The sequence below is a fragment of the Serratia sp. C2(1) genome (assembly GCF_036352655.1).
Taxonomy (GTDB): Bacteria; Pseudomonadota; Gammaproteobacteria; order Enterobacterales; family Enterobacteriaceae; genus Serratia; species Serratia inhibens.
Window position 1 is genome coordinate 228,672 of the sequence record NZ_JAZFBA010000001.1, and the last position, 922,746, is coordinate 1,151,417.

The 922,746-nt window shown below is 56.6% G+C and carries 822 protein-coding genes, 15 tRNA genes, 1 other RNA gene, 8 pseudogenes and 2 riboswitches (2 of these 848 running past the window's edge); of the genes and pseudogenes, 503 read left to right on the forward strand and 343 right to left on the reverse strand.

Going from position 1 to position 922,746, the window contains the following annotated elements; translation table 11 throughout:
* On the reverse strand, positions 1-230 hold the beginning of the coding sequence (gene yegD / locus V2S86_RS01095) for a molecular chaperone (protein ID WP_330760868.1). The gene continues 1,123 nt to the left of window position 1, outside the view; only the first 230 of its 1,353 coding nucleotides appear in the window; it begins with the start codon at positions 228-230; its stop codon lies off the left edge, out of view.
* 180 nt (positions 231-410) lie between these two features.
* Here yegD and alkA point away from each other — a divergent pair, with 180 nt between their 5' ends.
* On the forward strand, positions 411-1,907 hold the full coding sequence (alkA, locus tag V2S86_RS01100; protein WP_330760869.1) for a DNA-3-methyladenine glycosylase 2: 1,497 nt from the start codon (positions 411-413) through the stop codon (positions 1,905-1,907).
* A gap of 4 nt (positions 1,908-1,911) precedes the next feature.
* On the opposite strand, the gene V2S86_RS01105 is transcribed toward alkA, so the two are convergent.
* The 5 genes from V2S86_RS01105 to ppk1 form a co-directional block, all read right to left on the reverse strand.
* Positions 1,912-2,262: a DNA-binding protein gene (locus V2S86_RS01105; protein ID WP_330760870.1), complete on the reverse strand. Its 351-nt coding sequence runs from the start codon at positions 2,260-2,262 to the stop codon at positions 1,912-1,914.
* Between the two features lie 311 nt (positions 2,263-2,573).
* The gene (mgtE, locus tag V2S86_RS01110; RefSeq protein ID WP_330760871.1) at positions 2,574-4,007 is read right to left on the reverse strand and encodes a magnesium transporter; all 1,434 of its coding nucleotides are present in this window, start codon (positions 4,005-4,007) and stop codon (positions 2,574-2,576) included.
* 200 nt (positions 4,008-4,207) lie between these two features.
* Positions 4,208-4,387 carry a YfgG family protein gene (locus tag V2S86_RS01115; protein WP_330760872.1) on the reverse strand — a complete coding sequence of 60 codons (180 nt, stop codon included), beginning with the start codon at positions 4,385-4,387 and terminating at the stop codon, positions 4,208-4,210.
* A 190-nt stretch (positions 4,388-4,577) separates the two neighbouring features.
* The gene (ppx, locus tag V2S86_RS01120) at positions 4,578-6,128 is read right to left on the reverse strand and encodes an exopolyphosphatase (protein ID WP_330760873.1); all 1,551 of its coding nucleotides are present in this window, start codon (positions 6,126-6,128) and stop codon (positions 4,578-4,580) included.
* Positions 6,129-6,138: 10 nt separating this feature from the next.
* Complete coding sequence (gene ppk1, locus V2S86_RS01125) at positions 6,139-8,202, reverse strand: polyphosphate kinase 1 (RefSeq protein WP_330760874.1); 2,064 nt, start codon at positions 8,200-8,202, stop codon at positions 6,139-6,141.
* Between the two features lie 502 nt (positions 8,203-8,704).
* Between ppk1 and V2S86_RS01130 the strand changes: the two genes are divergently transcribed.
* The 10 genes from V2S86_RS01130 to imm2 all read left to right on the forward strand — a co-directional run bounded on the left by V2S86_RS01130 (position 8,705) and on the right by imm2 (position 23,437).
* A complete protein-coding gene (locus V2S86_RS01130; RefSeq protein WP_330760875.1) occupies positions 8,705-10,879 on the forward strand; it encodes an ABC transporter permease subunit in 2,175 nt (724 codons plus the stop codon).
* Complete coding sequence (gene pstA, locus V2S86_RS01135) at positions 10,876-12,528, forward strand: phosphate ABC transporter permease PstA (protein WP_330760876.1); 1,653 nt, start codon at positions 10,876-10,878, stop codon at positions 12,526-12,528. The genes V2S86_RS01130 and pstA overlap by 4 nt, the downstream gene beginning before the upstream one ends.
* Before the next feature lie 28 nt (positions 12,529-12,556).
* The gene (gene pstB / locus V2S86_RS01140) at positions 12,557-13,369 is read left to right on the forward strand and encodes a phosphate ABC transporter ATP-binding protein PstB (RefSeq protein WP_330760877.1); all 813 of its coding nucleotides are present in this window, start codon (positions 12,557-12,559) and stop codon (positions 13,367-13,369) included.
* 226 nt (positions 13,370-13,595) lie between these two features.
* On the forward strand, positions 13,596-15,275 hold the full coding sequence (locus tag V2S86_RS01145) for a ShlB/FhaC/HecB family hemolysin secretion/activation protein (RefSeq protein WP_330760878.1): 1,680 nt from the start codon (positions 13,596-13,598) through the stop codon (positions 15,273-15,275).
* A 63-nt stretch (positions 15,276-15,338) separates the two neighbouring features.
* Entirely contained in the window at positions 15,339-21,113 is a 5,775-nt protein-coding gene (locus tag V2S86_RS01150) for a DUF637 domain-containing protein (protein ID WP_330760879.1), read from the forward strand.
* Positions 21,110-21,427 carry a hypothetical protein gene (locus V2S86_RS01155; RefSeq protein ID WP_073438612.1) on the forward strand — a complete coding sequence of 106 codons (318 nt, stop codon included), beginning with the start codon at positions 21,110-21,112 and terminating at the stop codon, positions 21,425-21,427. Before V2S86_RS01150 ends, V2S86_RS01155 begins: the two co-directional genes overlap by 4 nt.
* Before the next feature lie 186 nt (positions 21,428-21,613).
* Positions 21,614-22,126 carry a hypothetical protein gene (locus V2S86_RS01160; protein WP_330760880.1) on the forward strand — a complete coding sequence of 171 codons (513 nt, stop codon included), beginning with the start codon at positions 21,614-21,616 and terminating at the stop codon, positions 22,124-22,126.
* A gap of 9 nt (positions 22,127-22,135) precedes the next feature.
* Positions 22,136-22,501 (forward strand): DUF596 domain-containing protein, encoded by a 366-nt coding sequence (locus V2S86_RS01165; RefSeq protein ID WP_073438616.1) that lies wholly within the window; start codon positions 22,136-22,138, stop codon positions 22,499-22,501.
* Positions 22,502-22,652: 151 nt separating this feature from the next.
* On the forward strand, positions 22,653-23,060 hold the full coding sequence (locus V2S86_RS01170; protein ID WP_330763131.1) for a deaminase domain-containing protein: 408 nt from the start codon (positions 22,653-22,655) through the stop codon (positions 23,058-23,060).
* A gap of 2 nt (positions 23,061-23,062) precedes the next feature.
* Positions 23,063-23,437, forward strand: coding sequence for an Imm2 family immunity protein (gene imm2, locus V2S86_RS01175; RefSeq protein WP_330760881.1), 375 nt, complete (start codon positions 23,063-23,065; stop codon positions 23,435-23,437).
* Positions 23,438-23,846: 409 nt separating this feature from the next.
* Here the strand turns inward: imm2 and speG are convergent, their stop codons facing one another.
* The 3 genes from speG to purM all read right to left on the reverse strand — a co-directional run bounded on the left by speG (position 23,847) and on the right by purM (position 26,188).
* Complete coding sequence (gene speG, locus V2S86_RS01180; RefSeq protein ID WP_004951898.1) at positions 23,847-24,398, reverse strand: spermidine N1-acetyltransferase; 552 nt, start codon at positions 24,396-24,398, stop codon at positions 23,847-23,849.
* A gap of 114 nt (positions 24,399-24,512) precedes the next feature.
* Complete coding sequence (gene purN / locus V2S86_RS01185) at positions 24,513-25,151, reverse strand: phosphoribosylglycinamide formyltransferase (RefSeq protein ID WP_330760882.1); 639 nt, start codon at positions 25,149-25,151, stop codon at positions 24,513-24,515.
* On the reverse strand, positions 25,151-26,188 hold the full coding sequence (purM, locus tag V2S86_RS01190) for a phosphoribosylformylglycinamidine cyclo-ligase (RefSeq protein WP_330760883.1): 1,038 nt from the start codon (positions 26,186-26,188) through the stop codon (positions 25,151-25,153). Before purM ends, purN begins: the two co-directional genes overlap by 1 nt.
* A gap of 255 nt (positions 26,189-26,443) precedes the next feature.
* Here purM and upp point away from each other — a divergent pair, with 255 nt between their 5' ends.
* Both upp and uraA read left to right on the forward strand, forming a co-directional pair.
* On the forward strand, positions 26,444-27,070 hold the full coding sequence (gene upp / locus V2S86_RS01195) for a uracil phosphoribosyltransferase (RefSeq protein WP_006316899.1): 627 nt from the start codon (positions 26,444-26,446) through the stop codon (positions 27,068-27,070).
* A 204-nt stretch (positions 27,071-27,274) separates the two neighbouring features.
* Positions 27,275-28,564, forward strand: coding sequence for a uracil permease (uraA, locus tag V2S86_RS01200; protein ID WP_330760884.1), 1,290 nt, complete (start codon positions 27,275-27,277; stop codon positions 28,562-28,564).
* A 49-nt stretch (positions 28,565-28,613) separates the two neighbouring features.
* On the opposite strand, the gene V2S86_RS01205 is transcribed toward uraA, so the two are convergent.
* From V2S86_RS01205 to V2S86_RS01215, 3 genes are all read right to left on the reverse strand, one after another.
* Positions 28,614-28,862 carry a GlsB/YeaQ/YmgE family stress response membrane protein gene (locus tag V2S86_RS01205; RefSeq protein WP_006316897.1) on the reverse strand — a complete coding sequence of 83 codons (249 nt, stop codon included), beginning with the start codon at positions 28,860-28,862 and terminating at the stop codon, positions 28,614-28,616.
* A 38-nt stretch (positions 28,863-28,900) separates the two neighbouring features.
* Entirely contained in the window at positions 28,901-29,416 is a 516-nt protein-coding gene (locus V2S86_RS01210) for an E3 ubiquitin--protein ligase (RefSeq protein WP_330760885.1), read from the reverse strand.
* A gap of 71 nt (positions 29,417-29,487) precedes the next feature.
* The gene (locus V2S86_RS01215; RefSeq protein WP_330760886.1) at positions 29,488-29,730 is read right to left on the reverse strand and encodes a hypothetical protein; all 243 of its coding nucleotides are present in this window, start codon (positions 29,728-29,730) and stop codon (positions 29,488-29,490) included.
* Between V2S86_RS01215 and hda the strand changes: the two genes are divergently transcribed.
* The gene (gene hda, locus V2S86_RS01220) at positions 29,646-30,347 is read left to right on the forward strand and encodes a DnaA inactivator Hda (RefSeq protein WP_330763132.1); all 702 of its coding nucleotides are present in this window, start codon (positions 29,646-29,648) and stop codon (positions 30,345-30,347) included. The genes V2S86_RS01215 and hda overlap by 85 nt on opposite strands.
* Positions 30,348-30,394: 47 nt before the next feature.
* Here the strand turns inward: hda and arsC (V2S86_RS01225) are convergent, their stop codons facing one another.
* From arsC (V2S86_RS01225) to V2S86_RS01235, 3 genes are read right to left on the reverse strand one after another with little or no spacing between them, the layout of a single operon-like run.
* Positions 30,395-30,748, reverse strand: a complete 354-nt coding sequence (gene arsC / locus V2S86_RS01225; protein WP_330760887.1) for an arsenate reductase (glutaredoxin) — start codon at positions 30,746-30,748, stop codon at positions 30,395-30,397.
* 20 nt (positions 30,749-30,768) lie between these two features.
* Positions 30,769-32,238: a beta-barrel assembly-enhancing protease gene (locus V2S86_RS01230; RefSeq protein ID WP_330760888.1), complete on the reverse strand. Its 1,470-nt coding sequence runs from the start codon at positions 32,236-32,238 to the stop codon at positions 30,769-30,771.
* 28 nt (positions 32,239-32,266) lie between these two features.
* Positions 32,267-32,455: a hypothetical protein gene (locus V2S86_RS01235; RefSeq protein WP_062868236.1), complete on the reverse strand. Its 189-nt coding sequence runs from the start codon at positions 32,453-32,455 to the stop codon at positions 32,267-32,269.
* Between the two features lie 164 nt (positions 32,456-32,619).
* Between V2S86_RS01235 and V2S86_RS01240 the strand changes: the two genes are divergently transcribed.
* Complete coding sequence (locus V2S86_RS01240; protein ID WP_330760889.1) at positions 32,620-33,159, forward strand: RrF2 family transcriptional regulator; 540 nt, start codon at positions 32,620-32,622, stop codon at positions 33,157-33,159.
* A 164-nt stretch (positions 33,160-33,323) separates the two neighbouring features.
* The gene (locus tag V2S86_RS01245) at positions 33,324-34,532 is read left to right on the forward strand and encodes an NAD(P)/FAD-dependent oxidoreductase (protein WP_330760890.1); all 1,209 of its coding nucleotides are present in this window, start codon (positions 33,324-33,326) and stop codon (positions 34,530-34,532) included.
* Positions 34,533-35,332: 800 nt separating this feature from the next.
* Here the strand turns inward: V2S86_RS01245 and V2S86_RS01250 are convergent.
* Entirely contained in the window at positions 35,333-35,539 is a 207-nt protein-coding gene (locus V2S86_RS01250) for a DUF2767 family protein (RefSeq protein ID WP_006316883.1), read from the reverse strand.
* A gap of 29 nt (positions 35,540-35,568) precedes the next feature.
* Complete coding sequence (locus V2S86_RS01255) at positions 35,569-36,024, reverse strand: Lrp/AsnC family transcriptional regulator (protein ID WP_330760891.1); 456 nt, start codon at positions 36,022-36,024, stop codon at positions 35,569-35,571.
* A gap of 208 nt (positions 36,025-36,232) precedes the next feature.
* Between V2S86_RS01255 and V2S86_RS01260 the strand changes: the two genes are divergently transcribed.
* The gene (locus V2S86_RS01260) at positions 36,233-36,850 is read left to right on the forward strand and encodes a LysE family translocator (protein WP_330763133.1); all 618 of its coding nucleotides are present in this window, start codon (positions 36,233-36,235) and stop codon (positions 36,848-36,850) included.
* 63 nt (positions 36,851-36,913) lie between these two features.
* Here V2S86_RS01260 and V2S86_RS01265 read toward each other — a convergent pair whose 3' ends face one another.
* The 3 genes from V2S86_RS01265 to V2S86_RS01275 form a co-directional block, all read right to left on the reverse strand.
* On the reverse strand, positions 36,914-39,202 hold the full coding sequence (locus V2S86_RS01265; protein ID WP_330760892.1) for an FdhF/YdeP family oxidoreductase: 2,289 nt from the start codon (positions 39,200-39,202) through the stop codon (positions 36,914-36,916).
* 265 nt (positions 39,203-39,467) lie between these two features.
* Positions 39,468-42,242, reverse strand: coding sequence for an ATP-dependent Clp protease ATP-binding subunit (locus V2S86_RS01270; RefSeq protein ID WP_330760893.1), 2,775 nt, complete (start codon positions 42,240-42,242; stop codon positions 39,468-39,470).
* A gap of 263 nt (positions 42,243-42,505) precedes the next feature.
* Positions 42,506-43,471 (reverse strand): Dyp-type peroxidase, encoded by a 966-nt coding sequence (locus tag V2S86_RS01275; RefSeq protein WP_330760894.1) that lies wholly within the window; start codon positions 43,469-43,471, stop codon positions 42,506-42,508.
* A 616-nt stretch (positions 43,472-44,087) separates the two neighbouring features.
* Between V2S86_RS01275 and V2S86_RS01280 the strand changes: the two genes are divergently transcribed.
* From V2S86_RS01280 to moaE, 7 genes are all read left to right on the forward strand, one after another.
* A complete protein-coding gene (locus tag V2S86_RS01280; RefSeq protein ID WP_004951855.1) occupies positions 44,088-45,497 on the forward strand; it encodes a cytochrome ubiquinol oxidase subunit I in 1,410 nt (469 codons plus the stop codon).
* A 1-nt stretch (position 45,498) separates the two neighbouring features.
* Entirely contained in the window at positions 45,499-46,509 is a 1,011-nt protein-coding gene (gene cydB / locus V2S86_RS01285) for a cytochrome d ubiquinol oxidase subunit II (protein ID WP_212557757.1), read from the forward strand.
* A 28-nt stretch (positions 46,510-46,537) separates the two neighbouring features.
* Positions 46,538-46,684, forward strand: coding sequence for a DUF2474 domain-containing protein (locus V2S86_RS01290; RefSeq protein ID WP_006327183.1), 147 nt, complete (start codon positions 46,538-46,540; stop codon positions 46,682-46,684).
* A gap of 159 nt (positions 46,685-46,843) precedes the next feature.
* A complete protein-coding gene (gene moaA, locus V2S86_RS01295) occupies positions 46,844-47,830 on the forward strand; it encodes a GTP 3',8-cyclase MoaA (RefSeq protein ID WP_330760895.1) in 987 nt (328 codons plus the stop codon).
* A 143-nt stretch (positions 47,831-47,973) separates the two neighbouring features.
* Positions 47,974-48,459: a cyclic pyranopterin monophosphate synthase MoaC gene (gene moaC, locus V2S86_RS01300; RefSeq protein WP_330760896.1), complete on the forward strand. Its 486-nt coding sequence runs from the start codon at positions 47,974-47,976 to the stop codon at positions 48,457-48,459.
* Positions 48,452-48,697 carry a molybdopterin synthase sulfur carrier subunit gene (gene moaD / locus V2S86_RS01305; protein ID WP_330760897.1) on the forward strand — a complete coding sequence of 82 codons (246 nt, stop codon included), beginning with the start codon at positions 48,452-48,454 and terminating at the stop codon, positions 48,695-48,697. The genes moaC and moaD overlap by 8 nt, the downstream gene beginning before the upstream one ends.
* Position 48,698: 1 nt before the next feature.
* Positions 48,699-49,148: a molybdopterin synthase catalytic subunit MoaE gene (moaE, locus tag V2S86_RS01310; protein WP_330760898.1), complete on the forward strand. Its 450-nt coding sequence runs from the start codon at positions 48,699-48,701 to the stop codon at positions 49,146-49,148.
* Positions 49,149-49,210: 62 nt separating this feature from the next.
* On the opposite strand, the gene V2S86_RS01315 is transcribed toward moaE, so the two are convergent.
* Positions 49,211-50,128, reverse strand: a complete 918-nt coding sequence (locus tag V2S86_RS01315) for a bestrophin family protein (protein WP_330760899.1) — start codon at positions 50,126-50,128, stop codon at positions 49,211-49,213.
* A 605-nt stretch (positions 50,129-50,733) separates the two neighbouring features.
* Here V2S86_RS01315 and V2S86_RS01320 point away from each other — a divergent pair.
* The gene (locus tag V2S86_RS01320; protein ID WP_006316880.1) at positions 50,734-51,804 is read left to right on the forward strand and encodes an AI-2E family transporter; all 1,071 of its coding nucleotides are present in this window, start codon (positions 50,734-50,736) and stop codon (positions 51,802-51,804) included.
* A 48-nt stretch (positions 51,805-51,852) separates the two neighbouring features.
* On the opposite strand, the gene bcp is transcribed toward V2S86_RS01320, so the two are convergent.
* Together bcp and V2S86_RS01330 are read right to left on the reverse strand one after the other, a co-directional pair.
* Complete coding sequence (gene bcp, locus V2S86_RS01325) at positions 51,853-52,317, reverse strand: thioredoxin-dependent thiol peroxidase (RefSeq protein WP_330760900.1); 465 nt, start codon at positions 52,315-52,317, stop codon at positions 51,853-51,855.
* Positions 52,318-52,319: 2 nt separating this feature from the next.
* Entirely contained in the window at positions 52,320-52,925 is a 606-nt protein-coding gene (locus V2S86_RS01330; protein ID WP_199685709.1) for a glycine cleavage system transcriptional repressor, read from the reverse strand.
* 110 nt (positions 52,926-53,035) lie between these two features.
* On the opposite strand from V2S86_RS01330, the gene dapA reads away from it, so the two are divergent.
* The 6 genes from dapA to ypfH all read left to right on the forward strand — a co-directional run bounded on the left by dapA (position 53,036) and on the right by ypfH (position 59,860).
* Positions 53,036-53,917 (forward strand): 4-hydroxy-tetrahydrodipicolinate synthase, encoded by an 882-nt coding sequence (dapA, locus tag V2S86_RS01335; RefSeq protein WP_006316875.1) that lies wholly within the window; start codon positions 53,036-53,038, stop codon positions 53,915-53,917.
* A gap of 16 nt (positions 53,918-53,933) precedes the next feature.
* Complete coding sequence (gene bamC / locus V2S86_RS01340; protein ID WP_330760901.1) at positions 53,934-54,986, forward strand: outer membrane protein assembly factor BamC; 1,053 nt, start codon at positions 53,934-53,936, stop codon at positions 54,984-54,986.
* A gap of 251 nt (positions 54,987-55,237) precedes the next feature.
* Positions 55,238-55,951, forward strand: a complete 714-nt coding sequence (purC, locus tag V2S86_RS01345) for a phosphoribosylaminoimidazolesuccinocarboxamide synthase (RefSeq protein WP_020828051.1) — start codon at positions 55,238-55,240, stop codon at positions 55,949-55,951.
* 171 nt (positions 55,952-56,122) lie between these two features.
* A complete protein-coding gene (gene ypfJ / locus V2S86_RS01350; RefSeq protein WP_330760902.1) occupies positions 56,123-56,989 on the forward strand; it encodes a KPN_02809 family neutral zinc metallopeptidase in 867 nt (288 codons plus the stop codon).
* Between the two features lie 63 nt (positions 56,990-57,052).
* A complete protein-coding gene (locus V2S86_RS01355; RefSeq protein ID WP_330760903.1) occupies positions 57,053-59,059 on the forward strand; it encodes a tRNA(Met) cytidine acetyltransferase TmcA in 2,007 nt (668 codons plus the stop codon).
* A 111-nt stretch (positions 59,060-59,170) separates the two neighbouring features.
* On the forward strand, positions 59,171-59,860 hold the full coding sequence (gene ypfH, locus V2S86_RS01360; RefSeq protein ID WP_330760904.1) for an esterase: 690 nt from the start codon (positions 59,171-59,173) through the stop codon (positions 59,858-59,860).
* 38 nt (positions 59,861-59,898) lie between these two features.
* Here ypfH and V2S86_RS01365 read toward each other — a convergent pair whose 3' ends face one another.
* The 7 genes from V2S86_RS01365 to V2S86_RS01395 all read right to left on the reverse strand — a co-directional run bounded on the left by V2S86_RS01365 (position 59,899) and on the right by V2S86_RS01395 (position 69,326).
* Complete coding sequence (locus V2S86_RS01365) at positions 59,899-60,825, reverse strand: transglutaminase family protein (RefSeq protein WP_330760905.1); 927 nt, start codon at positions 60,823-60,825, stop codon at positions 59,899-59,901.
* Positions 60,822-63,314 carry a circularly permuted type 2 ATP-grasp protein gene (locus V2S86_RS01370; RefSeq protein WP_330760906.1) on the reverse strand — a complete coding sequence of 831 codons (2,493 nt, stop codon included), beginning with the start codon at positions 63,312-63,314 and terminating at the stop codon, positions 60,822-60,824. Before V2S86_RS01370 ends, V2S86_RS01365 begins: the two co-directional genes overlap by 4 nt.
* 106 nt (positions 63,315-63,420) lie before the next feature.
* The gene (locus tag V2S86_RS01375) at positions 63,421-66,708 is read right to left on the reverse strand and encodes a transglutaminase family protein (protein WP_330760907.1); all 3,288 of its coding nucleotides are present in this window, start codon (positions 66,706-66,708) and stop codon (positions 63,421-63,423) included.
* 263 nt (positions 66,709-66,971) lie between these two features.
* Entirely contained in the window at positions 66,972-67,163 is a 192-nt protein-coding gene (locus tag V2S86_RS01380) for a YpfN family protein (RefSeq protein ID WP_311994483.1), read from the reverse strand.
* A gap of 2 nt (positions 67,164-67,165) precedes the next feature.
* Positions 67,166-67,840 carry a M15 family metallopeptidase gene (locus V2S86_RS01385; RefSeq protein ID WP_330760908.1) on the reverse strand — a complete coding sequence of 225 codons (675 nt, stop codon included), beginning with the start codon at positions 67,838-67,840 and terminating at the stop codon, positions 67,166-67,168.
* Entirely contained in the window at positions 67,837-68,964 is a 1,128-nt protein-coding gene (gene dapE, locus V2S86_RS01390; protein WP_330760909.1) for a succinyl-diaminopimelate desuccinylase, read from the reverse strand. Before dapE ends, V2S86_RS01385 begins: the two co-directional genes overlap by 4 nt.
* The gene (locus V2S86_RS01395; protein WP_037431537.1) at positions 68,961-69,326 is read right to left on the reverse strand and encodes an ArsC family reductase; all 366 of its coding nucleotides are present in this window, start codon (positions 69,324-69,326) and stop codon (positions 68,961-68,963) included. The genes dapE and V2S86_RS01395 overlap by 4 nt, the downstream gene beginning before the upstream one ends.
* Positions 69,327-69,549: 223 nt before the next feature.
* On the opposite strand from V2S86_RS01395, the gene V2S86_RS01400 reads away from it, so the two are divergent.
* Entirely contained in the window at positions 69,550-69,975 is a 426-nt protein-coding gene (locus tag V2S86_RS01400) for a GNAT family N-acetyltransferase (protein WP_330763134.1), read from the forward strand.
* Between the two features lie 15 nt (positions 69,976-69,990).
* Here V2S86_RS01400 and V2S86_RS01405 read toward each other — a convergent pair whose 3' ends face one another.
* From V2S86_RS01405 to yncE, 8 genes are all read right to left on the reverse strand, one after another.
* Positions 69,991-70,596, reverse strand: coding sequence for a GNAT family N-acetyltransferase (locus V2S86_RS01405; protein WP_330760910.1), 606 nt, complete (start codon positions 70,594-70,596; stop codon positions 69,991-69,993).
* A 23-nt stretch (positions 70,597-70,619) separates the two neighbouring features.
* Positions 70,620-70,940: an isochorismate lyase gene (locus V2S86_RS01410; protein ID WP_006316853.1), complete on the reverse strand. Its 321-nt coding sequence runs from the start codon at positions 70,938-70,940 to the stop codon at positions 70,620-70,622.
* Between the two features lie 17 nt (positions 70,941-70,957).
* Entirely contained in the window at positions 70,958-71,389 is a 432-nt protein-coding gene (locus tag V2S86_RS01415) for a GNAT family N-acetyltransferase (RefSeq protein WP_330760911.1), read from the reverse strand.
* 9 nt (positions 71,390-71,398) lie between these two features.
* Positions 71,399-71,878: a tetratricopeptide repeat protein gene (locus V2S86_RS01420; RefSeq protein ID WP_330760912.1), complete on the reverse strand. Its 480-nt coding sequence runs from the start codon at positions 71,876-71,878 to the stop codon at positions 71,399-71,401.
* Between the two features lie 193 nt (positions 71,879-72,071).
* Positions 72,072-72,416, reverse strand: coding sequence for a hypothetical protein (locus tag V2S86_RS01425; protein WP_330760913.1), 345 nt, complete (start codon positions 72,414-72,416; stop codon positions 72,072-72,074).
* A gap of 310 nt (positions 72,417-72,726) precedes the next feature.
* Positions 72,727-74,205 carry a TonB-dependent siderophore receptor gene (locus V2S86_RS01430; RefSeq protein WP_330760914.1) on the reverse strand — a complete coding sequence of 493 codons (1,479 nt, stop codon included), beginning with the start codon at positions 74,203-74,205 and terminating at the stop codon, positions 72,727-72,729.
* Complete coding sequence (locus V2S86_RS01435; protein WP_330760915.1) at positions 74,148-74,897, reverse strand: TonB-dependent siderophore receptor; 750 nt, start codon at positions 74,895-74,897, stop codon at positions 74,148-74,150. Before V2S86_RS01435 ends, V2S86_RS01430 begins: the two co-directional genes overlap by 58 nt.
* Positions 74,898-74,906: 9 nt before the next feature.
* Positions 74,907-75,977 carry a 7-bladed beta-propeller protein YncE gene (gene yncE, locus V2S86_RS01440; protein ID WP_442995879.1) on the reverse strand — a complete coding sequence of 357 codons (1,071 nt, stop codon included), beginning with the start codon at positions 75,975-75,977 and terminating at the stop codon, positions 74,907-74,909.
* Between the two features lie 586 nt (positions 75,978-76,563).
* Between yncE and ypfM the strand changes: the two genes are divergently transcribed.
* Positions 76,564-76,623 (forward strand): protein YpfM, encoded by a 60-nt coding sequence (ypfM, locus tag V2S86_RS01445; RefSeq protein ID WP_100396732.1) that lies wholly within the window; start codon positions 76,564-76,566, stop codon positions 76,621-76,623.
* A 122-nt stretch (positions 76,624-76,745) separates the two neighbouring features.
* Here ypfM and acrD read toward each other — a convergent pair whose 3' ends face one another.
* The gene (gene acrD, locus V2S86_RS01450; RefSeq protein WP_330760917.1) at positions 76,746-79,880 is read right to left on the reverse strand and encodes a multidrug efflux RND transporter permease AcrD; all 3,135 of its coding nucleotides are present in this window, start codon (positions 79,878-79,880) and stop codon (positions 76,746-76,748) included.
* 281 nt (positions 79,881-80,161) lie between these two features.
* On the opposite strand from acrD, the gene V2S86_RS01455 reads away from it, so the two are divergent.
* A complete protein-coding gene (locus tag V2S86_RS01455) occupies positions 80,162-80,440 on the forward strand; it encodes a winged helix-turn-helix domain-containing protein (RefSeq protein ID WP_013814038.1) in 279 nt (92 codons plus the stop codon).
* A gap of 27 nt (positions 80,441-80,467) precedes the next feature.
* Here the strand turns inward: V2S86_RS01455 and narL (V2S86_RS01460) are convergent, their stop codons facing one another.
* From narL (V2S86_RS01460) to V2S86_RS01470, 3 genes are all read right to left on the reverse strand, one after another.
* A complete protein-coding gene (gene narL, locus V2S86_RS01460; protein ID WP_330760918.1) occupies positions 80,468-81,100 on the reverse strand; it encodes a two-component system response regulator NarL in 633 nt (210 codons plus the stop codon).
* Between the two features lie 160 nt (positions 81,101-81,260).
* Positions 81,261-82,943, reverse strand: a complete 1,683-nt coding sequence (narQ, locus tag V2S86_RS01465; RefSeq protein ID WP_330760919.1) for a nitrate/nitrite two-component system sensor histidine kinase NarQ — start codon at positions 82,941-82,943, stop codon at positions 81,261-81,263.
* Between the two features lie 269 nt (positions 82,944-83,212).
* The gene (locus V2S86_RS01470) at positions 83,213-84,859 is read right to left on the reverse strand and encodes a M60 family metallopeptidase (protein WP_330760920.1); all 1,647 of its coding nucleotides are present in this window, start codon (positions 84,857-84,859) and stop codon (positions 83,213-83,215) included.
* Positions 84,860-85,114: 255 nt separating this feature from the next.
* Between V2S86_RS01470 and nudK the strand changes: the two genes are divergently transcribed.
* Positions 85,115-85,690 carry a GDP-mannose pyrophosphatase NudK gene (gene nudK, locus V2S86_RS01475; RefSeq protein ID WP_330760921.1) on the forward strand — a complete coding sequence of 192 codons (576 nt, stop codon included), beginning with the start codon at positions 85,115-85,117 and terminating at the stop codon, positions 85,688-85,690.
* A 70-nt stretch (positions 85,691-85,760) separates the two neighbouring features.
* Here nudK and tkt read toward each other — a convergent pair whose 3' ends face one another.
* From tkt to V2S86_RS01490, 3 genes are all read right to left on the reverse strand, one after another.
* Positions 85,761-87,755 carry a transketolase gene (tkt, locus tag V2S86_RS01480; RefSeq protein ID WP_330760922.1) on the reverse strand — a complete coding sequence of 665 codons (1,995 nt, stop codon included), beginning with the start codon at positions 87,753-87,755 and terminating at the stop codon, positions 85,761-85,763.
* Positions 87,756-87,772: 17 nt separating this feature from the next.
* A complete protein-coding gene (gene tal, locus V2S86_RS01485) occupies positions 87,773-88,723 on the reverse strand; it encodes a transaldolase (RefSeq protein ID WP_004947767.1) in 951 nt (316 codons plus the stop codon).
* A 275-nt stretch (positions 88,724-88,998) separates the two neighbouring features.
* Entirely contained in the window at positions 88,999-89,592 is a 594-nt protein-coding gene (locus V2S86_RS01490; RefSeq protein ID WP_330760923.1) for a lytic polysaccharide monooxygenase, read from the reverse strand.
* 406 nt (positions 89,593-89,998) lie between these two features.
* Here V2S86_RS01490 and V2S86_RS01495 point away from each other — a divergent pair, with 406 nt between their 5' ends.
* A complete protein-coding gene (locus tag V2S86_RS01495; protein ID WP_330760924.1) occupies positions 89,999-90,940 on the forward strand; it encodes a LysR family transcriptional regulator in 942 nt (313 codons plus the stop codon).
* Positions 90,941-91,025: 85 nt separating this feature from the next.
* Here the strand turns inward: V2S86_RS01495 and V2S86_RS01500 are convergent, their stop codons facing one another.
* On the reverse strand, positions 91,026-92,525 hold the full coding sequence (locus V2S86_RS01500; protein WP_330760925.1) for a glycosyl hydrolase family 18 protein: 1,500 nt from the start codon (positions 92,523-92,525) through the stop codon (positions 91,026-91,028).
* Positions 92,526-92,822: 297 nt separating this feature from the next.
* Here V2S86_RS01500 and V2S86_RS01505 point away from each other — a divergent pair, with 297 nt between their 5' ends.
* The 5 genes from V2S86_RS01505 (at position 92,823) to maeB (ending at position 96,532) form a co-directional block, all read left to right on the forward strand.
* Positions 92,823-93,149, forward strand: a complete 327-nt coding sequence (locus V2S86_RS01505) for a phage holin, lambda family (RefSeq protein ID WP_330760926.1) — start codon at positions 92,823-92,825, stop codon at positions 93,147-93,149.
* Entirely contained in the window at positions 93,139-93,540 is a 402-nt protein-coding gene (locus tag V2S86_RS01510) for a M15 family metallopeptidase (RefSeq protein ID WP_330760927.1), read from the forward strand. Before V2S86_RS01505 ends, V2S86_RS01510 begins: the two co-directional genes overlap by 11 nt.
* Positions 93,537-93,920, forward strand: a complete 384-nt coding sequence (locus V2S86_RS01515) for a hypothetical protein (RefSeq protein WP_330760928.1) — start codon at positions 93,537-93,539, stop codon at positions 93,918-93,920. Before V2S86_RS01510 ends, V2S86_RS01515 begins: the two co-directional genes overlap by 4 nt.
* The gene (gene lysC / locus V2S86_RS01520; RefSeq protein WP_330763135.1) at positions 93,826-94,074 is read left to right on the forward strand and encodes an Rz1-like lysis system protein LysC; all 249 of its coding nucleotides are present in this window, start codon (positions 93,826-93,828) and stop codon (positions 94,072-94,074) included. The genes V2S86_RS01515 and lysC overlap by 95 nt, the downstream gene beginning before the upstream one ends.
* Positions 94,075-94,252: 178 nt before the next feature.
* Complete coding sequence (gene maeB / locus V2S86_RS01525; protein WP_330760929.1) at positions 94,253-96,532, forward strand: NADP-dependent oxaloacetate-decarboxylating malate dehydrogenase; 2,280 nt, start codon at positions 94,253-94,255, stop codon at positions 96,530-96,532.
* Between the two features lie 48 nt (positions 96,533-96,580).
* Here maeB and mmuM read toward each other — a convergent pair whose 3' ends face one another.
* Together mmuM and mmuP are read right to left on the reverse strand one after the other, a co-directional pair.
* Complete coding sequence (gene mmuM / locus V2S86_RS01530) at positions 96,581-97,519, reverse strand: homocysteine S-methyltransferase (protein WP_330760930.1); 939 nt, start codon at positions 97,517-97,519, stop codon at positions 96,581-96,583.
* Complete coding sequence (gene mmuP, locus V2S86_RS01535) at positions 97,509-98,918, reverse strand: S-methylmethionine permease (protein ID WP_330760931.1); 1,410 nt, start codon at positions 98,916-98,918, stop codon at positions 97,509-97,511. The genes mmuM and mmuP overlap by 11 nt, the downstream gene beginning before the upstream one ends.
* Positions 98,919-99,110: 192 nt before the next feature.
* On the opposite strand from mmuP, the gene V2S86_RS01540 reads away from it, so the two are divergent.
* Positions 99,111-99,950 (forward strand): ChaN family lipoprotein, encoded by an 840-nt coding sequence (locus V2S86_RS01540; RefSeq protein ID WP_330760932.1) that lies wholly within the window; start codon positions 99,111-99,113, stop codon positions 99,948-99,950.
* A gap of 27 nt (positions 99,951-99,977) precedes the next feature.
* Here the strand turns inward: V2S86_RS01540 and V2S86_RS01545 are convergent, their stop codons facing one another.
* From V2S86_RS01545 to amiA, 3 genes are all read right to left on the reverse strand, one after another.
* Positions 99,978-100,433 (reverse strand): YaiI/YqxD family protein, encoded by a 456-nt coding sequence (locus tag V2S86_RS01545; RefSeq protein ID WP_004947732.1) that lies wholly within the window; start codon positions 100,431-100,433, stop codon positions 99,978-99,980.
* On the reverse strand, positions 100,433-101,353 hold the full coding sequence (gene hemF, locus V2S86_RS01550; RefSeq protein ID WP_330760933.1) for an oxygen-dependent coproporphyrinogen oxidase: 921 nt from the start codon (positions 101,351-101,353) through the stop codon (positions 100,433-100,435). The genes V2S86_RS01545 and hemF overlap by 1 nt, the downstream gene beginning before the upstream one ends.
* Positions 101,354-101,415: 62 nt before the next feature.
* On the reverse strand, positions 101,416-102,303 hold the full coding sequence (gene amiA, locus V2S86_RS01555) for an N-acetylmuramoyl-L-alanine amidase AmiA (RefSeq protein WP_330760934.1): 888 nt from the start codon (positions 102,301-102,303) through the stop codon (positions 101,416-101,418).
* A 330-nt stretch (positions 102,304-102,633) separates the two neighbouring features.
* Here amiA and V2S86_RS01560 point away from each other — a divergent pair, with 330 nt between their 5' ends.
* Complete coding sequence (locus tag V2S86_RS01560; protein ID WP_006317161.1) at positions 102,634-103,059, forward strand: GNAT family acetyltransferase; 426 nt, start codon at positions 102,634-102,636, stop codon at positions 103,057-103,059.
* A 40-nt stretch (positions 103,060-103,099) separates the two neighbouring features.
* Here V2S86_RS01560 and V2S86_RS01565 read toward each other — a convergent pair whose 3' ends face one another.
* Positions 103,100-103,492 (reverse strand): YgiW/YdeI family stress tolerance OB fold protein, encoded by a 393-nt coding sequence (locus tag V2S86_RS01565; protein ID WP_330760935.1) that lies wholly within the window; start codon positions 103,490-103,492, stop codon positions 103,100-103,102.
* Between the two features lie 171 nt (positions 103,493-103,663).
* On the opposite strand from V2S86_RS01565, the gene V2S86_RS01570 reads away from it, so the two are divergent.
* The 8 genes from V2S86_RS01570 (at position 103,664) to cysM (ending at position 111,001) form a co-directional block, all read left to right on the forward strand.
* On the forward strand, positions 103,664-104,128 hold the full coding sequence (locus tag V2S86_RS01570; protein WP_330760936.1) for a DUF2919 family protein: 465 nt from the start codon (positions 103,664-103,666) through the stop codon (positions 104,126-104,128).
* 130 nt (positions 104,129-104,258) lie between these two features.
* Positions 104,259-104,843, forward strand: a complete 585-nt coding sequence (locus V2S86_RS01575; protein WP_330760937.1) for an RpoE-regulated lipoprotein — start codon at positions 104,259-104,261, stop codon at positions 104,841-104,843.
* 165 nt (positions 104,844-105,008) lie between these two features.
* The gene (locus V2S86_RS01580) at positions 105,009-105,908 is read left to right on the forward strand and encodes a Dyp-type peroxidase (RefSeq protein WP_330760938.1); all 900 of its coding nucleotides are present in this window, start codon (positions 105,009-105,011) and stop codon (positions 105,906-105,908) included.
* Positions 105,909-106,112: 204 nt separating this feature from the next.
* Positions 106,113-107,135 (forward strand): sulfate ABC transporter substrate-binding protein, encoded by a 1,023-nt coding sequence (locus V2S86_RS01585; RefSeq protein ID WP_330760939.1) that lies wholly within the window; start codon positions 106,113-106,115, stop codon positions 107,133-107,135.
* Positions 107,135-107,968: a sulfate/thiosulfate ABC transporter permease CysT gene (cysT, locus tag V2S86_RS01590; RefSeq protein ID WP_004947708.1), complete on the forward strand. Its 834-nt coding sequence runs from the start codon at positions 107,135-107,137 to the stop codon at positions 107,966-107,968. The genes V2S86_RS01585 and cysT overlap by 1 nt, the downstream gene beginning before the upstream one ends.
* Positions 107,968-108,843: a sulfate/thiosulfate ABC transporter permease CysW gene (gene cysW / locus V2S86_RS01595; RefSeq protein ID WP_330760940.1), complete on the forward strand. Its 876-nt coding sequence runs from the start codon at positions 107,968-107,970 to the stop codon at positions 108,841-108,843. The genes cysT and cysW overlap by 1 nt, the downstream gene beginning before the upstream one ends.
* On the forward strand, positions 108,833-109,921 hold the full coding sequence (cysA, locus tag V2S86_RS01600) for a sulfate/thiosulfate ABC transporter ATP-binding protein CysA (RefSeq protein ID WP_330760941.1): 1,089 nt from the start codon (positions 108,833-108,835) through the stop codon (positions 109,919-109,921). Before cysW ends, cysA begins: the two co-directional genes overlap by 11 nt.
* A 198-nt stretch (positions 109,922-110,119) precedes the next feature.
* Positions 110,120-111,001: a cysteine synthase CysM gene (cysM, locus tag V2S86_RS01605; RefSeq protein ID WP_330760942.1), complete on the forward strand. Its 882-nt coding sequence runs from the start codon at positions 110,120-110,122 to the stop codon at positions 110,999-111,001.
* Positions 111,002-111,004: 3 nt separating this feature from the next.
* Here cysM and V2S86_RS01610 read toward each other — a convergent pair whose 3' ends face one another.
* On the reverse strand, positions 111,005-112,954 hold the full coding sequence (locus V2S86_RS01610) for a MacB family efflux pump subunit (RefSeq protein WP_330760943.1): 1,950 nt from the start codon (positions 112,952-112,954) through the stop codon (positions 111,005-111,007).
* A 3-nt stretch (positions 112,955-112,957) separates the two neighbouring features.
* Positions 112,958-114,157 carry an efflux RND transporter periplasmic adaptor subunit gene (locus V2S86_RS01615; RefSeq protein ID WP_330760944.1) on the reverse strand — a complete coding sequence of 400 codons (1,200 nt, stop codon included), beginning with the start codon at positions 114,155-114,157 and terminating at the stop codon, positions 112,958-112,960.
* Between the two features lie 176 nt (positions 114,158-114,333).
* On the opposite strand from V2S86_RS01615, the gene V2S86_RS01620 reads away from it, so the two are divergent.
* Positions 114,334-115,014, forward strand: a complete 681-nt coding sequence (locus tag V2S86_RS01620; RefSeq protein WP_330760945.1) for a response regulator transcription factor — start codon at positions 114,334-114,336, stop codon at positions 115,012-115,014.
* A gap of 5 nt (positions 115,015-115,019) precedes the next feature.
* Positions 115,020-116,336, forward strand: coding sequence for an ATP-binding protein (locus V2S86_RS01625; protein ID WP_330760946.1), 1,317 nt, complete (start codon positions 115,020-115,022; stop codon positions 116,334-116,336).
* Positions 116,337-116,642: 306 nt separating this feature from the next.
* Here the strand turns inward: V2S86_RS01625 and crr are convergent, their stop codons facing one another.
* The 5 genes from crr to cysZ all read right to left on the reverse strand — a co-directional run bounded on the left by crr (position 116,643) and on the right by cysZ (position 121,548).
* The gene (gene crr / locus V2S86_RS01630) at positions 116,643-117,152 is read right to left on the reverse strand and encodes a PTS glucose transporter subunit IIA (RefSeq protein ID WP_004947686.1); all 510 of its coding nucleotides are present in this window, start codon (positions 117,150-117,152) and stop codon (positions 116,643-116,645) included.
* Between the two features lie 49 nt (positions 117,153-117,201).
* Positions 117,202-118,929: a phosphoenolpyruvate-protein phosphotransferase PtsI gene (gene ptsI / locus V2S86_RS01635; RefSeq protein ID WP_330760947.1), complete on the reverse strand. Its 1,728-nt coding sequence runs from the start codon at positions 118,927-118,929 to the stop codon at positions 117,202-117,204.
* Between the two features lie 46 nt (positions 118,930-118,975).
* Entirely contained in the window at positions 118,976-119,233 is a 258-nt protein-coding gene (gene ptsH, locus V2S86_RS01640; protein ID WP_004947679.1) for a phosphocarrier protein Hpr, read from the reverse strand.
* A 400-nt stretch (positions 119,234-119,633) separates the two neighbouring features.
* The gene (gene cysK / locus V2S86_RS01645) at positions 119,634-120,602 is read right to left on the reverse strand and encodes a cysteine synthase A (protein ID WP_330760948.1); all 969 of its coding nucleotides are present in this window, start codon (positions 120,600-120,602) and stop codon (positions 119,634-119,636) included.
* Positions 120,603-120,786: 184 nt separating this feature from the next.
* Positions 120,787-121,548, reverse strand: coding sequence for a sulfate transporter CysZ (cysZ, locus tag V2S86_RS01650; RefSeq protein ID WP_330760949.1), 762 nt, complete (start codon positions 121,546-121,548; stop codon positions 120,787-120,789).
* Between the two features lie 221 nt (positions 121,549-121,769).
* On the opposite strand from cysZ, the gene zipA reads away from it, so the two are divergent.
* The 3 genes from zipA to V2S86_RS01665 all read left to right on the forward strand — a co-directional run bounded on the left by zipA (position 121,770) and on the right by V2S86_RS01665 (position 125,080).
* The gene (gene zipA / locus V2S86_RS01655; protein WP_330760950.1) at positions 121,770-122,768 is read left to right on the forward strand and encodes a cell division protein ZipA; all 999 of its coding nucleotides are present in this window, start codon (positions 121,770-121,772) and stop codon (positions 122,766-122,768) included.
* A gap of 78 nt (positions 122,769-122,846) precedes the next feature.
* Entirely contained in the window at positions 122,847-124,865 is a 2,019-nt protein-coding gene (gene ligA / locus V2S86_RS01660; protein WP_330760951.1) for an NAD-dependent DNA ligase LigA, read from the forward strand.
* Complete coding sequence (locus V2S86_RS01665; protein WP_330760952.1) at positions 124,865-125,080, forward strand: DUF3820 family protein; 216 nt, start codon at positions 124,865-124,867, stop codon at positions 125,078-125,080. The genes ligA and V2S86_RS01665 overlap by 1 nt, the downstream gene beginning before the upstream one ends.
* A 25-nt stretch (positions 125,081-125,105) precedes the next feature.
* On the opposite strand, the gene V2S86_RS01670 is transcribed toward V2S86_RS01665, so the two are convergent.
* Entirely contained in the window at positions 125,106-126,098 is a 993-nt protein-coding gene (locus V2S86_RS01670) for a bile acid:sodium symporter family protein (protein WP_330760953.1), read from the reverse strand.
* 94 nt (positions 126,099-126,192) lie between these two features.
* Between V2S86_RS01670 and V2S86_RS01675 the strand changes: the two genes are divergently transcribed.
* Positions 126,193-127,113: a LysR family transcriptional regulator gene (locus tag V2S86_RS01675; protein ID WP_330760954.1), complete on the forward strand. Its 921-nt coding sequence runs from the start codon at positions 126,193-126,195 to the stop codon at positions 127,111-127,113.
* Here V2S86_RS01675 and V2S86_RS01680 read toward each other — a convergent pair whose 3' ends face one another.
* On the reverse strand, positions 127,114-127,590 hold the full coding sequence (locus V2S86_RS01680; protein ID WP_330760955.1) for a FlxA-like family protein: 477 nt from the start codon (positions 127,588-127,590) through the stop codon (positions 127,114-127,116).
* A 59-nt stretch (positions 127,591-127,649) separates the two neighbouring features.
* Positions 127,650-128,198: a nucleotidyltransferase family protein gene (locus tag V2S86_RS01685; RefSeq protein ID WP_330760956.1), complete on the reverse strand. Its 549-nt coding sequence runs from the start codon at positions 128,196-128,198 to the stop codon at positions 127,650-127,652.
* A 213-nt stretch (positions 128,199-128,411) separates the two neighbouring features.
* Between V2S86_RS01685 and V2S86_RS01690 the strand changes: the two genes are divergently transcribed.
* Both V2S86_RS01690 and eutC read left to right on the forward strand, forming a co-directional pair.
* The gene (locus V2S86_RS01690) at positions 128,412-129,794 is read left to right on the forward strand and encodes an ethanolamine ammonia-lyase subunit EutB (protein WP_330760957.1); all 1,383 of its coding nucleotides are present in this window, start codon (positions 128,412-128,414) and stop codon (positions 129,792-129,794) included.
* Positions 129,794-130,585 carry an ethanolamine ammonia-lyase subunit EutC gene (gene eutC, locus V2S86_RS01695; RefSeq protein ID WP_330760958.1) on the forward strand — a complete coding sequence of 264 codons (792 nt, stop codon included), beginning with the start codon at positions 129,794-129,796 and terminating at the stop codon, positions 130,583-130,585. The genes V2S86_RS01690 and eutC overlap by 1 nt, the downstream gene beginning before the upstream one ends.
* Here eutC and V2S86_RS01700 read toward each other — a convergent pair.
* Entirely contained in the window at positions 130,564-131,523 is a 960-nt protein-coding gene (locus V2S86_RS01700; RefSeq protein WP_330760959.1) for a LysR family transcriptional regulator, read from the reverse strand. The two genes, eutC and V2S86_RS01700, sit on opposite strands and share 22 nt — an antisense overlap.
* Before the next feature lie 382 nt (positions 131,524-131,905).
* Here V2S86_RS01700 and budA point away from each other — a divergent pair, with 382 nt between their 5' ends.
* The 3 genes from budA to V2S86_RS01715 all read left to right on the forward strand — a co-directional run bounded on the left by budA (position 131,906) and on the right by V2S86_RS01715 (position 136,191).
* Positions 131,906-132,685 carry an acetolactate decarboxylase gene (gene budA / locus V2S86_RS01705; RefSeq protein WP_330760960.1) on the forward strand — a complete coding sequence of 260 codons (780 nt, stop codon included), beginning with the start codon at positions 131,906-131,908 and terminating at the stop codon, positions 132,683-132,685.
* Positions 132,686-132,726: 41 nt separating this feature from the next.
* On the forward strand, positions 132,727-134,412 hold the full coding sequence (gene alsS, locus V2S86_RS01710; RefSeq protein ID WP_330760961.1) for an acetolactate synthase AlsS: 1,686 nt from the start codon (positions 132,727-132,729) through the stop codon (positions 134,410-134,412).
* Positions 134,413-134,595: 183 nt separating this feature from the next.
* On the forward strand, positions 134,596-136,191 hold the full coding sequence (locus V2S86_RS01715) for an ABC transporter substrate-binding protein (RefSeq protein WP_330760962.1): 1,596 nt from the start codon (positions 134,596-134,598) through the stop codon (positions 136,189-136,191).
* 45 nt (positions 136,192-136,236) lie between these two features.
* On the opposite strand, the gene V2S86_RS01720 is transcribed toward V2S86_RS01715, so the two are convergent.
* Positions 136,237-138,516, reverse strand: coding sequence for a TonB-dependent siderophore receptor (locus V2S86_RS01720; RefSeq protein ID WP_330760963.1), 2,280 nt, complete (start codon positions 138,514-138,516; stop codon positions 136,237-136,239).
* 312 nt (positions 138,517-138,828) lie between these two features.
* On the opposite strand from V2S86_RS01720, the gene fes reads away from it, so the two are divergent.
* Genes fes through V2S86_RS01735 form a run of 3 tightly spaced genes read left to right on the forward strand, consistent with a single transcriptional unit; the run spans position 138,829 to position 144,360 of the window.
* Positions 138,829-140,202 carry an enterochelin esterase gene (gene fes / locus V2S86_RS01725; protein ID WP_330760964.1) on the forward strand — a complete coding sequence of 458 codons (1,374 nt, stop codon included), beginning with the start codon at positions 138,829-138,831 and terminating at the stop codon, positions 140,200-140,202.
* Entirely contained in the window at positions 140,177-140,383 is a 207-nt protein-coding gene (locus V2S86_RS01730; protein WP_330760965.1) for an MbtH family protein, read from the forward strand. The genes fes and V2S86_RS01730 overlap by 26 nt, the downstream gene beginning before the upstream one ends.
* Positions 140,384-140,415: 32 nt before the next feature.
* Positions 140,416-144,360, forward strand: a complete 3,945-nt coding sequence (locus V2S86_RS01735; RefSeq protein ID WP_330760966.1) for an enterobactin synthase subunit F — start codon at positions 140,416-140,418, stop codon at positions 144,358-144,360.
* 85 nt (positions 144,361-144,445) lie between these two features.
* Here the strand turns inward: V2S86_RS01735 and V2S86_RS01740 are convergent, their stop codons facing one another.
* From V2S86_RS01740 to fepD, 3 genes are read right to left on the reverse strand one after another with little or no spacing between them, the layout of a single operon-like run.
* A complete protein-coding gene (locus tag V2S86_RS01740) occupies positions 144,446-145,246 on the reverse strand; it encodes an ATP-binding cassette domain-containing protein (protein WP_330760967.1) in 801 nt (266 codons plus the stop codon).
* Positions 145,243-146,268, reverse strand: coding sequence for an iron-enterobactin ABC transporter permease (gene fepG / locus V2S86_RS01745; RefSeq protein ID WP_330760968.1), 1,026 nt, complete (start codon positions 146,266-146,268; stop codon positions 145,243-145,245). Before fepG ends, V2S86_RS01740 begins: the two co-directional genes overlap by 4 nt.
* Positions 146,268-147,341: a Fe(3+)-siderophore ABC transporter permease gene (fepD, locus tag V2S86_RS01750; protein WP_330760969.1), complete on the reverse strand. Its 1,074-nt coding sequence runs from the start codon at positions 147,339-147,341 to the stop codon at positions 146,268-146,270. Before fepD ends, fepG begins: the two co-directional genes overlap by 1 nt.
* 260 nt (positions 147,342-147,601) lie before the next feature.
* Between fepD and entS the strand changes: the two genes are divergently transcribed.
* The gene (entS, locus tag V2S86_RS01755) at positions 147,602-148,870 is read left to right on the forward strand and encodes an enterobactin transporter EntS (RefSeq protein WP_330760970.1); all 1,269 of its coding nucleotides are present in this window, start codon (positions 147,602-147,604) and stop codon (positions 148,868-148,870) included.
* On the opposite strand, the gene fepB is transcribed toward entS, so the two are convergent.
* Positions 148,857-149,816 (reverse strand): Fe2+-enterobactin ABC transporter substrate-binding protein, encoded by a 960-nt coding sequence (fepB, locus tag V2S86_RS01760; RefSeq protein WP_330760971.1) that lies wholly within the window; start codon positions 149,814-149,816, stop codon positions 148,857-148,859. The two genes, entS and fepB, sit on opposite strands and share 14 nt — an antisense overlap.
* A gap of 199 nt (positions 149,817-150,015) precedes the next feature.
* Between fepB and V2S86_RS01765 the strand changes: the two genes are divergently transcribed.
* From V2S86_RS01765 to dhbA, 4 genes are read left to right on the forward strand one after another with little or no spacing between them, the layout of a single operon-like run.
* On the forward strand, positions 150,016-151,224 hold the full coding sequence (locus V2S86_RS01765; RefSeq protein WP_330760972.1) for an isochorismate synthase: 1,209 nt from the start codon (positions 150,016-150,018) through the stop codon (positions 151,222-151,224).
* 8 nt (positions 151,225-151,232) lie between these two features.
* The gene (locus tag V2S86_RS01770) at positions 151,233-152,858 is read left to right on the forward strand and encodes a (2,3-dihydroxybenzoyl)adenylate synthase (RefSeq protein WP_330760973.1); all 1,626 of its coding nucleotides are present in this window, start codon (positions 151,233-151,235) and stop codon (positions 152,856-152,858) included.
* A 3-nt stretch (positions 152,859-152,861) separates the two neighbouring features.
* Positions 152,862-153,716: an isochorismatase gene (locus V2S86_RS01775; protein WP_330760974.1), complete on the forward strand. Its 855-nt coding sequence runs from the start codon at positions 152,862-152,864 to the stop codon at positions 153,714-153,716.
* Positions 153,716-154,474 (forward strand): 2,3-dihydro-2,3-dihydroxybenzoate dehydrogenase, encoded by a 759-nt coding sequence (dhbA, locus tag V2S86_RS01780; RefSeq protein WP_330760975.1) that lies wholly within the window; start codon positions 153,716-153,718, stop codon positions 154,472-154,474. The genes V2S86_RS01775 and dhbA overlap by 1 nt, the downstream gene beginning before the upstream one ends.
* 206 nt (positions 154,475-154,680) lie before the next feature.
* Here dhbA and V2S86_RS01785 read toward each other — a convergent pair.
* The 5 genes from V2S86_RS01785 to V2S86_RS01805 all read right to left on the reverse strand — a co-directional run bounded on the left by V2S86_RS01785 (position 154,681) and on the right by V2S86_RS01805 (position 155,262).
* Positions 154,681-154,806: non-coding RNA, RtT sRNA (locus V2S86_RS01785), on the reverse strand.
* A gap of 74 nt (positions 154,807-154,880) precedes the next feature.
* A tRNA-Lys gene (locus V2S86_RS01790) sits at positions 154,881-154,956 on the reverse strand.
* Positions 154,957-154,963: 7 nt separating this feature from the next.
* Positions 154,964-155,039 (reverse strand) — tRNA-Val (locus V2S86_RS01795).
* Positions 155,040-155,078: 39 nt separating this feature from the next.
* A tRNA-Val gene (locus tag V2S86_RS01800) sits at positions 155,079-155,154 on the reverse strand.
* A 32-nt stretch (positions 155,155-155,186) separates the two neighbouring features.
* A tRNA-Val gene (locus V2S86_RS01805) sits at positions 155,187-155,262 on the reverse strand.
* 56 nt (positions 155,263-155,318) lie between these two features.
* Here V2S86_RS01805 and V2S86_RS01810 point away from each other — a divergent pair.
* The 5 genes from V2S86_RS01810 (at position 155,319) to V2S86_RS01830 (ending at position 157,441) form a co-directional block, all read left to right on the forward strand.
* On the forward strand, positions 155,319-155,549 hold the full coding sequence (locus V2S86_RS01810) for a hypothetical protein (protein WP_330760976.1): 231 nt from the start codon (positions 155,319-155,321) through the stop codon (positions 155,547-155,549).
* 5 nt (positions 155,550-155,554) lie between these two features.
* Positions 155,555-156,970, forward strand: coding sequence for a glutamate--tRNA ligase (gene gltX, locus V2S86_RS01815; RefSeq protein ID WP_330760977.1), 1,416 nt, complete (start codon positions 155,555-155,557; stop codon positions 156,968-156,970).
* Positions 156,971-157,024: 54 nt separating this feature from the next.
* Positions 157,025-157,153 carry a hypothetical protein gene (locus tag V2S86_RS01820; RefSeq protein ID WP_330760978.1) on the forward strand — a complete coding sequence of 43 codons (129 nt, stop codon included), beginning with the start codon at positions 157,025-157,027 and terminating at the stop codon, positions 157,151-157,153.
* A gap of 76 nt (positions 157,154-157,229) precedes the next feature.
* Positions 157,230-157,305, forward strand: a tRNA-Ala gene (locus tag V2S86_RS01825).
* A gap of 60 nt (positions 157,306-157,365) precedes the next feature.
* Positions 157,366-157,441: transfer RNA gene (locus V2S86_RS01830), tRNA-Ala, on the forward strand.
* 115 nt (positions 157,442-157,556) lie between these two features.
* Here the strand turns inward: V2S86_RS01830 and V2S86_RS01835 are convergent.
* Positions 157,557-158,744 carry a NupC/NupG family nucleoside CNT transporter gene (locus tag V2S86_RS01835; RefSeq protein WP_311991759.1) on the reverse strand — a complete coding sequence of 396 codons (1,188 nt, stop codon included), beginning with the start codon at positions 158,742-158,744 and terminating at the stop codon, positions 157,557-157,559.
* Between the two features lie 378 nt (positions 158,745-159,122).
* Between V2S86_RS01835 and V2S86_RS01840 the strand changes: the two genes are divergently transcribed.
* Complete coding sequence (locus tag V2S86_RS01840; protein WP_330760979.1) at positions 159,123-160,355, forward strand: Nramp family divalent metal transporter; 1,233 nt, start codon at positions 159,123-159,125, stop codon at positions 160,353-160,355.
* 34 nt (positions 160,356-160,389) lie between these two features.
* Here the strand turns inward: V2S86_RS01840 and V2S86_RS01845 are convergent, their stop codons facing one another.
* Positions 160,390-160,791 carry a DUF2502 domain-containing protein gene (locus tag V2S86_RS01845; protein WP_330760980.1) on the reverse strand — a complete coding sequence of 134 codons (402 nt, stop codon included), beginning with the start codon at positions 160,789-160,791 and terminating at the stop codon, positions 160,390-160,392.
* Between the two features lie 227 nt (positions 160,792-161,018).
* Positions 161,019-162,008, reverse strand: a complete 990-nt coding sequence (gene mgrA / locus V2S86_RS01850) for an L-glyceraldehyde 3-phosphate reductase (RefSeq protein ID WP_330760981.1) — start codon at positions 162,006-162,008, stop codon at positions 161,019-161,021.
* A gap of 248 nt (positions 162,009-162,256) precedes the next feature.
* Between mgrA and V2S86_RS01855 the strand changes: the two genes are divergently transcribed.
* Positions 162,257-163,918 carry an alpha-keto acid decarboxylase family protein gene (locus V2S86_RS01855; protein WP_330760982.1) on the forward strand — a complete coding sequence of 554 codons (1,662 nt, stop codon included), beginning with the start codon at positions 162,257-162,259 and terminating at the stop codon, positions 163,916-163,918.
* On the opposite strand, the gene V2S86_RS01860 is transcribed toward V2S86_RS01855, so the two are convergent.
* A complete protein-coding gene (locus V2S86_RS01860) occupies positions 163,894-164,784 on the reverse strand; it encodes a LysR family transcriptional regulator (RefSeq protein ID WP_330760983.1) in 891 nt (296 codons plus the stop codon). The two genes, V2S86_RS01855 and V2S86_RS01860, sit on opposite strands and share 25 nt — an antisense overlap.
* A 156-nt stretch (positions 164,785-164,940) precedes the next feature.
* Here V2S86_RS01860 and V2S86_RS01865 point away from each other — a divergent pair, with 156 nt between their 5' ends.
* Entirely contained in the window at positions 164,941-165,393 is a 453-nt protein-coding gene (locus tag V2S86_RS01865; protein ID WP_330760984.1) for a multidrug/biocide efflux PACE transporter, read from the forward strand.
* A 71-nt stretch (positions 165,394-165,464) separates the two neighbouring features.
* Complete coding sequence (locus V2S86_RS01870) at positions 165,465-166,157, forward strand: aspartate/glutamate racemase family protein (RefSeq protein WP_330760985.1); 693 nt, start codon at positions 165,465-165,467, stop codon at positions 166,155-166,157.
* Here V2S86_RS01870 and V2S86_RS01875 read toward each other — a convergent pair.
* Positions 166,154-167,401: an ion channel protein gene (locus V2S86_RS01875; protein WP_330760986.1), complete on the reverse strand. Its 1,248-nt coding sequence runs from the start codon at positions 167,399-167,401 to the stop codon at positions 166,154-166,156. The genes V2S86_RS01870 and V2S86_RS01875 overlap by 4 nt on opposite strands.
* A gap of 343 nt (positions 167,402-167,744) precedes the next feature.
* Between V2S86_RS01875 and glk the strand changes: the two genes are divergently transcribed.
* The gene (glk, locus tag V2S86_RS01880; RefSeq protein ID WP_330763136.1) at positions 167,745-168,710 is read left to right on the forward strand and encodes a glucokinase; all 966 of its coding nucleotides are present in this window, start codon (positions 167,745-167,747) and stop codon (positions 168,708-168,710) included.
* A gap of 64 nt (positions 168,711-168,774) precedes the next feature.
* On the opposite strand, the gene V2S86_RS01885 is transcribed toward glk, so the two are convergent.
* Complete coding sequence (locus tag V2S86_RS01885; protein WP_122289591.1) at positions 168,775-170,001, reverse strand: L-lactate MFS transporter; 1,227 nt, start codon at positions 169,999-170,001, stop codon at positions 168,775-168,777.
* 398 nt (positions 170,002-170,399) lie between these two features.
* Here V2S86_RS01885 and V2S86_RS01890 point away from each other — a divergent pair, with 398 nt between their 5' ends.
* On the forward strand, positions 170,400-170,735 hold the full coding sequence (locus tag V2S86_RS01890) for a DUF2502 domain-containing protein (protein ID WP_330760987.1): 336 nt from the start codon (positions 170,400-170,402) through the stop codon (positions 170,733-170,735).
* A 10-nt stretch (positions 170,736-170,745) separates the two neighbouring features.
* Here V2S86_RS01890 and V2S86_RS01895 read toward each other — a convergent pair whose 3' ends face one another.
* The 3 genes from V2S86_RS01895 to V2S86_RS01905 form a co-directional block, all read right to left on the reverse strand.
* The gene (locus tag V2S86_RS01895) at positions 170,746-171,480 is read right to left on the reverse strand and encodes a LytR/AlgR family response regulator transcription factor (protein ID WP_330760988.1); all 735 of its coding nucleotides are present in this window, start codon (positions 171,478-171,480) and stop codon (positions 170,746-170,748) included.
* A complete protein-coding gene (locus V2S86_RS01900; protein WP_330763137.1) occupies positions 171,477-173,168 on the reverse strand; it encodes a sensor histidine kinase in 1,692 nt (563 codons plus the stop codon). The genes V2S86_RS01895 and V2S86_RS01900 overlap by 4 nt, the downstream gene beginning before the upstream one ends.
* Before the next feature lie 110 nt (positions 173,169-173,278).
* Complete coding sequence (locus tag V2S86_RS01905) at positions 173,279-174,523, reverse strand: DUF1479 domain-containing protein (protein WP_330760989.1); 1,245 nt, start codon at positions 174,521-174,523, stop codon at positions 173,279-173,281.
* Positions 174,524-174,694: 171 nt separating this feature from the next.
* Between V2S86_RS01905 and V2S86_RS01910 the strand changes: the two genes are divergently transcribed.
* The 3 genes from V2S86_RS01910 to V2S86_RS01920 all read left to right on the forward strand — a co-directional run bounded on the left by V2S86_RS01910 (position 174,695) and on the right by V2S86_RS01920 (position 177,221).
* Complete coding sequence (locus V2S86_RS01910; RefSeq protein WP_330760990.1) at positions 174,695-175,234, forward strand: GNAT family N-acetyltransferase; 540 nt, start codon at positions 174,695-174,697, stop codon at positions 175,232-175,234.
* Between the two features lie 117 nt (positions 175,235-175,351).
* Positions 175,352-176,587 (forward strand): alanine transaminase, encoded by a 1,236-nt coding sequence (alaC, locus tag V2S86_RS01915; protein ID WP_330760991.1) that lies wholly within the window; start codon positions 175,352-175,354, stop codon positions 176,585-176,587.
* A gap of 109 nt (positions 176,588-176,696) precedes the next feature.
* On the forward strand, positions 176,697-177,221 hold the full coding sequence (locus tag V2S86_RS01920; RefSeq protein WP_330760992.1) for a cytochrome b: 525 nt from the start codon (positions 176,697-176,699) through the stop codon (positions 177,219-177,221).
* Between the two features lie 67 nt (positions 177,222-177,288).
* On the opposite strand, the gene ypdK is transcribed toward V2S86_RS01920, so the two are convergent.
* The 3 genes from ypdK to V2S86_RS01935 form a co-directional block, all read right to left on the reverse strand.
* Positions 177,289-177,363, reverse strand: coding sequence for a membrane protein YpdK (gene ypdK / locus V2S86_RS01925; protein WP_086012885.1), 75 nt, complete (start codon positions 177,361-177,363; stop codon positions 177,289-177,291).
* Between the two features lie 559 nt (positions 177,364-177,922).
* The gene (locus tag V2S86_RS01930; protein WP_330760993.1) at positions 177,923-178,363 is read right to left on the reverse strand and encodes a hypothetical protein; all 441 of its coding nucleotides are present in this window, start codon (positions 178,361-178,363) and stop codon (positions 177,923-177,925) included.
* Positions 178,364-178,438: 75 nt separating this feature from the next.
* Positions 178,439-178,888: a DUF805 domain-containing protein gene (locus tag V2S86_RS01935; protein WP_330760994.1), complete on the reverse strand. Its 450-nt coding sequence runs from the start codon at positions 178,886-178,888 to the stop codon at positions 178,439-178,441.
* Between the two features lie 297 nt (positions 178,889-179,185).
* Here V2S86_RS01935 and mltB point away from each other — a divergent pair, with 297 nt between their 5' ends.
* On the forward strand, positions 179,186-180,271 hold the full coding sequence (gene mltB, locus V2S86_RS01940) for a lytic murein transglycosylase B (RefSeq protein WP_330760995.1): 1,086 nt from the start codon (positions 179,186-179,188) through the stop codon (positions 180,269-180,271).
* Positions 180,272-180,476: 205 nt separating this feature from the next.
* Here the strand turns inward: mltB and V2S86_RS01945 are convergent, their stop codons facing one another.
* Positions 180,477-181,577, reverse strand: a complete 1,101-nt coding sequence (locus V2S86_RS01945) for a porin (protein WP_442995926.1) — start codon at positions 181,575-181,577, stop codon at positions 180,477-180,479.
* Between the two features lie 475 nt (positions 181,578-182,052).
* Between V2S86_RS01945 and V2S86_RS01950 the strand changes: the two genes are divergently transcribed.
* From V2S86_RS01950 to V2S86_RS01960, 3 genes are all read left to right on the forward strand, one after another.
* Positions 182,053-182,343: a hypothetical protein gene (locus V2S86_RS01950; protein ID WP_330760997.1), complete on the forward strand. Its 291-nt coding sequence runs from the start codon at positions 182,053-182,055 to the stop codon at positions 182,341-182,343.
* Positions 182,344-182,438: 95 nt separating this feature from the next.
* Positions 182,439-183,362, forward strand: coding sequence for a DMT family transporter (locus V2S86_RS01955; protein WP_330760998.1), 924 nt, complete (start codon positions 182,439-182,441; stop codon positions 183,360-183,362).
* Positions 183,363-183,365: 3 nt separating this feature from the next.
* Positions 183,366-183,668: a hypothetical protein gene (locus V2S86_RS01960; protein WP_330760999.1), complete on the forward strand. Its 303-nt coding sequence runs from the start codon at positions 183,366-183,368 to the stop codon at positions 183,666-183,668.
* Positions 183,669-183,699: 31 nt separating this feature from the next.
* On the opposite strand, the gene dsdC is transcribed toward V2S86_RS01960, so the two are convergent.
* From dsdC to V2S86_RS01975, 3 genes are all read right to left on the reverse strand, one after another.
* On the reverse strand, positions 183,700-184,629 hold the full coding sequence (gene dsdC, locus V2S86_RS01965) for a DNA-binding transcriptional regulator DsdC (protein ID WP_330761000.1): 930 nt from the start codon (positions 184,627-184,629) through the stop codon (positions 183,700-183,702).
* 225 nt (positions 184,630-184,854) lie between these two features.
* Positions 184,855-184,929 (reverse strand) — tRNA-Arg (locus tag V2S86_RS01970).
* 129 nt (positions 184,930-185,058) lie between these two features.
* Entirely contained in the window at positions 185,059-185,988 is a 930-nt protein-coding gene (locus tag V2S86_RS01975; RefSeq protein ID WP_330761001.1) for a formate/nitrite transporter family protein, read from the reverse strand.
* Positions 185,989-186,239: 251 nt separating this feature from the next.
* Between V2S86_RS01975 and ccmA the strand changes: the two genes are divergently transcribed.
* From ccmA to bglB, 12 genes are all read left to right on the forward strand, one after another.
* Positions 186,240-186,860 (forward strand): cytochrome c biogenesis heme-transporting ATPase CcmA, encoded by a 621-nt coding sequence (ccmA, locus tag V2S86_RS01980; protein WP_330761002.1) that lies wholly within the window; start codon positions 186,240-186,242, stop codon positions 186,858-186,860.
* Complete coding sequence (ccmB, locus tag V2S86_RS01985) at positions 186,860-187,519, forward strand: heme exporter protein CcmB (RefSeq protein WP_330761003.1); 660 nt, start codon at positions 186,860-186,862, stop codon at positions 187,517-187,519. The genes ccmA and ccmB overlap by 1 nt, the downstream gene beginning before the upstream one ends.
* 118 nt (positions 187,520-187,637) lie before the next feature.
* Positions 187,638-188,375, forward strand: a complete 738-nt coding sequence (locus tag V2S86_RS01990) for a heme ABC transporter permease (RefSeq protein ID WP_013813954.1) — start codon at positions 187,638-187,640, stop codon at positions 188,373-188,375.
* Positions 188,372-188,608, forward strand: coding sequence for a heme exporter protein CcmD (gene ccmD / locus V2S86_RS01995; RefSeq protein WP_330761004.1), 237 nt, complete (start codon positions 188,372-188,374; stop codon positions 188,606-188,608). Before V2S86_RS01990 ends, ccmD begins: the two co-directional genes overlap by 4 nt.
* Complete coding sequence (gene ccmE / locus V2S86_RS02000; protein ID WP_004947520.1) at positions 188,605-189,099, forward strand: cytochrome c maturation protein CcmE; 495 nt, start codon at positions 188,605-188,607, stop codon at positions 189,097-189,099. Before ccmD ends, ccmE begins: the two co-directional genes overlap by 4 nt.
* Positions 189,096-191,066 (forward strand): heme lyase CcmF/NrfE family subunit, encoded by a 1,971-nt coding sequence (locus tag V2S86_RS02005; protein ID WP_330761005.1) that lies wholly within the window; start codon positions 189,096-189,098, stop codon positions 191,064-191,066. Before ccmE ends, V2S86_RS02005 begins: the two co-directional genes overlap by 4 nt.
* Entirely contained in the window at positions 191,063-191,614 is a 552-nt protein-coding gene (locus tag V2S86_RS02010; protein ID WP_330761006.1) for a DsbE family thiol:disulfide interchange protein, read from the forward strand. The genes V2S86_RS02005 and V2S86_RS02010 overlap by 4 nt, the downstream gene beginning before the upstream one ends.
* Positions 191,611-192,078, forward strand: a complete 468-nt coding sequence (locus tag V2S86_RS02015; RefSeq protein WP_330761007.1) for a cytochrome c-type biogenesis protein — start codon at positions 191,611-191,613, stop codon at positions 192,076-192,078. The genes V2S86_RS02010 and V2S86_RS02015 overlap by 4 nt, the downstream gene beginning before the upstream one ends.
* Positions 192,078-193,289 carry a c-type cytochrome biogenesis protein CcmI gene (gene ccmI, locus V2S86_RS02020; RefSeq protein WP_330761008.1) on the forward strand — a complete coding sequence of 404 codons (1,212 nt, stop codon included), beginning with the start codon at positions 192,078-192,080 and terminating at the stop codon, positions 193,287-193,289. Before V2S86_RS02015 ends, ccmI begins: the two co-directional genes overlap by 1 nt.
* A gap of 35 nt (positions 193,290-193,324) precedes the next feature.
* Complete coding sequence (gene mlaA, locus V2S86_RS02025; RefSeq protein WP_330761009.1) at positions 193,325-194,086, forward strand: phospholipid-binding lipoprotein MlaA; 762 nt, start codon at positions 193,325-193,327, stop codon at positions 194,084-194,086.
* Positions 194,087-194,433: 347 nt separating this feature from the next.
* On the forward strand, positions 194,434-195,996 hold the full coding sequence (locus V2S86_RS02030) for an MFS transporter (RefSeq protein WP_330761010.1): 1,563 nt from the start codon (positions 194,434-194,436) through the stop codon (positions 195,994-195,996).
* 36 nt (positions 195,997-196,032) lie between these two features.
* Positions 196,033-197,172, forward strand: coding sequence for a beta-galactosidase BglB (gene bglB, locus V2S86_RS02035; RefSeq protein WP_330761011.1), 1,140 nt, complete (start codon positions 196,033-196,035; stop codon positions 197,170-197,172).
* 55 nt (positions 197,173-197,227) lie between these two features.
* On the opposite strand, the gene fadL is transcribed toward bglB, so the two are convergent.
* The gene (gene fadL / locus V2S86_RS02040) at positions 197,228-198,550 is read right to left on the reverse strand and encodes a long-chain fatty acid transporter FadL (RefSeq protein WP_330761012.1); all 1,323 of its coding nucleotides are present in this window, start codon (positions 198,548-198,550) and stop codon (positions 197,228-197,230) included.
* 405 nt (positions 198,551-198,955) lie between these two features.
* Between fadL and V2S86_RS02045 the strand changes: the two genes are divergently transcribed.
* The 4 genes from V2S86_RS02045 to sixA all read left to right on the forward strand — a co-directional run bounded on the left by V2S86_RS02045 (position 198,956) and on the right by sixA (position 203,807).
* Positions 198,956-199,252: a YfcZ/YiiS family protein gene (locus V2S86_RS02045; protein ID WP_330761013.1), complete on the forward strand. Its 297-nt coding sequence runs from the start codon at positions 198,956-198,958 to the stop codon at positions 199,250-199,252.
* Positions 199,253-199,442: 190 nt separating this feature from the next.
* Entirely contained in the window at positions 199,443-200,753 is a 1,311-nt protein-coding gene (gene fadI, locus V2S86_RS02050; protein ID WP_330761014.1) for an acetyl-CoA C-acyltransferase FadI, read from the forward strand.
* Positions 200,753-202,918, forward strand: a complete 2,166-nt coding sequence (gene fadJ / locus V2S86_RS02055) for a fatty acid oxidation complex subunit alpha FadJ (RefSeq protein ID WP_330761015.1) — start codon at positions 200,753-200,755, stop codon at positions 202,916-202,918. The genes fadI and fadJ overlap by 1 nt, the downstream gene beginning before the upstream one ends.
* Before the next feature lie 406 nt (positions 202,919-203,324).
* Positions 203,325-203,807: a phosphohistidine phosphatase SixA gene (sixA, locus tag V2S86_RS02060; RefSeq protein ID WP_126484255.1), complete on the forward strand. Its 483-nt coding sequence runs from the start codon at positions 203,325-203,327 to the stop codon at positions 203,805-203,807.
* Positions 203,808-203,874: 67 nt separating this feature from the next.
* Here sixA and smrB read toward each other — a convergent pair whose 3' ends face one another.
* A complete protein-coding gene (gene smrB / locus V2S86_RS02065) occupies positions 203,875-204,405 on the reverse strand; it encodes an endonuclease SmrB (RefSeq protein WP_065506401.1) in 531 nt (176 codons plus the stop codon).
* A gap of 183 nt (positions 204,406-204,588) precedes the next feature.
* Between smrB and prmB the strand changes: the two genes are divergently transcribed.
* The 6 genes from prmB (at position 204,589) to V2S86_RS02095 (ending at position 209,368) form a co-directional block, all read left to right on the forward strand.
* The gene (gene prmB, locus V2S86_RS02070) at positions 204,589-205,521 is read left to right on the forward strand and encodes a 50S ribosomal protein L3 N(5)-glutamine methyltransferase (protein WP_065506847.1); all 933 of its coding nucleotides are present in this window, start codon (positions 204,589-204,591) and stop codon (positions 205,519-205,521) included.
* 61 nt (positions 205,522-205,582) lie between these two features.
* The gene (gene aroC / locus V2S86_RS02075; protein ID WP_004947483.1) at positions 205,583-206,668 is read left to right on the forward strand and encodes a chorismate synthase; all 1,086 of its coding nucleotides are present in this window, start codon (positions 205,583-205,585) and stop codon (positions 206,666-206,668) included.
* Positions 206,669-206,673: 5 nt separating this feature from the next.
* Entirely contained in the window at positions 206,674-207,501 is an 828-nt protein-coding gene (mepA, locus tag V2S86_RS02080; protein WP_330761016.1) for a penicillin-insensitive murein endopeptidase, read from the forward strand.
* 128 nt (positions 207,502-207,629) lie between these two features.
* Positions 207,630-208,430 (forward strand): sulfite exporter TauE/SafE family protein, encoded by an 801-nt coding sequence (locus V2S86_RS02085; protein ID WP_330761017.1) that lies wholly within the window; start codon positions 207,630-207,632, stop codon positions 208,428-208,430.
* Positions 208,431-208,496: 66 nt separating this feature from the next.
* On the forward strand, positions 208,497-209,054 hold the full coding sequence (locus V2S86_RS02090; protein WP_330761018.1) for an elongation factor P hydroxylase: 558 nt from the start codon (positions 208,497-208,499) through the stop codon (positions 209,052-209,054).
* 32 nt (positions 209,055-209,086) lie between these two features.
* Positions 209,087-209,368, forward strand: a complete 282-nt coding sequence (locus tag V2S86_RS02095) for a YfcL family protein (protein WP_330761019.1) — start codon at positions 209,087-209,089, stop codon at positions 209,366-209,368.
* 43 nt (positions 209,369-209,411) lie between these two features.
* On the opposite strand, the gene mnmC is transcribed toward V2S86_RS02095, so the two are convergent.
* The gene (gene mnmC, locus V2S86_RS02100) at positions 209,412-211,433 is read right to left on the reverse strand and encodes a bifunctional tRNA (5-methylaminomethyl-2-thiouridine)(34)-methyltransferase MnmD/FAD-dependent 5-carboxymethylaminomethyl-2-thiouridine(34) oxidoreductase MnmC (protein ID WP_330761020.1); all 2,022 of its coding nucleotides are present in this window, start codon (positions 211,431-211,433) and stop codon (positions 209,412-209,414) included.
* A 170-nt stretch (positions 211,434-211,603) separates the two neighbouring features.
* On the opposite strand from mnmC, the gene fabB reads away from it, so the two are divergent.
* A complete protein-coding gene (gene fabB / locus V2S86_RS02105; protein ID WP_330761021.1) occupies positions 211,604-212,818 on the forward strand; it encodes a beta-ketoacyl-ACP synthase I in 1,215 nt (404 codons plus the stop codon).
* 204 nt (positions 212,819-213,022) lie between these two features.
* Complete coding sequence (locus tag V2S86_RS02110) at positions 213,023-213,244, forward strand: hypothetical protein (protein ID WP_004947462.1); 222 nt, start codon at positions 213,023-213,025, stop codon at positions 213,242-213,244.
* Between the two features lie 63 nt (positions 213,245-213,307).
* On the opposite strand, the gene apbE is transcribed toward V2S86_RS02110, so the two are convergent.
* Entirely contained in the window at positions 213,308-214,339 is a 1,032-nt protein-coding gene (gene apbE, locus V2S86_RS02115; protein WP_330761022.1) for an FAD:protein FMN transferase ApbE, read from the reverse strand.
* 155 nt (positions 214,340-214,494) lie between these two features.
* Here apbE and V2S86_RS02120 point away from each other — a divergent pair, with 155 nt between their 5' ends.
* A complete protein-coding gene (locus tag V2S86_RS02120; protein WP_330761023.1) occupies positions 214,495-215,607 on the forward strand; it encodes an SLC13 family permease in 1,113 nt (370 codons plus the stop codon).
* Between the two features lie 35 nt (positions 215,608-215,642).
* On the opposite strand, the gene pepT is transcribed toward V2S86_RS02120, so the two are convergent.
* Positions 215,643-216,875, reverse strand: a complete 1,233-nt coding sequence (gene pepT, locus V2S86_RS02125) for a peptidase T (protein WP_330761024.1) — start codon at positions 216,873-216,875, stop codon at positions 215,643-215,645.
* Positions 216,876-217,090: 215 nt separating this feature from the next.
* Between pepT and V2S86_RS02130 the strand changes: the two genes are divergently transcribed.
* Positions 217,091-217,987, forward strand: a complete 897-nt coding sequence (locus V2S86_RS02130; RefSeq protein ID WP_330761025.1) for an endonuclease/exonuclease/phosphatase family protein — start codon at positions 217,091-217,093, stop codon at positions 217,985-217,987.
* 199 nt (positions 217,988-218,186) lie between these two features.
* A complete protein-coding gene (locus V2S86_RS02135) occupies positions 218,187-219,374 on the forward strand; it encodes an MFS transporter (RefSeq protein WP_330761026.1) in 1,188 nt (395 codons plus the stop codon).
* Here the strand turns inward: V2S86_RS02135 and pdxR (V2S86_RS02140) are convergent.
* Positions 219,361-220,794: a MocR-like pyridoxine biosynthesis transcription factor PdxR gene (pdxR, locus tag V2S86_RS02140; protein WP_442995857.1), complete on the reverse strand. Its 1,434-nt coding sequence runs from the start codon at positions 220,792-220,794 to the stop codon at positions 219,361-219,363. The genes V2S86_RS02135 and pdxR (V2S86_RS02140) overlap by 14 nt on opposite strands.
* A gap of 92 nt (positions 220,795-220,886) precedes the next feature.
* Here pdxR (V2S86_RS02140) and V2S86_RS02145 point away from each other — a divergent pair, with 92 nt between their 5' ends.
* Entirely contained in the window at positions 220,887-221,342 is a 456-nt protein-coding gene (locus V2S86_RS02145) for a rhodanese-like domain-containing protein (protein ID WP_330761028.1), read from the forward strand.
* A gap of 4 nt (positions 221,343-221,346) precedes the next feature.
* Here V2S86_RS02145 and flk read toward each other — a convergent pair whose 3' ends face one another.
* Complete coding sequence (gene flk / locus V2S86_RS02150; RefSeq protein WP_330761029.1) at positions 221,347-222,378, reverse strand: flagella biosynthesis regulator Flk; 1,032 nt, start codon at positions 222,376-222,378, stop codon at positions 221,347-221,349.
* 300 nt (positions 222,379-222,678) lie between these two features.
* On the opposite strand from flk, the gene V2S86_RS02155 reads away from it, so the two are divergent.
* Genes V2S86_RS02155 through V2S86_RS02170 form a run of 4 tightly spaced genes read left to right on the forward strand, consistent with a single transcriptional unit; the run spans position 222,679 to position 226,336 of the window.
* The gene (locus tag V2S86_RS02155; RefSeq protein WP_330761030.1) at positions 222,679-223,044 is read left to right on the forward strand and encodes a copper resistance protein; all 366 of its coding nucleotides are present in this window, start codon (positions 222,679-222,681) and stop codon (positions 223,042-223,044) included.
* 49 nt (positions 223,045-223,093) lie between these two features.
* Positions 223,094-225,130 (forward strand): protein-disulfide reductase DsbD family protein, encoded by a 2,037-nt coding sequence (locus V2S86_RS02160; RefSeq protein ID WP_330761031.1) that lies wholly within the window; start codon positions 223,094-223,096, stop codon positions 225,128-225,130.
* Entirely contained in the window at positions 225,127-225,843 is a 717-nt protein-coding gene (locus tag V2S86_RS02165) for a DsbA family protein (protein ID WP_330761032.1), read from the forward strand. The genes V2S86_RS02160 and V2S86_RS02165 overlap by 4 nt, the downstream gene beginning before the upstream one ends.
* Positions 225,836-226,336 carry a protein disulfide oxidoreductase gene (locus V2S86_RS02170; RefSeq protein ID WP_330761033.1) on the forward strand — a complete coding sequence of 167 codons (501 nt, stop codon included), beginning with the start codon at positions 225,836-225,838 and terminating at the stop codon, positions 226,334-226,336. Before V2S86_RS02165 ends, V2S86_RS02170 begins: the two co-directional genes overlap by 8 nt.
* An 8-nt stretch (positions 226,337-226,344) precedes the next feature.
* Here the strand turns inward: V2S86_RS02170 and V2S86_RS02175 are convergent.
* Together V2S86_RS02175 and V2S86_RS02180 are read right to left on the reverse strand one after the other, a co-directional pair.
* Positions 226,345-226,722, reverse strand: a pseudogene (locus V2S86_RS02175) (PLP-dependent aminotransferase family protein); the annotation flags it as partial.
* A gap of 37 nt (positions 226,723-226,759) precedes the next feature.
* Complete coding sequence (locus V2S86_RS02180; protein ID WP_330763138.1) at positions 226,760-227,659, reverse strand: DMT family transporter; 900 nt, start codon at positions 227,657-227,659, stop codon at positions 226,760-226,762.
* 123 nt (positions 227,660-227,782) lie between these two features.
* Here V2S86_RS02180 and V2S86_RS02185 point away from each other — a divergent pair, with 123 nt between their 5' ends.
* The 15 genes from V2S86_RS02185 (at position 227,783) to hisP (ending at position 242,330) form a co-directional block, all read left to right on the forward strand.
* The gene (locus tag V2S86_RS02185) at positions 227,783-228,556 is read left to right on the forward strand and encodes an AraC family transcriptional regulator (RefSeq protein WP_330761034.1); all 774 of its coding nucleotides are present in this window, start codon (positions 227,783-227,785) and stop codon (positions 228,554-228,556) included.
* Positions 228,557-228,801: 245 nt separating this feature from the next.
* Positions 228,802-229,923, forward strand: a complete 1,122-nt coding sequence (pdxB, locus tag V2S86_RS02190) for a 4-phosphoerythronate dehydrogenase PdxB (protein WP_330761035.1) — start codon at positions 228,802-228,804, stop codon at positions 229,921-229,923.
* A 149-nt stretch (positions 229,924-230,072) separates the two neighbouring features.
* A complete protein-coding gene (locus V2S86_RS02195) occupies positions 230,073-231,083 on the forward strand; it encodes an aspartate-semialdehyde dehydrogenase (RefSeq protein WP_330761036.1) in 1,011 nt (336 codons plus the stop codon).
* Positions 231,083-231,904, forward strand: coding sequence for a tRNA pseudouridine(38-40) synthase TruA (truA, locus tag V2S86_RS02200; RefSeq protein WP_330761037.1), 822 nt, complete (start codon positions 231,083-231,085; stop codon positions 231,902-231,904). The genes V2S86_RS02195 and truA overlap by 1 nt, the downstream gene beginning before the upstream one ends.
* 76 nt (positions 231,905-231,980) lie before the next feature.
* Positions 231,981-232,643 (forward strand): DedA family protein, encoded by a 663-nt coding sequence (locus V2S86_RS02205; RefSeq protein WP_330761038.1) that lies wholly within the window; start codon positions 231,981-231,983, stop codon positions 232,641-232,643.
* Positions 232,644-232,877: 234 nt separating this feature from the next.
* Positions 232,878-233,786 carry an acetyl-CoA carboxylase, carboxyltransferase subunit beta gene (accD, locus tag V2S86_RS02210; protein WP_330761039.1) on the forward strand — a complete coding sequence of 303 codons (909 nt, stop codon included), beginning with the start codon at positions 232,878-232,880 and terminating at the stop codon, positions 233,784-233,786.
* A 208-nt stretch (positions 233,787-233,994) separates the two neighbouring features.
* Positions 233,995-235,260, forward strand: coding sequence for a bifunctional tetrahydrofolate synthase/dihydrofolate synthase (folC, locus tag V2S86_RS02215; protein WP_330761040.1), 1,266 nt, complete (start codon positions 233,995-233,997; stop codon positions 235,258-235,260).
* Positions 235,261-236,004 carry a cell division protein DedD gene (dedD, locus tag V2S86_RS02220; RefSeq protein WP_330761041.1) on the forward strand — a complete coding sequence of 248 codons (744 nt, stop codon included), beginning with the start codon at positions 235,261-235,263 and terminating at the stop codon, positions 236,002-236,004.
* A gap of 233 nt (positions 236,005-236,237) precedes the next feature.
* Complete coding sequence (gene cvpA / locus V2S86_RS02225) at positions 236,238-236,738, forward strand: colicin V production protein (protein WP_330761042.1); 501 nt, start codon at positions 236,238-236,240, stop codon at positions 236,736-236,738.
* Between the two features lie 21 nt (positions 236,739-236,759).
* Entirely contained in the window at positions 236,760-238,277 is a 1,518-nt protein-coding gene (purF, locus tag V2S86_RS02230; RefSeq protein ID WP_330761043.1) for an amidophosphoribosyltransferase, read from the forward strand.
* A 130-nt stretch (positions 238,278-238,407) separates the two neighbouring features.
* The gene (locus tag V2S86_RS02235) at positions 238,408-238,980 is read left to right on the forward strand and encodes a UbiX family flavin prenyltransferase (RefSeq protein WP_330761044.1); all 573 of its coding nucleotides are present in this window, start codon (positions 238,408-238,410) and stop codon (positions 238,978-238,980) included.
* 302 nt (positions 238,981-239,282) lie between these two features.
* Positions 239,283-240,065 (forward strand): histidine ABC transporter substrate-binding protein HisJ, encoded by a 783-nt coding sequence (gene hisJ / locus V2S86_RS02240; protein ID WP_006317052.1) that lies wholly within the window; start codon positions 239,283-239,285, stop codon positions 240,063-240,065.
* Positions 240,066-240,150: 85 nt separating this feature from the next.
* Positions 240,151-240,837 carry a histidine ABC transporter permease HisQ gene (locus tag V2S86_RS02245; protein WP_006317051.1) on the forward strand — a complete coding sequence of 229 codons (687 nt, stop codon included), beginning with the start codon at positions 240,151-240,153 and terminating at the stop codon, positions 240,835-240,837.
* Complete coding sequence (locus V2S86_RS02250; RefSeq protein ID WP_330761045.1) at positions 240,834-241,538, forward strand: ABC transporter permease; 705 nt, start codon at positions 240,834-240,836, stop codon at positions 241,536-241,538. The genes V2S86_RS02245 and V2S86_RS02250 overlap by 4 nt, the downstream gene beginning before the upstream one ends.
* A gap of 18 nt (positions 241,539-241,556) precedes the next feature.
* Positions 241,557-242,330 (forward strand): histidine ABC transporter ATP-binding protein HisP, encoded by a 774-nt coding sequence (gene hisP, locus V2S86_RS02255; RefSeq protein ID WP_330761046.1) that lies wholly within the window; start codon positions 241,557-241,559, stop codon positions 242,328-242,330.
* A 42-nt stretch (positions 242,331-242,372) separates the two neighbouring features.
* Here the strand turns inward: hisP and V2S86_RS02260 are convergent, their stop codons facing one another.
* The 3 genes from V2S86_RS02260 to yfcG all read right to left on the reverse strand — a co-directional run bounded on the left by V2S86_RS02260 (position 242,373) and on the right by yfcG (position 244,420).
* Positions 242,373-243,287 carry a TIGR01777 family oxidoreductase gene (locus V2S86_RS02260; protein WP_330761047.1) on the reverse strand — a complete coding sequence of 305 codons (915 nt, stop codon included), beginning with the start codon at positions 243,285-243,287 and terminating at the stop codon, positions 242,373-242,375.
* Between the two features lie 27 nt (positions 243,288-243,314).
* Positions 243,315-243,686 (reverse strand): dihydroneopterin triphosphate 2'-epimerase, encoded by a 372-nt coding sequence (folX, locus tag V2S86_RS02265; RefSeq protein WP_330761048.1) that lies wholly within the window; start codon positions 243,684-243,686, stop codon positions 243,315-243,317.
* Between the two features lie 104 nt (positions 243,687-243,790).
* On the reverse strand, positions 243,791-244,420 hold the full coding sequence (gene yfcG / locus V2S86_RS02270; protein ID WP_330761049.1) for a GSH-dependent disulfide bond oxidoreductase: 630 nt from the start codon (positions 244,418-244,420) through the stop codon (positions 243,791-243,793).
* 299 nt (positions 244,421-244,719) lie between these two features.
* Between yfcG and yfcE the strand changes: the two genes are divergently transcribed.
* Positions 244,720-245,280 (forward strand): phosphodiesterase, encoded by a 561-nt coding sequence (gene yfcE / locus V2S86_RS02275; protein ID WP_330761050.1) that lies wholly within the window; start codon positions 244,720-244,722, stop codon positions 245,278-245,280.
* Positions 245,281-245,370: 90 nt separating this feature from the next.
* A complete protein-coding gene (gene yfcD, locus V2S86_RS02280) occupies positions 245,371-245,928 on the forward strand; it encodes an NUDIX hydrolase YfcD (protein WP_330761051.1) in 558 nt (185 codons plus the stop codon).
* A gap of 77 nt (positions 245,929-246,005) precedes the next feature.
* Here the strand turns inward: yfcD and pta are convergent, their stop codons facing one another.
* Positions 246,006-248,162: a phosphate acetyltransferase gene (gene pta, locus V2S86_RS02285; protein ID WP_330761052.1), complete on the reverse strand. Its 2,157-nt coding sequence runs from the start codon at positions 248,160-248,162 to the stop codon at positions 246,006-246,008.
* Between the two features lie 196 nt (positions 248,163-248,358).
* On the reverse strand, positions 248,359-249,561 hold the full coding sequence (gene ackA, locus V2S86_RS02290; RefSeq protein ID WP_330761053.1) for an acetate kinase: 1,203 nt from the start codon (positions 249,559-249,561) through the stop codon (positions 248,359-248,361).
* Positions 249,562-249,916: 355 nt separating this feature from the next.
* Here ackA and yfbV point away from each other — a divergent pair, with 355 nt between their 5' ends.
* From yfbV to V2S86_RS02315, 5 genes are all read left to right on the forward strand, one after another.
* Complete coding sequence (yfbV, locus tag V2S86_RS02295) at positions 249,917-250,372, forward strand: terminus macrodomain insulation protein YfbV (protein WP_330761054.1); 456 nt, start codon at positions 249,917-249,919, stop codon at positions 250,370-250,372.
* A gap of 145 nt (positions 250,373-250,517) precedes the next feature.
* Positions 250,518-251,012, forward strand: a complete 495-nt coding sequence (locus tag V2S86_RS02300) for a YfbU family protein (protein ID WP_330763139.1) — start codon at positions 250,518-250,520, stop codon at positions 251,010-251,012.
* A 16-nt stretch (positions 251,013-251,028) separates the two neighbouring features.
* Positions 251,029-251,685, forward strand: a complete 657-nt coding sequence (locus V2S86_RS02305; protein ID WP_330761055.1) for a sugar phosphatase — start codon at positions 251,029-251,031, stop codon at positions 251,683-251,685.
* A 136-nt stretch (positions 251,686-251,821) separates the two neighbouring features.
* A complete protein-coding gene (locus V2S86_RS02310) occupies positions 251,822-253,015 on the forward strand; it encodes an IS4 family transposase (RefSeq protein ID WP_330761056.1) in 1,194 nt (397 codons plus the stop codon).
* A 92-nt stretch (positions 253,016-253,107) separates the two neighbouring features.
* Positions 253,108-254,940: an SLC13 family permease gene (locus V2S86_RS02315; RefSeq protein ID WP_330761057.1), complete on the forward strand. Its 1,833-nt coding sequence runs from the start codon at positions 253,108-253,110 to the stop codon at positions 254,938-254,940.
* Between the two features lie 26 nt (positions 254,941-254,966).
* On the opposite strand, the gene yfbR is transcribed toward V2S86_RS02315, so the two are convergent.
* Together yfbR and V2S86_RS02325 are read right to left on the reverse strand one after the other, a co-directional pair.
* Entirely contained in the window at positions 254,967-255,566 is a 600-nt protein-coding gene (yfbR, locus tag V2S86_RS02320) for a 5'-deoxynucleotidase (protein ID WP_330761058.1), read from the reverse strand.
* Between the two features lie 208 nt (positions 255,567-255,774).
* On the reverse strand, positions 255,775-256,989 hold the full coding sequence (locus V2S86_RS02325; RefSeq protein ID WP_006317019.1) for a pyridoxal phosphate-dependent aminotransferase: 1,215 nt from the start codon (positions 256,987-256,989) through the stop codon (positions 255,775-255,777).
* A gap of 862 nt (positions 256,990-257,851) precedes the next feature.
* Between V2S86_RS02325 and lrhA the strand changes: the two genes are divergently transcribed.
* The 14 genes from lrhA to nuoN all read left to right on the forward strand — a co-directional run bounded on the left by lrhA (position 257,852) and on the right by nuoN (position 274,680).
* The gene (gene lrhA, locus V2S86_RS02330) at positions 257,852-258,787 is read left to right on the forward strand and encodes a transcriptional regulator LrhA (protein ID WP_330761059.1); all 936 of its coding nucleotides are present in this window, start codon (positions 257,852-257,854) and stop codon (positions 258,785-258,787) included.
* 712 nt (positions 258,788-259,499) lie between these two features.
* Positions 259,500-259,937, forward strand: a complete 438-nt coding sequence (locus tag V2S86_RS02335; protein WP_330761060.1) for an NADH-quinone oxidoreductase subunit A — start codon at positions 259,500-259,502, stop codon at positions 259,935-259,937.
* 29 nt (positions 259,938-259,966) lie between these two features.
* Positions 259,967-260,641: a NuoB/complex I 20 kDa subunit family protein gene (locus tag V2S86_RS02340; RefSeq protein WP_004947278.1), complete on the forward strand. Its 675-nt coding sequence runs from the start codon at positions 259,967-259,969 to the stop codon at positions 260,639-260,641.
* A 95-nt stretch (positions 260,642-260,736) separates the two neighbouring features.
* Positions 260,737-262,533: an NADH-quinone oxidoreductase subunit C/D gene (gene nuoC, locus V2S86_RS02345; protein ID WP_442995849.1), complete on the forward strand. Its 1,797-nt coding sequence runs from the start codon at positions 260,737-260,739 to the stop codon at positions 262,531-262,533.
* A gap of 2 nt (positions 262,534-262,535) precedes the next feature.
* Positions 262,536-263,087 carry an NADH-quinone oxidoreductase subunit NuoE gene (gene nuoE / locus V2S86_RS02350; protein WP_004947273.1) on the forward strand — a complete coding sequence of 184 codons (552 nt, stop codon included), beginning with the start codon at positions 262,536-262,538 and terminating at the stop codon, positions 263,085-263,087.
* Entirely contained in the window at positions 263,084-264,436 is a 1,353-nt protein-coding gene (nuoF, locus tag V2S86_RS02355; RefSeq protein ID WP_330761061.1) for an NADH-quinone oxidoreductase subunit NuoF, read from the forward strand. The genes nuoE and nuoF overlap by 4 nt, the downstream gene beginning before the upstream one ends.
* Before the next feature lie 79 nt (positions 264,437-264,515).
* Complete coding sequence (gene nuoG / locus V2S86_RS02360; RefSeq protein WP_330761062.1) at positions 264,516-267,254, forward strand: NADH-quinone oxidoreductase subunit NuoG; 2,739 nt, start codon at positions 264,516-264,518, stop codon at positions 267,252-267,254.
* A complete protein-coding gene (nuoH, locus tag V2S86_RS02365; RefSeq protein WP_330761063.1) occupies positions 267,251-268,228 on the forward strand; it encodes an NADH-quinone oxidoreductase subunit NuoH in 978 nt (325 codons plus the stop codon). Before nuoG ends, nuoH begins: the two co-directional genes overlap by 4 nt.
* Before the next feature lie 14 nt (positions 268,229-268,242).
* Positions 268,243-268,785, forward strand: coding sequence for an NADH-quinone oxidoreductase subunit NuoI (gene nuoI / locus V2S86_RS02370; protein ID WP_006317994.1), 543 nt, complete (start codon positions 268,243-268,245; stop codon positions 268,783-268,785).
* Positions 268,786-268,798: 13 nt separating this feature from the next.
* Complete coding sequence (gene nuoJ / locus V2S86_RS02375; protein ID WP_330761064.1) at positions 268,799-269,359, forward strand: NADH-quinone oxidoreductase subunit J; 561 nt, start codon at positions 268,799-268,801, stop codon at positions 269,357-269,359.
* On the forward strand, positions 269,356-269,658 hold the full coding sequence (gene nuoK, locus V2S86_RS02380; protein ID WP_004936014.1) for an NADH-quinone oxidoreductase subunit NuoK: 303 nt from the start codon (positions 269,356-269,358) through the stop codon (positions 269,656-269,658). Before nuoJ ends, nuoK begins: the two co-directional genes overlap by 4 nt.
* The gene (gene nuoL, locus V2S86_RS02385) at positions 269,655-271,502 is read left to right on the forward strand and encodes an NADH-quinone oxidoreductase subunit L (RefSeq protein ID WP_330761065.1); all 1,848 of its coding nucleotides are present in this window, start codon (positions 269,655-269,657) and stop codon (positions 271,500-271,502) included. Before nuoK ends, nuoL begins: the two co-directional genes overlap by 4 nt.
* A gap of 184 nt (positions 271,503-271,686) precedes the next feature.
* Positions 271,687-273,216, forward strand: a complete 1,530-nt coding sequence (gene nuoM / locus V2S86_RS02390; RefSeq protein WP_004947242.1) for an NADH-quinone oxidoreductase subunit M — start codon at positions 271,687-271,689, stop codon at positions 273,214-273,216.
* A gap of 6 nt (positions 273,217-273,222) precedes the next feature.
* Positions 273,223-274,680, forward strand: coding sequence for an NADH-quinone oxidoreductase subunit NuoN (gene nuoN / locus V2S86_RS02395; RefSeq protein ID WP_330761066.1), 1,458 nt, complete (start codon positions 273,223-273,225; stop codon positions 274,678-274,680).
* 75 nt (positions 274,681-274,755) lie between these two features.
* Here nuoN and V2S86_RS02400 read toward each other — a convergent pair whose 3' ends face one another.
* Entirely contained in the window at positions 274,756-275,631 is an 876-nt protein-coding gene (locus V2S86_RS02400) for a LysR family transcriptional regulator (protein ID WP_126484156.1), read from the reverse strand.
* A gap of 337 nt (positions 275,632-275,968) precedes the next feature.
* On the opposite strand from V2S86_RS02400, the gene V2S86_RS02405 reads away from it, so the two are divergent.
* The 6 genes from V2S86_RS02405 to V2S86_RS02430 all read left to right on the forward strand — a co-directional run bounded on the left by V2S86_RS02405 (position 275,969) and on the right by V2S86_RS02430 (position 282,066).
* Entirely contained in the window at positions 275,969-277,798 is a 1,830-nt protein-coding gene (locus tag V2S86_RS02405) for a thiamine pyrophosphate-binding protein (protein ID WP_330761067.1), read from the forward strand.
* Between the two features lie 84 nt (positions 277,799-277,882).
* Positions 277,883-278,308, forward strand: coding sequence for a cupin domain-containing protein (locus V2S86_RS02410; RefSeq protein WP_330761068.1), 426 nt, complete (start codon positions 277,883-277,885; stop codon positions 278,306-278,308).
* Between the two features lie 186 nt (positions 278,309-278,494).
* Positions 278,495-279,358, forward strand: a complete 864-nt coding sequence (locus V2S86_RS02415; protein WP_330761069.1) for a DMT family transporter — start codon at positions 278,495-278,497, stop codon at positions 279,356-279,358.
* A gap of 18 nt (positions 279,359-279,376) precedes the next feature.
* The gene (locus V2S86_RS02420; protein ID WP_330761070.1) at positions 279,377-279,892 is read left to right on the forward strand and encodes a DUF6789 family protein; all 516 of its coding nucleotides are present in this window, start codon (positions 279,377-279,379) and stop codon (positions 279,890-279,892) included.
* A 156-nt stretch (positions 279,893-280,048) separates the two neighbouring features.
* A complete protein-coding gene (locus tag V2S86_RS02425; protein WP_330761071.1) occupies positions 280,049-281,290 on the forward strand; it encodes an MFS transporter in 1,242 nt (413 codons plus the stop codon).
* A 272-nt stretch (positions 281,291-281,562) separates the two neighbouring features.
* Positions 281,563-282,066, forward strand: coding sequence for a DUF1097 domain-containing protein (locus tag V2S86_RS02430; RefSeq protein ID WP_330761072.1), 504 nt, complete (start codon positions 281,563-281,565; stop codon positions 282,064-282,066).
* On the opposite strand, the gene V2S86_RS02435 is transcribed toward V2S86_RS02430, so the two are convergent.
* Entirely contained in the window at positions 282,046-283,029 is a 984-nt protein-coding gene (locus tag V2S86_RS02435; protein ID WP_330761073.1) for a substrate-binding domain-containing protein, read from the reverse strand. The genes V2S86_RS02430 and V2S86_RS02435 overlap by 21 nt on opposite strands.
* Before the next feature lie 271 nt (positions 283,030-283,300).
* Between V2S86_RS02435 and idnO the strand changes: the two genes are divergently transcribed.
* From idnO to elaB, 3 genes are all read left to right on the forward strand, one after another.
* On the forward strand, positions 283,301-284,065 hold the full coding sequence (gene idnO, locus V2S86_RS02440; RefSeq protein ID WP_006317964.1) for a gluconate 5-dehydrogenase: 765 nt from the start codon (positions 283,301-283,303) through the stop codon (positions 284,063-284,065).
* A 24-nt stretch (positions 284,066-284,089) separates the two neighbouring features.
* Positions 284,090-285,121, forward strand: a complete 1,032-nt coding sequence (gene idnD, locus V2S86_RS02445) for an L-idonate 5-dehydrogenase (protein WP_330763141.1) — start codon at positions 284,090-284,092, stop codon at positions 285,119-285,121.
* An 86-nt stretch (positions 285,122-285,207) separates the two neighbouring features.
* Positions 285,208-285,519: a stress response protein ElaB gene (gene elaB / locus V2S86_RS02450; RefSeq protein WP_330761074.1), complete on the forward strand. Its 312-nt coding sequence runs from the start codon at positions 285,208-285,210 to the stop codon at positions 285,517-285,519.
* A gap of 43 nt (positions 285,520-285,562) precedes the next feature.
* Here elaB and V2S86_RS02455 read toward each other — a convergent pair whose 3' ends face one another.
* Positions 285,563-294,205 (reverse strand): GH36-type glycosyl hydrolase domain-containing protein, encoded by an 8,643-nt coding sequence (locus V2S86_RS02455; RefSeq protein ID WP_330761075.1) that lies wholly within the window; start codon positions 294,203-294,205, stop codon positions 285,563-285,565.
* A gap of 287 nt (positions 294,206-294,492) precedes the next feature.
* Here V2S86_RS02455 and menF point away from each other — a divergent pair, with 287 nt between their 5' ends.
* The 6 genes from menF (at position 294,493) to menE (ending at position 301,703) form a co-directional block, all read left to right on the forward strand.
* On the forward strand, positions 294,493-295,785 hold the full coding sequence (gene menF / locus V2S86_RS02460; RefSeq protein ID WP_330761076.1) for an isochorismate synthase MenF: 1,293 nt from the start codon (positions 294,493-294,495) through the stop codon (positions 295,783-295,785).
* A gap of 252 nt (positions 295,786-296,037) precedes the next feature.
* Complete coding sequence (gene menD, locus V2S86_RS02465; protein WP_330761077.1) at positions 296,038-297,711, forward strand: 2-succinyl-5-enolpyruvyl-6-hydroxy-3-cyclohexene-1-carboxylic-acid synthase; 1,674 nt, start codon at positions 296,038-296,040, stop codon at positions 297,709-297,711.
* Positions 297,708-298,478, forward strand: a complete 771-nt coding sequence (gene menH / locus V2S86_RS02470; RefSeq protein WP_330761078.1) for a 2-succinyl-6-hydroxy-2,4-cyclohexadiene-1-carboxylate synthase — start codon at positions 297,708-297,710, stop codon at positions 298,476-298,478. The genes menD and menH overlap by 4 nt, the downstream gene beginning before the upstream one ends.
* Positions 298,479-298,489: 11 nt before the next feature.
* Positions 298,490-299,347 carry a 1,4-dihydroxy-2-naphthoyl-CoA synthase gene (menB, locus tag V2S86_RS02475; RefSeq protein ID WP_330761079.1) on the forward strand — a complete coding sequence of 286 codons (858 nt, stop codon included), beginning with the start codon at positions 298,490-298,492 and terminating at the stop codon, positions 299,345-299,347.
* Positions 299,347-300,330, forward strand: a complete 984-nt coding sequence (gene menC, locus V2S86_RS02480) for an o-succinylbenzoate synthase (RefSeq protein WP_330761080.1) — start codon at positions 299,347-299,349, stop codon at positions 300,328-300,330. The genes menB and menC overlap by 1 nt, the downstream gene beginning before the upstream one ends.
* Complete coding sequence (gene menE, locus V2S86_RS02485) at positions 300,318-301,703, forward strand: o-succinylbenzoate--CoA ligase (protein ID WP_330761081.1); 1,386 nt, start codon at positions 300,318-300,320, stop codon at positions 301,701-301,703. The genes menC and menE overlap by 13 nt, the downstream gene beginning before the upstream one ends.
* Before the next feature lie 40 nt (positions 301,704-301,743).
* Here menE and katA read toward each other — a convergent pair whose 3' ends face one another.
* Positions 301,744-303,180, reverse strand: a complete 1,437-nt coding sequence (gene katA / locus V2S86_RS02490; RefSeq protein ID WP_330761082.1) for a catalase KatA — start codon at positions 303,178-303,180, stop codon at positions 301,744-301,746.
* Positions 303,181-303,514: 334 nt separating this feature from the next.
* On the opposite strand from katA, the gene V2S86_RS02495 reads away from it, so the two are divergent.
* Positions 303,515-304,057: a YfaZ family outer membrane protein gene (locus V2S86_RS02495; protein ID WP_330763142.1), complete on the forward strand. Its 543-nt coding sequence runs from the start codon at positions 303,515-303,517 to the stop codon at positions 304,055-304,057.
* Positions 304,058-304,107: 50 nt separating this feature from the next.
* Here the strand turns inward: V2S86_RS02495 and tyrP are convergent, their stop codons facing one another.
* Entirely contained in the window at positions 304,108-305,316 is a 1,209-nt protein-coding gene (gene tyrP, locus V2S86_RS02500; protein ID WP_442995842.1) for a tyrosine transporter TyrP, read from the reverse strand.
* A 242-nt stretch (positions 305,317-305,558) separates the two neighbouring features.
* Between tyrP and V2S86_RS02505 the strand changes: the two genes are divergently transcribed.
* Positions 305,559-306,755, forward strand: coding sequence for a nicotinamide mononucleotide deamidase-related protein YfaY (locus V2S86_RS02505; protein WP_330761084.1), 1,197 nt, complete (start codon positions 305,559-305,561; stop codon positions 306,753-306,755).
* Positions 306,756-306,982: 227 nt separating this feature from the next.
* Positions 306,983-307,135: a Hok/Gef family protein gene (locus tag V2S86_RS02510; protein WP_013813865.1), complete on the forward strand. Its 153-nt coding sequence runs from the start codon at positions 306,983-306,985 to the stop codon at positions 307,133-307,135.
* Between the two features lie 59 nt (positions 307,136-307,194).
* Here V2S86_RS02510 and yfaE read toward each other — a convergent pair whose 3' ends face one another.
* From yfaE to ubiG, 4 genes are all read right to left on the reverse strand, one after another.
* Positions 307,195-307,455 (reverse strand): class I ribonucleotide reductase maintenance protein YfaE, encoded by a 261-nt coding sequence (yfaE, locus tag V2S86_RS02515; protein ID WP_004947170.1) that lies wholly within the window; start codon positions 307,453-307,455, stop codon positions 307,195-307,197.
* Between the two features lie 3 nt (positions 307,456-307,458).
* A complete protein-coding gene (gene nrdB / locus V2S86_RS02520; protein WP_006317935.1) occupies positions 307,459-308,589 on the reverse strand; it encodes a class Ia ribonucleoside-diphosphate reductase subunit beta in 1,131 nt (376 codons plus the stop codon).
* A 68-nt stretch (positions 308,590-308,657) separates the two neighbouring features.
* Positions 308,658-310,946 carry a class 1a ribonucleoside-diphosphate reductase subunit alpha gene (nrdA, locus tag V2S86_RS02525; RefSeq protein ID WP_330761085.1) on the reverse strand — a complete coding sequence of 763 codons (2,289 nt, stop codon included), beginning with the start codon at positions 310,944-310,946 and terminating at the stop codon, positions 308,658-308,660.
* Between the two features lie 428 nt (positions 310,947-311,374).
* Complete coding sequence (ubiG, locus tag V2S86_RS02530; protein WP_330761086.1) at positions 311,375-312,100, reverse strand: bifunctional 2-polyprenyl-6-hydroxyphenol methylase/3-demethylubiquinol 3-O-methyltransferase UbiG; 726 nt, start codon at positions 312,098-312,100, stop codon at positions 311,375-311,377.
* A 212-nt stretch (positions 312,101-312,312) separates the two neighbouring features.
* Between ubiG and gyrA the strand changes: the two genes are divergently transcribed.
* Both gyrA and rcsC read left to right on the forward strand, forming a co-directional pair.
* Positions 312,313-314,964 (forward strand): DNA topoisomerase (ATP-hydrolyzing) subunit A, encoded by a 2,652-nt coding sequence (gene gyrA / locus V2S86_RS02535; RefSeq protein WP_330761087.1) that lies wholly within the window; start codon positions 312,313-312,315, stop codon positions 314,962-314,964.
* Positions 314,965-315,134: 170 nt separating this feature from the next.
* The gene (rcsC, locus tag V2S86_RS02540; protein ID WP_330761088.1) at positions 315,135-318,005 is read left to right on the forward strand and encodes a two-component system sensor histidine kinase RcsC; all 2,871 of its coding nucleotides are present in this window, start codon (positions 315,135-315,137) and stop codon (positions 318,003-318,005) included.
* 52 nt (positions 318,006-318,057) lie between these two features.
* Here rcsC and rcsB read toward each other — a convergent pair whose 3' ends face one another.
* The 3 genes from rcsB to V2S86_RS02555 are packed head-to-tail and all read right to left on the reverse strand — an operon-like array spanning position 318,058 to position 322,579.
* A complete protein-coding gene (gene rcsB / locus V2S86_RS02545; RefSeq protein WP_004947156.1) occupies positions 318,058-318,708 on the reverse strand; it encodes a response regulator transcription factor RcsB in 651 nt (216 codons plus the stop codon).
* The gene (gene rcsD / locus V2S86_RS02550; protein ID WP_330761089.1) at positions 318,701-321,403 is read right to left on the reverse strand and encodes a phosphotransferase RcsD; all 2,703 of its coding nucleotides are present in this window, start codon (positions 321,401-321,403) and stop codon (positions 318,701-318,703) included. Before rcsD ends, rcsB begins: the two co-directional genes overlap by 8 nt.
* 21 nt (positions 321,404-321,424) lie before the next feature.
* Positions 321,425-322,579 carry an MFS transporter gene (locus V2S86_RS02555; protein ID WP_330761090.1) on the reverse strand — a complete coding sequence of 385 codons (1,155 nt, stop codon included), beginning with the start codon at positions 322,577-322,579 and terminating at the stop codon, positions 321,425-321,427.
* Between the two features lie 813 nt (positions 322,580-323,392).
* On the opposite strand from V2S86_RS02555, the gene V2S86_RS02560 reads away from it, so the two are divergent.
* A complete protein-coding gene (locus tag V2S86_RS02560; protein WP_330761091.1) occupies positions 323,393-324,511 on the forward strand; it encodes a porin OmpC in 1,119 nt (372 codons plus the stop codon).
* Between the two features lie 153 nt (positions 324,512-324,664).
* The gene (locus V2S86_RS02565; RefSeq protein WP_330761092.1) at positions 324,665-325,081 is read left to right on the forward strand and encodes a VOC family protein; all 417 of its coding nucleotides are present in this window, start codon (positions 324,665-324,667) and stop codon (positions 325,079-325,081) included.
* On the opposite strand, the gene V2S86_RS02570 is transcribed toward V2S86_RS02565, so the two are convergent.
* Positions 325,075-325,653, reverse strand: a complete 579-nt coding sequence (locus tag V2S86_RS02570; protein ID WP_330761093.1) for a TetR/AcrR family transcriptional regulator — start codon at positions 325,651-325,653, stop codon at positions 325,075-325,077. The two genes, V2S86_RS02565 and V2S86_RS02570, sit on opposite strands and share 7 nt — an antisense overlap.
* Before the next feature lie 113 nt (positions 325,654-325,766).
* On the opposite strand from V2S86_RS02570, the gene V2S86_RS02575 reads away from it, so the two are divergent.
* Positions 325,767-326,234, forward strand: coding sequence for a nuclear transport factor 2 family protein (locus V2S86_RS02575; protein ID WP_330761094.1), 468 nt, complete (start codon positions 325,767-325,769; stop codon positions 326,232-326,234).
* A gap of 147 nt (positions 326,235-326,381) precedes the next feature.
* On the opposite strand, the gene V2S86_RS02580 is transcribed toward V2S86_RS02575, so the two are convergent.
* Positions 326,382-326,822 (reverse strand): DUF2946 domain-containing protein, encoded by a 441-nt coding sequence (locus V2S86_RS02580; protein WP_330761095.1) that lies wholly within the window; start codon positions 326,820-326,822, stop codon positions 326,382-326,384.
* Positions 326,823-326,988: 166 nt separating this feature from the next.
* Between V2S86_RS02580 and V2S86_RS02585 the strand changes: the two genes are divergently transcribed.
* The 4 genes from V2S86_RS02585 to V2S86_RS02600 all read left to right on the forward strand — a co-directional run bounded on the left by V2S86_RS02585 (position 326,989) and on the right by V2S86_RS02600 (position 329,130).
* Positions 326,989-328,407, forward strand: a complete 1,419-nt coding sequence (locus V2S86_RS02585; RefSeq protein WP_330761096.1) for a PepSY-associated TM helix domain-containing protein — start codon at positions 326,989-326,991, stop codon at positions 328,405-328,407.
* A 67-nt stretch (positions 328,408-328,474) separates the two neighbouring features.
* Entirely contained in the window at positions 328,475-328,804 is a 330-nt protein-coding gene (gene osmE, locus V2S86_RS02590) for an osmotically-inducible lipoprotein OsmE (RefSeq protein WP_006317915.1), read from the forward strand.
* Positions 328,805-328,960: 156 nt separating this feature from the next.
* Positions 328,961-329,048: transfer RNA gene (locus tag V2S86_RS02595), tRNA-Ser, on the forward strand.
* Between the two features lie 6 nt (positions 329,049-329,054).
* A tRNA-Thr gene (locus tag V2S86_RS02600) sits at positions 329,055-329,130 on the forward strand.
* Positions 329,131-329,174: 44 nt separating this feature from the next.
* On the opposite strand, the gene V2S86_RS02605 is transcribed toward V2S86_RS02600, so the two are convergent.
* From V2S86_RS02605 to V2S86_RS02625, 5 genes are all read right to left on the reverse strand, one after another.
* Positions 329,175-330,905, reverse strand: coding sequence for a hypothetical protein (locus V2S86_RS02605; RefSeq protein ID WP_330761097.1), 1,731 nt, complete (start codon positions 330,903-330,905; stop codon positions 329,175-329,177).
* A 67-nt stretch (positions 330,906-330,972) separates the two neighbouring features.
* Positions 330,973-334,080: a DUF4214 domain-containing protein gene (locus V2S86_RS02610; protein ID WP_330761098.1), complete on the reverse strand. Its 3,108-nt coding sequence runs from the start codon at positions 334,078-334,080 to the stop codon at positions 330,973-330,975.
* Positions 334,081-334,448: 368 nt separating this feature from the next.
* Positions 334,449-334,525: transfer RNA gene (locus V2S86_RS02615), tRNA-Pro, on the reverse strand.
* Positions 334,526-334,603: 78 nt separating this feature from the next.
* Complete coding sequence (yejM, locus tag V2S86_RS02620) at positions 334,604-336,385, reverse strand: LPS biosynthesis-modulating metalloenzyme YejM (protein ID WP_330761099.1); 1,782 nt, start codon at positions 336,383-336,385, stop codon at positions 334,604-334,606.
* Between the two features lie 9 nt (positions 336,386-336,394).
* The gene (locus V2S86_RS02625; RefSeq protein ID WP_006317912.1) at positions 336,395-336,622 is read right to left on the reverse strand and encodes a YejL family protein; all 228 of its coding nucleotides are present in this window, start codon (positions 336,620-336,622) and stop codon (positions 336,395-336,397) included.
* Between the two features lie 177 nt (positions 336,623-336,799).
* Between V2S86_RS02625 and yejK the strand changes: the two genes are divergently transcribed.
* Positions 336,800-337,810, forward strand: coding sequence for a nucleoid-associated protein YejK (yejK, locus tag V2S86_RS02630; RefSeq protein ID WP_004947114.1), 1,011 nt, complete (start codon positions 336,800-336,802; stop codon positions 337,808-337,810).
* 85 nt (positions 337,811-337,895) lie between these two features.
* Here yejK and rplY read toward each other — a convergent pair whose 3' ends face one another.
* Both rplY and V2S86_RS02640 read right to left on the reverse strand, forming a co-directional pair.
* The gene (gene rplY, locus V2S86_RS02635; protein ID WP_330761100.1) at positions 337,896-338,180 is read right to left on the reverse strand and encodes a 50S ribosomal protein L25; all 285 of its coding nucleotides are present in this window, start codon (positions 338,178-338,180) and stop codon (positions 337,896-337,898) included.
* Positions 338,181-338,341: 161 nt separating this feature from the next.
* A complete protein-coding gene (locus tag V2S86_RS02640; RefSeq protein ID WP_330761101.1) occupies positions 338,342-340,099 on the reverse strand; it encodes a DEAD/DEAH box helicase in 1,758 nt (585 codons plus the stop codon).
* Positions 340,100-340,408: 309 nt separating this feature from the next.
* Between V2S86_RS02640 and rsuA the strand changes: the two genes are divergently transcribed.
* From rsuA to V2S86_RS02655, 3 genes are all read left to right on the forward strand, one after another.
* Complete coding sequence (gene rsuA, locus V2S86_RS02645; RefSeq protein WP_330761102.1) at positions 340,409-341,122, forward strand: 16S rRNA pseudouridine(516) synthase RsuA; 714 nt, start codon at positions 340,409-340,411, stop codon at positions 341,120-341,122.
* 30 nt (positions 341,123-341,152) lie between these two features.
* Positions 341,153-342,349: a Bcr/CflA family multidrug efflux MFS transporter gene (locus V2S86_RS02650; RefSeq protein ID WP_330761103.1), complete on the forward strand. Its 1,197-nt coding sequence runs from the start codon at positions 341,153-341,155 to the stop codon at positions 342,347-342,349.
* 610 nt (positions 342,350-342,959) lie between these two features.
* The gene (locus tag V2S86_RS02655; protein WP_004947098.1) at positions 342,960-343,304 is read left to right on the forward strand and encodes a YejG family protein; all 345 of its coding nucleotides are present in this window, start codon (positions 342,960-342,962) and stop codon (positions 343,302-343,304) included.
* Between the two features lie 8 nt (positions 343,305-343,312).
* Here V2S86_RS02655 and yejF read toward each other — a convergent pair whose 3' ends face one another.
* The 8 genes from yejF to V2S86_RS02695 form a co-directional block, all read right to left on the reverse strand.
* Positions 343,313-344,905: a microcin C ABC transporter ATP-binding protein YejF gene (gene yejF, locus V2S86_RS02660; RefSeq protein WP_330761104.1), complete on the reverse strand. Its 1,593-nt coding sequence runs from the start codon at positions 344,903-344,905 to the stop codon at positions 343,313-343,315.
* Between the two features lies 1 nt (position 344,906).
* A complete protein-coding gene (locus tag V2S86_RS02665) occupies positions 344,907-345,932 on the reverse strand; it encodes an ABC transporter permease (protein ID WP_330761105.1) in 1,026 nt (341 codons plus the stop codon).
* Positions 345,929-347,023, reverse strand: coding sequence for a microcin C ABC transporter permease YejB (locus V2S86_RS02670; RefSeq protein ID WP_330761106.1), 1,095 nt, complete (start codon positions 347,021-347,023; stop codon positions 345,929-345,931). Before V2S86_RS02670 ends, V2S86_RS02665 begins: the two co-directional genes overlap by 4 nt.
* 10 nt (positions 347,024-347,033) lie before the next feature.
* Positions 347,034-348,842, reverse strand: a complete 1,809-nt coding sequence (locus tag V2S86_RS02675; protein WP_330761107.1) for an extracellular solute-binding protein — start codon at positions 348,840-348,842, stop codon at positions 347,034-347,036.
* An 89-nt stretch (positions 348,843-348,931) separates the two neighbouring features.
* Positions 348,932-350,518 (reverse strand): cyclic di-GMP phosphodiesterase, encoded by a 1,587-nt coding sequence (locus V2S86_RS02680; protein ID WP_330761108.1) that lies wholly within the window; start codon positions 350,516-350,518, stop codon positions 348,932-348,934.
* Between the two features lie 258 nt (positions 350,519-350,776).
* Complete coding sequence (gene mepS, locus V2S86_RS02685) at positions 350,777-351,352, reverse strand: bifunctional murein DD-endopeptidase/murein LD-carboxypeptidase (protein WP_311991882.1); 576 nt, start codon at positions 351,350-351,352, stop codon at positions 350,777-350,779.
* 409 nt (positions 351,353-351,761) lie between these two features.
* Positions 351,762-352,472, reverse strand: a complete 711-nt coding sequence (locus V2S86_RS02690; RefSeq protein WP_330761109.1) for a phosphatase PAP2 family protein — start codon at positions 352,470-352,472, stop codon at positions 351,762-351,764.
* A gap of 51 nt (positions 352,473-352,523) precedes the next feature.
* Complete coding sequence (locus V2S86_RS02695; RefSeq protein WP_330761110.1) at positions 352,524-353,498, reverse strand: CobW family GTP-binding protein; 975 nt, start codon at positions 353,496-353,498, stop codon at positions 352,524-352,526.
* 320 nt (positions 353,499-353,818) lie between these two features.
* Between V2S86_RS02695 and V2S86_RS02700 the strand changes: the two genes are divergently transcribed.
* A complete protein-coding gene (locus V2S86_RS02700; RefSeq protein WP_330761111.1) occupies positions 353,819-354,127 on the forward strand; it encodes a type 1 fimbrial protein in 309 nt (102 codons plus the stop codon).
* 49 nt (positions 354,128-354,176) lie between these two features.
* Here V2S86_RS02700 and V2S86_RS02705 read toward each other — a convergent pair whose 3' ends face one another.
* A complete protein-coding gene (locus tag V2S86_RS02705) occupies positions 354,177-355,658 on the reverse strand; it encodes a mannitol dehydrogenase family protein (protein WP_330761112.1) in 1,482 nt (493 codons plus the stop codon).
* 335 nt (positions 355,659-355,993) lie between these two features.
* On the opposite strand from V2S86_RS02705, the gene uxuA reads away from it, so the two are divergent.
* Positions 355,994-357,184, forward strand: coding sequence for a mannonate dehydratase (gene uxuA, locus V2S86_RS02710; RefSeq protein WP_330761113.1), 1,191 nt, complete (start codon positions 355,994-355,996; stop codon positions 357,182-357,184).
* A 142-nt stretch (positions 357,185-357,326) separates the two neighbouring features.
* On the opposite strand, the gene yeiP is transcribed toward uxuA, so the two are convergent.
* Positions 357,327-357,899 carry an elongation factor P-like protein YeiP gene (yeiP, locus tag V2S86_RS02715; protein ID WP_330761114.1) on the reverse strand — a complete coding sequence of 191 codons (573 nt, stop codon included), beginning with the start codon at positions 357,897-357,899 and terminating at the stop codon, positions 357,327-357,329.
* Positions 357,900-358,028: 129 nt separating this feature from the next.
* The gene (gene mtr / locus V2S86_RS02720) at positions 358,029-359,273 is read right to left on the reverse strand and encodes a tryptophan permease (protein ID WP_330761115.1); all 1,245 of its coding nucleotides are present in this window, start codon (positions 359,271-359,273) and stop codon (positions 358,029-358,031) included.
* Between the two features lie 284 nt (positions 359,274-359,557).
* On the opposite strand from mtr, the gene V2S86_RS02725 reads away from it, so the two are divergent.
* Entirely contained in the window at positions 359,558-359,812 is a 255-nt protein-coding gene (locus V2S86_RS02725) for a YkgJ family cysteine cluster protein (protein ID WP_004947052.1), read from the forward strand.
* Positions 359,813-359,818: 6 nt separating this feature from the next.
* Here V2S86_RS02725 and V2S86_RS02730 read toward each other — a convergent pair whose 3' ends face one another.
* From V2S86_RS02730 to V2S86_RS02745, 4 genes are all read right to left on the reverse strand, one after another.
* A complete protein-coding gene (locus V2S86_RS02730) occupies positions 359,819-360,997 on the reverse strand; it encodes a sugar efflux transporter (protein WP_330761116.1) in 1,179 nt (392 codons plus the stop codon).
* 166 nt (positions 360,998-361,163) lie between these two features.
* The gene (torA, locus tag V2S86_RS02735) at positions 361,164-363,644 is read right to left on the reverse strand and encodes a trimethylamine-N-oxide reductase TorA (RefSeq protein WP_330761117.1); all 2,481 of its coding nucleotides are present in this window, start codon (positions 363,642-363,644) and stop codon (positions 361,164-361,166) included.
* A 12-nt stretch (positions 363,645-363,656) separates the two neighbouring features.
* Positions 363,657-364,817, reverse strand: coding sequence for a NapC/NirT family cytochrome c (locus tag V2S86_RS02740; protein WP_330761118.1), 1,161 nt, complete (start codon positions 364,815-364,817; stop codon positions 363,657-363,659).
* Between the two features lie 250 nt (positions 364,818-365,067).
* On the reverse strand, positions 365,068-365,514 hold the full coding sequence (locus V2S86_RS02745) for a nucleotide triphosphate diphosphatase NUDT15 (protein ID WP_330761119.1): 447 nt from the start codon (positions 365,512-365,514) through the stop codon (positions 365,068-365,070).
* A gap of 247 nt (positions 365,515-365,761) precedes the next feature.
* Between V2S86_RS02745 and fruB the strand changes: the two genes are divergently transcribed.
* From fruB to fruA, 3 genes are read left to right on the forward strand one after another with little or no spacing between them, the layout of a single operon-like run.
* The gene (gene fruB / locus V2S86_RS02750; RefSeq protein ID WP_330761120.1) at positions 365,762-366,895 is read left to right on the forward strand and encodes a fused PTS fructose transporter subunit IIA/HPr protein; all 1,134 of its coding nucleotides are present in this window, start codon (positions 365,762-365,764) and stop codon (positions 366,893-366,895) included.
* A complete protein-coding gene (fruK, locus tag V2S86_RS02755; RefSeq protein WP_004947035.1) occupies positions 366,892-367,833 on the forward strand; it encodes a 1-phosphofructokinase in 942 nt (313 codons plus the stop codon). The genes fruB and fruK overlap by 4 nt, the downstream gene beginning before the upstream one ends.
* A gap of 11 nt (positions 367,834-367,844) precedes the next feature.
* On the forward strand, positions 367,845-369,533 hold the full coding sequence (fruA, locus tag V2S86_RS02760; RefSeq protein ID WP_330761121.1) for a PTS fructose transporter subunit IIBC: 1,689 nt from the start codon (positions 367,845-367,847) through the stop codon (positions 369,531-369,533).
* A gap of 60 nt (positions 369,534-369,593) precedes the next feature.
* Here fruA and nfo read toward each other — a convergent pair whose 3' ends face one another.
* Both nfo and V2S86_RS02770 read right to left on the reverse strand, forming a co-directional pair.
* Positions 369,594-370,433: a deoxyribonuclease IV gene (gene nfo, locus V2S86_RS02765; RefSeq protein WP_330761122.1), complete on the reverse strand. Its 840-nt coding sequence runs from the start codon at positions 370,431-370,433 to the stop codon at positions 369,594-369,596.
* 108 nt (positions 370,434-370,541) lie between these two features.
* Positions 370,542-371,621, reverse strand: a complete 1,080-nt coding sequence (locus tag V2S86_RS02770) for a YeiH family protein (protein WP_330761123.1) — start codon at positions 371,619-371,621, stop codon at positions 370,542-370,544.
* Between the two features lie 317 nt (positions 371,622-371,938).
* Between V2S86_RS02770 and yieE the strand changes: the two genes are divergently transcribed.
* Positions 371,939-372,811, forward strand: a complete 873-nt coding sequence (yieE, locus tag V2S86_RS02775) for a DNA-binding transcriptional regulator YeiE (RefSeq protein WP_330761124.1) — start codon at positions 371,939-371,941, stop codon at positions 372,809-372,811.
* A gap of 216 nt (positions 372,812-373,027) precedes the next feature.
* Positions 373,028-374,506 carry an amino acid permease gene (locus tag V2S86_RS02780; protein WP_330761125.1) on the forward strand — a complete coding sequence of 493 codons (1,479 nt, stop codon included), beginning with the start codon at positions 373,028-373,030 and terminating at the stop codon, positions 374,504-374,506.
* 92 nt (positions 374,507-374,598) lie between these two features.
* On the opposite strand, the gene V2S86_RS02785 is transcribed toward V2S86_RS02780, so the two are convergent.
* Positions 374,599-375,696, reverse strand: a complete 1,098-nt coding sequence (locus tag V2S86_RS02785) for a GGDEF domain-containing protein (protein ID WP_330761126.1) — start codon at positions 375,694-375,696, stop codon at positions 374,599-374,601.
* Positions 375,697-376,053: 357 nt separating this feature from the next.
* Here V2S86_RS02785 and V2S86_RS02790 point away from each other — a divergent pair, with 357 nt between their 5' ends.
* Both V2S86_RS02790 and V2S86_RS02795 read left to right on the forward strand, forming a co-directional pair.
* Positions 376,054-377,136 (forward strand): FecCD family ABC transporter permease, encoded by a 1,083-nt coding sequence (locus V2S86_RS02790; protein WP_006318069.1) that lies wholly within the window; start codon positions 376,054-376,056, stop codon positions 377,134-377,136.
* Positions 377,133-377,921, forward strand: a complete 789-nt coding sequence (locus V2S86_RS02795; RefSeq protein ID WP_330761127.1) for an ABC transporter ATP-binding protein — start codon at positions 377,133-377,135, stop codon at positions 377,919-377,921. The genes V2S86_RS02790 and V2S86_RS02795 overlap by 4 nt, the downstream gene beginning before the upstream one ends.
* Positions 377,922-378,039: 118 nt before the next feature.
* Here the strand turns inward: V2S86_RS02795 and V2S86_RS02800 are convergent.
* The 5 genes and pseudogenes from V2S86_RS02800 to puuR all read right to left on the reverse strand — a co-directional run bounded on the left by V2S86_RS02800 (position 378,040) and on the right by puuR (position 384,794).
* Positions 378,040-380,030: pseudogene (locus V2S86_RS02800) on the reverse strand (ligand-gated channel protein).
* A gap of 252 nt (positions 380,031-380,282) precedes the next feature.
* Positions 380,283-381,278 (reverse strand): ABC transporter permease, encoded by a 996-nt coding sequence (locus V2S86_RS02805; RefSeq protein WP_330761128.1) that lies wholly within the window; start codon positions 381,276-381,278, stop codon positions 380,283-380,285.
* Complete coding sequence (locus tag V2S86_RS02810) at positions 381,275-382,786, reverse strand: sugar ABC transporter ATP-binding protein (RefSeq protein WP_330761129.1); 1,512 nt, start codon at positions 382,784-382,786, stop codon at positions 381,275-381,277. Before V2S86_RS02810 ends, V2S86_RS02805 begins: the two co-directional genes overlap by 4 nt.
* 121 nt (positions 382,787-382,907) lie before the next feature.
* Entirely contained in the window at positions 382,908-384,188 is a 1,281-nt protein-coding gene (locus V2S86_RS02815) for an NAD(P)/FAD-dependent oxidoreductase (RefSeq protein WP_330761130.1), read from the reverse strand.
* 48 nt (positions 384,189-384,236) lie between these two features.
* Positions 384,237-384,794, reverse strand: coding sequence for an HTH-type transcriptional regulator PuuR (puuR, locus tag V2S86_RS02820; protein WP_330761131.1), 558 nt, complete (start codon positions 384,792-384,794; stop codon positions 384,237-384,239).
* Between the two features lie 394 nt (positions 384,795-385,188).
* Here puuR and V2S86_RS02825 point away from each other — a divergent pair, with 394 nt between their 5' ends.
* Together V2S86_RS02825 and V2S86_RS02830 are read left to right on the forward strand one after the other, a co-directional pair.
* Positions 385,189-386,607: a glutamine synthetase family protein gene (locus V2S86_RS02825; RefSeq protein WP_330761132.1), complete on the forward strand. Its 1,419-nt coding sequence runs from the start codon at positions 385,189-385,191 to the stop codon at positions 386,605-386,607.
* A 533-nt stretch (positions 386,608-387,140) separates the two neighbouring features.
* Positions 387,141-388,508, forward strand: coding sequence for an APC family permease (locus V2S86_RS02830; protein WP_330761133.1), 1,368 nt, complete (start codon positions 387,141-387,143; stop codon positions 388,506-388,508).
* Positions 388,509-388,561: 53 nt separating this feature from the next.
* Here the strand turns inward: V2S86_RS02830 and sbcB are convergent, their stop codons facing one another.
* From sbcB to V2S86_RS02845, 3 genes are all read right to left on the reverse strand, one after another.
* The gene (gene sbcB, locus V2S86_RS02835; protein WP_330761134.1) at positions 388,562-389,989 is read right to left on the reverse strand and encodes an exodeoxyribonuclease I; all 1,428 of its coding nucleotides are present in this window, start codon (positions 389,987-389,989) and stop codon (positions 388,562-388,564) included.
* A gap of 100 nt (positions 389,990-390,089) precedes the next feature.
* Complete coding sequence (locus V2S86_RS02840; RefSeq protein WP_330761135.1) at positions 390,090-390,278, reverse strand: DNA polymerase III subunit theta; 189 nt, start codon at positions 390,276-390,278, stop codon at positions 390,090-390,092.
* Positions 390,259-390,564, reverse strand: a complete 306-nt coding sequence (locus V2S86_RS02845; protein WP_330761136.1) for a hypothetical protein — start codon at positions 390,562-390,564, stop codon at positions 390,259-390,261. Before V2S86_RS02845 ends, V2S86_RS02840 begins: the two co-directional genes overlap by 20 nt.
* A 257-nt stretch (positions 390,565-390,821) precedes the next feature.
* Here V2S86_RS02845 and V2S86_RS02850 point away from each other — a divergent pair, with 257 nt between their 5' ends.
* Positions 390,822-391,931, forward strand: coding sequence for an SDR family oxidoreductase (locus V2S86_RS02850; RefSeq protein WP_330761137.1), 1,110 nt, complete (start codon positions 390,822-390,824; stop codon positions 391,929-391,931).
* A gap of 46 nt (positions 391,932-391,977) precedes the next feature.
* Here the strand turns inward: V2S86_RS02850 and V2S86_RS02855 are convergent, their stop codons facing one another.
* Positions 391,978-392,724, reverse strand: a complete 747-nt coding sequence (locus tag V2S86_RS02855) for a S24 family peptidase (RefSeq protein ID WP_330761138.1) — start codon at positions 392,722-392,724, stop codon at positions 391,978-391,980.
* Positions 392,725-392,945: 221 nt separating this feature from the next.
* Here V2S86_RS02855 and V2S86_RS02860 point away from each other — a divergent pair, with 221 nt between their 5' ends.
* From V2S86_RS02860 to tmaR, 3 genes are all read left to right on the forward strand, one after another.
* Positions 392,946-393,713: an N-acetylmuramoyl-L-alanine amidase gene (locus V2S86_RS02860; protein ID WP_330761139.1), complete on the forward strand. Its 768-nt coding sequence runs from the start codon at positions 392,946-392,948 to the stop codon at positions 393,711-393,713.
* 96 nt (positions 393,714-393,809) lie between these two features.
* On the forward strand, positions 393,810-394,877 hold the full coding sequence (locus V2S86_RS02865) for an FUSC family protein (protein ID WP_330761140.1): 1,068 nt from the start codon (positions 393,810-393,812) through the stop codon (positions 394,875-394,877).
* A 161-nt stretch (positions 394,878-395,038) separates the two neighbouring features.
* Positions 395,039-395,356, forward strand: a complete 318-nt coding sequence (tmaR, locus tag V2S86_RS02870; protein WP_006318052.1) for a PTS system regulator TmaR — start codon at positions 395,039-395,041, stop codon at positions 395,354-395,356.
* Positions 395,357-395,447: 91 nt separating this feature from the next.
* Here the strand turns inward: tmaR and V2S86_RS02875 are convergent, their stop codons facing one another.
* Together V2S86_RS02875 and V2S86_RS02880 are read right to left on the reverse strand one after the other, a co-directional pair.
* Positions 395,448-396,236: an ABC transporter substrate-binding protein gene (locus V2S86_RS02875; RefSeq protein ID WP_330761141.1), complete on the reverse strand. Its 789-nt coding sequence runs from the start codon at positions 396,234-396,236 to the stop codon at positions 395,448-395,450.
* A gap of 38 nt (positions 396,237-396,274) precedes the next feature.
* Positions 396,275-397,444: a M20 aminoacylase family protein gene (locus tag V2S86_RS02880; protein ID WP_330761142.1), complete on the reverse strand. Its 1,170-nt coding sequence runs from the start codon at positions 397,442-397,444 to the stop codon at positions 396,275-396,277.
* Positions 397,445-397,583: 139 nt separating this feature from the next.
* Here V2S86_RS02880 and V2S86_RS02885 point away from each other — a divergent pair, with 139 nt between their 5' ends.
* From V2S86_RS02885 to araD, 8 genes are all read left to right on the forward strand, one after another.
* Positions 397,584-398,537: a LysR family transcriptional regulator gene (locus tag V2S86_RS02885; protein ID WP_330761143.1), complete on the forward strand. Its 954-nt coding sequence runs from the start codon at positions 397,584-397,586 to the stop codon at positions 398,535-398,537.
* Between the two features lie 361 nt (positions 398,538-398,898).
* Positions 398,899-399,966: a zinc-binding dehydrogenase gene (locus tag V2S86_RS02890; RefSeq protein ID WP_330761144.1), complete on the forward strand. Its 1,068-nt coding sequence runs from the start codon at positions 398,899-398,901 to the stop codon at positions 399,964-399,966.
* A gap of 114 nt (positions 399,967-400,080) precedes the next feature.
* The gene (locus V2S86_RS02895) at positions 400,081-400,998 is read left to right on the forward strand and encodes an ABC transporter substrate-binding protein (RefSeq protein WP_330761145.1); all 918 of its coding nucleotides are present in this window, start codon (positions 400,081-400,083) and stop codon (positions 400,996-400,998) included.
* A 59-nt stretch (positions 400,999-401,057) separates the two neighbouring features.
* On the forward strand, positions 401,058-402,548 hold the full coding sequence (locus V2S86_RS02900; protein ID WP_330761146.1) for a sugar ABC transporter ATP-binding protein: 1,491 nt from the start codon (positions 401,058-401,060) through the stop codon (positions 402,546-402,548).
* Entirely contained in the window at positions 402,545-403,534 is a 990-nt protein-coding gene (locus V2S86_RS02905; protein WP_330761147.1) for an ABC transporter permease, read from the forward strand. Before V2S86_RS02900 ends, V2S86_RS02905 begins: the two co-directional genes overlap by 4 nt.
* A gap of 14 nt (positions 403,535-403,548) precedes the next feature.
* Positions 403,549-405,039, forward strand: coding sequence for an FGGY-family carbohydrate kinase (locus V2S86_RS02910; RefSeq protein WP_330763143.1), 1,491 nt, complete (start codon positions 403,549-403,551; stop codon positions 405,037-405,039).
* The gene (locus V2S86_RS02915; protein ID WP_330761148.1) at positions 405,026-405,895 is read left to right on the forward strand and encodes an L-ribulose-5-phosphate 3-epimerase; all 870 of its coding nucleotides are present in this window, start codon (positions 405,026-405,028) and stop codon (positions 405,893-405,895) included. Before V2S86_RS02910 ends, V2S86_RS02915 begins: the two co-directional genes overlap by 14 nt.
* Positions 405,889-406,581: an L-ribulose-5-phosphate 4-epimerase gene (gene araD / locus V2S86_RS02920; protein WP_330761149.1), complete on the forward strand. Its 693-nt coding sequence runs from the start codon at positions 405,889-405,891 to the stop codon at positions 406,579-406,581. Before V2S86_RS02915 ends, araD begins: the two co-directional genes overlap by 7 nt.
* Before the next feature lie 33 nt (positions 406,582-406,614).
* On the opposite strand, the gene V2S86_RS02925 is transcribed toward araD, so the two are convergent.
* The 3 genes from V2S86_RS02925 to V2S86_RS02935 form a co-directional block, all read right to left on the reverse strand.
* Complete coding sequence (locus V2S86_RS02925) at positions 406,615-407,619, reverse strand: LacI family DNA-binding transcriptional regulator (RefSeq protein WP_330761150.1); 1,005 nt, start codon at positions 407,617-407,619, stop codon at positions 406,615-406,617.
* A 144-nt stretch (positions 407,620-407,763) separates the two neighbouring features.
* Positions 407,764-408,534 carry an NAD(P)-binding domain-containing protein gene (locus V2S86_RS02930; protein WP_330761151.1) on the reverse strand — a complete coding sequence of 257 codons (771 nt, stop codon included), beginning with the start codon at positions 408,532-408,534 and terminating at the stop codon, positions 407,764-407,766.
* An 89-nt stretch (positions 408,535-408,623) separates the two neighbouring features.
* Positions 408,624-410,081, reverse strand: a complete 1,458-nt coding sequence (locus V2S86_RS02935) for an efflux transporter outer membrane subunit (protein WP_330761152.1) — start codon at positions 410,079-410,081, stop codon at positions 408,624-408,626.
* Positions 410,082-410,170: 89 nt separating this feature from the next.
* Here V2S86_RS02935 and V2S86_RS02940 point away from each other — a divergent pair, with 89 nt between their 5' ends.
* From V2S86_RS02940 to V2S86_RS02995, 12 genes are all read left to right on the forward strand, one after another.
* Positions 410,171-410,785 carry a TetR/AcrR family transcriptional regulator gene (locus tag V2S86_RS02940; RefSeq protein ID WP_330761153.1) on the forward strand — a complete coding sequence of 205 codons (615 nt, stop codon included), beginning with the start codon at positions 410,171-410,173 and terminating at the stop codon, positions 410,783-410,785.
* Positions 410,786-410,861: 76 nt separating this feature from the next.
* Positions 410,862-411,971: an efflux RND transporter periplasmic adaptor subunit gene (locus V2S86_RS02945; RefSeq protein WP_330761154.1), complete on the forward strand. Its 1,110-nt coding sequence runs from the start codon at positions 410,862-410,864 to the stop codon at positions 411,969-411,971.
* Positions 411,968-415,057: an efflux RND transporter permease subunit gene (locus tag V2S86_RS02950; RefSeq protein WP_330761155.1), complete on the forward strand. Its 3,090-nt coding sequence runs from the start codon at positions 411,968-411,970 to the stop codon at positions 415,055-415,057. The genes V2S86_RS02945 and V2S86_RS02950 overlap by 4 nt, the downstream gene beginning before the upstream one ends.
* A gap of 138 nt (positions 415,058-415,195) precedes the next feature.
* Positions 415,196-416,434, forward strand: coding sequence for a multidrug effflux MFS transporter (locus tag V2S86_RS02955; RefSeq protein ID WP_330761156.1), 1,239 nt, complete (start codon positions 415,196-415,198; stop codon positions 416,432-416,434).
* A gap of 310 nt (positions 416,435-416,744) precedes the next feature.
* Entirely contained in the window at positions 416,745-417,839 is a 1,095-nt protein-coding gene (locus V2S86_RS02960) for an ABC transporter ATP-binding protein (protein ID WP_330761157.1), read from the forward strand.
* 4 nt (positions 417,840-417,843) lie between these two features.
* Positions 417,844-418,494: an ABC transporter permease gene (locus V2S86_RS02965; RefSeq protein ID WP_004946938.1), complete on the forward strand. Its 651-nt coding sequence runs from the start codon at positions 417,844-417,846 to the stop codon at positions 418,492-418,494.
* A complete protein-coding gene (locus V2S86_RS02970) occupies positions 418,491-419,198 on the forward strand; it encodes an ABC transporter permease (protein WP_330761158.1) in 708 nt (235 codons plus the stop codon). The genes V2S86_RS02965 and V2S86_RS02970 overlap by 4 nt, the downstream gene beginning before the upstream one ends.
* 34 nt (positions 419,199-419,232) lie before the next feature.
* Positions 419,233-420,117, forward strand: a complete 885-nt coding sequence (locus tag V2S86_RS02975; RefSeq protein WP_330761159.1) for an ABC transporter substrate-binding protein — start codon at positions 419,233-419,235, stop codon at positions 420,115-420,117.
* Positions 420,114-421,658: an HAL/PAL/TAL family ammonia-lyase gene (locus V2S86_RS02980; protein ID WP_330761160.1), complete on the forward strand. Its 1,545-nt coding sequence runs from the start codon at positions 420,114-420,116 to the stop codon at positions 421,656-421,658. The genes V2S86_RS02975 and V2S86_RS02980 overlap by 4 nt, the downstream gene beginning before the upstream one ends.
* On the forward strand, positions 421,655-422,857 hold the full coding sequence (locus tag V2S86_RS02985; RefSeq protein ID WP_330761161.1) for a CaiB/BaiF CoA transferase family protein: 1,203 nt from the start codon (positions 421,655-421,657) through the stop codon (positions 422,855-422,857). Before V2S86_RS02980 ends, V2S86_RS02985 begins: the two co-directional genes overlap by 4 nt.
* A 15-nt stretch (positions 422,858-422,872) precedes the next feature.
* Positions 422,873-423,766 carry a 3-hydroxyacyl-CoA dehydrogenase family protein gene (locus V2S86_RS02990; protein WP_330761162.1) on the forward strand — a complete coding sequence of 298 codons (894 nt, stop codon included), beginning with the start codon at positions 422,873-422,875 and terminating at the stop codon, positions 423,764-423,766.
* The gene (locus V2S86_RS02995) at positions 423,763-424,563 is read left to right on the forward strand and encodes an enoyl-CoA hydratase-related protein (RefSeq protein WP_062792174.1); all 801 of its coding nucleotides are present in this window, start codon (positions 423,763-423,765) and stop codon (positions 424,561-424,563) included. The genes V2S86_RS02990 and V2S86_RS02995 overlap by 4 nt, the downstream gene beginning before the upstream one ends.
* A 172-nt stretch (positions 424,564-424,735) precedes the next feature.
* Here the strand turns inward: V2S86_RS02995 and V2S86_RS03000 are convergent.
* Positions 424,736-424,811, reverse strand: a tRNA-Asn gene (locus V2S86_RS03000).
* Positions 424,812-425,424: 613 nt separating this feature from the next.
* Between V2S86_RS03000 and V2S86_RS03005 the strand changes: the two genes are divergently transcribed.
* The 5 genes from V2S86_RS03005 to V2S86_RS03025 all read left to right on the forward strand — a co-directional run bounded on the left by V2S86_RS03005 (position 425,425) and on the right by V2S86_RS03025 (position 430,500).
* Complete coding sequence (locus V2S86_RS03005) at positions 425,425-426,543, forward strand: branched-chain amino acid ABC transporter substrate-binding protein (protein ID WP_330761163.1); 1,119 nt, start codon at positions 425,425-425,427, stop codon at positions 426,541-426,543.
* 160 nt (positions 426,544-426,703) lie between these two features.
* Positions 426,704-427,618 carry an ABC transporter permease subunit gene (locus V2S86_RS03010; RefSeq protein ID WP_330761164.1) on the forward strand — a complete coding sequence of 305 codons (915 nt, stop codon included), beginning with the start codon at positions 426,704-426,706 and terminating at the stop codon, positions 427,616-427,618.
* A 10-nt stretch (positions 427,619-427,628) separates the two neighbouring features.
* Complete coding sequence (livM, locus tag V2S86_RS03015; protein WP_330761165.1) at positions 427,629-428,915, forward strand: high-affinity branched-chain amino acid ABC transporter permease LivM; 1,287 nt, start codon at positions 427,629-427,631, stop codon at positions 428,913-428,915.
* Positions 428,912-429,787 carry an ABC transporter ATP-binding protein gene (locus V2S86_RS03020; RefSeq protein ID WP_330761166.1) on the forward strand — a complete coding sequence of 292 codons (876 nt, stop codon included), beginning with the start codon at positions 428,912-428,914 and terminating at the stop codon, positions 429,785-429,787. The genes livM and V2S86_RS03020 overlap by 4 nt, the downstream gene beginning before the upstream one ends.
* On the forward strand, positions 429,784-430,500 hold the full coding sequence (locus V2S86_RS03025) for an ABC transporter ATP-binding protein (protein ID WP_006319835.1): 717 nt from the start codon (positions 429,784-429,786) through the stop codon (positions 430,498-430,500). Before V2S86_RS03020 ends, V2S86_RS03025 begins: the two co-directional genes overlap by 4 nt.
* 38 nt (positions 430,501-430,538) lie before the next feature.
* Here V2S86_RS03025 and V2S86_RS03030 read toward each other — a convergent pair whose 3' ends face one another.
* Complete coding sequence (locus V2S86_RS03030) at positions 430,539-431,225, reverse strand: aspartyl/asparaginyl beta-hydroxylase domain-containing protein (protein ID WP_330761167.1); 687 nt, start codon at positions 431,223-431,225, stop codon at positions 430,539-430,541.
* 315 nt (positions 431,226-431,540) lie between these two features.
* Between V2S86_RS03030 and V2S86_RS03035 the strand changes: the two genes are divergently transcribed.
* The gene (locus V2S86_RS03035; protein WP_020439444.1) at positions 431,541-432,728 is read left to right on the forward strand and encodes a sugar transporter; all 1,188 of its coding nucleotides are present in this window, start codon (positions 431,541-431,543) and stop codon (positions 432,726-432,728) included.
* Positions 432,729-432,819: 91 nt separating this feature from the next.
* Here the strand turns inward: V2S86_RS03035 and V2S86_RS03040 are convergent, their stop codons facing one another.
* Positions 432,820-433,413 (reverse strand): NAD(P)H-dependent oxidoreductase, encoded by a 594-nt coding sequence (locus V2S86_RS03040; RefSeq protein ID WP_330761168.1) that lies wholly within the window; start codon positions 433,411-433,413, stop codon positions 432,820-432,822.
* A 196-nt stretch (positions 433,414-433,609) separates the two neighbouring features.
* Between V2S86_RS03040 and V2S86_RS03045 the strand changes: the two genes are divergently transcribed.
* On the forward strand, positions 433,610-434,509 hold the full coding sequence (locus V2S86_RS03045; protein WP_330761169.1) for an AraC family transcriptional regulator: 900 nt from the start codon (positions 433,610-433,612) through the stop codon (positions 434,507-434,509).
* Between the two features lie 153 nt (positions 434,510-434,662).
* Here the strand turns inward: V2S86_RS03045 and katG are convergent, their stop codons facing one another.
* Positions 434,663-436,861, reverse strand: coding sequence for a catalase/peroxidase HPI (gene katG, locus V2S86_RS03050; RefSeq protein WP_330761170.1), 2,199 nt, complete (start codon positions 436,859-436,861; stop codon positions 434,663-434,665).
* 399 nt (positions 436,862-437,260) lie between these two features.
* Here katG and V2S86_RS03055 point away from each other — a divergent pair, with 399 nt between their 5' ends.
* Positions 437,261-437,824: a YagU family protein gene (locus V2S86_RS03055; RefSeq protein WP_330763144.1), complete on the forward strand. Its 564-nt coding sequence runs from the start codon at positions 437,261-437,263 to the stop codon at positions 437,822-437,824.
* 105 nt (positions 437,825-437,929) lie between these two features.
* On the opposite strand, the gene V2S86_RS03060 is transcribed toward V2S86_RS03055, so the two are convergent.
* Complete coding sequence (locus V2S86_RS03060; protein ID WP_330761171.1) at positions 437,930-440,689, reverse strand: LuxR C-terminal-related transcriptional regulator; 2,760 nt, start codon at positions 440,687-440,689, stop codon at positions 437,930-437,932.
* Positions 440,690-440,941: 252 nt separating this feature from the next.
* Between V2S86_RS03060 and V2S86_RS03065 the strand changes: the two genes are divergently transcribed.
* From V2S86_RS03065 to V2S86_RS03105, 9 genes and pseudogenes are all read left to right on the forward strand, one after another.
* Positions 440,942-441,904: a thiamine pyrophosphate-dependent dehydrogenase E1 component subunit alpha gene (locus tag V2S86_RS03065; protein WP_330761172.1), complete on the forward strand. Its 963-nt coding sequence runs from the start codon at positions 440,942-440,944 to the stop codon at positions 441,902-441,904.
* An 11-nt stretch (positions 441,905-441,915) separates the two neighbouring features.
* Positions 441,916-442,935, forward strand: a complete 1,020-nt coding sequence (locus tag V2S86_RS03070; RefSeq protein ID WP_330763145.1) for an alpha-ketoacid dehydrogenase subunit beta — start codon at positions 441,916-441,918, stop codon at positions 442,933-442,935.
* A gap of 3 nt (positions 442,936-442,938) precedes the next feature.
* The gene (locus V2S86_RS03075) at positions 442,939-444,453 is read left to right on the forward strand and encodes a 2-oxo acid dehydrogenase subunit E2 (RefSeq protein WP_330761173.1); all 1,515 of its coding nucleotides are present in this window, start codon (positions 442,939-442,941) and stop codon (positions 444,451-444,453) included.
* A gap of 10 nt (positions 444,454-444,463) precedes the next feature.
* Positions 444,464-445,861 (forward strand): dihydrolipoyl dehydrogenase, encoded by a 1,398-nt coding sequence (gene lpdA / locus V2S86_RS03080; RefSeq protein WP_330761174.1) that lies wholly within the window; start codon positions 444,464-444,466, stop codon positions 445,859-445,861.
* Positions 445,862-445,966: 105 nt separating this feature from the next.
* Positions 445,967-446,752, forward strand: coding sequence for an acetoin reductase (locus V2S86_RS03085; protein ID WP_330761175.1), 786 nt, complete (start codon positions 445,967-445,969; stop codon positions 446,750-446,752).
* 616 nt (positions 446,753-447,368) lie between these two features.
* The gene (locus tag V2S86_RS03090) at positions 447,369-447,587 is read left to right on the forward strand and encodes a DUF6500 family protein (protein ID WP_004946854.1); all 219 of its coding nucleotides are present in this window, start codon (positions 447,369-447,371) and stop codon (positions 447,585-447,587) included.
* 428 nt (positions 447,588-448,015) lie between these two features.
* Positions 448,016-448,678: a dTMP kinase gene (locus tag V2S86_RS03095; protein ID WP_330761176.1), complete on the forward strand. Its 663-nt coding sequence runs from the start codon at positions 448,016-448,018 to the stop codon at positions 448,676-448,678.
* Between the two features lie 151 nt (positions 448,679-448,829).
* Positions 448,830-449,420: pseudogene (locus tag V2S86_RS03100) on the forward strand (CbtA family protein); the annotation flags it as partial.
* 4 nt (positions 449,421-449,424) lie between these two features.
* Positions 449,425-449,991, forward strand: a complete 567-nt coding sequence (locus V2S86_RS03105) for a histidine phosphatase family protein (RefSeq protein ID WP_330761177.1) — start codon at positions 449,425-449,427, stop codon at positions 449,989-449,991.
* A 145-nt stretch (positions 449,992-450,136) separates the two neighbouring features.
* On the opposite strand, the gene V2S86_RS03110 is transcribed toward V2S86_RS03105, so the two are convergent.
* From V2S86_RS03110 to V2S86_RS03150, 9 genes are all read right to left on the reverse strand, one after another.
* A complete protein-coding gene (locus tag V2S86_RS03110) occupies positions 450,137-451,414 on the reverse strand; it encodes a TonB-dependent receptor (protein ID WP_330761178.1) in 1,278 nt (425 codons plus the stop codon).
* Positions 451,415-451,552: 138 nt separating this feature from the next.
* Positions 451,553-452,956, reverse strand: coding sequence for an FAD-binding oxidoreductase (locus V2S86_RS03115; RefSeq protein WP_330761179.1), 1,404 nt, complete (start codon positions 452,954-452,956; stop codon positions 451,553-451,555).
* A gap of 33 nt (positions 452,957-452,989) precedes the next feature.
* Positions 452,990-453,805, reverse strand: coding sequence for an ABC transporter permease (locus tag V2S86_RS03120; protein WP_037433315.1), 816 nt, complete (start codon positions 453,803-453,805; stop codon positions 452,990-452,992).
* 4 nt (positions 453,806-453,809) lie between these two features.
* Positions 453,810-454,637 (reverse strand): ABC transporter ATP-binding protein, encoded by an 828-nt coding sequence (locus tag V2S86_RS03125; protein WP_004946844.1) that lies wholly within the window; start codon positions 454,635-454,637, stop codon positions 453,810-453,812.
* A complete protein-coding gene (locus tag V2S86_RS03130; RefSeq protein ID WP_230554923.1) occupies positions 454,634-455,548 on the reverse strand; it encodes an ABC transporter substrate-binding protein in 915 nt (304 codons plus the stop codon). The genes V2S86_RS03125 and V2S86_RS03130 overlap by 4 nt, the downstream gene beginning before the upstream one ends.
* A gap of 82 nt (positions 455,549-455,630) precedes the next feature.
* Positions 455,631-456,512: a creatininase family protein gene (locus V2S86_RS03135; RefSeq protein WP_004946841.1), complete on the reverse strand. Its 882-nt coding sequence runs from the start codon at positions 456,510-456,512 to the stop codon at positions 455,631-455,633.
* A gap of 21 nt (positions 456,513-456,533) precedes the next feature.
* Complete coding sequence (locus tag V2S86_RS03140; protein WP_004946839.1) at positions 456,534-457,004, reverse strand: RidA family protein; 471 nt, start codon at positions 457,002-457,004, stop codon at positions 456,534-456,536.
* The gene (locus V2S86_RS03145) at positions 456,994-458,274 is read right to left on the reverse strand and encodes an amidohydrolase family protein (protein WP_330761180.1); all 1,281 of its coding nucleotides are present in this window, start codon (positions 458,272-458,274) and stop codon (positions 456,994-456,996) included. The genes V2S86_RS03140 and V2S86_RS03145 overlap by 11 nt, the downstream gene beginning before the upstream one ends.
* A gap of 20 nt (positions 458,275-458,294) precedes the next feature.
* Positions 458,295-459,269: a PDR/VanB family oxidoreductase gene (locus V2S86_RS03150; protein WP_330761181.1), complete on the reverse strand. Its 975-nt coding sequence runs from the start codon at positions 459,267-459,269 to the stop codon at positions 458,295-458,297.
* A gap of 211 nt (positions 459,270-459,480) precedes the next feature.
* Here V2S86_RS03150 and V2S86_RS03155 point away from each other — a divergent pair, with 211 nt between their 5' ends.
* The 4 genes from V2S86_RS03155 (at position 459,481) to V2S86_RS03170 (ending at position 464,110) form a co-directional block, all read left to right on the forward strand.
* Positions 459,481-460,404: a LysR family transcriptional regulator gene (locus V2S86_RS03155; protein WP_330761182.1), complete on the forward strand. Its 924-nt coding sequence runs from the start codon at positions 459,481-459,483 to the stop codon at positions 460,402-460,404.
* Between the two features lie 262 nt (positions 460,405-460,666).
* Entirely contained in the window at positions 460,667-461,656 is a 990-nt protein-coding gene (locus V2S86_RS03160) for an ABC transporter substrate-binding protein (RefSeq protein WP_041417040.1), read from the forward strand.
* A gap of 10 nt (positions 461,657-461,666) precedes the next feature.
* Complete coding sequence (locus tag V2S86_RS03165; protein WP_330761183.1) at positions 461,667-463,094, forward strand: amidohydrolase family protein; 1,428 nt, start codon at positions 461,667-461,669, stop codon at positions 463,092-463,094.
* A gap of 26 nt (positions 463,095-463,120) precedes the next feature.
* A complete protein-coding gene (locus V2S86_RS03170; protein WP_330761184.1) occupies positions 463,121-464,110 on the forward strand; it encodes an isopenicillin N synthase family dioxygenase in 990 nt (329 codons plus the stop codon).
* A 56-nt stretch (positions 464,111-464,166) separates the two neighbouring features.
* Here V2S86_RS03170 and V2S86_RS03175 read toward each other — a convergent pair.
* Positions 464,167-464,242, reverse strand: a tRNA-Asn gene (locus tag V2S86_RS03175).
* A 220-nt stretch (positions 464,243-464,462) separates the two neighbouring features.
* Entirely contained in the window at positions 464,463-465,149 is a 687-nt protein-coding gene (gene dpiA, locus V2S86_RS03180) for a two-component response regulator DpiA (protein ID WP_330761185.1), read from the reverse strand.
* 312 nt (positions 465,150-465,461) lie between these two features.
* Here dpiA and citC point away from each other — a divergent pair, with 312 nt between their 5' ends.
* The 9 genes from citC (at position 465,462) to V2S86_RS03225 (ending at position 474,383) form a co-directional block, all read left to right on the forward strand.
* Positions 465,462-466,520, forward strand: coding sequence for a [citrate (pro-3S)-lyase] ligase (gene citC, locus V2S86_RS03185; RefSeq protein ID WP_330761186.1), 1,059 nt, complete (start codon positions 465,462-465,464; stop codon positions 466,518-466,520).
* An 11-nt stretch (positions 466,521-466,531) separates the two neighbouring features.
* Positions 466,532-466,840, forward strand: a complete 309-nt coding sequence (citD, locus tag V2S86_RS03190; RefSeq protein WP_330761187.1) for a citrate lyase acyl carrier protein — start codon at positions 466,532-466,534, stop codon at positions 466,838-466,840.
* On the forward strand, positions 466,824-467,744 hold the full coding sequence (gene citE / locus V2S86_RS03195; protein ID WP_330761188.1) for a citrate (pro-3S)-lyase subunit beta: 921 nt from the start codon (positions 466,824-466,826) through the stop codon (positions 467,742-467,744). Before citD ends, citE begins: the two co-directional genes overlap by 17 nt.
* Positions 467,744-469,249, forward strand: a complete 1,506-nt coding sequence (gene citF, locus V2S86_RS03200) for a citrate lyase subunit alpha (protein WP_330761189.1) — start codon at positions 467,744-467,746, stop codon at positions 469,247-469,249. Before citE ends, citF begins: the two co-directional genes overlap by 1 nt.
* A 4-nt stretch (positions 469,250-469,253) precedes the next feature.
* Positions 469,254-469,802 (forward strand): citrate lyase holo-[acyl-carrier protein] synthase, encoded by a 549-nt coding sequence (gene citX, locus V2S86_RS03205; protein WP_330761190.1) that lies wholly within the window; start codon positions 469,254-469,256, stop codon positions 469,800-469,802.
* Positions 469,780-470,697: a triphosphoribosyl-dephospho-CoA synthase CitG gene (gene citG / locus V2S86_RS03210; protein ID WP_330761191.1), complete on the forward strand. Its 918-nt coding sequence runs from the start codon at positions 469,780-469,782 to the stop codon at positions 470,695-470,697. The genes citX and citG overlap by 23 nt, the downstream gene beginning before the upstream one ends.
* Positions 470,698-470,745: 48 nt before the next feature.
* The gene (locus V2S86_RS03215; protein WP_330761192.1) at positions 470,746-472,209 is read left to right on the forward strand and encodes an anion permease; all 1,464 of its coding nucleotides are present in this window, start codon (positions 470,746-470,748) and stop codon (positions 472,207-472,209) included.
* Between the two features lie 143 nt (positions 472,210-472,352).
* Positions 472,353-473,582: a bifunctional glucose-1-phosphatase/inositol phosphatase gene (gene agp, locus V2S86_RS03220; RefSeq protein WP_330761193.1), complete on the forward strand. Its 1,230-nt coding sequence runs from the start codon at positions 472,353-472,355 to the stop codon at positions 473,580-473,582.
* Positions 473,583-473,627: 45 nt separating this feature from the next.
* Positions 473,628-474,383: a 4'-phosphopantetheinyl transferase family protein gene (locus V2S86_RS03225; protein ID WP_330761194.1), complete on the forward strand. Its 756-nt coding sequence runs from the start codon at positions 473,628-473,630 to the stop codon at positions 474,381-474,383.
* Positions 474,384-474,410: 27 nt separating this feature from the next.
* Here the strand turns inward: V2S86_RS03225 and rarD are convergent, their stop codons facing one another.
* Positions 474,411-475,295: an EamA family transporter RarD gene (rarD, locus tag V2S86_RS03230; protein ID WP_330761195.1), complete on the reverse strand. Its 885-nt coding sequence runs from the start codon at positions 475,293-475,295 to the stop codon at positions 474,411-474,413.
* Between the two features lie 139 nt (positions 475,296-475,434).
* Between rarD and alkB the strand changes: the two genes are divergently transcribed.
* A complete protein-coding gene (alkB, locus tag V2S86_RS03235; protein WP_330761196.1) occupies positions 475,435-476,082 on the forward strand; it encodes a DNA oxidative demethylase AlkB in 648 nt (215 codons plus the stop codon).
* Here alkB and V2S86_RS03240 read toward each other — a convergent pair.
* Positions 476,065-477,000: a LysR family transcriptional regulator gene (locus V2S86_RS03240; protein WP_330761197.1), complete on the reverse strand. Its 936-nt coding sequence runs from the start codon at positions 476,998-477,000 to the stop codon at positions 476,065-476,067. The two genes, alkB and V2S86_RS03240, sit on opposite strands and share 18 nt — an antisense overlap.
* Positions 477,001-477,088: 88 nt before the next feature.
* Here V2S86_RS03240 and V2S86_RS03245 point away from each other — a divergent pair, with 88 nt between their 5' ends.
* The gene (locus V2S86_RS03245; RefSeq protein ID WP_330761198.1) at positions 477,089-477,718 is read left to right on the forward strand and encodes an alanyl-tRNA editing protein; all 630 of its coding nucleotides are present in this window, start codon (positions 477,089-477,091) and stop codon (positions 477,716-477,718) included.
* 27 nt (positions 477,719-477,745) lie between these two features.
* Here V2S86_RS03245 and idnD (V2S86_RS03250) read toward each other — a convergent pair whose 3' ends face one another.
* From idnD (V2S86_RS03250) to V2S86_RS03260, 3 genes are all read right to left on the reverse strand, one after another.
* Positions 477,746-478,792, reverse strand: a complete 1,047-nt coding sequence (gene idnD, locus V2S86_RS03250; protein WP_330761199.1) for an L-idonate 5-dehydrogenase — start codon at positions 478,790-478,792, stop codon at positions 477,746-477,748.
* Positions 478,792-480,156 (reverse strand): MFS transporter, encoded by a 1,365-nt coding sequence (locus tag V2S86_RS03255; protein ID WP_330761200.1) that lies wholly within the window; start codon positions 480,154-480,156, stop codon positions 478,792-478,794. Before V2S86_RS03255 ends, idnD (V2S86_RS03250) begins: the two co-directional genes overlap by 1 nt.
* Positions 480,157-480,256: 100 nt before the next feature.
* Positions 480,257-481,024 carry an SDR family oxidoreductase gene (locus V2S86_RS03260; protein WP_330761201.1) on the reverse strand — a complete coding sequence of 256 codons (768 nt, stop codon included), beginning with the start codon at positions 481,022-481,024 and terminating at the stop codon, positions 480,257-480,259.
* 353 nt (positions 481,025-481,377) lie between these two features.
* Between V2S86_RS03260 and V2S86_RS03265 the strand changes: the two genes are divergently transcribed.
* Complete coding sequence (locus tag V2S86_RS03265; RefSeq protein ID WP_330761202.1) at positions 481,378-482,631, forward strand: enolase C-terminal domain-like protein; 1,254 nt, start codon at positions 481,378-481,380, stop codon at positions 482,629-482,631.
* Positions 482,632-482,669: 38 nt separating this feature from the next.
* On the opposite strand, the gene V2S86_RS03270 is transcribed toward V2S86_RS03265, so the two are convergent.
* Positions 482,670-483,386, reverse strand: a complete 717-nt coding sequence (locus V2S86_RS03270; protein WP_330761203.1) for a FadR/GntR family transcriptional regulator — start codon at positions 483,384-483,386, stop codon at positions 482,670-482,672.
* A 304-nt stretch (positions 483,387-483,690) separates the two neighbouring features.
* Between V2S86_RS03270 and V2S86_RS03275 the strand changes: the two genes are divergently transcribed.
* A complete protein-coding gene (locus V2S86_RS03275) occupies positions 483,691-484,986 on the forward strand; it encodes an MFS transporter (RefSeq protein WP_330761204.1) in 1,296 nt (431 codons plus the stop codon).
* Positions 484,987-485,001: 15 nt separating this feature from the next.
* Here V2S86_RS03275 and V2S86_RS03280 read toward each other — a convergent pair whose 3' ends face one another.
* Positions 485,002-485,250, reverse strand: coding sequence for a hypothetical protein (locus V2S86_RS03280; RefSeq protein WP_006326502.1), 249 nt, complete (start codon positions 485,248-485,250; stop codon positions 485,002-485,004).
* A 177-nt stretch (positions 485,251-485,427) separates the two neighbouring features.
* Here V2S86_RS03280 and V2S86_RS03285 point away from each other — a divergent pair, with 177 nt between their 5' ends.
* The 8 genes from V2S86_RS03285 (at position 485,428) to V2S86_RS03320 (ending at position 495,073) form a co-directional block, all read left to right on the forward strand.
* A complete protein-coding gene (locus tag V2S86_RS03285) occupies positions 485,428-487,053 on the forward strand; it encodes a TIGR04028 family ABC transporter substrate-binding protein (RefSeq protein ID WP_330761205.1) in 1,626 nt (541 codons plus the stop codon).
* Positions 487,054-487,063: 10 nt separating this feature from the next.
* Complete coding sequence (locus tag V2S86_RS03290; protein WP_330761206.1) at positions 487,064-488,008, forward strand: ABC transporter permease; 945 nt, start codon at positions 487,064-487,066, stop codon at positions 488,006-488,008.
* Entirely contained in the window at positions 488,005-488,895 is an 891-nt protein-coding gene (locus V2S86_RS03295; protein ID WP_330761207.1) for an ABC transporter permease, read from the forward strand. The genes V2S86_RS03290 and V2S86_RS03295 overlap by 4 nt, the downstream gene beginning before the upstream one ends.
* A complete protein-coding gene (locus V2S86_RS03300; RefSeq protein ID WP_330761208.1) occupies positions 488,895-490,568 on the forward strand; it encodes an ABC transporter ATP-binding protein in 1,674 nt (557 codons plus the stop codon). Before V2S86_RS03295 ends, V2S86_RS03300 begins: the two co-directional genes overlap by 1 nt.
* A complete protein-coding gene (locus V2S86_RS03305; protein ID WP_330761209.1) occupies positions 490,558-491,604 on the forward strand; it encodes a putative FMN-dependent luciferase-like monooxygenase in 1,047 nt (348 codons plus the stop codon). The genes V2S86_RS03300 and V2S86_RS03305 overlap by 11 nt, the downstream gene beginning before the upstream one ends.
* Positions 491,601-492,713, forward strand: coding sequence for an alkylhydroperoxidase domain protein (locus V2S86_RS03310; protein ID WP_330761210.1), 1,113 nt, complete (start codon positions 491,601-491,603; stop codon positions 492,711-492,713). The genes V2S86_RS03305 and V2S86_RS03310 overlap by 4 nt, the downstream gene beginning before the upstream one ends.
* A 307-nt stretch (positions 492,714-493,020) precedes the next feature.
* Positions 493,021-493,929: a sugar glycosyltransferase gene (locus tag V2S86_RS03315; protein WP_330763146.1), complete on the forward strand. Its 909-nt coding sequence runs from the start codon at positions 493,021-493,023 to the stop codon at positions 493,927-493,929.
* The gene (locus V2S86_RS03320; RefSeq protein WP_330761211.1) at positions 493,907-495,073 is read left to right on the forward strand and encodes an O-antigen ligase family protein; all 1,167 of its coding nucleotides are present in this window, start codon (positions 493,907-493,909) and stop codon (positions 495,071-495,073) included. The genes V2S86_RS03315 and V2S86_RS03320 overlap by 23 nt, the downstream gene beginning before the upstream one ends.
* On the opposite strand, the gene V2S86_RS03325 is transcribed toward V2S86_RS03320, so the two are convergent.
* Both V2S86_RS03325 and V2S86_RS03330 read right to left on the reverse strand, forming a co-directional pair.
* Positions 495,074-496,180, reverse strand: a complete 1,107-nt coding sequence (locus tag V2S86_RS03325; protein WP_330761212.1) for a glycosyltransferase family 9 protein — start codon at positions 496,178-496,180, stop codon at positions 495,074-495,076. It lies immediately after the preceding gene.
* 146 nt (positions 496,181-496,326) lie between these two features.
* Positions 496,327-496,962, reverse strand: a complete 636-nt coding sequence (locus tag V2S86_RS03330) for a flavodoxin family protein (RefSeq protein ID WP_330761213.1) — start codon at positions 496,960-496,962, stop codon at positions 496,327-496,329.
* 121 nt (positions 496,963-497,083) lie between these two features.
* Here V2S86_RS03330 and V2S86_RS03335 point away from each other — a divergent pair, with 121 nt between their 5' ends.
* Together V2S86_RS03335 and V2S86_RS03340 are read left to right on the forward strand one after the other, a co-directional pair.
* Complete coding sequence (locus tag V2S86_RS03335; protein ID WP_330761214.1) at positions 497,084-497,962, forward strand: LysR substrate-binding domain-containing protein; 879 nt, start codon at positions 497,084-497,086, stop codon at positions 497,960-497,962.
* Positions 497,963-498,051: 89 nt separating this feature from the next.
* Complete coding sequence (locus V2S86_RS03340; protein WP_330761215.1) at positions 498,052-498,639, forward strand: nitroreductase family protein; 588 nt, start codon at positions 498,052-498,054, stop codon at positions 498,637-498,639.
* A 59-nt stretch (positions 498,640-498,698) separates the two neighbouring features.
* On the opposite strand, the gene V2S86_RS03345 is transcribed toward V2S86_RS03340, so the two are convergent.
* Entirely contained in the window at positions 498,699-499,268 is a 570-nt protein-coding gene (locus tag V2S86_RS03345; protein WP_062867945.1) for a helix-turn-helix domain-containing protein, read from the reverse strand.
* A gap of 39 nt (positions 499,269-499,307) precedes the next feature.
* Here V2S86_RS03345 and V2S86_RS03350 point away from each other — a divergent pair, with 39 nt between their 5' ends.
* Together V2S86_RS03350 and V2S86_RS03355 are read left to right on the forward strand one after the other, a co-directional pair.
* Positions 499,308-499,826 carry a GNAT family N-acetyltransferase gene (locus V2S86_RS03350; RefSeq protein ID WP_330761216.1) on the forward strand — a complete coding sequence of 173 codons (519 nt, stop codon included), beginning with the start codon at positions 499,308-499,310 and terminating at the stop codon, positions 499,824-499,826.
* 4 nt (positions 499,827-499,830) lie between these two features.
* The gene (locus V2S86_RS03355; RefSeq protein ID WP_330761217.1) at positions 499,831-500,274 is read left to right on the forward strand and encodes a DMT family transporter; all 444 of its coding nucleotides are present in this window, start codon (positions 499,831-499,833) and stop codon (positions 500,272-500,274) included.
* Between the two features lie 64 nt (positions 500,275-500,338).
* Here V2S86_RS03355 and V2S86_RS03360 read toward each other — a convergent pair whose 3' ends face one another.
* Positions 500,339-501,229: an SDR family oxidoreductase gene (locus tag V2S86_RS03360; RefSeq protein ID WP_330761218.1), complete on the reverse strand. Its 891-nt coding sequence runs from the start codon at positions 501,227-501,229 to the stop codon at positions 500,339-500,341.
* 142 nt (positions 501,230-501,371) lie between these two features.
* Here V2S86_RS03360 and V2S86_RS03365 point away from each other — a divergent pair, with 142 nt between their 5' ends.
* A complete protein-coding gene (locus V2S86_RS03365) occupies positions 501,372-502,304 on the forward strand; it encodes a LysR family transcriptional regulator (protein WP_330761219.1) in 933 nt (310 codons plus the stop codon).
* 33 nt (positions 502,305-502,337) lie between these two features.
* On the opposite strand, the gene V2S86_RS03370 is transcribed toward V2S86_RS03365, so the two are convergent.
* The gene (locus V2S86_RS03370; RefSeq protein ID WP_330761220.1) at positions 502,338-503,402 is read right to left on the reverse strand and encodes a LacI family DNA-binding transcriptional regulator; all 1,065 of its coding nucleotides are present in this window, start codon (positions 503,400-503,402) and stop codon (positions 502,338-502,340) included.
* Positions 503,403-503,793: 391 nt separating this feature from the next.
* Here V2S86_RS03370 and V2S86_RS03375 point away from each other — a divergent pair, with 391 nt between their 5' ends.
* Together V2S86_RS03375 and V2S86_RS03380 are read left to right on the forward strand one after the other, a co-directional pair.
* Positions 503,794-506,913 (forward strand): beta-galactosidase, encoded by a 3,120-nt coding sequence (locus V2S86_RS03375; protein ID WP_330761221.1) that lies wholly within the window; start codon positions 503,794-503,796, stop codon positions 506,911-506,913.
* Positions 506,914-507,044: 131 nt separating this feature from the next.
* On the forward strand, positions 507,045-508,310 hold the full coding sequence (locus V2S86_RS03380) for an MFS transporter (protein ID WP_330761222.1): 1,266 nt from the start codon (positions 507,045-507,047) through the stop codon (positions 508,308-508,310).
* A gap of 445 nt (positions 508,311-508,755) precedes the next feature.
* On the opposite strand, the gene V2S86_RS03385 is transcribed toward V2S86_RS03380, so the two are convergent.
* Positions 508,756-510,885 (reverse strand): TonB-dependent siderophore receptor, encoded by a 2,130-nt coding sequence (locus V2S86_RS03385; protein ID WP_330761223.1) that lies wholly within the window; start codon positions 510,883-510,885, stop codon positions 508,756-508,758.
* A 532-nt stretch (positions 510,886-511,417) separates the two neighbouring features.
* On the opposite strand from V2S86_RS03385, the gene V2S86_RS03390 reads away from it, so the two are divergent.
* Positions 511,418-512,305 (forward strand): MurR/RpiR family transcriptional regulator, encoded by an 888-nt coding sequence (locus V2S86_RS03390; protein WP_330761224.1) that lies wholly within the window; start codon positions 511,418-511,420, stop codon positions 512,303-512,305.
* Between the two features lie 267 nt (positions 512,306-512,572).
* Positions 512,573-512,812, forward strand: a complete 240-nt coding sequence (locus V2S86_RS03395; protein WP_330761225.1) for a hypothetical protein — start codon at positions 512,573-512,575, stop codon at positions 512,810-512,812.
* A gap of 181 nt (positions 512,813-512,993) precedes the next feature.
* Here V2S86_RS03395 and V2S86_RS03400 read toward each other — a convergent pair whose 3' ends face one another.
* Together V2S86_RS03400 and V2S86_RS03405 are read right to left on the reverse strand one after the other, a co-directional pair.
* On the reverse strand, positions 512,994-513,179 hold the full coding sequence (locus V2S86_RS03400) for a hypothetical protein (RefSeq protein ID WP_330761226.1): 186 nt from the start codon (positions 513,177-513,179) through the stop codon (positions 512,994-512,996).
* Positions 513,176-514,330 carry a YbdK family carboxylate-amine ligase gene (locus V2S86_RS03405; RefSeq protein WP_330761227.1) on the reverse strand — a complete coding sequence of 385 codons (1,155 nt, stop codon included), beginning with the start codon at positions 514,328-514,330 and terminating at the stop codon, positions 513,176-513,178. Before V2S86_RS03405 ends, V2S86_RS03400 begins: the two co-directional genes overlap by 4 nt.
* Before the next feature lie 680 nt (positions 514,331-515,010).
* Here V2S86_RS03405 and katE point away from each other — a divergent pair.
* The 4 genes from katE (at position 515,011) to V2S86_RS03425 (ending at position 519,178) form a co-directional block, all read left to right on the forward strand.
* On the forward strand, positions 515,011-517,290 hold the full coding sequence (gene katE / locus V2S86_RS03410; RefSeq protein WP_330761228.1) for a catalase HPII: 2,280 nt from the start codon (positions 515,011-515,013) through the stop codon (positions 517,288-517,290).
* Between the two features lie 129 nt (positions 517,291-517,419).
* Entirely contained in the window at positions 517,420-517,902 is a 483-nt protein-coding gene (locus V2S86_RS03415) for a ferritin-like domain-containing protein (protein WP_330761229.1), read from the forward strand.
* 85 nt (positions 517,903-517,987) lie between these two features.
* Positions 517,988-518,275, forward strand: coding sequence for a hypothetical protein (locus tag V2S86_RS03420; RefSeq protein ID WP_330761230.1), 288 nt, complete (start codon positions 517,988-517,990; stop codon positions 518,273-518,275).
* A gap of 48 nt (positions 518,276-518,323) precedes the next feature.
* Positions 518,324-519,178 carry a glucose 1-dehydrogenase gene (locus tag V2S86_RS03425; RefSeq protein ID WP_330761231.1) on the forward strand — a complete coding sequence of 285 codons (855 nt, stop codon included), beginning with the start codon at positions 518,324-518,326 and terminating at the stop codon, positions 519,176-519,178.
* Positions 519,179-519,592: 414 nt separating this feature from the next.
* Here the strand turns inward: V2S86_RS03425 and V2S86_RS03430 are convergent, their stop codons facing one another.
* From V2S86_RS03430 to V2S86_RS03445, 4 genes are all read right to left on the reverse strand, one after another.
* Entirely contained in the window at positions 519,593-520,087 is a 495-nt protein-coding gene (locus V2S86_RS03430; protein WP_330761232.1) for a YciE/YciF ferroxidase family protein, read from the reverse strand.
* A 166-nt stretch (positions 520,088-520,253) separates the two neighbouring features.
* Entirely contained in the window at positions 520,254-520,700 is a 447-nt protein-coding gene (locus V2S86_RS03435) for a DUF421 domain-containing protein (protein WP_330761233.1), read from the reverse strand.
* 9 nt (positions 520,701-520,709) lie between these two features.
* Entirely contained in the window at positions 520,710-521,228 is a 519-nt protein-coding gene (locus V2S86_RS03440) for a hypothetical protein (RefSeq protein WP_330761234.1), read from the reverse strand.
* Between the two features lie 314 nt (positions 521,229-521,542).
* Positions 521,543-522,451, reverse strand: a complete 909-nt coding sequence (locus V2S86_RS03445) for a LysR family transcriptional regulator (RefSeq protein ID WP_330761235.1) — start codon at positions 522,449-522,451, stop codon at positions 521,543-521,545.
* Positions 522,452-522,773: 322 nt separating this feature from the next.
* Here V2S86_RS03445 and V2S86_RS03450 point away from each other — a divergent pair, with 322 nt between their 5' ends.
* The 3 genes from V2S86_RS03450 to V2S86_RS03460 all read left to right on the forward strand — a co-directional run bounded on the left by V2S86_RS03450 (position 522,774) and on the right by V2S86_RS03460 (position 525,833).
* Entirely contained in the window at positions 522,774-523,160 is a 387-nt protein-coding gene (locus tag V2S86_RS03450; RefSeq protein WP_330761236.1) for a nuclear transport factor 2 family protein, read from the forward strand.
* Positions 523,161-523,563: 403 nt separating this feature from the next.
* The gene (locus V2S86_RS03455) at positions 523,564-524,670 is read left to right on the forward strand and encodes an ABC transporter substrate-binding protein (protein ID WP_330763147.1); all 1,107 of its coding nucleotides are present in this window, start codon (positions 523,564-523,566) and stop codon (positions 524,668-524,670) included.
* A 263-nt stretch (positions 524,671-524,933) separates the two neighbouring features.
* Complete coding sequence (locus tag V2S86_RS03460; protein ID WP_330761237.1) at positions 524,934-525,833, forward strand: LysR family transcriptional regulator; 900 nt, start codon at positions 524,934-524,936, stop codon at positions 525,831-525,833.
* Here V2S86_RS03460 and V2S86_RS03465 read toward each other — a convergent pair.
* The 3 genes from V2S86_RS03465 to V2S86_RS03475 form a co-directional block, all read right to left on the reverse strand.
* Positions 525,808-526,614 (reverse strand): substrate-binding domain-containing protein, encoded by an 807-nt coding sequence (locus V2S86_RS03465; protein ID WP_330761238.1) that lies wholly within the window; start codon positions 526,612-526,614, stop codon positions 525,808-525,810. The two genes, V2S86_RS03460 and V2S86_RS03465, sit on opposite strands and share 26 nt — an antisense overlap.
* Positions 526,615-526,629: 15 nt before the next feature.
* Positions 526,630-527,925: an MFS transporter gene (locus V2S86_RS03470; RefSeq protein WP_330761239.1), complete on the reverse strand. Its 1,296-nt coding sequence runs from the start codon at positions 527,923-527,925 to the stop codon at positions 526,630-526,632.
* A 307-nt stretch (positions 527,926-528,232) separates the two neighbouring features.
* Positions 528,233-529,156 carry a LysR family transcriptional regulator gene (locus V2S86_RS03475; RefSeq protein ID WP_330761240.1) on the reverse strand — a complete coding sequence of 308 codons (924 nt, stop codon included), beginning with the start codon at positions 529,154-529,156 and terminating at the stop codon, positions 528,233-528,235.
* Between the two features lie 101 nt (positions 529,157-529,257).
* Between V2S86_RS03475 and V2S86_RS03480 the strand changes: the two genes are divergently transcribed.
* Positions 529,258-529,869 carry an NAD(P)H oxidoreductase gene (locus V2S86_RS03480; protein ID WP_330761241.1) on the forward strand — a complete coding sequence of 204 codons (612 nt, stop codon included), beginning with the start codon at positions 529,258-529,260 and terminating at the stop codon, positions 529,867-529,869.
* Positions 529,870-529,937: 68 nt separating this feature from the next.
* On the opposite strand, the gene V2S86_RS03485 is transcribed toward V2S86_RS03480, so the two are convergent.
* The 3 genes from V2S86_RS03485 to V2S86_RS03495 form a co-directional block, all read right to left on the reverse strand.
* Positions 529,938-530,969 (reverse strand): methionine synthase, encoded by a 1,032-nt coding sequence (locus V2S86_RS03485; RefSeq protein ID WP_330761242.1) that lies wholly within the window; start codon positions 530,967-530,969, stop codon positions 529,938-529,940.
* A 26-nt stretch (positions 530,970-530,995) separates the two neighbouring features.
* Positions 530,996-531,973, reverse strand: a complete 978-nt coding sequence (locus tag V2S86_RS03490) for a DUF1852 domain-containing protein (protein WP_330761243.1) — start codon at positions 531,971-531,973, stop codon at positions 530,996-530,998.
* 570 nt (positions 531,974-532,543) lie between these two features.
* Positions 532,544-533,566 carry an AraC family transcriptional regulator gene (locus V2S86_RS03495; protein WP_330761244.1) on the reverse strand — a complete coding sequence of 341 codons (1,023 nt, stop codon included), beginning with the start codon at positions 533,564-533,566 and terminating at the stop codon, positions 532,544-532,546.
* A 63-nt stretch (positions 533,567-533,629) separates the two neighbouring features.
* Between V2S86_RS03495 and V2S86_RS03500 the strand changes: the two genes are divergently transcribed.
* Positions 533,630-534,832 carry an MFS transporter gene (locus V2S86_RS03500; protein WP_330761245.1) on the forward strand — a complete coding sequence of 401 codons (1,203 nt, stop codon included), beginning with the start codon at positions 533,630-533,632 and terminating at the stop codon, positions 534,830-534,832.
* Between the two features lie 250 nt (positions 534,833-535,082).
* Here the strand turns inward: V2S86_RS03500 and V2S86_RS03505 are convergent, their stop codons facing one another.
* Positions 535,083-535,409, reverse strand: a complete 327-nt coding sequence (locus tag V2S86_RS03505) for a winged helix-turn-helix transcriptional regulator (RefSeq protein WP_330763148.1) — start codon at positions 535,407-535,409, stop codon at positions 535,083-535,085.
* 90 nt (positions 535,410-535,499) lie between these two features.
* Here V2S86_RS03505 and V2S86_RS03510 point away from each other — a divergent pair, with 90 nt between their 5' ends.
* On the forward strand, positions 535,500-535,826 hold the full coding sequence (locus V2S86_RS03510) for a nuclear transport factor 2 family protein (RefSeq protein WP_330761246.1): 327 nt from the start codon (positions 535,500-535,502) through the stop codon (positions 535,824-535,826).
* The gene (locus V2S86_RS03515) at positions 535,826-536,605 is read left to right on the forward strand and encodes an SDR family oxidoreductase (RefSeq protein ID WP_330763149.1); all 780 of its coding nucleotides are present in this window, start codon (positions 535,826-535,828) and stop codon (positions 536,603-536,605) included. Before V2S86_RS03510 ends, V2S86_RS03515 begins: the two co-directional genes overlap by 1 nt.
* A gap of 97 nt (positions 536,606-536,702) precedes the next feature.
* Here V2S86_RS03515 and V2S86_RS03520 read toward each other — a convergent pair whose 3' ends face one another.
* A complete protein-coding gene (locus V2S86_RS03520) occupies positions 536,703-537,821 on the reverse strand; it encodes an NADH:flavin oxidoreductase (RefSeq protein ID WP_330761247.1) in 1,119 nt (372 codons plus the stop codon).
* A 103-nt stretch (positions 537,822-537,924) separates the two neighbouring features.
* Here V2S86_RS03520 and V2S86_RS03525 point away from each other — a divergent pair, with 103 nt between their 5' ends.
* Positions 537,925-538,299: a winged helix-turn-helix transcriptional regulator gene (locus V2S86_RS03525; RefSeq protein ID WP_330761248.1), complete on the forward strand. Its 375-nt coding sequence runs from the start codon at positions 537,925-537,927 to the stop codon at positions 538,297-538,299.
* 215 nt (positions 538,300-538,514) lie between these two features.
* Here V2S86_RS03525 and V2S86_RS03530 read toward each other — a convergent pair whose 3' ends face one another.
* Together V2S86_RS03530 and V2S86_RS03535 are read right to left on the reverse strand one after the other, a co-directional pair.
* A complete protein-coding gene (locus V2S86_RS03530; protein ID WP_330761249.1) occupies positions 538,515-539,249 on the reverse strand; it encodes an NADPH-dependent F420 reductase in 735 nt (244 codons plus the stop codon).
* Between the two features lie 30 nt (positions 539,250-539,279).
* On the reverse strand, positions 539,280-539,636 hold the full coding sequence (locus V2S86_RS03535) for a MarR family transcriptional regulator (protein WP_330761250.1): 357 nt from the start codon (positions 539,634-539,636) through the stop codon (positions 539,280-539,282).
* 184 nt (positions 539,637-539,820) lie between these two features.
* Here V2S86_RS03535 and V2S86_RS03540 point away from each other — a divergent pair.
* A pseudogene (locus V2S86_RS03540) lies at positions 539,821-540,240 on the forward strand (IS30 family transposase); the annotation flags it as partial.
* A gap of 256 nt (positions 540,241-540,496) precedes the next feature.
* Here the strand turns inward: V2S86_RS03540 and V2S86_RS03545 are convergent.
* On the reverse strand, positions 540,497-541,093 hold the full coding sequence (locus V2S86_RS03545) for a TetR/AcrR family transcriptional regulator (RefSeq protein WP_330761251.1): 597 nt from the start codon (positions 541,091-541,093) through the stop codon (positions 540,497-540,499).
* Between the two features lie 117 nt (positions 541,094-541,210).
* On the opposite strand from V2S86_RS03545, the gene V2S86_RS03550 reads away from it, so the two are divergent.
* The gene (locus tag V2S86_RS03550) at positions 541,211-541,966 is read left to right on the forward strand and encodes an SDR family oxidoreductase (RefSeq protein WP_330761252.1); all 756 of its coding nucleotides are present in this window, start codon (positions 541,211-541,213) and stop codon (positions 541,964-541,966) included.
* An 805-nt stretch (positions 541,967-542,771) separates the two neighbouring features.
* Here the strand turns inward: V2S86_RS03550 and V2S86_RS03555 are convergent.
* From V2S86_RS03555 to V2S86_RS03565, 3 genes are all read right to left on the reverse strand, one after another.
* Positions 542,772-543,944 (reverse strand): MFS transporter, encoded by a 1,173-nt coding sequence (locus V2S86_RS03555; protein WP_330761253.1) that lies wholly within the window; start codon positions 543,942-543,944, stop codon positions 542,772-542,774.
* A 173-nt stretch (positions 543,945-544,117) separates the two neighbouring features.
* Positions 544,118-545,047, reverse strand: coding sequence for a LysR family transcriptional regulator (locus tag V2S86_RS03560; RefSeq protein WP_330761254.1), 930 nt, complete (start codon positions 545,045-545,047; stop codon positions 544,118-544,120).
* A 397-nt stretch (positions 545,048-545,444) separates the two neighbouring features.
* Positions 545,445-546,365, reverse strand: coding sequence for a LysR family transcriptional regulator (locus tag V2S86_RS03565; protein ID WP_330761255.1), 921 nt, complete (start codon positions 546,363-546,365; stop codon positions 545,445-545,447).
* Between the two features lie 141 nt (positions 546,366-546,506).
* Between V2S86_RS03565 and V2S86_RS03570 the strand changes: the two genes are divergently transcribed.
* Complete coding sequence (locus V2S86_RS03570) at positions 546,507-546,896, forward strand: RidA family protein (RefSeq protein ID WP_330761256.1); 390 nt, start codon at positions 546,507-546,509, stop codon at positions 546,894-546,896.
* 149 nt (positions 546,897-547,045) lie between these two features.
* Positions 547,046-548,005: a quinone oxidoreductase family protein gene (locus V2S86_RS03575; RefSeq protein ID WP_330761257.1), complete on the forward strand. Its 960-nt coding sequence runs from the start codon at positions 547,046-547,048 to the stop codon at positions 548,003-548,005.
* 237 nt (positions 548,006-548,242) lie between these two features.
* Here the strand turns inward: V2S86_RS03575 and V2S86_RS03580 are convergent.
* Positions 548,243-548,318 (reverse strand) — tRNA-Asn (locus V2S86_RS03580).
* Between the two features lie 351 nt (positions 548,319-548,669).
* Between V2S86_RS03580 and nac the strand changes: the two genes are divergently transcribed.
* The gene (gene nac / locus V2S86_RS03585) at positions 548,670-549,593 is read left to right on the forward strand and encodes a nitrogen assimilation transcriptional regulator NAC (RefSeq protein ID WP_330761258.1); all 924 of its coding nucleotides are present in this window, start codon (positions 548,670-548,672) and stop codon (positions 549,591-549,593) included.
* 42 nt (positions 549,594-549,635) lie between these two features.
* Here the strand turns inward: nac and V2S86_RS03590 are convergent, their stop codons facing one another.
* Both V2S86_RS03590 and opgB read right to left on the reverse strand, forming a co-directional pair.
* A complete protein-coding gene (locus V2S86_RS03590) occupies positions 549,636-551,096 on the reverse strand; it encodes an AMP nucleosidase (protein WP_330761259.1) in 1,461 nt (486 codons plus the stop codon).
* A gap of 278 nt (positions 551,097-551,374) precedes the next feature.
* Positions 551,375-553,678 (reverse strand): phosphatidylglycerol--membrane-oligosaccharide glycerophosphotransferase, encoded by a 2,304-nt coding sequence (gene opgB, locus V2S86_RS03595; RefSeq protein WP_330761260.1) that lies wholly within the window; start codon positions 553,676-553,678, stop codon positions 551,375-551,377.
* A 423-nt stretch (positions 553,679-554,101) separates the two neighbouring features.
* On the opposite strand from opgB, the gene V2S86_RS03600 reads away from it, so the two are divergent.
* A complete protein-coding gene (locus tag V2S86_RS03600; RefSeq protein WP_330761261.1) occupies positions 554,102-554,833 on the forward strand; it encodes an ABC transporter substrate-binding protein in 732 nt (243 codons plus the stop codon).
* A 70-nt stretch (positions 554,834-554,903) separates the two neighbouring features.
* On the opposite strand, the gene V2S86_RS03605 is transcribed toward V2S86_RS03600, so the two are convergent.
* Genes V2S86_RS03605 through tenA form a run of 4 tightly spaced genes read right to left on the reverse strand, consistent with a single transcriptional unit; the run spans position 554,904 to position 558,047 of the window.
* A complete protein-coding gene (locus V2S86_RS03605; RefSeq protein ID WP_330761262.1) occupies positions 554,904-555,839 on the reverse strand; it encodes an ABC transporter substrate-binding protein in 936 nt (311 codons plus the stop codon).
* Positions 555,840-555,865: 26 nt separating this feature from the next.
* A complete protein-coding gene (locus V2S86_RS03610) occupies positions 555,866-556,633 on the reverse strand; it encodes an ABC transporter permease (RefSeq protein ID WP_330761263.1) in 768 nt (255 codons plus the stop codon).
* Complete coding sequence (locus V2S86_RS03615) at positions 556,630-557,370, reverse strand: ABC transporter ATP-binding protein (protein ID WP_330761264.1); 741 nt, start codon at positions 557,368-557,370, stop codon at positions 556,630-556,632. The genes V2S86_RS03610 and V2S86_RS03615 overlap by 4 nt, the downstream gene beginning before the upstream one ends.
* A complete protein-coding gene (tenA, locus tag V2S86_RS03620) occupies positions 557,367-558,047 on the reverse strand; it encodes a thiaminase II (protein WP_330761265.1) in 681 nt (226 codons plus the stop codon). Before tenA ends, V2S86_RS03615 begins: the two co-directional genes overlap by 4 nt.
* Before the next feature lie 62 nt (positions 558,048-558,109).
* Positions 558,110-558,212, reverse strand: a riboswitch (TPP riboswitch).
* Positions 558,213-558,371: 159 nt separating this feature from the next.
* Here tenA and V2S86_RS03625 point away from each other — a divergent pair.
* The 4 genes from V2S86_RS03625 to gap all read left to right on the forward strand — a co-directional run bounded on the left by V2S86_RS03625 (position 558,372) and on the right by gap (position 562,298).
* The gene (locus V2S86_RS03625) at positions 558,372-559,394 is read left to right on the forward strand and encodes an LLM class flavin-dependent oxidoreductase (RefSeq protein WP_330761266.1); all 1,023 of its coding nucleotides are present in this window, start codon (positions 558,372-558,374) and stop codon (positions 559,392-559,394) included.
* A 26-nt stretch (positions 559,395-559,420) separates the two neighbouring features.
* Positions 559,421-560,155: an SDR family NAD(P)-dependent oxidoreductase gene (locus tag V2S86_RS03630; RefSeq protein ID WP_330761267.1), complete on the forward strand. Its 735-nt coding sequence runs from the start codon at positions 559,421-559,423 to the stop codon at positions 560,153-560,155.
* Between the two features lie 77 nt (positions 560,156-560,232).
* The gene (locus V2S86_RS03635; RefSeq protein WP_330761268.1) at positions 560,233-561,207 is read left to right on the forward strand and encodes a GlxA family transcriptional regulator; all 975 of its coding nucleotides are present in this window, start codon (positions 560,233-560,235) and stop codon (positions 561,205-561,207) included.
* 80 nt (positions 561,208-561,287) lie between these two features.
* Complete coding sequence (gene gap / locus V2S86_RS03640) at positions 561,288-562,298, forward strand: type I glyceraldehyde-3-phosphate dehydrogenase (RefSeq protein ID WP_330761269.1); 1,011 nt, start codon at positions 561,288-561,290, stop codon at positions 562,296-562,298.
* A gap of 93 nt (positions 562,299-562,391) precedes the next feature.
* On the opposite strand, the gene V2S86_RS03645 is transcribed toward gap, so the two are convergent.
* From V2S86_RS03645 to V2S86_RS03660, 4 genes are all read right to left on the reverse strand, one after another.
* Positions 562,392-563,180 carry an inositol monophosphatase family protein gene (locus tag V2S86_RS03645; RefSeq protein ID WP_330761270.1) on the reverse strand — a complete coding sequence of 263 codons (789 nt, stop codon included), beginning with the start codon at positions 563,178-563,180 and terminating at the stop codon, positions 562,392-562,394.
* Between the two features lie 25 nt (positions 563,181-563,205).
* Positions 563,206-564,267, reverse strand: a complete 1,062-nt coding sequence (locus tag V2S86_RS03650) for an ABC transporter ATP-binding protein (RefSeq protein WP_330761271.1) — start codon at positions 564,265-564,267, stop codon at positions 563,206-563,208.
* Positions 564,264-566,492 (reverse strand): ABC transporter permease, encoded by a 2,229-nt coding sequence (locus V2S86_RS03655; protein ID WP_330761272.1) that lies wholly within the window; start codon positions 566,490-566,492, stop codon positions 564,264-564,266. Before V2S86_RS03655 ends, V2S86_RS03650 begins: the two co-directional genes overlap by 4 nt.
* Positions 566,493-566,599: 107 nt before the next feature.
* Positions 566,600-567,628: an ABC transporter substrate-binding protein gene (locus V2S86_RS03660; RefSeq protein ID WP_330761273.1), complete on the reverse strand. Its 1,029-nt coding sequence runs from the start codon at positions 567,626-567,628 to the stop codon at positions 566,600-566,602.
* A gap of 204 nt (positions 567,629-567,832) precedes the next feature.
* On the opposite strand from V2S86_RS03660, the gene V2S86_RS03665 reads away from it, so the two are divergent.
* Entirely contained in the window at positions 567,833-568,885 is a 1,053-nt protein-coding gene (locus V2S86_RS03665) for a LacI family DNA-binding transcriptional regulator (protein WP_442996142.1), read from the forward strand.
* A 120-nt stretch (positions 568,886-569,005) separates the two neighbouring features.
* Here the strand turns inward: V2S86_RS03665 and V2S86_RS03670 are convergent, their stop codons facing one another.
* Positions 569,006-569,686: a Crp/Fnr family transcriptional regulator gene (locus tag V2S86_RS03670; protein WP_330761274.1), complete on the reverse strand. Its 681-nt coding sequence runs from the start codon at positions 569,684-569,686 to the stop codon at positions 569,006-569,008.
* Positions 569,687-569,951: 265 nt separating this feature from the next.
* Here V2S86_RS03670 and V2S86_RS03675 point away from each other — a divergent pair, with 265 nt between their 5' ends.
* The 5 genes from V2S86_RS03675 (at position 569,952) to V2S86_RS03695 (ending at position 574,640) form a co-directional block, all read left to right on the forward strand.
* On the forward strand, positions 569,952-570,974 hold the full coding sequence (locus V2S86_RS03675; RefSeq protein WP_330761275.1) for a DUF1254 domain-containing protein: 1,023 nt from the start codon (positions 569,952-569,954) through the stop codon (positions 570,972-570,974).
* Between the two features lie 511 nt (positions 570,975-571,485).
* Positions 571,486-572,319 carry a MipA/OmpV family protein gene (locus V2S86_RS03680; protein ID WP_330761276.1) on the forward strand — a complete coding sequence of 278 codons (834 nt, stop codon included), beginning with the start codon at positions 571,486-571,488 and terminating at the stop codon, positions 572,317-572,319.
* Between the two features lie 58 nt (positions 572,320-572,377).
* Positions 572,378-573,205, forward strand: coding sequence for an acid phosphatase (locus V2S86_RS03685; protein WP_330761277.1), 828 nt, complete (start codon positions 572,378-572,380; stop codon positions 573,203-573,205).
* Between the two features lie 12 nt (positions 573,206-573,217).
* Positions 573,218-574,018, forward strand: a complete 801-nt coding sequence (locus tag V2S86_RS03690) for a hypothetical protein (protein WP_330761278.1) — start codon at positions 573,218-573,220, stop codon at positions 574,016-574,018.
* Positions 574,019-574,100: 82 nt separating this feature from the next.
* The gene (locus V2S86_RS03695; RefSeq protein WP_119804501.1) at positions 574,101-574,640 is read left to right on the forward strand and encodes a DUF2058 domain-containing protein; all 540 of its coding nucleotides are present in this window, start codon (positions 574,101-574,103) and stop codon (positions 574,638-574,640) included.
* Positions 574,641-574,758: 118 nt separating this feature from the next.
* Here the strand turns inward: V2S86_RS03695 and V2S86_RS03700 are convergent, their stop codons facing one another.
* Positions 574,759-575,457 (reverse strand): RluA family pseudouridine synthase, encoded by a 699-nt coding sequence (locus V2S86_RS03700; RefSeq protein WP_330761279.1) that lies wholly within the window; start codon positions 575,455-575,457, stop codon positions 574,759-574,761.
* Positions 575,458-575,551: 94 nt separating this feature from the next.
* Positions 575,552-575,656 (reverse strand): annotated as a pseudogene (locus tag V2S86_RS03705) (AraC family transcriptional regulator); the annotation flags it as partial.
* Between the two features lie 188 nt (positions 575,657-575,844).
* Here V2S86_RS03705 and gcvA point away from each other — a divergent pair.
* The 3 genes from gcvA to V2S86_RS03720 all read left to right on the forward strand — a co-directional run bounded on the left by gcvA (position 575,845) and on the right by V2S86_RS03720 (position 578,563).
* The gene (gene gcvA, locus V2S86_RS03710; protein ID WP_330763151.1) at positions 575,845-576,750 is read left to right on the forward strand and encodes a transcriptional regulator GcvA; all 906 of its coding nucleotides are present in this window, start codon (positions 575,845-575,847) and stop codon (positions 576,748-576,750) included.
* Between the two features lie 74 nt (positions 576,751-576,824).
* Positions 576,825-577,652: a DMT family transporter gene (locus tag V2S86_RS03715; protein ID WP_330761280.1), complete on the forward strand. Its 828-nt coding sequence runs from the start codon at positions 576,825-576,827 to the stop codon at positions 577,650-577,652.
* A gap of 20 nt (positions 577,653-577,672) precedes the next feature.
* Entirely contained in the window at positions 577,673-578,563 is an 891-nt protein-coding gene (locus V2S86_RS03720) for an oxidoreductase (protein ID WP_330761281.1), read from the forward strand.
* 185 nt (positions 578,564-578,748) lie between these two features.
* Here the strand turns inward: V2S86_RS03720 and V2S86_RS03725 are convergent.
* A tRNA-Asn gene (locus V2S86_RS03725) sits at positions 578,749-578,824 on the reverse strand.
* A 102-nt stretch (positions 578,825-578,926) separates the two neighbouring features.
* A complete protein-coding gene (gene mtfA, locus V2S86_RS03730; protein WP_330761282.1) occupies positions 578,927-579,715 on the reverse strand; it encodes a DgsA anti-repressor MtfA in 789 nt (262 codons plus the stop codon).
* Between the two features lie 92 nt (positions 579,716-579,807).
* On the opposite strand from mtfA, the gene V2S86_RS03735 reads away from it, so the two are divergent.
* The 19 genes from V2S86_RS03735 to V2S86_RS03825 all read left to right on the forward strand — a co-directional run bounded on the left by V2S86_RS03735 (position 579,808) and on the right by V2S86_RS03825 (position 605,051).
* Positions 579,808-579,897: transfer RNA gene (locus tag V2S86_RS03735), tRNA-Ser, on the forward strand.
* Between the two features lie 1,329 nt (positions 579,898-581,226).
* The gene (locus V2S86_RS03740; RefSeq protein WP_330761283.1) at positions 581,227-582,198 is read left to right on the forward strand and encodes a type VI secretion system protein TssA; all 972 of its coding nucleotides are present in this window, start codon (positions 581,227-581,229) and stop codon (positions 582,196-582,198) included.
* 22 nt (positions 582,199-582,220) lie between these two features.
* Complete coding sequence (tssB, locus tag V2S86_RS03745) at positions 582,221-582,775, forward strand: type VI secretion system contractile sheath small subunit (protein ID WP_330761284.1); 555 nt, start codon at positions 582,221-582,223, stop codon at positions 582,773-582,775.
* A complete protein-coding gene (gene tssC / locus V2S86_RS03750; protein ID WP_330761285.1) occupies positions 582,775-584,301 on the forward strand; it encodes a type VI secretion system contractile sheath large subunit in 1,527 nt (508 codons plus the stop codon). Before tssB ends, tssC begins: the two co-directional genes overlap by 1 nt.
* 236 nt (positions 584,302-584,537) lie before the next feature.
* A complete protein-coding gene (locus V2S86_RS03755) occupies positions 584,538-585,062 on the forward strand; it encodes an Hcp family type VI secretion system effector (RefSeq protein WP_112347641.1) in 525 nt (174 codons plus the stop codon).
* Between the two features lie 81 nt (positions 585,063-585,143).
* Positions 585,144-585,590, forward strand: a complete 447-nt coding sequence (locus V2S86_RS03760) for a type VI secretion system baseplate subunit TssE (protein ID WP_330761286.1) — start codon at positions 585,144-585,146, stop codon at positions 585,588-585,590.
* A gap of 11 nt (positions 585,591-585,601) precedes the next feature.
* Positions 585,602-587,443: a type VI secretion system baseplate subunit TssF gene (gene tssF, locus V2S86_RS03765; protein WP_330761287.1), complete on the forward strand. Its 1,842-nt coding sequence runs from the start codon at positions 585,602-585,604 to the stop codon at positions 587,441-587,443.
* On the forward strand, positions 587,436-588,464 hold the full coding sequence (tssG, locus tag V2S86_RS03770; protein WP_330761288.1) for a type VI secretion system baseplate subunit TssG: 1,029 nt from the start codon (positions 587,436-587,438) through the stop codon (positions 588,462-588,464). The genes tssF and tssG overlap by 8 nt, the downstream gene beginning before the upstream one ends.
* Before the next feature lie 16 nt (positions 588,465-588,480).
* On the forward strand, positions 588,481-591,069 hold the full coding sequence (tssH, locus tag V2S86_RS03775) for a type VI secretion system ATPase TssH (protein ID WP_330761289.1): 2,589 nt from the start codon (positions 588,481-588,483) through the stop codon (positions 591,067-591,069).
* A gap of 64 nt (positions 591,070-591,133) precedes the next feature.
* Positions 591,134-593,395, forward strand: coding sequence for a type VI secretion system tip protein VgrG (gene vgrG, locus V2S86_RS03780; RefSeq protein ID WP_330761290.1), 2,262 nt, complete (start codon positions 591,134-591,136; stop codon positions 593,393-593,395).
* Positions 593,396-593,407: 12 nt separating this feature from the next.
* Positions 593,408-595,627, forward strand: coding sequence for a DUF2169 family type VI secretion system accessory protein (locus tag V2S86_RS03785; protein ID WP_330761291.1), 2,220 nt, complete (start codon positions 593,408-593,410; stop codon positions 595,625-595,627).
* Positions 595,617-596,771 (forward strand): pentapeptide repeat-containing protein, encoded by a 1,155-nt coding sequence (locus tag V2S86_RS03790; protein WP_330761292.1) that lies wholly within the window; start codon positions 595,617-595,619, stop codon positions 596,769-596,771. The genes V2S86_RS03785 and V2S86_RS03790 overlap by 11 nt, the downstream gene beginning before the upstream one ends.
* Positions 596,764-597,381, forward strand: coding sequence for a DUF3540 domain-containing protein (locus tag V2S86_RS03795; RefSeq protein WP_330761293.1), 618 nt, complete (start codon positions 596,764-596,766; stop codon positions 597,379-597,381). Before V2S86_RS03790 ends, V2S86_RS03795 begins: the two co-directional genes overlap by 8 nt.
* A 5-nt stretch (positions 597,382-597,386) precedes the next feature.
* Positions 597,387-597,752, forward strand: a complete 366-nt coding sequence (locus V2S86_RS03800) for a PAAR-like domain-containing protein (protein ID WP_112347634.1) — start codon at positions 597,387-597,389, stop codon at positions 597,750-597,752.
* An 8-nt stretch (positions 597,753-597,760) separates the two neighbouring features.
* Positions 597,761-598,279, forward strand: coding sequence for a type VI secretion lipoprotein TssJ (locus tag V2S86_RS03805; protein WP_330761294.1), 519 nt, complete (start codon positions 597,761-597,763; stop codon positions 598,277-598,279).
* 1 nt (position 598,280) lies between these two features.
* Positions 598,281-599,645 (forward strand): type VI secretion system baseplate subunit TssK, encoded by a 1,365-nt coding sequence (tssK, locus tag V2S86_RS03810; RefSeq protein WP_330761295.1) that lies wholly within the window; start codon positions 598,281-598,283, stop codon positions 599,643-599,645.
* The gene (locus V2S86_RS03815; protein WP_330761296.1) at positions 599,642-601,159 is read left to right on the forward strand and encodes a DotU/TssL family secretion system protein; all 1,518 of its coding nucleotides are present in this window, start codon (positions 599,642-599,644) and stop codon (positions 601,157-601,159) included. Before tssK ends, V2S86_RS03815 begins: the two co-directional genes overlap by 4 nt.
* 33 nt (positions 601,160-601,192) lie before the next feature.
* Positions 601,193-604,672, forward strand: a complete 3,480-nt coding sequence (tssM, locus tag V2S86_RS03820) for a type VI secretion system membrane subunit TssM (protein WP_330761297.1) — start codon at positions 601,193-601,195, stop codon at positions 604,670-604,672.
* A gap of 19 nt (positions 604,673-604,691) precedes the next feature.
* On the forward strand, positions 604,692-605,051 hold the full coding sequence (locus tag V2S86_RS03825) for a DUF6277 family protein (RefSeq protein ID WP_330761298.1): 360 nt from the start codon (positions 604,692-604,694) through the stop codon (positions 605,049-605,051).
* Positions 605,052-605,329: 278 nt separating this feature from the next.
* Here V2S86_RS03825 and V2S86_RS03830 read toward each other — a convergent pair whose 3' ends face one another.
* Complete coding sequence (locus V2S86_RS03830; RefSeq protein WP_330761299.1) at positions 605,330-605,557, reverse strand: hypothetical protein; 228 nt, start codon at positions 605,555-605,557, stop codon at positions 605,330-605,332.
* Positions 605,558-606,749: 1,192 nt separating this feature from the next.
* Between V2S86_RS03830 and V2S86_RS03835 the strand changes: the two genes are divergently transcribed.
* Complete coding sequence (locus V2S86_RS03835; protein ID WP_330761300.1) at positions 606,750-607,325, forward strand: helix-turn-helix transcriptional regulator; 576 nt, start codon at positions 606,750-606,752, stop codon at positions 607,323-607,325.
* Here V2S86_RS03835 and V2S86_RS03840 read toward each other — a convergent pair whose 3' ends face one another.
* Positions 607,326-608,786: an SH3 domain-containing protein gene (locus V2S86_RS03840; RefSeq protein ID WP_330761301.1), complete on the reverse strand. Its 1,461-nt coding sequence runs from the start codon at positions 608,784-608,786 to the stop codon at positions 607,326-607,328.
* Positions 608,787-608,810: 24 nt separating this feature from the next.
* A complete protein-coding gene (locus V2S86_RS03845) occupies positions 608,811-609,617 on the reverse strand; it encodes a DUF1460 domain-containing protein (RefSeq protein ID WP_330763152.1) in 807 nt (268 codons plus the stop codon).
* 312 nt (positions 609,618-609,929) lie between these two features.
* Here V2S86_RS03845 and V2S86_RS03850 point away from each other — a divergent pair, with 312 nt between their 5' ends.
* Entirely contained in the window at positions 609,930-611,399 is a 1,470-nt protein-coding gene (locus V2S86_RS03850) for an EmmdR/YeeO family multidrug/toxin efflux MATE transporter (RefSeq protein ID WP_330761302.1), read from the forward strand.
* 15 nt (positions 611,400-611,414) lie between these two features.
* Here the strand turns inward: V2S86_RS03850 and V2S86_RS03855 are convergent, their stop codons facing one another.
* Positions 611,415-612,242: an AraC family transcriptional regulator gene (locus V2S86_RS03855; RefSeq protein ID WP_330761303.1), complete on the reverse strand. Its 828-nt coding sequence runs from the start codon at positions 612,240-612,242 to the stop codon at positions 611,415-611,417.
* Between the two features lie 199 nt (positions 612,243-612,441).
* On the opposite strand from V2S86_RS03855, the gene V2S86_RS03860 reads away from it, so the two are divergent.
* Complete coding sequence (locus V2S86_RS03860; RefSeq protein WP_330761304.1) at positions 612,442-613,749, forward strand: alpha-glucosidase/alpha-galactosidase; 1,308 nt, start codon at positions 612,442-612,444, stop codon at positions 613,747-613,749.
* 79 nt (positions 613,750-613,828) lie between these two features.
* Entirely contained in the window at positions 613,829-615,085 is a 1,257-nt protein-coding gene (locus V2S86_RS03865; protein ID WP_330761305.1) for an MFS transporter, read from the forward strand.
* A 79-nt stretch (positions 615,086-615,164) separates the two neighbouring features.
* Here the strand turns inward: V2S86_RS03865 and V2S86_RS03870 are convergent, their stop codons facing one another.
* Positions 615,165-615,737, reverse strand: a complete 573-nt coding sequence (locus tag V2S86_RS03870) for a phosphoglycerate mutase (protein ID WP_330761306.1) — start codon at positions 615,735-615,737, stop codon at positions 615,165-615,167.
* Between the two features lie 185 nt (positions 615,738-615,922).
* Positions 615,923-618,301, reverse strand: a complete 2,379-nt coding sequence (locus tag V2S86_RS03875) for a glucose/quinate/shikimate family membrane-bound PQQ-dependent dehydrogenase (RefSeq protein ID WP_330761307.1) — start codon at positions 618,299-618,301, stop codon at positions 615,923-615,925.
* Positions 618,302-619,036: 735 nt separating this feature from the next.
* On the opposite strand from V2S86_RS03875, the gene V2S86_RS03880 reads away from it, so the two are divergent.
* Complete coding sequence (locus V2S86_RS03880; RefSeq protein WP_330761308.1) at positions 619,037-629,065, forward strand: non-ribosomal peptide synthetase; 10,029 nt, start codon at positions 619,037-619,039, stop codon at positions 629,063-629,065.
* 209 nt (positions 629,066-629,274) lie between these two features.
* Complete coding sequence (locus tag V2S86_RS03885) at positions 629,275-629,670, forward strand: (R)-mandelonitrile lyase (RefSeq protein ID WP_006319298.1); 396 nt, start codon at positions 629,275-629,277, stop codon at positions 629,668-629,670.
* Between the two features lie 53 nt (positions 629,671-629,723).
* Here V2S86_RS03885 and V2S86_RS03890 read toward each other — a convergent pair whose 3' ends face one another.
* Positions 629,724-630,092 carry a glyoxalase superfamily protein gene (locus tag V2S86_RS03890; protein WP_330761309.1) on the reverse strand — a complete coding sequence of 123 codons (369 nt, stop codon included), beginning with the start codon at positions 630,090-630,092 and terminating at the stop codon, positions 629,724-629,726.
* A 99-nt stretch (positions 630,093-630,191) separates the two neighbouring features.
* Positions 630,192-631,667 (reverse strand): NADP-dependent succinate-semialdehyde dehydrogenase, encoded by a 1,476-nt coding sequence (gabD, locus tag V2S86_RS03895; protein WP_330761310.1) that lies wholly within the window; start codon positions 631,665-631,667, stop codon positions 630,192-630,194.
* A gap of 189 nt (positions 631,668-631,856) precedes the next feature.
* Between gabD and V2S86_RS03900 the strand changes: the two genes are divergently transcribed.
* The gene (locus tag V2S86_RS03900; RefSeq protein ID WP_330761311.1) at positions 631,857-632,072 is read left to right on the forward strand and encodes a glycogen synthesis protein; all 216 of its coding nucleotides are present in this window, start codon (positions 631,857-631,859) and stop codon (positions 632,070-632,072) included.
* Between the two features lie 45 nt (positions 632,073-632,117).
* On the opposite strand, the gene V2S86_RS03905 is transcribed toward V2S86_RS03900, so the two are convergent.
* Together V2S86_RS03905 and V2S86_RS03910 are read right to left on the reverse strand one after the other, a co-directional pair.
* A complete protein-coding gene (locus tag V2S86_RS03905; protein WP_330761312.1) occupies positions 632,118-633,032 on the reverse strand; it encodes a pyridoxamine 5'-phosphate oxidase family protein in 915 nt (304 codons plus the stop codon).
* Between the two features lie 5 nt (positions 633,033-633,037).
* Entirely contained in the window at positions 633,038-633,655 is a 618-nt protein-coding gene (locus tag V2S86_RS03910) for a glutathione S-transferase family protein (RefSeq protein WP_330761313.1), read from the reverse strand.
* 98 nt (positions 633,656-633,753) lie between these two features.
* On the opposite strand from V2S86_RS03910, the gene V2S86_RS03915 reads away from it, so the two are divergent.
* The 6 genes from V2S86_RS03915 (at position 633,754) to V2S86_RS03940 (ending at position 639,668) form a co-directional block, all read left to right on the forward strand.
* Positions 633,754-634,653, forward strand: a complete 900-nt coding sequence (locus tag V2S86_RS03915) for a LysR family transcriptional regulator (protein ID WP_006326284.1) — start codon at positions 633,754-633,756, stop codon at positions 634,651-634,653.
* A 166-nt stretch (positions 634,654-634,819) separates the two neighbouring features.
* Positions 634,820-635,614, forward strand: a complete 795-nt coding sequence (locus tag V2S86_RS03920; protein WP_330761314.1) for an alpha/beta hydrolase — start codon at positions 634,820-634,822, stop codon at positions 635,612-635,614.
* 3 nt (positions 635,615-635,617) lie between these two features.
* Positions 635,618-635,989 carry a RidA family protein gene (locus V2S86_RS03925; protein ID WP_330761315.1) on the forward strand — a complete coding sequence of 124 codons (372 nt, stop codon included), beginning with the start codon at positions 635,618-635,620 and terminating at the stop codon, positions 635,987-635,989.
* 60 nt (positions 635,990-636,049) lie between these two features.
* Complete coding sequence (locus V2S86_RS03930) at positions 636,050-637,237, forward strand: amino acid aminotransferase (RefSeq protein ID WP_330761316.1); 1,188 nt, start codon at positions 636,050-636,052, stop codon at positions 637,235-637,237.
* Between the two features lie 18 nt (positions 637,238-637,255).
* Positions 637,256-638,656, forward strand: a complete 1,401-nt coding sequence (locus V2S86_RS03935; protein ID WP_330761317.1) for an amino acid permease — start codon at positions 637,256-637,258, stop codon at positions 638,654-638,656.
* A gap of 94 nt (positions 638,657-638,750) precedes the next feature.
* A complete protein-coding gene (locus V2S86_RS03940; RefSeq protein WP_330761318.1) occupies positions 638,751-639,668 on the forward strand; it encodes a DMT family transporter in 918 nt (305 codons plus the stop codon).
* An 11-nt stretch (positions 639,669-639,679) separates the two neighbouring features.
* Here V2S86_RS03940 and pdxR (V2S86_RS03945) read toward each other — a convergent pair whose 3' ends face one another.
* From pdxR (V2S86_RS03945) to paaA, 14 genes are all read right to left on the reverse strand, one after another.
* The gene (gene pdxR / locus V2S86_RS03945; protein WP_330761319.1) at positions 639,680-641,158 is read right to left on the reverse strand and encodes a MocR-like pyridoxine biosynthesis transcription factor PdxR; all 1,479 of its coding nucleotides are present in this window, start codon (positions 641,156-641,158) and stop codon (positions 639,680-639,682) included.
* 81 nt (positions 641,159-641,239) lie between these two features.
* Complete coding sequence (paaY, locus tag V2S86_RS03950) at positions 641,240-641,836, reverse strand: phenylacetic acid degradation protein PaaY (protein ID WP_330761320.1); 597 nt, start codon at positions 641,834-641,836, stop codon at positions 641,240-641,242.
* Between the two features lie 2 nt (positions 641,837-641,838).
* Entirely contained in the window at positions 641,839-642,783 is a 945-nt protein-coding gene (gene paaX / locus V2S86_RS03955) for a phenylacetic acid degradation operon negative regulatory protein PaaX (RefSeq protein ID WP_330761321.1), read from the reverse strand.
* Between the two features lie 78 nt (positions 642,784-642,861).
* Positions 642,862-644,169: a phenylacetate--CoA ligase PaaK gene (gene paaK, locus V2S86_RS03960; RefSeq protein WP_330761322.1), complete on the reverse strand. Its 1,308-nt coding sequence runs from the start codon at positions 644,167-644,169 to the stop codon at positions 642,862-642,864.
* A gap of 16 nt (positions 644,170-644,185) precedes the next feature.
* On the reverse strand, positions 644,186-645,391 hold the full coding sequence (pcaF, locus tag V2S86_RS03965) for a 3-oxoadipyl-CoA thiolase (RefSeq protein WP_330761323.1): 1,206 nt from the start codon (positions 645,389-645,391) through the stop codon (positions 644,186-644,188).
* Entirely contained in the window at positions 645,388-645,828 is a 441-nt protein-coding gene (paaI, locus tag V2S86_RS03970; RefSeq protein WP_330763153.1) for a hydroxyphenylacetyl-CoA thioesterase PaaI, read from the reverse strand. The genes pcaF (V2S86_RS03965) and paaI overlap by 4 nt, the downstream gene beginning before the upstream one ends.
* Entirely contained in the window at positions 645,828-647,348 is a 1,521-nt protein-coding gene (locus V2S86_RS03975) for a 3-hydroxyacyl-CoA dehydrogenase (RefSeq protein WP_330761324.1), read from the reverse strand. Before V2S86_RS03975 ends, paaI begins: the two co-directional genes overlap by 1 nt.
* Positions 647,349-647,350: 2 nt before the next feature.
* Positions 647,351-648,142 carry a 2-(1,2-epoxy-1,2-dihydrophenyl)acetyl-CoA isomerase PaaG gene (gene paaG / locus V2S86_RS03980; protein WP_330761325.1) on the reverse strand — a complete coding sequence of 264 codons (792 nt, stop codon included), beginning with the start codon at positions 648,140-648,142 and terminating at the stop codon, positions 647,351-647,353.
* A 3-nt stretch (positions 648,143-648,145) separates the two neighbouring features.
* Positions 648,146-648,919 carry a 2,3-dehydroadipyl-CoA hydratase PaaF gene (paaF, locus tag V2S86_RS03985; RefSeq protein ID WP_330761326.1) on the reverse strand — a complete coding sequence of 258 codons (774 nt, stop codon included), beginning with the start codon at positions 648,917-648,919 and terminating at the stop codon, positions 648,146-648,148.
* A 9-nt stretch (positions 648,920-648,928) separates the two neighbouring features.
* Positions 648,929-649,987 carry a 1,2-phenylacetyl-CoA epoxidase subunit PaaE gene (paaE, locus tag V2S86_RS03990; RefSeq protein WP_330761327.1) on the reverse strand — a complete coding sequence of 353 codons (1,059 nt, stop codon included), beginning with the start codon at positions 649,985-649,987 and terminating at the stop codon, positions 648,929-648,931.
* 26 nt (positions 649,988-650,013) lie between these two features.
* Entirely contained in the window at positions 650,014-650,511 is a 498-nt protein-coding gene (gene paaD, locus V2S86_RS03995) for a 1,2-phenylacetyl-CoA epoxidase subunit PaaD (protein WP_330761328.1), read from the reverse strand.
* 10 nt (positions 650,512-650,521) lie between these two features.
* Positions 650,522-651,280, reverse strand: a complete 759-nt coding sequence (gene paaC, locus V2S86_RS04000) for a 1,2-phenylacetyl-CoA epoxidase subunit PaaC (RefSeq protein ID WP_330761329.1) — start codon at positions 651,278-651,280, stop codon at positions 650,522-650,524.
* Positions 651,281-651,288: 8 nt separating this feature from the next.
* Complete coding sequence (gene paaB / locus V2S86_RS04005; RefSeq protein ID WP_330761330.1) at positions 651,289-651,576, reverse strand: 1,2-phenylacetyl-CoA epoxidase subunit PaaB; 288 nt, start codon at positions 651,574-651,576, stop codon at positions 651,289-651,291.
* Positions 651,577-651,591: 15 nt separating this feature from the next.
* Positions 651,592-652,530: a 1,2-phenylacetyl-CoA epoxidase subunit PaaA gene (paaA, locus tag V2S86_RS04010; protein WP_330761331.1), complete on the reverse strand. Its 939-nt coding sequence runs from the start codon at positions 652,528-652,530 to the stop codon at positions 651,592-651,594.
* 319 nt (positions 652,531-652,849) lie between these two features.
* Here paaA and paaZ point away from each other — a divergent pair, with 319 nt between their 5' ends.
* Positions 652,850-654,922 carry a phenylacetic acid degradation bifunctional protein PaaZ gene (paaZ, locus tag V2S86_RS04015; protein ID WP_330761332.1) on the forward strand — a complete coding sequence of 691 codons (2,073 nt, stop codon included), beginning with the start codon at positions 652,850-652,852 and terminating at the stop codon, positions 654,920-654,922.
* A gap of 41 nt (positions 654,923-654,963) precedes the next feature.
* Here paaZ and V2S86_RS04020 read toward each other — a convergent pair whose 3' ends face one another.
* Positions 654,964-656,526, reverse strand: a complete 1,563-nt coding sequence (locus V2S86_RS04020; RefSeq protein WP_330761333.1) for a sensor domain-containing diguanylate cyclase — start codon at positions 656,524-656,526, stop codon at positions 654,964-654,966.
* Positions 656,527-656,676: 150 nt separating this feature from the next.
* Between V2S86_RS04020 and V2S86_RS04025 the strand changes: the two genes are divergently transcribed.
* Positions 656,677-656,871 carry a hypothetical protein gene (locus V2S86_RS04025; RefSeq protein ID WP_330761334.1) on the forward strand — a complete coding sequence of 65 codons (195 nt, stop codon included), beginning with the start codon at positions 656,677-656,679 and terminating at the stop codon, positions 656,869-656,871.
* Positions 656,872-656,929: 58 nt separating this feature from the next.
* On the opposite strand, the gene V2S86_RS04030 is transcribed toward V2S86_RS04025, so the two are convergent.
* Complete coding sequence (locus V2S86_RS04030; RefSeq protein ID WP_330761335.1) at positions 656,930-657,346, reverse strand: VOC family protein; 417 nt, start codon at positions 657,344-657,346, stop codon at positions 656,930-656,932.
* A 267-nt stretch (positions 657,347-657,613) separates the two neighbouring features.
* Here V2S86_RS04030 and V2S86_RS04035 point away from each other — a divergent pair, with 267 nt between their 5' ends.
* From V2S86_RS04035 to V2S86_RS04055, 5 genes are all read left to right on the forward strand, one after another.
* Positions 657,614-658,387 (forward strand): SDR family oxidoreductase, encoded by a 774-nt coding sequence (locus V2S86_RS04035; protein ID WP_330761336.1) that lies wholly within the window; start codon positions 657,614-657,616, stop codon positions 658,385-658,387.
* 53 nt (positions 658,388-658,440) lie between these two features.
* Entirely contained in the window at positions 658,441-659,343 is a 903-nt protein-coding gene (locus V2S86_RS04040) for a LysR family transcriptional regulator (protein ID WP_330761337.1), read from the forward strand.
* A gap of 393 nt (positions 659,344-659,736) precedes the next feature.
* Positions 659,737-659,934: a glycine zipper domain-containing protein gene (locus tag V2S86_RS04045; RefSeq protein ID WP_330761338.1), complete on the forward strand. Its 198-nt coding sequence runs from the start codon at positions 659,737-659,739 to the stop codon at positions 659,932-659,934.
* Between the two features lie 15 nt (positions 659,935-659,949).
* On the forward strand, positions 659,950-660,198 hold the full coding sequence (locus tag V2S86_RS04050; protein WP_153859874.1) for a GlsB/YeaQ/YmgE family stress response membrane protein: 249 nt from the start codon (positions 659,950-659,952) through the stop codon (positions 660,196-660,198).
* Positions 660,199-660,291: 93 nt separating this feature from the next.
* Positions 660,292-660,684 carry a YidB family protein gene (locus V2S86_RS04055; RefSeq protein WP_311992120.1) on the forward strand — a complete coding sequence of 131 codons (393 nt, stop codon included), beginning with the start codon at positions 660,292-660,294 and terminating at the stop codon, positions 660,682-660,684.
* A gap of 3 nt (positions 660,685-660,687) precedes the next feature.
* On the opposite strand, the gene V2S86_RS04060 is transcribed toward V2S86_RS04055, so the two are convergent.
* Positions 660,688-661,620: a LysR family transcriptional regulator gene (locus V2S86_RS04060; protein WP_330761339.1), complete on the reverse strand. Its 933-nt coding sequence runs from the start codon at positions 661,618-661,620 to the stop codon at positions 660,688-660,690.
* A 111-nt stretch (positions 661,621-661,731) separates the two neighbouring features.
* On the opposite strand from V2S86_RS04060, the gene V2S86_RS04065 reads away from it, so the two are divergent.
* Together V2S86_RS04065 and V2S86_RS04070 are read left to right on the forward strand one after the other, a co-directional pair.
* A complete protein-coding gene (locus tag V2S86_RS04065) occupies positions 661,732-662,784 on the forward strand; it encodes an SDR family oxidoreductase (RefSeq protein ID WP_330761340.1) in 1,053 nt (350 codons plus the stop codon).
* Positions 662,785-662,893: 109 nt separating this feature from the next.
* Positions 662,894-663,976: an endonuclease/exonuclease/phosphatase family protein gene (locus tag V2S86_RS04070; RefSeq protein ID WP_330761341.1), complete on the forward strand. Its 1,083-nt coding sequence runs from the start codon at positions 662,894-662,896 to the stop codon at positions 663,974-663,976.
* Positions 663,977-664,013: 37 nt separating this feature from the next.
* Here the strand turns inward: V2S86_RS04070 and V2S86_RS04075 are convergent, their stop codons facing one another.
* The 3 genes from V2S86_RS04075 to V2S86_RS04085 form a co-directional block, all read right to left on the reverse strand.
* Complete coding sequence (locus V2S86_RS04075) at positions 664,014-665,021, reverse strand: NAD(P)H-quinone oxidoreductase (protein WP_330761342.1); 1,008 nt, start codon at positions 665,019-665,021, stop codon at positions 664,014-664,016.
* 161 nt (positions 665,022-665,182) lie between these two features.
* Positions 665,183-665,392: a hypothetical protein gene (locus V2S86_RS04080; RefSeq protein WP_006319262.1), complete on the reverse strand. Its 210-nt coding sequence runs from the start codon at positions 665,390-665,392 to the stop codon at positions 665,183-665,185.
* Between the two features lie 507 nt (positions 665,393-665,899).
* The gene (locus V2S86_RS04085; protein WP_330761343.1) at positions 665,900-666,271 is read right to left on the reverse strand and encodes a hypothetical protein; all 372 of its coding nucleotides are present in this window, start codon (positions 666,269-666,271) and stop codon (positions 665,900-665,902) included.
* 557 nt (positions 666,272-666,828) lie between these two features.
* Here V2S86_RS04085 and cspE (V2S86_RS04090) point away from each other — a divergent pair.
* Both cspE (V2S86_RS04090) and dsrB read left to right on the forward strand, forming a co-directional pair.
* Positions 666,829-667,041, forward strand: a complete 213-nt coding sequence (cspE, locus tag V2S86_RS04090) for a transcription antiterminator/RNA stability regulator CspE (protein WP_004946278.1) — start codon at positions 666,829-666,831, stop codon at positions 667,039-667,041.
* Positions 667,042-667,387: 346 nt separating this feature from the next.
* Positions 667,388-667,582, forward strand: a complete 195-nt coding sequence (dsrB, locus tag V2S86_RS04095; protein WP_330761344.1) for a protein DsrB — start codon at positions 667,388-667,390, stop codon at positions 667,580-667,582.
* A 226-nt stretch (positions 667,583-667,808) separates the two neighbouring features.
* Here dsrB and rcsA read toward each other — a convergent pair whose 3' ends face one another.
* Both rcsA and V2S86_RS04105 read right to left on the reverse strand, forming a co-directional pair.
* Positions 667,809-668,438, reverse strand: coding sequence for a transcriptional regulator RcsA (gene rcsA / locus V2S86_RS04100; RefSeq protein WP_330761345.1), 630 nt, complete (start codon positions 668,436-668,438; stop codon positions 667,809-667,811).
* Positions 668,439-669,190: 752 nt separating this feature from the next.
* On the reverse strand, positions 669,191-670,606 hold the full coding sequence (locus tag V2S86_RS04105) for a pyridoxal phosphate-dependent decarboxylase family protein (protein WP_330761346.1): 1,416 nt from the start codon (positions 670,604-670,606) through the stop codon (positions 669,191-669,193).
* 101 nt (positions 670,607-670,707) lie between these two features.
* Here V2S86_RS04105 and V2S86_RS04110 point away from each other — a divergent pair, with 101 nt between their 5' ends.
* The gene (locus tag V2S86_RS04110) at positions 670,708-671,580 is read left to right on the forward strand and encodes a LysR substrate-binding domain-containing protein (RefSeq protein ID WP_330761347.1); all 873 of its coding nucleotides are present in this window, start codon (positions 670,708-670,710) and stop codon (positions 671,578-671,580) included.
* A gap of 2 nt (positions 671,581-671,582) precedes the next feature.
* Here the strand turns inward: V2S86_RS04110 and V2S86_RS04115 are convergent, their stop codons facing one another.
* Entirely contained in the window at positions 671,583-672,968 is a 1,386-nt protein-coding gene (locus V2S86_RS04115; RefSeq protein ID WP_330761348.1) for a CoA transferase, read from the reverse strand.
* A 622-nt stretch (positions 672,969-673,590) separates the two neighbouring features.
* Here V2S86_RS04115 and V2S86_RS04120 point away from each other — a divergent pair.
* Together V2S86_RS04120 and mgtA are read left to right on the forward strand one after the other, a co-directional pair.
* Positions 673,591-674,289, forward strand: a complete 699-nt coding sequence (locus tag V2S86_RS04120; protein ID WP_311992132.1) for an MgtC family protein — start codon at positions 673,591-673,593, stop codon at positions 674,287-674,289.
* Between the two features lie 200 nt (positions 674,290-674,489).
* Positions 674,490-677,189, forward strand: a complete 2,700-nt coding sequence (gene mgtA / locus V2S86_RS04125) for a magnesium-translocating P-type ATPase (protein ID WP_330761349.1) — start codon at positions 674,490-674,492, stop codon at positions 677,187-677,189.
* Between the two features lie 32 nt (positions 677,190-677,221).
* Here the strand turns inward: mgtA and V2S86_RS04130 are convergent, their stop codons facing one another.
* From V2S86_RS04130 to V2S86_RS04145, 4 genes are all read right to left on the reverse strand, one after another.
* The gene (locus tag V2S86_RS04130; protein ID WP_330761350.1) at positions 677,222-677,995 is read right to left on the reverse strand and encodes a DUF3307 domain-containing protein; all 774 of its coding nucleotides are present in this window, start codon (positions 677,993-677,995) and stop codon (positions 677,222-677,224) included.
* A gap of 2 nt (positions 677,996-677,997) precedes the next feature.
* Entirely contained in the window at positions 677,998-678,594 is a 597-nt protein-coding gene (locus tag V2S86_RS04135) for a hypothetical protein (RefSeq protein ID WP_330761351.1), read from the reverse strand.
* A gap of 127 nt (positions 678,595-678,721) precedes the next feature.
* On the reverse strand, positions 678,722-679,171 hold the full coding sequence (locus V2S86_RS04140) for a DMT family transporter (protein WP_330761352.1): 450 nt from the start codon (positions 679,169-679,171) through the stop codon (positions 678,722-678,724).
* A 4-nt stretch (positions 679,172-679,175) separates the two neighbouring features.
* The gene (locus tag V2S86_RS04145) at positions 679,176-679,640 is read right to left on the reverse strand and encodes a DMT family transporter (protein WP_330761353.1); all 465 of its coding nucleotides are present in this window, start codon (positions 679,638-679,640) and stop codon (positions 679,176-679,178) included.
* A 101-nt stretch (positions 679,641-679,741) separates the two neighbouring features.
* Here V2S86_RS04145 and V2S86_RS04150 point away from each other — a divergent pair, with 101 nt between their 5' ends.
* Positions 679,742-680,662, forward strand: coding sequence for a LysR family transcriptional regulator (locus tag V2S86_RS04150; RefSeq protein WP_330761354.1), 921 nt, complete (start codon positions 679,742-679,744; stop codon positions 680,660-680,662).
* Between the two features lie 71 nt (positions 680,663-680,733).
* On the opposite strand, the gene V2S86_RS04155 is transcribed toward V2S86_RS04150, so the two are convergent.
* Positions 680,734-680,913, reverse strand: a complete 180-nt coding sequence (locus tag V2S86_RS04155) for a hypothetical protein (protein ID WP_330761355.1) — start codon at positions 680,911-680,913, stop codon at positions 680,734-680,736.
* A 132-nt stretch (positions 680,914-681,045) separates the two neighbouring features.
* The gene (locus V2S86_RS04160; RefSeq protein ID WP_330761356.1) at positions 681,046-682,155 is read right to left on the reverse strand and encodes a YbdK family carboxylate-amine ligase; all 1,110 of its coding nucleotides are present in this window, start codon (positions 682,153-682,155) and stop codon (positions 681,046-681,048) included.
* A gap of 165 nt (positions 682,156-682,320) precedes the next feature.
* Between V2S86_RS04160 and V2S86_RS04165 the strand changes: the two genes are divergently transcribed.
* The 3 genes from V2S86_RS04165 to arsC (V2S86_RS04175) all read left to right on the forward strand — a co-directional run bounded on the left by V2S86_RS04165 (position 682,321) and on the right by arsC (V2S86_RS04175) (position 684,466).
* Complete coding sequence (locus V2S86_RS04165) at positions 682,321-682,659, forward strand: metalloregulator ArsR/SmtB family transcription factor (protein ID WP_330761357.1); 339 nt, start codon at positions 682,321-682,323, stop codon at positions 682,657-682,659.
* Positions 682,660-682,730: 71 nt separating this feature from the next.
* The gene (locus V2S86_RS04170) at positions 682,731-684,014 is read left to right on the forward strand and encodes an arsenic transporter (protein ID WP_330761358.1); all 1,284 of its coding nucleotides are present in this window, start codon (positions 682,731-682,733) and stop codon (positions 684,012-684,014) included.
* 20 nt (positions 684,015-684,034) lie between these two features.
* A complete protein-coding gene (gene arsC / locus V2S86_RS04175; RefSeq protein ID WP_330761359.1) occupies positions 684,035-684,466 on the forward strand; it encodes a glutaredoxin-dependent arsenate reductase in 432 nt (143 codons plus the stop codon).
* Between the two features lie 32 nt (positions 684,467-684,498).
* On the opposite strand, the gene arsH is transcribed toward arsC (V2S86_RS04175), so the two are convergent.
* From arsH to V2S86_RS04205, 6 genes are all read right to left on the reverse strand, one after another.
* Complete coding sequence (gene arsH, locus V2S86_RS04180; protein WP_330761360.1) at positions 684,499-685,221, reverse strand: arsenical resistance protein ArsH; 723 nt, start codon at positions 685,219-685,221, stop codon at positions 684,499-684,501.
* Between the two features lie 22 nt (positions 685,222-685,243).
* Positions 685,244-685,543: an ArsR/SmtB family transcription factor gene (locus V2S86_RS04185; RefSeq protein WP_330761361.1), complete on the reverse strand. Its 300-nt coding sequence runs from the start codon at positions 685,541-685,543 to the stop codon at positions 685,244-685,246.
* 117 nt (positions 685,544-685,660) lie between these two features.
* Positions 685,661-686,428, reverse strand: coding sequence for a 3-oxoadipate enol-lactonase (gene pcaD, locus V2S86_RS04190; RefSeq protein ID WP_330761362.1), 768 nt, complete (start codon positions 686,426-686,428; stop codon positions 685,661-685,663).
* Entirely contained in the window at positions 686,425-687,627 is a 1,203-nt protein-coding gene (pcaF, locus tag V2S86_RS04195) for a 3-oxoadipyl-CoA thiolase (protein WP_330761363.1), read from the reverse strand. The genes pcaD and pcaF (V2S86_RS04195) overlap by 4 nt, the downstream gene beginning before the upstream one ends.
* Positions 687,605-688,285 carry a 3-oxoacid CoA-transferase subunit B gene (locus V2S86_RS04200; protein WP_330761364.1) on the reverse strand — a complete coding sequence of 227 codons (681 nt, stop codon included), beginning with the start codon at positions 688,283-688,285 and terminating at the stop codon, positions 687,605-687,607. Before V2S86_RS04200 ends, pcaF (V2S86_RS04195) begins: the two co-directional genes overlap by 23 nt.
* An 11-nt stretch (positions 688,286-688,296) precedes the next feature.
* Positions 688,297-688,983 carry a 3-oxoacid CoA-transferase subunit A gene (locus V2S86_RS04205; RefSeq protein ID WP_330761365.1) on the reverse strand — a complete coding sequence of 229 codons (687 nt, stop codon included), beginning with the start codon at positions 688,981-688,983 and terminating at the stop codon, positions 688,297-688,299.
* Between the two features lie 230 nt (positions 688,984-689,213).
* Between V2S86_RS04205 and V2S86_RS04210 the strand changes: the two genes are divergently transcribed.
* A complete protein-coding gene (locus V2S86_RS04210; RefSeq protein ID WP_330761366.1) occupies positions 689,214-690,056 on the forward strand; it encodes an IclR family transcriptional regulator domain-containing protein in 843 nt (280 codons plus the stop codon).
* Between the two features lie 84 nt (positions 690,057-690,140).
* Here V2S86_RS04210 and V2S86_RS04215 read toward each other — a convergent pair whose 3' ends face one another.
* Genes V2S86_RS04215 through V2S86_RS04235 form a run of 5 tightly spaced genes read right to left on the reverse strand, consistent with a single transcriptional unit; the run spans position 690,141 to position 697,445 of the window.
* Positions 690,141-695,750 (reverse strand): ATP-binding sensor histidine kinase, encoded by a 5,610-nt coding sequence (locus V2S86_RS04215; RefSeq protein ID WP_330761367.1) that lies wholly within the window; start codon positions 695,748-695,750, stop codon positions 690,141-690,143.
* Between the two features lie 30 nt (positions 695,751-695,780).
* A complete protein-coding gene (locus V2S86_RS04220) occupies positions 695,781-696,164 on the reverse strand; it encodes a response regulator transcription factor (RefSeq protein WP_330761368.1) in 384 nt (127 codons plus the stop codon).
* Between the two features lie 26 nt (positions 696,165-696,190).
* Positions 696,191-696,457: a DUF1427 family protein gene (locus V2S86_RS04225; protein WP_330761369.1), complete on the reverse strand. Its 267-nt coding sequence runs from the start codon at positions 696,455-696,457 to the stop codon at positions 696,191-696,193.
* Positions 696,458-696,461: 4 nt separating this feature from the next.
* On the reverse strand, positions 696,462-696,704 hold the full coding sequence (locus tag V2S86_RS04230) for a DUF1427 family protein (RefSeq protein WP_330761370.1): 243 nt from the start codon (positions 696,702-696,704) through the stop codon (positions 696,462-696,464).
* A 54-nt stretch (positions 696,705-696,758) separates the two neighbouring features.
* Positions 696,759-697,445 (reverse strand): hydrolase, encoded by a 687-nt coding sequence (locus V2S86_RS04235; RefSeq protein ID WP_004946197.1) that lies wholly within the window; start codon positions 697,443-697,445, stop codon positions 696,759-696,761.
* A gap of 312 nt (positions 697,446-697,757) precedes the next feature.
* On the opposite strand from V2S86_RS04235, the gene V2S86_RS04240 reads away from it, so the two are divergent.
* The 4 genes from V2S86_RS04240 to V2S86_RS04255 are packed head-to-tail and all read left to right on the forward strand — an operon-like array spanning position 697,758 to position 702,557.
* Positions 697,758-699,635 (forward strand): amidohydrolase, encoded by a 1,878-nt coding sequence (locus V2S86_RS04240; RefSeq protein WP_330761371.1) that lies wholly within the window; start codon positions 697,758-697,760, stop codon positions 699,633-699,635.
* A 4-nt stretch (positions 699,636-699,639) separates the two neighbouring features.
* On the forward strand, positions 699,640-700,059 hold the full coding sequence (locus V2S86_RS04245; protein WP_330761372.1) for a DoxX family protein: 420 nt from the start codon (positions 699,640-699,642) through the stop codon (positions 700,057-700,059).
* Complete coding sequence (locus V2S86_RS04250) at positions 700,056-701,684, forward strand: MFS transporter (protein ID WP_330761373.1); 1,629 nt, start codon at positions 700,056-700,058, stop codon at positions 701,682-701,684. The genes V2S86_RS04245 and V2S86_RS04250 overlap by 4 nt, the downstream gene beginning before the upstream one ends.
* A gap of 51 nt (positions 701,685-701,735) precedes the next feature.
* Positions 701,736-702,557, forward strand: coding sequence for an alpha/beta fold hydrolase (locus tag V2S86_RS04255; RefSeq protein WP_330761374.1), 822 nt, complete (start codon positions 701,736-701,738; stop codon positions 702,555-702,557).
* A gap of 53 nt (positions 702,558-702,610) precedes the next feature.
* Here the strand turns inward: V2S86_RS04255 and V2S86_RS04260 are convergent, their stop codons facing one another.
* Complete coding sequence (locus V2S86_RS04260; protein WP_330761375.1) at positions 702,611-703,231, reverse strand: response regulator transcription factor; 621 nt, start codon at positions 703,229-703,231, stop codon at positions 702,611-702,613.
* A 539-nt stretch (positions 703,232-703,770) separates the two neighbouring features.
* Here V2S86_RS04260 and umuD point away from each other — a divergent pair.
* Entirely contained in the window at positions 703,771-704,193 is a 423-nt protein-coding gene (umuD, locus tag V2S86_RS04265; RefSeq protein ID WP_330761376.1) for a translesion error-prone DNA polymerase V autoproteolytic subunit, read from the forward strand.
* A gap of 105 nt (positions 704,194-704,298) precedes the next feature.
* On the opposite strand, the gene V2S86_RS04270 is transcribed toward umuD, so the two are convergent.
* Complete coding sequence (locus V2S86_RS04270) at positions 704,299-707,733, reverse strand: autotransporter outer membrane beta-barrel domain-containing protein (protein ID WP_330761377.1); 3,435 nt, start codon at positions 707,731-707,733, stop codon at positions 704,299-704,301.
* A 147-nt stretch (positions 707,734-707,880) separates the two neighbouring features.
* Positions 707,881-708,273: a hypothetical protein gene (locus V2S86_RS04275; RefSeq protein WP_330761378.1), complete on the reverse strand. Its 393-nt coding sequence runs from the start codon at positions 708,271-708,273 to the stop codon at positions 707,881-707,883.
* Positions 708,274-708,789: 516 nt separating this feature from the next.
* Between V2S86_RS04275 and V2S86_RS04280 the strand changes: the two genes are divergently transcribed.
* Both V2S86_RS04280 and V2S86_RS04285 read left to right on the forward strand, forming a co-directional pair.
* A complete protein-coding gene (locus tag V2S86_RS04280; RefSeq protein WP_330761379.1) occupies positions 708,790-710,190 on the forward strand; it encodes an HdeD family acid-resistance protein in 1,401 nt (466 codons plus the stop codon).
* Complete coding sequence (locus V2S86_RS04285; RefSeq protein WP_330761380.1) at positions 710,174-710,980, forward strand: Lnb N-terminal periplasmic domain-containing protein; 807 nt, start codon at positions 710,174-710,176, stop codon at positions 710,978-710,980. Before V2S86_RS04280 ends, V2S86_RS04285 begins: the two co-directional genes overlap by 17 nt.
* Before the next feature lie 50 nt (positions 710,981-711,030).
* On the opposite strand, the gene V2S86_RS04290 is transcribed toward V2S86_RS04285, so the two are convergent.
* The 5 genes from V2S86_RS04290 to V2S86_RS04310 all read right to left on the reverse strand — a co-directional run bounded on the left by V2S86_RS04290 (position 711,031) and on the right by V2S86_RS04310 (position 716,442).
* Positions 711,031-711,255 (reverse strand): hypothetical protein, encoded by a 225-nt coding sequence (locus tag V2S86_RS04290; RefSeq protein ID WP_145917166.1) that lies wholly within the window; start codon positions 711,253-711,255, stop codon positions 711,031-711,033.
* Between the two features lie 37 nt (positions 711,256-711,292).
* Positions 711,293-711,706 (reverse strand): lysozyme inhibitor LprI family protein, encoded by a 414-nt coding sequence (locus tag V2S86_RS04295; RefSeq protein WP_330761381.1) that lies wholly within the window; start codon positions 711,704-711,706, stop codon positions 711,293-711,295.
* A gap of 110 nt (positions 711,707-711,816) precedes the next feature.
* Positions 711,817-714,537 (reverse strand): ATP-binding protein, encoded by a 2,721-nt coding sequence (locus tag V2S86_RS04300; RefSeq protein ID WP_330761382.1) that lies wholly within the window; start codon positions 714,535-714,537, stop codon positions 711,817-711,819.
* A 2-nt stretch (positions 714,538-714,539) separates the two neighbouring features.
* Positions 714,540-715,148: a response regulator transcription factor gene (locus tag V2S86_RS04305; protein WP_330761383.1), complete on the reverse strand. Its 609-nt coding sequence runs from the start codon at positions 715,146-715,148 to the stop codon at positions 714,540-714,542.
* A 28-nt stretch (positions 715,149-715,176) separates the two neighbouring features.
* Positions 715,177-716,442: an MASE1 domain-containing protein gene (locus V2S86_RS04310; protein ID WP_330761384.1), complete on the reverse strand. Its 1,266-nt coding sequence runs from the start codon at positions 716,440-716,442 to the stop codon at positions 715,177-715,179.
* A 181-nt stretch (positions 716,443-716,623) separates the two neighbouring features.
* Between V2S86_RS04310 and V2S86_RS04315 the strand changes: the two genes are divergently transcribed.
* The 8 genes and pseudogenes from V2S86_RS04315 to V2S86_RS04350 all read left to right on the forward strand — a co-directional run bounded on the left by V2S86_RS04315 (position 716,624) and on the right by V2S86_RS04350 (position 722,934).
* Positions 716,624-716,788, forward strand: coding sequence for a hypothetical protein (locus tag V2S86_RS04315; protein ID WP_158586341.1), 165 nt, complete (start codon positions 716,624-716,626; stop codon positions 716,786-716,788).
* Positions 716,789-717,229: 441 nt separating this feature from the next.
* Positions 717,230-717,787: an OsmC family protein gene (locus tag V2S86_RS04320; RefSeq protein ID WP_330761385.1), complete on the forward strand. Its 558-nt coding sequence runs from the start codon at positions 717,230-717,232 to the stop codon at positions 717,785-717,787.
* A gap of 184 nt (positions 717,788-717,971) precedes the next feature.
* On the forward strand, positions 717,972-718,541 hold the full coding sequence (locus V2S86_RS04325) for a TetR/AcrR family transcriptional regulator (protein ID WP_330761386.1): 570 nt from the start codon (positions 717,972-717,974) through the stop codon (positions 718,539-718,541).
* A gap of 18 nt (positions 718,542-718,559) precedes the next feature.
* Entirely contained in the window at positions 718,560-718,898 is a 339-nt protein-coding gene (locus V2S86_RS04330; protein ID WP_330761387.1) for a carboxymuconolactone decarboxylase family protein, read from the forward strand.
* A gap of 475 nt (positions 718,899-719,373) precedes the next feature.
* A pseudogene (locus V2S86_RS04335) lies at positions 719,374-720,473 on the forward strand (alkene reductase).
* A gap of 81 nt (positions 720,474-720,554) precedes the next feature.
* Complete coding sequence (locus tag V2S86_RS04340) at positions 720,555-721,256, forward strand: DsbA family oxidoreductase (RefSeq protein ID WP_330761388.1); 702 nt, start codon at positions 720,555-720,557, stop codon at positions 721,254-721,256.
* Between the two features lie 62 nt (positions 721,257-721,318).
* A complete protein-coding gene (locus V2S86_RS04345) occupies positions 721,319-722,092 on the forward strand; it encodes an SDR family NAD(P)-dependent oxidoreductase (protein ID WP_330761389.1) in 774 nt (257 codons plus the stop codon).
* A gap of 89 nt (positions 722,093-722,181) precedes the next feature.
* Positions 722,182-722,934 (forward strand): alpha/beta hydrolase family protein, encoded by a 753-nt coding sequence (locus V2S86_RS04350; protein ID WP_330761390.1) that lies wholly within the window; start codon positions 722,182-722,184, stop codon positions 722,932-722,934.
* A gap of 82 nt (positions 722,935-723,016) precedes the next feature.
* On the opposite strand, the gene V2S86_RS04355 is transcribed toward V2S86_RS04350, so the two are convergent.
* A complete protein-coding gene (locus tag V2S86_RS04355) occupies positions 723,017-723,511 on the reverse strand; it encodes a thioredoxin family protein (RefSeq protein ID WP_330761391.1) in 495 nt (164 codons plus the stop codon).
* Positions 723,512-723,670: 159 nt separating this feature from the next.
* Here V2S86_RS04355 and dsbG point away from each other — a divergent pair, with 159 nt between their 5' ends.
* On the forward strand, positions 723,671-724,432 hold the full coding sequence (dsbG, locus tag V2S86_RS04360) for a thiol:disulfide interchange protein DsbG (RefSeq protein ID WP_330761392.1): 762 nt from the start codon (positions 723,671-723,673) through the stop codon (positions 724,430-724,432).
* 50 nt (positions 724,433-724,482) lie between these two features.
* Here dsbG and oxlT read toward each other — a convergent pair whose 3' ends face one another.
* Positions 724,483-725,739, reverse strand: a complete 1,257-nt coding sequence (gene oxlT, locus V2S86_RS04365) for an oxalate/formate MFS antiporter (RefSeq protein WP_330761393.1) — start codon at positions 725,737-725,739, stop codon at positions 724,483-724,485.
* Positions 725,740-726,339: 600 nt separating this feature from the next.
* Between oxlT and umuC the strand changes: the two genes are divergently transcribed.
* Complete coding sequence (gene umuC / locus V2S86_RS04370) at positions 726,340-727,608, forward strand: translesion error-prone DNA polymerase V subunit UmuC (protein ID WP_330761394.1); 1,269 nt, start codon at positions 726,340-726,342, stop codon at positions 727,606-727,608.
* Positions 727,609-728,794: 1,186 nt separating this feature from the next.
* Here umuC and V2S86_RS04375 read toward each other — a convergent pair.
* The gene (locus V2S86_RS04375) at positions 728,795-729,067 is read right to left on the reverse strand and encodes a hypothetical protein (protein WP_330761395.1); all 273 of its coding nucleotides are present in this window, start codon (positions 729,065-729,067) and stop codon (positions 728,795-728,797) included.
* Between V2S86_RS04375 and V2S86_RS04380 the strand changes: the two genes are divergently transcribed.
* From V2S86_RS04380 to V2S86_RS04450, 15 genes are all read left to right on the forward strand, one after another.
* Positions 729,066-729,401 (forward strand): hypothetical protein, encoded by a 336-nt coding sequence (locus V2S86_RS04380; protein WP_330761396.1) that lies wholly within the window; start codon positions 729,066-729,068, stop codon positions 729,399-729,401. The two genes, V2S86_RS04375 and V2S86_RS04380, sit on opposite strands and share 2 nt — an antisense overlap.
* A 444-nt stretch (positions 729,402-729,845) precedes the next feature.
* Positions 729,846-730,370 carry a fimbrial protein gene (locus V2S86_RS04385; RefSeq protein ID WP_330761397.1) on the forward strand — a complete coding sequence of 175 codons (525 nt, stop codon included), beginning with the start codon at positions 729,846-729,848 and terminating at the stop codon, positions 730,368-730,370.
* Between the two features lie 87 nt (positions 730,371-730,457).
* A complete protein-coding gene (locus V2S86_RS04390; protein ID WP_442996158.1) occupies positions 730,458-731,003 on the forward strand; it encodes a fimbrial protein in 546 nt (181 codons plus the stop codon).
* Positions 731,004-731,060: 57 nt separating this feature from the next.
* Complete coding sequence (locus V2S86_RS04395; protein WP_330761398.1) at positions 731,061-733,604, forward strand: outer membrane usher protein; 2,544 nt, start codon at positions 731,061-731,063, stop codon at positions 733,602-733,604.
* 34 nt (positions 733,605-733,638) lie between these two features.
* A complete protein-coding gene (locus V2S86_RS04400) occupies positions 733,639-734,400 on the forward strand; it encodes a fimbria/pilus periplasmic chaperone (protein WP_330761399.1) in 762 nt (253 codons plus the stop codon).
* Between the two features lie 39 nt (positions 734,401-734,439).
* A complete protein-coding gene (locus V2S86_RS04405) occupies positions 734,440-735,099 on the forward strand; it encodes a fimbrial protein (RefSeq protein WP_330761400.1) in 660 nt (219 codons plus the stop codon).
* A 9-nt stretch (positions 735,100-735,108) separates the two neighbouring features.
* The gene (locus V2S86_RS04410) at positions 735,109-735,609 is read left to right on the forward strand and encodes a fimbrial protein (RefSeq protein ID WP_330761401.1); all 501 of its coding nucleotides are present in this window, start codon (positions 735,109-735,111) and stop codon (positions 735,607-735,609) included.
* Complete coding sequence (locus V2S86_RS04415; RefSeq protein WP_330761402.1) at positions 735,606-736,100, forward strand: fimbrial protein; 495 nt, start codon at positions 735,606-735,608, stop codon at positions 736,098-736,100. Before V2S86_RS04410 ends, V2S86_RS04415 begins: the two co-directional genes overlap by 4 nt.
* Positions 736,101-736,109: 9 nt before the next feature.
* Positions 736,110-736,658: a fimbrial protein gene (locus tag V2S86_RS04420; RefSeq protein ID WP_330761403.1), complete on the forward strand. Its 549-nt coding sequence runs from the start codon at positions 736,110-736,112 to the stop codon at positions 736,656-736,658.
* 58 nt (positions 736,659-736,716) lie between these two features.
* Positions 736,717-737,562: an MrpH family fimbial adhesin gene (locus V2S86_RS04425; RefSeq protein WP_330761404.1), complete on the forward strand. Its 846-nt coding sequence runs from the start codon at positions 736,717-736,719 to the stop codon at positions 737,560-737,562.
* Positions 737,563-737,811: 249 nt separating this feature from the next.
* Entirely contained in the window at positions 737,812-739,347 is a 1,536-nt protein-coding gene (locus V2S86_RS04430) for a PglL family O-oligosaccharyltransferase (RefSeq protein WP_330761405.1), read from the forward strand.
* A gap of 91 nt (positions 739,348-739,438) precedes the next feature.
* Positions 739,439-740,044 (forward strand): helix-turn-helix transcriptional regulator, encoded by a 606-nt coding sequence (locus V2S86_RS04435; RefSeq protein WP_330761406.1) that lies wholly within the window; start codon positions 739,439-739,441, stop codon positions 740,042-740,044.
* On the forward strand, positions 740,041-740,457 hold the full coding sequence (locus V2S86_RS04440) for a hypothetical protein (RefSeq protein WP_330761407.1): 417 nt from the start codon (positions 740,041-740,043) through the stop codon (positions 740,455-740,457). Before V2S86_RS04435 ends, V2S86_RS04440 begins: the two co-directional genes overlap by 4 nt.
* Positions 740,454-741,698: an FKBP-type peptidyl-prolyl cis-trans isomerase N-terminal domain-containing protein gene (locus V2S86_RS04445; RefSeq protein WP_330761408.1), complete on the forward strand. Its 1,245-nt coding sequence runs from the start codon at positions 740,454-740,456 to the stop codon at positions 741,696-741,698. The genes V2S86_RS04440 and V2S86_RS04445 overlap by 4 nt, the downstream gene beginning before the upstream one ends.
* A gap of 271 nt (positions 741,699-741,969) precedes the next feature.
* Positions 741,970-742,443, forward strand: coding sequence for a lysozyme (locus tag V2S86_RS04450; protein WP_330761409.1), 474 nt, complete (start codon positions 741,970-741,972; stop codon positions 742,441-742,443).
* A 44-nt stretch (positions 742,444-742,487) separates the two neighbouring features.
* Here V2S86_RS04450 and V2S86_RS04455 read toward each other — a convergent pair whose 3' ends face one another.
* Entirely contained in the window at positions 742,488-743,048 is a 561-nt protein-coding gene (locus tag V2S86_RS04455; protein WP_330761410.1) for a hypothetical protein, read from the reverse strand.
* A gap of 69 nt (positions 743,049-743,117) precedes the next feature.
* Positions 743,118-743,297: pseudogene (locus V2S86_RS25450) on the reverse strand (helix-turn-helix domain-containing protein); the annotation flags it as partial.
* 212 nt (positions 743,298-743,509) lie between these two features.
* Between V2S86_RS25450 and V2S86_RS04460 the strand changes: the two are divergent.
* The 6 genes from V2S86_RS04460 (at position 743,510) to pcp (ending at position 749,159) form a co-directional block, all read left to right on the forward strand.
* The gene (locus V2S86_RS04460) at positions 743,510-743,818 is read left to right on the forward strand and encodes a phage holin family protein (protein ID WP_330761411.1); all 309 of its coding nucleotides are present in this window, start codon (positions 743,510-743,512) and stop codon (positions 743,816-743,818) included.
* On the forward strand, positions 743,818-744,207 hold the full coding sequence (locus V2S86_RS04465; protein ID WP_330761412.1) for a M15 family metallopeptidase: 390 nt from the start codon (positions 743,818-743,820) through the stop codon (positions 744,205-744,207). Before V2S86_RS04460 ends, V2S86_RS04465 begins: the two co-directional genes overlap by 1 nt.
* 121 nt (positions 744,208-744,328) lie before the next feature.
* The gene (locus V2S86_RS04470) at positions 744,329-745,450 is read left to right on the forward strand and encodes a hypothetical protein (protein WP_330761413.1); all 1,122 of its coding nucleotides are present in this window, start codon (positions 744,329-744,331) and stop codon (positions 745,448-745,450) included.
* An 8-nt stretch (positions 745,451-745,458) separates the two neighbouring features.
* Positions 745,459-747,294: a hypothetical protein gene (locus V2S86_RS04475; protein WP_330761414.1), complete on the forward strand. Its 1,836-nt coding sequence runs from the start codon at positions 745,459-745,461 to the stop codon at positions 747,292-747,294.
* A gap of 252 nt (positions 747,295-747,546) precedes the next feature.
* Entirely contained in the window at positions 747,547-748,389 is an 843-nt protein-coding gene (gene kynA / locus V2S86_RS04480; protein WP_330761415.1) for a tryptophan 2,3-dioxygenase, read from the forward strand.
* Between the two features lie 122 nt (positions 748,390-748,511).
* Complete coding sequence (pcp, locus tag V2S86_RS04485; protein WP_330761416.1) at positions 748,512-749,159, forward strand: pyroglutamyl-peptidase I; 648 nt, start codon at positions 748,512-748,514, stop codon at positions 749,157-749,159.
* A gap of 57 nt (positions 749,160-749,216) precedes the next feature.
* Here the strand turns inward: pcp and V2S86_RS04490 are convergent, their stop codons facing one another.
* From V2S86_RS04490 to ydgT, 3 genes are all read right to left on the reverse strand, one after another.
* Positions 749,217-750,251, reverse strand: coding sequence for an NADP-dependent oxidoreductase (locus V2S86_RS04490; RefSeq protein ID WP_330761417.1), 1,035 nt, complete (start codon positions 750,249-750,251; stop codon positions 749,217-749,219).
* Between the two features lie 162 nt (positions 750,252-750,413).
* Positions 750,414-750,833: a universal stress protein UspC gene (gene uspC / locus V2S86_RS04495; RefSeq protein WP_330761418.1), complete on the reverse strand. Its 420-nt coding sequence runs from the start codon at positions 750,831-750,833 to the stop codon at positions 750,414-750,416.
* A gap of 151 nt (positions 750,834-750,984) precedes the next feature.
* Positions 750,985-751,200, reverse strand: coding sequence for a transcription modulator YdgT (gene ydgT, locus V2S86_RS04500; protein ID WP_006319160.1), 216 nt, complete (start codon positions 751,198-751,200; stop codon positions 750,985-750,987).
* Between the two features lie 1,435 nt (positions 751,201-752,635).
* Between ydgT and flhD the strand changes: the two genes are divergently transcribed.
* The 6 genes from flhD (at position 752,636) to cheW (ending at position 758,090) form a co-directional block, all read left to right on the forward strand.
* On the forward strand, positions 752,636-752,986 hold the full coding sequence (flhD, locus tag V2S86_RS04505) for a flagellar transcriptional regulator FlhD (protein WP_006319158.1): 351 nt from the start codon (positions 752,636-752,638) through the stop codon (positions 752,984-752,986).
* Positions 752,986-753,570 (forward strand): flagellar transcriptional regulator FlhC, encoded by a 585-nt coding sequence (gene flhC / locus V2S86_RS04510; RefSeq protein ID WP_330761419.1) that lies wholly within the window; start codon positions 752,986-752,988, stop codon positions 753,568-753,570. Before flhD ends, flhC begins: the two co-directional genes overlap by 1 nt.
* 160 nt (positions 753,571-753,730) lie before the next feature.
* Positions 753,731-754,621: a flagellar motor stator protein MotA gene (gene motA, locus V2S86_RS04515; RefSeq protein ID WP_006319154.1), complete on the forward strand. Its 891-nt coding sequence runs from the start codon at positions 753,731-753,733 to the stop codon at positions 754,619-754,621.
* Entirely contained in the window at positions 754,618-755,583 is a 966-nt protein-coding gene (motB, locus tag V2S86_RS04520; RefSeq protein WP_330761420.1) for a flagellar motor protein MotB, read from the forward strand. Before motA ends, motB begins: the two co-directional genes overlap by 4 nt.
* A gap of 4 nt (positions 755,584-755,587) precedes the next feature.
* On the forward strand, positions 755,588-757,558 hold the full coding sequence (gene cheA, locus V2S86_RS04525) for a chemotaxis protein CheA (protein WP_330761421.1): 1,971 nt from the start codon (positions 755,588-755,590) through the stop codon (positions 757,556-757,558).
* A gap of 31 nt (positions 757,559-757,589) precedes the next feature.
* On the forward strand, positions 757,590-758,090 hold the full coding sequence (gene cheW / locus V2S86_RS04530) for a chemotaxis protein CheW (protein ID WP_330761422.1): 501 nt from the start codon (positions 757,590-757,592) through the stop codon (positions 758,088-758,090).
* Positions 758,091-758,190: 100 nt separating this feature from the next.
* On the opposite strand, the gene V2S86_RS04535 is transcribed toward cheW, so the two are convergent.
* Positions 758,191-758,394: a hypothetical protein gene (locus V2S86_RS04535; protein WP_330761423.1), complete on the reverse strand. Its 204-nt coding sequence runs from the start codon at positions 758,392-758,394 to the stop codon at positions 758,191-758,193.
* A 201-nt stretch (positions 758,395-758,595) separates the two neighbouring features.
* On the opposite strand from V2S86_RS04535, the gene tsr reads away from it, so the two are divergent.
* The 11 genes from tsr to V2S86_RS04590 all read left to right on the forward strand — a co-directional run bounded on the left by tsr (position 758,596) and on the right by V2S86_RS04590 (position 769,547).
* Complete coding sequence (gene tsr, locus V2S86_RS04540) at positions 758,596-760,263, forward strand: methyl-accepting chemotaxis protein (protein WP_330761424.1); 1,668 nt, start codon at positions 758,596-758,598, stop codon at positions 760,261-760,263.
* An 85-nt stretch (positions 760,264-760,348) separates the two neighbouring features.
* Positions 760,349-761,974 (forward strand): methyl-accepting chemotaxis protein, encoded by a 1,626-nt coding sequence (locus V2S86_RS04545; protein WP_330761425.1) that lies wholly within the window; start codon positions 760,349-760,351, stop codon positions 761,972-761,974.
* A 28-nt stretch (positions 761,975-762,002) separates the two neighbouring features.
* Complete coding sequence (gene cheR / locus V2S86_RS04550) at positions 762,003-762,875, forward strand: protein-glutamate O-methyltransferase CheR (protein ID WP_330761426.1); 873 nt, start codon at positions 762,003-762,005, stop codon at positions 762,873-762,875.
* Positions 762,875-763,924, forward strand: coding sequence for a protein-glutamate methylesterase/protein-glutamine glutaminase (locus tag V2S86_RS04555; RefSeq protein ID WP_330761427.1), 1,050 nt, complete (start codon positions 762,875-762,877; stop codon positions 763,922-763,924). Before cheR ends, V2S86_RS04555 begins: the two co-directional genes overlap by 1 nt.
* A gap of 68 nt (positions 763,925-763,992) precedes the next feature.
* A complete protein-coding gene (gene cheY, locus V2S86_RS04560) occupies positions 763,993-764,382 on the forward strand; it encodes a chemotaxis response regulator CheY (RefSeq protein WP_006326141.1) in 390 nt (129 codons plus the stop codon).
* A 10-nt stretch (positions 764,383-764,392) separates the two neighbouring features.
* On the forward strand, positions 764,393-765,037 hold the full coding sequence (gene cheZ / locus V2S86_RS04565; protein ID WP_041414707.1) for a protein phosphatase CheZ: 645 nt from the start codon (positions 764,393-764,395) through the stop codon (positions 765,035-765,037).
* Between the two features lie 123 nt (positions 765,038-765,160).
* The gene (gene vapB / locus V2S86_RS04570; protein ID WP_126483484.1) at positions 765,161-765,394 is read left to right on the forward strand and encodes a type II toxin-antitoxin system VapB family antitoxin; all 234 of its coding nucleotides are present in this window, start codon (positions 765,161-765,163) and stop codon (positions 765,392-765,394) included.
* Positions 765,394-765,792 (forward strand): type II toxin-antitoxin system tRNA(fMet)-specific endonuclease VapC, encoded by a 399-nt coding sequence (gene vapC, locus V2S86_RS04575; protein WP_126483482.1) that lies wholly within the window; start codon positions 765,394-765,396, stop codon positions 765,790-765,792. Before vapB ends, vapC begins: the two co-directional genes overlap by 1 nt.
* 128 nt (positions 765,793-765,920) lie before the next feature.
* A complete protein-coding gene (gene flhB / locus V2S86_RS04580) occupies positions 765,921-767,072 on the forward strand; it encodes a flagellar biosynthesis protein FlhB (protein ID WP_330761428.1) in 1,152 nt (383 codons plus the stop codon).
* A complete protein-coding gene (gene flhA / locus V2S86_RS04585; RefSeq protein ID WP_330761429.1) occupies positions 767,065-769,143 on the forward strand; it encodes a flagellar biosynthesis protein FlhA in 2,079 nt (692 codons plus the stop codon). Before flhB ends, flhA begins: the two co-directional genes overlap by 8 nt.
* Complete coding sequence (locus V2S86_RS04590) at positions 769,143-769,547, forward strand: flagellar protein FlhE (protein WP_330761430.1); 405 nt, start codon at positions 769,143-769,145, stop codon at positions 769,545-769,547. The genes flhA and V2S86_RS04590 overlap by 1 nt, the downstream gene beginning before the upstream one ends.
* Positions 769,548-769,927: 380 nt before the next feature.
* Here the strand turns inward: V2S86_RS04590 and V2S86_RS04595 are convergent, their stop codons facing one another.
* The 3 genes from V2S86_RS04595 to flgA all read right to left on the reverse strand — a co-directional run bounded on the left by V2S86_RS04595 (position 769,928) and on the right by flgA (position 771,547).
* On the reverse strand, positions 769,928-770,362 hold the full coding sequence (locus V2S86_RS04595) for a flagella synthesis protein FlgN (RefSeq protein ID WP_330761431.1): 435 nt from the start codon (positions 770,360-770,362) through the stop codon (positions 769,928-769,930).
* 82 nt (positions 770,363-770,444) lie between these two features.
* A complete protein-coding gene (flgM, locus tag V2S86_RS04600) occupies positions 770,445-770,771 on the reverse strand; it encodes a flagellar biosynthesis anti-sigma factor FlgM (RefSeq protein WP_330761432.1) in 327 nt (108 codons plus the stop codon).
* A gap of 122 nt (positions 770,772-770,893) precedes the next feature.
* Entirely contained in the window at positions 770,894-771,547 is a 654-nt protein-coding gene (gene flgA / locus V2S86_RS04605; RefSeq protein ID WP_330761433.1) for a flagellar basal body P-ring formation chaperone FlgA, read from the reverse strand.
* Positions 771,548-771,706: 159 nt separating this feature from the next.
* On the opposite strand from flgA, the gene flgB reads away from it, so the two are divergent.
* The 11 genes from flgB (at position 771,707) to flgL (ending at position 781,905) form a co-directional block, all read left to right on the forward strand.
* Positions 771,707-772,120 (forward strand): flagellar basal body rod protein FlgB, encoded by a 414-nt coding sequence (gene flgB, locus V2S86_RS04610; protein WP_330761434.1) that lies wholly within the window; start codon positions 771,707-771,709, stop codon positions 772,118-772,120.
* Positions 772,121-772,125: 5 nt separating this feature from the next.
* On the forward strand, positions 772,126-772,530 hold the full coding sequence (gene flgC, locus V2S86_RS04615) for a flagellar basal body rod protein FlgC (protein WP_330761435.1): 405 nt from the start codon (positions 772,126-772,128) through the stop codon (positions 772,528-772,530).
* Positions 772,531-772,542: 12 nt separating this feature from the next.
* Positions 772,543-773,220, forward strand: a complete 678-nt coding sequence (flgD, locus tag V2S86_RS04620) for a flagellar hook assembly protein FlgD (protein WP_330761436.1) — start codon at positions 772,543-772,545, stop codon at positions 773,218-773,220.
* 66 nt (positions 773,221-773,286) lie between these two features.
* Entirely contained in the window at positions 773,287-774,519 is a 1,233-nt protein-coding gene (flgE, locus tag V2S86_RS04625) for a flagellar hook protein FlgE (RefSeq protein ID WP_311992179.1), read from the forward strand.
* 12 nt (positions 774,520-774,531) lie between these two features.
* Positions 774,532-775,287, forward strand: coding sequence for a flagellar basal body rod protein FlgF (locus tag V2S86_RS04630; RefSeq protein ID WP_330761437.1), 756 nt, complete (start codon positions 774,532-774,534; stop codon positions 775,285-775,287).
* Between the two features lie 17 nt (positions 775,288-775,304).
* Positions 775,305-776,087, forward strand: coding sequence for a flagellar basal-body rod protein FlgG (flgG, locus tag V2S86_RS04635; protein WP_004946081.1), 783 nt, complete (start codon positions 775,305-775,307; stop codon positions 776,085-776,087).
* 75 nt (positions 776,088-776,162) lie between these two features.
* Positions 776,163-776,864, forward strand: coding sequence for a flagellar basal body L-ring protein FlgH (gene flgH, locus V2S86_RS04640; protein ID WP_064799270.1), 702 nt, complete (start codon positions 776,163-776,165; stop codon positions 776,862-776,864).
* A 145-nt stretch (positions 776,865-777,009) separates the two neighbouring features.
* Entirely contained in the window at positions 777,010-778,110 is a 1,101-nt protein-coding gene (locus V2S86_RS04645; RefSeq protein ID WP_330761438.1) for a flagellar basal body P-ring protein FlgI, read from the forward strand.
* Positions 778,110-779,051: a flagellar assembly peptidoglycan hydrolase FlgJ gene (gene flgJ, locus V2S86_RS04650; protein ID WP_330761439.1), complete on the forward strand. Its 942-nt coding sequence runs from the start codon at positions 778,110-778,112 to the stop codon at positions 779,049-779,051. The genes V2S86_RS04645 and flgJ overlap by 1 nt, the downstream gene beginning before the upstream one ends.
* A gap of 189 nt (positions 779,052-779,240) precedes the next feature.
* Positions 779,241-780,887: a flagellar hook-associated protein FlgK gene (flgK, locus tag V2S86_RS04655; RefSeq protein ID WP_311992183.1), complete on the forward strand. Its 1,647-nt coding sequence runs from the start codon at positions 779,241-779,243 to the stop codon at positions 780,885-780,887.
* A gap of 58 nt (positions 780,888-780,945) precedes the next feature.
* Positions 780,946-781,905: a flagellar hook-associated protein FlgL gene (flgL, locus tag V2S86_RS04660; RefSeq protein WP_330761440.1), complete on the forward strand. Its 960-nt coding sequence runs from the start codon at positions 780,946-780,948 to the stop codon at positions 781,903-781,905.
* A gap of 439 nt (positions 781,906-782,344) precedes the next feature.
* On the opposite strand, the gene fliR is transcribed toward flgL, so the two are convergent.
* From fliR to fliF, 13 genes are all read right to left on the reverse strand, one after another.
* Entirely contained in the window at positions 782,345-783,127 is a 783-nt protein-coding gene (fliR, locus tag V2S86_RS04665) for a flagellar biosynthetic protein FliR (RefSeq protein WP_330761441.1), read from the reverse strand.
* 2 nt (positions 783,128-783,129) lie between these two features.
* A complete protein-coding gene (gene fliQ, locus V2S86_RS04670) occupies positions 783,130-783,399 on the reverse strand; it encodes a flagellar biosynthesis protein FliQ (protein WP_006321429.1) in 270 nt (89 codons plus the stop codon).
* 20 nt (positions 783,400-783,419) lie between these two features.
* A complete protein-coding gene (gene fliP / locus V2S86_RS04675) occupies positions 783,420-784,196 on the reverse strand; it encodes a flagellar type III secretion system pore protein FliP (protein WP_330761442.1) in 777 nt (258 codons plus the stop codon).
* A complete protein-coding gene (gene fliO, locus V2S86_RS04680; RefSeq protein WP_330761443.1) occupies positions 784,193-784,597 on the reverse strand; it encodes a flagellar biosynthetic protein FliO in 405 nt (134 codons plus the stop codon). Before fliO ends, fliP begins: the two co-directional genes overlap by 4 nt.
* Complete coding sequence (fliN, locus tag V2S86_RS04685; protein WP_330761444.1) at positions 784,597-785,010, reverse strand: flagellar motor switch protein FliN; 414 nt, start codon at positions 785,008-785,010, stop codon at positions 784,597-784,599. Before fliN ends, fliO begins: the two co-directional genes overlap by 1 nt.
* On the reverse strand, positions 785,007-786,008 hold the full coding sequence (fliM, locus tag V2S86_RS04690) for a flagellar motor switch protein FliM (protein ID WP_006321424.1): 1,002 nt from the start codon (positions 786,006-786,008) through the stop codon (positions 785,007-785,009). The genes fliN and fliM overlap by 4 nt, the downstream gene beginning before the upstream one ends.
* A gap of 5 nt (positions 786,009-786,013) precedes the next feature.
* Positions 786,014-786,499, reverse strand: coding sequence for a flagellar basal body-associated protein FliL (gene fliL, locus V2S86_RS04695; RefSeq protein WP_330761445.1), 486 nt, complete (start codon positions 786,497-786,499; stop codon positions 786,014-786,016).
* A gap of 136 nt (positions 786,500-786,635) precedes the next feature.
* Entirely contained in the window at positions 786,636-787,859 is a 1,224-nt protein-coding gene (locus V2S86_RS04700) for a flagellar hook-length control protein FliK (protein WP_330761446.1), read from the reverse strand.
* Entirely contained in the window at positions 787,856-788,302 is a 447-nt protein-coding gene (fliJ, locus tag V2S86_RS04705; protein ID WP_330761447.1) for a flagellar export protein FliJ, read from the reverse strand. Before fliJ ends, V2S86_RS04700 begins: the two co-directional genes overlap by 4 nt.
* A gap of 21 nt (positions 788,303-788,323) precedes the next feature.
* Positions 788,324-789,685, reverse strand: coding sequence for a flagellar protein export ATPase FliI (gene fliI, locus V2S86_RS04710; RefSeq protein ID WP_330761448.1), 1,362 nt, complete (start codon positions 789,683-789,685; stop codon positions 788,324-788,326).
* The gene (gene fliH / locus V2S86_RS04715; RefSeq protein ID WP_330761449.1) at positions 789,685-790,383 is read right to left on the reverse strand and encodes a flagellar assembly protein FliH; all 699 of its coding nucleotides are present in this window, start codon (positions 790,381-790,383) and stop codon (positions 789,685-789,687) included. The genes fliI and fliH overlap by 1 nt, the downstream gene beginning before the upstream one ends.
* Positions 790,376-791,368 carry a flagellar motor switch protein FliG gene (gene fliG / locus V2S86_RS04720; protein ID WP_330761450.1) on the reverse strand — a complete coding sequence of 331 codons (993 nt, stop codon included), beginning with the start codon at positions 791,366-791,368 and terminating at the stop codon, positions 790,376-790,378. The genes fliH and fliG overlap by 8 nt, the downstream gene beginning before the upstream one ends.
* Entirely contained in the window at positions 791,365-793,053 is a 1,689-nt protein-coding gene (fliF, locus tag V2S86_RS04725) for a flagellar basal-body MS-ring/collar protein FliF (protein WP_330761451.1), read from the reverse strand. The genes fliG and fliF overlap by 4 nt, the downstream gene beginning before the upstream one ends.
* Before the next feature lie 442 nt (positions 793,054-793,495).
* On the opposite strand from fliF, the gene fliE reads away from it, so the two are divergent.
* Positions 793,496-793,810, forward strand: a complete 315-nt coding sequence (gene fliE / locus V2S86_RS04730) for a flagellar hook-basal body complex protein FliE (protein WP_330761452.1) — start codon at positions 793,496-793,498, stop codon at positions 793,808-793,810.
* Between the two features lie 195 nt (positions 793,811-794,005).
* On the opposite strand, the gene V2S86_RS04735 is transcribed toward fliE, so the two are convergent.
* From V2S86_RS04735 to fliD, 7 genes are all read right to left on the reverse strand, one after another.
* Positions 794,006-794,401, reverse strand: a complete 396-nt coding sequence (locus V2S86_RS04735; RefSeq protein ID WP_330761453.1) for a putative T6SS immunity periplasmic lipoprotein — start codon at positions 794,399-794,401, stop codon at positions 794,006-794,008.
* On the reverse strand, positions 794,398-794,958 hold the full coding sequence (locus V2S86_RS04740) for a type IV secretion protein Rhs (RefSeq protein ID WP_330761454.1): 561 nt from the start codon (positions 794,956-794,958) through the stop codon (positions 794,398-794,400). The genes V2S86_RS04735 and V2S86_RS04740 overlap by 4 nt, the downstream gene beginning before the upstream one ends.
* Before the next feature lie 395 nt (positions 794,959-795,353).
* On the reverse strand, positions 795,354-795,494 hold the full coding sequence (locus V2S86_RS04745) for a hypothetical protein (protein WP_330761455.1): 141 nt from the start codon (positions 795,492-795,494) through the stop codon (positions 795,354-795,356).
* Positions 795,495-795,584: 90 nt separating this feature from the next.
* Complete coding sequence (locus V2S86_RS04750) at positions 795,585-796,451, reverse strand: helix-turn-helix transcriptional regulator (RefSeq protein ID WP_330761456.1); 867 nt, start codon at positions 796,449-796,451, stop codon at positions 795,585-795,587.
* Between the two features lie 345 nt (positions 796,452-796,796).
* Complete coding sequence (fliT, locus tag V2S86_RS04755; protein WP_330761457.1) at positions 796,797-797,165, reverse strand: flagella biosynthesis regulatory protein FliT; 369 nt, start codon at positions 797,163-797,165, stop codon at positions 796,797-796,799.
* Entirely contained in the window at positions 797,165-797,575 is a 411-nt protein-coding gene (gene fliS, locus V2S86_RS04760; RefSeq protein WP_330761458.1) for a flagellar export chaperone FliS, read from the reverse strand. Before fliS ends, fliT begins: the two co-directional genes overlap by 1 nt.
* 27 nt (positions 797,576-797,602) lie before the next feature.
* Positions 797,603-799,006 (reverse strand): flagellar filament capping protein FliD, encoded by a 1,404-nt coding sequence (gene fliD, locus V2S86_RS04765; protein ID WP_330761459.1) that lies wholly within the window; start codon positions 799,004-799,006, stop codon positions 797,603-797,605.
* On the opposite strand from fliD, the gene V2S86_RS04770 reads away from it, so the two are divergent.
* From V2S86_RS04770 to tcyN, 8 genes are all read left to right on the forward strand, one after another.
* Positions 799,000-799,170, forward strand: coding sequence for a hypothetical protein (locus V2S86_RS04770; RefSeq protein WP_330761460.1), 171 nt, complete (start codon positions 799,000-799,002; stop codon positions 799,168-799,170). The genes fliD and V2S86_RS04770 overlap by 7 nt on opposite strands.
* 117 nt (positions 799,171-799,287) lie before the next feature.
* The gene (locus tag V2S86_RS04775; protein WP_330761461.1) at positions 799,288-800,529 is read left to right on the forward strand and encodes a FliC/FljB family flagellin; all 1,242 of its coding nucleotides are present in this window, start codon (positions 799,288-799,290) and stop codon (positions 800,527-800,529) included.
* A 183-nt stretch (positions 800,530-800,712) separates the two neighbouring features.
* Entirely contained in the window at positions 800,713-801,435 is a 723-nt protein-coding gene (locus tag V2S86_RS04780) for an RNA polymerase sigma factor FliA (RefSeq protein ID WP_330761462.1), read from the forward strand.
* A gap of 57 nt (positions 801,436-801,492) precedes the next feature.
* A complete protein-coding gene (fliZ, locus tag V2S86_RS04785) occupies positions 801,493-802,002 on the forward strand; it encodes a flagella biosynthesis regulatory protein FliZ (protein ID WP_330761463.1) in 510 nt (169 codons plus the stop codon).
* A gap of 125 nt (positions 802,003-802,127) precedes the next feature.
* Positions 802,128-803,120, forward strand: a complete 993-nt coding sequence (locus tag V2S86_RS04790; RefSeq protein WP_330761464.1) for a D-cysteine desulfhydrase — start codon at positions 802,128-802,130, stop codon at positions 803,118-803,120.
* Positions 803,121-803,234: 114 nt separating this feature from the next.
* Positions 803,235-804,035 carry a cystine ABC transporter substrate-binding protein gene (gene tcyJ / locus V2S86_RS04795; RefSeq protein ID WP_330761465.1) on the forward strand — a complete coding sequence of 267 codons (801 nt, stop codon included), beginning with the start codon at positions 803,235-803,237 and terminating at the stop codon, positions 804,033-804,035.
* Positions 804,035-804,697 carry a cystine ABC transporter permease gene (tcyL, locus tag V2S86_RS04800; RefSeq protein ID WP_006321381.1) on the forward strand — a complete coding sequence of 221 codons (663 nt, stop codon included), beginning with the start codon at positions 804,035-804,037 and terminating at the stop codon, positions 804,695-804,697. The genes tcyJ and tcyL overlap by 1 nt, the downstream gene beginning before the upstream one ends.
* A gap of 3 nt (positions 804,698-804,700) precedes the next feature.
* Positions 804,701-805,453, forward strand: coding sequence for an L-cystine ABC transporter ATP-binding protein TcyN (gene tcyN / locus V2S86_RS04805; RefSeq protein WP_330761466.1), 753 nt, complete (start codon positions 804,701-804,703; stop codon positions 805,451-805,453).
* Positions 805,454-805,485: 32 nt separating this feature from the next.
* Here tcyN and V2S86_RS04810 read toward each other — a convergent pair.
* Positions 805,486-805,638 (reverse strand): annotated as a pseudogene (locus V2S86_RS04810) (type II toxin-antitoxin system HicB family antitoxin); the annotation flags it as partial.
* A gap of 111 nt (positions 805,639-805,749) precedes the next feature.
* A complete protein-coding gene (gene putA, locus V2S86_RS04815; RefSeq protein WP_330761467.1) occupies positions 805,750-809,721 on the reverse strand; it encodes a trifunctional transcriptional regulator/proline dehydrogenase/L-glutamate gamma-semialdehyde dehydrogenase in 3,972 nt (1,323 codons plus the stop codon).
* A gap of 556 nt (positions 809,722-810,277) precedes the next feature.
* On the opposite strand from putA, the gene putP reads away from it, so the two are divergent.
* The 4 genes from putP to efeB all read left to right on the forward strand — a co-directional run bounded on the left by putP (position 810,278) and on the right by efeB (position 815,317).
* Positions 810,278-811,762 (forward strand): sodium/proline symporter PutP, encoded by a 1,485-nt coding sequence (gene putP, locus V2S86_RS04820; RefSeq protein WP_063201931.1) that lies wholly within the window; start codon positions 810,278-810,280, stop codon positions 811,760-811,762.
* 250 nt (positions 811,763-812,012) lie between these two features.
* Positions 812,013-812,858 carry an iron uptake transporter permease EfeU gene (efeU, locus tag V2S86_RS04825; RefSeq protein ID WP_006321371.1) on the forward strand — a complete coding sequence of 282 codons (846 nt, stop codon included), beginning with the start codon at positions 812,013-812,015 and terminating at the stop codon, positions 812,856-812,858.
* A 19-nt stretch (positions 812,859-812,877) separates the two neighbouring features.
* Positions 812,878-814,008 carry an iron uptake system protein EfeO gene (gene efeO, locus V2S86_RS04830; protein ID WP_330761468.1) on the forward strand — a complete coding sequence of 377 codons (1,131 nt, stop codon included), beginning with the start codon at positions 812,878-812,880 and terminating at the stop codon, positions 814,006-814,008.
* Between the two features lie 10 nt (positions 814,009-814,018).
* A complete protein-coding gene (efeB, locus tag V2S86_RS04835; protein ID WP_330761469.1) occupies positions 814,019-815,317 on the forward strand; it encodes an iron uptake transporter deferrochelatase/peroxidase subunit in 1,299 nt (432 codons plus the stop codon).
* A 6-nt stretch (positions 815,318-815,323) separates the two neighbouring features.
* Here the strand turns inward: efeB and V2S86_RS04840 are convergent, their stop codons facing one another.
* Positions 815,324-815,692: a hypothetical protein gene (locus V2S86_RS04840; protein WP_330761470.1), complete on the reverse strand. Its 369-nt coding sequence runs from the start codon at positions 815,690-815,692 to the stop codon at positions 815,324-815,326.
* Here V2S86_RS04840 and pqqU point away from each other — a divergent pair.
* The 3 genes from pqqU to lpxO all read left to right on the forward strand — a co-directional run bounded on the left by pqqU (position 815,655) and on the right by lpxO (position 820,441).
* Positions 815,655-817,802 carry a TonB-dependent receptor PqqU gene (pqqU, locus tag V2S86_RS04845; RefSeq protein ID WP_330761471.1) on the forward strand — a complete coding sequence of 716 codons (2,148 nt, stop codon included), beginning with the start codon at positions 815,655-815,657 and terminating at the stop codon, positions 817,800-817,802. The two genes, V2S86_RS04840 and pqqU, sit on opposite strands and share 38 nt — an antisense overlap.
* A gap of 719 nt (positions 817,803-818,521) precedes the next feature.
* Positions 818,522-819,307, forward strand: coding sequence for a phosphate starvation-inducible protein PhoH (gene phoH / locus V2S86_RS04850; RefSeq protein ID WP_004945903.1), 786 nt, complete (start codon positions 818,522-818,524; stop codon positions 819,305-819,307).
* Between the two features lie 231 nt (positions 819,308-819,538).
* On the forward strand, positions 819,539-820,441 hold the full coding sequence (gene lpxO, locus V2S86_RS04855) for a lipid A hydroxylase LpxO (protein WP_004945898.1): 903 nt from the start codon (positions 819,539-819,541) through the stop codon (positions 820,439-820,441).
* A 57-nt stretch (positions 820,442-820,498) separates the two neighbouring features.
* On the opposite strand, the gene chaA is transcribed toward lpxO, so the two are convergent.
* The gene (gene chaA / locus V2S86_RS04860) at positions 820,499-821,599 is read right to left on the reverse strand and encodes a sodium-potassium/proton antiporter ChaA (RefSeq protein WP_330761472.1); all 1,101 of its coding nucleotides are present in this window, start codon (positions 821,597-821,599) and stop codon (positions 820,499-820,501) included.
* A 497-nt stretch (positions 821,600-822,096) separates the two neighbouring features.
* Positions 822,097-822,915, reverse strand: coding sequence for a siderophore-interacting protein (locus V2S86_RS04865; RefSeq protein ID WP_330761473.1), 819 nt, complete (start codon positions 822,913-822,915; stop codon positions 822,097-822,099).
* 130 nt (positions 822,916-823,045) lie between these two features.
* On the opposite strand from V2S86_RS04865, the gene chaB reads away from it, so the two are divergent.
* From chaB to cobA, 16 genes are all read left to right on the forward strand, one after another.
* The gene (chaB, locus tag V2S86_RS04870) at positions 823,046-823,273 is read left to right on the forward strand and encodes a putative cation transport regulator ChaB (protein WP_330761474.1); all 228 of its coding nucleotides are present in this window, start codon (positions 823,046-823,048) and stop codon (positions 823,271-823,273) included.
* A 386-nt stretch (positions 823,274-823,659) separates the two neighbouring features.
* A complete protein-coding gene (locus V2S86_RS04875; protein WP_006321352.1) occupies positions 823,660-824,355 on the forward strand; it encodes a gamma-glutamylcyclotransferase in 696 nt (231 codons plus the stop codon).
* A gap of 300 nt (positions 824,356-824,655) precedes the next feature.
* Positions 824,656-825,609, forward strand: coding sequence for an HTH-type transcriptional regulator Cbl (gene cbl / locus V2S86_RS04880; RefSeq protein ID WP_330761475.1), 954 nt, complete (start codon positions 824,656-824,658; stop codon positions 825,607-825,609).
* A gap of 256 nt (positions 825,610-825,865) precedes the next feature.
* Positions 825,866-827,434 (forward strand): ABC transporter substrate-binding protein, encoded by a 1,569-nt coding sequence (locus V2S86_RS04885; RefSeq protein ID WP_330761476.1) that lies wholly within the window; start codon positions 825,866-825,868, stop codon positions 827,432-827,434.
* The gene (locus V2S86_RS04890; RefSeq protein ID WP_004945876.1) at positions 827,434-828,486 is read left to right on the forward strand and encodes an ABC transporter permease; all 1,053 of its coding nucleotides are present in this window, start codon (positions 827,434-827,436) and stop codon (positions 828,484-828,486) included. The genes V2S86_RS04885 and V2S86_RS04890 overlap by 1 nt, the downstream gene beginning before the upstream one ends.
* Positions 828,483-829,352, forward strand: a complete 870-nt coding sequence (locus tag V2S86_RS04895; RefSeq protein WP_330761477.1) for an ABC transporter permease — start codon at positions 828,483-828,485, stop codon at positions 829,350-829,352. The genes V2S86_RS04890 and V2S86_RS04895 overlap by 4 nt, the downstream gene beginning before the upstream one ends.
* Positions 829,342-830,184 carry an ABC transporter ATP-binding protein gene (locus V2S86_RS04900; RefSeq protein ID WP_330761478.1) on the forward strand — a complete coding sequence of 281 codons (843 nt, stop codon included), beginning with the start codon at positions 829,342-829,344 and terminating at the stop codon, positions 830,182-830,184. Before V2S86_RS04895 ends, V2S86_RS04900 begins: the two co-directional genes overlap by 11 nt.
* A complete protein-coding gene (locus V2S86_RS04905; RefSeq protein WP_330761479.1) occupies positions 830,181-830,852 on the forward strand; it encodes an ABC transporter ATP-binding protein in 672 nt (223 codons plus the stop codon). The genes V2S86_RS04900 and V2S86_RS04905 overlap by 4 nt, the downstream gene beginning before the upstream one ends.
* Positions 830,853-830,988: 136 nt before the next feature.
* Positions 830,989-832,563: an ABC transporter substrate-binding protein gene (locus V2S86_RS04910; RefSeq protein ID WP_330761480.1), complete on the forward strand. Its 1,575-nt coding sequence runs from the start codon at positions 830,989-830,991 to the stop codon at positions 832,561-832,563.
* 55 nt (positions 832,564-832,618) lie between these two features.
* Entirely contained in the window at positions 832,619-833,899 is a 1,281-nt protein-coding gene (locus V2S86_RS04915) for a nitrate- and nitrite sensing domain-containing protein (protein ID WP_330761481.1), read from the forward strand.
* Positions 833,900-834,387: 488 nt separating this feature from the next.
* The gene (locus tag V2S86_RS04920; protein ID WP_330761482.1) at positions 834,388-835,647 is read left to right on the forward strand and encodes a CmpA/NrtA family ABC transporter substrate-binding protein; all 1,260 of its coding nucleotides are present in this window, start codon (positions 834,388-834,390) and stop codon (positions 835,645-835,647) included.
* An 8-nt stretch (positions 835,648-835,655) separates the two neighbouring features.
* The gene (gene ntrB, locus V2S86_RS04925; RefSeq protein WP_330761483.1) at positions 835,656-836,540 is read left to right on the forward strand and encodes a nitrate ABC transporter permease; all 885 of its coding nucleotides are present in this window, start codon (positions 835,656-835,658) and stop codon (positions 836,538-836,540) included.
* Between the two features lie 10 nt (positions 836,541-836,550).
* Positions 836,551-837,339 carry an ABC transporter ATP-binding protein gene (locus V2S86_RS04930; protein WP_330761484.1) on the forward strand — a complete coding sequence of 263 codons (789 nt, stop codon included), beginning with the start codon at positions 836,551-836,553 and terminating at the stop codon, positions 837,337-837,339.
* A gap of 10 nt (positions 837,340-837,349) precedes the next feature.
* Positions 837,350-841,495 carry a nitrite reductase large subunit NirB gene (gene nirB, locus V2S86_RS04935; RefSeq protein WP_330763155.1) on the forward strand — a complete coding sequence of 1,382 codons (4,146 nt, stop codon included), beginning with the start codon at positions 837,350-837,352 and terminating at the stop codon, positions 841,493-841,495.
* A complete protein-coding gene (locus V2S86_RS04940) occupies positions 841,492-844,143 on the forward strand; it encodes a nitrate reductase (RefSeq protein ID WP_330761485.1) in 2,652 nt (883 codons plus the stop codon). The genes nirB and V2S86_RS04940 overlap by 4 nt, the downstream gene beginning before the upstream one ends.
* Before the next feature lie 13 nt (positions 844,144-844,156).
* Positions 844,157-844,972 carry a uroporphyrinogen-III C-methyltransferase gene (cobA, locus tag V2S86_RS04945; RefSeq protein WP_330761486.1) on the forward strand — a complete coding sequence of 272 codons (816 nt, stop codon included), beginning with the start codon at positions 844,157-844,159 and terminating at the stop codon, positions 844,970-844,972.
* 4 nt (positions 844,973-844,976) lie between these two features.
* Here cobA and V2S86_RS04950 read toward each other — a convergent pair whose 3' ends face one another.
* Positions 844,977-845,543, reverse strand: a complete 567-nt coding sequence (locus tag V2S86_RS04950) for a YbhB/YbcL family Raf kinase inhibitor-like protein (protein WP_330761487.1) — start codon at positions 845,541-845,543, stop codon at positions 844,977-844,979.
* A gap of 142 nt (positions 845,544-845,685) precedes the next feature.
* The gene (locus V2S86_RS04955) at positions 845,686-846,366 is read right to left on the reverse strand and encodes a prepilin peptidase (RefSeq protein WP_330761488.1); all 681 of its coding nucleotides are present in this window, start codon (positions 846,364-846,366) and stop codon (positions 845,686-845,688) included.
* A 22-nt stretch (positions 846,367-846,388) separates the two neighbouring features.
* On the opposite strand from V2S86_RS04955, the gene V2S86_RS04960 reads away from it, so the two are divergent.
* A complete protein-coding gene (locus V2S86_RS04960) occupies positions 846,389-846,592 on the forward strand; it encodes a hypothetical protein (RefSeq protein ID WP_330761489.1) in 204 nt (67 codons plus the stop codon).
* A 303-nt stretch (positions 846,593-846,895) separates the two neighbouring features.
* Complete coding sequence (locus V2S86_RS04965; protein ID WP_330761490.1) at positions 846,896-848,410, forward strand: YchO/YchP family invasin; 1,515 nt, start codon at positions 846,896-846,898, stop codon at positions 848,408-848,410.
* Here V2S86_RS04965 and narL (V2S86_RS04970) read toward each other — a convergent pair.
* Positions 848,407-849,057: a two-component system response regulator NarL gene (gene narL / locus V2S86_RS04970; protein ID WP_330761491.1), complete on the reverse strand. Its 651-nt coding sequence runs from the start codon at positions 849,055-849,057 to the stop codon at positions 848,407-848,409. The genes V2S86_RS04965 and narL (V2S86_RS04970) overlap by 4 nt on opposite strands.
* Positions 849,058-849,068: 11 nt before the next feature.
* A complete protein-coding gene (gene narX / locus V2S86_RS04975; RefSeq protein ID WP_330761492.1) occupies positions 849,069-850,853 on the reverse strand; it encodes a nitrate/nitrite two-component system sensor histidine kinase NarX in 1,785 nt (594 codons plus the stop codon).
* A gap of 363 nt (positions 850,854-851,216) precedes the next feature.
* Between narX and V2S86_RS04980 the strand changes: the two genes are divergently transcribed.
* From V2S86_RS04980 to narI, 19 genes are all read left to right on the forward strand, one after another.
* Positions 851,217-852,611, forward strand: a complete 1,395-nt coding sequence (locus tag V2S86_RS04980) for a NarK family nitrate/nitrite MFS transporter (RefSeq protein WP_330761493.1) — start codon at positions 851,217-851,219, stop codon at positions 852,609-852,611.
* 748 nt (positions 852,612-853,359) lie between these two features.
* A complete protein-coding gene (locus tag V2S86_RS04985; RefSeq protein WP_330761494.1) occupies positions 853,360-854,259 on the forward strand; it encodes a transcriptional regulator in 900 nt (299 codons plus the stop codon).
* Between the two features lie 182 nt (positions 854,260-854,441).
* On the forward strand, positions 854,442-855,398 hold the full coding sequence (locus V2S86_RS04990; RefSeq protein ID WP_330761495.1) for an NAD-dependent epimerase/dehydratase family protein: 957 nt from the start codon (positions 854,442-854,444) through the stop codon (positions 855,396-855,398).
* Between the two features lie 166 nt (positions 855,399-855,564).
* Positions 855,565-856,614, forward strand: coding sequence for a UDP-N-acetylglucosamine--undecaprenyl-phosphate N-acetylglucosaminephosphotransferase (gene wecA, locus V2S86_RS04995; RefSeq protein ID WP_330761496.1), 1,050 nt, complete (start codon positions 855,565-855,567; stop codon positions 856,612-856,614).
* Between the two features lie 46 nt (positions 856,615-856,660).
* Positions 856,661-857,794: a polysaccharide export protein gene (locus tag V2S86_RS05000; protein WP_330761497.1), complete on the forward strand. Its 1,134-nt coding sequence runs from the start codon at positions 856,661-856,663 to the stop codon at positions 857,792-857,794.
* 28 nt (positions 857,795-857,822) lie between these two features.
* Positions 857,823-860,000, forward strand: coding sequence for a polysaccharide biosynthesis tyrosine autokinase (locus V2S86_RS05005; RefSeq protein ID WP_330761498.1), 2,178 nt, complete (start codon positions 857,823-857,825; stop codon positions 859,998-860,000).
* A 6-nt stretch (positions 860,001-860,006) separates the two neighbouring features.
* A complete protein-coding gene (locus V2S86_RS05010; protein ID WP_330761499.1) occupies positions 860,007-861,296 on the forward strand; it encodes a flippase in 1,290 nt (429 codons plus the stop codon).
* On the forward strand, positions 861,286-862,134 hold the full coding sequence (locus V2S86_RS05015) for an ATP-grasp fold amidoligase family protein (protein WP_330761500.1): 849 nt from the start codon (positions 861,286-861,288) through the stop codon (positions 862,132-862,134). Before V2S86_RS05010 ends, V2S86_RS05015 begins: the two co-directional genes overlap by 11 nt.
* Before the next feature lie 141 nt (positions 862,135-862,275).
* Positions 862,276-863,181 carry a glycosyltransferase family 2 protein gene (locus tag V2S86_RS05020; protein WP_330761501.1) on the forward strand — a complete coding sequence of 302 codons (906 nt, stop codon included), beginning with the start codon at positions 862,276-862,278 and terminating at the stop codon, positions 863,179-863,181.
* A 1-nt stretch (position 863,182) separates the two neighbouring features.
* Entirely contained in the window at positions 863,183-864,241 is a 1,059-nt protein-coding gene (locus tag V2S86_RS05025) for a glycosyltransferase family 4 protein (RefSeq protein ID WP_330761502.1), read from the forward strand.
* A 1-nt stretch (position 864,242) separates the two neighbouring features.
* Positions 864,243-864,986: a glycosyltransferase family 2 protein gene (locus V2S86_RS05030; RefSeq protein WP_330761503.1), complete on the forward strand. Its 744-nt coding sequence runs from the start codon at positions 864,243-864,245 to the stop codon at positions 864,984-864,986.
* Positions 864,983-866,869 carry a carbohydrate-binding protein CenC gene (locus V2S86_RS05035; RefSeq protein WP_330761504.1) on the forward strand — a complete coding sequence of 629 codons (1,887 nt, stop codon included), beginning with the start codon at positions 864,983-864,985 and terminating at the stop codon, positions 866,867-866,869. Before V2S86_RS05030 ends, V2S86_RS05035 begins: the two co-directional genes overlap by 4 nt.
* Positions 866,870-866,875: 6 nt before the next feature.
* Positions 866,876-867,862, forward strand: a complete 987-nt coding sequence (locus V2S86_RS05040) for a glycosyltransferase family 2 protein (RefSeq protein ID WP_330761505.1) — start codon at positions 866,876-866,878, stop codon at positions 867,860-867,862.
* Between the two features lie 103 nt (positions 867,863-867,965).
* A complete protein-coding gene (locus V2S86_RS05045; RefSeq protein WP_330761506.1) occupies positions 867,966-868,868 on the forward strand; it encodes a glycosyltransferase family 2 protein in 903 nt (300 codons plus the stop codon).
* 50 nt (positions 868,869-868,918) lie between these two features.
* On the forward strand, positions 868,919-870,172 hold the full coding sequence (locus V2S86_RS05050; protein WP_330761507.1) for an EpsG family protein: 1,254 nt from the start codon (positions 868,919-868,921) through the stop codon (positions 870,170-870,172).
* A gap of 293 nt (positions 870,173-870,465) precedes the next feature.
* A complete protein-coding gene (locus V2S86_RS05055; protein ID WP_330761508.1) occupies positions 870,466-874,233 on the forward strand; it encodes a nitrate reductase subunit alpha in 3,768 nt (1,255 codons plus the stop codon).
* On the forward strand, positions 874,230-875,774 hold the full coding sequence (gene narH / locus V2S86_RS05060; RefSeq protein WP_330761509.1) for a nitrate reductase subunit beta: 1,545 nt from the start codon (positions 874,230-874,232) through the stop codon (positions 875,772-875,774). The genes V2S86_RS05055 and narH overlap by 4 nt, the downstream gene beginning before the upstream one ends.
* On the forward strand, positions 875,771-876,493 hold the full coding sequence (narJ, locus tag V2S86_RS05065; protein ID WP_330761510.1) for a nitrate reductase molybdenum cofactor assembly chaperone: 723 nt from the start codon (positions 875,771-875,773) through the stop codon (positions 876,491-876,493). The genes narH and narJ overlap by 4 nt, the downstream gene beginning before the upstream one ends.
* A 2-nt stretch (positions 876,494-876,495) precedes the next feature.
* On the forward strand, positions 876,496-877,173 hold the full coding sequence (narI, locus tag V2S86_RS05070) for a respiratory nitrate reductase subunit gamma (RefSeq protein WP_330761511.1): 678 nt from the start codon (positions 876,496-876,498) through the stop codon (positions 877,171-877,173).
* A gap of 152 nt (positions 877,174-877,325) precedes the next feature.
* Here the strand turns inward: narI and V2S86_RS05075 are convergent, their stop codons facing one another.
* The 3 genes from V2S86_RS05075 to V2S86_RS05085 are packed head-to-tail and all read right to left on the reverse strand — an operon-like array spanning position 877,326 to position 879,900.
* Positions 877,326-877,475, reverse strand: a complete 150-nt coding sequence (locus V2S86_RS05075) for a DUF2474 domain-containing protein (RefSeq protein ID WP_006325988.1) — start codon at positions 877,473-877,475, stop codon at positions 877,326-877,328.
* 14 nt (positions 877,476-877,489) lie between these two features.
* Positions 877,490-878,497: a cytochrome d ubiquinol oxidase subunit II gene (gene cydB, locus V2S86_RS05080; protein ID WP_330761512.1), complete on the reverse strand. Its 1,008-nt coding sequence runs from the start codon at positions 878,495-878,497 to the stop codon at positions 877,490-877,492.
* Between the two features lie 2 nt (positions 878,498-878,499).
* Positions 878,500-879,900, reverse strand: coding sequence for a cytochrome ubiquinol oxidase subunit I (locus V2S86_RS05085; protein WP_330761513.1), 1,401 nt, complete (start codon positions 879,898-879,900; stop codon positions 878,500-878,502).
* Positions 879,901-880,048: 148 nt separating this feature from the next.
* Here V2S86_RS05085 and V2S86_RS05090 point away from each other — a divergent pair, with 148 nt between their 5' ends.
* From V2S86_RS05090 to V2S86_RS05115, 6 genes are all read left to right on the forward strand, one after another.
* Positions 880,049-881,467 (forward strand): aminotransferase-like domain-containing protein, encoded by a 1,419-nt coding sequence (locus V2S86_RS05090; RefSeq protein WP_330761514.1) that lies wholly within the window; start codon positions 880,049-880,051, stop codon positions 881,465-881,467.
* A 278-nt stretch (positions 881,468-881,745) separates the two neighbouring features.
* Positions 881,746-883,431: an ABC transporter substrate-binding protein gene (locus V2S86_RS05095; RefSeq protein ID WP_330766814.1), complete on the forward strand. Its 1,686-nt coding sequence runs from the start codon at positions 881,746-881,748 to the stop codon at positions 883,429-883,431.
* 48 nt (positions 883,432-883,479) lie between these two features.
* Positions 883,480-884,436, forward strand: a complete 957-nt coding sequence (locus tag V2S86_RS05100) for an ABC transporter permease (protein ID WP_013813393.1) — start codon at positions 883,480-883,482, stop codon at positions 884,434-884,436.
* Between the two features lie 2 nt (positions 884,437-884,438).
* Positions 884,439-885,389 (forward strand): oligopeptide ABC transporter permease, encoded by a 951-nt coding sequence (gene opp4C / locus V2S86_RS05105; protein WP_330761516.1) that lies wholly within the window; start codon positions 884,439-884,441, stop codon positions 885,387-885,389.
* Positions 885,386-886,372, forward strand: a complete 987-nt coding sequence (locus tag V2S86_RS05110; RefSeq protein ID WP_330761517.1) for an ABC transporter ATP-binding protein — start codon at positions 885,386-885,388, stop codon at positions 886,370-886,372. The genes opp4C and V2S86_RS05110 overlap by 4 nt, the downstream gene beginning before the upstream one ends.
* On the forward strand, positions 886,362-887,330 hold the full coding sequence (locus V2S86_RS05115; protein WP_330761518.1) for an ABC transporter ATP-binding protein: 969 nt from the start codon (positions 886,362-886,364) through the stop codon (positions 887,328-887,330). Before V2S86_RS05110 ends, V2S86_RS05115 begins: the two co-directional genes overlap by 11 nt.
* On the opposite strand, the gene V2S86_RS05120 is transcribed toward V2S86_RS05115, so the two are convergent.
* Complete coding sequence (locus V2S86_RS05120; protein WP_330761519.1) at positions 887,327-888,301, reverse strand: alpha/beta hydrolase; 975 nt, start codon at positions 888,299-888,301, stop codon at positions 887,327-887,329. The genes V2S86_RS05115 and V2S86_RS05120 overlap by 4 nt on opposite strands.
* Before the next feature lie 659 nt (positions 888,302-888,960).
* Between V2S86_RS05120 and V2S86_RS05125 the strand changes: the two genes are divergently transcribed.
* The 6 genes from V2S86_RS05125 to ompC all read left to right on the forward strand — a co-directional run bounded on the left by V2S86_RS05125 (position 888,961) and on the right by ompC (position 896,946).
* Positions 888,961-890,175 carry an aspartate aminotransferase family protein gene (locus V2S86_RS05125; RefSeq protein ID WP_330761520.1) on the forward strand — a complete coding sequence of 405 codons (1,215 nt, stop codon included), beginning with the start codon at positions 888,961-888,963 and terminating at the stop codon, positions 890,173-890,175.
* Positions 890,176-890,227: 52 nt separating this feature from the next.
* Positions 890,228-891,262 carry an arginine N-succinyltransferase gene (astA, locus tag V2S86_RS05130; RefSeq protein WP_330761521.1) on the forward strand — a complete coding sequence of 345 codons (1,035 nt, stop codon included), beginning with the start codon at positions 890,228-890,230 and terminating at the stop codon, positions 891,260-891,262.
* Positions 891,262-892,746: a succinylglutamate-semialdehyde dehydrogenase gene (astD, locus tag V2S86_RS05135; RefSeq protein ID WP_330761522.1), complete on the forward strand. Its 1,485-nt coding sequence runs from the start codon at positions 891,262-891,264 to the stop codon at positions 892,744-892,746. Before astA ends, astD begins: the two co-directional genes overlap by 1 nt.
* Positions 892,747-892,876: 130 nt before the next feature.
* On the forward strand, positions 892,877-894,217 hold the full coding sequence (gene astB / locus V2S86_RS05140) for an N-succinylarginine dihydrolase (RefSeq protein WP_330761523.1): 1,341 nt from the start codon (positions 892,877-892,879) through the stop codon (positions 894,215-894,217).
* A gap of 11 nt (positions 894,218-894,228) precedes the next feature.
* Complete coding sequence (astE, locus tag V2S86_RS05145) at positions 894,229-895,212, forward strand: succinylglutamate desuccinylase (RefSeq protein WP_330761524.1); 984 nt, start codon at positions 894,229-894,231, stop codon at positions 895,210-895,212.
* Positions 895,213-895,863: 651 nt separating this feature from the next.
* Positions 895,864-896,946, forward strand: coding sequence for a porin OmpC (ompC, locus tag V2S86_RS05150; RefSeq protein ID WP_330761525.1), 1,083 nt, complete (start codon positions 895,864-895,866; stop codon positions 896,944-896,946).
* 82 nt (positions 896,947-897,028) lie between these two features.
* On the opposite strand, the gene V2S86_RS05155 is transcribed toward ompC, so the two are convergent.
* The gene (locus V2S86_RS05155) at positions 897,029-897,253 is read right to left on the reverse strand and encodes a biofilm development regulator YmgB/AriR family protein (protein WP_006321579.1); all 225 of its coding nucleotides are present in this window, start codon (positions 897,251-897,253) and stop codon (positions 897,029-897,031) included.
* Positions 897,254-897,383: 130 nt separating this feature from the next.
* On the reverse strand, positions 897,384-897,575 hold the full coding sequence (locus tag V2S86_RS05160) for a YebW family protein (protein WP_006321580.1): 192 nt from the start codon (positions 897,573-897,575) through the stop codon (positions 897,384-897,386).
* A gap of 229 nt (positions 897,576-897,804) precedes the next feature.
* On the opposite strand from V2S86_RS05160, the gene lysM reads away from it, so the two are divergent.
* The 5 genes from lysM (at position 897,805) to V2S86_RS05185 (ending at position 900,690) form a co-directional block, all read left to right on the forward strand.
* Complete coding sequence (gene lysM, locus V2S86_RS05165; protein WP_119804153.1) at positions 897,805-898,251, forward strand: peptidoglycan-binding protein LysM; 447 nt, start codon at positions 897,805-897,807, stop codon at positions 898,249-898,251.
* Between the two features lie 288 nt (positions 898,252-898,539).
* Complete coding sequence (locus V2S86_RS05170) at positions 898,540-898,680, forward strand: hypothetical protein (RefSeq protein WP_004945701.1); 141 nt, start codon at positions 898,540-898,542, stop codon at positions 898,678-898,680.
* Positions 898,681-898,703: 23 nt separating this feature from the next.
* The gene (locus V2S86_RS05175) at positions 898,704-898,868 is read left to right on the forward strand and encodes a hypothetical protein (RefSeq protein ID WP_330761526.1); all 165 of its coding nucleotides are present in this window, start codon (positions 898,704-898,706) and stop codon (positions 898,866-898,868) included.
* Positions 898,869-898,963: 95 nt separating this feature from the next.
* A complete protein-coding gene (locus tag V2S86_RS05180) occupies positions 898,964-899,905 on the forward strand; it encodes a pirin family protein (protein ID WP_330761527.1) in 942 nt (313 codons plus the stop codon).
* Between the two features lie 434 nt (positions 899,906-900,339).
* Entirely contained in the window at positions 900,340-900,690 is a 351-nt protein-coding gene (locus V2S86_RS05185) for a DUF1304 domain-containing protein (RefSeq protein WP_330761528.1), read from the forward strand.
* Between the two features lie 28 nt (positions 900,691-900,718).
* Here the strand turns inward: V2S86_RS05185 and V2S86_RS05190 are convergent, their stop codons facing one another.
* Positions 900,719-901,105, reverse strand: coding sequence for a helix-turn-helix domain-containing protein (locus tag V2S86_RS05190; protein ID WP_330761529.1), 387 nt, complete (start codon positions 901,103-901,105; stop codon positions 900,719-900,721).
* 521 nt (positions 901,106-901,626) lie between these two features.
* A complete protein-coding gene (locus V2S86_RS05195) occupies positions 901,627-901,839 on the reverse strand; it encodes a YccJ family protein (protein ID WP_006321586.1) in 213 nt (70 codons plus the stop codon).
* Positions 901,840-902,039: 200 nt separating this feature from the next.
* Here V2S86_RS05195 and V2S86_RS05200 point away from each other — a divergent pair, with 200 nt between their 5' ends.
* The gene (locus V2S86_RS05200; protein WP_004945684.1) at positions 902,040-902,279 is read left to right on the forward strand and encodes a DUF2766 family protein; all 240 of its coding nucleotides are present in this window, start codon (positions 902,040-902,042) and stop codon (positions 902,277-902,279) included.
* Positions 902,280-902,319: 40 nt separating this feature from the next.
* Here the strand turns inward: V2S86_RS05200 and V2S86_RS05205 are convergent, their stop codons facing one another.
* Positions 902,320-902,553, reverse strand: a complete 234-nt coding sequence (locus V2S86_RS05205) for a YobH family protein (RefSeq protein ID WP_330761530.1) — start codon at positions 902,551-902,553, stop codon at positions 902,320-902,322.
* A gap of 162 nt (positions 902,554-902,715) precedes the next feature.
* Here V2S86_RS05205 and V2S86_RS05210 point away from each other — a divergent pair, with 162 nt between their 5' ends.
* Together V2S86_RS05210 and V2S86_RS05215 are read left to right on the forward strand one after the other, a co-directional pair.
* Complete coding sequence (locus V2S86_RS05210) at positions 902,716-902,874, forward strand: PhoP/PhoQ regulator MgrB (protein ID WP_071919913.1); 159 nt, start codon at positions 902,716-902,718, stop codon at positions 902,872-902,874.
* 99 nt (positions 902,875-902,973) lie between these two features.
* Positions 902,974-903,246, forward strand: a complete 273-nt coding sequence (locus V2S86_RS05215) for a YebO family protein (RefSeq protein WP_330761531.1) — start codon at positions 902,974-902,976, stop codon at positions 903,244-903,246.
* Positions 903,247-903,293: 47 nt separating this feature from the next.
* Here V2S86_RS05215 and fos read toward each other — a convergent pair whose 3' ends face one another.
* Entirely contained in the window at positions 903,294-903,701 is a 408-nt protein-coding gene (gene fos, locus V2S86_RS05220) for a fosfomycin resistance glutathione transferase (protein ID WP_330761532.1), read from the reverse strand.
* Positions 903,702-903,871: 170 nt separating this feature from the next.
* Between fos and V2S86_RS05225 the strand changes: the two genes are divergently transcribed.
* The 3 genes from V2S86_RS05225 to V2S86_RS05235 all read left to right on the forward strand — a co-directional run bounded on the left by V2S86_RS05225 (position 903,872) and on the right by V2S86_RS05235 (position 906,033).
* Positions 903,872-904,186: a phage protein NinX family protein gene (locus tag V2S86_RS05225; protein ID WP_330761533.1), complete on the forward strand. Its 315-nt coding sequence runs from the start codon at positions 903,872-903,874 to the stop codon at positions 904,184-904,186.
* Between the two features lie 67 nt (positions 904,187-904,253).
* Complete coding sequence (locus V2S86_RS05230) at positions 904,254-904,490, forward strand: DUF4060 family protein (RefSeq protein WP_006321600.1); 237 nt, start codon at positions 904,254-904,256, stop codon at positions 904,488-904,490.
* Between the two features lie 175 nt (positions 904,491-904,665).
* Complete coding sequence (locus V2S86_RS05235) at positions 904,666-906,033, forward strand: amino acid permease (protein WP_330761534.1); 1,368 nt, start codon at positions 904,666-904,668, stop codon at positions 906,031-906,033.
* Positions 906,034-906,072: 39 nt separating this feature from the next.
* Here the strand turns inward: V2S86_RS05235 and V2S86_RS05240 are convergent, their stop codons facing one another.
* Positions 906,073-906,363 carry a hypothetical protein gene (locus V2S86_RS05240; RefSeq protein ID WP_330761535.1) on the reverse strand — a complete coding sequence of 97 codons (291 nt, stop codon included), beginning with the start codon at positions 906,361-906,363 and terminating at the stop codon, positions 906,073-906,075.
* A 221-nt stretch (positions 906,364-906,584) separates the two neighbouring features.
* Between V2S86_RS05240 and V2S86_RS05245 the strand changes: the two genes are divergently transcribed.
* From V2S86_RS05245 to cspE (V2S86_RS05255), 3 genes are all read left to right on the forward strand, one after another.
* Positions 906,585-907,583: an MBL fold metallo-hydrolase gene (locus V2S86_RS05245; protein WP_330761536.1), complete on the forward strand. Its 999-nt coding sequence runs from the start codon at positions 906,585-906,587 to the stop codon at positions 907,581-907,583.
* Between the two features lie 860 nt (positions 907,584-908,443).
* The gene (locus tag V2S86_RS05250; RefSeq protein WP_002211058.1) at positions 908,444-908,560 is read left to right on the forward strand and encodes a DUF2627 domain-containing protein; all 117 of its coding nucleotides are present in this window, start codon (positions 908,444-908,446) and stop codon (positions 908,558-908,560) included.
* Positions 908,561-908,601: 41 nt separating this feature from the next.
* Positions 908,602-908,811, forward strand: a complete 210-nt coding sequence (gene cspE / locus V2S86_RS05255; protein ID WP_002221949.1) for a transcription antiterminator/RNA stability regulator CspE — start codon at positions 908,602-908,604, stop codon at positions 908,809-908,811.
* A 55-nt stretch (positions 908,812-908,866) separates the two neighbouring features.
* Here the strand turns inward: cspE (V2S86_RS05255) and pgeF are convergent, their stop codons facing one another.
* Positions 908,867-909,580 (reverse strand): peptidoglycan editing factor PgeF, encoded by a 714-nt coding sequence (pgeF, locus tag V2S86_RS05260; protein ID WP_330761537.1) that lies wholly within the window; start codon positions 909,578-909,580, stop codon positions 908,867-908,869.
* A gap of 132 nt (positions 909,581-909,712) precedes the next feature.
* Between pgeF and rlmA the strand changes: the two genes are divergently transcribed.
* Entirely contained in the window at positions 909,713-910,531 is an 819-nt protein-coding gene (gene rlmA / locus V2S86_RS05265) for a 23S rRNA (guanine(745)-N(1))-methyltransferase (RefSeq protein ID WP_330761538.1), read from the forward strand.
* A 250-nt stretch (positions 910,532-910,781) separates the two neighbouring features.
* Here rlmA and mntP read toward each other — a convergent pair whose 3' ends face one another.
* The 5 genes from mntP to manX all read right to left on the reverse strand — a co-directional run bounded on the left by mntP (position 910,782) and on the right by manX (position 914,965).
* A complete protein-coding gene (gene mntP, locus V2S86_RS05270) occupies positions 910,782-911,351 on the reverse strand; it encodes a manganese efflux pump MntP (protein WP_330761539.1) in 570 nt (189 codons plus the stop codon).
* Positions 911,352-911,362: 11 nt separating this feature from the next.
* Positions 911,363-911,546, reverse strand: a riboswitch (yybP-ykoY riboswitch).
* A gap of 220 nt (positions 911,547-911,766) precedes the next feature.
* Positions 911,767-912,225, reverse strand: a complete 459-nt coding sequence (locus tag V2S86_RS05275; RefSeq protein WP_330761540.1) for a DUF986 family protein — start codon at positions 912,223-912,225, stop codon at positions 911,767-911,769.
* A 54-nt stretch (positions 912,226-912,279) separates the two neighbouring features.
* On the reverse strand, positions 912,280-913,122 hold the full coding sequence (locus tag V2S86_RS05280) for a PTS mannose transporter subunit IID (protein ID WP_004945644.1): 843 nt from the start codon (positions 913,120-913,122) through the stop codon (positions 912,280-912,282).
* 15 nt (positions 913,123-913,137) lie between these two features.
* On the reverse strand, positions 913,138-913,938 hold the full coding sequence (locus V2S86_RS05285) for a PTS mannose/fructose/sorbose transporter subunit IIC (protein WP_004945641.1): 801 nt from the start codon (positions 913,936-913,938) through the stop codon (positions 913,138-913,140).
* A 55-nt stretch (positions 913,939-913,993) separates the two neighbouring features.
* Entirely contained in the window at positions 913,994-914,965 is a 972-nt protein-coding gene (gene manX / locus V2S86_RS05290) for a PTS mannose transporter subunit IIAB (RefSeq protein ID WP_330761541.1), read from the reverse strand.
* Positions 914,966-915,594: 629 nt separating this feature from the next.
* Between manX and V2S86_RS05295 the strand changes: the two genes are divergently transcribed.
* Positions 915,595-917,139, forward strand: coding sequence for a TerC family protein (locus tag V2S86_RS05295; RefSeq protein WP_330761542.1), 1,545 nt, complete (start codon positions 915,595-915,597; stop codon positions 917,137-917,139).
* 18 nt (positions 917,140-917,157) lie between these two features.
* On the opposite strand, the gene V2S86_RS05300 is transcribed toward V2S86_RS05295, so the two are convergent.
* The 4 genes from V2S86_RS05300 to pabB form a co-directional block, all read right to left on the reverse strand.
* Positions 917,158-918,774: an EAL domain-containing protein gene (locus V2S86_RS05300; protein ID WP_330761543.1), complete on the reverse strand. Its 1,617-nt coding sequence runs from the start codon at positions 918,772-918,774 to the stop codon at positions 917,158-917,160.
* A gap of 281 nt (positions 918,775-919,055) precedes the next feature.
* A complete protein-coding gene (gene sdaA / locus V2S86_RS05305; protein ID WP_330761544.1) occupies positions 919,056-920,420 on the reverse strand; it encodes an L-serine ammonia-lyase in 1,365 nt (454 codons plus the stop codon).
* Positions 920,421-920,866: 446 nt separating this feature from the next.
* Positions 920,867-921,445 carry a CoA pyrophosphatase gene (locus V2S86_RS05310; protein ID WP_330761545.1) on the reverse strand — a complete coding sequence of 193 codons (579 nt, stop codon included), beginning with the start codon at positions 921,443-921,445 and terminating at the stop codon, positions 920,867-920,869.
* A protein-coding gene (pabB, locus tag V2S86_RS05315; RefSeq protein WP_330761546.1) for an aminodeoxychorismate synthase component 1 crosses the window boundary here: on the reverse strand, positions 921,442-922,746 show its 3' portion. It continues 69 nt past the right edge of the window; 1,305 of the gene's 1,374 nt are visible here — the last part of the coding sequence; the start codon falls outside the window, past its right edge; its stop codon occupies positions 921,442-921,444. The genes V2S86_RS05310 and pabB overlap by 4 nt, the downstream gene beginning before the upstream one ends.

Genomic DNA, 922,746 nt, shown 5'->3' on the forward strand with positions numbered 1-922,746 from the left:
TCTTCGCGGTTGTAGTTGATCGCCCGGCGCAGCAACTGCTGGTTCTCTTCGCTGCCGGTCGGCACCTGCCAGTGGCGGTGCAGGCACTCGCTCACCGCTTCGCGCGTCGGTGCGCACAGCATCGACGGCAGGTAAGGATCGTTGTTTTCCAGCGTCAGCAGCTCGGGGCCGTTGTCACGCATGACTGCGACGGAACAGTTGGCCGTTCCGTAATCGAATCCAATAAACATGTCTTTCCTCTCTCCCCATGCCAATGAAGGGGGGCGACTTTACCCGAGTCCCGGCCCCCGGGCAACGTGCGTGCGCTTAACTGACGAAAAATTTAGCGGAGCGGGCGTCGCTATGCTTAACTTAGGCTTCCTGTCTTGATGTCCGAATCCCGCACGTCAACGCGCCAGCCGAGCCGCATAATGAACAAAAAACTGACCCCGAGCGTTGCCATGAAAAACCAGCAACAGGCCCTGTATGACGCATTGAGTGCGCGCGATCGCAAATTTGACGGCCGCTTTTTCGTCGGCGTGTCGTCGACCGGCATCTATTGCCGGCCGGTGTGCAGCGCCCGCACGCCGAAAATCGAAAACTGCACTTTTTACCCCAGCGCGGCGGCGGCGGAACTGGCAGGGTTTCGCCCCTGCCTGAAGTGCCGGCCGGAACTGGCGCCGGGACTGGCGTTGATCGACCTCGGCAACCGCTATGCGCAGGTGGCGGTGCAACTGATTGAACAGGGCTATTTGTCCGAACACAGCTGCGAGCAACTGGCGACGCGGCTGGGGATTTCCGATCGCCATCTGCGGCGTATCTTTGCCGATCAGTTTGGCGCATCCCCGATTGATTACGCTCAGTCGCACCGGTTGTTGCAGGCCAAGCGGCTGCTGGCGGATACCGACCTGCCGTTGAGCGAAGTGGCGTTTACCGCCGGTTTCGGCAGCCTGCGGCGGTTTAACGAATTGTTCAAGGCGCGCTATCGCCTGATCCCCTCTGCGCTGCGCAGCCACAGTGGCCGCAATGAGCGTACCGTCGCCAGCGGGCTGGTGTTTCATCTGGCTTATCGCCCGCCGTATGACTGGGCGCGCATGCTGGGCTTTTTACAGACGCGCGCGGTGAGCGGCGTGGAAAAAGTGCAGGATCAACAGTATTTGCGGTCGATCGCCGTCACCCTGGGCGGGGTGGAGTATCGCGGCTGGGTCAGCGTGCAGCCGGAAGAGGCGCATAATCGGGTGCGGGTGGAAATTGCGCCGGCGTTGAGCCGGGCGACCACCGAGGTGCTGCGGCGCATTCGCCAGCTGTTTGATTTGGACGCGGCACCGGATCTTATCGCCAATGCGTTGGGGACATTAGCCGCTGATGCGCCGGGCCTGCGGCTGCCTGGCTGCGTCAACAGTTTCGAACAGGCGACCCGCGCAGTACTGGGGCAATTGGTCAGCGTGAAGATGGCAGCCACCTTTGCCGGACGCATGGCCGAACGTTGGGGAACCCCGCTGGAACAGCCTTACGGCGGCATTACCCATGTGTTTCCCACTGCCGAACGGGTGGCTCGGTTGCTGCCTGAAGATCTGCGCCCGCTGGGGGTACAGCTCAAACGCGCGGCGGCATTGATTGCCATTGCGCAGGCGGTCACCGAAGGGCGGTTACAGTTAGATAACGTGCTGGATATTGAGCAGGGGATCGCGGCGCTGACCGCGCTGCCGGGTATCGGCAACTGGACGGCGAGCTACATCGCCATGCGCGCCTGGTCATGGCCGGACGTATTTTTAGCGGGGGATTATCTGATCAAGCAGCGCTTCCCCGGCATGACGCCGCGCCAGATTGAACGCTATGCCGAACGCTGGCGGCCATGGCGTTCCTACGCCACGTTGCATTTGTGGCATAACGACGCCTGGGCGCCGTTAACGGAGACTGCCGGGTAAGGGGTTACTCTTCAGAGGGGATCAGCGCCAGCAGGCTGCTGATGCCTTCGCGCATCAGAAAGCTCAGCAGCTTTTCGCGTTCGCTTTCCGTCAGGTGGTAGTAATACTCAATCCACACCGTCAGCGGTGGCTGGCGTTCCAGTTGGTAAACCGCGGGCTCCTCTTGCAGCGTCAACAAGCTGCGTGCGCCGATGGGCAGGCTGTTGATATGGTATTCCACGGCCTTGCCTTGTACGCCTTCCCGGCGGCGGCTGATCCAGCCTTCGCGTCGGGCCTTCAAATTTATTCCCTGTGGTGAGGTGGGTAATCCTGCAATGCCTGTAAGCTCCCTGGCGGCGAACCACTCATTTTTCATAGCCATTATCCCTGGGCAATCGCGCACAAAGACGGTTTGCAAAACAGCCTGACTGGCGTTTTCGATCGCCGTCCGGCGATGTCATGTTATTCAAACGATTAATCTTTACTCGTTAGTTATACCATTAACTCAAGCTTGGCTAAGCAAAAAAGATCGGCAGGGTCGGCCAAAAAGGTGACAGGCATCGGGGAGTCGGTGGAGAGCGTACTTTGCGGCGGGAATGAGGCGAGGCATTGGCAAGGGAAGGGGGAGTATAACGCGGTCATTAATGAGCGAACGTTAAAGCCGGCGCAGGCGCCGGCGATAAAAAATCAAAGCAGGAACAGCGTAGCCAGACCAAGGAAAATAAAGAAACCGCCGGTGTCGGTCAGCGCGGTGATCAAGACGCTGGAGCCCACTGCCGGATCGCGGCCCAGCTTGAGCATGGTCATCGGGATCACCACCCCCATCAGCGCCGCCACCAGCAGGTTGAGGATCATCGCCAGCGTCATCACGCCGCCCATCGCCCAGTCTCCGTACAGCAGCCAGGTGACCACCCCCATAATGCCGCCCCAGACGACACCGTTGATAATCGCCACCCCCAGCTCTCTCAACATCAGGCGGGAGATATTGCCCACCTCGATCTGGTGCAGCGCCAGCGCGCGGACGATCATGGTGATGGTCTGGTTACCGGTGTTGCCGCCGATGCCGGCGACGATCGGCATCAATGCCGCCAGCGCCACCAACTGCGAAATGGTGTGTTCAAACATGCCGATGACGCGCGAGGCGATAAACGCGGTACACAGATTGATAGCCAGCCACGCCCAGCGAGTTTTTACCGCTTTCATGACCGGGGCAAACACGTCTTCGTCCGGGCTCAAGCCCCCCATGCGGCGCAGGGTGGTGTCGCTTTCCTCGTTGACCACGTCGACGATCTCTTCAATGGTCAGGCGGCCCATCAGCTTGCCCTTGGCGTCGACCACCGGGGCGCTGATCAGGTCATAACGTTCGAACGCGCTGGCGGCCGCCTCGGCTCTGTCTTCCGGCAGGAAACGGGTGGGATCGCTGTCCATCACGTCCTGCACCGGGGTTTCCGGGTCGTTCAGCAGCACGGCGGTCAGCGGCAACTCGCCCAGTAGGGTATTCTTGCGATCGGTGACAAAGAGTTTGTCGGTAGCCGCCGGGATGGTTTTACGCAGGCGCAGGAAACGGTGTACCGCCCCGAGCGTGACGTCCGGGCGCACCGTGACCAGCTCAAAATCCATCATCCAGCCGACGGTGTCCTTGCCGTAGTGGATCATCTCACGGACCTGCGCGCGCTGATCCGGCTCGAGCGAGGTCAACAGGCGGCCCATCAGATTACGCGGCAGATACTGCGCCAGATAGGCCTGTTCGTCCACGTCCAGCGTTTTGATCGCCTTGAGCAGGTCTTTATCGCTCATCTCTTCGATCAGGCTGTCCCACACCGGTTCGGCCACTTCCACCAGCGTCTGGCCGCGCTTGCCGTTGCCTACCAACCGCCACAGCGCCAGGCGTTCGTCCTGCGGCAGGGCTTCCAGCAGATCCGCGAGGTCAGCGGCGTGCATGTCGTCCAGCAGGCCGGTGATTTCGGCGGTCTGGTTCAGCAATTCGGTTTTGCTGAGCGCATTTTCATCCCCCGGCCGACCAAGAATGCCATCGACCAGGTCTTTATTGTTTAACAGCAGTGAAAGAATGCGCTGGCGATATTCAGCGACTTTTTTAACGTTATGCGTTGCGACTGACATGGTATTCCTTACTGGCACTCAGTGGTCCTCACAGACAATCTCTACCCAAGATAGAACATAGTGAATGCCGGCGTCATTTTTATGAAATGGATACAGGCGCTGAGGAATAAGTAAGGGGCCTGGCATACCCAACAGGTGTTGGCAGGCGGCAGGCTGCTTAACTATTCGGTCGCCCTGCGTATTGATGGCACCTTGCCGTTTCAGGGGGAGCCGTCCCGGTTTTCTTCGCGGATCTCCGTGGTGTTCTGGGCGGGTGCGAGTTTTTTTTCCTGATGATGGGGCACCGCAACCACGGCGGCATACAGCAGACGGCCGACTAAAATGATAAAGCTGATCAACAGCACTATCTTTGTCATTTGTCCGGTGGTTTTTTTACGCATATATCACCCGGCATGCCGGTTTCCTGTGCTATCTGGTGCTGGAAATTGTAACCGGAATTCTAGAAGGGGATGACAAAAGTTGTCCATTTATTTCCGGCGTAAGCCGCCGGGCATTGCAGCGTCGTTTAGGATAGGGATTCAGCCGCTTCGGCGTTTAACGCGCCCCCACCGCAGGGTGGGGGCGACGGACTCAGGCAGAGCGTTTCTCGTCTTGCGAGCCTTCTTCTTCAATCATCAGTTTCCAGCCCACTACGTCGTTCCAGTAGGCTTGCTCACGTTCGAAATCCAGCTGCACCAGGTTATTCTGCGCCAGGTAGCCGGCCGGGAAGCGCAACGTCCAGTGGTTATCGTCGGTGCTAAGACGCAACGTCTCTGGCGTGGTGGTCGACTGGCGCTGGTTGTTGAGCAGCGCACCCAGACGCAGCAACTGGATCAGCGGCAGATAATACTTTTTCTTGAACAGGTTCAGGCGCGGCAGCTCTTCGAGCTTGATGCCCTTGCGGTGGAAACGCACCAGCGCCGCCAGCAGCAATTGCTGTTCCTGATGGAAACCCGGCAGGTTGGTGTTCTGCAGAATATAGGCCGAGTGGCGATGCATGCCGCTGTGGTTGATGCTTAGCCCCACTTCATGCAACATTGCGGCCCACTTCAACAGCGCTTCCAACTGCGGATTCGCCAGTTTGGTGTTTTGCGCCATCCACTGTGCATACAGCAGCTCGGTGGTTTCCAGCACCCGTTTGGCCTGTTCACGGTCAATATTGTAGTGATCGGCCAGGCTTTTGGCGGTGCGGCTGCGGATATCCTGATGGCGGAAACGGCCTTCCATTTCGTACAGCACGCCTTCGCGCAGCGCGCCGTCGGAAAGGCGCAGATCGCGGATTGCCAGCGCATCGAACACGCCGCACAAGATCGCCAGACCCGGCACAAACACCGACTGACGGTCTTCGGATAACCCCGGCAGGCTCAGCGCGCTGAAGTTTTTAAACTGCAGTACCTGTTCCGCCAGCATCTCCAGCCGCTCCAGGGTGATCAGGCCGTCTTTTTCGCCCATCTCCACCAGCACTTCATGTGCGGCCTTGATGGTGCCGGACGCGCCAAGCGCATACTGCCAGCCCTGAATGCGGTATTGCCAGGCCAGGGTCTCGAGCTTCTGCGCCGCCGCCAGGCGTGCGCGCTTGAAGTTGTTTTTGCTGATTTCGCCGCCGGGGAAGAACAACTGAGCGAAGCTGACGCAGCCCATGCGGCGGCTTTCCGCCAGCAGCGGTTCAAAGTCTTCGCCGATCACCAACTCGGTGGAGCCGCCGCCGATGTCGATCACCAGCTTGCGGCCTTTTTCAGGCTGCGTGTGCTCCACGCCCATAAAGATCAGGCGCGCTTCTTCCTGCCCGGCGATGATTTCAATCGGATAGGGGATCACCTTGGCCGCGCGTTTGAGGAACACTTCCGCGTTAACCGCCTGGCGCAAAGTATGGGTGCCGACGATGGTGACGTTATCCGCCGGGAAGCCTTGCAGCCGTTCGGCGAACAGCGCCAGGCAGGCAAGGCCGCGTTCTATTGCCTCTTCACTGAGCACATTGTTGCTGTCCAATCCATCGGCGAGGTGGACCCGCTGTTTTAAACGGCCCAACACCTGTAAGGCGCCGTTGACGACGCGGGCGATCACCATGTGGAAGCTGTTCGACCCAAGGTCGATGGCAGCGATTTCCTGCGGTTTGTTCGTTGCAGTGCTTTTTAGCGGCATAGTGGCTGGCCTACTGTCCTGGTTGTTCCAGAGCTTTTAAATACTCATAAATGGCAACCTGAGCGCGTACTTTACGGCGGTTGCCGCGCGGCACGTACTGGTTGCTCAGTTCTTTATCGAGGTAACGGGCCTTGACCGTGTCGCTGAACAGGATTTCCAGAATATCCAGAACCCGTTGTTTCAGCGTTGGATCCAACAGCGAGACCGCCACTTCTATACGGTAATCTATGTTACGGGTCATCCAGTCGGCAGAGGACAGATAGACCAGTTTGTCACCTTTGTTGTCGAAAACGTAAACCCGATCGTGTTCCAGATAGCGGTCGACGATGCTGATTATCTGAATATTGTCACTGATCCCCGGCAGGTTGGGAATCAAAGAACACATACCCCGGACCAACAGGCGGATTTTTACGCCGGCGCCGGAGGCGGTATATAACCGATCTACCAGCCCTTTATCCACCAGATTATTGATTTTCAGCATAATGCCGGCCGAATGCCCTGCCTGGGCGTTGGCGATTTCCTGGTCGATCAATTCGTACAGCTTCAGGCGCGAGTTTTGCGGCGACACCATCAGATTGTCGAAGGTAACCGGCCGGTACGGGTTCTCGATAAAGTTGAACACCCGGCGCACTTCATTGGTGATGCGCGAGTCGGCGGTCAGCAGTGAATAGTCGGTGTAAATGCGCGCGGTTTTCTCGTTAAAGTTACCGGTGCCGATATGAGCATAGCGCACAATATCGTCGCCTTCACGGCGCGAGATCAGGAACAGTTTGGCGTGGATTTTCAGCCCTGGCGCAGAGAAGATAACGTGCACGCCGGCTTCGGTCAGACGCTTGGCCCAGTGAATATTGGCCTCTTCATCAAAACGCGCCTGCAGTTCCACCACCACCGTGACCTTTTTGCCGTTGTGCGCGGCGTGGATCATCGATTCGATAATGCGCGAGTCTTTCGCTACGCGGTAAATATTGATTTTGATCGCCAGCACGCTGGGGTCGAACGACGCCTGGCGCACCAGTTCCAATACGTGCTCGAAGGTATGGTATGGGTAGTAGAGCAATACATCCTGTTCGCGGATGGCGTCAAAGCCGTTGCGGAATTTATCGAACCAGATGTGGCGCAGGCGCGGCAGTGGCTTATTGACCAGATTAGCTTTACCGACGTTCGGGAAGCCGATGAAATCTTTAAAGTTATGGTAACGGCCGCCGGCGATCACCGAATCATAGTTGGAGATGCCGAGCTTGCCGCGCAGCAGTTCCACCATTTCGTTCGGCATGTCGCGCTGATAAACGAAGCGCACCGGTTCGGCGGTGAGGCGCTGTTTCAGGCTGGAGGACATCAGTTCCAGCAGGCTGGATTCCATTTCTGTCACCAGGTCATATTCGGCGTCGCGTGTCATTTTCATCGAATAGGCGTTGAGCGCATCGTAGTCGAAGAAGCCCTTGAAGATATCGTCCAGGCAGTAACGCAGAATATTGTCCAGCAAGATCATAGGCTTGCGGCGGCGCGGCGCTTCCGGCGGCAGGTTGACGAAGCGCGGCACTTTATCGGACGGGATCTCCAGCAGCGCATATTCGATGTGCGTGCCGCGGATAATCTCTACCGCCAGATAGGTGTAATCGTCTTTCAGGAATTGCACCAGGTTGGTGTCGTGATTGATCAGGATCGGGGTGATGTGTTGGCGCAGATGCTGCTTGAAGTATTGGCGCAGCCAAGCCTGCTGGTTCTCCGACACCTGGCGTTCGTTGATCAAGAAGATCTGGTTGCGCGCCATTTCCAGCAGCAGATCGTTATACAGGCTGTCGAATTCCTGATCGGTTTTTAATACCTTGGCCTGGATCTTCTTCAGTAAATGGCGTGAAGCGCCGCCGGAGCCTTGTTCTTCGCTGATCAGGATGCGTCGTTTGAGATCGGCAAAGCGGACCTTATAGAACTCGTCGAGGTTATTGGAATAAATGCCCAGAAAACGCATGCGCTCAATCAGGGGATTGCTCTTATCTGCGGCTTCCTGCAACACGCGTTCATTAAAGGATAACCAGCTTAATTCTTTTTCGATGTAGAGCTTTTCCTGACCCATTGCCACTCCAGTTCAATTTTAGAAAAGGACCCGGGACGCGCCCCAAAAGCCCGTACTCTGCGTTGCCGGGCTTGAACCCAGGCCCGTTATGCTCGATACCCTCAACCTCGATTACCGGCTTTTGGGTCTGCGACGTTGCCACGACCTGTTTCGGGACACAGCCTATTGTCCTTGATCATTATTGCGAGAGATTGACAGGAAAGTCCAACATATCCATTGCGTTGCCGCGGGGCATTTTGCGGTATGAAAAATATTTTTGCGGCGGTGGAGCCGCGGGCCAACATAGCCCACTATAAAATAGCGACTATGAGTTTTTATGCCTTGCTATATGACTAGTATCGCCATAATTTTTCAGCAATATAGGGAGTATATAGTGATTACGATTGGCGGAATAATCCAATTGATTGACGGGTAACTTTGTCATGCAAACGTCATAAAACTGACATAAGATGCCCGGTTATTCTATGGCGCAAGCCCGATCACACCAGCGACAGCGAGAGACATGGCACAGACTACGGTAAACCAACATCCCCGGGATCGCCTGCGCGCGCGCATCGACCGTAGCGTGCAGGCGGCGGTGACCGTCAGCGGGTTGCTGGTGCTGATGACGCTCATGCTGATCTTCGTTTACCTGCTGTTTGCGGTGTTGCCGCTGTTCAAACCGGCAGCGATGAGCAAGGCGCAGCCGCTGGCGATTACCTCTACAGTACCTGCGCTGGCGTTGGGCATGGATGTGCAGCAGCGCATCGGTTACCGCATTGATGCGCAGGGCGTGGGCCAGTTTTACAGCCTGACGCCGCAACAGGGCGCTGGGGCCGGCGAACCGCTGGCGCAGCAACCGCTGCTGGCCAAACCGGCGTTGCTCACCCAGGCTGCGGGCGAACGCGACCTGTTTGCTTTGGCACAGGCCGATGGCCGGTTTATCGTCGCCAGCGCGGACTTTGCGGCGGCAGGAACGGCGGTGCCGCAGTGGGCGTTTCCTCTTGGGGTACGGCCGCAGGCGCTGGATCGACGGGGCCGCCCGCTGACGCTGCTGACGCTGGCCGAGGCGCGGCGGGGCCAGTACTTGCTGGCCGGGGTCACCGACGATAACCGGTTGGTGTTTGGCCGTTTCGGTAACGACCTCCCGCCGCAGTTGAGTGAAAGCGCGCTGGAGAGTGCGCCGCAGCAGATTGTACTGACTCCGGACGGCCGTCAGCTGTACCTGCTGGCGGGTAACCGCCTGGCGCGCTACCAAATTAACGACACCCAGCTGCAACTGAAAGAAACGCGCATCCTCGGCGAGCATTCTCCTTATCGGCTGACGGCGTTGCCCGGCGGCAGTGCGCTGTTGATCGCCGCGGCCGACGGCAGCGTGCGCGAATGGTTCGACGTGGAAAAGAACCGGCGCTGGCAACTGACGCCGGTGCAGCATTTCGAGCACAGCGCCGAGCCGCAGGATTTGCTGGTGGCCGAGCCTTATCGCCGGGTATTTGCTACCCTGCGGCCTGATGGCGGTTTCTCGCTGTTTTCCAGCATTCAGCCGCAGCCGTTGCTTAGCGGCAGGCTGAGCAGTGGCGTTCAGCAGATGGCGTTCGCCCCGAGCGGCGACGGCCTGCTGCTGGAAACGACGCAGGGCTGGCAGCACTATGCGATTGATAACCCTTACCCTGACGTGACCTGGCGTTCGCTGTGGCACAAGGTATGGTATGAGAATTACCCTGAACCGGCCTACGTGTGGCAATCGACCTCCGGGGAGGACAGCTATCAGGCCAAATTCAGCCTGATGCCGGTGATTTTTGGCACCTTCAAGGCGGCGAGTTACGCGATGCTGTTCGCTATCCCGCTGGCGCTGGCCGGGGCGATTTACACCGCTTATTTCATGTCGCCCGGGCTGCGGCGGGTGATCAAGCCGGCTATCGAGGTGATGGGCGCGTTGCCGACGGTGGTTATCGGGCTGGTGGCCGGTATCTGGCTGGCACCTGTGATTGAACATTATTTGCTGGCGGTGCTGTCGCTGCCGGTGCTGCTGGCGGTAGCGGTGTTGGCCTGTGGCGCCTTGGTGAACCGGTTTGCGCCGTGGCGGTTACCACCAGGTTTCGATCTGCTGATCCTGCTGCCTTTGATGCTACTGACCGTCTGGCTGACGTTCAGCGTTGGGCCGTGGCTGGAAGTGAAACTGTTCGGGGAACCGTTGCATTTCTGGCTGGGCGATGATTATGACCAGCGCAACGCGCTGGTGGTCGGTGTGGCGATGGGGTTTGCGCTGGTGCCGATTATTTTCTCGCTGGCGGAAGACGCCTTGTTCAGCGTACCGGCGACCCTCAGCCAGGGATCGCTGGCGTTGGGGGCGACCCAGTGGCAAACCGTGATACGGGTGGTGCTGCCTTCGGCCAGCGCCGGTATTTTCTCGGCGCTGATGATCGGCTTTGGTCGGGCGGTGGGCGAGACCATGATTGTGTTGATGGCCACCGGCAATACGCCGATTATCGACGGCAGCCTGTTCCAGGGCCTGCGTGCGCTGGCGGCCAATATCGCGATAGAAATGCCCGAGGCGGTAGCCGGCAGCAGCCATTACCGGGTGCTGTTCCTTACCGCATTGGTGCTGTTTATTTTCACCTTCGTGTTCAATACGCTGGCGGAGGCGATTCGCCTGCGTCTGCGTAAACGCTACACCCTGAATCAGGAGGCGCCATGAAGCACTGGGTGAGGAGCGGCTCGCCGTGGATCTGGCTGACCGCCGGTTCGGTGACCGTTAGCTTGCTGGCGTTGATCGGTATCATGCTGCTGCTGGCCGGGCAGGGGATGCGCTATTTCTGGCCCAGCCCGGTGTACCAGTTTGAGCTGAATCAGAGCGCGGCCGGCCCGGTGATGATGATCGGCGAGCTGTACCAGCAGCAGAGCATTCCGCGTCGCCAGTTGCAGGAGTCCGGCGTTGCGCTGCCGCCGGGGGCGGCGCAGAGCGTCGAACGCTATCTGATTAAAATCGGCAACCGCGAGAGCGAAGGGCAGGACTTCCGCACGCTGCTGGCCAGCGATATCTTGCGGCAGAGCACGCCGCGCGATCTGCTGGTGCTGGAACGTAATAGCAATGGCACCGCTTATGGTTATTTGGCGGGGATGCTGGAAGATGGCCAACCCTTGACCGGGCGCAATATCAACCAGGCGTTACAGCAGCGTTTGCCGCAGATTGCCGCGCTTTCGCGGCAGGCGCATGACATTCAATTTCGCGATATGGCGCGTATCAATCAAAGGTTCGATACGCTGCGCCTGCGCGAAAAGAGCCTGCAGCGCGATGACAAACTGGACGCTCGTTCGCAGGCGTCCATCAGGGTTGAAAGGCTGGAGTTGCAACGCCAGTATCGGCAGTTGTCCGAGCGGCTGGAAGGCTTGAACCGCGATCGCCAGCGCGATGCGCTGTTGCTGCGCGATATGCACGGGCAGATTCATACCATTGCGCTCAGTCAGGTGCGCGATGCCTGGTATCCCAATGCGATGAACACCGCTCAAAAGCTGGTGCATTGGGCCGAGCAGGTGAAGAAGTTCCTCAGCGACAGCCCGCGTGAGGCCAATACCGAAGGCGGCGTGTTCCCGGCGATTTTCGGCACCGTGCTGATGGTGATCCTGATGTCGATGGTGGTGATGCCGTTTGGCGTGATCGCCGCCGTTTATCTGCACGAATACGCCGGCAATAATCTGCTGACCCGGCTGATCCGCATTGCGGTGGTCAATCTGGCCGGCGTGCCGTCGATTGTTTACGGCGTGTTTGGCCTGGGGTTCTTCGTTTATATGATTGGCGGTACCCTCGATCAGCTGTTTTACCCGGAGTCGCTGCCCAACCCGACCTTCGGTACGCCCGGCGTGCTGTGGGCGGCGTTGACGCTGGCGCTATTGACGCTGCCGGTGGTGATCGTGGCTACCGAAGAAGGGCTGTCGCGCATTCCCGCTACGCTGCGCCAGGGGTCGTTGGCATTAGGCGCCAGCCGTGCGGAAACGCTGTGGCGCATCGTTCTGCCGATGGCCGCACCGGCGATGATGACCGGCCTGATCCTGGCGGTGGCGCGCGCCGCCGGGGAAACGGCGCCGCTGATGCTGGTGGGCGTGGTGAAATCCGTGCCGGTGCTGCCGGTGGACGATATTTTCCCGTATCTGCATCTGGAGCGGAAGTTTATGCATCTGAGCTTTCAGATTTACGATATGGCCTTCCAGAGCCCGAGCGTGGAAGCCGCGCGGCCGCTGGTGTTCGCTACGGCGTTTCTGCTGGTGGCGATTGTGGTGGGGTTGAATCTGGCGGCGATGGGCATCCGCCATTCGCTGAGGGAGCGGTACAGAGCATGGTCGCAGTAACAATGACATTATTTCTGGGGAGTGCGTAATGGGTTTGATGACGCCAGGCAGTTTGCCCCGGCTGGATGTCCAGCATCTTGATGATGAACATACCGCGCTGGCGGTGAACGGCCTCAACCTGTTTTATGGCGAGAAACAGGTACTGCACGATATTTCGCTGCGTATTCCCAAGCACCGCGTTACGGCGCTGATCGGCCCTTCCGGTTGCGGTAAGTCGACGCTGCTGCGCTGCTTTAACCGCATGAACGATTTGGTGGATAACTGCCGGATCGACGGTGAATTGCAGCTCAACGGGCAGGGCATTTCCGGCACGCAGATCGACGTGGCGGCGCTGCGGCGGCGGGTCGGCATGGTGTTCCAGCGCCCTAATCCGTTTCCGAAATCGATTTATGAAAACGTGGTTTATGGCCTGCGGCTACAGGGCGTGCGCGACCGGCGGATCCTGGACGAGGCGGTGGAGCGTTCGCTGCGCGCCGCAGCGCTGTGGCACGAGGTCAAGGATCGGCTGCGCGAGAATGCGTTCCGGCTTTCCAGCGGCCAGCAGCAGAGGTTGGTGATTGCGCGGGCGATAGCCATTGAGCCGGAAGTGCTGTTGCTCGATGAACCGACCTCGGCGCTGGATCCGATCTCTACCCTGACCATCGAAGAGCTGATCTCCGCGCTGAAACAGCAGTACAGCGTGGTGCTGGTTACCCACAACATGCAGCAGGCGGCGCGGGTGTCCGATTACACGGCGTTTATTCACCAGGGGCAACTTGTGGAATACAACGCGACCGACGATATCTTTACGTCACCGCGCCAGCGCCGCACCGAGGATTATATTACCGGGCGTTACGGTTAAGGATTGTTGGGCGCAGCAGGCTGCGCCCCGTTCCACGGGATCTCGTTCGCTTCAATGCCCTTTAGTTCATTACGCCGCTCGTCTTCCAGCTCCTTCACGGTTATCCCGTGAACTTTCGCTATTTCCTGTGCCTTGAATAAAAACAATTCTCATTCGTATGGACGAGAAGGGATAAATGTTTATAATTCGCCAATCTATGTAAATTATCGTAAATGGATGTTTTTAAATGTGTGCATGGAAGCTATGCATCTGGGCTTTGGCGTTTATGGCCAGTGTCGGGCGTTTTCATTGCGTTCAGGCAGCGGAAATTGCCAGCCCGGTCGACCGCGACAGCATTACCCAACAGCAAAAAACGTTGCTGGAACAGGCGCAGCAGCAGCGTGAAGCACTGCAAAGCAATGTCGCGTTGCCTGCATTACCGCTGCCTGTGGCGAGTGCGGGCGAGGGAACCTGCCACAACGTGCAACGCATTGTCTTTCAGGGGGCGGAACACCTTTCCTGGTCGGTGAAAGAAAAACTGGCAAACCCCTACCAGGGCCGTTGCCTGACTTTGAACCACATCAATCGTTTGGTGCGTGAAACCACCAATGCCTATCTGCAACGCGGCTATATCACCTCGCAGGCCTTCCTGCAGGATCAGGATATTGCCGGCGGTACGTTGATCATCAGCGCCAATGAAGGACGGGTTGAATCCATTACGCTTGATGGAGAAAACACGCTGGCGTTACGAATGGCGTTCCCCGGCAGGGCCGGTGAGGTATTGAACCTGCGGGATATTGAACAGGGGATGGAACAGCTCAATCGGTTGCCCTCAAAGCAGGTGAGCATCGATATCCAACCTGGAACGCATTCTGGTTATTCAAACGTGGTATTGCGGCGCAGTTCCGTGCGTTTGCCCGTTGCACTTTCTTTTGGTGCAGACAACAGCGGCCAGAAAAGCACGGGCACCGGGCAGATGAATACCGGCATAACGTTGGATAATCCATTGCGCCTTGCCGAACAGTGGTCATTTTCTGCGGCACGTAACGGCGATTTCAGCCATAGCCATCGCAGCCGCAGCCTCAACGGCGGCGTGACCTTGCCTTACGGCTACTGGCTATTCAGCTATCAATATGCCTGGAATGATTTTTTCCAGAACGTGCCCTTCAATGGCGACGCTTACCGCTATAAGGGAAATAGTCAAACCCAGCGTTTGGGTGCCAACCGCACGCTGTTGCGGGACGGTACGCGCAAGTTTTCTGTCGACATAGGGCTGACGCGCAGGCGTACAGAGAACCAACTGGCGGGCGAACGTCTGGCTATCAGCAGCCCGACGCTCAGCGTATTCAGCCTCGGCGGGAATTACAGCGCGGTCGCCGGGCGCGGCTATCTGACGCTGAACCCGACGGTAAGCCACGGCCTACGTATGTTGGGTGCCACCACGGATGACCCGGAGCATACCAATGCGCCGCGCAGCGAGTTTCGCAAACTCAGCCTCAGCGCCAGTTACTTCTATCCTCTGACTCCCTCTTTGTACTACCTGACATCAGCCTACGGGCAAACTACGCCGGATAACCTGTACTCCAGCGAGCGCGTCTCCGTTGGCGGACAGTATTCGGTTCGCGGCTTCAAGGAGCAATACCTGACCGGCAATCGCGGTGGGTACTGGCGTAACGAGCTCAACTGGCAATGGATGACGCAGCCGGGGCTGGGGGACCTCTCTTTGATTGGCGCGTTGGACACCGGCTGGGTGCAGGGGCGCGCCGGGCAAATCGACGGTGGAAACGTCAGTGGCGTGGCGCTGGGCGCTTTGCTGAATGGGCGATGGTTCAATCAGTCGTTCACCGTCGGTAAACCCCTGAAGCACCCTGGCAGCTTGCAACCGGATCATTGGGTGGCCTACTGGCAAGCCGCCTTCACGTTATAACGTCAGCACAGGGTAAGACGCCCGCAGATGTCTAAAACCAACATCATTTCAAAGGAGTGAATAATGGATAAGCTCAACCACCCGTTACCCCGAAGTATCAGCTATCTGCTGATTTATCTGACGGCGCTGCAGCCATTGCACCCCGCCTTTGCCGCGGGTATCAACGCCGCCAACGGCAACACTCAGGTGGTCATCAAACCGGGTAACGTACCGGTGGTGAATATCGCCACGCCGAACGGTGCGGGCATTTCTCATAACACCTATAAGGATTTCAACGTCGGGGCTCCGGGTGCTGTGCTGAACAATGCGACACAGGGCGGAAAAACGCAGCTAGGTGTCGATATTATCAACGGCAACCCTAACCTCAAGGGTAAACCGGCCGATTTGATCATCAACGAAGTCACCGGCGGCAGCCGTTCCGAACTGCAGGGCAAGCTCGAGGTGTTCGGCAACAAGGCCAACGTGATGATCGCCAACCCCAATGGTATCAGCTGCGACGGTTGTGGTTTTATCAACGCTCCCGGCGTCACCCTGACTACCGGTAAACCGCAGTTCGACAAGCAGGGTGCGCTGGAAGCGCTGGAGGTGAAAAAGGGGGGCGTCACCATCGGCGGCAAAGGGCTGGACGGCAACAGCGCCGATTACGTCGACATCATCAGCCGTGCTACCGAACTGAATGGCAAGATCAACGCCAATAATCTGTCGCTGACCCTGGGGGCTAACCGCGTCAGTTTCAAAGACGGCACCATCAAGCCTATCGCCGGCGAAGGCGCTAAACCTGTTCTCGCGGTGGACACCAAAGCATTGGGCGGCATGTATGCCAATAAGATCCGTCTCGTGGCCAATGAGGATGGGGTCGGGGTCAACCTAAATAATATCAATAGCACGCAACGGGATGTCACACTTACCGTTAATGGACGTATTGAACTGGGACAAGCGCATGCACAAACGGATTTGAACGTCAGTGCCAGAGAGGTTCATATTGCCTCCGGCGTTAAGGTCCGCGGCGAACGCGACGTGACGCTGGCTGCCGATACGCTCAACAACAACGGCAATGTGACTGCACACCGAGATATGCGGGTGTTTGCCGACAAGGTACGCAATGTTGAACTGCGTGACGGAGACAACACGGCGTTGCACAGCAACAACACTTTATGGATCCAGAAAGATGCGCAGGGCAATAAGGCGACTAGCGTTGAGAACCGCTCGGCGAAGATACTGACCAACAGCGGTGATTTGGTTATTAGAACTGAGAGTCTGAATAACGTTCGGAATGAAATGAGCGCGGGCTGGAGAAATATCCCCGGGGATTCAAAGGTATTTAATAAATCATCCGTTGGCAGTTACTACGACACACGGCAAGGGGTGGATGCTGTTGTGCGACTGGAACCTGAATTGAAGGATTTTGGTATTGGCAGTTGGTTTGGGGAAATCAATCTATCAAAAAACGATAAGGTAAATGTCGGACGGGATGACTATGTGATCACTAAATCACAGGTGCCGGGTGTGATCAGCTCGGGTAGTAATGCTTATATAAACGCGACGTCTCTCTGGAACGATCAGTCCAACATTCATGCAGCCAAAAACCTGATACTGACGGGGAAAGACTTTATCGTAAAGAGTTTGCAACTTGGCCAAAAAGATCTGTATTGGCAATTAGGTTCTTCTACTTTTGGTGTCGGTAGCATAGCCCGTGATGAAGATGCTCCTCCAGGTGACTGGGATCTGTTAAACGTTACTGAAAAAGCTGCATATACCAGGCAGCAGGAGTTACTGGCATGGAAAGATAAGGGGCATCAGAAATCGTCAATTACCGCTGGTAATAACCTGACTGCGGATTTTAACGGCGGAATTCATATCGATACGCCGTTGCCGTACGACGTGAAAACCAGTGAGGCTGTGGTTTCAACTCGTCCAGACACGTTAGTCGCGAAAAATATTCTGCTGCATGCCAATACGATCGGCAATACCGATGCTATCCGGGCAAGCGGTGATATCACGCTTATTGCCGAAGATAGAATTAATCTTGGTCAAGGTGTACTAAACGCCGGAAATAATGTGTCCATGACTGCGGTGAATAATATCGATGCCTGGCAGAGCGAGGTGAAAGGAAAAAACGTCACTCTGTTGACGAAGAATGGTGAGATCAAGTTCCACACCAGTCGGGGACCGCATTATTTCCAACCGGACGGTTCGCATTGGATGGGAGGGCTGGAAGCCAGCGGCGATCTGACGTTGAATGCAGGCAGTACCATCGCGCTTCTCAATACGCGTTTGGCGCCACAGAGCCGTAACATCGCTATGACGGCGAATGGCAGCATTACGTTGGACAGAGACTTCTCCTGGTTGTGGTATAAACCGTTTTCACCGGCTATTTCTCCCACTCCGGCCAAAGAGCTGGCGCTGTTTAACCAGATGTTGGCGGTAGGGCAAATGAGTGCTAGTGGTTCTGTGCTGCTTAATACTGGAGGTTACCTGGCTCTACGGGGTGCTCAGATTAAAGCGGCCAAGGATATTACGTTACTGGCTGGCCATAACGCCGATCTCAATTATCGTGGGTTGAATGAACGAGTTAATTATCTTTTTCACTCAAACAGAACTCCTGAGTTAGGCAGCAAAGTGCACGCCGGGGGCAATCTGCTGATTAACTCTGCGCGTGATCTCGGGACTCAGGGCGGCACGCTCTCTGCCAACGGCAATATTTCACTGCTTGCAGGACAAAACCTGTGGTTGGCGGCGGCTGGTTACTCCGCCATCGATGCGGTTAACGATAATAACAAAGACGATCGTCATCTGGTCACGACCCTTAATGCAGGGAAAAATTTTACTGCTGCGGCCAACAACCAGTTGCTGACCTACGGCGCCAAACTGAGCTCCGGCGGTAACATGACCCTGACCTCGGGCGGAGACATGCGCTTCGAGGCGGTGCAAAATCATACCTACCGCGAGGGCAACAAGGAATTTACCGAAACACGAACCCAGCAGGGTACTGAGCTAACTGCCGGTGGCCTGATGACGATCATTTCTAATGGCAGCATTTTATTCCAGGCGACCAAACTGGTGGTTAAGGGATTGGGTGCCAACTGGAAGCCGCCGGTCGCGGTGACTGACTGGGGCCAGCGCATTGCGGTAGCTGAACAGCAGATTCAGAATGCGCAGCGGCAGATTAACCAGGCACAGCAGGACAAAAAGAATGCTGAGCTTGCTGTTGCTCAACGCGTATCTGCTGTTCAGCAAGCAGAAGTCGCCGTTAGAGAAGCAGAAAACGGGCGCGACGAATTTATTAGCAATAATCCACCTCACGAGTATGGGAACGGTTGGTCAGCGGAGGTGGGGAGTTGGAAAAAATTTGTTACACAGCGCGAGAATGAGCTTGCTACGGCGAAAAATAGCCTCGCAACGGCCCAAAATGACGTCATTCTGGCTACCCAGCGTATCAATCAGGGTAACAACGGTAAAAACGAAGCGCAAAATCGCCTGACTGCTGCGCGTCAAGAGGCGCAACTCAAGGAGCCGGATGAGGCTCGTCAGAGGGCTGAGGTCAACGCGTATAACCAGGCTGAAGCCATGCGAGCCGGCAATATGGATATCGCCGCCAAGGGCGGTTATCTCTATGCTCAGGCGATGGAAGAGTCCAGCCACTACGAGAAAACCGAGAAGAAACGCAAATGGTGGGGCAAGAAAACCGAAGTTAAGCAGACTCGCCATGATGTAGCCAATAAGGTCACCGAGTTTACTGCCGCCGGCAACATCAACCTAATGAGCCGCGACGACAGCACCTATGAAGCCAGTAAAATCGCCGCCGGGCAGAATGCTCGATTAACCAGCACATATGGGCAGGTCAACTTCCGTGCCGTAAAAAATACCTCCTTCGAGCAAACGATCAGCAACTCGAAAGGTTTCTTCATCAAGCAATCCAATAAAGGCTATGAAGACAACAAGTGGGTGCTGCCGAGCATTCATACTGGCGGTACGCTGACCGTCGATGCGGCAAAGGGTGTTAGCGCCGACGTGAAGGCGAAAAACGGCCAGGCGCTGCAAAGCGCGATAGATGCGCTGGGTAATACGCCGGGCACCACCTGGGTAAAAGACCTCAACAAACGCAACGACGTGCAGTGGAACATCGTCAAGGACGCCTACGACAGTTGGGACTACAAGAGCCAACACCTGAACCCGGCGGTGGCGGCGGTGATTGCCATTGCAGCGGCGGCAGTGACAGCGGGCAGTTCGCTCACGGCGCTAGCTGCCAGCAATATTGCCGGGGCCATTGGTGGCGGTGCAGTGACCAGTGGTGCGGTGACGGCCGGGATGTCGTCGCTTGCCTCTCAAGCGGCAGTGGCATTGGTGGAAAATCAGGGCAACCTATCGAAAACCCTGAAAGTGCTGGGCAGTAACGAAAGCGTCAAGGCGACCGCGACCGCCATGGCGATTGGCGGGGCGCTCAACGGCTTTGACAGCGCGATGGGTTGGAGCAAGGACGCAGCGGGCAAACCGCTCAACCCGAACAACGTCAAGTTGCCGCAGCTGAGCAACGGCGACTGGAGCAAGGTGGCGCAGCGGGTGGCCGGGCAATCGGTCATCAGCTCCAGCTTGAACACCACCATCAATGGCGGCAGCTTCAAAGACAACCTGACCAATGCGCTGCTGGCGAATATCGGCAGCCAGATTAATGCTGAAGGGGCGAAGCTGATTGGGGATAACGGCGAAGTATTGGGCGTAGTCGGTAAATCTGTCAGCCATGCGGTGGTGGCGGGCGTGGCGGCGGAAATCGGACGCGGTGACGGTAAAGGTGCGGCGGCAGGGGCGCTGGCGGCGGAGCTGGCCGGGGTGATATTGGGCGATAATATCATCAAGCCGGATGAGTGGCAGAAGAAATCGGAACAGCAGGCGCAGATGGCGCGAGTTCTGGGAGCAGCCGCTGGCGCAGTCTTCACCGGCAAGTCTGATGGTGCTTACAGTGGTGCCACCGGTGGTGAGAATGCGTTCCGATATAACTATCTCAGCCACAAACAACAAGAATTGATGGAGAAGGATTTGGCGGCCGCGAAATCGCCGCTCGATAAAGCGGTGGTGTTGGCGAACTGGGGAATAACGAGCCATACCCAGGATGGCGCCTTTGCGGCGGGTGTAGTCTCCGGCATCCCGGTTGAAATCAGCGATACGGTGGATGGTTTGGTCGCCGTGGCCAGCAATCCACGCGAGGCCGCGGATGCATTAATAGCTCTGATAAAGAACGATGAACGCTTCTCGATTATTGGCGAAAGTGTGAAACAGGAATACCTGGGGCGGGTCGAAACATTCAAGACGAAGTACGAACATGCCGGCGTGGATGGCGCTTTTGGTGCAGGTCTGGAGTTTGGTAAACTGTCGATGGCCGGGCTGGGGCTGTTTGCGGGGGCGGCAGGCGCAGGTAAGCTAGGTGTTAAGGTAACTACCAATAGCATCAAGGCGTTAGAGAAAACAACGGTAAAAGATCTAACAACGTTAGGGTTAACCCGAGAGCAGCAGGCGATAATAAAAAATGCTGAAGGGATTTCTACTGCGAAAGCTCACCAAGCAACCGCCCCCCGTGATTTGAATGAGCAGGTGTTATGGAATTTGGTGAAACAAAATCCTGAAATGGGGATAAAGTTGGATCTAAATAAAGATCCCAAGTTTTCTACTACAGTGGGGTTCCAAAAAATGCAAGCTTTACATGAGCTTCCAGATGGTAACAATATTATTATTCACTATCAGTATAATAAATATACCGGTAAGGCATACGATATAAAATTTGACTCACCAAAACGTAATGATTTGCAGCCAGGCCCGTCCATTAAAGGAGGCAAGGAAAAATGAGGATAAAAACTAGAAGAGGAACTCTAATCGATGTTTTTGCGTTCTACACTATAGAGGGCGAGAAGTATTTTTATGGTTTACCCCCTCGATACGGTGCACTTATTGCGTATAGAAGCGAAGAAGTTACCGTGGTCGACCCTACAATATCGTGGAAATCTGTTTTTTTCTCCAATGGCATTTATCATCATTCCTTGATAGAAGATGAATTGCTTGATGACCTGATAGAAAGAGATGAAGGGAATTATAGAAATTTTGTGGCTATCTTGAAGGCAGAGGGGTCTATCCGACAAGATTTCCCTGAGGATTTGGACTAACCTGAACGACGGCTCTTCGGAGCCGTTTTTTGCTTGATGTTGTATTCCACATGACGGTAGTTATTTGGTACTGGGTGGTACCAATATCAATGCTGGAAAGGATATGACACACAATGCCGACCTTACTATAGCACGTTGATTCTGGGAAAAATCGAGGATGGCGTGAAGACGCTGAGCTAGCAACTGGTGATCTATACAAAACAAAACTTTCAATACCCAACCGGTTGCCGACTTTATCAAAGGAGAAAACGGCTGCGGGGGGGCATCTGTCGACTAAAATGGCGGATTATCTGCGGGATATTCAGAAGGTTAATACTGACCAACTGGTTAAACTTTTCGATAAAACGCAGTCAGATTGTAACTGCAACAGTTTTTGGTAAGTCTATAGCCCAAGTTTTGGGCGATGGAGGCAATAATAGAAAAGGAACAACAAAAGTTTTTGCTTCTGAATCGCTTGGCGATAAGGAAATCTATGACTATACACAATCACTTGCTGGAGGCCTTCCTCTTAAAGAGGTTATAAATTCGAAAGGCATTGTTTATTACTCTAAGTTTGAAGGAAAAATAATAAACCTGAGAAACTACTTTACAAGTGCACAAGAGTCGAAAGCTCGGTGGATGACTGATATTATCGGGAATAAAGATATAAACAAAGTTTCGAATCTTTCCGATAACAAGTTTGAAATGAAGTTTAGATAGGTGATCTTTATGCTTACGATAGAACAATATGAAAATAGGAAAGAAGCTCTCGAGGGGGCATCGATGGTGACTATTTGGGAAAATATTCATCCGGATAGTCTATCAGGTAAAATATCACTTTCTTTTAATGATGAGAAAGAGTTGTTCCTCTGGTTTATCGAACGTTTGATGAATGAAGGGAAAGTAAAACTTGGCAGCGGAGGCATGCTCTTGACGGGGACGGTAAAAGAACAGGTAGATAAGTTTCGAGCCAGTTTTCCTAATACTCCTGAAGAGATGGAGTATGGAGCTTTTAATGGATATTGGTTTTTATCTGATGCTTGCCCTGCTGGTCTTGTCTGGATCCACGAGAGTGGCTATAAGGATTGGACCTGATATACACAGAAGCGGCTCTTCGGAGCCGTTTCCTACCTAATTCTTTCTTCACAAAAATACCAATACGCTTAGCGAGTTATGGTCTCCTCGAGAAGAGGGCAATGAGAAGACTGTTCAGCAGGCTGCTACATTCAAAAACCAGGTTACAGAACTGAGGACTGGTCTACCATCAGCCCCGAAACGCAGTGGTAACGTTGCAGTGGCCAGTATTGATATATCTGGAATGCCAAAGACACTTGCAAGCCATAATCTCATAGACGTTGCAGGTAAGGGGTTTGTTGGGATGGGAAAAGAAAATTTCAAATATGAGACTGTTCTCACTGATGATGGTAGACATGTAGCAAGAAATATAGACTCCGAATATAAAATATTGGATAACTTAGCCGATAGATTAGGTAAAAACTATTCCGTAAAAGGCTCTGTTACTATTTTCACCGAAAAGCCTGCGTGCGAAAGCTGTTTAGGCGTTGTTAAACAATTCGAGAGTAGGTACCCTGGAGTGAAAATTGAAGTTTTGGACAATAACGGTGTGCGTTTGATTCCGGGAAGAGGTAAATAATAATGAATGTGATGAGTTATGATAAAATAAGAAGTAGCTTTGCCTATTCAAGTTACGCTTATTGCAGAAATATACTTAACCTACTAAAACGTGGTGGTAGTAATTCGGTTTGTGATACATCTGAACAGGCGTTTGCGTATGAGTCATTAGAAGGTTCGTTTGAAGAACCGATAGAATGCCTCATGCTCGAGCTAGTAACGCTCATCTTTATGGCTGGTAGATGTAGTGATAAAACAGTAAAGTTCCACACAGATATCATATTAAAAATTTTATCCGCAAATGATTTATCCGAAATGCTTAAGGATGTAACTGAAGATGACAAAAACGAAATTTTAAACGATCTTCGATTGCTTGGCTTGATCGATAAGCCTGAATAAAAGGATGCTCGTGTGGATCTATGTGTTTTGTCTAACGTCTGGATCCATGACAGCGGCTATGAAGATTGGACCTGATCCGCACACAGAAACGGCTCTTCGGAGCCGTTTTCTCTTGATGTTGTACCTCATATAAACGCCGATAGGACGCGGCGGGCAAACCGCTCAACCCGAACAACGTCAAGTTGCCGCAACTGAGCAATGGCGATTGGAGCTGTATAGAAAAGCCATGCCTTCCTGTGAGCAAGAAATGTATTACGGACTGTGGTTCACATTTGAAGAATGCCCAGGGGGGCTGTCTGGATCCATGATGATGGATATCAAGACTGGACTTGATTTGCTTTGTCATATTAACAACCCGTAAGGGCCATCAAGTACGCTATAAAAACCCGCTTTCGCGGGTTTTTCACTTTTATTTAACCAGCGGCTTATCGCCAGGCGTTTTGAACTTCGCCAGATACTGCGGTTGGAAGATGCACATGCGCAGCACGGTGCGGTATTCGCCGTTAACGAAGAATTCGTCAATCAGTTCGCCTTCCACTTCGAAGCCCAGCTTGCTGTAGATGTGGATCGCCTTCGGGTTTTCTTTGTCGACGATCAGATACAGCTTGTACAGATTCAGCACCGAGAAGCCGTAATCCATCGCCAACTTGGCGGCGGTGCTGGCGTAGCCTTTGCCCTGATGGGCCGGATCTATGATGATCTGGAATTCTGCGCGACGATGGATGTGGTCGATCTCCACCAGTTCCACCAGCCCGACTTTGGCGCCTTCGTGGGCGATGATAAAACGCCGCTCGCTCTGATCGTGGATGTGCTTGTCGTAGAGATCGGAAAGCTCGACAAAGGCTTCGTAAGGTTCTTCAAACCAATAGCGCATCACGCTGGCATTGTTGTCCATCTGGTGGACGAACGCCAGATCATCCCGTTCCAATGGACGTAGCCTGACGCTGGTAGTGCTGGACATGTGTGTTCCTCTATGTCGTGAAATTGTGCAAAGTATAACGTCAGGGGCTTGATTGCGGCGAAAAAAAACGACGCCGTGAAAGGCGCCGTTTAGAGGGGGTTCAGAGTACAGCGATCAGTCTGCTGCGTGCCCCTGTTCCGGCAGGCGTTCGCCGTCCAGCCAGGCGGCGTTATCGCGCATCGCCAGCCGGCCTTCGGCAAACCAGTTCACCACCAGCGGGTAAATGGTGTGTTCCTGAGTTTGCACCCGTTCAACCACCTCGTCTTCCTCGTCGCCGGGGAAAATCGGCACCTTGGCTTGCAGGATCACCGGGCCGCCGTCGAGCTGTTCGGTCACGAAGTGCACCGAAGTGCCGTGTTCGCTGTCACCGTTGTCGATGGCCTGGCGGTGAGTATGCAGCCCGGGGTATTTCGGCAGCAGGGAAGGGTGGATATTCAGCATGCGGCCTGAGTAGCGCTGCACGAACTGCGGGCTGAGAATGCGCATATAGCCGGCCAGCACCACCAGATCCGGCTGGTACCGGTCGATGGCATCCGCCAGCGCAGCGTCAAACGCCGCGCGGTCGGCAAAGGCCTTGGCATCCAGCGCATGGGCGGCAATGCCTGCCGCTTCTGCGCGTTGCAGGCCGTAAGCCTGCGCCTTGTTGCTGAACACCGCCACAATCTCGGCGGCAATCCGGCCCTGCTGGCAGGCGTCAATCAGTGCCTGGAGATTGCTCCCCTGGCCGGAGACCAACACCACGATCTTTTTCATCAGTTGATGACCACTTGTTGTTCGTCGGAAGAAGCGGTCAGTTTACCGATCTTCCACGCTTTTTCACCGGCTGCGGTCAACAATGCGATGGCTTGTTCAACGGATTCTTCCGGCAGTGCGATCACCATGCCCACGCCACAGTTAAAGGTGCGGTACATTTCGTGGCGGCTGACGTTACCGGCCTGCTGCAGCCAGCTGAATACCGCCGGCCACTGCCAGCTTGATTCGTCGATCACCGCCTGCATGCCTTCCGGCAGCACACGAGGGATATTTTCCCAGAAGCCGCCGCCGGTCAGGTGAGCGATAGCGTGCACGTCGATTTTCTCGATCAGTTCCAGTACCGATTTCACGTAAATCTTGGTCGGCGCCAGCAGATGGTCAGCCAGCGGTTTGCCTTCCAGATCGGTGGTGGTTGGATCGGTGTTGCTGACTTCCAGGATTTTGCGCACCAGCGAGTAGCCGTTGGAGTGCGGGCCGGAAGCGCCCAGCGCGATCAGCGCGTCACCGGACTGCACTTTGCTGCCGTCGATGATTTCGGATTTCTCGACCACGCCGACGCAAAAGCCGGCCACGTCGTAATCTTCACCGTGGTACATACCCGGCATTTCGGCGGTTTCACCGCCCACCAACGCGCAGCCGGACTGCTTGCAGCCTTCGGCGATACCGGTGATGACGCTGGCCGCAGTGTCTACGTCCAGTTTGCCGGTGGCAAAGTAATCCAGGAAGAACAGCGGCTCAGCGCCCTGTACCACCAGGTCGTTCACACACATTGCAACCAGATCGATGCCGATGGTGTCGTGGCGTTTCAGGTCCATCGCCAGACGCAGCTTGGTGCCTACGCCGTCGGTACCGGAAACCAGGATCGGCTCGCGGTATTTCTGCGGCAACGCACACAGGGCGCCAAAACCGCCCAGACCACCCATCACTTCCGGGCGGCGGGTCTGTTTAACTACACCTTTGATGCGGTCTACCAATGCATTGCCAGCATCGATATCGACACCTGCGTCTTTATAGCTGAGAGAGGTTTTGTCGGTCACTGCGCGATCCCCACGACGGTTTGCGGTTTGAATACTGTGCATCCGGCGTTGATACCGGAATAAGGCGCGGCAATTCTAACAGCGCAGGCAAACGTTTGCGAGTGGCTTGTGAACCAGCTCCGCTTTTTCGTCATCTATACTGCTATTCAAACTTTTGTTGATCCCGATCGGGCTATTGTGGGTGGCGCGGTCGGTAAAAGGAGTTATAATCCCGCGATTTTTTTGGCCTTCAACCACCTTAATAGGAGAAAAATGATGAAGATCGTTGAGGTGAAACACCCGCTGGTGAAACACAAGCTTGGTCTGATGCGTGAAAACGACATCAGCACCAAACGCTTCCGTGAGCTGGCCTCAGAAGTGGGTAGTTTGCTGACCTATGAAGCGACCGCCGATCTGGAGACGGAAAAAGTCACCATCGAAGGTTGGTGTGGGCCGGTTGAAATAGACCAGATTAAAGGGAAAAAAATTACCGTTGTACCGATCCTGCGTGCAGGTCTGGGCATGATGGAAGGGGTGTTGGAGCACGTCCCTAGCGCGCGTATCAGCGTGGTTGGCGTTTACCGTGACGAAGAAACCCTGGAGCCGGTGCCGTATTTCCAAAAACTGGTTTCCAATATCGAAGAGCGTTTGGCGCTGGTTGTTGACCCGATGTTGGCTACCGGCGGTTCGATGATCGCCACTATCGATCTGCTGAAGAAAGCCGGCTGCAACAGCATCAAGGTGCTGGTGCTGGTTGCGGCGCCGGAAGGGATCGCCGCGCTGGAGAAAGCGCATCCGGATGTCGAGCTGTACACGGCCTCCATCGACCAGTGCCTGAACGAGAAAGGGTACATCGTGCCGGGCCTGGGTGATGCCGGCGACAAGATATTTGGTACCAAATAAAAATAAGCCGACTGATGAGTCGGCTTTTTAATGCTCGTCGTCTTTCAAGCTACAGCGTTGTTGTCTGCGGGCGCTAACCCCAGTCACTTATTATAAATAAGCTCCTGGGGATTAACGCCCTTGCCGCCTGGCTGTAACTTGAAATCCATAGAGCATTCATAGTCAAACCAACACAACTGATAATAGCCCAGAGGAAAAACATCCATGACCCGTCGCGTGATAGGCGTAAGCGAACGCCCGCCGTTACTGCAGACCATTCCGCTCAGCTTCCAGCATCTTTTCGCCATGTTTGGCGCTACCGTGTTGGTGCCTATCCTGTTCAAGATCAACCCGGCGACGGTGCTGCTGTTCAACGGCGTCGGCACGCTGCTGTATCTGTTTATCTGCAAGGGCAAGATCCCGGCCTATCTCGGTTCCAGCTTTGCCTTTATCTCACCGGTGCTGCTGCTGTTGCCGCTGGGTTATGAGGTGGCGCTGGGCGGTTTCATCATGTGCGGCGTGCTGTTTTGCCTGGTGGCGCTGATCGTCAAAAAAGCCGGCACCGGCTGGCTGGATGTGATGTTCCCGCCGGCGGCGATGGGGGCCATTGTTGCGGTTATCGGTCTGGAGCTGGCGGGTGTGGCGGCCAATATGGCGGGGCTGCTGCCGGCCGACGGCACCAATGCGGATGCCACTACCGTAACCATTTCGCTGGTGACGTTGGGCGTGACCATCCTGGGCTCGGTGCTGTTCCGCGGTTTTCTGGCGATTATCCCGATCCTGATTGGCGTGCTGGTGGGGTATGCGCTGTCGTTCTTTATGGGCGTCGTGGATCTGACCCCGATCCGCGAGGCGCACTGGTTTGCGCTGCCGACTTTCTATACCCCGCGTTTTGAATGGTTCGCCATCTTTACCATCTTGCCGGCGGCGCTGGTGGTAATTGCCGAGCACGTTGGGCACCTGGTCGTGACCGCCAATATCGTGAAGAAAGACCTGATCCGCGATCCGGGCCTGCATCGCTCAATGTTTGCCAACGGCATCTCGACGGTGATTTCCGGCTTCTTCGGTTCAACGCCGAACACCACCTACGGCGAGAATATCGGCGTAATGGCCATCACCAAGGTTTACAGCACCTGGGTGATCGGCGGCGCGGCCATTCTGGCTATTCTGCTTTCCTGCGTCGGCAAGCTGGCGGCGGCTATCCAGGCAGTGCCCGTGCCGGTGATGGGGGGCGTTTCACTGTTGCTGTACGGGGTGATAGGCGCTTCCGGCATTCGCGTGCTGATTGAATCCAAAGTGGATTACAACAAGGCGCAGAACCTGATCCTGACTTCGGTGATCCTGATTATCGGCGTCAGCGGCGCCAAGGTGCATATCGGGGCGGCGGAGCTGAAGGGCATGGCGCTGGCGACTATCGTCGGTATCGGCCTCAGCCTGCTGTTCAAGGTCATCAGCCTGTATCGCAAGGAAGAAGAGGTGATCGAAGCGCCGGATGAATCGGCACAACGGAAGTAAATAAAAACGGGCAGCCAAAGGGCTGCCCGTTTCGTTAATGAGTAATCCGTTAACTGCGGATTTTGCGGTAAACGAACAGCACTACGATAGCGCCGATCACCGCCACCACGAAGCTGCCGAAGTTGAAACCGTCAACTCTGCCATACCCAAAGAAGGTGCTGATGTAGCCACCGACCACGGCGCCGACAATACCCAACACGATGGTCAGAATAAAACCGCCACCGTCTTTGCCTGGCATGATCCACTTGGCTAAAATACCGGCGATGAGACCGAAGATAATCCAGGAAATAATACCCATTTACTGCTCCTTACTTTGCTTTTGAGACTCGATTTTCATTACTGCTGCTTGGCTGGCGGAGTATTTTCTGTCACCACAGCGTTGGCGTCATTTTTTAATTCTTCCGCTTTATTCTCAGCGCTGTTTTTAATCGCTTCGGTTTTCGTCTTGGCCTGTTCGGTCAGATCCTTGGCGCCACTGATAGCATCGTTTTTAATGGATTTAGCCTGCTCGACCAGCTGTTGGCTTTGTTGGGTGGCGTCATCCTTGATGGCATCGGCCTTGGCCTTGGCATCATTGGTGATCGCTTCCGCCTGCCTGGAGGCGTCGTCTTTAATGGCTGAAGCCTTGTCTTTAAGCTGGTCAGCCTGAGTGGATGCCTCTTTTTTGATGTCCTTGGCGGCGGCTTCCGCTTTATCGGTCAGATCGTCCGCTTTTTTCTGTGCGGCGTCTTTCATCTGCTCTGCGCTGTCTTTGGCTTTTTCAAGATTGGCGTCGACTTTGGATGAATCATCACAACCGGCAACCAACAGCCCAATGATTGAGGCCAAAAGCACTTTATTCCATACTTTCATTGTCTATGTCCTTGTAGAAACCTAGTTGATGGTGACTGCATTTCGCCTCTCTATACTAGGATAAATCTTGGCTAAAATACAAATTTCACCAGCGATGGCAGTAAGTTACTTTGCGGGCATGGGGGGCGGTTGCTCACTATTGCGGCATAAAATCCTGCCGGTTCAACAGAGCCCGCTTTTTGTGGTAGACTTACCGCGTTTTCCTGCCAGTTTTGGTTGAGGTGCTTCCCTGAATACGCCGGCACAGCTTTCACTGCCACTTTATCTTCCCGATGATGAAACTTTTGCCAGTTTTTATCCGGGCGAGAACCCATCCCTATTAGCCGCGATCCAGTCTGCCGTTCGTCAGGAACATGGCAATTATATCTATTTCTGGTCTCGCGAGGGCGGTGGGCGCAGTCACCTGTTGCATGCGGCCTGCGCAGAGCTTTCGCAGCGCGGAGAGGCTGTGGGTTATGTCCCGCTGGATAAGCGTGCTTATTTCGTGCCTGAAGTGCTGGATGGCATGGAGCAGTTGGCTCTGGTGTGTATCGACAATATCGAATGCATCGCGGGCGACGAAGAGTGGGAAATGGCGATCTTTAATCTCTATAACCGCATTCTGGAAACCGGTCGTACGCGCCTGTTTATTACCGGTGATCGTCCGCCGCGTCAATTGAACCTCCGTCTGCCGGACCTGGCTTCGCGCCTTGACTGGGGGCAAATCTACAAGCTGCAACCGCTGTCGGATGAAGAGAAACTGCAGGCTTTGCAACTGCGCGGAAAACTGCGTGGCTTTGAACTGCCGGAAGACGTAGGCCGTTTCCTGCTGAAACGGTTGGATCGCGAGATGCGCACGTTGTTTATGACGCTGGATCAGCTCGATCGCGCCTCGATCACCGCTCAGCGCAAGCTGACCATCCCGTTCGTCAAAGAAATTCTGGGGCTGTAGAAAATAATATTGGGCACGATAGATAACTCTCGCACCCAAGTATGAAACTACAAAATCTCCAGCACCTGCTCCGGCGGCCGGCCGATACGCGCTTTGCTGCCTTTGACCACGATAGGGCGTTCGATCAACTTCGGATTGGCCACCATTGCCGCCAGCAGCTGCGATTCGCTCAGCGTTTCATCCGCCAGTTTCAGTTCTTTGTACAGATCCTCTTTTTTACGCATCAACTCGCGTGCGGAGCTGAAACCCAGCTCCTTCAGCAGTTTCTTCAGCTCTTCCGCCGACGGCGGCGTTTCCAGATACAGCACCACTTCAGGCGTTACGCCGTGCTGCTCCAGCAGCGCCAGGGTTTCGCGGCTCTTGGAACAGCGTGGGTTGTGGTAAATAGTGACGTTTTTCATTTAATTCATCCTTATGAAAATCAGCTGCGCTGGTACTGGCGGAAACGCTCTTGCAACTGGCGAAGCTGGTCGATGCGCGCATCATAGCGCGCCTGTTTCAGGCTACCGAGTTTTTGCAGCGAACTGGCGTTGCTGAGCAGGCCGATCGCCTGATCGAGGCGGCCGGTGAGCGCCAGGCTCTCGGCGCGGGCGGAAAGCTCTTCATCGCGCAGCCCCTGTGCGGCGCTGGCCTGGGCCAGCAGATCCCAGGCATTGGGATCGTCCGGATGGGCGAAGGTGTAGCGGTTAAGTATTTTTGACGCCTGCGCCGGCTGGTTGCCTTCCACATAGGCGTTGGCCAGGTTGAGCTGCAGCACCGGGTTGTTGCTCTGCGCGGCGTTGGCGGCCTGCAGACGGGCGATGGCCTGCGGCGCGCGTTTCTGACCGAGATCGATGTCGGTCATCAGATCGAGCAGCCAGACGTTTTTCGGATCTTGCGTCAACAGCGGCTGAATGAGGTTGCGGGCGTCGTCGTATTTTTTCGCCTCATAGAACAGGATGGCGCGGCCGTATTTGGCGGCCATCTGCTCGCGCACGTTGCCTTTGCTGTAAGTATCGAGCAGTTCTTCATTCAGACCGTAACCTTCCGAACTGTACATGCCCAGCGAACGCACCTTGGCCATCAGGTAATCCTGTGTGGACTGCACCAGGTGCTTCGGCATTTGGTTGGCGCGGTTGCGCGCATCGGACAGGCGGCTGTCGGGCAAGGGGTGTGTCAGCAGCATTTCCGGCGGCTTGGAGGCATAGCGCGATTGGTCGGACAGTTTCTGCAAGAAATTGGGCATCGCTTCCGGATCGAACCCGGCGCGTTGCAGCACTTGAATGCCGATGCGGTCGGCTTCCTGTTCATTCGATTGGGTAAAGCTGATCATGCCCTGTTGGGTGCCGGCCAGCGTGCCGCTCAGTGCCGCCATGCCCATGGTCGGGTTGGCCATCGCCAGCAGGATTGAGCCGAGGGCGCCGACCCAGGTCAGCGGGGCATTGCGCTGCTGGTCTTCCATTGCCCGCGCCAGATGGCGTTGGGTAACGTGCGAGATTTCATGCGCCAGCACAGAGGCCAGTTGGCTTTCGTTTTCGGTTTCACGGAACAGGGCGGAGTGCAGCACCACGTTGCCGCCAAAGAAAGCGAAGGCGTTGATTTCGTCGTTGCGCACCAGATAGAAATGGAATGGCGTACGCACCGAATAGGCGCTCGCCACCAGCCGGTTACCCAACTGGTTGATGTATTGGGTTAGCAGCGGATCGTTGATCAGGGGCGCGCTGGCGCGTAACTGGCGCACATAGAAATCCCCCATCGCCAGCTCCTGGCCGATGCTCAGGGTGCCGCCCGCAGAGGTGCCCATGTCCGGCAGTTGATCCTGGGTTTCCGCCTTCGCCGGCGCCATCGCCGTGGCGTTGATCGCGCCGAGCAACAGTACTGCAATCGCTGTTTTGGTCAACCGGGTGGTCATAGTCAGGCCTTCCCTTAAATAGTCATCTCTAAGACGTCAGCATCACATAAGAGTTCTTCTTCCGTGCCGGGCTCGCCAAAACAATCAGCGCGAAAGTGCGGTGGCTCACAAAACGGCACGCTGCAGCGCCGTTTAAACAGATCACATCATAGTCAGCCGCAGGCGACAATGAAACTTCCGTCAGGGAATAACCAGGCAAAAAAGTTTTATTTTTCATTTCTGAACCCCGCTTTTATGCCGCTCTGCGCGCCTTTCCCTTGTCGATTGATTCAGGTTGCACGAATAAACAGGGATTGAGTTTGTCCGTGTTTTATTGACAAGATAAACGGAGACTAATATAGTCTGTGTTATTGAAGGCCACATCATACTGAAGACTCAAAAATGGCGTACATCACAACCAGCGTTGAATATGGTATCCACTGTTTGCTCTGGCTGGTCGGCGATAACCAGCGCGCCCTCAGCAGCCGTGAACTGGCGGAATTGCAGGGCGTTTCCCCCAGCTTCCTCGCCAAAATATTTCCCAAACTCGAAAAGGCGGGGATAGTTGCGGCCAGCGAAGGGGTGCGCGGCGGCTACCGGTTGGCGCGCCCGGCGGATGAAATCAGTTTCCTGGAAATTATCGACGCCATTGAAGGGCACAAACCTTTGTTCGACTGCCAGGAAGTGCGTGGCCGCTGCGCCGTATTCGACAATTCGCCGCCCGACTGGGCGATTTCCGGCAAGTGCGCGATCCATGCGGTGATGCTGCAGGCGGAAAAAGCCATGCGCGACGCTCTGGCGGCGCAAACTCTGGGCGCCGTCGCCACGCGTTTTGGCCGTAAGGCACCGCAAGGCTTCTTCAGCGAGGTGAATATCTGGATCGATGAACGCATGACCGGGCGCACCACCCGCAGCGGCAAACCGGCGCGTACCAAGCCCTAACGTCGCCGCAGTACTTCCCTGAAAAGACTCTTTTTTCCCGCCTCTCCGGAAGAGGCGGGGGCCCTTCTGCGCCCTGTCGACGGGCGGCGGAGCGGCGCCGTTCGTCCGGAAAACGTCACGGGCAATCTGAAGGCCCGGTTATCTATCTTTGAAGGAGTAAACCTATGACGCAGAAAATAGTGATCGCCGGTTCGGGTTTTGCCGGGTTTTGGGCTGCCGTTTCCGCCATGCGTGCCATCGCGCTTGCCGGTAAAACCGAGGCGATTGAGGTGACGATGGTATCGCCGACGCCAAATGTCACCATACGGCCACGTCTCTATGAGGCGGTGCTGGAAAACATGAACCCGGACATTTCCTCCCAGCTTGCCGCCGTCGGCGTGCATCATCTGGCGGGTCTGGTTGAGCAGGTTGATACCGCGAGTCAATCGTTGACGGTTCGACAGGCCGACGGGCAAAGAATCGCCCTGGTTTATGACCGCTTGGTACTGGCGACCGGCAGCCGGCTGTTTGTTCCTGCGGTGCCGGGTTTTGCAGAATACGGTTTCAATGTGGATACGCTGGAAAACGCGCAGCGCCTGGATAGCCATTTAAAAGCGCTGACCGAAAAAGCGGAAACCTCGGCGCGCAATAGCGTGGTGGTGGTGGGCGGCGGGCTGACTGGGTTGGAAAGTGCCGCCGAGATGCCAATGCGGCTGCGCGCCATTTTGGGCAGCCAAGCGGATATTCGCGTGGTGATTGTCGATACCGCGCCTGAGGTCGGTGCCGGAATGGGCGCCGAGCCTGCCGCGGTGATCCGGCAGGCGCTGGCCGAATGCGGCGTTGAGACGCGGGCCGGAGTGCGCGTCACTGCGATGGATGCCGAGGGCGTGACGTTGTCGGATGGCGAACGCATCGCGGCCAACACGGTGATACTGGCAGCGGGCATGCGTGCACATCCGCTCACTGAGCAGATCCCCGGCGAACGCGATGGCAGCGGGAGGGTGATCGGCGATGCGTTCCTGCGTGCACCGGCGGCGGCGGGCGTCTTTGTTACCGGGGATACGGTGAAGGCAGCGACCGACGATTGCGGCAACTATAACGTGATGTCCTGCCAGCATGCCATGAGCCTCGGCCGCGTTGCCGGCCATAATGCGGCGGCAGAACTGACGGGGCTGCCGATGCACCCTTACAGTCAGCCGAAATATGTCACTTGTCTTGATCTCGGCCCTTGGGGGGCGCTCTACACCGAAGGGTGGGATCGTCAGGTGCGCTTTACCCGGCAGGAGGGCAAAAAGATTAAGCAGGAGATCAATACGCAGTGGATCTATCCACCGGCACCGGACCGCGACGCGCTTTTCGCCGTTGCCAATCCGGACTTTGTGATTGTGCCCTGAGCAGCATATGGGAGCGGAGACGCTCCCGTTTTATTGCCGGTTTCCCGAGGGTAAAAAAGCACGCGGCCAAATCCTAATGCTTGTCAGTTAAACCTGACTGGCATTTTTTATCCAATCCCTGTGCGCTCCGTGCAGGAGGAATTGCCGTAAATATCCCGCATTTCTCTGCTACCGCCATGAACGGCAATGGGAGGGGCCGAAGGCGCGGCCCCTCCACCCGCGCCTTCGCTTAACACCGTCTGTCCGCTGCGCGGATACCCTCGCTGCACCTGCGTTGCCGGGCGGGTCGGCTACGACAAACCTCCCTGTTTGTCTCGCCTCAACCGGCCTTCCCTGGCCGGTTGCCCCTGACAACGCCGTCTTGCTCGGCAGCCGGTGATGCGCGCAAGGGTCAACACCCGAATCGGCTGCCACCGGGCAACGTTGGATATTGCATTATGAAAGACAGTGAAAATGATGAGATGAGCAAGGTGTTGGGCGCCCTTGAAGACGCCGAACGCAGGAGCGGCGCATAGGCGAAACCGCCACGGACGGCGGTTTCAGGCGAGACAGGTAGGGACGCCTGTCGTAGCCGGCCGTGATGCGCTGTGACGGAGGGAGGGGCGTTGGCGCAGCCAACCGTCTGACAGGGCAAAGGCGAGGGTTGCAAGGGGCCGCGCCTACGGCCCATTGCTCGGTCGAGACGAGTGTGTTTCATGGCGCATTTCACCTTTATCGACCGAAAACTTCACCACACCTTCAGAAAAATGCTAACTGACAAGCATTACGCGGCCAAATCCCGGTTTTTATCCTCGGCACTGTTATCGCTCCAGCCACTCGATCGCCAATTCGCGCGCTTCATCCAGGCCGACATCCCGCCCTTCACGGGTAATCGCCGTTTTTAGCTCATTAATTACGTCCGCTTTTTGCGTTTCGCGCTCCTCATTGGCCAAGGCCAGGAACGCATCGCCTACCACCGTGCAGATGCCGATGTATAAGGCTTTTGAATCCTCGAAACCGCTGCTCATGACTGTTTCCTCTTGGGGTTGATTTGGACCTACAACGGCAGAAAGGGCCGATCTTGCACCACGCTTTTCATGACCAGTGTGGAGGTAAGGCGCTGTACGCCGGGCAGGGCGGAAAGCCGTTCGTCGTAAAGCCGCTGAAATGCCGGCAGATCGCGGGCGATGACGTGCAGCAGATAGTCGGGGTCGCCGAACAGCCGCTGCGCCTGGATAACCTGGGGAATCTCCAGCATGGCATTCTCGAAGGCTTCAACGGCCTGGCGATCCCCTTCCCGCATAGTGACAAACACCAACGCAGAAAAGTTAAAGCCAAGGCAGCCGGGATCGAGATGCGCGCGATAGCCCCTGATCACCCCGGATTGCTCCAGAGCGCGTACCCGGCGATGGCAGGGGGAAACGCTGAGCCCGATCCGATCAGCCAATTCGGTAACGGAAAGACGCCCATCGAACTGGAGTTCAGCAAGGATTTTGCGGTCGATCTTATCCATTTGGAAGAATTTCCCTCAATCTGCAATTTATACGCAAATAATTGAAACCACATTCTAACAACTTGGGGATATTCTTTTCAATAATTGAACAATTTTGGACATTCCTGGCTTTTGGAGCCTGAAAGCCGTGTCCTGCGGAGGAAAGTGAAGTGATGAAACGGATAAGCCAATGCACCGCGCTGCGGTGGCCGCAAAAGGCGTTGCGCGCATGACGCCGGCTATTTTCGCCGCCTTCTGGGCGGTATCCATGCTGTTTGTCATTACGCCGGGGCTGGACTGGGCGTACATCATATCGGCAGGCATACGCGGGCGGGTGGTGGTGCCTGCGGTAGCGGGCTTGCTGTTGGGGCATCTGATGGCGATAGCGATCGTGGCGGCCGGCGTGGGCGCGCTGGTGGCGGGCAATCCGCTGGCCCTCACGGCGTTGACCCTGATTGGCGCGGCTTATCTGTTGTGGATCGGTTTTAACATGCTGCTTTATCCCTCCGCGCCCAACGCGGGTGAAGGGCAGCCGTCCGGCTCCTGGCTACGTTGGGCCGGTAAAGGGATTTGCATCAGCGGCCTGAATCCCAAGGTGTTTCTGTTGTTTTTGGCGCTGTTGCCGCAGTTCACCGATGCCAATGCCGCCTGGTCGATCCCGATGCAGATCCTCGCGTTGGGCCTGTTGCATCTGGTGAGTTGCGGGCTGGTTTACCTGCTGGTGGGATGGGGATCGCAGTCCCTGTTGCAGACGCGTCCGCAAGCCGCCCGTGTCGTCAGCCGCATTTCCGGCGCGGCCATGTTGTTTATTGCCATCGGTTTGCTCGCCGGGCAGGCCTTCAAATAAAAAGGGGGGAATGTGACTTCCCCCCTTCGATGCAGACTCGTTAACGGCGGATCTATTAAGCCGTTAGCTGGCCGTGGCGTGAGTGACGCGAACCGGCACCGATTTATAAGACGGGGTGCCGCTTTCCTTGTCGATATAATCCAGCGGAACCAGCACGTTCGCTTCAGGATAATAGGCCCCGACGGAGCCTGGAGCGATGTTGTAGGAGATCACCGTGATATTTTCCAGCCGCAGTTTGCGCCCGGCCACCACGGTTTCGATATCCACCAGGTCGCCATGTTCCAGGCCACGCTTCTCAAGATCGATGTCGTGCATGAACAGCACATCGCGACGGCCAAATACGCCTCTATAACGGTCATCCATTGCGTAAATAGTGGTGTTGTACTGGTCATGGCTGCGCAGGGTGATTAGCCGCAGCACGTCGTCGCCCTGAACTTCGGCATCTTCTTCTACGCCGCTGAACACCGAGAACATGGCTTTGCCGGTTGGCGTCGGCCATATGCGCTCGGTTGGCGGCAGTGGCATACGGAACCCACCGGGCTGTGCGATACGCTCATTGTATTTATCGAAACCGGGAATGGTTTTTTCAATCAAATCGCGAATGATGCTGTAATCGGCCACCAGTTCCATCCAGGGGACCTTAGTGTTCGGCAGGGTCGCCTTGGCCATACCGGCGACGATCGCCGGTTCTGAAAGCAGGAACGGCGATGCCGGTTTCAGTTTGCCGGAAGAGGCGTGCACCATCGACATGGAATCCTCCACCGTGATCGACTGGCGACCGCTGTCCTGCATATCCAGTTCGGTACGCCCGAGGCAAGGCAGGATGTAGGTTTCCTTGGCGACCAGCAGGTGTGAGCGGTTGAGTTTGGTGCCGAGATGGACGCTTAAGTCCAGCGATTTCATCGCCGGGAAGCACAGATCCGGGTCCGGCAAGGCCACGGCGAAGTTGCCGCCAAGGCAAATCAGCGCTTTGGAGGTGCCTTCCACCATGGATTGCATGCCTCTTACCGCATCATGCCCGTGTTCTTTCGGGGCGACAAAGCCGAACACGTTTTCCAGATTGGCCAGGAATTCTGGCGAAGGCTTTTCAGTGATGCCGACGGTGCGGTTGCCCTGAACGTTGGAATGGCCGCGCAGCGGGCAAATCCCGGCGCCGGGCTTGCCGATGTTGCCGCGCATTAACAGCAGATCGGCAATCAAACGTACGTTTGCCGTTCCTTTGTTGTGCTGGGTAATGCCCATGCCGTAAGTAATGATCGTGGCTTTGGATTTCGCATAGGCCAGCGCAACCTGCTCCAGATTTTCCTGAGTCAGACCGCTCTCCGCTTCAATGTCTTTCCACGGGGTGGCGGCCAAATCCGTGGCGAATTGTTCGAAACCCTGGGTGTGTTCGGCAATGAAATCACGATCGATAACGTTGCTGCCCGCGCCCTGAGCGGCGTCATATTCCAACAGCGCCTTGGCGATCCCTTTCAATGCGGCGGCGTCGCCGCCGGCTTTAACCTGATAATAGGTTGAAGCGATATTGGTGGAGCTGTAGGTCGCCATCTCGATAACGTTTTGCGGATCGGCAAAGCGCTCGAGCGCGCGTTCACGCAGCGGGTTGAAGACGATAATCGGTATCTGACGTCGTGCCAGTTCGTGCAGGGTCCCCATCATGCGCGGGTGATTGGTGCCCGGGTTGTGGCCAATGGAAATCACCAGTTCGGTGTTGTCGAAGTCATCCAATGACACCGTGCCCTTACCGATACCTATGGATTGCGGCAAGCCAACGCTGGTCGGTTCGTGACACATGTTGGAGCAATCCGGGAAGTTGTTGGTACCGAATTCACGGGCAAACAGTTGGAACAGGTAGGCGGCTTCATTGGAAGCGCGGCCGGAGGTATAGAATTCAACCTGATCCGGCGACTGCATACCGCGCAATAGTTCGCCGATGCGTTTGAAGGCATCATCCCATTCGACCGGGCGCAGCGTATCGCTGGCGCTGTCGTAAACCAGCGGATGCGTCAGACGGCCGTAGCCTTCCAGTTCAAAATCCGTTTTTTCCAGCAGGGAGGTCACGGTGTTGGCCGCCAGAAACTCCGGCGTTACCCGCTTGCTGGTGGCTTCCCAGGTGACCGCCTTGGCGCCGTTTTCGCAGAACTGGAAGGTCGAGTGGTGCTCCTTGTCGGGCCAGGCGCACCCAGGGCAGTCGAAGCCGTCCGGTTGGTTGGTCCGCATCAGCGTGACCGGCGCTTCGAAGGTTTCCATTTGCGTTTTCACGGCGATAGCCGTCGCTTTCAAGGCGCCCCAGCCACCAGCAGGCCCATCATAGGGCCGAATTCCGGGAACGGCGCGTTTCTTCTTCATCATATGAACTCCTACCGCCCCTGAGTGGACGATATCTTGTTGAGACAGGTCTATTCGGCGTTCCCCTCGGGAGGCGGGATAACCGATAACTATTATTGCGGCCTGATAATGGCTGCATGCGCGCTGCCATTTCTCTGTCTGCGCCGGTGGCCAGACAGAGCGGGTGCTCAAGCTGCAATAAATCTTTTGCGGGTGATTCACCGGGCGTGAAAAAGACGTCTGGCAACTTCACGCCCGATATTCCGCCGCCGCAGGACGGCTTTTTCGCTTATGCCTGCGGTTCCGCGGGCGTTTGCGGCCCAGCCTGAGCAACAGGCGGTTCTGGCGTTGCCGACGGGGCTGGATTCTCCTTGCTCGTGGGGATCAGTTTGTTAAACACGACCTTGTTCGTTGTTTGATCATAGCCAATCTCGACGCTGTCGCCCGACTTCAGGTTGTCGCCAAGAATTTCTTTCGCCAAGCGGGTTTCCACTTCCTGGCGGATCCTGCGTTTCAATTCGCGGGCGCCGAAGTCAGGCTGATAGCCCACGTCTACCAGGTGTTCCACCAGAGAATCGGCAATATTGAGGGTGATATTCTGCGCCGCCGCCGTGCGCGTTAAATGCTCAAGCTGGATATTCACGATTAAACGAATGTTTTCCTGGGACAGGGAGTTGAACACGATGACTTCATCGATACGGTTCAGGAACTCAGGGCGGAAGTGGCCCTTGAGCACTTGCATCAGTTCGTCGTGAATCGCCTTGTCTGACTTGCGTTCCGCCTCCGGCAGCGAGGCGTTATTCATGATCACCGCAGAACCGAGGTTGCTGGTAGCAATGATGGTGGTGTTGCTGAAATCGACCACGCGTCCTTTACCGTCCGTCAGGCGGCCATCATCGAATACCTGCAGCAGCACGTTGTAGACGTCCGGGTGCGCTTTCTCGATCTCGTCGAGCAAAATGACGCTGTAAGGGCGGCGTCTTACACGCTCGGTTAACTGGCCGCCTTCGTCATAACCCACATACCCCGGAGGGGCACCGATCAGGCGGGCTACGGCATGGCGCTCCATGTATTCCGACATGTCGATACGGATAATGGCCTGTTCGTCACCGAACACCGTTTCGGCGATGGCCTTGGCCAGCTCGGTTTTGCCGACGCCGGTAGGGCCAAGGAACAAGAAGGTGGCGATAGGGCGGTGTGCCTGGCTCAACCCGGCGCGCGACAGCCGTACGGCGTCGCTGACGGCCTCGACTGCATCATCTTGCCCGACTACGCGTTCACGCAGTTTGTCTTCCATATTGAGCAGTTTTTTCCGCTCTTCCTGAGTTAACTCGGTCACCGGGATGCCGGTCAGACGCGACACCACTTCCGCGACGGAAGACAGGGTGACTTCCAGCGTCTCTGACCCCGTTTTGCGCTGCCAGGCTTCCGTTAATTCATCAAGGCGCGCCCGTTTGCCACTAATTTGCGTCTCGAAGCTTTTAACGTCGTCAAACTTTTTACGCGAAGACGCCGAGTCTTGCTCGCGTTTCAGGTGGGCGATTTCCGCTTCCAGCTCCTGAATATCAGCCGGCCGGGAGGTGGCGGAAATGCGAACGCGGGCCGCCGCCTGGTCAATCAGATCGATGGCCTTGTCCGGCAAGAAGCGTGACGTGATATAGCGATCGGACAGTTCGGCCGCAGCGACGAACGCTTCATCAACAAAGGTCACCTGATGGTGCGCTTCCAGCTTGTCGCGCAGGCCTCGCAGAATGACGATGGTCTGGTCGACGGTCGGTTCCGGTACCAATACCGGCTGGAATCGGCGTTCGAGCGCGGCATCTTTCTCGATATGTTTTTGGTATTCATTGAGGGTTGTGGCGCCAATCAGGCTCAGTTCACCGCGCGCCAGCGCCGGTTTCAGCACGTTGGCAATGTCCAGGCCGCCTTCGCCGCCGCCCTGACCGGCACCGACAATGGTATGGAGTTCGTCGATAAACAAAATCAGTTCGGCATTTTTCTCGCTGACTTCATCAATCAACTGTTTGGCGCGTTCTTCAAATTCGCCGCGGTATTTTGCGCCCGCCACCATGGAGTTGATATTCACTTCGACCAGGCGTTTTCCCCGCAGCACTTCGGGGACGTCACCTTTGACGATGCGCTGCGCCAGCCCTTCCACTATGGCGGTTTTGCCCACGCCAGGTTCGCCGATCAGCACCGGGTTGTTTTTCTTGCGACGGGCAAGCACTTCAATGGTACTTTCAATCTCCTGCGCGCGGCCGAGCACCGGATCCAGCTTGCCCTGGCGCGCCATTTCAGTCAGATCGCGGCCAAACTTATCCAGCGTTGGCGTGCCCGTCGGAGTATCGATACGGCCGTCTTCCGCACCTTTCCCCACAAGTTTCACCACTTTCTGGCGCAGAGCGGCCGGGGTAACGCCGTATTTTTTCAACAGGGCGCCGGCAATGCTGTCCGGCACTTCGCTGAGCCCGATCAGCAAATGCTCCGGGCCAACGTAGGAATGGCCCAAATCGCGGGAGACCTGAAAAGCGTACATAAAGGCCTTTTTCAGGCGTGGGGAGACCGTCATGTCTTCCAGAGTCGCGCCGGTTTCGGCGGCTCCCTTGTAAGCATGCTGGTCAATGTAGGCCTTGATGTCCTGCGGCGATAATTTGAGTTCCGTCAGCAGGGCGGCACAGACATCGGTATCCGCCAACACATACAGCAGGTGCTCGGTATCAAGTTCACTGCGGTGCAGTTCATGCGCTTTTTCTGCCGCGCGTTGCAGCAGCTCGAGCGTTTGTTTGCTGAAGGCATCGGTGGCATCGACGGATTCGCGCGGGACTTCCGCAGAAAACCCGGACGCTTCTTCCGCTGCTTCGTCTTCGGTTAACTCATTAAAGAAACGCGATAAGGCACCGCCGCCACCCAACAGGGAGTCGAAAGGATTGAGAATATTTTGATGACGCGTTAATTGCCGGTAATCGTAATCACAGATGGCAATGGATTTCCTCTGACCATTTTGCATCACTGTCACGCGGCCCGATGCCGGACGAGCATGACAAATATCACATAAAATAGGCATGGTGAATTAACTCCTATCAAGTTAAAGCGATTTAACTTCAATAAAACAGGCGTTTTAGAAATGTCTGTTGTTTACTTAATCTTGTCGGATTAAATAATAGCGTTAACGAATTTGATGCCGGTTCCTTTTTTGGTGGTGGTGAGTTAAGGCATGGTTTTCACAATGCCGGTTTGCAAAATGAAATGCATTCAGCATTTTTCAGTAAAATGCTGGATGCGTTACTCTTTAATTATCTTTGAATAATGTTTTCGCCAGTCGTGACGTCAATGACTATTGGGCAGCACACTGCGCGTCGACAAGGCTTCTAATAATGTCAGCGATGGAATAAAGAATAATCCGCCGGTAACGGCATGGCTGAAATCCAGTAAACGATCATAATTACCCGGTGGAAGGCCAATAATCATGTTTTCAAGCATCTGTTCGATCGGCGCCGGGGAGCGGGCATAGCCGATGAAGTAGGTGCCGAACTCGCCCATGCCGGGTCTGCCGAACGGCATGTTATCGCGCAGGATCTTAACTTCGTTGCCGTTCTCATCTTCCAGCGTGGTGAGGGAGCTGTGGGATGAGGAAGGTTTTACGTCGGCATCCAGCTCAATGTTGGATTGTTTATGGCGGCCGATAATGCCCTCTTGCTGTTCAACGGTCAGTGCATTCCAGCCTTTCATATCATGCAGATACTTCTGCACCAAGGCGTAACTGCCGCCGGCAAAGGCGCGGTCTTCCTCACCCACCACGGTGAAGTCGATGGCGCCGCGGCCTTCGGGGTTTTCGGTGCCGTCGACAAAGCCGATCATGGCGCGTTGATCGAAATAACGGAAACCCTGGACTTCATCCACGACGGTGACGGCATCGCCGAGTTTATTCAGCAACTGGGTCGCCAGCTCAAAACAGAGATCCATTTCTTCGGCACGAATATGTAAGAGAATGTCACCGGGGGTAGCGATGGCGACGCGGCCGCCGGATCCTATTTCACGAAAAGGATGCAATTGCGCCGGGCGCGGAAGGCCGAAAAGCGTATTCCAGGCGGTGGAACCGAATCCGCAGACGCATGACAACCGTCCATCCGGCACTCTTTTCGCTACCGAGCGCACTACCGCCGCCACGTCGGCACACCAGTTACGTACGGTGGCGTGGTGTTCCGGCGTGTTTGTTATTGTCGCGACAATGAAGATGGCACTGCGCGTAACAGGGCTAAAAACTGCCTGTGAATCATCATAATACGTGCTCATAAGTCGTCTACCATCCAGTAAAGGTTAAATATGATATTTAAAAAGCAACAATAACTGATGTAAAACGCATTAAATATAGAGCTACCTTTTTTACTTTGCATTGTCAATGTTGAAACAACCTTCCCAAATAGCATATCAAAACTTAACAAGGTGCGTGATAGATTGTATCTATTGCGCAATAAAATTAACCAATTTGACGAAATGTTATTGGCAGGTAAAATCAATTCACAAGGCGAGGAAAACTGAGAAAAACCAAGAGATCATTAGCTGGAAAAAAAAGGCGGTAAGTTCGGAAAACATACCGTTAAAATTTAAAATAAAATCATCTGCGTCGCTGAGGCGCGTCGAGGCTAATTAATTAGCCCGGTTCTAACCATGTTCGTGCCCATAATCCAACCCTTGGGGCACCCGCAGGCCTGTTTGGCTAAAAAGTACGGCCAGGAAGTTAAATAATTATCGGCATTAAAAAATTACGGCATGAGGTTTTCCTCATTTTTTGCGTGGCTCATGTAAAAGTGGTGGCCAGCTTTTTAATGGTTAACGTGCAGTGACCTGGAATAGCAATATAACTCATGGTTTATAAACTTATCAAAATGGTGATACACAGGGGTGAACAATGTTGGGATTAGATGCCTTCCATTTAGCGAGGATACAGTTTGCCTTTACTGTCTCCTTTCATATTATTTTTCCGGCTATTACCATCGGGCTCGCGAGTTTTCTGGCGGTGCTGGAAGGTTTGTGGCTGAAAACGCGTAATGACACCTACCGTGAGCTTTATCATTTTTGGTCGAAGATATTCGCGGTCAATTTTGGTATGGGGGTGGTGTCAGGTCTGGTAATGGCTTACCAGTTTGGCACCAACTGGAGCGGTTTTTCGCAGTTCGCCGGCAGCATTACCGGGCCGTTATTGACCTATGAAGTACTTACCGCTTTCTTCCTGGAAGCCGGTTTCCTCGGGGTTATGCTGTTTGGCTGGAACCGGGTAGGGCGCGGGCTGCATTTCTTTGCGACCTGCATGGTCGCGCTGGGGACGCTCATCTCGACCTTTTGGATCCTGGCCTCGAACAGCTGGATGCACACGCCGCAAGGCTATGCGATCGAAAACGGCATTGTGATCCCGGTCGACTGGCTGAAAATTATCTTTAACCCGTCATTCCCCTACCGTTTATTGCACATGTCTACCGCCGCTTTCCTGGCCAGCGCCTTCTTTGTCGGGGCATCGGCTGCGTGGCACCTGCTGCGGGGCAATGATTCGCCGGCGGTACGCAAAATGTTTTCCATGGCGCTCTGGATGGCGCTGTTTGTCGCCCCGATTCAAGCGGTTATCGGCGATGCTCACGGCTTGAATACCCTGGAGTATCAACCGGCGAAAATTGCCGCCATTGAAGGCCATTGGGAGAACAAGCCGGGTGAAGCCACGCCGCTGGTGCTGTTCGGCGTGCCGGATATGGAACAGGAAAAAACCCGCTACAAGCTGGAAATTCCTTATCTGGGCAGCCTGATCCTGACGCACAGTCTCGACAAGCAAGTACCGGCGTTGAAAAGCTTCCCTAAGGAGGATCGCCCGAATTCCACCATCATCTTTTGGTCGTTCCGCGTGATGGCCGGTTTGGGCATGCTGATGATTCTGCTTGGCGTCGTCAGCGCATGGCTGCGTTGGAGAGGCCGTTTGTATCAGTCGCGTCCTTTCTTGTGGTTCGCCTTGTTAATGGGGCCTTCAGGCCTGATTGCGTTGTTGGCCGGGTGGTTCACCACTGAAATCGGTCGTCAACCCTGGGTGGTCTATGGGGTGCAACGGACCCGCGACGCCGTTTCCGCGCACGGTGATATGCATATGACCTTTAGCCTGCTGGCCTTTATCGCGGTGTATTGCTCGGTGTTCGGCGTTGGCTATATGTACCTGATGCGTCTGATCAAGAAAGGCCCGGGGAGCGACGATACGCATGGCGCCGTTGTCGACGGTACGCCGGCTCGTCCGCTGTCTGCGGTTCAGGATCCTTTGAACAAGCCGGAAGGGAGAAACTAACATGGGCATCGATCTTTCAATTATTTGGTTCACCATCATCGTATTCGCCACCTTGATGTACATCGTGATGGATGGTTTCGATCTCGGGATTGGTATCCTGTTTCCGTTCAATAAGGACGCCACCGAACGCGACATGATGGTCAATACCGTGGCGCCGGTCTGGGACGGCAACGAAACCTGGCTGGTGTTGGGCGGTGCGGCGCTGTATGGCGCTTTCCCGCTGGCTTATGCCGTTATCACCGATGCGTTGTCCATTCCGCTGACTGCGATGCTGATTGGCCTGATCTTTCGTGGCGTGGCGTTTGAATTCCGGTTCAAGGCCACGCCGGAGCATCGTCCGTTTTGGGACAAAGCGTTTATTGTCGGCTCGATCCTGGCGACCTTCAGCCAGGGGGTTGCCGTCGGGGCAATATTGAATGGCTTCGAGGTCACCGGCCGCGTCTACAGCGGTTCGGCACTGAGCTGGCTGGCGCCGTTCCCGCTGTTCTGCGGCCTCGGCCTGGTGGTCGCCTATGCGTTATTGGGCTGCACCTGGCTGATTATGAAAACGGAAGGGGCCTTGCACCGCAAGATGTCCGAGTTGGCGATCCCCTTGACGCTGGTGCTGTTGGCCGCCATTGCCATCATCAGCATCTGGACGCCGTTAGCGCACCAGGATATTGCTGCGCGCTGGTTCACCACGCCGAATATCTTCTTGTTCCTGCCGGTACCGCTGCTGGTTCTGGCCTTTGCCTGGGGCATCGTGCGGGCGGCGTACAACCGCCGGGCCAGCTATGGTCCGTTCCTGATGACCCTGGGCTTGATGTTCCTTGGTTTCAGCGGCCTGGGGATCAGCATTTGGCCGAATATCATCCCGCCGTCGATCTCCATCTGGCAGGCGGCATCACCGCCTCAGAGCCAGGGCTTTATGCTGGTCGGCGGGTTGCTGATTATTCCGGTCATTCTGGCTTACACCTGCTGGAGCTATTACGTGTTCCGCGGAAAAATCAAACCGGATGAAGGTTACCATTGATCGATAACGTTACCAGGAGACGAATATCATGAAACCTGTAACAGACAGCCACCCAGCCTTTTGGCGGCGCTTGATGTGGATGATGGCCATTTGGGCTGCCAGCGTGCTGGCCCTCGGCGTAGTGGCATCGGTATTTAAACTGCTGATGGTCGCAGCCGGCATGAAGTCTCACTGAAAAAACAAGCAGCCAGGCTATGGGCTTAATAGATAGCCTGGCTGTGCTTTTCAGTCAGCCTCGGGGCAATCAACAGCAACGCCATTATTTTCCGCTCTGACACTTTAGTGATCAGTGCCTGATGATTTCTTGTTACCGCTCATTTGGAAGGTATTGCAGATGTCGACATTTACCGATCCCTGGGAACGTAAGTTTTATTATTTGCGGCTCTCCATTACGGATGTGTGTAACTTCCGTTGCAGCTACTGTTTGCCTGATGGGTATCGTCCCACCGGGGGTAACAACAAAAGCTTTCTGACGTTGGATGAAATCCGGCGGGTTACGCGGGCTTTTGCCGCCTGCGGTACGGAAAAGATCCGTCTGACCGGCGGTGAACCGTCACTGCGCAGAGATTTTGTCGAGATCATTGAAACCGTCAGACAAAATCCGGAAATCAGCAATATCGCCATGACCACCAATGGTTACCGCATGGCGCGTGATGTGGCACGTTGGCGGGCCGCGGGGCTGACGTCCATTAACGTCAGCGTAGACAGCCTGGACGCCAACCAGTTTCATGCCATAACCGGCCAGGACAAGTTCAGGCAGGTTATGGACGGCATTGACGCCGCCTTTACGGCGGGGTTTGACAAGGTCAAGGTCAATGCCGTTTTGATGCGCGGGATCAATCATCATAGCCTGCAGACGTTTCTTGACTGGATTAAGCACCGCCCGATTCAGCTGCGTTTTATCGAACTGATGGAAACGGGGGAAGGGCGAGATCTGTTCCGCCAGCATCATATTTCGGGAGAGGTGATCCGCGATCGTCTGGTCGCCATGGGGTGGCAGCGCCGGGAGCAAGAGCGCAGCGCAGGCCCGGCACAGGTGTTTTTTCACCCTGATTACCAGGGGGAAATCGGCCTGATAATGCCGTATGAAAAGAACTTCTGCGCCAGTTGTAACCGGCTGCGCGTCTCGGCCACCGGGAAGTTGCACCTGTGCCTGTTTGGTGACGGCGGTATTGCCTTGCGTGACCTGTTGCAGTCCGACAGCAGCCAGCAGGAATTGCAGGAGCGTATTGCGCACAGTTTATTGCAGAAAAAACAAACGCATTTCCTGCATCAGGGAAATACCGGCATCACGCAAAACCTGTCGTTTATCGGGGGGTAAATGTGACTGGAGAAAGACCATGGCCAAAATTTCGGCTGAATGGGTCCTTTCAATCCGGGCAGTGTCGGCACCCGGGGCTTGCCGCCTGCCATGAGCACCCACCTCTCCTTGTCAATCCGTTCCTTATTAAAGAAAGTGTAATCATGGCGCATTTCACACATATCAATACGATGGGCGAGGCCCATATGGTGGATGTCTCCGCCAAACCCGAGACGCAGCGTGAAGCCGTGGCCGAAGCTGCGGTGTCGATGAACCCGACAACGTTAAAAATGATCGTTGAAGGCAAACACCATAAAGGCGATGTTTTCGCTACCGCCCGCATTGCCGGTATTCAGGCGGCGAAGCGGACCTGGGAACTTATCCCGCTGTGCCATCCGTTAATGCTGAGTAAAGTTGAAGTCACGCTGCGCGCCGATGAGCAAAACAATAGGGTGGTTATTCAGGCGCTGTGCCGTTTAAACGGGAAAACCGGCGTTGAGATGGAAGCCCTGACCGCCGCTTCGGTTGCGGCGCTGACCATTTATGACATGTGCAAGGCCGTGCAAAAAGACATCGTCATCGGCAATGTGCGTTTACTGGCAAAACGAGGGGGTAAATCCTCCGATTACACGGCGGTGGATCATGATTGATGTTTTATTCTTTGCTCAGGTGCGCGAGCTGATCGGTTGTCACCATCTGCAACTCCCTGCCGACTACGCCACGGTGGAGACGTTACGCCAGGCGCTGTTGGCAAAAGGCCACCGTTGGGCGCTGGCGCTGGAGGGCGACAAACTTTTGGCTGCGGTAAACCAAACGCTGGTGCCTTTCGATCACCCCTTGAATACCGGTGATGAAGTGGCCTTTTATCCGCCGGTAACCGGAGGCTGAGATGCAAAACAAAATTGTCGTCGATACCGAGAATTTTGATATCGCACGGGAACATCAATGGTTATCAGCCTCCGAGACCGAGGGCGCCGTGGTCACTTTCGTCGGTAAAGTACGAAATAATAACCTGGGCAGCGATGTCAGTTCCCTGACGTTGGAACATTATCCCGGCATGACCGAAAAGTTGTTGGCGCAGATTGTTGATGAAGCCCGCCGCCGTTGGCCACTGGGGCGGGTGGTCGTGTTTCACCGCATCGGCGAGATGCAGGCTGGAGATGGCATCGTTTTGGTCGGCGTCAGCAGCGCGCATAGAGCCGACGCCTTTCTTGCCGCCGAATTTATTATGGATTATTTGAAAACCAAAGCGCCATTCTGGAAAAGGGAATCAACGCCGCAGGGCGAACGATGGGTTGCCGCCAGGGATAAAGATTGTGCGGCAGTTGAACGTTGGTAGTTATCTGAACATTTTATTCCCATCGGGCTTCGGCACGGTAGGCACCGTGCCGAAGAGTAGCGTCAGATCAGATTGAAATAACAGTCGGGTTTGAGCGGGGCAGGCAGAGGCTTTTGATTGTTCATTTCCATCAGGTTCCGTTCGATGGTATTGCAGATGGCATTCAATGGCAGATCATTGGCGCTGGTACCAAAAGGATCTTCCAACTCTTCGGCCAGTGAGTCCCAGGATAAAAAGGTATAGGAAATAAACACGGAAACGAACGGCGTCATATAATGCAAATCGGAAACCAGCGCAAACGGCAGCAAGCTACAGAATAAATAAACGGTGCGTTGCAGGATCAGCGTGTAGGCGAAAGGCACTGGCGTGTTGGCTATTCTTTCGCAACCGCCGAGAACATGTGCCAGTTCATCCAGTTTATTATCGAGCATTCTATAGGTGACATCGCTTAATTTACCTTCCAGGCGCAGTTTGCCAATCTCATTACCCAATAACAACAAGACTCTGTTAGTGGGCATTGGGCTGGCGATGACCTCCGAAAAAGCCTCTCTCGGTAAAATGCGATACAAATCATCGGTGGGATCGGTGTTTCTTAATTGATGATTCAAACTCCAGCTAAACGCAATAAGATATTTTGCTATTTCCTCATGAGACTTTTTATCTTCTGGAAGCAGATTTTTTAATTGTCTTAATAATGTGCGCTCCGCTATCAGCAAGGTTCCCCACAACATTCGCGCTTCAACAAAACGGCTATAGCTGGCGCTGTTGCGAAAACCCAGAAAAATAGCGATGGCGATCCCCAGCAGGCTAAAGGGGGCAATGGTGAGATGGATGCCAAGTTGTTCATACCATTGGTAAATGATAATGGCGACAATAGACATGAGGATATTTAAAAACAGACGAAAGGTGATTTTTGACAGCACCGAACCGTGCCAATCGAACAGGCGAAGAAACCAGTGCTGGTTTGGACGAATAATCATGGGGTTACTACTCCCTGGTAGTTTGCTTTTGGCTGCGATTTTTTTAGTGATAAATAATTATTATGGCCGATAATATGTAACAACGTATGAAATTTCCCGTCGGCAAGTGAATGTTTAATGTATGACATAGGGCGATGCTAATCAGACTCTCTGAGTCAGTGGATTAAATTATCTGATTTATTTATTCAATAATCAATACGCCCGAAAAATAATTAGGCTTGTGCTGTGAAAATAAATAGAGTTATTGAATGACCCGCCGTTTGCACGCCCCGTTTGCGTTTAATGGCCGAGACGTTGAGGCCAATTGAGAGCAACTATTCTTTGCTGCCAACGGAATGCCATGCGCATTGCCGGGATGCGCAGATTGCGATTCGGCCCGGTTTAAGGATACGCTTGCACTGGGCTCTGGTATTCTTATGGAGCATGTCGTGAGTTGGACGTTTCCCCGGGCGGAAAATCCAATCAGTCAGGTGTTGAAGCACAGCGAGCTCGTTCAGGGATTTTGAGTGTCGGTGTGCCCAACCCTGTACCCCATTCATTTCATAAAAATGACCCACTCCAGGAACCGCAATGCCTGCAAGTCAAACCTCTGGGAGCACTCTTTGATGCTGGAGATGTTATTACAATGGTACCGCCGACGCTTTACCGATCCGCAGGCTATCGCGCTGCTGGTGATTCTGGTCGCCGGGTTCCTCATTCTCTATTTTCTGCACGGCATTCTGACGCCACTGCTGGTGGCCATCGTGCTGGCGTACCTGCTTGAGTGGCCGACCGCACGGTTGCAGCGTATCGGCTGTTCGCGCAATTGGGCGGCGAGCATGGTGATGATCATGTTCGCCGGCATCGCGATGCTGCTGGTGTTTGTGGTGGCACCGACCGCCTGGCAGCAGGGCATCAACCTGATGACCGATCTGCCGGGGATGCTCAATCAGTTCTATAACTTTGCGGCGACGCTGCCGAAGCGTTATCCGGCGCTGGTCGATGCCGGCATCATCGATATGATGGCGGAGAACCTGCGCGGGCGGCTGTCGGGCATGGGGGAGTCGGTGGTGAAATTCTCGCTGGCTTCACTGGTCGGGCTACTGACGCTGGCGATTTACCTGATTCTGGTGCCGATGATGATGTTCTTCCTGCTGAAGGACAAAGAGCAAATGCTCAACGCGGTACGCCGCGTGCTGCCGCGCAATCGCGGGTTGGCAGGGCAGGTGTGGATCGAGATGAATCAGCAGATCACCAACTATATCCGTGGCAAGGTGCTGGAGATGGTGATCGTCGGCGTGGCGACCTATCTGGTGTTCGTTATTTTGGATATGCGCTATTCGCTGTTGCTGGCGGTGCTGGTCGGTTTCTCGGTACTGATCCCCTATATAGGCGCGGTGTTGGTGACCATTCCGGTGGTGGTGGTGGCGATGTTCCAGTGGGGCGTCGGCGCCGATTTCTGGACGCTGATCGTCGCCTATCTGGTGGTGCAGGCGCTGGACGGCAACCTGTTGGTGCCCATTCTGTTTTCCGAGGCGGTCAATCTGCACCCGCTGGTGATTATCTTGTCGGTGATTATCTTTGGCGGGCTTTGGGGCTTTTGGGGGGTGTTCTTTGCTATCCCATTAGCCACGCTGGTGAAGGCGGTGATACACGCCTGGCCGGATGAATTGCGGGTGGAAACGGAACAAGATTAAGCGGGAATGACGAAGCGCAGCGGGCCAGGCCGCTGCGCTTCGTGAGAATTATTGCTGCAGGTAACTCAGAACGATGTCGTGATGATTGGTGGTTTTGAAATCATCGAACACTTTCTCGACTTTACCTTTGGCATCAATCAGGAAGCTGATGCGGTGAATACCGTCATAGGTTTTCCCCATGAAGGTTTTTTCACCCCAAACGCCGAACTGCTGCGCCACCTGATGATCCTCATCAGATAACAGCGTGAAGTTTAACAACTCTTTCTCGGCAAAACGCGACAGCTTCTCTGGTTTATCCGTGCTGATGCCCAGCACTTCGACACCCGCTTTTTTCAACTCATCCATGTTATCCCGCAGGCCACAGGCCTGAACGGTACAACCCGGCGTCATCGCTTTGGGATAAAAATAAACAAGCACTCGCTGTCCCTGGAAGTCGGCCAAATTAATTTCCTCACCGTCCTGGTCAGGCAAACTAAATTTCGGCGCTGTGTCACCGGCTTTCAATGGGCTCATCACTACTCTCCATCTTTCTCATCATGCTGTGGATAGTTAACAACGCTAATACTGCCTTGTGCGTTCAATTCTGTACATAGGCGATGAAAGGCTTGTTCGATATTTGATGCATCCGCGTCGCCGGGGCTGTGCGCGGTGATCTGAATGTAAAGCTGCGGCGGCAGGTGACCTTCCGCCGGTTGGGTTCTGGACACCAGCTCGGCAATGTTCATCTGGCTGGAGTCGAACAGATCGGTGAAGCGCTCGATGATGTGCGGAGAGTCTTTCACCTCAACCTGCACCCACACCGTGGCCGGCATGGGGGGCCTTTCATGCGAGTTGGTGCGTTTCATCACAATCAGCAGCTCAAGCTCCGCGCCTTTTTGCGGCAGAGTGGATTCAATCAGGGTAATCGCGTTCCAACTGCCGGAAAGCAGCATGATGAAAGTGAACTCCTCACCCAGCATGGCCAGACGGCTATCTTCGATATTGCACCCGCAGCTGCTGACGTGGCGGGTGATGGCATTAACGATTCCGGGGCGGTCGGCGCCGAGCGCGGTAATCACGAGATAGTGTTCATCTGGCTTAGGCAAAATGGATCTTCCTGTCGTGCTCAATGGGGTTACCATGGTAAACATAAAAAAAACCGCCTGCCAAGCGCTTACAACGCTGTTGTTTGCTTGCTTTTGGATAGGCAGCAAAAGTACCATGAGTGACTTGTTTGTGGAGGGGACGGCCAATGTTTACGGGAAGTATTGTTGCACTGGTTACGCCGATGGACGACAAAGGTGCTGTCGATCGTGCGAGCCTAAAAAAACTGATTGATTATCATGTAGCCAGTGGGACCTCGGCCATTGTTTCCGTAGGGACGACCGGCGAGTCCGCAACGCTTGCCCATGACGAGCACGTTGAAGTGGTATTGCAGACGCTGGAGCTGGCCGCAGGCCGCATTCCGGTGATCGCCGGTACGGGCTCCAACGCCACTGCCGAAGCCATTTCGCTGACCAAAAGCTTCGAAAATACCGGCGTAGTGGGTTGCCTGACGGTAACGCCTTACTACAATAAGCCGACCCAGGAAGGGCTGTACCAGCACTTCAAGGCGATTGCCGAAAGCACCGCGCTGCCGCAGATCCTCTATAACGTGCCTTCACGCACCGGTTGTGACATGCTGCCGCCGGTGATTGCGCGTTTAGCAAAAATCAAGAATATTGTTGCTGTTAAAGAGGCAACAGGGAACTTAAGTCGTGTAAGTCAGATCCAAGTGCTGGTTGATGATGAAGATTTCATTTTGCTGAGCGGCGATGACGCCAGCGGTCTGGATTTCATGCAACTGGGCGGCAAAGGGGTGATTTCCGTGACGGCCAACGTGGCGGCGCGTGAAATGGCGCAGCTTTGCACGCTGGCAGCACAGGGCAACTTTGCTGAAGCCCGCCGCTTGAATCAGCGCTTGATGCCGTTGCATCAGGATTTGTTTGTAGAAGCAAACCCAATTCCGGTGAAATGGGCCTGTAAGGCATTGGGATTGATGGCAACCGATACGATGCGTCTGCCTATGACGCCGTTGACCGACGCTGCTCGCCCGATCGTTGAGCGTGCGTTGAAAAGCGCCGGTTTGCTGTAACTCTAAGGGAAATTTGATGGTTTATTCATTGCAAAAGTCGACGGTAGCAAAAGTCGTGGGTATTTCGCTGGTTATGATGCTGGCCGCCTGTACCACCGATCAACGTTACAAACGCCAGGTCAGCGGCGATGAGTCATACCTCAACGCGTCGGAGCTCAAATCGTTGAACGCGCCGGCCGGTATGATCCTGCCGGTGCAGAGCGGGAATTATGATGTTCCGGCAACCACGCTGAAAGGCAGCGTTGGCAAGCAACTGGATATTCGTCCGCCGGTGCAGCCGTTGGCGTTGCTGAGCGGTTCACGTGCGCAATATGCCGGCGACAGCGGTACGCTGCTGCTGGAAAACAGCCCGCAAAACCAGAACCTGTGGTCACGCGTCGTCAGCATGTTGCAGACGAAAAATATCGCGATTGCCTCACGTCAGGATGCCGGCCAGACCCTGACTACCGATTGGGTGAAGTGGAACCGTCTGGATGAAGACAACCAGTACGAAGGCCGCTACCAGATCAGCGTGCAGCAGCAGGGCTACCAGCAGGCGCTGGTGGTGAAAACCGTTGGTTTGCAGCAGCAGGGCAAAACCGAGCAGATTACCGACCCTTCTGAAGTGCAGCGCTACAACGGCATGATGATGAACACTCTCGTTGAGGGCCTGGACAAGCAGGACAACCTGGCGAGCAGCCAAACGGCCAACCGCTTCGGCGCGCTGGACGTGCAGAGCGGCGCGGATGACACCGGCTTGCCGATGCTGGTCGTGCGTGGTCCGTACACCGTAGTGTGGGATCGCCTGCCTGCGGCGTTGGAAAAACTGGGGATGAAAGTGGGTGACCGCAGCCGTCCGCAGGGCACCGTCGCCGTGACCTACAAATCCCTGAGCGGTAGCGACTGGGATGCATTGGGCGCCAAAGATCCTGAACTGACGGAAGGCGATTACAAACTGCAGGTGGGGGATTTGAACAACCGCACCAGCCTGCAATTTATCGATCCGAAAGGGAAGCCGTTGACCCAGTCGCAAAACGACGGATTGGTCGCGGCATTCCAGGCTGCGTTCAGTAAAACCAGCGTTAAATAACTCAAAAAGGGGCCGCGGCCCCTTTTTGTTTTGTCGGCACGGTATCGTTTGCGTCGCAGGTTTGGCACAATATACCCATCATTCTTGAAGCTACAGCTGTGTTGGCTGCGTGCACTCACCCCAGTCACTTACTTGAGTAAGCTCCCGGGGATTCCTGCCCTTGCCGCCTTGCTGTAACTCCAATTATTTTGGGTATATCACACCTGTGTGTTGAAGCGTTTTTAAAACAATTCTTTATTGGAGTATGTAAGATGCAAAAGCTAGCTGAGTTGTATCGCGGAAAGGCAAAAACCGTCTACACCACCGAAAACCCCGATCTGCTGGTGTTAGAGTTCCGCAACGATACGTCAGCACTGGATGGTCAGCGCATTGAGCAGTTTGATCGTAAAGGCATGGTGAACAACAAGTTCAACCATTTCATCATGAGCAAACTGGAAGAAGCCGGCATCCCGACGCAAATGGAACGCCTGCTGTCAGACAACGAAGTGCTGGTGAAGAAGCTCGACATGGTGCCGGTCGAATGCGTGATCCGCAACCGCGCCGCCGGTTCGCTGGTGAAGCGTTTGGGCATTGAAGAAGGCCTGGTGCTGAACCCGCCGTTGTTCGACCTGTTCCTGAAAAACGATGCGATGCACGATCCGATGGTCAACGAATCCTATTGCGAAACCTTCGGCTGGGTGAACAAAGAGCATCTGGCGCGCATGCGTGAGCTGAGCTACAAGGCGAACGACGTACTGAGCAAGCTGTTTGACGACGCGGGCCTGATCCTGGTCGACTTCAAGCTGGAGTTCGGTCTGTTCAACGGCGAAGTGGTGCTGGGTGATGAGTTCTCGCCGGACGGCAGCCGCCTGTGGGACAAAAACACCCTGGACAAGATGGACAAAGACCGTTTCCGTCAGAGCCTGGGTGGCCTGATCGAGGCCTACGAAGAAGTGGCGCGCCGCATCGGCGTGAAGCTGGACTAAGCGCTCTTGCCGCAATAACGGGGCCATCCAGCCGGAGCGCCCCGTCATTCATTTTCTCCTCTGCCTGCATTTCCAGAAAAATTCTACATTTCCCGCATCGTTAACCATTTATAATGGCAATCAGTGGGCTAGTTTCCTACGATTATTAAAAACCTAATCTGGAGTTTACTTATGCGTTGGCAAGGGCGTCGGGAAAGTGACAATGTTGAGGATCGTCGCGGGCAGTCTTCAGGTCTGGGTGGCGGCGGTGGTTTTCGTGCGCCCATCGGCGGCAAAGGCGGCATCGTCATTCTGGTGGTGGTGCTGGTGGCCGGCTATTACGGCATCGATCTCTCACCGCTGTTGAACGGCGGTGACGTGAGTCCGCAAACTCAACAACAGAGTGCCAGCATCAGTCCAAAAGACGATGAGTTGGCCAAATTTACCTCGGTGGTGCTGGCTTCTACCGAAGATAACTGGAAAGAAGTTTTCCAGCGTATGGGCAAAACCTATCAACCGCCCAAGCTGGTGATGTATCGCGGCGTGACGCGCACCAACTGCGGTACCGGTCAGGCGGCGATGGGGCCGTTTTACTGCCCGGGTGACAAAACGGTGTATATCGATCTGTCGTTCTACCAGGACATGAAAACCAAGTTGGGTGCCGGCGGTGACTTTGCGCAGGCCTATGTGGTGGCGCACGAAGTCGGCCACCACGTGCAGAACCTGCTGGGCATTGAACCTAAAGTGCGTCAGATGCAACAGGGCGCCAGCCAGGCTGAAGTGAACCGCCTGTCGGTTAAAATGGAACTGCAGGCGGACTGCTTTGCCGGCGTTTGGGGCAAATATGCCGAGAAACAGCAGATGTTGGAAGAAGGCGACTTGCAGGCGGCATTGAACGCCGCGCAGGCGATCGGCGACGACCGTTTGCAGCAGCAGGGCCAGGGGCGCGTAGTGCCGGACAGCTTCACCCACGGCACCTCGCAACAGCGTTATACCTGGTTCAAACAGGGCTTCGACAGCGGCGATCCTAATACCTGCAACACCTTCGCATCCCGTTAACATACCGTGCCGGAGCCTGACTCCGGCATTTTTTTAGGCAGGAACACAGCCTTGTTACAGGCAATGCAACAACTTATGCAGCAGCAGGGCATCAGGCGCTTGCTGGTGCTCAGCGGTGAACCGCAATGGTGCCGCCAACAGGCGCAACAGCTGGCTGCGAGCCTGGCGGGCGATTGGCCGTGGGTGGGGGAAAACCCGCCGGCCGGCCTGCAACCTCTGGCGAGCGGCGCGGTGCGAACCCTGTTGGGGCAAGAGCGGTTGCATGCGGTGTTTGACGCGACAACGGCCCTGGATGTTGAAGCCCTGGCGGCGCTGGCGGGTACGCTGCGTGCCGGCAGTTGGCTGTTGTTGCTGACGCCGCCCTGGCGCCAGTGGCATCAGCAGCCGGACGCCGACAGCCTGCGCTGGAGCGATTGCCCTCAGCCGATCACCACCCCGCATTTTATCCATCATCTGCAACGCCACCTGGCGGCGGACAGCGAAGTCACGCTTTGGCGACAGGACGAGTCGCTTGAGTTGGCGGCGTTGCCGGAACGCCCGCCTTGGCAGGTGCCCGACGGCCGCCCCACCGCCGAACAACAAAGGCTGCTGGAACAACTGCTGAATGCCTCGGCGGGTGTCTGGGTACTGACCGCGGCACGTGGCCGCGGCAAGTCGACGCTGGCTGGTATGCTGGTAGCGAACACGACGCTAACCTGCTGGATTACCGGGCCGAGCCGTGCCGCCACCGACGTCGCCGGCGAATGGGCGCAGGGGCGTGCGCAGTTCTGGGCACCGGATACGCTGCTCGCCCATTGCCGCGAACATGACGTCAGCGGTGTGGGCTGGTTGCTGGTGGACGAAGCGGCGGCTATTCCTGGCCCGCTGTTGCAGCAGTTGGTCAGTTATTTCCCTCGTGTATTGCTGACTACCACCGTGCAGGGCTATGAAGGCACCGGCCGGGGTTTTTTGCTGAAGTTCTGTGCCGGGCTGCCTTCTTTCCGGCCATTAGGATTGCGGCAACCCATGCGCTGGGCCGAAGGCGATGCGCTGGAGCGGGTGATAGATAATGCTCTGTTGTTCAACGAACAACCGGCATGGCGGGCGACCGATCAGGCCGTTCGTTTCAGCCTGGTCGAACAGAGCGCGCTGTGCGCCGATCCCCAACGATTGGCGCGTTTCTACGCTCTGCTGAGCAGTGCCCATTACCGCACCTCGCCGCTCGATTTACGGCGGCTGATGGATGCGCCCGGCATGCACTTTGGTTTGGCGCAGGTGGAAGAAGACGTGGTTGGCGCGCTGTGGCTGGTGGATGAAGGGGGGCTGAGCGCCGAACTGGCGCATGAGGTCTGGGCGGGGCGACGGCGGCCGCGCGGCAACCTGGTGGCTCAGTCGCTGGCGGCGCATGGCGGCCAGTGGTGGGCGCCGACGCTGCGTTCGCGCCGTATTACCCGTATTGCGGTACTGCCCGCCTTGCGCCAACAGGGCATTGCCCGCCGCCTGATCGCGCAGCAACGCCAACAGGCACAGGGGCTGGATTTCCTTTCGGTCAGTTTTGGCTACACCGAGCCGCTGTGGCGCTTTTGGCAATCCTGCGGTTTTGAGCTGGTGCGCATCGGCAGCAAGACGGAGGCCAGCAGCGGCTGCTATACCGCCATGGCCATTCTGGCGTTGAGCGAGCAGGGGGAAGCGCTGCGGTATGCGGCGCATAAGCATCTGGCGCGCGATTGGCGCTGGTTGCAGCAACGGGTTGCTCTGCAGCTGGAGATCACCGGCGATGACGGCGATACGCAGCTGAGTGAGGACGATTGGCGTGAACTGGCCGGGTTTTCCTTCGCCCACCGGCCGTTGGAGGCCAGCCTGGGGGCGTTGCAACGCTTGTTGCTGGCAAGCGGCCTGCCGCTGCCCGCGCTGCGCGGGCATCTGCAACAGCAAAGGACGACGGCAGAGTGCGTGACGCAGTTTGGCCTCAGTGGCCAAAAAGCCTTGCTGCGCCACTGGCGGCTGGAGGCGGCGCAGGCGCTCGAACAGGTGGATGCGCAGCACTGTCTGCGCTGGCGCAACTGGGCGCAGTCGCAGTTATTGCAATAAATCGACAATGTTGTTCAATAAAACCCGATTTTCCTGATTTCTCGGCGGCGTATAGTAGACGCCAACGGCCCGGCACCTCCGGGCGATATCCGATGAAGACGAGGAGTCACCATGAAACATGAGCATTTCGTTGTCCAAAGCCCGGCAACACCGGCGGTACAGCTGATCTTGCTGTTTCACGGTGTCGGCGATAACCCGGTGTCAATGGGCGAGATCGGCAGCTACTTCGCCAAAGATTTCCCGCAGGCGCAGGTCGTCAGTATCGGCGGCCCGGTGGCTTTCGATAACGGCAAGGGGCGCCAATGGTTCTCGGTGCAGGGCGTGACTGAAGAGAATCGCGCCGAGCGTATTGCACAGGTAATGCCGCAGTTCGTCGAAATCGTGCGCTACTGGCAACAGCAGAGCGGCGTCGGTTACGCCGGGACCGCGTTGGTCGGTTTTTCTCAGGGATCGATCATGGCGCTGGAAGCCTTGAAAGCGGAAGCTAAACTGGCCGGCCGCGTGGTGGCCTTCAGCGGGCGCTTTGCCGGCCTGCCGGAGCAAGCTTTCGGCGACAGCGTCGTGCATTTGATCCACGGCGAAGAGGATGCGGTGATCGCGGTGCAGCACGCCAAAGCGGCGGCGAAACGGTTGCAGGCCGTCGGCGTGGATTTCACGCTGGACGTGGAGCAGGGCATCGGGCACGGCATCAATCAGGGCATGATGAATAGTGCCCTTGAGCGGTTGCACTACTACGTACCTCAGCGCTACTGGGATGAAGCGCTGTTTGGCAAACGCGGCGACTTGATCGCCTTTCGTTAATATTCTCCCCGACGGGCGCGGCTATGCTGCGCCCGCTGTCATTGCGGCATCACCGTAACCTGAACGTCCAACCGGTGAGCGCCCCCGCCAAAAATAATGCCGTGCATCGGGCTGACATCGCCGAAATCGCGGCCCCAGGCCACGGTAATGTGCTGGGTATCGGCCAACACATTGTTGGTCGGATCGATATCTACCCAGCCGTACGGCGGGCAATAAACCGAAACCCAGGCGTGAGAGGCATCGGCGCCAATCATACGTTCCTCTCCCGGCGGCGGCTGCGTGAGGATATAGCCGCTGACATAGCGCGCTGCCAATCCCAGCGAACGCAGGCAGGCAATTTGCAGATGAGCAAAGTCCTGACAAACCCCTTTTTTCTCCCGCAACAGGGTTTCTACCGGCGTGGCGATGGTGGTGGCCGTCGGATCAAAGGTAAAGTCGTTGAAAATGCGCCCGGTAAAATCCAACAACGCCGACAGCAGCGGCCGCTCCGGGGTAAAGCTCGGCAGAGCATAGTGGCTCAGTGCGTTATCGGTGGGAATAAAGGTGGAGGGAAAGAGGTATTGAATGGGGTCCAGCACTTCGGTACCCCCATTGGCCAACTGCCGGCGCACCCGCTCCCAGGACAGGCTGTTTTCCGCCACCCATTGCGCGGCGTGCGGCAAGACCAGCACCTGCGAATCCACCCGCACGGTCAGTTGGGTATGCGGCGTCCGCAGGGCGAATTGCACCAGGCGATTGCCATAAAAATCCCCCAGTTCAAACCACTCCTCGGGCTGTGGATCCACCTGGATCCGCGAAGCGTGGCACTGTTGCCAGGCCAGATCGCGCGGCGACAGCCGCAGCAACTGGCGCGAATGCGGCACCGGCAGGCTGTACTGGTATTCGGTCACGTGGCTGACGCTATAGCGGCATCCGCCGGCAGGCGCGAGGGATTGGCCGGCAGTTTGAGTTTGGCTCTGGCTCATTCGTCGTTTCCCGTGCTGTAGTGGGGGCCATGGTTGAAGAAGCGCAGGCCAATCTGATCGGACAGCCGGTCCAGCGCCAGCTGCAACTGCGACACCGATTCTGACAAAGGTTGCGAGCCGCCGGCAAACCCGGCATGACCCAGGGCGGCCATTTTCTCCGGCAGATCGAAAATGGCCTGTTCGGTAAAAGGCCCGAACTGATCGGTCAGTTTTTTCAGGTATTCCACCAGCCCCTTCAGCAGGAACATCACCGAGCGCGGATTCTCCGGGCTGGTCAACAACAGCGGCAGGGCAGTGGCCAGATCCGGCCGCTGCGGATAACTGGAGCGGTAGGTAATGGTGCTGTCGCACAACTCCAGCCACCATTCCAGCCCGGCGTCGCGCACTTCGTCATCGTCCAGCACCAGCGTCAGCATATGCGTCACCTGCTGCAGGCGTTCCAGCCGCCGGCCAATACTGAGGAAGCGCCAGCCCAAGTCACGCGTCATGCCGTCCAGCGCAAAACCGGAGAGCGCCATCATATGCCCGATCGCCTGATCGAGAAACGCCAGCGCCTCCGCCAGGTTCCAGCGCTGGGCCTGATGGCGCTGTTCCAGATCCTTGGCCAGCCGGTTGAGGATATGCCAGTTGTCCAGCGAAAGCCGCTCACGCAGTTGAAAACCGATACGCAGCAGTTGCTGCAAGGTGCCGGCAAACCCCTGTGGAATCTCCGGATTGAACAGCGCTTCCAGCAGCAGGGTGTTCAACTGTTGCGGCGCCAGTTCTTCAAGCGGGGAGGCTTCGTCGTTCGGCAACAGACCGTAGTGGAGGCAAAGCTGCATCACGGCTTTATGCTGCTGTTCGCTGCCTTCGTCTTCGTCGAGCCGCAGGGTGAGGGTGGTGCGCAGCAGGCGAGCGATGTTGTCGCAGCGCTCGGTATAGCGGCCCAGCCAGAATAAGTTTTCAATCACCCGCGTCGACAGCCTGTGGCCGGTCGGCGGCAACTCTTGCGCCATCACGCCGGGCCGTGGCGGTGGCGCGGAAGGCGGTGCCAGCACCCAGGTATCCTTGCTGCCGCCGCCCTGCTGCATGGTCACGATCCGGCGGCTGTTGGGGCCGGAGATGCGGGTCAAGCCGCCGGGCATCACCCGGTAGCCGTCTGGGGTGGCGACGGCAAAGACTCGCAGGCAGGTGGTATGGTTTTGTAACTGGTAGGGCGGACGCGAGGACAGGCCCGGCGCTTGCGACAGGCCGATCAGCTCTTGGGCGACATAGTTGTAAGGGCGCGCGCGGATGCGTTCCTTTAGCTGAGCCAGCTCGGTGGCGCTCAGATCGCCGGCGATGCAGGTTCTGATGCGCAGCTGCGGGAAAGCGCCTTTGATAATCAGGTTAGGCAGGTTTTCCAGCACCGTTTCCCGCGCGGGGCTTTCACCGCACCACCAGGAAGCGACGGAAGGCAACTGCAGCGGCTGCCCGAGGATCTGTTGGCTGAGGTTTGGCAGAAAGCCGTACAGCGCACCGGTTTCAATCAGGCTGGAACCGAGCGCATTGGCGATCAGCACCTGGCCCTCTCGTGCCGCCTGGAACAATCCCGGAATGCCCAGCGAAGAGTCGGGACGCGCCTCCAGCGGATCGCAGAAGTCATCATCCTGCCGCCGTAAAATCACATGCACGCGCTGCAGGCCGTCCAGGGTTTTCAGCCAGACGCGCCCCTGGGACACCATCAAATCCTGGCCTTCCACCAGCGGGAACCCCAGATGCCGCGCCAGATAGGCATGCTCGAAATAGGTTTCATTGTAAGGGCCGGGGGTCAACACCACGATATGCGGGGTTTCGCCATCACCGGCGGCGAAGGGTGCCCAGTGGCGCAGGCTCTGTTGCAGCGTGCGGAAAAAGGTATTCAGCCGCTGCACCTTCAGATCCCTGAACTGTTCCGGGAAAGCGCGGGAAATCACCGTACGGTTTTCCAGCGCGTAGCCGGCGCCGGAAGGGGCCTGGGCGCGATCGGCCAGCGCCCACCAGCGGCCATCGGCTGAACGGGCCAAATCGACGGCGTACAGATGCAGGTAAACGTTGCCCGGGCAGCGAATGCCGTGCGCCGGGCGCAGAAAACCGGCATGCCCATGTACCAGCGCAGGCGGCAGCAGGCCGTCGCGCAGCAGGGTCTGCTCACCGTACACGTCGGCCAGGATGCGGTTCATCAGTTCCGCACGTTGGGCAATGCCGGATTCTATCTGCTGCCATTCGTCGTGGGGAATAATCTGCGGCAGCAGATCCAGTTCCCAGGGGCGTTTAACCCCTTGCGGATCGGCGTAGACGTTATAAGTGACGCCATTTTCAAAAATCTGGCGCGCCACGTGGTTGAGGCGGCTTTGCAGCTGTTCGTCCGGATAGGCGGCCAGCTCGGCGGCAAAACGCTGCCAGTGCGGGCGAAAGGTCGCCTCGCCGGCAAACAGCTCGTCATAATGCGCTTGCGAGTGGCGATAGCGGGCAAAAAGTGATTGCGGCATAGGCTTTGCGTTCCCGTTTTCCATGAGGTCCTGCGACGGCAGCTCCCTTGCGGCGCAGGCCGGCACCTTCCTGGTACCGACTTGCGCTCTCCTCGGTATCGACCCCCTATTTCCAGCGCAAATCGAGCGTGAACGGGAAGTTCGGATTGCGCGTCTGGGGTTCGAGGGTTAATTTTCCAGGCGTATGACCCATTTGCAAGAAACGCGCCAGCCTGCGTCCTTCGGCCTCATAGGCGTTGATCGGATGGGTATCGTGGCTGCGTCCGCCCGGATGGGCGACGTGGTACTGGCAGCCGCCCAGCGAACGTTGCATCCAGGTATCCACCAGCTCAACGGTCAGCGGCGCGTGCACGCCAATGGTGGGATGCAGGCTGGCTGCGGGTTGCCATGCCCGATAGCGAACGGCGCCGACCGCCTCGCCGACGTTGCCGGTGGGTTGCAGCGGTACCGGGCGGCCATTGACGGTCACCTGGTGGCGATCGTCATTAAACCCGGTGACCCTGATCTGCAGACGCTCGACGGATGAGTCAACATAGCGCACGGTTCCGCCGCTTGCACCTTCTTCGCCCATCACATGCCAGGGTTCCAGTGCATGGTCGATTTGCACCTGGACGCCATCGGCGGAAAATTCGCCATGCTGCGGAAAGCGGAAGGCGAAGTGTGCGTCGAACCAGGTAGCTTCAAACGGGTAGCCAAATTCACGCAGTTCGGCGAGCACGTCGTTAAAGTCCTGGCGCACAAAGTGCGGCAGCATGAAGCGGTCGTGCAGTTCGGTGCCCCAACGGCGCAGCCGCTCCGGTTGATAAGGCTGTTGCCAAAAACGGGCCAGCAACGCCCGCAACAATAACTGTTGGGTGAGCGACATCCGGGCATGCGGCGGCATTTCAAAAGCGCGCAGTTCCAGCAGCCCCAGACGGCCGCTGGGGCCATCTGGCGAATAGAGTTTGTCGATGCAGAACTCCGCCCTATGGGTATTGCCGCTGGAGTCGATCAGCAGGTTGCGCAGCAGGCGGTCGATAAGCCAGGGCTGCGCTTCCTCTCCCGGCTCCGGGAAGCGGCTAAAGGCAATCTCCATTTCATAGACCGAATCGTTACGCGCCTCGTCAATGCGCGGCGCCTGACTGGTCGGGCCGATAAACAGGCCGGAGAACAGATAGGAAAGCGACGGGTGGTTATGCCAATAGCCGATCAGGCTGCGCAGCACGTCCGGGCGGCGCAGGAACGGGCTTTCCGCCGGGGTGGCGCCGCCCATCACCATATGGTTGCCGCCGCCGGTGCCGGTATGGCGGCCATCGACCATGAATTTTTCGGTGGTCAGGCGCGACTGGCGTGCGGCGTCGTACAGGAAGGTGGTCTGCTCCACCAGTTCGCCCCAACTGGCCGCCGGCTGAATGTTGACCTCGATGACGCCGGGATCGGGAGTGATGCGAAAACAGGTCAGGCGCGGGTCAGAAGGCGGTTCGTAGCCTTCCAGCACCACCGGAATGCCCAGCGACAATGACGTGGCCTCAATGGCCTCCACTACCTGCAGGTAATCTTCCAGCGAGCGCGTCGGCGGCATGAACAGATAAAGAATACCGTTGCGCGGCTCGGCGCACAGCGCGGTGCGGGCAATCCAGTCCGCGGACTGTTTTTGCTCCGGGCGCTGGGTTACCGGCTGAGGCCGGGCATTTTCGGCCGCAGATGCATGCGATTGCAGCAGCTGCCGGTAGGCCGGCAGCGTCGGGAAAGGTTGATGCGGATCGGCGCTGTGAATATAGGGATAGTCGCTTTTATGTACCCAGGGTTGAGAATCCAGCGGCAGGCGGTAACCCAGCGGTGAATCGCCCGGCAGCAGGTAGCAGTGTTCGCTGCGCAGGAACCAGGAGCCGCTTTGCCACGGCTGGTTCTCTTCTCTGGCCAGCGGCAGAACCTGGCCGATGACGGCCCCCAGACCTTGTTCGAACACCTTGCGCAACCGCGCTCGCTCCAGCGGATCTTCCAGCCGGGAATCCGACGGATCGACGTTGTCCGGCAGACGCCGTTCGCGCCACAGGTAGTAGAGCGGGTCTTCATAAGCCGGGAAGATATGCTGGCCGGAAACCCCCAGATACTGCGCGACGCGTTGCAGGAAATCCGCCGCCTGCGCGGTGGTGACCGCTGAAGGTTCGCGTTCGTCGGCAAACATGGCCGGATCGGCCAGCGGCTCGCCGTCGCGGCGCCAGAAGCAGTTGAGCGACCAGCGCGGCAGTTGTTCGCCGGGGTACCATTTACCCTGGCCAAAATGCACCAGCCCGGCGGGGGCGTAGCGCTCGCGCATGCGCAGGAACAGGTCGGCGGCGCGCAGGCGCTTGGTTGGCCCCAAAGCGTCGGTATTCCATTCATCGCCGTCAGGATCGTCGACGGCGACGAACGTCGGTTCGCCGCCCATCGTCAGATGAACGCCGTTGGCCTGCAAATCGCTGTCAATCCGATAACCGAGCGCGTCGATGGTCTGCCATTGTTCCTCGCTGTAGGGCTTGGTCACGCGCGGCACTTCGTCCACGCGGACGACGGCCATCAGGTGCTCAAATTCGCATTCGCACTCATCAATCGCGCCGCTGATGGGGGCGGCGCTGGACGGTTCCGGCGTGCAGGCCAGCGGAATATGACCTTCACCGGCAAACAATCCGGAGGTGGGATCCAGGCCAATCCAACCGGCACCGGGCAGGTAAACCTCGGTCCAGGCGTGCAGATCGGTAAAATCTTCCTCCGGCCCCGACGGGCCATCCAGCGATTTGACGTCCGGCGTCAACTGAATCAGATAGCCGGATACGAAGCGTGCGGCCAGCCCGAGGTTGCGCAGGATCTGTACCAGCAGCCAGGCGGAGTCGCGACACGAACCGCTGCGCAGGGTCAGCGTCTCTTCCGGCGTCTGTACGCCCGGTTCCATGCGGATGGTGTAACCGATGTGTTGCTGCAACTGCTGGTTGATCGCCACCAGGAATTCCGCGCTGCGCCGGGCTTCATCGGGAATGCCGCTCAGGTAGCTTTCCAGCTCGGGGGTCAGCGGCTGGCAGTGCAGATAAGGCGCCAGCTCGATTTTCTGCTCTTCCGAATAGCAAAAGGGAATATGTTCCGCCTGCGGCTCCAGGAAGAAATCGAAGGGGTTAATCACCGACATCTCAACGCGCATATCCACTTCCACGCGGAAGTGGTCGGTTTTTTCCGGGAACACCAGCCTGGCCAGGTAGTTGCCGTTAGGATCCTGCTGCCAGTTGATAAAGTGGTTTTCCGGGGTCACTTTCAGTGAATAGGCCAGAATGGAGGTGCGGCTGTGCGCGGCAGGGCGCAGGCGTATGACTTGGGGACCCAGGTTGATGCGTCGGTCGTAGCGGTATTCGGTAACGTGGTTTAGCGCGATATTAATAGCCATAAGCTCGAGCCTCAGAATAGGGGAATCTGAAATCGGGTCACATCAGTCTGCTGATGCCATGCTGTAGCCGTTACCGTGGAGGGTGGTGCTTTGGTTAACTCCCGTCTGTATTCAGACCGTTTTACCTGCTGGGAGTGTGATGACCATCACGTTAACCAATTAGGGTTAAATCTAGAGGCAATTTTTTGAGAAGTCGATTCTTTTTTCTGCGGGAAAGAGAGCAAAATGAAGCGCCGCCCTCGGAAGGCGGCGCGTACGGGCGGTCAGGGTTTTTTCTTCGGCCAGTTGTCGTCTTCGTCGTCCCACTGGGCATTATTATCGCGGTGTGGCGGCAATTCCGGCTTATCGGCGAGGTAACGTTTTACGTCGACGCGACGCAGCTCTTTGATCCCGCTGATGATCATCCCGACTAAAATCAGCAGGATAATCCACCAGTAGTCAGCTAACCATTGCATGTTTACTCCTTTCCTTCACTGCGTATAAAACGTGAAAATATTGCGGGCAGATGGCGTTCAAGCCAGTCGGCACCGGCAACGTCCTTATTTTGCCAGGCGGCCAGCAGCAGCGCAGGCGTCAGCAGATGCTCGGCTTGCTGCGCCAGCGGCCGGTAGCTCAGATGCCAGGGTTCTACCGCCACGCCGTCGCCGTCTTCGGTGAACGGGCGATAAAAACCAAATTCGGCCATATGTTCCGTCATCCACTGATTGAGCGGATAAAAGTAACCGCCTTCCTCATATTCCCACGGCTCCAACTGCAGCTTTTGCCCTTCCGGCAACAAAGAAGGGTCGTACACGTCCAGATCGCTGCCCCAGTGATGGCGGCTGGCACCCGGCAGGGCGGACCAGCGCAGGATCGCTTCGCAGCGCTCGGCGGCGGACAGCGGCTCGATGTCGAGCGGCCGACTGTCTTTATCTAATACTGGTCGTTCGCCGCAGAATTTGCCATTCCAGATCGCCAGTTGCCGATCGAAATCACGAAATGTGCTGGCGGGCTGCAGATCGAACCCGGCCGCCCGCGCCGCCTGTTGCATGGCGCGGAACGCGGTCACCGCCGCGGGTTGCAGGCGATGGTTACCGCTCAACGGCGCCAGATGATCGGTCGAGAGCCCGGTCAGCATTGCCGGCGTGATCATGCGACCAACTGCTCCATAATGCGCTGATACATGCGGCTCAGCAGCTGCAAATCGGCGGCGTGTACGCATTCATTGACCTTGTGGATGGTCGCATTGACCGGCCCCAGTTCAACCACCTGCGCCCCCATTTGGGCGATAAAGCGGCCGTCCGAGGTCCCGCCGGTGGTCAGCAACTGCGGCGTCAGTTCAGAATAGTGTTCGACGGCGTTAACTACCGCGTCCACCAGCGCACCGCGCGCGGTCAGGAACGGCTGGCCGGACAAACGCCATTCGATGCTGTAGTTCAACTGATGCCGCTCCAGCAGCTCTTCCACGCGCTGTTTTATCGTCGCGTCGGTTGACTCGGTGCTGAAACGGAAGTTGAACTGGACGAACATCTCGCCCGGGATCACGTTGTTGCTGCCGGTACCGGCCTGCACGTTGGCGATCTGCATGCTGGTCGGCGGGAAGAATTCATTGCCGCGATCCCACTCGGTCGCCACCAGCTCATTGAGCGCAGGCATGGCGCGATGTACGGGGTTATCCGCCAGGTGCGGATAGGCGACGTGGCCCTGAATGCCGTGAATGTGCAGGTTGGCGGTGATCGAACCGCGACGGCCGTTCTTCACCACGTCGCCGACGCGTTCGGTGCTGGACGGCTCGCCGACCAGGCAATAATCCAGGCGCTCGTTGCGCTCCATCAGCGTTTCCACCACTTTCACCGTGCCGTGGGTGGCGCTGGCCTCTTCGTCGGAGGTGATCAGGAACGCCAGGCGGCCCTGATGATGCGGGTTGGCCGCCACAAAGCGCTCCGCCGCCACCACCATCGCCGCCAGCGAACCTTTCATGTCCGCTGCGCCGCGGCCATACAGCATGCCGTCGCGAATGGTGGGTTCAAACGGCGGGTTGTCCCAGCGTTTTTCATCGCCGGTCGGCACCACGTCGGTGTGGCCGGCAAACGCCAGAGTCTGCCCTTCGCCGCGCCAGGCCCAGAAGTTCAGGGTGTCGCCGAAGGGCATCGGCTCAACGGTAAAACCAATCGCTTGCAGACGTTCAATCATCAGCGCCTGGCAGCCTTCGTCGTGCGGGCTGAGGGACGGGCGTTTGATGAGCTGTTGAGCCAGTTCGATAACCGGGCAAATCATGCTGTTACCTCAGAAATAAATTGCTGGTAGCCTTCGGCGCTGAAGCCGAGCAGGGCGTGTCCCTTGCCGTCGTCCAGCAACGGGCGTTTGATGATTGCCGGCTGCGCCAGCATCAGCGCGATGGCCGCATCGGCGTTGTCGCAGGCGTTGCGCTGCGCTTCATCCAGCTTGCGCCAGGTGGTGCCGCGGGTATTCAGCAGCGGTTCCCAGCCCAGACGTTCGACGAACCCGCGCAACTGCTGTTCATCCAGCCCGTCGGCGCGGTAGTCATGAAATTGATAAGCCACGCCTTGCTCTTCCAGCCAGCGGCGCGCTTTTTTGATGGTGTCACAATTTTTGATGCCGTACATGGTCAACGTCATGGAATAAGAACCTTCTCTGCACCCAACACCGGCATGGCGCCAGTGGTAAACCGCCGTGGCGGTAAATGAAAACCAGCGCCCAGCATGCCGAAAAATGGCGGCGAGTTCCACCGTCCAATGGTCCGAAAGCCAGGGAAAGGGCGAAAAAATTCGGGCGCATTCAATGCGGCGAATGTTTGCTAATCTGAATGCGGCAACCTGCCATCCTATCGGAGAGAGTAATGTGGAAAAATACCGTATCGAAACTACCGAGCACGCCGTCGATAAAATAGAAGCGCTGATCGCGGAAGGGCTGAATCAGTATAACGACGAGGTGACCGGCAGCAGCGATCGTCGCCCATTGGCGGTGACGGTGAAAGATCCGAGCAGCGGTGAGGTGCTTGGCGGCATTACCGGGCGCTCCTCGCTGGGCTTGTTGTTTGTGGATTTGTTTTACCTGCCTGCATCAATGCGGGGGGCCGGCCTGGGTAGCGAACTGCTGCGCCGCTTCGAGCTGGAAGGGCGCCGTAGGGGGTGCGTTTCCGCGGTGCTGTACACCATCAGCTTCCAGGCACCGAGTTTTTACGAACTGAACGGTTGGACGCGCTTTGGCGAAGTGCCTTGCCTGCCGGCAGGCACCAGCCGAATTTTCATGATGAAGACCTTATAACTTGACCCGCGGCAATCACTCTCTGGTCTGGCGTAATTTATACTCCAGGCTTTTTTTAACCATTGGCCATTCATGGTCGATGATCGAGAAAACCACCGTATCGCGATAGCTGCCATCGGCATTTTTCTGGTGGTTTCTCAGCACGCCGTCCTGCTTGGCGCCCAAACGCGCGATAGCCGTTCTCGAGGCGTGATTGTGCCAGTGGGTGCGAAATTCAACGGCAATCACCGCCAGCGCTTCGAATGCATAGCCGAGCAGCAGGCGTTTGCACTCGGTGTTGACGGCGGTTCTCTGATGGCTTTTGGCATACCAGGTATAGCCAATTTCAACGCGGCGGTTGTGCCCATCGGCATTGCAAATGCGGGTGGTGCCGACAATCTTTTGCGTGTCGTTATGCACCACGACAAAAGGCAACGCCCGCCCGGCGGCCTGTTCGCTCAGGGCGAAACCGACATAATCATCGACGGTGTTTTCGTTGGGCGCCGAAGTAAACCAAAGTTCCCAGAGGCGCCCATCAGCGGCCGCCTGCACCAGCGCCACCGCATGATCTTTGCGCAGAGGGATCAGGCTGACGGTTTTGCTTTTCAGCTCGGTTTCGATAAGCCAGGATGAGTCAGACATTTGCCGCTATTTCCCCCTCGAATTCACTTTTCGCCGTTTTCACGCGACCAGTGTTTCATCTCTTCGCCAATAAAATAATTAACCAGATCGCGATACATTTTTTCTATCACTTCCGGGCTTAAGCCCTGCTCATCGGCCCAGGCTCTTCGTTGTTGCAGCATGGCCTCGAAGCGCTCTTTGGCACGTACCGCATCGGGGCTGGTTTTGAATTTTGCGGCGGCCTTCACGTAGGCAAAGCGCTGGGCGATCAGTTTAATGATGTGTTCGTCCAGCATATCGATTTCCGCGCGGATATCGCTCATGCCCGCACAGTCTTGCGGAGAGAGCTTGTTCTCGATGATCAACTTTGGGTTTCCTTTTTTTAGCGTACGTAGCCGCTTTGCTGCAGGCGGGCCAAGGCCGGACCCTCGGCATAGACCATGCCGGTAGTCAGTTCGTGGAAGTGGTACTTTTTGTAGAATTCCAGTTTGTCGGGTACCGAATAGATAAACACCTTGCCGAGCGGCGCCAAATCCTGCATGACCCGGTCCATCAGCAGCCTGCCCAGCCCGCGGCCCTGATAGTGCGGATGGATAGCCACGTCGGCCAGGTAAGCCACCGAGGTCATGTCGCTGATGGCGTGGGCGGTGGCCACCAGTTCGCCGTCGAGGTATCCCCAATAGCAAAACTGGCTGTGCTGATAAACGCGCTGTAGCTGATGCGGGTCACGCTGGCCCAGCCCGGCGGCGGCCAACAACGCGGCCAATTGTGGCCAGTCGATGCGGTAGCGGTTTGGGGTGGTCACAATCTCCATGCTGGTCTCCTAGCCGATGCGGTCCAGATCGGCGGCATATTGACGGATAGCGCGCTGGTAGCTGCTGATGTCGCGATGCGAGGAGGTTTCTGCCAACAGCAGCAGCAGATCGGCCACCGCTTGCTTGGTTTCCCCCAGGTTGTACAGCGTCATGGCGCGGAACAGGGTGAGTTCCCTGGCTTGCGGGAACTCGGCCAGCCCTTTATCGAAGGCGGCCAGCGATGGCTGATACAGCCCGAGTGCGCGGTAGGTGCTGCCCAGGCCAAGCCAGGCTTCCTGCCGCTGCGCCGCCGGCAGAGTACGCGCCAGCGCCGCGAGGTAGCAGGGGATCGCCTGCTGCTCAAATCCCTGCACGTCGTACAGGCAGGCTAATTGGTAGTGCAGCGCGGCATCTTCCGGTTTTTGCAGCAACTGCTGCTGCGCCAGTTCGGTCGCTTCCTGATAGCGGCCCAGCTGTTTCAATTGTTCGATCGTCAGCGTAGGGGACATGTCATGGCCTCAGAAAAGTGGGGTTTTTCTACCCTTGGCACGCTACTACGGAAGGATTGATCCTACAAGAAATATAGAGGTCAGTAAGGGGGCAGCCGGATTATTCCCGCAGGGCGCGCTGCAAGGAGGAAAAGGGGTTTTGGGTGCGAAACCTCCACTTATCCAACCCCGGCCTTGGCCGGGGTGAGTGTTTCTAAGCCTCGAATCCCTCAATCTCCCGCCGCTGCAACCGGATCACTCCGGGAGCAGAGGTGACTTCCAATTGCCCGGCCTCGGTGATCCCCGCCTCGGTCAGCCAATCTCCACCAATTACCAGCTCGCCGTTCTCCCGTACCCAGTCTGCGCCAAGATCCGGGCTGTGCTGGCTGGCTTCGCAGAGTGCCTCCCAGATGGCGTCATCGGTGACGACGGTGATCCACAGCCCATCCGGTCGCAGCGTAATTTGCAACGGCTCGCCGATACCAAAACCCAGTTCGGGCAGCTCAATGCCTGTGATCGTCAACTCGGGAATGGGTTCCGGGGTAAAAGTTATGTTCATGTTGTGCCCTCCGTGGCTGGCGCAATGTGGATAATCAACTGTCACCGGCTCGGTGATCATCTCGATCCTCTGGCCGGTAGTAAGGCCCTAACTTTTTACGTTATTCATGTAGTCGGGTAGCTAGTGACATAGAAAACAGACTCCCGTTAGGGCGGGGGATACCCAAATACTATCCGATTGTTACTCATGAAATGGGTTTATGTTTAAAGGTTTCACGTTTGCGAGAAACTTCGCCAACGGCCAATAGCGGGGAAACGTCGTAGAAAGACGCGGCCCCGTTGTCCGGGGCCGGTTTTTTATGGCAGGGCGATCAGAACTCGTGCTTCAGCGTCAGCATCAGGTTACGTGGCTCGCCATAGTTGCGGGTGCTGTAGAAATTCACCTGCGAGTAGTATTTTTCATCAAAAACGTTGTTCAGATTAAGCTGCACTGAGGTCTGCGGGGTGAGTTTGTAACGCGCCATCGCATCGAACAGGACATAAGATCCTTGCTCGACCTTGCGATCCACAAACTCGCCGTTGTTGGCCCCGGTGACGTTGGCGTAAACGCTGCTCTGCCAGCGTGCGCCGCCACCCAGCGTCAGGTCACGCAGGGCGCCCGTCAGCTGATAGGTGGTGAACAGGTTGATGCGGGTGCGCGGCTGCTCGGTGTTGAGATTAACCTTGTCCTTGTCTTTCAGTGAGAAGTGGGTGATGCCGAACTGGGCGTTCCAGCCCTGCGCCAGCTCACCGCTCAGTTCGAACTCGACACCTTTGCTAGTCGCGCCCTGGCTCTCATGATAGGTCTGTTGCAGCGAGTTCGGATCGCCGGCGTTCTCGTCCTGCACCCCGAGATTGTCCTGCGTGATGCGGAACGCCGACAGCGAAACGTTGAGCCGGTCATCCAGCAGCGCGGCCTTGATACCCACCTCTTTATTCACCCCTTCAATCGGCGCCAGGTAGTGGCCGCTGCTGTCGAGCAGGTTTTGATCCTTGAATATGTCGGTGTAGCTGGCATAGGCAGAGATCTGTTCGGTCAGCTTATAGACGGTTCCCACGAACGGAGTGACTTTGTTGGCGATGGTGGCCGTGGTGTTTTTAAAGCTGTTGAAACGGGCGCCGAGCACCAGATCCAGCCGATCCGTCAGCGAGAAATCGGCGCTGCCGTAAACGCCGATCTGCCGCGTGCGGTAATCCATTTGCGGCATTTTATCCGACCACTCAGGCTCGCCCTGGCCGCCGTTCCAATCCCGCAGGCTACCGCTGAACTGCTGTGAGTAGGTGGCGCTGCGATAGGTGCTGTAGCTGTGCTGCCAGGCAGAGGAGCTGCCTACCACAAATGTGTGGCTGCGGCCCAGCAGGGCGAAGTCACCGTTCAACTTCATGTCTATCGCATGTTGGTCCCGGTAGCCTTCATAGCGCCCGGCATAAGGGTTTGCAGGTTGCACCGCCCAGGTTGCCGGATCGATCAGCCCGCCGAGGCTCATCGCCATTTTGGCATCGAAAGCCTGGCGGCTGTGGGTATAGTTGACCACGCCTTTCCAACTGTTATCGAACTCATGTTCCAGCGTGGCAAACTGGGTGGTCAGGGTGGTATCCCAGCTCGACCAGTCAGAGGCGCCGTTATAGTGCCGATCCCAGTTAATCTCGCTGCCGTCGCTGAACCAGCCGGTCGGCAACGCGCCGCCCCAGGTGGAGGCTTTCGGCCTGTTTTGCTGATAATCAGCCCCCAGGCGCAGCAGGGTATTGCTGCTCAAATCGGCCTCCAGCGTACCGTAGAGGGTGCCTTTACGCTCCTGATGCCGTTCCATAAAGGAGCGCTGCGTTCACCGGCGGCGGCGATGCGCACCCTGACGGTGCCTTCGTCATTGAGCGGCGTCCCGACATCAACCGTGGTGCGATAGTGATCCCAGGAACCGGCGGAAAGTTCGGCGCGGGCAAAAGGCGAAAGGCTGGACGCTTTCTTTCTGACCAGATTGATGACGGCGCCCGGATTGCCGTTACCGTTCAGCAAACCTGCAGCACCCCTAACGATCTCCACGTGATCCAGCGTGATCGCGTCAATCTCCGACTCCCCGCCGGAATAGCCGGAGTCAAAGAAGGTGGGGACACCGTCGTATTGATAGCTATCAACGCTGAAACCACGGTAGTTGAACGAGGAGCGTTCGCTATCGTAATTGCTTTCGCTGACGCCGGTGGACCAGCGCAGGATTTCCTTCAGCGACGTCGCGTTGAGATCGTCCATTTGCTGGCGAGTCATCACCGAGACCGCCTGCGGCGTATCCTTGATGCTCAGCGGCAACCCGGTCGCCGTGGTCATCTGTTTGGTGGTATAGGAACCGGTGTTCTCGGTGCTGCCGTCATCGCTGAAGGGCGCAGCGACCACCTCAAGAGTGTCTTCTTTCTGAGTGCGGGCGGCCTGCTCGGTACCCGCAGCTTGTGCAACCATGACCGGAAGGCACAGCAGCGCTCCTCCGGAAAGGCGAATCATGAAACTAGCCATGGATAAGTCTCACAATCCGCCAAGGTTGATCTTAATCAGATAGTCCTGCTTCTTCTCCATCTCTTCCTTGGACTGTTTGATGCTGGCAAACAGCGTATTGCCGTCTGCGGACAGTGCGAGGCTATTCGGCAAGGCAGTGGTGGTGATGCTGTTTTTTACCTGGTAGCTGTTGCTGTCAACGATGCTGATGCGCTTGGCTTCACGGTGGCTGATGTAGATCTCGTTGCGCACCGGGTTGAACAACACCGCCAGGGAATTGATCACGTCAATCTGGTGTAGGATTTTCCCGCTATTCACATCAACAACCAGCACCTTCGGCAGATCGGGATCGGTGATGAAAGCGCGGCCGGTTTTGTTGTCCAGGCTAATGTTGAGGAAGAAGTGTTTCTTGGCGGGTTCAACCACCACGCGTTTCAGGATGTTGTGGCTGGCGGTGTCCAGGGTGATCAGTTCGCCGGCGCCGTTGACGCAGTAGAGACGGCCACGTTCGCTGTCCAGCGCAATGCCGGTCGGGTATTCGCCCATGTTGCTCAGGGTGGCGATTTTTTTCCGATTGGCGGTATCGATAACCCACAACACGCCTTTTTTCGCGGTGCCGGAGACATACAAACGCTGGTTTTTCTTATCGAGCACCATCTCGCGGGTTGGCGTGAACGGGTCTTCTTTCACGCTTTCATCAAGCTGGATGGTGGCGAGTTCTTTGCCCGTTTGGGTGTCGATCACCGTCACCGAGCCGTCTACGGTATTGCCGATATACAGCAGATGCCGCTGTTCATCCAACGCGGTAGCGAAGGCGCGGCGCTGGGTCAGGATATTGGCGTCGGTGGCCAGTGTGGTCGGGTTGACCCGATAGACGATACCGGTGTTTTTCCCTTTGGCGAATGAAGGCGTAGAGGCAGCAAACAGGGTGTTGTTTTCGCTGTCAAAAGCCAGTTCGTACAGGCCATAGCCTACCGGTTTGGTCTGAAAATGGCTTTCGGGCAGTTCGGCAGCCAGCGTTGAGCAAGACAACAGCAGCAGGGCAGAAGTCAGGGCACTGAGAGAGAAACCTTTGGTTGGGGCGATCAGGTGCATCGGCATAGACATTCCTTTACATCAATTTACGATTTTCAGATGCTAATGATATTGATAATTAATATCAATATCATTTAATTAATCATTGGTGTTCATGTGTTTTTCTTGTTGACGGATATCCACTGTATTCGCCCGGCTTTTGTTAAGAACTGTAAATAAAAATACAACGTTCAGAAGTGGGTACAGCGCCGTGCGCCGTGGCTGTCGATGCCGCGCCCGCGCTCTACGTTTGCCGTCTTGGGCGCTCTGTGAGCGACAACACCAACCAGAAACAGGCTCCCTTCAACAAGAGCGAGCAGAAGAACGGCGTCAATAGGGGGTTATGCCCTGAATGACTTCCCGAAACACATGGCCAACTTATCCGTTAAGTGGGCGGCGGCTTCGGCGCAGCACCGGCTTTTATGCTTTCTGCACGCGGTAGCGATGACGCTTATCGCAACGGGGAATATGCTGAAATACTCTTGGGTAGGATTAATACGAAAATGTGCGCCAACCCCGGTTTCCGCGGCCGGCATCGTTCCCGAAATACTTCACTTGCTCAAAAAACAGGCGTAGAATTCGCTTCGTCTAATCATTGAGGTTGTAAAGTATTATGGTTGATCGTGAGTTAGGAAACTGGAAAGACTTCATCGATGAGATGTTGGGTAACTGACACTGCGTTGAAACTAATAACAAGGTATGGTTTATTTGCCGGTATTTGAAAACACCTTGGGAACGACATTCTCGTTCAAGATAAAGCAGCATCGGTTAGCCGATGCTGCTTTTTTATGCCCGCTATTCGGCGTTTTCCGCGTTTGTTACCGGCAAGGGTTTACCCGGGAAGCGCCGCCGTACCAGTACAAAGAACAGCGGCACGAAGAAGATCGCCAATAGGGTGGCGGAAATCATGCCGCCCATCACCCCGGTGCCTACCGCATGCTGGCTGCCGGAGCCGGCACCGCTGCTGATGGTCATCGGCAATACGCCGAAGATAAAGGCCAACGAGGTCATCAAAATCGGCCGCAGCCGCATGCGTGAGGCTTCCAGCGTGGCGGACATCAAATCCTGCCCTTTCTGATTCAGCTCGTTGGCGAATTCGACGATCAGAATGGCGTTCTTCGCCGACAGGCCGATGATAGTCAGCAGACCAACCTGGAAATAAACGTCATTCTCCAGTCCGCGCAGCCAGGTGGCGGCGACGGCGCCAATTACCCCGAGCGGCACCACCAGCATTACCGAGAACGGAATCGACCAGCTCTCGTACAGCGCCGCGAGGCACAGGAACACCACCAGCAACGAAATGGCATACAGCGCAGGTGCCTGCGAGCCGGACAGCCGTTCCTGATAGGACATCGCCGTCCATTCCAGGCCGAAACCGGTCGGCAGCTGGCTGACGATTTTCTCCATCTCGGCCATGGCGGTGCCGGTGCTGACGCCTTCCGCCGCCTCGCCGACGATCTCCACCGCCGAGCTGCCGTTGTAACGCTCCAGGCGCGGAGAGCCATATTCCCAGTGTGAGGTCGAGAAGGCCGAGAACGGCACCATGCCGCCCGCGCTGTTGCGTACATACCATTTGTCGATATCGCCAGGCAGCATGCGGAACGGCGCGGCGGCCTGTACGTACACCTTTTTCACTCGGCCGCGATCGACAAAGTCGTTGACGTAGGTCGAGCCCCAGGCGGTAGACAGCGTGTTGTTGATGTCATCGATAGCCACACCGAGCGCTTGCGCCTTACGCTGATCAATATTGATTTGCAGCTGCGGGCTGTCGTCCAAACCGTTATGGCGAACGCGGGCCAGCAGCGGGTTGTCCCCTGCCAGTTGCAGCAATTGGTCGCGCGCCGCCATCAGTTTGGCGTGGCCCAGCCCCGCGTGGTCTTCCAGCTCCGCATCGAAGCCGGAAGAATTGCCCAAGCCGGTAATCGCCGGCGGGCTGCTGGCAATGACCCGTGCCTCGTTGATTTTGCTGAACGCATGAGTGGCGCGATCGATGATATCGAAAGAGGTATTGGCTCCGGAAGTGCGCAGATCCCAGTCTTTCAAACGGATAAACATGCGCGCCACGTTCTGCCCGTTGCCGCCCGGCCCGGCACCGATGGTGGAGAACACCGACAGCACGTCCTGTTTTTCTTTGGTCAGGAAGTAGTGCTCGACTTTTTCCACTACCTTGGCGGTCTGCTGCAGGGTCGAACCCGGCGGTAACTGTACCTGCACGGTGAATATCCCACGGTCTTCCTGCGGCAGAAACGAGCTCGGCAACTTGATGAACAGCAGCGCCATGCCGGCGAGCAGCAGCAGATAAATCACCATGTAGCGCAAGCTGAAATGCAGCACGCGCGCCACACCTCGCTCGTAGCGATCGGCATTGCGGTTGAACATGCGGTTGAACCAGCCGAAGAAGCCGCGCTTGCCGTGGTGATGGCCCTTGGCGAGCGGCTTGAGCAGCGTGGCGCACAGGGCAGGGGTCAGGATCATCGCCACCAGCACCGACAGCACCATGGAGGACACGATGGTGATCGAGAACTGGCGATAAATGGCGCCGGTGGTGCCGCCGAAGAACGCCATTGGAATAAACACCGCCGACAGCACCATGGCGATGCCGACCAGTGCGCCCTGAATCTGCCCCATGGATTTGCGCGTGGCCTCGCGGGGCGGCAGGCCCTCTTCGCTCATCACTCGCTCGACGTTTTCCACCACCACGATGGCGTCATCCACCAGCAGGCCGATCGCCAGCACCATGGCGAACATGGTCAGGGTATTGATGCTGAATCCGAAGGCGGAAAGAATGGCGAAGGTGCCCAGCAACACGACCGGCACGGCGATGGTGGGGATCAGCGTAGCGCGGAAGTTCTGCAAGAACAGGTACATCACCAGGAACACCAGCACAATGGCTTCCAGCAGCGTTTTTACTACGTCTTTGATTGAGGCTTTAACGAACGGGGTAGTTTCATAGGCGATCTTCGCCTCCAGCCCGTGCGGGAAATACTGCGACAGCTCGGCGATTTTGTCCTTCACCAACTGGTCGGTCTGCAGCTCGTTGGCGCCGGAGGCCAGTTTGATGTTCATGCCGGCGGCCTGCATGCCGTTATAGCGGCTGAGGTAGTCATAGTTTTCGCCGCCCAGTTCGATGGTGGAAACATCGCCCAGCGTCACCAGTGAGCCGTCCTGATTGACCCGCAGGGTGATTTGCCTGAACTGTTCCGGCGTCTGCAATTGCGACTGGGCGTTGACGGTGGCGTTCAGCGCCTGTTTGTCGACGGACGGCGTGCCGCCGAGCTGGCCGACCGCCACCTGGGCATTCTGGGACTTGATGGCGGTAACCACGTCCTGGGTAGTGAGCTGGTAACTGGTCAGCTTGTTGGGATCGAGCCAGATGCGCATGGCGTACTGCGAACCGTAAACGTCCATACTGCCCACGCCATTGATGCGGCTGAGCGGGTCTTGCAAATTGGACACCAGATAATCGGCGATATCCTGTTTGTCCATGCTGCCGTCGGTAGAGACGAAGGCCACCATCATCAGCGTGGTATCACCGGATTTTGATACCGTCACGCCCTGAGTTTGCACTGCCTGCGGCAGCCGTTTAATCGCCGCCTGCAACTGGTTTTGCACCTGCTGCATCGCCTCGTTGGGATCGGTGCCGGCCTCAAAGGTCAGCGTCACCGTGGCTCGTCCGGTGTTGGTGCTCTGCGACGACATGTACATCATGTTGTCCAGGCCGGTCATGTTCTGTTCGATAATCTGGGTAACGGTGTTTTCCAGCGTTTGCGCTGAGGCGCCAGGGTAGGTGGCGCTAATGCGAACGTTCGGCGGCGCGAGGTTCGGATACTGTTCCACGGGTAGGGAAAAAATCGCCAAAGCGCCGGTCAGGCAAAGAATAATTGCCAAAACCCAGGCGAAAATCGGGCGATCAATAAAAAAATTGGCCATGCAGCGCGAACCTCGTTGTGACTTGTTCTATCTTTAAGACGCATCTGGATTGCGTTTACCAGCGGCTGGGAAGGATTCCGGCGTTATGGCACTTTACTCGCGAAGGGGGAGTAAAGCGTGGAGAAAAAAAGGAGATAATGTAAATAACGGTAGTAGAAACCGGTAATGACCTCTCAGCGCCAGTAAAAAACGTCATTAAGACAATATTATGACTATCAAGGGCCTGGCCGATCAAGGTTCCCGGAACATCATCAGGACTCACCGCAAAGCAGGAGCTTGGCATGGAAATTAACCCGGTATTTGCCCGTCGCCTTTATCTGTGCTGGCTGATCAGCCACAGTGAACGGCCAAACGTTCCACGTCTGATGGAATTGACCGGTTGGCCGCGCCGTACGCTGCAAGACGTGCTGAAAGCTTTGCCTGGACTGGGGGTGGAGTTGCAGTTTGTGCAGCAGGGTGTGCGCAATAACGACGGTTTTTACCAGTTGGAAAACTGGGGGCCACTCAACAAGAGTTGGATCCACCAACATCATCAGGCATTGTTTGCCGCCATCGAATAAACTTTCCCCGGCATGCCGGGGGAAGTGTCATTGACTCTTGTGTTCCAGGTACAACACCGTCGCCGCCACGCGTGAACGGACGTCCAGTTTGCGCAGCATATTGCGGATATGCACTTTCACCGTCTCTTCGGAAATGTGCAGCTGCGCCGCCACCTGTTTGTTGGACATGCCGCGCGCCACTTCCTGCAACACATCCAGCTCGCGTTCGGTCAGTTCGGCGAAGGGATCGTGCTGTTCGCTGCGGGATGACAGGTAGTCCGCCACCGCATCGCTGATCACGTTCTGGCCTTCCGCCGCCGCGCGAATATGTTCCAGCAGCTGTTCCGGTTCACTGTCTTTCAGCAGATAGCCGTCGGCGCCGGCGTCGATCAGCGCATACACGTCGCTGCGCGCATCGGAAACCGTCAGCACGATGATGCGCGCATCGACGTCTTCATTGCGCAGCGCTTTCAACGTGTCCAGGCCGGACAGCCCTTTCATATTCAGATCGAGCAGGATCACGTCCGGTGTGTGTTGCAGCGCCAGGGCAATTGCCTCGTTGCCGTCGCCGGCTTCGGCCACCACGGTAAACCAAGGGTCCAGCCCCAGCAGCTGTTTGATGCCGCGGCGCATCAGCGGATGGTCGTCGACGATCAATACTCGATAATTCTTCATCACCATGACATATGCTCCCTGTAGCGAGTAAAGCCACTCAAACGCGTTGTGCAGCGCGCTTCACAGTGGGACAGACTCTTATAAAATAGTGGCAATCGGCGCCACGAACATCCTGAAATAGCCTTCATACCTTCCTAAAAGGTAACGAGGAGTGAATGGCCCTGATTTATGGCGGAAATGTCAAACGGACTTCCGTACCCTTGGGCTCGCCTCGCTGGATGAGCAACGTGCCCCCCAGTCGCGCAGCGCGTTCGCTCATGATGGTCAGCCCATAGTGTCCTTCCGGCTCACTCAGGCTGGCGATGCCGCAGCCGTCGTCAACAATGCTGATGGCATTATCACCGCTCGCGGTGACCTCGCAACGGATCACTATCTCCTGTGCATCGGCATGTTTGATGGCATTGAGCACCGCTTCCCGCACAATCTGCAATGCATGCACCTGCTGTTGGGCATCGAGCGCCTGGGAGGAAAGCCGACAGTGTAACTGAATCCGCGCGCTGGTTAGAACCTTTAATGGTGTCAGCAACTGGTGCAACGCGGCGTTCAAATCGGCCTCCTGAATGTTCAGGCGGAAGGTGGTCAGCAGTTCGCGTAACTGGCGGTAGGCGTCGGCCAGCGCACGGTCAAAATCGTTAATAATCTCCTGCGCCTGGGGTGAGCCGCCTGCCAGCGTACGTTTGAGCAACGTAAGCTGAATCCGCAAAAACGACAGCGCCTGGGCCAGTGAATCGTGCAGCTCGCGGGCGATGGTGGCACGCTCTTCCATCAGCAAAAACTGCATGTGCTGTTTCTGCGCGCGATTGAAATAAACGCCGCGGCTCAGCATGTTAGCCACGCTTTGCATCAAATGCGGATGCGGCGGTTGATCCTGATGCTGCCAGCACAGTTCCCCCAGCGGCTTGCCGTCCTGAACGATGGTAAGCCGTTGCCAGGCCTGCGTTGGCGACGGCGTGCCGCTGGTCAGTTGCCATTCGCTGAGGCTGTCCGCCACGTTCAGCCGGATGCAGAGCAACTGCTCGCTCTGGCGCACGATGTGCAGGACCTGCTCAAAGGCCTGCCGGCCAATTTGCCGCACGCTCAGCGCCTGTGAGCAGTTGTAGAGCACTTCGAGCATCTCGTTCGCCTGTTGCAAACGCTGGGTTTTCTCCTGAACCTTTAACTCCAGAGACTGATACAGTTTGGCCAGATCGTCCGACATGGCGGTAAAAGCCTGCGACAGCACGCCCAACTCGTTCGGCAGCGCCACATCCAGTTGCGGATGGTGAAAATCCCGTTGTTGCACGCGCTGGCTGGCGTCCACCAGGTGTTTCAGCGGCGCTACCACCTGGCGGCGCATAAAGCGAATGCAAAACAGCACCAGCCCGATAATGGCGATATAGCCCACCACGCTGATGGTCGCCACTATGGCCAATTTGAGTTCGGAATAGCGTTGCAGAGCTAAAACAAAATGATCGATCTGGTCAACGTAGCCGGCGACGTTGGCCTGATAATCTGCCGACTGTCCTGTACGGATCTGCTGCGCCAGCCGCCGCCAGGTTTGCTGCAGCGACAGGTATTTCTCCCGGACGTCGGCAGGCACGTAAAAGCGCTCCAGGTTTTGCAGCACCGGGGCTTGCAGGGATTGTTGATATTGCCGCAGATGCTGATCCGTCCCCACAGCCTGCCGGGCAAGATCGTAAGCCAGCCGATAACTCTGCATGCGCAGCGAGCCGGCAATATTCACCGCCTCGGCGTCACGCAGGCTGCCGGCAACGGCGGTCAGCGCCAGCCCGGTGGAAAGCACGGACAAAATCACGATGCAAAATAGCGCTTTGGCCAGGCTGCCGGTCACGGAACGTTTAACAAGCAATCACGGATCCTTTTCTCACGGGCGACGTGCAATGTCGGGTTTCATTCGAAAGTAAAATTATAAGTTTTGCAACTAAAATTCGCCGGGTTTTGTATCAAAGTTGTCAATGAAACGAAAATAATTGTCGTCGTGTAATCTAATGAATGGGGAGCAACGCTGAAATGTTACTCAGAAATGCCGCTTGTTGATGCAGTTTATTGAATGAACGGTCAACATGACGGAGAACCGTCGCCCGCTTTCAGGGCGGCGGCTCGGTTCAGATGCAACGATCAGGGTTTTGGCAGGTTCATGTCGGCAACTTGCCGTGACGCGGCGTCGCTGAAATGCAATCCCCAGCGGGTAAAGTATTCGCGCAGGTCTTGCTCGGCTTCCCGGCTGTAGGCGACAACATTAAAATCGATGACTTTTTGCTTGGTACCCAGCACAAATTTATATTTGTCTACCATCTCCTTGCCTGGCGCGGCGAAGACTTGCTTCAGGCGTTGTCGATTAATATTGGGATAGAAAGATTCATCGTAAGCGTGCAGCAGGTTGGTAAAGAACCCCAGCGCAACGTCATGCTGATTTTTCGGAAAATCGGCGTAACGAATCTCGGAAGCGAGGAATTTACGTACCGCGTCTTTATCCCATTCGGTGTTATCGCCGAGTTTGCAGTTTTTTCCGTAGTCAAAGTCATTTCGCTCGGCCAGCATACGGCAGGCCAATACCGAATAGCGATTTACCTGAATTTCAGGGAAGACGTCGAACTCCCACCGGGGTTCGTTCTGATGTGCCAATTCATGCCATAGCCCCCAATGAGCGCCGTTGGCGCGAGTGGTTTTGTCGTCGAAGAAGCCGACGTTTACCGAGCCTTCGCGAAACTCAGCGTTGCAGCACTTGCTGTAATTCAGGAACAGTGACCCTTCAGATGCGGTGAACATCTCGGCGGAGCCGTCCAGCCCGTTTATTTTTTCATACAGGGCGGCAACGCTGAGGCTTTCCCCCAGGGATTTATTGATGATTTCTTGTGTGCGGTCGGTGATTTTCTTCGGGACGAAGTGATTGCCCTTACCGTCATACAAAACCACGCCGCCAAATAAGTCGGCCGATAGTTTTTGCTGTTCCCAATCCTCTTGCGTATTTTGGCCGAAGATATGCAAATTGCTTTCGGCTCCGCCCTCTATTTTTAACTGCACGAATTTGCCGTTCTGCTGTTTTTCCGGGTGGCTGCACCCTAATGCCAGCACGCCGGTTTGGTCAAAGTTGTAAAGGGTTTCTTTATTGGATGCCAGTTTTACCTTTGAAGTGAATAGCGTGTCGACATTATTAAACGTCGCGCTGGTCGCTGCATAACAAAGGCTACCGGGTGGAATATCGCCGGTTTTAATCGTAACGCTGTTCCCTTTATGACCCAGGGTTCGAGTATAAAAGAAAATTCCGCGCCCCATATTGCCATATCGCGAGTTATACCAACTGGATTCATGCACTATCGGCATATTATAAGTATTGTGTTCCGTTAACGGATACATATGCATCGTTCGTTTGAGCCAATACAATGGCGTTCGGGCATCTTGCGAATCCGCTTGCGCGCGCTCAGGGTTTTTTCGCAGCTCATCCAGACTGGTATGGATGTAGCGCAGCGCGTCTGTAAAACCTTCTTGCTCACTGTAGGCTTCCCACCACGGCCGCGCTTGTTCGGCGCATTGGCCCAGGTTCTGCCAGGGTTCGCCAACCCAGCCTGCCGCACCGGGAATATGGTTTTTTTCCGCCCACCATTTGGAGGCAAACAGCGTATTGTCTTTTTTGACTTGGGTGCCTTTTTCCGGATAGGTTTTGGCGACCCAATCGGGAATGTTTTGACATTCCGCCGCCTGGGCGGACGTGCCGACGATGAATATAAACCCCAAAGATAAGGAATAGCGATTTACTGCTTTCAATTTAATACTCCATAAGAAGCAAGATGAATGTTGTCGTTCACGGTAGGTATTTACAAAACTCGACAGTTTTATGAAGGTATTGTTTATTTCCTGCTACTTACTTTTTATTATTTTAAGCGTTTTTAACGATGCGCCGGCTGTAACCCGAATGTTGACGGCAGGGCGATGCGAATTTTGTTGCAAATCCGTTGTCGCCTGGAGACCCAATCGCGGTATCATTTTTGCGATACAGCTAACGGAAAAGAAGAAGGGTTCATGTCGGCGAAAATTGAGAATGTGAAGAAAGAGCTGCTGTCGGATAACTGGTATGTGCTGCACAAGTACACCTTTGATTTGAAACGCAAGGATGGCGGTTCCGTCCAGCAGATGCGCGAGGTGTACGATCGCGGCAATGGCGCCACCATATTGCTGTATAACCGCGCCAAGGGCACGGTGGTGCTGACCAATCAGTTCCGCATGCCGACCTACGTCAACGGCAACGACAGCGGCATGCTGCTGGAGGCCTGTGCCGGTCTGCTGGACGCCGATTCCCCGGAGCAGTGCGCGCGCCGTGAAGCGGTGGAGGAAACCGGTTTTCAGGTCGGTGACGTGAAGAAGATTTTCGAAGCCTACATGTCGCCGGGCGGCGTGACCGAGATCGTGCATTTCTTTATCGCCGAATACCATGACGATGAGCGCCGCGCTGCCGGCGGTGGTATCGAAGACGAAGATATCGAAGTGGTGGAGCTGCCGTTCACCGAGGCGGTGGCGATGATCGCCGACGGCAGGATCAAAGACGGCAAAACCATTATGCTGCTGCAATACCTGCAAATTCACCGAATTATGGCATAAAAAAGCCCGGCAAAATTGCCGGGCCTGGCGTTGTCATGTTCAGGGCGGAATAAGCCGCCCCTGCCGTGACTTACTTCAGCAGCGCCTGCGCCTTGGCCACCACGTTGTCCACGGTGAAACCGAACTCTTTGAACAGCTGCTCTGCCGGAGCCGACTCGCCGAAGCTGGTCATGCCCACGATGGCGCCGTTCAGGCCCACGTACTTGTACCAGTAATCCGCGATACCCGCTTCCACCGCCACGCGCGCCGTGACCGAAGACGGCAGTACCGATTCACGGTAGGCCGCATCCTGTTTGTCGAACGCGTCGGTCGACGGCATCGACACCACGCGCACTTTGGTGCCCGCTGCACTCAGCTGGTCTGCCGCTTCCACCGTGATGCCCACTTCCGAACCGGTGGCAATCAGGATAACGTCCGGCGTACCCGCGCAGTCTTTCAGCACGTAGCCGCCACGGTACACGTTCGCCAGCTGTTCGGCGGTGCGTGGCTGCTGCGTCAGGTTCTGACGCGAGAAAATCAGCGTGGTCGGGCCGTCGTTGCGCTCGATGCCGTACTGCCAGGCAATCGCCGACTCCACCTGGTCGCACGGGCGCCAGGTGCTCATGTTCGGGGTCACGCGCAGGCTGGCGATTTGCTCGACCGGCTGGTGCGTCGGGCCGTCTTCGCCCAGACCGATGGAGTCGTGGGTGTAAACGAACACATTGCGGATTTTCATCAGCGCCGCCATGCGTACCGCGTTGCGGGCGTATTCCACGAACATCAGGAAGGTCGCGGAGTACGGCAGGAAACCGCCGTGCAGCGCGATGCCGTTGGTGATGGCGGTCATGCCGAACTCGCGCACGCCGTAGTGGATGTAGTTGCCCGCCAGGTCTTCATTGAGCGGTTTGGAGCCGGACCACATCGTCAGGTTGCTTGGTGCCAGGTCGGCCGAGCCGCCGAGGAATTCCGGCAGCACCTTGCCGAAGGCTTCCAGCGCGTTCTGCGACGCCTTGCGGCTGGCGATGTTGGCCGGGTTGGCCTGCAGCTGCTCAACGAATTTCTGCGCGTCGGCTTTCCAGTTGGCCGGCAGTTCGCCGTTCACGCGGCGGGTGAATTCGGCAGCCAGTTCCGGGAAGGCTTTGGCGTAGGCGGCGAACTTGTCGTTCCAGGCAGACTCTTTGGCCTGGCCGGCTTCCCTGGCGTCCCACTGGGCATAGATGTCCTGCGGGATTTCGAAGGCGGCGTATTTCCAGCCCAGGGCTTCGCGGGTGGCGGCCACTTCGGCGGCGCCCAGCGCAGCGCCGTGCACGTCGTGGGTACCGGCCTTGTTCGGGGAGCCGAAACCAATCACGGTTTTGCACATCAGCAGGGACGGCTTGTCGGTGACCTTGCGGGCTTCTTCAATCGCCGCCTTGATGGCGTCCGGGTTGTGGCCGTCAACGTGGCGCACCACGTGCCAGCCGTAGGCTTCGAAGCGCTCGGCGGTGTCGTCGGTGAACCAGCCTTCCACGTGACCGTCGATGGAGATGCCGTTGTCATCGTAGAACGCGGTCAGTTTGCCGAGCTTGAGGGTACCGGCCAGAGAACAGACTTCGTGGGAGATGCCTTCCATCATGCAGCCGTCGCCCATAAAGGCGTAGGTGTGGTGGTCGACGATGTCATGGCCCGGGCGGTTGAACTGCGCACCGAGGGTGCGTTCGGCAATGGCGAAACCGACGGCGTTGGCGATGCCCTGGCCCAGCGGGCCGGTGGTGGTTTCGACGCCCGGGGTGTAGCCGTATTCCGGGTGGCCCGGGGTTTTGGAGTGCAGCTGGCGGAAGTTTTCCAGCTCGCTCATCGGCAGGTCGTAGCCGGTGAGGTGCAGCAGGCTGTAAATCAACATGGAGCCGTGGCCATTGGACAGCACGAAGCGGTCGCGGTCAGCCCAGTGCGGGTTGGTCGGGTTATGGTTCATGTAGTCGCGCCACAGGACTTCGGCGATGTCCGCCATGCCCATAGGTGCGCCCGGATGGCCGGAATTTGCTTTTTGTACGGCGTCCATGCTGAGTGCGCGGATGGCGTTGGCGAGTTGCTTACGAGAGGACATTCATAACTCCAAAATAATTACAGTTCAGCGGCCAGCATGTCTTCCAGCTTCTGCTGGTCAACGGCGAACAGGCGGATACCTTCGGCCAGTTTCTCAACCGCCATGGCGTCTTGATTATGCAGCCAGCGGAATTCGGCTTCGGCCAGTGGGGCGGGTTGATAGAAACCTTCGGTGGACGGCGTCAGTTTGCGCTCGACCGGTTGCTCGCTGTGTTTGAGCTGCTCCAGCAGGTTCGGCGCTATGGTCAGGCGATCGCAGCCGGCTAGGGCCAGGATCTGCTCTACCTTACGGAAGCTGGCACCCATGATCACCGTCTGGTAACGGTGCTGTTTGTAGTATTCATATATGGTGCGCACCGATTTCACGCCCGGATCCTGCTCGGCGTCGTACTCGGCAGCAGGTTGCTTAGCCTGGTACCAGTCGTAGATGCGGCCGACGAAAGGCGAAATCAGGAACACGCCGGCCTCGGCACAGGCGCGGGCCTGGGCGAAGGAGAACAGCAGCGTCAGATTGGTGTTGATGCCTTCTTTTTCCAGTTCCTCGGCGGCTTTGATGCCTTCCCAGGTTGATGCCAGCTTGATCAGGATGCGGGACTTGTCGATGCCCTGTTCCTGATACAGGCCAATCAGTTTGCGCGCTTTGGCCACGCACATGCCGCGATCGAACGACAAACGGGCGTCCACTTCGGTAGAGATGCGGCCCGGCACGCTTTTCAGGATCTCGACGCCAATGTTGACCGCCAGTTTGTCGCCGGCGTTAATCAGCTGGGTTTCTTTGCTGCCGCCCTGTTGGCGGGCGTAGTTCAGCGCTTCGACGATCAGTGGCTTATATTGCGGCAGCGCCGCGGCTTTCAGGATCAGCGAAGGGTTGGTGGTAGCGTCCTGGGGTTCGAACTGGCGGATGGATTCAATATCGCCGCTGTCGGCCACAACCGTCGTCAGCTGCTTGAGTGCATCTAATTGGTTCATTTATACGCTCCTTGATCAGTGCCAAACATGTAGGGAAATGAGAACCTTTTTCATCATAGGGTGAACACACTGCATCATAAGCCTGATGAATAAAATGCGCTTTTTCTGATTGTTGCGATGGATAAGAACAATGGATCCCGCCCCGACCCAGGCCGGCTGCGGGTTGCACCTGCGAGAATAGGGTTTTTGGCTTGGGGGTACGCGGCGAGTAGAGTAGGGGCAACAGCGATAAAAAGGGTTCAGCGCCCGGCTGAACCCCAGGGGACTTCCTCCGGTTATTTACTCAAATTCACGTCAATCGCCTGATAGAAAGCATTGGCCGTGTCTGCTATATCCCACACGGCGAGGATCACATGCGAACCGCTGCGGTCTGCCGGTATATTGCACTGGTGGGTGACCTGCGCGGCTGGGATCGCGCCGCCGTCGTTGTATTGGCAGAACGGCGTCAGGTCAAAGGAGGCGCGGGTCAGCGGCTTCGATGCATCCCAGTTTGGTTGGGTAATGAAATAGCGCCAGCCGGTGGTGCTGTGACGGGCGGTCAGCCTCCAGGTAAAGGAGTTGGCGCCGGTGTGCAGGTTGAGCTTGTTCCAGCGGGTTGGCGTCTGTTGATCCAGCTCGAAGAAGGTGCTCTTGTCGGCGCTGGCGATATGGCCGTCCGCCGGACCGTTCTGCGGGAAACCTTTCAGACCTTCGACGCTTTGCGGCTCGTATTGCACGCTGCCGCACTGGGTATTGAGCTGCAGCTTGCATTGGTAGGAACGGCTGGCCGGTGTTTCGACATAGCCGTGGGCGTTAGCCTGTTGTGATACGCCAAACAGGGCGGCGCTCAGCAGACCGAGAGACATAAGGGTACGAGAAGTATTGTTCATGAGTCACTCCTGACTGAAGTTATATTGTAAGTTGAGTGTATTTTCACCACTGAAATGAGAGGTCATTAACGAAATTAAAAAACATCATTATGGGTGGCTTGTTTTATTTTTATCATTCGTGTCATGGATGAGGATGGAATGTTTTATAGGCTATTAACTGAAATTATTATGATGAATGTCTTTTGATTTTTGATTGAATTTATTTAAACGCTGCTGTCTAAAATCGCAGCGTCATGATGAATTTTACTTAATGGATTGATGAATACTCTTTCAGATGATGCTCTCCGATATGGAGTATATTGCTTGTGGTTTTGCTTACTCTTGTATGACTTGAACGTTTTTTACGCGCCAGTTACCTGGGAATTTAGTGTCAATTTTTCTTATTTTATGTCAAAGAGGAATTAGTATGACTAGATTATCCCTGGATGCGATTAAAATAATCAGCACCATAAAAAGTACCGGTTCTTTCTCTATGGCGGCGGAGGCGTTACATAAAACGCCTTCGGCGATATCTTATCGGGTTTCCAATATTGAAAGTAAACTCTGCGTGAAATTATTTCATCGCAATGGCCCGATGATTACCCTAACGGATGAAGGGGAATTCTTGCTGCAAGAGGGCAGCTGGATTTTAAATGCGGTGCAGGATCTCGAGAGCCGGGTGAGGAATATCCCGAAACTCGATAATAATATCCGCATCGTCGTCGATAAGTTCTTTCCGTTGGAAACCCTCACCCAGGATATACGTGACTATATTCAGCACAGCCCGAACGCCAACATATCGGTACAGCGGGAAGCGCTGAACGGCACCTGGGATGCGTTGAAGAACAATCGGGCGGATTTGATTATCGCCATTGGTCAGATCCCGGACAGCGTGCAGGCCAAGACGCTGATGCTCGGCAAGCTGAATTTCGTGCTGTGCGTTTCGCCTTCGCATCCCTTTGCGGCACAGAAAAAACCGGTGGATAAAAATCAGCGGTTGAATGACATCGTGGTGGTGATCGCCGACAGCAGCCACGAGCTGCCGAAGCGCAACCACGGTACGATGCCGTTGCAGCGCCAATTGGTGGTTTGCGACGTCGAGAGCAAGCTGGCGCTGTTGAAACGCGGTATCGGCCACGGTTTTCTGCCGCCTTCGCTGATCGAAAAAGAGCTGGCGAGCGGCGAACTGGTGACGGTACCGGTCGATATGCAAAAAGGTGACGAAATGATTTGGCTGGCCTGGCACCCGGCCAGCAAGGGGACCGGTTTTACCTGGTGGCATGAACGCCTGACGCGTAAAAGCGACGTTTTCAGCCTGATGGGGCGTGAAGTGGTGCGGGATGGGGGTTACCCTTGGTGTAACAACTGAGGGAATAACAACGAAGGGATGCGAAAATTAAACGTTTAAAGCAGTAAAAACCCCGCAGCGCGAGCCACGGGGTTTTTTTATGCCGTTAAGCTACGCGGCCCACTTTCAGCCAGGCGCTGTCGGAGCCCGGTACGGAAGTGATAAAGCCCCACTTGGTCTGCCAGACGTAGCCCTGATAAGACACCAGCGCGCCCTGTGGATAGGTGGTGCCCGCCACGTACGCCGGCGCGCTCATGATCGGCAGATTGCCGGGGCCGACGCCGGTATAGCGCAGGCCGGTGCCCATATCCAACTGGCTGTCGTCATAGTCGGCCGCGTTGAAATAGCGGTCCAACGAGGCCAGCAGATCGCCGTTGCGGTTGTCCTGCCCCAGGTGCCAGAACATAACGCCGCCCAGTTGCTGCTGCTTGATGTATTTCGCCTTGTACTTGAAGCTTTCGACGTCGTCATAAGTAACGAACAGGCCGTTGGCCGCGTGGTACAGGTACGGCGTTTTGGTTTTGTCGTTCCACAGGCGCTGATAGCCGTAGTTGCCAAGCAGCATCTGTTCCAGTTGGCGGTAAGAGGCGATGCGCGGGTCCTTGTCGCGGACGCACTCTTCGCAACCCACCAGCCAGTAATCGGTACCCGGGAACGGATCTTCCCCCGGCGTGCTGTGGCTGCTGTATTGGCCGCTGCTGTTGCCGCTGACGCCTTTGAACGCACGGCCGTAGAACGGCACGCCCATGACGATTTTGCTGCTTGGCACGCCTTCCAGCATCAGGTGTTGCTGTACGGCGGCGTCCACCGTCAGGCTGAATGGGCTAGGGAAGGCGCGAGTCAGCTCTTCCCAGCTCCAGCCCAGATTGGCTTCGCGCAGCGCGTTATAGAAGGTCGGCCCGGCGCTGTCGCCAAACAGCGCCGCCTGATGGTTGGTGATTTTCTCCCATGGACCGGCCAGATCGTAAGTCATCAGGTTGATGTAATCGAGCGAGGCGACGATCTGCGGCAGCTTGCTGTAGTAGCGCGACAGGAAGAACGCACCGCCGGCACCGGCGATGGTCAGTTGGTAAGGCAGCGCCTGGCGGCCATCGGCCTGGGTTTGTTGATCCAGCAGGATGCGGATCTCCTGCAACGCGGCGACAAAACCGTCCACCTCGCTGCTCTGTGGGTATTCCCAATCGATATCTACGCCGTCAAAACCATAGTCTTTCATGATGCGTACGCAGGATTGCGCGAATTTGGTACGTGCCGCCGGGGTTTTCACCGCGTTGACGTAGTTGGCATGGGAAACGCCCAGATCGTTGGAATAATACCAGCCGCCAATGGAGAACATGATGCGCAGGTTGGGGTTGTGCGCTTTCAGCGCGGTCAACCGACCGACCACGTCGCGTGCCTTGGCATCTATCGTTGCCGGATCCCAGGCGCATTCCAGATTGCTGTTAATGTCGAGGAACGAGAAATTAATGTGGGTCAGCTGTTTGGCCTTGGCCGGCGTGATATTGGACACCGGGAAAGGCACGATTGAGGTATCGGATTCGGTATAGTTATTAATTTGGTTGGTCGGAATGAAATAATAACCAATCACCGCTTTACGTACAGACATAGTATTTCTCCAGAGTTAAGGTTTTTTCATCGAGAGTGATTCTCTCGACGCTATTAAATGTTTATTTATCTGATAAAGAGAAGTCGAAATAAATCACAGTAAAGGTGAATTTTTTATTCGATGCCCGTCGTTATTTAAGGGGGTTGTTGTGCCAGTGTTGATCGTGAATGAATTTGACCATAGACACTGTTTTTATTCATTTGCTTTGTTATAGCATCCTTAACTAGATTCTGACTGTACCGATATCCTGCCGGCGATGATTGGCATTTAATTAAAATTAAAAACAGGAGAGTAGCTATGTCCAGCTTAGAGCCAGACGCTGTTGGCTTAATTATTCAGCGAGCGTGTGAATACCTTCAGCCGGTAATGAATGCCATTTTGGCCGGCATCATGGCGCTTTTGCATGGCGCCTATCGCAACGTAGGGATGCGACGTCGGTTATTGAATGCAGGCATGTGCGCGTTATTGGCCTGGACGGTGCGTGATGCATTGGCGTTGGCAGGCCTGGAATTAAAATGGGCGAATCTTGCCAGCGTGCTGATTGGCTTTCTCGGCGCTGATTATATTAGCGCATTAATTAAAAAAATCATTGGCAAGAAAACGGGGTTAAAAAATGTTAAATGAAATTCAGGAAATGCGCTTTACCGCCCGCAGTGAGAACAATTTAATTGGCGTGCATCCGGATCTGGTACGGGTGATGCGGCTGGCGTTGAATTATTCGCTGGTGCCTTTTTCCATCAGCGAAGGCGTACGCAGTATGGCGCGCCAGCGTGACATGCTGCGCACCGGCAAAAGCCAGACGCTGAGGAGCCGGCATCTGACCGGGCACGCGGTGGACGTGGTGGCGATGCCGGCGGGCGTGGTGTCCTGGGAGTGGGATTACTATGCGCAAATTGCCGTGGCGGTACGCCGCGCGGCGCGTGAATGCGCCGTCAGCGTCGAGTGGGGCGGCGAGTGGCGCACGCTGAAGGACGGGCCGCATTTCCAGCTCTCCTTCAGGGATTACCCGGCATGAGCGGTTGGCTGAACAAGATCATGCAGGGCGGATTGTTGCTGTTGTTGGCGGTGGCGATTTGCCTTGGCGGTTACAGCTCGCTGCTGTCGCACCGGCTGGAGCTGGCGCGGCAGCAGGTGGCCGAACAGCAAAAGACCTTGGCGCAGCAGGCTGGGCTTATCGCCACGCTGCAAACCCAGGATGCGCAGAACCGTGCGTTGATGGCCGCTCAGCAGCAACAGGAACAGCAGTGGCGGCAGCAAAGCGACGTTTACCAGAGGAAATACCGTGAAGCGATTAAAAATGATGGCTGCGCTGGGCAGCCTATGCCTGGCGCTGTGCTTGAGCTCCTGCGCCCGGCCGCCGGCGGTTCCGACGCCCGTGGTGCTGTTGCCCCCTGAATCCGTCTTCACGCCCTGCGAGCAGCCTCTGTTGCAGGGCGACACCTGGGGCGATGCCGTCAGCTATACGCTGGCACTACAAGCCGCATGGCAAATTTGTGCGGGTCGGGTGGCGACGCTCAACGCCTGGCGAGCAAAACTGCCGTTGCCTTGACGGCAGTATTCTTGTTTCTCGTCCTGTGGGACCTGTTTTTTTTACTTTTATAAAATTTTTTCGATCAAGGTTATGGCCCGCTTCAAAGTTTGTGACGTTTCTCTCACTATACTGGTCTAGCCTTAAAGGTTTACAAGCCTTACCTCAACATAAAAGCAAAAAAGCAAAGGAACCCATAATGGACGAACAGCTCAAACAGAGTGCCCTTGATTTCCATCAGTTTCCGGTCCCAGGGAAGATCCAGGTCTCTCCAACCAAACCCCTGGCAACGCAACGCGATCTGGCGCTGGCCTATTCACCGGGCGTTGCCGCCCCTTGCCTGGAAATTGCCGCCGATCCGCTGGCGGCCTACAAATACACCGCCCGCGGTAACCTGGTTGCGGTGATTTCCAACGGCACGGCGGTACTGGGGCTGGGCAATATCGGCGCACTGGCCGGTAAGCCGGTCATGGAAGGCAAAGGCGTTCTGTTCAAGAAGTTTTCCGGTATCGACGTGTTCGATATCGAAGTGGATGAACTTAACCCGGACAAGCTGATCGACATCATCGCTTCCCTCGAGCCGACCTTTGGCGGCATCAACCTGGAAGACATCAAGGCGCCGGAGTGTTTCTACATCGAGCAAAAACTGCGCGAGCGCATGAAAATCCCGGTGTTCCATGATGATCAACACGGCACCGCCATTATTACCACCGCCGCAGTGCTGAACGGCCTGCGGGTAGTGAAAAAGAATATCTCCGACGTGCGGCTGGTGGTTTCCGGCGCCGGTGCGGCGTCGATAGCCTGTCTGAACCTGTTGGTGGCGCTGGGGCTACGGCAGCAAAACATTACCGTTTGCGACTCCAAGGGGGTGATCTACAAGGGACGCGACGCCAACATGGAGCAAACCAAGGCGGCTTATGCCATCGAAGATAACGGCCAGCGCACGCTGGGGGATACGATCCCCAATGCCGATATCTTCCTCGGCTGTTCCGGCCCGGGCGTGCTGACCCAGGACATGGTGAAAACCATGGCCAGGGATCCGTTGATCATGGCGTTGGCCAACCCGGAACCGGAAATTCTGCCGCCGCTGGCGAAAGCCGTGCGTCCGGACGCCATTATCTGTACCGGCCGTTCCGACTACCCGAACCAGGTGAACAACGTGCTGTGCTTCCCGTTCATCTTCCGCGGGGCGCTGGACGTGGGTGCCACCACCATTAACGAAGAGATGAAGCTGGCCTGCGTGCATGCGATTGCCGATCTGGCGCTGGCGGAACAGAACGACGTGGTGGCTTCCGCCTATGGCGATCAGGACCTGTCGTTTGGCCCGGAATACATCATTCCGAAACCTTTCGACCCGCGCCTGATCGTTAAAATTGCCCCGGCGGTGGCCAGGGCGGCGATGGAGTCCGGCGTGGCGACGCGTCCGATCGAAGACTTTGACGCCTACGTCGAGAAACTGTCCGAGTTCGTCTACAAAACCAACCTGTTCATGAAGCCGATCTTTGCCCTGGCGAAGAAAGAAATGAAGCGTGTGGTGCTGGCGGAAGGCGAAGAGGAAAGGGTGTTGCACGCGACCCAAGAGCTGGTGTCGCAGGGCCTGGCCTATCCGATCCTGGTCGGCCGCCCGAGCGTGATTGAAATGCGGCTGCAAAAGCTTGGCCTGCAACTGACGCCGGGCAAAGATTTTGAAGTGGTGAACAACGAGTCCGACCCGCGTTTCAACGAATACTGGGGTGAGTATTATCAGATCATGAAGCGTCGCGGCGTCTCGCAGGAGCAGGCGCGCCGTGCGGTGATTGGCAACCCGACGCTGATCGCCGCCATCATGCTGCATCGCGGCGAGGCGGACGCGATGATCTGCGGCACCATCGGCAGCTACCACGAGCACTATGACGTCGTGAAAAACGTGTTCGGCTTCCGCGAGGGCGCGCACGTCGCCGGGGCGATGAATGCGCTGCTGCTGCCAAGCGGCAACACCTTTATTGCCGACACCTATGTCAACGATGATCCGACGCCGGAACAGCTGGCGGAAATCACCCTGATGGCGGCGGAAACCGTGCGTCGCTTCGGCATTGAGCCGAAAGTCGCGCTGCTGTCCCACTCCAGCTTCGGTTCCTCTGACTGCCCGGCGGCGCGCAAAATGCGCAAAACGCTGGAGTTGGTGAACCAGCTGGCGCCTGAACTGGAGATTGACGGCGAGATGCACGGCGACGCCGCGCTGGTTGAGAGTATCCGTCACGATCTGATGCCGGACAGCCCGCTGAAAGGCGCAGCCAACGTGTTGATCATGCCGAATATGGAAGCGGCGCGCATCAGTTACAACCTGCTGCGCGTATCCTCTTCGGAAGGGGTGACCGTGGGGCCGGTGCTGATGGGGGTATCGAAACCGGTACACATTCTGACGCCAATCGCCTCGGTGCGCCGCATCGTCAACATGGTGGCGTTGGCGGTGGTGGAAGCGCAGACCGAACCGCTATAAGCCTCGAGTGACGACAAGCCCCTTGCGTTCTGGCGCAGGGGGCTTTTTTTATGCCTTGCAGCGTGCGGCGATCTGGCGGATATCCTGCGGCGTAGTGCGGCAGCAGCCGCCAATCAGCCGGGCGCCGATGTTTTGCCATTCCCCAATCTGATCGATCAGGCTGCCACTCTCGCTCCCGCAGGCATGCCAGGTTTTGCTCACCGCGTCGTAATGTTCGCCGGAGTTCGGATAGACCAACAGCGGTTTGTCGGTCAGTGTGGCCAACTGCCGCAACGCCGGGGTGACGTTTTCCAGCGCAATGCAGTTGATGCCGATCGCCAACACCTGAGGATTGCCGTGCAGTGCTGCCAGCACCTGCGTCAGCGGCGTACCGTCGCTGAGATGCTGGCTGTCGCGCAGGGTGAAGGCGAACCAGGCGCCGAGCGTCGGGAACTCCTGCAACAAGGCCAACAACGCCTGCAACTCGCTGAACGACGGCAGGGTCTCACAGGCCAGCAGATCGACCCCGGCCTCGGCCAGCGCGGCAATGCGCGGGCGATGGAAGGCGATCATCTCTTCCTGCGGCAGCGAATAATCGCCGCGGTATTCGGAACCGTCGGCGAGATAGGCGCCATACGGCCCCACAGAGCCTGCGATCAACAGCGGTGCGGCCTGCGGATGTTGCGTCAGATAGTCGCTGCGCGCCTGTTGCGCCAGTTGCACGCTTTTGGCGATCAGCGCCAGCGATTGCTGCTGGTTCAGACCGCGGCGCAGGAAGCCCAGCGGCGTCGCCTGGTAACTGGCGGTGATGGCGCATTGCGCCCCGGCGTTGAAATAATCGAGGTGAACCTGATAAATCAGCTCGGGATTTTCAATCAGCACTTTTGCCGACCACAGCGGATCGCTGAGGTCGCAGCCGCGTGCCTCCAGTTCGGTGGCCAGCGCACCGTCTAAAACCAGCGTGCGGTTAGCGGCCAATAAGGCGGCGACGGTATTGTTAACGGACATGATTTTCTCCCAACGAAGATTTTTGCCCGGCGCGGCGGGTCAGATAATAGGCGAAGTAGCACAGGGCGACAAACGGCAGCCCGCAATAAAGCGCGATGCGCTGCGCCGGATCGAAAGCCAGCCCTACGCAGGCCAGCAGGCACAGGACAAAGCCGAGGATCGGCGTCAAGGGGTAACCCGGCGCACGGTATTTCAGGCCCTCGATTGGCTGACCGCTGCGCAGATAATGGCGGCGGAAGGCGTAATGCGCGGCGCAGATGCTCAGCCAGACCGCCACCACCGCAAAACCGGAAATGGCCGACAGCGCGACAAACACCGTGTCCGGCGCGATAACGCTGGTCAGCAACGCCAGCACGCCGCCGAGCATGCTGAAGGTCAATGCATTGATCGGGATGCCGCGTTTATTGACGCGGGAAAAATAGGCCGGCAGGGTGCGCTGGTTGGCCAATGACCACAGCATGCGGCCCGAGGCGTACAGGCCGGAATTGGCGGCCGACAAGATGGCGGTCAGGATCACGAAGTTAAAGATATCGGCGGCGTAAGGTATGCCAATGCGTTCAAACACCAGCACGAACGGGCTTTTCACAATCCCGGCCTGATCCATCGGGATCAGCGCGGCCAGAATAAATACCGTGCCGATAAAGAACAGCATCAGGCGGATCACCGTGGTGCGTATCGCCCAGGGCACCACCTTTTCCGGGTTCTCGGTTTCGCCGGCCGCAATGCCGATAAGCTCGGTGCCGGAGAAAGCGAAGTTCACCGCCACCATGGTCATCAGGATCGGCAGCGTTCCGTTCGGCAGCCAGCCGGAGGCGGTCAGATTATGCAGGAAGGGCGCGGGCGTGCCGTCTTTCATCGGCAGCAGGCCGAACATGGCGGCGCCGCCCAGAATGATAAAGGCCAGAATGGTGACGACCTTGATCAGCGAGAACCAGAATTCGCTCTCGGCAAAGAAGCGGGTAGTGATCACGTTGAGCAGGAAAATCGCCACGCAGAAGATCAAGCACCACAGCCACACCGGCGACTGCGGGAACCAATACTGCATGCAGAAACCGGCGGCGGTCAGGCTGGAGCCCAGCGCCACCGTCCAGGTCAGCCAATACAGCCAGGCGACGGTATAGCCGGTAGCCGGGCCAAGATAACGTGAGGCATAAACGTGGAAGGCGCCGGTTTCCGGCATCGCGACGGCCAGTTCACCCAGGCACAGCATCACCAGATAAACCACCAATGCGCCGATCAGATAGGCCAGCAGAGTCCCGAGAGCGCCGGTCGTGGAAATGATATAGCCGGTGTTGAAGAACAACCCGGTGCCGATCACGCCGCCCAGCGACAGCATCACCAGATGCCGGGCTTTCATGGTGCGTTTGAAGTGCCCTTCGGCGGGTTCAGGTGAGTGCATGGTATTTCATCCGTATAGACGTCTAAGCAGCTAAATGGCTATTGGTTATACCCGTAATATTTCATGAAATCAATGTAAGACCGGGCGTCATAAACTAAAAAATAGTTAGCGGCGTCTCGGGGCGGGGGGATATCAATATGCAAATGATAATTATTATCTATAATGCCTTCACTTTTTATTGCAGGGGGCAGCATGAGAATTCTGATTTTACTGGCCGCGCTGGCACTTGGCGCTTGCAGCCAGACCCCGGTGCCCGTACCGAAAAACACCCTTGACGGATTGGGGAAAATTACCGATTTACGCAGCGGCGAAACTTTGTCGCCTGACCGGCTTCTTGCCCGACTTGCAGCCCAACCAAGGGTGATCGTCGGGGAAAAACACGACAATCCCTATCATCATCAAATCGAACTGTGGCTGGTGCAAAATCTGCCGCAGCGGCGGCCGCAGGGCAGCGTACTGATGGAGATGATCACCCCGAACCAGCAGGCCAACGTGGACAGGGTCAAACAGGATCTGTTGGCAAATCCTGCCGTGCGCGATGAGCGCGTGGCGCAGTTGATTGACTGGCAGAAAGGCTGGAAATGGTCGTTGTACGGCGAAGTGGTGATGGCGGCGATGCGTGCGCCGTATCCGCTTTGGTCGGCCAACCTGGATCGCGAGGAAATCATGGCGTTTTACCGGCAGCCGGCGTTCCCGCAGGGCCGCTTGTCGGTACGCCCGGCGGTGCAGAAGGCGCTGGAAGACACCATTCGCGCTTCGCACGGCGGAAAAATCGAACCCCAACAGCTGCACGCGATGCTGGCAATCCAACAGCAGCGCGATCGGCGCATGGCCGAGCGCCTGCTGGCTGCACCCACGCCGACGCTGTTGATTGCCGGCGGTTATCACGCCTCAAAATGGGTAGGGGTGCCGCTGCATGTGCAAGATCTGCAACCGGGCGCGCAGCCGACGGTGCTGATGCTGGCGGAGCAGGGCGCGCAGGTTGATGGCCAGATGGCGGATTACCTGTGGATCACGCCGCCGGTAAAATGACGGCGCCACCGGGGGAATGCTGTGCGGTTACTGCGCCCGCTTCGCCTGCTGCAGCCACTTGTCCAGCTCGTTGGCGAACTGCTGACGGTCGCGTTGGTTCAGGGTATTCGGGCCACCGGTCTGGATGCCGCTGGAGCGCAGGGTATCCATAAAGTCACGCATGTTCAGGCGTTCGCGGATAGTGTCCGGCGTGTAGCGTTCACCGCGCGGGTTCAGCGCCACCGCGCCTTTTTCTATCACTTCGGCCGCCAGCGGAATATCGGCGGTGATCACCAGATCGCCTTTTTCGCAGCGGCGGACGATTTCGTTATCCGCCACGTCAAAACCGGCCGCCACCTGCAGGGTGTGGATGTGTTTTGACGGCGGCGTTCTCAGCGGTTGGTTGGCCACCAGCGTCACCGACATGGCGGTGCGCTCGGCGGCGCGGAACAGCACTTCTTTGATCACGTTCGGACAGGCGTCCGCATCGACCCAAATCTGCATTACTCAGGCTCCTTCAGCCAGTCGCGCACCGGCAGAAAATCGCGGTACAACGCCGCTTCCGGGCTGCCTTCTGCCGGTTGATAGTTGTATTCCCAGCGCACCAGCGGCGGCATCGACATCAGAATGGATTCGGTGCGGCCACCGGTTTGCAGGCCGAACAGCGTGCCCCGATCCCACACCAGGTTGAATTCGACATAGCGGCCGCGGCGATAGAGTTGGAACTGGCGTTCGTTGTCGCCCCAGCTCAGCGCTTTGCGTTTTGCCACGATCGGCAGGTAGGCGTCGAGGAAACCTTCGCCCACCGCGCGGGTGAAAGCGAAGCAGCTGTCAAAGTCCGGGGTGTTGAGATCGTCAAAAAACAGGCCGCCGATGCCGCGTGCCTCGTTGCGATGCTTGATAAAGAAGTAGTCGTCGCACCACTTTTTGTATTTGGGGTAGACCGCGTCACCGAAGGGGGCACAGAGCCGCTCGGCGGTACGGTGCCAGTGGACGGCGTCTTCTTCGAAACCGTAGAACGGCGTCAGATCAAAGCCGCCGCCAAACCACCACACCGGCTCTTCGCCCGGTTTTTCCGCAATGAAAAAACGCACGTTGGCGTGGCTGGTGGGAATATAAGGGCTGTGCGGGTGGATCACCAGTGACACGCCCATCGCCTGGAAGCTGCGCCCGGCCAGCTCGGGGCGGTGCGCAGTGGCGGAAGCGGGGAGAGTGGCGCCGGAGACGTGCGAGAAGTTGACCCCCGCCTGTTCAAACACCGCACCCTCGGTCAACACGCGGCTGCGGCCACCGCCGCCTTCTTCACGCGTCCAGCGGTCTTCGTTGAAAACGGCGCTGCCGTCTGCCTGTGCCAGTTGCGCGCAGATACTGTCCTGCAGCGATAGCAGGAAGGATTTTACTTCTGCGATGGTCGGTAAGCTCATACGGATAATTCACGCGTCTGACGGAACAAGGCGCAAAGTATACCCGTATTCGCTGCCGCTTATCAGCCGGTTTTTCGCTGGTGGGCGTCGTAATAGCTGAAGAAACTGATCACGCCGTCGGCGATGGCGCGGGCGATTTTCTCGCGAAACGCGGTGGTGCCGAGCAGGCGCTCTTCCGCCGGGTTGGTGATGAAGGAGGTTTCTACCAGCACCGAAGGAATGGACGGGGATTTGAGCACCGCAAACGCCGCCTGCTCGGTGCTGTCGCTGTGCAGGTGATGCACCGGGCGGATCTGGCCAAGCACGTGGCGGCCGAGCGTCAGGCTGTTGTTGATGGTATCGGTCTGCACCAGATCGAACAGTACCTGCTGCAGATAGTTATCCTGATTTTTATATTTGCCGCCGGCTACGTCATCGGCGGCGTTCTCGCGGTTGGAGAGATAACGTGCCATGGCGCTGCTGGCACCGCGGTTGGACAGGGCGAATACCGAGGCGCCTGAGGCGTCGGGACTGGTAAAACCGTCGGCGTGAATCGAAATAAACAGGTCGGCCTGATGCTGGTGGGCAATTTCTACCCGCTGGAACAGCGGGATAAATTCGTCTTCTTCCCGCGTCAGTCGGGCTTCGACGTGATCGTGTTCATGCAGCATGCGGCGTACGTGATTGGCGATCTCCAGCACCACGTGTTTCTCTTGCGAACCTTCGCTGCCGACCGCGCCGGAATCGATGCCGCCATGGCCGGGATCGATCATCACCAGCCTTTTGCTGCCGGTCGGTTTCGCTGCCGGTTTGGCGTGTTGATTGCGCAGCATGCCGCCGGACTCCGCTTTGGCCGGTTGGCTTTTGCAGCCGACCAGCGCCAGCGCCAGGCCGGAGAGCAGTAATCGACGTCGCGTGGGGGAGGCGGAGAGCGGTTTAAAATTGAGGAATTGTTTAACCTGCTTTTTCATAACGCGACGCTCCATCGATAAATTCTATTTTGCGACGTTATATCGTATTGATAATCATTAATCGAACGGTTAACTATGTCCATTTATTACGTCAGTTACCGCCGTTTTCTGCCCCATTGGCGTGGAAAATCGCAGTTTGATATTGCTTAAGTGAATAATCCCGCGATATACCCTGCGTACTTGAAGCTGCATCTGTGTTAGCTGCGCTTGCTCACCCGAATCACTGACTTAAGTCAGCTCATCGGGCTTCATTCGCTTGCTGCCTTGATGCAACTCCAATAACTTTGGGTATAATCAGATAAACACTTTAATTAACAGCGGCGAACATCGATGGAAATTCGCGTATTTCGACAAGACGACTTTGAAGAAGTCATTACCCTGTGGGAGCGCTGCGATCTGCTGCGGCCGTGGAACGATCCTGAGATGGATATTGAGCGCAAACTGAATCACGATCCGGACCTGTTTCTGGTCGCGGAAGTGGGCGGCGAAGTGGTCGGTTCGGTGATGGGCGGCTACGATGGCCACCGTGGTTCGGCGTATTACCTGGGCGTGCACCCGGATTATCGCGGGCGCGGCATCGCCAATGCGTTGATTAGCCGTCTGGAGAAAAAGTTGGTCGCGCGCGGTTGCCCGAAGATCCAACTGATGGTGCGCGAAGACAACGACACTGTGATCGAGATGTACGAAAAACTCGGTTACGAGATCCAGAGCATCACCAGCCTGGGCAAGCGGCTGATCGAAGACCAGGAATATTGAGTCAATCAGGCGGTGAACCTTCACCGCCCGTTACTGAGCGTTACGGCAGCTTTTTGACGTTCTTCACATCGACTTCCACGCTGCTCCAGTCTTTATCCACTTTCCCTTCCAACTGCACTTTATCTTTCGGGGTAATGGTCTGGCCGTTCCAGCGTTTTTTGTCGATCTCCACCGTCAAGGTGCCGCTGGCGTCGCGGAAAGTGTAGGTGTCGTCGCCGACGCGCTGCTCAATGTTGCCTTGCAGCATGACCCAGGCGTCGTCGCTCATCGATTTTACCTTCTCCACGGTGGTCAGTGCGGCGCTGGGGCCGGAGAAGCCGCCCTGCGGAGCGGTTTGCGTCTGCGGTGCGGAAGGGTCGAGAAACCCGCCTTGTTGTGCCAGAACCGGTGCGCTGCACAGTGCGATCAAAGCGGCCAGGGTATATTTTTTCATTTGAAGCTTCCTTATCTCAATCGAGAATCAAAGCCCTGCCAATCAGGACTGCTGTGTTGATGAGGCAAGTAAAACATAAAGATCTTAAGAGCTTCTTAAGCGGGCGCATTGAAAACAAGAGTTACGGCTCCCATTTGATGGAGTAATGATAAAACAGGCAAGGAACCGACCTTGAAGCCGTATCCACACCGATTTTCCCCCGACGATTATGATCATCATGGCGTGCTGCGCCTGCCGCTGTGGTTTTGGGGCGTCCTGGTTTTGCAGGCCCGCACCTGGATCCTGTTTGTGATGGCCGGTGTCTCGCAGCAGCAGGGGGGAGGGTTGTTGCAACTGTTTTACCCGGATACCCAAAGGTTCTGGTATGGCATCCTGCTGGGGTTGCCGGCGGCGCTGGCCTTTTTGATTGGCCCGCGTCGGCATGTGTGGCCACGGCTGTGGCGGGCCTGGCGTTGGGTGCTCAGCGCCTCGGTGCTGGCGGCGTTGGGCGGCTCCCTGCTCAACCTGTGGCAGCAGGACAGCAATTTGCCGGCGCTGGATAGCGTTTTGGCGTTGCTCGATGCTTTGGCGCTGGCTTACCTGTTGCTGAACGCGCGGCTGAAGGCTTGCTTCACGCCACAGGAAGAGGCCGCTTAATTGCCGCACGGAGCGGCACTTTTCTCATTTTCCGCACTCCAATCTCGCAACCGATGGCGTAGCACGGGCAGTTGTGAGAGGCTGACACTCGGCCCGACTGACCCATGCCTTTGATGTTAAGGAGCTATAAATGAATATTCGCCCACTGCTGTTAGGGCTCCCGCTGTTACTGACCGGCTGTTCGACGATGTCCAACCTCTCCTGGTCGAGCCTGTCGCCGTTTAACTGGTTCGGCAGCAGCCTTGAGGTCAGCGCCAAGGGCGTTGGCGATCTCAACGCCGGCACGCCGATGTCGGAAAGCGCGATCAACGACGGGCTGAACGGCGATTACCGCCTGCGCGGCGGCATGGCAACCGACAAGGGCCAGATCGTTTCTTACTACCAGGCAATGGACGGCAATGACGTGAAGCTGGTGATCACCGGCGAGCCGAAGGGCCACGTGCAGCGTGTGGACGTGATGGACAATAAAGTGGCGACCGAGTGGGGCAACAAGCTTGGCACACCGTTCAGCGAGATGTACAGCAAGGCGTTTGGCGCTTGCAAACCGGCCGATGGCGACGATGCCGGCAAGGTAGAGTGCGTGGCGGAGCAGAGCAAATACGTCACCTACATCTTCAGCGGTAAGTGGGCCGGCCCGCAGGACATCATTCCGCCGGACGACACGCTGAAAAGCTGGACGGTCAGCAAGATCATCTGGCACGCCAAACCGCAGTAAGCCGCTTTCGGGCGCCCCGCTCGGGGCGCTCGTGATTAACCCTATTTTCTTTGCGTTCCGCTAAGGCAATCTTGCACGCATGCGTTATTATACCGCGCGTTTGTAACAGGAAATCCAAGTGTAAACAGCGGCCTGTTACCCTATTTTGCTATTGAGGATAACGACATGACACAGGTTCAGAGCGGCATTTTGCTGGAGCACTGCCGTTTCGCCATTTTTATGGAAGCTACCGTACAGGGCGAATTCGCTGATTTGCGTCAGGGCTGCAAGCAGTTTTGCCAGACGCTTACCGAGCTGCAGCAGCAATTCCCGGATGCTTGCCTGGGGGCGGTCATCGCCTTTGGTTACGACGTCTGGCACGACCTGTCCAGCGGCCAGGGGGCAACAGAGCTGAAGCCGTTTACCCCACTGGGTAAAGGACTGGCACCGGCCACCCAGCGTGATCTGTTGATCCATATCCAATCCCTGCGTCATGACGTTAACTTCTCGCTGGCGCAGGCGGCGCTCGCGGCGTTCGGCAACGCCATCAAAATTGAAGAGGAAACCCACGGCTTCCGTTGGGTGGAAGAGCGCGATCTGAGCGGCTTTATCGACGGCACCGAAAACCCGCAGGGCGACCAACGCCCGGAAGTGGCGGTGATTGCGGAAGGCGAAGAAGACGCAGGCGGCAGCTACGTGCTGGTGCAGCGTTACGAACACAATCTGCGTCAGTGGCAGCGTTTTACCACCGAGCAGCAAGAGCAGATTATTGGCCGCACCAAGCACGACAGTGAAGAGCTGCCGTCGGATCAGCGGCCAGAGACTTCTCACGTCAGCCGGGTTGATCTGAAAGAAGACGGCAAGGGCCTGAAAATTTTGCGCCAAAGCCTGCCTTACGGCACCGCCAGCGGCAAGCACGGGCTTTATTTTATCGCCTACTGCGCGCGTCTGCATAATATCGAAAAACAGCTGCTGAGCATGTTTGGCGATCTGGACGGCAAACGCGATGCGATGCTGCGTTTTAGCCGTGCGGTGACCGGCAGTTATTACTTTGCCCCTTCGCTGACGCGTCTGCTGTCGCTTTGAGGCCCTCGTCGGGGTCGGCCATGTCGGCCCCGGTACGCTTTTCCCGCCCCAGCGAAACCGCTCCGCTCCTGCCTTATAGCGTTTGATGCTTGAAAATCACTAAACGGTATATAAAAGCGTTACAGCTCCGCACCTAGTTATAAATACACTGGTCAACATCAGGGCGAAAGCCCGACGGATTGACTCAGTTAGCTAAGGTGCAGAATGAAACAAACCCGGGTTAAAAATATCGTGCTGAAAGGATGGTTGGCTGCGGCTCTGTTAGCCAGCGGCACCGTCTCGGCAACTGAATTGCTGAACAGCTCCTATGACGTTTCCCGTGAATTGTTTACCGCGCTGAATCCCGGTTTTGAACAACAGTGGAACCAGCAGCACCCGGGCGACAAGCTGACCATCAAGCAGTCCCACGCCGGTTCTTCCAAGCAGGCGCTGGCGATCCTGCAGGGGCTGCGTGCCGACGTCGTGACTTACAACCAGGTGACCGACGTGCAGATCCTGCATGAACGCGGCCAACTGATCCCGGCCGACTGGCAAACCCGGTTACCGAACAACAGTTCTCCGTTCTATTCCACCATGGCTTTCCTGGTACGCAAGGACAACCCTAAGGGTATCCACAGCTGGAACGATCTGGTCCGTGACGACGTGAAGCTGGTGTTCCCGAACCCGAAAACCTCCGGCAACGGCCGTTATACCTATTTGGCCGCCTGGGGCGCCGCCAGCCAGGCCGACGGCAACGATCAGGCCAAAACCCGCGCCTTCATGACCCGTTTCCTGAAAAACGTGTTGGTGTTTGACACCGGCGGCCGCGGCGCGACCACCACCTTTGTGGAACGTGGCCTGGGCGACGTGCTGATCAGCTTTGAGTCGGAAGTGAACAACATCCGCAAACAATACGGTGAAGACAAATACCAGGTCATAGTGCCGCCGGTCGATATTCTGGCGGAGTTCCCGGTGGCCTGGGTGGACAAAAACGTCGATAAAAACGGCACCGAACAGGCAGCCAAAGACTACCTCAATTATCTCTACAGCCCGGCGGCCCAACAGGTAATCACCAGCTTCTACTATCGCGTTTACGACAAAAAGGCGATGGAAGCGGCGAAGGGTCAGTTCCCGGACACCAAGCTGTTCCGGGTGGAAGATCAGTTTGGCGGTTGGCCGCAGGCGATGAAAACGCATTTCTCCACCGGCGGCGAGTTGGATCAACTGTTAGCGGCAGGGCATAAGTAATGTTGTCGTTGTCCAGTAAACGGGTTTTGCCCGGATTCGGCCTCAGCCTGGGGAGCAGCCTGTTTTACACCTGCCTGGTTTTGTTGCTGCCGCTCAGCGCGCTGGTCATGCAATTGGCGCAGATGAGCCTGGCGCAATACTGGGAAGTGATTTCCAATCCGCAGGTGGTGGCGGCCTATAAGGTGACGCTGCTGTCGGCGGGCGTCGCCAGCCTGTTTAATGCGGTGTTCGGCATGCTGATGGCCTGGATCCTGACCCGCTACCGCTTTCCCGGCCGCACGTTGCTGGACGGCCTGATCGATCTGCCGTTCGCGTTGCCGACTGCGGTGGCCGGCCTGACGCTGGCGGGGTTGTTCTCCACCACCGGTTGGTATGGCCAATGGCTGGCGCATTTCGATATCAAGGTGACCTTCACCTGGCTTGGGATTGCGGTGGCGATGGCGTTTACCAGCCTGCCGTTCGTGGTGCGCACCGTTCAACCGGTGCTCGAAGAGTTAGGGCCGGAATATGAAGAAGCGGCCGAAACATTGGGCGCAACCCGCTGGCAGAGTTTCCGCCGCGTGGTGATCCCTGAGCTTGCGCCGGCGCTGCTGGCCGGCACGGCGATTTCCTTTACCCGTAGCCTGGGTGAGTTTGGCGCGGTGATTTTTATCGCCGGCAATATCGCCTGGAAGACCGAAGTGACGTCGCTGATGATCTTTGTGCGCTTGCAGGAGTTCGACTATCCGGCGGCCAGCGCGATTGCTTCGGTGATCCTGGCGGCGTCACTGCTGTTGCTGTTTAGCATTAACGTTCTGCAGAGCCGCTTCGGCCGACGCATCGGGGGGCACTGATGGCTGATATCTCTGAGTTCAATGGCGTCGAACGCCCGCGCGTCAACTGGGGCAAATGGACGCTGATCGGCATCGGCGTGCTGTTCTCGGTGCTGCTGCTGGTGGTGCCGATAATGTCGATTTTCGCCGAGGCCTTTTCCAAAGGCGTAGGCGCGATGTGGAGTAGCCTGGTCGATCGCGACATGCTGCACGCCATCTGGCTGACGGTACTGATCGCGTTGATTACCGTGCCGTTCAACCTGATTTTCGGCACGCTGCTGGCGTGGCTGGTGACGCGTTTCACCTTTCCGGGCCGCCAGCTGTTGCTGACCTTGGTCGACATTCCGTTCGCCGTTTCACCGGTGGTGGCGGGGCTGATTTATCTGCTGTTTTACGGCAGCAATGGCCTGCTTGGCGGTTGGCTGGATACGCATAATATCCAGGTGATGTTCTCCTGGCCGGGCATGGTGCTGGTGACCATTTTCGTGACCTGCCCGTTCGTGGTGCGTGAGCTGGTGCCGATGATGCTCAGCCAGGGCAGCCAGGAAGACGAGGCCGCCATTTTGCTGGGTGCGTCCGGCTGGCAGATGTTCCGCCGCGTTACCTTGCCTAACATCCGCTGGGCGCTGTTGTACGGCGTGGTGCTGACCAACGCGCGCGCCATCGGCGAGTTCGGTGCGGTATCTGTCGTGTCCGGTTCTATTCGCGGCGAAACCTTCAGCCTGCCGCTGCAGGTGGAGTTGCTGCAACAGGATTACAACACCGTCGGCGCCTTTACCGCCGCCGGGTTGCTGACCCTGATGGCGATCATTACCTTATTCTTGAAGAGTGGCTTGCAATGGCGTTTGGAACGCCAAAATGCGCGCCTCGAGCGGGAGGAAAATCATGAGCATTGAGATTCGCGGCATCAACAAATTTTTCGGTCGTACCAAGGTATTGAACGATATCTCGCTCGATATTTCCTCCGGTGAGATGGTCGCGCTGCTGGGGCCGTCCGGCTCCGGTAAAACTACGCTGCTGCGTATTATCGCCGGGCTGGAAAGCCAGAGCGGCGGCAAGCTGGGCTTCCACGGTACCGACGTCAGCCATGTGCATGCGCGCGATCGCCGCGTGGGCTTCGTGTTCCAGCATTACGCGCTGTTCCGCCATATGACGGTGTTCGACAATATCGCCTTTGGCCTGAGCGTGCTGCCGCGTCGTGAGCGCCCAAACGCTGCGGCGATCAAACAGAAAGTGACCCAACTGCTGGAAATGGTGCAGCTTGGCCATTTGGCCAACCGTTACCCGTCACAGCTTTCCGGCGGCCAGAAACAGCGTGTGGCGTTGGCGCGTGCGCTGGCGGTAGAGCCGCAAATTCTGCTGCTGGACGAACCTTTCGGCGCGCTGGACGCGCAGGTGCGCAAAGAGCTGCGCCGCTGGTTGCGCCAACTGCACGAAGAGCTGAAATTCACCAGCGTGTTCGTGACCCACGATCAGGAAGAGGCGATGGAAGTGGCCGATCGCATCGTGGTGATGAGCCAGGGCAATATTGAACAGGTGGGCTCACCGAACGAAATCATGCGTGAACCGGCCAGCCGTTTCGTGCTGGAGTTTATGGGCGAAGTGAACCGTCTGAGCGGCGAAATCCGCGGCTCGCAGCTGTTTGTCGGCGCGCACCAGTGGCCGCTGTCGTTCCAGCCGATGCATCAAGGCAGCGTCGATCTGTTCCTGCGTCCGTGGGAAATGGAAGTGGCCACCGAAAGCAGCGAGCGTTGCCCGCTGCCGGTACAGGTGCTGGAGGCCAGCCCGCGCGGCCACTTCTGGCAGTTGACCGTACAACCGATCGGCTGGCACCAGGAGCCGATCAGCGTGGTGCTGCCGGAGGGCAACCAACCCCCGGTGCGCGGTGGCCGTTACTATGTCGGCAGCCTGAATGCGCGTCTGTACGCCGGCGATCAACTGCTACAACCTGTTGCGTTAGCCAAAAGCGCCTGATATACCCTTTATCTTTCAAGTTGCAGGTGTGTTGGCTGCCTTTACTCGCCCCAGTCACTTACTGATGTAAGCTCCTGGGGACTCGTGCAGTTGCCGCCTTCCTGCACCTCGAAATATTTTGGGTATAGGTTTTAACTGACGTTAAAGGCGACCTTGCGGTTGCCTTGTTATTTTACGTCCAACACACAGGCAAAGATCGTGACAACGCTCGAACAATGCATCGGCAATACCCCGCTGGTAAAAGTACAACGTCTGGCCGCAGGACTGGGCAGCGAGGTTTGGCTCAAACTGGAAGGCAACAATCCTGCGGGGTCGGTAAAGGATCGCGCCGCGCTGGCGATGATCCAACAGGCGGAACTGCGCGGCGAAATAAAACCCGGCGACAAGCTGATCGAAGCCACCAGCGGCAACACCGGCATTGCGCTGGCCATGATCGCGGCGCTGAAAGGCTATTCCCTTAAGCTGCTGATGCCGGAAAATATGAGCCTGGAACGCCAGGCGGCAATGCGCGCTTATGGCGCTGAACTGATTCTGGTCAGCCGTGAAATGGGGATGGAAGGCGCGCGCGATCTGGCGCTGGAAATGCAGCGTGAAGGGCAGGGCAAGGTACTGGATCAATTCAATAATCTGGATAACCCTTACGCCCACTTCACCACCACCGGCCCGGAAATCTGGCAACAGACCCAGCAGCGCATTACGCACTTCGTCTCCAGCATGGGCACCACCGGTACCATTACCGGCGTGGGCGGTTACCTCAAGAGCCAAAACCCGCAGGTGCAAATCATTGGCCTGCAGCCGGCGGAAGGCAGCAGCATCCCCGGCATCCGCCGTTGGTCGCCGGCCTATCTGCCGGGCATATTCCGCCCGGAGCTGGTGGATCAGGTTCTGGATATCCAGCAAACCGATGCCGAGCAGACCATGCGCCAGTTGGCTCAGCGTGAAGGCATTTTCTGCGGCGTCAGTTCCGGCGGCGCGGTGGCCGGCGCATTACGCATTGCTGCGGCGAACCCAGGCAGCGTGATTGTGGCGATTATCTGCGATCGCGGTGATCGTTATCTCTCCACCGGTGTTTTTGACTGAAGGCTATTCCCTTTCCAGCGCATGTATCGGATCCATCCCGGCGGCACGTTTCGCCGGGAAAAAGCCGAAAATCACCCCGATCAGCGTCGAACAGACAAACGCGGCGACGATCGAGGCTCCGGAATAGATCATGGAGAAGTTACTGCTGAATTGGCTGAACAACACGCCGATCCCCAGCGACAGCAGCACCCCCAATGCGCCGCCCAGCAAGCACACCAGCACCGCCTCGATTAAAAACTGCTGCATGATGTCCCCGGCGCGGGCGCCTACCGCCATGCGCACGCCGATTTCACGCGTGCGCTCGGTGACCGACACCAGCATGATATTCATCACCCCAATACCGCCCACCACCAGCGAGATCAGTGCGATCATCGACACCAACAGCGTCAGGGTGGCGGTGGTCTTCTCAATGGTTTGGCGGATACTGTCGGTGTTCATGACGAAGAAATCCTTGGTGCCGTGGCGTTGGCTCAGCAAACGGGTGACGCCGTCTTCGGCGCTGCCGAGATCGACATCGTCGTTGACCCGCACGGTGATGCTCTTCAGGTAACTCTGGCCCAGCATACGTTTCATGACGGTGGTGTAGGGGATCCAGACGTTCAGGTTTTCATCGCTGCCGAAGCCGCTCTGCTTTTTGGCGGCGACGCCGATAATCCGGCACGGCAGCGAACCGAGCAGGATCACTTCGCCGAGCGGATTGGCCCCGTTGGGGAACAGCTTATTGCGGGTATTTTCGTCGATCACCGCTTCCTGCATCAGGTTGTCGACGCTGTGGCGGTTAAACGCCATACCGCTGTCGATGCTGTAGCCGCGCACCAAAAAATATTGCTCGCCTACGCCATTGACCGTACCGCTGACCGACTGATTGCCATAGCGAAAGGTGGTGCTGCTGGACAGCGTCGGCGTCACGCTGTGGACGTATCCCTGCTGCGCCAGCGCGTCGGCGTCGGTGGCGCGCAGCGTCTGGATCGCCGCTGAGCGCATATCGCCGAAATCCTTGCCCGGGTAGATTTCCAGCGTGCTGGTGCCCATGGCGTTGATGTTCGCCAGCACCTGTTGCTGCGAACCTTTGCCCAGCGCCACCACCGACACCACAGAAGCGATGCCGATGATAATGCCGAGCATGGTCAATAAGGTGCGCAGACGCTGTGACGCCATCGCCAGCAGCGCCATTTTGAAGGCTTCGTAAAAGCGGTCGCGCTGCGATTGCCAACGGCTGCCGACGCCCTCCGGCACCTTCGGCAGCAGCGCGTTGGTTTGGACGGTTTTTTGCCGATCGGCGACAACTTCGCCGTCGCGCAGCTCAATAATGCGCTGGGCATGTTCGGCGATCTGCATGTCATGGGTGACGATCACCACCGTATGACCACGCGCATGCAGGTCTTTCAGAATGCTCAGCACTTCTTGTCCGCTGTGGCTGTCCAGCGCGCCGGTCGGTTCGTCCGCCAGGATCACTTGCCCGCCGTTCATCAGCGCCCGGGCGATACTGACGCGTTGCTGCTGGCCGCCGGAGAGCTGGCTGGGCCGGTAGTTCAGACGGTCCGCCAGACCAAGCCGCTGCAACAGATCGGCGGCACGCTGGCGGCGTGCGGTGCGCTGACGCCCGGCGTAGACCGCCGGCACCTCGACATTGTCTTGCGCGGTGAGTTCCGCCAGCAGGTGATAGCGCTGGAAGATAAAACCGAAATGCTCGCGGCGAAGTTCGGCCAGGCTATCGCGATCCAACCGCCCGGTACTGCGCCCGGCGACCTGATAATCCCCTTCGCTGGGGCGATCCAGGCAGCCGAGAAGGTTCATCAGCGTCGATTTGCCGGAGCCGGAAGCGCCGACGATCGCCACCATTTCGCCCTGGCCGATAGTGAGATTGATATCGTTCAGCACCGTCACATTCTGTTCGCCGGCCTGAAAACGGCGGCTGATGCCGCGCAGTTGCAAAAGAGGAGGTGGGTTCATCAATCACATCCCCATCGGCGGCGGGCCCATGCGCCGCGTGCTGCTTTGCGTTGCTGCGCTGACCTGGCTGACAATCACTTTTTCGCCGGCCAGCACACCGCTGATGATCTGCGCATCGACGTTGTTATTGATGCCGACCTTCACCGGGCGGCGGGCGATATTGCCCTGTTCGTCCACCACCTGCACCCAGTCGCCCTGTAACGCGGTGGCGGGGATCACGACTGCGCCTTTCGCCTTGGCCAGCACGATATACACCTGCGCGGTCATGGAAATGCGCAGCGCGCCATCGGGGTTTGCCACGTCGAACAGGCCGTTGTAGTAAATCGCGGTGCTGGAGGTGGAAGAACTGCTGGAACTGGCGCTGCTGGAGCTGGATGTGGTGGTCTCGTCATTGATCGAGTCGGGTGCCGGTTCTATCGCCCGCAAGGTGGCGCGGTAGCGTTTGCCCGGCTCGCCGAGAATGGTGAAATAGACCGGCATACCTGTTTTCACCTTCACCACGTCGGCTTCGGAAATCTGCGCTTCGATGGTCATGGTGTCCAGCCGGGCGACTTTGACGAGGGTCGGGGCGCTTTGCACCGCATTCACCGTCTGGCCTTCTTCAACCGGCAGCGCGACGATGGTGCCGTCGATCGGTGAAGTGATCTTGGTATAGCCGAGGTTGACCTGCGCAGTATTCACCGCGATCTGCGCCTGCACGATCTGCGCGTCCAGCGCGTTGATGTCGGCGCGGGTGGCTTCCAGCGTGGCTTTGGCGCTGTCAAAATCCGCCAGCACGCCGACGCCGCGCGCCACTATGGCCTGTTGGCGCTGATAGGCGAGCTGATTGTTGCGCAGCGCCGCCAGTTTGGAGGCGCGTTGCGCCTGTACGTTCTTCAATGCCGCTTCTGCGTCCCTCAGCGAGTTCTGCTGGGTTAAATCGTCGATCTCGGCCACCAGTTGCCCTTTATGCACCTTATCGCCCAGCGCCACGCGCAGGGCCTTTATCTGGCCGGAGACCTGCGCGCCGACGCTGACCTGTTTTTGCGCTTCGATGGTGCCATCGGCCAGCACGGTTTGTTCCAGATCGCGCGTTTGCGCTACCGCAGTGATATAACGGGGCGTTTCGGCGGTGCCTTGCGCCCTGAAGTAGAGAAATAAGGCGATAGCAGCCACAATGACAGTGGGCAACAGATAGCGTTTTGAGCGTTGAAGCGATGGCATGACGAAGAGGTTCCCTGGCATAAAAGCGCGGCAAAAAATCTATTTGCACTAATTTAGCGCGCCGCCGGCCGGGCTGCGGTTAAGTGGCGTTCAGGAATGTGTAAGGATTGAGTAAAACAGGCTGCGAAGCAGGCTAATAGGAGTGAAAATGGCGAAAATCCGCGAAGGAGCAAGGCATGAAAATTTTATTGGTCGATGATGACCTGGAGCTTGGCACCATGCTGAGCGAATACCTGACCGGCGAAGGGTTTAACGCCACGCTGGTGCTGACCGGCAAAGCGGGGGTGGAAGGCGCGCTCTCGGGCGAGTATACCGCGATGATCCTCGACATCATGCTGCCGGACATGAGCGGTATTGATGTGCTGCGCGACGTGCGTAAAAAAAGCCGTATGCCGATCATCATGCTGACGGCCAAAGGCGACAATATCGATCGGGTCATCGGCCTGGAAATGGGCGCCGACGATTACATGCCCAAGCCGTGCTACCCGCGCGAACTGGTGGCGCGCCTGCGTGCGGTGTTGCGTCGCTTCGACGAACGCCCGGACGAGGTGGACGACGAGATTGCCATCAGCTTCGGTGAACTGACGCTTAATCCTTCTACCCGCAGCAGCGAATGGCGCGGCAAGGCGTTTGATCTGACCGCTTCGGAGTTCAACCTGCTGGAACTGCTGTTGCGCGCGCCGGAGCGCGTAGTGTCCAAGGACGAGCTGTCGGAAAAAGGGTTGGGGCGCCCGCGTGAGGCCTATGACCGCAGCGTTGACGTTCATATCAGCAACATCCGCCAGAAGCTGGGCGCGCTGACCGACAATGCGCTCAGCATCGAAACGGTGCGCAGCATCGGCTACCGCATCAGGTAATGCCCATGCGCGGAAGACTATTCTGGAAAATCCTGCTGGGTTTCTGGCTCACGTTTATCATCATGACCCAGGCGCTGTGGGTCGCTTTTTCGCTGTACGGCGATCGCTATGAGCCACCGGAAAACGCCATGACCCGGCGGCTGATCAATTTGCAGTTGGCAACGGCCGGCACTTTGCTGCGCAGCGGCGGCGTACCTGCCCTGGAAGCCATGATGAAAGATTGGTCGGACGATGATCGTCGTTTTTTGTCGGTAACCCCGATGGCGCATCCGCCTGCGCCGGCAGAGGGGCCTTTCGAGGTTCGCCGCATGCCGGAAAATATCGCGGCATGGGTGCAAACGGGGGACAACAGCGGTTACCTGTTGAATTATGACGTGCGCACCCTCCGCGAACAGTACCGGCCCAACAAGCGTTCGCATTTCTTCAATATTCCGGCGCCGATGCTGTGGGTGGGCGGTCTGGGAGGGCTGTTGTTCAGCGCCGTGCTGGCGTGGAACCTGACCCGGCCAATGCGCAAATTGAGCGCCGGTTTTGATCGTGTAGCGCAGGGCGATTTGTCCGTGCGGCTGTTCCCAGCGATGCGCCGGCGTCACGATGAACTTTCTGAAGTGGCGCGCGATTTCGACACCATGGCCGAAAGGCTGGAACTGCTGGTCAGCGCCCGTGAGCAGTTGCTGCACGATGTTTCGCATGAATTGCGCTCACCGCTTGCCCGGTTGCAGCTGGCCATTGGCCTGGCGCGGCAGAATGACGGCAACGTCGAGAACTCATTGCAGCGCATAGAGCACGAAGCGGGGCGGCTGGATAAAATGATTGGCGAGTTGCTGGCGCTGTCGCGCGCCGAGAGCAACAGTCTGCCGGACGAGGAGTATTTCGATCTTTACGGGCTGGTGGATGCGGTGGTGAACGACGCGCGCTACGAAGCGCAGGTCCCTGGCGTCGAGATCGTGCTGCGGGCCAGTTCGGACGTGGAGTATACCGTCAAGGGCAATGCCGAGCTGATGCGGCGCGCCGTGGATAACATCGTGCGTAACGCATTGCGTTTCTCCAGCCACGGGCAGCGGGTGACGGTAGTGCTGACGCGTATCGACCAACTGTTCCAGATCGAGGTGAGCGATCAGGGGCCGGGCGTGGAAGAGTCAAAACTCTCCAGCATTTTTGATCCGTTCGTTCGGGTGAAATCAGCGATGTCGGGCAAAGGCTATGGGCTGGGGCTGGCGATCACCCGCAAGGTGGTGCTGGCGCACGGCGGCCAGGTTGATGCGCGTAACGGCGAGCCTGAGGGGCTAATCATTACCCTCCGGATCCCGCGCTGGGGGTAATACCCTTCGCCTTTCAAACTGCAGCGTTGTTGGCTGCTCGTGCTTACCCCAGTCACTTACTTGAGTAAGCTCCTGGGGATTCACCCGCTTGCCGCCTAGCTGCAATTCGAAATTCGTTGGGTATTCTCAGTTGTGCAATAGGCGTTATCGGCGCAGGCAGTTTGAACATGGACAGCGCGCAAGCCTTGGAGCGTACACGTAGTACGTGACGAGGATGAGCACTGCCCTAGTTCAAAATGGCCAGTAAGATAGCCTAGAGCCATAAAAAAACGGCGCCCTGGGCGCCGTTTGTCTTGCTCTTCGCAATTACTTCTTGATGCGGATGATCGGGGTTTCACCAACGATTACGGTGCCGGACAGTTTGATCAGTTCTTTGATCTCGTCCATGTTGGAGATAACAACCGGCGTCAGGATAGACTTGGCTTTCTCTTCCAGCAGTGCCAGGTTGAACTCGATAACCACGTCGCCTTTCTTGACGCGCTGGCCTTCTTCAGCGATGCGTTTGAAGCCTTCGCCTTTCAGTTCAACGGTGTCGATACCGAAGTGGACAAACAGCTCGATGCCGCTGTCGGATTCGATAGAGAAAGCATGGTTGGTTTCGAAAATTTTACCGATAGTGCCGTCAACCGGGGCAACCATTTTGTTGCCTGTCGGTTTGATGGCAATACCGTCGCCAACGATTTTTTCAGCGAAAACTACGTCAGGTACATCTTCGATATTAACGATTTCGCCAGAAAGTGGAGCAACGATCTCGATAGTGCCCGTGTCTTTCTTGTCATCAGAAACCAGAGATTTCAGTTTATCGAACAAACCCATGATCTTCTCCTAAGCATTAAATTGGGCGGCGTTCCAGTGTCGTGGAAGTTTAGCAGAGCGTTTTTTCTTCGATGAATTTATTCACGCAATTCATCAGATCTTGCGCCGTTGGCTGTGCCAAGGCTTGCGCTGCCAACGCCTTCACATCTTCGAAATTCGTATTACGAATAATTTTCTTGATGCGCGGGATTGAAATCGCACTCATGCTGAACTCATCCAGCCCCATGCCCAATAACAACAGTGTAGCACGCTCATCGCCAGCCAGTTCACCGCACATGCCGGTCCACTTGCCTTCTGCGTGAGATGCATCAATGACCTGTTTGATCAGGCCAAGCACTGATGGGGACATCGGGTTATAGAGATGAGAAATCAGCTCGTTGCCGCGATCTACCGCCAGAGTATACTGGGTTAGATCGTTTGTCCCAATACTAAAGAAGTCGACTTCTTTCGCCAGATGGTGAGCGATCACCGCAGCAGCCGGTGTTTCCACCATGACGCCTACTTCGATTGTTTCGTCGAACGCCTTGCCTTCTTCACGCAGCTGCGCTTTCAGCGTCTCGATTTCGCCTTTCAGATCGCGCACTTCTTCGACGGAAATGATCATCGGGAACATGATGCGCAGTTTGCCGAACGCGGAAGCGCGCAAAATGGCACGCAGCTGGGCATGCAGGATTTCTCTGCGGTCCATGGCGATGCGGATGGCGCGCCAACCGAGGAACGGGTTCTCTTCTTTCGGCAGGTTCATGTACGGCAGGTCTTTGTCGCCGCCGATGTCCATGGTACGGACGATCACGGCCTGTGCGCCGACGGCTTCAGCAACGGCTTTATAGGCCTGGAACTGTTCGTCTTCGGTTGGCAGCGAGTCGCGGTCCATGAACAGGAATTCTGTACGATACAGGCCGACACCTTCAGCGCCGTTGCGCTCTGCACCCGCGACGTCGCGCACGGTGCCGATGTTGGCGCAGACTTCAACCTGATGACCGTCCAGCGTAATCGCCGGCAGATCTTTCAGCTTGGCCAGATCGTTTTTCTCGGTAACGTACTGGGTCTGGGCGGCTTTCAGCTGATCGATAACGTCAGCGGTTGGGTTGACGTAAATTTTATTGTTAACCGCGTCCAGAATCAGGTAGTCGTCGTTCTTCACCTGCTTGGTCACGTCGCTGGTGCCTACGATTGCCGGCAGTTCCAGGGAGCGTGCCATGATTGAGGTGTGCGAAGTACGGCCGCCGAGATCGGTGATGAAGCCCAGCACTTTGTCCAGGTTCAACTGCGCGGTCTCAGACGGGGTCAAATCGGTAGCGACCAGGATCACTTCGTCCTGGATGGAGCTCAGATCGACGATAGCCAGGCCCAGAATGTTCTGCAGCAGGCGCTTACCGATGTCGCGTACGTCGGCCGCACGTTCTTTCAGGTATTCATCGTCCAGCTCTTCCAGCGCTTTCGCCTGGCCTTCGATGATGGTGTAGGCTGCCGCATCGGCAGACGCCAGATCGTCTTTGATTAGGGCTATGATTTCCTGCTCAAGCTCTTCGTCTTCCAGCAGCATGATGTGGCCTTCGAAGATAGCTTCTTTTTCTTCGCCGAAGGTTTCGCCAGCTTTGGTCTTGATCGCTTCCAGCTGTTCGGACGCTTTGGCGCGGCCAGCCAGAAAACGCGAGACTTCCTGCTCTACATGGTCTGCAGAGATTTTCTTCCGGTTGATGACAATATCATCTTCTTTCAGTAGGAGAGCCTTACCAAAAGCGATACCCGGTGATACTAAAATGCCTGAAATCATAACCCTACCTTACTCTTGACTGGTGTTAACTAAAAAGACGGGCCGATTACTCAAGCTCTGCCATCAGTTTTACCAAGTGCTCAACGGCTTTCTGGTCGTCTTCGCCTTCAGCAGAGATGGTCACTACGGTCCCTTGAGTCAGCCCCAGAGTTTGCAGTTTGAACAGGCTCTTGGCGCTGGCGCTTTTACCGTTGGAAGTTACGGTGATGTCAGAGGTGAAGCCTTTGGCTTCTTTAACGAACTGAGCGGCAGGGCGAGTGTGCAGACCATTCGGAGCGGTAATAGTAACTTCTTGCTGGAACATTGATGTTTCCCCAACTTATTGGTGTGTTGTGGAGCTAAAGTTTAGCCCAAGGGTATGACTTTAGCTTGTCTGGTTAGCGCCTGACTATGGTACAGGGGCGAGCATTGATGCAACAGAAAACGACGGATTTGGCTCTTCAGATCAAAAAAATTTGGCTTCTGCCGTCGTTTCAATCAGCTCTCCATTATGCCGTGTTTAACGCCGCTGCGACAAACGAGTAAATCGATTCAGCTTAAACAAGGGATGGAGGGTGATTAATTTTGCGCATCGAAATAATGCACCGTTAAATACTAAAGCTGGCGGGTAAAATCAATCTTCAACTGCTATAAACTTTGATCCAGCCCACAAAAAAGCACCCCGGAAGGTGCTTTTTTAGCTATTTGTGCACAGGGCGGTGGCACTACTGTTGCAATTCTTGCTCGGTGAACAAATCGGCAAACAGCGCGGTACTCAGATAGCGTTCCCCGGAGGAGGGCAGGATCACAACGATGGTTTTGTCGGCGAAGTCGGCTTCTTCTGCGATTTTCACCGCCGCCGCCACGGCCGCACCGGAGGAAATGCCCGCCAGAATGCCTTCTTCGTCCATCAGACGGCGCGCCATGCTAATGGCTTCATCGTTGGTGATCTGTTCTACACGGTCAACCAGAGCGAGATCCAGGTTACCGGGGATAAAACCGGCGCCGATGCCCTGAATCTTGTGCGGGCCCGGTTTGATTTCTTCACCGGCCAGCGCCTGCGTGATCACCGGGGAATCGGTAGGTTCTACCGCCACGGTGGTAATCGCTTTGCCTTTGGTGTTTTTGATATAGCGACTGACGCCGGTCAGCGTACCACCGGTACCGACGCCGGAGATGAAAACGTCGACCTCGCCATCGGTGTCTTCCCAGATTTCCGGGCCGGTGGTTTTCTCATGAATGGCCGGGTTAGCCGGGTTGCTGAACTGCTGCAAAATGAGGTAACGCTCAGGATCGGTGGCGACGATTTCTTCCGCCTTGGCGATGGCGCCTTTCATGCCTTTCGCGCCTTCGGTCAGCACCAGATTGGCGCCCAGCGCTTTAAGCAGCTTGCGGCGTTCGATGCTCATGGTTTCCGGCATGGTCAGCGTCAGTTTGTAGCCGCGTGCGGCGGCGACGAAGGCCAGAGCGATACCGGTGTTACCGCTGGTCGGTTCCACCAGTTCTTTGCCGGCGACCAGGATGCCGCGTTTTTCCGCGTCCCAAATCATATTGGCACCGATGCGGCATTTAACGCTGAAGCTTGGGTTGCGTGATTCAACCTTGGCCAAAATGCGTCCGTTGCCGATACGGTTCAGACGAACCAGCGGCGTATGGCCGATCGTTAATGAGTTGTCTTCATATATCTTGCTCATAGCCCGTCCTTTAACTCTATGAAAATGTGGGGAACATCGAAAGCATACGCTAACAGTACCGGCAGGGAAGTAAAGAATTGGTATATCGATATGTTATTAGGAAATAAGTTTTAAGCACAAGGATAAGGGCGCAAATTGCGCGCCCTGTCGAAGAATTAATCGTAAATGCGGGGAATGAAACGGCTCAGGAACGAACGAATTGTGTGCGATAACGGTCAACCCACATGGCGGTGGCCCCGCAAACCGCGACCGGCAGGATCACCAGATTAAGGATGGGGATCATGGTGAACAGGCTGACCATGGCGCCAAACTGCAGGTTATCGGTTTTATGCTGACGCAGCGCACGGCGCATATCGGCAAAGCTTACCTTATGGTTATCGAACGGGTAGTCGCAATACTGGATCGCCAGCATCCAGGCGCTGAACAGAAACCACAATACCGGCGCTACCGTTTGGCCAATCCCCGGAATGAAATAAAGTATCAGCAACAGCAGCGCACGCGGCAGGTAGTACGCCAGCTTGCGCCATTCACGCGTCATGATGCGCGGCAGGTCTTTCACGATGCCGAAGATGCCGGTGTCCGGCAGCGGCTTGCCGGTCAGGCTGCCCTCCAGATGTTCGGCCAGCAGGCCGCAAAACGGCGCGGCAATCAGGTTGGTGATGGTGCTGAACAAATAACTGAATACCAGCAGGACGGAAACGACCGCCAGCGGCCACAGCAGATAGCTCAGCCACTGCAGCCAGTTGGGCACATGGCTCATCATACTGGGGATCCAATCGCCAAGCCGGCTGAACAGCCACCAGAAAGCGGAGCCCATCAGCAGCACGTTGACCAGCAACGGCAGGACGACATAGCGTTTAATCCCCGGGCGCGAAATCAGGCGCCAACCTTCGGCGAAATAATGAAAGCCGCTGGTGGAGTGAGAAGCTGACTGCGTATAGGACATATCTTAAGTTATCTCTTTGTCTGAACAGGCATCGCTATCATATCGGGATGATTTTCTGCTGGCTAGGGTAGCATTGGCTGAAAAAACAGCAAAAAAAGGCAGTATAATCATCTTTATTGGCATAAAGTTCAGCACGGACTTGCACTTGTGTGCGCGGGCAAATAGAGTTAAAGAGTGAATGTTTGCCGCGGTGGCAATGTATTGGAACAACAGAGATAGCAATGATGCAGGATTTGCGTCTGATATTAATCGTTGTTGGCGCGATCGCCATAATAGCGTTGTTATTGCACGGTCTGTGGACCAGTCGCAAAGAACGCTCATCGCTTTTCCGCGATCGCCCAGCCAAGCGTTCTAAAAAAGAACGTGAACAATCCCCGATCGACGATCTCGATGAAGGCGTGGGAGAGGTGCGTGTACGCGCCGCTAACCCGCACGATGAGCCGTCTTTTGGTCATTTTGATGCCGCACGCGAAGAACCCGTGGTTGCGCCCAAGCCTGCTCCGGCGGCCGAGGTAACGCCACGTGCCGTTCAACCGGCTGCTCATCAGTCTCCGCCACCGCTGTCTCAGCGGCCGGATTATGATGACATCCTGCTGGACACCTACGCGCAGGACGAAGAAGACGACGTGCCGCAGCAGCCTGCGCCGCGCCGTGAACCGCGCGTTGACGATCTGCCGCCTGTGGCGCCTGCAGCAGAGCCGGCGTTCCGCGCCGAACCTGCGCACCAGCCGCAGCCGGAAGTGAAACCAGCGGCGGTGGAACCTCAGCCTGCTCCGGCAGCCATTAAACCGGCAAAACTGAAAGAAACCGTATTGGTGTTGCATGTGACCGCACATCAGGGTGGCGTGATCGGCGGCGAAGTTCTGCTGCAGAGCGTGCTGCAAGCGGGCTTCCAGTTTGGCGCGATGGGGATTTTCCATCGCCATATCAGCCCGGCAGGCAGCGGCCCTGTGCTGTTCAGCCTGGCGAATATGGTCAAGCCGGGATCTTTCGATCCTGACATGATGTCCGATTTCTCCACGCCGGGTGTGTCGATGTTCATGATGGTGCCGTCTTATGGCGACGCTAATCAGAACTTCAAGCTGATGCTGCAGTCGGCACAGCGAATCGCCGACGACGTGGGCGGTGTGGTGTTGGACGATGAGCGCCGCATGATGACCCCACAGAAGCTGGAAACCTATAAAGCGCGCATCCGCGAAGTGTTGGAAAGCAACGCCTGACCGGTAGCCACGCGCACTGAATATCCGTAACAACAAAGCCCCCGCTTGCCGGGGGTTTTTTATCTTTGATGGTGAGCCATGGAATCGATAATCCAACAAATCAATCAACTACGAACCTCACTGCGCCATCATGAATACCAATATCATGTGCTTGACGCGCCGGAAGTGCCGGATGCGGAATACGACCGCCTGATGCGCGAACTGCGCGAGCTGGAAAGCGCGCACCCGGAGCTGATCACCGCCGATTCACCGACCCAACGCGTGGGCGCCGCTCCGCTGGCGGCGTTCGATCAGGTACGCCATGAAGTGCCGATGCTGTCGCTGGATAACGTATTCGACGAAGAAAGCTTCCTGGCGTTCTACAAACGCGTGCAGGATCGCCTGAAGAGCAGCGATCCGCTTACCTTTTGTTGCGAGCTGAAGCTGGACGGCCTGGCGGTCAGCCTGCTGTATGAAGACGGCGAACTGGTGCGGGCGGCCACGCGCGGCGACGGCACCACCGGCGAGAACATTACTTCCAACGTGCGCACCATCCGCGCTATTCCGCTGCGTTTGACCGGCGACAATATCCCGCGCAGGCTGGAAGTGCGCGGCGAAGTGTTTATGCCGCAGGCCGGCTTTGAACAGATGAACGAAGAAGCGCGTCGCAAGGACGGCAAGATATTTGCCAACCCGCGCAACGCCGCCGCCGGTTCTATCCGCCAGCTCGATCCGCGCATTACCGCCAAACGTCCGCTGACCTTTTTCTGCTACGGCGTTGGCCTGCTGGAAGGCGGTGAGCTGCCGCGCAGCCACTGGCAGCGCCTGACGCAGTTCAAAGACTGGGGGTTGCCGGTCAGCGATCGCGCCAAACGCTGCACCGGCAGCGACGAAGTACTGGCTTTCTATCGTCAGGTCGAGCAGGACCGCGCGCAACTCGGGTTTGATATCGACGGCGTGGTAGTCAAAATCGATGATATCGATCTGCAGGAAACGCTGGGATTTGTGGCGCGCGCGCCACGCTGGGCGACGGCATTCAAGTTTCCGGCGCAGGAGCAGATTACCCAGGTGCGTGAGGTGGAATTCCAGGTTGGGCGTACCGGGGCGATAACGCCGGTGGCGCGGCTGGAGCCGGTACAGGTGGCCGGCGTGATTGTCAGTAACGCCACGCTGCACAACGCCGATGAGATCGAACGTTTGGGCCTGCGCATCGGCGACACGGTGATCGTGCGCCGTGCCGGAGACGTGATCCCGCAGGTGGTTGGGGTTATTGAAGATCGCCGCCCGCAGGACGCGCGTGAAATAGTGTTTCCACAGCATTGCCCGGTGTGCGGTTCCGATGTGGAACGGGTAGAGGGCGAAGCGGTAACGCGCTGCACCGGCGGGCTGATCTGCGCCGCGCAGCGTAAGGAAGCGCTGAAGCACTTCGTTTCCCGCCGTGCGATGGACGTGGACGGCATGGGTGACAAGATCATCGAGCAACTGGTAGAAAAAGAGTATGTGAAGAACCCGGCCGATTTATTCCGCCTGTCCGCCGGTATTCTGACCGGGTTGGATCGCATGGGGCCGAAGTCGGCGCAGAACCTGGTCAACGCACTGGAGAAATCCAAGCGGACCACCTTTGCCCGTTTCCTGTACGCGCTCGGCATCCGCGAAGTGGGCGAGGCTACGGCCGCTAACCTGGCGGCGTACTTCGGCGAGCTGCAAAAACTCTATGCCGCCGATATCGACACGCTGAAAAAAGTGCCGGACGTCGGCGAGGTAGTCGCGAAACATGTGCGTCATTTCCTCGATGAAGAGCTGAACCAGAAGGTGATCGACGAACTGATTGGCACCGAGATTGGCATTAGCTGGCCAGACGTGGTGGTGGTGCCTGAAGAGATCGACAGCCCGTTCGCCGGCAAAACCGTGGTGTTGACCGGTTCGCTGAGCCAACTTTCACGCGATGAGGCCAAAGATCGCCTGACGGCGCTGGGTGCCAAGGTCAGCGGCAGCGTCTCGAAAAAGACCGATCTGGTGATTGCCGGTGAAGCGGCCGGCTCCAAGCTGGTGAAGGCGCAGGAACTGGGCATTGCGGTGATCGATGAAGCGGAAATGATCCGCCTGCTGGGTGTCTGATGGAAAAAGAGAACCTGATCGAGATCGCCAATACCCTGATGCCGTTCGGCAAGTATCAGGGGCGGGCGCTGATTGACCTACCTGAAGAGTATTTGCTGTGGTTCGCCCGCAAAGGCGAGTTCCCCAACGGCAAACTCGGCATGCTGATGGAAATGACGCTGGCGATTAAAATCGAAGGGCTTGACCATCTGGTCAAGCCGTTAAAAAAGCGTTGAACGGACGGGCGAAAGCCCGTTTTGCTTATCCCCGCGACGGCTCTGCGTTAATAACAGACTGTTTTTCCTGTTGTTTCTTTTGATAGCGTCTCGCCAGCACCGCGCAGGTCATCAATTGCACCTGATGGAACACCATCAGCGGCAATACCATAATCCCCACGGTTGACGCCGGGAACAGGATATTGGCCATCGGGATGCCGTTTGCCAGGCTTTTCTTCGAGCCGCAGAACACGATGGTGATTTCGTCGGCTTTGCTAAAGCCCATCCAGCGCGCCATGTAAGTGTTCACCACCAGCACGATCGTCAGCAAGACGATGCTGCCCACCACGATAAACACCAGCGAACCCATGCCCACCTGATGCCAGATACCGTGCGTAACCGCCTCGCTGAAGGCGGCATAGACCACCAGCAGAATCGAAGTCTGGTCGGTTTTACCGATAAGCTTGCGGTTGCGTTCGATCCACTTGCCGATCAGCGGCCGCGACAAATGGCCGGCGACGAACGGCACCAACAGCTGCAGCACAATAGATCCGACCTGTTGCAGGCTGCCGGTTTCACCGTGGACGTTCATCAGCAGCCCGACCAACAGCGGTGAAACGAAGATCCCCAGCAGGCTTGAGGCCGACGCGCTGCATACCGCGGCGGCGACGTTGCCCCCCGCCAGCGAGGTAAAGGCGATGGCCGATTGCACGGTGGCGGGCAGAATGCATAGATAGATAAAGCCGGAATACAGCTCGGGGCTAACGTCGATCGGCGACCACCATTTAAACAGTACGCCGAGCGCCGGAAAAATGATAAAGGTGCTGAACATTACCCACAGATGCAGCCGCCAGTTGTTGCTGCCGGCCAAAATGGCCTCGCGCGACAGCTTGGCGCCGTGCATAAAAAACAGCAAGGCGATGGCGGCGATGGTCAGCACGTTTAGCCAGCCGACAAATTCGCCCCGCGCAGGCAGGAAAGAAGCCAGCAATACGGTGGCGATCAGCGTCAGGGTAAAGCGATCGGGCAAGAATCTCATGGTGGCGTACTCGAATAAAAATGATGCGCTTATTGTGGCTCTGCGGGATATAATAATTAAATTGATTTATTTAATTTATATATGAAATAAACACATGAATTATTCCATCAAACAGCTCAGAGTTTTTGTCGCCATTGCCCGGCACCGCAGCTTCAGTAGGGCCGGGGAGGCTATTGGCCTGACCCAGTCGGCGGTCAGCCACAGCGTGAAAGAATTGGAAGCGGAGATTGGCGTGCGCCTGCTGGACCGCACCACGCGCGAAGTAGTGCTGACCGACGCCGGGCAGCGGCTGGCCAATCGCGTTGAACGCCTGCTGGATGAACTGCAAACCTCGCTGCTGGATGCGCGCAGCTTTGGCGTGCAGCGCAGCGGCACGGTGCGCGTGGCGTCCAGCCAGACCATCTCCGCCCACCTGATGCCGCAATGCATCGCCGCCGGGGAACAGCAATATCCGGATATTCGCATCATGCTGCGTGATCAGGCGCAACAGCAGGTGTTGCACAGCATCCGTAATGCCGAAGTGGATTTTGGCATCGTGGTGGATCCGGTCCAGGCGGTGGATTTGGACTGCGAGCCGATTCTGCATGAACCCTTCCTGCTGTTGTGCCGCCGCGATCACCCGTTCGCCGCGCTGCCCGAGGTGCACTGGTCGGCCCTGAACGGCAGCCGTTTAGTGTTGCAGGATTATGCTTCGGGCAGCCGACCGTTGATTGACAGCGCTCTGCGCCAGCAGGGAGTGGAAGCGTCGGTGGTGCAGGAAATCGGTCACCCGGCGACGCTGTTTCCGATGGTGGCGGCGGGTATAGGCATCAGCATTTTCCCGGCGCTGGCGTTACCGCTACCGGAAGGTGGGCAATTGAAAGTGTGTCGGCTGGTGCCTGAAATTAATCGTGCGCTGATGCTGGTGCGGCGTAAAAACCGCTCGTTGACGCCGGCGGCTGAGGTCATTTGGCAGGTCGTTGGGCAGCAGGCGGCGTTGCTGCAACAGCAACGCCGACAACAGACGGGGTATTGATCAGATATAGACATCCACGGCATTCAGCGCGGTGGGGCGATTGACGCCGTCGCCCTTGACCGGGGTATTGCCGGAGGCGGCTTTCGCCATCTGTTCCTGTCGCTGCTTTTCCATTTCTTCTTTCTGAATGCGTTCGATTTCGGCCTGCAGCATTTTGATCTGCGCCTGGATCAGCTGTTTCTGTTTTTCGATCTCTTTGGCATCGCCGCCCGAGTCTTTGAGATCCACCAGTTTTTGTTGCAGATCCTGGATCTGTTTAGTCAGTGCCTTGATGCGTGCCGAAGCGCTGCTGTCCGAGATATTGACCTGTTCGCTGCCGCCGGCACCTTCGGTTTCTTTCGATTTACCGCCTTCGGGCTGCTGATTGACAGGCTTGGCCATCAGTACCTGTCCCTGTTTTCCGGGGGCACTGAAGACGTTGCTGACGCCGGGTACGGTGTTTTTTACCGGCACGATCATGGTAATGCTGGTGGACATAGTGCTCTCCCTGAGTCTTGATGTTTCTGCTCAGGGTATCGGCAGCGGCGGGTAAAACTTTACCCGCGAACTTGCCGCAGCCGTGGCCAGCGCTGCAGCCAGCCTTTGTCGGCCACCCGTTGGTCGAATGCGTGGACATCGCCGTTTTTGGCATTGAAGGTAATGGTGCCATCGAACAACCGTTCGAGACCGAAAGGCGCTACCAACCGGATGCTGTCATCGGCGTTCAGACGTGCGCCAACCGCCGTTTCAAGCTCAGGCCAAAAACTGATGGCGTTCTCGCTGTTGAGGTAGGGCGTCCGCCCGCTGCGCAGGTGCATGCGGGCCTGATTTTTCACCGACCACGGCTGCGGCAGCCACTGTTGCAGCCGTGCCTCCAGCATCCGATCGCGCTCCGCTTCCGCCCGTTGCGGATCAAAATGAATCACGTCTATATCGTTGAGCGGCGTCGGGGAGGCATAACCCTGGAGCCGATCCCACACCAGGTTGCGCACAAATCCGGCGCCCAGGCACCAGTCATTCAGGCCGAGCCGTCGTACGGTGCGCAATGCCGTCATTCTTTCGTTATCTTGCTGTAACCACTGGATAATTTGCTGTTGCCGGTTCATTACCTCTCCTTTGTTGCGGCTACTGTAACCCGAAGCGCTCGCCGGCGGAATGCAATGCATGATTTTAGTGCAGGCTCAGGCTGCCAGGAGCCTGGCGATAAAAGGCATTAACCGCATGATTTCCGGTAAAAAATAAATTCATCTGTCGACTGGCTACACTTGGTACAGGGTTTGCAGCTTCAGATGATCAATTCGGGCAAAACAGGGGGCGCTATGTATCAGGCAACGCTTAGCCGGCGCAGCTACCGTTTCAATGATTTACGCCAACTGATGGCAAAGGCGTCACCGGCCCGTTCCGGCGATTTTCTGGCGGAGGTGGCGGCGGAGAGCGCGGAAGAACGCATGGCGGCGCGCATTGCGCTGGCGGAGGTGCCGCTGAAAACGTTTTTGCAGCAGCTGCTGGTGCCTTACGAAGAAGATGAGGTCACGCGGCTGATTATCGACAGCCACGATGCCGTGGCCTTCGCGCCGATCTCCCATCTGACGGTGGGGGATTTCCGCGACTGGTTGCTGAGCGAGCAGGCGGACAGCGCAATGCTGGCGCAGGTCGCCCCCGGGATTACGCCAGAAATGGCGGCGGCGGTGAGCAAGCTTATGCGCAATCAGGATCTGATCCTGGTGGCGAAGAAGTGCCGGGTGGTGACGCGATTTCGCAATACTCTCGGCCTGCCAGGCCGCATCAGCGTGCGCTTGCAGCCTAATCACCCGACCGACAGCCTGCAGGGCATCGCCGCCAGCATGCTCGATGGCCTGCTGTACGGCAGCGGGGACGCGGTGGTCGGCATCAACCCGGCCAGCGACAGCCTGCCGCTGCTGGAAAAGCTCAATTACATGCTGGATGACGTGATCCAGCGTTTCGCCATTCCCACGCAGTCCTGCGTGCTGACGCACGTCACCAATACGCTGCGGCTGATGGAACGCGGTGCGCCGGTGGATCTGGTGTTTCAGTCGATCGCCGGCACCGAGGCCGCCAACAGCGGTTTCGGCATTAATCTGGCGCTGCTGGCGGAAGCGCAGCAGGCGGCGCTGAGCCTCAATCGCGGCACGTTGGGCAATAACGTGATGTATTTCGAAACCGGGCAGGGCAGTTGCCTGTCGGCCAATGCGCATCACGGCATCGATCAGCAAACCTGCGAGGCGCGTGCTTATGCAGTGGCGCGCCATTTCTCCCCGTTATTGATCAATACCGTGGTCGGGTTTATCGGCCCGGAGTATCTGTATGACGGTAAACAGATTATTCGCGCCGGGCTGGAGGATCACTTCTGCGGCAAGCTGCTCGGCCTGCCGCTGGGGTGCGACGTGTGCTACACCAATCATGCGGAGGCGGATCAGGATGACATGGACACGTTGCTGACGCTGTTGGCCACCGCCGGATTAACCTTTTTGATTGGCGTGCCGGGAGCGGACGACATCATGCTCAATTATCAGAGCACCTCCTTCCATGACGCGTTGTATATCCGCGAACTGCTGGGGCTCAAACACGCACCGGAGTTTGCCGACTGGCTGGTGAAAATGCATATCACCGACGATCTGGGGCGGCTGCGTGACACCGCCGCCAATCACCCGCTGTTGTTGGCGCTGCAGGGAGAGAATTGATGAGCAAACCGGTTCACGTCAACAGCTGGGATGCGCTGCGCGCCTTTACCGATGCGCGTATCGCGTTGGGTCGCACCGGCGCCAGCCTGCCCACCGGTGAGCTGCTTAAATTCGGTTTGGCGCATGCGCAGGCGCGCGATGCGGTACACCAGCCGTTCGACAGCGATACGCTGGCCGGGGCGTTGCAGGAGAGGGGCTGGCAAACCTTGACGGTGCACAGCCAGGCCGCTGATCGCACCGCTTACCTGAGCCGGCCGGATCTGGGGCGTCGTTTGGCGGCGGACAGCCGCAGTCTGCTGCTGGGCCTGCCGGACAAGGCGGCCGATCTGCTGCTGGTGGTGGCGGACGGTCTGTCTTCCAAGGCGGTGCACCGTCAGGCATTACCGCTGTTGCAGGCGCTGCGGCCTTATCTCGATCTGTTGGGGCTTTCCGTGGCACCCGTGGTGCTGGCGCATCAGTCGCGGGTGGCGCTGGGGGATGATATCGGCGAGTGTCTGCGGGCAAAAGCGGTGGCGATATTGATTGGCGAGCGGCCGGGTCTGTCGTCGCCGGACAGCCTGGGCATTTACCTGACCTGGGGGCCGAACACCCGGCGGCGCGAGTCGGAGCGCAACTGTATCTCCAACGTTCGCCCGGAAGGGCTGGATTATCCGCAGGCGGCGTTCAAGCTGGCGTGGCTGCTGGAACAGGCGTTTCAGCGGGGTCTGACCGGGATTGAACTGAAGGACGAAAGCGATAACCCGGCGTTGTATGGCCGGGTATTGCCGCTTCATTCCCAACTGGGGGGCTGACCGATACTTTGCTGCAGCAGGGTAGTGAAGACGTTTAAGCGGGCGGAGATCTTGGCCACCGGCCGCAACAGATAGATGCCCTGTTGTTCCCGGCGCGGATCCTCGAGCACTTGCTGCAGGCTACCGGCCTGGATATCCGGGCCAACTACCCAGTTGGGTAAAAAGGTGATCCCCAGCCCAAGCAGCGCCGCCTGGCGCTGGGCGGTAAAGTCATTGCAGCGCAGCACCATACGGCAACGGTTCAGCAGTTGTCCGCTGAGGATTTGTGTCCAGCAGGCGGGCTGCTGTTTATTATAGCGGGCGATCAACCGATGTTCCGGCAGCGCGTTCAGGTCATCAGGGCGGCCATAGCGGGCGATATAGCCGGGGCTGGCGCACATGACCCAGCGTTGCGTGGCTATTCGGCTGGCATACAGTCCGCTGTCTTTTTGTTCGCCGATGCGGATGGCGGCGTCCAATAACTCCTGCGTCGGATCGGTCTGGCGTTCGGTCAGATCCAGATCGACAAACAGCTGCGGATAGCGTTCAGCCAGCGTCGGCAACAGCGGCAGGATGTAGGTTTTGCCAAAGGTCGGCAGGCAACTGATACGCAACGTTCCCTGCGGCATATCACTTAGCGAGGCCAGTTCGGCGCGGATATCGGTAATGTCCGACAGCAGCGCCGCCGCCCGTGTCTTCAGCATCTCCCCGGCATCCGTCAGCATCAGGCCGCGCGTCGAGCGGATAAACAGCGTGGTGCCAAGGGCGCTTTCCAGTGCGTCGATGTGGCGAACCAGCGAAGAGGGCACCATGCCCAGCTTGCGGGCGGCGGCGGAGAAGCTGCCCAACAGGGCCACTTCGAGAAATATCGGCAGATGTTCAACATAGCGGGCGTCATTCATCTTTGCATTATATGCAAAAGCGTTTCTTATGAATACCGGGTTCTCTGCCCACTGCATTACGGTTACTCTTTTTTAGGGGCTGACGGCCGACAAGAGCGAACCGAGATCCCGCCGCAAAGAGAAAAACAGATAAACTCAGCGGATTTTAGACCTTAAAACCACCCCATTTTCCCAGGCACCGCCATATGCCTGCGACAGTGATTGCTGCTTCAACACCAGAGTAAAGGTTCAATTTGACGCCGTGCCGGCCAACAATGGTTAGCGAATCTAAACCGTTGTTGAGGTTGGGCGTCGCCGGCCTGCCGTGCCGGTTTTTTTGTCGCCGTTGGCTGAATCGTTCCAACTGAACGCGTCGTCGGCGACATCTTTGCTTACTTTTCAGGTGAGCATTTTTGAACGCGCGGGGGCATTTCGCACCGCGCTGGTGGAGGAGTACGTAATGAACGAAAAGCAGGGTTGTTCCTGTGCGCACCATTTGGTGCAGGGTTTCGCCAGGCAGTCGGTGAGTGCCGGGGAGGGTGAAATCTATCAAATCTCGCTGATGAGCGCGTTAATCAGCGGCGTTTACGAAGGTGACGTGACCATTGCCGACTTGCTGCGACACGGCAACTTTGGCCTGGGCACCTTCAACCACCTTGATGGCGAATTGATCGCCTTTGATGATGAAATTCATCAGTTGCGCGCCGACGGCAGCGCGCGACCGGCCAGCCATGATCAGAAAACCCCTTTTGCCGTAGTCACTTTTTTCCAACCTAGCGTGACCCAAAGTTTCGATCGTCCTATCACCAAAGCGCAATTGCACCAGTGCATCGATGAGCAGGTGGCTTCGCCGAACCTGTTCTGCGCTGTACGCGTCGACGGCGTATTCAGCCATGTGGAAACCCGCACCGTGCCGCGTCAGGAGCGGCCCTATCGCCCGATGCTGGAGGCAATCGAGGAGCAACCGACCTTTGCCTTTCTCAAACGGCAGGGAACCCTGGTTGGCTTTCGTTCGCCGGACTACATGCAGGGAGTCGGCGTAGCCGGCTATCACGAACACTTTGTTACCGACGATCGCAGCGGCGGCGGCCATGTGCTGGATTACCAGCTTGACCAGGGTCGCCTGCAATTTGGCGTGATCACCCGTCTCAATCTTCAATTGCCGCATGATGCGGATTTTCTGCGCGCCGACCTCTGTCCGGAGGATTTGGACCGCGCGATTCGTTCTGCCGAGGGTTAATTCCGCGACAGCCGTTGGTGTATTTTCAGGAGGTGTGTTCCATGAACAAGGCAAAAACAGACAATAACTGGGCCTGTGGCGCAGATTTGGTGGTGAAAAATCTGGAGGCGCAGGGCGTCAAATACGTGTTCGGCATTCCGGGGGCGAAAATCGACCGGGTATTCGATTCGCTGGAGGACGCGCCGTCGATAGACACGGTGGTAGTGCGGCACGAGGCCAACGCGGCGTTTATGGCGGCGGCGGTGGGGCGGCTGACCGGCAAGGCGGGGGTGGCGCTGGTTACCTCCGGGCCTGGCAGTTCCAACCTGATCACCGGGCTGGCGACCGCCACCTCGGAAGGGGATGCGGTGGTAGCGATCGGCGGGGCGGTGAAGCGCGCCGATAACCTCAAACAGACCCACCAGAGCATGGATACCGTCAGCATGTTCCGGCCGGTGACCAAGTATTGCGCCGAAGTGCATGCCGGCGTGGCGATTTCCGAAGTGATCGCCAATGCCTTCCGCCATGCCGAGTTCGGCCGGCCTGGGGCGTCGTTCATCAGCTTGCCGATGGACATCGTGAATGAACCGGTCAGCGCACCGGTGCTGGCGGGGTGCCGCCTGCCACGCATGGGGGCTGCGGCCGCCGATGACATTCGCACGGCGGTAACCTTGATCCAGCAGGCGAAGTGCCCGGTTCTGCTGCTTGGCTTGCAGGCCAGCCGCCCGGAAAACAGCGAGGCGGTGCGTCATCTGCTGCACCGCACCCATATGCCGGTGGTGGGCACCTATCAGGCGGCGGGGGTGATCGACGTCAATCATTTCGCCAGGTTTGCCGGCCGCGTCGGGTTGTTCAACAACCAGCCGGCCGATCAACTGTTGCAGAAAGCCGATCTGGTGGTCAGCGTCGGCTACGGCCCGATCGAATACGATCCCTGCATGTGGAACAGCCAGGGCAAACTGAAGCTGGTGCATATCGACGTGTTGCCGGCGGATATCGATACCTGTTACCGTCCGGACGTGGAACTGGTGGGCAATATCAGCGCGACCCTCGATATGATGACCGAGGCCTTCAGCAGTGTGGTGAGCGTGCCGGCAGAGGTTGAACTGATCCTCAGCGATCTCGGGCGGCAACGCACCGAATTGGCCGAACGCGCCGCACGCCGTGGGGGCATGCCGATCCATCCGCTGCGCATCGTGAAAGAGCTGCAGGATATCGTCAGCGACGACGTCACGCTGTGCGTGGATATGGGCAGTTTTCACATCTGGATCGCACGCTATCTCTATAGCTTCCGTGCAAGGCAACTGCTGATCTCCAACGGCCAGCAGACCATGGGGGTGGCGCTGCCGTGGGCGATTGGCGCAGCGCTGGTGCGCCCGGGGGACAAAGTGGTGTCTATCTCCGGCGACGGCGGTTTTATGCAGTCGAGCATGGAGCTGGAAACCGCGGTGCGGCTGAAAAATAACATCGTGCACGTGATTTGGGTGGATAACGCCTACAACATGGTGGAAATGCAGGAGGTGAGTAAGTACCGACGTAAATCCGGCGTGGAATTTGGCCCGATCGATTTTAAAGCCTATGCGGAATCCTGCGGCGCGGTGGGGTTTGCCGTGCAGTCGGTAGATGACCTGCGGCCGATGCTGCGTAAAGCGATGGAAATTGAGGGACCGGTGGTGGTGGCGATCCCGGTCGACTATGCCGACAACTACAAACTGATGGCGCAGATGAACTTCAGCCAGATGATTTAATTTCATTTATGCCGGTTAACCACGGGGAGCGGCCTTCTGCGGCGCACCCCGTTTTTTATGCTCGAAATTTGTGCTTTACAACCCTAACTGCATGATTTATTGGTATCCGTCGGGTCCGTTTTCTATACCCTCTGAATGTCGAGTTACGGCCAGGCGACGGGTATAACCACTGGGGATGGCAGGATGAAAAGAAAAGCAATAACGACGACGCTGGGATTGTTGGCTCTGGCGATGATGGGCGGTGCACACGCCGGCACGCTGGTTTATTGTTCCGAAAGCTCGCCGGAGGGATTCAACCCGCAGTTGTTTACCTCGGGTCCTACCGTAGACGCCAGTTCTGCGACGATCTACAACCGGCTGGTGGATTTCAAAACCGGCACCGTCGAGCTGCAACCCAGCCTGGCGGAAAGCTGGGAAGTGAGCGAGGACGGCAAGCAGTACACTTTCCATCTGCGCAAGGGCGTGAAATTCCAGAGTAACAAGTTCTTTACGCCAACCCGCGACTTCAATGCCGACGACGTGATCTTCTCCTTCATGCGGCAAAAAGACGCCAATAATCCGTATCACAAGGTCTCCAACGGCGCTTACACCAATTTTGAATCCATGGAATTCGGCACGCTGATCGACAAGATTGTCAAAGTGGACGACAACACAGTGCGCTTTGAGCTTTCGCGCGCCGAAGCGCCGTTCGTGGCCGATCTCGGCATGTATTTCGCCACCATTTTATCGGCGGAATATGCCGGTGCGATGCTGAAGGCCGGCACGCCGCAGCGGGTCGATAACGACCCGATAGGCACCGGGCCGTTCCAACTGATGCAGTACCAAAAAGACGCGAAGATCCTCTACAAGGCGTTCGACCAGTATTGGGAGGGCAAACCGAAGATTGACCGCCTGGTGTTCTCGATAACCCCGGACGCTGCGGTGCGCTATGCCAAACTGCAAAAAAATGAATGCCAGGTGATGCCATTCCCCAACCCGGCGGATTTAGTGCGGATGCGGCAGGATCCGAACATTCGGGTGATGGAGAAATCCGGGTTGAATATCGGCTTCCTGGCATTTAACACCCAGAAAAAACCGCTGGATAACGTCAAGGTGCGCCAGGCGCTGGCGATGGCGGTAAATAAACCGGCGATTATCGAAGCGGTGTTCCACGGCGCGGGCCAGCAGGCGAAGAACCTGCTGCCGCCGACCCAGTGGGGCAGCAACGACAAGATTGAGGATTACCCGTACGCGCCGGAAAAAGCCAGACAACTGCTGCAGGAAGCCGGTTTGGGCCAGGGTTTTGCGATTGACCTGTGGGCGATGCCGGTACAGCGGCCATACAACCCTAACGCCAAACGCATGGCGGAGATGATCCAGTCTGATTGGGCGAAGATTGGCGTGAAGGCTAAAATTGTCACTTTCGAATGGGGCGAGTACTTGCAGCGGCTCAAAAATGGCGAGCATCAGACTGCGTTGGTGGGGTGGACCACCGCCAACGGCGATCCGGATAACTTCTTCGGCCCGTTGTTTACCTGTGTTTCGGCCAACGGCGGTTCAAACTCGGCCAAATGGTGCTACCCGCCGTTTGATAAGTTGATCCTGCAGGCGCGTGAAGAGAACGATCATGCCAAGCGGGTGGCGCTGTATGAGCAGGCGCAGGTGATGATGCATGAGCAGATGCCGGCGTTGATGATCGCCCACTCGACCATTTTTGAGCCGGTGCGCAAGGAAGTGAAAGGCTACGAAATCGATCCGTTCGGCAAGCATATTTTCAAGCAGGTATCGCTGGGGAAATAATAAAAAAGGGGCTGCGTGGCAGCCCCCGATCTTTCTCGACAGGCATCAGAAATGCGTGTTGATGCTCATGTAGTAAGTACGGCCCGGTTCGTTGTAGGTGGCAGCGCCCGCTCCGGCGATGTTGATGGCGCCGGTGTTGGGATCGCCAACGTTTTGCGCGTTGCCGGCGCGGAACTGGCGTTTGTCGAACAGGTTGTCGATACCGGCGGTGACGCTGACGTTTTTGGTGACGTCATAGGTCGCGCTGGCACCGACGATGGCGTAAGGGCTGACCTCGCGGGTTTCGCTGCCGGTCGCCGGTTTACCCTGATAGTTGTACTTTTTCGGCTTCTGACGGCCGTACCAGGTCAGGGTCGATTGCATTGACAGTTCCTGGGTCGCCTGCCAGCTCAGCGTCGAGTTGATGGTGAATTTAGGGATCACCGACAGATAATCGCCGGTGCTCTTGTTCTTGTTCTCGATCATGTAGGTGGCGTTGTTGCTCCAGGATACGGTCTCGCTGACCGGTACGTTCAGCGTCCCCTCCAGGCCCTGTACGACCGCTTTCGGCACGTTTTCCCACTGATAAACCGCCGTACCTGTGCTGCTGGTGGCGATTTTGCTGTTGCCCGCCTCGATCTTGTTGCGGTAATCGTTGCGGAAGTAAGTCACCCCGGCCAGCCAGCCTTCATTATGGAACTCCAGCCCGATCTCTTTGTTGATGCTGTTCTCCGCCTTCAGATCGTCGTTGCCGAGCAGATAGCAGCCATTTTTGGTATCGCTGGCCGCACAACCTTGCCCCTTGCTGTACAACAAATAGTTTTGGTTGGTCTGGAACAGCGTCGGCGCTTTATAGGCGCGGGCGATGCCCATTTTCAGCGTAAAGTTGTCGCCCAATTCCTGCGACAGGTTCAACGCCGGACTCCAGTTGTTGCCCGCTTCGGAGTGCAGGTCGTAACGCAGGCCGGGCGTCAGCATGGTGCTGTCAGTCAGCTCGATATTGTCTTCGGCGAACAGCGAGAAGATATTCGCCGAAGCGTAAGGGCTGCGAGTACCGGTCTCTGTGCCAGGGATGGTTCCGCCCATCAGCGTTTGGCTGGTTGACGTGCCATCCTTCATGCGCTGCTGGTTCCACTCGGTGCCCAGCGTGGCGGTTTGCGTGACGCCCAATTCAAACGGCACGCTGACTTCGCTGTGCGCCAGAAAATCGTCCAGCTTGGTGGTGCCGAAACCTTCATTTTTGGTGTCGAAAATACCTTCGGTGCCGCCGGCCAAACCTTCGTTCAGACGCGTATTGCGCGTGCGCTCGAACCTAATGTAATTGTTGGTGCCGACGCCGTTGTCCCAGGCGCCGCGATGGGTGAGGCCGAAGGTTTCGCGGTAGATGCGGTTGGTTTCCTCGCCGTAGTTGCTTTGCACCAGTGCGTTGGTGTTGGTGTTTTGCGTATCGCCGGCGTACAGGTTGCCCTGGCGGCCATAGGAATATTCAAACTCCAGCGACTGCAGGTGAGCGAAATCCCAGTGCAGCAGGGCGTCGATGTTTTTGTCGACTACCCCTTCGCGCCCGGAGGGAATGCTGCTGGCATAAGCGCCTGCGCGTTCGGATTTGTGCGATTCGTTAATATCCCAGGCATCCGCCTGCGTTTTGCTGTAGCCGCCGAACAGGCGGAAGCTTAACTGGTCGCTCAGCGGGCCGGACAAACTGAAGTCGGTGCGTTTGGTGGAGCCTTCCTGCTTATGCTGCGGCACGTTGAAATAGGTGTTCAGCGAGCCGTGCAGATCTTTGGTGTTTTTCTTGGTGATGATATTGACCACGCCGCCGGCGGCGCCGTTGCCATAGCGCGCTGCCGCAGGGCCGCGCAGCACTTCGATGCGTTCGATCATCTCTGGCGGCACCCAGGCGGTATCGCCGCGGCTGTCACGTTCGCCGCGCCAACCCTGGCGCACCGAGTTGCGGCTGCTGGCCGGGATGCCGTCGATCAGAATCAGGGTATTTTCCGGGCCCATACCGCGAATATCGATCTGACGATTGTTGCCGCGCTGGCCGCTGGTGGAGTTGCCGGTCAGGTTAACGCCGGGCATGGTGCGGATCAGTTCGCTGATATCGCGTGCCGGAGGGCGTTTTTTGATTTCGTCGGCGGTGATGGTGGACACCCCCGGCGCTTGCAGGTTCTGCCTGGCTGCGGTGACGACAATGGTGTCCTCGGCGGCTTCTTTTTTGCTTTTGGCGGCGGTATCGGTTTCTGCTGTGGTATCAGTTTGCTGTGCGGCGTGCGCAAAGGCGGACGCGCCTAACCCTAACCCGATGAGTGTGGCTAAGGAGTAACCTGAGAGTTTGCGGTTCATGTGAGTGTTCCTACCTTGCTGCCCTTCCCGGGGCACCGAAGACAGGCCTCCGGTAGAGAGAAGGGCGGTTGTAGTTTTTGTGTTTTCGGAAATAAAAATCCAACAGGCCGAGACGCAACGGCATTGGATTCAGCGCTAAAAAGCGGTATCCGTCCCTGTTGAAAAATACCTGCTCTGTTTACGAGCCTTAACACACTATTGCAAATGAAAATAATTATCAATAGTATTCGGTTTACCGTTTTTTTGGGCAGCGCCCCGCGCCGCGAATGTGCCGGCGTTTCTGCCGCTGCCAGCTAAAAGTGAATAGGCGTTTTGAAAACAAAATCCGAGTCAGAAAGCAGCAGATTATTATCGAGCAAGCACGCCGGGCGTCATGGATGGTGGCTGAATATCGCCAAACGCGGCACGCCGCTGGTGGAGCTGCAAGGCGATGGGCGAGGGAAGGTCACATTTTTATGGCGCGATCCTCAGGGATGTGAGCTCACTTCAGCCTATCAACGCGTCTGGATCCACATCAACTGCCTCACCGATCATCATCAGGCGTCACCACCACAGAGCTTGCAACGGCTGGCAGGCACCGACGTCTGGTATTGGCAAACCGAGCTGAGCGCCGACTGGCGTGGCAGCTACTGCTTTATACCCTGCATGGACGATAGACCGCTGACGCTCAGTGATGACGACGCGCATGCCAACATGCATTCGGTTCGCCACTGGTGGCATCAGGTGTTTGCCAGCGCCACCCAGGATCTGCTTAACCCTTATCGTTCCTGGCCCGGTGCCAACGGTAACCTCCTGTCCGGCTTGCATATGCCGGCGGCGCTGCCGCAACCGGCCTGGCAGGATTTCGATCGCTATGCGTCGGCCTGCGGGCGCTGTACCCCGGCTCCGCCCGCCAGGCTGCAACGCCACAGCTGGCACAGTGCGCGGCTGGGCAATACCCGTAACGTTTGGGTTTACACCACCGGCGACGGCAACCCGGCGCAACGGCCGCTGGCCCTGCTGCTGGACGGCCAGTTCTGGTCGAGCAACATGCCGGTCTGGGATCCGCTGATGCAACTGACGCGTGAAGGCAAACTGCCGGAGGCGGTTTATCTGTTGATTGACGCCATCGATCAAAAACAGCGTGCGCATGAGTTGACCTGCAATGAAGATTTTTGGCTGGCGGTGCAGGAAGAGCTGCTGCCGCAATTGGCTGAATGGGCACCGCACAGCGGCAGCCCTGCAAGCACGCTGGTGTGTGGCCAGAGCTTCGGCGGGCTCTCCTCGCTGTATGCCGGCCTTCACTGGCCGCAGCGTTTTGGCGGCGTGATTGCTCAGTCCGGCTCTTTCTGGTGGCCGCGTCGCGACATGTACCAACAATCTGCCGTGCCGGCCGATGCCGGTTGGTTGCTGCGCCAGGCCGAACAGGGCGTTGGCCGCAAGGGTGGATTGAAGGTGTTTATGGAAGCCGGCACCCACGAACAGGTGGCGCGCAGGGTGAATGACCGGATGGCGGGTGTGTTGCGTGATGCCGGCCATCAGGTGCAATACCGGGTGGTGGAAGGCGGGCACGATGCCCTGTGCTGGCGCGGTGGGTTGATCGACGGGCTGCAGGCGTTGTGGGCGGATCAGCCCGCAGCGCCATTCGCCAAGCTAACTTTCAAAGCCGAAGGAATCCGTGATGGAAACTCTGAACCCGTTCGATGATGAACACCAAATCTGCCTGATTCTGCAAAACGATGAGCGGCAATACAGCCTGTGGCCTGATTTCAGCGCAGTACCGGCGGGGTGGACGCCGGTTTTCGGCCCGGCGACACGTTCGCTGTGCGTGAGCTGGCTGGAACAGCATTGGCAGGATATGCGGCCCGCATCACTGCGTAAGGCGTGATGGCGCCATTACCGTTAACAGGAGTCAGTCCCTTGTCAGACCCTATTTTATTACCGACAGAAGAGCAGCTTGCCACTGAGTTGCCGCTGGTCGCCGCGCAACCTGGCATTTGGGTGGCCGATCAAATCTCACCGTACGCCAATGCCTACGCGGTTTCCCACTATATCGAACTCAGCGGCCCACTGAACGAAGAGCGGCTATTGCAGGCGATTGCGCAGGGGTTGTCCGAAGTCGATACCCTTCAGCTCCGTTTTGAAGAGCGGGACGGGGTGCCGGTACAGTGGCATGACGCCGAACTGGCGATCCTGCCGACGGAATATCTCGATCTGCGCGATTCTCCGGATGCTCCGGCGGCGGCGCGTGCGGTCATGCAGCGGGATATGTCCGGTGATTTGCGCATCGGCAGCGGCAATGCACTGTACCGCCATATGTTGATCCGCCTGTCGGACCGGCGTTGGTTCTGGTATCAGCGTTATCACCATATTCTGGTCGATGGCTTTAGTTTTACCGCCATTGCCCGCAGAATCGCCCATATTTACAGCCGCATACTGAACGATGAACGGCCCGATCCGACGCCGTTTACCCCGTTCAGCGAGGTGGTAGCGGAATACCAGCGCTACCAACAGTCGCCAACCTGCCGGCGCGATGCCGCTTTTTGGCTGAACAAGGCGCAGCAGTTGCCTGCGCCGGCCACGCTTTGCCCGCAGCCGCTGGCCGGGCAGACACCCAGCACCCGCATCCACCGGTTATCGCAGCTGTGCGATCGCCAAGATTTTGCTCAACTGGTGAGCGCCAGCCCGCAGCAGTTCAGCGTGGCGGATATGGCGTTGGCGCTGGTGGCGCTGTGGGTCTCTCGCCTGAGCGGCCACGGCAGCTTCAGCGCCGGTTTTATCTTTATGCGCCGTACCGGTTCTGCTGCGCTGTGCGCCAACGGGCCGGTGATCAACGTATTGCCGATCGAAATGCACCTCGATCCCCAGGCTACGCTGTGCGAGATAGCCGGCGGTATCGGTCGCGAATTGAAAACCGTCCGCCGTCATCAGCGTTACGAGGCGGAACAAATCCAGCGTGATTTGGGGCGGATTGGCGATGCTCAGCCGCTGTACGGCACCGTTTTCAACTTTAAAATGTTCGATTTCCAGCTGGATTTCGGCGGTATCGAAGGCATTACTCACGAGCTGGCTTCGGGGCCGGTACGGGATCTGGAGATCGCGCTGTATCTCGACGAGGCCGGCACGCTGAAGGTGGATCTGCTGGCCAATGCCGAACGTTATCAGCGCGATGAGCTGGCGGCGCATTTACAGCGCCTGCCGCTGTTGCTGCGTCAGTTTGCCGCCCGGCCGCAAATGCCGATTGGCGAAGCCGATTTGTTGACCGAACAGGACCGTCAACTGCTGGCCCGGATTAACGACACCGCTCATCCGGTGGCGGCGCAAACCCTCAGCGGCCTGCTGGCCGAACAGGCGCAGAAAACCCCGGACGCCCCGGCGCTGAGGGACGCGCAATACCGGTTCAGCTATCGCGAAACCCGTGAACAGGTCACCGCACTGGCGCGCCAACTGACGGCACAAGGGGTACAGCCCGGCGATATCGTTGCCGTTGCGCTGCCGCGCTCGGTGTTTCTGTCGCTGGCGCTGATGGCGATTGTCGAGGCAGGGGCCGCCTATTTGCCGCTGGATACCGGCTACCCTGACGAACGTCTCGGTATGATGCTGGAGGATGCCGCGCCGCGACTGATCATCACCGAACCTACCCAGCAGGCGCGTTTTGCCGGCAAGGGAGAAATCCTGCTGTTTGCTGCGCCTCTGGCCGCCGACTGTGCGGCAGAGGTGATGCTCAGCGGGCCAACGCCGCATCATCCGGCTTACATCATCTTTACTTCCGGTTCTACCGGGCGGCCAAAAGGCGTGCTGGTGGGGCATCAGGCGATCGTCAACCGTTTGCTGTGGATGCAGCATCAGTATCCACTGGCGGCGAACGATGTGGTGCTGCAGAAAACGCCATGCAGCTTTGACGTCTCGGTGTGGGAGTTTTTCTGGCCGTTGATGGTGGGCGCGCAGTTGGTGATGGCACCGCCGGAAGCGCACCGCGATCCGCAACAGTTGTTGGAGTTGATTGATCTGCATCGGGTTACCACGTTGCACTTCGTACCTTCGATGTTGGCGGCCTTTGTCGGCGCGCTGGACAACCCGCCGGCGGTGGCCTGCTGTGCGCCGTTGCGGCAGGTGTTTTGCAGCGGCGAAGCGCTGCCGGCTGAGCTGTGCCGTCTTTGGCAAAGTCGCACCGGCGTGCCCTTGCATAATCTTTATGGCCCGACCGAAGCGGCGGTGGATGTCAGTTGGCACCCGGCCTGGGGCGAGGCGCTGGCGGCGGTCACCGGCGCCAATGTGCCGATCGGCCTGCCGGTGTGGAACACCGGGCTGCGCATCCTGGATGCGCGTCTGCGGCCGGTGCCGCCGGGCGTGGCCGGCGATTTGTATCTTACCGGCGTGCAGCTGGCGCAGGGCTATCTTGGCCGCCCGGAGCTGACCGCCAGCCGCTTTGTGGCCGATCCCGAAGGCAACGGCGGGCGGATGTACCGTACTGGCGACGTTGCGCGCTGGCTGCCGGGTGGCGAAGTGGAATACCTCGGCCGCAGCGACGATCAGCTAAAAATTCGTGGTCAGCGCATTGAGCTGAGCGAAATCGACCATGCGTTGTTGTCGCTGCCGGGCATTAAGCAGGCGGTGACCCATGCGCTGGTGCTGGACAATACGCCAACCGATCCTGGCGGCGGCGATGCCCGCCAACTGGTGGGGTATCTGGTGGCCCAGCCCGGCGTGCGCCTGGATCTCGACGGCCTGCGTGCCGCGTTGGGCGATCGCCTGCCGCCACACATGGTGCCGGTGGCGTTGGTCGAGATGGATTCTCTGCCGCTGAGCGCCAACGGCAAGCTGGATCGCAAAGCGCTGCCGCAGCCGCAAAATGGCGTCAGGGCCGCAGGCCGTGAACCGGAGCCAGGTCTGGAGACGGCGATCGCTGCGGTGTTCGCGCGCTTGCTGCAACGTGAAACCGTATTTGCCGACGATGATTTCTTTGCTCTCGGCGGCCACTCGCTGTTAGCGATGCGGCTGGCGGCAGAGTTGCGACGTGAGTTGGGCAAGGCGGTTTCGGTAGGGCAGGTGATGGTCGCTTCCCGGGTAGAACAGCTGGCGCAACTGCTAACGCAAGAGCGCACGCAGGAAGAAGCCGACCAAACCGGTTTCGACAGCGTATTGCCGCTGCGCACCACCGATGGCCCGACGCTGTTCTGCCTGCATCCGGCTTCCGGATTCTCCTGGCAGTTCAGCGTGCTGCCGCGCTATATCGATCAACATTGGTCACTGGTGGGCATTCAGTCGCCACGTCCGGATGGCCCGTTGGCGCTCAGCGAGAATATGGATCAGGTTTGCGAGGCGCATCTGGCGACGGTATTGCAGGTTCAGCCACAGGGTCCGTACCATTTTATCGGTTATTCGCTGGGGGGCACCTTGGCGCAGGGGATCGCCGCCAGGCTACAGGCGCGGGGCGAAGAGGTGGCCTTCCTCGGCCTGCTGGATACCTATCCGCCGGAAACGCAAAACTGGGACGTGATGCTGGATGACAACGTGCTGAAAGAAGTGCAGCGCGAACGTCAGCAGTTCCTGGCGGTATCGGAAGATACGCTGGATCCGGCTCTGGGCGAAACCCGGGTGGCGATGTTCGATAATATCGAAGCCAACTATGCCGATTCGGTGCGTTTGCTTTCCGCGACCCATACGGCGAATTTCAGCGGGCAGGCGACGCTGTTTGTCGCGCGTCAGACGTTGCAGGAAGGGATGGACGTGCAGCAGACCTGGGCGCAATACGTGGATGCCTTGCAGGTTTATGAACTGGATTGTGCGCACGTAGATATCGTCTCACCGGCGTCGTTCAAGGTGCTGGGGCCGTTGTTGAACAGAATACTGAGGGCGTTATAACTCCCAGAGACGGTAAGGGGCGAAGAGATTCGCCCGATTAACAGGGGCCCAACTGCTGGGCCCTTACAAGATCAGGGTTCCCTGATTATTTCCCCAACGGCACCACCAGCGGCGTGTGTGAGACCGGATCGTCAATGATCATGCAGCGCAGGCCGTACACTTCTTCGATCAATTCCGGCGTTACGATATCCTTGGGTGCGCCTTCGGCCACGACTTTGCCGCCGCGCATGGCGATCAGATGGGTGGCGTAACGGCAGGCATGGTTGAGATCGTGCAGCACCACCACCAGCGTGTGGCCGTTTTCACGATTTAACTGACGCATCAACTCCAGCAGGTCGATCTGATGGCTAATGTCCAGCCAGGTGGTCGGTTCATCCAGCAACAGCAGCGGCGTTTGCTGCGCCAGCACCATCGCAATCCAGACCCGCTGACGCTGCCCGCCGGAAAGCGTATCCACCGGCTGTTCGGCCAGTTCAAACACGCCGGTGGAACGCATTGCCTGCTCCACCGCTTGCTGGTCTTCTTCACGCCAGCGGCTAAACAGACGTTGGTGCGGATAGCGGCCACGGGCCACCAGATCAAAGACGGTGATGTCGCCGGGAGCGGTCGAACTTTGCGGCAGCAGGCCCAACTGGCGCGCTACCTCTTTGGTTGCGTATTCGCTGATGTGCTTGCCGTTCAGCCAGACCGTACCGGCTTGCGGTTGCATCAGGCGGCTGAGGGTGCGCAGCAGGGTAGATTTACCGCAGGCGTTCGGCCCGATAATCACCGTCAGCTCGCCCTGGGGGATAGAGACGCAAAGATTGCTCGCTACGATTTTTTTGTCATAGCTTAGCGTCAGATGTTCAGCGCGCAGCGGCGCAGGCAGCAGGGGTTCAGCATTCATTTTTTTCGTGACTCACGGATTAACAGCCAAATCAGATAAATGCCGCCGAGGCTGACGGTCAGCACGCCTACCGGCAATTGATAAGGCATAAACAGGCGCTGGGCGGCGACATCGGCGATCAGCAGCAACAGCGCGCCGGTCAGGGCGGTCAGCAACAGGACGCCACGGTTGGCGCACAGGCGGCGGGCAATCTGCGGCGCCACCAGCGCAATAAAGGAGATCGGCCCGGCCACGGCGGTGGCGGCCGCGGTCAGCGTTACGCCGATCAGCAGCAGCAGCACGCGCGAACGTTCCACCGGCACACCGAGGGCGCAAGCGGTGTCGTCACCCATTTCCAGCAGCCGCATGCGGCGCGACAGTGTCAGCAACAGCAGGCAGCACAGCGCGATCACTGCCAGCACCGGCAGGCTTTTCGCCCAGCTTATGCCGTTAAGCGACCCGGCGCTCCACAGCCCGGCGGTCATGGCGGCCTCCAGCGAGGCGCTGATGATAAGCCAGGTATTGCCGGCCACCAGTAACGCACGCACGGCGATGCCGACGATAATCAAACGGAAAGTCTCGACGCCGTTGCGCCATGCCAGCAGATAAACCAGCGCGGCGGTCAGCAGGCCACCGGCCAGCGCGCCGGAGGTGATGCCGACGACGCCGCCGTTAAACAGCACTATGGCGACCAATACGCCGCTGTAGGCGCCGGTATTGAAGCCGATCACGTCCGGGCTGCCGAGCGGGTTGCGCAGCAGCGACTGGAAAATGGCGCCGCTGATCCCGAGCGCCGCGCCCAACAGCAACGCCATAGTGACGCGTGGCAAACGCCATTGGGTGACTACCACCGCCAGGTTTGCCGGGCCTTTGCCGAGGAGAGCGTCGATCACCTGCGTGGCGCTAAGCGAAAGGGCGCCGGAACCGAGGGCGTAAATCGCCAGTACCCCGCAGGCAAGTGCCAGCATCGACGCGGTCAGCGCCGGTCGCGACAGGGCAAGCAACCTTCGATCGGTCATCAGACGGGCAGAGAGCATCGACATTAGCGTTGCCTCCTGAACATATGGCGCTGGCGCACCAGCATGATCAGCAGCGGTGCGCCAATCAGAGCGGTCACGATGGAAACGCGCAGCTCGCCGGCCACCAGGAAGCGGCCAATCAGATCGGCGCTCAGCAGCAGGATGGGGGTCAAGACCAGAGTCCACGGCAGCATCCAGTGCAGCTCGGAGCCGGCCAGCCGCCGGGCAATGTGCGGCATCATCAGGCCGACGAAGGCTATCGGCCCGACGGCGGCGGTGGCGCCGCCGCACAGCAGGGTAATCGCCAGCAGGCCCAGCAATTGGGTGCGGACGATGCCGGTGCCCAGCGCAGTGGCCAATTCGCTGCCCATGCTCAGGCTGTTAAGCGATTTGCTCATCCACAGTGTGATTAGCGTGCCCAGCAGGATCGGCAGAGTGACGGTGCGCACCACCTGCATATTTTGAATATCCAGAGAACCGGCCTGCCAAAAACGCAGTTGATCGAACACCAGGGGGTTCAGCAGAGAAATTCCCGAGGTCATTCCCTCCAGCACTGCCGCCAGTGCGACGCCGGCCAGCGTCAGGCGGACCGGATTCAGGCTGCTGCCGCCCAGCGCGCCTATCAATGCGACCAGCAATGCGGCGAACATCGCCCCGGCAAAGGCGAACCACAGGTATTGGCCAACCTCGGCGGCACCAAAGAAGGTGATGCCCAGAACCACGGCGAATCCCGCTCCGGCGTTTACGCCGAGAATGCCCGGATCGGCCAGGGGGTTGCGGGTGAGGGTTTGCATCAATACGCCGGACAGGCCCAGCGCAATGCCGGCCAATACGCCCACCAGCGTGCGCGGCAGCCTGGCGCCGGTAATAATGGTGCAGTCTGCCCCGCTGCATTGACCGTTCAGCGCCTGGATAACCCTGTCAAAAGGAATGGACTTGGCGCCGAGCGACAGGCTGAGCAGCATCACGGCCAACAGCGCGCAAACGGCTACCAGCAGACCAAATAGTTTGCGACGAAATGAGTGGGGAGTGCCGCTAATGAGGCGATTCTTGGGGGGCGGAATGGAGGGGGTGCCATTGCGTGTAATCCGTAACATAACAATCCATTATTTGATTGAATATAAATGATATTTATTATCATTATTGATTGCTTTCATCTATGTTACCATGACTCCCTTCGCTATTGCAGCACATACCCTTCATTCTTGAAGCTGTCTCTGTGTTGGCTGCCCGCACTTACCCCAATCACGTACTTCCTGTACGTTCATGGGGATGCGCTTGGTTGCCGCCTTGATTCAACTCCAATTATTTTGGCTATAGACGCTGTCCCTTTTCCTACGTTGTGGTGAGAAAGCTGATGAGTAAGCCCTCTATTTTGCTTGATTTTGGCCTGCTTAAGACCAATGGCGCGTTTCGTGCCGTATTTTGCGCGCGTTTTATTTCCATTTTGGCGCTGGGATTGATGGCCATTGCGATCCCGGTTCAGATCCAGGCATTGACCGGTTCGACCCTGTTGGTCGGGTTGTCCGTGACGCTGGCGGGCAGCGGCATGTTTGCCGGTTTGCTGATGGGGGGCGTGTTGGCCGATCGCTACGAGCGCCGCCGTTTGATTCTGTTTGCTCGCTCTACCTGCGGTATTGGCTTTCTCGGGTTGTGCCTGAACGCTGCCTTGCCGGCCCCTTCGTTAACGGCGATTTATTTGCTGGCCGTGTGGGACGGTTTCTTCGGTGCAGTCGGGGTGACGGCGCTGCTGGCCGCCACCCCGGCGTTGGTGGGCCGTGAAAACATCGTTCAGGCCGGGGCCATCAGTATGCTGACGGTGCGTTTTGGCTCGATCCTGTCGCCGGCGATAGGGGGCCTGGTGATCGCTCACTCCGGCGTGATGTGGAACTACGGCCTGGCGGCGTTGGGCACTTTGCTGACGTTGATCCCCTTGCTGCGCCTGCCGCAGTTGCGGCCACCGCCACAACCGCGTGAACACCCGCTGCGCGCGTTGGCCGGTGGTTTCGGTTTTCTGTTCCGCAACCGGGTGATCGGCATGGTGGCGCTGATCGGCGCGCTGCTGACCATGGCCAGCGCGGTGCGGGTGTTATATCCGGCGATGTCCGGCATGTGGCACGTCAGCGCTGCGCAATTGGGCTTTATGTATGCAGCAGTTCCCCTCGGCGCGGCGATTGGCGCCTTCACCAGCGGCCGGGTCGCTCACGTAGCGCGGCCGGGCTGGATGATGCTGACGACGGCGATAGGTGCGTTCGTCACCATTGGTTTGTTCGGGCTGATGCCGCGGTACGGTTTGGCGCTATTCTTCCTGGTGATTTTTGGTTACCTGAGCGCGGTGAACTCGTTGCTGCAATACGGGTTGATTCAGAACCTGACGCCGGACGCGTTCCTGGGGCGCATCAATGGCTTGTGGACGGCGCAAAACGTCGTGGGCGACGCGCTGGGGGCATTATTGCTGGGGGCGCTGGGGGCATTTATGCTGCCGGCGATGACCTCGACCAGCTTTGGTTTTGGGGTGGCGGTGCTGGGTGTGGTACTGGCTTTCGCCATGCGCGGTTTGCGCCAGGTGGGCAGCGGCGGGCAGGAAGAAAATCTCCAGCCCGCCGGCGAGACTAGCGAGAAATAAACTGTTTTTCCAACAGCGTCAGCAAGTTGCCGGCGCTGTAATAATCCAGCCGGAAGGTATCGTTGCCCAGCGCGTAAACCCGTTTGTGCTGCACCGCCGGCAGGTGAGCGAGAAAAGGATTGGCCAGCAGGCGTTGTGCGTCCGCGTCGCCGTTGGCGAACAGCATCAGCGTCTGGCCGTTCAGGCCTTCCGCCAGGTTCTCGCCGCTCAACTGAATAATGTCCTTGCGCACGCCCTGACTGCGGCTGTTGTTCAATGTGGCGGGCGGCACCGCCAGGGTGAATCCGAGCTGTTTAAGCATTTGCCCCTGGGACGATTCGGCGGTCCACAGATTGGCGGTTTTGCCGTCAGAACCAAACACCAGCGCGGAGACTGGCTGTTCAGGCAGGGTCATCCGTTGTTTCAGCGCTTTTTCACGCGCATCAAAATCGCCAATAACCTTTTGCGCCTGGGCCTCATGCCCGGTGGCCTGGCCCAATTCTGCGGCCAGTTCTTGCCAGCTTTTGTCGTCGTAATTGACCACCAGCACCGGGGCGATGGCAGAGAGCTGATCGTACAGGCGCAGGGCGGAATCGGCGCCGGTGGCTGACATGATAATCAGATCGGGGGCAGCACCTGCGATGGCTTCCGCATTGGGTTCGCCGACGTACAGACGTTTAACGCCGCGCTGTGCGGCGATGTCGCTCCATTGACGGAAGAACCCCTGTTTGTCCGCCAAACGGCTGCCGGGCGTGGTTGCCCCGCTGGCCACCACCGGTGCGTCGATGGCCAACAGGGTGCCTGTGAGGGTAACGCTGGTAGAAACGATGCGGGCAGGGGGCTGAGTAAGGGTTACCACGCCGTGTGAGGTTTCGATGTCTCGTGGCCAGCCGGTATCGGCGGCATGAGCGGCACCGATGGCCGCTAGCCCGAACAGCGCCAGGCCAAAGATCAGGTTCTTCTTCATAAAGAAAGTCCTTAGGTTTTAAATAGTAATACTTATCATTTATATAATTTATGCTGCTGATTTTCTACCGCGATGATGAGGAGAAGCGCTGTTTACAATTATTGACATGGCAAATTTCCAAGGGTACTTTAACGCGGTCAAACATAAATGATAATCATTATTATGTTTGTTATCATTCACGAAGAGAAATGGAGTACCGATGAGCGTGACTGTAAAGGGTGCCGGCCAAAAGAAATCGCAAAGCAAGGAGAGCGGACTGAATACTGCAGGCGTTTCGCCCACCTCGGGCTTCTTCTTTACCTCTCCTTTCCGTAGCCTGAGTACGCAAGGCTGCTTCGCCAAAATCACGTTGCCTGCAGCAGGCGGGGACCAGGTGAATGGGGAGTTTCAGCGAGAGGTTCGGCACGCTTTCGCCGAAGCGAAACTGGCAGGCGTGAAGAACCCGGTACTTTGCGGTGCCATTCCTTTTGATACTCATCAACCTTCGGCGTTGTTTATTCCCCAGCAAACTCAGTGGTTTGAGCGCGATGCCTTTTTGGTCGGCATAACGCCGCCGCAGGATACCTTGCCGGAAATTACCCGGCAAACCGAAGTGCCTGCCCAGCAGCCTTTCATGCAGATGGTTGCCGATGCGGTGCAGGCGACCCGTGGCGACCGGTTGGATAAAGTGGTGCTGTCGCGCCTGCTGGAGATTGAAACCCGCGAACCGGTTGATCGCCAGGCGCTGATGGCGCGCATCATCGTCCAAAACCCTAACGGTTTTCACTTTCACGTGCCGCTGGAGCAGGGGGCGCTGGTGGGCGCCAGCCCGGAATTGCTGCTGCGCAAATCCGGCGCGCAGTTCCATTCCAATCCGCTGGCCGGCTCTGCCCGCCGCGATGCCGATCCGCAGCGGGACCGTGAAATCAGCCAACAGCTATTGGTGTCGGACAAAGACCTTTATGAGCACAAGTTCGTCACCGAAGGGATGCGTCAGGTATTGGCCGACCGCTGCCGCCACCTGAACATCCCGTCATCCCCTGAATTGCTGAGCACCACCACGCTGTGGCACCTGTCGACGCCTATTGATGGCGAAGCCGCCAGCCGGGCGGAAAATGCGCTTTCGCTGGCCTGCCTGTTGCACCCGACTCCGGCATTGTGCGGCACGCCAACCCGGCTTGCGCATCAGGTGATCAAACAGCTTGAGCCTTTTGATCGCGGCCTGTTCGGCGGCATTGTCGGCTGGTGCGATGCCGAAGGCAACGGCGAGTGGGTCGTGACCATTCGTTGCGGCACCGTGCAGGGCAATCAGGTGCGGCTGTTTGCCGGCGCCGGCATTGTGCAAGACTCTTCGCCGGAATCCGAATGGCGTGAAACCGGCACCAAACTCAGTACCATTTCGCGGGCGTTTGGCCTGAACCAAGGATAGGCATACCCATGAGCATTGATTTTACTCCCTGGCCCGAGGCGTTGGCCCGTCGTTATCGCGAACGCGGTTATTGGACCGACCGGCCATTGACCGACATTATCACCCGCCAGGCCAAAAATGACGCCGTGGCGCTGATCGACCCGCAACGCAGCCTGAGCTATCGCCGGCTTAATCAACTTTCTGACCGGCTGGCCGCTGCGCTGCAACGCCGGGGCTTGCAAAGTGGCGATACCGCTTTGGTGCAGTTGGGCAACGTGGTCGAGTTCTATGTGACCTTCTTTGCGCTGTTGAAAATTGGCGTGGTGCCGGTGAATGCGCTGTTCAGCCATCAACGCAACGAACTCAAGGCTTATGCCGCACAAATCAAGCCTGCGCTGCTGATTGCCGATCGCCGGCATGGTTTGTTCGGCAACGACGAATTCCTGACGGCGTTTCGCGCCGAAAATCCTTCATTGCGCGTAGTGGGGCTGCACAGCCAGGCGGAAGGCGAGCAGTCGCTGGCCGCCTGGCTCGAAGAGGATGCCGAAGATTTTATCGCGACACCGACCCCGGCTGACCAGGTGGCGTTCTTCCAGCTTTCCGGTGGCAGCACCGGCACGCCAAAGCTGATCCCGCGCACCCACAATGATTACTACTACAGCATTCGTCGCAGCGTGGAAATTTGCCATTTCGATGCGCATACCCGCTACCTGTGCGCGCTGCCGGTGGCGCATAACTACCCGATGAGTTCTCCGGGCGTGCTCGGCGTGTTTTATGGCGCCGGGCTGGTGGTGTTCGCCAGCGATCCGGATGCCGGGCAATGCTTCCGTTTGATCGAGCAGCACCAGATTAACGTGACGGCGCTGGTGCCGCCGGCGGTGACGCTGTGGCTACAGGCGATTGAAGAGTGGGGCGGTCAACCATTGGCCAGCCTTAAGCTGTTGCAGGTGGGGGGCGCCAAGCTGAGTGAAACCCTGGCCGCGCGCATCCCGGCGGAAATCGGCTGCCAGTTGCAGCAGGTCTTCGGCATGGCGGAAGGCCTGGTGAATTACACCCGGCTGGACGATGACGACCTGCATATTCTGACCACTCAAGGCTGCCCGATGTCGCCGGACGACGAACTGTGGGTGGCCGATGACGAGGGTAACCCGCTGCCGGTGGGGCAAACCGGACGCCTGATGACCCGGGGCCCTTACACCTTCCGCGGTTATTACCAAAGCCCGGAACATAACGCCGCCGCCTTCGATAAAGACGGTTTTTACTGTTCCGGGGACCTGATCAGCCTGACTGAAGACGGCTATGTGAAGGTGGAAGGGCGTCAGAAAGATCAGATCAACCGCGGTGGGGAGAAGATCGCCGCCGAGGAGATCGAAAACCTGCTGTTGCGCCACCCGGAGGTGATCAATGCGGCACTGGTTTCCATGCCGGATGAACTGATGGGTGAGAAGAGCTGCGCCTTTATTATCGCCACCAGCGCGTTGAAGCCAGTGGTACTGCGCCGCCATTTGCGTGCAGAGGGCGTGGCCGAATTTAAATTGCCGGACCGTTTTATACAGGTCGATACGCTGCCGCTCACCCCGGTAGGAAAAGTGGATAAAAAACGGTTGCGTCAACGCCTGGAGACGCAATCACTGACTCAGGCCCAGGGAGAATAAGTCATGGCCATACCTAAACTTAATGATTACGCGCTGCCGACGCAGGCTGAACTGCCGACCAACAAAGTGAGCTGGACGGTAGAACCGCAGCGGGCCGCGTTACTGATCCACGATATGCAGCAGTATTTCCTGAATTTCTGGGGTGAAGACAGCCCGCTGATTAAACAGGTGGTAGAGAACATTGCCAATCTGCGCCGCTACTGCAAATCACAGGGCATTCCGGTGTTTTACACCGCACAGCCCAACCAGCAAAGCGACGAAGACCGCGCGTTGCTGAACGATATGTGGGGGCCAGGGCTGAATAAACACCCGGAGCAGCAGGCGGTGGTGCAAGCACTGGCGCCGGAAGACGACGATACGGTACTGGTGAAGTGGCGTTACAGCGCCTTCCACCGCTCGCCGCTGCAGGAAATTCTGCAGGAATCGGGGCGCGATCAGCTGATCATTTGCGGCGTGTATGCCCATATCGGCTGCATGACTACCGCTATCGATGCCTTTATGCGCAACATCCAGCCGTTTATGGTGGCTGACGGCCTGGCGGATTTCTCCCGCGACGAACACCTGATGGCGCTGCGTTACACCGCCGGCCGCTGTGGACGCGTGGTGACGACTGCCGAATTGCTGCCGGGCATCGCCGGTAAAGCTGAGCTGCGCCGGCAAATCATGCCGTTCCTCGATGAGGACAGCGAAGACATGGGCGACGATGAAAACCTGATCGACTACGGTCTGGATTCGGTGCGCATCATGGAGCTGGCTGCGCGCTGGCGTAAAATCCGCAGCGATATTGATTTTATCGCCTTGGCCAAAAACCCGACCATTGACAGCTGGTGGGCGATGTTGTCGCAGGAGAAGTCTTGATGGGCAAAGAGGGCGATTTTGCCGGTAAGCGGGTTTGGGTTACCGGCGCGGGTGCCGGTATTGGCCTGGAGACGGCGCTGGCGTTTGTAAAAGCCGGTGCCGAGGTGGTGGGCTTCGATCTGCGCTTCGACGAGCCGGAATACCCGTTCCGCACCGAAGTGCTGGATGTCGCCGATAGCGATGCGGTAGACAGCTTGTGCGGGCGTTTGCTGACAGCGCAGCCAGAACTGGACGTATTGGTGAACGGTGCGGGCATTTTGCGGATGGGGTTGGCAGATGAGACCAGCACCGCAGACTGGTTGGCCTGTATGGCGGTCAATGCCGGCGGGGCGTTCAATATGTTCCGCCATGCCTTGCCGGTGTTCCGTCGCCAGCGGCGCGGCGCGATTGTCAGTGTGGCCTCGAATGCGGCCCATGTGCCGCGCGTCGGCATGGCGGCCTATTGCGCTTCCAAGGCGGCGTTGCGCAGCCTGTGTCAAACCGTGGGGTTGGAAATGGCGCCTTATGGCGTGCGTTGCAATCTGGTTTCGCCCGGCTCGACCAACACGCCGATGCAGCGTGGCATGTGGCAAGACGAAAGCGGTGAACAGAACACCATTAACGGCTTCCCGAAGCAGTTCAAGCTGGGGATTCCACTGGGCAAGATCGCCCAGCCGCAGGAAATTGCCGATGCCATTTTGTTCCTGGCTTCCGATCGCGCCAGCCATATCACCCTGCAGGATATCGTGATTGACGGCGGAGCGACGCTGGCGGCCTGATATACCCGTCATACTTCAAGCTGCAGGTGTGTTGACTGCAGCTCGAATTATTTAGGGTACAGGGTTACTTGTCATTTATGACTATAGAGCGCTGCAAGCAGCGCCTTTTTTATGGGCGGTAAGTAAAGCGGGACCAGGTAATAAGGTCGTGGTGATTTCCATGCTACAGATGCGAAAAAAGCGCCGTAAGGCGCTTTTTTCTGTATTGGTGGGTCGTGCGGGATAGACTCGGCCTTTGGCCTCGCCCTGCGGGCAACGCTGCGCGTTGTCGTCTCGCTTCGCTCGGCTCGAACCTGAACGCAGGTTCTCATCCGGCACGACGCGGTGCGTTATGTGGCGGAGTTGTTTGAGATAATTACTGTGGCGCAGATGCGAAAAAAGCGCCAAAAGGCGCTTTTTTCTGTATTGGTGGGTCGTGCGGGATTCGAACCTGCGACCAATTGATTAAAAGTCAACTGCTCTACCAACTGAGCTAACGACCCGCAGAAGTGGTGGGTGATGACGGGCTCGAACCGCCGACCCCCTCCGTGTAAAGGAGATGCTCTACCAACTGAGCTAATCACCCACTTCAGAACTTCCGGGTACTGCTAAACAAGAGAATGAGTGGTGGGTGATGACGGGCTCGAACCGCCGACCCCCTCCGTGTAAAGGAGATGCTCTACCAACTGAGCTAATCACCCTCATTCTTCTCATTTCTTACTGCTCAACAAGATGGTGGGCGATGACGGGCTCGAACCGCCGACCCCCTCCGTGTAAAGGAGATGCTCTACCAACTGAGCTAATCGCCCCGTCTTGTTGGAGTCGCATTATAGGGATAGTTGAAAGTGAGTCAACGGTTTTTAAAATGATTTCAATCGTTCGCCGCAAATTTAAACAGGATGCGATATTTATCACCGCCAATGATGATTCTTTGCACATTGTTATGCGAAATGCGCCGCAGCGACAACGAAAACAGGTGCGGCAATATCGTGCCGGCGTTGAGGAATTAGCGGGTGGTGGTACAATGTTGCCCACTTTTTTCAATTCCGAGCAATCGTCGGCAACCGCCGACCCGCGTTGCGTAATAAGGCAGTGAAACCAATGAAAATCAAAACCCGTTTTGCACCGAGCCCAACCGGCTATCTTCACGTCGGTGGCGCCCGTACTGCGCTTTACTCCTGGTTGTTCAGCCGCCATTCGGGCGGTGAGTTCGTTCTGCGTATCGAAGATACCGATCTGGAACGTTCCTCGCAGGACGCTATCGACGCAATTATGGATGGCATGAACTGGTTAAACCTGGATTGGAACGAAGGTCCGTACTTCCAGACCAAGCGTTTTGACCGCTATAACGCGGTGATTGACGACATGCTGGTGCAGGATACCGCCTATAAATGCTATTGCTCGAAGGAACGCCTGGAAGCGCTGCGTGAAAAGCAGATGGAAAACGGTGAAAAACCGCGTTACGACGGCCACTGCCGCGACAGCCAGGACAGCCATACCGACGATGAGCCGTGCGTGGTGCGTTTCCGTAACCCGCAGGAAGGTTCGGTTATCTTCGATGACAAGATCCGCGGCCCGATCGAATTCAGCAACCAGGAGCTGGACGATCTGATCATTCGCCGTACCGACGGTTCGCCAACCTATAACTTCTGCGTCGTGGTGGACGACTGGGATATGGAAATCAGCCACGTGATCCGCGGCGAAGACCACATCAACAACACTCCGCGCCAGATCAACATTCTGAAAGCGCTGGGTGCACCGGTGCCGGAATATGCGCACGTTTCCATGATCCTGGGCGACGACGGCAAAAAACTGTCAAAACGCCACGGCGCAGTGGGCGTGATGCAGTACCGCGATGACGGTTACCTGCCGCAGGCGCTGCTGAACTACTTGGTGCGTCTGGGGTGGTCCCACGGCGACCAGGAAATCTTCTCTATTGATGAGATGAAAGAGTTCTTCACCCTGGAAGCGATCAACAAATCCGCCAGCGCCTTCAATACCGAGAAGTTGCAGTGGCTGAACCACCATTACATTAACCATATGCCGGCGGAAGAAGTGGCGGTGTATCTGGCATGGCACGTTGAGCAGCTTGGCATTGAAACTCGCAACGGCCCTGAGCTGAAAGATATCGTCAAGCTGCTGGGCGAGCGCTGCAAGACGCTGAAGGAGATGGCCGAGTCCTGCCGTTACTTCTATGAAGATTTCAGCGAATTCGACGCCGACGCCGCCAAGAAGCACCTGCGCCCGGTGGCACGTCAGCCGCTGGAAGCGGTGCGTGCCAAACTTGCCGCTATCAGTACCTGGACGCCGGAGAACGTGCATGACGCCATTCAGGGCACCGCGGATGAGCTGGGCGTAGGTATGGGCAAGGTGGGCATGCCGCTGCGCGTAGCGGTCACCGGCGCCGGTCAGTCACCGGGTATGGATGTGACCGTGCATGCTATCGGCCAGGCGCGTTCTTTGCAGCGTATCGACCTGGCGCTGGCCTACATCGCCGGGCGTGAAGCTCAGGCCTGATAGATTTACCCCCGGCCTTCCGATTGTAAGCGGGGCCGGCAACAAGATGACGCAATGACAGATAAAGCCTTGTGGAGCGATCCGCAGGGCTTTTTTTATTCCTGGCTGATTTTTATCCGCAATGGCGATTTTTTAGCGCTAAACGCGCTGATTTGGCGGCTTTTTCAGCGCTTGATCGAGTAATTCAATTTAGCCGTTGACAGTGTTTCGGGGGTTTCATATTATGCGCCCCGTTCACAGGATTTTGTGATTGTGGATTGGGGCTATAGCTCAGCTGGGAGAGCGCTTGCATGGCATGCAAGAGGTCGACGGTTCGATCCCGTCTAGCTCCACCAACCTTTATCTCAGTAAGGTTGGGGAATACCGTAACGCCGGTTAAAGCGTACCACTTTTGTGGGGCTATAGCTCAGCTGGGAGAGCGCTTGCATGGCATGCAAGAGGTCGACGGTTCGATCCCGTCTAGCTCCACCACCATTTAAAAAGCCGACCTTAGGGTCGGCTTTTTGCTTTCTGTCTTTCCTGTTGTCTAAACCGTGGGCAATAAAAAAGGCCGCCGAAGCGACCTTTTCTTTGTTGCCGTTTCGGCTTAGCCCAGAACCAGGCCCGCGATGGACGCAGACAGGAGGCTGACCAGCGTAGAACCGTAAACCAGCTTCAGACCAAAGCGTGAAACTACGTTGCCCTGATGTTCATTCAGCCCTTTAATCGCACCGGCCACAATGCCGATGGAAGAGAAGTTGGCGAAGGAAACCAGGAAGACCGACAGAATGCCCAGACTGCGTGGCGACAGCTCGGCAGAGACTTTCTGCAGCTCCATCATGGCCACGAACTCATTGGAGACCAGCTTGGTCGCCATGATGCTGCCAACCTGCAAGGCTTCGTGCTTAGGAATACCCATAATCCAGGCGAATGGATAGAAGAAGTAGCCCAGAATATCCTGGAAGCTCAGGCCGAAGATAGCACTGAACAGGCCGTTGAGCGCCGCGATCAGGGCAATGAAACCGATCAGCATCGCAGCAACGATAATGGCTACTTTGAAACCGGCCAGAATGTATTCACCCAGCATTTCGAAGAAGCTCTGGCCTTCGTGCAGATTGCCCAGATGCAGTTCTTCTTCTTTACTGGTGTCATACGGGTTGACCAATGACAGCACGATAAAGGTGCTGAACATGTTCAGTACCAGCGCCGCAACCACAAATTTGGCGTCCAGCATGGTCATGTAAGCACCCACGATGGACATGGAAACCGTAGACATCGCGGTTGCCGCCATGGTGTACATGCGTTTTTCCGACATCTTGCCCAGAATATCTTTATAGGCAATGAAGTTTTCAGACTGGCCCAGGATCAACGAGCTGACGGCGTTAAACGACTCCAGCTTGCCCATACCGTTTACTTTTGACAGCACGGTACCAATAATCCGGATGATAAACGGCAACACTTTGATGTATTGCAGAATACCGATCAGCGCAGAGATGAAGACGATCGGGCACAGTACCTTCAGGAAGAAGAAGGCCAGACCTTTATCACCCATACCGCCGAATACAAAATCAGTCCCTTGCCCAGCAAACCCGAGCAGCTTGTCGAACAGCGCCGCGAATCCTTTTACAAAACCTAAACCCGCTTCCGAATGCAGGAAAAAGTAGGCCAGCAGTACTTCAATAACCAACAGTTGAATAACGTAGCGAATGCGGATGCTTTTACGGTCACGGCACACTAACAGTGCCAGGATCGCAACCACCACCAACGCTAACGCAAAGTGCGCAATATGGGACATGTTTGCTCCAAACTTGAGGCAGGCTGAATTTCGGATGTCATTTTATGTAACGCCACGTTTAAAAACGAGAGGTCCATTGCAAATATGGAAATTCATAGTGGGAAACATCCCAAATTATCAGGCTAAACCATAAAAAATCAAGAAGTTACTGAATCCATACGAAATTCCTATTCTTGTGCTAATTTGATTATCAGGCGTATTCCGTCTGGAATATGGCTTGATGGAAGGCAGAAAAGTGCCATCTGCACGTTACACCCTTCGTTAAAACTTGAGTTATCCCCGATTACAGCGATAAGTTTTACCGCTACAAATGCGCTTGATAATTATTATCATTTGCATAAGATAACCTTTGGTTTATTAGATGTAAGGGTTAAGGGTATGCCAAACAGTCGCGTGGTTGAGAACACCCGTCGCCCATCCAGAAAAATCAAACTGTCGCTGATGGGGCCAGCATTTATCGCGGCCATCGGCTATATCGATCCCGGCAATTTCGCCACCAACATTCAGTCCGGCGCCTCTTTGGGTTACAGCCTGCTGTGGGTCGTGGTCTGGGCCAACGTCATGGCCATGCTTATTCAACTGCTGTCCGCCAAACTCGGTATCGCCACCGGCAAAAACCTGGCGGAACACATTCGCGACCGCTTTCCGCGCCCGGCCGTATGGGCTTACTGGGTACAGGCGGAAATTATTGCGATGGCCACGGATCTGGCGGAGTTTATCGGCGCGGCAATAGGATTCAAACTGTTGTTGGGCGTTACGCTGCTTGAGGGCGCCATCTTGACAGGTATCGCCACTTTTCTGATCCTGATGCTGCAAAAACGCGGGCAAAAACCGCTGGAGATGGCGATCGGCGGGCTGCTGCTGTTTGTTGCCGCTGCCTATATGGTGGAACTGGCATTTTCCCAGCCGCAGTTGGGCCTGCTGTTGAAAGGCATGGCGATCCCGGATCTGCCGAATGGCGATGCGGTCTATCTGGCCGCCGGCGTGCTGGGTGCGACCATCATGCCGCACGTGATTTACTTGCATTCATCCCTAACTCAGGCTGCCGGAGAGAACTCAAAGGCGGATCGTTATGCGTCCACCAAGGTCGACGTCGCCATTGCCATGACCATCGCCGGTTTTGTTAACCTGGCGATGATGGCTACCGCCGCCGCAACCTTCCACTTCAATGGGCACAGCGGCGTGGCCGATCTTGATCTGGCCTATCTGACACTGCAGCCGGTGCTGGGCCAGGCGGCTGCGACGCTCTTCGGGCTGAGCCTGGTGGCCGCTGGCCTGTCTTCCACCGTAGTGGGGACGCTGGCGGGGCAGGTGGTGATGCAGGGATTCGTACGCTTTTACATTCCGCTGTGGGTACGCCGGGTGGTCACCATGCTGCCGTCGTTTATCGTCATTATGCTGGGAATGGACGCCACGCGTATTCTGGTATTGAGCCAGGTACTGCTGAGCTTCGGCATTGCGTTGGCGCTGGTGCCGCTGCTCTCCTTCACCGGTAACCGGGAACTGATGGGGGAGATGGTGAACAGCCGGAGCATACAGACGCTGGGCAAGCTGATTGTGTTGGTGGTAGTTGGCCTGAACTGTTATCTGCTGGTCAGCAGCGTGCTGTGATCGAAAAGGCCAGCGTTACGCTGGCCTTTTGGCATCAATCATCGTCGTGATGGCGACGACCGTGATCGTCATCATGGTGCTTTTTCTTCCAATGATGTTTTTCGTGGTGCTTGTAGTAATGCTTATCGAATTTGCGATAGCGACCATCATGATAGTAATAATTTTTGCGCCAGTAATCGTTATCGCGCCAGCGATAACCATCCCAGTAATAACCCCGGCGGCTGCGATCGCCCAGGTAGCGGCCCTGATGGCCTTGCCACCAGTCGCGGTCGCGCCAGTCATAGCCGTCCCAATAACGGCCGCGATTATCTTCCTCGCCAATGCGCAATGATACGCCCGGCATCAGATTGATACTGAGGCCTTCCGCCTGCGCCTGCTGGATGGCGGGTACCGTAGACGCCACCAATAAGGCGGCCAATAACAGAGGTTTAAACATGGCTTCTCCTTTCCGCCGCAGCGGGTTGGCCGGTTAATGAAGCGCGTTCATCAGTTTATAAAACGGCCTTATAATCTTTTTTACTGCAATATCGGCATATTAGCGCCTGCGGATAGGGTTGAATCTTAGTGGGATTCTGAAAAGCGGTGATGAGATGAGGATTTAAGATTTGTCTGGCACTGCCGAGGCTATCGCCGGCTACATGCTCCGGCGATAATTGTAAGCGATTACATTAATATTCGTTCGATTTGAGCGATTTCGTCGCTGCTGAAGGTACGGTTGGCCAGCATGCCGACGGCATCGTCAATCTGGCTGGTCTTGCTGGCGCCAATCAGCACCGACGTCACGCGATCGCCGCGCAATACCCAAGCCAGCGCCATCTGCGACAGTTTCTGCCCGCGCTGTTGGGCCAGAGCATTAAGCCGGCGCACCTTTTCCAGTTTTGCGTCTGTGAGCTGGTTGGGTTGCAGGAACTGGCTGCCGCTGGCTGCGCGTGAATCTTGCGGGATGCCGTGCAGGTAACGATCGGTCAGCAGGCCGCCGGCCAGCGGGGAGAATGCAATGGAGCCGACACCATGTTCTTCGAGCGTATCCAGCAGCTCCGGCTCAACCCAGCGTTCGAACAAAGAGTATTTCGGCTGATGGATCACGCAAGGCGTGCCGAGCCGTTGCAGGATCTCGAACGCCTGGCGCGCGCGGTCGGCCGGGTAATTGGACAGCCCGACGTACAGCGCCTTGCCCTGGCGAACCAGCAGATCCAGCGCGCCCATGGTTTCCTCCAGCGGCGTATCCGGATCCGGGCGATGGTGATAGAAGATATCCACATATTCCAGCCCCATGCGTTGCAGGCTTTGATCCAGGCTGGCGACCAGATACTTCTTCGACCCCCAATCACCGTAAGGGCCAGGCCACATGGTGTAACCGGCCTTCGAGGCGATGATCAGCTCATCGCGCCAGGGTTTCAGATCTGTGCTGAGGATACGGCCAAAGTTTTCCTCGGCGGACCCGGGTGGCGGACCATAGTTATTGGCCAGATCAAAGTGGGTAATCCCCTGATCTAATGCGCAATGAATGAGTTTGCGTGCATTGTCATACAACGAGGTGTCGCCAAAGTTGTGCCATAAGCCGAGCGAAACCGCGGGCAATTTCAACCCGCTGCGTCCGCAGCGGCGATATTCCATATTTTGATAACGCGAAGAATCAGCCTGGTAAAGCATACGAACCCTTTTCGGCAAGGTGATAGTGAGTTTTAGTGTATGCGTTTTCACTCCCGTTGTCAGAGCCCCGGATCACGCTAAATCACCTTCAATTTTTTAAATGCTGCCTAACAGGCGGGTGAATGCTTGCGGCGAGCGCTTCGATGTAACGCAGGGTTTCCATCCGTCCCTTACACATAATATTCGACATTTTCGCAACATATTTGATACTTAAAACTAACAATCGAAACCTTTGGCAGGTGATGATCATGAGTAAAAGCTACACGGTGGCCGATTACCTACTCGATCGTTTAGCCCAGATCGGCATCCGGCACTTCTTTGGCGTGCCCGGAGACTACAACCTGCAGTTTCTCGATCACGTGATTGCTCACCCGCAGATCACCTGGGTGGGATGTGCCAACGAACTCAATGCCGCTTATGCCGCAGACGGTTACGCACGCTGCAAACCGGCAGCCGCTTTACTGACCACTTTTGGCGTGGGCGAACTGAGCGCGGTAAATGGTATTGCCGGCAGCTACGCCGAATATTTACCGGTGATCCACGTGGTTGGCGCACCGGCGCTACGCGCGCAGCGGGCCGGCGATTTATTGCACCACTCGCTGGGGGACGGGGATTTTGGCCACTTTGCCCGTATGGCCAAAGAAGTGACCGTCGCCCAGGCCAGCCTCACCGCGGCCAACGCCGAGGCGGAAATCGATCGCCTGCTGACTACCGCGCTGTTTGAACGTCGTCCGGTTTACCTGATGTTGCCAAGCGACGTGGCGGAGGCGCCGCTGGCGTCACGGCCGGCGCCGCTGATGCTGCGACAGGCCCATCTTTCACAGGCGTCGTTGCAGGCATTTATCGTTGCAGCGCAGGAAATGCTGTTGCCGGCGCGACGGGTTTCGCTGCTCGCCGATTTTCTGGCTGAACGCTTTGGTGCCGAAAGGGTACTGGAACAGTGGATGAACGAGGTCGACATGCCGCATTCGACGCTGCTGCTCGGCAAGAGCGTATTTGATGAAACTCATCCCTGCTTTACCGGCACCTATGCCGGTGCGGCCAGCGATCCGCAGGTGAAGCAGCTGATTGAGAACGCCGATGTGGTGATTAACGTCGGCGTGCGTTTTACCGATACCATTACCGCCGGCTTCAGCCATCACTTGCCGGCGGAGAAGTGTATCGATATTCAACCCTTTGAGGCCCGGGTCGGGCAGCAGGTATTCAGCCAGATCCCGATGCATGAGGCGGTAAAAGCCTTGCACCGCTTGACGTTGTCGCAGGCGATGCAATGGCAGTTACCGACGATCAAACGGCCGGAATTGCCGTCGCCGAACGGCAGCGGTTTGGACCAACACGGCTTTTGGCAGCAGCTCCAGGACTTTTTGCGGCCGGGCGACACAGTGATCGCCGATCAGGGCACCGCCTGTTTTGGCGCCGCGGCGTTGAGCCTGCCGCAGGGCTGTCGGTTTATCGTTCAGTCGCTGTGGGGATCTATCGGCTACACCCTGCCGGCGGCGTTCGGCGCGCAGACGGCGGAGCCGGATCGCCGGGTGCTGCTTTTGATCGGCGACGGAGCGGCGCAGCTCACCGCGCAAGAGATTGGTTCGATGCTGCGCGACGGGCTGAAACCGGTGATCTTCCTGCTGAATAATGAGGGATACACCGTCGAACGAGCGATCCACGGGCCGGAACAGCGCTACAACGACATCGCCCAGTGGAACTGGACGCAGCTGCCGCAGGCGCTGGCCGGCGAGCATCAGGTGAAAACGCTGCGGGTTACCGAACCGGAACAGTTGCGTCAGGCGTTGCGCGAAGTGGGCGACAGTCCGCAGTTGGCCTTCGTGGAAGTGGTACTGCCAAAGATGGACATCCCCGAATTGCTGGATACCGTTTCGCGCGCCATTCAATCACGCAATGCGGCGGCCTGATCCTCCGCGCTTTCCAGCAAACGCTCCAACAACCAATACCCCGCCGGCCCCGGCGGGGTGAGCTTGGACCATACCGCATCCACGGAGATCAGTTTCGGCCAACCGCGCGGTTTCAGTTCGGTTAATTTGTCGCGGCCATACTGTTTCACCAGCCAGTTTGGCAAAGCGGCCCAGCCAAAACCTTGTTCCGCCATTTCCAGCAGCATCAGATAGCTCGGCGCGGACCACACCAACCCCTGAGGACGCGCCGCGCTTGCGTCGGTGTAGGTATTCAAATACAGCTGGCGGGTGCTGGACAACTGCTCATGCGTTGGCGCGGCCGTTTGCGCCAGCGGATGCGAACGGGCGACGAACAGCCCCATTTCAGTCTGTTCCGGCAGCCGCGCAAAGGCGATATCCGGCGGATAACCGGGTTGTACTTCCACCATGCCAAGGTGCGCGCGGCCGCTTTGCAGCAGATCGATCACGTCGCCGTCCTCGGCAATCATGCATTCCAGTTCAATATCCTGATAGCGTCGCTCAAAGTGCAGCATCAGCCGGTCGTGGTGGTTCGGCTGATAGGTATCGGAAAATACGATAGTTAGCCGGGGTTCTGTCTTGTCCGCCAGGCGGATGCTCAAGGCGTCAAGCCGTTCGCCGGCGGCGAGGATCTCCTGCACATGGCCGAGCACTTTACGGCCGGCGTCGGTCAATACCGGTTGCCGCGCCTGGCGATCGAACAAGATCAAGCCGAGATCGGCCTCCAGATTGGCGATGGCGGTACTGATGGTCGATTGGCTTTTGCGCAGCTTGCGCGCGGCGGCAGAAAAAGAACCGAGGGCGGCGGCTTCGACAAAAGCCTGCAGGGCTTCGGGTGAATAGCGCATGATATATCTACTTTATCGATGGAACCTATTTTTAATCTACCCAAAAAAACGATGATAATCACCTGGCTTTAGTCGGGGCGCATAAATCAGCTCCGATTAATGCGGGGCGGCTTGCCGCTCCCCGACAGATTCATAGGGTAAAAAAACAGGTGATGTATGCAACTGCAAAACAAGTCTTTCATTGAACGTATCGTCCATGCCGTCGGTTTTGAGGCCATTGCCGTGATGATTTGCGCCCCGCTGGGTGCCTGGTTGCTCAACCGTTCGATGGTGCAGGTCGGTGCGTTGGCGGTGATGTTGTCGACCGTCGCCATGGTGTGGAACATGATTTATAACACGGCGTTTGACCGTCTGTGGCCGGCGGATCGTGTGCTGCGTAATCTCAAGGTACGGGCGTTTCACGCCCTGGGCTTTGAGGCCGGGTTTGTCCTGATTGGCGTGCCGATCGCCGCCTGGATGCTGAATATTTCCTTCGCGCAGGCCTTTATGCTGGAGATAGGTTTCTTCCTGTTCTTCCTGCCGTACACCATGCTCTATAACTGGGTGTACGACATGCTGCGCCAACGCTGGTTCGACGCGCGTCAACCGGCCGGTTCCGGCGCGAAATAAGGCATCGTCATCGCTGCGATTCTCCGGTAGTGTCGGAGAGATAACATACGGCAATGAGGCGAGGAAAAACGATGAAAGTGTTGGGTCTGTTGGGCGGCATGAGCTGGGAATCAACTATCCCTTATTATCGCATGATCAATGAACAGGTGAAGGCGCGTCTTGGCGGGCTGCATTCGGCCAAGATCGTCCTCTACAGCGTCGATTTTCACGAAATTGAACGCCTGCAGCATCAGGGCGATTGGGACGGCGCGGCGCACCTGCTGGCCGCCGCTGCCGCCTCGTTGCGGGCCGCCGGTGCGGAGGCCATCGTGATCTGCACCAACACCATGCACAAGGTGGCGGATGCGATTGAGAAGGCCAGCGGTTTGCCGCTGATCCACATCGCCGACGCCACGGCATTGCAGGTGCGCCAACAGGGGATCCGCCGCGTCGGGCTGCTCGGCACGCGTTTTACCATGGAGCAGGATTTTTATCGCGGGCGGTTGCAAGAGCGGCACGGCATCGAGGTAGTTACCCCCACCGCGGCCGATCGCGATATCGTGCATCGCATTATTTATGAAGAGCTGTGTCTGGGGAAAATCCGCGATGCATCACGCGATGAGTATCGTCGCATTATCGGTGATCTGGAACAGCAGGGCGCGCAGGGCATTATTTTCGGTTGTACCGAGATTGGCCTGCTGGTCAGCGCGCAGGATGCTTCGGTACCGGTATTCGACACCACCGCTATCCATGCGCGCGCCGCCGCGGAATATGCGCTGGCCTAATCGTCGTGCGGCGGTTGGTGTTTGCCCACCAGCATCAAGGGTTTGCCCGCCAGCACCAGCCAGGCGGGCAGCATCACAATGCACAGCACCGGCAGCAAGTGCAGCTCCGGCACCACCGCGACGGCCATAAACAGGCTGAGCCAGCCGTCACGCGTAACCACCAGCACCAGCCCCATAATGGCGCAGGAGACGGTGATGGCCGCCGGCACCGCCGGGACGTGCTGATGCAGCATCAGGCCCAGCGCCACGCCGACAAACACCGCCGGGAAGATCCGCCCGCCGCGAAAACCGCTGGCGGCGGCAATCACCAACGCCGCCAGCTTGGTCAGCGTAATCAGCAACAGCTCCGTGACCGAGAAGTTTTCCCCGACAGCCAGCCGCTTCATTTCATCCAATCCCTTAAATAGCGTGATTTCCCCGCCGATGAGCGCCAGCACACCGAGCGCAAAGCCGCCCAGCCCCAGCATCAGCACCGGGTTTTTCAGCGAATGGAACAGACGGTGGAGATGGGGGAAGCTCCACAGCGCTACCATACCCAGCGCGATGGCGATCAGGGCGACGATGGAGCCACTGAAAATATCCGTCAGCCGGGTGGCGGCATAGGCGTCAATTTGCAGCGCGAAGTTCGGTGTGAAAAACAGCTGAGTGGTCACCGCGCCGGCCGCTGCCGCCATCAGCGGGGCAAACAACCGATCCCACAGCGGTACGTCGTTATTGCCGGCCAGCGTTTGCGAAAAGATCAGCGCGGCGGCAACCGGGGTACCGAACAGTGCGCCGATGGTGCCGGCGGCGGCGAGAATAATCCAGTCCATGCGCGGCACTCTCGGCAACAGCCGCGAACCTGCAGCGACCACCAGCGCAATATTGATGGCGGTGATAGGATTTTCCGGCCCCAGGCTGACCCCGCCCGCCAGACCAATGATTAACGCCAGCCCGAGGCCGGGCACGGCAGAAAGCGGCAACGGCATGCCGATCAGCGATTCGGTCGCCGGGTCCGGTCCTGCGTGACCGGGCATGTAACGGATAATCAGCCCGACGGCGATACCGGCCAGCGTCAGGATGCTGAGCAGCCACCAGGGCGAGTGGGTATCGATATTCAAGGCTGCGGGAATGTTCACCCACAGCAACCGTTGCAGCGCGTCGGCGAATTTCATCACCAGAATGAGCACCAGGCTTGAGGCTGAACCGATAACGAGAGCGGGCAGGGCGAAAGCCAACATGGTATTGGCGCGCGGGTGCAGCATGCAAGGATCCCTTGTCAATGGCCCCCTGAGCGGCAGGGAGAACGGGTGATTGGGCTGTGGCCCCGGTTTGCCGGACGATAAGTATGCCGGCATGCCAAGACATTACCGACAGGCAAAGGGCGCCGGCCGATTAATAGTGCCTCTCAGTTATGACGGTTAACAGCCGCCACGGCACGTTTTTTTGCCGCAATTTGTTTCAAACTGCGGCATAACCATCGAGCTGAAACGTTTTTTGTGATCTGGATCGCTAATGGATGGCAGCGCGAAGGATGGTGATTGTTGTTTTTGCGGCGGGATTTTACAGTGTGGGCAGCTTTCTATTATTCATTTTGCGGAGAAGATACTGATGACCTATGCCCTCGTAGGTGATGTTGGCGGGACGAATGCCCGCCTGGCGTTGTGCACTGTGGCGACGGGTGAAATTACCCAGGCAAAAACCTATTCCGGCCTGGAGTTTGACAGTCTGGAGGCGGTGATCCGCCAATATCTGCTGGAGCAAGATATCCAGGTGCAGGACGCCTGCATCGCGATTGCCTGCCCGGTCACCGAAGATTGGGTGGCGATGACCAACCATACCTGGGCGTTCTCGATCAAGGAGATGCAGGCCAACCTGGGGCTCAGTCATCTGGAAGTGATCAACGACTTTACCGCCGTGTCGATGGCGATCCCGATGCTGTCGCAAGACGATGTGCTGCAGTTCGGCGGCGGCAGCGCGCAGAAAGACAAACCTATTGCGGTGTACGGCGCCGGCACCGGCCTGGGGGTGGCGCACCTGGTGCACGTTAACCGCCGCTGGGTGAGCTTGCCGGGTGAGGGTGGCCACGTTGATTTTGCGCCGAACAGCGAAGAAGAAGATAGCATCCTGGAGGTGCTACGGGCAGAAGTGGGGCATGTGTCTGCCGAGCGCGTGCTGTCCGGCCCGGGGTTGGTCAATCTCTACCGCGCTATCGTCAAGTCCGATCAACGCCTGCCGGAAAAGCTCGCGCCAAAGGACATCACCGAGCGCGCGCTGGCCGACAGCTGCATTGACTGCCGCCGCGCCTTGTCGCTGTTCTGCGTTATTTTAGGGCGCTTTGGCGGCAACCTGGCATTGAATCTCGGCACTTTCGGCGGCGTTTACATCGCCGGCGGCATCGTGCCGCGCTTTATGGAGTTCTTCAAGGCGTCCGGTTTCCGTGCGGCGTTTGAAGATAAAGGGCGTTTCAAGGATTACGTGCATGAGATTCCGGTCTTTATGATCACCCATGGGCAGCCGGGGTTGCTGGGCGCCGGTGCCCACCTGCGCCAGACGTTGGGTATGCATTTGTAACCCGCATCCGCAACAAAAAAGGGGCGCAACCCAATGGGTTGCGCCCCTTTTTGCTATTTAAACATCAGGCTTTGACCAAGTCTGCCGGCTCGCGGCTCTCTTCTTCCTGTTCGACCGCTTTTGGTGCCTTGATGAACAGGGTGATCAGCAGGGAAGCGATGGACAGTACGCCGATGACCATGAAAGTGGCATGGAAACCGCCGAAATATTTGGCGACGAACGAACCGGCCAGCGCGCCCAGACCGAAGCCCTGATAGATGATGCCGTAGTTTTTGCTGTGGTTTTTCAGGCCGAAGAAGTCGCCGACAATCGCCGGGAACACGGTGATGTTGCCACCGAAGCAGAAGGCAACCGCACCGACGCAGATAAAGAACAGCGTATGGTTCAGGGTGAGGAAGCTCAGCGATACAATCGCCAGCACGGTAACCAGCATGGTGAAACTGATGACGCGCATGCGGCCCACTTTATCCGACAGCGTACCCAGAATGATGCGGCCTGCGGTGTTGAAAATCGCTACGGCGGAAACGGTGTTGGCGGCGGTGGCTACATCCATCCCGGCCAGTTGTACGCCCATGTCCTTCACGATACCAATCAGATACAGGCCACTCATGCAGGCGGCGAAAAAAACGATGAACAACAGGTAGGCCTCTTTGGTCGCCAGCATCTGGCGCACGCTGAAGTCGTTACCCAAAGTACCGGCCTTTTGCTGCGCAGACTGGCTGGCCAGCACCGGCTCTTTCAACAGCAGCGAACCCAGCACAATCAGCGCCATCACAATCGCACCCCAGTAGAAGAAGGCGGCGGACACGCCGACGTCGGCAATCAGAGCGGCGTTAACGTATTTGAACAGCAGGCTGCCGCTGCCGAAAGCGCCCACCGAGATGCCGGAGATCAGCCCTTTATTGGCCGGGAACCACTTGATCAGGTTGGACAGGGTGGAGATGTAGGCGATACCCACCGCGAACCCAACCACGACGCCGGCCAACAGATAAATCATATCCAATGAGCTGACGTGGGCGCTGGCGATCAGGCCCAGACCGACCAGAATGCCCGAGCACAGCGTCAGGTTGCGGATGCCGAAGCGTTCCTGCAGTTTGCCGGCAAACAGCGTGGCGAAGGCCAGGAAGAAACTGGTGATGGAGAAGGTGGTGGCGACGTCGCCGAGGCCCCAATGGAATTTGTCGACCAGCGGCTGGTTGAACAGGCTCCAGGTATAGATAGTGCCTAGCCCCATCTGGCAGATGATGGTGCCCAGAACGATTAAGCTGCGATTTGCCGGTTTGGTGTTCATGGCCGGTCTCCTTCCTGTATATGCGTTGCCGGGCGGTCAGCCGTTGGCGGAAATTTGCGGAGACCCTCTGCGGCCCCCGCGGTATGGGCCTAGTATAAAGCTGGTAATACCAGCCGGCGGCGGATCGGGAATGAGTTGCACGGGGGAAGGAATGAAATGCATCTGGTGGCGCATGAGTTGCCGTTTTAGCGGTTAAAAGGGGATGAAATGCCGCTGGCGCCACGTGATCTACATCAAAGATAGCCACGATTTTTCGTCGGCCCGGTGTCCAGGATTGTGCGCAAATTGTGAAGGAAACGTCTGGAATGGGTAAATGAGCATTGTTCCTATAGAGCGGCGATCGCGGGGGGACTATGTTATCTGCGAACGGACGGGTTCCGCTCTGCAGGAGTCATGAGATGAAAAAAACACTGTTGTTGTTGGCCGCGCTACTGTCGATGCCGTTGGTAAGCCAGGCGGACGTATCCATTGGCGTGAACGTGCCGGGGATTTCATTGCACATTGGCGACCGCGATGATCGCGGCCATTACTGGGACGGTGGCCGCTGGCGCGATCCGCGCTGGTGGTCTGAACACCGCGCCTATGAGCGGCCACGCGGTTATTACTACGGGCCGCCGCCACGGGTGGTTTACTACGAAGCGCCACGGCGCGAATGGCGCGATCGCCCGCATTATCGTCGCATGCCGCCACCTCCGCCGCCGGGGTATTACTACGGCCCCGGGCCACGCTGGTAATGCGGCGCGGTTATAAACGCATTAATTTGCGGAACTCTTTAACCTTGCTGCGGCTGACCGGCACTTCAAACTCCAGGTCGCTCAGCCGCAAAATATAGGTGTTGTTGAACCAGGGTACGATCTCGCGGATTTTCGACAGATTGACGCAGTAAGACCGGTGGCAGCGGAAGAAATGCTCCTCCGGCAGGCGGCCGTAAAACTCGGTGAGGTTCATCGACATCACAAATTCTTCACGGCGGGTATAGACCCGCGTCACTTTTTCATCGGCAGCGGCATAGTAGATGTCGTTGATATCGGTGACGATAATCCGCTCGTCTTTGATCAGGTTAATGTTGTGGCTGCTGCGGTTTGGCGCGCTGGCTTGTTCCGGGGCGTTGGCGGGCCGGTTATGCAGCGCCTCCAGTTTTTGCAACATGGTGACGATGCGCGCTTCGTGGTAGGGCTTGAGGATGTAGTCAAAGGCTTCGATTTCGAACGCTTCCACCGCATGTTCTTTATAAGCGGTGATGAAAATAATCGAAGGCCGGTGCGCAAACTTGCTGATGTTCTGCGCCAGCAGCACGCCGTCCAGCGACGGGATGTTGATATCGAGAAAAATGGCGTCGACCTGATGGTTCTGCAGGTATTTCAGTACGTCCAGCCCATCTTCGAAGGTAGCTTCGATAACGATGTTGCTGTGCTTTTTGATCAGGTAACTGAGCTCCTCCTGGGCGAGGAACTCGTCTTCAACGATAATGGCTTTCATGATGGCTCCCCGGCCGGCAGTACGCTGTTTTCCATCTGCAGTTTGCCGCCGTTTTTGCTGATGTAAAAGGCAATTTCGGTGCCCGGCTCCAGCCGACGGATGCGCAACCCTTCGCCATACAGCAACGACACCCGGTGATGCACGTTCAACAGACCGATATTGTGGCCCGGCATTTCGTTGCGCGCCACCCGATCGATGACCTCCTGATTGATGCCGTTACCGGTGTCTTTGACCGAAATCTTGACCCGATCGCCCTGATCCTTCACCGCAATGACCACCACGCCTTTGCCTTTGCACGGCTGAATGCCATGTACGATGGCATTCTCCACCAGCGGTTGGATCAACAGGCTGGGAATACGCACCGAGATATCGTCGTCGATGTCGTAAATTACCGTCAGTTTGGCCCCAAAGCGTGCCTGTTCGATGGCGATATAATCCTGGATTTGGTGCAGTTCCTTGCGGATATCGATCAGTTCGTCGTTCAGCTCCAGGTTATAGCGCAGGTAGCGTGACAGGTTGATAATCAGCTGGCGCGCGGTGTCCGGATTGATGCGGATCGACGAAGAAATGGCATTCAGGGCATTGAACAGGAAATGCGGGTTGATCTTGCTCTGCAGCGCGCGCATTTCCGCTTTGTCCGCCATTTGGCGCAGGTGCTCAATGCGCGAGACCTCCATTTGGGTGGAGATAATCTGCGACAGGCCCACCGCCATGACCTTTAGCGTATTGGTGATCTGATGGGCATGGCAGTAGTAAATTTTCAGCGCGCCGGTCACTTCGCCTTTTTCCCACAGCGGGATCACCAACTGCGAGTGAATTTGCGGCGTGGCCGGATTTTCCAGGTTGTTTTTGATGATGATCTTGCCGTGGCGGATGCTTTCGCGGGTCACGCGGCTCAAGCCTTCGCGGCCAATCGGATAAGCCTCTTCCCCCACGCCGACATAGGCCATCACCTGGTGAGTATCGGTGATCGCCACCGCGTCGGCCTGGATGTCCTGGCGGATGATGTCGCAGATGGTTGCCAGGGTTTCGCTGTTGATATTGCGAAAGTAGGGCAGGGTTTTGCGGGCAATATCCAGCGCGAGCTTGGCCTGCCGGGCGGCAATCACTTCTTTTTCGTCTTCTACGCTTTGCACCAGCAGCACAATCAAACCGATACACACCGTGCCGAGGATCATCGGCAGCGCAATCTTGGAGACGATATCCAGCCCCAACGCGGTCGGCTTGGCCCACAGCACGATCAACAGCATGGTCAGGGACTCGCACAACATGCCGCCGAGGATGCCGGCGCGCCAGCGCTGCTCTTTTTTCACTTTAAGATTGATATAACCGGCGCCGATGCCGGCAATGATGCTGGTGATCAGGCAGGGAACGGAGGTAATGCCATCGATATCAATCAGGTAGCGGTGCGTCCCGGCGATGATGCCGGTGATGATACCCACCCAGGGGCCGAACAGAATGCCGCCGGCCATAATGGCAATGACCCGCACGTTGACCAGCGAACCTTCGACGTTGATACCGGAATAGGTGCTGAACAGCGCGAACAGCGAGAAGATCGCCGTGACCATGCCCAGCTCGAGCGGCGTGTGGTCCTCTTTTTGCAGCAGTTGGCGGAACAACCGGGTACGGGTGAGGAAAAACAGGCAGATTAACATCAGTGCGGCGCGATCAAACACCGCTAACAGCATTTCAAAAAAAGGGTGCACGACGGGCTCTCGCTGCGGCGGACAGATGCGCAGGAGTATACCACAGCGTCGTGGCCCCGTGGCGGCCGGGCGGCGTACCACGGGACTCGGGGCTATTTAATGCCGAGTTGTTGCTTGCCGAGTGGCGTCAGCAGATCGACAGTGGCGCGGCCGTTGAAATCCACTTCGAAATCGTCGGGCGCGAAATCCGGCGGCGTTTTGCCGGCGATAAAACTGGGCAGTTGGCGTTGCAGATAAGCATCGTTCTTCTCGCAGCCCGGCGCCGCAGCGATGTACATCACGTTGCTGTCGAACTCGCCGTTATGCTCATTTTCCACCGCGTGAATCACATCGCAGTGCCAGAACACCGTGTCGCCCGGTTCTAAATCGGGAATAGGGGAAATCCCACTGAGTAAAAGGGGATGCCATTTTTCCGAGATTGACAGCGCGCGTCCTGGGGCGGCATCGCACAAATCGTCTTCGGCGACGTCATCTTGCAGTGCGCGCAACAGAACGTAGGCCATGGCGTTGGCTATCGGCACCAGGTTCAGCGTACCGGCGTTGGTGCGTTGCGGCGTCAGCGCCGTCCAACCCTGGAAGGTTCGGAACATAGAGCAGACTGCCGGCGATGCGATTTCGCGCACTTCGGTGCGGCCATCGGCGGCGAACGGATCGTAAGCTTGCCAGTCGCCGGAGAACACGTGGCGGTAGACATAGCGGAAATTTTCATCCAGCCAGCGTTCAATGGTGCCGCTGTCCACGTGCGGCGACAGGCCCAGCGAAGACGAATTCGGCGGGCGACGGCGGGTGCGATCGGCATAGGTGGCGACCCGGGTCGGGTCAAAATGCTGTTTGCCGTTACTCTCGGTTTCCCACAGGCTGTTGAGAAACACCTGCACGGCGTGCATGCGGGCGTCCTGACGGGCTTCCACCTGCGGTTTTGACCAGTAAATACCGTAAATTTGCGGTTTGCCGGCGGCCAGTTTGCCGAAGTAGTTGTCTTCGGCGGCATTTTTCAGGCGTTCGACGAAGTTGTTGCGCTCAAGATAGCTGCCGATTTCCCGGTTCCAGGCTTCGGCCTTGCTGCGGGGGAATACGCCGCGAATGGCGCAGGCACCGCGCTGTTTGATCAAGGCCTTTTGCTGCTCGCTGACCCGCTGCTGCAAAATATCCTCCGCATCGATTTGCGGCACCGGGTTTTGACCGGCGGCCAACTCCCGGCGGATTTGTTCGACCTGTCGGCGAATGTTGTCTTCCAGTGCCAGAAATACCTCGCGGTAGTTGGGCAGGGCCTGACGTAGCTGTTGTTTGACGGTTTTAATCGCGGTAGGGATGTCGTCGATGAGTAATGAAGCCATGGTGTTCTCCTCACGCTGCCTGTGGGCAACGATGGACGGTTGTAGAGGGCTGAGTAAGACGTTATGGTTTTGTTGTTTTGACGTTAACGATTATCTGGATTCAATAGAGGAAAATAAAGGGATAACTTTCATTCGTAAGTTCCCTGTTTTCGTTTTTCGGAGATTGGCGCAATGAAATTGATCACTGAGCGTTTGACCCTGCAGTCGATAACCGCCGACGATTGGCCGCTGTTTTTACGTCTGTATCAGGACCCGGAAGTGATTCGCTATATCGCCGATCCTTTGACCGAAGCGGAAATACGCGCGCGCTTTGAGATACGGCTGCCGGCCTGGGATAAGCATGGGGAGCAATGGCTGTGCCTGGTGATGCGTGAAAAGGCCGGAGGTGAGGCGGTGGGCATCACCGGTTTTCTCCCGATGTGGCTACCTTGCCGGCAGGCGGAGGTGGGATACGGCATTTTGCCGTCCGGACATGGCAAGGGCTACGGCAAGGAGTCGCTGCGGGCGGTGCTGGATTTTGGCTTCAACGCCTGCGGCTTCCACAAGCTGACGGCCACCGTCACCGCAGGCAATATCGCTTCGCGCCGATTGCTGGAGTCGTGCGGTTTTCAGCTGGAGGGCACATTGCGCGATAATTTCCGCCTGGCCGGGCAGTGGCACGCCGACTGGATGTTCGGGCTGTTGGCGGCGGAGTTTCAGGCGGAGAAATAAAAATATTACGGCGGGTATCGACAATCCCGCCGCCGCTGCGATATGTTCAATATCCGACCACAAAGCTGGTCAGCGTCGCTCGGACGGTCCGGGCGCTAACGTCTCTTCGAGGAATCTATGGCTGATAACAGTCCACAACGCCGTTTTACGCGTATTGAACGTCTTCCCCCTTACGTATTCAACATCACCGCCGAACTGAAGATGGCCGCTCGCCGTCGCGGTGAAGATATTATCGATTTCAGCATGGGTAACCCGGATGGCCCAACGCCGCCGCACATTGTGGAAAAACTCTGTGCCGTTGCGCAGCGTGACGATACCCACGGTTACTCTACCTCGCGCGGCATCCCGCGTTTGCGCCGAGCCATTTCACGCTGGTACGCCGATCGCTACCAGGTGGAGATTGATCCCGAAAGCGAAGCCATTGTCACCATAGGGTCGAAAGAAGGGCTGGCGCACCTGATGCTGGCGACGCTCGATCACGGCGACACCGTATTGGTGCCTAACCCAAGTTACCCGATCCATATTTACGGTGCGGTGATTGCCGGCGCGCAGGTGCGTTCAGTGCCGCTGGTGGACGGCGTGGATTTCTTTGGTGAGCTGGAGCGCGCCATTCGTGAAACCATCCCGCGTCCGAAAATGATGATCCTCGGCTTCCCTTCCAACCCGACCGCTCAATGCGTTGAGCTGGATTTCTTCGAACGGGTGGTGGCGCTGGCCAAACAGTACAACGTGCTGGTGATCCACGATCTGGCTTATGCCGACATCGTATATGACGGCTGGAAAGCGCCGTCGATTATGCAGGTGCCGGGCGCCAAGGACATTGCGGTGGAGTTCTTCACCCTGTCGAAAAGCTACAACATGGCGGGTTGGCGCATCGGCTTTATGGTCGGCAATGCGGAACTGGTCAGCGCGCTGGCGCGCATCAAGAGCTACCACGATTACGGTACCTTCACCCCGTTGCAGGTGGCGGCCATCGCCGCGCTGGAAGGCGACCAGCAGTGCGTGCGCGATATCGCAGAGCAGTACCGCCAGCGCCGCAATGTGTTGGTGAAAGGGCTGCATGAAGCCGGCTGGATGGTCGACAACCCGAAAGCGGCGATGTACGTATGGGCCAAAATACCGGAGCCTTATGCGCATCTCGGCTCGCTGGAATTCGCCAAACGCCTGTTGGCGGAAGCCAAGGTCTGCGTATCGCCGGGCATTGGTTTCGGCGACTACGGCGACACCCACGTGCGTTTTGCACTGATAGAAAATCAGGATCGCATCCGCCAGGCGGTGCGCGGCATCAAAGCCATGTTCCGTGCCGACGGGTTGATCACCCCCGCCAAGAGCACGGCCCCCGCCGCAAAATAATCGCTTCAGGCCGGCGCATTCGCGCCGGTTTTTTTCGCAACGCTAAGGTTTTCTTCATCATTTCCCCACTATGCTCGATTAAAGTTTTTTAATTAATCAGGAAGAGTGTATGGGCAACCGCTACGCGATATCGCAAATTGTTTTGCACTGGCTGACGCTGCTGATGGTGATCCTGACTTATGCGGCAATGCTGCTGAAGGATTCGGTGCCGGATGACATGGTGTCACTGGTGAAAAATCTGCATTTTAACGTTGGCCTGTCGGTATTTTTGCTGATGTTTATCCGGCTGGGGCTGCGTCATCGTCATGCCACGCCGGCTACCACACCACCGCTGGAAGAATGGCAGGAATGGGGCGCCAGGGTGTTCCACATGCTGCTCTATGTGATGTTTCTGGCGTTGCCGGTGCTGGGTGTGCTGACCTTGGCCTACGGGGGAAAGGAGTGGGTGTTGCTGGGCTGGCAGGTGCCGCAGTTTGTCACGCCGGACCCGGCGCTGCGCCGCATTATCAAGAGCACGCATGAAACGCTCGCCAATACCGGCTACTTTATCATCGGCGGTCACGCGCTGGCGGCGCTGTATCACCATTATCTGCGCAAGGATGACACCTTGCGTCGTATGATGCCGGGCAAATAACCACCTTCAGAAACAACAAAGGGGCGCTTCTGCGCCCCTTTATCTGTGTTCCCGGTCATGCTGAGGGTTATGCAACCATCAGCATAAAGGTGCCAATCCACGCTACCAGCATGAACGAAACGCCCATAACAAAATATTTCATTGAACAACTCCCGTCTGGAGTTTCTCGCAAGCCAATGATCCCGATTGTTGTGCTGAGTATTTTGTGGTTAACCTGCGGTTTATTGGCGGGTTCTTCAATCAGGAAGAACAACGTCCTTGACCACAGATTATCCGGTTGTCGTGCTTCAACGTCCGTGAGGTAAAGCATGAACCACGACAGGATCGGCGCTAATGTACTCCCAATGCGAGCCTGATTACAATACTGTGTTTTTGATCACACTTTTTGGCTGTTTTTTACTCAGCCCTGACTGTTTTTAAACGATTTTTATTTACGTTTTTAGCGGGAACAAAGCGGAATCGCCCGCTGGTGCGGGCTTTATAATTATGTTTGCTGTGATGTTATGAAAAGGGATCAGACGACGGCGTTTGCGCCCGTCAACAGGATCGCCCAGAAGACAAGGCACGACAGCAGAATAACGGTCCAGATATTACGGCGACTCCACTCCATTTTTAGCCTTCACTTTTTGCTTTTGGTGATTCGGTAACGAACACATCGGCAAAAAAGGGAGAATATTTAGCCCCCGGCGATAATATTTTTCTTACTGTTGCCGACTCTCTGCTACCGAGACTTGCACCTCGTATCCCAGCAGGTAAAGAGCCTGTTCCAGTGCTTCCACTTTTGAGGCATAGGCAACGTCCAGCAGGCGATCCATTTGGCCGCCGTTAAAGCCCAGTTTACGCGCCAAATCGGCTTTGGATGTTGCGCCTGCCAGCATGATGTTATGCAACGCGATCTTGAGGTTGACCAGCACCGGCACGTGGATTTCCAGATCTTCCGGCAGGGCGCGGGAGGGCGGTGGCACCGGGCGGCCTTCTTCCATTTCCGTGGCGATGGCGATCAGTAGGCTTTCCTGCGCTTCCAGCTCGATATCTTCACGTTTATAGCAGGCGGCCTGCTGTTCAGGAAAATCGCGAAAATGAATCTGCCAGGCGTCGCTTTCGTTATCAAAGGCGTAATGGGCGGGGTAGTGGCAAGACATGATGTTTCCTGTATGGCGCGTGGAGTATGCGGCATTGTGACCGCTTGGCCTGCAGATAGCCAGTGCCGGGTTTTGCTAGCCGGCCTGCTCGGGCTTGCCCGCTCGGCCATTCGATGGCAGCGCCAGCGCACACAGGACGCCAATCAGGCTGATGACGATCAGCCAACGTTCAACCGGGCCGGGGTGGTAGTTATTCACCACGCTGAGCGCATACAGCACCAACGCCAGCGGCCAGCCGGGCGTGCCGACGTCATTGAGCCGGAATGCGGTGCGGGCGACAAACCACAGCGTCAGGCCGATCCAACACAGCGACCACAGCATGATGCACAACAGGTAAACGAACACCGAAAAAAACGCGGCGATGTCGCTGTGCGCATAGGCGCGGAACAGGTTTTTATCCAGATAGGGCGACAGGAATGACAGCGCCGTCAGGCTACCGGCGAAAATAATCAGCGAGAAAACATAGGCTTTGCGCTGAATTCGACGTTTAAAGGCGTTTTTAGCGATCTGTCCGAGGGAGTCCAAAATAACATTCCGTTGCAGCAATCATCTCTGGCTGAACCCTCAGCCAAGGGGGAAGTTATTCTAGTGGCATCTGGCGGTGTGGCAATAGGCTAACCCAGTTTCATTTAATTCAGGTTTAGGATCCTGCTGGATGGGGTTGCCTACCCTAAGTAGGTTCGGTTTTCTGTGCGACTTATCACGATTTGCAACATTTTAGCTTCCGGCACTGAGATGAGCGGCATAATCCAGTTTGTTCGCACCTGACAATGGATTAACATAACGCTCACTTATCACTGGCCTGGCTTATATGGATATCCAATGCGTCCTTTAGTTGCTCTTCTCCCTCTGCTTACCTTACTTACAGCCTGTAGCAGCGGGCCGAAGCCTACCCCAGCAGCTCCTCTGGCTAGCGCCGTAAAAGGCGGTTTCCTGCTGACGCCGGCACATAGCGGCCAGCCGTTGGGCGGTGATTTTGCTTTCAACCCCAACACTGCCCGTTTTATCGATAAAATGGTGCAGGAACACGGATTCGATCGTCAGCAATTGCATGACGTGCTGGCCCAGGCAAAACGGTTGGATTCGGTGCTGCGGTTGATGGATCGTCAGGCGCCGACCCCCACCACTCAGGCACCGTCCGTGCCGAACGGTTCCTGGTTGCGTTATCGCAACAAGTTCATTACGCCGGATAACGTGCAAAACGGCGTGCAGTTCTGGAACCAGTATCAGGAAGCCCTGCAGCGCGCCCAGCAGGTATACGGTGTGCCGCCGGAGATCATTGTCGGTATTATCGGCGTTGAAACCCGCTGGGGCCGCGTGATGGGGAAAACCCGCATTATCGATGCCTTGTCCACGCTGGCCTTTAACTATCCGCGCCGCGCCGATTACTTTGCCGGCGAGCTTGAAACCTTTCTGTTGATGTCGCGCTCCGAAGGGGATGACCCGCTGGAGCTGCGCGGCTCCTTTGCCGGTGCCATGGGTTACGGCCAGTTTATGCCTTCTTCGTTCAAGAGCTACGCGGTTGATTTCAACGGTGACGGCCACATCAACCTGTGGGATCCGGTGGATGCGATCGGCAGCGTCGCCAACTACTTTAAAGAACATGGCTGGATCAGTGGCGAGGCTGTCGCGGTACCGGCCAGCGGTCAGGCGCCGGGGCTGGATAACGGCTTCAAAACTCGCTACCCGATTGCCACCCTCACGGCGGCCGGGCTGACCCCGCAAGGCTCGCTCGGCAATGAGCAGGAAGCCAGTCTGCTGCGGCTGGATATGGGCACCAGCTACCAGTACTGGTACGGGTTGCCGAACTTCTACGCCATTACCCGTTACAACCACAGCACCCATTACGCCATGGCGGTGTGGCAATTGGGCGAAGCGGTGGGCCGTTCAGCGCGCGGCGGGTTCTGATGCGCTGATGATAATGAAAAAGGCCGTGAAAACGGCCTCAGACTGCTGACAAAGCTTGTTATTAGGGAGAGCGTGCCGAAGGGGTCGTAACGGCCTTGGCCGTCGGAGCGCCCCTCGGTGCGCTAGGCCCGGGTATCTCGGACTCAAAGACAACTTTGTCATCAACCTCAGGCCGTGAAAACGGCCTTTTTTACGTCTATACCGATCAGAAATCGTAGCGCAGACGCACCAATGTCATATCGCCGAGGTTATCGGTGCTTGAAGTCAGCACGTGTTCCACATCGACGCGGAAACCGTAATCAAACTGCACCGTAACCCCCAGGCCGTTATCGATACGCTGATAATTGCGGCCGCTCACGTACTCCAGACGATCGCCCATAAAGTAAGGCATCACGGATTTCACCGCATATTGGCCCACCGGCACGGTGTAACCGGCCAGATACTCGATACCCCAGGCGTCGCCGGCGAAGTAGTTGTCAACGTCGGCTTTTTTGGTAGTCAGGAAGTTGTTGTACCAACCGCCGCCAAAGGTCAGGGTCCAGTTGTCCGGCTTCCAGCTCAGCGCGGTGCCCACAATGTTCTGATCGTAGTCTTTCGAGCCGCTGGTGGAAGGGTTACGCATTTCGGCGCGGGTATAGTTCCACGCGCTGCCCCAGGTCAGATCCGGCGTCAGGTGGTAATCCACGCCCAGCGAGCCGCCGCCTTTGCGCTTGTAGCGCAGGCCATTGCCCGGCAGATAGTCGTTATCGCTGAACAGGTAAGAGGCGTAAACGTCCGCATCGCCAAAGGTGTTTTTATACTTCAGCATTTTGCGCGAGCGGTAAGAGCCGTCGTAGTCACCGTTAATGCCGTTGCCCGGCGCCTGGGCCAGCATGTCGTAATCCCAGATATCGGTTTTGGCCCCCACCACGTCGTAATACACGCTGTTTTGCTGACCAAAGGTCAGTTGCCCCCAGGTTTTGCTTTTCAGGCCGGTGTACAGCATGCGGCGGCTGGTGTTATTGGCGCCGTCGGCATAGTGGTGATCCCAGTCGAACAGGGCAGGGATATTCACCCCCAGCTCGTAGTAGCTGATCCAACTGATGTCGTCGAACAGATAGTAATCCGCGGCAAAGCGGAAACGGGTACCGCCGTCGAAGCCGTTGCGTTTATAGGAGCCTTTATCGCCATCGCCGGTCATGTTGTTGAACTGCGGGCGGATGCTGCCGCCGACGGTAAAGTTGAGGCGGCTCAGCGGATCGCCCGCCTGCGGATCCTGCTTCAGCAGAGTGATCTCAGCCTGGGCAGCGAAAGAGGCAGTGCCCATCACCAGCCCCAAAGCGACCGCCTGAGTCAATGTGCGCAATGTGAAAGTCATGTGTTTTATCCCTGTTATTGATGGCCAACATCACCGATGCACCGGCATCAGTGATTTGCTCAGATTTTTTCTGAGCGTTTTCATTGTTTTTTGGCGTGGTTGAAGCGAAACGCATATGTAACACGATGTGCGTCACAAAAAGTTACTTTTCTTGCTAATTATTTGATTGGATCTTAAGCGTTGGCAGGGAAGAGGGCGGCGGAGCCTGACGTGGGGTCTTACTCAAGGGAGTGGCAGATCCATGACGACAATACTCGGATGAACTCATCTAACGCATAGCCTTATATTTTTCACTTGTCAGTGAATGGCAGATGCCGTGTAATTTAATCGACATGACGACATTAAATTATCCGATGGATAGCGGAATCAAATTTTGCCGATATCGGTAAGATGGATTGGATTAATAAGGGAACGGGAGATGATTATGAAAGCTTTTTTGGCGTTATTTATTGGTCTTTTTTCATTGCCGCTGATGGCGGCAGAGTCGCACGTATGTCAGTCTCAAGCTTATGATTACGCTAGTATTGGTAAACTGAGATTGAGTGACGATACCGTATTTACCTGCCGTGACGTTGGCCGCGTCACTATTCCTGAATTGGCGAAGCGGGGGTGGAAGGTTATTCATGTGGCGCAACAAACTGAATATACCGGTGACACCGATAGCGATAATGAAGAGATTAAAATGTACCAAGAAATAGTGGTTTATAAAGAGTAGCCTTTAGATATTTCTGCGATTTTATTTTCTATCGCCGCGCATATTTTCGGTGAGGGGTAATTGTATTTTGAGCAGAGCGGTTTGCAGGAGGTGCGATGATTTCCAGAAATAACATAGACAGCAAAGCGGCTACCGCCATGACGCTGATATGCGCCATATGGGGGCTGCAACAGGTCGCGATCAAGGCCGCCGAGCCGGACATTTCCGCCGTACTGCAAATCGCCATCAGATCAGGCGTAGCCGCGTTGGCGGTCTACCTTTTGGCGCGTTACAAAAGGGAAAGGTTTTTATTCGATCGTCCCACGCTGTTAGCCGGTTTGGGCGTTGGCTTATTGTTCGCGTTAGAGTTCTTTTTCGTCTCTGAAGGTTTACGCTATACCAGCGCGTCGCATATGGCGGTTTTCTTGTACACCGCTCCCTTATTTTCCGCCATAGGGCTGCATTTTTTTATCAGGAACGAGCGCTTGTCGGTCGTGCAGTGGGCCGGCATCGCCCTGGCCTTTGGCGGCGTGGTGCTTGCCATCTCGGGGATGAGCGACGGCGCGGGCGGTGAGGCGCAACTGCGTGGCGATATTTATGGTCTGTTGGCGGGCATGTCCTGGGGCGGCTCGACGATAGTCATTCGCACCACGCGCCTGGCGAACTGTTCGTCCAAACAGACGCTGTTGTTCCAGCTTACAGGGGCCTGCCTGCTGTTATCACTGCTGGCGATGACCATGGAAAACCTTCATTTCAACCTGAGTTCTGTGGCCTGGACCAGCCTGATATTCCAAACGGTTATCGTCTCTTTTCTCAGCTATCTGATTTGGTTTTCTCTGCTGCGTCACTATCAGGCCTCTTCGTTGGGCATTCTGACCTTTATGACCCCCATTTTTGGCATTTTAGCCGGTGTGGTGATTTTGGGTGAGCCGCTGCAAATTGAATTTGTACTGGGTTCTGTATTGATCGTCTTCGGGCTTATTGTCGTAAGCTGTTCTTATTTGTTTTATTTCAATAAAGGAGTAGCACCAAAAATATAACCCATGGATGTTAATATTCATAACTATCAAATAAGCTGTGAAAGCCAATTCACCCTCACCGTGCAAATATCCAGATATGCCTGGGGGTATCCTTTGATAACGCTCTATGATAATGGTGATTTTTCCGTGGTGAAAAGCACCAAACGGATACGATTATCCAACCAGATACCGGTTGAAGTCATCACCTTTGCTAATAACTATGCTGTTGCCTGGGATAATAGCCGCAAGCATATTTATTATTCAAAGGCCGGAAAGTTATATAACTGCGCGCTTGATTTCTCTTATACCCCAAAGAAATGGCGCTGATTTCAAGAAAATCTGCCAATGCCTCCGGCCATCAGGCCAGAGGCGCTATCTTCATCAGCCACTCTTTGAAAGCGATGATCTTCGGCCACTGGCGTTCGGAGATGGTCGACATAAAATAGCAGTGTTCGCAAGGCAGGGTCATGTTGCTGAACGGGATAATCAGTTCGCCGCTGTTGATCCAGTCTTGCACCAGATTTAGCCGCCCCATGGCGACGCCAAGGTGTTTGGTCGCCGCCAGCACGGCCAGATCCGAGCGATCGAACTCCATGCTTTTGCTCTCGGTATCCAGAGCCAAATCAAAATGTTGCGACCAGGTCAACCATTCGTCCTCGCCAGAGTTGTACCTGTCATGCAGCAGGGTGCAATGTGCCAGATTTTCCGGTGCGTCGTAGAGGTTATGTGTCTTGGCGTACTGCGGAGTACAGATCGGGACTATAGATTCCTGCATAAAAGCTTCGTCTATTTGTTTCCCGGACGGCAGCTTGCCAAAGTACATGGCTAAATCAACCCCCCGATTGGCCAGGCTGATGATTTCCTGCCCGGTGACTATGCTCAAATGAATGGTGGGGTGCCGGGCAATAAAATCGCCGATCCGCGGTATCAACAAGCACTGCACGATGGAAGGGTGCGAATAAATAGTCAGGTTGCCCGTCAACTCACGGCTTTTAATATCAAGAATTTCCTGATTCAGCGTATTGAAGGAGCGGCTTAATGCCCATTGCATGCGCTCGCCTTCCGGTGTCAGCGTAATTCTGCGGTGGAAGCGTTGAAATAAAAGAAAACCCAACTCTTTTTCCAATAAATTAATTCTGTGGCTCACGGCGCTGGGCGTAATAGACAGTTCTTCCGCCGCCAGTGAAAAGGATAAGTTGCGGGCGACGCATTCAAAAGTATGCAGGCGTGAAAATTGATAGCTGGTCAGCGGGCTTGCGCGTTGAAAATATTTTTTGTCGGGGAACATGTCATGCCTCCATGCTTATAATTAAACAATGTTAGCATTTTATTTAACGGGGCTAAAACGCGATTTCTCTTATTTACAAATAACGGGTTTGAACAATGGTGTTATCTACCTGACCGATCAGGTAATTAGGCTGGAGTGTAGGATTCGCTATTAAATATGGGCAAGATAGCTTGCTGAGTACCGAGGGAAGGGGGCGCTGTCGTAAAGCTGTTTTTCGCGTGGTGATGGTGTCCCCGACTGGAATCGAACCAGTAACTAGCCCTTAGGAGGGGCTTGTTATATCCGTTTAACTACGGGGACCCTGCGGGCCGGCAACCTGAGCTGCCGGGGCAGTATACCTTTTTTTACCCGCAGAATAAGCGCTTAGCGGTGCGTTTGCTCATTCCCTCGCCAATATGCGGTGAATTTTGTACGCAGCGCTGGTTGCGATCACGGTTTTTTCGCCTTGGTAGCCTCTTTTTCCGCCTCCAGCTTCGCCGCCTTGTTTTTAATGCTCATATCGTTACGGATCTGCGCGTGGCTGATGAGTGCGAAGATAAAGGTGCCGCCGATAATGTTGCCCGCCAGCGTCGGAATGGCGAACGGATAGAAAAACTCCTGCCAGGGAAGAGCGCCGCTAAACACCAGATACAGGATCTCGACCGAACCGACCACGATATGGGTCAGGTCGCAAATCGCCACCAGGTAGGTCATCAGTACAATGATCCAAATCTTGGCCGCCCCGGCGGAAGGGAACATCCACACCATGGTGGCAATGATCCAGCCCGCCAGAATGCCGTTGGCGAACATTTCTGACGGCGAGTTTTTCATCACCTCTTCCGACAGGCTGACGAAGGCGCGGCGGGTATTGTCGTCGAAAATCGGCATATGGATAAACGCCAATGATGCCAGCCCGGTGCCAATCAGGTTACCGAGCAGCACCACGCCCCACAGGCGGAACAGGATCAGAAAGTTTTTCGGCGTCGGTTTGTGCATGATCGGCAGCACGGCGGTGACGGTGTTTTCGGTAAACAGCTGCTGGCGGGCCATAATCACAATGATAAAACCGAAGGTGTAGCCGATATTCTCAATAAAGAAGCGGCTGGGATCGTCCGGCAGGCGGGCGTGAAAAATACCTTTCGCCGCCAGTGAAGCGCCCATCGACAGCCCGGCGGCCACGGCGGACCACAGCAGGGCTACCCAGTCGCGTTCCAGCTCTTTTTCGCCTTCCATACGGATCAGCTCATGCACCGCCGCAGCGCGTGAGGGCAGGTTCTCTTCCTTTACTTCTATTTCTGACTTGCCCTGTTCGTGCTCTTTGCTCTCCACTTTTAGAGGATCATCGGCATCCGCTGTTGTGCGTGGTTGTTCGTCGCTCATTGTTTACTCTCCATCAAATATTGCCAGGGCCACTCATCAAGCGTAGTTGGCTCGCGGGCGGTGCGACAGAAATGCGGAAAATGGCGGAAAAAAGTAACAAGAGTTTAACGCCGTCGGTTTTTTCTACGCATTATTGATCTGGGTCGTCATATTACCCTTGTTGGAGTAGCCGAGCGGCCGGAGGCGGGCTGCGTGCCGCAACTGCCTTATGCTATGATTCGCTATCCCAAAGAAAAATATGAGTTCTCCCGATGCTGGAAGCTAAAAGTCTGAGCTGCGTTCGTGATGAACGCATCCTGTTTAGCGCATTAAGCTTTACGGTGAAGCCGGGCGAGATTATTCAGGTGGAAGGGCCGAACGGCGCGGGCAAGACCAGCCTGTTGCGCATTCTGGCCGGGCTGGCGCAGCCGGAAAACGGCGAAGTGTGTTGGCGCGGGCAAAATACGCAGCGTCACCGTGAGAATTATTATCAGGACCTGCTGTTCCTCGGCCATCAGCCGGGCATTAAAGCCATGCTGACGCCCTTCGAGAACCTGCAATTTTACCAGGCGGTACGCGCCGCGCCCGATCGTCAGGCCATCTGGCGGGCGCTGGAGCAGGTGGGGTTGGTCGGTTACGAGGATTTGCCGGTGGCGCAGCTTTCCGCCGGCCAGCAGCGCCGGGTGGCGCTGGCGCGTTTATGGTTAAGTGAGTGCCCGCTGTGGATCCTGGATGAACCGCTGACGGCGATCGATAAACAGGGTGTGGCTGAATTGATTAGCCTTTTTGAGCAACATGCGCAGCAAGGCGGCATGGTATTGTTGACCACGCACCAGGATCTGGCCGGCACGACGCAGGCGGTAGGTAAAATCAGCCTGGCGGAGAATTTTTGATGTTTTTGACTGTATTGCGCCGCGAACTGAAAATTGCCTTTCGCAAAGGGTCGGAAATCGTTAACCCGCTGTGGTTCTTCCTGATCGTTATCACGTTGTTTCCGTTGGGCATTGGGCCAGAACCGCAGTTGCTGGCGCGCATTGCGCCGGGGATTATCTGGGTGGCGGCGCTGCTGGCTTCGCTGTTGTCGCTGGAGCGTTTGTTTCGCGACGATTTTCTCGATGGCTCGCTGGAGCAACTGCTGCTGTTGCCGACGCCGCTGCCGATGACGGTGTTAGGCAAAGTGTGTGCTCACTGGGTCGTGACGGGGTTGCCGTTGTTAATCCTGTCGCCGTTGGTGGCGCTGTTGCTGTCGCTGGATATGCAGACCTGGCTGGCGGTGGCGTTTACGCTGCTGTTGGGCACCCCGACGCTGAGCCTGATCGGTGCCATCGGGGTGGCGCTGATCGTCGGGTTGCGCAAAGGAGGCGTGCTGCTCAGCCTGCTGGTGCTGCCGCTGTACATCCCGGTGCTGATATTTTCCACCGCCGCTATCGACGCCGCTTCCATGGGCATGCCGATAGCGGGGTATTTGGCGATTCTGGGCGCAATGCTGGCGGGCAGCATAACGCTGGCCCCCTTTGCCACCGCCGCTGCTCTGCGAGTGAGCGTGCACTAGCATCACTGATTAACATGCGGGTTAACGCCGTTAAGAGCGTGTTCCACCGCGAAAGCTATTTTCGTCGCCCCACGATAGGGGGGCCACCTGAAAACATTTACCGTGAGCAATGACGACAATGTGGAAATGGTTACATCAATTCGCCCAGCCTGAACGGCTGTATCGTGTCTGCGGCCGTTTTGTCCCGTGGTTGGGGCTGGCTGGTGCCCTCTGCCTGGCGATCGGCTGGGTATGGGGCTTTGGTTTTGCGCCGAAGGATTATCAACAGGGCGACAGCTTCCGCATCATGTATATCCACGTGCCGGCCGCCATGTGGTCAATGGGCATCTACGCCTCGATGGCGGTGGCGGCGTTTATCGGCCTGGTGTGGCAGATGAAAATGTCCGATTCCGTGGTGGCGGCGATGGCGCCGGTCGGTGCGGTGTTTACCTTTATCGCGCTGGTCACGGGGGCCGCCTGGGGGAAACCTATGTGGGGCACCTGGTGGGTGTGGGACGCGCGGCTGACCTCTGAACTGGTGCTGCTATTCCTTTATATGGGCATTATTGCGCTGTATAACGCCTTTGAAGACCGCCGCCTGGCCGGCCGCGCCGCCGGCATTTTGGTGCTGGTAGGGGTAGTGAACATCCCGATTATTCATTTCTCTGTCGAATGGTGGAATACGCTGCACCAGGGCTCCACCAATATGCAACAGAGTATCGCGCCCAGCATGCGCACCCCGTTGCGTTGGGCGATCCTCGGCTATCTGCTGTTCTTTATCACGCTGACCCTGATGCGGTTGCGCAATCTGATCCTGGCCCAGGAGCGTCAGCGCCCGTGGGTTGCCGGGCTGGTCAACAAGGAGCGTCAACCATGAATGCCGCATTTACCTCCTGGTCGGCGTTTTTCGCCATGGGCGGCTACGCCTTTTACGTTTGGCTGGCGGTGGCCGTCACGCTGTTGTCGTTGTTGGGCCTGGTGGCCCACACCTGCTGGCAGCGCAGGCAACTGCTGGATGAAGTCAGCCGTCGTCAGGCGCGCGAACGACGCATTCGTCAGTCGCAGCAGTCGAAACAAAAATCCGCCGAACCGCGGGAGAAATCATTGTGAATCCACGTCGTAAAAGCCGCCTGTATCTGGCGATTGTCGTGCTGATCGGCGTGGCGCTGACCGCGACCCTGACGCTGTACGCGCTGCGCTCCAACATCGATCTGTTTTATACCCCGAGTGAAATTCTGCAGGGCAAGGGGGAGGATCACGAAAAACCGGAGGTGGGCCAACGCCTGCGCATTGGCGGCATGGTGATGCCTGGCTCGGTGAAACGCGATCAGAAAACGCTGCAGGTCAACTTCAAGATTTATGATGCGCGCGGCGTGATTGACGTCACCTATACCGGCATTCTGCCGGATCTGTTCCGTGAAGGGCAGGGCGTGGTGGCGCAAGGCGTACTGGGTGAAGGCAACGTGGTCAACGCGCGTGAAGTGCTGGCGAAACACGATGAAAAATACACCCCGCCGGAAGTGGCAGACGCGATGAAAGAAAACCATAAGGGGCCGGCTTCGGCCTACACCGCCCCGCAAAATGAGGGCGGCAAGTCATGATGCCGGAAACGGGAAGTTTTCTGCTGTGCCTGGCATTGGCGATTTCGCTGCTGCTGAGCATTTATCCACAGTGGGGCGCAGCGCGTCAGGATCGCCGCATGATGGCGGTGGCGCGCCCGCTGACCTACGGCATGTTCGCCACCATTGCACTGGCGTTCATCTGCCTGGTGCACGCCTTCGTCGTGAATGATTTTACCGTGGCCTATGTGGCCGCCAACTCCAACAGCCAGCTGCCGGTGTATTACCGCATCGCCGCCACCTGGGGGGCGCACGAAGGATCGCTGCTGCTGTGGGTGCTGTTGCTCAGTTGCTGGTCATTGGCGGTGGCGCTGTGCAGCCGTTCAATGCCGCAGGATGCGGTGGCGCGCGTGCTGTCGGTAATGGGCATGATCACCGCAGGCTTCCTGCTGTTCATCATCATGACCTCCAACCCGTTCACCCGCACGCTGCCGAACTTCCCGATCGACGGCAGCGATCTCAACCCGTTGCTGCAGGATATCGGCCTGATTTTCCATCCGCCGCTGCTGTACATGGGTTATGTCGGTTTCTCGGTGGCGTTTGCCTTCGCCATCGCCTCACTGATGGCCGGCCGGCTGGATACCGCCTGGGCGCGCTGGTCGCGTCCCTGGACCACGGCGGCCTGGGTGTTCCTCACCCTGGGTATCGTGCTGGGTTCCGCCTGGGCCTATTACGAACTGGGTTGGGGCGGCTGGTGGTTCTGGGATCCGGTGGAAAATGCATCCTTTATGCCCTGGCTGGCCGGTACGGCGCTGATGCACTCGTTGGCGGTGACCGAAAAACGCGGCACCTTCAAGGCCTGGACGGTGCTGCTGGCCATTACCGCCTTCTCGCTGTGCCTGTTGGGCACCTTCCTGGTGCGCTCCGGCGTGCTGGTTTCGGTGCACTCTTTTGCTTCCGACCCGGCGCGCGGCATGTTTATCCTCGCCTATCTGGTGATCGTGATCGGCGGTTCTTTGCTGCTGTATGCGGTCAAGGGCGGGCAGGTGCGCAGCCGGGTGCAGCATGAAACCTTCTCGCGCGAAACTTTCCTGCTGGGCAATAACGTGTTGTTGATTGCCGCCATGCTGGTGGTGCTGCTGGGTACGCTGCTGCCGTTGGTGCACAAACAGCTGGGTCTGGGCAGCATTTCTATCGGCGAGCCGTTCTTCAATACCATGTTCACCTGGCTGATGGCGCCGATGGCGCTGCTGATGGGCATTGGCCCGCTGGTGCGCTGGCGTCGCGATGAACCGACCAAGCTGTGGCGCCGTTTGAGCGTGGCGCTGGCGATCACGCTGGTGCTGTCGATCCTGCTGCCGTGGCTGTTGCAGGACAGCATCGCCGGCATGACGGTGGTCGGGCTGATCATGGCGGTGTGGGTGATTATCCTGACGCTGATGGAGTTGCATGAGCGCGCTACCCATCGCCACGGTTTTTGGCGCGGCCTGCGCCACCTTTCCCGCAGCCATTGGGGTATGGTGCTGGGCCACCTCGGGGTCGCGGTGACGGTGATCGGCATTGCGTTCAGCCAGAACTACAGCGTGGAGCGCGATGTGCGCATGAAGGCCGGCGACAGCGTGGACATTCACAGCTACCACTTTGTGTTCCGCGACGTGCACGATATTCGCGGGCCGAACTACAGCGGCGGCGTCGGCATTATCGACGTCACGCGCAACGGCAAGCCGGAAGCCACGCTGCACGCGGAGAAACGTTACTACAGCGTGGCGCGCAGCATGATGACCGAAGCGGCTATCGACGGCGGTTTCAGCCGCGACCTCTATGCGGCGCTGGGGGAAGAGCTGGACGACGGCTCTTGGGCGGTGCGGCTGTATTACAAACCCTTCGTGCGCTGGATCTGGTTCGGCGGGGTATTTATGGCGATTGGCGGCATCCTGTGCATTCTCGATCCGCGCTATCGGATGAGCAAAAAGCTCAAACGCGAAGGCAAGCTGGAGGAGCAGGCATGAAGCGTAAGTTGCTGTTTATCCCGTTAATCCTGTTCCTGCTGCTGGTGGCGGCCTTTATGGTGCAACTGACGCGCAATGCCGGTGGCGAGGATCCGACTCTGCTGGAATCGGCATTGATCGGCAAACCGGTACCGACTTTTAAGCTGGAGTCGCTTGACCAACCCGGGAAAACGTTCGATCAGGCGGTGCTGCGGACCGGCAAGCCGATGTTGTTGAACGTTTGGGCGACCTGGTGCCCAACCTGCCGTGCCGAGCATCAGTACCTCAATACCCTGGCGGCGCGAGGCATTCGCGTGGTGGGGCTGAACTATAAGGACGACCGCAGCAAAGCGGTCACCTGGCTGAATTCATTGGGCAATCCCTACGCCCTCAGCCTGTATGACGGCGATGGCATGTTGGGGCTGGATCTTGGCGTGTACGGCGCGCCGGAGACGTTTCTGATCGACGGTCAGGGCATTATTCGTTACCGCCATGCCGGGGATATGAACGAGCGCGTCTGGCAGCAGGAAGTGTTGCCGCTGTACAAAAAGTACGGGGGTGAAGCATGAGGTTGATTGCCCTGATGTTCGCCGCGCTGCTGAGCTGGAGCGCGGCGGCGGCCATCGATACCTATAAGTTCAACTCGGTTGAGCAGGAACAGCAATACCGCGAGTTGACCGAACAGCTGCGTTGCCCGAAATGCCAGAACAACAGCATCGCCGATTCTAACGCCATCATTGCCGCCGACATGCGCACCAAGGTGTACGAGCTGATGATGCAGGGGCAGAACAAACAGCAGATCATTGATTATATGGTGGCGCGCTACGGCAATTTCGTCACTTATGAACCGCCGGTGACCCCGGCGACGTTGATCCTGTGGGTTGGCCCGTTGTTGTTTGTGCTGATCGGCGGAGCGGTGGTGATATTGCGCACTCGCCGCCACCGCGCCGGCACTGTTAACGATGAATTCTCCGAGCAGGAGCAACAGCGCTTGGCGGCGCTGTTGAAAGAGACTGACAGGAAGAAACCCTAATGGCATTTTGGCTGATTATTATTGTGCTGTTGGCCGGCGCTGCGGCGCTGCTGGTGGTGCCTGCGATGCGCCAGGGCAAGCAGGGTGCGGCCACCAGCCGCGACGCGTTGAACAAGGCGTTTTATCAAGATCGCCTGAACGAGCTGGAGCAAGATGAAGCGCAGGGCGTGGTTGCCGAACGTCCGGAACTGGTGAAAGAACTGCAACAGAACCTGCTGAACGACATTCCCGGCCAACAGGACGTGCAGACGAAACCGATCAACCGTTGGATGCTGGTGCCCGGCGTGCTGTTGCTGGTGGTGGTCACCCTGGGGTTTTATCTGAAAACCGGCGGGTTGGCGCAGGTAATGGACTGGCAGCAGGTGCAAGCCCAAATGCCGGAGCTGCGCGCGCGCGTCGCCAATGAGCGCGCCCAGCCGCTGAGCATGGAGGAGATCGCTCGCCTTGGGCTGGGGCTGCGTACCGCGCTGCAACAAGACGATCGCAACATCAACGACTGGATGATGCTGGGCCGCGTAGGTATGGCGCTGAATAACGCGACCACCGCAACGCAGGCATTTGCTCATGCTTATCAATTGGATCCGAATAATCTGGAAGTGCGCCTCGGCTATGCGGAGGTGTTGACGCGTTCCAACGATCCGGAGGATAACAAGCAGGCCACGCAGATGCTGCGCAAGATGATCGCCGAGGATCATACCAACCTGCGCGTACTGAGCTTGCTGGCGTTCAATGCCTTTGAACAGGGAGATTTCAAACAGGCGATCGGTGCCTGGCAGGTGATGTTGAAACTGCTGCCGGCCAACGACCAGCGTACCGAGGTGTTAAAGCGCAGCATTGCACAAGCAAAATCACAGGCGGGCGAAGAAACTGTTAAACTGAATGTAAACGTGACGTTATCGCCCGAGGCGACTAACGCTTTACCGCAGCAGGGGACGCTGGTAATTTCGGTGACCGATGGCGCCAACCCGGTGCCGGTTGCGGTAAAACAACTGCCCTTAAGTCGTTTCCCCCTGTCATTCTCTTTGGATGACAGCAACGCCATGATGCCTGAACGCCTGCTTTCGGCGCAGCATCAGGTGAAGGTGAGGGTACGGATTTCTCACGACGGTTTGGCCACGCCGCAGGCGGGCGACTGGTTTGGTGAGAGCGAACTGCAGAATTTCAGCGGTAAAGGGCAGGTTAGCGTTCAGATTAACAAGCAGGTTCCCTGAATAAAAAGACCGAACGTGTTTTCATGGAGAAAAATATGAACTTTCGCCTGACTGGGCTGGCTTTCGCAACTGTGTTATTGGTGGGCTGTGCCAGCGCGCCGCAAGATGAACCACAAGGGCGATCCGATCCTCTGGAAGGGTTTAACCGGACGATGTTCGACTTTAACTATAACGTCCTGGATCCGTACGTATTACGCCCGGTGGCCGTGGCCTGGCGCGACTATGTGCCCATGCCGGCGCGTAACGGTTTAAGTAACTTCACGTCGAACCTGGAAGAACCGGCCAGCATGGTCAACGCCTTCCTGAAGGGCGACCCGTATCGCGGGATGATTCACTTCAACCGCTTCTTCCTTAATACCCTGCTGGGGATGGGAGGCCTGATCGACGTGGCGGGAATGGCGAACCCGAAACTGGCGCGCGAAGAACCGAACCGTTTCGGCAGCACGCTGGGGCATTACGATGTCGGCTACGGCCCTTATGTCATGTTACCGGGTTATGGCAGCTTCACCCTGCGTGAAGACGGCGGCGACTGGGCGGATACGGTCTATCCGGTGCTGAGCTACCTGACCTTCTGGATGTCGGCGGGTAAATGGGTGGTTGAGGGGATTGAAACCCGCGCTCAGCTGTTGGATTCCGACGGCCTGCTGCGCAACTCCTCCGATCCTTACTTGATGATGCGTGAAGCCTATTTCCAGCGTCATGACTTCCTGGCGCGCGGCGGCTCGCTGAAGCCGGAAGAGAATCCGAATGCCCAGGCGATCCAGGGCGATCTGGACGATATCGACTCGGCGAAATAAGCCCCGCACGCAAACATCTCAAACCGCCCTGTGGCGTGAATGCCAGTCAGTTAAGCTGACTGGCATTTTTGTTTTTACCTCCCGGCAAGCGCCTTCTTCCTCCGTTAATCCGCGTCGAACGTGTGACGTGGATTCCGATCTAATAAAAATGGTCACATTTTTCTTTAAAATTAAAATAGTGTTTTATTAAATTGAATGATTGATCGGCACATTCTTCCTGTTGACGCCAACATCCGCCGGAGGGTGGCAAAAGAACCAAGGTTTTTTGATCGTCGGAAATCTACTTTTACCCAAAGTTTTCTATAACGCATCGGACTACCACAGTCAGCGTCATCAGGAGGGGAGCTATGAAAACGCGTAAAATCGGGGTGATCAATTACCTGGCCTACGGCTCCGGGGATTTTCTCGGTGCAGGCACCACGGCGCTGACGGCGGCCTGGCTGCTCTACTTCTACACCACGTTCTGCGGCCTCAGCCCGATCGAGGCGACGGCCATTTTTGCCCTTGCCAGGCTGCTGGATGCGGTGATCAGCCCGTTGATGGGTTACCTGACCGACAACTTCGGCGCTACTCGGCTCGGCAAACGTTTCGGGCGACGCAAGTTCTTCATCTTGCTCGGTATCCCGCTGGTGTTCAGCTACAGCCTGATGTGGGTGGGGGAGATGAGCTTTTGGTATTACCTGCTGACCTACCTGTTCTTCGACATGGTTTATACCATGGTGCTGGTGCCTTATGAAACCCTGGTGCCGGAAATGACCGATGACTTCAAGCAGAAAACCAAGTTTTCCGGCGCCCGCATCTCGCTGGCGCAGCTTTCGGCGATTCTGGCCGCCTTTCTGCCGGGGATACTGCTGGGCTATTTTGGCAAAGACAATGCGGTTTCTTTTTTCTACGCCAGCCTGGTGTTCTCGGTGATTTGCGCGCTGGTGTTGACGCTGGTGTATCGCTTTAGCTGGGAGCGCCAGCCGGGGCCGGGTACCTTAGGGGAGCAACAGAAGCTGACGCTGGGCCAAAGCATCAAGCGCCTGTACGTAGAACTGGCTTCCACCCTGCGGGTAAGGATTTTCCGCCAGCATCTGGGCATGTACCTCGGCGGCTATATTGCTCAGGACGTATTCAACGCGGTGTTCACCTATTACGTGGTGTTTGTGCTGATGCAAAGCGCCACCGTTGCCTCAACCCTGATGGGCTGGATGGCCATCCTGCAATTTATCGCGGTGATTGGCATGATCCCGTTGTGTATTCGTTTTGGGCCTGCACCCTCCTACCGCCTGGTGGTGGCGTTGTTTGGCCTGAGCGCGCTGTCGTACGGCGCACTGTATTACGCCGGCATGAACGACGCGTTTTCGCTGTTGCTGCTGATTTCCGCTATCGCCGGGCTGGGGCGCGGCGGGATCAACTACGTGCCCTGGAATATCTATACCTATATCGCCGACGTGGATGAGGCCATCACCGGTCAGCGCCGTGAAGGGATTTTTGCCGGTATCATGACGCTGACACGCAAGGCTTCGCAGGCCGGGGCGGTGATACTGGTGGGGTTGATGATGCAGTTCTCCGGCTTCGTTTCCGGCAAAAGCGAACAACTGCCTGCGGTGAGCCACACCATTTTGCTGATTCTGTGCCTGGGCACGGTCGCGGTCCTGAGCCTGGGCTTCTTTATCTCGCTGCGTTTCAAATTGAATCTCGCCACCCACGGCGTGCTGCGCGCAGAAACCGAAAAGATGCGGGCGGCGGGCGGTACAGTGCCGGAAAAAATCCTGCCGGAGGCGCGAGCGACCGTCGAAATGCTGGCGGGTATGCCGTACGACTGCCTGTGGGGCAACAACAATATTGGTTATGCCAACCGCCACAAATCCGCCGCGCCGCCGCTGCCGAAAGAGGTGGATGGCAAGAAGGCAATAATTCTCTGATTCACTTCGCTAAATCTGAATAATAAGGAGTTGCTCATGGTGGTATACCCCGTCAAACACAGCCCGTTGCTGCGCCAGCCGGAACGTTTCATCTCCCGCGAACAGTTGCAGCGCACCCTCGACGATGTGGTGGAGAATCTGGTCAATATCACCGATGAGAGCGGCGAGTTTCTGTTGCGGCTGGACGACGGCAGGGTGATTGACACTAAAGGCTGGGCAGGTTGGGAGTGGACGCACGGCATCGGGTTGTATGGCATTTATCAGTACTATCGACAAACCGGCGATGCCGGGTTGCGGGAAATTATCGATGATTGGTTTGCCGCACGGTTGGCGGAAGGCACGCCGACCAAGAACGTCAACACGGTATGCCCGTTCCTGACGCTGGCCTACCGTTATGAGGAAACCCGCGACCCGCGTTGGTTGCCGTATCTGGAGCGCTGGGCGGAGTGGGTCATGTACGAGATGCCGCGCACCCGCTGCGGCGGTATGCAGCATGTTACGCTGGCGGAAGAGAATCACCAGCAGCTGTGGGACGACACCCTGATGATGAGCGTGCTGCCCTTGGCCAAGATCGGTATGTTGCTCAACCGGCCGGACTATCTGGAGGAAGCTAAATATCAGTTCCTGGTGCATGCGCAGCACCTGATGGACCGCGATAGCGGCCTGTGGTTTCACGGCTGGACCTTCGACGGGAGCCACAATTTTGCCAGGGCACGTTGGGCGCGCGGCAACAGCTGGCTGACCATGGTCATTCCAGAGCTGCTGGAATTGCTGGAATTGCCCGAACAGGATGCGACGCGGCGTTTTATGCAGCAAGTGTTGGAGAACCAGGTGGCGGCCCTGGCCCGTTGCCAGGACGACAGCGGATTATGGCATACGCTGCTGGACGACCCGCATTCCTATCTGGAAGCGTCTGCCACGGCCGGTTTTGCCTACGGTATTTTGAAAGCGGTGCGCAAACGCTATATCGGCGGCAGCTACGCCGCGATGGCGGAAAGGGCGGTGAAAGGGGTGATTGAACATATTACCCCGGAAGGCGAACTGACCGGTGTCTCATTCGGTACTGCCATGGGCAGCGAACTGGAGTATTACCGCCAAATCCCCCGGACCTCTATGCCCTATGGCCAGGCGATGGCGATCTTGTGCCTGGCCGAGTATCTGCGGGTTTATATCTAACGATGATGAACGAAAAAGCGCCCCGTGGGGCGCTTGAGCTTCTTGAAAAACAAGATTAGAAGCGGTAGTTGAAGTTGGCGCCGTACAGCCAGGCTTTGCCCACCGATTCGAAGGTGTAAGGGCCTTCTTTGACGGTGACTTTCTGGCCGTGCATGTAGGAAACACCGACGTCAACCGAAGCGTCTTTGTTGAACGCATAGGTGGTACCGGCGCTCAGCCAGAAACGGTCCTGATCCGGGATCGAAATAGAGCGGTTCTGGGCAGGTACCGGGCTGTCATCGAATGCGATACCGGTGCGGAAGGTCCAGTTATCATCGTAGAAGTAAGTGGTACCCAGCGCGATGCGGTAAGCGTCTTTAAAGCCTTCGTGCTTCTCGAACAGCGTTTGGCCGTTGTTGCCGGTGGCTTTCAGCTCCTGGAACTGGCTCCAGCTGGTATAAGCCAGGCTGTAGTGGACTGCCCACTGCGGCGCCACCTTGTTGTAGCCCGAGATTTCCCACATTTCCGGCAGGTTCAGGGTCAGAGAGCCTGGAATGGTGTTGCCGTTGGTGCCGTAAGGCAGGCCGGCCGCGCTCAGAATCGGGTTATAAGCGGATGGCAGGCTGCTTTTGTAATCGCCGTCGAAGTCGATTTTCACTTCGGAACGGTAGCTCAGACCATAACGGTTGTTTTCGTCGACTTCATACAGAATACCGGCGTTCCAGCCAAAACCCCATTCGTCACCTTTCAGGTGAGAGATCTGGGTATCGGCCGGGATTTGTGACACCGGGCCGGCTAACTGAGGCGGCAATTGGCCCGAGCCTGCAATCAGTTTCGGCAATTCACCTGCATAACGCTCAAGTTTGGCTTTAGCGTAAACCGCGTCGAAGCCCAGGCCGAAGCTGAATTGTTGGTTCAGGCGATAAGCGGCGCTCAGGTTCAGGTTCAGGGTTTCGAGGTCGGTTTTGCCGCCGTAAGCGCCTGCGGTGTAACCGTCGTTGAATTCGGTGGCCAGACCGTAGTTGCTGGTGACCGAGCCGCCCACGGCAAATTGATCGTTAATCGGGTGAACATAGTGCAGATTCGGCACCCAGGCGGTTGGCGCGATATTTTTTGAGTCCAGGCTGGCGCCTGAAGGGGACTTGCCGGTGATGTCTACATCTGGATCGATAAATACGGCACCGATCGAGAATTCTGGTCGGGTGTACATCATGAGAAGGGCCGGGTTACGGCTGGCGGATGCTGCAGTATCCGCGATGGCGCCTTCGCCAGAATACGAACGTCCTAAACCCGCTGATGAAAATTCATTCAGCTGGAATCCTGCGGCAGACACGTTTGAAGAAATAATTGCCACTGCAGCTGCGAGAGCTGATTTAGTAAATAGGTTTTTCTGGCTCATGACCAAAACCTCATTATGTGTTTATTATTTAAACTATGTTACACAAGGTAACAAGGAGCGCGGGATTGTAGGGTCCGTTATCATTCAGACAAATCAGACCAGTGGCTGAATTATAGGTCCGACCTGTGAGAATGTTGCAACTTTGTTTTTGAGATATTTCAAGGTTGATATCAAAAAAGAGATCTGCTTAACAAAAAACCAGCAGTGAATAACAAACTTCTTACCATTCCTTAGCAGACATCGATTTTTATTTGTGATTTCCATCACTTAAAACACCTATAAAAAGTAAGTGCTAGCGATGGGTTTCGCTGCGGGGTAAAATAAACGCAGAATCTTGCGTCTTTGCGCCAGAAAGTTAATGGCAGTTTGGACTCGCGTAATGGCGGTCCCTGAGGAGAATTAATCATGTCAGATGCAATTAATAAATGCAGCGCCCAGGAAACTGCAGCTTGTTGCTGTGTCGATGTCGGTACCGTGATGGATAACACCGATTGCACCGCATCCTACAGCCAGGTGTTTGCCAATCAACAGGAAGCCGAGCAAACGCTGGCGGCACTGACGAAAAAAGCCCGAGACGTGGAGTCTGACCCTTGTGACATCAGCAGTAGCATTAAACCGGTTGACGGTGGCGTGCAACTGGTGGCGGATTTCACCTTTGCCTGCCAGGCGGAAACCCTGATTTTCCAGCTCGGCCTGCGTTAATTCCTGCCCAAAACGGTGCGGGCCAAACCCGCGCCGCTGCCTCGCCGTTTTCCCCCCGATAGAAAGTTGCTCCTGCTCTCAGTTTTCACTTCTGACGGTTTGCCAAATGTAAACATTTGGTTAACAATGACCTCATCAGGTCAGACCTCTTTTGGCCGTTGCGCTGACGTTATTTTTTTCAGGAGCGTTTATGAGTAAGGCACTGCCGTTGGTGACCCGTCACGGTGACCGTATCGCGATTGTAAATGGACTGCGTACCCCTTTTGCCAAACAGGCAACCGCTTATCACGGTATTCCTGCGGTGGATCTGGGGAAAACGGCGGTGAGCGAACTCTTGGCCCGCAGCGGCATTGATCCGGCGCTTATCGAACAGCTGGTATTTGGCCAGGTAGTGCAAATGCCAGAGGCACCGAATATTGCGCGTGAAATTGTGTTGGGCACCGGCATGAGCGTACATACCGATGCGTACAGCGTGTCGCGCGCCTGTGCCACCAGCTTCCAGGCGATCGCCAACGTGGCGGAAAGCATCATGGCGGGCAGCATCGGTATCGGCATTGCCGGCGGCGCCGATTCCTCCTCGGTGTTGCCGATCGGCGTCAGCAAAGCGCTGGCGCGGACGTTGGTCGATGTCAACAAGGCACGTACCCTGTCGCAACGCCTTAAACTTTTTAGCCGGCTGAAACTCCGTGATCTGCTGCCGGTGCCGCCGGCGGTGGCGGAATACTCGACCGGCCTGCGTATGGGCGATACCGCCGAACAAATGGCGAAAAGCCACGGCATCACCCGCGAAGAGCAGGATGCGCTGGCGCACCGCTCTCACCAGTTGGCGGCCAAGGCCTGGGAACAGGGGCTGCTGCACGATGAAGTCATGACCGCTTACGTCCCGCCGTACCGTGCGCAAATTACCGAAGACAACAACGTTCGCAAAGACTCCAGCCTGGCGTCATACGCTAAACTGAAACCGGCATTTGACCGCAAACATGGCAGCGTCACCGCGGCCAATAGTACGCCGCTGACCGACGGTGCGGCGGCGGTGCTGATGATGAGCGAATCGCGCGCGAAAGAACTGGGGTTGCAGCCGCTGGGTTACCTGCGCAGCTTTGCTTTTTCCGCCATCGACGTGTGGGAAGACATGCTGTTGGGGCCATCCTACGCCACGCCGCTGGCGCTGGATCGCGCCGGCATTGGCCTGGCCGACCTGACCCTGATCGACATGCATGAAGCTTTCGCCGCGCAGACGCTGGCCAACCTGAAGATGTTCGCCAGCGATGAGTTCGCCCAACAAAAACTGGGCCGCAGCAGGGCGATTGGCACAGTGGATATGGATAAATTTAACGTCTTGGGTGGCTCGATCGCCTATGGCCACCCGTTTGCCGCTACCGGCGCGCGCATGATCACCCAGACGTTGCACGAGCTGAAACGCCGTGGCGGCGGGCTGGGGCTGACTACTGCCTGCGCGGCCGGAGGGTTAGGGGCCGCAATGATTGTAGAGGTGGAATAATGAGCTTTGAAAACGCATTGCATGAACAGCGGGCCAAACCCTCGGCTTTTCAACTGACGCTGCGTCCGGACAACATCGGCGTGATTACCATCGACGTCCCGGGCGACAAGGTGAACACGCTGAAAGCCGAGTTCGTCGAGCAGGTGAATGACGTGCTGATCCGTGCGCAGCAACATACCGCGCTGGAAGGGCTGGTGATTATTTCCGGTAAGCCGGATTCGTTTATTGCTGGGGCGGACATCACCATGATCGCCGCCTGCACCAGCGCCAAAGAGGCCGAAACGCTGGCGAAAAAAGGGCAAAGCACGCTGGCGCAGATCGCCGCTTTCCCGGTGCCGGTGGTGGCGGCTATTCACGGCGCTTGCCTGGGGGGCGGGCTGGAACTGGCTCTGGCCTGCCATGGCCGCATCTGTTCGCTGGATGACAAAACCGCTCTCGGCCTGCCGGAAGTGCAGCTTGGCTTGTTGCCTGGCTCCGGTGGTACCCAGCGATTGCCGCGCTTGATCGGCGCCAGCAAGGCGCTGGACATGATGCTGACCGGCAAACATATCCGCGCGCGTCAGGCGTTGCGGATGGGGTTGGTGGATGATGCGGTGCCGCAGGCGATTTTATTGCAGACCGCCATTGAACGGGTCAAGCAGGGGTGGCAGAGTCGGCGTGAACTGCCGTGGCAGGAGCGCTTGCTCAACGGCCCTCTGGGGAAAAGTCTGTTGTTCAGCATTGTGCGCAAAAAAACGCTGGAGAAAACCCACGGCAACTATCCGGCGGCGGAAAAAATCATTCAGGTGGTGCGTACCGGCTTGGATAGCGGCAGCACCAGCGGTTATGAAGCCGAGGCGCGAGCCTTTGGCGAACTGGCCATGACGCCGCAGTCGGCGGCGTTGCGCAGCCTGTTCTTTGCCTCTACCGCCCTGAAGAAAGAGCGCGGCGGCAATGCACAGCCCCATGCTCTGCACCGCGTCGGTATTCTGGGCGGGGGCCTGATGGGCGGCGGAATTGCCTGCGTGACCGCCACGCGCGGCGGCCTGCCGGTGCGTATTAAAGATGTCAATGAAACCGGCATCAACCACGCGCTGAAATACAGCTGGGATGTGCTCGGCAAGCGCGTGCGCAGCAAACGCATGCGCCCGGCGGAACGGCAAAAACAGATGATGCTGATCTCCGGTTCGACCGATTACACCGGTTTCGAGCGCGTGGATATCGTGGTGGAAGCGGTGTTTGAGGATCTGGCCCTGAAGCAGAAAATGGTGGCCGAGATTGAACAGCACGCCGCACCTCATACTATTTTCGCCTCCAATACCTCGTCGTTGCCGATTGGCCAGATTGCCGCCAACGCGCAGCGGCCGCAGCAGGTGATCGGCCTGCATTATTTCAGCCCGGTAGACAAAATGCCGTTGGTAGAGGTGATCCCCCATGCTTCCACCAGTGAGGAAACCATTGCCACCACCGTGGCGCTGGCGCACAAACAGGGCAAGACGGCGATTGTGGTCGCCGATCGCGCCGGTTTCTACGTCAACCGCATTCTGGCTCCTTATATAAATGAAGCGGCGCGTTGCCTGCTGGAAGGCGAGCCCGTTGAATCGCTGGACAAGGCGCTGGTGGATTTTGGCTTCCCGGTGGGGCCGATTACCCTGCTTGATGAAGTGGGCATTGATGTAGGCACCAAGATTATCCCGGTATTGGTGGAACAGCTCGGGCCGCGTTTCGCCGCGCCGGCCGCCTTCGATGCGGTGCTGAAAGACGGGCGCAAGGGGCGCAAAAACGGCCGGGGTTTCTACCTGTACCCAAGCGAAGGTCAGCAACGCCAGCGGGGCAAGCGCGCCGATACCTCGGTCTATCTTCTGCTGGGCATTACGCCGAAGTCGCATTTGCAGCCGGCGGTCATCGCCCAGCGCTGCGTAATGATGATGTTGAATGAAGCGGCGCGTTGCCTGGACGAAGGTGTGATCCGCAGCGCGCGTGATGGGGATATCGGCGCGGTATTCGGCATTGGTTTCCCGCCATTCCTCGGGGGGCCGTTCCGTTATATGGACGAACTCGGCGCTGAGAAGGTGGTTAAAACGCTGCACTACCTGCAGCAGCAATACGGCGAAAACTTTGCCCCTTGCGAACGCTTGCAGCGCATGGCGCAGCAGGGCGAACGCTTTTATCCGCCAGGGGAGTGAGCGGCATGGCGCCCTGATTTGTACTAGAGTTGGATCAGGGCCGCAGTGTGATCGCCATCACTCCTTGCAATACCTGCAATCCCGGGTGCTATACAGGGAGATAGTGACGGAGTAACGTAACCCGATGACGCTGAAACCCGATCGCCATCAATAACTTTCATGATGGAAAGGTTGAAATTTAACCTGTTGAATTGGTTGTTATGTGAGCGTCATGTTCACGGCGGGACGATGTTGATGTAAAAAACAGCATTTTCTTTACGTGAACTTTCAGGCAAAATGCCCGGCCGCCATAAAAGAGACGGCGCGTTATCGTTTCAAAGCTTTTGCTTTGGGGTTGTAAAACTCGGCGATACAGCACGCTCGGCGTTTCTGTATAGCGTTATTTTGTCAACAACAGCGGTGCAATATGCAAGTTTTGATTATGCGTCACGGAGAGGCGGCACTTGATGCGGCCAGCGATTCGGTAAGACCTCTTACCCTTTGTGGCCGTGATGAGTCACGTCAGATGGCGGCCTGGTTAAACACCAAGTCTGTGGATATTGAACGAGTGCTGGTCAGCCCCTATCTGCGGGCCGAACAGACGCTGGAAACGGTGCGCGAAGCTTTGGCGCTGCCGGAAAGCGAAGAAGTGCTGCCTGAGCTGACGCCGGGTGGTGATGCCAGCCTGGTCGGCAGCTATCTGCAGGCGCTGGCGCAGCAGGGGGTCAACTCTGTGCTGATCGTATCTCACCTGCCGCTGGTGGGTTATTTGGTCGCTGAGCTGTGTCCAGGCGAATGCCCGCCGATGTTCGCGACCTCCGCGATCGCCAATGTCGATCTGGCAACCGACGGCAGCTACGGCAAGTTTGAATGGCAGGTCAGTCCGTCGCAGGTGATGGCTAAAGTCTAGGGCACCCTCTATCGGGTCCAGGCAGGAAAGGGCGATGTTTAACATCGCCCTTTGTCATATCTGCGGTTTACTCGGCCAGTTCGACCAGCAACAGAATCGCCGCGTTGCCGCCCCATTCTTTGGGGGCCTGGTGGAACGCCAATACGTCGGGGTGTTGCGCCAGCCACAGCGGCGTCTGCTGTTTGAGGATATGCTTGCCGTGGCCATGCATGACGCAGGCGCAGTGCACGTGTTCACGCTTGCAGGCGGCAATCAGCGCGCCCAACTCTTGTTTAGCCTGCATCTGGGTCAGGCCGTGCAAGTCGAGAAACAGGTCCGGTGAATAATCGCCGCGTCGCAGTTTCTTCAACTCATACGCGCTGTAGCCGGGGCGCACATAGCGGGTCGGCCCTTCCTCTTCCAACTGCGGTTGATATTCGTCCGAGAAATAATAGCTGGCGTCCACCTGCTCCTGCAGCAGGCGCTGCGGTGCCATTTGTCGGGTTTTTGGCTTGGGCTTGGGGTGGACAACGGTATCCTGGCGCAGCTTTTTTGCGCCTGCTATCGACTCTCTGAAGAGCTGCAATTCATCTTTGCTCAGAGGGTGCTTGTTCTTCATTTTTTATTCACCGGAAATCATTTATCACGACAGTTTACCGTGTCGCGGGTATCTGTCGACGCAAAACTCCCGTCGGAATGAAAATGAGAATGTCTTAACGCGACTATTGCTGCTGATTTGTCGCGGGCTTCATGGCAAACTATGCGGCTAAATCATGAATCACAGTGCCTGCCGGAGGGCAAATTGGACAAAATTTTCGTCGACGAAGCAGTGAATGAACTGCACACCATTCAGGATATGCTGCGCTGGGCGGTGAGCCGCTTCAACGCCGCCAATATCTACTATGGTCACGGAACTGATAATCCGTGGGACGAAGCGGTGCAATTGGTGCTGCCGAGCCTGTTCCTGCCGCTGGATATTCCAGAGGACATGCACACCGCACGTTTGACCTCCAGCGAGCGCCATCGCATCGTTGAACGCGTGATCCGCCGCGTCAATGAGCGTATTCCGGTGGCTTACCTGACCAACAAAGCCTGGTTCTGCGGCATGGAGTTTTATGTCGATGAACGCGTGCTGGTGCCGCGTTCGCCGATTGGCGAACTGATCAACGATCGCTTCAGCGCACTGATCCCGCACCCGCCGCGTCATATTCTGGACATGTGCACCGGCAGCGGCTGCATCGCCATCGCCTGCGGCTACGCTTTCCCGGAAGCGGAAGTGGACGCGGTGGATATCTCCAGCGACGTGCTGGCGGTGACCGAGCGCAACATCCAGGCGCATGGCGTCGAGCATCAGGTTATCCCGATCCGCTCCGATCTGTTCCGCGACGTTCCGGCGATCCAGTACGATCTTATCGTCACCAACCCGCCGTATGTGGATGCGGAAGACATGTCCGATCTGCCGCAGGAGTTCCGCTTTGAGCCGGAACTGGGCTTGGCGGCGGGCAGCGACGGCCTGAAGCTGGTGCGCCGCATTCTGGCCTGCGCACCGGATTACCTGAGCGACGACGGCGTGCTGATTTGTGAAGTGGGCAACAGCATGGTACATCTGATGGAACAATATCCGGATATTCCGTTCACCTGGCTGGAGTTTGAAAACGGCGGTGACGGCGTGTTCATGCTGACCAAACAGCAATTGGTCGATTGCAAAGAGCATTTCAGCATCTACCGCAGCTAAGCCTTCTTCGGGCCTGCTCTGACAGGCCTACAAAGATAATCATTAACGGTAAGGAGCCGTGATGGCAGGAAACAGTATTGGGCAGATTTTCCGCGTCACCACATTTGGTGAATCTCACGGTGTGGCGTTGGGATGTATCGTAGACGGAGTGCCGCCGGGCATCCCGCTTACCGAAGCCGATTTGCAGCACGATCTGGACCGCCGCCGTCCGGGGACTTCGCGCTATACCACTCAACGCCGCGAACCGGATCAGGTGCGCATTCTTTCCGGCGTGTTCGAAGGCGTGACGACCGGCACCAGCATCGGGCTGATGATTGAAAACACCGACCAGCGTTCGCAGGATTACGGCGCCATCAAAGACGTGTTCCGTCCGGGCCACGCCGATTATACCTACGAGCAAAAATACGGCGTACGCGATTACCGTGGCGGCGGCCGTTCTTCGGCGCGTGAAACCGCGATGCGCGTGGCGGCGGGGGCGATAGCCAAGAAATACCTGCAGCAGAAATTCGGCGTACAGGTGCGCGGCTATCTGGCGCAAATCGGCGACGTGGTCTGCGAATTGAAAGATTGGGATCAGGTCGAACAGAACCCGTTCTTCTGCCCGGATCCGGACAAGCTGGAAGCGCTGGACGAGCTGATGCGCGCGCTGAAAAAAGAGGGCGATTCGATCGGCGCCAAGGTCAGCGTAGTTGCCGACAATGTGCCGGTGGGCCTCGGTGAGCCGGTGTTTGACCGTCTGGACGCCGATCTGGCGCATGCATTAATGAGCATTAACGCGGTAAAAGGCGTGGAAATCGGCGACGGTTTTGCCGTGGTGACCAAGCGCGGCAGCGAAAACCGCGACGAAATCACGCCCGAAGGTTTCCAGAGCAACCATGCGGGCGGCATTCTCGGCGGCATCAGCAGCGGCCAACCGGTGGTCGCTCATCTGGCGTTGAAACCGACCTCCAGCATCATGGTGCCGGGCCGTACCATCAATCGCCAGGGCGAAGCGGTAGAAATGGTGACCCGTGGCCGTCACGATCCCTGCGTAGGCATTCGAGCGGTTCCAATCGCCGAAGCGATGATGGCGATTGTGCTGATGGATCACCTGCTGCGCCAGCGTGCGCAAAACGGTGATGTGGTTTCTAACGTCCCACGCTGGTAATTGCGATGAAAAACTGGATGTTAGGCATCGTTGCCCTGATGGCTTCAGGTTCCGCGATGGCGTTGACGCCGTGGCAGAAAATTGATCACCCGGTGGCCGGCGCGCCACAGGCGATTGGCGGTTTTGCCAATGGTTGTATCGTCGGTGCCCAGCCGTTGCCGCTGAACTCACCGGATTATCAGGTGATGCGCCCCGATCAGCGCCGCTATTTCGGCCATCCCGATCTGCTGGCGTTCATTCAGCGCCTGAGCAGCAAAGCCAACCAAAAAGCGCTGGGCACGGTGCTGATCGGCGATATGGCGATGCCGGCCGGCGGGCGCTTTAGCAGCGGTCACGCCAGCCATCAGTCCGGGCTTGATGTCGACATCTGGCTGCAGCTGCCGCGCCAGCGTTGGAGCGCGCAGCAACTGCTGAAACCGCAGCCGATCGATCTGGTTTCCGGCGACGGCAAACAGGTAGTGGCGCGTCAATGGCAACCGCAGATTGAATCTCTGATCAAAATGGCGGCGCAGGATGCCGAAGTGACGCGCATCTTCGTCAACCCGGCGATCAAGCAACGTCTGTGTCTGGATGCCGGCGCCGACCGCGACTGGTTGCACAAGGTTCGTCCGTGGTTCGGCCACCGCGCGCACATGCACGTGCGTTTGCGTTGTCCGGCTGGCAGCCTGGAGTGTAAAGAACAGGATACCCCGCCGCCGGGCGATGGCTGTGGGGCGGAGCTGGCGAGCTGGTTCGTGCCGCATCAACCCAGCGCCAAGCCGGGTAAACCGGTACCCCCGCCATTGCCGCCTTCCTGTCAGGCTTTGTTGGATAACCATTTCGCTGCGGAATAATATACCCAAAGTAATTGGAGTTGCATCAAGGCGGTAAGGGAAGGAATCCCGATGAGCTTACACGAGTAAGTGATTCGGGTGAGTGAGTGCAACCAACACAGATGCAGCTTCAAGTAAGAGGGGTATAAATGGATTGGTTCGTCGTTGGCCCCGAGATGCTCGGGGTTTTGTTTGTGGTGGCGTTGCTGGCGGGTTTTATCGATTCCATTGCCGGTGGCGGCGGTCTGCTGACCGTGCCGGCGCTGCTGGCGGTGGGCGTTTCCCCGGCGCAGGCGCTGGCAACCAACAAGCTGCAGTCGGTGGGCGGTTCGTTTTCCGCCAGCCTGTACTTTATCCGCCGACGTGCGGTGGATCTTAACGATCAGAAACTGACGATCCTGTTGGCGTTGATCGGCTCCATCGCCGGGGCGATTCTGGTGCAGCATATGCGCGCCGATCTGCTGCGACAAATGCTGCCGCTGCTGGTGATTGGCATAGGTCTGTATTTTTTGCTGACCCCGCGTCTGGGGGAGAACGATCGGCAGCGCCGCCTGAGTGCGTTGCCGTTCGGGCTGGTAGCCGGCGGCTGCGTCGGTTTTTACGACGGTTTCTTTGGCCCTGGCGCCGGTTCGTTCTATGCGCTGGCCTACGTGACGTTGTGCGGCTTCAATCTGGCCAAATCCACCGCGCACGCCAAGGTGCTGAACTTCACCTCCAACGTTGGCGGCCTGACGTTTTTTATCATCGGCGGCAAAGTGGTGTGGGGCATTGGTCTGGTGATGCTGATAGGGCAGGTGCTCGGCGCTCGCCTGGGCGCACATATGGTGATGACCCGCGGGCAGAAGCTGATTCGGCCGATGATCGTCATCGTCTCGCTGGTGATGAGTTGCAAGCTGTTGTACGACAACCACGGCGCGGAAATTCAGCAGTGGCTGGCGCTGCATATTTAGCATGCCGGGAGAGCACTAAAGTGGAATAATCACCACTTTATTTTTATGGTTATAGAGTTTTTATTTATGTCAGACACACAGACTACCCATAAATACGATCAGCTGATTGATATATTTAATCAATGCTTTAGCGAAGACTACAACACGCGGCTGGTCAAGGGCGATGATGAGCCGATTTACCTGCCGGCCGACGATGAACTGCCGTACCATCGCATCGTTTTTGCCCATGGCTTTTACGCCAGCGGCCTGCATGAGATCTCGCACTGGTGCATTGCCGGCGAAGAACGTCGCAAGTTGGTGGATTTCGGTTACTGGTACTGCCCGGACGGGCGCGACGCGCAAACACAAAGCGAATTCGAAGCGGTAGAAATCAAGCCGCAGGCGCTGGAGTGGATGTTCTGCGTGGCTGCCGGTTTCCCGTTTAACGTCAGCTGCGACAATCTCAACGGTGATTGCGAACCGGATCGCATCGCCTTCCAGCGCAAGGTGCGCGACCGAGTGCTGTCGCTGCTGGAACGGGGAATACCCACAAGGCCCGCGCGCTTTATTCAGGCGTTACAATCGTTCTACAATACGCCACCGCTGGCTGCCGGGCATTTTCCCTATCCGGAAGATTTCCGTTAACGCCACAGCTTGCTATTTAATGAGGAAATTTGATGATCGCAGAATTCGAAGCGCGCATTTTGGCGCTGATTGATGACATGGTAGAGCACGCCAGCGATGATGAACTGTTTGCCGGTGGCTACCTGCGTGGTCATCTGACGCTGGCGGTGGCCGAAGCGGAAGAGCACGGCGAACACACCGCCGAAGCGCTGAAAGCGCGGGTGGAAAACAGCCTGCACAAAGCCATTACCGCCGGTGAGTTGTCGCCGCCGGACCAGGTGCTGGTGCGCGGCATGTGGGAAAACCTGTACCAAACCGCACTGCCGATGACCTGATCTCCATAACGGGGCGCCCCCAAAGCGCCCTGTTATCAGAGCATTACACCGCACGCCCCTTTAGCAATTTTCTCACCCACATCCGGTTCGGATTCAACGCTGCCAGCATCTCTGCGTCGCCCGGCAAGGGTTCGCCAAACAGTTGCGCCGCCAGGATCTCTGCCGCCAGCGGTGCCGAACACAGCCCGCGCGAACCCAGTGCGCCAAGAACAAACAGGTTGGGATAAAGCGGAGCATCCGCCACGGTTTCGCCAAGCTGATGGCGGCGTTGCAAATCCTGATACTGCGTCAGCGTGGCCTGATAGTCCGGCACTGCGCCAATCATCGGCAGGTGATCGCGGGTGGCGCTGCGCACGCCGCAACGGGCGTGGTGAGCGCTGACGTTAACCTCCCGCGGCCACGCCTGTTCCGGTAGGCAGCGCAACAGCCGTGCACGGTTCTCCTGCTGCTCTTCCTCGCGGTATTCAATGGCGGTATCGCCGCGCTGATAGCTGGCGCCGATGCAGTGCTGCTGATTGTGGGCATTGACCGGCGTCAGATAGCCGTCGTAACACAGTACCTGCTTCAATTCACTCAGCGCCGGCGTGGTGGGTATATGGGAAACCTGGCCGCGCACCGCGTACACCGGCAAGGCTTCGCTTTGCGGCAGCTCGGAAAGGCGATGGCCATTGGCCAGAATCACCGTGGCATGCCGACGGGTTTCTCCATTGCTGGCGCTGAGCTGCCAATTGCCGTCTGTGTGAGTGAGGCTGCTTATGTCGTACTCATAATGGCAACTCATTCCCTGGCGCTGCGCCAACGCAATGGCACCCCGCGTCAGCTCTGCCGGGCACAGCCAACCGCCTTGCGGGTAGCTGACGCCGCCAAAACCGCTGTCTACGCCGCACAGCGCGCTGAGCGTGGCGCGATCGGCCGGAGACGCCAATGCAGAAGGCCATTCTATCGCCACTATTTTGGCAATTTTTCCGGCACTCTTCTCATCAAAGGCCAACTGGCTGACGCCGCACCATTGATGATCGAACGCCACGCCCTGTTGCAACAGCGCATCATACTGGCGGCGGGCAAACGGGAAGGCGGCGCTGAAAAAAGTTTCCAGCGCGTCACCGCGGCCGTTGAGCAACGGATAGAGCGCGCCCTGACGGTTGCCCGATGCGCCTTCGGCCGGCTGCGGATCGGCGCAGTACAGCGTTACTTTCGCGCCGCGCCGCAGCAGGGCGAGGGCGGTAAGCGCGCTGGCGACGCCGCCGCCGACGATGGCGATATCGTCAGTATTTTCCGCCGCCGGGCGCAGGAACCAGGGGGCGGGGTGCGGGACTGTCGGTGCATCGGCGGGCAACTCGCCGATCAGCATTTCGCGTTTCTGACCGAAACCTTTGCTTTTCGTCACCTCAAAACCGGCTTGCTGCAATCCGCGCCGTACAAAACCCGCGGCGGTAAAGGTGGCGAGGGTGCCTCCGGGCCGGGCGAAGCGCGCCATGGCGGCGAACAGCTGCTCAGTCCACATATCCGGGTTTTTCGCCGGCGCGAAGCCATCGAGGAACCAGGCATCGACCTGGCTATGCATGCTGGGATCAAAGTGCGGCAGCAGCGCGTTGACGTCGCCGAACCACAGATCCAGCGTAATGCGACCCTGCGCCAGCAGCAGGCGGTGGCAGCCCGGCAACGGCAGCGGCCACTGGGCGCGAAGCTCGTCGGCATAGGGGGCCAGTTCCGGCCAGCGCGCGTGCGCGGCCGCCAGATCGTCGTGCAGCAGCGGAAATTTTTCAAAACTGATGAAATGCAGCCGCTGCAGCGGGGCGTCGGGCATCGCCGCACGAAAACCGGCAAACGCCTGCCACAGGGTTAAAAAGTTGAGCCCGGTACCGAAGCCGGTTTCCGCCACGATAAACAAGGGGCGAGGGTGCTCGTTAAAACGCGGCGGCAGCCGGTTGCCCTTGAGAAACACGTAACGGGTTTCTTCCAGCCCATCCTGATTGGAAAAGTAGACGTCATCAAACTGTTTCGAAACAGGTGTACCCTGTTCGTTCCAGGATAACGCTGCGGTTTGGATCGGGGCGTGGCTCACGGTTAGTTGCTCGTAACTCAAGGGGTGACGGGATTCTAACGGGGCTGGCGAAATGGCGCAAACTGGATAAGAATAAAGCTGAAAAACGCTGATCGGACTTGTTCGGCGTACATCTGTACGCTAAAGTGCGATGCAAAATCCCGAATGTAAAATTGTGGAAGAGGTACTGAATGAAACGTGCAGTGATTACTGGCCTGGGAATCGTCTCCAGCATTGGTAACAACCAGCAGGAGGTCCTGGCGAGCCTGCAGGAAGGACGTTCTGGGATCACTTTCTCCCAGGAGCTGAAAGATTCCGGCATGCGTAGTCACGTATGGGGCGATGTTAAATTGGACACTACCGGTCTGATCGACCGTAAAGTGATGCGCTTCATGAGCGACGCGTCCGTTTATGCCTATCTTTCCATGGAAGAAGCCATCAAGGATTCCGGCCTGACGGCCGATCAGGTTTCCAACGACCGCACCGGTCTGGTGGTGGGCTCCGGTGGCGGCTCTCCGCGCAACCAGGTTGCCGGTTCCGACGGCATGCGCGCCAAAGGTCTGCGCGGCGTTGGTCCTTACATGGTGACCAAGGCCATGGCTTCAGGCGTTTCCGCTTGCCTGGCAACCCCGTTCAAAATTCGTGGCGTTAACTACTCCATCAGCTCTGCCTGCGCAACCTCTGCTCACTGCATCGGTCACGCGGTCGAATTGATCCAACTGGGCAAGCAGGACGTGGTATTTGCCGGCGGCGGTGAAGAACTGTGCTGGGAAATGGCCTGCGAGTTCGATGCGATGGGTGCACTGTCCACCAGCTACAACGAAACCCCGGAAAAAGCGTCCCGTACCTATGACGCAGCGCGTGACGGCTTCGTCATCGCCGGCGGCGGCGGTATGGTGGTGGTTGAAGAGCTGGAACACGCTCTGGCTCGCGGCGCGCACATCTATGCTGAAATTATCGGTTACGGTGCGACTTCCGACGGTGCCGACATGGTAGCCCCTTCGGGCGAAGGCGCAGTGCGTTGCATGAAGATGGCGCTGCAAGGCGTTGATACCCCAATCGATTACATGAACGTGCACGGGACTTCCACGCCGGTTGGCGACGTGAAAGAACTGGGCGCAATCCGCGAAGTGTTTGGCGACAACACCCCGGCCATCTCTTCCACCAAGGCCATGACCGGTCACTCTCTGGGTGCCGCCGGCGTACAGGAAGCGATCTACAGCCTGTTGATGGTTGAGCACGGCTTTATCGCGCCGAGCATCAACATCGACAACCTGGATGAGAAAGCCGCAGGCATGAACATCGTGACTGAGCCGACCAAACGCGAGCTGACTACCGTGATGTCCAACAGCTTCGGTTTCGGCGGCACCAACGCCACGCTGGTCATGCGCAAGCTGCAAAAGTAATTTAGCCGCACTCCATGCCAGTTGAACAAGCCCGCTTCGCAGCGGGCTTTTTACTGCCTGCCGCCGGCCGTTCAGAGTTATCCCAAATTACATCTTTTGGCAGATCATTAACGCCTCGTTCAGCCTTTTACGCATACAATAGCCCGATAACGCGATTATCACTCGGCGTAGCGTTTCAGAGTGATCGAACCTTGAGGCATGAGTATGAAAAAATTAATTGCGGTTGGGTTGCTGTCAGTGTTTCTGGCGGGGTGCGCGACTGAGTCACCTTGTGTCCCGGTTTATGATGACCAGGGGCGTCTGGTGCACACCAACACCTGCATGAAAGGCACGACGCAGGATAACTGGGAAACTGCGGGCGCTATCGCCGGTGGTGCAGCTGCGGTTGCCGGTCTGACGCTGGGTATCATCGCACTGACGAAATAACCTTCGCGCCAAATCCGAAAGTAATAAAAAAGCCCGGCATTGGCATTGCCGGGCTTTTTCACATCACTTCACCAGAAACGCTTTGAACTGCGGTGTCATCACGGCACTGAAACCGTCATCGGTTTTGCTGATCAGGTATACCGCCAACCCTTTCTCTTCCGCCAGTTTCAGCGCTTTTTCCGTGCCGAGCACCATCAACCCGGTATCCCAGCCGTCGGCTTCCAGTGCCGTTGGCGCGATCACCGTGGCGGAGACCAGCCGGTGGGTAATGGGTCGGCCGGTAACGGGATCGATAACGTGCGAATAGCGCTGGCCATTCTGTTCGAAGTAGTTGCGATAGCTGCCGGCGGTACTGATGCCGTAGCCTTGCAGATCGACCAGCGCTTGCACCGCATTTTCCCTGTCGGTCGGTTTTTGGATCGCTACCCGCCACGGTTTGCCCTGACCGTTGACGCCGCGTGAGGACACCGCGCCGCCGACCGACACCAGATAGTTGGTGATACCGTTGCGCGCCATCAGTTTAACCAGTTGGTCAACGCCGTAGCCTTCACCCAGGGTCGAGAGATCGACATACATGTTCGGCAGATCTTTTTGCAGCCACTCGCCGCGGCTATCGCTGAGCAATTTGAGATGCTGCAGGCCAATATTTTTTTGCGCGGCGTCAATCTGCTGCCGATCCGGCACCTTGACGGCGCGTTTGTCCGGGCCAAAACCCCACAGATTCACCAGTGGGCCGACGGTAATATCCATCGCACCCTGCGTATCGCGGCCGATGCGCTGGGCCATCAGGATAATATCCGCCATACCCCGGGGGATGGGTTGCGGGTCTGTACTGTGCGATTGATTGAAGCGCGACAGTACCGAGCCGGAGCGGTAGGTGGAAATATCATCGTTGGCCTGTTCGAGCAAGGCGTCGACCTGCTGTTGCAGCAACGGTTTGCTGACTCTGACGTCACCGCTGATTTTGACGCTGTAGAAGGTGCCCATGGTTTTGCCTTCGAGGTCGATCTGCGTGCGGGTTTCCCGATCGTTACAGGCGGCAAGCAGACTGAGCGCTGCGCTCAGCAATAGCCCTTTGGCGATAGCGTTGGCCATGAAAAGTCCTTTGAAACGTAGAAAGGCGCTACAAATAAAGTAAAGCGCGGCAAATGAAAAGCGCAGAAAGGTAAAATAGCATTTTGCTGGCGTTGACGTCGCGCTTCGGCTAACGTCTGGCTCCAGATTCCAGATTGATTTTTGAAGCGATAACCATGAGTTCAAACGCCGTTACCCGGTTGCTCCAGCCGTTCCTGAAAGATCGTTTCCTGCACATCCTGCTGTTGGCCGGTGTGGTGATGGCCGCCCTTAACCCGCAACAGCTGCCTGCGTTATCCGGTTTTATCGACTGGCGCACCATTATTACCCTGCTGGGGCTGATGTTGTTGACCAAGGGCGTTGAGGTCAGCGGTTATTTTGATTTTGTTGGCCGTAAAATCATCAACACCTTGCGCAGTGAACGATGGCTGGCGATGTTTTTGGTGTTTTCCGCCGCGCTGTTGTCTTCGTTCCTGACTAATGACGTCGCGCTGTTTATCGTCATTCCGTTGACCATTACGCTAAAAAAACTTTCTTCGCTGCCGATCAGTCGGCTGATTATCTTCCAGGCGCTGGCGGTCAACGCCGGCTCGCTGTTAACGCCGATAGGCAACCCGCAAAATATTCTGCTGTGGAGCAAGTCGTCGCTCTCTTTCCTGGGTTTTATTATTCAGATGGCACCCTTTGGTGCGGCGATGATGGTCAGTCTGCTGGCCCTGACCTGGTTTAGCTTCCCGGCGCGGGATATCGTAAAGGCACCGCATACCGAGGGCTATCCCTATCAGCGGCCGCTGTTGCTGAGCTGTGTGGCGCTGTACGCGATTTTTCTGCTGTGCCTGGATGTCGGCTTGCCGCTGTACGGGCTGTTGGCGGTGTTTGCCGGTTTCTTGTTGCTGGCGCGCCGGGTGCTGTTGCAGATCGACTGGAGCCTGATTTTTGTCTTCATCGCCATGTTTATCGACGTTGGCCTGTTTACCCAATTGCAGGCGATTCAACCCTGGTTCGCCGATATCGCCCGGCTTGGTGACGGCGGTATTTACGCTTTGGGGATTGGCTTGTCGCAGATCATCAGCAATGTACCGGCGACCATTTTGCTGCTCAATTACGTGCCTTCCAGCCAGCTGGTGGCCTATGCGGTGAATGCCGGGGGCTTTGGGCTGGCGATTGGCTCGCTGGCGAACCTGATTGCGTTGCGTATGGCAGGGGAGCGCAAGATCTGGCTGAAGTTTCATTACTACTCGCTGCCATTGCTGGCCTGGGGGGCGCTGCTCGGTTGGCTCTTGGTCTGACAGCGGCCGCGCTTTGCTGCGCGGCCGGCTATCCCCTAGCCGCGTGCCGCCAGTAAACAAATGCTGCGGGTCACCTGATACGATTTCACAAAGGAACTGACCGGCAGAAACTCAAAACGCGAATGGAAATTGTGCGCGCCGGTGAAGTAGTTTGGTGTCACTACGCCACGGCTGGAAAGCGCTGCACCGTCGGTGCCACCGCGCATCGGGATCACCTTCGGCGGAATGCCGTGTGCGGCCAGGGCGCCGAAAATCAGCTCGATGGCGCGCTTGTCTTCACCGATCGAGTTACTGATATTACTGTAGATATCCGTAACGCTGCAGCTCACCCTGGCGCGCGGGTAGTTCGCCGCCACCTGCCGCACCACCTCCTGAATATGCTCTTTGCGCGCATTGAACGCCGCCAGATCGAAATCGCGAATCGACACTTTCAGCGTGGCGAGGTTGGCATTGGCGGTAATGTCGTTGAACCAGAAATAACCTTCGCGCCCCTCGGTATGCTCCGGCGTATCCAGGATATCGAACTGATTGATGATGTCGTTGGCGATACGAATCGGGTTGATCAGCACATTCTTCGCCGACATCGGGTGCGCAGTCACGCCTTCGATACGGATCTCCGCCGCCGCCGCATTGAAGTTTTCATAAACCACTTCGCCCAGTTCGCAGCAGTCGATGGTGTAGGCGAAATCCACGTCAAAGCGCGCCAAATCCAGCGCCTTGGCACCGCGCAGGCCGATCTCCTCATCCGGCACAAAGGCCACCAGGATATCGCCGTGGCGGTCCGCGGCACTGAGGTTTGCCAGCAGGGTCATCACGACCGTCACCGCCGCTTTGTTATCGGCGCCGAGCACGCTGGTACCGTCGCTGAAAATAATGTCTTCGTTCGGATAGGCCAGGATCTCCGGATGTTCGGCGGTGCGCAGCCAAATGTCGTGCTCCGCGTTCAGACAGAGATCTTCGCCGCTAAAGTGCAGGCGCTGCGGATGAATATGCGCCGACAGGCCGACGTCGACGGTATCGATGTGGGTAATGAAACCGATACGCGGCGCACCGGGTTGGTTGCCGGGTTTGCGGGCGGTTACGGTAGCGTGCTCGTCGATTTGTACATCCTTTAGCCCCAGTTGACGCAATTCGGCCGCCAGCAGCTTTGCCATATCATGTTGGCCAGGCGTGCTGGGCAGCGCGCTGGCGGCGGCATCGCTCTGGCTGGTGACCGCCAGATAACGAAAGAAGCGTTCGGTAAGCTGTTCTGCAATAGCGCTGGTCATGCGGGTTCCTCTCGATAAGCTGTCTATCGGTTTTAATGCTAAATCAGCCGGTTGTCCATTGCTGCGATGTTTTCGCCGTTGGAATGCGAGACGCCGCGCAGAATAAAAAAATAGCGGCGCAACTAGGAAATAGTCGCAGGTATCTGCGGCAAAATCGTTGTTAGCTGTGGGGGAAAGGGTGCCTCAACAAAAATCTGATCGTTAAAGGAGAACTTATGCGCTCACGTAATGCTTTGCTTATTACTCTGTTATCCCTGGGAATGTCTCACGCCGCCTGGTCATCCATCGCTGCCGGCAATGCCAACAGCAACGCCAACAGCCGCGAAGTGGCCAGCGCACTCGGCGGCCTGAAGAACAAAACCTATGACCTGGAGCAGGCACCGAAAATTCGCGTTGCCAGCTTCAATATTGCCGCCGGAAAAGTCAGCGACATGACCGCCATCGCCAAGGCGATCAAGGCGATGAACGTCGACGTGGTGGCGTTGCAGGAAGTGGACAAGCTCACCGGCCGCAGCGGGAAACTCGATCAGGCGGCGGAGCTGGCCAAGCTGACCGGCATGCACGTAGCCTTTGGTCGGGCGATAGACTTTGACGGCGGCGAATATGGCCTGGCGTTTCTGTCAAAATACCCACTGCATGACAGCAAGATTTATCCATTGCCCTCCGGCCAGCGTGAACAGCGCATTGCCTTTAGCGCTCAGACTGACGTGCCCGAGTTCCCGGCGCCGATCACCCTGATCAATACTCATCTGGATACCAAGGAAGATCCGGCCATGCGCCTGGATCAGGTGCGTGAATTAAACGATCGCACCATTGAAATGCGCGGCATCAAGCTGCTGTTCGGCGACATGAACGATGTGCCGGGCAGCGTCACCTGGACCGAACTGAGCCGTTATTGGAACGACATCATGCCCGCGACGCAAGATGGCCGCAGCTGGCCGGCGGAAAATGCTGAAATCAAAGTCGATTATATCTTTAGCGGCAATGCCCAACGCTGGCATCTCGACAGCCTGACGGTGCCTAACGCCAGCGGCGACTGGAATGGCATTCACTGGCCGGCGGTCAGCGATCACCTGCCGGTGGTCGCCGAGCTGCGGCTGACCGAGCAGTAAAGGGCCTGGGTAAACGCGGGTTGGCGATTGACAGCCGCAGAACCCGCTGGTTACTATCTGGCGATACAACCTAGGGGTCTGGGTTGCGTAAGCGTTCACGTAATCCAACGCGCTCGTTCTTGTTGCCTTTGGCAACGAGTCAAGAGAGCGTTGGAGTCATCTGGCTCTCTCTGTATTTCCCCTTTTGAGTGAGCAATCTATGTCATCTACGATTTCACATGCGGAGCCTTCCGCTAATAAAGCGCTGCTTTCGCTGACCTGCGCGATCTTCCTCACCTATTTGACTGTAGCTTTGCCGTTGCCGGTGATCCCGCTGTACGTGCATTTTGAACTGGGCATGAGCAACCTGATGGTGGGGGTAGCGGTGGGTATTCAGTTTCTGGCGACGGTCCTGACCCGCGGTTACGCCGGTAGGCTGGCTGACCGCTTTGGCGGCAAACGCTCGGCGCGACAGGGGATGATTGCCTGTGCGCTGGCCGGCGTCGCCTATCTGGCGTCAGCGCTGCTGCCGGCGGTGCCAGAGATCAAGTTCGCCCTGCTGATCCTCGGGCGCCTGATTTTAGGCTACGGCGAAAGCCTGCTGCTGACCGGCACCCTGACCTGGGGTTTTGGTCTGATGGGGACCGCCCGTTCCGGCAAGGTCATGTCCTGGACCGGCATGGCGATCTATGGCTCGCTGGCGGCCGGTGCGCCGATAGGCCTGATGTTGCATCAGCACTGGGGTTTTACGGCGCTTGGCCTCTCTACCTTGCTGTTGCCGTTGATCGCCATGCTGTTGAATATGCGTGTCGCGGCGGTGGCGCCAACGCACGGTGAACGTCCTTCATTGTGGAAAATGGTGGGCAGCATTTGGCAGCCGGGAGTGGCTCTGGCATTACAGGGCGTAGGTTTTGCGGTGATTGGCACCTTTGTTTCCCTGTATTTTACCGAGAACGGCTGGGGGCATGCCGGTCTGGCGTTAACGATGTTCGGTGTGGCATTTGTGGTGATGCGCCTGCTGTTCGGCCATTACCCCGACAAGTTTGGCGGCATCCGCGTGGCGCTGGTTTCATTGCTGATTGAAGCCTTTGGCCTGCTGCTGCTGTTCTCGGCCGCTACGCCGCTGATGGCGTTGATTGGGGCGGCTTTCACCGGTTTAGGGTGTTCATTGATCTTCCCCGCGCTGGGCGTGGAGGTGGTGAAACGCGTGCCACCCCAGGTGCGCGGCACGGCCGTCGGCGGTTACTCGGCATTTCAGGATGTCTCTTACGCCATTACCGGCCCGTTGACCGGGCTGTTGGCCACGTCGTTGGGCTATTCGTCGGTGTTTATGGCCGGAGTGGTGTGCGCGTTGATCGGCGTGGCTTTCACGCTGCTGTTTGCGCGCAGCAACGCTAAACGGGAATAATGCGCGCCAGCCGTTCGACGCCGGTGCGGATCTCCCCCGGCGTCAGGGCGGCGAAACCCAACAGCCAGCCGTCGCGCCGCGCCTGTGCCGTTTGATACTGAGTCGCCAAACCGGGCGTGACCACGCCCAGTTGCTGCGCCTGGCGGCTGAGGGCCGTTTCCTGGCCCGGCGGCAGCCAGACACTGAGTTGCAACCCGCCACCTGCCTGCTGTGGGGTGGCATAGTGCCCAAGCTTTTCCTGCACTTCCTGCCGCAAGTGGTCACGCCGGCTGCGGTACAGCTGGCGCATGTAGCGGATGTGGGCGGCAAAATGCCCCTGATGGATAAATTCGGCGGTCACCGCTTGCATCAGTTGGGCGCTGTGACCGTCGTAAACCGTGCGTGCGAGGGTAAAAGGTTCCACCAGCGCGGGCGGTACCACCAGATAGGCCAGCCGCAGAGAGGGGAATAGCGCTTTGGAAAAAGTGCCTAAATACAGTACGTTGCCCTGACTATCCAGCCCCTGCATCGCCGGCATCGGTTGGCCGTCATAATGAAATTCACTGTCGTAATCGTCTTCAATAATCCATGCCCGCTGCCGCTGGGCCAATGCCAACAGTTCGAGCCGCCGTGCCAGGCTAAGCGCCACGCCCGTTGGGTAGTGGTGTGACGGCGTCAGGTAAATCAGCTGCGGCCTGGGTAACTGCTCGTGCGGCCGCATACCGGCGTCGTCCACGCTGACCGGCACCAGCTCGGCACCTGCGCTGGTAAAGGCGTTTCTGGCGCCGGCATAACCGGGTTCTTCCATCCATACCTTGTCGCCGCTGTTCAATAGCAGGGTGGCGATCAGCTGTAGTGCCTGTTGCGAACTGGTCAGCACCATGACCTGTTGCGCGTCGCAATTGACCCCGCGCGCCTGGCTGACGTAACCGGCAATGGCTTCGCGCAACGGCAAATAGCCTTGAGGGTCGCCATAGCGCATCAGGGTTTCACCCCGCAGGCACAATTGTTGAGCGGTGAGCTGTTGCCACAGTTTTAGCGGGAAGGCGCGCAGGTCCGGCGAGCCGGCGGCAAACGGCAGCGGTTGCTGCGGATCGCGGCAGCCCCCGGTTTGCACGATCAGCCGGCCGCGTGATGACAGGCGCGGCTCGCCGATGGCTTTGGTGCCCAGAGGGGATTTAACGATGTCTATCGCCACAAAGGTGCCCTGGCCAACCCGTCGCTGCAGATATCCCTCAGCCTCCAGCTGGCTGTACGCCGCCTCGGCGGTCACCCGCGAGACGCCCAAATCCTCTGCCAGAACTCGGGATGAGGGCAACCGTTGCCCCCGGTTCAATGTCCCGCTATGAATAGCGCGGCGTAACGTGCCGCAAACGCGTTCACGCAAGGTACCTTCGCCGTGTTCCGGCCGTTGGAAAAGCGAGATGAGCGCACTGGTCATAATGGGTCTTATCTTATGGCGATAATGGGTATCAATCATAAGACCAAAATCAGGCAATATTGTCATCAGTCTCATCAATAGGAGTGAATTTTATGGCGGTATCTTCATTGGTTTTGGCATTTCCCCCAGGGCCGGCGGCGCAAAGCCTGGATTATCTGGCGGCGAAATTGAGTTATTACGCGGATGCATGGGACGTGGCGGAAGATCTGCGCAACGGCGGCAGTGAGATCCTGGTGATAGATACCCGCGCGCAGGCCTTGTATGCGGCCGGGCATATTCCCGGCGCTATCAGTTTGCCGCATCGGCTGATGGATGAGGCCGGCACGGCGCATCTGGCTCGCGACAAAGTCTATGTCACCTATTGCGACGGCATCGGCTGCAACGGTTCAACCAAGGGGGCGTACAAGCTGGCGCAACTGGGGTTCAGGGTGAAGGAACTGATTGGCGGGCTGGATTTCTGGAAACGCGATGGCCATCCGTTGGCCAGCGGTGAACAACCGGGTTCGTTGCAGGGCAGTGCGGCAGGAGACGATTGCGGCTGCGCCTGAAGGTTTAAAATACCAGTGCCAATACCACGGCCAGCACCAGAATCAACAGGATAAACGCCACCGCCGGCTTGGTCAGCGCATTTTTCAGCGGTTGGGGCAAGGCGGCAATCAGCGGATTAAGCAACGGCTGCGGCTCGGTATAGCTCTCGGTTATGGGCTGAGCTGGGCCGGTTTTTTCCAGACGACGGGCGAACAGCTGATTGACGGCATCGCTCATCTGCGGGTGGGTCAGCGGTGCGTTGGCACTGCAGTTGAAACGTGACTGGCAGTAGTCATTCAACTGTTGCTGTTCCTGCGGGTCGGCCGGTTGTTTTAGTGCGGCCAACAGGTTGTTCAGCGTCGGTGCGGTCTGCGGACTAAGCGCGACTTTGACCTGCAAAAACTGGTTGAGCAGCTGGAAGTGGCGAGCCGGCAGCGGATCATTGGTTTTTACCCCGGCCAGATCAAACAGCCTTTGCCAGATCTTGATCGGTGACTCGCCGGTAGCGGCGCTTAGCTTGGTCACCTGCTGTTGCAGGCTTTGATGTTCGGCAGGCAGCAGTGGACGATCGCTGGTGGCGGTTTGCTGCGGGTGCGGAATGGCCAGGCTGCCGGTCTGCAACAGGTTCAACACCTGCTGCAATTGCGGGTGACTCAATTGGCTCAGTACCGTGTGACCAAACTGCTGGCGAATAAAATCGCTGACGGCCTGGCGATTATTGCCCTGCGGCAACAGTTCGGTGAGCTGCTGCAGCAACTGGCGGCTGGCATGGCTTTGCTGCACCTGGGTCAGGCGGTTTTGCAACAGCTGCTCGGCTGGCTGGAAATGGCGCGCCTGCAGTTCGCTGCTACTATGGTCTGCCCCGAGATCGTGACGCAGCGTGGCCCAGATTTCTGCGGACTTGGCCGGACTGAGCGCCATGATCTTCACGACCAATTTCTCCAGCGTAGTGCGCTGAGCCGGAGAGAGCGGGCTGTCGTCGGTGGTTGTGGTTTTGCCCGGGTTCGGAGGGCGATCGCTGGCGATCGGGGTGCCCGGTCCACTCAAAGGTTGCATATCACCAGTCCTTCGCTGTGTATCCCCTTATTATTTGACGTTGCAGCTGCGTTGACTGTGCAATTTCATCCGAATCTCTTACCTGAGTAGCTCATCGGGATTCACTTGCTTGCTTGCCGCAACCCCAATTACTTTGGGGAGAAAAGAATCGTCGTACCCGGCGAAAAGCGCAGGTGTGCCCCCATGATACCTGTAAATGGCCGCCATCAATACCGCCCTCAGACATTTCTTTACAGGCAAAATGATTGCTAATCACGTCTGCGCCGCTAAGATAAGCCCAGACTTGGCATTGAGGGCAGCATGGTTAAACAGCAGCGGATTGCAAAATGGTTTTTATGCCTGGCTTGCCTGGTGGTGCTGACCTGCATGACTCAACGCATGGCGGGCATGCATGCGTTGCAGCAGGCGATGGGCCTGCCCGTTGCCGGCGTTGCACTCTCCGCCACCGATGACGACGCTGCACTTCAGCCCAAGCCCTGCGAACTGAGCGCAAAATCTCTGTTGGCTGCGCCGCCGGTGATGTTCGAAACCCTGCTGTTCGGCCTTGGCCTGCTGTTGGTGCTGTTGGCACCGACCGTGGCCGCGCGTCTGCGTATTCCCCCTCCCAGAGTGATTTCTCCCACGACCCTCAGGGTACACCTCCGATTATGCGTATTCCGTGAATGAGTTAATCGCCCGTCCTTTTTGGTGATTGACTCATTTATGGAGAAAAAACATGTTGAATATCATCAGGTCGGCGCTTGCCTGCCTGTTAATGCTGTGGCTGCCCGCCTTGCAGGCGGCAGACAGCGGCTGGCTGCAAAGCCCGGCTAACGATCACGCCAAAGTGCGGCTGCGCGCCGACACGTCGCACCCTGGGGAGACCCGGCTGCTGCTGGCAATAGAGTTGCAACAAGGCTGGAAAACCTACTGGCGCTCACCCGGCGAAGGCGGTATTGCGCCGGCGATAAGCTGGCAAGGCAACCCGCCGCCGGCCACCTGGTTTTGGCCGACGCCGCAGCGTTTTGACGTAGCCGGCATTTCCACCCAGGGATATCACGATCGGGTTGAACTGCCGATAGTGATAAAGGGAGCCGCACCGCCTCAACTGGCGGGCACGCTGACGCTGTCTACCTGCAGTAACGTCTGTATTTTGACCGATTATCCCTTCAGTCTCGATCTCGGCGCTTCGCCAGACGCGCAGTTTGATCACGACTTTGCTCAGGCGATGGGAAAGGTGCCGATTGCCGGTGGCCTGGTTGATGGCATTAAAGCCGGTTATCAGCGCGGGGAACTGCAGATCAGCGCCGAGCGCACCGCCGGTTGGCGGCAGCCGGAGTTGTTCTTCGATACGCTGGAGGATGCCGATCTCGGCAAACCGCAGGTTAGCTCCGACGGCAACCTGATGTTGGCGCGGGTACCGGTCAGTGATGGCTGGGGGGATACCGCACCGGACTTGCGCGGCAAAACCCTGACGTTGGTCATCAGCGACGGCGGTATCGCGCAGCAGGTTCAACTGCCGATTGGCGGGCCGCTGGCCTCATCGGCTGCGGCGGCTTTCCCGCTGTGGCAGGCGGTGCTGATGGCGTTGGCCGGTGGCCTGATCCTCAACCTGATGCCCTGCGTGCTGCCGGTGATCGGCATTAAACTGGGCTCGATTTTGCAGGTGGAACTGCGGGATCGGCGCAGCATCCGGCTGCAGTTTATGGCTTCGTCATTGGGCATAGTCGCCTCCTTTATGGCATTGGCTTTGCTGATGACGGCGCTGCGGCTGAGCAATCAGGCGCTCGGTTGGGGCATTCAGTTTCAAAACCCGTGGTTTATCGGCTTTATGGTGTGGGTAACGCTGTTGTTCAGCGCCAACCTGTTCGGCCTGTTCCACGTGCAGCTTTCCTCTTCGCTGAATACCAAACTGGCGACCCATAACGGGCACGGCCTGAGCGGGCATTTCTGGCAGGGCGCTTTTGCCACCTTGCTGGCGACGCCCTGTTCGGCGCCCTTTCTTGGCACCGCCGTGGCTTTTGCCCTGGCCGCGCCGCTGCCGGTGCTGTGGGGCATGTTTGTCGCGTTGGGGATCGGCATGAGCCTGCCGTGGCTGCTGATTGCCACCTGGCCGGCGCTGGCGTTGCGTTTGCCGCGTCCGGGACGTTGGATGAACGCGTTACGCTGGGCAATGGGGCTGCTGATGCTGGCCTCTTCGCTATGGCTGCTGAGCCTGATGGTGAATCATATTGGCGCAACCCCGACGCTGGCCGTGGGCGGCATAGCGCTGCTGGCTCTGCTGTTGGCGGTATGGCGACGGCATGGCGTGCGCCTTGCTGCCGGGTTGGTTGCCGCCACGCTGGTGCTGTTCGGCGTGGCGTTGTTGGCCGGTTCGCTCACCGCCGGGTTGTGGCGTCAGCCGTTGCAGGACAAGGTACGCTGGCAACCGCTGAGCGAGCAGGCGATCACCCAGGCGCTGGCCGAGCGAAAACGGGTGTTTATCGACGTCACTGCCGACTGGTGCGTCACCTGTAAAGCCAACAAATTCAACGTACTGTTGCGTGGCGATGTGCAAAAAGCGCTGAATGCCGAAGACGTGGTCGCTCTGCGGGGAGACTGGAGCCGTCCTTCTGCCGAAATCAGCGCCTTCCTGCAACGGCGCGGCAGCGTAGCCGTGCCTTTTAACCAGATTTATGGCCCCGGCAGCCCTGACGGTGTGGTGTTGTCCCCGTTGTTAACCCGCGATGCCGTATTGCAAACCCTGTCCGCCGCCAAAGGAAACCCACAATGAAAAAGTTACTGATGTTATTGATGCTGATTGCCGCTCCAGTCTGGGCTGCCGCGCCCTTTACCCCGGAGCAGGAGGTGCGCATTAAGGAACTGATCCGTGAAACCCTGGTGTCGAACCCGGATATTCTGGCGCAGGCGGTTGATGCCTGGCAGCAGCAGACCGCCGGCCAGCAGATTGATCAGGCGATTAAGCAAAACGCCAAAGCCTTGTATGAAGACCCAGCCAGCCCGCGACTGGGTGCCGATAACGCCAGGCTGACGCTGGTGGTGTTCACGGATTACAACTGCCCGTACTGCAAACGTTTTGATCCGATGCTGGAAAAAATCGTCAAACAAAATCCGGAGGTAGCGCTGGTGGTGAAACTGCTGCCGTTCAAGGGCGAAAGCTCGGTCAGCTCGGCGCGTGTCGCTTTAACTGCCTGGCAGCAACATCCGGACCGGTTTTGGGCATTGCACCAGCGACTGATGGCGAAAAAGGGCTTCCACGACAGTGCCAGCATCGCCGCCGCTCAGCAGAAAACTGGGGTGAAAGCAGTGGCGCCGAGTGAGTTGAGCATGGCCACGCTGCGCACCAACATGGAACTGGCGGAAAAACTGGATGTGCAGGGAACGCCTGCGACGCTGATTGGCGATCAGATGCTGCCGGGTGCGGTGTCTTACGAGGAGTTGGAGGCGATAGTGAAACAGCAACTCGCGAAGGTCAAAAATGGCTAGGCTGCGGCGCTGGGGGCGCGAACTCTTGATCCTGCTGCTGATTGTGCTGGCGGTGGTGATGGCGATGGACTGGCTGCGCGCACCGCAGGCGCCGACGGCTTTCGATTCACAGGCATTGACCACACTGAGCGGCGAGACGATTTCACTCGCGCAGCTCAGCCGGGACAAGCCGCTGCTGGTCTATTTCTGGGCCAGCTGGTGCGGCGTGTGCCGCTTTACCACGCCGTATGTTACCAGGCTGGCGGAGGAGGGCGGCAATGTGCTGACTGTGGCGCTGCGTTCCGGTGACGATATGCAGGTCGAACAGTGGCTGGCGCGCAAACGGCTGACGCTGCCGGTGGTTAACGATCCGCGCGGCGAGCTGTCGGCGCAGTGGCAGGTGGGCGTCACCCCGACGCTGGTGGTCATTTCCCAGGGCAAGGTGGTGCAAAGCACCACCGGCTGGACCAGCTACTGGGGGATGAAACTGCGCCTGTGGTGGGCCGGGCTGTAAGCCCCGGTCTATTCGGCGGCGATGACCTCATTAATCGCCCGGCAGAGTCGGGCGATACCTTCCTCAATCAGCGGCGGCGTGTTGGCGGCGAAATTCAGCCGCAGGCCATGCGCGCCATGCTGTTCCCGGGCATAAAAACACTCTCCGCGTGCGAAGGTGACGCCGTGGCGCCAGGCCACCGGCATCAGCGCTTCGTTGTTAACCGCAGCGGGCAGCGTTAGCCAGATAAATAACCCGTCCTCGGGCGTTTCAAAGTGGCAGCCGTGCGGCAGATGCTGCTGCAATGCCGTGACCATGGCATCGCGGTGCTGGCGGTAGATCCGCCCGGCGCGCCGCAGCTGTTTGTCATAGCGGCCGATGGTGACAAAGGCGTCCAGCGCTTGGCGGCCTGCTGGTGCGGGTGCGTTTTCAACTGCTGCCTTCTTAGGACTCCACGCCGGGCGCTGAAGCTTTTGCCTTGCGCCCTAACGGCGTGCGCAGGCGTTGCGACAAAATAACACCCAGCAACGTGACGCCACCGCCGATCAGATGATAGCTGTGCAGCTGTTCATGCAGAAACAGCACGGCGATGACGGCGGTAAATACCGGTGACAGGTTCATAAATATCGACGCGGTATTGGCGCCGAGGCGAATTACGCCCTGGATCCACAAGAAAGGCGCGATGATCGACGCCGGGATACCGGCGAACAGTACCAGTGGGATATTCTGGCTGTTCAGCCCGACATCCTGCGCCATCAGAAAGTTGGGCAGCAACAGCACCACGCCGAACAGGATTTGCACATACAGTGACTGCCAATTAGGCAGAGCAATCATCCAGCGTTTGGTCAGCACGCCGTACAGCGCATAGGAAGCGGCGGCGGCGAACATCATCAGTTCTCCCTTGCCGATGCCATGTTGCAGCAGCTCGCCTGGATGACCGGCGCTGACCAGCCAGATCAATCCGCCGAATGACAGCACGCTGCCGATCGCCACGCCGACGGTCGGCGCAATGCGCAACAGCACGATGCTGATCAGGATGGTCAGCAACGGGATCAGCGACACAATGATACCCATAAACAGCGCGCTGACGCTGTGCGCCGCATAGTAGGCCAGGCTTTGGTACAGCACCATGCCGAGCAGGCCAAGGGTCAGCAATTTCCACCCGTTGGCGCGCACTTCCCGCCAATTGCGGATTACGCCGGGTAATACGAAGGGGGTCAGGACGATCAGCGCCAGCAGCCAACGGTAAAACGAGATGGCGGCCGGATCGATAGCGGTAGCGGAGAGTTTGCTGACGACGGCGTTGACTGACCAGATCAACACCGCCAACAGCGGGAAGAACATATTCACGATGATTATTCTCAATAACGACGGACATGCTGGTTAGTCTACGCGTGTCCGGTTTATTATATATAGCGATATCCAGACAATATTTTATGTCAACAAGACAAATCACGGTGTGCAACCATGTCAGAAATTCGTCACTTTCCTGAAGCCTTGATCCCGGCACCGCGCCCGGTGCAGTTTCGTTGCGAGGAGTTTAATGCCCGCACGGAATTCCAGCCGCACAGTCACCGCTGGGGACAACTGATGTGGGTGAAAGCCGGGGTGATGGTGATGAAGGTCGGCAATCAACGTTTCCTGGCGCCGCCGGAATTTGTGCTGTGGGCACCGGCGGGGATAGAGCACTCTTGCTACAACCAGCGGCTGGCGCAGTGCCGCATGGTGGATATCATGCAGTCGCTGTGCGTCGGGCTGCCGGCCGGCCCCTGCCTGGTGAACGTGACGCCGGTTTTCCGCGCCATCGCCGAAGATTTTTACGCACGCAAACAATATATCCCGCACGGCAAGCAGGATTTGCGGCTGTGCCGGGCGCTGATCGATCAATTGCATCTGTCGCCAGTCCAGCAAGCTTATTTGCCGTCGTCCGAAGATAAATTTTTGGCACCGGTGCTGGAGGCGCTGGAGCATTGCCCGTCGGACAACACCTCGCTCGCCGTCTGGGCCGCCCGGGTTTATACCACCGAACGCACCCTGTCACGCCGCTGTCGGCAAGAGCTGGGCATGTCATTCAGCGAATGGCGCCAGCGGTTGCGTTTTCTGCATGCCGTTTCGCTGCTTGAACAGGGCAAAACCGTGCAGAACGTCGCGCTGGAGGTGGGATACAGCTCGGCCTCGGCGTTTATCGTCATGTTTCAGCAAATCGCCGGCAGCACCCCCGAACGCTTTCGTCGGGCCTGATTCGGTGGCACACTCTTTCCCAGATAACCTCTTCATACTTGACGTCGCCTCCGTGTTGGCTGCGAGCATTTACCCCAGTCACTTACCTGAGTAAGCTGCTGGGGACTCCTGTTCTTGCCGCGTGACTCGGCAAAGCCTCGCCCCGTTGGGGCCAGCGCAAGCGCTGTTCAACAAAGTCGTGGCTTTGTTGTGATGCAACGCCAATTATTTGGGGTATAAATAGCCGTAACCCGTCGGAGTAACAAGTGAAAATCCTGGTTGATGAAAATATGCCGTACGCGGCTGAATTGTTCAGTCGTTTGGGGGACGTGCAGGCGGTGCCTGGCCGCCCGATCCCGCGTGATGCGCTGGCGGATGCCGACGCGCTGATGGTGCGCTCGGTGACTAAAGTGAATGAAGATTTGCTGGCCGGTACCCGCATCGGTTTTGTCGGCACCGCCACCGCCGGCACTGACCACGTGGATGATGCCTGGCTGAAACGGCAGGGCATAGGTTTTTCCGCGGCGCCAGGTTGTAACGCCATTGCGGTAGTGGAATATGTGTTCTCTGCACTGATGCTGCTGGCCGAACGCGACGGTTTTCAGTTGCGCGACAAAACCGTCGGTATTGTCGGCGTGGGCAACGTAGGTTCGCGCCTGGATGCCCGTCTTAAAGCCATGGGCGTACGCACGCTGCTGTGCGATCCGCCGCGCGCCGAACGGGGTGACGCCGGGGAGTTCTGGCCACTGGAAAAACTGGTGGCGGAAGCCGACGTGCTGACGTTCCATACACCGCTGAATAAATCCGGCCCCTATCACTCGCTGCATTTGGTTGATGCCGAGTTGCTGGCGGCGCTGCCCGACAACCGTATTCTGATCAATGCCTGCCGTGGCGAAGTGGTGGATAACGCCGCGCTGCTGCAGGCGCTGGAAAAAGGCAAAAAGCTGAGTACGGTGCTGGACGTTTGGGAGCCGGAACCGGAGCTTTCATTGCCGTTGCTGGCGCGGGTAGATATCGGCACCGCGCATATCGCCGGTTACACGTTGGAAGGCAAGGCGCGTGGCACCACTCAGGTGTTCGAGGCCTTCAGCCGCCATCTGGGGCGGCCACAGCAGATTGAGCTGGCCTCGCTGCTGCCGGTGCCTGAATTCAGCCAGATCCAGCTGAACGGAACGCTGGATGAAGGCAAATTAAAACGATTGATGCACTTGGTGTATGATGTGCGCCGCGATGATGCGCCGTTGCGCAAAGTGGCTGGGCAACCGGGCGAGTTTGATCGCCTGCGCAAGCATTATCAGGAGCGCCGTGAATGGTCTTCATTGCGCGTTCAGTGCAATGACAGCGCCAGCGCGGAGCTGCTGCACAAGCTGGGTTTCGGCGTGCTGTAGAGGCCGGCATGCCGGCGCCCTGCAAGAAAGGCGTTGCACCCAAACGTAAGGTTGCCTTAAGCAATCGCCGCTACAGTAAGCGGCAAAGGATTATCGGGCGGTGGCAACACTGCCCGTCTGCTTTTAAATGAATACTCTGGAGAAACCCAATGTCTGACGGCTGGAATATCGCTCTGCTTGGCGCCACTGGCGCGGTAGGTGAAGCGTTGCTGGAATTATTACAGGAACGCCAGTTCCCGGTGGGCGAGCTCTATCCTTTGGCCAGTGAACGCGGTGCCGGGGCAACGGTACGCTTCAACGGCAAGTCGGTGCTGGTGCAAAAAGCGGAAGAATTCGACTGGTCGCAGGCACAACTGGCGTTCTTTGTCGCCGGGACCGAGGCGGCGGCCCGCTATGCGGAAGAAGCCGGCAACATGGGCTGCCTGGTGATCGACACCAGCGGCCTGTTTGCACTGGAGCCGGACATCCCTCTGGTGGTGCCTGGCGTGAACTCGCAGGTGCTGGCGGATTATCGCAATCGCAATATCGTCGCCGTGGCCGACAGCATGGTCAGCCAACTGCTGACGGCGATCAAACCCTTGACCGAACAGGCCGGGCTTTCCCGTCTGCACGTCACCACCCTGATGTCGGTATCGGCACGCGGCAAAGCGGCGGTCGACGATCTGGCCGGCCAAAGCGCTCGCCTGCTGAACGGCATTCCGGCTGAGCCGGGCGTTTTCGCCAAGCAGTTGGCGTTCAATCTGCTGCCGTTGCTGGCCGACGAACAGGGCAGCGTGCGCGAAGAACGTTTGATTGTCGATCAGGTGCGCAAAGTCTTGCAGGACGAAGGGCTGCCGATTTCCGTGAGTTGCGTGCAGTCGCCGGTATTCTACGGCCACGCGCAAGTGGTTCACCTGGAAGCGCTGCGCCCGATGTCTGCCGAAGAGGCGCGCAGCGAACTGGAGCAGGTGGATGATATCCAGCTGAGTGAAGAAGACGACTACCCGACTCAGGTAACGGAAGCGTCCGGCAGCGATGCGTTGAGCGTCGGTTGTTTGCGCAATGACTACGGCATTCCTGAAATCCTGCAGTTCTGGTCGGTGGCGGACAACGTGAGCTTCGGCGGCGCGCTGATGGCGATCGAAACCGCAGAGCGTCTGGTGCAGGAGCAGATGTACTGATGTCTGACGTTGTCTTGCCCACCCAGCCGAAGTTAAAAATCGCGCTGGGGATTGAATATGACGGCAGCCGTTACTACGGTTGGCAGCGTCAGCAAGAGGTCGCCAGCGTGCAGGCCTGCCTGGAACAGGCGTTGAGCAAGGTGGCAAATGCGCCGATCGCGGTACTGTGCGCCGGGCGTACCGACGCCGGCGTGCACGCTACCGGTCAGGTGGTGCATTTTGAAACCACCGCGCAACGCAAGGACGCGGCCTGGACGTTGGGGGTCAACACCCATCTGCCGCCGGATATCGCCGTGCGCTGGGTAACCGGTGTGCCTGAAGATTTCCATGCGCGTTTCAGCGCCACTGCGCGCCGTTACCGATACGTTATTTATAACCACCGCTACCGCCCGGCGGTGTTGCAGCAGGGGATGACCCATTTTTATCACCCGCTGGATGCCGAACGGATGGAAAGGGCGGCGCAGGCACTGCTGGGCGAGAACGATTTTACGTCGTTCCGCGCCGTGCAATGTCAGTCGCGCACGCCATGGCGTAACGTAAAACACGTTAAGGTTACGCGCTACGGCGAGTATATCGTGGTAGATATTAAGGCGAATGCCTTTGTGCACCATATGGTGCGCAATATTGTCGGCAGCCTGATGGAAATCGGCTGCGGCAATCAGGATGAGAACTGGATGGCCGAACTGCTGGCGCTGAAGGATCGGAATCTGGCTGCGGCGACGGCGCGGGCCGAAGGCTTGTATCTGGTTTCCGTCGATTACCCTGAGCATTTTGATCTGCCCCGGCCGCCGATGGGGCCGCTGTTTTTACCCGACGATTAAACGCCGGCGCGCCTGACGCGTTGCTCCCTTGTGCATCTGCCGGGTGGGTGAGACACCCGGTAAAAAGAGAGAACCTATGGACATCATCAAGTTTGTGATTGATTTTATTCTGCATATTGACGTGCATTTGGCCGAGTTGGTCGCGCAATACGGTATGTGGGTCTATGCCATTTTGTTCCTGATCCTGTTTTGCGAAACCGGGCTGGTGGTCACGCCTTTCCTGCCGGGGGATTCTCTGCTGTTTGTCGCCGGCGCGCTGGCGGCACTGCCGACTAACGATCTGAATGTGCATACCATGGTTGCGCTGATGGTAGGGGCTGCGATCCTCGGTGACGCGGTGAATTATACTATTGGCCGGCTGTTTGGCGATAAGCTGTTCAGTAACCCGAATTCGAAAATTTTCCGCCGCAGCTATCTGGATAAAACCCATCAGTTTTATGAAAAACATGGTGGGAAAACGATTGTTCTGGCGCGTTTTGTGCCGATCGTGCGCACATTTGCGCCGTTCGTCGCCGGTATGGGGAAAATGTCCTACCGTCATTTTGCTGCCTACAACGTGATTGGCGCGCTGGTTTGGGTGCTGCTCTTCACTTATGCTGGCTACCTTTTCGGTGATTTGCCGATCGTGCAGGAAAACCTGAAACTGTTGATCGTGGCGATCATCCTGGTTTCAATTTTGCCGGGCATCATTGAAATCTGGCGCCATAAGCGCGCGGCTGCCCGCCAGCAAAAACAGTAAAAACATCGCTTAACCTGTCGGTTCGACCAGTTTTTTATCCACAGTGTCGGGTCGATATGGTTTAATGAGCGACATTTATGGTCTGTTCTCGCGAACAAGCCCTGAAGCCAGTGCCTCGGTCACGCGTTTGTCGCGTTTTGCTCAGGCACTTTTTCATTGGGTCTGTCTGCGGGGGGATTGTTAAAGCATGAACAGCGGACGGGTGTCCGTCAGGTTCAAACAGAAAGGTCATCGATGAGCTGGATTGAACGAATTCTTAACAAGAGCAATATTACACAAACCCGTAAGGCGAGCATTCCTGAAGGGGTCTGGACCAAATGTGACAGCTGCGGTCAGGTTCTCTATCGCGCCGAGCTGGAACGTAATCTGGAAGTGTGTCCTAAGTGCGACCACCACATGCGCATGACTGCGCGCATGCGCCTGCATACCCTGCTTGACGAGGGCAGTGAGGTAGAACTGGGCAGCGAACTGGAGCCGAAAGACGTTCTGAAGTTCAAGGATTCCAAAAAGTATAAAGATCGCCTGGTTGCCGCACAGAAAGCGACCGGCGAGAAAGATGCGTTGGTCGTCATGAAAGGCACGCTGTACGGCATGCCTATTGTCGCCGCTTCTTTCGAATTCGCCTTTATCGGCGGTTCCATGTCTTCCGTGGTCGGTGCGCGTTTCGTACGCGCGGTTGAACAGGCGTTGGAAGACAACTGCCCGCTGGTGTGTTTCTCAGCCAGTGGCGGTGCGCGTATGCAGGAAGCGCTGATGTCGCTGATGCAGATGGCGAAGACCAGCGCAGCGCTGGCGAAACTGCAGGAACGCGGGTTGCCGTACATTTCGGTGCTGACCGATCCGACCATGGGCGGCGTTTCCGCCAGTCTGGCGATGCTGGGCGATATCAATATCGCCGAGCCGAAAGCGTTGATCGGCTTTGCCGGCCCGCGCGTTATCGAGCAGACCGTGCGTGAAAAACTGCCGCCGGGCTTCCAGCGCAGCGAGTTCCTGATTGAAAAAGGCGCAATCGACATGATCGTGCGTCGCCCGGAAATGCGCCGCACTCTGGCGAGCATCCTTTCCAAGCTGACCCACCAGCCGCAGCCGCATTTCGATGAGGCAGAGCCGGTAGTCGCACCGGAAAATCAGGCCGACGCCTGAGGCAGAAAAGTCCCCCGTGCAGGCACAAGCCCGCGCGGGGTTCAGCCGCCATTTTGTGGCTAAGTGCCGGCTGATATGCCCTATGAATTTCACGTTGCAGTCAACCCGCTGTGGCTTGAAAGGTGACGGGTGTTACGGAGAGCATCGCCTTTACCGCGGTGAGGGGGGTGCCCTGATGGATCAATGAACCCAATCAGTGATGGGACTCATGCAAAACCACCAAATTCCCCAAGCCACGTCGCCATTGAGCTCGTGGCTTTATTATCTTGAACGTCTGCACAGCCAGGCGATCGAGCTTGGCCTGGAACGCGTACAGCGCGTTGCGGCGCATCTTGATTTACTCACCCCTGCACCGACGGTGTTCACCGTTGCCGGCACCAACGGCAAAGGCACGACCTGCCGGACTCTGGAAGCCATTTTGATGGCGGCCGGCCTGCGCGTTGGCGTTTACAGCTCGCCGCATCTGGTGCGTTATACCGAGCGGGTACGCATTCAGGGCGATGAGCTGAGCGAGGCGGAGCACAGCCGCTCGTTCGCCGCCATTGAGGCGGGTCGGGGTGAAACCTCACTGACCTATTTCGAATTTGGCACCCTGTCGGCGCTGCACCTGTTCAAACAGGCTAAGCTTGACGTGGTGATCCTGGAAGTTGGCCTTGGCGGCCGCCTGGATGCGACTAACATCGTCGATCCGAGCGTGGCTGTGGTCACCAGCATCGCGCTGGATCATACCGACTGGCTGGGCAACGATCGCGAAAGTATCGGTCGCGAGAAGGCCGGAATTTTCCGCGGCGGCAAGCCGGCAGTGGTAGGCGAACCGGGTATGCCTGCCACCATCCGCGAGGTGGCGGAAAAACTGGGCGCGACGCTGTATCGTCGTGGCGAAGCCTGGACTTTCAGCGAACAGGGCGAACGCTGGCAGTGGGAAGGCGGCGGCACGCAGCTGACTGAACTGCCGATGCCCAACGTCCCGCTAGCCAATGCTGCGACCGCGCTGGCGGCGTTGCACTATTCCGCGTTGGAAATCGATGAGCGGGCGATCTTCGCCGGTCTGCAGCAGGCGACGCTGCCTGGGCGCTTCCAGATTGTGCGACAGGATCCGATGCTGATCCTCGACGTGGCACATAACCCGCACGCCGCAGGCTATCTGGCCGGGCGTCTGGCGAAGTTGCCGCGCAAGGGCGGCAAAGTGCGCGCCGTGGTGGGTATGCTGTCGGATAAAGACATTGCCGGCACGCTGGCTTGCCTGAGCGAACAGGTGGATGAATGGTATTGCGCGCCGCTGGAAGGGCCGCGTGGTGCCAGCGTTGAATCGCTGGCGCAACATTTGACGGAACCGCGGCAGTTTGCCGATGTCGAAACTGCCTGGCGTCAGGCTATGCAGGACGCTGATATTCAGGATATTGTGATCGTCTGTGGATCGTTCCACACCGTTGCGCATGTGATGGCGGCGTTAGACGAGATGCGGGGAGTGTGAGTGGCAAGCAAATTTCAAAACCGATTGGTAGGAACCGTTATTCTGGTCGCGCTGGGGGTCATTATCCTGCCAGGGCTGCTGGATGGAAAAAAGAAACATTACGAGGATGAGTTCGCGGCCATTCCCCTGGTGCCAAAACCGGGAGACGTGGAAGAGAACGACGCGGTGCCGCCGGTAACCCAGTCTTTGCCGGCGCAGCCGCCGGAAGGGGCGGGCGCCTTGGTTGAGCAGCAGGCGGCGAACGAAGCGGCCTCGCAGCAGGCCGCACGCCAGACGGCGCAACAGCCGGTTCAGGTCGCGCCGCCGGTCGAAACTCGCCCGGTACAGCAACCTAAGCCGAAGCCGGTCGAAACCAAACCGGTGGAAGTGAAACCAAAACCGGTGCAGCAGCCGAAACCGGTCGTTCAGCCGAAGCCTGAGGTTGTCCCGGAAGTTAAATCGGAACCCAAACCTGAGCCGAAGCCAGAACCTAAGTCGGCTGCGGAAGAGAAAGCGCCGGCAGGGCAGGCTTATGTGGTGCAACTGGGTGCGCTGAAGAACGCCGCCAAGGTGAATGAGGTCGTGGCGTCACTCAGGCTGTCCGGCTATCGCGCCTTCACCGTGCCGTCAACGCCGGTACAGGGGCAAATCACCCGGATCTACGTGGGTCCGGACGCGTCAAAACAGAAGCTGCAGTCTTCGCTGTCTGCGCTGAATTCCATCAGCGGTTTGAGCGGCCAGGTGAAGCCCTACGGCGCTCGTTGACAGGACAGGGGCACAGCATGCTGTGCCCCTGAATCGATGAGTGCTGGTGTAATCACTATTGAAAATGTGCCTTTCACAGGCAAAATGGCCTATGTAGGCGCGGCGATTGAGAATTTTTTTATCGCCGTTTTTTATTTGTTGTGCGCTGGGAAATCCCCTACGCAAACGTTTTCTTTTTCTGTTAGAATTCGCCGCGAATTGGATGCAGGGGCGATTCATCATTGGAATAGTTCATGGTCTGGATTGATTACGTCATTATAGCGGTGATTGGATTTTCGGCTCTGGTGAGCCTGATCCGAGGGTTTGTTCGCGAAGCATTGTCACTTGTGACATGGGGATGTGCGTTTTTTGTTGCCAGCCATTTCTACTCTTACCTTGCGGTCTACTTCACTCGTTTTGAAGATGAACTGGTGCGAAACGGCATCGCGATTGCCATCTTGTTTATCGCGACCCTGATCGTAGGAGCCATTGCCAACTATGTGATTAGCTCATTGGTAGAAAAAACCGGGTTATCAGGCACCGACCGGGTGCTGGGCGTCTGTTTCGGCGCACTGCGCGGGGTGTTGATCGTTTCGGCGATACTGTTTTTCCTGGATACCTTTACCGGCTTCTCGCAAAGTGACGACTGGAAACAGTCACAGCTTATTCCCCAGTTCAGTTATATCATCAGGTGGTTCTTTGACTACCTGCAGAGCACGTCGAGTTTCTTACCGATCCATTTACCGGGGCGGTAGCGCTGATGAGGAAAAGACAACATGTGCGGTATTGTCGGTATCGCCGGTTTTATGCCGGTAAACCAGTCGATTTATGATGCGTTGATGGTGCTTCAGCACCGTGGCCAGGATGCCGCAGGCATCGTCACCATAGATGCCCATAACGGGTTCCGTCTGCGTAAAGCAAATGGTCTGGTGAAGGATGTGTTTGAGGCACGCCATATGCAGCGCTTGCAGGGCAACATGGGTATTGGCCATGTGCGCTACCCGACGGCTGGCAGCTCCAGTGCCTCAGAGGCTCAACCATTTTATGTAAACTCTCCGTTCGGCCTTACGCTGGCCCACAACGGCAACCTGACCAACGCCCATGAGCTGCGCCAAAAGCTGTTTGAAAGCGGCCGCCGCCATGTCAACACCACCTCCGATTCCGAGATCCTGCTGAACGTTCTGGCCAGTGAGCTGGACCGCTTCCCGGACTATCCGCTGGAGTCAGACAACATCTTTACCGCCGTTGCCGCCATGCATCAGCAACTGCGCGGTGCCTACGCCTGCGTGGCGATGATCATCGGCCACGGTCTGCTGGCGTTCCGCGACCCGAACGGCATTCGCCCGCTGGTGATCGGCAAACGCCAGCTTGAAGACGGTCGCTGCGAGTATATGGTGGCCTCCGAGAGCGTGGCGCTGGATACCCTGGGCTTTGAGTTCCTGCGCGACGTGGCGCCGGGCGAAGCGGTGTACATCACCGAGAAGGGCCAACTGTTCACCCGCCAGTGCGCAGAGAACCCGAAAACCAATCCGTGCCTGTTCGAATACGTCTATTTCGCTCGTCCAGACTCCTTTATGGACAAGATTTCGGTCTACAGCGCCCGTGTACGCATGGGGCAGAAGCTGGGCGAGAAGATTGCCCGCGAGTGGGAAGATTTGGACATCGACGTGGTGATCCCGATCCCGGAAACGTCCTGCGATATCGCATTGGAAATCGCGCGTATCCTGGATAAGCCGTATCGCCAGGGCTTTGTGAAGAACCGCTATGTTGGCCGTACCTTCATCATGCCGGGCCAGCAGGCGCGCCGTAAGTCGGTACGTCGCAAGCTGAACGCCAACCGCGCCGAGTTCCGCGACAAGAACGTGCTGCTGGTGGATGACTCCATCGTGCGCGGCACCACGTCCGAGCAGATTGTTGAGATGGCGCGTGACGCCGGGGCGAAACGCGTTTATTTGGCTTCCGCTGCGCCGGAAATTCGTTTCCCGAACGTGTACGGCATTGATATGCCAAGCGCCAACGAACTGATTGCCCACGGCCGCGAAGTGGATGAAATCCGCCAGATCATCGGTGTCGACGGTTTGATCTTCCAGGATTTGAACGATCTGATCGAAGCGGTGCGTGAAGAGAACCCGGACATTACCCAGTTCGAATGCTCGGTGTTTAACGGTATCTATGTCACCAAAGACGTAGACCAAAGTTACCTCGAGTATCTGGAATCGCTGCGTAACGACGACGCCAAGGCGATGCGTGGCCAGACCGAAGCAGAAAATCTGGAAATGCATAACGAAGGTTAAGCCTCGGCGCTAGCCAAAAAAGTGCACCGCGGCGTTTCGCGGTGCATTATCCTCCCCCTGACTTGCTTATGCTCCGCCATTCCGGCAAAGTCTGCCTGATCCTACTTTCTCTTCGGCAGAGGCCAGCTTTATGAAACGACTCATCATCGGTATTTCCGGTGCCAGCGGCGCAATCTACGGCGTGCGTCTGTTGCATGCATTGCGTGACGTCGCAGAGGTGGAAACCCATTTGGTGATGAGCAACGCGGCGCGGCAGACGCTGTCGCTGGAAACCGAGCTCAGCCTGCGTGAAGTGCAGGCGCTGGCCGACGTGGTGCATGATGCGCGCGACATCGGTGCCAGCATTTCTTCCGGTTCGTTCAAAACCCTGGGCATGGTGATTTTACCTTGTTCAATCAAGACGTTATCCGGTATTGCCAACAGTTATAGCGACGGCCTGCTGACGCGCGCCGCCGATGTGGTACTGAAAGAACGCCGCCGGCTGGTGCTGTGCGTGCGTGAAACCCCGTTGCATATAGGCCATTTGCGCCTGATGACGCAGGCGGCGGAAATGGGCGCGGTGATCATGCCGCCGGTACCGGCGTTTTATCACCAACCGAAAAGCGTCGATGAGATCATCGATCAAACCGTGAATCGGGTGGTCGATCAGTTCGACATTGAATTACCGAAAGATTTGTTCACCCGTTGGCAAGGCTCAAATTAACAAATTTATCCCCAATTTGGCACATTTGTGCAACACAGCACTGAATTAGGGCGGCACATGCACCATAATGATCCCACTCCATCACGCTCACTGTTTCAAGGCTCTGGCATTTTGCCATTGCCCGTGACGCGGCCCTGACTGGCCGATTTATTTTTGCGGTTATCGTCCCAGGAAACAGTTTTGTGAAGGCCGGAGCCGCTCCCTCCGCCTACAGCAACAAATATGGCACGATTACTGCAAATTGATTTGGTGGGAAAGTAATGCCCGCAGTGGCATCAAAAAAATCAATTTGAGGGTAATTTATGAAAAAGCTGGTTAAGGTTCTTCCTTTAGTCTTGGCTTTGAGCGCGGTAAGCAGCGCATTTGCCGCAGTACCATCAACGCTGAAGATAGGTACCGATCCGACCTATGCACCATTTGAATCCAAAAATGCCAAAGGTGAGTTGGTCGGCTTTGATATCGATCTGGCCAAAGAGCTGTGCAAACGCATAAATACCCAATGTACCTTTGTGGAAAGCGATTTTGACGCGCTGATCCCTTCTCTGAAGGCGAAGAAAATTGACGCCATCATCTCTTCATTGTCGATCACCGAAAAACGCCAGCAGGAAATTGCCTTTACCGACAAGCTGTACGCCGCCAACGCCCGCCTGATCGCGCCGAAAGGTTCGAAGCTGCTGCCAACCGTGGACGCGCTGAAAGGCAAGAGCGTGGGCGTGCTGCAGGGCACCACCCAGGAAGCCTATGCGAACGCCATGTGGCAGCCTAAGGGCATCACCGTGGTGCCGTACCAGAACCAGGACCTGGTGTATGCCGACCTGGCGTCCGGCCGCATTGATGCCGCCTTCCAGGATGAAGTGGCGGGCAGCGACGGTTTCCTGAAGCAGCCTCCGGGCAAGGATTACGCTTTCGCCGGCGAATCGGTGAAAGATGACAAGTTCTTTGGCGTGGGCACCGGCATGGGGTTGCGCAAGACCGATACCGAGCTGAAGGCGGCGCTGGATAAAGCCTTTGCCGACATGCGCAAAGACGGCACTTACGACAAGTTTGCGAAAAAATACTTCGATTTTGACGTCTACGGCGGTTAATGCCACGTACCGTTCCATGGTGTGACTACGGGGTCAGTTCGCTGGCCCCGATGGTTCGGGCTCCAATGACGACAGGGTGAAGTAGATGCTGCAAGGCTATTCCCAACTGATATTTGAGGGCGCTCTGGTGACGCTGGAACTGGCCCTCAGTTCCGTACTGCTGGCGCTGGTGATTGGTTTGATCGGTGCCGGCGGCAAACTTTCCCATAACCGCCTGCTTTCTACGCTGTTTGGTGCCTATACCACGCTGATCCGCGGCGTGCCTGATTTGGTGCTGATGCTGCTGATTTTCTATGGCTTGCAGATTGCGCTGAATAACCTCACAGAACTGCTCGGTTTTTCGCAAATTGATATCGATCCGCTCAGCGCGGGGATTATCACCCTCGGCTTTATCTATGGTGCCTATTTCACGGAAACCTTTCGCGGCGCTTATATGGCGGTGCCGAAGGGGCAAATCGAGGCGGCTACCGCTTACGGTTTCTCCGGCTCGCAGATTTTCCGCCGCATCTTGTTCCCTGCGATGATGCGTTTTGCCCTGCCGGGCATCGGCAACAACTGGCAGGTGATCCTCAAGGCGACGGCGCTGGTGTCGATTCTGGGTTTGAACGACGTGGTGAAAGCCACTCAACTGGCCGGCAAAGGCACCTATCAACCCTTCTTCTTTGCGATAGTGGCCGGTGTGGTTTATCTGGTTTTTACCACCGTTTCCAATGGCGTGTTGTTGTGGCTTGAACGGCGTTATTCATTGGGCGTCAAGAGGGCCGAATTATGATTGAGATTTTGCAACAGTATTGGCAATCGCTGCTGTGGAGCGACGGTTACCGTTTCACCGGTGTGGCGGTCACGCTGTGGCTGCTGATCTCATCGGTGGTGATGGGCGGCTTGCTGGCGATACCGATGGCGGTGGCGCGCGTTTCCTCAATCTCCTGGGTACGTTTTCCGGTGTGGCTCTACACCTACATATTCCGCGGCACGCCGCTGTATGTGCAGCTGTTGGTGTTTTATTCGGGGATGTACAGCCTGGAGATCGTGCGGGGTACGGATTTCCTCAATGCGTTCTTCCGCAGCGGGCTTAATTGCACCATTCTGGCGCTGACGCTGAACACCTGCGCCTACACCACCGAGATCTTCGCCGGGGCGATCCGCGCGGTGCCGCACGGTGAAATTGAGGCGGGCAGTGCCTATGGTTTCTCTCGTTTCAAAATGTACCGCTGCATCATTCTGCCTTCGGCGCTGCGTACCGCACTGCCGGCTTACAGCAACGAAGTGATCCTGATGCTGCACTCCACCGCGCTGGCATTTACCGCCACCGTGCCGGATCTGTTGAAGATAGCGCGAGATATCAACGCGGCGACCTATCAGCCGTTCTATGCCTTTGGCATTGCGGCGGCGCTGTATCTGGCGATCTCCTACGTGTTGATCAGCCTGTTCCGCAAGGCCGAAAAACGCTGGATGCCGCACGTTAATCACTGATAATGACGGGGAAAAACCATGTCTGAAAATAAATTAGCCGTCACTGAACTGCATAAGCGTTATGGCGAACACGAAGTACTGAAAGGCGTGTCGCTGGCGGCGAATGCAGGGGATGTGATTAGCATCATTGGATCTTCGGGGTCCGGTAAAAGCACCTTTTTGCGCTGCATTAACTTCCTGGAGAAGCCAAGCGAAGGCTCCATCAGCTTGAACAATGAAGATATCCGCATGGTGCGCGACAAAGACGGCCAACTGAAGGTTTTTGACAAGAAACAGCTGCAATTGCTGCGTACTCGTCTAACCATGGTATTCCAGCACTTTAACCTGTGGAGCCACATGACGGTGCTGGAGAACGTGATGGAAGCGCCGGTGCAGGTGCTGGGGTTGAGCAAGGCCGAAGCGCGCGAGCGCGCAGCGCGCTATCTGGACAAGGTGGGCATCGACGAACGCGCGCGCGGCAAATACCCGGTGCATCTGTCGGGTGGCCAGCAGCAGCGTGTTTCCATCGCCCGCGCGTTGGCGATGGAGCCGGAAGTGCTGTTGTTTGATGAACCTACGTCGGCACTGGATCCGGAGCTGGTGGGCGAAGTGCTGCGTATCATGCAGAAGCTGGCCGAAGAGGGGAAAACCATGGTGGTGGTGACGCACGAGATGGAGTTTGCGCGCCATGTTTCAAGCCACGTGATTTTCCTGCATAAGGGGCTTATTGAAGAGCAGGGGCCACCGGCTGAGCTGTTCGGCAATCCAAAAAGCCCGCGCCTGCAGCAGTTCCTTTCCGGCGCTTTAAAATAACCCCTTGCCTGGGGCCGGTTCTGCCTGGCCCCGGCATTCCCCTCAGCGCTTGTCGATCCGTTGATTGATAACGTCATCCAGCGCCTGTTCCAGCTCCAGAAACCGGAAACTGAAACCCGCCTCCTCCAGCCGCTTCGGCACCGCCCGTTGACCGCCCAGGACCAACACCGCCGCTTCCCCCATCAGTAAACGCATGGCAAATGCCGGCACACGCAAAAATGCCGGACGATCGAGCACGTTGGCGAGTTGGGCCGCGAACTGTTCATTATGCACCGGGTAGGGGGCGACCATATTGAAGGGGCCCTGCAGGGTAGCGTGTTCCAGCAAATAGAGAATGCCGTTGACCATGTCGTCCAGATGTATCCAGGGCAGATATTGGCGGCCATTGCCTATCGGCCCGCCCAGCCCCAGACGGAACGGCGGCAGCATTTTCGCCAGCGCTCCGCCTTTGTTTGCCAGCACCACGCCGGTGCGCAGCAGGCAGACACGGGTTGCGTCGCTTTGCGCTTGCAGTGCCAGGGATTCCCACCGTTGGCAGAGTTGATGGGTGAATTCGTCATGCGGAGCTTCATCTTCGGTGACCACCGCCTGGCCTTGATCGCCATAGTAGCCGGCGGCGGACCCGGAAATCAGCACGCCGGGGGGTGAACTGCCGGCGTTAATCAACGCCGCTAACCGCTCGGTCAGATCCCAACGGCTGTGACACAGGCGCTCTTTATGCGCCTTGCTCCAGCGTTTGTCGGCGATAGGCTCACCGGCCAGGTTGATCACGGCGTCAAAGCCATCCAGCGACGTTTGGTCCTGCAACGTTGACCAGTAGCTGACTTGTTCGCCAAACCGTTCACGCGCACGTTGTACGTCACGGGTCAGTACCGTGATGGAGTGGGACAAACTCAGCAGCCGCTGCGTCAGGCTGCTTCCTATCAATCCTGTGGCGCCGGTGATCAGGATCCGCATGGTCAACCTCCCTGATACGCTATTGTTTCAGCCCCGGCGATAACTCATGGTCATGGAAACCGAGTCGGCATAACGCAGGGCCAGTAGTTTATCGATCTCTACTTCAGCATAGGTTACCCAGACATGTTCTTTCACGATATCGAGCACATCCTGAGTTAATTTTTCCAGCAGGGCGAAGCGGTTATCTTCAACGTGGCGGATGATCGCTTTGGTGATGGTGCGGTAGTTGAGCGCGTCGTCGATGTTTTCGCTATTGCGCGCCTTATCCGCCGGGTAGTGGATTGCCACGTTAATCAGGATGTCCTGACGATTGTTGATTTCTTCTTCCTTGATACCGATGAAAGTACGCAACCGCAGATTTTTGATACGAATAATGGCGTCGGGTTGACTGAATGACATCAGAGAGTCTCCACAGGTCTGATTATTGGCGCTCAGAATACACGGAAAGTAGGGAAAAGATAACGAGCCGGGAGAAACTCCCCGGAGGCCGGGGAGTCGGGCGGTTAACCCTGCTCGGCCAATTTATAGGCGCGCCCGGTCGCCGGGCGGTTGCTGATGCGTTCGAACCAGTTGCGCACCGCCGGATAATCCGCCAGATCGATGCGCTGGCGCGGATGCGAAACCACCCAGGGATAGGTGGCGATATCGGCAATGCTGTAGTTGTCGCCGCCCAGATACGGGTGTTTTTGCAGCTCGGCTTCCAGCACGCCATACAGGCGCTTGGTTTCCAGATGGTAACGCTCGATGGCGTAAGGCACCGGCTGCGGCGCGTAATGGTTGAAATGGTGATTCTGCCCGAGCATGGGGCCAAAACCCGCCACCTGCCAGAACAGCCACTGTAGCGTGGCGGCGCGCTCGCGCAGCCCTTTGCTCAGCAATTTGCCGGTTTTCTCCGCCAGATACAGCAGGATTTCGCCGGATTCGAACAGGCTGATGGGCGCACCGCCGTCAACCGGTTGTTTATCGACAATCGCCGGGATTTTGTTGTTGGGTGAAATGCTCAGAAAGTCCGGCTTGAACTGGTCGCCGGCGCTGATATTTACGCGGTGGATACGGTAAGGTAAGCCAACCTCCTCCAGAAACAGGGTAATTTTGTGACCGTTGGGAGTAGGCGCGTAATACAGGTCAATCATGGTGCCTCCTGCGGTAAAGTGATCTGTAAGTCATTACACGTTGTCGCGGTCTTCGCCGCACAAAGGTACATCAGAGTTTCAACTATACCCATGAATTCCAAGCTGCAGCTTGGAAGGCAGCGGGCATTAGGGTTACCAACAATAGCAGCTAAGAATAGCAGGCTATGTGAGATTCGTCTGATGCTATAACCGCAAGAGACATCACAATTTCAGGCCAATGGGGTTTAACCTTTTGTCAGCCTTGCCGTCCTTGGCCACTGCGATAAAATAGCGCATATATCCATGCTAAAGGAATGGTTATGAAGCTGATATTCGCCTCTGATATACACGGCTCACTCCCCGCCACCGAAAGCGTATTGGATCGATTTGAACAAAGCGGTGCCGACTGGCTGATTCTTCTGGGCGATTTGCTGAATCATGGGCCGCGAAATGCGCTGCTGGCAGGTTATCAACCCACTCAGGTTGCTGAGCAATTGAATCGCTATAGCGACAAGATCATCGCCGTTCGCGGCAATTGTGACAGTGAAGTTGATCAAATGTTGTTGACGTTTCCCATCACCGCATCCTGGCAGCAGGTGTTGCTGCAAAAAAGACGATTGTTTTTAACCCACGGTCACCTTTATCATCCCTCGACACTGCCGCCATTATCTTCCGGCGATGTCCTGGTCTATGGCCACAGTCATCTACCGCAGGCGGAGTGGCAGGGAGAGATTTATTGCTTTAATCCAGGCTCGGTCAGCATTCCGAAAGGGGGCTTTCCCGCCAGTTATGGCATACTGGAGGACGGTATTTTAAGTGTGGTTGCACTGCAGAGCGGCAAGGCTATTGCAGAGGTGGCGTTAACGCACCAAACACACTAATTTATACACACACAATAAAAATCTTTGAAAAACACTCATTGATTAACCAGTGCGCGGGATGCAACGCGCCAAAATAGAAGGTTTTAGAGGATGGCGGAACAGGGTCAGGCTGCAGATACCGAGTGGGTTGATATCGTCAACGAGCAAAACGAAGTGATTGCTCAATCAAGTCGCCAACAGATGCGTGCTCAACGGCTGCGTCATCGTGCTACCTATATTGTGGTGCATGATGGAATGGGTAAAATTCTGGTGCAGCGTCGCACCGACATTAAAGATTTCTATCCGGGCTGGCTGGACGCCACCGCGGGCGGAGTAGTGCAAAGCGGCGAGAATGTGCTTGATTCCGCACGCCGCGAGGCGGAAGAGGAACTGGGTATTGCCGGCGTGCCCTTTGCCGAACATGGCCTGTTCTATTTTGAAGAAGAGCAATGCCGGGTATGGGGCGCACTGTTTAGCTGCGTGTCCCACGGGCCGTTCGCCCTGCAGGAAGAAGAAGTGGTTGAGGTGAGTTGGCTGACGCCGGAAGAGATCACCGCCCGCTGCGACGAATTCACCCCGGATTCGCTGAAGGCGCTGTCGTTGTGGCTGACGCGCAACAACGAGCAGGCTTACGGTAAACCGCTACGCGACACCGACGAAAGTGCCTGATTAGTCGGCAGGTTGCCAACATGAAAAAGCCGGTCAATCAATTGACCGGCTTTTTTTATCCGATAACGCTGGGGTTATCAAGCTTTGGCAGCCGCATCAGCCTGTGCAGACTGAATGGCGGTCAGCGCCACGGTGTAAACGATATCGTCTACCAAGGCGCCGCGTGACAGGTCGTTCACCGGCTTGCGCATGCCTTGCAGCATTGGCCCGATGGATACCAGGTCAGCAGAACGCTGTACCGCTTTATAGGTAGTGTTACCGGTGTTCAGATCCGGGAAGATGAACACGGTAGCCTGGCCGGCAACCGGCGAGTTCGGCGCTTTGGATTTCGCTACGTCAGCCATGATGGCGGCGTCATACTGCAGCGGGCCGTCGATGATCAAGTCAGGGCGTTTTTCCTGAGCCAGGCGGGTCGCTTCACGCACTTTCTCGACGTCGCTGCCCGCACCGGAGTTGCCGGTAGAGTAGGAGATCATCGCCACGCGCGGCTCGATACCGAAGGCAGCGGCGGAGTCTGCCGACTGAATCGCGATTTCTGACAGCTGCTCGGCGGTCGGATCCGGGTTGATCGCGCAGTCGCCGTACACCAGAACCTGGTCAGGCAGCAGCATGAAGAACACGGAGGACACCAGCGAGCTGCCCGGTGCGGTTTTGATCAGCTGCAGCGGTGGGCGGATGGTGTTGGCGGTGGTGTGAACCGCGCCGGAAACCAGACCGTCGACTTCGCCTTTCTCCAGCATTAGGGTGCCGAGAACCACGTTATCTTCCAACTGCTCGCGCGCAACCACTTCGGTCATGCCCTTGCTCTTGCGCAGCTCAACCAGGCGCGGCACGTATTGCTCGCGCACGACGACCGGATCAACGATTTCGATGCCTTTGCCCAGTTCAACGCCTTGAGCCGCAGCTACGCGCTGGATCTCTTCCGAGTTGCCCAGTAGGACGCATTCCGCGATACCGCGTTCGGCACAGATGGCTGCCGCTTTCACGGTGCGTGGCTCGTCGCCTTCCGGCAGGACGATACGTTTGCCGGCTTTACGCGCCAACTCGGTCAGCTCGTAGCGGAATGCCGGTGGAGATAGGCGACGTGAACGCTCGGAGGTGGCGGTCAGCGACTCGATCCACTCTGCGTTGATGTGGCTGGCCACGTAGTTCTGCACTTTCTCGATGCGCTGATGGTCGTCCGACGGCACTTCGAGGTTGAAGCTTTGCAGGCTGAGCGAAGTCTGCCAGGTGTTGGTGTCGACCCTAAATACCGGCAGGCCGGTCTGGAAGGCGCGTTCACACAGCTTTTTGATCGGCGCGTCGATGGCATAGCCGCCGGTCAGCAGAATGGCGCCGATTTCCACGCCGTTCATCGCCGCCAGACAGGCGGAAACCAGCACGTCAGGACGGTCTGCGGAGGTGACCAGCAGTGAGCCTGGGCGGAAGTGTTCCAGCATGTGCGGAATGCTGCGCGCACAGAAGGTTACGGACTTCACGCGGCGAGTCATGATATCGCCTTCGTTGATCACGGTAGCCTTCAGGTGGCGGGCCATGTCGATGGCGCGAGTGGCGATCAGATCAAAGCTCCAGGGCACGCAGCCCAGCACCGGCAGCGGGCTGTTGGCAAACAGTTGCGCAGGATCAATGTTAGTCACGCTGGCTTTGGTGGAGTCGTCGAAGATCTCGGACAGGTCAGGACGGGTGCGGCCCTGTTCGTCAACCGGCGCGTTCAATTTGTTGATGATGACGCCGGTGATGTTCTTGTTTTTGCTGCCGCCGAAGCTGCTGCGAGCCAGCTCAATGCGTTCTTTCAGCTGTGCCGGGGAATCGTTGCCCAGGGCCAGCACGAAGACGATTTCCGCATTCAGGGTTTTGGCGATTTCATAGTTCAGCGCGTTGGCGAACTGGTGTTTACGGGTCGGTACCAGGCCTTCGATCAGCACCACTTCCGCGTTTTTGGTGTTCTCATGGTAGCGAGCCACGATCTCTTCCATCAGCACGTCTTGCTGGTTGGAGCTCAGCAGGCCCTCAACGTAGCTCATGCGCAGCGGTTCGGCCGCCGGAATGGTGGAGTTGCTGCGGATGATGGTGGTGGTCTGGTCGAGAGAGTCGCCGCCGGTGCGTGGCTGGGCGATAGGTTTGAACACGCTCAGACGAACGCCTTGCTGCTCCATGGAGCGGATGACACCCAGGCTGACGCTGGTCAGACCGACGCTGGTGCCAGTGGGGATCAACATAATTGTACGTGACACAGAATAGTCCTCTTCACGATTAACATGAGGCTATAGCCAAAATAACTGAAGTTGCAGCTAGGCGGCAAACGCGTGAGGCCCTGGGAGTTTAGATAACTAAATGACCTGGGTGAACGCGTGCAGTCAACGTGGCTGCGGCTTCAAGTATGAAGGCTAAAACAGCACCGCCAGCCTTGGCTGACGGTGTCGGAGAGCGTTACGCGGTCAGACGGGATGCGTCTTGCGCGATGACCAATTCTTCGTTGGTCGGGATAACCAGCGCCAGGCGGCTGCCGTCTTTGGTGATGGCGCCGGATTTACCGAAACGGGCGGCCATATTGCGCTCGTGGTCGATCTCGAAGCCCAGCAGGCCCAGTTTATTCAGGGTCAGTTCACGCACCATGCCGGCGTTCTCGCCGATGCCGCCGGTGAAGATCACCGCGTCCAGGCGGCCGTCCATCAGTGCGCTGTAAGCACCGATGTATTTGGCCAGACGGTGGCAGAATACGTCCATTGCACGCTTGGCGTCGGCTTTGCTGGCGTAGTTGTCTTCAACATAACGGCAGTCGCTGGTGACTTCGGTCAGGCCCAGCAGGCCGGATTCTTTGGTCAGCATTTTGTTGATTTGATCAACGCTCATGCCCAGGGAGTCGTGCAGGTGGAAGATGATCGCCGGATCGATGTCACCGCTGCGGGTGCCCATCACCAGGCCTTCCAGTGGGGTCAGACCCATGGAAGTGTCGACGCATTTGCCGTTGCGCACTGCGGTAACGGAACCGCCGTTGCCCAAGTGGCAGGTGATCACGTTCACTTCTTCAACCGGCTTGTTCAGCATCTTCGCGGCTTCTTGGGTCACGTAGAAGTGGCTGGTGCCGTGTGCGCCATAGCGGCGAACGCCGTGATCGCGATACAGGCTGTACGGCAGGGCGTACAGGTAAGATTCTTCCGGCATGGTCTGGTGGAACGCGGTGTCGAACACGGCAACGTTTTTATCCGCCAGGTTAGGGAATGATTTCAGTGCCTCGGCGATACCGATCAGATGCGCCGGGTTATGCAGTGGTGCAAATGGCACCGAATCTTTGATACCCTGCAAGACTTCGTCATTGATCACGGCAGAAGCGGTAAACTTCTCGCCGCCGTGTACAATGCGGTGGCCGATAGCGGTCAGCTGTGCGGAAAGCTCCGGTTTCTGTGCCAGAATAGTATTAACAATGTAGTTCAGTGCTTCGCTGTGCGCAGCGCCGGCACCCAGAGCCGCTTCGTGTTTGGCGCCGTCCATCTTCCACTTGAGGCGAGCCTCAGGCAGGTGGAAACATTCGGCCAGGCCGGAGAGGTGTTCTTCACCGTTGACAGCATCGATGATAGCGAATTTCAGGGAAGAACTGCCGCAGTTAAGAACCAGTACTAGCTTACTCGACATGGAAGTACCTACTTAAATAGTTCGTGTTGTTAAAGGAAAAACCAAACACGTGGTGAATTAATCGTCAATCAGACAACAAGCGTAGCGCATAATGCCGTTGACATTTATGATTAACATCATGTGAAGTGCATAAATCACATGACGATGAAAAAACCGATGATTTCTCTGCGGTTTAAATAATCTTCATTTTTATAGGGCTAAAAGTTGACAGAATTATTGTCATCTTCTACCGGCCAAAAGGCCGGCCTAGGATACCGATAGCCTGCAGCAAACACAAAATAAATTTAAAGCTTCAAATTTTTTAGTATTGTGTTTGCAGTACCCCCATTTTTACTACGTGACGTTGAGGTACGCGATGACGAGCAAACCGTCCGGTTCCGTAAGCTGGTTTCAGGTCTTCCAGCGCGGGCAGCATTATATGAAAACCTGGCCGTCAGACAAACGTCTGGCTCCGGTCTTTCCGGAGAATCGCGTTGCGAGCGTCACCCGTTTTGCCGTCCGCTTTATGCCGCCGCTGGCGGTGTTTACCTTGACCTGGCAAATTGCGTTGGGCGGCCAGCTCGGTCCGGCTATCGCCACCGCGTTGTTCGCCTGCAGCATGCCGATGCAAGGCCTGTGGTGGCTGGGTCGTCGTTCTGTCACACCTTTGCCGCCAACGCTGTTGCAGTGGTTCCATGAGGTGCGCAACAGGCTGGCGGAAGCCGGCCAGGCGATCGCGCCGGTGGAAGGGACCCCGACCTATCAAACGCTGGCGGATCTGCTGAAACGTGCTTTCAAGCAGTTGGATAAAACCTTCCTCGACGATCTTTAACCGCGAAATGGCCGCATGGATTGCGGCCTTTTTACCCTTCAGGCCAATAACCCCGGTTTAAATCAAAGAACCTGCGAGTTGTGATTTCCTGCAATATTGCGCTGTGCGATGCTTTCGTCATAAGCAATTTACCGAGGAAATTATGATGGAAATGACCCATGCCCAACGACTGATCCTGTCGAACCAGTACAAGATGATGACGCTGCTCGACCCGGATAACACCGAACGTTACCGCCGTTTGCAGACTATCGTCGAGCGTGGCTTTGGTTTGCAGATGCGCGAGCTGGATCGCGATTTCGGCGAAATGAGCGAAGAGGTGTGCCGCACTATCATCAACGTGATGGAGATGCACCACGCGTTGCAGGTATCCTGGGATAATCTGAAAGAAAAACAGGGGATTGAGGCGCGCCGCCTGGCATTTCTCGGCTTTGATGCCGCCACTGAAGCGCGCTATCTGAGCTATGTGCGTTTCCTTGTTACCACCGAGGGGCGCTATACTCATTTCGATTCCGGCAGCCACGGCTTTAACGCCCAAACCAAAATGTGGGAAAAATACCAGCGTATGTTGGCTATTTGGCTGTCATGCCCACGTCAGTATCACTTGAGCGCCGTTGAGATTGCGCAAATTATCAATGCCTGATTAAAAGAGGTTTCCTGTGGAGTGTAAGGGTTTTCTGTTCGATCTTGATGGGACGTTGGTTGATTCTCTGCCGGCGGTAGAACGTGCCTGGATTAACTGGGCCAAACGCCGCGGTATTAATCCGCAGGACGTACTGGATTTTATTCACGGTAAACAGGCCATTACCTCGTTGCGTCACTTTATGCCCGGTGAAAGCGAGGCTGCCATTCAGCAGGAGTTTTTGCTGCTGGAGCAGGTAGAAGCGCAGGACACCGACGGCGTCACCGCATTGCCGGGGGCCGCTGCCTTGCTGGCGCGGTTGAATGCGCTCGACATTCCGTGGGCGATCGTCACCTCCGGCTCTATTCCGGTCGCTACCGCTCGCCGTAACGCAGGCGGCTTGCCGCAGCCGGAGGTATTTATCACCGCCGAGCAGGTAAAACATGGCAAGCCTCAGCCGGATGCCTATCTGCTGGGGGCCGAGCGCCTGGGGTTGGCACCGCAAGATTGCGTGGTGGTTGAGGACGCGGCCGCCGGGATCCTTTCCGGGTTGGCGGCGGGCTGCCAGGTGATTGCGGTGAATGCGCCGGCCGATGCGCCCAAGCTGGATCAGGTCGATCTGCTGTTGTCGTCCCTGGAGCAAATCGCGGTCAGGAAGACAGCGCAGGGCGCTGCGATTGATCGGGTCGCCTGAGAAGCCCTATCTTCACTCAAGTTGATTAGACCCCGCATCGGCGCTGAGGAATCCCCAGTAATGGGCGGGTAAAAAAAGACAGGCATAGAGATATGTGATCTACTTATTGTGCGACCAATTAAGTGAGAGCACCTCTATGCCTGCACGTAAAGTATGCCAGAACTTTTTTCATGATGCCTTAGCCCCGTTTCATCAATATCGCCAGAACGCGCTTTTGGATGCCACCGTTGCCCTAACTCGTGGTGCTTCGCTTACATTGACCAGCATTGGGCGCCATCTTTCAGGTCCGGCACAAGTAAAAAACAAGATAAAACGCGTTGACCGTCTGCTCGGTAATACCGCTCTGCAAAAAGATATTCCCCTCATATTCAACAATATTATTTCTCTGCTGACCCAGCGGCTATCGTGGTGTGTGATCGCCGTTGACTGGAGTGGTTATCCTTCTCAGGAGTACCATGTTTTAAGGACCAGCCTGATTTGCGACGGGCGTTCCATTCCTCTTTTAAGTCAGATAGTCCCCTCTAAAAAGCAGCAGAATGCAGAGATACAGAAGGCGTTTCTTAATTCTCTTGCTCGGGCAATTACACCAAAAACCAGGGTGATTATCATCACCGATGCGGGTTTTCAAAATGCCTGCTTCCGCCATATTCAATCATTAGGTTGGGATTTTATCGGGCGAGTCAGAGGGAATATCCAGCTCCGATTGAATACAAACGGCGAGTGCTGGGTCAGAAGACAGGAACTGTACGCCAGCAGTGAATCAGAATATTTAGGTCCCGGTACATTGGCACGTACAGAATATGCCCAGTGTAACGGTCACTTTTATCTCCATAAAAAGGCATCTAAAGGGAGAAAAAGCAAACGAGGGCGCTGTCGAATTTCCCGCCACTCGCAAGAACGTGATGGACGTGCAGCCGCGAATGAGCCGTGGCTTATCTTTAGCAGTAGCGATGAATTTAAACCACGTGAGATCATGAAGTTATATAGTCGTAGAATGCAGATTGAACAGAATTTCCGTGATGAGAAAAGTGAGCGCTTTGGTTTTGGGCTTGGTGCCAGTCACAGCGGCTCGGAAGGACGGATGCAGGTGCTGAGTTTGCTTGCTACGCTGGCCACAGTAGTTTTGTGGTTGATTGGCTATCATGCTGAAAGTAAAGGATTACATCTTAGATATCAGGCAAGCAGTATTAAATCACGGCGAGTCATATCATTTTTGACATTAGCGGAGAATATCTTGCGACACTCTCCGCTAATTTTAACCCGAACAGTACTGGATATCGTTCTTAACCACCTCGCCAGAGCCTACCGAAGTATGGTGCTGGTTTATTAGCGCTGAGTTTTGTGGGGATCTCTCAGCGCATCGGCGGGGTTTTTTTATGCTAGTTTTTAAGCCCTTGACTATGTCTGCCGGATGAGGCCGTTTTGAACAGCGAATTACTGTGGGTGCTGAGTTTACTGTTAATTGCCATCGTGCTGTTTACCACCAACAAACTGCGTATGGACGTGGTGGCGCTACTGGTGATCATCGCTTTTGTTTTGAGCGGCACGCTGACCCTGCAGGAAGCGACGGTGGGGTTCAGCGATCCCAATGTGCTCCTGATTGCCGCGCTGTTTGTGATTGGCGAGGGGCTGGTGCGTACCGGCGTAGCCTATCAGGTGGGCGACTGGCTGGTGAGGGTCGCCGGCAGCAGCGAAACCAAAATGCTGACGTTGCTGATGGTTACCGTGGCCGGGTTGGGGGCGTTTATGAGCTCTACCGGGGTGGTGGCGATCTTTATCCCGGTGGTACTCAGCGTGGCGGCACGGATGAAAATTACGCCGGGCAGGCTGATGATGCCTCTGAGTTTTGCCGGCCTCATCAGCGGCATGATGACGCTGGTGGCAACACCGCCGAACATGGTGGTGAACAGCGAATTGGTGCGCGAGGGTATCGGCGGTTTCGGTTTCTTTGGCGTGACGCCGGTTGGCCTGGCGGTATTGGTGTTGGGCGTGGGATACATGCTGGTGGCGCGGCGTTGGCTGGGCAATAACGACGGTGATAAAAGCCGGGAAACCTGGCAGCGCCGCACCTTCCGCGATCTGATCCGCGACTATAAACTGACCGGCAGGGCGCGCCGGCTGGCGATCCGCAGCGGATCATCGTTAGTAGGCCGTTCGTTGGATGAATTGCATCTGCGCGCCCGCTACGGTGCCAACGTGGTGGGGATCGAACGCTGGAAGCGCTTCCGACGGGTGATGGTCAGCGCATCCGGCAGCACCGAACTGCGAGAAGGAGACGTACTGCTGATTGACATGTCGGACAGCCAGATCGACTTGCGCGAGTTTTGCAGCGAGCAGCAACTGGAGCCGATGGTGCTGCGGGGCGACTATTTCTCCGAACAGGCGCGCAACGTCGGCATGGCGGAGGTGTCGTTGATTCCGGATTCGACGCTACTGGGCAAGAGCCTGCGCGAATCGACGTTCCGCAGTCGCTACGATTTGAACGTGGTCGGCATTCGCCGCAATGGCGAAACCCTGGCGGGCAAGTTGGTGGATGAACTGCTGGCGCTGGGCGATATCCTGTTGGTGATCGGTGACTGGAAGGCGATTCGCCAGTTGCAGGCAAAAACCCATGATTTTATCGTCCTTAATTTGCCGGCCGAGGTGGATGAGGTAGCGCCGGCCATCACCCAGGCGCCGCACGCGCTGTTTTGCCTGGCGCTGATGGTGGCGATGATGTTGACCGATGAAATCCCCAATCCGATCGCTGCGCTGATTGCCTGCTTGCTGATGGGTAAATTCCGTTGCATCGATATGGCAAGCGCCTATAAGTCTATTCACTGGCCGAGTATTATCTTGATTGCCGGCATGATGCCGTTTGCCCAGGCGCTGCAGAAAACCGGTGGGGTGGACTTGATCGTGCGCGGGCTGATGGACGTTGCCGGAGAGGAGGGGCCGCGCGTGATGCTGGTGTGCCTGTTTGCGCTATGCGCCACGATAGGCCTGTTTATCTCCAACACCGCCACCGCCGTGCTGATGGCACCTATCGCCATTGCCGCTGCGCGTGAGATGGGCGTTTCACCATACCCGTTCGCCATGATTATCGCCGTTGCCGCTTCCGCAGCGTTTATGACGCCGGTTTCTTCACCGGTGAACACACTGGTGCTGGGGCCGGGGAACTATAAGTTCGGGGATTTCGTGCGGATCGGCGTGCCGTTCACGCTGTTGGTGATGCTGGTCAGCGTGATTATTGTGCCGTGGCTGTATGCATTTTAACGGCGCAGCGGGCTGCGCCGTTAACATTACAGGGAATAGTCCAGGCTGATTTCATCCAGAGACAGGCTGAAGCTGGGGATAAACACGTTCATGAAATAATCCATTTCCGGGCTGCTGCGCTGCTGCAGGGTCTTTTCAAGCCGGGCTTTCGCCAGCTTGAATTCGTTGTTGCCGGCAGACAACTCTTCCAGGCATTTCAGGTAGGCACACAGAGCATCGGCCTGTTTTACCACCAGTTTTTCGTCTTCGGTGTAGTAATGCTCATCGAGAATCGACCGGAAATCGTTACGTAATTCCGCTGGGATCATATCCAGCAGCTTCTGTTGGGCGATTTTTTCGATTTTTTTATATTCGTGGGCGATCTGCGGATTGTAGTACTTGATTGGTGTTGGCATATCACCGGTAATCACTTCGCTGGCATCGTGGTACATCGCCAGCAGGGCGACGCGCTCGGCGCTCAGGTTGCCATTGAATTTTCGGTTTTTGATCACCGCCAACGCATGGGCGACAAACGCCACTTGCAGGCTGTGTTCGGAAACGTTCTCGGTACGCACGTTGCGCATCAGCGGCCAGCGGTTGATCAGTTTCAAGCGGGACAGGTGGGCAAAGAAATGGCTTTGGCTCATGGTGCTCTCTTCTACAACGGCAAGTGAGGGTTCCATTGTGAGCAGTGACGACGGGTTATGCAAATATCCTTCATGCTTCACGCAGCCTCTTTGTTGGCTGCCTTCGCCCACTCCGGTCACATAGCTATCTATGCTCCTGGAGATGTGCTCGGTTGCCGCCTTGATGCAACGCGAAGCATTTCGGACATTACGAGAGTGTCGTTAATTTTTACTGGCGGTAGCCTTCCAGGAAGCGGCCCAGTTTGCCCACTGCCATTTCCAGTTCATCAACGCGCGGCAGGGTAACGATGCGCACGTGGTCGGGATACGGCCAGTTGAATGCGCTGCCTTGCACCAGCAGCACTTTTTCCTGCAGCAGCAGATCCAGCACCATTTTCTGGTCATCGTGAATGTTAAAGCGTTTGGCGTCGATGCGCGGGAACATATACAACGCACCTTGAGGCTTCACGCAGGAAACGCCGGGAATATCATTCAGCAGTTCCCAGGTACGGTTGCGTTGTTCATACAGACGGCCGCCAGGTTGAATAAATTCGCTGATGCTCTGGTAGCCGCCCAATGCCGTTTGGATCGCGTGCTGCATCGGCACGTTGGCGCACAGGCGCATGGAGGCCAGCATCTCCAGCCCTTCGATATAGCCCTTGGCGTGTTTTTTCGGCCCGTTCAGCACCATCCAGCCCTGACGGAAACCCGCAACTCGATAGGTTTTGGACAGCCCGTTGAAAGTGACGGTCAGCAGATCCGGTGCCAGCGCGGCGATCGAATGGTGTTCGGCTTCGTCATACAGAATTTTGTCGTAAATTTCGTCCGAGAAGATGATGAGGTTGTGCTGGCGGGCGATCTCGACAATCTGCTCCAGCAATTCTTTGCTGTATACCGCGCCGGTCGGGTTGTTCGGGTTGATGATCACAATGCCGCGGGTGCGCGGAGTGATTTTACTGATTATGTCGTCCAGATCCGGGAACCAGCCTGCCTGTTCATCGCACAGGTAATGCACGGCCTTGCCGCCGGACAGTGACACAGCGGCGGTCCACAGCGGGTAATCCGGCGCCGGTACCAGCATTTCGTCGCCGCTGTTAAGCAGCGCCTGCATGGATTGCACGATCAGCTCGGAAACCCCATTGCCGATGTAGATATCCTCTACGGTCACGTCACGGATGTTACGCGCCTGGTAGTGCTGCATGATCGCCTTACGCGCCGAGAAGAGTCCTTTGGAGTCGGAATAGCCTTGCGCCGTGGGCAGATTGCGGATCACGTCGACCAGGATTTCATCAGGGGCGTCAAAACCAAACGGGGCAGGGTTGCCGATGTTCAGTTTGAGGACTTTGTTGCCTTCTTCTTCAAGACGTTTAGCTTCTTTGAGCACCGGGCCGCGAATGTCATAACAGACGTTGTCCAGTTTGTGGGATTTCTCAATGGGGGACATAGAAAGTTGGGCCTTTTGCTGGAATGGGGGCGTTCCTACCGTGGAACACCGCAACCCGCTCAATGTACTCCTGGCGCTGGCGCTTTTGAAGGGTTATGCACGCCTTTGGTGCAAATGAAGGGTCCAAAGGCTAATATTAGTGATGATGGGCAGAGCTTGAGGGTTTGTTTGGGTTATTATGTTTAATTGATTTTGTTTTTTGGTTTTTTATGCTGATTTTATGGCGTTGTGTTCACATGATTGCCCCTTAAAAGAAAGGTGGGTGCTGCGGCCCGCCGGGCACTGATAAGCCGGAGGGGAGGATTGCTCCGGATAAACTGTAAAGAAATGATAATACCGGAGTAGTCTGATAGCGGGTCGCCAATCGGCAACCCAAACTGAGTACACTGGGTATATTACATTAGTAATATTTCAGTCTCTTTCTTAAGCAACATTTAAGCAGTTATTCCCATATTATTCACAGGGTAAATGTTACTAATTGAATTCATTAAATTCATTAAGAGATGAACCCTGTATAACGCAGCAAATACCTTACTTTTTCTCGGGGAAGGGGAGCTGAAGCCTGTCAGGACGCGGAAATTACGCAGCACGATTGGTGTGGCAATCCAGCATTGTGAATGAGTAAAATCTTCGGTTCGGTAAAAATTAAACACTTTCACTAGTAATAGAGCACTGCGTTCTATAAGCATCCGCGATAGATCGCATTTTAAAAGGCGATAGAGGTAACGAAATATAAGTAATTTTTTTGCCCTCCACTAATGAGTGGGGTACTGTCATGTCAGGCATCGTCCCTTTTAAACGATGTCTTAGAAACACACCAGGGTAGTTTGTAAATTAGAATTCAAAAAGTGAAGAAAACACTATGACAACTGCAAATCGTCCGATACTTAATCTCGACCTCGATCTGCTAAGAACTTTTGTGGCTGTTGCTGATTTGAACACCTTTGCGGCTGCGGCAGTTGCCGTTTGTCGTACCCAATCAGCCGTCAGTCAACAAATGCAGCGGTTAGAGCAATTGGTTGACAAAGAGTTGTTTGCTCGTCACGGGCGCAACAAATTATTGACCGAACACGGTATTCAGCTTCTCGGCTACGCCAGGAAAATCCTGCGCTTCAACGACGAAGCCTGTACCTCTCTGATGTACAACAATATAAACGGTGTTCTGACTATCGGTGCTTCTGATGATACCGCCGATACCATACTGCCTTTCCTACTTAATCGCGTCACGTCCGTTTACCCCAAGTTGGCGATTGATGTGCGGGTGAAACGCAGCCCGTTCATGCTCGACATGCTGGAAAACGGCGAAGTCGATCTGGCGATTACGACGGTGGAAGCCGAGGGACATCCGCACATTGTGCTGCGTACTTCGCCGACCCTGTGGTATTGCTCCGCAGATTACCGGTATCAGGCCGGTGAGCCGATCCCATTGGTGGTGATGGACGAACCCAGCCCGTTTCGCTCGATGGCGATCAAGCATCTTGATGACGCCGGGATCCCATGGCGTATCGCTTATGTAGCCTCGACGCTTTCGGCCGTTCGTGCTGCCTGCAAGGCCGGTTTGGGGATCACGGTCCGGCCGATCGAGATGATGAGTCCTGACTTGCGGGTGCTGGGCGCGGTAGAAGGGTTGCCGCCATTGCCAGACACCCAGTATGCCCTGTGCAAGGACACGCAGTGCGGCAACGAGCTGGCGATGGCGATTTTCAGCGCGGTGCAAAATGGCAACGACAGTTACAGCTTCAGTGGCGGGAGTTCATCCCAGCAGGGTGACACTTGCCTGGCCGACGGTGAGGAATAACCTCCTGACGCGTTAAAAGCTGCATACTAAAACCTCTGCTTCGGCGGAGGTTTTTTTTGGCCGTAATTTGGCTAAAGGTCTGTTTATGGAGGTTAGCGATTTTTTTGATTACGAAGTGGCTATTTAATTAACTATTCTCGGTAATGAGAACCGTTGTCAGATGGTAAAGAAATGGTTTTGCTTGTTTTTTGAACTTGGAGGAATATGCGTAAAGGCCTGGAATTGATATGGTTATTTTGGTAATTTATTGCGGGTATTTTTACGTCTGAATTTGACAAAATTTGTTAAAGGCCCACACTTTTTTTGAGGAATTATGCTGAAAACGTGTCCTGGATCAAAAAAATACCCCTAGGTAGTGAGTGGAAGAACAGGAGATTCCTGAGACAATGGTATAGTGAAACTGAAATAAGCATGTTGGTTTATATCTATCTGTTTCTACACGGCAATTGACTGACACGATTTAGCCTAAGCCAGTCGCATCAAATGTTAATAAAATGATGGGTATGTAAACTAGTGTGTAGGTACTTTTGTCAAAGTTGACAAAAGGTTATAGAAAGGAGTAAAAAGCCCACAGTAAAACGCTGCCTAACTCTCTGTAAAAGCAGTTTGTTTGTGTGGTTAATTTATCCTTCCCTTAAATCGATGTGGTGCACTAACTGCCGGTTACAAGAGCAGTGCGATCGACGCCACTTTTGATGAGTAAGCATAGAGTATGTCAACAACCACTGAAGTTATCGCTCATCACTGGGCGTTCGCCGTATTTCTTGTCGTGGCTATCGGGCTTTGCGGTCTTATGCTGCTGGGCGCGTTTTTCCTGGGCGGGAGAGCCCGTGCGCGCGCCAAACACACCCCGTTTGAATCCGGGATCGACTCGGTCGGTTCGGCGCGCATGCGCCTGTCCGCCAAGTTTTACCTGGTCGCCATGTTCTTCGTCATTTTCGATGTTGAAGCCTTGTACCTGTATGCCTGGTCGGTCTCCGTTCGCGAGAGTGGTTGGGTGGGCTTTATCGAAGCCGCCATTTTCATTTTGGTGCTATTGTCCGGTTTGGTTTATCTGGTGCGTATCGGCGCATTGGACTGGACGCCTTCGCGTTCCAAACGTCTCAGTAAACCAGGCACAATCACTAACACCAACCGTCATCCGCAGTAGTCATTTGTGGTTAAAAACGAGGCATTAAGATGGACTATACGCTCACCCGCATAGACCCGAACGGTGAGAATGACCGTTACCCCCTGCAAAAACAGGAGATCGTCGCCGATCCCCTGGACCAACAGGTTCACCGCACGGTTTACATGGGTAAACTCGAGCATGCACTGCATGATATGGTGAACTGGGGGCGTAAGAACTCTATTTGGCCATACAACTTCGGCCTTTCGTGCTGTTACGTGGAGATGGTGACGTCGTTTACCGCCGTTCACGACGTTGCGCGTTTCGGTGCCGAAGTGTTGCGTGCATCGCCACGCCAGGCTGACCTGATGGTCGTAGCCGGTACCTGCTTCACCAAGATGGCCCCGGTTATTCAGCGCCTGTATGAACAGATGCTGGAGCCAAAATGGGTTATTTCGATGGGAGCCTGCGCCAACTCCGGCGGCATGTACGATATCTATTCCGTGGTTCAGGGCGTGGATAAATTCCTGCCGGTCGACGTGTACATTCCTGGCTGCCCACCACGCCCGGAAGCCTACATGCAAGCGCTGATGCTGTTACAGGAATCTATCGGTAAGGAGCGCCGCCCGCTGTCGTGGGTTGTCGGCGATCAGGGCGTGTACCGCGCCAACATGCAGTCTGAAAGAGAGCGTAAACACGGCGAGCGTATCGCGGTGACCAACCTTCGGACGCCTGACGAGATTTAAGACGTTCATTTAACGTCCATCTTAGTGCGCTATTGGTTAACACAGCGAAAAGTGAACTTGCGGCGAAATAACCCTTTAGTGTGGTGAAAAAAATTATGACAGATTCAACGACGCACGACGCCCTGCCATCATGGCAAACCAGGGATCACCAAGACGATCCGGTGATTGGCGAACTGCGCAACCGCTTTGGGCCGGAAGCCTTTACTGTTCAGTCCACCCGTACCGGAATGCCCGTGGTATGGGTCAAACCTGACCAGCTGCTGGAAGTAATGACGTTCCTGAGAAAACAGCCGAAGCCTTATGTCATGCTGTTCGATCTGCATGGCGTAGACGAGCGTCTTCGCACCCACCGCGACGGTTTGCCTGCCGCGGATTTTTCTGTTTTCTACCATCTGATTTCCATCGAACGTAACCGCGACATCATGCTGAAAGTGGCGCTGTCTGAAAAAGACCTGCACGTGCCCACAGCGACCAGGGTATTCCCGAATGCCAACTGGTATGAGCGTGAAACCTGGGAAATGTTCGGTATTACCTTCGACGGCCACCCGCACCTGACGCGCATCATGATGCCGCAGACCTGGGAAGGCCACCCACTGCGTAAAGATTACCCGGCACGCGCCACCGAGTTCGATCCCTTTGTGTTGACCAAACAGAAAGAAGATCTGGAAATGGAATCGCTGACCTTCAAACCGGAAGAGTGGGGCATGAAGCGCGGCACCGAAAACGAGGACTTCATGTTTCTCAACCTCGGCCCGAACCACCCCTCTGCGCACGGTGCGTTCCGCATTATTCTGCAGTTGGACGGCGAAGAGATCGTCGATTGCGTGCCGGACATCGGTTACCACCACCGTGGCGCCGAGAAGATGGGCGAACGTCAGTCCTGGCACAGCTACATTCCGTACACCGACCGTATCGAATACCTCGGCGGCTGCGTGAATGAAATGCCTTACGTGCTGGCGGTTGAAAAACTGGCCGGGATCAAGGTGCCGGAGCGCGTCGATACTATCCGCGTGATGCTGTCTGAACTGTTCCGCATCAACAGCCATCTGCTGTACATCAGTACCTTCATTCAGGACGTCGGCGCCATGACCCCGGTGTTCTTCGCCTTTACCGATCGTCAGAAAATCTACGATCTGGTTGAAGCGATCACCGGTTTCCGTATGCACCCAGCCTGGTTCCGCATCGGCGGCGTCGCGCATGATCTGCCGCGCGGTTGGGATCGCCTGCTGCGTGAGTTCCTCGAGTGGATGCCGAAACGCCTGGACTCCTACGTCAAGGCTGCACTGAAGAACAGCATTCTGAAGGGCCGTTCTGTCGGCGTAGCATCCTACAATGCCAAAGAAGCGCTGGAGTGGGGCGTGACCGGTGCCGGCCTGCGTGCCACCGGCATCGAGTTCGACGTGCGCAAATGGCGCCCGTATTCCGGCTATGAGAATTTCGACTTCGAAATCCCGGTCGGCGACGGCAACAGCGACTGCTACACCCGCGTAATGTTGAAGGTGGAAGAGCTGCGTCAGAGCCTGCGCATCCTCGAACAGTGCCTGAACAATATGCCGGAAGGTCCGTTCAAGGCCGACCACCCGCTGACCACGCCGCCGCCGAAAGAGCGCACGCTGCAGCATATTGAAACGCTGATCACCCACTTCCTGCAGGTTTCCTGGGGCCCGGTGATGCCAGCCAACGAATCATTCCAGATGATTGAAGCCACTAAAGGGATCAACAGCTACTACCTGACCAGCGACGGCAGCACTATGAGCTACCGCACCCGGGTACGTACGCCAAGTTTTGCTCACCTGCAGCAAATCCCAGCGGTAATCCGTGGCAGCCTGGTCTCCGACCTGATCGTCTATCTGGGTAGTATCGATTTTGTAATGTCAGATGTGGACCGCTAACTATGCATGATCAAAAAGACAATCACGCAGTCAACGATGCGCTTGAGCCAATCAATGCAGCCGCTCCCCAGAGCGGCGCTGATGCATTTGTACTGAGCGCGGAAGAACGTGATGCGATCGAGCACGAAAAGCACCATTACGAGGATCCACGCGCCGCTTCCATCGAAGCACTGAAAATTGTGCAGAAGCAGCGCGGCTGGGTTCCGGACGGTGCGATTTACGCCATCGCGGAAGTGCTGGGCATTCCTGCCAGCGACGTAGAAGGCGTGGCCACGTTCTACAGCCAGATTTTCCGTCAGCCAGTAGGGCGTCACGTGATCCGTTATTGTGACAGCGTTGTCTGTCACATCACCGGTTACCAGGGCATTCAGGCCGCTATCGAGAAGAAGTTGAGCATCAAACCGGGTCAAACCACCTTTGATGGTCGTTTCACTTTGCTGCCGACCTGCTGCCTGGGCAACTGCGATAAAGGGCCAACCATGATGATTGATGAGGATACTCACAGTCAGCTGAAGCCGGAAGATATCGAGACGCTACTGGAGCAGTATCAATGATTAAAGACATTGTACGCACTCCCGAGATGCACCCGCTGACCTGGCGGTTGCGCGATGACAAACAGCCGGTCTGGCTGGATGAATACCGCAGCAAAAACGGTTATGCAGGTGCTGAGAAAGCCATCAAGGGCCTGGCCCCGGACGAGATCGTCAACCTGGTGAAAGACGCCGGGCTGAAAGGCCGCGGCGGCGCGGGTTTCTCCACCGGTTTGAAGTGGAGCCTGATGCCGAAAGACGAATCCATGAACATCCGTTACCTGCTGTGTAACGCCGATGAAATGGAACCGGGCACCTATAAAGACCGCCTGCTGATGGAGCAACTGCCGCACCTGTTGGTGGAAGGCATGTTGATCTCCGCGTTCGCGCTGAAAGCCTATCGCGGCTATATCTTCCTGCGTGGCGAGTACATCGAGGCGGCGGTGCATCTGCGCCGCGCCATCGCTGAAGCGACCGAAGCGGGCCTGCTGGGCAAAAATATCATGGGCAGCGGCTTCGATTTCGAGCTGATCGTCCATACCGGCGCCGGCCGTTACATCTGCGGCGAAGAAACCGCTCTGATCAACTCGCTGGAAGGCCGCCGCGCCAACCCGCGTTCCAAACCGCCTTTCCCGGCTTCTTCCGGCGTTTGGGGCAAGCCAACCTGCGTCAACAACGTAGAAACCCTGTGCAACGTTCCGGCTATCCTGGCGAACGGCATTGAGTGGTACCAGGGGATCAACGGTGGTAAAAGCAAGGATGCCGGCACCAAGCTGATGGGGTTCTCGGGTCGGGTGAAAAATCCGGGCGTTTGGGAACTGCCGTTTGGCATCACCGCGCGTGAAATTCTGGAAGATTACGCCGGCGGCATGCGTGACGGTCTGCGCTTCAAAGCCTGGCAGCCAGGCGGCGCGGGCACCGACTTTCTGACCGCCGATCACCTCGATCTGCCGATGGATTTCGAGAGCATCGGCAAAGCCGGTAGCCGTCTCGGCACCGCGCTGGCGATGGCGGTGGATCACGAAATCGGTATGGTCCCGCTGGTGCGCAACCTGGAAGAGTTCTTCGCACGCGAGTCTTGCGGCTGGTGTACGCCGTGCCGCGATGGCCTGCCGTGGAGCGTGAAGATCCTGCGTGCCCTGGAGAATGGCGAAGGGCAGCCGGGGGATATCGAAACCCTCGAGCAGCTGTGCCGTTTCCTTGGCCCAGGTAAAACCTTCTGCGCTCATGCGCCAGGTGCCGTAGAGCCACTGCAAAGCGCGATTAAATATTTCCGTGAAGAGTTTGAAGCGGGCATAGCCGTTAAGCACTTCAGCAATGCGCATGCGATTGGCGGCATCCAGCCGAACAATCTGCTGAAGCAACGCTGGTAAGCCGGCTCGTTGCCACAACACGGCCAGAATTTTTGATTAACGCCTGCCGTAAGGCAGGCCACTTGGAAGCATGCTGACTATGGCTACGATTCATGTAGACGGCAAAGAATACGACGTAGATGGCGCTGACAACCTGCTGCAGGCTTGTCTCTCCCTCGGGCTCGATATTCCTTACTTTTGCTGGCATCCGGCGCTGGGAAGCGTCGGCGCTTGCCGCCAATGTGCGGTAAAGCAATACCAAAACGCGGAAGATACGCGTGGCCGTTTGGTGATGTCTTGTATGACACCGGCATCGGATGGAACCTTTATTTCCATCGACGATTCCGAAGCCAAGCAGTTCCGCGAAAGCGTGGTCGAGTGGTTGATGACCAACCACCCGCACGACTGTCCGGTATGCGAAGAAGGCGGTAACTGTCACCTGCAGGATATGACGGTAATGACCGGCCACAGCTTCCGTAAATACCGTTTCAGTAAGCGTACTCACAACAATCAGGAACTGGGGCCGTTTATCTCGCATGAGATGAACCGCTGTATCGCCTGTTACCGTTGCGTACGCTACTACAAAGATTACGCGGATGGCACCGACTTCGGCGTGTACGGCGCGCACGACAACGTCTACTTCGGGCGCACGGAAAGCGGCACGCTGGAAAGCGAGTTCTCCGGCAACCTGGTGGAAGTGTGTCCGACCGGCGTGTTCACCGACAAAACTCACTCCGAGCGGTATAACCGTAAGTGGGATATGCAGTTTGCGCCAAGCATCTGTCAGCAGTGCAGCATCGGTTGTAACACCAGCCCGGGCGAGCGCTATGGCGAACTGCGTCGTATCGAAAACCGCTACAACGGCAGCGTGAACCACTATTTCCTGTGTGACCGCGGCCGCTTTGGCTATGGCTACGTGAACCAGAAAGATCGTCCGCGTCAGCCGCAGCAACTGCGCGGCAATGACTGGATCACCCTGAACGCCGAACAGGCGATGCAGGGCGCGGCGGACATTCTGCGTCAGGCAAAGAAAACCATCGGTATCGGCTCGCCGCGCGCCAGCCTGGAAAGCAACTTTGCGCTGCGTGAATTGGTTGGTGCCGAGAACTTCTATACCGGTATTGCCCAGTCTGAGCAGGCACGTCTGAACCTGATGCTGAACGTGCTGCAAAACAGCGGCGTTTACACCCCGGCGCTGCGCGAAATCGAAGACTACGATGCCGTTCTGGTTCTGGGTGAAGATTTGACCCAGACCGGCGCACGCATCGCGCTGTCGGTACGTCAGGCCGTGAAAGGCAAGGCACGTGCGATGGCTGCGGCCCAGCGCGTTGCCGACTGGCAGATTGCGGCGATACAGAACATCGGCCAACGCGCCAAATATCCGCTGTTCGTCACCAACGTGGATGATACCCGTTTGGACGACATCGCGGCGTGGAACTACAGCGCACCGGTGGACGACCAGGCGCGCTTTGGCTTTGCCATTGCTCATGCGCTGGATAATGCGGCACCGGCGGTCAACGATTTGGCAGCCGACCTGAGCAAGAAAGTCGACATCATCGTGCAGGCACTGACCGACGCGCGCAAACCGCTGATCGTTACCGGCAGCAACGCCGGCAGCGAAGCCATCATCGAAGCGGCGGCCAACATCGCCAAGGCGCTGAAGGATCGCGGCTCTGACGTTGGCATAACCTTCGTCGCCAGCGCCGCCAACAGCGTCGGTTTGTCGATGATCGGCGGCGGTTCGCTCAATGAAGCCTTGGCGCAGCTGGAAAGCGGCGAAGCCGATACCGCCATCGTGATGGAAAACGATCTCTACCGTCACGCACCGGCGGCGAAAGTAGACGCTGCACTGGCGAAGATCAGCAACCTGATCGTGGCTGATCACCAGCGCACCGCGATCATGGATAAGGCCAACCTTATCCTGTCAGCGGCCAGCTTCGCTGAAAGCGACGGTACGCTGGTCAACCAGGAAGGCCGCGCCCAGCGCTTCTTCCAGGTTTACGATCCGGCTTATTACGATGATGCGAAGAAAGACGTTTACACCGTGATGCTGGAAAGCTGGCGTTGGATGCACTCGCTGCACTCCACCTACACCAGCCGCCACGTGGACTGGACGCAACTTGACGACGTGATCGAAGCCTGCGTCACTGCGCTGCCGCAGTTGCAGGGCATTGTGGACGCTGCGCCGGATGCGAGTTTCCGCATTCGTGGCCAGAAACTGGCGCGTTCTCCGCATCGCTCCAGCGGCCGTACCGCTATGCGCGCCAACATCAGCGTGCACGAACCGCGTCAGCCGCAGGATAAAGACACCATGTTCTCCTTCTCGATGGAAGGGAACAACAGCCCGCTGGCCGATCGTCAGCAGATCCCGTTCGCTTGGGCACCAGGCTGGAACTCACCGCAGGCATGGAACAAATTCCAGGCCGAAGTGGGCGGCAAGCTGCGCCATGGCGATCCGGGCATCCGCCTGATCGAAGCAGGGGAGGGTAACCTGGGTTACTTCACCAACGTGCCTGCCGCCTTTAATCATGCGGAAGGCTGGCGTGTCGCGCCGTATTACCACCTGTTCGGCAGTGATGAAATGTCACAGCGTTCCGGCGTGATCCAGCAGCGTATGCCAGAAGCCTACGTGATGGTGAACCCGGCCGATGCCGCTGCGCTTGGCGTCAATGCCGGTGCGCTGGTGGAGTTCAGCTGTGCGGGCCAGCAGCTTCGTCTGCCGGTGCGTCTGAGTGAAACTCTGACCCAGGGCCAGGTCGGTTTGCCGCTTGGCTTGCCAGGGATCTCGCCGGTACTGGTGGGCGCAACGGTTGAAAATCTGCGGGAGGCAACACGATGAGCTGGTTTACCCCTGAGGTGATCGAAATTCTGATCTCCATTCTTAAAGCGGTAGTGATCCTGCTGGTCGTAGTGAGCTGTGGGGCATTCATGAGCTTCGGCGAACGCCGTCTGCTTGGCCTGTTCCAGAACCGTTATGGACCAAACCGTGTCGGCTGGGGCGGCTCGCTGCAGCTGGTTGCCGACATGATCAAAATGTTCTTCAAGGAAGACTGGGTACCGAGATTCTCCGACCGGGTGATCTTCACTCTGGCGCCGATGATCGCCTTTACTTCCCTGTTGCTGGCATTTGCCATCGTCCCGGTCAGCCCGACCTGGGCGGTGTCCGACCTCAACATCGGTATTCTGTTCTTCCTGATGATGGCCGGCCTGGCGGTTTACGCCGTGCTGTTCGCCGGCTGGTCGAGCAACAACAAATACTCGCTGTTGGGGGCGATGCGTGCTTCCGCGCAAACCCTGAGTTACGAAGTGTTTATCGGCCTGTCGCTGATGGGCGTTGTGATGCAGGCTGATTCGTTCAACATGCAGGCTATCGTTGAATCCCAGGCTCACGTCTGGAACGTCATTCCGCAATTCTTTGGTTTTGTTACCTTTGCTATTGCCGGGGTTGCGGTGTGCCACCGCCACCCGTTTGACCAACCGGAAGCCGAGCAGGAACTGGCCGACGGTTACCACATTGAATATTCCGGTATGAAATTCGGTCTGTTCTTCGTGGGTGAATACATCGGTATCGTCACCGTTTCCGCCCTGATTGTGACGTTGTTCTTCGGCGGCTGGCAGGGGCCGTTCCTGCCGCCATTTATCTGGTTCGCGCTGAAAACGGCTTTCTTCATGATGATGTTCATTCTGATTCGTGCTGCTCTGCCGCGTCCGCGCTATGACCAGGTGATGTCTTTCGGCTGGAAAGTGTGCCTGCCGCTGACGCTGCTGAACCTGCTGGCGACCGCCGCCGTCATTTTGTACAACGCTCAATAAGGGGTGAATAAACCATGACATTGAAAGAGTTATTGGTTGGTTTCGGCACCCAGGTGCGCAGCATTTGGATGATAGGCATGCATGCCTTCGCCAAGCGCGAAACCCAGATGTATCCGGAAGAACCGGTTTACCTGCCGCCGCGCTACCGTGGCCGCATCGTGCTGACGCGCGATCCGGACGGCGAAGAGCGCTGCGTGGCCTGTAACCTGTGTGCGGTTGCCTGCCCGGTCGGCTGTATCTCGCTGCAAAAAGCAGAACAGAAAGACGGCCGTTGGTATCCGGAATTCTTCCGCATCAACTTCTCGCGCTGCATTTTCTGCGGCCTGTGCGAAGAAGCTTGCCCGACCACCGCAATCCAGTTGACGCCGGATTTCGAAATGGGTGAGTTCAAGCGCCAGGATCTGGTGTACGAAAAAGAAGATCTGTTGATCTCGGGGCCGGGTAAATATCCGGAATATAACTTCTACCGGATGGCCGGTATGGCGATTGACGGCAAAGCCAAGGGCGAAGCCGAAAACGAAGCCAAGCCGATCGACGTCAAAGGTCTGTTGCCTTAAGGAGCCAGCAAGCATGGAAATTGCCTTTTATCTGGCAGGTTTGATTGCGATTGTCGCGACGATTCGCGTGATATCGCATACCAACCCTGTGCATGCGTTGCTGTATCTGATCGTCTCGTTACTGGCGATCTCTGCAGTCTTTTTCTCACTCGGCGCGTACTTCGCCGCTGCGCTGGAAATCATCGTGTACGCCGGCGCCATCATGGTGCTGTTCGTGTTCGTGGTGATGATGCTGAACCTCGGCAATGCGGTGCAGCAGCAGGAGCGCGAATGGATGAAGCCGTCGGTGTGGATCGGGCCTGGCTTGATGTCACTGGCATTGCTGGCGGTGCTGATCTTCGCGATCCGCAGCGTGTCCGATCAGGGCATCAGCGGTGAGATGGTTGACGCGAAAGCGGTGGGGATCAGCCTGTTCGGTCCTTACGTTCTGGCGGTTGAGCTGGCTTCAATGCTGTTGTTGGCAGGCCTGGTCGTTGCCTTCCACATTGGCCGCGAGCACAAACCGGGCGAAGTGATGAGCAGCGCTCCGGCCGGTAACGAAATGGCGAGAAGAAAATCGGAGGAGCAAGCATGATCCCTCTTCAACACGGCCTGATCCTGGCGGCAATCCTCTTCGTGCTCGGGCTGACCGGGTTACTGGTGCGTCGCAACCTGCTATTTATGCTGATCAGTCTGGAAGTGATGATCAACGCTGCGGCGTTGGCGTTTATCGTGGCGGGAAGCTACTGGGGTCAGGCGGATGGGCAGGTGATGTATATCCTGGCGATCAGCCTGGCGGCAGCCGAGGCCAGTATCGGTCTGGCATTGCTGCTGCAGCTCTACCGTCGTCGTCATACCCTGAATATCGATACTGTCAGTGAGATGCGCGGATGAACCTATTATATTTAACTATTCTGCTACCGCTGATCGGGTTCCTGCTATTGGCATTTTCCCGTGGCCGCTGGTCTGAAAACACGTCGGCGACCGTCGGGGTAGGCTCTATCGGCCTGGCTGCACTGGTTACGGTGTATGTGGCGATGGATTTCTTCGCCCAGAAAGCCACCGGCGTGCAGCTGTTTGAGCAAAGCCTGTGGAACTGGATGTCCGTCGGCAACTTCAATATCGGCGTGACGCTGACGCTGGATGGCCTGTCGCTGACCATGCTGTCGGTGGTCACAGGCGTCGGTTTCTTCATCCACATGTTCGCTTCCTGGTACATGCGCGGTGAAGAGGGCTACTCGCGCTTCTTCGCTTACACCAACCTGTTTATCGCCAGCATGGTGATATTGGTGCTGGCAGACAACCTGTTGCTGATGTACCTGGGCTGGGAAGGCGTGGGCTTGTGCAGCTACCTGTTGATCGGTTTCTACTACAAGGATCCGGCCAACGGCGCGGCGGCGATGAAAGCCTTTATCGTGACCCGCGTCGGCGACGTGTTCCTGGCGTTCGCGCTGTTCATTCTCTACAACGAGCTGGGCACGCTGAACATCCGCGAGCTGATGATCCTGGCACCGCAGAAGCTGGCCGTCGGCGATACCGCTATCACCTGGGCTACCCTGATGTTGCTGGGCGGCGCGGTCGGTAAATCGGCGCAGCTGCCGTTGCAGACCTGGCTGGCTGACGCGATGGCGGGTCCAACTCCGGTTTCAGCGCTGATCCACGCCGCGACCATGGTGACCGCCGGCGTCTACCTGATTGCCCGCACTCACGGCCTGTTCCTGATGGCGCCGGAAGTGCTGCATCTGGTGGGTATCGTCGGGGCGGTGACCCTGGTGCTGGCCGGCTTTGCCGCGCTGGTGCAGACCGACATCAAACGCGTGCTTGCCTACTCCACCATGAGCCAGATTGGCTACATGTTCCTGGCGTTGGGCGTGCAGGCATGGGATGCGGCGATCTTCCACCTGATGACCCATGCGTTCTTCAAGGCGCTGTTGTTCCTGTCTTCCGGTTCGGTGATCCTGGCCTGCCATCACGAGCAGAACATCTTCAAGATGGGTGGCCTGCGCAAGAGCATTCCGCTGGTTTACGTCTGCTTCCTGGTGGGGGGCGCCGCGCTGTCGGCATTGCCGCTGATCACCGCAGGCTTCTTCAGTAAGGATGAAATCCTGGCGGGCGCGATGGCGAACGGCCACATCAACCTGATGATTGCCGGTCTGGTCGGTGCGTTCATGACCTCGCTATACACCTTCCGTATGATTTTCATCGTGTTCCATGGCGAAGAGAAAATCAAAGCGCATGCCGGTAAAGGCATCACTCACCACCTGCCGCTGTTGGTTCTGCTGGTGCTGTCCACCTTCGTTGGCGCGATGATCGTTCCGCCATTGCAGGGTGTACTGCCGGATACCACCGAGCTGGCGCACGGTAGCGTGCTGCAGCTGGAGATTACCTCCGGCGTGGTGGCTATCGCCGGCATCCTGTTGGCGGCAGCGCTGTGGCTGGGTAAACGCAGCCTGGTCACCCGCATCGCTAACAGCGCACCGGGGCGTTTCTTCTCGACCTGGTGGTTCCATGCCTGGGGCTTCGACTGGCTGTATGACAAAGTCTTCGTCAAGCCGTACCTGGGCATTGCGAAGCTGCTGCAGCGCGATCCGCTGGACTCGATGATGAATCTGCCGGCCATCTTCTCCCGCTGGGGGAACCGTGGCCTGACGGTGAGCGAGAACGGTCAGGTGCGTTGGTATATAGCGTCTATGGGTGTGGGTGCAGTGGTCGTATTGGCGCTGTTGATAATAATTTAAAGCATTTATCGGGCATAGCGCTGTGCTATGTACAATGTTTTATACCGTGTGGATTTCGCGTTGTAGCTAGGCGGCAAGTGCGAGCATCCCCTGGAGCTTACTGAGGTAAGTGACGGGGGAAACGCCCGCAGCCAACAACGCTACAGCGTGAAAGACAACGGTAGAATAAGGGACACAAAACGCCATGCTATTACCTTGGCTAATTCTTATCCCCTTTATTGGCGGTCTGCTGTGCTGGCAGTTTGAGCGCTTCGGTACTAAGGTGCCGCGCTGGATTGCGTTGATCGCAATGGGGCTGACATTGGCGCTTTCTCTGCATTTGTGGATGCAGGGTGGCTACACGTTGACTACGCCGAAAGGCATCCCGCAATGGCAGTCTGAATTCCTGCTGCCGTGGATCCCGCGCTTTGGCATTTCCATCCACCTGGCGCTGGACGGCCTCTCACTGCTGATGGTGGTGCTGACCGGCCTGCTGGGCGTGTTGGCGATCCTCTGTTCCTGGCGTGAAATCCAGAAATACCAGGGCTTCTTCCACCTGAACCTGCTGTGGATCCTGGGTGGGGTAATCGGCGTGTTCCTCGCCATCGACATGTTCCTGTTCTTCTTCTTCTGGGAAATGATGTTGGTGCCGATGTACTTCCTGATTGCGTTGTGGGGTCACAAGGCGTCGGACGGTAAAACCCGTATCACCGCGGCCACCAAATTCTTCATCTATACCCAGGCCAGCGGTCTGGTGATGCTGATTGCGATTATGGGCCTGGTGTTCGTGCACTACAATGCGACCGGCGTGTGGACCTTCGATTACGAAGATCTGCTGCAAACGCCAATGTCGCACAATGTGCAATATCTGCTGATGCTGGGCTTCTTCATCGCCTTCGCAGTGAAAATGCCGGTGGTGCCGTTGCATGGCTGGCTGCCTGATGCGCATAGCCAGGCGCCAACCGCAGGTTCCGTTGACCTGGCGGGGATCTTGCTGAAGACCGCGGCCTACGGCATGCTGCGTTTCAGCCTGCCGTTGTTCCCTGAAGCGTCGCACGAGTTTGCGCCAATCGCCATGTGGTTGGGTGTGGTCGGTATCTTCTACGGTGCCTGGATGGCGTTCGCGCAGACCGACATCAAGCGTCTGATCGCTTACACCTCGGTATCGCACATGGGCTTCGTGCTGATCGCCATCTACACCGGCAGCCAACTGGCTTACCAGGGCGCGGTGATTCAGATGATTGCGCACGGCCTGTCTGCGGCCGGCATGTTCATCATCTGCGGCCAGTTGTACGAACGTCTGCATACCCGTGACATGCGTGAGATGGGCGGCCTGTGGGGGCGTATCAAGTACATCCCTGCGCTGTCGCTGTTCTTCGCGGTAGCCACCTTGGGGATGCCGGGTACCGGTAACTTCGTCGGCGAATTCATGATCCTGTTCGGCAGCTTCCAGGTGGTGCCGGTGATCACCGTGATTTCTACCTTCGGTCTGGTGTTTGCTTCGGTTTACTCGTTGATCATGATGCAGCGCGCATACTACGGCAAAGCTAAATCAGAACAACCGTTGCCGGGCATGACCGCGCGCGAACTGTTCATCATTCTGCTGTTGGTGGTGTTGCTGGTTCTGCTGGGGGTTTACCCGCAGCCGATTCTGGACACGTCTAATGCGGCGATGAGCAACGTGCAACACTGGTTTGGTTCGTCAGTTTCAGCAATTTCAACAACAAGGCCGTAATTCGCCATGACAATAACTCCTCAACAACTGATCGCACTGCTACCGCTGTTGATCGTCGGATTGACGGTGGTGGTTGTGATGCTAGGCATTGCGTGGCGACGCGACCACTTTATCAACGCCACACTGACCGTGATCGGTCTAAACCTGGCGCTGCTTTCGCTGTATTTTGTCGGCCAGGCAGGCCCAATGGACGTCACTCCGCTGCTGCGGGTTGACGGGTACTCGATGTTCTATACCGGGCTGGTGATACTGGCGAGCCTGGCGACCTGTACCTTCGCCTATCCATGGCTGGTGGGCTACCCGGACAACCGCGAAGAGTTCTACCTGCTGGTGCTGATTGCCACGCTGGGTGGCATTCTGTTGGCGAGCGCCAATCACCTGGCGTCGTTGTTCATCGGTATTGAACTGATCTCGCTGCCGCTGTTCGGTCTGGTGGGTTACGCCTACCGCCAGAAGCGTCCGTTGGAAGCCGCGATCAAGTACATGCTGCTGTCCGCTGCGGCTTCGTCATTCCTGCTGTTCGGTATGGCGCTGCTGTATGCCGAGTCCGGCGATCTGTCGCTGGCCGGTCTGGGCAAGAGCCTGCACGAAAACATGATGCACCAGCCGCTGATCCTGGCCGGTATGGGCATGATGATTGTCGGCCTGGGCTTCAAACTGTCTCTGGTGCCGTTCCAGCTGTGGACGCCGGATGTGTATCAGGGGGCGCCTGCGCCGGTCTCTACCTTCCTGGCCACCGCCAGCAAGATTGCGATCTTCGCCGTAGTGATGCGTCTGTTCCTGTATGCGCCGGCCGCAGACAGCGAAGCGCTGCGTCTGGTGCTGTCGATCATTGCCGTCTGTTCAATCCTGTTCGGCAACCTGATGGCGATCAGCCAGACCAACATCAAGCGTCTGTTGGGTTACTCGTCGATCGCCCACCTGGGTTATCTGCTGGTGGCATTGATTGCGGTGCAAACCCATCAACTGTCGCTGGAAACCGCCGGTGTTTACCTGGCCGGTTACCTGTTCAGCAGCCTGGGCGCGTTCGGCGTGGTCAGCCTGATGTCCAGCCCGTACCGTGGCCCGGATGCCGATTCGCTGTTCTCCTACCGTGGTCTGTTCTGGCATAAGCCGATTCTGTCTGCGGTCATGACGGTGATGATGCTGTCTCTGGCCGGTATCCCGATGACGCTGGGCTTTATCGGTAAGTTCTTCGTTATCGCGATGGGCGTCAGCGCTCACCTGTGGTGGCTGACCGGTGCTGTGGTACTCGGCAGCGCCATCGGTTTGTACTACTACCTGCGTGTGACCATCAGCCTGTTCCTCAACGCGCCGGAAGCTCTGCAACGCGATACCCCGAACAACTGGGCGTTGACCGCCGGCGGTGTGGTCGTGCTGATTTCTGCCGCGTTGGTGCTGCTGTTGGGCGTCTATCCGCAGCCGCTGATTACGCTGGTGCAGATGGCACAACCGATGTTCTGATTGGTATCAAGGCAGTAAAAAAGGTCGCTTCGGCGACCTTTTTTATTGGGGTGGGGCAGGGGACGCGTGAGAGAATCAGCCTGGGTTATTTTTAAACGATGCCTCCAGCGCCTGTACGACGGCACGCACCCGTGCAGCGCGCTGCAGGTCGGGGTGCAGCACCAGCCAGATATCCACCCAGTCCTTGTTTTCCGGGAAGATGCGTACCAGGTCCGGATCCTTATCCGCCAGGAAGGAGGATAGCAGGCCAATACCCAAACCGCTCCGCGTCGCCGAACGCAGCAGCAACTGCGAGTTGCACTGCAAAACGACGTTGGGATCGATCAGCGCCTCGCCACAGAAATCATTCCAGTGGCGCGGTACCAGTTCACGCGGAAACATCAGCAAATCGTGGCCGCGCAGATGGTCGCCTTTGGTCGGCAGACCGTGCTTATCCAGATAGTCTTGCGTAGCGTACAACCCCATTTCGATGGTCGCCATGCGTTTGATAATCAGCTCATCGGAATCGGGTCGCGCGCCGCGGATCGCCAGATCGGCGCCGCGATAAGAAATATCGGAGATATTAATCGCCGTCAGGAGCGTGACGGTGATTAATGGGTGCTGTTCTCGTAGATCCTTTAGCGCCGGAATGACAAAAGCCTCGGCCATAGTGTCGGTGGTGGCGATGCGTACGTTGCCGCACAGGCTGTCGTCGCCGCTGGTGGCTTTGCGGCCAATCGCCTGCACCGAGTTTTCAATATTCATTACGTCCGCCAGCATTTCCTCACCCAGCGGGCTGAGGGAAAATGATTTCGGCGTGCGGATAAACAGCTTTGACCCCAGGCTCTCTTCAAAAGCGGTAATGCGGCGGCCCACGGTGGCCTGGTCGACGTGTAGTTCATTGGCGGCTTTTCGTAAAGTGCCGCAGCGTGCTACTGCCAGGAAGAAACGTGCATCATCCCAATTCATCATGCCATTTCCTTTGTACAGGCTTATCGGTTTTATCCGTGCTCATTCTTGCGCAGCCGCTTTGGCTCTGGATTTGGCTGCAAATGAAGCCCACGTATCATAATTATTTATTATGTTTCAGGATATGAATAAATGCATCAATGTGAAGCAGTTTTGCATCTTTATTTTTACTAAACAATCTTTATGCTTATCAACGTTTATGCTGTGATCTGGCGCACATTTTTGTATCAATGTTACCCGAACGCGTAAGCAGATGCGCATGAGAGCCTGTCTCTGTGGGCTAACCGCCTGGTGGGATTGACTCTGAATCAGGTTGGCCCACCACGACTGGACATGAAAAATGGAGTCTCACGCAGAGAAGTTATACACCCCCGTAGCGCTGGCAACTGCCGACGGTATCAGGGTTATTGCAACGCCTGGCGCGAAAGCGGCAGATAAAAGTAACGCTGATGTGATTATTCAGGGTCTTGAAGCACGCGGCATTCAATATATATTCCTGGTACCCGGCAAGCTCGTGTATCCGCTGATTAAATCCATTGAACATTCTGGCATTACCGGCATCGTTGGCGCTCATGAGACAGCCTGCGGCTTTATGGCCGATGGCTACGCCCGTGCCAGCCGCAAGTTCGGCGTTTGCCTCGGTATCTCCGGCCCGGGTACCATGAATTTCCTGCCGGCGATGGCTGCGGCGCAGGCCGATAAAATCCCGGTGCTGTATCTGGCCGGTGGCATCGCCACCTATCATGAAGCGCAGGGCGCTTTTCAGGACGGCAGCAACAGCGGTATCGACGAACTGACCATCGTCAAACCTCTACTTTCCGCCGCTATCGAAGTAAAAAATAATCTCACGTTGCAGCACGAGCTGCGGCGCAGTTTGTCTTGCCTGAATACCCAGCGCAAAGGCCGTGCGTATTTGAGCGTGCCGGTCGACATGCAAAAGAAAGTGGTGGCCGGCAATCATGCTGCGGATCCGCAGCGCATGCCGCAGTGCCGCGAGGCGGCGATCGATCAGCAGGGGCTGGATCAGGTGCTGAACGATTACCTGCTGCGCGGTTTGAACGTGGCCTGTCTGGTGGGCAACCGCATGAATAACCCGCAGGACGCCGAACTGCTGCTGCGCCTGGCGGAGAAATATCGTTTGCCGGTCGCCACCACGCTGTCCGGTAAGGGGGCGTTCCCTGAAGGGCACGAGTTGGCGCTTGGCCTGTATGGGTTCGCCGGCCACACCCGCGCGGTAGAAACCATCAACGGCGATGAAGTGGACGTGCTGCTGGTGCTGGGATGTGACCTTAGCCAACGCGATAGCCTGAACTGGAACCCGCGGCTGCATGGCACCAAAACGCTGGTGGTGATCGACGAAGATTTTGATAAGGTCAGCTCGCACTATCAACCGGACATGCAGATTTTCTCCAGCCTGACCGGCGGGTTGCAGCACCTGCTGGACGCGGTCGGCGACGGCGACATCCGCCTGGCCGGTATCAAGACGCTACGGGATGGCTGGCTTGTGCAGGTGCGTCAACTGCCGCTTGAACAACAGCAACCGGATCTGCAGGCGCGGCAGGCGGCGGGCGAAGCCAACATGTACCCCGGTGATGTCATCAAACGCATTCGCAGCCGTATGGACGAGGACACCAACGTTGTGGTCGACTCCGGTGCGCACCGTATCTTTATGGCCCACCACTGGCTGGCCAGCGGGCGGGGTGACTATCACACCTCAAGCTCCCTGGCGCCGATGGGGTGGGCGATATGCGCCGGTATCGGCATCAAGTTGGCGGCGCCGCACCGTGACTGCGTAGTGGTCACCGGCGACGGCTGCATGCTGATGCACGGCATCGAGATCCAGACCGCCGCTCGCTATCAGGTTAAAATGACCTTTGTCGTGATGAACAACAGCGCTCACGGTGCCATGCATATCGACACGCTTCAGAACCGTGGCGTATCGGCCGATTACACCGCCCTGCCGAATCACGACTGGAAGGCTTTCGCCAACAGCCTGGGCGTCGCCTCTGCGAAGGCGGCGACGCTGGAGGAACTGGATGAGGCGCTGGCCGCTGCGGCCGCGTACGATGGCCCGTTCCTGATAGAAGTGATAGTAGGAAATCATGTGGCGCCTAATCGATACTATGCCGAGAGCATCGTAGAATACGAACAGCGTATCAAAGGGTTGTAAGGGGGCTGTCTCTGGAGGCCGTCGTTAATTATCCTTTGTGTCACGCCATTTCTGTTCTTATTCACAGGTCATGGAGCGATAACAATGTATAAATTGGTACTTCTGGCATTAACGATGGCATTTCAGGGGAACGCGCAGGCTGCCGAAGATCACGGCGAAGGGATCAGTAAAGAAACCTTGCTGAAAACCGAAACCTCGTGGGAGGGCACGCCGTACGGACAGTATCCGGCCGGCGCGCCTCAGATCACCATGTTGAAAGTGACGGTGGAGCCGAATAAGGTGCTTGCCTGGCATACCCACCCGTGCATCAGTGCGGTGTATATGACCGGCGGCAGCGTTTCTCTCACGGTAAAAAAAACCGGCTTGAAGCACACCTTTAAGCAAGGGGATTCCTTTACCGACACGGTAGATATCGTTCATCAGGGCGTTTCTGGCGAGAAAGGGGCGGAGATGCTGGTGTTCTTCGCTTGTGCCGACAACAAACCGCTGACGGTGAAAACCGCCGAATAATAGTGTCTTTCAAACTGCGGCGTTGTTGACTGCACTGCCCGTAGGGGGCGAAGATGTTCGCCCCGTTTGACAGGGGGCAGTATACACAGGCACTGGCCCAATCTGGGGCAGCCTGGCTGCAACTTGGCCCCATAGGGTATAGATTATTTTTTACAGCCCGTTTTCGGGGTGTATTCCGAGGAAATCATGGTTGCTTTGTGGATGGTTGTCGCCAGCGGGTTCTTTGCGCTGATGGGGGCAAGTGTCAAACTGGCCTCGGCCAAAGTTGGCTTTTTCGATATCATTTTTTATCGCTCTTTCATTAACGTACTGATCGTCGCCGCGCTGATTAAGGTTAAAAATCTCGGTTTCCGCACGCAGCACCTCGGTTTGCATATGAAGCGCGCCGCCATCGGCAATGCGGCGATGTACTGCGGCTTTTATTCGCTGATCCATCTGCCGATCGCCACCGCCACCACGCTGGGTTACACCAACCCGATCTTTCAGTCGGCGATCGCCTTCGTAACCTCCAAAGGCCAATTGACCGGCAAATTGCTGTTTTCCGTGCTGTTGGGGTTTATCGGCATCCTGGTGTTGCTGCGCCCGGATACGCCGAATGGCGAGTATGTCGCCACCCTGATTGGTCTGTTATCCGGGCTGTTGACCGCACTGGCTTACTTCAATGTCGGTAAGCTGGTGCGCAGCGGCGAGCCGGAGTTGCGGGTGGTGTTTTATTTCTCGCTGGTGGGCACGGTGATTGGCGGTGTGATGACGGCGGCGATGGGCTTTACGGCCCTGGACAGCGCCATGATGCTGTGCGTAGGCGCCATTGGCGTATTCGGCAGCCTGGGGCAAATCACCATGACCCGTGCTTATGGCAGCGGCAATGCGGTGATTGTCAGCATCCTGTCCTACAGCACCATCATTTTTTCCACGCTGCTCGGCTATCTGCTGTTTGGCGAAAAGCTGTCTTACATTGCTGCGGCCGGCATGGCGCTGATTATTCTTTCCGGCGCATTGGCCATTTTGAAACGCAATCCGGCGAAGGCCTCGAAGGCTGCTGCGGTATAACAACAAAGGAGAGGGCTAATGGACTTTTGCCCAGCCAGGGAACTGGCGCGCTATGGACTGTTTGGCATTGTGGCGACCCTCGGCATGGACCTGGTCAATTTTATTGCCTCGTCCGCCGGGGTTATCGGTAAACTGAATCTGGTTTTTATCGGCAATTTGGTTAATCAGTGGGGGCAGGGGCAATTTCTGTTCCTGCGGCCCGGCGATATTCCTCAGGTGCCGTACGCATTATTATTGGGCTACGGTGCGCATTATTTTGCAGGCATCGTCCTGGCACTTCTTTTTTATTATTTTATCTTTTCCGTTTATCATCCGCGCCGCGGCGCTTTGTGCCGGGCCGTTATTTATGGCCTGGTTTGTTCGCTTATATCGTTATGCTTAATTTATCCCTCTGTTGGATTAGGTTTTTTCGGCAGCGCCGTTAGCGGCATCGGTTTGCTGGTGGCCAGTCTGGTTAACCACGCCGTATATGGTTTTTTATTAGGCATTTTCGGTATTTGGCCACGTAGGCAGGCGGTTTGCGTGCTGCATTAAAACGGTCATATTTGCTCCGCTCATGCATTAATGAATCACTGTGATGCATTCTTGGCTATTTTTGCTGTTATACCCAAACGGTATGATGAACGCGTTTCCTGATTGAGTTTGGTTTTCAGGACAGAATGTTTATCCAGCTTGTTTCGGGAGAGAAAAATGTCTGAAGGTGTCGCTGTTGATGACGCAGCTAAAGCGAATTCGGGCACGTCGCATTTTGCCATTCTGCTGTTTTTAGCGCTGGCATTAATGTCTGCATTGCTCAATAGCAGTGCGCCGACGCCGCTTTATCCGCTTTATCAACATGAATTGGGTTTAAGCTCGGTCAGCCTGACAATTATTTATGGCGCTTATGCTGCAGGTGTGTTGATTTCACTGTTTGGCGTCGGCAACATGGCCGGCAAGGTGAAAGACCTGCGCAGCATGATTGTGCCGGCGCTGCTGGTGGTTTTGGCCGGCGCGCTGCTGTTTTCGATGGCCGATTCGTTTTTGATGATGTTTATGGCACGGCTGTTGGCCGGGATTGGGACCGGTGCGCTAACCGGGGCGGCCAACATTGCGCTGGTGCGTTTTGGGCCGAAAGATGGCGGTAAGAATGCGGCGCTGATCGCTACGCTGTCATTTACCCTCGGCCTGGCGTTGGGGCCTATTTTCAGCGGTGTGGCGCTGCAAACCGGATTCCATACCACTTCATTGCCCTTCATTATCATCATGGCGGTGGCGGCGGTAGCGGCATTGGGCGTGATGCTGAAATGGCCGAGTGAAGTGGTGGTGGTGCCGGTAAGCGGAGCGCCGGTGGCGGCCGCAACGGAAAAGAGTTCGCTAGGTGACGGCCTGCGCGCCACGGGCGGCAAGTTCTTCCTGTGTGCCGGTGCGCTGTTCATCTGCTGGGCGGTCGCTGCCAGTATTCTGGCGATTGGCCCGAGCGTATCGGAAAAGCTGCTGGGCATGCACAGCCGTGGCGTTTACGGTTACGTGATTGCCGTTTACCTGGTGATTGCCGGCATCAGCCAGATCCTCAGTCGTCGCATTAATGCGCGGCACTCGCTGATGTTTGGTTGCCTGGCGCAGGCGTTGTCGGTGGTGGTGTTCGCCGAGGCGATCCAGATCCACTCGTTGGGCCTGGCCGCCGCAGGGATGGTGATTGCCGGTTATGCCTACGGCGCGATTTTTGTCGGCAGCGCCACGCTGGTGAACCTGATTTCACCGAAGGCCAGCCATGCCAGACTGATTTCGCTGTTTTACGTTATCGCTTATATCGCCAACTGGGTGCCCATCCTGTTGGGAGCAGTGATCGACCATGCCAGCCTGCATCTGGCGGTCAACCTGTTATTTGTGGTCAGTGCCGTGGTGTGCTTGGTTTTGAGCTTCATGGTGGCCCGCGCGGGTTTCCCGCGCTGATACCCCGGCTTATCAAGCCGTAGCCTGGTTGGCTGCAGCTTGATATTCATAGGGTATAAGAAAGAATACTTTAGCCACGCAATGTGGCGAACGATTTCCCTGGTGTTGTTGTGTGTCATTTCCAGCGTGCTTGCCACGCTGGTTTTTTTTGTGACAAATTCAGCAAATCTGTAATTTCCATTTCTCTTATTGCATAATTTTTGTGACTTAATTCACATAAATTTACCGGTTTTCGAGTACACTGCGCGCTTTCTTTTCTGCCGGGTCGATTTATGAACGTTATTTTCGCCATTGCCGTCACTACCGGAATTCTGTCCGGCGTCTGGGGATGGGTTGCCGTCAGCCTGGGGTTGATCGGCTGGGCCGGTTTTCTCGGTTGCACCGCTTATTTCGCCTGTCCGCAGGGTGGTCTGAAAGGGTTGTTGATCAGTACTCTGACCAGCTGTAGCGGGGTGTTTTGGGCTATGGCAATCATTCATGGCAGCGAGCTGGCACCGGGTTGGAGCATGCTTGGCTACCTGCTGACCGGCATTGTGGCCTTCCTGATGTGCATTCAGGCAAAACAGCAATGGCTGGGATTTGTGCCCGGCACCTTTATCGGCGCTTGCGCTACCTTTGCCGGCGGGGGCGACTGGCCGCTGGTAACGACGTCTTTATTGGTGGGGCTGGTGTTTGGTTACGCGATGAAAAACAGCGGGTTGTGGTTGGCGATGCGCGGCGAGAAGGCAAAAATGCCGGTTGCGGCTAACGGTCATTCAAATAGTGCCACCGAGTGAGATACGGTAGTGCAGGTCAACGCGCTCGATGCATGGCACTCCTTTGATACGTTTTAGCAGGATCTCGGTGGCGACCTTGCCGATATCAAATCGTGGGGTAATCACGCTGGCGATGCCCGGCGTGGTCGCTTTACCGATATCCAGACCGTGAAAACCTGACAGAGCGATGTCCTGCGGGATATTCAACCCGAGCCGCAGGCACTCCTGCAACACGCCCACCGCCAGATCGTCGTTAGTGCACAGTATGCCGTCCAGCTCAGGATAAAGCCGGCGCGCCATCGCCAGCATATCGGAGCCGACCGAGACCGATGAAACCTTATGCGGTGTGATTTGGCGCGGCGTCAGCCCCTGATTTTCCATCGCCCGGCAGTAGCCCTGAAAACGTTTCAAGTCGCGCGCATCGGACATGGCGCCGAAATAGACCACCTGGCGTTTGCCGCTGGCAAGCAGCGCTTCGGTCATGTCATAACCCGCCTGATAGTTATCGAACCCCACGGCAATTCGCCCCGCCGGCCCTTCCAGATCCATCACCTGCGCCACCGGGATTTTTGCCGCCGCCAGATACTTTTCCGCCCGCAGCGTGTGCTGCGAATCGGTCAGGATCAGCCCGGCGATCGGGTAGGCCAGCAACTGGACGATGTGCTCTTCCTCCCGCTCGCGGCTGTAGTCATAGTTCACCACCAGCGTTTGATAACCCTGCTCCAGAGCGACGGATTCTATGCCGGCCAACAGATCGGCAAAAATCTGGTTGTTGAAGGAGGGGACTAACACGCCGATGCGCGGTTTTTGGTTCGCACGCGCTTCATCCGTGTCGGTGAAGTTAACCTCTTTCATCACGTCGGCAATGCGCGCGGCGGTGTCGGCCGCCACCTTTTCCGGCGTACGCAGATAGCGGCTGACGGTCATTTTGGTCACGCCGGCGAGCAGCGCGATATCTTGCAGCGTAACGCGTTGGTTCTTCATTCTGGGGCCTTAACAGGGTGCGGGCGGAGACATCGCGGATAAGCCCATGTTAGCAAATCGATTTGGCGATAACAATCGATGTTAAAAAGCATAAAAACACTATTTTTCAATGAAATATATTAATTTTCGATCTGTGTGGATGCGCGGCTTCACGTTAAAGGTAACAGCTTTTAGTAACATGATTTTAAGTGATGAAGATCACGTTTTTGCCGGCGGCAATCCGGTGAGATAGGCACCTGTTCTAACTGAATGACAGGGATCGGGGAACCTTATGAACAACTTGTTTTCGCTGGATAATAAAAAAATACTGATTACCGGCGCTTCACGGGGCATTGGTTTTCTGCTGGCGCGTGGGCTGGCGCAGTACGGTGCCCATATTCTGGTCAATGCCACCAGCCGGGAAAATGCGCAACGCGCGGTGGATATCCTGCGGCGTGAAGGCTTCAGTGCCGATGCTGCCCCTTTTGACGTGACCGACTCGCAGGCCATTCACGCTGCCATTGAGCAGATTGAGGCGGAAATGGGCGGGATTGATGTGCTGATTAACAACGCGGGTATCCAGCGGCGCCATCCCTTTACCGAATTCCCGGAAAAAGACTGGGACGACATTATCGCCGTCAATCAGAAAGCGGTGTTTATGGTGTCGCAAACCGTGGCGCGCCATATGGTGCAACGCCAAAGCGGCAAAATTATCAACATCGGTTCGATGCAGAGCGAACTGGGGCGCGACACCATTACGCCGTATGCCGCCTCCAAGGGAGCGGTAAAAATGCTGACGCGCGGCATGTGCGTGGAGCTGGCGCGTTACAACATTCAGGTCAACGGCATCGCGCCGGGATATTTCAAAACCGAAATGACCCAGGCGCTGGCGGACAATCCGGAGTTTACCGCCTGGCTGACCAAGCGCACCCCGGCCGCCCGTTGGGGCGATCCGCAGGAGCTGATTGGCGCCGCGGTGTTTCTGTCGTCCAAGGCTTCGGACTTTGTTAATGGCCATTTGCTGTTTGTCGATGGCGGCATGTCCGCTGCGGTATAACGATCTGTTCAACGGAAAATCATGATGAAAATTCAAACCCGGTCCTGTGTAGTCAACGGCAAATATGACGTGGCGGTGGTGGAGCAGGAGGTGGAATATCAGGGAAACGGCACGCTGGTGAAAATCACCCGTGGCGGGATCTGCGGTTCAGATCTGCATTATTACCAGGAAGGTAAGGTCGGCAGCTTTCAGGTGCGTCAGCCGATGGTGCTTGGCCATGAGGTGATCGGCGAAGTGGTGGCCAGCGATTCGGCGCTGCTGGCGCCGGGCCGGAAGGTGGCGCTGAACCCCAGCAAGCCATGCGGGCAGTGCAAGTATTGCCTGGCGAATCAGCAAAACCAATGTACCCAAATGCGTTTTTTCGGCAGCGCGATGTATTTCCCGCATGTTGACGGCGCTTTCACCCAATACAAGGTGGTCGATAGCGCGCAGTGCATTGCGTTCGACGCCGATCGCGATGAAAAGGTGATGGTGTTTGCCGAACCCTTGGCGGTGGCGATCCACGCCGCGAAGCAGCCCGGCGAGGTCAAAGGGAAAAAGGTGTTCGTGTCCGGTGTCGGCCCGATAGGCTGCTTACTGGTCGCGGCGCTGAAGGCGCTGGGGGCAGGTGAAATTGTCTGCGCCGATCTCAGCGCGCGCTGCCTGGATATTGCCGGGGAAATGGGGGCCGATGTCCGTTTGCACGCCGCCGACGACGATTTCAGCGGTTATCTGCAGGACAAAGGGTATTTTGATATCGCCTTTGAAGTTTCCGGCCACCCGGCGTCTTTACAGCGTTGTCTGGAAATCACCCGTGCCAAAGGGACGGTGGTGCAGGTGGGCATGGGCGGCAGTTTCCCGGATTTCCCGCTGATGCTGCTGATTGCCAAAGAGCTGAACCTGCTGGGATCGTTTCGTTTTGTTGAGGAGTTCGCGTTGGCGGTGGCCTGGCTGGCCGACGGGACAGTCGATCCGCTACCGCTGCTTTCTGCCGAGTTCGATAGCCGGCAATTGGCGCAGGCGCTGGCGTTTGCCGGTGACAAGAGCCTGGCTGCCAAGGTGCAGTTAGTGTTCTGATTTTAGCCAATAGTCTGATGGCGTGGACCGACGATCCTTGTCTATAGTTAAGAACCGTTTAATTTTTTAACCACGGAGAATTTAACATGGCGAGAAATACGGATGCGGATCAAACCACGCTGGATGACGATCTGAGAATGCTGAGCGACACGCTGGAAGAAGTGTTGAAATACTCCGGCGATCGCGCCGATCAGGCCTATATCGATATCAAGGCCAACGCGGAACAAGCCTTGAGCGAGGTTAAGTCGCGGCTGACTGACGCCACCGAGTCCTATTATGCTCGGGCCAAGGATGTCGTTTGCCGCACAGACGGCTACGTGCGCGAAAAACCTTGGCACAGCGTAGGCATTGGCGCCACGGTCGGTTTGGTGCTGGGCTTGTTGCTGGCACGCAAATAACGGCCTGTTGAGATTGGGCGCGGCAATCGCCGCGCCCCGATGTTTACTGCCCCAGCATGACCTCCACCTGATGGATCTTCCCATCGTCAACCAGCATTATCGCCGCCTCAGGTTGTTGTTCGCCGTCCACGGTGACCCGCGTCTCGCCCTGACCCTGACGGATCGTCAATCGATACTCGCTGCCGCCTTCGCGGTAGTTAAGCGTCACCTGCGGCCAGTCTGCGGGCAACCGGGTGTTGATGGTCAGCCGATCGCCGTGGCGTTTCAGCCCCAGCAAGGATTCGACGATCAACCGATACATCCAGCCGGCGGAGCCGGTATACCAACTCCAGCCGCCACGGCCGACATGCGGCGCCACCGCGTAGATATCGGCGGTGACCACGTAAGGCTCGACCTTGTAACGTTCGGTGGCGGTGCTGTCCAGGCTATGGTTGATGGGGTTAATCAGCGCCATCAATTCCCAGGCGCGTTCGAAATTGCCCATTTCGGCGAAGGCCATCACCGCCCAGACCGCTCCGTGGGTATATTGGCCCCCGTTCTCGCGCACGCCGGGCAGATAGCCGCGAATATAGCCCGGGTTAGGGCCGTTGCCGTCGAACGGCGGCGTCAGCAGTTTGATCAAGCCGGCCTGATTGTCGACCAGGTGTTTATCCAGCGACTGCATCGCCTGCAGGCTGCGCGGTTTATCCCCGGCACCGGACAGCACCGACCAGCTTTGGGCGATGGCATCGATGCGACACTCCGCCGATTCATGGGAGCCCAGTGGCTCCCCGCTGTCAAAGTAACCCCGGCGATACCATTCGCCGTCCCAGGCGTGGTCACGCAGATTGTCGCGCAGGGTGGCGGCCTGTTGACGGCAGAGCGTCGCCAGTTCCGTGTCGCTGCGGGCGGTCGCCAGATCGCCATAACGCTGCAGAATGTGGAACAGGAAGAAACCCAACCACACGCTTTCGCCGCGCCCCTCCAGGCCGACCATGTTCATGCCGTCGTTCCAGTCCCCGGCGCCCATCAGCGGCAGGCCATGCTCGCCGAAATTCAGCCCGTGTTTCAACGCGCGCACGCCGTGCTGATACAGGGTTTCCTGCGTCGCGCTCAGCGCCGGCTGTTCGTAGGACGATTCTTCGCCCGGTGCCAGCTTGCGCGCCTCCAGATAACCGACCTGCTCCTCCAGAATGCTTTGATCGTCGGTGGCGTCCAGGTAGTGGCAAATCGCCAGCGGCAACCACAGATAATCATCCGAACAGAGTGTGCGAACGCCATTGCCCTGCGGCGGATGCCACCAGTGCTGCACATCGCCTTCGACAAACTGGCGCGATGCGCACAGCAGGATCTGTTGGCGCAGCCGTTCAGGTGCGGCGTGGGTCAACGCCAGCGTATCCTGCAGCTGATCGCGGAAGCCAAAGGCGCCACCGGATTGGTAGTAGCCGCTGCGTGCCTGAATGCGGCAGGAGAGGGTCTGGTACAGCAGCCAGCCATTGGCCAGTAGATCGACCGCCGGTTGCGGCGTACTGATCTGCACTTTGTTGAGAATACCGTCCCAATGCGCCGCCACCTGTTGCAACTCCTCCTGCAGGCTCTCTTCTTGCAGGTATTTTTGCAGCAGCGCTTCGGCCTCATCGGCATTTTGCCCCAGGCCGAGGGCGAACACGAAGCTGCGCTGATCGCCATCGATCAGGCTGATCGCCGACTGTACCGCGCCGCAGGGATCCATGCCGGCGCCCACTTTGTCGGACAACCTGCGCAGCTTCAGCACTGCCGGGCCGGCCAACGAGCCGTTGCGGCCAATGAATTCGCGCCGATCGCCGCTGACTGAACAATGCGCGCCGGAGACGCCGAAGAAGGCGGTGCGTTCCGAGCCGCTGCCACCGTAGTGGTTGGTGGCCAGGATGCCGCACCCGCTTTCGGGCGTTGCCGCCTGCGTGACGATGTGCATGGCCGTTTTTTGCCGCAGATCGCCGAGAATGAACTCCACATAGCCGGTAGCCGACAGCTTGCGCGTGCGTCCGGAGGTATTGGTCAGCGTCAACAGGAACAGTTTCACCGGCGCCTCTTTGGCGACCAATACGGTGAACTGGCTGTCGATGCCGCTTTCGCGATGATCGAACACGCTGTAACCGAAGCCGTGGCGCGTCAGATAGTGGCCGCGTCCCCGGGCGGGCAGCGGCGTCGGCGACCAGAAGTGGCCGCTTTCTTCGTCACGCAAATAGAAGGCTTCGCCGCTGCGGTCGCAGATGGGATCGTTTTCCCAAGGCGTAAGGCGGTATTCGTGGGCGTTTTCGTACCAGGTGTACGCCTGGCCGCTTTCCGAGACCACCGAGCCGAACATCGGGTTGGCCATGACGTTTGACCAGGGCGCAGGGGTGATTTTGCTCTCGTTCATGGCGATCACATATTCACGACCATCCTCCGAGAAGCCGCCGAGGCCGTTATAGAACTGCAATGCGTCAATGGCGGGCAGCTGCGGCGAATGCAGGTTGCGCGGCAGATTGTCTACCGTCGCCAGTTTCGACGAGGCGGTAACCGGTGACAGCGGCTGCTGCAGGATCTGCGGCAGTTGCAGGCGTTGGTTCAGCTGTTCATTCAATCCGCCGCGTCGGTCGTCGAGGTAGATACGCGCCACGCTAAGCAGCAGACGGTGATCTTCCGGTGACATATGTTCGCTGGTGCGCACAAAAATGCCGCCCGGTTTATCGGTTTGGGTCGATTCCATACCGGCGGCGATCAGGCCCATTATCTGGTTTTGCAACTCCTGACGGTAGCCTCCGGCGTCCTCGTTAAGGATCACCAGATCCACCTGCAGCCCTTTCAGTCGCCAGTAGTTGTGCGCCTGAATCAGCTGCTGCACCAGCCCGATGTTCTCGCCATCGGTCACCGTCAACAGCACGATCGGCAGATCGCCGGAGATCGAATGCCCCCATAGCCCCGACTGGCCGCGGCGATTTTGGATGATTTCGCTGCTGGCGGCACGCATCTCCTGCGCCGGGAACACGACGGCACTTGCCAGGCGGTTGAACAGGTTGGCATCTTCCTCATTGGCGTTCAGCTGGCGCAATACCACCTGACTGTGCGACCAGGCCAGTTCAAACACGCGGTCCGCCAGATGGCGATCGCGGTATTTTTCCAGCATGGCCAGGCTGCTGACGCGGTCTTCGCAAACACCGTAGAAAATATCCAGCGTCAATGGCACGTTGGGCTCCAGCACCACACGCTGGCGGATGGAGATAATAGGATCGATGACCGGCCCGGCGCTGTTGGACAACGGCGTATTTTGATACAGCGCCTGCGGATTGGCCGGGGTGCGGCCACGGCCGATAAATTTGGCGCGATCGGTTTCGAACGAGGTCTGGCTGGAGCGGCCCTGCACCGTCATCATATGCAGCAGCCACGGACATTTCTCTTTTGGTTCGCGCGGGCGGCGGTGACACAAAATGGCGTCCTGATCCGGCAGCAATTCGGTCTGAACGAACAAATTGCTGAACGCCGGGTGAGCCAGATCGTTGCCGGCCGGTGCCAGCACCACTTCCGCATAGCTGGTGATTTCGATGATGCGCGGCTGCTTACTGCGGTTCACCAGGGTGATGCGCCGCAGTTCGATATCGTCCTCTGGCGACACCACAACCTGCGTTTTGACCGACAGCGAGCCCTGCCGGCGTTGATATTCGGCGCCGGCATCGTTGAACACCGCACTGTACCCCTTGGCTGCGCCGCCGATCGGTTGCCAGGTGTTGCTCCATACCTCACCGGTTTGCGGATCGCGCAGGTAACAGAAGGCGCCCCAGTTGTCGCAGGTGGCGTCTTCACGCCAGCGGGTCAGGGCCAGGTTCTGCCAGCGGCTGTAGCTGCCGCCGGCCTGGGTTAGCATCAGGTGGTAGTTGGCGTTCGACAGCAATTGCACTTCCGGGATCGGCGAATCTACCCGGTTGAACTCACGCGCAATGAAGCTGGCCGGGGTAATGGTGCCCTCATGGGTTTCGAAGTGACGACGGGTGCTGTACAGCTCAACCGCATCCGGTACCCGTTCTTGCAGCAGCAAGCGCGCCGACTGGAATGCAGGATAATCGGCGAAGCGCGACACCATGGGGGCATCCAGCAGCAGATGGGACAGGGCAAGGAAGCTCATGCCCTGATGGTGCGCCATATAGGAACGGATAATCACGTACAGCTGGCCACGGCTGAGGCGTGCGGTGGTGTAATCCAGCGCCTCGTAAAAACCGTAGCGGCCTTTGGCGCCATTTTTTTCCAGGGCGACGAGGTTGCTGCAAGCGGCATCCGGATCGACAATCAACGCCATCACCGTCGCGTAAGGCGCGACCACCATATCGTCGCCCAGCCCGCGACGCAGGCCCAGCCCCGGTACGCCAAAGGCGTGATACTGGTAGTTTTGATCGGCATCGAAGCCGAAATAGCCGGATTCGGAGATGCCCCAGGGCACGCCGCGCTCCTTGCCCCAGGCGATTTGCCGTTCCACCGCTGCACGGCACATTTGTACCAGCAGGGAGTCGGGGTAGGCCGGCATCACCAACTGCGGCATCAGGTATTCGAACATCGAGCCGCTCCACGACATCAATGCCGGCTCATTTTCGATCACGGTAAACAGTCTGCCGAGCGCAAACCAACTGCGCTGAGGCACCTGGTTAGTGGCGATGGCGACGTAGTTGGTCAGGCGGATTTCCGATGCCAGCAGATCGTATTTACTGCTGTCCATTCGGTTCTGATCGCAATTAAAACCGACGGTCAGGAAATGGGTCGACTCGTCATACAGGAAGTTGAAGTCCATCTGCGCCATTTTTTCCAGCCGCTGTTGCAGGCTGTACAACTGCGCCAGCCGTTCCTGCGCCAATGCGCCGGCGGCGTCAAGCAGGTTTTGCTGCTCTGCGGACAACGTCAACAGGGCCGGCGGATTGGCCAGCCAGTGCAGGCTTGGCACCTGTGTCAACTCGGGTACGTCGTCGCCCAGCCAGCCGAACCACAGCGCCCATTCCGCGCAAAGTTCGTTGAGTTGCTGATGCAGCGCGCCGGCCCAGCGTTTGGCTTCTTCGTCGTGATTCAGCGCCGGTTCCTGCAACCCGTTGCTGTAATTGCGCATCGCATTCAGCTCGGCCTGCAACGCGGCGGGATGGCTATTTAACGCTTGTTCGAAATGATTTCGCAGCTTCGGCAGGTTTTTGTGGGCGGCATCCCCCCAGTGCTGTTCCAGCAGTTGCAGGCTGTCTCCAAGCCCGGCCAGCACTAATTGCGGGCTGATGACCGGCTGATGGGCCAGCGCGGGCAGACCGGCGCTGAGCGTCAGCAGGTGACCGGCCAGGTTACCGCTGTCCACGCTGGAGATGTAGCGCGGGTTCAGCGGCTCCAAAGTCCGGGTGTCGTACCAGTTGTACAGGTGGCCGCGATAGTGTTCCATGCGGTCCAGCGTGTTAAGCGTCAGTTCAATGCGCCGCAGCGCCTCGCTGAGCGTCAGGTAGCCGAAATCATAGGCGGTGAGGTTGGCCAGCAACGACAGCCCGATATTGGTCGGTGAAGTGCGGTGCGCCACCACCGGTTCCGGTATCTCCTGATAGTTATCCGGCGGCAGCCAGTTTTCCTGCTGATTGACGAAGGTATTGAAGAAGTCCCAGGTTTGACGGCTGGTGTGGCGCAGGAAGCGGCGCTGTTCATCGTCGAGCGCGGTTTTACTGCGCTGCGGTTGGTGGCTGAGATAACACAGCAGGAACGGAGCCAGGCACCACAGGGTGGCGAAAGGCAGCGTGATAAACAGCGCCATCGGGTTGTGCAGGAAGCTAAACAGCAATAACGCCGCGCCGGCTACCGGATTGATCCACATCGCCCGATAAAAGTTTCTTAGAGTCACCTGCTGACGGGCGCTGGATTGAGCGTAGCTGGTCCACTCTTGCAGGTTACGTTTGCTGATCAGCAGTCGCCAAAGGGTAATGGCGATCGCCTTGAGGCTATACAGCGCTTCATGCGGCAGCGTCGCCAGCCGCAGGCCGACCTGAGCCAGCCGATGCAGCGAGCCGTTCATCGCCAGCCGCAGATGCTGCAGGAAGGGCCTGCGCGGCGGTTTGCGCGCAACGTCCTGCAACAGCGCCAGCAGGGTAGGCAACAGCAGAATGATGGTGAAGACCGCCAGCCAGTAACGGGTGTTCGGCAGCCAGACAAAACCGCAAAACAGCAGCAACAGCAGGCTGGGCGATGTCAGACTGCGGCGCAGGTTATCGAACAGCTTCCAGCGCGACAGGGTGCTCAATGGGTTGGCGGTGCGGGTGCCGTCTTCGGTTTTTACTCGTGGCAGCAGCCAGTTGAGCAGTTGCCAGTCGCCGCGGATCCAGCGCGTGCGGCGTGCCACGTCCACCAGATAATTGCTGGGATACTGTTCGTACAACAACACGTCGCTCAGCAGGCCGGAGCGGGCGTAGCAGCCCTCCAGCAGATCGTGGCTCAGCACCAGGTTCGGTGGGCAGGTGCCCTTGAGGCTGTGCGAGAACACATCGACATCGTAGATGCCCTTGCCGATAAAGGAGCCTTCGCCAAACAGATCCTGGTAAATGTCCGAGGCCATCAACGTATAGGGATCGTTGCCCGGCGTGCTGCTGCACAGTGCCGCGTAGCGACCCTGGCCGTAGCTCGGTATTTCCTCCGCCATGCGCGGTTGCAAGATGGCGTAGCCTTCCACCACCCGCTGTTGACGCGCGTCGTACTGCGGTTGATTAAGCGGGTGCGCCATGGCGGCGATCAACTGGTGGGCGCTTTCGCGCGGCAATACGGTATCGCTGTCGAGGGTGATAACGTATTTCACGTTTTTTAGCACTTCCAGGCCGGCGCCAACCTGGGTGCAGAAGGCGTTGCCACGGTTACGCAGCCAGTCGTTCAGTGCATTCAGCTTGCCGCGTTTGCGCTCCAGCCCCATCCATACGCCCTGTTTTTCATTCCATTCGCGATCGCGGTGAAACAGGAAAAAGTGGCTGGGGCCTTCACAGGGATAACGGCCGTTAAGCGCTTCCATTTGCTGGCAGGCATAGGCCAGTAGAGTGGCATCCTCCGCTTGCTGCTTTTGCGGCGCATCGTTGAAGTCGGTGAGCAGGGCAAAGTGCAGATGCTTCATCGCGTTGCCCAGATAACAGACCTCAAGCGCGTTGATCAGCTTATCGACGCCGCTTTTGCTGCCGATCAACGTCGGTATCACCACCAGGGTACGGAACTCGGCGGGAATGCCGCAGGAGAAATCGAGCCTCGGCAACGGCTGCGGCGTGCGGCTGCGGGTGGTGACCTCGCTAAGCAGGTTCAGCACGAATTGACTGACTACCGCCGCCATCGGGAAGAACAGCAGCGCCAACCCCCAACTGATGCCGGTGCTGTAGGCATGGCGCAGCAATTCCGCACAGATGGCGGTGGTGATCAGGCTAAGGCTGCCTAACCAGGAAAGCAGCGGCGCCTGATTTAACGCATGGCGCAAGCGGGTAATGCGCCCGAGCTGAACCTCCAGTTGCTGTTCCAGCTCCGGCCTGCCATCGTCAATCAGGTAGTAGCCAACGTGGTTGCGTCGCGGATCGCTGGACGGATCTTCGGCCGCCACCCGCGCCATATTCAGCACGTGCTGGGCGACCTGAACCTCATTGCGCGAGCAGTGACGCGCCAGCATTTCGATCACATGACGGTAGTTGTCGCGGGTGTCGAAGTGCATCAACGGGTAAACTCCCGCCGGATCGTCGCGCAGGGTCTGATCGACCTGGCTCATGGTTTCGACAAACTCGGCCCAGTCCATTTCACTGAGCTGGCGCAGGCCGGAAATACTGTTGCTGACCGACAGTTGGCTGACGGCCAACTGTTGGTTAAAGCGGTGGATCAATTCAGCCGAGCTCAGGCTCACCTCCGCCAACCGCTGCTCTACCCAGGTGAGCGGCAATGCGAGCATGGTGCCGTGCCCCTGTAAACGCCGCACCAATTCGGCGACGAAGGCGCTGGTGCGCGGGGGGTTGGAGCGTGCCATGTCGGCAATGACCACGATCAGGTTAGCAGGATCGTTTTCGGCCGACTCCAGCATTTTGGTCACCCAGCTGTCGGCCAGATTGCGTTCTCGCTGGGCCTGCGCTACTTCGACGCTGACGCGCCGCAGATTCTCGATCAGCGCCAGGCGCAGCATGCCGGGCAGCGCCCAGAGTTCGCCCAACGTCAGATTGGCTTCTTTTTGATAGGCGGCGATATACCGCGTCAGGCTCTCCGCGTCCCAGTGGCCGTCGCCGTGCGCAATGGCTTCGGCGGCCACGTCATAGATTCGCGGGCAATTATGCGGCGCAGCCAGCTGCGGCAGGCCGCGGCCGAAGGTTTTCGGCAGATGATGACGCACGACGCGGATTTGTTCTTCGATCAGATAGTAGTTATCGAGCAGCCATTCGCCGGCCGGGGTCATGCTGGATTTTTTGCCGTTGCTCAACTGATGGCAACTTTCCGCCAGAATGCGCTCGTTTTCGTCCAGCCGCTTCAGCAAAAAGTAGGGGGTTTTGCGCGTCGCCAATTTGTGCGAGCGAGCCAGGCGCTGGCCATAGCGTTCCATTTGGTCGACAGAAAACAGTTCTGCCTTGATGGCGTTGCCGTTGGTCTCGGGGGCGTTTTGATTACGCCGTAACGGCAACGTTTTTATTTTTGCATTTTTACGTTGTTTTTTTAACCAATTGATTAGTATTTCTTTCACACAAAAGCTCCTTACATCTGACCCAAAGGACAGCCGGTGAAACCGCTGGGAGATCGTGAACATCCTGTTTTTAACGCCGGGCAGATCTGGCGTGGGTTCGCAGCAGGCAGGAACATGCTTTCTCAGTATAGTCGCATAATGCCCGGTCGGCCGTTTTTTGAACTAATTGTTTAGATTTTATAAACAATTTTTGAGTATGAACTTTGACTGAACGCCGGTATTTTTCCGCCGTTCAGTCTTCATTTACCGTATAATCCCCTACATTAAGTTTGGTTATTGAGGTGCCCGTGGAGCAACTTTCGGGATTGCTGAGGCGCTTGCGCCGGCAGCTTGAATCCCCTATTTCCGTTGGAGGCGGTTTCCGCCAGATTTCACTTCCCGTGCCTGCATCGCTGGCCGCTACCTTACTGGAATGGCTGGCGGCGCAGCCGGCATTCCCGCAGTTTTACTGGCGCCATCGCGACGGTCATGAAGAGGCGGCGGCCTGTGGCGAGCTGCGTCTGTTTACGCAGCCGGAACAGGCTCAGGCGTTTATCAGGGCGCATCAGGGCGCGCGTATATGGGGGCTGAACGCCTTTGACGGCCTGGCGCATTTATTTTTGCCGCGCCTGGAAATTCTGAGCCGCGAAGGTGAAGCCCAGCTAACGCTTAATTTGTTTTCCGAAAGCTCGCTGCGTGACGATGCGGACGCAGCCGGCCGCTGGTTGGAAAATGTAGTGGCTGCCCGGCCAATCGCGCCATTGAAGGCTGAAGTGAACAAGGTGCAGCATCAACCGGCCCGTGCCGGATGGGAAATCATGTTGCACGAGGCGCTGAAAGCGATCGAGCGGCAACAGATGGAGAAGGTGGTGTTGGCGCGCAGCACGTTGCTGACGCTGGATGGCCCGCTGTCCGCGCCGGCGATGATGGACGCCAGCCGTAGGGTGAATCACCGATGCTACCACTTTATGCTGAGATTTGATGCACATTCCGCATTTCTCGGTTCCAGCCCGGAAAGGCTGTATCGCCGAAATGGCCTGCAACTGCTGACCGAAGCGCTGGCGGGTACCGTAGCCAATCATCCCGATAAACAACGGGCGCAGGCGCTGGCGCAGTGGTTACAGGGCGACGCCAAGAACCGGCACGAGAACCTGCTGGTGGTGGACGATATCTGCCAACGTCTGCAAGGGGGGGCCGGTTCGCTTGACGTGCTGCCGCCGGAAGTGGTGCGCTTGCGTAAGGTGCAGCATTTGAGGCGCCGCATCGAAGGGCAACTCAATCAGGGTGACGATGCCGATTGCCTGCAGCGGCTGCAACCGACGGCGGCGGTGGCCGGGTTGCCGCGCCAGGCGGCGCGCGAATTTATTCTGCAACATGAACCTTTCTCCCGCGGCTGGTATGCCGGATCGGCCGGCTATCTTTCCTCTTCCCTCAGTGAGTTTTGCGTTGCACTACGCTGCGCGCAGTTAGAGGGGGAAGGGCTAAGGCTCTACGCCGGTGCCGGTATCGTGGCCGGTTCCGATGCCGCCGAAGAGTGGCAGGAAGTCGAAAACAAGGTTGCCGGGCTGTTGACCTTGTTGCAGCCCGGCAACCTGGGTTGAATACCCCTGTTTCTTGTCAGGGTTTGCTGGGCGGCAAACGCGGAAGATGTAAGGTACTTGTGAATATTTTGTTTTTTAATTGTGCTAAATCAAAGGATTGTCTGCCGTAAAGTCACAGGGATATGCGGCGTTTTTGCGCTGGCGCAAAAGTCGTGGAGATAACTGCTCATATAATACAGAACATGATTTTTGGCATGCCGTTAAATAGCGGGTGCCGAAGGATGATTCTGTTAACCGACTTGTGAGCGAATTATGTCGACAAGTGTTTTTAATCGCCGATGGGCGGCGTTGTTGTTGGAAGCGCTGGCCCGGCATGGAGTACGGCATGTTTGTATCGCTCCGGGATCGCGCTCTACGCCGTTGACACTGGCTGCGGCGGCTAACAGATCTTTTGTCTGCCATACCCATTTCGATGAACGCGGGCTGGGCCATCTGGCGCTTGGCCTGGCGAAGGCGTCGCGTGAACCGGTGGCGGTGATCGTCACTTCCGGCACCGCCGCCGCAAATCTCTATCCTTCTCTGATTGAAGCCGGGCTGACCGGTGAACGGCTGGTGTTTCTCACCGCCGATCGGCCGCCAGAGCTGATCGACTGCGGCGCCAATCAGGCAATCCGCCAAACCGGCCTTTATGCCAGTCACCCGGCGCTGAGCATTGAACTGCCGCGCCCGACGCCGGATATCCCCGCCCGTTGGTTGGCCTCCACTGTCGACAGTGCCATGGCGCGCTTGCAGCACGGCGCTTTGCATATCAACTGCCCCTTTGCCGAACCGCTGTACGGCGGCGACGAACAACATTACGCCGACTGGTCGGCGGCGCTTGGCGACTGGTGGCAAGGCAACCAGCCCTGGCTGCGGGAAATGGATCCCCATGAGGTGCTGAAACAGCCGGATTGGTTCTTCTGGCGGCAAAAACGCGGCGTGGTGGTGGCGGGGCGCATGAGCGCCCAAGAGGGTGAGCAGCTGGCTCACTGGGCCGCAACGCTTGGCTGGCCGCTGATTGGCGATGTGCTGTCCCAGACCGGCCAGCCGCTGCCCTGCGCCGATTTATGGCTGGATCAGCCTCAGGCGCAGCGCATTTTGCAAGACGCGCAGTTGGTGGTGCAATTTGGCAGTAGCCTGACCGGCAAACGCCTGTTGCAATGGCAGGCGCAGTGCCGGCCGCAAGAATATTGGCTGATCGATGAGTTGCCGGGCCGACTCGACCCGGCTCATCACCGTGGCCGCCGCATCCGCTCCGGCGTGGCGCAATGGCTCGAGCTGCATCCGGCGCAGCCGCGTTCCGCCTGGGCCGAAGCGCTGGCGTCACTGGCGGAGCGCGCTCTGGACGCCGTCTCCGGCTATCTGGTGAACCGTTTTGGCGAGGCGCAGTTGGCGCACCGTCTGCCGGAGTTGCTGACGGAAAACGGCCAACTGTTCCTCGGCAACAGCCTGATTGTGCGGCTGATTGACGCCTTGACCCGATTGCCGGCCGGTTACCCCGTGTTCAGCAATCGCGGCGCCAGCGGTATCGACGGCCTTATCTCTACCGCAGCCGGTGTACAACGGGCAACGGCCAAACCGACGCTGGCGGTGGTGGGGGATCTCTCCGCACTTTACGATCTGAATGCGTTGGCGCTGCTGCGGCAGTGTTCTGCGCCTACGGTGCTGATTGTGGTGAATAACAACGGTGGCCAGATTTTTTCACTGTTGCCGACGCCGGAAGAAGATCGCCAGCGTTTCTACTGCATGCCGCAGGACGTGGATTTCAGCCATGCCGCGGCGATGTTCCAACTGAACTATGCGCGGCCGGAAAACTGGGGGCAACTGCGGCAGGCGGTTGAACAAGGTTGGCGCCACGGCGGCGCTACCTTGATTGAGCTGCAGGTGCCGCCGAGCGACGGCGCCGAGACATTGCGGCATCTGGTGCAACAAATGGCGGGGCAATGATGCTGGCGACACGTGTTTTACAACGGGGCGAACCGGGCCGCCCTTGGCTGGTTTGGCTGCATGGCCTGCTGGGTAACAATAATGAGTGGCGGGTGATCGCCGCGCATTGCCCGGAGTGGCCGTCGCTGGCCATTGATCTGCCCGGCCACGGCGATTCGGTTGCCGTGGCGTGCCGCGGTTTTGACGATATCAGCGCGCAAATCAGCGCCACTCTGCAGATGCATGACATCGAACGCTATTGGCTGGTGGGCTATTCGCTGGGCGGGCGCATTGCCATGTATCACGCTTGCCATGGCCAAACTGACGGCCTGCTGGGGGTGATTGTCGAGGGCGGCAATCCGGGGTTGGACAGCGAAGAGCTGCGCGGCCAACGCCGTACGCAGGACGCCGCCTGGGCAGAACGATTCCGGCATCAGCCGATCGCCGAGGTGCTGGCGGACTGGTATCAGCAGCCGGTATTCACCGAACTCAGCGGGGTGCATCGCGATGCGTTGATTGCCGCGCGATCCGACAACAGCGGCCCGGCGGTGGCTGACATGCTGCAAGCCACCTCGCTCGGCCAACAGCCTTATCTGGCACCGCAGTTGCAGCAATTGACCGTGCCGCTGATGGTGCTGTGCGGCGAAAATGACCCCAAATTTCAACGGCTGGCGCGCGACGCCGGGTTGCCGTTACGCACCGTGCCGCAGGCCGGACACAATGCGCACCTGGCTAACCCGCAGGATTTCGTCGCCGAGCTGCAGTCCTTTCTCGTTAACCCTGGTTAAAGGAACCGATCATGCTTTATCCGAATGAAGAACACCTGTATGCCGCCATCGACTGGCAGGATTGCTCCGGTGATTTCGACGATATCCTGTATCACAAATCCATCGACGGCATCGCTAAAATCACCATCAACCGCCCGCAAGTGCGCAACGCGTTCCGTCCGCATACGGTGAAAGAGATGCTGGAAGCGCTGGCTAATGCCCGTTATGACGAGGGTATCGGCACCATTATTCTCACCGGTGCCGGCGATAAAGCCTTCTGTTCCGGCGGCGATCAGAAAGTGCGCGGCGACTACGGCGGCTATCAGGACGACAGCGGCGTACATCACCTGAACGTGCTCGACTTCCAGCGCCAGATCCGCACCTGCCCGAAACCGGTGGTGGCGATGGTGGCCGGTTATTCGATCGGCGGTGGCCATGTGCTGCACATGATGTGCGATCTGACCATCGCGGCGGACAACGCCATCTTTGGCCAGACCGGCCCGAAAGTCGGTTCGTTCGACGGCGGCTGGGGGGCCTCTTACATGGCGCGCATCGTCGGCCAGAAGAAAGCGCGTGAGATTTGGTTCCTGTGCCGCCAGTATGACGCTGCCGCCGCGCTGGATATGGGCCTGGTCAACACCGTAGTGCCACTGGCTGACCTGGAAAAAGAAACCGTGCGCTGGTGCCGCGAAATGCTGCAGAACAGCCCGATGGCGCTGCGCTGCCTGAAAGCGGCGCTGAATGCCGATTGTGACGGCCAGGCGGGCCTGCAAGAGTTGGCGGGCAACGCCACCATGCTGTTCTACATGACCGACGAAGGCCAGGAAGGGCGCAACGCGTTTAACGAAAAGCGCCGGCCGGACTTCAGCAAATTCAAGCGTAACCCGTAATGAACGCGCCGATCCGCAACGCCGCGGTTTATCGTTACCGCCTGCCGATGGAGGCGGGAGTGGTGCTGCGTAACCAGCGGCTGAAAACCCGTGATGGCCTGCTGATTCATCTGCAGCAGGGCGAGCAGGAAGGCTGGGGCGAGATTGCGCCGCTGCCGGCGTTCAGCCAGGAAACGCTGGCCGAAGCCGAACAGGCTGTGCTGGCCTGGCTGCAAGGCTGGCAGGCGGGGTTGTTGCCGGCAGACAGCCCGCTGCCTTCGGTGGCGTTCGGCACCAGCTGCGCGCTGGCCGAGCTGGAACAGCGCCTGCCGCAGCAGGCCGATTATCGCAAAGCACCGCTCTGCACCGGCGATCCCGATGAACTGTTCGAGGTATTGAGCGCGCTGCCGGGCGAGAAGGTCGCCAAGGTGAAGGTGGGGCTGTATGAGGCGGTGCGTGACGGCATGATCGTTAACGTGCTGCTGGAAGCGCTGCCGGATTTGCGCTTGCGGCTGGACGCCAACCGCAGTTGGACCCGTGCCAAAGCCGAGGGTTTCGCCAAATACGTCAACCCGGCGCTGCGCGATCGCATCGCCTTTCTCGAAGAACCCTGCAAAACCCGCGATGAATCACGGGATTTCGCCCTGGCGACCGGCATTGCCATCGCCTGGGACGAGAGCGTGCGCGAGGCGGATTTTGTGGTGCAGGCGGAACCGGGCGTGGCGGCGATAGTGATCAAACCCACGCTGGTCGGCAGCCTGAGCCATTGTCAGGCTCTGGTGGAGCAGGCCCAGGCGGCCGGGTTGACGGCGGTGATCAGCTCCAGCCTCGAATCCAGCCTGGGGCTGACCCAACTGGCGCGCATCGCGCACTGGCTGACGCCGGCCACGATTCCCGGGTTGGATACGCTCGATTTGATGCAGGCACAGTTGCTGCGGCGTTGGCCGGGCAGCCGCCTGCCATTGCGGGATCCGCAAACGATGGAATGCCTATGGCGCAGTTGAACGATTGGCCGTGGCGGCACTGGGCGCAGCGGCAACCGCAGGCGACGGCGGTGATTGTCGGCCGGCAGCCGGTCAACTGGATGGAACTGCAACGCCAGGTGGATGAGCTGGCGGCCGATTTTCAGCATCAGGGTGTTGAACCCGGCAGTGGTGTTGCGCTGTACGGCAAGAACAGCTATCCGCTGCTGCTGGCCTATCTGGCGCTGCTGCAGTGCGGTGCGCGGTTGTTGCCGTTGAATCCGGCCTTGCCCGTTTCTCTGCTGGACAGGCTATTGCCCGACCTGGATATGGCGTTTGTCTTCAGCCCGGATCCTTTGCCGGCGTTGTCGACCGCTCTGATTCCGTTGACCCCGCCCTCTACCGAGCCGCGTTGGCTGGCTTTGCCCGTCTGGGATCCGCAGCAGCTGGCGACGCTGACGCTGACCTCCGGCTCCAGCGGTATGCCAAAGGCCGCCGGGCATAACGGCGCCGGGCATTTAGCCAGTGCGGAAGGGGTGCTGCGGCTGATGGATTTTCAGCCGCAGGATCGTTGGTTGCTTTCTCTGCCGCTGTTTCACGTATCCGGCCAGGGCATTGTCTGGCGCTGGCTGGCAGCGGGGGCCTCGCTGGTGGTGCGCGATATGTCTTCCTTGGCCGACGCATTGGCGGGCTGCACTCATGCCTCGCTGGTGCCGACGCAGCTGTGGCGGCTGTTGGCGCAGCCGCTGGACGATCTGACGCTAAAAGAGGTGCTGCTGGGCGGGGCGATGATCCCGGTTGCGCTGACCGAACAGGCGGAGGCGGCGGGTATTCGTTGCTGGTGCGGCTACGGTTTGACAGAACTGGCTTCTACGGTCTGTGCCAAGCGCGCCGACGCGCGGCCGGGCGTTGGGTTACCGCTGGTCGGCCGTGAAATTCGACTGGTGGATGAGGAAGTATGGATCCGCGCGCAGAGCCTGGCGTTGGGGTATTGGCATCGCGGCGCTTTGCAGCCGCTGGCCGACGAGCAAGGCTGGTTTCATACCCGCGATCGCGGCGTGATGGAACAGGGGGAGCTGCGAATTATCGGACGGCTGGATAACCTGTTTTTCAGCGGGGGGGAAGGTGTGCAACCGGAGGATATTGAACGCGTGCTGACGGAGCATCCGCAGATTACGCAGGCGTTTGTGGTGCCGGTGGAAGATGCGGAATTCGGACAGCGGCCGGTGGCGGTGATCGACAGCGAATCGCCCCTGGTGTTGGACGCACTGCTGACGTGGTCACGGGGCAAGCTGGCCAACTTCCAGCGCCCGGCGGCGCTGTTCGCTTTACCCGACGAGCTGAAAAACGGCGGCATCAAGATGTCGCGCCGTTTGTTGCAGCAATGGGTGGCGGAGCAACTTTCAACGACATAAAAAGCCGCCCGAAGGCGGCCGTGGCGGTAAACAGGGCCGATTACATCAGGCCCAGCGCTCTGGCCACGCCGGCACCGTAGTCCGGGTGCACCTGGGTAAACAGATCGACCTGACGGCGTTGGATCTGTTCCGGCACCTGCGACAGCTCACCGGCGATACGGGTGAACATACGCTGGTGTTCTTCGGCGCTCAGCAGGTTGAACAGCGCGCGCGGCTGACTGAAATAATCCTTATCCTCGCGGTGATTCCAGTGATCGGCCGCACCTTCGAGGCTTAACGGCGGTTCGCTGAAGTCCGGTTGTTCCTGGAACAGGCCGAAACTGTTCGGCTCGTAGGTCGCTCCGTTGCCGCTGTTGCCGTCCACGCGCATCGCGCCGTCGCGGTGATAGTTGTGGAATGGGCATTTGGCGCCGTTAACCGGGATTTGGTGATGGTTAACGCCCAGGCGGTAGCGGTGCGCATCCCCGTAAGAGAACAGGCGCCCCTGCAGCATTTTGTCCGGCGAGAAGCTGACGCCCGGCACCACGTTGGCCGGGTTCATCGCTACCTGTTCGACTTCCGAGAAATAATTGTCCGGGTTGCGGTTCAGTTCGAAGAAGCCGACGTCGATCAACGGGTAGTCGCCATGCGGCCATACCTTGGTCAGATCGAACGGGTTGTAGGGCGTCTGCGAGGCTTCGTGTTCAGGCATGATTTGGATTTGCAGTTTCCAGCGAGGGAAATCACCGCGCTTGATTGCGTCGAACAAGTCGCGCTGCGAGCTTTCGCGATCCTTGGCGATGATCGCTTCCGCTTCGTCATCCATCAGGTTTTCAATACCCTGTTCGCAGCGGAAGTGGAATTTCACCCAGAAACGTTCGTTATTGGCATTGATAAAGCTGTAGGTGTGGCTACCGAAACCGTGCATGTGGCGATAGGACTTCGGGATGCCGCGATCGCTGAAATCGATGGTCAATTGGTGCAGGGACTCCGGCAGATGGGAGAAGAAATCCCATTTGTATACCGGGTTGCGCAGGTTGGTGTGCGGATCGCGTTTTACTACGTGGTTAAGATCGGGGAACTTCAGCGGATCGCGCAGATAGAATACCGGTGTGTCGTTGCCGACCAGATCCCAGTTGCCCTCATCGGTGTAAAACTTCATGGCAAAGCCGCGAATGTCGCGTTCGGCGTCTGCTGCACCGCGCTCACCGGCTACGGTGGAGAAGCGAATGAACATGTCGGTTTGCTTGCCGATTTCAGCGAAGATTTTTGCGCGGGTGTATTGGGTAATATCATGGGTGACGGTGAAAGTGCCGTAAGCGCCGGAACCTTTGGCGTGCATGCGGCGCTCGGGGATCACTTCGCGATCGAAATGGGCCAGTTTCTCCAGGAACCAGACGTCTTGCAGCAACATCGGCCCGCGTTTTCCCGCGGTGATCACATTATTGTTATCGACAACCGGGGCGCCGGCTGCGGTGGTCAATCCTTTCTTGCTCATCACTTGCTCCTTATCGTATTGCCATTGAGTTAATGCTCGGGTGGCTTAAACGTTCATCATGATAGTTTTGCTGGGGTTCTCCCCTGATTTTGATTAATGCCATTACTATTTGTAGATCTATTGGGCGATGACGGCAAATAGGTCTGAGTTATCGTTGACGTCGTCAGCGCAGATTTGCCTTTTACTTGCATAACTTTACAATTATCTGATATCAGAAGGATTTTTCAGCCGTTATCCCTAAAAGGCTCGTTGTACTTTGGTATAAACTCGGGGACGTATTATTACGGGTTGGTTCACATCATTCTGAACGGATGAAAAACGAGAGGGAAATATGATGAAAAAAACTTTGGTCGCGTGCGCAGCGGGTATGCTGTTTGTGACCGGTACGGCGAGCGCTCTCAGCCTGTCGGGCGAGGCTGGGGAGCATTACACCAACCTCGGCTTCGGCCAAGACACCGGTAGCACCGGGCTGGGGTTGTCGGGCAACTGGGCGCGCAGCGATCATAACGGCAACGTCGGTAGCCTGGGGTTGAATTTCGGTCTGCCGCTGGGGCCATTGACCGCGACTGTAGGTGGCAAGGCGCTGTACCTGAGCCCGAAAGACGGCGATAACGGTGGCGCGTTGGCGGTGGGCGGCGGCCTGGACTGGGCTATCAGCCGTTACTTTAGCCTGCATGGCGAAGGTTATTTTGCACCGGATTCGCTGACCAGCGGCGTGAAGGCGTATAACGAGGCCAGCGGCGGCCTGCGTTGGAACGTTTTCCGCCCGCTCAGCGTAGATGTGGGTTATCGCTACATAAAGATGGAAGGGAAAGACGGGCATCGTGACAACACGCTTGCCGATGGCCCGTATGTTGGAGTGGGTCTGAGCTTCTGATAGAAACAAAAAGGGGGCCAACTGGCCCCCTTGCGTTACCGATAAATCTATTACCCAACCGCCGGCAGGATGCCGCTGGCAATGCCCAACTGAATGGCAATCACCGTAATCCCGCAAACAAACACCAGCGCCAGCGCCGGCGTGCCGCCCCAGACGCGGTATTGCGCCTGATGCCGTTGACGCGTCTTCCATGCCAGCAATGACGGCAGCAACAGCGCCAGCACCGCCAACGCAATGGCGGCGAATCCCAGTGCCAATACAAAGCCGCGCGGATAGAACAGAGCGAACGCCAGCGGCGGCAGGAAAGTGATGGCTCCGGTTTGCAGACGGCCGCGTACGTTGTTCTGACGTTTGCATAAATCGGCCAGGAAATCGAACAATCCGAGCGCCACGCCGAGAAACGACGTGGCCAGCGCCAGATCGGCAAACAGATGTACCGCCAACTCTACATGCGGTGACGCCACCACGTCGCGTACCGCCTGCAACAGGCCGTTCAGCCCCGCTTGTTGCGCCAGAATGCCGACGAAAGTGGTTGAGCTAATGCTCCCCAGCGTGGCCAATTGCCAGAAGATGTAGGCCACTAGCGGAATGGCGCTGCCGATAATAAACACCCAGCGCAGCTTGCGGATGTTGCCGCCCATGTAGTTAACGATGCTGGGTACGCTGCCGTGGAAGCCAAAGGAGGTAAAGATGACCGGAATGGCCGACAGCGCCAGCCCTTGTTCCAGTGGCAACGTCATCAGATTGGTGCGGTGAATGTTCGGTAGCATCAGGCCCAGCATGACGATCAGAAACACCACTTTAGCGGTAAACAAAATGCGGTTAAACAGATCGACCGAATGGGTGCCGATGCAGACTACGCCGCCAGCAATCAGGGTAAACAGCAATACGCCGAGCGTGGTGGGGAAATCCCGTGAGGTCCATTGGCTGATGCTGGCTGCCAGCAGTTCACCCGCGCCGCTGATATAGGCGGCGGTCAGCGCGTACATCAGGAACATCATGCTGAAGCTGGTCAGCCATTGGCCGCCACCGCCAAGGTAGCGTTTCGCCAGGGTGCCCAGACCGGTGTCCGCCTGTTCATGCTGATAAACTTCCACCAGCAACAGCGCGGTGTAACACATCAAGAGCCACAGCCCGACCAGCATGGCCAGCGTGACGCCGAAACCTACGCCGGCCGCCGCCAGTGGCATCGCCAGCATTCCGGCACCAATGGTGGTGCCCGCCACGATAAAAACACTGCCCAGAGTGCGATTCTTCACTTTTTTCTCTACCCGTCAAAGATTTGGGGAAATTATAGGTAACTGATTCCGAGGGCGGCAGGATAGTTGATTGACTATTTCGTGTCAAACAGGCGTTACGGATGGTGTAATGAAATATTTACAATGATTGAAGCCCCAGGACACCGCAAAATGCCCTCAGCAGAAATTAACCTGTGATGCATAGTGAAAACTTATTTACAGGCTTCTATAGTGGAACGATCGGGAAAATAAGGGAGAGATCAATGTTAAGAGTGGAGATGCTCAGCACCGGCGATGAGGTGCTGCACGGGCAAATTATAGATACCAACGCCGCCTGGCTGGCAGACTATCTGTTCCAGCAGGGCATGCCGATGAGCGGCCGTGAAACGGTGGGGGACAGTCTCTCCTCTCTGATCGAAACGTTGCAGGAACGCAGCCATATCGCGGATGTTCTGATCGTTAACGGTGGCCTGGGGCCGACCAGCGATGACCTCAGTGCGCTGGCGGCGGCTACCGCCTGCGGCGTCGAGCTGGTTGAGCATGCTGAATGGATGGCGCGCATCGAGGCCTATTTTGCCGAGCGTGGCCGGCCGATGGCGGCTTCAAACCGCAAACAGGCGCAGATCCCGGCTAACGCCGAAATGCTCGATAACCCGGTTGGCACCGCCTGCGGTTTTGCGCTCAAGCTGAACAAGTGCACGATGTTTTTCACTCCCGGGGTACCTTCCGAATTCAAAGTGATGGTCGAGCAGCAAATCGTTCCGCGCCTGCGCCAACGTTTTCCCTTGCCTGCGCCGCCGCTGTGCCTGCGCTTAACCACTTTCGGCACCTCGGAGAGCGATCTGGCCGCCGAGCTGGACGGCATGCCGCTGCCGCCGGATGTGGTGCTCGGCTACCGCTCTTCCAGCCCGATCATTGAACTGAAATTGACCGGCCCGGAGAGCCAGCGTGCGGCGATGGAACAGGCGTGGGAGCGAGTGCGCCAGGTGGCGGGTGAAAACACCATTTTTGAAGGCACCCTTGGCTTGCCGGCAACGCTGGCGCAGCGGTTAACCCAACAAGGGTTGAAGTTGGCGCTGAGCGAACAGTTCAGCGCCGGGTTGATCAATCTGCAATTGCAGAGCGAAGGCGCACCGCTGGCCGGCGGCGAGCTGTTGCCGTCGCACTGTGTGGAAACCCTGGAAACCACCTTGGCTCGCGCCCGTTCGTTGGCAGAGCTGGCAGGGGCGCAATTGGCGCTGGCGGTCAGCGCGATGAGTGAGGATCGGGTAAGCGTTGCGTTGCACACGCCGAAGGGGGGGATCGGCCAAACGGTACGCTACCGGGCGGCGCGCCATGGTTTGCGCCTGCGACAGGAGTCGGTGGCGATGCTGGCGCTCGACATGCTGCGGCGCTGGCTCAACGGCGAACAGGTCTGCGGCAAGAACGGCTGGCTGGAGATCGTGGAGATTATCGAGTAAGGACTCGTTAGATTTAATGATATATCCCTTATTAATCATAATATTATAAGGGGTTATCTTGGTTGGGACAGGCTGTTACAATCGCTGCGGGTGCTTGAGACTGTTCGTCTTGAGCATTGTGTGGCAAGGCGGATAAGTGAAAGCCCCAAACTGACTCTCAATCAGAATGGGGCTGCCCTAACGCCTAGACACCGTTATGGTAGCCCCTTCACAGCAAGGAGGCAAGCATGCGGTTAAAGCATGTGTTTCACTCGTTAACTGTTGTATGTATTACTATTTTGTTATTTATCTGGATGATAAGAGACTCACTGTGTGAGCTGGCCATCTACCAGGAAAATATCACGATTTTGATCAGGTTAGCTTGTGAGGTGAAGCGGTAATCATCGGGCGGGGGAAACCCCGCCTTCTGGTGACCAGGCGCGGTTTCAGGCACCCAACGTCAAATTTCCAGCTCGATGTCCGTCAGCGGCATGCAGCAGCAGGGCAGGATCTCCCCGTCATTGATAAACGCCAGCGGCTGTTGGTGATAGGCCACTTCGCCTTTTACCAATGTCAGGCGGCAGGCGCCGCAATAGCCGGAGCGGCATTGGTATTCTACCTGCACGTCGTGCAGTTCCAGTACGTCGAGCAGGCAGCTTTCACTTTTCGGGCAGGATAACTGCGTACCTGTGGCACGCAGTGTGATGAGAGGTGATGCCATCGCTTACAGTTCGAAGTCGCTCAGGTCGTCGGCATGCACTTCCGAGTCGATCTGACCAACCAGATAAGAGCTGACTTCCACTTCCTGCGGCGCAACCTGAACGTTGTCGGATACCAGCCAGGCGTTGATCCACGGGATCGGGTTAGAGCGGGTTTCGAACGGCAGGCCAAGGCCAACCGCCTGCATGCGGATATTGGTGATGTATTCCACATACTGGCACAGAATGTCTTTGTTCAGGCCGATCATCGAGCCGTCGCGGAACAGGTATTCCGCCCACTCTTTCTCCTGCTGGGCGGCCAGCACGAACAGATCGTAGCACTGCTGCTGACACTCGACGGCGATTTCCGCCATTTCCGGGTCATCGGCGCCGGAACGCATCAGGTTCAGTATGTGCTGGGTACCGGTCAGGTGCAGCGCTTCGTCACGGGCGATCAGCTTGATGATTTTGGCGTTGCCTTCCATCAGCTCGCGTTCCGCAAAGGCGAACGAACAGGCGAAGCTGACGTAGAAGCGGATGGCTTCCAGCGCGTTCACGCTCATCAGGCAGATGTACAGCTGCTTTTTCAGCGCCCGCAGGTTAACGGTGACGGTTTTGCCGTTGACCTGATGAGTGCCTTCACCCAACAGGTGATAGTAGCCCGTCATCTCGATCAGATCGTCGTAATAGCCGGAAATGTCTTTCGCGCGCTTGAGGATCTCTTCGTTGGTGACGATGTCATCAAACACCAGCGCCGGATCGTTGACGATGTTACGGATGATGTGGGTATAAGAACGCGAGTGGATGGTCTCGGAGAATGACCAGGTTTCCACCCAGGTTTCCAGCTCCGGGATTGAAATCAGCGGCAGCAGGGCCACGTTCGGGCTACGGCCCTGAATGGAATCCAGCAGCGTTTGATATTTCAGGTTGCTGATGAAAATGTGTTTTTCATGTTCCGGCAGCGCCTGATAGTCGATACGGTCGCGGGACACGTCAACTTCTTCCGGGCGCCAGAAGAAGGACAGCTGCTTCTCAATCAGTTTTTCGAAGATTTCATGTTTTTGCTGATCGAAACGCGCGACGTTAACCGACTGGCCGAAGAACATCGGTTCCAGCAACTGGTTGTTTTTTTTCTGAGAAAATGTGGTGTAAGCCATAAGCCTGAATCCATCGTAACGTGGCTAAATGAAGGGGCCGGAAGAGTTCCGGCCCGCTGTGTCAAACATTAGATCTTGCAGGCGCCGCTTTCGCAGTCGTCATCGCCGCTCTTGGCCGGCAACATATCTTCCTGCACATCGTCTGCACCGTCACGGGTGTTCTGATAGTACAGCGTCTTGACGCCAAACTTGTAGGTGGTGAGCAGGTCTTTCAACAGCTGCTTCATCGGCACCTTGCCGGCCGGGAAACGGCTTGGGTCATAGTTGGTGTTGGCAGAGATCGACTGGTCGATAAACTTCTGCATCAGACCGACCAGTTGCAGGTAACCGTCGTTGTTCGGCATTTCCCACAGCAGCTCGTACTCGTTTTTCAGACGCTCATACTCCGGAACCACCTGGCGCAAAATGCCGTCTTTCGACGCTTTGATGCTGATGTGGCCGCGCGGCGGCTCGATGCCGTTGGTAGCGTTGGAAATCTGCGACGAGGTTTCCGAAGGCATCAGCGCAGACAGGGTGGAGTTGCGCAGACCGGTTTCCTTGATCTCTTTACGCAGGGTTTCCCAGTCGTAATGCAGTGGCTCGTCACAGATGGTATCCAGATCTTTCTTGTAGGTGTCGATCGGCAAGATGCCCTGCGAATAGGTGGTTTCATTGAACCACGGGCAGGCACCTTGTTCCTGAGCCAAACGGTTCGACGCCTTCAGCAGGTAATACTGGATGGCTTCGAAGGTTTTATGGGTCAGGCTGTTGGCGCTGCCGTCAGAGTAGCGCACGCCATTCTTCGCCAGATAGTAGGCGTAGTTGATCACACCGATACCCAGAGTACGGCGGCCCATGGCGCCACGGTAAGCGGCTTTTATCGGGTAGTCCTGGTAATCCAGCAGGGCGTCAAGCGCGCGCACTGCCAGGGTAGCCAGCTCTTCCAGATCGTCGAGGCTTTCGATGGCACCCAGGTTGAAGGCGGACAGCGTACACAGCGCGATTTCGCCGTTTTCGTCGTTGACGTCATCCAGCGGTTTGGTCGGCAGGGCGATTTCCAGGCACAGGTTGGACTGGCGCACTGGTGCGATCTGCGGATCAAACGGGCTGTGGGTGTTGCAGTGGTCAACGTTCTGGATGTAGATACGGCCGGTAGAGGCGCGTTCCTGCATCATCAGTGAGAACAGTTCAACCGCTTTCACGCGTTTCTGGCGGATGCTGTCGTCTTTTTCGTACTGGGTGTACAGACGTTCGAATTCGTCCTGATTGGCGAAGAACGCGTCATACAGGCCCGGCACGTCAGACGGGCTGAACAGGGTGATGTCTTCGCCCTTGATCAGGCGCTGGTACATCAGGCGGTTCAACTGCACGCCGTAGTCCATGTGACGTACGCGGTTGCCTTCAACGCCACGGTTGTTCTTCAGCACCAACAGGCTTTCCACTTCCAGATGCCACATCGGGTAGAACAAGGTGGCTGCACCGCCACGCACGCCGCCCTGAGAGCAGGATTTCACCGCGGTCTGGAAGTGTTTGTAGAACGGGATACAGCCGGTATGGAAAGCTTCGCCCCCACGGATCGGGCTGCCCAGCGCACGGATGCGACCGGCGTTGATGCCGATACCGGCACGTTGCGAAACGTATTTCACAATGGCGCTGGAGGTGGCGTTGATGGAATCCAGGCTGTCGCCGCACTCGATCAGCACGCAAGAGCTGAACTGGCGGGTTGGGGTGCGCACGCCGGACATAATTGGCGTAGGCAGCGAAATCTTGAAGGTGGAAATGGCGTCGTAGAAACGTTTAACGTAGTCCAGACGGGTTTCGCGCGGATAGTTGGAGAACAGGCACGCGGCGACCAGGATATACAGGAACTGAGCGCTCTCGTAGATCTCGCCGCTGACGCGGTTCTGCACCAGATACTTCCCTTCCAGCTGCTTGACGGCGGCGTAGGAGAAGTTCATATCACGCCAGTGATCGATAAAGGAGTCCATCTGCTCGAACTCTTCAGCGCTGTAGTCTTCCAGCAGATGCTTATCGTACTTGCCCATTTCTACCATGCGCGCCACGTGAGCGAGCAGCTTTGGCGGCTCGAATTGACCGTAAGCTTTTTTGCGCAGGTGGAAGATGGCCAGGCGTGCTGCCAGGTACTGATAGTCCGGCGCGTCGCGGGAAATCAGGTCGGCTGCAGCTTTGATAATGGTTTCATGAATATCGGCGGTTTTGATGCCGTCATAAAACTGAATATGGGAACGCAACTCTACTTGAGATACCGAGACGTTATGCAAACCTTCCGCGGCCCAGTCGATGACCCGGTGGATTTTGTCGAGGTTGATGCGCTCTTTACGGCCATCGCGTTTAGTTACAAGCAGACTTTGGTTCATGTGGTTGTCCGTATGATTCCCCCAAACAGAAGTGTAGTCGCTCTGTTCAGTATGTAAACACTACATATAGGGGTTGTATGTCGGTGAGGTAACAAGATAGTGAGAAAATAGGGCGTTTGCAAGTGAACAAAACCGGCCTATTTTGTGGATAACTTGGGGGTGAAATTTGGCTTTCGGCTGTGAGTGCGCGCTGCGACTGGGGCGGCAAGCTTGTCAATAAGCATGATAAGAATTTCCTTAGATTTGCAAAAACGTGATCGTTTGCCGCTTTATTAAACGTTAGAAAAAAACGTGATATTGATCTGATTTAATTTTCTTAAAAACTGTTTGCAACGGCGATTTTGATCGAAGGGCGCAAATCGGGCATTTATTCGGATGGAGATGCGCACCGGATCCGGCGGAGCCAGTTCCGGCGCGGGTTGTAATACTTACCCTTCGTGTTGAGTATGTACCATATAGTTCACATCAACGTTGCGACCCAGTTTGAAATGGTCGGTGATGGGATTGTAATGCAGGCCAATCATGTGTTTTTCGCGCAGCGGCGTACCATCGACCCAGCCGATCAGTTCTGAAGGGCGGATGAACTTCTTATGGTCATGCGTACCCTGAGGTACCATCTTAAGAATATATTCCGCGCCGATCACCGCCATCAGCCAGGCTTTGGTGTTGCGGTTAATGGTGGAAAAAAACACGTGGCCACCCGGTTTCACCAGGTGAGCGCAGGCGCGCACCACCGAAGCCGGATCGGGAACGTGCTCCAGCATTTCCATGCAGGTCACCACGTCATACCCTTGCGGGTTGGCCTGTGCGTGGCTCTCCACCGTTTCTTGTATATAAGTGACATTCACGCCACTTTCCAGCGCGTGCAGTCGGGCGACTTGCAGCGGCTCCGCGCCCATGTCCAGCCCGGTCACCTGCGCGCCTTCGCACGCCATGCTTTCCGCCAAAATGCCTCCGCCGCAGCCCACGTCGAGCACCGTTTTGCCAAAAATGCCGCCGGCGCGCTGCAGGATATAGTTCAACCGCAGCGGGTTGATACGGTGCAAGGGTTTGAATTCACCTTCCAAATCCCACCATCGTGAGGCCACTGCCTCGAACTTGGCGATTTCCTGATGGTCAACGTTTTGCGTTGGGTTGGATGATTCTGCATTCATGGGCGTGTTTGGCTCCTTGTTCTCGTTGCGCGGATTATACATGTATCGGCGCAGCGCCGTCTGCGCCGATACATTTTTACCGCACATATATGCACAATTTCAGCGAAACAGCGGCGGTTATTTTCCCGTAAAGCGTGCTTTGTGATATAGTTTTACACCTTTGCCACTATGGCAGCGGGCAGATGAATCATTAGTAGAGGGATAGCAGCTCCATGAGCGACCTTGCCAGAGAAATCACACCGGTAAACATCGAAGACGAGTTGAAAAACTCGTATCTGGATTACGCGATGTCCGTCATTGTCGGACGTGCGCTGCCAGATGTTCGTGATGGACTGAAGCCGGTGCACCGCCGCGTTCTGTACGCGATGAGTGTATTGGGTAACGACTGGAATAAACCATACAAGAAATCGGCCCGTGTCGTCGGGGACGTGATCGGTAAATACCACCCACACGGTGACAGCGCGGTATACGACACCATCGTGCGTATGGCTCAGCCGTTTTCACTGCGCTATATGCTGGTGGACGGTCAGGGTAACTTCGGTTCCGTCGATGGCGACTCCGCCGCGGCGATGCGTTATACCGAAGTGCGCATGTCCAAAATTGCTCACGAATTGCTGGCGGATCTGGAAAAGGAAACCGTCGACTTCGTGCCTAACTATGATGGCACCGAGCAGATCCCGGCCGTCATGCCAACCAAGATCCCGAACCTGCTGGTTAACGGCTCGTCGGGTATCGCTGTCGGCATGGCCACCAACATTCCGCCGCATAACCTGTCTGAGGTTATCAACGGCTGTCTGGCTTACATCGATGATGAAAACATCAGCATCGAAGGCCTGATGGAACACATCCCGGGGCCGGACTTCCCGACTGCGGCGATCATCAACGGTCGCCGCGGCATTGAAGAGGCCTACCGCACCGGGCGCGGTAAAATCTACCTGCGCGCGCGCGCCGAAGTAGAAACCGACGCCAAAACCGGCCGCGAAACCATTATTGTTCACGAAATCCCGTATCAGGTGAACAAAGCGCGTTTGATCGAGAAGATCGCCGAGCTGGTAAAAGAAAAACGCGTGGAAGGGATCAGCGCGCTGCGTGACGAGTCCGACAAAGACGGCATGCGCATCGTGGTTGAAATCAAACGCGATGCGGTTGGTGAAGTGGTACTGAACAATTTGTACTCGCTGACTCAGCTGCAGGTTACCTTCGGCATCAACATGGTGGCATTGCATCAGGGCCAGCCGAAACTACTGAACCTGAAAGACATTTTGCAGGCGTTTGTCCGTCACCGCCGTGAAGTGGTGACCCGCCGTACCATCTTCGAACTGCGTAAAGCTCGCGATCGCGCCCATATTCTGGAAGCGTTGGCCATCGCGCTGGCAAACATCGATCCGATCATTGAACTGATCCGCCGTGCGCCGACGCCTGCGGAAGCTAAAGCCGCGTTGGTTGCGCAAGCCTGGGATCTGGGCAATGTGGGCGCGATGCTGGAACGCGCCGGTGACGACGCGGCCCGCCCCGAGTGGCTGGAGCCGGAGTTTGGCATCCGTGACGGCAAATACTACCTGACCGAGCAACAAGCTCAGGCGATTCTGGATCTGCGCTTGCAGAAACTGACGGGCCTGGAGCATGAAAAGCTGCTGGACGAATATAAAGAGCTGCTGACCTTCATCGCTGAGCTGATCTTTATCCTGGAAAACCCGGATCGTCTGATGGAAGTGATTCGCGAAGAGCTGGTGGCGGTCAAAGAGCTGTACAACGACGGCCGCCGCACCGAGATCACCGCCAACACGTCAGATATCAATATCGAAGACCTGATCAACCAGGAAGACGTGGTCGTTACGCTGTCGCACCAGGGCTATGTGAAATATCAGCCGTTGAGCGACTATGAAGCGCAACGCCGTGGCGGTAAAGGCAAGTCAGCCGCGCGTATTAAAGAAGAAGACTTTATCGATCGTCTGCTGGTGGCCAACACCCACGATACGATCCTGTGCTTCTCCAGCCGTGGCCGCCTGTATTGGATGAAGGTGTACCAACTGCCTGAAGCCAGCCGCGGCGCTCGCGGTCGTCCAATCGTCAACTTGCTGCCGCTGGAAGCCAATGAGCGTATCACCGCCATTCTGCCGGTGCGTGAGTATGAAGAAGGGCGTCACGTGTTTATGGCAACCGCCAGCGGCACCGTGAAGAAAACCGCGTTGACCGAGTTTAGCCGTCCGCGCAGTGCCGGCATCATTGCAGTCAACCTCAACGAGGGTGATGAGCTGATTGGTGTTGACCTGACCGATGGCAGCAACGAAGTCATGTTGTTCTCCGCCAACGGTAAAGTGGTGCGCTTCCCGGAAACGCAGGTGCGTTCAATGGGCCGTACCGCCACCGGCGTTCGCGGTATCAACCTGGGTGAAGGCGACGGCGTTATTTCCCTGATCGTCCCGCGCGGTGAAGGCGATATCCTGACCGTGACTCAGAATGGTTACGGTAAACGTACCGCAGTCACGGAATACCCGACCAAATCGCGCGCTACCCAAGGGGTTATCTCCATCAAGGTGAGTGAGCGTAATGGCCAGGTTGTCGGTGCTGTACAGGTGGAAACCACCGATCAGATCATGATGATCACCGATGCCGGTACGTTGGTGCGTACTCGCGTGTCGGAAGTCAGCGTGGTTGGCCGTAACACCCAGGGTGTTACGTTGATCCGTACTGCGGAAGACGAGAACGTCGTCGGTCTGCAGCGCGTTGCCGAGCCGGTGGAAGATGAAGAGTTGGACAGCCTCGAGCCGGGCGCGGAAGACGCAGAAGAAGACGCTGCACCGCTGGACGACGCTGACGACGATTCTGAAGCCGCAGATGATGCGGAAGACGACAACGCTTAAGCGGTAAGGGGGCAGCGTGATGCTGACCCCGGATCCTGCAGTCGAAAACAGGGCCTGGCAGCGATGCTAGGCCCTTTTTCAGTTCTATGGTTTAATTGCCGTGCCAAAGTCAGCAAGCCCGGTTCGGACGCGAATGCGCTGGCCGTCACTCAATTTTTCATGGTATCCGATTGAAATATTTAGCTTCTTTTCGCACCACGTTAAAAATATCCCGCTATCTGTTCCGGGTGCTGGCGATTATGTTGTGGTCGCTGGGCGCGCTGCTCACGACCTTCTATATCCTGAATATCCTGAACGATAAAGAAACTGACATCCGGCAAGAATACAGCCTGGATTTCGATCAGGCGCAGAGTTACATCCGTCACTCTGCCGATATTATTCGCGATATCAAATATATGGCGGAAAATCGTCTTAACGGCTCGGTCAGCAGTCTGGATATGTTCAGTGGGATATTCCCCGGCAAGAACAGTACGCCGGAGTTTCTTCCGCTGTATCCGGAATCCAACTGTTCGCTTAACACCACTTACCGCAGTTCGCTCAATTCGCTGAGTGGGCTGATCCAGTATTGGAAAGAGAATTTCGTCGCGGCCTACGATCTCAACCGGGTGTTTTTCATCGGCGGCGACAGCCTGTGCATGGCGGAGTTCGGTGGCGGCAATGCCGCGCCTAACCGTGAGAACGTGTTGAAATCGCTGCACGAGCGCATCCTTAAATACCGCAACGCCAAAAATCAGGATAAAGACAATAACCTGTATTGGATCAGCCCAAGCCAACAGCGACCGGATATCGGTTATCTGTATGTGCTGACGCCAATTTATATTGGCAACAAGCTGGAGGCGTTGCTGGGCATCGAGCAGACCATAAGGCTGGAAGATTTCGTCTCGGCGGGCAACCTGCCGATTGGCGTGACCCTGCTGGATGAGAATAACGCACCGATACTGCGCCTGGCGGAAGGGGAACGCTCTGCCGCGACGCTCGGTAGCTACCCGGATGCACACACCTATTTTGGTTATGATGATAATTACCGCCATCTGATTATGAAGAAGGTGCTTCCGCCTTCCTCGCTCAGCATTGTTTATGCTCTGCCGGTAAAAAGTGTGGTCGAGCGTTTCAAGGTGCTGATCCTCAATGCGCTGTTGCTGAACCTGCTCTCGGCCATTGTACTGTTCACCCTGGCCTGGCTGTTTGAACGTAAAATGTTCCTGCCGGCGGAGAATAACGCCTTCAGGCTGGAAGAACATGAACAGTTCAACCGCAAGATCGTCGCCTCCGCACCGGTGGGGATCCTTATTCTGCGCATCAGCGACGGTACCAATATTCTGAGCAATGAGCTGGCGCACAACTACATCAATTTGCTGACCCACGAAGACCGTGACCGCATTACGCGCATCATCTGCGAACAGCAGGTGAATTTTGTCGATGTGTTGACCAGCAATAACAACAATCTGCAAATCAGCTTCGTTCACTCCCGCTACCGTAACGAGGATGTGGCGATCTGCGTGCTGGTGGACGTCAGCGCACGCGTAAAAATGGAGGAGTCGCTGCAGGAGATGGCGGCGGCGGCGGAACAGGCCAGCCAATCCAAGTCGATGTTCCTGGCGACCGTTAGCCACGAACTGCGCACCCCGTTGTACGGCATCATAGGTAACCTCGATTTATTGCAAACCAAGGCACTGCCGCAGGGTGTTGATCGCCTGGTGAATGCCATGAACAACTCGTCCGGGTTACTGTTGAAGATCATCAGTGACATTCTGGACTTCTCCAAAATTGAATCCGAGCAGTTGAAGATTGAGCCGCGCGAGTTTTCCTGCCTGGAGGTGATCACCCATATTGCAGGCAACTATTTGCCGCTGGTGGTGAAGAAACGGCTGGGGCTGTACTGTTTTATCGAACAAAACGTGCCGGAGCGCATTTCCGGCGATCCCGTGCGGTTGCAGCAGGTTTTGTCCAACCTGTTGAACAACGCGATTAAGTTTACCGACACCGGCTGCATCATTTTGCAAGTCTGCACACGCGGCAGCTATCTGGAGTTTAGCGTCCGCGATACCGGTGTCGGCATTCCGGAAAAAGAGATTACCCGTCTGTTTGACCCCTTCTTCCAGGTGGGCAGCGGCGTGCAGCGTCACTTCCAGGGGACCGGGCTGGGGCTGGCGATTTGTGAAAAACTGATCAATATGATGGATGGCGATATCGCCGTTGAATCAGAGCCGGGGTTGGGCAGCCAGTTTACCATTCGTATTCCGCTGTTTAACGCTCAGTTCCCGATCCCGCAGGCCAGCGATACCTGGCAAGGCAAAACGCTGTGGCTGAGTATTCGCAACCAGCGGCTGGAAGGCTATCTGATGGAGATCCTGGGCGGCTATGGCGCTACGGTGCTGCGTCATCAGGGGCAGGACACGGTGGCCGGGGAGGTTATGCTCAGCGACCACCCGCTGATGGTCAATTCGCCGCTGCTGGCGCAAATCCAGTTTTCTATCGAGCATATTGGCCCGTCGCAGGAAACCCGGCCGGGTTACTGGATGCATAGCACCTCAACGCCGCGTGAAACCCTCGCGTTGCTCAACCGGCTGTTTGGCACCAGTACCGAAAGCGGCAGCACTCTGATGCAATTGCCGTTGCCAACCAAGGCCAGTACGGTGGACAACGGCGATATTCATCTGTTGGTGGTGGATGATCATCCGATTAACCGTAGATTGCTTTCCGACCAGCTCGGCTCGCTGGGTTATCAGGTGGTTACCGCCAACGATGGGATCGATGCGCTTGACGTGTTGAGTCGCAATACCGTCGATATCGTGCTCACCGACGTCAACATGCCAAACATGGACGGTTATCGCCTGACCCAGAGCCTGCGTCAACAGCACTTTACCTTGCCGGTGATTGGCGTGACGGCGAATGCCCTGGCAGAGGAAAAACAGCGCTGTATGGAGGCGGGAATGGATAACTGTCTGTCGAAACCGGTCACGCTGGAAACCCTGGAACAGACGCTGGCGTATTACAGCCAGCAGGTGCGTCGGCTACGCGCAGAGTCGAAGGAGGCCTAGAAAGCAAAAGGGCGCAGCATAAAATGCCGCGCCCTCGGTTAACCGTGAAGATTTACTCTTTATCCAGCGGTGCCATGCTGACGGAAGAGAGGTAGTTGAGCAGCGCGATATCGTTCTCGACGCCCAGCTTCATCATCGCCGATTTCTTCTGGCTGCTGATGGTTTTGATGCTGCGGTTGAGCTTCTTGGCGATCTCGGTCACCAGGAAACCTTCGGCGAACAGGCGCAAAACTTCGCTCTCTTTCGGCGACAGACGTTTATCACCGTAGCCGCTGGCGCTGATTCTCTCCAGCAATTTGGAGACGCTTTCCGGCGTGAATTTTTTGCCTTTTTGCAACGCGGCCAGCGCTTTCGGCAGGTCGGTTGGCGCACCCTGTTTCAGCACGATGCCTTCGATATCCAGATCCAACACGGCGCTTAAGATTGCCGGGTTGTTGTTCATGGTGAGAACGATGATCGACAGTTGCGGGTAATGGCGTTTGATGTATTTGATCAGCGTAATGCCGTCGCCATATTTATCACCCGGCATCGAAAGGTCTGTGATCAGGACGTTAGCGTCCAGTTTGGACAGATTGTTGATCAGTGCTGTTGAGTCTTCAAACTCCCCAACGACATTTACCCATTCAATTTGCTCAAGTGACTTCCGGATGCCAAACAGTACGATAGGATGGTCATCAGCAATAATTACGTTCAGGTTATTCATGTTGTTGGCTACCTTGCTGCAGCAGTCTACTGACGAAAAAATCAATCTGACTGATGTTATTCTCGATCTTGAGCGCATCACCGTCTGCGATGTGCTGTTCTAACGATTCACACAGTTGCTTGCCGGGAAGCAGATTTAACATGGCAAACACGCCTTTCAGGCGGTGTGCGGTCTGTGACAGAGCGTCGAAATCACTGCTGCCCGCCTCAGTATACAGTTTTTTGACATCATCGGGTACTGTATCGACGAATAGGCCATAGTAATCACTTGATTTCAATTGTTTTTCATAGAGTTGGATATCATCGGCAGTCAGCGATAGCGCGATTTCTTCCTGATCCAGCGCGGCCATTTGCTGTTCGATCAGCATGAGCACCGCGTCGATCATTGCGCCACTCAGGTTATAGTTTACCCGAATATAACGCTTTTCAAGCTGTTGCCAACCCGTTTCATCAGTGGTCAACAACAGCGTGTAGTCGTCGGCCCTTTGCGGATTGTCGGTCAGCAGCACGTCGTAGTCGCGATTAACCTGGCGATCGTCGGCAATGATGCAGCTCGCGCCGTAAGCGTGCAGCAGCGTGGTGACGATGCCGCGCACCTCTTCAGAAGTGACGTCCAGCAGCGCGGTCACGCCGTCGAGCAGTTTCTCTTGTGCTTCGGTGTCCTTTCTCTCCATTTCCATCGGCACACGGATGGTATAGCGAGTGCCAATGTCCACCTTGCTGCGAATGTCCAACTGTCCGTTGAGCTTTTTGCACAATTGGTTGCACAGGAAGAAGGTGAGACCCGATCCATGATTAAAGCGATCCACCAACGTTTGGCTGAGGAACGGATAGTTCAGGTTGCTGATTTCCTCGTTGGAAATGCCCGAGCCGGTGTCATTGATATGGAATACCAGGCGATCCTGGTGTTCCGGCTCATGATCGATCACCAGCGAGATCTTGCCGTAGGCGGTAGTGATGATGGCGTAGTGCACCAGCAGTGAGATCACCTTGCGCAGCGCATTGGCGTCTCCGATATAGTGCTGTTCGACGTCAAGATTGACATGGTTGAACAACGACAGACCTTTTTGATTGATGGCCGGCAGAGCCTCCAGCAGCAACTCATCTATCAGAGCGGCAGGGCTGAAAGGTTGGCGAGAAGGCTGCCAGTCTTGCGTTTCCAGACGGGTAAGCAAGGTAATGTTTTCAATCAATCCCAGTACCGACGCCGATTCCGCGACCAATTGGTTCAGCAGCGTCTGTTGCTGTTCCTCATCCGGCTGGGTGCGCAGTCGATCGGCCAAATCGTGCATCTGGCGCACCGGTTGGTTCAGTTCGATACCCAGGTTATGCAGCATCAGTTTTCGCGCCTGCACGTTTTTATCGTATTCGCGCCGCGCCTGCTGCAGCCTTTTATTTACCATCACTTCCTTGTCTTGATCGTTGAGCAGGAAAAGGTAGGTTTCCGGTGACAGTTGGCTGCGGAAGATGCGAATTTCGTACACCTCATTATTGACCGTTGCCTGAATGACGCCGTGATGCTGTTCGGCCATATGGGCGATTTTTTGCAGGCTGAGGTGGGGCAGCAGATGTTGCGCAATCTTATTGCTGGCGATCACCGAATTGCTGGCGAAGCTGTACACCAGCAGGCCGGAGGGCAGGCTGGCAATGATTTCCTGATTCAGCGCGCGTTCGGCCTCCAGTTCAACCGCCATGCTTTCGCTCGGCCGGATGTACTGACGGCGAATGGAATAAATACCGATCATCGACAGCGCCAACAGCAGCAGATTAATGGCGATCAGCCAGACATTGTTGCGCAGCAAGTCAATGGCCAGGTTGAGGGCAGAGACGCGGTACACCACTTTCAGCGGCGCATTCGGCAGCGGAGCGCTGAACTCTACCCAACTGGCGCTCAGCGATACGCTGGCATTGGTGGTCGTTTCCACCGGCAGAGTGCTGTCGTCCAAATCGGTTTCATCAGGCAGCAGCATAAAGTTGGAGCGCGCCATATTGAACGGAATGATGTCATTAATCGGCAGATCGAAAGCAATGACCGTAGCCAGATGCCCCGGTTGGTTAAAGGTGGTGCGAATCGAAAATGAATAGGCGTTCTGGAAGCGCTGTTTACGCAAGCTGGAGAAACTTTCCCGTTCGTCCAGCATGTTGGCCTGTTGCAGCATTTCTGCCCGGCGATCCTCGGCCGATGTTGTCAGGTAGCTTTCTCTAAAACGTGAAGCCAATTCTTTCAACGGTTGAGTAGTGATCAGGCTCAGGCTGTTATCCTGGCCGTTAAGATAATACATGGCATAGTTTTCAGACTTGGCACCCCAACGGGTATCCAGATAATCTGAAATCCTGGCGATCATCGCCAGCGTGCTGTCGTCATGGCTACCAAAAATAACCGCATCGGTTTTTTTGTGCGGTTTCTCTACATAATAAACGTCCGGGCGCAGGCGGGTTTCCTGCAGGCTGGGATCGCTGCTTAAAGAAGAGGTATTGCCGAATTTATCGTAGATCTGGTAGGTGATATAACGATAGCTGTCTATGCGCTTTTGCAGACCGTTAGCGATGCCGTTCAAGGCATATTTTTTTTCCGCCAGCCAGGCGTTGGTATAGTTGTAGCCGTACAGGCCGATGGCAATCGTCAGCAGAACGGTAAATAACAGGAAGAAGCGGGTGATATTGCTCGAGCTAATCGTCAGTTGTTTGTTTTGCATAGTTAACTGCACATTCCTGAATCAACGGGTTACGGCTCTGGCGCTGGCGGTTACCGCCAGGAGTAATACGGCGACGCAGGCAAAAGCCACCGTCAGGCTGGAGAACTGGGCGATGAAGCCGATCAACGCCGGCCCGGCGAGAATGCCGGCATAGCCTACGGTCGTCACTGAGGCGATGGCCAGGTTCGCCGGCATATCCTGTTGGTTGCCTGCCGCGCTGAACAGGATCGGCACCACGTTGGAGGCCCCCAGCCCAACCAGCATAAAGCCAACCAGCGAAACCATCGCGTTGTTGAAGACAATGGCCAGGCTCAGCCCAATAGCCGCGCACAGACTGCCGAGCAACAGTACCTTATATCTGCCCAGGGCGTTCACCACCCGATCGCCATTCAGCCTGCCGATGGTCATGGTGATGGAGAACAGTGCATAGCCTAAACCGGCCTGGCTGTGCTCGACGCCGCGCAGGGTGGTGAGGAACAGGGCGCTCCAGTCGAGCATTGAGCCTTCCGCCAGGAACATGATAAAGCACAAGATACCGATAAACATCACCCAGCCGCGCGGCAGTACGAACATGGGCCCACCTTCTTCGCCGCCGCTCTCACGCAGTAAATTGCGGCTGGCAAGCGCCAGCAGAGCTGCGATGGTCAACACGGTAATCAGCGTTGCCGGCAAGGGCGGCAACCCCAGCCACAGCATTACGCTGACACCACCGGCACCGGCTATGCCGCCGACGCTGAAGAAACCATGGAAGCCGGACATCATTGCCTTGCCGCTGGCGCGCTCTACCACCACCGCCTGCACATTCATTGCAACATCGATCATGCCGATAGCGGCGCCGAACAGCAACAGGGCCAGCGCCATGCCGGCGGTGCTATCCATCAGTGCCAGCAAGGGGAGATCAATGCACAATGCCAGGCCGGCGAGCAGGATCACCGGGCGGCAACCCAATCTTCCGGTCAGATAGCCGGTCAGCGGCATGGCCAGCATGGAACCGGCGCCGATGCACAGCAACAACAAACCCAGCGACCCATCATCAATACCGATCCGCGCTTTGGCAAAAGGTACCAACGGCGCCCAGGCGGCCATGCCGAAACCGGCGATAAAAAAGGCCAGACGCGTGGCTATCTGAGCCGGGACGCCAGGTTTTTGCTGCTCATTGCACAGGGTAGAAGTCATGTGGGCATCAGGATCTGTTGTAAAAAGTGCTGGCTGAAAGTAATGGACTGTTTTTATCACAATACGCGATCCGGGTCGAAAGGATTCGCGCTGCTGTTGGGGGGAAGCCGGGCCGGTGCTCCCGCTATAGTGCATCGGTTATCTTCCGTTGCGGGGCATTTTGGCAGGCTATCAGAATACAGCCTGAGCGCATTCAGTCCGGAATAGAGCGCTATTTAAGCACTTTTTAAGTCATGGGATTAAACGACAGTCAAAATAGGAGTGTTAGCAATTTGTGCTGCAGTTAATTAAGGGAATGATATCGGTGGGTTATTATTTCTTGGCGAAAAGTGCGCTTACTGGAGAATCGTGATGAAAATGTGAAGAAATAAAAAACCGGCCAGAAGCCGGTCGAAGTGTACGAAAATTATCTTACAGATAATGAAGGTAATAATGAAAATAATGATGATAGCGGGGCAATTATAACGCCAGAATGATGAGGTGCTTTTGGCACAATGTGCTTATTGTCGATGAGTTTTGTATGGCTATCTATTTTTTCTTGTATTTTTGTATAACTGAATGATTTTTAATATATTAATGTATTTTTTATCATTACGTGCTGTATTTGTTTTGTCTGTAATGTTTTGTGGAAGTTCGCGCATATTTACATTTTGAATCATTTATTAATTACAATGAAACACTATCGGATACTTGGTATCATTTTCTTTCTGGATTAATATAATCCCTGTTACCAGAATGGTAATGCACAGTCGCGCTAATAATGCTCAGAAGGGCAGTGGCCATAGCTCGACATAATTAATGAGGATAATAACGATGAAACTTCGAGTACTCTCTCTGATAGTACCCGCGTTGCTGGTTGCAGGCACAGCAGGTGCGGCGGAAATCTACAACAAAGACGGCAATAAGCTGGATTTGTTCGGTAAAATCGATGGTCTTCACTATTTCTCCGACGACAAAAGTTCCGATGGCGACCAGTCTTATATGCGTTTTGGCCTGCGTGGCGAAACCCAAATCAGCGATCAACTGACCGGTTATGGCGAGTGGGAATATCAGGCGAACCTTAACCGTGCGGAAAGTGAAGATAACAATAACTTTACCCGTGTCGGTTTCGCCGGTCTGAAATTTGGCGACTACGGCTCGCTGGATTACGGCCGCAACTACGGCGTGCTGTATGACATCGGCGCATGGACCGACGTTCTGCCGGAGTTCGGCGGTGACACTTACGGTGCAGACAACTTCATGTTCCAGCGTACCAACGGCGTCCTGACTTACCGTAATACCGGCTTCTTCGGTTTGGTCGATGGCCTGAACTTCGCCCTGCAATACCAGGGCAAAAATGACAGCGCGACTGAATCCAACAATGGCCGTGACGTGCTGGCGCAGAACGGCGACGGCTACGGTATGTCCGCGTCTTACGATCTGGGTTATGGCATCAGCGCGGCGGCCGCTTACTTCTCTTCCGATCGCACTAACGACCAAAATGGCGTGAACGGCAACTACACCGGTATTCTTGGCCGTGGCGATAAAGCCGAAGCCTACAGCGGCGGTCTGAAATATGACGCCAACAACGTTTACCTGGCGGCGATGTACACCCAATCTTATAACGCCACGCGTTTCGGCAGCAGCGACAGCTCTGTTTACGGCTATGCCAACAAAGCGCAGAACGTTGAAGTTGTTGCACAGTACCAGTTTGACTTCGGCCTGCGTCCGTCCGTGGCTTACCTGCAGTCAAGAGGCAAAGACATTGACCGCGGTTACGGCGATCAGGATCTGATGAAGTATGTTGATGTGGGAGCGACTTACTACTTCAACAAAAATATGTCCACCTACGTTGACTACAAAATCAACCTGCTGGATGACAACAACTTCACCAAAGCCGCCGGCATCAACACCGACGATGTCGTTGCAGTGGGCCTGGTTTACCAGTTCTAAGCAACAGACTGTGAATGTGAGCGCGCGGCCTTCGGGCCGCGTTTTTTTTGCCTGCGATTAGGCACAAAGAGTGATGTGCCTGGCACGGATTGCTATTCCAACGCCGCCTTGTTTACCTAAGCTCTACCTGTATAAATAAATCAGGAGGTTATTATGAAGCTCAGCGTAGATCGGGTGATTGAAACGGTCCTGTACGTGTGCGATATCGAACGCGCCGATGCCTTTTACCAACAGGTGTTACAGCTGCCGGCGATGGTGGCCAACGAGCGCTTTCGCGCTTACAACGTGGGCGAACAAAGCGTATTGCTGCTGTTTATTGAGGGCGATTCGCTTAAAGGGGCACATTATCCAGGGGGGTATATCCCCCCGCATGACGGCAACGGGCCATTGCATATCGGGCTGGCAGTGGCGAAAGAACAGTTACCGCATTGGGAACGGCATCTTACGGCGCACAACGTAGAGATAGAAGGGCGGATGACCTGGGAACATGGCGGGGAGAGTATTTATTTCCGCGATCCCGACGGCCACCTGTTGGAACTGGTGACGCCGGGGATCTGGGCCAATTACTGATCGCACCAGGCTAGTGCCAACGCTTCAAGCATTCCACTCAGCAGCAGCAGTGTATTTTGTGTCTGCTGCTCGATTTGTACTTTGACGATTGCCCCATCGATCAGCATCCCCAGCATTGCCGCGCGCTGTTCACGCTCCGGGCCGGCGGGTAAATGTCGTGCAATTTCTTCAGCCATCTGCTCCTTGTGCCGTCGTGCAATGTTCAGGCTTTCCGGCAGCATATCCGCCAGCTCCACCGCCGTATTGATAAAAGCGCAACCGCGGTAGTGCGGGTCGTTGAACCATTCCTCAAGACAGGGCACTAAAGCCGACAGCACATTCCCTCGGGTTGCAACATGCCGCGTCAGAGACTGGCTAAACCAGGCTAGCCATTGTTCATGGCGGTAGGCCAGAAAGGCCGTAATCAGATCGTTCTTGCTGGGGAAGTGCCGATAAAACGTCACCTTGGTCACGCCAGACTCGTTGATGATGCGATCGATGCCAGTGGCGCGCACTCCTTCACGGTAAAACAGATCGTGCGCTTTCAGCAGGATGCGCTGGCGTGCAGGAAGAGTGTTGGCGGTAACAGACATCAGAACACCTCATAAAATATTTGCCGGATTGATTGTAGACAACTCTGTCTACATGCGCTAGCTTAATTGAGTAGACAGGTCTGTCTACTTAACATTAAACCCAGAGGTGAGCAATGAGCATTAAACCCCCACTACCGCCATTTACCCGTGAATCAGCCATCGAGAAAGTCCGTTTGGCGGAGGACGCCTGGAACAGCCGCGATCCTGAACGTGTATCTCAGGTTTATTCTGTAGATACCCATTGGCGCAATCGGGCTGAGTTCGTTGATGGCCGGGAGGCGGTCTGCGAATTCTTGCAGCGCAAGTGGGCTAAAGAGCTGGAGTACCGGTTGATTAAGGAACTGTGGGCGTTCGACGGCGCGCGTATCGCAGTGCGGTTTGCCTATGAATGGCGCGATGATTCCGGTAACTGGTACCGCAGCTTTGGCAACGAGAACTGGGAGTTTAACCCGGAAGGCCAGATGATAAACCGGCATGCCTGCATCAACGATATGCCGATCCGTGAGCAAGATCGCCAATTCCATTGGCCGCTTGGTCGCCGGCCGGATGATATCCCGGCCTTGAGTGATTTTGGCTTCTGATCGCGGTTACGGATAATAAGCAGCAGCTCCGTATGACGCTTGGGAATAAAGGGGAGTATTTCAGACGGGAGAGTGAAAATTAATTATGCTTTAGGCGGGTTTATTTTAGACGTAATAAACCCTGCCTTAATAAATAAGACATGTAAATTAAAATGATTGTGCTGAGCGAGTAAATAACGGCGGGGCGCGTGTTTGGTAAAATGGGAAAGTGGCCAGAGTGATAACGAGGTAAATAGCTGAAATAATACGGGGCGCGCATTGAACAGACAGTGGCGGCGCCGCAGGTATCAGGGCCATCAGCGGCGGGTTGTGGTGTAACAGGCTGCAATAGCCGCAGAGTTCGAAACAGGCGCCAGAGGCCGTATCCGCCATGTCGTGGCCCGCAGGCGGGCTTTCTTCAGGCATAGGGCTCATCATCGCCATATGCTCGGCATGCTCCCCGCTCAGGAACATGCCCATGTTCATCTCTTTGTTATTAATGTTGTTTTTTGATATTTGCGAGGAGATGAACGGTGCGATGAAAATCATCAACATAGCGAATAAGCCCAGCCAGGCCAGCGTGCGCATATGTTGAGTGGACAATTTCACCAGGAAAGTCTTCCAGAGCCAGAGGGTAAATGAATGATGATGACGGTAATTGTGCCAGTATTGTAACATTAATGAGAATTAAGCTAAACAGCGAAGAAAACTGTTTGTTAAATGAAAATAATTCGGGTAGATTTCGAATTATTCCATTTAAGCACGGATAACCCTTATGTCTGAACGCACCTCTGCGTTGCCTGCTGCTGCGCAGAATATTAATCAGCAGGTAACCACCCGCAGTTGGTTTATTCCGTTGATGATGCGGATTCATTTCTATATTGGTCTTTTTGTAGGGCCGTTTTTACTTATTGCCGCATTAAGCGGAATATTTTACGCATTGACGCCGCAAATTGAATCTCGCCTGTATGCCGAGCAGCTGTTTAACGACAGCTCCGGGCCGACACTGCCGTTAGAACGGCAGATAACCGCCGCTCAGGCGGTAGCACCGCAGCAGGCTTCGCTGTCGGCGGTAAGGCCGTCACCTGGTGAAGGCGAAAATACTCGAGTGTTGTTTAACGTTGCGGGATTAAAAGCCTCGGAACGGCTGGCGGTGTTTGTTGACCCGGTGACGGCGCAAACGCATGGCGCGATGGCGGTTTATGGCACCAGTGGCATATTACCGCTGCGCACCTGGTTGGATCAATTTCATCGCAGCTTGTTGCTGGGGGATTTGGGCCGCAATTATAGCGAGCTGGCCGCTTCCTGGCTGTGGATTGCGGCGCTGGGCGGTTTGATCCTCTGGGGCGCGCGCAAGCGCAAGAACAAGGAAACGCGGCATAGGCGCAAAGGTTTACGTTGGTTGCATGAGAAAAGCGGTCTGTTGCTGCTCATCGGCCTGTTGTTCTTTTCCGCCACCGGGCTGACCTGGTCACAGTGGGCCGGTGAGAATATCGGCGCGCTGCGTCAGCAACTGGGCTGGGCGACACCCTCGTTGTCTATGACACTTGGCGGGCAGCGTGCGCAGCCTGCTGACGAGCATGCCGAACACCGTGGCCACAAGATGCACATGCCAATGGCTCAGCTGCCTCATGATCCTGCCATGTATGACAGAGCGCTGGCAGTCGCGCGTGGGGCAGGCATTGATGCCGCCAGGGTTGAAATCAAGCAACCGGCCTCCGCAGGCCAGGCCTGGGCGATGATGGAGATCGATCGCAGTTGGCCGACGCAGGTTGATGCCGTGGCAATCGACCCCGCGACGATGGCAATCGTTGATCTGGTCAGGTTCGAACAATACCCGCTCGCGGCAAAGTTGACGCGCTGGGGCATTGATCTGCATATGGGTATCCTGTTCGGCCTGGCAAATGAACTGGTGCTGGTGGCCTTCGCCGCCGGGCTGGTAGCGATGGTAGTGATGGGGTATTTGATGTGGTGGCGCGGCCGGCCCACACGAGCAGTGCGTAAACCGCTGCGCTCACCCTTTATGTTGCTGCGCAAAACACCCAAAGGGCCGCTGTTGCTGATTGTCGGCTTCACGCTGCTATTGGGATTCTGCCTGCCGGTAATGGGCGTTAGTCTGTTGGCCTTTTTACTGTGCGATCTACTGTGGTTTCTGACAGTACGGCGGAATGAACCGCACCTATCGACAAAGTGAAGTTTGTAGAAAAGCCTTTCCTCTTCTACACTTAGAGAACAACAAACGTACGTCAAGAGGACAAACCATGACTAATAAGCTGGTTTTAGCCGTTTGCACTGCAGCGACATTTTCCATTCTTGCCGGCTGTACCGCTTATGACAGGGCCGCCAGTTACGTGAAGGAGCCTGTGGTAAGCGATGTAAAGGTAGGGATGACTAAACAACAGGTGCGGGCAATTGCCGGCCCACCGTCAACCTCTGCAACGCTGGTGAATGCGCAGGGGACTTGCGACACTTATGCGGTGGCTCCACGCGACGGTAAAGTGCAAACCTATTTTGTCAGTTATAGCGATACCGGTCATGTGATGAACAAGGGATATCAGACCTGTTCAGACTATGACTCTCAGCCTAAATAAGCCTTACTGCGCTGAACAATAAAACCTCGCTTTGGCGAGGTTTTTCATTTTTTAACCGCCAGCCGCATGAAGTTTAAGCAAATGCGCTTTTTACTGCATTTTTTTTCATGAAACAGTAGACATTTCATAACGGTATCGCTAATATCTGCGCCCATTGGAAGGATGGCCGAGTGGTTTAAGGCAACGGTCTTGAAAACCGTCGAGTGTAACAGCTCCCAGAGTTCGAATCTCTGTCCTTCCGCCAAATTTAGCCGGCTTAGCTCAGTTGGTAGAGCAACTGACTTGTAATCAGTAGGTCACCAGTTCGATTCCGGTAGCCGGCACCATAAAAGAAGCCCCAGCAGAAATGCTGGGGCTTTTTCTTTATCGGCTAAACGACTGTGTCCAGTAGCGTAGCTGACGTGGAACCGCTCAATGCTATTTGCGGTGCGGTATAGTGCAGGTCTGCGAGCGTTTGGCTTAGATCACGGTTGCCCAGTGAGAAGACAATATCCTGGCTGTCAAAGCTGTGATTGCCGTTGTTATCGATAATCACATAGAGAGAATTACCCAATTTTATCGCACCAACTTCAGCCAGCGAGCTTTCACTGGCACTCCCGGTCGCTTTACTGAGAGCTGCGGTGAATAATGATTGGGCATCAGCCGCCCCTCCGAGAGTGGAGAACAAGGCATTGAGATTAGCTGAGCTACCGTAGTCACCGTAGGAAACCAACGATTTGTCACCGGTTGATGAAAACGTCCATTGCTGACCGTCAGCTCCAGCATTGATACGATCGACAGACGCGTTGTAATCGGTGATTTTGACCGACCCGGCAATGGTGCTTTGCGTAAAACTGAAAGTATCTCCCTGATACCCAGACCCATGTCCAGCGATTGTCGTGTTGCCAACCACGCTGAAACTGTCATCCTGCGATTGGCCCTCGATAAACAATTGCTTGCCGGCTAGCGCACTGATGATGCCACTGAATTGGCCACTATTTTGTAAGGTGCCCAGTGTGCTGTAAAAATCACCGCCGCCAGTTCCACCTTGTTCTGAATGAATATCAACGCTGACAGGAGCAATATTGCCATTGGGGTTATTTAGCTCGTCAATGTAGATATGCGTCAGTGAATCACTGAAGTCCGATCTGATATTGAGCTTCAGAACATAGTTGTTTTGCCCGCCAAGAGCAAAGCCGTTCAGACTGATATCCGTAACGTGATTGTTACCTCCAGACAGCGTCAATTCGGCGTTGGTGAAAGAGGATGAAATCTTGAGGGTTTCTTTAACCGGCCGGTTAGTATAGTGGCTGGTCAGAGCGAACGTCCCTGCGTTGATTGCCTGCGTATTGTATTGCGTTGGTACCGCATCGGTATAAGGGTTGAACTCCCTGCCAATATCGATGTTGAGGTCGGTTACGGTGTTTGCTCCGCGAAACGTTGCCAGCTCGACATGAACCTTACTGGCCGCAGTGGTGTCATTAAATACCCGGACGCTGGTCGGTAAATAACCTCCCGCACCGAGATAATTGTTTGCGTTGTACAAATGGACGTTGTCTGCATATCCCGTCAGTGCAAAACCGGTTGGGGTAGTCAATGTTGTCGAGGGTTGCGTGATGTTGCTTAGATTGCTATAAGCCGCGTTGTAGATAATGGCGTTACTTTGCATCACGCCAAAATCAAAGGCGTGCTCACCTTCTGTTGCCTCCTGCTGCCCATCAACAAATATACGCCCACTACCGGTATATCCCGCCAGATCGATGTAGTTAAAAAACTCAAAGTTACTGGCGTTGGTCGTGATGGATGCAGACTGGTTGCCGCCTGCGCCCGTCGTAATATAGATGTCTTTGGTAATAAAGTTGGCGGAAAGTATTGAGGTGTTTCCTGAGCCATACTCCGCCGAGCCGACGGCGCGGAAGTTACCGCTCACGTTATTGCTCCCACCGGCTATGGCGTTGCCGCTCCAGGTGAGTATATTGAAGCCGGCGCCAATTTTGATATAGGCTTTGGAAATACTCAGATCTGAATCTTGGCTGACGATGACCTTGGTATTATCAATGTCGGTTAACCTTACAGATTCCGTTTCCGTTTCCGGATCCAAATGCAAAATGATCTCATTCATTGGTTAATTATCCCTATTAATCTGCGTAACGACTTGCGGGGGTTAATTGCCCGTCCAGATAAAGACATCAAGCAAATGCTTCTTCTGCAGGAGCAGAGACGGCGTTCAGAATCACTTGTGGAGAGGAGTAGTGTGTCTCGACTACCGTCTGGTAGAGATCGTGGTTGCCGAGTGAGAACACGATATCCTGATCGTCAAAAGTGTGGTTGTTGTTCTTGTCTATCACTACGTACAGGCTATTACCCAACTTCAGGGCGCCAACTTCTGACAGTGCATTTTCACTGGTACCGCCAGTAGCTTTGCTGAGCAGGGCGCTGAACAGTGATTGAGCCGAGCTGCCGGCAGCGGTGTCGACAGAGTTAAACAGGGTATTCAACGCCGTACTGTTGCCGTAATCTCCATAAACGGCCATCTGTTTTTCCGCCAGTTTGGAGAAGCTCCAATGCTGGTTCGCATCCCCAGCGTCAATCTTGGTGCTGCCAATATATTGGGTAGCGATTTTTACCATACTGTCGACAGTACTATGGGCGAAAACGACTTTATCGCTACCCCCGACCCCGTTCACCGTGGTATTGCCAACGACGTTGAATATGTCGTCGCCATTTCCCCCATTCGCCGTCAACTGCTTGCCCGCCAACTGGGTGGTCAAACTGTCGAAACGTCCGCCGTTTTGTAACGATTTGAGGTTAGCGTAAAAATCTCCACCACCTGAGCCACCGATATCCATTGTTAGCTTGAGGCTCATTTGCGGGAAATTAAGTTCGTTTTGAAGCGAGTGGCCGACCGTTTCCAGCGAGTCGCTGAAATCTGCTTTCACATGCAGGTCGATAGTAAAGTTATGCCAAAACGCACCTATGCTGCTGACATCAATATCCGTCACATTATTATGGCCACCCGATAGGGTGACGATGGTATTAACCGAGTGGACCGAGAGGGTAAACTTGACTTGCTGCTCTTTATTGCCGTAATTGGTGATATAACCGATGGTGCCAACGTTATAGGTAAAACCATAGTTGGGTGCAGCCCCGGTTCCGACATTAAGATCCCGCATAATATCAATGGTATAGGCATTAATTTGACGTACTTCATAAGAACGGTGTTCTGATTCGAGCATCAGATTACTGGCTGCGGTCAGATCCTTGTCGATGATCAGCGTGCCGTCAGTCAATGTATTAATAATATGCAGATTATCCACTTTTTCCGACAGCAGCAGGTTGGGGTTGGCGTACACATCCGCCTGCGTCAGGTTTTTCACCTGCGAGAAATTCGGGTTGTGGATGGTGGCTCTGCCCACAAGGAGCCCGGAATCGAAGACATTTGTGCCATCGGTGCCGGCCAGTGAGCCATCAAGATAAATATCGCCGGTACCGCGGTAGTTGGTTAAATCGATATAGGCATAGTTGCTGAAGTTTTTCAGGTTGGTGCTGATGACGCCGGAGAGGCTGCCGTCCCCGGCTGTAGTCAGGTGGACCGTTTTGGTAATGAAATTGGCGTTGAGGATTCCCTCGGAAAAGACGGCATATAAATCGTTGCTGACTTTATTTGAGCTGCCATCCACCGAGTTACCTTGCCAATCAAGCCGATCGGTGCCGCCTCCCAGTGTGATTTTTGCATTTAGCGTGCTGAGATCGAGGCCTTTGGCGAAAACAATGGTGTCATTCTCATTACCCAGCAGGATATTGCCGCTGAAGCTGGACAGGTTGGTCTGATCGATGGACAGAACAATATCTTTGCCATGGTTGGCCAGAGAACTCAGAGTAATGCTGTTTCCCGCGTGACTCCCGGTTAGCGTGATGACTTTGACATTCGCAGCCAGGCTTAGATCAACGGTGGCGTCATGTATCACATTGAGCGTCAAGGTGCTGAACATCGACAGTTCAGCATTAGTCAGCTGGTGGTAATGACCGGAGTTCACCGTCCCCGATGGATTCCCCCCGTTTGCGCTGGTGTCCAACATTGGCGCAGTTTTATAACCAAGGGATGTGCCCAGCGCGTTTTCATACTCAAACACTTTTTGGCTAGAAACCGGGTAATTGCTGCCAATCAGGCTTTCGCCATTGCGGAAGTAGTCGATCACCAGCAGCGTAGCCTTTAACTTGTCATTACCAGCCCGCAGTAAGATGGCCTGAGATTCCACGGTGGTGAGTTTATGTTGTGTGCCATGCAGTTGGTAATAGACTTTTTCATAGTTGGATGCATGGCTGAACTCTGCATTTTTAGACAGAAGCTTCAGTAAATCATAATTGCTGGTACCGCTGGCTAACATTTTGCTCCAGGTTTCCAAGCCAGAAGCATCGATCCCGCGGCCTGCCAGAGTCATGTAGATTGAAGCGACGTGCTCCTGGTATTCGGCTGCGGGTAGTTCCCCAGGGGAATATACATGCTCAATTTTGGCCAGTTGCTGCTGGGCCACGCTATCTGCAGGTGCGGTGGAAGACCGTAGATCATTGATGATGGCGGCGACTACATCACCCCGGGTGCCGCTGTTATTATTGATAATGTCGAGATAATGATTAATGTCGCCCTCTGCAGGCGGTCGTTTGTGGGTTTGCGCGTAGATGGTTTTGATAAAGTCGCTGTCATTAAGCCCGCCGAATTTGTCCGCTTTGACATTAACGAATTTCTGAGCAACTTCAGCAAAGGTATTTTTGCCAGTGCTGATGACACTTCCCCAGTAGTTGATGCCGCTGCTGCTGGCGATGGAGCCCAGGGCATAAAACAGTGCAGAAACGTCCTCTGCTCCGGAGTGCTGCTGCGGAGTGCCATTAAACGCCGGGTAGAGCGACTGGTTGATAGTTTCTTGTTGAGCGTGCTGATGTTCCAGTGTGGTGCTGTCAGTGCCCTTATAGCTATCAAGCGTGTTAAACACATCTTGTGCAATATTGCCGAGCGCTTTCCCGCCATTGAGCTGTGTCAGTAGCGGTTGTAACTGTTCTTGAGTTGGGGGAACTGAATTAACATTCTGATAAATAAACGTTATTTTTTGTTCGTTATTCATTGTGCCATAGTGTTTTTGGCCTTCCGGACCTTTGATAATCCAGGTGGCTAATTCAGCGGAGCTCATTCCGGCCATCAGTTTTTTGGCAAAGTACTCGACGTCTTTAAACGCAGGTTTACGGCCCAGTGTGGCGAAAAAAATCCCGGCGGCATGTTGTTGATATAATAAAACGTTCATAAATACAGTTCCCTTAAGTATGAATAAATCCTAAAAAATATAGTACAAAAGAGGGGGCTGTGTTTGCCCGCGGCCGGTTAATATTTGTGTTTATTCCCAGGGTAAAACCCTTTTTTATTTATACTGTTTTTTATTTTATTAGTGTTTGATTGTTATTGATTTTTATTTTTCATCGGCGAGAAAGGAGACGGTATTTAAGAATATCCTTATTTTGGGAATGTTGATATAAAGAGGGAATAGGTTTATTGAGATACAATTAGGGTGATATTTATATTATTGATCCTTTTAATTATTTCCCTTTAATTTTTTCAGCCCTCATGGAGACATAAAAAAACCAACCGCAAAGGGTTGGTTTCTCTAAGGATGTTTGGTCGGCATGAGAGGATTTGAACCTCCGACCCCCGACACCCCATGACGGTGCGCTACCAAGCTGCGCTACATGCCGACGCTATGGCAAATTATACTACCCTTAACCAAGATCAATGCAAGAGTAGCAGCGTCTGATTGCTTGTATTTTAAGCAGTTAGTTGGCAATGAAGCGTTTAACGTCAGTCAGCACCTGCAACAGCAGGGTAAGCTGCGGTTTCTCGTCTTTTATTTCTTTGTCGTTTTTATCGTACGCCCGATAAGTGCCATTGCCGTCCAGCACCATGGTTTGTGTTGGCGTAGTGATGATCAACAGGTTGTTATCACCGGTGGCGACCCAGTTATTCCTGCGCTGTGCGGTGAACAGGTCTTCACCCTGCGAGTAGTCATTAGGCGCCGTTTTAACGTGCAGTAAACGCTGCATCAGCGTGCGCATCACATCGTTATGGCCGGTCAGCTTATTGATGGTCTGGGTCGGCGTACCCGGCCAATGGATTACCAGCGGCACCTGCAACTGTTGTTGGTTATAACTGGTGCCCGCGCCCCAGTAGCCTTTACCAGTATCATTGAATTCAACACCGTGCTCTGCGGTAATCACCACCACTGTTTTATCCAGAACGCCACGTGCTTTCAGCGTGCCGAGCACTTCGGCAATCTGGGTATCCACTTCCTGCGCGCCGGTGCGGTAACGTTGAATAAAGTCGGCTGGGGCCGGTGTTTTTTCATTGGCCGCAGGTTCAGCGCCACGGAAGTTGATATAGGAGAACCACGGAGCCTTGTTGTTCTGATCGTTCAGCCAACGCTGCCATTGCTGTGTGGTTACCGCATCGTCTTGCCTGGCCGGTGCCGGCAGCGAGAAGTCGGTCAAGAGCGCCTGACGGTACAGGCTGGCATTAAAGCCGTCTGACGAGAACAGGCCAAATTGATAACCTTGGGCGCTGAGCGCGTTCACCAGGGCAGAAGGTTTGCGCGCGGCGAGAATGCTGTCCAGATAGGTCGGTGAAATACCGTAAAACAGGCCAAACAAGCCGGTATCCGCATGATTGCCCGAACTGTAGTGATCGCTGAAGCGAATGTTTTCCTGTGCGAAGCGGGCGAGGGCAGGCATATCCTTTGTCATATCCTGGGTGCGAACGCCATCCACGACGATCATCAGCAGGTTATAACCGCTGCCTTTGTCGCTGTAACTGAGATCGTTGAGCGGGTATTCCACCGCTACGGCCTCCGGATTGCCCTGTTGCACCAGACGGCGCTCATACTCTTGCGGATCGAGCAGGCCGTGTTTCTCAAGGAATTTACGCGCAGTCATCGGGTAGGAAAGCGGCAGGTTGGCCCGCTGCATGGTAATTGGGCGATAGAAATTGGCGTCGGCCCAGATATAAATCAGGTGCGAGGCAAAAAAGGCGCTGATGAACAGTACGGCCAGCGGCTTGCCAAAGTGTTGGCGGTTCAGGCTGCGAAGCTTTTGCCAGCTCCAGGTGCCAAACAGCATCTCCACCAGGAAGATAACCGGCACGCAGATGAACATCAGCTGCCAGTCGCGAGCCAGCTCGCTTTGATCCGGATTAACCACCAGCTCCCACACCACCGGGTTAAGATGCAGGTGGAAATGCGTGAACACTTCGCTGTCTACCAGCAACAGTGTTAGCCCTGTAGTGGCCAGCGCGGCGGAAATAAACCGCAGCAGCCGCTGCGACATCACCACAAAGGTGAGCGGGAATATCACCAGCAGATAGCCGGCGAAAACGATAAAGCTGAAATGCCCCAGCAAGCTGACCAGGGCATAAACCCGGCCCAACAGGGAGGCGGGCCAGTCGGTGACAAACAGGTAGCGGCTACCCAGCCCGAGGGCGAGCAGAATATTGAATAAGGCGAACCAGTGCCCCCAGCTAATCATCTGGGAGACTTTTTCACGATAACGCTGACGGTTTGTCACCATAAGTAATTATTAATGCGCTTTGTCTTCACGAATAGAAGCTTGCAGAGCTTCTGCAAACGATCTTGCCAACGTCTTCCGCTGCGCGGGAGCGACGCTGGTGTTGATCAGATTAGTTACCATGTTGCCCAGCACCATCAGAGAAAGATCGGTGGGAGTATGGTGTTTTTCCAAAACATTGACCAGCTCAGAGAGCAGTTGTTCAACGTGTTCGTCACTGTAACGGGATGATTGTGGCATAAAAATTGCGCTCAAAGCCTGACAAAGTCCCATATCTTACCGTATAGAGCCGTGATTTTCCGCTCTTTTATAGCGTGGTACTCGTTAAGGTAACGATCGTTTGCCGATCCTGCTTTCCAGTTGCAGGGCGAAGCCTTCAGTGCTTGAATACGCGCTCAAAGAACAGGAGGATTTATCATGAGTCTGGATATCGACCAGATCGCTCTGCACCAGTTGGTAAAACGCGATGAACAAACGCTGGACGTGGTGCTGCGCGACTCTCTGCTTCCCACCAATGCGGCGGTGGAAGAGATGATGGAGGAGCTGCATCGTGTCTACAGTGCCAAGAGCAAGGCTTATGGCCTGTTCAATGAAGGCAGTGAGCTGGCGGATGCGCTGCGCACCTGCCGCAAGGACGATAAGGACTTTCTGGCCTTCAGCCGTGCGGCGACAGGTCGCCTGCGCGATGAACTGGGCAAATACCCCTTTGCCGAAGGCGGCGTGGTGCTTTTTGGCCAGTATCGCTACCTATCGACGGAGTATTTGTTGATCGCGGTACTCAACAGCCGCAACAGTTCGCGCGTCAATGAAGAGCTGGATATCAACACCACCCATTATCTGGACATCAACCACGCCGATATCGTGGCGCGCATCGATTTGACCGAGTGGGAAACCAACCCGGAATCCACCCGTTACCTGACCTTCCTGAAAGGCCGAGTGGGCCGCAAGGTGTCCGATTTCTTTATGGATTTTCTGGCGGCGGCCGAAGGGCTGGATACCAAAGCGCAGAACCGGGGCTTGCTGCAGGCGGTTGACGACTACTGTGCCGACGCCCAGTTGGATAAAAATGAGCGCCAATCGGTGCGCCAGCAGGTTTACAGCTACTGCAACGAACAGCTGCAAGCCGGCGAGGAAATCGAGCTGCAGGAACTGTCGAAAGAGATCGCGCCGGTGGGCGAGAAAGATTTTCTGCAATTTTCCAGCGAACAGGGCTATCAACTGGAAGACAGCTTCCCGGCAGATCGTGGCACTTTGCGCCAGTTGACCAAGTTCGCCGGCAGCGGCGGCGGCATCAGCATGAACTTTGACGCCATGCTGTTGGGGGAGCGGGTGTTTTGGGATGCGGCAACGGATACGTTGACCATTAAAGGCACGCCGCCGAATTTGCGCGATCAGCTGCAACGCCGGTTAAACGGCGGCAACAAGTAACGTTTGCCGAATCGCAGACAATAAAAAACGCCGCAATTGCGGCGTTTTCTACTTCGGCGTCCCGAAAAGCTCGAAGACGTTGCGATTACGCGCGAACGAAGTCGATGTGGGTCAGTTTTGGCTTGAACGGGTGACGCTGTACAGCCTGAACCTTAACTTTGGTTTCTTTACCGTCGATAACCAGAGTTACTGCTTCGCTGTAGAATTCTGGTTTAACTTCCATGTTCTTTACAGAATCATGGTCTAATTCGATGGAAACTGCAGCTTCTTCGCCACCGTAAACGATAGCTGGGAATTTGTTAGCTGCACGCAGGCGGCGGCTCGCACCCTTACCCTGGTCTTTACGTACTTCTACATTGATAGTGAACATTGTTTTTTCTCTTAAAAGAAAATTTACCCTGTTAAGGCGACCCAGTAACAGGTTCGATAAACCACTTTAGCACCGGGCGAACCCAGCTAAAGCGGGCGGCATTTTAACGGAAAGCCGTCGGCAGGGCAATGGAAACCTCCCGAATCTGCGCGATGCGGGCATCAATACAGCTCGTTGGCCCGGCGGAAGCGGCCCTGATAATCGAACACTTTTTCCCGAATCTGCCAGAATTGCCCACGTTTGCGCGCCACGACAAAATCCGGATGACGCAACAGTGTCTGTTGGGCCAGCACGTCGGCGGCGGTTTGCCAACTGAACGGCACCCCCGGCGCGCGTTGATGCGGGCGCAGAAACAGCATCTCGAAGGCTTTGCGCTGCGCCGGCGTTTGCAGGCGGAAACGCTCGCTGGTGCTGGTGCCGTCTTCATCGTAATAGGTGGCCTTCAGCCACTCGCCTTTTTCATCGCGCCCGCTTTGCAGTTCCATGCCGCCGCAGCGCAGAACCAAGGCGTCCTTCAGTTTCAGCGCCTCTTTCAGCATGTCGTCGGGATCGACCAGTACTTCCTGGCATTGGTGGCAGCGGCGTGCGGCAATGTCGTTTTCTGCGCCGCAGTGCGGGCAACTCTTGAAACGAAAGCGATAGTCGCACTGTTCGCGATGCCCATCATCGTCTTCTAGCCAGCCCTGGCAGCGGCGGCCGTAATGCTCGATGACGTCGCCATTTTCGGTGCATTTTCCCCAGAACAGGTTGGCGAAGCCGCAGCCGGGGCAAAATACCTGTACCGGCTGGCTGTCGCTGTGCGGTTTGCTGACGCCGACCTCAGGTGTGAACAGATCGTGCGGATTACCGGCGTAATCGAGGATCAGGCAATCCTCTTTGCCCGGAGCCAGCCGCAGCCCGCGGCCGACGATTTGCTGATAAAGGCTGACGGATTCGGTGGGGCGCAAAATGGCGATCAGATCGACATGCGGCGCGTCAAAGCCGGTGGTCAGCACCGCTACGTTGACCAGATAACGCAGCCGCTGTTGTTTGAACGCCTCAATCAACGCATCCCGCTCGGCGGCCGGCGTTTCGGCGCTGACCAGCGCGGCCTCACCGGCCGGCAGCAGGCCGTGGATCTCACGCGCATGTTCAACGGTGGAGGCGAAAATCATCACCCCTTTGCGCGTTTCGGCATATTCGACGATCTGGCTGATGATATGCGGCGTGATGCGATTTTGCTGTTTCAGCTCGCGGTTGAGGTCTGCCTCACTGAACAAGCCGTTGCTTCTGGCCTCCAGGCGGCTGAAATCGTACTGCACAATGGGCATGTCGAGCCGTTCCGGCGGCACCAGATAGCCGTTCTTGATCATGTAGCGCAGCGGCAGTTCATAAATGCAGTCGCGAAACAGGCTGCCGGCATCGCCGCGGGTAAAGCCGTGATAGTGATACTGATAAATCCAACCCTTGCCCAGCCGATAAGGCGTGGCGGTCAGCCCCAACAACCGCAGCTGCGGATTGGATTTTTGCAGGTGCTGAATAATTTGCTGATACTGGCTGTCATCGTCGTCGCTGATGCGGTGGCACTCGTCGATAATCAGCAGGGAAAATGCGCCGTCGAACAGCGGCAGATTACGTGCCACGGACTGTACGCTGCCGAACACCACTTTACCGGCGCTGTCTTTTTGCTGCAGCCCGGCGGCAAAGATATCCGCCTCCAGCCCATAGGCGCAGTATTTGGCGTGGTTTTGCGCCACCAGCTCCTTCACGTGGGCCAGCACCAATACCCGGCCGCGCGCACGTTTTGCCAGTTCGGCGATCACCAGGCTTTTGCCTGCGCCGGTCGGCAGCACAATCAGCGCCGGTTGCGAATGCTGGCGGAAATGTTTGATGGTGGCTTCGACCGCTTCCAATTGGTAGGGGCGTAGAGTAAAGGCCATGAATTAACGCCGTTGGTTGAAATGGGCCGCCGGGAACAGGTTTTGCAACCTTTGATCCCATAGAAACAGTGACATTTTACTCCTCAGGCGGCTAAAAAATTTCTATTATTATGCCTTCTGAGCGCATGAGGTGCGAGAAGTGCGGAAATTACCTCTGTCAGGGGGCCGTTTCCGCCGCTATACTCCTGTGACAGTAATCGCTGTTTCCCCCTCTCCGAACCTGCCCTGTTGCGCCTGGTGCAACGGCGGGCGTCATATTTTAGCAATACGATCAATGCGATCATAACAACGACAGGCAAAGCAGATTCAATGCGACTGGACAAGTTTTTATCTCAGCAGTTAGGTGTTAGCCGCGCGCTGGTAGCGCGTGAACTTCGGGCAAAGCGCGTCACCGTGGACGGTGAAGTGGTGAAGAGCGGGGCTGTCAAACTGACCCCGGAACAGGAGGTGGCGTTTGACGGCAACCCACTGCAACAGCTGAGCGGCCCACGTTATTTCATGCTCAACAAGCCTCAGGGTTACGTTTGCTCTACGGACGATCCCGATCACCCGACGGTGCTGTATTTCCTCGATGAGCCGGTCGCTTATAAACTGCATGCCGCCGGTCGGTTGGATATCGACACCACCGGCCTGGTACTGATGACCGACGACGGGCAGTGGTCGCACCGCGTCACCTCACCGAAACATCATTGTGAGAAAACCTATCTGGTTACGCTGGAGCATCCGCTGGCGGAAGATACTGCGCAGCGGTTTGCCGAAGGCGTGCAGTTGCATAATGAAAAAGATCTGACCCGTCCGGCGCAGCTGGAAAAAATTGAAGACACTCTGGTGCGTCTGACCATCAGCGAAGGGCGTTACCACCAGGTGAAACGCATGTTCGCGGCGGTCGGCAACCGGGTTATTGAGCTGCACCGCGAGCGGATTGGCGCCATCGTGATGGATGAAGATTTGGCTCCGGGCGAATATCGCCCGCTGACTGAAGAAGAAATCGCCAGCGTGGGCGCGCCACATTTGCAGGACTAACGGCTGCGGCTGATTAAGGAATCGTTGAACGTGCAACAGAACCGGTCATCTCACCTCGGTTTGATTTTCATTCTGGGCCTGCTTTCCATGCTGATGCCACTGGCCATCGACATGTATCTGCCCAGTATGCCGGTGATAGCCGAGCAGTTCGGCGTCGAGTCGGGTAGCGTGCAGATGACGCTCAGCGCCTATATGCTCGGTTTTGCCTTGGGGCAGCTGTTCTATGGGCCGATGTCTGACAGCATAGGGCGCAAACCGGTGATCCTCTGGGGAACGCTGATCTTCGCCATCGCCGGAGGTGCCTGCGCCATGGCGCAGTCGATCGAGCAATTGATCAACCTGCGTTTCCTGCACGGCCTGTCGGCGGCGGCGGCCAGCGTGGTGATTAACGCCCTGATGCGCGATATGTTCACCAAGGACGAGTTTTCGCGCATGATGTCGTTTGTCATCCTGGTGATGACCATTGCGCCCTTGCTGGCGCCGATGATCGGCGGTGCGCTGCTGCTGTGGTTCAGCTGGCATGCGATTTTCTGGACCATGGGCGCAGCGGCGCTGATCGGCTCTCTGCTGGTGGCGTTCTTTATTAAAGAGACGCTGCCGAAAGAGCGGCGGCAGAAATTCCATTTGCGCACCACGTTGGGCAATTTCGCTTCGCTGTTCCGCCACAAGCGCGTGCTGAGCTATATGTTGGCCAGCGCCTTCTCGTTCGCCGGCATGTTCTCGTTCCTCAGCGCCGGGCCTTTCGTGTACATCGAATTGAATAACGTTTCTCCGCAGCATTTTGGTTATTACTTTGCGCTGAATATCGTGTTTCTGTTCCTGACCACCCTGATCAACAGCCGCAACGTTCGGCGGCGTGGCGCGATCAACATGTTCCGCCTGGGGCTGCTGGTTCAGTTGGCGATGGGGCTGTGGTTGCTGGCGGTAAGCGCCATTGGCCTGGGGTTCTGGGCGCTGGTGCTCGGCGTGGCGGTTTATCTGGGCTGTATCGCCATGATTTCGTCCAACGCCATGGCGGTGATCCTGGATGATTTCCCGCATATGGCGGGTACTGCATCCTCGCTGGCCGGTACACTGCGCTTCAGTATCGGTGCTCTGGTGGGGGCGATACTGTCGATGGCACCAGGCAAGAGCGCTTGGCCGATGGTCTCCTCCATGGCGCTGTGCAGCATCGTCGCGGTGCTGTTCTATTTGTATGCCAGCCGTCCACGCAACAACCTAGCCTGATCCTCCTGCGATTTTATCCTGCATAACAAAGGCCAGCCTGGCGCTGAGCCTTTGTTATGCCATTTTTCCGAACCTTCCGGCCGTTCTGCTGACAATGGGAATTTTGTTGCTAAATATAAGCGCGCTAATTAAATGGGCGGCGTGCACTCTGTGTGCTTTTTGTTAAAAAAAGCGCAGGGCGTGCTCAGGCAATTATAGGGCCTCACCGTATTATCTTTGCCTGAATGTGGCCTGTAATTTATTTTATGGCTATTTAAAATCAATGGGTTAATTGATGTTTGGGCGTGAGTTGTCGAAGTTAAATGTTTCTTCAATGTAAAATTATGAAGAGTGAAAAGTAACCATATTGCAAGAAAAAAGAGTTGAGATCACACCGGGAAAGGGTTACATATAACGCAAAAATGCGAGCTGAGTCGCAAAATGGCGTGAAATGACATTGCGCGGAGCACCAAAACAGCACGACATCAGCAAGCGCAGGGGCTGGTTAATAGGTTGTCACATATTTTACATTTAAATAACATATGTGCGCGGCGGAGTCGGTTCTCAACGGCTATAACTTAGTTACCCTGTCAGGTAAAAACTGTTTCACTTTTCAAACTAGGGATTTCATGTGGATAGTATCCAACTTTCGGTAGTGCATCGCTTGCCGCAAAGTTATCGTTGGCTATCAGGTTTTACCGGCATCAAGGTTGAACCGATTCCGCTTAGCGGGATAGACGAAGATAACAACCTGATTGGCTTGAAACTGCTTAGCCACGAAGGGGCGGACGCCTGGCAGGTGATGCAACAGCTCAAGCTGTCTTTGCAGGAGATTCAGGTCGATTGCGCCATCGTGGAATGGGAAGGGGAAGCTTGCCTGTTTGTGCACCGCAGTGATGAAAGCGCCACCTTATGCCGGTTAAAAAACGTGGGTGCCGCTATCGCCGAGCCACTGAGCGCACAATATCCTTTCTGAGCCTGCTACTAGTCTGCCAACTGTAACAGCTGCTGCGTATAAGCGGCGGCCGGCGAGTTAAAGATCGTCTGGCAGTCACCCTGTTCAACCACTTCTCCTTGTCGCAGTACGATCACCTGATGGCACAGCGAGCGCACTACCTGTAAATCATGGCTGATAAACAGATAAGCCAGCCGGTGGCGCTGTTGCAGCGACTTCAGTAGCGCCAGGATTTGAGCCTGCACCGATTTATCCAGCGAGGAGGTTGGTTCATCCAGTATCAGCAGCTGCGGTTGCAGAATCAGCGCCCGCGCGATGGCGATACGCTGGCGCTGGCCACCGGAAAATTCGGTAGGGTAGCGGTGGCGCAAGGCAGGATCCAGCCCCACCTCCTGTAAAGCGTCAATCACCCGTTGTTCACGCTGTTCTGCGCTCAGTTTTTGGTGAACCTCAAGCCCCTCGGCGATAATTTGCAGCACGCTCAGCCGTGGGTTAAGCGCAGAGTAGGGATCCTGAAACACGATTTGTATCCGGCTGCGGTACGGCAGCATCTGTTTCAGGCTGAACTGGTGCAGCGGCTGGCCGTTAAACCAGATAGCGCCGCTGGCGGTCAACAGGCGCAGCAGCGCCAGCCCGGTCGTGCTTTTACCTGACCCTGACTCCCCCACCAATCCAACGCTTTCTCCGGCCTTAAGCTCAAAACTCAGCCCCTTCAGCGCGTAATGATGATCAACCGTGCGGCGCAACAAGCCGCGCTTGATCGGGAAGCTGACCTGCAAGTTTTCCACTTTCAGCAGCGGTACTGCATCCGCCGGCAACGGCAGAGGATCGCCGACATTCTCTGCTGCCAGCAGTTGCCGGGTATAGGGATGTTGCGGCTGGCTGAACAGGCCTGCCCGGCTGTTCTGCTCTACGCACTGGCCGTTGCGCATCACCGCCACATTGTCCGCCAGACGACGGACGATATTCAGGTTATGAGTGATAAACAGCAGCCCCATGCCCATTTCTTGCTTGAGTTCTTTCAGCAGCAGCAGGATCTGCGCCTGAATGGTCACATCGAGCGCGGTGGTGGGTTCGTCGGCAATCAGCAGTTTGGGCTGGGTCAATACCGCCATGGCGATCATGACCCGCTGGCGTTCGCCGCCGGAGAGCTGATGCGGATAGTCTTTCAACCGGCCTTTGGCGTTGCGAATGCCGACGCGATCCAGGCATTGAATAATTTCCCCGCGCGCTACGTCGCGCCGCATGCCACGGTGCAGGGCCAACACTTCCGCCAACTGTTTCTCAATGGTGTGCAAGGGATTGAGCGACACCATAGGTTCCTGAAAAATCATCGAAATCTGGTTGCCGCGCACTTTACGCAGTTCGGCTTCCGGCGCATGCAGCAACGAGTTGCCATTGAACCGAATATCCCCACCGGTATAGACCACCGGCGGCGAAGGCAGCAGGCGCAGCACCGACAGCGCGGTTACGCTTTTGCCGGAGCCGGACTCACCCACCAAGGCCAGAGTTTCCGCCTTTTCTATCTGCAACGAGATGCCGTTGACCACCTGATTCAGCTGGTCTCCCTGACGGAAAGCGACGCTGAGATCCTGAATTGAAAGCAGTGGAGTGCTAGCCATATCAATGCGCCTTACTGGGGTCAAAGGCGTCGCGTATGGCTTCGCCGATAAAAATGAGTAAAGACAGCAGCACCGCCAACACCAGGAATGCAGTGATGCCGAGCCACGGCGCTTGCAGGTTGTTCTTGCCCTGCAGCAACAGTTCACCGAGCGACGGAGAGCCGATCGGCAGGCCGAAGCCCAGGAAATCGAGGGAGGTCAGTGTGGTGATGGAACCACAGAGGATAAACGGCAAAAAGGTCAGCATCGCCACCATCGCATTGGGCAGCATATGTCGGTACATAATGACCCGATCCGGCACTCCCATAGCGCGTGCGGCGCGGATGTAATCATAGTTGCGGGTGCGCAGAAACTCGGCGCGCACCACGCCGACCAGGCTCATCCAACCAAACAGAATGGTGATGCCGAGCAGCCACCAGAAATTGGGTTGTACGATACTCGACAGTAAAATGATCAAAAACAGCGTCGGCATGCCCGACCACACCTCGATAAAGCGTTGGCCCCACAGGTCAAAACGGCCGCCGTAATACCCTTGCATCGCGCCGACGCAAACGCCAATCACGCTGGAAAACAGCGTCAGCGCCAATCCGAACAGCATCGAAATGCGAAAACCGTACAGCACGCGCGCCAGAACGTCGCTGCCGTTGCCGTCGGTGCCTAACAGGTTTTGGCGCGAGGGGGCTGAGGGGAAGGGCACCTCAGTGGCGAAGTTGATAGTGTCGTAACTAAAGCGAATCGGTGGCCAAACTGCCCAGCCGTGGCGGTCGATCTGCTGTTTTACGAACGGATCCTGGTAATCGGTGGCGGTATTCAGCTCACCGCCAAAGGTGGTCTCGCTGTAATTTATCATGAACGGCAGGTACAGGCGGCCTTCGTAGCGCACCAGCAGCGGGCGGTCGTTGGCAATCAGATTGGCGGCCAGGCTGAGAATAAACAACACCAGGAAAATCCACAGCGACCAGTAACCGCGGCGATTACTGCGAAAGCGCGCCCAACGCGCCTGGTTGATCGGGCTTAAGCGGCTCATTGGCGGGCCTCGAAATCAATGCGCGGATCGACCAGGGTATAGGTGATATCGCTGAGGATATTCAACAACAGGCCAATCAGGGTAAAAATATACAGCGTGCCGAACATCACCGGATAGTCGCGCTGCAGGGTGGCATCATACCCCAGCAGCCCCAGCCCATTAAGCGAGAACATCACTTCAATCAGCAATGAACCGGTGAAAAACATGCTGACGAAAGTCGCCGGGAAGCCGGCGATCACCAGCAGCATGGCATTGCGAAATACGTGACGATAAAGGATCTTGTTCTCGTCCAGCCCCTTGGCGCGCGCGGTCACCACGTACTGTTTGCGGATCTCGTCAAGGAATGCGTTTTTGGTCAGCATGGTCAGGGTGGCGAAACCGCCAATCACCGTCGCCAGCACCGGCAGCGTGATATGCCAGAGATAATCGGCAATTTTGCCGTACCACGACAGGCTATCGAAGTTACTGGATACCAGGCCGCGCAATGGGAACCAATCCAGGTAGCTGCCGCCGGCGAACAGCACGATCATCAAAATGGCGAACAGGAAGGCCGGAATGGCGTAGCCGATGATAATCAGGGTGCTGCTCCAGGTATCGAAGGCACTGCCGTTATGCACCGCTTTGCGAATACCGAGCGGGATCGACACCAGATAGATAATCAGCGTGCTCCACAGGCCCAGAGTGATGGAAACCGGCAGGCTATGGCCAATCAGTTGCATCACCGACGCGCCGCGGAACAGGCTGTCGCCAAAGTCGAGACGCATGTAATTCCATAGCATGGTGAAATAGCGTTCATGCAGCGGTTTGTCGAAACCATAGCGCTTGGTGATTTCGGCAATCACTTCCGGATCCAGCCCGCGAGACCCTCGGTACTGGCTATCCGTCGCGCTGCCGACGCCGATCTGCGCATGTCCCAGGCCTTCACCTGCGCCACCGCCGCCAAAACCGCTGCTCTGGCCCATCTCGATGTTGGCAATTGCCTGATCGACCGGGCCGCCGGGCGCGATCTGCACGATGAAAAAGTTAATGGTGATGATCGCCCACAGGGTGGGAATAATCAGCAACAGTCTGCGAATCAAATAAGCCGCCATCGCCGACCCCTTATTGTTGTTGGGCCGGCAAACGCGCCGCCTTGTTGACGTCAAACCACCAGTTGTCGAAGCCAATCACGTAAGCTGGACGGATCGCCGGCATGGAGAACTTGTCCCAGTAGGCATAGCGATCGTGATTGGAATACCACATCGGCAGCATGAACCTGTTCCAGGTCAGCACCCGATCCAGTGCGCGCCCCAACGGCAGCAGGGCTTTTTCGTCGCCCTGGTGCCGCAGGATGTTGCGCACCAGGCTATCGACGGCCGGATCGGTGACGCGGGGAGTATTCCAACTGGAATTGATGTATTCGGAGTCCCAGATCGTCTGGAGCGAAGAACTCGGGAACGGCATTGCCAGATAGACCGTCGGCATCATGTCGAAATCGCCGTCACGCATGCGTTTGGTGAATTGAGTGACGTCAATTTCACGGATCTGCATCTCGATCCCCAGCCGCTTGAGGTTGTGCTGGAACGGCAAGACGTACTGGAAGTTGCTGCCGCTCAGCAACATCAGCTCGAAGGTAAAGGGCTTGCCGGTTTTGCTGTTCACCAACTGCTGGTTTTTCACTTCCCAACCGGCTTGCTTGAGCAACTGGGTGGCTTTCAGCAGGTTCTGGCGATCGTTGCCGCTGCCGTCAGAGGTTGGCGGCTGGTAGATGCTGGTGAACACTTCCGGCGGCACCTTGTCCTTCAGTGGCGCCAGCAGCGCCAGTTCGGCAGCATCCGGATAGCCGCTGGCGGCGTAGGGGGTATTCTGGAAATAGCTGTTGGTACGTTGATAAGCGTTGTAATACAGCGCCTTGTTCATCCAGTCGAAATCGAAGGCCAACGTGATCGCCTCGCGCACGCGCCGATCGGCAAACAGAGGGCGTTTCATATTGAACGCCATCCAGCGGGTATTTTGCGCCGACTGGTTGGTTTCATCCTGTTTGACTATGTAGTTGCGGGCGAAGTTGCCGCCCTGATACTGGGTGGCCCAGCTTTTGGGCGAACCCTCGACGCGGAAATCGTAGGCACCGGCCTTGAAGGCCTCCAGCGCCACTTTGTCATCCAGATAGTAGTCGTAGCGGATGCTGTCGAAGTTGAAGCGGCCGCGATTGACCGGCAGGTTGGCCGCCCAGTAGTCGCGTACCCGTTGATAGGCAATGTATTGGCCGAGGCGGTAACTGCCGACTTTATACGGTCCGCTGCCAAGCGGCGGCGCGGCCAGCGGTTCGTTCAGCTTATGATTTTTCCAGAAACTCTCCGGCAGCACCGGCAACCCGAACAGCCCAAGCAGCTTGTCTTTATCCGGCTGAGGGAACTCGATGCGTACCGTCAGGCGGGAGATGGCTTTTACCTTGATACCTTTGTACGCCACGCGAAATTGCGGCACGCCTTCGGTCATAAACTTGTTAAAGGTGAAAGCTACGTCGGCGGCGGTGATGGGGCTGCCATCGTGGAAGCGGGCGCGGGCGTTAATATCCAGCTCTACCCAGCGCATATCGGCCGGGAAGCGGGCGGATTCGGCAATCAGCGGGTAATAACTGCCTATTTCGTCGTCCGAGGTGGTGAACAGCGAGTCATACAGCGCGTCGGTGCGTTCGCCGGCCACGCCGCGCGAGGCGTAACGGTTAAAGTTATCGTAAGTGCCGATCGCCGCCATTCGCACGTCGCCGCCTTTCGGCGCGGCCGGATTGACGTAGTCGTAATGGCTGAAGTCGGTGGCGTATTTCGGCTCACCGAGTAGGGCGAAAGCGTAGCTTTCATTGAGGGGTTCGGCCTGCAGGCCAAAACTCAGTGCTGAGAGCACCAGGGCAGCAAAAACGCGCACGGACATCTTGACGGTAAGCTCCTGCTGATAAGTCGGTTAAGTCTGCGGCCAGCATAACATTCACTGCCGCGCCGCAGGGTGAAGTAATGTAAAGATCAGGCTTTTTGCGCCTGATAATCAAAGACCTGCTGGCTATTGCAGAATGTCACGAAGTTGTCGATGCTCAAGGGTTTGCTGAAATAATATCCCTGCATAAAGTTAACGTCCCGTTCCTGCAGGAAATGCAATTGTTCTGCGGTTTCCACGCCTTCCGCCACGGTTTGCATTTTCAGCTTTTTAGCCAGTGAGATCACCGCGTCCAGCACCGGTGCGGTAACCGTATCCTGGCCGATGGTATTGACGAAGCCGCGGTCTATTTTCAGGTAGTCCATGGTAAAGCGCTCCAGATAAATCAGCGCGCTGTGGCCGGTGCCGAAATCGTCGACGGCGATTTCAATGCCTTGCTGGTGCAGCCAGTCAAACTCCGCCAACGCATTGGCCTCTTCCACCATGCCGCGCTCGGTGATCTCAAAGACCAGCGTAAAGTAGTCGCCGGGCAGTTGCGCCAACAGTTCGTACACGTCCTGATGGAAGGACGGCGCGCTAAGATGGGAAGGGGAGATGTTCAGCCCCAGTTTGGCGCCTTTTGGCAACACCGTCGCCAACCGTGGCGCGTCTTCGGCAATCAGGCGAAACAGGTGTCGCGTTAACGGCACAATCAGTCCTTCAGTTTCGGCGTAGGGGATAAACAGGTCTGGTGGGATACGCCCTTCAATCGGATGCTGCCAGCGGATCAACGCCTCCAGCCCGGCGATGGCATCTTTGCGGGTATGAAACACCGGCTGGTATTCGATAAAGAATTCATTGCGCTTGATGCCGCGCATCAACGCACGCTCGGGGCTTTGGCGCAGCAACAGCATGTAGTAGCACAGGATGCCGATCATTAATGACAGCACCAGGCTGCCCAGCAGGGTCAGGCGGATATCGTTGGGCGTCAGCGTTTCGTTATAAAACAGAATCGTCATCGGCGTGCCGGGGATGGCTAAGCGAGCGGCCTGGTCGTTCGGCAACTGACTCACCGGCATCAGATTCGGGCTGAAGGATGTCAGGGCGCGATCGCCCAGAATGATGGCAATGTCAGGTGTGCGGGCGTCACGCGAAGCGAACAGCAGATAGGGCATCAGATTGATGTCCAGGGTTGCCAACACACCGGTGTTTTCCTCTCCGGGGTGACGTAACCAGACGGCCACTGCGGGTTTTCCCGGCACCAGTGGCGTGCCCTGTTGCAATTTGAGATCCCGCGTCTGGCGAGGATCGATTTCCGGATAAATATTTTTCAGTGCCAGCATCATGCTGCCGGTAGCCGAGGAGCAATAGGCAAAACCGTTTTTCACCAGCAGGAAACTACGCACTCCGGAATTAAACGCTGCCTGATAGGTAATATCCGGCTGGCTGGAAGCGCAAGGGCGTTCCGTCAACGGCATCAGTTGCTGCATGATTTCCGTCAGACTATCCAGATTTTCGAGGGTGAATTTTTCTGTGCGTTGTTCGACCATGCGTTGATATTGCGTGCGTTGGTGATTAATCAGGAAGAGCGTAATACCTGTAAACAGGATAAAAAAGACCAGAGCTACAATGCTGCTTTTAGCCAGGCTGCGTCGTCTGTGCGAAACATGGCGTGCAAATGCCCTTTTCAAGCCCATAAACCTGTGCCCCCTGAGCGCGGCGTATCAATCTGTTTTTGTTATCACGTGATCGCCTAATATATCCCAATGGCGGTGTTACAGTCATTATTCATCGTTTATTTACGCAAGCTAATCCGCTGACAAACGTTTAAGTAGTGTGTTTGATGATAATAGGTGAGTTTTTTATCAGCGTAAGGTTTCGGATAAAAAAAACGCTGCCCGGAGGCAGCGTTTTATTGCTCGTTTGGTATTCAGGACAATCAGGGGTTTGCGCCGTCAGCTGCTGGTCAGCACTCTGCGGGCTTCGCGATAACGTTTATTCCAGTAGTTATCGCTCAATTTCGAAATCATCACGCCGCTGCTGGTAGAGGCATGAACGAACTGATCGTTACCTAAATAGATGCCGACATGGCGCCCGGTAGAGCCGGCGCGGAACAGCACCAGATCGCCAGGACGCAGTTTGGTACGTACGATTTTCTTGCCGAGGTCTTCCTGTTCATAGGTAGAGCGCGGTAAATCCATACCAAACTGTTCGCGGAAGGTGCGCTGTACAAACGCCGAGCAATCAATGCCGCGTTTGGTTTCGCCGCCTAAACGGTAGCGAACGCCTTTCCAGTCTGCATACTGATCCATGATTTTTGACTTAACGTCAACGTTACGGACCATTGCTTCGAATTCATCCTGAGAGGCTTGCAGTAAAAGACCGTTTTTGTCATTAACTGCATGCATCTCAGTTTGTGCGTTATTCAAGTTCGAAGTGTGAGTCGAGCTGCATGCGGAGAGCATTACCGCTGCGGCAATTGCAGGTACTACCCGCAAAAAATATCTCAGAAACGGTTGAGATTTGACCATTGTTGTTGTTTTCCCTTGAAGTCCTTAACGACGAAAGTCGCTACCTGAAAAATGCCAAACGGAATGAGCCTAGTCTGCACCTGCTGCCCCGACAATCGTTTACCGGTGAAAACGTGCTGGAACGCACATTTTTCATGGATTTAATGCGGAAACGGGGTAAACCAGGCACAAACGCATCCGAGGTTACCGCAACGAATAAGGGATTGCGAGTCTTTTTCCGCCCTTTTTTATATGAATTTGTGATGTAACATAATGTAAAACTTCATATAAAAAACGCTGATTGTCCGTTGTGTTGGTTTTACGTGAAATCAGGTGACGAAAGCGTTAACGCGATGATGTAGAAATAAACAAAAAGCGGCGCTGAAATAATCAGGAGGCGAGCGGGCCTCCTGTGGGGCATAGCGATTTGTTATGGCTGGGCGGGGCGGTGTTTACCGGGCAACATCAGGTTCAACCTGTCAATCAGTCTGTCGCTGAAGGGGGTCATCAGACACCAACTGGCGCCAACCAACACCACAGACAGGGAGCCGACGGCGATGTCGGTGAACCAGTGGGCGCCAATCATCACGCGCGGCAGTGAAAAAACCAGGGTGATCAGCAGCGCTATGGCAAAGGCTCGGCGGTTAAAATAGCGCAGCATAAAACAGGTGAAAATCATCAGCATCATGCCGTGGTCGCCGGGGAAGCTGTCGCTGGAGGCATCTTTGGTGGGGATGCCGGTCAGCGTACTGACCCGGTTGATATTCTCGAAGCTGAGTGACGGGCTGGGGTGTTTCACCGGCAGCAGGTGCCCAAGCTGGTTCAGCACGACGGCGGTCAGCAACATGACAACGCCGGTGATCAGTAAACGGCGGCGGCCGGCGGCATCCTGTTTGAGATAAAAAGACAGGTACAGCAGCCCCATGGCGATCAGTGAAATCACGTCAAAGGCGCGATTGTTGGTGATCGCCACCAAATGCAGAAAACCGGGGTCGGTTGCCAGATGGCGATTGAAGAAAAAGAAAATCGCTGAATCCAAAGTAAACCAGTAACCGTGGTTAGCCGGCAGGAACCAGGACAGAAACAGCGCAATGCCCAGTAAATTGAAGAAAATGATGAAGGGTAAATTGCGGCGAGTCATGACATAACCTGTTGTAAGTCTGAAAATAAAATGATGCTAACGATAAAGATTTTAACTTAAACGAATATTAAACAGCTGGGATTGCAAGGCGTTCCAGTCAGCATTTTCGCTGTGGATCAGTTCAATACGGCTATCCAGAGGTGCGACAGGGCGCGTTTCGATATTAAGATCCTGCCCCTGGCGGTTAATCAGCAATGTGCCTTCCGCAATGCGGACCACGCCTTTGGCGCGTTCGACCGGCGCCAGCCGCACCCACTCCATAATGCCAAGGGTATCGAACACCGTGTCTGCATCAAAAATCCAGCCGCAGCTGGTAAACCCTTGGCCCTGATTGAGCGCCCGTCGCCAACGCGACGTTTCCGGCAGCCGTAATGCGGCCAGACCCTGAGTTTTGGCATGGCTATGATGCTGCTGCGCATCCGGTAATTCTGTGCGATTCGTGCGAGGCAGGTTGAGCCAATCCACATTCGCCCGGCCTTGTTCTATGGGATAAAGCGGCCGCTGGTTGGGGTCTTGCGCCGTCCATTGCTGCAAAGCCAATAGATCCTGCGGTTGATAGGTGTCGCTTTTACTGGCCAAAATAATGTCGGCTGCCGCCAACTGATCGCGAAAGTTTTCATTTTCGCGATAGCGGGGCTCGCTGAGTTGGCGGGCGTCCAGCAGGCACAGCGTGGCCTGCAGATCGATCCAGCCGGCGTAGCTGTCTTGTGTCAGCAACGACAGGATTTGCTTCGGATGGCCCAGTCCGGTGGGTTCGATGAGCAACCGATCGGGCTTGCTTTGCTGCAACAGCATATTCAATCCGACCTGCATCGGCAGGCCGTTTACGCAGCACATGCAACCGCCGGGGATCTCCTTCAGCACTGCGCCGCTGTCTGCCAGCAGCGCGCCGTCGATGCCGATTTCACCGAATTCATTCACCAGCACCGCCCAGCGCTCATGTTCCGGCTTGTTGGCCAGCAGATGACGGATGGTGGTGGTTTTACCGCTGCCGAGAAAACCGGTGATCAGGTTGGTTTTGGTCATTGATGATTCCTGATGTTGATAAAGTCCATGGGGCAAGCATTAATCCGTGAATCCGTGATGCCTGACCCTGTGCGGGTGTTTACCTGCGCCAGGTCACAAATTCACGACGTTAAGATGCGTTATTTAACCGGCGAAATCCATGCCCGGCATTCGGAAAATTCCTAACAAAAACCCACTATTAGGCAGAAGAACTGGTGATTAGTAGCTTGTTTTTACTCTGTTAATGGCCCGATTACCCGCCAAATAAATGGCCTTACCTTGCGATTATTCCTAAGAAGATCCTCTATGTTTAAATTGAGTTAACAGAAAGTGAGGGTGCCATGAATATCTCTCGGTTATTTTTGATCGCAGGAATGTTGTTTTCATGGACGGCGGCAGGCCATGCCGAAACCACTGGCGGGGTTATTCATTTTGTCGGTTCGGTCGTAGAAAGCCCCTGCTCGGTGGAGGTTGCCGGTTCAACGGCCAGTACGCAATGTTATCGCAATGGGCAGCACTATCAAGGGCAACAGACCTTGTCGCACTTCGATGTTTCACGCAAAGAGCTTCCACTGAATTTAGGCACGACGGAAATGCAGTGGGTGGATCAACAGAAAAAATTGGCCGTCATGACCGTGGTTTATCGTTAAGTTATCCGACCATGCCGGACACCGCTTGCCCGGCATGGCTTTCATTTCCTTAGGCCAGTTGAGTCGCAACCCACTCTTTCACCGTTTGGCATGCCCCGCGATCGCGCAGCGACAGGTAAGCGCGAGTGACCGCCGCCACAAATTCACCCTCGGCCGGCAGTTGTTCGCCGAAAACGGTCTTCAGCCCCAATAGCGCCTTAACCCGCTGCTCATCATCCGGCGTAGCGGCCACCTTTTGCTGCAACGCAGGCAGCAACGGGTCGCGGATGTCGATAGGCTGGCCGGCGTCATCCACGCCGCTGACATAGCGCATCCAAGCGGCGACGCCCAACGCCAGGCCGGCATAGCTGCCGCCGTGCTGCAGGTGCCAGCGGACCGAATCCAGCATGCGTTGCGGCAGTTTTTGCGTGCCGTCCATGGCGATTTGCCAGGTGCGGTGTTGCAGCGCAGGGTTGCTGTAGCGCTCAATCAGTTGTGCGGCATAGGCGGCCAGATCGATACCGCTGACGCTGAGTGTCGGCGCCTGCTCGGCCAACATCAGGTGGTGGGCGGCGCGGCGATAAGACTCGTCGGTCATGCAGTCGTTTATGTATTGATAGCCACCCAGATAACCGAGATAGGCCAGGAACGAATGGCTGCCGTTCAGCATGCGCAGCTTCATCTGTTCAAACGGCAGCACGTCGTCGACCAACTGCGCCCCGGCGAGTTCCCAGGCCGGGCGGCCGGCGACGAAATTATCTTCCACCACCCATTGAATGAAGGGTTCGCATGCGATGGCGCATTCATCGTGGACGCCGCCGAGCGCGGCGGCAATGTCATCCAGCGTTTCCGGCGTGGCGGCCGGAACAATGCGGTCGACCATGGTGCTGGGGAAGCTGGCCTGCCGGGCAATCCATTCGGCCAGTGCGCCGTCACGCTCCTGCGCCAACCCGATTATTGCATTCCGCAGCACATGGCCGTTTTCCGGAATGTTATCGCAGGAGAGCAGGGTGAAGGCGGGCAGGCCGCGTTCAAGGCGCAGGCGAAGCGCCTCCACCAGAATGCCGGGAACGGTGGCCGGCTGACCAGGATTGGCCAGATCGGCGCGGATCGCCTTATGTTGCAGATCCAACTTTCCGCTGCCCGGTTCGATGCAGTAGCCTTTTTCGGTAATGGTCATCGACACTATCGCCACCTGAGGCTCCGCCAGCTTTTCCAGCACCGCGCCGATCCCTTCCAGTTTGCGATGCACGCTTTCATTCACTGCGCCTATCACGATGGCTTGATTACCCGTCGCACCTTTCTCCAGCACGCTGTACAGATGATCCTGCAAACGCAGGCTCTGGAACAATGGCACGCCGCCAGACAGGCTGATTTCGCAAATACCCCAGTCGCCGCCCTGGCGGTTCAGCACCCGATCGGTAAGCAGCGCCTGGTGGGCGCGGTGGAAAGCGCCAAATCCGATATGCACCATACGGCTTTGCAATGCGCTGCGATCGTAGCGCGGCTGCTGGACCGCATCAGGCAGCGGTGAGTTGGCGATAGTCTTCATTCAAGGCTCCAAAGCTGAGTAAAAGGTGCTGGCCGGTAACTTTTCAAAAGCTATCAGACCAGTTTTACAGACGACAAGTGAGGTTTTTTCCCGTGTTTATCGTACTGGCTCTCTGCCGCCAGTGTAAGGCTGTCGGCGCATCAATGAAATTGGTCAGTCCAAAATAAGCCAGATTCGTGAAGTGGATCAACCCACTGCGATTTCTGTTTTGACAGCAGGCCATGAAGGAGTAAGGTAAAAGATAAATGATATCTATCTCAGTTGGTATAACAAGATTGTCAGGTTTGAGCGATCTTGATCACCGCAACCTCCGGCGATTTTTACAAGGATAAACAATGGAACAAACATGGCGTTGGTATGGGCCGAACGATCCTGTCTCTCTTGACGATGTGCGTCAGGCCGGCGCCACCGGCGTTGTCACCGCACTGCACCATATTCCCAATGGCGAAGTCTGGCCGATCGATGAGATCAAGGCGCGTCAGGCGCTGTTGGCGGAGAAAGGCCTGGTGTGGTCGGTAGTGGAAAGCATTCCGGTGCATGAAGAGATCAAAACCCACAGCGGCAATTACCCGCGGCATATTGCCAATTACCAGCAGTCGCTGCGTAATCTGGCGGCCTGTGGCATCGATACCGTGTGCTACAACTTTATGCCGATCCTCGACTGGACACGTACCGATCTGGAGTATCTGCTGCCCGACGGTTCGAAAGCGCTGCGTTTCGATCACATTGCCTTTGCCGCCTTTGATCTGCACATCCTGCAACGCGCCGGCGCACAGCAGGATTACACACCGGAAGAACAAACGCAGGCGGCGGCCCATTTTGCTGCCATGAGCGAAGCGGAAAAAAACACATTGACCGGCAATATCATCGCCGGGCTGCCGGGTGCCGAAGAGGGATACACGCTCGATCAGTTCCGTGCCCGTCTGGCGGAGTACGACGCGATCGACAAGGCGCAACTGCGCGAAAATATGGCGGTGTTCCTGCGCGCCATTGTGCCGGTGGCGGAAGAGGTTGGCGTGCGCCTGGCGGTGCATCCTGACGATCCGCCGCGGCCGATCCTCGGCCTGCCGCGCATCGTGTCCACCATTGAGGACATGCAGTGGCTGAAGCAGACCGTCGACAGCCTTTATAACGGTTTTACTATGTGTACCGGTTCCTACGGCGTGCGTGCGGATAATGACCTGGTGCGGATGATTGATACCTTCGGCGATCGCATCCATTTCACCCACCTGCGCGCCACCTGCCGCGAAGAGAACCCGAAGAGTTTCCATGAAGGGGCCCATCTGCAGGGTGACGTGGATATGGTCGCGGTGATTGAGGCGATCCTCAGCGAGGAGCAGCGGCGTCATCAGGCGGGCGATCGCCGGCCGATCCCGATGCGTCCCGATCACGGGCACCAGATGCTGGATGATTTGAAGAAAAAAACCAATCCTGGCTACTCGGCGATTGGTCGGCTGAAAGGGTTGGCGGAGCTGCGTGGCGTTGAGCTGGCGCTTAAGCGCCGTTTCTTCCCTGAATTGCCGTAACGGCGAAAAGTTGCGCCGAAATCTGGAATAAGCGTTATCGGCGCGGCCAATTTTCGCCCGGCCAGCGCGCAGGGCCCGGAGCGTACACGCAGTACGTGAGGATCCGAGCACTGCCCGGGCGGAAAGTGGCAAGCAAGATAGCTTATTCAGCCCGGCTCATATAGCGACGCTCTGCGATATGAATGCGGATTTTGTCTCCGGCGCTGAGGTATTCCGGCACATGAATGGTCAGGCCGGTCGCCATGGTGGCCGGCTTGTTGCGGGCGCTGGCGGAAGCACCTTTGATGCCCGGCGCGGTGTCGACAATCTCCATATCCACGGTCTGCGGCAGTTCCAGCGCCAGCACCTGGCCTTCCAGCGTCAGCACCTGCATCCCCGGCAGGCCGGCTTCAGGAATAAACAGCAACTCGTCTTCGATCTGGTCTTTCTTGAAGATGTACGGAGTGAAATCCTCGTCATCCATGAACACGTATTCTTCCCCGTCGATATAAGAGAAGTTCACCTTGCGGCGCGAGAGCGTGATGGTGTCCAGAATATCGTCGCCCTTAAAGCGCTCTTCTACCTTCAACCCGGTACGGACGTCGGAAAAACGCATTTTGTATAAAGTGCTGGCGCCGCGCGCGCTTGGGCTTTGCACATCGATGTCTTTCACCAGCAGCAGTTTGCCGTTGTAATTGATCGCCATGCCGCGCTTAATTTCGTTAGCCTTTGCCATATAAAGTAACCTGCAATGAAGAGTATTTGAGAAGTTGCGACAAGTTACTCGCGCCGCCGATTTCAGGCAAGCGGATCGCGCAAAAACAGTGACGGAAAGGGGATGACGAACGCCATCCCCCGAGCGGATTTACTGGAATACCGGCAGCAGACCGAGCAATGCCAGCAGATGAGCGACGGCGTTGATCACCCCGAACAGAATGATGAACAGGATCATGCCGTGGCCGCCAGGCGCGCGGTATTGCGCCTGCGGGAAGCGGCGGCGGCTGGCGCGCGCCAGCATCGCCGGCACGATCACCGCCCAAACGGTGGCCGCCAGCCCGGCGAAGCCGATGGCGTACAGGAAGCCGTTCGGGAACAGCAGGGCGGCCAGCGTTGGCGGTGCGAAAGTCACCAGCGCGGTTTTGCTGCGCCCGGCAGCGTCATCGCTGAATGTAAAGAAGTCCGCCAGATAATCGAACAGGCCAAGAGATACCCCAAGGAATGAACTGGCCAGCGCCATATAAGAGAAGGCGTTCAGCAACTGGCCCACGGCCTGGCTGCTGGAGACATTGCCCATTTGCTTGAGCAGGCTGCCGATATTGCCGCCTTCGGCAATCACCTGTTTGAAGGCGTCGCGGGCGATGTTGCCCTGAATCACATACTGCCACAGGATATAGATCGCCAGCGCCAGCAGCGTGCCGTACACCAGGCTGCGCACCACCGCACGGCTGTCTTTCTGGTAGTACTTCACCAGCCCCGGCACGTTGCCGTGGTAGCCGAACGACGTCAACAGGTAGGGCAACGCCGCCAGTGCATAAGGCAGGTAACTGGCCTGGTCATCGCCGCGGTTGAACAGCACCGCCGGTTGCACGTGGGTGAACATATCGCCTACCGACATCACAAAGGTGATCACCATCCCGCCGATCAGAATGGTACTCAGGCGATCGACGGCGCGGGTGGACAACCAAACGATAAACGCCACCACGATGGCAAACACCAGCCCGGCGGTGGTTTGGCCGACGCCGACGATGCCTTCCAGCGTATGGGCGATGATAGAACCGCCGGCGGAAATGTAGGCGTAGGTCAGGATGTACAGCACAAAGGTAATGGAAATGCCGTTAATGGCGTTCCAGCCTTTGCCCAGCAGATCTTTGACGATGGTATGGAAGCTGGCGCCGCTGGGGTAATGCAGCGTGGCTTCCAGGATCATCAGGCCGGAAATCAGCATGCAGGCCCAGGTATAAATCAACAGCGCCACGGAACCGCTGAACCACACGCCAGAAGTGACGATAGGAATGGAGAACATGCCGGCGCCGACGGCGGTGCCTGCAATGATCATCGCGCCGCCGAGTACCGAAGGGCGGGCTAGCTTCTGGACGGTGTCCGTGGACATTTTTGCTCCTGATTGGCCGCGTCGGCCTTGGGTTCTTTTGTACTAGCGCAATGGTACATGTGCGGTTGGCGCATGTAAAGCCGTGAATATGCCTGTTTCATGCATTAATTGGCGTTAATTGGCCCATTTGTGGCGTATTTTTGGCCTGTGCGCGAATGACGGGTTTATGGCTATGGAAATGGGGTGTAAAGATTGTCGGGTAAAGCCGGATTATGCTGGCGGCGGATGAGCCGTGCTGATATTGTCGCGCTTCAATTCCGCCAGCCCACCGGGAGACTTCGCTGATGGACTGTCGTGCCGACTGTGGCGCCTGTTGTATCGCGCCTTCAATATCCAGCCCCATTCCCGGCATGCCCAACGGCAAGCCCGCCAATACTCGCTGTATTCATCTGAGTGAGCAACTGCGCTGCGGCCTGTTCCACTCGCCGCTGCGGCCAAAGGTGTGCGGCAGCCTGCAGGCCAGCCGCGAGATGTGTCATGACCATCGCGACCAGGCATTGATCTACCTGATCAAGCTGGAAGCGGATACCGCGCCATAAACACCGTTAAGCGTCTTTAAGCTTCCACAAACACAGCACCGCGCCGACAACCATCGCCAGCGCGGAATAAAACACCGCGTGATAGCTCCAGATCTCCGCCACCACGCCGGCGACAGAACCGGCAATAATCCAGCCCACGCGCGTGGTGTTGGTAAACAAGGTGGTGGCTGCACCCGCCTGTCCGGGCATCAAATCCTGGAAATAGAGCATGCCAATCCCCGCCAGCACGCCGATAAACGCCGCGTTAAGCAGTTGCAAGGCAATCAATTGCCCGGTGCCGGTGAGAAACAACAGCCCGACATAAAACAGCAGGCCCGCCACCACCGCGCAGCGCATCAAGAAACGCTTGCCGAAGCGTTTGGCCACCATACCGGCAAGCAGCATGGTCGGTATCTCCAGCCCGGCCGCCGTCCCCATCAGGATCCCAGCCAGCCTTTCCGACAGTTGCAGTTCGTGCACCATATACAACGGCATATTAATCAAATACATGCCATTTGCGGTCCACATAAATGTGCAGGCCATAAACAGCAGCAGCGTATCGCGGCGGTTCTGGCGTGGCGCCTCCAGCGTGGCACGGGCTGTCATCTGCGTTTTGCGCATCGACGGCAGCATTTTCCATACCAGTACGCCGCACAGGATAAATGCAGCCGCTGCCGCCAAATACATCACCTTAAAGCCAAAACCCAATGCCAGCGCGAAGGCGATAGGGGGGCCGATGACCCAGGCGAGGGAAACCTGGGCGCGCAGAATCGAACTGAACATCACCGCCTCACGGCCGGTGCGATCGGCGTGTTCGCGTGCCAGGGCAAACATTTGCGGGTTGGCGGTGGAGCCGAAACTGGTCAGCATCACGCCCACGATCAGCAACAGGTAATAATTGCGGTTCCAGGCGAACAGCACGCAACCCAGCGCGCCGAGCATGCAGCAGAGGAAAATCAGCGATTTGCGGTCGCCTTTTTGATCGGAGCGGCGGGCGAGAAACTGGCTGACCAGAATGCCGATGACGGCGCTGCCGGTGAAAAACAGGCCCACCATCGAAGGCCGCACCTGCACTTCCGTCGCCAGAAACAGGCTGAGCGTGGGCGTCTGTAAAGCCCCGGCAATCCCGGTGAGAAAAGCCACGACGAGAAAGGCCAGCGAAGTGAGATCGGGCGAGCGTCGCGTTACCGCAGTAGATGTAGGCATAAAGGTCAGCAAAGGGTCGGAATAAGGAGGTCGGGTGAATAATACGCCCATTTTTCAAGAAAGAAAAAAAAACAAAAAGCAGTTTCATTTTTTCTGGCAATAAAAAACGTTTATCTGGATAAGGCTCAGTCAAAAAGGGCGACGTTGCCGCCGCCCAGATGGGGGGTTACGCGCCGGCAGGCACGTCGTGCGCGGTGTTTTTCAGCACTGGGCCCTGATATTTCTCAATCTGCAACTGCGCCATCTGCCCGCAATTACCCTGCGCGAGGCTGGAGGAACCCACGTCGAAGGTCAGGCAGTTGACGTTACCGTTTTTGCACAGCGATCCCGGTTGGGAAGGGTCGGCCGGATCGAACCAGGCCCCTTCGCTGATGCGCACCACGCCGGGGCGCACGTCTTCGCTGACCACCGCACCGACCAGGATCTGGCCGCGATCGTTAAACGCCCGTACCAAATCGCCATTGGCGATACCACGCGATTGAGCATCCTGCGGGTGGATCACAATCGCTTCCCGATCCGCCACCGCGTATTTTTTACGCAACGGCGTGTTGTCGAGTTGCGAATGGAGTCGGTTGATCGGGTGCGCGGTGTTCAGCGACAGCGGGTACTTCTCCGCTTCCGGTCCGCGATACCATTCGTGAGGCGGCATCCAGGTCGGGATGCCCGGGCAGTCCCGATACTTCATTTTGGCGATGGCGTCGGAGTAGATCTCGATTTTGCCGGAGGGCGTGCCCAGCGGATTAAGCAGTGGATTTTCGCGGTAGTCGGCGAAGCGGACCCATTGGGTATTGGCCTCGGGCACCGGGAAACGCACATAATTGTTGGACTGCCAGAACATGTCGAACGGCGGCAGGGCCACCCGGGCGGCGCGCGCCTGGGTTTTCATGTCGTCGTACATGCCTTTGAGCCACTGGGTTTCATCTTTGCCTTCGGTAAAGGCATCCTGAACCCCCAGCCTGGCGGCCATCGCCGCGAAGATATCGAAATCGCTGCGCGACTCGTGCTGCGGCGGCACGCACTGGTGCATCGGGAACACGTACAGCTGCGAATAATCGCCGCCCATTTCCAGATCGTTGCGTTCATAGCTGGTGGTGGCCGGCAGCACGATATCAGCGTGCTTGGCGGTGGCGGTCCAGTAGGGTTCATTCACCACTATGGTCTCCGGCCGCTGCCAGGCCTTGACCAGGTTATTGGTGTCCTGATGCTGGTGGAAGGTGTTGCCGCCCGCCACGTACACCATTTTCACCTCAGGATAGGTAACCTGCGCACCATTGAAGTTAATGGTCTTGCCGGGGTTGGCCAGACATTCGGCGATGCGCGCCACCGGAATGGGTGAAGGGGAATTCTTCGGTGAACTGCCGGCGGAAATACCGGCAATAATGCCGCCTTTCGCCGTCGGGCTGCCGCCGGAGGAGTAGTGATAGCTGAAACCAAAGCCGCCGCCCGGCAGGCCAACCTGGCCGAGCATGGCCGCTACCGTGACCAACAGCCAGTGCTGCTGCTCGCCATGATGCTGGCGCTGAATGCCCCAGCCACCCATGATCATGGTACGGTTTTTTGCCATGTCGCGCGCCAGTTGGCGCAGTACTTCGGCATCTACGCCGCAAATGTCCGCAGCCCATTCGGCGGTTTTCGGCGTACCGTCGTCTTCGCCCAGCAGATAGGCCTGGAACTTGTCAAAACCGACGGTGTAGGTTTTCAGGAAATCCGGGTTATGCAGTTTCTCGGTCAGTAACGTATGGGCGATGCCGATCAGCATGGCGCCGTCCGTATAAGGACGTGGGGCGATCCACTGTGCGCCGACAAATTTGGCGCTGTCATTGTGCACCGGATCGATGCTGATGACGCGCGTGCCTTTTTTCTTCAATGCCTCGAAACCGGTCTGGCCGTAGTGATCCGGCACGTTCCAGCTGTTTTTCAGCGTGATCATCGGGTTACAGCCCCACATCACCACCAGTTGACTGTTTTCAATCACGTTGGGCCAGGCGGTTTGCTGTTCGTAAACTTCCATCGAACCCACTACGTGCGACATGATCACCTGCGCCGCACCGGTAGAATAGTCGCCGGCATAGCCGAGGAAGCCGCCGGTCAGGTTCATCAGGCGTTGCAGCAGCGTGCGGCTGTTGTGCAACATGCCGACGCTTTTCCAGCCATAGGAACCGGCATAGATGGACTGCGGGCCGTGCTCTTTCTGTAAACGGGTGATTTCATTGCAGACCAGTTCAATCGCCTTGTCCCAACTGACACGGACCCATTCGTCGCGCCCGCGCAGTTCTGTGCGGCTGCCGGGGCCGCCTTCCAGCCAGCTTTTACGCACCATGGGATATTTGACGCGGTTTTCGGCATGCACCTGGAAGGGCGCCATGGTGATCAATTCGTTCGGATAAGGATCGTCTTTCACCGGCTGTACACCGACCATTTTGCCGTCCTGTACTATGGCTTCGAAAGCGCCCCAGTGTGCGCCGGTCAGAATGCCTTTTTGCGCCTGACGCAGTACCACAAATTGCGGTAGCGCCTGGCTGATGGCTTGCGCCAACGCAGATTTGGGCCACAGGCCCGCCAGCAGAGGTGCGGCGGCCAGTGCGGTGGCACCGGTCAGGAAGCGGCGGCGGCTCATTTGTAACGCTTGTCGTTGATGGTTGCTCATTGCGCTTCTCCCTTAAAGCTTGGCTGGTGCGGCAGGCGTCATGTCGCTGGCGTGTTTTTGCACATACTGCGTCAGAACGCGCAGTTGTTCCTGCGTCAGCGAGGTGCGTGGAGCCATACCTTTAATCACGCCGATCCACTGGTTGGCATTGAAGCGATCGAGGGCGGTCAGGCCATGACAGCCGGTGCAGTTGGCCGACATCATATCCGCCGTGTAGCGCCAGATTTTTTGCTGATCGTCGATCAGCTGTTTGCGCGGTAGCCAGACCTGCAGTGAAACCTGATGCCACACCAAGCCGGTTTCGGCATCGGTGAGTGTATTGCTTGTTTTCAATAGCTTACGAGCGTCTTCTCCCAACAGCACGCTGAGGATGCGCTTGCCCTGCGCGGCATAGAACACCTCGCTCACGCCGTCTTGTTGCCAGCCGGAGACGTTGGCCAGCACCTTGTCGCCGTCTTGTTTCACTACCAGAACTTCGGTGGAGGGCATCAGGTTACCGGCGTTGTGGCTGTCGTCCGGCTTCAGGAAGAACGGCTCGGTGGCGATGGTGTATAGCGTAGTGGCCGTTGGCGAGGTTTCCGCGGCCGCTTTCGCCAGTTCGGCTGCGCCGGCCTGAGTTTCACCGCTCATGTCCGGCAGGATATGCGCCACGCCTTTATGACAGTCGATGCAGGTTTCGCCCTGTTTGATGGCGACCGGGTGCTGAAGGCGCGCTTCAGGCCGCTGGGCGGTGATGTCCATGGCGTCATAGCTGTGGCACGAGCGGCAGGTGGCGGAGTCGTTTTCTTTCAACGTTTTCCACACCGACTGGGCCATCGCCAGCTTGTGCGCCTCGTATTTTTCCGGCGTGTCGATGGTACCGACCATTTCGCCGTAAATGTCTTTGACCGCGCGGATTTTGGTCCACAGGTAATCGAGCGGCTCGTGCGGGACGTGGCAGTCGGCGCATTCGGCACGGATGCCTTTGGTGTTCTGGAAGTGAACGCTGCCCTGATATTCAGCCAGGGGTTGTTGCATGGTGTGGCAGGAAACGCAGAAGGCGGTGTCGCTGGTTTTATGGAACACGGTGGCGGTCCCCGCCAATAGCGCAGCGCCGAGGATAATGCCGAGCAGCAGCAGCCATAGCCATCCCCAGCGACGCTTGGTTGCCCAGCCAGTTAGCTTTTTGTTCATATTGAACCCACTTAGAATTATGAAATACCAAGGAAAACCTTTCCCAAAAAGGTGTTGGCCAAAGGCCAATTAACCGGATTAAGTATAAGGTTTATCGGTAAAAACATCTAACACTATGGGGTTATTTTTAGTGGAAAAAAGGCCATTTGAGGGATTTTTCAGCGTTATGTTTTGCATTTCATAACGCGTTTTTAGAAGGGGATGTTGATTTTGCAAACGCCATCACGGACAGGGGATGAAAACTTTGAATCTAAAGTGGTTGCTTATTCGCCACTGATGCTGAGGGTAAATAGGATTGGCCGGTCAGCCACAGATGAATGGCGTTGCGGCTGGCTTCAAAATGCGGTTCCGGCAGCGCGTCAGGTAAACACCAGCGCCATTCCGCGCATTTATCCGGTTCTTTCAGTTCCGCCTCACCGCCAGGATGCTGCGTCAGTAAGCATACCGACACCGTGTGTTTTCCTTCGGCGCGCCAGGTCTGCAGATTGTTACTGATACCAATAAAACGCGGCGGGGCGATGACCAACCCGGTTTCTTCGGCGATCTCGCGTTGTGCGCACTGTTCAAACGTCTCGCCGGCATCCAGATGCCCACCGGGAATTGACCAGAAAGGGGCGTGTTTACCGCAGCGTTTTCCCAGCAATATCTCTCCCTGCGCATTAACGATAATGACGCCTACGCCCGCGACTACAGTCATGCTTCTCTCCGTCAGCAAAGTTTCAGCACAGTATGTCATTTTCGCGCCTCTGCGGATAACCCATAGGCCAAAGTGTGCGTAAGGTCAAAAATTTATCACATCAAAATTGAGAAAACTTGCTTTCAGTCGGGGCTGCTCACACACTGATTGAAACGTTTCAGCGTTATCGGCGCATTGATTGCGTGTCGGTGACGCTCCTTTTTCTCAATGAAGCTGAAACGATTCAATTCAGCAGGAGAGGAGAATCATGTTCCAGTTATCACCGCAAGACATTCACCTGGGCGCCGCCGCCGGCAGCAAGCAGGACGCTATCCGTCAGGTAGCCGCAGCGTTAACCGAGGCCGGCTGCGTCAGCGCCGCTTACGTAGACGGCATGCTGCAGCGTGAGCTGCAAACCTCCACCTACCTCGGTAACGGCATTGCCATTCCGCACGGCACTACCGATACCCGAGATCTGGTGCTGAATACCGGCGTACAGGTCTTCCAGTTCCCTCAGGGCATCGAATGGGGCGAAGGCCAAACTGCGTATGTGGTGATCGGCATTGCCGCGCGTTCCGATGAACACCTGGCGCTGCTGCGTCAGCTGACGCACGTCCTGAGCGATGACAGCGTGGCCGAGCAGATGGCGAAAACCACATCATCGGAAGAGTTGCGCAGCCTGCTGATGGGCGAAAAGCAGGCGGCTGAATTCCAGTTCGATGCTTCGCTGATCGCACTCGACGTAGCCGCAGATAACCTGATGACGTTGCAAGCGCTGAACGCGGGCCGCCTGCAGAAAATCGGCGCGGTCAACGCACAGTTCGTCAGCGACGTCATTACCCGCCGGCCGTTGAATCTTGGGCAGGGCATCTGGCTGAGCGACAGCACCGAAGGCAATCTGACCAGCGCAGCGACCCTGAGCCGCCCGGCACAGGCGTTTGACGAAGACGGTGAGCAAGTCGCCCTGTTGTTGACGCTGTCCGTGGCTGACCAGCAACCGCTGGCGGTGCTGAACTACCTGGGCGACCTGCTGCTCGCGAACAAAGGTGAACGCCTGCTGAACGCCGATGCCGCCACCGTGCTGGCATTGCTGACCAGCGAGGTGGAAGAAGAAAGCACCACGCTGAGCGCCGAGTACGTGATCCGCAATGAACACGGCCTGCATGCCCGTCCCGGCACCGCGCTGGTTAACGTGATCAAGCAGTTCAACAGTGAAATTACCGTCACTAACCTGGATGGCAGTGGCAAACCGGCCAACGGACGCAGCCTGATGAAGGTCGTGGCGTTGGGCGTGAAAAAAGGACATCACCTGCGCTTTACCGCCAAGGGTGAAGATGCTGAAGCGGCGCTGAAGGCGATCGGTGATGCGATTAACGAAGGACTGGGCGAGGGCGCAGCATGACCAGAAGAGTAGCCACCATAACCCTGAATCCGGCTTACGATTTGGTGGGCTTTTGCCCGGAGATCGAGCGCGGGGAAGTGAACCTGGTGAAAACCGCTGGCCTGCACGCCGCCGGTAAAGGCATTAACGTCGCCAAAGTGCTGAAAGATCTGGGGATTGATGTGACGGTGGGCGGTTTCCTGGGGAAAGACAACCAGGACGGCTTCCAGCTGCTGTTCAGCGATCTGGGCATCGCCAACCGCTTCCAGGTGGTGCCTGGCCGCACCCGCATTAACGTCAAGCTGACGGAAAAAGACGGCGAAGTGACCGATTTCAACTTCTCCGGTTTTGAAGTGACATCGCAGGATTGGGACCGTTTCGTGACCGATTCGCTGAGCTGGCTGGGCCAGTTCGACATGGTGGCGGTGAGTGGCAGCCTGCCGGCCGGCGTTGATCCCGATGCCTTTACCGATTGGATGATCCGCCTGCGCGCACAATGCCCATGCATCATTTTCGACAGCAGCCGCGAAGCGCTGGTCGCCGGATTGAAAGCGGCGCCATGGCTGGTGAAACCGAACCGCCGCGAGCTGGAAATCTGGGCCGGTCGTCCGTTGCCGCAGTTGGAGGACGTGGTTGAAGCCGCGCATGCGCTGCGCGATCAGGGCATTGCCCACGTAGTGATTTCTCTCGGTGCCGAAGGGGCGCTGTGGGTTAACGCCTCCGGCGCCTGGATTGCCAAGCCGCCGGCCTGCGAAGTCGTCAGCACCGTGGGCGCCGGCGATTCGATGGTTGGCGGCCTGATTTATGGCCTGCTGATGCGCGAATCCAGTGAACACACTCTGCGTTTGGCCACCGCCGTGGCTGCGCTGGCGGTAAGCCAGAGCAACGTTGGCGTGACCGACCGTCCACAGTTGGCCGCGATGATGGCGCGCGTCGATCTGAAACCTTTTAACCAATAGCAGGAGGCGTAATGAAAACGCTGCTGATGATAGACAGTTCGTTGGGGCAGGCCCGTGGCCACCTGGCGAAACGCATGCTCGGCGCTGCTGCGGCGAAAACCGGCCTGACGCTGGTTGAGTCGCCTGCCGAGGCCGAACTGGTGGTGGTAGCGGGGCAGGCTGTGCCTGCCGATGCCGCGCTGACCGGCAAACGGGTTTATGTGGGCGATGTGGAGTTGGCGGTACGCGAGCCGGAAGCCTTCCTCGCACTGGCCAAAGCCGAGGCGAAAGCCTGGCAGGCACCGGCTGCGGTTGCCGTGCCGGCAAAAGCGACCGGTCAAAAACGCATTGTGGCGATCACCGCCTGCCCAACCGGCGTGGCGCATACCTTTATGGCTGCTGAAGCCATTGAAAGCGAAGCTAAAAAACGCGGCTGGTGGGTGAAAGTGGAAACCCGTGGCTCCGTGGGGGCCGGCAATGCCATTACGCCTGAAGAAGTGGCGGCAGCCGATCTGGTGATTGTGGCGGCCGACATTGAAGTGGATCTGGACAAGTTCGCCGGCAAACCTATGTACCGCACCTCTACCGGTCTGGCGCTGAAGAAAACTGCGCAGGAACTGGACAAGGCGCAGGCCGAAGCCGAAGTTTTCCAACCGCAGAAAAGCGGCGGTCCGGCCACGGCCGGCAAGAAGAAAGAGAGCGCAGGGCCGTATCGCCACCTGTTGACCGGCGTGTCGTATATGCTGCCGATGGTGGTGGCGGGCGGTTTGTGTATCGCGCTGTCGTTCGTGTTCGGTATCAAGGCGTTTGAAGTCAAGGGCACGCTGGCGGCTGCGCTGATGCAGATTGGCGGCGGTTCAGCCTTCGCGCTGATGGTGCCGGTGCTGGCAGGCTTTATCGCCTTCTCCATCGCTGATCGTCCGGGCCTGACGCCGGGTCTGATCGGCGGCATGCTGGCGGTGAGCACCGGTGCCGGTTTCCTCGGCGGTATCATTGCCGGTTTCCTGGCGGGTTACGTCGCCAAATTTATCAGTACCAAGCTGCGGCTGCCGCAGAGTATGGAAGCGCTGAAGCCGATTCTGATCATTCCGCTGGTCGCCAGCCTGGTCGTCGGTCTGATCATGATTTACATCGTCGGTACGCCGGTGGCGAAAATCATGGAAGGTCTGACTCACTGGTTGCAATCGCTGGGGACCGCCAACGCGGTGCTGCTGGGTGCGATCCTCGGTGCCATGATGTGTACCGATATGGGTGGCCCGGTTAACAAAGCGGCTTACGCCTTCGGCGTAGCGTTGCTGAGTTCTTCGGTATATGCCCCAATGGCCGCCATTATGGCCGCCGGTATGGTGCCGCCGTTGGCGATGGGATTGGCGACGCTGCTGGCGCGCCGCAAATTCGAGAAGTCCGAGCAGGAAGGCGGTAAAGCGGCGTTGGTGTTGGGCCTGTGCTTTATTTCTGAAGGCGCGATTCCGTTCGCCGCCCGTGACCCGATGCGCGTGCTGCCATGCTGCATTGCCGGCGGCGCGCTGACCGGTGCGCTGTCGATGGCCTTCGGCGCCAAGCTGATGGCACCGCACGGTGGCCTGTTCGTGCTGCTGATCCCGGGCGCGATCACTCCGGTGCTGCTGTATCTGGTGGCGATCATCGCCGGTACCTTGCTGGCGGGCGTGTCTTATGCGCTGCTGAAACGTGCTGACGTCCCTGCGGCTACCGTGGCTTAACGCAATCGCAGGCATAAAAAAACCGGAGCTGTCAGGCTCCGGTTTTTTCGTTTTTAAGGCTTATTGTTGCGCTTTCAGCCAGGCGATTTCTTCCGCCCAGATATCCGGGTTCACGGTTTCCAGAATCAGCGGGATATTGTCGAAGCGCGAGTCGCTCATGATGTAGCTGAAGACCGTTTTGCCGATATTGCCTTCGCCCAGGCTGTGATGGCGATCGACGCGGCTGCCGAACGCGCTCTTGGCGTCGTTCAGATGCATGCCGCGCAGGTAGTTGAAGCCCACCACGTCACCCAAGGTTTTAAAGGTCTGCTCGCAGGTCTCCTCGGTGCGCAGATCGTAACCGGCGGCAAAGGCATGGCAGGTATCGATACACACGCCGACACGGCTTTTGTCTTCCACGCCGTCAATGATCGCCGCCAGATGTTCGAACCTGAAACCCAGATTGCTGCCCTGACCGGCGGTATTTTCAATCACTGCCGTCACGCCGACGGTTTTATCCAGCACGATGTTGATGGATTCGGCGATGAGCGCCAGGCATTTGTCTTCATCAATTTGCATCAGGTGGCTGCCGGGGTGGAAGTTCAGCAGCGTCAACCCGAGTTGTTCGCAGCGCTGCATTTCATCCAGAAACGCTTCGCGAGATTTTTCCAGCGCTTCGGCGACCGGGTGGCCGAGATTAATCAGATAGCTGTCGTGCGGCAGAATTTGCCCCGGGCCGTAACCGTACTGCGCGCAGGCGCTTTTGAATTTATCAATCACCTCTGCCGGCAGCGGTGCAGCCTTCCATTGACGCTGATTTTTGGTGAACAGGGCGAATGCGGTCGCCTCTAGTTCGTGCGCGCGGATAACCGCCTGATCCACGCCGCCTGACGCGCTGACATGTGCACCGACAAACTTCATTTTCATTCTCCTGTGTAATCGTCGTCATTATGGCATTGATGGCGGCAGGTTTGAATGGCGACAAAAAGGCCCGCGATAAATCGCGGGCCAGGGAAAGCTCAAGGCTCATCAGAAGAAATGTTGCACCAGCAGGTTCATCGCGCCGCCGCCGACAATCAGCCAGATAAACAGCAGGGTGGCCAGCAGAATGGGTTTGACGCCCGCCTCGCGCACCGCGCTGATGTGGGTGGTCAACCCCAGTGCCGCCATCGCCATCGCCAGCATCCAGGTGTCGGCGGTAATCAGGTGTTTCACCCAGGTGGCCGGGATCAGGTTGAACGAGTTCAGCCCGGCGACGGCGATAAACAGCACCGCAAACCACGGAATGGTGATGGCAGATTTGTCCGCTTTGCTCCCGGCATCGCGGCTGCGGCTGATATAACCGGAAAGCAGCAGCAAGAACGGCGCCAGCATCATCACGCGGATCATTTTGGCGATCACTGCGGCGTTCTCGGCATCCGGCCCCACGGCATGCCCGGCGGCCACGACCTGCGCCACTTCATGAATGGTTGAACCGGCGTAGATACCAAAGGTTTCCTGGCTCAGCGGCAACCACCGATAATGTTCATTCAACTGGAACAGCCACGGGTAGGCGAAGATCGCCAGCGTACCGAACACCACCACGGTACTCACCGCTACCGCCACCTTGCTGGAGTCGGCCTTCAGCACCGGTTCGGTCGCCATCACCGCCGCTGCGCCGCAGATGCTGCTGCCGGCGCCGATCAACATTGCCGTCTGGCTGTCGATACCGAACACTTTTTTACCCAGCCAGCAGGCAAGCAGGAAGGTGCTGCTCAGCGTCAGCGCATCGATGATGATGCCGGTAGCGCCGACGTCGGCAATTTGTTGAAACGTCAGGCGGAAGCCGTAAAGAATGATGCCCAATCGCAGCAGACGCTGTTTGGCGAGCTGAACGCCGCTGTGGCAGCTCGGTTGCAGCCACGGATACAGCGTATTGCCCACCAGAATACCGAACAGAATCGCCAGCGTCAGCGCCCCCAGCCCCAGGCCGGCAACCCACGGGATATCACCTGCCCAGATGGCCAGCGCGGTGAGCGCGCCGGCCAGCACCAAGCCCGGTGCCAGCCGAGGTAAGCCGTGCAATGGAAAGTGTCGTGATGGAAAAGCAGGTGCGGTATCGGTCGCCATAAGTCAGCCCTTTTAATCGAATTCCTTGGGCACAAGACTACGTTTTGGCAGCATAAAAATGAAATTGATTATATATTTATAACCTATCTGAATAAGTGGTAGTTCGCATCACCTTTCCAGCCACGACGTTGTCGGTGGCAACCTGAAAGCGAGTGGGTTGAGAAAGTGGTGGGCGGGGTGCGCCGCCATGCCGATTTCTGCAAACGTGGTAATCTTAATGGATAGACACCCTGTGCGTCGCTGCCGGACAGCGGCGCAGATTTAGCATTAATTTCAGTGGCTTTACGCTCAGGCCGCTTTTCAATACCGAGATAGTTATGCATATCACCTTACGTCAACTGGAAGTCTTTACCGAAGTGCTGAAAAGCGGTTCGACCACGCAGGCCTCGGTAGTCCTGGCGTTATCACAATCGGCGGTCAGTGCCGCGCTGGCTGATCTGGAGGGGCAGTTGAGCGTGCAACTGTTCGATCGCGTCGGCAAGCGCCTGGTTATCAATGAACATGGCCGGCTGCTATACCCGAAGGCGCTGGCGCTGCTGGAGCAGGCGGGGGAGATTGAACAGCTGTTCCGCCATGACGGCGGTGCGTTGCGCATCGCCGCCAGCAGCACCATCGGCAACTATATGCTGCCGGAAATGATCGCCCGTTACCGCCATGATTTCCCGGCCACGCCGCTGGAGCTGAACGTCGGCAACAGCCAGGACGTGATTGGGGCGGTGGCGGATTTTCGCGTCGACTTGGGGCTGATTGAAGGGCCTTGCCATATGCCGACGCTGGTCACCCAGCCGTGGCTGGAGGATGAGCTGGTGGTGTTTGCCGCGCCGGAAAACCCGCTGGCCCGGCAGCCGCTGACGCTGGAACTGCTGGCCAATGCGCCCTGGATCCTGCGTGAGCGCGGGTCGGGCACGCGAGAGGTGCTGGATCACCTGTTGTTGGCGCATCTGCCGCACTTCCAACTGGTGATGGAGTTGGGCAACTCGGAGGCGATCAAACACGCGGTGCGCCACGGTATCGGCATCAGTTGCCTGTCGCGGCGGGTGATTGAAGAACAACTGGCGAGCGGTGTGCTGGTGGAGTTAAACATTCCGCTGCCGCCGCTGATGCGCACCTTGTATCTGATCCACCATCGGCAAAAACACATCTCCAACGCCCTGCAGCGCTTCCTCAGTTACTGTACGTTGCCGGTCTGAGGAGGTGCAGTGCGCCAATAACGTCTCTGCACGTGGAAATGAAGCATAAAAATCTGCACCCTGTCACATTAATGACAGTAAGTAATGAAAATTAGGCTGCCGCTAATAATTAGCGCTGAGTTATGAAGCTATCTTATATCAGCGCAATGTTACTAGTTCGCCGGTGGGTATTTGTTACAATCCGCCCTCATTTTTTGACGAGCAGATAGGGTAAGAATGGCTCAGCAGGATATAAAAACATCGGGGCAGCAAGCACCCGGATTGCGTCGCGAGTTGAAAGCGCGGCACTTAACCATGATCGCTATTGGTGGTTCTATCGGCACCGGCCTGTTCGTCGCCTCCGGCGCCACTGTCTCTCAGGCCGGCCCGGGCGGGGCTTTGCTGTCTTATGCGTTGATCGGTCTGATGGTCTACTTCCTGATGACCAGCCTGGGCGAGCTGGCGGCCTTTATGCCGGTGTCCGGCTCGTTCTCCACCTATGGCGCCAAATACGTAGAAGAAGGCTTTGGTTTCGCGCTGGGCTGGAACTACTGGTACAACTGGGCGGTGACCATCGCCGTTGACCTGGTGGCCTCGCAGTTGGTGATGACCTACTGGTTCCCGGATGCGCCGGGTTGGATCTGGAGCGCGCTGTTCCTCGGCCTGATGTTCCTGTTGAACTACATTTCGGTCAAAGGATTCGGCGAAGCGGAATACTGGTTCTCCCTGATCAAAGTCACCACCGTCATTATCTTTATCGGCATTGGCGTGCTGATGATCTTCGGCATCCTCAAGGGCGGCGAGCACGCGGGTTGGCAGAACTGGACCATCGGCGATGCGCCGTTTGCCGGCGGTTTCTCTGCGATGATAGGCGTGGCGATGATCGTCGGCTTCTCGTTCCAGGGGACCGAGCTTATCGGCATCGCGGCCGGCGAATCGGAAAACCCGGGTAAAAACATCCCGCGCGCAGTGCGCCAGGTGTTCTGGCGTATCCTGCTGTTCTATATCTTCGCGATCCTGATTATCAGCCTGATCATTCCTTATACTGATCCAAGCCTGCTGCGCAACGATGTGAAAGACATCAGCGTCAGCCCGTTCACGCTGGTATTCCAGCATGCCGGCCTGTTGTCGGCGGCGGCGGTGATGAACGCGGTGATCTTGACGGCGGTGTTGTCCGCCGGTAACTCCGGGATGTATGCCTCCACCCGCATGTTGTTTACTCTGGCATCGGAAGGCAAAGCGCCGCGCATCTTCGCCAAACTGTCGAAGGGCGGGGTGCCGCGCAATGCGCTGTACGCGACCACCGTGGTGGCGGGGCTGTGCTTCCTGAGCTCGATGTTCGGTAACCAGTCGGTTTATCTGTGGTTGCTGAACACCTCGGGCATGACCGGCTTTATCGCCTGGCTGGGGATTGCCATCAGCCACTACCGGTTCCGCCGCGGCTATATGATTCAGGGGCGTGATCTGAACGATCTGCCTTACCGTTCCGGCTTCTTCCCGCTGGGCCCGATCTTTGCGTTTGTCCTGTGTCTGATCATTACGCTGGGGCAGAACTACCAGGCGTTCCTGCAAGACCGGATCGACTGGTACGGCGTGACCGCCACCTATATCGGCCTTCCGCTGTTCCTGATGATCTGGTTCGGCTACAAGCTGACGCGTGGCACCCGTGTCGTGAAATACAGCGAGATGGAATTCCCGAAAATGGACGTGAAGTAACGCCTGTCGATGCTTGATGAATGTCCGGTTGCGGCCAACAGCGCTGCAATCGGACATTCAGTGGATATGAAACGCGGCGCACTCTTGCTGCGTTATTCCTTCGTATTTATCGCCAGTGCATGTTGCGCTGCCGCCATCAGGCTGTCCACCGTTTGAAAATCCTGGGTTAACGCCAGCACCCCGGCATTCAGTTGCAGCGTCACCTCACCGAAAACGCCAAAGACATACGGCGCCTCCAGCGGCGGCATGATGCGCGCCAGAAACTCCCCTTCGGAACCGTAAGGCAAATCGTGCACCAGGATCAGAAACTGGCCACCGGCGTAACGGCAGACAAAATCGCTTGGACGAACCAGCATTTTCAGGCGTTCGCCGATGGTACGCAGCACGTCATCGCCGATCAGCACGCCGTGGCTTTGATACAGCGCCGCCAGCGGGGTAAATTCAATAATAAACAGGTGCGAAAGCGGGTGTACCGTTGCCGAGGGCCGGCAGATGTCTTGCATTACGGCTTCGCCGCCTGCGCGGTTGAGAAAACCGGTCAGATGATCGCGATGAGCCGCCTTTTGTTTTTCTCCTGCCAGCGTGACGTACTGCACCAACTGGCGATGATAAAACGCGATCAGCCCATGCGCCAGCAGCAGCCACAGCGGGATGATATTCGCCAGTAAAAACAGATTTTGCACGCGCGACAGCGGCGCGGCCAGCAGGAAGGGCAGCGTCAGCAGCATGATTTCCAACAGGGCGAAGCGCGGTGCCGCAGCGTGGCGCTGCATCAACCAGAAGGCCAGCGCAGTAATCAGCAGACCGGCGAACAGGATCAACACCATACGGCCCGAGAGCATGGCCAGCAGCGCAATGGCACCGACCAGCCCCGACCACAGCAGCACCGCTACCAACATGGCGTTCGGCCAGACGGGCGGAGTGACGCGAGCCAGCCACCAACGTATGCCGGTCAGCGCCAACAGCAGCCCCAGAAGAGCGATGCCGATTGCCATATGGCTCAGCCAGGCGTAGGCCAGCAGCAGCACTGTCACACCGGCGGCGTTCAGCCAAGGTGTTCGGGGAGAAGGAACAAGCGTAAGCCGGAGCTGACGTTGAAACTGGGCGTCATCAGCCTGTTGTGGGCCTTGCACCAGCCAATGGAGCAGGGCGGGTCTTTTAGGCGTTAACGTGGATGGTCGACTTCTCATGGCTGCCTCTTCAATAAGAGCCTAAACAGTAGGCCCCAAATATCCGGCCAGGCGTGGTTGGCGCGCCGTTTGCCGGTCAGGATTTGGATTCTAGGTGGTTTTGTCGCAATTTGTCACAGTGCTGCGTGGAGCGAAGAAACTTTCGGAATTATTAACCCTGTCCGGCAGGCTGAAGCCAGGGGGCGTGTTTAGCGAATAATCTTTAAAAATAAAGTGTTACATCTCAACATGGCGGGTAATAGCTATTGATATGATTGATAAGTATTATCGTTTGCTTTATTGTTGGCGGCTGCTTGCCAGGGTAACGCGGCCGTTTGCATGCCGCTATGGTCATCGTCGTAACAGGTATCCGAAATAATGAGCGTATCCACCGATCCCATGTCTGACGCCAAGGGGCAACCCGACGTCAACGTCATGGGGCGTTATCAACATATTCTTCGCCACCGTTTATTGATGATGGGGGTGTTGGCACTGGCGATTATTGGTTCGCTGCTGCTGGATTTTACCATGGGGCCATCCGGCCTCTCTTTGTCTTCCCTGTGGCAAACGCTGATTGACCCTGCGGCGGCAGATGCCGGAACGCGAGTGATCGTGTGGGATATCCGTCTGCCTTACGCGCTGATGGCGGTGGTGGTGGGGTTTGCGCTTGGGTTGGCCGGCGCAGAAATGCAGACCATCCTGAATAACCCGCTTGCCAGCCCGTTTACCCTCGGCGTTTCTTCCGCAGCGGCTTTCGGCGCGGCGTTGGCCATCGTGCTGGGCATTGGCGTGCCGGGTATCCCGGACCAGTGGTTTATTTCCGCCAACGCCTTTATTTTCGCCCTGTTTGCCGCACTGATGCTGGACGGCATCACGCGCTGGACACGGGTTGCCACCTCCGGCGTGGTGCTGTTCGGTATTGCACTGGTGTTCACCTTTAACGCACTGGTTTCAATGATGCAGTTTATCGCCAGTGAAGACACGCTGCAGGGGCTGGTGTTCTGGACCATGGGCAGCCTGGCGCGCGCTTCATGGGACAAATTGGGTATCCTGCTCGGCGTATTCGCCGTGCTGTTGCCGTTGTCGATGATGAGCTCCTGGAAGTTGACCGCGCTGCGGTTGGGCGAGGATCGGGCGGTGAGCTTCGGTATCGACGTGCGTCGCCTGCGCCTGACGACCCTGCTGCGCATCAGTATCCTTTCCGCGCTGGCGGTGGCCTTTGTCGGCCCTATCGGTTTTATCGGCCTGGTGGCGCCGCACATCGCTCGCATGATTTTCGGCGAGGATCACCGCTTCTATCTGCCGGCCAGCGCCTTGATCGGCGCGCTGGTGCTGTCGATGGCTTCAGTCGCTTCGAAAAACCTGATCCCGGGCATCATCATTCCGGTCGGTATAGTGACGTCACTGGTGGGCGTGCCGTTCTTCCTGAGCATTATTCTGCGTCATCGGGGGAATGTATGAGTCAGGGACTGCGTATTGAACATTTTTCCGCCGGTTATCCAAAGCGCCAGGTTATCCGCGATCTGGCCGTGCCGATGCTGCCGCGCGGGCAAATCACCGTGCTGCTGGGGCCGAACGGCAGCGGCAAATCGACGCTGTTGCGCTCGCTGGCCGGGCTGAACCCGGCGCAGGGTCACTTGTGGCTGGATGACGTCGATTTGATGCAGATGCCCTTTGCCCGTCGCGCGGAAAAGGTGGTGTATCTGCCACAGTCGCTACCTGCGGGGGTGCATCTGCACGTGCTGGAGTCGATCATCGTGGCGCAACGCGCTTCGGGCGGTCGCAGCAATGCCGGCAGCGAGGCGGAGGTTATGGCCCTGCTGGCGCAGCTCGGTATCGCCCATTTGGCGTTGAGTTATCTCGATCAACTTTCCGGCGGCCAGAAACAGCTGGTGGGGTTGGCGCAATCGCTGATCCGCCAGCCTTCGCTGTTGCTGCTGGACGAACCGCTGAGCGCGCTCGATCTCAATTACCAATTCCACGTGATGGATTTGGTGCGTAAAGAGACGCGTAAACGCAATATCATCACGGTGGTGGTGGTGCATGACATCAATATTGCTCTGCGGCATGGCGACCACGTGCTGATGTTGCAGGACGGCGAATTGATTGCCGACGGTTCGCCGGAAGAGGTGATTACGCCGCAGAGCCTGGCACGGGTCTACGGCGTGCGTGGGCGCATCGAGCGCTGTTCGCAGGGAACGCCGCAGGTGCTGATCGACGGTTTGGTTACTCAGCCGGCGATCTGACAGATTACTGCGTTTTGAAAGTAAGGCATTTTGAAAACAGAAAGGCCCGGTGTCATACAGATACCGGGCCTTTCTGTTTCAGCGTTTTGAGCGCGCAGCGTGCGCGCCCTTATTGGCATCAGAAGTTGTACGTCATGCCGACGGTGTAGCGGCGGCCGTCCAGCGTGGTGTTGTAGTTGTCGTAATCGACGGTTTTGTCGAGAATGTTGTAAACCCCGCCGGTGACCGTCAGGTCTTTATTCGCCTGGTAGCTGAGGCCTGCGTCAACAAAGGTATACGAAGGCGTACTCTTGGCCATCGAGGTGCGGCTCAGGTATTCCGATGTCTTGCTGCGGAAGTTGACGCGTGACCACAAGCTGACGTCATGGGTAGCCTGCCAGTCCAGTACGGTATTGAGCATGTGCTTCGGCATCTGGTTCAGCGGTTTGCCCTGGTTATCGCCGCTTTTCTGTTCGGATGAAGTAAAGGTGTAGTTGGTGTTCCACTTCCAGTCTTTGCTGATCTGCCAGCCGAAAGTGGCTTCTACACCGCGCATATTGGCTTTATCGACGTTGATGCGATCGCTGATAAAGTAATAGGCCGTGTTGCCAATCATGCATTGCGCATCGCCATCCCCGCTGTCGCAGCGGCGCACCTCGGTGATCTTGTCTTTGAAATCGGTGTTGAACAAGGTCACGCCGGCGTTCAGGTTTTTCTGGTTATCCCACATCACGCCGATCTCTTCGCTCAGGCTCTTCTCCGGCTGCAGATCCGGATTACCGATGATGATCGATTTGCGCCCGCCACCGGTAATTTGCCCCCAGTTGGCGGAAGATTGGCGCAGATCCGGCGAGCGGTAGCCGGCGGATACGCCGCCTTTCAGCGTCCACTGTTCGGTCAGGTGCCAGACGCCGTACATGCGTGGCGTCCAGTGATTGCCGTAATTCTGATCCTGGTCCATACGGATACCGCTGGTCAGGCTGAAGTCGTTGGTCAGCGCCCATTCGTCTTCGGCAAACAGCGCCCAGCTCCAGCGGGTCAATTTGTTCAAACCGTCGGCCGCATCCAACTGGTTGCCCTGATCGCTCAGTTTTTCGTAACGGTACTGCCCCCCAGGCTCAGCATATGAGCACCGAGATCAAACTGGGTCTGGGTATTGAAGATGGTGTTATACATCTTCATGTCGCGGCCCGGGTTATTCGTCTCTTCGCGCTGAATGTAGCTGGTGGTATTGCCGAAATCGTAATAACCGTTGTGCGTCAGGGCGTAGTTGGTGCGGGTGTAGAGGCTATCGCTGGCGCTGTTTTGCGTGCACTTGCCGTTGCGGCAGTTCTCGGTCGCCATGGATTTGCCCGGCGTGCTGTTGCGGTCTTGCAAGGAGCGGCCGATTTCGAAATCAAAATCATTCTGCTCGTTCGGCGTCAGGCTGAACACGGCGGTGCCGCTGCGCATGCGCTGTTCATTGAAGCCGTTAAGGATTTGGTCCTCGGCGCGGCGCGACAGCAGGCCATTGACCCGCAGGCCAAGCAGGCCTTCAATCAGCGGACCGGAGGCGTAGGCGTTGGTCTGGAAAATATCGCCGGAATCGCTGCGTTCCTGGAAGGTGGCGTCGCCGTGCAGCGAGCCTTTCCACTCGGTTCTGGAGGTTTTGCGGGTGATGACGTTGATTACGCCGCCCATGGCGTCGGAGCCGTACAGCGAAGACATCGGCCCACGTACCACTTCGATGCGTTCAATCGCTTCCAGCGGCGGTAACCAGCCTTGTTCGATACCTGAGTTGTCGCTGTTCGGGCGGGTGCCGCGGGTGTCCACGCGTTTGCCGTCCACCAGAATCAGGGTGTATTTGGAGGACATGCCACGGATGCTGATATCGCTGCTGCTGGCACCGCCGGTGACCACCACGCCCGGCACGTCTTTCAGGGCGTCGGTGATGTCTCGGTAGGCTTTGTCTTCGATCTGCTGGCGCGGGATCACCGAGATAGAGGCGGCTGAATCCTGGATTTTTTGCTGGAAACCGGAGGCGGTCACCACCATGGTGTCCGGGGTATCCTCTTGCGCCGCCAGTGCGCCGGTGCTGGCGAGTGAGGCGATAATCAGTGCGGTGAGCTTGTTATAGCGTGGCTTTTCCATGGGCAACCTTTCCTGGTTTGCTGTAAATCGACAAAGGCGTCGATTTAACGGGTTGAAGAATAGGTAGAAACGGTTCCCTGTCTTGGCAGGGGACATCATTCCGGCAGTATTTCGTCAGGCCATTGTAAGGATTTAAAACTGAATGTAAACGCAAATGATAATTCGTATCATTTGTATGCTTAAAAAGAGGTAGGGAGAGGTAACCGGATGAATTAAAGGGAAAACCGGCGCGGCAGGGCGCGCCGGGGAAAGTCAGCGTTTTTGGATGTAGGTGATAGCCAGCGCCAAAGCCAGTACCAGCCCTTTGATAATATCCATCGCATAGTAGGGGACTGAAAGCATCACCAGCCCATTTTGCAATACGCCGAGGATCACCGCACCGACCAGCGTGCCTAGCGCGTTGGGTTTGCCGGAGCCGGCCAGAGAGAAACCGATGTAGGCGGCGGCGACGGCATCCATCAGATAACCGCCACCGGCGTTAACCTGCGAAGAGCCGATACGTGACGCCAGCAATATGCCGCCAAGCGAGGCCAGCAGCGAGGAAATCACATACGCGGCGACCTTGTAACGTACCGTGCGGATCCCCGAAAGGCGCGCCGCCTCCGGGTTGCCGCCGATGGCGTACATACGGCGACCGTGTTTGGTCAGCGACAGGAACAATTGCACCACAATTGTCACCGCCAGCATAATCAGCACAATCACCGGCACCTGGCCCAGTGCGGAGAAAATGTCCGGGATGAGCCCTTCGGCCATATCGCCATTCGGCAACAGCATATTTTGGGTGATCGACCCGCCGTAGCTGTAGGTCATGGCAACGCCCTGGATCACAAACAGGCTGGCCAGCGTTGCCAGCATGTCGGGGATCTTCAACACCACAATCAGGAAGGCGTTGAACAGGCCAACCAGCGTACAAATCAGCAGCGTCAGCACAATCGCGCCGGTGGTGCCGAAACCGTACCAAACGAACAGCGAAACCACCAGCGCGTTAGCCAGCGAGGCGGTGGAACCGACGGAAAGATCGAAACCGCCCACCGACAGCGAGATAGACACCCCGATGGCGATCACCGTCACGATGGCGATGGAACGCAGGATGTTGATGATATTGTTGGGATCGAGGAAATTGTCCGACGCCATCCCGAACAGGGCGATCAGCGCCACAACGGTGAGTAACATCCCCCATTTGTAGAGAAACTCAAACAGCTGATGACGCCAGGGCTGTGCATTGGGCAGGGATAATTCTTTACTCACGCAGGGATTCCTCCGGTGGAATACAATAATAGGGTTTCTTCGTCAATATCGGCGGCGTTCAGCTCCGCCACCACTCGCCCGTCCCACAGGACGCAGATGCGATCGCACAGGCCGAGCAGCTCCGAGAACTCGCCGGAGGCGTAGATAATGCCTTTGCCGTCGCGCGCTAGGCCATCGATCAAGGTGAACAGTTCCTGTTTGGCCTTGATATCCACCCCCTTGGTCGGCTCATCGAAAATCAGCACATCGGCATCGCCGCGCAGCCATTTGCCGATGGCCACTTTTTGCTGGTTGCCGCCGGAAAGCCTTTTTAGCCGCTGCTGCGGGCCGGAGGCGCGAATATTCAGACGCTGCATGATATCGCGCGCCCAGCGCAGCTCTTGTCGGCGACTGAACAGGCTCCAGCGCGAGAAACTGTCGTCGGCGCTGACGCTCAGGTTCATCGGGATGGCTTCATCAATAAATATGCCTTCTTTGCGGCGCTCTTCCGGCACCAGCGCCAGCCCCTGTTCAACGGAAAGATGCGGTGCGCGCGGAGCCCAGGGTTTGCCGCGCAGTTCGCCGCGTTCCACCTGAGCCGCTGAGGCGCCGAACAGCGCCTTGCACAGTTCGGTTTTGCCCGCGCCGGCCAACCCGGCGATACCCAAAATCTCCCCCTGATGCAGCCGCAGGGAGACGTCGCGCAGTTTGTGACGATCGTGCAGACCTTCTACCTGCAGCAGCGTGCGCGAGCCGTGCGGTGGCCGCGGCGGCGGGAAGATATCGTCCAGCCGGTGGCCAAGCATTTTCTCGACAATCTGCTCGCCGGCCAGCCCCTGCATGGCATCTTCGCTGACGTGGCGGCCATCGCGCAGCACCGTCAACCGATCGCAAATTTCACTCAGCTCGTGAATGCGGTGGGAGATAAACACAATGCCGATGCCTTCGGACTGCAAGCGGCGAACTACGCGGAACAGGCGCTCGCTTTCAGCGCGATCGAGCGGGGCTGTGGGTTCATCGAGTACCAGGAAGCGGCAGCGATGCGACAGCGCGCGCGCCAGCAGCACCTGCTGTTTCTCCGCCAGCGTGCATTCTGCCAGGCGTTGGCGCAGGTTGAGGGGTAAATCCAGTTGCTGAAGCAATTGTGCGGCCTGGCGGTACATCTGTGCCCAGTTGAGCAGATGGCCCGGTTCGTTCAGCCAGTCCAGCATGATGTTTTCCGCCACCGACAGCGTGGGGATCAACGCCACGTCCACCTCCTGCTGCACCACATGGATGCCGTGTCGGCGGGCCTGCAGCGGCGAATGAATATCGACTTTTTGGCCGTCGATAAAGATCTCGCCGCGGTAATGATCATGCGCGCCGGAAAGGATCGCCATCAGCGTTGATTTTCCTGCGCCGTTGGCACCGACCAGCGCATGCGTGGAGCCGCCCTGCAAGGTGAAGTCGACGTTTTGCAGCGCATTGAATCCGGCAAAGGCGATCGAGATATTGCGCATCTCGAGGCGTGAGGGCGTTGCGGTTGGCATAGTGTGATTAAAAAGACGTTTAGGTGTTTAGATGGCTAAAGAACTTCTTTTGTAACACAGATTGCGATTTTGGCAACAAACTAAATGGCATAACTGAGACGAAAAAATTCCTGGAGAGGCGCTAGAATCCCAAACGGTCCCGCAGCGCATAGTACGCCGCGCCAAGGGCGGTGAAGGGAACGCGGAACTGACGTCCGCCGAAAAAGGGCAGGTGCGGCAGCCGGGCGAAGGCGTCAAAACGTTCGGCATCGCCGCGCAGCACTTCGGCAATCAGCTTGCCCGCCAGATGGGTGCAGGTGACGCCATGGCCGCTGTCGCCCTGCATGTAATAAACGTTATTCTCCAGCCGGCCGAACTGCGGCATACGCGACAGCGTCAGCAGGAAATTGCCGCTCCAGCGGTAATCGATCCGTACCTGTTTCAATTGCGGAAAGGTTTTTAATAGCTTGGGCAGGATCAAGGGATCGATATCGGCCGGATCGCGCGCGCCGTAAACCACGCCACCGCCGTACAGTAGCCGGTTATCGGCGGTCAGGCGAAAGTAATCCAGCAGGTAATTGCCGTCTTCGACGCAAAAATTATTGGGCAGCAACGACAGCGCCATGTCTTTTGACAGCGGCTCGGTGGTGAGAATTTGCGAGCCGCACGGCATGCTCAGCCGGCTGAGGCGCGGCTCCAGTTTGTCGCCCAGATAGGCATTACCGGCAATAATCACAAACCCGGCGGTGACCGAACCCTGTGCCGTGTGTACTCGGGCCGGTTGGCGGTAATCAATGCGCGTGGCCGCTGACTGTTCGTACAATCGCCCGCCGTGACGGCGTATCGCGTCGGCTTCGCCCAATGCCAGATTGAGCGGGTGCAAGTGGCCGCCGTTGCGGTCCAACAAACCGCCCACGTAGCGATCGCTGGCTATCTCGCGCCGGATGGCCCCCTGGTCCAGCAGTTCCAGCCGGGCATTGCCATAGCGCCGCCAGTTGGCCTGCTGGTGCTCCAGCGTACGCAGTTGTTTGGGGTTCAGCGCGGCGAAGATGCCGCCGGGGCGGTAATCGCAGGCGATGGCGTATTGTTCGATGCGGCTGCGGATAATCTCTGCGCCTTCGAACATCATGCCGCCAAGCATGGCTGCGGTATCGGTGCCGTAACGCGCCTCGATCACATCGATATCGCGACTGTAGGAGTTGACGACCTGACCGCCGTTGCGGCCGCTGGCGCCCCAACCGATGCGAGCGGCCTCCAGCACCACCACATCAAAACCGGCCTCGACCAGATGCAACGCCGACGACAGGCCGGTAAAACCGCCGCCCACGATGCAGACGTCGCAGCGGATATCTTCGTTCAGCGCCGGGTAGGGCGCGAACGGATTGGCGGTGGCGGCATAATAGCTGGCAACGTGTTCCGTCATAACTTATCCGTCATAACTTATCCTTCATAACTTCTCCGCCAAAATCGGTCAGAAGGTGGTGGGCGTATGCGCGCTGACGATTCGGCAGACGCGCGCCGACGTATTGCTAAAACTGTGGGGAATGCCGGTGTTGATGGCGTAACTCTGGCCGGCGGTCAGGCAGTAAGTCTGGCCATTGATGGTCAGCATTATTTCGCCTTCAAGCAAAGTGCCGATCTCCTCGCCCTGATGTTTGATCTTCTCGCCGGTGGTGGTGCCGGGTTGATAGGTTTCCAGCATCATTGCCAGATTGCGCGCCGGATTACCGTTGTGCACCAACTTCATCGACACGCCCTGACTGCCGATTTCGATCAGGTCATCCGCCTCGATCACTACTTTGGGCTCGTTGGCGGCTTCCGGTTCGGCAAAAAAGGCGGACAGCGACAGCCCATACACCTTCAGCAGCTTTTGCAGCGTACTGATGGCCGGACTGACCTTGTCCTGTTCGATGGTGCTGATTGCGCTGTGGGTTAACCCGGACAGTTCGGCGACCCGGCGCTGCGACAAACCCAATTGCAGACGGATCTGTGACAGGCGCTTACCCGGCGCCAAGCTGACTTCGCTCATAGCGGTACTTCCTTCTGGTAGGGGCGACAGGCAGAAATGAACGGCAGAGTCGGGTGCCTGTCTGGGGGATATCGGCACAGCATGATATCGGTAGTTAAGGTGGTTTTGGAAAATATATTGCCCATCGTCTCCCCCGTTCTGGCGGACGAAATTCTGTATGTTAAAAGGCAACTAACGCCTTTTCGGTCAATATTTTATCAATTTAGCAGCCGGTGGCGAATAATCAAACGGGATTGTAACATTTGCAAACCATTTCTGTTAAGGCTATGTTTCATATTATGGATGTTATTTTGAGCGCCAGTCAGGGCGCAGTCTACAGAGAAATCAGACCATGTGTTGAACCGATCGGCAGACGGATGCGCAAGCGTCCTTAGAGCATAATGGCGGGTGATGTATGCAAACCAATATCGCAGCAGTTGAAAATTTTGCACAACATAATGAAGAGAGGCGAAGTAGCGCGTTCCAACGTGAGGTTGCTCACTATCTGGAACGCCACCCCTCAACGCAGTATATCGATATTCTTCTCACAGACCTGAATGGTTCCTTCCGCGGTAAACGTATTCCCGTCTCCGGGCTGAAAAAATTGGAAAAAGGCTGTTACTTCCCCGCCTCGGTATTTGCTATGGATATTCTGGGCAATGTGGTGGAAGAGGCGGGCCTGGGCCAGGAACTGGGCGAGCCGGATCGCGTGTGCATGCCGGTGGCCGGATCGCTGACCCCGTCGGCGGCGGACCCGGACAATATCGGTCAGGTATTGCTGACCATGCTGGATGAAGATGGTACTCCCTTTGACGTTGAACCCCGTAATGTCCTGAATCGAGTGTGGCAGGCGTTACGCCAGCGCGGCATGTTCCCGGTGGTAGCGGTAGAGTTGGAGTTCTATCTCATTGATCGACAGCGAGACTCTGAAGGGTATTTGCAGCCCCCTTGTTCGCCCGGCACCCAGGAGCGAAACATGCAAAGCCAGGTCTACTCGCTGGATAACCTGAATCATTTCGCGGAGGTGTTGAACGATATCGATACCCTGGCGCAGATGCAGGGGTTGCCGGCGGACGGCGCGGTGGCGGAGGCGTCGCCCGGCCAGTTCGAGGTGAACCTGAACCACACCGATAACGTGTTGTTGGCTTGCGATCACGCGTTGTCGCTGAAACGCCTGGTGCGGCTGGTGGCGGAAAATCATCATCTGCACGCGACCTTTATGGCGAAACCCTATGAGGAATACGCCGGTAGCGGCATGCACGTGCATATCAGCATGCTGGACGGCGACGGCAAGAATCTGTTCACGGATGCCGATGGCGAAGACTCGCCGCTGTTACACCGTGCGCTGGCCGGAATGATCACCTTGATGCCGGCCTCCATGGCGCTGCTGGCACCGAACATTAACGCCTTCCGCCGTTTCCAACCGGGGATGTATGTGCCTACCCAGGCTTCCTGGGGGCACAATAACCGCACCGTCGCGCTGCGCATTCCCTGCAGCGAGCCGGAGAATCACCGGGTGGAATACCGCGTCGCCGGTGCCGATGCCAATCCCTATCTGGTGGTGGCGGCGATCCTGGCCGGGATTTTGTATGGGCTGGACAACGAACTGCCGCTGCCTGAGCCGGTGACCGGCAACGGGCTGGAGCAGGAAGGGCTGCCGTTCCCGATCCGCCAAAGCGATGCGTTGTATGAATTTGAACATCAGCATGAGCTGACGCAGTATCTGGGCGAGCGCTTTGCGCAGGTTTACCATGCTTGCAAGATGGATGAGCTGATGCAGTTTGAGCGGCTGGTGACGGAAACCGAGATTGACTGGATGTTGAAAAACGCCTGAGGCTGGGTAAACTGAATGTTAATCTTCTGGCGATAAGCGTTTTGATAGCGGAATAATTCGCCTTGCAGGCGGGTTTTCCGCATGATCGCCAAAAGAATTTGTTTAAGAAGGTTTCAGGATCTTGTCATCCGGCTGCTTTCTGGTGCAAAATATAGTTAATGCAGATAGCCGACGTTTTAAAGCGTCGGTTATTTTTTTTGCATTTGTGTTCTAACAACTGTGCGTTTCATACACCAAGCGAGGCCGGACACCGATCCGGATAGATAAATAGTTTCGTGCGCGATCAAACAAAACTTTATGGTCGTGACTCATGAGGATAAGAAAGATGGGGCAATTTTTCACTTTAGCGCCGGTGCCCGCCGGTTTCCGCTGCGGTCGCAGCGATTATGGAGCAGTCAAGGCCACCTTGACCCGTTATCCAGCTTCCAATCCCCTTCTTTTTGAATTCAGTCGCACGTTGCGAAGTTTCCCCGCAACCTTAAGTCTTGGCGTGTCTACGCTCCGCAAGGCAGAAGGTAAGGGGGGGCTGCGTCATGTCCGATAACATCATCAGCGCTGCTCCAGCCCAACGCGCGCAACTGCGTAAAACCCTGACTTTAGTTCCGGTAGTGATGATGGGGCTGGCTTACCTGCAGCCAATGACCATCTTCGATACCTTCGGCATCGTATCCGGCCTGACCGATGGTCACGTCGCCACTGCGTACGCCTTTGCTCTGCTGGCGGTCCTGTTTACCGCATTGAGCTACGGCAAACTGGTGCGGAAATTCCCGTCTGCCGGTTCTGCCTATACCTATGCCCAAAAAGCCATCAGCCCGCACGTCGGCTTTATGGTGGGTTGGTCGTCGTTGCTGGACTACCTGTTCATGCCGATGATCAACATTCTGCTGGCCAAAATTTACCTGGAAGCCATCTTCCCGGGCGTGCCTTCATGGATCTTCGTGGCAGCGCTGGTTGGGCTGATGACGATTTTCAACCTGCGCGGCATTAAGCTGGTAGCGAACCTGAACTCCATCATCGTGGTCGTGCAGGTGGCGATCATGATCGTGTTCCTCTGCCTGGTGGTGAACGGTATTTCCCACGGCGAAGGTGCAGGCACGCTGATCAGCAGCCGTCCGTTCTGGTCTGAGAATGCGCACGTGGTGCCGATGATTACCGGCGCGACCATTCTGTGCTTCTCGTTCCTCGGGTTTGACGGCATCAGCTCGTTGTCTGAAGAAACCAAAGACGCAGAGAAAGTGATCCCGAAAGCCATCTTCCTGACGGCGTTGATCGGCGGCATCATCTTCATTGTGGTGTCTTACTTCGTGCAGCTGTATTTCCCGGACATCTCGCGTTTCAAAGATCCTGACGCGTCGCAGCCGGAAATCATGCTGTACGTGGCCGGCAAGTTCTTCCAGTCCGTGATCCTGGTGTTTTCTTGCGTAACCGTACTGGCTTCCGGTATGGCATCGCACGCCGGTGTTTCGCGCCTGATGTATGTGATGGGCCGCGACGGCGTATTCCCGGAGCGTTTCTTCGGTTATGTACACCCGAAATGGCGTACTCCGGCGCTGAACGTGCTGCTGGTTGGCGCGATCGCTCTGTCTGCGGTGTCATTTGACCTGGTGACGGCGACGGCGCTGATTAACTTCGGTGCGCTGGTGGCGTTCACCTTTGTGAACCTGTCGGTGATTTCGCAGTTCTATATCCGCGACAAATTGAACCGTACCGTTAAAGACACCATCAACTACCTGATTCTGCCGGTATTGGGTGCTCTGACCGTGGGTGCGCTGTGGCTCAATCTGGAAACCAGCTCTATGACGCTGGGGCTGGTATGGGCGGCGATTGGCCTGATTTATCTGGCTTTCGTGACCCGCAGCTTCCGTCTGCCGGTGCCGCAGGCCAGTGAAGACGTGGCATAAACCTTAATCGGACATCATTAAAAAAGGGCGCATTGCGCCCTTTGTTGTTTTTATTAGCCCACCAACTCTTTGCCGTATTCAAACAGCGCTTTCAGCAGCGCGGTCTTTTCTTTATCGCCCTCGTGCAGGTTATACAGCGACTCCAGTTGCAGCACGTAACTCTGCACCCGTTCGGCGCTCAGCATTTCCTGGCGATGCCGCAACCAGCGGCGTTGTTCGGCGTCATCCAGCGTATTCGGATAGTTGCGGGCACGGAAGCGGAATAGCAGCTCTTTCATGCGTCCATCGCTGAAAGTCAGATCCAGCGCCGGCAGGTTCTGCGGCTTGGTTTGCTGGATGATTCTCATCGCCGCCTTGTCGGCATCGCTGAAGAAACCGTCGTACAGCCTGGCGTCCACGTCGTCGACGGCTTTGAAAGGCTCCGCATCGGCGAACAACGCGACCACTTTCTCGCGGATTTGCGGATTCTGGCGCAGTAATTGCAAATTTTGCAGGCAGGCCTGGCGGTCAATACCCAGCCGTTCGGCGTTTTCCGGCAGCAGCGTCTTGGCAGGTGCCAGCACCGGGCATTTATTGATATGCACCAGTTTGAGCGGCACCGGGGATTGCCCGGCCGCCAAATCCTCACGGCGGGTATACAAGCGTTCACGCAGTTCGTCGGCGCTCAGCGTCAGCAGCGGGGTCATATCGCCGGCCAAATCGCACATGATCACCGCGTTCTTGTTGTCCGGGTGCCAGGCCAGCGGCGATACCCAACTGGTATTGCCGCGCGCGGCGCCGAACATACCGGAAACATGCACCAGCGGCGTCATTTCAGCGATATCGATCAAGGCGTTCAGCTTATGCTTGTTACGGTGTTGCAGCAGGAAGTCGAACAGCCGCGGTTGCGCCTGCTTCACGAGCTTGGCCATGGCGATGGTGGCGTAAACGTCCGACATGGCGTCATGGGCATGTTCGTGTTCGACGCCGTTGGCGCGAGTCAGATGTTCCAGGCGGAAGCTGGGGAACCCGTCTTCGTTTTCCGGCCAAACGATACCTTCCGGACGCAGCGCATAGCAGGCCCGCATCACGTCAAGCAAATCCCAACGAGAGTTGCCGTTTTGCCAACTGTAGGCGTAGGGATCATAGAAGCTGCGATAGAAAATATTACGGCTGACTTCGTCATCGAAGCGGATATTGTTGTAACCCAGAATACAGGTGCCCGGCACGCTGAACGCCTGATGGATTTGGTGCGCGAAGTCGGCCTCGTTAATCCCTTTGGCCAGCGCCACCTGTGGCGTGATGCCGGTGATCATCACCGCTTCAGGATCGGGCAGGTAGTCGTCGGCCGGTTTGCAGTAGATGACCAACGGCTCTTCGATGATATTGAAATCCATATCGGTACGCACGCCGGCAAATTGCGCCGGGCGGTCCATCGATGGGCTTTTGCCGAAGGTCTCGTAGTCGTGAATGTAGAATGTGGCCGGTGCCTTGCTGCTCAAAATCGCATCTCTCACTTGGCGTAGGGAATATGCCTCTATTGTAACGGCGGGATGCACGATGCCAAGCGGTCGTTACCGTTAATCGCCCAAATGCGAAGGATTACGCATTGCGGTAGTAGTTAAGACGCTGATGAAAGTAGGGGCGTAAGTGTTCGGGGACCTGATCTTCGGCGCTGATTGCGTTGGAAGCAATGCCATAACGCTCGTTATAAATGACGCTAAGTGCGAGTAAATCGGCTTCAATTTTTTCGCGTTCTGCCTGCGGTAAGCTATCCAGCTTTCGACCCATATTCTTCTCCCTGTGAACCTAAGGGCATCATAGGATCGTTAGCTGCGCTTGTCCCTACCCCATTCAGGGGGGACCCTCGCAAGGTCGGCGATCGTGCCTGAAGGCTGTTGCCAGACGCCGCGTTGGCATGATAGCGATGAGAGGCTTGCGCCGTGAACGCCTCCGGGTTTTGCTGGTGGGTGCGTTCGAAGACGCGATCGACTGAAAAAATACTGCCGATCACTACCAGCCAGAAAACGCTGCACAGGACCAGTACGCCCAACCAGGCTTTTTGGTTATAGCTCATAAAAACTCCTGACGATAAAAGAGGATGACATTGACCGATAAATTAAATCAGAGCTTGTATCAATGGTCGATAAACGACGGTGTTTAATACGCCCATTTTTTATTGAATGTGTTACCAAATACCGCAACGATGTGTCAGAATATTCCTTAAGATAATATTAAGAAAAGATAAATAAATACCACTGAGTTCCATTTAATATTTGTTTAATTATCCCCGCATACAATCAGCAACATTCAATGCCAATGTGGGTACATATTATGAAAACGCTACTGTTGACGGGCGCTACCGGCTTTCTGGGTGGTGCGGTCCTTGAGAAGTTACTTAATGAAAATCAGGCGATTAACTATCTTTTTCTCGTGCGTGCTGAAAATGCGGCGCAGGGATTGGACCGTATTCGGATGAATATGGAAAAATTCAATATTGATGCCGATTTATTTTCTAAAATTACGATAGAAAATATATTGTTGGGTGATTTAAGTGAGCCTGAAGGCTTTTTATCGGACACGCGCATTAATAAAGTAACGCACGTTATCAATTGTGCCGCGGTAGCCTCGTTTGGCAATAATCCGCTTATCTGGAAGGTTAACGTTGAAGGAACGCTGGCCTTTGCCGAGAGAATGGCGCAAGTGGAAGGATTAAAACGTTTTCTGCATGTGGGCACCGCAATGTCTTGTGCGCCGGAGCCGGGTTCACTGGTGGCGGAAAGCGCGGAGTTTGAAGAAACCGCCGAACATCTGGTGGAATATACTCGCTCCAAATCCACCATTGAACAGTTGATGCGTCAACGTTGCCCGCAACTGCCGCTGGTGATCGCCCGTCCTTCCATTGTGGTGGGGCATACCCGTCTTGGCTGCCAACCTTCCAGCAGTATTTTTTGGGTGTTCAGCATGGCGCTGATGTTGCGCCAATTTATGTGTTCGTTGCAGGACAATATTGATGTGATCCCGGTGGATTACTGTGCCGATGCGATGGTGATGCTGCTGAACAGAGAAACGCTGGATAATGACGTTTATCACATTTCTGCCGGTGAAGAGTGCAGCGTCAGTTTTGCGGATATCGATCGCGCGATGGCCGTTGCGCTAGAGAAAGCGCCGGTCGGCGATGCCTATGCCCAGGTCAATTACGACGTTCTGGTGAAGATGCGCAGGCAGCTGAAAGATATTTTCGGGCCATGCAACGAGCGGCTAATGCTGAAGGCGATGCGTTTGTACGGGTCGTTTGCCATGCTCAACGTTCGTTTCAGCAACGACAAGATCCTCAAGTTGGGTATGCCCAAACCGCCACGTTTTACCGATTACATCGGCAACTGCGTGCAGTCGACCCGGGGATTGTCCATTCAGCAGCAAATGGTGGTGGATTTCAAATAGTGCCAGGGCGAGCTACCCGGTGAAATCCACGGGGATATCCTTGCCCTTACCAGGATGAAGACGACCAGAAAACGCGGCCCAGCACCACAAGTTGGTCTTTGCGCTGCGCATAACTCAGGTGCTCATCCTGGTATTCTTCCCGGTTCAGGGAACGAATGGTCACGCCGCCGTCAGGCTGCTCGATCAAGACCTTCACCCGCAGCAGGTTGCCGTGGCGGATAGCGTAGGTTTTACCTTCGCGGATGCGGGTGTCATCCGTGTTGATGCCGACCACGTCGCCGTCCTGCAGGCGTGGCTCCATGCTGGAACCGGAGATGCGGATGATCCGCGCGGCATTCACCGCCACCCCCATTTTGTGCAGATAATAGCGGCGGAAGATCAGCGAGAACTCTTCACGGTCGACGATTTCATAACAGCCATCACCGGCTGAGAAATCGATATCCAGCAGGGGAATTTCCACAAACTCTTCCTTGTCTTGTTCGGTATCTTCCCACACCACCGGCTTCAGACGGGCAGGTTGAAAATCCGACTCTGCCGCCACGTTATCGAAAGGACGCACCAGCTGTTTTTCATGGAAAACGTCAAACCAGCCCTTGGGCAGGTTCAGTTTGGCTTCGATCCGCCTGGCGAGGTTGTCGCCCAAGTTGCGGGAGGACTTTTCACCGGTGATTTGGCTGAGCGTTGGCGCGGAGGATTCAACCAGTATCGCAAACTCATTCTGGTTAACCCCCTTCCGGGCGTAGCGGGCCATCAGGTCGCGCAAATTATTGCGTCTTATTTCTTTGGTTTCCATCGTTGGATGATCGCACTCTTTAGCAAAAAGGTAAATATCCGTTTTGCTAAAAATGTCTTGCGTTTTATTTAGCAATTAGCTAAATCTAAAAAGGTGGACTGTGTTCACGCAGAGAGTGTCGGGGCGCAGCATGTCGCGCCCGCATTAATTGGGCGAATATGTTCGTCCCCTACATGACGATAAGTTGATAATGAAGACCAACAGAGAAGAAGGAATCTACGATGTTCAGTATTGATTACAATAGCTACCGTTCGGTAGCCGGTTTTGGCCACCGCGTGCGTTTTCTGGTGTTGCATTACACGGCGCAGAATTTTGCCGATTCGGTGCAATCGCTGACCGGTAAATCGGTCAGCGCCCATTACCTGGTGCCGGATCCGGAAGATCAAACCTATCAGGCAGCCGGCTTTAGCGGCGTGCGTATTTTCAACCTGGTAGATGAAGATGAACGGGCCTGGCATGCCGGGGTCAGCAAATGGGGCAACCGCAATAATCTCAACGATACGGCGATTGGTGTCGAGATCGTGAATCTGGCGAGCGGCGATGGCGAAGACATTACTTTCCCGCCGTTTAACCCGCAGCAGATCGCGGCGGTAACGCAGCTGGCGCAAAATATTCTGCAGCGCTATCCGGACATCACGCCGATCAACGTGGTGGCGCATTCGGACATAGCGCCGGGCCGCAAGAGCGATCCCGGCCCGCAATTTCCGTGGCATCAGCTGTATCAGGCCGGCGTTGGCGCCTGGTATGACGAAGCGGTTAAACGGCAACACCAGCGTGAATACCACTGTCAGGGCATTCCCGCTCAGCAAGAGCTGCTGGCGTTGTTCGCAAAATACGGTTACGACACCTCAGCGGCGACCAACGCCGAAGGCTATCGCCAACTGGTGCGCGCCTTCCAGCTGCATTTCCGCCAGCAGCGGTATGACGGCGTAATGGATGTGGAAACTGCCGCCATTCTGCGTGCGCTGGTGGATAAGTATGCCGCTTAAGGTTTTGCGGGTGGGGGACGCCTCATCCGCCTTTTCTCCACCCGCTTTCCTCCGCTAAACTAAGCGTCTTCCTCGTCATCGGTAACGGGATGCATTGTGCGCCTCGACAGAAAAATATCGTCTTTTGAACGGCTGACCTACCGGCATTACCGCGTTGTGCATGGTTTGCGCATCGGGCTGGCATTTATCCTGACCTTCCTGCTGATCCGCCTGCTGGAGGTACCGGAAGGCACCTGGCCGCTCATCACTCTGGTGGTGGTGATGGGGCCGATTTCGTTCTGGGGCAACGTGTTGCAGCGGGCGCTGCAGCGCATCGCAGGCACGGTATTTGGCGCAGTCTCCGGCCTGATTGCCCTGTATCTTGAACTCTACTCGCTGCCGCTAATACTGGCGTGGTGTGGGGTGGTGATGTTTTTTTGCGGTTATCTGACGCTCGGCAAACGGCCCTATATGGCCTTGCTGGTGGGCATCACGTTGGCGGTAGTCTGTGGCGCGGGCGCCGGCGATATGCATACCGCGCTGTGGCGCAGCGGCGACGTGATTTTTGGCTCGTTGTTGGCGCTGTTGTTCAGCAGCATCTACCCGCAGCGCGCTTATATCCTGTGGCGAATGCAACTGGCGGATTGCCTGCAGAACGCCGGCAAAATTTACGGTGCTTATCTCTCGCCCAACATGATTGAGCGGCCACGGCTGGAACCGCAGTTGAAAGATCTGCTGAACCAGGTAGTCAGGCTGCGTGGCCTGATCGCCCCCAGCAGCAAAGAAACCCGTATCCCCACAACGGTATTTGAAGCGGTGCAAACGCTGAGCCGCAATCTGGTGTGTACGCTCGAGTTGCTGGCGGACGCTTACTGGGCCTCGCGCGAAACTCATTTTATTATGCTGAACGCCAAAACGCTGCGCAGCGCGCAGCTGTTGACGTTGCGTTCGCTTGAGTCGCTGGCGGAAATGATGCGCAACGGGCCGCAGGAGCATCAGCAGGCGGCGGTGGGGCAATTAAGCGAAATTGCCGCTGAACTGAAAACCCTGATGCAGGAGATCAGCATCGGTCAGCACGGCGAAGCGCCTATCTACGGCTATGTTTGGCTGAGCATGGAGCTGACGCAGCAGTTGGAAGAGCTGGGCGATCTGCTCAAGGTGTGCACTGTCGCCGGGCACGAATAGGTGACCAGATCATGAAGCGGGCGCATCGGGTTTTTGTCAGGCCGCTAAAGTGGGTAAGATAAGGCAATGAGAGTTGTGCCGGACCGCCACAAACCTGTATCTTGGTGTCATTGTGGCCGTAAGCAAATGAATCTGTGTATTACTAAAGCAAGGGTATGAAGATGGATAATGCAAATAAGCCGAGTTTCCAGGACGTTCTGGAGTTTGTGCGTATGTTCCGCCGTAAAAATAAGCTGCAGCGCGAAATTATCGACAACGAGAAGAAAGTTCGTGATAACCAAAAGCGTGTGCTGCTGCTCGACAACCTGAGTGAGTACATCAAGCCTGGCATGAGCATTGAAGACGTTCAGGGCATCATTGCCAACATGCGCAGCGACTATGAAGATCGCGTTGATGACTACATCATCAAAAATGCCGATCTGTCTAAAGAGCGCCGTGATTTGTCCAAAAAGCTGAAGGCTATGGGCGAAGTGAAGTAACAGGTTTTATCGGGCCAGGTATTCACCTGGCCCTTTTAGTTTCCCCCACCCGTCTCCGTTATTACGCCGTATCCTGCGCCATTTTTGCGCGTTATTGGCCCGCGCCGTAGACGTCAAAATCAAAATATTTATCATTCACTTTTTTGTAAGTGCCGTTGGCAATGATGGTTTGCAGCGCCGAATTGAACGCCTCGCGCAGTGCGGTATCCTCCTTGCGCAGCCCAATACCGTCGCCGATGCCAAAATACTTGCTGTCATTGAGTTCGGCACCGACAAACGCAAAGTCTTTTCCCGCCGGAGTATGGAAGAACTCGCCGGCGCTGACGCTGGCCAGCAGCGAGGCATCCAAACGGCCATTGATCAGATCTTCATTGGCTTCCTGCTGGCTCTGATAGGACACCACGTTGACGCCGGCCGGCCGCCACAGGGCGGTGGCGTAAACTTCCTGGCTGGAACCTTGCTGCACGCCAACCGATTTCCCTTTCAGCGAAGCCGCGGTGGGTTGCAGAACGCTGCCTTTACGGGCCACCAGGCGCGCCGGGGCGTTGGAAACCTTGTTTGAAAACGCAATCTGCGTCTGCCGTTGCGGCGTGATGGTCATCGACGAGGCGATGGCATCGAACTTTTTCGCCAGTAACCCCGGGATCATCCCGTCCCAACTGCTTTCGACCCAGACGCATTTGGCCTGCATCTGATCGCACATCGCCTGCGCGATATCGACGCCGAAACCGGTCAGCGTACCCTGCGGGGTTTTATATTCCAGCGGCGGGTAGGTCGGGTCTACGCCCAACTTAATCACTTTGCCGCTAAACTCCCCGCCAAAGGCCGCAAAACTTAACGCCAGTGGCAAGACTAAAACCAGACTCATCGTTGTCTTCATTTCATTTTCCTCAGCGTTGTGGCGGTCAAGTCAGGACATTAAGCCAAAAAGCGCTCAACCAGCTTGACCCAGTAAGTGGCGCCAATGGGCAGGCACTCATCGTTAAAATCGTAAGCGGGATGATGCAGGGCATTGCCTGGGCTGCTTTCACCATTGCCGATTGAGATATAGCTACCGGGGCATTTTTCCAACATAAAGGCAAAATCTTCGCTGGCGGTAAACGGCCGCAGTGACGGGATAAGCTGAGGTTCGCCCGCCCAGTCCAGCGCCACGCGGCGCGCCAGTTCGGTTTCCTCCTCATGATTCACCAACACCGGATAGCCATGCTGGTAGTCAATGTCGGCTGTGGCGCCGAAACTGGTTGCCTGCGCCGTGACCAATGCGGTAATGCGGCTTTCCAAGCGTTGGCGCACGCCGGCATCGAGTGCGCGCACGCTCAGCGTCATTTTGGCGCTGGCGGGGATCACGTTGGCGGCAAGGCCTGCCTGGATCGCGCCAACCGTGACGATCGCCGTCTCCTGCGGATCGATATTGCGCGAGACGATGGTTTGCAGGCTCATCACTATGGCGGCGCAGACGACCACCGGGTCGACCGTGTGTTGCGGCACTGCGCCGTGACCGCCCTGGCCATGCAGGGTAATGGTGACCGTATCGGCCGAGCACATGAAGGGGCCGCTGGCAAAACCCAGTTGACCGACCGGGAAGCCGGGAACGTTATGCATGGCGAACACGGCATCGCAGGGAAAACGCTCGAAAAGCCCGTCTTCAATCATCACGCGTGCGCCGCCGCCGCCTTCTTCCGCCGGTTGGAAAATCAGGTGCAGGGTGCCGGTAAACGAAGGATGTTGCGCCAGATAGCGCGCCGCCGCCAGCAGCATGGTGGTGTGGCCGTCATGACCGCAGGCGTGCATCACGCCGCTGTGGGTGCTGGCATAGGGCAACCCGGTGGCTTCTTCGATCGGCAGTGCGTCCATGTCGGCACGCAAACCGAGCGTTTTCCCCGTGCCGCGTTGCAGCGTGGCGACAACACCGGTTTGTCCTACATGGCGCGTAACCTGATAACCCCATTCGGCCAGCAGCTTCGCCACCAGATCGCTGGTGGCGAACTCGTTGAAGCCCAATTCGGGATGCGCGTGAATATGGCGGCGAATGGCGACCATTTCGTGCTTAACAGCGGCTATTTCAGGTAAAACAAGCGGGTTTGGCATCACCGTCTCCAGAGTGAATTTCCGATTTTCGGCGGGTCGACAGCCGGAAAGCAGGGTGTCTTCGAGACTAGCAAACAACCTTTTTGCCGGGGAGCCGTCGTTCGGTTATGCTGACAATCTTTGGTTGTCAGGGGGCGCAATGAAACTGCATCAGTTACAAGCCTTGGTCGCCAGCGCCGACAGCGGCAGCATTCGCGGCGCCGCACGGCAACTGGGGCTTTCGCAGGCGGCGGTTACGCGGGCCTTGCGCGAACTGGAACAGGAGCAGGAACTGCCGTTGCTGATCCGCACGCCGGCCGGGTTAGGCTTTACCCCTTACGGCAAAACGCTGTTGGCCCACGCCCGGCTGGTGTTGAACCAGCTTGAACAGGCAAACATGGAGATGGCGGGGTTGCGCGGGCTGGCGGAAGATCAGGTAAAGGCGGCGATAACGCCCTGGCTGATGCTGACGGTGCTGCCGCCGGCGGTAGTGGCTTTTCGCAAAAAGATGCCCAAGGTCAAGCTTGAGCTGTTTGAAAGCCTGATGGCTAACGCGCAATCGCAACTGCGGGAGGGCACGATGGACTTCGCCATCACGCCGCTGCCGGCCTCTATAGCGCCGCAGGAGTTTCATTGCGAACCGTTGCTGGACTATGAAACGGCGGTGATGGTCCGGCACGGGCATCCGTTAAGCGAAAGCACCTCTATCCACCAACTGCTGGAACAGGACTGGGTGCTGAATTACACGCCGGAAAACTACGACGATTTGGTCCGCCAACTGTTCAGCCGCCATGGCGCCCAGCTTGATCCCCATCGCATCATCCACGCCCATTCCCTTGGCATGCTACAGGCAATGGTGGAATCGGCGGGCATGTGCACCTGGTGCCCGGTGCCGCTGGCCGGGTTGCCGCAGCTTGCCGGGCGCCTGATGCCGCTGACGCTGCGGGAAAGCTGCGACCCGGTGCGGTTGAATATCGTTACCCGCCGCAACAGCATCCTGAGCGCGGCGGCGAATGCTCTGATTGACTCTCTGGTGCGCCAATTGCGTCTGCAAACCCGTTCGGCGCGACAGGAAGACCGCCGGATTTTCGAACGGGTGCGGATCCTGATTTAAGCCTGTCGCACGCCTGGATGTCATTTTGCGCGCATTTTTATCTTTAATTATCAATTGATTGAAATTACTCCCTCCCCCAAACGGCAAAGATCCCGGTGATTCACTGTGGGATCGGGATCGGATTTTGTAGCTTTTTTAGCCTCGATGTTAACGATATGTGACGTTGTTCAAATATTTATTTTCACGACTTTGGTTATATGATGATCAATGTTTACGTTGTCATTTTAACTTTTATGAGCGGTTTTATTATTATTTATATGAATTTAAAGGTTTAATTTTATTTTTATCTTTTTATTTAATTAAAAATGACAACGTCAACATGTTCACTTTAAACCCGGTAATATTGCAATTGGAGGGATAAATGAGTCAGTTACCTGAGAAAATGCGGGCCGTAGTGTGCCACGGCCCGCAGGATTATCGTTTTGAGCAAGTGCCGACGCCACTGCCGAAGGTTAAAGAGTTGGTGATCAAAGTGGAGGGCTGCGGCATTTGTGCCGGCGACTGTAAGTGCAAAAACGGTGCGCAAATGTTCTGGGGCGAAAACCCGTGGGTGAAACCGCCGGTGGTGCCGGGGCACGAATTCTATGGCCGCATTGCCGCGCTGGGTGAGGGAACCGAGGCGAAATACAAGATTGGCGAAAGGGTCATTGCCGAACAGATAGTTCCTTGCTGGGACTGCCGCTACTGCAAATCCGGCAGTTACTGGATGTGCGAAACGCACAATATTTATGGCTTCCAAAAAGACGTGGCCGAAGGCGGCATGGCGGAATACATGCGTTTTTCTGAAAATGCCATCGTTCACAGAATCCCGGAAAGCCTGAGCCATGAGGATGCGGTGCTGATCGAGCCTATGGCCTGCGCCATTCATACCGTGGCGCGGGGTGATATCCAATTGGACGACGTGGTGGTGCTGGCCGGGGCCGGACCATTGGGACTGTGTATGGTGCAAATTGCCCGCCTGAAAACCCCGAAGAAGCTGATCGTCATCGACGCCATCGATGAACGACTGGCGCTGGCGAAAGCCTTTGGCGCCGATGTGGTGATCAACCCGTTGAAAGAGGATGCCGACAAGATCGTCAAATCGCTGACCGGCGGCTACGGTTGCGATGTCTACATCGAAGCCACCGGCGCCCCCATTGGCGTGACTCAGGGATTGCAGATGATTCGCAAGCTGGGGCGGTTTGTGGAGTTCAGCGTGTTTGGCAAAGAAACCACCGTCGATTGGTCAATCATCGGCGATCGTAAAGAGCTGGATATCCGCGGCGCACATTTGGCGCCTTACAGCTATGAGATTGCCATCGATTTGTTCGAGCGCGGTCTTGTGACCTCAACCGGGGTGGTGACCCACAGTTATTCATTGAACGAATGGGAGGAGGCATTCGCGTTGGCGGATTCCACCGACTCCATCAAGGTTATTCTGGTTCCCTGAGTACTCTCCGACGGCTTAGGATTTCTTGAAAATAAGCCGTTAAAAAAGCAATAAAGTTAACACCCGTTGTTGTTCTGATAACCAAAAATACTCTTCCCTATAGGAGCATAAGATATGTTTTCATTTGTCAGAAAAACGCTTCCCTTTATTATCGCCGGCGGAATGTTGGTGGCCAGTCAAAGTCTGATGGCTAAACAAATTACGATTGGCGTTTCATTCCAGGAAATGAATAACGATTATTTCGTTACGATGAAAGAGTCGCTGGAAAATGCGGCGAATGATATCGGTGCCAAGGTATATATCGCCGATGCGCATCATGACGTGTCGAAACAAATCAGCGACGTCGAAGATATGTTGCAAAAGAAAGTCGATATTCTGCTGATCAACCCGACGGATTCGGTCGGCGTGCAATCGGCGGTCATTTCCGCCCATAAGGCCGGCGCGGTGGTGGTGGCGATAGACGCACAGGCCGAAGGCCCGCTGGACTCGTTTGTCGGCTCAGAAAACTATGACGCCGGCGTCCAGGCGGGCGAGTATTTGGCGAAATCGCTGGGCGGCAAAGGGAAAGTGGCGATCCTCGACGGTATCCCGGTGGTACCGATCCTCGAGCGCGTGCGCGGTTTTGAAGATGCAATGAAAAAGTATCCGGATATCAAGATCGTCACCAGGCAAAATGGCAAGCAAGAGCGGGATACCGCCCTGACGGTAACCGAAAACATGCTGCAATCGGTACCGGATCTGGCCGGTATCTTCAGCGTGAACGATATCGGCGCGCTGGGCGCACTGGCGGCGATTGAAAGCAATGGTGCGCAGGTGAAGCTGGTCAGCGTTGACGGGCAGCCGGAAGCCATCAAAGAGATCCTGAAACCCAATTCGCCGTTTATTGCCACCTCCGCGCAGTTCCCGCGCGATCAAATGCGCATTGCGTTGGGCATCGCGCTGGCTCGTTACTGGGGCGCCAATATCCCGAAAACCATTCCGGTGAAAGTGAAACTGATCGACCGCAACAATGCGACAGGCTTCAGCTGGTAAGCGCGACGATTCTCGCTCATCCCCAGGGCGTGCAGGGCGAGAACTCCGGAGACAAAATCATGACACCATTATTGGAATTAAAGCAGATTAAGAAATCCTTTCCGGGCGTCAAGGCGCTGGACGGCATTAATCTCAGTATTCAGCGCGGAGAAATTCACGCCTTGCTTGGCGAGAATGGGGCGGGTAAATCCACATTGGTAAAAATAATGTGCGGTATTTATCAGCCGGATTCAGGGGAAATAATGCTGGAGGGAGAGGTTTGCAACTTTTCTAATTACCGTGAGGCAATCAAGGCTGGTGTGGGGATTATATTTCAGGAGTTTTCCCTTATTCCTTATATGAGCGCGATTGACAATATATTTCTGAACAGAGAAATGAAAAATCGCTGGGGGTTATTGGATCGCAAACAAATGCGGAGAAAAGCCCTGGCTATTTTTAAGCGGCTGACCGTAGAGATTGATCTCGATTGCCCGGTGGAGCAGCTCAGCGTGGCCCAGCAGCAGTTTGTCGAGATTGCCAAAGCCTTGTCGCTGGATGCCCGCATCCTGGTGCTGGATGAACCGACGGCCACGTTGACGCCGGGCGAAGCCGAGCATTTGTTCAGCGTGATGAACGACCTGAAATTATTGGGGGTCGGTATGGTGTTTATCTCGCACCATCTGGATGAAATTTTCACCGTCTGCGATCGGATCACGGTGCTGCGTGACGGTTGCTATATCCAGACGCTGCCGGTCGCCGATACCGATGTGGCAGAGTTGGTGAAGCTGATGGTCGGGCGCCAGATCGAAAACACCTTCCCGGTGAAAACGCACAAGATAGACACCTCGGCGCGCCTGCTGGAGGCCAGCATCCAGCGCACCAAATACGACGTGGAAGACCGGTTTCACCTGTTTAAAGGCGAGATCCTGGGGTTTGCCGGGCTGGTGGGCTCGGGCCGTACCGAGACAATTTCCGCGCTGATTGGCGCCAGCGGCTGTTATCGCAAAAGCGTCATCCTGCACGGGCAACCGGCTACGCTGCACGATCCGGCACAGGCACTGGCCAAAGGCATCGGTCTGCTGCCGGAAAGCCGTAAAACCGAAGGGCTGGTGCTGCCGTTTTCCGTGGCGCAAAACATCACCCTCAATCGCCACCACAAACGCGGCAAGATTTTCGTCGATGCGCGCAAAGATCGGGACATCGTACAGCGGTTGATTCGCGCCGTAGGCGTGAAAACGCCGGACGCCGATACCGCCGTCAGCACCCTCAGCGGCGGCAACCAGCAAAAAGTGGTGATTGCCCGTTGGCTCAACAACGACTGCAACATGCTTATTTTTGATGAACCTACGCGCGGAATCGACGTGGGCGCCAAGGCGGAAATCTATCAGCTGATGCGGCAACTCACGCAAAAAGGCATTTCTATCATCATGATTTCGTCCGAATTGCCGGAAATCATCGGGGTTTGCGATCGCGTATTGGTGTTTCGCGGTGGTCACATCGTCGCCGAACTGGCCGCAGATGAAATCGAGTCCAATAACATCATGCTTCATGCTACCGGGAGTGCATTATGATCGGCATTGAACAGCCTTCCTCCTCGCGCCGCGCCGCGGGCCTCAGCCTCAATAAACGCTGGGAAAAGCGGCTTCATCATCCGGCGGTGCTGCCGTTTATCGGTTTTGTGATCCTGTTCGCGCTGATGAGCGGATTGAATGACAGCTTCCTGACAGTGAACAACTTGTCCAACGTCGGGCGCCAGGTCTCGATCAACGCCATTATCGCCGTCGGCATGACCTGCGCGATCCTGACGGGCGGGATAGATCTCTCCGTTGGTCCTGTCATGGCGCTGTCCGGCTCTATAGCCGCCGGGCTGATGCTGGCCGGCATTCCCATCCCGGTGGCGATGGTGGCCGCTTTACTGATCGGCGCGCTGTTTGGCCTGGCCAATGGTGCCTGCATCGCTTATCTGCGGATGCCGCCGATCATCGTGACTCTGGCCTCGATGGGCATCGCTCGCGGTTTGGCGTTGCTATACACCGGCGGTTACCCGATTTCGGGGCTTCCTGACCTCTTTTCGTTCTTTGGCCGTGGCACGTTGCTGGGTATTCAGGTGCCAATCCTGATCATGGCGGGTGTCTATGTGCTCGCCTGGATCATGCTCAACCATTTGTCGTTTGGCCGTTACGTTTACGCCATTGGCGGTAATGAAGAGGCGGCCCGTTTGAGCGGCATCCGCGTGCCGCGTTACAAAATGCTGGTGTACGTGGTTAGCGGCCTCACCGCCTCGTTAGCCGGGTTGGTGCTGACGTCAAGATTGATGAGCGGCCAGCCGAACGCCGGGACAGGGTTCGAACTGGATGCCATCGCCGCCGTCGTGTTGGGCGGCGCGGCGATCTCCGGCGGCAAAGGGGCGATTATCGGTACGCTGGTCGGTGCGATGATGCTGGGCGTGCTCAACAATGGCCTGAACCTGATGAGCGTATCGCCCTACATCCAGAACGTGGTGAAAGGCGCGATTATTCTCGCGGCCATTTACCTCAGTTCCGCTCGTCGCAAGTAAGGCAGGGAGAGCAGATTATGGGATATTTTCTCGGAGTGGATATCGGCGGCACGGTCATCAAGGCTGGATTATACCGCGCTGACGGCCATGAACTGGCCGTGGCCGAGCGCTACGGCGACGCACTTTCACCCCAGCCCGGTTTCAGCGAGCGCGACATGGAAGCGTTATGGCAGGATGTGTGTTCGGCTATCCAACAGGTGCTGAGCAGCGCGGCGGTAAGCGGCGAGCAGGTGGGCGGCGTCAGTTTTTCATCGCACGGCAAAGGGTTGTATGCCCTGGACCGGCACGGCAAACCGGTGCGCAACGGCATTATCTCTTCGGATACCCGCGCGTTGGCGACGGTGGCGGAGTTGCAGCGTGACGGCATCGAACGGCTGACCTATCCCCGCAGCCTGCAACCCGTGTGGAGCAGTCATCCGGCGGTGTTATTGCGCTGGTTGAAGCTGCAGGAACCGGCATGCTATGACCGCATCGATAGCGTCTTGATGGCGCACGACTATGTGCGTTTTCGGTTGACCGGCGAGGCGGCGGCCGAGGTGACCAACATCTCCGGCAGCAACCTGTTTAATCAAGCTGTCGGCGGCTACGATCCTGCGTTGCTGGCGGCTTTCGGCATTGATGAAGTGGCGGATAAAACCGTGCCGATCATTGACTCCGCTCAGTTGGCCGGCCGGGTAACCGCCGTGGCTGCGGCGCAATGCGGCTTACGCGCCGGTACGGCGGTGTACGGTGGGTTGTTTGACGTGGTGGGCGCGGCGCTGTGTTCGGGCGTGGTCGACGAGCGCACCCTGAGCGCCGTGGCGGGCACCTGGTCGATAGCCACCTGCGTGACCCAACGGGTGCTCCCCTCAGATTACCCGTTTGCCTGGGGGCGTTATTGCATGGCCGATCGTTATTTTGTACACGAAGGCAGCCCGACGTCGGCCGGCAATCTGGCCTGGTTCCTGCGCCAGTTCTGCGAGAACGATCGCCAACGCTATGCGCAATTTAATCGGTGGGTCGCCGATCGCCGCGACCGGGCGTGCGATATCGTTTTCCTGCCTTATTTGTATGGCTCAAACCTCAGCGTCAATCTGTCGGGCGGGCTGATCGGCATGAGCGCGCACCACGAGATGGGCGATGTGGTTCAGGCGATTTATCAGGGCATTGTTTTCTCGCACCTGGTGCATCAGGACCGCATGTTAACGCTGAATTCGCAGGTGGAGCGAATCCGCATGACCGGCGGGCCGACACAATCTGCCGTATGGATGCAGATGTTTGCCGATGCCGGCAATCTTCCCCTGGAGGTGGTGGATATTCAACAAAGCGGATGTCGCGCTGCGGCGATTTGCGCCGCCGTGGGCGCCGGAGAATATGCCGGTTTTACCGAAGCCGCGCGGGCGGTCCAGCCTCAACTGCATACCTATCTGCCGGAAGCGGCGGCCAACCGGCGTTTGCGGGACCAGCAGGCGCGTTATCTGGACGTTGCGCGAGCGCTGAGTGAGGTCAACTATGCAAGCCACTAATGCCGTTTGTCTGGGGTTGTATGAGAAAGCGTTGCCGCTGGATTTGGGGTGGGCGCAACGGCTGGATATCGCTGCTGAATTGGGTTTTCAGTTTATGGAGATTTCTATCGACGAACAGCCTGAACGCCAGCAACGGTTGGATTGGGATCGCCAACAGCGGTTGGCGTTTATCAACGCCAGGTTTGACAGCGGGGTAGCTGTGCCCAGCATGTGTCTGTCGGCGCACCGGCGTTATCCGTTCGGCAGCCATGATGTCGCGACCCGTCGTCAGGCCCGGTTATTGATGGACAAAGCGCTGAATTTCGCGGTGGACGTTGGGGTACGCAACATTCAACTGGCGGGCTATGACGTGTATTACGAAACCTCAGATCGTCATACGCGCCAGCGATTTATCGAGGGTATGCAGTGGGCGGTAGAGCAGGCGGCGAAGGCACAGGTGATGTTATCGGTGGAGGTCATGGATACCACCTTTATCAACAGCATCAGCAAATGGCGTGAGTTCTCACGGCAGATCGCCAGCCCGTGGTTCACCCTCTACCCCGATATCGGCAACCTCAGCGCCTGGGGCAACGACGTGGCTTTTGAGCTGGAGCAGGGGATCGATCACATCACCGCCATTCACCTGAAAGATACGCTGGCGGTTACGCCGGGTACGCCGGGGCAGTTCCGCGACGTGGCGTTTGGCTCAGGCTGCGTGGATTTCGCCCACGCCTTCTCGACGTTAAAAACGCTCAATTATCGCGGGCCTTTTCTTCTGGAGATGTGGGCGAAAAACGATGATGAAGACATCAACCGCATTCGTCAGGCCAAAGCCTGGATTGAACAACAGATGAAACTGGGAGGGATCGCATGTTAACCGAACTGAAGCGGCAAGTGCTGGCCGCCAACCGTAGCCTGCCTGTCTATGGCCTGGTGACCTTCACCTGGGGTAACGTATCGGCGATAGATCGCAGCAGGGGGCTGGTGGTGATCAAACCCTCGGGCATCGCTTATGAGGATATGCGGCTGGAGGATTTGGTGGTAGTGGATTTGGACGGCGTGGTGCGTGAAGGGCAGCGCAAACCCTCCTCTGACACGGCCACGCACCTTGCCCTGTACCGGGCCTTTCCCGAGATTGGCGGCGTGGTGCATACCCATAGCCGCAATGCCACCATTTGGGCGCAGGCCGGCCAGGCGATCCCTGCGCTCGGCACCACCCATGCCGACTATTTTTATGGCGAGATCCCTTGTACCCGCCCGATGAGCGAGGCGGAAATTGCCGGGGAATACGAGTATGAAACGGGCAAGGTGATTATCGAAGCTTTTCATAATACCGGGCGAGATCCGCAGCAGGTGCCTGGGGTACTGGTGTATTCGCACGGCCCCTTCGCCTGGGGGAAAAGTGCGGTCGATGCGGTGCACAACGCGGTGGTCATGGAAGAGGTGGCGGTGATGGCGATGGCGACGCGGCAGTTGGCCCCGGCGATTGCACCCATGCAGCCGCAACTGCTGGATAAGCACTTTTTACGCAAGCACGGCAAACACGCCTACTATGGGCAGTAATCAGGGCAGGCGCCGGCGGTGGCCGGTGCCGATTTATCGGTTAAGCAGGGAGCCGGTAAAAAACTCGCGTCTGAAGGGCGGATCGCTGCGGGGTTTTTTAATCGCAGTGAACAGCAGTTCCGCCGCTATTTCCCCCAGCATTTGGGTATCGTGATAAACCCCCGCAATGTGGAGACCGTAATTCCCCGCTTTGGGCGGTTCGTCAATCGAGAAAAATTTGACGCTGTGGTAGATATTCAGCTCATGGCACAGAGAGATAGCGCCAAGGGTAATAATTCCGTTTAGCCCGACAATATATTCCGGTCGGTTTTCCGGTGCGGAAAGATAATCTCTGACCTCAGATTCTTGCGAAATGAAATCGTAATCGCCATTAATAATGTGAATTTCATTTTTCCCGCATGCCAACGCCTGAACAATGCCTTCGGTTCGCGTCAGCGTTATTTCGGAATCAGCCGGCCCGCCGATAATCAGAATTTTTCTCTCGGGCTGCTCGGAAAGATATTGACCGGCCAGCGCACCGATTTCACGGTTATTGAGAAACACGCCGCTAAGCTGTTGGTTGTAAAGGTCTCTATCGATAAGAATCAACGGGATGCGATAAACCTGAGCCAATTCCAGATAGGCCGGTCGATACGCTTTGTCGTCGCGCACCGCCGACAACAAAATGCCGCGAGCCTTATAGCCGAACAGTGCCTGAATGGCCTGCATTTCGGCTTCTTCGCTGCCATCGGTATCGAACAGCATAATCTGATAACCCTGCATGCGCGCAATACGCGACACGGTTTTAATTAGCCCTGAATAAAAGGGGTTATACATACTGCTGGTTACAATACCAATGATTTGGCTGCTGCTGTTTTTCAACCCCTGAGCAAAGGCGTTGGGCACATAATTAAGCTCTTTGGCGATGGCGTGGATCTTTTCACGCGTTTCGGGTTTCACCAGTTCAGGTTTATTAAAAGCACGGGAAACAGTGATGTTGGTCACGTTGGCACGGCGGGCAATATCCACAATGGTGGCGTTTGAATTCGCTTTCGACACCGTCATTCCTTGCTTTATTCGTCAACAGATCTCTTATTGTAGGGAAGCGCCTTAAAGTATGCCAGATGTAAGTGGGCCGCGGCAGTTTCATGACGCAATCCCCCCGTTTCCATTTCCCCCGACCGTAAAAAAGAATGCTCCGCTTTATTGGGGCTGCGTGGTTTTCTGCATGATTGATAACACCGTTTCTGACGCAGCGCGCCAAGGATTGAGCGCCTGCATTTTGGCCAGCACTTCCAGCCCCTGGAGGGTTAAGTGCTCAGGTATACCATTGCCCAGATCGCTCAGGGCGATGGCGGCGTTATGGTTCGCATATTCCGCGCAGTCTCTCAATCCGCCGAGTACCAGCCGGCGAGCAACCTCATCCGCCATGCCTTTCTCGGCAAGCCAGCATTGCAAACCCTCGGCGAAGAAGTAGAACCACCCGTTCATGCAAAGGCTTACCGTCGCCAAGTCAAAGTCCGATTCGTCGGGCAGCACTGTCAGTTGGCCTAATCGGGAAAACAGGTCCTGAACCTCTTTGTCAGCGGCCGTCAGGATCACGTTCGATTGGTTGATTTCAGCGGCGAAAGTGAGCATCAATCTGACACAGTCAGCGTGCCCGAACAGATCTCGCAGGCGCTGAGAGTTAACTCCCGGGACCAGCGAAACCAGCGTTTGCGAGCTGCGCAGCTGCACCTGGTTTGCGATTTCATTCATGGCATGGCAGTCCACGCCGGTAATAATCACGTCAGCTTCATCGACGACATCCTGGTAATGATCCAGAGTCCAGCAGGGAAGCGCTCTCTCCAGCCTGCGCGCCCGTTCATTGTTGCCAGAGACAAGAAATACCTGCGCCTCAGGAACGGCGAGAAATATTCCTCTGACCAGTTTTTCGGTCAGCTCGTCAACGTCCAGAATACCCACCCTTTTCATTAACTCTCCGGTGATCAGTTTCTGTTCTGTCGCCGCATTTGCGGTGCGGAGAAATTACCGCACTTATTGCGGACGAGGATTGCTAGCATTTATTGGGTCATTGCATTGGCTTGCGGAGGCTGCCAACCGCCCCCGAGCGCCCTGAACGCGGCGACGGCCGCGCGTGCCGATTCCGTTTGGGCCTGCGCCCTGGCGTCGGAGGCCTGCAGCAGGGTTTCATCGTTGCGCAGGACGTCAATCAGGCTGGCTGTCCCTTGCCGATAGGCGACGAAAGACGATTGTCTGGCGCTGGCCAGGGCCGTTTCTCCCCCGGTCAGTATCGCTGTTTGCGTTTCACGATTGATCAGTGCGGAGAAGGCGTTTTCGACGTCTTCGGTGGCGCGCAGCACCGACAGGCGGTAAGCTGCGAGCGCTTCGGCCTCCTGGCCTTTCGCCTGATCGATCTGCGCGTTGATGCGGCCGAAATCGAAGAGCCGCCAACGCAGCCCCAGTACGCCTGCCGATTGGCTGGCACCGCTGGAGAACAGGTTGCCGCTCGCCACCGACGTCGCGCTGCCGAGTAATGCGCTGAGCGAAAACTTCGGGTAGTACTCGCTGACGGCCACTCCGATACGCGCGCTGGATGCGGCAAGATGGCGTTCGGCCACGATAATGTCGGGGCGGCGGCGCAGCAGATCGGCAGGGGTGCCCGTAGAGGCGATCTGCGGAGCCTGCGGGATGGCGCCCGGCGTGGTCAGTTGAGCGCGATGGGTGCCGGGCGGGGTGCCGAGCATGACGTCCAGCGCGTTCATGGCGGCGTCGAGCCCGGTCTGGAGAACCGGCACCGTAGCCTGAACCTGCGCCAGAGCCCCTTCGGTCTGGCGGACCTGGTACTCGGCGGCCAGCCCTTTGCTGTGAAGGAGCCGCACTTTTTCCAGCAGCTCTTGTTGCGTAGTGACCTGCTTGTTTGCGATAGCCAACCGGGTTTGCAAACCGCGCAGGGTGATATAGATATCGGCCGTCTGGGCGGCGACGGCAAGGCGTGTCGCGGCGACGCCCGCCTCGGAAGCCTGATAATCGGCCAGTGCGGCCTGGCGACCGCGTCGCAGGCCACCGAATAGGTCGATCTCCCAGCTTGCGTTGAGGTCGGCTTCATAGGCATTGCCGTAGCGATTATAATCGGGCGTTGAACTGAGAACCTGGCCCAGCGGGGTTTCGACCGACTGATAGGCGCGAGTGGCCTGGCCGCTGATGTTACCCGACGGCAGCAACGCCGCTGTCGCCGCGCCAAGTCCGGCACGGGCCTGCGTCATCCGGGCGGTTGCCTGGGCCAGATCGAGATTTTGCGCAAGTGCGCTTGCAACGAGGTCACTCAATAAGGGATCGTCGAAGCCTTCCCACCAGACCGCAAAACTGGCCGGCCGGGCAGCGCTTCTCTGTTGGACGGCGGATTGAGCCTGATAACGATCCGAAAGGGGAGCGTCCGGGCGATGGTAATCCGGTCCAACCGCGCAACCCGTCAGTAAGCCGGTGCTCACAACCAGAGCAAGAGTACGCAGGGGAAACATGGGGATTCCTTGAATCAAAGCAGAATTGTGACTACATTACCAAATGGTCACTTGTTGTCAATCGGTGCTCATCGAGCTAAGCTAGAAAAATGACTAAACACATGAATGCACTATCCCCGCGAGGGCCATTGGATCACAGCGTTCGCGATCAGATCGTGGAAGCCGCCACAGAGCACTTCGGGCACTTTGGGTATGAGAAAACCACCGTGTCCGATTTGGCCAAGGCGATTGGTTTTTCCAAAGCCTACATCTATAAATTTTTCGATTCCAAACAAGCAATTGGTGAGGTGATCTGTGCCAATCGGCTGGCCATGATCATGGAGATTGTCAATGCGGCGCTCACAGATGCGCCGACGGCCTCGGAAAAATTAAGGCGTCTTTTCAAAGCGTTGACGGAAGCAGGCAGCGACCTGTTTTTTCACGATCGCAAGCTTTACGACATCGCTGCCGTCGCGGCCCGCGAACGCTGGCCTTCGGTGGTGGCGTATGAAGAACGTCTGTGCCAGGTGATCCAGCACATCCTGCTCGAGGGCAGGCAGTCGGGGGAGTTCGAGCGCAAAACGCCGCTGGATGAAGCGACACAGGCGATCTCCCTGGTCCTGCGGCCCTATATCTGCCCTGTCCAATTGCAAAATAACCTGGAGGATGCGCCGACGGCAGCGGTGCTTCTGTCGGCATTGATACTGCGCAGCATGGCACCTTAAAATTTGTGACCATTGACATTATTGGTCACTGGTCGGAGAATGCGGTTACCGTCCTGTTCATTAATTAAGGGAACCCATGCCCCGGCTAAAATCTGCCCCCCTTGCTGTTTGCCTGTTATCTTTCGCCCTGGTGGCGTGCGGCGACGCTGCCAGCGTCGACGATCCACGTAGCCAACCTCCTCTGGTGAGGGCGGCTACCGTGAAGAGCGCCGTCGATGCCTCCCGCGCCTTCACCGGCGTCGTCGTCGCCCGCGTTCAAAGCGATCTCGGTTTTCGGGTGCAGGGTAAAATACTTGAACGTCTGGTCGATACCGGTCAAAGCGTCAAACGCGGTCAGCCGCTGATGCGTCTGGATCCCGTCGATCTTGGCCTGCAGGCGCAAGCCCAACAGCAGGCGGTCGCCGCCGCACGGGCACGCGCCAGGCAGGCCATCGATGACGAAGCCCGTTATCGTGGCCTGGTTGCCTCAGGGGCCATATCGGCTTCGGCTTACGATCAGATCAAGGCCGCTGCCGATACGGCCAAAGCGGAGCTAAAAGCTGCGCAGGCGCAGGCCGACGTGGCGCGCAATGCGACGGGTTATGCCGTCTTGCTGGCCGACGCAGACGGTGTGGTGGTGGACACCCTGGCCGAGCCTGGGCAGGTCGTCAGCGCCGGGCAACCGGTGGTGCGGCTGGCACGGGCGGGGCAGCGAGAAGCCATCGTACATTTGCCTGAAACGCTGCGCCCGGCGATCGGGAGCGAGGCCATGGCGACGTTATACGGTAAAGATACGGCGGCGGTTCCCGCGAAATTGCGTCTGCTCTCCGATGCGGCCGATCCTTTGACGCGTACCTTTGAAGCGAGATACGTGCTGGAGGGGGCGCTGGCGAGCGCACCGTTGGGTGCCACCGTGACGCTCGCCATTGCTGAAGGCAGGCTAACCGAGCAGGTACTGCAGGTGCCTATCGCCGCCCTCTATGATCCGGGCAAAGGGCCGGGCGTCTGGGGCATTTCCGGCCAGCCCGCCAAAGTGTCGTGGCGGCCGGTTCAGGTGCTTGGCCTGGGCGACGATGCGGCCAGGGTGACCGGCGGCCTCAAGCCCGGTGAACGGGTGGTGGCTTTGGGCGCGCATTTGCTGCACGAAGGCGAAGCCGTCCGTCTTAGTAATCAGAGCGATGCCAGCGTCGCCGGGAGCCGGCCATGAGCGGAGGGCGGTTCAACCTTTCGGCGCTCGCCGTTCGCGAGCGCTCAATCACGTTGTTCCTTATCATCCTGATTACCCTGGCCGGCATTCTTTCGTTCTTCGAGCTGGGGCGTGCGGAAGATCCGCCGTTTACGGTCAAGCAGATGACGATCATTTCTGCCTGGCCGGGCGCCACCGCGCAGGAAATGCAGGATCAGGTGGCCGAGCCGCTTGAAAAGCGCATGCAGGAGCTTAAATGGTACGACCGCAGCGAGACCTACACGCGGCCCGGTCTGGCTTTTACCATGATGTCGCTGCAGGACAGCACGCCGCCTTCACAGGTGCAGGAGGAGTTTTATCAGGCACGCAAGAAACTCGGCGACGAAGCCAAGAATCTGCCGGCGGGCGTGATCGGCCCGATGGTCAACGATGAATTCTCGGACGTGACCTTTGCGCTCTTTGCATTGAAAGCCAAAGGGGAACCGCAACGCCTGCTGGTGCGCGATGCCGAATCGTTGCGCCAGCGTTTATTGCATGTCCCAGGAGTAAAGAAGGTCAATATCGTCGGGGAGCAGGCTGAGCGTATCTTCGTCTCTTTCTCGCATGACCGACTGGCCACGCTGGGCATCTCCCCGCAGGACATTTTCTCCGCGCTCAACAACCAGAACGTGCTTACGCCGGCCGGTTCGATTGAAACCCATGGGCCGCAGGTCTTTTTGCGCCTGGATGGCGCCTTCGACAAGCTGGAGAAGATCCGCGATACGCCGATTGTGGTTCAGGGAAGGACGTTAAAACTCTCGGACGTGGCGAAGGTCGAACGTGGCTACGAAGATCCTGCGACCTTCCTGGTGCGCAATCAGGGTGAGCCGGCGCTGTTGCTGGGCATCGTGATGCGTGAGGGCTGGAACGGCCTGGATCTGGGCAAGGCGTTGGATGCGGAGACGGCAAAAATCAATGAAGGCATGCCGTTGGGCATGACATTGACGAAAGTCACCGATCAGTCGGTGAACATCAGCTCATCCGTTGACGAGTTCATGATCAAGTTCTTCGTCGCGTTGCTCGTGGTGATGGTGGTCTGTTTCGTCAGCATGGGTTGGCGCGTGGGCGTGGTGGTTGCGGCGGCGGTGCCGTTGACGCTGGCTATCGTCTTCGTGGTGATGGAAGCCACCGGCAAGAACTTTGACCGCATCACCCTCGGCTCGCTGATCCTGGCTCTCGGGCTGCTGGTGGATGACGCCATCATCGCCATCGAAATGATGGTGGTGAAAATGGAAGAGGGCTACGACCGCATCAAAGCCTCGGCCTATGCCTGGAGCCACACGGCGGCCCCGATGCTGGCCGGTACGCTGGTGACGGCCGTCGGCTTTATGCCCAACGGTTTCGCGCAGTCTACCGCCGGCGAGTACACCAGCAACATGTTCTGGATCGTGGGCATCGCGCTGATTGCTTCCTGGGTGGTGGCGGTGGTATTTACGCCTTATCTGGGCGTGAAAATGCTGCCGAAAATCAAAACGGTTGAGGGTGGGCACGCGGCCATCTACAACACCCGCAATTACAACCGCTTTCGTCGATTGCTGACGCGCGTCATCGCCCGGAAATGGATTGTAGCGGGTACGGTTATTGTCGTGTTTACCCTGGCGATTTTCGGCATGGGACTGGTGAAAAAACAGTTCTTCCCGACCTCCGACCGCCCGGAAGTGCTGGTAGAAGTGCAGATGCCCTATGGCACCGCCATTGAACAGACCAGCGCCGCAACGGCGAAGATCGAGGCTTGGCTGAAAAAGCAGAAAGAGGCAAAAATCGTCACGTCCTATATCGGGCAGGGTTCACCGCGTTTTTATCTGGCGATGGCGCCGGAGCTGCCCGACTCGTCATTCGCGAAGGTTGTCGTGCTGACGGACAGTCCGGAAGCGCGTGAGGCGCTCAAATTCCGCCTTCGCCAGGCGGTGGCCGATGGGCTGGCACCCGAAGCGCGTGTCCGGGTCACGCAACTGGTATTTGGCCCGTACTCGCCATTCCCCGTTGCCTATCGCGTGACGGGGCCGGACCCCGATCTATTGCGCGCGATCGCCGATCAGGTGGAAGCGGTAATGCAAGCCAGCCCGATGATGAGAACCGTCAACACCGATTGGGGCCCGCCGGTGCCGACGCTGCATTTCACGCTCGATCAGGACCGCTTGCAGGCGGTGGGGTTGACGTCAACCGCGGTCGCTCAGCAACTTCAGTTCCTGCTCTCGGGGGTGCCAATCACCTCAGTGCGTGAAGATATCCGTTCGGTGCAGGTGATGGGCCGTGCCGCCGGGGATATCCGGCTTGACCCGGCAAAAATTGCCGGCTTTACGTTGGTGGGGGCTGCCGGTCAGCGCATTCCGCTGTCGCAAATAGGGGATGTCGATGTGCGCATGGAAGATCCCGTTCTCCGTCGGCGCGATCGTACCCCGACCATTACGGTGCGGGGCGACATAGCCGAAAATCTGCAACCGCCGGATGTGTCCACGGCGATCACGAAAGCGTTGCAGCCGGTTATCGACCAGCTCCCGGCCGGGTATCACATTGAGCAGGCGGGTTCGATTGAAGAATCGGGCAAAGCGACCAAGGCGATGGCGCCGCTGTTCCCTATCATGATCGCCATGACGCTGCTGATCATCATCTTGCAGGTGCGTTCGATGTCGGCGATGGTAATGGTCTTCCTCACCGCGCCGCTGGGGCTGATTGGGGTGGTGCCAACGTTGCTGCTGTTCAACCAGCCGTTTGGCATCAATGCGCTGGTGGGATTGATCGCGCTGTCGGGCATCCTGATGCGTAATACCTTGATCCTGATAGGGCAGATCCATCACAACGTGCAGGAAGGGCTGGATCCGTTCCATGCGGTCGTCGAGGCGACGGTTCAGCGCGCCCGACCGGTGTTGCTCACGGCGATGGCGGCCATTCTGGCGTTTATCCCGCTGACCCACTCGGTGTTCTGGGGCACCCTGGCTTACACCCTGATTGGCGGCACTTTCGGCGGAACCATAGTTACGCTGGTATTCCTGCCGGCGATGTACGCCATCTGGTTCAAGATACGCCCGGACAATAAGCCGCAAACCGACAAGCCGGCATTGGCATAAGTCATAACGGGGGAGCGCGATCCCCTACTAATCTACCGACACATTGATGTGTCGGTAGACGTTTACCGCAAAACGAAAGGGTCCGATGATGAAGGCTGAGGGTGTTTACGCGCCGGCCACTCCCGGCGAGGGATTACCATGAGTACAGAAAACACGCCCACTGAAGTGAGGGCGGCTATCCCTTCGGCCGAAGGCCCGCAACTAACAGGTAAAATCGTCGCGTTACTGGCCGGCCTTTCTGCCATTAGCATACTGTCCACCAACATTATCCTTCCCGCGTTTCCGGATATCGGAGAGCAGCTTGGGGTGTCAGCGCGTGAGCTTGGTCTGACGCTCTCCAGCTTTTTCATCACCTTCGCGCTGGCTCAGTTGGTCGTCGGCCCGCTGGCTGACCGATACGGACGCAAGAAGCTGGTGTTGGGGGGACTCTCAATATTCATCGTGGGTACGGTGGTAGGCGGTCTCGCCGGTTCGCTGGAAACGCTGATCGTCGGGCGCATCATCCAGGCGCTGGGCGTATGCGCGGCAGCGGTTTTAGCCCGCGCCATTGCGCGTGATTTGTTTGAAGGCGAAACGCTGGCGCGCGCGTTGTCGCTGACCATGATCGCAGCGGCTGCCGCACCGGGCTTCTCGCCGTTGGTGGGGAGCGTGCTGACTACGGCGTTGGGCTGGCGTGCGATCTTCATACTGGTGGGCATTGCCGCCTTCGTTGTCGCCGTATTTTACGTCAACGTGCTGGGGGAAACCCATCCTGCTGAGCGTCGCACACCGCACTCGATACCGAGTGTGATATTCGCGTACGGCAGGCTGCTAATGGAGGGGAAATTCATACTTCCGGCACTGTCGATGAGCCTGTTGATGAGCGGATTGTTTGCCTCTTTCGGTGCCGCGCCCGCCATTTTGATGAACGGGATAGGCTTGTCGTCGCTACAGGCCGGGCTGTATTTTGCCGCCACCGTGTTCGTGGTCTTTGCCGCAGGGATGGCGGCACCGCGCCTGGCGCACCGCTATGGCGCGCAACTCATTACCTCGGGAGGTATTCTCACCGCATTATTGGGGGGGAGCCTGCTGCTGATTGGGCCGGAAACTCCAGGCTTGGCTTGGTATACCTTGTCCATGAGTCTGTACCTCTGGGGAATGGGGTTGGCCAATCCATTGGGAACGGCAATCACAATGGGGCCCTTCGGGAAACAGGCCGGCCTGGCATCCGCATTACTGGGTTTTCTTACAATGGGGGCGGCTGCAATCACAACCTGGCTCGGCTCGGTGCTGACGTTCCCCGCCGTCACCACGCTGGGGGGCATACAGGCGACGGCCTGTCTGATCGCACTGTTATTGTTCCTGCTGCGGGGAAAATTAACGGTATCGTCTTCGTAAAAACCCCGTCATTTTTGGCGAGCCTGCATCGACAAGGATCCTCAAGGGTAATCCGGGTGCAGTGCTTCTCTCTACCCCTGCAAGCACCTTAATGGTGCGAGTGGTTTTTTTTGGGGCAAGAGATGCCCTCTTTTGTTCATTTTTTCCTCTCTGTACAGCCCATCTCCCTAAAACCGCCGGTATTACCCTGCTTTGGTAAGTTGGCATCCTGCTTGCTAGGTTGTACATACAGGTTAGTACATATCGGGTCTGCGAATAGCTAAAAGGCAGGCGACGGTTAACAACAGTCCGTAATGGGGCAGGAAACGTAATGATTTCATTTGAGAGCATAAGCAAATTTTACCCCGATGGTACGGTGGCCGTAGACAGGCTGTCGTTCAGTGCGCCGACAGGCAAAATCACCATGCTGGTCGGGCCTTCGGGCTGCGGAAAAACCACGTCGCTGCGCATGATCAACCGGTTAATCGAGCCTTCTTCGGGGAGTATTTTGCTCAACGGACAACCGACGGCAGGGATGGACCTGGTCAAACTGCGCCGCAAGATTGGTTATGTGATCCAGAATGCCGGTCTGTTTCCGCATAAAACGGTGCAGGACAACATCGCCGTCACTGCGCTGCTTAACGGGGCAACGCGCACGGCGGCGCGTAAAAAGTCATTGGAACTTCTGGAACTGGTCGGGCTGTCGCTGGCGATGGCGGAACGTTATCCGTGGCAGTTGTCCGGCGGCCAGCAACAGCGGGTCGGCGTCGCCCGCGCACTGGCTTCCGATCCTGAATTCATGCTGATGGATGAACCTTTCAGCGCCGTCGATCCGGTGGTTCGCGAACAGTTGCAGGAGGAGTTTTTACGTTTACAGCGTGAAATCGGCAAGACGATCATCATGGTTACCCATGATATTGACGAGGCGATGAAATTAGGCGATCAGGTGGCGGTTTTTCGTCCCGGGGGGCGTCTGGCGCAAATCGCCTCGCCGGTCAAATTATTGAATGAACCTGAAGACGCTTTCGTCGCCGATTTTATCGGCCGCGATCGCGGATACCGTAAGCTTTCTTTTGAGATGATCCCTGAAGATATGGCGTTGGCTAAAGAGAAAGTCATTGCGCCGGGAATGTCGGTCAGCGAAGCCCGCTTAGTGGCAGGGCATGATCCCTGGGTGCTGGTGGTGGAAAATGATTGCCCGGTCGGCTGGTATGATGTGCAGCAAAACAAAACCACGGTAGAGGCAGAAGACATTAATCTTGGCAGCACCTTTGCGCCAAGAAATGGCACGCTGCGGCAGTTAATGGATTCTGTATTAAGTTCCCCCTGTCAGCGCGGCATTGTTGTCGATGAACGACAACGCTTTATCGGCACGGCGAATATCGAACAGGTATTTTCGCTTTCTCACTCCCGTGCCGAGAGGTAATGCCATGCGCTTTGACTGGTTGTTTCAGCAGCGGGAAAATATAGCGACGTTACTCGGCTGGCACGTTTATCTGTCCATCATTCCTGTCTTGATCGGGCTGGCATTGGCCATTCCGGTGGGCGGTTTACTTCACCGTTGCGGAAAGTTTAAGGACGGCATTCTTAATCTGTTGGGGCTGCTTTATACCATTCCCTCGCTGGCCTTGTTTGTCTTGTTACCGGGGCTGCTCGGCACCAAAATTCTGGATGCCGTCAATGTCGTTGTGGCGTTGACGCTGTATGCCTTCGCGCTGTTGATTCGCACGGTTTGCGACGGGCTGGATTCTGTCCCGCAAGAAACGCATCAGGCCGCCGTGGCTATGGGGTATCGGCCGCTACAGCGATTTCTGAGTGTCGAACTGCCGCTGGCGGTGCCGGTGATCGCCGCCGGCATGCGCGTGGTGGTGGTGTCGAATGTCAGTATTGTTTCCATCTCGGCGCTGGTCGGGATGCCGCAGCTGGGGGCGTTATTTACCCAGGGTTTCCAACTGCATTTTCTGACGCCGATTATCGCCGGTATTTTCTTGTGCATCGCGCTGGCGCTGCTGCTGGATAATCTTGTGCTGCGCACCGGCAATAAAATCACCGCCTGGCAACCGAAAAGGAATGCGAAATGATTAACTGGTTGCTCGACCCAGCTCATTGGCTCAATGACGACGGACTGCTGATGTTGATTTTCCAGCATCTGGTTTACAGCGTCGAAGCCTTGTTTGTTGCGGTGATTATCGCGTTTCCGGTGGGGTGTTATGTCGGGCATACCGGCAAAGGCGCGACGTTATTAATCGGCAGCGCGAATGCCATGCGTGCGCTGCCATCTTTCGGGTTGATCATCTTACTGGTCATTCTTTTCGGGCCGGTATTTGAATCCGATCTGGCCTTTATTGTGCCTTGCCTGATAGTGCTTATTATCCTGGCATTGCCGCCGATCATGATGGGCGTTTATTCCGGTATTCGGGCAATTAATCCGGCAATTATTGACGCAGCCATAGGTATGGGGTATTCGCCGTGGAAATTACTGCTCACCGTTGAGATCCCCTGTGCGCTGGCGTTGATATTATCCGGTATCCGGAGCTCGGCATTACAAATCGTTTCGACCGCCACCATTGCGGCTTATGTTTCTCTCGGCGGATTAGGGCGTCTTATTATTGATGGCCGCGCGCAGAACGATTATCCGCAGATGGTCGCGGGGGCTTTTATGGTCGGAATATTAGCCTTGCTGGTCGATGTGTTTTTCTCTTTTTTAATTCGTTTCACGGTATCACCAGGAATACGGCAGCGTGAACGCCGCCGTAAAAAAACATTGCCTTTATCGAATAGCTGAATCATCTACTCATTCATTCCGGAGTCTGATAAAAATGAAATTGAAAAATCTGCTTGCCGTTGCCCTGTTTTCTGCCGCCGTGGTGCATGCACCTGTGGCCCTCTCTGCTGATGCCGGTGAAACCCTTATCATCGGTTCCGCAGACTTCCCGGAAAGCCAACTGCTTGCCACTATTTACGAGCAGGCGCTGGCCGCTAAAAACGTCAAAGTGGAAACCAAACTCAATATCGGCAGCCGTGAGGTGTACATGCCTGCGCTGCTCGACGGTTCCATCAGTCTGATCCCGGAATACAGCGGCGCCACGCTGAGTTACCTCGACGAAAAAACGCAGGCTCACTCTTCCGAAGATGTGGCGGCGGCGCTGGCCAAAGCGTTGCCGGAAAAAATCAAGATGCTGGATATTTCGGCCGCGCAGGACCGCGATGTACTGGCAGTAACGGAAAAAACCGCGAAAAAATACAACCTGAAAGACATCAGCGATCTGGCTCCGATCGCCAAAACGCTGGTGCTGGGCGGCCCGGCAGAATGGAAAACCCGCCGTGAGGGCGTGAGAGGGTTGAGCGAAGTGTACGGATTAACCTTCAAAAACTTTAAGGTGCTTGATGTTGCCGGCCCGCTGACGCTGTCTGCGCTGACCAACAATCAGATCCAGGTTGCGGATATGACCTCAACCGATCCGGCCATTAAAACCAAAAATCTGGTGGCGCTGGAAGATTCCAAACACTTGTTCCCTGCGCAAAATATCGTGCCGTTGATTGCGAAAGACAAAGCCAGCGAAGTGGTCGAAACCACGCTCAAAGCCGTGTCCGCACAGCTGACGACCAGCGATTTGATCGTGATGAACGGCAAACTGGCGAATTTTGAAAGCGTCGATGCGGTAGCGAAAGAATGGCTGACTCAGCACGGTCTGAATAAATGAGGGCGCAACCGGTCACCTTAGGCACGGCTGAAACGTCGATCCGCGACATCGTCGATATTGCTTACGGCGCACAGGTGTTGCTCTCACCGCCTGCGTTAGACGGCATGCAGATGGTGCACGAGAAAATCAGACAGGCGATAGTCGAAAACAAAGTGATTTATGGGTTGACCACCGGCGTGGGCGATCTGGTCACGCAGCGGTTATCGCCGGAACAAATCTCCGATGTGCAACTCAATATGCTGAAAAGTCATGCTTGCGGGGTGGGACCAGAACTGGCACAGCATGAAGTGCGCGCGATGATGGCGGTGATGATCAAATCCCTGTTACAGGGTTTCAGCGGCGTCAGCCCGGCATTGGTGCTGACCATGGCGGATATGCTCAATAAGGGCGTGATCCCGTGGTCGCCCGGCAAGGGGTCGGTCGGGTATCTGATTGCTACGGCACACATCGGACTGTCGGTGTTTGGCTACGGAAAATCGTACTATCAGGGCGAGCTGTTGCCTGCCCGCGAAGCGCTGAAGCGGGCGGGCATTGCCCTGCGCATTCCCGGCCCGCGCGAAGGCCATGCGTTGGTCAGCGGCACCTACGAAATTACGGCGCTCGGGTGTCTGGCAGCGGACGCTTTCCGGGAACTCATCCCGGTGGCGGACGCCGCCGGCGGCATGAGCCTGGAGGTGCTCAAAGGGAATATCCGTGGTTATGACGCCCGCTTGCATGCCCTGAGGCCGCATGACGGGCAGCAGGAAACCGCGCGGATTTTACGCTGCCTGCTGCGTGACAGCGAGATCCTGGACAGATACCGAGATTTCCGCGTTCAGGATGCCCTGAGCCTGCGCTGCATCCCGCAAATGCATGGCGCGGTGCGTGATGTGCTGAGTTATTGCCAGAAAACCCTGACCACCGAAATCAATTCTGTCACCGACAATCCGGTGTTTATGGTTGAAGAGGGCGAGCTGAATGTGCTGCCGGGCGGCAACGGCCATGGCGCCCCGGTTGCGTTGTGTCTCGATGCGCTGGCGATCGCCATTGCCCAACTCAGTACCGGTTCGCAGGCGCGTTCCGACCGGCTGACCAACAGCCATCTCAGTGGCTTACCGGCCTTTTTAGTGGCGGACGGTGGGGCGTACTCAGGAATGATGATCCCGCCTTACGCCGCGGCCGCGCTGGCAGGGGAAAACCGAGCCTTGGCGGCACCGGCCAGCGTGCATACCGTGTCCACCTGCGCGGGACAGGAAGATCACATTTCTATGGGCGTCACGGCGGCGCGTAATGCTATCGATGCCGTCGAAAATGCCATCGATATCGTGGCGATAGAAATATTGTGCGCCACGCAGGCGGTGGAGTTTCACCGGCCGTTGCGGGCGTCCACGGGCACCGAAAGGGTGCTTTCGTTGGTGCGTCAGCGGGTGGCGTTCAGACAAAGCGATGAAGAAATGTATCCGGATATGCTGGCCATCCGGCAGCTCATTAGACAGGGCGATATTTACCGCGCACTGACGCCACTGATTTTTGCAGACACCGCTGAGGGAGAAACCGCATGAGTGCATCAGCTGCATCCCGGCCACTTGAAGGGATCAAAGTGCTTGACCTGTCCCGTGTGCTGGCCGGGCCTTATTGTGCTTCGTTGCTCAATGATCTGGGCGCGGAAGTGATCAAAATTGAAATGCCGGGAAAAGGTGACGATTCGCGTGATTTCACTCCGCATCTCAACGGAGAAAGTACCTATTTCATGCTGCTCAATCACGGCAAAAAAAGCCTGACGCTGAACCTGAAATCCCCGCAAGGGCGGGCAATGCTGGAGCAGTTGATTGAAGGTGCGGATGTGCTGGTGGAAAACTTTCGCCCCGGTGTGACCGCACGTTTAGGCATTGATTATGAAGCGGTGAAGAAGATCAATCCAAAGCTGATTTACGCCAGTATTTCCGGCTTTGGTCAGCAGGGGCCGCTTGCGCACAAAGCGGCTTACGACCACGTTATTCAGGCTATGGGCGGCATTATGCAGGTCACCGGCTGGGCGAATGGCGAACCAACGCGGGTGGGCGATGCCATCGGTGATGTCGTATCCGGCCTCTACTGCTCGTGGGGGATTCTGGCGGCCTTGTTGCAACGGGGCATTACCGGCCTCGGCCAGCACGTGGATGTCGCCATGCTGGATGCCATGGTGTCGATGCAAATGGTGTCGCTGACGCAGCTGCTCGGCGGCATGCCGCTGGCCGGACGGCTGGGCAATGCGCACCCGATCAGCGCACCGATGGACAGCTACCGCGCGGCCGACGGTTATCTGGTGATCGCCGTCGCCAATGACAGCCTGTTCCGTCGTCTGGCCGACACCCTCGGCATGCCGGAAATCTTGCAGGATGCGCGCTTTGCGACGGATCCGCAGCGCCTGAAACATCAGTACGAATTACGCGTGCTGATTGAAAAATGGCTGCACCCCAAAACCGTGGTGGAGGCGCTAGATCTGCTCGATACCGGCGGTATTCCCGCCGCGCCGGTCTGGGGGCTGGATCAACTGCTGCAAAGCCCGCATGCTGCGGCGCGCGGATTATTGCATCAGGTCATGCATCCGGTCGCCGGTGAAATCAGCATTTTGCCGCAGCCGGTGAAGCTCAGCGGCATGAGCCAGTTACCCGATTTAATGCCGCCGCAGCTTGGCGAGCACACCCGCACAATTCTCAGCGCTCAACTGGGGCTGTCTGCGCAGGAACTGGACACACTTTCGCAACAGGGCGTCATTTAACCGGAGGCAGAAAACATGGAATTAACGCAGGTTGCCGTGATTGGCGCAGGCACCATGGGCGCGCGGATCGCCGCGGTATTTGCCGCCAGCGGTTTCAGGGTGGCGCTTTATTCACGTACCGAAAACTCGCTGCATAACGCGGCGAAGCTGATTGAAAGCATCGGAGCCGGGCTGGCGTCTTCCGTTACCTTCACCACGTCACTGGCGCAATGCCTGCAAGACGCGAAGATTGTTTCGGAAAATATCGCCGAAGTACTGGCGCTCAAACAGCAGATTTTTCAGGAGATTGAAAAGCATGTCAGCGACGAGTGTCTGCTGACCACTAACACGTCCAGCGTGCCTATCGGACAGATTGCCAGCGTGCTGGCGGTGCCGTCGCGTTTTATTGGCCTGCATTGGTTTAATCCGGCGGATGTGATGCCGATGGTGGAAATCGTCTGCGGGCCGCAAACCCAGGAGAACACGCGCCGGCAGGCCGCTGCGCTTTGTCAGCAACTGGGCAAACAAACCGTGACCATTCATAAAGAAGCCCCCGGATTTATCGTCAACCGGCTGCAGTACGCCATGTTGCGTGAGGCGTTGCATCTGGTGACGGCCGGAATTGCCAGTATCGAAGACGTGGATTTTGCGGTGCAAAGCACGCTGGCACCGCGCTGGTCGGCGATGGGGCCGCTCAAGCTCATGGATTTTGCCGGGCTGGATACGGTGAAAAATGTCGCCGCGATATTACTGCCGGATTTGTCCAGCGACGATGTGCTGCCACCGTGGTTGTTGGCGCAAATTGAGCAGGGCAATCTGGGCACCAAAACCGGCGCGGGGTTTTATCCGTGGACGGCGCAGGAGATTGCCGAAGGTCTTGCGTACCGTAACGACACGATCCGTGCCATCAGCGGGATGCAAAAACCATGAGTGAACCTCTTCATTGTCAACGTCATGGCGACGAACTTATTGGCTGCGAACGCCATCAAAGCGTGGCGCATATCACTCTGAACCGGCCGGAAAAACTCAACGCGCTAAGTGCAGAAATGCTGACGCAGTTGCTGGAAAAAATGCGCGAACTGGATGGCGATAAACAGATCCGCGCAATAGTCATTTCCGGTTCGGCGCGGGCGTTTGCCGCCGGTGCTGACACCGGCACGCTGGCAACCGCCTCCGCAATAGCCCTTTACACCAGCGGTTTCAGTGAGAAATGGGATCAGATTTCCGCCATCGAAAAGCCGGTGATCGCGGCCTTATCCGGTTATGCGCTGGGTGGCGGGCTGGAACTGGCGTTGTTGTGTGACATCGTGATTGCCGATGAAACGGCCATTCTCGGACTGCCGGAAACGCACATCGGAATTATCCCCGGCGCGGGGGGAACGCAACGGCTGGTCAAATCGGTGGGGAAATCACTGGCGATGGAGATGATCCTCGCCGGGCGAAAAATCACCGCCGCAGAAGCGCTGGCCGCCGGGCTGATCAGCCGGATCACCTCGCCGGAAGCGTTAACGGAACAGGCGTTAAAGATCGCACAGAATATTTCCCGCGCTGCACCGCTCGCCGTTAAGATGGCCAAAAAAGCCGTGCTGGCGAGTTTCGATATGGGCTTAACGGCGGGCGTGAGTTATGAACGTTCGCTTTCGGCCCTGATTGCGGCCAGCGAAGACCGCAACGAAGGCATGCGGGCGCTGGCGGCGAAAGAGCCGGCAACGTTTACCGGCGAGTAAACACCGGCACTGCGCGGCATGTAAAATACAAGGCAGAGGGGCAACATGAAAGTTACAGAGCTTCCTGGCTGAAAGCATTTGAAGAACGACAAACGCTGTATTTCCAACGTCGCCAGCGCGGCATCAAAAGCAAAAAGCCCGCTTAAGTTTCCTTAAGCGGGCTTCTCTAATTTGGCTCCTCTGACTGGACTCGAACCAGTGACATACGGATTAACAGTCCGCCGTTCTACCGACTGAACTACAGAGGAATCGTGTGAACGGGGCGAATAATAGCGGGGTGCCGTGGCTTTGTCAAAGCACTAAAGTGAGGAAAAAGCGCGTTTGCTGTCAGAATGAGCATGTTGCGTCGTTTTTCAGCACTCATCCCGTTCATTCGCGGGGTTTGCCATCAGAAAATTCCTGCCATTGTCCTTGCACCGGCCATTGCACGTTTATGGTGCGAGTGTCTGAAAGGCCACGCCCGACGAACCGGAATGGCAAATAAATTCTTCTGCGCGGTTAGCGCGCAGGTCTCCGCTCAGCCTCCTGATAGCAGCGATCGTCCCCATTTTCCCACTGATATGTAGGATGAATAATCAGAAAATATGTATTGGCCGTCACAATGGCTGGATTTTTGCTTACCTAAATGCGGGTAATGCGACTGCGCTCTCGCGCAAATTATTTTCCCCGTCTACACATAAAGTGATTGCTCCGCGCCTTTGGGCGTTCTGCATACCCGTCATACTTGAAGCCACATCCGTGTTGGCTGTGAACGCTCGCCCCAGTCACTTACTTCAGTAAGCTCCTGGGGACTCATGTTCTTGCCGCCTTGATGCAGCTCCAATTATTTAGGGTATAAAAACAGTGCTGAGGAAAACAACAATGTCATCGAAATTCATTAAAAGTCCGCTCGCTGCTCTGCTTATCGGTTGTTTAGGTTCTGCTTTTTATGCTCAGGCCGATATCGTTATCGGCGTCGCCGGGCCGTTCTCCGGGCCGAATGCGACTTATGGCGATCAGTACTGGCGCGGCGCTTCGCAGGCGGCGGCGGATATCAACGCTGCCGGTGGGATTAAAGGGGAAAAAATCAAACTGGTGCAGGGCGACGACGCCTGTGAACCGAAACAGGCAGTCTCGGTCGCCAACCGTCTGGTCGATCAGGACAAGGTTTCGGCGGTAGTCGGCCACTTCTGCTCATCCTCCACCATGCCTGCCTCCGAGGTGTATGACGAGGCGGGCATCATCGCCATTACCCCCGGTTCTACCAACCCGCAAATTACCGAACGCGGCATGGCCAGCATGTTCCGCATGTGCGGCCGTGACGATCAGCAGGGGGTGATCGCCACCGACTACATGCTGAACACTCTGAAGGCCAAACGCATTGCGGTTATCCACGACAAGGACACCTACGGCCAGGGGCTGGCGGACGCCGCTAGGGCGGAGATGAACAAGCGCGGCGTGAAAGAGGTGCTGTATGAAGGGCTGTCGCGCGGCGAAAAAGACTTTAACGCGTTAGTGACCAAAATCGCGTCGGTCAAACCGGACGTGGTCTACTTCGGCGGCTGCCATCCGGAAGCCGGGCCGCTGGTGCGCCAGATGCGCGAGCAGGGCGTGACCGCCAAATTCTTCTCCGGTGACTGCGTGGTGACCGAAGAGCTGGTGACCGCTGCCGGCGGGCCGCAGTACACCAACGGCGTGCTGATGACCTTTGGCAACGATCCGCGTCAAATCCCGGAAGGCAAGGCGGTCATCGCCAAGTTCCGCGCCAGCGGTTTTGAGCCGGAAGGTTACACCCTCTATTCCTACGCTTCCATCCAGGCGATTGCCGCCGCCTTCAGCGCGACCGGTGGCAAAGACAGCGCCAAGGCCAGCGAATGGCTGAAATCGCACGACGTGGATACCGTGATGGGCAAAAAGGCCTGGGATAAGAAAGGCGACCTGAAAGTATCGGACTATGTGGTCTATCAGTGGGACGACAAGGGCAAATACCACCAACTCTAATTTTCTCCTGCGTCTTTCAAGCGGCAGCCTTGTTGGCTGCAACTTGAAATTCATTGGATAAATACGGGTTACGGATCCGCACGTTGGGCGGATCCGTTCCGATACTTCCTTGGGCCGCGTCGGACTTCGTTTGCGGCCCCTCCAGGCGAGACTGCAAATTATGGATGTTTTCTTCCTGCAACAGCTGATTAACGGCCTGACGCTCGGTGCGGTTTATGGCCTGATCGCCATCGGCTATACCATGGTTTACGGCATCATCGGCATGATCAACTTCGCCCACGGCGAGGTGTATATGATCTCCGCCTATCTGTGCGCCATCGGGTTGGCGCTGCTGTCCTTCTTCGGTTTGCACTCGTTCCCGCTGCTGATCCTCGGCACGCTGGTGTTTACTATCGTGATCACCGGCGTGTACGGCTGGGTGATCGAGCGCATCGCCTACAAACCGCTGCGCAATTCCACCCGCCTGGCACCCTTGATCTCCGCCATCGGCATGTCACTGATCCTGCAAAACTACGCGCAAATCAGCCAGGGGCCACGTCAGCAGGGGATCCCGACGCTGCTGAATGGCGTGTTCCGCATCGATTTCGACGGCGGGGCTCTCCAGATTACCTACACCAAGGTGTTTATTCTGGTCGCGTCCCTGCTGGGTATGGCCATTCTTACCTACGTGATCCAGCACACCCGGCTGGGGCGCATCTGCCGCGCCACTCAGCAAGACCGCAAGATGGCGTCGATTCTCGGCATCAACACCGACCGGGTGATTTCCCTGGTGTTCGTGATTGGCGCTGCGATGGCCGGGCTGGCGGGGGTGTTGATCACCATGAACTACGGCACCTTCGATTTCTACGTCGGCTTTATCATCGGCATCAAAGCCTTTACCGCTGCGGTGCTGGGCGGTATCGGCTCGTTGCCCGGCGCCATGCTGGGCGGCCTGCTGCTGGGGGTGGCGGAGGCGCAGTTCGCCGGTATGGTGAACTCGGATTATAAAGACGTTTTCTCCTTCGGGCTGCTGGTAGCGATCCTGATTTTCCGCCCGCAGGGCCTGCTCGGACGGCCAATGGTCGCTAAGGTTTGAGGGGAAAACTATGTCGCAAACAGTGGTTCACCAAGGGCTGAACGTGAAACGCAGCCTGCTGGATGCCGTGCTGGCGGGGCTGATTGCTTTGATCGTGTTTGGGCCGATCGTTGGCATCGTGCTGAACGGCTACAGCTTTAACTTTGAGCCGCGCCGGCTGGTGTGGATTATTGCCGCAGTGATGGCCGGGCGGTTGCTACTGAGCCTGTTCCTGCAAACTGCGCCGGGGCGCAAACTGCTGACGCGCTTTGACGGCGGCAATGACGGGGTGTATGTCCGGCCGATAGGGGCCAAGACCAGCCTGCGCTGGATTATGCCGCTGATGGCGGTGATTGCGTTGCTGTTCCCGTTCGTCGCCACCAAATACCTGCTGACGGTGGCGATACTGGGGTTGATTTACGTGTTGCTTGGGCTGGGTCTGAACATTGTGGTTGGGCTGGCCGGGCTACTGGATCTGGGCTATGTGGCGTTTTACGCCATCGGCGCCTACGGGTTGGCGCTGGGCTACCAGTATCTTGGGCTGGGGTTTTGGGCGATGCTGCCGCTGGGGGCGCTGATGGCGGCGCTGGCGGGGGCGTTGCTGGGGTTCCCGGTGTTGCGCATGCACGGCGACTATCTGGCGATCGTCACGTTGGGGTTCGGTGAAATCATCCGGCTGGTGCTGAATAACTGGATGTCGCTGACCGGCGGGCCGAACGGCGTTTCGGTGCCGGCCCCGACCCTCTTCGGCCTGGAGTTTGGCCGGCGGGCGAAGGACGGCGGCGTGCCGATCCACGAATTCCTCGGTATTACCTACAACCCCAATCTGAAGTTTATTTTTATCTATACGGTGCTGTTCCTGGTGGTGTTGCTGGTGCTGTACATCAAACACCGGCTGACGCGCATGCCGATCGGCCGCGCCTGGGAGGCGTTGCGCGAGGATGAAATCGCCTGCCGTTCGTTGGGCCTGAACCACGTGCTGGTGAAGCTGTCGGCCTTTATGATGGGCGCTTCCACCGCCGGGCTGGCCGGGGTGTTTTTCGCCACCTATCAGGGGTTCGTCAATCCCACGTCGTTCACTTTCTTTGAGTCGGCGTTGATCCTGGCGATCGTGGTGCTGGGCGGCATGGGATCAACCATCGGCGTGGTGCTGGCGGCGTTTGTGCTCACGGTTGCACCGGAACTGCTGCGCAGCTTTGCCGAATACCGGGTGCTGCTGTTCGGCGTGCTGATGGTAGCGATGATGATCTGGCGGCCGCGCGGGCTGGTAAGGATCAGCCGCACCAGCTTTGCGCCGCGCAAGGGGGTGGCGCCATGAACGACGCTATCTTGCGGGTTGAGCACCTGATGATGCATTTTGGCGGCATCAAGGCGCTGAACGACGTGAATCTGTCGGTTGAACGCGGTTCCATCACCGCATTGATTGGCCCTAACGGTGCTGGAAAAACCACGGTGTTCAACTGCCTGACCGGTTTCTACCGCGCCACCGGCGGTGCGATTCTGCTCAATACCCATAAGCGGCCGACCGACGTTATCCAGGTGTTGGGGCAGAAGTTCCGCGCCGGCGACTGGGTTAACCCAAAGCGGCTTGGGTCGCGCGTCTACTATAAAATGTTCGGCGGCACCCATCTGGTCAATCGCGCCGGGCTGGCGCGTACCTTCCAGAATATCCGGCTGTTCCGCGAGATGTCGGTGGTGGAGAATCTGCTGGTGGCCCAGCACATGCTGAGCAACCGCAATTTGATCGCCGGCGTGCTCAATACGCCCGGTTATCGCCGGGCGGAAAACGACGCGCTGAACCGCGCCTTCTACTGGCTGGAGGTGGTGGAGCTGACGGACTGCGCCAACCGGCTGGCGGGGGAGATGTCTTACGGCCAGCAGCGGCGGCTGGAAATCGCCCGCGCCATGTGCACCACGCCGGAGATGATTTGTCTCGATGAACCGGCCGCCGGGCTGAACCCGGTGGAGACGGCGACGCTGAGCCGCATTATCCGTTTTCTGCGCCAGCATCACGGCATTACGGTGCTGCTGATCGAACACGATATGGGCATGGTGATGGAGATCTCCGATCGGGTGATCGTGCTCGATCACGGTGACGTGATCGCCGAAGGCACGCCGAAAGAAATTCAGCATAACGATACGGTGATAGCCGCTTACCTTGGTGCGGATGAAGAGGAGCTGGCGGGATGAGCAACGCGATGTTGGAGTTTCGCGACGTAGACGTGTTTTATGGCCCGATTCAGGCGTTGCAGCAGGTGTCGTTGCAGGTGAACGAAGGGGAAACCGTCGCGCTGATCGGCGCCAACGGCGCGGGGAAATCCACGCTGCTGATGTCGATTTTCGGCCAGCCGCGGATCAGCGGCGGGCAGATCTTGTTTCGCGGCGAGGATATCAGCCGGCGTTCCACCCATTACGTGGCCAGTAGCGGCATCGCCCAGGCACCCGAAGGGCGGCGTATTTTCCCGGATATGAGCGTGGAGGAAAACCTGCTGATGGGCACCATTACCCTTGGCAACCGCTATGTGGATGAAGATTTGCAGCGCATGTTCGATCTGTTCCCGCGCCTGAAAGAACGGCGCAACCAGCGTGCGATGACCATGTCCGGCGGCGAGCAGCAGATGTTGGCCATCGCCCGCGCGCTGATGAGCCGGCCGAAGCTGTTGCTGCTGGACGAGCCGAGCCTGGGGCTGGCGCCGATTATCGTCAAACAGATCTTCAGTATTCTGCGCGAACTGACCCGTGGCGGCATGACGCTGTTTCTGGTGGAACAAAATGCCAACCATGCGCTGAAACTGTCCGATCGCGGCTATGTGATGGTCAACGGCCAAATTCGCCTGACCGGCAGCGGTGCGGAGTTGTTGAGCAATCAGGAGGTGAGGAAAGCCTATCTGGGCGGGGTTTGAACCGTCGGGCCGGGGCAGGGAAGCTCCCGGCCATCGATTTAGAACTGGCGCTGGATCCAGCGCACGTTCAGCCGCACCAGCGCGATGATGCCGCTGGACAACATGCGCAGGCCGGCAGGCAAATCGCGGCGGCGAATATCCAGCAGCAGCACGGTGCGCACGTCCTCGCTGTCATTCCACACTTCGTGTTCGAAGGTGTCATCCCACAGCATAAATTCCCCCTCGTTCAACCGGTATTCGCGCCCATCGACTTTCAGCACCGCTGCGGGAACGCCGTCGGCCCGTTTGGGCATCGACAGCACCAGATAACCGCGCAGAATGCCGCGAAACGGGCCACGGTGCGCCGGCACCTGCTTGCCGGGTGCCAGGAAGGACAGCGAGGCGGAAAGCACGTCCGGCGAGGTGGCGATCAACCCGGCCAGCGTCGGGCAGCGTTCAAGATTGCGGGTTATCGGCTGGCCATAGGCCTGCATGATAAACATCCGCCAGTCGCGCGCATCGTTGGCGGAGATCGACGCCTGTTCGCTCATGATTTCGTGAAAACGCGGGATATTGCGCAGATCCTGGGCAACGCTCAGTGCCTCGTCACGTATCTGCGGCCAGGCGGCGGTAAAACGTTGTGCGTCGGGGAACAGGCGATCGCTGTCGAGCACCGGCGCGCCGGTGATGCGGCGATCGTAAATATCGCGTAACCGCAGCACTGCCCAATCATAGATAAATGACATGGTGTCCTCGTTAAATAAGATGCGACTGCCGGGAGATCAACAACGGTGAGAAAAAGGGTATAGGTTCAACAGATTAGCACAGCCTTTCGCCATGCGGGAGTGGCAGTGGCCAGCGATGAGACCGGAAGGGGGAAACAGGGGATCGGCCCGACAGATTTACCGGCAACAGGCGTTCCTGTCCGGCAGCAAACCAGGTACCGGCCTGAGCCCGTTGTCGAAAAATACAGCACAATAAAAATGTGACGCATATCGCATTTTAATCGGCAGTTGGTTAAAATATCGCTACTGCTCGCACCTGTTCGGACCCCGTTAAATATGGAACACACCCACGTCTCGCGCTCGACCGCCTGGTTGCGCGTGGTTGTCCTCGCCATTTCGGCCTTTATCTTCAATACCACCGAGTTTATTCCGGTCGGGCTATTGAGCGATATCGCCCAAAGCTTCTCGATGCAAACCGAGCAGGTCGGGCTGATCATCACGATTTACGCCTGGATCGTCGCCGCCGCCTCATTGGTGTGCATGCTGCTGACCAGCAAGATTGAGCGCCGCAAACTGCTGATCGGGGTGTTTGTTCTGTTTATCGCCAGCCATGTGTTGACCGCCGTGGCATGGAACTTCACCACGCTGGTGATTTCCCGTGCCGGGGTCGCGCTGGCCCACTCGGTCTTCTGGTCGATCACCGCCTCGCTGGCGATTCGTGTAGCGCCGGCAGGCAAGAAAGCGCACGCGTTGAGCATGCTGGCGGGCGGCACCGCGCTGGCGATGGTGCTTGGCCTGCCGTTGGGGCGCATCGTCGGCCAGTTGCTGGGGTGGCGCATGACCTTTATCGGCATCGCGGTCTGCGCCACCTTCGCGCTGGCGCTGCTGTGGCGCCTGTTGCCGGTACTGAAAAGCGAGCATTCCGGCTCCCTGGCCAGCGTGCCGGTGCTGTTTAAGCGCCCGGCGCTGGTTCGCCTGTATATGCTGACCATTATCGTGGTGACGGCGCATTTTACCGCCTACAGCTATATCGAACCCTTTATCCAGACCGTGGCCGGGCTGTCGGAAAACTTCACCACCCTGATGCTGTTGTTGTTCGGGGCCGCCGGCATTTTCGGCAGCCTGTTGTTCAGCCGCTTCAGCGAACGTTTCCCGTCGGGCTTTTTCATCGGTGCCATCGCATTGTTGATGTTGAGCCTGTTACTGCTGCTGCCGGCCTCCGGTGACGAAACCCACCTGACGCTGCTGTTTGCGGTATGGGGCGTGGCGATCATGGCGATTGGCCTGTCGATGCAGGCCAAGGTGTTGAACCTGGCGCCGGATGCCACCGACGTCGCGATGTCAATCTACTCCGGGTTGTACAATTTCGGTATCGGCGCCGGTGCGCTGCTGGGCAATCAGGTCAGCCTGCACCTGGGCATGGGCAATATCGGCTTTGTCGGCGCGCCGCTGGCGCTGATTGCTCTGGGCTGGTGCCTGTTCAGCTTCTATCGCAGCGAGCGTTTATTGCAGCATCGGGCCTGAAAACAAAAAGCCCGCTTAAGTTGCCTTAAGCGGGGATTGCGGCAGAGATCGCCGGCGGTCGAAAATGATGAAGCGGGAAATGCGGCGCTGCTTAGCCGAATGCGTTCGTCAGGTGCTGTTTCAGCCGTTCTATGTCATTGCTGATGTCCGGGGATTTGATCACGTCGAAACAGGAGAAGGCGGGAAGGATATCGACGCCGCAGAATTTATAATTGGCGGTATTGCTGACGAAGATGTCATCGACGGATTTGCCGGCGAAGAGCTGCTGATTATTATCGTCAAAGGCCTGCTGCGGGGCGTTCCAGGTTAACGACAGCATGTATTTTTTGCCCTGCATTTTTCCGCCGCTGCCGTATTGCCGGTCCGGGTCCTGGCGGGTTCTGCCGTCATCGATCAGCATGCTCTGTTGCATCAACCCGGCGGTAAAGACCTCGTCGACATATTTTTTGTAGATCCAGGGCGTGCCGAACCAGTAGACCGGCGATTGCAGGATAATGATATCGGCCCAGAGGTGCTTTCTCACCTCTTCGGCAATATCGTAACCTTGCTCGATAGCGGTCTGCTGCACTTTATGGCCGCGCGTTTCCATCTCGTCGCGGATCACGCCGAGCAGGGTCGCATTTAAACCGCCTGACGAGATACCTTCGTATAACTGGTGCGTGTTGATTATCAGAACGTTTTTCATAATTGAACCTGTGTGATGGGAAGGGCCAAGAGGATGTCTCGATGGCGAACAGTATCGCCGGAACAAGGTACGAAGCGCTTGCCGGATTCGATTCAATTCTTGCCTGATTCAACGGATTGGCATTGATACCTGCAATAAGGGGACGGCGAGATGATAGACTTTTTGCTGACCCTTTTTCGTTGCGAGAGCGAACCCAATGCTGACCCTCACCAGAGCGAACAACGCGACGCTGGCCAGTCTGGTGGCGAAGATTGCCGATGCCGATGGAGATTACCCTACCGGCATACCTGCACTGACGATTTACCGCAGAAATGCCGTCACGACGCCGATGCCCTGTATCTACGGGCTGGGGTTGGGGTTAACCGTTCAGGGAGGAAAGCGGGTCACGCTCGGCAATGAGATCTTCGACTACGGGCCTGGCCAGTCGCTGATTACCTCGGTTGATCTGCCGGTGGTGTCTTATGTTACCCAGGCCAGCGTCGCCGAGCCCTACCTGGGGCTGCGCCTGGAACTGGATGCCCGGCTTATCTCGCAGCTGGCGGCCGACCCGGATGTCGTCGCGGGAGCGAAAGCGTCCGGCGGCAGGGGGGTATCGGTAGTTGAACTGGACGATGGCTTGCTGGAGGCGGTGAGTCGCTTGGTTAGCCTGTTGGATGAACCGGCGTTGATGGCGTCGATTTACCCGCTGATCTTGCAGGAGATCACCATTCGGTTGCTGAACGGGCAATATGGGCCGACATTACGGAGTTTGGTCGCGCAGGGATCGCCAAGCCAGCAAATCGCCCGGGTGTTGTCGTGGCTCAAACTCAACTTTACGCAGGATTTGTCGATGGAGGCCTTGGCTGCCAAAGCCTGCATGAGTCCATCGACATTCAGGCTGCACTTCCGCGCTTTGACCGGCATGAGCCCTCTGCAATATTTGAAGAACCTGCGTTTGCAGGAGGCTCGGCAGGTGATGATGAATGAAGGGTTGGATGCCGGCAGCGCGGCGGTGCGGGTCGGGTATGAGAGCGCCTCGCAGTTCAGCCGTGAATATACCCGTCTGTTTGGCGCGCCTCCGTTACGCGATATCAAACGGATACGCGAGGCCGGCTGATATCCGCATTTGTACTGCGCTCACACGGCCACGATAAACCCGCCGGAGTATGCCGAACGTTGCCTGTCCAGGGCTGACAAGTGCGGGGGATAGAGACAAAAAACCCGCCTGAGTGGCCTCAAGCGGGCTGTTTTAGCGATCTTTAAACGATGCTTAAGCGATATCGAAGCGATCGAGGTTCATGACCTTGTTCCAGGCGGCGACAAAGTCCCGAACAAAACTCTCCTGAGCATCTGCACTGCCATAAACTTCCGCCAGCGCGCGCAGTTGCGCGTGCGAACCGAAGATCAGATCGGCGCGGGTTGCCGTCCATTTCAGCGCACCGGTCTGGCGGTCGTGACCTTCATACACGCCGTCCTCATCCGCCTTTTTCCAGATTGTGCCCATGTCCAGCAGGTTAACGAAGAAGTCGTTGGTGAGCGTTTCTGGCCGCTGGGTCAGCACGCCGTGCCGGCTTTGGCCGACGTTGGCGTTCAACACCCGCAACCCGCCCAGCAGCACCGACATTTCCGGCGCGCTCAGGGTGAGCAACTGCGCCTTGTCCACCAGTAACGCCTCGGGGGAAATGCGGTAGCGGGTATCGAGGTAGTTGCGGAAACCGTCGCCCACCGGCTCCATGGCCGCGAACGATTCGATATCGGTTTGCTCTTGCGAAGCGTCCATGCGCCCCGGCGTGAAAGGAACGGTTACCGGGTGGCCGGCATTGCTCGCCGCCTGCTCAACGCCCGCACAGCCTGCCAACACGATCAAATCCGCCAGCGAGACCTTTTTGCCGTCGGTCTGTGCATCGTTGAAGGTGCGCTGAATACCTTCCAGCGTGGCCAGCGTTTGCGCCAGTTGCGCGGGCTGATTCACCGCCCAATCTTTCTGCGGAGCCAGACGAATACGGGCACCGTTGGCGCCGCCGCGTTTGTCGGAACCGCGGAAGGTGGAAGCTGAAGCCCAGGCGGTGGAAACCAGCTGTGAAATCGGCAGGCCGGAGGCCAGGATTTTGCCTTTGAGATCGGCGATATCCTGCTGATTAATCAGCTTATGATTAATCGCCGGAACCGGATCCTGCCAAATCAGCTCCTCCGCCGGGACTTCCGGGCCGAGATAGCGTGCGCGTGGGCCCATATCGCGATGGGTCAGTTTGAACCAGGCGCGGGCGAAGGCGTCGGCGAACTCATCCGGATTCTGGAAGAAGCGGCGTGAAATCTGCTCGTACGCCGGATCGAAGCGCAGCGACAGGTCGGTGGTCAGCATGGTAGGGCGATGTTTCTTCGCCGGATCGAACGCGTCGGGAATGGTCTCGCCGACGTCTTTGGCCACCCACTGGTGCGCGCCGGCCGGGCTTTGCGACAGCTCCCACTCATATTCGAACAGGTGCCGGAAGAAGTCGTGGTTCCACTGGGTCGGGGTGGTGGTCCAGGTGACCTCAAGGCCACTGGTAATGGCGTCTTTCCCTTTGCCGGTGCCGAAGGTGCTTTGCCAGCCGAGGCCCTGCTGCTCCAAACCTGCACTTTCCGGGTCGGGGCCGATGTGCGAAGCGGGGCCTGCGCCGTGGGTTTTGCCGAAGGTATGGCCGCCGGCGATCAGCGCGACGGTTTCCTCGTCATTCATCGCCATTCTGGCGAAGGTCTCGCGGATGTCGCGCGCTGCGGCGATCGGGTCGGGATTGCCGTCCGGGCCTTCCGGGTTCACGTAGATCAGGCCCATTTGCACTGCCGCCAAAGGGTTCTCGAGATCACGGTCACCTGAATAACGGCTGTTCTCGCCGCCGCTCGTTTCCAGCCAGATCTTCTCCGCCCCCCAGTAAACGTCGTCCGGCTCCCAAACGTCGGCGCGGCCGCCCGCATAACCAAAGGTTTTGAAGCCCATCGATTCCAGCGCCACATTGCCGGTCAGGATCAACAGGTCGGCCCAGGAAATTTTGCGGCCGTACTTTTGTTTGATAGGCCACAGCAACCGGCGCGCCTTGTCGAGGCTCACGTTGTCGGGCCAGCTGTTGAGCGGGGCAAAACGCTGCTGGCCGGAGCCTGCGCCGCCCCGGCCGTCGCCGATGCGGTAGGTGCCGGCGCTGTGCCAGGCCATGCGAATGAACAGGCCGCCGTAGTGACCGAAGTCCGCCGGCCACCATTCCTGCGAGTCGGTCATCAGGGCATGCAAATCTTGTTTGACCGCCGCCAGATCCAGGCTGTTGAAAGCGTCGGCGTAGTTGAAGTCTTTGTCCATCGGGTCGGACAGGGAAGAGTGTTGGTGCAGGTGCTGCAGACTAAGTTGGTTTGGCCACCAGTCCTGGTTCGAATTGCCACGCTGGGGAAGGGTCTTGTTGCCGCCGCCCGAAAATGGGCATTTGCTTTCAGTTGTCATGATGCGCTCTCTGCTTGTGTCGGATGTTGCGCCAATGGGGGAACCTCTGAGTCAATCTGATCGTTATTGGGTTTCACAGCCTGAACCTGCAAGTAGGTGGAAGGAAACTCAGTAGTAAGCTTAGACAGTGGTTGGCGCGAGATAAAATAGGAATGGTTGAATTCTGTAATAGTTACAGGCTATTGGGGTTGATTGGATTGATAGGCATTACCGGGAAACCATGGCCACCAAAAGTAAAAAGCGCTCGGGTTTCCGCTACTGATTAACTAAACCTGTTCCCCTTCTCTTGAAAATGTACGACCAAAGGTAACAAAAAATGATCGTGATCAATATCACGCTTTGGTGAGGATATAACCTGATTGCTGAACGATAAATACTCATGGCTTTTAGGGGATGGATATGAAAATTAGGGATTTTTTTGTGCAAACGCCGCGGGAAAGGCGCCGCTATGGCGTCGCGCTTTTTGTCGGCGTTATCGCCGGGCTGCTGTCTGCCTTCGTTAAGTGGGGCGCAGAAGTGCCGCTTCCGCCAAGGACCATTCTGGATGGGCGTGCGGAGTTTAATCCACCCTATCTTTTCCTGAGAGATTATTTGGGCATAGATCCGACGGCAACGGTTTACACCTTTTCGGAGCATGTGATCAATCCGGTTATGGTGACGCACATTATTTTCTCGTTGGTGTTTGCCATCGGCTACTGCGTGGTTGCCGAAGTCTTCCCGAAAGTAAAACTCTGGCAGGGCGTGCTCGCCGGCTTAATTGCCACGGTGTGCGTTCACGGCATCAGTTTCCCGCTGCTTGGCTTAACGCCGCCTTTATCCATGCTACCCGTCGAGGAGTATGTTTCAGAAATACTGGGGCATGCATTCTGGTTCTGGGCGATCGAACTTGTTCGGCGTGACCTGCGCAACAGAATAACGCACCAGCCGGATGCGGAAGTTCCTCTCAGCTCACCCTTCCGTTAAGTCAACGCGATAGGCATAAAAGCCCTGAATGTACAGGGCTTTTCCTTCTCGTTGATTATCGTTCTCATGCCGGGGCCTTGCCCTGGGAAATTCTTTAACGCCCTGTTAATCCAGCAATTTCATTTCAAGTGCACGGCTCATGGCTTGGGTACGGCTGTTGACGTTGAGCTTGGCGTAAGTGTTCTTGAGGTGCCATTTCACGGTCTGTGCAGAAATAGCCAGGGAACGAGCGATGTCTTTGTTCGTCTGGCCCTCGGCGATCAGGCGTAATACCTGAAGTTCGCGTTCACTGAGCCCCCAATAGACGTCATGGCTGCTCTGAAGCTGCCTTTCCCCGGTCTGCGCGCCCTTATCTGCCAGGCGACGCTGCGCACCTTGCTCTTTGCAGGCAGCAGGGCCTTCGTGCATATGGAGAAGCAAAGGTTGCAAGGTGTCGCCGGCATCAAGAAAGCTTCGCATGAGATGCGGGTGTTCAGCCAGTGGCAGAACAGGTTGCAGCGCAGTGCAGGCAGCCGCGTTTTTACCGGCTTTCCACAAGGCTAATGACCAGAGCGCACGTAGGCGCGCAGCGGTGAGCCAGTCGCGTCGGTTTTCCTGTTCGGTAACCAGCTCGGCCAGCAGTTTGCAGGCTTGCGGCATCTGGCCGGCGGCCAGCAACAGGCGGCTGCGGCTGAGTGCCGCATGCTGTGCGATCGCACGTTGACAAGGATGTTCGGCATCAATCCTGGCATGGCGCGCCAGCTGTTCCAACTGCCGTTGCAACTGCTCCGCACCGGGGCGATCCGCACGTTGCAGACGCACTCTAACTTGCTCGGCCAACAACAGAGCCTGCAACCGGCGCCACCCGCGAGACACCGCCAACTGCTGCGCATGTTCCAGCAGCCGTTCTGCCTCCTGCGGCATGCCGTCATGCAGGGCCTGCCGCGCAAGGTAGGCGTAGCAACGGCTCAGCGCGTCGGGTGGGCTGAAACGGTCGATGAGTTCGAGCCTATCCGCCAGCAGAGGAGCGAGCGACTCAAGGGGCCTGCGCTCGTAGGCGATTTCCGCCAGCAGCGGCGCGAGTGTCGCTCCGCTGGTCGACTGGGGGCCGGTATAACGCTCGGCCTGGCGTAAGGCATTGCCGGCATACCGCTCGGCGTTCTCCAAATCGCCTTGGCAAAGATGGCATTGGGCGATGATGAAAGCGCGATAAACCGAGACGAACAGATTGTCCAGCGGGCTGTCCGGGCTGGGCATATGGCGTTGGACCGCCAGGGCCTCGGCATAGCGCTGGTTAACCACGTGGCAGTAGCTGAGAATATTGCAGATCAGGCCATCGACCCAGGTATCGCCGCACGGCACTTCGGCCAGCAGAGGCTCGACAATCGCCAGGCTCTCGGGGATGTTTTCGGCAAAGGCTTCGCAGATGGCGCGCACTACCCGCAACTTGATCCAGGCGCTGCGGGCCATCCCGTCACGGTGATCCGCCACCATTTGGTCGAGACTGTCGAGCAACTGTCGCGATTCATCGAAGCGGAAATAGTGCGCCAGCGCCCAGGCCAAATTGATTTGAAGGTCAATGCGCGACGGATCGACGCTCGCCGGCAAGTGACGCATCCAGGAAACCAGAGTATCGATATCTCCCTCTTCAGCCAGGGATTGCGCGCTCGCGCCATCCTGGCCGGGGCTATGAACCGGCTTGCCGGCGGCCAGCGCATGGCGTACCGCCTCAGCCCACAACAGCTGTTCGGCGAACCAATGACTGGCGCGTTCGTGCAACTGTTTGAGGTTGATATCGGCGCGATGGCGCAATGCCACGCACAGGGTTTCCTGCAAGAGAGGATGATAGCGGAACCAATAGCCTTGTTCGTCAAGGGCCGACAGGAACAGGTTGTGCCGTTCAATCCATTCCAGCATCGCCTCGCTGTCGTCACGCCCGGTGACGGCGTTGCACAGCCCGGCATTTAAACGATTGAGAAACGCCGTTTGCATCAGGAAGTCGAGCACTTCCGCCGGCAACGGATCGAGCACCACTTCTTTCAGATAACGGGCGATGGACCGCGTTCCCCCGCGCAGATTGTGGATCAGGTGCCCAGGGTCTTCACGCAATTCGGGGGACAACGAGGCGATCTTCATGCCCGCGATCCAGCCCTCCGTCGCGGACAGCAGCCGAAGGGCATCCTGATTGCTGAGCGGCACGGCGACCGTCTGGCTGAAATAGTTCCGGGTTTCTTCGAGCGTGAACTGCAGGTCCTGATCATAGATTTCCACCAACTGATCCTGGGCCTGCAGGCGGCTCAGCGACAGGCTCGGGTGGAACCGGCTGCCGATGATCAGATGCAGCGCCGCAGGCGCATGCCTGAGCAGATAGCTCAGGGCTTCATGTATGCCGGCGTCATTGATCATATGGAAGTCGTCGATGATCAGATACAGGTCGTGCGGACAATAATGCAATTGGTTAATCAGCCCAGCCAGCAACTGCAGCGAGCTCGAGGGCGCTTGCTCTTCCATGTTCTGCCAAAAATCGGCGTCCCAGTCGGCATAGAGCGGGCGCAAAGCATGCAGCAGATAAGGGATGAACTGCCAGACGTCATCGTCGTCCTCATCAAGGCTGAGCCAGGCAACGCGTTCACCCTGGCCGATCAACTGCTGGTGCCATTGCGCCAACAGCGTGGTTTTGCCGAATCCCGCGCCCGCACAAACGACGGCCAGACGCCGCAGGCGCACTTGATCAAGGCGCTTGAGCAGGCGCGGGCGCTGCAGCAACAGGATAGAGGAGCGCGGCGGGACGAATTTGGTCAGGATAAGCGGCAAGCCTCTCGTCAGCCGCAAAGGCCCCGAGACCAACGATGTAGATTGGGAACCTGCAAAATCCGATTGCTTCATCCGTGGTTGCCTGCCCGTATTTTGTTTTTTCAATTGTACGTCAGAGCCCGGGATGAAACGGAGCCGTCGTTCTGGATAGATAAACAAAATTCATAAACTTTGACCTCGAGCATGAAAACCCCCACTTACCCCCCCATTAGGGTGGCTTCGCAGCTTCCCGAAACGCCCGTACATTTTTTGTATCGGTGTGGTTAGGGTGTGTTCACCCTGTCAAATAGCCCCGCCTGTCCGCCCCTTATTGAGGAGAATCAGATGACGCTGAGCAAACAGGCTTTGCTGCAGGCTTACCGTAAGATGCGCGAGATCAGGACCTTCGAGGAGCGCCTGCATCAGGAAAATACCAGCGGTGACATTCCGGGCTTCATTCACCTTTATACCGGTGAGGAGGCCATTGCGGTGGGGGTCTGCGAAAATTTGACCGACGCCGATTTCATCGGTTCCACGCACCGTGGGCATGGCCACTGCATTGCCAAAGGCTGCGATATTCACGGCATGATGGCCGAGATTTTCGGTAAGGACAGCGGTTTGTGTCGTGGCAAGGGCGGCTCTATGCACATCGCCGACCTGTCGAAAGGCATGCTGGGCGCGAATGCTATCGTGGGCGGAGCCCCTCCGTTGGCCATCGGTGCCGCGCTGACGGCCAAGACCCTGAAAACCGGCAAGGTCGGCGTGTCTTTCACCGGCGATGGCGGGTCCAACCAGGGCCTGGTATTTGAAGCCATGAACATGGCCGTGGTGCTGCAATTGCCGGCCGTCTTCATTTTCGAGAACAACGGCTATGGCGAAGGAACCGGCCATGACTACGCCGTCGGCGGCCGCGATATCGCCAAACGTGCGGCTGGCTTCGGCCTTCCGGCGGTGACGGTCGACGGCACCGATTTCTTTGCCGTTTACGAAGCCACCGCCGAGGCGGTCAAGCGCGCTCGCGAGGGGGGCGGCCCCAGCGTGATTGAGGCCAAGGCCTTCCGCTGGCACGGCCACTTCGAGGGCGATCCGGCATTGTACCGCGCCGAGGGGGAGGTCCAACGTCTGCGTGAACAGCACGATCCGCTGAAGATCTTTACCGACAAGATCCAAAAACAGATCACCCCGGAGGAACTGGCGGCGATCGACGCGGAAGTTGAAGCGCTGGTCGAGGATGCCGTAACGAAAGCCCGCGCGGCCGCTTATCCGGCCCCGGAAGACCTGCTGACCGACGTCTACGTTTCCTACTGAGGGTGATAACAATGGCGATAAAAACCTATCGTGAAGCGGTCAAGGAAGCGTTGGCCCAGGAAATGGAGCGTGACGAACGCGTGGTGCTGATCGGCGAAGACTTGCGCGGCGGCCATGGCGGCAATGCGCCGGAGGAGGCAAGGATAGAGGCCTTTGGCGGCGTGCTCGGCGTGACCAAAGGGTTGTGGACGCAGTTCGGCTCCGGCCGCGTGATCGACACGCCGATTACCGAGTCGGCGATCATCGGCATGGCGGCCGGCGCTGCGGCGACCGGTCTGCGGCCGGTGGCCGAGCTGATGTTCATGGACTTTTTCGGCGTCAGCCATGATGCGCTGTACAACCAGGCCGCCAAGTTCCGCTACATGTTTGGCGGCAAGGCTAAGGCGCCGTTAGTGATGCGTGGCATGATTGGCGCCGGCTTCTCTGCGGCGGCCCAGCATTCGCAGTCGCCCTACAATATCTTTGCCACTACGCCGGGCCTCAAGGTGGTGGTGCCGTCCACGCCTTATGACGTCAAGGGCCTGCTGATCCAGTCGATCCGCGACGACGATCCGGTGGTGTTCTGCGAACATAAAATGCTTTATGACCTCAAGGGCGAAGTGCCGGAAGGCATTTATACCATTCCGCTGGGCGTGGCCAACTACACCCGCGAAGGGGAGGACGTCACCATCATCGCGCTGTCGGCGATGGTGCATAAAGCCAACGAGGTGGCCGACAAACTGGCCAAAGAGGGCATCTCGGTGGAAGTGGTCGATCCGCGTACGATTTCTCCGCTGGACGAGGAAGGCATTCTGGAGTCGGTGGCGTCCACCGGCCGCGTGGTGATCGTCGACGAATCGGCGGCGCGTTTCGGCTTTGCCCATGATGTCGCGGCATTGATCGCTTCCCAGGCGTTCCGTTTCCTCAAAGCGCCGATTGTGCTGGTCACACCGCCGCACACCCCGGTGCCGTTCTCTCCCGCCCTCGAAAAGCTTTGGATCCCCAGCGTCGAGCGGATCGAGGCCGCCGTCCGCCAAGTGCTGGAGGATTGAGCCATGAGTGATATCAAAACGCTTGAAATGCCCAAGTGGGGCCTTTCGATGGAGGAAGGGTTGCTCGCGCAGTGGTCTATCCGGGAAGGCGACAGCTTCACCAAGGGGCAGGAAATCTGCGAGATCGAGACCAGCAAAATCGTCAACGTGCTTGAGGCCCCCTTCGCCGGGACCCTGCGGCGGATACTCGCCCGGCAGGGCGATACCCTTAAGGTGGGGGCGGCGCTGGCGCTGGTGGCTGAGGCTTCGATCAGCGATGCCGAACTGGACGCCTTCACGGCCAGTTTGGCCGCGACGGGGCCGGCAGCGTCTGTCGCACCGCCTCCCGCACGCCCTGCGGCGGCCCCGACACTCGACAACGCACTTCCCACAGCATCGGCCCCATCCACCCAACCGGTGGCCGCCAGTGGGCAGACCGAGGTGCCGCCCGGCCTGCAGGGAAGCACCGATGCCGCACAGGTCAATGCCACGCCACACGCGTTGCGCCTGGCCGCCAGGCTGGGGGCCGACCTGAGCAAGGTGCGCGGCAGCGGACGTGAAGCACGTATCTCGGTGGCCGATCTCGAGAACGCTATCCTTGCCGCAGGGGGCCGCATCGCATCGCCGACGTTGCCATCGCGTTCAGGCAAAGCGCCACGTTCGCACGCCGACGACAGTCAGGTACCGGCAACCCCGCTGGCGCGCCGTCTGGCCGGTAAACAGGGGATCAACCTGCACGACTGCCGCAGCAGCGGTTCACGCGGGCGAGTTACTCGTGATGATGTGCAGGCGGCGGCTCTGCTGCTCGACGGGCAGCCGCAGACAGCGACTGCACCGAATGCGGCGCCGGCGGCCTTCGAGAACTTGCCCCTGTCGGGCATGCGCAGGGCGATTGCCACCCGCTTGCAGGCTTCCAAGCAACATTCGCCGCACTTCCGCCTGATCGCCGATCTCGATCTGGAGCGCCTGTTGGCGTTGCGCAAGGAAATCAACCTCGGCGCGCCCGGCGTCAAGATTTCGGTTAACGACCTGCTGGTTAAGGCCTGCGCTCAAGCGCTGGTGGCGGTGCCGGATGTCAACGTACAGTTCGACGAAGCCAGCCAGAGCATCCGCCGCTTTGCCGATGCCGACATCTCGGTGGCCGTTGCGCTGCCGGCCGGGCTGATTACCCCCATAGTGCGCGCCGCCAACCGTAAGTCGGTCTGCGAGATCTCGCACGAAATTCATTCCCTGGTGACCCGGGCGAAAGCCGGCACGCTCAAGCCCGAAGAGTTCCAGGGCGGCACTTTTAGCTTGTCGAACCTGGGCATGCTCGGCGTGCGTCAGTTTGACGCCATCATTAACCCGCCCCAGGGCGCGATCCTCGCGATCGGCGCCGGCGAGGTGCGGGCGGTGGCTCGCGATGGGCAGATCGTAGCGCGCCATCAACTGACGGTGTCGCTGTCCTGCGATCACCGGGTCATCGATGGGGCGCTGGGCGCGGCTTTTCTCCAGGAACTCAAGCGACTGGTTGAAACACCGACCCTGATGTTTGTCTAGGAGACGAGCTATGCACGACAAATACGATGTACTGGTGATCGGCGGCGGGCCGGGAGGCTATGTTGCCGCCATCCGCGCCGGCCAGCTCGGGCTGCGTACGGCACTGGTGGAAAAACAGCATTTGGGAGGCATCTGTCTGAACTGGGGGTGCATCCCAACCAAGGCGCTGCTGCACGGTGCCGAGGTGGCGCACAGCATCGCCCATGCCGACCAACTGGGTTTCAGTGTCGGCGAGGTGAGTTTCGATCTCCAGAAACTGGTGCAGTTTAGCCGCTCGGTGTCGCAACAGTTGACCGGTGGGGTCGAGTACCTGTTGAAGAAGAATGGCGTAACGGTGTTCGACGGCACTGCCCGCCTGCGGGGCAAGGGGCAGGTGACGGTGGTCGATGCCAAGGGGGGCGAGCGCGACTACCGGGCCGACCACGTAATTCTTGCGACCGGCGCCCGCCCGCGTGCGTTGCCGGGGATCGTGCCGGATGGCGAGCGGATCTGGACCTACTTCGAGGCGCTGCAACCCAAAAAATTGCCGAAATCCTTGTTGATCATCGGCTCCGGCGCCATCGGCGTCGAGTTCGCCAGCCTCTATAACGATCTCGGCAGCGAAGTGACGCTGGTGGAGGTGGCGGCACAGATACTGCCGATTGAGGACGCAGAAGTCTCGGCGGCGGTGCGCAAGTCGTTCGAACGGCGCGGCATTCAGGTGCATACCCAGACGCAGGTGACGCAGGTGCAGCTCACGGACGCGGGCGGGCGTTGCACGTTGAAAAACGCCAGTGCCGAACGGGCGCTGGAGGTCGAACATGTGCTGTTGGCGGCTGGCGTCCAGCCCAATGTCGAAGGCCTCGGGCTGGAGGCGCTGGGCGTCGAGCTGGATCGCGGTTTTATCAAGACGGATGACGCCTGCCACACCAACGTCTTCGGCCTTTACGCAATCGGCGACGTCGCCGGGCCGCCGTGCCTGGCGCACAAGGCCAGCCACGAAGGAACGATCTGCGTCGAGACGCTGGCCGGCGTCGAAGGCGTGCACAAGCTTGACCGTAGTTATGTGCCCGGTTGTACCTATGCCCGGCCGCAGGTTGCCAGTCTGGGCCTGACCGAGGCGGCGGCGCGTGCCAGTGGACGGCCACTCAAGATCGGTAAGTTCGCCTATCAGGGCAATGGCAAGGCGCTGGCCGCCGGTGAGGCGGAGGGCTTCGTCAAGACGATTTTCGATGCCGAAACCGGCGAGCTGCTGGGGGCGCACATGGTTGGCGCACAGGTCACGGAACAGATCCAGGGCTTCGGTATCGCCCATCATCTGGAGGCCACGGACGAGAGCCTGCTGTCGGTCATTTTTGCGCATCCGACGCTTTCCGAAGCCATGCATGAATCGATCCTCGCGGCCGCTGGCCGACCGCTGCATCAGTAGGACCATACGGGAAAGGATAATAGACTGATCCGATTGCGTTTTCGCTAGCGGAAACCAACAAAAAACTCTCCATTAGCCGTAGTACAAAACGAAACAGGAATAATCATGTCGACAGGTTTGAACGGAAAGGTAGCCATTATCACTGGCGCAGCGCGTGGCATTGGCCGGGGCATCGCATTGCGCCTGGCACAAGAGGGGGTAAACCTTGCGCTGTTGGATTTATCTGCAGATCAGCTTGGTGCAGTCAGGAATGAGGTGGAGTCTTTCGGGGTAAAAGCGACAACCTACGTTGCCGATATCAGCAAGCGCGAGGAGGTGTATGCGGCCATCGAGCACGTTGTGAGTACGCTGGGTACCTTGGATGTGATGATTAATAATGCCGGCATTTCGCAGGTAAAACCCATCGCAGACGTGGTACCGGAAGATCTTGCGAAGATCCTGAACATCAATATCGGGGGAGTGACCTGGGGGATCCAGGCCGCCGCGGCGAAATTTAAACAGCTCAACAAAAACGGCAAGATCATCAATGCTTGTTCCATCGCCGGCCATGAGGGTTTTGCATTGCTGGGCGTGTACTCCGCCACCAAATTCGCCGTACGCGCATTGACCCAGGTTGCGGCCAAGGAATACGCCAGCGACAACATTACCGTCAACGCCTATTGCCCTGGGGTGGTCGGCACCGATATGTGGGTGGAAATAGACCAGCGTTTCTCGGAGATTACCGGTGCGCCGAAAGGCGAAACCTATAAGAAGTACGTTGATGGCATTGCCTTGGGGCGCGCACAAACCCCGGCTGACGTCGCGGCACTTGTCGCTTTTCTTTCCAGCGACGACGCTGCCTATATCACCGGTCAGTCGATTTTGACCGACGGCGGGCTGGTTTATCGCTAACCGCCACCGCTCTTTTAAGCCCTCCTAAAGGGCATTTCAGGTGCCTACCCGCAGTGGCGATTTATTTCGTGCAGTTTTGGCGGAGGAGGGTAGACAATCTAATGACGCCAAAGCAAAAATCCCGCTCGGTTTCCCTGCGCGGGATTTTCTGGATGGGGTTTCTGATAGGGATTTTATTTAATATTAACTTTATGATAAATAACAATATAAATAATATTAATCTGCCATGGTAACCGGAATGACCACCCAACCCAATTATGGCGATACGGTAGTGGGGCTTTGTTACTCTGACGGTCGGCTTTGTGCCAGCAGCGGACGTTGGTACTTTGAACTCACACGGACGATGAGTCGAAGAGATATTATGATTCTTACGAGATATTCGGTCAGTTGCTCGAACTTATGGTATCAGGCTGGATAGAGAAAAAATAATGAGTGTCAGTCCTCCGGCTATTGCCAGTTACCACAGTAATACAGGTGCGTTTTTAGGTATTCAGCCGGGTAAAAATATGGGTTTTGAGCCCGTGGCTCGCAGAAAAGCCCTGAGAGGCGTTCGGGTGTTGCACGTACAGATGTTATGGTTAATAGGCTTAAGCCCAGCGAACAAAAAGGAGCGAACATGCGGGTAGGAATGAAGGAAAAGATCATCAGGACGTGTGAGGCAAAAATTGTGACCAAGGGCAGTAACGTGGGGCTGTCTTTTTATGCTTTTTTTGCAAATAAAAATGATGACCCGGAACTGCTGATGGAGGTTGCGCATTGGTGGATTATGGAGATGAAACTGGATCACTTTGAAAAGGCAGAAAAGATAAAATCTCTCGTTTTAGCCATGAAGTAAACCATTACGGTAGCTAATGATACCTTACAGTTCGTAGCGTCTTAATTATGATATGACAGCCTTTACTCTGGACAGGTATGTCCGCTATTCGCTCAAAGCTGCCCGCCAACGCCTATCTGCTTAAAAAATAGGCTTGGTGTGGGATGTTTTCCGTTTTCTAAGCGGATCCCTTAAACTACACCGCGCAGGTCACAGCATATGAGCAATGACCATAAACGGCTGTAATCCTGGGCTTTTAGACCCGTGAGTTAGAACCATTGCCAGAATGTTCATCAGTGTCTGTTTATAAGAGCCTTCCATTTGGTTCGCGCTGACGTGCTGAGTGGCACCGACGAGCGAAGAGGGGGGAGCTGTTCATACGAAGGAAGTAAGATGCTTTTGCCAGATTTGAGCTTTACAAAAACCGTATATCAATCGTCATTTCAAGAATGAGTCGTCAACTGTTTGTTTCTCTGGATGGGCCCAAGGGAGCCGGTAAAACCACACTGTTGGAGGCCATTACAAAAGTACTAAGGGCAGACAACAAGAAGGTGGTCCGGCTTTGCGAGAAAAAAAGCGATCCCTACAGGGGGGAAACAATGGCTCTCGTTAACAAGCTCGCCAGAAATCCCTCCCAGGCTTTGGAATTGGAAGTGTGTGAGCGCTTTGCTGATAGCCGTGCCTGGATTTCCCGGCACGTGCTGACTAAACAGCCACCGGACAGCATTATCTTGATGGATCGCTGGTACCCGTCGGATGCCGCGTTTCGCCGGATGGTTCCATTTGCAGAGATTTTACAGCTTAATATTGAACGAAACGTGCGAATGCCAGACCTGCATGTCGGGGTTGTTACTGCGCCTGAGACTTCATGGGCGAGAGCCGCGGCCCGACCGCGTGGGCTAAGTAGCACGGTGATTTATAAACTGGAAGAGCATGTTGCTTGTACCAAGGCATTCGAGCGAGAAATTGCAAATCACGGCTGGGTGTTATGCCGTAATGAAGGAACTCTCGAAGACGCAACGATGCAGGTGATTGCTGAGATCTACAGAGTGCTTGGATGCCCCACAGGCATCGGTTTTGCGGGCAGAGCTTCCGCCGCATGCCGCCAGTAATTACGGCAACCTATTCCGTCACAATGAATAATTAGCCTAAAAAGGACAACACAGTTTTGTCTCTCAAAGCCTGGCTTTTCTCAATGCCAGCGATAACCGTTTTGTTTCACGTCAAAGAGTTAGGGTAAGGTAGTATCATCACGATCATGAGGCTGACGGCGAAGTTTTTAGCCGGAAGACGCAGTCCGGCGCAGGCCTGCTGAGCGGAATGATCCTGTTCAGTGCGGCCATGGGCGGCGCTCTGGCGCTGGTCTGGTCGCTGTGCTGGCAACGCACCGGGCCGGGCGGTGCCAGAGCGCTGGCGTTGGCACTGTCGTTGGGCGGATTCTTGATCATGAGCATGATGCCGGCGCTTAAATATCCTCCTAATCCGCCGGCGGTGGGCGATCCTTCGACGATAGGCTACCGGACTGCGCTCTACTTCGCGATGTTGTTGGTTTCAGCGGTGATTGTGGTGACCGCCGCCTGGAGCGCTCATCAACTCAGACCGAGACTGGGCGGCTGGAATGCTGCGCTGTGGGGCGGGGTAGCGGGGTTGGCGATGTTGATTGCCGTCTGCACGCTGATGCCCGAAGTGAATGAGATCCCGGACGGATTTTCTGCCGATGTTCTGTGGCGTTTTCGCCTGAGCGCTTTCGGCACTCAACTGACGATGTGGTGCGCAACGGGGCTGCTGTTTGGGGCATTTGCGGAAAGAACGCTGCGAAAGCCGGTGCACAGCTACCGGACGGAAGGATGCTGAAGGCATGACCGCCATCATGCAACTGATTTGCCAGGGGGAAACCCTGGCAAACAGACAGTCGCGGTTCCCCTCTGACGATCCCCTGACCGAAACTTCCCTGAAGCAGGCCCATCAGTTGAAGGAATGCGTTGGGCCATTCAATAAAATCTGGACCGCCCCGGCGTTGGCAGCACGGCAGACGCAACTTGAATTGGGCCTGCGCGGCGAGCCCGTTCGGGAACTTGCCGAACCCGGATACGGCCGTTGGGCGGGCATCCCGATTAAAACGGTTATTGAGCAGGATGAGGGGGCATTTCAGCGCTGGCTTTCGGGTGAGGCCCCGCCGGGAGGCGAAAGCATGGCGCACGTTATGGCGCGCACGGGAACATGGTTGCCGCAGCGAGCGGCGGATCGGGAATGTCAGTGCGCAATTGTTTCCTCTGCAGTTATTCGGGCGATAGTGATTCAACTGCTCGATGCGCCCGTTAGCGCCTTTCAACTGATCGATATCCTGCCGTTAAGTGTAACGACGCTGCGCAGTAACGGAAAACGCTGGCATCTGAGTTGTCTGGGAGGGCGGTTGGATGTGTGAAGCCTAAATACCGTCCGTGGCGGCGTGGACCAAGGAGATGAATCTGGACAGAGTCGAACGCTGATCTGAACTGACGGTTTGAAAGCAAAAAGCCCGCTTGAGGAAACTCAGACGGGCTTTTCTTTATGCGAAAGCTGATGTTTATTTAGAAATCATATTCCAGTGCCAGACGGTTCTGCCAGAAGTTTTTGTCGGACGTCGAGGTGGTCTGCACGCCGGCAAAGTCGGTGATGCTCAGGCCTTTGAGTACGCCGCCAAAGTTGTAGGTACCGTACACCAGATATTCAGATTGGTTGCTGCTGGATGCACCTTTGCTCGGCGTTAAATCCATAAACGAGTAACGGCTGCCCAGTGAGATGCTTTCGGTCGCGTTCCAGTTCAGATCGGTGGAGTAGGCGTTGCCGCTGCCCAGATCCTGCGTACTGGTGAAGAACGGCTGGGCAAAGTACGGGCCGGAGGAGGTGTTGTGCGCGTAAGGCGTCACCAGCGCGCCGTTGCCGTAAGCATCACCGTTGGCGGCGATATGGTTGTAATTGAGCGACCATTTCAATGCCTGTGTGAAGTTCATCGCAAACTGCGCGCCGTAACTGGTGCTGTTCACATTGCCCGCCAGCGCTTTGCCTTCGCTCACACCGCGAATAAACTGAATGCCGATCTTCGGCTGGGAAGGGCTGTCTGTCCACGACAGGAAACTGTCGGCGTACACCATCTTGGTGTAGTTGTCGTAATCCTCATACCACAGCTGGCCGTTCAATTTTTTATTATCCAGCTTGATGGCGCGCCCGCCACCGGCACTCCACATGCCGTTGGTCGTGCCGTCGGCGTCGGTATAGGCCGTGGTGTTGAGGAACCGGTCGTCGCCCCATGGTTTGTAACGGGTGATTTTGGTGGCGTGCAGGAAGTTATCGCCGTCGCCATAGTTCGTGTCGATACCACGGAACAGAATGGGCGTGATGCGCCAGTCATAGTCGCCGATGAACGGAATATTAATGCGCTGATCGCCGGCAGTGATGCGGAAGTCCTGATAATGCCAGCTTGCATAGGCTTCGCCCACGCCGGTCTCGTTCGGGCCCAGCTCGGTAATCAGGTGGTCGTCGTTGTGTGAAATACCGCGCTGGAGAATGCCGCTGACGCCCAGGCTCAGGCCGTAATATTCTGCCGTGGCATATTTCACGCTACCGCCATAACTGACCGTGTCCTGAGAATAGCCCGGCACGAAATACGCATTATGGGTGGAATAATACAGGGTGCGCAGGCTGCCGCTGACCGACCCGCAGGTGAACATTTCGGTGAGAGAATCTGCCACGTCGGCGGAGCAACCGCTCGCCCCCGGAGTGGCCGCCTGTGCGTGGTTGATTAATAATGTGTGTGAAACGACAATAGCGCTCAACTTCAGCGCAAAGCTGAATGTATTATTTTTCATTAATACCATCCTGTTAAAATGTAATAAGTTCTGCCCGGCGGTAAAACTGCCGGTAATTGTTTTTATGAGGGCACACGTAAAGGGTTGCCGCCTCGCTTTTTTTCTGTCGCTAAGAAGCGAGGCGGATAATGGTTATTTTTATTTGTCAGTCAATAAAAGAGGATCGTTATCCAAGATCAGGGTGTCGCGTACTTCCCAGCCGCGTAGCTTGCCGGGGTTCAGTAACCCATGGGGATCAAGGTGTTTTTTAACGGAAACCACGTCAGGCTTGATTTCCCCTTGTTTGCCATCTTCAATCTGAAAGACATGAGGGTTATTTATTTTTACGTCATTATCACTGAAGGTGGCCATTATTTCTTTCAATCTTTCTTCGGTGGAGTAACGGACTAATTGTAAACCGCTGGCGGTGATGTTTCCGTCATTGTCACGCAGGAATTCAATATGCGAAATAACTTCATCGCCGAATAAATTTGCCATGTCGATAATCTGCTGACGATAACGCGTATAATTAAACGCCGTCTGTAAATAAGTCAGGGAGCTGTCGATTTTCAGCGCATGCAACGTGGTGTGATTCCAGCAATATTCCATCAGTGACGCATTGGCTTCGCGTGCTTCGTCGGCCGGTTGACGTATGGCGCTGTGCCCGCGATATTTTTCCAGCAGATGGGGACAAAACCCTTCGCTTTCCTGCGCAATCACGCTTATCACCGCGTGCTGGCTGGCCTGATAATGCCTGTTCAGATGGCTGAACCAGGATGGGATCGGTGCGGCGAACAGCGCCAGCTGGCGTTTTACCAGCCCTGGCGAACGGGCAAAGGCGTTGGCGTAATCCAGCGCGGCGGCGAAATCATCGAACACGTCCAGCCGTTCAATCCACTGATGAACCGGTGCCAGCGCCAGCTCAACCTCGAGCACAATGCCGTTGCTGCCGTAGGCGTGATGCAGCAGCAATGCCTGCGGGGCAGGAACCTGCAAAATGCGCGGTTCGGCCTCCATGGTCATGACTTTGACGCTGAGCACATTGCCCGGCGCGCCCAGAGGACCGTAGTTGATGGAACCAATGCCGCCAAAGCCGCCGCCGTAAAGGCCGCCCAGACTGGCGAGCCGGTAGGTGGAAGGCATGCAGCGCAGTTCCCATCCTGCGGGTCGGGTCAGCGTTTCAATTTCGGCCAGCCGGATCCCCGCCTGCGCTCGTACCACGCCGTTACCCAGTTCGCATACCTGATTGAATCCGGTCATATCGACCAGAATTCCGCCTTCCAGCGGCACCAACTGGCCGTAGTTGCCGGTCGCGCCGCCGCGCAGGATTAGCGGTAACTGGTGCCGAACGCAGGCTTTAACCACCAGACTCAGCTCTTCTTCGTTGCGCGGCCTGACCACGGCATCAGCCCGTTTATCTTCCAACTGCTGTTTGAGCACCGGACTGAACCAGTGAAAATCGCGTGAAAGGCGTTTGACCTTGGTTGCCTGCAAGGTCCAGTCGAGGTCGGGAAGCGCCTGCTGTATCAGGGCAAGCGCGTGCTGACGTTGTTCACTGTCCATATTCTTCCTGCCTAAAGATCAATGAAGTTGAAGTTAATGAGATGGCGCGGCTTCGCTTTCATGCCAGGCGCTCAGGACGCGTCTCGACATCCACGACATCACGCCAAACAGCGCAATACCGGTGAGTGAAATGAGCAGCAGAGCGGCAAACATCAGGGGGATGTCCAACTGGTATCCTGCCTGCAATATCTGGTAGGCCAGACCGGTATTATTGCCGCCGGTACCGGCAACAAATTCAGCGACCACGGCACCTATCAGCGACAGGCCGCTGGAAATGCGCAGCGCACCGAAAAAATACGGCAGGGCAGAAGGAATGCGCAGGCGGATGAGAATCTGCAGGCGGCTGGCGTGGTTCAGTTGAAAATAGCTCAGCAGGCCCGGCGACACGCTGCGAAGCCCCTGCGTGGTATTGGAAATAATCGGGAACACCGCCATCAGCGTAGAACACACCACCAGCGACAGCGTGGTGTCTTTGACCCAGATGATGATCAGCGGCGCGATGGCTACAATCGGCGTCACTTGCAGGAACACGATGTACGGGAACAGCGCGGTTTCAACAAAGCGATTCTGCACCAGCACGAACGCCACGGCTGCACCGATGACAATCGACAGTAAAAATGAGATCAGGGTGATTTTCAGCGTGAACAGCAGCGACATCGTCAGCGAACCGAAATGGGTCCACAGACTTTGCAGCATCACCACCGGCGACGGCACCAGAAACTGGGGGATGTTGAAATAGCTCACCGATCCCTGCCAGAGCAGGATCACCACCACCGCGACCACGGACGGATAAAGCACTTTGCGAAACGTGGGGTTATTGATCCACGGAGAAGCTTTTTGAGTTTGCATACCGTTACTCCATACCCGATTGGCTGGCTTGCAGCAGGCTGTCCTGCAACTGCTTCGCATAGCGTGAAAATACCGGACTGACGCGGAAATCTTCGCTGCGCGGGAAGGGTTCGGTGATGGCGATATCTTCCACCACCCGCCCCGGACGTGCGGCCATCATGATCACCCGCTGCGACAGAAATACCGCTTCGTGGATCGAGTGGGTGACGAACACCACCGTCAGCCCCTGTTCCCGCCACAGGCGCAGCAGGTCACTGTCGAGTTTGTTGCGGGTGATTTCGTCGAGCGCGCCGAAAGGTTCATCCATCAGCAACAGCTTCGGGCGCGTCACCAGCCCGCGGGCAATAGAAACGCGCATCTGCATGCCGCCTGACAGTTCGCGCGGCAGGACGTTGGCAAATTTGCCAAGCCCCACCAGTTCCAGCGCTTCACTGACGCGGGTATTGGCTTCGGCACGCGGTACGCCCGCCAGATCCAGCGGCAGACGGACGTTATTTTGCACATTGCTCCACGGCATCAGCGTGGCCTCCTGAAACACAAAAGACAGCGGCACCTGCGCCTTTTCGCGACGGTCGCGCCGCCACAGCACCAGCTTGCCGTCGCTGGGTTCCACCAGACCGGCGACCATTTTTAACAGCGTACTTTTGCCACAGCCCGACGGGCCGAGCAGGGTGACGAATTCACCCTGATTGATGGTCAGATTGACCGGCAGAAGGGCGCGGGTGCCGTTGCTGTAAATTTTCTCCGCCGACAACACTTCGATAGCCGGAACCGGCGGAGGATTGGCTGAGCGGACATCGCTCATCACGGTCAGTTTCGGGGCTGAATTCATGGCATGACCTTCGCGTCTTTGATCATATCGAGGGTATAGGTCTGCTCAAACGGCACTTTCTCCGCGTCGATCAGTTTGTTTTTCACCAGCATGTCCCAGGTCTTTTTCAGACGCGGTTCAGTGATGATGCCGATACCCCCTGTTTGCGCGTCGCCGCCGGTCACCAGTTCATACTTCTTCATCTGCGCGATGCCGAAGGCAATCTGGTCGGCGCCCATACGCGGATTGTCTTTGGTGATAAGCTGGTTGCCTGCGGTCGGATCCTGCAAATATTCTTTCCAGCCCTGCATGGACGCTTTCACGAACGCCGTCACCGCCACCGGGCGTTTTTTGACGGTGTCGGCCATGCAGATAATCGAGTTGCCGTACGGCGGGTAACCCCAGTCGCTGAGCATGTAGACGTAGAACGGTTTGCCGCCTTTTTCGATTGAGAAAGGCTCGGAAGTCACATAACCCTGCTGCACCAGATTATTGTCCACGAGGAACGGCTGCACGCTGAAGGTGTACGGACGGATTTTGGCGCCCGCCAGCCCCAGTTCACTCTTCGCCCACGGCCAGAAAGAGGTGTAAGCCTCGGTCGCCAGCAGGAAGGTTTTGTCTTTCAGCTCCTGTCCTTTCTCCACTTTGTCATGGCTGATAAACACCGTCGGCGAATGCTGGAATACCGTCGCCACGGTCACCGCATGCACGCCAGCCTGCCAGGTTTCCAGCGCCTGACCGTTGTCGCCGAGCGTACAGTCAGCCTGACCGGCGGCCATCAGTTGCATCACGTTAACCTGCGGGCCACCCATTTTGATGCTGACATCCAGACCGGCGTTTTTGTACAACCCTTTGGCCTGTGCTTGGTAAAATCCGCCATGCTCCGCCTGCGCGTACCAGTTGGTCAGGAAGGTAAATTTCTCTTCCGCCATGCTGGTGGTGGAAACCCCGGCCAGCAGCAGGGCCGGCAGGGTGTAAGTCGGTAAACGCCGTATTTTCATCGTAAAAACTCCTTTATTTAGAGACAAAAGAAGACGAAGGAGGAGTGAAGCTGGTTTGTACAAAACCGTTCCAGTGGTGTTTGCCCCAGGTCGGTTCGCTGCGGACTTTCCATTCCATGAGGTGAATTTCAGTGATGGCCTGCGCCCAGCTTGCCGCCAGCGAATCGAGGATCGCGTGGCCCTGTTCGGCGGTCGCGCCGGTCGGATCGCCGATGACGCCACTCGGACCAAAATCATAGGAAGCCCAGGCAGCGGCAGGGCGGCTTGATGACAGTGTCGGGCATGGGAATTCCGGCGGGTAGTTGGCGACTGCGTGTTCGATGTGGACGCATTCCGGTGCCAGTGCCAGCATCACCGCCGTTTCGCTGTGACCGGCGTGCATCGCCATTTTTTGTTCTTGCGCGCTCAGGAACTGGTTTTCGACATTAGGCACGCGGAACACGTCGTGCGGGATCATGATCATGTCGCCGTGACGCAGACGCATTTCCCGCGATGCCATTTGCAGCACCTGCGGTTGTCCGCCGTGCCCGTTGATCATCAGCAGCTTGCGGAACCCGGCGCGGTACAGGGATTCGGCAATTTCCAAAACAGTTTGCAGCAGCGTGTCGCCGGTTAAGGTCAGCGTGCCGGGGAAATTCAGATGCTCGTCAGATTTGCCGTAAGTGATAGGGGGAATACCGTAGGCCGGAATGTCTTTTGAAAGCCGCGCCAGCGCGTGACCCGCCACGCCGGAGGAGATCACGCTGTCCACCGAACACGGCAGATGCGGGCCGTGTTGCTCAATCGCGCCGGTCGGCAATACGATCACGGTGTTGGCCTTGTCGGGCAGGGCAGCGATGGCCGTCCAGCTAAGGAAAGGAAGAAAACGTTCTGCGGGAATATAGCCGTTAATCATGCTGTGCCTCGTGGTCGGACATTATTGGGTTAAGCGGGATTGCGGTAACCAGGCGGTAGCTTCCACTTCAATCAGCACCTCGGCGCAGGGCAACATTTCACTGACCTGAACCACGGTAGAAACCGGCGGTTGCCCGGCATAAAAAAGCTTTCTGACCCGGCTGTAATACGGGAAGTGATCGAGATTGCGAAAGTACTGCACCAGCTTGATCACATCGCTCATCTGCCCGCCGGCTTCTTCGATGGTGTGGCGGATACTTTCGAGTACATACCAGCTTTGGGCGAGGATCGGCCCCTGTTTGGCGTCGGTGGAGAATTCGCCGGTTTCGCCCAGCAGCAGACGTGCTTCGGCGGGGATATCCTGAAAACCGCGCACAATTGTCGCGCTCTGCGGATTGACGGGAATAATGCCGGAGAGAAAAACGAAATCACCGGCACGACGCCAGGGGGCATATTTGGCGAGCGGTTTACCCGCTCCGGCTTCAAGACTCATGGGATAACTCCCGATTCCAGGTGCGTTGGTGGGTCAGCCTGCCGTGGTGGAAAACCAGACGGGCTGCGCTGTTTAAAGGCCAGGTCAGGCTGTCGCTGCCCGGAAAGAGAATCAGACTGGCATCGCTGCCGGGGGCGAGCGGCAGGCCGGACTGCGCCTCACCGGTCAGCGCGGCGACATCGCAGATGAGTCGCGACTGCCGATCAAAAACGTTATCCAGCTGAAGTGCGAACAGGGCGCAGGCCAACGTATCCAGCGGGTCATAACTGCCAGTCGGACAAAAAGCGTCCTGCACGTTGTCGCAGCCGAGCAGCACCGGAATGCCCGCCGTCTGCGCCTCTTTCAGCAGGGTGATCCCCCGCCGGCGTGGCGTGCGGTGGGTGACAGCGTCCTGCAACAGCAGGTTGGTCATCGGCAGCGCAATCAGCGTGACGCGCTGTGCCGCCAGTAAACTCAGCACCTCCTGCGCCTGTTGTTCACTGCCGGAGGCCAGCGCGCAGCCGTGGCTGCAACAGATGTGGCCGCTGAATTTATTTTCTGAAAGGTAATGCGCCAGCCAGCTCAGACCCTGTGCCACCGGCGAAAGCTCCTCGTCGATATGCAAATCCAGATTCAGTTGCCAGCGCGAGGCGCTGCGCATCAGGTTGGTCATCGCTGCCGGATCCCAGTTTGACGAGTGGATAAATCCGCCCAGCAGGCAGTGGTTTCCGCTTAGCGCAACCGTCCGGGCGATGCGGTCAGCCGCTTCGGCATCCGCGAAGAAGCTTAGCGGGGCCAGTGCGACCTGCTCCAGCGCGACGCCCGGTTGCGTGATATTGGCCAGCTCCGTCCAGGCCAGCGGCGGGGTGACATCGAACCAGTCAATATGGGTGCGCAAACGGGTCACGCCATTGGCGGCGGCCCATGCCATTCCCTGTCTGGCACGCTGATGAAGATCTGCCGTGGTCCAGTGCCGGCGATCCTGATGCATTGTTTCGATAGCGGCCAGCAGACCGGGCTTTGACGGACGGCTGCGGCCGATGGTGAAGGTTTTATCGAGGTGTGCATGAGGTTCGGCCAGACCCGGCAGCGCCAGCGCGCCGTGTGCGTCCCACAAATCATCTTGTCCTGGCTGACAAGGCGTCACCGAGGCAATTTTGCCTGCATCAAAGCGCAGATCCGCCGTCACCGGTTCGCCTGTATGCACAGGCCACCCGGCAGGAAGCAGCCACGCGGGGAGGCGAACGTTGGCAATGCCGCTAAGCGGTGAGGCGGGGGGTGGAAAGTTCATCTTGAGGCTCCGCGTTGGCATTACAGGTCGAGGACCAGAACGGGACTTTTGGAGCGCGAACAGCACAGCGTAATCTGCGTGTTCTCCGCTTTCTCTTCTTCTGTCAGCACACAGTCCCGGTGGTCGGGAATACCGTCGATGACATCAGTAATACACGAGCCGCAAATACCCTGTTCGCACGACAGCATAATATCGACTTTGGCGCTTAATAAGACTTCTGCAATGCTCTGGTTCGGGCCGACTAAATAACGTTTTCCGCTGGAGTTCAGCTGGATATGAAATTCCTGATCGTCGGTGTCATTGTTTATATTTTCATTGCTGAATCGCTCAAAAGATAATTGATTTTTCTGCCAGTGGTGCGTTTGCATAATGTCTTCAAGGCGCTGAATAAATCCATCCGGACCACAGGCCATCACCCGCGTATTTTCATCCGGCTGACGCAAACTCAGCGGCGTATTGTGTCGCAGGGAGTCGTTTGCGCCGCTGTCATGCAAAAAGACGTATTTTGCCAGCGCGGGCGCATTCAGACGCGATGTAAACGCCGCTTTATCCAGGTCTGCAATGTAGTAATGCAGTTCAAAATCAATTTCTTGCTGCGCCATTTGTTCCGCCATAGCCAGCAGAGGCGTGATGCCAATCCCTCCGGCAAACAGCAGATAACGACCGGCAAATGGCAACGGAAAATGATTACGTGGCATCGATATGCTTAGCGTGTCGCCAACGCTGAAACGATGATGAATAAAGTGCGATCCGCCACTGGAGTTTTCCGCCAGTTTTACGCAGATCTCATAATATTCTCCGCCGTTATTTTCGGTGCAGAGAGAATATTGGCGAGGGCCCAGTTCAGGAATGAAAACGTCAATGTGCGCACCGGGTAAATAGGCAGGTAATAATCCGCCTTGCTGCGCAATAAGTTGCAGTGAAATATTCCCTTTACCATTTTCACCGATCACCTTGATCGTGACAGGAATTAATCCGGCATCTTTCATCGTCATTTACCGTATTCATTTTGATGAGTCATTCATAAAAAGGGGCATCTATTCACCGCATAACCCGTTGTCATCCGGCCTGAAACAGCGCTGGGCGGGCTTTAGGAGCGATGAAACGATTGTTCCCGTTGCAATGAAAGCTACGTTATTGTTATAAAACTGTTGCGTCCAGCGCTTTGATTCGCACATCCCGTTGCATAAAAGAGAGCACTCCATCATGTTCGCATTTTCCCGGTTTCTGCTGTACTTCACTGAGGTTGCCCGCCAGGGTTCGTTTCGCAAGGCGTCCGAAACCCTGCATGTCGCCGCTTCGTCGATTGACCGGCAGATCCTGCGGGTGGAAAAAGAACTGGCGATGCCGCTGTTTGAACGGCGCCCCACCGGGCTGCGGCTGACCGCAGCGGGCGAACTGTTATTGCACTCGGCCAACAACTGGAAAAAGGATTTCTCCCGCGTCTGCGAGCAGCTCGACGACCTGCGCGGTTTGCGGCGCGGGCACGTGCGGATTGCCACCATCGACGCCATCAACCGGCAGTTTTTCTCGGCGATGCTCAGGAAGGTGCATGCCGACTACCCGAATATCTCCTTCACGCTGACCACCATGAACAACGTGGATATTCAGCAGGCGCTAATGTCCGGCGATGCCGATTTCGGGCTGATGCTGAATCCGCAAAGTTCGCGTGAGTTGCAGGTGCGCGCTTTTGCAGAAATCGAGCTGGGGATTGTGGTGCCGAAAGGGCATCCGCTCGGCGGCAGAAGCGGCGTGCGTTTTAACCAGTGCATGGAATATCCGTTTATCCTGCCCGCTGCGCCGCTGATGCTGGCCGAACCCGTCCAGGCGCTGATGAATATCAACGGCGACATGATTAACGAAGTTGCGGTATCCAATAACATCCACATGATCCGCTCGCTGATAAAAGAGAAAATGGGCATCGGTATTCTATGCTGGCTCGACATCATGGATGAGGTGGAAAGCGATGAGCTGCAATTTATTCCGCTGACCGATCCGCAGTTAAAAACCTTCACGCTCTCGTTGTGCGTCGCCCCTGCAAGACAGCTTTCACTGGCCGCCTCGATGATGCTCAAACAGCTGGAGATGTTGTTCAGCCAGATCCAGACGCCGGGGCATGACCGGTACTGATTTGCACTGTTCTGGTGCTTAATGCTCTGTCATGAATCAAAGGTTGCAGAGCGTGAGGCGATAAATTCCCCGATAAAGCGCATGGAAAGCGCATCCGTGAAGTTGGCATCTTTCTTGTATAGCCAAGAGTGAGTAGAAGCGGTCAGTGCAGGCAGCTGCGCGGGACATTGCTCAGCAACCATTTCGCGGTTCATTTTGAGCCGGTCAGGGGGCTGAGCCGCATTCGCTCATCCTCCCTCCGGCGATGATTAGGAGAGGAGCAATGAAGTCTATTTCCCGCATTCCCCTGTCTTGCTGCGTGCTGAGCGCGCTGATTCCAGCAGCATTTTCACTGGCAGTACATGCTGATGAGAAAATTGCATTGTTGACATCCTGGTACGCGCAGGCGGAGCAGGGCGGATATTATCAGGCGCTGGCGACAGGCATTTACAAACGTTACGGGCTGGATGTCAGCATTCAATCCGGCGGCCCGCAGGTCAATGGCATGCAGTTGCTGCTGGCAAAGCGCGCCGACGTGATTATCGGTTATGATCTCCAGCTACTCGAATCAGTGCAACGCGGTTTTCAGGCCAAAGCCATTGCAGCCCCTTTCCAGTTTGATCCTCAGGGTTTGCTGACGCATGATTCAGTCACTTCCCTCGACGGTCTGAAAGACAAAACCATTTTAGTCTCCAGCTCCGGGCAATCGACCTGGTGGCCGTGGCTGAAGGCACGCTATCAGCTCAGCGATTCGCAGGTTCGTCCTTACACCTTCAACATCCAGCCCTTTGTGGCTGACGACAATGTGGCGCAGCAAGCCTATGTCAGTTCTGAAGTTTTTCAGGCGCAAAAGGCCGGGGTGAAATCGAATTTCTTCCTCTTTTCGGAGCACGGCTATCCCCCTTACGGTGGAATTCTGATCACCCGTCCGGACCTTATCAGCAGCCGGAACGAGGCGATGGCTAAGTTTGTACAGGCATCGATGGAAGGCTGGGTGAGTTATCTGCACAATCCGGCGGCGGGCAACGCGCTGATCAAAAAGGACAATCCGAAAATGACGGACGACCTGTTGGCCTGGGGCGTTCAGCAAATCAAAGAGCATCACCTGATCGACGGCGGCGATGCGGCGACGAAGGGTTGGGGCACCATGACGGAAGCCCGCTGGCAGAAAACCCGTGATTTCATGGTGAACGCCAAACTGCTGAACGCGGATACCGACTGGAAGCAGGCGTATACCACCGAATTTGTCGACAAAATGCAGGTTAAACCCTGAGGAGCGTGCGATGTCATCTGACTCTTTACTGATTAAAAATGCGCACGCGATCCTGACCGGCTTGCCGGGAGACGCGGCGCGCCACGCCGGGCCGGACATTCGTGTGCGTGAGGGTGTCATTGAGGCGATAGGTTCCCTGACGGCAATACCCGACGAGCGGCTGATCGATGCCCGCGATTGCGTGGTCTATCCCGCCTGGGTTAATACGCACCATCATCTGTTTCAGTCATTGTTAAAAGGTGAACCTCAGGGGCTGAACAAAAGCCTGACCGCGTGGTTAAGTGCCACGCCTTATCGCTTTCGCGCCACGTTCGATGAATCCACCTTTCGCCTCGCGGTGCGTATCGGCCTGACCGAACTGCTGCGTTCCGGCTGTGCTACGGTGGCGGATCACAACTACCTTTACTGGCCGGATATGCCGTTCGATACCTCGGAAATCCTTTTCAGCGAAGGGGAAGCGCTGGGAATGCGCATTGTGCTGTGCCGGGGCGGTGCAACGCAGGGGCGAACGATTGAGAAAGATGTGCCGCAGGCACTGCGCCCGGAAAACTTCGATGATTACATGGCGGATATGGAGCGGTTGGTTGGCCGTTATCACGATCCGAAACCGACGTCGCTGCGCCGCGTGGTGATGGCACCGACCACCTTGCTGCATTCTGCGCCCGGTGCGCAGTTGCGCGAAATGGCGAAACTGGCTCGCAGTTTGGGCATCCGGCTGCACAGCCATCTGTCGGAAACTGTGGATTATCTTGATGCGGCACGCGCCAAATTTGATATGACGCCGGTGCAGTTTTGCGCGGAACACGACTGGTTGGGGGACGACGTATGGTTTGCGCATCTGGTGAAACTGTTGCCGCAGGAAATCGCGATGCTAGGCCAAACCCGCACCGGCATTGCGCACTGTCCGCAAAGTAACGGGCGTCTGGGCAGCGGTATCGCCGACTTGCTGGCGCTGGAACAGGCGGGTGTGCCGGTTTCATTGGGCGTAGACGGTGCGGCATCGAACGAAGCTGCTGATATGCAAAGTGAAGCGCATGCCGCATGGCTTTTGCAGCGCGCCCGAAAAGGCATGCTGGCGAAACCGCACTATGACGGCGGCACTTTTGAAGGCGGCGGCGATGCAGCATCCATCGAAGACGTGGTGCGTTGGGGCAGCGCAGGCGGGGCGCAGATCCTCGGCCTGCAACAAAGCGGCACCATGCAGGTGGGCATGCTGGCAGATATCGCCATTTACCGGCTGGATGACCCGCGCTACTTCGGCCTGCATGACATGGCGATCGGCCCGGTGGCTTGCGGGGGGCGCGCGTCGCTGAAGGCGCTGATGGTCAAGGGGCGCGTTATCGTCGAAAACGATGTCATCCCCGGTCTCGACCTGGACACCATGCGCCATGAGGCGATGTCCGCCGTCCGTACCCTGCAACAACGAGCTGCGCGCTAACCCTATGGTTAAGAAGGATAAGAAAAATGACTCAATCTACACAAACAGAAGGCTATGCATTGCAGGAGCTGGAAAAAGAAGCGGGAATGGGCGCAATGGGTGAAGAGACGTTTGCCCGTGAAGTTCGTTGCATAGACTTGTCAGATTTCGAAAACCGTAAAAGTGAGATTGCCGACGAGCTCTGGAGTGCAGCCGTGGAAATTGGCTTCTTTCAGGTCAGTAATCACGGCATTGCGCTGAGCGATATCCGTCTGGCCTTCAGTATGACAGAAGATTTCTTCTCGCTGCCCGACGAGGTAAAAGCGCAATATCCGCTGGCTCGTAACGCCGGCTGGGAGAATAAGTCTCAGGTGCGTCCGTCAACCAGAACGCCGGACCAGAAAGAGTCTTACCAGATCACCCGTCCGCTGATGCAGCCGCTGTGGCCGAGTGAACAGGAACTGCCGGCGTTTAAACAGACCATGCTGGGCTTTGAATCCCAGTGCTGGCAGTTGGGCATGAAATTGCTTTCCTGTTTTGCGCTCAAACTGGGCTTCCCTGAGCACTTTTTCGAACAGGCACATAATCCGGACCAGCAAACCTACCAGAGTACGCTGCGCATGCTGCACTACTATGCCACTGAACAGTCGGAGCAGGGGATGTGGCGCGCGGGTGCGCATACGGATTTCGACTGCCTGACGCTGCTTTTCCAGCGTCCAGGCCAGGGCGGATTGCAGGTTTGTCCGGGTAAGGATCGCGAAAGCCAGCAGTGGACCAGCATCGAACCGCGTGAAGACGTGATCACCTGCAATATCGGCGACATGCTGATGCGCTGGAGCGACGATAGGCTGCCGTCAAATTTCCATCGTGTCAGAAGCCCTCTGCCCGGCGAATATCAGGGTGCGCGCTACAGCCTGGCATTTTTCTGCCAGGCTAACAAAGACGTCGAAATTCTGGGCCCGCAGGCGAAATATCCGGCCATCAGCGCCGAAGACTATCTGCAACAGCGCATTCAGGCGAACTTTGCGAAAGGATAAATAGAGCTGAAAAGCAAAAAGCCCGCTCGGGTTTCCCTGAGCGGGCTTCTCTAATATGGCTCCTCTGACTGGACTCGAACCAGTGACATACGGATTAACAGTCCGCCGTTCTACCGACTGAACTACAGAGGAATTGTGTGAACGGCCGCAATCTTAACGGGGTGTCGGCGGCATGTCAAAGGCGGATTACACATTCTGTGACTGTTTGCTTACAGAATGCGCAACCCGTTGAGCTTTTGGCAGATTTTTCCCGTCATACTTCACGCGGTCTCTGCATTAATGCCCGAATCGGTGCGGGCGAAGAGAAATAAATGGGTTACCTTCAATCCTGCGTGGCGAGCCGAATAATCGCTTAATCCTCGGTTTTGGCGCGGTAAATCCGCTGTGGACGGCCAACCTTGCCGTAAATGATCTCGGCGCGGAGCTGCTGGGCGGCAGTGGCAAACTCCAGATAACGGCGTGCGGTGGTGCGGCTTAACCCCATATTTTTCGCCACGCTTTCGGCGGTGTGATGGGCTGAAGGTGGGTCGAACAAGGTACGTATTTTTTCCAGCGTGAGTTCATCAATCCCCGCCGGCAAAGCTGCTTGTTGTTCACTGCGCGAATAGGTATTGAACATATCGTCAATACGGCGCTGGTTAAGGCGTGCGTTATCTTTCAGCGCCTGGCGCCGCTGGCTGAACCGCAACAGGGTACCGGCCAACCGGTCATAGGCCAGGGGTTTGATCAGGTAATCGAACACCCCGTAACGCAGCGCTTCGGCTACCGTATCCATGTCACTGGCGGCGGTGATAAACACGATGCCGCCCGTGTAGCCGTTCAGGGTCAACTCGCGCAACAGTTCAATGCCCTGGCCGTCAGGCAGGAAATTGTCCAGCAGGATCAGATCCGGCCTGAACCGCTCCACCATCATGCGCGCCTGCCCCAGCGTGCCGGCCAACCAGATTTGCCGGCCGCCGCCGTTCTGCTTGATGAACTCTGCGTGCATCTCCGCCAGCGGTGTTTCATCTTCGACGATCAGAATATTTAACCATTCCATAATTAAACCCATACTTGCAATAAAGATGCAAAATTAATGTAAGTTAGTCGCGTCTGAAAATAAACGGCGCTTTATGAATAAACACCATAAAAATAATTAAGTAAATAAAAAACATTAAATAACTTATTCACGAATGAGTGTTTGTGAAATAGGTCAATAATTCACGTTTTTTTTCTGTTTACCATAGCGTCATTAAATAAATCTATCGCCATTTTTAATTTCAACTTTATGGTTTTAAAGGTTTTATTTATGCTTGTTAATGTTAATTAAAATGGTTTTTTGTTATTTATTGGTTATTCCAGAGAGACAATTATGTTGGGCGGCGCTGTATTTCATCGGGTGAAAAGATCAGATCATAAAGAGATTGCGCAGATTAATGCTTTTCTGCGCAGTAACGATCTGAATATTGATACTACGGTAGAGGTTTTTATTACCGTGACTCAGGACGATAAGTTGGTCGCCTGCGGCGGCATCGCAGAGAATATTATCAAATGCGTCGCCATCAGCCCGCAAATGCGTGGCGAAGGGCTGGCGCTTACGCTGGCGACCGAACTGGTGAACCTGGCCTATGAACGTCATTACACCCAACTGTTTATCTACACCAAACTGCAAAATGAGCCGTTGTTCCGCCAGTGCGGCTTCTACCCGATAGCCCGCGTGCCGGGCATCGTGGTGCTGATGGAAAACAGCCCATGCCGCCTGAAACGCTACGCGGCCCAGTTGGCGGGCCAGCGGCGGCCAGGCAAGCGCATCGGCAGCATCGTGATGAATGCCAATCCTTTTACCCGCGGCCATCAATATCTGGTGCGCCAGGCGGCGGCGAAATGCGACTGGCTGCACCTGTTTCTGGTGAAAGAAGACACCTCGCGTTTCAGCTATGAGGACCGGCGGCGGCTGGTGCTGGCGGGCACTGCTGATATCGCCAACCTGAAGGTGCACGAAGGATCGCAATACGTCATATCCCGCGCCACTTTCCCTTGTTACTTCATTAAAGATCAGGGTATTGCCGATGACTGTTACACCGAGATCGATCTGAAGATCTTTCGGCAGTACCTGGCGCCCGCGCTGGGCATTACCCACCGTTTTGTCGGCAACGAGCCGTTCTGCGCGGTCACGGCCAAGTACAACCGCGATATGCGCTATTGGCTGGAAACGCCAGAGCTGCCCAGCCCGCCGATCGCCCTGGTGGAAATTGAGCGTTTGCAATATCAGGGCACGGCGATCTCCGCCTCCTGGGTGCGCAAGTTGCTGGCGGCGGGTGATTTCCACGCCGCCGCGCCGCTGGTACCGCCAGATACCCTTTATTACCTGCAAGATTTGCAAACGCAGCGCCGGGCCAAACCGGCGGCCAAACCCTTTGAATCCGCATAATCAGGTGAACGATGAAAATTATCCGAGAAGCAGTGGCCGGCACGCTGGAATCCAGCGATGTCATGGTGCGCATCGCACCCGCCGAGGGGCCGGATCACGATCTGCTGATCGCCAGCAGCGTGGAAAAACAGTTCGGCCAAGCCATCCGCCAAACGTTGCTTGAGGTGCTGTTGCGTTATCAGGTGGAGCCGGCGCAGGTGATGGTGGACGACAAAGGCGCGCTCGACTGCGTGCTGCGCGCCCGGTTGGAAACCGCGCTGATGCGCGCCAGCGACAATGGCCAACTGCCGTGGGGGGCCTGTGATGAAAACGCTGAATAAACACCGCCTGCGCCGCAGCATGCTGTTCGTTCCCGGCGCCAACGCGGCCATGGTGAGCAACGCCTTTATCTATCAGGCCGATGCACTGATGTTCGATCTGGAAGACTCGGTGATCCTGCGTGAAAAAGACGCGGCGCGGCGGCTGGTGTACCACGCGCTGCAACATCCTTTGTACCGGGAAGTGGAAACCATAGTGCGGGTCAACGCGCTGGATTCCGCCTACGGGCTGGCGGATCTCCAGGCGGTGGTGCGCGGCGGGGTGGATATCGTGCGCCTGCCGAAAACCGACAGCGCGCAGGACGTCGTGGAGATGGAACGCGAAATTGCCGCCATCGAAGCCGACTGCGGCCGCCCGGTCGGCAGCACCGGCCTGCTGGCGGCGATTGAATCGGCGGCGGGCATCACCCACGCGGTGGCGATTGCCCATGCCTCGCCGCGCCTGATCGGCATTGCCCTGGGCGCGGAGGACTACGTGCGCAACCTGCGCACCGAGCGTTCGCCAGAGGGTATCGAACTGCTGTTTGCACGTTGCTCGTTGTTGCAGGCGGCGCGAGCCGCCGGCATTCAGGCGTTCGACACCGTGTATTCCGACGCCAACAACGAAGCCGGATTCCTCCAGGAAGCGGCATTGATCAAACAGCTCGGTTTCGACGGTAAATCCCTGATCAACCCCCGACAGATCGAGCTGCTGCACAACCTGTATGCGCCGACCGCCAAAGAGGTGGCCCAAGCCCAGCGGGTGGTGGACGCCGCCGCAGCGGCAGAGCGGGAAGGGCGCGGGGTGGTGTCGCTCAACGGCAAAATGGTCGACAGCCCGGTGATTGAACGCGCTCGGTTGGTGCTGAAACGTGCGGCGCTTTCCGGCATCCGCGAAGCGTCGGTTCAGCAGAAAGAGGAAGCATAATGAAACGTCAACAACGACTGATGACCCTGAACAACCTGGCGGACCTGCGTTGCTATCAGGATGCCTCCAAGGCCAATCAACAGGCGCGCAAACCGCGTGACGGTAAACGCTGCGACACGCTGGAACAGGCGGTGCGCCGCAGCGGGTTACAGGACGGTATGACCATCTCCTTCCACCATGCGTTTCGCGGCGGCGATCTGGCGCTGAATCAGGTGATGGAGACGCTGGCGGCGATGGGGTTTCGCAATCTGACGCTGGCTTCCAGTTCGCTGAGCGAATGCCACGCGCCGCTGGTCGGCCACATTCGTCACGGGGTGGTGAGCCGCCTCTACACGTCGGGCCTGCGCGGCCCGTTGGCGGAAGCGATTTCACGCGGCCTGCTGGCCGAACCGGTACAAATCCATTCCCACGGTGGCCGGGTCAACCTGATCGAGTCCGGCGAACTGAAGATTGACGTCGCCTTCCTCGGCGTGCCGGCCTGCGACGAGTTTGGCAATGCCAACGGCTACAGCGGCGAAGCCTGCTGCGGCTCGCTCGGTTATGCCAAAGTGGATGCCGAAGCGGCGGGCACCGTGGTGCTGTTAACCGAATCGATAGTGCCTTACCCGCACCATCCGGCCAGCCTGGCGCAGGATCGGGTGGATCTGATTGTTCAACTGGAGCGAGTGGGGGACGCCGACAAGATCGGTGCCGACGCCACGCGCATGACTTCCAACCCGCGTGAGTTGCTGATCGCCCGTCGCGCCGCCGAGGTGATTGCCGGGTCCGGCTACTTTACCGAAGGTTTTTCGCTGCAAACCGGTACCGGCGGCGCTTCGTTGGCGGTCACGCGCTTCCTGGAAGACAAAATGCGTGCACGCGGCGTTCGCGCCGGTTTCGCCCTCGGCGGCATCACCTCGACCATGGTGGAGCTGCATGAAAAGGGGCTGATTGCCCGGCTGCTGGACGTGCAGAGCTTTGACCGCGCGGCGGCGATGTCTTTGGCGCGCAATCCCCACCACATTGAGATCAGCGCCAACCAGTACGCCAACTTCAGCTCGAAGGGCGCTTCGGTCGACAGGCTCGACGTGGTGGTGCTGAGCGCGCTGGAAATCGACACCGGTTTTAACGTCAACGTGCTGACCGGCTCCGATGGGCTGCTGCGCGGCGCTTCCGGCGGCCACTGCGACACCGCAGCGGCGGCGCGGCTGGCGATTATCGTGGCGCCGCTGGTGCGTGGGCGCATTCCGACGCTGGTGGAGCAGGTGACTACCTGCGTGACCCCAGGCTCCAGCATCGACATTTTGGTTACCGATCACGGTATTGCCGTCAACCCGGCGCGCCCGGAGCTGGCGCAGCGGTTGCAGGAGGCCGGTTTGCCGGTGGTCGGTATCGACGGGCTGCGCCGCCGCGCTTTGCTGCTGACCGGCGAGCCTGAGCCGATCGCTTTTACCGATAAGGTGGTGGCGGTGGTGCGCTACCGCGACGGTTCGGTGATCGATGTGGTGCATCAGGTGGCGGAGTAACCCTATGGCTTACGTTGCCCCCGAACTGGCCGCCAACCGCGCCGTAAGCCTGCCGGAGCTGCTCACCAGCCGCGATTGCCGCCAGGCGCGCCAACAGGCATGGCTGACGCGCCATCAATCTACGCTGCTGGTACTGACGCTGGTCGTGCCCGGTGCGCGAAAAGACAGTGCGCTGACGCGCAACATCTTCAACCTCGGCTGGCAGGCACTGCAACAGCTATGGCGCGAGCAAGGTTGGCGCTGTCTGCAGGCCGAAACGCTGGCACTCGCCACCGGCTGCGAAGGTTTTCTGGCGTTGCAGGCCGATGCCCAGCGGGTGAAAGACTGCGCCATGCAGTTAGAAGTGCAACAGCCGATTGGCCGGCTGTGGGATATCGACGTGTTGGACACCCAGGGGCGTATTTTGTCGCGGCGCGATCTGGGGCTGGCGGAACGTCGCTGCCTGTTGTGCGGCCAGTCGGCCAAACTGTGCGCCCGCCAACGGCGGCACGGCAGCGAACAATTGCTGCAGCAAATGGAAAGGATGCTCAATGATGCGCTCTCAGTCCGTTAAGCCTGTCATGTGCGCGCCGCCAACGGCGGTACAGGATTTCGCCCGCACCGCCTACCGCGCACTGCTGGTGGAAGTGAACCTCACGCCCAAACCGGGGCTGGTGGATCGGCATAACAATGGCGCTCACCGGGATATGAACCTCGGTCACTTTTATCGCAGTGCCCGCGCTATCGGCATTTGGCTGCCGCGTTTTATTCAGCAGGGCTGCGACGATGCCGCCCGCCCGGCCGTCGAACAGCTTTTGCGGCTGCGTCCGCTGGGCCTGGCCTGCGAAAACCATATGTTCAAGGCCACCGGCGGCGTCAACACCCATAAAGGCAGCGTGTTTTCCCTCGGCCTGCTGTGCGCCGCTTTTGGCCGCCGTTATCAGCAGCAAAAGAAGATCGATGCCGCAACGCTGTGCGTCGAGGTGGCGGCCATGTGTCGTGGGCTGGTGGCACGCGAGCTGCAGACCCGCAACACATTGCAGACCGCCGGCCAGCGGTTGTTTGCCGAACATGGCCTGAGCGGCGCACGCGGCGAGGCGGAGTCCGGTTTTAGGCTGGTGATCAACGGCGCGTTGCCGTTCTACCGACAACGGCTGAAGGCGGGCTGCGATGAGCAAACGGCGCTGATGGACAGCCTGTTGTGGCTGATGGCCCACAACCAGGACACCAACGTCGCCTCGCGCGGCGGCCTGGCCGGGCTGCGCTGGTTGCAGCGGCATGCCGGCGGGCTGCTGGCGCAGGGCGGGGCAGAGGGCGCACGGGGCAGACAACGGCTGCGGCAGTTCGACGCCGACTGCATCCGTCGCCACCTCAGCCCTGGCGGCAGCGCCGATCTGTTGATCGTCACCTGGCTGCTGGCGCAATTACCGCATTCCGATATCCCTGTGGCCATTCAAGCGGCAACGTGAAATCCACCGGGTATAGCCAAAAAAATAACCCGTCTTCAGGAGAGTCTTATGTCTCAAACCCAGGAAAAAATCTGGAAAGCGATAGCGCCGCTGCTGGTGCTCGCGATCCTGCTATTGATACCCACGCCCGACGGCATGCCGCCGCAGGCCTGGCGCTATTTCGCCATCTTTGTGGCGATGATTGTCGGCATGATCCTGGAGCCGATCCCGGCGACCGCCATCAGCTTTATCGCCGTGACTCTCAGCGTACTCAGCGCCAACTGGGTGCTGTTTGGCGCGCAGGAGCTGGCGGAGCCGGGTTTCAAGGCCGGTAAAGAGGCGTTGAAATGGGGGTTGGCGGGCTTCTCCAGCACCACCGTCTGGCTGGTATTCGGTGCGTTCATCTTTGCGCTGGGCTACGAGGCCACCGGGCTGGGGCGGCGTATCGCACTGTTCCTGGTGAAGTTTATGGGCAAGCGCACCCTGACGCTCGGCTACGCGGTGGTGATCATCGATATCCTGCTGGCGCCGTTTACCCCGTCCAACACCGCACGCACCGGCGGCACGGTGTTCCCGGTAGTAAAAAACCTGCCGCCGCTGTTCGACTCCTTCCCCAACGACCCTTCATCGCGGCGTATTGGCGGCTACCTGATGTGGATGATGGTGGTCGGCACCAGCATCAGCTCGTCGATGTTCGTCACCGGTGCGGCGCCCAACGTATTGGGGATTGAGTTTGTCGGCAAAATCGCCGGGGTGCACATCAGTTGGATGCAGTGGTTCCTGGCCTTCCTGCCGGTCGGGCTATTGCTGCTGATTGTCGCGCCGTTGATTTCCTATTACCTGTACAAACCGGGCGTGACCCACAGCAGCGAAGTGGCTACCTGGGCCAACACCGCGCTGGGTGAAATGGGCAAGCTGACGCGCAAGGAGTGCACCCTGATTGGCCTGGTGTTGTTCAGCCTTAGCCTGTGGGTGTTCGGCGGCAAGTGGCTGGACGCCACCACGGTCTGCCTGCTGGCGGTCTCGCTGATGCTGGCGCTGCACGTGGTGTCGTGGAAGGATATCACCAAATACTCCAGCGCCTGGAACACGCTGGTTAACCTGGCGACGTTGGTGGTGATGGCCAATGGCCTGACGCGCTCCGGCTTTATCGACTGGTTCGCCCAGACCATGAGCACCCACCTGGACGGTTTCTCGCCGAACATGACGGTGGTGGCGCTGGTGCTGGTGTTCTACTTTGCCCACTACCTGTTCGCCAGCCTGTCGGCGCATACCGCCACCCTGCTGCCGGTGATCCTGGCGGTCGGCAAAGGGCTGCCTGGCGTACCGATGGAGCAACTTTCGATGCTGCTGGTGTTGTCGATCGGCATCATGGGCGTGTTGACGCCGTACGCCACCGGGCCGGGGGTGATTATCTACGGCTGCGGTTATGTGAAATCGAAAGATTACTGGCGGATGGGCGGCATTCTGGGCGTGGTGTATATCGCCGCGCTGCTGTTAATCGGATGGCCTATCCTGCGATTGTGGTACTGAGTTGCCTGCGGCCATCTGCGGATGGCCGCTTGTTGGATCCTCTCCCCGTGATACCCATCACACACTTCACCGGATAACCTCTCCATCATAGCGAGGCGAAAGCTAACATATTCAAAATAATCACTTTCCGGGAGCCTCTGCGGATGAGAAGAAAAACGTTATTGCTGTGTTTGCCCTTATTGTTGACTGGGAATGCCCTGGCGGAAACCAACGACTATCAGCTGGAACAGGTGCTGATGATGAGCCGCCACAACCTGCGCGCGCCGCTGGCCAATAACGGCAGCGTGCTGGCGCAATCCACCCCCAAAGCCTGGCCGGCCTGGGACACGCCGGGTGGCCTGTTGACCACCAAGGGCGGGGTGCTGGAAGTGTATATGGGCCACTATTTCAACGAGTGGCTCAAGCAGGCCGGCGTATTGCCGCAGGAAGGTTGCCCGACCGCCGGCAGCGTTTACGTTTACGCCAATAGCCTGCAACGCACGGTCGCGACCGCGCAGTTCTTTACCAACGGTGCGTTCCCCGGCTGCGACATCAGCGTGCATCACCAGGACAAAATGGGGGAAATGGACCCTACCTTCAACCCGATCATCACCGACAACAGCGAAGCCTTCAACCAACAGGCGCTGGGGGCGATGAACACCGAGCTGGCTTCGCTGAAGCTGGATGCGGCCTACAAGCAACTGGCGAAAATCATCGATTACAAAGATTCCAGCGCCTGCAAGACCGACAAGCACTGCGATCTGACCAAAGAAGCCAGCAAGATGAGCGCGGTGCCGGGCAAAGAGCCGGGCGTCGCCGGCCCGCTGCGGGTGGGGAACTCGCTGGTGGACGCCTTCATGCTGCAATATTACGAAGGCTTCCCGATGAAGGACGTGGCCTGGGGCAAAATCACCACGCCGCAACAGTGGAAACAGCTGGCACAGTTGAAAGACGGCTACCAGGACTCGCTGTTCACCTCGCCGGTGGTGGCGCAGAACGTCGCCAAACCGCTGCTGACCTACATCAACGGCGCCTTGATTGGCGAACGCAAACCGGATGCGCCGAAGCTCACGGTGCTGGTGGGCCATGACTCCAACATCGCTTCGCTGTTGTCGGCGATGCGCTTCAAGCCTTATCAACTGCCGCATCAGTATGAGAAAACGCCGATTGGCGGCAAACTGGTGTTCCAGCGCTGGCACGATAAGAAAAACGATCGCGACCTGCTGAAGATTGAGTATGTCTACCAGTCCGCGGACCAACTGCGCAATGCCGATAAGCTTACGCTGAAAACCCCGCCGCAGCGCGTGACGCTGGCGCTGGAAGGTTGCCCGGTGGATAAACAGGGCTTCTGTGCCTGGAGCGATTTCGAAAAAACCATGAAAGATATTCTGTAACCCTTCCGTTCCTCTCCCTCCGGTTGGGGGGGAGAGGAATAATCGTTGTTGCCGGTCCATCTGGCGTCTAAAATTAGCGGCCTGCACACTCACCCTGGACGACAAGTGTTCTCTTCTTTTATCTCCACACTCGAATGGCTGAACCTGGACGGATATCCGGGGCAGGTCGCCCGTTGCCGCTTTTCCCTGGCGGACTATCAGGACCGCTGTTTCGGCGACGTCGGCATGGCTCTCCCCGATCATCTGGCGCGTGCGGTACCGAAGCGGCGGGCGGAGTATCTGGCCGGGCGCTACCTGGCGCGGGCATTGCTGGCGCCGTTGGGGTTTGCGGATTTTACCCTGCAGCGAGGAGAAGACCGTGCGCCGCAGTGGCCGCAGGGAATTGCCGGTGCGCTCAGCCATAATGCGGATACCGCGCTGTGCGCGGTGCATCGGGAAAGCGGGCTGGGTGGCGTGGGGCTGGACGTTGAAACGCTGATCCCGGCTGAACGGGCCGAAGAACTGTGGACCGCCATCGTCGGCGAAGAAGAGTGCGCAACGCTGCGCCAGCGGCCGCAGGCGTTTAACCAACTGCTGACGCTGGCGTTCTCCGCCAAAGAGAGCCTGTTCAAAACCCTTTATCCGCAGGTGCGCTGCTACTTTGATTTTCTCGATGCGCGGATGGTGGCGATAGATACGCAACAACAGACCTTTGAACTGCAACTGCTTAAAACACTCACGGCGCATTGCCACGTCGGCCGCCGTTTCAGCGGGCGTTACTGGCATGAAGGTGACGCCGTAACTACATTTATCTATTTATAAATCAAATAAATGATTCACGTGACGCCGTCACGGTCTCTGTCGGCGATGCAACAGATGACGCGTACCTTCCGCCACCAATAACAGCACCGCCAGCCAGATCGGAATATAGGTCAGCCATTCGTCGCGGCCGATACTCTCGCCAAGCAGCAACGCCACCACCACCAACAGCACCGGCTCCACGTAGCTCAGCAGGCCAAACAGGCTGAACGGCAGCAGGCGGCTGGCCAGGATATAACACACCAACGCCGAGGCACTGAGAATCCCCAACAGCGGGATCTGCACATACAGCAGCGGATGAGTGGCCAATGCGGCCTGCGGACCGCTTCCGCCAAAGGCGAACCAGCCGGCGACCGGCAGCATCAGCGCCAGTTCGCACCACAGCCCGCCGAGGTTATCGGTGCCGCAACGCCGACGCAGAATAAAGTAAACCGGGTATCCCAACGCCACCACCAGCGTCGCCCAGGAGACGCCGCCCACCTGATACAGCGCGTTGCCGACGCCGATAATGGCGCAACCCACCGCCAGCTTTTGCAGCAGTGAAAGACGATCGAGGAAAATCACTCGCCCCGCCAGCACCATGGTCAGCGGCAGCAGGAAATAACCGAGCGACACCTCCAGCGCCTTGCCGTGCAGCGGCGCCCACAGGAACAGCCACAGCTGAACCCCCAGCAGCGCGGAACTCAACGGCAGAAACAGCAGGCGATGCGGCCGCTGCTTAACCCAGCGCAGCGTCTCGCTCACCCGGCGCCAGTCGGCGGAAAAAATCATGAATAGCGTCAGGAAAGGCACCGTCAGCAGGGTACGCCAGCCGAAGACCTGCTCGCCGTCGAGCGGGGCCAGCGTGGAGGTGTAGTAATACATCACGCCGAACAATACCGAGGCGACAACCGAAAGAACGATCCCTTTAATCACGTGCGATCCTGAAAGGTTATTGATTTCATTGCGGGTACTCTAGAGAAGTTTGGTGCCGACAACAATGGCGCGCATCACGCTGGACAATCGGCGGCGGCGAGTTAAAATAAATACTGGGTATTCATACAGGCATTGAGCAATGACTCTGGATCTTTTCGAAGACGCCGTGCCGCCGCCGTGGCGCGAGCAGATCGCTCCGGGCGCGGTGGTGATGCACGGTTTTGTGCGCGACCACGGGCCGGAGCTGCTGGCGGCGGTAAAGGGGGTGATCGCGCAGGTGCCGTGGCGGCACATGACCACGCCGGGCGGCCATGTGATGTCGGTGGCGATGAGCTGGTGCGGCAACGGCTGGAGCAGCGACAGCCGCGGCTACCGTTACTCCGAGCGCGATTCGCGCAGCGGCAAACGTTGGCCGCCCATCCCGGCTATTTTTATGGCGCTGGCGGACGAAGCGGCGCAACAGGCAGGCTTTGCGTCGTTCGTGCCGGATTCATGCCTGATAAACCGCTACGATCCCGGCAGCAAGCTGTCGTTGCATCAGGATAAAGACGAGCATGATTTTGGCTCACCGATCGTGTCGGTCTCACTGGGATTACCGGCGGTGTTTCAGTTCGGCGGCATGCAGCGCAGTGACCGAGCCCAGCGCATTCCACTGGCGCACGGCGACGTCGTCGTGTGGGGCGGTCCGTCGCGGTTGTGCTTTCACGGCATTATGCCGATCAAAGAGGGTTACCATTCGCTGGTGGGGCCGCACAGGATCAACATCACCTTACGCAAGGCGCTTTAGCTGCGGCTCTTTGGCCAGGCAGGCGACCAGATAATCGATAAACACCCGCAGTTTCGGCGGCAGATGCTGGTTGGGGGCATACAGCAGCCACAGGCCGCCGTGGTAGCTGCTGAGGAAATCCCACTCCGGCAACACCTGCACCACTTCCCCGCTGCCCAGCGCCTGCCGGGCGGTAAAATAGGGCAGGCTGCCGATGCCGAGGTGTTGTTTCACCGCATCCAGCCGCACGCCGGTATGGTTGGCGGCATAGCGCCCGCGCACGTTCACCGTGACCGCTTTGCCGCTGCGGCGGAATTTCCAGCGGGCGTCATTGGGCGTTTCCCCCAGATAAATGCAGCTGTGCTGCGCCAAATCCTGCGGCTGCTGCGGTGTGCCGTGCTGCGCCAGATACTCCGGCGTGGCGCACAACAGGTGTTCTATCGTCATCAGCTGGCGGCCGATAAGCCCAGGCGACGGGCGATCGGTAATGCGTAACGCCAGATCGACCCTATCGTCAATCAGGTCCATATAGCGGTCTTCCAGCCGCAGACGCACGTCCACCTTGGGGTAGCGGCGCAAGAATGCCGGGATATGCGGGTGCAGCACGAAGCGGCCCACCGCTTTGGGGACGCTGACGCTGATCAAGCCTTCCGGTTCTGCGGCGCCCTGGCCGCTGATTTCCATCACCGAATGCGCGGCCTCCAGCATGTTGCGGCAGCGCAGGAAGGCTTCTTCGCCCTGTTCGCTCAGGCGCAACTTGCGGGTAGTGCGGTGCAGCAGTTGCAGCGCCAGCGCTTGTTCGAGATTCGCCACGCTGCGGCTGGTGGCTGAGGGCGAGGTGCCCAGCAGGCGGGCGGCGGCGGAGAAACTGCCGCTCTCTACCACCTGAACGAAAACGGCCATTTCGGCCAGCAGAGAATGGGATAGATTTGTGCTCACAACGCAAAGGTCCATTGTAAAGAAGACGGATTATCCTTTGATTATGGCATGAATATACTAGGCAGAGTTCCGTAACCAGGAGAAAGCCATGACCGAACGACTTTATTATTACAGCGACGAGCTACGGGGCGAAACGCAGGTGTTGGCCTGTACCCCGGTCGAAGACGGCGGCTATGCCGTGGAACTGAGCGCGACGCTGTTCCACCCGCAGGGCGGCGGGCAACAGGCCGATACCGGCGCTCTCGGCGCCATCCCGGTACTGCGCGTGGCGCAGCAGGGCGATAAGGTGCTGCATTTCACCGCCGAACCCGTGAGCGCCGGGCCGGTGAACCAACAGGTGGATGGCGAGCGCCGCCGGTTGCACGCCCGCTGGCATTCCGCCGGCCACCTGATTGGCTGGGTAGGCGAAAACCACGGCTGGCAACCGGTGAAGGCGCACCATTGGCCGGGCGAAGGGCGCATCACCTTTGCGCCGGGCGCAGACCCGCAAACGCTGGAGCAAGGTGCCCTGCAGGCGGAACTGCAACGGCTGATCGCGGCCAATTTGCCGCGCAGGCAACTGGACGTTGACGGTGTGCGTCAGGTGGGTTTCGGCGATCTGCCCGTTTACGGCTGCGGCGGTACCCACGTGGCCTCGTTGAGCGAGCTGGGCGCGGTGACCATCACGGCGGTGAAGATGAAAAAAGGGCAGTTGATTGTGCAGTATGAAATGGGCTGAGCAGGCTCAGCCCTGGCGATAACTCGGTCAGAATCGAATTTGCACCTTGGAAGACAGATTTTTGTCGGCGGCGGCGATCAGCGCATTTTCAATCGCTTCCGGTGGGTATTCGCCGCTGAGCAGGGGCAGCGGATCGATGCGGCCGTCCTGCAACCATTTAACGGCGGTAGCGAACTCGTCGATAAAGCGGAACGAACCGATCCAACGGATCTCCTTCACCAGCATCGGCATGACCGGATAATCGACGCTGTTGGCGCCCATGCCCACTTGCACCACGGTGCCGGCGGGGCGGGCCAGGGCCACGGTTGAGGCTATGGCCGCCGGGCTGCCGGAGGCTTCAAACACCACGTCGAAATAGCCTTTGTTGTCCTGATAAGGCGCAGCACTGCCCTCATTCAGCGGGTTGAAGGTGGCGGTGGCGCCCATTTGCCGGGCCAGCGTCAGGCAACGGTCACTGACATCGGAGGCGACCAGCTCGGACGCGCCGGCACTGCGCGCAGCGGCCAAGATCAGGCAGCCGATGGGGCCTGCGCCTATCACCAGCACGCGTTTCCCCACCAGCGTACCGGCAACGTTGACTGCATGAATGGCAACCGCCAGCGGTTCGGCAAAGGCCATCACCTGTGGCGCGACGTTATCGCGGTAAGGAATGCATTGTTGTTCCGTTGCCACCACGTATTCGGAAAAACCGCCGTTAACGTGCGGATTAAACTGCGCACTGCCCATAAAGCGCATGGTAGCGCACAGGTTTTGTTTGCCCGCCAGGCAGTATTCGCAATGATTGCAGGGTTGCGATGGGTTGACCGCCACTCGCTGCCCCACCCGCAGTGCCGATCCGGCGGGGGCCTGGCTGATGGTGCCGACGAATTCATGCCCGACCACCATAGGCTGTTTGAGGACCGACATGCCGGCGCGGCCGTGCTGGTAATAATGGATATCGGAGCCGCAGATGCCGCCGCGTTCCACCTTCACCAACACGTCATTCTCATCGTATTCCAGCTCGCGCAGCTCAACGCGCACGTCTTTTTCACCGTAGGCGAAGCAGGCTTTGCAGCTTAGGGTCTTTTTGCTCATTATTTTGCCTCAATGTTGTGAAGGTCCGCGTTGGATTGCGGCGGTAAAGGTGTCTCCGGTTTCGGGGGAACGATCACCTCAATCTTGCCGACCAGGAAGGTATACGCCAGCAGGCCCATTAGCGCGACGGCGGCGATATACCACATCGCGTAGTGGAAGTTATTGGTGCGTTGCAAAATGACGCCAATGACGATCGGGCTGACGATGCCGGAAAGGTTGCCGCAGATGTTCAGACAGCCGCCCATGGTGCCGATGAAATTGCGCGGGATCACGTCGCTCCAGACCACCCAGCCCAAATTGGAGAAGGCGTTGGCGAAGAAGGCGATGGACAAAATGGCGATGGCGATCACCGGTTGGTTCTCGAAAAAGTTGACCAGGCAGATAATCATGGTCAGGAACAGACCCGACATGACCGGCAGTTTACGGGCGAAGGTGCGGGATTTGCCTTTTTTCAGCAACATATCGCTCAGCGTTCCGCCGCACAGCACGCCGGCCATCGCCATCAGGTAGGGGAAGGACGCGCCCAGCCCGGCTTTGGCGATCGGCAGGTGCAGCCCTTTTTCCAGATAGACGATAAACCAGGTCAGGAAGAAATAGAGCGTGGAGGAACAAGCGAACTGGGCGATGAACAATCCCCAAATGGTGCGCTGTTTCAGGAAGAAGGCGATATCGCTCCAGCGCACTTTTTCGCTGACGTTAGCCTGGTTTTTGGAGCCGTAACCGCCACCTTCGCGAATGTAATCCAGCTCCCGCTGATTGGTTTTGCGGCTGTGCTGCGGATCGCGGTAGGCGATCAGCCAATAGATGCCGAACAGAATGCCGACGCCGCCGGACAGATAGAACGACATCTCCCAACCGTATTCCGCCACTATGTAGGAGAGCGCCGGGGTCAACAGCGCCAGACCGATATACTGCGCACTGGAGTAAATGGCCGTGGCGCGCGCACGCTCATGGTCGGGAAACCAACTGGCGATGATCTTGGTGTTGGACGGGAAGGAAGGGGCTTCGGCAACGCCAATCAGCGCCCGGCAGGCCAGCAACATCAGGAATGACGCGGTCGCGGTGGCGAATAAATGGTGCGAGGCAAACCCCATCATGAAGGTAAACAGGCTCCATAAAATAATGGCGCTGCCGTACAGAATGCGCGAGCCGATGCGATCCAGCACGTAACCGACCGGGATCTGGCTGGCGGCGTAAAACCAGGTAAACATGGAAAACAGCAACCCCAACTGGGTGGCGCTGAGATCGAATTCGGACTGAATCTTGCTGCCGGCGACGGACAGGTTGGCCCGGTCCATATAATTTATTGCCGTGACGATAAACAACAGCGACAGAATAAAGAATCGCGACTTTGTTGCTTTCATTTTTTTGTCCTGGTCAGTGGGCTGGTTTTTATAGGTTTTATTGGGTGCAGGGCGATATAAGTGCCGTGAGTCAATGCGCAGTCAGAGGTTGTGCGGAAAATTACAACACGGCAAGCCAACCGCCATCGACGTAAATGATTTGCCCGTTAACGTAATTGGACGCATCGGAAGCCAGATAGACGGCGGTGCCGATCAACTCCTCCGGCTTGCCCCAGCGCTTTGAGGGATTGCTGGCTTTCACCCAGCTGTCGAAGGCTGGGTTGTCAACCAACGCGGCATTCATATCGGTCAGAATATAACCTGGGCCAATGGCATTGGACTGAATGTTAAATTCGGCCCATTCGGCCGCCATTGAGCAGGTCAGCATCTTGATGCCGCCCTTGGCGGCGGTATAAGGCGCTACCGTCGCGCGGGCCGCCTGGCTGGTCAGCGAGCCGATATTAATGATTTTTCCGCCCTTGCCGCGGGCGATCATCCGCTTTGCGGCGGCACGGGCAACGATAAAGGCGCTGGTCAGGTTGGTATCGAGCACGCGTTGCCACTGTGCCAGCTCCAGATCGACCAGCGGTTTACGATATTGAATGCCGGCATTGTTGATCACGATGTCGACTTCGACGTGCTCCCGATCGAGCTGGTTGAACACCGCTTCGATGGCTTGTTCATCGGTCACGTCAAAAGCAAAACCGCGTGCCCGATGGCCTTGCGATTGCAAGCGTTCGACCGCAGCCTGCACCGTCGCGGGTTGGGTGCCGTTGAGGATAACGCCGGCACCGGCCGCAGCCAGCCCCTCAGCGTAGGAAAAACCTAATCCGCGGGTGGAACCGGTCACCAGCGCCGTTTTCCCCGTTAAATCAAACAGAGCAGACATATCAACCCCTTATGGTTGGTTAAATGATCCTGATGCCTGCCGGGCCGTTGGGGCATTATGCGAAATGTTGCACCAACAGCTTGTATGACATCATTCATATTAAAATTGCGGTAAGCCTTGATGGAAATCAATGCGGTTAAACGGTTTTTGAAACTTCGATCACAAAAGAAAATTTCATTGTGGGAAGGTGTGTTTTTAAATTGCATATAAAACAATTAGTTATTTTGTCTGTATTTTACAGTATGACGCAGCGCACATAATTTTTAATTGGCGCTTTAGGGCTTGCGCCATCGGTGATATAAGTCCTTTACCTTGTAGGACAACTTATAAGTTTGCGATCAAAGGAGTTTCCAGTGGGCAATCTAAAAATCACCGGCGTGAAAACCATTCTCACCGCCCCGGGCGGCATCGATCTGGCGGTAGTGAAGGTAGAGACCAACCAACCTGGGCTGTATGGGCTGGGGTGCGCGACTTTCACTCAACGTATACATGCGGTGAAAACGGCAATAGACGACTACATGGCGCCGTTTTTAATCGGTAAGGATCCGGCGCGGATCGAGGATATCTGGCACTCCGCCTGCGTAAGCGGCTACTGGCGCAGCGGGCCGATCATGAATAATGCGCTGTCCGGCGTCGACATGGCGCTGTGGGATATCAAAGGCAAGGTCGCCGGTTTACCGGTGTATGAATTGCTGGGGGGGCAGTGTCGCGATGGCATTCCGCTGTATTGCCACACCGACGGCAGCGATGAGTTCGAGGTGGAAGACAACATTCGTGCGCGTATGGAAGAGGGTTACCAATACGTGCGTTGCCAGATGGGGATGTACGGCGGGGCGGGGACGGATGACCTGAAGCTGATCGCCACTCAGTTGGCGCGGGCAAAAAACATTCAACCCAAACGCTCGCCGCGCAGCAGCACGCCGGGCATTTATTTTGATCCGGACGCCTACGTGCGAAGTGTGCCGCGTCTGTTTGAACATTTGCGCGACAAGCTGGGGTTCGGCATCGAGTTTATCCACGATGTGCATGAGCGGGTGACGCCGATCGCGGCCATTCAACTGGCTAAAACGCTGGAACAGTACCAGCTGTTTTATCTGGAAGATCCGGTGGCGCCGGAAAATATCGATTGGTTGAAAATGCTGCGTCAACAGTCCTCTACGCCGATCTCAATGGGGGAGTTGTTTACCAACGTCAATGACTGGAGGACGCTGATTACCCACAATCTGATCGATTACATCCGCTGTCACGTCAGCACCATCGGCGGCATAACCCCGGCCAAAAAATTGGCGACGTTGAGTGAAATCCACGGGGTACGTACCGCATGGCACGGGCCGGGGGATATTTCGCCGGTCGGCGTAGCGGCTAACCTGCACCTGGACATGAGCCTCACCAATTTCGGTATTCAAGAGTACACGCCGATGAATGACGCGCTGCGCGAGGTGTTCACCGGTTGCCCGGACATTGAGCGGGGTTACGCCTACCTGAGCGATCGCCCAGGGTTGGGCATCGATATCGATGAGAAAAAAGCGGCGCAGTATCCGTGCATTGGCGGCATTCCGTCCTGGACGCTGGCGCGCACGCCGGACGGCACGGCATCCCGGCCTTAACATCGCTTGAGGGCGCATTTATTACGCCCTCAAGCGAGTCACTCGGCACCCGATGCTGTCTGTTTGAGTTTTTCGATGGCGATGACGTTCTCCGCCATCGCTTCATTGAGTACCGCAACGGCGGTAGAAGAGTCGCGGTTTTTAATCGCCATAAACACCTTGATGTGCGCCTCGACGCTTTCCAGCGAGATGCCCAGTGCCCGGTTCAGTTCTTCCAGATAGTAGTAATAGGTGTCTTTGATAGAGTGCATCACGTTGTAGAACACTTTGTTCTGCGACGCTTTGGCGATCGCGAGATGAAACTCGAAATCGGCCTGGGAGTACTTCTTGTAATCGTCCTTGTTGACCAGCATGCGGTTCAGCGCCTGTTCCAGCGCGGTGATGTCTTCCGGTGTGGCGTTTAATACCGCCAGCTCCATGCATTTGAACTCTACCGTTTGGCGGAACACCATCATGTCGTGAAACTCTTCACGGCTGAGGTGCATGATGGGTTGTTGTTCGTTGAACAGGTTCTGCGGATTAAGGTGTTTGGCGACGAAGCTGCCTTTGCCTTGATGGGTCACCACAATGCCCAGATCGCGCAGCCGCTGCACCGCGCTGCGAATGCTGACCCGGCTGACGTTGAAAGAGGCGGTCAGTTCGGCTTCCGAAGGCAGTTTGCTCCCCGGCGGCCAACTGCCGTCCAACAGTTTTTCTTTAATTTGTTCGTAAACCGCGTTGACCACGTTGTGTTTTTGGATTGATTGAAGACTCATGATATCCGTCGCATAAGTTGTCCTACAACATGCCTGTGGTATAGCACGCCGCGCTACAGGTGTGAAGTTTTTCACCGCATTTTTGCGTGGCTGGACCCCGCCAAGGCGTCATAAATTTATTTTGTGATCGCCATTTCAATTTACGGCACTGGCGATTGATTGTGGCGCAACAGTGATTCATTTTTGATCTTGAAGGATGTCATACAAGTAGTGGTGTGACATGTGGTTTTTTAAAATGATAAACAGAAAAACCCTGTCTGCCGTATGGACCGGTATTCATTAAACCTCCCTTGGGAAAACTCACATGAACATCAATTTACCCGTCAAACTGGCGCCAATCCGCTGGCGAAAGCTTATCCCACTGGCTTTTATCACCTATAGCCTGGCCTACCTCGATCGCGCCAACTACGGTTTTGGCGCAGCGGCAGGGCTGGCACAGGATCTCAATATTACGCCCGGCATGTCGTCACTGCTGGGAGCCTTGTTCTTCCTCGGTTATTTCTTTTTCCAGGTGCCTGGCGGCATTTACGCCGAGAAACGCAGCGCTAAGGCGCTGATTTTTTGGAGCCTGGTGCTGTGGGGGATTTTGGCCACGGCCACCGGCTTGGTCAGCAATGTGGCGACTTTGGCCGTTATCCGCTTCCTGCTCGGGGTGGCGGAGAGTGTCGTGATGCCGGCGATGTTGGTATTCCTCAGCCATTGGTTCACCAAGCAGGAGAGGTCGAAAGCCAATACCTTCCTGTTCCTGGGGAATCCAATCACCGTGCTGTGGATGTCGATCCTGTCCGGTTATTTGGTCGATGCCTTCGGCTGGCGCGGCATGTTCATCATTGAAGGGGTGCCGGCGATTATCTGGGCGGCAATCTGGTGGGTAATATTTGTCGATCGGCCAAAAGATGCCACTTGGCTCAGCAAGCAGGAAAAAGCCGACCTCGAGGCTGCGCTGGCCGCTGAACAGACTGGCATGCAACCGATTAAAAATTACGGTGAGGCATTCCGTTCCCGCAAAGTTTTGGCGCTGTCGTTTATTCATTTCTTCTGGAATATCGGCATGTACGGTTTCATCATGTGGTTGCCGTCGATGTTGAAAACGGCCTCCGGCATGGGCATCGTCGCTACCGGCTGGTTGTCCGCCGCGCCCTATCTGCTGGCGGTGCCGCTCATGCTCAGTGCATCCTACTTCTCTGATAAATATCAGCAACGCAAACCGGTAGTGCTGCTGTTTCTGGGATTGGGCGCAGTATGTTTTTGCGCGTCCTTCACGCTCGGTGCCCATCATTTCTGGCTGTCTTATGTGCTGCTGATGATAGCCGGCGGGGCGATGTATACGCCGTATGGCCCGTTCTTTGCGGCGATCCCGGAGTTGCTGCCGCGGAACGTGATGGCGGGGGCGATGGCATTCATCGTCAGTTTCGGCGCATTGGGATCATTTGTTGGCGCCTGGATTGTCGGCTATCTCAATGGCATTACGCAGGGGCCGCAGGCGTCTTACGTCTTTATGGGCTCGTCGCTGATAATCGCGGTGGCGCTGACGGCGCTGACCCGTTTCTCCAACCCGGCGCCGCGGATTGGCGCGCCTGACGCCGCGGCCTGCCGATAAGGTCAGGCCGGGCGGTCATTTCGCCGGCCCGGCCTGTCGCAGCTGGGTGCAGAAAGCGCACTGGCATCCGGCCTGCGGCAATGCTGCGCAGGTGCCGATGTTGACCGCCTGCGCATCCATCGCGTGAAAACCATAGAACATAGTCTCGAGGGTAGTTTCCGCCGCACGCGCCTGTTCTGGCTGCGGTTCCGGCACCTTCGACTGAAACGCGGCAGCCCGCCCGGCCAGCAGGCCAAGGAACAGCAGCGAGAGTTGAATTTTCATCCTGGCTCTCCTGATTTTGGTTTTTGCTACACTATAACATTACCTCGATTCTGCCAAGACAGAGCGCCTTGTGCGTTTTCCACCCTTGGTTAGCGAAATTAGTTCGTTCAACTCCCCGCCGATTTGGTTTGTTATCTCACCCATAACGTTCAGAAATAAAGAAGGCGTGGCAAATCTATGTTTAAGTTCTCTTTCAACACATTAACCGGTGGGATAGCAGTGGCATTGGGCTTGGCGGCGAGCGTTCATCCGGCGCTGGCGGCGGTGCAGGGCGGCACGTTGGTTTACCTGGAGCAGCAGGCGCACACCAACCTTTACCCGCCTTCCGGCGGTTTCTACCCCAACGGCGGCATCCTCAACCAGATCACCGACAAACTGACCTATCAGAACCCGAAAACGCTGGAGATTGAGCCGTGGATCGCCGAATCCTGGAGCAGCAACGCCGACAAAACCGAATACACCTTCAAACTGCGCCCGGGTGTGACCTTCTCCGATGGCACGCCGCTGGATGCCAACGCGGTGGCGAAGAATTTCGATACCTACGGCCTGGGCAATAAAGACAAACGCCTGCCGGTGTCGGAGGTGATCAACAACTACGACCGCAGCGAAGTGATAGATCCGCTGACCGTCAAATTTTACTTCAAACGTTCATCGCCGGGCTTCCTGCAGGGCACCGCCACCATCGGCTCGGGGCTGGTGTCCCTCAGCACCCTGAATCGCAGTTACGATGAACTCGGCGACGCGCGCCATATCATCGGCTCCGGCCCGTTCGTGGTCAGCGGCGAAACGCTGGGGCGCGAAGTGGATCTTAGCGTACGCAAGGATTACGCCTGGGGGCCGGCCAAACTGGCGCAGCAGGGGCGCGCCAATCTCGACGGCATCAAGGTGATCGTCACCGGGGAAGACAGCGTGCGCATTGGCGCGTTGCAGGCCGGCCAGGCGGACTTTATTCGCCAAATTCAGGCTTATGACGAGAAGCAGACGCAGGATCAGGGGTTCACGATTTACGCTGCCCCGACGCGTGGCGTTAACGACAGCGTTGCTTTCCGGCCGGACAATCCGCTGGTGAGCGACCTGCGGGTGCGCCAGGCGCTGCTGCATGCCACCGACAGCAAGCAAATCGTCGATACGCTGTTCTCGGCCAATTACCCGCAGGCCAAATCGGTCATCGCCTCGTCCGCCGCCGGTTTTGTCGATCTGTCCGACAAGCTCAAGTTCGATCCGCAGTTAGCCAACCGCCTGCTGGATGAAGCCGGCTGGAAAAAGGGCAGCGACGGCCTGCGCGAGAAAGAAGGTAAAAAACTGCTGCTGAATGTGTATGAATCCCTGCCGCAGCCCCAGAACAAGGCGGTGCTGCAGCTGGTGTCGCAACAGTGGGGCAAGGTGGGTGCGCGGCTGAACATCCTGGCCGGCGACGCCGGAAGCCGGGTGGCGGATAACCTCGATCCGCAGAAAACCCCGGCGACGGTGGTGGAAGTGGGCCGCGCCGATCCCGACGTGATTAAAAGCCAGTTCTACCCGACCAACCGCGATGCGCTGTTGCAAAAGGGCGGCAGCGGCAAGAACAGCCAATTCAGCGATGACAAGCTGAACGCGCTGCTGCTGGGCATCGCCTCCGAGGTCGATGCGCAAAAACGCCTGCAAATCGCCGGCGAGGCGCAAAACTACCTGCTCGATCAGGCCTATGTGATCCCGTTCTTTGAGGAGCCGCAGGTGTTTGCCGGCGCGCCTTATCTGAAGGGCGTCAGTTTTGAAGCGGTCGGCCGCCCGAGTTTCTATGGCGCCTGGTTAGAGAAACATTAAGGAGGCCACGATGACCCGATATCTGGCGAGGCGCATTGGGCAGGCGGCGCTGGTGCTGTGGGCGACCTTTACCCTGTCGTTTATCCTGCTGCAGGTGCTGCCCGGCGATGCGATTCTGATTAAGTTCCAGAACCCGGACATGGGGCTAAGCCCGGCGCAAATCGCCGACATGCGCGCCGCTTATGGGGCCAACGTCTCGCTGTGGCAGCAGTATTTACACACGTTGGGCAACGTGCTGCGCGGCGATCTGGGTTACTCGATTCAGGCCGGCGTGCCGGTCACCGATCTGCTGGCCACCAACCTGCCCGCCACGCTGCAACTGGCGGTACTGGGCTTCTCGCTGGCGTTGATCCTGGCGCTGGCGATGGCCTTTCTCTCCAATTTGAGCGGTTTCGGCGGGCTGAGATCGGCGTTGCAATCGCTACCCTCGTTGTTTGTCTCGGTGCCTACCTTCTGGCTGGGCATCGTGCTGATCCAGGTCTTTTCATTCCAGCTTAAGTTGATCCCGGTGATCAACCCGGGCGAGTGGGAAGGGTTGATATTGCCGATCGTGACGCTGGCGGTCCCCATCTCCGCCCCGCTGGCGCAGATCCTGATCCGCAGCATCGACCAGGTCCAGACCCAGCCGTTTGTCGCCGTGGCGCGCGCCAAAGGCGCCAGCCGCAGCGGGGTGTTGTGGCGGCATGTGGCACGCAACGCCATGCTGCCCGCGCTGACCATCGCCGGCATTTTGTTCGGCGAACTGATCGCCGGTGCGCTGATCACCGAAACCGTGTTTGGCCGCAGCGGGCTGGGGCAACTGACCCTGCAGGCGGTGCTTAATCAAGACGTGGCGGTGTTGCAGGCGATTGTGGTGATTTCCGCCGCCGCCTTCGTCACCATCAACCTGCTGGTGGATCTGCTGTTCCCGCTGCTGGATCCCCGGTTGAAAACGCAGACAGGAGCCGCCGTATGAGCAGTATCTCCTTTGAAAAAGCGACCGTGCCGGAACGCGATCTGGCCGGATTGGAAAGCGAAGGCACCTTGCCGGCCAGCCGCCCGCGCCGCCGCAGGCGCGTGCCGGTGACGCTGCTGCTGGCCTGGGCGGTGATCGCCATTGCGGTGCTGTGGGCGCTGGCGCCGCAGCTGTTTACCGCCTACAGCGGCACCGAGGGCATTGCCGGCGCGCAGCGGCTGGCGCCGGGCGGGGCACACTGGCTGGGCACAGATCAACTGGGGCGCGATCTTTACGCGCGCATGGTTTATGGCGCTTCGCAAACGCTGTCCGCCGCGCTGGTGGCGGTGGCGCTGGGCTTGCTGCTGGGCACCGCGCTCGGGCTGATTGCCGGTGCGGTGGGCGGCGTGGCGGACGATGCGGTCATGCGTCTGGTCGATGTGCTGTTGTCGATTCCCGGCCTGCTGCTGTCGCTAAGCATCATTATCCTGCTGGGGTTTGGCACGGTGAACGCCGCCATCGCCGTCGGCATCACCTCGGTCGCCAATTTCGCCCGCCTGGCGCGCGCGGAAGTGGTGCGGGTGCGGCACAGCGATTACGTCGAGGCGGCCTATGGCAGCGGCGGCACCTTTTGGGCGGTGCTGTGGCGGCACATTCTGCCGAACTCGCTGACCTCGGTGATTGCCTTCTCGGCGCTGCAATTCGGCAGTGCCATTCTGGCGATCGCTACCCTGAGCTTCCTCGGCTACGGCACGCCGCCGCCAACGCCGGAATGGGGGCTATTGATCGCCGAAGGGCGCAACTACATTTCCACCGCCTGGTGGCTGACCACGTTCCCCGGTTTGGCGGTGGTGGCGGTGGTGCTGGCGGCTAACCGCATCAGCCGCGCGCTGGCGAGGACGCATTGATGAGCATTCAAACCGCATTGCAACGGGCCGCCGCCACGCCGGTGCTGGAGCTGGACAAGGTTTCCATCGCCTATCAGGAGGCGACCGGCAGCCGCCGGGTGGTACACGACGTCTCGTTCTCGATCCAACCGGGTGAGGTAGTGGCGCTGGTCGGCGAGTCCGGTTCGGGCAAAACCACCACCGCGCAGGCGATCATTGGCCTGCTGACGGAAAACGGCCGCCTGGAGCAGGGGGCAATCCGCCTCAACGGCACCGACATTGCCCACTGGTCGTCACGCCGACTGGATGCGGTGCGCGGCGCGCAAATCAGCCTGATCCCGCAAGACCCTTCCAGCTCGCTTAACCCGGTAAAAACCATCGGCGAGCAGGTGGCGGAGATCGTCAATATTCACCGCCGCTTGCCGCGCAAGCAGGTGCAACAGCGGGTGGTGGAACTGTTGACCCGGGTTGGCCTGACGCACCCGGAGCTGCGGGCGCGCCAATACCCGCACGAGCTGTCCGGTGGCATGAAACAGCGGGTGCTGATCGCTATCGCCATTGCGTTGCAGCCGGCGCTGATCATCGCCGATGAGCCCACCAGCGCGCTGGACGTCACGGTGCAGAAACGCATCCTTGATCTGATCGACGAGCTGCGGCAGGAATTTGGCACTGCGGTATTACTGGTCACCCACGATTTGGCGGTGGCGGCGGAGCGCGCCGATCGGCTGCTGGTGTTCCGCCACGGCCGGGTGCAGGAGCAGGGCGTAACCGCCGAGGTGCTGCGCGCTCCCGCCAGCGACTACACCCGCCGGCTGTTTGCCGATGTGCCGTCGCTGACCGGTGCCGCTGCGCCACGGCTCAACCTTGGCACGCAAGCGCCGGTGATCCAGGTTAACGGGTTGGTAAAAGATTTTCGCCTGGCCGGCTCCGGCGGCAAAAGCTACCGCGCGCTGGATCAGGTTTCCTTCAGCGTACCCGGCGGCACTACCCATGCGCTGGTGGGGGAATCCGGCTCCGGCAAGACCACGTTGGCGCGCTGCCTGCTCGGTTTTCAGCGGCCGGACGCCGGGCAAATCATTATCGACGGCACCGATTTCACCCGGTTGAAGGGGGAAGCGCTGCGCCAATTCCGCCGCCGCATTCAGTTGGTGTACCAAAACCCCTTCGGTTCGCTCGACCCATCGCAGACGCTGTATCAGGTCATCGAAGAGCCGTTGCTGAACTTCGAACCCTTGGGCAAAGCCGAGCGCTATCGCCGGGTGCGCGAACTGTTTGAACGGGTGGCGCTGCCGGACGATCTGCTTGGCCGCAAGCCGCGCGAGTTGTCCGGCGGCCAACGCCAGCGGGTGGCCATCGCCCGTGCACTGGTGTTGCAGCCAAGAGTACTGGTGTTGGACGAAGCCACTTCGGCGCTGGATGTGACGGTGCAGGCGCAGATCCTGCGCTTGCTTCAGGATTTGCAGCAAGCGTTGGGGCTGACCTATTTGTTTATCTCGCATGACCTGGCGACGGTGCGGCAGATTTCGCACAGCGTATCGGTGTTGCACCGTGGGCAGCAGGTAGACGGTGGCGCGACCCGCGACCTGTTCGCCATGCCGGGCAGCGATTATACCCGTCAGCTGATTGAGGCCATTCCAGGCCGCCACTGGCATGCCGCACAGCCAAAGAGTGAGGACGCGTTCCATGAGCAGTAAGAGACTTGGTTTTTTCACCCGCTTGTTGGATCAGGGCAGCGCGCAACAGCGTTACCGGCTGGCGACCGAACAGATTGTGCATGCCGAACGGGCCGGGTTTGATACCGCCTGGGTGGCGCAGCACCATTTCCATGAGGATGAGGGTGGCCTGCCTTCGCCGCTGGTGTTTCTGGCGCAGGTGGCGGCGCGCACCCGCCATATTCGGCTGGGCACCGGGGTAATCACGCTGCCGATGGAATCGGCCATTCGCGTGGCGGAAGACACCGCGGTGCTTGATCTGTTGTCCGACGGCCGGCTGGAGATTGGCATTGCCGCCGGCGGCACCCCGTCCTCGTTCAGCGCCTTCGGGTTCGATGCCCAACAGCGCAACGCGGTGTTTGCCGATAACTTCGATACCCTGCTGCGGGCCTGGCGCGGCGAGGCGTTGGGCGGCGAGGATAACCGCTTGTATCCGGCGGCGCCGCAGCTGGCGCAGCGCGTCTGGCAAGCCACTTTCTCGGTGGAAGGCGGCGAGCGCGCAGGGCGGGCCGGTGACGGCCTGATGCTGTCGCGCACTCAACCCCGCCCGGCGGATGCGCCGGATTTGCCGCTGGACGCATTGCAGAACCCAATTATCGACGCCTATCTGGCGGCGTTGCCGCCCGGTATCGCGCCGCGCATCATGGGGTCGCGTACGGCGTTTGTCACCGACCATAGCCAACAGGCGCGGGACTTCGCCGCGCAGGGGCTTGGCCGGGGGCTGGAACGCCTGCGCGCCAGCGGCCACCGGCCGTCCGATGAATCGCTCGACGGATTGATCCGCGCCTTTGACGTGCACCTGGGCACGCCGGATCAGGTTATTGCCTCGCTGCAAAAAGACAGCGCGCTGGCACGGGTGACCGATCTGGCGTTTCAGGTGCATTCGATCGACCCGCCGCACGCCCATGTGCTGCGTTCGATCGAGCTGATCGCCCGCCATGTTGCTCCGGAACTGGGCTGGCAACGCCGCAATCCCGCTTCCGTCTCCCACGAACACCACGCTGAGGAAAAGGTATGACAACCACATTGAACACTGAGGATCTGCTGGCGACGCTGGCGGAGATCGCGCCCGGTTCGGCCCTGGAGCAGGCCAGAGCGACACGCCAGGCGGCGACAGACGCCATTCAGGCCAGCTATCAGGCGCTGTTTGCTCCCGCCGACGCCGGGGATTTCCCGCTGGTGCAGCGGCTGCTGATCGCGCAGCGCATCAGCGAATGGCAGGCCGACCAGCCATTGGCCGCACACTACGCGGCGTTGCTGGAACGGCAGGGCGGCGCACCGGCCGGCCCGCGTTGGCAGGCGGCGCTGGACCATGCCGAGCGGCTGGCGTTCAAGCCCGCCAGCGCCGACGCGCAGCATTTGCAAGGGTTGCAGCAGGCCGGTTGGTCGCTGGACGACATCGTAACCCTGTCGCAACTGATCGCCTTTGTCAGCTTCCAAAGCCGCCTGCTGACCGGTTACCGGTTGCTGGGCGATAAACCGGTTGAGGTGGCCGGCACCCCGGTCAGGGCCGGTGCCTGGCGTACCGACCCCGTCACGTTGAGCGGCCGCCATGCGCCGCCGGCGTTTACCCGCCAGGAACTGGGGTGGGAGCCGTGGATCGCCGCCAAGCCGCTGGCGGAGTTTGATGAGCCGGGCCAGGCGTTGTTGACGCGTTTTGGCCATAGCGATTCGGATTATTTCCGCCTGCTGGCGCGCAATCATCCGGTGCTGGAACAGCGCACGCTGGCGGACAGGGCAATTTTCTACACCCCCGGCGGGCTGGAGCGTAAAGATCGCGAACTGGCGGCGACGGTGGCCAGCAAGGTCAACGGCTGTATCTATTGTGCCTCGGTACACGCACGCAAGGCGGCGCAACTGTCGAAACAAACGGAAGAGGTGCAGCGTCTGCTGGACGTAGCGCCGGGCGGCGTACTGAGTGAGGGGCAAGGGGATCGCTGGCGGGCGCAGATTGATTTTGCCGCCGCGCTGTCCGCCACCCCGCCGCAGGCTAACGCCCGGCATCTGGCAGCGCTGCGCGAGCAGGGGCTGGACGAACTGGCGCTGTTGGATCTGGTGCAGTCGACGGCGTTCTTTGCCTGGGCCAACCGGCTGATGCTGACGCTGGGCGAACCTTTCGACGACTAAGGCGGGCGGCCGCCTTAAAAGACGGCTAATACTCTTTTTCCCCCAGGCTTAAACTTCCCATCTCATTCTGCGGCAGCGCTTTCTGCCGCAGTTTTATTCTTCAAAAAGAGAATAATTACGTTTCCCTGCATTTTTTTAACGTGGGTTACAAACGTACACATCTCTTATCTATATCGTGACGAATAATTCAAATTGATAAAATTGCCCACCGTAATAAATGCTCAGATACTCAGGCTTTGCGTTGGCTTAATTAAAATAAGAGCAATCAGCTCAGATGCCAATGCATTTACCAGGGGAAATGGGCCAGATGGGCAGTTTTTTTAAGCAGGTATATCGGTATTCTCATTCTCGCCCTTATCGGCACAATGAAAATCTCTGGCCCTATGTGAGGATTGAGCGAGCCAAAAGCGGTGAGATTGCCGTATTGCATTATAAAAAACAGCCTGTTCCGTTAGTAGCGCTGTCCGCGTTGAAAGACAGTTGCCAGGGGGCGCTGCTGCTTACCGCCACCGGGCCTTCGGTCAAGGATATTCGTTTTAACCATATTCCCGCGATGCCGGCAATGGGGGTTAATGGCGCCTATTTTTTGCATCCACAGGTCGGTTTCCACTTTTACGTTATCGTCGATATGGGGTTTATTGATCAACGACCGGATATTATAGAAAACATTATCCTGATGCAGGAGTTAATTCTTTTTACCACGGTGCACGGTATTGCCAAAATAATAGACAGGTTTACGCTGGCAGGCGTGAAGTGCCGGTTTGCCGCGGTGGAAGATGCGGCCTTTAAAATTTACGGCCCCAAAATAAAACCCCTTGAGCTGTGGGAGCATTATCGAAACGACCGCAGCGTCTCTTTTTCATCGGCCAATAAAGCCATCGCTTTTACTCACGATATCCGGCGCGGGATTTTCGATGCCGGTACGGTGGTTTATTGGGCTTTCCAGATCATTTCATTTCTGGGGTTCAAACAGCTGTTTATCGCCGGGTTGGATATGAATAATTTCCATTTGCCGCGTTTTTATGAAACGAAGGAAAGTAAACTGCCCACTTTTTTAGCTGAAAAGATTGACGATATCATCATGCCTGCCTTTCGCCATGCCGGTGAAAGAATGAAAAACAACAATATTGCCATCAAGAATTTTTCGTTGAGCAGCGCCATTGACAGTAATATTTTTGAAAAGGTCGATTATCATGATTTTTTCAAAAAAGGCTGATGTTACTACGGCTCTCTATGTTTACTCATTCCTGGCCTTTTCATTTTTCAGCGCCGTTTTTTGCGGACATACCCGGGTCAATAATTTATTCCATATTGCCGCTTTTTTTTACCTAATGGCGTTGGTTACCCGTCCGGAACTCCGTTCGGCATGGCTAACGCAGCGCAAGGCGGTACAAGGGCTGGCATTGGCGGCGTGTTTTTTGGCCTATTACTCCGCCAGCAATCTTTGGGGGGGAACGCCGGATAATACAGGGTCGGCCTTTACCCACAGCGCTTATATTTTGATTTACCTTGCCCTGTGGGTCACCTTGCTGGCCGGCCCCTGGCGTAATCTCTTACTCTGTGCGGTGATGGCCGGTATTGTGTTGCTGTGCATGTATCTGGCTATAAGCGATTATCAGGCCATTTATACCCTCAGGGAAACCTCGGCCCTCAATCCGGGCCCGCGCAATGTGATCGATCTCGCCGGTTATGCTGCCGTGGGCATTATTTTAAGCCTGATGGTATTGCGCGATACCCGGCAAAAGAAAGCGCTGCTGGCGATCCCGCCGCTGTTTGCCTTTATGGTGCTGACGCAAAGCCGTGGCCCGCTGATTGCATTATTGGCGGCACTGGCGTTGACGACGTCATTCGTTACGCTCAATAAAAAAACGGCTATGGGCATTGCGGCCACGATACTGTTTGCCGCCATCGTCGTTCTGTTTTCTGACATCGGCGAGATGCTGATTACGCGCTTTGAAGCGTTGTATCAACAGAGTTTTGTGCGGATGAGCATTTGGCGACACAGCCTGTGGCTGATAGGTCAGGCACCGTTTTTTGGCTATGGCTTTGATAAAGAACTGGCCTTTACCAACTATACCGGCGAGTTTATTCACACGACCCACAGCCTGTATCTGGGCGCTTTGCTCAAGGGGGGGCTGGTCGGATTCTGTTTATTCGCCGCGTTGCTGGCGTTTGGCGCACGGCTTGCGCTGAGACATCTCAAGGCCGGTCGCCGCCTGGAGGCCGCCTTATACCTGTTTATGCTGATCTTCTATTGTTCGCAGGGCATGTTTGTTATCGCTAACCCGGCCGAGTTTTGGTACCTGTTTTGGTTCCCGGTAGCGATGGTGTTGACATCGCCACCGCCTGCCGAAAAATAATCAGCCGTGAGGGGCGGCGAGTGCCAATGCATTCGCCACTTTTTCAAACACCTGGTTCTCGGTGATGATACTGAGCGGTTGACGGCGTTGCGCTACGCCAAGTTTTTCGGCATTGACCGGCACGTACATCACCTGATGCAGTTCGCTATTTTGATAGGGGCCGGTGTGTTGCGGATTTGCCGTGACAAACAGGCTGACGGTTGGCGTTTTCAGGGCAATGGCCAGGTGTAACGGGCCGGTGTCGCCGGTCACCAGAACCTGCATGTTCGCCATGACAGCCAGCAATTGCGGCAGCGTGGTTTTGCCGATATGGCTGACAACGCGTTGCCGTTCGGCTGCCGTCAAACCCGCCATAAACGTCTGCTCGATAGCCATCTCTTTAGGGGTGCCGATTAATTCAATTTGATTATGCACCGACTGCGCCAGCAACAGCTTCGCCAGACGGATAAAGTGGCCTACGGGCCAGCAGCGCAACGGTTCAGACGCGCCCATCTGAAAGCCGATAACGGTTTTCCCCAGGGTCTTGTTTGTGGGCGGGAAGGCGATGGGTATAAACATCTCGGTATTTTGAGTCTCGCAACCCAATTGAGCCACCAGATCCAGCTTGCGCTGAATTAAATGCCCCCCGGTGCTGCGGCTTACGCCACTCAGCCAGCGCTCCATGCCGGTGGCTTTATTGCCGTAGACGTCTTTGAATACGTAATGGCAACCGGCGGCAATCGCGGTGATCACGTCATAAGGGGATTTTGAGTGCAGGATGACGGCCAACTGGGGCCGGCGTTTTCGCAGTTGGCAAATTACGCCAAGCATGTCTTTCGCTTTATGGTCCCAATAGATGACATGATCAAAGTAACGGCTGGTCGCGACCAACTGCTTGTTTTTGTAGCTGGAAATGAGAGTGATGCCGGCCGCCGGGTAACGTTCTCGCAGCGCGCGAATGGCCGGCGTATTGAACATCAGATCGCCGAGGGCGGTGGTGGAAAAAATAACGATGCTGTCGAAAACCAGGTCCGGTTTAAAAGTGGCTTTGTCTTTGAAATGCCCCCCCAGCCGGGTGTAAAGCTGTAGACCAGCGTTGGCCGCCGTTATTTTCCACTGTTTCGACATCTTGATTCACTTTGGGTTGATTGGCGCGCCGGGCGGACAGGTGCATCATATGACGTTTGCCTTAACGGGCCAATGGGCGGCAATATATTGCTACATATGCTTGCGTAACCTTAATAAAAGGCAGCAAGAGCTGCCCCTTTGCTGCATCAACTTTGCCAAACCTGCGAGCTGCGCGGCGTGTCCATCCGGTAATCCGAATAGGGGCGCGTGAACATCTCGCGGCCCAGATCGCGGGCGGCCAACAGTGGGTTGCGCGGATCGCGGCCGATTTCGCCCCGGCTGTTGCCCGCGCCGTGCACCACCCCGACAAACTCGGAATGCGAGTAGCGGCTGAACTCCTGGATCTGATGCGCGATGCCCATTGCGGCTCCGGGATAGGTTTCTTCCGAGGCGACCGCCAGCCCGATGCGTTTGCCGCTCATGCGCTGATGCACCTGCTTCGCCTCCGGGTAGGCGTCGGCGTAATAGCTGAAAGAGCGATCGAAAAAGGCTTTGGTCTGCGCCGACATGCCGTACCAGTAAATGGGGGTGCAAAACACCGCCGCATCGGCCGGCAGAAAATGCTCCAGGAACAGTTCGCCATAGCGATCGGCCGGCGGTGGGCTGTGGCGCTCATCCGTCAGAAATCCGCCGATATAATCATCCAGAAAATGCAGACTGGCCACGGTACCCGCCTCGGCGGCACCCGCCATGACGGCTTGCGCCAACGCGGCGCTGTTACCGTCACGGCGCGGGCTGCCGACCAGCACGATAAGGCGTTTGGGTTGATGAGTTGAATTCATGTCATTCTCCGTTTTTCGAGCGTGAAATTGTCATCGCCACTCTATGAGGAACAAGGTACAGGCGACAAATGACGCGTTCTCTGCCAGGATGAATTGAATTCATCTCTACGGATTATCGACCATGTTTGCCACACTTCCGGTTACCGCATTGCGCACCTTTGAATCCGCCGCCCGTTTGCGCAGTTTTAAACAGGCTGCGCTGGAACTGGCGGTGACGCCGACCGCCGTTTCGCACCAGATCAAGGCGCTGGAGCAGCAGTTGGGTTTTGCCCTGTTCGACCGGGTGCCGCGCGGCGTGCGGCTGACGGAGAAAGGGGAACGTTTGTTCGCCGGAGTGCACACCGCGCTACTCGATGTGGCAAATACGCTGGATGCACTGCGGCCGGTGCCCAGTGCCGGTTCGCTGTGCGTTTCCGTTACCCATTCTTTTGCGGCGCTGTGGCTGGTGCCGCGCCTGGGGCGTTTTTATCAGGCCTATCCGCATTATCTGGTTCGCCTGGAGGCTTGCGCTGAGGTGATTGACCTGCAGCAGGACGCCAGCGTGGACATTGCCATACGCTACAGCAGCGCCAATTACCCCCAGTTGCACCAGGCCGCGCGGATGGAGGAGCGTTTTGGCGTTTACGGCGCGCCGGGGCTGCCTGCCGCACAGCTGCAAACGCCGGCGCTGATCACCGTTCGCTGGCGCGATTCAACGCTGTATGAAAACGGCTGGCGTGACTGGTGCCAGGCCGCCGGGGTCGACTGGTGGCAGCGGCACTCATCGCTGCGGGGTTATGACGAGGAGCATTATGCGCTGCAGGCGGCGGTGGCCGGGCAGGGGCTGGTGCTGGCCAGTTCGGTGATGGTGTCCGATCTGGTGCGTAACGGCCTGTTGGCGGCTTACCGGCCGGAAATTGGCGTGCCGGGCGCCGCTTATACTGCGCTGTGCGTGCCTGGGCGCGAACGGCACCCGCCGGTGCGGGCGTTTCTGGGCTGGTTGCAGCAGGAATTGCGCTAGCGAATAAAGCACAAAATAAAAATTTTTCTGGTGTGGGCCGTGGGAATATTGGGTAAATTCGGTATTCCATTCCCATGAGAGAGATGTCCATGAGCCAGCCAAGAACGTCTGATTACCCGATTGATGCGCAGTTTATTGAACGCTGGTCGCCGCGCGCGCTGGCCAATGATTCTATCGACGACGAAACCCTGTTGAGCTTCTTTGAAGCGGCACGCTGGTCGCCTTCGGCGTATAACATCCAGCCCTGGCGTTTCGCTTACAGCAAGCACGGCTCGGCCAGCTGGGACAGCTATCTGGATTTCCTGATTGAGTTCAACCGTGGTTGGGCGCAGCACGCCTCGGCGCTGGTGGTGGTGATCTCCAAAACCACCAGCCTGAACGGCGAGAAGGAAGTCGCTAACCCAAGCCATGCGTTTGATGCCGGCGCCGCCTGGGCGAACCTGGCGTTGCAGGCGCACTTGAAAGGCTGGCTGACCCACTGCATGGGCGGTGTCCACCACGACAAAATCAAGGCGGCGCTGAACCTGCCGGATAACTATGTGGTGCACGGCATGGTGGCGATCGGCAAAGCGGGGGATAAATCCCAGTTGCCGGAGTTCCTGCAGCAAAAGGAGATCCCTTCAGGGCGCTTGCCGCTGGAGCAGACGGTGGTCGAAGGGCTGAACTTCACCCTGTAATCGTGCCGCCTGACGTGAAAAAGCCCGCAGAGGATAACTTTGCGGGCTTTTTGCTTTCTTCAGGCCTTGCTCATCACCACGACCAGATAAATACAGGGCTCGCCGCTCTCGTTTTTGAACACGCAGTCCGCCGGTGGGCCAAGTTCCAGGCAATCCCCTGCGGCCATTTCATGGCGATTTTCCCCTTCCAGGAACACCAGCTCGCCGGACAGCAGCCAGATTAACTGGCGTTTGAACGCATAGACGGAGGCCGGCATCGGGATCTCCGCCCCAGCGGGCAGTTCAACGCGCACCAGATCGAGCGGAATGTCCGAGCGCGGGGACACATGACGGCGGACGTAACCGCTTTCGGGATCGACCCAGACCGGTTGATCCTCCCGGCGCAGCAGCCGGCCTTCCTGCGTTTCCGCCCGGGCGATCAGTTTGGACATGCTCAGGCCGAAGGCGCCGGAGAGCCTGGCCAGCAGCATGGCGGTGGGGCTGCTGTCGCCGCGTTCAATTTTATGCACCATGGCCCGCGAAACGCCGGCCCGTTCGGCCAGATCGGACAAGGACCAATGGCGGGCTTCGCGTTCGATGCGGATACGTGCGCCGATGCGCTGATTTAGGTTGTCTAATTTATTGTTCATATCGTAGTATGATAGTGGACAGTCAACCAGGGGGTCAACATGCTTATCCGTAACGCGACTATAACCGATAGCGAAGGCATTGCCGCTATCTATAACGACGCCGTGCTTAACACCACGGCAATCTGGAATGAACTCACCGTCGATGCGGCGAACCGTGCGGCATGGATGGCGGAGCGCCAGGCGGCAGGGTATCCGGTGCTGGTGGCCAGCAATGAGGCGGGCGAGGTGATGGGTTATGCCTCGTTCGGCGACTGGCGGGCGTGGGACGGCTATCGCCACACCGTGGAGCATTCGGTGTATGTGCGGCGCGACAGCCGTGGCGGCGGGGTGGGGAAAACCCTGCTGCTGGCCCTGATCGAACAGGCGAGAGCTATCGGCAAACATGTGATGGTGGCGGGCATCGAATCCGGCAATACCGCATCGATACAGCTGCACCTTAATCTGGGGTTCCAGAACGTGGGGCGGATGAGCGAAGTGGGCGCCAAATTCGGCAAATGGCTGGATTTGACCTTTTTGCAGTTGCAGCTTGATCACGAAAAATCACCGCCGGCCCGCTAATCCTATGAATATCATGCTATTGCTGCTGGTGGCGGCGGGTGTCAGCCTGGTTGCCCAGAACCTGCTGATGGTGCGCATCAGCGAAAGCGCATCGACGATCCTGATCGCTCTGGTGATCAATTCCAGCGTCGGCCTGTTGCTGTTGATGGCGCTGCTGTTCGCCAAAAACGGCGCCGGTGCCCTGGCGGAGGTGACCGGCAATTTCAGGGGTTGGATGCTGTTGCCCGGCTTGCTGGGCTCGTTCTTCGTCTTTTCCGGTATTTTGGGCTACCAAAAGCTGGGGGCAGCGACCACCATTTCGGTGCTGATCGCCAGCCAACTGGTGGCGGGATTGGCGGTGGATATTTACAAGGCCGGGCCTGCTGCGCTGCGCGACAACCTGCCTGCGCTACTCGGCGCGGTACTGTTGGTCGTGGGCGCTTTTTTGGTGGCCAGAAGAAGTTTTTAAAACGGTAAAAAGCCCGCCGGGGCGCCCCCAGGCGAGCTTGTTTAAAACCTGACCGGGTGAGAAATCAATAAACGAAAGCGTCCCGGTGTTTCTGAATAAACGCTTTCCAACGCATCGGCTCTTGGCCGGTAATTTCGGGGAAGTTGTCAAAAGTATCCTCGACCCCGGGAATATCGCGTGCGGCGATACGGCGGAAGTTGTCATAAACGCAACTCATGTAAGCCATGTCGGCCCCCGCTTTGCGCATGTTTTCCAAGAAGATCTTGGGATCCAGCGCTTCATAGCGAAACGGCTGGCCAAGCGTTTCGGCCATTATCGCCGCGATGTCATGATAGGATTTGGCTTCATAGCCCAGGCGATAGGTTTTACCGGCGTGTTTTTCAGGTTGCAGCAGGGCCTGCGCGGCGACCAGCGCGACGTCATCACCATCCACCCAACTGAAGGGGGCATCGCCGGTGTATTGCTGAATAACGCCTTCAACGACCGCCGGCACGCCAGCGTAGCCGAGCAGGTTCTGCATAAAGCATTCCGGCCGCAAATGCGTAAAGGAAAATCCTGACCATTCAATGTAGCGCTCGACGAGCTGGTGCCAGGCCCAGTGCGCCACGGTAGTATCGTCGCGGCCGCAGGCGCCCAGGTGCACAATATGCTGCACGCCGGCTTGCCTGGCTTTATCCAGGAACACCTTACTTTGCCGCAGCATATCTACCCCGTAGCCGGTCGCCAGAAATACGCGGTCTATGCCCTGCAACGCAGGTGACAGGGTTTCTTCTTTATCGAAATCAAGCAGGACGGTGCGAATGCCAAGTGCCGCGAAGGGTTTCGCTTTTTGCGGAGAACGCACGGCAGCGACCAAGGTGATGGCATCGTCCGCCTGAAGGTTGCGCAGTACAGCCCCCCCGATCTGGCCGGTCGCGCCGGTAATCAGAATGGTTGGTTTCTTTATGGCGGTCATGAATAAACCCCTTTGTTATCTGTTGCTGAATGAGCCATTGAATCAATAACGCTCGACAGTAAGGAGTTTACGGAGAAAAAATTTCCTATTTACGCTATAAATTATCAAATTTATGGAATTAAATTCATTAATTGGGTGGGCTATGTTTTCTTCCGAACGGCTTAAGGGAATCGATTTATTTGTCTGCGTGGCGGATATGGGCAGCTTTACCGCCGCCGCAGAACGCATGAATCTGACGAGTTCCGCCATCAGCAAAGGGATCGCTCGTCTGGAGAGCCGGTTGCAGGTACGACTGTTTAACCGGACCACGCGGCGTCTGTCGCTGACGGATGCCGGGGTGACGTTCTACCGCACTTGCACCGGGGTCTTGGCCGAGCTGGAAGAGGCTGAGTTATCGATGCAGGCAGAAGATTCAGAACCACGGGGAAAGGTGCGTATCGACCTGCCTGCCTCCTATGGCCGCCTGCATGTTTTACCGGTTATTCTCAAATTTATTGAGCATTATCCGTTGCTGATACCGCATATTTCTTTTTCCGACCGCTTCGTCGATCCTGCGATAGAAGGCATCGATATCCTCGTGCGCATTGGTGGCCCCGATATTTGGCCCAATGCGGTGGGACACCGTTACCTGGGAACCCAGCGACATATTTTTTGCGCTTCGCCCGCCTATTTGAATAAACGAGGGGAGCCGAACAGCGAAGATGATTTGGAAAATCATAGCTGCGTGGTTTACGGCGAGGAGAACGGCATGCTTACCCCCTGGCATTTTGCGAGGGCGCAACGCAGTACCGCGGAAAAAAGAGTATTACCGGCACGGGTCGCGATCGGTGATGCGCAAGGGCAACTCACCGCCGTACTGGCGGGGTACGGCATCGCTCAATTGCCGACCTGGTTGGTCAACCGCCAGCTTGAGGACGGCACTTTGGTTGAAGTGCTCCCCCATTTGGCTACCGACGGCTTGCCGATCAATCTCGCCTGGCTTAAAAGCCGTCAGGCGCAGCCTAAAGTCCGCGCAATACTCCAGATCCTGACCGACAATGTGGGGCCGTCGGGCAGTGCGCTGAACGTGCCTTAATGCCTTTGTTCCCGCAGCGTCAGGTTGCGGCGATTACAACTGCTGCACCAGCGCTTTCAGTTGCCTGATAAGCGCATTCTCCGAGCCTGCGGCATCCGGTTTGCCGGTGGATTGCCGGATAACCAGGGTAGTCGGCAACAGATCGTTAAACGCCTCTTGCGGCTGATCCGCCATGCTCAACAAATGGGTGACCGCACGTTTGCCGATAAGGTCAAAGTCCTGCCTCACCGTGGTCAGGGCCGGGTGGAAATATTGGCTGTCGGGGGTGTCGTCATAGCCGATCACGGACACATCCTGCGGTATGCGCTTGTTAAGTTGCCGCAAGGCGCTGATGACCCCTAACGCCATCTGATCGCTGGCGACCAGCATCGCCGTGATGTCCGGGTGCCGGCTGAAGAGTTCCACGGTTTTTACCCAGCCGCTGTTGGCGCTCCAGTCGCCGTATTCGGTATCCGTCTCCGCAATGCCAGCCTGATATAGAGTGTCGCGCCAACAGGCCAGACGCAGCCGTGCCGAAATGGAGCTTTCCGGGCCGGCCAGCAAACCGAATTTCCGGTGCCCCAGTTCCAGAAGCAGATTAACGCTGCTGGCGGTGCCGTCGCTGTGAAGAAAGCCAAGGTGACAGACCTCTGCGGCGGGCGGCACGTCCAGAAACAGTTGCCGTATGTCCGGGTTATCCCGCGCCAGCGTTTCCGCATCCGCTTTTTCCAGCGGCAGACTCATGACCACGCTGTTGATCTTCTGCGCCCGAAACTCATTCAGCGCTGATTGCAGGGCGCTCAGCTGCCCGGTTTTCAACATCGATATCGCCACCTGATACCCCACCGATTCCGCATGGTGCTTGAACGATGAGGCGATTTGCGAAGGGGCGTGCAGCGCAAGGGAGGTGGTGATCAAGCCAAACGTCGGCAAGGTTTTGCCGGCCAGGATCTGCGCGGAGCGGTTAGGCACATAATTGAGCGTATTCATCGCGCCCAGCACCTTATTGCGCGTGCGCTCGGAGACGATATCCGGGTTGTTCAACACCCGTGACACGGTTTGCTGGGAAACTCCCGCCTCTTTGGCTACGTCTTCCAGCGTTGCCTGCCGTTTATTCATCCATTCAATCTCGCAATAACGTGCAGCGTTAAATAATGCTACCGGTGAGGAACATGCAGAGCGCCGACACGCCGTGAATCCGTCCATGGAGGCTCGTATCGCGCGTCCATGCGTTCAACGGTCGGCTAACCTGCATGCTCCCCACCCGTCTCAAGTTTGGGTGTCGCGGTATTAAACGCATTTATTTAGCCCGCAATGTGCCATTTTGTTTGAAAATGTATTAAAAAACATTTTATGTCATGCGCAATACATTATAGGAAACAATCGATAAATAGCGTGATTGACCTCAAATATACCCACCAAATTTATTGCCCGCCAGGGCGTGTATCGTATTTACTCGACTGAAAATGTATAGCGCTAGACATCCCTCTGACAGCAGGTAAGGATTGGTATGAAGCAGCCTCTTTATTCGGTAAACGATAACTCGCCGGACAGCGTTCTCCCTCAGGTGCTGGCCCGGCAGGACTGGCAGAACCCGGCCGTCACCCACCTCAACAGATTGCCCGCCCATCCGCAATTTCGCAGTTGGCGCGCGGTGGAAGAGGCCAGGGATGACCGGCGCTCGGATCGGCGCGTGTCGCTGGATGGCGAATGGCGGTTCGTTTATCTGGCGCAGCCCGAAGCGGTGGACCCGCGCTGGTTGGTGGAGGACGGCCCGGACAGCCGACCGGTAACTGTGCCTTCCAACTGGCAGATGGACGGCTATGATGCGCCGATCTACACCAACGTCCGCTACCCGATCTCGACTGAGCCGCCTTTTGTGCCGCAGGAGAACCCGACGGGGTGCTATTCGCGCACGATTGACATCCCGGAAGCCTGGCTGAAGGCAGGCAAAACCCGAATCATCTTCAACGGGGTGAACTCGGCGTTCCACCTTTTTTGCAATGGGGTGTGGATTGGCTATTCGCAGGACAGCCGCTTACCGGCCGAGTTCGATTTAACCGACGCGCTGCATGCCGGCGACAACCGTATTTGCGCGATGGTAATGCGCTGGAGCTCGGGCACCTGGCTTGAGGATCAGGACATGTGGCGCATGAGCGGCATTTATCGCTCGGTGTCACTGCTGCACAAGCCGGACACCCACCTTACCGATTTTCAATTGACCGCCGGGCTGGATACGGAGTATCGGCACGGCACCTTGCAGGCCTTGGTGCAGGTCGCGGCGGGGAAAGCCCAGCCGGCGGGGCTGCAGGTGGAGTTATCCCTGTGGCGAGGCGACGAAAAAATCGCCGGCCAACGCAAGCCGTTGGGCACCGAGGCGATTGACGAGCGGGGGGCTTATGCCGATCGGGTGACCTTTGCGTTGCCGGTGCAGGCGCCGGATTTATGGAGCGCCGAGTTACCCCATTGTTATCGCGCCGTCATTGCGCTTTACGGCGCTGATGGGGAGCTGATTGAAGCCGAGGCGGCGGACACCGGTTTTCGCCGCGTAGAGATAACGGACGGGTTGCTGAAAGTGAACGGCAAGCCGCTGCTGATCCGTGGCGTAAACCGGCATGAGCACCACCCGCAACGCGGCCAGGCGATCAACGAAGAGGACATGATTCAGGACATTCTGCTGATGAAGCAGAACAACTTTAATGCCGTGCGCTGTTCGCATTACCCCAATAATCCGCGCTGGTACGAACTCTGTGACCGCTACGGCCTTTACGTGGTGGATGAGGCCAATATCGAAACGCACGGCATGGTGCCGATGGCGCGGTTGAGCGACGATCCGAGCTGGTTCCCGGCATACAGCGCCCGCGTGACCCGCATGGTGCAGTGTAACCGCAATCACCCTTCCATCATTATCTGGTCGTTGGGCAATGAGTCCGGGCATGGCAGTTTGCATGATGCGCTTTATCGCTGGATCAAAAGCAGCGATCCCACGCGGCCGGTTCAGTACGAAGGCGGCGGGGCCAACAGCGCGGCAACGGATATCCTTTGCCCGATGTATGCCCGGGTGGATGAAGATCAACTCATTCCTGGGGTGCCAAAATGGTCGATAAAAAAATGGGTCGGCATGCCGGGCGAAAACCGCCCGCTGATACTGTGCGAATACGCCCACGCGATGGGCAACAGCCTGGGGAATTTTGACGAGTACTGGCGGGCGTTTCGTCAGTATCCGCGGCTGCAGGGCGGGTTTGTCTGGGACTGGGCCGATCAATCGCTGCTGAAAGCCGATGAGAATGGCTTGCCCGCACCGGCCTATGGCGGCGACTTCAACGATAAGCCCAATGACCGGCAGTTCTGCCTGAACGGCCTGGTGTTTGCCGACCGCACGCCACACCCTTCGCTCCATGAAGCCAAACAGGCGCAGCAGTTCTTCCAGTTTTCGTTGGTGGGCCATGCGCCGCTCGAGGTGGCCGTCGGCAGTGAATACCTGTTCCGCCGCACCGACAATGAAAGGCTGCACTGGCGGATTGAACAGGATGGGCGCGAATGGCGCTCCGGAGAGGTGGCGTTGGACCTCCCGCCGCAGGGCAATGCCGTCGTCACCCTGGCGGAATGCATCGATTTGCCGGCGAATGCCCGCCATGTCACGTTGATCCTTGAAGTTATCCAGCCGGAAGCCACCGCCTGGTCATCGGCCGGGCACCGCGTTGCATGGCAACAATTCCGCTTGCCGACGGCGCTGGCGTTGCCGGATACGCCAAAACCCGGCGTTCGCCCCGAACTGCAGATGGATGAAGACGGCTATCGGGTGCGGCATGGCGAACAGCAATGGTTTATCGACCGGAAGAGCGGTTTGTTGACGCAGTGGACGGTGGCGGGTGAAAACCAACTGATAAGCCCGTTCACCGACCAGTTTGTTCGTGCGCCGCTGGATAACGACATTGGGGTCAGTGAAGTCGAACGATGCGACCCTAACGCCTGGGTAGAGCGCTGGAAAAAAGCCGGGCTTTATGACATGCAGAGAACCTGCGCCCAGTGCACGGCGGCGGCTTACGAAGACCGCGTGGAGATCCGCAGCACCTTCCATTACCGCTATGGCGATGAGGTGCTGATCGTCAGCCACTGGCAGATGATGATTGATGGCCACGGCGCGCTGAAGATCAACGTCGAAGGGGAGCGTGCAAGCCACTTGCCGCCGCTGGCGCGCATCGGCATGGTTTTCCAGGCCACACCGGCAGCGGCAGAGGTCGAGTGGTTAGGGTTGGGGCCGCATGAGAACTACCCCGACCGCCAAAAAAGCGCCTGCTTCTCACGCTGGCGCCTGCCGTTGAGCGAGATGGTCACCCCGTACGTCTTCCCCACGGAGAATGGCTTGCGTTGCCACACCCAGGAGCTCAATTGGGGACGCTGGCGCGTCGACGGATTATTCAATTTCTCCATCATGCCTTACGGCAGCAAGCAGTTGATGGACGTCGACCATTGGCATCTGTTGCGCGCCGAACCCGGTATCTGGATCACCCTGGACGCGCAGCACATGGGCGTGGGGGGCGATGACTCCTGGACGCCGAGCGTGCATGAAAAATGGTTGTTAAAGGAAACGCAGTGGCGTTATCAGGTCAGTGTTAAGCATCAGTAAGCGTGGAGGGGGATATACCCGTCATACTTGAAGCTGCCTCTGTGTTGGCTGCGCTCCTTTGCCGCCGTGATGCAACTCCAATTATTTTGGGTATATTTTTCCCATTAAAAAATAATAATCCAGGTGACACTATGAAATTGACTCAGCTCTCGGCACAGGAACGGCATAACTTTATTTATTTTATGCTCTTCTTCTTTTTCTACTATTTCATCATGTCGGCGTATTTCCCTTTTTTCCCGATATGGCTTTCGGATGTCAATCACCTCACCAAAACTGAAACCGGGATGGTGTTTTCATTTATTGCCTTGTTTGCCATTATCTTCCAGGTGGCTTTCGGTTTAATCTCCGACAAGCTGGGCCTGCGCAAACACCTGCTGTGGGCGATTGTCATTCTGTTGATTTTATTCGCGCCGTTCTTTATTTACGTGCTGGCGCCTTTGCTGCAATACAATATTTATGCCGGCGCGCTGGCGGGGGGCCTTTACCTGGGGTTTGTGTTCTCCGGCGGCGCGGGTGCCGTGGAGGCCTATATTGAGCGCGTCAGCCGCACCAACCGTTTCGAATACGGCAAGGTTCGGGTTTCCGGCTGCGTGGGCTGGGCCATTTGCGCGTCGATAACCGGGCTGCTGTTCAGCATTAACCCTAACATTACGTTCTGGATCGCCTCCGGGTTCGGGGTGGTGCTGGCCGTCTTGTTGATTGTTTCCCGCCCGCAACCGAATCAGACGGCGCAGGTGATGGACAAGCTGGGGGCGAATCAGCGCGAGTTCTCGCTGGCCATGGCGCTGGAGCTGTTAAAAATGCCGCGCTTCTGGGCCTTCTTGTTATACGTGATCGGCGTCGCCAGTATTTACGACGTGTTCGACCAGCAATTCGCCAACTTTTTTAAAGGCTTCTTTTCATCGCCGCAAAGAGGCACCGAGATCTTCGGTTTCGTTACCACCGGCGGGGAGTTATTGAATGCCTGCATTATGTTCTGCGCCCCGTTTATCATTAACCGCATCGGCGCCAAAAATGCGCTGCTGGTGGCCGGCGCCATCATGTCGGTGAGGATTATCGGCTCGTCCTTCGCCAGCAGCGGCATTGAAGTGATTTTACTGAAAACGCTGCATATGTTTGAGTTGCCGTTCCTGCTGGTGGGCACCTTTAAATATATCTCCTCGGTGTTTGATCCGCGGGTGTCGGCAACCTTGTTCCTGATTGGTTTTAATTTGTCCAAACAGCTTTCGGGCGTGGTGCTTTCCGCCTGGGTGGGCAGAATGTATGACTCTGTGGGGTTCCATCAGGCCTATCTGATCCTCGGCCTGATCACCACCACCTTTACCGTCATTTCCTATTTCACGCTGACAGGGCGCGGCCTGCGTACAACGGCGGAGGCTGACACCGCCACGCCGTAACGCCTTAACGCAAGCTCAGGGAATGGCCCGACGACGCTTTCGTTTAACACCCGAATTTGTAGCTACCGGACAACGTGTCCCCGCCGTCTGATAGTGCGTTATGAAAGACAATGAAAACAGTGAGGTGAGCACAGTGTTGAGTGCCCTTGAAGACGTCGAACGCAGGAGCGGCGCATAGGCGAAACCGCCATGGACGGCGGTTTCAGGCGAGACAGGCAGGGACGCCTGTCGTAGCCGGCCGTGATGCGATGTGACGAAGTGAGAGTCGTTGGCGTAGCCAACCGTCTGACAGGGCAAAGGCGCGGGTTGCAAGGGGCCGCGCTTACGGCCTCTTGCTCGGTCGAGGCGCGTGAGCCTCATGGTGCATCTCACCTTTTATCGACCGAAAACGTCACGAACACCTTCAAAAAAACGCCAACTGGCCCGCATTAGACGGAGACCAGGGTTAGAATTCCACGCTCGCCTGTACCATCAGATTACGGGTTTCCCCTTCACGCACGCGCAGATTGCCGCCGCTGGAGGTGTAGTAGTGCTCATTAAACAGGTTGTTCAGGTTCAGCCTCAACTGCGTTTTCTCGCCAAACAGGCGGTTGTTCCAGGCGATGAAACTGTCGGCCACCACATAATTCGGCAGGGTGAAACTGTTCTCCGGATCGCCCGCCCGCGTGCCGATGTAACGTGCACCGCCACCGACGCGGAAGTCGCCTGGAATACCGCTGATCGCCAGATTATGGCTCAGATAGAGCGCGCCTGAATGGCGTGGCGCATTCTGCAGACGGTTGCCGTTATTCGCGGAATTCTCGCCGTCGTCAATGATTTTGGCGTTGGTGTAGCTGTAATTGGCGCTCAGCTCCCAGTCCGGCAAGATCTCGCCATTCAGTTCGAATTCCGCACCGCGTGAGCGCGCTTTATTGATAGCGCGCGTCGTGCCGTTGATGCTGAGCGACATGTCGCGCTCGTCAATATTAAACAATGCCACGCTGGCGAACAGGCGCGGCGAAACCTGCCACTTGCTGCCCATCTCCCAGGTGGTGCCCTGTTCCGGCTTGCCGACGTCACCGTCATCGTCGACGTTGGTGGACGGCGTAAAGGATTTGCTGACGCTGCCGTAAAGCGAGACATCCGGCGTCAGTTTATAAATCAGCCCAGCCTGCGGCAGGAACTTGTTGCCTTCGTCATCCAGCGTTTCCACCACCGGGTTGAAGCCTTTGGAAGCACGCTGCTCGTAATGCTGATAGCGCCCGCCCAACACGGCGATCCAGTCCGGCGTCAGCGAAATGCTGTCTTTGGCGTACACCGAACGGCTGTGAATGCGGTTCAGGTTATTGCTGTTGGCGACGTTTTCCGTGCTGCTGTCCGTCACGGGCGACAGCATGTCGTATTGCGGATCGTTGAGGTTAAAGTTGCTGTTGGCTTTGCCCTGGTATTGATGCGCGCGATAGGTCTGGTTCATCTCATAATCGGTACCCAGAACGATATCGTGCGTCATGCCGAAGATGTTCTGCGAGCCGATCAGGTCCCAGGAGAGGTATTTGGTTTTATGGTTGAAGCCACGGTTGGCATCGGCGCGGCGCGTAACTGCGCCGGTGGTGGTGTTGACGCCGGTCACCCGCACTTCGTTGTTGTCGTAGCGGCGTTGGTTCCAGCCCAGCGTCACGCGGGTGCTCCAGTCTTCGTTGAACTGCCAGCCGTACTGGGCATTCAGCGTTTTGTTGTGGCCCCAGGCATGGTTGGCCTTGTCGTCCAGGCGGTTTTTATAGCCGATATCGACCGGTTTGCCGTCGATAAAGGCGGTGCCGCGATCGTAAGGAATGTCGTAGCGATATTCGGAATAGCTGATCAGGAAGTTGGCTTTTTCGCCGAACCATTGCAGCGACGGAGCGATCAAGGTGTGTTCGTCGCTGCCATAATTGCGCCAATAATCCTGATTTTGCTTCTCGGCAATCAGCCGGAATGCAAAACCGTTACCGAGCGGGCCGGTGACGTCTACCGTGCCGGCACCGCCGCCTTCGCTGGCGTAGCGGCCACTGACCCGGGTGTGCCAGTCGTATTGCGGTTTTTTGCTGACGACGTTGATCACGCCGCCCGGGTTCTGGATGCCGTACAGCAGCGAAGCCGAGCCTTTCAGCACTTCAACGCGTTCGGTGGTGGCATCGAAATTCAGTCCCTGACTGCTGCGCACGCCGTCACGGTAAATGGAGCCGTCCGAGTTGGAACCGAAACCGCGGCGCACAAAGCCGTCTTCGGTGCCCGCCAGCGTGTTGCCTTCGGCTACGCCGCTGACAAAACGCATCGCATCGGCCAGGCTTTCGGCCTGATAGTCTTCTAACTGCTGTTGGGTGACGACGCTGACGGATTGCGCTTCATTCAGCCTGGCGGTTGGCGTTTTGCCGGCAACGGAGCTGCTGCTGGCGCTGTAACCCTGTTCGTCTGCCGCTTGCCCGGTAACGGTGAGGGTATTGTCGTCCCATGCGGCATAGCTGGTGCCTGAGGTGAAAAACGCGGCGCCATAGATTGCGGCAAGAATGGCCGGATGGCAGCTGCGTTTAAAGTAAAACGATTTATTGTTATTCATCTAATGGAACCCGGTGTTAATGATGTTGTTATTTTCTTTTTGCCAATAAAAACCCGGCTGTTTTTAAGTGAAACCGCCAGGGTGAGGGGAGTTTTTGCATCAATGTAATTGATAATCATTCAATCATAAGGCAATGTAGTAGTAAATATGAAAATTCAACCGTCCACTACAACCGCGTGCAAAAAGATGGCGCGTTTTATTTGGGTGATTGTTTTCTCTTAGTTATTTGTATTTAAAGTATTTTTCTTGATTTTTGGTTGCGATTTGGCGACGGTTTTCCGTCGGTAGGCCGCGATATGATTGTTTTCAAAGCCTGATAGCTACTACATTTAGCGCGAGCGAGGCGGCCTTTGCAGCACGGCCCGGTCAATAAACTGATCTATACCCTAAATAATTGGAGTTGCATCCAGGCGGCAAGGGCAGGCATCCCCAGGAGCTTACTCAGGTAAGTGACTGGGGGGACTGCGTGCAGCCAACACAGATGCAGCTTCAAGTATGACGGGTATAAAAACAAACGGATTGAGCAAAGATTATGGCGGGAAATGAAATAAAAAAACGTGTCGATGTTTTTGGCGAACGTTACCGCGCGCGGGCGGCGGGCCTTTCTCCACGATTACAAGCGGTGGTGCGCTACATCCATGAGCATCGCGAGTCCGTAATGGAAGCGAGCGCCATGGAGATTGCCGCAGCGACGGGCACCTCGGATGCCACCGTGGTGCGGGCGGTGCAGGCATTGGGTTTTGCCGGCTTGCGCGACATGAAAAGCACGCTGGAAGCCTGGTTCGGTACCGCGATTAACTCTGAAGTAAAGATGAATGCTACCGTGAGCGATCTGGCCTGTGACATCAATTCCGGCATCGACTTCGTGTTGGGCGGGCACAAGCGCGCCTGCGACGTGTTATCTCAACCGCACAACCGCCAGGCCATCTCGCAAGCGGTGAGCTTGCTGATTGAGGCACGCCAGGTGGCGCTATTCGGCATTAATGCCTCCGGGATTTTGGCCGACTACAGCACCCGGCTGTTTAACCGCATCGGCATTCCTGCGGTATCGCTTAACCGCGCCGGTATTGCCCTCGCCGAACAGTTGATCAGCCTCCAGCGCGGCGACGTGTTGATTATGATGGCGCAGAAATCGGCGCACAGGGAAGGGAGGACAACTATTCGCGAAGCGAAGCGCCTCGGCATCCCGATTATTTTGCTGACCAACGCCAGCGACTCGTTTTTTGCCGGGGAGGCGCACGTCGTGATCAACGTTCCCCGTGGCGGCGAGAATGGCCGCTTACCGCTGCACGGCACCGTATTGGTGTGCCTGGAAATGCTGATTCTTTCCGTCGCCTCGGCCACCTCTGCACGCACGATGAAAACCATGAAACGCATTCAGGATTTAAATCGCGGGCTTAAAGGGGCGGGGCGGAAGTAGGTCGCTTGGGCAAGTTGTAAGCTAACCCGTATTTCTTTGACGGGTAGCATAATAAAATTTAAGTGGTCTTATTAACCAGCTCTCCCTTTTACCCCGCGCTTGAGCGGTCATAAAAATAGTTATTTATCATTTTTTATCGCAATAAAATGCCAAGTTCTATCGCTTACACTTTTTTACATAAATAAAACGGCAAGTGGCGTCTGTGGGATTTTATTTTTTGAATGACGGACTAAAATTATGAGTGATTTGTCCTGAGAGGAGATAAATATGAAACACATCACTCCTTCATTTATCAAAAAAGCACATCTTTTCATGACATTGCTATGGGCAGCACTGGCAATACCCTCTGTGATTTGGTGGAAAGACAGTGTGCTATGGGTGATCATTATCAGTATTTACGCCAATATCGTGGGGCATCTTGCCGGTTATACGGCAGCGAGAGCCGATGAGGCGGCAGAAGCAACCGAAAACGATGAGGTTGCCGCGGACCAAAAAACAGCGACCTAAAAATTTATCTATTTCAGAGCGTGTTAAAATAATTAATTCTGCCAAAGAGTAATAGGTGCTCTGGTCAATGATGGTAATACCATCACCCAGATAATGTTTTTATTTAGCGTCAATATCAAGAATACCCCTTTCGCCCAGCCGGAGCAGGGGGCGTGCCATAGGCACCCCCTCTGCCCGTCTGTTAATGATAATGTTCTTCAAACCGAATCAGGTCCGCCTCGCAAAGTACGGAGCCGGTGATCTGAGGTTCGGCCAAGCGTTTGAAGCATTCGCTTTCCATTGTTGCCAGTTGCTCTCTTGCATGCTCCTCATTATTGGCCACTATATAAAGAGAGTAATTCCCCACCAACACTTCAAAAAGTTTCATAAATGGGCCTCCTGAAGAGAGTGAGAACCGCGATAAGAAATGTGTTCCGCAGGCACCAGTAAATTCATCATGGTTCTGATGATACTGGACTCGCTCATTCCAGCCTGCACCATTCTGCGTAATTGTTCGGCGTCGTTGATGCCTTGCTTGATATAACCTTCAAGGTAGCGCAGCACTTTGGTTTCGTTGGGATCCGCCTGGTTTTTTAACTTACTCAATGTTTGTTGCATATGCGTTTTTAGGGAGATTTTTGCAGCATTGCGCATATCAATATAATCTGCATCAAAGCCGTAACGCTGCGCGTGGAAGGTATTCGTGTGCCTCACCGAATCATAAATCTCCGCCAGAGGTTCTCTTTCATTCAATAGATACTTAACCAGCAGTTGCGCATAGCCACTTAACATGGCAGCGTGAAACAGGGTTAACGGCGTATCGCAAACACGGATTTCGATAGTACCGAACTCAGGTTTTGGCCGTATTTCCCAGTAAATATCCTTAAGGCACTGTATGACGCCCAATTGAACGCTTTGCTCAACATACTCGGTAAAGTCAGCCCAGGTAGCAATGCCATGCTCAATATAACCAAAGGTATGAAATGAATTTAAGGCGCTGAACCTTGAGCTGGCGAAAAAAGTGTCTTCCGATTGATAATAGGGTGAGGAAGCGCTCAGTGCGATAAAGTGTGGCAGGTAAGGGATCAGCGCATGGCACAGATAAATCGCGTCGTCGCCTGTTTTTACGCCAATATGAATGTGTTGTCCAAAAACGCAGGATAACTTGGCAAGAAAACCCAAATGCTGATGCACTTCTTGATAGCGCTCCGTAGGAGTAACGATCTGATTTTTCCAGTTATTGCTAAAATGACGCCCACCACCGCAAATACCGCAGTTTTTGCATGCGGCCGCATCCGAAAGTTTTCGTGCAATACCATTAAGCTCTTCGTAAAGTGTAAAGGGTGTTTCATGAATAGAAGAGTTAATTTCAATGGTCGATAACGTGATTTCTTTTTTAACATGGCGTTCATCGTTACATTTACTGATTATTTCCATGCCCTTATCCGAAAGATCGTTGCTGTCCAAGTCAATAAGTTGCAGTTCAAGTTCCACGCCTATACTGTGCGTAGGTGAAAATTTAAAAGGGATATCTAACATAACGTGGCCTCATTTTTAAAGGATAAATAAGATGAATATTTCCGTGCAGAGAAAAGGGGCTCTGACGAGGGTTGGAAATATTTTTAATCAAAGTGTTACATAGCTAATGGTGTCGTATCTCTTTAATTTCCCGTGGTTAACTTTTCCGCCATCAGTGGTGCCATTGTAATGAGTTAAATCTCTGTTTAAATTTAATTTTTCAGGGATGTTAAGTATTATCAAAAAATAGTGATAAAATAATATATTTCAATTTAACTTATTGATTTAAAATGAGTATTTAACTTAATTTTTAGTCTGTGATGTAATGGCTATCTTAACTGTTAAGTTTTAGCCAAAATTACGCTTATCTCAAGAGCGAACGCGAAAAACAAAACATAAAAACACGTATTAAAACACTTTGAAATATATTGATAACATATTCTTAACGACATTTTTGTGCCTGGAGATACGTAATGTTTAATTTACTGAAAAACAACGTTTTTACTGAGGGGTTTGAAAGTGAAGGGTAATGACAAAATAAAAAATGATTAGCGAATAATAGGTTATCAGTGCGAGTTTATAAAAAAATAATAAAAACAATAAAATATATAGTTGTTTGTCAGTGGTTAATATTTGTCCTATGCTTTAATGCGACAAAACTTATCAATCTAATTTCACGTAAATTACATGAGGTAGCATTGATGATTGACAAAAATAAACAATCCAAAAAAGGGAAGGCAACTAATTCATTAGCAAAAGAAAATTTGCCGCTATTAAATGATGCGCTGCATCTGAAAGACACTGCACCTGCCGACAACTCGCATTTGCCGGACAGTAAACCTACGCCACCCGGTAAACAGCCTACTGCACCCGGCAGCATGAAAAAAACCGGTGGTGTTGTAACCGATAAAATTCGCCAACTCGAACACAACAGAAAATATGATAAAAACCAGCCGCTAACGACCAATCAGGGCACTAAAGTTTCCGATGATCAGAACTCGCTTAAGCTGGGGACGCGGGGGCCGACTTTGCTCGAAGATTTCATCATGCGCGAGAAAATCACGCATTTCGACCATGAGCGCATACCGGAACGCATCGTTCATGCGCGCGGCTCGGCAGCACACGGCTATTTTGAGTTGTATAAAAGCCTGGCATCGATCACCAAGGCAGATTTTTTGCAACACGAAGGCCAACGGACCCCGGTGTTCGTGCGATTCTCCACCGTGCAAGGTTCGCGCGGCTCCGCCGATACGGTGCGTGACATTCGCGGGTGGGCCACCAAATTTTATACCGACGAAGGCATTTTCGATCTCGTTGGCAACAATACCCCGGTATTTTTTATTCAGGACGCGATCAAATTCCCTGATTTTGTCCATGCGGTTAAACCGGAGCCTCACAATGAGATTCCGCAGGGGGCAAGTGCCCACGACAGCTTCTGGGATTATGTGTCACTGCAACCGGAAACCTTGCATAACGTCATGTGGGCGATGTCCGACCGTGGGATCCCGCGCAGTTATCGAACCATGGAAGGCTTTGGCATCCACACGTTTCGTTTAATCAATGCGCAAGGCAAGGCCACCTTTGTGCGTTTCCACTGGAAGCCGGTCGCCGGGAAAGCCTCTCTGCTCTGGGATGAGGCGCAGAAACTGGCGGGCAAAGACGCAGACTTTCACCGCCGGGATCTCTGGGAAGCGATCGAGGCCGGCGACTATCCGGAATATCAGTTAGGCCTGCAACTGATACCGGAAGAAGATGAGTTTAAATTCGATTTTGATCTGTTGGATGCGACAAAACTTATCCCGGAAGAGCTGGTGCCGGTGCAGCTGGTCGGGAAAATGGTGTTGAATCGCAATCCCGATAACTTCTTCGCCGAAACCGAGCAGGCGGCGTTTCACCCGGGGCATATTGTACCCGGTATCGATTTCACCAACGATCCTCTTCTGCAAGGCCGATTATTCTCTTACACGGATACGCAGATCAGCCGTTTGGGCGGGCCCAATTTTCACGAGATCCCCATCAATCGTCCAACCTGCCCGTACCACAACCTGCAGCGTGACGGTATGCACCGTGTCGAGATTGATACCAATCCGGCCAACTACAGCCCCAACTCGCTCAACAATAATTGGCCGAGAGAGACGCCGGCGGCGGCCAGTGGCGGTGGCTTCTCCAGCTACCCGGAGCGCGTTGATGCCCATAAAATTCGCGAAAGAAGCGACTCTTTCCTCGAGCATTATGCCCATCCAAGGCTATTTTGGCTGAGCCAAACGCCGGTTGAACAACGGCATATCGTGGACGCCTTCTCTTTCGAGCTCGGTAAAGTGGCGCGGCCCTATATTCGCGAACGGGTGGTGGAGCAACTGGCGCATATTGATACCACTCTGGCCGGCCAGGTTGCCGCCAACCTGGGTATCACCTTGTCTGCCGAGGTATTGAATACCTTGCCGCCCAAACCGGTTAACGGACTGGAGCGCGATGCAAGTCTTAGCCTGTACGCTTTGCCGGGGGGGAGCGTTAAAGGTCGCATTGTCGCCATCCTGCTGGCGGATAATGTTATGTCGGCAGATGTGTTGACGATCCTGAAAGATCTCAAAAAACGCGGCGTTCATGCCAAATTGCTGGCGCAAACCCAGAGCCGAATAACGGCAGACGATGGCTCGACGATCCCGGTTGACGCGACCTTCGCCGGCACGCCATCGATAACGCTTGATGCCGTCATCGTGCCGGACGGCGTGGCGGAGGCCTTATTAGGCAGTGGCGAAGCGAAGCATTACCTGCTGGAAGCGTACAAACATCTGAAGGTCATCGGGCTCAGCGGCGATGCGAGTCGTTTAAAAACTCTGTGGCAGAACGAATCCGCCGCCGAGGAAGGGATCATCGAATCGCCAACGGTGAAAGGCGTAATGATGGAACGTTTTATCGAAGCCCTGGCCGGCCACCGTATTTGGAGCCGCAGCGAGAAAGCCGCCGCCGTACCGGCATAGAGTCACTATCGAGTTTCGCAATCAGGGGGATGTATTGTCCCCCGGGAGCAGGGAGCGGTCACCGTCATCATCAATGTAGGGAAAAGGTATTTTCGAAAAAACCTGACACTAACAGATGAGGAGTAAAAGATGAGCGACTTCAGAGAGCACTTTATTGACTGGCTGCGCGATGCGCATGCCATGGAGGAGCAAGCGGAAACCATGCTGAATGGGATGAAGGATCGCACAGAAGATTATCCGCAATTGCAAACGCGAATAATACAGCACCTGGAAGAGACCAGGCAGCAGCAAGTGCAGCTCAAGGCGTGCATAAAAAGATTAGACGCCTCAACCTCCGATATAAAAGACTTGGCCGGTAAAGCCGTTGCCTTGGGGCAAACCTTAAGCGGTATGTTTGTCGAAGATGAAATTGTTAAGGGCGTAATCAGTGCTTATGTATTTGAACACATGGAAATCGCGTCTTATAAAACGCTGATAGCGGCCGCCGGGCGAGTGGGGGATGCCGAAACCCAACATGTGCTGGAAGGTATTCTGCAGCAGGAACAGGCGATGGCCGACTGGCTAATGGAAAATATGTCGGCTATCACCCTGGCATATTTAAATAAAAAATAATGTCGCCTTTTCCTGCAATGTCTCTCATTCAGGAGAATGTTTTAGTTCATGCGTTCAACTCATTGCGTTAGACAGAGGAAAGATCATGGCTGACATAGTGAAGTACCAGAACAATGTGGTGAAAGGAGCCGAACTGATACCGCCACCTCATCCCATGGACGGCAGTTGCAAAAGCAGCATCCTGATATATTGCGATCGGGAGCCTGAACTCAGCAAAACTTTGCAAGCGCTTGGCGAATGGGAAGAGATCGTTTTCGACGTCAATGGCGAAAAAGTACGTTGTCAGGTGGAAAAATTCGATCGGCAACGCAATGTCATCATGCTGAAAACCGAGCAAGAGCAAAGCGGTGCTGATATTCCGTATCAACAGTAAACCTATATTCTGTAATAAATGTACCTTTGATATTTAAACGGAGGAAACATGGAACAGACACAACAACCAGCGCAACATCAGGATCGACAACCTGGCCTGGAAAGTGACATGACCCCCGCACCTAAATACGACGATCCGCTTTATCGGCCCGGTGGGAAACTCACCGGCAAAGTGGCGATTGTCACTGGCGGCGATAGCGGTATCGGGCGCGCCGTTACTCTGGCGTTTGTCAAAGAAGGCGCAAAAGTCGTGGTCGTTTACCTCGACGAGGATCATGACGCTAAAGAGACGCAAAAAAATGCGGAGAAATACGGCGGGGAGGTCCTGTTGCTGAGGGGGGACATCGGAGATAACGCTTTTGTCCGTGAAATCATGAATAAAACCCTGGAAACTTTCGGCCGCCTGGATATTTTGGTGAACAACGCCGGGGAACAACATCCGGTCGAAGAACCGGAGATGATCACCGAACGGCAATTGGAAAAGACTTTCCAAACCAATTTTTTCAGCATGGTCGCGCTGTCGCTGGCAGCACTGGAACATTTGCCGGAGGAGGGGGCCATCATCAACACTTCATCGGTTACTGCTTATCACGGTAACCCGGTCTTGATCGATTACTCCTCAACTAAAGGGGCAATCGCGGCGTTTACCCGCTCTATGGCGATCAAGCTCAGCGAGCGCAAGATTCGGGTCAACGCCGTTGCCCCCGGGCCGATCTGGACTCCGCTGATCCCTTCAACATTCAGCGCAGACAAAGTCGCCGAGTTCGGCAAGGACACGCCAATGAAGCGGCCGGGTCAACCCTGCGAACTGGCGGCAGCCTATGTTTATTTGGCATGCAACGACTCCTCGTATATGACAGGGCAAACTCTGCATATCAATGGCGGCATCATCATCAACGGCTGATAAAGAGCCAAGGCCCGGTAAGATTTTATCGGGTCTTTTAATTTTGGGGGAATGTCATTTCCTTTCAACTCGCGCTGCAGTGACATGGCGTTAAAGTCAGATTGGCCAATTTCCCCCAGCAATAAAAAATGGGAGATTGATAATTAAAATAAAAAAGGAGGATTAGTCCGGGCCCGTTGGGGGGTATTGTTCTACCTGTTAAAAAATTACCAATACATTACACAGTAAAAAATGGCTATGATTAAAATGATCAGCGCAATGATATACCCCTGATAGGGGCGAGGACCTTTGATATTTGATTTTGAAGCGGGATCTCGTGTTGGTTTATTATTCTGCCTGGTCATCGCATTACCTCGTCAGAGAAAATTTAAAAAAGGCCGGTGTAAACCGGCCAATACATCAACCAGGGGAAATTTAAGCCGCTGCCTTAGCATTAACCTTTTGTTCTGCGATTAGCGTAAGTTTATTATCCGTATTTTTTTCTTCTTCCAGCGTTTCACCCAAAAGTTTTTTAGCTTTTGTATAACCTAATTTTTCGGCTAACGCGCAAAGAGTGCCATAAGTGGCAATTTCGTAATGCTCTACCTTTTGCGCGGCGGCGATTAATCCCGCATCACGCACTGGCCCGGACTCAATAGCATCAATCACTTCCTGACCTTCTTCAATCAGTCCTTCCATAGCCAAACATTTTATACGTTTTATCCGCACCTCCGGGGTGCTTTCGACCAGTTTATCCAGCCTCTCGATCTGCCCTTGCGTTTCTTCAAGGTGTGTTTTGAAAGCATTAACCAGATCTTCCTGTTCGGCAGCTCGAGCTAATTTGGGTAATGCTCTGGTGAGCTGCTTTTCGGCACTGTAAACATCAGAAAGTGCATGAATAAAAAGATCGTTCAAAGACTTGATAGTCATAATGACCCTCCTGTATGTGTATCGATATCAAGTGATTCAACGAACATCCTTGCATGTTCCATATATAATTATAGCCGAATGGTTTATTTTTATGCTTTTACGCTGATTTATTTCGGCGATTTAAGTGAAAATAAGATTAATCTTAGTTGATGTGATTTGTGGTTATTTAGTTTTCACTTTTAATTATTGATATATCACCATTTTTTTCCATTATAGCAAATTTAATCTGGCTGAGATGCTCAATCCCTTGCTTATTCCTGGCGATCTCCATGATGTCATCAAATGTTAAATGAACTTTTTTCAAGCGCCATTGAAGTAGTTTGCCATTTTCAACCAGAATTACTGGTGAGCCATCCAGGAATTTATCGGCAATAGGAATATAGGTCTTGATTAAAGAAAAAACGATATCAATGCTAAATAAAGTTACAATCGCAATAATTGCGGACGTGACCGATAAATCATCAGGCAGCATGGCTTGCTGAGTTGCCTCGCTGATAATAAGTAACAGAATGAAATCAAAAGAGGTCATGCGTAGCAATGTGCGATTGCCGGCGATTTTCAGCACGATGTATAACGTAAAGTAAATGGCGAGAGTGCGAATGACTATTTCCATATTAATTCCTTATGGATATATCCACTGGTTAATGGTAATTGGTTTTTCCCCGGCTATACTGATGTTTGCATTAAAGCTCCCCCATTCTTTAGGCCGAAGAGTAAAAGTAAATGTATGCCATTGTTGTTCTTTATTGTCCGGTATAATAAAAAACAAACGTTCTCCTTGATGGCTTACTTGTACCGATTGAGGCTGTATGTTCTCGATAACGTAAAATTTGTCTATTGTATCGGAAACTTCCAGAGTAATGGGGTGATCGTTATTATCCTTAATCCTTACAATCCATTCCGTCTGCGTACCATTTCTGGCGAATCGCTCATAATTTATACTCAAGAGGTGGTCTTCATCTGTCTCTTGCTTACTGCTGAGAACGCCATTTGAGAATACGCCTAACAGCGCGAGCAGCACCACGGCGAACATTAATAAATAACCCAGTTTTTCTATCCACCATGTAATACGCAATATAATTATGTGCTCTTTTACGGGTATTGTACGGCTGTCTTGTTCATTTCTTTTTACGCTGTTCATGATTATTTCTCCGTATTTAATGTTTACGGAATATTTGGTCATTAAAAGATAAGATTGTTTATTTGGCGCATTGCCATGTAAAACTATAGTTCACTCCAATGGATTTCGCATGCCGTTCTAACCGATTGCATGAATATACAGAGCCTAAAAGCAAGAAATAAACAAGGTGCTTACTTTATGCCTTGCAATATTAAAGCTTCCTTTCTCCGAAAACAGTTCAATGCCGAATTGGAAACCTCAGGGCTTCTCCTAATATAGCTCTGATTGGGGGCGCTATTGCCGGTAACTGGCTGATTGATAAACTCATGGGGCGGTTACTTATCCAAATACGGCGCCAATACCTGCTGCGACCACGCCATGAAACTGCGTACGCGGCGCGACAAGTTTTGCCGGTGCGCGACGACGAATGACACGGTCAAGGGCTCGGGGCGCAAATCCGGCAGTATCTCTATGAGTTCGCCGTTCTCGATATATTCGATCAGGCTCGAGCGACCCGCCTGGATCAGCCCCAAACCGGCCAGCCCTGCGGCATGGTAGGTCTGCACGCTATTGACGCTGATAGAGCCTGCCAGCATCAGCGTGGCGTAGCCGTCACCCTTAGGGTATTCCCATCCAAACGGCCGGCTCCCCAGTATTGGCGCGTAGTGAATCATGCGGTGTTCCTGCGCCGATAAATCCTCAAGCGTCTGGGGCACGCCGTGGTTTTTCAGGTAAGCGGGGCTTGCCACGTTCACCATGCTTAAAGCGCCCAGCTTCTGCGCGACCAGCGTTTCGTCGACAATCTCTCCGATGCGCAGCGCGCAATCTATGCCTTCCTGAATCAGATCCACGCGCCGGTCGGTACTGGATATCTCTAACTGAATTTCAGGATATGTGGCCATAAACGAAGGGAGCGCGGGCACGATCGGGGTGCGGGCCAGTTCGGTGGGCAGGTCAATGCGCAGCCGCCCGCGCAGCGGCGTTTTGCTGCTTGCGAACATGCTATTTAATTCTTCGGCATCCGCCAGCAACGCGCGTGCGCGGTTGTAAAAAGCGCGTCCATCTTCAGTCAACTGCACGGTCCGCGTCGAGCGGTGCAGCAACCGCACCCCCATGGTCGCTTCGAGGCGGCGCACCACGTTCGAGGCCCGGCCTTTTTGAATGCCGAGACTTTCCGCCGCATGGGTGAAGCTCGCCATTTCCGCGATACGTACAAAAATGGCCAAAGAGTCGAGATCTTGCATTGTGTCGTTTCGCGATAACTATGGGTTTCGATTGGCATACTTTATGACAAAAATAGAATGGCGCATAGTCACCTCTCCGGGAGCCAGAAGGGCTGGCCGATGGCTATTCGGGGCAGATGCAGGGCCGGTTTTGAAGAACCTTAACGTTAAACGCAAAGAGGCAGTCATTGCAGCCAACGCATTTAACCCGTCCGGCGCTGTCCTCATGAGCGTGAAGACCCGCCCCAACGCGCATGCCGCCGGGGGCGCGCATCAAGCCGAACTGAATCGACCCCAACCCTGAACTTTCAAGCGCAGTACTCACTTAACCAAAAGGTCAATCATGAGCATATCCCAGGAAACGTTAATCGATTACGACGCCGTGATGCAGGCGCCCATTCATCGCGTGTTCGCCGAGCCAGATACGCAGAAGCGCCGTGCGGCGATCCGGGAGATCTATGCCGAAAACGTCCAGGTCTACGAACCTGGCGTCGAAGCGCGCGGGTATGAAGGTATCGAACAGGTCGTCAACGAGGTGTTATCGCAGGCACCGCCGGGCTTTGTGTTCGGCACCTTCGGGCCGGCAGTCGGGCACCACGGCGTCGGCCGCCTGCGCTGGCATTTCGGGCCGCAAGAAGGGCCAGCGGCGTTAACCGGGCTCGATATTGTCGAGATCCTCGACGGCAAGATCACCAAACTTTACGTGTTTCTCGACCCCGTACCGGCCTAAGGCCCGCGTCGATTGCAAGGTTATCAGGGGCATTCTGCCATTGCGCGAATGGCTGAAAAGAAAGCGCTCAGTTAACCAGGCGAGGCAGTATCTGGCCATGGTGATATTTTCGCCATGGCCATTTAAAAACAATGTAACGGCGTAAATGCGATCCCTTGCCGATGCTAAATGGGAATCTCGGATTTTTGTTTTACTGCGGTTTTCTGTGCTGGCTTTGTTTTTGAAGATGGTTATTGATGCTGGGTTTTATGCGGCGGCTGGTTTTTTTATACAAACTTCAAAGGGGGCAACGATTACAGTTGCCGTTAATTTTAATAGAAATTATTATCATTTGCATCTTGATTTCAAGAAAATAGAATTAATTATTCTAAGATTGAACCCAAATCCCGAGGATTTTCATTTTATGGGCGTTCGCAATTTAATCACCTTTTTGATGTTCATTGTTTTTTTGACTGGGGCCAGCATCGCTAATGCCGCCACCACGACTTTAACAGACGTTATGGGGCGGCAGGTTACTGTTGATACGCCGGTAAAGCGGGCTATCTTGGGCTTTAACTTCGAAGATTACATGGCTGTGGGCGGGGAAGCCGCATTCGATCACGTCATCGGTATTTCGCGTGAAGCATGGCGGGGGAAAGTACCCGCCAATTGGAATATGTATGTTAAACAAATGCCGTCCCTTGCCCGTATCGCCGATATTGGTGAAGTCGATCTCCATAATATCTCGCTTGAAAATATCATATCGTTAAAGCCTGACGTGGTTATTTTGGCTCAGTGGCAGTATGTCGCTTTAAAATATGAAGTGTCTCGCCTTGAAGCGTTGAAAATACCGGTAGTTGTGATCGACTACAATGCTCAAACGGTAGAAAAACATGTCAGCTCTACCAAAATATTTGGAATACTGACGGGGCAAGAAAAACGGGCGCAGGAACTCTCGGATCTTTACGCCAATAACATTGCAGATGTGCAACGCAGGGTGAAGAGTTCAGGGCTGAAAAAACCCAAGGTTTATATTGAGTTTGGGAACAAAGGGCCTGGTGAATATTCATTTACCTATGGCGAGAACATGTGGGGCGCGATGCTGAAACTCGCCGGCGCGGATAATATCGCCGCATCACTTTTTGAGTGGTGGGGTGTCATTAATCCGGAGCAGGTTCTGGTTGCGATGCCAGATGCGATCTTTATCTCGGGAAGAGAAAACAACAAGGTTTCGTCGGCACTGTCCATGGGAGTTGGCGTTGATAAAAACATGGCCACTCAGCAGCTTATCGGTTTCTCTGCGCGTAATGGCTGGGCCTCGCTGCCGGCGATAAAAAATAAACAGCTCTTCGGTGTCTATCAAGGTGCATCCAGAACGCTTTCCGATTTCGCCATGATTCAGTTTATCGCCAAATCACTTTACCCAGAGCAGTTTAAAGATGTGGATCCGGTAAAGAATTACCTGGATTACTATGCTAAGTATCTGCCGGTTAAACCCGAAGGGACATTCGCTATTTCTGCATGGCAGTGAATTTCAATCCGCTTTAAATAGCGGATTTCACTTTTGGCCCCCGTTAAACGCGTGAGTTCAGCCGTGGGGGTTTTATTACCGACGAACGGCATGTTGAATGGCATTGGGACGGGGGATTTGTCAGTGTCTTCACTTTCCAATGCAACCCGCGCCTGGGTTCAGAGGAGGCTGTCGATCGGTGTCTAAAAGGTTGCCGTTGCCCAATAAGCGGCTATCATCTCTCCTTTACGCCCTTGCCGCCTCTGAAAGGATTGTCTGCCGCTATGCCCGTGAATTTTGATCTCAACGATCTTTATGCCTTCCGCGCGCTGGTTGAATACGGTAATTTTCGGCTTGCCGCAGAGTCCATCTGCCTTTCGCAGTCCGCATTGAGCCGCAGGATAGAGAAGCTGGAATCCGCGCTGGGCATCAAGCTGTTCGACAGAACCACCCGGCGCGTCACGCTGACGCTGTATGGGCAGACCTTTGCCGAGCGTTCAGACCAGCTACTGGCGAATGTCGAGTCGGTATTGGCGGATATCAATAAGGTCAGCCAGGATCGCGTGGGGCTGGTCACCGTCGCCACGGTGCCTTCGGCGGCCTACTATTTCATGCCCGACGTGATCCGCCGTTTCCAGGCCCGCTACCCACGGGTACGCGTCAAGCTTATCGATAGCAGTGCAGGTAACGTCATCGAAGCGGTTGCCAGCGGCCAGGCGGATTTCGGCATCTGTTTCGCGACAAACCTGCAACCCAATATCGAATTTCTGCCGCTGGTGGGGGATGTTTACGTGGCGGCCTGCAGGCGCGATCATCCCATCGCCAGTAAAAAAAGCCTGACCTGGCGCGAGTTTTATCAGCAGGATTATGTGGGGCTGGACAAGACGTCCGGTAATCGCAATCTGCTCGATCAGAAGCTGGAGCACATCATCCCTGAGCGCCCCAGCATCTGCGAAACCCGCCATGTGACGACCATGTTGGGTATGGTTGAAGCGGGTGTCGGCATTGCCGCCGTACCCGCGATGTCGATGCCGGCGTCAGAGCATTCGGTGCTGACACACCTGCCGCTGACCGACCCGGTGGTGAAGCGCACGGTTGGCCTGATCCGGCGCAGCGGGCGCATGCAGTCCTACGTTGCCGCCGAGTTGGAAAAGTTGATCACTGAACAGTATCAGGCTGTTTAACCGGCTGTTCAGCTTTCACGGTTCTCATCCCGGTGGCGCGAATGGTGTTTTGCGCCTCGGCGGAAGACAGGAAATCCAGTAGCGCTTTACCTTCCTGGCGGTGTTCCGCTTTGGCGACGACCGCGCCGGCAAAACGGGTAATGTACTGCACATCCTCAGGCAGTTCGCCGATAAAGGTGACGCCCGGCACCGGCAGCAGTTCACTCACTTGCTGGAACCCTATCGCATATTTGCCTTTCGCCACCTCGGATGCCACCGGGGTGCGCTCAATCATGTGCGCTTTCTCTTTCACCTGGTCTTCGATCCCCAGTTTTTTGAACAGCTGGCCGCTGACATAGCGGCCGCTGGCACTGTCCGAATAGGCAATGGATTGGGCCTGCAGCAGGGTAGTGCGCAGATCGGTATCCTTTTGGATGGTGGGTTTAGGGTCGCCTTGCTTGACCACCATGCCAATCGGCGAGTCGGCCAGCTCCACACGCGAACCCGGTTGGATCCAGTTATCCTGTTCCAGATTTTTCAGCGCATCACCCACCATGATCACCACATCGGCCTTTTCTCCGCGAGCCAGGCGCGCGGGGATCGCCTGGGGCGTTTTACCCATAGAAGGGCCGGACACCAAAATGATGTGGTCGCCGCTCTTGGCTTCATACTGCGGGGCCAGTTTTTCCAGTGCGGCTTTAAACCCGCCGGAAATCATGACGGTCACGTCTTTGGCCAGAACCCCGGTGCTGACTGAGGAAAGCACCAGCGTGGCGAGGAGTGAACGATAAATTTTTTGCATGACGTAATCCCTGATTTAACGTGCGGTTTGGAGTGACAACGCGCTGCGACGGTACAGATAAAGCGTCGCCAGCAATGCGCATACGGCAGCAAAACTCATCCAGTAGCCGGGGGAGGCTTTATCGCCGGTGTACTCAATCAGTGCGGTAGATATTACCGGCGTAAACCCGCCAAAGACCGCGGTCGCCAGGCTGTAGGCCAGCGAGAAACCGGCAACCCGGACCTCCGTCGGCATGATCTCCGTTAACGCCGGGATCATGGCGCCGTTGTAGAGGCCGTAGAGGAAGGACAGCCACAACAGTACCGTCAGCATCATCGAAAAGCTGGGGGCTTCCGCAAGCAGGCTAAGTGCCGGATAGGCAGTGATCAGCGCCAGCAGCGCCATGGTCACCAGGACCGGCTTGCGGCCAAAACGGTCCGACAGCGCGCCGCCTACCGGCAGCCAGAGGAAGTTGGAGATCGCGACCAGCAAGGTCACCAGCAGGCTGTCGGAGGCGCTGAGCATCAGCACTTTTTTACCGAAGGTCGGCGCATAGACGGTGATCAGATAAAATGCGGTGGTGGTCATGGCGACCATCAGCATGCCGGCGATAACCACCTGCCAGTTCGCCAACAGGGTTTTAAACACGTCGCGCATCGCCAGGTGGTTGCGGCGGGCGGCGAACTCCTGGGTCTCTTCCAGTTTGCGGCGCAGGAAAAAGATGAAAGGCACAATCAGGCAGCCGAACAGGAAAGGCAGGCGCCAGCCCCATTCGCGAATGGCGCTTTCTTCCATGAAGGCATTCAGTGCGAAGCCCATCGCCGCAGCCACCATAATGGCCACTTGCTGGCTGCCGGACTGCCAGCTGGTGTAAAAGCCTTTGCGGCCTGGCGTGGCAATCTCGGCCAGGTAAACCGATACGCCGCCCAGCTCAGCACCCGCGGAGAAGCCTTGCAATAAACGGCCGGCCAGCACCAGCAACGGCGCCCAAAGCCCGATCGTTTGATAGGACGGGATGAGTACAATCAGGAAGGTCCCGGCGGCCATGATCGACAGGGTAACGATCAGCCCCTTGCGTCTGCCGACTTTATCGATGTACGCGCCCAGCACGATTGCGCCGATAGGGCGCATCAGGAAGCCTGCGCCAAAGACCGCGAAGGTCATCATCAGCGAGGCAAATTCACTGCTGGCCGGGAAAAAGGTGTGGGCGATGTAGGTGGCATAAAACCCGAACAGGAAAAAATCAAATTGCTCCAGAAAGTTGCCAGAGGTCACGCGCAGTATCGCGCCGATTCTTGCCCGAGTCGTCATGGGTGCGTTAGGTGAATGCATCTTTATCTCCAGTTTGTCATTGACGCTTTTAACCGCATCTGTTTCTGCAGACTGGACCATGAAAATAAAGTAAATAAGCGCAATAAACTCATGAACCGATGCGTTTGGCGCATCAATTATTGTTAACAATTGGCGGCGATAAGCTGTAACGGGCCATTAACAACATTGCCCTGTACTGCCTGGTTCGTTACAGGCTAAAAACTTCATGCGCGTTTTGTGACAGGGTTCATACAGGGTGAAGGGGCAGAAAAATGCTGAGCGGGGGACGCCGGGGGGAGTTCATTGGTTGGCAAACTCACTACCGCGATCAGATTTGATTATCCTGATTACTATTTTCAGCCGATCTCTGCGTCTGTTTCATGTAGTCAATAAAGGCGCGTAATGGGCCGGGCATATATTGGCGATTAGGATAATAGAGTTGCAGGGATGGGCGTTCGGGGAGCCAGTCGTCCAGGACCTTGATCAGCTTGCCGCTTTGCAGATGTTCTTTCACCTGTTCGTAATAGAGATAGCCTAGCCCGGCTCCGCACAGAACCGCCTCAAGCGCTGAATCCATATCGTCGAGCATGATATTCCCAACCGGAGCCACTTCAAGTTTCCCTGATGGGTTTTCAAATTCCCAGAGATACGGGCGACCGCTCTGGAAACGAAAAACGACACTTTGGTGATGAATCAGCTCGCACGGATGCGTCGGTGCGGGATAATGCTTAAGGTATTCAGGCGTGGCGACCACCACCAGTTTGATTTTCGGCCCGATAGGGACGGTAATCATGTCTTTTTCTACCCGGTTATTCAGGCGGATCCCGGCATCGAACTCCTGTCGGACAATGTCCACCAGTTTGTCATCGGTGGTGATCTCCACTTTTATTTCCGGATATTTGCGGCTAAACCCGGCGATTATCGGCAACAGAAAGAGACGTGAGGCCAGGCGTGAAGTATTGATTTTGAGAGTACCCATTGGCGCATCGCGAAAGCAATTCATTTCGTCGAGTATGGTATTGATTTCATCAAATACCGGGCGCAGGCGTTCAAAAAGGGTTAACCCCGCTTCAGTTAGCGCCACGCTGCGAGTGGTGCGATTAAATAAACGGACCTTTAATCTCTGCTCCAGCTGCTTGATGGAATGGCTCATGGCGGAGGGAGATAGCCCCAGTTCATCGCCCGCCTCCCGAAAACTTTTGTAGCGTGCGACGGCAATAAACGAAGCAAAGTCTGAAAAGTTCGGCTGCATTAGTGAATTTCCCTCAATATCCCATCTCAAATACTACGTTTTACACAACTATCCAGCGGTCGTAAAGTAATAGTTCTTTCATGAAATTTAATGGTAATCATATGAAATTAAAAAACATTTACTTTATCTGGGCCCATCCGCGTCCCGACTCTTTAACCGCGCAGGTGGTGGATGAGATGCAGAGCGAGGCGGCGCGTCAGGGCTACAATGCTTCCAGTCTTGATCTCTACCGCAGCCATTTTGATCCGATACTCAGGGTGGAAGATGAGCCGGACTGGGATAATCCGCAGAAAACCTATTCGGAGGAAGTGCATCGGCTTTTCAATGAGCTGGAGGATAAGGACATATTGGTTCTGGTGTTCCCTGTATGGTGGTATGCCTTTCCGGCAATACTTAAAGGTTATCTGGAACGCGTCTGGAACTATGGTCTGGCCTACGGCGAAGGGAGTGGCCTGAAGGATAAAAAGATTCGCTGGCTGGCTTTGGTAGGCGGTTCACAGTCAGGATTCATTAAGTACGGCTGGGAAAAGAACATGACCGATTACATTAAAGGCAGCATGGCGTATCTGGGTGTGGAGGATGCGAGGATCGATTTTCTCTATAACACGATTGGCGTGGAGGAGGGGATTACCGACGGCGAGGCCCACTACCATAAACTGTTCGCCAAAGCGCGTGGGGTTGTAAGTTCTCTGAGAGAAACCAGTGAAGCCTGAGCAGTAACGCCTGATTAAAATGCAAAAAGCAGACTTCCGGGGAAGTCTGCTTTTCTAATTTGGCGAAATTATTTGGCCAAGAGTTCTTTGCGGACGATTTCTGCGCCTGCACTTAACGCATCCAGCTTGCCTCTTGCGACTCCGCGAGGCAAAGGGATCATGCCGCAGTTGGTGCAAGGATAGAGCTTGTCGGCGTCTACAAACTGAAGCGCTTTTCGAAGCGTAGCGGCGACTTCCTCCGGTGTTTCAATGGTATTGGTCGCCACGTCAATGGCCCCCACCATCACCTTTTTACCTCGAATGAGTTCCATCAGCTCCATGGGAACATGGGAGTTCTGACATTCCAGCGAGATGATATCGATATTGGATTTTTGCAGTTTTGGAAAAATCTCTTCATATTGCCGCCACTCTGTTCCCAGCGTCTTTTTCCAATCGGTATTGGCTTTGATGCCATAACCGTAGCAAATGTGTACAGCCGTTTCGCATTTAAGCCCTTCAATGGCTCTTTCTAACGTGGCAATGCCCCAATCGTTCACTTCATCAAAGAAAACATTAAAGGCGGGCTCATCAAACTGGATAATATCGACGCCAACAGCTTCTAATTCTTTGGCTTCTTCGTTGAGAATTTTAGCGAATTCCCAGGCCAGCTTTTCGCGGCTTTTATAGTGGTTATCGTACAGCGTATCTATCATGGTCATCGGGCCTGGCAGGGCCCATTTAATCGGTTGGTCGGTTTGCTGGCGCAAAAATTTGGCATCTTCGACAAAGACCGATTTTTGGCGACTCACGGGGCCAACGACTGTCGGTACACTCGCATCATAGCGATTACGGATTTTAACGATCTCGCGCTTCTCAAAATCAACGCCGTTGAGGTGCTCAATAAAGGTCGTGACGAAATGTTGGCGCGTTTGCTCGCCGTCGCTGACGATATCGATACCTGCCTGCTGCTGATCTTCCAGGCACAAACGCAGAGCATCTTGTTTGCCGTCGATTAATTCCTGGTCTTGCAATTTCCAGGGGGACCAAAGTGTCTCGGGTTGCGCCAGCCAAGAGGGCTTAGGTAAACTGCCGGCAGTCGACGTCGGTAATAACTTTTTCATAATAGATGACCCTGTTTTTTGGTTAATCAAGCGGCGTAGCTAGCAGACCATTGCTCAAGAAGAGTTTGGTAGGGTTTAATAAAGTTCTCTTCAGTAAACTTTCCCTGCTCAATAGCCAACTGGCTACGTTCTTCTCGATCATAAAGAATCCGTGTTAAAGAATAATCCTGCTGATTCAAGCTTGGCTGATAGTATTGCCCTGCGGTAGAATTAGCATTGTAAATCTCAGGCCGATAAATTTTTTGGAACGTTTCCATCGTGCTGATGGTACTGATAAGTTCAAGATTAGTGTAATCGCTGAGCAAGTCGCCACTAAAATAAAAAGCCAAAGGCGCAACACTATTTTTCGGCATAAAGTAGCGAGCCTGTAACCCCATTTTATTGAAATATGCATCGGTCAATGAAGGTTCGTCTTGCTGATATTCTACGCCCAATACAGGGTGCTCATTGCCCGTCCGGTAATAGGTGTTTTTACTTGAAACGCTCAGGCATATAACAGGCGATTTATTAAAGTTGTCTCGGTACGCCGCTGAATTGACAAAGTATTTGAATATATTCCCGTGTAAATCACCAAAGTTCTCTGGCGTGCTGAAGTTTGGTTGGTTCTTATTGTGCGCTGACAGCAATACGCTAAAATCATAATCGCGCACATAAGAGGAGAAATTATTGCCAACAATACCTGCAATGCGTTGGTTGGTTTTTTTATCGACGATATTGGTTTTCAATATTTCAATCACTGGGAAGCTGTCGCCGTTGCCTTCAATCTTCATCTCGACAGAAATGATTTCAAGTTCGACAGAATAACGATCGCCTTTGGGGTTGTCCCAATGCGCCAATGCATTGAAGCGATTGTCAATCATCACCAAGGTGTTGCGCAAGTTCTCCTGGCGGTTCTTCCCTCTGGCCAAATTGGCAAAGTTGGTCGTGATACGCGTATTTTCGGAAGGGTTATAATTTTCATCGAAAACACTGCTCTTAAGAGTAAATGTAAAATCTTTATTCATCGTGTTCTGCATCCTGAGTTCTGACATGAAAACTGAATTTATTTCTTGATTTTCCAGAGGTTACTGGTTTTCTCTTTCGGCAGTCTTCATGTTGTCAATAAGTTAACAATGCATCTTTTATGCCAGAGCCATTGGATGAGTGAAAGCGACTTAATTTCATTACAACATGAGTCATCTTCATGATGTGACCGATCGTCCTGCGCGGCCTTGTTGCAGAAGCCCTGGCCTGCAAGATTTACAGCGGGGATGCATGGGGGCGGAAGCGGCTAACTGAACAGACCGGGTGGTAAGGTTCAAAGATATGGGGGGGCACCTTCATGGCTCAGAAGGGCGTGGCTTGAATTTCACTCACATTGTAGAGATTTACCTCTACTTTTTTACTAATCCAACCGGATGTTAGCGAGATCCACTTCTCTCTTGGCAGACGTCATGCGGCCTCGAGTCTGTCCGCTTCGTGCCAGGAGCGGACATTACGGAAATTGCGATACTTTGGTGATGAAACCCGTTTCCGCTCAGTTTTTAATGTTGAGAGCGGCCTCCAGTGAATCCAGCAAATGATAAAGATTACATTCACTCATTTACTGTATTAACGCCTCTCGCGGGTCGCTGACGCAAAGCGCCCGGCGGATATCCATTGATGCGCTTAAAAGCTCTGCTAAACGCTGCCTGTGAGGCATACCCGAGGCGTAGAGCAACGGTATCAATTGAGATCTTATCGTGAATAATCCATTGACTTGCGATGCGCATTCGCACCTCCCTTGCATAGCGCAGGGGAGATATGCCGATGATTGATTTGAAGCGTTCAGCAAAAACAGAACGTGACACATGCGACTGGGCAGCAAGCTCAGCAACAGACCACTCCCGACTCGTATCGCGATGAATGGCCAGAATAGCACGGGCAAGTCGTGGATCACGTAACGCAGCGATCAGGCCAGCGGCGTTCTCGCTGCCGTTTTCGATCCATCCACGCACAATCATGGCAGCCGCCACTTCGGCGAGGCGTGCCAGAATGCCCGCGAAGCCAGCGCGTCCGGAACAGATTTCAAATTTCATCGCGCCCAGAATGGGAACCAGCCCCGGATAGATCTGTTCATTTGCCTCAACCACTATGGCTTGCGGCATCAGTTTACCAAGCCCCTGCATTCCACCGAGATCGAACTCCATACAGCCATAAAACAGAACCGTGCTGGGTGTCGGATGCGAACTCGGGCAAGTATTGATTCCGCTGACGGCCTCGCCTAAAGGAGCAGAGCCTAACGTGTCGATATGTTGAAATGAACAGCTGGCCTCCGATAAAAGCTGATGCTCCTCACCCTGCGGCATGAATACCATGCTTCCGGCTTTCAGTTCGTGCAACGTACCGTCGTGCGCGCGCAGCAGAGCAGTACCCACAGCGATGTAATGAAAATAGGCATGTCCCGGTCTGTTGCTAAAACCTATGCCAAACTCAGAGCCAGTCTGTAAACGGCGATACTGCACGCCACGCAGGCGCATTTCCAGCAGCAGTTCACTGATGAGCTCGGATGACAGGGCAAAATGTTTATTCACATGCATAATCGGAGTTTCGGGTAAAAAATCAGGATATGGCATCATAGATCGTCCAGCTGCTCAACCCTAGACTTGGCGTTGTAATTTTTTCTCCAAGAAGAGTGTGTTATGAGAAATGAAGCAACTGAAGCTGTATCCGCTAGTTTGAATAGTTCAGAACCCAAAGAATCCGCATGGATGGCCGTTATTTCACTGACTATGGGCGTGTTTGGCTTGCTGACTGCAGAATATCTTCCTGCCAGCCTGTTGACACCCATGGCCGCCGATCTCGGTGTGACAGAAGCTCTTGCTGGTCAGGCAGTGACGGTAACGGCTGTGGTGGCCCTGTTTGCTGGTCTGATGGTTCCCCATCTGACGCGTAATTATGATCGCCGAAATGTTTTGCTCGGTTTTACCGTGCTGATGATTGCCTCCAACCTGCTTGTCGCACTTTCATCCAGTCTGGCTGTTCTGTTAGTCATGCGCATTTTGCTAGGCATCGCGCTGGGAGGCTTCTGGAGTATGGCTGCTGCCGTAGCTATGCGGCTGGTCCCTGCTAAAAGCGTCCCGCGTGCTCTCTCCGTTATTTTTAGCGGTATTGCTGTCGGTACCGTGGTTTCGATCCCGCTGGGGAGCTATTTAGGTGGGCTTTATGGCTGGCGTAGTGCTTTTATCGCTGCAACCGCAGTAGGCGTGCTGACACTGCTCTTCCAGTTGTTTACCCTTCCTGGAATGGCTCCGCGTAGAATGATGATAACAGCATCTGTCATGGATTTACTCCGCCGCCCAGGCATTGCGATGGGAATGACGGGGTGTGTGATTGCCCATACTGGTCAGTATGCGCTGTTCACCTATATTCGTCCGGCTCTTGAAAATATTGTCCAACTTGATGTGGATCGTTTGTCTTTGATACTGCTTGGATTTGGCGGCGCTAATTTTATCGGTACGTTGCTGGCCGGGTGGCTGATGGAGAGAAGCCTGCGTCTTACCCTGATACTCATGCCAGCGCTTGTCGGTTTAGCGGCATTAAGCATGATTTTGCTGCCACTAGAGGAAAAGGGATTGATGTTATTCGTCGCGTTGTGGGGGATGGCATTTGGTGGCGTACCCGTTGCGTGGTCAAACTGGGTAGCGCGTTCCGTTCCCGATCAGGCTGAAACCGCTGGTGGCATGGTAGTCGCAGCCGTTCAGTCCTCGATTGCTGCTGGTGCTGCGTTGGGAGGTTTACTCTTTGGTTTCAGCGGTGTAACAGGTGTTTTCATCACCGCTGGTTGCATAATGCTTTTTGCCACGCTCGTTATTGGACTAAAGGTGAGGGTCGCACTGACCTGACCACTTCCCATATAACAAGGTTTCAAATGAAGGCCAGCTGAACCAGATGGCTGGCCTGAAAAAACAGCGAGATTTCCTACCCCCTTTCCGCTCTATTTGTTGTCCACTAGTGGTAGTTGCTCATAGTGGACCTGACATGCGTGCCCGCTTAGTGCCAGGAGCGGACGTCGACAAAGCCAGTCAACGGGGTACAGCTCACTCTGGCGACCTCGGCAATCTCTGTACTCCATCGGCTCAGCTTTCGGGCCGGTTAAACCTCGCGTTTTTCCGCCCATTTCAGCATGGCATCGAGAGCAGGGCACAGCGCTTGCCCCCATTCAGTGAGCCGATATTCCACTTTCGGCGGCACCTGGGGATACACCGTCCGCGACACGATCTCGTCGGCTTCCAACTGTCGCAGTTGCTGCGCCAGCATTTTTTGCGAAATGCCGGGGATCAGTTTTTCAAAATCGGAATAGCGCTGTACTTTCCCGTCGAACAGATGAAAAAGAATGATTAATTTCCAGCGGCCTTCCAGCAGCCGCAGGACCTGCTCCACGCCGCTTGCGGCCGATTCCGGGCTATGTAACTTACTCACCATTCAGTCACTCACTTTTTCGTGCGTACTTGTCAATTTCACAGTCTATGTTGAAGATATCCGTACTGTAAATAACGGGAGTACAGAGCCATGTCATTATCACTACCGCAGGCTATTTCTACCTATTTCTCGATCAGTAATGGTGCCGATATCGCCGGCGTTAAGCAGTGTTTTACCGCCGATGCCGTCGTGATCGACGAAGGTAAAACCCATCAGGGGCACGCAGCGATCGAGGCATGGCAACGTGCCGCGCAGGCCACGTTTGACTACAGCGTTGAGCCGATTCAGGTTCTTGCCGAAGGCGGCCGGGTGACGGTCATTTCGAACGTCGTCGGTAACTTTCCCGGCAGCCCGGTAGTGCTTAAGCATGCTTTCGGCCTGGTCGGCGACAAGATCAACACCCTGGAGATTCTATGATGTCGTTGGATCTTGATTTCCAGGGTAAACGCGTGCTGGTTACCGCGGGTACCAAAGGCGTCGGTAAGGCGGTCGTCGGGCTGTTAAAACAGCAGGGCGCCCGGGTGTTAACCACTGCGCGACACGCGCCCACGGAATGTATCGCAGATGCCTTCGTGGCGGCGGACCTGACCACGGTCAAAGGCTGTGCCTCAGTGGCGGAAGCCGTTCAGGCGCACCTGGGCGGGGTCGACGTCATCGTTCATGTGGCGGGCGGTTCTACCGCACCCGGCGGTGGCTTTGCGGCGTTGGGCGAAGAGGAGTGGCAGCAGGAACTCAATCTCAATCTGTTGCCCGCAGTACGCCTGGATCGTGCGCTGTTGCCAGGGATGCTGGCGCAGGGGAGCGGGGTGATCATTCACGTCACTTCTATCCAGCGTGAACTGCCGTTACCGGAATCGACCACCGGCTATGCGGCGGCTAAAGCGGCGCTGTCAGCGTACAGCAAAAGCCTGTCGAAAGAGGTCTCGCCGAAAGGGGTTCGGGTGGTGCGCGTTGCGCCCGGCTGGATCGAAACCGAAGCTTCGGTGGCACTGGCGGAACGGCTGGCGCAGCAGGCGGGAACGGATTACGAAGGCGGCAAGCAGATCATCATGAATGCCCTCGGTGGCATTCCGCTGGGGCGTCCGTCAAAGCCCATTGAGGTGGCGAATCTCATTGCCTTCCTCGCGTCATCTTATGCAGCCACCATCACCGGTACCGAATATGTGATAGATGGCGGCACCATCCCGACGGTGTAATCCTGTATCGCTTACAAACCGATATTATCATTCTCCAGACGGCCCCGATTTACAGGGGCCGCCTTATGCATAGACTTGAAACGCCCGCCGTGCAGCCTTAAGCCAATTCAGCCAGCGATGCCGGATTAAACCCGTTCAACGCGGCGTAGTTGTCATCTTCCACTTTCGTCACCCAGTCCGGATCGCTCAGCAGGGCGCGACCTACAGCGATGAGATCAAACTCTTCACGCTCCATGCGCTCAATGAGTCGCTCCAGGCTCGCAGGAGCCGATCCCTTTCCGGCGAAAGCATGGGTAACATCGTTATCCAGGCCAACTGAACCCACGCTAATCGTCGCGGCTCCGGTCACTTTTTTCGCCCAACCCGCACAGTTCAGGCCGTTTTCACCGTCAATCTCAGGGAATTCCGGCTCCCAGAAGCGGCGTTGCGAACAGTGCAGAATGTCGACGCCGGCCTCAACCAGCGGCAATAACCATGCTTCCATCATCGCCGGGGTTTCGGCAATGCGTACCCCGTAGTCCTGCTGCTTCCATTGGCTAACACGCATGATAATCGGAAAATCAGGACCGACGGCATGACGTACAGCAGAGACAATCTCACTGGCAAAGCGCGTACGTTCTTTGATGGTGGGGCCACCGTAGCGATCGGTACGCAGGTTAGTACCGGCCCAGAAGAACTGGTCGATCAAAAATCCATGAGCGCCATGGATTTCTACCGTGTCGAAGCCCAGACGTTTGGCATCTGCCGCCGCCTTTACGAACGCCGAAACGGTATCAGCGATATCTTCTTCATTCATTGCCACGCCGCGCGGGTCTCCGGGCGCATCAAAACCTGACGGGCTTTCCACTGGGGCATCCGGTTCCCAGCCGTTGATATAACGCGCTGCACCTGTGTGCCAGATCTGTGGTGCCATGCGGCCACCCGCATGATGTACGGCGTCAATCACGTTTTTCCAGCCAGCCAGTGCCGTTTCTCCGTGGAAAAAAGGGATGCCGGAATCGTTTCGTGACGCCGGGCGATCAACGACGGTGCCCTCCGAAAGGATCAGACCTACGCCTCCCTCCGCACGACGCCGGTAGTAGGCCGCATTTGCTTCTCCCGGTATGCCGTCCGGTGCGAAAAGTCGTGTCATGGGTGCCATTACGATCCGGTTTTTCACTTGAAGAGAACGCACGGAAAAAGGACTGAAAAGAATACTGGATGTATTTTGAGACATACGAATTAACTCCATTGTGTTGGGAGCTATATTAGGTATATTTTGTATACCTGATGTCAATTAGGCACCTTGAGTAGCCTAGGTATACCAAAGGAAACCCCGCATGCTGACTTTACACCCACAGTGCTTCTCGTCGGACTGCCCAAGTCGGGCATTGTTCGATCAAATCGCAGACAAATGGTCGATGATGGTTCTGGCTGTAGTTGATGAAGAACCACAGCGCTTCAACGCCATCAGACGTCGTCTTGAGGGGGTTTCACAAAAGGCGCTGACGCAATGCTTGCGACGGCTGGAGCGTAATGGGCTGATCTCGCGACAGGTTATCTCTTTCTCGCCTGTGGCCGTGCAATACGAAATTACGCAATTGGGCCGAACCTTGCAGAAACCCTTTCGTGAACTGCACCTATGGACGCTCGATAAATTGCCTGAAGTCGAAGCAGCCAGACTGCAGTTTGACCAGGCTGCCGGGATGAAGTGAAAAAGGGCGGGGGCGGCACTATCCCGACGGTGTAACCCTGTATCTTGAACGGCTCATGTCGGGTAGCGAACAGGGTACCTGAAGATAGGTCGGCAACACCCCAGAATAAAGGGGGCAGAACCAGGAACTCAAAGCCGCGAAAGCGGCTTTTCTATGAAGTCTTGGGCGATTCTCAGCATGACTGCTGAGTGATACCAAACTCCTGTGGTGAAGAGTTAAGCCGTTACTGCCCGGTTGCGCGCAATGATGACATCGTGCGTGAGTTGATCGCCGGCAGCCATGAACTCATTGATTAATGCGTCCCGGTTCAGAGGCGCTCGCGCTTTATCTGCCGCCTGCAAGGCAAGGTTAAGCTCATCGGTTTTCAGCTCTGTGCAGTACGCCGGTGTGCCGGGTTGCTGCCGCCATGATTCGTTCAGGGTGCCGGCATCAACGGCATCGAAGCCAGTCTGATTAACCAGCGCCAGCGCAATGGCTTTTGCGCTAAGGCTGTCGCCGGCAACCGGAATAGCGAAACGGGATTCAGAACCGGCGGCGACACCTTTTTCTGCCAGAGTGGCCGCCAGAACGGCATTCCAGGCCTTAATCAGAGGCCGTTTAAGCACTTCACTGGCAAAGACGCTCTCCGGTTTTCCATTATTGATGTCGGCGATATCGCCATCGCGGAAGGGATAGTAATTAGAGGTATCGATGACAACCACGTTTTCAGGTACGCCAGTTAACAGCCCCGCCAATTCTGCATGTTTGTCAAACGGCGTGGAGAGGATGATGACGTCCACATCGTTAACCGCTTCCTGACGTTCAACCGCAATCGCACCCACTTCTTGAGCCAGATCCGCAATCGTGTCCGGGCCTCTTGAGTTGGTCAGTTTGACCGCGTGCCCCTGGCTTGAAAGTTTACGCGCTAGCGTTGCGCCTATATTCCCGGCGCCAATGATGCCAATTTTCATTTAATACCTCCGTATCTGAGTCGTAGACGATTAACGGTTAGCCGGATGTGCAAAATCATTCAGGGTGTCACGAAGTTCTTCCAGCTTGGAGTCCGATAACTGGCAGGCTGATTTGATGTTATCGGTGGTGCGCCAGAGATCGTCCTGCAGCGCCTTGCCTTCATCCGTCAGGGTAATCAGCACCCGTCTTTCATCAGTGTGGTCACGGGTACGGCGGATCCGCCCGGCGGCCTCGAGACGCTTAAGTACCGGGGTGATGGTTCCTGTGTCCATGCCGAGTTTGCTTCCGAGCTCGCCGACGGTGCGGGGCGTTTCATTAAACAACTCCAGCATCACCAGGTACTGAGGGAAGGTGAGACCCAGCGGATCCAGAAAAGGTTTATGCATTCGGTTCATCCGGCTGGCCGCACCATAGAGTGCAAACGAAAGCTGTGTGCCGATTTCTCGGCGTGCCTGTGTTTTCATACCCGTCCAGTTATCTTGTTGTTGATTATCTAGTGCAACAGATAAAATACTAAATTACTTTATCGGCTAGGGGAAGTACGAGCGCTGGTGAATTTGTGCGGTAGCCCTGATCCAGGGCTCGAAAAACTCCTATATCGTCACCCTCGTAGAACACCATTCCCGCTTTGTTATGCTGGCCAAAATCAGGGACAACAAGACCATAACTGTTATATCTACACTCATCAAACAAGCCCGGGGATTACTTGTTGAGCTTTATAAAACATTAACATGGGAGCGTGGGGCTGAAATGACCAGCCACACCCGATTTACTGTAGCGACAGACATTCAGATTTATTTCTGTGATCCCCAATCTCCCTGGCAACGTGGCTCAAATGAAAATACGAACAGATTGCTCAGACAATATTTTCCAAAAGGAACCAAGGTTCACAACCAGCAAAGACTTAACAGTGTTGCCAGGCAGCTCAACGAAAGGCCGAGAAAAACGCTAGACTATGAATCACCCGCAGAGCGGTTGCATCCATCGGTTGAACTCACAGCTCTTAGCCAGCGCTATGTGCGACCAGGACTTAACTACAAAGACTACCCTGCCGTGAGGAGCATGCAGTAATCCCGGCAAATAAGAACGCCTTTGCGCCTGATGTTTTTAACCAGATCCACGTATTGCAAATATCAATCAATACCAGGCTTAAAAAATAATGAAAAGGCGAGGCAATTATTGTTCAAACACCCCGGGATACTTCGGCGGTTTCACCACTATCCTGCATGTACGCTTTGATTGTTCTCTACTTAGAAACCGTGCGTCGCGGCGCCTCCGCGCGCAGTCCCGCCATAACGATGTCTATGAGCCAGGTTAGCTGCGGTTGCCACTCGTCATTAAAATCAAGCTGCCATATACCCGCAATGGCAAGGAAGAAGTCGTCAGTGGTAACCCCGGTGTGGAGGGTTCCGGCTTCCTTATTTGCATCGAGTAGCAATTGAGCCGCAGCGATCACAGGGGCATAGCCCGCTTTTTCCTGACAGTCCCGCGTGAGTGACACCTCGCGAATGGCATTTGCCAGGCCAGCTTTGGTTATCGCGTACTCGGCAAGGCGATTTATCCACTCCCGTAATGCCTGGTCGGGCGGGAGGGTCTGAAGCAAGTGCTCTGCAAACTTTGTGACCTGCAACATCTCATGGCGATAAACCTCCATCACTAAAATCTCCCGTGACGGAAAGTGACGATAAAAAGTGGCTTGCCCTACGCCTGCCTTCTTCGCGATCGCGCTGAGTGGCACGTCTGCGGAAAGGGTCAACTCCTGAAGCGCAACCGACAGAATACGTTCGCGATTTTGCTGTGCGTCAGCGCGTGCAGGGCGCTCCATCTTTTGTTGCTGTGTCACCAGTCCTCCTGTCCAAAAGTTTAAAACTTGCTAAACGGATAGTTGTCCGTTAAGTTTGGTTTTAACGGATAGTTGTCCGTTTAGCATTCTACCTTTTTCACCAACCCGGAGAAACATATGAAAACCTCAGGTAATACGATCCTCATCACCGGTTCCACCTCGGGTATAGGGCTGGGCCTTGCGGTGCGCTTTCATCAGGCAGGCAATAAGGTCATTGTAGCAGGCCGACGCAAGGCTTTACTTGAGCAGATCACAATCGATTATCCCGGTATAGAGGCCATTGAACTCGACGTTGCCGATGCCAAGTCTATTATCCAGGCGAGCGAACTCGTGGCAGCACGTTACCCTAACCTGAACGTCGTCATCAACAACGCAGGCATTATGTTGAGCGAAAATGTTTTGGATCCGGATTCTGTGAAGATTGCGCAAGAGACTATAGAGATTAATCTTTTGGGCACTATCCGCATGACTTATGCGTTTTTGCCTCAACTCACTCAAAAGAACGATAGCGTCATCATCAACGTCAGCTCCTCATTAGCGTTTGTTCCGTTCCCGATAGCCATGACCTACAGCGCCACCAAGGCGGCTGTTCATGCTTTCACCGAAGGCTTGCGTGTTCAACTCGCCGACACTTCCGTACGCGTAATTGAGTTAGCGCCCCCGGGTGTGCAAACCACGTTGTTTGGTCAGGAAAGTGACGAGCATGCCATGCCGCTGGAAGACTTCCTTAATGAGACGCTCGACCTTTTGCATGCAGAACTCGCGCCTAATGAAATCATTGTTGAACGCGCCAAATTTTTACGCACTGCCGAGGCTACCGGTAACTACGACAACGCCCTTGAAATGCTTTCTGCGTGGAAGGCCCCGGACTGAGGGGCGTTCGTCGCAAAGCGAATCGGCTGTGCGATACAGCGATAGCATGCTGTTCAATGGCATTGCCGGCTGGGCGGTTGGCGTATAGAGCCGTATTCGCTGGTAATTTCGTGCGCACATGGCGCACGAAATATTCCCAAAATATGCAGCAGTCATTGCTGCGAATGTCTGGATATACATCTCTTCCGGAATGATTCACTCAATACCTTCGGCAGACAACGCCAGCAGACCTTGTATATCGCGCGGCCGATTGCTGTAAATGCATCCTCACAATCTGGATATTCTCTTGTGTGCTCATCGAAATCTCTCCATTTCCCTTACATGGGATCGGGTTCGATCTCATCGGATACGTTGTTGATCTGTTGGTGAAGATCCGGTGTCTGGTTCAGCCGATATCGACTTTCATGGCGATGTCCCAACTGCCGGCTCCATTCTTTGCCAGGCCAATCATCATCAGACCGAGCGACTCTAGCGTCTGGGCCACATCGTCCTTTGGAGCGCGAAGCACGATTCGAAGTCGTACGTGCTGCACCGCAAGGAGTGGGTTGATCGATTAAGCCGAAACCCTGTGGAAGTGAGCGAAGAGGTGAAGGCGCTGGTTCGCAATGGCGGATGCATGTTTCCCGATGGCAAGCAATGAGCAAGATGGCAAGCGTGCCCTGTCACGTGCAGAACGGACAACGTGAAAGCGACGCTGGGGTGCCTGCCATCAGGCTTTCGAGCCGAAACGCCAAGCTGAAGAACATGTCACTTTTCCCAAACGGAAAAGCAAAAAGCCCGCTCAGGTTTCCCTGAGCGGGCTTTTCTAATAATGCACTTCCGCCGCATGCCCGGTCTTGTCAGTCAGACCGGATAATACGGCCAATATCAGCGCAATAACTGAAAGCACCGCGCCAGCCCAGTTAGGTGATTGAAGGCCAAAGCCTGCGGTGATCACCACTCCGCCAAGCCAGGCACCGACAGCATTGCCGAGGTTGAAAAGGCCGATGTTAACGGCAGCGGCCAGCGTTGGCGCACCTGCCGCTCGCGCTTTATCCATCACCAGTTTCTGAATCGGCGATACTGTCGCAAATCCAAATGCTGCCATCAGGAAAATGCAGATTGCCGACATTATCTGGCTATGAGCAGTAAAATTAAATACCAGTAACACCACGGCCTGAGCAGCCAGCGTGATGTAAAGCATTGGCATAAGGGCGCGGTCAGCATAGCGTCCGCCCAACTGATTACCAACAAAAAGCCCCAACCCGAAAAGCAGCATCAGCCAGGCGAGGCTGCTTTCGCTGTACCCGGCAAGCTCCGTCATCATCGGGGCGATATAAGTGATGGACGTGAAGAAAGCGCCGGGGCCGAAAACGGTAATGCCCATTGCCAGCAGCACGTTAACGTTTCTGAAGGCGTTAAACTCATGTTCGAAGTCGTGATTCTGTGGGCGCGGCTGATGCGGAATTAGCATGCCGATACTGATCACTGTAATGACCCCAATTGCAGCAATCGCTATAAAGGCATCACGCCATGAAAGATGCTGCCCAACCCAGGTGCCGGCTGGTACGCCGATAAGGTTGGCTACCGTCAGCCCCATAAACATGAACGCAATTGCCCTTACGCGTTTAGATGGCGTAACCATATCGGCCGCGATGATCGAACCGATTCCAAAAAATGCGCCGTGGGTCATGGATGTGATTATTCTGCCCATAATCGCCATGCCCAGCGTCGGGGCGAAGGCGGTAACGAGATTACCGGCTATAAACAGTAACATCAGAAAAACCAACATAGCCTTACGCGGCACCCTGGCCCCCAGAATAATAAGGGCGGGGGCACCAACGAAGACACCCAGTGCATAGGCGGTAGCCAGATTACCGGCAACGGGAATAGTGATGTTGAAATCAGCGGCAATAACGGGAAGCAGGCCGGCGATGATGAATTCGGTTGTACCGATACCGAATGCACCTATCGCCAGCGCCCAGAGAGCGAATGGCATAACTTATATCCTGTCAGTAAAAGCGTGTTTTTACGTTTAAGCTGCTCTGGAATGTAAGCCGGCACCGATAAAAGAGCCGGCTCACAAACCACAATATCAGCATTTCGGACAGGGTAGTTGTTTACTGAGAGGAGATAAACATCCCGAATATCGTCTCAATGTTGACAAAAATTCTACCTCAATGGGCCGAAATGTCCTTCTGCGGCTTTTCTGAGCAGTTCGTCAACAATAAGTCGGACTTTGGGAATGAGGTGCCTTGTGCGGGGCCAGACGACGTTCAGTTCAACCGGCACGGGGGTATGATCTGCCATCAACGTCACCAGAGTGCCTGCATCCAGGTGGCCGTTCACCATTGATTCCGGAAACTGTGCAATCCCCGCGCCTGCCAGGCAGGCCATTAGCATGGCGTCGCCGTCGCTGATCTGATGCGCGGCGGCGGATATGAAGCGTATTTCTCGCTCATCGGCTGGCCTGAACCGCCAGGCAAGCGGGGCTCCTCGCCTGTAGCCCATAATACAGCAGTGTTTTTTCAGCATCTCGGTGTCGGTCGGTACCCCATGTTGCTCAAGGTAGGCGGGTGCTGCGCACAACAAAAGCCGCTGATGGCTCAGGCGACGGGCAATCAGCTCATCTGTGCTCTGCAACTCTCCCAGGCGCAGAACCAGATCAACGCCTTCCTCGACCGGGTCAATCAGCCGATCGTTAAAGGTCAGGGCCAGACGCAGGGCCGGAAAGCGACGCGTAATATCAAGCAGTACCGGCATCATAAGATTACGGCCAAATGAGGCCGGCATATCGATACGGACCGTGCCTGCCGGGTTGTCCTGACGCCTGCTGAGGGTGTTTTCGGCAGAGTCGAGAATCTCAAGCGCCGACAAGCAACTCGTGAGATAAGCTTCTCCGTCACTGGTCAGGCTGAGTTTACGAGTGGAGCGATGAAACAGACGGGTTCCCAGTCGTTCCTCAAGCCGCGCCACGCTTTTGCCCACGGCAGATTTTGTAATGCCCAGCTGTTCTGCTGCTTCAGTAAAACTGTTCGATTTTGCCGTGATAACAAAATTGGTGATTCCCCTCAGGGATTCTGCTGTAAATCCGGTAGACATAAAGTTGGCTCACTGATGACCAAGAACGGGTTTATCGATGTCTAATTCTACACCAGGCTTAAGTCCGATGTTAATTAAGCACCGACAACCACCGGGAACCTCATGAGCTGTAAGTTCGCTTCTCGCTGTGAGTTCAACTGGTCGGCTTAGTGCCAGAAGCCGACATGACTAACTTGGTTACCGGAACAAATTTGAGTCTGTCAGAGATTCACCAATCACACCAAAGCAAAAAGCCCGCTCGGGTTTCCCTGAGCGGGCTTCTCTAATTTGGCTGTACTGACTGGGATCGCCTTTGCCAGTGGCTGGCTAATATTTAAGCCAAATCGGAGTCTCCTTGCTGTCAAGACCACCAGAATGACCACCAATCGACGCTGATGAGCGAATGGCTGGGATGTGGTTACTTATTGTTGGAATGGGGGACATGCTGCCGCATCAAGTCAACGATCCAATCAATAAAAACTCGCAGTTTGGCGTTGACATGGCGGTTCGGCGGAAATGCCAGGTACAGGGGCATTGGATTAATACGCCAATGTTCAAACAGCGGAATCAAGGAGCCACAAGCCTGATGTGCTGCCGCCATATAGACTGGCAGCGCAATCACGCCTAACCCGGCTAGCCCAGCTTCGAGGTAAGCATTGCCATCATCCACGGCAAGTACATAGTTGCCCGTGATTTCAATATGTTCACTTTCACTACGCAGCACCAGAGGATCAACCTTGCCGGTGCGTGAGGACATGAATCCCACTATGCGATGGTCAGTGTTTTCCAGCTCTCGCGGGTGCGCAGGGACGCCAAGGCGTTCCACATAACTGGGGGCGACGTAGACGCCGATTTGCAAATCGCCGACATGGCGTGCGATTAGGGACAGGTCGTTGATTTCGCCACCGCGCAGGACGCAATCCACATTGTCGCCGATCAGATCCACCACCCGGTCACTCACGCCCATGTCGAACTGGATATCAGGGTAGCGCGCGTGGAACGCCGGTAGCGCCGGCACCAGCACAAAGCGGGCCAACGGACTGGGCACATCCACCCGTAGCCGTCCCCTGGGCGTAATCGCCGCACTGGACAGGCTGTTTTCAGCATCTTCCATGTCCGCCAGCAGGCGGATGACGCGTTCGTAGTAGACCGCGCCATCGGGAGTCACACCGAGCTTGCGGGTGGTGCGGTGGAGTAACTTGACGCGCAGCCGCGCTTCCAACTGCTGAATGAGCTGTGTCACCGTAGTTTTGCTCATATGAAGCGTTTGGGCAGCCTTTGTGAAGCTACCTGCCTCCACCACGCGAGCAAAGGCGCGCATCGCATCGAAACGATCCATTCCTTATCCTCTCTTTTCACCGATTGTTTGGATTTTACAAACAATGATGAACAAAGTCGCTTGTTTATCCACCCGATCTGGCACCTGTAAAGTGTCTTGATGTTCACCGGGTAGATTTCGCCCCATTGCAAAGGTACAAACATGACAGCACGCGAAGCAGTTTTTCCCTTCGGTCGGCAGGCGCTCTATGAGCGCAATCGGTATTCACCGGCCATCAAATCTAACGGCTTCTTGTTTGTTTCGGGGCAGGTGGGTAGCCGCGAGGATGGTTCGCCTGAGCACGATCTAAAAGCGCAGATCAGGCTGGCATTCGATAACCTTAATGCTGTTCTCACGGCTGCGGGCTGCACGTTCGGTGACGTGGTTGACGTTACCCTCTTTGTCGTCGATCCCGAGTCAAACCTCGATGCTATCTGGAGTATCCTGCCAGAATATTGGGGGGAAGCGCCTTACCCTACGTTGACCGGGATCGGCGTGACGTGGCTTTACGGATTCAAGTTTGAGATTAAGGTGATTGCCAGGCTGCCCTAAGCGTTACGGGTCTTTCCGCCCGTCGAAAATTCAACGGGGCAGCCCGCGCTGCCTGTAGAGGCAACAGAGAGATTTCTGACGTGCTATATGCCGGATCGGGATGGTTTGCCGGACGGGGCCGGATTTACTGATGAGACAAAGGAAAATTTATGAAAGCAGCGGTTTATGACGTGGAAGGCGCTCCCGGCGTCCTGAAATATGTCGATATCCCAGATCCGGTCACAGGGGCTGACGACATCCTGATTTCTGTCGAGGCTATCTCGATTGAAGGTGGGGATCTGATCAACCGCCGTTCAACTCCGCCGCCTCATCCTTCATGGATCGTCGGCTACGCGGCCGCGGGCACAGTTATTGCGGTCGGATCGAAAGTCAGTAGCCGTAGGGTTGGGGACAGAGTCGCCGCTTTTAACATGCAGGGATCACATGCGGAACGTTGGGCTGTGCCCGCGGAACGAACCTGGCTTATACCCGATGGGGTGGATATGGCAGAAGCGGCTGTGTTGCCGATTTCTTTTGGAACCGCGCATCATTGCCTTTTCACACGAGGCATGCTCCGGCAGGGAGAAGCCGTCCTTATTCAGGCAGCAGCGGGTGGCGTGGGGCTCGCAGCCGTTCAGCTTGCCTCACAAGCAGGCGCGACGGTCATCGCCGTGGCAAGCGGAACGCAGCGAAGAGGCCGGTTGCTTGAACTGGGTGCCGATCATGTCGTGGATCGTGCAGAGAATAACGTCGTGGACAGTGTCCGACAGTACACCGATGGCACCGGTGTTGACCTCGTCATCGATCCGGTGGGGACGACGTTGCCTGCGTCGCTTTCTGCACTCGCTCCGGAAGGACGTCTCGTCTTCGTCGGTAATTCGGGCGGTGGTAGCCTGACTGTCGACTTGTGGCCGCCAATGCAGTCTAACCAAACACTCATGGGGGTATTTATGGGGCCCCTTTTTGAAAGGCCCGGAGTTCGGGCAAGTGTGGACGACATGTTGCAGGCTGTGGCGGCAGGGCGCATCAGGGTTGTCATTGACCGCATCTTCTCCCTGACCAACGCTGCCGCGGCCCACGAATTCGCCGAGACAGCGAAACCGCTTGGCCGCATCGTTATGAAGCCATGAGGCGCGTTTGACCAGTATGAGTGCGCTGGGCTAATTACTGGGTTCTGGTATCAAGGCTAAGTTCAGATGTCAGGGGTGGGGCAAAAGGAAATCCTGAATTATTGATGCGTCTAAAAGTAGCGACTTTGCCTAGCGTATTTCAACCTTTTAAGGTCCGATCTTCGCTCATAACCGCCGGTCAAAAACGCCAAAAAGCAAAAAGCCCGCTCGGGTTTCCCTGAGCGGGCTTCTTTAATTTGGCTCCTCTGACTGGACTCGAACCAGTGACATACGGATTAACAGTCCGCCGTTCTACCGACTGAACTACAGAGGAATCGTGTGAACGGGGCGAATAATAGCGGCGCGGCCCGGGCTTGTAAAGCGTGAAAACGTCTCGCCGTTCCGTTTGCTGCAAGATTATTCAACCTGCTGCTTTTTATCGCTTTTATGGGTGCAGCGCTGCACAACGGCCCACGGCGGGCCGCGAGATGCCTTATGGTGGTGCAAACCTGCGTCACCGGCCGCCGGTTGCAGGGCGGCGTCAGGTCGCGCAAATATCATTTTTTCTTATTTTTCCGCCTATTAGTAAGCGCTTTCTCTTATTCCGTTACGCTGGCCCGGATTTTGCAAATCTGTTGTCAACATGGCTTTGCCATACGCAGTTCAGCGGCTCGACGGAGGCAATATGAATCTCAGACGTCTAAAATATTTCGTGAAAATCGTCGATATCGGCAGCCTGACCCAGGCGGCGGAGGTGCTGCATATCGCGCAGCCCGCACTCAGCCAACAGTTGGCGACGCTGGAAGGGGAGCTGAAGCAACAATTGCTGATCCGCACCAAGCGCGGCGTGCTGCCCACCGAGGCCGGCAATATTCTTTATGCCCACGCCCAAACCATTCTGCGCCAGTGCGAACAGGCGCAAAGCGCGGTCATCGGCGCAGGCCAGGCGGTGAGCGGGCAGGTTTCCGTCGGGCTGGCGCCGGGCAGCATGGCTGCGCAACTGGCGTTGCCGTTGTTGCAGGCGGTGCGTGACCGTCATCCCGGGATTGTACTCAGCCTGAACGAGAACATAGGTTCGATGCTGGCCGGGCAGGTGGCGAGCCAGAGTCTGGATATGGCGGTGATCTACGGCGCTAAAATGCCCGACGGCCTGCAGGCCACGGCGCTGATGAAGGAAGATCTGTATCTGGTGGCGACGCGTGCGGTACCAAGCCCCGGTAACAGCGTCGATCTATTGGACGTGGCACGGCTGAATCTGTTCCTGCCGCGCGAAGGCGATGTGGTACGCACGCAGGTCGACGAAGCGATGGCGCTGCGCAAATTGGCCGCCAACGTGATTGGCGAAATCGAATCCCCAAGTACGCTGAGCGCGGCCATCGCCAGCGGGCTGGGCGCGACCATTCTGCCGGAATCCGTTGCACGGGCGATGATTGGCCCGGCCAAGGCATGGATGGCGCGTATCGCCGCCCCGGCGCTGAGCGTGCCGCTTTCATTGTGCATTTCCAGCCAGCAATCGCTTTCCGCACCGGCGTTGGTGGTGAAGGATATCTTGCTGTCGATTGCCGTTGACCGCAGCCAGGAAAAACGCACGCTGGCGTTGGTGCAATAAGGCATTTAAAAAGGCCCACGCGCGGTGGGCCTGAAAGGCAGGTTAGCGGAACGGCGGCTCGTTGAAGGTGCGCAGCTTGCGCGAATGCAGCTTGTCGCCTTCGGCGCGCAACAGATCGATGGCGCAAATGCCTATCTGCAGGTGTTCCGAGATCGCCCCCTCATAGAAGCGGTTGGCCTGGCCCGGCAGCTTGATCTCACCGTGCAGCGGCTTGTCGGAAACGCACAGCAGCGTGCCGTAAGGCACCCGGAAGCGATAACCCTGCGCCGCGATGGTGGCGCTTTCCATATCCACCGCCACCGCGCGGCTGAGGTTAAAGCGCAGCGCCGAAGCGGAGTAGCGCAGCTCCCAGTTGCGATCGTCCGTGGTCACCACGGTGCCGGTACGCAGGCGCTGTTTCACCTCTTCGCCCGGCATGCCGCTGACCATTTTGGTGGCGTCATACAGCGCGCGTTGCACTTCGGCGATGCTCGGTATCGGGATATCCGGCGGCAGCACCGCGTCCAGCACGTGATCGTCACGCAGGTAGGCGTGGGCCAGCACGTAATCGCCAATCGACTGGCTTTCGCGCAGCCCGCCGCAGTGGCCAATCATCAGCCAGGCGCTGGGGCGCAGCACTGCCAGATGGTCGCAAATGGTTTTGGCGTTGGACGGGCCGACACCGATGTTGATCAGCGTAATGCCCTGGCCGTTGCGTGAAATCAGGTGGTAGGCCGGCATCTGGTGGTTTTTCCAGGCCAGATCGGACACCGCCTGTTCCGGCGCGGTGGTTTCCGGCGTGATGTAGATGCCGCCGGCGCTGGACAGCGCAATATAAGGGCTGTCCGGGTTGGCTATCTCGGCGCAGGCCCAGCGGACAAATTCATCCACATAGCGGGTGTAGTTGGTGAACAGCACGAAGGGCTGGAAATGCTCCACCGGGGTGCCGGTATAGTGCCGCAGCCGCGCCAGCGAAAAATCGGCCCGCAGTGCGTCGAAGTGCGACAGCGGGAAGGTGCTGGTGGCGTTGAACAGGCCGTCGGCGGTTTCATCGCCGATTTGCGCCAGCTCGGTGGTGGGGAAATGCTGTGCGAGGCTGGCGCTCATCGAGCGATCCAGCATCAGGTTAGAGCCGTCAATCACATACGGAAAAGGGATCTCCTGCTGCGAAGGCGCCACTTCGATATGGGCGGCGTAGTCGTGCTCCAGCATCGCCAGTTGCTCGGCCAAATAGCTGCGAAACAGCTGCGGGCGGGTAATGGTGGTGGTGTAGCGGCCGGTATGGGTAAAACGGCCGAAAGCGCGGGTTTTGCTCTGGCCGGTTTTTTGGCCGTCCCAACTTACGCGCAGCTCGGGGTAGACGAACAGCCCAGCGGCGCGGGTTTGTATGTCGGGCACGTGGCCGTGGCTGATAAAATCGCCCACCGCCTGGCGCAGCGCGGTAACAGAGGCGTCATACAGCGCTTCCAACTGGTCGATCGCCTGAGCGGGGGTGAGGCCGGTGCCGGATTGGTGACTACTCATTCTCTCTCCTGGATTCTCCCGGCCCTGCGGCGGGATACATGCGGGTATACCCTTCATATTTGACGTTACATCCGCGTTAGCTGCGCGCGTTCACCCCAGTCACTGACTTGAGTAAGCTCTTGGGGATTCACGCTCTTGCTGCCTTGAGGTAACGCCAACTATTTTGGTTATAGCAATTCACCGCAACAGGTTAGCCGAAGATGAGCGCAAAAGCTTTGCCAAAATATCTCGGATCTTTTTCAAAGCGCAGCGGCAGGGCTGCCGCTGCGGCGTTGAGATCAGGAGGCCGGTTCGGCCTGTTCCACCTTTAGCGAAACCAGGCCAATGCCGCGTTTTTTCGGGGTAAAGCCACCGCTGGCACCTTCCTGCGGTTCGGTCGGGGACGGTGGCGTGATGCTGATGTTTTGCGCGCCGGCGGGGTTGTTGAAGCGCAGGGTGACGGTGGTGTCCTGCTCGCCGAGCGACACGAACTGCTCTTCGTCGCCCACGCGCACCGAGATCGGCGCGCCGACGTTTTTGCCGTAGGCGCGGGCGCGCAGCACCAGATCGAAGGTCGGCGGCAGCGGGGCGACATAGTCGATGTTCACCGCCGGCGCGAGGTTGGCGTCCGACCAACGGCCCCAATCCTCGACGCTGGAAACGCCGGTAATGGCCTTCACCTGCTGCGGCATGCCCGGCAGCATAAAGGCAATGGCGTCCGCCTGATATTTAACGGCGGCGTCGTCCACTTTCAGTTTGTCGACGGCGCTTTGGTAGGCGGCAACGCTGTCCGCTGCGGGCTCGGTAAAGCTGACTTTACCGCGGTAGCTGCCGCCCTTGGCCTGCACGATATGCGGCGGAGCGGCCAGATTGCCGGAGGCCACGCAGGTGTCGGTGCTAAGCGCCAGTTCGGGCGCCCACACCCGGCCAATCTCATAGCATTTATCTACCCAGACAAACTTTTCACCCGCCCCCAGGCCGGCGAGCTGCTTTTTCAGCGGCGTGGAAAGATAGACGTTAAACATGGGTTCGATTTTATTGTCCGTCACCTTGAGGATAAACGGCACCTTGAAGGTAATGCCGGAGAAGGTGAAGCTGTTGCGCTGGGTATCCAACTGGTAGTCGGAGATGCTGTTCGGGAAGCCCCATTGCTTCACCACCGCCGGTTTCCAACCGTTGATTTTTTCTTCGATATTCAGGAAGACGGTAGCCAGCGTAGGGCTGGACAGGCTGCTGCGGCCGAGGCCGATATAGTTGTCGCCGCCCATCACGTCCAGCACAGTGGCGCCGTTGTCCAGCGTGCTGCGCTTTTCGTTATGCTGCGCGCTTTGCGGCTGCCTGCCGTCGATAATAAAGAACAGGTTACGGCGTTTTTGTTTGGTCAGAATGTCGTAGGCGGTGTTGTTCATCGCCAGATGATCGGAGGACACCACGATGACGGTGTTTTTGAAATACGCCGACCCTTTGATTTTGTCGATCAGGGCCGCGATATGCTGCTGGCTACAGGCCACCGCGCTCAGCGAACGGTTCTCTTTGTTCTGCCAACGGTAGGATTTTTTACTGCACCCGGCGGAGATAAAGCCATCCGGATGGTGGGTGTCCACGGTCAGCGCAAACAGCGAGAACTTCTTGTTCTGCTGCGACAGCTCGACGAACTTGTCGAAAACCACGTCCAGCACGGTATCGTCGTACCAGCCCCAGTCATTCTTGTAACCCGCATCGCGGACCTGCTCGCGCAATTCCTTGTAGCCGTAGGCATGGTCAAAACCGTGCGATTTCAGGAAGGTGTCTTTGCCGGCGAAGGCCAGTTCGGCCCCCTGATAGAAATAATTGTCGTAGCCGGCGGCTTTTAGCACGTCGCCCAGGCAGACGTTTTCCGGGTAGAAGGTGGAAACGGCGCTGGAAGCGTTGCCGTCGAACGGGGCGAACAGCGGAATGCCGCACTGCGAAGCCACCATGCCGGCAATGGTATAGCCGGTGCCGGGCAACTGCTGGGTATTGCTGAAGTCGATACCGTTTTCACGGTGCCGATTCAGCTCGTCGGCGAGGTCGGGGAAGATTTCCGGGTCGAAATAGGTACGCTCAAGGCTCTCCGCATAGATGTACACCAGGTTCGGCGCTTTGCCCTGCAGGCTCTTTTTCGGCGCTTTGTAGTAGGTGTAAAAATCGGCGGTGTCGCCGGTAATCTGGCTTCTGAGCAGCAGCGAAATATCCTGAAAAGCCGGGGTGGTGCCGACGGAGAACAGCGCCAACAACACGGCGATCACGCTGTAAACCACGCTGCTGCTTTTCGCTTTGTGCCGCACCAGGCTCCAGGCCAGCACGGCAAAAATCAGCGCCAGTACCGCCAGCAGGCCGATAAACGGCAGCACGTATTTGCTGACCCCGGCTCCTTTCAGGCTGCTGGTGAGGGTGTAGATCACCGCATCGGTGATGCCGTCGCCGGTAAAATAGTTACTGGCGATAAGAATAACGTTGAGGATCAGATAGCTGCCCAGCAGGATCAGCAAAATGGAAAGCCACCAGCGGTTGGCGGCGGCCTTGTTCCGGTAGATCAAGATTGAGGCTAAAAAAAGTGCAAACGAAACTAATGCTGAAACCATCCACCGTACCCTGTCTGATGAAAAAGAAAATCTTAACTGCCCTGGCAAAGGCTGCTGGCCCTGTCGCAGCGCGAAAAAGGAAGGGTATACACCCTAAATAATTCGAGTTGCAGGAAGGCGGTCACTGAACGAGTCCCGATGAGCTTACTCAGGTAAGTGATTCGGGTGAGTGAAGGCAGCCAACGCCCCTGCGGCTCGAAGTATGACGGGTATAGCGCATTGAACGCGCCAGGGTCAATGCGCGTTTGCACCGCGGGGTGGCGGCCAGGGGTGAATGAACAATTTTGTGACAATATTGTGACCATAGTCACTTCTGAGAGGCGTGGGGCGCTGAAATATTGCTCGCCGGGCATTTGGCTCTACCCTTAATGAATGGCGCTGATTGCAGACCGGCGAGGCGCATTAACCTGTTCAGGAGAAAACATGCAGAGCATTTCCGCCACCGTACTGGATGATTTGGCGCCGCAGGGCGTGCTGCGCGCGGCGATCAATTTAGGCAATCCGGTGCTGGCGCAACGGGGGCCGGAGGGGGAACCGCAAGGCGTGTCGGTCACGCTGGCCGGTGCGTTGGCGCATGAGCTGGGCGTGGCGCTGGAGCTGGTGACCTATGATGCGGCGGGCAAGGTTTTCGCCGCGCTGGAAACCGCCGCCTGGGATGTCGCCTTTATGGCCATCGAACCGGTGCGGGCGGAGCAAATCGCTTTCAGTGCGCCTTACGTCATTATTGAAGGCACCTATCTGGTGGCGCAGGAGGCGCCTTATCGGCAGGTTGCCGAGCTCGACAGGCCTGGCATACGCATTGCGGTGGGCCAGGGCGCGGCCTATGACCTGTACCTGTCGCGCACCTTAAAGCAGGCGCAGCTGGTGCGTGCGGAGACCTCGCCGGCCGCGATCACCTTATTCTTCGAGCAAGCGTTGGACGCCGCTGCGGGCGTGCGTCAACCGCTGCTTGCCGCCGCTGCCGCGAACCCGGGCTACCGGGTGCTGGACGGGCACTTTACCGCGATTCACCAGGCGATGGCGGTGCCGCGTGGTAAAGAGCAGGGGGCAGCCTATGTGCGCTGTTTTGTGGAAAGATGCAAGGCCAGCGGGTTGGTGCAGCAGGCGCTCAAGCGCAGCGGCCAGGGCGATGTGACGGTGGCGCCAGCGGCGTGAGGCGGTTGGCAACGGGTTTTTGTGGTTCAAGGGGAGGGGCGCTGCAGACAGCCCCCCCCGCGAATAACCCTTAATGCAGTTCCACGGCGTATTGCGCCACCGGGGTGATTTTCTTGATCAGCTTATTGTCGAACAGGAACTGTTCGTAAGCCTGGTAGCGCGCGGTGTCCAGCCTGGCCGGATCGGTGGCGAACAGCGGCAAAGTTGTCTGCCACGCCTGCTTGTTCAGTTCGGTGTTCAGCTCCGGATGGGTTTTGGCGAAGGCCAGCCAGGTTTCCTGTGGGTGAGCCTGCAGGTAATCGTTGCCTTTTTTCAGCGCGGCGAGGAATTTCCTGATCTTCGGCTCGGCTACCGCGTCGCGGTTGGCGACGATGATCAGTTCGTCATAGGCCGGCACGCCGTAGTCCTCGACGTTGAACACCACCGGATTTTTCCCCTGCAGTTTCAGCTCCAGCGCTTCAATGTTGCGATAACCGCCGATCACCGCATCGACCTGGCCCGCTAGCAGGGCGCTGGTCAGTTGGAAATTGACGTTAATCAGCTTCATGTCGTTCGGGTCAAGATGCGCATGTTTGGCCATGGTGGCCAGCGTGGCCTGCTCGATGCCGCTGACGGAATAGCCGATTTTTTTGCCCTTGAGATCCGCCGGCGAGGTGATGCTTTTATCCAGTGTCATCAGGGTATTGAGCGGCGAGTTAATCAGGGTGCCTACACGCACCAACGGCAGGCCCTGATCGGCGAAGAAGTGCAATTGCGGCTGATAGGTGATGGCAAGATCGGCCTGTTTTGCCGCCACCAGGCGCGGCGGCAGCGCAGGATCGGAAGGGGACACAATCTTGACCTCGAGGCCTTCGGCCTTGAAGGCGCCAATTTGCTCGGCCACCATGATGGGTGCGTGATCGGGATTGATATACCAGTCGAGCACCAGCGTCAGTTTTTCGGCGGCGGCAGCATTGCCGGCCAGAGCGGCGCTGAGCATCAGCCCGCAGAAGGTTTGCTTGATCATTTCTTACCCCAGTCGTTAAAAAGTTATCAGTCGTTTTCCGGCGCCCAGGCGATCAGGCGCAGCAGCAGCGCATCCACCGTCATCCACAGCAAGACGGTCATCAGCACCAGAATAAACAGCGCGGCAAAGCAGACGTCGGTCTGCATGCGCGCGTTGGCGTTCAGCATCACGTAGCCCAACCCTTCCGCCGAGCCGACCCATTCGCCGATAATCGCGCCGATGGGGGCGACGGCGGCGGCCATGCGCAACCCGGAACCAAAGGCCGGCAGCGCCGCCATCAGCCGCACATGCCGCAGTTGTGCCCAGGGGGAAGCGCCCATGGTGCGGGCCAGATCGAGATAATCGTTATTGACCCGGCGCAGCCCATCAAAGAACGCGGAGGTGACCGGGAAGAAGATCACCAGTACCGCCATCGCCACTTTGGCGCTCATGCCGAAGCCGAACCACAGCACCAGCAGCGGTGCCAGCGCAAACACCGGTATCGCCTGGCTGGTCAGTACCAGTGGCATCAGCCAGCGTTGCAGCCGGGGTGAATAGATCATGCACAGCGCCAGCGCCGCGCCGAGCAACACCCCAATCCCCAGCCCGCAGGCAATCTCCGAGGCGGTGATCAGCGTGTGATAAGCGAGATAGGCGCGCCCGCTCCACAGCGCCTGCGCTACCGCAGAAGGCGAAGGCAGCAAAAAAGCGGGAATATCTCCCAACGTGATGAGCCACCACAGCAGCAACAAACCAGCGAACACCGTCAGGCTGCGGCGCACCCGCGGCAGGCGGTTTTCAACCCGTAGCGTCATTCGGCGGCCCTCATCAGTTGCGCCAACAGTTCGCCCTGGCTTTTCAGCAGATGGGGATTGTCCGGCGCGCGCGGCGGCAGGCCGCCGATGACATGCGTATCGTCAATGCCGGCGGGGTAGCGGGAAAGCACCAGCAGGCGATGGCTCAGACGGCAGGCTTCCATCGGGTCATGGGTAATCAACAGTACGGTATGCTGCGCCAGCAGCTCGGCCGCCAGGGTTTGGATCATGGCGCGGGTGATGGCGTCCAGCGCCGAGAAGGGCTCGTCCATCAGTACAATCGGCTGGCGTTCATACAGCGTGCGTGCGATGGCGGCGCGCTGGCGCATACCGCCGGACAAGGCCGAGGGCAGGGCTTTGGCGTAACCGCTCAGCCCCACGCGCTCGAGCAGATGCCCGGCCCATTCCCGGTCGGCTTTTTCGCCGCGCAGCCGCGCACCGAGGCTGATATTTTCGGCGACGGTCAGCCACGGATAGAGCAGGTCTTTTTGCCCCATATAGGCGATGCGGCCGGCTATCGGCAGGCCATCGCTGCCGGTCACTTCACCGGCGGTGGGCAGCATCAGCCCGGCGATAATCTTCAGCAGGCTGGTTTTGCCCGTGCCGCTGGCGCCGAGCAGGGCGACAACGCTGCCGCCGGCAATATCGAAACTCAGCCGATCGAAAATCACCTGCCGGCCAAAGCGCAGGCTGAGATCCCGCACCTGAATGCCGGGCGGCGCGATGCGGTCACTCATGAGGCGTTCAACCCCATCTGCCAGAAGGCGGACTCCAGCCGGGTGGCGGTGGTGAAAATCTCCGCAAGCTCGGCAAAGCGGCTTTCTGCGCCACGCTGGTGGCCCACGCTCTCCAGCAGATCGAGAGCCGCCTGCACGCCGGCCAGATAGTTTTTATCGCCATAGTTGCGGATCCACGAGGCGTAAGGATTGCCCTCCATCACCGTCGCCGGGTCGTCAAGCAGGCGCAGACCAATCTCGGCATAGCCTGCGACGCAAGGCATCAGCGCGGCCAGCAGATCCAGCGCATCGCCGGAGTGGCCGATATCGAGCACATAGCGGGTGTAGTTCAGGGTTTCCGTCGCCTCGGGTTCGGCGGCAATCTCGGGTTCGCCCAGCCCCCAACCGGCGCAGTAAGCCAGGTGCAAAGGCAGTTCGGCGACGATGGCATTGAGCGAAGCGGTGGCCGCGCGCATCTCCGGCAGCGTGCGTAGCTTGCTGACCAGCAGGGCGTAGGCGCGGGCGAAATGGATCAGGAACAGGTAATCCTGGGTCAGATAGCGGCGGAATGCGGATTCAGGCAGCGTGCCGGCGGCCAGTTGCCGAATAAAAGGGTGGGCAACGTAGTCCTGCCAGTCCGCGCCTGCCTGTTGGCGCAGCCGTCCGTAAAGACCGTTATCGAAAAGGGGAGTAAACATGGGACCTCCAAAAGTGAGTGGAGATCCGGGCGCGCTGAGGTATGAACAGGCAATGACCGAGAGCGTGATTGCCGACCCGTCCCTTCGCTGGCATGACCCAGATCAGGTTCAAAGGGTTCGGCTTGCGCCATCTCAGCCCGTAACAGGACACCCCTCGGAGGAGCCTGTTATACGATATTTGCTTTTTGATTACAATGCTCGGGCGAGGGGGATCGGCGGGGGCGGCAATTGGTTCGTTTAGTGCGATTCGCGACGATTTTTCTGGCACCGGCGGCGGCATTTTTGCACTGTAATCCGGTAACGTTGACTCTGAGGAACACTCCCATGAAGAAGATCGGCTTTCTCTCTTTTGGTCACTGGACGCCTTCGGCACAGTCCGGTACTCGTTCTGCGGCGGATGCGCTGCTGCAATCCATCGATCTTGCAGTCGCTGCAGAGGCGCTCGGGGCGGACGGTGCCTATTTCCGCGTGCATCACTTCGCCCGCCAGCTCAGCTCCCCGTTCCCGCTGCTGGCCGCCGTCGGCGCCAAAACCCAACGCATTGAGATCGGTACCGGCGTGATTGATATGCGCTATGAAAACCCGCTTTATATGGTGGAAGACGCCGGAGCCGCCGATCTGATTTCAGGCGGACGGCTGCAACTCGGCATCAGCCGCGGTTCGCCCGAGCAGGTTATCGAAGGCTGGCGCTATTTTGGCTATACGCCCGCAGAGGGCGAGACCGAGGCCGATATGGCCCGTCGCCACACCGAGGTGCTGCTCGATGCGCTGCGCGGTGAGGGCTTCGCCGAGCCGAACCCGCAGCCGATGTTCCCCAATCCGCCGGGGCTGCTGCGCATCGAACCCTTTTCCGCCGGCCTGCGCGACCGCATCTGGTGGGGCGCCAGCTCCAACGCCACCGCGGTGTGGGCGGCAAAACTGGGGATGAACCTGCAAAGCTCGACGCTGAAAAACGACGAAACCGGCGAGCCTTTCCACATTCAGCAGGCCAAGCAGATCCGCGCTTACCGCGCCGCCTGGAAAGAAGCGGGCCACCCGCGCGAGCCGCGCGTGTCGGTCAGCCGCAGCATCTTTGCGCTGATGAACCAGCAGGATCGCAGCTACTTCGGCGGCAGCGGCAAGGAAGGCGATCAGGTCGGGTATATCGACCAGCAAACCCGGGCGATTTTCGGCCGCAGCTACGCCGCCGAGCCGGAAGAACTGATCAAACAGCTGGCGCAGGACGAAGCCATTGCCGAAGCGGACACCTTGCTGTTAACCGTGCCTAACCAGTTGGGCGTCGATTACAACGCGCACGTGATTGAGTCGATCCTCACCCATGTCGCCCCGGCGCTGGGCTGGCGTTGATGTCTCAACAATAAAGGAGGCAGGCCATGTCTCGTATTTTCATTACCGGCTCGGCGGACGGGTTGGGGCGCGCGGCGGCGGCAACCCTGCTGGGCGAAGGCCATCAGGTGATCGTTCATGCGCGTGAGCCGGGCCGGCTCCACGGCGTGCGCGATTTGCTGGACCGCGGCGCGCTGGCGGTCACCGGCGATTTGTCTGATCTGCAGCAGACCCGAGAGGTGGCCGAACAGGTGAACCGCATCGGACGTCCGGATGCGGTCATTCACAATGCCGGCGTTTTCACCGGGCCGCAGGTGCTGGCGGTCAACGTGATCGCGCCTTATCTGTTGACGGCGCTTATCGCTCGCCCGGCGCGGTTGGTATATCTGAGCAGCAGCATGCATTTCGACGGTCGCGCGGCGCTCGAAAAAGTGGACTGGAGTGGGCGCACCCCCGTCTCCTATTCGGACAGCAAACTGTGGGTGACGGCGCTCGCCGCCGCCGTGGCCCGCCGCTGGCCGGACGTGGTCAGCAGTGCGGTCGATCCCGGTTGGGTGCCGACCAAGATGGGCGGCGAAAACGCCCCCGACGATCTGCGCCTGGGGCACCTGACGCAGGAGTGGTTGGTGACCCGCGCAGATGCGCAGGCCGGCGTTTCCGGCGGTTATTGGCATCACCAGCGCCGCCTGGAGCCGCATGCCGCCGCGCGCGATCCGGCTTTTCAGGATGCGCTGTTGGCGGTACTCGAACGCGTTACCGGCGTTGCTCTGGCGATATCCTGAGCGGAAAATCGATGGCGGCCAGGGTGGCATGAAATGCGCGTTGTTGACTTATTTTGCTCAAATTGTATTTTAAGGCCATGCATACATTTCTGATTATCGTCCCCGAAGGGGGCATGCTGTTTGAGTCGGCGGGTATCGCCGACATCCTGATGCAAGCCAACCGCTTGAGGCCCAACGACGCTCCGCTTTATCGGATCGAAGTCGCTACCACGCAATCTCATCGGGTGGTGCATGGGTCGTCCGGATTGAATTTGCTGGCCGATCATCGCCTTGCCGATCTCGACCCTGAACAGAAACGTGACACTGTCATTGTCACCGGAAAAGGGGCGACCGAGGAAGAAGGCGCGTTTGTTGCAGGCTGGCTCCGCCGCGCCGCCCCCAACGCACGCCGCATCGCTTCCGTTTGCGGCGGGGCCTTGCTGCTTGCCGAAGCCGGTTTGCTCGAAGGACGCCGGGCGACGACGCACTGGCGCTTGCTGGATACCCTGCAATCTCGTTTCCCGAAGGTGAAGGTCGAAAACGGGCCGATCTACGTTCAGGACGGGCCGGTCTGGACCTCCGGCGGCGTCAGCTCCGGTTTCGATCTCACCCTGGCGCTGGTTGAAGACGATTACGGTTTTATTCAGGCGCGCGAAGTGGCGCAAGATCTGGTGATGTTTCTTCGCCGCCCCGGCGGCCAGTTGCAGTTCAGCCGCTATCCGTTGAATCAGGCCAAAACGCCTGGCCCGATCCGCGATCTCCAGTCCTGGATCCTGGAAAACCTGGACGGCGATCTTTCCGTTGAGAAACTGGCCGAAAGGGTCGCCATGAGCCCGCGAAACTTTACGCGCGTGTTCACCCGCGAGACCGGTATTTCCCCCGCCAAATTCGTCGAAGAAGGGCGTTTGCATACCGCCAGGCAGCGTCTGGAGCAGAGTGCGGAAGGTATCGAGCATATCGCCGTGACCACCGGCTTCGGCAATGGCCTCAACCTGAGGCGCGTGTTCGAAAGAAACCTGCAGCTGACGCCTACCGAGTACCGCGATCGTTTTCATTCCCGCAATTTGGCGTAAATTGATCTGTAAACGTCATTTACGCCAAGCGTCTCTCCCGGCTAGATTGGCAGGCAGAGACAATAACGAAGGAGTAGATCATGGTCAAAGTAGGCATTAACGGTTTCGGCAGAATCGGGCGCAATGTTTTACGTGCGGCGTTAGGGCGCAGTGACTTTCAGGTAGTCGCGATCAACGATTTGACCGACAGCAAAACCCTGGCGCATCTGCTGAAATACGACTCGCTGTCAGGCACCTTGGCCGCCAGCGTCGAGGCCGGTGAAAACCAGCTGCTGCTGGATGGCAGACCGATTCACGTTTTCTCTGAAAGAGATCCGGGCGCAATTCCGTGGAACAGCGTCGGCGTCGACATCGTGATCGAAGCGACGGGCTTTTTTACCGACAAAAGCCAGGCCGAAGTGCACATCACGAAAGGCGGCGCCAAGCGCGTTATCATCTCGGCGCCGGCAAAAAACGACGACATCACCATCGTGATGGGCGTTAACCACCAGGATTACGATCCGGCCAGGCATCGGGTGGTCAGTAACGGCAGTTGCACCACCAACGGGCTGGCGCCTGCCGCGCAGGTGTTGCATCAAAGCTTCGGCATTGAATACGGCCTGATGAACACCACCCACGCCTACACCAATAGCCAGGCGCTGCACGATCAGCCGGAAAAAGATTTACGTGGCGCGCGCGCTGCCGCTCAGTCGATTGTGCCTTACTCCAGCGGCGCGGCCAAAGCGCTCGGCAAGGTGATCCCGGAGCTGGATGGCCGCCTGACCGGCTACTCGCTGCGGGTGCCGGTCCCGGTGGTGTCTATCGTTGATTTAACGGTGACCTTGAAACGCGAAGCGACGAGCGAAGAAATCAACGCCGCCTTCCGCCAGGCGGCGGAGTCGGGGCAGCTCAAGGGGATCCTTGGCTACAGCGACGAACCTTTGGTGTCGAGCGATTATAAAGGCGACCCGCGTTCGTCCATTATCGACGGGCTGTCTACCTTGGTTATCGGCGGCAAGCTGGTCAAGATCCTCGCCTGGTACGACAATGAATGGGGGTTCTCCAACCGCCTGGTCGATCTCGCGCTGCTGATGGAAAAACGCGGATTGTAGCCGGTTGCCGGAGCAGGGGCGCAGCATGTTGCGCCCGCTATGTCAGATGCCAGAAAATCGTCCCCTCAGGGGACGATTTTTTTCAGCGCAGTATCATAACCGCGCGATACGCATTAACTCGTCTTTGGCCCCAGGGGCCACCGCCAGCACCGGCGCGCCGCGCAACAGCTGTTCCCCTTGAGCGTTAAACGGATGCGTCCAGCCGCCGGCTTCGTTCACCAGACAATAACCCGCCAGACAGTCCCAGGCGTGCATATAAGGTTCGTAATAACCGACCAACCGCCCGGCGGCCACCCATGCCAGCATCATGGCGCCGGAACCGTTGCGGAAGAAATTGCCGCCGACCGCCGTGATCTCGGCGGCGATTTCACCGACGCGTTCGGGCGCCACATAGCTGTTGGCACCAAACCCGGTGATGTGGTTTTGCAAGGTGCGCGCCGGATCCACGTGCAGCGCTTTGCCATTGAGCGTGGCGCCCGCGCCTTGCGCCGCGACGAAGCATTCCTGTTGGCAGGGCGCCATGATCACGCCGATCACCGGCTCGCCCTGACAAATGACGGCAATGGACACGCACCAGTTCGGCATGCCGTTGACGAAGGGGCTGGTGCCGTCAATCGGATCGACCACCCAATGATAGCCCGAGCCGCCGGGTTGCAGGCCGAACTCTTCACCGAGAAAACCGTCGTCCGGGAACTCTTGGGCGATCTGCCCGCGGATCAGTAGCTCGACTTCACGATCGGCGATCGACACCACATCTTGCGCATCGCGTTTGGTTTCGATCACCAGGCTTTCGCGACGGTTGAAATAGTCCAGCGCCTTGGCTCCCGCCTCGCGCGCCACCCGTTCGGCCAGCGCCAGGCGCCGGGAGATTTGTTCGTTCATAGCTGATCCTTAACGTTGCGGGCCGTCACTGGGCAATCAGCGCCAGCCCCTGAGGTTTGAAATCAATGGCCACGCGCGTGGCCGGCGCCAGTTGGCGTTCCATCTGCACATCGACGATAAACAGGGCGCCGAGGTCGGTTTTCACTTCATACTCGATATGGTCACCGAGCCAGGTGCTGTGGGTCACCTCGCCGTTCAATGCACCGCTCTGCTCCGCATGCAAAGTAATGAATTGCGGCCGCACGGACAGTTGCGCGGCGCCGGGGCGCGCTTTGGCACCCGGTACCCGATACTGGCGGCTGCCGAGACTGATCAACGCCTCGCCGCCGTCTACCCGTTCAATGTCGCAGGGCAGGATATTGGCCTCGCCCATGAAATCGGCGATAAACACCGACGCGGGCGAGTGATAAAGCTCTTGCGGCGCCCCCTGCTGGGCAATATGCCCTTCTTTCATGACGATAATCTTATCGGACACCGCCAGTGCCTCTTCCTGATCGTGGGTCACGTACACCGCAGTGAACCCGAGGCGCTGTTGCAAATCGCGGATCTCGGTGCGCACGCGGCGCCGCAGCCGCTCGTCAAGATTGGATAAGGGCTCATCGAGCAGCAGCACCTGCGGTTCCAGCACCAGCGCGCGCGCCACCGCGATGCGTTGCTGCTGGCCACCGGACAGCTCGGCGGGCAGGCGCTTGCCCATGTTTTCCAGCCCGACTAATTTGAGCCCTTCATGCGCCCGATCCTGCGCCTCTTTACGCGGCAGCTTGCTGGCGAGCAGGCCGTACATGACGTTGTCCAGCGCGTTCATATGCGGGAACAGCGCATAGGATTGAAACACCATCGCCACGTCGCGCTCGTTGGCGGGCAGATGGGTCACCTCTTTGCCGCCGATCAGGATACGCCCGGTGGTCGGGTGCTCCAGGCCGGCCAGCAGGCGCAGGGTGGTGGTTTTGCCGCAGCCCGAGGGGCCGAGCAGCGTCACCAGCGTGCCTGGTTCGACGGTAAGCGAGAGGCCGGGCAGGGCGGTGAAGTCGGCAAACTGTTTGGTGACGTTTTCAAACACCACCGACCCGGAACGAATGGCAGTCATACGGCAGTCTCCTGTTGTAAAGCCGGCGGCGAGGCCACCGGCGGTGTGGCGATACGGGATACGCGGCGCAGGCGACGTTCGCCGACCAGCAGTTGGAAAGTGAGGATCACCGCCAGCATCACCACGATAAGCACGGAGGAGTAGGCGATAGCCACGCCGTATTCCCCGTTTTCGACCAGCCCGACGATGTAGGAGGTGGCCATGTTGTACTGGGCGCTGACCAGAAAAATCACCGCGCTGATGGAGGTAATCGCCCGCACGAAGGCATAGACCAGGGCTGCGCTGATGGCGGGTTTCAACAACGGTAAAATCACCTTGCGCAGGGTGCGGAAGCTGCCGGCGCGCAGCGTCAGCGACGCCTCATCCAGGCTGCGGTCCAGTTGACTCATGGCGGCGATGCCGCCGCGCACGCCCACCGGCATGTTGCGGAACACAAAGCAGGCAACCAGGATCAGGGCGGTGCCGGTGATTTCCAGCGGCGGCAGGTTATACGCCATGATGTAACTGACGCCGATCACCGTGCCGGGAATGGCAAAGCTGAGCATCAACATAAACTCGAAGGTCTGGCGGCCGGCAAACTTCTGCCGCACGATCAGCCAGGCGGTGAGCAGGCCGACGATGGCCGTGAGCGGCGCGGCGATCAGCGCGATTTCCAGGGTGGTCCAGAACGAGTTCCAGGCGACGCCGGTCCAGAGGATCTGGCCGCCGCTCCACTGGAAGCCGAATGCGCGGGTGTAATGCGCCAGGGTCAGGCTGTTGTCCAGCCCCCACGACTGAACAAAACCGCCGATTAAAATCATGCCGTAAACCACCAGCGTGAACAGGCCCCAAGGGATCACCAGCCCGTAGACGCCATAGCGCAGCCCGCGCGGCAGGCCGCAGTGCATGCCGGAATCGCCTTTGCCGGTCACGGTGGCGAAGCTTTTGCCTGCCAGCCACAGGCGCTGCAACACAAAGGCGCTGAGGGTAAAGCACAGCAGGATGATCGCCAGCACCGCCGCGCGGCTCGGATCGTTTTGCGCCCCCACCACCGAGAAGAAGATCTCGGTAGAGAGCACGCCGTGGCTGCCGCCGAGCACCATAGGGTTGCCGAAATCCGCCATGCTTTCGATAAAACTGATCAGGAAAGCATTGGCCAGACCGGGTGCCATCAGCGGCAGCGAAACGTAACGGAAGGTGCGCCAGCGGTTGGCGCGCAGCGTTTGCGAGGCTTCTTCCAGCGAAGGGCTGACGCCTTCCACCACGCCAATCAGCACCAAAAAGGCGATGGGGGTAAAAGAAAGTACCTGGGCAATCCAGATCCCGGTCAGGCCATACAGCCAACGCCCCGGCTCGATGCCGAACAGGGTGGAAAGCAGCTCGGTGACGATGCCGGAGCGGCCAAACAGCAGCATCAGCGCCAGGCCAATGACGAACGGCGGCGTGATGATCGGCAGCACGCTGAGCAGGCGCAGCCCTTTCTTGAACGGCAGCGGCGTGCGGGTAGCGGCCAGCGCAAAGGCCAGGCCGAGCAGCGTCGATCCGCCGGCGGTCATCAACGCCAGCCACAGGGTGCGCCAGGCGGTGCCGCAACTGCCGCCGTTCAGGCAACCGAGGCTCCAGATCGCCGGATCTTGCATATTGGCGATCAGGCCGTCCGGTTTAAACGCGCCGTCTGCGTCCTGCACCGAGGCGACGAACATGCTCAGTACCGGATAAAGCACGAAGGTGCTGACCAACGCGACCAGCAGCACAATCGAGGACACCACAAAGGCGTCGCCTTTCAGTACGCCGCGCTCGGCCAGCCCAAAAGAGAACAGCAGCAAAAACGCGGTGAGCAATGCAATGGCGCCGGCGCCAAAGGCGGGTTGGCCATCGCCGAGCGCGCCAAACAGCTGCTCGCTCCATTGCCAGTTCCAGCCGCCGTAACCGATGGCGTGGCCTTCAAACAGCAGGAAGAGGATGCCGGTGGCGGCGGCGGACATCAGTAATTGCGAGCGCAGCCGGCCCACCGGCAACAGGCGGCCCAGCGAACAAACCAGCAGCAACAGCAGGGCAATAGCCAGCCACGGGCGTTGAAAAACCAGGATTTGCCACAGCGCGGGGGCGCTTTCGCGATCCTGCCACAGCGTATTCAGCCAACTGAAGTCGAAGAATCCGGCTTCCTGGCTGTACCAGGGCAGCAGCAGCAATGCGAGCGCGCCCAGCACAAGAGCCACGTCTACGCGGCGGTTTTGAGCATTCATCGTAACCTCGATCGTTCATGATTCCTTCTCTGCATGCCGTGCGGGCGCGGTTTGCCACGCCCGGTTTACCGACAACTGCAGAAAGTGCGAGAGGGAATGGGCGGGAATTACTGCGCGCCGGCGCCGATCTCTTTATCCCAGCGGCTGAGCAGCTCTTTGCGTTTTTCCGTGGCGCCGTAGGTTTTAAAGTCGTAGTCGATCAGTTTGATGTTCTCGAAGCGCGGTGCATATTCCGAGATCGCCGCTTCGCGGTTTGACGGCAGCTGGAAGGATTTGGCGTCTTTCATGTGTGACTGAGCTTCGGCGCCGAGCGCCCAGTCGTACCACAGCTTGGCATTGGCGAGGTTGCGTGCGCCTTTGACAATCGACATGGAGCCGATTTCAAACCCGGTACCCTCGCAGGGGGCGATGGCCTTCACCGGGAAACCATCGACCTGCATCGCCACCGCATCGTGCATAAAGACGATGCCTACCGTCGTTTCGCCGCGGGCCGCCGCTTTAACCGGCGCGGAGCCCGATTTGGTGTACTGCGAAATATTGGCGTTGAGTTTTTTCAGGTAATCGAAGGCCTTGTCTTCCCCCATGATCTGCACCAGCGTGGCGAGGGTGTTGTAAGCGGTACCGGAGGAGTTCGGGTTGGCCATCTGGATCTCGCCTTTGTATGCCGGATCCAGCAGATCGGCCCAGCAGGCGGGGACCTTGAGTTTTTTCTCTGCCAGCAGCTTGGTGTTGTAGCCCCAGCCCAGCGCACCGGCGTAAACGCCCACGGTGCGGTAGTCGGCGCTTTCCGCCTGCTTGCGCGCCCAGTCGTGCTGTTGGTCAAGCAGCGGCGATTTATACGGCTGGGTCAAGCCTTCGTTGGCGGCCTGCATATGGGGATCGCCGGTGCCCGCCCACCAAATGTCGGTGCGCGGGTTACGCGCTTCGGTTCGGATGCGTGCATAGGCTTCCCCGGCGGACAGGCGCACCATGCTGACGTTGACATCCGGGTGCTGTTTCTCGAAGAGCGTGGTCATCTGTTCGCAGACCACGACATCGGCGGAGCAGATCATGTTCAGTTTGCCGGCGGCGTGGGCCGGCAGGGCCGAGAGCGCGGAGCCGGCGGCGAGGACCGCCATCAGGGTGACTCGATGCATGGTATTCTCCTGGTTTGTGTAGGGTGGCGATACGTTGTCGCCATTTTTTTGCACGTGTGTGCAAATAACTAGAGGATAAAAATTGTGCTGTCAATTGCGATATAGAACAATTCAACCTATTCGTCACAAAAATGAAACAAATTTTCTGCAATAAATTTGCACAGCTTTGCAAAGTGCGGCAAACTTTCTCGCAATGCGTAACGGATGGATGTAACCATGGCGGTAGACAAGGCAATGATCAGTGCCAAAGATGTAGCGGAGTTGGCCGGGGTGTCCCGATCGGCGGTGTCGCGCACCTATACGCCCGGGGCCAGCGTCTCGGCGGCGACCCGCGAAAGGGTGATGCGGGCGGCGGAACAGCTGGGCTATCACGTCAATCATTTGGCGCGGGGATTGGTGCGCAATCGCAGCGGCATTGTCTGCCTGATCGTGTCCGAACTGGCGACGCCTTACCGGGCCAGCCTGGTGCGATTGCTGACCCAGCATTTGCAGGAGGCGGGAAAAATCGCCATGTTGATTAACACCGATCGTTCCGACGACAGCGTATCCCAGGCGTTGCAGCAGGCGATCAACTTCCGCGCCGATGCGTCTTTTGTGCTCTCCGGCATGCCGGACAGCGCCATCGCCCGCCTGTGCCACCGGCATGGCCAGCGGTTGGTGCTGATTAACCGTAACGACGTGCTACCGGGTTCGCTCAGCATCAACCTGGATAACGAAGAGGCGGCCGGCATGGTGGTGATGGCGTTTGCCCGCGCCGGTTGCCGGCGGATCGCCTTTGCCAACTCGCTGGCGGGCACGCCAAGCCTGATGGCGCGCGAGCGCGGTTTTCTCCGGGCGGCGGAAGCTGCGGGGCTGGCGGTGAGCGTCGAGCGCTTTGGCACCACGTCGTATGAGAGCGGGCAAATTTTAGCGCACCGGCTGTTAACCCGCCGGGAGCGGCCCGATGCGGTGTTCTGCGTCACCGATCTGCTGGCCTGCGGTTTTATGGATGAAGCGCGCCATCGCTTTGCATTGCGTATTCCGGAAGATCTTTGCGTGGCCGGGTTCGATGATATCCCGCAAGCGGGCTGGTCATCCTACAACCTCACCACCTTTACCCAACCGGTGGAACAGTTCGCCCGGGATGCGGTGGCGTGGCTGGCGGCGGAAGAGGAGAGCGAAGAGAGCATGGCGCCCGCGCTGGGGCAGGAAGTCCCGGGCGAAACGCGGTTGTACCATGCCGACTTTATTTGGCGCGGCACCCTTCGCGGCGGCTGAGAGCGGCGCTATGACGCCCCCGCTCGGCTTGGGTTCCAGACATGTTTTGCGATGCTCGGGCTTTCGGCGTCAGGTCATCGCTGATGGCCGTCACCCCCCGCCAGGCGGAGAGAAAGCCTGTCAGTCCGTCTGGTCCTGTTCGGCAAATTGTCGCAACCCGGCAGGGTCGATGACGGTGATGGCGCGATAGCCGATTTCAACCCAGCCAGCCTCGACAAAGCGTTGAAGCGCGTTGTTGACCTGTTTCCGGGAGGTATTGGTGATGATGCTGAGATTTTCTTGCGATACGGGCATGGGGGCGGTGGTCGACCAGGTCATGCGATGCAGCGCGGAGGCGATCCTGGCGCTGACATTCTTTTTTTGCAGGCTATGCACAATTTTCAGCAGCGAATCGGACGCGATAATCGAAATAACGCCGAACGCGCGAATATAGCTCGGATCCGCGAGCGCCATCTGCTCCATGGTTTTCAGCGGGACGTGCATCAACCAGGTTTCACTTTTCACCACCAACTCTATCCGCCGGGGTTGCCCCGTCATGAAGCAGTCCTCGCCCGTCCACCCACCCGGCACGGCAATGTGGATCAGACGCGGTGTCGAATCGAGCGGAGCGGTGTTCACGATCACCGTTCCCGCGACAAGCCCATAGATACCGCCCGCCGGGTCGCCAGGACGAAAGATGACTTGTCCCGGTTCGAACTTCAGAAGCTGCGCCTTTTGCAGCAAACCTTCCCTGAAATTTTCGGGCATCTGCGCCAGCCAACCGCGTTCACAGATGATGCGTTCAGCGTTTGCACGGGTCATGTATTTCACTTTTTCTCACCCAATAGTGCCGTTTGACACAATTTTATATAAGAAAAATCTGTATTAAAAGTGGCTCGGGAAAAATAGCGATGGATAACAGAGATAAAGCCGTCGCCGGGCATGGCGTTCGCCTGGTTGGGGTTATCCCACGGTAACCCTCAGCAAAGGTCATTCCAAGACCTGCCAGCGGGTAGAAATCGAGCCACGAATAAGAAAAGTTTGAAACTGGGAAACTGCATCAATTTTCATATCATCAGGGGGTTAAATGTCATATCTATCCACGGCCAGTAGCGTTGCACTTGCGTTGGCAACCTTGGGGAGCGCAAGTGCGCAATCATCTTCCGGTGAGGCGGTACCGGTCGGTGTCGATAATTTTGTCCGTGCCGAGTCCGATCTGTACATGGGCAATACGGTGGCGGACGGCGGATTGGGGCGGTTTGTGCATAGCCGCGAACCGATTCCCATAAACGCGCAGAGCGTCATCCGCATGAATCGGGACACGCTGTATTCGAGTGCGGTGTTCGATCTCGATGCCGGTCCGGTTACGATCACCTTGCCGGAGGCCGGTAACCGATTCATGTCGATGCTGGTGGTCAACGAAGACCACTACGTGCCCGCCGTTTTTTACGGTGCCGGTCGCCATAGGTTGACGAAGGAGGAGGTCGGCACGCGTTACGTTTTTGTCGCTATCCGTACACTGGTCGATCCTGCCGATCGCAAAGACGTTGAGCAGGTGCATGCGCTACAGGATGCCATCAAGGTCAGCCAGGATCGGGTAGGGGAATTCGTCGTACCGAAATGGGATCCGGCGAGCCAGAAAAAGATGCGCGATGCCCTGCTGGTTCTCGGTGCGACGCTCCCCGACTACAACCAGGCCTTTGGTACCAAGAGCGCGGTCGATCCCATTCAGCACCTGATTGCGACGGCATCCGGATGGGGAGGGAATCCGAGCAAGGACGCCATTTATCTCGGCGGCGTGATGCCGAAAAATGACGGGAAAACCCTTTATCGGCTCAAGGTCGGGCATGTTCCGGTTAAGAGTTTCTGGTCCGTGAGCGTGTATAACGCCGAGGGTTACTTCGAGAAAAACCCGTATGACGCCTATTCGCTAAATAACCTTACCGCCAAAAAAAGCGATGATGGTTCGATTGTGATCCAATTTGGGGGGTGCGACGGCAAGATTGCGAATTGTCTGCCGACGATGCCCGGTTGGAACTACACGGTCAGGCTTTATCAGCCTGGCGACGAAATCCTGAAGGGGCAATGGCGCTTCCCACAGCCGCAGTGATCCGCCCGGCGCTTTCCCTGACATGTTTTTTTACTTTTTCTCACCCAATTGTGTCGTTTGACACAATTAGAGGTAAGAAAAATCTGTATTAAAAATACCTCAGGGAGAAACAGAGATGGGCAGCAGGGATAAAGCCGTCTCTGGACATGAGGTTCGGTAATGATGGGCGCGGGAAGTGAGGCGTATTTTCACCCGCTTTTCTGTTTCAATCGACCCTTTGGCTTGTCGAAATGCACTTTTCGGCAAGCGGTGCGAGACATAACACATTTTTCCAGCTGTGCGGGGCTTTTAAACAGGCTCTCGCGCACCGGGGTTTTTTGCGCCCTTTTCCGGGCAGGGGGATTATTCGCAGCCATAGGATTGGCTATGCCATGACTGAAAAAATAAAAAAGTAATTAGCCAAAACCTATTTCCGGTCAAGGGAATGGATGACGGGAATATATCCCGGATAGAGGTTAAGCATGCCGATGAATCAGGATAAAAACGACAATTGAGAAAGGAACAAAGAGAGATGACAAGCAAAAAAAACAGGATGTATAAAGCGCTCGGGTTTCCCGCCTTTGCGCTGATGGCCACGCTGCCGTTGTCCGTACAGGCCGCTTCCGATGCGAGCCCGAGTATGACACTGGGCGGTGGGGTGGCGGTGAGCCCGCTGTATGAAGGCTCCTCGCGTTATGCCGCTTTCCCCTCTCTGGCGGCGAAGGCGGTGATGCCGACGCAGAGCTGGGGAACCTTCACGGCGGGCTTTCCTGAGGGGTTGCGCTGGGACCTGCCGGGGTCTTCTTCCCTGGGGCTGGCGCTGCTGGCGGGTTATGACATGGGCCGCAAGGAAAAAATCCGTACCCTGGGGGGCAGCAATAGCCACCTGAAGGGAATGGGCGATCTGGACGGCACCGCGATGATCGGTGCGGAAGCCTATTGGCGCCTGCCGGCCGGCCGGTTGTTCGTCCGCGGCTGGCAGGCGACCCGCAGCCGCGACTACGGCGGCGAGGATCTGGGGCACACGGCATACCTTGAAGCCGGGGCCGATTACTCGCTGCCGCTGTCTTCCTCGCTGACGCTGGATTCCGCGCTGTACGGGACCTGGAGCGACAGAGACGACATGATGGCGCGTTTTGGGGTGACGAGAGAGCAGGCAGAGCGCAGTGGCTTCAGCGAATATCATGCCGGCGGCGGCATGCGGAATGTGACGTTAAAAACCGGTCTGACCGTCCAGTTACAGCCCCATATCGCCCTGCAGGGTGGGATGAAGCTGTACGCCTTGACGGCGGATGCACGTCGCAGCCCGCTGACGGATGAGACGGTAGGGGCGGGCTTCTACCTGAATGCGCTGTACCAATTCTGAGTGCCTCGATAGCGCTTTGCCCTCTGCGGCAGCAACCGACTCTGGAGACCATCATTAAATGAAAAAATCATGCCACCCTCTGTACCTGATAACGCCGTTGGCCGGGCTGTTGGCTTCCTGCCTGGCGGTGGCGAGCGATACCGGGCCGACGGTAACGGACCCGCATTTCAAGCTGGCGCCGGGTTACCTTGAACCGGCCAGCCTGCCGGTGCGCTTGGCCCTGCTCGGAGCACCGCCAAAATCGGACTCTGCGGCATTCGCACGCGATGAAGAGGCGCGGCGGACGGCATTGGCATTACGTGGGTCTGCCCGTGAAAAACTGGCGGCAACGGATGCCGAGTTGACCTTCCCGGCACCGGCAACATCGTTCTCGTGCGCGTTGGGCACCGATATTAACGAGAAAACGACGCCGCACCTTTACGCTCTGATGCAACACGTTTTGACGGATGCGGGTGGCTCAACCTATGCGGGAAAGAACGCGTATAACCGGACTCGCCCGTTTGTGCAGCATGACGAGGGAACCTGTCGCAAAGACATGGAGCCGGTGCTGCGTACCGACGGCTCCTGGCCGTCCGGCCACTCGGCGGCAGGCTGGGCCTGGGGATTGGTGCTGGCCGAGGTGCAGCCTGCGCGGGCGACCGAGTTGCTGGCGCGCGGTCTGGCGTTTGGTCAGAGCCGTGTGGTCTGCAATGCGCATTGGCAGAGCGATGTGGATGCAGGGCGCATCATGGGGGCTGCCACGGTCGCCGTGCTGCATGATAACCCGGCTTTCCTGGCAGATTTGGCCGCCGCCAAGCGTGAAGTGCAGGACGCCAGCAAAGCGAACCCGAAACCCACCGAGGAGTGCGCGGCTGAACGTGTCGCACTCTCCTTGAGTATGCACTGAGAAGAGCATGGCATGATGAACAGTGACAAGGTGCAAAACAGACTCGCCTGGCGGGCTCTGCCTGCGGCGCTTTTGGCGTCTGGCGTTTTGGGTCTCCCGGCTGTGGCGGCCCAAGCGGCGCCACCGGCCTATCAGCCGGCGGAGGAGTGGCAGTTCACCCTCTCTCCTTATCTGTGGGCGGCAGGTATTCGCGGAGATGTCGGCCATCGGTCAACGGGCACGCAATTTATGAAAACGGATTTCTCTGCCCTTGCCCGTGACCTCGATATCGCGGTGATGGGGATGGGGGAAGCCCGCAAAGGGCCTTATAGCCTGCTGGTGGACCTGATGTTCATCGACACCACGGCGCGTAACGGCCTGCCGGATGGGGCGCCGGCGTCACGGTTGAAAGTGGATAGCCGGACGGTGTCCGGCTTCCTCGGCGGCGGATATACCTTGCTGGAGGAGGGCGACGCTCGCCTTGATGCCACCGGCGGAGTTCGGGTGTGGTACAGCAGCACCAGCTTGCATTTTCAGGGCGGGGTGATCGATGGGGCGTCGGGCAGTGACCGGGCTACCTGGGTGGATGGCGTTGCGGGCCTGCGCGGCCACTATGCGCTGACGCCAAGCGTCAGGCTTTCGGCCTGGGGATTGGCCGGTGGCGGGCAGTCCCGATTGGACTGGGATGCGGCGGCGCTGGTGAGTTGGGAGTTTACACCCGGTTTCTCAGCCGTGGCGGGATACCGGGCCATGGGGGTCGATTATCGTCATAACGGTTTTGTGTATGACGTGGTACAGCAGGGACCGATAGTGGGGATGAACGGCAGGTTCTGAGGCCGCCAATACCACCAACAGTTTCGGGCGACCGAATTACAGGTATAATCCCGTAAATTATTCAACGGGTTTAGAAACGAAGATGACAAAACTTACCTTACAAGAGCAGATGCTAAAAGCGGGATTGGTGACCAGCAAAAAAGTGGCCAAAGTCCAAAAAACGGCTAAGAAATCACGCGTGCAGGCGCGTGAGGCCAGAGAGGCCGTGGAAGAAAATAAAAAAGCGCAGCTTGAGCGTGACAAACAACTAAGCGAACAGCAAAAACAAGCGGCTTTATCTAAAGAGTATAAAGCGCAGGTGAAGCAGCTTATTGAAATGAACAGAATCGACATTTCAAAAGGCGATATTGGTTTTAACTTCACCGATAATAATTTAATTAAAAAAATCATGGTGGATAAGCTTACTCAAGCTCAGCTGATTAGTGGCCGTCTCGCCATCGCTCGTTTGGTTGTTGATAACGGTAGCCGGAGTGAATACGCGATTATCCCCGCGAGCGTCGCCGATAAAATTGCGCAGCGAGATGCGAACAGTATCGTATTAAACAGTGCGCTGAGTCAGGAAGAGCAGGATGAAGAAGATCCGTATGCCGATTTTAAAGTGCCCGATGATTTGATGTGGTAATTAACACGTTGCCGCTGTCGGGGTTTACGAATAACGTCATCTGATTAAGTGTTTGCGGATACGCTTTGGCGCCACGCCGGGGCGTTTTCGCGGCGGTATCGTGATAAAACTTTCGCGTTCAGAACGGGCTGGCATTATGGGCTTTGATCCGCTCTTCGCCAATGGGATGAACGAAGTGCAGCTCGCTGGCGTGCAACATCAGCCGCGGAGTCCGTTCGGTGCCTGGCAACAGGCGGCCGCCATACAGATCGCAGCCCAAAATAGGGTGGCCCAACAGCTGGCAGTGGATGCGAAGTTGATGAGTGCGCCCGGTTTCCGGGATTAACCGAACCCGCGTCAATGGCAGTAACCTCCCGTCTTCCAGCTCGTGATAAAAGCGTTCAACGACCCGATAGCGGGAACGCGCGGGTTTGCCGTGGGTTGCGCAAATCGACATCAGCGGGAACAGTGCCGGGTCTTTGGCAATCGCCGCGTCTATCACCCCTTCGTCGTTGTCCAGATGCCCGCAGAGCAGTGCGCTATACACTTTGGTCACAGTGCGTTGGCTGAACTGTCGGCAGAGGGCGGCATTTATCGTCTTATCGCGGGCGATCACCATCAGCCCGGAAGTACCGAAATCCAGGCGGTGGACCAGGGTGCAGCCGGGGTATATTTGTACCAGCCGATGATGCACCGAATCCAGATTTTGCGGATTTTTGCCCGAGAGGCTGAGCAGCCCGGCGGGTTTGTTGATCAGTACCAGGTGATCGTCCTGATAGAGATTTTCGATCTTGTCATGGCACGGCGGGGCAATAAAGGTATCGATAATCTTGGACATCAGGCAACCCGGATGAAGAGTGGGAGCGGATGATAACCAATTTTAAACCGGCTGGCGAATCCGGCTATTCGCCTGCCGGTTTAGCGCGAGCCGGTCAGTGAGCCCCTGTTTTTCGCTCGGAAAAATAGTGCGCTGGCGTGCTGCCCATCGCCTTCCTGAACATTGTTATGAAGGCATTAACGGACTCATACCCCAGTTTTGGCGGGGATCGAATTAGTGGCAGGGCTGTCTGCAAGCGTATCTATCACGCCTTGAGAGCGAATAGCTTTCCTATGGCGATTGCCGCCATATTCCGGCTTACGTCACTTATCGCGTCGTCGCCGTATCTTTTGCCGAGGGGGCGACATATCCTGTTATGAGCATTAGCTCATTAACAGGAACGGAATGATGCGCGATCTCCCCCCAACAGCCACGCTGCGCACTTTTGAAGTCGCCACCCGCCACACTACCTTTACTTCAGCCGCGGCGGAGCTTTTTATTACGCAAAGCGCGGTCAGCCATCAGTTGAAAAATCTGGAGGAAATCTGGGGCCTGCCGCTTTTTGAGCGCGGTAAAACCCTCAGCCTGACGCCTGCAGGCGCTGCGCTCGCCCCCCTTGTGCGCGAATTCTTTAGCAAGCTGGAAACAACGCTTGCCGATCTTCGCGAGCAAAATGGCCGGGTACGATTGCGCGTTAACACCACCTATTCTTTTGCGCTGAAGTGGCTGCTGCCACGCCTGCCAGATTTGGCGCGTTTGCATCCGGAGATTCTGGTGAGCCTGGAAAGCACGGATAAAGCCATTAACTTTGCCGGCACAGATGCCGATGTGGCGATCCGTTTTGGTCACGGTAATTATCCCGCGCTGCACACGGAGTTCATGTTCCGCGAGCAGCTATTTCCGGTTGCCAGCCCGGCACTATTACGGCGCTTTGGTACACCGGCTGAGCCTGCCGAACTGTTGCGCTATCCGCTTTTGACGCGTGACGGCGCCGATCTGGTGCCCAAATGGGACGTCTGGTTTAAGCTGAACGGCATAAAGACGGATGTGTTGCACGAAAGCGTACGCTTCGCCGACACCAATATGACGATAGAGGCCGCGTTATTGGGGCAGGGCATTGCATTGGCGCGCAGCGGACACGTTGAAAAAGAGATCGGCGATGGCAGCCTGGTGCGGCTCTTTGACGTTCCTTTTCCTTCTCCGGCCGCCTATTACCTGGTCTGCCCGAGAGGCATCGAAACGCAGCCACACATCATAAAATTCCGTAGCTGGCTCCTGGCGGAATCACAACAGGCGCAGCTCAGTTATCGTTAAGCATGAGTATTTGCTCATGCCTCGATGACGACACTTCACTTTTAATCCGGGCGTGCGCTGTTTAGTATCCGCACATGCCTGGACACCTTATTTTGCTTACGTTATTCGCCGCCCTGCTGCATGCCGGCTGGAATACCTTATTACGCAGCGGTACTGACCGGTTGTGGTCGATGACCATTATGTGTCTGACGATTGCTCTTGTCTGCGCCGTAATCGTGCCGTTTCTGCCACTGCCTGCCGGCGCCAGTTGGCAGTATGCGCTGCTTTCAGCTGTGCTGCACGTTGGCTATAACCTGTGTCTGGTACGCAGTTATCAATGCGGTGATCTCGGGCAAACCTATCCGATTGCGCGCGGTTCTTCGCCGCTGATGGTGACCTGTGCGGCGGCAGTATTCGCCGGGGAAAACATTGCATTTAACGCGCTTGGCGGCATCACGCTGGTTTCCGCGGGTATTTTGATGCTTGCCGTGAAAGGGGGAAAACTGGCGTTGCCGGGTCTGCCATATACCCTGGCAACGGGCGCTTTTATCGCCGCGTATAGCGTGGTGGATGGTATGGGCGTGCGCGTGTCCGGCAACGCGCTCTCCTATACCCTGTGGATGAGCGCATTATGGGGTGTGCTGATGCCGGCACTCTATATCGTGCTGCGGGACAGTAAAAGTCTACTGCGCCGGCGACCCGGTGTACTCCAGGCGGCGGCGGGTGGTCTGGTTTCGCTACTCGCTTACGGCATCATCATTTATGCCATGATGGGCGCACCCATGGGAGTAGTCTCAGCGTTGCGCGAAACCAGCGTGCTGTTTGCCGCGGTACTGGGTTATCTGTTTCTCGGCGAAACGTTAACGCTGAGAAAAGTGCTGGCGTGCACGGTCATCGCCGCCGGTACGCTGATGATGGGTTAATCGAATCAGGAGAACACAAGATGTCTGACCATCCCACACTTGCTCTTATTGGCCCGGGTGCTATCGGGACCACCATCGCCGCTGTATTGCATGAAGTTGACCGAACGCCAGTCCTTTGCGGCCGTACCGCGCATCCGCAGTTGATTTTACGTCACGATGAGGGGGAAGTCGTGGTGCCAGGCCCGGTATTGACCGATCCGGCGGCGATCAGTCATCCGTTCGATCTGGTTTTTGTCGCGGTGAAAACCACCCAGGTCGCTGACAGCGCCAACTGGCTGGCCGCCTTGTGCGATGAAAATACCGTGGTATGTGCGCTGCAAAATGGCGTCGAACAGGAAAGCCTGCTGGAACCCTACGTCAACGGCGCAAAGGTGCTGCCTTCGGTAGTGTGGTTCCCGGCACAGCGCGAGCCGGATGCCTCCGTCTGGTTGCGTGCCAAACCGCGCCTTACGCTGCCGGATGTACCCGAAGCGAAAAGGATAGCCGATGTGCTCAAAGGCACAGGCTGCGCGGTTGAACTGTCAACCGACTTTACCTCCATCGCATGGCGCAAACTGTTGCAGAACGCGGTCGCTGGTTTGATGGTGCTGGCGAATCGCCGTGCCGGGATGTTCGCGCGGGGGGATATCACTGCACTGGCTCTGGCTTATTTGCGCGAGTGTCTGACCGTAGCGCGTGCAAAGGGGGCGTTACTGAGCGATAAGGTTCCGCAGGAGATCCTTGACGGTTTTCATCGGGCCCCTGCGGATTTAGGCACCTCCATTCTCGCCGACCGCCAGGCCAATCGCCCACTGGAGTGGGATATCCGCAACGGTGTGGTGCAGCGTTATGGGCACTCACTGGGTATTCCTACGCCCATCAGCGAGGTGCTGGTACCGCTGCTGGCGGCAGGAAGTGAGGGGCCGGGGTGAGGCCGTTAACGGCAGGGTATTTGTAAGGCAACGACAGCCGGACTCGCCACAGGTGTGTTCGATAAATCCAGGTCATTAAAGCGACTGAAGCAGTGCCCGTAGGCAAGATGCACCGACATGTCCGTTCTTAAAAACCGCAAAAGCAAAAAGCCCGCTTAAGTTTCCTTAAGCGGGCTTCTCTAATATGGCTCCTCTGACTGGACTCGAACCAGTGACATACGGATTAACAGTCCGCCGTTCTACCGACTGAACTACAGAGGAATCGTGCGAACGGGGCGCATCATATCCAGCCACCCAGAGTGTGTCAACGCTAAATTCGCCGATTCGGCGCGACTGCTCAGTATGCGAGCAATGCGCGGTCGGTTATGGCGTTTCTGCGCCGTTTTCTGCTTGCCAACGCTGCAAGCGCGCCAAGGTATCTTGTTTATAGAAACGGCAAAAATGCTGATATAACACCGGAAAACGGTGGGCCAGCAGTTCGGGCGCGCTGAAAAAATACTCCGACAGCACGGCAAAACACTCGGCCGGATCGGTGGCGGCGTAGGCGTCCATACTGGCGGCCTCTTCGCCGACCATGTCGATCTCGTCTTGCAGGTTTTCCATTGCGGCGTGCAGATCATGCTCCCAGGCGGCAATATCGCGCAGCGGGAGCGGCGGTATTCCGGTGGCGCTGCCGCCGTTGCGCATATCCAGTTTGTGCACCGCTTCGTGGATCACCAGGTTAAAGCCGGAGAGATCGAAAGAGTCCTGCACGTCCTGCCAGTTGAGCACAATCGGCCCCTGTTCCCAGCTCTGCCCGGACTGCACCACCGGCCCTGAGTGGACCAGGCCGAAGTCGTCCTGCCATTCATCCTCCACCACGAACGGAGAAGGGTAGAGCAGGATCTCATTGAAGCCGTCCAGACATTCCGCCCCCAGTTCAAGCACCGGCAGAGCGAACAGCAGGGCGATACGCGCCTGCATTTGCGACGTGAGCTCAAGCCCCTGCAGCGGGACGATGCGCTTTTGCTGCAAAATCTGCCCGGCAACGACGATCAGGCGCTGTTGTTCCTGCTCATCCAGCGGAGAGAGCAGGGGGATTGCCAGCGCGTCCTGCCACTGGGCAAGCGTTTCCGCTTGCGGTTGTTGCGTTTTCCACGGCCATTTAATCATCGCGTTGCTCGTAAAGTGGTCACTTGAACGTTCGGCTGGAGGCTAACTCTGTAAAAATGCCGCAAAAAGGGGCATGATGACAAGCACTATCAGGAGAGATGCCGGAGCGGCTGAACGGACCAGTCTCGAAAACTGGAGTAGGGGCAACTCTACCGGGGGTTCAAATCCCCCTCTCTCCGCCATTATTCAATCACTTACGTTAAATTCTTTCAACGATCCCCGTCACAGATAACTTATCCTCACCCCAAAGCCTGTAGGGAAAGCCTTCATCCCTACCAAGAGCAAGCCTGGGACTCGTACAGGATTTATCCCCTGATTAATGCGCTTGTGCCTCCCTGGCCTGTCTGGAGTCGACAATATGCACTGATAAATAAATAGGCGTGTCGATAAAAGGCGATACTTTCATCTCTATTTTAACGTGTGTGTTATTATCTTCTTTCGTATTAAATGTAAAAATACCCTCTGGATTTTGTCTAGGAATAGTCTTGATTATTTGGCGTCATAAACTTTGTCGGATTAATGAAGATTTGATTTTAATAGTGTATTTATTAAGGTTTTATTGTGACCCTTTAAAAGGTTTTTTATCATATTTCTTGTTTGCGCGATGCTGTGATGTCATTTTATTTTCAGGGTTTTCAGAGAGTAACCTTGCCATCCTTAGTTGACTAATATAAGAGTGTTAATTGAGTTTTTTTATTAAATGGCAGTAACAATATGATTTTTTATTTTTTGCGACTTTTGGGTTGCACTGATACGTAACGTCAGATTTATACGGGCTAAGTAAAACCCATTCGCCAGCGGGGGAGAGGTCGTCAATTCACTATTTAGTTACTGCGTTAAATTATTAACTGATGATTTTTTATCTTCTTATAAGAAGATAAAATAAATTGATTAATCAATTTATCTATAAAGCTGATCGCAGTAACTTGCAGTATTTTCTGCATTTATCAAGATTTAGTTATCTTAAAGTAAATAATCAAAGCTGCACCATCTTATATTTTTTGCACCACAACCTGCAGTTAAAAAGGTACGGGCTGTTTAAATGATAACCAGTCGGCCGTGCCTTGGTTGACGAGAATCTCTTTTGCTTGTGCTCAAAAAAACACAAGAAACACTAAAGTTTTGTTTATTTATTTCATTTTGTTATTATTTTTTTGCTTAATTATTGCAATTGATTGCTTTTACAATACTAATCCTAATAGGAATGAGGAGTTATTTTTTTATCGCTTTTATAGGCGCGATCCTGATTTTTAATATTGTATTGATTTTTTTTATTTATTTGATTTTTTTAGTAAAAAATAGATAAATCTGCATTTTTATCGTTAAAACCGATCACTTTCCATCACTTGATAGGTATCATCTATTGGTGTGACAATAATTAATATGTCTAAACAATTTGTTAGCGGAGTGGTTAACAATTACTCTGAAGTCAATCTAGGAAGGATTAGTGAACATAACAGATTCACTTCGTACAGTTGCAACAACTGATTGAATGAAAAGGATGTCAGGCAATGAATGAAGTCATATTTACTGATACTGAAATAAATGGCGTCGAGTTTGACCCTAGATATAGTGAGATTGAGTTTACCCTGTCAGAATATGATAGTGAAACCGATCCGCTGAATGCTTTGGATAGCGCCCGTGATGTTAATTGGCATGCCATTCGCGAGCAGGCAGCAGTGCTGCTTGAGCAGTGTTTTGATTTGCGCGTTGTACTTTGGCTTATGCGTGCAAATCTTCATATCGATGGTTTTTCAGCCTTTTATCTGGGAATTGCGCAAATCGATAAGCAATATTCCGATGAAGGGGTAACTATTTTCCCACAGGCCGATATCGACCAATCCGCGGACAGCAATCATGCCGCTGCATTAGGTTGGCTCGCCACGTCATCCTGCCTGCACGAAATTAAAAATAGCCGCATTTATCCCGACAACTCGCTAACAATAGATGAGTTTCTCAACCTTCGCCTTGTTGAGCAAGAGGGAAAATATCAACATTTCTCTGACGCGGTTAAATTGATTGGCCAGGCCAATACCTACTTTTCCTCGCGTAGTTTACCCTCGTTGCAGCAACAATTGGCGTTGCAGCTGGAGGCGTTGGAGCGGGTGGAAAATTACGCCAATTTACAAGCGGAAGACTATCGATTGGATTGTCGCCAGGTCCGGGATTATTTTCAGACGCTTATCCGTTTGCTGAGTTCTCTTGAACAACAGGAATTACCGCTTGCTGACGAGGAACCGTCGTCCGATATAGCGGGTGAACAAGTAAATATAGCTAACGGGAATAAATATATTCGTTCCAGGCAGGATGTCATTTTATTGTTGGACCAGGTGCTGGATTACTTCCAGAATTATGAGCCAAGCCATCCCGCTCCTATTCTTATCAGACGTTCGCAAAAAATGATTGGCATGGATTTCGCAACGATAGTTGAGGAACTTTTGCCTGAATCTCTGACATCGTTAAACCAATTGGCTGGGAAGTGATTTTTTACAAAGGAGTTTTCCAATGGCTAAGGACTCAAGCTCTCAAAAGTTTATTGGCAAGAATAATGCGCCTCGTGTGCAAATTGAATATGACGTTGAACTTTATGGTTCACAAAAGAAGGTTGAGTTGCCTTTTGTGACTGGGGTTATGTCCGACCTCTCCGGACATCGGAAAAAACCTTTGCCGCCCATTGAGGAACGGAAGTTTCTGACTTTCGATCAGGATAACTTCAACGATCGCATGCGCGCAATTAGACCTCACCTGCAGTTTTACGTTGAGAATACCTTAAGTGAAGATGATTCATTGCTGGATGTTGAGCTGGAGTTCGAGTCCATGGATGATTTTTCTCCGGGGGCGATTGCCAAAAGGGTTCCTCAAATGCAGCGGCTTCTGGAGGCCAGAGAGCATCTTACTGAATTAATTACTTATATGGACGGGAAATCAAGCGCGGAAGAAGTGGTGAAAAGCCTGCTTGAGAAGCCGGATTTCCTGCATCGCCTGGTGATGGATGCACGCAAAACGGTGGCAGACGCAGAGCAGGATGCACAGGACACCGGCAATAAAGGAGAGGTGTAATGGGAGCGAGGCAACGACGCTATACGGCAAAGCAGCAGGCTACCGCTGTTGCCGAGATAGAAAAGAGCGAGGTGGAAAATGAGCTGGACGGCTTGCTTAAACGCTCTTTTCGCCCGAGAACCAATGAAGCTTCGGAGGCGGTGCGCCGTGCCATCGGCACGCTGTCGGAATATGCCAATCGCGGCAAGGTAAAGGTGAGCCACGATGTGGTATTGACCATCGAGTCGCTGATTGCCCAGATCGACGAACAGCTTTCAGATCAGATGAACAATATTTTGCATCATCCGGAATTCCAGAAGCTGGAATCTGCATGGCAGGGCCTGAGTTATCTGGTGGACAATACCAACGTTAGCGAAACGCTTAAAATTCGCGTGCTTAACATCAATCAGGATGAGTTGACGCGCAATTTGCGCCGTTACCGTGGTGCGGCATGGGATCAAAGCCCAATCTTCAAGCAGATTTATGAGCAAGAATATGGCCAGTTCGGCGGTGAGCCTTTCGGCTGCATCATCGGCGACTTCGAGTTCGACCACAGCCCGATGAGCGTAACCTTGCTGACGGAGTTGGCGAAAATCTCCGCCGCATCGCATTGTCCATTCATTTCCGCTGCGTCGCCGTCGCTATTGCAAATGAGCAAGTGGAACGAGCTGGGGAATCCGCGTGATATTGGCAAAATCTTCACGACGCCGGAATACGCTTCATGGCGGCGTCTGCGGGAAAGTAATGACTCGCGTTATTTGGTTTTGACCATGCCGCGTTTCCTCTCGCGTTTACCCTACGGGGCTAAAACCAACCCGGTGGAGGAATTTGCTTTTGAAGAGTCTGTCCGGCCTGGTGTGGATGACGATTTTTCCTGGGCGAATTCAGCGTATGCCATGGGGTTGAATATCAACCGCGCTTTTCACGAGTATGGTTGGTGTTCCAAAATCAGGGGGATCGAGTCCGGCGGTTCGGTTGAGGAATTGCCTGCCTATGCGTTTCCTTCCGACGAAGGCGGTTATGAGCTCACCTGTCCGACTGAGGTGGCGATTTCCGACCGAAGGGAACAGGAGCTGTCCGACGCGGGCTTTTTACCCCTGGTGTATCGTAAACATTCGGACTTTGCGGCTTTTATCGGCTCATGCACGATGCATGCTCCGGCGAAATATGAGGATCCCGATGCAACGGCTAACGCTAAACTTTCATCTAGATTGCCTTATATTTTTGCCACGTGTCGCTTCGCGCATTATTTAAAATGTATCGTGCGAGATAAAATCGGTTCGTTTCGTTCCCGAGACGACATGCAGCTTTGGCTGAATGACTGGTTGATGAATTATGTCGATGGGGATCCTTCGGTATCCACAGAGGCAACAAAAGCGCGCCGTCCATTAGCTGCAGCGGAAGTTCGCGTCGAGGATGTCGAAGACGATCCTGGATATTACCGCGCACATTTCTATTTACGCCCTCATTACCAGTTGGAAGGCATGACCGTATCCTTGCGACTGGTGTCCAAACTTCCGTCAGCTAAAAAAGATGGGAGCAGATAAGTTACGGCTGGTCATTGATTAGGATATTGCCAACGCCAATTATTACGGCGGCTAGTGTGTTTTAATATCATATTAAGATTTGTGGGCGTGGTGAGTTTATTTGCTGCGAGCATCTTTACCTTAATATTTAAATAAACGTTAACCTTGCTATTGTGATGATAGCGGAGGCGATGTCTGAACTTATCTGAGTCAACGTTTAAATTAATGAATTAGACCTATCAGTCAAGGAGACAAAAATGAGTACTAAAGCTTTAGTAGACTATTTTTTGAAGATTGAAGGTGTTGATGGTGAATCACCTGATCAAACCTATCCAGGATGGATTCAGCTGCAGGCTTGGCAATGGGCTGAAGAAAATGCGGGGCGCTGGGGATATGGCAGCGGTGGCGGTTCTGGCAAAGTGGAGATGAAAGACTTTGAGTTTCGCATGGTTAGCAACAAGGCCTCGCCGAAGCTTTTCCTTATGTGTGCTACGGGTGAGCATATTCCTCAGGCGAAACTGGTCTGCCGTAAATCAGGTCAGGGGCAGCAGGACTTTATGGCCGTCACCTTCAGCAACTGCCTGGTTTCGTCTTTCAAAACCGTTGGCAATATGCCGCTGAACTCTACGGTTGGCGCCGAAATTGATACCGTGCTTCCGACAGACGTTATCAAACTCAACTTTGCCCGTATCGAAGTTGAGTATAAAGAGCAGAATAATGATGGCTCCATGGGGGCGGTAATCAAGACGGGTTATGATCTTAAGCTTAATGCCCGTATCTAATTATCGATGAAATAACATTAATTGTAGGGCGTCTGCCCGCATTATTGCGGGCAGACATAGCCAAATATAATGAGGCGGCAGATGAAAGCGTCATTGCCAATGTTATTCGATAAACTCAGCACGAAAACTCAGAGCACGGGTCCGGATAAATGGCGGAAGGTTATAGTGCGCGATATAGAGTTTTTGCTCAATGATGCGTCGCGCAGCGCCGATCTGAAACTTCATGAATACAGGCACTGCGAAAATTCAGTGCTCAATTATGGTTTGCCTTCGCTGAGCCAACGGATACCTATTAGCACCGATCCTTTAACCTTAGCGAAGCATATACAAAAAATTATCACCTCTTTTGAACCTCGTTTGGATCCGAAAACGATTCGTGTCGTGCCGGTGGTTAACGAACGTCAATCTTATGTTCTGGCCATTTTATTCGACATATACGGTACCTGCTCATTACCGGGCGATGAGATGTTAGTTAATTTGCGCATTGCGCTTGATTATTCATGTGGTGCTGTTCGTGTGTTCGAATAGTAGGGGGAATTATGTTCAGTGAGCGCTTTCTTCAATTATATAATGATGAACTGCGTTACTTTCGCGAGGCCGGGCGTCAATTTGCGCTGTCTCATCCGCAGGTAGCCCAGCATCTGGGAATGCATATCGACGGTGTGCTTGATCCCTTCGTCGAACGCCTGCTGGAAGGCTCGGCTTTTCTCTGCACGCGAGTCCAAGAAAAGCTGAACAATGAGCAGCCTGAGTTTGCATTGCAGATGCTTTCTCGTTTGGCGCCTCTCTGGTATACGCCGGTTCCCTCTATTGCGACCATCGCCATCAAGCCCGATCTGTCTTTCCCTCAGTGGCACAGTCAGGTTGAATTGCCGCGGGGAAGCAAGCTCACGCTTAACGATGCGTCGCTGAACAATAAGCCGGCCACGTTTACCACCGCACGCCACATCAAAGTACAGCCGGTTGAGATTGCGTTGGCCGAATGCGAAGTTTTACCGCCGCATCATTTGCCAGCCGGCGTGGCTCGGCATTTGAAAGACGGTTCTGCACATGTGCGGCTGCGCCTGACGACTCACGGCGTACTTTCCCTCTCTGCGCTCGACCTCGAGCCGTTGCACCTGACGTTGGCGGAAGACACGGTGCGAGTGAATCAGCTTATGGCAACGTTGCTTAACCATACTTTACGTATAGTTTTGTGGGCGAAAACGGATGATCAACCGGTGATTAGCGTGCTTTCGCCGGCGAGTTTGCGCCTGGGCGGCGTAAGCGACGATGAGGCGCTGCTGCCGGTGGCGGTGGGGGAGCTGCCGGGCAGTCGGCTGATGCGTGAATATTTCGCTGCCCCAAGCCGTTTCTTCAGCCTGGAGCTGTGTGGCGTTCGGGATTTCCTGCTGCAATGCGAACGGGTGCATGAGTTTGAGGTGTTGTTCGTGCTTGAGCAGCGCCCGCTCCCTTTGATTGGTCGCGTCAATGCCAGGGATTTTCATCTTTTTGCGACTCCGGTCATCAACCTTTACCGTCGTTACTGCTCGCCGCTGCAACTGACGGGGGAACAAACGGAACATCAGCTGGTCGTCGATCGCCTGAATACTTCCTTGTACGAGATCCATAGCGTCAAGCAAGTCAAGGGCATGATGCCGGACGGCAATCCGGTGATTTTTTCATCGTTGCAGGCAGACAGGCATTTTGACTGTGAACGCGAGCCTGCCGGATACCAGCTGCGTCGCCGGCGTGAGCCTTCGCCATCCAAATATAACAATCTGCATTTGCCTAACGAGGATACGTTCATCTCCATCTCGCCAGGCAAAAGCGGTATTGATATCGACGCCCTGGGCTCGTTGAGCGTTGAGGCGCTGGTGTGCGAGCGCCACCTTATACCGGCCCATCTTCAACAGCCGCATTTTATGCTGGAAACAGCGATGCCCGTGCACCAGGTCGAGATTGTGCGCCATCCGACCAATCCCATTGCGGTGCCGAGCATAAGCCAGGCTTGGCAGGCCGTTCAGATGCTGGCGATGAACCCCTTGCGCTATGCGCGCCCCGAAGTGCAGGACTGTTCGACGTTGTTGCGCGACTGGCTATCGCTGTTTTGCCACCAAGACGACGCCAGCCAGCGCAGGCGCATCGCCAGTATCAAGAACGCTTCGGTCGAGCACCATTTTGAACGCTACCAGGGGCGAGGGCCGTTGGCATGGATCCGCGGCGCTGAAATCAGCGTCAACCTGAGCGTCAACCACCACGCCGACCACGGCGCTTATCTGTTCGGCAAGGTACTGCACCATGCGTTGAGCCACTATGGCGATTTGAATCAAACGTTAAGCATGACGCTGATGCTTGATGGGGAAACTCACGCCAATTGGGGGGCTATCTATCATGGCTGATATGCCGCTGGCGCAAAAAACGGTGCTGACGTCGGCACAGCCGTCGCCGCCGAATCACCTGCGCGAAAAGGTGGGGGCCGCGGAAATCAAGGGGTTGTCCAAGCGGCAGGATTTCTTCGAGTTATTGCGGCGGATAGAGCGTGCGCAACAGGATGCGCCACGCCTGGGTATGACTAACGATCGCAGCCGCGAACGCCTGAGCATCACGCAGCCTGCCGACATGGCCTTCGCTTCGCGCGAGATAGTCGATATTGAGCAGCGTCCGCCGCAAGTACTGATCAAAGCCCGTCACTTCGGCATGTTTGCACCCTATGGGCCTTTGCCGATCCATATGACTGAACATGCGCGCACCGAGGTCATCGCCAGGCGAAATCAGGCATTCCAACAGTTCGTCGGCATTATGAGCCAGCGTTTCGCCGTGCTGCACTATCGCGCCTGGTCGCAGTTGAACGCGATGATCGGCCATGACCATGCCGATCACCAAAATCCGTTCTTGTTTCATTTGCGGCAAACCTGCGGGGTGAACCCGGGCCTGGTGGTGAATACGCATATTCAACGGCTGCGCGAGGCTTATCCTGGCGCGTATCTGCCGGGGCGTCGTTCTCTGAAACAGCTTAACCAGATGTTGGCGGCCTATTTTTCCGTGCCGATCGAGGTCACGCCGCGCTACGCCAAATGGATTGACGACGGCAAAAAGGCCGACAGCCAGAAGATGGGTTGCCTGGGGAAAACGCGCGTCGGCAGCCGTTTTTTTGATGCGCAATATGGTGCGCATATCCAGATTGGCCCATTGCCGGCGCCGCAATATCAGCAGTATCAGCGCGGCAGCCGACGGCTTCAGGCGCTAGTGAGCATTTGCCATGACTTTATGAGCCATCAGCTGATGCTCGATATCAGTCTGCTCATCACCACTGAACCGGGAATGGCGGCGCAGTTGGGCGGCAAATCTCTGAGCAAAGATGGCTGGTTGAAACCTAAAGCAGGGACGTTTAGGCAACTGGTCTATCAATCACCAACTTAATATAAGGATGATTAAGGTGTATCAACGTGAACGTCTTTTCTCGCGATTAGGACATTTTGCTTATCAGTCTTTTGTTGAGGCAACCAAACTGTGCCGTACTTTTCGGCATGAGTATGTGGAGCTCGAACATTGGCTGAAGGTGCTGGTGGATAAGGAGCGCGGCGATCTTCCGCTGATATTGGCGCATTACGAAGTCAATATCCAGCGCATCAGCGATGCGCTGGATCGTATCCTCCATACCCTGCCTAACCGCACCAATGCGGTAGTGGACCTGTCCGCGCAGTTAGAAACGGTAGTGGAAAGGGGGCTGTTAATGAGCCAACTTGCCGAGTTCCCGGGCGGCGGGGTGCGCACTATCCATATCCTGGTCGGCATTTTGCAGGACGCCACGCTGCAGCGCGGGTTATACCGGCTGAGCGATGAATTTAAAAAGATCCCCATTCCGCAGGTTTTTGATGATTACCCGTCTCTGTTGGCCAATTCGGTCGAGTATGAAGAGATGGAAGAGATCGCCGAGGGGGAATATCGCGGCGATGCTTCAGGTTCCGCAGACGGTGAAGACATTCTCGATCAATGGTGCGCCGATTTGACTCGCCAAGCGCGCGCCGGCGAGATCGATCCGGTTATCGGCCGCGAAGCGGAGCTGCGCCAGGTGATCGATATCTTGCTCCGTCGCAGGCAAAACAACCCTATTTTGGTCGGGGAAGCGGGGGTGGGGAAAACCGCCGTCGCCGAGGCGCTGGCCTGCAAGATCGCCGCAGGCCAGGTGCCGCCGTTGCTGCAAGGCGCGCGTTTGCTGTCACTGGATCTGGGGCGAATGCAGGCGGGTGCCAGCATGAGAGGCGAATTTGAATCGCGTCTCAAAGCGCTGATTGATGCGATTACCCGTTCCGGCGTGCCGGTGATCCTGTTCTGTGATGAGGCGCATACGCTGGTGGGCGCAGGCGGCCAAACCGGTACGGGCGATGCCGTCAACCTGCTTAAACCGATGTTGGCGAGGGGAACGCTGCGTATGGTGGCGGCGACAACCTGGTCGGAATACAAACAATTCATTGAACCCGATGCCGCTCTCACGCGTCGTTTCCAATATGTGCTGGTTTCCGAGCCTGACGAAGAAAACGCGGTCAACATGATGCGTGCCATTTCACCGCATTTTGCACGGCACCATAACGTCATTATTCGCGAATCGGCGTTGCAGGCCGCGGTGCATCTGTCGCTGCGTCACTTACCGTCGCGCCAGTTGCCGGATAAAGCCATCAGCCTGTTGGATACCGCCTGCGCGCGCGTGGCACTGAGCCAGCACGCCCAGCCGGAAAAGATTGAGTCTCTGGAAGCCGGCCTGGCGGTCATGCAAACCGAGGTGAACAGTTTGCAGGACGAGGTCAGGTTTGCTGGCCAGGCGCCTAACCGCATGAGTGAGTTGCAGAACGCGATTTTCGCCAAGGAGCAACTGCTGGCCGGGTTACGCCGACGGCAGGAACAGGAGCGGCTGGCGGTGACGCAACTGCGGGAGGCGGAGCAGCGGCAACCTGACCGATTGCCGTTGTTGGCGGAGCAATTGGGTGAACTGCAGGCGGGCGATCTGCCATTGGTTTACCCCTGGGTGGACGATCGCGTCGTGGCGGAGGTGCTTTCGGACTGGACCGGCATTCCCACGGGGCGCATGTTGCAAAACGATCTGGACAACGCGCTCAATCTTGACCAATTGCTTGAGCGACAGATATTCGGCCAGACAACGGCGATCAATGAGATCGCGCAGGCGGTGCGCATTTCTCGCGCCGGCATTCAGGCGCACGATCGGCCACTGGGCGTTTTCATGTTGTCCGGTCCGAGCGGTGTCGGCAAGACCGAAACGGCTTTCGCTTTGGCCGAAGCGATGTATGGCGGGGCGCATAACCTGATCGTGTTCAATATGAGCGAGTTTCAGGAATCTCATACCGTTTCCACCTTGAAGGGCGCGCCGCCCGGCTATGTCGGCTACGGCAAAGGCGGCAAGTTGACGGAGGCGGTGCGGCGAAAACCTTACTCCATCGTGTTGCTCGATGAGTTCGACAAGGCGCACCCCGATATACACGAAGTGTTCTATCAGGTCTTCGACAAGGGCGTAATGGAGGACGGCGAAGGCCGCATGATCAGCTTCCGTCAGTGCTTTATTTTGATGACGTGCAATGTCGGCGCCGCCGAAATAGAAGCCACGCTGTCAGAAACGCCGGAGCTGAAAACCGAAGCGTTACGCCCGATGCTACATGACGCTTTGGTGCGTGTTTTCCCACCGGCTCTGCTGGCGCGCATGAATATGATCCCTTATGTGCCGCTTTCCATCGAAGCGATTACCCATATCGCCGCGAAACAGATTTCCCGTTTACAACAGCGTTTGCAAAAAGAAGTGGGCGTGTCTTTGGTGCTGGAAGGCGATATTTCCGGTTGGATAGCCCAGCGAGTCAGCACGCACCCATCGCGCGGCAGAGCGGTTGAGTCGCTATTGCAACAGGCGATTTTACCGCCGATCAGTAATGAAGTGCTGCAGCGCAAACGTACGGGACAGGAACTGAAAAATATCCAACTCATGGTCGAGAACGAAAGTTTGAGCGTTTATTTCGACTGATTTTTAATTTTTCCCGTCGGCCGTTAGCGGCCTGGTGGGGAAATCCGGTGTCAGAGAGGTCGCTATGCCTTTAATCGAAATTGATAACCCTGTTTTATCAGGTTTGAACGCATTTCCGCTCAGCTTCACCACGAAGGAAGGGCTGTCGAGTAATTCTCAATATACGCTCGAATTTGAGTGCGAACAGGCCGACGTCGATTATGAAACCCTGCTGGGCGAGGGGGTGAATATTCGTATCGAAAGGCCGGACTTTGGTTCGCGCCCCTTCTATGCCTACGTTATTGGCGCCTCGGATACGGGGCAGCATCAAGATAAATTTGTTTATAAGCTCGAATTGAGCACCTGGTTATGGTTTTTGATGCAAAACCGCAACTGCCGTATTTTTCAGGATCTGAATATACTCGATATTATCGAGCAAATATTTGCTCGCTATAGCTTTGCCGATTATCGCCTGGATATTCAGGGAACCTATCCGCAGCGGGAATACTGCGTGCAGTTTGCAGAAACGGATTTTGCGTTTATTAGCCGACTGCTTGAAGACGAAGGCATAGGATATTACTTCGATCATGAGTCGGATAAGCATACGCTGGTTATCACGGATCGTCAGAACTTCGATGATTTGGACCTGGGCTATGCGGTGCTGCCATTTATGCCGGACAGCGAAGAGAACCGGGCAATCCGCGAGGGGATCCAACGCATTCAGCGTTCGCGCAAGGTACGCCCGAACGAGATTGTGCTGCGTGATTTCGATTATCTGAACCCGCGCAAAAATCTGCAAACCAAGGTCGAGGAAAGCAGCCTTGGCCTGCAGAATACCCCGCTGGAATGGTATGACTACGCGGCGGGCTATGTCGATACCGAGCGCGGTGAATATTTGGCGCGGCTGCGTCTGGAAGAAATGCAGAGCGACGGCCATTTGCTGTTCGGCGAAAGCAACGCCGTCGGGCTGATGGCCGGTAAAGATTTTACCCTGACGCTGCATCCGGACGGCAACCGCAACCGCCGTTTTAAATTGATTCGCTGTGACTATATCTTCGTGCAGGATGGCCCTGACAGTAGCAGTGAAGGGCGCAATGTCACATGCCATTTCAGCGCCCTGAATGATGACGTGGCGTTTCGCCCATTGCGCCTGACCCCCAGGCCGCAGATGCCGGGCATCCAAAGTGCGACCGTGGTGGGGGCGCCCAACTCCGAAGTTCACACCGACAAATTTGCGCGTATTCGCGTCCATTTCCATTGGGATCGCTACAAAACCACCGAGGAAGACAGTTCCTGTTGGATCCGCGTCGTGCAAGCCTGGGCTGGGAAAGGCTGGGGCGTGCTGGCCATGCCGCGCGTTGGGCAGGAAGTGCTGATCACCTACGTTGATGGTGATTTGGATCGTCCTTTGGTCACCGGCATTGTCTATAACGGCGACAACCCGCCACCCTATCAATTGCCGGAGTACATCAACTATACCGGCCTGGTATCGCGCTCGCTGCGCTTTGGCAAACCGCAGCACGCCAGCCAACTGACCTTCGATGACAACCGTGATAATGAACGCGTCATGCTGCATGCCGAGCGCGATCTGCAGACCACCGTGGAACGCAATCAGGCCACCGATGTGGGCATGGACAAATTCGACATCATCCGCCGCACCTTTACCGACTGGTTCAGCAATCACGTTTCTTATAAGGATTACATCTTCAGCATTATCGGCTTTTCCGCAACCATAAGGGGGGTTGATGTCACCCTGACGGGGATCGGCACAAGTGCTACCGGCGTCAACACCTCGTTTACCGGTGTCAACACCTCGTTCACCGGCGTCAGCACCTCGTTCACCGGCGTCGGCACGTCATTTACCGGATTGAGCAACTCATACACCGGGCAGAGCACCAGTTGCACCGGCGTGTCCAATTCCATGACGGGCGAAAGCCACTCTTTTATCAGCCTCAGCAACAGCATGGTGGGTGAAAGCAACAGCTTTACCACGGTCAGCACCAGCCAAACCGGCTCGAGCACCAGCTTTACCGGCGTCAGCGTGAGCACCGTAGGCTCTTCAACCAGTACGACTGGCGTTAGCCTGAGCACTACCGGCGTCTCGACCAGCACCACCGGCAGCAGTATCAGCACTGTCGGCAGCAGCATCGGCACTGTCGGCAGCAGCATCAACACGACCGGTAGCAGCATCAGCACGACCGGCAGCAGCGTCAGCACGACCGGCAGCAGCGTCAGCAGCACCGGCAGCAGCAACAGTACGACGGGGGTTTCCATCAGTTACACCGGCGCGTCACTGTCTGAAACCGGCGTTGACCTGAAAACGGTTGGGATGCAAAGCAAGAACTAACGAGGAACCGCAATGAGAATCATACGACCGCAGCAGTTGGTTGTTATCAAAGGGGGCTATCAGCTCGGACGAGAAAGCAGGCTTGGCGTCAGCGTCATTGCCGGCTGTTATCTGTCCCAGCCGGCACACTGGGTGAGCGAGGCCCAGATTTGGGAGGCGTGGAAAAGCGCGCCTGTCAGTTTTCCGGTGTTGGACGCTGCGGAACCCAAGCCGTTCGCCGAGTATCTGATCGCCGGGCATGCCGGTATTGGCCGGCCGGTTAAAACGCTGAACGTCAGCGCGGATATCGGCGGCCTCTCGCGCCGCTGGCGCATTGAGGGGGAAGGGCGGCGCGGTACCCTTGGCGTAGAGCCTTTTCTCAGAATGCCGATGGATCATCCTTCAGCTTGGGGAGGAACAGAGGTCAAGGAAAACCCGTTGGGGCGCGGCAGCGACGATGGCCTGCGGCCTTTGCTGATGAGCCTGGCCGCCGACGGTTCCGCGCAGGAGCGCTCGCCATTGGCGGCGCCAACGCCGGTGCCGCAGGAGTTCCTGCTGCGCAAAGCGCATATCGACAAGGTGGCGAGCCAGATGTCGGGCACGGAATACCTGGAAACCGTGTTCCCGGGGTTGCCGGCCGCGATCGATAGACGCTATTTCCAGATGGCGCCGCCCGCGCAGTGGCTGTCGGAGGCGGAGTGGCCGGATCAGGTACCGTTTGGACTGCAGGGATTTCATGCGCAAGGTGAGGCGATTCACGGCGTATTGCCTGCGGTGCGCGGCCGGGCATTTGTTCGCCGTCACGGGAGCGGCCAATTGGAAGCCGTCGCTTTGCAGCGCAAGACGCTGTGGTTCCTGCCGGACAGCGATATCGCTCTGATGATCTTTACCGGCAGTGTGCCGGTTGAGCATCTTTTGGATGAGTCTATCGAGCTGATGATGGTGGCGCTGGATCGTTGCGATGCTCCCCGTTCCCTCGACCATTTCCGGCAGGTGTTGCATAAGCGCAGCGATGACGACGCCTCTCCCTTTGAGTTTTTGTTCGACCCGGACCTGATGCCGGCGGAGATGGGGCTGAACATCATCGAGTCCGCCGCAGATCACCCCAGTTCTCTGCGTTACGACCCTACGCCCACCGCAGCGGGGGCGTCGGCCGCTTTTTATCAGCGCATCCGCGAGACCATTGCAGCACACCAGCAGCAACAGGCTGAGCCGGCGGAGTCGGAAGCGTTGCCGGAGGTGCCTGATGATAACGAGGCCGATCTGCTCTATCAGGATATCGCGACATTGGAGGAAAAAAACTTTAGCGGTGTGCGTTTTAGCGGCCACCTGGCGGGTAAAACCTTCCTCCGCTGCCGCTTTGTGGCGTGTGATTTTTCGCAAGCGACGCTGGAAAACTGCGCATTCGAAAAATGCGTTTTTGTCGCTGCGGATCTCACCCGGACTACCTTGCGCAACGTTCGAATGAGCCACTGCACACTACAAGACGCGGTGCTGACGGAAAGCCATCTGCGTGAAGTGACGTTCGACAACGTGACGCTGGAGGCGCCGCAAGGCCAGCGCTTGCAGGTTGGGAAGTCAACGCTCACCTACTGCGTATTTAATCAAGGGACGTTGAGTGCGAGCTGCTTCGACGCCTGCACGATCGGCAATGGCATGTTCAATGGGACAGTGCTGAGCGGTGTCCGCTTTCTGCAGGGCCAATTGGACGCCTGCATATTCAATCGCTGTTTGGCCGAGGAGGCGGAGAGCCTCGACATGGTGATGACCAAGAACTCCCTGCTTGGCGGTGTCTGGCGAAAAGCCCGCTTTGAACGCAGCAGCATTGAAAGCATGACGGCGGGGATGCAGGTGGATTTTGCCGGCGCGACGTTCAGTGATTGCAGTTTCACCAAAGTCGGGTTGAAACAGGCCGACCTGGCGGGTTGCCGCTTACTGCACTGCTCTTTCATCGAAAGCAACTTCGATCAGGCGGATTTGACCTCTTCGTCAATCGCCGCCTGCGATATGGCGGGGGCGCGTTTCAAAGATAGCGTACTGGCTCATTCGCGTTGGCAAAACACCAGCCTGCAGCAAGGCATGTTGTATAACGCCGATTTGCGCGATGCGGGATTTGACCAGTGCAATCTGGCATCGGCAAACCTGGCGATGTCCTGGCAGGATGCGGCCACCCAGTTTAGCGGCTGCCTGTTTGAACGCGCGTGCTGGGTGCCTCGCAGAGCCCTGCAGGGAGGGTATCCGCATGACAACTGACAGCCGCGTTATTCAACAGGCATTGCCTGACGCAGAGGCGATCAAAAAAGAGGTCGAGGGTTCGCTGGCTCAGGTATCGCCCAAATCCCGGGTGTTCAAAAAACGGTACTTTCACGATCGTGAGTTGCAGGCGCTGACGCTGAGCGACTGCTTTTTCATCGACTGCCGCTTTGAACGGGTGGTCTTTAAAGACTGCGATCTTCGCCAACTGCATTTCGAACGCTGCACGATGAAAGATATCGGTATTGCCGGCGGCCGGTTGGCGCGTCTGACATTTAGCGAATGCCGGCAAGACAGCCTGAGTCTGAATGGGGTCAGCGTCTGGAATTTGGCGTACAACGAAGGCGACTTACAGGGGTGTTTTGTCGTTAATTGCCTGTTTGACGATCTCAGCCTGAACCGCAGCAAAGTGCAGGGCGCGGAGGTTGAACACAGCCGTTTAAGCCACTTTGCCGCACAGGCCTGCGTGGTGGAGGACGTGATGATGCATCAGGGATTGTTGCATGACGTCAATTGGTACGCCTGCCAAATCAAGGGTTGCGTCTGGCAAGCCTTGTCTTTGGAACGGCAGGTGGTGGGGAGTTGCCAGATCGAGAATAGCCGCTGGCAGGCCATCACCGGGCTAGGTCGCATTTGGTTCGCCAGCCGGCTGACGGCGTGTATTTTGGCTGAGCTGCCGCTTCTGGGCGCCAGCTTTCACCGCTCTGAGCTGGAGGCGTGTTCCTTCGCCGGCAGCGATCTGTCGCTGGCGATTTTTACCGAAGCGCGGCTGCTGCGCTGCGATTTTAACCAGGCGGTTTTGCTGATGGCGCAAGGTCAGGATGCGCGTTTCAGCGAGTGCGCAATGAACGGCGCCAATTGGGAGAAGGCCGTGCTGCCGCGGGCGGAGTTCCACCGGTGCGAGTTGGCACAGGCCAACCTCAATCAGGCCGATATGCGAGAGATGAATTTGCTGGAACAACCTTTGTCCACCGCACAGCAGCAAACGGCCCAGTTGCACGGCGCAAAACGCTGCCGCACTGAGACCGCCCCCCTCAACGCCGACCCTTTTTTAATTGCCATTGATGGATGGTACGCACATCAACAACCCGGACCGCGACAACCAACCTCTCAGCGACCTACAGGAGCGAGCAGATATGTATAAATCCAGAAGAGAACAGCATCAAAAAGGGGGCGCCAACACCAGGGTTGCTCCGTTGCGATTGGTGAGCCGATCCCCACGGGCAGAACAGGGCAGCCGCAAGGTGGTGACGGTGGAGGCTGATGCCAATGGGGGGCTGTATGTCGATGGCATGCGCGCTTATTGCCTGGCGGTGGCCACCAGTTGCCTGGTGCGGCCTTTGGAGGGCGATCGCGTTTGCGTCATTGTCGACGGCACAAAATTGGTCATTACCGAGATTTTGTCGCGCCGTCGGGAAAACACCGTGATGACGCTCGATAGCCGATGCGCCAGTTTGCGCATTGTGGCGCCGGAAATTGAACTGCATGGCGCCAAGCGACTGAAGCTGCATAGCCCGGATTTCACGCTACTGACGCGCAGCAGCCGCTGGATTGCCGACACCCTGCACCAGATTTCCCAGCGCTTGTTCGTCCGCAGCGGATATGCCAGTCGCAAGGTGGATCAAACCGACGAAGTTCAGGCCAAGCACATTGTGCAGGATGCCGATCAAAGCTTTGTCATGAAAAGCGAAATAGGTTCTTTGAAGTCTTCGGCGGTGCTGAAGATCGATGGCGGCCAGGTACACGTGGGGTAATCGAAATGACAGCGGCCAATACCAACATGGGGGGGATCAGCTTTGCCGGCTGTGATCCGATGATACCGGCGCCGGGCCCGAATACCGCGCCGAACAATACCGGCATACCGAACGTCGCCAACTATTTCTGTTGCGGTGGCAATGAACAGAATATAGCCACTATCCGGGTGACGACTATCGATTCCGGGGGCGTTATCGGTGCCGCCTCAGGTACCCATTCAGCCCAAATGCAGCCGATGCAGGGCTCGGGGAAATATTTTATCCAGGGCATGCCGGCAACGCGTTTGGGAGATATGAGCATGACCAATAACAACAACATGGTCGCGAATCAAATTGCGCCAAGTCAGACCAAGTATTTTATCAACGCATAGGAGTCACCATGGTGAGGATGCTCCGGGGGTATGCCGCATCGGGGGTTCTGGCGGCAGGGTTGCTGAGCGGGTGCAGCTGGTTCTCTCAGGATCCGTCACAGGATTCGTCACAGGAGATGGCCAAGCGAATGCGCGCGATTGACGTTGAGGTTACCGCCGGCGCCGATGCGAATCCCAATGCCGCCGGTCAGGCGCAGCCTGTCAAGGTGTGCGTGATCGAAACCACCCGGCCCGGCTGGGTACCGGAAGGGGTTGGCGATGGCGCGCCTTGTCGCGATGCGCCTTTGGCTGAGGGCGTATTGAGCCGCAATCAGAGCATTCTGCAACCGAAAGAGACGCGGCGTTATCGCTTTGAGGTTCCCGCCGGACAGGAACGGTGGATCGTTATCGGCGCGGAGTTTCAGCGAATCAGTGGGGTATTGCCTTTAGCCGAACAAAAATCACCAGCGCTGGTTTATTCGCAAATAAAGGTCATGGTGGGAATGACGTCACTCTCAGTAGTGGCTAACGACAAAATGGATGAATGACATGTTACCTAAACAACGCGTCGCCTGGGTAGAAGGCATGTTGATGGAACCGCAGCACTTCCAGCAACAGGAACGGTTTTTCGAACACTTGATTGATACGAGGCTGCGCAGTGTCGAGGCCTTTACCTGGGGTTTTATCACGCTGGAGATCGATCGCGGGCTATTGGAACAGGGCAAGTTCGCGCTGAAAAAAGCCAAAGGGGTCTTTCCGGACGGCACGCCTTTCAGCATGCCGGAAGATGTGCCGCTGCCGCTGCCTTTGCCGTTGGTGATGGGCGAGGATTGTCAAGGGAAGGTGGTTTGCCTGTCGGTGCTGATGGATATTACGGGCAACGCGCAGATTGACCTGGTTCAGGATGAGCGCAAGAACAGCCGGTTTCGCACGGTGGATGCCGAGGTGCCGGATCGCAACCATGGCGTTAGCCTGGAAGGCACGCCGCGCGTGTGCACCATGCAGTTAGGGAGTTTGGTTACCCGGCTGAGCCTGGAGGAAACCGTCAGCAGCGCGGAAAGCGCCTTGCCGGTCGGCTTTATTCGCGAAATAACCAGCGATCGCCGAATTGTGTTGGATGAACGTGCATTGCCGCCGATGCTCGATTTCCGCGCCATCGGCTGGTTGCCCGGCTTTACCAGTGAACTGCTCGGCCTGATCAGTCAGCGCCTGGAGTCGGTATTCCGGCCCGATGTGCATATGACCATTGGCGGGCTTTCTGAACTGTTGGAATTGCTGCTGTTGCAGACGTTGAGCGAGTTTAACTTGCGTATCAGCCAACTGTTGGCCTGTCCGCAGGTGCATCCGGAAAAGTTGTTCGAAACCTTGCTGAGCCTGTTGGGGCGGTTGAGCATAATCCCCGGCGGAGAACGCCTGTGGGATCGTGCGGATCTGGTGTATCTGCACAACGAGCCGCACAACAGCTATTTTCAGCTGTTCGCCTCGATTCGCCGCGCATTGTCATTGGTTATCGAAGCGCCTGCAGTAGCACTCTCGTTCATTGATCGGGGGGACGGCATCTATCTGTGTCAAAACGATACCCAACTGCGGTTGGAAAAGCTGGTATTTGCCGTCAGTTGTGGTTTATCCATCGAGCATTTGCGCTCGTACTTCCCCGCTCAGGTCAAGTTGGGGTCGGTGGAGAAAATCATTCAACTGATCGATTTGCAATTGCCGGGAGCGCGACTGCTTCCTATGGCATCACCGCCGCGGCATATCCCTTATTACCCGAACAGCATGTATTTCGAGGTCGATCACTCAGACCCTATTTATAAGGAAATGATGGCTGGATCGGCGCTGGCGCTCAGTATCGTTGGCGACTTCCCGGACTTGCGTTTTGACGTCTGGGGGCTAAGGCAAGGAAGAGTAGGATGAACGAGTTCGAGAGAAAAATGCGCGAGGCGATGGCGGCCACGCGCAACAAAGCTTATCCACAGCTTCCCTCTGCGGAGGCGGGGAAAACTGCAGCGGAAATGGCCGGGTTTTCCCTGGGTGCGCGCGCCTTGGCCGCGAAAATGCGTCCTGGCAGTCAGGGAAATCCGGCGGCAACCGCGCATGCCGAGCCAGCCGCGGGTGAGACTGAATTTGTCACAGCGGCAACCGGTGAACCTCACGCGGCAGCACAGGCTGGCGAGGCCGCGTCAGGTAGTTTCAACGGCCTATTTGGCCGGGCGGCGTTGAGCAGGCCCGGCGTGATGATGGGGCATTGGGATAATGCGCTGATTGCGGCGGCGATACCGGTTTTACTGCAGGTGGAGCGGGTGCGCGATCAGGGGCAACTGAATCCGGCGGCAGTGCGCGCCCAAATGGTACGGGAGATACAGCAGTTTCAGCAGAGTTTACTGAAGGAACATATTACGCCGGATGATGTGGACAAGCTGGCGTACCTGCTTTGCTCTTATGTTGACGAGTGCTGCATGAGCACTCTGGAAGCGGGCGCGCTGAATCTCAGCCTGCTGGTCGAGTTTTATCGCGACGCCTGGGGCGGCGAAAAATGCTTTGACCATCTGCAGGGCTATCTGGCTGCCACACCGCGGGATAAGGACATCCTGGCTTTCTACGATCTTGTCCTGTCACTGGGGTTTGAGGGGAAATTCCATGTGATGGAGCGTGGGGCAGTGTTGTTGGCTGACGTACGCAATCATCTTGATAGTTACTTATATAGCCAGGCTCCGACGCAAACGCTGGCCGATGCCAAACCGGTGGGGGTGACGCACAGAGTGAGCCGAGTCACCCCTATGAAGTTATTGGGCTACGGCATGTTGCTGGCATTGCTGACATATGGTTCAGCAGCCTGGTATCTACACGAACAATCACGGGCGTTGCGTAATGCCATCTTGGCATGGACGCCACCAATACCTAGAAAAATCAATATAATGGAAACCCTTCCGCAGCCGCTGCCTCAAATACTTAGCGAAGGCTGGCTTGAGGTCAGGGCGGATCCGCGTGGCTGGTTGTTAATCTTTACTTCCGATGGCGCATTCGCCAACGGCAAGTCCACCCTGTCGGAGGAGTTTAAACAGAAACGCAATATTGAGCGCCTGGGGGAAGCCTTGGCCCCGTGGCCGGGTGACCTGGAAGTGATCGGCCATACGGACAACACTCAGTATCGCAAAACGTCCAACAACTCCAACCTGAAGCTTTCCGAAGCGCGTGCGCAGACGGTGGCGGAAAAGCTGCGAGAGTCGCTGGCCAACAGCAAATACAACCGAACCGTGACGTCGGTCGGCAAAGGGGATGCCGAACCGCTGGATGACAATGCGACCGAAGAAGGGCGCCGCCGTAACCGCCGGGTAGACATTCTTTGGAAGATTGGCGAACGAGAGATATCCGATCCGCCAGCGGATTTAAACAAAGCCGATGTTGCGGCTGCCCCTGGGGAAAACTGAAGGAACTCACCTGCGTCGGGATAAGGAAGTTATATGATACGTAGATCATTCATCTTAGTGCTGGCCCTATTGCTTTGTGCGGTGGTGTGGTGGATTGGGCCGCTGATTGCCATCGGCACCTACAGGCCGTTGTTCGCCGTGTGGGTGCGCGGCATCATCATCGCTCTGATTCTGTGCTGGGCGCTGTGGCCATTCGTCGCGACATTTTTGTCTTGGGTATTCCGCCACGCCCGCGCACCTGCACCGGTCAAGAAAAAGTCGGCCCAGCGCGATCGCGTGACCTCGCGTTTTTACGATGCGATGCGCACATTGCAGTACGTGGGATTAGCGAAGCAGCGCACCCATTGGCAGCGCTTCAAATACCGCTTTAACCGCCATCACATCGGTGAAAAGCCCTGGTTTCTGGTTATTGGGCCGCCGAACAGCGGGAAAACGTCGCTAATCGGAGAAAGCGGGGAACGTTTTCTGATGGCGGAGCATTATGGTCTGCAACAGACGGTGGATATCGGGCCGACGCAGGACTGCAACTGGTGGCTGGCGGAAAACTCGGTATATATAGACACCTCTGGCGAATGGTTGCAGTTGAACGGCTTGGGCGAAGAAGGAAGCAAAGCGCGCGACACCCTGTTCAAACTGATTAAGCGCCATCGCCGCCATCCGGGCGTCGACGGCATCATATTATGCCTGGATGCACGTTGGCTGCTGCATGCGTCGCTGACGGAAAGAAAATCCGTGGCCGATGCATTGCGGGTGCGTTTGTTGGAACTCGCGGCCTGGTTTCGCAGCGATCTGCCGGTGTACTTTACCATTAGCCATATCGATCAGATTGTCGGCGGGGCCACCTTCCTGTCGATGCTGGGCGACGATTTATTGCAAAAAGGCATGGGTTTTAGTCTCAATCGTGCCAAACAGGGGGGAACCCCCTTCGAGCAGTACGAAACCCTTTACCGTGAAATGGTGGCGCGAGTCAGCCATCACGTTCTTGAACTGTTGCACGATGTGCCGGACGGCCAAAATCGTCAGCAGCTGCTGTTTTTCACTGAGGCGCTCGGCTCGCTGGGCAATCCGCTTTATTCGCTGTTGGAGCAGATCTTCCCGCAGACCCCGGTGGGCTATTCCTGCCATCTGCAGCAGGTTTGGTTGGGCAGCACCATCGCGCTGCCGCCGCAGGGCGCTATTTATAATGCGCAGGCGGCGGACATGTATGAAGCCCGTCCAACCGGGCGCATATATCACCCTGAACTGAACTGCGCCAGACAGGAGCGCGGGGTATTGCAGCAGTCGTCGCATGGGCGGCCGCTGGGCAGCCGAATGGGCGTGATTGGGCGCTATTCCCTGGTGTTGATCCTCTTGGCGGTGTCTTTCAACCTGCTGGCGATGCGTTACCTGTGGGAGAGCGATTATATTTCCTACATTGCCGCGCGTTTCGATGAAACAAAACGCATCGTGCGTGAGATACCTGTCACTAATCGCATCAGCGATGACGTTATTTCTGCGTATGAACAAATGGGCTATATGAACGCCCAACTGGGAGGCGAGGTATCACCTTTGCCGAATCCCTACTTCGAACACAAGCTGATCAACAACGCGGCGCAAAAAACCTACCAGCGCCATTTGCTGCAGATTTTCTGGCCGGCGGTAGAGAACTACATAGCCAGTGAGCTGAAGAACGACGTATCGGCCTCCAATAAAGATGTGTATAGCACCCTGAAGGTTTATCTGATGATGGGGCAACCTTCGCATCGTTCTGCGCAGGCGCTGATCGATTGGTTTATGGCGCGGTGGGAAAACTTTATGCCGCAAGGCTACACCGATATGAACAAGGATATTTTCGCTTACCACTTGCGCGAAATGTTCTCGTTGCCCGATGCGCCGGTGATGAAAATGAACGGCGATCTGTTGCGCCTGGCGCGAGTGAAGGCGATGAATATTCCGATGCAGCTCAGGGTTGTGCGCCGTATCGAAGAAAAACCCTTGCCGGCCGCCATCGGCGACATTTCGTTGGCCGATGCTGCGGGGCCAAATGTCTCTTTGATGTTACGGCGCAAGAGCCAGGCAACGGTTACCGATAGCGCCGTGCCGGGGTTCTACACCCGAGCCAGTTATCGGGATGTGTTTCTGCCGCAGCTGGACGACGCCGCCAAGGACATGATCGAAGAGGAGTCTTGGGTGCTGCGCGACAGCAAAGAGGATGGCTCGAAAGTCACCACACTGGCTTCCGCGCAGAAGCTGGCCGATGAGGCGAGGAAACTTTATCTGATTGAGTATGCGGACAAATGGGACGCCTTTGTTCGCGACGTTCGGGCCCGGCCGGTTAATGGGCTTGAGGATGCGGCAATTTTGGCGCGTCAACTGTCGGATCCGTCTTCGCCATTGGCTAACTTGGTGCGGTTTGCCGCTCGGGAAACCAGCATGACGGGTACCAACCAAGGGGATGCGGCCAGCTGGTTCGATCGTCAGCGCAACCGAATTGAACAGCAACGGCGCGATATTCTCGGCGAAATCTCCGGCGAGCGTGCGCGTTTTCGTCTGACGCCGGAACGGGCGGTTGAAGATCGCTTTGAGCTGCTTCGTCGCCTGGGCTACCAGCTACTGCAAACCACCAATGCCAGCAATGATCCCTTGAGCCGCAGTTTTGAGGCGCTCTATAGCCAGTTGACCACGTTGTCTACCTCGCTGCGCGGCGGGCAAGTGGTACCGGCCGGCGGCACCTTGAAGCGCTTGCAATTGGATGCGGCGCGGCAGCCGGAGCCGGTGTACAGCGTCATGATGGATCTCCTGCAGGTTGGGGATAGCCAGACGGTGCAGCAGAGCCAAAAAAATCTGAGCAAAGGGGCTTCGTCGCTGGCCTCAGGATTGTGCAAGGGGAGCATCAGCGGGCGTTATCCGTTTGCCCGCAACGCCAGGGCAGAGGTCGGGATCGAAGATTTCTCGCGTATGTTCGGCCGCGATGGTGCCATGCAGCAGTTCTTTGACGAAAACCTGGCCCCCTACGTGGATGTGAACGCCAAAAAATGGAATGCCAAGCCGGGATCCGAAGGTATTGTCAATGCGAGTACCCTGGGTGCTTTCGAAAATGCCCGATTGATTCGCGACACTTTCTTCACCTCGGGCGAGAAGCTCTCTTTCTCAATGTTTATCAGGCCATTATCACTGACGCCTACCATTACCGAAGCCACTTTGGATATTGATGGCCAGGTGATTACCTACAGCCACGGTTACAGTCAGCCAACCCGCATTGATTGGCCCGGCCCCAAAGGCGGCAGCTATGTTCGCCTGACCTTCAGAACGGGTACCGGCCAGATTCAGGTGTCCAGTTTTGACGGCCCCTGGGCCTTGTTCCGCATGTTTGATGCCAGTAACCCAGTTCCTCTCGCCAGCGATAGACGTGAGTTAACGATGTCAATGTCTTCCGTCGTTGGCGTGCTGAAACTGGAATTGCGTTCCACCATGAAGGATTTCCCACTCTGGTCACGGGCGTTGAGAGGATTCTCGTGCCCAAAAGCGATGTAAACACAACCGAGAAGAGGTAATGACTATGTTAGATCCAGCAAAAATCTTTGAAACCATGAAGGCGGGCGGCAGCCTGGGACAGAATTCTCAATCTTCCCTTAGCCAACCTTTTATGGATGGGGTGAGTAATATTCAGATGTCGGGCCCTGATGCGGCAAAGTCCGTGATGAGCAACGTGACAAAATCCTGTGACGATATGTTTGGTAATATGAAAGGCATTTTTAACGGGCTGCAATCAAATGTGACGGCGCACCAAAAAATGCAAACGTCCGAACAGCCGAAGGACTTTAATGTGCCCATGGACGACCTTCGCCCAACGATTGCTAAAGGTTTTCCGAATGAAATGGCAAACTTTTTCACGAAGGTACCCAAACTGTAACGTGAAGGCTATGCGCGTTAATCATTAAGAGTGCCAGGGGATGAATTTGTTCCCTGGCCTTATAAACAGGGATGTATGCCATGATATATAACTGGATGTTAAGAAATGCCAACACACTGACGGGATTTTTACTCGCGGTATGTTCCAGTTTGTTCTTTTGGGTCTGTATCCTTCTGGCGCTTATTTATTTTTAGCCTGCAAAAAAAACCAGCGTCCGCAGGGACACTGGCAAATGAAACAATATACATAAAAGGGAATTAAAGGGGGGTTGTTCGATATTACAGTTTTGAGAGGATCTGCAAGCCAGTGGAAATAACCGAGTCGACGGCCAGGCCGATACCTTTACCCAAAGTACCGACTACCGTTTTGGCATCAGGATCAACACCGGCAATGGCTGATATAGTATCAATACCGGTTCCAATAGCGCTGCCAATAAGTGTGCCGACATCGCCAAAGAAAGCGGCGCCGCTTACTTGCTCAATTTCACTTGGAGATAATACTTTCATGATTTGAAACTCCTTTTTCAGTTAGCCCTTAACTTCAGGCTATTTGATTATTGCAAATCACGATATATTGTCAATAAGGTTTGGACGGGTTTTTATAATATTATCAGGGTGGTTTAATGCGCAAGAAACATTATTGATTATATGCTGATATTTGTTTTTTTAACTTCGCGCTGTTATAATTATCACCAACCACCTTGTTTGTTATTTTCTGACGTAATCGAGATTTTATTGAATTTTTAAATCGAATTTTATTTTTTCATTTATTTCTATAATCTCAGCCAGGGAAGCTACGTCATGAGGGGGTACGGCCTCGGAAAGGTCTTTGAGTTATGATGAACTGGCGGAGAAAATCATGGTTGAGGCGAGGAACTGCCTGTGGGCAAAGGTTCTCAGATGAAGAAAGATCATGTCAGTTTAGTCTCAATTGTCGAGAGAAAAAGAGTGCGGCTCAAATAACCCTATTTATTCACTCGCATTTAGATTGCTTCTCCTCCTGTCTTTGTCGCTGAGTCGATCATGGCGTACCATTTATCTCATGCACCGTTGTCATCTTCCGATCTTATTGCCGATTTCAAAAATCACCCCTGCGCTACAGTTAATCACCCCTGCGCTACAGTTAAAGAGTATGCCTTGGTATCAGGACCTGTCTCACTCCCGCCTAAATAACGCAGAATGTGGTTTTTTGGAATGTTTTATAACGATATTTTAAATTATTTTTTATTATTTTTTTTAAATAAGGAAGTTAAGAAAAGTTAAGGATATTGGATGCCGCCTAAGGAAGTTACTAATGGCTGGATGACGATGCTTAAAAAGATGCCCTTGTCAATTTAATGCCCTCTATTGTATTTTGTTTTTATATTTATCTGGATATGCTGAGTTCTTGCGGTAAACTATAATTCTATAGGTAATTTCCCTGGAGGCTTTTTTGGGGTTATTTTAATTCGTGAAGTTAGATTTTGATCTGAGGTTAATGTTCTGCGTTAAACGCGGCGGTTTCTTACGCTATCACTACGCTAAAATGTACTCATAAAGATATCCTGATTTATATCTTTAGAGTCTAAAAAATATTTGATGTATTTTATCTGAACCTTTTTCTGCAAGCATCAATGCTTGCATTGTTTTTTCACAGCAACCGTAAGGATCCCGCTTGGGAAAAATATAGAAATTCCGGTTAATGAAGGAGAACATTCAAATGGAACAGGTGAATATTGCTATAGTCGATCAGAATCAATTCTTTAAGTTGGGCCTGAGCCTTGCAATGAAACAGGGGTTTGCTGAGCATGGGGTTCGGGTTAATTTTACCTCAGAGAAAAATGCGAATGTGATCTTCAGAGCACCTGATGACCGGGTGTCTATAAATTTTTGCCATGCGCAATTACTACAGGGAGAATTTTATTCTATCCCACTCTATTTTTCGATATTGGAACATAATGCCAGTATGCCGAAGATTCATTGCAATTTAGAGGCGGGGAGCATCACGCGTAAAGAGGGGGTAGAAAAAGTCATTGCCAAGGTAATGGCATGTTATAGGGGCAAAGCGCCGTTTACTTCAGATCATTGCCCACGTTGCCGCACTCAGTTGACCTTCAGTGAAGGCAAGGTATGTCGTCTGATCAAGTGCGGTTATTCGCAAAATCAAATGGCGATGCTACTTGGCATTAGCCCAAAAACCGTCAGTATTCATAAGCGCTCTGCAATGCGAAAGTTGAATATCCATAATAATATCGATTTTTTAAGATGGCTAAAAATGCATAGTGACGCTTGCTAATCATTCAATAAACCCCAGCTTAAACTGCGCCTTGCCTGCCAGCGACATCAGTTTGGGGTTTTCCGGGTAAGCGGTTAGCAAAGGGAAAAACACAGAACCGCCAATAATACTCCGGCTTTTCGAATCTGCCGGCCGCAGTCCCCATATATTCTGGTATGTCATCGGGACACTCTTCCCGTTAATTTCTGTGTTACCGATGTACAGCATAATATGTCCCGGAATGTAGACCAGTGTGGTGAAGGGTCTGCCGTGTTCCGCGAGGTAACGTATTCGCGCGCTCGTATCCTCATGGCTGAGGTCGACAACCCTGGTTGCTGCCTGTATCTGAGCCGCAGAGTCTCTGGGAAGAAATATACCGAAGGGCATCAGCAGGCTTAGCATTTCGGCAGAACAGTCATTATAAAAATTATAATTTCCCCAGCCATAGGGTCTGCCGTTCATCGATTTCATCAGTGTCGCCATATTATCGGGCGTCATTTCCCATGGCATGGCGGCGAACGCCTCCGCCTTCAGGCTGACCCAGCGAATTTGCGCGCGGCCGTCATCGTTACGCACAGGCGCTGCGGCCAGAAAAAGGTTGGGCTGTTTATGCCTGAAGGGCAAAATGGTTCCGGGGCGTGCGGTAAAATAATACTGCTCGTTTTCATGGACGGAGACCGACTCTTTAATAAACGCGCCCAGGTTGTTTCTGGTCAGCGCCAGCCATTCGGTCACAAATTGCTGATTCACTCCCGCGATATCTTCGCTGTGAACCCACCCGGTTACAGTGGGGGAGACTACGTATTTCCAGCGTTCGTCGCGGCTGTTTGCAAGTACGTATACAGGGGTGCCGGGATGGATGGAGGAATCCTGCAAATTGTCAAAGGGGTATCCTTGTCCGGCCTGACGGGGATCGTCATAAGCCGGGTCCGCAGTCGGGATAACCCTGACCAGCGTTTCCCTGACGGCAATACCCCGACCGGAGGGGTGATAAACATCGTCAATGCCGGTATCCGCATTACGTCTTACCTCTTGCTTCCAGCCGGCAGAATGAGTCCTGAAGTTTTCTCCCCACGAAACACTGTTATTCCCAAGGTACTTCTTAAGGCTGGCATCGCGAGCGCTCTCAGCGCCCTTGTTCAGGATGGTGGCGATGTAATGAGGGTTCCAGGGCGACTGTTCGTCTTGCCCCATACCAAAATAGCGAGATTTTAGAACAGAAAAAAACCTTTGCTGCGTGGCGGCATCGATAATGGGGACGTGCCTATCCGGGCCGAGGGGGATCCATTTATCGACAGACTGCGAATAATTCCCCAGTGGGAAGATCGTTTTGGTCGGGTCGATATAGTCCGCTGCGACATAACCGGGAGAAGCCGTGTCGTTGACTTCCGGTCTGAGTGGCGCAGTGTGGCACGCCGATAACAGCAGCGGAACAATCAGGAAAAGAGGCTTTATTCTTTCTGGTGGCTGACTTTTTTTCATAGGAGATCTCCGGTAATGATTTTGTCACTCAGCCCGCAACACAACGATGCCCGGTTTTGGCTGCATGTATTCCATAAAGAGTGAGTCCACCACTTTTCTGTTAGCGGCCAGCGAGGAGGCATTTCTGAACCACACCTGTTCGTCGTGGCGGACCACTATACCCACATGCGAAACATCCAACCCGTTGAGTGGGGAGTAAACGCCGACATAATCGCCGGTTTTCAGACGGCCCAGGACCTGTTCGTTGATAGCCTTACCGGGAATGTAATTTATTTTACGCGGATTAATGCCCAGGCCAGGAATGTACTCGCCGCCATCCGGTTTACGGTTCAGCTGCTTGTCAGCAATGGCATAATCAGGGCTGATATCCGGCGTGACGTCCCGGGCATTACGCGGCGCGGTGGTGAACCATTCAGAGAAAAAGTGCCGGCGGTTGAGGTAGTCAACCTTGCCTTCGGTATAGCGGGTTCTGGCAAGATTATGCAGAAATGTTTTCTGATCACGGCTCCGGGCCAGGGCTTCGACGTAATCTACCAGGGTAAAGCAATCCACGCCGTTAAAATTCGCGACAAGAGCTTCGGGGGTGTCAGGTCCACCGATAAGCGTATCTGCCTGATAAGGCGTTCCGAGAAAAGCAGACGACACGCGGCTGATGACTTCCCCATGATTTTCCCCTGCTGAAGGGATGACTTCCGTCCGGATAATCGCGTTAACTTTTTCCGCTGTGACACCGTCCATAATGGTCGGATATTTAGCGACTTTAGGCGGGGTGCATGTTGTCAGGTACGCTGACATCAGCAAGACAGTCCATGTCTTTATCTTCATTATCATTTCCGTAAAAGGTAAGAATCCCGTCTTCATCTTTACCGGAAATGATTGTTATTTCTATTACCGAAAATGATTATTATTGCTGTCAAAAACGCCAGTGGTTGATTGCTACTTTAATTGGCTGTCGCCCCCTAAGATCAATTGAACCTTCCTTCTCATTGCAGGGCCTTCCATATCACGGTGTTGCAGGCGGATCAGGAAGATGACATGGACTAGCCCGCCTGGCGGAAATCCACCTTTGCAAAAAATTCTTTGCAGGATAACGATCTGTCATTCATCCTTTGAAATGTTGTTTTACTTTTATCTGAGTCCATCTTGAATTTATATGCCGCCCTGCGCCAGCGTGTGGAAAAAACGCCCTGGTACGCCAAACGAAAAAGTTACCGCGTGCTGTTCTGGCGTGAGATCACGCCGCTGGCGGTACCGATCTTCATGGAGAACGCCTGCGTCTTGCTGATGGGGGTGCTAAGCACCTTCCTGGTGAGCTGGATCGGTAAGGAAGCGATGGCCGGCGTGGGGCTGGCGGACAGCTTCAATATGGTGATTATCGCCTTCTTCGCCGCAGTGGATCTGGGCACTACGGTGGTAGTGGCCTTCAGCCTCGGCAAGCGGGATCGCAAAAGAGCGCGCTCGGCGGCGCGCCAGTCGTTGGTGTTGATGACGTTGGTCGCCCTGATATTGGCGGTGGGCATCCACCTGGCGGGCGAGCAGATCATTGACGTGATCGCCGGTGCCGCCACGCCGGAGGTCAAGGCGCTGGCGCTTTCTTATCTGCAAACCACGGTGTGGAGCTACCCGGCCGCCGCCATTGCGCTGATCGGCAGCGGCGCGCTGCGCGGGGCGGGCAATACCAAGATCCCGCTGCTGATCAACGGCGGCATGAATATCCTCAACATCATCATCAGCAGCATTCTGATTTACGGCATGCTGGGCTGGCAGGGGCTGGGCTTTGTCGGTGCAGGGCTGGGGCTGACCCTTTCCCGCTATATCGGTGCCATCGCCATTATTTACGTGCTGATGATTGGGTTTAATCCGGCGCTGCACATCACGCTGAAAAGCTACTTTACACCGTTAAAACTGAACATCCTCTGGGAAGTGCTGGGGATCGGCATCCCCGCCAGCATCGAATCGGTGTTGTTCAACGGCGGCAAATTGCTGACCCAGATGTTCGTCGCCGGCATGGGGACCAACGTCATTGCCGGTAATTTTATCGCCTTTTCCATCGCCTCGTTAATTAACCTGCCGGGTAACGCCCTGGGTTCTGCATCGACGATTATCGTGGGGAAACGTCTGGGAAAAGGGCAGATAGCCCAGGCGGAGCGGCAACTGCGCCACGTTTTCTGGCTGGCGACGATTGGGCTGACGGTGATCGCCTGGGGAACGGCGCCGCTGGCCGGGATGTTCGCCTCGTTTTATAGCCAACAGGACGATGTTAAGGAGGTGGTGAAAGTGCTTATCTGGCTCAACGCCGCCTTTATGCCGATCTGGGCCGCCTCCTGGGTGCTGCCCGCCGGGTTGAAAGGCGCGCGCGACGCCCGCTTTGCCATGTGGGTGTCGATGCTGGGCATGTGGGGCTGCCGCGTGGTGGCCGGTTACACGCTGGGCATTGTATTGGGGATGGGCGTGGTCGGCGTTTGGCTCGGCATGTTTATGGATTGGGCGGTGCGCGGCGCGCTCTTCTACTGGCGCATGGTCAGCGGACGCTGGTTGTGGAAATACCCGCGTATAAAACAGGCAGAGGTTGCGGGAAAAACAATCGCCCGCACCAAGCGAACGGGGGGCTGAAGGTGGCGTGCCTGGCTAGGGGGCCCGGACGTTTTCTTGCCGCCACCTGGCCGGCGATACGCCGTGTACCTGCTTGAAGGCTTTGGAAAAGTGCAGTTGGTTTTCATAACCGACCGAAATACCCACCACCTTGATCGCCGTAGGGCCATTGCTCAGCAGGCTGACGGCGATACTCATGCGAAAATTAAGCAAATACGCCTTGGGGCCGATACCGTAGGCGTTTTTGAACAAGCGGCACAGGTAGCTGCGGTTGATATTGCAGTAGGCGGCCAGGCTCTCAATCGTCAAATGTTCATGGTAGCGGTTTTCAATTTGTTTGACCGCTTTACGCAGATGCTGCGCCTTGTCATCAGGATGTGCCGCCGTGCCCTGCAGCCTATTGTCGATCAGCGCAGAAAAGAACAGGTAACTCAGCCCGAGCACCTTCAGCCGGTGTTCATCGCCGTGGGCAACGATCTGCCGCAGGTAGCCCAGGGCGCTGGCGTTATCGTCCCGCCGGGTGGGCCGATAAATCGGGAATTGACGGCTCAGAAGGCATTCTTCGAAAATCTTGCCGGCGATAAGCCCATCGACCTCCAGCCACATATAGTGCCAGGGATCCCGTTTATCGGCGCAGTAGGTGGTTACGTCGTGCGGGTGGATCAGAAAACCTTCGCCTGCCACGACGGGAAATGAACCGTATTCGCTGTGCAGCACGCCGGTCCCGCTTATCACATAATGAAATAGGTAGTGCTGGCGCACGGCGGGGCCAAAACTGTGGCCTTTATCACAATTCTCCTCCCCGTACTGGTACAGGTTCAGCTCAATATTGTCGGTGCGATTGAGGGTAAAACTCTTGTGCATCAGTCATGGCCTCCATTTTATGCCCACTGTATCAGCGTAGTTGCGGCAGAGTCGCCCGGATACGGCCAGATCCCGACCTGGCTCACACTTTTTGCGGTGCGTCATTTTTCGCCATAACAAGGTCACATTCAGCCATATCTCGCGCACGCGTTGCAGGGTAATTTCAGCGTATCGACAACGGCAGCAGCGGAGAAATACGATGATTAAAGTGACATTTATGGGCGCAGGCAGCACCATCTTCGCCAAGAACGTACTCGGCGACATCATGGCGACGCCGGCATTGAAAGAAGTGGATATCGCGTTGTATGACATCGACAGCGCCCGTCTCAATGAATCTTTCGCCATGCTGAGTAATATCAACCGCAATACCAATGCGGGCAGGGCGAAAATCACCCCTTACCTCGGCGTGGAGAACCGCCGCGCGGCCTTGAAAAACGCCAATTACGTGGTGAATGCCATTCAGGTCGGCGGCTACGATCCTTGCACCATTACCGATTTCACCATTGCCCGCAAATACGGTTTGCAGCAGACGATTGCCGATACGCTGGGGATTGGCGGTATCTTCCGCGCGCTGCGCACCCTTCCGGTGCTGTTTGATTTCGCCCGGGACATCGAAGCGGTCTGCCCGGACGCCTGGCTGCTGAACTATACCAACCCGATGGCGGCAATAACCGGCGCCATGCTGCGCCATACCGAAGTGAAAACCGTGGGGTTGTGCCACAGCGTTCAGGTGTGCGCCGAGACGCTGCTGAAAAGCGTGGATATGCCGACCGACGATGTGCAATTCCACATCGCGGGCATCAACCATATGGCCTGGCTGCTGGACGTTCGCCGCCACGGCGAAGACTTGTACCCGGAAATCAAGCGCCGCGCCAATGCCTTGCAGGGCAAGCATGACGACATGGTGCGCCATGAAATCATGAAAACCTTCGGCTATTACGTGACCGAATCTTCAGAACACAATGCCGAATACATGCCTTACTGGATCAAACGCAATTATCCGGAACTGATTGAGCGCTTCAATATTCCGCTGGATGAATACCCGCGCCGATGTATTGAGCAGATTGAACAGTGGCAGCAACAGAAAGTGGCGCTGACCCATGACGCCAGCCTGACCCATTGCCGCACCCATGAATATGCGTCTTACATTATCGAAGCGATGGAAACCGATCGGCCATACAAGATTGGCGGCAATGTGCTCAACACCGGTTTGATCACCAACCTGCCTGCGGAGGCCTGCGTCGAAGTGCCTTGCCTAGTGGATGGGCAGGGGATCACGCCATGCTACGTCGGCAACTTGCCGGAGCAACTGGCGGCGCTGAACCGTACCAATATCAATACCCAACTGCTGACCATCGAAGCGGCGGTCACGTATAAACGCGAGGCGATCTACCATGCGGCGCTGCTGGATCCGCACACCTCCGCCGAGCTTTCGATTGATGACATCCGCAAATTGTGCGACGAACTGATTGAAGCGCACGGCAACTGGCTTCCCGCCTACCATTAATCGCCGAATTACTCCTATACCTCCTCAAAACGCACAAGGCGCGGGGCTTCCCGCGCCGTTAAAAATGGGATGGTGAGCCATGTTTTATTTGAAAAACAAGAACTTTTGGATCTTCGGTGCCTTCTGTTTTTTCTATTTCTTTATCATGGGCGCGGTGCTGCCGTTCTTTCCGATCTGGCTGCATGACGTCAATCATCTCGATCAGCAACAAACCGGGTTGGTGTTCGCCGGCATGGCGCTGTTTGCCCTGGTGTTCCAGCCGATTTTCGGCTTCGTCACCGACAAGTTTGGTCTGAAGAAACACCTGCTGTGGATGATTATCTTCCTGCTGCTGTTTCTGGCGCCGCTGTTTATCTATGTGTTCTCGCCGCTGCTGCAAAGCAACTTTTTGCTGGGCGCGCTGCTGTGCGGCATTTATCTCGGTTTGGTGTGCAGCGGCGGTTCGCCGGCGATTGAAGCCTATATCGAGAAGGTGAGCCGCCGCAGCCAGTTCGAGTATGGCCGCGCCCGGCTGTTTGGTTGTATCGGCTGGGCGATCTGCGCCTCGATCGTCGGCTATATGTTTACCATTAACAATCAATTCGCATTTTGGCTGGCCTCCAGCTTCGCGCTGGTGCTGGCGGGGTTGCTTTATCTGTTCAAGCCGGAAGAGAACAACGCGCTGGCAGTGGCGGACGGCCTGGCGCTGAACCACAAACCGATCAAGCTGAAAGCGGCGCTGGGGCTGTTGAAAATGCGCAAATTCTGGTGTCTGGTGATGTATATCGTCGGGGTGGCCTGCGTGTACGACGTGTTCGACCAGCAGTTCGCCAACTTCTTCACCTCGTTTTTCCGCGATCGGCATGCCGGCACCCAGGCGTTTGGCTATGTGACCACGCTGGGCGAGTTTCTTAACGCGTTTATCATGTTCTTTGCGCCGTTGATCATCAACCGCATCGGCGGCAAGAATGCGCTGCTGATTGCCGGGATGATTATGTCGGTGCGGATCATCGGTTCGTCGCAGGCGGACTCGGTGACGGCGGTGATTGTCCTCAAGACCCTGCATATGTTCGAAGTGCCGTTCCTGCTGGTGGGCATCTTCAAATACATCACCACCCAGTTTAACGTTAACCTCTCCGCGTCGATTTACCTGTGGGGTTTTTGCTTCTTCAAACAACTGTCGGCCATCGGCATGTCCTATGCGGCGGGGATGATGTACGTCAATTACGGCTTCAAAACCTCTTACCTGATCCTTGGCTGCATCGCGTTGCTGTTTACCCTTATCTCGGCCTTTGCTCTGAGCGGCAAAGCGCGGGTATTGAAGGGGGAAGGCACGCTGCCGCTGGCGGTGAGATAGCGCAAACTGCAACGGGTGCTGTGCCTGTGGCCCCCAAAACTGCTATGGCTGAAGGGGCTCTGCATTTGTTGGCCGTCATTCAGGCGGATGTCGTTGAGGGGCCGGCAAGGCGATACACCCTGGCGTTCCAGTAGCTGTTGCCTGATTGGCCGTGAAGCTGCCAGCCGGCCTTTTTCAATTTATTGGCAATCAGGCTGTTCATTACGCCATGCCCCAACAGCAGTACTGTCCCCTGAGCCGCCGCGAGATCGGTCAGCTTGCTGCTGGCGGCCGCGGCGCGTTTTTTGGCTGACGACAAGGATTCGACATTTTTCGCGTAGCCGCACAGCCACAGAAGACGAAAAATCACCACCCAATGCAAGGGGCGTAAACGTAAAAGCGGTACGGATAACACCGGCAGCTCGGCTTCGCAGAACAGGGCGTCGCTCTCGTGGGGTTGCAGGCCCAGCAAAGTCAGGGAAGCCAAGGCTCTTGGCAGGGTACTGGCGACGACATACCGGGGTTGCGCGGACAGCGTCCTGGCGTTTTCGGGCGGCGTATCGGCGATGCCCGCACGATTGTATTGATCGATCCAGGTTCGCATCTCGCGGGCGTGCCGAAGCTTGTCGGTATCGATGTCTGGCTGACCATGACGCAGTAGAATGATGTCCATTTATCGCCCTCCCATTGGCGGCGCATTATGGCACAGCGCCGATAAGTGGGCAGCGGTTTGCACGGCCTGACGCACCGGATGCTAATCGGTTGATGCGAAGGAATATTCGGGGGAGATGAGGGCAGTCCGCAAGGGGGATAGAGCACGCCGGATGGCGTGCTCCAGGGTAGGACTCTCTTGGGCGATTACTTCTTCTCGTCCGGCAGAGCGTAAGCGACGATGTAGTCGCCCAGCTTGGTGCCGAAGGAGCCATGCCCGCCTGCGGAAATCACCACGAACTGCTTGCCGTTAACCTCATAGGTCATTGGCGTTGCCTGGCCACCGGCCGGCAGACGCGCTTCCCACAGTTTGTCGCCGTTGGTTACGCTGAAGGCGCGCAGGTAGTTGTCCGCGGTTGCGCCAATGAAGAACACATTACCGGCGGTAGAAACCGGCCCGCCCAACATCGGCATGCCCATCTTGAACGGCAGCGGCAACGGAGAGCTGTCGCGCACGGTACCGATGCGTTTTTTCCACACGATGTCGTTGGTTTTCAGGTCTACGGCGGAAATATAACCCCATGCCGGCTGTTTGCAAGGCAGGCCAAACGGCGACAAGAACGGGTTCAGGGTCACGCCGAACGGCACGCCATACTGTGGCTGCACGCCGGCTTCGGTGCCGCTGCCGCCTTTGTCGCCGGCCGGTGGTTCAATCGGGTTGCCCGGGCCGCGTGGGATCAGTTTGGACACGAACGGCAGCGCGATCGGGTTGGCGATGGCGATTTGACGGTCGGTGTCGACAGACAGGCCGCCCCATTCGAACATGCCGAGGTTGCCCGGGAACACCAGCGTACCCTGCTCGGAAGGCGGGGTGAAGGTGCCTTCGTAACGCAGGCTGTGGAACATCACCCGGCAGACCAATTGGTCATAGATGGTCGCGCCCCACATATCCGCGCCGGTCAGTTTTTTCTCCGGACGGAAAGTCAGCTCGGAGAACGGCTGGGTAGGTGACAGGCGGTCGCCCTTGGCCGGGCCTTGCGGAACCGGTTTTTCTGGCGCCGGTACCACCAATTCGCCGTTGGTGCGGTTCAGCACGAAGATGTTGCCGGTTTTGGTCGGCACATAAATCACCGGTACCTTGTTGCCGCTCTTGTCGGTGATATCCGCCAGAGTAGGCTGAGCCGGCACGTCCATATCCCACAGATCATGGTGCACGGTCTGATAGAACCAGGCCAGCTTGCCGGTGGAGGCATTCAGCGCCAACAGGCCGCTGGCATAACGTTCCATTTCCGGCGTGCGGTCGCCGCCCCAGATATCCGGGGTGGTGACGCCCATCGGCAGATAGACGATGTCCAGTTTGGCGTCATAGGCGGCAGGCGCCCAGGAGTTCGGTGAGTTCGGCGTGAAATGGTGCTCGTCCGCCGGGATGGCGTTCGGATCTTTGGCGCCCGGATCAAAGGCCCACAGCAGCTTGCCGCTGTTGACGTCAAACCCGCGGATCACGCCCGAAGGCTCACGGTTGGAGTAGTTATCGGTAACCGCACCGGCAACGACAATCACCTTATCGGTGATCACCGGCGGCGACGTCGGCTCATAGTGGCCTGGGGTCGCATACGGCATATTGCTTTGCAGATTCAACTCGCCGTTATTGGCGAAATCGGCGCAGGGTTTGCCGGTTTCCGCATCCAGAGCAAACAGACGGCCGTCATTCACCGGCAGAATAATGCGGCGTGCGCACTGTGCCGGAGAGGCATCGGTCGTTGCAGCGGCCGCTGCGGTGGTTTCATGGTAAGAAACGCCGCGGCAGGTGATGTGCTGGAAGGTCGGGTTGAATTTCAACTGAGGGTCGAACTTCCACTTCTCTTTACCGGTAGCGGCATCCAGCGCGAACAACTTCTGGTGAGGCGTACAGAGATAAAGCGTGTCGCGGATTTTAATCGGGGTGACTTCGTTGGTGATTTCACCCGGATCGTTGGCGGTTTTCAGGTCACCGGTCTGGAAGGTCCAGGCTTCCTTGAGTTGGCCAACGTTTTTGTCATTGATTTGGCTCAGCGGGGAATAGCGAGTGCCTTCCTGCGTGCGGCCATAAGCCGGCCAGTCGGCGGCAGACGCGTCGGTTTCGGCCTTGACCTGCGCCGGTTCAAGGGTGCCGTGAATCTCTTGCGGATCGTTAAACACCGCATAGGCCAGAACGCCCACGGTGAACACCAGCACAATGCTTAACGCAGCGTACGCCAGCTTGCCGTTGGCGATAAGCCGACGATAGATAAAGGGCAACACCAGCCACAGGCCGAAGAAGAAGGTGACGTCCAGACGCGGCGTCAGCGCCCAGAAATCCGGGCCGACTTCCCACAGCGCCCAGACCGTGGTACCGAGCAGAAAGAGGGCGTACACCAACAGCGCGGTGGCGCGGCGGCGCAACAGCAACCAGGCGGTTACCAACAAGACCGCGCCGGCGATGATGTAGTACAACGAACCGCCGAGCTTCGCCAACCAGATGCCCCCGGCCAGCAGATAGAGCCCGCTCAACACGGCGAACAGCGCCGTTATGATGACGAGCGGCGACAATGACGCTTTATTTTGCATAGTATTATCCTTACCAAAAATGAAAAGTCCCCGATTTAGAGATTAAGCCAAATCAAAAAAAACACTCGGTTTCTCCTTAAAAAACCAGGGTGACACAAACCCTGTCCCGCGTTTTAACCTTAGGGTGCTTTGCTTTCTCCAAAGAGAGACGCTGGCACGGGTGATAGCCTTGGTTGCCGCCCGGTCTTGGTTTTATCATTGGTCAACCGATCGTTGTTACCGGTAACGGTGCGAGAGTATCCGGATGCTTCCAGCGGGTGTCAATGCCCCGATATTTATTTCCAACACTATTGCCGCACAGACACAGGGGATATTTGGCCGTGCCGCGATCGTGTTCGCGGGAGGCCGTCAATGATGCGGTCATCCTCCAGGAATTTACTTATTAAAGGATGCGTTGCTTTAATTCGTCAATTTAAATATAAATAACAAATACTTTTATTTTTATTATTTTGAAATTCTATTTGTTCTGCATTGTTATTATTTTTCTTGTCGTTATATTGTGGTGTGAATCTGGTTTTTATCTGCAATATTTTATTTTATTCATTGTTTTCATTGTCTTTTATTTATTTTTATTTTGCGTGTAATTTCCGTTAAAAATAAAATAACATTCGATCCCGTACTTTTCTTAATAGTTTGCATTAACAGGTCGCCTATTTTGCAGCGGAGGCGCTGTCGTGCTGCGTCAATACCAAAAAAACATATAAATATGGATGATGATAAAAAGGGGTTAAATTAATGAAAGTGATTTTCGCATCGCCTTATACCCAGACTTTCTGGAATGAGTATGTACTTAATCCTCAATCCTGTGAATATAATCTGGTGCTTGACCAAACCATCGAGGGTGATCTGGATATCAACCGTCTGCGTGTTGCGGTGGAGGAATTGAGTCGAAACTATCTTCTTTTTCACCATGTGCTGGATGATAAATACCCGCAACTGCGGTGGGTAAAAACGACAAAGAACATCACCCTTGAAATCATCGCTGCAGATTGTGACGTCAGCACATTGATCAATACGCCTTTCGATCTCAGAGAAGGGCCGCTGTGCCGGTTTTATCTAATGGAACTGGCGCCGCAACGCTATAATTTTATTACTGTTGTCCACCACGTCCTGATCGATGGCCTGGCGGGCCAAGAGTTTTATAATATCATTTCCACTTATTACAATAATCCGAAGGCGACGGAGTTGCCGGCCGGCAATATCGATGACCTCAATGTGTTGTATCGACAATATGAGGACGATATTTCAAGGCTCAAACAAACATTCATGTCGCGCACCTTCTGGCGCGATCTGCTGGCTGACTGCCCGCCACGCGTAGAACTGCCTTATCTCACCGACCCGTCCCTTTCAGCGGACAGCGCCGGAGAAGTCCGTTTCGCGCTGCCTTTTTCCGAATGGCAAAATCTGAAATCCGGCGTTAAATACGCCAATCCTTTCCTGATATTCAAAACGCTGTGGGCCTTGCTGATTGCCCGCCAGTCGCCGCAAGAGAGGGTGTATATCGGCTATCCCGTCGCCGCAGAGGGAGGCGATGCGCTGTACTACGGCGCACAGGTCAATACTGCCGTTTTTCCGCTGACGCTGTCGCCGGGGGCCACCTTCAGCCAGCTCTATCGGGCGAGCCTGGGCTACAGCAAAGCGCTAAAAGCCACGGGCAAACTGCGGCACAGCAAACTGCCGATTTACGACATTTTGGATCAAAGCCCGATCCGCCAGTTGAACGTCAACTTTACGCAAGCCTATCTCAAAGATGCGCCGCTGAGTCTCGCGGGGTGCCGGGTTGGCGTTAATCACCGTTTCAACGTCGATCTGGCCGGTTCTGAGCTGCTTCTGGAGTACCAGCCTTCCGAACGGGCCTTTGAATTCAGATTACGCTACCGGCGGGATTTGTTCGATGAGACGCAAATGGTTGAAATGGCGGAACAGTACGGCCATCTGTTGCGCAGCGCGCTGAGTGACCCGGATCTGCCGATCGCTTCGCTGCCTCAGTTGACGCCGCCACAGACCCGGCGTTTGAACGATCACTGGGCCAGCGGCCAGGATGCGTCGCCGGAGCAGACAGCGAGCTTGTTCGGCGACGTCGAAAGGCATGCCCGTCTTCATCCTGAACGCATCGCGCTGACCGACGCTCGCGTTGAACTCAGCTACGGGCAGTTGGCGCAGCGCAGCGATCAACTGGCGCAGCGGCTGCGCACTGAGTACCTGAGGCTGCACGGCGAGGAGATGCTTCCGGATACGCCGATCCCATTGTATTTGCCGCGCAGCGCGGATGCGGTGGTGGCGATGTTGGCCGTCATGAAGGCGGGCGGCGCCTATGTGCCGTTGGATCCTGACGCACCGGCGCAGCGGCTGGCTTATATCCTGCAGGACGTGAACAGCCCGATTATCATGACCGATACCGCGCTGCATGCCGCCGCTCAGCACTTGTCGCCGGGCAGCCTCTGCCTGTTGGCGGATGTACTGCGGGAAGAAAGTGGGGCGATCGCGTTACCGAGGGTGAGTGCCCGGCAGTTGGCCTATGTGATTTACACCTCCGGCACCACCGGTCGGCCAAAAGGTACGCTGTGCGAACATCAGGGGGCCGTGAATATGGTTGAGGGGCATACCCGGCGTTTGCTGCACCGGGAGCCCGGCGTGCTCAACTGTTTGCAATTTGCCTCGCTGGCCTTCGACGCGCACGTGTTTGAAGTGTTCGTGGCGCTGGGCAACGGGTACCGTCTGTTTATCGCCAGTGAAGAGCAACGCCGGGATCCGGCGTTGTTGTGCGAGCAAATGGCGGCATGGCAGATTCATTTTTGCTTCCTGCCGCCGGCGTTGCTTAACACCTTACCGGCGCTGCCGGCCTCGGTGCGGCATCTGGCCATGGGGGGAGAAGCGGCCTCACTGGCCGTGCTCGATCATTATCTGGCGAGGGGCCTGCAGGTAGCCAATATGTATGGGCCGACCGAAGCCTCGGTCAGCGTCAGCCTCAACCTTTATCGCCGCAACGGCGCGCGTAATATCGGCCAGGCTATCGCCAACATGCGCTGTTACGTGGTGGACGAGCATTTCAATCTGCTGCCGCTGGGGGCTGAAGGTGAGCTGTGTCTGGCCGGTATCGGCCTGGCTCGTGGATATCTGAACCTGCCGGCACTGACGGCATCCGTTTTTATTGCCAACCCTTTCAGCCAAGAGGCGGCGTACCGCCGTCTGTATCGCACCGGCGATCGGGTGCGCCGCCTGGCCGATAACGGTCTGGAATACCTTGGCCGCCACGATCAGCAGGTCAAGATCCACGGTTATCGCATTGAACTGGGCGAAATAGAAATGCAGATGCGCGCCATAGCGGAAGTGGCCGAAGCGGTGGTGGCCGCACGGCCGGAAACGGCGACGCAGCTGGTGGCCTGGTATGTGTTGCAGCCCGGCAGTCGGTTGACCGCCGACGATATCCTGCAACGACTGGCGGCGCAGTTGCCGCACTATATGCTGCCGACGGCGCTGATGGCGCTGCCGTCGATCCCGCTGACGGTAAGCCGGAAAGTGGATTACCGGGCGTTACCGGAGCCTACCCCGCGAGAACGACAAACCGCGTTCCGCCAGCCTGGCACTCCGCTGGAAAGCCAACTGCTGGCGCTGTTCAACCGGCTGCTGGGTTGCCAGGCGGGCGTAGACGATCACTTTTTCCGCCTGGGCGGCAACTCCATCATGGCCATCAGGCTTTGCCACGAAGTCAATAAGCTGCTGGGGGCGAAGATCTCGGCGTTGACGCTGAACCAGTGCCCGACGGTGGCGGCATTAAGCGAACATATCAATCGGCAGCAACAAGCGTCGGAGGACAGGGCGATTAACGCCAGCGGGTTGCTGGAAGCGCCGCTGTCCTTCCAGCAATCCCGGCTGTGGTTTATGCAGCAGTTGTCGGGGGGCGCTACGCACTATCTTTCCCCTGTGCTGCTGCGGTTGGCCGCCGGCATTGACTGCGAGCTTTTCATCAAAAGTCTGCAAGCGCTGGCGGTGCGTCATCAGGTGCTGCGCAGCCTGATCCGCCAGGATGAGCGGGGAGAGGCCAGCCAATGGGTCAGCGAGGAGATATTGCCGGTGCCGTTCTACCCGTTGAGCGCCGAGGCGTTTTCCACCGCGCTGTCGCAGGCGCTACAACAGCCGATGGATCTCACCCGCGAGCTGCCGTTGCGGGCGGCGCTTTACCGCTATCCTGAGTCTACGGGAGACGAGACAACCGCCTGCCTGCTGGTTTTCCACCATATCGCTTTTGATGGCTGGTCGCTGGAGGTGCTGTTGCAGGAGCTGGATAGGCTCTATCGTCATTTTCAGCACCCGTCGGTCAACCCGCCTGCGGTACCGGGTTTGCAGTACCTCGATTATGCGCTTTGGCAGCATGCTCCGGAGAACGCAAGCCGGCAAACGGACGATCTGGCCTTCTGGCTGCGAGAGTTGGACGGTTGCCAACAGCTCGATATTCCCTTGGATTTCGTCCGACCTGGCGCCTTCGACGTACGCGGCGACAACGTTGAAGTGGTGTTACCGGCGGAACTGGTAGCCTCGCTTGACGCACTTGCTCGCAGAGAAGGAGTTACGTTGCATGCGGTACTGCTGGCGGGATTCACCCTGTTGTTGTCGCGTTATACCGGCCAGGATGACGTGATGGTGGGGACGCCGCTGGCTAATCGCGGCCGGCCGGAGCTGGAGGGGATCATAGGGTTCTTCGTCAATACGATGCCGCTGCGCCACCGGCTGGATCATCAGCATAGCGTAACGGCGTTTATCCACAAGGTTGCGGCCACCACGCTCCAGGCCCAGCAGCATCAGGAACTGTCGCTGGAACGATTGGTCGACAGTCTGAAGCTGCCGCGCGACTTCTCTCGGCATCCGTTGTTTCAGGTGATGTTCGCGCTGGAAAGCGACGCCAATGCGCCGGAGCGCCCGGATTGGCTGTCCGTCGTCGATCTGAGCGACCATGAGCGGACCGCCAAGTTCGATCTGACCCTGACCCTGACGCCGGATGAACCGCGGATGCGCGCCCGTTTCAACTTTGCCGTGGCGCTGTTCGGCCAAGCCTCGATAAAGCGGCTGGCAGGTTACTACGTCGCCATTTTGCAGCAGATGGCGCAGCATAACGACTGGCCGCTGGAAAACATCAGCCTGCAACCGCAGTGCCCGGTAGCGCAACCGATGCCGGCACTCGCCGGTTCATTCGAACGTACTCTGCAACATGACTTTATCCGCCATGCCCAGCGTAATCCCCAGGCGGTGGCGGTGATCGACGAGCAGGGCGAAATGACCTACGGCGAACTGTACGAGGCGGCGCTGACGCTTTCTACCCAACTGCGTCGACAGGGGCCTGTCACCGGCGAGGCTATCGCTATCCTGGTCGAAAAAGGGCGCCGACAGCCGGTCGCCATATTGGCGACGCTGATGTGCGGCAAGGCGTTTTTGCCGATGGATACGAGCTGGCCGCCGCAGCGGCGGTTGAAGGTGATGGCGCAGGCCGGCATCAATACGCTGTTGAGCAGCGCGCCCTGGCCGACCCGCGAGATTAACGTTATCGAACTGGGCGCCGATGGTCTTGCCCGGCAACTGCCGGTGACCACGCCGCTGCTGTCGGCGATTGACGCCGAACCGGGCAGCCTTGCCTATATCATTTTCACGTCGGGTTCGACCGGGACGCCAAAAGGCGTGGCGATCGAGCACCGCAGCGTGGTGAGCACGCTCGACGCCACTCGGCGCCATTTTTCCCTCGACGAGCGGGATCGCAGCCTGGCGATCAGCGCACTGAGCTTTGACCTGGCGATATACGATATTTTCAGCCCGTTGAGCACCGGCGGCGCAGTGGTCATGCCGGCCGAGCGGGACCGGGTCAGCCCGCAGGCCTGGTATCAATTGATGATTGATCACCGGGTTACGGTATGGCTGAGCGCCCCGGCGTTAATGGAGCTGTTGCTGGACTATGTCAAAGGCGCAGGGCTGATGTCCGGCCCTGTGCCGGCGCTGCGTACGGTGATGGTGGGCGGCGACTGGATCGCCACTTCACTGCCGGCGCGTTGTCGCGAATGGGCGCCGCGCAGCCGCTTTTTCAGCGCCGGCGGTGCTACCGAATCGGCGATATTCTCGATGCTGTACGAGGTGTCAGGCGATCAAGCCATTTTGTCGGCCAGCATCCCCTACGGCAAACCCTTGGCTTACCAGCGCTGCTATATCCTGGACGCCTGGCTGCGGCCGGCACCTGTTGGCGCCAGGGGAGAGATCTACCTGGCCGGTGCGGGGCTGGCGCGCGGTTATTATGGTGACCCGCAGCGAACCGCAGACAGTTTTTTTTGGCATGAACAGCTGCAGGATCGCGTCTATCGCACCGGTGACGCCGGTCGTCTGCTTGAAGACGGCAATGTTGAGTTTATGGGGCGCATCGATCAGCAAATCAAACTCAATGGCTACCGCATCGAGTTGGGCGAAATTGAAAATATCGCACTGTCTTATCCCACCGTCACCGCTTGCTGCGTGGCGTTGATGACTCAGCCGCAGCCCTACCTGGCCGCCTATTTTGTCGCCGACGACGCGACAGATACTCGTGCGTTGGCGCAACACCTGAGCGGCCAACTGCCGCAGTATATGATGCCGCAGGCGTTTATCCAGTTGGCGCGGTTACCGCTTACCGAGAACGGTAAAGTCGCCCGCCAGGCGCTGCCGCAGCCAGAGAGGGAACCGCCTGCGTTCGCCGCTGCGGAAAATGCCTGGGAGAGCGCCTGCGTTGAGGTCTGGCGTGAATTGCTGCAACGATCGGACGTCGGCGTGGAAGACAATTTCTTCTCGCTGGGCGGCAATTCGATTCTGGCGATCCAGGCCTGCTATCAGATCGGCCGGCGGTTGCAACGTGAGGTCACGCTGAGCGAACTGGGGCAGTTCCCGACCATCCGTTCCCTGTGCCAGGCCCTGCGGCAGATCGGCGACGGCGAAGCGCCGTTGTTGATACCGGCGTTGCAACGGCAGGCTTACCCGTTGTCGTCTTCGCAAATGCAACTGTGGTTTATCGAAAATCTGAACGGCGGCAGCAACCTCTATCATGTACCTATGCTGTTTCGTCTCGACGAGGACGTCTGCGTGGCGGCTTATGCCGAAAGCCTGCAGGCGATTGTTGCCCGTCATCAGGTGCTGCATAGCTTGATTGGCCAGACGCAGTCTCATACCGCCGTTTCCCAATCTTGCGCGCTGACGCTGTGCGTGGAGCGACTGACGCTTGATACGCAATGCTGGCGGGATCGGCTGACGCAGGATATCGACCGACCCTTCGCGCTCGATGCCGAGCTGCCGATCCGCGCGATTATCTATGAGCTCATGCACCCGGACGGGGGCCGCGAGCGTTACAGCCTGATCCTGGTACACCATCTGGCGTTCGACGGCTGGTCGCAGCGGCTGTTTCTGCAGGAACTGGACAGCCTGTATCAAACACAGCGGCAGGGGCGACCGCCGGCGTTGCCGGCGCTGGCGCTGCAATACGGCGATTATGCCGTCTGGCAGCAGGAATACCTGGGATCGGCGCAGGCCGAAGGGGTGAAGTCCTACTGGCAGCAGCGGCTGGCGGGGTGGCAAATGCTGGAGATGCCGCTCGACTTTGTGCGCCCGGCCCAGTTTGACCATAGTGGTGCCCATCACACCGTCAGCTTGCCTGAAGCGCTGATCGCGCAGGCGGAGCAGTTTGCTCAGCGCGAGGGAGTAACGCCTTTTGCATTGTATCTGGCGGCGTTTAACCTGTTGCTCGGCTGCTTCAGCGGTCAGCAGGATATCCTGGTCGGCACGCCGGTCGCTAACCGTCCGACGGAGGAAACGCGCTCGGCGATCGGCTTTTTTGTCAACACTCTGCCGCTGCGTTCGCAGATCGTCGACGGTCAGCCGCTGGCCGACTATGTGCATCAGGTGTTCGATGGCGTTCTACAGGCGCAGAAATACCAGCACTTGCCGCTGGACCACTTGATCGATCTGCTGCAGGTGCCGCGCGATCTGTCACGGCATCCGTTGTTCCAGGTGCTGTTCGTGCTGGAGGATGACGGCGCGCAGCCGTCGCCGGAATGGCTGAAGCCGCAAAGCCTGATGGAACACTATCAGGCGGCGAAGTTTGACCTGACGTTGAGCATCCAATTGGCGCAGGGCGCCGGGGAAGCGGTATTCAACTACGCCACCGCGCTGTTCAGCCCAGCCACGCTGGAGCGGCTATCCGGCTATTATCTGGCGATCCTGCAGCAAATCGTCGAACATGGCGATCTGCGCGTCAGCCAACTGACGCTGGTGCCGGCCGCGGAGGTGGCGCGCCAACGCGCCCTCCGCCAGTCCTGCCCGCCGCGCTATGACTTCGAGCGTGCCATCCACCATGATTTTATCCAGCAGGCTACCCGCTATCCGCACCGGGTGGCGATCGTCGACAGCCTCGGCGAACTGAGTTATGGCGAACTGTACCGGGCCGCGCTGACCCTGTCGCTGCAACTGCGTGAGCACGCGGATATGACAGCCGAAACCCTGGCGGTAATGATCGACAAGGGACGGGCACAAATTATCGCGGTGCTGGCGGTGGTGATGGCCGGAAAGGCCTATCTGCCGTTGGATGGCGCCTGGCCGGAACGCCGTTGCCTGGACATTATCGACCAGTCGCAGACCAAGGTGATCCTCAGCAGCCGGCCGTGGCAGGAAACCGGCGGGGCCAGACTGCTGGTTGTCGATCCGCAAGGCGCGGTAGCCGAATTACCGCCTGTAACTGCGGGTGAACCGCTGCTGCCGGAACCTTCAGCGCTGGCCTATGTGATCTTCACCTCCGGCTCCACCGGCGCGCCGAAAGGGGTGGCGATAGAGCATCGCGGTGCGGTGAACAGCATAGTCGATACCTTGCAGCAATTGGGGCTCGGCGCGGAGGATCGGGGATTGGCGCTTAGCGCCCTGAGCTTCGACATCTCGGTATTCGATATTTTTGGCCTGCTGTCGGCGGGCGGGACTATAGTGATGCCGTCCGAAGCCGAACGCTACCAGCCCCAGGCCTGGCATCGCTTGTTGATGACCCAGGGCGTGACCTTCTGGAACTCGGCACCTTCGGTGATGACTTTGCTGGTTGAACAGCGTGAAGCCGGGGGGGCAGGGGCGTGTTGGCCAGCGCTGCGCAATGTGGTGCTGGTGGGTGAGGTCATTTCCCGGCGGTTGCCGGCCCGCATTCGCCAGTGGCGACCGGGTTGCCGGGTGATCAGCGCCGGTGGCGCAACCGAAAGTTCCATTTGGTCGATCCTGTATGACATTCCGGAAACGCCGATAACCGCGCCCAGCGTGCCTTATGGGCAGGCGATGGCGCATCAGCGCTTCTACGTGCTGGATCGTCATCTGCGGCTGCTGCCGCCTTGCCTGCCGGGCGAACAATACATCGGCGGGGCCGGAGTGGCCCGCGGCTATTACCGTAATCCGTCGCTGACCGACGATAAGTTTATTTATCATCCTGAACTGGGGGAGCGGTTGTACCGTACCGGCGATGCCGGCCGTTACCTGCCGGACGGCAATCTGGAGTTTCTTGGGCGGATGGATTTCCAGGTCAAAATCAACGGTTATCGGGTGGAACTGGCGGAGGTCGAACAGAGCGCGTTGGCGTTTGGTTCGATAAAATCCTGTTGCGCCATTGTATTGCAGGAGGCGTCACAGCATCGGCTGGCGCTGTACTACGTCAGCGATGAACCGCTGGCGGAACCGGCTCTGCTGGCGTTTATGAGCCGTCGGCTGCCGTTGTACATGATCCCTACCGCGCTGATGCGCCTGAAGGCCTTGCCGTACAACTCCAGCGGCAAGCTGGATCGTAAAGCGCTGCCTGCGCCGGCGGCACGTGAACTCAATGACTATGTCGCGCCGGAGAATGTGCTGGAACAACGGCTGTGTGCGCTGTGGCGGCAGGCATTGCAGTGCGATCGGGTCGGTATGACGGATGATTTCTTCCAACTGGGCGGCTCCTCAATCCGGGCGATCTCGCTGTGCCTCAGCATGGCTGAGCTGCTGGGCACGCCGGTCCCGGTGGTCAGGCTGTTCCAGCACCGTACGTTGAGAAATTTACTGGCGGCGGGTGAACAACCTTTGGTGATGCCGCTCAATCGGCCGGTCAGCGATGCGCCTGCGCTGTGGATGATTCACCCGGCGTTGGTGGGCGCGGAAGCCTTTCATTCCCTGGCTCAGGAATTGCAGGGGAAAATAAACTGTTATGGTGTTGATAATTATAATCTTTACCACAGGCCGGCCATAGATTCTCTCGGTAACATCGCCGAGCTGTATCTGAGTGAAATGACCGCCAACGGCCTGCTGAACCAGGCAGGGGCGGTGCGGATCCTGGGCTGGTCATTGGGGGGCGTCATTGCGTTGGAGATCGCCGCCAGGCTGGAGGCGCGCGGGTATCGCGACGTCAGCCTTTATCTGCTGGACAGTTTCTATCGGCAAACGGCGGCAGAGCTACCGCTTGAGGAATTGCTGTCGGCGTTGGGCATGGACGGCGATGCGGCCCGGCGCGCCACGGCGGTAGCGCAGGCTGAACAGCGCCTGGCGGGGGGAACGCTGAGCCGCAAACTGCAAACTACAAACTACCCGGGTAACGCTGTTCAAGGCGATGCAAGCGAACCCTCAACTGCCGCAAGGCGTGATGGCGCCGCTGCTGGCGGTAGCGGACAACGGCCTGAGCGCCGCTTGCGAACATTTGACGGTGATCCCGTTGGCCTGCCACCACCACAACATTCTGCAATGCGCGGAGGACATAGCAGCGGGGCTTGACGCCGAATAATGATGCAGATGAGGGTGACGGCAGGCACCCTCGTTTCAACGCATAGGTCCTTGTGAATTTTGCTATCTGGTCCCGGCGGCGCGGCGTTATCTTTCTCATCGCGCTATCTTAACGGGAGCACCCAGTGAAATGACGCGCAGCGTCTACCCTTATCTTGTCCATGTCACCACCGGCAGCCATTGCCGAAACGGAGGAAAAATTGAAAATTCAACGCAGCGGTTCCCTGCCATCCCGGCCGGGTCCCGAGGATTACTTTACCGGTAAGGTGCGGATTGATGCGCCTTTTGCCGGCACCGAACCGGCCCGCGTGGGCGGCGCCACCGTGACCTTCGAACCCGGTGCCCGCACCGCCTGGCATACCCACCCGCTGGGCCAGACGTTGATCGTCACTCAGGGGCGCGGCTGGATCCAGGTGTGGGGCGACCCGATCCAGGAGATGAATCAGGGCGATATCGTTTGGATCCCCGAAGGTGTCAAGCATTGGCACGGCGCCACCCCGGAAACGGCCATGACCCACATCGCCATTGCCGAATCTCTCAACGGCAGCCCGGTTGACTGGATGGAGAAGGTCAGCGACGAGCAATACCGGCAATGAGAGCGCGGAGGATTGCCTGCGTGCTGAAGCGATAATCGCCGGTTTAACGGCGGTTACGCATTGTCGGCTTGCTCGCAAAAACGCAGGCAATTGCCGAAGGGATCGGTGAGGTTCACCTGTTTTCCCCAGTCAAGGGTTTCAACCCCCGGACGGGCGTAACGGTACTGTTTCGCTATTAACTCCCGATGCAGGGCATCGATATCGCGGGTCGGAATAAACACCGCTGAACCGGGCGTAGCGTCGCCGTAATGCTCGCTGAGATGCAGAGTCAGACCGGAGCGTGATATCTGGGCATAAAGCGGCAGATCTTCGCTAAAGCGGTGCTCCCAATCCAGCGTGAAACCGAGAAAATCCAGATAAAACTCTTTGGCTTTTTCAACCGAGAAGATGCGGATAATGGGAATGGCGGCGGAGAATTCCATGTGAGAGTCCTTGTTAGTCCCCGGACGGGCGCTCCAAAGTAGCAGAAACGGCAGCAGATTAGCCAGCGTTCGGCCCCCTTGCGGGGGCCGGCGACAGATTCAGATACCCAGCCCGCCAAGGCACAGATATTTGATCTCGAGATAATCTTCGATGCCGTACTTCGATCCTTCGCGCCCCAGGCCGGAGCTTTTCACCCCGCCAAAGGGTGCGACCTCGGTGGAGATCAGCCCTTCATTGATGCCGACAATACCGTATTCCAGCGCTTCGGCCACGCGCATCACCCGGCCGATGTCGCGGCTGTAGAAGTACGAGGCCAGGCCGAACGGCGTGTCGTTCGCCAGTTCGATGGCTTCGGCTTCGTGCTCAAAACGGATCAAGGGCGCCACCGGGCCAAAGGTTTCCTCATGGAAAATTTTGGCCTGCCTCGGTACGTCGGTCAGGATGGTCGGCGTATAGAAGTTATTGCCTAACGCATGGGGTTGGCCGCCCAGCAGCACCGAGGCACCGCGTTTCACGGCATCGGCGATATGCTCGCTGACTTTTTCCACCGCCTCCCGGTTAATCAATGGGCCGATAGTGACGCCCTCGTCCATGCCATTGCCCACTTTCAGCTTCGCCACTGCCACTTTCAGCTTTTCCGCAAAAGCGTCGTAGACGCCGTCCTGCACCAGAAAGCGATTGGTGCACACGCAGGTCTGGCCGGCGTTACGGTATTTTGAGGCTACCGCCCCGGCGACGGCGGCGTCCAGGTCGGCATCGTCAAACACGATAAAGGGCGCATTGCCCCCCAGTTCCATGCTGGTTTTTTTGATGGTGGGCGCACACTGGGCCAGCAACTGCGCGCCCACCTCGGTGCTGCCGGTAAAGGAGAGCTTGCGTACGTCAGGGTTAGCGGTGAGTTCGCCGCCGATCGCTTTGCTGGGCCCGGTAATTACGTTACAGACGCCCGCCGGTAAACCGGCGCGTTCGGCCAGCACGGCAATCGCCAGTGCCGAGAACGGGGTCTGGCTGGCGGGGCGGATCACCCCGGTGCAGCCCGCGGCCCAACCGGGGCCGGCCTTGCGGGTGATCATCGCCGCCGGGAAATTCCACGGCGTAATGGCGGCGAAGACCCCGATGGGCTCTTTTTGCACGATAATGCGCCGGCCGGGCAGGTTTTGCGGAATGGTGTCGCCGTAAACGCGTTTTCCCTCTTCGGCGAACCACTCGATAAACGAAGCCGCATAGGCAATCTCACCGCGGCTTTCGGCCAGGGGTTTGCCCTGTTCTGCGGTCATGATGCGTGCCAGATCCTCCTGGTGCTCCATCATCAGTTCGAACAGGCGGCGCAGCTTGCCGGCACGCTCTTTGGCGGTCAGCGCACGCCAGGCCGGCTGGGCTTTTTTGGCGGCGGCTATCGCCTGCGCGGTTTCTTCGGCGCCAAAGGCCGGCACCTGGCCGACCAACTCGCCGGTGGCCGGGTTATGGATCTTGATGGTCTGGCCGCCTTTGGCCTGCAGCCATTGCCCATCGATGTAGTTTGCTTCGCGAAACAGCGCGGGATCTTTGAGGGTGGCGGAGAAGCTCGTGCTCATCGGTTATCTTCCTTTTCAGAATTTCAAACACCGTGGTCTGTCCCAAATAGTCCTCTTTACCCTAGCAAACTTTTTCGCATCCATTTGCTGCCATGCGCACCTTCTGTACAAAAAACAGTCGTCGCCGGGACGATACTGAACTCAGTGAGCATATGACCCTTTTCGAGATAACAAAAAGGAGTGTGCAGAATGGTAAATTCAGTGAGTCGGCACCTTGCGACCTACAGCAGCGACATGGATTTTCTCGCTTCCAGCATTGCGCTGATGGAGTGGCAGGGGCGCGAAATTGACGCCGGCAAGGTGGCCGGCAATATGTCGGAATCGCAAAGCCGTTTGTTTTTTGATCGCCTGTGCTATTTTCGGCAGTTCTATCAGGCCGCCTCGATGGCGGAACACAGCCTATAAATCCTTATTGAACCGACCCCGCCAACGCGGGGTTTTTTATGACGTTTACCCTTGCCATACCCCGGTGTTCAGCGTGGCCGGGGAGTATTCCAGGTTGCGGCCGCGCCACGGCAGCGCCTGCGGGAAGCGCCACGCAGTGCGCATATCGAATCGCCAGTAACGTTCCGCGCCTTCCACCCCATGATCGATATCCGCTTGCCAGAGGATTTGCGTTTCCCCTTGCAGATGCAAAATATCGCCGTTGTCGAAATCGATAAACAGCAGCGCCGCCCGGGGTTGGGCCAACAGATTACCCAGCGTGTTCATATAGCGGTTGCCGCGAAAGTCCGGGATCCACAGGCTGTTGTCCGCCAGATGGATAAACCCCGGTTTGCCGCCACGGTGCGACATATCCATTCCGCCCTGCGCCAGTTCCGGGTGGGCGTAACTGGCGACGAAAAAGGTGTCCGCCCGGCGGATCAGCGCCTGCGCCGCAGCATCCAGCGCCGGAAGATATTCAATCGGCGCCGGCGTGCCGCTAACCGGGTAAAGCTCGCGCCGCTGGATATATTGCGGGCAGTTGCCGAAGCTTTGCCGGACCTCGATTTCAATGCGGTTCTTGTCGGTGCGGCCAATCACGCCGTTGGCCCGGTTGCGCCTGCGGTTGCTGAAATCCAGCCCCAGTGCGCCAACCCGTTTGCCGCTTTGCAATGCGGCCTGCGCCGGATCGTCGTTGCGGCGCGGCGCGCTGATGCGCAAGTGGGTATCATCCGGCGTGCGCAAAAAACCGGGCGGACCGCTGAACAGCGTGGCCACCGGCCAGCCCTGATCGTCGAGCGTGGCGACGAACAGGTAAGGCAGCGCGGCGAAAAACTCGCGGTGCTGCTCGGGCATGGCGGCATAAATACCCGCGCCCACGCGGTCAAAACCGGCTAATGCCTGGGCGCGCACTTCATCGGGGTGGAACAGCGGCTGTGTCATCAGCGTTACCTCGCGGTGGGTTCCGGCAGCGCCGGCATGGCGAAGAAACCGGGCAGCGCGGCGATGCGCGCGACCCAACGCCGGATGGCTGGATAGGGTGCCAGCGAGATGCCGCCTTCCAGCGCTACCGCCACGTAACTGTAGCAGGCCAAATCGCCGATGGTGGCGTGTTCCGTCGCCAGGAAATCACGTTCCGCCAGATGCTGTTCCATCTGCGGCAGGAAGCGCGCCGCGATCGCCAGCGCAGCCTGATAATCCTCAGGTGCAGAAAATTGGGCGATCAGCCTGCTGGAGGCCGGGCCGTAGCGCACCTCTCCGGCGGCTTTGGACAACCATACCTGCACCTGCGCCGAAGCCTGCGGCGTTTCCGGCAGCCAGTGGCTGCCCGGTGCGTAGCGTTTGACCAGATACACCAAAATGGCGTTGCTGTCGGCGAGTGCCAAATCGCCGTCCACCAGCACCGGGATTTGGCCCAGAGGGTTAAGACGGCGGAAAGCCTCGCTCTGGCGCACGCCGGCGGGGGCTTCGATAAATTCGTAGGGCAGGTCAAGCATGCGCAGCAGCAACGCCACGCGATGAACGTGGCCGGAAAGGGGGGTGCCGTACAGTTTGAGAGTTTGCATAATGAGGCTCCTGAATAATTTTTATCAGCATACTCTTGCGGGCAGCGAGCGGAATCCGGCAATGTAGAAATTGATAATTTCACATTTTGGAAGAATCTATGGATCGGTTGGACGAACTGGCTATCTTTGTAGCGGTGATTCAGCACGGCAGCCTGGCTGCGGCCGGGCGCAAGCTGCGGCGTTCCGCGCCGGCGATCACCCGTGCGATTGCCTCGCTGGAGCAGCGTTTTGGCGCCCGCTTGGTGGAGCGCACCACCCGGCGGCTGGCACCGACCGAGGCGGGTTTGCGGCTGGCGGAGCGTGCGCGCCTGCTGCTGCATGACTATGACTCGGCGGTGCTGGACACGGCGGACAGCCAGCTCTCCGGCATGTTGCGCGTCACCTCGCCGGTGCAGTTCGGGCGCAAACACGTGGCGCCGCTGGTGATGGCGTTTCTTGACCGCTATCCGCAGATGCAGATTGAAATGGTGCTCAACGATCGCAACCTGGATTTGATCGACGAAGGGCTGGATGTGGCGGTGCGCATTGGTCATCAGCAGGATTCTTCCCGGGTGGCGCGCCGGTTGGGGCAGGTGTCGCGGGTCACGGTCGCCAGCCCGGCTTATCTGGCGCGGCGCGGTGAACCGCAACACCCGGCGCAGTTGACCGATCACGATACGATTGTCGGTACCCAACGCGCGTCGCTGCGCGAATGGCGTTTTGGCCCGCAGGAAAATGGCGAGCGGGTACGGCTGACGCCCAGGCTGTTGATCAACGAGGTGGAAACCCAACTGCTGGCGGTGCGGGCGGGCAAGGGCATCGCCCGATTATTGTCGTATCAGGTGGCGGACGATCTGGCGGCGGGCACGCTGGTGCGTTTGCTGCCGGCGTATGAACCCTTGCCGATGCCGGTGCAACTGGTGGCGCAGAACGTGCAGCGCATGCCGTTGAAGGTGCGTACCTTCTGGGACTACGCCTGGCAAGAATTAAGCCGGTTGGCGCAAATTCAGCCGGTATAAACCGGCGAATCAATACCGATAAGTTTCACTGGTTAAACTTATTTGGCGCAAAAATAAGATTTATTTTACCGTGCACGCATTGCTGCGGTTCCCTTCTTGACAATATTTTGGCCGGTGCTAATAGTTAACGCATATCTTATCTTAAATAATAAACGAAGTTTAATATATGAAACTTGTGCCGGGAAGTTACGATAACGGTTCGACGGTAGACAATGAAGATGAGATCCTGAACTCATTTCAAACCCGCAGTCAGGCCGTTTATCAGCAAGTACGCAGCGAACTTAATATTTCTTATGGTTATTCGGAACGGGAAGTTTTTGATTGGTTATATTCCGATGCGCCCTCTAAAGGAACATTAATATTTATCCACGGCGGTTATTGGCAATTTTGCCGTAAAGACGACTTCGCTTTTATTGCCGAGGTGCCGTTGGCCCTGGGCTTTGATGTGGTGTTGCTGGAATATACGTTGGCGCCGGTGGCGACACTGGACGATATTTGCCGGCAAATCGGCACGGCGCTGGATGCCATTGCACTGCGGCTGGCCCCGCAAAAAAACGCGCCGGTCTATTTGTGCGGCCATTCCGCCGGCGGGCATCTGGCCAGTTATTGGCAACAGCATGCCGTTGTTGACGCGATATTTCCCATCAGCGGCATTTTTGAGCTGGAACCCCTGTTAAGCACTTACGTAAACCGGCAATTGCAACTGACCCGGCGGCAAATCACGCAGCTGAGTCCGGCGCGCCATATCCCTGAACAGCTAAAACCCATGACGCTGTTTTACGGCGCCGCCGAGCTCCCGGAGCTGGTGGGGCAGTCTCTTCATTATTACGCCGCGCTGCGGGAGAAAAACCTGCCGGCTGAGCTGGTTGCCGTAGCGGGAGCCAATCATTACAACGTACTGGATCAGCTGTTCGCCGCTGACGGGGCGCTGATCCGCCAGTTAATCACCACGGGGAAATAAACCATGCGCAGCATCGTTGATACCGGCCTGCCGGAGATTGGGCAACCCTTTTCCTGGGCCACCAAAGGAGGGGGCATGTTGTTCACTGCCCACGGCCCGGTCAGGCCAGACGGCAGTATTGAAACCGGTGCGCCGGAAAGCCAGATTACCCTGACGTTCGATAATCTGGTGCAAACATTGAAAGCGGCCAATAGCCACAGCGATAACGTATTGCAGGTGATTGTTTATCTCACCGATGTGAATGACGTTAAATTACTCGATGAGATTTATAAAAAATACTTTAATTATCCTTACCCCAATCGCTCAACCGTGATTGTCGATAAATTGGTAGTGCCGGGAATGAAAATAGAAATAACCGTCAGCGCCACGGCCTGAGTCGAATTTAATTATCACCTTCACCAGTAAATTCATTAAATAATGAATTAAGGAATCGCTATGTTTAATCATATCGGCGCGTCTGCGCCCGATCCTATTATGTCGTTGATGGAAGCTTATTTACAGGATGAAAATACGCAGAAAGTGAATCTGGGGATCGGCCTTTATTATGATCAGCAGGGCAGGATCCCGCTGATGCAGGCGGTTGAAGCGGCCGAACGGCGCTTGCTTGAACAGCGCACTCCCCACGGTTACCCGCCGATAGAAGGTTCGCCGCTGTTTACCCGACAGGTGCAAAGTTTGCTGTTTGGCGAACAGGATACCGCCGCTATCGCCACGGTACAGACCCTCGGCGGCTCCGGTGCCTTGAAGCTGGCGGCGGACTTTATCCACCACTCTTTGTCCCGCCGCGATATCTGGATGTCTGACCCGACCTGGGCCAACCATTGGGCCATCTTCGAGGGGGCCGGGCTGAAGGTTCACACCTATCCGTACTTTGATGAGGCCAACGGCGGCCTGCGTTTTGACGCCATGCTCGATACGCTCGCCGGCCTGCCGGAAGGCAGCGTGGTGCTGCTGCACCCTTGTTGCCACAACCCGACCGGCACCGACCTCACTCAGGCGCAGTGGTGCGCCACGATCGAGGTGCTGCAACGTCGCCGGTTGCTGCCGTTCTTCGATATCGCTTATCAGGGGTTTGGCGACGGCCTGGCAGAAGACGGCTTTGCGTTGCATGAGGCGCTGAAAACCGATCTGGAATTTTTGGTCGCCAACTCGTTTTCTAAAAATGTCGCGCTGTACGGCCAGCGGCTGGGGGGCTTGTCGGTGCGCTGTGGCAGCCCGCAAAGCGCGGTGAACGTGAAAGGCGCTTTGAAAACGCTGATCCGCCGCAGTTACTCCTGCCCGCCGACCCACGGTAGCCAGATTGTTGAGACCCTGTTGGCGGACGCAGCGCTGCGGCACCAGTGGGAGAGTGAACTGGCCGGTATGCGCCGGCGCATTAAGCAGATGCGCCAACTTCTGGCCGCAGGGCTGGAGCAGGGCGGTTCACGGCTGGATCACCGTCGCATCCGCGATCAGAAAGGCATGTTCAGCTACACCGGGCTGAACCAACAGCAACTCGCCCGGCTGCGGCAAGAGTATGCCATTTATCTGGTCGAACCCGGCCGCATGTGCCTGCCTGGCCTGAACCAAAATAATGTCGATTACGTTACTGCCGCCATTCTGGACATCACTCGCGCTGTGTGAACAAGGTAGGACATTGCCATGAAAGAGATGAAAGATTTTGACGAAATAGCCCGGCGGCAGGGCGGGTTGAAGAAGCAACTCACCGCCGGACAGATGTCGATGCTGGCGATAGGCGGTGCGATCGGCACCGGGCTGTTTCTCGGCAGTGCCTACGCCATACAAATGGCCGGCCCCAGCGTATTGCTGAGCTATTTTATCGGTGGCGTGGTGGCTTTATTGCTGATGGGATGCCTGGCGGAGATGACCTCCGAACACCCGACGCCCGGTTCCTTTGGCGACTACGCCGAGTTTTATATCAGCCCGCTGTTCGGTTTTTTGGTGCGCTATTCCTATTGGTCTTGCGTGGTGCTGGCGGTAGGCACCGAAGTCACCGCCATCGGCATGTACATGCAGTTCTGGTTCCCCGGCACGCCGATCTGGCCCTGGGTGCTGCTGTTTTCTGCGGCGGTGATCGCGATCAATGTGATTGGCGTCAAGTCGTTCGGCCAGGTGGAATACGCGCTGTCGACCATCAAGGTGGTGGCGATTGCGGCCTTTATCGCCATTGGCATCGGCATCTTGGCGTTTTCCGCCAACCCGGCCTTCGGCTTTAAAAACTTTACCGATAACGGCGGCTTCTTCCCCTTTGGCGTCAAAGGCATGTGGTTCGCGGTGATCGTCTCCATTTTCAGTTACCTGAGCATTGAGATGATCGCGGTGGCCGCCGGGGAGGCCAAAAACCCGGTGATTGCGGTCAAAACCGCCTTCAAGGGCACCATTTTGCGGTTGTTTATCTTTTACATGCTGTCGATTGCTCTGATGCTGGCGATCGTACCCTGGCGGCAATCCGGTACCGGCGAAAGCCCGTTCCTGGTGGCGATGAACGTGATCCATCTGCCCGCCGCTGCCGGTATCTTCAACTTCATCGTGCTGGTGGCCGCACTGTCGGCGATGAACAGCCAACTGTACATCACCACCCGCATGATGTTTTCACTGTCCCGCGCCGGGCAGGCTCCCGCGGCGCTGGGCCGCGTCAGCCAACGCGGCATACCGGTGAGCGCGCTGGCGATGTCGTGCATCGGCATTGTGGTGTCGATCGTGCTGAGCCTGGTTTATCCGGAAAAATCGTTCGCCGCCATGATGTCGATCTCGGTGTATGGCGCCTGCTTCACCTGGCTGATGATCTTTGTCACTCATCTGTTTTTCCGCCGCCGGCACCGCAACACCCACCTGAAATTCCGCATGTGGGGCTTCCCCTACACCACGCTGGCGGGGGCCGGGTTGATGGCCGCGTTGCTGATCTCCACCGCGTTCACCGAGTTTTTCAACATGACGCTGTGGTTCGGCATTCCGTTCACCTTGCTGCTGGTGGCGGTCTATTTCCTCTATAGCCGTCACCAGCCAGCGCCGGTCCGGGCGGAAACGACAAGCGCGGAGTAAACCGGTCTGCTGAAAATGTGTCTATTTGGCTCTGGAACCAAACCACTTTATCCGGAGAATCAATCCTCTTTGATGCGTGTGGAGCCTTATGGGAATGGCAAGTCAGACAGCAAAAACCGGGGTTAACGTTGGCGTGGGGCAGGTGGGGGCCACGCGTTCGGCGCAGGGCTGGATCAACGGCTTTTTGGGCATGTTGATTTTCAGCGGTTCTTTGCCCGCTACCCGGGTGGCGGTGCAGGCGTTTGATCCGGTATTCCTGACGGCGATGAGGGCGACGATTGCCGCGCTACCGGCCCTGAGCGCGCTGCTGTTGATGCGCCAGCATTGGCCCCGGCGCGCCGATATTGCGCCGCTGATTGCTGTCGCCATCGGGGTAGTGATCGGTTTTCCGCTGCTGACGGCGTTAGCCTTGCAACACACCACCTCGGCGCATTCGCTGGTTTACATCGGCCTGCTGCCGCTGGCGACGGCCTGTTTCGGCGTTTTGCGCGGCGGGGAGCGCCCGAGGGCGACCTTCTGGAGCTTTTCGATACTAGGTGGTCTGTTGGTTGGCGTTTTCGCACTGAGCCAGGGTTCAGGCGGTTCCTGGACAGGAGACGTGCTGATGGTGGCTGCGGTGCTGCTTTGCGGATTGGGCTACGCCGAAGGGGCGGTGCTGTCCCGCCGGCTTGGCGGCTGGCAGGTGATCTCCTGGGCGCTGGTGATCGCGTTGCCGTGGGCGGCGGCGGTCGCGGCCTGGGCGGCACCGACAACCTGGACAGGGGTGAGCGCCGGGGCCTGGTTCTCGCTGGGCTATATTGCGCTGTTCAGCATGTGGATAGGTTTTATTTTCTGGTATCGCGGCCTGGCGCAGGGCGGTATTGCCGCGGTGGGGCAACTGCAATTGCTGCAACCGTTCTTTGGCCTGGCGTTGGCGGGGCTGGTACTGCATGAAACCATCCAGCCGGCGATGATTGCGGTGATGGCCGGCGTCGTGGTTTGCGTGTTCGGCGCCAAGCGTTTTTCGCGCTAAATCCGGCAGAGTCAGCCTGCCAGCGACAAGATGACCCGATTCAATTTTTGGGCGGCGCGGTGAATAGCCTCGTCGTCGTAACCTCCCAGCCCCAGGATCAACCCGCTTTTTCCGCTACCGGGGGCGTACATCGGCGACAGCGCACTGACCGCCACCCCGGCTTCGGCGGCAGCGGCGGCCACCTGCCGGTCATCCAGGCCCGCTTTCAACCACAATACCCGATGCATCCCCTGGTCACTGGGGAGCAAGGCAGCCAGATGCGGCGAAATATGCGCGTTGACGGCGTCGGTCAGCACGCGCCGCTTTTCCGCATAGACGGCGCGCATTCTGCGGATATGACGATCCAGATGTCCTTGCGCCATAAAGCCGGCCAGTACGTGCTGGTCGGCGGTGGGCGGGTGGCGGTCCATCAGCACTCGCGCGCCGCAGAAGGCATCCCGCAGCGGTTCGGGGACAATGGCGTAACCCAGCCGCAATGACGGGAACAGGATTTTGCTGAAGGTGCCGAGATAAATGACTCTGGCGGGATCCAACCCTTGCAGGGAGGGAAAAGGGTGGCCGGCGTAGCGCATTTCACTGTCGTAATCGTCTTCGACAATCCAGGCTTTTTGCTCTTTCGCCCACGCCAGCAACTCAAGCCTGCGCGACATGCTCATCGGCATGCACAGCGGGTATTGATGGGACGGGGTGACAAAAGCGGCCCTGGCCTGCGGCGCGATCTCCCGGCCTGCCGCCACGTCGATGCCTTGGTCATCGACAGGTATCCGCGCCATCTGCCGGTCCCGGAGCAGGTTGTCAAAGATAGCGGTAATACCGCGATAGGCGGGGTTCTCCACCCAGGCGGCATCGCCGGCGTCCAGCAATATTTGCGTGGCGAGATAAAGCCCCTGCTGGGTGCCGGAGGTGATGATCACCTGTTCCGGCGTACAGAGCACCGAACGCGCTTTCCGTACATATTCACAGATCGCTTTGCGCAGCGGCAACGCGCCGAGAGGGTCACCGTAGCCTGACGGGGCGCCAGGCCCCCGTGCGCGGATCCGGTTGCCGAGCCGACGCCAGACATCATCGGGGGCGGTATCATTGATCGGTACCGAGACGGTGAAAGGGACCGGCGGCAGGGGCGCGCGTTGGGCGGCAAATTGCGCCAGCGCCTGCGCCTGGGCGGTCAGGGGAATGTCGCAGGGCGCCGGGTTTTTGGCCGGTGGCGGGGTTTTGCGGTCGAGCGCCATAGCCACGCGGGTGCCCGAACCGGGCTGCGCTTCCAGAAACCCTTCGGCGGTTAGCTGCTCAAAGGCGGCCAGCACCGTTCCTCTGGCAAGCTGCAATGCGCCCGACAGGATCCGCGTTGAGGGCAACAGATCGCCCGCTTTCAGTTCGCCTTTATGAATGGCGGCCCGCAGCGCTTGGGCAAGCTGGACACTGAGCTGCCCCGCATGTCGGTCAAGTTCGCCGATGGCGGGGATTTCAACGGTTTTGGCGGTTCTTGGCATGGATTCCGGTCCAGGAACAGGTGGCGATACAAGGCATTAACTGTAAACCACTTTTGATCGGAATGCGGTAGCGAGTCTCGTTTAAAGCCGGTTTTTCGGGATCAGGTGATCGCCAAAGCTCAGGCGCTGGCGGCCTGGCTCCACTTCGGCCAAGGGTTCGACCTCCTTCAACGTGGATTGGCAGCGCAGCACCAGATCGTGATATTCACGCGTGCCGGTCACTTTCCATGCCAGTTCCTGTTCGGTCAGGTCACGCAGCACTCGCGCCGGGCTGCCGACCACTAGTTTGTTGGCCTCAATCACCGCCGCCGCCTTCACGAAAGCCATTGCGCCGACGATGCTGTTCTCGCCAATCTCTGCGCCGTCCATGATCACCGCGTTCATGCCGACCATGGCGTTACGGCGGATGCGGCAACCGTGCAGGATTGCGCCGTGGCCGATGTGGCCGTCTTCCTCCACCACCGTGTCCTGCTGCGGAAAGCCGTGCATCACGCAGTTGTCCTGAATGTTGGCGCCGTCGCAGATAACCAGCCGACCAAAATCGCCGCGCAGGCTGGCGTTCGGGCCGATGTAGACCTGCTTGCCGATAATCACGTCGCCAATCAGCACCGCCGTCGGGTGCACATAGCTGCTCGGGTCTATCACCGGCGTCAGGCCGTCAATCTGATACACAGGCATAGCTAAATCTCCTTGAGAGTATCGCGTGGCAGGCCACCGAAGCGCCGGTAATAACCGGCAGCCGGGGCGGGCAGGGTTCCGATAGTGGTTTCCGCCAGCGCGCTGACATAGTCGGTTGCGGCGCGGTCTACCCGCTGATAAATATTGATGCACAAATTGCGGGCGATCTGCCCCTCCCACTGCGCCGGCAGCAGGGCGTCCGGCAACAGCGGATCTTTCAGCGCCACGCGCCGGAAGAAGTGGATCAATAATAGCTTAATCTGGAAGCAACGCTGGGGCGTCAACAGGGCGTCGTCGGCTTCGCGCAGCAGTTGCATCAGCGGGCGGAAAGAGACGATAAACTCGTGATAACCCGCCGCCACGTCAGCCAGCGACCAGCAGGTGGCCACCAGCCGTTGCAGGGTAGGTTCGGAACGGTTGTACGGGTAGTCGGCGCGGAAGTAGATAACCTGCTCGCCGGCATCAAGCTCGCCGAGCAGCGCCGTCACGTCGGTTTGCGCGTGAGTGGGCGCCGCCATCAGGTTGTTGGCGATCTGGCCGAACCCCAGCCAGCCCAGCTCTTTTTTCAGCCGCGCCCGCTCGTTTTTGTCCGCGCTTTCCAGCAGCAATAAATCCCACTTGCCGTCCCAGGCCGGCGGTTCGCTGAGATAGATTTTCGACTCGGCGTGGCGGAACTGGCGCATGCCCTGATCGGTCACCCGATAGAAGCTGCGGCGGCCGATTTTTTCCACCGCCAGCCAGCCCTCTTTTTGCAGACGAAACACCGAGGTACGCACGAAGCGATCGCCGAAACCGAGCGCCTCCAGCAGCGCGCTCAAACTGCCGAGCCACACTTCGCCACCGCGATGGCTGAGTGCATCGCCATACAGGGAGATAATCAGTGAAGTACCGCTGATCGGCTGGGCGTCTACAGCATGGCGGATAAACTCATCCAGTTTATGTTCCATATTTTTCCATGGGTTAGCCGTCGATGAGACACAACATTAACACAGATTATTGAGGCGTCATCCGTGACGCCGGCTTAATTAGCGCGGTCGCAGATCGACCACGCGTTGGGCCTTGCCTTCCGAACGCGGAATGTCGCCGCAGTTGGCGATGCTGACGTCGGTACTGACGCCGATAATCGATTTGATGTGGTGACGCAACTGGTGGCAGATATCGCAGCGCTGCTGGTGGCTGAGGCCAAGCGCCGACTCCTTCAGCTCAACGCGCACCGCCAGGGTATCCAGATGCCCGCTGCGGCTGACCTGCAACTGGTAGTGCGGCGACAGCTGTTCGAATTGCATAATCTGCTCTTCGACCTGCGACGGGAACACGTTGACGCCGCGAATGATCAGCATGTCGTCCGAACGGCCGGTGATTTTCCCCATGCGCCGCATCCGGCGCGCATCGCCCGGCAGCAGGCAGGTGAGATCGCGGGTGCGGTAGCGGATCACCGGCAGCGCCTCTTTGGTCAGGGTGGTGAACACCAGCTCGCCGTGTTGGCCGTCCGGCAGGACTTCGCCGTTCTCCGGGCAGATGATCTCCGGCAGGAAATGATCCTCCCAGATGGTCGAGCCGCCGCCGCTTTCGGCGCACTCCATCGCAACGCCTGGCCCCATCACTTCGGACAGTCCATAAATATCCAGCGCCTTGATGCCCAGCCGGGACTCAATCTCGTGGCGCAATGCCTCGGTCCAGGGTTCGGCACCGAACACACCGAGACGCAGCGAACAGCTGCGGGCATCGCCGCCCATTTTGCGTTCCAGTTCGTCGATCAGCGTCAGGCAATAAGACGGCGTCACCATGATGACATCGGGTTTGAAGTCGAGGATCAGCTGCGCCTGCCTTTCGGTTTGCCCGCCGGATACCGGGATCACCGTCGCCCCGAGCCGCTCTGCGCCGTAATGGGCGCCCAGACCACCGGTGAACAGGCCGTAGCCGTAGGCCACATGGACCTTGTCTTTGGCGGTGGCGCCGGCGGCGCGCAGGCTGCGGGCGACGATATCGGCCCAGTTATCGATATCCCGTTGGGTATAACCGACCACCGTTGGCCTGCCGGTGGTGCCCGACGAGGCGTGAATGCGCACCACTTGTTCCATCGGAACGGCGAAGGTGTCAAACGGGTAGTTGTCGCGCAGATCTTGCTTGGTGGTATAGGGGAAGCGCGCCAAATCGCTCAGCTGTTTGAGATCGTCGGGGTGTACACCGGCCCGATCGAACTTGCGTTTATACATAGGCACGTTGTTGTAGGCGTGATGCAGCGTCCATTTCAGGCGTTCCAGCTGCAGCGCTTCTATCTCATCGCGCGAGGCGAACTCAATGGTGTCGAGTGGCCGTGTAAGGGTTGTCATAGTTAGCCTCGGAGAGTCATACCCGTTCAATGATCATAGCAATACCCTGGCCGACGCCGATGCACAGGGTGCAAAGCGCGTAGCGGCCGGAGCGCCGTTCCAGTTCAAACAGGGCGGCCAGCGCCAGACGCGCGCCGCTCATGCCCAGCGGATGCCCAAGGGCAATCGCGCCGCCGTTGGGGTTCACCTGTGGGGCGTCGTCAGGCAGGCCAAGCTGGCGCAGCACCGCCAACGCCTGTGCGGCAAACGCCTCGTTCAGTTCGATCACATCCATTTGCGCCAGACTCAGCCCGGCGATTTCCAGCACCTTGCGGGTGGCCGGCAGGGGGCCAATGCCCATCAGGCGCGGCTCAACGCCGCAGGTGGCGGTGGCGACAATGCGCGCGCGCGGCGTTAACCCCTGGCGAACGGCCATGGCCTCGGAGGCGACAATCAGTGCCGCTGCGCCATCATTCAAGCCGGAGGCGTTACCGGCGGTCACGGTACCGGGCTGGCGGAACGGGGTTTTCAGCGCCTGCAACTGTTCCAGCCGGGTATCGGCGCGCGGGTGCTCGTCCTGGCTGAACAGCGTTACCGCCCCTTTTTTGTCGGGAAGGCTGACCGGTACGATCTCCTGCGCCAATATTCCCGATGCCTGCGCTCGGGCGGCGCGCTGCTGGCTGCGCAACGCAAAGGCGTCCTGATCTGCGCGGCTGATTTTGAACTGCGCCGCGACGTTTTCGGCGGTTTCCGGCATGGAGTCAGTGCCGAATTCTGTCTGCATTTGCGGGTTGATAAAGCGCCAGCCCAGGGTGGTGTCATACAGCTGCGCCTGGCGGCTGAAGGCGCTGTCGGCCTTGCCCATCACCAGCGGAGCGCGGGTCATGGATTCCGCACCGCCGGCCAGTAACAACCCGGCTTCACCGGCCTTGATGCTGCGCGCTGCCATCGCCAGCGCGTCCAACCCCGAGCCGCACAGGCGGTTGACGGTGGTGCCGGAAACCGTGACCGGCACGCCCGCCAGCAGCGCCGCCATGCGCGCCAGATTGCGGTTGTCTTCCCCGGCCTGATTGGCGCACCCGAGGATCACATCGTCCAGTTGCGACCAGTCTACCTGGGGATGACGCTCCAGCAGGGCGCGCAGCGGTAACGCGGCCAGATCGTCGGCACGTACCTGAGCCAACGCGCCGCCATAGCGGCCAATCGGCGTGCGGACGCCATCGCAAATAAATGCCTGACTCATGGTTGCTCCTCTAAAATGCGGTGGCCGAGCCGGTGCGCGCGGCCGCGGAACCAGGCGACGGTTTTGCCCCGTTGGTTGACTATCTCTACGTCATACAGCCCGGTGGTTTTGCCCTGATGGCGCAGCTCGGCACGGGCGGTGAGACGATCGCCCGCCAGCGCCGGGCGGATAAAATCTATGCTGCAACCGGACGCCACCGCCGCCAGCCCCTGGCTGTTGCAGGCATAGGCGAAGGCGGTATCGGCCAGGCTGAACAGCTGGCCGCCGTGGCAGGTTTGGTGGCCGTTAAGCATCTGCGGGCCGACGGTCATGCTGACCCTGGCGAAACCGGCGTCGACTTCATCTACCTGCATACCCATCGCCTGCGCGCAGGTATCTTGTTGAAACATCCGTTCGGCGCAGCGTTGCGCCAACGCATGGGGCGTATTGGCGTTCATCATTCGGCTCCTGAAGAGAGGGATGCGTAGTGGCGCAGCAACGGCATTGGCCGATAGCGTGGCTCGCCGTAGTAGCGATGCAGATTTTCCAGCGTGGCGAGAATGTGCCCCCAGCCGAGCGCAGCACCCCATTCCAGCGGGCCGCGCGGGTAGTTGACGCCGCAGCGCAGAGCGCAATCGGTATCGTCGGCGCTGGCAACGCCTTTGTTCACCACGTCGAGCGCTTCGTTGGCCAGCATGGCGAGGGTGCGCATCACCAACAGGCCAGGGTAGTCCGGCAGTAAAATCACCTGCTTACCGAGGGATTGCAGCAGGCGCACCACCTTGTCGTTGTGCTGTGTGTCGTTTTGCATTGCGCAGCTGATGGCGACGCAGGGGGCTTGCGAATAGTTGGCGGACAGATCAAACAGCACCACGGGGGTTCCGGTTTCCTCGGCAATCTGGCTGGCTGTTTTACCATTGGTTAACATAAATGTAACTTCGTCGATCCGGGCAAAGGCGCTGGTCTGGCCAGGTTGTATGATCGCCTCCGCATTTCCCGTCGGCAATCCGGCCAAAAATGCCACGCCCGCTTCGTCGCCGTGCAGTTGAATGCGGCGTGGCGGCTCCGCCTGTGAGAGGGGCAGGCAGACGGCGGCCGGCGACGCTGGCTCGCCGTCATAACGATAAAAACCGCAGCCGCTTTTGCGGCCCAGCCGCCCGGCGGCCACCAGTTCTTGCTGCATCAGCGACGGCGTAAAGCGCGAGTCCTGGAAAAAGGCCTGGAACACCGACTCGGTGACGGCGTAATTGATATCCTGGCCAATCAGATCGGTCAGTTGCAGCGGCCCCATGGCGAAACCGCCGGCATCGCGCATCACCGCATCGAGCGTGGCGACGTCGGCCACCCCTTCTTCCAGCGCACGCAGGGTTTCGGCGTAAAAGGGCCGCGCCACGCGGTTAACGATAAACCCCGGCGTGGAGCGGCACAGCACGCTCTGTTTGCCCCATTGCCGGGCCAGCGTTTGCAGGGTGGCGACGGTGTCGGCGCTGGTGTCCAGCCCGCTGACGATCTCCACCAGCTTCATCAGCGGTGCCGGGTTAAAGAAGTGCAGCCCGGCCAGGCGTTGCGGATGCCGCAGTGCGCCGCCGATGGCGGTAATCGACAGCGACGAGGTATTGCTGGCGAACAGTGCGGCGGGCGAGCACAGGGCTTCCAGCTCGCGAAACAGGCTTTGTTTGATCGCCAGTTTTTCTGCTACCGCCTCTATCACCAACGCACTGTCGGCCAGTTGATTAAGCGCATCCACCGGCTGGATGCGGGCCAGCAATGCCTCGGTGGCATCGGCATCGGCCTTGCCGGCCGCGGCGCGCCGGCGCAACCGCATGCTCAGGGCGCTCAGCGCGTTTTGGGCCGCGCTTGCGGCGATATCAAACAGCTTTACCTGATGCCCGGCGTGGGCCGCCACCTGGGCAATACCTATGCCCATGGTGCCCGCGCCAATCACCGCCACGGTTCCGTTGAAGGTCGGCAGGCTCATGATTATTTCCCGCTGAAATGTGGCGTGCGTTTGGCGAAGAAGGCGCTGACGCCTTCACGATAATCGTCGCTGCGGCCGCCGAGACGCTGAAGATCGCGCTCCAGATCGAGCTGTTGATCGAGGTTGTTGGTCGCCGAACTGTAGAGGGCTTTTTTAATCAGCCCCAGCCCGTAGGTTGGCTGGGTGGCCAGATGCCGCGCCAGGGTTTGGGTATGGTCGGCTAATTCGCCTGCGGCCACCACCTGCCAGATCATGCCCCATTCCAGCGCCTGCTGCGCACTGACCTTGTCGCCCAGCAGCGCCATGCCCATGGCGCGGGCATGGCCCGCCAGACGCGGCAGGAACCAGCTGCCGCCGGAGTCCGGCACCAGCCCCAGGCGGCAGAATGACTGAATAAAACTGGCGCTGTCGGCGGCGATCACGATATCGCAGGCCAGCGCCAGCGCGGCCCCGGCACCCGCCGCCACGCCGTTGACGGCACAGACTATCGGTTTGGGCAAGGCGGTCAGGCGGCGGATCAACGGGTTATAAAAACGTTCGACCGACAGGCCGAGGTCCGGTGCCTGTTGCTCAACGCTGACGTTGCGATCGTTCAGGTCTTGTCCGGCGCAAAAACCGCGCCCGGCACCGGTGATCAGCAGGCAGCGGACCTCGTCGTCACGTTCGGCGCGGGTCAGCGCCTCGCTGAGCTGGCGGTGCATCTCGTCGTTAAAGCTGTTCAACCGGTCCGGTCGGTTGAGGGTCAAGGTCAGCACCCCGGCATCGAGGTGAGTGAGAATCAATGCGTTATCCATAAATCAGCGCCCCTGATAGTTTGGCGTACGTTTTTCGAAAAAGGCGGCGATGCCTTCACGACGATCCTCGGTGGCGGCCAGTGCGACAAACTGCTGGCGCTCAAAGGCCAGCCCCTGGCTGAGGCCGATTTCTTCCGCCTGTTTCAGCGCCTGCTTGGCGGCACGCAGCGCCAACGGGGCCTGTAAGCTGATGCGTTCGGCGATCTGCTGAGCGCGTTCCAGCGTCAGCGCATCGACGCACACTTCACTGACCAGCCCGGCTTGCAGCGCACGGGCGGCGTTGATGGTTTCGCCGGTCAACACCATCTGGCCGGCCAGGGATTTCCCGACGCAGCGAATCAAGCGTTGAGTGCCGCCCGCTCCCGGCATCAGGCCGAGGGTGATTTCCGGCAGGCCAAAGCGGGCGCTTTCGCCGCAAATAATGATGTCGCAAGCCAGCGCCAGTTCGCAGCCTGCACCGAGCGCGTAGCCGTTCACCGCCGCCAGCAGTGGTTTACCGAACTGTGCCAGCCGCTGCCACAGCAACGGGCGACGATCCGCCAGTGCTGCGGGCAGGTCCTGCTGTTGCAGTTCCCGCAGGTCGGCACCCGCAGCGAAGAAGCGCGCGGCACCGGCAATCACCACCGCGCCCACGCCTGCGTCGGCATCGGCCTGTTCCAGCCGATGCACCAGCTGTTCCAGGCAGGGAGTGCTCAGGGCGTTACGCGCCTCCGGGCGATGCAGCGTCAGGGTCACTACGCGCTGCCGCTGTTGCTGCAGGATCAAAGGGGTTTCCATTACCGGCTCCTATACGTCAAAGTCCAACACCACGCCGTCACCGCGTGGCCACGACTGGCAGCTCAATACGTAGCCCGCCGCCAACTGATCCGGCTCCAGGCTGTAGTTGACGCCCATCTCCACCTGGCCGGCTTTCAGCCGGCATTTGCAGGTGGCGCACACTCCGCCCTTGCAGGCGTAGGGCAGGTCGGCGCCCTGACGCAGCGCCGCGTCCAGAATGCTGTCGTCCTGTGCGCCGACCTCGATATTCAAACGGCGGCCATCGAGCAGGATCGCCACCCGGGTGGCGTTGCGGCTGCCGTCGTTGGGCGGGCGGGTGGCAATGCCGCTGGTGTTAAAGCGTTCGCTGTGGATATGCGCGGCCGGTACGCCGGCCTGTTCCAGCACGGTTTGCGCGTCGTCCATCATCGCCTCCGGCCCGCAGATAAAGGCGTGGTCGTAGTCGCGATAATCCAGCAGTGCGCTGCCGATAGCCGTCAGGCGTTCGCGATCGATACGGCCGCTGAGCAGCGGGCTGTCGAGGCTCTCCTGGCTGAACAGGTACAGCGGCTGGAAGCGCTGCGGATAGCGGTTTTTCAGGTCGCTCAACGCCTCTTTGAACATCACCGAGCGGCTGCTGCGGTTGCCGTAGATCAGTGTGAAGCGGCTGTTGGCTTCCAGCTGCAGCGTGGCCTTGATGATCGACAGCATCGGTGTGATACCGGAACCGGCCGCAATCGCCAGGTAGTTGCCGCAGTTTTCCGCCTGCGGCTGATAGCCGAATCGGCCCTGCGGCACCATGACCTCCAGCGCGTCGCCGACTTTCAACCTTTGGTTGACGAACGCGGAGAAACGGCCCCGATGTATCGCTTTGACGCCGATCTGCAGCAACCCTTCCTGCGGGGCGCTGCAAATGGAATAGCAGCGGCGCAGCTCTTCGCCGTCGACCCGCGCCTTTAACGTCAGGTGCTGGCCGGGGGTATAGCGGTAATGGTTTTTCAACTCGTCGGGTACGCGCAACGTAATGGCCACGGCGTCCGGCGTTTCGCGCTCGATGGCGGCGACGTTAAGGCGGTGGAAGACCGTCATGGTGTTCTCCTGTTGCAGGACGCAGCCTATATACATTTGAAATAGTCGAAGGGTTCCCGGCACTCGCAGCAGCGGTACAGCGCCTTGCAGGCGGTAGAGCCGAACTCGCTGATTTTTTCGCTGCGGGTGCTGCCGCAGCGCGGGCAGGGCACCGGGCCGTGGATCTCGGGTTTATCGCAGGTGTGGCCCTGCGGCGGCGCGACGCCGTATTCTCGCAACCGCGCACGCGCAGCCGCATTCATCCAGTCGGTGGTCCAGGCCGGGCTGAGGCGAATGGTCACTTTCACCGGGCTGAAACCGGCTTCGGCCAGCCGCTGCTCGATGGCGTCGAGCAGGAATTCGGTGGCGGGGCAGCCGGAGTAGGTCGGCGTAAAAGTAATGCGCCAGCCCGCGCCGTCCGGCTCCACATCGCGCACCATGCCCAGATCGGTGATCGACAGCACCGGCAGCTCCGGATCGCTGATCTGTTGCAGGCAGTGCCAGATTTGCGGGATTTCGGCGGCCTGCAGCCGGGTGATGTTCATGGCGGCCTCTTTACCAGTTGCTGTCGGGATAGGCGCGCTGCAGGAATTGCATTTCTGCCAGCAGCGGGCCGAGATGTTCGCTGTGCCGCCCCTGTTTGCCGCCGTGGCGAAACGCCTGTTCGGCCGGCGGCGTCAGGGTGGCCTGGTGCAGCGTGTCGTTCACCAGCGCCCGCCAGGGGGCCTCAAGTTGACGTGGATCGGCAGCGATGCCCTGTTCCGCCAATGCCAGCTCGAGGTCATCGGCATGGAACAGTTCGGCGGTAAAGCGCCACAGGTTATCCAGCGATTGCTGAATTTTTTGATGGCTGACTGCGTTGCCGTCGCCCAGGCGAATCATCCAGCCGCGGCTGAAGCGCAGGTGATAATCCGCCTCCTTCAGCGATTTGGCGGCGATAGCGGCCAGCTGCGGGTCGCGGCTGTGGCTTAGCGCCTGGTGCAACTGGACGTGGTAGGCGTCGAGCAAAAACTGCCGCACCAGGGTGTCGTTGAAACCGCCGTTCGGCTGTTCCGCCAGCAGCAGGTTATGGAATTCACGCTCATCGCGGCCAAAGGCCAGGCGATCTTCGCCGTATTGCGGCCCGGCCAGTTCGGCGGCATAGCCGAGAAAATGGCGCGCCTGTCCGAGCAGATCCAGGCCGATATTCGCCAGCGCCAGGTCGATTTCCAGCTCCGGCGCGTGACCACACCAGGCACACAGCCGCTGCGCGAGGATCAGCGGCGTATCGCTCTGACGCAGTACATAGGTAATTCGCGGATCGTTAAAGGTCATGGCCGCCTCTACATGTTCTTGATGCCGTCGGGAATGGTGTAGAACGTCGGATGACGGTAGATCTTGTCATCGGACGGATCGAAGAACGCCCCGCGATCTTCCGGCTGCGAAGCGATCAGATGGCTCGATTGCACCACCCAGATTGAGCAGCCTTCCTGGCGACGGGTGTAGGCGTCGCGAGCATTTTCCAGCGCCATTTGGTCGTCGGCGGCGTGCAGGCTGCCGACATGACGGTGCGCCAACCCTTGTTTGCTGCGGATAAACACTTCATACAGCGGCCATTCAGCGTGAGTCATTTTCGGTTCCTTAATCTATGCGGCGGTGGCGGCGTTTTTCTTCGCATGGGCCAGTGCGCCTTCACGCACCCAGGCACCGTCATCCCAGGCGCGACGCTTGGCCTGCAGGCGTTCGTGGTTGCATTGCCCGCGTCCCTTGATCACCTCGTGCAACTCGTTCCAGTCGATAGCGCCGAAGCGGTAGTGACCGGCGGCCTCATCCCAGGCCAGCTCGGCATCGGGTGCGGTCATGCCCAACGCTTCCAGCTGCGGCACGGTATTGTCGACAAACTTTTGCCGCAGTTCGTCATTGCTGTGGCGTTTTATCTTCCACGCCATGCTTTGCGCGCTGTGCGGCGAGTCGGTGTCGCTCGGGCCGAACATCATCAGCACCGGCCACCAAAACCGGTTAATGGCGTCCTGCAGCATCGCTTTTTGCTGCTCGCTGCCGTTAGCCATCGCCATCGCCGCTTCGTAACCCTGGCGCTGGTGGAAGCTTTCTTCTTTGCAAATTTTCACCATTGCCCGCGCATAGGGGCCGTAAGAGGCGCGGCACAACGCCACCTGATTGACGATGGCTGCGCCGTCGACCAGCCAGCCGATCACCCCGATATCGGCCCAGTTGAGCGTCGGGTAGTTGAAGATGGAGGAATACTTCATTTTGCCGTCGAGCATCTTTTGGTAGATCTCCTGACGCGAGCAGCCCAGGGTTTCGGCGGCGCTGTACAGGTACAGACCGTGCCCGGCTTCGTCTTGCACCTTGGCCAGCAGCACCGCCTTGCGGCGCAGTGTCGGCGCCCGCGTCAGCCAGTTGGCTTCCGGCAGCATGCCGACCACTTCGGAATGGGCGTGCTGGCCAATCTGGCGGATCAGGTTTTGGCGATAGGCGTCAGGCATCCAGTCTTTGGCTTCGATGGCGGTATCCGCCGCAATCTTGTCGTCGAAGTGCTGCTGATGTTGTGCGTCAGTTGTCATGCTTGCCTCTTGGTGATTCGTATTTTTCACATTAAACATAAAAATGTGAATCACGTTAATTCACTTTAAGGCTACAAACTGATAACAAAAAGATCAAACGGCCTTTATGTGGTTTTGCGATGTCTCTCACAAGATGTTTTGTTAGTTATTTGTTTTTATGTGGTTTATTGGATTAGGTAAAGCGTGTTTTTCAAGGGGTTTGGCTCGTGGATGGGTTGTCTTGTATGTTTTTTGTTAAATTTTGACTCGGCAGAGACTGGACAATATGTGATACGTAATTAAGCTATTTAGTGTAAATTTATGAATTCCGGAGATGCACATGCAGCAGTTACACAGTTACCTTTCTGGCGGCTGGGTGTTCGGCCAGGGGCAAGCCCGCGACATCCATCACGCCATTACCGGCGAACCGCTGTATCAGGTTTGCGCCGACGGTTTACCGCTGGCCGCCAGCCTGGACTATGCGCGCAATAAAGGCGGCAGGGCGTTGGCGCAGATGACCTTCCAGCAGCGCGCACAAATGATGAAAGCAGTGGCTAAACATTTGCTGGCGCACAAAGAGGCGCTGTATGAGATTTCATACCAGACCGGCGCGACGCGCAGCGACGGCTGGGTAGACATCGAAGGCGGCATCGCGACGCTGTTCGCCTATGCCGGCCTGGCGGGGCGTGAACTGCCGGACGATACCCTGTGGCCGGAGGACGAGCCGATTTCGTTATCCAAACAGGCGCAGTTCGCCGCGCGTCACGTGTTGACCTCGCGGCCGGGTGTGGCGCTGCATATCAATGCCTTTAACTTCCCCTGCTGGGGGATGCTGGAAAAACTGGCGCCGACCTGGCTGGCGGGCATGCCGGCCATCATTAAACCGGCTACCGCCACCGCGCAGCTGACGCAGGCGATGGTCCGGCTGATTATCGACAGCGGGTTGGTGCCGGAAGGGGCTTTGCAACTGGTGTGCGGCGGTATCGGCGACATGTTCGATCACCTGGATTATCAGGACGCGGTGACCTTCACCGGCTCGGCGCAGACCGGTCAGCGGCTGCGCGCACATCCGCGCCTGCTGGCGAAATCGATCGCTTTCACGATGGAGGCCGATTCGCTCAACTGCTGCGTGCTGGGGGAGGACGTCACGCCGCAAATGCCGGAGTTTGCGCTGTTTATCAAAGAAGTATGCCGTGAAATGACCGCCAAGGCCGGGCAGAAATGCACCGCCATCCGGCGGATTATCGTGCCGGCGAAGCGGGTGGCTGAGGTGCAACAGGCGTTACTGCAGCGGTTGGCCGGGGTGACGGTAGGCGATCCCAGGCTGGAACAGGTACGCATGGGGGCGCTGGTCAGCCGCGAGCAGCGCGATGATGTGCAGCAAAAGGTGGAGTTCCTGCTGCACCAGGGCTGCGAACCGCTGTGCGGCGCGGCGCTCGATAAGCTGGAGCTGGTCGGTGAAGGGGTGCAGAACGGCGCGTTTTATCCGGCCACGCTGCTGTATTGCGCCGATCCGTTTTCCCACCGGGCAGTCCATGGCACCGAAGCGTTCGGGCCGGTAGCGACGCTGATGCCGTATCATCAGACCGACCAGGCGATTGAGCTGGCGCTGCTGGGCCAGGGCAGCCTGGTGGGCTCTCTGGTCACCGCCGATGAGGCGCTGGCGACGCGCTTTATCCGCGCCACCGCCTGCGCTCATGGCCGCATGCTGATCCTGGATCGCCACGCAGCAACGGAATCTACCGGCCACGGCTCACCGCTGCCGATGTTGATGCACGGCGGGCCGGGGCGCGCCGGTGGAGGCGAAGAGTTGGGGGGATTGCGTGCGGTGAAACACTATATGCAACGCACCGCCATCCAGGGCAGCCCGGCGATGCTGGCGGCGATTGGCCGCGAGTGGGTGCGCGGGGCGACGGTGATTGAGGATCCGGTTCATCCGTTCCGTAAACACTTTGAACAGCTGCAACTGGGCGAAAGCCTGTTGACCGCCCGCCGCACCGTGACCGAAGCCGATATCGTAAATTTTGCCTGTCTGAGCGGCGATCATTTCTACGCCCATATGGACAAGATCGGCGCCGCCGAATCGCTGTTTGGCGAGCGTGTAGCGCACGGCTACTTTGTGGTTTCCGCCGCCGCCGGGCTATTTGTCGACCCCGGCGTGGGTCCGGTGATCGCCAACTATGGCATGGAAAACCTGCGCTTTATCGAACCGGTGAAAATCGGCGATACGCTCCAGGTGCGCCTGACCTGCAAAAAGAAAATCCGCAAGCCGCAGAAAACCGCAGAGGATCGCCCGCATGGCGTGGTGGTGTGGGATGTTCAGGTGTTGAATCAGCATCAGCAGGCGGTGGCGCTGTACAGCATTTTGACGCTGGTGGCGCGCCAGGAGGGCGACAGAGGGCAGGTAAACTGACCGGCAACCGATGCCGGCCATTCACCGCCGTGGGAACCGGGTTAAACCGCCGCGCTGTTGCAGACGATGCGGTTTTTACCCTCTTTTTTGGCCTGATACAGCGCGCTGTCCGCCATGTTGATAAAACCGATTGGCGTGTCGTTGTACATATGCGGCACTTTGGCGCAGATGCCAATGCTGAGGGTAATCACGCCGTGCGGATTTCCCTGATGCGGTATCTTCAGCTCACGCACCGCCTGCATCACGCGTTCGGCGAAAATCATCGCCCCCTGGGCGTCGGTGTCCGGCAATATGATGCTCATTTCTTCGCCGCCGTAGCGGGCCATGATGTCATTGCTGCGGCTGGCCAGCCCCTTGAGCATTTGCCCGATCTGCTGCAAGCATTGGTCACCGGCGACGTGGCCGTAAATATCGTTGTACTGCTTGAAATAGTCGATATCCAGCATCAGCAGCGCCACGCTGCGGTAGTTGCGCGCCGCGCGCGCCAGTTCGTTCTTTAAGGCGATATCAAACTGGCGGCGGTTGGCCAGCCCGGTCAGGCCGTCCAGCAGCGCCAGCTCTTCAAGCCGCAGATTGATGCTGGTGAGTTGATCGCGGGTGCGCATCAGCTCGGCCTCGGTGCGCATGCTGTGGTTTATCTGCCGCATCAACACCAGCCCCAATGCCAGCAGAATGGCCAGCAGGATAGCGCCGCCGGCCACAAACAGCCCGGAATCGTTGCGCCAGTCGGCCAGCACGTCTTCTTTCGACAGCCCGGCGGTGATCACCAGCGGATAGTGGTTGGTCCTTGAATAGCCATAAATCCTTTCCACCTTGTCGTATAACGAGGTGATGGTGGCGTTACCGAATTCGGAATGCGGCAGAATTTCGCGGAACAAGACACCCTGAGAGATATTTTTGCCGATCGAGGTGGTGGAATAAGGGCGGCGATAGAGAATGGTGCCGTCCGCCAGCAGCAGGCTGAGCGCGGCGTCGCTGTTAAGCGCGAAGGTGTCGTAAAACTGGCGGAAATAATCGACGTATAGCGTCGCCAGTACCACGCCGGCAAAACTGCCGTCCGGATTGTTTAAACGGCGCGACACCGGAATGATCAAATCGCCGGTCGAACGGCTGCGCACCACTTTGCCGATGTAGATCGCGTTGCTGTTGTGCTCAAGGTGGTATTTAAAATACTCGCGGTCAGCATTGTTGGCGTTCTGCACGAACCTTCCGGAGGAGGTGACTATCCAACTGCCGTGCGAATCATAAATAAACAGGCCGTGCAGTTGAGACAAATTGCCGACCTGTCCCTGCATCAACCTTTGCAGCCGCAACTGTTGCGGTTGGCCCAAGCCGTCGGTTTGAATGCGTTCGGTCAGATCGGACAGCGTATTGTCCACTTGCAAGAAAGTGTCATCGGCATGTTGCGCCAGCGAGCGTGCCAGATTGGCGGACTCATATTCGGCACTTTTCAGATCGCGCTGATGCGCATTCCAGATTTGCCAGACGTTAAACAGAATCAGCGTGGCGGCAACGATGATGACAAACACGCCAGCCTGAAATAATAACGGGGAGTTTTTACCCTTGTGCGGCAGATCGGCATCCTGCGGTTGCTGCTGTGTCATGTCACCCTTGTTATGTGATGTTTAAATAAAGTTAAGAACTATCTTACATCTTATTCGTTAATTCTGCTGACCACTACTCCCTTAAACACGTTACCCTCGGCAGAGGTTACAATTTGCCAGAAAATACCCAGAAATAAGAGGATTGCGAGTGTGTCTGACATCATCATCATTACTTTACTGACGCTGGCGGTGTATTACCCGGTGACGCTGGGCGTGTTGGCGTTGATGATATTTTTTGCCTGGCGGCGGCGTAAATCGCCTTATTGGCGTTTGGGGGCGGTGCTGTTAACGGTGCTGTTTGCGCTGTTCGCCATGGCGGCCTACGACTGGCATCACTATAGCTGATTGCCGGAGGCGCGGTGTCCGCCAGAGGCCGTGGGCACCGCGACGGGGTGGGGTGGGATTATTCAACGTTAATCATCCAATTGACGCCAAACTGGTCGGTCAACATGCCAAACCCCTTGGCCCAAAAAGTAGGCCCATAAGGCATGGTTACCTGTCCGCCCTGCGACAGCTTCTCAAACAGTTCACGCCCTTGTTCCACGTCGTTCGGATTGAGCGACAGGGAAAATCCTTTATGTGACGCGTCAGCGCCATCCTGCGGGCAGCCGTCGGAGGCCATCAGCGCGCTTTCGCCAATCAACAACCGTGCATGCATGATGGATTCCGGATCGGCATCCTGAGGGCCGCCCTGTTTCGCTTCCTCGGGCATCTCTTTGTAACGCATGATCATTTCTATTTTACCGCCCAGTTGCTGCGCGTAGAAATTCACCGCTTGTTCGCAATTACCGTTAAAAAATAAATAGGGTTGAATCAACATGACATTGACCTCGGTTATGGCCCATCAGGCTGTAAACCGGCCTGAGGGCGGGAAAAATGATTTCGCCTGGCAACTATTGCCGAAGGTGACTTACAAGTGTAGTGCGAATTGGGGTGAATGCCCGGTGGGCGATCACGCTCTGGCGCTTTGGTGCGTGGTCAAACGGATTGGACGAAAAAGCGGGATGGTTCATCCCGATTTGAACAGATTATCTGAGCGGTCAGGCTTTCTATACTCAGGGCACCTTTCACAAACGGAGCCATTGTCATGAGTAAGCAATCTTTGAATGGAAAAGTCGTGTTGATCGCCGGTGGCGCGAAGAACCTGGGTGGCCTGGTGGCGCGCGATCTGGCAGCCAGCGGCGCGGCGGCCATAGTGGTGCATTACAACAGCGACGCGACGCGGGCGGCGGCGGAAGAAACGCTGGCTGCGGTTAAAGCGACGGGCGCGCAGGCGATAGCGGTGCAGGGCGATCTGACCCGACCGGCCAACGTAGCGCAGGTGTTTGAGGAAGCGATTAAGGCGTTCGGCAAGGTGGATATTGCGATCAATACCGCCGGCCTGGTGATCAAAAAACCGATTGCCGAAGTGACCGAAGCGGATTACGACACCAGTTTTGACGTTAACGCCAAGGCGGCATTTTTCTTTATTCAGCAAGCAGGCAAGCATTTGGTGGATAATGGTCGCATCGTGACCATCGTCAGTTCGCTGTTGGCAGCCTATACGCCGTTTTATGCGGTGTACCCCGGCAGCAAAGCGCCGGTGGAGCATTTCACCCGCGCGGCTTCCAAGGAGTTTGGCGAGCGTGGCATCAGTGTGAACGCCATCGGCCCCGGCCCGATGGATACGCCGTTCTTCTATGGACAGGAAAGCAAGGAAGCGGTGGAATACCACAGCGGTGCCGCCGCGCTGAGCAAATTCTCGAAAACCGGCCTGACCGACATTGAAGACATCGCGCCCATCGTCAAATTTTTAGTCACCGACGGCTGGTGGATCACCGGGCAGACGCTGTTCGCCAACGGTGGCTATACTACCCGTTAATCTTGTTTTTGCTGCGGCCGACGCCGCAGCCCCTTTTTCAGGATGCACAGCCGGTGGACAAAATAGGGAGATTACGGGTTTTTATCCAGGTTGCCGAGGTGGGCAGTTTTATCCGTGCTTCGCATATTCTGTTGATGCCCAAAACCACGGTATCGGCGGCGATCCAGCAGTTGGAACATGAAATGGGTGCCCGCCTGTTTCATCGCACGACCCGCAAAGTGCAGTTGACCAGCGACGGCGAACTGCTGCTCGACAAAGCGCGTAGCCTGCTGTTCGACGTGAGCGCGCTGGACAGGCTATTTCAGCAAGAAAACGGGCCGATTAGCGGCCGCTTGACCGTCGATGTGCCCAGCCGTATTGCCCGGCGGATAATCGTGCCGGCACTGCCTGATTTTTTCCTGCACTACCCCGATATTCAGCTGTTTTTGAGCGCCAGCGACCGTTCAATCGATTTGATTCAGGAGGGAGTAGACTGCGTGGTGCGCGTCGGTAGCCTCAGTGACAGTAGCCTGGTCAGCCAACCGCTTGGCCGTTTGAGCATGATCAACTGCGCCAGCCCGGATTATTTGCGGCGCTACGGGACGCCGGAGCATACCGAACAGTTGGACGATCACTGGGTGGTGGGGTACGCGCAACCCAATCTGGCGGGCGCGGATACCTGGCTGTGGGAGCAGGAAGGACGAACGGTTGAAAAAACGCTGCGCAGCCGGGTGACGGTCAACAATGCAGAGAATTATATCGGCTGCTGCCTGGCGGGGCTGGGAATGATTCAGAACCCGAAGTTTGATCTCCAGCATCATCTGGATGAGGGCAGCCTGCGCGAGATTTTACCGCAGGCCCGGCCACCGGCGATGAGCATTGCGCTGCTTTATCCCCATCGGCGACAGCGTTCGGCGCGTCTCACGGCGTTTGCCGAGTGGTTCAGCCGTTTAATCAAGCCGTTTTGCGAAAGCTGAGCGGGGCGCAACATTACATCAACAGCTGCGCGGCAGACCCGTCCAAGAGAGCGGCAAAGGCGTAGATGACGGCCAGTATCAGCAGAAATGGCGTATTGCTCATCGTCTGTCTCCTGCGGAAGCGTTTATCGTCTTTTTTAGCCTATGCAGATGACAGTCAGATGAATGCGGTCGATTTTTGTACACGTAAATTCAGACAGACGGAAATGTGTAAACTGCTGATATTTGTCTATAGTAACAGTGTGAAGCTGCGTGTTTGTCGCGAATCACCCTGTATCGCGCTGCCGGTAACGGCAAGCATAGGGAAACATAGGTGTGAAAGTCTCGGTCAGGGTTGGCGCAAGTGCGAAACTTGGTGTGAACTTTTCGGCTGTGTTAACTGAAGGATATGAAATGTCAGTAGAAAATGACGTTAAAAACAATGTTGAACAGCTGTGTGACGGTGCAAAATCTGCCGCATGTGAAGTGCGGGCCGGTTTGAAAAACGTGGCCGGGCACTCCTGTTCTTACATTAAGGACAATCCCTGGGCTGGGGTTGGCGCCGGCGCCGTTGTGGGCCTGGTGATAGGATTTCTTTTAGGCAAAAAGTAAATAGGGAGAGTAAAAATGGGCATCATTTCCTGGATCATTTTTGGTTTAATCGCCGGTATCCTGGCTAAATGGATCATGCCGGGCAAGGACGGCGGTGGCTTTATCGTAACTGTTATCCTCGGGGTCATCGGTGCGGTGGTCGGCGGCTATATCAGTACCTTCTTCGGTATGGGTCGCGTAGATGGCTTTAACCTGGGCAGCTTCGTTGTCGCAGTCATCGGTGCCCTGGTGGTGCTTTTTGTCTACAGAAAGATCAGAAGCTAATCTGGTGCTGATCAACAGGGTCGCCGCGGCGACCCTTTTTCGTTAAATCATAGCGGTCGTGCGGTTTGAGCCGGCGGCCAGAAGGGGATGACCATGGGTCTGTTTGATAACGTATTGGGCAGTATTCTGGGGGGCGGCGCTAACGGCGGCAAAGGCATCGACTATGTCGCCATCATGCAATGGGTCCAGCAACAGGGCGGCTTGCAGGCGATTTTGGACAAGTTCCGCCAGGGGCAATTCGGCGATGTGGTCGGTTCGTGGCTGGGCAACGGCGAAAACCAGCCGATCAGCGGCGATCACGTTCAGCAAGTGCTGGGCAGCGATGCCATCAATCAGTTGGCCGAAAAGCTGGGGATCGATCCGGCTCAGGCTTCCAGCACTATCGCGCAGTTCCTGCCGACGGTGGCTGACGCCGCATCGCCAAATGGCGAAGTGCAGCAGGACAGCAACGAGCTGGGCGATATGGTCGGCAAGTTGTTCAAATAATATTTATGCCCCCGGCATCGGGTCGGGGGCATTGTTTAACCTAATGCCTTCCATCTCTGTCAACGCCTCCAGCAAATAATCCACCCATGCCCGCACCTTACCGGGAATAAACCGCGCCGCGGGGTAGACGGCATGCAGCGCCATCGGTGGGTAGCGCCAGGCCGGCAGTACCTGCACCAGCGTGCCGGCGGCCAGTTGTCGGCCAATCAATGGCCGTTGCGCACCGCCGATGCCCAATCCAGACTCGATGGCTGCCAGCAGCGAAAAAGTGTTGTTGGCGCGGAATACCGGCCGTACGTTCACCGTCTCGGCGCCCTGAGGGCCGATTAACGTCAGTGCATCGCCATCGCGAAGGCCGCTATAGCGAATGTGCGCATGGGCCGCCAGCGCTGCCGGTGTTTGCGGTGCGCCATGCGTCGCCAGATAAACCGGCGAGGCCACGAGAACGCGCTGTAACTCCCCCAACCGCCGCGCCACCGTGCCCGGTGCGCTCAGTTCGCCAAAACGAATCGCTATGTCAATGCCTTCGCCAATGACGTCCGCCCGGCGATCGTCCAGCAAAAGTTCAATATTCAGCTCGGGATGACATTGTTGAAAAGCGATTGCCAACGGCGTCAGATGCTGCTGGCCGAACCCCGTTGGCGCGTGAATGCGTAAATTCCCTTGCAGCCGTTGGTTTTGGCCGTGCAGATCTTCTTCCGCTTCGTTTAGCGCCGCTAAAATCGGCTTGATTTGCCGGTAATAGCCACCGCCGGCATCGGTCAGGGAGACGGCGCGGGTGTTGCGAAACAGCAGTTGTGCGCCCAGTTGCCGTTCCAGCCCGGCGATTTGCTGGCTGACCGCCGGCTGCGTCAGCCCCAGATCGCGGGCGGCCGCCGAGAGGCTGCCCAGCTCCGCGACGCGGACGAAAGTCTTCATGGCGCTCAGCTTGTCCATCGATCCTCCACATATAGAATTTACTTATAAGTGTTAGTTAAAAATGGCGTCTACCGCAAGCTTTGCTAATCGATCACAGTAGCTGCATCCATGATGAACGGGAGATACAACATGCAAAGCGGCAAACTGGCGCTGGTCGTCGGCGCTAACGGCGTTATCGGTCGTAAATTGATTGAGGAACTGGTCGTGCAGGGGTGGCAAGTGGTTGGCTTGTCGCGCCGCGGAGGCGTGGACCGGCCACAGGTGCGCTATCTGGCGGTTGATCTGCTGGATGCGCAGGCGACGCGCGACGCACTGCAACCCCTCACGCAGGTCAGCCACATCTTCTATGCCGCCTATCAGGACGCGCCAGATTGGGCGGGGCTGGTGGCACCGAACCTGACGATGCTGGCGAACGTGGTGGAAACGTTGGAGCCGGTGGCGCAAGGGCTGGAGCACATCAGCCTGATGCAGGGTTACAAGGTATACGGCGCGCATTTGGGGCCATTTAAAACCCCGGCGCGGGAAAGCGACGCCGGGCATATGCCGCCGGAGTTTAATGTGGATCAACAAAACTACCTTGAGCGGCGCCAGCAGGGTAAACGCTGGCACTGGAGCGCGATTCGCCCCAGCGTGGTCGGCGGGTTTTCGCTCGGTAATCCAATGAATCTGGCGCTGACCCTTGCCGTTTATGCCTCAATCAGCAAGGCGCTGGGGCTGCCGCTGCGTTTTCCCGGCAGACCGGGCGCTTACCACAGCCTGTTGGAAATGACCGATGCCGGCCTGCTGGCGCGCGCTACGCTATGGGCGGCGACGGAGCCTGCAGCGGCCAATCAGGCCTTTAACATCAACAATGGCGATGTATTCCGCTGGAGCGAGATGTGGCCGAAAATTGCCGATTATTTTGGTCTGGAGACGGCGCCGTCGCTGCCTATGCCGCTGGAGCAGATGATGGCGGACAAAGCCGAATTGTGGCAGGCCCTCGCGCAGCAGCATGACCTGGCGGTGACGGATTACCAGACGGTGACCGGCTGGCGCTTTGCCGATTTTGTCTTCTCGTGGGACTACGACATGTTTGCCGATGGCAGCAAGGCGAGACGTTTTGGCTTTACCCAATTTGTCGAAACCGAAGCGATGTTCTTTGCGCTGTTTGATGAGTTCCGTCAGAGAAAGATTATTCCCTAGCGCCTGCTGGCGGGGTGAGCGCGTTTTGTGGCACTCTTTGACTGCCGCCCGTTCGGGCGGCCAAAGCGGCCGTCAGCCTGACCGGTCCGGGGATGATGAGGACATAAACGTGACAGGGATTACCGCCATACTGACGCTTTTGCTGGCGCTGGTGACCATTGCGCCACTCTCAAAGCATGCGGCTTGGTGGATTCGGATATGGGATTTTCCACGCCTGCAAATATTGACGCTTTCATTACTGGTGTTATTGCTTAACCTGCTTTTTCTGCCCCTGGCCTCGCCGCTGGTATGGGGCATGGTGGCGATGAACCTGGCCTGCGCGGCGTATCAGGCGGTATGGATTTTCCCTTATACCCGGCTGAGCAAGCCCCAGGTAATGGATTTTACCGGCTATCAGCATAAGCCGCGCTTGCGCATTCTGGTGTGCAATGTGTTAACCCCCAATCGGCAGGCGGATAAACTGCTGGCGCTGGTGGCGACCGAGCGGCCGGATGTGCTGGTGGCAGTGGAAACCGACAGCTGGTGGGAGCACCGATTGGCGCCGCTGGAACAGGATTATCCCCACAGTTTGAAATGCCCGCAGGATAATCTTTACGGCATGCATGTTTATTCGCGGCTGAAACTCAGCGATGCGGAAATTCAGTACCTGGTGGATAAAGAAATTCCGTCGATGCACATGATGGTGCATTTGCCGCAAGGGCAGCAGGTGCGCCTGCATTGCGTGCATCCGATGCCGCCAAGCCCCACCGAGAATGAAGAGTCGGAGGATCGCGACGCCGAACTGGTCATGGTGGGCAAAAGCGCAGCCGAATCGACATTCCCGGTGATTGTGACCGGCGATCTGAATGACGTGGCCTGGTCGACGACCACCCGCTTGTTCCTTAAAGTCAGTGGCCTGTTGGATCCGCGTCGCGGCCGCGGTATGTTCAGCACCTTCCATGCCGGTTACCCGTTCTTGCGCTGGCCGCTGGATCACGTGTTCCACAGCGATGATTTTGTGCTCGGTTCGCTGCGGCGTTTAACCAGCGTCGGCTCGGATCACTTCCCGATTCTGGTGGAGCTGGTATACGCACCTAAGCTGGGCGCTCAACAGGAAAGTCTGGAGAAAGACGGCGAGGATGAGGCACTGGCGCAGGAAAAACTGGCCAATACCGATTCTTCGCCAGAGGACGTGCATACGCCGGGCGCTTGAAGTATCACCCCGCGGCATCGGCTGCGGGGTATTCATCTCAGAGGGTCAGCATAATCTTGCCGATATGCATGCTGGACTCCATCAAGGCATGCGCTTCGGCGGCCTGTTCCAACGGGAAAGTTTTGAAGATCTGCGGTTTTAACGCGCCGCGCTCCAGCAGCGGCCACACCTTCTGCTGCAAATCTGCGGCAATTTTCGCCTTATCCTCCACGCTGCGTGCGCGCAGGGTAGAGCCGGTGTGGGTCAGACGCTTGAGCAGCAGCGGCATCAGGTTCAATTCCTTGACCACGCCATTCTGGGTGCCGATTTGCACAATGCGGCCATCCATCGCCGCCGCCTGATAGTTCTTCGCTACGTAATCCCCGGCGATCAGATCGACAATCACGTCCGCGCCCTTGCCGTTGGTAGCGCGTTTGGTTTGCTCGACAAAGTCTTCGTTGCGATAGTTAATCGCCACATCGGCGCCCAGCGCCAGGCTGGCCTGACGTTTCTCCTCCGAACCTACGGTGGTGATCACATGGGCGCAGAACGCTTTCGCCAGCAGGGTGGCGACGGTGCCAATGCCTGAAGTACCTCCGTGGATCAGCACGGTTTCACCGGCCTTTAGATGCCCGCGCTGGAATACATTGACCCAAACGGTAAAGAAGGTTTCAGGGATGGCTGCCGCCTCAATCAGGCTCATGCTCTGGGGGACCGGCAGCGCATTGCTCTCATGCACTTTGCAGTATTCGGCATAACCGCCGCCGGCAATCAGGGCGCACACGCGATCGCCTGGGGCATAATTTTGTACCCCAACGCCGGTAGCAACCACTTCACCGGCTATTTCCAGACCGGGGATATCCGATGCTCCTGGGGGCGGCGCGTACTGGCCACGGCGTTGCATCACGTCAGGCCGGTTAACCCCGGCGGCGGCGACCTTCACCAAAATCTCACCCTGTTGCAATGTCGGCAATGGCCGCTCGGTGACAATCAGCACTTCCGGTTCGCCTGGCTGGCTGATTTCGATCGCTTTCATGGTATTGGGCAGCGGTGGGTATGCTGACATGGTCATTCTCCTCCGGTTGGGGTTCAGATGCAGTGAACAGTGTAGATAAGCACCTGCTGTAATTCATATTTTATCTTACAGAAAAGCCGATGGGAGAATGTGGATCATAGGGCGGTTTTCAGGGCGGGGAAAGGAGGCGCCGCCGCAGGGGCGGCATGGTATCAGTCATTGGGTGGGATACGGAAACCTTTGAGTGAGACGATAAAGTGCTCTTTCCCTTTGGAGATTTTGGCGCCTTTATCACACCAGAGGCTGGCGAGCTGGAAAAAGTCGTCGCTGTCGATGTCATAAGCCAGTTCTATTTTCTTGGCTGTGCCATAGCGGATCAGCTTTTCTGCTTCCTGATGGTTTGTTGCTTTAATGGTGGTCATAACGAAATCCTTGGTGTAAGCCAGTGCGGATAATCGACGACCATGATATGGCTGTATTGTGACAATTTTGTGATGAAAACATGACAGTGAAGGGTTGTGCGGCCTGGAGCATAACCCGGAGGTTATGCTCCCTCTGTTCGATCAACGATCGTGCGGACGTATCAGCGTGCTTTTTTTGTGTGATTTAAAGTGTTTGTACAGTGCATATCCTGCAATGCCGGCTAAAACTGCCAGTAAAGACATATATTCTGTCGCCATGAGACTAACCTCCGATATAGAGTGGCTAAGGAGCCGCTATTTGTGACAGCTATCACGTTATAGCGCAATAAGACCATTCTGTAACGATACAAGTTATTGATATTTAGGCATAAAAAAAGCGCCTATAGGAAGGCGCATAAAAATATACAACACAGCTTGTCATATCCAGCACCAGGAGGAGTGGTGGACAGGGCGCCATTGTATGAACTCCCTACGGCGGCAGATATAGGGATAACTCTTAAAGCGCAGCTACCACTGATAGCCCATATTCAGGCTGTAATCGTCATCCTGATTGGTGGAATAAGGATCCGACTGGCGGCGGCGGTCGGTTTTTTTCACCGGGCCGTTAAGCGTCGAATAGGGTTTGGCGCGCGGACGGCTACAACCGGGGTGATCGCATTCCATTTCAACGCGAAAACCGGTTTTGTCTTCTGACTCAGCCCAAACAACCGGTGGCTTGGTCGTTTTAGCTGCCGGGCCAAGGGCGGTTTGCGGCACCGGCGCAGGGGCAAGGCTTGGCTCCGGTGCGGTATAAGATAAATCTAGTGCCTGGGCTGAGTGAGCGCTCAGCACCAACAGGGCGGTGCAACAGGATACTCTTAGCGTGCGCTTTCTAAGCATGGTCCATCTCCCTTCATAATTACGCGCCGCAACTATAAAACAGCGCAACGAGAATGACTATCATTTGTGGGGGTTGGCGCCTTCTTTCCGGCGTGGTCTATGAAAAATTTCTCTTTATCGGACTTCATCGGACTTCGGGCCAAACGCATTGGTGCTGTAAAAGACGAAATTGTGTTCAATCTCAACAAGGTGGCTACTTGGTCGCGGTAAAGTTTTAAAAAAGTCGGGCTGCTTCAGGTTCCGGTTATTGGGTAAATATTGCCAATAACGCTGATAAATCAAACGGGATGGGTCAAATTCTGTGCGTTTAGCCCCGATTCCACCCAGGGGCCAACAAAAAGAGTTGCTATTAAAGCGCTGTCATGAGTTAATGCTTCTCGGCCTGTGGTACAGACCTATTTATGCACGACATTTTGAGTAAAGTAGTTCAAATTTAAAGCGTTATCCTAGATAGCTCTTCTCTGACGAATTTCCTTTCTAGTGCCTCCATAAGTAACTGATGACCGGCTATATCATATGCCCATGGTGGCTTACATTTAATATTGAAGGAATTAGACATGTCTAACATGATCAAAGGTCAAGTGAAGTGGTTCAACGAGTCTAAAGGTTTTGGTTTCATCACTCCAGCAGACGGCAGCAAAGATGTGTTCGTACACTTCTCTGCTATCCAGGATCAAGGCTTCAAGACCCTGGCTGAAGGCCAGAACGTACAGTTCTCTATCGAGAACGGTGCTAAAGGTCCGTCAGCGGCTAACGTTACCGCTATCTAATCGGCTTCTGCTGATTAATAAAAACCCGCCAAGGCGGGTTTTTTTATGCCTGTAATTTGCCTAAGACGAAAAAAAGCCCGCAAGTCTGCGGGCAAAAGTTCCTTGTTACTTCTTCATTTGCAGGCACCTCTCTGGGGGGAAGCACCTGTGAACAGACTAGCCTTTGCGCCTTTAAGATTCTGCGGCCAAAACGTTAAGAAAGTGAAAAAATGGGGGCGTGCCGACCTGCTACGCTTTAGGTAAGTGCTAAAACGAGCATGTAGCGGGCCGACGCCGCAGCTGCACGGTGTTCTTCAAACATCATTTTGTAATACACTGACATCAATGATAAATGATGGGGGAAAAGATGAAAGTTAACGATCTGGTAACGGTAAAAACTGACGGTGAACTGCGACGTGAAGGGGTAGTGCTGGCGGTAGAAGAATTTAATGAAGGGATCATGTATCTGGTCGCTCTGGACGACTATCCTGCCGGCGTCTGGTTCTTCAACGAGATTGACAGCCGTGACGGCACCTTCGTTGAGTTGCGACAGGCCAGGTAGGCTATCGACAAACAGCCAATATCTTTCCAACGCATTAAGTTAATTCGCAAAGTCATTATTCCCCAGGGGTAGGAATTTTCTATCTTTTGCTACGGGAATACCCGCCGCGGCCGAGGATGTCGTCGCGAGCAGGTATTGAGGTTATTTAAATGTTTTATATCCAGGATACTGGGTGATAAGACATTTAAAACCAAATCTAAGCAGAATACACGGTTAAGTTCTTTACCTAGCGGCTATTGACAAATATCCCGCTGGTTAAGGTGTCGGTTAAACGGACAACATGGTAAATAATTTGCTTGTTGTGCGTTTTAATTTTTCTTTTGATATTTCCCTTGTGGGAAGAGACTGTCTTGGCTTTAATTTGCATCTGGTCGGATATCTGGATAGTTCCCTGACCCGACATCCACATCCGCAACATGTTTGATTCTGTTTGACTTAGCGTAACGGGCGTCTGGTCAAATGAGGTCTTTTCCGTGCGAGTGGCTTTTTTCTCAAGATAGTGACTAAGTAGCTGATTCATAGTCTCTGGCTTGATGGATTTTGACGAGATGATGACATTTTTACGAACATATAAATAATCGTCAAAATGTACGTTGGTGATGGCCATAAAGATGAAGAATAAGGTATCCGGGTGCAGTGAAATCACCCGTTTTATACGTTCTGTCGCATTGGCTTCGTGTATAAAGCAATCTTCGTTAATAAACACCAGGCTAGGTTTCAACTTGCTGCATTTTTCATGCAGATCGTCGATGTCGTTGATGGCATTAATTTGGCGTTTTTTTACTCCGTGTGCTGTCAGGTAGTCTGTTAAACCCAATCTTGTATAGCTGCATGAATCCATAATGATCGTTGGCATATCGCACCCCCACTTAAATCCGTTTTACTGCGGTAACAAAGAGAAAAAGCCTGAAGCCTAAAGGCAAAAAAAAGGAACAAAAATTTACATATAGCGAGTGTTCTATCAATAAATACGACGGCACTCAACGATATTTTCTGACTAAACTAATTAATCATGTGAATCTATAAGTTTAGCTTAAGTCAGAATAATCTGCTAATCGACAATCTGGCAAGCAACAACGCTAACTTATGCTTGAACCGCGTGCCTACAGGCATCGTTATGATTGAATCTATGCATCATGTCACGAAATGAAATTTTTGATTGCTAGGAAAATTCTTAAAAAAAATTCATGTGTTGTTTTTTTAACATTTTTTAGCTTGATTCTTCAGCGTGTTGAATGCTGAAAAATCTCATATTTACAAAAATTATCGTTATATATCATATTGTTAATTTTTTAATTTTCGTTTTTAGTAATGAGAATCCTTTCTTTTTTTATCAGTTGTGATATCCAATAATCACATTGAGTTAACATGGAACCGGTTCTTTGTTACGGAAACTGACGCTATAACAAGGAGTTGTTGTGGCTATCTGTGCTATTTCACAAAATGTGAGAAATGTCAGAGAGTGATTAATTGGTTTCTCTGAACTGTTCTCGTTCGTTTGGCCAGTCTGGCTTTGATGAGGGGAGGGGTTCTACACAATGCCAGTCCTGCGGCCGGCCGCAACCCATCATGAAACGGGCACCGCAAGGGCGCCCTTAAACTCGGCGATTAAAACGCTTCAGGCAGGCAGTGTCGCAACGATTCCAGCGCCAGGCGGATATCTTCTTCTTCTGTCATCCAATTGACCAATGCGGCGCGGATCCCTGGTTGCCCGTTAAAACGCGTGGGGGTACAACGCACGACGCCATGTCGATCGAGCCGGGCAATAAAGCGATCTCGTGCGGCCGCGGCATCCCCTTCAACGTTACTGAGAGCGAAACACACCACGTTCAAGTTGACCGGCGCCAGCAGATGAAAACCCTCGCTGGCATCCAACCCTGCGCCCAACCGGTGCGCCAACTGGATATTACGCTCCACCATGTCTTGCATGCCGCTGCGGCCATAGGCCTTAAGCGCCATCCATAACGGGAGGGCGCGGAAACGCCGTGAGTTTTCCGGCGTCAGGTGCAGGTAGTCGTCCGGGCGCAACGTCGGCGCTTCCATATAGACCGAATGGTTTTGGAAAACCTGCATCTGCAGTTCCAAATGACGGGTGAATTGAATGGCGCTGTCATAGGGCACATTCAACCATTTATGCGCGTCAACGGTGATTGAATCCGCTTGTTCCCAGCCGGTTAACAGCGGGGAGTAGTGCGGTGAACAGGCGGCGACACCGCCAAAAGCGGCATCGACGTGCAGCCAGAACGGGTAGCGCTCGCGCAGTGCCAGCAGGCGAGGAAGATCGTCGAAAGTCACGGTGTTGACCGTGCCGGCGCTGGCCAGCACGATGACAGGCGCGCCATTGCTGGCGGCCAGGTGCCGCTCCAGCGCGGCGGTGTCTATGGCTTCGGAATCCGGCAGGCTGTCGATGATTTTCAGCGCGTCGCGGCCGATCCCGAGCATGCTGAGCGCCTTCACGCTGCTGGCATGGGCATTTGCCGACAGCACCTGAATGGGGCCTAATGCCGCCAGTCCCTGTTCGGCGACATCGATCCCACGCTGTTGCCCCAGCCACTGGCGGCCAATAGCGATGCCGACAAAGTTGGCCATGGTCGCCCCGCTGACAAAGCTGCCGCTAAATGCTTTCGGTAAACCCAGCAACGACTTCAATTGCTCAATAGTCGCCAACTCAATCGCTGCGGCAACGGTGTCGTGGCTCAGTAGACTGTTTTGGTCTACGGCACTAACCAGCCAATCCGCCGCCAGCGCCGCCGGGGTCGCGCCGCCGGTGACAAAGCCAAAATAACGTGGTCCGGCGCTGCCTGAGAGACCCTCGGCATAGCGCAACCAGAAATCTTCCAGCGTCGCCAAAGCGCCGTTGCCACTGTCCGCCAGTTGGTCGTCGCCCAACTGCAGCTGCTGGGCCTCAAGGGGAGGGTAAACCGGGCGCTGCTTCAACCCGGCCAAAAATCCGTCTGCCAACTGGCGGGTCCGTTCGAGTATCTGTGGAAATTGGTCAAGGTCCTGTTGTAAACGAGGGTGCATCTGTGGCTCCGGAGAGAAGAGGATAAGGGTTACACCATAGACCATTTGCTTTAGTGCGAAAATCGATGAAAAATGACCCTTTTGGATAGCTGGACTAACCAATGTTCAATGAGCGTGTTCCCTTGCATACCCTGCCGACTTTTGTGATTGCCGCCAAACTGGAGAATTTGCGTGCCACCGCGCAGCAGGTGCATCTTACCCACGGCGCGGTCAGCCAACAGATCCAGCAGCTCGAACAGGCGATCGGTTGCGCGCTGTTTGAACGGCATGGGCGCGGGGTTCGTCTGAATGCCGCCGGGCACGAACTGCTGGCGGTGGCGGAACCGGCGCTGCAGGCGCTGCAACAGGGGATTGGCCGCGTCAGGCGCGTTGCGCAAAGCCACACGTTGCGCATCAGCGTGCTGCCTTCTTTCGCACACTATTGGTTAATGCCGCGCCTGCCGGCTTTCCGCGAGGCCTGCGCCGGTATTGCACTGGATATTGATGCTTCGTTGGTGTTGCAAGATCTGGCGCGTAAAGGCTTCGATGCGGCTATTCGGATTGGCGAGGGGCAATGGCCGAACGTGCAGGCACGGCGTATCGCTTCCGGGGATGTGGTGCCGGTGGCTACCCAAGAGTTGGCCCAGCAGTGGCAGGCGGCATTCGACAAGGGTTCACCGCGCATGCCTTTGCTGGAGCATGATGTTACGCCGTGGCGCAGGTGGTTCGCGGCGCACCAACGGGGGGAGTGCGGCCAGCAAATGGCGCTGTTCAATGACGCTGGTTTGCTGATCCGCGCCGCCGAGCAGGGGTTCGGTATTGCGCTGGTGAAAAGGCTGCTGGTGAGCGATGCCCTGGCGGAGGGACGTTTGGTGGCACTGGCCGAGGCCAAGCATCTGGATAAGGGCGATTTTTACCTGGTTTGGCCACAGACCGCCGGATTGACGCCGGCGGTCGAAGAGTTATTGCACTGGTTGCAGCGCCAATTGGCCTGAGATCAGCGGCGCAGCCATTCCGGCTGGGAAGTGCCAAGCGTGGTGGCGGGCAACGCCCAGAGCAGCGCCGTACCCTTCAAATGCAACGGGGCGCACAGGCGCAGCGCAGGACCCCAGTGGGTCAACTCGGTTTCCGGGTTTTCATCGGCGGCGGTTGCAGGCATCAGCGGCTTTGACAGATGCCCCTGCGGATAAGGATTATCGAACAGCAACTGCGCGGTGCGGGCCAGGGAAAGCCGTGCGCTGTAACCGGTGCCGCGCGTCAGCCGCTCGCGCATGCCATGCAGCACCGCCGTCGCCATCAGGTAACCGGTAGCGTGATCCAGCGCCTGTACCGGTAGGGGCAGCGGCATGGCGGCGTTTTTCCACGCCATGCCTGAGGACGCCAGCCCGCAACTCATTTGCACCAGGCTATCGAAACCGCGCCGTCCGCGCCACGGGCCGCTCCAGCCGTAAGCGTTCAGACAGACGTCGATCAACCCTGGCGACAGCGCGCGACGTTGTTCTGCGCCATAGCCTAATTTTTCCAGGGCGCCTGCGCGGTAGCCATGAACGATGACATCGGCATTTTTCAGCAGATGCTCAAAGGTGTGGCGATCGTGAGCGTTATGCAGGTTCAGGCGTGCACAGCGTTTACCGAGGATCACTTCATGCTCGACGCCTGGCTCATCCCAACCGTAGGGATCGATACGCAAGACGTCCGCACCCAGCCCGGCCAGAAAGCGGGTGGCGATCGGCCCGGCGATAATCCGCGTCAGATCCAGCACTCGCACGCCGTGCAGCGGTCTGGCGGCAGGCAGCACCCAGTCAGGCGGGGGGGCTTCCGGTTGCAGCGTTTGGTGGATTAACGGTTCCAGCGCGACGCTTTTGCCTTGAATATGCTGTCGCCATGCCTCGACCGGGCGCATTTCCGCCGCGCAGCCGCCAGCCTCGATCACCGCCTGTTCCAATTCGCTTTTTTTCCACTCCAGTACTTTTTGCGCCAATGTGCCTTTATCCTGATGCGGACCCAGTACCTGCTCCACCGCTTTGCGGTGATGCGGCGCATTGGTATGCAGGCGGATCCAGCCGTCACGCGTGGCATAATCGCCGGCCAGCGCGTCCCAAGCGGCAGGCAGTTGCCACCCCAGCGGTCGCAAGGTCCAGCCGAACCACAGCGAAGCCAACCGACGATCGACAAATACCTTCGGCATACCGCCTTTGCTTTGTTGCAACAACCCTGCGCAGGCCAGACCGGCAGCTCCCCAGCAAGCCGTAGCCAGTTCGCTCACCGGGAATGCGCTGGCCAGTTCGCCTTCACCGCTGACCGCCAATGGGTCCTCTGGCGTGGCGCGGTGACCCAGGCTTTGCCAGATCTCTTCGAGTAACTTTTGGGTAAGGGTAGGCATCAGTAAACTCCATCGTTGCCGAGCGGGGGACTGAGCCTAGCGTAGTTCACCCCGGCCGGAGTTGCTATTGCTTGGTGTTCAGGGTGCGGCCATCCGCTAGCGTGGCGATCGGCCAGGGTTTGCCTGGCCTGCGGGGATTGTTGAAGCGCCAGCCTGGAGATAATAGGGGAATCACCCAAAGCCAATGCGGCAGATTACGTTGCAGGTCAAATAAATGGCGCTATTCAGTTTAATTTCTGTTTAATAAATTCGCCTTTACATCATTACCCTGCGTCATTATACTCAGCCAAAATTTCAATGGGGAAACAAAATTGGACAGTTTTAGTTGTAGCGATATAAATAAGGCAAGCTGACCAATCCTCTTCTGATTTGTTGCTTGCCGAAAATGGCGGGCAGCACCCCTCTCTTGTTATTCCGAGCTGTGCAAACCCGAATCTCATTGTTGTACCTGAGGCCCAATGGCATCAGGCGAATTGATTTGGACGTTATTATGGTAGTTTTCAACCACAGCCTTTTCCCTCCAGGCACTGACGCGCTCGTTCGCTAATATATTATTGGCGCAGTTTCGCGTGTGCTAAAAAGCACATGATTTTATCTCCTGCTGTTTATTAAGGGGACAGTCATGGCTATGACTCCTTTTGTTTTAAATTTATTACTGGCGATGAGCCTGGGCGCGGTTATTGGCGCCGAACGGCAGTGGCGTCAGCGTATGGCCGGCCTGCGTACCAATGCGCTGGTGGCCACCGGTGCGGCGGTGTTTATTCTTAGCTCCATGTCCACCGATCCTTCCAGCGCCGGACGGGTTGCCGCGCAGATTGTTTCCGGTATCGGCTTTCTGGGGGCCGGGGTGATCATGCGAGAAGGGCTGAACATCCGCGGTCTCAATACCGCCGCCACGCTGTGGTGTTCGGCGGCGATTGGCGTGCTGTGCGGCCTGGGACAGTACTGGAATGCGGTCCTGGCGACGCTGGTGATCCTGTGCGCGAATATTCTGTTGCGCGAAGCGGCCCAGCGCATCAATTTGCAACCGCAACAGCAAGCGACCGATCTGGAACTGTGTTATCGCATTCAGGTTACCTGCGGCGAACAAGATGAAATACTGGTACGTACCCTGATATTGCAGGCGCTGAACGGCGTGGCATTAAGATTGCAATCCCTGCGCAGCGCCGATATATCCCTCCCTGGCCAGCTTGAGGTTTGTGCGGAGATAACGGCCAATCCTGCAGCGCAGAAAGAAATTGAAGGTATTGTCTGCCGCGTCAGTCTGGAAAAAAGCGTTAGCGCCGTACGTTGGCGCGTAGTTTCTGAATTGCCGGTTTAACTTTTATTAATATTCACTTTATTTTGGGTGGTAAGGAGGTGTCATGGACGGTGACCCCATAATATTAATTATTCGGCGTGATTGCCTAGGATTATAAACAGCGGTAATCACGCTAATTAAATAAATTCCACTCTGCGCCTATTCACCTGTTAATCAGGCGGGGTAACCCTGTGTGCAGAATAAGATAAGAGAATAGCGTTATGACCTATATCAATGAAAACCTACGCCGCCGCGATAAAAAAACGGCACCTTACGCCATCGCGCAAGAGGCGAAAAACAGCGTCGATCAGACGCTGGCAAATTTAAAATGCAACCGCACCGGCCTGACCCAAGAGGATGCCGATGAACGTCTGGAGCAATTTGGCGTTAACCAGGTTGCCCATGAGAAAGCGCCGCACGCGCTGGTGCAACTGATTGGCGCGTTTAATAACCCGTTTATCTTTGTTCTGATGGTGCTGGCTGCGATCAGTTTCTTTACCGACTACTGGTTGCCTCTCCGGCGCGGTGAAGAAACCGATCTCATTGGCGTTATCATCATACTGGTGATGGTTGCACTCAGTGGGCTGCTGCGTTTCTGGCAGGAATACCGTACCAACAAGGCGGCGGAAACGCTGAAATCGATGGTGCGTACCACCGCAACGGTCTTGCGTCGCAGCAGCTTCAGCGCGCAACCCTTGACGTTGGAAGTTCCCATCCGCGAACTGGTGCCGGGCGATATTATCCAGCTTTCCGCCGGAGACATGGTGCCGGCGGATGTACGCCTGCTTGCCTCACGCGATCTGTTCATCAGCCAGGCGATTCTCACCGGGGAGGCGATCCCGATCGAGAAATACGATGCGATGGGCAACGTCAGCCAAAAATCGAGCGAGGAAGAAGTTTCCAGCGAGCATGCGCTGTTGGAACTGCCGAACGTCTGCCTGATGGGCACCAATGTTGCCAGCGGCACCGCCACGGCGGTTGTGGTGGCGACCGGGGGGCGTACCTATTTTGGTTCGCTGGCCAAGTCGATCGTCGGTTCCCGTTCGCAAACTGCCTTCGATCGTGGGGTGAACAGCGTCAGTTGGCTGCTGATCCGCTTTATGCTGGTGATGGTGCCGATTGTATTGCTGATCAACGGCTTTACCAAAGGCGACTGGAGCGAAGCGGCGCTGTTTGCTTTGGCGGTGGCGGTGGGTTTGACGCCGGAGATGCTGCCGATGATCGTCAGCTCCAACCTGGCGAAGGGCGCAATCGCCATGTCGCGGCGCAAAGTGGTGGTCAAGCGCCTGAACGCCATTCAGAACTTCGGTGCGATGGACGTGCTTTGTACGGATAAAACCGGCACCCTGACCCAGGATCGCATCATCCTCGAACATCATCTGGACGCCAGCGGCACCAAAGACAATCAGGTGTTGCATCTGGCGTGGTTGAACAGCGCCCATCAAAGCGGCATGAAAAACCTGATGGATCAGGCGGTGATCCGCTTCGGGCGCGGCAAGCCGGGCATCGAGGCGCTGGGGCGTTTTAGCAAGGTGGATGAGCTGCCGTTCGATTTTGTGCGCCGTCGTTTGTCGATCGTGGTGGCGGATGAAAATGGCCAACAGCGGCTGATCTGCAAAGGGGCGGTGGAGGAGATGCTGGACATCGCCACCCACGTACGTGAAGGGCAGCAGACGCTGGTGCTGGATGAGGCGCGGCGTGCGGCGCTGCAGGCGCTCGCGGCCCAGTATAATGAGGACGGGTTCCGCGTGCTGGTGCTGGCGACGCGGGAACTGGGCGAACGGAAAACATCCTTGCCGCTGAGCGTGGCCGACGAGCGCGATATGGTGATCCAGGGCGTGCTGACCTTCCTCGATCCGCCAAAAGAGAGCGCGCAGGAAGCGATAGCCGCACTGCAGGAAAACGGCGTGACGGTGAAAGTGCTGACCGGCGATAACCCGGTGATCACCTGCAAGATTTGCCGCGATGTGGGGCTGGAGCCGGGCGAGCCGCTCTCGGGCCCGCAAATCGAACAGATGGACGATGAAACGCTGGCGCGCGAAGTGGAACAACGCACGGTCTTTACCAAACTGACGCCGCTGCAGAAATCGCGGGTATTGCAAATGTTGCAGGCGAATGGCCATACCGTTGGCTTCCTCGGCGATGGCATTAACGATGCCCCGGCGCTGCGCGATGCGGACGTCGGTATCTCGGTAGATACCGGTACCGACATTGCCAAGGAGTCGGCGGATATCATTCTGCTGGAAAAAAACCTGATGGTGCTGGAAGAGGGGGTGATCAAAGGTCGGGAAACTTTCGGCAATATCATCAAATACCTGAACATGACCGCCAGCTCCAACTTCGGCAACGTGTTTTCGGTGCTGGTGGCCAGCGCGTTTATCCCGTTCTTGCCGATGCTGGCGATCCATCTGTTGATTCAGAACCTGATGTACGATATTTCCCAGCTGTCGCTGCCGTGGGACAAGATGGACAAAGAGTTCCTGCGCAAGCCGCGTAAGTGGGATGCGAAAAACATCGGCCGCTTTATGCTGTGGATTGGGCCAACCTCATCCATTTTTGATATCACCACCTATGCGCTGATGTGGTTCGTCTTCGCCGCCAACAGCGTCGAACATCAGGCATTGTTCCAGTCCGGTTGGTTTATTGAAGGGTTGCTGTCGCAAACGCTGGTGGTGCATATGCTGCGCACCCAGAAGATCCCGTTCATCCAAAGCACCGCCGCATTGCCGGTTCTGCTGACCACGGCGCTGGTCATGGCGTTGGGCATTTATCTGCCGTTCTCGCCGCTCGGTGCCTGGGTTGGATTGCAGCCCTTGCCGTGGGAATACTTCCCGTGGCTGGCCGGCACGCTGATCGGCTATTGCGCCGTGGCGCAGATGATGAAGCGTTTCTATATTCGCCGCTTCGGTGAGTGGCTGTAATTAGCCTAACCGCCGGGTGCGATGCCCGGCGGTTATAACAATTTTTTCACCAGCAGGCCGAGTACGATGGTCAGCGTAAAGGAAAACAGCGTGCCGAGCAGGACATACTCGGTACGCATTTTGTCATCGCTCTGCCGCAGATCGCCAAAGCGAAAAATAGACTTTGCGGCCAGCAAAAAGCCGATCGCCGGAATTTGGCCGATCAACACAAACGTCAGGATCAGCGTTCTTTCCAGATAACCAATCTGTTTGCCCGCGCGCAACAGCGAGTCGTTGTCGGCTTTGGCCGAGAGCGGCATTTGCGGCGTCCAGTGCGCCAGCAGTTGCCCAATCAGTACGCCCATCGGCATGTAAATCATTAAATACGCCAGCAGCAGCAGCCCAAACTGTGCCCCGGTAACGGCGGTGCCAAGCGCGGCCAGCAGGCTGCGGGGTTCCGGCATCAGGCACAGCCACAGCAAAACGATCACCGCCAGATGCAGGCATTGATCGAGCAGAAAACCGCCGGCCCGGCTTAGGCGAGCCAGGAGCGTGACTTTCAGCAGGTCGATAATATAGTGGCTGATGGCGATAACCAGCAAAGTAGCCAGCGCCCCGGCGGCGGAGAGCCCGCCGTGCAGCAGACTGAAACCCGCCACCGCACAGGCGGCCAGTACACCGTGCAGCAAGGCGTGCAACAGCAGCAAAGGCGACCGCGCGCGCCGGCGGGTTTTATCCTCCACCCAACTGAGCGGTTGCAGCGGGAAATCAGCCAGTAAATGGGCAATCAGCAACCAGGTCAGTAACGGCGCGTAGGTCAAATCCATATTCAGGTGATCCTGTTAATCGCGTGAATAAATCGCATGATCTCCTCATAGGCCGCTCGTTTTAGCGTTGCGGAGACCGTGGACGCGGCTTTATGCAGTTTCTCGGCCACCTCCAGGTTGGTGGCGGCAAACATTCTCGCCTGTACTATCTGCGCCTCGGCTTGCGACAGGCGACCAATCACATGATCTAACATCGGCAGCAGATCGCTGACAATGGCATTCGTCTCGGCATGATCATTTTTCAGAGCCAGCCTGCAATTTTTCTCCAGGCTGTCCAGCGCGTGGCCGGAATTGACAAAGGCGCTGGCATAACCGGCCGCTTGCGGCTGGCCGTCACCCAGCCCGACAGCGATACGGGCATCCCACTGGCCGGCGTCCATCGCTTTGAGTGCGATGCGGATATACGCCGCCAGCAGCAGGCCGGATTGCGGTTCGGCCACCGCCTGGAAGCTGTCGCCGCGGAAAATCTCGAACCGTTGGATAAGCTTAGCCCGTTGCAGCCGGTTGAGCAGGGCGTTTAGGCCGGTAATGTAATTTGCGGTGTCGAGCTGCCGCGAGTTGACCAGATCGCCGGTGATCACGCTGAGTCGTGTTTGCATGTTTTTCTCTGCTTTGAAGCGATAACTCACCGTTAAAATTCGCATCTAAATACGAATATGTCAATTATTCGTATCTGAATGCGAATTTTTGGCTTATTCGCTTCCATAGGCGAATTATGCGCGCAATTTAAGGGTGCTGGGGCAGCGTAATAAGGGGTTTTTCCCTCCGCGCCAGATAGACGCCGAGCAGGATCACCCCAACTCCCAGGATCTGCGCGACGGCGGAACCGCCGCTGTCGCGCAGGCGATCGATGACGACGCCCGCCAACATTTGGCCGCTGATAATCAGCAGTGCGGCGCGCAGCGTGCCAAGGCGCGGCAGCACATAACTGTTCAGCGCCACGAACAGCGCGCCGATGACCCCGCCAAAATAGGCTCCCCACGGGGCGTGACCAAGGGCGAGGCCATTGACCCCCCCGCCGGCCCCCAGCAGCAGGCTAAGGAACAAAAAGCCGAGGATGTGATTGCAGAGCGAGGCGTGGAAGGCGCCGTGGCTCAACGCCAGGCGGCCATTGACCGCACGGCTGATGCTGATGCAGACGCCATTGAACAATGCGAGGAGTATCAGGGTTAGCATGGGGTTATCTCACAAAAATAAGCAGGGCGCAGCCGAAGAGGATCAGCAGCGTGGCGATAATGTCGTTGGCGCACAGGCGGCGTTTAATGACGCCAAACCAACCGCAACTGTCGGAAAGCATGCCGAACAACACCTGGCCGGTAAGCATGAGCGCCAGGCTGCCGGAAAGCGCCAGCGGGCTATTGACGGTGATGGCGGCCACTACCACCGTCAGGGCGCCGGGAATACCGCCCAAATAGGCCCAACGGGGGGTCGCCACAGCCGCCGCAGAGGAGAGGGGCGTACGGTGGAACGGCAGCAGCTGCAACAACAACCAGGCGGCGATCGCGCCAACGCCGTGAGCTACCCACGAAGCGAATAGCGGGCTGTTATAGCTCGCCAGCCCGCTGTTGACACTGATCATCAGGGCCAGCAAAGCACCGGCGGTTAACGCCAGCAAAGGATCGGAAAAACGTCTGCGTATCATCATCTCAGGTTCCATTTTTACTGTGGCGAGTAGCGTACATTGTTTTTGTTATCGCCATAATCCACTACAATGGAAACTCATTGTTGAGTAAAAGTTGACGATAAATGACCGATAACTTTGCGGCGATCCCGCTGTTTGTGGCGGTAGTGGAATGTGGCAGCTTTTCAGCGGCCGGCCAGCGGCTGGGTATTACCAAGTCTGCGGTAAGCAAACGCATTGCCCAGTTGGAAGGCTCGCTGGGCGTGCAGTTGCTGCATCGCACCACCCGCAGCCTGAGCCTGACCGAAGCGGGCGAGCAGTATTTCGGTTATGCCCGTAACGCCTGTGCGGTGGCGCAAGAAGGGGAAGACGCCATCACCCGTTTGCAGGGGCAGCCGCAGGGCATTTTGCGGCTCAGCGTGCCGATGGTGTTCGGCCGTTTGCACATTGCGCCGTTGATTCCGGTTTTTTTGGCCGCCTGCCCGGAGGTGGAAATCACCATGATGATGGACGATAAGCTGGTCGATCTGGTGGAAGGAGGCTATGACCTGGCGATCCGCATTGGTCGGCTTGCCGATTCGAGCCTGATCGCCCGGCGCATCGCACCCTGCTACAGCGTATTGTGCGCCGCGCCAGCTTATCTGGCGCGCAGCGGCACGCCAAAGGAGCTGGCGCAGTTGGCGCAGCATAACTGCCTGTTTTACAGCTACTACCGTGCCGGCAGCGAATGGCAGTTTCAGGGGCCCGAAGGAGCGGTGCGTTTTCAACCGCGGGGGAATTACCAGGTGAATAACAGTGAGGCGCTGCGCGAAGCCCTGATCGCCGGCCTGGGGATTTGTCAGATGCCGACCTTTATCGTCGGTGAGGATCTCGCGCAGGGGCGGTTGGTCGAAGTGTTGCCGGATTACCGCCTGCCGGAACACGCGATTTATGCTGTGTACCCGGAACGCAAACACGTGCCGGCGAAGGTCATGGCCTTTGTCGATTTCCTGCTGGCGCAGTTGGGTGGGGAACGGCCTTATTGGGACGTTATGCGTGATTCATGAAAGCGCGTTGCCATTCAACCGGGAAAACGTACGCCTGTTCGGCATGCCACCGGCGAAGGCTGCGGTGGGGTTTAAAAACTTTTGACCAACATTTCGCGCGGCTGCTCGGTGCCGTGCTTCAGCAAGTATTCAAAAGATCTTTCGCTGCTTTTTAACTGCTGCAGAAATTCTTGCGGCGACAGATCGTGTTTTTTGCCGCTCATATAAGCCAGCGCCAGCTCTTTTGCCTGATAGCGTGAGAAATTGTACATCGTGCCCCCGGTGAGAATAAGTGGTGTTTTGTTAAGGCTGATTGTAGGGGAATAGCACGTAATGAACAGTCGCTTTGGCGTATGGAATCGATAGCTGAAACCTGTGTGGCCTCTTCGCTGCGGTGAGCCGTTTTAATGCTGCGGCTGCAACAGCTCGTGGCAGAGTTGTTTGATCACTTCCTCTTGCTGCAGGCCGTTATGCCGCAGGCGGCGTATGTGGTCCGCATCGTTCACCGCGATTTTGACGTAATGCTCAATATCGTCGAGCAGGGCGTTTTCTTCGCTATTTTGCACGCCGGGCCGCAGTGCGGCGAAGGTGGCCAGCATATGCGACGTCAGGCTGTAACGGCGTAACGTGGCGGGATCCACATAGTCGGCGCCAAAGCCGTGGCGACAGGCGTTGATCTTGTTGTAGTTGGTAAAGGCGGCGTATTCCGCCACCACCTTTTGTCGGTTATCCAACAGGTATCTGGCCAGCAGACGACAATAGCCGGCCAATGTCACCGCATGATGGATATGCAACGGCGTATCGCAGACCCGGATTTCCACCGTACCCAACTCCGGTTTTGGCCGCGCGTCCCAATAAATATCCTTGATGCTTTCAATCACCCCTGCGCTGGTAAGTCGTTCATAATACAGGGTGAACTCGTCCCAATTATAGATTTGCTCAAGGCAGCCGTAGTTGGGGAAAGAGTTTTGCGCGCTGAAGCGGGAACTGGCAAACAGGGTATCGACACCCTGGTAGATCGGCGAAGAGGCGCTCAGGGCAATCAGATGGGGCAAATAGGGTGTCATGGCATGGCACAGATACATAGCCTCATCACCGTCGTTGACGCCGATATGAATATGCTGGCCGAACACGCAGGCCAGCTTGGAAAGGTAGCCAAAGCGGCTGGCCAGCACTTTGTAGCGTTCGGAGTCGGTAATGACCTGCTGGCGCCAGTCGTTGCTCAGATGGCGGCCTCCACCGCAGACGTCGCAATCAATGCGCTGCGCGCCGGCGCGTATCTTCCCGGTCAATTCGTTCAGTTCGGCTAACAGTTCACCGAGATTGGTATGCACCGAGCTGTTTAACTCCACCATCGATTTAGTCAACTCGTGCTTGACGCGTTTTTTGTCGTCGATGTCTTCAACCAACCGATCGGCCTTGTGCGACAGATCGTAGTTTTCGTTATCCACCAGTTGCAGCTCTATTTCCGTGCCAAGAGTAAGCCTTTCCGAACGTTTGAAGGGTAGCGGCATCACACATCTCCAGATCTACGGCGGTGCATTCAGTATAGTGCCTCAGTGGGTTTTTAGCGTTTGTGGATGCCGGGGAAAACGGCTATTACATTTGATTATCCATATGTGTTGTTGACATCGCCCGGTTGCGAATTATGATGGCGGTTATCATTCGGAGAGAAATCTATGCCATCACTGACGCCGCTGAAACTGTTTAAAAATCTGTCGGACGATACCCGGTTGAACCTGGTGTTGTTGTTGCGCCAGGCGGGGGAGCTGTGCGTATGCGAGCTGTCCGGCGCGTTGGGCGAATCGCAACCCAAAATCTCGCGGCATCTCGCTATGCTGCGTGAAAGCGGCCTGTTGCTCGATCGCCGTGAAGGTAAATGGATCTATTACCGGTTGTCACCGCATATGCCGGCCTGGGCTGCGGCGATTATCGAGCAAGCCTGGCTCAGCCAGCAGCAACGGTTCGGCGAACTGGCGCAGCAAGCCGCAGCGGGTGGCCGGGTGCTTTGCCGGTAACGTTAAAAAATTTGTTTCAATATATTCGAAAAATCATATGTATTTATGGCGTAACGCGCCAGGGAGCGATAATGGTACTGGCTGGAGCAATTTTTATTCTGACGCTCATTTTGGTGATCTGGCAGCCAAAAGGGTTGGGTATTGGCTGGAGCGCTTCGCTCGGGGCGGTACTGGCGCTGCTGACCGGTGTGGTGCACCCCGGTGATATCCCTCTGGTTTGGCACATTGTCTGGAACGCCACGGCGACCTTTATCGCGGTGATCGTTATCAGTCTGCTGCTGGATGAATCCGGCTTCTTTGAGTGGGCGGCGCTGCACGTGGCGCGCTGGGGCAAGGGGAAAGGGCGCTGGCTGTTCACTTATATCGTGCTGTTGGGAGCTACCGTGGCGGCGCTGTTCGCCAACGACGGCGCGGCGCTGATCCTGACGCCGATTGTGATTGCGATGCTGCTGGCCCTGGGATTCAGCGCGGGTGCCACGCTGGCGTTCGTCATGGCGGCGGGCTTTATTGCCGACACTGCCAGCCTGCCGCTGGTGGTTTCTAATCTGGTGAACATTGTCTCGGCAGATTTTTTCAAGCTGGGCTTTACTCAATATGCCGCGGTGATGGTGCCGGTGGACATTGCCGCCATCGTCGCGACGTTGGTGATGCTGCACCTGTATTTTCGCAAGGACATTCCGGTGAGCTATGACCTGGCGCTGCTGCGATCGCCGCGCGAGGCTATCCGCGACTTGCCGACGTTTAAAGCCGGTTGGGGCGTGCTGGCCTTGCTGCTGGTGGGGTTCTTTGGCCTGGAGCCGCTCGGCGTACCGGTCAGCCTGGTCGCCGCCGTGGGTGCGCTGATCCTGCTGGCGGTGGCGAAAAGGGGCCATGCGATTGACACCGGCAAAGTGTTGCGCGGCGCGCCCTGGCAGATCGTGGTGTTCTCGTTGGGCATGTACCTGGTGGTCTATGGGCTGCGCAATGCGGGGCTGACCGATGTGCTGTCCGGTATGCTGGATGGCCTGGCCGAACGGGGGTTGTGGGTGGCCACGTTCGGCACCGGGTTCCTGACGGCGTTCCTGTCTTCGATCATGAACAACATGCCGACCGTGCTGGTGGGCGCGCTGTCGATCGACGGCAGCAGTGCAGAGGGTGTGATCAAGCAGGCGATGATTTACGCCAACGTAATAGGCAGCGATCTGGGGCCGAAAATTACGCCAATCGGCAGCCTGGCTACGTTGCTGTGGCTGCATGTGCTGTCGCAGAAAAATATCGTCATCACCTGGGGATATTACTTCCGGGTGGGGATAGTGATGACACTTCCGGTGTTGTTCGTCGCGTTGGCCGCTCTGGCCCTGCGCCTGTCGCTTTAGTGCTTACAAGAGAGAACCCCATGAGCCACATAACCATTTACCATAACCCGGCCTGCGGCACTTCGCGCAATACGCTGGCACTGATCCGCAACAGCGGCGTGGAGCCAACGGTGATTCTGTATCTGGAGACGCCGCCCAGCCGTGAGCAACTGGTCAAACTGATTGCCGATATGGGCATTTCCGTGCGTGAGTTGCTGCGCAAAAATGTCGAACCTTATCAACAACTGGGGCTGGCGGATGCGCAGTGGAGCGACGATAAACTGATCGACTTTATGCTGCAGCAGCCTATTTTGATTAACCGGCCGATCGTGGTGACGCCGCTGGGCACGCGGCTGTGCCGTCCGTCGGAAGCGGTGCTGGATATCCTGCCGGAGCCTCAGCAAGGCGCGTTCAGCAAAGAAGACGGCGAGCCGGTGATTGACGCGCAGGGGCAACGCATCACGGGTAAATGAACGTCGCAGGCCCGCAGCGCGGGCCTGCTTTGTCAGATGCTGCGTTGATTGACCCGCGCAGACAGCTCAGCCGCACTTTCTTTCCTCTCGCTGTAGCGGTCGACCAGATAATCGGCATTGCTCCGCGTCAGCAGGGTGAACTTCATCAGTTCTTCCATGACATCGACAATACGATCGTAGTAAGCGGAGGGTTTCATGCGCCCATCCTCTTCAAATTCCTGCCAGGCCTTGGCGACCGAAGACTGATTGGGGATAGTGAGCATCCGCATCCAGCGCCCCAAAATGCGCATTTGATTGACTGCATTGAATGACTGCGAACCTCCGCTGACCTGCATCACCGCCAGGGTTTTTCCCTGTGATGGGCGTACCGCGCCGACGCTTAACGGGATCCAGTCGATTTGGCTCTTCATGATGCCGGTCATGGCACCGTGGCGTTCCGGAGAACACCACACCATGCCTTCCGACCACAACACCAGTTCACGCAATTCCTGAACTTTGGGGTGCGATTCCGGCGCGTCATCCGGCAGGGGCAAACCGGACGGGTTGAAGATACGCACTTCCGCGCCCATGGCTGCCAATAGGCGTGCGGCTTCTTCCGTTGCCAGGCGGCTGTAGGAGCGTTCACGTACCGAACCGTAAAGCATCAGAATGCGCGGTGGGTGCGTCGGCGGCACCGATTGTAACTTTTCATGGCTAATGGCGCGGTCAAACAGTAGCGGGTCAATCTGCGGCAGGTCGGATAATTTATCGGTCATGATGCATTCTCTTGGTCAGGGGTCAGCAGCGCTGTGGTTGATCGGCGCAGCACTCTTCAATCAGGAAAGCGACGATACCCTTGAGTACGTCATATTGCGGCAGGCAAAACAGCGTGCGGCCTTCACGTTGCTGATGCACCAGACCGACAGAAACCAACGCGGCGATATGGTGGCTGAGCGTTGAGTGGGGGATATCCAGTCTTTTTTGCAGTTCGCCCACCGGCAGGCCGCCATGACCCGCGCGAACCAGCTGTTTGTAGATGCTCAATCGGGTGGGGTGACCCAGTTCTTTCAGGGCATCTGCGACGTCGTTCAATTCCATTGGCGCACCTCTTATAAACTATATTTCCAGAATAATGGAAATATAATGCGATCGTCGAGGTTTTTGTGCACTGAAAACATCAGGGCCGACGGTATCGTCGGCCCAAATAACCCACAGTCATTCCTTTTCGGTGAGGAAATCAACAACGCTTTGGCCGAACAACTCCGCACAGGCCACGTTGGAGATATGCGAGGCCGGCAACACTTTTAATTTGGCGCACGGCGCATTGGCGACCAAAAATTCGGCGTCTGCCACGGTGGTGACCGGATCATGCTCCCCGGCGATGACCAGCATCGGCCGCGTCATCTGGTGGGTTTGGCCACGAAGGTCGGCCTGCGCCAGCGCGTCGCAGCAGGCGGCGTAACCGGCGGCGTTGCCGGCCGCCAGCCCGTCAACCAGCGCCGCAACCCGCTGCGGCGAGCGCTGCAAAAAGGCCTCGGTAAACCAGCGGGAAGGGGAGGCGGCAGCCACTGCCGTCAACCCCTCGTCGCGTACTTGCTGCGCACGCTGCTGCCAGCCTTCGGCGCTGCCGATGCGTGCGGCGGTATTCGCTACCACCAGGCGATCGATGCGTTGCGGGTGATAGCGGTTGAGCCACAACCCGGTCAGCCCGCCCATCGAGATGCCGCAAAAATGGGCGCTTGGCGCATCCAGCCTGTCGAGCAGGGCGATAACGTCGTTGCCGAGCGTTTCCAGCCGCAGCGGGGTTCTCGGCGGCGGCGTAGCACCGTGGCCGCGTTGGTTGTAACGCAACACGCGAAAGTGTTCATACCAGGTCGGCAATTGCGCCTGCCACATGTCGAAGGTGGTGCCGAGCGAGTTGGACAGGACCAACAGCGGCGCACCGGCACGGCCATCAAGACGATATTCGATGTCCATATTCATACCCGCTCGATGATCAGCGCAATGCCTTGGCCAACGCCGATACACATGGTGCACAACCCGTAACGGCCCCGGGTTTTCTGCAATTGCCAGGCGGCATTCATCACCAGTCTGCCGCCGGAAGCGCCCAACGGATGGCCCAGCGCAATGGCGCCGCCGTTCGGATTCACCTGCGCGGCATCGTCCTTCAGCCCCAGTTCGCGCGTCACGGCCAGCGCCTGCGCCGCAAAGGCTTCGTTAAGTTCGATAACGTCCATTTGATCGAGCGTCAGGCCGGCGCTCTTCAGCACCTTGCGCACCGCCTCCGCCGGGGCAAAGCCCATAATGGCAGGCTCAATGCCGGTCACGGCGCTGGCGACGATACGTGCCATAGGTTGCAAGCCATGGCGGGCCACCCCGCGTTCACCGGCCAGCAACAGCGCGCAGGCGCCATCGTTCAGCCCGGAGGCATTACCGGCGGTGACGGTACCTTGCGGATTAACCACCGGTTTCAACTTCGCCAGCGCGTCGAGCGTCGTGGCGCGCGGGTGTTCATCCTGACGGAACAGCAGCGGGTCGCCTTTTTTCTGCGCCAGGCTGACGTCAATCAGTTGTTCGGCGAAGAAACCGCTTTCCTGGGCCGCCGCGGTGCGTTGCTGGCTGCGCAGGGCGAACGCATCCTGATCCTGGCGGCTGATGCCAAACTTCAGGGCCACGTTTTCGGCGGTTTGCGGCATAGAGTCCACGCCATATTGCGCTTGCATCTGCGGGTTGATAAACCGCCAACCCATGGTGGTGTCTTCTATTTTCATCGCCCGGCTGAAGGCGCTTTCCGCCTTGCCCATCACAAACGGCGCCCGCGACATGCTTTCCACGCCGCCGGCAATCATTAACTCGCTTTCACCGGTTTTGATGGTGCGGGCCGCCATCGCCACCGCATCCAGGCTGGAGCCGCACAGGCGGTTGAGGGTGCAACCGGGGATCTGCACCGGCAGGCCGGCCAGCAGCAGCGCCATACGCGCCACGTTGCGGTTATCTTCCCCGGCCTGATTGGCGCAACCGAACAGCACGTCGTCTACCGCGCCCCAGTCAAGCTGCGGGTGGCGCGCCTGCAACGCTTTCAGCGGCAGGGCGGCCAGATCGTCGGCGCGGACGGTGGCGAGACTGCCGTTCAGGCGGCCAAAAGGCGTGCGGACGGCGTCACACAGATAAGCTGGATTCATGCGTTGGTTCTCCGTGCTGAAGGGCAAAGGTCAACTCGACCGGGGTGATTTCCTGCAATTGTTGCGGGCTCAGCCCGCCGAATATTTCGCGCACCACCAGGCCCTGAGGCGTGACGTCCATGACCGCCAGATCGCTGTAGATGCGATCAATGCAGCCGACGCCGGTCAGAGGATAGGTGCAGTGGCGGACAATCTTGCATTCGCCTTTTTTGGTTAGGTGTTCGGTCATCACAAAGACCTGACGCGCGCCAATCGCCAAATCCATCGCACCGCCGACCGCCGGTATCGCCCCTGGCGCACCGGTGCTCCAGTTGGCCAAATCGCCGCGTTCGGAGACCTGATAGGCACCCAGCACGCAGATATCCAGGTGGCCGCCGCGCATCATGGCGAAGGAGTCGCCGTGATGGAAAAAGCAACCGCCTTTCAGCAGGGTGACCGGCTGTTTGCCGGCGTTGATCAGATCGGGATCTTCCTCTCCTTCGGCCGGTGCCGGCCCCATGCCGAGAATGCCGTTTTCGCTGTGCAGGAAAATTTCTTTGTCCGCCGGCAGGTAGTTGGCGATTTGCGTCGGGATGCCGATGCCCAGGTTCACATAGGCGCCTTCCGGGATGTCGCGCGCAATGCGCTCGGCCAACTGCTGATGAGTGAGTTTTGACATAAATTCGTTCCTTAAGCCGACAGCTGCGCGGCGCTTGCCGGGGTGGTCACCAGGCGTTGCACGAAAATCCCCGGCGTGATGATGGTTTCGGGATCCAGTTCGCCCAGCGGCACTAACTGATTGATTTCAGCAATGGTGCAATGGGCCGCCATCGCCATGATCGGCCCGAAGTTGCGCCCGGTTTTGTAATACAGCAGGTTGCCCCAGCGGTCGCCTTTTTCAGCCTTGATCAGGGCAAAATCGGCTTTCAGCGGCAGCTCAAACACATAGTGGCGGCCGTCTATTTCACGGGTTTCCTTGCCTTCCGCCAGTTTGGTGCCATAACCGGTCGGCGTATAGAAGCCGCCGAGGCCGGCACCGCCGGCCTGAATGCGGGCTGCCAGATTGCCCTGCGGGATCAGCTCCAACTCCAGTTCGCCGCGGCGATACAAATCGTCAAACACCCAGGAGTCGGACTGGCGCGGAAAAGAGCACACCACTTTGCGCACGCAGCCGGCCTTCAGTAACGCCGCCAGGCCGAAATCCCCGTTGCCGGCGTTATTGCTGATCAGCGTCAATTCGCGCGGGCGGTGGCGGATCAGCGCATCCAACAGGGCGCAGGGTTGGCCGGCAGGGCCAAAACCACCGACCATAATGGTGGCGCCATCCGGTATATCTGCGACGGCGGCGTCTGCGGACGCCACGTTTTTATCGATCATCTGCTCTCCTGAGTAGGCTGCGGTTATTCCAGCGTCATACGAGTGGTTCTGATCTAAGTTAAATGATGAAAAATACAGCGACAAGTGCGAATATCAGCGTGTTGTGCGATTATCGAAGCATTAATGGTTTGGCTATTCGTTTTGTGATGCAGGTAACTAAATCGCTATTTGGCGTCGTTCCGGCACTGCGGACGTATAAATTCAGGTGTTGTCGAAAGAAGGGGATCAGGATGGATGATGTTTCAGAGTTTGGCGGCGGGGAGCTGCGTCGGCTGCAGGAGATCGGCGACCTAAGCAACGACAGGTACAAGGGCGATCCCAACTTTATGGCGTCGTTGGCCAGAGGGTTAGAGGTGTTGCAGGCGTTCCAACCGCAGTATTCGCAGATGTCGGTTTCCGAAATCAGCCAGATTACCGGCATTCCGCGCGCCGCGGTACGTCGTTGCCTCTATACCCTGCGGGCGCTGGGTTTCGTGCATTGCCCCGATGGCCGACATTACCGGCTGTTGCCGCGGGTGCTTACCATCGGCCATGCTTATCTTTCTTCTTCCGAGCTGGCGAAGGCGGCGCAGAACTCGCTGGATTACCTCAGCAAGCTGCTCAATGAATCCTGCTCGGTGGCGACGCTGGACGGCGACAACATACTGTATATCGCCCGCGCCTCGGTGAAGCGCATCATGACGATCGATCTGGGGCGCGGCAGCCGCTTGCCGGCTTACGCCACGTCAATGGGGCTGGTTTTGCTCAGCGCGCTGGACGAGGAACAACTGGAGGATTATCTGTCGCGGGTGAGGTTCGAACCGCTGACCGAGCACACCGTGACCAGTGCGGAACAGTTGCGTGAACAGTTGGCTAAAGTGCGCAGGCAGGGATATGCCATCAACGATCAGCAGTTGGAGATTGGCCTGCGGTCGATCGCGGTGCCGATGCATTCGCGCAAGGGCGGCGGCGTGGTGGCGGCAATGAACGTGGGGGTCAATGCTTCGCAAATTTCCTCGGCGGAGCTGCGTGAACGGGTGCTGCCACAGCTGCAACGCGCGGCGATGGAGTTGGCGTTGTGCTGTAGCCGCTAATGCGGTGGCCCGCCTCAGCCGGGGCAGTGTTTGGCTGAGACGGGTCGCCGGGATGTCACCCGATGATCACGCAAATTCCTGTGATCATTGCGGCTTGATGGCACCTTCATTATTGCCGGCAGTTGGCACCACAAAACTGAAGCAACTGCCGCAGGGTTCCGCCACTTGCGCTTTCAGCGTGCCCCGATGACGTTCAATAATGGCGTGGCTGATGGTCAACCCCATGCCCATTCCCTGCGCTTTTGTGGTGTAGAAAGAATCGAAAACCCGTTCCATGACGTCAGGATCCAGCCCGATTCCGTTGTCTGCGATACGCAATTCGACCGTTTTGTCGTCGGGATTTAGCGTGGTTATCCTCAGCGTTCGCGTACGATCGCTCACTTCAGACAGAGCCTCGATCGCGTTCATCACCAGGTTAATCAATACCTGTTGAATCTGAACGCTATCGCCAAAGATGAAGCTGTCGTCGGCTTTCAGTTCATACTCCACCGCCACGCGGCGCTGCTCGATTTCGCTACGTGACAGGGTCATGATATGGCGGACAAGATAGTGCAGATCGATACGGGAAAAGACCGGTTCCTGCTTGCGCGTCAGGGTTTGCAGGCTGCGAATGATTTCACCGGCGCGCTGGCCTTCCGCAATGATCTCCTCCAGCCCGGTACGAATATTGTCATGCCGGACAGGGTCGTGGTTCAGCCAGCGCAGGCTTGCTCCGGCGTTCGAAACAATCGACATCAGCGGTTGATTGATCTCGTGCGCAATGGACGAGGTCAACTGGCCGACGGTGGTCGCGCGGGAAACGCGGGCCAGCTCGGCCTGGGCGACCCTGACGGCGTCCTCCGTCTGCCGCTGGGCGGTGATGTCGGTGATGGTGCCGTAGTATTCGTAGACCTCGGTGCCCACGCCGACCGGGTTGCCGATGCCCAATATGTAGCGGCAAACGCCATCCGCGCTCATGATGCGAAACTCGGCCCGCAGGGGCAGCCCGTCTCTCACCCCGTCGGTGACGACGGTGCTGACTCGCGCATAGTCGTCCGGATGGACGAAGGTAAGGAACTCGGCCATAGAAATCATTTTCTGCTTCTCGGGCAGGCCGAGAATACGGGCATATTCTTCGGACATGAACATCAGGTCCTGCTCCAGCTCCCAACGCCAACTGCCGGTATGGCTGATCTGCTCGCCCAGCATCAGCGAGGTCTGGCTTGACCTGAGCTCTTTCTCCACCCGCCGGCGCTGAATGTTCTCTTCAAGCAATTCGGCATACAGCCTTGCGGTTTCAAGCGACACGGCAGCATGCGCGCCGAGCAGGTTAACCACTTTCGAATGCTCGGCGGTGAAGATTTCAGGCATTAAACGGTTTTCGAGATACAACACGCCGACCAGCCGCGCCTGCTTGAACATCGGCACGCACAATACGGCAGCGCCGGAAGTCACGAGGTAAGGATCCTGCGAGAAGGGGCTGAACTCTTCCGGTTTTCCGGTGCGTATCTCTTGCCCGGTGCGGATCACGGCCGACAGTACCGACAGCGGCATGTCGGTGGCCATCGGCACATCTTTTATAATCCGTACCCTGACGCCGTCGCTGCCGGTATAGGCACTTGCCTCGATTTCAGGAATGTTGTTATCCAATACGCGAATCAACAGGCCGCGTTGGGCGCCGGCACGTTCCAGCAGCATCGTCATCAGTATCTGAATAAGCCGTTCCAGATTGATCTCTTCAGACAGGGCACGCGATGCTTTGATGACGCTTTGCAGATCGCGGATTTCTTCATTCTGGGCAAAGGCGATGGTGTCGTAAGGCGTTGCCTGGCCGGGGGACACCAGATGGGGATAAGCCTGTTTCAGCTGATTTACCTTGGCCTGCGCCCCTGCGCGCCCCCATGCCGCCATTGCGCCCCTAACGTGCGCATCTGCGGCCGTATGATAGCCGCAACTGAGCGCGAAGCGCCCCGCGAGTTCATGAGCCAGCGCATTGCTGGGATTGAACCCCGAGTCCCGCGAGAGCCTCACCGCTTTTTCATACTGCTCGAGCGCAATGCTGTTCATGCCGTCAAGGCGGACAATCTCCGCATACACCAGGGCCTCTTTGTCGGCGAATGTCCCTGGGTTAATGCGCGCCCAAAGCGCGATGTTGTCGTAGTGTTTTTGCAGCCTGCGCCGGTGCTCGACGGAGAAGGTATCCGGCGTCAGTTGAGCGGTTAACGTCAGCGCGCTGTACAGATGCAAATCCAGCAGGTGGATATGCCCCGGCGCAGACCAGGCAAAGAATTCGGCCTGCACCAGCGACTCTTCCGCCTGCGGATATTCGCCGGCGACAAAATGCGTCATCCCCCGATACAGCCAGAACCAGAACATCATGGTGGACATTTGCTGCGGCGCCTGTTCCGGCGCGGTTGGCAGCAGCGAGTCGGGCAGCGCATCAATGCCACCCCAATATCCGGGGGATACGGTGCGTAAATTCTCAACATAATGCCGCTGGATCAACATAATGCGTTCAACGTCCGGAAAATGGGATTTCCGCACGAAAGCCAGCCCCCGTTCGATGCTGGTCAGCACGTTATCGAGATGATCGCCGCGGCTTAAAAAGTTAATGATCTGATGGCAGGCGGCAAAAGAGGCGACGGTCAGATCGCCGTGCGTCACCGCCGCCGTGAAGCAGGCTTTGGCGCATTCGGTGGTGTAGGAGAGCGGCTGGGTCCAGACGCTCAACTGATCGAGCGGCAGCAGCGTTTTCGCTTCGTACACGCTGTAACCGTGGCGCGTCACGAGTTCACGGGCCAGCACCGCGTATTTGAAGCCCAACCGATATTCGGCATAGCGGTGACCAATCAGTACGCCAAACCAGCCCATCGCCGACGTTGAGGCACCGGTAATGCCGTGTTCCAGCGTCAGATGCAGCATCTGGCACAGCAACATGAAGTGCAGGCGTGGGCTGATGAAGCTGGCGGACAGGCTGGCATTGGCCAGCAAATTCATCACGGCTTCCGTTTCAAGGTTAGCCATGAGCGGCAATTGATTGAACATCGCGGCCGGGCTCTCACCGATGCGGGCGTGGAGCATTTTCCAGGCCGCCTCGCATTCCGCATCGTCGGGGTGCCGGTTAAGCGTAATGCCGGATACCGTCAGCCAGCATAATGCGGTTTCCAGCGCCAGCGGGTTATCCGACTGGCGCATATGCACTTCCGCCAGCAAATTGGCGGCGGAGATCTTTTCCGCCAACCCGCCTGGCGAACCCAGCAACCGGTCGCTCAAATGCCGCGCCGCGACCAGGTTACCCAGTAAAAACGCGCATTCGGCCTCTTCCAGCTCCAGCGCGAAATCGGACGCACTATCAGACGCGGGGCCGCCGAGCGCGCGGGCGGTCTGCAGATAGCGCTGTGCGGAGAGGTAGTCTCCGGAACGTTTCGCGCGCCGGGCCGCCAGCATGCTCAATTCACGGAACATTTTGCGCTGTGGCGGCGGCTGTACGCAGTCAATGGCTGCGGACACATGGTGAATGGCGCGGAACAGCATCTCATTGCCCGCTGCCTGGCGTGAAGCTTCGGCCAGCAGGCTTGCCGTCGTGAGGTGCAGATGCCCGCGCTCGCCGGCATCCAGCAGGGCGAAGGCCGCTTCCTGCACGCGATCGTGGGGGAACGTATAGGTGTCGGCGGACAGGGTAATCAACTGGGCGATAACCGCAGGGTGCAATTGATAGCGGATATCCGTATCGGAGAGGTTCAGGACGCGGCTGATGGTGCCAAGCTCACCGCTGCTACCCAGGCAGGCCAGGCTGCCTAACAGCTTGCGGGTTTCTTCGGGCATTTTCTCCAGTTGCTGCAATACCAGGCCGACGACGTTTTCGGTGTAATGGCGTGCCTGAATGGTCGGCACGTCGTAATACCACTTGCCTTGATACTTGTTGTGCGTCACCAGGCCGTCATCGACGATACGTTTGAAAAACTCATGCACGAACAGCGGATTGCCGCCGGTTTTTTCATGTATCAGACGAGCCAGGTCGAGGGTGTCGGTCGAGCGCCGCTGGAAGACGTCGGCCAGCCAGCGAGCGACGGCTTTAACCGAGAGCGGCGCCGGTATGATGTCGATTTTACGTTGAGCCGCATCGCGAAGCCTGCCCAGCGCCTCAGACACCGAAAGGTTGTCCGTTGAAGAGGGATCGCGCAGGGCAACCACCAACAACAACGGCAGCGCATCGCTGTTTTTAAGCAGATATTCCAGCACCTGCAAGCTGGCGGCATCGATCCAGTGAATATCGTCAATCAGCAACACCAGCGGACAGCCGGGGGTGGCAAAGGTATTGACCAGGCTGACTATCATGAGATTAAAGCGGGCCCGGGCATCGGTCGACAGCGAGTCGGGGGCCTGCCGGGATTTCCGCTCCAGCAACAGACCCAGTTCCGGCACCAGGTTAATGGCCAACCCTTCGTAACCGTCCAGCGTGCGCGCCAGGCGGGTTTTCCAGAGCGCGACATCTTCTGCCGGCAACCCCAGCAACTTCAGGGTCAGCGTCCGGAAGGCGGAGGTCAGCGCGCCATAAGGCAGCGACGACGAGAACTGGTCGACTTTACCCACGGCCAGCAGCGTACGCCGGTTTTTCAGCTCTTTTAACGCCGAGGCGATCAGCGAAGATTTACCGATGCCAGAAGGCCCGCTGATGACCGCAAGCGTGTGGGTTCCGCTCTGATTAACCTTGTCGAACGCGGCGATAAGCTCGCGACCCTGCGGATGTGGGGTGTACAACGTATCGGCGAGATGAAACTCAGGTGCGCGATCCTGCAACCCGGGCGGAAAGGGCAAGATGGCATTGTCACTGGTCAAGGTGGCCTGACAGCGACGCAGGTCTGCGACCAGCCCGTCGACCGTCTGGTAACGGTTATCGGGCGACTTGGCCAACAGCCGCAGGACCAGGGTTGAAAGCATGGCCGGTACCTGTTCGCGCAGCAGATGAGGCGGACGTGGCTCTGAAGCGATATGGTGATGCGTCCACTCTTCCAGGCCGCCTTCGCTGAGGTCGAAGGGCAAAGAGCCGGTCAGCAGCTCATAAAAGACGATGCCAAGGCTGTAGAGATCGCTGCGGCTGTCCACCGATCTTTGCGTGCGCGAGGTATGTTCGGGTGACATATAGGCGAGCGTGCCGCCAAAAAACGGCAGGCGGGTCTGTTTTAACTCTTCCGCAGTGCCCGTCGTCAGACCAAACCCGGCAAGGCGGCATGAGGCATCTTCCTGGATAAAGATATTGCCCGGCTTGATATCGCCGTGGATCAGATTGTGCCTGTGCATTTGACGCAACGGAGCGCATATCCGAATGGCCAGCTCCAGGAAGCCGGCAATGCAGGCCATCGGCTGCCCCGTTATGCGGGCCAGGGAGTCAAAGGCAAAAGACGGATAAACCAGCGCGTACCGGCCACGATACTGCGTGCAGGCGGCGGGTTTCACCGCCCAGGCGTCGGACAGATAGGGGCGCAGGATGAATTCATTTTTCAGCAGCCGGGTCGCGTCCGCTTCCGCCTCATCGCTGACCGCCGTGGCGAGGATGAAAGCCCCGCTCGAAAATGGGTGCCGCCCGTTCATCCAGACGATGCAACCCTCCTGAACCAAGGGGGTAAAAATGACATCGTCCTTAAATGCAAAAAACTGCCCATCCTGAAAATCAGGAAGGGCAGCCCGGTCTGGCGGTATCAGCGGGTCATTCATTCGGGTCTCTCGCAGGAAGCGGTCTTGTCATCAGGCGTTTTTATCGCCTCTCAATGCGTGTTGTATCAGGCCCAGGAGCGTATCGATGTCGATAGGCTTACGCAAAAAAGCAACGGCGCCGAGTTTAAGGGCAAACCGTTGCATATTCTCATCACCGTGGCCGGATATAAATATCACCGGTGGCGGCGTTGCGTAAGTCTTTATTTTTTCATAAAGCTCGAATCCACCCATTCCTTTTAGCTTGATGTCGATAATGACCAACGAAGCGTCTGACAGCGCGGTTTTCTCGTTTAAAAACGCCTCTGCGGATTCAAAGGCGTATGTCGTGTAACCGTCCGACTGCAGCAGGTTGATCAACCCGCTGCGGACAGAACGTTCATCATCGACAATGGCAATGCGCTGCGGCAGCATCATGCTGAAATTCCTCTGACAAATCATTACTAAAGCGGAGGGTCCTCTGTTGTCGTCTGAGTCTTGGCCGGTGGCGTTCCGCATATTTTGGGGACGCATTCATGGCGAAACCACGTCAGCGTCAGCGGCTGTCGGTTTATGAGCCGCCGGGTGACCGGGATGATCTGTTCGCCGATCAGCATCCCCAACAGGCCCAGCAGGGCAATAACCGGTGGAGCCGGTGAATGAATATCCAACGCAGCATAGATAATACCGGCCAGAAGACCGATTGCCAGCGAAACAAACCATGCTTTCATTTCATCAGTCCCCTTTCGCAGAGCAGGTTACAGGGGAAGAGGCCGCCGCGCCGGGCTGTGCCTGACAACGCTGAGCGTTGGCGGTCTGTTCAGGTTGCAGCACCTGTCCCATCAAACTTTCTCCAGCCAGCATTCCCAGCAGCCCTACCAGAGCCAGTGCCGGGGGAGCCGGCGATCGGGCCTTAAGCAGCCCATAGATCAGGCCAATAAGCACGCCGGCGGCAAGGGAAATCAATCCTGCGCTCATCATTATCTCCAGTGAAGAAGCCGACCGGGCTTTGCGCCGGCCGGCTTCCCGCGGTTAGCGGGCGGCGACCGGTGCCAGAGTGCGGTGCTCGCTCTTCTGACGAGAAGGCGCTTTGTGCACCATGGTATAGGCATAATCCACACCCATGCCGTAAGCGCCTGAATGCTCTTTCACGATATCCATGACCGCGTTGTAGGTCTCTTTGTGCGCCCAGTCACGCTGCCATTCCAGCATCACCTGCTGCCAGGTTACCGGGATCACGCCTGCCTGAATCATGCGCTGCATGGCATAATCGTGCGCTTCTTTAGAGGTGCCGCCCGATGCGTCAGCCACCATATAGATTTCATAGTCGCCTTCCAGCATGGCGCACAGAGCAAAGCTGTTGTTGCAGACCTCGGTCCACAGGCCGGCAACCACCACTTTTTTCTTGCCGTTGGCGGCCAGCGCGTCACGCACTTTCTGATCGTCCCACGAGTTCATTGAGGTCCGCTCTAGGATGTCCTTGCCGGGGAACACGTCCAGCAGTTCCGGATAAGTGTTGCCAGAGAAGCTCTCGGTTTCAACGGTTGTGATGAGGGTTGGAATGTTGAATACCTTTGCGGCTTTCGCCAGGGCAACGGTGTTGTTTTTCAGCACCTGGCGGTCAATCGACTGCACGCCAAAAGCCATCTGAGGTTGGTGGTCGATAAAAATCATCTGACAGTTGGCAGGCGTAAGGACTTCGAGCTTAGAGGTTGTCATAAAAATACCCTTGGGATGAGGTTAAAAGTAACAAGGTCGTCACGCCGTTGGCGCAGCGACAGAGCCGAAAGCTACCGGGTGGTAAACGCTATCAACGGATTGAATGTTAGGCGGGAGGCGGGGGCAAAACTATTATCTGTTGGTATAACTAACCTTTCGTATACCTATACTTTGGTATATCTATCCCTTTGTATAACTGGTCTTTTCTCATTCCTATTCCATAATCCTTTCAATTCGCGTCGCTCTGAAGGGCCGCGTACGTTGTGTCCGGCGGCTTTCCGCCTGAACCGGACGTCACAGACAGGAGGATCTATGGTTTCGCTGGGCAAAGCTGATTTGATACTGGTTAACGGGCAGTTTCATACTGTCGATCGCGAGAATCCACTGGCGGAAGCCGTGGCGATCCGCGAGGGCAAATTCCTCGAGGTCGGTACCGTCGCCGACGTGATGCAGCACCACTGCGAAGGCACGAAAGTGGTGGATCTGAAGGGGCACACCGCGGTGCCGGGGCTTAATGACTCACACCTCCACCTGATCCGCGGTGGCCTGAACTACAACCTCGAATTGCGCTGGGAAGGCGTGCCGTCACTGGCGGATGCCTTGCGGATGTTGAAAGATCAGGCACTGCGCACGCCATCGCCACAATGGGTGCGCGTGGTGGGCGGCTGGACGGAGTTCCAGTTTGCCGAACGCCGCATGCCGACGCTGGATGAGATTAACGAAGCCGCGCCGGACACGCCGGTGTTTATTCTTCATCTTTACGATCGCGCGCTGCTCAATCGCGCCGCACTGAGAGTGGTGGGCTATACCAAAGATACGCCCAACCCGCCAGGCGGCGAAATTCAGCGCGACAGCAACGGCAACCCGACCGGCATGCTGATTGCGCGCCCTAACGCCATGATCCTCTATGCCACACTGGCCAAAGGGCCGAAGTTGCCGCTGGAACAGCAGGTGAACTCGACCCGTCAGTTCATGCGCGAACTGAACCGTCTGGGCCTGACCAGCGCCATCGATGCGGGCGGCGGCTTCCAAAATTACCCGGAAGACTATCAAGTGATCGCCGAGCTGCACGAGAAAAAGCAGATGACGCTGCGCATCGCTTACAACCTGTTTACCCAGCGGCCGGGGCATGAACTGGAAGATTTCGAAAAATGGACCGACATGCTGACGCCAGGCCAGGGCAGTGACTTCTTCCGCCATAATGGCGCAGGTGAAATGCTGGTGTTTTCCGCCGCGGACTTCGAAGACTTCCTGGAACCGCGCCCGGATCTGGCGCCGGGCATGGAAGACGAGCTGGAGCGTGTCGTACGCCACCTGGTCGAGCATCGCTGGCCGTTCCGCCTGCATGCGACCTACAACGAATCCATCAGCCGCATGCTGGACGTGTTTGAAAAGGTCAACCGCGAGATCCCGTTCAATGGCTTGCACTGGTTCTTTGACCATGCAGAAACCGTGACCCAGAAAAACATCGATCGTATCAAGGAGCTTGGCGGCGGCATCGCCGTGCAGCACCGCATGGCCTTCCAGGGCGAATACTTCGCCGAGCGTTACGGCATTGAGGCTACCCGCCACACGCCACCGGTGGCCCGCATGTTGGAAACCGGCGTGCCGGTGGGGCTGGGGACGGACGCGACCCGCGTGGCCAGCTACAACCCGTGGACGGCGCTTTACTGGCTGGTTTCCGGCCGCACCGTGGGCGGCATGCAGATGTATGACGCCAATGCGCGTCTGGATCGCGACACCGCGTTGATGCTGTGGACGCAGGGCAGCGCCTGGTTCTCCAGCGAGCAGGGCAAGAAAGGGCAGATCAAAGCGGGCCAACTGGCGGATATGGCCGTGCTCAGCAAGGACTACTTCTGCGTGCCTGAAGAGGAGATCAAGGGCATCGAATCCGTGCTGACGGTGGTCGGAGGCGACATCGTTTATGCCGCCGGCGCGTTCGGGCCGCTCGCACCGCCGTCCATTCCGGTGTTGCCGGATTGGTCGCCGGTGGTGAAGGTGCCGGGTCACTATCGCAGCGCACCGCCGGTTGCGAACGCGCGCGTCGGCATGATGTCACAGGCGCATCACTGCAGCGGCCCTTGTGGGGTGCATACCCACAATCATGATATTGCCCGCGGTTCCAGCGTACCCGTTGCAGATGACAATGCATTCTGGGGCACGCTCGGCTGCAGCTGCTTTGCGTTTTAATCCCATGAAAACGTCATCTGCATTTTTCATCGCGCCCCGGATCGATCTGGGGCTGTTCTTCCTGCGCCTGACCGGCAGCCTGCTCTTGCTGCATGTGCACGGTTTGCCGAAGGTGTTTAATTTCAGCGAAGAACTGACACGCATCGAAGATCCTTTTGGCTTAGGGCCCTACATGAGCCTGTTGCCCGCCATTTTGGCGGAAGTGGTCTGCCCGGTGTTCATCATTCTGGGGGTAGGTACGCGTCTCGCCTGTCTGCCCATTATCGGCGTGCTGCTGGTGGCGATGCTGTTCGTGCACCCAGGTTGGTCCATCGCTGAAGGGCAGTTCGGCTGGATGCTGCTGATCATCTTTACCACGCTGGCGATAACCGGGCCGGGTAAATGGCGTCTCGGCGCAGGCAGGCCGCTGGAGAAGGCGTTATGACGCAGATTAATGATATTCACAGCGTCACAGCTGAAGCGCTGAAAGAGCCGCCGGGGGGGAATGCATCGCCGTGGCAACCGCTGCGCCAACGCGTGTTTCGCATGCTGTGGATAGCCACCGTCGTCTCCAATATCGGTTCATGGATGAACGATATTGGGGTGAACTGGACCATGCTGACGCTCAGTGCCGATCCGCTGTCCGTCGCCATGGTCCAGGTGGCCAGCAGCTTGCCGATGTTTCTGTTTGCGCTGCCTTCCGGGGTGATGGCGGATATTGTCGATCGCCGTAAATACCTGCTGTTTTCGCAGGTCTGGGTGTTTATCGCCGCGGCCGGGCTGACCCTCTTGTCGGTCACGGGCCACGTCACCCCTGGGGTGTTGTTGGTTGCGGCCTTCCTGCTGAGCGCCGGCGCGGCCATGAGCTCGCCGCCGTTCCAGGCCATCGTGCCTGATTTGGTCAGCAAAGATGAGATGGGGCCGGCCATTGCGCTCAATTCATTGGGCATCAACATCAGCCGCGCCATCGGCCCGGCGTTGGGCGGGCTGATTCTTTCCTTCGCCGGCCCCTGGATGGTGTTTTTGCTCAACGCCATCTCGGTGTTGGGCGTGGCCTGGGTGCTCTACCGCTGGAAGGCGGAACCGAGCGTTCAGCGCCTGCCGCCAGAGCACTTTTTCTCCGCCGTGCGCGCCGGGTTTCGCTATGTGCATGCCGCACCGGTTTTGCGCAATGTGCTGGTCCGTACGGTGGCCTTTTTCACGTTCGGCAGTGCGGGCTGGGCGTTGCTGCCGCTGGTCGCGCGGCGTGAACTTGGGCTTGGCCCGGGCGGTTACGGGATCATGCTGGCCTTTATCGGCGTAGGGGCGATTTTCGGTGCCGTGTTGCTGCCCCGCTTGCGTAAGTCCTTCAACCCGGATCGGCTGATGGTGCTGGCAAGCCTGATGTTTGCCGTCACGATGCTGGCGCTGGCGTTTGTCCGTCACGTCTGGCTGCTCAACGCGTTTGAATTTTTCACCGGCTTTTCCTGGATAGCGGTGCTGTCTACGCTGAACCTCGGCGCACAGCGCAGCGCGGCGAAATGGGTGAAAGCGCGCGCGTTGGCGGTGTATCTGACCGTCTTCTTCGGCTCCATGACCGCCGGTAGCGCCATTTGGGGGCAGTTGGCTTCGCATTATGGCATTCCTGTCTCGTTGTGCGTGGCCGCGTTGGGCATGGTTTTGGCCAGCACCACGGTTTACCGCTGGCGCCTGGATCAGGATCCCGACCTGAACCTGGACAGCAGTACGGAACATGGCGCCACGCCCGAGCTGGATGTGCGTCATGACCGTGGGCCGGTGATGGTGAGCTATGAATATTTGATTGCAGCAGAGGATACGCGCGCCTTCACGGTATGCATGCAGGACATGCGGCGCGTCAGGCGGCGCGGTGGCGCCATCAACTGGTCGGTGTATGAGGACGTTCTTCAGCCCGGCGTTTTCGTCGAGACGTTTGTGGTCGGTTCCTGGATGGAGTACCTGCGCCAGCAGGAGCGTTACACCATCAATGACCAGAAAATACAAAACCGTATTTGTGCCTTTCATCAGGGCGAAACACTGCCGCTGATCCGTTACCTGGTGGCGCCGGTGTAACCGGGGCCGTCAGTCTCTGAGTTTATTAAACCCACTGCCAAGAGGTCTGTTATGAGCACGATTAAAACGAACGACGGTACGCAGATTTACTACAAAGACTGGGGAAAGGGGAAGCCGGTGCTGTTCAGTCACGGCTGGCCGCTGGACGCGGATATGTGGGACAGCCAGCTAAACTTTCTGGCTGAACGCGGTTACCGCGCCATTGCGTTCGACCGCCGCGGTTTTGGCCGTTCGGAACAGCCCTGGACCGGCTATGACTACGACACTTTCGCATCGGACATCAATGAACTGATCACGCAGCTTGATCTGCAGGACGTCACGTTGGTGGGCTTTTCCATGGGCGGTGGCGATGTGGCCCGCTATATCGGCCGCTACGGCAGCGCGCGCGTGGCTGGCCTGGTGCTGTTAGGCGCGGTTACGCCGATGTTTGGCAAAAGCGAAACGCATCCGCAAGGCGTGGAGTTGTCCGTTTTCGAAGGGATCCGCGATGGGTTACGTAAAGATCGCGCCCAGTTCATCAGCGATTTCAACGTGCCCTTTTACGGCATCAATGCCGGCCAGACGATCTCTGAAGGCGTATTGACCCAGACCCTGAACATTGCTCTGCTGGCATCGCTGAAGGGGACCATTGAGTGCGTGACTGCGTTCTCGGAAACCGACTTCCGTGACGATATGCTGAAGATTGATGTACCTACGCTGGTGATCCACGGCAGCAACGATCAAATCGTTCCTATTGATGTCACCGGTAGAGTGGCCGCCGAAACGATCCCCGGCGCTGAACTGAAGGTGTATGACAATGCGCCTCACGGCTTTGCCGTAACGCATCAGGACCGGTTAAACGACGATCTGCTGGCGTTCTTGCAGGCTCGCTAAGCAAAATGGCTCATGTGCGGGGATCCCTGTATGCCTGCACATGAGCCGATTTGTCAGGATGCTTTGGACTTACTGAGATTTAACCGCTCGGCATGACGCACCAAATCCGCGAGAGAACGCACCTGCATCTTATCCATCACCCTGCGCCGATGTACCTTGACCGTAATTTCACTGACGCCCAGTTCCGCGGCAATCTGTTTATTCATCAAGCCTTTAATCGTCAGCTCCAGCACTTCCTGTTCGCGCGGCGTCAGCGTGAGGTGCCGCTGTTTCAGTTCATAATGCTCGCGCAACTGATCTGAATTTTCCGCGGCCAGATTGAGGGCTTCCTGAACCGCCTTCAGCAGGTCGGCAGAAGCGACGGGTTTGGTCAAAAACTCATGCGCGCCGGCTTTCATCGCCTGCACCGACAGCGGGATGGTGCCGTAGCCGGTAAGGAATATCACCGGCATTTCCCGACCGCTCGCTTTCAGCGCATCGGTTACCGCGAAACCATCACCGCTCGGCATGCGCATATCCAGAATGATGCAGCCGGGCACGGCGGGAAAGGTATGTGCAAGAAAGGCCTCTGCGCAGTCAAAATCAACGGCATTGTAGCCGGCAGAGTTTAATAGCCTGACAATAGATTGCCTGACCGAATGGTCATCATCGACGACATAAACGACATGTTCCATAGTTTGCCTCTGCAATTACGCCCTGAAACCGGGCATGTACCCAAGGGAACCCCACGCAGCCCGCCGGTTCTTCGGCCGGCAAATGCGCTCATGCTACCCCCTAATTAACCCGATCCGGATGTCAAAATGAAGACATCGCGGAGGATAATCAGGCTGCTCTGCGCCCGCAGGCCATTCAGGCTGGGTTCACACCCCAACGAAAAAGATAAAGAATTGAAGTTTAGACGATGAACACAGAGCGATCATCTCAGTGCGAAGGTCTGCTCATCGGTAAGCAGACCGGCTGAAACGATAGGCCAATTGAGAATAAAATGACCGTTTTTCTGTGAAAAATCATGTCATTATAGCTATAGTGTGTTCTTGCCGTAAAGGTGTTTACTGATACCTGAGAGCGAAAATGCAGATAAGCTGTCGGCCAGCCAGGGCAGGTAAATTCTCCACGGCATCAATCGGTTCCTTGGCCCCTCCGGGAAACCACTTGAACGCTATAAACCCTATGCGATACTGTATAAAAATACAGTTAAATAGGGTTGTTCATTATGCTGCATATTTCCGCTTGCGAAGAAAATAAAACCACGCCGGCATTGCCGCTGTTTGCCGATCCCGTGGCTTGCGGTTTCCCTTCTCCGGCGCAGGATTATGTGGAGGCCCGGCTGGATATCGGCAAACTGCTGGTGCGGCACCCCAACGCCACTTACTTTGTGCGCGCCAGCGGCGATTCGATGGTCGAAGGCAACATCAAGGATGGCGATCTGCTGATCGTCGACAGTTCACTGCGGGCGGAGCACGGGAACATTGTCATCGCCGCCATCGACGGCGAGTTCACGGTGAAGAAACTGCAGCGCCATCCCGATCTGCGCCTGCTGCCGATGAACCCGGCCTATTCGCCGATCGTCTTCGGTGACGACGACGCGCTGGAGATCTTCGGCGTGGTCACCTTTATTGTTTATGCTGCGCTGTGAGGGCGGGGTAAGCCATATAACGCCTAACCCCGGGAGGCGTTTTTGGCTGCTGAGCCGCCTCCCGGAAGTGACTGCGGGCATCCCTGCCTGTTCAGGAAAAAACTGTCAGAAATGCCATACCACGCCGGCATTCATACCGTTATCCTGATAGTTCTGAGATAACAAACCGGTGTAGTTGAGGGAAACGGCAACCGATTTTGTGACGTTGATTTCTGCCCCCGCCTTCATCACCATGCCGTCGCGTGAGGCTGCGACCGTGGCGGTATTGAAGGTGGCGTCAGTGCCGGCAAAACGCAAGCCGACTTCGCGCTCAGTCGCGTTGTACTGATGTTGCCAACCCAGTTCACCCCGCAGGGTAACGGCGCTGTCTTTACCGGTACTCCAGCGTTTGTCCGCGCGCATACCCAGGGTGGATAATGTTGCGCTGGTGCTCTGGCTGTCCGCTTTCAATGCGGCGGCACCGCCATTTTCCGTCATATCATCGCTACGGTAATTCACCCACGCCAGGTTGGCGAACGGCTCCAGATTGAACCAGGCATTGTCCAGACGGTAACCCGCTTCTGCGAAGATCTGGCCCGTTCCCGCGTTATAGCGCGCCTTGGCGTTATCGGACTGGCCGTAATACCCGATACCCCGAGAGGTTTCAATCCGGTGCCAGGTATAGGCGGTACCCGCGCGCAGGTTCAGGTTGTCATAGGTTTTGCCGGCATAGACCGCCAGATGATAGTTATCACTGTCGGCAGATGCGCCGTCTCCGTGCAATGAGGTGCGGGTGTAACCGGTGGCCAAGCCCAGACGCCAACGATCGGCCAGCTCATTATCCGCCCCGAGCAATACCCCAAAGGTAGAGTCGTGGAAGCCCGTGGCATTATCGTTGCCGCTGGCGTGCTCCCAGTTGCCCAACAAACTGACCCATGCGCCGTCCTCGTCTTGTTTGATGTCGCTGTTGTCCGCTGCGCCCTGAGTCTGGCGCAAACGGCCGTTAAGCGTATCCCGAACATAACGGCTGTTATTCACCAGCGCGGAGGCAGTATCCGCATGTATCTGCCCGGATAATTGACGATAGGCTTGACGCGCCAGTTCCACAGAAGGGGCTATCAGCAAGCTTTGATACACGGGGTGATCGGCCGGTAAGCGTTCAATTGCGGTCGCGAGGTTACGTTGATTGGCCGTGACGGCGACATCCGCAAAACGGGTGGCGTTACGTTGTAAACCCAATGAGAGGCTGGTGGGCTGATAGGCCAGGTCGGGCGTTAAAAACAGCCCGGCATCGGCAGGGCCAAATTGCCCGGTAATACCTTGCGCGGCAGTGAGCAAGGTATAACGCTGTGCCAGGATATTGCCGGCGGAGGATGGTGAAGCCAGCAGGTTTTGCCCCGCTTGCGGCACCACCGCAATCTCGCCACCGTTCAGTGTCGCCTGGCCATTGACCTGCAGCAAATCGCTGCGGCCGGCCTCAATGTCAGCCAGATAACGGGAGCCATTCTCCAGCGTCAGATCGTTATCAATCGTCAAGGTGCCGATGGAATTGCCGGGTGCTACCGAACCCCCTTTATTTGCCGTCAGCGTGCCGATATGCCCATTGCCGCTTACCAGCCCGCCTTCGCGCACCACAGTAGCGCCGGCGGCTTTACCGTTGGCGATAAAGAGCCCGTCAGCCGCGACATCGCTGGCTAACGTGCCGGTTTTGGCCAGTTGCAACGCAGCGCCTTTGGCAATCCGCGTCTGGCCGGCATAGTCATTATTCCCGCTGAGCGTTTGGCTACCGCCCGCTATTGTCAGGCCGCCTTTATAGTGCGTTCCGTCAGGATTGCCGAGATCAACGTCCGTGATACGGCCCGAGAAATTATCCTTCGCCTGACTCAACACCAGCGTTCTGTCCCCCAACGTGACTACGCCATTGCCGCTTAAGCTGCGGAGGGTGACGTTGTTCATGCTGTCTGGAACGCCCCACAGCGGATTGAAATTACCGTGTTCAGTGATGTCAAACCAACCGTTATTTTCCAGCGATGCGGAGTGGGCGAGGCTGCCGGGGCCGGTAAGGTATAACACCGCGCCCTTATTCACCCGGGTCACGCCGGTATAGGTGTTGATGCCGGTCATGTTGACCACCACATTCGGCATGAGCGTTAAGTCGCCGGCGCCGGAGATGGCACCCGCCAACCCCAGATAACCTTTTCCTCCGTTAGGATCCCCCGAGGGATCGCCGGCAGGGGCACTCATCAGATTTCCCATTTGCCTGGTCACGCGGTTAAGGTGCAATCCGCCGCCGTTGGCATCCGTAGAGAAATTATCGGCATTGACCACGAAAGGGGTAAACGCCGTAAGCTGATTTTGTAAATCATACATCACTGAATATTGAGCGAAAAAACCTAAACCCAACGTAATGTTCCAGGTTTCGGTGTCACTGCCGTCACGATCGATAACCAGGCGATCATCACGGCCTCCCTGCAGAGTGATCCCGTTGCCGACTTTCTGTCCATTGGCGTCGACAGGCTGAAGCGTCAGGGCGGTCACCGATGTGTTGTTTTCTCCCTCCTTATCAAATTTCACGCCATGCTGTTCGAGGATGTCGCCGAATTTTTTGCTGTCTATCGTTGCGTGAGTAGGATTGCCCGTATCGAATAAAATTGCGCCGCTCAGTGCCTCTGCGGGAAGCTCAACGGTGCTCGACTGACCATTGATATTGAGTGTGAAGGCGTATTTGAAGCGGCCTTCATGTTGCGATGACGCCGGTGCGCCAGAGTTGGGGAAATGGGTAATGTCGCCTTCACTGCGCGTCGGTGCCCAAGGGACCAGGGTATCAAACTGCGCCCGCAGGCTGGGGGTCAAATTGAGGATGGCGCAAGGCGCGCAACCCGGTGAACGCGTTGTCCCATTTTCATTGGCATTGTCATTACCGGCGACGATAAAACCGGTTTTCGTGATGGTGCTAAAGGGGCTGCCGCCATTGGGATTACCTTTTTCATCCGTAAAAAGAAAATCCCCTACGCCAAAGGTGCCGTAGAAGTGCTTTTCTTCTGTCGGTTTTCCTGTGGTAATGTTTTTTTCCGCAGCCAAATCAATATAGTAAGTTTTGTCCCCTATGACTTTAAAAGGCTTTTGATCTGCTTGCTGGGGGTGGTCGAGCAACAGATGTTCAACCTGGCCAATAACGTAGCCTTTATTGTTGCTGCCAGGCGTCGCTACCGGTATCGGGGTTGCATCATCGGTGTAATAGGTCAGGTCCGTTATTTGCTTGCGCTGTAACCAGTATCCCCCCCAGCCATTGTTGCCATAGAGATATTCGTATGCCTGATGCACATTCGGCCAGCGCGAGGTATCTTGTTGCCCGAGAACGGCGTTGAACTGATCCGAACCCGTATCAAAGATATATTTTTGTGCAGGGCCGCCGTTCACACCGACATTGATAGTGAGGCGGTTATCTAAATGCCCAAGGGGAATGTTGACTGGAGCCGGTGCCGCCAGAACATAAGATACCGGATGTAAAAGTAATAGCGAACTGACTACGAACTTCAATGGTTTGACTTTTTTTATCATTTCCATACCCCATAGTTGCAATTGATTGAAAGTAAAAGGTAAGTGGGAAAAATATTTCAAATTGTCTGGTAAAAATGCAGTCCGTCATTCTGATGATGGAAATTGGCTTTATTTTATTGTTTTGGCGGTGGTGTTGCATGTTCGTGTTTATCGAATAACGATGGAATCGAAAAAGCATTGCGCTAATTTATCGGGAACATGAATGTCTCGTGTCCATTTTAATACATTGTTTTTTTCTTCCGGCGACACATCACCGCCCCAGACATCGATAAATTTATTGTTTTTAAAGAATAATACGCCAGGGTCGGAGATGTCTGTTGCGGCAGAAATGGCAAGCCATTCGCTTTCGGCCAAAACCTGAGAGACTTCTATGGTGTTTAGTTTTATTTTTTGGGTAAGGGATTTTTGCACCAACTCCTGGTAGAAACCCATGTTGCCAGTATTGATGTCTTTCTTTAAAGACCCGCAATCTTGAGAGGATATTGCCATTTTAGCCATGAAAAATAATGACAGGGTTAAGGTTAATGCGCTTTTATTCATCTGAATGTCTCTGGCTTAATGCAGGGTGAATATGATTATAGATTATGATGATTAATTGAGTTTGTTGATTTTGAATTTGTTGATAATTATACGTAACGTATTGTTTTTATGATTTTTTTACCCATTTTTTTTTGCGGCTCGGTGGGCGATTATTGGATAAATCTATCGGGGTTTAAAGGGCGAAATGGGTGGCGGCAACGTATTCCGGGCTGGGTTGTAGGGCTGCAGGCCGGCGTTACCTGCGGACGCTTTAAAAAGGCGTGCCGCATTTGGATTCTCGCCCCTTAAGTAAGCTTGTTATTGATTTTCAATGGGTTATGCAATTCCATCCTCGGTTTTATCTGAAGTGAACGCCTGCGACAGCACATTCATAAATCATCTGCTAGGTTTAATGGAATTAAAAACTTCCATTTATCCTTGGATCTCAAGAGGGCAGTTTTGGTCGTTTACTCTAAGGCTCGTCTGCTGGGGTGCTGGTTATCTTATAATTAAAAACTATGGGCAGAGGTGATAGGCATGGTTCAGTTGGTCATGATTTTGCTGGGGGTCGATTATTTGCGTAACCGCTGGCGTGGGTTGATGATTGCCGGTTGGTTAGGTGTGTTGGCTGGCTTAATCATCTTCATCGATGCGTTGGATAACGCGATTTATTTCCCCTTGCATCCCTTTGCTTTCCTGTTGTTGGTCGAAGGCCTGGCAACGTTGATGGTTGCGCATACCGGCATCGGCGGGCAACGCACCTTGCGTTACGTAAAAGGAGGGGCATTTTCACTGGCTGCGGTATTGATCTTGAGCGGGCATCATCATGGTCATTTTATTTTATCGATGATTTTTGGCATTTTGTTTTTGACCGACGGGTTATTGCAAATCGTCACTGCTGGGGTTGTACGCTATAAAAACTGGAAGTTTGTGGTAGCCGGCGGCGTAATAGAAGTCATGTTGGCCATTTTCTTCTTTCAACCCTATCCGACCCATTATGTCGGCACCGTACCTTATTGTTTAGGGCTGGGATTGATATTCGGCGGGTGGAATATGGTTATGTTGGCGATGCGCGTCAAAAAACTGGAGGTCAACCCCGCGGTGTTGGGCAATACGGCCGCTGAGGAAGCCAGCAGTGCAGAAACGGCGCCGTTGGTCACGGAATGGGACGGCCCTCCGGCTGCCGATGAACCGGCACTGACCATACATGTCTGGACACCTGTGGGATCCTCGAAAAGTGCAGTAGTGCCGCATCCTGTCATTGATCGTTATATTGCTGCGGTGGATAAAAATGGGGTGATTTCCACCGGCCATGCTGCGCTGGAATCTCCGGAGGGCGTGTATATCAGCCTGTATCCGGCAGTCGATATTGACCGGTCGCCCGATCAATTTACCCGCTTGCTGCGAGCAACGGCAGATAATAACGTCGAAGGGCAGTTTCAACCGGATTATGTGACTGAATCAGAAAAATGGTGCCCTTCCACAATGCAGGTGCGGATCAGGAACTACGATGCTGAACGTTTGAAACGCTTCTGGGAAATCTATCGGGAAGACAACACCTATAACCTTACGCATCGTAACTGCTCAAGCAGTGTGGCGCGGGGCCTTGAAGCGGCGCTGGAAGGCGTGGTGGGCAAGATATGGGGGCAGCGTGGCCACTGGTGGGTGTTGAGTAAAATTCTCACGACGCCGGAGTTATGGGTGGCGGTACAAATACGTAAACGCGCAAAAACGATGGCCTGGACACCAGGGCTGACGCTCGACTACGCACGTGCATTAAGCATGTTGGCGGATCCCCGGCCGGCAGGCTGGATAACCACCATACGCCGCGCTCTAAAGAAAATGTTTTCTTTGCGCAAGCAATGGCGCGATGAAAAATCGCAGGGCACGATGGCGTCAACTGCGAGCAACGAACCCTCAAATGACAAAGGCAACTAGTTATATGGCCATGTTTTCGTGGTTGACCTCACCAGCGGCAAGCAACGAACAAGACTGGGTGTTGGAATACGCGCGGTTACCGCAGGTGGAATGGGGGGAGCAGGGTAAAATTGTACTGAGCAATATTCGCAATTTCAGATATCAACCTACCCGCGACGATTATGTGCCCGATTGGTACGATGCAGATATCGATATTAGCCAGTTAAAAACGGTAGATGTGGTCTCCTCTTACTGGTCAGGCAAGGCTATTGCGCATCTGTTTTTGAGCTTCGGTTTCGACGATGGCCGCCATTTGGCGGTCTCGATAGAAACGCGGCGTAGCCGCGACCAGCGATATTCGACCTGGCGCGGATTTTTTAAACATTACATGTTGACCTATGTGCTTGCCGATGAGCGGGACTTGATTGGCGTCAGAACCGATGTTCGCAAAGAGCGGGTTTATCTTTATCCCCTTCAGATTTCGCCAGATACGGCCCAGGCTCTTTTCCTGAGCTATTTGCAACGTATCGATCAACTGAGCCACCAACCCGAGTTTTATCACACGGTATTTAATAACTGCACGAGCAATATCTTGCATCATGCGACTGCGGTTTCTGCCGACATTCGCTATAGCTGGAAAGTCTTGGTCAGCGGCTATGCAGATAAATACATCTATGAGCTTGGCTTATTGGATACTAGCCTGCCTTTTGAACAGTTGAAAAAACGATGCCTCATCAAGAGGCCGGACGATGCCGTGATCAATGAGGATTTTTCGCGTTTGATTCGGGAGGGCGTTAAGAGGGAAAGTTGAGTGGCTCACTTTCCCTGCTTGTGATTCTGAAGGCAGGATGATTCCTGCCGTTATTTTTTCTTTTTGGCCTCTCTATCCATCATCTTTTGCTCATCCGCATCTTCAAGTTCGTCTTGTCGCATCAGGCAATTGGCATAGGCATCGGTCCCTTTGGTAAAACCATAACCATCACAAACTTTTTTATGGTTTTCCAGAGTCATCGCATCAAGCTCATCACTGATCCCACACCCTGATAAAAGTACCATTGAAACTGCAAGTAATACTGTTCGCATCATTCTTCTCCATTATTAAAGGCTTCAAGCTAAATATCAGTTATTGACACTCAGGATCGCCTATGTCGCATTTTTTTATTTTATTCAGAGAGTTTGTGCGTTCCGTTGTTCGCTCACTCAAACATAATGCGTTATTCATCGCGTTAATACTCCCGCCTGCAGAGTTTGAACTCAAAAACGCACAATCCGCATCTCTGAATTTTAGCCAGGCGCGCTGCGCCTGAAGTAGCGCCTTACTTTTTTCAGGGGATGATTTTAACGTGTCCATGACTTTTTTATAGGCTTTATTCATCTCCCCATCTGCATTTTTGTAAGTCTGAGCAGCGCAATCATTCAGTTCAGCCTGACTTTGAGCTGTCTGCAAACAGTTGCTTTCAGATTTATCCGCTGCCAGCACACTGGTTGAAAAAAAGGCTGAGAAAATCAATGGAAGGGCGACAATACACATTCGCATATTTTAATATCCTTAAGTTGAGAAATTTTCATCTAATAATAGGAAAGTCTTTGGCGTTACGCCAACAGGATATCAGCTGATGCTCCTTAATGAAGGGAGAAGCGTGCATTTCAATCGTCAACGTTTACCGCCGCACGCTGTTGTTCCAGTAAAGCGATAAAACGCAGAATTAGGGCATTCATACGCAGCAGAGCCACCGTCGGTTCTGCCGAAGCAGGGGGATGTTGTTCCAACTGTTGGCAAAGATTGACCCCGCTTTGGTAGCCCGCCAGCGCAAAACTGCCTTTCTGCCGATGCAACAGCGCGGCGAATACGTCCGGCTGTGCGGTGGCGGCGAGCAGCTGTTGGCGGTCAGCGTCGCTGCTGCGTTGCAATTCGTCAATCAAGGTGGTCATGACCTGCGGCTGCCCGGCGGCCATCAATTGGATTTCCCGCATGTCCACACGAATGGCCTGTTGCTCCGACACTAAGGTGCGCAAATCCTGCTGGGTTAGCGGTTTGATCAGCACGGCGTCCATACCCGCCGCCAGACAGCGGTATTGCTCATCGTTAAACGCATTGGCGGTACAGCCGACGATCGGCAGATATCGACGGTAGCCTTGTTCTCGCTCTCTTTGCCATTGCGCCAGTTGATAACCGGTGAAAACCGGCATCTGACAATCGGTCAGCACCAAATCGAAGGGGGATTGCTCCAGCCATTGCAGCGCCTGGTGACCATTGTCACAGGTGGTGACCTGATGTCCGAGCTTTTCCAGTTGAAGTTTCATCACCGTCAGGTTTGCGGGCAAATCATCCACAACCAGCACCCGCAGCGAGTGTTCAACGAGGGGGACGGTGAGCATCTCTTGCGCCTCATCGCCTGCGGCGGTGCGAGGTAGCGTTAGCGTGAAAGAGAACCGTGAACCCTGCTGCGGCGTGGAGTCAATCCGTAACTCGCTGCCCATCAGTTGCACCAGTTGGGTACAAATCGCCAGCCCTAGCCCCGTACTGGCCGGCGCGTTGGCATCAACCTGAGCATAGGGTTGCAAAATCTTCTGTTGCAGGGGCGGTGCGATACCGATGCCACTGTCGCTGATACTGAACGTTAGATTGTCGTGATGGGGATCCTGTGGCTGTACATCGACCTGCAATGCCACAAAACCCCGTTCGGTATATTTGATGGCGTTGCTGAGCAAATTATTGAGAATTTGCGTCAGCTTGGCGCCATCCAGCAGATACTGATGCTGCCAGACGGCTTCGATATCGCTGTCCAGCCGCAGCGCTTTTTGCGCCGCCAGCGCGGCGTAGGTATCCAGCGCCTGCGTCAGCAAGAGATGCAGCTCTGTGGGGTGAGCCTGCAAGTGCATTTCACCGGCCTCAATCTTGGAAATATCCAACACATCCCCGACAATTTGCAGCAACTGGCGTGAGGCCGCATAGGCTATCGGTAGCGACGTCCCAGCGGCTTCGGGGCGCTGGGTTTCCAACTCAAGGATTCCGAGGATAGCGTTCATCGGTGAGCGAATTTCATGACTCATACGTGCCAGGAAATGACTTTTTTCGCGGCTGGCGTCGGTGGCCTGTTGCAAGGCATCGGCGAGATCGCGCTCCAGGCGTTTGCGCTCGCTGATGTCATACCAACCGAGCAGCAGCCCTTGCGGCGTCATACGGCTGTCACTGTAAGCCGCCAGCCATTGGGCGATTTCCCGTTGCGCTCCCTGTATCACCATTGCACGGTCGGAAAACTGCGGTTGCATATTGCCGATGGCCGCTATGCGCTCTTGTTGGCTGATGGCGGGAATAATCGGATTTCGCGCGGTAAATTGCTCCAGAGAATGCCCAATCACTTGCTGCTGCGTTAGCGTCAGTGACTTTAGCAAGGCCTGATTGCAATGGGTGATGTTACCGAGCGGATCACATACCAACAGTGGCGTTGGGATACTGTTGAGCAGCGTTTGCCAGTATTTCAACGCATCGCGCAAACCGCGTTCGGCACGGCGGCGGCGGAAAATTTCAGTCGACAGAAAACCGATCAGGAACAGCGACAGCGCGGCGCTGACCGCCGTCAGCGGCTTGAACCAGCGATCGCCGGCGGTGCCGCTCGGTTGCATCGCACTTAGCGTTGAGTTCAACAGCCAGCGTTCATTGATCGATTGTGCAACGCCTGCGGGCAGGGCGTCGATGGCGTGATTAATACGCTGCAACAGCGCGTCCTGACCCGGTGCCAGCCACAGTGGCTGGTTGCTGACGATTGCCGGCAGTGGGCGTACGCTCAGCCTGCCGGGGTAAAGATTGCTGGCTAACAACGCCGCCTGTGTGGCATCGCAGACGATGCCCTGCGCGGCGCCGGCATTCAGCAGCCGGATCGCTTCATGCAATGACGCCGCCTCAACGAGTTCCACGCCGGAGTAAGCCGCCAGTAATCCCGGCTGCGCCGGGCTGTGACGTAATATCAGCACCCGCTGATGACGCAGATCCAGCGACGCATCGTGCTGTAACGGCAACCGATCCTGGCGAACCACCAGCGCCCAGCGCTGTTGCAACAGCGGATGCGAAACCAGTATCCCCGGCGGTGGCGCTGAACTTTGCGGCGGCGGCAAGGCTACCTGGATACTTTGCGTATTCAACATCTGCGCCAGTTGACTGTGGCTGGATGCGGCCTGTGTGGTGAAGTGCAACCCATTTTGAGCCGCAAGGGCGCTCAGCAAATCTGTCGCCGCACCCTGCAGTTGATGGTTCGCATCAAAATCGCTGTAGGGCGGACGATCGTCGAGCAGACCGACGTGGATGTCCCCGGTTGCCCAGGCCCACGCAGGCAGTAGGGTGAGCAGCACCAGCCAAGGCCGTCTCATCTTCACAGCCCGGCTTCGCGCAAATAGGCGAACAAATCGACATCGGAGCTGACGCCAATTTTTAACATGGCGCTTTTCTTTTGTGCGCTGATGGTTTGTTTGGTTCGGCTGAGCATGGCGGCGATATGGTTAACGCTGTGGCCCTGGGCCAACAGGCGCACGACCTCCAGCTCGCGTGGGCTCATCGCCACTGTGGAGGGCGATGATACGGCGTTGCCCGGCGGTCGACGCCCCAGCTGTAACGCTTTCAGACAAGCGGTCAGCTCAGTGGTCAGGCTCTGCTTATTGATCACCGCTAACACGCCGGTAGCCAGAATGGAGTTGACCAGCCCGGGGTTGGTCATCACGGTAATGACTACAATCGGCAACTGTGGGTATTTGCGGCGTAGCGTGCTAATCAGCCGCAGACCGTCGGACTGCTGTTCACCCGGCATATTGAAATCAGTGAGCAGCACATCCGGCAATTTTTCCGCCAGTAAGGCCAACAGTTGATCCACCGTTTGCGCTTCACCGACGATCGTAAAATTATCGCCAAAGGCCGTGGTCACCACGGTTCGCAGACCAATCAGGAATACGGGGTGATCATCGGCTATTACCACGGTTTTTTGCACAAATGACTCCTCGGAACAGGCAATGCAATCAGTATAGTGAATCCGTTTTCGCCAGTGCCAATACGCCGGCTACCCCTTGTTGCGGATGGTGCAACAAACGGCATTCGACATGATGATAATGTGCATCGGGCAGCAGCAGGCGTAATGAGCAATGTTGCGGTGTATTCCGTGATTCGCTTGCGGTGCGCAGCAATGTTTTCAGCACCTCGCGATCGTCGGGGTGAACATGGGCCAACAGCAGCGTCAGATTGGCTAACTGACGTGGCGGCATGCCGAAAACGGCGTCGTGTGGCTGCCAATCCAACAGTTCAGCCTCCGCCGACAGACGAAAAAAGGCTGGGTGGCGCGTTTGCAGCAACGCGTTCAGCAATAGCTGCTGTTGTTGCGTCTGTTGGCGCCGGGAGCGATGTCGTTGTTCCCGCGTTGCCACTAACAAGCCTAGTGAAATGATCATCAGCAAGTACAACTGTGAAGCTTCGACCGCCTGCATGCCGGCCAACGCTGGGCGAAATGGGCCATAGCCATAGAGAGTGGCCAGGCTCACCAGCAGCGTGAGCAGAATAAAGTACAGCGCCAGCGGCAACAGGGGCAACAAAGCGGACAGCAACAGCGATAGCGCCAGCACGGAATACAATAAGGCGTTATTCAGCAGGTCGTTGCTTAACAGACTGGAAGGCAGAAAAAAAACGGCTATAGCTAACGGAAAAACCCACGCTGCAATAACGGCTTGTTGACGGGTGGGCCACTGCCACTGCCCACGATTCAAACGATGAATAATAAATAGCGGCGCGATCGCCAGGCAGCCGGTAGCATTGGAAATTCCCCAGCTGATGAAATGCGAAACCCGCGTCGGATAGCCGAGAGCTTTAAGAATTAAATCACTAAACAGACCGCCCACGGCGCTGGCAAGGTACACGCCGGCCAGCAAAAGCAACGTTTCTCCCGGGTGCGACAAGCCGTTTGAATAGCGGTGCAGCCCATTCCAGATTAACGCCAGCGGGCAAATGATCGCTAAATCGAGCAGGGCGAACGCCAGCGCAATATCCCAGGGGCGATCGTGCAGCAGGCTGACCGAAAAATGCAGTACGCCGGCGCTGATCGCCCACATCGGCCACTGTGCCGGGGAGCGGGTGCACAACACGCCCAGCAACAGGCCCGCCGGCAACCAAATGGTACTGGACAGGCTCCAGGGATCGCGTGTTTCGAGACTGATGGTGGCGAGCAAGAAGTAAACCGCGACAAATATCAGCCAACGCAACAAGCCGTAACGACGTGAGATACGCCCGGCGTCCATGTTTATCTCCCTTGTCGTCTTTGCGTAAAATGTTAACAACCCCTCTCTAGGTTTAGCTACGAATCGCTTTTCTGACTAGTCAGATACTCGTTGTTCCAACGCTTCTTTATACTTCATTCCAGGTTACGGTATCGCGCCGAATCGTCAATTTCCATCACTTAATTACTGAGGCTTGTCAGCTATGAAAAACATTCAATTGTTCGGTGGCATCGTATTGGTATTTGCAGCAGCTATGGTGCTGTTTTTTTCTTTAAGTTCTGTTGGCCATAGTGCACGTATCGCCGAGCCGGTATTTGTGATGAAAGAAGGTACGGTGTTATTTTCCATGAATGATGGCATGCAGTAAAACCGCCAATTTGATGGGCAATATCAACATGCGCGTGGTTTATTGCAGCAGGTCGCGGGAGAAATTGCGCAATAGTCTGCAGCCTATTCGCGGCGGCGATTATTTTCCTGAATGGCAGATAAGTTTGTTGCAGAGATTCTATTTCTTAAAACCGCAGAGTATACACTTTAAACTTTGCACTTTTGCACGCCCACACCGGGTATACGATGTTGTCACCCGGGGGCCAGGTTGCCAGACAAATGATGACGTTAGCACCGGTCGCGGCGGTGTTTCATGCGCCTTTTGAATACGTTGACGCTAAGCAGAAGAGAACGTTAATAGAAGTTGGCGGCAGTAGGGGTAGACAAAATTCCCGTCATGGATTAATCTACCATCTAGTAGGTTGGTTGTGGCATATATGAACCCTACATTTGAAATCACACTACATCTTCAGGAGTTGACATGACTAATTCAAAAAAACCTTTTGCTGACGCTAATGTTATTCGCGATACACGAGAAGCCATTCGCCGGCAGCCAGAACTGGGTAATCTCACCTTTAACATGAAGAGTAAATCCAACGGTGGGGTATCCGTCCGGATGGAAACTCATGCGACTATCCAGAATGGCCAGGTTGATACCAGCCGCTCCGGTAAATTTGCGAATGTTGGTGATGAACCCGCTGAGTTGTCGGGCACTGATAGCGGTATGGGCCCAGCTGAGTACATTTTGCAGGCTCTTGCCGGCTGCTATACCGCGACTCTGACCGTGATGGCGGCAGAAAAAGGCATTGAGCTTGATGGTATTGAACTTGACCTGAACTTCGACATCGATCTGAACGGTTTCCTGGGTCTTGACGATAAAATTCGTAAAGGGGCGAAAGGGATCCGTGTTGGCGTTAAGCTCTCCAGCCCAACCGCCCGCCGTGAACAGCTCGAAGAAATGGTTCGCGCGCTGCCGGAAAGTTCGCCGATCCACGATACTCTGGCAAACCCGGTCAAGATTGATACCCGGTTGGTGTAATAAAAGTCAGAGGGGAAAGTGATGGAATACGGTCATTTTCCCACGGCCTTATGGCTATTAACCCCCGCCAAAAACGCGTTATCAGAAGAAGGTTAAATCCCTGTTGTGAACTGATGTCCCCTTGCAGGGAACAACTGGCGCAGATAATATCTACCAACTAGTAGATTATAATTGTGAGGATGATATGTCAGTCATGACACGAGAAAGGCTTCTGAATGAAGCGGACCATCTGATGCGTGAACGGGGTTACTCTGCCTTCAGCTATGCCGATTTGTCAAAAAGCATTGGTATCACCAAGGCCAGTATTCATCACCACTTCCCAACCAAAGATGTTTTGGGCGAACAAGTGGTGATTCAGGCCCATACCGATACCAAAAACCGGTTTGAACAGATTGAAGCGACGGAGAATACGGTTGCGCAGATGCTTACCGCCTACGTGGAGCTTTTCATCGAAAGCTATCGCACGTCGCGTATGCCGCTGTGCTGTGCTTTATCTGCGGAAATGGCCAATCTGCCACCGAATATCAGAGTTCGGGCTACTGAATATTTCGATATGCAGATTGCCTGGCTGACCAAGATTGTCAGCCGTGGCGTTGATGCAGGGGAGCTGACAGCCGACCTGTCGCCATCAAAAATGGCGCTGCTTATTTTGAATTTATGCGAAGGCGCTAGCGTTGTTTCCCGGGCGATTAATAAACCTGAACTTTTCAACGATACGCTTGAGCAGATCCTAATGATTGTTAAACGAAAATAATTCTGGAGATGACCTCCCATGTTAGATTGGAATGAATATCGCTCAGAAGTGATGCAACGTGTTGGTGACCTGGGCAAACTAACCCCGGAAACGTTAAAGGGCGTTATGGCTCTGGGTAATGCCGGCAACAAGACCAATCTTCTTGGCGCGAAAGTGCGTGAACTGATTGCGCTGGCTTGTGCGGTGACGACTCGTTGCGATGGTTGTATTGCCGTCCATGCCGAAGCCGCTATCAAAGCCGGCGCAACAGAAGAGGAAATTGCAGAAGCCCTTGGTGTGGCAATCAACCTGAATGCAGGCGCTGCCGTGGTCTATTCCGCACGTACGCTGGATGCAATTAAGCAACTGAGAGCTTAATAGTTGTCGCGTTGAAAATATAAAAGGGCATTACTGCCCTTTTTTCAGTTCTGATAATGCTTGCTGATAAAACCCTGCCGATTTAACGCCCGGTATGACAAAGCCAGGCATAATGTGCTGATGACAGTAAGGTGAAGTCTGGACATTTACTCTTCTCCATCGGGGTGATTAACATCCCAATAAGGGCAGAGAAAGAACCCGCGCCGCCCTGAACCCACCAATTTTAGCTCCAGAACGCCCAAGAATGCATTCTGTAATATCCTGATTTTGCGGGCTGACTTCTTCAACGAGGGGATAACGATTAAAAAGGACAGCATGATTTGTTCATTCACTCATTGACCAATCAACTAGTAGGTAGGTATAGTGCGGCCATACGCTTAACCGGGATCAGGAAGCGATCTTCAGATCCTCAGCCCGTTAAGCATTAACTCCGGCCCCTGCGGGGCTTTCTCTCTTTCGCCTTGCGAGGTACACGATGAGTAAGTTGTTCACCCCCTACAATCTGTCAGGCATGCAGTTAAAAAACCGCGTGGTCATGGCCCCCATGACCCGCACCCGCACAATGAACGACGTGCCGGATGACGTCGTTGCACTTTATTACGCCCAGCGCGCCTCTGCGGGGCTGCTTATCACCGAAGGCATGCCTGTTTCTGAAGAAGGGCGCGGCTATTTGTATACCCCGGGGATCTACAACGCTGCACACGTTCAGGGTTGGCGCAAAGTGACCGATGCGGTACATGCGAAGGGTTGCCGTATTTTTGCTCAGCTGTGGCATGTGGGGCGGATGTCTCATACCTCTATTCAGCCGGGCAACATCGCGCCAGTTTCCGCCGGTACCGTACAAGCGGTTAACACCACCGTCTTTGCGCTGACCGAGTCAGGCGAACCGGGTCCTGTCGTTCCCAGCCAGCCGCGTGCGCTGGAAACCGCAGAAGTCCGCCGCGTTACCGCTGATTTTGTCCATTCAGCGCGTCTGGCAATGGAGGCCGGGTTTGACGGCGTGGAAATCATGGCGGCGAACGGCTTCATTTTCGACCAGTTCCTCAGCAGTGAACTGAACCCTCGCACTGATGAATACGGTGGCTCTGTGGAAAACCGTCAGCGGTTCCTGCTGGAAACGGTTGATGCCATTTCTGCGGCTATCGGCAGCAATAAGGTGGGTTTACGCATTTCACCGTTCGGGCGGATTTACGACCTGGCGCCTTATGAAGGTGAAGAAGAGATTTGGGCAAGTATCGCTGCGGCCCTCGGCCAACGTCAGCTGGCTTATGTACACCTCTATTATCAGCCTGTTTATACCCAGGCACCGGTTCCAGCCGGTTTCAAAGCCGCGTTCCGTAAAACTCTGGGGGGCACCGTTATTGCCGCTGGCGGCTTCACCCGCGAGATTGCCGAAACCGCACTTGAGGCAGACGAACTGGATCTTGTCGCGTTTGGCGTGCCGTATATTGCCAACCCCGATCTGGTCGAAAGAATGCACAACGGCTGGCCGAAAGCGATCGCACGACGTATTACGGCGTGACGGGGTCGCCGGAAAAAGGCTACACCGATTATCCCGCCTGGGAAGCCAACTAACGGCACGTAGCCGATGGTATTTGCGGTGCTCACATAAAGAGGCACCGCCGAGCGACATCAATGAGGTATTCAGGAGCCAATATGCAAACCCTTAAGCCGATTATTACGATAGATATCTGGTCAGATCTGGTCTGCCCATGGTGCTGGATTGCCAAAAAGCGTTTTGAAAAGGGCCTTGCCGCCTTTGAACATAAGGAGCAGGTCGTGGTCCGCCACCACAGTTTCCGTATTTCCGGCGACCGGCCTGCCGTGCCGTTCCGCAAAGCCCTTTACAAGAAGTTTGGCGGGGAGCACGGGGCGGAACTGATGATGAATCAGGTGGGCACGGCCGGTAAGGCGGAAGGGCTCCAGTATAACTTTGACACCATGCTCTTTGGCGATACCGAAGATGCCCACACGCTGCTCGCAGCCGCGCGTCGCGCCAATATGGGCGACGCCATGGCAGAGCGGTTTTATCGGGTCAGTGTGACTGAGGGGCGTTCCATTTTCGATCCGCAGGAGCTCATTGCGTTAGCTACCGAAGTGGGCATGTCCAGAGCCGACGCTGAAAGCGCCCTTGCCAATGAGGCCTTCCGTGCATCGGTGGCCGAAGATGAAGCCCATGCCCGGTCGATCGGGGTCAGCGGTGTGCCGCTGTTCCTGCTCAATGAAAAATATGCCATCAGCGGCGCGCAATCTGCGGACAACTTCCTGAACGCGTTGAAGCAAGTCTGGGAAGAAAAAGCGGCTGAATTGGCAAAAAACGACGGCCAGACCTGCGGCGCTGACGGTTGCAGCATCTGAAATCTGAACGAGCCGGCTGCATGATTGCCGGCAAATCTACCCTGCAAATAACGGAGTTCAAAATGAGCGATGACTTTAAAGGCAAAAAACTGCTTGTCGTGGGTGGCACCAGCGGCATGGGTCTGGAAACGGCGCGTAGGGTGCTGAAAGCCGGTGGCAGCGTGGTACTGACGGGCAATAAAAAAGACAAGGCAGAAGCGGTCCGCAAAGAGCTGAGCCCACTGGGTTCCGTGTCAGTGATTGCGGCAAACCTGATGACCGAAGAAGGCATGAACGCCATTCGTCAGGAGATTAATGCTAATCATCGCGATATTAACCTGATGGTCAACGCGGCCGGGATCTTCATACCGAAAGGTTTTACCGAGCATTTGGAAGCCGATTACGACATGTACCTGATGTTGAACCGGGCAACCTTCTTCATCACGCAGGATGTAGTGAAGAACATGCTGGCCGATGGACGTAAAGGGGCGATTGTTAACGTGGGCTCCATTGGGGCGCAAGCTGCACTCGGCGACTCACCGGCTTCCGCGTATTCCATGGCCAAAGCCGGCCTGCACGCGCTTACGCGTAATCTGGCCATTGAGCTGGCCGGTGCAGGTATCCGTGTGAACGCCGTCTCCCCTGGGATCGTGCATACCCCGATTTATGAAGGCTTCATGGCGAAAGAAGACATTGCCGGCGCGATGCAATCGCTGAACGCTTTCCATCCGCTGGGGCGTGTCGGCACGCCGGAAGATGTGGCCAATACCATCTTATTCCTGTTGTCCGACAAAACCTCTTGGGTGACTGGCGCCATCTGGGATGTCGATGCCGGTATCATGGCCGTTCGCAGATAAGCTCGTCATAACCTCGCAAAGCCGCCCCATATCATGGGGTGGCTAATAGTCATTTAGCTTGTAATTCAACCATGCTGAAAGTTAACATAATGAAAAAATTGAAATTTACCTTCAAAAATGCAGAGGGTGAAGAACGTGCCGGGTTGCTTGAATTGCCAGAAAATCCCAAAGCCTTTGCTCTGCTGGCACACTGCTTTACCTGCGGGAAAGATCTAAAAGGGGCTGCACGCATTGCGAAGAAACTGACAGAAAATTCAATCGCGGTGCTTCGCTTTGATTTCACCGGATTAGGCAACAGCGAAGGCGACTTTTCCAATACCAATTTTTCCTCGAATATTTCCGATCTGCTGTGCGCAGTCGATTACCTTCGTCGGGAATACGAGGCTCCTTCGCTGCTGATTGGCCACAGCCTTGGCGGTTCGGCAATCCTCTCTATTGCAGGCAAAGTGCCTGAGGCCAGAGCGGTCGTAACCATAGGTTCGCCAGGCGAATTGACGCATGTACAGCGGTTGTTCAAAGACAATATCGAAGATATCAGGAATCATGGCGCTTTCCCGGTAGAGCTTGCGGGGCGGGTATTCACCCTCAAAAAGCAAATGCTGGATAACATTCAGGAGCATAAAATAGCGGAAAAGGTATTTACCATGAATAAGCCGCTGTTGATTTTTCATGCTCCCAATGACGATACCGTGCTGATTGAACAGGCAGAGAAAATTTTTAAAGCCGCCAAACACCCCAAAAGCTTTATCTCACTGGGTGAAGCGGATCATCTTCTGACCCATACTCAGGATGCGGAATATGTTGCCGGGATTATCCTTGCCTGGAGTTCTGCTTACATTTAGAGGGCGCATAAGGCATTGCTCAACTTTCAGGCTTTTTACCTGAAAGTTGAGACCCATTAATTAATTTAACTTTATCGAACACTTATGTTCCTGGAAACATTGAAGCCACTTCACGGGCGGTATCGGCCAGAAGCTCGCCGTTTTTGTAACTCGCGGTCACTTCTCCATTCTTGCCGATAGCGGTTTTAGGCCGTTCAATAAACTGCCCCAGCGGAATCGCGTTCTCATCCAGTACCACCGCAAACGGAATTTTGACGTTATCGACACCAAAGTGTGCTTTAAAGACGGCTTCCGCCTTATCGCGCGTGACGATGCCCAAACGAATAGCCGGTGCTGACGCGGCAACGGCATGGATAACGGGCAAGTTTTTATGGCAGTCGGGGCACCACATTTCGGCTGCAACCAGAATGCTGTACGAACCCGGCAGGCGTGACAGCTTACCGATGACATCGTCAGGCAATGCCCCTTTGGCAAGCGCCTCAAAATGCCGCAATGCCTTGCTGTCTTCTTCTGTTCCGCCGGCAACAAATTCGCTGTAACCCGATGCGGCATCGAGCAGTGCTTTGAAATCTTGCATGTATTCTCCTTAGGTATTAGCCGGCACTCGGCATCACATAACTCGGGCAATGATAAAGGCCAATGGGATCTTTTTTGCAATTATTTCTGGCATGACCGAGAGATCCGGTGGTTTGTGATATAAAGGCCTGTAACGAGTACCTATTATAGGGAGATAAGAGTGAACAAATACCTCCTCGCGTTATCTGCTGCGCTTATCGGCACGCAGGTTCAGGCTGCAACGCCTGCTGAGCTTCCCGCACCGGTCAAACAGCTGGAAAAACAAGGTATTGAAATCATCAAACCCTTCACCGCTCCAGGTGGCGTTCAGGGATGGTTGGGAAAATACCGGGGAACGGGGGTGACAATTTATCTGACCCCCGACAAAAAACATGCCATATCAGGTTATATGTACGATGAGAACGGCAGTAACCTGAGCGAAAAAGTCATACAAGAGGAGATATACCTTCCTGCTGGCCGGGAGATGTGGCAAACGCTCTTAAAAGCGCCAGGCATCATGGAAGGCAGCGATAAGGCAAATTGCCAGATTGTCGTGTTTGCCGATCCTTTCTGCCCATATTGTAAAAAGTTCAGACAGGAAGTGCAGCCCTATATCAACGACAATAAAATTGCCATGAAAACGCAGTTGGTCGCTGTCATGCAGCCCGACAGCGGCCGTTACGCGGCGGCGATATTGTCTGCTGATAACCCCGCGAAGGTCTGGCAGAGTTTCGAGTTGTCTGGCGGCAAAAGCAAGCCGGCACTCCTGGAAAAAACGCCGCAACCGATTTTTTCCCAGATCCAGTACAACCAGAAATTGATGGACGATCTGGGTGCCAACGGCACACCGGCGATTTATTATCTGAACCATGCCAACACGCTTCAACAGATCGCCGGTCTGCCGGATAAAGAGCAAATGGCCAATCTTGTGGCTTGTAAATAGTTCGCATGCCGTTTGCAGGGTGACCGCAGCTCAGATCACCCTGCGTATTATCAGCCGTGTTGGCGCATAAAGCGTGAGCGCCAGGGTTTCAGCACCCAAAGGGCCAGTGCGGCGGTGATAAAATCAAAGGAAATCGCCATGCCAAAAACAACGTGCCATCCTTGCGTGTGCTGATAAAGCAGTGCCGCCAACGGGCCGCCAAAAATAGAACCGATCCCTTGCGACATGTACAGCCAGCCATAGTTGGCGGTGGCGTTTTGGCTGCCGAAGGTATCGGTTAATGTTGCAGGGAACAAAGAAAATATCTCCCCCCAACCAAAAAACACCACGCCGGAAAGTAAAACGAATAACAGCGGGTCCTCACGGCACATCAGCCACAGCGTCATTGCGACACCTTCGAGCGCAAAGGCGATAAACATGGTTTTTTCCCGGCCATAGCGATCGGAAATAAAACCGAACAACGGGCGAGTCAGCCCATTGGTGAAGCGATCGAGGGTTAACGCCAGGGGCAGCGCCGCCAGGCCGAAGACCACCGCCTGACTGATGCCAAAATCTTCCGCGAAAATAGCCATCTGTGACGTCACCATCAACCCAGAGGTGGACATCATTGCCATCATGACAAACATCAGCCAGAACAGGGGCTGACGCAGCATTTCTTTTGACGTGAACTGACGTTTGTTCTGCTCCAGCTTGGTGCTGGTCGGCTGTAAGTCAACATTGACCGGTACTTTCAACCCTTGGCTGGCCAGAAAGCCCACCAGGGCAAAGAGGCCGCCGAAGACCATCATGGTCTGATCCAGCCCGTAGCTGCCCAGAGAAATGCTGATGGGGAAGGTGGTTAAAATCGCCCCCATGCCATATCCGGCAGCCACGGCACCGGCGGCAAAACCGCGCTGTTGCGGAAACCACTTGACCATCAGCCCAACAACGCCGATATACACAATGCCGGTACCCAGTCCACCGAGACAGCCATACACCAGATAGAGCTCAGTCAGGCTGCTGACCTGGGATGAAATAATCCAGCTACATCCCGACAGCAGCGTGCCGATGGAGATTAATATCCGTGGCCCAAAGCGATCGATAAGCTTGCCCTGGAAGGGCGAAAAGAAGGTTTGCAATATGATGAGCAGCGAAAAGGTGACCTGTAACGCGGGCAGATCAACGCCCAGTTTGGCCGACAGCGATTTGGTCAATAATGTCCAAACATATTGTGGGCTGGAAATCGCCGCCATACAGATCAACCCCAACAGGAGTTGTGTCCACCGCTGATTGTTTTTTTCTATTACTGACTCGCTGACCAGGGTCATTTAAATCTCCCAAGATATAAGTGTTGTGTCTGTCGGTGTATCAGTGTGAGCATTAAGCGTGCCAGAATAAAAAATAAATAATAAAGTTGTTATTTAACAATCTGATGTATTTTGTTTTCTGTAATTAAAGATACGTTTAAATTAAATTTTGGTGGAATTGATAAATGATATTTCGCACGGGTATAGTGCAGATGAGCAACCTTAGTGCGGCATTAATTAATATAATCGATAGTTTAAGTATAAATATTCCTAAATAGGGGAAGGGAATAGCTAATGATGACGCCGTGACGTTATGCATGCCTTTATGATGAACCGCATGTTGGGGGAGTCTGTAGCGAAGCCTGCATACCAACCGGGCATTTATGTTGGGCGGAATGCGGTTTCGGCTCACGGCTGCCAGGCAACCAAATTTCACAGAAAATGATTGCCTTAGCGCTTCACACCGCATCCTGCCGGCAAAGTTGCTTGCAGGGCGGTAATTTTTGTTTATCATTAACTGTATATATATACAGTTAAGTTGTGCATTATGAAGACACGTCAACCCTGTTGCCCAAAACCCGATGCGATCATGCCGAACCCTTGCTATGGAGTGGCCTGACGATGTTTGCTCTGATGGACGTGAACAGCTTTTATGCTTCCTGCGAGACGGTTTTTCGGCCAGATCTTAAAGGTAAGCCAGTGATAGTCCTGTCCAATAACGACGGGTGCGTGATCGCCCGTAGCGCCGAGGCCAAGGCGCTGGGTGTGCCGATGGGGGCGCCGTATTTCAAGATCAAGGAGGAGATGCGCCGCCGCAACGTGGCGGTGTTCTCTTCCAACTACGCGCTGTATGCCGATATGTCCCACCGGGTGATGAGCATTCTGGACGAGATGGCGCCGGCGGTAGAAATCTATTCGCTGGACGAAGCCTTTCTGTGGCTGGATGGCGTTAACCGCTGTGCCGATCTGGCGCAGTTTGGCCGCCAGGTGCAACAAAGGATTTTGCAGGAGACGCATTTGGCCGTCGGCGTGGGTATTGCGCCCAGCAAGACGCTGGCCAAGTTGGCCAATTATGCCGCCAAGCGTTGGCCGGGTACCCGAGGTGTGGTGGATCTTTCGGATCCTGTCCGTCAACGCAAGCTGTTGGCGTTGATACCGATAGAGGAAGTGTGGGGCGTCGGCCGACGGTTGACCCGGCAACTGCAGGCGATGGGGATTGAAAACGCATTGCAACTGGCGGATTGCGACACCCGGCTGGTGCGCAAAACCTTCAGCGTGGTGCTGGAACGCACGGTGCGTGAACTGCGCGGGGAATCCTGCCTGCAACGGGAGGATGAGGCCGCAGCCAGAGAGCAGATCATCTGTTCACGATCGTTCGGTCAGCGGCTGACCCATTACCCGCATATGCGGGAGGCAATTTGCAGCTATGCGGAGCGCGCGGCGGAAAAACTGCGGCAAGACGAACGCTATTGCCGCAGCGTGTCGGTTTTTATCAAGACCAGCCCGCATTCCGCAGGTGAGGGTTACTACAGCAATCTGGGCACCGCCCGGCTGCAAACGCCGAGCAACGACAGCCGCGATATTATCGCCATGGCGGTGCGTGCGCTGGAAAGCATCTGGCGGGAGGGGCACCGTTACCTGAAAGGCGGCGTGATACTGGGGGATTTCAGCGCAGGCACCATGGCACAAATCGACCTGTTCGACGACTGCCCGCCGCGGCGCAACAGCGGCCAACTGATGGCAACGCTGGACAAGCTCAACCGGGAAGGGCGCGGTCGCATCTGGTTTGCCGGGCAAGGCATTGCCAAACCGTGGCAGATGAAGCGTGAGATGCTCTCACCGGCCTATACCACTAAATTTAGCGATATTCTCAGTGTCAGGGTAGGCTGAACCCGGCCCAATATCGAGCAGGGGATTGCGTCTTAAAACCAGAAGTTAGTGATTTGCTGTGATATGAATTTACTTTTTTCTTAAGAACTCATAAATCTTTAAGGATAAAGAAACAAAAAAGTAGCCGGTGGCGAGGGTAATCATAAATTTGGATAGGCCCGCGGGTGCGGAGAACCCCAGACCTGAGGCCATCACTCCGGCACCACTAAGGAAAGGGGAGATGGAAAGTATGGCGAAAAATATAATTATGGGTCTGATGATTTTATCCATATATAACTCTTTTTAAATCTATAAGCGGCAGGTGTTAACTGCCACCTTTAATTAATAAATTCCCTGGTGGTTTAGGCATTACAATTCAAAATGATCGGATTAATCTTCTACATGAGATTTTCCAAAAGTGAACGTGATCACAAAACATAAAACCATTTTTTAGAGTGGACGCTTACCAGGAACAACTGCCGCCAGAGCTTGTCCCATCCTTGTCGGTACGATCGCCGCCATTATTACTATGACCGCCGGCGATAGAGTCTAACCGAACTGCATCAACGATTCCCATAACCAACGCCTTTTGACTACATGAATTATTTTAATGCCTGCCTCTGTAAGGTGATTAATTATTGGCTCATAACAATAGTTATATCAAGCGTTATTTTAAAAAATAATCGGCAAGCCAATCGTGTTATTGATTAGGGTAAGTCTAAACATTAAATAATACACTTAAGGTCGGTATAATTAATATTTGTACTCGGTTTTTTTATTTATTCCCGCTGTTGGTCGGCTTCTTGCGCAAAGCGTGGCAGAGGAAACGTGAGAGGTTTTCGTCGGCTCTCACCACTAAATTTAGCGATTTCATCAGCGGCCGAGCTGGGTGAGCTTGCTCCGGCTCGAAAGGGATGAGAGTGTCATCTACTGTGCGGAGGGGTATTCGCGGTTAGTCATTCTAACCGCGAGTGGTCATTTCGCGTAGGCTGAGTATGGCAAGATTGCCTGGTAAGGGTTGTTGCGCCAGCTTCCAATCAATCACATCTATCATTCATTGTGCTGACAGAAATATCGATTAATTATAAAATTTACTTATGTATTTCTTCGCGATAGAGTAAGCTGCCAGACGGATTTATTCAGAAAAAACATCCTGATAACAATCTGTTAAATGCCGGCATGCTTAGGTTTGCGGCAGTAAAAGAGATCAGAGGTGTTTAACTGATGGATACCAGCGCAACGATTTATTGATCGTGCCCTTGGTGACCAGGATTTTACCGCTATCGACCAGGTTCAGCAGCAATACTCGTGCCTTATAAATATTAATATCGTTGGGCTCAGCCAGTTGGCGAGTACTGGGCCATTCGGCAGGCGGCGGCAATTGCGCGCCCCTGATCGGAGGGCTGAGCATGTCTAGTGTTTGTAATAAATGCTGTTGTAAAGTTTGAAGTTCTTGTTGTTTTGACCGGCGCTTTACCATGGCGGCCTCACTTAAATTTCAGATGGGTTTTGAGATAACGGTAAAATACCTTCAGAGAAGGGGGCCGGTGCCCGGCGAGTTGTTCTCTGAGCTGTTGGCAGAGGGCTTCCTGAGCCTGAGAGTGCAGCATCAGTCTGCTGTGTTCAAATTTCAGGATGTGCAACTCCGTTGCCAGATGTTCAGCCTGCTGTTGATAACGGCTGCGTCTCATAATCTTTCTCCTTCTCTATTGTTCGGCACCGACGTTCGTCAGCCCGGACAAGACAAATATCCATTTATCATTCCAAATTATTATAGCGCAAAACTTAAAAAGACGATCATTAATATTGTATAAATTATATTATTCAGTATATTATTCTGTTGTTGTTATTTTTACGATCTGTTGTCTCGCAAAAATATAATTACCATGCTGTTTTTGGGCTTATGTTTCGTATTTGCTTATTTTGAATTAAATAACTTTTCAAATTACCGATGTTTTTGTAAAAATGTTCTGGCCAAAACAAGTGACTGCGACGAGGTTGATTTTAATTTCTGTGAATATTACATAAATACCCACGGGTATCTCTATATATTGGTATTTTTTTATGGATATCTGGTTTTTACTCCATTCTTAATTTTAATGGGTGGGTTTTTTTTGGATTTTTCCGGGGGTTTTAATAAGTCTTTTGGCTTGATTTGGTAATGGGCGTTGGCCCGATTCATTTTGGAATATATAACGGTTGTTAAAAAACGGGAACATCCCTGAGCTTTAACACAATATTAAAGGAATAAGTGAAATATGAAACTGAACAAAATCATGTTGGCAACAGTTCTGGCGTTTGGTGCTTCTTCTATGGCGCACGCCGCCGATCAGGGTCATGGCAAAGTTACCTTCACCGGTTCAATTATTGATGCGCCTTGCTCTATCGCTCCTGAATCTGTTGATCAAACCGTGGAGATGGGTCAGATTTCAAATGTCGCTCTGAAAAATGGCGGTAAATCAATGCCGCGTCAGTTTGAAATTAAACTGGAGCAGTGTGATACCACCACGATGAAAACGGTAACCACAACTTTTGACGGCGACAGTTCATTAGCGAACCCAGACCTGCTGGGCATTATCGGCAACGCGAGTGGCGCCAGCATCGCAATTACCGATATGGCGAGCAACCTGATCAAACTGGGTACCGCAACGCCACCTCAGACGCTGAACGACGGCAATAACACCCTGCGTTTCGCTGCATACCTGCAGGGTGACGGTGCGTCTGCTGCGATAGTCCCGGGTGACTTCACCGCCGTAGCCGATTTCAAGCTGGCTTACCAATAAGCACCCGTCATTGGTGTGATGTCTATTGCATGCGGGATTTCCCGCATGCATTTCCTGGGATGGAAGAGTATTTGTCAGGGATATCCAATGAATCGATTTACTCATACTTTAGTGCCTCCTTGCATATTGATGACCCTGCTTATTGGCCCGGTAACGCAGGCCGGCGAAAAAGCGCAAGGGTGGGGGCGCGTTAATATGCAAGGAGCCATTATCGATACCGCCTGTGCTATCGCGGCCGGAAGCCGTGAACAGACTATTGATATGGACATGGTGCCGGTAGGGAATATCGTACGAGACGGACAAGGAAATACGCGTCCGTTCATCATCGAATTAATTAACTGCACCCTAGAGCGTCCGAAATCGGATTTGCCGGACTGGAGGCAGTTTCAGGTTACCTTTGATGGCGATAATGAGGGTGGGCTATTTGGCGTCAGCGGCGAAGCCAAAGGCGTTGCGCTGAAAATTACCGATGGTCAGGGGAATGTCGCTATACCGGGCATGCCGTTACCTTTTAATGACATTATCTCCTCCAGCATGCTGCTTAATTATTCAATAAAACTGGTTTCGAATAATAAGCCGCTGCGTGCGGGGAGTTATTTTTCAGCCGTGCGTTTTAAATTGGACTATTACTGATTAGCATATTCTGCGGCAAGTCGCATGACCAGAATTATACGATATAAGGTTAGGGATATGAAGTTATCGCCTGCTGGGAAGCTATTTCGTTTTCAGGTGCTGGGATTGTGTATCACGCTGGCACTGGGAAACTCATCAACGTTGGTATATGCCGAGGCTGGCATTCAATTTAATAGCGATATATTAGATGTTAACGATCGTAAAAATATTGATCTGAGCCAGTTTTCCCGCAGCGGTTACATTATGCCGGGAAGCTACAGCATGGTCGTGCATATCAATAAAAATGAGTTGCCTGAACAAAAAATCCCTTTTTACGCGTCGGAAAAGGATCCTGACGGTAGCCAGGCCTGCATATCAAAAGCATTGGTTGAGCTGTTGGGGTTGAAGGAGGATACGATGAAATCCCTCACCTGGTGGCATCAGGGCGAATGTCTGGATGAGTCCAGCGTTAAAGGCATGGAGTCTCGTGGCGATCTGGCGACGTCGGCGCTTTATTTGAGCGTACCGCAGGCTTATCTGGAATACAGCTCTGAGGACTGGGACCCGCCGTCGCGCTGGGACGAAGGTATTCCGGGGTTGCTGTTCGATTACAACATCAATGCTCAGAATCGGCACCAACAAAATAATGGCACCCGGGGCTACAACGTTAGCGGTAACGGTACCGCCGGCGCCAACCTGGGTGCCTGGCGGCTGCGCGCGGATTGGCAAGGTCAACTCAATCATCAGACCGGTTCTGGTCAACCTACGGATAAAACGCTGGATTGGAGTCGTTATTATGCCTACCGGGCGATCCCCGCACTGCGTTCGCGCTTGACGTTCGGTGAAGATTATCTGGACTCAGGCATTTTCGATAGTTTCCGCTTCTCCGGTGCCAGTTTGGTGTCGGACGACAACATGCTGCCGCCAAACTTGCGAGGTTATGCCCCAGAGGTGGTCGGGGTCGCTAAAACCAACGCCAAGGTGACAATCAGTCAACAAGGGCGGGTACTGTATGAAACCCAGGTGGCGGCGGGGCCATTCCGCATTCAGGACATTAACGACGCCATTTCCGGTGAACTGGACGTGCGGGTGGAAGAGCAGGATGGCAGCGTGCAGGAGTTCAAAATGAACACCGCCAGCATCCCTTATCTGACGCGACCAGGCTCGCTGCGATTCAAACTGGCCGCCGGTAAACCTTCGGATTGGGAGCATCACTCCCGCGGACCGCTGTTTGGCACCGGAGAGTTTTCATGGGGTGTCAGCAACGGGTGGTCGTTGTATGGCGGAGCGCTGCTGGGGGGCGATTATAACGCACTGTCTCTGGGGATTGGTCGCGATCTGATGGCTCTGGGGGCGTTGTCGTTCGACGCCACGCAATCGCGGGCGCGCATGCCGCAGCAGGGTGAAACGCTGAGTGGTGGCTCTTATCGGCTGAGTTATTCGAAAACCTTTGATGAGCTGGACAGCCAGGTGACTTTCGCCGGTTATCGCTTCTCGGAAGAAGATTTTATGAGCATGAGCGAATATCTGGATGCACGCTACGACGGCAATCGGGTCGGCAATAACAAGGAGATGTACACCATCACCTTTAACAAACAGTTCCGTGATTTGGGGCTGAGTACCTATCTCAACTACAGCCACCAGACCTATTGGGATCGCCCGGCCAACGACCGTTACAACCTGACGATGTCGCGTTACTTCGATATCGGCCGCTTCAAAAATCTGAGCGTGTCGCTGTCGGCTTACCGCAACCGTTACAACGAAACCAATGACGATGGCATCTACCTAGGGCTATCGATGCCATGGGGCAACGGCGCGACCCTCAGCTACAACACCACGGTGAACCGCAACGACAACACCCATCGGGTGGGTTACTACGATCGAATTGACGAGCATAACAATTATCAGCTGAGCGCAGGCAGTTCGCGTAGCGGGGCCAATTTGGGTGGCTATTACAACCATGAGAGCGATGTGGCTCGTTTGAGCGCCAACGCCAGCTATCAGGAAGGGCGTTATAGCGCAGTGGGCATGTCTGCACAAGGGGGGATGACGCTAACGCAGGAAGGCGGCGCGCTGCATCGAGCCGGCATCATGGGCGGTACCCGTTTGCTGTTGGATACCAACGGCGTAGCCGACGTGCCGGTTCGCGGCTATGGCAGTACCGTTAATACCAATAGGTTTGGTAAAGCGGTGGTGGCGGACGTTAACAGTTACTACCGCAATAAAGCCAGCATCGATCTGAACAAATTGGGCGATAACGCCGAAGCAACACGTTCTGTGGTACAGGCCACTCTGACCGAAGGAGCGATTGGCTATCGCAAATTTGACGTGATCGCCGGTGAGAAGGCGATGGCGATCGTCAAACTGGCGGACGGCAGCGCTCCACCGTTCGGCGCCACAGTATTGAATAGCCGTAAACAGGAAACCGGCATCATTAACGATGCCGGCAGCGTTTATCTGAGCGGCATCAACCCTGGCGAAAGCATGGTGGTTCACTGGAGTGGAGACGCACAGTGCGAGGTGCAACTGCCGTCTCCGCTGCCGGCCAACATGCTGATGAATACTCTGCTATTGCCTTGCAAGCCGGTAACGGCTGCGGCAAAGGCCCCCATTGCTGAATAAATCTATCACCCTGAATTTTGGAGTAATCAATAACATGCAACACATTCCCTTAAAAACGACGGTGATTGCCGTTGCGCTGCTGGGTGTCGCGGTATCGCAACAGGCCTGTGCGGCTATAGCTTTGGATCGCACCCGGGTGATTTTCGACGGCGGCCAGAACGCAGTCAGCCTGAATCTCAGCAACCAGAACAAACAACTGCCGTATCTGGCGCAGGGCTGGCTGGAGGATGAACAGGGCAACAAAATTCAGAGCCCTCTGGTGGTGTTGCCGCCGGTGCAGCGCATTGAACCGGGAAAACCAAGTCAGATAAAAGTCCAGGCGCTGCCGGCGGCTAAACAATTGCCGCAGGATCGCGAGACGTTGTACTACTTCAACTTGCGTGAGATCCCGCCGAGAAGCGATAAGCCGAATACGCTGCAGATCGCATTACAGACGCGCATCAAGCTGTTCTACCGTCCGGCGGCGATCATGCCGAGTCGCGCAGACATGGCGACGCCCTGGCAGGAGCAACTGACGTTGACCCTCCAGGGGGGGAAATATCTGGTCAATAACCCGACGCCGTACTACATCACCATTATTGACGCCGGCAGCAAAAAGAACGGGGAAGGTGTGAAAGGGTTTGAGCCCTTTATGGTCGCACCGAAGGGGCGGTCGGCTCTGGCCGTCGATGCGACGAGTCTGGGTAACAGCCCGGTGCTCACCTACATCAACGATTACGGTGGCCGTCCACAGCTGACCTTTAACTGCAGCGGCGGCAGTTGCAAGGTGGTGCCTGAAAAGAAAAAAGCTTCATAACCCTCTGTTCACAGGCCGTAACTGACGGGAGTCACTCAGATGCAATGGATGAAACGAAAGCAGAAAAAGGACGCACAGATTTTTCGCAGTGAATGGCGATATTACACCTCGATGGGCGGGCTGGCGCTGATGGTGCCTTTGAGTCTGGGGGCGATGGCGATGCTGTTGCCTACGGCGGGGGCGGCGGATAACGGCCAGGTAGAAGGCGCGAACGGCGTACTGCTGGTGTACGGCGCACTGACGGAAAGTGCCTGTCGGTTGGAAATGACCAGCGCGCGGCAGGATATCTGGCTAGGCGATACCGGCACGGGGCGCTTGCAGCAGACCGGCGATCGCGGCCTGCCGGTAGCGGTGGAACTGCGGCTGCGCGATTGTCTGCATTCTTCAACCAGTCAACGTGATGAACGCACAGGTGCGTTGAGTTGGGCGCATAACCAACCTGCGGTGGCGGTGAGTTTCAGTGCGCCTTCAGATAAGGATAACCCTCAGTTGGTGAAGGCGCAGGGCGTCTCCGGGCTTGGGCTGCGTCTGCAGGACTTCCGCGGTCATGATGTTCGCTTGGGTAGCCGTGGCGAGCCGCTATTGCTGACGCCCGGGCAGAATGGGCTGACTTACACCGTCACTCCCGAACGGACTGCGGCCCCCCTGATGGCCGGCGCTTATCGTGCGGCGGTCGACTTTAGACTGAGTTATGACTGAGGCGGCGATATGGCTCATACGCATACGATGAAACAACGCCGGGCAGCTCTCTGGTTGTGCGGGGGACTTGCGCTGGCGAGCATGCCGGTACAAGCGAATACCCCTGTCACCGTCAGCGTCACCGTGTTATCTCCGCCTTGCGTCATTAACGGCGGACGCGTAATTGAAGTGGATTTCGGCAATGAAATAATAATCACCCGAATCGACGGCAGCAATTATATCCAAACGGTGGATTACTCGCTGGAATGCAAAGGCAACAGCAGTAATGCCATGAAGCTTCAGGTGCAGGGAAACGCTACGGTATTTGAACAAGGCGCGTTACAGACCAGCGTGGCGGACCTGGGGATTGCGCTGAAAGCCAACGGTGCTGCGTTGGCGGTGAATGACTGGGTTGATTTCACTTATCCGAATGTGCCGCAGTTGCAGGCAGTGCCTATTAAACGCGCCGGCGCCACGCTAAACGGTGGTGAGTTTGCCGCTTCAGCGACGTTGAAGGTGGATTACCAATGAAAATAAACCGCACATTGAGAAACGCCGCGGCACTCGTCATGACGTTACTTGGCGGCTCCGTGCAGGCGGACAACATGAGTTTCCGCGGGGTCCTGCTTGATGCACCGCCCTGTACGATTAACGGCGGTAAAGCGGTCGAGATTGATTTTGGCCAGGTTGGGGTCAACAAAGTGGACGGCGAAAACTATAAGCAATACTTCACTCTAACCTATGAATGCGAAGGGGTCAGCACGGATAAGCTGTTGCGCTATCTAGGAGCCGCCACCGCATTCGACACCACGGCGGTGCAGACCAACATTGCGGACTTCGGTATCCGCCTGCAACACCAACGGGATGGGATCGTAAAGCCATTTGAAGTTGGCGGTACGCTGGCCATACCCTCCTATCTGGGATCAACGCAGCTTATTGCCACACCGGTCAAAAAAAACGGGGCGACCTTGCAGGAAGGGGCTTTTACCGCAGCGGCGACTCTTCAACTGGAATATCCCTAGGAGACAGTGATGAAGATGAAAAAAACGAGGTACGGGGTAGTGGCCTGTTTCTGCATGGGTGTCTTTGCTCATGCCGCGCTGGCCGCTGCACCGCCGCAGGTCAGTGTACTGTATAGCGGGAATCTGGTGGCGGAACCTTGCACCCTGTTGCCGGAAAATGAAAACGTCATCGTGGATTTCGGTTCGGTGGTCGACAAGTATCTGTATCTGAATAATCGGACGCACGGCGTGCCTTTTCAACTGAATTTGACGGATTGCGATCTTGGCTTGGGCAAGACCCTAAAGATGACTTTCAATGGTCCGGAAAGCACGGCTCTGCCGGGATTGTTGGCCCTGGCTGCGGAGAGCCAGGCCAGCGGGATCGCAATTGGCATGGAAACCGAGCAGGGCCAACCTTTGCCGCTTAATGCGGCGAGTGGCAAATACCCTCTGCAGGATGGCAATACGGTCATTCGGTTGCAGGCTTACATCCAGGGGGAGCCTGCTGCGATAACCGACAAAACCATAGGTCGTGGCCCTTTCAATGCCATCGCGACCTTTAATCTGGAATATGAATGATAGCCCTGTCAGGGCGCTGCGCCCTGGCATCCGGTAAGACAGAAAAGGATAGCATGTAATGCAGCGTGTTCACTTCAGATGGATGTCTTTACTATTTGGCCTGGCTCCTGGCCTTTGTTCGGCCCAAATTTATTCCTACATCACCGAAAGTATCGGTTCGCCCACGAATGCCACCTATAAATTTGTTATTGAGAGCTGGGACAGGAACGATCAGACCCTTAATCCGTGCTTTGGGATGAAACAGTGTGCCGTGGGGATCAACCACCGTCATACCGGCTCCAACGCCGGCGGTACGGCGTCGGTGTTGCCCTCACCCTTTACCTTGGGCTCGGCGCAACATCCGAAAATTACCCAGTTGGAGACGATGGGCGAACTTGGTCAGTATTATCAGAGCGTTTATCCGCTGCCGATCGAGGGATCTACCAACCATGTGGGAGACGCCATTACTCAAGAGTGCGTCGGAATGTTTTACAACACCCATTCAGCGACCACGGTGTCGACAACCTCATCAAGGTTGATATCCGGCAGTGTATGCGGAATAGCGCCGCCGCCAGTCGGGGTCTGCGGCATTGAGGAACAGCAGCTCGATTTGAGTCACGGTGTTCTGCAAGAACCTGATTTGATGGGGAATACTTCTCATGGCAGTTTGCGCGTGGTCTGTTCGCAGAAAATGGATATCGTCATGTACATCCGCACCGAGAACGAGGGACGCCTTGAACTGGGTAATAACTCCGGGGTTTACACTACGCTGCGCATCAATGGTGTGGCGGCGAATAAGGGGTATCCTTTCACTGCGGATGCACTTGGGGTGACGATACCCGTTACTTCCACGCTGGGCGTGACGGGAACGGTAAAGGCCGGTGATTATTCGGGGCAGTCGGTGGCTATTTTGGCTTTGCCTTAATCGGGTTATCCACGCTGCGTCATCCGTATTTAATATTATCCAGTGAGCATAAATTCAGTGAAGGTAAATCCATTTATTGCGCTCGGGTGCTGGCGTTCTTTTTTTATGATCACGGCGATCGGTGCACCGCTGGGGATCTATTTCGCCGGTATGGGAGGGACAGGTTTAAATCTGCCGTTTAATTCGTTGATATATGCTTGTACTGCCGGCATTGTATTTTTAATTTGGCTGCCAATGCGAAAAACGGTGATGATTACTATGCCGTTTATCTATTTCCTTGTTGGTGGAATAGTGCTGAATATTCCTCTGCTGTATGCTGACCAGGAAGTGCGCGAAAGCGCATTATGGCGTGCGTTGGCATTGCTGGCAGGCACGGGGTTTTATTTCTCCTGGCTGCAGTTGAAGCTGCCCTTTCAGCAGCGTCGTCGAGCTTTGTACGCGGTACTGTTATTGATCGGTATCCAGGCATTGATCGCGTTACTGCAAATTTTCGCTCCTGCGCTAAGTTGGGTGCCGATACGCGGCGGGCGCGTTTTCGGCAGTTTCCTGCAACCTAATGTATTGGGGAGCTTTATTGCTACCGGGCTGGCGTCGCTGTTAATGCTGTTTGTGATGCCGGGCTACGTTTGGCGCCGTTATGAGCGTTTGCGTACTGCTCTGTTGGCTTTCGGCTTGCTGATATTTCCTGCTTTGTTGGTGTGGATCCAGTCGCGGGCTGCCTGGTTGGGCGCAGGGGCTGCCATTATTTTGTTTTGCTGCCTGTTTGGCCGCCGCGCACCGCGGCGTAGCATGGCTGCGGGCGCTTTGGCGGCGGCCGGCGCTTTGCTGGGCATGGGTATAATGCTGTGGACGGCGGGCGATGAAGGCATGATATTACGCTACATCAGCCACGATGGCTCTACGGTGGCGCGGCTTAGCATGCTGCATGACACCCTGGCGATGATCGCGGAAAAACCCTTGATGGGATGGGGCTATGGTGGCTTCGAATATCACTTTCAACATTTTAGAATTGCACAAATACCTCCGACGGTGGTGACGGAGATTGCTCGTCATCCGCATAATGAGATTTTACTGTGGTGGGTTGAAGGCGGCATGGTGGCGCTTATCGGCATGGGGATCATGCTGGCGGGCGGCGTACGCCTGCTGGTGCAGGCAATAAGGCATGATCGCAAGGCACAGGCGTTGGGTGAGCGCTCTGCCGGCGAAGGTACGGCGCTGTGCCTGGTGCTGATACCGATGTTGGTGCACAGCCAACTTGAGTATCCTTTTTCTCTGTCGGCGATTCACTGGCTGCTTTTCCTGCTGCTATTGGCTACGGTAGATCGCCTGAGTTGCGGGGCGCAACATCGCAGGGCGCTGCCTGGGCCAAGCGGCATGATATTCAGCACTATTTTGCGGCTGCTTGCGGTGTTCGGTGCAGTGGTGATGCTGGCGACTTTTCAGGGGGGCCGGATTTTGACCCAGGCTGAACGCTCGGGAATGAAAGAGATGGGGGCAGTAGACGCCATGCCCCCCCTAACGGCGTTAGCGCATCGTGAACGTCGGGAGTTTGATCAACAAACTCATGCGTTACTGACTTACAACCATACACAGGATGAGAGCCTGCTGAAGAAATATGTCTCGTGGGCAAAAGATTATCTCAAACACCGCATTGATAATAATGTGTATGCCAGCTTGATCATAATATTACGCCATCACGGAGATATTCAATTGGCGGAAGATTATCGACAAAATGCCGAGCTTATTTTCCCTGAAGATCCGCGATTTGTGGCGCCTAAAAAATAATATTCTTTAACTGATTTTTATACCGCATTTTTTGATGAGTGAACTCTCGTCTTATCACGCCATGGATGAAATATTTTTTAGGGAGTGAAAAATGGAAAAGATAATTTCGCTGGTTTTTATTGACCGCGATAAATTTTTTATCGAGGGCCTGAAGCAATTGATATTGCCTTACCTGGAACATAAAGGCATGCGGGTTCAGGTATTGCAGGACTCAGCGGCATGGCAGGCGGATATCGTCTTTCAGGCCGTTGAGCGGGACTGGCAGGCGCGCTTTTGTCTGCGCAGGGCTCAGGGTGGCCGCCAGCTTAATTTTTCATTGAGAGCCCCGGAGGATGCCCGCTGGAAAAATCAACCGAGTTGCCGCAACGAATCCGGCGTGATTCTCCGTAATGATCCCATCGAAAGCATCTTGATGCGGGTTGAGCATGGTTTGGAAGAGAGTGAGGCCGGTCTTGTCGCGAGCCACTGTTACTGGTGTGAGCAGCAGCGTATTACCCGTCGGGAATGGGATGTTATGCGCTATCTGGCCTGGGAAATGCCGCCGACGGCCATTGCCAACTATTTACGCCTTAGCGTTAAAACGGTCAGTAACCACAAACAGGCTGCGATGAGAAAGCTGGGGTTTAAACGCAATGCAGACTTATACCAGTGGCTGAGGTTGGATGGATTGAAAACGGTAAAGAGGTATGAAAAATGAATATGAGCGGGCCGCAGTGGCGGCGTAGCGCATTGGCCTTGCCATTGTTGATCGGGACGTTGGTGCTGAGTGGCTGCGAGAACGGCAGAAGGCCGATCCTGGCGGCGAAAAAATCGCCTGAAGCCACCGTTGAAATTACTCAGGCTCAACGGGAAGCGGATCGATTGCAACACTGCCAAAAAGAATTGGATGCATTACAGGGCATTGATGCTGCAGGTTATCGGAAATATAAACAGGAGTTCGATCGCCTGATGAGCGGTGCCGCGCAATACGCCGCTTTGCGCACCCAGGTGAATGGCGACACCCAGGAAACGGTAGATGCCTTATATCGCTATAAGGTGAGCCGGTTATGTGCTGATGTAAATCAGGCCGTAATGACAGGGTTGGCGGATCGCGGGGAGCGGCTTAAATGACGCGGTGTAAACTGACGTTACTAATGCCGTTGCTGCTGACTTCAGGCCCTCTGAGCGCGGAAGACGGGGTACCCGCCTTGTTACAATTCGCTGAACAATACAGCCATCAACACTCGGTATCACCGCCCGTGGTGGTTGAAAAAGAACGGCGCCCGTCGAAAATAAAAAACGACAACGTTATTAAGGTTACACCCTCCGCAGTAAAGACGCAGACAGAACGTCAACAGCAGAAGATCCGTGAGTTGGAGCGAGCGCTATCGGCATTGCGCGATGCGCCGCCTGTAGAAAAAGCGGTGGACCTGTCTGGATTGCTGCAATTGATTGGCGGATTGCGGCAAGCGATCAGCCTTTCGCCGGATGAGCGACGCATGGCGGAATTGATACGGCAGGCAAGCGAGGAAACCGCGCGGGAGAAACAATCGGCTGCCATGAGTCTGGCGCAGGTCCGTGCCCTAAAGGCCCGGATTACCGACTTACAGGCACAGCAACGCGTCCTGTTGGAGCGGGCCAGTCAGGCTGAAGCTGAGCAGGAAAAGCTGGCCCGAATACAGCAACGGTTGCGTCAGGATGCAGATGCGTTGCGTGAACGGGCGAAACTGCTGGCTGCGCCGCAAACGTTGAAAACAGTCACCGGGCAGCAATCGTATGCCGCCGGTGGCGCCTTGGGGCGCGATATCCTCAAAATGCTGGATGAGCGCAAAGGTTGGGGCATCGAGACCGATCGCCAAACCTTGCTGGCGGGTGTGGTAGACGCCTTCGCCGGGCAATATCAGTTGACCACGGACGTTTTGGCCAAGGCGCTGGCTGACTCGGAGGCAAGGGTGAATGCTGCCCGACATCAGAGGATGCAACACCAGAGCGAACGGGATAACGCGTATATTGAGGCGTTTACCCGTGGTAAAGGTGTGAAACAGTCTCCCGACGGATTCTGGTTCCGGGTGGATTATATTGGTGCGGGCGAGATCGCCGCTAACGCGCAGGTCGACGTTGTGGTTAAAGAAATGTTGACCGATGGCCAGGTGATTCAGGATATGGATCTCAACGACAAGGTGTTGTCACAGCCGCTGAAAGATTATCCGCCACTATTTCGCGCGGCGATTGGCCAGTTGAAAAACCACGGCGCGATGACTCTTGTGGTCCCGCCGGAGCTAGCCTACGGTGAAGCGGGTTTTCCACCGAAAATACCGCCGAATGCCGCTATGGTGTATGAATTAAGGGTGGTGGATGCCAAGACGCCTTAAGGCGACCTTCTTGAGAGGGGAGGACATTGCAGGTGTGGATATTTATGTTAAACCTGTTGGGTCATGTTATCTGGTAAGTGTGGAGAACACCGAGTTAATAAGAAATGCACCGTTAAGAAAAGGTATTGCAAGAATAATCTTAATAAAATAGAAGTGACTAGTTAAATTAACACCATAACTTACTCATCGTTAATTAAAATCAAATGGAGAATAGACGCCGACAAAACTATCTTATTAATCTCATTTTGAAAGTGATTTTCAGGAGAGATTAATGTATCAGGTGTTGTCGGAGAAAGGGTTCAATTTCATAAAGAACAGCAGAAGGTGTTGCCTGTCGTCCTATAAAAACGAATCGGGAGAGTGGGCCATTGGCTACGGTTATAATAAAAACGTCGGGCCAGGAAGAGTTATCTCTGAGTTGACCGCTCTGAGTTTATTGCAGTCTGATATTATGGAGTGCGAGCAAAAACTGAATGAGATAATCATGACTCCGTTAGCTCAAAGCCAGTTTGATGCCGTATTGTCATTGTATTATGATGTCGGCCCCGGCATCTTTGGCAAGAAAAGTGGGGTTGAAATTTGGAAGTCAGGCAATACATCACCCATCCTGGCATTCATTAATGATGCAAAGTTTGATGCTGCGGGAGAGTATTTCTCATTTTGGGGGGTTAATTGCGGTAAAGATAAGTTGCGATTTCGTGAGGCAGAAAAGAAAATGTTTCTTTATGGAACTTACCCATTATGATGTTGGCAACGCACGCCCCCTATGCGGGAGGCGTGCTTCTTGCTTTACTTTACCTCATCGAAGATGTGTTTAATGATTCCTGCATCGATTCTGTGGTGTGTGTAGATATAAATTGGAATATGAACATCTATTTTTTTTATTATAAGTTCAAATCTGGAGTTGAAAAAGCATTTCAATACTGAACAGGTGTGCGGAAGTATCGCGTAGCCTAAGGCGCAGATCACCATCTCGATCATAGAGGTAATGTTCGACGACGGTGTTAACTTTCCGCCTATACCTGTCTCTTTTTTTAGCAGCGCTATGGTATCTTCCAGAAAAACTCTATTTATCAAGTGAGTATAATCATTATGCATGAAGACATCTTTGCAGATGTTTTTTTTGTCGTAGACCAGGTAAAAAAACAATTCAGATACAACGCTATTGTACTCACCGGATGCTAAATTATTGTGTGTCTTGTCGTCTATTATTATATCTGTAGAGTCATCGGCAATGCTGGTAAGAATGATCTCAATAGATTTCTTTTTAAATTGATTGGTTATGAATGGAGAAAGGAATAAATATTCAGAGCTGATGAATATTTTAATTATATCTTTGTTGTTTTTCATTTTTATTTCTAGAGATCTTAACGTGTGAAAATGTCCCTCTGTTAGTGAGTAAATCCTTTTGCCGTATTGTGTTAAAATCATTTTGTTGTTTTCAAAAATAAAAAGTTTATTGTCAATTCTCCGTTCTAATTTCTTTATCATGGAGCAAACGGCAGGCGAGGTTATATTTAGATCCTCGGCGGCCAGTTTTATCGACATTTTCTCGGCGACGCTAATGAATGTATTAAGCTCTCTTGACGTGAACATCATATTTCCTTATTGATTGTTGAATTATATCCCTGGAAATAGAGTTTTCTGTATTTTTATTTTTATTGATTATTTCAAGTTTTCCATGCTTTTTAAATTGTTTATTACTTAACACACGTTAAGCTTTTCTTATTTTACACTGTGAAATCTTGGCGGTAAGCTCACTCCTTAATCAATTATATTAAACCGGGCCTTGAGATGAATTTGGAGGGAATGTGATCTTTAAAATTCCAGAAGATACCCAGTTAATAACATGGACAATCATTGGCTTGGTCTCTGCGTGGGGAGGGTTGGTTAGATATATCATGGATGTTAAAAATGACAAGGCAGAATGGCGATGGGTTGGCGTTTTTTTTCAGATCGTCGTGTCAGGTTTTACCGGCGTTTTAGGCGGTTTATTGAGCTTTGAAGTCGGCAGCAGCATATATATGACCTGTGCAGTTGCCGGGTCCTTTGGGGCGATGGGCAGCAGTGCAATCGATCTGATCGCCAATAGGATTTTTTTTCGAAACGGAGTCAAGTAATGCAAGATTTCATTTTTAGTCACCGCAGTGAAAAAAATCTTCAGGGGGTACACCCCGATTTGGTAAAGCTGGTTCGTTCGGCATTAATGCTTTCTGAGGTGGATTTTTGCGTCATAGAAGGGATCAGGACGCTGGACAGGCAACGGCAGCTAAAGCGGGAGGGGCATAGCCAAACCCTGGATAGCCGACATTTAACCGGGCATGCGGTCGATCTTGCACCTCTTGTGGACAAGGTCATTCCATGGGAACGCTGGGAGTTTTTTCAAATGGTTGCCGAGGCAATGAAAGCATCCGCCAGGAAGGCTGATATTCCTATTGTCTGGGGCGGCGACTGGAAAAATTTCAAAGATGGCGTTCATTTTGAACTATCGCGAGAATATTACGCTTAACGATCATTTATTTATTATTCACGCTTAATCTCTTTATAACTCATCTTTAATTTTAATGAATTGACGCTACTGACGTAAAAATTAAATATATACGTGTTCACAACCAAAGAGGACTAATGATATGGGCAGCTATGCATTAAGGACTTTTTATAAAAGTCATGACGCAGCTTTATTTAATGATGAGTCAGTTTTTATTTATGGAAAAGATGTAGAGTTTAATAGTAATCTTTATGTCAGCAAATTTAGTAATGGTGGTTGGAACGCTACGCCACTAAAAATGCCTGAGGGTCACTTATATTCAAGAACATCAGTTTTTGTTAAGGATTATCATGGTACGGCGTCACACGTTATTTTTACCTCACGGGATAAGGATGATAATGATATCGTCTTTATTACAAAGATTGGACAGGACGGAGAAAGGATTACTCTTTCAGATGCAAAATCGCTAGAGTTTATTTCCAATATGTCGATAGTGAGGGCTGGCGCTACACGGCTTAATGGCATGATTTTTATTTCCCTGGTGGATAAAAACACCCAAGGTGCCTATACGGTGGTGTTGGACTCAGAGACCTATGAACAGCTCTCTCCGGTTACGTTAATTGGCGAAACGCTTTCATCCCGTTATTTTGATGAGATGCTGGATCAAATGACGGGGGCTATTGCACAATTTAGCGATGACAATCATGGCTGTTTCTTGCAGTTAAGTAATGACAGTGAAAATATCTCGGTATTTAAATTGACGTTTGAGACCGACGGAGGATTGTCTTGTTTTAAACTCTTTGTCATCACTGAGCGTGATATCGGGGCATTTGCCGGTTTGTACGATAAAGATAAGAACATCTTAATTACGTGTTATTGCCAGTTTAATTCGCGTTCTAAAAATTGGAACGTTAATGGCGTTGTCAATAAGGTGTTCTCCAGAACGGGTGTTGAGCAAGACGTTCCTTATGCTGCTTTGCCCCTAAATAGTAGTCCGGGAATTTATTACCGGCCACAGGTCACAAGGGCTGAAAGTGGTTATGCCGCATCCTGGGAGGGGACGGAAACGTTGCATTTCAAACAATTCAACGAACACATTAATGCAACATCGCCAGAGACCTACTATCACGCGGATAAGCCAGGGAATCATCGTATGGCTTATATCGATGGCAAGTATTTTGTGGGTTACCAAAACGATTGTAGCGAGCCGCGTTTTGTTGGTTTGGAATACAAAAATGATGAAGTTAAATCGGTTGATAATTGAGGTGTGTAATGGCCATTACTGATGTTAGAGTGTCTGAGTGTTTTAGCTATATTAACGATGTCGATAAGCGGAAATTTGAAATTGAAATTACTGCTGAATTAGCCAGTGATCTTAAAAATAAAGGTATCTCCGTTTATTATGGCGATACGTCCTTATTGCTGGCGAATACGGGGGTTGTCGCTCTCTTGCAGCCCTCATTTGAATTGGCTATTGATACGAATGTAGAAGCATTCCTGAAGATTGTTAACAAGGAGGGTTTTAAAGCCTACCAAATAAAAGTTGACATAAATTTGATTAATGGCACTACGGAAGGGAGTTTCTACAGCAATATTCAGTTTATGGATATTGAACCGACTATTTATGATTACATCATCACTGATAATGTGGGTAGCGATCTGGCCAGTGTAGAGGTCTTGGTCAAGTATTATTCCCCAGGTGTTTCACTGAGTCTGATTAATGAGAAGCACAATAAACGCTACCCGTTTGAGGATTTTGAATATGATGAAACGTTGGAGGTGTGGAGAAGTCAGGTCGTTGTAGATAAGAGTATTGGGAAGTGCCATGAAGAATTAAGTTTTTCAATTATTGGCGAATATATAGGTGAAGAGCTTCCGTGCACATCGGAATGGTCGGCACGAATTGATTTGGACGAAACTTTAAATGGAGTATGTATGAATACCAATTGGCAAAAGAACCTAAACATTTTTTGGGATGATGTTAGTAATGATTCCCTCCGCGATTTGCAAATGACTAAAAAAACGGGCTATCTGTTAGCCACTTTTTATGCCCCAGTTGCAACGACAACTAATTACAGCTTGATGACGCGGATGCAAACAGAACGAGGGGCATTGTTGCCGCCAGTATCGATTTGTGCCATTCAGGCGCGTATCAACAAGGATGCTAATACCACAGCTATCGATGGTACAGATGACTTTGTTGCCATTTGGGCAGGTAATTCAACGGGTAAGTTTAAAATTTATGTACGTAAATTGAAAGCCACGTCAACCGGGATCGAACCGTACAAACTCCAGGAAATCGATATCAGCGGTGCTAATGGTGACTACACCTGCCCGCGGATTATCTACAATCCGGTAAGTAAACTGCTGTTGGCGACCTGGGTATCGACTGTCGAGAAAAAGATTCAGGGGGTATTTTTGGATCCCGATTCCCTGGAAAAAATGAGTTACGATTTTGATATCAGTACCGACATCTACGCTGGCTATAATAATTCGAATCTCGAATTAGGTACTGCGACAACTGAAAATATCGTTCTTATGAACCACGGGGATAAGGTTGTCATCGGCTATCTGGAAAAAGTGGGCGAGTTGAAATTCCTGAGCATCGGCAAACCTTCAGGCGGTACACCACCCATCTCGGTAATGGCACCATACTCTCGGGCCCAAATGGGTAAATTCCATGCCGTGCTGGATGAACTTACCAATAGCATCATGCTGGTTTATGTTTTGGGTCAGGACATTTATGGCGACAAGATCCGGGTGTTTGCTTATGAGGGGGCGGAAACCTATGCAGCGACGAAACTTAGCAGCACCTCTATCGGTTCACCGTCGTTCCCTTATATCAATAAAGCGGCAACCGCGCAGGAGGACTATGAGTTCCATGTAGCATGGACTTCAAGTTCTTTAGGCGCTTATTTTAACCGCTTTGACACCAACTTCTTTGCGATTGACGCTGAGCTTCGGGTTAACGAGCAGGGAGCCGGGAACATGTATCCGAAGTTGATCGCAAGCGACAGCGAGATTGCGATGCTGTTCCAGGCAACCAGGTTTAATACTGTTGCGCTGAAAGGACAGGGCATCCTGTCTTATGTGAAGTCGCGTAGTTGATTTTTTAACTAACTTGAAGAGGTTATAACCCGAGGCCGGTTGGCGTTATCGCCAACCGGCCTTTTTATTGCCGCTAGCTAAAACGCAGTCTATCTTCATACTGCCGGCTGAGATGTGGCGTTATCTCGCAAGACTGAGATCTGCGAGGCAACTCTCGTTTATAGTCCTTCGGGCGTGAAGGTTCTGTACTATTGTTTTCTCTTTGCAGCACGTTCCATGCCGCTTCCGGCCGTGGTTCCGCGGAGAGTACAGATGAACAAACGAGAATTAGAAAGCGCGATTGTCACCGATTTTTCCAAGCGCATGAGTTACGGCGATTACCTGTGCCTGGACCAGTTGCTGGATTGCCAGCATCCGCTGTCCAACCCGCAGCATCATGATGAAATGTTGTTCGTGGTGCAGCACCAAACCTCTGAACTGTGGATGAAGCTGATGCTGCATGAACTGCAGGCGGCACGGGCGTTGGTGCAACAAGACAAGCTCAGCCACTGTTTCAAGATCCTGGCCAGGGTCAAACAGATCCAGCGGCTGCTGTTTGAACAATGGGCGGTGCTGGAAACCCTGACGCCGTCGGAGTATGTAGAGTTTCGCGACGTGCTGGGCAACTCGTCGGGTTTTCAATCCCATCAGTATCGCTCCATCGAGTTTTTGCTGGGCAACAAGAATGCGGCCATGCTGGCGGTGTTCAGTAATGATGCGGAAAAACACGCGGCGCTGAAGGCTATCCTCGAGGCGCCAAGCCTGTACGACGAATACCTGCTTTACCTGGCACGCCACGGCCTGCCGATCCCGCAGGAGTGTATCGACCGCGACTGGACGCAGCCGTACCAGCGCAACCCAAATCTGTTGCCGGCGTTCAAAGAGATCTACGACCATCCGCAAAAGTACTGGGAAGCCTATGAAATGGCCGAGAAACTGGTGGATATAGAAGAAAGTTTCCACCTGTGGCGTTTCCGTCATATGAAGACGGTGGAGCGGATTATCGGCTTCAAATCGGGCACCGGCGGCTCCAGCGGCGTCAGCTTCCTGAAAAAGGCGCTGGATCTGACCTTCTTCCCCGAACTGCTGGACGTGCGCACCGAAATTGGCGCTTAGCGGGCAGGGGCCTTACCCGCAGGCCCTGGCGCACCGGCATATGCGGATAACATATTTCCATAATCATATTGTCGCGTTTAGGCTGATACCCTACGAATTTAAACACAGCATAAGGTGTAACGATGGAGAGGGTATTGGTGACCGGCATCGAGCCGTTTGATGGCGACGACGTAAACCCGTCATGGCAGGTTGCGCAGGCTTTGGCAGGGGAACATATCGCCGGTGCGGAAATCGTGGTGCGCGAACTTGCCTGTGTGTTGGGGCAGTCCAATCAACAGCTGGTTGCGGCGATCGAAGAGCTGCAACCCGTTGCAGTGATCTGCCTGGGGCTGGCCGGCGGGCGCGGGGAGATCTCCGTTGAGCGGGTGGCCGTCAATCTTATCGACGCCCGCATTCCCGATAACGCCGGTAAACAGCCGATAGACGTGCCGGTGGTCGAGGGCGGGCCGGTCGGTTATTTCGCTACGCTGCCAGTGAAGGCGATTGTGCAGAATTTACGTCGGCAAGGTATTCCGGCAGCGGTGTCGCATACTGCCGGTACCTATAACTGCAACCAGCTTTTTTACGGGCTGAGCCACCACATTGCCAGCCATCATCTGGCGATAAAAGGCGGGTTTATTCACATTCCATATAGCCATGAGCTGGCGGTCAATCATCCGGGCAAACCGAGCATGGCGCTGGCGACCATGATCGACGCGGTGCGCAGCATCGTGCATACCACGTTGACGGTTGAAGAGGATTTGGCGATCGGCGGCGGCGCGCTGCACTGAGGCCGTTGGATTGAAGTCATGCCAGGGCGTAGCGGTCCGCTGCGCCCTGGCATTCGGTTATTCGTCGGCGACGCGGATCACCAGCTTGCCGAAGTTTTTGCCCTGCAACAGGCCGATCAATGCCTGCGGCGCATTTTCCAGCCCGTCGACCACATCCTCGCGGAATTTGATTTTTCCCTGCCCGACCCATTCGCCCATTTGCTGCAGGAAGTCGCCATACTCTGAACCATAGTCATCGAAAATGATAAAGCCCTGCATGCGGATGCGCTTGCGCAAAATCAGCCCCTGCAGCATCGGCAGGCGATCCGGGCCGTCGGGCAAAGCGGTAGCGTTATAGTGGGCGATAATGCCGCAGACCGGAATACGCGCCTTGGCGTTCAGCAACGGCATCACCGCATCGAACACGGCACCGCCGACGTTCTCGTAATAAATGTCGATACCCTGCGGGCAGGCTGCGGCCAGCTGTTCGGCAAAGTCAGCAGCCCGGTGATCGACACAGGCGTCAAAGCCCAGTTCCTCCACCACATAGCGGCATTTTTCCGCACCGCCCGCCACGCCGACCACACGGCAACCCTTCAGTTTGGCGACCTGGCCGACGACCGAGCCGACGGCACCGCTGGCTGCGGCAACCACCACAGTTTCGCCGGGTTGCGGCCGGCCGATATCCAGCAGACCCATATAAGCAGTAAAGCCCGGCATGCCCAAGACCCCGAGCAGGCGGGAAGGTTGTGTTTGTTGCGCACCGAGGTTGTGCAAGCCGTTGCCGTCAGACAGCGCATAGTCTTGCCAGCCGTTGTAACCCAGCACCCAGTCTCCGGCTTTAAAATCCGGGTGTTGCGATGCAACAACGCGCGACACCGTGCCGCCGACCATGACCTGGCCGATCTCCACCGGCGGAGCGTAAGACGGGGCATCGCTCATACGGCCGCGCATATAGGGATCAAGCGACAGATAAACGGTGCGCAAAAGCACCTGGCCGGCGGCGGGTTGAGGTATATCCGTCGTTTCCAGGCGGAAATTGTCTGCGGTAGGTTCACCGTGCGGACGTGAGGCCAGCAGGATGCGGCGATTTTGTTGTTCGGATTGAGACATCAGGAACTCCTTATGCGGACAGAATCCTAAGTCTAGTCAATCATCGGTAAGGGGAAATGGCCTAATGTGCTTCGGTGCCCTTTAAATCGGCAGGGGTTATCACAGAAATCATGACGAAATAAAAGTGCCGTAGCGGCGGTCTTGCAATCAAGCCGCCGGGTTTCAGAGCGGGACGATCAGCACGTCGATATGGCTGGTATTGATAAAGCGCGCCGCAGAACAGGAGATCTTGTTCATCATGCTGTCGCTGTGGTTACCGCAGATCACCAGATCAAAGGGTTGGCGTTGGCGGGCGTAGCTTAGGCTGTCGCTCAGTTCACCATGCACGATCAGCGTCTCGATGATGGGATAATCGGCCCGCAGCCGCAACTCCTCCATAAACAGCAGCGTCTCTTCTTCCATCAGAGCTCGCAGATCGCCCAACATCGGCCCGGCGAAGTTGTTGTACATTTCCGGGTTGGCAATCGTGCTCAGCAGGGTGATTTTGCCGTTGGAGGGGCGCACGATGGAGACGGCTTTTTCAACCAGGCGGTGGCTGTCAGCCGCCACGGCAACGGTAACCAGAACGTTTTGATATCCCATTTTCCACCCCCATTCCCCATACTTAGGGTAAAGAGTAGAGCCTGATGCATTTGATAAATGTGGTTTGTATCACGCGCGACAATAAATCGGAGATTATTGCCGTTATTTAGCAATAAAAGATAAAGGGGCGTTCGCGCGTAATGAAGAAAAATTAAAACACCTGCGCCCACAGCGTTTTTGGCACCTTGCCCAGGTCGAACAATTTACCGGCAACCAGCTCGGCGCGACGGTGGTCGGCTGCGCGGTACATGTTGCTGATTTCAATATCATTATCAATGGAGTAGTTCAGCTTGTCGTACACTTTTTCCACGCTGTCCAGACTGGAGCACTTGCGGAACGTCATCAGGTAATCGAAGGTATCAGTCATGATTAAAATATAACCTGTTAATAGTTGTAGCCGGACGAAGAAACATCACGCTGTCATGCAGGGTAGCGCCAAAAGCGTGATGTGCGACCTGAGAATTAATTTCAAATAAATAAATTGCAATAGGGTAATAATCGGCTGCGTTACCCGCGCCTTTACGCCAAGAATAATAATATGCTCACGCGGTATCGGCAATGCCATCCTGTCGCTAACGACGCGAATTAAGGAAAGTCTCAGATGGCAGGGGGAGGGCGTAAAGGGAACAGAGGACAACGCGCCGCGAGCAAACCGGGGGCGAATGCTGGGTTACCTCCCTTGGCGGGAGTTTTTTTGCGTACGTTGAGACCCTTCGGCGGGCGGCCGCATCCATCTGAAACTTCCGCTGGGAATCGTCAATCCTCTCGCCGCCGACGATGGCAACATGACCGGCGCTATATGCGTGGGTTCTCCGGCGGTCGTGAATGACGAAACAGATAATTCGGTGGAGCAGAAATAAAAACAAACCTGCGTTTTTTATAGGGCGACCCAAAATACGTTGGGAAGTTTTATCGATAAAGCGGTGCCGCTGAGATTTAAGATTTTTCCGCCAATGAAGAAAAAATGATTAAAGTTTTAATTATCGCTGCCGATAAAACGTATTGGGGGAATTTTTAAGAAAAATAAACCCAGGTTCGTCGCTTTAACGCCGCTTATCGAGAAACATATCGTTACCTCTGTTTTCTTGTTCACAACCTAAGCGAGCCGTTGTTAACCTAATATCCCCATTCGCTGAAATTAAAACAGGCAATCCGCCGTTTTTTAAGTCAAATCCGAAACCCAATACCCTTATAGTTTCCATAAGTTACTTTGTGGGTATTGAGAGTTTATTGTTAATTAAACGGTTATTTATACTGTGTTTGTTGGCTGTGAGCAGATTTTTGTTCTGTTATTTTGGTTTGGTAATGCTTTTGTTCGAATTGATCTAAAAATGATATATTTTTGGCTTATATACATTGTTTTTAAGACGTTTTTTTACTTATGGCGGCTTTTTGAGCAAAAACCCGGCTAAAAAATGGCCGAATAAGCGGGGGTTTGGCTTAATTATTTTTTATTTTTGTGATCCACATCACATTGTATTTAAAATTGCCCCTTACTTACATTGTGTGTGCTAATGGTTCGGGGGTAGAGTTGCGCTGCTTTAGGAATAATCTTATTAATTTTGTAAAAATAGTTTCATGGTGACTACACACTATCGAAGCAAAATGCTGTACATCCATACACGTTGGTTTACGCACGTATCAAATACTGAATGATGGTCCGAATTTAGAGATGTTGAAGAATTTATAACGGTCGTTATTCAGGGATTCATTTGCCAACTTCGGGAACAAACCCAGGTCACGGGCGATAAAAATTATCACCCAGCGTATGTTTTTAAACATAGTCTGTCGGGATGGGGAATATGGGTACGTCTGAATTACTTAAGCATATTTATGACATAAATTTGTCATATTTACTTTTAGCACAGCGTCTGATTAATGATGAAAAAGCATCGGCAATGTTCCGTCTGGGTATCGACGAAGCCATGGCCGACGCGCTCGCTCAACTCACGTTACCGCAAATGGTCAAACTGGCTGAGACTAACCAGTTGGTCTGTCACTTCCGTTTTAACGAAAGCCATACCATCGAGCGCCTGACGAAAGAGTCTCGCGTGGACGATCTGCAGCAAATCCATACGGGCATTTTGCTATCAAGCCATTTACTGCAAGAACTATCGGATAAAAACGGTAGTGCGACGAAGAAAAGAGCCTGATGATGGTAGAGAAAAGTATTGTTCAGGAAGCCAGGGACATTCAGCTGGCTATGGAATTGATAACGCTGGGTGCGCGTTTGCAGATGCTGGAAAGCGAAACCCAGCTCAGCCGCGGGCGGTTGATCAAACTCTATAAGGAATTGCGCGGCAGCCCGCCGCCGAAGGGCATGTTGCCGTTCTCTACCGACTGGTTTATGACCTGGGAACAGAACATCCATTCGTCCATGTTTTACAACGCCTACAGTTTCTTGATGAAGAGCGGACATTGCACCGGCGTTGAGGCGGTGATCAAAGCCTATCGTCTGTATCTGGAGCAGTGCCCGCACCAGCCGGGGGAGGCGCCGCTGTTGGCGCTGACCCGCGCCTGGACGCTGGTACGCTTCGTCGATAGCGGCATGTTGCAGCTCTCCGCCTGCAACTGCTGCGGCGGCACTTTCATCACCCACGCGCACCAGCCCTTGAACAGTTTTGTTTGCAGTTTATGCCAACCCCCTTCCCGCGCAGTAAAAAGACGTAAACTTTCGCCGCAACTGGCCGATATTATTCCTCAACTGCTGGACGAGCAGGTTAAACGCGCAATTTGAGCCGGCGGCAGCGCCGGTTCAGCCAGATCTGAACAGACTTGTGAAACGCAGGGTTCGGCATACCGAACCCGCAGGCGCAAGCCTGGCCTTGCTGCGGCCTTGCGGCTCAACAGCGCGCTTATCCCACCTTCCATCCACATTGTTAATTTAAGGAATGCGTGTGTTAGTTATTTTGGGTTATCTCGTGGTATTGGGGGCGGTCTTTGGGGGGTACCTGATTGTGGGGGGCCATCTCGGTGCGCTTTATCAACCGGCGGAGTTTTTGATTATCGGCGGTGCAGGCATCGGTGCCTTTATCGTAGGTAACAACGGTAAGGCGATCAAATCTACCCTGCGCGCCATTCCCAAGCTGATGCGTCGTTCAAAGTACAGCAAGGATCTGTATATGGATCTGATGGCGCTGCTGTATCGGCTGCTGGCCAAATCCCGTCAGCAGGGCATGCTGTCCCTCGAGTTCGATATCGATAACCCGCAGGAAAGTGAAATTTTCTCTAATTATCCCCGCATCCTTGCCGATAACACCCTGGTGGAATTTATTACCGATTACTTACGGCTGATGGTGAGCGGCAACATGAATGCGTTTGAGATTGAAGCGCTGATGGATGAAGAGATCGAAACCTTCGAACAGGAAAGCGAGGTTCCGGCAGGCAGCCTGGCGATGGTCGGCGACTCGTTGCCGGCGTTCGGCATTGTGGCGGCGGTCATGGGCGTGGTGCATGCGCTGGCCTCGGCCGATCGCCCGGCGGCGGAGTTGGGGGCGCTTATCGCCAACGCGATGGTCGGTACCTTCCTCGGCATTTTGCTGGCCTACGGTTTCATCTCGCCGCTGGCGACCCTGCTGCGGCAGAAAAGCGCGGAAAACGTCAAAATGATGCAGTGCATCAAGGTTACGCTGCTGTCGAGCCTGAACGGTTATGCACCGCAGATTGCGGTCGAATTCGGCCGTAAAACGCTGTACACCACCGAGCGACCGTCCTTCGTTGAGCTGGAAGAGCATGTGCGCCGGGTGAAAGCGCCGGCGCAACAGGCGACGGAAGAAGAACAGGTATGAAGCAGAATCACCCGGTTGTGCTGGTCAGGAAACGCAAATCGCATCAGGCGGCGCACCATGGTGGCTCCTGGAAGATTGCTTATGCTGACTTTATGACCGCCATGATGGCGTTCTTCCTGGTGATGTGGTTGTTGGCGATCGCCAGCCCGCAGGAGCTGACGCAAATCGCCGAATATTTTCGCACGCCGTTGAAGGTGGCGCTGACCACCGGCGACAAGAGCAGTTCGGAGAGCAGCCCGATCCCGGGTGGCGGGGATGATCCCACCCAGCAGGAGGGGGTGGTGAAAAAACAGATCGATACGCTGGAGAAGCGCGACGAGGAACTGCGCCTCAACAAGCTGCGGGAAAAACTCGATGAGCTGATTGAGTCCGATCCGCGCCTGAAAGCGCTGCGTCCGCATCTGCTGATCAACATGATGGATGAAGGTTTGCGCATTCAGATCATCGATAGCCAGAACCGGCCCATGTTCAAAACCGGCAGCGCGCAGGTGGAAAGCTACATGCGCGACATCCTGCGGGCGATTGCGCCGATCCTGAATGACCTGCCGAATAAAATCAGCCTGTCTGGCCATACCGATGATATTCCCTATGCCACCGGCGAGCGCGGTTACAGCAACTGGGAGTTGTCAGCCGATCGTGCCAACGCCTCACGGCGCGAGCTGATCGCCGGTGGGCTGTCGGAGGGCAAAGTGCTGCGGGTGGTGGGCATGGCCGCGACCATGAGCCTGAAACAGCACGGCGCCGATGATGCCATCAACCGCCGCATCACCGTGCTGGTACTGAACAAGCAAACCCAGCAGGGCATTGAGCACGAAAATGCCGAAAGCAACGCGATGGGCGTCGCCCGGCCGGCAGACCTGAAGCCGTTGGCACCGTCGGCGACGGCTCCGGCCACCCTTATCACTCCGGAGCAGCCGGTGGCTGTCCCTTCACCGACTAACAGCGACTCACAGCAGAGGTGACCCCGTGAGCATGGATATTAGCGCGTTTTATCAGACCTTTTTTGATGAAGCAGATGAGCTGCTGGCCGACATGGAGCAACACCTGCTGGAGCTGGATCCGCTGGCCCCGGACATTGAGCCGCTGAACGCCATTTTCCGCGCAGCGCACTCGATCAAGGGCGGCGCGGCGACCTTCGGTTTTTCGGTACTGCAGGAAACCACCCATCTGCTGGAGAACTTGCTGGACGGTGCGCGGCGTCAGGAGATGAGCCTGAGCACTGAAATTATCAACCTGTTTCTGGAAACCAAAGACATTATGCAGGAGCAACTGGACGCCTATAAAACGTCGCAAAAGCCGGACGCCGACAGCTTTGAATATATCTGTCAGGCGTTGCGGCAGCTTGCGCTGGACGCACAGCAGCAGGATGCTCCCGCTGCGCTTGCGACGGAAACCGCTGTCGCCGCGCCTTCGGCGATAGAAGGCGGGATGCGGGTTTGCCTGAGTGGCCTGAAGCCGAATGAAATCCCGCTGATGCTGGAAGAGTTGGGCAACCTGGGCGAGGTGAAAAATCCGCAGCGGACCGACAGCAGCCTGGAAGTGACGCTGCTGACCTCCGCCGGCGAAGAGGATATCAGCGCGGTGTTGTGTTTCGTGCTGGAGCCGGAGCAAATCAGCTTCGCCACGCCGCTGCCGGTCGAGTTGCCGCCGGCGGCGCCCCAGCCCGTTGCCGTTCAGGCGGCAGAGCCGTCGGTAGCCAAACCGGTGCCTGCGGTTGCGGAAGCGCCGAAGGCACGTGCCAAGGCCGGCGAATCTACCAGCATCCGCGTGGCGGTGGAGAAAGTCGACCAATTGATCAACCTGGTGGGGGAACTGGTGATCACCCAGTCGATGCTGGCGCAGCGCTCCGGCAGCCTGGACCCGGTCAACCACGGCGATCTGCTCAACAGCATGAGCCAGTTGGAGCGTAACGCGCGCGATCTGCAAGAGTCGGTGATGTCGATCCGCATGATGCCGATGGAGTACGTGTTCAGCCGCTTCCCGCGCCTGGTGCGCGATCTGGCCGGCAAGCTGAACAAGCAAGTGGAGCTGCAGTTGCAGGGCAGTTCTACCGAGTTGGACAAGAGCCTGATCGAACGCATTATCGATCCCCTGACGCACCTGGTGCGCAACAGTCTGGATCACGGTATTGAAGACCCGGCCACGCGCGTTGCCGCCGGTAAATCGGCAGTGGGTAATCTGGTTCTGTCGGCGGAGCATCAGGGCGGCAATATCTGCATTGAGGTGACCGACGACGGCGCCGGGCTGAACCGGGCAAAAATTCTCGCCAAGGCGGCGTCGCAGGGGCTGGCGGTCAGCGACAGCATGAGCGATGAAGAGGTCGGCATGCTGATCTTCGCACCGGGTTTTTCCACCGCGGAGCAGGTGACCGACGTGTCCGGCCGTGGCGTCGGCATGGACGTGGTGAAGCGAAATATTCAGGAAATGGGTGGGCATGTAGAAATCCATTCACAGGCGGGCAAGGGTACTGCCATTCGCATTTTGCTGCCGTTGACGCTGGCGATCCTCGACGGTATGTCGGTCAAGGTGAACGATGAAGTGTTTATTCTGCCGCTCAACGCGGTGATGGAATCGCTGCAGCCGCAGGCCGAAGACCTGCATCCGTTGGCCGGTGGCGAGCGGGTGTTGCAGGTGCGCGGCGAATATCTGCCGCTGGTGGAGCTGTTCCGGGTGTTCGAGGTGGCAGGTGCCAAAACCGACGCCACTCAGGGCATTGTGGTGATCCTGCAAAGCGCCGGCCGCCGCTATGCGTTGCTGGTGGATCAACTGATCGGCCAGCATCAGGTGGTGGTGAAGAACCTGGAAAGCAACTATCGCAAAGTGCCGGGGATCTCCGCCGCGACCATTCTGGGCGACGGCAGCGTGGCGCTGATTGTCGATGTGTCGGCGCTGCAAACGCTGAACCGCGAACAGCGTCTGACGGACGCGGCTGCATAATAACTAATCGATTGGTGTAGAGGTGAATGATATGGCAGGTCTGGCAACCGTCAGCAAACTGGCTGGCGAAACGGTAGGGCAGGAGTTCCTGATTTTTACCTTGGGCAATGAGGAATATGGCATCGATATCCTCAAGGTGCAGGAGATCCGCGGATACGATCAGGTTACGCGCATTGCCAATACGCCGGCCTTTATCAAGGGCGTCACCAACCTGCGTGGCGTGATTGTGCCGATTATCGATCTGCGGGTGAAATTTGCCCAGCAGGACGTGTCCTACGATGAAAACACCGTGGTGATCGTGCTGAACTTTGGTCTGCGCGTGGTGGGGATTGTGGTTGACGGCGTATCCGACGTACTGTCGTTGACCACCGAGCAGATCCGCCCGGCACCGGAATTCGCCGTGACGCTGGCGACGGAATACCTGACCGGCCTGGGATCGCTGGGCGAGCGTATGCTGATTTTGGTGGATATCGAAAAGCTGCTGAGCAGCGAAGAGATGTCGCTGGTCGACAGCGTGGCGAAAAGCGCCTGATTGGCTGTGAGGCGGGTTCAGCATGCGGCAATTGTTCTGCGCCGCATGCTGCACCAAAAAACGGGCAGCGCCTGATGATGCACGGGGCAGGGCTGCCCGACTACTCGATATCCTTCAACCGCAGCACGTATTTTTTCCAGCTACGGCTGGTCACCAGCAAATAGCCGGCAGCGAACAGCGCCGCAACCGTTGCGCTGCGCAACAGGCTGGTCTGCGTCGTTGAGCTCAACAGGCTGCTCAGCAGGTTGGCGACCAAGAACCCGGCAAAGACCCACGCCGCCCGTTTGATTCGTCGACTCTCCATCTCGTTCTCACAAAGGCTTCCCTGGGATGACAGGATATTACGCCTGGCAGGCGTACGAACCAAGCCCCCTGTAGGAGGCCGCATGTTGCCCTCAACCAAAAATAGTTACTTCCTCGCATAAAGTTCTGCTCCCTCGCGCCGATAACTCTGTCAATCAACAGACTCCGGGCCTGTCCGCGCGGGCTTTCAACAAGGGAAAACATGTTTAATCGTATGAAGGTGGTCACCAGCCTGTTGCTGGTGCTGGTGTTATTTGGCGCCTTGCAGCTGGTTTCGGGCGGGCTCTTTTTCTCCTCACTGAAGAATGACAAAGAAAACTTCACCGTATTGCAGACCATTCGCCAACAGCAATCCGAGCTGAACGAAAGCTGGGTTAACCTGCTGCAAACCCGCAACACGCTGAACCGTGCGGGTATTCGCTACATGATGGACGCCAACAAAATTGGCAGCGGCGCCAGCGTTACCGAACTGCTGGCGGCGGCCAAGAACAACCTGCTGGTGGCGGAACAACATTATGCCGCCTATGACAAAATCCCTTTAAATCCTCGCCAGGACGCGCAATCTGCCGAAAAGCTCAAACAGCAATACGGCATTTTGCACGGCGCGTTGTCCGAGTTGGTCCAACTGCTGGGCGAAGGCAAGATCAACGCCTTCTTTGACCAGCCGACGCAAAGCTATCAGAACGCGTTCGAAGACATCTACAACACCTACCTGGCGCAAAACGACAAGCTCTACCAGAGCGCAGTGGAAGACAGCAACGATTCCTTCAGCTTCGCCATCTGGACGCTGGCGGTGGTGCTGTTGGTGGTGCTGGCGGTGATCGTATTGGTGTGGAGCGGCATTCACCACATTCTGGTGCGCCCGCTGAATCGCATGATCGATCACATCAAAATGATTGCCGCCGGCGATCTGACCCAACCGATCGCCGTGACCGGCCGCAATGAAATGGGCGTGCTGGCCGCCAGCCTCAAACACATGCAGAGCGAACTGATCGAGACCGTCAGCGGCGTGCGTCAGGGGGCCGACGCCATCTACAGCGGCGCCTCCGAAATTGCCGCCGGCAATAACGATCTCTCTTCCCGTACCGAACAACAAGCGGCCTCGCTGGAAGAAACTGCCGCCAGCATGGAGCAGTTGACCGCCACGGTGAAACAGAACGCCGAAAACGCCCGTCAGGCCAGCCAACTGGCGCTGAGCGCCTCCGAAACCGCGCAAAAGGGCGGCAAGGTGGTGGCCAACGTGGTGCAGACCATGCACGACATTGCCGGCAGTTCGCAGAAAATTGCCGACATCACCGGCGTGATCGACGGCATTGCTTTCCAGACCAACATTCTGGCGCTGAATGCGGCGGTAGAAGCGGCGCGCGCCGGCGAACAGGGCCGTGGCTTTGCGGTGGTGGCGGGTGAAGTGCGTAACCTGGCCCAGCGCAGCGCCCAGGCAGCGAAGGAGATCAAGGGCCTGATCGAAGACTCCGTCAGCCGCGTCGATATGGGCTCGGTGCTGGTGGAAAGCGCCGGTGAAACCATGGGCGATATCGTCAACGCGGTCACCCGCGTCACCGACATCATGGGTGAAATCGCCTCGGCGTCCGACGAACAGAGCCGCGGTATCGATCAGGTCGGCCAGGCGGTGGCGGAAATGGACCGCGTCACCCAGCAAAACGCCTCGCTGGTCGAGGAGTCCGCTTCTGCGGCGGCGGCATTGGAAGAGCAAGCCAGCATGCTGACCCAGTCGGTTGCGGTATTCCGACTGAAAGCGGAAGGCCAGGACGAATTCAAAATGCCCGTCGGCAAAACGGCCGTTACCCCGGTACTCAATCATAAAAAAACGAACGCCAGCGATCTGCAGGATAACTGGGAAACGTTCTAACCGGCATTGGGCCTCCTCGCCCGTTACGGGGGAGGCTTATTCCCCGTCGTAAGCTGGCCGTCGGCCGGCTGCAAGGAGGTTCACAGTGTTTAACCGAATCCGCGTCTCTACCAGTCTGTTTCTGCTGTTGATGACTTTTTGTGTTATGCAGTTGGCCACCAGCGGCTTGTCGTACACCGCTTTCCGTTCCGATCACCACAATCTCAATCTGATCACGCTCGGCAGCCAGCAGCGCGATGCCCTCAGCCTGAGCTGGGTCTCATTATTGCAGGCCCGCAACACGCTGAACCGCGCCGGCACCCGTTCGGCGCTCAAGCTGCCGCAAGATCAGGTGAATGCGTTGATGGGCAATGCGCGCAGTTCATTGCAGAAAGCCGATCTCTATTTCAACCAGTTCCTGGCGGTACCGCGCCACAGCGAGCAGGAACAGCAACTGACCGAAACCACCCAGGCCAGCTATGATCGGCTGCGTAGCGCGCTGCGTGAGCTGATTGGCTTCCTGGAGAACAACAATCTGCAGGCGTTTATGGACCAGCCGACGCAGAAAACCCAGGACCTGTTTGAGGCCGACTTTGTCCAGTATCTGCAACTGGTGAACGCCAACGTCGCCGAAGCCAACGACGCCAATCAGCGCTCCTTCACCCTGTCCGGCTGGTTGGTGGGCGGTGCGGTGCTGATGCTCATCGTGGTGACCGGCAGCGCCCTGTGGTGGCTGCGCAATATGCTGGTGCATCCGCTGAATATCATGCGCAGCCATTTTGACCGCATCGCCGGCGGCGACCTGGCTACGCCAATCCAGGTCTATGGCCGCAATGAAATCAGCCAGCTTTTCGCCAGCCTGCAGCGCATGCAGCATTCGCTGATTGGCACCGTCGGCGCGGTGCGCGATGGCGCGGAATCCATCCTGATTGGCCTGCAGGAAATCTCCGAGGGCAACAACGATCTCTCTTCACGCACCGAACAGCAGGCCGCCTCGCTGGAGGAAACCGCCGCCAGCATGGAACAGTTGACCGCCACGGTGAAGCAGAATGCCGACAACGCACGCCAGGCGTCGCAACTGGCGCGTGATGCCTCCGCCACGGCGGCCAAGGGCGGCGCGTTGGCCGGCGACGTGGTGACCACCATGCAGGATATCGCCAGCAGTTCGCAGAAAATCGGTGCCATTACCAGCGTGATCGACGGCATTGCCTTCCAAACCAATATTCTGGCGCTGAACGCGGCGGTGGAAGCGGCGCGCGCAGGCGAACAGGGGCGCGGTTTTGCCGTGGTGGCCGGTGAAGTGCGCAATCTGGCCAGCCGCAGCGCACAGGCGGCAAAAGAAATCAAAGGGCTGATCGACGAGTCGGTCAGCCGCGTGAAACAGGGCTCGGTGCTGGTGGAAAACTCCGGCGCCACCATGCAGGACATCGTGCGTTCGGTCACCCGGGTTACCGACATCATGGGTGAAATCGCTTCGGCGTCCGATGAACAGAGCCGCGGCATCGAACAGGTCACGCAGGCGGTGACCCAGATGGATCAGGTGACCCAGCAGAACGCCGCGCTGGTGGAAGAAGCCGCTTCGGCAGCCGCCGCGCTGGAAGAACAGGCGATAACCCTGGCCGACGCGGTGTCGGTATTCCGCCTGGCGGACGATAACTTCGCCGCGCCGGGCAACAATCAAGACGCAATTTCACCCGTGGTAAAGGAAGCCCCAGATTGTCAAACCGCATAAGCAGCACGTCTTTTATGAGTCATTGGGTATGAAACAGGCGCCGTCGACCTCTAACCGGGATCCTGGATCCTTGCTGACGCAGATGGCCCAGCGCCTGCCGTTGTCGGACGTGCATTTTCGGCGTATCAGCCAACTGATTTACCAGCGCGCCGGCATTGTGCTGGCGGAGCACAAGCGCGAGATGGTCTACAACCGCCTGGTGCGCCGCTTGCGGTTGCTGGGGCTGAACGACTTCGGCGATTATCTGGCGCTGCTGGAAAGCGATCCGAACAGCGCCGAATGGCAGGCATTCATCAATGCGCTGACCACCAACCTGACGGCATTTTTCCGCGAGGCGCACCACTTCCCGATCCTGGCGGAGCATGCGCGCCAACGGCCTAATGGCTATAGCGTGTGGAGCACGGCGGCATCGACCGGGGAAGAGCCATACTCGATCGCCATCACCCTGAGTGAAGTGCTGGGGCAACGTGCCGGCGGTTGCCAGGTATGGGCCAGCGATATCGATACCCAGGTGCTGGAAAAGGCCGAAGCCGGCGTTTACCGCCACGAAGATCTGCGCACCCTGACGCCGGCGCAGATGCAGCGCTATTTTCTGCGTGGTACCGGGCCGCATCAGGGGTTGGTGCGGGTGCGGCCGGAACTGGCGGCGCGGGTGAATTTCCAACCGCTCAACCTGCTGGCGCCGGAATGGGCGCTGCCGGGGCAGTTCGACGCCATTTTTTGCCGCAACGTAATGATCTATTTCGATAAGGCGACGCAGGAGCGCATCCTGCGCCGCTTCGTGCCCTTGCTTAAACCGGGGGGCCTGATGTTTGCCGGCCACTCCGAGAATTTCAGCCAGATCAGCCGGGATTTCTACTTGCGTGGGCAGACCGTGTATGGCCTGACCAAGGAGAGGTAATGAGTAAAATCAGAGTATTGAGCGTAGACGATTCGGCCCTGATGCGGCAGCTGATGACCGAAATTGTCAACAGCCATCCCGATATGGAGATGGTAGCGAGCGCGCCGGATCCGCTGGTCGCACGCGATCTGATCAAAAAATTTAACCCGCAGGTGCTGACGCTGGACGTCGAAATGCCGCGCATGGACGGCCTCGACTTCCTTGAGAAACTGATGCGTCTGCGGCCGATGCCGGTGGTGATGGTGTCGTCGCTGACAGGCCAGGGGTCGGAAATTACGCTGCGCGCGCTGGAGCTGGGGGCGGTAGATTTTGTCACCAAACCGCAGCTTGGCATCCGTGAGGGCATGTTGGCCTACAGCGAGCTGATAGCCGAAAAAATTCGTACGGCGGCCAAGGCGCGGCTGCCGCGACGTTCCAACAGCCCGGCGCCGGCGATCCTGAGCCATACGCCGCTGCTGAGCAGCGAAAAACTGATCGCCATCGGTGCCTCCACCGGCGGTACCGAAGCGATCCGTCAGGTGTTGCAACCGCTGCCGGCCACCAGCCCGGCGCTGTTGATCACCCAGCATATGCCGCCGGGTTTTACCCGTTCGTTTGCCGAACGGTTGAACAAGCTGTGCCAGATCACGGTGAAAGAAGCCGAGGACGGTGAGCGCGTGCTGCCGGGCCATGCCTATATCGCGCCGGGCGATCGCCATCTGGAACTGTCGCGCAGCGGCGCCAACTATCAGGTGAAGCTGAATGACGGCCCCCCGGTCAACCGCCATCGGCCTTCGGTGGATGTGTTGTTCCGTTCTGTCGCGCAGTACGCCGGGCGCAATGCGGTGGGCGTGATCCTGACCGGCATGGGCAATGACGGGGCGGCGGGGATGCTGGAAATGCACCGCGCCGGCGCTTATACCCTGGCGCAGAACGAGGCCAGCTGCGTGGTGTTCGGCATGCCGCGCGAGGCTATCGCCGCCGGCGGGGTGAATGAGGTCGTGGAGCTGGATCGCATGAGCCAACGCATGCTGGCGCAGATTGCCGGTGGGCAAGCGCTGCGTATTTGATTTTATATTTCCGCCTTACGGCGGTGGTGGTTTTGCACAATTGAACGGTTAACACCTTGGGAGTGAACATGGCAGATAAGAACCTCAGATTTCTGGTAGTGGACGATTTCTCCACTATGCGTCGCATCGTCAGAAATTTGCTGAAAGAGCTGGGCTTTAACAATGTTGAAGAGGCTGAAGACGGCGCGGACGCGCTGAACAAGCTGCGCGCAGGCGGTTTCGATTTCGTGGTGTCTGACTGGAACATGCCGAATATGGACGGCCTCGAACTGCTGCAGACCATTCGCGCCGACGGCGCATTGGCGGCGATGCCGGTGCTGATGGTGACGGCGGAAGCCAAGAAAGAAAACATTATCGCGGCGGCGCAGGCCGGTGCCAGCGGTTATGTGGTGAAACCGTTCACGGCGGCGACGCTGGAAGAGAAGCTCAATAAGATCTTTGAAAAACTGGGCATGTAAGGAGAGGGTGATGAGAGACATTCCAATGCCTGCCAGCGATGCGGCGACCGCGGGAGAGATAATCTCCCGCATTGGTCAACTGACGCGCATGTTGCGCGACAGCATGCGTGAACTGGGGCTCGACCAGGCGATCGCCCAGGCGGCAGAGGCAATCCCGGATGCACGCGATCGGCTTGATTACGTGGTCACCATGACGGCGCAGGCGGCGGAACGGGCGTTGAACTGCGTGGAGGCGGCGCAGCCGCGCCAGGCACAGCTGGAGTCCGAAGCCAAAGGATTGAAAGGCCGTTGGGACGAGTGGTTCGCCAACCCGATCGAGTTGGACGACGCCCGTGAATTGGTTACCGATACCCGCCAGTACCTGGATCAGGTGCCGGAACATACGGCGTTCACCAATGCCCAACTGCTGGAAATCATGATGGCGCAGGATTTCCAGGATCTGACCGGCCAGGTGATTAAACGCATGATGGATGTGGTGCAGGAGATCGAAAAGCAGTTGCTGATGGTGCTGATGGAAAATATTCCTGAGCAACCGGCGAAAGAGAAAAAACCGAACGACAGCCTGCTCAATGGCCCGCAGCTCGATCAAAACGGCGCCGGCGTGATCGCCAATCAGGCGCAGGTAGATGACCTGCTCGACAGCCTCGGTTTCTGATCGCGAAGGGGGCCTCAGGGTCCTGTCCTAAACTGCGTAGCGACTCGCATACAACGGAGTATATAGCATTGCTATATACTCCGTTGCGGTTATAATTTGAACTACCCACAGAGGAGAGTCGCCATGACATTAGGGTCTGTATTTACCAATAACCGCACCCAGGCGGTACGTTTGCCCGCAGAGGTTCGTTTTCCCGATTCGGTATCAAAAGTCACGGTACGGGTGGTGGGAAAAGAACGGATCCTAGCGCCAGTAGAAAACACCTGGGACAGCTTTTTCTGTACGGATAAGCATGCCAGTGACGATTTTCTCACCGAGAGGGCCGAACAGTACCAACCTGAGCGGGAAAGTTTTTAATGTTCAGCCATATGTTGGATACCAACATAGTCATTTATGTGATCAAACGTCGGCCGATTGAAGTGCTGAGCAAGTTTAATCAGCATGCCGGTAAAATGGTGATTTCGTCGGTGACTTACGCCGAATTGATTCATGGCGTTGAGAAAAGCGCGCGGCCCACAGAAAACGCCAGGGTCGTCGACGATTTCGTATCCCGACTGGAGATCCTTGATTACAGCGCCAAAGCTGCGGCGCATTACGGCAATATACGTGCCTCTTTGGAGCAGCAGGGGACACCAATAGGTGTTAATGACCTGCATATTGCCGGGCATGCGCGCAGTGAGGGCTTAGTGCTAGTGACTAATAATCTGCGCGAATTTGAACGGGTCGATGGCCTGCGTCTGCAAAATTGGCTGTAGCGCCGCCTGGCCTAATGGATCCATCCCCCAAATAACCCGTCTTTTCCCCCGTTGTTCCATCAATGAAATCAGCATTTTTTTGGCATGCTGGCCGCAATTTTATTCCCCCCGGCACAGGAAGCGCGCCCGTGGCTGAAGACAGCGATCTGGAAAAAAGCGAGGCCCCCACGCCCCACCGGGTGGAAAAGGCGCGCGAGGATGGCCAGATCCCGCGTTCGCGCGAGCTGACGTCGGTGTTGATGCTGGTTGCAGGGCTGTCGATCATCTGGGTGGCCGGCGGCAACATGGCGCAGCAACTGGCGGCGATGCTGACTCAGGGGCTGAATTTCGATCATGCGATGGTCAGCAACGACAAACAGATGCTGCGCCAACTGGGCATGCTGTTGCGGCAGGCGGTGTGGGCGATGCTGCCGATCATGGCGGGGCTGGTACTGGTGGCGATCACTGCGCCGATGCTGCTGGGTGGCCTGTTGTTAAGCGGCAAATCGCTCAAGTTTGATGTAAAACGCATGAACCCGCTGTCGGGGCTGAAGCGAATATTTTCCAGCCAGGTGCTGGCGGAACTGCTTAAGGGGATTTTGAAGGCGACGCTGGTGGGGGGGATCACCGGGTTGTACCTGCGGCACAACTGGGCGGAGATGCTGCATCTGGTGACGCAACAGCCGCTCGATGCGCTCGGCAATGCGCTGCGCATGATCATTTTCTGCGGCCTGCTGGTGGTGCTCGGGCTGACGCCGATGGTGGCGTTCGATGTGTTTTATCAACTGTGGAGCCATTTTAAAAAGCTGAAAATGACCAAGCAGGACATCCGCGACGAGTTCAAGGATCAGGAAGGCGATCCGCACGTTAAAGGCCGCATCCGCCAGCAGCAGCGCGCTATTGCCCGACGCCGCATGATGGCCGACGTACCGAAAGCCGATGTGATAGTCACCAACCCGACGCATTACGCCGTGGCGTTGCAGTATAACGACCAAAAAATGAGTGCGCCGAAAGTGCTGGCCAAAGGCGCCGGCGAAATTGCGTTGCGCATTCGCGAGCTGGGTGCGGAACACCGTATTCCGATGCTGGAAGCGCCGCCGCTGGCGCGGGCGCTGTATCGGCACAGTGAGGTTGGACAACACATCCCGGCCACCCTGTATGCCGCCGTGGCCGAAGTGTTGGCCTGGGTTTACCAACTGCGACGCTGGCGGCGCGAAGGCGGCCTGATCCCGAAAAAACCTGAACGTTTACCGGTGCCGGAAGCACTGGATTTTGCTGGAGAGAGTAACTCTAATGGCTAATTTAGCCGCCTTGCTTCGTTTGCCGGGCAGTTTTAAAGATACGCAGTGGCAGGTACTGGCCGGCCCAATCCTGATCCTGATGATCCTGTCGATGATGGTGCTGCCGTTGCCGGCATTTATCCTCGATCTGTTGTTCACCTTCAATATTGCCTTATCGATCATGGTATTGCTGGTAGCGATGTTTACCCAGCGCACGCTGGAATTCGCCGCCTTTCCCACCATACTGCTGTTCTCGACCCTGTTGCGTCTGTCGCTCAACGTAGCGTCGACGCGCATCATCCTGATGGAAGGGCATACCGGCTCCGCCGCCGCCGGCCGCGTGGTGGAGGCCTTCGGCCACTTCCTGGTGGGCGGCAACTTCGCCATCGGCATCGTGGTGTTCATTATTTTGGTGCTGATCAACTTTATGGTCATCACCAAGGGGGCCGGGCGTATCGCCGAAGTGGGCGCGCGTTTTGTGCTGGACGGCATGCCCGGCAAGCAGATGGCGATCGACGCCGATCTCAATGCCGGTTTGATCGGTGAAGAAGAGGCGAAAAAACGCCGTTCCGAGGTCACGCAAGAGGCCGACTTCTACGGTTCGATGGACGGCGCCAGCAAGTTCGTGCGCGGCGATGCGGTCGCCGGGCTGATGATCATGATACTGAACGTGGTCGGCGGCCTGCTGGTCGGCGTGATCCAGCACGGCATGGAACTGGGTACGGCGGCGGAAACTTACACCCTGCTGACTATCGGCGACGGCCTGGTGGCGCAGATACCGGCGTTGGTGATTTCGACTGCCGCCGGCGTTATCGTGACCCGCGTGGCGACCGATCAGGACGTGGGCGAGCAGATGGTCGGCCAACTGTTCAACAACCCGCGCGTGATGTTGCTCAGCGCGGCGGTGCTCGGCCTGTTGGGCCTGGTGCCGGGCATGCCGAACCTGGTGTTCCTGCTGTTTACCGCCGCCCTGTTGGGGCTGGCCTGGTGGCTGCGCGGGCGCGATCAACAAGCGCCGAAGGTGCAGGAGGCACCGTTGGCGCAGGATAATCCGCAGGCGGTGGAGGCCAGTTGGTCAGACGTACAACTGGAAGATCCGCTGGGCATGGAGGTGGGTTATCGGCTGATCCCGATGGTGGATTTCCAGCAGAACGGCGAACTGCTCGGGCGCATTCGCAGCATCCGTAAAAAATTCGCCCAGGAGATGGGCTATCTGCCGCCGGTAGTGCATATACGCGATAACCTCGAGTTGCCCCCGGCCGGCTACCGCATTCTGATGAAGGGGGTAGAAATCGGCAGCGGCGAAGCGCAACCGGGGCGCTGGTTGGCGATTAACCCCGGCAACGCGGTGGGTGAATTGGCGGGGGATAAAACCGTCGATCCGGCCTTTGGACTGGAAGCGGTATGGATTGACAGCGCGCTGCGTGAACAGGCGCAGATCCAGGGCTTTACCGTGGTGGAGGCCAGCACCGTGGTGGCGACCCATCTCAATCATTTGATTGGCCAGTTCGCCAGTGAGCTGTTTGGTCGACAGGAAACCCAGCAGTTGCTCGATCGCGTAGCCCAGGATATACCGAAATTGACCGAAGATTTCGTGCCGGGCGTGGTGTCGCTGACCACCTTGCATAAGGTCTTGCAGAACCTGCTGGCGGAAAGGGTCTCGATCCGCGATATGCGCACCATTATCGAAACGCTGGCGGAGCATGCGCCGTCGCAAACCGACCCCTACGAGCTGACCACCGTGGTGCGGGTTGCGTTGGGGCGGGCGATCACCCAGCAATGGTTCCCGGGCAACGGCGAAATTCAGGTCATTGGTCTGGACACCCAGCTCGAGCGCTTGTTGTTACAGGCGTTGCAGGGCGGTGGCGGATTGGAGCCGGGGCTGGCGGATCGCCTGCTGGAACAGGCCAAACAGGCGTTGCAGCGGCAAGAAATGCTCAGCGCGCCACCGGTGCTGTTGGTGAACCATGCGCTGCGGGCGTTGTTGGCGCGCTTCCTGCGCCGCAGCCTGCCGCAGATGGTGGTTCTGTCTAATCTGGAAATCAATGACGATCGCCAAATCCGCATGACGTCGACCATCGGAGCCGCATAATGAAACACGGTTTGTCGTTGCTCTGCCTGTTGGTGCCGCTTGGCGCGCAGGCGGTGTCGGGATCCTGGGTAGCCGACGGCGTCGGTGCCACGCTGGAATATGGCGGCGTACGCGGCGAATCGGCTGGCTTGCGCAGCCCTTACGCGTTGCCGGACCCGAACGCGCGCATCACCAGCGTCAGCTGGCGCTACCGCTTGCTGGCCGCCGAACCGGCCGGCTTGCAAGCGCAGCTCTGTACGCTGACTCGCTGTATTGCATTGGGCGGCGGCAGTGGCAGCAGCAACGGGTTGAACGGGGAACCGGCCAATGCCGAATTGCGCTTTGTCTATTACGTGCAGGCGCGCGGCGGGCTGAATCCGCCGCTGCGGGTGATTGGCAATCAGGTGATTGTGAATTACCAGTGATATATAAGCTGCGAGGGCATCAGGGAACAGGGTGGGTACAACCTAAGTCGCTGCGTCGAATAGTGTTACAGGTGGGGCGATGCAGAACGCCGACACGCAGTGAATCCATCCATGGAGGCTCGTATCGCGCGTCCATGCGCTCAACGGTCGGCTAACCTGCCATGACTCCCACCAACCCCCTTTGAGGGTATAGATCAAGTGGTTTAAAAACCAACACAGAGTGGCGGAGTTGAATGGGAGGGCGAAGGGGGCAATTTTGGGTATGCGCAGTGTTGTGCAAATAAAAACTGTCGTGCAGGCAAGGGGTGTTCAAAGTGCGAGTGAGTTTGCAGCGTAAGAGATGCACCCGACTTTAGGTTGGTCGGGTGAAGTGTCTTTGATTAGACGCCGATTTTTCGCCCCAGCAGGCTGCCGCTGCGCGACTGGCCATCCGGGCCATAAAGGGATTTGTTGTTTTTGCCGAGGATCGCCAGCGCCTGGGCGTTGTGATCAAGCTGCTGATTGAGCAACAGGCCGTTATGCTGATTTTTCTCGCGCAACTTTTGGCTGAGCAACTGTACTTGTTGCCAGGCGTCGGCCAGACGCGGGTGAGCGGCATAGGGCGCCTGTTGCCTTTGCGCGCGCTCTTGTTCCAACCGTTGCTGTTCCAGGTAATTGACCGTAGCCAGCAACTGGCTTTTGATGTCGGTAACGCGTTGCAACGCCACGCCCGGTAATTGGCCGGAACAGAGCAAATGATGTTCTTCCGCCAGCACCCTATCCAGGGCATTCAGGGTTTCCAGCAAACTATCAAGCAGCTGCGCCAGGTTTTCCATTACGATTCATCACCTTCAAAGTGTCCCTAGATTTTCCACGTCGCAGCCGTAGGGGCAATACAGCCCAGGTTGCAATACCTGATTACGCCTTCGGCGGCCGGTTGCCGTTTGACAGCCATTGGGCATCGCTTTGCGCATCTTGCAGCAGCGCATCGGCAATTTTGCCGGCATCCATTTTCAATTCGCCGCTGCGGATTGCCTGCTTGATAGCGTCAACCCGGCTCATATCAATATCTTGCGTACCCGGTTGCATCAGGCGCGCCTGGGCCTCGCTCAATTTTACCTGGGTACCGCTGACGGTGCTTTCCGCCTGTGCGGCCTTGCGCGGCTGAAGCTGATTCTCCGCCGGCGTTTCACGCGGTTGCACCGTTGGAACGGGCTGCAGCCGCTGGGTGCGATCGATACTCATGGTCAATCTCCATCGATGCCGCTGCCCGACGGGCAATGGCTGATATTTTTTGCGGCCCTGGCGGCCAGGTAATTACTGCTTATGTTTTTCTTATCGGCAGGTTTTTATAAACCTTTACCTTTTTATAAAGTGATGCGAATCGTACCGTCATCATCGGCAATACCGCTGACGATTTGCCCGGAAGCCATGCGCACGCGGACGCTGTCCTGGGCGGCGGCGTTGTTCATGGCTTTGCCTGCGCCGCTGATGTTAAACCCGGTGCCTTGCGCCGTCACCTGCACTGGCTGGCCGGCCTTGATCACCCAGGCTCGGCGCAGCATGGCGAAGGTCAGGGATTGGCCGGGGCTGATATTGCGCAGGCTGACCGCACCGATCGCCTTGCCCGCTTCGGTAAGAGTGCGCGGCGCCAGGGTATCGAGTCGGCCGCTTTTCAGTTTCACGTCAGCTGCCGTCAGCCGGCTGCCGGCGCTGATGCCGCGCGCCGACACCAGATAGTTGCCGATCACCTGAACCTGCGTTTGTATAAAACGCCGCTCCTGGCCACAACGCGCCGAAATGCTGATATTGCCCCAGCGGCGGGCGTTCGGCGCGAGTGACAGCTGTGGAAACTCGCACTGTGGCCATTGGGCCGCCGGCGTACGCACCAACACCTTGACCTGCACCGGGCTGCCGCTGAACTGGCTGCTGATGAAGCGATCGATCTGCGCCGCCAGATCGTCGGCGCGTGCGTTCATGCTGCACAGCACAGCGGCGAGCAGCAGTATTTTACCTTTCATCTTCGCTTCCTCAAGCACCATCGGGTGCGGGTAAGTTTACCCGGACTGCGCGCAGGCTAAGCAGACAAATAGCGGCGCATTTTGCCCTTATTCCCGCGATAGGCTGGCGGAAGGGGCGTTTATGCTGTCGGCTCCAAATTTTAACCTCGCGGAGGGAGCATGATCGACAAACTGGACGCTGCTCTGCGCTTTGGTCAGGAGGCGCTGAATCTGCGCGCCCAGCGGCAAGAAATTTTGGCCGCTAACATCGCCAACGCAGACACACCGGGTTATCAGGCGCGGGATATCGATTTCGCCGGCCAGTTGAACAAGGTGCTGACACAGGGCCGCGCCAGCGGCAGCGGCATCGCGCTGAATATGACGTCTGCACGCCATATCCCGGCGCAAAACATGCAGCCGCCGCAGCTCGATTTACTGTTTCGCGTGCCGGATCAGCCGGCGATGGACGGCAATACGGTAGACATGGATCGCGAACGCACCAACTTCGCCGATAACAGCCTGAAGTATCAGACCGACCTGACGCTGATCAACGGTCAGATCAAAGGGATGATGTCAGTGTTACAACAAGGATAAGGCGCATGTCGCTACTGAATATTTTCGATATCTCCGGCTCGGCACTGTCCGCCCAGTCGCAGCGCATGAACGTCAGCGCCAGCAACATGGCGAATGCCGACAGCGTCACCGGCCCGGACGGCGAACCCTACCGCGCCAAACAAGTGGTATTTGAAGTGGCCGCAGCCGCCGGGCAATCCACCGGCGGGGTGCGCGTATCGCAGGTGGTTGAGGATCCGGCGCCGGAACGCCTGGTGTATCAACCGGGTAATCCGCTGGCGGACGGCAAAGGCTATGTACGCATGCCGAACGTGGATGTGGTGAGCGAAATGGTCAATACCATTTCCGCCTCCCGCAGCTATCAGGCCAACGTCGAGGTGCTCAACACCACCAAGTCGATGATGATGAAAACCCTGACGCTGGGTCAGTAACCGGAGCTTTGCATGGCCATTGCCGCAACCACCAATGAATCGCTGGACAACACCGTCACCGGCGTCAACGCCAAAAACAACACCAGCCAGGATCTGCAGAACAACTTCCTGACGCTGTTGGTGGCGCAGTTGAAAAACCAGGATCCGACCAACCCGATGCAGAACAATGAACTGACCACCCAGTTGGCGCAGATCAACACCGTTCAGGGCATCGAAAAACTCAATACCACGCTGGGGTCGATCTCCGGCCAGATCAACAGCAATCAGTCGTTGCAGGCGACCGCATTGATCGGTCACGGCGTGATGGTGCCCGGCAGCAACATTCTGGTCGGCAGCAAAGACGGCAAGGTCAGCACCACGCCGTTTGGCCTTGAGCTGGAGCGCGCCGCCGATACGGTAACCGCCACCATCACCGACGCCACCGGCAAAGCGGTGCGCACCATCGATATCGGCGGGCTGACCGCCGGCGTGCACTCATTTACCTGGGACGGCTCATTGTCTGACGGCACCACCGCACCCGACGGCGCCTACACCGTGGCGATCAACGCCAAGGGCAATGGCGAACAGCTGGTGGCGCGCAGCCTGCATTTTGGCATGGTCAACGGCGTTATCCGCGATTCAGACGGCGCGAAGCTGGATCTGGGGCTGGCGGGGAGTGCGACGCTGGAAGACGTTCGGCAGATCCTTTAATTCGATTTTTTATTTCACTCGTTGGGCGTTATCGGACGATAGCCTGCGCATTATTTGGAGAGTTAGATGGCCTTTTCTCAGGCAGTAAGCGGTTTGAACGCAGCAGCAACCAACCTGGACGTGATAGGTAACAATATCGCGAACTCCGCCACGTCCGGCTTTAAATCAGGCACCGTTTCCTTTGCCGACATGTTCGCCGGCTCGCAGGTCGGGTTAGGCGTCAAAGTGGCGGGGATCACTCAGAACTTCAAGGGCGGCACCACGACAGGCACCAGCCGTGCGCTGGACGTCGCCATTTCCGACAACGGTTTCTTTCGCATGCAGGACAAGGACGGCGGCATTTTCTACAGCCGCAACGGCCAGTTCAAGCTGGATGAAAACCGCAATCTGACCAACATGCAGGGCCTGCAACTGACCGGTTTCCCGGCGGCCGGCTCACCGCCGACCATTCAGCAGGGCGCCAACCCGGTGCCGTTGAGCATTCCCGAAGGAATGATGAACGCCAAGGCCACCACCTCGGGCACCATGGTCGCCAACCTGAAGTCCACCCATAAGGTTCCGGATAACAAAACCTTCGATCCCGCCAAGCAGGATTCCTACAACTACGTCAACTCGATCACCGCCTATGACTCGCTGGGCAATGTGCACAACATCAATGCCTACTTTGTGAAGACCTCCGACAACAATTGGCAGGTGTACACCCAGGAAGGCAATATCCCCGGCTCTCCGGTGACGGATGCCGGCACCATGGCGTTCGATACCAGCGGCAACCTGGTCGGCACCACCAGCAAACAGGGCACCACCGGCGAATTCAGCATGCTGATCCCGATGTCCGCCACCAACGGCGCACCGGCGCAAAACTTCAGCCTGAGCTTTGCCAAGAGCATGCAACAGAGCGTCAGCAGCGACTCGGTCAGCAAGGTGTCGCAGGACGGGTATACCGCCGGCGAGTACACCAACTTCCAGATCAACAATGACGGTACCGTCGTGGGGATCTATTCCAACCAGCAAACCCAGTTGCTGGGTCAAATCGTACTGACCAATTTCTCCAACCCGGAAGGCTTGTCCTCGCAGGGCGATAACGTATGGCAAGAAACCGGCGCGTCCGGCCAACCGCGCGTCGGGCTGGCGGGCAGCGGCGGTTTCGGCAAGCTGACCAGCGGTGCGCTGGAAGCCTCCAACGTCGATCTGAGCCAGGAGCTGGTGAACATGATCGTCGCACAGCGTAACTACCAGTCGAACGCCCAGACCATCAAAACGCAGGACTCCATCCTGCAGACGCTGGTCAGCCTGCGCTAATAGGATTGAGTTATGGATCACGCGATTTATACCGCGATGGGCGCGGCGCGACAGACGCTGGAGCAGCAATCCGTCACCGCCAACAATCTGGCCAATGCGTCGACGCCGGGCTTTCGTGCTCAACTGTCGGCGCTGCGTGCCGTGCCGGTGGATGGGCCAAGCCTGCCGACGCGTACGCTGGTCACCGCCTCGACGCCCGGTGCCGACATGAGCCAGGGAGCGCTGAACTACACCGCGCGCCCGCTGGACGTCGCGCTGCAACAGGACGGGTTTCTGGCGGTGAGCCTGCCGGACGGCGGGGAAGCCTACACCCGCAACGGTAACATCCAGATCTCGTCCGCCGGGCAGTTGACGGTGCAGGGGAGGCCGCTGATGGGGGATGGCGGGCCGATTGAGGTGCCGCCGTCGGCCGAAATCACCATCGCCGCCGACGGCACCATCTCGGCGCTGAACGCCGGCGATCCGCCGAACACCATCGCCCAGATCGGCCGGCTGAAGCGGGTGAAGGCCAATGCGCGTGAAGTGATGCGCGGCGACGACGGGCTGTTTCGCCTGACGCCGGAAACCCAGCAGCAACGCGGCAATCAGTTGCAGAACGATCCGCTGGTGCGGGTGATGCCGGGTGTGCTGGAGGGCAGCAACGTCAAGCCGATGGAAACCATGGTCGACATGATCGCCAATGCCCGTCGCTTTGAAATGCAGATGAAGGTCATCCACAGCGTGGATGAAAATGAACAGCGTGCCAACTCGTTGTTATCACTGAGTTAAGCAGCAAGGAAAAACGCATGATCCCCTCTTTATGGATTGCCAAAACCGGTCTGGATGCGCAGCAGACCAATATGGACGTGATCGCCAACAACCTGGCGAACGTCAGCACCAACGGCTTCAAACGCCAGCGAGCGGTATTTGAAGATCTGCTGTACCAGACCATGCGCCAGCCGGGCGCGCAGTCTTCCGAGCAGACTACGCTGCCGTCCGGGTTGCAGATCGGCACCGGCGTGCGTCCGGTAGCGACCGAGCGCCTGCACAGCCAGGGCAACCTGTCGCAAACCAACAACAGCAAAGACGTGGCGATTAAAGGCCAGGGGTTCTTCCAGGTGATGTTGCCGGACGGCAGCCAGGCTTACACCCGCGACGGGTCGTTCCAGATCGACCAGAACGGCCAACTGGTGACCGCCAGCGGTTTCCAGGTGCAACCGGCGATCACCATTCCGGCCAACGCCCTGAGCATTACCGTTGGCCGTGACGGCATCGTCAGCGTTACCCAGCAGGGGCAGACCGCCGCCCAGCAGGTAGGCCAGTTGACCCTGACCACTTTTATCAATGACAGCGGCCTGGAAAGCGTGGGCGAGAACCTGTACCAGGAAACCGAGAGTTCCGGCGCGCCGAACGAGAGCACGCCAGGGCTGAACGGCGCGGGCCTGCTTTATCAGGGGTACGTGGAAACCTCGAACGTCAACGTGGCGGAAGAGCTGGTCAACATGATCCAGACCCAGCGCGCCTACGAGATCAACAGCAAAGCGGTGTCAACGTCCGATCAGATGCTGCAAAAACTGACGCAACTGTAATTGATGGGCGCCGCCGGTGCGCCCGTCACCCTATTTCGTGAAACAAAGGCGATACCCGTGGTAACCACATATCTGATGGCAAACGCGCCGCAGCAAGGAAAGCGCTGGCTGGCGGCAATGGCGATGCTGACGCTGAGCGGCTGCGCCTATATTCCGCATAAACCCTTGGTTGATGGCGCTACCACGGCGCAGCCGGCACCGGCGGGCGCTCCGGTGCCGAACGGTTCGATTTTCCAGACGGTGCAGCCGATGAATTACGGCTATCAGCCGCTGTTTGAAGACCGCCGACCGCGTAATATCGGCGATACCCTGACCATCGTGTTGCAGGAAAACGTCAGCGCCAGCAAAAGTTCCTCCGCCAACGCCAGCCGCAATGGCGCGAGCAAGTTCGGCGTCGCCACGTCGCCGCGCTATCTCGACGGCCTGCTGGGCAACGCGCGCGCCGACATGGATATCTCCGGCGACAGCACCTTCGGCGGCAAGGGCGGGGCCAACGCCAACAATACCTTCAGCGGCACCATTACCGTCACGGTCAATCAGGTGCTGGTCAACGGCAACCTGCACGTGGTGGGGGAAAAACAGATCGCCATCAATCAGGGCACCGAATTTATCCGTTTTTCCGGGGTGGTTAACCCGCGCACCATCAGCGGCAATAATTCGGTCACCTCCACCCAGGTGGCGGACGCGCGCATTGAATATGTCGGCAACGGCTATATCAACGAAGCGCAGACCATGGGGTGGTTGCAACGCTTCTTCTTAAATGTCTCCCCGTTTTGAGTACAGGCTATTTTACTTGCCATTTTGAGGTTGGGCCGTGCTCGGGGGCGTTACGTACTGCGCGTACGCACCGCCTCCTGTGCGCTGCCCGCCCCCAAACTGCCTGCGACAATAACGCCTTGTGGGTAAGGCGAATGAGGTTCCAATGTTAAAGAAATTTCTAATGGCGCTGGTGTTTTGTGCGCTGAGCCTGCCGGCGACGGCGGAACGCATCCGCGATCTGGTGACGGTACAGGGCGTGCGTGACAACGCCCTGATCGGTTATGGGTTGGTGGTGGGGCTGGACGGCTCCGGCGATCAGACCATGCAAACGCCGTTCACCACTCAGAGCCTGAGCAACATGCTGTCGCAACTGGGCATTACCGTGCCGCCGGGCACCAATATGCAGTTGAAAAACGTGGCGGCGGTTATGGTTACCGCCAAGCTGCCGCCGTTCTCGCGCACCGGGCAGAACATTGACGTGGTGGTCTCCTCGATGGGCAACGCCAAAAGTCTGCGTGGTGGTACCTTGCTGATGACGCCGCTGAAAGGCGTGGATAATCAGGTTTACGCGCTGGCGCAGGGCAACGTGCTGGTGGGCGGTGCAGGTGCGGCGGCGGGGGGCAGTAGCGTGCAGGTCAATCAGCTGGCGGGCGGGCGCATCAGCAACGGCGCCACCATTGAGCGCGAGTTGCCGACCACCTTCGGCAACGGCGGGGTGATTAACCTGCAACTGAATGACGAAGACTTTACGTTAGCGCAGCAGATCAGCGACGCCATCAACCGCCAACGCGGCGGCGGTACCGCCTCACCGCTGGATGCCCGCACCATTCAGGTGTTGGTGCCGCAGGGCAACAGCTCGCAGGTGCGTTTCCTGGCGGAGATTCAGAACATCAACGTCAGCGTCGGGGCGATTGACGCCAAGGTGATCATCAATTCACGCACCGGCTCGGTGGTGATGAACCGCGACGTGATCCTGGATTCCTGTGCGGTGGCGCAGGGCAACCTGTCGGTGGTGGTCGATCGGCAAAATACCGTCAGCCAGCCGAATACGCCGTTTGGCGGCGGGCAGACCGTGGTGACGCCCAACACCCAGATTTCGGTGCAGCAGCAGGGCGGTTCGCTGCAGAAGGTGAACGCCAGCGCCAACCTGAACAACGTGATCCGTGCGCTCAACGCGCTGGGCGCTACGCCGATCGATCTGATGTCGATCCTGCAGGCGATGCAAAGCGCCGGCTGCCTGCGCGCCAAGCTGGAAATCATCTGATGGCCGGCGATCTGATGGCGATGTCGGGCGCCGCCTATGACGCCCAGGCGCTGAACGGGCTGAAACGCGACGCAGCGGCCGATCCGCAGGGCAACCTGAAGCAGGTGGCGCAGCAGGTCGAAGGCATGTTCGTGCAGATGATGCTGAAAAGCATGCGTGCCGCGCTACCGCAGGATGGCGTGCTGAGCAGCGATCAGTCGCGGCTTTACACCTCGATGTATGACCAGCAGATCGCCCAGCAGATGTCGCAGAAGGGGCTGGGGCTGGCCGATATGATGGTGAAGCAGATGGCCAATGCCAACGTCGTTCCGAGCGAAACGGCGGGGATGTCGCCGATGGCGTTGGACAATGACGTGTTGCAAACGCTGCCGAATCAGGCGCTGGAGCAGATGATACGCCGTGCGGTGCCGAAGGCGCCGGCGGCCTCGCCGCTGTCGCTCAACAACGGCAATTTTGTCGCCCGTTTGTCGATCCCGGCGCGCGTTGCCAGCCAGCAGAGCGGCATTCCGCATCAGCTGATTGTGGCGCAGGCGGCACTGGAATCCGGCTGGGGCCAGCGCGAGATCCCGACCGCCGACGGCTCGCCGAGCTACAACCTGTTCGGCATCAAGGCCGGCGGCAGCTGGGACGGCCCGGTGACCGAGATCACCACCACCGAGTTTGAGCAGGGGGCGGCGAAGAAGATCAAGGCGCGGTTCCGGGTTTATGGCTCTTACGTCGAGGCGATTGCCGACTACGTCAAGCTGCTGACCAATAACCCGCGCTACGCCGACGTGGCAGCAGCCCGCAGCCCGGAGCAGGCGGCGCATGCGCTGCAACGGGCCGGATACGCCACCGATCCGCAATACGCCAACAAGCTGGTCAGCGTGATCCAGCAGATGAAAAACGCCGGCGAACAGGTCGTGAAAGCTTATACCCACGACCTGAAGGATCTGTTCTAGTTTTCGGGTGCGGCATGTAACGCCCCTACGCGATAAGCAACATTAAAACGTAGGAATTCAGCATGCTGAACCCGGTTTTTCCTCTCAAGTTTCCCCCGTTTTTGCCGATAACACAGACAGGCTGGGCGAACGTCCCGGCAGATTAATTGACTCCTGTGGGCCACCGGCACCGCAGCAAAAGGAACTTCTATGTCCAATAGCTTAATCAATACCGCCATGAGCGGGCTGAATGCGGCGCAGGTGGCGCTCAGCACCGTCAGTAACAACATTTCCAACTACAATGTGGCGGGCTATAACCGGCAGACCGCGATCCTGGCGCAAAACGGCGGCATGAGCACCATGAGCGGTTTTATCGGCAACGGCGTCACCGTCACCAGCGTTAACCGCGAATATAACCAGTTCATCACCAACCAACTGCGCGGCGCACAGAGCCAGGCGGGGGCGCAGAACGCCTATTTCGAAAAAATTTCGCAGATTGACAACTTGCTGGCCAGCAAGACCAACACCTTGTCGACCAACATGCAGGATTTTTTCAGTAACCTGCAAAACCTGGTCAGCAATGCCGGCGATGACGCCGCGCGGCAAACGGTGTTGGGCAAAGCCAATGGCCTGGTCAATCAGTTCAACAATACCGACAAATACCTGCGCGACATGGACAGCGGCGTGAATCAGCAGCTCAGCGACAGCGCGCAGCAGATCAACAGCTACAGCCAGCAGATCGCCAAACTGAACGAAGAGATCACCCGTTTGCGCGGCAGCGGCGGTGAGCCCAATGCGCTGCTGGACCAGCGCGACCAACTGGTTACCGACCTGAACAAAGTGGTGGGTGTGCAGGTGACCCAACAGGACGGCGATGCCTACACCGTCTCGTTTGCCAACGGTCTGACGCTGGTACAGGGCAACAATGCTTACCAGGTTGCGGCGGTGCCTACCAGCGGCGACCCATCCCGCCTGACTATGGGCTATGACCGCGGCAACGGCGCCAGCGAAATACCGGAAGGCCAAATCACCAGCGGCAGCGTCAGCGGCGTGTTGAAATTCCGCAGCGAATCGCTGGACAGCGCCCGCAACCAATTGGGGCAGCTCGCGCTGGCGATGGCGGACAGCTTTAACCAGCAACACCGCGCCGGGTTCGATCTCAACGGCGATGCCGGCACGGATTTCTTCAGCTTTGGCGGTGCCCGCGCAGTGGACAACAGCCGCAATACCGGCGATGCCGCGCTGTCGGTGTCCTACACCGATACCGGCAAGGTGAAGGCCAATGATTACCGGGTGGAATTTGACGGCAGCAACTGGCAGGTGAGCCGCCTGCCGGACAACGTCAAAGTTAACGCCACGGCGGGCACTGACGCCGCCGGTAATCCGACCTTGAGTTTTGACGGCCTGAAAGTCGGCATTGACGGGACTGCGCAAAAGAATGACAGCTTTACCGTCAAGCCGGTCAGCGACGTGGCGGGCAGCCTGAAGGTCGCCATCACCGATTCCGCCAACATCGCTGCCGCCGGTAAAGATGACAGTGGCCGTGGCGACAATGAAAACGCCAAAAAGCTGCTTGATCTGCAAACCCAAAAATTGGTCGATGGCAAGGCTACCCTGAGCGGCGCTTACGCCAGCCTGGTCAGCAGCGTCGGCAATCAGACCGCGTCCGCCAAGGTGAGCGCCACCTCGCAGGGCAACATCGTCAAGCAGTTGGAAAATCAGCAGCAGTCGATTTCAGGCGTCAACCTTGACGAAGAATACGGCGAATTACTGCGTTTCCAGCAATATTATCTGGCTAATGCGCAGGTCATTCAGACCGCCAGCTCGCTGTTCGATGCGCTGCTGAATATCCGTTGATTTTCACTTGAACCGGAGCCTTGGCGGCTCCGGTCGCTGATTTTGAGGAACCTGCACCATGCGCATGAGCACCAGCATGATGTACCAGCAAAATATGACCGGCATCACCGGTAACCAGTCGTTGTTTATGAAAGCGGCAGAACAGCTTTCCACCGGCAAAAAGGTCAGCAACCCGTCCGACGATCCGCTGGCGGCGTCGCAGGCGGTGATGCTGGCCCAGTCCCAGTCGGAAAATACCCAATATGCACTGGCACGCACCTTTGCCCGCCAGAGCGTGTCGATGGAAGAGACGGTGCTGGCCGGGGCGACCAGCACCATCGCGGACATGAAAGCGCTGATCGTCAACGCCGGCGGCACCAAAAGCGACAACGATCGCGACTCGCTGGCTACCCAGTTGCAGGGGTTGAAAGACCAATTGCTTAATCAGGCCAACAGCACCGACGGCAACGGTCGCTTTATGTTTGGCGGCTTCGAAAATGATAAACCGCCGTTTGCGGACAACGGCGGTTCGGTCAGCTATGTGGGGGGCAACAAGCCGGTTGAGCAGAAAGTGGATGCCAACCGCACCATGACTGTCGGCCATACCGGCGATACGGTATTTATGTCGTTGACCAGCAACCCCAAGCCGGAGCCGGACGGCAGCGCACCGGTGTCCAACGTGTTTGAAAGTATCGATATCGCGCTGAAGGCGTTGAAAACTCCGCTCGATGGCGCGGACGACGCCACCAAACAGCAGGTCAACGACGCGCTGGCCAAAGCCAATCGGGGGCTGGACAACTCCTATAACAAGGTGCTCAGCGTGCGCGCCGAGTTGGGTAACCAACTGCAGGAAATGGATACGCTGGACAACATCGGCAAGGATCGCGACATGATCAACCAAACGCAAATGAGTGCATTGGTGGATGCCGATCTGACCGAGTCGATTTCGAACTACTTTATGCAACAAGCGGCCTTGCAGGCATCGTACAAAACCTTCGGTGATATGCAGGGGATGTCGCTGTTCCAGATGAACCGCTAATTCCCGTCGATACCCGTCGTCTTTCAAGTTGCAGCGTTGTTGGCCGCACGCATGCACTCCAGTCACTTACTTGAGTAAGCTCCTGGAGATGCACGCGTTTGCCGCCTGGCTGTGCTGTACAGGGATGTACGAATGCCGCGAGCGCATGGATGCGCCAGAGCGGCCAACTCGAAATCCATAGGGTATGACAATAACAAGTTCCGACTCATTCAGCGTCCCTACAATGCTGGGGATGAGTTAGCTGGGCGCCAGAGCGGCCAACTCGAAATCCATAGGGTAATAACAAATACCTGTCGTGAAACCATAGCGGGTATCTATTTGGGTGTGCTTAGAAAGGCTTGCTGCTGTACGCAGGGGTAAGTCATTCTTGAAACCGGGCGCACCGTTTGGCATGTCACGCTTGCCCCCATTCACGTTGGCGTGACGTGCCTTTTTTTCTTCAGTTCACCATCCCACCTATCACTCTGGCCAACTGCTCGAAGAATTCACCGAACAGGTGCTCACAAAACGGCGCCAGCATCGGCATCATCATGCCGAGGGTCATAATGCCGATGGTCATGGTGACCGGGAAACCGATGACGAAGACCGACAGCTGCGGCGTCATGCGGTTGAGCAGGCCGAGCGCCATGTTCAGCGTCAGCAGCAGGCAAATCAGCGGCAGCGCCAGCATCATGCCGTTGATAAAAATCAGCGAGCCCACCTGGGTCAATGCCAAAAAACCGTTGCCGTTCAGGGGGGCGGGCTGGATCGGCAGAGTATGAAAGCTGTCCGCCAGCAAGGAAATCAGCCACAGGTGGCCGTCAAAACTCAGGAACAGCAGCATGGCCAGCAAGTTGAGCAACCGTGCCAGCACCGGCGTATTCGGCCCGCCGCTGGGATCGAAGAAGGTGGCGAACGACAGGCCCATCTGCATGCCGATCACTTCGCCGGCCAGACGTATCGCCGCAAAGGCGAACTGCATGGTCAGCCCGAGCGCCACACCAATCAGGATTTGCTGGGCCGCCAGCCACAAACCGGCGGCGGAGAAAATGGGGACAGTGCTGGTGGGCAGCCCGGGGGCGATCAGGATGACGATCAGGCCGCCGAGGCCGATTTTCACTTTTTTGCCGATTTGTTTTTCGCTGAACACCGGGGCCGTGCTGATCAGCGCCAGGATGCGCAGCAGCGGCCAGAAGTAGTGGCTGAGCCAAACGCCGAACTGCGCGCTGTCGAAAGTGAGCATGGCTAACCAATCAGATTCGGCAGGTTGCTGAACAGCGTACGCATATAGTCCAGCAGCAGGTTCAGCATCCAGGGGCCGGCGATCACGATGGTGGCGACCACCGCCAGAATTTTGGGAATGAACGACAGCGTCATTTCGTTGATCTGGGTGGCGGCCTGCAACAGGCTGACCACCAGGCCGCTGATAAGCGCGGCGAGCAGCAGCGGGGCGGCCAGAGCCAGCGCCACTTTCATCGCCTCGGTGCCCAGCGCCATGACCGATTCAGGTGTCATCATGTTTCCTTTGAGGCGGGTTACGAATAGAAACTCTGAGCCAGTGAGCCGAGCAACAATTGCCAGCCGTCCACCAACACAAACAGCATCAGTTTGAACGGCAACGAGATGGTGGCAGGCGGCACCATCATCATCCCCAGCGCCATCAGCACGCTGGCGACCACCAGATCGATAATCAGAAACGGAATGAACACCGTGAAGCCGATTTGGAAGGCGGTTTTCAGCTCGCTGGTGACGTAAGCCGGCAGCAGAATGCGCATCGGCACCGCTTCCGGCCCGGCCAGCGGCGGCTGGTTGGCGAGCCTGGCGTACAGCGCCAGATCGGTTTCGCGCGTCTGGCGCAGCATAAACTCACGCAGCGGTTGGGAACCTTTATCCAGCGCCGCGTCGAGGCTGATTTTTTCCTGGCTGAACGGCAGATAGGCGTCCTGATAAACCTTGTCGAAGACCGGCGACATGATGAAAAAGGTCAGGAATAGCGCCAGGCCGAGCATCACCTGATTCGGCGGCGCCGAGGGGGTGCCGAGCGCGTTGCGCAGTAGTCCGAGCACGATGATGATGCGGGTGAAGCTGGTCATCATCAGCAACATGGCGGGCAGGAAGCTGAGTGACGTCAGCAGCACCAGCGTCTGTACCGGCAACGACCAGCTTTGGCCGCCGTTGGCCAGAGGTTGGCTGATCAGGCCGGGTAACTGCGCCAACGCCGTCGGGCTGACGAGCAGCAGGGCGGCAGCCAGCCAGGGAAGAGTCTTCCCGCCCCGGTAAAGCGGGGCGACACAAGGAACTATGGGTTTCATGCCGATTTTTCCGGACGTTTCAGAACTTTTTGCATCAACTGGCGAAAATCAGCCGGCGGTGCGGCGTCGGCTGCGCTACCGTCCTGTGTGGGAACCGGCAACTGGTGCAGCGGGGTGATTTGCTGCGCGGTCACGCCCAGCACCAGCAGGGTATTATCCACTTCAATCACCACCACCCGCTCGCGCTGCCCGACCTGGCAACTGGCACGCAGATTGAGCAGTTTGCTGTTGCGCGCCTGAGGGGCAAACCCCAGGCGGCGGAACAACCAGCCGGCCAAGAGGATCAGCAGCAGAATGCCGCCCAGCGCAGTGCTGACCTGCGTCAGCACCGAGCCGGCCGGCAGCGCCGGTGCGGCGGGTTGCAGTGTGCCCTGGCCGGGCACGGCGGAGCCTGGGTTCATCAGCGGCTCAGGCGACGCATGCGTTCGGACGGGGTGATGATGTCGGTGATGCGTACGCCGAACTTGTCGGCCACCACCACCACTTCGCCCTGGGCGATCAGATAGCCGTTGATCAGAATGTCCAGCGGTTCACCCGCCAGCCCATCCAGCGCGACTACCGATCCTTGCGACAGACGCAGCAGCTCTTTGATGGTCATTTTGGTGCGACCCAATTCCACGGTCAGCTTGACCGGGATATCCAGGATCAGATCGATATCCTGCAGGTTACCGACGGCATCCTGCGCCTCCAGCGATTTGAACACCGCGTCGGTCGTTGACGTGTTGTCGGTCGCTTGCTGCTCGTTAAACGCATCAGCCCACAGATCGTCCACGGATTCCTTTCCTTCGCCAGACGGTTGCTTAGGATCACTCATTTGGGCTGTTCCTCACTCAGAGCATTCAAAATAGGGTTAATCAAATGTTCAACACGCAGGGCGTACTGCCCGTTTAACGTGCCGTATTGGCTGGTCAGAACCGGTACGCCGTCCACGTGGGCGATCAGGCGTTCCGGTTTATCGATCGGTAATACGTCACCCGGCTGCAGCTTCAGGATTTTTGACAGCCGCATCGGGATATCGACGAAGTTGGCAATCAGCTCCAGCTCGGAATGTTGTACCTGTTTCACCAGCGTTTCACGCCAGTGGCTGTCTTCCTGCCGCGAGTTTTCCAGCGGCGGGTTGGTCAGCAGTTCGCGCAGCGGTTCGATCATCGCGAACGGAATGCAGATGTTGAATTCACCGCTCAGCGCACCGATTTCCACCTGGAACGGGGTGGTGACCACGATATCGTTCGGCGAGGTGGTGATATTGGTGAATTTCACCTGCATTTCGGCGCGCACGTATTCCACATTGATCTTGTAAATCGCGCTCCAGGCGTCGCCATAGGCATCCAGCGCCAGGCGCAGCATGCGTTTGATCACCCGCTGTTCGGTCGGCGTGAACTCGCGGCCTTCCACTTTGGTCGGAAAGCGGCCGTCGCCGCCGAACAGGTTATCGACGGCGATAAACACCAGGCTCGGCGCGAACACGAACAGCGCGGTGCCGCGCAGCGGGTTCAGGTGCACCAGATTGAGATTGGTGGGCACCGGCAGGTTGCGGGCAAATTCGTGATACGGCTGGATCCTGATCGGGCCGACGGTAATGTCCGGGCTGCGGCGCAACAGGTTGAACAACCCCATGCGGAACTGACGGGCAAAACGTTCATTGATGATTTCCAGCGCGTGCAGCCGTTCGCGCACCACTCGGCGCTGGGTGGTCGGATCGTACGGCTTGACCTCGCTCTCGTTGCTGACCACCGCTTCGGGTTCATCACCCGCGCTGTCGCCGTTGAGCAAGGCGTCGATCTCTGCCTGTGAAAGAATGCTGTCGCCCATAGTGATTACCGCAATATGAAGGCGGTGAACAGCACGTCGCTGACCACCTGCTTCGGTTGTCCCTTAACCAGCGGCGGGCTAAGCACGTCCTTAATCTGCGCCACCAGTTGCTGTTTTCCTTGTTCACTGCTCAGTTGGCCCGCTTCCTGACGGGAAAGCAGCATCAGCAGGCGGCTGCGCACTTCCGGCAGAAAATCGTTCAACTGGCGGCGGGTATTTTCGTCCGGCAAGCGCAGCGTCAGGCCGATATACAACACGCGATCGGGGTTGTTGTCCGGCGTAACCAGGTTGACGGTAAAGGTGTCCAACGGCATAAACACTGGCGCGGCCGGCGGTTGCGGTTTGTCTGCGGGCTGCGCGCCATTCTGGTGCTGTTTAAGCTGCCACCAGCTGTAGCCGGCTGCGCCGCAGGCGAGCAGGGTAATCAACACCAGCAGGTAAGCCAGTAGCGGACGTTTTTTTGAGGCTGTTGGAAGGGAGTTCTGAGACATTGCTAAGCCAAATTCCTGTTTTCTGCGTGCATGAAAACCGCACGCATGACATGTAGCGGTATTATCCCGTCTATTCCGGCGTGCAATAGCCAGAATAGGCGGGGAAAAGCGTGCCAGCTTGGGCGTTTGCGCTCAGTCAGGCGAAAATATCAACGCCGCTGACGGCTCGAGCCATCGCCTGCAATGCCTGTGGAGCACTGAGGGCCTCTGCGCCCGGTTCGTTGCCGGTGCGGCTATCGCGATAACCTGGTTGGCCCTGTTGCCCGGCGTTTTGTTGTTGCGCCTGTTGCCCCTGCGGCATGGACTCACTGCCGACGCTGCTTTGTCCCAGATTGATGCCGCTCTCTGCCAGCGTATGGCGCAGTTGCGGCATGGCGGCTTCCACGGCGGAACGTACCTGACCGTGGGCGGAGGCAATATGTAACTGTGCCTGGCTGTCATCGAGCTTAAGGGTGATCTGCAATGCCCCCAGTTCCTGCGGATGCAGGCGCAGTTCTGCGCTTTGCTGGCCGTTGCGATGGAACATCAGTACCTGCTGATTCAACGCCTGTTGCCACTCGGGGCTGCCAAGCTGAGCATTTAGCTGCGGCGTTGGCGGGGCGGTGACCAGCGAAGAGGCTGGAGCGGCTGTCACCGTCGGGCTGGAGACAGGCGGTGCCATCAGATGATTGACTGGGGCTGGCATATCGGCGCCGAATTTCAACGCGGTAGCATCCGGCTTATCCTGAGTGGCCGCCGTCTTTTGTGGCGCGTCGCTGCCGCTATCCGTGCTGAGAGGATCTTTGCTCAGGGTCGGCGGGTTTTTCTGCGTGTCCGTTATCGGGCTACCGGAGGCGTCCGAGGGGCGGCCCAGCGTGGCGCTCAGCACAGCTGCGGGTTGTGTCGTACCAGGTTCGCCTTCAATGCTCAGTTCCCCGGCGCCCGGCGCGGTGGCCGGCATCACTGGCGTTACGGCGATCGGTAGCATGGCAAACAGCGCCTGTAAGGTGGCCGCGTCGATTTCACCGGCGGGGCGCAGGGCCGTCTTTTCCGCAGTTTGATCTTTCAGCGCCTCTTCATCCGGCGCGACGGCCGCCTGTTGACCTCTGCTTGATAGCGAGGGTGCCAAAAGTCCATCTCGTTCGCCGAAGGTGGCCAGTAGCTGGGTGAGTTGGTTGCGGCTCAGCGGCGCGGAGTCCTCGTCGGCACTCAGCGTCATCGGCGACAGCTTGCCCGTCGCCTTATCGGCCGGCAACACACGTGCACCGAGCAGTTGAGCAAAGGCGGACGAAAGAGAGGATTCATCCAGCGGCAACTGTGCGTCCGGCAGTACTCCGCTGTCGCCTGGGGTCGACAGACCTGACAATAGGTTGAGGTTCATGGGTGGATATTCCTTTGTGCACTGCGTTGAGCGAACTCATCCATCAGTTTTTGATCCCGTTTGTTCTCCCTCTGCCGTTCCGCGCTTTGGGCGCGGGTATGCAGAGTGTCGAAGGCGTTCAACCGTTGCTGTTTGTCCTGCCACTGCTTCATCGCGTGGTCCACTTTCTGGCCCCACTGCATCAGTTGGTTGCGATGTTGTTCGATGGCCTGCTCCAGCGTACCGATAAACTGCTGGTAGTTTTGCCAGTGCGAAGAGTCCATGCCGTCGCTCAACTGGTGATTCAGCTTCTGACGGTACTCGTCTTGATAATTGAGCAGCATGGAAAGCTGCTGCTCAGCCGCCTGTTGCGCCTTGCGCACCTGGCCCAACTGTTGCGTTGCCTGTTCCACCGCATCCTGCGCCAGATCGCGCAGGGTAATCAGAGGTGACTGTGGTTTCATCGGGTTCAGCCTTTTGTGACGTTAAGCGATCATCTGCTGTAGCTGTTGGCAGGCGTCGTCGTAACCGCTGCGTTCGAAAATGCCCTGTTGCAGATAGGCCTCCATCTGCGGATACAGCGTCATGGCCTTATCCAGCAGCGGATCGCTGCCCGCTACGTAAGCGCCGACGCTGATCAGATCGCGGTTACGCTGATAGCTGGCCAGCATTTGTTTGAAATTGCGTACCCGGCGGTAGTGCTCTTCGTCGATGAGCGACGTCATGGCGCGGCTGATAGAGGCTTCGATGTCGATTGCCGGGTAATGGCCCGCTTCCGCCAGCCTGCGCGACAGCACCACGTGGCCATCGAGAATCGCGCGCGCCGAGTCGGCTATCGGATCTTGCTGGTCATCGCCTTCGGTCAGTACCGTATAAAACGCGGTGATCGAACCGCCGCCGCTGATGCCGTTACCTGCACGTTCCACCAGCGCCGGCAACTTGGCGAACACGGAGGGCGGATAGCCTTTGGTGGCCGGCGGCTCGCCGATAGCCAACGCGATCTCGCGTTGCGCCATGGCGTAGCGGGTGAGGGAATCCATAATCAGCAGCACGTGCTGACCGCGATCGCGGAAGTCCTCGGCGATGCGTGTGGCGTAGGCTGCACCTTGCATGCGCAACAGCGGCGAGACGTCCGCCGGGGCGGCGATCACCACCGAGCGCGCTCGCCCCTCGGCACCGAGGATGTTCTCGATAAAGTCTTTGACCTCGCGGCCACGTTCGCCGATCAGACCGACGACAATCACGTCGGCCTGGGTGTAACGCGCCATCATGCCTAGTAAGACGCTTTTACCGACGCCGGATCCGGCAAACAACCCCATGCGCTGGCCGCGCCCGACGGTCAGCAGGCCGTTGATGGTGCGCACGCCGACGTCCAGCACCTGTTCGATCGGCGTACGTTGCAACGGGTTGAACGGGGCGGTAATCAGCGGCGCACGATAGCCGGTTTCCGGTGCGGGCAGGCCGTCGAGCGGCTTGGCGCTGCCGTCCAGCACCCGGCCCAGCAACGCCGGGCCGAGCGGCAGTTGCTTGCCGGCGTTTTGCCCCTCCGGCGCCATGCGGGCGTAAACCCGTGCGCCGGGCACGATGCCTTCCACTTCTTCCAGCGGCATCAGGAACAGCCGCTGGCCGTTAAAACCGACCACTTCGCTTTCCACTTCCTGCACGTCACCGCCGTTGTGACGTTCGATCAGGCAGGTGGCACCGATCGGCAATTGCAACCCGGTGGCTTCCAGCACCAGCCCGGTGGCGCGCGTCAGGCGGCCGTAGCGGCGTACCGCAGGCGTGCAAGCGATGCGTTTTTCCAGCGTATCCAGCGAGGACAGCCAGCGGCCGAGGCGAGCGGTCATTACACTTCTCCCGGCGCAGCCAGGCGGCAGAGCTCGTGCCAGCGCGTGGCCAGGCTGGCATCGAGATCGCCTTCTTCGGCGCTGACCTTGCAGCCGCCGGGGTGCAGTTGGCCATCCGCCAACAGCCGCCAGCCGTGCAGGCTGAGCGTGGCACCCAGTTGCTGTTCGATACGTTGGTAGTCGTCCGGGTGCACGCGCAGCTGCGGTTTGCCGCTGAACATCGGCTCTTGTTGGATCAACTGCTGGATCTGCGCCAGCAGGGCGGTGCCGTCGCAGACCGGCGGCTGGCCGAGCACCTGTTTGGCGGCGGTCAGCGCCAGCTGCATCAGGCGCGAGGCGATCACGCTGTCGAGCGCATCCAGCGTGTGCTGAAACTCGGTTATCAACTGTTGCCAATGCGCGGTCAGCGGCTGTTGCTGTTGCTGCGCCTCCTGCAGCCCTTGCTGGCGGCCCTCTTCCATACCGGCCTGGAAACCCGCTTCGTAGCCTTTTTGCCGGCCGTCGGCATAACCCAGCTGTTGGCCTTGCTGTTCCGCTTGCAGGCGCAACTGGAGCAACTGCTGTTGCCGCTCGGCACTGTCGTCCAGCGGCGCGGCGCCCGTTTCAACCGGCAGCAAAGGCTCGATTGCCGGTTTGGGCTCCAGCAGATCCTTGAGTGACCAGGGTTGCCAGGGCAGGGTGTTAATGCGATCAGACATAGGTGTCCTCGCCACCGCCGATAATCATTTCGCCGCTCTCCGCCAAACGACGGACAATCAGCAGGATGGCCTTCTGTTCGTTTTCCACCTGCGACATGCGCACCGGCCCGCGGTTGGCCAGATCGTCGCGCAAAATGTCGGCGGCGCGTTGCGACATGTTTCTGAGGAACTTCTCGCGCAGCGGCTGTTCCGCGCCCTTGAGCGCGACCAGCAGCGATTCGCCTTCCACTTCCTGCAACAGGCGCTGGATGCTGCGATCGTCGACTTCCACCAGATTTTCGAACAGGAACATCTCGTCGATGATCTTCTGCGCCAGCTCGCCGTCGTATTCGCGCATGGCGTCGATAACGGCCTCTTCCTGTTGGGTTTTCATCAGGTTGATAATTTCGGCTGCGGTGCGTACGCCGCCCATTTTGCTGCGCTTGAGATTCTGGCCGTCGAGCAGGTTGTTGAGCACCTCGGTCAGCTCCGCCAACGCCGCCGGCTGCACGCCGCCGAAGGTGGCGATGCGCAGCATCACGTCGTTGCGCAGGCGCTCGTCGAACAGCGCCAGAATGTCTGCCGCTTGGCCGCGCTTCAGGTGGACCAGGATGGTGGCGATGATCTGCGGATGTTCGTCGCGGATCAGATCGGCGGCGCTCATCGGCTCCATAAAGTTGAGGGTTTCCATGCCGGTGGTGGTCTCGCGCGATTCGAGAATGTCCTCCAGCAGGCTGGAGGCACGCTCTTCACCCAGGGCTTTGACCAGCACCGAACGCAGGTAGTCGCTGGCGTTGACGCTCAGCGCCGCGTATTGTTCGGCGTCATCCTCGAACTCGCGCAGGACTTCGCTCAGCTGTTTGTGCGAGACCTGGCTCATGCTGGCCATGGTGCCGCTGAGCTGCTGCACTTCACGTGAGGAGAGGTGTTTGAACACCTCGGCGGCGCGATCTTCGCCCAGCGTCATCAGCAGGATGGCGCTTTTTTCGGTTCCGGTCAGACTCATAATTCGTTACTCATCCATTGGCGGATTACCAGAGCGACCACGCGCGGGTCTTTATCAGCCAGATCGCGGATCCGTTGGCTCTGGACTTCTGCACTGACGCGCTGCTGCGATTTCCTGTGCTGCGCCAGCTCCTCATTGCTCGGTTTATTGCTGTCAACCGGCTTGGCCATCGGCGCGTTGGCGGCGGCAAGCGCGGCCTGTTGCACCGCCTGGCGGTTTTGCAGTTGCGGGCGTACCAGCTTGCGCCACAGCAGCCAGGCCACCAGCAACACCAGCAGATAGCGGCCGGCGTCGAACAGGCGATCGATAAAGTTTTGGGTTTGCCAGAACGGCAGTTCGCCACCGGTGACTTCAGTATCGGTAAACGGCGCGTTGACCACGTTCAGGGTATCGCCACGGTTGCTGGAGAAGCCCATGGATTCACGCACCAGCGATTCGATCTGCGCCAGTTGCTCTTTGCTCATCGGCAGCGGTTTGCCGTTTTTATCGACACCACGATAGTTGACCACCACCGCCACCGACAGCCGCTGTACCGTTCCGGCTTTCTGCTGGGTATGGCGGATGGTGCGATCGACCTCATAGTTGGTGGTTTCATCGCGACGGGTATTCTGCGGCCCGCTGCCGTTGGCTGCGGTACTGCGGGTGGTGCCGGCATTCGGTTTGGCACTGCCGGCGGCGTTGGGCTTGGCGGTTTCGATCGGCGCGGTAGCCGGCGCGCTGGGTTGATTGGATAGCGCGCCCGGCACGCCGCCGACCTGTGGCCCGCCAAGCTGCTCGCTTTGGCTCATTTGTTGAGAGCGCACGGCGGCCTGATTCGGCAGTTGGTTTGGCTGGTATTCTTCGTCGGTTTGTTCGCGGGTGGCGAAATCGATCTGCGCGGTGACCTGGGCACGCACGTTATTGCTGCCGACCATCGGCGCCAGAATCGCTTCGATACGGCGCTGGTAGCGGTTTTCCACTTCGTTGGCGTATTTCAGCTGCGCCGCATTCAGATCGCGGCCGGCGCCGTCAGACTGGGTCAGCAGGCGACCGGCCTGATCGACCACAGTGACGTTGCCCGGTGGCAGGCCGGCCACGCTGCTCGAGACCATATAAACGATAGCGTTGATCTGGCCGTCATCCAGCGCGCGGCCGGGTTGCAGCGTCAGGGTGACGGAGGCGGAAGGGGATTTCTGCTCGCGGACAAACAGCGAAGGCTTCGGCAGCGCCAGATGCACGCGCGCATTCTGTACCGGACCCAGAGACTCGATGGTGCGCGACAGTTCTCCTTCCAGCGCCCGTTGATAGTTGATCTGCTCGCTAAACTGGCTGATGCCGAATTTTTCCTGATCCAGCAATTCGAAACCCACCGCACCGCCTTTCGGCAATCCCTGCTGCGCCAGGCGCAGGCGGGTTTCATGGACCTTATCGGCCGGTATCATCAACGCCGCGCCGTTCTCGGCAAAACGGTAGGGGATATTCATCTGCGTCAATTGGGTCACGATGGCGCCGCCGTCGCGATCGTTAAGATTGCTGTACAACACGCGGTAATCCGGGCTTTTCGCCCATAACAGCAACGCGACCACGATGGCGATTGCGGCGGAAGCGGCCACCAGCAGCGGAATTTTCGGGTTGGCGCGCAGGCGGTTCCACAAAGCGTGCAGACCATTTTCGCGGTTTTCGGTGGCGGTTATTGAAGCACTCATTTTATGCCGTGTCCTTCAATGTCGCTCAGGATCCGGTGCAAGCCACGGCGTAGTTCCCTGCCAGGCTGACGGACGGTGTGGTTAGCGTTGTGTGGTGACAAAATAAACTCCCTGATACACATATCTTCTATACCCTTTTTCCTTGAAGCGGCAGCGGCCTTGGCAGCGTTCACTCACCCGAATCACTGACTTGAGTCAGTTCATCGGGTCTCGCTCTCTAACCACATTGCTGCCACTCCAATGACTTTGGGTATAAATAGCGGCGCTCCCATTTCTGGGCGTGCCATTATTTGCCCGTAAGGGCGATTTCGATGGCCCGATAAGCCGGGTTTTTTGCAGTTAATTAGCCGCTTTAGGATTAAAAGGCTGTGGTAGGCTCCTCAGCATCAAAGTAGTGCCTGATGAAAACACGTCCGGCAGCAGAGTCTTTATTGAGGTCACAATGGCAATTCAGGGGATTGAAGGGGTATTGCAGCAGTTGCAGGCCACGGCGATTCAAGCGGGGCAGATTAACCAGGGTTCAGCGACGCAGGGCGTCAGTTTTGCCGGCGAGTTGAAAGCGGCTATCGGCAAGATCAGCGATACCCAACAGGCAGCGCGCAAACAGGCGCAAGACTTCGAGCTGGGCGCGCCGGGCGTCAGCCTGAATGACGTGATGGTCGATCTGCAAAAATCGTCCATCTCACTGCAAATGGGCGTGCAAGTGCGCAATAAGCTGGTTTCCGCTTATCAGGAAGTGATGAACATGGCGGTGTGATTGGGTCATATTATTGAATTTATAGTAAAAATCCATGCTGCAACTACAGCATGGGGCATGTATGGGGAAAATAGCCTGACTTGAAAAAACACCGATGGTGGGTTTTTTGTTGTGTGCTGAACCTGACCGACCTGTCAGTTAAACCAGAGGGCATGTTCTCACACTATTCGCCTTGTAAATAAATTGGCGTAGCACCTATTTTTTTTCGTCCTTGATAATGCGTAAAGAACCTTTGTCGTCAGATAAAATCGTGAAGCTGACTGTTAGCTGATAGAATTTTCCTTCGTTAGCTTGAATGTCATAGTAGATCTTATAGTTATCTCCCAGCTTAAATTTATAGCTGAAAGTAGGCAGGCACTCTTTATCATCAGGGTATAGAGGATTATCGCTAAAGGTTTTAACCAAACGGCCTCCTTCCTCACTGTATATCTGTATCGCTGTGACTTTTTCGCCTTTTTGCCCATGGCTCCAAATGCAAACGTCGTTATCTTTAATGGCAACATTGGCGGGTATCTTTGCAACTATCTTATCCTGATAGCCGGGGCAAGCGGTCAAAAGAAAGATGAAATTTAAAAAAAATAACTTTTTCATTTTATTATCCCTCCTTGACCAGCAACTATTTTCTGATAAAGCGCAGGAATATCACGCAAGTTATCTTTTCCTCGGTATTTACCTATGCTCCCAGCAACCTGATAGTTCCGCCAGGTAGAAATGCCGTAAACTAACAATAACCAGTAGTCGGCGATAATTGAAGCCTGCTGTTCGAGTGGATAGTCGGTAAGTTTTTGCTTATTGAGCCGGTAATAATAATTTGCGCCCCAGCTAAACATGCCCCTCAGCCGCACCCATTGCCCATGCTGGTGCTGCCAAACATGCCCCAATTCGTGAATAAATGTATGCTTATCGACCAGGGATATCGTTACGCCTGAAAAGTCTGGCGAATACCCTTCTTTTCTGAACCAGAGCTCGCCGTTCGGAGCCATGGCATAACCTGGTTTTTGCAAACCGAACGGAAAATAGCTATCGCAATGAACCCAAACGCGGCTATAAGCAATGGCGTTACCGAACACCGTACGAGCCATGGCGATTTCGCCAAGGGTCATCTGTCGTAAAATTCCCTCTTTAACCTGAACATTATTAGATTGCATTCTCAAGATCCTTCTCATTATGCGGAAAGCTGCACTATAACGGCTATTTTTCGTGCGGTCCAGTTGCTGGGACTGACTTACCATGAACGTCATCGGTAATAAAAACAAAAGGTAAACCCATTGGTGACATCCAGTAGCCGGTTGGTACCAGACGCACAATCAATCAGTGGAATTGGAGGGGGATGAATGTGTTGTCACCCGCATTAATTGGCTGAGCAGTGGATTATTATAGCTATTTCTGCAAGACGATAATTTGGGATGTGCAATGAGCAGCAAAAGTGAGAATAGATGGCGATTGTTCAGTGTGTTAATACTGATCGTTCTGGTGGTATTAATCGTAGTGTTAATTAAACAAAGTTAAAGCGTCGTTGGCCACTGTACGTGGCCCTGCCGGCTTATTTCCCCGCGAGCATCCGCATAGCGTCTTCTTCGTACAGCAGACCCAGCAGCCATAGGCCGATCAGCAACACGGCAAGGGAAAACAGCCATTTTTCGTTGAGCACCGTTGATTCGCCTCTGGCGGTATTAAGGTTCAACGATGCTATCTTACCGGGCAATTTTCCGCTAACGCCGGGTGCATAAACGGCGAGTTCATTGTGCAACGATTTAATTTACAGGCACAGGCATCACTCCGGCACCTCCATCAGACTGAGGCGATAGGGTTGGATCGCACCGGGCTCCATGATCCGCTGATGCCCGCGAATGGCGGTTGGCGCAAAGCCGAAACGTTTGCGGAAACGCTCGGCAAACCGCGAAGAACTTTCATACCCGACGTGTTGAGAGATGGCGGATATAGGCCAATCGGTAGATTGCAGCAGCGTCAGCGCGCTGCTCATGCGCACGTCAATCATCAAATTGCGCAACGCGGTGTTTTCTAACGAAAGCTTGCGCCTCAGCACGACTTCGCTCATCGACAGACTTTCCGCCACCTTGGCCGCCGTCCAGATGTTATGCGGGTCGGTCGCCAGGCAGCGGCGCACCCGCTGCGTTAAATTCCTCGCCTCGTTATGAATAAAGCTGATGTTGAATTGCTTTAGCCAGAGCAGGATTTCCAACATCTTGTGGCGGATGATGATGGGAGGGAAACGCTGTTTAAGCGCCAGCGCCAGGCTGGTGGTCTCAAAACTGTGCATCAGTGCGCAGGGAAGGTTGCGTAAGGCCAACACCGGGTCGAACGGGGCCGGCGGGGCGGTTTCATCGGGCGTTTGCTGCACGTGGAACAATAGCGGATCGCAGATAAGCAATTGACAACTGAATACGCCTTCATCGGAGAGGCCATTAATAATATCCACGGTTTGCCCCCCGTCGATAATCAACAGTTCTCCCGCATGGGCCACCACTTCATGCTGTTGCCAGCGCACGCGTTTGTGGCCTTGCTGTACCAGATACAGATGGGGTTGCTCAAAATAAACTGAAGGGAATAATAATTCAGTATGCTGAATGATGTGCGCAGAGGCACCAATCCCGGGACAAAGATTAATTGTACGTTCCATCGATATTCATTTCGCAGCCATTATCTGGGAATATCTTTACGCTTTGATGGGCGTTGGAGCAACATTTTTCCATCCGTTGTGAAGCACAACGACGTGTTTTATCTATCAAAAATCAATTTCCCGCTGAACAGAAAACGTCCGTGTCGGAGTGATATTTATCCGTATTCCAGGGGCGCTGCATGCTGCGCCCGCGTTAGCCGAGGCAAATATATTCACCCCTACGGGCCTGGTGGAAAATATGATGGGTGTGAATAATTCTAATATCATGGATTAATATCCTGACTTAATTAGGGAGAAATAGCGTATGGTGCTATTTATCCATAAAATGTCGTTATTATAGCCGGGTCACCTGATTTGCGGTTCTCCTAATAGCAGGGCGCGATCGTGAAACTGACCGTAGGTGCTGTTGACCACGCTTTGGCGCGTCGATTGGCCAATCAATTCTTTCAACTGGTCCATGCGGCGCTGCAACAGACGCTTCAGTTCGTTTTCGTTGTCCAGGATTTGCTGCAGCTTATTGCGCAACAACTCTTGCAGGGCCATCGATGGCCCTGCGTTGCCGGTAAAGTCGGCGGTTTTCTCAACTGCCTGAACGTAGGCAAGCTCCATCTCGACCAGGTCTTCCCATCTTTCCGTTTGCGCCAGTGCAATCATTTGGCTGCTCAGGGTATAAATTTGCTGATACGCGGCTAGCAGTTGCTGTTGACGTTCCATTAGACGGCGTCCTGCGAAGGGTGATAATGGGGACCAATCTGGCGCCAGGCGTCAGCAATATTTTCCAGCAGCTTGACCACTTCGGCTATCGCCGCTTCGTCGTTATGCAAATTAGCCTGCAGCAGACGACGCTTCATATAGTCATACAGCGCGGCAAGATTATCGGCCATCTCGCCACCTTGCTGGTGGTCGAGGCCGCTTTTCAGGCCGTTATCAATAATATTGATGGCTTTTGATATAGCCAGCCCTTTGCCGGCGATATCCCCCTGATTCATCAGAATGCGTGCGCGTAACAGGGCGCTGAGCGCCCCATCGAAAAGCATCACGATTAACTGGTGCGGGCTGGCACTCATTACGCCACTTTCCAAACTGACCTGGGCGTAGGCCTTAGTTCCGCTACGGTTATACATGCGATTTATTACCTGGTTAAAAAGTTCTTATTTGCTTGAGAACTGTTGGTTTAAATAATTACTGGTGCCATTAAGTTTGGACATCATGGTATCGAGTTGAACAAACTGTTGTTTATAGCGGTCTATGGTGCTCTGAATACTTTCCGTCACGCGGGTAATTTGCGTATTCAGGCGATCGAGATTGGTGTTGATACTCTTGGTCGCATTCTCGAGCACGCCGCCGGCTTTAATATAATTTTGGATTTCATTGTGGATTTCGGTCGCCATGCCGGTATCCGTGCCATTACCGGCAAAGAAATTCGCCACCTGGGCGGGTTTCTCATCGATGGCTTTTTTCAGTTTCTCGCTATCGAGCTCGAGCTTGCCGGTTTTCACATTGGTGGTGATCCCCAGATTGCCCAACCCCTTCAGTTCCGGGTTGTCCTGCGCCGCGCTGAGCGCGCTTTTGATTGAAGATTGAATGCCGCGCAAGGTGTTGTCGCCCAGCAGCGCGCCGTTTTTCGCCGATTGTTCTTCGCCGCTTTTCACCGGGGTAAACTTGGACAGCGAATTAAAGGTGTCCAGCAGCGAGTTATAGCTGTCGACCCAGCTTTTGATTTTATCGGCGGAGCCGGTTTTATCGTTGGTGATCACCAGGTTTTGCGGTTCACCGGCCTTGGTCTTGGTTTTCAGATCGAGCGTCACGCCCTGCAAGGCATCGGCGATGGAGTTGGTGCTGCGTTGGATCTCCGTGCCGTTGACCTTGATTTTGGCATCCTGGGCGGGAACCGTCTGTTTCATGGCGCCGCCGGGGATGCTGGAGTCGTAATTCAGAATATCGTTCAGCGCATCGTCATTATTCACCTTGACCGACAGCTTGTTGCTTTCGCCGGTGGCCGAGGAGCTTAACGCCAGCTGATATTGGTTATCGCCAACGCGCATGATGCTGGCGCTGACGCCTGCCTTCGCGCCGTTGATGGCATCGCGCATTTCCAGCAGCGAGGTTTGATCGTCACTCAAAGGGATATCGACGGTCTTGGGCGGATTGCCCTGGGTAATGCTGATGGTGCGGCCACTGGCGCCGGAGGTGCCGAGTTCGGTGGTCTGATCGCTGATATTCGCCTGAGTCGTCAGCGTTTGGGACTGCGCCAGCTGTTCAACTTCGACCACATAGTTGCCCGGCACTGCTTTGGCATTGGTGGTGATGGCGAACTGATCGTGGGTGCTGGCGGTGGTGTTATTGAAGAAATCCGGTTTGGCCAGGTCTTTGCTCAGCGTATCGAATTTCTCCAGCGACCCTTTCAGGGTGCCATAAGCGGTCAGCTTTGCGTTGTAGCTGGTCTGCTGGGTCGTGTAGGGCGTCAGACGTTGCTGCTCCGCTTTGGTCAGCTTGTCCAGCAAGCCGTTGAGGTCGAGTCCTGAGCCGATGCCTAAGGAACTGATCGATGCCATTCGTAATTCTCCTTGATAATGACTTTATTCGCTTTACGCGTTTATCGGCCCAGTGGAGAAAAAGTTTACCGAAAAAAGAAAAAACCGATGGCGCAATAGAAGAAGGAAAAACAGCGTTATTTATGCCATTGCCGGAAAGCGAAAAAAAAATAAAAAATTTCTAAAGGTTGCAAGGGGAGGGCCGATACCTGATGGGACGGTGGTTGACGCCGTGGGCAACGAAGCCCGAACCTTTTAACCGTGATGCGAATATCGCAACTGATTCGTAAGGAAAGCATACAATGGCACAAGTAATTAACACCAACAGCCTGTCGCTGATGGCGCAGAACAACCTGAACAAATCTCAGTCTTCTCTGGGCACTGCGATCGAGCGTTTGTCTTCCGGCCTGCGTATCAACAGCGCGAAGGATGATGCCGCGGGTCAGGCGATCTCTAACCGCTTCACCGCCAACATCAAAGGCCTGACTCAGGCTTCCCGTAACGCTAACGACGGCATCTCTTTGTCGCAGACCACCGAAGGCGCACTGAACGAAGTTAACGACAACCTGCAAAACATCCGTCGTCTGACCGTACAGTCCCAGAACGGCTCCAACTCTTCCAGCGACCTGCAGTCCATCCAGGACGAAATCACCCAACGTCTGTCCGAGATCAACCGTATCTCTGAACAAACCGATTTCAACGGCGTGAAAGTGCTGAGCGGCGACCAGAAACTGACCATCCAGGTGGGTGCCAACGATAACGAAACTATCGATATCGACCTGAAAAACATCAACTCCTCTACTCTGGGTCTGGACAAGTTCAGCGTTGCGACCTCCATCGATCCTACCAAAGTGGGCGGTGCGGCAACGACGGTACCAAACGGCAAAGATATCGCCATCACCAACACCACCAACAAGCAGGCTAACGGTGCGGCACCAGCCAGCTTTATCAAAGATGACGCGACCGGTGACGTTTACGCGGTAGGTACCGACGGCAAAAACTACAAAGCTACCGTCGACAAGACTTCCGGTGACATCACTGCGATCGCCGCAACTGAAACCACCGGTTTGACCGGCACCAGCGCGACCACCACCGTTAAGCAGGAAGTGACTGCAACCGGTGCCGACGCGGCTAACCTGAAGTCTTATGACAGCGGCAAATCTTACGTCATCCAGGAAGGCACCGGCGCAGACGCCAAATACTTCAAAGCTAGCGTAGACAGCGCGGGTAAAGTCAGCAAAGGCGCAGAAATGAGCACCACGCCAAAAACTGAAGATCCGCTGGCGGTGCTGGACAAAGCGCTGTCTCAGGTTGACTCGCTGCGTTCTTCCCTGGGTGCGGTACAGAACCGTTTCGATTCTGTTATCAACAACCTGAACAGCACCGTGAACAACCTGTCCGCTTCCCAGTCCCGTATTCAGGATGCCGACTACGCGACCGAAGTGTCCAACATGAGCCGTGCCAACATCCTGCAACAGGCCGGCACCTCTGTTCTGGCACAGGCTAACCAGTCTACCCAGAACGTGTTGACCCTGCTGCGTTAATCGACTCTCCGCGATTAACCTGTCGTAAAGAACCCCGCCTCGGCGGGGTTTTTTTATGGTCGCGCGCCCGGAAGTTAATGCATGGCGCAAATAAAGCCTATTTTGTACGACTGTTCAGCCGATTGGCATTTTGCCCCCTACGGATAATAGCGCTGACTCTCTTATCCGCAGGTTTTAGACATAGTGAGCGATCTGTATACCGCCGAAGGCGTGATGGACAAAAATTCTCTCTGGCTGCGCTATGTCCCGTTAGTGCGCCACGAGGCGTTGCGCCTGCAGGTCAGGCTGCCCGCCAGCGTGGAGCTTGACGATCTGCTGCAGGCGGGGGGAATCGGGTTGTTGAATGCCGTTGAGCGTTATGACGCCCTGCAGGGAACCGCCTTCACCACTTACGCGGTGCAACGCATCCGTGGCGCAATGCTCGATGAGCTGCGCAGCCGCGACTGGGTGCCGCGCAGCGTGCGTCGCCATGCGCGAGAAGTGGCGCAGGTGATGCGGCAACTGGAACAGCGGCTCGGTCGCCCGGCCAGTGAAATGGAGGTCGCGCAGACGCTGAATATCCCATTGGATGAGTACCGTCAAATTCTGTTGGACACCAATAACAGCCAGCTTTTCTCCTACGACGAATGGCGCGAAGAGCATGGCGAAAGCGCGGAACCGCTGCTGGAAGGGCACGAAGAGACCAACCCGTTGCATCATCTGCTGGAGGGCAATCTCCGCCAGCGGGTGATCGACGCAATCGAAGCGTTGCCGGAGCGCGAGAAAATGGTGCTGACGCTGTATTACCAGGAAGAGTTGAACCTCAAAGAGATCGGCGCCGTGCTGGACGTGGGGGAATCGCGCGTCAGCCAGCTGCACAGCCAGGCGATCAAGCGGTTACGCGCCCGTCTGGCGGCCGAAAACTGAGGCGAATCAACCCTTATTCTTCAACCTGATTACCGTTGCGATAACCGGACAGCTCTTATGCCAGGAATATTATTGAAAAAGCGGCCGCTGAGCCGTTATTTGAAAGATTACAAACACAGCCAAACCCATTGCTCGCAGTGCGGTAAGATATTGGATCGCATGGCATTGGTGTTCCGAGGCAAGATCATCAACAAAGACGCCATAGCGCGCATGGACCAGCCGATTGACGATAATGTCTGGTTGAATGTGCAAAATGAGCTGGCCGCGCTATGCCGTTTTTGCAGTGAGATTTCCTGCAACAGCCACCCGAGCTATTTCGATATTATGGCCTTCAAACAGTATCTGTTTGAGCAAACCGAGATGAGCCACAGCACGATCCGCGAATACGTGGTGCGCCTGCGCCGGTTGGACGAAATGCTGGTGGCGCGCAATTATCCGGCGGACAAGTTTGCCAGCAGCAATAACCATCAGCGTATTATCGACGATTTGCCCAGCGCCGCGCACAATAATTACCGCATTGCCCTGCGTAAATACGACCAATACATCGCCTGGCAAAAGAGCTACTGATCCCGTCTCCCCGGCTTGCCGGCCGGGGATTCACCGTTTCCCGCCTAATCAAAAAGAGTGATTAATCAGCTTACATCTGATAAATCTATGCTTTGGATGTTGATACCTGTTCCCTGGGGGACGTTGTGAATCTGCAACAGCAACTGGCGCAATTCCCGCGCCTCGATTTAGTCGGCACTGCCACACCGCTCGAAAAACTGTCTCGCCTTTCAGACTACCTTGGCCGTGAAATTTACATCAAACGTGACGACGTCACGCCGATGGCGATGGGCGGTAACAAGCTGAGAAAACTGGAATATCTTGCTGCCGACGCTCTGCGGCAGGGTGCGGACACGCTGGTGACGGCCGGTGCCATCCAATCCAACCACGTACGCCAAACTGCGGCGGTCGCGGCCAAACTTGGCCTGCATTGCGTTGCATTGCTGGAAAATCCGATCGACACCCAAGCGGAAAATTACCTCACCAACGGCAACCGCCTGCTGCTCGGGCTGTTCAACGCCGAGGTAGTGATGTGCGAAGCGCTGTACGATCCGCAGCAGCAATTGGCCGAACTGGCGACGCGTCTCGAAGCGCAGGGTTTCCGGCCTTATGTGGTGCCGGTGGGCGGTTCCAACGCGTTGGGCGCGCTGGGTTACGTGCAATGCGCACTGGAAATTGCCGAACAGAGCCGGCGCAGCGGCGTCGCTTTCAGCTCGGTGCTGGTGGCTTCCGGCAGTGCCGGCACGCACGCCGGGTTGGCGGTCGGCCTGCAGCAACTGCTGCCGGAGACGGAGCTGATTGGCGTTACGGTTTCGCGGAAAGTGATCGACCAATTACCCAAGGTTGAGCTGATTCAAAACGCGCTGGCCTGCTCGTTGGGCATTGACGTTCTGGCGCCGATCCAACTGTGGGACGAGTATTTTGCACCGCAGTATGGCATGCCGAACGAAGAGGGCACGGCGGCGGTGCAGCTGCTGGCGCAGCAGGAAGGGGTGTTGCTGGATCCGGTCTATACCGGTAAAGCGATGGCCGGCCTGATCGACGGCATTGCCCAACAGCGTTTTTGCGACGACGGCCCGATACTGTTTATTCACACCGGCGGTGCGCCGGCGCTGTTTGCCTATCACCCGCAGGTGTGACGGCGGCTTGTTATTCCATTTTGAACTATATTTATAAAGTTATATTCCTTTATGCAGTCAAACGCACTGGTAAAGTGCTGATATCAAAAAAGATAAACAGAATATGGGGTGTTTATGATCTTTTCCAAAGTTCGTCGTCAATTGCTGTTGGGCGTGATGACCGTTGCGCTGACCGCCGGTTTGAGCGCACAAACCTATGCCGCCGACAACCTGCTCCAGCAGGTCAAGCAGCGCGGTACGCTGATTGTCGGGCTGGAAGGCACCTATCCGCCATTCAGCTTCCAGGGCGAAGACGGTAACCTGACCGGTTTCGAAGTGGATTTCGCCAACGCGCTGGCGCAGCACCTCGGCGTGAAGGCCAAGCTGAACCCGACCAAATGGGACGGCATGTTGGCATCGCTGGAATCGAAACGCATCGACGTGGTGATCAATCAGGTGACGATCTCCGACGAGCGCAAGAAGAAATATGATTTCTCAACGCCTTATACCGTTTCCGGTATTCAGGCGTTGGTGAAGAAGGGTAACGAAAGCACCATTGCCAAGCCGGACGATCTGAAGGGCAAAAAGGTCGGTGTTGGCCTGGGCACCAACTACGAGCAATGGCTGCGTGAAAACGTGCAGGGCGTTGACGTACGTACCTATGATGATGACCCGACCAAGTACCAGGATCTGCGCATTGGCCGTATCAACGCCATTCTGGTTGACCGTTTGGCGGCGTTGGATCTGGTGAAGAAAACCGGCGATACGCTGGCGGTCGCCGGCCCGGCGTTCTCTCGTCAGGAGTCCGGCGTTGCGGTACGTAAAAACAACCCGGAGCTGTTGGCTGCGATTGACCAGGCGATTGCCGAGATGCAAAAAGACGGCTCGTTGGCGAAGATTTCCGAGAAATGGTTTGGCGCGGACGTAACTAAATAATGCACGAAAGTATTCAACTGGCGCTGGATTCAGCGCCATTTTTATTGAAGGGCGCGATACTGACCCTCCAGCTTAGTCTGGGGGGCATGGCGCTCGGTTTACTGCTGGGTTTTCTGTTGGCGCTGATGCGCCTTTCGCCATTGTGGCCGCTGTCGTGGCTGTCGCGCATTTATGTGTCGCTGTTTCGCGGCACGCCATTGATCGCTCAGTTGTTCATGATTTACTACGGCCTACCGCAGTTCGGCATCGAATTCGATCCCTTCCCGGCGGCGCTGATTGGCCTGTCGCTCAACACCGCAGCTTATACCTCGGAAACGCTGCGCGCGGCGATTTCGTCGATTGAAAAAGGGCAGTGGGAAGCCGCAGCCAGCATTGGCATGACGCGCTGGCAAACCTTGCGCCGGGTGATCCTGCCGCAGGCGGCGCGCACCGCCTTGCCGCCGCTGGGTAACAGTTTCATCGGCCTGGTGAAAGACACCTCGCTGGCGGCCACCATTCAGGTGCCTGAGCTGTTCCGTCAGGCGCAGCTGATCACCTCGCGTACGCTGGAAGTGTTTACCCTGTATCTGGCGGCATCGTTGATTTACTGGGTGATGGCGACCCTGCTTTCGGCACTGCAAAATCGCCTGGAAGCCCACGTTAACCGCCAGGATCAGGAGTAACGCATGAGTGCCATCGAAGTGAAACAACTGATCAAGCAGTTCAACGGCCAAAGGGTGTTGCACGGGATCGATCTGGAGGTTAGCGCCGGTGAAGTGGTGGCGATTATCGGGCCGAGCGGCTCGGGGAAAACCACCTTGCTGCGCAGCATTAATCTGCTGGAGGTTCCGGATTCCGGCACCATTCGCGTCGGCGATATTCAGATCGACGGCTCAAAGCCGCTGAGCAAACAGAAGAAACAGGTGCGGGCGTTGCGTCAGCAGGTGGGCTTCGTGTTCCAAAACTTCAACTTGTTCCCGCACCGTTCGGTGCTGGAGAACATTATTGAAGGCCCGGTCATCGTTAAGGGTGAGAACAAAGCCGCCGCCGAACAGCGCGCCCGCGCCCTGCTGGCCAAAGTCGGGTTGAGCGGTAAAGAATCCGCGTATCCACGCCGGCTTTCCGGCGGGCAGCAGCAACGTGTGGCCATTGCCCGCGCGCTGGCGATGCAACCGGAAGTGATCCTGTTTGATGAACCCACCTCGGCGCTCGATCCAGAGCTGGTGGGCGAGGTGCTCAACACCATTCGCTCGTTGGCAGAAGAGAAGCGCACCATGGTGATCGTGACGCATGAAATGAGCTTTGCCCGAGACGTTGCCGACCGCGCCATTTTTATGGACCACGGGCGCATCGTTGAACAGGGGCCGGCCAAAGAACTGTTCGCCAACCCGCAACACCAGCGCACTCAGCAATTCCTCGACAAGTTTTTGAATCAATGAGAAAGGGGGGCGTTTCGCCCCCTGACTCTCGACTAACCGGCTTTCAATAATTCGTTACGGGCGGCTGTGGCCAAAAAGGCGCTGCGGCTTCCATAGCCGGGATGCTGTTGCACCAGGGAATCGATGCGATTCAGCAAGCGGTGCGGCAGGGTGATATTTATCCGTTCCGCCCGACCATCGAACTTAATACGCTCGCGTGCCGCTTTTGTGCAGACAATAAAAAACCCTGCACGGGTGCAGGGTTTGCAGTGTGATAGCAGAGTGGATTACAAACGGCTGCAATCCCTCTTTAAACGTTAACCGATGGTCATCAGGCTGGCGTTACCGCCGGCGGCGGCGGTGTTGACGCTGAGCGAACGTTCGATCAGCAGGCGTTCCAACAGGATGTTGGTTTCGCCGTGGGCAAAGCCCTGTACCGAGACGATCGCGCCGCTGCGTTGGGCGATCTGCTCACACAGGGTCCGCAGTTGATCGGCGTCGCCGTGGTAAATGGCGGCGTCGAATTCCACCTTATCCTGCTGCCAGTCCTTGCTGAAGCTGATTTGTGCCTGAACCGCCGTCGGCAGGCGGCGGTATAGCGTGCGCTGCAATTCGGCTTCCGGCCACAGCACGCTGCTGCCAACCGCCAGTACGGCGGCCAGTTGCGTCAGCGCATCGGCCTCGTTGTCCGCCAGGCACAGCACGCGCTCGCGCGGCAGCAGGGCGTAGGTGTTGCGTTCACCGGTCGGGCCCGGCAGCGGTCGAACGGTGCCGCCCTGGCCCAGCTCGGCGTAGCGTTGCGCCAACTGCGCCAGGTCGTTTTGTTTTTCGGCAACCGCCCACTGTTCGAGTGCCTGGTGGGCATTGAGCAGCAGCGGCCGCGCAGTGGCCTCCAGCGGGCGTTCGTCGTCCTGGCGGTTCAGCGTGCGCTGGACGGCGTCGTCCGGCCGGTTGGCCAGCAGGCGGTACAGATACAGCGGGCCACCGGCTTTCGGACCGGTGCCGGACAGGCCTTCGCCACCGAAGGGTTGCACGCCGACGACCGCGCCAACCATGTTGCGGTTAACGTACAGGTTACCCACTTTGGCGCGATCGGTGACGCGGGCGATGGTTTCATCGATGCGGGTGTGAATGCCCAGCGTCAGGCCATAACCGGCGGCGTTGATCTGATCGACCAGCGACTCCAGATTGGCGCGCTGGAAGCGGACCACGTGCAGTACCGGGCCGAAGATCTCTTTTTGCAGCTCGTCGAAGCTGTCCAGTTCGATCAGCGTCGGCTTGATGAAGGTACCGCGTGACCACTCTTTCTCGTCCTGCGCATTGCCTTTCGCCGCCTGATAGACCTTGCGTCCCTTGGCGCGCATCGCCTGGATATGGCGTTCGATGCCGGTTTTGGCTTCGGCGTCGATCACCGGGCCGATGTCGGTAGACAGGCGTTCCGGGTTACCCATGCGGCATTCGGCCATCGCGCCGCGCAACATTTGCAGCGTATGGTCCGCCACGTCTTCCTGAATGCACAGGATGCGCAGTGCGGAACAGCGCTGGCCGGCGCTGTCGAAGGCTGAAGCGACTACGTCCGTCACCACCTGTTCGGTCAGGGCGGAAGAGTCGACAATCATGGCGTTCAGGCCGCCGGTTTCGGCGATCAATGGTGTTGGGCGGCCCTGCGGATCCAGACGGCCGGCGATGCTGCGTTGCAGGATACCGGCAACTTCGGTGGAACCGGTAAACATCACGCCGCGTACGCGGGCGTCGTTGACCAGCACCGAACCGACGCTCTCACCCTGGCCCGGCAGCAGTTGCAATACGCCCTGAGGAATGCCGGCTTCCAGCAGAATGCGCACCGCTTGTGCGGCGATCAGCGGGGTTTGCTCTGCCGGTTTGGCCAGCACGCTGTTACCTGCCGCCAATGCCGCGGCAATCTGGCCGGTAAAGATCGCCAGCGGGAAGTTCCACGGGCTGATACAGACCACCGGCCCCAGCGGGCGATGGCTGTCGTTGGCGAAGTCATCGCGCACCTGGCCGGCGTAGTAATGCAGGAAATCGACCGCTTCGCGCACTTCGGCGATGGCGTTGTTAAAGGTTTTACCCGCTTCGCGCACCAGAATGCCCAGCAGGCTTTGCAGTTGGCCTTCCATCAGTTCCGCGGCGCGCTCAAGAATGGCGGCACGTTCGGAAGGAGGGGTAGCAAACCAGATTGGGCCGGCGGCTGCGGCCGCGTCGAGCGCCCGGCTGACTTCCGCTTCGGTGGCTTCACGCACGTAACCGACGACATCGCCCGGCTCGGCCGGGTTAATCACCGGTTGTTCCACGCCCTGATCCAGCTCGGCGTCGATAATCGGCTCTGCACGCCATGGCTGGGTAGCGCTGGTCAACAGCGCGCTGGACAGCGAGGCCAGACGTTGTTCGTTGGACAGATCCAGGCCGCTGGAGTTGGTGCGTTTCTCGCCATACAACTCACGCGGCAGCGGAATGCGCGGGTGCGGCAGGCCAATCTGGCCTTCAGTGGCGGCCAGGGCTTCGACTGCGGTGACCGGATCGGCAACCAGTTCGTCGAGCGGCAGCGTGGCGTCGGCAATGCGGTTAACGAACGAGGTGTTGGCGCCGTTTTCCAGCAGGCGACGCACCAGATACGCCAGCAGCGTTTCATGGGTGCCGACCGGCGCATAGATGCGGCAAGGGCGGTTCAGTTTGCCGTCGGCCACTTTGCCCACCACTTGCTCATACAGCGGTTCGCCCATGCCGTGCAGGCATTGGAACTCATACTGACCCGGATAATAGTTGTTGCCCGCCAGATGATAGATCGCGCTCAATGTGTGGGCGTTATGGGTGGCGAACTGCGGATAAATCAGGTTCGGCACCGCCAGCAATTTGCGGGCGCAGGCCAGGTAAGACACGTCGGTGTAGACCTTGCGGGTGTATACCGGATAGCCTTCCAGCCCGTCCATTTGGGCGCGTTTGATCTCGCTGTCCCAATAGGCGCCTTTCACCAGGCGGATCATCAGGCGGCGGCGGCTGCGTTGCGCCATGTCGATAACCGCGTCGATAGCGAACGGGCAGCGTTTTTGATAAGCCTGAATCACGAAACCAATGCCATTCCAGCCGGCCAGCTGCGGCTCAAAGCACAGCTTCTCCAGCAGATCGAGCGAGATCTCCAGACGATCGGCTTCTTCGGCGTCGATGTTAATGCCGATGTCATACTGCCGGGCCTGCAAGGTCAACGACAGCAGGCGCGGGTATAGCTCTTCCATCACACGCTCGTACTGCGCGCGGCTGTAACGCGGGTGCAGGGCGGAGAGTTTGATCGAAATGCCCGGGCCTTCATAGATGCCGCGGCCGTTAGAGGCTTTGCCGATGGCGTGGATCGCCTGCTGGTAGGACACCAGATAAGCCTGGGCGTCGGCTTCGGTCAGCGCGGCTTCACCCAACATGTCGTAGGAATAGCGGAAGCCTTTGTCTTCAAGCTTGCGCGCATTGGCCAGCGCTTCGGCGATGGTTTCGCCGGTAACGAACTGCTCGCCCATCAGGCGCATCGCCATATCCACGCCTTTGCGGATCAAGGGTTCGCCGCTTTTGCCGATGATACGGTTCAGCGACAGGGACAGATTGGCTTCGTTATGGGTCGACACCAGCTTGCCGGTGAACAGCAGGCCCCAGGTAGCGGCGTTAACGAACAGCGACGGGCTGCGGCCGAGGTGGGAATGCCAGTTGCCGTTGCTGATTTTGTCGCGGATCAGCGCATCGCGAGTTGGCTTGTCCGGAATGCGCAGCAGGGCTTCCGCCAGGCACATCAGCGCCACGCCTTCTTGCGAGGAGAGCGAGAACTCCTGCAGCAGACCTTGCACCATGCCGGCGCGGCCATTTGCACTCTTTTGGTTACGTAGCTTCTCGGCGATGTCGTAAGCCATCTTATGGGTGGCTTTGGCAAGATCGGCAGGCAATCGCGCCTGTTCGAGCAACATCGGCACCGCTTCAGTCTCCGGGCGGCGATAAGCGGCGGTAATGGCGGCTCGATTGACCGACTGCGGTAAAATTTGTTCTGCAAATTCAAGGAATGGCTGGTGTGACTCTTCCAGCGCTTGCGGCATAATGTCGTCCGCTTCGGCCTGCGTCGCAGCGGCAAGCGCTGGAATTTCAGGAATATCGGAACCGCTCTCGAGACGCTCGAGGTAATTGAAAATGGCCTGCTTGATGAGCCAGTGCGGCGTGCGATCGATACGCTGTGCCGCGTCTTTAATCCGGTCGCGTGTTGCCTCGTCGAGCTTCACGCCCATTGTGGTAGTGCCCATGCCAATCCAACTCCTGTGTTAAAGAACCTATCCCATCAGGCTATACAAACTACGGGCCACATAGGCTGTTGGGATAGGTTCATGCGTTATGTGGTGCGAAGAATGCAGACAATATCCAGCATGTTGCAACTTTGTGCAACCGTGTTAAATCACGCCGATGAGTGAAGTGTGAGTTCCATCGATTTTTTAACATCGTCAACCGGCACGATTCTTGCTGGGTTCTCTGCCGGGAGTGCGAAGGTTTGATGTCTGAGGGCGTTATCCTCAGTAATGGAAGGGATAAAGGCTGGGTTTTAGGAGGTGCAACTGAATTTGAGGTCGAGTGGTGCAACCGTAAAAACGGTTAAATGTGACGCAGGGTAAACTTTGTGTAACTTTGTTGTTAAATGTCTTGTTGGATAACGAACAGGTCATCTAGGATAGCCGGCGGTCAGACAATTGCGGGAGGAAACTACTTTCACTCGCGGCCTGTTCGCCATTTCGCCTCGTTCCGGCGAATCGGCAAGTAGTAAATATCGCAATACAGCGCGAAATAATAATGAGAGTGGAGAATTTCATGACAATGAGCACACCTATGCTGGTGACCTTCCTGGTGTATATCTTCGGGATGGTGTTAATCGGCTTGCTTGCCTACCGGGCAACCAATAACTTCGACGACTATATTCTGGGCGGTCGCAGCCTGGGCAGCGTAGTGACCGCGCTCTCCGCAGGCGCATCGGATATGAGTGGCTGGTTGCTGATGGGCCTGCCGGGCGCCATCTTTCTGTCCGGTATCTCGGAAAGCTGGATAGCCATTGGCCTGACGATCGGCGCTTACCTCAACTGGAAGCTGGTAGCGGGGCGGCTGCGTGTGCATACCGAAGCCAACAATAACGCCCTGACGCTGCCGGATTATTTCACCAGCCGTTTTGAAGACAAGAGCAAGTTGCTGCGGGTGATCTCCGCCATTGTTATCCTGGTGTTCTTCACCATCTACTGTGCATCCGGCATCGTGGCCGGCGCGCGCTTGTTTGAAAGCACCTTTGGCATGAGTTACGGCACGGCGTTATGGGCCGGTGCGGCAGCCACGATCATTTATACCTTTATCGGCGGATTCCTGGCGGTGAGCTGGACCGATACCGTGCAGGCCAGTCTGATGATTTTCGCGCTGATCCTGACGCCGGTGTTCGTGATCCTGGCGGTAGGCGGCATCGACACCTCGATGTTGGTGATTGAAGCGAAGAACCCGGCCAACATCGACATGCTGAAAGGCCTGAACTTTGTGGCTATTCTTTCCCTGCTGGGTTGGGGCTTGGGTTACTTCGGCCAGCCGCACATTCTGGCGCGTTTCATGGCGGCGGATTCCCACCGCACCATCCGCAGCGCACGTCGCATCAGTATGACCTGGATGATCCTGTGCCTGGCGGGCACCATTGCCGTCGGTTTCTTCGGTATTGCCTACTTCGCCAACAACCCGGATCAGGCGGGTAACGTGTCGCAAAACGGCGAACGCGTGTTTATCGAGCTGGCGATGATTTTGTTCAACCCGTGGGTGGCGGGCATTCTGCTGTCGGCGATCCTGGCGGCGGTGATGAGTACTCTGAGCTGCCAATTGCTGGTGTGTTCAAGCGCGATTACCGAAGACCTGTACAAAGCTTTCCTGCGTAAGGGCGCCAGTCAACGCGAGTTAGTGTGGGTCGGCCGCATCATGGTGCTGGTCGTGGCGCTGGTGGCGATCGCGTTGGCCGCCAACCCGGAAAACCGCGTACTGGGCCTGGTAAGCTATGCCTGGGCCGGCTTCGGCGCCGCCTTTGGCCCGGTAGTGCTGATCTCGGTAATGTGGTCACGCATGACCCGCAACGGCGCATTGGCCGGCATGCTGGTTGGTGCGGCGACGGTGATTGTCTGGAAACACTTCGCCTGGCTGGATCTGTATGAAATCATCCCGGGCTTCCTGTTTGGCTGCATCGCTATTGTGGTGGTGAGCCTGATGGGCCGCCAGCCTTCAGCCACCATGACCGAACGTTTCGACAAGGCGGAAGCTGAGTTCAAAACGGTTTAACCCGCTCGTACCACGAGTCTTAAAGGGCGCTTAATGCGCCCTTTGTCATTTTCACTTCGTCGTTGTCTGTCATCTGCCGGAAACACCTCGCGACATTTGATTAGAAAAAATCACCCTTGCTCCCCTTGTATTTCTTTTCGGCAGAATGATAATCACTATCGTTGTGTTTTACTTTTCTTTACATTGGCGCCGCGGCCATTCCTGGCGTGCGGACGCTTCGCGGCAGAAGCCTTTTTAGGGGTTATTACTCATGTTTGTTCCCTTCCTTATCATGTTCCGTGAGGGGCTGGAGGCTGCGCTGATCGTCAGCCTGATCGCCAGCTACCTGAAACGCACCCAGCGCGGTCAATGGCTCGGCGTGGTGTGGATAGGGGTGATTGTCGCCGCTGCCCTGTGCCTGGCGCTCGGCATCTTCATTAATGAAACCACGGGCGAATTCCCGCAGAAACAGCAGGAACTGTTCGAAGGCATCGTCGCGGTGATTGCGGTACTGATCCTCACCTATATGGTGTTTTGGATGCGTAAGGTCTCCAAATCGGTCAAGGTGCATCTGGAAGGCGCTATCGACAGCGCGCTCAATTCCGGTAAAGGCCAGGGCTGGGCGCTGGTGGCGATGGTGTTCTTCGCCGTGGCCCGCGAAGGGCTTGAGTCGGTGTTTTTCCTGCTGGCGGCCTTCCAGCAGGACGTCGGTATTGAAGCGCCGATTGGCGCAGTGCTCGGCCTGGTCGCCGCCATCGTGCTCGGCATGGCGCTCTACTGGGGCGGCGTGAAGCTGCATCTGGCCAAATTCTTCAAATGGACCAGCCTGTTTATTCTGTTCGTTGCCGCCGGCCTGGCTGCCGGTGCGATCCGCGCTTTCCACGAGGCCGGGCTGTGGAACCATTTCCAGGATATCGCGTTTGATCTCAGCAACCATCTGTCCACCCATTCGCTGTTTGGCACCCTGCTCGAAGGCATCTTCGGTTACCAGGAAGCGCCGACGGTGAGCGAAGTGGCGGTCTATTTCCTGTATCTGATCCCGGCGCTGATTTTCTTTTTCCTGCCGCAGCGTGCGGAGCCGGCAGCGGTTTCGGCGCAACGTAAAATCAATCATTAATTTTAATAGGGAATCTTGTATGTCTACTCCGTTATTCCGCCGCAAGGCGTTGCACGCAGCATTACTGGCTATCCCGGCGTTCGCGCTGAGCATCGATGCCCTGGCGGCGGACGTGCCGCAGGTGAAGATTACCGTTAACGACAAGCAGTGCGAGCCGATGCAACTGACCGTGCCGGCCGGCAAAACCCAGTTTGTGGTGCACAACACCAGTCAGAAAAACGTGGAATGGGAAATCCTGAAAGGGGTCATGGTGGTGGAGGAGCGCGAAAACATCGCGCCGGGCTTCACCCAGAAGATGACCGCCAATCTGGAAGCGGGTGAATACGATATGACCTGCGGGCTGCTCAGCAACCCGAAAGGCAAACTGACCGTTACGGCGGGTGCGGCTACCGACGGCAAACCTAACGCGCTGGATCTGGTTGGCCCGATTGCCGAGTACAAGGTTTACGTCACTAAAGAAGTGGAAGGGCTGGTCAAGCAGACCAAGCTGTTCACCGACGCGGTCAAAGCCGGCGATGTCGCGCAAGCGCGCAAACTCTATGCGCCGACCCGCCAACACTACGAGCGTATTGAGCCGATCGCCGAACTGTTCTCCGATCTGGACGGCAGCATTGACGCCCGTGAAGACGACTACGAGAAGAAAGCCGAAGATCCGAATTTCACCGGTTTCCACCGTCTGGAGAAAGCGCTGTTTGCCGACAACACCACCAAGGACATGAGCAAATACGCCGATCGCCTGTACAACGACACCGTTGAATTGCAAAAGCGCGTGAGCGATCTGACCTTCCCGCCAAGCAAGGTAGTGGGTGGCGCGGCCGGCCTGATCGAGGAAGTGGCGGCGAGCAAAATCAGCGGTGAAGAAGACCGTTACAGCCGTACCGACCTGTGGGATTTCCAGGCCAACGTCGACGGTGCGCAAAAAATCGTTAACCTGCTGCGTCCGCTGCTGGTTAAGGCCAACAAACCCTTGCTTGACAAGATTGACGCCAACTTCAAAACCGTTGATGGCATTTTGGCGAAATACAAAACCAAAGACGGCTATGAGTCTTACGAGAAGCTGACCGACGCCGATCGTAATGCCATGAAAGGGCCGATCACTACCCTGGCGGAAGACCTGTCACAACTGCGTGGCGTATTGGGTCTGGATTGAGGCAAGCACTATGAGTAACAAGATCGGCCCGGGCAACGGGCCGCATCCGCAATCAACAGGCGCGGCGTCACCGTCGCGCCGTCGTTTGCTGCAGGGGTTGGGGCTGGGTGTTCTGGCGCTGGGCAGCAGCCGTTTGACGCAGGCAACGGAGAAGGGCGCCGATGCGCTGGCGACGCCGCAGGACGAACGCTGGCAGAAACAGCCGTTCTATGGCGTGCATCAGGGCGGGATCCTCACAGCGCAGCAGGCGGCGATGATGCTGGTGGCCTTTGACGTACTGGCAAGCAACAAGCAGGATCTGGAACGCCTGTTCCGCTTGCTGACAAACCGCATTGCGTTTCTTACCAGCGGCGGCAAAGCGCCGGAGGTTGATCCCAAGCTGCCGCCGCTCGATTCGGGCATCATGGGGCCGGAGATTTACCCGGACAACCTGACCATCACTGTCTCAGTGGGTACCTCGCTGTTTGACGAACGTTTTGGCTTGCAGGCGCAAAAACCGCTGCGGCTGCAAAAGATGACGCGCTTTCCTAATGACTCACTGGACGCCAGCCTGTGTCATGGCGATCTGGTGTTGCAAATTTGCGCCAACACCAATGAAACGGTTATTCACGCGCTGCGCGATATCATCAAGCATTCGCCGGACTTGCTCAGCGTGCGCTGGAAGCGGGAAGGTTTTATTTCCGCCCATGCCGCGCGCAGCAAAGGCAAAGAAACGCCGATCAACCTGTTGGGCTTTAAAGACGGCACCGCCAACCCGAAAACCAGCGACAAGTCGTTGATGGATCAGGTGGTGTGGGTGGCGGATAACGTCGGGGAACCTGCCTGGGCGGTAGGCGGCAGCTATCAGGCGCTGCGGATTATCCGTTTCCACGTCGAGTTCTGGGACCGGACGCCGTTGCAGGAACAGCAAACCATCTTTGGCCGTGAAAAGCACAGCGGCGCGCCGCTCGGCATGAAGCATGAGCACGACGAGCCGGACTACGCTAAAGATCCCGAGGGTAAGACCATCCCGATGGATGCGCACATCCGCCTGGCGAACCCACGCACTCCGCAGACCCAGAGCAATTTGTTGCTGCGCCGGGGTTACAGCTATTCGATAGGCGTGTCCAATTCCGGCCAGCTGGAAATGGGGCTGCTGTTCGTCTGTTATCAGGCCGATCTGGAAAAAGGCTTCCTGACGGTGCAAAAACGCCTGAACGGTGAGGCGCTGGAAGAGTACGTGAAGCCAATTGGCGGCGGGTACTTCTTTGCGCTGCCGGGGGTGAAAGACGGCAATGATTACCTTGGCAGCGGTTTGCTGAAAGCCTAGTCATATTCAATCTGGCGGGGTCATCCCGCCTTTTTCATCGCCCCTCCGCACCGAACCGATCTTATTTAAATATTTTGTGGCCTTGCGCAACCGGGAATCCGGGTTTTTAATTATGGCGATACCCAAAATAATTGGAGTTGCATCACGGCGGCAAGGCCGTTCATCCCCTGGAGCTGAGTAAACTAAGTGACTGGGGTGCGCGGGCGCAGCCAACACAGATGCAGCTTCAATTATGATGGATATAACTGTTTTCATTTGTTTGTTAAACGTATTAGCATACCAGCCATTTTGTTCCAGACGGTTCAGATTTCCCGATCCCTTTAACGGCATTCTCCTGATGAAAAACACCCGTAAAAATACGCTGGCGTCCGCCATCGTTATTCCTGCCTTATTGCCCCTGTCATTCTGCTATGCGCAGGACAAAGATGGGGAACAGATTATGGTGGTGACCGCCAAACGCAGCGGCCTTTCCGAACTGTCGACGCCCGCCGCCGTCAGCGTGGTGAACGGCGATCAGATCCGTGATGCCAAGCCTCAGATCAACCTGTCTGAAAGCCTGGGCAGCGTTCCTGGCCTGCAAATTCAGAACCGCCAGAATTATGCGCAAGATTTGCAGCTATCGGTTCGGGGCTTTGGTTCTCGTTCTATGTATGGTGTGCGCGGCGTGCGGATTTATGTGGATGGCATTCCGGCCACCATGCCGGATGGGCAGGGGCAAACCTCCAATATCGACCTGAACTCGGTCGACAAGGTGGAAGTGCTGCGTGGGCCGTTTTCCGCGCTTTACGGCAACTCCTCCGGCGGCATGGTGAACGTGGAAACCGAAACCGGCCAACAGCCCAATCGCCTTGAGGCGAGCAGCTATTTTGGCAGCTACGGCACCTGGCGCTATGGCGTTAAAGCCACCGGGGCGACCGGGGATGGCAGCCATGCCGGCGACGTCAACTACACCATTTCCGGCACCCGTTTTACCACTCAAGGGTTCCGCGACCACAGCGGCGCGCAAAAAAACCTCGGCAACGCCAAGCTGGGCGTGCGTATCGACGATGTCAGCACGCTTACGCTGTTGTTCAACAGCGTGGATATCCATGCCAACGACCCCGGCGGCCTGACGTCTGCCGAATGGCACGACAATCCACGCCAGGCACCGCGAGCCGATCAATACAATACGCGCAAAACCACCTCGCAGACCCAGGCCGGCTTGCACTATGAGCGTCAGATGGGGGCTAATGATGACCTGAGCGTCATGATGTACGCCGGCGAGCGCGAAACCACCCAATATCAATCGATCCCGGTTGCGGTACAGCAGCGCAGCGCGCAGCACCCGGGCGGGGTGATTGACCTGACGCGTCATTATCAGGGGATTGATACGCGCTGGACCCACCGTGGCGAACTGGTGGCGGTGCCTTACACCCTGACCGGCGGTCTGGACTATGAAACCATGACCGAACAGCGTAAAGGGTATGAAAACTTTACCCAGTCCAACGGCGTGACCGAATTGGGCACCCAGGGCGCTCTGCGCCGCAACGAGCGCAACCTGATGTGGAATCTGGACCCTTATCTGCAAACTTCATGGAAGCTGACCCCGCGACTGACGCTGGATGCCGGTGCGCGTTACAGCACCGTCAATTTCGATTCCAACGATCACTATGTCACTGGCAGCAATGGCGATGACAGCGGCAGCGCCAGCTACCATCAGTGGTTGCCGGCCGGCTCCCTCAATTATGCCGTCAGCAGCGGCTGGAATCTGTACTTGTCCGCCGGCCGCGGTTTCGAGACCCCGACCATCAACGAGTTGTCCTATCGCCCCGGCGACCAAAGCGGGCTCAATTTCGGCCTGAAACCGGCAACCAGCGATACGGTGGAGTTTGGCAGCAAAACGCGTATCGGCAACGGGTTGTTGACCGCCGCCGTTTTCCAGACCGACACCAAGAATGAAATTGTCGTCGATGAGAGCAGCAACGGGCGCACCAGCTACAAAAACGCCGGGCAGACCCGTCGGCGCGGGCTGGAGTTGGCGCTGGACCAGCAGTTTGCCTACGATTGGCGGCTGCAATTGGCCTGGACGCTGCTGGATGCGCGCTACCGTGATGACGTGTGCGGCGATAGCCAGTGTACGGAGGCCAATAAAGTGCCAAGCGGCAACCGCATGCCGGGCATCGCACGCAATATGGGGTTCGCTTCCTTTGCCTGGGCCCCGCCGGAAGGCTGGTATGCCGGTGCGGAGGTGCGTTATATGAGCGATATCCAGGTGAATGATGAAAACACCGAACAGGCACCGTCCTATACCACCGTGGGGTTGAATACCGGCTACCGCTACCCGGTAGGGAACTGGATGCTTAACGTTTTCGGCCGCGTGGACAACCTGTTTGACCGCCAATACGTTGGCTCGGTCATCGTTAATGAAGGCAACGGCCGTTATTACGAACCGGCACCGGGCAGGAACTGGGGCGGCGGCGTGAGTGTTTCTTACTCCTTCGAGTAAAGGCATTTTCGGCCCAGCGCTGGGCGAGTATACTCAGTACTTCAGGGCGGGAGATTTCCCGCCTTTTTTATTAATAAAGTACAGCGGCAGGAGGAAGGCGGGGCGCTGACATTGCGGATAAAAACGCGTTTTTGTTTGCGCAAAATTTAATCAGGAAACCAAAATGTCATCCGGCATTTTAAATCATAACTATTTGATCTGGCTGGGTGATAAAATTTCTCTGGAATGGCGTAAACGGCGTGATATAGTGTCCTGGCGCTATCTGAAAACAAAAAAGATTAAAAATTTTTACATTTTAGTAACGCGATGGGTTTGAATGTCATTATACTGTAATCATCTGGCGGTAGTTTTCACAAGGTGCACAGCGGAAGCTGTAAATAACACTGCGGGGATCGCTAATGGTAAAGTCCTTGGTTGGGCTGGAAAGAAAAAACAATACACCTTCTCTGATTTCTCGTTGTAACGAGGGTTCTCTCTCCGACTCTCTTTTCCCGGCAACTCCGCATTCTCGGCATGACAAATTCTTGTCACTTTTTACTCCACAATTAATTACGCAACCGCGTTCTCCCGTGAAAAAACGGTGCGCTACAACGCCCGCGTATTCACTTCGTCTATTGGCTTTTATTGGCTCGAAAGGAAGCCAAAACCTAATCCGTGTGTGAAACATAATCGCGCGGCCAGACCGCTGCGGTAGGTGAAACAAACTGTAAGGTGCCACTATGAGACAAAAAGCAGTGATCAAAGCACGTCGTGAAGCGAAACGCGTTATTCGTCGTGACGCTCGTAGTCATCGCCAGCTGGAAGAAGAGTCCGTAACCTCGCTGGTACAAATGGGTGGAGTTGAGTCTATCGGCATGGCGCGAGACAAGCGCGATAGCTCTCCCATCGAGGCTAGAACCGAAGCTCAGGGTCATTACTTAATCGCCATAGATAAAAAGCAGTTGATATTTGCCACCGGCGAAGCCGGTTGCGGCAAAACATTCATCAGCGCCGCGAAGGCGGCAGAAGCCCTTATACATAAAGAAGTGGATCGGATTATTGTTACGCGTCCGGTTTTACAGGCGGATGAAGACCTCGGTTTCTTGCCCGGGGATATTTCTGAGAAGTTCGCCCCTTATTTCCGCCCGGTGTATGACATTCTGGTGCGCCGCTTGGGATCGTCCTTTATGCAATACTGCCTGCGCCCGGAAATCGGCAAGGTAGAGATCGCGCCTTTCGCCTACATGCGCGGGCGTACCTTCGAAAATGCGGTCGTTATCCTGGATGAAGCCCAGAACGTCACCGCCAGTCAGATGAAGATGTTCCTGACCCGTTTGGGTGAGAACGTAACGGTAATCGTCAATGGTGACGTAACCCAGTGCGATTTACCGCGCGGCGTGAAATCCGGCCTCAGCGATGCGATGGAGCGCTTCGAAGAGGATGAAATGATCGGCATCATCCGCTTTGATAAACAAGACTGCGTCCGCTCCGCCCTGTGCCAGCGCACGCTCAACGCCTACAGTTAACCTGCCTGCTACGACGAGGCCGCTTCGGCGGCCTTTTTCTTTTCTGCCGCGAATCCCCACCCGCCAATCCGTTATGTAAATTATTGTCGGTTTTTGTATGGATTTTCGTTGCATTAACGTTAATGATTAGTGGTGTTCCAAATGGGCGCCAGTCTTTATCTGGCAAACGGAATAGTGGCGTTGTGCGCCGGTTTGGCGCACAGGTGTTGGGCTTCTCACAGTGGTTCAGTCATGAAATATATTATTTTAATTTTATTTATTTTATGTGTGGTCTATATCCATTATCGCGGCCGGGTGCGTTATACCTTCTGGCGGCAACTTTCCGATCATTCCACCTTTACCGCGCCGCTAAACGTTTTTATGTATCTGTTCTCACGCGCGCCGATAACGCCTTACCTGCAGCCGGAGCAGTTTCCCGAACTGGCGGTGCTGCGGGATAATTGGCAAACCATTCGCGACGAAGGGCAGCAGTTGATGGCGATCCAGCAAATTAAAGCTTCGGATCAATTCAACGATGCCGGCTTCAACTCGTTTTTCAAAACCGGTTGGAAGCGTTTTTATTTGAAATGGTATGAAGACAACCATCCGTCGGCGATGAGCCTGTGCCCACAGACCACCGCGCTGCTGCGCAGCCTGCCTTCGGTCAAGGCGGCGATGTTTGCCGAACTGCCGGACGGCAGCCGCCTGCCGCGCCACCGTGACCCCTACGCCGGTTCGCTGCGTTACCATCTGGGGTTGATTACGCCCAATGACGATCGCTGTTTTATTGAAGTCGACGGCGAACGTTACAGCTGGCGTGACGGAGAAGGGGTGATGTTTGATGAAACCTATCTGCATTACGCCGAAAACCAGAGCGGCCAAAACCGACTGATTCTGTTTTGCGATATCGAGAGGCCGATGCGTTATCGCTGGGCGCAGAGCGTCAACCATTGGCTGGGGCGTAACCTGATGAGTGCGGCCACTGCGCCAAACGAAGAGGGCGATCGTACCGGGGGTGTTAACAAGCTGTTCAAGTATATTTATGCGGTGCGCAAAGTGGGGAAACGGTTAAAGGCGTGGAACCGCACCGGTTATTACATCATTAAATGGATTCTGTTCGGCGGGATCGCGGCGGGCATTTTCTTCGCGGTATAAATCCTGGCGACGCAAGGCGGTATAAGAAGAGGGGCGCAGCGTGCGCCCCTCGGTCATTCAGGAAAAGATGGTCATCATGTAGGCGGCAAACAGCGCCAGGTGTGCGGTACCGTTCAGCACGTTGGTGCGGCCGGTGGAGAACGACAGCTGGCACAGCAGCAAGACCGTCAGCATCACCACGATATGCGGCGTTTGCAAGCCGAAGATCAGCGTCTGGCCGGTGAGGGTGGCGATGATGGTTACCGCCGGCACCGTCAGGGAAATGGTCGCCAATACCGAACCGAAGAACAGGTTCATGGCGCGCTGCACCTGATTGTTCAACACTGCCCGCAGGGCACCCAGACCTTCCGGCGACAGGATCAGCAGCGCTACCAGGAAACCGGTAAACTGCGCTGGGGCATTCACTTTGGTCAGCAAACCTTCCAGCGGGTTGGCGTTGAATTTGGTCACCGCAATTACCGCAACCAGATGCACGATCAGCCAGGCCGCATGCCAGGCGCTGCTGTGTGAGGAAGGCTTGCCGTGGTGCGGGTCGCCGTCGTCATCTTCATGCTCGTATACGAACAGGCTTTGGTGGGTTTTGGTCTGGATCACCAGGAACACGCCATACATCGCTGCGGAAATCACCGCGACCAACAGTGCCTGACCGGTGCTGAAGTTGCCGCCCGGCAACGCGCTCGGGAACACCAGAACGATGATCGCCAGCGGGAAAATCGCCATCAGGTACTGTTTGATGCCGCCAAGGTTGACGTACTGGGTGGCGAATTTGCGGCCACCGAGCAGCAAAGCGACACCCACCAAGCCGGCGGTAACGATCATGATGATGGAATAAAGCGTATCGCGCATCAGCGCCGGGGCCGCGTCGCCGGTCGCCATCAGCGCCGAAATCAGGCTCACTTCGAGAATAACGACCGACAGGCTGAGGATCAGCGAGCCGTAGGGTTCCCCCAAACGATGAGCCAGCACGTCCGCATGGCGTACCACGCTAAAGGCGCTGCTGAGAATACCGATCAGGGCGATGAGGTTAATGCCGACGATTAAAGGAAAGTTGCTGGTGCTGCCCCACAGATTCAGAACTACCAGGGCGGCGATGGGGAAAATCAGCGAGTATTCGGTGTGGCGGGATTTGGATCGGCCAGGATCGTGTTGCGACTTCATTTTGATGGTACTCCTTCTCAAACAGCGTGGACCCGTCATCGCTGACTGCCGTAGCACGGCAACTCGCGTATCCAGAATGTCTACCCGACGCCTTTCACGCTGCCGCATTGCTGGCCGCAGTTTGAAATCCATTGGGTATATTTATATTTAATAATAATAGGATACACCCTGTGTCTTGTGTCGGGTAATGATGTGATGTTGTGTTACTCGAAAAAACAATTGCTTGCTTTATCCCCTTCATCTTTCAAGCAGCATCTTTGTTGGCTGCGTTTTCTCACCCGAATCACTTACTTGAGTAAGCTCATCGGGCCTCGCTCACTTGCCGCCGCGATGCGACTCGAATTATTTTGGGTATGTGTGACAAGGTTAACAAAAAAACCGCATCTGATGCGGTTTTATTTACTTACTTTTACGTTGTGGGTTTGATTTTTCGCATCAATGGCGCGTAAATTGCAATTACCCTCGCATTGCATGGTTAATAAAGGAGAAAATTCCCATTAATCGTCAATATTATCCATGATTTCATGCCGTTTATTATGATAACCCTCTTCATTTAACCCTTCACGCCAGTAAGGTACGGCATAAAGCTGATTACGGTCACATTGACGATCGCGGCGCAGGTAGCGACGCAGCTCGACCACCAGGCGATCTTCACCCGCCAGCCAGAACTGGGTTGCGGCCTGCGGCAGGGGCAAGGCGCAAAATTGGGTTATCAGTTCCGGCGTTTTCTCCGTGCCGCCGACAATCCAATTCAGCTCGACGCCGGCCGGTTTTTTCAGGCTGATAACATCGGCGGCAGTATCCACGCGGATAAAAGCATGGCCTTCACTGCTCGCCGGTAGCCGTTCCAGCAACGCGGCCAGCGCGGGTAAAGATGAAGGGTCTCCGGCCAGGCAGTAGAAATCGGCCGGCGGCAGCATCGGTTTGGGGCCTCCAGGGTTGCTGATGCCAATTTTATCGCCTGCTTTAGCCTGGCGCGCAAAGTTGACCGCCGGGCCGCTATGATCGTGGATGGCGAATTCGATGTCGATCTCGGCCAGTTCCGGGCGCACGGCGCGCACCGAATAAGTGCGGATAATCGGGCGTACCGCATCCGCCGCCCAAACCGGGCCGTTAGCGGTCAACGTTGGGAGGTCCGGTTGCCGTTGGCCTGCGAGCGGCAGGAAAACCTTGATGTGCGCGGCAGCGGCTTGCGCCGGGTAATGGCGCAGGTCTGGCGCGCTAAAGGTGATGCGGCGCAGATGTGGCGTAATGTCACGGACAGCGACGACTTCAATCAGGTAAGGCGCGCGCGAGCGGGGGGCATCGGTATTCACGGTGATCTCCTTATGTTCGTTTGGCGCCGAGTATATCATGTCATTTGATAATGAGAATCGTTTGCTGGTTGAGGTCACCGTTGGTATTGACTAGGCTTATAAGTTCATATGTCGTTACGGGAGAAAAGTTATGCCTTATAAAAGTAAGAGTGCCTTACCCGACAATGTGAAAAATGTGCTGCCGGATCATGCACAAGAGATCTATAAGGAAGCGTTTAACAGCGCCTGGGATCAATATCGGGATCCGGATGACCGTCGCGGCGATGACAGCCGCGAAGAAACGGCGCATAAAGTCGCCTGGGCGGCGGTGAAGCAGACCTATCGCAAAGGCGACGACGATCATTGGCACAAAAAGTAACCTTAAATCCCGGCATAAGGTGCCGGGAAAATCACAATATCTGCATAGCTAAGCATGCAATTAATATTATTGCTCTCGCGTACAAATACTTTTTCACTTTATCTACGTTTTGAAACTTGATTGCGGATCGAGAAAAGAATAAGGTCATTATTATCGTGGAGTGACTATACCCTTCATACTTGAAACTGCATCTGTGTTGGCTGCGTCCGCGCACCCCAGTCACTTAGTTTACTAAGCTCCCGGGGATTTGCGATCTTGCCGCCTTGATGCAACTCCAATTATTTTGGGTATATTGAATTAATAAAATTCCGCATCCAATAAATAAAAATTCCAGAGACCGCAGTGGCGAGGGAGTATGAGTCGCTTATTCCCAGGAGGTTGTTAAGGTGTTAACGCGAGATTTTCTGCAAAAGGCAGATTGCAAAACAGCATTCGGCACCATTGAGGAGTCGCTGTTACTGACATCAGAGCAGCGTGCGGCCTCGCTGAATTGTACTTTATCCCGTCGTCCGGATAACAGCCCGGTGTGGGTATTCGGTTATGGCTCGCTGATGTGGAACCCGGTATTCGAATCCGAAGAGGTGCGTCCGGCCACGCTGCAGGGATGGCACCGTGCGTTTTGCCTGCGGTTAACCGCCGGGCGCGGCACCCTGCATCAGCCAGGACGCATGCTGGCGCTGAAAGAGGGCGGCCATACTACCGGGCTGGCGTTCCGCCTGCCGGAAGAGAAGCTGCGTGAAGAGCTGGAGCTGCTGTGGAAACGCGAAATGGTGACCGGCTGTTATCTGCCGACCTGGTGCGATCTCCAGCTTGCCGATGGCGAAGTGGTCACTGCGTTGGTATTCGTGATGAACCCTCAGCACCCCCTGTTTGAAGAAGACACCAGCCATCAGGTGATAGCGCCGTTGATCGCCAGTGCCAGCGGGCCGTTGGGCACCAACGCACAATACCTGTTTGCACTGGATAACGAGCTGAAAAATCACGGTATGAAAGATGACTGCATCGGCGATTTGGTCAACTATGTGCAGCAGTGGCTGCAACAGAACACGTCCGGTCCTATTGGCGGCGAAGCGACCGCCTGATCTCTCGGCCGAAACACCCTTTCCAAACGGGCTCTGCGTGCAGGGCCCTTTTTTATATATCCAATGCCTATATTTAATAACTTTATTTCGCAGACATATTTAATCCACAGTTAATGAGTGGTTTTATATCTTATTAATTTTAAACATGTTCGTTATTTTATCTTGAAGAAACGGTTAATTCACGGCCGTGAAAAATCCACTTAGCATGAAAATGCATAAGTAAAGGTTATTTCTTATTTGTTCCCTCCCGCCAGACTCAGTATCACTGTCGTTAACAATATTGCTCGACAGGGGGAAGGGATGAACTTTCAACAACTAAAAATTATTCGTGAATCGGCGCGTTGCAACTACAACCTGACCGAGGTCGCCAACACGTTATTTACCTCGCAATCTGGGGTTAGCCGTCATATTCGTGAGTTGGAAGAAGAGCTGGGCATTGAGATATTTATCCGCCGCGGGAAGCGTTTATTGGGCATGACCGAACCGGGTAAAGAGTTGCTGGTGGTGGCGGAACGCATCCTGAATGACGCCAATAATATCCGCCGTCTGGCCGACGTATTCAGCAGCAACGACTCCGGTCAGCTGCATATCGCCACGACCCACACTCAGGCACGTTATAGTCTGCCGGGGGTGATTAAAGAGTTCCGCGCGTTATATCCGCGGGTGAGGGTGGTGCTGAACCAGGGTAGCCCGGAGGAAATTGTTGCCATGCTGGCCTCCGGCGAAGCCGATATCGGTATTGCCAGCGAGCGGCTGATGAGCGACGAATCCCTGGCGGCATTTCCCTACTACCGCTGGCATCACACCATCTTGGTGCCGGAAGGGCACGAGTTGACGCGCCAGCCGCAGGTGACGCTGGAGATGCTCAGCACGCTGCCGCTGATCACCTATCGGCAGGGCATCACCGGCCGTTCGAAACTGGACGCTGCTTTCAAGGCCGCCGGCCTGACGCCGGATATCGCTCTGAGCGCGCAGGATTCCGACGTGATTAAAACCTATGTCGAGTTGGGGCTGGGGGTGGGCGTATTGGCGGATATGTCGTACGAGAAAGAGCGCGACCACGGGCTGGTCAGCCTTAATGCCGAACACCTGTTCGAACCCAATACCGTTTGGCTGGGATTGAAACGCAGCCAGTTACAACGTAACTATGCCTGGCGGTTTATCCAGCTGTGCAACCCGACGCTGTCACTGACCGAAATCAAGGACAAGGTATTCTCCTCACAGTTGGATGCGGTGATCGATTACCAGATTTAGCTCGGCGAAGAACATAAAGAGCCGGGCAGGTTGCCCGGCAATGGAGGAGCCTAAAGCTGTTTTTTCACGTCATTAGCGACAAAATTTGCACACGTCATTGCGGACAAGGTCGCAGCACTTAGCCTGCTTAATAATCAAAATCTCATCTATAGATATAAAAAGAATATCTATAGTTATTTAAGTACCTTCGCCTGCCGAATGCACTCACTTACACTCGCGAAATTACTATAAATTCCATCCGCTTGGAGAGTTTCTGATGAAAGCGTTCGTTCCTTCTTTGCTATTTTTGGCCGTAGCGGCCAGTTTCAACACGCAGGCTGCGACCCCGGCGAATACGTTGGTGATTGCCCAGTCAATTGATGACGTTGTCAGCTTTGACCCTGCCCAGGGCTTTGAATTGACCACGGTACAATCGTTCAACAGTCTGTATCAGCGCCTGATCCAGTCGGATCCGCAGAACCCGATCGACCTCAAACCTACGCTGGCCAGCGAATGGCAGGCGGGCAGCGATAACCGCAGCCTGACCTTCAGTCTGCGCCCGGACGCCAAATTCTCCAGCGGTAACCCGCTGCGTCCGGAGGACGTGATCTTCTCGCTATCAAGGGTGGTGAAGCTGAACCTGGAACCGTCGTTTATCCTCACTCAACTGGGTTGGAACGCTAAAAACGTCGACCAGCACCTGAGCAAGGTGGATGACAACAAGGTGAAAATAAGCTGGAGTGAAAACGTCAGCCCGGCGTTCGTGCTCAGCCTGCTGTCGGCGCCGGTGTCGTCGATTGTCGATGCCAAAGAAGCGCTGGCGCACCAGCAGGGCGATGATTTGGGGCACCAGTGGCTGAACAGCCATTCGGCCGGCAGCGGCCCGTATAAAATTCGCACCTATGTACCGCATGAAGTGGTGGTGCTGGATGCCAATCCGACCTCGCCGGAAGGCGCGCCAACGCTGAAAACCGTCTTGATCAAGAACGTGCCGGATCCGGCTGCGCGCCGCTTGCTGCTGGAGCAGGGCGACGCCGATATTGCACGTAACCTGGGCGCAGATCAGATGGCGGCGCTGAAAGACAAGCCGGGCGTAAAACCGCTGGCGATCCCGTACGCCTCACTCTACTTCCTGCAGTTCAACGCCAAGGCGTCGCCGGCGCTGAGTAATCCGGCGTTCTGGGAAGCGGCGCGCTGGTTGTTCGACTATAACGGCATTGCCAACGATCTGCTGAAAGGCCAGTTCCAGAACCATCAGGCTTTCCTGCCGGAAGGGTATCTGGGGGCGTTGAAGGACCGGCCGTACAGTTTTAATCCGCAAAAAGCCAAAGAAATCCTGGCGAAAGCCGGCCTGAAAAACGTCAGCTTTAAGCTGGATGTCAACAACCAGCCGCCGTACCTGGATATCGCCCAGGCGTTGCAGGCCAGCTTCGCTCAGGGTGGCGTGAAGGTGGATCTGGTACCGGGGCTAAGCGCGCAGGTATCCACCAAGGTCAAAACCCTCAACTATGATGCGGTCCTGACTTCGTGGGGGCCTGATTATTTTGACCCGAACACCAACGCCGCCGCCTTCGCTTATAACCCGGAAGACGGCAGCAAAACCCTGGCCTGGCGTGCCAACTGGCAAATTCCCGCGCTGAATAAGCTGACGCTGGCGGCCACGGCGGAGAATGACACCGCCAAACGGGTGGCGGATTACCAACAGTTGCAGAAATCCGTTCAGCAAAGCTCGCCATTTGTTATCGGCTTGCAGGCGCGCAGCCTGATCGCCGTGCGCGACAATCTGAAAGGCTACGTGCAGGGTATCAACCCCGACATGGTGTTCTACAGCAAGGTCAGCAAGTAATGACAACCCGTTCTTCCTCTGCCGGGTTCGCCCGGCACAGCTGGCGCTGGGGCCGCAGGCTGTTGACCGGCGTGCTGTCCCTGGCGCTGACGCTGCTTGGCCTGTTGCTGTTCACCTTTATGCTCTCTCACCTGGCGCCGATCGACCCCACGTTGCAAATTGCCGGCGATCACGCCAGCGAAGCCACTTACGCCCAGGTGCGCCACGATTTGGGGCTGGATCAGCCGCTGCCGGTGCAGTTCTGGCGCTATCTGGTGCATCTGGCGCACGGCGACATGGGAATATCCCGTATCACCTCGCAGCCGGTGCTGAGCGATCTGTTACGCACCTTCCCGGCCACGGTAGAGCTGGCCACCTGCGCCATTATCCTCGGCGCCCTCGGCGGCATTACGCTGGCGTTTCTGGCGGTGCTCAAACCGGGCAGCTGGCTGGACAACGCGGCGCGCCTGCTGTCGCTGATAGGCTATTCGGTACCGATTTTCTGGCTCAGCCTGCTGGGCCTGCTGCTGTTTTATGCCACGCTGCATTGGTCTGCGGGGCCGGGGCGGCTGGATGACATCTACCTTTACAGCATGGAGCCGCGCAGCGGATTTGTGCTGATCGATAGCTGGCTGTCCGGCGATCGCGAGATGTTTTACAACGCCATCAGCCACCTGTGGCTGCCGGTGGTGGCGCTGGCGCTGCTGTCGATGGCGGGCATCACCCGGCTGCTGCGTGCGGCGATGCTGGAAGAGTGCAACAAAGAGTACGTCACTCTGGCGCGCTCCAAAGGCGCCAGCCGCGTGCGCATTCTGTTGCGCCACGTGTTTCCCAACGTGCTCGGTACGCTGATCACCGTTTTGTCGCTGTCCTACGCCAGCCTGCTCGAAGGCGCGGTACTGACCGAAACGGTGTTCGCCTGGCCGGGCGTCGGGCGTTATCTGACCACCGCGCTGTTTGCCGCCGATACGCCGGCCATTCTTGGCGCTACGCTGCTGATCGGCACCTGTTTCGTGGTGCTTAACGCACTGGCCGACGCGCTGACTTATTTAGTGGACCCGCGAACCCGATGAGCCAATACCTTTCCGAACATGAGCCCCAGGGCGAACCGGCTACCGGCTACCGCTCACGCCGTCGGCTGACGACGTTGACGATTGGCGCGACGCTGGTGGCGATCCTGATCCTTACCGCGCTGTTGGCCCCGTGGCTGGCACCCTTCGATCCCAACCTGCAACACATTGAGTTGCGCCTGCTGCCGCCTTCCTCCGGCCATTGGCTGGGCACCGACGGTTTTGGCCGCGACTTGCTGTCGCGGGTGATTTACGGCGCCCGCCCGACGCTGATTCTGGTGTCCCTGATCCTGTTGCTGACCATTCCTATTGGCCTGCTGGTGGGCATCAGCGCCGGTTACCTCGGTGGCTGGGCGGAGCGTATTTTGATGCGCGTGACCGACATTTTTCTGTCGCTGCCCAGCCTGGTGATTGCGTTGGCGTTTGTCGCGGTGCTTGGCCCGGGCTTGATGAACGGCGCGCTGGCGCTGGCGTTGACCAGTTGGCCCGCTTTCGCCCGTCAGGCGCGGGCGGAAACCCTGGCGTTGCGTCGCAGCGACTATCTGGCGGCGGCGCGCATGCAGGGCATCGGCGGCCTGCGGCTGATGGCCGGCCATATTTTGCCGCTGTGTCTGCCGAGCGCGGTCGTTCGCGCCGCGCTGAGTCTGGGCGGGATTATCCTGTCCGCCGCCGGTTTGGGTTTTCTCGGCATGGGCGTTGCGCCGCCGACCGCCGAATGGGGGTCAATGGTGGCCGAGGGCAGTAGAGTGATTTTCGATCAGTGGTGGGTTGCCGCCGTGCCGGGTGGGGCGATCCTGTTCGCCAGCCTGGCTTTTAACCTGCTGGGCGATGGCCTGCGCGATAAAATGGATCCTCGTCATGGGCATTGATAACCGCTTATTAATCGCCGACCGATTGTCGGTGCTGCTGCCGGCGCCGCAGCCGGTGGCGCTGGTAAAAGAGATTTCTTTCAGCATGGGGCAGGAGCGGCTGGCGCTGGTCGGCGAATCCGGTTCCGGCAAATCCTTGACCGCCCGGGCGCTGATGGGGCTATTGCCGCCGCCGTTGCAAGTGCGGGCGCAGCGCCTGACGTTGGGCGGGGACGAACTTACGCAGCTGAACGAGCGCCAGTGGAACCGGCTGCGCGGCACTAAAGTGGCGATGGTGATGCAGGATCCCAAGCATGCGCTGAACCCCACCCAACCGATTGGCAAGCAGGTGGAGGAGCCGCTGTTGCTGCACACTCGCCTGGGCCGAGCCGAACGACGGGAAAAGGTGCTGGACATGCTGGCGGCGGTAGGTTTGCCCGATCCGGCGGCGCTGCGTCAGCGCTACCCGCATCAGCTTTCCGGCGGCATGGGGCAGCGGGTGATGCTGGCGATTGCGCTGATTAACGATCCGCAGCTGCTGATTGCCGATGAACCGACTTCCGCACTGGATCACCAGATGCGCGATCAGGTGTTGCAACTGATCGAAAATCTGGTCGAGCAGCGCAATATGGGGCTGATTCTGATTAGCCACGATTTGCAGCAGGTGGCGCACTACTGCGAACGGGTACTGGTGATGTACAAGGGCGAACTGCTGGATCAACTGCCCGCCGACCGGTTGGCCTCGGCCACGCATCCTTATACCCGCACGCTCTGGTCGTGCCGGCCGAGCCGGGAAACCCACGGCAAACCCTTGCCGGTATTGGATCGCGCGCTGCTGGAGGCGCTGAAATGAGCCTGATTACTTTGGAAAATCTCAGCGTCAGCCACCGTCAGGGTTATGAATTACGCACGGTGGTGCATGACGTCAATCTGCATATCGAACAGGGCGAATGCTTCGGGCTGGTTGGCCCCTCGGGCTGCGGTAAATCCTCGCTGCTGTGGGTGCTGGCCGGGTTGAACGAGAACTGGAGCGGCGGTTTCCGGCTGCTGGGCCAGGATCTGAAGCCCGGCCGGCCGTTCACCGGCACGCTGCGGCGTGAGGTGCAGATGGTGTTTCAGGACCCTTATGCGTCGTTGCACCCCAAGCACCGGCTGTTGCGCACGTTGGCTGAACCGTTGAAGTTGCTGAAGGAGCGCGATATCGAACAGAAAATCAGCGCCGGTTTTCGGCAGGTGGGGTTAGACCCTCGCTTGCTGGATCGCTATCCCCATCAGCTTTCCGGCGGCCAGCGCCAGCGGGTGGCGATAGTGCGGGCGCTGCTGCTAAAACCGAAACTGCTGCTGTTGGACGAGCCGACGTCGGCGCTGGACATGTCGGTACAGGCGGAAATCCTCAACCTGTTCAATGATCTGAAGCAGGCGGGCGATCTGACCATGATCCTGGTCAGCCACGACGCCGACGTCATCGACCACATGTGCGATCGCTCGGTGGCGATGGCGCACGGCCGGCTGGTGAATTGACGCAATACCCGCCGTGGCTCCGGCGGGTATATTCATCTATGTAATAAATAAAGCAATTTATAGTTGTTCTTCTTATAAGTTCACCCCCCTACACTCGAAAAATAACGCATCCGCGTGATTGATGGAGAGTGCAGCAATGAAACGTCTCATCCCAACCTTAGTGTTCAGCGCCCTGGCCGCGAGCTTCGGCGCGCAGGCCGCCACTCCGCAAGACACCCTGGTCGTGGTCAGTTCGCTGGAGGGGATCATCAGCCTCGATCCGGCCGAGAGTTTTGAAACCGTCAGCTCGGCCAACCTGGTCAATCTGTATCAGCGGTTGCTGGCGCCCGATCGCGAAACGCCGGAAAAGCTGGCACCGGAGCTGGCCAGCGGCTGGCAGGCGGGCGCAGACGGTCACAGCCTGATTTTTACCCTGCACGACAACCAGCGCTTTGCCTCCGGCAATCCGGTGCGGCCGGAAGACGTGATCTTCTCGCTGGTGCGTGCGGTGAAACTGAACAAGGCGCCGTCGTTTATTCTCGGCGAATTCGGCTGGACGCCGGATAACGTCGAAAGTCAGTTGAAAAAACTCAGCGACAACCAGTTGCAACTGAGCTGGCCGGCGAATATCGGCAGCGAGCTGGCGCTGCGATTGCTGACCGCGCCGGTGGCGTCGATCGTCGATGAGAAGCTGCTGAGCGAACACAGCCAGGCCGGGGATTTCGGCAACGGCTGGTTGCGTTCGAACTCCGCCGGTGCCGGCCCTTACCGGGTCAGCAACTATGTGCCGCACGAAGCGCTGTTGTTTAGTCGTAACGATTACGCCCAGCCAAAAGCGCAGTTGAAAACGGTGTTGCTGAAGAACGTCAGCGACGCCGGCACTCGTCGTCTGCTGCTGCTGAAGGGCGACGCCGACGTGGCCTATGATTTGGGGGCCGATCAGTTCAACTCGTTGCGCAATGAAAAGGGCGTGCGTATTGAGCAGCATGACTCGGCCAAGGTGTATTACCTGGGTTTCAATACCGGCAACCAACAGCAGCCGGCGTTGGCTAATCCGGCGCTGTGGCAGGCGGCGCGCTGGCTGGTGGACTACCAATCCCTCGCGAAAAATCTGCTGAAAGGGCAATACCGCGTCCATCAGGCTTTTCTGCCGGTCGGGCTGGACGGTGCCATCTCGGACCAGCCGTTCAAACTTGACGTGGCAAAGGCCAGGCAGATCCTGCATGACGCCGATATCGCGGAAGGCACGCGCATCGATTTGATCGTCATTAACCAACCTCCTTATACCGATATCGCCCAGGCGCTGCAGGCCAGCTTCGCCAAGGCCGGTTTGCAGCTGGATATCCACCCGGTGGTGGAGAGCGATCTGTGGGGCAAGATGCGTGGCCGCGATTTCCAGGCGATCTTCACCTATTGGGGCGCCGACTATCTGGACCCGAACACCAACGCCAGCGCCTTTGCTTACAACGTGCCGAACGGCCCGAAAACCCTGGCCTGGCGCACCCAATGGACGATACCGGCGCTGAGTGCGGAAACCCGCGCGGCGGCGGCAGAAAGCGATGGGGTAAAACGCGCCGCGCGTTATGCCGCCTTGCAACATGAAGTGCAGGCCAGTTCGCCGTACGTCGTCGCGCTGCAAGGGCAAACGCTGGTGGCCCTGCGCGACAACATCAAGGGGGCCACGCTGAACATCGCCAACAGCATGCTTTATCTGGATCGCGTGAGTAAGTAAGGCTACGGCACGGCTTTTGCAGGATCTGCCTATTTACCGTAACGGGGATCCTGTCATGAGCCGTAATAGCGCTTTCCCGCCCAGTGCCGGCGATTTTCTGCTGGCGTCCAAACGCTGCGAAATCACCGTGCTGCAACAACTGCTGCAGATGGGCCAGTTGGTTGGCCGGGTGAGCCAATTGATCCACGTGCTTCAGCGGGAGCGCGGTACCGTCAATATTTATCTGTGTTCACAGGGCGCGCTGTTCGGCGAACGGCTGGCAGGCAGAACGCAGGACGTGGAGCAGGCCGAACTGGCGGTGCAGCGGCAGCTGGCGCAGTTGGATGCCGCCACGGCACCGCTGGCCAGCGCCAGTCGGCTGTTCAGCCGCATCGCCTGTGCGTTGCACAATCTCACCGCCTTGCCCGCGCTGCGTCTGCAGGTGCGGCAGCAGCAGGTCTCGCAGCCTGTCGCCATGGACACCTTCAATAACATTATTCGCAGCCTGCTGGCGCTGGTGTTCGAGGCGGCGGATGCCTGCGTCGAACCCGCCATGACGCGGGCGTTGATCGCCATGTTCAGCTTTATGCAGGGCAAGGAACTGGCCGGGCAAGAGCGGGCAATAGGTTCGGCCGGTTTTGCCGCCATGCAGTTCAGCGAAGCCTCCCATCAACAGTTACTGATGCTGATCGAGGGGCAAGAGCGTTGTTTTCATGCCTTCAGCGAGTTTGCCGATGAACAGTCGTTGGCCCAGTGGCGGCGCATAGAGCAGCAGGATGATCGCGAGTTTGAACGCCTGCGCCGCATCGCCTGCACGCAATTGCAGTTGAGCGATCGCGCCGACACCAGCCTGCGCTGGTTCGAGATCACCAGTGCGCGCATCGACCTGATGAAACAGATTGAGGATCGGCTGGAAGATGCGCTGATGGCCAGTTGCCGACATAGCCTGGCCGAAGCCCGGCGCTCGCTGGAGGTCGATTACGTCGGTTACGTGCCGCAACAGGCGAGAGAAAGCTACGCGGTATTCGTGGCCACCCCGTTGGGAGAGGCGTCGCCACTGATGGGGGACGGCATCAACCCGCGCCTGGGCCGTTCCATGATGGAGCTGATTCAGCAGCAGTCGCAGCGGTTGCAGGTGCTGTCAGAAGAGTTGGCGACGGCGCGTGCGACGCTGCATGAGCGCAAGCAAATCGAACGCGCCAAAGGGTTGCTGATCCGGCATCGCGGGTTGAGCGAGGAGGAAGCGCACCGCTTGTTGCTCAAGATGGCCATGAACCAAAACAAGCGGTTGATTGAGATCGCCAATGCCATGCTGGCGGTGGCGGATATTTTACCGGCCACCGGGGATACTCCTTAAGGAGTATATGCACACAGCCAGTGCAGTTAATGCCTTGCGATTGTGCAAAGTACCCGTCGCCTTTCAAGTTGCAGCGTTGTTACCTGCACTCGCTCACCCCAGTTACTTACTCGAGTAAGCGCCTGGGGATGAGCGAGTTGGGCGCCTAGCTGCAACTCGAAATTCATAGGGTACAGATTGGTGGGGCTAAAATTACAGATTTGGCACGCAAGCTGCATTAACTAAAACGTAACCCGGCCAATGGCGGCCGGATTGCCAACAAGAATTTGGATAAAGGCGTCCTTTCAGCATGTTCACCCCAATGGTGGAATGTGCTGATGGGACGCCTTTTTTATTTTTATGCCCTAAGTAATTGAAGTTGCATCAAGGCGGCAAGCCCGCAATCCCCAGGAGCATAGACAAACTATGTGACTGGGGTGCGCGGGCACAGCCAACACGGAGGCAGCTTCAAGAATGACGGGCAAATCGCCTGATTGAAGGACTTGCTGATGACGCACACCAAACACCCTGGGCTTGAGTTGACGCGCCGCCGCTTTTTGGCCGGCAGCGCGGCGCTGGGCGGCAGCATGTTGCTGCCTGGCCTGATGAATGCGGCCTGGGCGGCAGGCTCTGACGCACCGGAGAAAAAAGAGATCCGCGTGGGCTTTATTCCGCTCACCGACTGCGCCTCGGTGGTGATGGCGGCGGTGAAAAAGTTTGACGAGAAATACGGCATCAAAATCATTCCCAGCAAAGAAGCCAGTTGGGCGGCGGTACGCGACAAGCTGCTGTCCGGCGAGCTGGACGCGGCGCACGTGCTGTACGGCATGGTTTATGGCCTGCAATTGGGCGTAGCCGGGCCGCAGCACGACATGGCGGTGCTGATGACGCTCAACAACAACGGTCAGGCGATCACGCTTTCCAACCAGTTAAAGCAGGCCGGCGTCACCGATGCGGCCACGCTGAAAAAACACGTCGACGCCAGCGCCAAGGGCACTTACACCTTCGCCCAAACCTTCCCGACCGGCACCCACGCCATGTGGCTCTATTACTGGCTGGCGAACGCCGGCATTCATCCGTTTGACGACGTGCGCAATGTGGTGGTACCGCCGCCGCAGATGGTGATGAACATGAAGATCGGCAACATGAGCGGTTTCTGCGTCGGGGAGCCGTGGAACCAGCGCGCCATCGCCGAAAACATCGGCTTTACCGCCGTTACCACCCAGGACATCTGGCCCGATCATCCGGAAAAAGTGTTGGGCACCACGGGGAACTGGGTGGCGGCCAACCCGAACAGCGCCCGCGCGCTGACCGCCGCCGTGCTGGACGCCGCACGCTGGATAGACAGCTCCGACGCTAACCGCAAGGAGACTGCCCAGGTAGTGGCAGGGCGCGCCTACATCAATACCAAACCGGAAGTGATCACCGGCCGCATGCTGGGGCAATACCAAAACGGTCTGGGCAAATCCTGGCAGGACGCCCATGCGATGCGCTTTTTCCATGATGGCGAGGTGAGCTACCCGTATCTGTCGGACGGCATGTGGTTCCTGACCCAGCATCGCCGCTGGGGCCTGTTGAGCGCCGAGCCGGACTACCTGGCCGTCGCGCAAAAAATCAACCGCATCGAGATCTACAAACAGGCGGCAAGCGCGGTGGGCGGGGTGAATCTTCCCGGCAGCGACATGCGCGCCAGCACGCTGTTTGACGGTAAACGTTGGGACGGCAGCAATCCGGCGGAATACGCCAACAGTTTCTCTTTAAAGCGCTGAGGTAACCGATGAAAAATCTCGCTGAACGTATTGATATTCCAACGCCGACCAGTGCGGAAATCGTGCCGTTGAAAATCCCGGCCGCCGCGAAGCCGCAGCCCAAACTGCGCTGGAACTTGCCTTTGCAGAGCGTTTTTCGCCGTGCGGTGCCTGCGGCGTTGGGGCTGGTGTTGACCCTGGTTATCTGGCAGATCGCCGCGCTCAACAGCAAGGGCTTTCCGACCCCTCTGGCGACCTGGCAAGCGGCGTTGACGCTGTTTGCCGATCCTTTTTATTCCGCCGGGCCGAACGATCAGGGTATCGGCTGGAACGTGCTGGCCTCTTTGCAGCGCGTAGCCACCGGGTTTGGGCTGGCGGCATTGGTCGGTATTCCGGCCGGGTTCCTGCTGGGGCGCTTTGCCTTTCTGGCGAACATGCTTAACCCGATCATTTCGCTGCTGCGCCCGGTCAGCCCGCTGGCCTGGCTGCCGATTGGACTGCTGCTGTTCCAGCGCGCTGAGCCGGCATCAACCTGGACCATTTTCATCTGCTCCATCTGGCCGATGATCCTCAACACCGCAGAAGGCGTCACGCGCATTCCGCAGGACTACCTCAACGTGGCGCGGGTGCTGAAGCTGTCCGAATGGACGGTGATGCGCAAAATCCTGTTCCCGGCGGTGCTGCCGTATGTGTTGACCGGCGTGCGCCTGTCCATCGGCATCGCCTGGCTGGTGATCGTGGCGGCGGAAATGCTGACCGGCGGCGTCGGCATCGGTTTTTGGATTTGGAATGAATGGAACAACCTCAACGTCGAAAACATCATCATCGCCATCATCGTGATCGGCGTAGTGGGGCTGCTGCTCGAGCAGGGGCTGATGTTACTGGCCAAACGTTTTAGTTATCAGAACCGTTAAGGAGCTCGCCATGAAACCCATTATTCAGGTCCAGAACGTCAGCCAGCGCTTTGCCACCCCAAAGGGGGAATTTATCGCGCTGGATCGGGTGAGTTTCGATATCCAGGCAGGGGAAACCCTCAGCCTGATCGGCCATTCCGGCTGCGGCAAGTCGACGCTGCTGAATTTGATCGCCGGGTTGACTGAGCCCAGCGACGGCGTGCTGCTGTGCGATAACCAGCAAATCACCGGGCCGGGGCCAGAGCGCGGCGTGGTGTTCCAGAACCATTCGCTGCTGCCGTGGCTGACCACCTACGAAAACGTGGCGCTGGCGGTGCATCAGGTATTCCGGCGTGAAATGACGCGCGGCGAAATGCGCGAGTGGATCGAACACAACCTGGAATTGGTGCATATGAGCCACGCACTGCACAAGCGGCCGCATGAAATCTCCGGCGGCATGAAACAGCGCGTCGGCATCGCCCGGGCGCTGGCGATGAAGCCCAAAGTGTTGCTGATGGATGAACCCTTTGGTGCGCTGGACGCGTTGACCCGCGCCCATCTGCAGGATGCGGTGATGGAAATCCAGCAACGGCTGAACACCACCATAGTGCTGATTACCCATGACGTCGATGAAGCTGTGCTGCTGTCCGATCGGGTAATGATGATGACCAACGGCCCGGCGGCCACCGTCGGTGAAATTCTTGAGGTGAAGCTGCCGCGTCCGCGTTCACGAGTGGCGCTGGCCGACGACCCGGATTATCACCATTACCGTCGCCAGGTGCTGAAGTTCCTCTACGAGAAGCACGCGAAAGCGGCATGAGAGCCGGATGATGGATAAAACCCAACTGGTGGTGATTGGCAACGGCATGGCCGGGATGCGGCTGGTGGAGACGCTCTGCCGGCTGGCACCCGCGCGTTATGCCATCACGGTGATTGGCGAGGAGCCGCGTGGCAACTACAACCGCATTCTGCTGTCGCCGGTGCTGGCGGGGGAAAAGGCGTTCAGCGAGACCCTGTTGCACGATCTTGACTGGTATCACCGGCACGACGTGCGGCTGCTGGCAGGTGAACCGGCGCTGGCGGTGGATCGGCAGCAAAAACGGGTGATGACGACAGGTCATGAGGTGCCTTATGACCTGCTGGTGTTTGCCACCGGTTCGCGTCCGCTGATGCCGCAACTGCCCGGTGTGACGCTGAACGGCATTTACGGTTTTCGCACGCTGGACGACGTTGAAGCCATGCTGGGCCGCTGCCGGCCAGGGCGGCATGCGCTGGTGCTAGGGGGCGGCGTGTTGGGGATCGAGGCGGCCGCAGCGCTGACGCAACGCGGCGTGACCGCCACCGTGGTGCACCGTGGCACACACCTGATGGAGCGGCAGTTGGATGCCTGCGCCGGGCGGATGCTGCAACACAACCTGTTGCAGCGCGGTATCGAATGTCGGCTGGCCTGTGAGGTCAGCCGGTTCCACGGTACAGAGCAGGTGCACGCCGCCACGCTGAGCAATGGCGAGCAGCGCGACTGCGATTTGGCGGTGATTGCCGCGGGCGTGCGGCCCGAAATCAGCCTGGCGCAGGCCGCCGGGCTGGGGTTCGGGCGCGGCATATTGATCGACGATCGGATGCAGACTGAGGATCCGGCGATCTTCGCCATCGGCGAATGCGCCCAGCTCGACGCCACCACCTTCGGTCTGGTGGCACCTTGCTGGCAACAGGCGGAGTTGTTGGCGCGACGGTTGAGCGGTGAGCAGGTGCCGGGCTACCGACCGGCACCGCTGCATACCCGCCTGAAGGTCAGCGGTATCGACATGTTCAGCGCCGGCGAAACGATCGCCGACGCGCAAACCGAGCTTCACCACGCGGAAGACCCACTGGCGCAGCATTATCGCCGCCTGCTGGTGCGCGACGGCCGATTACAGGGCGTGTTGCTGTATGGCGACGCCCAGGACAGCCCTTTTTATCTGCAACAGCTTGGTCAGCCGGTGAATCAGCCGGAAGCCCTGCTGTTTGGCAGTAGCGAACCCGAGGCGCCGCAGGCGTCTGACGAGAGGACATCGGATATGCATAAGCCCGTTTTGCTGGTTGCCGGACACGGCATGGTCGGTCATCACTTCCTGGAACAGCTGGTTACTCGCGAACTGCATCAGCAGTATCACATCGTGGTCTTTGGCGAAGAGCCGGTGGCGGCTTACGACCGGGTCCATCTGTCGGAATTTTTCTCCGGCCGCAGCGCCGACTCGTTGTCGATGGTGGAAGCGGGTTTCTTCGAACGTTCCGGCATTGAACTGCGGCTGGGGCAGGCGGTTTGCGCCATCGATCGCCGGCGCAAATGCGTGATCGACGCCGAGGGGCGCGAAACGCCCTACGACCATCTGGTGCTGGCGACCGGCTCTTATCCGTTTGTCCCGCCGATCCCCGGCAACGATCGCCGCGGCTGCCTGGTTTACCGCACGCTGGAGGATCTGGCGGCGATTGCCGAATGCGCCGCCAGCGCCAGCGTGGGCGTGGTGGTCGGCGGCGGTCTGTTGGGGTTGGAGGCCGCCAACGCCTTGCAGCAGCTTGGGCTGAAAACCCACGTGGTGGAGTTTGCGCCGCGTCTGATGGGGGTGCAACTGGATGACGGCGGCGCGGCGATGCTGCGTAAAAAGATTGAGGCGCTGGGCGTGAGCGTACACACCGGCAAGCAAACACAGGCGATTATCGAAGGTTCGTTACACCGTCACAGCATGAATTTCGCCGACGGCGAAACCCTGGAAGCGGATTTGATTCTGTTTTCCGCCGGTATCCGGCCGCGTGACCAGCTCGCCCGCGCCGCCGAGCTGGAAGTCGGTCCACGCGGCGGCATCGTGATTGACAGCCAGTGCCGCACCAGCGATGAGGCTATTTACGCCATCGGCGAATGCGCGTTATGGAACGGCCAAATTTTCGGGTTGGTGGCTCCGGGGTACCAAATGGCGCGTACGCTGGCGGATCTGCTGGCCGGGCGGGAAAACGCGTTCTGCGGCGCAGACATGAGCACCAAGCTGAAACTGCTGGGTGTCGAGGTGGCGTCGATCGGGGATGCGCACGGTCATACGCCCGGTAGCCAAAGCTACAGCTGGGTCGACGGCCCGGCGGAAGTGTATAAAAAACTGGTGGTTGATGCCGACGGCAAGCGGTTGCTGGGGGCGGTATTGGTCGGCGACAGCAGTGAATACAGTACATTGCAGCAAATGATGCTCAATGATCTGCCGCTGCCTGCCGAGCCGGAAAGCCTGATTTTACCGGTTCGCGCGGGCGGCGCGCTAAAAGCGCTGGGCGTATCGGCGTTACCGGCCACGGCGCAGATTTGCTCTTGCCATAACGTCAGTAAAGGCGATATCAGCTGTGCGGTGGACCAGGGCTGCGGCGATTTGGCGGCGGTGAAAGCCTGCACCAAAGCCGGCACCGGCTGTGGCGGTTGCGCCGCGCTGGTGAAACAGGTGATGGAGCACGAACTGCAGCAACGCGGCGTGGTGGTGAAAAAGGACGTTTGCGAGCATTTCGCCTACTCGCGCCAGGAGCTGTATCACCTGGTGCGGGTCGGCAATATCCGCACCTTCGACGATCTGCTGGCTCGACATGGTCATGGGCACGGCTGCGAAGTTTGCAAACCGCTGGCGGGATCGATTCTGGCGTCGTGCTGGAACGAATACCTGCTCAAGCCGCAGCACCTGCCGCTGCAAGACACCAACGATCGTTTCTTCGCCAATATCCAAAAAGACGGCACCTATTCGGTGGTGCCGCGCGTGCCGGCCGGTGAGATTACCCCGGCGGGGCTAATCGCCATCGGCCAAATCGCCCAGCGCTATCAACTGTACACCAAAATCACCGGCGGCCAGCGGGTCGACCTGTTTGGCGCCCGCCTGGAGCAACTGCCGGAAATCTGGCAGCAGTTGGTCGACGCCGGGTTTGAAACCGGCCATGCCTACGGCAAGTCGCTGCGTACGGTGAAATCCTGCGTCGGCTCGAGCTGGTGTCGTTATGGCGTGCAAGATTCGACCGCGCTGGCGATTGAACTGGAGCACCGTTACAAGGGATTGCGAGCGCCGCACAAAATCAAGATGGCGGTTTCCGGCTGCACGCGTGAGTGCGCAGAAGCGCAAAGCAAGGACGTTGGGGTGATCGCCACCGACAAAGGCTGGAACCTGTACCTGTGCGGCAACGGCGGCATGAAACCCCGTCACGCGGATTTGTTCGCCAGCGATCTCGACACCGCCACGCTGATCCGCATGGTCGATCGTTTCCTGATGTTTTATGTCCGTACCGCCGATCGCCTGCAGCGCACCAGCACCTGGATGGATAACCTCGAGGGCGGGCTGGATTACCTGCGTGAGGTGGTGCTGGAGGATAGCCTGGGTATCGCCGCCGATCTGGAAAACGACATGCAGGCGGTAGTCGGCAGCTACCAGTGTGAATGGCAGACCACGCTTGCCAGCCCGGATCGTCTTAAGCTGTTCCGCGCCTTTGTGAACAGCGATCGGCCGGACGAAGCCATTGTCTGGCAGCCGGAGCGCGGGCAGCGCCGCCCGGCCAGCGGAGAGGAACGCGGGCAGGTTATCGACGTGCAACCGGCCCCGGCCGCAGGCGAGCAGTGGCTGGATGTCTGCGCGTTGACGGATATCCCCGCCAACGCCGGCATTGCCGCCCGTCTGGGGCAGCGGCAGATTGCGCTGTTCCATCTGCCGGACAGCGGCGTTTATGCGCTGGCGAATCAGGAGCCGGACAGTGACGCCAACGTGCTGGCGCGCGGGTTGCTGGGTGACGTAGCCGGCGTGCCTGTGGTGATCTCCCCGTTGTACAAGCAGCGTTTCCGCCTGAGCGACGGCAGCTGTGTGGATAATGCGCAACCTGGCGTCACCGCCTGGCCGGTGCGGGTGACGGCGGGCAGAGTCTGGGTCTGTAGCCAACCGCTGTCGGTGCAGGCCGCCATGCCGGAAACGACGGACGTCGCATCATGACCGCCGCGCACTGCACCACCTGTCCTTACTGCGGCGTTGGCTGCGGCGTCGCCGTCGAAACACGCGGCGACGGCGCGGTGGCGGTCAGTGGCGACGTCGCGCATCCGGCCAATCAGGGAAAATTGTGCGTGAAAGGCAGCGCGTTGGGAGAAACCCTGGATCTGACAGGCCGGTTGCTGCAACCGCAGGTTGACGGCCGAACGGTGGGCTGGGACGAGGCGTTGGAGCAGGTGGCGCTGCGTTTTAGTCGCGTGATTGAACAGCATGGCCCGCAGGCGGTGGCGTTTTACGCTTCCGGCCAGTTGTTGACCGAAGATTACTACGTTGCCAATAAGCTGATGAAGGGCTTTATTGGCGCGGCCAATATCGACACCAACTCCCGGCTGTGCATGGCATCGGCGGTGGTGGGTTACAAGCGGGCATTCGGCGGCGATGCGGTGCCTTGCTGCTATGAGGACATCGAGCTGGCGGATCTGGTGATCCTGACCGGCACCAACACCGCCTGGGCGCATCCGGTGGTGTATCAGCGGCTGGTGAAAGCGCGCCGGGAGCGGCCGCAAATGCGCGTGGTGGTGATTGACCCGCGAGAGACGGCGACCTGCGATATTGCCGATCTGCACCTGCCGCTGCGCCCCGGCAGCGACGCCGCGTTGTTTACCGGCGCGTTGCGCTGGCTGGCGCAGCACGATGGTCTGGATAACGCCTTTTTGCACCGGCACGCCAACGGCGTGGAAGAAACCCTGGCGGCGGTGGCCGACTGGACGCCGGAGCGGGTAGCGGATTTTTGCGGGCTGCCGCTCAGCGCCGTACTGGCATTTTTCGCCTTGCTGAAAACATCGCGCGATTGGGTGACGCTGTATTCCATGGGCATCAACCAGTCGTCGAGCGGTGCGGATAAATGCAACGCAATCATCAACCTGCATCTGGCGGGCGGGCGCATTGGCCGGCCGGGCAGCGGTCCGTTTTCCATTACCGGCCAACCGAATGCGATGGGCGGGCGCGAAGTGGGCGGACTGGCCAATCAGTTGGCCGCGCATATGGGGTTCAGCGACGAGGATACCGATCGGGTGCAACGTTTCTGGCAGTCGCCGGGCATTGCCCGGCAACCGGGCCTGAACGCGGTGGAATTGTTCCAGGCGATGGCAGCCGGGCAGGTGAAGGCGGTGTGGATCATGGGCACCAATCCGGCGGTGTCGCTGCCGGATGCCGACGCGGTGCGACAGGCGCTGAAACAGTGTCCGCTGGTGGTGGTGTCGGAAGTGATGGCGGTGACCGATACCGCAGAGCTGGCGCATATCCGCTTGCCGGCGCTGGCCTGGGGCGAAAAAGAGGGCAGCGTCACCAACTCCGAACGCTGCATATCCCGCCAGCGCGCGTTTTTGCCGCCGCCGGGAGAGGCGCGAGCCGATTGGTGGATCCTCAGCCAGGTGGCGCAACGCATGGGCTATGGTGCGGCGTTCGGCTATCGGCATCCTTCGGAGATTTTCAGCGAACACGCCGCGCTGTCCGGCTTTGAAAATAACGGCACGCGCGCTTTCGATATCAGCCTGCTGGCGCAGTGGGATCGGGAGCGGTGGTTGCACATGACGCCCGTACAGTGGCCGGTCAATACCCAACACCCTGACGGGTGTCGGCGCCTGTTCGGCGATGGCCGCTTTTTCCACGCGGACGGCAAAGCGCGGCTGCTGCCGGTGACGCCACGCCTGCCGCAAAATGCGGTATCGCCGCGTTATCCGTTGGTGCTGAACACCGGCCGTATTCGCGATCAGTGGCACACCATGACGCGCACCGGCAAAGCGGCGCGCCTGATGCGCCACCTCAGCGAGCCGTTCTGTGAAATGCATCCGCAGGATGCGGCGGAGTTGGGCATCGCCGATAACGCCCTGGTGCGGCTCAGTTCGCCCCACGGCTGGATGCTGGCGCGGGCCCAGTGTCATCCGGGGCAGCGGCGCGGCAGCGTTTTCGCTCCGATGCACTGGAATGGCCAGTTTACCGCCCAGGGCCGGGTCGACAGCCTGATCCCACCGGTGCTGGATGTTCATTCCGGCCAGCCGGAAAGCAAACATGCGCCGGTACGGGTCAGCCCCTGGCCGACGAACTGGCAGGCGGAGATTTTCCTACGCGCCGAGGTGGCGCCGCCGGTGGGCATTTACTGGAGCCGGGTGGCGCAGAACGGCCTGACCCACTACATCATGGCCGGTCAACGGCCGGTCGAGGACTGGCAAGAGTGGCTGCTGCGGCATTTCCCGCTGGAAGGCCTGACGCTGCAAACCGCTCAGCTGGCCCAGCGCGGTTGGCATGTGATTGGTTGGCGTCAGGGCGAGGTACAACTGGCATTTTATGTTCGCCGGCAGGCTCCGCTGCTCGATCGACCGGCAATTCTGGGCGCTTTTGCACAACCGCCGGTCAGCGGGCCGCAACGGTTGGCGCTGCTGGCGGGGCGAGGGGCGGCGGGGCAACCGGCGGACGGAGCGACGATTTGCAGCTGCTTCGGAGTGGGCGAGAACCGCATTATTGCGGCGATTCAGGGCGGTTGTCACAGCGCCAGTGAACTGGGCGAACGCCTGCAATGCGGCACCAACTGCGGTTCCTGCTTGCCGGAACTGAAAAAGTTGATTCAACGGCATGCGGCCCAACGGGTGGCATAGCGGAGGTGATGACATGAAGGTACTTGAAATGCTGATGTTGGCCGGCGATCGTCGCCAGCCGGTGCGCCGGGGCGAAGTGTGGTTGGTCGGTGCCGGGCCGGGAGATGCCGAACTGCTGACGTTGAAGGCGCTGCGGGTTCTCCAGCAGGCGGACGTGGTGGTGTTTGATCGCCTGGTTTCCCCTGCGGTGATGGCGTTGCTGCCTGCGGAGGCGCTGCGGATCGACGTGGGTAAATCGCTGCGCTGCCATACCCTGGCGCAATCGGAGATCGAACAGCTGCTGGTAGAGCTGGCGCAGGCCGGCAATCGGGTGGTGCGGCTGAAGGGCGGTGACCCTTTTATTTTTGGTCGCGGTGGCGAGGAGATGGCCTGGTTGCAACGTCATGGTGTGGTCTGCCACGTGGTGCCGGGCATTACCGCCGCCAGCGGTTGCGCGGCGGCGAGCGGCATTCCGTTAACCCACCGGGATTACGCGCAGTCGGTGCGTTTTGTTACTGGCCACAGCCGTAACGGCGATGTGGATCTGGACTGGCCGGGATTGGTCAGCTCGGGGCAAACGCTGGTGTTTTATATGGGGCTGGCCTTGAGTGAAACCATCGCCGCGCAGTTGCTGCGCCATGGCATGCCGGCGGAGATGCCATTGGCGATCATTGAACGCGGCACCCAGCCGCAGCAGCGGGTATTGATTGGCACCCTGGGCGAACTGCCGGCGATAATAGCCCGGCAGCGGCCGGTTTCACCCAGCCTGTTGATGATTGGTGAGGTGGTCAGCCTGTACCGCGCGACGGCGGTCACTGCAGAGACCCCGGCAGAGGCGGTCACTGCCTGAGCGGCTATTGGCCGAAGCGGCCGATAATCCCCGCGCCGCCCTTGGCGTGGCCTTGCAGTTTTTCCACGAGCTGTTCGCGCGTTAACCCGGGGCCAAATGCATGGGGAGGGAGATCGGTAGCGATCAGCACGAAGGTATAGTGGTGCAACCCTGAACCGGCCGGTGGGCAAGGCCCATGATAAACCCCGGTACCCGGCGAGTTTTTACCCCCGACAAAGCCTTTGCCCAGGGTGAGATCCCCCTCGGCGAAGCCGCTGGCCGAAACGGGAATGCCGTAGGCCACCAAATGGCTGGCGCCAAGGCCGCCTCGCCCCTCGGGATCGGACAGCAGCAGGGCGAAACTCTGGGTGCCTGCCGGTGGGTTGCTCCAGTTCAGCGGCGGCGAAACGTTGTCGCCAGTGCAACTGGCGTTGCCCGGCGTCGCGCCGGCATATTTCTGCGCCAGCATCCCGCCGTCCTGAAACGCCGGTGAGGTGAGGCTAAAGGTGCCGGCGGCCTGTACCGCGAATGACAGCGACCCCGTCAATAACGCCGCGCCGAGCGCGAGTGCGGATAAACCACGATCGATCATACAACCTCCTGCGTTGATTTTGGCTCAGCCAAAGGATAGTGGTGCGGAGGGGGACTCGCCATAACAGTCGTACCGACAGCGGGCTATAACAGCGGCAAAATAGCCCTGGGTCCCTCTGCCACCAGAGTGAAATAAGGTGAAATCAAGCGTTATACCCCACTGAAAAGGGGGACTCCCCGCCAGCCGCCGATAGCAACAACGGCCAGGCGGCAGCCGCCAGATACAGGCCGAACGGCAGAGGGGCTTGCCAGCCGGATTTGCGCAGCAGACAGGCAATGGCCACTGCGCATAATCCCGCCGCCGCTGCACCGGTGACCAGCATTGGCAGAACGGGCCAACCGACCCAGGCACCTAATGCCGCCAACAGTTTAAAATCCCCTTGCCCGATGCCATCCCGTTGATGGCGTTGGCGATAGGCCGCGTTGAGCAACCACAGCGACAGATAACCGACGACAGCCCCGGATACCGCCTCCGGCAGGGAAGCGAAATAGCCTTGCTGATTAACCAGCAGGCCGGCCCATAGCAGCGGCAGCGTCAGGCGATCCGGCAACAAGCGGTACCGCCGGTCGATAAACGCCAGCGCGAGCAATACCGTCGCCACCGGCAACAACATTAAGCGTTGCAGGAGCGGCATACCGAAAGGCAATGCCGCCAACCCGGCGCAGAGCGCAGCCCATATCACCCAACGTGCCTGTCCGGATGGTGGTGGTATCTGGCTTACCGATACGCAACGGATCAGTCGCGTAGCGATGGCTGCCGCCAGCAGCAGCGCCGGAATAAACAGGCAGCGCTGCCAGAGATCGAATTGTGCGCCATCGAGCATAAAGCCTCCTTGCCGAGCTGAAATGAGCGTTCAAAATAACGGCAAAATGCGGCTGATAGGGAAAAATGATGCCATCAATGACGGGTATTGCGAGCGAGGCTGCAAAGCGTTGCTCAACGGCAGGATGAATCGCAAAAAACTGCGCATTGCTGCATATAATCAAGCTGTTATTGGTCATGCCGGTTTTCGATTGCGGTTTTTTTCGGCAAAATTTCAGGTGAAATAAAGTGAATTCATGCCGTTTGGGGGCCCGGCAGCGAGCATTTTATGGTCGGTGACACAGGGACTGCGGGAGATGATTTTTTTGTGACGTTGTCACATGATAAACTGAAGTTTATCCGATTGTTTCTCATCGGAAATCCATTAGGCTTTGGCCTTCATGATGCGCTTTGGCGCCGGGCCACCCGAAAGGGCGATGAAGGCCCTGTGCTATAGTTTGCGAAAGTCGCGTTGTCTGCCGTCTGGAGTGGCCGCAGCAAAAAAAGGTTGATGCGCCGTGCCCTCCGGATGTGGGGATGGCGACAGAGTAATGACTGACGTTATACAAAAAACACGTTACAGAGTGAAAAAAGCCGTTCATTTTCTCCCTCGCCTGACCGGCCGTTTACCGGCGGCGCTGCTGGTGTGGCCGCTCGCCTGGCTTTCCGGTGTCTTGCCCGCTCAGGCTGAATCCCCGCCGGCGCCCGCTTCCGTCGCTCGTTCACCGGGCAATGATTTGCCCGAACTTGGCGGTAACGCCCAGGACGACGCTGCACGTGAGAAAGAGTGGGCCACCATGGCCAAACAGCTGGGCGAACGTAATTTGAATAACGTTTCCGGTCAGCAGGTACGCACCCGCGCCGAGAACTATGTATTGGGTCAGGCAAACGATGTGTTGCAACAGCAAGCGCAGGAACTGTTATCGCCGCTGGGCACCGCCAAACTGTCGTTGGTGGTGTCCAACCAGGGGGATTTTGCCGGCAGCAGCGGCCAGCTGTTCAGCCCGTTGTATGACGTCAACGGCTTGCTGACTTATAGCCAACTCAGTCTTCTGCAGCAAAACGACGGTTCGCTGGGCAACGTAGGGATAGGGCAACGCTGGGTTGCCGGGGATTGGCTGCTGGGGTACAACACGGTGCTCGACAGCGATTTTGAGCGTCGGCACAATCGCGCCAGCGTGGGTGCGGAAGCCTGGGGCGATTTTCTGCGTTTTTCCGCCAACTATTACTACCCGCTGTCGGCGCTGGCGCAGCAAAAAAACGACGCGGTGTTCCTCAGCCGGCCGGCGAGCGGCTATGACGTTACCACCCAAGGGTATCTGCCGTTTTACCGCCAGATTGGCGGTTCTCTCAGCTACGAGCAGTACTGGGGGGAGAATGTCGATCTGTTCGGTAGCGGTAAAAAACAAAACGATCCGCGCGCCATGCAGTTTGGGGTGAATTACACGCCGGTGCCGCTGGTGACGGTGAAAGCGCTGCACAAGATGGGCGAAGGCGGGGTGAGCCAGGAGCAGGTTGAGTTGGCGCTGAGTTACCGGCTCGGCGTGCCGCTGGTGAAACAGATATCGCCGGAGTATGTTGCGCAGGCCAAGTCGCTGCGCGGTAGCCGCTATGACAATATCGAACGCAAAAATATCCCGGTGCTGGCGTTCCGGCAGCGCAAAACGCTGCAGGTGTTTTTGGCTACGCCGCCCTGGAGCCTGCGCGAAGGGGAGACGCTGCCGCTGGTGCTTGAAATTAAGGCGACCAACAAAATCGCCCGCGTCAGTTGGCAAGGGGATACCCAGGCTCTGAGCCTGACGCCGCCGCACAACGGCAACGATCCGCACGGCTGGAGCCTGATTGTGCCGAAGTGGGATGCAACCCCGGGCGCAAGCAATAGTTACCGTTTATCGGTCACGCTGGAGGACGATAAGCACCAATTGGTCACCTCCAACTGGATTGACCTGCAGGTGACGCCGCCGCTGACGCTGGCTGCCGGCGCCGACGAGGGGTTACCGCCGGCGAAAACCCTGCAAACGCCGGCGATACCGGCGCAGACCGGGCCATTGAACGGCGGCGATTAACCGTTTTTGCCCTGCAACACCCAGACGGCTGCTTCGACGCGCGATTTCAGCTTCATTTTTTTCAGCAGGTGTTTGACGTGTACCTTGACGGTACTCTCGGTGATCGTCAGCTTGCGGGCGATCATTTTGTTCGGCAGGCCCTGGGCGATCAGTTTCAGAATATCGCGTTCACGCGGCGTCAGCTGCTGGATATCGCGTTCGGCGCTGGGGCGGTTTTCGCGCAGGCTGGCGGCCAGGATCGGCGTCAGGGCTTCACTTAGCACCATCTGGCCCGCAGCCGCCTGATGCATGGCCTTCAGCAGATCCTCCGGTTCCATGTCTTTCAGCAGGTAGCCGTCGGCGCCGCGTTTCAGCGCGTTGACCACGTCATCTTCATGATTTGAGACGCTAAACACCACGATACGGCCGGAGAGCGCGGTCATGCGCAGGCGATCCAGCGTCTCCAGACCGTTGATGCCCGGCATGTTCAGATCGAGCAGGATCAGGTCCGGGTCATGCTCTTCAGCCAGCGAGACGCCCAGTTCGCCATTGCCGGCTTCGGCAATCACCTGCAGGCGTGGATCCATGCCGATCAACTGCTTTACGCCGTTGCGCAGCATCGGATGGTCGTCAATCAGTAAAATGGTGGCGGCGGTTTCGGTCGTCATGGTTTCTCCCATTAATCAATGGCGTGGTTGTCCGGTTTAAATACCACCCGGACTTCAGTGCCGCCGCCGCTGCAAGGTAAAATCTCGCAGTGGCCGTGCAGGCTTTTGGCGCGATCGCGCATAATGATCAGGCCATAGTGATCGGGGCGCGCGGTCTCTTCCGGCAGCCCGCGCCCGTTATCGCAGACGCTCAGGGTAACTTCACCTCGTCGATTGACCACTTGAATGCTCACCCGGCTGGCCTGGGCATGCTTGTGAATGTTGCTTAACGCTTCGCGGGCAATCTGCAACAGGTGAATGGCCTGATAAGAAGGCACCGTGCGTGGCGTCAATTGGTAATCGAGATCAATGGCGACACCGAGCCGTTGGCTAAACTCCTGTACCGTCGACTGCAGTGCTGCCAGCAGCCCGGGTTCGGTCAGCCGCAGGCGGAACGTGGTCAGCAGCTCGCGCAGTTGGCGGTAGGCGATGTTCAGCTCTTCGCGCATCTGTTGCACCAGCGACAGATTGGCGGGCGAGAGCTCCGCACCCTGCATATGCAGGCAACTGGTCTGCATTTTCAGGCAGGACAGCGACTGGGCAATGGAGTCATGCAACTCGCGCGCTATCGCCGCGCGTTCTTCCATCAGCATCAGCTGTTGCTGATGATCCACCTGGCGTTCAATCGCCAACACGCTGGTCAGTTGTTCTACCAGCGTGTTAATCAGCTGGTGATGATCGTCATTTAGCGGCCGTTGCGGCGGGTGTTGTGCGACGATCACTCCGTAGTCCCCCAATTTGTCGCTTAAACTCCAGCTCAGGGAAGGATGATGGGCGTGTTGTTGGCCGTCATCGTTCAGGCAGGCGCTGCAGACCGGGTTGGTGCAATATTCCGGCCGTAGCGGCAGGTTACCGCTCAGTTGCACAAATTGTTCCTGGCTGTTGTTTTCGTACAGGCGTACCTGAATGGCGCGCAGCGGCGTCAGGGTTTGCAACTGATTGAGTATCGGCGTCAGGCGGCTGCACAGCGGCTCATTGCCGTGCAACTGGCGGCTGGCTCGATAGAGAAAGCTCAGTACCTGATTTTTTTGTTGCAGGTCGGCGGTTTTTTCCGCCACCCGTTGTTCCAGCCCGCTGTACATGGTGGAAAGCTCATCGGACATTCTGTTTAACGCGCCGCCGAGCGAGGCCATTTCATCCTGGTGACCCCGTTGGGCAAAGCGCCGGCTGAAATCACCGCGGCCTGCCGACAGCGCCATCGCCACCAATTGCCGCCACGGGTGCAGCAGGCGGTTACGCAGATAACAGATGGTACCGACCAGCAATAATAGCGTCAGAGCGATAAACCCCGCCTGCACCAGGGTCACCATCAACAGCCGCCGTTCGGTCTGGCGGTCAATGTCGGAAACCAGCTTGTCCAGCAGAGTGACGAAATGCGCTACCTGGGGGGCCGCATCGGCCGGCTGCCGGGCCTGACGCAATTGCGGCAACAGGGTGAGCTGCCAATAATCATGCAGCGTCTGAAATTGTTCCGTCAGCGCTTCCTGTTCCACCGAGCGCTGAAGATCGGGGTTGTCTTGATCCTGATCCAGTTCGCGGACCCAGGCTTCGCTGCGTGCATTCAGCGGAACCTGTGACAGCAGGCGATAACTCTGCATACGCAAGGAGCCGGCTTTGTTGATGGCATGCGCATTGCCCTGAATGCTTTGCGACATCCAGGCGGAAATGCCCATGCCGGCAATGCCCAATATGCCCAGCAGTATCATCAGTACGGCGACCTGGTTAACGATGGAAAGTGGAGCCAACAGGCGTTTCATGTTGCTTGGATCCCCGGCAGTAGAGCATGGCAACGGCTGGAAACCCGAGGGTGAAAGCAGGCGGTGCCAGCGAAGGCGGTAACGATTCAGCGTTATTTTTCATCATACTTGCACATAACCCCATACCTCTAACGAAGTACCCATTAGTTTCCGATCGTGACTGCGGGCCGGCGACATCAGCAGCAGGATTTATTCAATTTATTGATTTGTAATTATTTTTTCTGGTATGGCTGTTTACTCATAAAGGGATGCCGGCACTTTTCCAACATATGACTACCTGCATCCGGGTTGATTTACATCAACTTTGCTCGGGAGGGGGGCACCTAGGGTGTGCGAAGTTATCACCCTGTCTCTGAGGTTTTTATGTCGCAATCTGCAACGTCATCATCAAAAAAAACAGGTGCGGTTATTCAAAACTGGCAACCTGAGGACGCCGCGTTCTGGCAACGGCGTGGCCAGGCGATCGCCAGCCGCAACCTGTGGATTTCCATTCCTTGCCTGTTATTGGCTTTCTGCGTCTGGATGTTATTCAGCGCGGTTGCGGTCAATCTGAACAAGGTGGGTTTCAATTTCACTACCGACCAGCTTTTTTTACTCACCGCGCTGCCTTCCGTTTCGGGCGCCATTCTGCGCGTGCCGTATTCGTTCGTTATCCCGATGTTCGGCGGCCGCCGCTGGACGGCCATCAGCACCTGTTTCCTGCTGGTGCCCTGCCTGTGGTTGGGAATGGCGGTTCAGGATACCTCCACGACCTACGGCGTTTTTGTCATTATCTCTCTGCTGTGCGGCTTCGGCGGCGCCAACTTTGCCTCCAGTATGGCCAACATCAGCTTCTTCTTTCCGAAGGCCAGACAGGGCGGCGCGTTAGGTTTGAATGGCGGGCTGGGCAATCTGGGCGTCAGCGTGATGCAATTGGTGGCTCCGCTGGCGATCTCCATCGCTATGTTCGGCGTATTTGGCGGTACCGGCCAGGCACAGCCGGACGGCAGCCAGTTGTGGCTGGAGAACGCCGCGTGGATCTGGGTGCCTTTCTTGCTGATCGCCACGTTGGCGGCCTGGTTCGGCATGAACGACCTGGCCGCGTCGAAGGCCTCGCTCAGTCAACAACTGCCGGTGCTCAAACGCGGCCATCTGTGGGTGCTGAGTCTGCTGTATCTTGCCACCTTCGGATCTTTCATCGGTTTTTCCGCCGGTTTCGCCATGCTGTCGAAGACGCAGTTTCCGGACGTGGTGATCTTGCATTATGCCTTCTTCGGCCCGTTCCTCGGCGCCCTGGCGCGGCCGGTAGGCGGTGCGCTGTCCGATCGCTTTGGCGGTATTCGCGTCACGCTGATTAACTTTGTGTTGATGGCGGTGTTTGCCGCGCTGTTGTTCCTGACTTTACCGGGTACGGGGCATGCGGGATCGTTTATTGCATTTTACGGCGTCTTTATGCTGCTGTTCCTTACTGCCGGTTTAGGCAGCGGTTCGACCTTCCAGATGATCGCCGTGATCTTCCGTAAAATTACCGTTGAGCGAGTTAAGGCTCGTGGCGGGAGCGACGAAAGCGCACAGCGTGAAGCGGTCACCGATTCTGCAGCGGCGTTGGGCTTCATCTCGGCCATTGGCGCCATTGGCGGTTTCTTTATTCCGAAAGCCTTCGGCACTTCCCTGGCGCTGACCGGTTCACCGGCAGGTGCGATGAAAATTTTCCTGGTGTTCTACGTGTTATGCGTAGTGATCACCTGGGCCGTGTACGGCCGTAAAAAAATGGCCTGATACCGTCCGTTCCTCCCCGGCAGGGGAGGGACTGTTTTTCCCCACCGCGTAGTCTGTTTTCCCCCAGTGAAATTCCCCGCCTTTAGGTAATATTCTTATTTACGCATGCTGAATTTTCCTTTGTTTATAGGCGCATCTCTCAATTCATGTTTTTTTATGAACAATATCCCGTGTTATTACGCTGGGTGCTTTTTTCATTTCCTTGTCGGGTTTTTTACAGAAATAAAGCATGCCGGTGACATAGCCTGTTATGATTAATGACATAACCTGCCATTATTTGTTGGGCGTGGAGTCAAATTTAAAATATGTCTTTGTATTTGGTGCTATGTTTCAATGAATGATTAAATCAGATAACTCTCATTCTGTTTTTGCTGGCTTTTTGTAGGCTATCTGGCAATCGGATTAGGTAGAAAAGCAGGTGATACTTGCCTGCCTGAAGGTGAAATTTCACAATTTCACTTAACCAACAAAGCGATAACATATATTGAATTTTTGTTTTAAATCAGCTTGTTGGCTGATTTTTATTGCCGGTAACCATGATAAGAAACCATGTTGCCAACAGGGAAAAAGTGACATTCGGAGAATCGAATCCTCGCTATTCGAGACGATGTAAAAAATGAAATCAGCAAATTTTTATAAAAATAAACATCTACTGAATGCAACCTGTTGAGTTTACATTTAATTTCTTGAACATTTTTTCATATTTCTATACAAAGTGTGCAGGACAGGCACGCTAAGGAAATTAAAAGTGAATCTTGATAAAAGAATAAAGATTAGGAATCTAGATGTTCTGACTCCCTCCAGGGAAAAGTTTCGCCTGCGCTGGAAGGAGTATCAGATACTTTCACTTCTGGTCGCCAGATCCCCTGAACTGGTTAGTCGTACGGAAATTATAGAGAATATATGGAAAGGAACTTATTGTTCAGATTCGACGATAAATCAAACAATTAAATCAATACGTCAAAAGATCGGTGATGTCGAACATACGCTTATCAGAACGATTCCGCGCTTGGGCTATAAGGTGGAAAACAAGGCTGCGTTTCACTTTATATCGGAGGAAGATGAATATGTCGCTGACGAAATATGGAACGTTTCCGGGGATATTAACGAAGAACTTCAAGCGGAAATTTCTGAAAATGGAAATAAAGATGGTGAAATTAACGCGGAGACAATAGATACGCAGGGGGAAGAGATTACCGCTTCCATGCCTTCTACGGCGCCACCACCGCTGAAAAATACGACAATAAAAAATAAAACGCCTGCATCAGCGGGTTTTTTCTCCGTTCCCGCCGTCAGAGTGGTGAAGTACCTGTCGGTGTTTGTTTCACTGCTGATTATTTCACACTTTTCCTATGTGCTGGGGAACCAAACTCGTCCGCCGATTATCAATGATATACAAAACAATACCCGCGTTGTGCTTACCCTGACGCTGAACAACCCCCAGACTAACAATCCGCAAACGCTGCTTTGCCTGTATCAGGGGGAAAGTCTGGAGCAGGCGACTATCGAATGTGTCGATCCCAAGCTGGGGCAGTTGAAACATCCGGTGAAATACGAAGTTTCAGAGGTCAAGGGTAAAGGTAAGATTAATCTTATCCTTCCGAATAAAACCATGCAATATCAGGTCGCTTACGAAATAAAAAATTAGCCTGCGATGACATTTCATCTTTCCCCATAATTTTACATTCGGCAAATATTGTTATTTCATTATTTGTTATTTGAAAGCGTGGGCTGATTTGTCCAGTCTGGTTTCCATGATCTAACGCGTATTAAGCGTCTCGCCTCAAACCTGCGGCGGGAATTAATGGAAAACTTGGCTGAGTGACAAATATGGATAAGCGTAAAGTAGCTATCATCGGGGGTTCCGGCTTTATCGGAACGCGTTTGGTTAAGCGCCTGAGTGCGCGTAACGATCTGACTTTGACGATCGTAGACAAGAAACAGAGCGAATCTTTCCCGGAGCTCTATCAGTTTGGCGATGTAACCCAGCCGCAGACCTTGCTGCAGCCACTGGCGGGGTGTGATGCCGTGATTAATCTTGCGGCAGAGCATCAGGACAATGTTGACCCGATCTCGCTGTATTATCAGGTTAATGTAGATGGCGCCCGCAATGTCTGCATGACCGCTTCCTCGCTGAATATCAAGCAGATTATCTTTACCTCCTCCGTGGCGGTCTATGGTTTCGTCACCCAGGAAACCGGCGAAGAAGGGCGTTTTGACCCCTTTAACCATTACGGTAAATCCAAGCTGGAAGCCGAGTATGTCTACGAAGCCTGGCGCAAGGCCGACGGTGATAATAAATTGACCATTATTCGCCCGACGGTGGTGTTCGGCGAAAATAATCGCGGCAATGTGTATAACCTGTTCCGTCAGATCGCCAGCGGTCGCTTCGTAATGATTGGCAGCGGCAATAATATGAAATCCATGGCTTACGTCGAGAATATTGCGGCGAGGCTGGAGCATGCACTTGACCAGCAGGCCAGTTATCAGGTCAGCAATTATGTGGATAAGCCGGATTTCACCATGAACCAACTGGTCGACGTTATTTCGACTTCTTTGGGCAGAGAGAATAAGACTATTCGCATTCCTTATATATTCGGAATCTGCGGTGCGACGGCATTGGATGTGGTGAGTAAAATAAGTCACCGTAAATTCCCAATTAGCCGGGTTAGGGTGCAAAAATTCTGTGCCAGAACGCAATTTAAAAGCAATGTGCAAAATGATTTCGAAGCGCCGGTTGATCTTAATTTGGCAATCGAAAGAACTATTAAACATGAATTTTCCTAGAGATATATTTCTCACACGCTAACGTTTTTATTTTTCGGATAAATCCGTGCTTAACAGGATGAGCGGATGCTGACCTATATCCTGGGGATGTCAATTTTGTTTTTGTTAATAGCGCATTGGGAGCTGTAACTCAAGGGCGGTAGCGTGCTTATTCGCTGGAGGAACAATGTTATATCAACTGAGCATAATATTTATTTTGGCGCTGACGCTGGTGGTTATTGCCCGTCGTGCTGCGCTGGCGGTGGGATTAGTGGATAAACCCAATGCCCGCAAGCGTCATCAGGGCCATATACCGCTGGTTGGCGGTATCGCCATTTACCTCACCATTATGATGGTGACGTTTTGGCAACCGGAATGGTTGCCGCACAGCAACATCTATCTGTTGTGCGTTACGGCGTTAGTGGTACTGGGCGTGCTTGACGACCGTTTTGATCTGCCGGTGGCGCCGCGCGTCATTGTGCAGGGAGGGATCGCGCTGGCGATGATGCTGGCGGCAGGGATGCAACTTACTTCCTTTGGCTACTTGTGGGGCCATCAAGAGCTGATGCTGGGCTACGTCGCTTTACTGATCACGCCGCTGGCGGTATGGGGGGCGATCAACGCTTATAACATGGTTGACGGTATCGACGGTCAGCTTGGCGCGCTGTCTTGCGTCACCTTTATGGCCCTGGCCATTCTGTTCGGTCTGGCGGGCCATGGGGCGCAAGCGTTGTGGTGTCTGAGCCTGATTGCGGCATTGGCGGCCTATCTGCTGTTCAACCTCAGCATGTTCGGCGCGCGCAACAAGATTTTCATGGGCGATGCCGGCAGCATGGTGATCGGTTTCAGCGTACTGTGGCTGCTGATCGTCGCCACCCAGGGCCAGGACGCCGTCATGCGGCCAGTGACCGCGCTGTGGTTGATCGCCATCCCACTGATGGACATGGTGACGGTGATGGTACGCCGGTTGCTGCGCCGCCAGAGCCCGTTCAAGGCTGGTCGCGATCATCTGCATCACATCCTGATGCGGCGTGGCCTCAATGCGCGCCAGGCGCTGGGCATGAGCTGCATGCTGGCGGTGACGCTGGCCTGCGTCGGGATCTGCAGCGAGGTTCTGCAATTGCCGGACCAACGGATGCTGCTGGCTTTTGTACTTTGCTTCTTCGGTTATTTTGCCCTGCTGCATGAACCGCGTCAGGCGCCGATCTTTACCGATAACCCTACCGCCGATCGTTAATCCTCCCACGGGCCGCAACGGCGGCCCGTTTTTTCACGGTACTGTCATGAACCTTCACTTACCTCATTTGATGCCGTTGGTGCTGTCCACCGCGCTGCTTAGCGGTTGCACGACGTTTCCAGGTTCGCACCTGCCGACGCATGGGAAAGCCAAAGTCACCCAGCAGGATGAAGACTTCGATTTGGATAAGCAGGTCCAGGTGTATCGCGTAACGCCGATGCTGCTGGAAAAAATGCGCCGCGTGGAGCCGGTAGCGCGGCCAAATCCGGCCTTGGATCAGCGCTTGCAGAACTACCAATACCGCATCGGCGTCGGCGACGTGCTGAACGTCACCGTTTGGGACCATCCGGAACTGACGACGCCTGCCGGGCAATACCGCAGCGCCAGCGATACCGGTAACTGGGTACATGCCGACGGGGCGATTTTCTACCCGTATATCGGCCGGGTGCAGGTGGTGGGAAAAACCGTCAGCGAAGTGCGCAATCAGATAGCCAACCGGCTGGCGCGCTATGTGGAAAGCCCGCAGGTTGACGTCAGCATTGCCGCTTTCCGCTCGCAGAAAGTGTATGTGACCGGCGAAGTAAAAACCTCGGGGCAACAGGCGGTGACCAACGTACCGCTGACCATTCTTGATGCGATCAACGCCGCCGGCGGCCTGACGGATAACGCCGACTGGCGCAACGTGGTGCTGACTCATCAGGGCAAGGAACAGCCGATTTCCCTGCAGGCGCTGATGCAACGCGGCGATACCGGCCAGAACCAACTGCTGCAGCCGGGCGACATTCTGTATGTGCCGCGCAATGACGAGCTGAAAGTGTTTGTGATGGGTGAGGTCGGTAAACAGGCGACGCTGAAAATGGACCGCAGCGGCATGACCTTGACGGAGGCCTTGGGCAGCTCCGAAGGCATCAGCCAGACGGTGGCCGATGCTACCGGCGTGTTCGTGATCCGCCCGAACGGCGGCAAACAGCCGCAGCGGCTGGCGTCGCTGTACCAGTTCGATCTGTCCGATGCCGCCGCACTGGCGATGGGCACGGAATTCCAGTTGGAACCTTACGACGTGGTGTATGTGACCGCAGCGCCTATTGCGCGCTGGAATCGTTTGATAAGCCAGCTGGTGCCGACGATTTCCAGCTTTAACGACCTCAGTGAGGCCACGTTGCGGGTGCGTAACTGGTAACCCCGCAACGCTGATTTAAGGAACACCGATGATGAAGAACAATGCAATGCCGATTGTGATGGCCGAGCAGGACGAAAAACTGGAATGGGAGCGGCTGATTGGCCCGCTGTGGGACAATCGCTGGCGCATTTTGCTGGTGACCGGCGTCGCCGGCGCTCTGGGTTGTGCCTATGCCCTGATGGCGACGCCGATCTATCAGGCGACCGCGCTGGTGCAGGTGGAAAAGCAGCTTTCGGGTGATTCGCTGCTGCGCGAGACGCTGGACAACTCGATGGGGTCGGCTGGCCAGAATTCGGCGACGCAGGATGAGGTTTCGCTGGCGAAATCGCGTTACGTGATTGGCAAAACCGTGGACGATCTCGGTTTGACGGTGCACGTCAGCCCGGATTACTTCCCGCTGTTCGGCAAGGGCCTGGCCCGTCTGAGCGGCGAGCCGCCACCGGTGCTGCGCATTTCCGGCATGAGGGTCCCGACGGCGATGCAGGGTCAGGAATTGACCCTGACCGTGCAGGATAAGCAAGGTTACAACCTGAGCCATGAAGGCAAGAACCTGTTCAGCGGCACCGTTGGGCAACCGCTGCAGCAGGGGGGCTGGACCATGAACGTCACCGCGCTGGAGGCATTGCCGGGCACCGTTTTCACCGTGGTCAACGTACCGCGCCAGAAGGCGGTGGACGACCTGCGCAACCAGCTTGACGTTGCCCCCGGCGGCAAGGAAAGCGGCATTATGACGTTCAGCCTGGCCGGTGAGGATCCGCAGCGCGCCGAAGCGGTGCTCAAGAGCATCACGGATAACTACCTGCAACAGAATGTGGATCGCAAAACCGAGGAAGCGCAGCGCATGCTGGCCTTCCTGAACGAACAATTGCCGCGTACCCAGACGTCGCTCAACAACGCCGAGAATCAGCTTAATCAGTTCCGCCAGCAGAACGACTCCGTGGACCTGACGCTGGAAGCCAAATCGGTGCTGGATACCCAGGTTCAGCTGGAAGCCCAGTTGAATGAGCTGACCTTCAAAGAGGCTGAAATCTCCAAGCTTTATACCCGCGCTCACCCGGCTTACCGCGCGCTGCTGGAAAAACGCGCCACGCTGGAGACGGAAAAGTCGCGGCTCGGTAAACAAGTGCAAACGCTGCCGAAAACGCAGCAGGAAATTCTGCGTCTGACCCGCGATGTGCAGGTGGATCAACAGGTATACATGCAGCTGATGAACAAGCAGCAGGAATTGAGCATCAGCAAAGCGGGTACCGTGGGCAATATCCGCATTATCGATGAAGCGGAAAGCGGCTTGCGACCGGTAAAACCGCAAAAAGCGATGATTGTGTTCTTCGCGCTGTTAATGGGGGGCGTGCTGTCGGCATCGGTGGTGGTATTGCGCGCCGCGCTCCACCGTGGCATCAGCGATACCGAGGCGCTGGAAAAGCGCGGTATCAACGTGTATGCCACGGTGCCACTGTCGCCCTGGCAGCAAAAGCGTAACCGCGTTCAACAGCTGCAACTGGTCAAAAGCGGCGGCGACATGTTGCCGATTCTGGCGAAGGAAGAACCCGGGGACTTGTCCGTCGAAGCGATCCGCAGCCTGCGCACCAGCTTGCATTTCGCCATGATGGAGGCCAAAAACAACGTCCTGATGGTCTCCGGTGCCAGCCCTGCCAGCGGTAAAAGCTTTACCAGCACCAATCTGGCGGTGGTGATTGCCGAGGCGGGCCAGCGGGTGCTGTTGATCGACGCAGACATGCGTAAAGGGTTCTTGCACCGCTGGTTCAACAACAGTGCCAAGGGCGGTTTGTCAGACATGCTGTCCGGGCTGATTGCACCAGACCAGTCGGTGAAGAAAACCGCCATCGCCAATCTGGATTTTGTGCCGCGTGGCCAGGTGCCGCCGAATCCGTCTGAACTGCTGATGCATCAGCGTTTTGCCGATTTCCTGCAGTGGGCGGGGCAGCACTACGATTTGGTGTTGATCGACACGCCGCCGGTGCTGGCGGTAACCGACGCCGCCATCGTGGGTCACCATGTCGGTACCGCGCTGATGGTGGTGCGTTTTGAGATCGATACCGTTCGGCAGATCGAAACCAGCATTCGACGTTTCGAACAAAACGGGGTGGCCATTAAAGGGGTGATCCTGAATGGCATGGTGAAAAAAACCGCCACCGATGCCGGCTATTACGCCTTTGCTTATCCTAGCCACCAGGAAAAGGTTTAATCGCGCATGAAAGCGATGCTGATGAACTCCCTGTGGCTGATGTTGGAACGGATATCGCTGAGCCTTTCGGGGATTTTCGTTTCGGTGTACGTAGCGCGTTATCTGGGGCCGGCGCAATACGGGTTGATTAACTATCTGCTGTCGGTGATCGCCATTGCCGTACCGCTGGTGCAGTTGGGAGCGGATGCGGTGTTGTTTAACCGTGTCGCCAAGCGGCGGCGCAGCGGCATCCGGCTGATGGTCGCCTCCATGCGTTTGCGACGCCGGCTTTTTGCGCTGATCGCCGTGCCGCTGATGGCCTGGGCAGTGCTGACGCAGGATCGCACCAGTCAGATCATGATGTTGTTGATGCTCATCAGCGCCTATTTTTCCATTCAGGATGTCTACAAGATTTATTACGACGCCCTGTTGAAATCGAAGCTGAACACGCTGATCAACAACCTGGCTCTGTTGTTGTCAATCGTTCTGCGGCTGGGGTTGGTGCATGCCAAACTGCCGCTGGAATGGTTTGCCGTGCCGTACGTTTTTAGCAGCCTGATCCCGTATGCGGTACGCTGGGTGCTTTTTCGCCGCGAGCAGGGCGGCATGCGGAAGATCAGCGGTCGTCACAAACGGCGCTACGGCCGCTATCTGTTAAAGGTGGGGTTACCGCTGGCGGTCTCCGGGCTGTCGATCGTCATCTACACGCGTATCGATCAGATCATGATCGGTAACGTTCTGGGCGAACACAGCGTCGGGTTGTACAGCGCGGCGATTACCCTGAGCCAGGGATGGATATTCGTGCCGATTGCGCTGATCACCTCGATGATGCCGGGCGTGGCGAATGCCCGAACGCTGGGCGAACAGGAAGGACGCATCCGGCTGCTGTATCTGGTGGTGTTGTTGCTGTCGATGCCGGTGATTTTGCTGCTGTCGTTGTTCCCCGGCCCGATCGTGGCGCTGATGTTTGGCGACAGCTACCGCGAAACCGCCACTATTTTGGCGCTGTGCTCGGTAACGTCGCTGTTCTCGGTGATGGGCACCGTGTCCTATCGGGCGATAGTGCTGTTTGGCGGCTATCGATTCATAGCGATAAAAATGCCGTTGGCCGCGTTGGCCAACGTGCTGATGAATCTGGTGTTGATACCGCGTTACGGCTTGGTGGGCGCAGCGGTTTCAACCTTGATAACGGAGTTTATTTCATTCTTTGTACTTAACGGCTTCTTCAGAAGAGGACAAATTACGCGACTGCAGGTGACCTGCTACCGTTGTTTACCTCAGTTAATAGGGAAGGTGCGAGAAATTTATGTTAAATAATCTGGTGAAGGGTTTTTACCGCAACATGCCCGATGCGTTATATCATCAGTTAAAATACGCCCTGTTTTTTCGGAAAATACCGCATCTGGCGCAGCCGATGCGGTATAGCGAAAAATTAATGCGCAGGAAGATTTATCCTCTGGCGATATATACTCAACTGTCCGATAAGTATCGGGTACGCGATTATATTGAGAAATTGTGGGGGAAAGAATATCTGATTGAGCTTTATGCGCACGGCAATAAGTTAACCGAGGAAATGTATCAGGCATTACCTGACGTCTTCGTGATTAAGGCAAACCACGGCAGCGGTTACAACAAACTGGTGTTCGATAAAAGCCAAACCAGCTTCAATGAGTTACGGGTGTTGACCAACAGCTGGCTGCGGCAGAGTTTTTATCAGGTTTACCGCGAACGTCATTATAAGGATATTCCGCCGTGCATCATGGTCGAGAAAATGCTGCTGGAAGAGGGGAAAACGCCGAATGACATCAAAATCCACTGCTTTAACCAGGGTGGGGATATTCGGTTTTTCATCCAGATTGATTACCAGCGTTTTATCGATCATCGGCGAGATTTTTTTGACGCAGACTGGAACCGCACCGAGATCCGCATGGGTGTGCCAAACAGCGAGGTGCCGATGGATAAACCGAGCAGGTTGGCGGAAATGTTGGCCCTGGCGCGTCAGGTGGCGGAACAGTTCTCTTATGTGCGCGTGGATTTTTATCAGGTGAATGAACGCATCTATTTTGGCGAGTTGACGTTTACTCCGGGAGCGGGGTTACAAAAGCTGACGCCAGAAACCATTGAACAGGAGTGGGGCAGTTATTTTCAGGATTAATTAAATGACCGGTAGGCTGCGCGTATTTTAATCGCTGCAGGATGGGGGGTAATAACCGGGCAAGGATATGCTGGGATAACAAACTATTCCGCTGGCATTACTGCTGTTTTGCCAGATGATAATATATTGTTGAGGTAGTAAATGGACTTATCAATTGTCATGCCTGCTTTTAATAATTCAGCCAGTCTGGCCGCTACATTAGTCCGTATGACGAACGCCTGTTCAGGGTTCGATTATGAAATCATTGTGGTTGATGATGCGTCAGAACCCGAAGAGCTGGAGAAAATGCGCAGCCTGTTAGCCGCCAATCGTCGCGCGCGCTTGCATGAAAATAAAGTGCGCAGTAATACGGCGGCGTCCTGTAATACCGGTTTTCTCTTGGCGCGTGCGGACGTGGTTTTCTTTCTGGAACCGGAAGATTCCTTCAGCACCAATTATATTATTCGCCGTCTGAAACGCCACCAGGATACCCGGCTGGACATTATTTTCGGCAATTACAGCACGGTGAATGACAAGAATATCCGCAGTTACAGGTTTGATTACAAAGAAGGGTCGACGGGCGCGGACTTTTTATTTCTCGATATGGGCGATATCCGCACCTCTGCCATCAGTCTGCGTAAGAAAGATGACCGGCGTTTTTTGTTTCCCGAGTTTCTTTACAAGTATCAGGACTGGGGATTTTTGGTCAATGCCACCAATCTGGGTGCCAGGGTGGCTTTTGACGAAGGGCGAGGGGTGTTCATCCGTTGCGGCGATGCCGAGACGGATCGCTGCCGGATGAACATCGACGCCAGCGAACAGTTTATCGATGCTTACCTGAACGCCAGCGGCCGCTATATCAGCGGGTTTGCCTGCAAACATCTGCTGGCTTCGCTCTACAGCGAGAACCTGCAGGCGTTCACCTATTACTCATCGCGCACGGAGCACCACGCCCTGAGCAGCAAGTTCAAGGCGATCAAACTGTACGGCGACTGCCTGGTCAAACTGGGGCTGTTTCCGTTAGGGGGGCGCCTGTTGCGTACAGCCCGCGAGGGATTTCGGAGATGACATGCAGCAACGGAAAGTAGCGATTGTGATTGAGAATATCGCCGAAAAAGGCGGTACCGAGCGGGTGGCCAGCAGTCTGGCCAACGCGCTGTCGACGCGTCTGGGCCATCAGGTGGATCTGGTGTCCATTAGCGGTGAACGGGCGTTTTACCCGCTCGAACCCGAGGTGAGGTTGCGCTTTATGTCCGGCAGAACGCTGCTGTGGCCCTGGCGGCTGGCGCGGTTTCTGCGGCGTGGCCGCTATGACGTGATAGTCACCGTTTCGATGGGCAAGCTCTCGTCGATCATGGTGCCGTACCTGCGGTTGTTGTGCCCGAACAGCCGCCTGTTGCTGAGTGAACACGTTAGCTTCCACCAGTATGCCTGGCCGATGAAGTGGTTGAAGGTATTGGTCTACCGGCTGGGCGACCGCACCGTGCTGTTGACCAGGAAAGATCTGGCCACCATCAGCCGCTGGGTGCCCGAGCATAAATGCCGGGTGATCGAGAACGTTTCACCGTTCCCGATACAACCACCGCAGCAGGCGCCGTTGCCGGTGGCGTTGGCGGTTGGGCGGCTGTGTTACCAGAAAGGCTTTGACCGTTTGATCGCGGCCTGGCAGCGAGCGGCGCCGCAAACGGCGGGCTGGCAGTTGCATATCGTCGGCGATGGCCCGGATCGCGCCGCATTGCAGCAGCAAATCGATGCCGCCGGCCTTGGCGAACAGGTGAAGTTATTGCCGGCGACCCCGGATATCGCCAGCCATTATCGCCGGGCCGGGATGCTGCTGATGACGTCCCGCTATGAAGGCTTGCCGATGGTGCTGATTGAAGCGATGAGCTTTGGCCTGCCGCTGGTGGCGTTCGATTGTCAGACCGGCCCCGCCGAGCTGATTGACGATGGCGGCAACGGTTATCTGGTACCGGAAGGCGATATCGACGCCTTTAGCCAACGTACCCTGGCGCTGATCGCGGACGGCGAGCTGCGTAAACGCTTTTCGCTGCACTCGCTGGAGCGGGCGCAACAGTACATTCCTGAACGTATATATCCCCAATGGCAACAGCTTATGGCTGGAGGTTAAAATGGAAAAGGTGTCAGTAATCATGCCGGCATACAACGCAGCCGGTTTTATCAAAGAGTCGATCCTGGGCGTGTTGAACCAGACTTACCAGGATTATCATTTGTATGTGATCGACGACGCTTCGACGGACAACACGGCTGAAGTGGTTAAACCCTTCATTCACGATCGTCTGACCTATATTCGCAACAACACCAACCAGGGCGTGGCCGAAACCCGCAATATCGCCATTGAGGCGGCGCGCGGCGACTATATCGCCTTCTGCGACAGCGACGACGTCTGGCGCGAAAACAAGCTGGCGCGCCAGGTCGGCATCCTGAAGACCAACCGTTACGACGTGGTGTGTTCGCACTATTACACCTTCGAAAACGATCCGGCGCTGGTGAAGAATTACCGTGGCGCCGGCGAGATTATCGCCTATAAGGACATGCTGAAAAGCAACTGGATCGGTAACCTGACCGGCATATACAACCAGCGCCGGGTGGGCAAGGTCTACCAGAGCAAAGTGGGGCATGAGGATTACGTGATGTGGCTGTCGGTGCTGGAAAAAGCGCGCAACCATCTGGCGTATTGCATTCCCGAACCGCTGGCCTTTTACCGTCTTTCCGCCCAGTCGCTGTCCGGCAACAAAATCAAGGCGGCGGACTGGCAGTGGCAGATTTACCGCCGCCATCTGGGGCTGTCCTATCAGAAGTCCTGCTATCTGTTCTTCTCCTATTTATACAGCGCAGTGATGAAACGACAATGAACATCAACAAGCTCTCCTTCGCCTGCCTGTTGGCGGGCGCCGGGCTGGCCGCACCGGCCCAGGCGGCTCCCTGCGGCGACAACCTGCTGGCCAACCCCGGTTTTGAGCAGGGCGGTACGGGCTGGTCGCTGGCTTCCGCAGAGGTGGTGTCCGGCGGCCATACCGGCCAGGCCAGCCTGTTTTACCAGAATCACAACCCGGCCAACTATCACAACATGCTGCAGACGCTGTCGGTCAAAGCGGGCCAACAGCTGGCATTCGGTACCTGGGTGCGCGGCGAGAACCTGAAGGGCAAGGGCGACAACCAGGGCGCCGGCGTATTTGTGGAAAGTTACGACGAGCAAGGGCGCTTTCTCGCGGGCAGCTACCCGCAGGGCGTGCTCGGTACCAGCGGCTGGCAACCGGTCATCGGCGACTTCAGAGTGCCGGCGCGGGCGGTGAAGGTGGTGCTGGGGGTTTATCTGCGTCGCGGTACCACCGGCAGCGCCTGGTTTGACGACGTTTACGTTTGCCGGCAGCCGGTTGCGCCGGCGCTCTACCAAATGCGCGCCGGCAATGGCGCGGCATCGAGCCTGATCGAAGTGGTGGATCCGCAACAGGTGCAAGTGGACAGCACGTTGGTCGACGGGAAAAGTGCCGCCGTGAAAAGCGACAGCCGCCGTTACCGCATCGAAGGGAAACAGCAGGTGGAGTTCGCGCTGCCTGCCGGCCTGGCCGCCGGAGAATACCGCCTGCAACAGCAGGTGACGGACGTGGCCACTCAGCGCAGCCAGCGCAGCGAGATGCCGATAAGCGTCGGCCGCCCGCAACCGAAAGTGGCGCTGGATGCGCAGGGGTATACCCTGAAACAGGGTAAGCGTTTCTTCCCGCTCGGCATTTACATGTACGGCGAAATGGCGACGGACGAGCATCTGGCGCGTATCCGCGATGCCGGCTTCAACACGCTGCTGAATTACAACTACGGCACCGTGGGCGATCCGAGCCGTTATTTCCGCAAAACGCAGCAATATGGTTTGCAGGTGATTTTCTCGCTGAAAGACCTGTATCCCGGCACCCGGTTCGCGCCGCAAACCAAACTGAGTTACCCGCAACTGACGGCGAATTACGTCGAAAAGTTCAAACATGAACCGAACCTGCTGGCTTGGTACATCAACGATGAGCTGGGGCCGGAGTATGTGCCGCAGATTGAAGAAAAACACCTGCAGGTAAAACGGCTGGATCCGGATCACCTGACATTCCAGGTGCTGGACAAGACCGGTACGCTCAACGCCTATTTCAACAGTTCGGACGTGCTGGCCAGCGATCCTTACCCGGTCGGCAGAGACGCCGATCTGACGCGCACCCTGGAATACACCCGTATCACCAGCCAGGTGGCGCGCCAGGTCAAGGGTGCCTGGCTGGTGATGCAGATCATGGATCACGCCGCTTACGCGCCAAAACGCAAACCGCGCCAGCCTACCGAGGCGGAGATGCGCAATCAGGCCTGGCTGGGCTTGATTGGCGGTGCCAAGGGCATCCTGTTTTATTCCTATACCGATTTGTTCTACAAACGCCAACGCGGCGGCTTCAGCCAACGGGAGTTTGAGGCCATTTGGCGGGGCGTAGCCAGCGTGGCGCAGCAGATTGTCAGCTTTAACCCCTACCTGCTGTCCGGCGAAAGTCTCTTGCTGCAGGGCAACAATACCGCTATCCCGGCGCGGCTGTTTATCAACGGCGAGCGGGGCCTGGTGTTGATCGCCAACCCCTATTACCGGCCGATGTCGGCGCGCTTCGATCTGCCTGCGGGCTGGCAGGCGCAAGGAAAGGCGCAGATCGACGCGCAGCTGTCTTCGATGGGCAGCCTCGCGGTAGAAGTGCAACGTCAAACAGAAAAGAAAGGATAACCCAACATGAAAACCATCCTGAGCCTGATTATTCCGGTCTATAAGGTCGAGGCTTACATTGAGGCGTGCCTTTGCTCGGTGCTGCAACAGCTGCCTGATTGGGCGGAGGTGATCATTGTGGATGACGGTAGCCCGGACGATTCCATCGGCATTGCCGAAGAGGTGTTGTGCCGTTACCCGCAGTTGAAACCGCAGGTCAGTATCCTGCGGCAAACTAACCAGGGGCTGAGTGAGGCGCGCAACAGCGGCATTGCGCATGCCGAGGGGCAACATGTCGGTTTCCTGGACTCCGACGACGTGTTGCTGGAGGGCTATTTCAGCATTCTGGGCCGGCTGTTGGCGGATAACCCGTTGGCGGACATCGTGGCATTCAATGCCCAGCGATTTTCCGTGATGAACAACGGCCACATCCAGCCGGACTGCACCCTGGCCATCGTGCCCGGCAATGCCGCTCCGCAGGATCGCGACACGCATATGGCGCTGCTGGCGGACAGCTTCAATCGCAGCCTGTGGTTTGCCTGGGCGCGTATTTACCGCAAAACGTTGTTCGACGAGTTGCGTTTCCCGCAGGGACGCAATTTCGAGGATATTCAGCTCATCCCGCAGCTGTACCTGAAGGCGGAACGCATCGTGATGTGCGATACGCCGCTGGTGGGATACCGCGCCAACCCGAACGGCATTACGCGTGCGCCAAAGCGGCGCGATCTGGATGACCTGGATTACGCGATCGACGGTGCCGACAGCGGACGGCGTCAGGGGACGGGGAATGGGCTGTATTCGATTCTTTATGTCACCACGCTGAAAGCGCGTTTGCTGGTGGGGCTGGATTTTTTCGGGCTGCGCGACGCGCTGCGGGAAACCGGCGAACTGAAACGCCGCTATTCCGGTTTGCGCGCAGAGGAGCGCAAACTGTTGAGCCGCAAGAATCGGCTGTTCTATCGCAGTCCATTGGCTTATTACCTGATGGCCCGGCTCTATAGCCTGCGCGGATAGCGGCGCTGTCTTCACCCATTCCCGGATCGTGTAGGGGCGCGGCATGCTGCGCCCATGTTAAACGGGGCGACCCTATTCGCCCCCCACAGGCAGAAATAAGACAATGGACATCAAAGTCAGCGTTATCATACCCACCTATGGCCGCAGCGAGCTACTGGCGCGCGCCATTGACAGCGTGTTGGCGCAAACCCACCGCGCGCTGGAAATCATCGTGGTGGATGACAACCCGGAAGGCGATGCGCACCGCCTGGCGACCCGTGAGCGCCTGGCCGGCTATATTGCCAAGGGGCAGATTATCTATTACCCGCGTCGGCATAACGGCGGCGGCGCGCTGGCGCGCAACAGCGGGATCCTGCGTTCAAGCGGAGAGTACATCACTTTCCTGGATGACGACGATTACTACCATCCGCAGAAGATTGCCCACCAACTGGCATTTATGCGCCAGGGCGATTATGACGTCAGCCTTTGCGATATGGATATTCTGAAGAACGGGCAGATTAATGCCGGGCATTATTACCGCGCCCGTTGCGACGGCCTGGAAGACTTTATGTTGGCCGGCGTGGCCTATACGCCGATGATCATGATGCGCCGCAGCACGGCGATTGCGGTGCGCGGCTTCTTCAACACCCCGCGTTACCAGGACCATATTTTCCTGTATCGGCTATTGGCGGCCGGGGCGCGCATCGGCACATTGCATGAGCGCCTGGCGGTACACAATGACCATGACGGCGAACGCATTACCTCCAGCCCGAAAGGCATTATCGGCTATCGCAACAAAATGCAGTTCGAGCGGCGGTTGATGCCGCAGATATCGCCACGGGCGCGCAAGGTCATGCGTCTGCGCCATACCTGCATCGATTCGCGTATCATTACCGACGGCAAGAGCCGGCTGGCGGGCGTAGCCTACGGCCTGAAGGGCATTATCTACGTAAACAGCGGCCTGATGGCCGGGGTCTACATGAAAAACATCATCCGCAACCTGTTTTTCCGCGGCGTTCCCTTCTGAAGGGCCCTGCGTGACCTGCGGTGAAGGGCGAACCCATCCAGAGGAAGATTATGCGCTTTGAACGTTCTACGGTGATCGGCAGCGTGCTGTTGTTGACGGTGCCGGTATTTGCTTTGATACAGAGTATCGCCACATTGCGTGCGGGAAAGAAAAACTCGATGGCCTATCTGCTGATAGCGCTTTGCTTTTTTTTCTTTTTCATCAAGATCCCGCCGTTGGCGGATCTCTATCGCCACTTTGCCAATTACGCGGCCATTACCTCGGCGACTACGCTCGGTGACGTGATCCAGGGTAAAGTGGACATCGTTCTTTATGCCAACTTTTACATTTTCAAAACGCTGGGCATTCCCTTTTTCGTCATTCCGGGGCTGTACACCGCGCTGTCGGTCTACTGTTATCTCAGCGCGCTGAATATGGTGATGCTGCACTCCGGCAAGACGTTTTCCCCCCGGCAGTTTGTCCTGCTGCATGTGGCGGTGCTGTTTTTGATCAACCCGTTTATCATTGCCATGGGGCTGCGTTTTGGTTTCTCGATGGCGGTGATGACGCTGGCCATGACGCTGTTTTGCCATAAGAAAAATCAAACGCTCGCCCTGTGTTTGATGTTGTTTGCCATGCTGACCCACTTTTCCAGCATGCTGCTGGTCGGGGTTTTCCTGTGCAGCAGGCTGATGCGCCTGAACCGCCCGCTGACGGTGGTGTTCAGCGCCATTGCGCTGGTGACCGCCAAGTTCGCGCTGCCATTTATCCTGTCGCATATTACGATTTCCGGCATTAACAGTTACTCGGACGTCTATACCTCGGGCATGTATGCCGGCGACTATCTGACCAGCGGCAACGCCAACGGGATGATTAATTTCCTGATTATCCTGTTCCCGGCGTTGTTCCTCGGTGGCTATATGTTGGGCAACCCGATGCGTAACCAGGCCGGGGATATCAAAAACGCGGCGGCGTGGCTGGTGATATTCGTTTTCCTGTGCTCCAGCTCGCTGCAGGCGGCGAGCCGCTATGCGAGCGTGGCGTCGGTGTTCCTGTTGTTTTACTACGTGGCCCATCAGGGGTCTTTCCTGCGCGGCAGATTCAACTATTTCTTCCTGTGTTTCATGCTGATGGCCACCGGCTACAACCTCATCGAGAATATCTATGTTCCGCGCCGGCCCATCATGCTGGGGGAGATGTGGCAGTCGTTCTACAAAACGCCGTTGCTGAACCTGTTCTACGGTGAAGAAGAGTACGAGCAGTATCTGCGCTTTATTAACCGCGACAGCGGCGAGTGGATAGGCCACGAAATGGATCTCGGTTAATGCCGACGGATGCGGGCGCCGCCCCGCATCCTACCCCCAAATACCCCGGCCCGGTTTGTCACTCCCCCCATCACACGCAATCCCTCATTTTTTGTTTTTATTTTCAATAAATTAATCCTGCTCCCTCTAATGATACTTTAGGGGTAGTCATACCTATTCCTTCGTTTATCTCCCTCGCTTCCCTTGATCGCAATCAATTTGCTGCCGTTCTGGCCTCAGTAGGCTGGCGGCTGATTGAGCAATTCTATTTTTTTATAACGATAAAATATTAAAAGCCTTCAGGAGAACTCCGGATGAGCAAGTTTCTAGACCGTTTCCGCTATTTTAAGCAACTGGCGGAACCCTTTTCTGGCGATCATGGCCAGACATTGAACACCAACCGCGACTGGGAAGACGGCTACCGCAGCCGTTGGCAGCACGACAAGATTGTGCGCTCGACCCACGGGGTGAACTGTACCGGTTCATGCAGTTGGAAGATTTACGTCAAAAACGGTCTGGTGACCTGGGAAACCCAGCAGACCGATTACCCGCGCACCCGCCCCGATCTGCCCAACCATGAACCGCGCGGCTGCCCACGCGGCGCCAGCTATTCCTGGTATCTGTACAGCGCCAACCGGCTGAAATACCCGTTGATGCGTAAACGCCTGATCACACTGTGGCGTGAGGCGAAGGCGCTGCACAGCGATCCGGTCGATGCCTGGGGGTCTATCGTCTCCGACCCCGAAAAGTCCAAGAGTTACAAGGTAGCCCGCGGCCGCGGTGGCTTTGTGCGCTCCAGTTGGCAAGAGGTGAACGAACTGATCGCCGCTTCCAACGTCTATACCGCCAAAACCTTTGGCCCGGACCGCATTATCGGTTTCTCGCCGATCCCGGCGATGTCGATGGTGTCCTATGCCGCCGGCGCCCGTTATCTGTCGCTGATTGGCGGCACCTGCCTGAGCTTCTACGACTGGTACTGCGATTTGCCGCCGGCTTCGCCGATGACCTGGGGCGAGCAGACCGACGTACCGGAGTCCGCCGACTGGTACAACTCCTCCTATATCATCGCCTGGGGCTCTAACGTGCCGCAGACCCGCACCCCGGATGCCCATTTCTTCACCGAAGTGCGCTACAAAGGCACCAAAACCGTGGCGGTGACGCCGGACTACGCCGAAGTGGCCAAGCTGTGCGACCAATGGTTGAACCCGAAGCAGGGCACCGACAGCGCTATGGCGCTGGCGATGGGCCACGTGATGTTGAAAGAATTCCACCTGGATCGCGAGGTCGGCTATTTCCGCGACTATGTGCGCCGCTATACCGATATGCCGATGCTGGTGGTACTGGAACCGCGTGAGGAAGGGTATTACGCCGCCGGCCGCCTGCTGCGCGCCGCCGATCTGGTGGACGGGCTGGGGCAGGAAAACAATCCGGAGTGGAAAACCGTTGCTATCGACCAGCGCAGCGGCGAACTGGTGGCGCCGCAAGGGTCCATCGGTTTCCGCTGGGGCGAGCAGGGTAAATGGAACCTGGAACAGCGCGAAGGCAAGGGCCGGCAGGAAGTGGAGCTGCAGCTCAGCCTATTAGGTGCCCATGACGAGGTGGCCGAGGTGGGCTTCCCGTACTTTGGCGGCATAAAAGCCGAGAGCGAGCACTTCAATAGCGTGGCGCTGGATGAGATCCTGCTGCACAAGCTACCGGTAAAACGTCTGCGCTTGGCGGACGGCAGCGAGGCGTTGGTCACCAGCGTCTACGATCTGACCCTGGCCAACTACGGGTTGGAACGCGGCCTCGACGACGCCAACTGCGCTGCGAATTACGACGACGTCAAAGCTTACACGCCGGCCTGGGCCGAGCAGATCACCGGCGTGTCGCGCCACAACATTATCCGCATTGCCCGCGAGTTCGCCGACAACGCCGAGAAAACCCGTGGCCGCTCAATGATTATCGTCGGGGCCGGCGTCAACCACTGGTACCACATGGACATGACCTACCGCGGCCTGATCAACATGCTGATCTTCTGCGGTTGCGTTGGCCAAAGCGGCGGCGGCTGGGCGCACTATGTCGGCCAGGAAAAACTGCGGCCGCAAACCGGCTGGCTGCCGCTGGCGTTCGGCCTCGACTGGCAGCGCCCGCCGCGCCACATGAACAGCACTTCGTTCTTCTATAACCACTCCAGCCAATGGCGCTATGAAACCGTCGGGACCGAAGAGCTGTTGTCGCCGCTGGCGGACAAGTCGCGCTTTGGCGGCAGCCTGATCGATCTCAACGTGCGCGCCGAGCGCATGGGTTGGCTGCCTTCAGCGCCGCAGTTAGGCGCCAACCCGCTGCATCTGGCGGCGCAGGCGAAAGCGGCAGGACAATCTCCGGTAGATTTCACCGTCGACGCCCTGAAGACGGGGCGGCTTGGCTTCGCCGCCGAGCAGCCGGACAACCCGCAGAACTTCCCGCGTAATTTGTTCGTCTGGCGTTCCAACCTGTTGGGCTCCTCCGGCAAGGGCCATGAGTACATGCTCAAATACCTGCTGGGCACCGAAAACGGCATTCAGGGCAAGGATCTGGGCCAACAGGGCGGCGCCAAACCACAGGAAGTGGAATGGCGGGATAACGGCGGTGAAGGCAAGCTGGATCTGGTGGTGACGCTCGATTTCCGCATGTCCAGCACCTGCCTTTACTCTGACATCGTGCTGCCGACCGCCACCTGGTACGAAAAAGACGACATGAATACCTCGGACATGCATCCCTTTATTCACCCGCTGTCGGCGGCGGTCGATCCGGCCTGGGATTCCAAGAGCGACTGGGAGATCTACAAGGGCATCGCCAAAGCCTTCTCCGAGGTCTGCGTTGGGCATTTGGCGCAGGAAACCGACGTGGTGACGTTGCCTATCCAGCACGACTCCCCGGCAGAGCTGGCGCAACCTTATGGCGTGAAAGACTGGAAGAAGGGCGAATGCGAGCTGATCCCCGGTAAAACCGCGCCGCACATCTTGGTGGTGGAACGCGACTATCCGGCGACCTACGAACGTTTTACCTCGCTGGGGCCGTTGCTGGACAAGTTGGGTAACGGTGGCAAGGGCATCACCTGGAATACCCAGACCGAAGTCGATTTCCTGAAAAAACTCAACTACGTGAAAACCGAAGGCCCGGCGATGGGCCGGCCGAAGATTGAAAGCGCGATCGACGCCGCCGAGGTGATTTTGTCGCTGGCGCCGGAAACCAACGGGCAGGTGGCGGTCAAGGCGTGGGAAGCGCTGGGTAACATTACCGGTCGCGATCACCGCCATCTGGCGCTGAACAAGGAAGACGAAAAGATCCGCTTCCGCGATATCCAGGCCCAGCCGCGCAAAATCATCTCCAGCCCCACCTGGTCAGGGTTGGAAGATGAGCATGTGTCGTACAACGCCTGTTACACCAACGTGCATGAGCTGATCCCTTGGCGCACCCTCAGCGGTCGCCAGCAGCTGTATCAGGATCACGAATGGATGCGCGCCTTTGGCGAAAGCCTGCTGGTGTATCGCCCGCCGATCGATACCCGCGCCGCGCAGCCGCTGCTGAACCGAAAGCCGAACGGCAATAAAGAGAAGGCGCTGAATTTCCTGACGCCGCACCAGAAATGGGGCATTCACTCCACCTACAGCGACAACCTGCTGATGCTGACCCTGTCACGCGGCGGGCCGATTGTCTGGATGAGTGAAGACGACGCCCGGGATCTGGGCATCGAGGACAACGACTGGATCGAGGCCTTTAACGCCAACGGCGCGCTGACCGCGCGTGCGGTGGTCAGCCAGCGCATTCCGGCGGGCATGACCATGATGTACCACGCGCAGGAGCGCATCGTGAATATTCCCGGTTCGGAAATCACCAGCCAGCGCGGCGGCATCCACAACTCGGTGACCCGCGTTTGCCCGAAACCGACCCACATGATCGGCGGTTATGCGCAGTTGGCCTACGGTTTCAACTATTACGGCACCGTCGGCTCCAACCGCGACGAGTTCGTGGTGGTGCGTAAAATGAACCGAATCGACTGGTTAGACGGTGAAGGCAACGACGACTCGCAGGGCAGCCAGCAGGAGAAAGCAAAATGAAAATTCGTTCGCAAGTCGGCATGGTGCTGAACCTGGACAAATGCATCGGCTGCCACACCTGCTCGGTGACCTGCAAGAACGTCTGGACCAGCCGCGAGGGCATGGAATACGCCTGGTTCAACAACGTGGAAAGCAAGCCAGGCGTCGGCTATCCGCACGCCTGGGAAGATCAGGAAAAATGGAAGGGCGGCTGGATCCGCAAAATCAACGGCAAACTGGAACCGCGCATGGGCAGCCGCGTCGGCCTGCTGTCGAAGATTTTCGCCAACCCGGACGTGCCGGCGCTGGACGATTACTACGAGCCGTTCGACTACGACTACCAGAATCTGCATGGCGCGCCGCAGGGCAAGCATCAGCCGATCGCCCGGCCACGCTCGCTGATCACCGGCCAGCGCATGAAGAAGATCGAAAATGGCCCGAACTGGGAGGAGATCCTCGGCGGCGAATTCGAAAAACGCTCGCAGGACAAAAACTTCGACAACATGCAGAAGGCGATGTACGGCCAGTTCGAAAACACCTTCATGATGTACCTGCCGCGCCTGTGCGAGCACTGCCTCAACCCGGCCTGCGTCGCCACTTGCCCGAGCGGTGCGATCTACAAGCGCGGCGAGGACGGCATTGTGCTGATCGATCAGGATAAATGCCGCGGCTGGCGCATGTGCCTGACCGGCTGCCCGTACAAGAAAATCTATTTCAACTGGAAGAGCGGCAAGTCCGAGAAGTGCATCTTCTGTTACCCGCGTATTGAGTCCGGCCAGCCGACGGTCTGTTCGGAAACCTGCGTCGGGCGTATCCGCTATCTGGGGGTGCTGCTGTATGACGCCGACCGCATTGAACAGGCTGCCGCGGCCGAAAATGAGAAAGACCTCTACCAGAGCCAGTTGGATATCTTCCTCGATCCGCATGACCCGGCGGTGATTGCTCAGGCGCTGAAAGATGGCGTTCCGCAAGGGGTGATTGAGGCCGCCCAGCAGTCGCCGGTATACAAAATGGCGATGGACTGGAAGCTGGCGCTACCGCTGCACCCGGAATACCGCACGCTGCCGATGGTGTGGTACGTGCCGCCGTTGTCGCCGATCCAGTCCGCCGCCGATGCCGGCGAGCTGGCGCACAGCGGCGTCCTGCCGGACGTAGAAAGCCTGCGTATTCCGGTGCAATATCTGGCGAATCTGCTGACTGCCGGCGATACCGCGCCGGTGCTGTTGGCGCTGAAACGCATGCTGGCGATGCGCCACTATAAACGGGCGGAAACCGTGGACGGCGTGGTGGACACCAGCGCGCTGGAGCAGGTGGGGCTGAGCGAGGCACAGGCGCAGGAGATGTATCGCTATCTGGCGATCGCCAACTATGAGGACCGTTTCGTTGTCCCGTCCAGCCACCGCGAACTGGCGCGTGAAGCCTTCCCGGAAAGCAAAGGCTGCGGTTTCAGCTTTGGTGACGGTTGCCACGGCAGCGACGGTAAATTCAACCTGTTCAACAGCCGCCGCATCGACGCTATCGATGTGACGCAAAAAACCGGCCGTCAGGAGGATATCTCATGATTAGCCTGAAAGTGATTGCTCGTCTGCTGGATTACCCGGAGCAGGCATTGTTTGACCACCGACAGGCGCTGATGGAGGCGCTGGAGCCGGCCAACGAGCTGGATTTGCACCGCAGCGCGCAGCTGATTTTGTTTATTCGCCGTTTCTGCGCCCGTCCGTTGCTGGACGTGCAGGCCGAATACTGCGAACTCTTCGATCGGGGCCGCGCCACCTCGCTGTTGCTGTTTGAACACGTGCACGGCGAGTCACGCGATCGCGGTCAGGCGATGGTCGATCTGATGGCGCAATACCGCACCGCCGGGCTGGAGATCGACGGCCGTGAACTGCCGGATTTCCTGCCGTTGTATCTAGAGTATCTCGCCAGCCGCAGCCAGGCGCAGGCCGTTGAGGGGTTGCAGGACATCGCCCCGATTCTGGCGCTGCTCGGTGCCCGGTTACAGCAGCGCGAAAGCCCGTATGCGGTGCTGTTTGATCTGTTGCTGACGCTGTCCGGCACCGGCGTCAATAGCGCCAGCCTGGAGAGCCAGGTGGCGGGTGAGGCCAGAGACGATACGCCGCAGGCTCTGGATGCGGTGTGGGAAGAGGAACAGATCAAGTTTCTGGGCGAGCAGGGCTGCGCTTCGGCACAGCAGACGGCGCACCAGCGGCGTTTTACCGGCGCCGTGGCACCACAGTACCTGGATCTTACGGAAGCGCTAACCGGAACCAAAGGACGCTAATCATGCAATTTTTGAATCTGTTCTTCTTCGATATTTACCCCTATCTGGCGGGGGCGATTTTCCTGATCGGCAGTTGGTTGCGCTACGATTACGGGCAATACAGCTGGCGCGCCGGTTCCAGCCAGATGCTGGATAAAAAGGGTGTGCGCCTGGCCTCCAACCTGTTTCACATCGGTATCCTGGGCATCTTCGCCGGGCACTTTCTCGGCATGCTGACGCCGCACTGGATGTATGAGTCCTTCCTGCCTATCGATGTGAAGCAGAAATTGGCGATGATCGCCGGGGGGGCCTGCGGCGTGATGACGCTGATCGGCGGTGCGCTGCTGTTGAAACGCCGTCTGACCAACCCGCGGGTGCGCGCCACCAGCAGCTTTGCCGATATCATGATCCTGACGTTGCTGGTGGTGCAGGTATGCCTCGGTTTGCTGACCATTCCGTTCTCCGCCCAGCATATGGACGGCAGCGAGATGATGAAACTGGTGGCCTGGGCGCAGGCGGTGGTGACTTTCCATGCCGGAGCGTCGCACTATCTGGCGGGCGTTGCGCCGATCTTTAAACTGCATATGGTGCTGGGCATGACATTGTTCGTGCTGTTCCCGTTCTGCCGGCTGGTACATATCTGGAGCGTGCCGGTGGAATACCTGACTCGCCGTTACCAACTGGTGCGCAACCGCCGCTAAATAGTCGGGCCTTTTTGATGTAATACAAAAGCCGTACGGGATAATCTGTGCGGCTTTTTACTTTAAGCGTTGGCTTAATCTCGATAACAGTGAATGACAAAGCGCCACTGAATGCAGTGGCGCTTTGTTTATGGGTAACTGAGCGGAATCGGTCAGTGCGACTTCATGCCCGCTGCGGTCATCAACAAGCGAAACAGCGAGGCGACCAGGAACAACCCCAGCACGCTGGCGCTCCAGATGATCACCAGCCAGCCGACGCGTTTCCACCAGGGAGTGGGTGCGGTTGCGGTTTTATCGTTCATGCTCTCCTCCCTCATCAGTGATAGCCATGTTCATGGCTGACCTTGCCGCGGAACACGTAGTAACTCCAGAAGGTGTAAACCAAAATAATCGGGATGATAAACAACGCGCCAACCAGCATAAAGCCAAGGCTTTGCGGCGGGGCGGCCGCGTCCCACAGGGTGATGGACGGCGGGATCAACAGCGGCCAGATGCTGATGCCCAATCCGCTCAGGCCGAGGAACACCAGCAGCAGGGTCAGCATAAACGGCGAATAGTGCGCACCGTGCGTTACCCCGCGCTGGATGCCCCAGGCGCTGAGCAGCACCAGTACCGGCACCGGCAGCAGCACGAACAGGTTTGGCAGCGTAAACCAGCGGCCGGCGATCTCCGGGTGAGCAATCGGCGTCCAGATACTGACCGCCGCCAGCACCAACAGCAGCGTCGCCAGCAACGGCGTCGCCAACCGGTACATGCGCGCCTGCAGGTCACCGGCGGTTTTCATCACCAGCCAGGTGCAACCCAGCAGTGCATAGGTCACCACCAGCCCCAGCCCGCAAAACAGCGCGAACGGCGTCAGCCAGTCCAGGGCGCCGCCGGCATAGCTGCGGCCGCTGACCGGAAAACCATTGATGATGGCACCCACCACGACTCCCTGGCTGAAGGTGGCGAAGATCGAACCCCAGATAAACGCCTTGTCCCAGATGTGGCGCTTCTCTTCCGTCGCCTTGAAGCGGAATTCGAAGGCTACGCCGCGGAAGATCAGCCCAAACAGCATCAGCGTCAGCGGGATCGCCAGCGCGTCGAGGATCACCGCGTAAGCCAGCGGGAAGGCGCCGAACAGCGCCGCGCCGCCCAACACCAACCAGGTTTCGTTGCCGTCCCATACCGGGGCGACGGTGTTCATCATCACATCGCGGTCACCGCTGTCCTTAACCCAGGGGAACAGGATACCGATACCCAAATCAAAACCGTCCATTACCACGTACATCATGGTGCTGAACACGATGATCACAAACCAAATCAGCGGAAGATCGATGCCCATGCTCAGCTCCTGTCATCCAGAGTTTCTTTAACCGCAGACAGCGGACGCGCCGGCCGGCCTTCGGTGTCATCTTCTTTATGTTCATGCTGCTGCGGTCCTTTACGGATCAGGCGCATCATGTAGGAATACCCCACGCCGAACACCGAACAGTAAACGACGATAAACGCCAGCAGGCTGATGCTCATGTGCAGGTCGCCGTGCGCAGAAACGGCGTCCTTGGTACGCAACAGGCCATACACCACCCACGGTTGCCGCCCGATTTCGGTGGTGAACCAGCCCGCCAGCAGTGCCAGCAGCCCGGAAGGCCCCATCCACAGGATGAAATAGAGGAAGGGCCGCGACTGGTACAACCCGCCGCGCCAGCGCAGCCACAGGCTCCATACCCCGGCGAGGATCATCAGCATGCCGAGCGCCACCATGATGCGGAACGTCCAGAACACCACGGTGGAGTTCGGGCGATCTTCCGGCGGGAAGGATTTCAGCGCCGGTACCTGCTCAGTCAGGCTGTGGGTCAGGATCAGGCTACCGAGATAAGGCACCTCCAGCTTGAAACGCGTTTCTTCGCGCTGCATATCCGGCCAGCCGAACAGGATCAGCGGTGTGGCCTCGCCCGGTGGGTTTTCCCAATGGCCTTCGATGGCGGCGATCTTCGCCGGCTGATGTTTCAGCGTATTCAGGCCGTGGGCATCGCCGATCATCGCCTGCACCGGCGCGACGATCAGCGCCATCCACATCGCCATCGACAGCATTTTGCGCATGGCCGGCGTGTCGCGTCCGCGCAGCAGGTGCCAGGCGGCGGAAGCGCCGACAAAGAAGGCCGATGCCAGGAAAGCGGCGGTCGACATGTGCAGCAGGCGGTACGGGAATGACGGGTTGAAGATCACCTTAAGCCAGTCGACCGGCACCACTTGCCCGTTGATGATTTCGTGCCCCTGCGGGGTTTGCATCCAGCTGTTGGACGCCAGGATCCAGAAAGTGGAAATCAGCGTGCCGAGGGCTACCATGCAGGTAGCGAAAAAGTGCAGACCAGGGCCGACGCGGTTCCAGCCGAACAGCATTACCCCGAGGAAACCGGCCTCAAGGAAGAAGGCGGTGAGTACTTCATAGGTCAGCAGCGGGCCGGTTATGCTGCCGGCGAACTCGGAGAAGAAGCTCCAGTTGGTGCCGAACTGATAAGCCATCACCAGACCGGAAACCACGCCCATGCCGAAGTTGACGGCGAAAATCTTGGACCAGAAATGGTACAGATCGCGGTAGGCTTCATTGCGCGTTTTCAGCCACATGCCTTCCAGCACGGCCAGATAACTGGCCAGGCCGATGGTGATGGCGGGAAAAAGGATATGGAAAGAGACAGTGAAGGCGAACTGTATTCTGGCAAGTTCCAGTGCATCAAGACCCAGCATGGCGCCTCCTTGAGTTGAACATAAATAAAATAACCTCTTCAGTATAGCGGTAATTTCTTTGGTGAAAGCTTGGCGTTAAGTTAAGCACGGAGTACAGTGACTATAATAGTGACAGTTATTTTACTTTATCCTATAACAGCTAGGGCTTATGACCAGATACGAGCAGCTTGCGCAACAGATTCGCGAACAAATCCAGAACCGGGTGTGGCGGGCGGGGGACAAGCTGCCGTCGCTGCGCGAAAGCGGTAAACGCGCCGGTCTCAGTTTGATGACGGTGGTGCAGTCGTATCAATTGCTGGAAAGCCAGGGCTGGATCGTTGCGCGGCCGCAGTCGGGCTACTACGTGGCCGCGCGCCCACAGCCACTGCCGCAGCCGGCGCGCGGCGAGAAGCTTGTGCTGAGCGAGCAGGTGGATATCAACACCTTTGTTTTCGACGTGCTGCAGGCGTGCAAAGATCCGGAAATCGTGCCTTTTGGTTCCGCGTTTCCCGATGCCACGCTGTTTGCCCAACCGAAGCTGGCGCGGGCGTTGAGCAGCGTGGCGCGCAAGTTCACGCCGCACAGTTCGCTGGCCAACCTGCCGCCCGGCAACGATGCGCTGCGGCGTAACATCGCCCAGCGTTATGCGTTGAGCGGCATGCAGGTGGCACCGGACGAGATAGTGATCACCGCCGGAGCAATGGAATCACTGAGCCTCAGCCTGCAGGCGGTGACCCAGCCGGGCGACTACGTGGCGATTGAGTCACCGGCCTTTTATGGGGCGCTACAGGCGCTGGAGCGGCTGCGGCTAAAGGCGGTGGCGATCGCCACGCATCCGCAGGACGGCATCGATCTGGACGCGCTGGAGCAGGCGCTGGAGCAGTATCCGATCAAGGCCTGCTGGCTGATGACCCACTTCCAGAACCCGCTGGGTGCCACCATGCCGGACGAGAACAAGCAGCGGCTGGTGTCCTTGCTGCGTGAACGGCAGATCTCGTTGATTGAGGACGATGTTTACGGTGAGCTGTACTTCAGCGCCGAGCGGCCGTTGCCGGCCAAGGCGCTGGACAGCGGTGGCCAGATCCTGCACTGCTCGTCGTTTTCCAAATGCCTGGCGCCGGGGTTTCGCGTCGGCTGGGTGGCGGCCGGGCGCTACGCGCAGCAGATCCAGCGGTTGCAACTGATGAGCACCGTATCGACCAGCGTGCCGACCCAGATGGCGATTGCCGACTACCTGCTGCACGGTGGCTACGATACCCACCTGCGGCGTTTGCGGCGGTTGCTGGCCCAGCGTCAGAGCAGGATGCGTCAGGCGATTGCCCACCATTTTCCGCCCACGGTGAAGGTCAGCCAGCCCGACGGCGGCTACTTTCTGTGGCTGGAGCTGGATCCCGCGCTGTCGTCGATGGCGCTGTACCAGCGTGCGCTGGCGCTGGGGGTGAGTATCGCGCCGGGCAGAATGTTCACCACCGGCAATCATTTCAACCACTGCTTCCGCCTGAACGCCTCTTTTGACTGGAGCGACAAGCATGAGGCGGCGATCAAAACCTTAGCAAAACTTATCCGGCAGCTTGAACCGGCAGGCTGAACAATGCCGCGCGGGTAAGCATCGCAATAGAAAAACTCATAATGCTTTTTTCGGCAATGGAATGCCGGTTTCGTTGTTAGACAGCCCTCGGGCCGCCCATTACTCTGCGATAAATTTTGTCACATTTATACCCGTCATACTTAAAGCTGTATCTTTGTTGGCTTCCTGCGCTTACCCCGGTCACGTACTGTTTGTACGTTCCCGGGGATGCGCTTAGTTGCCGCCGCGATGCAACTCCAATTATTTTGGGTATCTCTATGGGTAACGAGGGGCAGTGGGTGAGCGGAATACAAAACAAGATAAACAAACTGTTGCAAAAACGATTGACGCCATTGGCGCTGGCCTGTGCCCTGGGTTTGGCATTCAGCGCTCAGGCGGCCCCCCTGGCGGAAGGCATTACCCCGGCCACCGACGCCAGCCAGGTGCCGGCGGCGGCCAAACTGCGTAAAGACACCGTGGTGGCAGGCATTCTCGAGCCGCAGGGCAATTTTAACCCTTATCTGTTTACCAACGGCTGGGACGAAAACGTTACCGACGTGATCTTCACCCGGCTGATTGGCCTGGACAGCCAGGGCAAACCGGTGGCGCGGCTGGCGGAATCCTGGCAGATCAGCCCGGACAACCGGGTGTATACCCTCAAGCTGCGTCCCAACCTGGTCTACAGCGACGGCTCGCCGATAAAGGCGGAAGATATCGCCTTCACCCTGACGCTGCTGCATGATCCGGCCTATGACGGTGATACCGACATTGCTCCGGCGCACATCCAGGGTGGGGCGGAGTATAAAAACGGCACCGCGCCGAGCATCAGCGGGTTGAAGGTTGTCGACGATCGCACCATTCAAATTACCACCACCCAGCCGGGGGCCACGACCTTGCAACTGATTGGCGGGCCGGTGCTGTCGAAAGCCTATTACGGCAAGGATTACCGGCGCGGCAAGCTGGAGAGCGTGCGCGCACTGAACGGCAAGCCGTTGGGCAACGGCCCGTATATTTACGATAAATACGTGCCGGGACAGGAGATCCGCTTCCACGCCAACCCGAACTTCTACCTCGGCCCGCCTGCCGTGGCGCGCTTTATTTACCGCGTGACCAACCCGGCCACCAACTTCCAGCTGTTCCAGACCGGCGAAACCGATTACGACGCCTTCACCGCCAAGCCGGACGATATCGAACAGTTGAAGCTGCTCGGCTTTGCCAACATCAACCTGTACAGCTCCAGCGACTACAGCCGTATCGATTTCAACTTTAAGCGGCCGGCGTTGCAGGATGCGCGCGTGCGGCAGGCTTTAATTTACGGGCTGGACCGCCAAAAGCTGATTACCGTGGTGTATCAGGGGTACGGCACGGTGGCCAATCAGCCGATCTCTCCCGTTTCCTGGGCTTACGATCCGCAGGGCATCAAGGCGTACGGCTACGACGTCAACAAAGCGAAGCAACTGCTGGATCAGGCCGGATGGAAACCGGGCGCGGACGGCATTCGCCAAAAAGACGGCAAAAAACTGGAACTGACGCTGCTGGTGACCAAAAAGTTGCTGAATGACGCGCTGGTGCCGATCGCCAAAGACAACTACCGGCAGATTGGCGTGCTGCTGAAGCCGCAGGTACTGGATTTCAACGCCTTATTGGCGCAGCGCAAGACGGGCAATTATGACCTGGCGTCGCTCAGCACCAGCAGCCTGAATGATCCGCATGACGGAGTGCGCGATTTTATCAGCCAGGTGAGTGAAACCGGCTATAACAATCCGCAGGTGGACAAACTGATCGGCCAGGCTAACGCTACGCTGGATATCGGGCAGCGCAAACCGCTCTATCACCAGCTGTATCAGGTTTTGGCCGACGATCCGCCGGTGATCCTGCTGGGCAACCGCAAAATCCTCAGCGCCAGCAGCGCCCGCGTCACCGGTTTTAAACCGGACGTGTACAACGGCCTGACCGGCAGTTTACCGGACGTAAAAGTTCAGTAGCGGTAAGATACCGCCGCGCTACCCCGCGCGGCGGTGACGGAAAACACCATGAGAAATTTTATCCTGCGCCGCCTGCTGCAAACCATTCCGATGCTGCTGCTGGCGTCACTGTTGATTTTCTTTATCTTCGCGCTGACCCCCGGCGACTTTATCGACGGCAACATCAACCTGACGCCGCAGCGCGCCGCCGAGCTGCGGGCGCTGTATGGGCTGGACCAGCCGCTGCTTATCCGCTATTGGCACTGGCTCGGCCAGTTGCTGCAAGGCAACCTCGGCTTTTCGCTGCAATACCAAATCCCGGTCAGCACGCTGTTGAACCAGTACATCTGGAATTCGTTCCTGCTGGCTTCGGTAGCCCTGGTGCTGTACTGGGGCATCGCGCTGGCGGTGGGTGTAGCTTCGGCGATGAAACCCTATTCGCTGTTCGATCATCTGGTCACCGTCGCGGTGTTCGGTGCCATGTCATTTCCGACCTTTTTCCTCTGCCTGCTGTTGATTAAATGGTTCGCCGTCGATCTGCACTGGTTGCCGGCGGGCGGCATGCTGCGCACCGGCAGCGAGGCGACCGGGCTGGCGTGGGTGTTGGAAGTGGCGGCGCACCTGTTGCTGCCGGTACTGGCGCTGGTGATGTTGCAGGCCGGCACCCTGACGCGCTATTTCCGCGCCAGCATGCTGGACGTTATCCGCATGGACTATATCCGCACCGCGCGCGCCAAAGGGCTTAAAGAAAAAACGGTGATCGTCAAACATGCGCTGCGCAATGCGCTGTTGCCGATCATCACGCTGTTGGGGTTCGAGCTGCCGGCGCTGTTTTCCGGTGCGCTGATCACCGAAAAGATCTTCAACTGGCCGGGGGCGGGGCATATTCACATCGATTCGCTGGCTGCGCGCGACTATCCGGTGCTGATGGGCTTTACGCTGTTTCTGGCGGTGCTGACCATTTTGGGCAACCTGTTGGCGGACATTCTGTACGCCTATGCCGACCCACGCATTCGTTTGAGGTAAACATGTTGGCAACGCTGTTTTTTGGTCGCCGTCGCCGCTGGCGGCAGGCGCAACTCCCGGCGCTGGCGCAGTTGTCGTCGCCGCCGACCGCACAGGCCTGGCAACGCTTGCGGCGCCACCGGTTGGCGATGGCCTCGCTGTTGTTGCTGCTGATACTGGCAGTGCTGTGCATTTTGGGGCCGATGCTGTCGCCGTGGCAGGACGATGCCGGGGATGCGCTGAACATTAACCAGGCACCCAATGCCGCGCACTGGCTCGGTACCGATTTTCTCGGCCGCGATATATACACCCGCCTGCTGCTGGCGGGGCGCATCTCGCTGACCATCGGCCTGGTGTCGATGCTGCTGTCGGTGACGCTCGGCTACCTGTTGGGGGCGTTATCCGGCTATCTGGGCGGCATCGTGGACAAGCTGATCATGCGCTTTGCCGATCTGCTGATGACCATCCCCAGCCTGCCGCTGCTGATCATTATGGGCGCGATGCTGTCCGAGCTGGACGTCTCGCCGGATTACCGTATCTACATGGTCATGATCATGCTCAGCCTGTTGGGATGGCCTTCGTTGGCGCGGCTGGTGCGCGGCCAGATCCTGTCGCTGCGCGAGCGTGATTTCATGCTGGCGACCGAAGTGCTGGGGCTGTCCACCCGGCGGCGTATTTTCGGCCACCTGCTGCCGAATACCATCCCGATCCTGGTGGTGGTGGCGACCATGGGGGTGGCCAATGCCATTCTCAGCGAATCGGCGCTCAGCTATCTGGGGCTGGGCGTGGTGCCGCCGACGCCGTCGTGGGGCAACATGATGGATGCCGCCAACAGCCTGATCGATTTTCAGCGTCGCCCCTGGCTATGGATGCCGCCGGGCCTGGCGATTTTTATCACCGTAGTGGCGATTAACATTCTGGGTGACGGCCTGCGGGACGCGCTCGATCCGAAAATGAACGGGGTAAGACGATGAGCCAACCGCTGGTGGCCTTTAATCAACTGTCGGTGGCCTTCAACGGCGAACAGGGCCGGGTGCGGGCAGTGCAGCAGGTGAGTTTCGAACTGCACGCCGGGCAGACGCTGGGCGTGGTTGGCGAGTCCGGCTGTGGCAAAAGCGTCACCGCCCTGGCGATGATGGGGTTGTTGCCGCAGCCGCTGGCGCAGATCGACGGCGGCGAGATTCATTTTGACGGTCAGGATTTGCTGAAACTGCGGCCGCAGCAGATGGCCGATTTGCGCGGTAACCGCTTGGCGATGATCTTCCAGGAACCGATGAGCGCGCTGAACCCGGTGCTGACCATCGGCGAGCAACTGGTGGAGCCGCTGATCCGCCACCGGGGGGCGGCGCCGAAGGCCGCCTGGCGGGATGCGACGGCGTTGATTACGGAAGTGGGATTGGCGCGCGCAGAGCAGCTGATGGCCAGCTACCCGCACCAGCTTTCCGGCGGCATGCTGCAACGCATCATGATCGCCATGGCCATCAGTTGCCGCCCGGCGCTGCTGATTGCCGATGAGCCGACCACGGCGCTCGACGTCACCGTGCAGGCGCAAATCCTGGCGCTGCTGCGTGAACAGGCGCAAAGACACAATATGGCGATGATGCTCATTACCCACGATCTTGGGGTCATCGCTCAGATGGCCGACCGGTTGGTGGTGATGTATGCCGGGCGCATTGTCGAGCAGGGCGCCACGCGGGAGGTGTTGGCTAATCCGCAGCATCCCTATACCCAGGGGCTGATGGCATCGCGGCCGGTGGCCGGGCAGCGGCGACGCCGATTGTATTCGATCCCCGGCCAGGTGCCCGACCTGGCCCGTTTGCCCGATCATTGCGCTTTTGCCGATCGTTGCTCGCAGGTGAGCGCGCGCTGCCGTGACGGCATTCCGCCGCTGTACGGCCATGCACAGCGCCAGTCCGCCTGCTTTCTGAATGCGGGAGGACGCATTCATGTCGGCTGAATTACTGGTTGAAGTGAAAGGGCTGAAGAAATATTTCCCGCTGCGCGATGGCCTGTTCGGCCAAACGACCGGGCAATTGCGGGCGGTGGATGACGTCAGCTTCAGCATTCGCAGGGGCACCATTTTCGGGTTGGTGGGCGAGTCCGGCAGCGGCAAAACCACCGTCGGCCGCACGTTGCTGGGGCTGCATGATAAAACCGCCGGCGAAGTGTCGTTTAACGGGCAGGCGCTGGATGCGCTCAGTTCACGCCAACTGCGCGCCCTGCGTCCGAAGATGCAACTGGTGTTTCAGGATCCCTACAGTTCGCTGAATCCGAGAATGCGCGTTGGCGATGCGATTGGCGAAGCCCTGCTGCAACACGGCCTGGCGGCTAAAAATGAATTGCGCGACCGGGTGATCGACACGATGGAAATTTGCGGGCTGTCGGCGCAGCATTACGGGCGTTTTCCGCATGAGTTCTCCGGCGGCCAGCGGCAACGTATCGGCATTGCGCGTGCGGTGATCCTGCAGCCGGAATTTATCGTCGCCGATGAGCCGATTTCGGCGCTCGACGTCTCGATTCAGGCGCAGATCATCAACCTGTTTTCCGACCTCCAGGAGCAGCAGGGTGTGACCTTTCTGTTTATTTCACACGATCTCGGGGTGGTGGAGCACCTGTGCCAGGACGTGGCGGTGATGTACCTCGGCCAGATTGTCGAGAGCGCCGATCGCGACAGCCTGTTTCGTCGGCCGCGCCACCCTTATACCCAGGCGTTGCTGGCGTCGGTGCCCAGCCTGGATCCGCTGCGGCAGCCGCAGGCGATGGCTCGGGGGGAGTTGCCCAACCCGGCTCAACCGCCGCAGGGCTGCCGTTTTCACCCCCGTTGCCCGCAGGCTACCGCTCAGTGTCGGCAGCAGTCCCCCGCGTTGCGCACTGTAGCGGCAGGGCACCGAGTGGCCTGCCATTATGCCGATTAAGCCAGGTAGTGTTTCAGCGCGCGCCCGGCCTGATGAATGGCCGAGTGCACCGCCGGCACGTGGGCGATCGGGTTCAGCAAACCATAATCGTGGATCAGCCCGTTATAGCGGGTAGCGGTTACCTCTACCCCGGCGGCGTTCAGCAGGCGGGCATAGGCTTCGCCTTCGTCGCGCAGTACGTCCAGCTCGGCAGTCTGCACCAGCGCCGGCGGCAGGCCTTTCAACTGTTCCAGCGTGGCATTGAGCGGTGAAGCGTAGATCTCTTTGCGCTGAGCCTTGTCGGTGGTGTAGTTGTCCCAGAACCATTTCATCATGTTGCGCGTCAGGAAGTGGCCTTCGGCGAACTGGTGATAGGAGTCGGTATCAAAGCTGGCGTGGGTCACCGGCCACAGCAGGATCTGGCTGCGCAGCGCCGGCGTGCCTTTTTCCTTGGCCATCAGGCTGACCACCGCCGCCATATTGCCGCCTACGCTGTTGCCGACTACCGCCAGCCGGGAACCGTCGACGTTGATTTTTTCGCCGTATTCGGCCACCCATTCGGTGGCGGCATAGGCCTGGTTGATGGCGGTGGGGTAATGCGCTTCCGGTGAAGGGGTGTAATTGACGAACACCGCCGCCGCGCCGGAACTGTGCACCAGATCTCGCACCAACCGTTCATGAGTCGGGAAGTCTCCCAGCACCCAGCCGCCGCCGTGGAAGAACATGAATACCGGCAGCGCTTCTTTTACTCTGGCCGGCCGCACCAGATGCAGCAGGATGTCCTGCCCCTCAACGTGAATGGTCTTCTCGCTGATTTCTACTTCGTACAGCGGGACTTCAACGCTGCTTTGCGCCCCTTCCAGCACCTTACGCGCCTCTTTCGGCTTCATTTGCTCCATGGGTTTGCCGCCGCCGGCGTTCAACGCGTCAAGAAATACGCGAATGTCCTTTTGTGCCGCCGGTTGGGTGGGATCAACAGTTTTTTTAGACATTATGGCTCCTCAAGCGTTGGGTGGTCGAAATCACAGTGTAGTTGCTGCTCAACAAATCGGTGATCGGGCGCACGAATGCGTCGCCGGGGAAGAGGGGCTCTGCCCGGCAGAGCCTTGACTGAGGGGGGTTGCTCGTCGCTGGTGCATTCGCTGCACTTTGGGAGGGCAAAAGTGTGATCGGGCGCAAATCGGGCCAAATTATTTTTGCGAGCGCGATCAGAAATATTGAAGTTTTTTGTAATTGAATAGGATTTCGCGGCCAATGATGATTTTTCGCCTTATTTTTTCAATTATTCATTACCAATGCATAATTATTGCATAAGTATGCATTGTAAGCCGTTGTTTTAACGTAAAAAAACGTGATGTTCGCCAAAAATACCGTTTTGGCACGATAGCTGCTCTACACTCTTTATCAAACGGCATGTATTTTAACTGCTCGTTAACATTTATTCCCCGTTCAGGGACCGGATGCCCGGCATAAATAGTGGAAAACCGATTTTATGTAACAGATTTGTTTCTGAATAGCCGGTGAATGGCAGAGTTATCACCGGGCGAAAAGCAGATTCAACGACGCGGTTTTTTTGTTTTGTTGCGGAATATCCGGGCAGGAGCGGCCCTTACAGTCAAAATTCAGCCTTTGCTGAGGTTATGAGGTCATTATGGAACAGCCAATCGCAGTTACCCGCCAGTCTTTCGACGACTGGATGGTCCCGGTTTATGCCCCCGCTGATTTTATTCTGGTGCGGGGAGAGGGTTCACAGGTCTGGGACCAACAAGGTAAGTCCTACATCGATTTTGCCGGCGGCATCGCGGTGAATGCGTTGGGGCATGCGCATCCGGCGGTGAAGGCTGCACTGGTGGAACAGGCAGGGAAACTGTGGCATCTGGGCAACGGCTACACCAATGAACCCGTGCTGCAACTGGCGAAACAGCTGATTGACGCCACCTTTGCCGACAAGGTGTTTTTCTGCAACTCCGGCGCGGAAGCCAACGAAGCGGCATTGAAGCTGGCGCGTAAACGCGCGCTGGACAACGGCAACGCCGGCAAGAACCAGATTGTGGCGTTCAATAACGCTTTCCATGGCCGGACGCTGTTCACCGTGTCTGCCGGCGGCCAGCCGAAGTATTCAAAAGATTTCGCGCCGCTGCCGGGCGGCATCAGTCACACGGCGTTTAACGATTTGGCTGCCGCGGCTGAGCTGATCAACGACCAGACCTGCGCGGTGATTGTGGAGCCGATTCAGGGGGAAGGTGGCGTGCTGCCGGCCGATGGTGCTTTCCTGCAGGGCCTGCGTGAGCTGTGCGATCGCCACGATGCGTTGCTGATTTTCGACGAAGTGCAAACCGGCGTGGGCCGCACCGGTCACCTGTATGCCTACATGCAATACGGCGTAGTGCCGGACGTGCTGACCACCGCGAAAGCGCTGGGCGGCGGCTTCCCGATTGGCGCCATGCTGACCACCGACGCGTTGGCCCAAACCCTGAGCGTAGGCACCCACGGCACCACTTATGGCGGCAACCCGCTGGCGACGGCGGTGGCGGGCGCGGTGTTCTCCATCATCAATACGCCAGAGGTGCTGGAAGGGGTGAAGCAGCGTCACCAGTGGTTTATCGAGGGTTTGAACAAGATTAACCAGCAATACCCGATTTTCTCTGAAATCCGCGGCGGCGGTCTGTTGATCGGCTGCCAGCTGAATAAGGATTATGCCGGTAAGGCAAAACAGATTACCCAGTTGGCCAACGAAGAGGGCGTGATTGCGCTGATCGCCGGCCCGGATGTGGTGCGCTTCACCCCTTCATTGATCATTCCGGAGCAGGATGTGAAAGAGGGGCTGGCGCGATTCGCGCGTGCCGTGGCGCGGATTTGCAGCTAATACACAGGCTGCGCCTTAACCGGCGCAGCCTGATTCTGACGAGGTTCGCATTATGATGATTATTCGCCCTATTGAGCGTCGCGATTTGGCTGACTTACTGACGCTTGCCGGTAAATCCGGCATCGGTCTCACTTCCCTGCCGCAAAATGAAGATACCTTGTTGGCACGCATTGAGCGGGCGTTAAAAACCTGGCAAGGCGAACTTCCAAAAAGCGATCAGTGCTTTCTGTTTGTGCTGGAGGACAGCGAGCGTCAGCGGGTGGTTGGGGTCTGCGCGATTGAAGTGGCCGTTGGGCTGACGGAGCCGTGGTACAGCTTCCGCGTGGGCACCCAGGTGCACGCATCCAAACAACTGAACGTCTATAAATCGGTGCCGACGCTGTTTCTCAGCAACGATCACACCGGTCATTCCGAACTGTGCACGCTGTTCCTTGATCCGGACTACCGGCACGGCGAAAACGGCAAGCTGCTGTCGAAGGTGCGCTTCCTGTTTATCGCTGCTTTCCGCGAGCGTTTCGCCAGCCGGCTGATCGCCGAGATGCGAGGGTTCTCCGATGAGGAAGGGCGCTCGCCGTTCTGGGAAAGCGTCGGCCGCCACTTCTTTTCCATTGAGTTCGCCAAGGCGGACTACCTGAGCGGCACCGGGCAAAAGGCGTTTATCGCCGAACTGATGCCGAAACACCCGCTGTATGTCGATTTCCTGGCCGAAGACGCGCAAAAGGTGATTGGCGAGGTGCATCCGCAGACCGTTCCCGCCCGCCGGGTGCTGGAGTCTGAGGGCCTGCGCTATCAGGGCTATGTCGATATCTTCGATGGCGGCCCGACGCTGGAGGCGGATATCGACCAGATCCGCGCGGTGAAAGGCAGCCAATTGGTCAAAGTGGTGCTGGATGAGACCCCGATGCGCGCCGATGCGCCGGTCTATCTGGTGGCCAACGACAATTTTCAACATTACCGCGCGCTGCTGGTGCATGCCGATCTTTATGACGAGCGTCTGCATATCAATGCGGAAACCGCTGCGGCGCTGGGCGTTGAGCAAGGTAGCCCGGTACGGGTCATCACCCTTATTCCACAGGAGAAAGCCTAATGTCACATCCTGCACTGTTTATTAACGGCGCCTGGCAGCAGGGCCGGGGCGCTGAATTCAGCAAAGCCGATCCGGTCGACAATCAAAGGCTGTGGCAGGCCAATGCCGCGGACGGCAGTGATGTCGCTGCCGCCTGCGAGGCCGCCCGTGCCGCGTTCCCGGCCTGGGCCCGTACCCCGTTTGAACAGCGTGAACAGTTGGTGAAGCGTTTTGCCACTCTGTTGGAAGAGCATAAACAAGATTTGGCGGCGGTGATCAGCCGCGAAACCGGCAAACCCCGCTGGGAGACGCTGACCGAAGTGCAGGCGATGATCGGCAAAGTGGCGATTTCCTTGCAGGCTTACCAGACGCGTACCGGCATCAGCGAAACCGCGATGGCGGACGGCGCTTCGGTGCTGCGCCACCGGCCGCATGGCGTGCTGGCGGTCTTCGGGCCTTACAACTTCCCGGGCCATTTGCCGAACGGCCACATTGTGCCGGCCTTGCTGGCGGGCAATACGGTGGTCTTTAAACCCAGCGAGCTGACGCCGCTGACCGCCGAGGAAACGCTCAAGCTGTGGCAGCAGGCCGGTTTGCCAAACGGGGTGATCAACCTGGTGCAGGGCGGACGTGAAACCGGCGAGGCGCTGGCCGCCAGCGCGGATATCGACGGTCTGCTGTTTACCGGCAGCGCCGGCACCGGCTATCACCTGCATCGCCAGTTGGCGGGGCAGCCTGAAAAGATGCTGGCGCTGGAAATGGGCGGCAACAACGCGCTGATTATCGATCAGATCGACGATCGCGATGCGGCGGTCAATCTGGCGATTCAGTCGGCGTTTATCTCCGCCGGCCAGCGTTGCACCTGTTCGCGCCGCATTCTGTTGAAACGCGGCAGCGAAGGCGATGCCTTTATTGAGCGTTTGGTACAGGTGGCGGGCGCTCTGCGCGTCGGCCGCTGGGATGCCGAACCGCAACCGTTCATGGGCGGGGTGATCTCCTCTGCGGCGGCGGAAAAAATGCTGGCAGCGCAGCATCATTTGCTGTCTTTGGGCGGCAAAGCCTTGCTGACCATGCAACGGCTGGAAAGCGGCAGCGCGCTGCTGAGCCCAGGCATTATCGACGTCACCGGCGTGCGCGATGTGCCGGACGAAGAGTATTTTGGCCCGCTGACCACCGTCATTCGTTATAACGACTTTGACGAGGCGTTACGCATCGCCAACCAGACGCGCTATGGCCTGTCCGTCGGCCTGGTATCGCCGCTGCGTGAGCGGTTTGAACAACTGCTGTTGGAAGCGCGCGCCGGTATCGTCAACTGGAACAAACCCTTGACCGGCGCCTCCAGTGCCGCGCCGTTCGGCGGCGTGGGCGCCTCGGGTAACCACCGCCCAAGCGCCTACTACGCGGCGGATTACTGCGCCTGGCCAATGGCGTCGCTGGAAAGCGAAAGTTTGACGCTGCCGGCCAACCTGTCGCCAGGGCTGTCGTTTAATACCGCGACACCCTAAGTTTGAGGCAGATGGAGGCATTACAGGTTAGCCGACCCGCGAGCGCATGGACGCGCCAGAGCGGCCAACGTAAAACTAATAGGGTCTGTTTTTTGAGTCGGGCCGAGCCCGCTCGGCCCAGGAGAACGCTATGTCAGGATATGAAGTCAATTTCGATGGTCTGGTGGGCTTGACGCATCATTACGCCGGATTGTCGTTTGGTAATGAGGCCTCTACACAGCACCAAAACAGCGTGTCTAACCCGAAACTGGCAGCCAAGCAGGGTTTGCTGAAGATGAAAGCGCTGGCCGATCTCGGTTTCCAGCAGGGCGTTTTGCCGCCGCAGGAGCGGCCGCATGTACCGATGCTGCGCAAACTCGGCTTCAGCGGCAGCGATGAGGCCGTGTTGGCACAGGCGATGCGTCAGTCGCCACGCCTGCTGTCGGCGCTCAGTTCGGCTTCCAGTATGTGGACCGCCAATGCGGCCACGGTTTCGCCTTCGGCGGACAGCAAGAATGGCAAGGTGCATTTCACCGCCGCCAACCTGAACAATAAATTCCACCGCGCCATTGAGGCTGAGACCACCTCCGGCGTGCTGCGCGCGATTTTCAACGATGAACGTCATTTTACCCACCACGAAGCCCTGCCGCAGGTGGCGCTGTTTGGTGATGAAGGTGCGGCCAACCACAATCGGCTGGGGGGCGACTATGGCAAACGCAGCGTACAGATGTTTGTTTATGGCCGCCAGGAGTTCGGCGGCGAAACCGCACCGACGCGCTACCCGGCGCGCCAAACGCGTGAGGCCGGCGAGGCGATTGCCCGACTGCATCAATTGGATGAGCGGCACACCGTTTTTGTGCAACAAAACCCGGCGGTGATCGACCAGGGCGTGTTTCACAACGACGTGATTGCGGTCAGTAACCAGAACGTGCTGTTCCATCATCAGCAGGCGTTTCATCAGCAGCAGCAAGCGCTGGACGAGGTGCGCCGCAAGATGGCGACGCTGGATAGCGAACTGACGGCGATTGAGGTGCCGACGGCGCAGGTCTCAGTGGCGGATGCGGTATCGACCTATCTGTTCAACAGCCAGATTTTAACCAAACCTGACGGCAAGATGATGATTGTGGTGCCGGAAGAGTCGCGTCAGCATGACGGTGTGTGGCGCTATCTGAGCGAGATGGTGGCCGGCGGCGGGCCGATCGATGAAGTCAAGGTATTCGACCTGCGTGAGAGCATGCGTAACGGTGGTGGGCCGGCTTGCCTGAGGCTGCGTGTAGCGCTGAATGAACAGGAACTGCGGGCGGTGAACCCGCGCGCGATGATGAACGACAGGCTCTTTGTCACGCTGAACGAGTGGGTCGATCGCTATTATCGCGATCGGCTGACGCAAAACGATTTGGCCGATCCGCAATTGTTGCGTGAGGGGCGCGACGCGCTGGACGCGTTGACGTCTATCCTCGGGCTGGGTTCGGTTTATCCTTTCCAACAATAGACGGAGTCGCCATGTTTGATTTGCTGGCCCTGACGCTGGCGGGGCAAGCCCCGGCCAACCACCAGGGTGAGAACCTGAATGTGCACTGGCGCTGGCTGGGGGAAGGTCTGCTGGAGATCACCCCGCGCCAGGCTTACCGCCAGGCGGTAGTGCTTTCCGCCGGGATCCACGGTAATGAAACGGCACCGATTGAATTGCTGAACCAATGGGTCACTACGCTGCTGACGGGCGAGCGGCTGCTGGCAGTCCGGCTGTTGGTGGTGCTGGGCAATCCGGCGGCGATACGCGGCGGCAAGCGTTATCTGCACAGTGACATGAATCGTATGTTCGGCGGCCGTTATCGCGATTTCAACCCCAGCGGTGAAACCGCGCGCGCGCAGCAGTTGGAGCAAGTGTTAGCCACATTTTTCGACGGCGAAGAGGCTGCGCGTTTCCATTATGATCTGCATACGGCGATACGTGAATCGCGGCTGCCGCGCTTTGGCATTTTGCCGTTCCAGACACGCCCCTACAGCGCGGATATGCTGGCCGTGCTGGATGCTGCCGATCTGGACGCGCTGGTGATCCACAGCGCGCCTGGCGGCACCTTCAGCCATTTTTCCAGTGAACACGCCGGTGCTGCAAGTTGCACGCTGGAGCTGGGCAAGGCGAAACCGTTCGGCAGCAACGATTTGCAACAGTTTGCCGCCATTAACCGTGCGTTGCAGGCGGTGGTGAGCGGTGAACCTTTACCTTCGCGGCCGGGGGCTGCGCTGCGCCTATTCCGCGTCGAGCAGTCGTTGATTAAGCGCAGCGAGGAGTTCAGGTTGCACCTTAGCGACGACACCGCCAATTTTACCGAGCTTAAGCAGGGCACTTTGTTGTGCGAACAACCGGGTGAAGAGTACCGGGTTCAACATGCCAGCGAGTGGATTTTGTTCCCCAATCCCGGCGTTGCGCTTGGCCTGCGCGCCGGTATGGTGTTGACTGAGGTGCCGCGCAGCACGCTGTATTAATCGGTCAGTTGCTCAGGCGGCTTTTATCTGTAGTGTACGCCAGGCTGCAGCGTTGTCAGCTGCAGCCTGTAATTAATCTGGCGTATTATCCTGTAAAATACGTTTATCCCCCTTTCTTTATATATCCGCTATTCACCATTGCCATTTATTAAATTTAATTTCCCCCGGTATTACTATTTTGACGCTTTGAGTCGTATTGATGAGATGAACCTATAAAAGATCTGATTAAAACCCGGTTAATGGCCTAAATCAGCGCAGTGACTTTGTTTAGATGAAAATGTGAAATAAGTAACGTTATTAGTAACCACGCTAAGTTTCATGTTATTTCCGTATCGTGTAGAAAGTAGGCAAAAATAAAGTAAATTGCACCAATTTAGTGCATTGCACCAATTTGGTTATAAGGTATGTGACAAATATCAATATGAATCAATGGGTTGTTGGTTTCTTTCATTGTAATGTTTGGTTACACATAAACATGCTTTATCCACGGTATTTTATGAACTTTTTCTTTTGAAGTTTGGATTCATGATGCTAATGTCACATGGCCCCTGATTAGGGGCGCTCATAAAATACTAAATGATAAAGATCACAGCCCAAATCATAAATTGGGCGTGATGGGCAGGTTTTTAATTATAATATCTAGGAAAATAAATGATGAATCGCAGTGTATTAGCCTTAGCTGTTGCCCTTGCGGCAATCACCTCCTTTGCCAACGCGGCTGAAATTTATAATAAGGATGGCAATAAACTTGACCTGTACGGTCGCGTTTCTGCCAAACATGTTTTCAGCGATGACAAATCTGAAGATGGCGACAAGACTTATGTCCGTCTGGGTTTCAAAGGCGAAACGCAAATCAATGACCAACTGACCGGTTACGGCCAGTGGGAATATAACGTCCAGGCCAACCACGACGAAGCGCAGGGTACTGCAGGCACCAAAACCCGTCTGGGCTTTGCCGGTCTGAAGTTCGCCAACTACGGTTCATTCGACTATGGCCGCAACTACGGCGTAGTGTACGACGCGGAAGCCTACACCGACATGCTGCCGGAATTCGGCGGCGATTCTTACAGCTACACCGATAACTATATGACCGCGCGTTCCAACGGCTTGGCGACTTACCGCAACCGTGACTTCTTCGGGTTGGTGGAAGGCCTGAACCTGGCGGTACAGTACCAGGGTAAAAACGACGGTGACGGTCGCAGCGTGACCAAGCAAAACGGTGATGGCTACGGTCTGTCATTGGATTACCAGGATATCGGCGGCTCAGGTATCGGCGTGGCGGCGGCATTCTCTGACTCGAACCGCACCAGCGATCAAAAGAAACTGCAGTACGGCAAAGGCGACAGCGCGACGGCCTGGACTACTGCGGTCAAATACGACGCCAATCAGGTTTACCTGGCGGCTATGTATGCTGAAACCCGTAACATGACGCCAATCAGCGGCAACGGCGTGTCTGGCTTCGCCAACAAAACTCAGAACTTCGAAATGGTCGCTCAATACCAGTTCGAAAACGGTCTGCGTCCATCTCTGGCCTACGTGCAGTCCAAAGGCAAGGATATCGAAGGGCTGGGCGATGTCGATCTGGTGAAATACGTGGAAGTGGGCGCGACTTACTACTTCAACAAAAACATGTACACCTATGTTGATTACAAAATCAACCAGTTGAATGACGACAACAAGCTGAAACTGAGCACTGACGATATCGTCGCGGTTAACCTGACTTATCGTTTCTAAGTTTCAACGCTATTACCTTCATCCTGTGTCGGGATAACGGTATAAAGGCAGAGCGCAAGCTCTGCCTTCTTTATTTGGGGCGCTATCCTTTGGGGGCCAGGCCCATCAGTTCAATCGCAGAGCGCAGGGTGGCAGAGCGCTGCTGATTTTTCTCGTGTTCAATCTCGGTGACCAATTGGGCCAGAATATTATTGCCGGACACTTTCTTATTGAGATTGATCAGTTGGATCACCGCGCCGCCGACCACCAGGCTGACATCGCGTAACAGGGTTTCATAATGTTCGTCTGAGAGAGTAGATACGGGCATGATGCCATCTCCATATCGTTCGGGTGAAGCAATTTAGCAAAATAGCGGCATAAAACATTGTAGATATACCTCTTTCCCGATGAATTCAGAAATTCCTCAGAGGTAAACAGCAGAAAAACCGCGTACTGCCCTACAACGGTGCATATTCGCTGGCCGGCAGCCAGAAACCGTCGATAAAATCTTCTACCGGAAAACACCCTGCGTGGCGCAGATTTTGTTCCTTCATGACGACCAGGCACTGGGGTTCATCGCGCAGCACGTCAACCACGATATCGGCGCAGCCGCCATCCAGATAACAGACAAACATAACCAGTGCGTACATAGCTTCTTGCATCCTCGAGCCAACTCTATCCATATCCTTATTGTAGGTAAAAACGGTGCGTCTTTCAGCGTGGGTATCGATGCAAAGTGATGGATTGGCAATCAAAGAGGGCACTTTCGGATTACTCCAACGGCTAAATGCCACAGGAGCGATGGAATATCCGTTTTGCAGTGCTAAGCTTAACAAGCCTTAAGTGAACGCAACATTGTAACCATCGAAAGGAGTGAATATGGGTTTGTTTAACTTCGTCAAAGAAGCTGGCGAAAAACTGTGGGACACAGTGACCGGCAACGCGACTGCCGAAGATCAAAGCGCCAAACTGAAGGAGCATTTGAATAAAACCGGTCTGCCGGGTACCGATAAGGTCGATGTGCAGGTGGTAGATGGTAAAGCCGTAGTGACCGGAGACGCCGCCAGTCAGGAACTGAAAGAAAAAATCCTGGTGGCGATCGGTAACGTGGCGGGTATCAGCGGCGTGGAAGATAAAGTGTCGGTGGCACAATCTGCAGCTGAGAGCCGTTTCTATACCGTTAAGAAGGGCGACACGTTGAGTGCGGTGTCGAAAGAAGTGTACGGTAACGCCAACCTGTACAACAAGATCTTTGAAGCGAACAAGCCTATGCTATCCAGTCCGGACAAAATTTATCCAGGACAGGTTCTGCGTATTCCTCAGTAAAGAAGAAAAATGTTCAGAAGCCCGATGTGATATCGGGCTTTTTTATCGCTCTGGTTATAAGTTTGACTAATTATTTTTTTGTTTTAATAAAATTTTAGAATGTTTTATGCTTGCCGCCATCTCTGCTCCCGGGGGATATTGACCCTGGCGAGGAAAGTTGATAGCGTTTTGCCAACTATTGAGGTCTGAATGGCGTTGGACGCAGAATCTAAGAAAACCGCAGTAGCGAGTTTTTATCGATCATCCCACCACAATAACGTTTACGCGTGATGAGTTAAGATAGATTTTGTGAAAGAACAACGTAATGCCTCACAAGACAAAAACTACCGTGAAACTCTGGGAGATGCGCAGTTTGCCATCATTGTGCTGGCGATAGCGTCTTGCTCTCTGATCATTTTTACGCTGTCAGTCACCTTATGGCTGACATGACGTCGTTCTAAACAGGAGATAAAATGGAGCACAATCTCCACGACGAAACCAAATTGCTGGCGCTTATTGGCCTGCTGGTTTCCGTGTTGTTGGTCGTATCGATACTCTTTGGTGTGACGTATTTCTCCGATCTGAAGCATGCGCATGACGAAGTTGATGTAAAAGGCTGCTATATCAAGCCATCCTGACAGGCTCCGCCTCCCTGGTTGCATTTAGGCCACTTGCTGTGTGATAAGCTGGCTTCGTCATTAATTCAACCTGTGTGCCGTTCGGAGGCGTTACGATGAGCAACTCCCGTCCCACCCATTCTTCTTCTTCCCGTGATTGCCCAACGGTCGGTGGCGTGCGTCAGATTCAGCGCATTACCGCACGCAATGCCGAAGTCGGCGGTATCCCGATCAACCGTGCCTTACCCACCCGTGAACGTCGTACCGTGGGTGCCTGGTGCTTTCTCGACCATGCCGGACCTTCGGTCTTCAACGGCTCTTCTAAAGGCATGGACGTGGGTCCACACCCGCATATTGGCTTGCAAACCTTTACCTGGATGATTGAAGGGGAGGTGCTGCATCGCGACAGTCTGGGCAGCGAGCAGGTGATTCGCCCGGGCCAGGTCAACCTGATGACGGCGGGGCGAGGTATCGCCCATACCGAGCAGTCAACGGGGGAAGAGCGGCGTTTGCACGCTGCGCAGCTGTGGATTGCTCTGCCGGCCGAGAGTGCCGATATGGCGCCGCGCTTCGATCATTATCCTGACTTGCCGTCCTGGGTACAAAATGGAGTGAGGCATACTTTGTTGGTAGGGGAACTCGAGCAATACCGTTCTCCGGTGTTTACGCTTTCGCCATTAATCGCCATTGATTTGGAGTGGCAGAGCGACGGCTATTTGCCATTACCCTTGCGGGAAGACTTTGAAATAGGTTTTTTGCCCCTTATTGGTGCATTTGAGGTTAATGGTGAAAAATTTTCACCTGATGAGTTCGCCTATTTAGGAATGAACATTAACCAGATCGGGTTAAATGCCACTAAAGGCAGCCGGGCATTATTAATCGGTGGGGCGCCATTAAACGAAGAGATTCTCATTTGGTGGAACTTTGTCGGCCACAGTAAGCAGGATATTACTCGGGCACAACATGACTGGGAGCAGGGGAATAGCCGTTTCCCGGATGTCAGTGGCTATAGTGGCCCGCGCTTGACCGCACCGCGCCTGCCCTGGAGCGATGTTTGATGCACTCTGGCTATAACGGTGGGATGATCTTATTCATTTCTTTCTATTAACGCGGAATTAATGTGATCGAAAGTCCATGTTTTGGATCGAATATAATTTATCTGGTAAATAGTGATCTGGCGCAAATAATTGGTCGGAGCAGTGGATTAAGATATCTATCAAGAAGTGTTGTTATCTAACCGCTAGTCAGAAGCCTGTGAGGTCATTATGAGCCAAGTATTCTATCGTGCAAGATTATCCCATGTTGTTATTGCAACGGCGGCTTTCTGGATCTCAATCGCAGCTATGCTTGTTGTTGCGCTAAGTTAACACTGGGTGATTAGGTAATAGACCCGCTGCGGCGGGTTTTTTTATGTCTGGCTATGCGCAATTTTCTGAATGCGTTTATACTTATTATACCCAACCCTTAATTAACCTTACGAAATGCAATGATAATGCTTTCTAATATTATCGTCTTATTAATAGCCGCGATTCATTTGTATATTTTGATCCTGGAAATGTTCCTTTGGCAAGCGCCGACCGGCAGACGCGTATTCGCCACCACGGCGGAATTTGCGGCTGCAACACGTGTGCTGGCGGCAAACCAGGGGCTGTATAACGGTTTTCTGGCTGCCGGGTTGGTATGGGGCGTTTGGCGTGTTGACCCGGCAGTACAACTGTTTTTCCTTGGTTGCGTGCTGGTAGCGGGCGTCTTCGGTGGCCTGACGGCGAGCCGTAAAATTCTTAAGGTCCAGGCGCTACCCGCGTTGATTGCCATACTGGTGGTTATTTGGGCCCATCATTAACCCGCCGGCAGGTGCGGCGGGAGAGCTGTCAGGCGGTTTTCTGATGAATGATGTGCAACGGAGAGGCGATGTGCAAATCTACGCTTAAATCCTGGCGGAAATCATAAGGCGTGATGTTGAACCGCTTTCTGAACATATAAGTAAAATGTGACTGCGAGCCAAAACCGAAATCCAGCGCAATGTCAAAAATAGTAGCGTCGCTGCTGCGTAATTGGTAAACCGCGCCGGCCAGCCGGCGTTCGCGGATATACTTGCCCAACGAAATCCCGGTCGCTTCTTTGAACAGCTTCTGCATGTGCCACAGGGAGTAGCCGGAGTACTCGGCCAGCTCTTCGAGATGGATCACTCTACCGAGGTGAGTTTCGACCCATTTGCTGAGGGCGCAGACTAATGAGAGGTGATGTTCTTGTATCATCAGTGCGAGTGCGTCTGTGTGAGATCTACATAGCGGTGAAGTATACACAACTTGCCGCCCCGGACAAAAAGCCCGCCGACACCAGGGCGAAATTATTCGGAAAAACCATCATCAGGTGGCTTGTCAGCTGGAAGGAAAAACGGCTACTCTGAGATTGCCCGCTGCCGCTGATACTGAAGTGGTTCAGGCCGCAGGAAATAAACCGCCTAGACAGAGTCAGCCGTAACAACTCAGCGTTGATGGGGTGATCGCATGTTAATGACAGTGATTATTACTCTGGTTGTAATCGTGGGGGTTGCTGCTTTTATGGTGACGCCGGTGATGAGAATGAACAATGCGGAAGGTGTGGGAGGTGAAGAGCCGTGATTTTTGGCCACAATATAACCCGCAATGGGGTATGACAGATGACCGAAAAAGCCTGGATGCCCATCCCCGTCGAGTTTCAAGCTAGCGCGTTTTTGGCTGCAACCTGAAATTCACGGGGGATCGTTCATCCGGGCTTTTTGTTGATCACTTCCCAATCAGACGTTTTTGCGTTCTACGGTTTCTTCGCCCCAGTACAGCTGATCGGCGCTGGTTTTGGCGAAGGCCATTTGCAACGCCTCATCGCTGCCTTCCTCCCAGATTTTTTGCGCCAATATTTCGTCGTTCTTCGCCAGTTCAAAAATCGCTTCGGCAATTTCAACCGACGTTTCACGCACCGTCGCCCAGGATTTCACATTGTGGTTGGCCATCGCACTCTCCCGTTAGGTTAGGGTTTGCAATGCGCTGCCAAGCGCAGCGCTCAAGCCCCAAGTATAGGCCAATTCGGCAGGGCGTTTTGATGGCTAATGCGTATTAGCGCTGAAAATTCAGCGGTAAACGGCCAGGGGGCGGCAAAGCGGCAGGCGGCATGGTATTCTGTGCGGCGTCTGAACTAAGAAGGAAAGTAACCATGTCCGACATGCTGAGCAACGACCAGGAATTGGCTTCCGATCTGGTCGCCTGCCAACTGGTCATCAAACAAATTCTGGATGTCATTGACGTTATCGCACCAACCGAGGTGCGGGACAAAATGGCAAGTCAGTTGAAAAGCATCGATTTTTCCACCCATCCTGCTGGTGCCGACCCGGTGACGCGGCGGGCGATCGAAAAAGCGATTGCATTGATTGAGATGAAATTTACGCGCAATTGATGTGAAACCGCCGTTTGGCGGCGGTTTCGGACGGTGGTGATCAATCCACCACCGTTTCGATCTTTTTGACCAGCGGGCAGTCGGCAACGCCAATCACGCCGTTGTCTCCGTGCAGATACTGCGCAGTCACCACATTACGTGCCGTCAGGTATTTACACTGCAATCCCAGCCCTCCGACGTTTTGATTGCTGCCGATCAGCACGCCGTACCCCGAAAACAGAAATACGCCATACATCACCGCCAGCGCTACGATCCACTTAATCAGCTTACCCATAGTGACTCCTTTTAATTATCGCTATAACGATATAGCCATGAGGCCGAGCAGGGTGCAACGGTAACATTCTGAAAAGTAAACCCAGGTGAGATTTCTAAACGGCGGGTTAAACTTCGTTTAAGTTGGCTGTGATAGGCTGGGTAACCAATTACCAAGATAACAATGAGGCTGCTAAATTTGTTGCGAAAAAAATTCCTCGTGATAATTGCGGCTCTGGCTGCCTGTCTGTTTTTTTACCTGCTGGCGCTGGATAGTTATTGCGATGAGGGGGAAACTTTTGCTCTGGGGATTTGTTCAATCACTCGCTTTGTTCCCTGGTAAGTTGCGCAGCGGGGCGCAACAATTTTCCGCGGAGATGTTCGCGCCCCTGCCCGGAGTGCTAAGATGTCCGCCTGTTTTTAGCAGTAGATAGGGTTGTCCATGTACGATTTAGGTTTTGGTCCAAATGGCCTGGTTTCGCTGGCCATCGCAGCGTTGGCGCTGCTGGTGGGATTATGGGGCTGGTTCCTGGTGAACCGCGCCAGCGTGCGTGCCAATGAACAGATTCGCCTGTTGCAGGAGATCGCCGAGCAGCAGCGCCAGCAAACGGCATTACTGAAGAGCCTGGCGCAAAGCGCCCGCGGCGGCAGCGTGGCGGACGATGACGATCTCAGCCCGGCGCTGGATTTCAAAGGTTTTATCCCCGAACGTTAATCAGATGCCCGCCGGGTGGTGCTCCACGCGCGGTGCCGCCCGCTTCCTCAGAAAAACTCCATCTCCTGATAAGGTTGAACGCGGCATGCTGCCAGACGGCTCGCCAGATCGCCGCTGTGAATTTCTAACCGATGTCCGTCGGGATCGAGAAAGTACAGTGATTCTCCCTCGCTGCGATTGCTTTTCCACTCTTTTACTCCCGCCTGGCGCAGCCGTAATGCCAGGGGCGCAAAATTCTCCGCCGCCACGCTGAAGGCGTAATGGGTATAGTCACCTGGCGCGTTCAGTGCTCGGGAATTGTCCCATGACAGGCACAGCCACAGTTCCCCTAGGGACAGATAGGCGCCATGTTGCCAGCGTGCACGCGGAATGAATCCCAACTGGTGGGTATAGAAATCGAAACTGCGATTGACGTCGCGTACCGCGAGCGTCAGGTGGTTGAGGCCGCTCAACATGGCGATAATTTCCGTGTAAAGAAACAGCTAAAAAGTGTAATCATCCTAATCGGGAATATAAAGTGGTAAAAACATTAGTATGGATAATATGGAAAGCCGCCGTTTTGTCATAAATCTGTCGTATTGGCATCGTAATGTAGCGCCAACCTTACGAAAGATGGATAAAGCCGATGATTAAATGGTATGAAGAAAGCGACGCCGAGGTGAACCGCAGCATTGCGTTGATCACCGGAGAAAATCCGGACAAATGGTATCCTTATGGCGGCGTGAAAGGTAAAGACTATTGCAAGAACCCCTCCGATGCCTGGCCGATTATCTGTGCCAATAAAATCAGTTTGAATGCCGACGATCAAAGCGATAGCCCGCAGTGGCAGGCGCGCATGGTCACCCAGCGTGGTGAGTGGCAAGCGGACAGCAGCAGCCCATTGCGTGCAGCGATGATCTGTTTCCTGCTGAGCCAGCAAACCACCGAAATGGTACGTTGAACCACCAGAAATACTGATGATTTTTCCCTTTTTATGACAACAGAACTGTCTCTGGCGGAGCCTGTTTATGAAGCGCATTATTAAAGGTGATAAAAACTTGTCTCATCTGGTGATTGCCCACGCGGCAATCGATCGTCACGCAGAAAGCTTTGGGCAGCGCCGACAGGGCTGGCCCTCCACTTACCTGATAAAATATCAAAACGATCGCGTGGCGGTGGAAGTGGTCACGCGTAGCCAGTCCTACGTCGCAACGTTGATGATTGGCGCACGCAATCTGACCAAACTGTGCGGTCTCCCCAACTGAATCTCGACCATTCTGGCACCCTTCTTTGCATAAAATAGTTCCCTGGCCTCCGTTGCCGGGGTGCTTCTCCTTGATGCTCCCGGGGTTAAGTGTTAAAAAGCCGCCCGCAGATACATTTATTGATTGGCGAAATCTTGTGCAAAAGCGACGGGATTCAACGCCAGATGAGGATAAGATGGGCGGTCAGCAACAGGATACTCCGCTAAAACGCGGTTTAGAAAACAGACATATACAACTTATCGCCCTTGGGGGCGCCATCGGTACCGGCTTGTTTCTCGGCATCGCGCAGACCATTAAAATGGCCGGCCCTTCCGTACTGCTGGGCTACGCAATCGGTGGCTTTATTGCCTTTCTCATTATGCGTCAACTGGGTGAAATGGTGGTTGAAGAGCCGGTCGCGGGGTCATTTAGCCACTTTGCCTATAAATACTGGGGCGATTTCGCCGGTTTTCTTTCCGGCTGGAATTACTGGGCGATGTTCATCCTGGTCGGCATGGCCGAGTTAACCGCCGTAGGGATTTATATTCAATATTGGTGGCCGGACATCCCGACCTGGGTCTCCGCCGCGGTCTTTTTTGTGCTGATTAATCTGATCAACCTGGTCAACGTGCGCCTGTACGGCGAAACGGAGTTCTGGTTCGCCATCATCAAGGTAGTAGCGATTGTCGGTATGATCGTTTTCGGTGCCTGGCTGTTGGCCAGCGGCAACGGCGGCCCGCAAGCCAGCGTCGGTAACCTGTGGGAGCAGGGCGGCTTTATGCCGCACGGCATCGAAGGGTTGGTGATGGCGATGGCGGTCATCATGTTTTCATTCGGTGGGCTGGAGATGGTCGGCATCACTGCGGCGGAAGCCGCCGATCCGCGCCGCAGCATTCCGAAAGCCACCAACCAGGTGGTGTACCGCATCCTGATTTTTTATATCGGTTCGCTGACCGTGCTGCTTTCTCTCTACCCATGGGACAAGGTGGTGGAAGGCGGCAGCCCGTTCGTGATGATTTTCCACGCGCTGAACAGCAACCTGGTGGCAACCCTTCTTAATGTGGTGGTGCTGACGGCGGCGCTGTCGGTGTATAACAGCGGGGTCTATGCCAACAGCCGCATGCTGTTCGGCCTGGCGACTCAGGGGAATGCGCCGAAGGCATTGACCCGAGTGAATAAGCGCGGCGTGCCGGTGCTGTCCATCGCGCTGTCGGCGCTGGTGACTTCTGTCGGCGTGCTGATCAACTACGTGATGCCCGGCAAGGCGTTTGAGCTGCTGATGGCGCTGGTGGTGTCCACACTGGTGATTAACTGGGTGATGATTTGCCTGGCGCATCTGAAGTTCCGCGCGGCGAAAAACCGCCAAGGGGTGATCCCGAGTTTCAAGGCGCTGTGGTATCCCTTTGGCAACTATCTGTGTCTGGCATTTCTTGGCCTGATTCTGGTGATCATGTATTTCAGCGAGGGGATCCGCATCTCCGTACTTCTGATGCCGGTGTGGATCCTGCTGCTGTGGGTTGGCTTTATGCTGACGCGCCGTAAAGGCGCCAAAGTGCGGTGTTAATCTCTAACGGAGGCGCTTTGCGCGCCTCCGGTTCAGGCTTTAACTACGTGGCATAAAGGCGTTGCCCTGATTGCCGCGACCCAGCCCCAACAGCTTCCTGCACAGCAGGAACAGGGTGGTGACGATATCGATAGCGACTACGCTAAGCATCAACACGCCCAACATGAAAAAACTTACCAGCGCGCCAAATAGCAGCACCAGCGGGGCAGGCACTCTTATCCGCCGGAGTTTCATCGCGGCATACATTTTCCAATATTGCCTCTGGGCCAGCATCGCGCTACGGATACGGCCCATGCGAACACGTGATTTGCGTGATGTAGAACGGCTCATAACTTCTCCTTTTCTGAATGTCCTATAAGTAAATCATAAAGATCTTAAGAGATGCTTAACAGGCTCTTTACGGCCCTGGCATGCTCATAGAGACTGTGACACCACAATATCCGAAAAGGTCCCCCCGAGGTGAGCACGGTTCACAAAGCACACCCATCGACTATCTTGTTATGTTAGCCAATCTGCCCGTGCAGGGTGTCCGCAGTGGTCGGGAGAGCAATTTGAAGAGAATCAATCGTTACTATGATGCCGCGAAAGCGCACCACACCCCGGAGGGGTTTCGCAATCCGGAACCGACTCAGCGTCGGGAAGGGGATTTGCGGCGCTGGCAGAATGAGCGTAAGCAGCAAGGATTGCCCAAACCGCCGCAGTTGGGGTATCAGCAGTTTACCCAGCGTTGGTGGCAGAGCGCCGATCTCAGCGGCAGCGATAACAGCATCTGGTGGCTGGGGCACGCTTCGATGCTGCTGCGCCTGGACGGCCGTTATATCCTGATCGATCCGGTGCTCTCGCAACGCGCATCACCGCTGAGTTTCTACGGCCCCAAGCGCAAGACGCCGCCGCCGTTGACGGTGCAACAACTGCCGGCGGTGGATGCGGTATTAATTTCCCACAACCATTACGACCACCTCGATCGGCGTACCGTGCGTCAACTGGCGCAACGTTTTCCCAATGCGACCTTTATCGTGCCGCTGGGGTTAAAAAGTTGGTTCCGACGTTATCGCCTCAAGCGAGTAGAAGAACTGGACTGGTGGGATAGTTTTTCGTTGGGCGAGTTAACGTTCCATTGCACACCGGCACGTCACTGGAGCATGCGCACCCTGTGGGATCGCAATCGCTCTTTATGGTGCGGCTGGGTTATTCATCATCCGGCGCTCCGCTTCTATTTTTCCGGGGACAGCGGTTATTCCGAGCGGCTGGCGGATATTGGCACGCGTCTGGGGCCGTTTGACGTGGCGGCGTTGCCAATCGGCGCTTATGCACCGCGCTGGTTCATGCAGGAACAACATATGGATCCGCAGCAGTCGGTGACGCTGTATCAGCAATTAAACTCACCGCGGGTTATTCCTATTCATTGGGGGGTTTTTGAATTGGCCGATGAGTCGCTGGATGAACCGCCGCAGCAATTAAATCTGGCGTTGAGTTCAGCCGGAATAGATCAGCATCAGTTCCTGCCAATCAAAATTGGCGAGCGTATTGTGCTTGAACCTAACTCTTAAGCGTTACAGCCCATCTCTCGCGAGCGGTTTTTCAGGCTCAATTGCCTGTAAGGCCGCCCGGTTGCGGGCTGCCGTTGTGCGGGCAAACGACGGAGGGCGCTGAGCCTGATAAGTGGACGTGAATGGCGAGATGCAAAAAGTCAAAATAAATAGGCTCGTGAGCGGGCTTTATCGGCAGCATAAATACCCACTGTCTTTTTAAGATTTAATTCCGCTATGCATTCTCATAGACGCCAGGGTTATTGCCGTTATTTAATCCGCCCATCAACAGGGTATTTATCCGCTTATGCACAATGATGGTGCGTAAATTCCCCCCGTTGCATGCCTATGCACCTTAAAGCGGCATTACCCGTTGTTTTTATGCCGGGGTGTGGCTGCACAGATTGTGTTCATAATAACGAATATAAATAATGAGTATTGGTATTGTTTTGTGTGACGACGGTAGCGTTATCAGACTGGGGGCGGTGCCGGCATTGGGCCATCCAGATGGCGATGCAGTGGTCAGATGAGTCGAGCTGTGAAGACGCCCGTTCATCGATATTCAAATGTTGCATAAGAAATTCCATAAAGATTCAAATTTTTTAACGTTCTAAGCGTCCGGCAGCGGTTATATGTTGCAACGCGTGGCGGCAATCGGATGAAAGAATTGTTAAAATTCAGTCAGGCTGCGGAGTGTAGCGCAGTGTGACCGTTAAGCAGAAAATAGCTAAGGCTTCAACATCTTTTAGCCTATTTAAGCTTCTGTTGCTATCGACCGTTTCAAATATGTGCGACAGGTCCATCAGTGATTAAAAATGGCTTGCCATCGAATACAGAGTATGTGATAACGCATCTGGGTAAAACGAGGTACAGTTCTGTATATGTGTGGCATTTTCAGTAAAGAAGTTCTGAGTAAAGACGTTAGCGTTGAATACCGCTTCTCTGCCGATCCTTATCTTAGTGCCTCAAGCAGTAACGACTCTAGTTTGTCTATGTAACGCCTCCGGGCGGTTTAAACAATCCAAAGGAAATACTCAAGATGGCAAAGATCAAAGGTCAAGTTAAGTGGTTCAACGAGTCTAAAGGTTTCGGTTTCATCACCCCAGCTGACGGCAGCAAAGACGTGTTCGTACACTTCTCTGCAATCCAGGGTAACGGCTTCAAAACCCTGGCTGAAGGCCAGAACGTTGAGTTCGAAATCCAAGATGGCCAGAAAGGCCCATCTGCAGTAAACGTTACTGCTATCTAATCAGCGTCAGCTGTACAAAAAGCCCGCCTCCGTGCGGGCTTTTTCGTGTCTGCGCTCAGCCGGCGATAATAATGCCCGCGTACTGATTGCGGCCGGTAATGCCTGGGTGCCCAGGATCTTGCTCGCGTCGATGGCTGTTGCGGCGATAGCTGGTGTATTTAAAGCGCTGCGGGTGCCGCGAATCGGTATTCGGCGTGCAGATGGTGCAACTCCCGGCGTGATCAACGGCGGCAAACCCCAGCTCGCTGAGTTTGTATTCGGCGATGGCGGCCAGATCCAGGTGGCGATAGCTTGGGCTGATCAAGGCGGCGGGCAGCGGCAACTGCTGTTTAAAGCGTGCAACCAGCTCTTCGTTCACTTCATAGCAGCACGGGCCGGCAGCCGGACCGATGGCGGCCACCCAGTTAGCCGTCGAATCATCGCGGCCGATGCGCGCCGCCAGTTGCTCAAGAATGCCATCCAGCAGGCCGCGCCAACCGGCATGCACGGCGGCAATGGCCGAGCCGTCCTTGCGGCTGAAAATGACCGGCAGGCAGTCTGCCGTCAATACGCTGAGCAGAATGCCGGGTTGGGTAGTGTAAAAACCGTCGGCTTCACCGCAAATTTGGGCCGCCTGATGAATGTCGACGATGCGCGTGCCGTGCACCTGCTTTTTTTCCGGCAGCGTGGCCCGATAAGGTTGCAGGTGCCCGGGCAGCAGGGCACTTTTGTTGCCGAATCCGTGCTGAATGGCCGGAACGGTGCTGAGAAGCGGGGAGTAGTCGGTCATATCACGTCGTTGCCTGCGTCAGAAAACATTACGTCAGTGTAGCCAGCTTTTTTATCCGTTGGCCAGGCCTGCCTTGCATCGCGCGGAAGCCTTCTTTAGACTACCCGCGCCGTATCTCTCTGGAATCCAATCATGTCTTATCAGTGCCCTCTGTGCCACCAGCCGCTTCATTTTTCTCACTTGCAATGGCGTTGCGATGCCAACCATCAGTTTGACTGCGCCAAAGAAGGCTATGTCAATCTGCTGCCGGTGCAGCATAAGCGCTCGAAGCAGCCGGGAGACAGTGCGGAAATGATGCAGGCACGGCGCGCCTTTCTCGACGCCGGGTTTTATCGGCCGTTGCAGCAACGGGTGGCGGAACTGCTGGAACAAGCGCTGGGGGCCGAGGCACAGGCGCTGCTGGATATTGGCTGCGGCGAAGGCTATTACACCGCCGAAGTAGCGGCACGATTGGCACCGCGTGGCATCACCGTTTATGGGCTGGACGTTGCTAAGGTGGCGATCCGCTATGCGGCCAAGCGTTACCCTGCGGTGGCGTTCTGCGTGGCGTCCAGCCACCGGTTACCCTTTGCCGACCGTTCTTTGGACGGGATCCTGCGCATTTATGCGCCGTGCAAAGCCGAAGAACTGGCGCGGGTGGTGAAGCCCGGCGGCGTGGTAGTGACGGTATCGCCCGGTCCGCGTCACCTGTATCAATTGAAAGAACGGGTTTATCAGCAGGTGCAACTGCATGCCGAACCGGATGAGCAGTTTACGGGGTTTGACTGTGAGCTGCTTGAGGCGCTGTCGTACCCGATGACATTGCCGGGCGAACAGGCGGCCAATCTATTGCAAATGACGCCTTTCGCCTGGCGGGCCTCTCCAGAGGTGCAACAGCGCCTGGGTGCCAGTGAATCGTTCGCCTGTGAAACGGACTTCGCCATAGGGCTGTATCGTCGCCAACCGGATTAAGCCACCGGCTATGCCGCTTCGCCATTGACCCTATCGTCCTCCAGATCTGCGCGTTCAACGGCGAGGTGCGTCCAGATCGCCGTGTACGGCGCGATAGGCCTGTCGTTGCTGACGGCTGTTCCATGGGGATTGGCGCTCAGGTTTGCCGTGCGCGCAGGAGCCGGGCAACCGACAGAACGATAGCTAAGGCGATGCGTTGCCAGAAACGAAAAGACCTGCCATAGGCAGGTCTTTTCGCATTCGGCGACAATCAGGCGAGGTAGCCCAAATGCTCCAGCAGAATGTTGATGCCGATACCAATCAGCACCACGCCGCCGATGATCTCTGCGCGTTTGCCCAGTAGCGGCCCGATAAAGCGGCCAATCATCATGCCCAGCGTCGCCATAATCATGGTGGCCATACCGATAGCCATCGCGGTGTGCACAATATTGACCTGCAGGAAGGCCAGGCCGACGCCGATGGCCATGGCATCAAGGCTGGTGGCGATAGCGGTGGCCACCAGCAGCCAGAATCCGTGACGCTTCACTTTTTCCACTTCGTCCGGCCGGTTTCTGATGCCTTCGACAATCATGCGCATGCCGAGAATAAACAACAGCGAGAAGGCTACCCAGTGATCCCACTCCATGATGTATTGGCTGGCGAACAGGCCAATCGCCCAGCCGATGATCGGCGTAATGGCTTCGACCACACCGAAGATAAGTCCGGTACGCAGGGCTTCACGAAAACGGGGTTGATGCAGGCTGGCACCTTTGCCGATCGACGCGGCGAACGCATCCATAGACATGCCAAAAGCGAGAATGAGTGTAGCGGAAAGATTCATGTTAACTAGCCTCGGCCGGGCGGCTCCATATACACGTAACCCACCCCCAACCATACGACGGAGTTACGTGTCTATGGTCTCGCCAACCTTACCTGGCTGCCCGCACCACGTTTCAGAGAACAAAACGAGTATGTTGATACGGGCGTTTCTGGCGTTTTATTGCCCAGAAACCGGCTACTCCCCAATGACGGCGCAACCATACCATAATATTTCTGACGAGGACAACCCTAATTACCTGAGAATATTCTTGTTGGAATTGAGACTTGTTTTCATTAAGGAGTTTAAGAGGGAATATAATGTAGACTGATGCAACAATGTTGCGTTAATAATAAACGGATAAGCGCTGGGTTTGTCGATTAATTATCCATGTACAGCGCGTGTTATCGGCAGAGGTGAAATTTGAAGTTTTATTTGTTCATTGATTTTCAACGAAAAAGTGATAGATCCTCTCCAGGTCATCTAATTGCGTAACCTGAATGAGCAACCGGCGCCGCTCCAGATCTATGACCAGAATACCATCTTCGGATAAATTCATGGCTTTAATGCGGTTATATTCAATGAAGGTATTGGCATAAAAGAAACCCTGCGTTTTAAACAACATCTTTGGCCAGCGAATATAGGAAATGTAGACGGCGATCAGTGCTAAAGAAATAAGCAGGTAGGTGGTCAATATTGCGCCGTTGGTGGTGGCGTTACGGTAAATCAAAATGGCAATCAGCCCGACGAAAATCAGGCCGTCGATCCGGTTACGGCGTTTTAATGGTACCTTAAGCAGCGTTTTGCCCTTCAGCAGGTTCATGCCGACTTCGTCGTAAATCGCATACAGCAGCATCAGCGCGGTAAAAATCAGTAATACGCTATCGGTCAGCGACATCGTTCAACTCCACAAATAAAAAAACCGGGGGTTTCCCCCCGGCCATGACCCGCTTTACAGGCCCAACAGGCCAATCCAGTAACCGAAGATACCGATGGCGAAGAAGCCGATGATAATCCACAGCGCGTTCACTTTTCTGCGCAGCAGCCACATGCAGCCGAAGGTTAGCAGCAGCGGCACCAAACCCGGCATCAACTGATCGAGAATGGTTTGCACCGTGGTCACCGTGGTATGCCCGGTCTGATCGGTGATCTTCGACACCACCAGCGGGATATTCACGTGCGTCCACTTGTTAACCAGTGCTCCCATCACAAACAGGCCGAGAATGGACGCGCCTTCCGTCAGTTTTTGCAGGAAGCCGCCACCCATGTCATTAACGATATCCACCCCTTTGCGGTAACCGTAGGCCACGCCGTAATAGCGGGTCAGCAGGCGCACCAGGTTGAACAAGACAAAGAACAGAATAGGGCCAAGCAGACTGCCGCTCATGGCGATACCGGCACCGAGTGCGGCGAATACCGGCCGTACCGTGCCCCAGAAGATCGGGTCGCCCACCCCGGCCAGCGGCCCCATCAAACCGACCTTGATGCCGTTGATGGCCGCGTCGTCGATCGGTGCGCCGTTGGCGCGTTGTTCTTCCATCGCCATGGTAACGCCAAGCACCGGCGCCGCCACGTAAGGGTGGGTGTTGAAGAATTCCAGGTGGCGTTTGATCGCCTGTTTGCGGTCGTCGTTATTTTCCGGATACAGGCGACGGATCACCGGTACCATAGAGAAGCAAAAACCCAGCGCCTGCATGCGTTCGAAGTTCCATGAGCCCTGGAACAGGTTCGAACGCAGGAACACACCGCGAATATCGGCCGGCGTGAGTTTCTTTTGAGCTGTTGTATCAACCATTTCTCTCACCTATTCCTAGTCGAGTTCGTTATCGAGATCGTTGGCATTAGCCGGACCAGCCTGTACAACCTGAGACTTGTTGTATTTCGGACTGAGCTGGATATAAAGCACGGCCATCACCACGCCGATGACGCCGAGCGCCACCAGATTGAAGTTGGTGAAGGCGGCGGTAACGAAGCCGAGGTAGAAGAAGGGCATCAGGTAACCGGCGCGCATCATGTTGATCACCATGGCGTAGCCGACCACCACGATCATCCCGCCGGCGATGTTCAGGCCGCTGGTAACGACTTCCGGGATCGAGTTAAGCAGAGCGTGAACGCCTGCGGTGCCCACCGAGATCGCCACGATAACCGCCGGGATGGCGATACGCATCGCCTGCAACAGCAGGGCGGAGATGTGGATCCAGGTGATGGCACGCAAACTGCCGCGTTCTGCCGCGCTGTCTGCCGCGTGCTGGAAGGCCACGGTCAGCGTACGCACTATGATGGTCAGCACTTGCCCGGCCGCCGCCAGCGGTATGGCCAGCGCGATACCGGCACCGACGCTCTGGCCGCCGGCAATAACCAGAATGGTGGAAATGATGGAAGCCAACGCCGCATCTGGCGCGACCGCGGCACCGATATTCATCCAGCCCAGGGCGATCATCTCCAGCGTGCCGCCGATGATGATGCCGGTTTTCATATCACCGAGAATAAAGCCAATCAGGGTACAGGCGACCAGCGGACGGTGGAACTGGAACTCGTCGAGAACGGATCCCATCCCGGCGATACAGGCAACGATAAATATCAGCACAATCTGAAGAGTGGTAATCTCCATTGCACTTCTCCTATGACCAAAGAGCTCTGAGTAAAATAATTATTGGCTGTCGCCATTAATTGAGTTTGTTAATCAGGTCCATCATTTTTAATCGGCTGTCGGACGAGACTTTGCGAACTTCCAGTTCAATACCGCGATCGTTTAATTTCTTAAACGCTTCGATATCCTTTTCGTCGACCGACACGGCGTTGTTGACCTGGGTTTTCCCCTGGCGAAACGCCATGCCGCCGATATTCACCGATTTGATATCCACGCCGGCCTCAACCAGGCGCCAAACGTCGGTCGGGTTGGTGAACAGCAGCATCACGCGGTCACCGGCGTATTTCGGGTTGTTCCATACGCGGATGGCTTTCGCCACGTCGACCACGTGCGCGGTAACGCCCGGCGGAGCCACTTGGGTCAGTAAGGTTTTGCGGACATGATCGGCGGCCACTTCGTCGCTGATAACGATGATGCGGCTGACGTTGGTTTCCTTGGTCCAACGGGTGGCAACCTGGCCGTGGATCAGGCGGTCATCGATGCGCGCCAGGCCGATCTTCATATGGTCATTGGGGCCAAGCGGTGCCTGCGGTGCGGCGGGTTTGGCGGCGGGGGAGTTTTGTGGTGCCGCGGGCTTAACACTCTCTTCTTCCGGTTTTTTCAGCGCCTTAACGCCTTCACGGCCGGTTTCCAACGCCAGAGCGACCAATTCGTCGAAGCCTGGGTTATCGTCCCGCGCCATGAACGTTTCCACCAGCATGGGAATGTTAACCCCGGTGACGACCTCATGATTTTCTTTATCGACGGCAATGCGACTGGCCGCGTTGAATGGGCTGCCGCCCCAGGTATCCACCAGGAACAAGACGCCACCGCTGGTGTCTAGCTCGCTGATTTTCAGGTTATATTTTTCGATTAACGTTTCGGCATTTTCACCGGGGACAAAGTCTATAAAAGCGACGTTATCTTGTTCGCCCAATAGCATTTCCGTCGTCTTCAGCAATTGTTCCGCTGCGGTCCCGTGTGTGCCGATGATAATAGCTATTGCCACTCGCTACCTCCTCATTAAACTTCATACCCGTCATCTTTCAAGCCGCCGCGTTGTTGGCTGCAACCTGAAAGCTAAAGGGTATATGCACGGATTGTGTCGTTCTTGATTTCCTTTCTGGCAGTCACTTTTGCGCTTCAAATACATTATGGTAGAAAATTAAAAACGCGGGCTTAACATTTCTCGCGCAGTTTCAAAAGCCTGTGCGCGTTAATTCACATTGACGTCATTTATTTTAGTGAGTGAAAAAATAAATTTTGTGACGTTGCTCCGTTATTGAGCGCTCGGACAACTCTTAAGGCGATGTTTGCGGAATTAAACAACAGACCTGTTACAAGACGATGCTGAAGGTAAAAAAGCTTCTTTGCCGTAAAAAAAATTCCTGCTAGAGTATTTCCTCTTTCATATTTAGGAGTGAAGGGCCTCAGCCCACCCTATGGACTGTCACCGAAGTTACTGTTTTTCAAGGTTCCACCCGCCACCTGCTGGCGTAACACAAGTCACACGGCCGTTCGGCCATCCCCCGGTACTGCAATCCCGTTATCTTGCCGTTGTTGTCTGTGCGCACTCTGCGCCGGCATCGTCGCGCCTGAGCACCGCTCGGCAATCCTGTCTTTTTTCCGGAGTCTGATATGGAATTTTTAATGGACCCCTCGATTTGGGCTGGGTTACTTACGTTGGTGGTATTGGAAATTGTACTGGGCATCGACAACCTGGTGTTTATCGCCATTCTGGCCGATAAGCTGCCGCCAAAGCAGCGCGACAAAGCGCGTATATTGGGTTTGTCGCTGGCGCTGTTTATGCGTCTGGGCCTGTTGTCGGTCATTTCCTGGATGGTTACGCTGACTACGCCGTTGTTCAGCGTGGCGGATTTCAACTTCTCCGGCCGTGATCTGATCTTGCTGTTCGGCGGTGTCTTCCTGTTGTTCAAAGCCACCATGGAATTGCATGAACGGCTGGAAGGTCAGACGCACCAGGACGGCGCCAACCGCGGCTACGCCAAGTTCTGGGCGGTTGTGGTGCAGATTGTGATCCTTGACGCCGTGTTCTCGCTTGATGCGGTGATTACCGCCGTGGGGATGGTGAACGACCTGCCGGTAATGATGACTGCGGTGGTGATCGCCATGGTGGTGATGTTGGTGGCGTCAAAACCGCTGACTAACTTCGTGAACGCACACCCTACCATTGTGGTGCTGTGCCTGAGTTTCCTGTTGATGATCGGCCTGAGCCTGATCGCCGAAGGCTTTGGCATGCATATTCCTAAAGGTTACCTGTACGCGGCGATTGGCTTCTCGATCCTGATCGAGTTGTTTAACCAGATTGCTCGTCGTAATTTTATGAAACACCAAGCGCATCGCCCGATGCGCGAGCGGACCGCCGAGGCGATCATGCGCCTGATGGGTCAACAGCGTTCACTGCAGACGGATGAAGCCGCACCCCAACCGGTGAATGAGACCTTTGCGGCAGAAGAGCGCTACATGATCAGCGGCGTGTTGACGCTGGCTTCGCGTTCCCTGCGCAGCGTAATGACGCCGCGCACCGAAATTTCGTGGGTAGATTGCGATCGCTCTCGTGAAGAGGTGCGCGAACAACTGCTGGATACGCCGCACAGTCTGTTCCCGGTTTGTCGTGACTCGCTGGACGAGATTATCGGTGTGGTGCGCGCCAAGGATCTGCTGGTGGCGGTGGAACAGGGCGAGAATATCGCCGAGTTTGCCGCACGCACGCCGCCGATAGTGGTGCCGGAAACCATGGACGTGATTAACCTGCTGGCGGTGTTGCGCCGGGCCAAAGGGCGCTTGGTGGTGGTGACCAATGAGTTTGGCGTGGTACAGGGGCTGGTAACGCCGCTGGACGTGCTGGAGGCCATCGCCGGCGAATTCCCGGATGAGGATGAGACGCCGGATATCGTAGTGGAGGAGGCGAGTTGGCTGGCGAAGGGTGGCACCGATCTGCACTCGTTGGAGCAGGCGTTGAACTGCGAAGATCTGGTCAGCCCGACGGCGGATTACGCCACATTGGCGGGCTTCCTGCTTTCTCATTACGGCCAGATGCCGGCGGTGGGGGATGTCGTGGAGTTAAATCAGCTGCGCTTCGAAATTATTGAAGTATCGGAGTACCGCATCGAGCTGGTGCGTATCAGTAAAGCGACGCCTCACGACGAGGAACAGCAGTAACATGACGAACCGGGGGCATCACGCCTCCGGTTTGCTTTCCCCCGCGTTTTGCCGCTCCTCGCGCACATTCACCGCTCGCAACCGCGATTCATATTGCTGTAACCACAGCGGAAATACGTTGATTGGCATCGGTTTGGCGAAATAGAAACCCTGCAGCGCGTTCACGTCGCGTGAGCGTAGATAATCCGCCTGTTCAGCGGTTTCCACCCCTTCGGCCACCAGCTTTAGCTTCAACCGGTGCGCCAAAGTAATGATGGTATCGGTGACGGTCGCGTTGATCGCATCGGTACCGATGGCGGCGGTAAAGCCGCGATCGATTTTCAACACGTCGGGGCTGAGCTTTTTCAGGTAGCTGAGCGAGCTGTGGCCGGTGCCGAAATCGTCGATGGCCAGCATGATCCCCATTTCTTTCAGCGTTTTGATTTGTTCATACTGAATTTCAGACAGAGCGGTGCGTTCGGTAAGTTCCAGCATTAACGAGGGCATCGGCTGGGCCGGCAGCCAGATACGTCGAATATCGTCGATGAGGGTGACCGCATTGAAATGCTCTGCGGCGACATTAATGCTGATATAAAACGACGGGCGGGGCGGGAACAGCCGCAGGTTTTCCACCACGGTGGTCATCAGGTAGCGGGTCAGGGCGATGATCAACCCATGTTGCTCCGCGAGAGGGATAAATACGTCCGGCGAGATCCAGCCCTGGCGTTTGTTTTTCCAGCGCAGCAGGGTTTCCACACCGATGCAGCGGCCCGTTTCGGCGTTGATGATCGGCTGACAGTAAACGCGGAATTCGCGGTGGGTAATGGCATGGCCAATATGATAGGACAGGCTCATGCGATTGGCGGTGAGCAGGTACACGACATAGGCCGCCAGCAGGCTGATCAGCAACGCCAACGGGATATGGCGCGGCAGCGCAGCCAGGGCGAGCCGACTGGCTTGCGGGCCAAACAGCGAGATGGAGAAAGGGTATTGCGCTGATTTTGCGGTATAGAGAAGACCGCTGGTCAGTGAATCGCTGCGCAGGATCTCCCGTCGACCATATTCCAGGCTGTAGTCGCCGACGTTCAGCACCACCCGCTGTGCGTAAGGTTCTTGCGGTTCCAGCAGGAAATTGGCCAACAGCTCAATATTGAATACGTGCAGCACGCCGTTCAGGTTGTTATCGGCCGCTCCCGGCGTCCACATGATCAGCGTTGGCACCCCTTTGGCGACAGAAAGAGAAGGGCGCAGCGCCAACTTCGCGCTGCCGTCCGCCAGGGTGGGCAAGATAGCGCTGAAAACATAGTTCCGCACGCCGAACAGGCTGGAACAGTAAATAATCCCCTCTTTGACCAACAGCATGGCCCGCAGCGCCTGATTTTGCGCAGCGCGGAAGCGCAGCGTCGGCATGACGGTCTCGCAGGGTGGGTCCAGCAAGGGCATGGAGCGCATGGCCTGCTGCTCGGCCGGTGCCAGCAGATTGTTGATTTTGGCGACAGTACGGGTGGCCAATACCCGTTGGCTTTGCTCGATGATACCGAGTTCCTGATAGTAGCGGGTGTACAGCGAGAGCAGCAGAATAGCCAACCCAACCACCCCGGCCAGCAGCCAACGGTAATAGCGGTATTTAGTCACGGCAAGTTGGGTCATCAACATCGGTAAATCCTTGTTCGGTAAGCTAGCCAAGAATCCTCGTCAGGCCAAATTGCCATGGAATGATACTCGGCTAATTCTAGCTTGTCGTTATACAAGAGTGATGATAACCCAGTAAATTATTTAAATTTGGCGAAACAAAGGGCTAAATTGCAGGTTAACCGGAGGATCGACGCGATTTTGTAAAAATATTTTTTCGTGACGCTGTCACTTTTTGATGGGCATATTTTGATTATCAATGAGTTACACAAAGAAAAACCCCGCCAGGAAGGCGGGGTGTGGGATCAATCGCACTGCACTTTTATCGCCAGGCCGCCGCGCGAGGTTTCGCGGTATTTGGCGTTCATATCTTTACCGGTTTCGTACATGGTCTCGATCACTTTATCCAGAGAAACACGAGGCTCACTGGTGCGGCGCAGCGCCATGCGCGCCGAGTTGATCGCCTTCACGGACGCAATCGCATTACGTTCGATGCAAGGTACCTGAACCTGCCCGGCAACCGGATCGCAGGTCAGACCCAGATTATGTTCCATGCCGATTTCTGCCGCGATACAAACCTGTTCCGGACTGCCGCCCAGCAGTTCAGCCAGGCCTGCCGCCGCCATAGAGCAGGCGACGCCCACTTCACCTTGGCAGCCAACCTCGGCACCAGAAATGGAGGCGTTCATCTTGTACAGAGCGCCGACGGCACCCGCAGCCATAAAGTAGCGGATATAAATGTCCGGGCTGACGGATTCGATAAAGTGGTCATAGTAAGCCAACACGGCAGGAACGATGCCGCAGGCACCGTTGGTCGGCGCTGTGACTACGCGGCCACCGGCGGCGTTTTCTTCGTTAACCGCCAGCGCGAACATATTGACCCAGTCAATGACGTTCATCGGGTCGCTGGACAGCTTGTCGGAGGAAACCAGCAGGCGGCGCAGCGCGGAAGCGCGACGCGGTACACGCAGCGGCCCAGGCAGCACGCCCTCGGTATTCAGGCCACGATCGATACAGGCGCGCATGGTCTGCCAGATGTTGCCGAAGTAGGTTTCGATTTCCTGTTTGCTGTGCAGCGCCAGCTCGTTCTGCATCACCATGCCCGACAAGGACAGCCCGGTTTTGCGGCAGTGATCGAGCATTTCACGAGCAAAATTGAACGGATAAGGGACGGCCAGTTCATGTTCGTCGACTTTGCCGAAGTTCTCCTCATCGACGATAAAACCGCCGCCAATGGAGTAGTAGGTCTTGCTGTAAACGTCTTTATCACCGGCGAAGGCATGAACCTGCATGCCGTTTTCATGCAGCGGCAGGTTGTCGCTGCGGAAAACCATGCCGCCGTCGCGCGGGAAATCGACCTCATGCAAGCCGCCGGCCAGCATCAGGCGTTGGCGCTGTTCTACATCGCGAATAAAACCCGGGATGCTATCGATATCAACGGTATCCGGCATATTGCCTGCCAGGCCGAGGATGATAGCGATATCGGTATGGTGACCTTTACCGGTCAATGAGAGTGAGCCGTAAACGTCTACAGCCACACGCGTGATAGAAGGCATCAGGCCTTTACTTACCAGATCGTCGACAAACTGTTTGCCGGCTTTCATCGGTCCAACCGTATGAGAGCTGGACGGGCCGATGCCGATCTTAAACATGTCGAAAACGCTAATCACGCTAAAACTCCTTAGAGGCATATTGTTATGGTCGCATCGGTTAAAAACCGAGCAGGGAACAGCGATATTGTAAAAGGCCCGTTCGGGTTCGGTTGCCTTTTTCGCATGAAATAAAATAATCCTTGGTGTTAACTTGCTTATTGATTGCCTCAGGCAGCAGGTCAGCCGTGGAACCTTCCGTTGCCCAAACTCCGTTAATGACAATCGCGTCAGCTTCCGTTGCTGGACGCTGCCGGCTTAATCCCTGTTTTGTTAGTGGTTTATTCCGGACGGCAGTATTTTACAGGTATTTCGTAAGGTTGAAGAGAGGGTTTACAGTTTTTTTAAAACTCTGATAGCCAGAAAGGTAGTTGAAAAAGCAGATGAATGAAGTGATGACGATCGCTTTACCTGCGGCTGTTATGCAGGTAACCGTTTGGCTTGTGATATTCATCACGAAATAAGCGTTAAATACTGACCTGTTGCGCCAGCCGCCGAATGATGGCGGCGGTCAGACCCCAGACAAACTGACTCTGATACCAGGAAAGATAAATGCGGTGCGAGTGGCCTGCACGATGAATATCCAGCGGGTAATAGCGCGACAGCGTCAGCGCTTCATGCAGCGGCATCTCGAAGACGTCGGCCACTTCGTCTTCGTTGGCGCTGAATCGCACATCGGGCGAGATCAGACCGACCACCGGCGTGACCTGAAACCCGGTGCTGCTGTCGAGCGGTGCGAGTTGGCCCAGGACGGTCACCGACTGGGGCGGGATCGCCACTTCTTCCTGCGCTTCACGCAAAGCGGTGATAATCGCCGACCCGTCTTCAGCATCGGTTTTGCCGCCCGGAAACGCCACCTGGCCTGCATGTTTACGCAGCGAGTCGGCGCGGCGGGTGAGCAGCAACGTGGGTTCGGGGTGGCAGATAATAGGGATCAATACCGCCGCAGGGCGGATATTGTGCGAAATCTGCGACGCCTGCGGCAACTGCAGCTGGAAACGGCTGATAAAGGCGGTAAGTGAGGTCGGGTAGATTGGTTGGCTCACGAGGCGGTAACCTCCCCCAGTTGCGGCAAGATGCGGCCGACCTTATCAAAGGTTTCCTGATACTCCGCCTGTTCCTGGCTGTCGGCCACGATACCGCCGCCTGCCGAACAGTAAATGCGACCGTTTTCGGTAATTAACGTGCGGATGGTGATATTGGTGTCCATAGTGCCGCAGGCGCTGATATAACCGATGCTGCCGCAGTAGGCGTTGCGCCGCTGCGGCTCAAGTTCCTCAATGATTTCCATTGCCCGCACTTTTGGCGCGCCGGTAATGGAGCCCCCCGGAAAGCAAGCGCGCAGCAGATCGGTTGCCGCGGTGCGTTCCGGCAGGATGGCGGTGATGGTGCTGACCAAATGATGCACGGCCGGGAAGGCTTCGACCACGAACAGTTCGGGGACGCGCACGCTGCCCGGTTCGGCGACACGGCCGATATCATTGCGCAGAAGATCAACAATCATCAGGTTCTCCGCACGGTCTTTGGCAGAGTTTGCCAGGCGTCGTGCCTGTTGTGCATCCTCAGCGGCATCGGCCAGCCTCGGCAAGGTGCCTTTGATCGGACGAGTTTGAACATGCCGGTTCTCCAGCCACAGGAAACGCTCGGGCGAAACGCTCAGCACGGCATTGTCCGGCAGGCGCAAAAAAGCGGAGAAGGGCGCGCGGTTGCTGGCGTTCAATTGTTGAAAGGCTTGCCATTCATCGCCCTGATAATCTGCTGAAAAGCGCTGCGCCAGATTAATTTGATAACAATCACCGCTACGCAGGTAATGCTGAATGCGCTGGAACTTTTCGCCGTACTGTCGGCGCGTCATATTGGCTTGCCAGCGGCTGGTCAAGGCAAATGCCTGCTGCGGTTCCGGCCGCTGTGCGTTAAGCCATTGCCAGCGCCGTTCCGTGTCGCCGTAGCTGAGCAACGTCAATGTCTGCCGGTGGTGATCGGCAATCAGCGCCCAGTCATAAATGCCGATCGCCATATCCGGCAGCGCGATATCCGCTTGCGCCCATTGCGGCAGCTTTTCCACTCTGCGGCCCAAGTCGTAACCGAACAGCCCGAGTGCGCCCCCCTGAAACGGCAGGTTGGGATCTGCCGCGGGATGCCAGTCTTGTCGTTCCAACTCTTCTTGCAGCAGGCTGAACGGATCTTCTTGCGACTGTCGGTAATCCTCTCCGCGGCGAACCTCGGTGATTTGCCCTCGAGTGGTGAGCGTTGCGCAGGGATCCGCGACCAGGATATCGAAACGGTTATGCGAATGCTCGGCAAACCCGGAGTGCAGCAACATTGCCCACGGCTGCTGAGCAAGCGG

What these genes read in the sequence shown, in the direction of transcription:
- V2S86_RS04110 (WP_330761347.1), top strand. Translation starts at nt 670,708, where the DNA reads ATGTTCAATGAGCGTGTTCCCTTGCATACCCTGCCGACTTTTGTGATT.
- V2S86_RS02495 (WP_330763142.1), top strand. Translation starts at nt 303,515, where the DNA reads ATGAAAAAAACTTTGGTCGCGTGCGCAGCGGGTATGCTGTTTGTGACC.
- V2S86_RS01810 (WP_330760976.1), top strand. Translation starts at nt 155,319, where the DNA reads ATGATTTCAATCGTTCGCCGCAAATTTAAACAGGATGCGATATTTATC.
- tcyN (WP_330761466.1), top strand. Translation starts at nt 804,701, where the DNA reads ATGAGTGCCATCGAAGTGAAACAACTGATCAAGCAGTTCAACGGCCAA.
- rlmA (WP_330761538.1), top strand. Translation starts at nt 909,713, where the DNA reads ATGTCTTATCAGTGCCCTCTGTGCCACCAGCCGCTTCATTTTTCTCAC.
- oxlT (WP_330761393.1), bottom strand. Translation starts at nt 725,739, where the DNA reads ATGACCCTGGTCAGCGAGTCAGTAATAGAAAAAAACAATCAGCGGTGG.
- tcyJ (WP_330761465.1), top strand. Translation starts at nt 803,235, where the DNA reads ATGATCTTTTCCAAAGTTCGTCGTCAATTGCTGTTGGGCGTGATGACC.
- mtfA (WP_330761282.1), bottom strand. Translation starts at nt 579,715, where the DNA reads ATGATTAAATGGCCGTGGAAAACGCAACAACCGCAAGCGGAAACGCTT.
- V2S86_RS01145 (WP_330760878.1), top strand. Translation starts at nt 13,596, where the DNA reads ATGTGTGCATGGAAGCTATGCATCTGGGCTTTGGCGTTTATGGCCAGT.
- tmaR (WP_006318052.1), top strand. Translation starts at nt 395,039, where the DNA reads ATGGATAATGCAAATAAGCCGAGTTTCCAGGACGTTCTGGAGTTTGTG.
- V2S86_RS05160 (WP_006321580.1), bottom strand. Translation starts at nt 897,575, where the DNA reads ATGTACGCACTGGTTATGTTTGTCTGTTATCTGGATGGCGGCTGCGCC.
- V2S86_RS02905 (WP_330761147.1), top strand. Translation starts at nt 402,545, where the DNA reads ATGATCGGCATTGAACAGCCTTCCTCCTCGCGCCGCGCCGCGGGCCTC.
- V2S86_RS01455 (WP_013814038.1), top strand. Translation starts at nt 80,162, where the DNA reads ATGGAAATTAACCCGGTATTTGCCCGTCGCCTTTATCTGTGCTGGCTG.
- V2S86_RS01975 (WP_330761001.1), bottom strand. Translation starts at nt 185,988, where the DNA reads ATGAGCGACGAACAACCACGCACAACAGCGGATGCCGATGATCCTCTA.
- V2S86_RS05025 (WP_330761502.1), top strand. Translation starts at nt 863,183, where the DNA reads ATGCAGCAACGGAAAGTAGCGATTGTGATTGAGAATATCGCCGAAAAA.
- V2S86_RS04270 (WP_330761377.1), bottom strand. Translation starts at nt 707,733, where the DNA reads ATGATAAAAAAAGTCAAACCATTGAAGTTCGTAGTCAGTTCGCTATTA.
- V2S86_RS03755 (WP_112347641.1), top strand. Translation starts at nt 584,538, where the DNA reads ATGAGTACTAAAGCTTTAGTAGACTATTTTTTGAAGATTGAAGGTGTT.
- umuD (WP_330761376.1), top strand. Translation starts at nt 703,771, where the DNA reads ATGCTGCATATTTCCGCTTGCGAAGAAAATAAAACCACGCCGGCATTG.
- V2S86_RS01730 (WP_330760965.1), top strand. Translation starts at nt 140,177, where the DNA reads ATGGAAACTCTGAACCCGTTCGATGATGAACACCAAATCTGCCTGATT.
- V2S86_RS01115 (WP_330760872.1), bottom strand. Translation starts at nt 4,387, where the DNA reads ATGCGTAAAAAAACCACCGGACAAATGACAAAGATAGTGCTGTTGATC.
- astD (WP_330761522.1), top strand. Translation starts at nt 891,262, where the DNA reads ATGTCACATCCTGCACTGTTTATTAACGGCGCCTGGCAGCAGGGCCGG.
- gyrA (WP_330761087.1), top strand. Translation starts at nt 312,313, where the DNA reads ATGAGCGACCTTGCCAGAGAAATCACACCGGTAAACATCGAAGACGAG.
- ccmB (WP_330761003.1), top strand. Translation starts at nt 186,860, where the DNA reads ATGTTTTTGACTGTATTGCGCCGCGAACTGAAAATTGCCTTTCGCAAA.
- V2S86_RS02875 (WP_330761141.1), bottom strand. Translation starts at nt 396,236, where the DNA reads ATGAAGACAACGATGAGTCTGGTTTTAGTCTTGCCACTGGCGTTAAGT.
- yfcE (WP_330761050.1), top strand. Translation starts at nt 244,720, where the DNA reads ATGAAGCTGATATTCGCCTCTGATATACACGGCTCACTCCCCGCCACC.
- V2S86_RS01315 (WP_330760899.1), bottom strand. Translation starts at nt 50,128, where the DNA reads ATGATTATTCGTCCAAACCAGCACTGGTTTCTTCGCCTGTTCGATTGG.
- ccmI (WP_330761008.1), top strand. Translation starts at nt 192,078, where the DNA reads ATGGCATTTTGGCTGATTATTATTGTGCTGTTGGCCGGCGCTGCGGCG.
- V2S86_RS05185 (WP_330761528.1), top strand. Translation starts at nt 900,340, where the DNA reads ATGCTTTCTAATATTATCGTCTTATTAATAGCCGCGATTCATTTGTAT.
- V2S86_RS02505 (WP_330761084.1), top strand. Translation starts at nt 305,559, where the DNA reads ATGTTAAGAGTGGAGATGCTCAGCACCGGCGATGAGGTGCTGCACGGG.
- V2S86_RS03150 (WP_330761181.1), bottom strand. Translation starts at nt 459,269, where the DNA reads ATGACGATGAAAGATGCCGGATTAATTCCTGTCACGATCAAGGTGATC.
- motB (WP_330761420.1), top strand. Translation starts at nt 754,618, where the DNA reads ATGAAGCAGAATCACCCGGTTGTGCTGGTCAGGAAACGCAAATCGCAT.
- V2S86_RS01930 (WP_330760993.1), bottom strand. Translation starts at nt 178,363, where the DNA reads ATGTCTTGCCACTACCCCGCCCATTACGCCTTTGATAACGAAAGCGAC.
- V2S86_RS04430 (WP_330761405.1), top strand. Translation starts at nt 737,812, where the DNA reads ATGATTACTATGCCGTTTATCTATTTCCTTGTTGGTGGAATAGTGCTG.
- ntrB (WP_330761483.1), top strand. Translation starts at nt 835,656, where the DNA reads ATGAAAAATCTCGCTGAACGTATTGATATTCCAACGCCGACCAGTGCG.
- V2S86_RS02940 (WP_330761153.1), top strand. Translation starts at nt 410,171, where the DNA reads ATGACTAAACACATGAATGCACTATCCCCGCGAGGGCCATTGGATCAC.
- V2S86_RS02780 (WP_330761125.1), top strand. Translation starts at nt 373,028, where the DNA reads ATGGCTCAGCAGGATATAAAAACATCGGGGCAGCAAGCACCCGGATTG.
- V2S86_RS01900 (WP_330763137.1), bottom strand. Translation starts at nt 173,168, where the DNA reads ATGCTGTTAGCGGTGTTTGATCGCGCCGCACTGATGTTAATCTGCCTG.
- V2S86_RS02160 (WP_330761031.1), top strand. Translation starts at nt 223,094, where the DNA reads ATGTTGAATATCATCAGGTCGGCGCTTGCCTGCCTGTTAATGCTGTGG.
- dhbA (WP_330760975.1), top strand. Translation starts at nt 153,716, where the DNA reads ATGGGCAAAGAGGGCGATTTTGCCGGTAAGCGGGTTTGGGTTACCGGC.
- V2S86_RS03860 (WP_330761304.1), top strand. Translation starts at nt 612,442, where the DNA reads ATGATTAAAGTGACATTTATGGGCGCAGGCAGCACCATCTTCGCCAAG.
- V2S86_RS02110 (WP_004947462.1), top strand. Translation starts at nt 213,023, where the DNA reads ATGAAAAAATTAATTGCGGTTGGGTTGCTGTCAGTGTTTCTGGCGGGG.
- V2S86_RS03430 (WP_330761232.1), bottom strand. Translation starts at nt 520,087, where the DNA reads ATGACTATCAAGTCTTTGAACGATCTTTTTATTCATGCACTTTCTGAT.
- V2S86_RS03110 (WP_330761178.1), bottom strand. Translation starts at nt 451,414, where the DNA reads ATGAAAAATAATACATTCAGCTTTGCGCTGAAGTTGAGCGCTATTGTC.
- dsrB (WP_330761344.1), top strand. Translation starts at nt 667,388, where the DNA reads ATGAAAGTTAACGATCTGGTAACGGTAAAAACTGACGGTGAACTGCGA.
- V2S86_RS03935 (WP_330761317.1), top strand. Translation starts at nt 637,256, where the DNA reads ATGAAAGAGATGAAAGATTTTGACGAAATAGCCCGGCGGCAGGGCGGG.
- fliD (WP_330761459.1), bottom strand. Translation starts at nt 799,006, where the DNA reads ATGGCATCGATCAGTTCCTTAGGCATCGGCTCAGGACTCGACCTCAAC.
- V2S86_RS03560 (WP_330761254.1), bottom strand. Translation starts at nt 545,047, where the DNA reads ATGTCTACCGGATTTACAGCAGAATCCCTGAGGGGAATCACCAATTTT.
- V2S86_RS04435 (WP_330761406.1), top strand. Translation starts at nt 739,439, where the DNA reads ATGGAAAAGATAATTTCGCTGGTTTTTATTGACCGCGATAAATTTTTT.
- V2S86_RS02890 (WP_330761144.1), top strand. Translation starts at nt 398,899, where the DNA reads ATGAGTCAGTTACCTGAGAAAATGCGGGCCGTAGTGTGCCACGGCCCG.
- gap (WP_330761269.1), top strand. Translation starts at nt 561,288, where the DNA reads ATGGTCAAAGTAGGCATTAACGGTTTCGGCAGAATCGGGCGCAATGTT.
- V2S86_RS04330 (WP_330761387.1), top strand. Translation starts at nt 718,560, where the DNA reads ATGTTAGATTGGAATGAATATCGCTCAGAAGTGATGCAACGTGTTGGT.
- mntP (WP_330761539.1), bottom strand. Translation starts at nt 911,351, where the DNA reads ATGAATCTTTCCGCTACACTCATTCTCGCTTTTGGCATGTCTATGGAT.
- tssC (WP_330761285.1), top strand. Translation starts at nt 582,775, where the DNA reads ATGGGAGCGAGGCAACGACGCTATACGGCAAAGCAGCAGGCTACCGCT.
- V2S86_RS01860 (WP_330760983.1), bottom strand. Translation starts at nt 164,784, where the DNA reads ATGCGCTATTCACCCGAAGCCCTGCAGGCTTTTGTCGAAGCCGCCGCC.
- lrhA (WP_330761059.1), top strand. Translation starts at nt 257,852, where the DNA reads ATGACAACTGCAAATCGTCCGATACTTAATCTCGACCTCGATCTGCTA.
- V2S86_RS01890 (WP_330760987.1), top strand. Translation starts at nt 170,400, where the DNA reads ATGAAAAAAACACTGTTGTTGTTGGCCGCGCTACTGTCGATGCCGTTG.
- maeB (WP_330760929.1), top strand. Translation starts at nt 94,253, where the DNA reads ATGGACGAACAGCTCAAACAGAGTGCCCTTGATTTCCATCAGTTTCCG.
- vapC (WP_126483482.1), top strand. Translation starts at nt 765,394, where the DNA reads ATGTTCAGCCATATGTTGGATACCAACATAGTCATTTATGTGATCAAA.
- V2S86_RS02680 (WP_330761108.1), bottom strand. Translation starts at nt 350,518, where the DNA reads ATGGGCTTGAAAAGGGCATTTGCACGCCATGTTTCGCACAGACGACGC.
- V2S86_RS01950 (WP_330760997.1), top strand. Translation starts at nt 182,053, where the DNA reads ATGAAAGCTTTTTTGGCGTTATTTATTGGTCTTTTTTCATTGCCGCTG.
- V2S86_RS02245 (WP_006317051.1), top strand. Translation starts at nt 240,151, where the DNA reads ATGCTGCAAGGCTATTCCCAACTGATATTTGAGGGCGCTCTGGTGACG.
- V2S86_RS04425 (WP_330761404.1), top strand. Translation starts at nt 736,717, where the DNA reads ATGCAGCGTGTTCACTTCAGATGGATGTCTTTACTATTTGGCCTGGCT.
- V2S86_RS04775 (WP_330761461.1), top strand. Translation starts at nt 799,288, where the DNA reads ATGGCACAAGTAATTAACACCAACAGCCTGTCGCTGATGGCGCAGAAC.
- V2S86_RS02605 (WP_330761097.1), bottom strand. Translation starts at nt 330,905, where the DNA reads ATGAATGAGATCATTTTGCATTTGGATCCGGAAACGGAAACGGAATCT.
- V2S86_RS04075 (WP_330761342.1), bottom strand. Translation starts at nt 665,021, where the DNA reads ATGTCAGCATACCCACCGCTGCCCAATACCATGAAAGCGATCGAAATC.
- V2S86_RS04050 (WP_153859874.1), top strand. Translation starts at nt 659,950, where the DNA reads ATGGGCATCATTTCCTGGATCATTTTTGGTTTAATCGCCGGTATCCTG.
- V2S86_RS04900 (WP_330761478.1), top strand. Translation starts at nt 829,342, where the DNA reads ATGGGCATTGATAACCGCTTATTAATCGCCGACCGATTGTCGGTGCTG.
- flhD (WP_006319158.1), top strand. Translation starts at nt 752,636, where the DNA reads ATGGGTACGTCTGAATTACTTAAGCATATTTATGACATAAATTTGTCA.
- narX (WP_330761492.1), bottom strand. Translation starts at nt 850,853, where the DNA reads ATGAAACGCCTGTTGGCTCCACTTTCCATCGTTAACCAGGTCGCCGTA.
- menD (WP_330761077.1), top strand. Translation starts at nt 296,038, where the DNA reads ATGTCGACAAGTGTTTTTAATCGCCGATGGGCGGCGTTGTTGTTGGAA.
- V2S86_RS01495 (WP_330760924.1), top strand. Translation starts at nt 89,999, where the DNA reads ATGACTAGATTATCCCTGGATGCGATTAAAATAATCAGCACCATAAAA.
- fliR (WP_330761441.1), bottom strand. Translation starts at nt 783,127, where the DNA reads ATGCTCACTTTCGACAGCGCGCAGTTCGGCGTTTGGCTCAGCCACTAC.
- V2S86_RS01435 (WP_330760915.1), bottom strand. Translation starts at nt 74,897, where the DNA reads ATGGCTAGTTTCATGATTCGCCTTTCCGGAGGAGCGCTGCTGTGCCTT.
- V2S86_RS03375 (WP_330761221.1), top strand. Translation starts at nt 503,794, where the DNA reads ATGAAGCAGCCTCTTTATTCGGTAAACGATAACTCGCCGGACAGCGTT.
- pstA (WP_330760876.1), top strand. Translation starts at nt 10,876, where the DNA reads ATGAAGCACTGGGTGAGGAGCGGCTCGCCGTGGATCTGGCTGACCGCC.
- V2S86_RS03510 (WP_330761246.1), top strand. Translation starts at nt 535,500, where the DNA reads ATGTCATTATCACTACCGCAGGCTATTTCTACCTATTTCTCGATCAGT.
- paaC (WP_330761329.1), bottom strand. Translation starts at nt 651,280, where the DNA reads ATGACCTTTAACGATCCGCGAATTACCTATGTACTGCGTCAGAGCGAT.
- fliG (WP_330761450.1), bottom strand. Translation starts at nt 791,368, where the DNA reads ATGAGTCTGACCGGAACCGAAAAAAGCGCCATCCTGCTGATGACGCTG.
- V2S86_RS02170 (WP_330761033.1), top strand. Translation starts at nt 225,836, where the DNA reads ATGGCTAGGCTGCGGCGCTGGGGGCGCGAACTCTTGATCCTGCTGCTG.
- V2S86_RS04235 (WP_004946197.1), bottom strand. Translation starts at nt 697,445, where the DNA reads ATGACAACCTCTAAGCTCGAAGTCCTTACGCCTGCCAACTGTCAGATG.
- V2S86_RS01845 (WP_330760980.1), bottom strand. Translation starts at nt 160,791, where the DNA reads ATGTTTAAACCTCTGTTATTGGCCGCCTTATTGGTGGCGTCTACGGTA.
- V2S86_RS04215 (WP_330761367.1), bottom strand. Translation starts at nt 695,750, where the DNA reads ATGAATGACCCGCTGATACCGCCAGACCGGGCTGCCCTTCCTGATTTT.
- V2S86_RS01240 (WP_330760889.1), top strand. Translation starts at nt 32,620, where the DNA reads ATGGCGTACATCACAACCAGCGTTGAATATGGTATCCACTGTTTGCTC.
- V2S86_RS03320 (WP_330761211.1), top strand. Translation starts at nt 493,907, where the DNA reads ATGATTTTTTCAAAAAAGGCTGATGTTACTACGGCTCTCTATGTTTAC.
- V2S86_RS04400 (WP_330761399.1), top strand. Translation starts at nt 733,639, where the DNA reads ATGCAACACATTCCCTTAAAAACGACGGTGATTGCCGTTGCGCTGCTG.
- V2S86_RS01720 (WP_330760963.1), bottom strand. Translation starts at nt 138,516, where the DNA reads ATGAACCGCAAACTCTCAGGTTACTCCTTAGCCACACTCATCGGGTTA.
- V2S86_RS03875 (WP_330761307.1), bottom strand. Translation starts at nt 618,301, where the DNA reads ATGCAAAATAAAGCGTCATTGTCGCCGCTCGTCATCATAACGGCGCTG.
- V2S86_RS05010 (WP_330761499.1), top strand. Translation starts at nt 860,007, where the DNA reads ATGAAAGCGATGCTGATGAACTCCCTGTGGCTGATGTTGGAACGGATA.
- V2S86_RS03095 (WP_330761176.1), top strand. Translation starts at nt 448,016, where the DNA reads ATGAGTCGTCAACTGTTTGTTTCTCTGGATGGGCCCAAGGGAGCCGGT.
- V2S86_RS03665 (WP_442996142.1), top strand. Translation starts at nt 567,833, where the DNA reads ATGGATGTAACCATGGCGGTAGACAAGGCAATGATCAGTGCCAAAGAT.
- V2S86_RS04120 (WP_311992132.1), top strand. Translation starts at nt 673,591, where the DNA reads ATGGCTATGACTCCTTTTGTTTTAAATTTATTACTGGCGATGAGCCTG.
- V2S86_RS03085 (WP_330761175.1), top strand. Translation starts at nt 445,967, where the DNA reads ATGTCGACAGGTTTGAACGGAAAGGTAGCCATTATCACTGGCGCAGCG.
- V2S86_RS01960 (WP_330760999.1), top strand. Translation starts at nt 183,366, where the DNA reads ATGGATGTTAATATTCATAACTATCAAATAAGCTGTGAAAGCCAATTC.
- V2S86_RS02830 (WP_330761133.1), top strand. Translation starts at nt 387,141, where the DNA reads ATGTCCGATAACATCATCAGCGCTGCTCCAGCCCAACGCGCGCAACTG.
- V2S86_RS03975 (WP_330761324.1), bottom strand. Translation starts at nt 647,348, where the DNA reads ATGAGCCTGCCGACCTTCAACGGAACCGTGGCGGTGATTGGCGCGGGC.
- cspE (WP_004946278.1), top strand. Translation starts at nt 666,829, where the DNA reads ATGTCTAACATGATCAAAGGTCAAGTGAAGTGGTTCAACGAGTCTAAA.
- V2S86_RS05295 (WP_330761542.1), top strand. Translation starts at nt 915,595, where the DNA reads ATGGAATTTTTAATGGACCCCTCGATTTGGGCTGGGTTACTTACGTTG.
- V2S86_RS05225 (WP_330761533.1), top strand. Translation starts at nt 903,872, where the DNA reads ATGATTAAATGGTATGAAGAAAGCGACGCCGAGGTGAACCGCAGCATT.
- V2S86_RS04420 (WP_330761403.1), top strand. Translation starts at nt 736,110, where the DNA reads ATGAAGATGAAAAAAACGAGGTACGGGGTAGTGGCCTGTTTCTGCATG.
- V2S86_RS04555 (WP_330761427.1), top strand. Translation starts at nt 762,875, where the DNA reads ATGAGTAAAATCAGAGTATTGAGCGTAGACGATTCGGCCCTGATGCGG.
- V2S86_RS02975 (WP_330761159.1), top strand. Translation starts at nt 419,233, where the DNA reads ATGAAATTGAAAAATCTGCTTGCCGTTGCCCTGTTTTCTGCCGCCGTG.
- V2S86_RS04060 (WP_330761339.1), bottom strand. Translation starts at nt 661,620, where the DNA reads ATGGACAAGCTGAGCGCCATGAAGACTTTCGTCCGCGTCGCGGAGCTG.
- V2S86_RS03600 (WP_330761261.1), top strand. Translation starts at nt 554,102, where the DNA reads ATGCAGAGCATTTCCGCCACCGTACTGGATGATTTGGCGCCGCAGGGC.
- V2S86_RS03450 (WP_330761236.1), top strand. Translation starts at nt 522,774, where the DNA reads ATGAGCATATCCCAGGAAACGTTAATCGATTACGACGCCGTGATGCAG.
- V2S86_RS01615 (WP_330760944.1), bottom strand. Translation starts at nt 114,157, where the DNA reads ATGCCATCGCTTCAACGCTCAAAACGCTATCTGTTGCCCACTGTCATT.
- fliF (WP_330761451.1), bottom strand. Translation starts at nt 793,053, where the DNA reads ATGAGTGCTTCAATAACCGCCACCGAAAACCGCGAAAATGGTCTGCAC.
- V2S86_RS03630 (WP_330761267.1), top strand. Translation starts at nt 559,421, where the DNA reads ATGTCTCGTATTTTCATTACCGGCTCGGCGGACGGGTTGGGGCGCGCG.
- fos (WP_330761532.1), bottom strand. Translation starts at nt 903,701, where the DNA reads ATGTTGAGCGGCCTCAACCACCTGACGCTCGCGGTACGCGACGTCAAT.
- dpiA (WP_330761185.1), bottom strand. Translation starts at nt 465,149, where the DNA reads ATGGAATGGTTAAATATTCTGATCGTCGAAGATGAAACACCGCTGGCG.
- V2S86_RS03480 (WP_330761241.1), top strand. Translation starts at nt 529,258, where the DNA reads ATGAAATTAAAAAACATTTACTTTATCTGGGCCCATCCGCGTCCCGAC.
- tssB (WP_330761284.1), top strand. Translation starts at nt 582,221, where the DNA reads ATGGCTAAGGACTCAAGCTCTCAAAAGTTTATTGGCAAGAATAATGCG.
- puuR (WP_330761131.1), bottom strand. Translation starts at nt 384,794, where the DNA reads ATGAGCGAAGTCAGCTTGGCGCCGGGTAAGCGCCTGTCACAGATCCGT.
- V2S86_RS02945 (WP_330761154.1), top strand. Translation starts at nt 410,862, where the DNA reads ATGCCCCGGCTAAAATCTGCCCCCCTTGCTGTTTGCCTGTTATCTTTC.
- flgD (WP_330761436.1), top strand. Translation starts at nt 772,543, where the DNA reads ATGGCCATTGCCGCAACCACCAATGAATCGCTGGACAACACCGTCACC.
- budA (WP_330760960.1), top strand. Translation starts at nt 131,906, where the DNA reads ATGAACGAAAAGCAGGGTTGTTCCTGTGCGCACCATTTGGTGCAGGGT.
- V2S86_RS03915 (WP_006326284.1), top strand. Translation starts at nt 633,754, where the DNA reads ATGGATCGGTTGGACGAACTGGCTATCTTTGTAGCGGTGATTCAGCAC.
- V2S86_RS04645 (WP_330761438.1), top strand. Translation starts at nt 777,010, where the DNA reads ATGTTAAAGAAATTTCTAATGGCGCTGGTGTTTTGTGCGCTGAGCCTG.
- narL (WP_330760918.1), bottom strand. Translation starts at nt 81,100, where the DNA reads ATGGTGATGAAGAATTATCGAGTATTGATCGTCGACGACCATCCGCTG.
- V2S86_RS02860 (WP_330761139.1), top strand. Translation starts at nt 392,946, where the DNA reads ATGTTCAGTATTGATTACAATAGCTACCGTTCGGTAGCCGGTTTTGGC.
- V2S86_RS03720 (WP_330761281.1), top strand. Translation starts at nt 577,673, where the DNA reads ATGTCTGACCATCCCACACTTGCTCTTATTGGCCCGGGTGCTATCGGG.
- V2S86_RS01675 (WP_330760954.1), top strand. Translation starts at nt 126,193, where the DNA reads ATGAATTATTCCATCAAACAGCTCAGAGTTTTTGTCGCCATTGCCCGG.
- ompC (WP_330761525.1), top strand. Translation starts at nt 895,864, where the DNA reads ATGATGAATCGCAGTGTATTAGCCTTAGCTGTTGCCCTTGCGGCAATC.
- V2S86_RS01150 (WP_330760879.1), top strand. Translation starts at nt 15,339, where the DNA reads ATGGATAAGCTCAACCACCCGTTACCCCGAAGTATCAGCTATCTGCTG.
- V2S86_RS03890 (WP_330761309.1), bottom strand. Translation starts at nt 630,092, where the DNA reads ATGGAATTCTCCGCCGCCATTCCCATTATCCGCATCTTCTCGGTTGAA.
- V2S86_RS04980 (WP_330761493.1), top strand. Translation starts at nt 851,217, where the DNA reads ATGTCGCAATCTGCAACGTCATCATCAAAAAAAACAGGTGCGGTTATT.
- V2S86_RS02155 (WP_330761030.1), top strand. Translation starts at nt 222,679, where the DNA reads ATGGTTAAACAGCAGCGGATTGCAAAATGGTTTTTATGCCTGGCTTGC.
- V2S86_RS03045 (WP_330761169.1), top strand. Translation starts at nt 433,610, where the DNA reads ATGCTGACCCTCACCAGAGCGAACAACGCGACGCTGGCCAGTCTGGTG.
- fliN (WP_330761444.1), bottom strand. Translation starts at nt 785,010, where the DNA reads ATGAGTGATCCTAAGCAACCGTCTGGCGAAGGAAAGGAATCCGTGGAC.
- V2S86_RS04890 (WP_004945876.1), top strand. Translation starts at nt 827,434, where the DNA reads ATGACAACCCGTTCTTCCTCTGCCGGGTTCGCCCGGCACAGCTGGCGC.
- V2S86_RS04065 (WP_330761340.1), top strand. Translation starts at nt 661,732, where the DNA reads ATGCAAAGCGGCAAACTGGCGCTGGTCGTCGGCGCTAACGGCGTTATC.
- V2S86_RS05240 (WP_330761535.1), bottom strand. Translation starts at nt 906,363, where the DNA reads ATGAGCCGTTCTACATCACGCAAATCACGTGTTCGCATGGGCCGTATC.
- V2S86_RS04240 (WP_330761371.1), top strand. Translation starts at nt 697,758, where the DNA reads ATGGTTTCGCTGGGCAAAGCTGATTTGATACTGGTTAACGGGCAGTTT.
- V2S86_RS03435 (WP_330761233.1), bottom strand. Translation starts at nt 520,700, where the DNA reads ATGGAAATAGTCATTCGCACTCTCGCCATTTACTTTACGTTATACATC.
- imm2 (WP_330760881.1), top strand. Translation starts at nt 23,063, where the DNA reads ATGAATGTGATGAGTTATGATAAAATAAGAAGTAGCTTTGCCTATTCA.
- flgE (WP_311992179.1), top strand. Translation starts at nt 773,287, where the DNA reads ATGGCCTTTTCTCAGGCAGTAAGCGGTTTGAACGCAGCAGCAACCAAC.
- V2S86_RS02335 (WP_330761060.1), top strand. Translation starts at nt 259,500, where the DNA reads ATGTCAACAACCACTGAAGTTATCGCTCATCACTGGGCGTTCGCCGTA.
- V2S86_RS03340 (WP_330761215.1), top strand. Translation starts at nt 498,052, where the DNA reads ATGAGCCAGCCAAGAACGTCTGATTACCCGATTGATGCGCAGTTTATT.
- V2S86_RS05090 (WP_330761514.1), top strand. Translation starts at nt 880,049, where the DNA reads ATGACCAGATACGAGCAGCTTGCGCAACAGATTCGCGAACAAATCCAG.
- V2S86_RS01105 (WP_330760870.1), bottom strand. Translation starts at nt 2,262, where the DNA reads ATGAAAAATGAGTGGTTCGCCGCCAGGGAGCTTACAGGCATTGCAGGA.
- fliL (WP_330761445.1), bottom strand. Translation starts at nt 786,499, where the DNA reads ATGTCTCAGAACTCCCTTCCAACAGCCTCAAAAAAACGTCCGCTACTG.
- V2S86_RS04750 (WP_330761456.1), bottom strand. Translation starts at nt 796,451, where the DNA reads ATGGAACGTACAATTAATCTTTGTCCCGGGATTGGTGCCTCTGCGCAC.
- eutC (WP_330760958.1), top strand. Translation starts at nt 129,794, where the DNA reads ATGAGCAAACCGGTTCACGTCAACAGCTGGGATGCGCTGCGCGCCTTT.
- V2S86_RS03370 (WP_330761220.1), bottom strand. Translation starts at nt 503,402, where the DNA reads ATGAATAAACGGCAGGCAACGCTGGAAGACGTAGCCAAAGAGGCGGGA.
- alkB (WP_330761196.1), top strand. Translation starts at nt 475,435, where the DNA reads ATGACTCTGGATCTTTTCGAAGACGCCGTGCCGCCGCCGTGGCGCGAG.
- V2S86_RS05210 (WP_071919913.1), top strand. Translation starts at nt 902,716, where the DNA reads ATGAGGCTGCTAAATTTGTTGCGAAAAAAATTCCTCGTGATAATTGCG.
- V2S86_RS04355 (WP_330761391.1), bottom strand. Translation starts at nt 723,511, where the DNA reads ATGCAAGATTTCAAAGCACTGCTCGATGCCGCATCGGGTTACAGCGAA.
- araD (WP_330761149.1), top strand. Translation starts at nt 405,889, where the DNA reads ATGTTAACCGAACTGAAGCGGCAAGTGCTGGCCGCCAACCGTAGCCTG.
- V2S86_RS05120 (WP_330761519.1), bottom strand. Translation starts at nt 888,301, where the DNA reads ATGTCTAAAAAAACTGTTGATCCCACCCAACCGGCGGCACAAAAGGAC.
- tssM (WP_330761297.1), top strand. Translation starts at nt 601,193, where the DNA reads ATGATACGTAGATCATTCATCTTAGTGCTGGCCCTATTGCTTTGTGCG.
- umuC (WP_330761394.1), top strand. Translation starts at nt 726,340, where the DNA reads ATGTTTGCTCTGATGGACGTGAACAGCTTTTATGCTTCCTGCGAGACG.
- amiA (WP_330760934.1), bottom strand. Translation starts at nt 102,303, where the DNA reads ATGAAAAAGCAGGTTAAACAATTCCTCAATTTTAAACCGCTCTCCGCC.
- gcvA (WP_330763151.1), top strand. Translation starts at nt 575,845, where the DNA reads ATGCGCGATCTCCCCCCAACAGCCACGCTGCGCACTTTTGAAGTCGCC.
- flhC (WP_330761419.1), top strand. Translation starts at nt 752,986, where the DNA reads ATGATGGTAGAGAAAAGTATTGTTCAGGAAGCCAGGGACATTCAGCTG.
- V2S86_RS01955 (WP_330760998.1), top strand. Translation starts at nt 182,439, where the DNA reads ATGATTTCCAGAAATAACATAGACAGCAAAGCGGCTACCGCCATGACG.
- V2S86_RS01510 (WP_330760927.1), top strand. Translation starts at nt 93,139, where the DNA reads ATGTTAAATGAAATTCAGGAAATGCGCTTTACCGCCCGCAGTGAGAAC.
- ccmD (WP_330761004.1), top strand. Translation starts at nt 188,372, where the DNA reads ATGAATGCCGCATTTACCTCCTGGTCGGCGTTTTTCGCCATGGGCGGC.
- V2S86_RS03440 (WP_330761234.1), bottom strand. Translation starts at nt 521,228, where the DNA reads ATGAACAGCGTAAAAAGAAATGAACAAGACAGCCGTACAATACCCGTA.
- V2S86_RS01155 (WP_073438612.1), top strand. Translation starts at nt 21,110, where the DNA reads ATGAGGATAAAAACTAGAAGAGGAACTCTAATCGATGTTTTTGCGTTC.
- V2S86_RS03515 (WP_330763149.1), top strand. Translation starts at nt 535,826, where the DNA reads ATGTCGTTGGATCTTGATTTCCAGGGTAAACGCGTGCTGGTTACCGCG.
- pcaF (WP_330761323.1), bottom strand. Translation starts at nt 645,391, where the DNA reads ATGAGTCAGGCATTTATTTGCGATGGCGTCCGCACGCCGATTGGCCGC.
- flgL (WP_330761440.1), top strand. Translation starts at nt 780,946, where the DNA reads ATGCGCATGAGCACCAGCATGATGTACCAGCAAAATATGACCGGCATC.
- V2S86_RS02675 (WP_330761107.1), bottom strand. Translation starts at nt 348,842, where the DNA reads ATGTCCGTGCGCGTTTTTGCTGCCCTGGTGCTCTCAGCACTGAGTTTT.
- paaK (WP_330761322.1), bottom strand. Translation starts at nt 644,169, where the DNA reads ATGACAACCCTTACACGGCCACTCGACACCATTGAGTTCGCCTCGCGC.
- pepT (WP_330761024.1), bottom strand. Translation starts at nt 216,875, where the DNA reads ATGACCAGCGCTATTGCAGAACAGCTTACCGAACGCTTCTTTCGTTAT.
- narI (WP_330761511.1), top strand. Translation starts at nt 876,496, where the DNA reads ATGCAATTTTTGAATCTGTTCTTCTTCGATATTTACCCCTATCTGGCG.
- wecA (WP_330761496.1), top strand. Translation starts at nt 855,565, where the DNA reads ATGTTATATCAACTGAGCATAATATTTATTTTGGCGCTGACGCTGGTG.
- putP (WP_063201931.1), top strand. Translation starts at nt 810,278, where the DNA reads ATGACAATGAGCACACCTATGCTGGTGACCTTCCTGGTGTATATCTTC.
- V2S86_RS03330 (WP_330761213.1), bottom strand. Translation starts at nt 496,962, where the DNA reads ATGAATTCAACTCATCAACCCAAACGCCTTATCGTGCTGGTCGGCAGC.
- V2S86_RS04160 (WP_330761356.1), bottom strand. Translation starts at nt 682,155, where the DNA reads ATGCCGCTACCCTTCAAACGTTCGGAAAGGCTTACTCTTGGCACGGAA.
- V2S86_RS01575 (WP_330760937.1), top strand. Translation starts at nt 104,259, where the DNA reads ATGAATATTCGCCCACTGCTGTTAGGGCTCCCGCTGTTACTGACCGGC.
- chaB (WP_330761474.1), top strand. Translation starts at nt 823,046, where the DNA reads ATGCCTTATAAAAGTAAGAGTGCCTTACCCGACAATGTGAAAAATGTG.
- mgrA (WP_330760981.1), bottom strand. Translation starts at nt 162,008, where the DNA reads ATGCTTTACCAGGCTGATTCTTCGCGTTATCAAAATATGGAATATCGC.
- cysZ (WP_330760949.1), bottom strand. Translation starts at nt 121,548, where the DNA reads ATGTCCTATACGCAGTCAGCTTCTCACTCCACCAGCGGCTTTCATTAT.
- V2S86_RS03830 (WP_330761299.1), bottom strand. Translation starts at nt 605,557, where the DNA reads ATGAAAGTATTATCTCCAAGTGAAATTGAGCAAGTAAGCGGCGCCGCT.
- yfcD (WP_330761051.1), top strand. Translation starts at nt 245,371, where the DNA reads ATGGCGGAACAGGGTCAGGCTGCAGATACCGAGTGGGTTGATATCGTC.
- V2S86_RS01270 (WP_330760893.1), bottom strand. Translation starts at nt 42,242, where the DNA reads ATGCCTATTTTATGTGATATTTGTCATGCTCGTCCGGCATCGGGCCGC.
- menB (WP_330761079.1), top strand. Translation starts at nt 298,490, where the DNA reads ATGCTTTATCCGAATGAAGAACACCTGTATGCCGCCATCGACTGGCAG.
- ppk1 (WP_330760874.1), bottom strand. Translation starts at nt 8,202, where the DNA reads ATGGGTCAGGAAAAGCTCTACATCGAAAAAGAATTAAGCTGGTTATCC.
- mltB (WP_330760995.1), top strand. Translation starts at nt 179,186, where the DNA reads ATGCGTCCTTTAGTTGCTCTTCTCCCTCTGCTTACCTTACTTACAGCC.
- V2S86_RS02145 (WP_330761028.1), top strand. Translation starts at nt 220,887, where the DNA reads ATGGCGGTATCTTCATTGGTTTTGGCATTTCCCCCAGGGCCGGCGGCG.
- V2S86_RS02990 (WP_330761162.1), top strand. Translation starts at nt 422,873, where the DNA reads ATGGAATTAACGCAGGTTGCCGTGATTGGCGCAGGCACCATGGGCGCG.
- cysT (WP_004947708.1), top strand. Translation starts at nt 107,135, where the DNA reads ATGTTGTCGTTGTCCAGTAAACGGGTTTTGCCCGGATTCGGCCTCAGC.
- vgrG (WP_330761290.1), top strand. Translation starts at nt 591,134, where the DNA reads ATGCCTTTAATCGAAATTGATAACCCTGTTTTATCAGGTTTGAACGCA.
- arsC (WP_330760887.1), bottom strand. Translation starts at nt 30,748, where the DNA reads ATGAAAAACGTCACTATTTACCACAACCCACGCTGTTCCAAGAGCCGC.
- V2S86_RS01855 (WP_330760982.1), top strand. Translation starts at nt 162,257, where the DNA reads ATGAGTAAAAGCTACACGGTGGCCGATTACCTACTCGATCGTTTAGCC.
- V2S86_RS04475 (WP_330761414.1), top strand. Translation starts at nt 745,459, where the DNA reads ATGGCCATTACTGATGTTAGAGTGTCTGAGTGTTTTAGCTATATTAAC.
- V2S86_RS05110 (WP_330761517.1), top strand. Translation starts at nt 885,386, where the DNA reads ATGAGCCAACCGCTGGTGGCCTTTAATCAACTGTCGGTGGCCTTCAAC.
- pstB (WP_330760877.1), top strand. Translation starts at nt 12,557, where the DNA reads ATGGGTTTGATGACGCCAGGCAGTTTGCCCCGGCTGGATGTCCAGCAT.
- V2S86_RS02435 (WP_330761073.1), bottom strand. Translation starts at nt 283,029, where the DNA reads ATGAAGAACCAACGCGTTACGCTGCAAGATATCGCGCTGCTCGCCGGC.
- V2S86_RS01355 (WP_330760903.1), top strand. Translation starts at nt 57,053, where the DNA reads ATGCAACAACTTATGCAGCAGCAGGGCATCAGGCGCTTGCTGGTGCTC.
- V2S86_RS03310 (WP_330761210.1), top strand. Translation starts at nt 491,601, where the DNA reads ATGACAACCACATTGAACACTGAGGATCTGCTGGCGACGCTGGCGGAG.
- V2S86_RS05075 (WP_006325988.1), bottom strand. Translation starts at nt 877,475, where the DNA reads ATGAACGATAAAACCGCAACCGCACCCACTCCCTGGTGGAAACGCGTC.
- V2S86_RS01565 (WP_330760935.1), bottom strand. Translation starts at nt 103,492, where the DNA reads ATGAAAAAATATACCCTGGCCGCTTTGATCGCACTGTGCAGCGCACCG.
- arsC (WP_330761359.1), top strand. Translation starts at nt 684,035, where the DNA reads ATGAGCCACATAACCATTTACCATAACCCGGCCTGCGGCACTTCGCGC.
- V2S86_RS03605 (WP_330761262.1), bottom strand. Translation starts at nt 555,839, where the DNA reads ATGATCAAGCAAACCTTCTGCGGGCTGATGCTCAGCGCCGCTCTGGCC.
- efeU (WP_006321371.1), top strand. Translation starts at nt 812,013, where the DNA reads ATGTTTGTTCCCTTCCTTATCATGTTCCGTGAGGGGCTGGAGGCTGCG.
- V2S86_RS04490 (WP_330761417.1), bottom strand. Translation starts at nt 750,251, where the DNA reads ATGTCTCAATCCGAACAACAAAATCGCCGCATCCTGCTGGCCTCACGT.
- V2S86_RS04395 (WP_330761398.1), top strand. Translation starts at nt 731,061, where the DNA reads ATGAAGTTATCGCCTGCTGGGAAGCTATTTCGTTTTCAGGTGCTGGGA.
- V2S86_RS01670 (WP_330760953.1), bottom strand. Translation starts at nt 126,098, where the DNA reads ATGAGATTCTTGCCCGATCGCTTTACCCTGACGCTGATCGCCACCGTA.
- cysK (WP_330760948.1), bottom strand. Translation starts at nt 120,602, where the DNA reads ATGAGCAAGATATATGAAGACAACTCATTAACGATCGGCCATACGCCG.
- V2S86_RS03645 (WP_330761270.1), bottom strand. Translation starts at nt 563,180, where the DNA reads ATGAACGAACAAATCTCCCGGCGCCTGGCGCTGGCCGAACGGGTGGCG.
- V2S86_RS01620 (WP_330760945.1), top strand. Translation starts at nt 114,334, where the DNA reads ATGAAAATTTTATTGGTCGATGATGACCTGGAGCTTGGCACCATGCTG.
- nuoG (WP_330761062.1), top strand. Translation starts at nt 264,516, where the DNA reads ATGGCTACGATTCATGTAGACGGCAAAGAATACGACGTAGATGGCGCT.
- yejK (WP_004947114.1), top strand. Translation starts at nt 336,800, where the DNA reads ATGAGTCTGGATATCGACCAGATCGCTCTGCACCAGTTGGTAAAACGC.
- cspE (WP_002221949.1), top strand. Translation starts at nt 908,602, where the DNA reads ATGGCAAAGATCAAAGGTCAAGTTAAGTGGTTCAACGAGTCTAAAGGT.
- mepS (WP_311991882.1), bottom strand. Translation starts at nt 351,352, where the DNA reads ATGGTCAAATCTCAACCGTTTCTGAGATATTTTTTGCGGGTAGTACCT.
- uspC (WP_330761418.1), bottom strand. Translation starts at nt 750,833, where the DNA reads ATGGGATATCAAAACGTTCTGGTTACCGTTGCCGTGGCGGCTGACAGC.
- V2S86_RS01990 (WP_013813954.1), top strand. Translation starts at nt 187,638, where the DNA reads ATGTGGAAATGGTTACATCAATTCGCCCAGCCTGAACGGCTGTATCGT.
- V2S86_RS03615 (WP_330761264.1), bottom strand. Translation starts at nt 557,370, where the DNA reads ATGAGTGACCGCATCGCGCCGCCCGGCATTCAGGTGCGGGATCTCAGC.
- V2S86_RS04405 (WP_330761400.1), top strand. Translation starts at nt 734,440, where the DNA reads ATGCAATGGATGAAACGAAAGCAGAAAAAGGACGCACAGATTTTTCGC.
- V2S86_RS03465 (WP_330761238.1), bottom strand. Translation starts at nt 526,614, where the DNA reads ATGCAAAAAATTTATCGTTCACTCCTCGCCACGCTGGTGCTTTCCTCA.
- V2S86_RS03285 (WP_330761205.1), top strand. Translation starts at nt 485,428, where the DNA reads ATGTTTAAGTTCTCTTTCAACACATTAACCGGTGGGATAGCAGTGGCA.
- nudK (WP_330760921.1), top strand. Translation starts at nt 85,115, where the DNA reads ATGTCGGCGAAAATTGAGAATGTGAAGAAAGAGCTGCTGTCGGATAAC.
- cbl (WP_330761475.1), top strand. Translation starts at nt 824,656, where the DNA reads ATGAACTTTCAACAACTAAAAATTATTCGTGAATCGGCGCGTTGCAAC.
- V2S86_RS01685 (WP_330760956.1), bottom strand. Translation starts at nt 128,198, where the DNA reads ATGAACCGGCAACAGCAAATTATCCAGTGGTTACAGCAAGATAACGAA.
- V2S86_RS01865 (WP_330760984.1), top strand. Translation starts at nt 164,941, where the DNA reads ATGCAACTGCAAAACAAGTCTTTCATTGAACGTATCGTCCATGCCGTC.
- V2S86_RS01370 (WP_330760906.1), bottom strand. Translation starts at nt 63,314, where the DNA reads ATGCCGCAATCACTTTTTGCCCGCTATCGCCACTCGCAAGCGCATTAT.
- livM (WP_330761165.1), top strand. Translation starts at nt 427,629, where the DNA reads ATGTCGCAAACAGTGGTTCACCAAGGGCTGAACGTGAAACGCAGCCTG.
- V2S86_RS03680 (WP_330761276.1), top strand. Translation starts at nt 571,486, where the DNA reads ATGACAAGCAAAAAAAACAGGATGTATAAAGCGCTCGGGTTTCCCGCC.
- fruB (WP_330761120.1), top strand. Translation starts at nt 365,762, where the DNA reads ATGTTCCAGTTATCACCGCAAGACATTCACCTGGGCGCCGCCGCCGGC.
- V2S86_RS02700 (WP_330761111.1), top strand. Translation starts at nt 353,819, where the DNA reads ATGAATATCTCTCGGTTATTTTTGATCGCAGGAATGTTGTTTTCATGG.
- V2S86_RS04910 (WP_330761480.1), top strand. Translation starts at nt 830,989, where the DNA reads ATGAAACGTCTCATCCCAACCTTAGTGTTCAGCGCCCTGGCCGCGAGC.
- V2S86_RS02965 (WP_004946938.1), top strand. Translation starts at nt 417,844, where the DNA reads ATGCGCTTTGACTGGTTGTTTCAGCAGCGGGAAAATATAGCGACGTTA.
- V2S86_RS05215 (WP_330761531.1), top strand. Translation starts at nt 902,974, where the DNA reads ATGTACGATTTAGGTTTTGGTCCAAATGGCCTGGTTTCGCTGGCCATC.
- V2S86_RS01540 (WP_330760932.1), top strand. Translation starts at nt 99,111, where the DNA reads ATGAGAATTCTGATTTTACTGGCCGCGCTGGCACTTGGCGCTTGCAGC.
- V2S86_RS03420 (WP_330761230.1), top strand. Translation starts at nt 517,988, where the DNA reads ATGGCTGACATAGTGAAGTACCAGAACAATGTGGTGAAAGGAGCCGAA.
- cobA (WP_330761486.1), top strand. Translation starts at nt 844,157, where the DNA reads ATGAAGGTACTTGAAATGCTGATGTTGGCCGGCGATCGTCGCCAGCCG.
- ackA (WP_330761053.1), bottom strand. Translation starts at nt 249,561, where the DNA reads ATGTCGAGTAAGCTAGTACTGGTTCTTAACTGCGGCAGTTCTTCCCTG.
- V2S86_RS04080 (WP_006319262.1), bottom strand. Translation starts at nt 665,392, where the DNA reads ATGACCACCATTAAAGCAACAAACCATCAGGAAGCAGAAAAGCTGATC.
- ypfH (WP_330760904.1), top strand. Translation starts at nt 59,171, where the DNA reads ATGAAACATGAGCATTTCGTTGTCCAAAGCCCGGCAACACCGGCGGTA.
- V2S86_RS04255 (WP_330761374.1), top strand. Translation starts at nt 701,736, where the DNA reads ATGAGCACGATTAAAACGAACGACGGTACGCAGATTTACTACAAAGAC.
- V2S86_RS02405 (WP_330761067.1), top strand. Translation starts at nt 275,969, where the DNA reads ATGGAGTCTCACGCAGAGAAGTTATACACCCCCGTAGCGCTGGCAACT.
- V2S86_RS01275 (WP_330760894.1), bottom strand. Translation starts at nt 43,471, where the DNA reads ATGAGCACGTATTATGATGATTCACAGGCAGTTTTTAGCCCTGTTACG.
- V2S86_RS03840 (WP_330761301.1), bottom strand. Translation starts at nt 608,786, where the DNA reads ATGAAAAAAAGTCAGCCACCAGAAAGAATAAAGCCTCTTTTCCTGATT.
- V2S86_RS04380 (WP_330761396.1), top strand. Translation starts at nt 729,066, where the DNA reads ATGGCGGCCTCACTTAAATTTCAGATGGGTTTTGAGATAACGGTAAAA.
- nirB (WP_330763155.1), top strand. Translation starts at nt 837,350, where the DNA reads ATGGATAAAACCCAACTGGTGGTGATTGGCAACGGCATGGCCGGGATG.
- V2S86_RS05040 (WP_330761505.1), top strand. Translation starts at nt 866,876, where the DNA reads ATGAAAACCATCCTGAGCCTGATTATTCCGGTCTATAAGGTCGAGGCT.
- pcp (WP_330761416.1), top strand. Translation starts at nt 748,512, where the DNA reads ATGGAGAGGGTATTGGTGACCGGCATCGAGCCGTTTGATGGCGACGAC.
- V2S86_RS02045 (WP_330761013.1), top strand. Translation starts at nt 198,956, where the DNA reads ATGTCAGATGCAATTAATAAATGCAGCGCCCAGGAAACTGCAGCTTGT.
- tal (WP_004947767.1), bottom strand. Translation starts at nt 88,723, where the DNA reads ATGAACCAATTAGATGCACTCAAGCAGCTGACGACGGTTGTGGCCGAC.
- V2S86_RS03800 (WP_112347634.1), top strand. Translation starts at nt 597,387, where the DNA reads ATGACAGCGGCCAATACCAACATGGGGGGGATCAGCTTTGCCGGCTGT.
- ptsH (WP_004947679.1), bottom strand. Translation starts at nt 119,233, where the DNA reads ATGTTCCAGCAAGAAGTTACTATTACCGCTCCGAATGGTCTGCACACT.
- V2S86_RS04285 (WP_330761380.1), top strand. Translation starts at nt 710,174, where the DNA reads ATGACAAAGGCAACTAGTTATATGGCCATGTTTTCGTGGTTGACCTCA.
- V2S86_RS02400 (WP_126484156.1), bottom strand. Translation starts at nt 275,631, where the DNA reads ATGATGAATTGGGATGATGCACGTTTCTTCCTGGCAGTAGCACGCTGC.
- V2S86_RS03120 (WP_037433315.1), bottom strand. Translation starts at nt 453,805, where the DNA reads ATGCAAACTCAAAAAGCTTCTCCGTGGATCAATAACCCCACGTTTCGC.
- V2S86_RS04275 (WP_330761378.1), bottom strand. Translation starts at nt 708,273, where the DNA reads ATGAATAAAAGCGCATTAACCTTAACCCTGTCATTATTTTTCATGGCT.
- V2S86_RS02135 (WP_330761026.1), top strand. Translation starts at nt 218,187, where the DNA reads ATGTCATCTACGATTTCACATGCGGAGCCTTCCGCTAATAAAGCGCTG.
- V2S86_RS03395 (WP_330761225.1), top strand. Translation starts at nt 512,573, where the DNA reads ATGAAACACATCACTCCTTCATTTATCAAAAAAGCACATCTTTTCATG.
- V2S86_RS03130 (WP_230554923.1), bottom strand. Translation starts at nt 455,548, where the DNA reads ATGGCGGAAGAGAAATTTACCTTCCTGACCAACTGGTACGCGCAGGCG.
- V2S86_RS02610 (WP_330761098.1), bottom strand. Translation starts at nt 334,080, where the DNA reads ATGAACGTTTTATTATATCAACAACATGCCGCCGGGATTTTTTTCGCC.
- V2S86_RS01690 (WP_330760957.1), top strand. Translation starts at nt 128,412, where the DNA reads ATGTATCAGGCAACGCTTAGCCGGCGCAGCTACCGTTTCAATGATTTA.
- V2S86_RS04465 (WP_330761412.1), top strand. Translation starts at nt 743,818, where the DNA reads ATGCAAGATTTCATTTTTAGTCACCGCAGTGAAAAAAATCTTCAGGGG.
- V2S86_RS04920 (WP_330761482.1), top strand. Translation starts at nt 834,388, where the DNA reads ATGACGCACACCAAACACCCTGGGCTTGAGTTGACGCGCCGCCGCTTT.
- V2S86_RS02205 (WP_330761038.1), top strand. Translation starts at nt 231,981, where the DNA reads ATGGACATCATCAAGTTTGTGATTGATTTTATTCTGCATATTGACGTG.
- V2S86_RS04145 (WP_330761353.1), bottom strand. Translation starts at nt 679,640, where the DNA reads ATGATGATACGCAGACGTTTTTCCGATCCTTTGCTGGCGTTAACCGCC.
- V2S86_RS04955 (WP_330761488.1), bottom strand. Translation starts at nt 846,366, where the DNA reads ATGCTCGATGGCGCACAATTCGATCTCTGGCAGCGCTGCCTGTTTATT.
- V2S86_RS01425 (WP_330760913.1), bottom strand. Translation starts at nt 72,416, where the DNA reads ATGAACATAACTTTTACCCCGGAACCCATTCCCGAGTTGACGATCACA.
- V2S86_RS02825 (WP_330761132.1), top strand. Translation starts at nt 385,189, where the DNA reads ATGCAAACCAATATCGCAGCAGTTGAAAATTTTGCACAACATAATGAA.
- nac (WP_330761258.1), top strand. Translation starts at nt 548,670, where the DNA reads ATGAATCTCAGACGTCTAAAATATTTCGTGAAAATCGTCGATATCGGC.
- V2S86_RS01290 (WP_006327183.1), top strand. Translation starts at nt 46,538, where the DNA reads ATGAAACCTGTAACAGACAGCCACCCAGCCTTTTGGCGGCGCTTGATG.
- mlaA (WP_330761009.1), top strand. Translation starts at nt 193,325, where the DNA reads ATGAACTTTCGCCTGACTGGGCTGGCTTTCGCAACTGTGTTATTGGTG.
- astA (WP_330761521.1), top strand. Translation starts at nt 890,228, where the DNA reads ATGATGATTATTCGCCCTATTGAGCGTCGCGATTTGGCTGACTTACTG.
- V2S86_RS03610 (WP_330761263.1), bottom strand. Translation starts at nt 556,633, where the DNA reads ATGACGCTACGGGTTGAAAACCGCCTGCCGCGGGTGCGCCGCAGCCTG.
- hisP (WP_330761046.1), top strand. Translation starts at nt 241,557, where the DNA reads ATGTCTGAAAATAAATTAGCCGTCACTGAACTGCATAAGCGTTATGGC.
- V2S86_RS03880 (WP_330761308.1), top strand. Translation starts at nt 619,037, where the DNA reads ATGAAAGTGATTTTCGCATCGCCTTATACCCAGACTTTCTGGAATGAG.
- V2S86_RS01215 (WP_330760886.1), bottom strand. Translation starts at nt 29,730, where the DNA reads ATGGGTTCTCGCCCGGATAAAAACTGGCAAAAGTTTCATCATCGGGAA.
- V2S86_RS02415 (WP_330761069.1), top strand. Translation starts at nt 278,495, where the DNA reads ATGGTTGCTTTGTGGATGGTTGTCGCCAGCGGGTTCTTTGCGCTGATG.
- V2S86_RS02665 (WP_330761105.1), bottom strand. Translation starts at nt 345,932, where the DNA reads ATGAGCCGCTTAAGCCCGATCAACCAGGCGCGTTGGGCGCGCTTTCGC.
- V2S86_RS04135 (WP_330761351.1), bottom strand. Translation starts at nt 678,594, where the DNA reads ATGCAAACACGACTCAGCGTGATCACCGGCGATCTGGTCAACTCGCGG.
- menE (WP_330761081.1), top strand. Translation starts at nt 300,318, where the DNA reads ATGGCGCAGTTGAACGATTGGCCGTGGCGGCACTGGGCGCAGCGGCAA.
- V2S86_RS01920 (WP_330760992.1), top strand. Translation starts at nt 176,697, where the DNA reads ATGGGCAACCGCTACGCGATATCGCAAATTGTTTTGCACTGGCTGACG.
- V2S86_RS05175 (WP_330761526.1), top strand. Translation starts at nt 898,704, where the DNA reads ATGGAGCACAATCTCCACGACGAAACCAAATTGCTGGCGCTTATTGGC.
- V2S86_RS04735 (WP_330761453.1), bottom strand. Translation starts at nt 794,401, where the DNA reads ATGAAAAAGTTATTTTTTTTAAATTTCATCTTTCTTTTGACCGCTTGC.
- cheY (WP_006326141.1), top strand. Translation starts at nt 763,993, where the DNA reads ATGGCAGATAAGAACCTCAGATTTCTGGTAGTGGACGATTTCTCCACT.
- V2S86_RS03035 (WP_020439444.1), top strand. Translation starts at nt 431,541, where the DNA reads ATGGAACACACCCACGTCTCGCGCTCGACCGCCTGGTTGCGCGTGGTT.
- citD (WP_330761187.1), top strand. Translation starts at nt 466,532, where the DNA reads ATGAAAATTATCCGAGAAGCAGTGGCCGGCACGCTGGAATCCAGCGAT.
- moaD (WP_330760897.1), top strand. Translation starts at nt 48,452, where the DNA reads ATGATTGATGTTTTATTCTTTGCTCAGGTGCGCGAGCTGATCGGTTGT.
- citC (WP_330761186.1), top strand. Translation starts at nt 465,462, where the DNA reads ATGTTGGGCGGCGCTGTATTTCATCGGGTGAAAAGATCAGATCATAAA.
- paaF (WP_330761326.1), bottom strand. Translation starts at nt 648,919, where the DNA reads ATGGAAACCCCTTTGATCCTGCAGCAACAGCGGCAGCGCGTAGTGACC.
- rcsD (WP_330761089.1), bottom strand. Translation starts at nt 321,403, where the DNA reads ATGCAAAACAAACAACTGACGATTAGCTCGAGCAATATCACCCGCTTC.
- V2S86_RS02740 (WP_330761118.1), bottom strand. Translation starts at nt 364,817, where the DNA reads ATGAACAAAAAGCTAACTGGCTGGGCAACCAAGCGTCGCTGGGGATGG.
- V2S86_RS01245 (WP_330760890.1), top strand. Translation starts at nt 33,324, where the DNA reads ATGACGCAGAAAATAGTGATCGCCGGTTCGGGTTTTGCCGGGTTTTGG.
- V2S86_RS02565 (WP_330761092.1), top strand. Translation starts at nt 324,665, where the DNA reads ATGAAGCTCAGCGTAGATCGGGTGATTGAAACGGTCCTGTACGTGTGC.
- alkA (WP_330760869.1), top strand. Translation starts at nt 411, where the DNA reads ATGAACAAAAAACTGACCCCGAGCGTTGCCATGAAAAACCAGCAACAG.
- V2S86_RS04105 (WP_330761346.1), bottom strand. Translation starts at nt 670,606, where the DNA reads ATGCACCCTCGTTTACAACAGGACCTTGACCAATTTCCACAGATACTC.
- V2S86_RS03570 (WP_330761256.1), top strand. Translation starts at nt 546,507, where the DNA reads ATGACAGCACGCGAAGCAGTTTTTCCCTTCGGTCGGCAGGCGCTCTAT.
- V2S86_RS04325 (WP_330761386.1), top strand. Translation starts at nt 717,972, where the DNA reads ATGTCAGTCATGACACGAGAAAGGCTTCTGAATGAAGCGGACCATCTG.
- V2S86_RS04990 (WP_330761495.1), top strand. Translation starts at nt 854,442, where the DNA reads ATGGATAAGCGTAAAGTAGCTATCATCGGGGGTTCCGGCTTTATCGGA.
- flhA (WP_330761429.1), top strand. Translation starts at nt 767,065, where the DNA reads ATGGCTAATTTAGCCGCCTTGCTTCGTTTGCCGGGCAGTTTTAAAGAT.
- fruK (WP_004947035.1), top strand. Translation starts at nt 366,892, where the DNA reads ATGACCAGAAGAGTAGCCACCATAACCCTGAATCCGGCTTACGATTTG.
- V2S86_RS01250 (WP_006316883.1), bottom strand. Translation starts at nt 35,539, where the DNA reads ATGAGCAGCGGTTTCGAGGATTCAAAAGCCTTATACATCGGCATCTGC.
- lysM (WP_119804153.1), top strand. Translation starts at nt 897,805, where the DNA reads ATGGGTTTGTTTAACTTCGTCAAAGAAGCTGGCGAAAAACTGTGGGAC.
- nuoK (WP_004936014.1), top strand. Translation starts at nt 269,356, where the DNA reads ATGATCCCTCTTCAACACGGCCTGATCCTGGCGGCAATCCTCTTCGTG.
- nuoL (WP_330761065.1), top strand. Translation starts at nt 269,655, where the DNA reads ATGAACCTATTATATTTAACTATTCTGCTACCGCTGATCGGGTTCCTG.
- V2S86_RS03625 (WP_330761266.1), top strand. Translation starts at nt 558,372, where the DNA reads ATGAAGAAGATCGGCTTTCTCTCTTTTGGTCACTGGACGCCTTCGGCA.
- V2S86_RS02085 (WP_330761017.1), top strand. Translation starts at nt 207,630, where the DNA reads ATGGATTGGTTCGTCGTTGGCCCCGAGATGCTCGGGGTTTTGTTTGTG.
- fliJ (WP_330761447.1), bottom strand. Translation starts at nt 788,302, where the DNA reads ATGAAACCACAGTCACCTCTGATTACCCTGCGCGATCTGGCGCAGGAT.
- V2S86_RS03090 (WP_004946854.1), top strand. Translation starts at nt 447,369, where the DNA reads ATGCGGGTAGGAATGAAGGAAAAGATCATCAGGACGTGTGAGGCAAAA.
- V2S86_RS05030 (WP_330761503.1), top strand. Translation starts at nt 864,243, where the DNA reads ATGGAAAAGGTGTCAGTAATCATGCCGGCATACAACGCAGCCGGTTTT.
- ptsI (WP_330760947.1), bottom strand. Translation starts at nt 118,929, where the DNA reads ATGATTTCAGGCATTTTAGTATCACCGGGTATCGCTTTTGGTAAGGCT.
- ppx (WP_330760873.1), bottom strand. Translation starts at nt 6,128, where the DNA reads ATGCCGCTAAAAAGCACTGCAACGAACAAACCGCAGGAAATCGCTGCC.
- V2S86_RS02575 (WP_330761094.1), top strand. Translation starts at nt 325,767, where the DNA reads ATGAGCATTAAACCCCCACTACCGCCATTTACCCGTGAATCAGCCATC.
- V2S86_RS04840 (WP_330761470.1), bottom strand. Translation starts at nt 815,692, where the DNA reads ATGGCGGACGCCAGCGTATTTTTACGGGTGTTTTTCATCAGGAGAATG.
- aroC (WP_004947483.1), top strand. Translation starts at nt 205,583, where the DNA reads ATGGCAGGAAACAGTATTGGGCAGATTTTCCGCGTCACCACATTTGGT.
- V2S86_RS01945 (WP_442995926.1), bottom strand. Translation starts at nt 181,577, where the DNA reads ATGGGCACTGCCTCTTTCGCTGCCCAGGCTGAGATCACTCTGCTGAAG.
- V2S86_RS03065 (WP_330761172.1), top strand. Translation starts at nt 440,942, where the DNA reads ATGACGCTGAGCAAACAGGCTTTGCTGCAGGCTTACCGTAAGATGCGC.
- V2S86_RS04940 (WP_330761485.1), top strand. Translation starts at nt 841,492, where the DNA reads ATGACCGCCGCGCACTGCACCACCTGTCCTTACTGCGGCGTTGGCTGC.
- V2S86_RS04140 (WP_330761352.1), bottom strand. Translation starts at nt 679,171, where the DNA reads ATGCTAACCCTGATACTCCTCGCATTGTTCAATGGCGTCTGCATCAGC.
- pgeF (WP_330761537.1), bottom strand. Translation starts at nt 909,580, where the DNA reads ATGACCGACTACTCCCCGCTTCTCAGCACCGTTCCGGCCATTCAGCAC.
- V2S86_RS03555 (WP_330761253.1), bottom strand. Translation starts at nt 543,944, where the DNA reads ATGCCATTCGCTCTCTGGGCGCTGGCGATAGGTGCATTCGGTATCGGT.
- paaI (WP_330763153.1), bottom strand. Translation starts at nt 645,828, where the DNA reads ATGAACGCCAATACGCCCCATGCGTTGGCGCAACGCTGCGCCGAACGG.
- V2S86_RS02165 (WP_330761032.1), top strand. Translation starts at nt 225,127, where the DNA reads ATGAAAAAGTTACTGATGTTATTGATGCTGATTGCCGCTCCAGTCTGG.
- rcsB (WP_004947156.1), bottom strand. Translation starts at nt 318,708, where the DNA reads ATGAATAACCTGAACGTAATTATTGCTGATGACCATCCTATCGTACTG.
- mepA (WP_330761016.1), top strand. Translation starts at nt 206,674, where the DNA reads ATGAAAAACTGGATGTTAGGCATCGTTGCCCTGATGGCTTCAGGTTCC.
- V2S86_RS04915 (WP_330761481.1), top strand. Translation starts at nt 832,619, where the DNA reads ATGAGCCGTAATAGCGCTTTCCCGCCCAGTGCCGGCGATTTTCTGCTG.
- V2S86_RS04470 (WP_330761413.1), top strand. Translation starts at nt 744,329, where the DNA reads ATGGGCAGCTATGCATTAAGGACTTTTTATAAAAGTCATGACGCAGCT.
- V2S86_RS03115 (WP_330761179.1), bottom strand. Translation starts at nt 452,956, where the DNA reads ATGGACAGTGAACAACGTCAGCACGCGCTTGCCCTGATACAGCAGGCG.
- flgC (WP_330761435.1), top strand. Translation starts at nt 772,126, where the DNA reads ATGTCGCTACTGAATATTTTCGATATCTCCGGCTCGGCACTGTCCGCC.
- pdxR (WP_442995857.1), bottom strand. Translation starts at nt 220,794, where the DNA reads ATGACCAGTGCGCTCATCTCGCTTTTCCAACGGCCGGAACACGGCGAA.
- uxuA (WP_330761113.1), top strand. Translation starts at nt 355,994, where the DNA reads ATGGAACAAACATGGCGTTGGTATGGGCCGAACGATCCTGTCTCTCTT.
- V2S86_RS03815 (WP_330761296.1), top strand. Translation starts at nt 599,642, where the DNA reads ATGAACGAGTTCGAGAGAAAAATGCGCGAGGCGATGGCGGCCACGCGC.
- pqqU (WP_330761471.1), top strand. Translation starts at nt 815,655, where the DNA reads ATGAAAAACACCCGTAAAAATACGCTGGCGTCCGCCATCGTTATTCCT.
- fadJ (WP_330761015.1), top strand. Translation starts at nt 200,753, where the DNA reads ATGAGCTTTGAAAACGCATTGCATGAACAGCGGGCCAAACCCTCGGCT.
- V2S86_RS04740 (WP_330761454.1), bottom strand. Translation starts at nt 794,958, where the DNA reads ATGCAATCTAATAATGTTCAGGTTAAAGAGGGAATTTTACGACAGATG.
- V2S86_RS03490 (WP_330761243.1), bottom strand. Translation starts at nt 531,973, where the DNA reads ATGAATAAAGATTTTACATTTACTCTTAAGAGCAGTGTTTTCGATGAA.
- lpdA (WP_330761174.1), top strand. Translation starts at nt 444,464, where the DNA reads ATGCACGACAAATACGATGTACTGGTGATCGGCGGCGGGCCGGGAGGC.
- lysC (WP_330763135.1), top strand. Translation starts at nt 93,826, where the DNA reads ATGGCTGCGCTGGGCAGCCTATGCCTGGCGCTGTGCTTGAGCTCCTGC.
- V2S86_RS02690 (WP_330761109.1), bottom strand. Translation starts at nt 352,472, where the DNA reads ATGACTCGCCGCAATTTACCCTTCATCATTTTCTTCAATTTACTGGGC.
- V2S86_RS05235 (WP_330761534.1), top strand. Translation starts at nt 904,666, where the DNA reads ATGGGCGGTCAGCAACAGGATACTCCGCTAAAACGCGGTTTAGAAAAC.
- V2S86_RS04630 (WP_330761437.1), top strand. Translation starts at nt 774,532, where the DNA reads ATGGATCACGCGATTTATACCGCGATGGGCGCGGCGCGACAGACGCTG.
- V2S86_RS03635 (WP_330761268.1), top strand. Translation starts at nt 560,233, where the DNA reads ATGCATACATTTCTGATTATCGTCCCCGAAGGGGGCATGCTGTTTGAG.
- katG (WP_330761170.1), bottom strand. Translation starts at nt 436,861, where the DNA reads ATGACAACTGAAAGCAAATGCCCATTTTCGGGCGGCGGCAACAAGACC.
- V2S86_RS05005 (WP_330761498.1), top strand. Translation starts at nt 857,823, where the DNA reads ATGATGAAGAACAATGCAATGCCGATTGTGATGGCCGAGCAGGACGAA.
- kynA (WP_330761415.1), top strand. Translation starts at nt 747,547, where the DNA reads ATGAACAAACGAGAATTAGAAAGCGCGATTGTCACCGATTTTTCCAAG.
- V2S86_RS03400 (WP_330761226.1), bottom strand. Translation starts at nt 513,179, where the DNA reads ATGAAACTTTTTGAAGTGTTGGTGGGGAATTACTCTCTTTATATAGTG.
- V2S86_RS04590 (WP_330761430.1), top strand. Translation starts at nt 769,143, where the DNA reads ATGAAACACGGTTTGTCGTTGCTCTGCCTGTTGGTGCCGCTTGGCGCG.
- ydgT (WP_006319160.1), bottom strand. Translation starts at nt 751,200, where the DNA reads ATGACTGATACCTTCGATTACCTGATGACGTTCCGCAAGTGCTCCAGT.
- agp (WP_330761193.1), top strand. Translation starts at nt 472,353, where the DNA reads ATGAGAAGAAAAACGTTATTGCTGTGTTTGCCCTTATTGTTGACTGGG.
- fruA (WP_330761121.1), top strand. Translation starts at nt 367,845, where the DNA reads ATGAAAACGCTGCTGATGATAGACAGTTCGTTGGGGCAGGCCCGTGGC.
- purN (WP_330760882.1), bottom strand. Translation starts at nt 25,151, where the DNA reads ATGAAAAAGATCGTGGTGTTGGTCTCCGGCCAGGGGAGCAATCTCCAG.
- V2S86_RS04250 (WP_330761373.1), top strand. Translation starts at nt 700,056, where the DNA reads ATGACGCAGATTAATGATATTCACAGCGTCACAGCTGAAGCGCTGAAA.
- narJ (WP_330761510.1), top strand. Translation starts at nt 875,771, where the DNA reads ATGATTAGCCTGAAAGTGATTGCTCGTCTGCTGGATTACCCGGAGCAG.
- tssF (WP_330761287.1), top strand. Translation starts at nt 585,602, where the DNA reads ATGTTCAGTGAGCGCTTTCTTCAATTATATAATGATGAACTGCGTTAC.
- rsuA (WP_330761102.1), top strand. Translation starts at nt 340,409, where the DNA reads ATGCGACTGGACAAGTTTTTATCTCAGCAGTTAGGTGTTAGCCGCGCG.
- fepD (WP_330760969.1), bottom strand. Translation starts at nt 147,341, where the DNA reads ATGTTACGGATTACACGCAATGGCACCCCCTCCATTCCGCCCCCCAAG.
- V2S86_RS03655 (WP_330761272.1), bottom strand. Translation starts at nt 566,492, where the DNA reads ATGAATGCTCAAAACCGCCGCGTAGACGTGGCTCTTGTGCTGGGCGCG.
- V2S86_RS01835 (WP_311991759.1), bottom strand. Translation starts at nt 158,744, where the DNA reads ATGTCCCATATTGCGCACTTTGCGTTAGCGTTGGTGGTGGTTGCGATC.
- gltX (WP_330760977.1), top strand. Translation starts at nt 155,555, where the DNA reads ATGAAAATCAAAACCCGTTTTGCACCGAGCCCAACCGGCTATCTTCAC.
- V2S86_RS04225 (WP_330761369.1), bottom strand. Translation starts at nt 696,457, where the DNA reads ATGAAAGCATGGTTTGTTTCGCTGGCAATCGGTCTTCTGGCCGGTATT.
- nrdA (WP_330761085.1), bottom strand. Translation starts at nt 310,946, where the DNA reads ATGAACCAAAGTCTGCTTGTAACTAAACGCGATGGCCGTAAAGAGCGC.
- V2S86_RS02995 (WP_062792174.1), top strand. Translation starts at nt 423,763, where the DNA reads ATGAGTGAACCTCTTCATTGTCAACGTCATGGCGACGAACTTATTGGC.
- fliO (WP_330761443.1), bottom strand. Translation starts at nt 784,597, where the DNA reads ATGAACCCAGGCTCCGCCGTGCCCGGCCAGGGCACACTGCAACCCGCC.
- fadI (WP_330761014.1), top strand. Translation starts at nt 199,443, where the DNA reads ATGAGTAAGGCACTGCCGTTGGTGACCCGTCACGGTGACCGTATCGCG.
- yejM (WP_330761099.1), bottom strand. Translation starts at nt 336,385, where the DNA reads ATGGTGACAAACCGTCAGCGTTATCGTGAAAAAGTCTCCCAGATGATT.
- V2S86_RS03715 (WP_330761280.1), top strand. Translation starts at nt 576,825, where the DNA reads ATGCCTGGACACCTTATTTTGCTTACGTTATTCGCCGCCCTGCTGCAT.
- V2S86_RS05045 (WP_330761506.1), top strand. Translation starts at nt 867,966, where the DNA reads ATGGACATCAAAGTCAGCGTTATCATACCCACCTATGGCCGCAGCGAG.
- nfo (WP_330761122.1), bottom strand. Translation starts at nt 370,433, where the DNA reads ATGAAGTTTGTCGGTGCACATGTCAGCGCGTCAGGCGGCGTGGATCAG.
- V2S86_RS03845 (WP_330763152.1), bottom strand. Translation starts at nt 609,617, where the DNA reads ATGATAATGAAGATAAAGACATGGACTGTCTTGCTGATGTCAGCGTAC.
- V2S86_RS03290 (WP_330761206.1), top strand. Translation starts at nt 487,064, where the DNA reads ATGACCCGATATCTGGCGAGGCGCATTGGGCAGGCGGCGCTGGTGCTG.
- V2S86_RS01775 (WP_330760974.1), top strand. Translation starts at nt 152,862, where the DNA reads ATGGCCATACCTAAACTTAATGATTACGCGCTGCCGACGCAGGCTGAA.
- V2S86_RS01505 (WP_330760926.1), top strand. Translation starts at nt 92,823, where the DNA reads ATGTCCAGCTTAGAGCCAGACGCTGTTGGCTTAATTATTCAGCGAGCG.
- rplY (WP_330761100.1), bottom strand. Translation starts at nt 338,180, where the DNA reads ATGTTCACTATCAATGTAGAAGTACGTAAAGACCAGGGTAAGGGTGCG.
- nuoF (WP_330761061.1), top strand. Translation starts at nt 263,084, where the DNA reads ATGATTAAAGACATTGTACGCACTCCCGAGATGCACCCGCTGACCTGG.
- V2S86_RS03575 (WP_330761257.1), top strand. Translation starts at nt 547,046, where the DNA reads ATGAAAGCAGCGGTTTATGACGTGGAAGGCGCTCCCGGCGTCCTGAAA.
- V2S86_RS03670 (WP_330761274.1), bottom strand. Translation starts at nt 569,686, where the DNA reads ATGACCCGTGCAAACGCTGAACGCATCATCTGTGAACGCGGTTGGCTG.
- V2S86_RS02130 (WP_330761025.1), top strand. Translation starts at nt 217,091, where the DNA reads ATGCGCTCACGTAATGCTTTGCTTATTACTCTGTTATCCCTGGGAATG.
- V2S86_RS02185 (WP_330761034.1), top strand. Translation starts at nt 227,783, where the DNA reads ATGTCAGAAATTCGTCACTTTCCTGAAGCCTTGATCCCGGCACCGCGC.
- V2S86_RS03445 (WP_330761235.1), bottom strand. Translation starts at nt 522,451, where the DNA reads ATGCAAGATCTCGACTCTTTGGCCATTTTTGTACGTATCGCGGAAATG.
- V2S86_RS02960 (WP_330761157.1), top strand. Translation starts at nt 416,745, where the DNA reads ATGATTTCATTTGAGAGCATAAGCAAATTTTACCCCGATGGTACGGTG.
- V2S86_RS01500 (WP_330760925.1), bottom strand. Translation starts at nt 92,525, where the DNA reads ATGTCTGTACGTAAAGCGGTGATTGGTTATTATTTCATTCCGACCAAC.
- tssG (WP_330761288.1), top strand. Translation starts at nt 587,436, where the DNA reads ATGGCTGATATGCCGCTGGCGCAAAAAACGGTGCTGACGTCGGCACAG.
- V2S86_RS03125 (WP_004946844.1), bottom strand. Translation starts at nt 454,637, where the DNA reads ATGAATTCAGCCCCGAAACTGACCGTGATGAGCGATGTCCGCTCAGCC.
- V2S86_RS03855 (WP_330761303.1), bottom strand. Translation starts at nt 612,242, where the DNA reads ATGCACAAGAGTTTTACCCTCAATCGCACCGACAATATTGAGCTGAAC.
- mgtE (WP_330760871.1), bottom strand. Translation starts at nt 4,007, where the DNA reads ATGTCAGTCGCAACGCATAACGTTAAAAAAGTCGCTGAATATCGCCAG.
- V2S86_RS03930 (WP_330761316.1), top strand. Translation starts at nt 636,050, where the DNA reads ATGTTTAATCATATCGGCGCGTCTGCGCCCGATCCTATTATGTCGTTG.
- V2S86_RS03785 (WP_330761291.1), top strand. Translation starts at nt 593,408, where the DNA reads ATGAGAATCATACGACCGCAGCAGTTGGTTGTTATCAAAGGGGGCTAT.
- V2S86_RS01210 (WP_330760885.1), bottom strand. Translation starts at nt 29,416, where the DNA reads ATGAAAGTATGGAATAAAGTGCTTTTGGCCTCAATCATTGGGCTGTTG.
- V2S86_RS05100 (WP_013813393.1), top strand. Translation starts at nt 883,480, where the DNA reads ATGAGAAATTTTATCCTGCGCCGCCTGCTGCAAACCATTCCGATGCTG.
- V2S86_RS01665 (WP_330760952.1), top strand. Translation starts at nt 124,865, where the DNA reads ATGGAAAAAGAGAACCTGATCGAGATCGCCAATACCCTGATGCCGTTC.
- V2S86_RS01385 (WP_330760908.1), bottom strand. Translation starts at nt 67,840, where the DNA reads ATGATCACGCCGGCAATGCTGACCGGGCTCTCGACCGATCATCTGGCG.
- V2S86_RS02030 (WP_330761010.1), top strand. Translation starts at nt 194,434, where the DNA reads ATGAAAACGCGTAAAATCGGGGTGATCAATTACCTGGCCTACGGCTCC.
- V2S86_RS03345 (WP_062867945.1), bottom strand. Translation starts at nt 499,268, where the DNA reads ATGAACAATAAATTAGACAACCTAAATCAGCGCATCGGCGCACGTATC.
- V2S86_RS05300 (WP_330761543.1), bottom strand. Translation starts at nt 918,774, where the DNA reads ATGTTGATGACCCAACTTGCCGTGACTAAATACCGCTATTACCGTTGG.
- flgB (WP_330761434.1), top strand. Translation starts at nt 771,707, where the DNA reads ATGATCGACAAACTGGACGCTGCTCTGCGCTTTGGTCAGGAGGCGCTG.
- arsH (WP_330761360.1), bottom strand. Translation starts at nt 685,221, where the DNA reads ATGACCGATAAATTATCCGACCTGCCGCAGATTGACCCGCTACTGTTT.
- V2S86_RS03690 (WP_330761278.1), top strand. Translation starts at nt 573,218, where the DNA reads ATGATGAACAGTGACAAGGTGCAAAACAGACTCGCCTGGCGGGCTCTG.
- V2S86_RS02845 (WP_330761136.1), bottom strand. Translation starts at nt 390,564, where the DNA reads ATGAGCTATAACCAAAAAGCCTGGTTGGGCGTACTGGTCCTGTGCAGC.
- V2S86_RS03305 (WP_330761209.1), top strand. Translation starts at nt 490,558, where the DNA reads ATGAGCAGTAAGAGACTTGGTTTTTTCACCCGCTTGTTGGATCAGGGC.
- cydB (WP_212557757.1), top strand. Translation starts at nt 45,499, where the DNA reads ATGGGCATCGATCTTTCAATTATTTGGTTCACCATCATCGTATTCGCC.
- V2S86_RS04375 (WP_330761395.1), bottom strand. Translation starts at nt 729,067, where the DNA reads ATGGTAAAGCGCCGGTCAAAACAACAAGAACTTCAAACTTTACAACAG.
- V2S86_RS03825 (WP_330761298.1), top strand. Translation starts at nt 604,692, where the DNA reads ATGACTATGTTAGATCCAGCAAAAATCTTTGAAACCATGAAGGCGGGC.
- V2S86_RS03385 (WP_330761223.1), bottom strand. Translation starts at nt 510,885, where the DNA reads ATGAATAACAATAAATCGTTTTACTTTAAACGCAGCTGCCATCCGGCC.
- V2S86_RS03675 (WP_330761275.1), top strand. Translation starts at nt 569,952, where the DNA reads ATGTCATATCTATCCACGGCCAGTAGCGTTGCACTTGCGTTGGCAACC.
- V2S86_RS03835 (WP_330761300.1), top strand. Translation starts at nt 606,750, where the DNA reads ATGGAACAGGTGAATATTGCTATAGTCGATCAGAATCAATTCTTTAAG.
- V2S86_RS02410 (WP_330761068.1), top strand. Translation starts at nt 277,883, where the DNA reads ATGTATAAATTGGTACTTCTGGCATTAACGATGGCATTTCAGGGGAAC.
- V2S86_RS04320 (WP_330761385.1), top strand. Translation starts at nt 717,230, where the DNA reads ATGACTAATTCAAAAAAACCTTTTGCTGACGCTAATGTTATTCGCGAT.
- V2S86_RS04045 (WP_330761338.1), top strand. Translation starts at nt 659,737, where the DNA reads ATGTCAGTAGAAAATGACGTTAAAAACAATGTTGAACAGCTGTGTGAC.
- V2S86_RS02585 (WP_330761096.1), top strand. Translation starts at nt 326,989, where the DNA reads ATGTCTGAACGCACCTCTGCGTTGCCTGCTGCTGCGCAGAATATTAAT.
- V2S86_RS03315 (WP_330763146.1), top strand. Translation starts at nt 493,021, where the DNA reads ATGGGCAGTTTTTTTAAGCAGGTATATCGGTATTCTCATTCTCGCCCT.
- V2S86_RS01910 (WP_330760990.1), top strand. Translation starts at nt 174,695, where the DNA reads ATGAAATTGATCACTGAGCGTTTGACCCTGCAGTCGATAACCGCCGAC.
- V2S86_RS02840 (WP_330761135.1), bottom strand. Translation starts at nt 390,278, where the DNA reads ATGGGTCGAAAGCTGGATAGCTTACCGCAGGCAGAACGCGAAAAAATT.
- V2S86_RS03365 (WP_330761219.1), top strand. Translation starts at nt 501,372, where the DNA reads ATGTTTTCTTCCGAACGGCTTAAGGGAATCGATTTATTTGTCTGCGTG.
- menC (WP_330761080.1), top strand. Translation starts at nt 299,347, where the DNA reads ATGAACGCGCCGATCCGCAACGCCGCGGTTTATCGTTACCGCCTGCCG.
- V2S86_RS05035 (WP_330761504.1), top strand. Translation starts at nt 864,983, where the DNA reads ATGAACATCAACAAGCTCTCCTTCGCCTGCCTGTTGGCGGGCGCCGGG.
- V2S86_RS04415 (WP_330761402.1), top strand. Translation starts at nt 735,606, where the DNA reads ATGAAAATAAACCGCACATTGAGAAACGCCGCGGCACTCGTCATGACG.
- V2S86_RS03140 (WP_004946839.1), bottom strand. Translation starts at nt 457,004, where the DNA reads ATGAGTCTTGAAGCCGGAGCGGGTAAACCGCTCGCCAAATATGCCCCC.
- V2S86_RS04390 (WP_442996158.1), top strand. Translation starts at nt 730,458, where the DNA reads ATGAATCGATTTACTCATACTTTAGTGCCTCCTTGCATATTGATGACC.
- V2S86_RS01130 (WP_330760875.1), top strand. Translation starts at nt 8,705, where the DNA reads ATGGCACAGACTACGGTAAACCAACATCCCCGGGATCGCCTGCGCGCG.
- V2S86_RS04200 (WP_330761364.1), bottom strand. Translation starts at nt 688,285, where the DNA reads ATGTCAAAACTCACTCATCAGCAGTTGGCCGAGCGCATTGCGCGCGAC.
- V2S86_RS02560 (WP_330761091.1), top strand. Translation starts at nt 323,393, where the DNA reads ATGAAACTTCGAGTACTCTCTCTGATAGTACCCGCGTTGCTGGTTGCA.
- fliH (WP_330761449.1), bottom strand. Translation starts at nt 790,383, where the DNA reads ATGTCTGATCGCATTAACACCCTGCCCTGGCAACCCTGGTCACTCAAG.
- V2S86_RS03005 (WP_330761163.1), top strand. Translation starts at nt 425,425, where the DNA reads ATGTCATCGAAATTCATTAAAAGTCCGCTCGCTGCTCTGCTTATCGGT.
- V2S86_RS03760 (WP_330761286.1), top strand. Translation starts at nt 585,144, where the DNA reads ATGAAAGCGTCATTGCCAATGTTATTCGATAAACTCAGCACGAAAACT.
- paaY (WP_330761320.1), bottom strand. Translation starts at nt 641,836, where the DNA reads ATGCCTGTGTATCAGATTGACGGCCTGACGCCGGTGATAGACCCGAGC.
- V2S86_RS02985 (WP_330761161.1), top strand. Translation starts at nt 421,655, where the DNA reads ATGAGTGCATCAGCTGCATCCCGGCCACTTGAAGGGATCAAAGTGCTT.
- V2S86_RS02420 (WP_330761070.1), top strand. Translation starts at nt 279,377, where the DNA reads ATGGACTTTTGCCCAGCCAGGGAACTGGCGCGCTATGGACTGTTTGGC.
- V2S86_RS02300 (WP_330763139.1), top strand. Translation starts at nt 250,518, where the DNA reads ATGGAAATGACCCATGCCCAACGACTGATCCTGTCGAACCAGTACAAG.
- idnD (WP_330761199.1), bottom strand. Translation starts at nt 478,792, where the DNA reads ATGAGCAAAAAGACCCTAAGCTGCAAAGCCTGCTTCGCCTACGGTGAA.
- cheZ (WP_041414707.1), top strand. Translation starts at nt 764,393, where the DNA reads ATGAGAGACATTCCAATGCCTGCCAGCGATGCGGCGACCGCGGGAGAG.
- V2S86_RS02895 (WP_330761145.1), top strand. Translation starts at nt 400,081, where the DNA reads ATGTTTTCATTTGTCAGAAAAACGCTTCCCTTTATTATCGCCGGCGGA.
- rcsA (WP_330761345.1), bottom strand. Translation starts at nt 668,438, where the DNA reads ATGCCAACGATCATTATGGATTCATGCAGCTATACAAGATTGGGTTTA.
- V2S86_RS01545 (WP_004947732.1), bottom strand. Translation starts at nt 100,433, where the DNA reads ATGCAGATTTGGGTCGATGCGGACGCCTGTCCGAACGTGATCAAAGAA.
- V2S86_RS03145 (WP_330761180.1), bottom strand. Translation starts at nt 458,274, where the DNA reads ATGAACTTTCCACCCCCCGCCTCACCGCTTAGCGGCATTGCCAACGTT.
- purC (WP_020828051.1), top strand. Translation starts at nt 55,238, where the DNA reads ATGCAAAAGCTAGCTGAGTTGTATCGCGGAAAGGCAAAAACCGTCTAC.
- cydB (WP_330761512.1), bottom strand. Translation starts at nt 878,497, where the DNA reads ATGGGCATCGATCTTCCGCTGATTTGGTTTGTGATCATCGTGTTCAGC.
- V2S86_RS03040 (WP_330761168.1), bottom strand. Translation starts at nt 433,413, where the DNA reads ATGAAAAACGTTCTGATAATCAACACGCACCAGTTATACGAAGGTATC.
- alaC (WP_330760991.1), top strand. Translation starts at nt 175,352, where the DNA reads ATGGCTGATAACAGTCCACAACGCCGTTTTACGCGTATTGAACGTCTT.
- cheW (WP_330761422.1), top strand. Translation starts at nt 757,590, where the DNA reads ATGGCAGGTCTGGCAACCGTCAGCAAACTGGCTGGCGAAACGGTAGGG.
- V2S86_RS04280 (WP_330761379.1), top strand. Translation starts at nt 708,790, where the DNA reads ATGGTTCAGTTGGTCATGATTTTGCTGGGGGTCGATTATTTGCGTAAC.
- V2S86_RS04905 (WP_330761479.1), top strand. Translation starts at nt 830,181, where the DNA reads ATGAGCCTGATTACTTTGGAAAATCTCAGCGTCAGCCACCGTCAGGGT.
- V2S86_RS02095 (WP_330761019.1), top strand. Translation starts at nt 209,087, where the DNA reads ATGATCGCAGAATTCGAAGCGCGCATTTTGGCGCTGATTGATGACATG.
- vapB (WP_126483484.1), top strand. Translation starts at nt 765,161, where the DNA reads ATGACATTAGGGTCTGTATTTACCAATAACCGCACCCAGGCGGTACGT.
- V2S86_RS04315 (WP_158586341.1), top strand. Translation starts at nt 716,624, where the DNA reads ATGAAAAACATTCAATTGTTCGGTGGCATCGTATTGGTATTTGCAGCA.
- V2S86_RS05275 (WP_330761540.1), bottom strand. Translation starts at nt 912,225, where the DNA reads ATGTCGCTGACCGATAGCGTATTACTGATTTTTACCGCGCTGATGCTG.
- V2S86_RS03325 (WP_330761212.1), bottom strand. Translation starts at nt 496,180, where the DNA reads ATGTCGAAACAGTGGAAAATAACGGCGGCCAACGCTGGTCTACAGCTT.
- V2S86_RS02235 (WP_330761044.1), top strand. Translation starts at nt 238,408, where the DNA reads ATGAAACGACTCATCATCGGTATTTCCGGTGCCAGCGGCGCAATCTAC.
- V2S86_RS04085 (WP_330761343.1), bottom strand. Translation starts at nt 666,271, where the DNA reads ATGCTTAGAAAGCGCACGCTAAGAGTATCCTGTTGCACCGCCCTGTTG.
- V2S86_RS03105 (WP_330761177.1), top strand. Translation starts at nt 449,425, where the DNA reads ATGACCGCCATCATGCAACTGATTTGCCAGGGGGAAACCCTGGCAAAC.
- V2S86_RS02260 (WP_330761047.1), bottom strand. Translation starts at nt 243,287, where the DNA reads ATGCGGATCCTGATCACCGGCGCCACAGGATTGATAGGAAGCAGCCTG.
- paaE (WP_330761327.1), bottom strand. Translation starts at nt 649,987, where the DNA reads ATGACGGTCTTCCACCGCCTTAACGTCGCCGCCATCGAGCGCGAAACG.
- V2S86_RS04155 (WP_330761355.1), bottom strand. Translation starts at nt 680,913, where the DNA reads ATGTACAATTTCTCACGCTATCAGGCAAAAGAGCTGGCGCTGGCTTAT.
- V2S86_RS03910 (WP_330761313.1), bottom strand. Translation starts at nt 633,655, where the DNA reads ATGCAAACTCTCAAACTGTACGGCACCCCCCTTTCCGGCCACGTTCAT.
- phoH (WP_004945903.1), top strand. Translation starts at nt 818,522, where the DNA reads ATGAGACAAAAAGCAGTGATCAAAGCACGTCGTGAAGCGAAACGCGTT.
- yfcG (WP_330761049.1), bottom strand. Translation starts at nt 244,420, where the DNA reads ATGATTGACCTGTATTACGCGCCTACTCCCAACGGTCACAAAATTACC.
- yfbR (WP_330761058.1), bottom strand. Translation starts at nt 255,566, where the DNA reads ATGAGCCAAAGCCATTTCTTTGCCCACCTGTCCCGCTTGAAACTGATC.
- katE (WP_330761228.1), top strand. Translation starts at nt 515,011, where the DNA reads ATGATTGACAAAAATAAACAATCCAAAAAAGGGAAGGCAACTAATTCA.
- V2S86_RS01905 (WP_330760989.1), bottom strand. Translation starts at nt 174,523, where the DNA reads ATGGCTTCATTACTCATCGACGACATCCCTACCGCGATTAAAACCGTC.
- V2S86_RS03940 (WP_330761318.1), top strand. Translation starts at nt 638,751, where the DNA reads ATGGCAAGTCAGACAGCAAAAACCGGGGTTAACGTTGGCGTGGGGCAG.
- V2S86_RS05200 (WP_004945684.1), top strand. Translation starts at nt 902,040, where the DNA reads ATGTCCGACATGCTGAGCAACGACCAGGAATTGGCTTCCGATCTGGTC.
- V2S86_RS04055 (WP_311992120.1), top strand. Translation starts at nt 660,292, where the DNA reads ATGGGTCTGTTTGATAACGTATTGGGCAGTATTCTGGGGGGCGGCGCT.
- fabB (WP_330761021.1), top strand. Translation starts at nt 211,604, where the DNA reads ATGAAACGTGCAGTGATTACTGGCCTGGGAATCGTCTCCAGCATTGGT.
- V2S86_RS01235 (WP_062868236.1), bottom strand. Translation starts at nt 32,455, where the DNA reads ATGAAAAATAAAACTTTTTTGCCTGGTTATTCCCTGACGGAAGTTTCA.
- V2S86_RS01265 (WP_330760892.1), bottom strand. Translation starts at nt 39,202, where the DNA reads ATGATGAAGAAGAAACGCGCCGTTCCCGGAATTCGGCCCTATGATGGG.
- moaA (WP_330760895.1), top strand. Translation starts at nt 46,844, where the DNA reads ATGTCGACATTTACCGATCCCTGGGAACGTAAGTTTTATTATTTGCGG.
- fliS (WP_330761458.1), bottom strand. Translation starts at nt 797,575, where the DNA reads ATGTATAACCGTAGCGGAACTAAGGCCTACGCCCAGGTCAGTTTGGAA.
- V2S86_RS05250 (WP_002211058.1), top strand. Translation starts at nt 908,444, where the DNA reads ATGTGTGGCATTTTCAGTAAAGAAGTTCTGAGTAAAGACGTTAGCGTT.
- V2S86_RS03020 (WP_330761166.1), top strand. Translation starts at nt 428,912, where the DNA reads ATGAACGACGCTATCTTGCGGGTTGAGCACCTGATGATGCATTTTGGC.
- V2S86_RS03740 (WP_330761283.1), top strand. Translation starts at nt 581,227, where the DNA reads ATGAATGAAGTCATATTTACTGATACTGAAATAAATGGCGTCGAGTTT.
- V2S86_RS04295 (WP_330761381.1), bottom strand. Translation starts at nt 711,706, where the DNA reads ATGCGAATGTGTATTGTCGCCCTTCCATTGATTTTCTCAGCCTTTTTT.
- paaA (WP_330761331.1), bottom strand. Translation starts at nt 652,530, where the DNA reads ATGACAACTGACGCACAACATCAGCAGCACTTCGACGACAAGATTGCG.
- truA (WP_330761037.1), top strand. Translation starts at nt 231,083, where the DNA reads ATGTCTGACGTTGTCTTGCCCACCCAGCCGAAGTTAAAAATCGCGCTG.
- V2S86_RS03075 (WP_330761173.1), top strand. Translation starts at nt 442,939, where the DNA reads ATGAGTGATATCAAAACGCTTGAAATGCCCAAGTGGGGCCTTTCGATG.
- mmuP (WP_330760931.1), bottom strand. Translation starts at nt 98,918, where the DNA reads ATGCACTCACCTGAACCCGCCGAAGGGCACTTCAAACGCACCATGAAA.
- V2S86_RS04345 (WP_330761389.1), top strand. Translation starts at nt 721,319, where the DNA reads ATGAGCGATGACTTTAAAGGCAAAAAACTGCTTGTCGTGGGTGGCACC.
- V2S86_RS04165 (WP_330761357.1), top strand. Translation starts at nt 682,321, where the DNA reads ATGCCATCACTGACGCCGCTGAAACTGTTTAAAAATCTGTCGGACGAT.
- dapE (WP_330760909.1), bottom strand. Translation starts at nt 68,964, where the DNA reads ATGATTTGCCCGGTTATCGAACTGGCTCAACAGCTCATCAAACGCCCG.
- V2S86_RS03425 (WP_330761231.1), top strand. Translation starts at nt 518,324, where the DNA reads ATGGAACAGACACAACAACCAGCGCAACATCAGGATCGACAACCTGGC.
- V2S86_RS01205 (WP_006316897.1), bottom strand. Translation starts at nt 28,862, where the DNA reads ATGGGTATTATTTCCTGGATTATCTTCGGTCTCATCGCCGGTATTTTA.
- V2S86_RS05115 (WP_330761518.1), top strand. Translation starts at nt 886,362, where the DNA reads ATGTCGGCTGAATTACTGGTTGAAGTGAAAGGGCTGAAGAAATATTTC.
- V2S86_RS05055 (WP_330761508.1), top strand. Translation starts at nt 870,466, where the DNA reads ATGAGCAAGTTTCTAGACCGTTTCCGCTATTTTAAGCAACTGGCGGAA.
- fepG (WP_330760968.1), bottom strand. Translation starts at nt 146,268, where the DNA reads ATGTCGATGCTCTCTGCCCGTCTGATGACCGATCGAAGGTTGCTTGCC.
- V2S86_RS01230 (WP_330760888.1), bottom strand. Translation starts at nt 32,238, where the DNA reads ATGACCACCCGGTTGACCAAAACAGCGATTGCAGTACTGTTGCTCGGC.
- V2S86_RS03245 (WP_330761198.1), top strand. Translation starts at nt 477,089, where the DNA reads ATGACCGAACGACTTTATTATTACAGCGACGAGCTACGGGGCGAAACG.
- cvpA (WP_330761042.1), top strand. Translation starts at nt 236,238, where the DNA reads ATGGTCTGGATTGATTACGTCATTATAGCGGTGATTGGATTTTCGGCT.
- yfbV (WP_330761054.1), top strand. Translation starts at nt 249,917, where the DNA reads ATGACGAGCAAACCGTCCGGTTCCGTAAGCTGGTTTCAGGTCTTCCAG.
- V2S86_RS03460 (WP_330761237.1), top strand. Translation starts at nt 524,934, where the DNA reads ATGCCCGTGAATTTTGATCTCAACGATCTTTATGCCTTCCGCGCGCTG.
- V2S86_RS02510 (WP_013813865.1), top strand. Translation starts at nt 306,983, where the DNA reads ATGCGGTTAAAGCATGTGTTTCACTCGTTAACTGTTGTATGTATTACT.
- V2S86_RS03360 (WP_330761218.1), bottom strand. Translation starts at nt 501,229, where the DNA reads ATGACCGCCATAAAGAAACCAACCATTCTGATTACCGGCGCGACCGGC.
- paaX (WP_330761321.1), bottom strand. Translation starts at nt 642,783, where the DNA reads ATGGAACATAAACTGGATGAGTTTATCCGCCATGCTGTAGACGCCCAG.
- V2S86_RS03335 (WP_330761214.1), top strand. Translation starts at nt 497,084, where the DNA reads ATGTTTGCCACACTTCCGGTTACCGCATTGCGCACCTTTGAATCCGCC.
- V2S86_RS01840 (WP_330760979.1), top strand. Translation starts at nt 159,123, where the DNA reads ATGCCAAACAGTCGCGTGGTTGAGAACACCCGTCGCCCATCCAGAAAA.
- V2S86_RS02745 (WP_330761119.1), bottom strand. Translation starts at nt 365,514, where the DNA reads ATGACTGTAGTCGCGGGCGTAGGCGTCATTATCGTTAATGCGCAGGGA.
- V2S86_RS04185 (WP_330761361.1), bottom strand. Translation starts at nt 685,543, where the DNA reads ATGGAATTGAACGACGTCGCAGATGCCCTGAAAGAACTGGGTCACCCC.
- V2S86_RS03650 (WP_330761271.1), bottom strand. Translation starts at nt 564,267, where the DNA reads ATGACTGCCATTCGTTCCGGGTCGGTGGTGTTTGAAAACGTCACCAAA.
- V2S86_RS05195 (WP_006321586.1), bottom strand. Translation starts at nt 901,839, where the DNA reads ATGGCCAACCACAATGTGAAATCCTGGGCGACGGTGCGTGAAACGTCG.
- V2S86_RS03155 (WP_330761182.1), top strand. Translation starts at nt 459,481, where the DNA reads ATGTTCGCATTTTCCCGGTTTCTGCTGTACTTCACTGAGGTTGCCCGC.
- V2S86_RS03160 (WP_041417040.1), top strand. Translation starts at nt 460,667, where the DNA reads ATGAAGTCTATTTCCCGCATTCCCCTGTCTTGCTGCGTGCTGAGCGCG.
- V2S86_RS03135 (WP_004946841.1), bottom strand. Translation starts at nt 456,512, where the DNA reads ATGATTAACGGCTATATTCCCGCAGAACGTTTTCTTCCTTTCCTTAGC.
- bcp (WP_330760900.1), bottom strand. Translation starts at nt 52,317, where the DNA reads ATGAGCCCATTGAAAGCCGGTGACACAGCGCCGAAATTTAGTTTGCCT.
- idnD (WP_330763141.1), top strand. Translation starts at nt 284,090, where the DNA reads ATGAAAATTCAAACCCGGTCCTGTGTAGTCAACGGCAAATATGACGTG.
- V2S86_RS01490 (WP_330760923.1), bottom strand. Translation starts at nt 89,592, where the DNA reads ATGAACAATACTTCTCGTACCCTTATGTCTCTCGGTCTGCTGAGCGCC.
- V2S86_RS03475 (WP_330761240.1), bottom strand. Translation starts at nt 529,156, where the DNA reads ATGCAGCCGAACTTTTCAGACTTTGCTTCGTTTATTGCCGTCGCACGC.
- V2S86_RS05230 (WP_006321600.1), top strand. Translation starts at nt 904,254, where the DNA reads ATGAAGCGCATTATTAAAGGTGATAAAAACTTGTCTCATCTGGTGATT.
- V2S86_RS04220 (WP_330761368.1), bottom strand. Translation starts at nt 696,164, where the DNA reads ATGATGCTGCCGCAGCGCATTGCCATTGTCGATGATGAACGTTCTGTC.
- ligA (WP_330760951.1), top strand. Translation starts at nt 122,847, where the DNA reads ATGGAATCGATAATCCAACAAATCAATCAACTACGAACCTCACTGCGC.
- V2S86_RS04310 (WP_330761384.1), bottom strand. Translation starts at nt 716,442, where the DNA reads ATGGACGCCGGGCGTATCTCACGTCGTTACGGCTTGTTGCGTTGGCTG.
- citG (WP_330761191.1), top strand. Translation starts at nt 469,780, where the DNA reads ATGATGCGCTCTCAGTCCGTTAAGCCTGTCATGTGCGCGCCGCCAACG.
- V2S86_RS01430 (WP_330760914.1), bottom strand. Translation starts at nt 74,205, where the DNA reads ATGGAACGGCATCAGGAGCGTAAAGGCACCCTCTACGGTACGCTGGAG.
- efeB (WP_330761469.1), top strand. Translation starts at nt 814,019, where the DNA reads ATGAGTAACAAGATCGGCCCGGGCAACGGGCCGCATCCGCAATCAACA.
- paaB (WP_330761330.1), bottom strand. Translation starts at nt 651,576, where the DNA reads ATGACTCACGCTGAATGGCCGCTGTATGAAGTGTTTATCCGCAGCAAA.
- V2S86_RS02430 (WP_330761072.1), top strand. Translation starts at nt 281,563, where the DNA reads ATGAACGTTATTTTCGCCATTGCCGTCACTACCGGAATTCTGTCCGGC.
- V2S86_RS01820 (WP_330760978.1), top strand. Translation starts at nt 157,025, where the DNA reads ATGACAGATAAAGCCTTGTGGAGCGATCCGCAGGGCTTTTTTTATTCC.
- V2S86_RS04450 (WP_330761409.1), top strand. Translation starts at nt 741,970, where the DNA reads ATGTATCAGGTGTTGTCGGAGAAAGGGTTCAATTTCATAAAGAACAGC.
- V2S86_RS01260 (WP_330763133.1), top strand. Translation starts at nt 36,233, where the DNA reads ATGACGCCGGCTATTTTCGCCGCCTTCTGGGCGGTATCCATGCTGTTT.
- cysA (WP_330760941.1), top strand. Translation starts at nt 108,833, where the DNA reads ATGAGCATTGAGATTCGCGGCATCAACAAATTTTTCGGTCGTACCAAG.
- yfaE (WP_004947170.1), bottom strand. Translation starts at nt 307,455, where the DNA reads ATGGCATCACCTCTCATCACACTGCGTGCCACAGGTACGCAGTTATCC.
- fadL (WP_330761012.1), bottom strand. Translation starts at nt 198,550, where the DNA reads ATGAGCCAGAAAAACCTATTTACTAAATCAGCTCTCGCAGCTGCAGTG.
- pcaF (WP_330761363.1), bottom strand. Translation starts at nt 687,627, where the DNA reads ATGAATCCAGCTTATCTGTGTGACGCCGTCCGCACGCCTTTTGGCCGC.
- V2S86_RS03070 (WP_330763145.1), top strand. Translation starts at nt 441,916, where the DNA reads ATGGCGATAAAAACCTATCGTGAAGCGGTCAAGGAAGCGTTGGCCCAG.
- citF (WP_330761189.1), top strand. Translation starts at nt 467,744, where the DNA reads ATGAAACGTCAACAACGACTGATGACCCTGAACAACCTGGCGGACCTG.
- yieE (WP_330761124.1), top strand. Translation starts at nt 371,939, where the DNA reads ATGCATATCACCTTACGTCAACTGGAAGTCTTTACCGAAGTGCTGAAA.
- V2S86_RS04445 (WP_330761408.1), top strand. Translation starts at nt 740,454, where the DNA reads ATGACGCGGTGTAAACTGACGTTACTAATGCCGTTGCTGCTGACTTCA.
- V2S86_RS03700 (WP_330761279.1), bottom strand. Translation starts at nt 575,457, where the DNA reads ATGTCCAAGATTATCGATACCTTTATTGCCCCGCCGTGCCATGACAAG.
- V2S86_RS04260 (WP_330761375.1), bottom strand. Translation starts at nt 703,231, where the DNA reads ATGGAACATGTCGTTTATGTCGTCGATGATGACCATTCGGTCAGGCAA.
- torA (WP_330761117.1), bottom strand. Translation starts at nt 363,644, where the DNA reads ATGAGCAACCATCAACGACAAGCGTTACAAATGAGCCGCCGCCGCTTC.
- narH (WP_330761509.1), top strand. Translation starts at nt 874,230, where the DNA reads ATGAAAATTCGTTCGCAAGTCGGCATGGTGCTGAACCTGGACAAATGC.
- moaC (WP_330760896.1), top strand. Translation starts at nt 47,974, where the DNA reads ATGGCGCATTTCACACATATCAATACGATGGGCGAGGCCCATATGGTG.
- V2S86_RS03215 (WP_330761192.1), top strand. Translation starts at nt 470,746, where the DNA reads ATGTCTCAAACCCAGGAAAAAATCTGGAAAGCGATAGCGCCGCTGCTG.
- V2S86_RS02705 (WP_330761112.1), bottom strand. Translation starts at nt 355,658, where the DNA reads ATGAAGACTATCGCCAACTCACCGCTGCCTGATGCGGTCCAGCAGCCG.
- nuoM (WP_004947242.1), top strand. Translation starts at nt 271,687, where the DNA reads ATGCTATTACCTTGGCTAATTCTTATCCCCTTTATTGGCGGTCTGCTG.
- V2S86_RS04300 (WP_330761382.1), bottom strand. Translation starts at nt 714,537, where the DNA reads ATGAGACGGCCTTGGCTGGTGCTGCTCACCCTACTGCCTGCGTGGGCC.
- V2S86_RS02340 (WP_004947278.1), top strand. Translation starts at nt 259,967, where the DNA reads ATGGACTATACGCTCACCCGCATAGACCCGAACGGTGAGAATGACCGT.
- fepB (WP_330760971.1), bottom strand. Translation starts at nt 149,816, where the DNA reads ATGAAGAAGAACCTGATCTTTGGCCTGGCGCTGTTCGGGCTAGCGGCC.
- V2S86_RS05050 (WP_330761507.1), top strand. Translation starts at nt 868,919, where the DNA reads ATGCGCTTTGAACGTTCTACGGTGATCGGCAGCGTGCTGTTGTTGACG.
- tenA (WP_330761265.1), bottom strand. Translation starts at nt 558,047, where the DNA reads ATGTTTACTCCCCTTTTCGATAACGGTCTTTACGGACGGCTGCGCCAA.
- opgB (WP_330761260.1), bottom strand. Translation starts at nt 553,678, where the DNA reads ATGGTTTCAGCATTAGTTTCGTTTGCACTTTTTTTAGCCTCAATCTTG.
- yncE (WP_442995879.1), bottom strand. Translation starts at nt 75,977, where the DNA reads ATGCCGATGCACCTGATCGCCCCAACCAAAGGTTTCTCTCTCAGTGCC.
- V2S86_RS02855 (WP_330761138.1), bottom strand. Translation starts at nt 392,724, where the DNA reads ATGGAAACCAAAGAAATAAGACGCAATAATTTGCGCGACCTGATGGCC.
- fliP (WP_330761442.1), bottom strand. Translation starts at nt 784,196, where the DNA reads ATGAAACCCATAGTTCCTTGTGTCGCCCCGCTTTACCGGGGCGGGAAG.
- upp (WP_006316899.1), top strand. Translation starts at nt 26,444, where the DNA reads ATGAAGATCGTTGAGGTGAAACACCCGCTGGTGAAACACAAGCTTGGT.
- V2S86_RS03025 (WP_006319835.1), top strand. Translation starts at nt 429,784, where the DNA reads ATGAGCAACGCGATGTTGGAGTTTCGCGACGTAGACGTGTTTTATGGC.
- dsdC (WP_330761000.1), bottom strand. Translation starts at nt 184,629, where the DNA reads ATGTTCCCCGACAAAAAATATTTTCAACGCGCAAGCCCGCTGACCAGC.
- citX (WP_330761190.1), top strand. Translation starts at nt 469,254, where the DNA reads ATGGCTTACGTTGCCCCCGAACTGGCCGCCAACCGCGCCGTAAGCCTG.
- V2S86_RS01580 (WP_330760938.1), top strand. Translation starts at nt 105,009, where the DNA reads ATGACACAGGTTCAGAGCGGCATTTTGCTGGAGCACTGCCGTTTCGCC.
- citE (WP_330761188.1), top strand. Translation starts at nt 466,824, where the DNA reads ATGAAAACGCTGAATAAACACCGCCTGCGCCGCAGCATGCTGTTCGTT.
- V2S86_RS03790 (WP_330761292.1), top strand. Translation starts at nt 595,617, where the DNA reads ATGACAACTGACAGCCGCGTTATTCAACAGGCATTGCCTGACGCAGAG.
- mgtA (WP_330761349.1), top strand. Translation starts at nt 674,490, where the DNA reads ATGACCTATATCAATGAAAACCTACGCCGCCGCGATAAAAAAACGGCA.
- V2S86_RS02625 (WP_006317912.1), bottom strand. Translation starts at nt 336,622, where the DNA reads ATGCCACAATCATCCCGTTACAGTGACGAACACGTTGAACAACTGCTC.
- V2S86_RS03925 (WP_330761315.1), top strand. Translation starts at nt 635,618, where the DNA reads ATGCGCAGCATCGTTGATACCGGCCTGCCGGAGATTGGGCAACCCTTT.
- V2S86_RS05155 (WP_006321579.1), bottom strand. Translation starts at nt 897,253, where the DNA reads ATGCCCGTATCTACTCTCTCAGACGAACATTATGAAACCCTGTTACGC.
- purF (WP_330761043.1), top strand. Translation starts at nt 236,760, where the DNA reads ATGTGCGGTATTGTCGGTATCGCCGGTTTTATGCCGGTAAACCAGTCG.
- V2S86_RS01765 (WP_330760972.1), top strand. Translation starts at nt 150,016, where the DNA reads ATGAGCGTGACTGTAAAGGGTGCCGGCCAAAAGAAATCGCAAAGCAAG.
- nuoN (WP_330761066.1), top strand. Translation starts at nt 273,223, where the DNA reads ATGACAATAACTCCTCAACAACTGATCGCACTGCTACCGCTGTTGATC.
- V2S86_RS04455 (WP_330761410.1), bottom strand. Translation starts at nt 743,048, where the DNA reads ATGAAAAACAACAAAGATATAATTAAAATATTCATCAGCTCTGAATAT.
- V2S86_RS03485 (WP_330761242.1), bottom strand. Translation starts at nt 530,969, where the DNA reads ATGAAAAAGTTATTACCGACGTCGACTGCCGGCAGTTTACCTAAGCCC.
- V2S86_RS04030 (WP_330761335.1), bottom strand. Translation starts at nt 657,346, where the DNA reads ATGTTGATTCAACCCTATTTATTTTTTAACGGTAATTGCGAACAAGCG.
- V2S86_RS04700 (WP_330761446.1), bottom strand. Translation starts at nt 787,859, where the DNA reads ATGAACCTCAACCTATTGTCAGGTCTGTCGACCCCAGGCGACAGCGGA.
- flgK (WP_311992183.1), top strand. Translation starts at nt 779,241, where the DNA reads ATGTCCAATAGCTTAATCAATACCGCCATGAGCGGGCTGAATGCGGCG.
- flk (WP_330761029.1), bottom strand. Translation starts at nt 222,378, where the DNA reads ATGCAACCTTTGAGTGGACCGGGCACCCCGATCGCCAGCGATCGCCCT.
- moaE (WP_330760898.1), top strand. Translation starts at nt 48,699, where the DNA reads ATGCAAAACAAAATTGTCGTCGATACCGAGAATTTTGATATCGCACGG.
- uraA (WP_330760884.1), top strand. Translation starts at nt 27,275, where the DNA reads ATGACCCGTCGCGTGATAGGCGTAAGCGAACGCCCGCCGTTACTGCAG.
- V2S86_RS02310 (WP_330761056.1), top strand. Translation starts at nt 251,822, where the DNA reads ATGCCTGCACGTAAAGTATGCCAGAACTTTTTTCATGATGCCTTAGCC.
- flgH (WP_064799270.1), top strand. Translation starts at nt 776,163, where the DNA reads ATGGCAAACGCGCCGCAGCAAGGAAAGCGCTGGCTGGCGGCAATGGCG.
- V2S86_RS03565 (WP_330761255.1), bottom strand. Translation starts at nt 546,365, where the DNA reads ATGGATCGTTTCGATGCGATGCGCGCCTTTGCTCGCGTGGTGGAGGCA.
- V2S86_RS05190 (WP_330761529.1), bottom strand. Translation starts at nt 901,105, where the DNA reads ATGATACAAGAACATCACCTCTCATTAGTCTGCGCCCTCAGCAAATGG.
- nuoH (WP_330761063.1), top strand. Translation starts at nt 267,251, where the DNA reads ATGAGCTGGTTTACCCCTGAGGTGATCGAAATTCTGATCTCCATTCTT.
- zipA (WP_330760950.1), top strand. Translation starts at nt 121,770, where the DNA reads ATGATGCAGGATTTGCGTCTGATATTAATCGTTGTTGGCGCGATCGCC.
- V2S86_RS04115 (WP_330761348.1), bottom strand. Translation starts at nt 672,968, where the DNA reads ATGCCTACCCTTACCCAAAAGTTACTCGAAGAGATCTGGCAAAGCCTG.
- V2S86_RS03520 (WP_330761247.1), bottom strand. Translation starts at nt 537,821, where the DNA reads ATGTCTCAAAATACATCCAGTATTCTTTTCAGTCCTTTTTCCGTGCGT.
- folX (WP_330761048.1), bottom strand. Translation starts at nt 243,686, where the DNA reads ATGTCATTCAGTCAACCCGACGCCATTATTCGTATCAAAAATCTGCGG.
- V2S86_RS02770 (WP_330761123.1), bottom strand. Translation starts at nt 371,621, where the DNA reads ATGGCGACCGATACCGCACCTGCTTTTCCATCACGACACTTTCCATTG.
- V2S86_RS03870 (WP_330761306.1), bottom strand. Translation starts at nt 615,737, where the DNA reads ATGGACATCATTCTACTGCGTCATGGTCAGCCAGACATCGATACCGAC.
- V2S86_RS04020 (WP_330761333.1), bottom strand. Translation starts at nt 656,526, where the DNA reads ATGACACAGCAGCAACCGCAGGATGCCGATCTGCCGCACAAGGGTAAA.
- V2S86_RS01165 (WP_073438616.1), top strand. Translation starts at nt 22,136, where the DNA reads ATGCTTACGATAGAACAATATGAAAATAGGAAAGAAGCTCTCGAGGGG.
- V2S86_RS03920 (WP_330761314.1), top strand. Translation starts at nt 634,820, where the DNA reads ATGAAACTTGTGCCGGGAAGTTACGATAACGGTTCGACGGTAGACAAT.
- V2S86_RS04410 (WP_330761401.1), top strand. Translation starts at nt 735,109, where the DNA reads ATGGCTCATACGCATACGATGAAACAACGCCGGGCAGCTCTCTGGTTG.
- V2S86_RS01375 (WP_330760907.1), bottom strand. Translation starts at nt 66,708, where the DNA reads ATGGCTATTAATATCGCGCTAAACCACGTTACCGAATACCGCTACGAC.
- putA (WP_330761467.1), bottom strand. Translation starts at nt 809,721, where the DNA reads ATGGGCACTACCACAATGGGCGTGAAGCTCGACGAGGCAACACGCGAC.
- fliM (WP_006321424.1), bottom strand. Translation starts at nt 786,008, where the DNA reads ATGGGCGACAGCATTCTTTCACAGGCAGAGATCGACGCCTTGCTCAAC.
- ypfJ (WP_330760902.1), top strand. Translation starts at nt 56,123, where the DNA reads ATGCGTTGGCAAGGGCGTCGGGAAAGTGACAATGTTGAGGATCGTCGC.
- V2S86_RS02810 (WP_330761129.1), bottom strand. Translation starts at nt 382,786, where the DNA reads ATGCCAACCGCAACGCCCTCACGCCTCGAGATGCGCAATATCTCGATC.
- V2S86_RS02980 (WP_330761160.1), top strand. Translation starts at nt 420,114, where the DNA reads ATGAGGGCGCAACCGGTCACCTTAGGCACGGCTGAAACGTCGATCCGC.
- apbE (WP_330761022.1), bottom strand. Translation starts at nt 214,339, where the DNA reads ATGGCCAACGCTATCGCCAAAGGGCTATTGCTGAGCGCAGCGCTCAGT.
- flgJ (WP_330761439.1), top strand. Translation starts at nt 778,110, where the DNA reads ATGGCCGGCGATCTGATGGCGATGTCGGGCGCCGCCTATGACGCCCAG.
- cheR (WP_330761426.1), top strand. Translation starts at nt 762,003, where the DNA reads ATGAAACAGGCGCCGTCGACCTCTAACCGGGATCCTGGATCCTTGCTG.
- nuoJ (WP_330761064.1), top strand. Translation starts at nt 268,799, where the DNA reads ATGGAAATTGCCTTTTATCTGGCAGGTTTGATTGCGATTGTCGCGACG.
- pcaD (WP_330761362.1), bottom strand. Translation starts at nt 686,428, where the DNA reads ATGAATATGGACATCGAATATCGTCTTGATGGCCGTGCCGGTGCGCCG.
- ccmA (WP_330761002.1), top strand. Translation starts at nt 186,240, where the DNA reads ATGCTGGAAGCTAAAAGTCTGAGCTGCGTTCGTGATGAACGCATCCTG.
- crr (WP_004947686.1), bottom strand. Translation starts at nt 117,152, where the DNA reads ATGGGTTTGTTCGATAAACTGAAATCTCTGGTTTCTGATGACAAGAAA.
- V2S86_RS03295 (WP_330761207.1), top strand. Translation starts at nt 488,005, where the DNA reads ATGAGCAGTATCTCCTTTGAAAAAGCGACCGTGCCGGAACGCGATCTG.
- V2S86_RS04170 (WP_330761358.1), top strand. Translation starts at nt 682,731, where the DNA reads ATGGTACTGGCTGGAGCAATTTTTATTCTGACGCTCATTTTGGTGATC.
- V2S86_RS02900 (WP_330761146.1), top strand. Translation starts at nt 401,058, where the DNA reads ATGACACCATTATTGGAATTAAAGCAGATTAAGAAATCCTTTCCGGGC.
- V2S86_RS05180 (WP_330761527.1), top strand. Translation starts at nt 898,964, where the DNA reads ATGAGCAACTCCCGTCCCACCCATTCTTCTTCTTCCCGTGATTGCCCA.
- tsr (WP_330761424.1), top strand. Translation starts at nt 758,596, where the DNA reads ATGTTTAATCGTATGAAGGTGGTCACCAGCCTGTTGCTGGTGCTGGTG.
- nrdB (WP_006317935.1), bottom strand. Translation starts at nt 308,589, where the DNA reads ATGGCTTACACCACATTTTCTCAGAAAAAAAACAACCAGTTGCTGGAA.
- V2S86_RS02015 (WP_330761007.1), top strand. Translation starts at nt 191,611, where the DNA reads ATGAGGTTGATTGCCCTGATGTTCGCCGCGCTGCTGAGCTGGAGCGCG.
- V2S86_RS05020 (WP_330761501.1), top strand. Translation starts at nt 862,276, where the DNA reads ATGGACTTATCAATTGTCATGCCTGCTTTTAATAATTCAGCCAGTCTG.
- narL (WP_330761491.1), bottom strand. Translation starts at nt 849,057, where the DNA reads ATGACGACCGAAACCGCCGCCACCATTTTACTGATTGACGACCATCCG.
- hemF (WP_330760933.1), bottom strand. Translation starts at nt 101,353, where the DNA reads ATGAGCTTACCGACCATCGCAGAAGTAAAATCCTTCCTGCTATCGCTG.
- V2S86_RS03660 (WP_330761273.1), bottom strand. Translation starts at nt 567,628, where the DNA reads ATGCATCGAGTCACCCTGATGGCGGTCCTCGCCGCCGGCTCCGCGCTC.
- smrB (WP_065506401.1), bottom strand. Translation starts at nt 204,405, where the DNA reads ATGAAGAACAAGCACCCTCTGAGCAAAGATGAATTGCAGCTCTTCAGA.
- V2S86_RS01870 (WP_330760985.1), top strand. Translation starts at nt 165,465, where the DNA reads ATGAAAGTGTTGGGTCTGTTGGGCGGCATGAGCTGGGAATCAACTATC.
- V2S86_RS03170 (WP_330761184.1), top strand. Translation starts at nt 463,121, where the DNA reads ATGACTCAATCTACACAAACAGAAGGCTATGCATTGCAGGAGCTGGAA.
- V2S86_RS01420 (WP_330760912.1), bottom strand. Translation starts at nt 71,878, where the DNA reads ATGTCCCCTACGCTGACGATCGAACAATTGAAACAGCTGGGCCGCTAT.
- V2S86_RS03380 (WP_330761222.1), top strand. Translation starts at nt 507,045, where the DNA reads ATGAAATTGACTCAGCTCTCGGCACAGGAACGGCATAACTTTATTTAT.
- V2S86_RS03415 (WP_330761229.1), top strand. Translation starts at nt 517,420, where the DNA reads ATGAGCGACTTCAGAGAGCACTTTATTGACTGGCTGCGCGATGCGCAT.
- V2S86_RS01405 (WP_330760910.1), bottom strand. Translation starts at nt 70,596, where the DNA reads ATGTCTGACTCATCCTGGCTTATCGAAACCGAGCTGAAAAGCAAAACC.
- V2S86_RS02915 (WP_330761148.1), top strand. Translation starts at nt 405,026, where the DNA reads ATGCAAGCCACTAATGCCGTTTGTCTGGGGTTGTATGAGAAAGCGTTG.
- V2S86_RS04340 (WP_330761388.1), top strand. Translation starts at nt 720,555, where the DNA reads ATGCAAACCCTTAAGCCGATTATTACGATAGATATCTGGTCAGATCTG.
- lpxO (WP_004945898.1), top strand. Translation starts at nt 819,539, where the DNA reads ATGAAATATATTATTTTAATTTTATTTATTTTATGTGTGGTCTATATC.
- accD (WP_330761039.1), top strand. Translation starts at nt 232,878, where the DNA reads ATGAGCTGGATTGAACGAATTCTTAACAAGAGCAATATTACACAAACC.
- fliT (WP_330761457.1), bottom strand. Translation starts at nt 797,165, where the DNA reads ATGGAACGTCAACAGCAACTGCTAGCCGCGTATCAGCAAATTTATACC.
- V2S86_RS03695 (WP_119804501.1), top strand. Translation starts at nt 574,101, where the DNA reads ATGACAAAACTTACCTTACAAGAGCAGATGCTAAAAGCGGGATTGGTG.
- V2S86_RS01770 (WP_330760973.1), top strand. Translation starts at nt 151,233, where the DNA reads ATGAGCATTGATTTTACTCCCTGGCCCGAGGCGTTGGCCCGTCGTTAT.
- V2S86_RS03010 (WP_330761164.1), top strand. Translation starts at nt 426,704, where the DNA reads ATGGATGTTTTCTTCCTGCAACAGCTGATTAACGGCCTGACGCTCGGT.
- V2S86_RS03355 (WP_330761217.1), top strand. Translation starts at nt 499,831, where the DNA reads ATGAATATCATGCTATTGCTGCTGGTGGCGGCGGGTGTCAGCCTGGTT.
- idnO (WP_006317964.1), top strand. Translation starts at nt 283,301, where the DNA reads ATGAACAACTTGTTTTCGCTGGATAATAAAAAAATACTGATTACCGGC.
- V2S86_RS03455 (WP_330763147.1), top strand. Translation starts at nt 523,564, where the DNA reads ATGGGCGTTCGCAATTTAATCACCTTTTTGATGTTCATTGTTTTTTTG.
- V2S86_RS02950 (WP_330761155.1), top strand. Translation starts at nt 411,968, where the DNA reads ATGAGCGGAGGGCGGTTCAACCTTTCGGCGCTCGCCGTTCGCGAGCGC.
- V2S86_RS02790 (WP_006318069.1), top strand. Translation starts at nt 376,054, where the DNA reads ATGAGCGTATCCACCGATCCCATGTCTGACGCCAAGGGGCAACCCGAC.
- V2S86_RS04350 (WP_330761390.1), top strand. Translation starts at nt 722,182, where the DNA reads ATGAAAAAATTGAAATTTACCTTCAAAAATGCAGAGGGTGAAGAACGT.
- V2S86_RS04950 (WP_330761487.1), bottom strand. Translation starts at nt 845,543, where the DNA reads ATGATCGATCGTGGTTTATCCGCACTCGCGCTCGGCGCGGCGTTATTG.
- chaA (WP_330761472.1), bottom strand. Translation starts at nt 821,599, where the DNA reads ATGAAGTCGCAACACGATCCTGGCCGATCCAAATCCCGCCACACCGAA.
- V2S86_RS02425 (WP_330761071.1), top strand. Translation starts at nt 280,049, where the DNA reads ATGTCTGAAGGTGTCGCTGTTGATGACGCAGCTAAAGCGAATTCGGGC.
- speG (WP_004951898.1), bottom strand. Translation starts at nt 24,398, where the DNA reads ATGTCCAGCACTACCAGCGTCAGGCTACGTCCATTGGAACGGGATGAT.
- V2S86_RS02880 (WP_330761142.1), bottom strand. Translation starts at nt 397,444, where the DNA reads ATGCCAAACCCGCTTGTTTTACCTGAAATAGCCGCTGTTAAGCACGAA.
- paaG (WP_330761325.1), bottom strand. Translation starts at nt 648,142, where the DNA reads ATGGATAACGCATTGATTCTCACTCACCTCGATGCCGGGGTGCTGACC.
- V2S86_RS03470 (WP_330761239.1), bottom strand. Translation starts at nt 527,925, where the DNA reads ATGCATTCACCTAACGCACCCATGACGACTCGGGCAAGAATCGGCGCG.
- V2S86_RS04965 (WP_330761490.1), top strand. Translation starts at nt 846,896, where the DNA reads ATGACTGACGTTATACAAAAAACACGTTACAGAGTGAAAAAAGCCGTT.
- V2S86_RS04595 (WP_330761431.1), bottom strand. Translation starts at nt 770,362, where the DNA reads ATGGAAAACCTGGCGCAGCTGCTTGATAGTTTGCTGGAAACCCTGAAT.
- V2S86_RS03030 (WP_330761167.1), bottom strand. Translation starts at nt 431,225, where the DNA reads ATGTCATTTATCTATGATTGGGCAGTGCTGCGGTTACGCGATATTTAC.
- V2S86_RS02955 (WP_330761156.1), top strand. Translation starts at nt 415,196, where the DNA reads ATGAGTACAGAAAACACGCCCACTGAAGTGAGGGCGGCTATCCCTTCG.
- V2S86_RS03865 (WP_330761305.1), top strand. Translation starts at nt 613,829, where the DNA reads ATGTTTTATTTGAAAAACAAGAACTTTTGGATCTTCGGTGCCTTCTGT.
- V2S86_RS03530 (WP_330761249.1), bottom strand. Translation starts at nt 539,249, where the DNA reads ATGAAAATTGGCATCATTGGCGCCGGGAATATAGGCGCAACGCTAGCG.
- cysW (WP_330760940.1), top strand. Translation starts at nt 107,968, where the DNA reads ATGGCTGATATCTCTGAGTTCAATGGCGTCGAACGCCCGCGCGTCAAC.
- V2S86_RS03590 (WP_330761259.1), bottom strand. Translation starts at nt 551,096, where the DNA reads ATGAGTAGTCACCAATCCGGCACCGGCCTCACCCCCGCTCAGGCGATC.
- V2S86_RS01680 (WP_330760955.1), bottom strand. Translation starts at nt 127,590, where the DNA reads ATGTCCACCAGCATTACCATGATCGTGCCGGTAAAAAACACCGTACCC.
- paaZ (WP_330761332.1), top strand. Translation starts at nt 652,850, where the DNA reads ATGCAGCAGTTACACAGTTACCTTTCTGGCGGCTGGGTGTTCGGCCAG.
- V2S86_RS03260 (WP_330761201.1), bottom strand. Translation starts at nt 481,024, where the DNA reads ATGTCTGCTCTGTTTGATTTAACGGGGAAAACGGCGCTGGTGACCGGT.
- V2S86_RS04205 (WP_330761365.1), bottom strand. Translation starts at nt 688,983, where the DNA reads ATGATCGATAAAAACGTGGCGTCCGCAGACGCCGCCGTCGCAGATATA.
- flgM (WP_330761432.1), bottom strand. Translation starts at nt 770,771, where the DNA reads ATGAGTATCGATCGCACCCAGCGGCTGCAGCCCGTTCCAACGGTGCAA.
- mtr (WP_330761115.1), bottom strand. Translation starts at nt 359,273, where the DNA reads ATGTCCACGGACACCGTCCAGAAGCTAGCCCGCCCTTCGGTACTCGGC.
- V2S86_RS02010 (WP_330761006.1), top strand. Translation starts at nt 191,063, where the DNA reads ATGAAGCGTAAGTTGCTGTTTATCCCGTTAATCCTGTTCCTGCTGCTG.
- V2S86_RS04440 (WP_330761407.1), top strand. Translation starts at nt 740,041, where the DNA reads ATGAATATGAGCGGGCCGCAGTGGCGGCGTAGCGCATTGGCCTTGCCA.
- V2S86_RS05285 (WP_004945641.1), bottom strand. Translation starts at nt 913,938, where the DNA reads ATGGAGATTACCACTCTTCAGATTGTGCTGATATTTATCGTTGCCTGT.
- V2S86_RS05000 (WP_330761497.1), top strand. Translation starts at nt 856,661, where the DNA reads ATGAACCTTCACTTACCTCATTTGATGCCGTTGGTGCTGTCCACCGCG.
- hisJ (WP_006317052.1), top strand. Translation starts at nt 239,283, where the DNA reads ATGAAAAAGCTGGTTAAGGTTCTTCCTTTAGTCTTGGCTTTGAGCGCG.
- V2S86_RS04770 (WP_330761460.1), top strand. Translation starts at nt 799,000, where the DNA reads ATGCCATTCGTAATTCTCCTTGATAATGACTTTATTCGCTTTACGCGT.
- V2S86_RS01885 (WP_122289591.1), bottom strand. Translation starts at nt 170,001, where the DNA reads ATGAACACCAAACCGGCAAATCGCAGCTTAATCGTTCTGGGCACCATC.
- V2S86_RS03535 (WP_330761250.1), bottom strand. Translation starts at nt 539,636, where the DNA reads ATGCATAAACCTTTTCTGGATCCGCTGGGTCTCACCTTCCCTCAGTAC.
- V2S86_RS01740 (WP_330760967.1), bottom strand. Translation starts at nt 145,246, where the DNA reads ATGAATGCTGAACCCCTGCTGCCTGCGCCGCTGCGCGCTGAACATCTG.
- opp4C (WP_330761516.1), top strand. Translation starts at nt 884,439, where the DNA reads ATGTTGGCAACGCTGTTTTTTGGTCGCCGTCGCCGCTGGCGGCAGGCG.
- V2S86_RS01255 (WP_330760891.1), bottom strand. Translation starts at nt 36,024, where the DNA reads ATGGATAAGATCGACCGCAAAATCCTTGCTGAACTCCAGTTCGATGGG.
- nuoE (WP_004947273.1), top strand. Translation starts at nt 262,536, where the DNA reads ATGCATGATCAAAAAGACAATCACGCAGTCAACGATGCGCTTGAGCCA.
- V2S86_RS02005 (WP_330761005.1), top strand. Translation starts at nt 189,096, where the DNA reads ATGATGCCGGAAACGGGAAGTTTTCTGCTGTGCCTGGCATTGGCGATT.
- V2S86_RS02785 (WP_330761126.1), bottom strand. Translation starts at nt 375,696, where the DNA reads ATGAGAAGTCGACCATCCACGTTAACGCCTAAAAGACCCGCCCTGCTC.
- V2S86_RS05280 (WP_004945644.1), bottom strand. Translation starts at nt 913,122, where the DNA reads ATGGTTGATACAACAGCTCAAAAGAAACTCACGCCGGCCGATATTCGC.
- V2S86_RS01280 (WP_004951855.1), top strand. Translation starts at nt 44,088, where the DNA reads ATGTTGGGATTAGATGCCTTCCATTTAGCGAGGATACAGTTTGCCTTT.
- yejF (WP_330761104.1), bottom strand. Translation starts at nt 344,905, where the DNA reads ATGGCTAGCACTCCACTGCTTTCAATTCAGGATCTCAGCGTCGCTTTC.
- tcyL (WP_006321381.1), top strand. Translation starts at nt 804,035, where the DNA reads ATGCACGAAAGTATTCAACTGGCGCTGGATTCAGCGCCATTTTTATTG.
- V2S86_RS02670 (WP_330761106.1), bottom strand. Translation starts at nt 347,023, where the DNA reads ATGGCGGCTTATTTGATTCGCAGACTGTTGCTGATTATTCCCACCCTG.
- V2S86_RS03255 (WP_330761200.1), bottom strand. Translation starts at nt 480,156, where the DNA reads ATGAAAGCAACAAAGTCGCGATTCTTTATTCTGTCGCTGTTGTTTATC.
- fliE (WP_330761452.1), top strand. Translation starts at nt 793,496, where the DNA reads ATGGCAATTCAGGGGATTGAAGGGGTATTGCAGCAGTTGCAGGCCACG.
- sixA (WP_126484255.1), top strand. Translation starts at nt 203,325, where the DNA reads ATGCAAGTTTTGATTATGCGTCACGGAGAGGCGGCACTTGATGCGGCC.
- V2S86_RS02640 (WP_330761101.1), bottom strand. Translation starts at nt 340,099, where the DNA reads ATGGCCTTTACTCTACGCCCCTACCAATTGGAAGCGGTCGAAGCCACC.
- bamC (WP_330760901.1), top strand. Translation starts at nt 53,934, where the DNA reads ATGGTTTATTCATTGCAAAAGTCGACGGTAGCAAAAGTCGTGGGTATT.
- V2S86_RS04885 (WP_330761476.1), top strand. Translation starts at nt 825,866, where the DNA reads ATGAAAGCGTTCGTTCCTTCTTTGCTATTTTTGGCCGTAGCGGCCAGT.
- astE (WP_330761524.1), top strand. Translation starts at nt 894,229, where the DNA reads ATGTTTGATTTGCTGGCCCTGACGCTGGCGGGGCAAGCCCCGGCCAAC.
- V2S86_RS04035 (WP_330761336.1), top strand. Translation starts at nt 657,614, where the DNA reads ATGAGTAAGCAATCTTTGAATGGAAAAGTCGTGTTGATCGCCGGTGGC.
- bglB (WP_330761011.1), top strand. Translation starts at nt 196,033, where the DNA reads ATGGTGGTATACCCCGTCAAACACAGCCCGTTGCTGCGCCAGCCGGAA.
- V2S86_RS03685 (WP_330761277.1), top strand. Translation starts at nt 572,378, where the DNA reads ATGAAAAAATCATGCCACCCTCTGTACCTGATAACGCCGTTGGCCGGG.
- V2S86_RS04245 (WP_330761372.1), top strand. Translation starts at nt 699,640, where the DNA reads ATGAAAACGTCATCTGCATTTTTCATCGCGCCCCGGATCGATCTGGGG.
- V2S86_RS03300 (WP_330761208.1), top strand. Translation starts at nt 488,895, where the DNA reads ATGAGCATTCAAACCGCATTGCAACGGGCCGCCGCCACGCCGGTGCTG.
- V2S86_RS03270 (WP_330761203.1), bottom strand. Translation starts at nt 483,386, where the DNA reads ATGAGTCTTCAATCAATCCAAAAACACAACGTGGTCAACGCGGTTTAC.
- nuoC (WP_442995849.1), top strand. Translation starts at nt 260,737, where the DNA reads ATGACAGATTCAACGACGCACGACGCCCTGCCATCATGGCAAACCAGG.
- menH (WP_330761078.1), top strand. Translation starts at nt 297,708, where the DNA reads ATGATGCTGGCGACACGTGTTTTACAACGGGGCGAACCGGGCCGCCCT.
- V2S86_RS04960 (WP_330761489.1), top strand. Translation starts at nt 846,389, where the DNA reads ATGAGCGTTCAAAATAACGGCAAAATGCGGCTGATAGGGAAAAATGAT.
- paaD (WP_330761328.1), bottom strand. Translation starts at nt 650,511, where the DNA reads ATGAACATCACCCGGCTGCAGGCCGCCGAAATCCCGCAAATCTGGCAC.
- tssK (WP_330761295.1), top strand. Translation starts at nt 598,281, where the DNA reads ATGTTACCTAAACAACGCGTCGCCTGGGTAGAAGGCATGTTGATGGAA.
- V2S86_RS01875 (WP_330760986.1), bottom strand. Translation starts at nt 167,401, where the DNA reads ATGCTGCACCCGCGCGCCAATACCATGTTGGCTTTCGCCCTGCCCGCT.
- astB (WP_330761523.1), top strand. Translation starts at nt 892,877, where the DNA reads ATGTCAGGATATGAAGTCAATTTCGATGGTCTGGTGGGCTTGACGCAT.
- V2S86_RS03275 (WP_330761204.1), top strand. Translation starts at nt 483,691, where the DNA reads ATGAACATCAATTTACCCGTCAAACTGGCGCCAATCCGCTGGCGAAAG.
- V2S86_RS01515 (WP_330760928.1), top strand. Translation starts at nt 93,537, where the DNA reads ATGAGCGGTTGGCTGAACAAGATCATGCAGGGCGGATTGTTGCTGTTG.
- V2S86_RS02795 (WP_330761127.1), top strand. Translation starts at nt 377,133, where the DNA reads ATGAGTCAGGGACTGCGTATTGAACATTTTTCCGCCGGTTATCCAAAG.
- V2S86_RS03350 (WP_330761216.1), top strand. Translation starts at nt 499,308, where the DNA reads ATGCTTATCCGTAACGCGACTATAACCGATAGCGAAGGCATTGCCGCT.
- V2S86_RS01895 (WP_330760988.1), bottom strand. Translation starts at nt 171,480, where the DNA reads ATGAAAGCCATTATCGTTGAAGACGAGTTCCTCGCCCAGGAGGAGCTC.
- dapA (WP_006316875.1), top strand. Translation starts at nt 53,036, where the DNA reads ATGTTTACGGGAAGTATTGTTGCACTGGTTACGCCGATGGACGACAAA.
- V2S86_RS03900 (WP_330761311.1), top strand. Translation starts at nt 631,857, where the DNA reads ATGGTAAATTCAGTGAGTCGGCACCTTGCGACCTACAGCAGCGACATG.
- V2S86_RS02885 (WP_330761143.1), top strand. Translation starts at nt 397,584, where the DNA reads ATGAAACTGCATCAGTTACAAGCCTTGGTCGCCAGCGCCGACAGCGGC.
- folC (WP_330761040.1), top strand. Translation starts at nt 233,995, where the DNA reads ATGCAAAACCACCAAATTCCCCAAGCCACGTCGCCATTGAGCTCGTGG.
- flgG (WP_004946081.1), top strand. Translation starts at nt 775,305, where the DNA reads ATGATCCCCTCTTTATGGATTGCCAAAACCGGTCTGGATGCGCAGCAG.
- osmE (WP_006317915.1), top strand. Translation starts at nt 328,475, where the DNA reads ATGACTAATAAGCTGGTTTTAGCCGTTTGCACTGCAGCGACATTTTCC.
- V2S86_RS03165 (WP_330761183.1), top strand. Translation starts at nt 461,667, where the DNA reads ATGTCATCTGACTCTTTACTGATTAAAAATGCGCACGCGATCCTGACC.
- V2S86_RS02180 (WP_330763138.1), bottom strand. Translation starts at nt 227,659, where the DNA reads ATGTTCTTCCCGCTGTTGGCGGTGTTGATCTGGTCAGTCAACGCCGTC.
- flgA (WP_330761433.1), bottom strand. Translation starts at nt 771,547, where the DNA reads ATGAAAGGTAAAATACTGCTGCTCGCCGCTGTGCTGTGCAGCATGAAC.
- V2S86_RS04895 (WP_330761477.1), top strand. Translation starts at nt 828,483, where the DNA reads ATGAGCCAATACCTTTCCGAACATGAGCCCCAGGGCGAACCGGCTACC.
- V2S86_RS02695 (WP_330761110.1), bottom strand. Translation starts at nt 353,498, where the DNA reads ATGACCAAAACCAACCTGATCACCGGTTTTCTCGGCAGCGGTAAAACC.
- V2S86_RS02935 (WP_330761152.1), bottom strand. Translation starts at nt 410,081, where the DNA reads ATGTTTCCCCTGCGTACTCTTGCTCTGGTTGTGAGCACCGGCTTACTG.
- V2S86_RS04210 (WP_330761366.1), top strand. Translation starts at nt 689,214, where the DNA reads ATGGATGATGTTTCAGAGTTTGGCGGCGGGGAGCTGCGTCGGCTGCAG.
- V2S86_RS02195 (WP_330761036.1), top strand. Translation starts at nt 230,073, where the DNA reads ATGTCTGACGGCTGGAATATCGCTCTGCTTGGCGCCACTGGCGCGGTA.
- V2S86_RS01585 (WP_330760939.1), top strand. Translation starts at nt 106,113, where the DNA reads ATGAAACAAACCCGGGTTAAAAATATCGTGCTGAAAGGATGGTTGGCT.
- V2S86_RS02815 (WP_330761130.1), bottom strand. Translation starts at nt 384,188, where the DNA reads ATGACGGAACACGTTGCCAGCTATTATGCCGCCACCGCCAATCCGTTC.
- V2S86_RS01610 (WP_330760943.1), bottom strand. Translation starts at nt 112,954, where the DNA reads ATGAACCCACCTCCTCTTTTGCAACTGCGCGGCATCAGCCGCCGTTTT.
- elaB (WP_330761074.1), top strand. Translation starts at nt 285,208, where the DNA reads ATGGCGAGAAATACGGATGCGGATCAAACCACGCTGGATGACGATCTG.
- V2S86_RS02250 (WP_330761045.1), top strand. Translation starts at nt 240,834, where the DNA reads ATGATTGAGATTTTGCAACAGTATTGGCAATCGCTGCTGTGGAGCGAC.
- alsS (WP_330760961.1), top strand. Translation starts at nt 132,727, where the DNA reads ATGAACAAGGCAAAAACAGACAATAACTGGGCCTGTGGCGCAGATTTG.
- V2S86_RS03280 (WP_006326502.1), bottom strand. Translation starts at nt 485,250, where the DNA reads ATGAAAATTCAACTCTCGCTGCTGTTCCTTGGCCTGCTGGCCGGGCGG.
- V2S86_RS04930 (WP_330761484.1), top strand. Translation starts at nt 836,551, where the DNA reads ATGAAACCCATTATTCAGGTCCAGAACGTCAGCCAGCGCTTTGCCACC.
- V2S86_RS01365 (WP_330760905.1), bottom strand. Translation starts at nt 60,825, where the DNA reads ATGAGCCAGAGCCAAACTCAAACTGCCGGCCAATCCCTCGCGCCTGCC.
- V2S86_RS03525 (WP_330761248.1), top strand. Translation starts at nt 537,925, where the DNA reads ATGCTGACTTTACACCCACAGTGCTTCTCGTCGGACTGCCCAAGTCGG.
- V2S86_RS03060 (WP_330761171.1), bottom strand. Translation starts at nt 440,689, where the DNA reads ATGAAGCAATCGGATTTTGCAGGTTCCCAATCTACATCGTTGGTCTCG.
- gabD (WP_330761310.1), bottom strand. Translation starts at nt 631,667, where the DNA reads ATGAGCACGAGCTTCTCCGCCACCCTCAAAGATCCCGCGCTGTTTCGC.
- V2S86_RS02850 (WP_330761137.1), top strand. Translation starts at nt 390,822, where the DNA reads ATGAAAACGCTACTGTTGACGGGCGCTACCGGCTTTCTGGGTGGTGCG.
- V2S86_RS03405 (WP_330761227.1), bottom strand. Translation starts at nt 514,330, where the DNA reads ATGTTAGATATCCCTTTTAAATTTTCACCTACGCACAGTATAGGCGTG.
- V2S86_RS05205 (WP_330761530.1), bottom strand. Translation starts at nt 902,553, where the DNA reads ATGGGTAAGCTGATTAAGTGGATCGTAGCGCTGGCGGTGATGTATGGC.
- V2S86_RS04150 (WP_330761354.1), top strand. Translation starts at nt 679,742, where the DNA reads ATGACCGATAACTTTGCGGCGATCCCGCTGTTTGTGGCGGTAGTGGAA.
- katA (WP_330761082.1), bottom strand. Translation starts at nt 303,180, where the DNA reads ATGAGCAAGAAAGGATTGACCACCGCAGCCGGCGCCCCGGTTGTCGAT.
- nuoI (WP_006317994.1), top strand. Translation starts at nt 268,243, where the DNA reads ATGACATTGAAAGAGTTATTGGTTGGTTTCGGCACCCAGGTGCGCAGC.
- V2S86_RS02090 (WP_330761018.1), top strand. Translation starts at nt 208,497, where the DNA reads ATGTCAGACACACAGACTACCCATAAATACGATCAGCTGATTGATATA.
- fliZ (WP_330761463.1), top strand. Translation starts at nt 801,493, where the DNA reads ATGCCAGGAATATTATTGAAAAAGCGGCCGCTGAGCCGTTATTTGAAA.
- V2S86_RS02930 (WP_330761151.1), bottom strand. Translation starts at nt 408,534, where the DNA reads ATGAAAAGGGTGGGTATTCTGGACGTTGACGAGCTGACCGAAAAACTG.
- V2S86_RS02970 (WP_330761158.1), top strand. Translation starts at nt 418,491, where the DNA reads ATGATTAACTGGTTGCTCGACCCAGCTCATTGGCTCAATGACGACGGA.
- V2S86_RS05085 (WP_330761513.1), bottom strand. Translation starts at nt 879,900, where the DNA reads ATGCTGGGTCTTGATGCACTGGAACTTGCCAGAATACAGTTCGCCTTC.
- V2S86_RS01330 (WP_199685709.1), bottom strand. Translation starts at nt 52,925, where the DNA reads ATGGTAACCCCATTGAGCACGACAGGAAGATCCATTTTGCCTAAGCCA.
- V2S86_RS02325 (WP_006317019.1), bottom strand. Translation starts at nt 256,989, where the DNA reads ATGTCCCCCATTGAGAAATCCCACAAACTGGACAACGTCTGTTATGAC.
- V2S86_RS03905 (WP_330761312.1), bottom strand. Translation starts at nt 633,032, where the DNA reads ATGACACAGCCGCTGTTCCACCCCGATGAAGTGCGCGCCCAGGCATTA.
- entS (WP_330760970.1), top strand. Translation starts at nt 147,602, where the DNA reads ATGAGTAAGCCCTCTATTTTGCTTGATTTTGGCCTGCTTAAGACCAAT.
- V2S86_RS03500 (WP_330761245.1), top strand. Translation starts at nt 533,630, where the DNA reads ATGAGAAATGAAGCAACTGAAGCTGTATCCGCTAGTTTGAATAGTTCA.
- V2S86_RS03390 (WP_330761224.1), top strand. Translation starts at nt 511,418, where the DNA reads ATGGCGGGAAATGAAATAAAAAAACGTGTCGATGTTTTTGGCGAACGT.
- V2S86_RS02570 (WP_330761093.1), bottom strand. Translation starts at nt 325,653, where the DNA reads ATGTCTGTTACCGCCAACACTCTTCCTGCACGCCAGCGCATCCTGCTG.
- V2S86_RS04535 (WP_330761423.1), bottom strand. Translation starts at nt 758,394, where the DNA reads ATGGAGAGTCGACGAATCAAACGGGCGGCGTGGGTCTTTGCCGGGTTC.
- V2S86_RS04290 (WP_145917166.1), bottom strand. Translation starts at nt 711,255, where the DNA reads ATGATGCGAACAGTATTACTTGCAGTTTCAATGGTACTTTTATCAGGG.
- acrD (WP_330760917.1), bottom strand. Translation starts at nt 79,880, where the DNA reads ATGGCCAATTTTTTTATTGATCGCCCGATTTTCGCCTGGGTTTTGGCA.
- fliI (WP_330761448.1), bottom strand. Translation starts at nt 789,685, where the DNA reads ATGACCGCTCGCCTCGGCCGCTGGCTGTCCTCGCTGGATACGCTGGAA.
- tkt (WP_330760922.1), bottom strand. Translation starts at nt 87,755, where the DNA reads ATGTCCTCTCGTAAGCAACTCGCCAACGCCATCCGCGCACTCAGCATG.
- V2S86_RS01395 (WP_037431537.1), bottom strand. Translation starts at nt 69,326, where the DNA reads ATGACGTTGACCATGTACGGCATCAAAAATTGTGACACCATCAAAAAA.
- pdxR (WP_330761319.1), bottom strand. Translation starts at nt 641,158, where the DNA reads ATGCCAAGAACCGCCAAAACCGTTGAAATCCCCGCCATCGGCGAACTT.
- V2S86_RS04385 (WP_330761397.1), top strand. Translation starts at nt 729,846, where the DNA reads ATGAAACTGAACAAAATCATGTTGGCAACAGTTCTGGCGTTTGGTGCT.
- V2S86_RS03550 (WP_330761252.1), top strand. Translation starts at nt 541,211, where the DNA reads ATGAAAACCTCAGGTAATACGATCCTCATCACCGGTTCCACCTCGGGT.
- V2S86_RS02725 (WP_004947052.1), top strand. Translation starts at nt 359,558, where the DNA reads ATGGACTGTCGTGCCGACTGTGGCGCCTGTTGTATCGCGCCTTCAATA.
- ubiG (WP_330761086.1), bottom strand. Translation starts at nt 312,100, where the DNA reads ATGAATGCAGAATCATCCAACCCAACGCAAAACGTTGACCATCAGGAA.
- V2S86_RS01380 (WP_311994483.1), bottom strand. Translation starts at nt 67,163, where the DNA reads ATGCAATGGTTAGCTGACTACTGGTGGATTATCCTGCTGATTTTAGTC.
- V2S86_RS02120 (WP_330761023.1), top strand. Translation starts at nt 214,495, where the DNA reads ATGAGTTCAAACGCCGTTACCCGGTTGCTCCAGCCGTTCCTGAAAGAT.
- V2S86_RS05125 (WP_330761520.1), top strand. Translation starts at nt 888,961, where the DNA reads ATGGAACAGCCAATCGCAGTTACCCGCCAGTCTTTCGACGACTGGATG.
- V2S86_RS03495 (WP_330761244.1), bottom strand. Translation starts at nt 533,566, where the DNA reads ATGATGCCATATCCTGATTTTTTACCCGAAACTCCGATTATGCATGTG.
- efeO (WP_330761468.1), top strand. Translation starts at nt 812,878, where the DNA reads ATGTCTACTCCGTTATTCCGCCGCAAGGCGTTGCACGCAGCATTACTG.
- V2S86_RS01320 (WP_006316880.1), top strand. Translation starts at nt 50,734, where the DNA reads ATGCTGGAGATGTTATTACAATGGTACCGCCGACGCTTTACCGATCCG.
- V2S86_RS01415 (WP_330760911.1), bottom strand. Translation starts at nt 71,389, where the DNA reads ATGGAGATTGTGACCACCCCAAACCGCTACCGCATCGACTGGCCACAA.
- V2S86_RS04130 (WP_330761350.1), bottom strand. Translation starts at nt 677,995, where the DNA reads ATGGATTTGACCTACGCGCCGTTACTGACCTGGTTGCTGATTGCCCAT.
- V2S86_RS04230 (WP_330761370.1), bottom strand. Translation starts at nt 696,704, where the DNA reads ATGAGCGCAGGATTGATTTCCCTTGCCGCCGGCGTGCTTATTGGCCTG.
- V2S86_RS01715 (WP_330760962.1), top strand. Translation starts at nt 134,596, where the DNA reads ATGAAAAGAAAAGCAATAACGACGACGCTGGGATTGTTGGCTCTGGCG.
- V2S86_RS01700 (WP_330760959.1), bottom strand. Translation starts at nt 131,523, where the DNA reads ATGCAGTGGGCAGAGAACCCGGTATTCATAAGAAACGCTTTTGCATAT.
- V2S86_RS01625 (WP_330760946.1), top strand. Translation starts at nt 115,020, where the DNA reads ATGCGCGGAAGACTATTCTGGAAAATCCTGCTGGGTTTCTGGCTCACG.
- V2S86_RS03805 (WP_330761294.1), top strand. Translation starts at nt 597,761, where the DNA reads ATGGTGAGGATGCTCCGGGGGTATGCCGCATCGGGGGTTCTGGCGGCA.
- V2S86_RS05015 (WP_330761500.1), top strand. Translation starts at nt 861,286, where the DNA reads ATGTTAAATAATCTGGTGAAGGGTTTTTACCGCAACATGCCCGATGCG.
- V2S86_RS01560 (WP_006317161.1), top strand. Translation starts at nt 102,634, where the DNA reads ATGGAAATTCGCGTATTTCGACAAGACGACTTTGAAGAAGTCATTACC.
- fliQ (WP_006321429.1), bottom strand. Translation starts at nt 783,399, where the DNA reads ATGACACCTGAATCGGTCATGGCGCTGGGCACCGAGGCGATGAAAGTG.
- mmuM (WP_330760930.1), bottom strand. Translation starts at nt 97,519, where the DNA reads ATGTCCGTTAACAATACCGTCGCCGCCTTATTGGCCGCTAACCGCACG.
- V2S86_RS03795 (WP_330761293.1), top strand. Translation starts at nt 596,764, where the DNA reads ATGTATAAATCCAGAAGAGAACAGCATCAAAAAGGGGGCGCCAACACC.
- V2S86_RS02555 (WP_330761090.1), bottom strand. Translation starts at nt 322,579, where the DNA reads ATGACTTCTACCCTGTGCAATGAGCAGCAAAAACCTGGCGTCCCGGCT.
- V2S86_RS03055 (WP_330763144.1), top strand. Translation starts at nt 437,261, where the DNA reads ATGAAAATTAGGGATTTTTTTGTGCAAACGCCGCGGGAAAGGCGCCGC.
- yeiP (WP_330761114.1), bottom strand. Translation starts at nt 357,899, where the DNA reads ATGGCAAAGGCTAACGAAATTAAGCGCGGCATGGCGATCAATTACAAC.
- V2S86_RS02730 (WP_330761116.1), bottom strand. Translation starts at nt 360,997, where the DNA reads ATGCCTACATCTACTGCGGTAACGCGACGCTCGCCCGATCTCACTTCG.